The sequence below is a fragment of the Photorhabdus machadonis genome, from assembly GCF_052657765.1.
Window position 1 is genome coordinate 1,730,148 of record NZ_CP199761.1, and the last position, 922,746, is coordinate 2,652,893.

Consider the following 922,746-nt stretch of genomic DNA (forward strand, 5'->3'; position numbering starts at 1 on the left):
AATTTATCATCTATTGTGATGAGTTCTGCCAGCTCGTGTTTAGCGTAATTCAACAGACTGATAATATTTTGCTCATCATTATCACTCAGTAGCTGGAGGGCATTCTGACTAACCGATAGAAGCTGACCACGGTTTGCCAGCCGTTTGTATTCATTATCTTGTTCTTGATATTCACCTGGCTGTGGGGCTAATTCGTTTAGCTCTTTTAGGTGATATTCCAGCAGCTGTTGACGAGATTGGCGCTCAAGAGCCTGTTGTTGGAATTGTGCCAGATCCTGACAGCTTTGGTGCCATTTCTGATAGACCTGTTTCATCTCATTTTGTAGATTGAACTGATTAGCGTAAGTATCGAGCAGGCGTTTTTGGTGACCACTCTCCAAGAGTAATTGATGGGCGTGTTGACCGTGAATCTGAATAAGGTGAGCGCCCAGTTCACGTAATTGGGAAAGTGGTACAGCCGTTCCATTGATAAAGCCCCTTGAGCGTCCATCTAAAGTTATGGTACGGCGCAGCAAGCATTCATTATTGTCATCAAGTTGACGTTCTTCTAGCCATTGGCGGGCAGAAGCTGCATCAGAAAGAGAAAAATGGGCGCAAATATCAGCACGGGAAGCGCCGTTACGTACCATGTTGGTCTCACCGCGATTGCCCAGACATAAACCTAATGCATCAATTGCGATGGATTTACCGGCACCGGTTTCACCCGTGATGGCTGTCATACCTGACCGGAAATCAATTTCAAGCTCACGAACAATGGCAAAGTTGCTAATAGTTAACTGGGTGAGCATCATGCCTCTCCTGTGTATAAAAACACCTCTGTATTTCCATACAGTATAAACTGGTTTTTTATACAGTAAAGGAGTGAAGCCTGTTTTTTTAGAACATTTTTTTAGACCAGCTTAGTTTTGTGCTTAATGTATTGAAGTAATTATAATCTTTAGGGTGAATGAGATTGAGCTTCTGTTTGCTACGACTAATAATTACATCTTCTCCATCCTGTATGGGCAGAACTATCTGGCTATCGCAACTGACTTCATAATCGCTGCTGTTTTGGGAAAATTTCAGTCTGATGCTGCTTTCGCTACTGATGACCAATGGGCGGGCAGATAATGTATGCGGGAACATCGGCACTAGGACGATAGCATCCAAGTTAGGTGTCAGAATCGGCCCCCCTGCGGAAAGTGAGTAAGCAGTCGAACCCGTTGGTGTTGCGATAATCAATCCGTCAGAGCGTTGGGAAAAAGCAAAACGTTCATCAATATAAACTTCGAATTCAATCATGTGAGCCACTTTCCCAGGATGGAGAACGACTTCGTTGATTGCGGTACTGATACGGGGTTTCTGGCCGTTTCTTCTGACCTGTGCTTCCAGCAAGAAACGTTGTTCATTCCGGTATTCGCCATCCAGTACTTCAGAAAGTTGTTGCAGGGCATTATCAGGATCTAAATCCGTCAGAAAACCCAGATTACCTCTGTTAATCCCAATGACTTTAATGTCATAACGGGAAAGAACCCGGGCTGCCCCCAGCATATTGCCGTCGCCACCAACAACGACGGCTAAATCAGCTTGTTTACCAATTTCAGTCAGGCCGCCGGTCTGTGCATCTTTTAAACCAATATCTTTGGCTACCTGGCGATCAACAATGACGCAGTAACCTTTGGATTTTAACCAATGGTAAAGCATTTCATGGGTAGCCAGTGCTTCTGGGTGACGAGGATGACCAACAATACCAATGCATTTGAATTTTTTATTCATCGTTGTAATTTCCTTCAGCAAGAGGTTTTGTCCTCACAATATGACGGGTTCCCTTGAATCCCCAGTTTAGATCCCCATAATAAGCTAAGTAGCGAGATTAATGCCAAATACGCGGAGATATTCATGAGTAGTAAAGAACAAAAAATGCCTGACGAGCAAGTCTCGGAAGATATGGAAGTTGTATCTGAACAGCAAAACAGTGCGGATAAAGCAGAAGCATCAGAGACTGAAAGCGTTGTTGAGCCGCGTGTCGCAGAGCTGGAAGAACAGCTCAGACAGGCACAACAGTGTGAACGTGACGCCATTTTGCGTGCTAAAGCTGAAGTTGAAAATATCCGTCGTCGTACTGAGCAAGATATAGAAAAAGCCCATAAATTCGGGTTGGAAAGATTTGCTAATGAACTGTTACCAGTGATTGATAATCTTGAGCGTGCTTTAGAAGCAGCAGATCGCACCAATACCGAAATAGCGCCAATGCTTGAAGGTATTGAACTGACGTTGAAGTCTTTCCTTGGGGTTGTGAGTAAATTTGGTATTGAAGTTGTTGGCGACACAGATGTTCCTTTTAATCCTGAAGTGCATCAGGCCATGACCATGATGGAGTCTGATCAGCATGAACCGAATCATGTCATGATGGTCATGCAGAAAGGGTATACCTTAAATGGCCGCTTGTTGCGTCCAGCAATGGTAGCCGTATCAAAGTAATTTTAGCTCAGTATAGATAATCAATGCCGCTCCAACCGGGGCGGCATTTTTTTACTGTGGCAACTCAGGTGTCCAGTTAATTGGTACCATTCCTTGTTTTTCCAGCAATTCATTGGTTTTTGAAAAGTGTTTACAGCCAAAGAATCCTCTGTGGGCCGATAGTGGAGAAGGGTGAGGTGCTTTGAGAACATGGTGTTTATTGGTATCAATAAAGTTGCCTTTCTTCTGGGCGTGAGATCCCCAAAGAAGAAAAATTACGCCTGAACGGTGCTCGTTAATCGCGGCTATGACTTTATCAGTGAACGTTTCCCAGCCCAGGTTTGCGTGAGAGTGAGCGTTACCACGTTCTACGGTTAATACGGTATTGAGCAAGAGCACCCCTTGTTTGGCCCAACTGATGAGGTAGCCGTGATTTGGGCTTTGGAAACCGGGTATATCGGATACCAGCTCTTTGTACATATTGACCAGTGAAGGTGGCGCAGGAATACCAGGTTGAACTGAGAAAGAGAGTCCATGTGCCTGATTAGGGCCGTGGTAAGGGTCTTGCCCAAGTATCACAACCTTAACATCAGCCAATTCGGTGTAGCGGAATGCATTAAATACATCCTGTTGCGGCGGATAAATGGTTTTACCTGCCTGACGTTCTTTAGCGACATAAGCCAGTGTGTCGAGAAAGTAAGGTTGTTTTTTCTCGTTACCGATCACGTCGTGCCATGTGAGAGATGCGGACATAGCAAATCCTTTTTATATGATTACCAGATGGATGTTAGCTTACCGATTCCAAAATCAGAGGGAAACCTTTAATGAACACTCATATACAGGCTCTTAAGCAGTAACTGTATATTTTAGATAGAAAAAAGGCTTCATTTATGATCTGATAATCGTCGCCAAACTAATACCAAAACCACGGATGAAGCCTGTGACGATTATCGCTATAAAACACCAATTAATGCAATTCTTCAGTGACGTTTCTTTGCAAAAAATGGCGCTTCGCTGCGGGTTTATTCAGCGCGTGAGAAATATCGAGCCTCATACGCTTATTCTCAGTCTTATCACAGCGCTCAGTTCGGGGAAAGTGACGTCTATAGCTCAGCTACACCAAAAATTTAATGGCCTGTGCCCCGATGAAAAACAACACGTTAGCTACCGTCCTTTTTATAATCAGCTACGGAAAGCGGCTTTTGTTGAATTTGTCAAAATATTGGTCAGGTTTGCCATGGCACAATGGGCTGAAAAGCACCTCGTCCTGCCCAAAAAACTCGCCAAATTTCAAAATGTTATTTTACAGGATGGCAGTTCATTTAAAGTCCATTCGGCACTGGCTGATGTTTTTCCTTGTCGATTTCAGGCAACCGCAGCGGCAGTGGAATGTCACATGACCTTGTCATTATTAACCCAGTCTCCCGTGAAAATGGCTGTTACTGCAGATACCGCCTCTGAGCGGACTCACCTGCCTATTCCGGCAACATTGCATGACCAATTATTATTAGCGGATGCCGGTTATGTCGATTTTGAGTATTTTGAACAACTCTCACGCTCAGGCGGTTCGTTTATTGTGCGGGGCGGTAAATCGCTTAATCCCCAAATAATCAGGGCACGCAATGGTCAGGGAAAAATCTTATCGAAGCTGTCCGATAAGCCCCTGAAATCCGTGACACGCAGAACGAATCGTTCTGAGGTGTTGGATCTGATTTGTCGGCGTAATGGCTATGAGTTTCGCCTGATCCGCCGTTGGTTTGCTGAAGAAAAACGTTTCTGTCTCTGGCTGACTAACTTATCAGTCGAGGAATTTACAGCCAATGACATCATGGATATTTATCGTTGCCGCTGGCAAATAGAACTGTTGTTTAAAGAACTCAAATCACACACGAACTGGCACCGGTTTACGACACGAAAAGAAACGTTGGTCACGGGGCTTATCTGGCTGAGCTTATTAGCGTTGTTGCTCAGACGCTCGCTGGCAAGGCGATTATTCCCAGCGGTTTCACTGCTTAAAGCGGCCCAAAATACGGAGATCTGGTTAAAACCCATAATAGAAAATCTCCTCCAAAGGGCATGGTCGGAAACGTGTTTTTGGCTGGAAAAAGCCAAAGCCTATTTATCCCAGAATGCATTCAAAACACCGCAAAGAAAGTCGTCTAAAAACAAAACATTGGATGCGTGTTTTGAACGACTTAATTCTTAAGATCCTGTATATGAATGAACACTAAAATGAAATTTTTGATAACTATTTCAATGTTGTGAAGTATTTTTGAAAATTTATCAAAATAATTTCTTTGTTGTTAGCTATAAATATATTTCAACTATAGGGTTGAAATATATTTATATTAACTATACGAAATTAACTGAGTTGAATCAATGAGTATCCTCATTCGTGCTGGTATACCGTCATCAAAGATATTGGTTTGACCAAATAACCAGGATGATATTCTTGATAATTTGGTTTGTTACATGAATGTGGAGATAGAAATAGTTACTGATATTCAAATTGCTGATAAATACTAGGTAGAAGTTGATCTGATATCAGAGATAGAAATCACAATTCATTTTCTTTGTTAACAAAATTTAAACATTTGTTTAACCTTGTGTTGTTTCCTGCCGATAGATTAATTGCACCAATTAAATAGCTAATTAGTTTCAACTATCCTTAGGGGAAGTTCATGAGTTTATCAATTGGTATCAGTCTATCCGTCGATTCAGGTTTTCCTGTTTCAAATAAGCCTGAATTTGTTACACCATCTTCTGTTTCAACCCAGAATATTAAGAAAGCGGCCACTGAAGTTTTTCTGCTTTCGGAAACGACTAAACAGAATAATATAACCTATCAATCATTAATTAATGAGCAAAGTATTAACGTTAATTTAAAGTCAATAACAGGAATTAAGTCTGAACAAATTAGTAGTAAGCAATCTCATGAAATTGATTATATGTTGGCTTTGATTTCTGATGATGTCTATATAAGAGCCACTATGGGAATTGGTGATTATGTCCGTCTTTCTGATGATGAGTTATTAAAGGCAGGAATAGAACCGGAAAATCTGAGAAATGAAACAACGGGTTTTCAGGCAGGTATTTATCGTAATGGTGATCTCCATATCGTTGCTTTTGCGGGTACTAACGATTTGAAAGATATATTGACTAACTTACGGCAAGGTTTTGGGTTTGATGAAGCGCAATATCATCAGGCTGTTGATTTAGCGCGTACTGCCAAAATGGCGTTTGGGGAAAATATGTTATTTACTGGGCATTCTTTGGGGGGAGGATTAGCGGCAACAGCTGCATTATCAGTTGGAAAGCCTGCGGTGATATTTAATTCAGCCGGTGTTTCCGACAGTATGATGAAAAATCTGGGGCTTTCACCACAAGAGGGCAGAAATATCGCTGAGAATGGGTTGATACGGCATTATGTTGTGGAATATGACTTGCTTGATTCATTACAACAGAAACTGCCAGTGTCCCAGCCGATAGGGCATAAAATTTTGCTGAAATATAATGGTGATTTGGAAGAATCGAACAAATGGTTGCCTGCTCTGATGCGTGGATTCAGTGCACATTCTCTTAAAAAGGTGTTGGAATTATTAACTATATATAAGCCTTGGATATCTTTAAATAATGAACAGCAAGAAGAATCTTTGGTGATGCTTAACGAACCAAATCTAAGCGTTTCTGCATGATTGCAAAGGGGTATTATGAAAATTTGTGAAGTCGTTGAGTTTGAATCTGAACCGAATTTTCAACAGAATGAAGAAAATATAAATCCGCTGCAATGGGCGATATTCAATCAGCGAATGAATGATATTAATACTTTGCTGAAAGAGGGGGCTGATCCCGCTCAACCGGGTTTACAACAAGAAACTGCTTTACATACGGCTGCAAAAATCAGTAATCCTGATTATCTTAAATCTTTATTATCAGTTGTGCCTGATGTGAATATTACTCATCCTGTCACTTTAGCAACGCCTTTACATGCTGCGGTTCAGGTAGGGAGAAAGATTCAGGTTGAATTACTGCTGATGGCAGGAGCTAACCCCAACTTGGCTAATCGGGTTGGGGATACTCCATTACATATTGCAGCTAAAATTAATTCACCAGAACTGGCGTTGATATTGTTGAAGTCAGGTGCTGATCCCACATTACAGAATAAGCAGCAGTCAACGTTCCAGATCTATTTCAATCTTACACCGTTAAAAGTACGCAGCCATAAGATGCAGGCTGAATATGATAAAGTTAATAATTGGTTGAAAGCTCAACAAATCAGCCGATATTATTTGAAATAAAATATAAACGGGCTGATCCAACTGGCCCGTTTAAAGATTTACTTATCGCTAACGGTTGGAACTTCAGGTTTTGGATTACCGGTAGGTTTACGGCGTTTACCGATATTTTTGCTATCCCGATGACGTATTTTCTCTTTTTTCTTCGATTCTTCCGTTTTCTTTTTCTCTTTGCGTTTAGCCAATACTTTTTTCGAAGGCTTATTGCTGGTTTTCTCACTTGGTGATTTGGTTGTTGGGCGAAGTTCGTCAACAATTCGTGACTTCAGTGGTTCGTTCAGATAGCGGCTGATTTTACCTAATAAAACATGATCATGTGCTTCTACTAAGGTAATTGCGGTGCCTTTGCGACCAGCACGAGCCGTCCGGCCGATACGATGCAGGTAAACATCGGCGGTGCGTGGTAAATCGAAGTTGAAAACATGACTGATATCATCAATATCTAATCCGCGTGAAGCAACATCAGTGGCAACCAGAACATTGACACTGCCATCATTCAAACGCTTAACAGCCTCTGTCCTTTTAGCCTGTACCATTTCCCCTTCAAGGAACCAGGCTTTGATACCGGCTTGACGCAGTCCGTCTACAAGCTCATGTACACGTTCACGTTTGCGAACAAAAATAATGGATTTAGTGACATCCGATTGTTTCAGTAAATGGCAAAGCAGGGCTGTTTTGTGTTCCAGACTGTCTGCACGGTAGTAGAATTGCTGAATTTTTTTGCGTTCACGACGTGACGGCTCTGCATCAATTTCAACCGGATCTTCCAGCAAGCGTTCTGCAAAATCACGGATGGCTTCCCCTTCCAAAGTCGCAGAGAACAGCATGGTCTGTTTGCGCCAACGGGTTTCGCCCGCGATGGTTTCAATATCATTGGCAAAACCCATATCCAGCATACGATCTGCTTCATCAAGGATGAGTGTTTCAACTGCCCGGCAATCAAAGTTTTCTTCTTTGATATATTGCAGCAGACGGCCAGTGGTGGCGACGACGATATCCTGATTCTCGCTGAAAACTTCTGCGTGGTTCATATAGGCCACACCGCCGGTAATCGTAGCAATATCCAGATTGGTATGTGCCGCCAGTTCTTTTGCCTGGTCTGCCACTTGCATTGCCAGTTCACGGGTTGGTGTCAGGATCAAAATGCGTGGCGGCCCAGATTTTTTGCGTGGAAAATCGAGTAAGTGTTGCAGAATTGGCAGCAGGTAAGCTGCGGTTTTACCTGTTCCAGTAGGCGCGGAACCCAGAACATCACGTCCATCCATTGCTGCCGGAATAGCAGCAGCCTGAATTGCTGTTGGGCGGGAGTAACCTTTATCATTTAGAGCATCAAGCAGGCGTTCATCAAGATCGAGCTCAGAAAAGTTTGTTGCAGTCATTATATACCTCTGTTTAGGCCGCCGATTATAAACAGGTTGGGCGTATTGTTCATCTATTAAAGCTGTCATTAAGGCAGATAGCTTTTATCGGAACATAATAACCCTTATTCTATGGCAAAATTTTGTTGTGCTGACACAGATGCAGGTTATTAATTTGAAACAGAAACAACCTTGTCGCCGGGGAGGATTCACTTTTAAGCAATTTTTTGTCGGCCATGACCGATGTGCGATGAAAGTAGGGACCGATGGCGTTCTATTGGGCGCGTGGGCTCCGGTTTGTGGTAAAAAAGCAATTTTGGATATCGGTTGCGGCAGCGGGTTAATTGCTTTGATGTTGGCACAGCGTACAGATGAGAATACCAAAATTGATGCAGTGGAACTGGATACCGATGCTGCATTGCAAGCTCAAGAGAATATAGAGCAATCTCCGTGGCAGAGAAAAATAAATGTTTATCAGCAGGATATTGGTGATTTCACTGATCGGTATTCACAATATTATGATTTAATTGTCAGTAATCCCCCCTATTTTGAACCGGCTGTTGCCTGCCGGAATGAGGCAAGGGAACAAGCTCGTTATACCGGTTCTCTAACTCATCAGCGGTTATTGCAATATGTCGGGAAGTTGATTACATCTGATGGTCTGTTTTGTGTGGTATTGCCGTATGTTATTGGTGAAGTATTTGAAACAATGGCATGTCAGATGGGGTGGTTTTCTCATCATCGAGTCAATATCCGCGACAGGCAAGGTAAGCCATTACACCGGGTGTTATTGACATTTTCCCGTAAGGAAGCAACGGGCTTAATCAGTGAATTGGTCATTCGTCAGCCAGATGGTGTATATACACGGGAATTTCAGCAATTAGTCACGGATTTCTATCTCTATTATTGAAAGAATCACATTATTGAAAAAACCACGCTGGACGTGGTTATGCTATTAAAAATCAAGGGGTTAGAATTGTTGGCTTCGATTCTGGCAGTATGTCGGGATAATCCAGTGTGAAATGCAGGCCCCGGCTCTCTTTCCTTTCCAGTGCACAACGTACGATTAATTCAGAGACTTGCACCAGATTTCGTAATTCCAGCAAATTGTTAGAGATTCTGAAATTGGAGTAATAATCATGAATCTCCTGTTGCAGCATATTAATACGACGCAATGCGCGTTCCAGGCGTTTGGTTGTACGCACAATACCGACGTAATCCCACATAAATAGACGTAATTCGTGCCAGTTGTGTTGAATGACGACTTGTTCATCTGAATTGTCAACACGGCTCTCATCCCAGAAAGGGAGTTCTGGCACTTCTTTGATTTTTTCAATTTTTTGTTGGATGTCTTCCGCCGCAGACCAGCCATAAACCAGACACTCCAACAGGGAATTGGATGCCATACGGTTTGCACCGTGCAGGCCAGTATAGCTGACTTCACCGATAGCATATAAGTTGTTGAGGTCAGTGTGGCCCTGATGATCGACGACTATGCCACCACAGGTGTAATGTGCGGCAGGAACGATGGGGATCGGTTCTTTTGTCAGATCAAATCCCAGCGTTAGCAGTTTTTCATAGATCATCGGAAAATGCTGAATAATGAAATCAGTTGGCTTATGGCTGATATCCAGAAACATGCAGTCAGCACCAAGGCGTTTCATTTCATGGTCAATAGCCCGTGCGACGATATCGCGGGGCGCCAGTTCAGCGCGCTCATCAAAATCAGGCATAAAGCGGCTGTTATCTGGTCGTTTCAGATAAGCGCCTTCACCTCGCAGGGCTTCTGTCAGCAGGAAATTACGCGCCTGTGGGTGAAAAAGGCAGGTCGGGTGAAACTGGTTAAATTCCAGATTGGCAATACGGCAGCCCGCGCGCCATGCCATTGCTATGCCATCACCGGATGAGATATCGGGATTTGTCGTGTATTGATAGACCTTAGCTGCACCACCGGTTGCCAGTACAACAACCTTAGCGCGATAGGTATCTACCTGTTCCTGCTGGCGGTTCCAAATATAAGCGCCAACGACTCGGTTATGACCATCGAATTGGGCTTTATTTGACGTAATTAAATCAACTGCGTTGCAACGCTCTTTTACTGTGATGTTCGGATGAGACAGGGTTTTTTCAACCAGTGTGGTTTCGACTTCTTTGCCGGTTGCATCAGCATGATGCAAAATACGCCGATGGCTGTGTCCACCTTCACGGGTCAGATGATATTGCTTTTTGCCATCTTCACGGGTTTCTGTATCAAATAAAACACCCTGATCAATCAGCCATTGCACGCAATGACGAGCGTTGCTGGTGGTAAACTCAACGGCGCTCCTATCGCAAAGTCCTGCTCCGGCGATAAGGGTATCTTCAACATGAGATGCGATACTGTCTGTTTTATCGAATACAGCGGCGATACCCCCCTGTGCATAATAGGATGCGCCTTCGCTGAGAATACTCTTACTTAATACAGTGACTTTATATTGCGAGGCCAGCCGTAAAGCCAGAGACAGGCCGGCTACACCGCTGCCTATGATAAGTACATCGCTGTAATGTTGCGGGAATAATGATTGCATAGTTGATGATATATGAAGATGACGGGTAAAATCATGTTAACCTATCAGATAGGGTAAAGGCTATGATTGCAACAAAATGATGACAGAAATTGAACTTCGCAGAATTTTATTACTCAAAGCCATGCTTGCTTAGAAAAACGGGACATCATGGTTGGTTCAATAAATATAAATGTGGAGCTTTGCTTCGGGAGATTTGACCTCGGATGAGCGAGCAGTTAACGGATCAAATGCTGGTTGAGCGAGTGCAGAAAGGTGATCAAAAGGCGTTTAACCTACTGGTAATCAGATATCAGCATAAAGTGGCGAGTCTTGTATCCCGCTATATTCCGCAGGGTGATGTTCCTGACGTTGCGCAGGAGGCATTTATTAAAGCATATCGGGCATTGGCTTCATTTCGTGGCGATAGTGCTTTTTACACTTGGTTGTATCGTATAGCAGTTAACACTGCGAAGAACTATTTGATTTCTCAAGGGCGGCGTCCGCCATCCAGTGATTTGGATGTCAATGACGTAGAAAATTATGAAGCGTCAAATGCACTAAAAGAAATTTCGAACCCTGAGAATTTAATGTTGTCAGAGGAATTAAGGAAGGTGGTTTTTCGAACCATTGAGTCTCTTCCTGAAGATTTGCGAATGGCAATAACGTTAAGGGAATTAGATGGGTTAAGCTATGAGGAAATAGCTGCTGTTATGGATTGTCCGGTAGGTACTGTTCGTTCCCGTATCTTCCGTGCAAGGGAAGCTATTGATGATAAAATTCAACCACTGATTTAAAATTAAAAATAGTGGAACAATACTGAAGGGTACTTTGACATGCAAAGAGAAAAACTTTCCGCACTGATGGATGGCGAAACTCTTGATAGTGAAGTCGTTAGTATTTTATCTAAAGATTCTGCCATGCAGAAACACTGGGAAAATTACCACTTGATACGTGATGCATTGCGTGGTGATGTGACCGGAGTATTGCATATGGATATTGCGAGCCGGGTCGCATTAGCGCTTGAAAAAGAATCTGTGCATTTTAACCCTAGGGCTGTTCTTGAATCTCAGCCGCAGCCAGAGACTTGGCAGAGAATGCCGTTCTGGCAAAAACTTCGCCCTTGGGCGAGTCAAATTACTCAAGTGAGTGTTGCAGCCTGTGTTTCGCTGGCAGTATTGATAGGTGTGCAACAATACAATAGTCATAATGCTGTGGATCTTGAATATCAATCTGATACGCCAGCATTTAACACATTGCCAATGATGGGATCTGCTTCTCCGGTGAGTTTGGGAGTACCTTCCGGTGATGATATGTTTGGCAATGATCAGCGTATTCAGGTGCAGGAGCGTAATAAACGTATTAATATTATGCTGCAACAATATGAGTTCGACCGCCGTGTGCATTTTGAGCAAAATGACAGACGGAGAATTCCATTACCGGTTGCTATTCCGGTTCCCGGAACGCAATCGTTAGGAACGCAACAGCCGTAATGAAACATATCTGGTTTTCCGTCTCTTTGCTGGCGGGCAGCCTGTTTACTCCTTTACAAGTCTCGGCGCAATTCAGCAGCGCTGAGGCTTTGTTGCAGGAGATGGGTCATGCTACTCAGTCCCTGACTTACGAGCTTGCTTTTATTAATCTCAGTCAGCAGGCTATTGTCTCAGTTCGTTATCGTCACGCCATTATTAATGGTATTCCAATTGCTCAAATCATGCAGATGGATAGTTCCCGCAGGGAGATTGTCCAGCGTGGTAATGAGATCAGTTATTTTGAACCTGGATTGGATGCTTTCAGTCTTAATGGTGATCATATTATTGATTATTTACCTGCCGTTATTTTTGCTGACTTCACTCAGTTGAAAAAATACTACAATTTCATTGATGTCGGCCGGACTCATATAGGTGACAGACCTTGTCGGGTTGTACGCATCACTTCTAAAGATGAAGTGCGTTATAATTATATTTTACTGATCGATGAAAAAACGCATTTGCCATTACGTATCGATTTACTTGATCGTGATAGTGAAACACTTGAGCAATTTCGGGTTGTTTCCTCCATAATAGGTGGCGATATCGATAATGCAATGAGTGTTATTACCCGCCTGAATATGCCACCCATGCTGGTCATTCCATCGTCAGAGAAAGTGGTATTCAACTGGAAAGTAGGGAAATTGCCGGATGGTTTCACCGAGGTTTCACGTGGCCGGCGTAAACTGTCAAATGCTGACTCGCTTGAGTCCATCCTGTTCAGCGATGGTTTATTCAGTTTTTCAGTGAATGTGACTAATGTTGATAAAACCGGTAAGTCGGAACATCCTCTCCGTCGCGGGCACCGAACGATCTATAGTGTAATACGTGGAGCTAATGAGGTGACAATTATTGGTGAATTACCACTGGCAACCGCCAAGCGTGTTGCTGCGGGTGTCGCGTTTATAGGAGCTAACTGATGGTCAAAGAGTGGGCGACAGTAATCCGCTGGCAACAGGGGAGGGCATTATTACGTTATGGTTCCTCTTCTGGTTGTGGCAGTTGCCAGGCACGCGCGACGTGTGGTTCTTATTTACTGAATAAATTGGGGCCTGATGGTATACATCAGCTCGAACTTGAGATCTTACAGCCGTTACAGCCGGGGCAGAAAGTGGAAGTCGGGATCCCGGAAGGGAGCTTATTGCGTTCAGCGTTGCTGGTTTATTTGACACCACTTATTGGTTTATTCTTGGTGGGTGCACTTTTTCAGCTATGGGTAACCAATCAATTATGGGTGTTTTGTGGTGGTGTGTTGGGCGGTGCATTAGGGTTCTTCTTTGCCCGCAAAGTTGCCACTTATTGGGATAATCAGCAGGAATATCAACCCGTCGTTTTACAAATCGGCTTGCCTCCTGATGCAATTCATATTCAGCATCAGGAATAAATCTGTTTTAGTTATCCAGAACTTTTAATGTCTCATATTAAAGCCACAGGCATGACTAGGTTTTCGTAGATTTGGCATGTAGAATACAGCCTTTCCGGCCGATGGCCGGCCTATAAACCGTCGCTTTATGTCCCTCTGTGTGTCCATTAGGCGAATGATTCAGAAATATCAAGGCAGAAAAATATTTATAATGAAGCAAATACGAAATTTCTCCATTATTGCTCACATTGACCACGGTAAGTCGACGTTATCTGACCGTATTATTCAAATTTGTGGTGGTTTAACAGATCGTGAGATGGCAGAGCAAGTGCTGGATTCTATGGATCTTGAGCGTGAGCGTGGTATTACCATTAAAGCACAAAGTGTCACTCTGGATTACAAGGCGAATGATGGTCAACTCTATCAATTGAACTTTATCGACACTCCGGGGCACGTAGACTTCTCCTATGAAGTATCTCGCTCGTTGGCTGCCTGTGAAGGGGCATTGCTGGTGGTTGATGCTGGACAGGGCGTGGAAGCTCAGACACTGGCTAACTGTTATACCGCGCTGGATATGGATCTGGAGGTTGTTCCTATTCTGAACAAAATCGACTTACCGGCGGCCGAACCTGAGCGTGTGGCCGAAGAAATCGAAGATATCGTCGGTATTGATGCTACCGATGCCGTGCGTTGTTCAGCCAAAACAGGTGTAGGCGTACAAGACGTCATTGAGCGTTTAGTTAAGGAGATTCCAGCACCGGAAGGGGATTCTGAAGCGCCATTACAGGCACTTATTATCGACTCATGGTTTGACAACTACCTTGGTGTTGTCTCTCTGGTTCGGATTAAAAACGGCACCCTGCGTAAGGGCGACAAAATCAAGGTGATGAGTACCGGTCAGGTGTATAACGCTGATCGTCTTGGGATTTTCACACCTAAGCGTGTTGACTGCAATGTACTGGGTTGTGGTGAAGTGGGTTGGTTGGTGTGTGCGATTAAAGACATTCTTGGTGCACCTGTGGGGGATACATTGACGCTGGCCCGGCAACCAGCGGAAAAACCACTCCCAGGCTTTAAGAAAGTCAAGCCACAGGTTTATGCCGGGTTGTTTCCTATCAGCTCTGATGATTATGAGGGGTTCCGTGATGCATTGGGTAAGTTGAGTCTGAATGACGCATCTCTGTTCTATGAACCGGAAAGCTCGACTGCACTGGGTTTTGGTTTCCGTTGTGGTTTCCTTGGTCTGCTGCATATGGAGATCATTCAGGAACGTTTGGAACGTGAATATGATCTTGACCTCATTACCACTGCGCCAACGGTTGTTTATGAAGTGGAAACGACCAGCCACGATGTTCTCTATGTGGACAGCCCATCTAAGCTGCCACCACTGAATAATATTGAAGAGTTACGTGAGCCGATTGCCGAATGCCATATGTTGTTGCCTCAGGAATATTTGGGGAATGTTATTACGTTGTGTATTGAGAAACGTGGGGTGCAAACTAACATGGTTTACCACGGTAAACAGGTTGCACTGACTTACGAAATACCAATGGCTGAAGTGGTTTTGGATTTCTTCGACCGATTGAAATCTACATCCCGCGGTTATGCTTCACTGGATTATAATTTCACTCGCTTCCAGGCATCTGATATGGTTCGTGTGGATGTGTTGATTAATGGTGAGCGGGTTGATGCATTAGCGTTGATTACTCACCGTGATAATGCACAGTACCGTGGCCGGGAATTGGTGGAGAAGATGAAGGAACTCATTCCTCGTCAGCAGTTTGATATCGCCATTCAGGCTGCGATTGGTAATCACATTATTGCTCGCTCAACAGTGAAGCAATTGCGTAAAAACGTCTTAGCGAAGTGTTATGGTGGTGACGTCAGCCGTAAGAAAAAGCTATTGCAGAAACAGAAAGAAGGTAAGAAACGCATGAAACAAGTGGGTAACGTTGAGTTACCACAAGAAGCTTTCTTAGCCATTCTTCATGTTGGTAAAGACCATTAATAAGCTTGTAAGGAGTCTAAATGGCTAACACTTTTGCCCTGATCCTAACGCTGGCAACGTTAGTCACCGGCATTATTTGGTGTATTGATCGTTTCAAATGGGCGCCAGCGCGGAAGAAAAAACTTATCAGATTGCAGGAGCTGACTGAAGGTACAATGGATCAGGAGCATCTGGCTGAGACTATTAACAAGCCAACATGGGTAGATACTTGTTCATCTATTTTCCCTGTGTTAGCCGTGGTTCTGATCTTGCGCTCTTTTGTTTATGAGCCATTTCAGATCCCATCGGGTTCCATGATGCCAACTTTATTGATCGGTGATTTCATCCTGGTAGAGAAGTATGCATACGGATTGAAAGATCCCATCACGCAAACAACATTGGTTAAGACCGGTGAACCAAAACGTGGTGATATCGCAGTATTTAAATATCCGTTGGATCCCAGTTTTGACTATATCAAACGGGTAATTGGCTTACCGGGCGATAAAATTATTTATGATCCGGCAAAGAAAGAACTGCGTGTTTTTTCGGGTTGTGACAAGACAGAGAATTGTAAGGACGAATTACCGGTTTCTTATGGTTCACTGTTCCCAAGTGAGTGGACAATGCAGCAGTATGGTGTCAATTCCAAGGGTGAAGGCCTGAAAAAGATAGGTGTTTTCCAAATACCGGTTGAAGAAACGTTACCGCCTTACAGCCGTCGGCAAGGTGAGCGGATTGAGAATTTAGGAACAGCAACACACCATATTCTGGAGATTCCGGGTTTACTGCCGATGCCTAATTTCCGTCAGCCTGGTTTGCCAGAGGGAATGTGGATTGTACCCGAAGGCCACTATTTTATGATGGGTGATAACCGTGATAATAGCGCGGATAGCCGTGAGTGGGGCTTTGTTCCTGAGAAAAATCTGGTTGGCCGCGCTTCAGCGATTTGGATGAGTTTTGAGAAACAGGAAGGGGAATGGCCTACCGGTGTTCGCTTTAGCCGTATTGGTGGAATTAATTAATATTTTTATATTAGCGAAGCATTAATTTTACTCACAGTGTAGAATATCCTTTCAAACTTAATAACTGGCTCCTTTAAGGGGCCAGTGCAAACGCAACAGTTTTGTCAGAATTTCCTGTAACAGGTCTGTTGCGTGTGCGTTTTTATTTGACGAATTCTGACCTATTGGTAGCACATGAATCCCATCGTAATTAACAGATTGCAGCGTAAGCTGGGGTACACTTTTGATCAGCATGATCTGCTGGTGCAAGCGTTAACTCATCGTAGTGCCAGCAGTAAACATAACGAGCGGCTGGAATTTCTTGGTGACTCAATTCTGAGCTTTGTTATTGCCAATGCACTGTATCATCGCTTTCCTCGTGTAGATGAGGGTGATATGAGCCGGATGCGTGCCACATTGGTGCGTGGTAATACTTTGGCTGAATTGGCAAGGGAATTTGAATTAGGTGAATGTCTGCGTTTGGGGCCGGGTGAATTGAAAAGCGGTGGCTTCCGTCGTGAATCTATACTGGCTGATACGGTTGAAGCACTGATTGGTGCTATTTTCCTTGATAGCGATATTCAGGCCATTGAAAGAATTATTCTCAGCTGGTACGAAACCCGCCTGAATGAAATCAGCCCTGGCGACAAACAGAAAGACCCGAAAACTCGTTTACAGGAATACCTGCAAGGGCACCATCTGCCCCTGCCATCATATCTGGTTGTTATGGTTCGTGGTGAAGCCCATGACCAGGAATTTACTATTCACTGCCAAGTGAGTGGTATCGAACAGCCGGTTAAAGGAACAGGCTCCAGCCGCCGCAAAGCGGAGCAGGCGGCGGCCGAGCAAGCATTAAAACAATTGGAGCTTGAATGAGCGAACAAGAAACCTATTGCGGATTTGTTGCAATAGTTGGACGGCCTAATGTGGGTAAATCCACATTGCTGAATCAGCTTTTAGGTCAGAAAGTATCTATTACTTCCCGCAAACCACAGACTACCCGTCACCGTATTATGGGTATTCACACTGAAGGTGCTTATCAGACCATTTATGTGGATACTCCCGGATTGCATATTGAAGAAAAGCGGGCGATTAACCGGTTGATGAACCGTGCAGCCAGTAGTTCTATCGGTGATGTGGAACTGGTCATTTTTGTTGTTGAAGGGACGCACTGGACCCCTGATGACGAAATGGTCGTAAATAAACTGCGTAGCTTGCATTGTCCGGTTTTACTGGCTATCAATAAAGTGGATAACGTGACGGATAAAGCCACCCTGTTGCCACATATTGGTTTCCTCAGCAAACAGATGAACTTCCTTGATGTTGTACCGATAAGTGCTGAAAAAGGCATGAACGTAGATACGATCGCAAAAATTGTGCGCGGACATATACCGAAAGCAACTCACCATTTCCCGGAAGATTATATTACTGATCGCTCTCAGCGTTTTATGGCGTCTGAAATTATTCGTGAAAAACTCATGCGTTTCCTCGGTGATGAATTGCCCTATTCTGTCACAGTTGAAATTGAGCAGTTTGTAGTGAATGAGCGCGGTGATTACAAAATCCACGGTTTAATTCTGGTTGAGCGTGAAGGCCAGAAGAAAATGGTTATCGGTAATAAAGGCAGTAAAATTAAAACTATTGGTATTGAAGCCCGTCAGGACATGGAAAGATTGTTTGATGTTAAAGTCCATTTGGCGCTGTGGGTTAAAGTTAAAGCGGGTTGGGCTGATGACGAGCGGGCATTGCGCAGCCTGGGTTACGTCGATGATTTGAAATAAGAGCTCACCTGTGGACGGTTGGCAGCGTGTTTTTGTTCTTCATGGGCGTCTTTACAGTGAAACCAGCCTGTTGCTGGATCTGTTTACTGAAAATGAAGGGCGGATCAGTGTATTGGCAAAAGGTGCACGCAGCCGTCGTTCCAATCTTAAAGGCTGCTTGCAGCCATTTACCCCGTTACTGGTTCGTTGGAGTGGGCGGGGGGCGATTAAAACGTTGCGTGATGCGGATCCTATCTCTCTAGCCCTCCCTCTTACCGGCAGCATGTTGTACAGCGGTTTATATATCAATGAATTGTTGTCAAGAGTGCTTGAACAGGGAACGGCTTATCCCGCTTTATTCTTTGATTATCTCCAGTGTTTGCAGGTTCTTGCTGCCAGTGAATATACACCGGAATATGCATTACGCCGGTTTGAGCTGGCGTTGTTGGCAAATCTTGGTTATGGCGTTGATTATCTTCATTGTGCCGGAAGTGGCGAACCTGTGGACGATACGATGACTTACCGTTATAGAGAAGAAAAAGGATTTATCGCCAGTCTGGTTGTTGATCATTACAGTTTTACCGGACGTGAATTAAAATCACTGGCAGCCCGTGAATTCCCTGATTCAGTGACATTAAAAGCCGCAAAGCGTTTCACTCGTATGGCTTTAAAACCTTATCTTGGTGGCAAGCCTCTGAAAAGTCGTGAGTTATTTCGCCAGTTTGTACGTAAAAAGCCTGAATAGAAAGAAAACTAATGAATTTGTTTCTCTTCCTAATGGAAAGTGTAAACTTGTTACTATTCAATATGACTACAGGAGATAAATATGGCTGAGGTATTGTTAGGTATTAACATCGATCACATTGCGACAGTGCGCAATGCCCGTGGTACAGTTTATCCGGACCCTCTTCAGGCCGCTTTTATTGCAGAGCAGGCGGGGGCGGATGGTATTACTATTCATTTACGTGAAGATCGCCGTCATATTACTGATCGGGATGTTGAATTGCTGAATGAAATTGTTCAGACCCGGATGAATCTTGAAATGGCCGTGACAGATGAAATGATGGATATCGCCTGTCATATCAAACCTAAATTTTGCTGTCTGGTGCCTGAAAAACGTCGGGAAGTAACAACAGAAGGGGGTTTAGATGTTATTGGTCAGAAAGATAAAGTGGCTGAAGCGGTTAAGCGTTTATCTGACGCGGGTATTCTTGTTTCGCTATTTATCGATGCGGATCACCAGCAAATTGATGCCGCTAGTGAAGTTGGTGCACCGTTTATTGAGATTCACACAGGTGCTTATGCTGATGCAGAAGATGAGATAGAACAGGAAAAAGAGTTCCGTCGTATTAAAGAGGCCGCTACCTACGCTGCTGGCAAGGGGTTGACAGTGAATGCGGGTCACGGACTAACCTATCATAACGTACAACGTATTGCGGCTTTGCCGGAAATTTATGAACTGAATATTGGCCATGCAATCATCGGACGTGCGGTATTCAGTGGCTTGGCTGCTGCTGTGGCAGATATGAAAACTGAGATACGGAAAGCTCGCCGTTAATGGCTATTATTGGATTAGGCACCGATATTGTTGAAATCGCCCGTATTGAGGGTGTTGTCGGACGCTCAGGTGAGCGTCTGGCAAAACGTATTCTCAGTGAATCAGAATGGCAGCAATATCAGCAACATGAAAAACCGGTTCGCTTTCTGGCAAAACGTTTTGCGGTAAAAGAAGCCGCAGCAAAAGCGCTGGGAACCGGTATCCGTAATGGGTTGGCATTTAACCAGTTTGAAGTGGTCAACGACGCTCTGGGAAAACCTACTTTGCGGCTCTATGGTGCGGCGGCAGAGTTGGCTCAGAAACTGGGAGCAACCTCTTTGCATGTCACATTGGCTGATGAGCGCCGCTATGCTTGTGCGACAGTTATTCTGGAAAGTTAATGTCAAATTTTATCGGCATGATGCAATAGCACAAATTTATCCCACAATTGTTCTTCTGTTTCCCGGTGGTCTGGATCGGTAATAATCGTATTGTTTATCGGACAGACGGATTGGCAAGTTGGAGCATCATAATGACCGATGCATTCAGTGCAACGATCAGCATCGATTTCATAAATTTTATCTCCCATTGATATAGCCTGATTGGGACATTCAGGTTCACACATATCACAATTGATACAGTTTTTTTTGATTAATAACGACATTTTAATAACTTAGTTTATTTTTCATTTTATACCAGCGTGTTATCGTCAGTTTTAATTTCTTACTATTACACACTTATTGTATTCTTATACGGCATAAATTACATTGAAAAATCAAGTCTGGCAACAAAAAAAGAATATATGAAATTCTCCTATCTTAGAAAAACCTTATGTGTGAGCTTTATTATGCAGTTAGCTATATAGGGAATATACCAAGGACGTGTAAGGCTACCAATATTATGTGGTAACAGGGTTTGGGATAAAATATCATTGAATAATGACAGAATATTTTCAACTTATGGTATTGGAATAAATAAAATGATTGAGACCGGGTTCTATCTTGAACCCGGCCTTTTATTAGTTACGATAATGGCACAATTGGCCAATCAATTTCTTGTGCTTTCGAAGTATCAACTCGATTAAGCATCACGCGGTATTTTTTCCATGCTTTGAATAATAGCATTTCTTCATCTGTTGCTATATCAAGTTCGACAGCATCAGAAAGCGGGGTTATTTTCTCATTTGCAAGAAATATCAATTGCGATTTTTTGGCTTTTGCTATAGCTATCAATTCCTCTTTTGTCGGGGGTGGAATATCTTCCCAACAAGGAAGACCATCTGCGCCAGAGGAAAGTCTTTTTCCTTTGGGTGACATTCCCGAAAACTCATTGAATATGTCATCAGTTACAGGTACAGGATCATTTGGCCATGAACCTGCTTTAATATAATTTTTTTGTAATAATAGTGGATAAAATGCGTTATTTGATGCGCTAAATACATAGTTTTTATCATTCATAAATTTTCCAATTTTCATTAAATAATCATAATAATTTTTTTAATTAATACCCTATTGCCATAAAATATGAATAAGTATCGAGTTTATGGTAATTAAGGTTTTTATAACACCGAAACTGATTCTGATTTTCTATCGTTGCTGAGAATATACCTGCTGCTTGAGGGTCATTACCAAGGTGAGTTAGTGTGATACTAAGACATTTATTTGGAAATCGTATTGGGAAATTATTTAAATACCCAGATTGAGGATTGCTATGGTTATAAACTTGCGCTACTCCCCACATTACAATTAAACCCGAAGGAAATTTTTGCCAGCCATTCTTAACTAAGTTTGCACTGAAAAACGACATGTCTGGAATTTGATTAATTCCATTTCCCACTTTCAGGTTTACAGCTTTATCTAAACCTAAGTTTTTTACAAACTCATTTTTATTAGGAATATCTGCGCCATTTTGCGTTTTTACCAGTCTGTTATTGGCATTATTATTTATGTCGGAGACAAGCTTCTGTGTGGCAGCCAGTGTATTACTATTGCCAATCACATCTGTAAGTTGAACAATGCCTTTTTGTGTTAATGAGGCATCGGGGACTTTTTTTGTAATTTTTTGTTCTAACGCTTTATTTAATTGTGCAGTGAGTTTGGCTATATTTCCATCATCCAAAACATCACTGCCAGATTCTATCGAAATAAAATCAGCTACAACAGATGATATTGTTGATGACTGACGTAATGCCTTATTTAATACATGGGTGGTAAGACCTATTGGGGGAAATCCAGTCTGCAATTCTGAACTATTTTCATATAAATTTTGAGCCACCACATTAGCACCATCTCTAATGGAAAACGCTTTAAAATCATTCTTGGGGTTCATATGTATTTTCCTAAAGTTAAATAATGGGTTCTATAGATAATAACTTGGATTATTGTGAGGGTGATTTCCCATCGCTCATAGTTTAGAGATAAAAAAGAATAATTAAATGTCTTTATAACTTATAGGGTTAATTATTTATGTGTGATTTGAATAATAAGCAATTCAATATATCTTAATTGAAAATATATAAATAATTGGTATTTTTCTTCTGAGGTAAATCTTAAGTAATTTCTGTGTTGAAAGGTTTTCTCTGGAAAATAAATGTCAATGATGTTCAAGGCCACTAATATTGTATGAGATAACATATGTTGGCAGATAATAGCTAGAGTGATGACGTAATATTTACTGCTGTAGTATTGTAAATAATAAAATGATTAAGACCGGGTTCTGTCTGAATCCCGGTATTTTTGTTAATTACGATAATGGTGCAATTGGCCAGTCAATTTCCGGGGCTGTTAAAGTATCAACCCGGTTAAGTATCACTCGGTATTTTTTCCATTCTTTAAGCAATAGCACTTCTTCATTTGTTGCTATATCAAGTTCTACCGCATCAGCAAGTGGCGTTATTTTCTCATTCGCAAGAGATATAAATTGCGCTCTTTGGATTTCCGCAATAGCTATCAATTCCTCTTTCGTTGGGGGTGGAATATCTTCCCAGCAAGGAAGACTATCTTCTCCATAGGAAAGTCTTTTTCCTATGGGCGGCATTCCCGAAAATTTATTGAATATGTCATCCGTTACAGGTATAGAGTCATTTGGCCATGAGCCTGCGTCAACGTAATCCTGCTGTAATGATAGTGGATAAAATGCTTTATTTAATGTACTGAATACATAGTTTTTATCGTTCATGATTTCCTGCCAATTCTGATTAAATAATTATAAGAATTTAATTTTTTAAATTAATATCCTATTGCATTAAAAAATGCCAGAACAAAAGGTTGACTGTCACCTGCACCTCTATAACATTTGAACTGTTGATGATTTGCTAGCATTACTGAAAATATTCCTGCTGCCGCAGGGGCACTACCATAGTGAGTTAATGTGACATTTAAACATGTATTTGGAAACGGTATTGGAAAATTATTCAAATATCCACCATAAGAAACATTAGCTATTCCCCACATTTCAATTAAACCTGAGGGTAATTTTTGCCAGCCATTCTTAATCAAGTTTGCAGTGAAAGATGACATGTTTGGAATCTTATTAATTCTATTATTCACGTTATTATTTATATCGGAGACAAGTTTCTGAGTTGCAGCGAGTGTATTACTGCCACCAATCACATCTGTAAGTTGAACAATACCTTTCTGTGTTAATGAGGCATTGGGAATTTGAGTTGTAATTTTTTGTGCTAACGCCTTATTTAGTTGGGTAGTGAGTTTGGCTATATTTCCATCATCCAAAACATCACTGCCAGATTCTATCGAAATAAAATCAGCTACAACAGATGATATTGTTGATGACTGACGTAATGCCTTATTTAATACATGGGTGGTAAGACCTGTTGGGGGAAATCCAGTCTGCAATTCTGAACTATTTTCATATAAATTTTGAGCCACCACATTAGCACCATCTCTAATGGAAAACGCTTTAAAATCATTCTTGGGGTTCATATGTATTTTCCTAAAGTTAAATAATGGGTTCTATAGATAATAACTTGAATTATTGTGAGGGTAATTCCCCATCGCTCATAGTTTAGAGATAAAAAAGAATAATTAAATGTCTTTATAACTTATGGGCTTAATTATTTCTGTGTGATTTGAATAATAAATAATTCAATATATATTAATTGAAAACATATAAATAATTGGTATTTTTCTTCTGAGGTAAATCTTAAGTAATTTCTATGTTGAAAGGTTTTCTCTGGAAAATAAATGTCAATGATGTTCAAGGCCACTAATATTGTATGAGCTAACATATGTTGGCGGATAATAGCTAGAGTGATGACGGAATATTTACTGCTGTAGTATTGTAAATAATAAAATGATTAAGACCGGGTTCTGTCTGAATCCCGGTCTTTTTGTTAATTACGATAATGGTGCAATTGGCCAGTCAATTTCCGGGGCTGTTAAAGTATCAACCCGGTTAAGTATCACTCGGTATTTTTTCCATTCTTTAAGCAATAGGGCTTCTTCATTTGTTGCCATATCAAGTTCTACCGCATCAGCAAGTGGCGTTATTTTCTCATTCGCAAGAGATATAAATTGCGCTCTTTGGATTTCCGCAATAGCTATCAATTCCTCTTTCGTTGGAGGTGGAATATCTTCCCAGCAAGGAAGGTTATCTTCTCCATAGGAAAGTCTTTTTCCTATGGGCGGCATTCCCGAAAATTTATTGAATATGTCATCAGTTACAGGTATAGAGTCATTTGGCCATGAGCCTGCGTCAACGTAATCCTGCTGTAATGATAGTGGATAAAATGCTTTATTTAATGTACTGAATACATAGTTTTTATCGTTCATGATTTCCTGCCAATTTTAATTAAATAATCATCATAGTAAATTAATTGTTTTTAATTAATACCCTATTGCCCTAAAATAGACTCCAACAGGAGAAGTATGATTAGTAGGACTTCTATAACATCGGAACTGACTCGGACTTACCACGTGTACTGAACATATTCCGGAATCTTGGGGGTTATAACCACCATTAGTTAACATAATATTTAAACATGCGTTCGGAAAGGGTATGGTAAAATTATTTAAATACCCAGCCTCGATAGAACCATAATTATTAGCTAGTACAAATCCCCATGTTTCAATTAAACCTGAAGGTAATTTTTGCCAACCAGAACTAACCAAGCTTGCGGTGAAAGACGACATATCCGGAATTTGATTAATACCCGTTCCCACTTCTCGTTTCGCGGCTTCTTTTAAACCTAAGTTTTTCACAAACTCATTTTTATTAGGAATATCTGCGCCGTTTTGTGCTTTTTCTAGTCTGTTATTAGCATTATTATTTATATTAGAAACCAGTTTCTGAGTTGCAACAAGTGTATTACTATCGCCAATCACATCTGTAAGCTGAACGATACCTTTCTGTGTTAATGAGGCATCGGGAACTCGAGTTGTAATTTTTTGTGCTAACGCTCTATTTAGTTGGGCAGTGAGTTTCACGGTATCGCCATCATCAAGGACATCTTCGCCAGATTGTGTTGCAATGAAATTAGCCACGACAGATGATATGGTTGACGATTGACGTAATGTTTTATTTAATAAGTGAGTGGGGACATTATCTGGTGAAAATCCAGTATATAAAATTGGGCTTTCTTCATATCTTTCTTGACTCACAACATTCGCATTATCACTAATAGAAAAAGCTTTAAAATCATTTTTTGGACTCATGAACTTTCCTTAAATAAAATAATGTTCTTTTGTAATTAACATATTGAATTATGTCACAGGTAATTTTCTGTGACTAATTTCAACCATAGAGTTTAGCCCAAAAAAATAATGGTAGAGTTCTATTATAACTTAAGAGATTAATTATTTATGTATGGTTAATAGTGATAGGCAGTTCAATGTCTTGTGATCGAAAATATACTCATCATTACTTTCTTTCCAAAAATTATCTTCAATAATTCCCATGTCGAAATATTCATATTGAAAAATATTTTTATACCTTAAATTATATTTTGTTAATATTTCTGACTGTTTTCTTAAATTGCTTTCTTGAGTTTAATATATTTACTATGCGAGGCTGTGTAATGTTTTTGTTATTTCTGATGTGGCGTTGATTTATTTTGTGTATGCCTGGTTATATTATGTTTAATAAAGATAAAATCAATGAGATAATCTAAATATTTTTCTAAGTGAAGTTATTTGTATTTATGGAATGAAATTGATTGAATTAAATCATAATAATATTTCATTGTATTCTCTTTAGTAATATCATTATTAAAACCAGTTTATTGATTATTTATATACTTATGTTAGCTTCGTGTTTGGAAATTTTCATGTGAATAAAATTTTTATAAATAATATCCATTGTTTTTATGTGAGGATGATAAATGAGTAATAAGAATGATTTTAAAGCTTTTTCTACTAGTAATAATGCTAATGTCGTGAGTCAAGAAAGATATGAAGAATATCCTAATTTGCAAACTGGATTTCCACCAGGGGAGATGACCACTCATGTGTTAAATAAGGCATTACGCCAGTCGTCCACAATAGCCTCTGTCGTGGCTAATTTTATGTCAACTCAGTGTGAAAAGGATGTTCTGGATAATGGCGATTTGGAAACATTGAATAAGACTTTTACTGATTCATTACAGTGCCATATGAAAAAACAATATCCTGGCAGCCTATCACATAACGGTTATCAACAACTGCCGGGTGGATTAATACTTCAATGGGGAAGGCATAATTTTACTCCATTAACTAGGAACACGGTAATTTTACCAACGCCTTTTAAACGTGGTTGTTTGAAGGTCTTTATAACACCTGTTGGTGATTGGATATTCCCGATGTCGGCAGCACCTAACGGAACATTGGGTACTTTTGCTGCTTGGGTAGCTGCGCGAACAATTAATGCTTATGGAAGTGAGATCAAGTTATCTGCTAATGATACTTATGTTTATGGAGACTATTTTGCAATTGGTTTTTAATTAATATATGGAGATAAATAATAAGCCGGATTTATTCTGGCTTTTTTTATTCTTAAATATATTTATATGAATCTACCGTTTAAAAATAATATAAAATACAATTGTGGAGAATATATCAAACAGTCTCGAATATATGTTACCAGTGTAATGATAAGTAAATATATCTGGAAAATAAGTAAAGTAAATCGTTATAATTATCCCTGATATAATGAAATGAGATACGACAGTGATTGAAATATATAGTGATGAATATTGGATGCGTAAGGCTATGGAACAGGCAATGAAAGCATGGGATCAGGGGGAAATACCTGTTGGTGCTGTATTGGTCGCTGATAATAAAATCGTTGCTGAAGGCTGGAATCAGTCCATTATTAAGCATGATCCCACTGCTCATGCTGAAATTATTGCGTTACGAAAAGGGGGGGAGCGGTTACAAAATTATCGTCTGTTGAACACCGCGTTATATGTCACTCTTGAACCTTGCACTATGTGTGCTGGTTCTATGGTGCATAGCCGGATACAGCGACTGGTTTATGGTGCCAACGATATGAAAACCGGTGCAGTCGGTTCTTTGATTGATATATTGCGCTATCCCGGTATGAATCATCAGATTGAAATTACAGGCGGTGTACTTGCTGAAGAGTGCTCCACGATGTTGAGTGCTTTTTTTAAACAACGTCGGGAGCAGCATAAGGCATTAAAAGCCGCCAGAAAACAGCAGGAAGAAAGCTAAACGTCGTTTCTGTTTACTGAGGCTTGCGTCAGACTTGGGAAGCCTCATCCGGTCAGAATGGGGTGTCATTACAGCCAGCCAGTTGCTTACTCTGCTTTCGATTTTTCTGTTTGGGAAATTAATTTCTTCCGGTTTTCTTTGGCCTGTAAATAGCCAACTAAACTAAGCTGATAGCGGCGGATATTCTCGACATAGCGATAAGCCTCGTGCCCACGGGCATAACCATAGGTGGTATTGGTGTAGTACTTTTTCTGGCTTAACAGGGGGATTCGGGCTTTTACATCAAGCCAGCTATCGGGATTTCCTTTCTGTGATGCCGTTAGTTTGCGGGCATCCAGCATATGACCATAGCCCATATTGTAAGCAGCCAGTGCAAACCAAATTCGCTCATCTTTAGGGATGTTTTCAGGTAGTCGTTTCATCAGATTTTGCAAGTAGATTGCGCCGCCCTTGATACTTTCTTCTGGATCAAGACGGTCAACAACACCTAATCCTTTTGCCGTTGGGCTGGTTAACATCATCAGGCCACGCACACCCGTGGGAGAGGTTGCCTGCGGGTCCCAGTGAGACTCTTGCCAGGCAATTGCAGCCAGTAGTTGCCAACTGATTTCGCCGGAGTATTTCTCAAACAGAGGTTGATAAGTAGGCAGAATATGATCAATAGCACTGAGAAAAGAGAGTGTATCGAAATAATCAAATGAGCCGACATGACCAAAATATTTCTCTTCCAACCGTGGCATCACATCTTCTTCCGTCATCTGGCTGAAAAAATCCAGCATGGCGGCATAAAGGCTGTAATCATCAATACGTTTTAAATACCACGTCAGGGGATTATCTTCACTGATATCAAAAGCGATGGCCAGATTAGGGTGAGTACGCTGTTGCAACGCGACATTGATAGAGTCGCCCAAGGTGTAATCCAGTTTGCCCTCTGATACCAGCTCCAGTAATTCCCGGGTGTTGTATTGCTGTGTCTCATTCCATTCAAGTTCCGGGTAAGACTCTTCTTTCATCTTTTTCAGTGTGCTGACATGGGCTGAACCGGAAGTAACCAGCAATTTGCCTTTCAAATCCTTAAAAGAGCGGGGACGTGGAGTCCCTTTGCGGTAAATCAGTTGTTGAGAAACAGAATAGTAAGCTGGGCCCGTACGGGTCTGCTCCAGTTTCTCCTCATTATAGGTAAGACCGGCAGCTAAAAAATCAGCGTCACCCTTTTCCAGATCGTCAAATAACTGGTTGAGATTTGTTCTGAATTTGATTTCCAATTTAACGCCAAGATAATCAGCAAAGCGTTTCGCCAGCTCGTAATCAAAACCATTTGGTTCTTTTTTACTTGTAAGATGAATCAGAGGTGAGCTGATGGTGCTGATCCGTAGCTCTCCTCTGGTCATGATCCTGTTAATCTGCTCCTGCTGTTTATTCGGCCAACTGATGTTCAGACTGATGATTGCGGCAGAAAAAAGAGCGATAACAATGATAACGAAATAGTTTATTTTTATATTATTCAAACAGTTATCTCTGTATAACGCGATGTGGTGCGGTGTAAAAACGCGTTATATTATCATGGCTAAATTTCCAGTGATTGAGCATTTTGCGGAACAAAAACTTGCGGCGCAACTTAATTGATACCCTTAGCATAACCTGACGATAAGCTAATTAGCATTAATAATCGTCACGCAAACGGTTTCGTCACTGGTCGCAATCCTCTATAATGTGCCTGTTTCCCCCTGAGGCATCAGTCAGGCTTTGCTTCTAAGATGAGAGAATGTATTACTATGGAAATTCTGCGTGGCTCACCCGCTTTATCGGCATTTCGTATCACCAAGCTCCTTTCTGTGTGTCAGGAACAGCAACTTCCGGTCAATGATATTTATGCGGAATATGTTCATTTTGCAGAAATTAATGCAACGTTGAGTGATGCTGATTCAGCAAAATTACAACGATTATTAAAATATGGACCTTCTCTGGCTGAACACGAACCACAAGGTACGTTGCTGTTAGTGACTCCCCGTCCGGGAACCATTTCCCCGTGGTCTTCGAAAGCAACCGATATTGCTCACAATGGTGGTCTGTCTCAGGTTGTGCGTTTGGAGCGTGGTCTGGCTTACTACGTTCAGTGTGATGAAATGAGTGATGCACAATGGCAAATATTGTCGGCGTTGTTGCATGACCGGATGATGGAAACGGTTTTTACTCAACTGGAACAGGCGGAGAAATTATTTTCTCATCAGCAACCCGCTCCGTTAAAACGCATTGATATTCTGCAAGCAGGGCGTAGTGCGTTAGAGAAAGCCAATATTGAACTTGGATTGGCGTTGGCCCCGGATGAGATTGATTATCTGATGGAGGCTTTCCAGAAACTGGAGCGTAATCCAACCGATATTGAGCTTTATATGTTTGCTCAGGCTAATTCAGAGCATTGTCGCCATAAAATATTTAATGCTGACTGGATTATTGATGGGCAGGAACAGCCAAAATCACTGTTCAAAATGATTAAAAATACTTATGAGAAGACACCTGATTATGTCCTGTCAGCTTATAAAGATAATGCCGCTGTGATGGAAGGGTCTGCTGTTGGCCGTTTCTTTGCCAGTGCGGAAGACGGTTCATATGATTATCATCAGGAGCAGGCCCATATCCTGATGAAGGTTGAAACGCATAATCACCCAACCGCAATTTCCCCGTGGCCGGGGGCATCGACTGGTTCTGGTGGCGAAATCCGCGATGAAGGCGCGACAGGTCGAGGTGCCAAGCCAAAAGCTGGGTTGGTGGGGTTTTCGGTATCCAATCTGCGGATACCGGGTTTTGAACAGCCGTGGGAAGAGGATTTCGGTAAACCAGATCGTATCGTCAGCGCCCTGGATATCATGACTGAAGGTCCTCTGGGCGGCGCGGCATTTAATAACGAATTTGGTCGTCCGGCGCTGCTGGGTTACTTTCGTACCTATGAAGAAAAAGTAAACAGTCATAACGGCAGTGAATTACGAGGCTACCACAAACCCATCATGCTGGCGGGTGGGATGGGTAATATCCGTGATGAGCATGTCAAAAAGGGTGAAATTTCGGTTGGTGCTAAATTAATTGTGCTTGGCGGCCCGTCTATGAACATTGGTTTGGGCGGTGGTGCGGCATCTTCTATGGCATCTGGTCAATCTGATGCTGATCTGGATTTTGCTTCTGTTCAACGTGATAACCCGGAAATGGAACGTCGTTGTCAGGAGGTGATTGATCACTGTTGGCAATTGGGTGAAAACAACCCGATTCTGTTCATTCATGATGTTGGTGCTGGTGGGCTTTCTAATGCTATGCCTGAGCTGGTAAGTGATGGTGGTCGCGGTGGACGGTTTGAATTACGTAAAATTCTTAATGATGAACCGGGAATGAGTCCACTGGAAGTTTGGTGTAATGAATCTCAGGAACGTTATGTATTGGCTGTTGCGCCAGAACAGCTTCCTCTGTTTGAAGCGATTTGCCGGCGTGAGCGTGCGCCTTATGCCGTTATCGGCGAGGCGACAGAAGAGCGTCATTTGCTGCTGAATGATGAACACTTTGATAACCAGCCAATTGATATGCCGCTGGATGTGCTGCTGGGTAAAACGCCAAAAATGTTGCGTAATGTCAGTACATTAAAAGCCAGTGGTGAAAGTCTTGAGCGCCGGGATATCAATCTGGTGGAGGCCGTTAAACGCATTATGCACTTGCCGGCTGTGGCGGAAAAAACATTCCTGATAACGATAGGCGATCGCACTGTAACTGGCATGGTTTCCCGTGATCAGATGGTTGGCCCGTGGCAGATCCCGGTGGCAGATTGCGCTGTGACTACCGCCAGCCTTGATAGCGACTATGGCGAAGCGATGTCTATAGGTGAACGAGCGCCGGTCGCTCTGCTGGATTTTGTCGCCTCTGCCCGTATGGCTGTTGGTGAAGCGCTAACTAATATCGCTTCTGCTTATGTTCAGGATTTGAAACGTATTAAGCTTTCAGCTAACTGGATGTCTGCCGCAGGTCATCCTGGTGAGGATGCCGGTTTGTATGCGGCAGTTAAAGCCGTGGGTGAGGCGTTATGTCCTGCTCTGGGGCTGACTATTCCAGTGGGTAAAGATTCTATGTCGATGAAAACCCGCTGGAATGACAAAGATGAAGAGCGTGAAATGACGTCACCTTTATCGCTGGTTATTACGGCCTTTGCCAGAGTGGAAGATGTGCGTCGTACCGTAACGCCAGAGCTTTCCACTGATGACGATAATGCGTTGTTGTTAATTGATTTGGGGCAAGGGAAGAACACATTGGGCGGCACTGCGTTGGCACAAGTTTACCGCCAGCTTGGTAACAAGACTGCTGATGTACGTAGCGCTGAACAATTGGCTGGATTTTTCAATGCGATTCAGCAACTGATTGCAGAACAGAAATTGCTGGCTTATCACGACCGTTCTGATGGTGGCTTGCTGGTAACGCTGGCTGAAATGGCTTTTGCCGGTCATTGTGGCATTGAAGCTGATATCAGTGTGTTTGATGAAGATATTCTGGCTGCGCTATTTACGGAAGAGTTGGGTGCTGTGGTTCAGATCCGTGCATCTGATAAAGCGTTTGTTGAAAACCTGCTGGTTGAACATGGACTGGCTAATTGCGTGCATTATTTGGGTAAGGCCAAAGCGGGTGATGATTTTGTCATCTTGAGTGGCAATACCGAAGTATATCGTCAGAATCGCAGTACTCTGCGTCTATGGTGGGCTGAAACTACATGGCAAATGCAGCGTCTGCGTGACAACCCGGAATGTGCAGATCAGGAGCATCAGGCTAAACGGGATAATCAAGATCCCGGATTGAATGTAAAACTGACTTTTGATATTTCAGACGATATTGCCGCGCCTTACATTTTGCAACAGGTAAGACCGAAAGTGGCTGTCCTGCGTGAGCAGGGTGTTAATTCCCATGTTGAAATGGCCGCTGCCTTCCACCGGGCGGGTTTTGACGCTATTGATGTGCATATGAGTGATTTGCTGTCTGGACGTATCGGATTGGAACAGTTCCAGACACTGGTTGCTTGTGGCGGCTTCTCTTATGGTGACGTGCTGGGTGCTGGTGAAGGTTGGGCGAAATCAATTCTGTTCAACGAACGTGTCCGTGATGAATTTGCGGCTTTCTTTACACGGCCTGATACTCTGGCGCTTGGTGTTTGCAATGGTTGCCAGATGATGTCTAACCTGAGGGAGTTGATCCCAGGTGCAGAACATTGGCCGCGTTTTGTTCGTAACCGCTCAGAACGTTTTGAGGCTCGTTTCAGTTTGGTGGAAATTACGAATAGTCCGTCACTCTTCTTGAAAGATATGATGGGGTCACGTATGCCGATTGCTGTTTCTCATGGTGAAGGGCAAGTGGAATTCCGCGATAGCCAGCATCTTAAGATGCTTGAAAGCAGCCAGTTAGTGGCTCTGCGTTACGTGAACAACTATGGTCAGGTCACGGAAAACTATCCGGCTAACCCCAATGGTTCAGTGAATGGTATTACCGCAGTCACCAGCTTTGATGGGCGGGCAACCGTGATGATGCCACATCCTGAAAGGGTATCCCGCACTGTGAATAACTCTTGGCACCCAGATGAATGGAACGAAGATGGTCCGTGGATGCGGATTTTCCGTAATGCCCGTAAGCAGTTAGGGTAGTACTACAGTGTAGGTAAATTATGTCAGACGGTTTTTTAGGCTGATAGTGCTCATTGGCTTCATTGGGATTCTTTGTTCAGTAACTGACGTGAAATCACAATTGAAGCCATTTTTTATTTATTTCAGTTCATTTTGAAACAATGCCTTATTAGTTAAAAAATGTTTCTGGTTAAATTTAATATACGAGGCATCATATTCCGATAAGTTTTCTACTGGAAGGGGTAACCTAGTTTATTATTTACACCTTCTAACCTAGAAAATTGAGCTTGAATCTATATGTTTCTGAATTGACTCTTTTTAAAAATATCTAAGAATATATAAATAGGGCTGAAGGAAATTACATTCAGCCTGTTATTATGATATAAGGCGTTGATTTACCATCCTAGATAATAATCATTAGCTAACCAATGTGGTCTATTTAGATTAAAGCACTCCTGTAAAAGATTTTCTGTGACACAAAATGCTCCTTCTGTCCATCCTTGTTGGTTTGAATAAGCCTCACCAATGATATGAATTGATTCATTACATATAGGGCGGCGCATATAAGGCATTACTTCATTGACATGAACCCCTGCATGCCAGGCATGATAGCCACCGCCATAAGGATCTTGAGACCAATCCTTAATCCGTGCAATATAAGGATGTGGAATATTTACTCCGTGTAGTTCTTCAATTTGTTTTACAGCTTCATCAACTAAGTTTTTAGAAGCTTCGTTACCCGGTACGGAGATTTGCTCAATTTTTTCTTTTGATACCAATTTAGTGGGGTGTGGCTTAAATTTTTGCAGATATTCGTTATCAGGCTTTATACCTTCAAATTTAAAATCTTGGTTATATTTTTGTTGTATAAGAGGGGTCCAGAAGGATACCGTACGCATATCATTATAGCTGCCTAAGAACAAGGAATGTGAGTTTTTAGGATCAGTACCAAAATAATAGCACTGACGTATAGGTAGATCAGTAATTGACTTTCCCGCTACCGCACCGAAATCTTTTGTCCACCACGGATATTCAAATCCCATTAGTAATTTAAACGAAGGTTCACTAAATACTGAGTCTATGTTTCTTTGTAATTCATTTTCCGCTTTTTTATCAAAGAAAAAATTCTCCTGATCTAAAAGTTTTAAAGACCACCTTGGCATAGCCAAAATTATCTTGTCAGCATAGACCGTCCAGTAATATTTACCTTTTTTATTCCAAAATTTAAGAGAATAATTCCTGTTCCCATTTGAGTTTTTCTTAAAAGTCATAAGTTGATTTCTTATCCATAACTGCGATCCTCTAGACTCATTATAGTTTTTAGCTAAAGCGTAGGCGAGTTGATCATACCCATTTTCTATGGTTCTATACTCAACATCTTCTGATGAGAAATCTCCTACCATGTAAGGCATCGCTTCTGCGGCATTCCAGTTTATTGTATTTGAAAAATATCCACCAGAATCGGCTAAGAAAGAGAATCCTTCCTGTCCAATGCGATCTTTTATCAAGTTCCAAAATCCAATTTCTCGGACTTTCATTCCATTATAAGGACTATTATTTTTATAGTAAGATAAATTAATTTTTATATCATCCCATTGACGAGAGCTTATTTTGAACTCATGAACATATTTATTTATTCTTTTTACTGAATTTTCATAGTATTCGATGAACCATGGATCATCCATTAGAACGTCATAAATTACCTTGTTAAATAACTGGTTGGGACTATAACCTTCCTCATCTTTGTTGAGATAATAGTGAGTTTTAAATTCTTGATTATTTTTTTGTGCAATATCCCATGCATTACCTTTAAAACGTTGTTTACGGAAATAATAAAAATGTTTCTTTGGGTTTCCTAATGGAAATGATTTGTAATTTAGTCGAAGAACATCCTCGATCAGTTTAGTTGTAATCTTTTGTGATGTCATATAACGCATACCTCCTAATTCCCCAATGATATCTGTTCCTGGTAATTTAATAGAAAGTAAGCGGCCACCAATGCGATCATCCAAATCGAAAATATGAACTGAAGAAGGATGGTTAATATTATCTGAGCATTCACCTGTCAATAAACGGTATCCTGCATATAAACCAGATACACCTGCTCCTATTATAGCAACGTCAATAGATAATCCATCTTGGCTATCGTCTTTATATGATATTTGATCCATTTCAATTCTAGAGTTAGTCATTTTTATTTCCTTTTTTATATATTAATATTAGATTCTAAATGGGGTTATATCGTAAAATGTATGACCACTAATGGCTAATTGGGAACATATTTTCCCAAATAATGGAGTGAATTTGGCACCCCATCCAGCAGTATAAACGACAATGTTTGGATGTCCTGGTAATGAATCTAAATAGAAAGGTTTTTCACCCTTTGGCATTGCCAGCATACATGTAGATATAAATTTTGGTTCTGGATCAAGATGTTTCATATGATTTTCAACCCACAGACTTGTACCTTCGAAATCACTTTCTGTTGGAGGTATTCGTTGATCTGGGGAGTCATAGATTTTGAACGGATAATCTGGAGCTACTCTAATGTAGCCAGGATTTTTCCAAGGTGCTTCAGGAAATCCATAATATAAATTGCTGTTTTTAGAATTAGGTTTTTGAAATGCAAACCATGTTGGGTAGTTTATTTCGGGATTTTTTTTACGGAAATATGCTGAAACCATATCCCAGATTTCTAAATTAAGTTTAATACCTAATGGAGAAACTAATCTATTGGTATATGGACCAACAGCCATAACGATTTTTTTACCATGATATATTTCTTTATTTGTCGTTACAGTTACTTCATTACAACCATCTGAATCAATTTTGTTACTAAATTGTGTTCTTTAAAGTGCACACCATTATTATGAGCAAAATTGTAAAGCGTTCTTAAAGTTGCGGGTAGGTTAATAATACCTCCACTGGCTTGAAAAAAACCTATATAGTTGTCAGGTATATTTTTAAACTGATACCAATCCTCAATTTTTTGTGAGGTTAAATATTGGTAAGGAATACCCATTCTTATCATTGTATCAATGGCAGCGTTAATTCCTCCTTCAGTTGTTGGGATTTCTGGATCTCCAAACCAAAGACTACCAACATATGAAATAAGTTCAGTCACCGTTTGCTTTTGGAGTCGTTTCCATTCTGGAGCAGAATCAATAACTAGATTGGTCATAAAATCATTATTGTATTGAAAACGGAATTGACGGGAAGCTTCTGCGCTACTAGATAATTGATTAAAAAATGAAGATTGCTCTAAAACGAGAACGTCCTCTCCGTTTAATACGGTGTGTCCTCCAAAGAAAGAGGTTGCATTATATGCTGTTGAAAGGCCGATCAATCCACCACCAACAATAATTAACTCATATATTTTAGCCATAAACATACCTTTAGTATATATTTTTAGAAATATAAAACGTTTATTACCTATTTTGCTAGGCATAATTGGTACAGATAGTTTGGAACACGGAAAGACTAATTTAGTTATTTTATATTTAACTAATATAAATATATAAGCCTCTTAGACTTATATATTTGGTTATTTTCTCTGAATTAATAAACCTCGTAGTTTTGGCCAGTTTGAGCCCCATCTACGCTTTTCCTAAAAGCGAGTGCTACACGGCTGGCAGGAACTGAGTTAAAACCTGGGAAAAATTCACCATATTTATCTAATGACTCTTGCAAGACATTAGGGCTAACGCTGTTTATACGAATGCCCCTTGGCATTTCAATTGCCGCAGATTTTACGAATGCCTTGACACCACCATTTGCCATAGCTGCGGATGCCCCTTGCAGAATAGGGTCATCCATCATAATTCCAGTGGTTAAAGTAAAACTTCCTCCATCATTAATATAATTCATCCCTAAAAGCACTAAGTTAATTTGGCCTTTGAGTTTACTTCTTATGCCCACTTCATTTAACTCTGGGGTTAATTCCAAAATTGATCCAAAATGTGCGCTACCTGTTGCACTGACTACAGCATCAACTTTTCCAATTTTTTCATACATATTCTTGATACTATCAACGGATGTGATATCAACTATAATATCTAATCCGCTCCTTCCGGCACAAATAACTTCATGATTTTTTTCTAATTCTTCCTTGATTGCTTTTCCTATTGTACCACTTGCTCCAATAATAATTACTCTCATTTCTATTACCTTTTCCTGATTAATGAAATTTTGCGACTATATCGTTGCATAGAGAAATATAACTTTTAACTCGATATAGTTGTAACCCTCTAATGATACTAGACTATAAAATAAAATTTACAATTCTAATGATTGTATGAAACAGCCATGCGGGGATTTTGGATGAAATTAACTCACTTTGTGTATTTTTTATTCTTTTTTTGTGTTCTTTTTGTTCGGTTTTAGGGGGTTTTTTAAGTGGTATTCATAAAAATATATTCTGGGCTGGGTGTGAATTGAACGCATTGGTAACTTTTTGATCCAATAAATTTTAAAATATAGTATATTATTGTGCTAATTTAAGTTTGGATATGTTTTTATGAAACTCCTGAAGTGTTTATGAAATCTTTAGTAAGATAACCAATAACAATATCTACTAATAAGAATTTCTTTGGTGCTTTAGAAATAGACTTAATATCTTTCATCTTTTAATAAAATTAGAATTGTTTTTATTTTACTGTTTTATTATCTCAAGGAATAAAGATGCCTTTAATTGGCTGCTAAATTACTTGAACAATTCTCTAATGCTAATTGTTAGATGATGTCTAACCTGCGGGAGTTGATCCTAGTACTACAGTGTAAGTAAATTATGTCAGGCGGTTTTTAACAAAAACCGCCGTGAACCTTAGCTTTTTGCCAAGCTTCGCAGACTATCTCGCAGTTTATTGGATGACACTATCCGCCCAGCTTTTACGTCTTTTTCAGCACAAGACAACAAACGCAGCAATGCCATTTGTTCTTGCTGCATTTCAAACTGAACAGGATCTTGAATCACATATAATGGTTCTCTATTTTGAGTCACCATCACCGAATGAGATACATCCACAGAAGCTAGTTTTTTCTTAACCGCAGAGATTGTCGTAATTCGTGGTTTGGGAGGTTGGTACATATTTTTCTCCGGATAGAGACTTATTTTCTTCTATCTGAATGATATTAATGTTACTGATTCAAATGTGAAAGTCTTGTACCGGAAATTCTTAGAAATTCAGGCCCTGTTTCGCCATTGTCTCAATTACCCGACAAATGCCATTATACGTGTCTCAAAAAGGAGACATTTAATTATATGATTTATATCTATTTTTATTTTTATGATTTCAAGTGTCTGTAATTGGCGACAGAAAACAAATTTTATTTATGCCAGAAACAAGGTATTTTGTAGCTGAAACGTTAAGTTTCTTATTTTTTATAATAAAATCAATTCATTATGAATTTAATTTTAACGTTGGCACGGAACCTGCATTAGGTTAGCCCAGTTGCTCATTCAACTTCTTATGTCGGTCCACAGCAAGGTGGAGATATACCACATAAACATAAACTATCGAATGATGCCAGAGTAAGGTGCCTACCGTCCAACTCAGTGATATCGCTTTCGGGCCTTATCAAACATCGGGCGACACGTGGAGTGAGGCACCAACCTATGTCTGACTGTAGATAAACAGCAGGCATGCGTTATCCTCACTGGCGGGGTAGTAGCAAAAACTACTATCCCGCCATCATAATTCCAGGTTTCTGCCTGCGCCATTGTTGATTGTTCGCATCTTAACTATTTATCAGTAGCAACAAAATTTACCCGCCGATGGGTTTTTCTATCTGCCCTTTGTCGGTTAGTATAAGTATACTGGCAGGTTGTGAGATGATTTCCTTGAAAAAATGGCGTTTGTTTCCGCGCTCATTGCGCCAATTAGTTGTCATGGCTTTCTGGCTGGTGTTATTGCCGTTATTGGTTTTGGCTTATCAGGCTTATCAAAGTCTTGATCAGCTCAGTGAGAAAGCGGCTGATATAAACCGTACCACGTTGGCTGATGCCCGCCGCAGTGAGGCGATGACGGGTATTGCGCTGGAGATGGAACGCAGTTACCGTCAATATTGTGTGTTGGGGGATAAGACGCTGGAAAATCTCTACCAAAGGCAATATCGGCAATACGCTAAGATGCTGAAAGAGCAGATGGCGATACTTGATGATCAGCAGCATATCAAGACGCTTGACAACTTACTGTTGCAATTAACAAAAATCACTTGCCTTAATAGTGAACCCACCGAACCTGCCGCTCAGTTGCTTGAACAATTCTCTGATGCCAATAGTCAGATGGTACAGGCCACCCGTGATGTTATTTTCAGCCGGGGAGAGCAGCTACAGAGAGATATTGCTGATAAAGGCCAATTTTTTGGCTGGCAGAGCCTCATTTTGTTTCTACTTAGCGCATTACTGGTTGCGTTATTTACCCGCATGATTATCGGGCCGGTTAAAGGTATTGAACGAATGATTAACCGATTGGGCGAAGGGCGATCATTGGGGGTTCGTATAGATTCTTTTCCTGGGCCAAGAGAGCTTCGTTCCTTGGCGCAGCGGATTGTCTGGCTCAGTGAACGCTTGGCCTGGTTGGAATCACAGCGCCATGAGTTTTTGCGTCATATTTCTCATGAACTGAAAACACCGCTAGCAAGTATGCGGGAAGGGACAGAATTATTGGCTGATGAAGTTGCAGGTCCATTAACGGCTGATCAGCAAGAAGTGGTTGCGATTCTTGATAATAGTAGTAAACATTTACAGCAATTGATCGAGCAATTACTGGATTATAACCGTAAACTGGCAGATAGCCCGATGGAACAACAGCAGGTTTCTTTGCGGGGAATTGTTGATGAAGTGGTTTTATCGCACAGTTTACCGGCGAGATCAAAGAATATTCAGACGGAAATTCAGCTTAATACTGATATTTGTTGGGCAGAACCGACACTATTAATGCGGGTTATTGATAATCTCTACTCCAATGCGGTGCACTATGGCGCTGAATCCGGTAACATCTGGGTTTCAAGTCGTCAGATTGGCAAATGTGTTCAAATTGATGTTGCCAATACAGGTACACCAATTCCTGAATCAGAACGTAGCATGATTTTTGAACCGTTCTACCAGGGAACGCTCCAGCGTAAAGGCGCAGTGAAAGGCAGCGGTCTTGGGCTCAGTATTGCGCAGGATTGTATTAAGCGTATGGGGGGCGAACTGTTATTAATTCAGAGCGAATTTGCTGACGTCTGTTTTCGTATTGAATTGCCATTAACTGCTGAGAATGAATAAATAATGCATAACAGGTCTACTTACCGTTTTGTACAAAAGACGGGTCGGCAGAATATTGCAGTGCAGCCTGGGAAAAACGCTTTTATCGCCAGACTCTTGTTACCGCGAGTTTCAGTTTGGGGTTTCAGAATAATTCCGCTGATCTTTGCCCCTTTTTTATTGACGAGTTGCGTCAAGGTGCCGGTCAATCATGATTTAACCACAGTTGCTCAGATGGTAATACCAGAACAGCGGGTGACAGATTATCGTGTCGCAGATTGTGATTTTTTGATGTGGGATGTAGAGACGCCGCAGTCGGTTGAGAACGCACTTTACTGGCTGCGATTGATAGACTGTTCAGATTTCTTGACGTCAGCCAGAGCCCGTAATATAGCAAAATACATCGTTCCGGCTACTTGGGATCTGGCTTTCAGGCAAAGTATTTTACTTAACAGTGCCGGGCCAACGTTGGCTGAACGTCGGAAAATAGTTGAAAATCTGAATAAATACCGACTGAAATTCCCAGAACCATTGCGACCATTATTAAAATTGTGGCGCGAACAGCAGATTCAGCAAATTGCAGTTGCGGAGGAGCGGGCAAAATTCCAAAAATTACAGGCGGATACGGATAATAAAATTGATCGCTTGCGCGAAAGCCGTGCACAGCTGGAATTTGAACTACAGGAAACATCCCGTAAACTGGAAAACCTGACAGATATTGAGCGCCAGCTCTCTTCCCGTAAGCAAAATCAGAGTAGTGCAGGTTCAGGCAGCTCAAATGAGCATAGTGAGACGCCGGCAGTAGCATTACCCAGCGAAAATAGTAAGCCAGGTAATACATCTGAATCAGATAAAGGAGCAGCACAATGACAGCGCGTAAGCCAGCCCATCTTCTTCTGGTTGATGACGATCCGGGTTTGTTGAAATTATTGGGAATGCGTCTTACCAGCGAAGGTTTTCGTGTCACAACCGCAGAAAGTGGCTGTGAAGCACTGAAACTGTTAGCGAAAGAAAAGATTGATTTGGTGATCAGTGACTTGCGTATGGATGAAATGGACGGTATGGCGTTGTTTGCTGAAATCCAGAAGCAGCAACCCGGTATGCCGGTCATTATTCTGACGGCTCATGGCTCCATTCCGGACGCCGTAGCGGCAACTCAGCAAGGCGTCTTTAGTTTTTTGACCAAACCTGTTGACCGGGATGCGCTTTATAAAGCGATTGATGGTGCATTGGCGTTATCGACTCCTGCTGGTGATGAACAATGGCGGGAGCAGATAGTCACCCGCAGTCCCGTTATGTTGCGCTTGTTGGAACAAGCCCGAATGGTCGCTCAATCCGATGTGAGTGTGCTGATAAACGGCCAGAGTGGTACGGGGAAGGAAGTGTTAGCCCAGGCCATTCACCGTGCCAGTCCACGGGCGAAAAAGCCATTTATTGCGATTAACTGTGGTGCGTTGCCGGAACAACTGCTTGAGTCAGAACTGTTTGGGCATGCCAAAGGGGCATTTACCGGTGCGGTCAGCAGTCGTGAAGGGTTGTTTCTTGCTGCACAGGAGGGGACGCTGTTTCTTGATGAAATTGGTGATATGCCGCTGGCTTTGCAGGTTAAATTATTGCGGGTATTGCAGGAGCGTAAAATACGCCCGTTAGGAAGTAACCGTGATCTGGATATTGATGTGCGGATTATCTCAGCGACTCACCGTGATTTGCCGAAAGCAATGGCAAAAAATGAATTCCGTGAAGATCTTTATTACCGCCTGAATGTTGTTAATTTGAAAATTCCTGCTTTGAATGGCAGGGTTGAAGATATTCCTTTACTGGCGAATCATCTGTTGCGTCAATCAGCGAAGCGCCATAAACCTTTTGTCCGTAGTTTCTCTGCCGATGCAATGAAATGTTTGATGGCGGCAAGTTGGCCAGGAAATGTGCGCCAGCTAGTGAATGTGATCGAACAATGCGTCGCGTTGACTACCGCACCGGTGATTAGTGAAGCGCTGGTTACACAGGCGCTGGAAGGGGAAAACACGGCATTACCCACTTTTGCCGAAGCCAGAAATCAGTTTGAGCTGAATTACTTGCGTAAGTTATTGCAAATGACCAAAGGTAATGTGACTCATGCTGCGCGTATGGCGGGGCGTAACCGGACTGAATTCTACAAATTACTGGCGCGTCATGAATTAGATGCGAATGATTTTAAAGAATAACTTTTCTGCTACTCAGCAAGTTTTTACACTGAAAACTGATATGTAAATAGATTGATGGTCCGGGAGAGCCAAATTGTATGAGTCGTACTCTTAATATTACCCTCGCACAGCTTAATTGGGTGATTGGTGACATTGAAGGCAACTGTGAACGTATGTTGCAAACAGTGCAGGAACAGCAGCAACAAGATGCTGATTTAGTTATGTTTTCTGAACTAGCGCTATCCGGTTATTCTCCAGAAGATCTATTATTCCGTGCTGATTTTCATCAGCGTTGCCGCGAGCAGCTTACACGTTTACAGGCTGCCAGTTGCCAAACTGCTATTCTGGTTGGTCATCCTTGGGAGCAGGATGGGGACATTTACAACGCGCTTTCCCTATTCTGGCAAGGGGAAATTCTGGCCCGTTATTTTAAACAGCGGTTGCCGAATTATGGTGTTTTTGATGAAAAACGCTATTTCAAAGCTAGCGATCAAAGCTGCGTGGCACCATTCAAGGGATATAACCTTGGTTTGCTGATTTGTGAAGATTTATGGTTTGGCGAACCCGTTGATGCGTTGAAACAGGCCGGTGCGGATTTAATTCTTTCTATCAATGCTTCTCCATATAACCGTGAAAAGCCCTATATCCGTTATGAATTAATTAAAGAACATTGCCAGCGTACAGATTTACCGATGATTTACCTTAATCAGATTGGTGGTCAGGACGAATTGATTTTCGATGGCTGTTCCAAAGTCTTCAATGCCAGTGGTGAAATAACTCACCGTTTGGCTGCATTTAATGAACAAATCCAGCAGTGCCGTTTTAATGAATTAAATATCGAACCTATGGTTAATCCGGCACCTCAATTACCGCCATTGCAACAGATATATCAGGCGTTAGTGCTTTCAGTACATGATTATGTACGCAAGAATGGCTTTAAAGGCGTTCTGTTAGGTTTATCTGGTGGTATTGATTCTGGCCTGACGTTGGCAATTGCGGTTGATGCATTGGGTAAAGATCATGTTCAGGCGGTGATGATGCCGTTCCGCTATACATCTGAAATGAGTATAGAAGATGCTAAAGAACAGGCCGATATGCTGGGTGTTGAGTTTAATGTGGTATCGATCGAGCCAGTGTTTGATGCGTTTATGACGCAATTTGAACCTCTGTTTGCCGGTACGGCTAAAGATACCACCGAAGAGAACTTACAGGCGCGTTGCCGTGCCGTTATTCTGATGGCGATGTCCAATAAACGCCATCGTCTGGTGCTGACGACCAGTAATAAGAGTGAATCGGCTGTGGGATATTCCACATTATATGGTGATATGGCGGGTGGTTTTAATGCATTGAAAGATGTACCGAAAACATTGGTATTTGAATTGGCAAAATACCGTAATACCGTTTCTCCGGCGATACCTCAAAGAGTGATTGATCGTCCGCCATCGGCAGAATTGGCACCGGGGCAGCTTGATCAGGACAGTTTACCGCCATATGACATTCTGGATGATATTCTGGAGGGTTATGTGGAACAGGATAAATCAGTTGAGGAACTGGTGGCAGCGGGTTTTGATGAACAAGTTGTACGTAAAGTGATTCGTCTGGTTGATATCAACGAATATAAACGTCGTCAGGCACCGGTTGGCCCGCGTATTACCCCACGCAATTTTGGTAAAGACAGACGCTACCCGATTACCTCTGGTTTCGGTCGTAAAAACTGGTAACAACAGGAAAACTTCATGAAAAAGATTGATGCGATTATCAAACCCTTCAAGCTGGATGATGTACGTGAAGCGCTGGCTGAAGTGGGTATCACGGGTATGACTGTGACAGAAGTGAAAGGTTTTGGACGTCAAAAAGGGCATACAGAACTGTATCGCGGTGCAGAGTATATGGTGGATTTTCTGCCAAAAGTAAAAATCGAAATTGTTGTGGCAGATGATATTGTCGATACCTGTGTTGAAACCATCATGCAGACCGCGCAAACCGGAAAAATCGGTGATGGTAAAATCTTTGTATTCGATGTTGCCCGTGTTGTGCGTATTCGTACCGGTGAACAGGACGAAGAGGCGATTTAGATAATTTAACTTTGGGGGTGGTAACAGGCAGATCAAAGGCCACCCTCTATAAAATTACAGTATTGGCTGGTATAAAGGATATTTAAAATAGAGTAAAAATTCTGATGATATAATATAAAGATTAGATAAATATATTAATCAGTGATAATGAATGGTATGGGTAATTAAATAATTGTTTAGCAATACAATCATATAAATCAATTGCTTTTAGGTTGGTTATATACAGTTTCGATAAAGAAATTTATCTTTTCAAAGTTAAGTGCCACGATTAATGTGAGTGACAATGTTTTCTCAACGGCTGAATATGTTTTAAAATCAATTAGCAATCTTTGACTTTACTATTTTTAATCTATATTTATTGTAAGAATTTGAGGCTATCTTTAAAAAATCGATTAAAATTGTATGTTGTATAGTTTCTTTTTTCCCAGATATAGAGAGAATAAAGCGTTTTACCGATTATTTAAATTGATTATCTTTTTTAGGCTGATCAGTAGTATCTGTAAATTCCGCTTAATAATGTGGAGATATATATGATCGATTTTCATAGCTTTAACATTCATTTATCTCAAATCATGAATTGGCATTTCTCACCTGAAACGGGATCGCCATTTTGGCTCGAAAAACATAAAACATTAGATTTTGATCCATTAAAAGATGTGCGTACTTTCTCTGATTTAATGCTATTTCCTGATATTGCTGATGAACTTCGGGATATTCCAGTTGAAAGTTTGGTGCCACGCGGTTTGAAAGATGCTGTGATTGCGGGTGTGTTTGAAAGTGGGGGGACGACGGGACGCCCTAAGCGAGTTGTTGTATTTGAAGAATGGTTAGAGCAGCTTGTTGCTTGGCGCGTGGGTGATATCGTTAATAAAGGCGCGGTAAAGAATACGCTCGCGCTGATCCCTTCTGGGCCTCATGTTATTGGGGCAATAAGCCGTCTTCGGGCACGCTCTAGTGGCGGGTATTTTTTCACTGTAGATTTAGACCCTCGTTGGGTTAAGAAGATAATCCAACAAGGGGATCTTAATGGACTGGATGCTTATTGTGATCATATTATCGACCAGGCTGAAGATATTATTAACACGCAAAATATCAGTTATCTAGTTGTCACGCCGCCGATTTTAGAGCGGATAGTGAGAAGATCGGCACTGGTGAATCATTTGAATAAAACGTTGGATTTGATTGTCTGGGGTGGTACTCATATGGATCCGGATACTTTGGTGTTTTTGCAATCCTCAGTTTTTCCTGATGTTAAGATAACAGCCAGTTATGGCAGCACAATGATACTCGGTGAATCTAAAGCAAGAGATAGCCAGGATTTTGAAGGTACACCTATCTTTGACAGTTTTGCTCCTAATGTCCTTTTTGACGTTATTGATACGCTGGCACAAAAACCGGTTCCTTTTGGAGAGCGTGGTCGGGTTGTCATGAACTACATCAACAGGTTTGCTTTATTTCCAAATATTCTGGAGCGTGATACGGCTGTGAGAATTCCAAGGATAGATAATTACCCAGGAGCTTCAGTTGCCTTGGTACGTCCTGTTGAGGAGATTTCTGGTCAGACAGTAGTGGAAGGGGTTTATTAATGCTAACGGAGAGTGTAAAGCCTGACGAAAAAGCAGTAACGGTGAGAACGGTGAATAAGTTGCAACAGGTAGAGGCTTTCGCTTTGGGTCATTCCTATGTTACACATCGGCGTGCGGTTATTACTGATATTTCAAATGAAGTTGTTGGAGAAACTGCGGTAGTGCCTCCTGTTTATATCTGTGATGTTGTGCGGAAAATGAGAATAGCGCCACGGTTGAGGTTAGATGAGATTCATGCAGCGATAAATGAAGCCGCAAAAATTTATTTCAGTGAGAATGTCGCTGGTCTTTCTCCGGCAGAGTATGTACAACTGACGCACCGTGTCACTGGATTGCCCGCGGGTATTATCGAAAATTTACTGTCTGAAACGGCACAGGTGTTGATGATGATGCCTGAGATAATCACAGCATCTGTGCCACATGGCGCTGTTTGGGGTGTGGATGATAACCGGGTTGCTGAGGGATGTGCTTTATTCAGTCGGCGAGCAGATGTACTGGCTGTTCTTACGGGAGGCAATGGACCTGGAGCGCATGCTTTATGGCCGCAAGCCCTCGCTTTTGGTTATCGAATCTTAATTAAGCCTTCTGTTCGTGAACCATTCACAGCTCAACGATTAGTTTCTTCACTGGCGCAGGCTGGACTCGAAAACTACGTGGCGCTTATACCGACAGATCATAAAGGGGCTGACGAAATCGTTTCTGTGGCAGATCTGTCTATTATTTATGGCGGACAAGATATCGTTGATAAATATCATTTGAATCCTAGAGTTCTAATACAAGGACCGGGACGTTCGAAGATTGTGGTTGGTTCAGATGTAAATATTGATGAAGCGGTTTCACTCGTTGCACGATCGGTCACTTCTCTTGGTGGCGCAGCATGTGTTTCTGCCAGCGCGGTGTTAGTCGAAGGGGATCCTGCTGATTTTGGTAAGCGTTTATCTGAAGCATTTAATCAGATGGATGCCGAAGCGGTATTTCCATTATGCACTCCTTATATCACGACTTTATTACAGACGTCGCTTTATCCTGAAAAGAGAGATCATGAAAATTCCCGGTTGTCTGGTGATCAACCCTCATCGGGATATATCCTAAGACCTTTTATTACTATTGTCGATCATCCAACAGACTCGCTGATTCAACGTGAACTTCCGTTTCCATGCGTTACCGTCGCCCCTTATGTGAATCCAGATAGTTTACAAATGCTATCAGATTCGTTGGTTGTTACTGTATTTTCGAGGAAACGTGAAATTCTGGACCCTATTCTCAGTGATACAACCATCAGCAATGTCTATGCAGGAAATATACCGACAACTTGGATGGCGCCACTTGTACCTCATGATGGATATTTGTCAGAATTTTTGATGCATAGCCGAGGGATTCGTATTCAGAAAAATTGGCTGAATTCAAATGATAAAGGAGAATAAACGAGATAAATTTATACACAGATCATTAAACTGAAAGTTTAAATCACTTTATGCGGACCGAAGTATTCATAGTGAATATATTGCTTATCAATTCCCATATCTAATCGTTGTTTCGCTACATATTGCATAAAAGCAACCGGGTCGCAGAAATAGAAATGCATTCCTGCCGTTTTAAGCGTGTCATTATCCTATTGTCTATATTGAGTTCTTTGATTAAAAAATAGCATAATTGCTTCTTTTGTGATCGTTTTGTCTGGGGTATATTGCGGGCTGACAACTCAATTATAGGTAATAATTGCTTATGGCTAATGATTTTGATGTGGAACGAACCGGACTGGTTTTTACTCTCATAGCGGGTAATCTTCCTGTGAAAACTTTTGCTGTGGTTGGATTTATACTGAATGAAGCCTTGTCAACGCTATTCAGTTTGCAAGCCACACTAACCTGTGCCAATCCAGACATTGATTTTGCGGATGTTCTGGATAAATATGCGACACTGACCGTTTATCGTGACGGACAACCAGAGCGTTATATCACTGGGATTGTGACGCATTTTGAGCAGGAAGCAACGGGCCGTTATCGTAGTCGCTACCATTTGACGCTTCATCCTTCCTTGTGGCGTGCTGGGCTACGGGTCAACTCCCGTATTTTTCAGAATAAATCCGTCACCGATATTATTGACCGGCTGTTGAAAGAAAATGGTGTTCGTCATTTCTCTTGCCTATTGCGTTATGAACATCCAGCACGGGAGTTCTGCGTGCAGTACGATGAAAGTGATTTGGCTTTTTTACAGCGTCTGTTAGCTGATGAAGGGATCTTTTATTACTTTTACTTTAATCAGAGTGAGAACGAGCCGACAATTATTTTTGTCGATTCTTATACCAATAATGGCGATCTTTCACTGCCCTATAACCCAGAACTTGATGCCACAGGCAGCCAGTGTTGCATCAACCAGTTCCGTTGGGGAGAAAAGGTGGGTATTGCGGAAGTTTCGGTAAAAGACTACACATTTAAAAATCCCCGGTGTGTTGCTGATTTTCAATTCCATGAGAACCACAGGTACATCGGTAATCAGCGGTCGGATTTACGTAGTTACTATCACTATGATTTTCCAGGGCGTTATAAAGATGAAAGCGGACAGCGGATAAGTCAGTACCGGTTGGAAGCGCTGCGCAATGATGTCTTGTCCGGCAGTGGGCAAAGTGACTGCTTTGCTCTCTTGCCCGCCGTGTGGTTTAAGCTTACCGATCATCCGAAGGAGAAATTTAATACAACATGGCAAATCCTCAAAATTACCCATCAGGGCCTACAGCCTCAAGCAGATCAATCACATTCAGGTCACATGGGCACGGTTTTAACAAACTATTTTGACTTCGGTGATCCTAATCGGGTATGGCGCCCCTCACCTTACCCCAAGCCACGTATTGACGGATTGCAAATTGCCACAGTGGTTGGCCCGGAAGGGGAAGAAATCTTTTGTGATGAATATGGGCGGGTGCGGGTACAGTTTGCCTGGGATCGGTATGGCAAGATGAATGATCAGAGTTCTTGCTGGATAAGAGTGAGCCAGGCTTGGGCTGGACACACTTGGGGAATGATTGCCATCCCGCGTGTTGGTCAGGAAGTCTTGGTCGATTTTCTGCATGGTGATCCTGACCAGCCGATTATTACTGGCCGAACCTACAATGCGTGCAATATTCCACCGAACCGTTTACCGATGGCAAAAACGCAGATGTCAATCCGATCAAAAACCCATAAAGGGGAAGGATTCAATGAACTGCGTTTTGACGATGATAAAGGTAGTGAGGAAATCTATATTCATGCTCAGAAGGACATGAAAACTGAGATTTTAAACGATGAAGTGGTCAATGTTGAACATAACCGGACTCATCATGTTAAACACGACGCCCACTTACGTGTTGATAATGAATATCGCGTTCTGGCAAAAAATGATATTTCCGTTTCAACCGGGCAAAAACTTCACATCAACGCTGACGATGCATTGTTGGTACAGAGTGGAAATGAAATTCATCTCCGTTCCGGGGCGAAGATAGTCATTGATGCTGGCAGTGAGTTCACCTTACAGGCGGCAGGGCATTTTATTAAAATTGATGCCAGTGGTATCAGCAGTAGTGCCGGGATCAGTTTTGCCAGTGGAGTGCCGGGTACAGGGTCGGGTTGGGGAGGAAAACAGCCGGATATGCTGGATAAACTGAAACAGGTCAGTGCTGACATGCCAATTGCCGTTGCTAAAGAACCACTCAAAGAAATTTGTCTCAGTTGCCTGATGAAAGCTGAACTTGAAGAAGCAATAACCGTTATTCGGGGGCAGTTATGACACCTGAATTAAGCGAAAAACTGACTAATTATCAGAAAGAACATCCCGGCGTTCGGCTTTATGCGCTGGTGAATGGTTTGCAATATGAGCGCTGTTTTGGTGAGGCAATTAACTATATTGCGGGTATCAACAACCCATTGTTCCGGCACTATCCAGATTCAAAAATTGCGTTTGCAGGCCCGTGGCTGTTTGATATGGAATACGCTCATCAGTGGCAAGATAAATTATCAACACTTGAAGAAACGTCTCCGGCAGTATCATGGCTGTTAACCTCTCTGTCATTAGATAAACTGACCTGCCATCTTGTGCCATATTTAAATATTCAGCTGTCGGCAAAACAGACGGCACTGCTACGTTTTTATGACCCCCGTATTTTGCATCGTATTCGTGACATCTTTAGCCATGAGCAACTGTCTGCATTTATGCAGGGTATTAACGTATGGGTTTATCAACACAATGCTACTTACTATTCGGTGTCAGGAGACCCATTATGATTGAATTGACCCAGACACAACTTGATATCATTACCAAACTGGAAAAGCAGACCGTTATTGATCGTATACAGGCCGAACTTCTAGCCAAACATGCTGAATTAATACCTTCCCCGTCTTCGTTGAACAAACGGCTAATGGCGGCTTATGACTATTTACTGACATTAAACTTTCAGGATAAACACTTAATTCAATCCTATTTATCTCTGGTCGCGTTTAATACTGATTTTCAGCATGCCTTGCCAATCAAATCTGCCCTGGAATCCCCTGATCAGAAATCTGAGCAACAGTTTAAAGATATTCTTTGTATTGCAAAAAATAAGATAAACAGGAGACATTAATATGCCAATACCGTTACTGGCCCCTGTCGCAGTGGGTGCGGCTGAATATGTTGCCAGCGCCTGTGCCGGGGTATTAATTGCTGTCGGCATCATGGAAGCCGGTAAGGATAACCCCGTCGAAGACGATGAACACATTCACCGTAAGAAAATGGATTTTGTGATAAGTCCTGAAATCACGGATGAAGACAGAAATATTGTCTGGAGTGCCGAAGCGCATGCGGATTTTTGGGAGGATGATGATTTAGGGGAAGGATCAGTTAATACCAGTGCGGTTCAGGCGAAGGCCCAGTCTAAGGCGGAAGAGTGTGAAAAAACGGAGAGTAAAAAAGAGTGCAAGGCTTGTCTGGCTATTCCGGTGACGAGTGAAAAATATCGCAAGGTGAGCCGCTGGAGCGCCATCACAATTAACTATCAGCGATTTATTGCCCAAACGAAATATGATCCCAGCATACAGATGATCCAGGAATTTCAGTGCCTGAAAGTGACCTTTGATGGCTGGCGACCAGCGTATTGCTTATTTCTGGAGGCCAAAGCGCGGTATGACCAGTTTTTTAATAGTAAAGGAAATCCTAAAAATTGGTGGAAGGGAATTTATTCCGCTAAAGGCCAAGCACGCAGACATCAAGCGGTCAGTGACGCACTGGAGGGGACTCCCCATGTGGAATGGCATTTTTTACAACCTGCCAGTTCTGGTTATTTTAAGATATTGTTCAGTGAATATGAAAATATCAGTGTTCACTATACCCCTTGCGACAGTTTAGTTTAACACGAGGTCAACATGGCAATAATTCATTTGAAAATTAATGTACGTTATGAGCAACGAGAAAACATTACTCCTAATATCGCATTGATAGATTTGTTTCATATTACACGGCAAATCGATATCTTTGTGGGACAGAAAAAAAACTGGTTCTTAAAGGGATATTCCCGCAAAGATGCCTTGAGGCATATTGTATTTGATGAACTGGGGCCAACCGAAGTTGCCATAAAAAGTTTTGAAAAAGATTATAAGAAAAATTTTCCTGCTCTTATTAATGGAATATGGGATGGTGAAAAGGATGAGTTGGATAGCGGAATTGATTACTTTAAATCATCAACTTCTCACCCCAATTGGGTTTGGTTAATATTAAATTTAGCAACTGATACTGGTCAGCTTAGTCTATCCCGGTTAATTGACTTAGTTAAATATTTAGCGACTAGCCGTGATTCTCCTTATATTCAAGTGGAAACTAACGGCTATACCTTAAAAGGTAGACAGGTTTTCCCTGACCGCCTCAGTATCGGCTGGATGCTTTACCAGCCCCGCATTATTGATAAATCTTATTTACCTATGGCGGAGGAGGTACTTCCCGTTTATCAACATGATCAACAAATCGGCACCTTGATTGTCACCAAGAAAGGCATTTTTGACGGTGAAAATCAGAACGATATTGATAAATCCAATGATGTAGAAATACAGTTGGTGAACCTAGGATTATTGCCATTAATTACTGAAGTTTGATGGGGATGATGTTATTTACCAATCGAAAAATGGTGGAGAATGTTAATGTCAAAAGCAGTTATTCTGCTGGGTGATACAACAGATCATGGCGGTAAGGTGATTACCGCTATTGATGACTGTACTCACAATGGTATTCCTATAGCAGGTAAAGAAGATTTGGTGGAGTGCCCTCAATGCAAAGGTGTATTTCCTATTGTTCAGGGGGCTGACTCTTTAAAATATAAAGGAAAATTGATTGCGCTTGAAGGAATGCAAACAGCCTGTGGGGCAAAATTAATTGCCAGTCAGCATAAGTTTACTCTTGCCAGTTAATGTGAATTTAATTCGGAGCATTTGAATTCCCGGTCAGGGGCTGAAACAGCAGTTTAAAGATATTCTTTGTATTGCAAAAAATAAGATAAACAGGAGACATTAATATGCCAATACCGTTACTGGCCCCTGTCGCAGTAGGTGCGGCTGAATATATCGCAAGTGCCTGTGCCGGGGTCTTAATTGCTGTCGGCATCATGGAAGCAAATAAGGAGAAATCTATTGAAGACGATGAATATATTCACCGTAAGAAAATGGATTTTGTGATAAGTCCTGAAATCACGGATGAAGACAGAAATATCGTCTGGAGTGCCGAAGCGCATGCGGATTTTTGGGAGGATGATGATTTAGGGGAAGGATCAGTTGATACCAGTGCGGTTCAGGCGAAGGCCCAGTCTAAGGCGGAAGAGTGTGAAAAAACGGAGAGTAAAAAAGAGTGCAAGGCTTGTCTGGCTATTCCGGTGACGAGTGAAAAATATCGCAAGGTGAGCCGCTGGAGCGCCATCACAATTAACTATCAGCGATTTATTGCCCAAACGAAATATGATCCCAGCATACAGATGATCCAGGAATTTCAGTGCCTGAAAGTGACCTTTGATGGCTGGCGGCCAGCGTATTGCTTATTTCTGGAGGCCAAAGCGCGGTATGACCAGTTTTTTAGGAGTGATGAGGAACCTAAGAAATGGTGGAAAGGTGTTTTTTCAGCTATAAGGCAAGCCCAAAGGCATCAAACAGTCTGTAATGTTCTGGATGGTACCCCTCATGTGGAATGGCACTTTTTACAGCCGATCAGTTATGAATATTTTAAAGTGCAATTTAGTGATCATAAAAATATCAGTGTTCACTATACCCCCTGCGATAGTTTATTTTAATTTGAGGTCAACATGACAATAATTCATTTAAAAATCAATGTACGTTATGAACAGCAGGAAACTATTACCGCCCATACGGCGTTGATGGATTTGTTTCATATTACACGTCAAATTGATGTCTTTTTTAACCTGAAAAAAACTTGGTACTTAACTGGTTATTCCCGAAAGGAGGCTCTAAAACATATTGTATTCGATGAACTGGGACCAACTGAGGTTGCTATCATAGACTTTGAAAAAGATTATAAAAAAAATTTTCCGGCGCTCATTACTGGGATATGGGATGGTGAAAAAGATGGATTAGATAATGGCATTATGTATAAAAAAATGCGAACTGCTATCCCTAACTGGGTTTGGCTGGAAATAAACCTAAGTGTTGACAGCTATCAACTTGATGTCATCCGGTTAATTGACTTAGTTAAATATTTAGCGACTAGCCGTGATTCTCCTTATATTCAAGTGGAAACTAACGGCTATACCTTAAAAGGCAAACAGGTTTTTCCTGATCGCCTCAGTGTTGGCTGGATGCTTTACCAGCCCCACATTATTGATAAATCCTATCTGCCTATGGCGGAAGATGTGCTTCTGGTCCATCAAAATAATGAACAGATAGGTACTCTGATTGTCACCAAAAAAGGCATTTTTGATGGAAAAAATCAGGACGATATTGATAAATCCAATGATGTAGAAATACAGTTGGTGAATCTGGGATTATTGCCATTAATTACCGAAGTGTGATGGGGGTGATGTTATTTGCCAATTGAAAAATGTGGAGAGCATTAATGTCAAAAGCAGTTATTTTGCTGGGTGATACAACAGATCATGGCGGTAAGGTGATTACCGCTATTGATGACTGTACTCACAATGGTATTCCTATAGCAGGTAAAGAAGATTTGGTGGAGTGCCCTCAATGCAAAGGGGTTTTTCCTATTGTTCAGGGGGCTGATTCTTGAAAATATAAAGGAAAATTGATTGCGCTTGAAGGAATGCAAACAGCCTGTGGGGCAAAATCAATTGCCAGTCAGCATAAGTTTACTCTTGCCCGTTAATGTGAATTTAATTCGGAGCATTTGAATTCCCGGTCAGGAGCTGAAACAGCAGTTTAAAGATATTCTTTGTATTGCAAAAAATAAGATAAACAGGAGACATTAATATGCCAATACCATTACTGGCCCCTGTCGCAGTGGGTGCGGCTGAATATGTTGCCAGCGCCTGTGCCGGGGTCTTAATTGCCGTCGGTATCATGGAAGCCGGTAAGGATAACCCCGTCGAAGACGATGAACACATTTACCGTAAGAAAATGGATTTTGTGATAAGTCCTGAAATCACGGATGAAGACAGAAATATCGTCTGGAGTGCCGAAGCGCATGCGGATTTTTGGGAGGATGATGATTTAGGGGAAGGATCAGTTGATACCAGTGCGGTTCAGGCGAAGGCCCAGTCTAAGGCGGAAGAGTGTGAAAAAACGGAGAGTAAAAAAGAGTGCAAGGCTTGTCTGGCTATTCCGGTGACGAGTGAAAAATATCGCAAGGTGAGCCGCTGGAGCGCCATCACAATTAACTATCAGCGATTTATTGCCCAAACGAAATATGATCCCAGCATACAGATGATCCAGGAATTTCAGTGCCTGAAAGTGACCTTTGATGGCTGGCGACCAGCGTATTGCTTATTTCTGGAGGCCAAAGCGCGGTATGACCAGTTTTTTGATAGTGAAGGTGAACCAAAAATTTGGTGGAAAGGGAGTAAGTCGGGTAAAAAACAGGCGGAAAGGCATCAAACTGTTTGTGACACACTAGAGGGTACCCCGCATGTGGAATGGCATTTTTTACAACCAATCAGTTATGCCTATTTTAAGGGAATATTTAGTCAATTTAAAAATATCAGTGTCCATTATACTCCCTATGCCGATTTAATGACTAGAATCTAATTCGAGGTTTAAATGACAATAATTCGTATAAAAATCAATGTGTATTATGAACAACAGGAAACCATTACTGTAAATACAGCGTTAATGGATTTATTTCATATTACACGGCAGATCGATATCTTCTTCAGGCAGGAAAAGATATGGTATTTAACTGGCTATTCACGAAAAGAGGCCCTAAAACACATTGTGTTTGATAAACAAGGGCCAACAGAAAAGACAGTGAGCTATTTTGAAAAATCTTATAAAAAAGATTTTCCTTCACTTATTGAAGATATGTGGGATGGAGAGCGGGATGAGATAGCTAATGGTATTAGTTATAATAAACTGTCTACAAGAGGCATCAACTGGGTTTGGCAAGAATTCAATTTAAAAATTGACAGCAGTCAACTGAATGTATCCCGATTAATTGATTTAGTTAAATATTTAGCGACCAGTCGTGATTTTCCTTATATTCAAGTAGAAACCAACGGCTATACCTTAAAAGGCAAACAAGTTTTCCCAGACCGTCTCAGTGTTGGCTGGATGCTTTACCAGCCCTGCATTATTGATAAATCCGAGCTACCTATGGCGGAAGATGTGCTTCCCGTGCAGCAGAATAATGAACAGATAGGTACTCTGATTGTCGCCAAAAAAGGTATTTTTGATGGAAGAAATCAGGACGATATTGATAAATCCAATGATGTAGAAATACAGTTGGTGAACCTGGGATTATTACCATTAATTACAGAAGTATGATGGGGATGATGTTATTTACCAATCGAAAAACGGTGGAGAATGTTAATGTCAAAAGCAGTTATTCTGCTGGGTGATACAACAGATCATGGCGGTAAGGTGATTACCGCTATTGATGACTGTACTCACAATGGTATTCCTATAGCAGGTAAAGAAGATTTGATAGCGTGTCCGCAATGCAAAGGGGTTTTTCCTATTGTTCAGGGGGCTGACTCTTTAAAATATAAAGGAAAATTGATTGCGCTTGAAGGAATGCAAACAGCCTGTGGGGCAAAATTAATTGCCAGTCAGCATAAGTTTACTCTTGCCAGTTAATGTGAATTTAATTCGGAGCATTTGAATTCCCGGTCAGGAGCTGAAACAGCAGTTTAAAGATATTCTTTGTATTGCAAAAAATAAGATAAACAGGAGACGTTAATATGCCCATACCATTACTGGTCCCTGTTGCAGTGGGTGCGGCTGAATATATCGCAAGTGCCTGTGCCGGGGTATTAATTGCTGTCGGCATCATGGAAGCCGGTAAGGATAACCCCGTCGAAGACGATGAACACATTCACCGTAAGAAAATGGATTTTGTGATAAGTCCTGAAATCACGGATGAAGACAGAAATATCGTCTGGAGTGCCGAAGCGCATGCGGATTTTTGGGAGGATGATGATTTAGGGGATGAATCAGTTGATACCAGTGCGGTTCAGGCGAAGGCCCAGTCTAAGGCGGAAGAGTGTGAAAAAACGGAGAGTAAAAAAGAGTGCAAGGCTTGTCTGGCTATTCCGGTGACGAGTGAAAAATATCGCAAGGTGAGCCGCTGGAGCACCATCACGATTAATTATCAGCGATTTATTGCCCAAACGAAATATGATCCCAGTATACAGATGATCCAGGAATTTCAGTGCCTGAAAGTGACCTTTGATGGCTGGCGACCAGCGTATTGTTTATTTCTGGAGGCCAAAGCGCGGTATGACCAGTTTTTTGATAGTGATGGTAAACCTAAAAGGTGGTGGAGAGGTCGTATATCAGGGAAAAACCAAGCAGATAGGCAACAAGCTGTATGTGATGCATTAGATAAAACACCTCATGTGGAATGGCATTTTTTACAGCCTGTCAGTTATGGATATTTTAAAATGTTATTTATTGAACATAAAAATATCAGTGTTTATTGTACTCCTTGCAAAGGTTTAACTTAATTCGAGGTCAACGATGGCAATAATTAATTTGGAAATCAATGCGCGTTATGAACAACAGGAAACTATTACCTTAAATAAGATGTTAATGGATTTATTCCACATTACACGGCAGATTGATATTTTTCTCGGGCAGAAAAAGACGTGGTACTTAACTGGTTACTCTAGAAAACAGGCTCTACAGCATATTGTGTTTGATGAACAGGGACCAACTGAAGTTGCTATCAAAGACTTTGAAAAAGAATATAAGAAAAGCTTTCCTTTTTTTAATAATGCCATATGGGATGGTGAAAATGATGAGTTATCCAGTAGCATTGATTATTATAAATCGAAGCCAAATCGTCCTAACAAGGTTTGGTTAATATTAAACTTAAGAATTGACAGTACCAAATTTTATACTTCCAAATTAATTGATTTAGTTAAATACTTAGTAACCAGTCGGGATTTTCCTTATATTCAAGTGGAAACTAACGGCTATACCTTAAAAGGTAAACAAGTTTTCCCTGATCGCCTCAGTGTTGGCTGGATGCTTTACCAGCCCCACATTATTGATAAATCCTATCTGCCTATGGCGGAAGATGTGCTATCCGTTCATCAAAATAATGAACAGATAGGTACTCTGATTGTCACCAAAAAAGGCATTTTTGATGGAAGAAGTCAGGACGATATTGATAAATCCAATGATGTAGAAATACAGTTGTTGAACCTGGGATTATTGCCATTAATTAGCGAAGTTTGATGGAGGCGATGTTATTTACCAATCGAAAAACGGTGGAGAACGTTAATGTCAAAAGCGATTATTCTGCTGGGGGATACGACAGATCATGGCGGTAAGGTGATTACTGCGATTGATCAATATACTCACAATGGTATTCCTATAGCAGGTAAAGAAGATTGGGTAGAGTGCCCCCAATGCAAAGGGGTTTTTCCTATTATTGAAGGTACTGACTCCTTGCAATATCAGGGAAAACCTATTGCGCTTGAAGGCATGCAAACAGTCTGTGGGGCAAAATTAATTGCCAGTCAGCATAAATTTACTCTTGCCAGTTAATGTGAATTTAATTCGGAGCATTTGAATTCCCGGTCAGGGGCTGAAACAGCAGTTTAAAGATATTCTTTGTATTGCAAAAAATAAGATAAACAGGAGACGTTAATATGCCAATACCATTACTGGCCCCTGTCGCAGTGGGTGCGGCTGAATATGTCGCCAGCGCTTGTGCCGGGGTATTAATTGCTATCGGCATCATGGAAGCCGGTAAGGATAACCCCGTCGAAGACGATGAACACATTCACCGTAAGAAAATGGATTTTGTCATAAGTCCTGAAATCACGGATGAAGACAGAAATATTGTCTGGAGTGCCGAAGCGCATGCGGATTTTTGGGAGGATGATGATTTAGGGGATGAATCAGTTGATACCGGTGCGGTTCAGGCGAAGGCCCAGTCTAAGGCGGAAGAGTGTGAAAAAACGGAGAGTAAAAAAGAGTGCAAGGCTTGCCTGGCTATTCCGGTGACGAGTGAAAAATATCGCAAGGTGAGCCGCTGGAGCGCCATCACAATTAACTATCAGCGATTTATTGCCCAAACGAAATATGATCCCAGCATACAGATGATCCAGGAATTTCAGTGCCTAAAAGTGACCTTTGATGGCTGGCGACCAGCGTATTGCTTATTTTTGGAGGCCAAAGCGCGGTATGACCAGTTTTTTATTAGTGAGGATGAGCCTAAAGGTTGGTGGAAAGGTGTTTTCTCAGCCGAAAAGCAAGCAGAAAGGCATCAAAAAGTCTGTGATGTACTGGAGGAGACTCCCCGTGTGGAATGGCATTTTTTACAGCCGATTAGTTATGGGTATTTTAAGATACTGTTTAGCGATCATAAAAATATTAGCGTTCATTATACTCCCTATCACTTCTAACAAATTTAGTTTAATCCGAGGTAAATATGACAATAGTTCGTGTAAAAATTAATGTACGTCATCAACAACAGGAAATTATTACCGTCCGTACTGCGTTGATGGATTTGTTTCATATTACACGGCAAATCGATATCTTTTTCGGGCAGAAAAAAAACTGGTATTTAACTGGTTACTCCCGAAAGGAGGCCCTGAAGAATATTGTGTTTGATGAATTGGGGCCAACCGAGGTTGCTATAAAAGACTTTGAAAAAGAATATAAGAAAGATTTTCCTTCATTGATCACTGGCATATGGGATGGCGAAAAGGATGAATTGTCCTGTGGTATTAGTTATAAAAAAATGTCAAGTGTTCGTCCCAACTGGGTTTGGTTAATATTAAACCTAAGAATCGAGAGTACCCGGCTTGATACATCCCGATTAATCGACTTTGTCAAATATTTAGCGACTAGCCGTGACCTCCCTTATATTCAAGTCGAAAATAATGGCTATACCGTAAAAGGCAGACAGGTTTTCCCTGACCGTCTCAGTGTTGGCTGGATGCTTTACCAGCCCCGTATTATTGATAAATCCTATCTGCCTATGGCGGAGGAGGTACTTCCCGTTTATCAATATGATCAACAAATCGGCACCTTGATTGTCACCAAGAAAGGCATTTTTGACGGTGAAAATCAGGACGATATTGATAAATCCAATGATGTAGAAATACAGTTGGTGAACCTGGGATTATTGCCATTAATTACTGAAGTATGATGGGGATGATGTTATTTACCAATCGAAAAACGGTAGAGAATGTTAATGTCAAAAGCAGTTATTCTGCTGGGTGATACAACAGATCATGGCGGTAAGGTGATTACTGCTATTGATGACTGTACTCACAATGGTATTCCTATAGCAGGTAAAGAAGATTTGGTGGAGTGCCCTCAATGCAAAGGTGTATTTCCTATTGTTCAGGGGGCTGACTCTTTAAAATATAAAGGAAAATTGATTGCGCTTGAAGGAATGCAAACCGCTTGTGGGGCAAAATTAATTGCCAGTCAGCGTAAGTTTACTCTTGCCAGTTAATGTGAATTTAATTCGGAGCATTTGAATTCCCGGTCAGGAGCTGAAACAGCAGTTTAAAGATATTCTTTGTATTGCAAAAAATAAGATAAACAGGAGACGTTAATATGCCAATACCATTACTGGCCCCTGTCGCAGTGGGTGCGGCTGAATATGTTGCAAGTGCCTGTGCCGGGGTCTTAATTGCCGTCGGTATCATGGAAGCCGGTAAGGATAACCCCGTCGAAGACGATGAACACATTCACCGTAAGAAAATGGATTTTGTCATAAGTCCTGAAATCACGGATGAAGACAGAAATATCGTCTGGAGTGCCGAAGCGCATGCGGATTTTTGGGAGGATGATGATTTAGGGGATGAATCAGTTGATACCAGTGCGATTCAGGCGAAGGCCCAGTCTAAGGCGGAAGAGTGTGAAAAAACGGAGAGTAAAAAAGAGTGCAAGGCTTGCCTGGCTATTCCGGTGACGAGTGAAAAATATCGCAAGGTGAGCCGCTGGAGCGCCATCACAATTAACTATCAGCGATTTATTGCCCAAACGAAATATGATCCCAGCATACAGATGATCCAGGAATTTCAGTGCCTGAAAGTGACCTTTGATGGCTGGCGACCAGCGTATTGTTTATTTCTGGAGGCCAAAGCGCGGTATGACCAGTTTTTTAGGAGTGAAGATGAACCCAAAAGTTGGTGGAAAGGTGTTAAATCAGCTCAAAATCAAGCTATCAGGCACCAGAAGGTTTGCGATGTACTAGATAGTACTCCCCATGTGGAATGGCACTTTTTGCAACCTATCAGTTATGGGTATTTTAAAGTACTGTTTAGCAAATACAAAAATATCAGTGTTCACTATACCCCTTGCAATAGTTTAGTTTAATTCGAGGTAAACATGGAGATAGTTCGTATAAAAATTAATGTATATTATGAGCAGAGAGAAACCATTACTGCCTATACAGCTTTGATGGACTTGTTTCATATCACACGTCAAATCGATGTATTTTTTAACCAAGAAAAAGCGTGGTACTTAACTGGCTATTCCCGAAAGGAAGCTCTAAAACATATTGTGTTTGATGGGCAGGGACCAACTGAGGTTGCCATAAAAAGTTTCGAAAAAGATTATAAGAGAAATTTTCCTGCTCTTATTAATGGTATATGGGATGGTGAAAAGGATGAATTATCCAGTGGCATTAGTTATAGCAAAATGTTAACTATTCGCCCTAATTGGGTTTGGTTGGAAATGAATTTAAGGATTGATAGCCATCAGCTTGAAGTCTCTCGGTTAATTGACTTTGTCAAATATTTAGCGACCAGCCGTGACCTTCCTTATATTCAAGTCGAAAATAATGGTTATACCGTAAAAGGCAAACAGGTTTTCCCTGACCGTCTCAGTGTTGGTTGGATGCTTTACCAGCCTGTCATTATTGATAAATCTTATTTGCCTATGGCGGAGGAGGTACTTCCCGTTCATCAACATGATCAACAAATCGGCACCTTGATTGTCACTAAGAAAGGCATTTTTGACGGTGAAAATCAGGATGATATTGATAAATCTAATGATGTTGAAATTCAGTTGGTGAACTTAGGATTATTGCCATTAATTACCGAAGTTTGATGGAGACGATGTTATTTACCAATCGAAAAACGGTGGAGAATGTTAATGTCAAAAGCAGTTATTCTGCTGGGTGATACAACAGATCATGGCGGTAAGGTTTACCGCTATTGATGACTATACTTACAATGGTACTCCTATAGCAGGTAAAGAAGATTTGGTAGCGTGTCCGCAATGCAAAGGGGTTTTTCCTATTGTTCAGGGGGCTGACTCTTTAAAATATAAAGGAAAATTGATTGCGCTTGAAGGAAAGCAAACAGCCTGTGGGGCAAAATTAATTGCCAGTCAGCATAAATTTACTCTTGCCAGTTAATGTGAATTTAATTCGGAGCATTTGAATTCCCGGTCAGGAGCTGAAACAGCAGTTTAAAGATATTCTTTGTATTGCAAAAAATAAGATAAACAGGAGACATTAATATGCCAATACCATTACTGGCCCCTGTCGCAGTGGGTGCGGCTGAATATGTTGCCAGCGCCTGTGCCGGGGTCTTAATTGCCGTCGGTATCATGGAAGCCGGTAAGGATAACCCCGTCGAAGACGATGAACACATTCACCGTAAGAAAATGGATTTTGTCATAAGTCCTGAAATCACGGATGAAGACAGAAATATCGTCTGGAGTGCCGAAGCGCATGCGGATTTTTGGGAGGATGATGATTTAGGGGATGAATCAGTTGATACCAGTGCGATTCAGGCGAAGGCCCAGTCTAAGGCGGAAGAGTGTGAAAAAACGGAGAGTAAAAAAGAGTGCAAGGCTTGCCTGGCTATTCCGGTGACGAGTGAAAAATATCGCAAGGTGAGCCGCTGGAGCGCCATCACAATTAACTATCAGCGATTTATTGCCCAAACGAAATATGATCCCAGCATACAAATGATCCAGGAATTTCAGTGCCTGAAAGTGACCTTTGATGGCTGGCGACCAGCGTATTGCTTATTTCTGGAGGCCAAAGCGCGGTATGACCAGTTTTTTAATAGTGATGGTAGACCCAAAAATTGGTGGAAGGGGATGAAATCAGGAAGGAAACAAGGTGCTCGACAACAAGCTGTATGTGACGTATTAGATAATACGCCCCATGTGGAATGGCATTTTCTACAACCAATCAGTTATGCTTATTTTAAGACACTATTTATTGAGCATAAAAATATCAGTGTTCACTATACACCCTGCTCAGATTTGATGGTAACAGTTTAACTCGAGGTGAATATGGAGATAATTCGTATAGAAATCAATGTACGTTATGAGCAGCAGGAGACTATTACTGCTAATACTGCGTTAATGGATTTATTTTGTATCACACGACAAGTTGATATATTTTTTGGGCGAAAAAAAACATGGTATTTAACTGGCTACTCACGAAAGGAAGCACTAACACACATTGTGTTTGATGAACAAGGACCAACAGAAAAGACGGTGAACTATTTTGAAAAATCTTATAAAAAAGATTTTCCATTACTTATTGAAGATATGTGGGATGGCGAAGAGGACAACCTATCTAGCGGTATTAGCTATAGTAAACAGTCAATAAAACGCCCTAATTGGGTCAGATTAGAACTGAACCTAAAAATTGACAGCAGTCAACTTGATATTTCACGGTTAATTGAATTTGTCAAATACCTAGTGACCAGCCGTGATCTCCCTTATATTCAGGTCGAAACCAACGAATATACATTACGGGATAAACAGGTTTTCCCTGATCGCCTCAGTGTTGGCTGGATGCTTTATCAGCCTTGCATTATTGATAAATCTTATCTGCCTATGGCGGAGGAGGTACTTCCTGTCCATCAAAATAATGAACAGATAGGTACTCTGATTGTCACCAAAAAAGGCATTTTTGATGGAAAAAATCAGGACGATATTGATAAATCCAATGATATAGAAATACAGTTGGTGAATCTGGGATTATTGCCGTTAATTACAGAAGTATGATGGGGATGATGTTATTTTCCAATTGAAAAGTGTGGAGAACATTAATGTCAAAATCAGTTATTCTGCTGGGGGATACGACAGATCATGGCGGTAAGGTGATTACCGCTATTGATGACTATACTTACAATGGTACTCCTATAGCAGGTAAAGAAGATTTGATAGCGTGTCCGCAATGCAAAGGGGTTTTTCCTATTGTTCAGGGGGCTGACTCTTTAAAATATAAAGGAAAATTGATTGCGCTTGAAGGAATGCAAACAGCCTGTGGGGCAAAATTAATTGCCAGTCAGCATAAGTTTACTCTTGCCAGTTAATGTGAATTTAATTCGGAGCATTTGAATTCCCGGTCAGGGGCTGAAACAGCAGTTTAAAGATATTCTTTGTATTGCAAAAAATAAGATAAACAGGAGACATTAATATGCCAATACCGTTACTGGCCCCTGTCGCAGTGGGTGCGGCTGAATATGTTGCAAGTGCCTGTGCCGGGGTCTTAATTGCCGTCGGCATCATGGAAGCAAGTAAGGAGAAATCTATCGAAGACGATGAACATATTCACCGTAAGAAAATGGATTTTGTCATAAGTCCTGAAATCACGGATGAAGACAGAAATATCGTCTGGAGTGCCGAAGCGCATGCGGATTTTTGGGAGGATGATGATTTAGGGGATGAATCAGTTGATACCAGTGCGATTCAGGCGAAGGCCCAGTCTAAGGCGGAAGAGTGTGAAAAAACGGAGAGTAAAAAAGAGTGCAAGGCTTGTCTGGCTATTCCGGTGACGAGTGAAAAATATCGCAAGGTGAGCCGCTGGAGCACCATCACGATTAATTATCAGCGATTTATTGCCCAAACGAAATATGATCCCAGCATACAGATGATCCAGGAATTTCAGTGCCTGAAAGTGACCTTTGATGGCTGGCGACCAGCGTATTGTTTATTCCTGGAGGCCAAAGCGCGGTATGACCAGTTTTTTGATAGTGAAGGTGAACCAAAAATTTGGTGGAAAGGCCAGATTTCTGCGCGAAATCAAGCAAAAAGACATCAAACGGTCTGTGATGTACTGGAGGGGACTCCTCATGTTGAATGGCATTTTTTACAGCCTGTCAGTTCTGACTATTTTAAAATATTGTTTAGTGAATATGAAAATATCAGTGTTCACTATACACCTTGTGCCAATTTGGCGGCGACAGCTTAATTAGAGGTTTAAATGGCAATTATTCGTTTAAAAATTAATGTACGTTATGAACAGCAGGAAGTTATTACTGTAGATTCGGTATTAATGGATTTATTTCGTGTCACGCGGCAAATTGATATCTTTTTTGGGCAAAAGAAGACTTGGTATTTGACAGGTTATTCTCTCAAAGAGGCCCTGAAACACGTTGTATTTGATGAAAAAGGGCCTACAAGCGTTGCAATAAGGGACTTTGAAAAAGAGTATAGGAAAAATTTCCCCTCACTTATCAATGGGATGTGGGATGGTCAAAAAAATGAATTATCTTGTGGCATTATTTATGAAAAATCAAAGTCGGGACATCCTAATTGGGTTCGGCTAGAACTCAATTTAAAAATTGGCAGCAGTCAACTGAATGTATTCCGATTAATAGATTTGGTTAAACATTTGGCTACCAGCCGTCACTTTCCTTATATTCAAGTGGAAACTAACGGCTATACCTTAAAAGGTAGACAGGTTTTCCCTGACCGCCTCAGTATCGGCTGGATGCTTTACCAGCCCCGCATTATTGATAAATCTTATCTGCCTATGGCGGAAGATGTGCTACCTGTCCATCAAAATAATGAACAGATAGGTACTCTGATTGTCACCAAAAAAGGCATTTTTGATGGAAGAAATCAGGACGATATTGATAAATCCAATGATATAGAAATACAGTTGGTGAACCTGGGGTTATTGCCATTAATTACCGAAGTTTAATGGAGAGGATGTTATTTTCCAATTGAAAAGTGTGGAGAGCATTAATGTCAAAAGCAGTTATTCTGCTGGGGGATACGACAGATCATGGCGGTAAGGTGATTACCGCTATTGATGACTGTACTTACAATGGTATTCCTATAGCAGGTAAAGAAGATTTGATAGCGTGTCCGCAATGCAAAGGGGTTTTTCCTATTGTTCAGGGGGCTGACTCTTTAAAATATAAAGGAAAATTGATTGCGCTTGAAGGAATGCAAACAGCCTGTGGGGCAAAATTAATTGCCAGTCAGCGTAAATTTATCCATGATTTTTGAAATCAATGGAGCTGACGTCCAATGGGATGGGCTCCATGATAAACAAACTCTATTAAACTGAAAATTTAAATCACTTTATGCGGACCGAAGCATTCATAGTGAATATATTGCTTCTCAATTCCCATATTTAATAGTTGTTTTGCTACATATTGCATAAAGGGAACCGGGCCACAGAAATAGAAATGCATTCCTGTCGTTTTCAGTGCGTCATTCAGCACCGTCATATCCATAAAACCTTTGTGTTGATAATGGATGCCTTGCTGGTCTTCATCTCTTGGTTCACGGTACCAGATTGTGCTGCTAAGATTCGGCATTGCTTGCTCAATAGCAGTCACTTCATTGGTAAACGCATGATGACCGCCGTGTTCCGCCGCATGTAACCAATTAATCTGGCTGTTGTGATTTTGCTGATGGAGGTGATGCAGCATACTCATCATGGGTGTCAGGCCGACACCAGCAGAAATTAGAGTAACCGGTGTCTCTGGTTTAATATCAAGGAAGAAATCCCCGCGTGGAGCGGCCAGCCAGACGGTATCGCCTTCTTGCATCTTATCATGCATATGGTTGGAAACTGTTCCTTGTGGTTCACGTTTGATAGCAATTCGGTAGCTGAAACCGTTTGGTGCCGCTGTCAGTGAATACTGACGAATTTCGCGGTTATCAAAGCTGTCATCTTCCAGATATATGCTCAGATACTGACCGGGTTTATAATCCATCACCTTCCCGCCATCTTGTGGCACAAACTCAAAGCTGCAAATCACATCACTTTTTACCTGTTTTCGGCTGATATGGAATGGGCGTAAACCACGCCAACCGCCATCGACTGATTCGTCATGATGATAAATCTGCTCTTCACGATTGATAAAAACATCAGCCAGCACACCGTATGCTTTTCCCCAGGCATCCAGCACTTCATTTCCCGGCTGGAACATTTCATCTAACGTTGCCAGTAAGTGAGTTCCGACAATCTGATAATGCTCTGGTTGAATATTCAGGCTGGTGTGTTTATGCGCGATTTTTTCAACTGCGGGCAACAGTATTGCCAAATTATCAATATTGGCTGCATAGGCGCAGATAGCATTGAACAGGGCTTCACGCTGATCGCCATTGAGTTGATTGCTCATATTAAAAATATCTTTCAGCTCAGGATTATGTTTGAACATCCGCTCATAGAAATGGGCGGTTAGTTTTGGGCCAGTGGCAGAAAGCAGTGGAATAGTTGATTTGACAGTTGCAATGATTTGACCATCTAGCATGGTGAAGCTCCTGAATTTCTTTCAAATGATAATGAAAGTTATAACATGTAATTTAAATACAACTTATAATTTTTTGAGGATCTTGTAAATATAAAATGTGGTCTTTATGGTGAAAAAACATTCTTGGGAGATATTTACACTAAGGCAGGGGACGACTGAGGTCACAAATTCCGATAACGAGGGAAAATGCAGGGAGTTTTCGTTATGCCTATGAGAAAATCGATGCCTTGCAGTCATTGGTATGCAATCGTTTGCGTAAAATATTTTGTCAAGACTATCTCATTCAGTGAAAAGGGTTTACACTGTGTGCCATTCTGCCCTTTGGGGTGTTGTTTGAAGAGAAGTTAGCTGAGTCTGGAGAACCCAATGTTAAAGCGTGAAATGAATATTGCTAATTATGATCCCGAACTATGGCAGGCGATGGAACAAGAAGTTGTCCGCCAGGAAGAACATATTGAGTTGATTGCCTCTGAAAACTATACCAGCCCAAGAGTCATGCAGGCACAAGGCTCCCAGCTCACTAACAAATATGCCGAAGGTTATCCGGGTAAACGCTACTACGGTGGTTGTGAATATGTAGACGTTGTTGAGCAACTGGCGATTGATCGTGCTAAAGCGTTATTCGGTGCTGATTATGCCAACGTTCAACCACACTCGGGTTCTCAGGCGAATGCGGCGGTTTATATGGCTTTGCTGCAACCGGGTGATACTGTGTTGGGGATGAATCTGGCACATGGCGGTCATTTGACTCATGGCTCTCCGGTTAACTTCTCTGGTAAGTTATATAACATCGTACCTTATGGTATTGATGAAAGCGGTAAAATTGATTATGACGATATCGCGGCACAAGCTCAAAAACACCAGCCAAAAATGATTATCGGTGGTTTTTCTGCTTACTCTGGCGTTGTTGATTGGGCAAAAATGCGTGAAATTGCAGACAGCATTGGTGCTTATTTGTTCGTTGATATGGCACACGTCGCTGGCCTGATCGCCGCAGGCGTTTATCCTAATCCAGTTCCTCATGCTCACATCGTGACAACTACCACGCATAAAACACTGGCGGGCCCACGGGGTGGTTTGATCCTGGCGAAAGGTGGTGACGAAGAGCTGTATAAGAAACTGAACTCTTCCGTATTCCCAGGTTGTCAGGGTGGACCTCTGATGCATGTTATTGCCGGTAAAGCAGTTGCACTGAAAGAAGCAATGGAACCGGAATTCAAAGCATATCAACATCAGGTTGCTGATAACGCTAAAGCCATGGTTGAAGTTTTCTTGGAGCGTGGCTACAAAGTAGTTTCCGGTGGCACTGAGAACCATCTGTTCCTGCTGGATCTGGTTGATAAAAACATCACCGGCAAAGATGCTGATGCTGCGCTGGGCCGTGCCAACATCACGGTAAACAAAAACAGTGTACCCAATGATCCGAAAAGCCCATTTGTGACTTCCGGTGTGCGTGTTGGTACGCCGGCGATTACCCGCCGTGGTTTTAAACAAGCAGAAGCCCGTGAATTAGCCGGCTGGATGTGCGATGTATTGGATAACATCAATGATGAAGCGATTATTGATGCGATTAAACAAAAAGTTCTGGCTATTTGCGCAAAATATCCAGTTTACGCATAAATTATAATTTTAATAAGTCATTACAAAACCTGCTCTGGCTGACATTGTTTGCTTAAGCGAGGTATTAAAGGAATGATGGATGGATTTCCCGCAAGAATGTCCATCTCAGAATAGCCCTTGATATCTTAATTTCTTAAGTTAATCAGGTTAGTTTTAAGCGGGTTTTTTGCGCTTTTAACCCGGGAGGATTAATGGTTATTCAGTCGACACGCTGGCTGGCGTTAGATTATTTCACGTATTTCTTTTCTTACGGGATATTTTTGCCTTTCTGGGCCGTCTGGCTCCAGGGTGAGGGAATAAAACCCGATATGATGGGGATTTTATTGGGGGCGGGTTTGGTTTCCCGTTTCCTGGGGAGTTTATTAATCGCGCCTACCGTTAAAAATCCCGCAAAACTTATTTTCGCGCTGCGTGTATTAGCATTGCTGACCCTGATTTCTGTTGTCGGGTTTACATTGGGAAATCACTGGGCATGGCTGCTGTTCATCATGATTGGTTTCAACCTGTTTTTTTCGCCGATGATGCCATTAAGTGATGCATTGGCGGGAACATGGCAAAAACAATTTCCCTTTGATTACGGCAAAATACGCGTCTGGGGCTCAATTGCCTTTATTATCAGCTCGGCGCTGACTGGGGAATTGATCTCTGTCTGGGGACATCAGGTCATTTTGATAACCATACTGTTCAGTGTCTTATCAACGCTGTTGGCGACATTACTTAAACCCTCGATCATGCCTGTTGGTGAAGCCAACTCAGCTAAAGTTGAGGCTGTGTCATTTAAACAGTTATTGTCTGAAACATCGGTATGCCGGTTCCTGCTATGCGTGGCTTTATTGCAGGGTGCTCACGCGGGATATTACAGCTTCAGTGCGATTTACTGGGAAAAGGTAGGTTATTCTGCTGCGGTAGTCGGTTATCTCTGGTCATTGGGCGTGGTGGCTGAGGTTATTATTTTTACGTTCAGCAATAAATTATTCCGGCGCTGGAATGCCCGTAATCTTCTGTTGCTTTCCGGTATATGTGGGGTTGTCCGTTGGGGATTAATGGGCTCATTCACGACATTACCGGTGTTGATTATCATTCAAATCTTGCATTGTGGGACGTTCACTGTCTGCCATTTGGCCGCAATGCGGTTTATCAGTGCGAGAAAGGAAGGGGAAATTGTTCGTTTACAGGCGGCTTATTCTGCACTGGCAATGGGGGGCGGTATCGCCGTGATGACGGTAGTTGCAGGATTTATGTATGATTATCTGCACAGCGGCATTTTCTGGGTAATGGCCTTAGTTGCTTTTCCTGCTATTTTCCTGCGACCACAGGTTAAAGCTCATCATTATTAACAACATATATTCAGTTTCTTATGATATTTTTGTAAGAAACTGGATGCTTCTAATAATAATGTTTTCATGAGATATCATGTCGAATAAATTAACAATAAAAGATATTGCGCGTCTGGCTAACGTCAGTAAATCAACCGTCTCACGGGTATTAAACAACGAAAATAGCGTCAGTCCACAAGTACGTGAAAGAGTTGAAGCGATTATTCATCAAAATAACTTTATTCCCTCTAAATCAGCAAGAGCGATGCGAGTGAAAAGTGATAAAATTATTGCTTTAATTGTGTCACGGTTGGGGTCTTTTTCGGAAAATTTATCAATAAGTACGATGTTGCCGCTGTTTTATCAGCATGGTTATGATCCCATTATCATGGAAAGTAATTTTGAACCCCTGCTTTTACAGGAACATCTGCGTCAGTTGGCATTACGTCATGCAGATGGTGTTATTTTGTTTGGTTTCACCGGATTGTCAGAAGAATCCCTTTTGCCCTGGCGTGACAAAATAGTGGTATTTGCGCGCGAATATACTGATTTTTCTTCTGTATGCTATGACGATGTTGGTGCTGTTCGTCTATTGATGGATGAACTCTATCAGCGAGGGCACAGAGAGATCGGTTTTCTTGGTGTACGTGATTGTGATACCACGACAGGTTTTCGTCGTCATCAATCCTATCTGAATTATTGTGAACAGAAGGCGTTACACCCGCTTTCCGTTCAATGTGATTTAAACTATCAGAGTGGCTTTCAGCATGTCGACAAGGTATTAAGAAAGGAAACGACGGCCCTAATCTGTGCAACCGATAGCTTGGCATTAGGCGCATATAAGTATTTACAACAAAATAGCCGGGAAGATATACAGATAGGCAGTATTGGTAATACGCCTTTGCTGAATTTTTTGTACCCTGACACGCTTTCTGTGGATTTGGGTTATGGTGAAGCGGGTAAATATGCAGCTGGTCAATTAATAGCTCAAATAAGTCAGCGATGCCCCAAACAACAAGTAATCATTTCGAGTAAGTTGGCTTAAAAATAAGAATATTGCTGTTTCAATGTGATCGTTGACGCATTTTTGGGAACGTTCCCATGACAAGTATAACTAAATGATATTAGGATGAAATTATCTTACTAAGCATGCCATAGTAACTGATACTAACTTATGATGACTGGCTATTATGAAAAATAAAATAAATTATAAAGACATAGAAAAACTAATTACATTAATCGGTGGTTGTGAAAATATAGCCAGTGTAACGCATTGTATTACCCGGTTGAGATTTTCTTTGGTTGAACCGGCTAAAGCCCGGCCGGATGAAATAAAAAATCTGCCGATGGTTAAAGGTTGTTTTACCAATGCAGGGCAGTTCCAGGTAGTGATAGGCACGAATGTCGGTGATTATTATCAGGTTTTAAATAGCTATCTTGATCAAACTGAATTAAGTAAAAAAGATATAAAACAGGCTGAGAAAAAAAATATGAGATGGCAAGAACGTATCATTTCTCAATTTGCAGAAATCTTTTTTCCTCTCCTGCCGGCATTAATCAGTGGCGGTCTTATTCTGGGCTTCCGTAATATTATTGGTGATATTCCTTTTAGTGACGGTAAAACTTTAGTTCAAATATATCCTGTCTGGAAAACAATATATGATTTTTTATGGCTGTTAGGAGAGGCAATATTCTTCTATCTGCCGGTGGGTATTTGTTGGTCTGCGGTTAGAACAATGGGTGGAACCCCGATATTAGGCATTATATTGGGAATAACCTTGGTATCTCCGCAACTTATGAATGCTTATCAATTAGGGCAACAGATCCCTGATATATGGAATTTTGGCCTGTTCACGATTGGAAAAGTCGGTTATCAGGCGCAAGTTATTCCGTCACTTTTGGCGGGTATTACGTTGGGGTGGATTGAAGTTCGATTAAAGCGGGTGGTTCCTAGTTATCTTTATTTAGTGGTTGTTCCGGTAGTTTCGTTAATATTGGCAACCTTTTTAGCACATAGCCTTATTGGGCCGTTTGGCCGGTTAATTGGAGACGGAGTCGCTTGGGTTGTTAAGGCGTTGATGACGGGAAGTTTTGCGCCTGTCGGTGCGGCTTTATTCGGGTTCTTTTATGCGCCTTTGGTTATCACGGGTATACATCAAACCACATTAGCTATTGATATGCAGATGGTTCAAAGTATAGGTGGGACACCGATCTGGCCGATTATTGCATTATCCAATATTGCTCAGGGTTCAGCGGTTGTGGGCATTATCTTGGTCAGCAAAAAGTATAATGAGCGTGAACTGTCTGTACCTGCTGCTATCTCCGCCTATTTAGGCGTCACTGAACCGGCAATGTATGGTATTAACATCAAATATCGATTCCCTATGCTCTGTGCCATGGTTGGTTCAGGTTTGGCCGGGTTGATTTGTGGGTTAAGTGGTGTGTTGGCAAACGGTATTGGTGTTGGTGGTTTACCCGGTATCCTTTCGATCAAACCGCAATTTTGGGCAATCTACGCATTAGCCATGTTCGTAGCCGTCATTGTTCCGTTGATACTGACTATGATTGTTTATCGAAAGAAGAATATGAGCGGTATGTTAGCTGTTGAATAATTCTGTTAAATCTTCATGTGAGTAACAGATATAAAATAACTAGTTAGGTTATTCAATTCAGGAAATATATTGATAAGGCGTTTTCGATGGACAAAATTATTCCGTGGTGGTTACAAGGTGTCATCTATCAGATATATCCTAAGAGTTTCCAGGATACTACCGGTAGCGGAACAGGCGATCTTAATGGCATTACTTACCGGCTGGATTATCTGAAAAAACTGGGTGTGGACGCTATCTGGGTGACACCTTTTTACTGCTCACCGCAGGTAGATAACGGCTATGATGTTGCTGATTATTGTGCGATTGATCCGGCTTACGGCTCAATGGATGATTTTAAGCGTATGGTTGATGAAGCACATCAACGTGATATCCGTGTGATTGTGGATATTGTTTTCAACCATACTTCTACTCAACATCCTTGGTTCAGACAAGCACAGGATATTAATAGTCCTTACCGGCAATATTACATCTGGCGAGATGGGGTGCCTGGAACTCCACCCAATAATTGGTCGTCAAAATTTGGCGGAGGTGCTTGGGAGTGGCATGAAGCGAGTCAACAATATTATTTACACCTGTTTGCCGTTGAGCAGGCAGATCTGAACTGGGAGCATGAACCCGTACGGGCTGAACTGAAAAAGATTTGTGAATTCTGGGCTGATTTTGGTGTTGATGGCTTCCGTTTGGATGTCATTAACCTAGTTTCTAAGCAGCAGGATTTTCCTGAGGCAACGCAGGGTGATGGGCGTCAGTTCTATACCGATGGTCCGCGTATTCATGAATTTCTGCAAGAAATAAACAGAGAAGCCTTCCTGCCTGCGGGGGTGATGACTGTCGGGGAGATGTCTTCTACTTCCTTGGAAAATTGCCAGCGCTATTCCTCGTTAGACGGTGAAGAGCTATCGATGGTTTTTGCTTTTCATCACTTGAAAGTCGATTACCCCAATGGTGAGAAATGGGTTACAGCCCAGCCTGATTTTACTGAATTGAAAAAAATCTTTGCTAAGTGGCAACAAGGCATGCATCAACGGGCGTGGAATGCGTTGTTCTGGTGTAATCACGATCAACCGAGGATTGTTTCACGTTTTGGTGGTGAAGGTGTCTGGCGGGTTCCATCTGCTAAAATGTTGGCAATGGTGCTACACGGTATGCAGGGAACCCCTTATATCTATCAAGGGGAAGAGTTGGGGATGACTAACCCTAATTTTTCTCAAATTGAAGATTACCGGGACATAGAAAGTTTAAATATTTATCAGGAGAAGATTGAGCTGGGCGATGATAAAGAAAAAATCTTATCGGTCTTAGCGAAAAAATCCCGTGACAATGGGCGAACGCCGATGCAGTGGGATGCGACTTCCAATGCCGGGTTTACCCAGGGAGAACCTTGGATAGCGCTGAATAGTGATTACCAAGACGTGAATGCGCAAAATGCCATCCAGGATGAGGATTCCATTTTCCATTGTTATGCGTGCTTAATAAAACTGCGTAAGGAATATCCGGTATTGACCTATGGCAGCTATGAAGATTTGTTGCCATCTCATCCTTCTCTTTGGTGTTATGTTCGTCGTTGGGAAAATCAAACGTTATTGGTTATCGCCAATCTCAGCGCGGAAGTGCAGGAGTGGTCACTAGATGCTTCTTTATCCGATTGCTCATGGGTTAAGTTAATGGGGAACTATCCTGAACATCAGCTACCTGCGAAAAATAGACAGTTACAACCTTATGAAGCGGTTTATTGGTTAGCGGAGTAATTTAGGTTTAAAACGACAACAAAAAAGTTCATTGGTAACTTTTTTGTTGTCAATTGACATCCTCGCCTACCTTCGAGCTTTGTGGTTCAGAATCAGGAAGATCTTACTTTTTATGGAACTTTTCATCATTAAAATGATCTGATCGTCATCTTTCATAAAAAAGTGAGCTTGACGATAATTATTTCAAAGAATATATCAATGACATACCTGTCTTGTTCCGTGCGCTGACATCAATAAAAAAATATGAATTAATGGATGTTATTTTTCTGGTTTGCTCGGCTGTTTTGAGTGGTGTTTCTGGCTGGAAATCTTATTCAGGGATTTGGCGAGTGACAATTTAAGTGGCTTAAACAGCACACTGCTTTTACTCACGACATTTCCCGCTGACACTGTGTTGCTAATATTATCAAGATCATTGATAGTGATGCCTTGATTGAAACCCTACATCCTTGGATCAATCATCGTCGGATCAGAGAAGGGAAAAGTGTTATCGTGATTGATGGAAAAACGTTGTGGGGAGCTGGCAAAGGTAAAGAAGGGACTGTAGCCATACGACTCATTAAATTACTTGTTCTTGATAGAGTTACGTTACGTTGGATGCTTTTACATTGCCAGACGGAAACCCTCAATCTTGTCACTCAGCGTCGGGGCGACTTTATTGTAGGAATAAAAGGCCATCAAAAACAGCGCCATAAGTTTGTTAAATCTCGTTTTACCAGCCATTATGATAGTGATGAACTCATTGAGTTTACCGAGAAAAATAAGGGACTCGATCGTACAGAACAACGCACCGTGATGCAAATCAGCGCAGATCTCCCCTAGGTATGTGAGTTCATTACCGTTAGATGCTGAAGCGGTAGCAAAAGCGATTAGGCGGCAGGGGGATCAAGAATAAACTGCACTGGGTGCTGAATGTCACTTTTCGGGAAGATGAATTATTACTTAAAGGTCTAGGTGGGGCGGCATATATAGCGTTATTTAACCGGGTATTATTAAACGTGATCAAACAACATACGAGACTGAAAGACGGCCATGTATCAAAATGCCGGTGATTAGATGATTAACAATTAATTAGGATTACATTATTTTAATAAGATTTGAATATTCTTTGATTTGTATGAAGTTTTTTACCAGGGGATAGTTTAGATCAACTATAAGAGTGTCTTATAAACATTCTTAGAGAGATGGTTGTGCAATTGTAAGTGGCATCTTTTTGTTAGGATAGTTGCCGTCCCCATCAAAAAGACTAATGGGGCAAAATGTATTTCAAGAAATATAAGAAAGTGTGATTTAATTATCCGTTCCGAGTAATAGATTATTTAATAACTTATAGTGATTATTTTGTTGTCTACCACTACAAGCTGAGAGGCTTGTTATCATAGCCTGTAAGATGAGAAACGCTCCATGATTTGTGGCACAATGTTTGCGCAGGGTGTAGCGGTATTAGAAGCAGTTACTTATGATTTGCACTTGGCTACATAATATATTGATTTATATATTAAAAAAAGATTAGGGGCTGTTGATGTTTTAAAGTCATTATTCAATCAACCCACATCGGCAACCAGACAATGATGAATGCGAGTGCCACCATACTGGTATAATTCCGTTCAAGTTTATCGTATCTCGTTGCTATTGCTCGAAAATGCTTAATTCGAGCAATAGCATTCTCGACTAAATGGCGATAACGGTATAAGCACTTATCAATACCCTGGTCTGTTTTTCGACTATTTTTACGATAAGGGAGCACTGGAGTCGCATCCCGTTGTTTAATAAACATCCTGAAACGCTGACTGTCATATCCTTTATCAGCAATAACTGCTTCGGAAGTGGGAGACTTGGAAATAAGGCTTTCTGCGTGAACACTGTCATGAACCTGCCCCCCCGAAAGTTCAAAATGAACGGGCAAGCCTCCGCTGTCTACCGCTAAATGGATCTTGGTTGAACGTCCACCACGACTTTTGCCTATCGCCTCGTCGTTATCTGAAGCAGCTCCAGCACTATGTTGATGAGCCCGAACGATAGTCCCATCAATGAACAACCACTCTGTATCTGCAATCGCAGATAACCCTTTGAAAATAATCTGTAAAATACCTCTCTTTGACCAAGCGTTGAAACGCGAAAAGACCGTATTCCATTTGCCGAATTCTGTGGGTAAATCGCGCCAGGGGATGCTTGTTCTCATCCGATAAATAATGCCTTCCAAGGTCAAACGGTGTTCAGGTTTATCATAAATCCAACCGGTGTGTTGCATGAATGCGGATAGCTTATTCCAGTAGAGATCTGTTAACATTGTTCTCGGCATGATGGTGAGGTCTGGTTGTTTTTTGGCGAAAGTAATTATATCAAATCATCATGCTGTCTAATAATCCCCCGAAAAACATCAACAACCCCTAGTCAATCATAATGCATAAAATTTATTTGTTATGGTATTGTTAACTATGTAAGGATGGCAACACTATGAAAAAAGTTCTTTTTTTAGCTATAGGTATGTTTGCTCTGGGTTTTGATGCCTATATTATCGCTGGACTTGTGCCGGGAATTAGTGATAGTTATCAAAAAAGTGTTTCTCAAGTAGGACAGTCTGTAAGTATATTTACTTTATGTTATGCAATATCTGCCCCTCTATTTGCTTCACTTTTAGCAGGTAAACCTATAAAAAAAGTCCTATTAACTTCTATAATAATTTTTGGACTTGCGAATGCATTAACCGCAGTTTCTCCAAATTTTTCTGTGTTTTTGATATCAAGAGCGATTGCCGGTGTTGGTGCTGGTTTGTTTTCACCATTAGCTGTGGCTGGAGCAACTATGCTAGTGCCTGTGGAAAAGAAAGGGCGGGCACTTGGCTTAACGATAGGTGGTATGAGTATGGGAACTGTATTAGGTGTTCCTATGGGGCTTTATATCGCTGACCAATTGAATTGGCAATCTGCAATGTGGTTTGTCGTTCTTCTTAGTTTAATTTCAGCTTTAAGTATCTTTAAATTTTTACCGCATGTTCCAGTTATTGCGCCACCGGCTATGAAAGAAAGAATTGCAATGTTTTTAGATAAAAGAGTTGCTGTCACTGTATTAATAACGTTCTTTGCAAGTATTGCAAGCTTAGGTTTATATACCTATTTATCTCCATTATTACAGGATCTCAATAACTTAAGTAATTTAGCATTATATTTATGGGCTTGGGGATTAGGTGGTTTGTTTGGTAGTATATCAATTGGGTATTTAATTGACTACTTTAAAGCGCCAAAAATTTTAATGACAATTATCTTGATTATTCTAACATGCTCTGTCATATGCATCCCAGTCATGATTAATCTATCGTTTATAAAATATTTGCCGTTTTTCATATGGGGAGCTATGGGATGGGCATCAGGAGCTCCTCAGCAACACATTTTATTATCTTATCAGCCTAAACACGGAAGTGCTGCCGTTGCTCTCAATAGTTCGGTTAACTATCTAGGAAGTTCGGTAGGAGCCTCATTGGGTGGCGTAGTGATATCTCTGGGAATGGGGACCATGGCTCTAATTTATTTTGCAGTTCTCTTTATGGTAATTTCATTAGGCCTTCAGTTCTATAGTATGAAAAGTAATGCTTTTAAGATAGTAAATACTAAGTAAAAATCTAAAAATCCGCCTTCATAGAAGGCGGCATTAATTTCGCTTCAGATGGGTGCTATCAGTTCAGATTCTTAGAGCTTTCACTTCATATTTCTCGAAAATAATTGATTATACAAATGCTCATGTTTTTCCTGACATTTCACATATTCCTTATCATTCCTTCATTTATCGGTCCTGTTCTCAAAATATGCATTTAGGATTTCCTTGTATAGTACAATTTAGTCCTAGGCTGCGTCCCTTAATTATTTAACCGCCTGTAAAAGAGTCGAATACAGCCTAATTTCACCATGGACAAATAGTGTCGGGCGGTTTTTTCGTAACGGGTTGCAATACGCCGATTTCCTTTCAGAAAACCGAAACAGCGTTCGACAACATTGCGGTTACGATAAGCCGGTTCATCAAATTGCGTACGACCATCAGAACAGCCTTTTTCATTGATTTTATAAGGAATTACGCTCTTGATCTTCAATTTACGCAGATAACCGCGAAGCTTTCTACTCGAGTCCCCTTTGTCTGCCAGCACCGCTTTGCCGCGCCGTTTCAGGAAACCATTTTTGCGTTGTATACCAATGCCGTCGAGCAAAGGGATGGCGGATTGACTTTCATGAGCTTGCCCAGCGGTCAACATCAGGTTGAGGGGAAAACCCTTTCCGTCGGTTGCCAGGTGGATTTTGGTGCCATAACCACCGCGTGAGCGACCCAGCGCATGATCGTCAGTGATATCGGGATGTTTTTTTTCGCGCCTGCCGCATCTTTACTCGCGCGAATATTGCTGCCATCCAGGCAAATTTCAGCCCAGTCAATCGAGCCTTTTTCATCCAGAATGGACAGTAACCAATTAAATATCTTGTTGATAATGCCCGATTTTGACCAGCGATTAAATCGGTTATAGACCGTTTTCCAAGAACCATAGCGTTCAGGTAAATCACGCCACGGTGCTCCAGAGCACAAGACCCAGAACATTCCATTCATCACACGGCGGTGTTCAACATGTGGACGTCCTGCCCGCTCTGAATGGACCGGAGGTAAACAAGGTTCTATCACTACCCATGCGTCATCAGGAATGTCGTAACGTGCCATCATCTTTTTCCCATATTGAAAACAGTTTAGATGATAGTACTATCAATTTACATTAAGGGACACAGCCTAGTATCAACCAGATTGAAGCACGGGAACTGGGCAAAACATTGATTCATGTGATTGGCAGGGAAGGTGATTTGGTGGGACATCTGTGTTAATTCAGTTCTCAGGGATTCCAGTGGTTAATCCGCAGAAAAGAAGGCTACCAGGTTGACTATCAGAGCGAAACGCAAAAATTTGGTCAGGTGGCAGAGGATCTGTCTTTTCACGTGGCTGGCTTGGTTGATTATAAAGGCGAGAAATAGGATTTGGTGATGTGTAGCTACCTATGCATCTTTATATTATGCCGGTGAGAGTATCCTTTCGAGGTAAAAGATGGAATTGCAGGTTTAAAGGATATCGCCGTGCAATTCCTGCTTTAAAGATTGGTTTTGAATTAACGCTTCAATGACTCTGATAACTCATCACGCATTTCGGCCAGAATATCTTTAACAACGCGTGGATTACCCGCAACAATGTTGCCGGAATGAATGTAATTATGACCACCAACGAAATCGGTTATGATGCCGCCCGATTCACGTACTAACAGTTCGCCACCCATAAAATCCCACGGTTTCAGACCAATTTCAAAGTAACCATCAACCCGACCTGCCGCAACATAAGCCAAATCCAGCGCGGCTGAACCGGTACGGCGGAAATCAGCACAACGAACAAACAATTTGCCCAAAGTATTAATAAAAACAGTGGAATGTTGTTTTGCTTTGAATGGGAAACCTGTCGCCAGAACAGTACCATCCAGATCGCGGGCATTGGTGCCACGCAGACGGTAGCCATTCAACTGAGCACCCTGACCACGGGCTGTGGAGAAAAGCTCGTTACGCATTGGATCATAAACAACAGCAACTTCAGTACGGCCTTTGATGCGTACTGCAATAGAAACGGCGAAGTGAGGGAGGCGTTTGATAAAGTTAGTGGTGCCATCCAGTGGATCGATTACCCATTGAATATCATCATCTTCGCCTGGCAATTCACCACTCTCTTCAGTAATGATTGAGTGTTTAGGATAAGATTTGCGGATAACGTCGATAATGAGCGCTTCTGCGGCTTTGTCAATGTTGGTGACAAAGTCGTTACTGCCTTTTTGGCTAGCTTCAACCGCATCGGGAGTTTCATAATTTTTGGCAATCAGGTTGCCGGCTTTACGCGCCGCACGTATGGCGATGGTTAGCATCGGATGCATGGGATATCTTCCACCAGGATGTTAAAGAACGGATAATTAATCGGCGCGAAGTATAGCAGTAGTTCGGAAAAATGGCTAACGCTGTGTTAAGATATTTGGTTCTTATAACTAATCCAGAAGTTGTCATGTTAGAAAATATCCGCATTATCCTGGTTGAAACTTCCCACACCGGGAATATGGGTTCAACCGCCCGGGCAATGAAAACAATGGGATTAACAAACCTTTATCTGGTTAATCCACTGGTTCAGCCAGATTCCCATGCGATTGCGCTTTCTGCTGGTGCCAGCGATGTTATTGGTAATGCGACTATTGTTGATAGTTTGGATAAAGCGCTGGCTGGCTGTGAACTGGTGATTGGCACCAGCGCCCGTTCAAGAACCCTCTCATGGCCGATGGTCGAACCCCGTGAATGTGGCGAGCGCAGTGTTCAGGAAGCTAAATATGCGCCAGTGGCAGTTATCTTCGGACGTGAGCGCGTAGGGCTGACCAATGAAGAGTTGCAGAAGTGTCATTATCATCTGAATATCCCGACTAACCCGGAATACAGTTCGTTAAATCTGGCTATGGCGGTCCAGCTTGTCAGTTATGAAATTCGTATGGCATATCTGGCGTGTCAGGATAAACCTGAGCAGAAAACAGATGAGACCGAATATCCATTAGTTGATGATATAGAACGTTTTTATCATCATCTTGAACGTGTATTATATGATTCTGGTTTCATCAGGAAAGCTCATCCTGGTCAAATAATGAATAAGTTAAGACGGCTTTTTACCCGCGCCCGACCTGAAACGCAGGAGCTGAATATTCTGCGTGGTATCCTGACCTCCATTGAAAAATGGGCGAAAGAAAAGAATAGTTGAGTAAATTACTCGGTTAAATAGTTGACTAAAATACTCAGGAATGACACAATTTCGCCATATTTCACCACGGGGTAATCATTTATGAGATTGACATCTAAAGGGCGTTATGCAGTAACTGCCATGCTTGATGTGGCGTTACACTCACAAGAAGGTCCGGTACCACTGGCCGACATCTCTGAACGTCAGGGTATTTCCCTCTCTTATCTTGAGCAGTTATTCTCTCGCTTGCGCAAAAATGGTCTGGTTTCAAGTGTCCGTGGTCCGGGTGGTGGTTATTTATTGGGCAGAGATGCCGGGAAAATTGTTGTCGCTGAAGTTATTTTCGCTGTTGATGAATCGGTAGACGCGACGCGTTGCCAGGGCAGAGAAGGGTGTCAGGGCGGTGATCGCTGTCTGACTCATACTTTATGGCGCGATTTAAGTGATCGTATCACCGGTTTCCTGAGTAGCATCAGTTTAGAAGAATTAGTTAATAACCAGGAAGTATTAGACGTTGCTGGTCGCCAGGATAACGATAAGCGCCGCGCACCTCACGGCAGAGCACAAGAAACAATTAATGTTAATCTGCGCGCATAAGCAGAGCTTGTGATGAATTGAAGTATTAGAAGTAGGGAGCATGTGAGTAATGAAATTACCAATTTATTTAGACTACTCAGCAACAACACCGGTTGATCCGCGTGTTGCTGAAAAGATGATGCATTATCTGACCATGGACGGGGTATTTGGTAACCCGGCTTCCCGTTCTCACCGTTTTGGCTGGCAGGCTGAAGAAGCGGTTGATATTGCCCGTAATCAGATTGCTGATTTGGTGGGTGCCGATCCCCGTGAGATTGTTTTCACTTCCGGTGCAACGGAATCTGACAATCTTGCTATTAAAGGTGCTGCTAATTTTTATCAGAAAAAGGGCAAGCATATCATCACCAGCAAAACCGAACATAAAGCGGTTCTGGATACTTGCCGTCAGTTAGAGCGTGAAGGATTTGAAGTCACTTATCTGGCACCTCAGAGCAATGGACTGATTGATTTAAACGATCTGGAAGCCGCAGTGCGTGATGACACCATTCTGATTTCTATCATGCATGTTAACAATGAAATTGGTGTGGTGCAGGATATCGCCGCTATCGGCGAAATGTGCCGTAGCCGCGGTATCATTTTCCATGTTGATGCGACTCAGAGCGTAGGTAAATTACCTATCGACCTGACCAAACTGAAAGTGGATCTGATGTCTTTCTCTGCGCATAAAATTTATGGGCCGATGGGGATTGGCGCATTGTATGTTCGCCGCAAACCACGCATTCGTATTGAAGGTCAACAGCATGGTGGCGGTCATGAACGTGGTATGCGTTCCGGTACTTTGCCTGTTCACCAGATTGTCGGTATGGGTGAAGCTTACCGTATTGCCGGGCAGGAAATGGAAAGTGAATCTCAGCGCTTGCGTGGCCTGCGTTTACGCCTGTGGCAGGGTATCAAAGATATCGAAGAAGTCTTCCTTAATGGCGACTTGGAACATGGTGCACCGCAGATTCTGAATGTCAGCTTCAACTATGTTGAAGGCGAATCACTGATGATGTCATTAAAAGATCTGGCGGTTTCCTCTGGTTCTGCATGTACGTCTGCCAGCTTGGAACCCTCCTACGTATTGCGTGCGCTGGGTATGAATGACGAACTGGCACACAGTTCTATTCGTTTCTCTTTAGGGCGCTTTACCACGGAAGAAGAGATCGACTACACCATTGAACTGATTCACAAATCTATTGGCCGCCTGCGTGAACTCTCTCCACTGTGGGAAATGTTCAAACAAGGTGTGGATATTAACAGTATCGAATGGTCTCATCACTAATCAGACGGTTTCAGGAGTAATAACATCATGGCTTACAGCGAAAAAGTAATTGATCACTATGAAAACCCACGTAACGTCGGTTCTTTTGATAATGAAGATCCAACGGTTGGCAGCGGCATGGTCGGTGCTCCTGCGTGTGGTGACGTCATGAAACTGCAAATCAAAGTCAATAATGAAGGTATTATTGAAGATGCGCGTTTTAAAACTTACGGTTGCGGTTCTGCAATCGCTTCCAGCTCTTTAGTCACTGAGTGGATGAAGGGCAAATCTCTGGAGCAGGCAGAATCGATCAAAAATACTGAAATTGCAGGTGAGTTAGAATTGCCACCCGTGAAGATTCACTGCTCTATTCTGGCTGAAGATGCCATTAAAGCGGCTATTGCCGATTATAAAAGTAAGCGCCAGGGCAAGTAATTGCCCTTGATAATAAGAAAATAGAACATGAATTTGGTGGATACTGGTTGTTATATATCATCCAGTATCCGCCATTGCTGGTTTTAAAAAGTGAGGTTGTTGTATGTCAATTTCCCTTACAGAAAGTGCTGCACAACGCGTTTCGTCATTCCTGGGCCACCGTGGAAAAGGCGTCGGCTTACGTCTTGGTGTCAGAACATCAGGCTGCTCAGGCATGGCCTATCTGCTTGAGTTTGCCGATGCGATTAATGAAGACGACACCGTGTTTGAAGAGAAGGGCGTCAAAGTTATTATAGACGGCAAGAGCATGGTCTATCTCGACGGTACAGAACTGGATTTTGTTAAAGAGGGCCTTAACGAAGGCTTTAAATTCAACAACCCGAATGTTTCCAGCGAATGTGGTTGTGGAGAAAGTTTTAACGTTTAATTCCGTTTTTCGGCCAAATCCAGAGTAAGTTTAGATTATGGACTATTTCACTTTATTCGGGCTGCCGGCTCGTTATGCTATTGACCGTGAACAGCTGACATACTGTTATCAGGAATTGCAGCGTCAGTTTCATCCTGATCGCTTTGCTAATCAGCCGGAGCGTGAAAAAACGCTGGCTTTGCAGCAGGCAGCGACTATCAATGACGGCTATCAGATACTCAAACATCCACTGAAACGCGCTGAATATATGCTTTCTTTGCATGGTTTTGATTTAGCCAATGAGCAGCACACCATGAATGACCACACTTTTCTGATGGAACAGCTCATGTTACGGGAAGAGTTGGAATTGATTGAAAGTAAAGCGAATGCAGAAGCGGCACTGGCTGATTTCGCTGAACGTCTGAACGGGATGATTAAAACCCGCAGTCAACAAATGGAACAACAATTGAATGACCAGCAGTGGGAACAGGCGGCCGATACCGTTCGTAAATTACGTTTTCTGGATAAATTGCAGCAGCAGGTTGAACAACTGGAAGAACGTTTACTGGACGACTTTTAAGGAAAGCGTATATGGCTTTATTACAAATCAGCGAGCCGGGTTTATCCGCTGTACCACATCAACGTCGTTTAGCTGCCGGTATTGATTTAGGCACGACGCATTCATTAGTTGCCACTGTGCGCAGTGGGCAAGCGGAAACACTGATGGATAGCGAAAACCGTTATCTGCTTCCTTCTGTTGTCCACTACCATGAAAAGGGTATTGAAATTGGCTGGCAGGCCCGTCGACAGGCGGCGCATGATCCGGTTAATACCATCAGTTCTGTGAAGCGCATGATGGGGCGTTCTCTGGCTGATATTCAGCAACGTTACCCAAATCTTCCTTATCAATTTCAGGCGAGTGAAAACGGTCTGCCGTTAATCAATACGGTGACGGGTTTGGTCGATCCTATTCAGGTTTCTTCTGAAATTCTTAAATTGTTGGCACAGCGTGCAGAAGAAACACTGGATGGTCAGCTTGATGGGGTTGTGATCACTGTTCCAGCCTACTTTGATGATGCCCAGCGTCAGGGAACAAAAGACGCCGCGCGTTTAGCCGGATTACATGTTCTGCGTCTGCTTAATGAACCCACTGCCGCTGCGATTGCCTACGGGCTGGATTCTGGTCAGGAAGGGGTTATCGCGGTTTATGATTTAGGTGGCGGTACATTTGACGTTTCCATTCTCCGATTAAGCCGTGGTGTCTTTGAAGTGCTGGCAACCGGCGGTGACACCGCACTGGGTGGGGATGATTTCGATGCGATACTGGCTGATTGGATCCGTGAACAGGCGGGTATTGGCAATCGTGATGACCATCGTCTGCAACGCCAGCTATTGGATGTTGCCACCGAGGTGAAAATCGCCTTGAGTGATGCTGATGTTGCAGAGATAGACATTACCGGCTGGCAGGGAAAAATCACCCGTCTCGAATTTGAGGCACTGATTACCCCGTTGGTAAAACGGACTTTGCTGGCAAGCCGCCGGGCATTGAAAGATGCTGAAGTCTCTGCGGACGAAGTTTTACAAGTGGTGATGGTGGGGGGCTCAACCCGTGTACCGTTGGTTCGTCATAGGGTTGGCGAATTTTTTGCCCGTGAACCACTGACTGCCATTGATCCTGATAAAGTTGTTGCTGTCGGTGCATCAATTCAGGCGGATATTTTGGTGGGTAACAAACCGGATAGTGACATGTTGCTGCTGGATGTTATTCCGTTGTCACTTGGGCTGGAAACGATGGGGGGCTTGGTTGAAAAAGTCATTCCACGCAATACAACCATTCCGGCTGCAAGAGCGCAGGAATTCACGACCTTCAAAGACGGCCAGAGTGCGATGAGTATGCATGTGGTACAAGGGGAAAGGGAATTGGTGAGTGATTGCCGTTCACTGGCCCGTTTTACCCTGCGTGGTATTCCGCCATTACCGGCGGGTGGCGCTCATATCCGGGTCACGTTCCAGGTGGATGCTGATGGCTTGTTGAGCGTGAGCGCGTTGGAAAAATCCACGGGTGTAGAAGCCTCCATTCAGGTGAAACCGTCTTATGGTTTGTCTGATGAAGAAATCGCCCGCATGATAAAAGATTCTATGGCGAATGCTCAGGAAGATATCAATGCGCGCAAACTGGCAGAACAAAAAGTAGAAGCGGCGCGGGTACTGGAAAGTGTCACCAGTGCGTTAGAAAAAGATGCCGATCTGCTGAATGCACAAGAACACGCGGCGATTGATACTGCCGTAGAAACACTGATAAAAAGCGTTCAGGGGAGTGATCCTGAAGAGATTGAGAACGCAATTAAACAACTGGATAAGCAAACGCAGGAATTCGCTGCACGCCGGATGGATTCATCTGTTCGTCGGGCGTTGGCGGGCCATTCTGTGGACGAGATTTAATTATGCCGAAAATTATATTTTTACCTCATAACGATCTTTGCCCTGATGGCGCAATTTTGGAAGCCAAAGAAGGGGAATCCATTCTGAATGTTGCATTGCGCAATGGGATTGAGATTGAGCATGCTTGTGAAAAATCCTGTGCTTGCACCACTTGCCACTGTATCGTTCGTGAAGGTTTCGATTCACTGGATGAGAGTTCTGAACTGGAAGACGACATGCTGGATAAAGCTTGGGGGCTCGAACCGGAAAGTCGTCTGAGTTGTCAGGCCAGAGTCTCGGACGAAGACTTGGTTGTCGAAATTCCAAAATACACCATTAACCATGCCCGTGAGCACTGATTGGCAGGAGAATATCAATGAACCTGAAATGGTCTGATAGCCGTGAAATCGGTGAAGCGCTGTTTGACAAATTTCCTGATTTGGATCCAAAAACGGTTCGCTTTACTGATATGCACCAATGGATTTGTGATCTGGATGATTTTGATGATGTGCCTGAAAAATCCAATGAAAAAGTTTTGGAAGCGATTCTTTTGGTCTGGCTGGATGAGTTTGAGTAACAAATAGCATTAATTTGTTATTTATCTGTCACGGTTTTAAGGTAGTCTGAGCTTTAATGAAAAACTGGCTTTAGCCAGTTTTTTTATAGGGTTAATATCTGGCAGACGAATAATTATATGGGTGGAAGTCTGAATAGAATCCTGGCTGCCATCAAGCGGTGAATAATAAGAGGTGAGAAAGAATGACTAAACAAATCATGCCAATAACACTGTCTTATGAGCCAGCAGCAGCATGCTGGGGTGAAAAAGCGCTGATTAGTTCGAGTGAGCAAGGGATGACGATTCATCTGACGGGTAAAGGCAAATTGGGTGCGGTTCAACGTGCCGGGCGTAAAATTGATGGTCAGGGAATTCGTCATGTAGCTTTGGTTGGCGAAGGCTGGGATTTAGAAAAAAGTTGGGCATTCTGGCAAGGCTTCCGTGCGCCAAAAGGCAACCGTTCTATTGAATGGCCTCAATTGCCGGCGGCTGAAAAACAAGAATTGGAAAGCAGAATTAAAATTATTGATTGGGTGCGTGACACCATCAATATGTCAGCGGAAGAGCTTGGGCCGGAACAATTAGCGAAGCGTGCTATTGACCTGATGTGTGGCGTTGCTGGTGAAGCGGTAACTTATCGCATTACCAAAGGCGAAGATTTACGTGAACAAGGTTATGCTGGTATCCATACTGTTGGTCGTGGTTCTTCCCGTGATCCGATATTGTTGGCGCTGGATTACAACCCGACTGACAACCCACACGCGCCGGTATTCGCCTGTTTGGTGGGTAAAGGCATCACATTTGATACCGGTGGCTACAGCCTGAAACAATCTTCTTTTATGGATTCCATGAAATCGGATATGGGCGGAGCGGCAACGCTGGCGGGTGCGCTGGCATTGGCAATCAGCCGTGGCCTGAAACAGCGCGTTAAACTGTTCCTCTGTATTGCGGATAACATGGTCAGTGGTAATGCCTTTAAACTGGGTGATATTATCCGTTACCGTAATGGTAAATCTGTTGAAGTCATGAATACGGATGCAGAAGGTCGTTTAGTGCTGGCTGATGGTTTAATTGATGCTAGCAGAGAGAAAGCGAAGTTAATCATTGATGCAGCCACCCTGACTGGTGCAGCGAAAATGGCTGTGGGTAATGATTATCACTGTGTATTCAGCTTTGATGATAAACTGGCGGCTGATTTATTGGCTGCATCAGAATCTGAGAATGAATTGTTTTGGCGTTTGCCACTGGCTGAATTCCACCGTAGCCAATTGCCATCGAATTTTGCTGATTTGAACAATATTGCTGCCCCATCACATACTGCCGGTGCCAGTACTGCGGCGGCTTTCCTGTCTCACTTTGTGGAAGAATACCAAAAGGGCTGGGTTCACATTGACTGCTCTGCGACTTACCGTAAATCTGCGGTAGAGCATTGGTCGGCGGGTGCAACAGGTTATGGGGTTCGTTCGATTGCTAATTTGTTGTTGGTGAAAGCGAAATAAATCCATTTTATATAAAAAAACTGATTGGAGATTTTTATGAGTTCATTAAATGAATTAGTTTCGGTTGAAGTTGATGTGCCAAGTGGCAGCGCGATAACACTTAGCCAGCCGGAAGAATATCCTTCGCAGCTCATTGAAGCTTTGATCAGTTTATTTAGTCAGCGTAAACCTATTCGTCGTGCTTTTATCATTCAAGCCCATGATAAAAATGTGGATGAGAAACCCAATTTATTAATTGGGCTGGAAATGAATGGCATGGAGGATGAGATTGAACAGCTAATTCAGGAAGCAGGCGGTATTGCCTGCGAATACACCTCCGAAGCAGAACCGATTGACTTCTGCCTGGTTGATGAAAAGGAACGTGGTATCAGCCATTATTTGATTCAGCATACACAGCCATTTTATCAGCGTAAATTAGGCAGTTGGTTACGGGGGAATATTCCGGTAATGAATAAGTGACCATTTAGCAATTGCCCCGTAAACCGTCGCCCAATCGGGCGGCGATAGAAGGGCGAGCTAACGAGGGGTTTCCTGCGATCTGACATAGGTTTTCAACGTTTCAATCGTTGCGCCACCTGCATTACATGCAAAATAAGAACGTGACCATAGTGCACGGGTTTTTGACTGACGAGATAAATGCGTATTTAAAATTCTGATATGGCGGCGGCTGACTGATTTTAAATTATTAACCAGTACACTGATTGCCAATTTGGGTGGATAAGCCACCAATACGTGAACGTGATCAGCTTCTCCGTCCATTTCCAGTATCTCAATTTCAAGCCGTTTGGCTGCGGATAAAAAAGCTTCTCGGATTTGTTGGATTATCGTTCTATCTAAATCCACGGGTGAAAAAATCGCGTATCCCTAGCAGGCGGGAATACAAAGCGGAACAAAAAGGCGTTTATGTGGTGAAACTCGATCAGTGGTACGCCAGTTCCAGAAGGTGTCATGGTTGTGGTGACAAGATGTCGGAAATGCTGCTGCATAAACGGCGCTGGCAATGCCCTGAATGCGCGGTAGAACATGACTGCGGCATCAATGCGGCTATCAACATCCGGCAAAAAGGGATAGTTGAATTACAGGCAGCGGGACACGTCGTCTCTGCTCATGGAGGCCTGCGTAAATCCGTTGCACCAACAGTTGCGGCCTGAGAAGTGGAAAGCCTCGCCGTTTACGGTGAGGAGCAGTCACAGACCAAGCCTATAGATCTTGATATAGAACAATGCATAAAATCGGCTCGGTTGAGGAAAGCGAGAATCGCTATCCAGCTACCGGATAAAGTGATTAAACGTTGCAGTAGTTTTTGCTATAGGAATGTATTTGATGAGGTCTTTATTGCACCTTCATCGTCGCATTGTATTTCTTATCTGCCAAACAGGTATCATTACTATTGTGGAAATTTATCGCGAACATGCCTGGTGTCGGAGAGCATTTCATATCAGTTATCTGCCAGGATTAGCAATGGTGAAAACTGGTTGTGGGTATTGGCCTTCCAGTTCCAGCAATTAATCATATAAAGCGTAGAGAGGAAGACAAAACGTTTACGGCGTATATTGAATCCGGTGTTAAAGGAGAAATTATCTACGATGGCGAGGGATTTGGTATATGCAAAAATGGCAGAAAAGTTTTCTCTCAGGCCGCTATGTTTAAAAGGATATGGAATGGAGACATTGATCATGCTGTACTGGGGATCGGGGAAATTGACAAGGATGGCAATGTGAATGTGTCCCATCTCGGTGGTAAGTTCTATGGTATAGGAGGTTTCATCGATATTAGTCAATCGATTAATAAAATTTCATTTTGTTTTAGAAAAAAAACAGCATTGGAGCGGCTGTCTCATATTATTTTCCGTGTCGATGATGAAAAAGATGTTGAATATTTAGTGGGGTAATATGAGTAGTGAACAAGGATTTATTATTAGTTTCTGTACTATATTATTAGTAGGTATTGCTAGCCCTGGACCAGGTTTCTTGGTCACGATGAAAAATGCGGTTACGTATTCAAAATCTGTAGCAATGATGAGTGTAGTCGGTATTGCAACGGCCAATTCATTATTCACAACTTTGGCGTTAGGCGGGCTTACTTTTGTTTTGAAAGAACCTGCAATACTGTCTGCTTTCTATATATTAGGAGGAACATACCTGATTTATTTAGCTTATCGATTATTTCGAATAAAACCAATGAGCGATATTGAGTTGAACACATTATCTGATAAGCGAGACTGCACATTTAAGTCTGGATTTATATTGCAACTCTATAATCCTAAAGCAATTTTACTCATTAGTAGCGCTGTGTCAGTTAGCATACCACAGGATACTAATATAAGTATTTCAGTGATTATGATCTCAATGGCTTTCATAATCAGTTTCTTGTGGTACGGAGGGATAGTTATGATTATAAATTATCAGAAAATTCGTGATTACTTACTGATTAAAATTCACTTGGTTAATAAACTGTCTTCGCTGATTATATTTTTCATGGCTATGAAAATCTATTATTCTGCGCTGAACTTAATGTAAATTTTGATAATTAACCTGAACTCTGGATAAAATATGATTAAATTGATTTATATTGATAAATGTTGTGTTAGTTTATTTTATTAAATTATTTTTATGATTTTTCTCAGAGTTTTATGTTTTAAACAATATGCTTGTTTCTACCTGTAAATATATGTTGCACAGCAAGATATAATAATCACATGTTAATATTGCAAGATAATAAATATAATGGGGAGATAATCATTTCATGTTGAAGAATTAACTTGTGGCAGAGCAGCGATAATTTGTGATCTGCTTATAAGAATGTGACGATATAATGGCCTTTCATTATTTTATTGACGTGAATCAATGCTATTGTTACCCGTATCGTTTAATAGATGCATTACGTCAACAAAACTAATGGATATGCCATGTCATTAAAAATAACTGTACTTCTTGAAAATAGAACATCTGACTCATATTTGATAGCTAAACCGGGTTTGAGTCTTTTACTTGAGGATGGTGAAGAGAAGATAATTTTTGATACCGGCCCAGATGGCAGCTATCTTGAGAATGCGAACAGGATGGGAATATCTGTTGATGATATATCCAGGATTGTTATCTCCCATGGTCATTCTGACCATATAGGTGGTGTTAATTATTTTCCCCATAATGCTAAATTAATATGTCATCCCGATGCGTTAAATGAGAAGTATTATGGTGTTATGTTTAAAAATCTTGCTTTAAGATTTAAAAAAACATCGGGTAAAATTAATAAAAGAATTAAAAAGAAAGTCTTTTTTCGTTTAACAAAATCGCATGTGAAGATAAGTGAACGATTTGTTTTTTCAGGTGAAATAGCAAGTAATCATCGGAAAGCCTGTGGTTTAGTTAGAAGGCGCTCTTGGGCTAATGATTATATACTTGATGACAGTGCATTAATTTGGAAAAGTGATAATGGGCTTGTGATTATTATTGGCTGTGGTCATTCGGGTATTTGTGAAATAATTAATCACGCTAAGATGATTACCGGTGTGGATAAAGTATGCGCAGTAATAGGTGGGCTGCATTTGAAGAGGGCATTACCGACAGAGTTATTGAAGATCAGAGAATTTTTTGTAAAAGAAAATATAAAAGAAGTCTATGGATGTCATTGTACCGGTAGCTGGGGAAGGCTCTGGTTGCCAAATGTTAAGCAACTGAAAACAGGACAGGTGTTATTAGTGGAGTAACATGGTGAAAGGTATGCAGAAAATGGATTTTCATTGGGTTATTACTTCATTTGCTACGGCGTTGGGGTGGGCGGTTTTTGCTGCTTTAAATAATTGGATTTATAGTAACGATTTGTTAATATTTTTATTTTTATTTTTATTTTTATTTTTATTTTTATTTTTATTTTTATTTTTATTTTTATTTTTATTTTCGTTTTCTATTGCATTTTTTATTACAGAGGATTTTATTTTTTTATAAAAAATAATTTAAATAATGGAAGTTTAATGAGAGTAATTATTGCCACTTTTGATAAGAAAGTGGCATCATATATCAATGTATTTTAAGTTTTATGTTGCTGGATTTGTTTTATCGTTAAATGTGGTTATAATGGTCATATTAGCCAATATTAATTGTGATTATTATTCTTGGTAATTTTATTATATATTATTGGGAGTTATGATTGGATTATTTAATGATGATTTTTCTAAATGCTTTAATATTGTTGTTGGCAATGGTGCTTATATTTAATTTCTTATTTTTCATTTGAATATTATAAATAACCAATTGATTAATATAAGTTATTTTCTGCTGTCGTGTCAATGTAATGATAATGTTTTTTCTTTTTCTTTTTCTTTTTCTTTTTCTTTTTCTTTTTCTTTTTCTTTTCTATAATTTCTGGTTAACTTCTAATATATTTTTTAATTTAATGATTAATATAGAGAAATAGTTTGTTATGTATTGGGTAAGCAAGATATTCTTAAGACATATAGAGTTCTTAATCAGAGATTGAATCAATAAATTCAGATTTATTTATCGCCTTTATGATATTTAATTTGTCAAAATAAGGCGTTATTATATGAACTTAATGTCTGTACGTTGTCTTATGGTATATAGAGTAGAGGTGGTATTCAGTTGCTTATATTTTCTTGATTTAAGTTTAATATGTTGATTTACAAAACTATTTATTAAATCCTACTACCGGTTGGTTGGGATAAGGCAGGGGTTATAGTCATGAATCAAAGTCAATTCTGGCGGTGGCCGGAAAGAAAAAAGCATTATTTTGCTGTGATGTTAGCTTCTTTGCTGATGCTTGCTGGTTGTGATCAGTCTGACAACACTGATAATAATAAAGCGGCGCAATCGCAGTCCACAGAAATTCAAAGCGCAAAAGCACCTCAACAGTCAAATACTCCACCAAAATCAGTAAAACAGAAAGATGCGACATCACTGGCTGAACTGGCAAAACGTTATGCCGGTAAAGAGGTGACTATTCTGGATGCCTCAGAAGTTCAACTTGATGGCGCCAGCGCGATGGTGGTGACATTTTCTGTTCCTTTAGATCCGAATCAGAATTTTGCTCAAAATGTCCGTTTGGTGGATGTAAAACAGGGCAAGCTTGATGGAGCGTGGGAGTTGTCAGATAACATGATGGCGCTTCGCCTGCGCCATCTGCCGCCATCCCGTAAACTGCAACTGACCGTAGATAAAGGCGTTAAAGGCATCAATGAGCGTCAGCTTGAAACCGCGTATGAGAAAACGCTGACAACCGAGACGATTTCTCCGTCTGTTGGTTTTGCCAGCAAGGGCTCTTTGTTGCCAAGTAAAGTAGCCGAAGGTTTGCCAGTGTTAGCACTCAATGTGAACAGTATTGATGTTAACTTTTTTAGGATAAAGGAGACGGCATTACCCTCTTTTATTGCACAGTGGCAATATCGCAACAGCATGAATTCTTGGGAATCTGAAGAAATACTTAAAGATGCGGAATTGGTTTATACCGGCCGTTTCGATCTGAATCCAACACTGAATACCCGCGAAAAGTTACTGTTGCCATTAAATAACATTAAAGCGTTGCAGAAAGACGGTGTTTATATGGCGGTGATGCAGCAAGCGGGTAAATACATTTATGCCAACCCGGCGACAATGTTCACGCTAAGTGATATCGGTGTCTCCGTGCACAGCTATCTGGATAAGATGGATGTGTTTACCCAATCTCTGGAACAAGGCGACAGCCTGAAAGGGGTGGAAGTCCGTCTGTTGGATGAGAAAGGGCAGTTATTGTCAAAAGCAACAACAGATGCTGATGGACACGCCAGTCTAGAGAAAAATGCGAAAGCTAAACTATTGCTCGCTACCCGTGACAACCAAACCAGTATGATTGATTTGGTATCACCGGCGCTGGATCTGTCTGAGTTTGATATCGCTGGTCCACAAGGATACAGCAAGCTGTTTTTTGTTTTCGGGCCTCGTGATCTCTATCGCCCCGGTGAGACGCTGATTGTGAATGGGCTATTGCGTGATGGTGACGGTCGTGCAATTAAAAGCCAGCCAGTTAAAGTTGATGTATTAAAAACCGATGGTCAGGTTGTCCGTAGTTTTGTTTGGCAACCTGAAAACGGGTTGTATCAGTATCGCTACACGATTCCTGAGTCAGCGGCTACCGGACTCTGGTCGTTACGTTTTGATCTGGGCGATAACAAGCCCCGTTATTACAAGTTCAATGTAGAAGATTTTATGCCGGAGCGTATGGCGCTGGAAATTAGCAGTGAAGTGCAACCGGTGATGAAAAACCACAGTGTCGATTTCGACATCAAAGGCCGTTACCTGTATGGCGCACCCGCAGCGGATAATCGTCTGCAAGGGCAGTTATTCCTGCGCCCAAACCGTGATGCGGTCGCCAAATTGCCGGGTTATGAGTTTGGTGCCGTCACTGAAGAAAATCTCAGTCGTACATTGGATGAATTTGATTTGACGCTGAACAGTGGTGGTGAAGCCGCATTGAATGTCAGCGCGGACAACTGGAGTTCAGTCTCTTCGCCGGTAAAAGTGATTGTTCAGGCCAGTCTGCTTGAATCTGGCGGCCGCCCGGTGACACGTCGGGTTGAACAAGCGGTTTGGCCGGCGGAAAAACTGGTTGGTATTCGTCCGCTGTTCAATCAGAAAGCGGTTTATGACTATCGTACCGGTCGTGACCAGAGCCGCTACAATGTGGATGAAAATTCATTGGCTGAATTTGAGCTGGTTTATGCAGATGCCAATGGCAAAAAATATGCCGCGAAAGATCTGACCGCCCGTTTGATTTATGAACGTCATGATTACTATTGGCGCTGGTCGGATGGTGAAGGCTGGCAGTCAGGCTATGATCAGAAAGATTTGGTGATGGCGGATGAACATATCCAGATTGCGCAGGATGGTACCGCAAAGGTCAGTTTCCCGGTTGATTGGGGTTCGTACCGTATTGAGGTTATCAATCCAGAGAATCAACTGGTTAGCAGTGTTAATTTTTGGGCAGGTTATTCATGGCAGGATAATACCGGTGGTACCGGTGCCGTTCGTCCTGATCAGGTAAAACTGTCTCTGGATAAACCGGCTTATCAGGTGGGTGAGAAAGTAAAACTGCATATAGCCGCACCACAGGCAGGTAAAGGTTATCTGTTGGTGGAGTCCAGTGAAGGGCCGCTCTGGTGGCAGGAGATTGATGTACCGTCACAAGGTCTGGATGTGGAAGTGCCGGTTAATAAAGAGTGGCGCCGTCATGACCTTTATCTGACTGCCGTGGTTATTCGTCCGGGTGATAAATCCCGTCAGGCGACGCCAAAACGTGCAATTGGTGTGTTGCATCTGCCATTGGCGGATGAAAACCGCAAACTGGAGTTGACGCTATCCGCGCCGGAAAAAATGCGTCCGAATCAGAACCTGACAGTTAAAGTTAAGGTTACACCACAGCAAGAGCAGAAATTGCCTAAACAGGTTAATGTGCTGCTTTCTGCGGTAGATACTGGCGTACTCAGTATCACTGATTTTAAAACCCCGGATCCTTATGAGGCTTTCTTTGGCCGTAAGCGCTATAGCGTCGACCAATATGATGTGTATGGTCAGTTGATTGAAGGTGAAGGTCGTCTGGCAAATCTGCGTTTTGGTGGTTCTGGTGATGAAGATGCCCCTGCCCGAGGTGGTAGAAAACCATTAACTGAGGTGCAGATTATTGCTGAACAGGCACAGCCTGTGACATTGGATGAAAAGGGGGAAGGGGAGGTTGTTCTGCCAATTCCTGATTTCAATGGTGAGCTGAGGCTGATGGCTCAGGCGTGGAGTGAAGATGAGTTCGGTCATGGTGAAAGTAAAATTGTCATTGCCGCACCGGTGATTACACAGATGGCGTTACCTCGCTTTATGGCGGGGGGGGATCGTTCATTGCTGTCGTTGGATCTGACCAATTTAACCGAACAGACGCAAAACTTGACCTTAAACTTTACGGCTAATGGGCTGATTAAATTAGAGGATGCGGCCAGCAAGGTAATAACCTTGGAAAAAGGTCAACGTACAACAGTGGAAATTCCTGTCACGGCTGATCATGGCTTTGGTCAGGGAGAGGTTTCTCTGACGATTAATGGCCTGAATTTGCCGGGTGAAGTTCTGAAACAGTATAAAAATAGCTGGAAGATTGGTGTGCGTCCGGCACAGCCAGCAGAAACCAGGCTGTTTGCTGAAGTTATCCACCAAGGAGAAAATTGGCAGTTGCCGTTAGATGCCATATCGGGTTTAGCGCCAGCAACGCTCGAAGGCCAGTTGTTACTGACCAGTCGTCCGCCGTTACAGATTTCACGCTATATTCGTGAACTGTACGCCTATCCGTATGGCTGCCTTGAGCAGACTATCAGCGGACTTTACCCGTCGCTCTATTCAAATGAAGCGGAGCTGAAAAAACTGGGTATCAAAACGGACAGCGACAGCAAACGCCGGGCCAGTATTGATGAGGGAATTATTCACTTGCTCAGTATGCAGCGTCATGATGGGGGTTTTGCCTTGTGGGACCGAACCGGTGATGAAGAATACTGGCTGACGGCTTATGTCACCGATTTCTTGTTCCGTGCGAGCCAGCGAGGTTATAGCGTACCCAAGGAAGTGCTGAATTCTGCCAATAACCGTTTGCTACGTTATTTACAGGATAAGAATATTATTAACTATCGCTACAGCCAGAATCAGGAAGCCATGCGGTTCTCGACTCAGGCTTATGCCGGTTTGGTGCTTGCCAGCCAGCAGAAAGCGCCGTTGGGGGCTTTAAGACAAGTTTATGAGCGTCGTTCTCAGGCAGGAAATGGTTTGTCGCTGGTACAACTGGGGGTTGCATTGAAGCTTATGGGTGATAACACCAGAGCGGATGAAGCTGTCCGCTTGGGGATCAATAAAAACCGTAATGATGATGTCGGATTGGGGGATTATGGCAGTTCCATCCGCGATAATGCACTGATTGTTGGGCTATTGACTGAAAACAATATGCTGCCAAAAGATCGTGATGAGAAATTACTGGTTCTATCTGATGAGTTGACATCCCGTGACTATTTCTCAACTCAGGAGAGTAATTCACTCTATCTGGCCGGGCGTTTCTTTATCGATACTTCAGAACAACCGTGGGAAGCGGTGGTTAATCAGCAGGTTCCACCGTTGAGTCGTGACAAGTCATTGAGTCAGGTGATGAATGCGGAACAGATTCTGCAAGGTGTTGATATCAGTAACCGTGGCAACAGCACACTCTATTCTCGCCTGAATGTCGTGGGTTACCCGCTCAATTCGCCGAAACCCTACTCTAATGTGCTGAAAATTCAGCGTAGCTATCTGGATATGCAGGGTAATCCCATTTCTATTGACCGTCTGAGAAGTGGCGAAATGGTGGTGGTGAAGCTGGTAGTCAGTTCAGATAAATCAGTACCGGATGCGCTGATTGTTGATTTACTGCCTGCCGGTCTGGAAGTGGAAAACCAGAATCTGGCTAACAGCAGTGCCAGTTTGAGTGACAGTGCCGCGAATCTCCAGGAGCTGATTGGTGATATGCAACAGGCAACTATTCGTCATACTGAATATCGTGATGACCGGTATGTGGCGGCAGTCGCGGTTGATTCCACTCAGCCAGTGACATTGCTCTATCTGGCTCGTGCTGTGACGCCGGGTGTCTACACTATTCCTGCACCTCAGGTTGAATCTATGTACGTGCCTTACTGGCGTGCGGTAGGCTCTACACCTGAAAAACTGGAAGTTGTCCGCTAAACCCTGTCAGCCCTTATGCTCAGGTGTAAGGGCTGATTGCTCGTCAGGTATTCTTGCATGAAAAAAAGGCATCACCTTATTTGGCTGATTGTGCTGTTGCTGTTTCTGATCCCGGTGGGTTTATGGCTGGCAGATAAAATTTGGCCTCTGCCACTGCGTGAAGTCAAAATGGCGCGTATTGTCGTAGGTGAAGATGGGACTCCGCTTTGGCGTTTTGCCGATGATGAAGGGGTTTGGCGTTACCCGGTGAGGTTGGATCAAGTGTCACCGGAATATATTCAGGCATTGCTGACGTATGAAGATCGCTGGTTCTATCAGCATCCAGGGGTTAACCCGTTTTCGCTTGTCAGGGCTGCATGGCAGGATATTCGGGCGGGTAAAATTCTATCCGGTGGCAGTACGCTTTCAATGCAAGTGGCGCGGTTGATTGATCCGCATTCACGTACTTTGGGTGGGAAGCTGAAACAGATTTGGCGTACTTTACAGCTTGAATGGCACTATTCCAAAGATGAAATTCTCGAAATGTATCTCAACCGTGCGCCGTTTGGTGGCACATTACAAGGCGTCGGAGCGGCGAGTTGGGCTTATCTGGGCAAACCACCATCTGAACTCTCGGCGGGCGAAGCTGCTTTGCTGGCTATTTTGCCGCAGGCACCCAGCCGTTTAAGACCGGATCGTTACCCTGAACGGGCACAAGCCGCCCGTGACAAGGTTATGCAACGGTTGGCGCAGTATAAAATCTGGCCGGAAGATAAAGTGGCTGATATTCGGCAAGAGATGCTATGGCTGGCTCCCCGGCAGGTACCACAACTCGCCCCGCTTCTTGCCAGGCGAATGGCTAAAGGTCATCGTCAGGAAATCATCAAAACAACCATTGATGCAGGATTACAGCGCCAGCTTGAGGATATGGCGGTGAATTGGAAGTACCAGTTACCGGAGAAAACTTCTGTTGGGGTGTTGGTGGTTGATCATACCGATATGGCGGTGAAAGCCTATATCGGTTCGCTGGATTTTCGGGATGACAGCCGTTTTGGTCATGTGGACATGATAAATTCGTGGCGTTCGCCAGGATCAACGTTGAAGCCTTTTTTGTACGCAATGGCGTTAGATGATGGGTTGATTCATGGGGAATCACTGTTACAGGATGTGCCTCGCCGTTTTGATTATTACCGTCCGGGAAATTTTGACAGTGGCTTTAATGGGCCGGTCAGTGTCAGTGAGGCATTGGTTCGTTCCTTGAATTTACCCGCGGTGCAACTACTCGAAGTATATGGCGCCAAGCGGTTTACAGCCAATATGCGTAATGTGGGAACAATATTGCGTTTTCCTCCCGGCAGTGAGCCTAATTTATCATTGATTCTTGGTGGAACGGCAACCCGGATGGATCAGTTGGTGGCGGCTTACTCCGCGTTTGCCCGTCAGGGGAAGGTTTCCCCTCTGAGATTTACACCGCAGCAGAAATTGCGTGACAGACAACTGTTTTCCCCCGGCGCTGCGTGGATAGTCCGACGGATTATGGCCGGAGAAGGTCTCCCGCAACCTGATGATGTATTGCCAGCACAAGTGCCACTGGCCTGGAAAACCGGGACCAGCTATGGCTACCGCGATGCCTGGGCTATCGGCTTAAATGCCCGCTATACCATCGGTGTCTGGGTTGGCAGGCCGGATGGAACGCCGGTTACCGGACAGTTCGGTTATGCCACGGCGGTTCCGATAATGAATCAGGTCAATAACTTGTTGCTGGCAAATATGCGAAATGGTGCTCAACGGATCCCCTCTGATCCACGTCCGGCAAGTGTGAGTCAGGCAATCATTTGTTGGCCGGGAGGCCAGAGTCTGCCAAAGGGAGACAGTAATTGTCGCCAGCGTCGTTTGAGCTGGATTCTGGATAACACCATTCCGCCTACGTTGCCTTCTGTGGGGCAAGAAAGTATTTCTGGCATCAAGGAACAGGTATGGCTGGATAAACAGGGGTGGCGTGTCGCGCCTGATTGCCCTGATGCTCAACCAAAAAATATCACTTTATGGCCGATTAGCCTGGAATCATGGTTACCAGCGGAAGAGCGGCGGGCGCAGCGTTTGCCATCGGTTAATCCTCAGTGTCCACCGCTGAAATCAGATGAAGCTCCGCTGTTGATCGTCGGCATTCATAACGGAGATATATTGAAACGGCTTCCCGGTCTTGGCAGCCTTGATTTACGTATTACGACGCAAGGCGGTAGTGGTGGGCAACAATGGTGGTTTCTCAATGGAGAACAGATTATGACCACAGAAAATAATCAAGGGCTTGTGCAGACATTGACTCAACCGGGTAAATATCAGCTTAGTGTTTTGGATTTGGGTGGACAGGTTAATTCTGTCAATTTTATCTTGAAGTAAACGATTCAGGTAAAAGTGTGATTTGTACGAAAAAATGGTAATTTTCGCTAAGAAAAATTTAATAGAATGTTATGTTTTCTGTAGGCAACCGCCATTTGGGCCCCTATAATCAACGCCTCTTTTATCCCCGCTAGGGTTGCGGGATAAGTATTAGCCGGTTAACTTATCGGGATAAAAAATTAAAATTATCAGTTGCTGAAAAAAGAACCAAGAGGTTATTCATGACGGTTGAACGTACTTTTTCGATTATTAAACCTAACGCAGTGAAGAAAAATGCTATCGGGTCTATTTATGCCCGTTTTGAAAGCGCAGGGTTTAAAATTATTGCCGCCAAAATGCTTCACCTGACCCGTGAACAGGCTGAAGGTTTCTATGCCGAGCACAAAGGCCGTCCTTTCTTTGATGGTCTGGTGGAATTTATGACTTCGGGTCCAATTGTGGTTCAGGTATTGGAAGGCGAGAATGCAGTACAACGTCACCGTGACTTGATGGGTGCAACCAATCCTGATAACGCATTAGCAGGTACTCTGCGTGCTGATTACGCAGACAGTTTTACTGAAAACGCAGTTCACGGCTCTGATGCTGTTGAATCTGCAAACCGTGAAATTGCGTATTTCTTCACAGAAGATGAAATTTGCCCACGTAATTGATTTGTCGTTACCCGTAGCATCATTGCATTAAAGTTTGTACAATGCCGCGCCCCGTTGTTAACTCAACGGGGCGTTTATTATTTGTCACTAGGCTAAACTGATAGTGATACCCGAATTGAAACTTCGTGCGTTGAATTCATCAACGCAGAGCCGAAAGTGTAACAACGAGGCGATATAAAAAATGTCCCAACCAAATACTGCGGCGCAATTTGCTGCTTCTGTTGTGTCTGAAACTCCAGAAAAAAAAGGCGGGAAAATTAACCTGCTTGATCTGAATCGTAAACAAATGCGTCAATTCTTCACCGATATGGGGGAAAAACCCTTCCGTGCCGATCAAGTGATGAAATGGATGTATCATTACTGCTATGACGATTTTGAGCAGATGACAGATATTAACAAAATCCTGCGGGCGAAATTGCAGCAAGTTGCTGAGATCCGTGCGCCTGAGGTAGCAGAGGAGCAACGTTCAGCCGATGGCACGATTAAATGGGCTATCACTGTTGGCGATCAACAAGTTGAAACGGTTTATATTCCGGAAGATGATCGGGCTACGTTGTGTGTCTCTTCTCAGGTAGGCTGTGCCCTGGAATGTAAATTTTGTTCTACCGCTCAACAAGGCTTTAACCGGAATTTGCGGGTTTCTGAAATTATTGGTCAGGTTTGGTGTGCGGCGAAAATTATTGGTTCACTGAAATCCAGTGGTCGTCGCCCGATTACCAATGTGGTTATGATGGGAATGGGTGAACCTCTGCTCAACCTGAATAACGTGGTTCCTGCAATGGAAATCATGATGGATGATTTTGGTTTCGGTTTGTCTAAACGCCGTGTGACGCTATCCACATCTGGTGTAGTACCCGCGCTGGATAAACTTGGCGATATGATTGATGTCGCTTTAGCGATTTCCCTGCACGCACCGACAGATGATGTACGTGATGATATCGTTCCTATCAACCGCAAATATAATATTGAGCAGTTCCTTGCGGGGGTGCGCCGTTATTTGACGAAATCTAATGCGAACCAGGGGCGTGTGACAGTGGAATATGTCATGCTGGATCATATTAACGACAGCGTGGAACAGGCGCATCAATTGGCTGAATGTCTGAAAGACACACCCAGTAAGATCAACCTGATCCCGTGGAACCCGTTTCCCGGCGCACCATATGGACGCAGTTCCAACAGCCGGATCGACCGTTTTTCCAAGGTGTTGATGGGATATGGTTTTACTACGATTGTCCGCAAGACCCGTGGTGATGATATTGATGCCGCATGTGGTCAGCTGGCGGGCGATGTGATTGATCGTACAAAACGGACATTGAAAAAACGTCAGGCAGGTGAACCTATTCAGGTAAGAACAGTCTGAATGTTGGTATGTCCTGTCATGCAGTAACTGAAATTATTGCGACAATTACGTATCCTTGATGAAGTGGGGATGGAATGATACGGAAATCGTTATCGGGAATGCTTATTGCCGTTGTATTACTGGCCGGGTGTTCCAATCAACCGGCAAATGGAAATAAACAGCGAAAAGTCGCAGCAGAAACCCGGATCCAACTGGGAATGGCCTATCTGGCTGAAGGTCATTTACCGGCTGCCAGATATCACTTTGATAAGGTATTACTGGTACAGCCAGACCATTATCAGGCTCAATTAGGTATGGCGTTGTATGAGCAATATTCCGGCCAGCCGGAAGCGGCCCGTCAGCGTTACAAAATGGCGATGCAGTATGCGCCAGGAAATGATACGGTATTGTATCATTACAGCGTTTTTCTCTGTGAGCAGGGGCAGTATGAAGAAGCCAAAATTCTGTTGACCGGGAACCATGCTGACAGGCGTATTTGTTATCAGTGATTTGCCGCTAGTAAAATAGCAAATCTATTTCGCCGCGCAGGCCATTGTATAATGTAAGGATTATAGAAGGGGCCAGCGCGAAGTTTTTCACAACTTGGACAGTACCGCGTCTTCTTGCTAATGAATACTGAAACGACTCCAGAACAAGCTCATTTGACAGCAGGTCAGCTCCTGCGTCAGGCTCGTGAACAGCACGGGCTAACTCAACAGACGGTGGCTGATCGTCTGTGTCTGAAACTTTCCACTATCCGTGATATTGAAGAGGACAATATACCGGCCAATATGGTACCCACTTTCCTGCGTGGTTATGTTCGTTCTTATGCTAAATTGGTACAAATTCCAGAGGCAGAAATTCTGGCGATTCTGGATAAGCATACCCCGGCAAAAACCGCGAAGGTTTCACCAATGCAGAGTTTTTCATTGGGTAAGAAACGTAAAAAACGGGAAAGTTGGTTGATGTGGATTACGTGGCTAATTATTCTGGTAGTGATTAGTCTGACAGGAGCATGGTGGTGGCAAAACCACACCGCTCAACAGAAAGAATTGATTTCGATGGCTGATCAGTCTGCGGTGCAGATTGCTCAGAAAAAAGCCAAGGCGGCGGGTTTATCCACGGAAAGCAACGATCAGGCAACACCGTTGCAGGCCAGTGAGCCGTCATTATCTGCCGCTTCAACCGAAAATTCGGTGAAAGTGAATAAGGCTGATAACAATCGTGGGGAAACGTCTCCGCCTGTAGCATCAGCTCAACATCAGACGGTGGAAACACCTGAAATTCCGCCACAGACTGTTCCATTACCTGCGAATCAGAGTACAGCTCAAATATCGAGGGTGGTGGAAAATACAGCCCCGGCAGTGGCCGTTAGTGATAAATTGGTGATGAATTTCAAAGCATCCTGTTGGTTACAGGTTGCGGATGCTAATGGAAAAATGCTGTTTAGCGGAACTAAACATAAGGGTGATAGCCTGAACCTCTCTGGCTTATTACCTTACCAATTAACTATCGGTGCCCCGACAGCAGTGGATGTGCAGTTTCGGGGGCAAGCCGTTAATTTAAGTAACTTTGTTAAAGCGGGTCGGATTGCGCGTCTTAAAGTACCAGGAACACAATAAATGCCTTTGTAATAGGGCATTGTTGTTCATTTATAAGTAAGCACATGGAAGTACAGGAGAAACACCAGTATGCATAATGAATCGCCGATAAGAAGACGCAAATCTACGCGTATTTATGTAGGAAATGTGCCGGTCGGGGATGGCGCACCCATTGCGGTACAGTCAATGACAAACACACGGACTACAGATGTGGAAGCCACTGTTCAGCAGATTAAATCGCTTGAGCGTGTTGGGGTTGATATTGTCCGTGTATCAATACCAACGATGGACGCGGCAGATGCGTTTAAATTGATTAAGCAACAGGCTAATGTTCCTCTGGTTGCAGATATTCATTTTGATTACCGCATTGCACTTAAAGTTGCAGAGTATGGTGTCGATTGTCTGCGTATTAATCCTGGTAACATCGGCAATGAAGCGCGTATCCGTGAGGTTGTGGCGGCTGCCCGTGACAAAAATATCCCAATCCGTATCGGTGTGAATGGCGGATCACTGGAAAAGGACATTCAGGAAAAATATGGCGAGCCAACTCCAGAAGCCCTGTTGGAGTCCGCTATGCGCCATGTGGATATTCTTGAAAGACTTAATTTCGACCAGTTTAAAATCAGCGTAAAAGCGTCAGATGTATTTCTGGCGGTTGGCGCTTACCGTCTATTAGCTAAGAAGATTGATCAGCCATTACATCTTGGTATCACAGAGGCCGGTGGCGCTCGTGCAGGTTCTGTAAAATCAGCGATTGGCTTGGGTATTCTTCTGTCAGAAGGTATCGGTGATACCCTGCGTATTTCTTTGGCTGCCGATCCGGTCGAAGAAGTTAAAGTGGGTTTTGATATTCTGAAATCATTGCGTATCCGCTCCCGAGGTATTAACTTTATCGCCTGTCCAACCTGTTCTCGTCAGGAATTTGATGTTATCGGCACCGTTAATGCGTTGGAACAACGCTTGGAAGATTTACTCACCCCGATGGATGTTTCGATCATTGGCTGCGTGGTTAACGGACCGGGTGAGGCGGAGGTTTCCACCTTGGGTGTCACTGGTGCCAGAACAAAAAGTGGTTTTTATGAAGACGGAGTGCGGCAGAAAGAGCGTCTTGACAATGCTGATATGATTGATCAACTTGAGGCTAAGATCCGCGCTAAGGCATCAATGCTGGATGAAAATAAGCGTATCGACATAAGTCAACTGGATAAATAATATACCTGACACTGGCTCATTAGTATGATGAGCCAGTGTTGTTTTAGTTTGCTAATTGAAGCTCGTCCGTATTCGCTTCTATAATCAACATCATTTTTGAATTATTAACAGAGAACAGGGATAAGACGTGGCAAAAAATATCCAAGCTATTCGTGGCATGAACGACTACTTGCCAGCAGACACTGCCATCTGGCAGTGTATTGAAAGCACTTTGAAGCGCGTGTTAGCGGGTTATGGTTATAGCGAGATCCGCACACCGATTGTAGAGCAGACCCCGTTATTCAAACGGGCTATTGGGGAAGTGACTGATGTGGTCGAAAAGGAAATGTACACCTTTGATGATCGCAATGGTGAAAGTTTGACCCTGCGCCCTGAAAATACCGCAGGCTGTGTGCGTGCCGGTATTGAACATGGTCTGCTGTACAATCAGGAACAGCGTGTATGGTATTTCGGGCCCATGTTCCGTTATGAGCGTCCACAAAAAGGCCGTTACCGCCAATTCTACCAGTTAGGGGCTGAAGTCTTTGGTCTTCAGGGACCTGATATCGATGCTGAACTTATTTTATTGACTGCCCGCTGGTGGCGTGAGCTCGGTATTTCTGAACATGTGACGCTTGAACTGAATTCGATTGGTTCATTGACAGCGCGGGCCAGTTACCGCGAAGCGCTAGTTGCTTTCCTTGAACAGCATAAAGATAAGCTGGATGAAGATTGCAAACGTCGTATGTACAGCAATCCATTGCGTGTTTTGGATTCAAAAAATTCTGAGGTTCAGCAACTTCTTAATGATGCGCCGGAACTGTTTGATTATCTTGATGCCGAATCAAAGGAACATTTTGACGGCCTGCGTGCGCTTCTTGATGCGGCGGGTATCAAATACCGGATTAACCAGCGTCTGGTTCGTGGTCTGGATTACTATAACCGCACGGTATTTGAATGGGTGACAACGGCTCTGGGGGCTCAGGGGACTGTCTGCGCCGGTGGTCGGTACGATGGGCTGGTTGAACAACTGGGTGGTCGTCCTACTCCTGCTGTGGGTTTTGCGATGGGAATGGAACGTCTGGTTCTGTTGGTGCAGGAAATGAACCCGGCATTTGTGGCGGAGCTATCAGTGGCGGAGGTTTATCTTGCTTCCTTCGGCGAAGGCAGTCAGCAGGCAGCGTTGATTCTGGCTGAACAGATACGTGATGTCTTGCCGCAATTGCGCTTGGTGACTAACCACGGGGGAGGGAACTTTAAGAAGCAATTGGGGCGTGCGGATAAACAAGGCGCTAAAGTTGCGCTGATCTTGGGTGAAGATGAAGTCCGTTCTGGTCAGGCAGCGATTAAAGATTTACGTACAGGCGAACAACAAACGTTGCCGCAAAGCGAAATTGCAGCTCGTTTGGCTGAATTGTTAGGTTAAGGAGAGACTCCGTGGAAGTCTATACCAATGAAAACGAACAAGTTGACGCGATCCGCCGCTTTTTTACCGATAATGGTAAGGCGTTGGTTTTCGGGCTGGTGCTGGGCGCTGGCGCGCTAATTGGCTGGCGTTATTGGCAATCTCATCAGATAAATCAATTGCAGGGCAGTGCGGAAGCTTTTGAACAGGTAAATCGTGAATTAATTTCCGGTGCAAAAGAGAGTTATGCCGCCGCTGAGAAGTTTGCCGCTGAAACTAACAATAGTTATGGCGTGATGGCTCATATGCATTTGGCTCAACTTGCGGTTGAAAAGAATGAGCTCGCCAAAGCGGATCAATTTTTATCTGTGGCTGTTAGTCAGACAAAAAATGAAGATTTGCAGGCTCTGGCTAATATTCGTTTAGCTAGGGTTCAATTAGCGGAAGATAAAGCGGATGCCGCATTGAAAACACTGGAACAAGTGAAAGGTTCCGGTTGGGTTGCTGTGGCAGAGGATATCCGTGGCGATGCGCTGTTGAAAAAAGGTGATATTGCGGGGGCTCGTGCAGCTTATACCAAAGGTCTGGGATCAGACTCACCGCAGGCGATTAAATCGATGTTAAATCTTAAATTGAATAATTTATCCAGCTAAGGGGATCCTTTCAATGCAGTTGCGTAAAACACTCTTGGTTGGTCTGGTTACTTCTGTTCTGTTAGCGGGTTGTTCAAGTGAGCAGGACACAGTGACTATGTCACCGTTGCCACAGGTTGAGAATCAATTTAGCCCAAGTGTTGTCTGGGATAAATCTGTAGGTGATGGTGTTGGGCGTTATTACTCTCACTTGGCACCAACCTGGCAGGGTTCTGTTGTCTATGTCGCTGATCGTCATGGCATCGTTAAGGCGCTGGACATTGATAGCGGCAAAGAGATGTGGGCGGTAAATTTGGCTGAAAAAGCCGGTTTTCTCTCTTCCCGTATTCCTGCGTTGCTTTCTGGCGGCCTGACCGTTTCTGGGAATCATTTATATGTTGGCACTGAACGGGCCAAAGTCATCGCGCTGAATACCGAAGACGGCCAGATTGCCTGGGAATCTGAAGTTGCCGGAGAAGCGTTGTCGCGTCCGGTGGTGAGTGATGGCCTGGTGCTGATTCATACCAGTAACGGCATGTTGCAGGCATTGAATGAGTCAGATGGAAAAGTACAGTGGTCCGTTAATATGGATACCCCATCATTATCGTTGCGTGGTGAGTCAGCTCCGGCTGCGGCTTATGGTGCCGCGATCGTGGGGGGAGATAATGGCCGTGTTAACGCAGTGCTGATTTCTCAGGGTCAACTGATTTGGCAGCAACGTATTTCTCAGGTAAGCAGCTCGACAGAAATCGGTCGCCTTAATGATGTTGATACAACACCGGTTATTTCTGAAGGCGTGATATATGCGATAGCCTATAATGGTAATCTGGTGGCGCTTGACATGCGTTCAGGTCAGATCCTCTGGAAGCGTGATTTGGGTTCAGTGAACGAAATGGTTGTTTCTGGTGATCGTATTTACATTGTTGATCAAAACGATCGGGTTATGAGCTTGCGTCAAAGTGATGGTGTCACGCTGTGGACTCAGACAAAATTACAACACCGCAACTTGACGGCACCTGAAATGTATAATGGCTATCTGGTTGTTGGTGATAGTGAAGGCTATTTGCATTGGCTAAATATGGATGACGGTAAGTTTGTTGCTCAACATAAAGTTGATAGCTCCGGCTTAATGAGCCGTCCGGTTGTTGCCAGTGATAAGCTGATGGTACAGGCGAAAGACGGTACGGTTTACCTGTTTACCCGTTGAATATTGCTGACTGTTTGCTTCCCGGAAATAGAGAATAAAGAGTTGTTATAATCCTACGGCTCCTGAAAAGAACAGGAGCCGTTTCGTCTTTTTAGTGTTTTGTTGCGGCTAACGATGAGTAGCAAAATACTGATTTTCAAATTTAGTCATGAGGCATCAACAAATGACACCTGTCGTCGCTCTGGTAGGGCGCCCAAATGTGGGTAAGTCCACGTTATTTAACCGTTTAACCCGTACAAGAGATGCGCTGGTAGCGGATTTTCCAGGTCTGACCCGCGATCGCAAATATGGTCGGGCCGAAGTCGAAGGACAGGAATTTATCATCATTGATACCGGTGGTATTGATGGTACCGAAGATGGTGTTGAAACCCATATGGCGGCACAATCTTTGATGGCGATTGAAGAAGCCGATATTGTTCTGTTTATGGTAGATGCTCGTGCCGGGCTGATGCCGGCAGACCACGCTATAGCAAAACACCTGCGTAGCCGTGAAAAAGCCACTTTTTTGGTGGCGAATAAAACCGATGGTATTGATATTGATACATCCGTAGCTGAATTTTATTCGCTTGGATTGGGTGATATATATTCCATCGCCGCTTCTCATGGTCGTGGTGTCACCCAACTTATCGAACGGTCATTGCTGCCTTTCTCCGGTAAAGGTGAGGAAGAAGAGGTTGAGCTGACTGAGGAAGAAGCCAACGCAGCCTATTGGGCCGAGCAGGAACAGAATGAAGTAGAAATGGCGGAAGAGGAAGATGATTTTGATCCATTAACGCTGCCATTAAAATTAGCTATTGTTGGCAGGCCGAACGTCGGTAAATCTACCTTGACGAACCGTATCTTAGGTGAAGAAAGGGTTGTGGTTTATGACATGCCGGGCACTACCCGTGACAGTATTTATATTCCTATGGAGCGTGATGGGCGCGAATATATCCTGATTGATACTGCGGGTGTGCGTAAGCGGGGTAAGGTGACTGAGACGGTTGAAAAATTCTCAGTCATCAAAACCCTTAAGGCGATTGAAGATGCTAACGTTGTATTACTCGTGATCGATGCCCGTGAAGGCATTTCCGATCAGGATTTGTCGTTGTTGGGTTTTATTCTTAATAGCGGGCGCTCATTGGTTATTGCGGTCAATAAATGGGACGGAATGTCGCAGGAAGATAAAGAGCAAGTGAAAGAAATGCTTGATTATCGTCTTGGTTTTGTTGACTTTGCCAGAGTGCATTTTATCTCCGCTTTACATGGCAGTGGTGTGGGTAACTTGTTTGACTCGATTCTTGAGGCTTATGACTGCGCGACTCGCCGGGTAAATACTGCACTGCTAACCCGTATCATGCGTATGGCTGAAGAAGATCATCAACCACCGATGATCCGTGGGCGCAGGGTAAAAATGAAATATGCACATGCTGGCGGTTATAACCCCCCCATTGTGGTGATCCATGGTAATCAGGTAGCTAATTTACCTGATGCTTATAAGCGTTATCTGATGAACTATTTCCGTCGGTCTTTGAAAGTGATGGGGACACCTATTCGGATTCAGTTTAAAGAAGGGGCAAATCCTTTTGCTGACAAACGTAATACTTTGACACCAAATCAAATGCGTAAACGTAAGCGTCTGATGGCTCATCTGAAAAAGCGTTAATTCTAATAAAGAAAGGGGGTGGTGATTAACCACCCTTTTTGCTGGTATCCCATATTTGAGTCATTATTTCTGGTGCATCTAACTCTGGAAATGTGAAGTGATATTCTTCGTTTTCAGTGATGATGCAGAGCAGATAATAATGTTGGTCAGGACATGGTGATAGTGGCATAGAATCAGAAAAATTCTGTTCTATAGCCTGAACAAATAGTTGTTTCTGGTGAGGAGACAGTGATTGTAAATTCACTGTTTTATCTTGGCTAAGGCCAGGTGTAGCAGCAAATCCTCCTTGCAGGGAAATCGTGATTTTACTATCAGTTGCGAGTTCGATGATTTTATTGTTCATGATATACCAGTTTTACACGGTTATTTTTCACGTTTCTACAGTATAGCGTGAAATTCGGTGTTAACAATTTTAATACCTTTCGTTCGCTATCTTTTTTTATTAATAGGGTCTGTCAGGTTAGGTATTACAAATAATAGAATATCGCTGGTATTAAACCAGCGATATGTTTATAGATTAAACTTTAGTTTCTCCCTTGTCTTCTTTCTTATCTTCTTTCTTATCTTCTTTTTTGTCTTCCTTCACTTCCACTTTAATACCTACTTCTTTCCAACTGTCTATAGTGGCTTTCTCAACATCCTCATCAAATAAATCACGAGCATGTTTAACGGTTAACTTGGCAAAGGATAAGAAGGTAGTATCGCGTGCAAGATCTTTATCCAGCAGTGTGCTGTACCATATCTTTCCTGCTTTTTCCCAAGCATATCCGCCTAATTTTATCGCGAGATTATAAAAGGCTTTATTAGGAATACCTGAGTTAACATGAACACCACCATTGTCCCTATAAATAGGATAGTCTTTAAAATCGTCCATATGACCAGGCTGAGGATCTTTACCAAGAAGAGGATCATCATATGCCGTTCCAGGTTCTTTCATTGAACGAATCCCTACACCTTTAATACCTTTGGCCAGTAATTCTTCCCCTACAACCCAGCTTGCTTCATCAGCTTTCTGTTTTAGATAATGTTGCCTTACCAGTGAGCCAAAGACGTCGGCAATTGATTCATTCAATGCGCCGGACTGGAAGAAATAGACCAAATCTGCTGTTTTTTCGATAACACCATGAGATAATTCATGACCAATTACATCGATAGATGTGGTGAAGTTATTGAAAACCTTACCGTCACCATCACCAAACACCATTTGTCCTCTGCCCCAATACGCATTCATGTATTCTTTGCCGAAATGCACGGTGGCAATCAATTTCATTCCTTTATCATCTAATGAATTGCGATTAAAAACTTCTTTGTAGAAATTGTAAGTTGCTTCCAGATATTTATATGCGTTATCAACGGCTACGTCGCCATTATCTGGTTCACCTTCATCTCGTACTAAAGTTCCGGGTAACTTGGTTTCATTTTTTGCATCGTAAATACTGCGATGTATAGTATCGTTGACAACTTCATCATCAGTATTATCAATAGAGTCTGATGTTTTAATAACATTATCCAACATTAAACTTTGGGTATGATTTAAGGTCATTAGTACGTTATGTTTTTCACTTTCACTGTTATTTTTATAAATATTTTGAAGAATGTACGGTGGTATTAAACCTTTATAGTTATTGTTTTGTATTTGCATAAAATATCTCCTGGAATAAATTATTAGTTATTAATTAGAGGTACTCTTTAAGTACATTTTCATATTAAACACGTTTCCATCGGATAGTCATCAGGGCCAACCTGCTTCTTTTATGTTAAAGGATTGTTAATAAATTGTTATGTGATTTGTATGCGGGATTTCTGTATTAGCCGTATTAAAAATATAAATAGTTAGGAATAATTTTTTATAATATTCCTAACATGATAAAAAATCATATCCAGTTTTTTATTGGCAGAAAGTCAGTATATAAAGCAGCTTCCGCAGATCCTGGCTCAGGGTGATAGTCATATTCCCAACGTACTAATGGTGGCATGGACATTAAGATAGACTCTGTGCGTCCGCCACTTTGTAATCCAAATAAGGTTCCTCTGTCCAAAACCAGGTTAAATTCAACATAACGACCACGGCGATATAATTGAAATTGTCGTTCACGTTCACTCCATAATATGTTCTTCCTTTTTTCCATAATAGGTAGATAAGCGGAAAGAAAACCTTTACCTATATCCTGAGTAAAGTGAAAACAATGATCAAAATCAGGCGTATTTAAATCATCAAAAAATAATCCACCAATTCCACGAGCTTCATTGCGATGTTTAATATAGAAATAATCATCACACCATTTTTTGTATGTTGGGTAGAGATCTTCTCCATATGGTTGACATATATTTCTGGCGGTAGTGTGCCAGTGAATAACATCTTCTTCAAAACCATAATAAGGTGTTAAATCAAAACCTCCACCGAACCACCATACTGGTGTTTCACCTTCTTTTTCCGCAATAAAAAACCGGACATTAGCGTGGCTGGTTGGGATATAGGGATTTAAAGGATGAATAACCAGAGAGACTCCCATGGCCTGATAATTACGGCCGGCCAATTCAGGGCGATGGGCTGTTGCTGATGAGGGAAGCATGGCTCCTGATACATGGGAAAAATTAGCGCCGGTTTGTTCGAATATAGCGCCTTCTTTCATAATTCGGCTGCGGCCACCACCACCGTCTTCCCGTTGCCAGCATTGTTCAATAAATTTCCCTTTGCCATCTGCCTGTTCCAGTTGCTGGCAAATTTCATTCTGTAATGAAAGGAAAAAAGATTTAATCTTATTGACATTTGGTGTGTTCATGATTCTTTTCTCATTATAATGCAGTGATTGCTATATTATACCTATTGGTGATAGAGAACACATTTTCGTATTGATTCCGGTGCTAAAGCGAAGATAATGTGAAAATGGTTATTTCAATAAAAACAGGTTGGTTAGGGATGGAAATTCGGGTATTTCGACAAGATGATTTTGAAGCCGTGATCACCTTATGGGAACGCTGCGATTTACTTAATCCTGGTGTTGATCCTGAGATGGATATTGAGCGTAAGCTGACCCATGATCCTGACCTGTTTTTAGTCGCGGAAGTGGCGGGTGAAGTGGTTGGGACTGTTATGGGGGGTTATGACGGTCACCGTGGTTCGGCTTATTATTTGGGGGTCCATCCTGAATTTAGGGGCCGGGGGATTGCAAATGCATTAATTGCCCGATTGGAAAAGAAGTTGATTGCCCGTGGCTGTCCGAAAATAATTTTTATTGTGCCTGAGGATAACGATGCCACTCTCTATATGTGCGAAAAGTTGGAATACGAAGATTGCCATCAGGAGAGCGTTATTTTCAGCAAGCGTCTGATTATTGATCAGGAGTATTGAGTTGTGCGGCTGAATGGGTATCATTCAGCCACAAAATCATTAGTGCAATTTAGTCACTTTTTTCACATCAACTGTCACAGAACTCCACTCTTTATCAACTTCACCCTCAATGCGGACTTTATCCTGAGGTGTTATTGTTTGACCATTCCAGTATTTATGATCAATTTCGACTTCAATAACTCCTGCGTTATCACGGAATATGAAGTGATCACCACGGATACGGGATTCGATATTTCCTTCCAGCACGACCCAACTGTCATCCCACATATTTTTAACTTGTTCAGTGGTTGAAATTCTTACATTGTTATCGATAAAACCACCTAGTGGTGCTGCCTGGGTTTGAGGCTGGGTAGCATTTGGACCAGAAAAACCACCAGATTGCATATGTGTGGTTTGGGCTGTTAATGGTGTACTGAATAAAGCAATCAGGGTGACGGTTGCAAATGTTTTTTTCATCATATTGATCTCATATATGGTGACTTATTTTTAGAAAAGCAGTATACCGGCAAGCGATATTTAATCAATGTGATATTCACTCATTGTTAATAATTTAAACTGTTCTCTGAAACTAACAATCGTGGTGTGATGTCTCAGTATTCATTTCTGTATTTAATCAAAAGGAGCCAGTTATGCAGGAGTTTTCTTTAGCTAACATTTTGTCAGGATTACGTTTTGCTACAATAGGTTGTTCATTGTTATTGGCCGGTTGTGCGGGCTCATCTGGTTTTTCATGGTCGAGTTTGTCGCCTTTTAGCTGGTTTGGTGGCTCGTTAAAAATCTCAGCTCAAGGGGTTGGGGAAATAAATAGTCTGACAGCAATGAATAAGGATGCGATAGATAAAGGGTTAGATGGGAAGTACCACTTACGCAGTGGTATGGAAACGAAAAATGGTCAGTTAATGACGGTATTTCAAGCGATGGAGGGTGATCAACTGAAAATAGAACTTTTTGGTCAGGCAGATGGAAAAGTCAGCGGTATTGACGTGTTGGATAAAGATATTGAAACCGTCTGGGGGACAAAGATCGGTACATCATTCTCGGCGCTTTATAACCGGGCATTTGATGCTTGCCGAAATACGGCGAGTGAATCGGAGAAGAGGGCAGTTATCTGCGTATCTCCGCAGAGCAAAAATGTCAGTTATCTGTTTACAGGCAACTGGAATGGTCCGGAAGGTTTGATTCCCTCTGATGATGCTTTGAAAAACTGGAAAGTGGAGCGTATCGTTTGGAAGCAGTGAAAAGCCATTTCTGAGTGAAAGCACAAACTGAGTCCGTTTGGGGAATTTGATGTGTTTCTTGCGGAGCCATAACAGGCCCGCATTTTCAATTAAAAACCTGGCTATTCCTGCCAGCTTATTGCGTTTCATACTTTCTAATTGCAATTTAGTATATTAAACGGCGATAGTTATCTACCCTGTTATAAATAAACTGGATACATTAGTCACCGGAGCGTTATTTGATGAAATAACGGATAAGGTGAGAAATGAAAAAGTATTCAGTAAACAATAAAATACTAAACGGACTGGTAGCCGTAACTTTATTGGGCAGTAGTAATGCCTTTGCTGTAGCGTTGTTAAACAGCTCTTATGACGTTGCGCGTGAGCTATTTTCTACCCTTAATCCTGAATTTGAAAAACAGTGGAATGAGCAGCATCCACAGAACAAATTGATAATCAAACAATCCCACGCAGGCTCATCCAAACAAGCGTTGGCAATTCTTCAGGGATTGCGGGCTGATGTGGTGACTTACAATCAGGTGACAGATGTGCAAATTTTGCATGATCGGGGCGATCTGATACCTGCTGATTGGCAGAGCCGTCTGCCAAATAATAGTTCACCTTACTATTCCACAATGGCATTTCTGGTACGTAAAGGTAATCCCAAAAATATTCGTAATTGGAATGACTTCGTACGTAAAGATGTCAAATTAGTCTTCCCGAACCCTAAGACTTCCGGTAATGGCCGTTACACCTATTTGGCTGCCTGGGGAGCGATTCAACAGGAGAATGGCGGGGATCAGGGTAAAACCCGTGAATGGATGAAACATTTCCTGAAAAATGTCACCGTGTTTGATACCGGAGGTCGCGGTGCCACGACTTCATTTATTGAACGTGGTTTGGGTGATGTACTGATAAGTTTTGAATCTGAAGTAAGTAACATCCGTAAACAATATGGTGACGACAAATATGAAGTGATTGTCCCGTCAATAGGTATTCTGGCGGAATTCCCTGTTGCCTGGGTTGATAAGAATATTGTGCGAAACGGCACTGAGGAAGCGGCGAAAGCTTATCTGAATTATCTCTATAGTCCACAGGCACAGCAGATCATCACTGGCTTTAATTATCGTGTCAGCGATAAAAAAGTGATGGATCAGCAAAAAGCGCGTTTTCCAGAAACGAAATTATTCCGGCTGGAAGATCAGTTTGGTGGTTGGCCACAAGTGATGAAAACTCACTTCAATACTGGCGGCACACTGGATCAATTGCTGGCGGAAGGGAACAAGTAATGTTTGCGGTATCCAGTAAGCGAGTATTGCCTGGTTTTGGACTGAGTTTAGGGAGCAGTTTGTTCTATACCTGCTTGATTTTACTATTGCCCCTGAGTGCATTGGTTGTGCAGCTTTCCAGTATGACCTGGGAACAGTATTGGCAGGTTATTGCTAATCCCCAGGTAGTGGCGGCTTACAAAGTGACATTGCTGGCGGCAGCGGTTGCCAGTTTGTTCAATGCGGTGTTTGGTATGCTGATGGCATGGGTCTTAACCCGTTATCGTTTCCCAGGCCGTAGCTTATTGGATGGCTTGATGGATCTCCCTTTTGCGTTGCCTACTGCGGTAGCCGGGTTGACACTGGCAACGCTGTTCTCTGCTACAGGTTGGTATGGTTCACTTCTTGGGCACTTTGATGTGAAAGTGGTGAATACCTGGCTGGGCATTGCGGTGGCAATGGCGTTTACCAGTCTGCCATTTGTGGTGAGAACTATTCAGCCAGTCCTTGAAGAGTTGGGGCCGGAGTATGAAGAAGCGGCTCAGACATTAGGTGCCAGCCGATGGCAAACCTTCTGGCGTGTAATCATGCCGGAATTATCTCCGGCTTTAATTGCCGGCACCGCACTCTCTTTTACCCGCAGCTTGGGGGAGTTTGGTGCAGTGATCTTTATTGCAGGTAATATCGCATGGCAGACAGAAGTGGTATCGCTGATGATTTTCATCCGCTTGCAGGAGTTTGATTATCCGGCTGCCAGTGCTATTGCATCGGTCATATTGGCGGTATCCCTGATATTACTGTTTAGCATTAATACCTTGCAAAGCCGCTTTGGTAAGCGGATTGGAGGGCATTAATGGCTGAACTGTCTCAATTTTCTATTGCACAACGACCGCCTGTAAATTGGGGGAAATGGGGGCTTATCACGACAGGAGTACTATTTTCGGTCTTGCTGTTAGTGATACCAATTGTGTGGATATTTATGACCGCTTTTTCTAAAGGAATTGGGGTGGTCACTCAGAACCTTTTAGATCCTGACATGCTGCATGCCATCTGGTTAACGGTACTGATTGCATTGATCACTGTTCCGGTAAACCTGATTTTTGGCGTGATGATTGCCTGGTTGGTGACACGTTTTCAGTTTCCGGGACGGCAATGTTTGCTGACGTTGATCGATATCCCGTTTGCAGTGTCGCCGGTAGTGGCGGGTTTGCTTTATCTGCTGTTTTATGGCTCGAATGGCTGGGCAGGAAGTTTGCTGGAACCCTATGACATTCAACTGATGTTTTCCTGGTCGGGCATGGTGTTGGTGACGGTATTTGTGACTTGCCCGTTTGTTGTCCGGGAGTTGGTGCCAATGATGCTTAGTCAGGGAAGCCAGGAAGATGAAGCGGCAATATTGTTGGGGGCGTCTGGTTGGAAAATGTTTTGGCGGGTGACATTACCCAATATCCGCTGGGCGTTATTATATGGTGTGGTTTTGACCAATGCCCGGGCAATTGGCGAATTTGGTGCTGTGTCAGTGGTATCCGGTGCGATTCGTGGTGAAACTTATACATTGCCGTTGCAGGTTGAATTATTGCATCAAGATTACAACACCGTAGGGGCATTTACTGCGGCGGCATTGCTGGCGTTGATGGCAATGATCACATTGGTTGTTAAAAGTGCTTTGCAGTGGCGGTTAAGTCGCCAGCATGGTTAAGGTAGGAGCACAATATGAGTATTGAAATTAATAATATCAGTAAATGTTTTGGTCGGACTCAAGTTCTGAGCGATATCACTCTGAATATTTTTTCCGGGGAAATGGTCGCTCTGCTTGGCCCGTCAGGCTCCGGTAAAACAACTTTGTTAAGGATTATTGCTGGGCTGGAACAACAGACTGCGGGGAAGCTGAGTTTCCATGGGCAGGATGTGAGTCGCATGCATGCCAAAGATCGTCAGGTTGGATTTGTCTTTCAGCATTATGCGTTGTTCCGGCATATGACCGTATTCGATAATGTTGCTTTCGGGTTAACAGTGTTGCCACGCCGTAAGCGTCCTGATACGGTGGCTATCCGCCGTAAGGTTATGGAATTGCTGGAAATGGTGCAATTGACTCATCTTGCTGAACGCTATCCATCACAGCTTTCGGGTGGACAAAAACAGCGGGTAGCATTGGCGAGGGCATTGGCTGTTGAACCACAAATTCTGTTATTGGATGAGCCATTTGGTGCACTGGACGCGCAGGTAAGGATGGAACTACGCCGCTGGTTACGGAGGCTTCATGAAGAACTGAAATTTACTAGTGTCTTTGTGACTCATGATCAGGAAGAAGCTATGGAAGTGGCTGATCGGGTTGTTGTTATGAGCCAGGGGAATATTGAACAGGTAGGTACGCCACAAGAGGTATGGCGCTATCCGGCCAGCCGTTTTGTGATGGAATTCCTTGGTGAGGTTAACCATCTTCGTGGTGAGATTAAAGGATCTCAGCTTTTGATTGGCGGGCAACATCTGCCGCTTAAGGTGACACCAATCCATCAGGGGAATGTTGATGTATTCCTGCGTCCGTGGGACGTCATGATGAATTTGCAACCTACACCATCCAGTCCACTGCCTGTACAGGTGAAAGAGGTTAGTCCTCGGGGGCATTTCTGGCAGCTTTCCGTCCAGCCTCTGGGTTGGCATCAGGAACCGGTTGCTATTATTTGGTTCGATGAAACGTCAGTACCGATAAGAGGAAGCCGTTATTTTATTGGTGGTACTGAAGCCCGTTTATATGCGGGTGATAAACAGTTGCAAACCTTTAGCTTAGCTCAGACTGCCTGACAATGATTTAAATTTTGGTTGGTACCATTTGCTCACCTCCTTATCGCCTGGGGATGGGCATTTTTTATTTGAAAGTCTTGCGATATATTTCTGAATATGGTTATTTCGCTGTTCTATTAAATAAAAATAGGTAATAGCTGTGGTAAGGTTGGAACATTTTATAGGCAACACTCCGCTGGTAAAACTACAACGAATGGCTGATAAGTTGGGTGTGGAAATATGGGTAAAACTTGAAGGTAATAATCCGGCAGGTTCAATAAAAGACAGGGCTGCGCTGTCAATGATTCAGCAGGCTGAATTGCGGGGTGAAATTTCTCCAGGTGACGTATTGATTGAAGCTACCAGTGGAAATACAGGTATTGCGTTGTCAATGATTGCCGCAGTAAAAGGTTATCACCTTAAATTACTGATGCCTGATAATATGAGCCTTGAACGTCAGGCTTCTATGCGCGCTTATGGTGCGGAGCTTATTTTGGTGAGTAGAAATGTGGGCATGGAAGGCGCACGTGATTTAGCTCAGCAAATGGAGCGTAATGGTGAAGGTAAAGTTCTTGATCAATTCAATAACCCAGACAATCCCTTAGCCCACTTTACGACTACCGGCCCGGAAATTTGGCAGCAAACAAAAGGACGCATTACGCATTTTGTTTCCAGTATGGGAACCACGGGGACAATTACTGGTGTTAGCCGCTATTTAAAAAGCCAGGATAACCGTGTTCAGGTTGTTGGCTTACAGCCAGCTGAGAACAGCCATATTCCCGGTATTCGCCGTTGGTCGCCAGCTTATCTGCCCGGCATTTTTCGAAAGGAGCTGGTGGACCAAGTGTTGGATATCACGCAGGAAGAAGCTGAAGAGACTATGCGTTTGTTAGCTCACAAAGAAGGGATTTTTTGTGGAGTCAGTTCTGGCGGCGCTGTTGCCGGTGCATTAAAAATTGCGGTACAGAAGCCGGGTTCTGTCATTGTTGCAATTATTTGCGACCGTGGTGACAGATATCTTTCTACTGGAGTATTTAATTAATTTGGTTATAAGATGCCAGCAAGTATCGTTATGAATTTACAACAATGGCTGAAAAGAGGGGACAGCAGAGAGCCTTGGCGCTGTTGTGTTGGCAGATATCAAAAGTAGTCATTCAACGCGAGTAGAGCAAAATAGCGGTAGGCTCTGCTCACACTACCCGATTTCTGAATGCAAAGATGGTATAAATCGAATAACGGAATGAAAAAACAGCCGTTGTTGTCGGCCGTTTTTTTAATACGAAAAAAGGGTATTGTGGTAGTTAAAATATTGCTACTTTTTAATACGCATAATGAGTGTTTCACCAACAGTGACAGAACCGCTCAGTTTGGACAATTCTTTAATTTCATCCATGTTGGAAATAACAACAGGTGTCAGGGTTGATTTTGCTTTTTCTTCAAGGAGTTTAAGATCAAACTCCAAAACTAAATCACCTTTTTGGACACGCTGACCTTCTTCAGCAATGCGCTTAAAGCCTTCTCCTTTAAGCTCAACCGTATCAATACCAAAGTGGACAAATAGCTCAATACCGCTGTCCGATTCGATAGAAAACGCATGGTTGGTTTCAAATATTTTACCGATCGTCCCATCAACTGGTGCAACTATCTTACTGCCGGTAGGTTTTATAGCGATACCATCGCCGACAATTTTCTCGGCGAAAACAACATCTGGAACATCTTCAATATTGACAATCTCACCAGATAAAGGTGCGATAATTTCAATAGTGCCGCTGTTTTTTTTATCATCTGAAACTAGAGATTTCAGTTTATCAAACAGACCCATGAATCTTCTCCTAATTGTTTATACTGGACCGCGTTTTAACCGATATTGTTAGCAAAGTGTTTTTTCTTTGATAAATGTATCAACCAATTCCATCAACCCCTGAGCGGTAGACTGAGAAAGGGCTTGTTCAGCCAGCGCTTTGGCATCTTCGTAACGCGTATTACGAATGATTTTCTTAATGCGGGGAATAGAAATCGCACTCATACTAAACTCATCCAGCCCCATACCTAATAACAACAGTGTAGCACGTTCATCACCTGCAAGCTCGCCACACATCCCCGTCCATTTACCTTCAGCATGTGAAGCGTCAATGGTTTGCTTAATCAGGCTCAATACTGCTGGTAGCATCGGGTTATAAAGATGAGAAATCAATTCGTTACCGCGGTCTACAGCAAGAGTATACTGAGTTAGATCGTTTGTCCCAATACTGAAAAAATCAACTTCTTTTGCCAGGTGACGAGCAATGACTGCTGAGGCGGGTGTTTCTACCATCACACCGACTTCAATTGCTTCATCGAATTTTTTACCTTCTTCACGAAGTTGGCCTTTCAGCAATTCAAGTTCTGCTTTCAGTTGTAGTACTTCTTCTACAGAAATAATCATTGGAAACATAATACGTAATTTACCGAAAGCAGACGCACGTAAAATAGCACGTAACTGAGAATGTAAGATCTCTTTTCGATCAAGGCAAATACGAATTGCACGCCAACCAAGGAATGGATTCTCTTCTTTCGGTAGATTCATATAGGGCAGATTTTTATCACCGCCGATATCCATAGTACGTATAATAACCGCCTGGCTGCCCATTGCTTCGGTAACGGCTTTATAAGCTTGGAATTGTTCTTCCTCTGTTGGCAGTGCATCACGATCCATAAATAGAAATTCTGTACGGTATAAACCGATACCCTCGGCACCATTGCGTTCAGCGCCAGTAACATCTCGGACGGTACCGATATTGGCACAGACTTCAACCTGATGACCATCAAGAGTTATTGCAGGCAGATCTTTCAGTTTTGCAAGTTCAGCTTTTTCTGCCAGATATTCGTTTTTGGTTTTTTTTAGCTGTTCAATTTTTGTATCAGATGGATTGATATAAATATGGTTATTTACCGCGTCCAAGATCAGGTAATCACCATTTTGGATTGCTGCTGTTGAATGGGTGGTACCAACGATCGCTGGAAGTTCAAGAGAACGGGCCATGATTGAGGTATGGGAGGTACGACCACCTAAATCGGTAATGAAACCAAGAACTTTTTCCAGATTGAGTTGCGCAGTTTCAGATGGGGTTAAATCATTGGCGACCAAAATAACTTCTTCTGAAATCGAGCCAAGATCGACAATGGATATACCCAGAATGTTTTTCAGCAAGCGTTTACCGATATCACGCACGTCGGTGGCACGTTCTTTCAGGTATTCATCATCCAATTCTTCAAGGGCTTGGGCCTGAGTTTCAATCACGGAATAAACCGCAGCATCTGCGGCTTTGAAATCGTTTTTGATTAACGAAATAATTTCTTGCTCAAGTTCTTCATCTTCCAGCAGCATGATATGCCCTTCGAAGATTTCCGCTTTTTCTTCTCCGAGGTTTTTTGCCGCTATATTTTTGATTATTTCTAACTGAGATGAGGCTTTTTCACGACCTAGTTTGAAATGGGAAATTTCCTGTTCGACTTGTTCTTGACTGATTTTTTTCTGATTGATAATAATGGGGTCTTCTTTCAGTAATAATGCCTTACCGAAAGCGATGCCTGGTGATACTAATATGCCTGAAATCATGATGTTACCTAACTACTAATAATTATTTTTTAAAGAGCCAGCCCGCAGATGGTTTGCTGTTTTAGGAAATGCATTTAAACTGACATCCCCGGATAAGAATCTATCCAGGGATGTGGAGCGGCTAAGTGAATATCAGTTTATTCACAATCTCTGAATCTTGACTGGCGTTGTGGTCAACGGAAGGTTATTCCAGTTCTGCCATCAATTTAACCAGATGTTCAATCGCTTTTTGCTCATCTTCGCCTTCAGCAGAGATGGTCACAACCGTGCCTTGAGTTAGTCCTAAAGTTTGTAGCTTAAACAAGCTTTTCGCACTGGCTGTTTTGCCACCGGAAGTCAGTGTAATGTCGGAAGAGAAACTTTTTGCTTCTTTAACAAACTGTGCAGCGGGACGGGTATGTAGGCCATTTGGCGCAGTAATAGTGACTTCTTGCTGGAACATGACGTTTCCTCAATAACTTAGATTTTTGCTATGTAAGTTAAAAAATTGTAATAAACAAATCTTAACTTGAGTATTCATTAACTGCCTATCCCAGTAGGGCGCATTTATGCTTAAAGTGCGAGCCCGGCAATATTTCGACAAAAGCGATAAATAGCTTTTGAGCGCCCTTTAGTTTTACCCGAAGGGGGAGAGAAACGAATCACTCCTTACGTACACTCCGGGTTATGCGTGCTGTCCGTGTTCACTATTCTTTCACAAGAACGTCATTCACAAGAACGGGCCGTATCAATTGCGCCTACTGGGATAGACTATAAGATTGATAATGTAATAAAAGATTTTATCGATTATCAAAAAAATTATTCTTTTCGATGCTTCTGATTGATAGTTTGAAGTAAAGATAGATCACAAAACTACTTAACTGAAACTACTACTTCTGGTAATTAATTTCGAGCATCGAAATAATTATTATTGGTTAAATACTAAACCCATTGTAAGAAATCATCTAGTAAAGTGTAAAAGTTTGATCTACTGCACAGAAAAAGCACCATTTAGGTGCTTTTTTGTCAATAAAACTAAGTAACTTACTTAAATACTTTTATTCATCAGACAAGTCAGTAAACAATGCACTGCTCAGATAGCGCTCACCTGATGAGGCCAGAATGACGACGATATTTTTATCTTTATACTCCGGTTCCTGAGAAAGTTTCACTGCGGCTGCAACAGTAGCACCGGAAGAGATACCCGCCAGAATACCTTCTTTCACCATGATGTCACGAGCGGTTTTGATTGCCTCGTCATTACTGATTTTGAAAACGCGATCAACCAGTTTCAGATCAAGGTTATCTGGAATAAAACCAGCACCAATGCCTTGGATTTTGTGTGGGCCGGGTTTCACTTCTTCACCGGCCAGAGTCTGGCTGATTACAGGTGAGTCTTCGGGTTCTACTGCAACCGCAGTGACGTTTTTACCTCTAGTGTTTTTCAGGTAACGGGTAACGCCTGTTAGTGTGCCGCCAGTACCTACGCCGGTAACAAATGCATCTACTTCACCATCGGTATCTTCCCAGATTTCTGGGCCAGTGGTTTTTTCGTGGATTTCTGGGTTTGCCGGATTGCTGAACTGTTGCAGGATAATATAGCGATTGGGGTCACTGGCCTGAATTTCATTGGCTTTCTCAATGGCCCCTTTCATACCTTTAGCGCCTTCAGTTAGCACGAGATTTGCCCCCAGTGCTTTTAGTAGCTTGCGGCGCTCAATACTCATCGTTTCTGGCATAGTCAGCGTTAATTTATAGCCACGAGATGCCGCAACGTAGGCAAGTGCAATCCCGGTATTACCACTGGTTGGTTCTACCAATTCTTTTCCTGGCTGTAGGATACCGCGTTTTTCAGCATCCCAAATCATGTTAGAACCAATACGGCATTTTACACTAAAGCTTGGGTTACGAGACTCGACTTTTGCCAGAATACGTCCATTGCCAAAGTGTTTTAAGCGAATTAACGGGGTACGACCAATTGTTAAAGAATTATCTTCGTAAATTTTACTCATACTCGTCTTTCAACTCCCTTTAGTGATATCCGGTCAACGATACGCCAACAATCAGGTTATGGAAATATAGTTTGAATATATTCTTATTGCCTTAAAGAATAACATTTGAATGAATTTATTTTACAATACAAAACCCGTGTTGATCTCGATAGCGATCTACCCATATTGCAGTGGCAGCGCATACTGCGATAGGCATAATCACCAAATTGACGATAGGTATCATTGTCAAAATACTTACCAGCGCACCAAACTGTAGATTATTCATTTTGTTTTGACGAAGGGCGTCACGCATTGTTGAAAAACTGACTTTGTGGTTATCAAATGGATAATCACAATACTGAATCGACAACATCCAGGCACTGAAAATAAACCAGAGCACAGGTGCGACAGTTTGCCCGATAACAGGAATAAAATAGAGAAGCAGCAAAACCAGGGCGCGTGGAATATAGTAGAGCAGTTTTACTAATTCTCGTTTTAGGATGCGTGGAATATCTTTTACCAGTTCCATAACGCCGGTATCCGGTGCAGAAGTGCCTGTTAAATCAGCTTCCAATTTTTCTGCCAGTAATCCATTAAACGGAGCTGCTATAAAGTTCGCTATCGTGCTGAATAAATAAGTAAAAATCAGCAAAACAGAAATTACTGCCAGTGGCCATACAATGTAACTGAGCCATTGCATCCAATCCGGTACTTTGTTCAGTATCCAGGGGATCCAGTTTTCCAGTTTTTGGTAGAGCCACCAGAATGAACCACCAAGTAACAAAATATTTGCCAATAAGGGCAATAGAACAAATCTTTTAATACCTGGGCGAGTAATTAATCTGCAACCTTGCACCAAATACTGAAAGCCGCTCAAATTTTTTGGTGATTTTGTCAAATTAAGCATACTTCCTATTCTCTCCTGTATGATTGAAACGCTATCATATAGGCAGGATTTTCGACTGACTAGTATTGTTCTGTATAAAAAAAAAGCAAAAAGTGCTTGTCCGGCATCTTTCTGATAAGAAAAGTGTGTATAAGCTTGCACTTGTGTTATTTGACAAATACAGTTAATACAGAAAATGTTTCGCCGTGGTGGCATATTAATTAAACAACAGAGATAGCAATGATGCAGGATTTGCGTCTGATATTAATCATTGTTGGTGCGATAGCAATAATAGCTTTGCTGTTACATGGGTTGTGGACCAGCCGTAAAGAGCGTTCTTCGCTTTTTCGTGATCGCCCAGTTAAACGTCATAAACATGATCGTCAGGAGAGTTTCGTCGATGACAGTGATGATGACGCGTTTGACAATCAACAAAAGCCTTACGCCCATAAGCAGGTGAAACCTCATCAGGAATATAAAACTGAGCCGGTTATTGAGTGCCGTCAGCCAAAGTTGACTGAAATGGATGTTGCTACGTCTGAAGAAAGCAATGATCCGTTGCTGACTGGTCATCAGCCTGAGACTACAACCCGAAAAGCAGTAGTAGAAATAGCAGAGCAGGAACCTCAGCTTGGCTTGTTTGAATCCGAAGGACGGGATGAGCCTGAGAAAAATCGATCTCAGGCGGAAGAAAGGCCTCAGGATATGGCAAAAGAGGGAGATGGTGAGCAGGAAGTGCAGGCCAAAGCAGCAAAGGAAATCGTTTTGGTTCTTCATGTGGCAGCACACCACGGTCAGGCACTGAATGGTGAGCTCTTGCTGCAAAGTATCCTGCAATCTGGCTTCCAATTTGGAGAAATGCACATTTTCCACCGCCATTTGAATCCATCAGGCAGCGGTCCGGTGTTATTCAGCCTTGCTAATATGGTGAAACCGGGTTCATTTAATCCTGAAACAATGGCTGATTTTACCACTCCAGGGGTTTCCATGTTTATGATGGTCCCTTCTTACGGGGAAGCTAATCAGAATTTTAAGCTGATGCTACAGGCGGCTCAGCGTATTGCTTCTGATGTTGGGGGAGTGGTGCTTGATGATGAGCGCAAGATGCTGACACCACAAAAAATCGAATTGTATAAAGCACGTATTCGCAGCACACTTGATGTTCAGGTATAATCAATTTATCAAATGTTCAAGCCTCCGCCAGTCGGGGGCTTTTTATCGCTGGTTATAAGTCATGAAATCAACGGCTCAACAAATAGAAAATCTCAGAATAACACTGCGTCATCATGAATATCTGTATCATGTCATGGATGCACCAGAGATCCCTGATGCAGAATATGATCGGTTAATGCAGGAATTAAAGGTTCTTGAGGAACAATACCCAGAGCTGATTACATCTGATTCACCGACACAGCGGGTTGGTGCTGTTCCTCTAGCTGCTTTTGAACAAGTCCGCCATGAAATTCCCATGCTATCACTGGATAACGTATTTGATGAAGAGAGTTATTTGGCGTTTGATAAGCGGGTGCGTGACCGCCTGAAAGATGATCAGGATTTAGTGGTGTGCTGTGAGCTGAAACTGGATGGCCTGGCTGTGAGTCTGTTGTATGAAAATGGTGAACTGGTACAGGCGGCGACCCGTGGTGATGGTACAACAGGGGAAAACATTACATCAAATGTCCGGACTATCTGCGCAATTCCACTGCGCCTGACCGGAGAGAATATTCCAACCCGTATTGAAATTCGTGGTGAAGTTTTTATACCCCAAAAAGGATTTGAGAGGCTGAATGAGGAAGCACGCCGCACCGGCGCAAAAGTATTTGCTAATCCACGTAATGCAGCGGCTGGCTCTCTGCGTCAGCTTGATCCCCGTATTACCGCTAAACGGCCATTGGCTTTCTTTTGTTATGGTGTTGGTGTATCGGAAGGGGGGGAATTGCCGGCCAGTCACTACGAGCGATTGATACAGTTTAAGCAATGGGGATTGCCGATCAGCGATAAAATTAAAGTTTGTACTGATAGTCAACAGGTTATTGATTTTTACCACGATATTGAAAACCAGCGTTCAACATTGGGGTTTGATATTGATGGTGTTGTTATCAAAGTGAATTCGCTGGAATTACAGAAAACGTTAGGTTTTGTCGCCCGTGCGCCACGTTGGGCAACAGCATTCAAATTTCCTGCTCAGGAGCAAATGACGATTGTCCGCGATGTTGAATTTCAGGTCGGTCGTACAGGTGCTATCACCCCGGTAGCGCGTCTGGAACCGGTGCTGGTCTCTGGTGTGACTGTGAGTAATGCGACATTGCACAATGCGGATGAGATTGAACGTTTAGGTTTGCGTATTGGTGATACTGTTGTTATCCGTCGTGCTGGTGATGTCATTCCAAAGGTTGTGGGTGTTGTGGAGGACAGAAGGCCACAGGACAGTGATGAAGTTGTTTTTCCTGAACATTGTCCGGTGTGTGGGGCGGATGTCGAGCGGATTGACGGGGAGGCTGTAGCGCGTTGTACTGGTGGTTTGGTCTGTGGCGCTCAACGTAAAGAAGCACTGAGGCACTTTGTTTCCCGGCGGGCGATGGATGTTGACGGTATGGGAGAAAAGATTATCGATCAACTGGTGGATAAAGAGTATATCGAAACCCCGGCGGATCTTTTCAGGCTTACTGCGGGTAAATTGACCGGGCTTGATCGTATGGGGCCGAAATCCGCGCAAAATGTGGTAGATGCGTTGGAAAAAGCGAAAAAAACCACATTTGCTCGTTTCCTCTATGCGCTGGGTATCCGTGAAGTTGGGGAAACGACCGCCGCTAATCTAGCCGCTCACTTTGGCTGCCTGGATAAATTACGTGCCGCTGATGAAGAAGCTCTGAAAGAGGTCCAAGATGTTGGTGAAGTGGTGGCAAAACATGTGGTTAACTTCTTCAATGAACCTCATAATCAAAAAGTTATCGATGACTTGATTGATAATACCGGTATCAATTGGGAACAAGTTGTTGTAACAAAGGCTGAGAAGATTGACAGCCCATTCGCAGGTAAAACAATTGTGCTTACTGGCTCATTGCATCAGTTATCCAGAGATGAAGCCAAAGATAAACTTGTTGCGCTTGGGGCAAAAGTGGCTGGTAGTGTTTCTAAGAAAACAGATTTGGTGATTGCTGGTGAAGCGGCCGGTTCGAAATTGGCTAAAGCTAATGAGTTAAATATTTCAGTTATTGATGAAAAAGAAATGATCCGTTTATTGGGTGAATAACTTTTTGTTTGTATTCTGTTTACTGATTATTGAGAGGTTTTCTCAATAATCAGTGATGTTTGATAATGTGTTTTCGAATCTGGCTTTATACGATTCAGCTGAAAATGTGATATCTATCCCATTTAATCGCCTTTTATTACATAGAATGCATTTTATAAACTAGCTTTCTGTTGTGTTTGGAGTGTGATATGTCTCAAATCCTGCATTTCCTTTTAGCTCTGATTGTCATTGGCGGCCTTGCTATTCTGGCGAGCAGTAACCGTAAAGGTATTCGTCCTCGTTATATTATTCAGTTGCTTGTTATTGAACTTGTCCTTGCGTGGTTTTTCCTGAATTCAGGTGTTGGTCAGGAATTTGTCATGGGATTTGCCGGCTTGTTTGAGCATTTATTGAAATTTGCGGGGGAAGGGACGGAATTCATTTTTGGCGGCATGATGGATGCAAAACTGGCATTCTTCTTTCTGAATGTATTGTGTCCGATTATCTTTATTTCCGCATTGATTGGTATTTTGCAGCATATCAAAGTATTGCCAATCATCATTCGGGTTATTGGTACTCTGTTGTCTAAGGTCAACGGCATGGGGAAATTGGAATCATTCAATGCAGTAAGTTCTCTGATACTGGGTCAGTCCGAAAACTTTATCGCTTATAAAGATGTGCTGGGAAAAATGTCTGAGCGCCGAATGTACACGATGGCTGCAACTGCAATGTCAACAGTTTCCATGTCAATCGTCGGTGCTTACATGACCATTTTGGCACCTAAATATGTTGTGGCGGCATTGGTGCTCAATATGTTCAGTACCTTTATCATCTTGTCATTGATTAATCCGTATTCTGTTGACAGCGAAGAAGATATTCAGATGAGCAATCTTCACGAAGGCCAAAGTTTCTTCGAAATGTTGGGTGAATATATTCTGGCTGGTTTTAAAGTCGCACTGATTGTTGCCGCTATGTTAATTGGCTTCATTGCCTTGATTGCGGCTATTAACGCGCTGTTTAGCATGATTTTTGATATGAGCTTCCAAGAGATGCTGGGGTATGTGTTCTATCCCTTTGCCTGGATAATTGGAATTCCTGCTGATGAAGCGTTGCGGGTTGGTAGCATCATGGCAACCAAATTGGTTTCTAACGAATTTGTTGCGATGCATAGCTTGCAATCAATTGCGGCAGAACTTTCTCCGCGTTCACAGGGGGTTTTATCGGTATTTTTGGTTTCTTTTGCTAATTTCTCTTCAATTGGGATTGTTGCCGGAGCGATTAAAGGCTTGAATGAGAAACAGGGTAACGTCGTTTCCCGTTTTGGCTTGAAACTACTGTTTGGTTCAACCCTTGTCAGCTTCTTGTCTGCGGCTATTGCAGGCTTGGTGCTGTAAAAAGATAAAGTTTTATAATAGTGGAATATTGCATCATGGATGATGCAGATTTCTTCTTTCCTTTCGCATATCTTTCCCTTACCCCGTAAACTGGAGTTATCTTTTTTAATTGATATAAATGTGAGTTATGGAAAAAGAAAATCTGATAGAAATTGCCAATACTGTTATGCCATTCGGTAAATACAAGGGGCGTATGCTGATTGACTTACCAGAAGAGTATTTATTGTGGTTCGCTCGTAAAGGCGAATTTCCACAAGGTAAATTGGGCGTGCTGATGGAGATGACTTTAGCAATAAAAATAGAAGGATTGGATTCACTGGTGAAACCATTGAAGAAGAATTAACGGGGATGAAAGTTTGGTTTTTATGCAATGAATGGTGATTGTTACGCTAAAAGGCCCTGAAAGCGTGGCTTTCAGGGCCTGATAATTTTGGTGGAGCTAAGCGGGATCGAACCGCTGACCTCTTGCATGCCATGCAAGCGCTCTCCCAGCTGAGCTATAGCCCCACGATTGTGGTCTTTCTTAATTTTAGTGCCAAACACTTTACACGGGTAAAAGTATTTGGTGGAGCTAAGCGGGATCGAACCGCTGACCTCTTGCATGCCATGCAAGCGCTCTCCCAGCTGAGCTATAGCCCCAATCAAAATTAATGGAACGGGGCGCATAATATGAAACCCTGCAAATACTGTCAACGGCTAACTTATCATTCTCAGAGCAAGCGTTGAAAAAGTCATCAGTTTTGTGATGGATCGACAAAATAAAGGCTGAACAATGGGTTGAAATGAGATAGAAAGCGATTAGGGAAGTTACAAAGCGGTATTAATTAAATGAGATTTTTTTGAAAATAGAAGGCACCACACTGAATCGGTGATGCCTTTGTAGCATTAATTACTGCTGATTTTCACGCTGAGCAATAAATTCCAGAGCCTGATTAATACGGGCCAGAGTACGGGTTTGCCCGATAGCATGAATAGTCACATCCACACCTGGAGATTGACCTGCTCCAGTAGCAGCAACACGCAGTGGCATACCGACTTTACCCATACCAACTTCCAGCTCATCAGCTGTAGATTGAATAGCATGATGAACATTTTCAGGTGTCCAGTCAGTAATTGAAGCCAGTTTTTCACCAACAACTTCAAGAGGTTGACGGGCAACTGGACGTAAATGTTTCTTCGCTGCATCTGCATCAAATTCAGCAAAGTCCTCATAGAAGTAGCGGCAGGACTCGGCCATTTCTTTCAGCGTTTTGCAGCGTTCACCCAGCAGCTTAATCAGATCCGCCAATTGTGGGCCATTACGGGTATCAATACCTTGCTGTTCAATGTGCCATGCCAGATGAACAGCAACTTTCTCTGGGGGCAGGGTATTAATATAGTGATGGTTCAGCCATTGTAGTTTTTCTGTATTGAATGCACTGGCGGATTTATTGATAGCATCCAGGCCGAAGAATTCAGTCATCTCTTCAATACTGAAAATTTCCTGATCACCATGTGACCAACCCAGACGAACCAGATAATTCAGCAGTGCTTCTGGCAGATAGCCATCATCACGGTATTGCATAACACTCACTGCCCCATGACGTTTAGACAGTTTTTTACCATCATCACCTAGGATCATCGAAACGTGTGCATATTCTGGAACTGGGGCACCCAGTGCTTTCAGAATATTAATTTGACGTGGTGTATTATTGATATGGTCTTCACCGCGAATGACATGGGTGATTTCCATATCCCAGTCATCAATGACAACACAGAAGTTATAGGTTGGAGAGCCATCGGTACGGCGGATAATGAGATCATCCAGTTCCTGATTACTGAATTCAATTGGGCCACGGATACTATCATTAAAAATAACAGAGCCTTCTTGTGGATTGCGGAAACGGACGACATGGGGTTGATCCGGATTATGCTGACATTGATTATCACGGCAATGGCCGTTATAACGAGGCTTCTCGCCATTTGCCATCTGAGTTTCACGCAATTCTTCCAGACGTTCTTTAGAACAATAGCAATGATAAGCAGTTCCTTGCTCCAGCATTTGATCAATAGCCTGATTATAGCGATCAAAACGCTTAGTCTGATAATAAGGACCTTCATCCCAATTCAGATTTAACCAGTTCATACCGTCCATAATGGCATCAATAGCTTCCTGAGTTGAGCGTTCAAGGTCAGTATCTTCGATACGCAATACAAATTCGCCTTTGTTATGGCGACTATATAACCAGGAATAAAGTGCGGTACGTGCACCGCCAACATGGAGATAGCCAGTTGGGCTTGGTGCAAAACGGGTTTTAATTTTACTCATTGGGGATTGCCTTAATTACGTTTCACTTTTCAATGAACGTTATTGGTGATTTAAAGTAATAAAAGTGGGGGTTATTTTATCACTGGACTTTAATTCCTCAATGCTGTTAGCGAGGTGTTATTGAGAAAAGTCAGCATATCTGCTTAAACCGCACCCTGAGTGATGATAATTATCTCACCTTTGTTTAATTTTGAGACGAACGATATTTTTCCCTAGAAAAAGCGTTGACTCATCCTGAACTATCCCTATAATGCGACTCCATCACGACGGGGCGATTAGCTCAGTTGGTAGAGCATCTCCCTTACAAGGAGGGGGTCATCAGTTCGAATCTGGTATCGCCCACCACTCGTTGTGATAAAAATGGATTTATGATTGGGCGATTAGCTCAGTTGGTAGAGCATCTCCCTTACAAGGAGGGGGTCATCAGTTCGAATCTGGTATCGCCCACCAATCTAAATTCAGTGGTATAGACGCAGTGATAGTCATCATGAAGTGGGCGATTAGCTCAGTTGGTAGAGCATCTCCCTTACAAGGAGGGGGTCATCAGTTCGAATCTGGTATCGCCCACCACTTCATTAGATTATTTCAGCAGTATCACACCTTTTTGGAATGGGTCGTTAGCTCAGTCGGTAGAGCAGTTGACTTTTAATCAATTGGTCGCAGGTTCGAATCCTGCACGACCCACCATTCAAAAAGGCGTAGTTAGAGTAGTTCTCCTATAGATGGGTCGTTAGCTCAGTCGGTAGAGCAGTTGACTTTTAATCAATTGGTCGCAGGTTCGAATCCTGCACGACCCACCATCTCGAAAGACATAATTCAGATAGTTCCCCATAGATAGATCATTAGCTCAGTCAGTAGAGCAGTTGACTTTTAATCCATGAGTTTCAGGTTCTAGCCTGGCGAATCATCTTTAATAGGTGATATCCCGATTGTGCAAGCTATTCGTGCCCAAACTACCTATACCAATAATGTCAGATGGGATAAGCTTTACGTAATTGTTGTACTAGCTAATTATTAGGATATAAAAATGAATCTCTACGGACTAGTGGCTGATATTGGTGGTACGAATGCCAGATTAGCGCTTTGCAATTTGAAAGACGGTGCTATTGACCAGATTAAAACATATAGTGCAAAACAATACGCTGGGTTGGAGTCTATTATCAGCCACTATTTGGCTGAGCAAAAAGTAATAATAACTTATGCTTGTATCGCTATTGCCTGCCCGATAAATGGTGATTGGGTGGAAATGACTAACCACCAATGGGCATTTTCTATTAGTGAGCTGAAACAGGTGCTTGGGCTAGAAAAATTAGATGTTATTAATGACTTCACTGCCGTATCTATGGCTATCCCTATGCTGACAGAGGAACACAAAGTTCAGTTGGGAGGGGGAAAAGCGGTTAAAGATAAACCAATTGCTGTTTATGGGGCTGGAACTGGTCTTGGTGTGGCTCATTTGATAAAAGCAGGCAAGCAATGGATAAGTTTACCTGGTGAAGGTGGTCATGTCGATTTTGCAGCGAATAGTGAAGAGCAAGATGCAATATTAGCTGTTTTACGTCGTAAACTGGGGCATGTTTCGGTAGAAAGAATCTTGTCCGGTAGTGGATTAGTGAATCTCTATCAGGCCATTGCAATTTTGGATCAGAGTCAGCCGGAAGAGTTAGAACCAAAAATAGTGACGCAACGAGCATTGGATGAAAGTTGTCAATATTGCCATCGTGCCCTGATACTATTTTGTGAAATTATGGGGCGATTTGGCGGGAATTTAGCTTTAAATATGGGTGCTTTTGGTGGTGTGTATATCGCTGGTGGTATAGTGCCGCGTTTTTTTGATTTCTTTAAGCAATCGAATTTCCTTTATGGATTTGAGGATAAAGGGCGCTTTAAAACATTAGTACAACAGATTCCTGTTTATCTGATTACTCATCCACAACCTGGATTATTAGGCTCAGGAACATATTTACGGCAACAACTCTCATTGATTGATTAAGCTATAAAGACAGATATATACACATTGAAACTAGTGATTGTATATATCTGATTAAAACCTCTTAAAATATAACTTATTGTTTTTTAACGTATTAATTTGCGGGTGAATATTTTAGTATGATTTGTGTTTTTGTTGGATTTTGTTTTTTAAATTAATAATTTAAAATTATTTCTCATATGATTGATTTAAAATTATTAATTAAATGATTTTAAAAATATATTAATGACTTAAATACAAGATTGTATTTAAGTCATTATATGAAAATATTAACTTACATATGAAAAGATTACTGATTTATTCATATACCACTGTAATACATTAACTTGTACTTTCGGGATAATTAGAAATTGCATATGATTATAAATTCTGCAAATAGCGTTTCTATTAACATGAGTTGGCTATATTTTAACCCAATCCCAGCTATACTATTTTCATAGGATATTGTTTGGAATTCATACCAAGAACATGAGGTTATTAATCTATCTTATTATTTATAAAAGAAAAATGAGATTATATTACAGTTGGTGAGGTAATCTTCTGGCGTCCCCTGCAGGGATCGAACCTGCAATTAGCCCTTAGGAGGGGCTTGTTATATCCATTTAACTAAGGGGACAATATCTGCATTATAACTGTTTTTCTTTCCTAAGATAAGGCGTGATGAACTGTTTGCCTATTTAACAACCACTCAAATTGAGTACCATTCAAGTTGAATTGTCAGTAATATTTATATTATTGATGATCGTCGGTGGGTAATGCACAAATTGATTTGCCGGATCTAAGAAGTTATTGCTTGGAGAAATGTATGACGTATCGTTTGGGTGGAATCGTTCTTACAGCCGCATTACTGGTGGGATGTTCTAGTTCATCTAATACTGTTGAGCAGGGGCGTTCAGACCCTCTGGAAGGTTTTAACCGTACAATGTTCAACTTTAATTATGATGTTCTTGATCCTTATATTCTACGTCCGGTTGCGGTAGTGTGGCACGATTATGTACCCATGCCTGCTCGAAATGGTTTGGGTAATTTTCTAAGTAATCTTGAAGAGCCGGCTAGCATGGTAAACAGTTTCTTACGTGGTAACCCATATCAGGGAATGAAACATTTTAATCGTTTTTTCCTGAATACCCTTTTTGGGATGGGCGGGTTGATTGATGTCGCAACTATGGCAAACCCTAAGCTGGCAAAAGAAGAGTCAAAACGCTTTGGTAGTACTCTGGGCTATTATGATGTGGGATATGGTCCTTATACCGTATTGCCGGGCTATGGCAGTTTCACTCTACGTGATGAAGGGGGAAATTGGGCTGATATGACTTACCCAATGCTAAGTTATCTGAATATCTGGATGTCAGCCGGTAAATGGGTATTTGAAGGTATTGAAACTCGTGCTCGTTTACTGGATTCTGATGGCTTGTTGAAGAATTCATCAGATCCATACCTGATGATGCGCGAGGCTTATTTCCAGGGCCATGATTTTATGGCAAGTGACGGTAAACTGGAAGCCACGAAAAATCCAAATGCTGAAGTATTACAGGATGAGTTGGACAGTATTGATTGATAGTTGCTTCTGGTTTAACGCTATAAATAAAAAAGGATAGCAGCAGACTATCCTTTTTTAGGCACTACATATTATCAGAATGCGTAGTTGAAGTTTACACCATATAACCAGGCAGAACCTTTTGCATCAAATTCATATGGCTTATTGGCTGGATCAGGTTTTTCAGACAATTTCTCTTTAACAGTGACTTTCTGACCATGCATATAAGAAACGCCTACATCAACAGACATGTCTTTGTTAAACGCGTAAGTTGCACCAGCACTCAACCAGAAACGGTCCTGATCAGGAATAGAGATAGAACGGTTTTCAGCAGGAATCGGGCTGTCATCAAAGGCGATACCAGTACGGAATGTCCAGTTGTCATCGTGATAATAAGTTGTCCCTAAAGCAATCCGGTAGGCATCTTTAAAACCTTCATGTTTACTGAACAGGACTGAACCGTCTTTATTTTTGGTTCCTTTCAGTTCACTAAACTCACTCCAGCCTGTATATGCCAAGCTATAGTGGATAGCCCATTTAGGTGCTACGCGGTTGTAACCGGAAACTTCCCAGATATCTGGTAAATTGAGGTTTAATTTACCGCCAATGGTTTGGCCGCCGGTGGCAGGTAATTGCGCGATTTTTCCTATCTTAGGAGGAATGTCGTTTTTATAGTCACCGTCTTTAAATTTGACTTTAACTTTAGAACGGTAAGTCAGGCTGTATCGGTTATTTTCATCCACTTCATACATGATGCCTGCGTTCCAGCCATAGCCCCAATCTTTACCTGACAGATTAGCGACTTCATCTGTTGGCTTTATGAGGCCATTCAGTTTATTTGACAGAATGCCCGCATGACGGACGATTTTTGCATCAGCATAAACAGCGTTCAGTCCTAAACCAAAGCTGAAGTTATCGTTCAGTCGATACGCACCGCTTAGGTTGAAGTTCAACGTTGTCAGATCAGTTTTACCGCCGATAGGGCCTGCTTCATAGTTGTTACTAAAATCAGTAGCCAGACCAAAGTTAGTGGTGACCGAAGTACCAACAAACCATTGATCATCAATCGGCATAATAAAATGCAGATTAGGTATCCACGCGGTAGGCGCAATGTTTTTTGCGTTGGTACTTTTACCCGTCATTGGCGATTTACCGGTAATATCAACATCTGGGTTGATATAGACGGCACCAATAGAAAACGATGGGCGATCAAACAGAGTCATTGCTGCTGGGTTACGGCTGCCTACAGTCGCGTTATCAGCAACAACGCCTTCCCCGGAAAAAGCCCGGCCCAAAGCCGAAGTAGAAAATTCGTTTAACTGGAAACCAGCAGCGCCAGCGTTGGATGAAATTATAGCCACTGCAACCGCTAATGCTGAACGGGTGAACAGGTTTTTCTGGTTCATGACCAAAACCCTCTTGTTTATTATTTAACTATGCCACTTATCTTAGCAAGGAGCGCAGGATTGTAGAGTCGGTTTGTCTTGATGACAAATCAGACCAGTCGTGAAGTATAGGTCTGATAACAGTTGGTGTTGCAAGAATGTTTTTAAAATATGACCAAATTGATATCAAAAACGCGACTCAGTTAACAAAAAAATGATTTTCGAGTGTTAATAAAAACGTTTAAAAATGATTTTTCGAGATCAAATTTCAACGAGATAAATATACTTATATAGGGTAGGCGCTGGTTCTCCGGTGGTAAGGGGGATAAAATATTAAGATGAGTTATTAATACTTGGGGAATGAAAATATGACTGATGTAACGAACCAGTATGGTGCAGAAGAAATCGCAGCTTGGCTACTGCGTGGTTGTTTTGAATAAATAGCGGGGTGTTTTACTGAGACCTTCCTTCTTGTTATTTCTTTTTTTACCGCTTGCGAACATGCTCTAAGAAGCATTGAAATTATTTAGCCATTAAATAAATTAAAGTTGCGCTCCCTCTCATTTTTAGTTTATTCAGGTTTGCTATTTATAAACATTACGCTAACAATGATCTATCAGGTCAGACCTGTCCAGGTCGATTAAAAAATTTTTTCAGTAATTTGATTGAGTTAACGATAATCTTTCAGGAGCCGTTATGAGTCGTCCTTTAACAAAAGTGACACAGCAAGGTGATCGTATCGCTATTGTCAGCGGGCTACGAATTCCATTTGCTAAACAGGCAACATCGTATCACGGCATACCGGCTGTGGATTTGGGTAAATCAGTCGTCAGCGAATTGGTGACCAGGAGTGGTTTACCCCCTGAAAAGATTGATCAACTGGTGTTTGGGCAAGTAGTGCAAATGCCTGAAGCGCCAAATATTGCCCGTGAAATCGTTCTTGGTGCTGGGTTGAGTGTCAATACTGATGCTTACAGTGTATCCCGTGCATGTGCGACCAGCTTTCAGGCGATTGCCAATGTGGCTGAAAGCATTATGGCCGGCACGGTGAATATCGGAATTGCTGGTGGAGCGGATTCTTCTTCTGTACTGCCTATTGGCGTGACTAAATCCTTGGCTCGTACTCTTGTGGATATGAATAAGGCGAAAACCTTATCACAGCGTCTTAAGTTACTTAGCCGCCTTAAATTTCGTGATTTATTGCCTGTATCTCCGGCGGTAGCGGAATATTCCACAGGTCTGCGTATGGGAGATACCGCAGAACAAATGGCGAAGACTTACCGTATCAGCCGGGAAGATCAGGATGCATTGGCACACCGATCCCATGTTCTGGCAGCAAAAGCCTGGGAACAGGGATTGTTGGTTGATGAAGTCATGGCTGCTCATTTCCCGCCATACCGTGAAGCATTGCTTGAAGATAATAATATTCGTACAAATTCAGTATTAACTTCCTATGCGAAGCTGCGTCCGGCATTTGACCGCAAGTACGGTACTGTCACTGCCGCAAACAGTACACCGCTGACAGATGGCGCAGCGGCAGTCATATTGATGCGTGAATCAGTGGCAAAAGAGTTGGGAATGAAACCGCTTGGTTATCTACGTAGTTATGCATTCTCAGCAATTGATGTTTGGCAGGATATGTTACTGGGGCCGTCATACGCGACGCCAATAGCGCTCGATCGTGCAGGTATTACGCTGAAAGATCTGACTTTAATTGATATGCATGAAGCCTTTGCTGCTCAGACACTGGCAAACCTGAAAATGTTTGCCAGTGATGAATTTGCCCGTAATAAATTAGGGCGTGCTCAGGCAATTGGTGAAGTCGATATGGATAAATTTAATGTTTTGGGTGGGTCAATTGCTTATGGACATCCATTTGCAGCAACAGGCGCTCGTATGGTGACGCAGGTGTTGAATGCGTTGCGTCGTCGTGGCGGCGGATTAGGGTTAACGACTGCCTGTGCTGCTGGCGGGTTGGGCACAGCTATGGTATTGGAGGTGGAATAATGACTCAGTCTCAGCATGACGCTGCAACCATCACTGCGGATGCAAAACAGACAGCTGCTGTTTTCAGTTTTGATATAAGGCCGGACAAGATCGGTGTTATTACTATTGATGTTCCAGGAGAAAAGGTAAATACGCTGAAAGCAGAATTTGTTGATCAATTTCTGCATGTTTTCAAGCAGGCTCAACAATCTTCTAGCCTTAAAGGGTTAATTTTGATTTCTGGTAAGCCGGATACTTTTATTGCCGGTGCTGATATCTCCATGATCGCCGGGTGTAAAACCAAAGAAGAGGCACAAGCTCTGGCTGAAAAGGGCCAGAAATTGTTTTCTCAAATAGCCAATTACCCTTTGCCTGTTGTAGCGGCGATTCATGGTGCTTGTTTAGGGGGCGGTCTGGAACTGGCGCTTGCATGTCATTGGCGTATTTGTTCACTGGATGATAAAACCCGTCTTGGATTACCTGAAGTTCAACTTGGGTTATTACCGGGTTCAGGGGGTACTCAGCGGTTACCAAGATTAATTGGTGTCAGTTCAGCTCTGGATATCATTCTGACAGGCAAGCAATTACGGGCGAAACAGGCATTGCGGCTCGGTGTAGTGGACGACGCGGTGCCGTTGGATATTTTGCTGGAAGTCGCTGTTGAAAAAGTTAAAAAAGGCATTCCGGTGCGTAAACCTTTGCCATGGCAACAGCGATTGTTAGTTGGGCCGATGGGAAGATATTTTTTGTTTAATATTGTTCGCAAAAAGACGTTGGCGAAAACTCGTGGGCACTATCCGGCTCCTGAGCGAATTATTGCTGTTGTCAAAGAAGGTCTTGAGAAAGGTATGACCCAAGGTTTACGGGCTGAGGCAACGGCATTCGGTGAATTGGCGATGACACGGGAATCTGCCGCTTTACGTAATCTGTTTTTTGCTGCAACTTCACTGAAAAATGAAACGGGTTCATCAGAGAAACCAGCGAAAATAGAACGGGTTGGTATATTAGGTGGTGGTTTGATGGGAGGGGGAATTGCGAATGTAACAACCACCCGTGGCAAACTCCCGGTGCGTATTAAAGATATTAATGAAAAGGGTATTAGTCAGGTACTAAAGTACACTTGGGATTTATTGTCTAAACGGGTGAAGCAAAAACGATTACGCTCGGCAGAGCGTGCTCAACAGATGATGCTGATTTCGGGAACGACGGATTATCGTGGTTTCGAACAGACAGATATTGTTGTTGAGGCGGTATTTGAGGATTTATCACTGAAACAGCAAATGGTGGCGGAAATTGAAGCGAATACTAAACCAGAAACCGTATTTGCATCCAATACCTCTTCACTGCCTATCCATCAGATTGCAGAAAAAGCTCAACGACCAGAGCAGGTTATTGGTCTGCATTATTTTAGCCCAGTGGATAAAATGCCTTTGGTGGAAGTTATTCCACACAAAGGAACCAGTGAAAAAACGATTGCTACTGCGGTTGCTCTGGCAAAGAAACAGGGTAAAACCGCTATTGTGGTCGGTGATAAAGCCGGATTTTATGTGAACCGGATCCTTGTTCCTTATATCAGTGAAGCCGCGAATTGCCTGGTAGAAGGAGAACCGATTGATCATATAGATAAGGCTCTGGTTAATTTTGGTTTTCCGGTCGGGCCGATCAATTTATTAGATGAAGTCGGCATTGATGTTGGCACCAAAATTATGCCGATTCTGGTAGAGCAGCTAGGGCTGCGTTTTGCTGCACCTGAATCTCTTGATGCGGTACTGAAAGACGGTCGTAAGGGCAGGAAAAATGGCCGTGGCTTCTATTTATATACATCAGAGGCCAGAAAATTCTGGCAGTTTGGTAAGAGAAGCAAAAAGGTTGATAGCTCAGTTTATACTTTGCTGAATATAACACCTGAGTCGCGTATGATCTCTTCAGAAATTGCTCAGCGTTGTGTGATGCTGATGCTTAATGAAGCGGTTCGTTGCTTGGATGAAGGGATTATTAGAAGCCCGCGTGATGGTGATATTGGTGCGGTATTTGGCATTGGTTTTCCACCATTTTTTGGTGGTCCATTCCGCTATATCGATAGTTTGGGTTGTGTCAGAGTGGTGGAGATTTTACGCAGGCTGGAAAGTCAGCATGGAGATAGATTTGTCCCTTGTGATCACTTAGTGAAAATGGCTGAACAGAATAAAAATTTCTATCCGTAATAACCTATATACCCAATAGATTTCAAGATGCATCGCGACGGCAAGGGAGTGAATCCCCGGGAGCATAGCTAACTATGTGACCGGGGTGAGCGAGTGCAGCCAACAAAGAGGCAACTTGAAAGATGACGGGTATATTATATTTATGAAAAAATTGATCCCGGTGTCGTTTAGGCACCGGAATCATCTTTAATATTTTTGAATAAAAAAGATCTCTTTTAACATTTTATTTATTTTTGTTTTGAGTAGAATGCCTGCTGACCATACCTGAAATGTTTTTGTGATAACAGTTTTTATTGTATAACTTAGGTTAGCTTACTGATATTTATTATTAGTAAGCTAACTGCGCTAACTCATTTATACGGTGGATTATGCAAGTTTTTATTATGCGTCATGGCGACGCGGCTTTGGATGCAATCAGCGATGCAGCCCGGCAACTCACTCCTCGTGGCTGTAATGAATCACAAGAAATGGCTCGTTGGTTGGCCCGGCAGGAGCCTCAAATTGGTCTCGTATTGGTGAGTCCTTATATTCGCGCTGAACAGACGTTACAGGTTGTTCGCAAATCCTTATTATTACCGCCTGGTGAAGACGTGTTGCCAGGATTAACGCCATCAGGTGATGCTGCTACGGTTAGCAGTTATCTACAGGTTCTTGCTAAACAAGGATATAACGCTGTTTTGGTTGTCTCCCACTTACCGTTAGTCGGCTATTTGGTTGCTGAGTTATGTCCGGCAGAAACACCACCGATGTTTGCAACGTCTGCAATCACATGTGTGGATTTAGACAACCAAACTGGCAAAGGAACTCTTATCTGGCAGGTCAGTCCGTCACAATTGGCAACAAAGGCCTGATGATTCAGCGATATATGAGATCATCAAGTTCGACAAGTATCAATAATGCGGCGTTGCCACCCCATTCTTTCGGTGCTTGGTGGAAGGCGGTGATATCTGGGTGCTGGGCCAGCCATAGCGGGGTTTGCTGTTTGAGAATGTGTTTCCCGTGGCCGTGCATGACGCAGGCACAATAGACATGTTCACGGCGGCAAGCCGCGATCAACGCCCCAATTTCCTGCTTGGCTTGCATTTGAGTTAGTCCGTGTAAATCAAGAAACAGCTCTGGCGAATAGTCACCCCGGCGTAGTTTTTTCAGTTCATAATGGCTTGCGCCTTCCCGTACGTAGCGGGTAGGGCCTTCTGTATCAAGGTTGGGCTGAAATTCATCAGAAAAATAGTAGCTTGCATCAATTTGCTCTTGCTGTATTCGCTCGGGGGCAATATGGCTGGTCTTTTTTCTTTTGGGTGGATGTAAGACGGTATCCTGGTTTATGCGTCTGGTGCCTGCTACCGATTCTTTAAACAAGCTAATCTCTTCCTCGTTTAGGGAATATTTATTCTTCATCATTGCTCAGTTAAATCAAACTATTTTGTGACAAGTGTACTGCATCTTTTTAACGATTGTACCTGATTATATTAAATGAAACCTGATTTTACTTGGTTTGTGGTCTAAAAACACCGATAAGAAAGTGTATCTGGGAAGTCAGCAAAATAATTTGACAATTATTGTTGGTTGGAAAATAAATGTATATACAACCAAGAACCTGATTGATCAGGTACTGACCAATATAGGATGTTAATCATGGTAATAGAACTGCGTGATACTGATGTCATCTGGCGTAACGCAAGATTGGCAACAATGGACCCTTCTATCAATACAGCTTACGGATTATTGAAAGAACATGATCTTCTGGTGCGCAATGGCAAGATTTTAGCGATTTTGCCCACAGCAACATTACAGACAAGCTGCTGTCAGGTAATGGATGTCCAACAACGTCTGATTACCCCAGGTTTAATCGATTGCCATACCCACTTGGTTTTTGGTGGTAACCGGGCTTATGAATGGGAGCAGCGTTTAAACGGTATGTCTTATGCTGAACTCAGTGCTCAGGGAGGGGGTATTAATGCAACAGTTTCTGCGACTCGAACCAGTTCTCTTGAGCAACTTGAACATTCCGCACAGCAGCGTCTTGCTGCCTTTATGGCCGAAGGCGTGACGACTATTGAGATTAAATCGGGTTATGGATTAAATCTGGAAAACGAAGAAAAGCTGTTGCAGGTTGCACAAAACCTGGCGCAACATAATCCGATAGAAATTAGCTCAACATTGCTCGCCGCTCATACTTGCCCGCCTGAGTATAAGCATAACCCTGATGCCTATATAAATCTGATTTGTGAAGTTATTTTGCCGCAGCTTTGGAAGAAAAAGCTGTTCGAAGCCGTAGATGTTTTTTGTGAAAGCGTGGGGTTTAATCTGACACAAACCGAACGGCTCTTTCAGGAGGCAGAGCGCTGGAATATTCCAGTAAAAGGACATGTGGAACAACTATCCAATTTAGGTGGGAGTGAACTGGTTGCTCGTTATCATGGCCTTTCCGTTGATCACATTGAATATCTGGATCAGGCAGGCGTGGAGGCGCTCAGCCGCAGTGGTACAGTTGCTGTTCTGCTTCCTGGTGCTTTCTACTTTTTGCAGGAAACACAACGGCCACCTGTCGATTTATTACGACGATTTAATGTACCGATAGCAATATCTACAGATTTTAATCCTGGAACCAGCCCGTTTGCTTCTCTGCGTATGGCGATGAACATGGCATGTGTCCAATTTGGGCTGACTCCTGAAGAGGCGTGGTTAGGTGTAACCCGACATGCAGCACGTGCATTAGGTCGGGAAAAGAGTCACGGACAGCTGCGTGCAGGTGCTTACGCCGATTTTATTGTCTGGGATGCAGAAAATCCTGTTGATATATTCTATGAGTTTGGACATAACCAACTGAATACTCGAGTATTTCGTGGAACTATTACACATTCCAATACACAGCAGATAAGGAACAGCAAATGAATTTATGGCATGCCACTTCACCGACTATTTGGCAAGGACGAAATGATTTATCAGAAGCGGAGAATGCACTACGGCTTTTTCAAACAGTTAAATTGTCCCCGTATTTTACGCCGGAAGAATTTCCTCACTCTATTGCGTTGTTGGGGTTTGAATGTGATGAAGGGGTAAAACTCAATCAGGGTAGGCCAGGTGCTAATCAAGGCCCTGATTATTTGCGTCAGGCATTGGCCAATATGGCTAGCCATAAAGGGCATGACAGATTAGTGGACTTGGGAAGTATTCGCGCTAATCCCAATCAACTGAGTGAGGCTCAACAAGCCCTGGCTGATGCAATTACTCAATGCCAGCATCAGAATGTGCGTACCCTGGTGTTGGGTGGTGGACATGAAACCGCTTTTGCTCATGGTGTTGGGATTTATGATGCTTTCCCACATCAACGCATAGGTATTATTAACTTCGATGCTCATCTCGACTTACGGCGATCGCCCCAGCCGACTTCCGGCACACCCTTTCGTCAACTTGCTGAATATTGTCAGCAACACCAACGCCAGTTTCACTATACTTGTGTTGGCGCAAGTTTGGCATCTAATACCCAGGCATTGGTAGATGAAGCAAACCGCTTAAACGTTACGGTTATCTGGGATAATCAATGTCGTGAAGCCATGCTGGACAAAGTGCAGCGACAGATACAAGATACACTCCAGCAAGTTGATTTGATTTATATGACAATCGATCTTGATGTATTGCCTGCTTATCAGATGCCGGCAGTTTCTGCGCCGGCGGCACTGGGGCTACCATTGGAGCGTCTTCTGCAATTGATTCAGCCAATCTGTCAGAGTGGTAAATTACAGGCGGCTGATTTGGTAGAACTCAATCCAACATTTGATATTCAAGGGATCGGGGGAAAGGCAGCAGCACGCCTTGCCTGGCAATTAGCACATTGGTGGTATTGATTATCCAAAATAACAATACTATTGTGCGGTTTTATTTGGCAAAAATAGCCTGATAAAGTGAATGTAATTAATCACTTAACATTTTTATAGCAGCAAGGAATTTATTGTGACGACACACTTATCAGGACCATTTGCCAAACCTGTTCCTCTGTATGCCAGAGTGAAACAGTCCATCATCGAAAAAATCTATACCGGTGAATGGAAATCAAATGATCGTGTTCCATCAGAAGCTGAGTTAGTCAAACAGTTTAACTGTAGCCGTATGACTGCCAACCGTGCGTTACGTGAGTTGACCGCTGAAGGGCTATTAGTGCGGCTACAAGGGGTGGGATCGTTTGTTGCTGAACCGAAAGGGCAATCCGCACTGTTTGAAATTCACAGCATTGCGGATGAGATCTCAGCCCGTTTTCATCAACATCGTTGTAAAATAGTCAAATTATCAGAGCTAAATGCTGACGTAAAACAGGCTGTTGAATTGGATATTGTCGCGGGTACGCCGATTTACCAGTCGATTATTATCCATTATGAAAACGATATCCCTGTTCAGATAGAAGATCGTTACGTCAATGCTCAAGCGGTTCCTGATTATTTGCAACAGGACTTCACAAAACTTACGCCACATGATTATTTGTCAATCATTGCACCGTTAATAGAAGGTGAGCACATCGTGGAAGCCATTGCCGGCGATCCCCGATCCTGCAAATTGCTGCAAATTGAATCGGGTGCCCCTTGTTTATTAATCAGCCGCCGAACGTGGTCGGCTCATTACACGGTTTCCAGTGCCAGGCTGTTATTTCCCGGTAATCGGTATAAATTGAAAGGGTGTTTCAGCTCATAGTCACTGTTTTTAAAAGAAAACTATTGTATCTGCTATGGATCAACGGGCTCACGGAAAAGGCAAAGCAGGAAAATTTGATACAACCACAGTATCAACCCCAAATTTTCTCAGATGCTGGGCAAAAAAATCGGGTGATAGGGTAATGGGTAATGACCATCGATATTTCATCTTCGGTTCTGATATCGTCAAAAACTTCTTTTATTCCCTCAATCCACGGCGAAGCATGCAAAACGTCCGCAACATCATCTTCCTGCAAGTTTGACCCTAAGAGTTGTCATTCAGTAGTAAACCTTTTGGTATCTATCTCTCTTTTCAGAAAACTGCTTTTCCAGCAGGTGAAGTTCTGTCAGGTAATTCATCGTACGGGCAATTTCCAGACTTGCAGTGGTTCCTCTTAGAAGAGTGCCGCCCATATCAAAAACATGTAATATTTTCATAATAAACCTAAATAAATTTTCCTTATGTAAATTATATTTTTGTAAAATTAATGTAAATAATTTGTGATTATAAACACAAAAATAACAAAAACATTACTCCTTGATAATCAGAAAGAAACAATATTAATATATTGATTTATAAGGAAATAAATATAATAAACGCGTAAATATATTATTTTTGCTAACGGTTTGATCTATTGAATATACATGTATATACAACTATACATTTAACAAATATCTAAAGAGCAAAAGGAGCCAGACCGTGACCGACCAGAATAATAAATTTCGTAATGTCGATATTCGGGCACCCAGAGGGACGCAGCTCACAGCCAAAAGCTGGTTAACCGAAGCGCCTCTGCGCATGTTAATGAATAATCTTGATCCAGAAGTCGCTGAAAACGCTCATGAACTGGTGGTATATGGGGGCATTGGCCGGGCTGCCAGAAACTGGGAATGTTATGACAAAATTGTCGAAACACTGAAAAAGTTGGAAGACGATGAAACGCTGTTAATTCAATCGGGTAAACCGGTTGGGGTGTTTAAAACGCATAAAAATGCACCACGGGTACTCATTGCGAATTCGAATCTGATACCGCATTGGGCTACTTGGGAACACTTCAACGAGCTGGATGCCAAAGGGTTGGCTATGTACGGTCAAATGACGGCGGGTAGCTGGATCTACATTGGTAGCCAAGGGATTGTCCAAGGCACCTATGAAACGTTCGTGGAAGCTGGCCGTCAGCATTATAACGGTAATTTACAGGGGCGTTGGGTGTTAACTGCCGGTTTAGGTGGTATGGGAGGAGCGCAACCGCTGGCTGCAACACTGGCCGGAGCATGTTCTCTGAATATTGAATGTCAGCAAAGCAGGATCGATTTCCGCCTGCGTACTCGTTATATCGATGAACAAGCTAAGGATCTGGACGACGCACTGGCCCGGATCGAAAAATACACTCAGGAAGGTAAAGCCATCTCTATCGCATTGTGCGGCAATGCTGCTGAAATTTTGCCAGAATTAGTTCGTCGTGGTGTGCGCCCGGATTTGGTCACTGATCAGACAAGCGCACATGATCCTCTCAACGGTTATCTGCCGAAGAACTGGCGCTGGGAAGAATATCGCCAGCGTGTGATTTCAGAGCCAGCGGATGTTATCCAAGCAGCAAAATCTTCAATGGCGGAGCATGTTAAGGCGATGTTGTCTTTTCAGAAACAGGGAATTCCTGTTTTTGATTACGGCAATAATATTCGTCAAATGGCGTATGAAGTCGGCATAGAAAATGCCTTCGATTTCCCTGGTTTTGTTCCTGCCTATATTCGTCCGTTATTTTGTCGTGGTATCGGTCCTTTCCGTTGGGTAGCACTTTCTGGCGATCCACAGGATATCTACAAAACTGACGCCAAAGTTAAAGAATTGCTCCCCGATAATAAACATTTACATCGCTGGCTGGATATGGCCAGAGAACGCATCAGTTTTCAGGGATTACCTGCCCGTATCTGCTGGGTTGGTTTAGGCGAACGCGCCAAACTGGGATTAGCTTTTAACGAAATGGTACGCAGTGGTGAGCTTTCTGCGCCGATTGTTATTGGGCGTGACCATCTGGATTCCGGTTCTGTCGCCAGCCCAAACCGGGAAACCGAATCCATGTGTGATGGTTCTGATGCCGTTTCGGACTGGCCGTTGTTGAATGCCTTACTTAACACCGCTAGCGGCGCGACCTGGGTTTCTCTGCATCATGGTGGCGGTGTCGGAATGGGCTTCTCACAACATGCCGGTATGGTGATCGTTTGTGATGGAACTGATGAAGCCGCAGAACGTATAGCCCGGGTACTGCACAACGATCCGGCTACTGGAGTTATGCGTCATGCCGATGCGGGTTATGAAATCGCTACTCATTGTGCCAAAGAGCACGGATTAGATTTGCCTATGATCAATACAAAATAAGGAAAATTATGAAACAGTTAACTATTTATCCAGGCAAATTGACCCTTGATGAACTGCGTCAGGTTTATCTGCAACCCATAAAAATAACTCTGGATAGCCAGACGTTTCCAGCTGTTGAACACAGCGTGGCATGTGTTAATGCTATTCTTGCTGAAAAACGCATCGCGTATGGAATTAATACCGGATTCGGACTATTAGCCAGTACTCGGATTGAGGAAAATAATTTAGAAAAACTGCAACATTCGCTTGTCGTGTCTCATGCCGCCGGAATAGGTGCAGCGCTGGACGATAACATGACCCGGTTGATCATGATATTGAAAATCAACAGTCTCTCCCGTGGTTACTCAGGTATTCGTCTGGAAGTTATTCAGGCGTTGGTCGCTTTAGTCAATGCGGAGGTTTATCCCTGTATTCCTTGTAAAGGATCTGTCGGCGCATCTGGTGATTTAGCACCGTTGGCACATATGAGTCTGTTACTACTTGGGGAAGGGCAGGCGCGTTATCAGGGCGAATGGTTGCCAGCCAAAGAAGCGCTGGCAAAAGCTAATTTACAACCTATCACATTGGCGGCCAAAGAGGGTTTAGCGTTGCTTAATGGAACTCAAGTCTCCACAGCTTTTGCATTGCGTGGATTATTTGAGGCAGAAGACCTGTTGGCGGCAGCAATAGTTTGTGGCTCTTTATCCGTAGAGGCGGCATTGGGTTCCCGCAAACCATTTGATGCCCGCGTGCATGAGGTTCGTGGGCAACAGGGGCAGATTGACGTAGCCGCATTGTATCGTCATGTATTGGAAGAGAGCAGTGAACTATCGGATTCTCATATAGATTGTCCCAAGGTGCAGGATCCCTATTCATTGCGTTGTCAGCCACAGGTCATGGGGGCTTGCCTGACTCAGCTCCGCCATGCCGCCGATGTTATTCTGACTGAAGCTAATGCTGTATCTGATAATCCATTGGTATTTGCTGAACAGGGTGAAGTGATTTCTGGCGGTAATTTTCATGCTGAACCCGTTGCAATGGCATCTGATAACCTGGCGCTGGCATTAGCAGAAATCGGCGCATTGTCAGAACGACGTATTGCATTATTGATGGATTCACATATGTCACAGCTTCCGCCTTTTCTGGTTGAGAACGGTGGTGTGAATTCCGGTTTTATGATTGCACAAGTGACGGCAGCGGCCCTTGCCAGTGAAAATAAAGCGTTTGCCCATCCCGCGAGTGTTGACAGTTTACCGACTTCGGCCAATCAGGAAGATCATGTATCAATGGCACCGGCTGCTGGGCGTCGTTTGTGGGAGATGGCAGAAAATACCCGGGGTATTCTGGCAATTGAGTGGTTATCCGCCTGTCAGGGAATAGACTTCCGAAATGGCCTGAAAAGCAGCCCGATTCTGGAAAAAGCGCGTCATATTTTGCGGGAAAAGGTAGATTATTACGATCAGGATCGTTTTTTTGCGCCAGATATTGCTGCTGCGGTACAACTATTGGCCGGGCAACATCTTTCCTCACTACTCCCTGCTGGGCAGATATTACAGACTAAAAGTCATCGTTAAATAAACCGAGGGCCGGCTTCTGTCCGGCCTGATTGTTGTCGTTATCTTTCATAAAACCCAATAATAAAAGATAAGAGGGTAAATCATGCAAGCCACATTACACCTAGAACGAGGACTCAACGCTCGCCATATTCGGTTTATGGCGTTGGGTTCTGCGATTGGCACCGGTCTTTTTTATGGTTCTGCTGAAGCAATAAAAATGGCAGGTCCGGCGGTATTATTAGCTTACTTAGTGGGCGGTGCCGCTGTCTTTATGGTCATGCGCGCTCTGGGAGAAATGGCGGTCCACAAACCGGACGCCGGTTCTTTTGCCAGTTACGCCCATCAATATTTAGGCCCGTTACCAGGGTTTATTACGGGCTGGACTTACACTTTCGAAATGATAATAGTCTGTTTGGCTGATGTAACGGCTTTCGGTATTTATATGGGGCTATGGTATCCGGAAGTGCCGCGTTGGATATGGGTACTCAGCATTATTTTCATCATTGGCGCGTTGAATCTTTGTAAAGTCAAGGTATTTGGCGAAATGGAATTCTGGCTGTCAATTCTGAAAGTTGCGGCGATCAGTGCCATGATTATTGCTGGAGCTGGCATTATTTTGTTTGGTTTTAGCGGCCATTTTCAGGCAACAGGCGTTCAAAATCTGTGGCAACACGGCGGATTTATGCCTAATGGATTTGGCGGTATTATTGAATCTCTGGCCGTTGTTATGTTTGCTTTCGGTGGTATTGAAATCATTGGTATTACATCAAGTGAAGCTAAAAATCCGGCGAAAATGATCCCGCAAGCGATCAATTCTATCCCGTTTCGTATCCTGCTATTTTATGTACTGACTATTTTTGTATTAATGGCAATTTACCCTTGGAGTAGCATCGGCCAGGAAGGCAGCCCATTTGTCGCAATATTTCAGGGACTGGGAATTAATTCGGCGGCAAATATTCTGAATATTATCGTGATCACGGCGGCCATTTCAGCTATTAACAGCGATATTTTTGGTGCAGGCCGGATGATGTACGGTATGGCGGAGAAAGGATTAGCGCATAAAAAATTTATGAAACTAAGTCGTAACGGCGTGCCTTGGGTGACTGTTATGGTGATGACATTGGCATTGCTGTGTGCTGTCGTCCTGAATTACTTACTCCCTAAACAGGTGTTTGTCATCATTGCTTCGATTGCCACTTTTGCCACGGTATGGGTTTGGTTAATGATTTTGCTTTCTCAGTTTGCTATGCGCAGAAAGATGTCACCGGAAGAAGCACAAAAATTACAATTTCCAGTACCGATGTGGCCTGTTGCACCGATTCTGACTATCGTGTTTATGATATTTATTATTGCCGTTCTGAGTTACTTCCCAGCGACACGAATTGCGTTCTATGTGGGAGGCGTATGGATCCTGCTGTTAACAGTGGCCTATTATTTATGGATTCGAAACCATGTCATCATTGTTAACACTCAGTCTGTTAACGAGAAAACATAATTAAATATATAGAAGCCGTCTTGTTGTTGATTGAAAGACGGTTTTCACAGAAAATTGGTCAAAAATCTGTAATAAAACACTGGCACCATCCTTTTATTGTAATTAGCCTGATATGAAAGCTGATTTGTCTCAGTGATCGTGGCAAATTATTGTAATTAGCCTGATATGAAAGCTGATTTGTCTCAGTGATCGTGGCAAACTAGCGGGTCAATGAATTTACGGGGCTGGAGGGGTTTTTGGACAAGATTTTTATCGATGAGGCAGTGGCTGAATTATATACCATTCAGGATATGTTGCGCTGGTCTGTCAGCCGGTTTAATGCGGCGAATATTTATTACGGACACGGTACAGACAACCCTTGGGATGAAGCTCTGCAACTGGTTCTTCCATCGCTGTTTTTGCCGCTGGATATTCCACAGGAAATGATGACAGCACGGCTGACATCAACTGAACGTCATCGTATTGTCGAACGGGTTCTTCGCCGTATTAATGATCGTATTCCTGTTGCTTATTTGACTAACAGAGCCTGGTTTTGTGGTCATGAATTTTATGTTGATGAACGGGTTCTGGTTCCACGCTCACCGATTGGTGAACTGATTAATAATGAATTTTCAGGACTGATCGCTGATGAACCCGCCAATATCCTTGATCTCTGTACAGGTAGCGGTTGTATTGCCATCGCCTGTGCATATGCTTTCCCGGAAGCAGAGATAGATGCGGTGGATATTTCTACTGATGTATTGGCAGTGACTGAACAAAATATCCAGAATCACAACTTTGAGCATCGGGTAATTCCTATTCGTTCCGATCTGTTCCGCGATATGCCGCCTGTTAAGTACGATCTTATCGTCACTAATCCACCTTATGTCGATGCTGAGGATATGAGTGATTTGCCGGAAGAGTTCCGACGTGAGCCTGAGTTGGGGTTGGCTGCGGGTTCAGATGGCTTGAAACTGGCACGCCGCATTCTTGCAACCGCGCCTGATTTTCTTACAGAACAGGGTGTATTGATTTGTGAGGTTGGCAACAGCATGGTGCATTTGATTGAACAATACCCTGATGTGCCATTTACTTGGCTGGAATTTGAATATGGTGGAGACGGTGTCTTTATGATGACACGTCAACAGCTTATCGAACATCACGAGCATTTTCGTTTATTCAAAGACTGATCGTTGGGTGAGTTGTTGCTGTGGTCATTAATGCAGAACTTGCAGAGTTAAATATAGAGCCAAATAAAAGTTAAATAAAAGAACAACTAACAGAACAACTAACAGAACAACTAACAGGAAGGAACTGGGATGGCTGGAAATAGTATCGGGCAATTTTTCCGGGTTACCACCTTTGGTGAATCTCACGGTTTGGCGTTGGGATGCATCGTCGATGGTGTGCCGCCGGGTATCACAATCACAGAAGCGGATTTGCAAATTGATTTAGACAGGCGCCGTCCGGGGACTTCCCGTTATACAACGCAGCGCCGTGAGCCAGATCAGGTTCGCATTCTTTCCGGTGTATTTGAAGGGGTAACGACCGGTACCAGTATCGGTTTACTGATTGAAAATACGGATCAACGTTCTCAGGATTACAGCGCGATCAAAGACGTGTTCCGTCCGGGACATGCAGATTACACTTATGAACAGAAATATGGTATCCGCGACTATCGTGGTGGTGGCCGTTCTTCTGCCCGTGAAACGGCAATGCGGGTTGCGGCCGGTGCGATAGCAAAAAAATATTTGCTGGATAAGTATGGTATTCGTGTCCGTGCCTGTTTGAGTCAGATGGGTAATATCCATTGCGAATTAAAAGATTGGGCACAGGTGGAGCAAAACCCATTTTTCAGCTCTGATGAAACCAAACTTGAACAACTTGATGCCCTGATGCGTGAGCTGAAAAAAGCGGGTGATTCTATTGGCGCGAAAGTGACGGTTGTGGCAGAAAATGTGCCAGCCGGATTGGGAGAACCTGTTTTCGACCGCCTTGATGCTGATATTGCTCATGCGCTGATGAGTATTAACGCAGTAAAAGGCGTTGAAATTGGTGAAGGTTTTGGTGTTATTAATCTGCGTGGCAGTGAAAACCGGGATGAAATTACGGCTCAGGGTTTTACCAGTAATTATGCGGGTGGAATTCTGGGGGGGATCAGCAGCAGCCAGCCAATTGTTGCGCATATTGCGTTGAAACCCACTTCCAGCATCATGGTACCGGGCAAAACGATTAATCGTCAGGGTGAAGAGGTGGAAATAGTCACCCGCGGTCGTCATGATCCTTGTGTTGGTATCCGGGCGGTACCGATTGCAGAAGCCATGATGGCTATTGTTCTGATGGATCACCTGTTACGCCAGAGAGCACAGTGCGCGGATGTTGAATCCAGCCTTCCTCGTTGGTGATTAGGAAGATGAAGCTAGCCTTGAAGTCCCGGATATTGAAATGGGTAGCTGAATACGGATAAGCGGTTTCTTTTGATGGGATAAAATATGGACTGGTTATTATCAGGAGCGGAAATTTATGGTCTGCTCTTTCTGGTTGCGATAATCGCTGGATTTATCGACTCAATTTCTGGCGGTGGTGGTTTACTGACCATCCCTGCGTTGTTGTCAGTCGGCGTCTCGCCTGTGCAGGCGTTGGCGACAAACAAGTTGCAGGCAGTGGGCGGTTCTTTCTCTGCCAGTCTCTATTTTATCCGTTATGGTGCGGTTGATCTCAAATCTCAGCGCTTTGCCATATTGATGACATTGCTTGGTTCAATGGCTGGAGCCATGATTGTCCAGTTTATCAAACCCGATTTTCTCAGCCAGTTATTACCGGTTCTGGTCATTATTATTGGCCTTTACTTTCTTTTGACCCCAACGATAGGCAGGGACGATCGCCATCGTCGTCTGGCTCCAGTGGCATTCGCCTGTCTTATCGGGGGTGGATTGGGTTTATACGATGGCGTATTTGGTCCCGGTGTTGGCTCATTTTATGCGTTAGCTTATGTTACCCTGTGTGGCTATAACCTGGCGAAATCCACCGCCCATGCAAAAGTACTGAACTTTGCCTCTAACATGGGGTCACTGGTGTTGTTTATCCTTGGCGGTCAGGTTTTGTGGGTATTGGGTCTTATTATGCTGGCAGGGCAGGTAATTGGTGCACGGCTGGGCGCACGTTTGGTTTTAACACATGGTCAAAAACTTATTCGCCCTATGATCGTGACTATCTCTTTTTTGATGAGTATTAAATTATTAAATGATAATCACGGAGATACGATCCGTACCTGGCTGGCATTTTATTTCTGATTCAGGATTTTGTTTTTAATTCATGACAACGCATAACTATCAACAACTTATAGATATTTTTAATCGCTGTTTTGGCGACGAATACAATACACGTCTGGTAAAAGGTGATAATGAACCTGTTTACCTGCCGGCAGATGAAAACGTTCCTTATAACCAGATTGTCTTTGCTCATGGCTTCTATGCCAGTGCGTTACATGAAATTGCCCATTGGTGTATTGCTGGTGAAAAGCGTCGGAAACTAGTGGATTTTGGCTATTGGTATTGCCCAGATGGGCGGGACGCACAGACGCAAAGTGAATTTGAAAAAGTAGAAATTAAACCCCAAGCGCTTGATTGGATGTTTTGTACTGCTGCGGGTTTTCCGTTCAATATCAGTTGTGACAACCTTGAAGGGGATTTTGAACCTGACAGGCTGGCTTTTCAGCGTATAGTTCATGAGCAGATCGTGGGCTATTTAGCGCAGGGAATACCGGCAAGAGCGGAGTGCTTTATTCAGGGACTACAATCGTTCTACAATACGCCCCCATTGAAAGCGGAGCATTTTCCTTACCCGGAAGATATATTCGCAGATTGAAACTGAATTTAAGGAAAGATGATGCTCGCTGAGTTTGAAACACGTATTTTGGCGCAAATTGATGACATGGTAGATCATGCCAGTGATGATGAATTATTTGCTGGTGGCTATCTCCGTGGGCATCTCACTTTGGCGGTGGCAGAATTGGAACAGGAAGGTGCTCATACCGCGGAACAGCTTCATGATCGTGTTGAAGAAAGTATCCAAAATGCAATTAAAGCAGGAGAATTGGCGCCACCGGATCAGATTCTGGTTCTCCATACCTGGCAGCGTCTGCTGGATAACGCTAAAACTCAATAAATTGATTAAAGCAATAGAAAAGACGAACTGTGCCCCAAAAAAACCGTATGAATTTCTGACCTCTGGCAGTTTCGTCACCTTAGCTTCTATTTCGTTTTTTAGTTGTTGGGCTGCACTGCCCAAAAGTGACACAAATATTTCACTTCTTGGACGGTGCGGTTTCTTATGGTTTTTCGGTTTTAACTTCGCGGCCTTTTAGTAGCTTTCTGATCCAAAAACGGTTTGGATGAAGCGCTGCCAGCGTTTCATGATCCAGTGGCAAGGGTTCATCAAAGATCTGTCCTGCAAGGATTTCTGCACTTAGTGGTGCAGAGCATAATCCACGGGAACCTAATGCACCGATAACAAACAGATTGGAATAACAGGGGGCATCTGCGACAGGGTTTCCTGTGCGGATTTGTTCTGATAGATCCTGATAATTTTCCATTATTTCATTGAGATTTGGCACATTTCCCACCATGGGCATATGGTCACGAATAACACAACGAATACTCTGACGAGATTTTCCGGCAGAAATATCAACCTGATTTACCCATCCGGCATCTGGTAAACATTTCAGTAATCGATCACGATTCTCTTGTTGTTCTGTTTCAGAATATTTGCTATCAAGCCGATGGCGCTGATAACTGGCCCCGATGCAGTGATACTGATTGGTTAGATTAGCCGGTGTCATATAGCCATCATAGCAAAGCACATTTTTCAATTTACTCAGCTCTGCCGTGGTTGGAATATGACTGACCTGACCACGAACGGCGGTAACCGGCAATTTTTCGGTTTGTCTAAATTGGGGCAGATGATAGCCATTGGCAATTACTACCGTTTTATGATGTGTGTTTAAGTGTTGCCCTTGATGCATCAAATGCAGTTGCCAACCATTTTCGCTATGGTCAAGAGCGGTAATTTCATAATTGAAGAAACAGATCATCCCTTGCTGTTGTGCTAATTCTGTTGCCGCTTTGGTCAATTCGGCCGGGCATAGCCATCCCCCTTGTGGATAGTGAATGCCGTGGTGATTAATATCCAGTCCACATTTTTCACTTAGTTGATAGTGACTCATACCAATAGCGACTTCATCCGGCCATTCTGTTGCCAGAATTTTTTCAATTTTCCTACTGCTTTTTTCATCATAAGCAAGTTGACTGACACCACACCATTGATGGTCGAAATGAATTCCTTGAGCTGATAGCTGATCATACTGACGGCGGGCAAAAGTAAATGCAGATGTAAAGAATTTTTCGGGCCCATTATGATTACCGTTAAGTAACGGGTAGAGTGCGCCCTGACGATTACCGGATGCACTTTGTGCTGGAAATTCATCCTGACAATAAAGCGTAACCTGCGCGCCACGACGCAGTAGTGCAAGAGCGGTGAGAATACCGGCAATACCACCGCCAATAATCGCGATATCATCTGTGTGGCTTGCCGCAGGACGGGCAAACCACGGTGCAGGCAATGACTGACATTTCTGTGCTGCCAGAACCCCGGTCAGCATTTCTCTTTTGCGACCAAATCCTTTTACTTTACTGACACTAAAACCTGCTTGTTGTAAGCCACGACGGACAATACCGGCAGAAGTGAAGGTGGCAAAGGTGCCTTCTGGGCGGGCAAATTGCGCCATTGCGGCAAACAGTTGTTTACTCCACATTTGTGGGTTTTTTGCAGGCGCGAAGCCATCTAAAAACCAGGCGTCTATTTTACCGTAAAGGCTGAAATCCATTGTTGGCAACAGATCATTGACGTCACCAAACCATAAATCCAGTGTGACAGTGCCATTTGCCATAATTAGCCGATGGCAGCCAGCCAGCGGTTGAGGCCATTGTTGGCAGAGCTGTTGCGAAAAAATGCCAAGCTCAGGCCAGCGTTGATGGGCTGCCTGTAAGTCACTGGTTTTCAGCGGGTATTTCTCGAAGCTAATGAAATGCAGACGTTTCAGCGGGGCATCAGGGTTTTGTTGCTGAAATGCATCAAATGATTGCCATAGTGTCAAAAAATTCAAGCCTGTTCCGAAGCCAGTTTCTGCTATGACACAGTTGGTATGGGAATGAGTGCTGAATCGTTGGGGAAAGTGGTTACCGTTAAGGAATACATAACGGGTTTCTTCCAATCCATCCTGATTGGAAAAATAAACGTCATCGAATTGTGCTGAAACCGGAGTACCCTGATCATTCCAGCTCAGGGTTGCGGTACAGATGGCAGAGTTTTTCACGGTAATGCCTGCAATGTTACTGATAATAACGTGATTTTAACGGTGTTAAGCTTGATGTGCCACCTGACAGGAGAAAAGATTGGAAACCCATAAACCAGAACGCAGGTGCTGATGAAAATCACCGAGAAAAAGAATATTATCTGAAAAAACATAAAATGGTATCTTTATACCATCAGGCTATTTACGGGGTTATTTGTGAAGATAAAATAAAGAAGGGTGACTTATGAAAACTGTTTATAATTTCCGGTAAAACAGCGTCAGTGAAGATAAAAAGTAAGTATGATAAACGTTATTAAATGTAAAAAAATATATCATGATGATTAAACTTAATAAAAACCAGGTGCTAAAAGGAGTGAAAACAACGGTTAAAACTTTATTATATCGATTAAAATCAAAGGGTAAAAATGACTTTTAATAATAGTTTAAAACCTGTCTATTATAAAATTCAGGTAGGGATTTTGTGTTTGCTCAACTATATTTAATTTATTTATCAGCGATTCTACACTCCGCTTGTTTTAAATTTAATTATCCTTTCATGGCTATTTAAAATAACGAAAAAAGAGGTATTAAGGCTTTTATATAAAATCGGAGGCAGATTTAACTATAAGTGCAGGTTTTTAAAATGACGTTAATTGAAATTCATTAACCATTAACATAAAATTGAAAATAAATCGATGAGAAAAAGAATAATGTCTTAAAAATTGCACCTTAATCAGTTAATATCCAACTTTTGGGGTGCAGTTCAACAACACGGGCTTTAAGTTTATAAGGGAATATAAAATTCACACAGCTTTTTAAATTCCTTTGATTGTGTTTCCTTTAAGTGTGAGGAAATCATATCAATCATTAATATCACTTTTTGCTTGGCGGCTGATTTATCACCGTTTTTGCGATTGACTTCTTCAATATAAGATGAACATAACTTACAAAATTCAGCGACTCTTTTTTCAAGGATATTTGAATCCTTATCGATAAAATCATAATAGTGGTGATTATTAGCCTGCTTTAGGTAATCTGAATTTGATATAGGTGCTCGTATGAATGTTTTCTCTGAATTTAATCCAGAAGTATTCTTATTGTGGCTCTTGTATATAGACTCTAATAACCGCTGATTTTTACTGGATATAATCATAATTAGCCCATAAAGTGTGATGAATGCTCCAATTAGGATATGGTTCTGTTGTGACACAATCAGTCTAATATTGTTAATTTTGTTGCCGTATTGTGATGAGATGTTTGTATCCATATTAAAGGCTACTAAGATCCATACAATACCAACGCTTAATAGAAGATAACCCAGCCCTCTCATTATTAACTCCCATAAAGTTAGTGGGTGGAAGTGCTCTAATTCACTTAGGTCTTACAATGAATCGACCATTTTTATATGATATGAAATAATTACAATAATTTTATGTGTGATAATGACTTTATTATTAATAAAGTCAGAAGATTTTCTATTTTAGAACGTTTGTTACTGTAAGTTTTGAGAATTTAAGTCATTCTGTTAGTAAGATAACATAAGGTCCGTATCTTTTCATAAAAATTCTATTCATGGTTATAACAGCTATTATTAAATTCGTTTATAATTATAAGAAAATGTAATAAAAATAACAGACATAGTTGTCTCTATATAAATTAAACTTTTAATCATTGATTTAGATACCTGATAAGTTCAGGTGTTTCCTCGTGTTATGACTTGCCAGAGGAATCTTTACCTGAAATTTATTGTCATTCATTACGATCTGAATAGTTTATGCCACGTTCTATGTAGGTTAGTTGTTGTTTTGACCAGAGAATATATTGGGATCTTTCGATGGATGAATTTTTCTTCGTAATTTTATCCTGATCGGACTTGTTCGGCGTACAAGTGTACGCTAAAGTGCTGTTAGCATTGATAGAGATCCCGCAGATAAACATATTTAATGAGGTATTTAATGAAGCGTGCAGTGATCACTGGATTGGGTATTGTCTCCAGCATTGGTAATAACCAGAAAGAAGTACTGGCATCTCTGAAAGAAGGCCGCTCCGGAATAACTTTTTCCGAAGAATTCAAAGAGATGAAAATGAGAAGTCACGTCTGGGGTAATGTAAAACTGGATACTACAGGGTTAATAGACCGAAAAATTCAGCGTTTCATGAGTGATGCTTCTGTTTATGCTTATCTGGCGATGGATGAAGCAATTAAAGATTCTGGCCTGACTGATGATCAGGTTTCTAATATTCGCAGTGGATTAGTTGTGGGTTCGGGTGGGGGTTCTCCACATAACCAGGTGGCTGCCGCTGATGGTATGCGTTCTCGTGGTCTGCGTGGTGTGGGGCCTTATATGGTGACCCGTGCAATGGCTTCCGGTGTGTCAGCTTGCCTTGCAACTCCTTTTAAAATCAAAGGGGTAAACTACTCCATCAGTTCTGCTTGTTCTACCTCTGCCCATTGTATTGGTCATGCGGCTGAACTTATTCAGTTAGGAAAACAGGATGTTGTTTTTGCTGGCGGTGGTGAAGAGCTGTGCTGGGAAATGAGCTGTGAATTTGATGCAATGGGTGCACTTTCAACGAAATACAACGAAACTCCCGAACAAGCTTCTCGTACTTATGATAAAAACCGTGATGGTTTTGTTATTGCTGGCGGTGGCGGTATCGTTGTTGTTGAAGAGTTGGAGCATGCATTAGCACGCGGCGCACACATATACGCTGAAATTGTTGGGTATGGTGCAACATCTGATGGAGCGGATATGGTGGTTCCATCCGGTGAAGGTGCGGTTCGTTGTATGCATATGGCGTTGCAAGGTGTAGAAGGTTCTATTGACTATGTGAATACGCATGGTACTTCCACTCCAGCGGGTGATTTGAAAGAGTTGGAGGCTATTAGGGAAGTATTTGGTGATACAACACCGGCAATTTCTGCAACAAAAGCAATGACCGGCCATTCACTGGGGGCTGCCGGGGTACATGAAGCGATTTATAGCTTGCTGATGTTAGAACATAGTTTTATTGCACCGAGTATTAACATTGAAGATCTTGATGATAAAGCGGCGGGTATGAATATCATTATGAAACCTACTGAACAAAAGTTAAATACCGTAATGTCCAACAGCTTTGGTTTTGGTGGTACGAATGCTTCCCTGGTGATGAGCAAGTATTTGGGTTGATTCCCCTCATCAGGTTTGGACAGTGCTCAGATAAAAGTAATAACTTTTGGCGCATTTTAGGCGACTAGGTGAGCGAAACGAGTTAACCCCGTGTACTAACATGTATACTCCTGTTTCTGTGCGCTGTCCGTATCACCATTATTTTGTTTCCTGATCCTACTAATCACATACTCAGAAGAGAGCCCTTCAGAATACATGAGGTTAAAAGAAGACCGTTTTGTCGGATGATGTCAAGAGGTTGTATCCTCGTTGGGTTCAACACAAGGAACAGGGTGTGGATCTCTGAAATAAAGAACTGGAAGTTATATGATAATGCGTTTATTAACCTATTCTTTTTCTTTGTTATTTTTGCCATTTAATATATACGCTGACAGCGAATCTTGCATTCAAACAGGTGGCTATATTGAAATGAATATGCGGGGGAAAATGATAAATGATTTGGGTATTCACTCTCAGAATGTTGATTTTAAAAAAACAAGAATCGAATTGCTTTCTGATATTGAAATCAATAAAATTCTTGCTTCGGAATTTGCTAAAAAAGAGGTGAAAAAAGATAAATCGAGAGATAATTCAGTTCGACTAAGGTATCAAGATTATTATAAAAATTATACAGAATATAATCCTCATAATTTAATTGTGAAATTTACCTATTTCAATAAGCAAGGCAATGAAAATGTTTTTATTGCATCGGCAATTGTTAATGATATTGAGTGCTCGGTATCATTCAGTGATTATCTCACTGTGATTCGAGAATTTTGAATCACGGACTCGATGAAAATGGGGAGGATAAATATCAATGAAATTCCATTTTTCTGAATATTAACTTTTCGTGAAATATAATATTAATGTAACGTTTTTTTTATCCTATCAATGATAAAAGCCCATAATTTTTTGATGATAATTATGGGCTTTTGTTTATTAGGCTTTAGTTTCATCAGCCATTTGTTGAATACGGCGCTTACGGATGATGCGTAATACTGGAGGAATAATCAGAACCAATACTGCCAATATTAATAAACTCTGAGCAATCGTGCTGTTCCACAGAATACCAAATTCTCCGTTACTAATAGAAAGTGCACGACGTAAATTTTGTTCCAGCATTTCGCCCAATACGAAACCGAGAATTAATGGTGACATGGGGAAATTCATTTTCCTTAGAATGTAACCGAAAACGCCTAGTCCTATCATCAGCAGAAGATCGAATGTCGTGCTGTGTACGGCATATACACCAACGGCTGAAACGGTAGCAATCGCTGGGACAAGGAACCATAGCGGAATAGTTAACATCCGTGTAAACAGACCTATCATTGGGATATTCATAATCAACAGGATAATATTGGCAATCAGTAATGCTGCAATTAATCCCCAAACAACATCCGGTTGCTCTGTAAACATTCCTGGACCTGGCGTAATGTTATAGAGCGTTAATGCACCCATCATAACGGCAGTGGTGCCTGAACCTGGGACTCCTAATGTTAGCATTGGAATAAAGGAACCACAGGCCGAAGCGTTGTTAGCAGCTTCCGGTGCTGCAACACCACGAATATCACCTTTACCAAATGAATCGCTGTTTCCACTGATCTTTTTCTCGGTCATATAGGTAATTGCGCTGGCAATTGTTGCCCCTGCACCAGGCAAAATACCGACAAAGAAACCGATAAAAGATGATCTGATCGTTGGCATGGCGCATTCAGCCGCTTCCTTGCGATTAAACAACAAACGGCCTGTTTTGCGGATAATGGTTTTGCCGGTTGATGTATTCTCTAGCATCAGCAGAATTTCGCTGACAGAGAACAGTCCTATCACTACAACGATAAACTGAATACCATCTGACAGATGAACGTTGTCGAAAGTAAAACGGTAAACCCCGGTGTTGGCGTCTACTCCGACAGTTGCCAGGCCCAATCCTATCAGTGCCGCTAATAGTGATTTCAGCGGATTCTGACTCATCATGCTACCCAGACAGGCAATAGCAAAAACCATTAGTGCAAAATATTCAGCAGGGCCGAAAGCCAATGACCACTGCGCCAGTAATGGTGCAAACAAGATAATGCCGAAAATTGCCAGCAAAGAACCACAGAAAGAACTGACCGCAGAAATAGACAACGCCACACCCGCACGTCCTTGTTTAGCCATTGGATAACCATCCAGTGCGGTCATAATGGCAGCGGCATCGCCGGGAACGTTCAGCAGAATCGATGATATACGCCCACCATATTCACAACCGATATAAACAGTTGCTAATAAGATCAGAGCTGATTCAGCAGGCAGTTTTAACGCGAAAGCCAGTGGTAGCAGAATCGCGACACCATTAATCGGGCCAAGCCCCGGTAACAGGCCAACAATCGTACCGACAAAACAGCCAATTAAAGCAATAATCAGGTTTTGCGGCACCATTGCAACTTCAAAACCCTGACTGAGATACATCCAAGTTTCCATAAAATTCTCCGTCAGTTGAGCCAGTTGCCAAGAGGCAGGGTTACATCAAGTAAGTGGTCAAAGGCGAAGTAGAGCGTGACGCCAAGGAACACCCCGGAAATGATTGCGGCAGGCAGTGTCGCGTTAAATAACAGGGCGACACTGAATGTCAGCAGAGCGGTAGCCAGAGGAAAACCCAGCCACTCAAATGCCCAGCCATAAATAACCAAAGAGACAATCAGTATCATCAGGCGACGAATAACGGATGCATCAGGCCAGTTGCTCTGTTCTGGTTTTTTGAAAAGTAGCAATAAAGCACAGAGAGCCATCAGAGACAGAATAATCATTGGAAAAGGTCTGGGCCCCAAAGGTTCATAAGTGTATTCGCTCTGGATTTCCCAACCAATAACCATACCGATGATACAGAGTGTTAACCAAACAGCCGCAAAGAGGCGATCGCTCATGATAACTGCCCTGTTATTTGGCTAAGCCGAAAGCTTTGGCTTGTTCACGATACTGTTCAACCTGTTTTTTCACATAGCTGTCCAGTTCCTTGCCGGTCATGTTAAATTCGAACAATCCCCGGATATCACGCTGTTTTTTAAACGCATCTGTTTGTTGTAATTTATTAAAAGTATCAACCCACCACTGATACGCTTCATCGGAGACTTTTGGTCCCATATAAAATCCACGGATAATCGGCCACACGAGGTCATAGCCTTGCTCTTTGGCGGTAGGTATATGAGCTAAATCACCCTCTAGCCGTTTATCGGCATAAACAGCCAGAACACGGATTTTGTCTCCACTCAGGTAAGGCATCATCTCGCTCAAATCACCGGAGACAGCCTGAATATGGTTACCCAGCAGCGCCGTGACAGGTTCACCACCCCCCTCAAAAGCGACATAACGCATTTTGTGAGGATCAACCCCCACCTGTTTTGCCAGAAGTGCTGTTTTCATCCAGTCCTGACTGCCGATAGACGCGCCGGCACCAAACACAATGCGGGTGGGATTGTCTTTGAAAGCATTCATCAGATCATTCAGGGTGTTATAAGGAGAATCAGCACGAACCGCAATCATACCATAATCAGTACCAACACTTGCCAGCCAGCGAACATCATTAACGTTGTAGCGGCCAAATTTTCCCTGAGACAAATTGAGCAGAGAGCCACCGGAAAAGGCAACGATGGTTCCCGCCTCAGCAGGTCGCTGTGCGACGATAGCGTTGTAAGCGACAGCACCAACACCACCAGGCATAAAGGTGACGCGCATAGGTTTACTGATCTCTTTCGTATCCAGTAATGAAACCTGTACCAGCTTGCAGGTCAGATCAAACCCGCCACCCGGTTTTGCCGGGGCAATACATTCAGTTCTACCAGGGGCGTCGGCAGCAAAAACACTGCTTGTGCTAAACAGTAAAACGGTTGCAGCTAACATTTTGATTGTTCTAGTTTTCATTTAGTTGTTCTCATTGATACCCGTGTAAGATATAGCCACCATAAACGGATCAGGTTGACTCAATTGATAATAACAAAACCTTTCATTTACCTTTCATTAACAAGAAAAGTTGTTGATCTGTGATTTCAATCGCTTAATTTGCGTAGCGTTTCGCATTAATGAGTTAACGAATGGTGACAGACTTTCTTTTTTGTTTGGGTTTGTTGTAAGTTTCTCGTCGTGCTGATGTTGATCTGTTTTGTTGTTAGACATCCAAAGAATAATCGCCAGAAGGCGGCGTGGTTTTTAGCGAAAATAATCGTAAATTTTCGTTCAATGTGGGTGGAGAGATAAGGTAAAAAGCTTGAAGGGGTTGTCTGCAATCTTAAACAGCCGCCTGTAGGCGACTGTTTAACCGTTTGGCATCTTTATGTTTATTGATGGGTTACTCGAATTGCATGATTTCATCGATGTCAAGTGGTGCTGGGTTTTGTCGGCAGCAAGGGCATGTCACGTAAGCTATTCCCGGGACACTCTCTGAGTCAATTTGAGATTGGAAGAATTGCTTTAAACATTCCGTGTGCATTGGATAGCTTTCGGTGCTGCCGTGATTGCAACTGAGTTGGTAAAAGGGCTTGTCGTTATTTTCTAAACAAATGGTACATTCTTGTGTTTCATCGGGTTCAATGTGTGGCATGTGACTTCTCCTAGTATGAGGGATTATTTCGCTTTTCTGGCATATTTCTACTTAAATAGCGTTTCAAAACAGTAGATCACTCGAAGGGAACTTAATCTGGTTTTTGCGATCTGATTCATCGCAAAAAATCACAAATCACTAAATCACTCGTTGAACTGAGTTATGCAAATTATAGCACCTGTATTCCGAAATGAATGGCGCTTAATGCTAAAAACTCTTCATAGAATTTAGGATAAGAATTTGCCTGAAGATGAATGCGATGTTGACGTACGACACAAATTGATGTGAGGTCACCTGATGGTAGATTTTTTGTGCATTTGCTTAAATATTACTCATGCGTATATTTGTGCTAAACATCTTTTGAATTACATTGTAGTTCAACAAGGAGGCTTATTGTGGCTGCGAATCAACTAATATAAACCTGTATTGATGGTGAAATCAAAGCAGAGGCTGCTGCGGTTCTCGCCGTGATGGGGCTCACTGTGTCAGATGCTGTTCGCATGATGCTAACACGAGTCGCAAGAGAAAAAGTATTACCCTTTGAACCATTAGTTCCGAACGAAACGACAATCGCAGCAATGCAAGATGCTCGTAAAGGGGGGAATCATTCTTCACTGCCAAAGATTTAATGGCTGATCTCAATGCGAATGACTGAATACAGTTTTGTGTGGTTATAGGCATCGTCCAATCTTTTAATGCTATCGCGGTGACTTGTGCTGTTTGGCCAGCGATTGCAAGTGCTTCCACTCATTATCTCTATTGTCAGTTTTCAACGATAAGAAAAGCAGCAAATTATAAACCGGATAACCTACAAGATAATATGGAATAACATCCTTTATTATGCTTATTAAAATCAAGGAGATATATTTAGAATGCGCTTACTGTTAGTGGAAGACCATCCTGAATTATTGCATTGGCTGCAAAAAGCACTGAGTAGTGCAGGGTTTGCTGTAGATGTTGCCAGTGATGGCATCGTTGCCGATCAATTATTGCAGACAGAAAATTATGCATTGTTGATTCTGGATGTTTCTTTGCCGAGGCTGGATGGCCTTTCTCTGTTAGTTCGTTTGCGTAAGCGGGGACAAAATCTGCCGGTATTATTACTGACGGCTAAGGCTGATGTTTCTGATCGGGTGAAAGGGCTTAATTCTGGCGCTGATGATTATTTGACTAAACCTTTCGATTTACAGGAGTTGGAAGCACGTATCCGGGCATTACTTCGGCGTAGTGCAAGTGTTCCTCAGGAGATGCTGACATTTGGCTCCTTGGTTTATCAGGATGAAGGTTACTTTATTTTGCACGATGAGCCACTGGCTTTGACCCCGCGTGAGCTTTCTGTTTTGACAACCCTGTTCCATCGCCGGGGAAGGCCGGTTTCTAAACAACAGCTTTTTGAACAGGTATTTGCATTGTCGGATGAAGCGAATCCACAAAGTATCGAACTTTATGTACACCGGGTTCGGAAAAAATTGTCAGGCAGTAATGTGGGGATTAGCACATTACGGGGATTAGGCTATCGTCTTGAGTGCCAAAACGGATGAAATTGCTCAAAGTACCGAAGTCACTGTTTCATCAGTTACTTTTATTTTTCGGTGTTCCGCTGTTTTTGTTGGGCAGTCTGTCTGTTTATACCCATTATTTCAGTGCGAAAAATGCGGCTACATTGGCTTATGACCGTACGTTACTGGCATCAGCCCGAACCGTGGCAGAACGGCTGACAGTTGAGAATAACCAATTGATTGTCGATGTACCTTATGTGGTTCTGGATAGTTTTGAGCGAAACATGAATGATCGGTTGTTCTATCAGGTGTTATCTCCTGAAGGGAAAACAATTTCTGGTTATGACGATTTGCCATTAATACCTGAATATACGCCGCGTTCCAATTTATACACTGCATTGGTCTATTTTTATGATGCGGAATATCACGGTCAGCCTATCCGGGTTGCCGCGCTTTATCAGCCGATCAATGAAGGTGGAATGATGGGAATGGCGTTAATACTGGTTGCTGAAACGGTGGCTTCTCGTCATTATTTTGCGCAACAATTATTAATATCTTCTTTGCTGAGTCAGGGGGCTGTTGTCGGCTTGACTCTGATTCTGGCTTATTTTCTGTTGAAACAATTACTCAAACCACTACATAAACTTTCTGGTGTCATGGTTCGTCGCCCCGCTAATGATCTTACTCCGTTACCGGATATGTTGCCGTGGTCAGAACTTTCTCCGTTATTACATGCATTTAATCGCTATATAGAACGGTTGAAACTGATGGTTAGCCGGCAGAAAAGATTCAGTGCGGATGCTTCTCATCAACTCAGAACACCGTTAACGGTATTGAAAACCCAGGTGGCGGTCGCGCTTGCCAGCCAAGATCCTGAACAATGGAAAGAGAGCTTACGGGCTATTGATAGCACGTTGGATAATACGATTTCTCTGACAGACCGTTTATTACAACTCTCTCGTTTAAAAGCGCATGAAAAGGAAGCTGTTCAAGATTATAAGCCGGTCAATTTAGTCGCATTGTTGCAACAGGCATGTTTTTCTCGCTTGCAACAGGCTGAAAGTAAATATATTGATTTGGGTTATGAAGGAGAAAATACTCAGTGGATAAAAGGCGAACCTGTATTACTGACAGAAATGTGCGCCAACTTATTAGACAATGCAATTAAATATACGCCGGAAGGCGGGATTGTGACTTCCAGAATTATTCTCAGTCCTTGTAAGACATATTGTTATTTGGAAGTGGATGACAGTGGGCCGGGGATTGCTGAAGAAGAAGTTAATTTGTCACTGATGGCTTTTAATCGTCTTGATAATGCTGCGGGGCATGAAGGGGCAGGACTGGGATTAGCTCTGGTAAAAGATATCAGTATTTATCATGGTACTCATCCCCAATTACTGCCCAGTGAAACACTGGGCGGCTTATTAGTGAGAATTCCTTTCAGGCTTTCTGATGATTAATTTTCTGCGGTTCTTTTGTTTTACGGCCAAAAAGAGGAGTACGTAATTGTTGTGCCAGTATGACACCTAATAGTGTTATGCCGCCACCGACCAGATGGTAACTGTGAATTTTTTCGTGCAGAACCAGAATAGCGATAATCGTTGTAAATATCGGCGTCAAATTCATAAATATGGCAGTAGTGTTAGCACCAAGTTTTATGACACCTTGTATCCATAAATAAGGGGCAAGGATAGAGGCGGGAATACCGGCGAATAAGACTAACGAGAGATTGTTGGCATTCAATTGAACATCGTTAGTCAACAGGAAGTTTGGCAGTAATAACAGGACACCAAAAGTAATCTGCACATACAGGGATTGCCAGTTTGGTAATGGAATAGACCAGTGTTTGGTTAATACGCCATAGAGTGCGTAGGAGGTGGAGGCAATCAACATCATCAATTCACCGCGGCCTAAACCGTGTTGCAACAATGACATGGGATCACCGGTACTGACCAACCAGATTAAACCAAACAGCGATAGAACAGTACCAAGAGCAATGCCAACAGTGGGGACAACACGTAAAACAAATATACTGATGACAACAGTTAAAAGCGGAATCAATGAGCTAAGAATTCCCATAAATGTTGCACTGATGCTGTGTGCAGCGTAATAGGCCAGGCTTTGGTAAAGTACCATACCAAGTGCACCAAGGACTAATAACTTCCACCAATATTGACAGATTGTTTTCCATTGGCGAATAACAGGCAGTGCAACAAAGGGCGTTAATGTGAGAAAGGCCAGGAACCAGCGATAAAAAGAAATTGCAGCCGGATCAATCGCTGTAGCGGAGGCTTTACTCACCACGGCATTAATTGACCAAATCAGGACTGCCAGAAGCGGGAAAATCATATTCATATAGGTGAGTCGCATTGAGATAAAAATGAGTGTTTAGTCTAATGGTGTCTGATTTATTATATATAACGATAATCAGACAATGGATAAGGCAATTGAGACAATTATGGCAGAAAAAATTCATATCCCTGTGGAAGTCATGGATATTCCGGCCAGTATTTCTTTCCGTAGTGAATTATTCAGTGCGGACACCGAGTGTTTACGTCATACCCATCCATTCGGGCAACTTATTTATGTCGTCTGTGGTGTAATGGCAATGAATGCTGGAGAACAACATTTTTTAGCGTCACCGCAATTCTGTGTCTGGATACCGGAAGGAATAGAGCATTCAGGATATAGTAGAAAAGCAATGAGATTCAGGGCAATAGATATCTCTCCTGAGTGGGGGGAATTATTGCCGACGGCTCCTTGTATTATCCAACTTAGCTCAATATTCAATACGATTATGGCTGATTGTTTTGAACGTGCATTGAAAATACCGGAAACAGAACAGGATTTACGGCTGGCCCAAGTGTTGATTGATCAGCTAATTCAGTCTCCTGTTCAGCATACCTATCTGCCTTTCTCTAAAGATAAACTTTTAGCACCGATACTACAGGAACTTGAACGTAATCCGGCTGATAATACGTCATTGCTGCAATGGGCAAAACAGCGTTATACCTCGGAACGCACTTTGTCACGGCGATGCCGGCAAGAATTAGGCATGTCATTTAGTGAATGGCGGCAACGGTTGCGGTTTATCCATGCGATTTCTTTGCTGGAACAAGGGAAAACCGTTAATGAAGTCGCCTTTGATGTAGGTTACAGCTCATCTTCTGCTTTTATTGCGATGTTTCAGCAACTGGCGGGTACGACACCAGAGCGTTTCAGAAAAAGCTAATAATAAAAGAAACCGTCGTGATGGGTTTTGTTACGATTAAATGGCAAAATAGCCGGCTACGTCCGTTTTATGCCACAGGATGGAATTAAGTGAAGATTCTGGTTGATGAAAATATGCCTTATGCTGAACAACTGTTTCAGCAATTAGGGGATGTACAAGCTATTCCGGGGCGCCCGATGCCAGCAGGTGCACTGGATAACGCGGATGCATTTATGGTTCGCTCGGTGACTAAAGTTAATGAAGAACTGCTGAAAGGCAGTACGGTAAAATTTATCGGTACGGCAACAGCGGGTACGGACCATGTGGATCAACAGTGGTTATCTCAAGCGGGAATCGGGTTTTCTGCTGCGTCGGGATGCAATGCCATTGCTGTGGTTGAATATGTTTTCTCAGCATTGATGTTATTGGCTGAACGTGACAATTTTGAACTCAAAGATAAGGTTGTCGGGATCATTGGCGTCGGTAATGTCGGTAGCCGGCTGGCCGAACGGTTATCTTCCCTTGGCATACGGACACTCTTATGTGATCCGCCAAGAGCTGAAAGAGGTGATGCTGGTGAATTTTGGCCATTGGAAAAATTGGTCAAAGCGGCGGATATTCTGACATTCCATACGCCATTGAATAAATCAGGCCCATATAAAACACTTCATCTGGCGGGTGCAGAATTATTGTCGGCTTTGCCGGATAACCGCATATTGATTAACGCCAGCCGGGGTGAAGTTGTTGATAATCAGGCACTGCTTGCCGAGTTGACGCGTGGTAAAAAACTCAGTGTTGTGCTGGATGTTTGGGAACCAGAACCTGATTTATCCCTGCCATTACTGGAATTAGTCGATATAGGTACTCCGCATATCGCGGGTTATACCCTCGAAGGTAAGGCACGTGGCACCACACAGGTATTTGAGGCTTATTGTGGATTCCTTGGTCAGCCCCGTAAGGTTGCCTTATCTGAGCTGTTGCCTGAACCTGATTTCAGCCGGGTCGCCTTGCATGGCAATGTGACTCAAAGCACACTAAAGCGACTGATACATTTAGTGTATGATGTGCGCCGCGATGATACCCCGTTACGGCAGGTTGCCAGTCAGAAAGGGCAATTCGATCTTCTGCGTAAAAACTATTTGGAACGCCGGGAATGGTCATCCCTGACCGTGTGCTGTGATAACAGAGAGAGTGCTGAGTTGCTAGCCGCTCTTGGTTTCAGTACAGAACTGATTTAATTTGTGCAGGTATATATCTGCATGTCAGAAAGATAAGGTGGAGAAAACCAACATGTCGGAAGGATGGAATATTGCCCTGTTGGGTGCGACAGGCGCGGTAGGTGAAGCGATAATGGCGTTATTACAGGAGCGTCAGTTTCCCGTTGGTGAACTGTATCCTCTTGCCAGTGAACATAGTGCCGGTGAAAACCTGCGTTTTAATGGTAAAAGTTTAATTGTCCGTGATGTTGCTGGCTTTGACTGGTCACAGGTGCAACTCGCTTTTTTTGTGGCCGGAACAGAAGCCACGGCACAGTATGCTGAACAAGCGGCAGAAGCAGGTTGTCTGGTGCTCGATAGCAGCGGATTGTTTGCTATGGAGCCGGATGTTCCCCTTATTGTCCCGGGTGTGAATCCTCATGCGTTGGCGGATTATCGTAACCGTAATATTGTCGCCTTGGCAGATTGCATGACCAGTCAGGTGCTGACAGCAATTAAACCGTTGGTTGACGCCGCCGGAATTGCACGCTTACATTTGACTAATTTGTTCTCTGTTTCTGTTCATGGCAAAGCGGCGATTGATGAATTAGCTGGGCAGAGCGCCCGTTTACTTAACGGTATCTCACCCGATTCGGGTCGTTTCAGCAAACAATTGGCGTTTAATCTTTTGCCGCTGTTGGCAGATGCTGAAGGTTCAGTGGGTGAAGAGCGCTGCGTTGTAGATCAGATACGCAAAATTTTACAGGATGAGGGGTTGCCCATTTCAGTCAGTTGCGTTCAGTCTTCTGTTTTTTATGGTAATGCTCAGGTAGTCCATTTGGAAACATTGCGTCCGGTTGGTGTGGAAGAAGCCAGAGAAGAATTAGAGCGGATGGTTGATATTAACGTTTCAGAAGAAGGCGATTATCCAACTCAGGTGACAGACGCGTCTGGTAATGATTTGCTGAGTATTGGCTGTCTGCGCAATGATTATGGTATGCCGGAGGTATTACAATTCTGGTCGGTGGCCGACAATATCCGATTTGGTGGTGCGCTGATGGCGGTTGAGACAGCCGAAAAACTGATTCAGGAGCAATTTTACTGATGTCTGGTACAGAACAAACAGCATCTGTGCCAGGTTCAAAAATGAAAATTGCATTGGGAGTTGAGTACGATGGCAGCCGGTATTATGGTTGGCAGCGTCAGCAAGAAGTAAAAAGTGTTCAGGGGTGCCTTGAGAAAGCGTTATCAAAAGTCGCCAATGCACCCATATCGGTATTTTGTGCCGGTCGGACTGATGCTGGAGTACATGCAACAGGGCAAGTCGTTCATTTTGAAACGTCTGCACAACGCAAGGATGCGGCGTGGACAATGGGTGTGAACGCACATTTACCGCCGGATATTGCTGTTCGTTGGGTGAAAGCCGTGGATGAGGATTTCCATGCCCGTTTCAGCGCGACTGCCCGGCGGTATCGTTATATTGTTTTTAATCATCGTTATCGTCCGGCAGTGTTGGCCAGTGGCGTGACACATTTTCATTATCCACTGGATGAAAAACGGATGCATCAGGCCGCGCAGTGTTTGCTGGGGGAAAATGATTTTACCTCTTTCCGTGCGGTTCAATGCCAATCCAAGACACCCTGGCGTCATGTGATGCATATTAATGTCAATCGTTACGGGCATTACGTCGTAATAGATATTAAAGCCAACGCTTTTGTGCATCATATGGTGCGTAATATTGTCGGTAGCCTGATGGAAATTGGCTGTGGAAATCAGGGTATCAACTGGATGGCTCAATTGCTTGCGGTAAAAGACCGGACAAAAGCCGCTGCGACAGCCAAAGCGGCAGGATTATATCTGGTTGCCGTTGATTACCCTGCACAGTTTGATTTGCCGGGATCGGTTATGGGGCCTCTGTTTCTGGCAGATGATCTAATTTAACATTTTTGGTTTGGTTGCCGACAAGGACGTTTTGGTATAACGGGGAATATTATGGAATATCTGACACATTTCGTTGATTTTGCTAAATTTATTATTGATTTTATTCTCCATATTGACATTCATTTAGCAGAGCTTGTCGCACAATATGGTCATTGGGTGTATGGCATTCTGTTCCTGATTCTGTTTTGTGAAACAGGATTAGTGGTTACTCCATTTCTGCCGGGAGATTCGCTGCTATTTGTTGCGGGTGCTTTAGCGGCTTTGGATTCAAATGATCTGAATGTGCATATTATGGTGGTGTTGATGATTATTGCGGCTATTATTGGCGATGCGGTGAATTATGCTATAGGTCGTGTCTTTGGCGAAAGATTATTTACCAACCCGGATTCGAAAATTTTCCGCCGACGTTATCTGGATAAAACACATGAATTTTATGAAAAACATGGCGGGAAAGCCATTATTTTAGCGCGATTTGTACCAATTATCAGAACATTTGCACCATTCGTTGCAGGTATGGGGAAAATGTCTTATCGTCATTTTGCTGCTTATAACGTGATTGGCGCACTGGTTTGGGTACTGTTATTCACTTATGCTGGTTATATATTCGGTGATATGTCAATGGTACAACAGAATTTGAAACTGTTGATTGTTGCTATCATCTTTATCTCAATCCTGCCCGGAGTGATTGAAATCTGGCGTTACCGTCGTGCGGCGATGAAACAGAAAACCAATAACCCGTAACAGGTTTGAGCAGTTTTTTATCCACACTGTAATAGCATTGTGGTTTAATGGCACATATAACAAAGCTGGCACAAGCCAGATTCAGACGGAAAGATCATTCAATGAGCTGGATTGAAAAAATTCTTAATAAAAGCAACATTACCCAAAGTCGTAAGGCAAATATCCCAGAGGGAGTTTGGACTAAATGTGATAGTTGCAGTCAAGTGCTCTACCGTGCTGAGTTAGAGCGCAATCTTGAGGTTTGCCCTAAATGTGATCATCACATGCGTATTTCGGCGCGTACCCGGCTGGAGACTCTCCTTGATGAAGGCGCAAAAACTGAATTAGGGGGAGAATTAGAGCCGAAGGATATTCTGAAATTCCGCGATTCTAAAAAGTATAAAGACCGCATATCGGCAGCACAAAAGCAAACTGAAGAGAAAGACGCACTGATCGTGATGAAAGGCACGTTGAGTGGTATGCCGGTGGTGGTTGCTGCTTTTGAATTTGCGTTTATGGGGGGGTCAATGGCTTCTGTTGTTGGTGCCCGTTTTGTTCGCGCGGTAGAACAGGCGCTGGAAGACAATTGTCCTCTGGTCTGTTTTTCTTCCAGTGGTGGTGCTCGTATGCAAGAAGCGTTGATGTCACTGATGCAGATGGCGAAAACCAGTGCTGCTTTGGCAAAAATGCAGGAGCGTGGTTTGCCTTATATCTCTGTGATGACTGACCCGACAATGGGCGGTGTTTCAGCGAGTTTGGCAATGTTGGGTGATATTAATATTGCTGAACCAAAGGCATTAATTGGCTTTGCCGGTCCACGTGTTATTGAGCAGACAGTACGCGAGAAATTGCCACCAGGTTTCCAACGCAGTGAGTTTTTGCTGGAAAAGGGGGCAATTGACATGATTGTTCGTCGTCCTGAAATACGAGACACACTTGCCAGTTTGCTTTCTAAACTGACTCATCAGCCGCAATCCGGTACTAAACCCGTTGTTGCTGAATTTGTGGCAGAACCCGCTGATGTTGAGGCGGATATTCAAATAAATACCAATAAAGAAGATGTCTGACACTTTGCAAATTCCTCAAGTCACGTCGCCGCTGATGACGTGGCTTTCCTATCTTGAAAACCTGCATATTAAAGCCATTGATATGGGGCTTGAACGTGTAGGTAAACTAGCTCGAACCTTGGATCTGGTTAATCCTGCGCCTAAGGTGATAACCGTATCCGGCACTAATGGTAAAGGCACCACCTGTTGCACTATCGAATCTGTTCTGCTAGCGGCTGGGCTGAGAGTGGGTGTGTACAGCTCTCCGCATCTTGTACGTTATACTGAAAGAGTCCGCATTCAGGGTAAAGAGTTACCTGAACAGGAATTCTGTCGTGTATTTGCGGATATTGAATCCCGTCGTGGTGGTATTTCACTAACTTATTTTGAGTATGGCACATTAGCGGCTCTGCAATTGCTTAAAGAAGCTTGCCTGGATGTGGTCATCTTAGAAGTTGGCTTAGGTGGGCGGCTGGATGCGACTAATATTGTGGATGCCGATATTGCAGCCGTTACCAGTATTGCACTCGATCACATTGACTGGTTAGGGGCTGATCGCGAACATATTGGTCGTGAGAAAGCGGGTATTTTCCGCAAAGATCGTCTTGCTGTGGTGGGTGAACCGGATATGCCATCTTCTATTGCGGAAGTCGCGGATCAACTAGGGGCCAGGTTGTTCCGCTGTGGTATTGACTGGCGCTTTTCTCAACAGGGGAAAGATTGGCACTGGCAATCTGATGATATGCTATTTAGTCATCTGCCTTTGCCAAATGTTCCTCTGATGAATGCCGCAACCGCAATGGGTGTTATTTGTTGCCTATTACGACAAGGAGATAAAGTCAGTCAGGCTATTAATGAAAATGCCATCCATCAGGGGCTGCAAAATGCGCAGTTGCCTGGGCGTTTCCAAATAGTTCATGAAAAGCCGTTGTTGATTCTGGATGTGGCGCATAACCCGCATGCAGCGGCTTATTTGGTACAGAAATTAGCCCTGTTGCCCCGTCAACCGGGCAGTAAAATTCTTGGTGTAGTGGGTATGCTTGGCGATAAAGATATTGCCGGCACACTGGCTTGCCTGTCACAGCAAATTAATGAGTGGTATTGCGCTCCGTTGACTGAACTGCGTGGTGCAGATGCACAGGCATTGGTTGAGCATCTTGAACAGCCACGGGTATTTACTGATGTGGAAAGTGCCTGGTATCAGGCAATGGCAGATGCTGATGAACAGGATATTGTTGTCGTTTGTGGTTCATTCCACACAGTGGCGCATGTCATGGAGGCTCTGGACAGGGAGAAGCGAAGTGGCAAGTAAATTTCAAAATCGTTTGGTCGGCACAATTGTATTGGTCGCACTGGGTGTTATTGTGCTGCCTGCATTGTTGGACGGCGACAAGAAATATAACGAAGATAAGTTTGCATCAATTCCCCTGGTTCCGAAGCCTGGGGATGAGCAAGAAATTGAATCTATTCCTCCCCTTAATTCGCCAATATTATCAATTCCTCTGGAAGATGAGACAGAGATATTGCTGCCGGAAACACTGGAGCAGCCGGAAATACCATTGGTGACAGTTCCATCGCCACCCGCACCGATAGTGCCTCCTGCTGTTCAACCTGAAGTCAAACCTCAACCACAGATTAATCCTGAACAAAAACTGGGCATTAAGCAGCCAGCGTCGGCTAAGCCAGAGATTAAACCGAAGCCTGAAGTTAAACCAGTTGAAAAAGCACCGCAAGGGCAAGCATATATTGTACAACTAGGTGCCTTGAAAAACGCTGGAAAGGTGGATGAGATCGTTGCCAGACTGCGGTTGTCGGGTTATCAGGTCTATACGGTACCTTCATCGCCAGTGAATGGGCAGTTAACCCGAATATATGTCGGTCCGAATGCGTCTAAACAACAACTCGACTCGGTGTTATCAGAACTAAAAAATCTGACAGGATTACAAGGGCAGGTAAGAAGCTATAGACCGTAATAAAGCTGACGATGCCTATGTGACGAATAGGATAATTGTGATGAAATTAAGTAATAAATATTAAGTGACTGCGGCGATAATGCGTTTCCCATATCGCCGCTAATTATTTTCAGTGGAATAGGAAATCTGCTACGCAAACGTTTTCGTTTTCTGTTAAAATGCACCTGAAACGGATGCCGGGCGTCTATTTTGGAATTAAAACATGGTTTGGATTGATTACGTTATTATTGCCATTATTGGCTTCTCGGCATTAGTTAGCCTGATTCGTGGGTTTATTCGTGAGGCGTTGTCACTGGTCACTTGGGGATGTGCTTTCTTTGTGGCAAGCCATTTCTACTCTTACTTAGCGGTCTATTTTACCCGTTTTGAAGATGAACTGGTGCGTAACGGAATCGCCATTGCGCTTCTGTTTATTGCGACTTTGATTGTCGGTTCCGTGGTGAACTATGTGATAGGTTCTCTTGTGCAACGGACTGGATTGTCTGGTACTGATCGGGTACTTGGAGTCTGCTTTGGGGCATTGCGTGGTGTGCTGATTGTTGCTGCTATTCTGTTTTTTCTGGATACATTCACACCATTGCCTCAAAGTGATGACTGGAAACAGTCACAATTGATCCCACAGTTCAGTCATATCATCAGGTGGTTCTTTGACTACCTGCAAAATGCGTCAAGTTTCCTGCCGGAGAAATATACCTCTCCGCTTGGCTGATGAGGAAAAACTACATGTGCGGTATTGTTGGTATCGTCGGTTTTACACCGGTTAACCAGTCGATTTATGATGCGTTGACGGTGCTTCAGCACCGTGGGCAAGATGCTGCTGGCATTGCTACTATTGATGGTAACAATGGGTTTCGTTTACGCAAAGCCAACGGCTTAGTGAGAGATGTGTTTGAAACCCGGCATATGCTGCGTTTACAGGGAGCGATTGGGATTGGTCATGTTCGCTATCCGACGGCGGGCAGCGCCAGTGCATCGGAAGCCCAGCCGTTTTATGTGAACTCTCCATTTGGTATTACATTGACACACAATGGTAATTTGACGAATGCGCATGAATTAAAAAGAATGTTGTTTGAAAATGCCCGTCGCCATGTGAATACCCCGTCAGATTCCGAGATTTTGCTCAATGTTTTTGCTAATGAATTGGATCGTTTCCAGCATTATCCGTTGGAACCTGACAATATTTTCGCTGCGGTAGCGGCAGTGCATAAACAGGTTCGTGGTGCTTATGCCTGTATTGCGATGATTATCGGTCATGGGTTAGTCGCTTTCCGTGATCCGCACGGCATTCGTCCGTTGGTGTTAGGCAAGCGTACTCTGAATGATGGCCGTAATGAATATATGGTCGCTTCTGAAAGTGTTGCATTGGATACGCTGGGTTTTGAATTCCTGCGGGATGTTGCATCGGGTGAAGCGGTTTATATCACTGAGAAGGGCCAGTTATTTACCCGCCAGTGTGCTGAAAATCCTTCTCTGACTCCTTGCTTGTTTGAATTTGTCTATTTTGCCCGTCCAGACTCCTTTATTGATAAAATTTCGGTTTATAACGCCCGTGTGCGGATGGGGAATAAGCTGGGGACGAAAATTGCCCGTGAATGGGAAGATCTTCATATTGATGTGGTTATTCCTATTCCTGAAACTTCCTGCGATATTGCTCTGGAAATTGCCCGTATACTGGGTAAACCCTACCGTCAGGGATTTGTGAAAAACCGTTATGTTGGCCGGACATTTATTATGCCGGGTCAACAGGAGCGCCGGAAATCAGTCCGCCGTAAACTGAATGCTAATCGTGCGGAATTCCGCGATAAAAATGTGCTGCTGGTGGATGATTCTATTGTTCGTGGTACAACATCAGAACAAATTGTTGAAATGGCTCGTGAAGCGGGAGCGAAGAGGGTTTATTTTGCTTCTGCGGCCCCGGAAGTGCGTTTCCCGAATGTTTATGGCATTGATATGCCAAATGCAAATGAATTGATCGCTCATGGACGTGAAGTTGATGAAATTCGTCAGCTCATTGGTGCAGATGCGTTGATATTCCAGGACTTGACGGATCTGATTGATGCCGTTCGTGAAGAAAACCCGGATATTGAAGAGTTTGAATGCTCCGTATTTGATGGCATTTATGTTACCAAAGACATTGACCAGACTTATCTCTATTATCTGGAAAATCTGCGTAAAGACGATGAAATGACATTGAATAATCAGAACGAAATCGAAAATCTGGATATCTATAATGAAGGTTGATGACCTTCGGATTTAAAATCGTTGTCCAGTGTCAGCACGAGGAAAAAATGAAAAGATTGATCGTGGGGCTTACAGGAGCAAGCGGGGCTATTTATGGCGTCAGGCTGCTGCAAGTTTTACAACCAGTTGACGGCGTAGAAACACATCTGGTCATCAGTCAGTCCGCTCGTCAGACACTGGCACTTGAAACAGATTATAGTTTGCGGGATGTGCAGGCGCTGGCTGATGTTGTGTATGACAACAGAGATATAGCCGCTGCTATCTCTTCTGGTTCGTTCAAAACTTCGGGTATGGTCGTTTTGCCATGTTCAATGAAAACCCTTTCAGGTATTGTTCATAGCTATACCGATGGATTAGTGACCAGAGCGGCAGATGTTGTATTGAAAGAAGGCCGTAAATTGGTGCTGGGTGTGAGAGAAACGCCATTGCATTTGGGGCATCTCAGGTTGATGACTCAGGCGGCCGAAATAGGTGCGGTGATCATGCCGCCAGTGCCTGCATTTTATCATCGCCCTGAACAGATTCAGGATATTGTTGACCAGACAGTTAATCGGGTGCTCGATCAGTTTGATATCGAGCTGCCTCATGATCTATTTACCCGTTGGCAAGGTGCTAAAGGTGTTGAGATTTAGTGTGTAGCAGGTCTTCAAAAGCGTCCTTTAGCTGAAAATAGCGGAAGCCAAAACCAGCTTGTTCCAGTTTATGCGGTATTGCCTGCTGTCCTCCTAGTACCAGTGCCGCAGCTTCTCCCATTAATAATTTCAGCACAAAAGCAGGTATGCGGATAATTGCAGGGCGGTTCAATACTTCTCCGAGTGTTGCGGCAAACTGATCATTATGTACCGGATAAGGGGCGGTAATATTAAAAGGACCGCTCAAACCGGGCGTCATCAACAGGTAATAGATACCATTTACCATATCATCAATATGGATCCAAGGCAGATACTGCTTTCCGCTACCCATAGGGCCACCCAACCCAAGACGGAAAAGCGGTAACATTTTTTTCAGTGCACCGCCATTTTTTGCCAAGACAACGCCGGTACGTAAAAGACAAATACGGGTTTTATCACTGGCAGCTTGTAATGCAAGTTGTTCCCATCGTTTACAGAGTTGATGAGTAAATTCATCATTGGGTGGCTCATGTTCTGTCACAATTGCCTGATCCTGATCGCCGTAATAGCCCACCGCAGAGCCGGAAATAAATACTTCTGGTGGTGTCTGACTGGCATTGATTAACTTATTGAGCTGTTCTGTTAATATCCAGCGGCTTTGGCACAGCTTTTCTTTTTGCGTTGAAGTCCAAGGTTTATTTGCTATGGGTTCGCCAGCGAGATTAATAACGGCATCAAAATTATTGAGGTCCGTTTTATCTTTCAGAGTGGTCCAGCATTCGGCTTGTTTACTGAACAAAGAGTACACTTTTTGTGGTGAGCGGCTCAGAATGGTAATGGAATGGGATAGGGAAAGAAGCTGGAAAACCAGACGGCTACCAATCAAGCCTGTTCCTCCGGTGATTAAAATATGCATAACCACTCCTATAACCTAAGTTTATATAGAAACTATAGCAGGGATATCAATGCTGATGATTTAAAATACAGCTATCTGTTAGCCGGATCAAGTTTTGCGGGGAAATAGTTACCCCGCAGACAGGTATCAGGCTTTGCTGTAGGCTATTTGGGTAGCGCGGCGTTGGCTAATAGTATCAAACCATTTTTTCACTGCCGGATAATTGTTCAGATCAATATTTTGACGTTCATAGGCACGAACCCACGGATAAGTTGAGATATCAGCGATACTGTATTCCTGAGCACCCAAATAGGATGTTTTTTCCAATTGAGTATTCAGAACCTTATACAAACGTTTTGTTTCTTCTTGATAACGATTAATCGCGTAAGGGACTTTCTCAGGCGCAAAGTGACTAAAATGGTGATTTTGTCCCAGCATTGGGCCAAAGCCACCAATTTGCCAAAACAGCCATTGCAGGGTTTGAATACGTTCACGTACATCTTTGCTGAGTAACTTACCCGTTTTTTCTGCCAGATAAGTCAGAATGGCACCGGATTCAAAAATGGCGACAGGTTGGCCGCCATCGGTGGGTTGCTGATCAACAATAGCCGGAATTTTATTGTTAGGAGAAATTGCAAGAAATTCAGGTTTAAATTGATCTCCCGCACCAATATCAATTCGGTAAATGTTGTAAGGAAGGCCAGCCTCTTCAAGAAAGAGCGTGATTTTGTGACCATTTGGTGTTGGGGCATAATACAGGTCTATCATAGAACCTCCAGTGGGACATGAAATTGTATTACATATTACATTAGATCTATCCAAGAATAGCCAATTCAGACCTTGTGCCCATTCCCGCACTGGTTGGCGATCATCCGTATTGCCGGGGGTGAAGAATTTAACCGACAACAACTCCCCCGGTCATGAATCATCAGATGAAGCGGCAAAAAGAAAGGTTATCTGGAATTCGTTCTTATATTGCCATCTGCGTTAACCGCTGCCCGACTTCCGCCGTACAGATCTTTCTTGAAAGTAGAGTAATCTGTGCGGACATCCTCACGATTTTCTAATTCTGCCAATATTTCCTGGCTGGATATGCTAAATCCTTTGGCATGTATAGGAGAAGAGAAGGGTTCGGTATAGAGATTCAATCCCCACTGAGACGCTAAACCATGGTTGGCTGCACCTAAATTAACTTCAATCATAGAATGATGATTGTCATCAACCAGATAACCTGTTGCCAGCCATCGGGTTAGCTCTTTCATTTCCCGCTCCCCTCGTTGAATGGACTGATCCGGTGATTCTCCATGAGTGGGAGTACCTAAAGAAAGATCATTTTTCAGACCTGTACCCAACAACCTGGCCGCAGTAATAAAACGATCCGTGGTGCCTGAAGGCGCCGCGACAGTTGGCAAATGATGTAAGGCTGCATCCTCAGAGAATCCTGTATTTTCTTTCACATTCCAGACAGCAAAACCATTACCACGTTGTACTATAATATTTTCCTTCGCGAATTCTTGATGTGCTTTGATGGGTGCTGATTGACCAAATTGATAGTCAGTTCTGTCCAGTCGGTTGCGGGGGTTTAAACGGGCAAATTCCAACTCCCGATTGGTCAGACGATTATCGGCTTCAAGTGAAGCGGCAGATGACCAGACACTTTCCTTATCAGGAGCTGGTGTTCTGAAATCATTCTGGACTTTGGTCAGGCTATTGCCAGCCAGGGCAGGGTTACTTGTTACTTCTTTCCCTTTTTCCTGTTTAGTCACCTGATACAATTCGGGATTTTCAGAGGCATTAAATTTATTTTCATTTTTAAACGTGTAGAGAGCCAACTGATCAGGTAAGGGATTTTCTTTAGTGGAACCACGGGCAGGTGCAAAGTTTTTACTTTCCAGATAACCAATATCAATTATATCCTTGAATTCTGATTTCAATTCAGGTGATGAATAAATTTTCTCCAGAGTATCCCGGAAATAAGCTGAGTTAGTCAGATCATAGTAAGCAGTAGCCTTCTCCCTCAATGTGAGAGGTTCTGTATTTGCTCTATCAGGTCTAACACCGCTTTGCTGTGCTTCGCTAATAATTCGGGTAAATCCACCTGCACCAAGTTGACCTAAGATACTGAATCCGGGTTTATCTCCGGTATAGGCATTCAACATTTTAGTGATTGCGGTTAACTCATTACCCTCCACCCGAGTGAAAAGTTTTATCAGGTTAGATAATAGGGAATCAACTGTTTTATGGGCGGCGGTGCTTTCGCTGGCTAAACGGGAAATGTTAGCTTCAATTTGTTTGTTGGTTACGACGGATTTTTCATTCCATTGTGTGATAACAGAGGTTGGTGAGGTAAGTGGATTATCAATGGTATTATTTAGCAACGGTTCGCAACAGTGACAAGTTTTATCTGTTGAAGCTGCTTGAGACAACTCATTGTGATTAATATCAATCCTGGTGTTAGCGCTCTGTATTGAAAGATTGGACATACTTTCTCTCCATTGTTTTATTGTTTTTTCTTCTGTGAGCTCTTTGAATTTACTTTCTAAAAAAGCATATCAAACTAAAATATCGTGGGTTGATGCTGAAATGGTGTGTTTAATTTCGGGAAAAGGGAGTTCAGCTCTTATTTTTTGCAGATTTCCTAAAATATTGACCAAATCAATAGAATCGATTCGTGTTATATCTTGAAGTAAGCAGAGACGAATAGTTCGCGTTGGCTGATGCAATGCGAGCCATGCTCCACCAAGTATATTGATATTACTGTTTAATAAGAGCCAAAATTCCGCATCATTATCAACAAACGAAGTGACTGTATGATGGAAAGTCAGCATAGATCCCGTTGAGTCCACCTCTATCCACCAGGGGCCATAATCACCAATATTCAATTGCGCTGCGCCCGTAGAAAGATTCAACACAATGTTAGTCTGAGCGGCAAAATCTGCACATAATTTCTCTAATTTGGACATCAATAAATCTCGTAAAAATAGCTGAGTACGACTAAAATATTGTCCAAATTATGTGGTCGAAGCACAGGATCGTCTATCAAAAACAGACGATGATATTGTAAAAATTAATCAGACAAATTGGTTCTGCTGCGTTAACAAAACAATACCCTCTTTTATGAGTAGCTGGAGCGGGATAAGGTAGTGTGGTCAACCTTATCGCCGTGTTCGGCTATGGTTTCCCAAAATCCTCGTAGGTTGAGTGAATAGGCCAGGTACTGAGAGAACCAATGAACTGCATATTTTTTTGAATAATGTTCAAATGGAAATATATCCTAAATAACTGGTATGATATTTATATCAATAATAAATTGTATAGTATATTACCATTGATTTTTATTGTTTTTTTATTTTAAATAAATGGAATGTTTTTATTATTTGGTTAATTTAAATTGAATTTAAATAACGTTTCATAATTCTGCTACACATGGCCTTCTTCAACCCATTGTTATACATGGAATTATGAGTAGTATAAGATGTAGCACTATTTTGGAATCTTATTTAACTATTTATCATAACAGTTAGAGTGATAAATGTTTTTAGATGTTATTCAATATGTTGTTTTTTTCTATGATGGAAATAAATTTTTGTTAAGTGAGCTAATACTGGGGTTTTTATTTTGTAGGCCTAATATTTGTTAGGCGAAGTAATTAAATAAATTGGATTTTTTCTGTTTTCTCATTTTTTGCCCTGTGGTTTTTCATAATTATATTCATTTGGCATTTGTTGAATTTTATTATGATATTACGCTTGAGAGAATTAATTTTCTCTCCCACTATTATTAGTGTATTGATCTGATAATAAGCGTTGTATTACTTTCTCAGAATAAAAAAAGGAAAATAATAATTATGAGCGAATTATGCCCACGAGATACTATTGATGGTCAAAAAATTATGGAACATTGGGTGGAGTTCCAACTTGTTGATGAACAAGGTAATCCATTAGTTAATATGCCTTATTGCCTGATAAGCCAAGGGGAGTTGCGTGATGAACGTAAAGGAGTGACTAATGATCAAGGATTGCTTAGGGAAGACAGTTTGTCGCCGGATCCAGTAACGTTGTATATCAAGGCTCAGCCATTAGCCAATGAAATGGAACAGCGCCCATTACGGGAAAAGCGCGATGCCAATGCATCGGTAGTTAAACCTAAAACCAAAGCAGAAGGCCATCAATATCGTTATGTGACTATTGGTCAGATAAGTGATGGCTTACCTGTGATTGATAAATGGAAAGAGGATAAACCGCCACGCTATCATTTCCCAGATCCGGTACCGAAAGGTTTTGGTATTCCCTCAATAAACTGCCGGTATGTTCTGGAAGTGTGTCCATTTCGGGCTTGGGTATTATTGTTACATCATCAGCTTGATTACTCTTTGGTGAATGCTTATAACCTGTCGTTAATGGGAGTGCTGTCATATTCTAATAATAATGTTGATGTAACAGGTTCTATCAGCCATTTTTTTAACCGACAGATGTTGGATATATCCCAATTACCTAATAAAATAGAAAAAATAGCGCGTTCTCCAATTGTTTATGATGTGCCGTTTCGTGAACGTTACACTGATGTTGTATTTATTGATTCAAAAGCAAGTGAAAGCCCATTAGGCGATACCGAGTTATTTTATGCATCGAATCAACAAGATATTATTGTCAGTTGGCGAGGGACAGCTAGTATAGATAATGCTCTCACTGATATTATGTACCAGCCATTGAAATTGGGCTGTGGTCAAGGCGGACTATGTAGTGGTTTTATCGAAAATGGTAAAGTCCATAGGGGTTTTTGGGAAGCATTTAATCTTATTGGCAAATTAAAAGTTCCCGGTTCTGATAAAAATATGTTTGATAAAATTATTGATTTGGTTAAAAACCGAAATTTATTTATCTGTGGGCATAGCTTAGGTGGTGCTCTGGGATTATTGCACAGTGCACAACTGAAAAAATATCATCCTTGTTTGTACAGTTATGGGATGCCACGGACATTAACCCGTAGTGCGGTACAAGAACTGGAAGATATCACGCATTTCCGTCATCTAAATGAAAATGACTTGGTTCCTTCTGCTCCGCCGGAAAAAGACCTGGATAACTGGCTTTATGATTATTGGGGGCCTCTGGGCTATTTATTTAGCACTATTGAATTGTTAGGTTTGACAAAAGGTGATGAAGTTTTCTTGCATCATGGAAAAATAGTTCACTTTTATAAGGCTAATTTGATTATTGAATCTTTAAAAAAGAGCGATTCAAGTAACTTTATACAGCTTAGTGATATATTACCTGTTGACGTAAAATTGTATTTAATTCCGTCACTGAATCATGAAACGGAAGATAAGATGAAGGAGGCATTAGAGATTCAGAAAGAATTTTTTAAACATATAAGTGAAGCAGATAGGGTTAAATGGTTTCCACGTAATGATAACCCGACGTTAAAAGATGCCTTGAGTCTGCCTGATCACCGTATGTTTAAATATATTCATTACATCGGTGATCGCATTGCAGAGTTGGTTGAACCGAGAAAATATCATTTTTATCGGGATAAGGAGCGATTCTTTGAAAGAACAATGGAGGAAAGGTTTGATGTTGTTCCTGATATCCGGCAACGTAATACCCTGTTTTTACATATGGATGACCAGTTAGCACAATCGCTTATTTATACTAAACAAAATAAATGGGGTAATGTGGCTTTGAAACGCTATACGGATAATTTTGTACTGATTGGAGAGGATTGGATGTGATAAACATGAGAAAACGTTTGTCAGCAACATTAATATCAGATTTTACGCAAATATTAAGCCATATAAGGTACTGAGATTAAAACGGAACCGTATGAATATACCGAAGGTGACGATAATTAGCGGAAAGGATGAGTGGGTTGAGTACCCTGATGGGTGAATTGATATTAATAGCCAAACGGTAGGTCATTGTAAAATAATGCTGGCATAATGAGGGGCATAAATGGATTAGCCCCTCTTTTCTGGTTTTTGAGGTTGATAAGGTGCAGGTAATCAACCCCGTTACCACTGTGGGTAAAAATCTTATCACATTATGGTTCATTAAGTGTTCTATTTCGGGTTCAGTTAAAGGGTTGCATGAAGCGTCCGAAACGAATAACTTCGTAGAGCCTCTATCAATTTGGTTATTTTGAATAGGTTAACCATTTTATAGACTTGCAATTTCTTGCTAATAAAAAAGGTTTTTTGAAGATGGAACAAGAGAATACAGAGGGTGTTGAGTGGATTGATATTGTCAATGAAGACAATGAAGTCATTGCTCAGGCGACACGTCGGCAGATGCGCGCCCAGTGTCTACGGCACCGTGCCACTTATATCGTCGTTCATAATGGTATGGGAAAAATTCTGGTTCAGCATCGCACAGAAATTAAAGATTTTTATCCGGGAAAATTGGATGCGACCGCCGGAGGTGTTGCGCTGGCGGGTGAAAATATGTTGGATGCAGCCCGGCGCGAAGCAGAAGAAGAATTGGGTATTGCAGGTGTTCCTTTTGCCGAGCATGGTGGTTTTTATTATGAGGAAGAGAATTGCCGTATCTATGGTGCATTGTTCAGTTGCATCAGTCATGGCCCATTTGCTTTACAGGAAGCGGAAATTGACGATGTGTGCTGGCTGACACCGGAAGAAATCACCGCTCGTTGCGACGAATTCACTTCCGATTCGTTGAAAGCACTTTCTCTGTGGTTGACCCGTAATAATGATTTCGATGAGGTTATTTTTAATAAAAAAACTGACTGATTTAGCTATCTGTTTTAATTGAATAATTAAGCTCCCAGAAGGTGGAGCTTTTTCTGACATACTTCAATTCCTTTCTTATTACGGCGATGAGCGTTCCTTCTTTGAGTGGAAAGTTTGTTGGTACATAAGGGTTACGATGTAGCAATGATATTTGTTGCTGATGTTATGGTGACTAGTGATTATAATATGTCATTAAATGAGCTAAGACTCCCCACTGCTTCACTCAATGAAATGAAAATATTTCGATTATTCCTTTGTAATCATTCTTAAAGCGTCATTACGTGACTCTCGGTAAATATCTCCAAGATACATACTCTGTGAAGCCGCATATTTTACAGCAGGCCCAGCGCCATCAATGTGTTTTAATATATGTTGTCTAACCGCATAGGTAGGCTTTATTCTTTTATAAACATCAAGCCACCATTTACTTCCATACTTTTTAGTTATTTTTCCCTTTATTCTTTGGAAGTATTCTCTACTATCAGTTCCATCATAAGAAGCCAATAAACTAGCCCAAATCATTTTTTTATGAATTGATAATGGGTTATATTCCCGTTGAATTAATTCTGCTCGTACATCTGGATGTAAGAGTAAACTACCATCAGATATTTTACGTTTTATCCACAAGCGTTTCCCAAATTCGTAGACATGCTTTTTATCTTCTTTTTCTAGGGCTAATGTATGAGGAGGCCAACTTTCAAGGTCATCTATAAGAGATAACTTTCTTATTAAGTCTTGATGTTCTCCAGCGTCGTTCCTGCTATACATACTTGTTGTCCTTTTTTCACTAAACGAAACACCAAGTATTCAATACTTTTTTTGGGTATACCAGTAAAAGTAGGTCAGGATATTAAACATTCTGGTTCTTGATACGTTACGCATAATAATAATTTAATATTATAATTGATTGATTTTATTTAACATAACTCTCTGGAGACAATACCTCAAATCAATAGATTAACTAAATACCATCAAAGTTAGCTAATCTCTGCTGTTGTTCCTCATTGAGACTAAACGCAAAATCTTCATGCTCTACCTGCCATGTGCCAAAACTCATCAGGAATGCAATGGCAGGGTCTATTTTATTCGCGGATTTCTTCTTGTTCGGTTTGATATTAGCGTTCGCGTCGGTTTCCATCACCACATTGGACATCGCTCAAGCCAGCATCGGATCGCCATTGTGACGAATAACTTTGCGGTTAACGAACACCTAGGCAGATTTGGCAACGGGGCTAAAGCGCATATAGGTTTGCGGGAAGGGTTCAACGTTCAGCCCTGCTCCCTGTAATTGTGTTCTTAGGTGCGTGGCGTTCCATGTATCAAAACCCACCAGCTTGATATCAAAGTGCTGGCTGTCTTTGAGAATGTCGTCACGAATACGGTCATAATCAATGCAATCGCCTTGTGTGGTACGTATCCAGCCTGCTTGTGCCCATTGTCGATAGATTGCCCGGTTCTTATTCGCCGGATTCTGTAGCTGAGCTTCCGGTAAATAATGCGCCCATCCCCAGCTCAAGGGCAGAGTACACGGCGTTATCGGGGTGCAAATGGTACTCATCGACAATGGCCAGACTGGGGTTAGTGCCTTCAATGGTGGCGGCTTTGGCTGCCAGTGGCTTTAACAGGCTGTTGCTCTTTGAATAAGTCACTTTGTGCTGTTGAATAGATACCCGTTTCTTGAACGGCTTTGATAACAGACACATCTGACGGGCATCATCAAACACGATACGCGCCTGATCACGGCTTACAGCGGTGGTGTAAATATCTTGCTGCCCCTGTTCCATCACTAAAAACCAATTAGCCAATATCGCGGCAACGGTGGATTTCGCATTTTTACGTGGCACCTGAATATAAGCGCTACGGTATTTTCTGCGCCCCGTGGCTTTTACCTTGAAACCAAACAGATTGGCAAACGCGAACTGCTGCCACGGCTCTAATATAATCGGCTTGCTCCGTAAGTGGCCTTTGACGTGCGGGCAGAGGCGAGAAAAGCCAATAAAACGCTCTACAACTGCCGAATCAAACACATAAAGCGGGTTATTCAGATCATTATAATAGCGTTTCACGGCCTGTTTTAAGCGTTTACAGGCCGGAATTTTACTGTTTTCGATATCAAAAGCGTACTGCTCCCATGCGTTCATAGTCGGTCTAGCTCGTCCTCTTCTTCGGTTTCTACCGGATTTTTACGCCGTGATACCGGATCAAAGCCCAGCAATGCTGACATTTTTATCATGATTTTTTCCGCATCGGCCTTGGCGCTCAGTGATGGATTGCGGCTTTCGCTGCCCTGACTGTTCACGATGCTGAATCGCCTGATATCAAGGTCTGCCACCGCTTTTCGGTAAATGGCATAGTTGACGCAGTACAGTTCTAAGTTGTTCCAGTCGGCGGCGGTCAGATCTTCCCGTTCGCCTAAGATTTTTGCCTTGGATTTCCACTGACTGGCGGCAATCTCATTAAGATACGTCGGGGATTTGGGTGCTCTTGCCATAATTTTCTGTCTTCCTTGTGAGTTTATTTTCAAAAAAAGTGCCGGGCGTAAAAATTTGAGGAGGGGGGTCGGTTCCGCTGAGAAGCGCGTTTGTCATTTTTGATACCCCCACCCACTATTTCATTTGTTATTATTCTGCGACTAACCAACCGCGACGCTTTGCCGCTTCTGTTTCCCGTTCCTGATAGATACCCTGTTTGCGCTTCGCTTTGGTGATAGGATCTGTCTGTACGGTCTTGCGGTTATGGCAAGGTTGGCATAACGATTGATGATTGGATTCAGGCCAGAACAACACATCAGCTTCACCCTGTATCGGGATAATGTGATCCACAATCGTTGCAGAGGCATAGATATCTTGCTGTAGGCAGTGGACACATAACGGATCCGCTTTCAGGTATTGCAGCCGGTAGCGTCCCCACCGGTTACTGTAGCCTCGTTGGGCTCGGGTTCCCCGTTGTTTATCCTGTTGCCGTCTGGACTCGCGTTGATGTTGTTCACAGCGGCCTGACTTCACTCGCTCACGGCAATTAGGGTAGCTACAGCGCTTTAAAGGTTGCCACGGCATCTAATACACTCCCACATCACGATAGACAGACCACAATGACTTGATGGTAAAAGGGGTTTCTTTAAGTTCTGCTTCTGTTACCATCTCCCGATTTTCATACAGCAAGCCAATATAAAGCAGACAGCCCACCTTGATAGCAGGGGTAAAGGTCAATCCGTTATCAAACCGCTTGCCAATATGTTGCTGGCAGACTTCCAGCGCAGCTTCGGCATAGCCCATTTACAAGGCATCATCAAGCGTGTCGCTTTCATCCAGCCAGCAATGCTGTTTAATTTCATTCAGGGGAATTTCAATCCGGTTCATCAGAATACACCGCCTTTACAAAGCAACTCTAAGCGGGTGTGTTTCGCATCAGGGATAACCGCCACAATGTCAAAAGCGGTTCCTCTGGTGTTAGCCCCGTTATAGAGAATGATATTGGCGGTGGTCACGTCATCACGGCAACGCATCCAGATACGCACAGTGGCCTCAGAGAACACCGCACCGGATGCCAAACGCTCACGCCCGCTAATCGCCCTCACTTCCGCCCAGACGGTGGTGACATCCACCCACTTGTCAATAACCTGCCCTGACGGGGCACGTGACTGCTCGGATTTCTGGATAGTCACCCGATGCCTCAATCTGCCTGCCCTCATTCCTTGCCCTCCGGTTGTTTCTTGATTTCTACCGTTTGCTTCCATGCCTGACTAAATTCATCACCCCCTTCACGGGGAGAGAGTCCCTCACGTTCACGGGCTTCATTCGGGCACATCACCCCCGATTTAATCGCCGTCTCGTAGCTTTGGAAGCGTTCTTTCGGGTTGGCACGAAGCCGGTCGGCGGTATCAAATTCGACTTGGTAACGAATACCGCTTTTTGGTGAGGCCACCAGCAAGGCCGATTTGATTTGTTGCTCAAAGTTGGCAAGCCACGGGCGCATAGTGATAGTGAGTAAAGCGCGGGAGGCTTCGCTAAAGTTGCTATAGGTACTGTTCGAGTACTCTTGCAGGAAGATCGGACTGATATTGAACATCCGGGCGATATCTTCAATGGTGAAACGGCGAGAGGCCAGCCACTCCGCATCTTGATTGCTCATGCCTAATTGCTGGTAATCCATACCACCCTCAAGAATCGGTGTTTTCCCGGCATTACGCGCCCCTTTGTAGCGTTCGAGGGCTTCCAGTGCCTTAGCGCTCTTTGTACCATCTAACCAATCAGCGGACTTGATTAAGCTGGTGATCGTGATTTCTCGCAATTCAGCTTCTAACACCGTTCTGATATAAGGTTCTTGACCTGTGTCCCACTGATCTTTTAATGCCCTGAATCCGAAGCTCATCCCAGCAATATCACCCCGTTCAACCAGTGTCAGCACATCACGCCCTAATTGCGTATCAGGCGGAGTGAGTTCGAAACATAATCCAGTGGCATCTTCGCTAAGTTGTAATGTACCGGACGTGGTACGGCCTAACAGGTTCGTGTAATCATGTTCATAAAGTGCCCTGATATCTGCGCCTGCTGTTAAACTGGCGCTAAAGGCATTCGGAGCAAACTGCTCGACAAACTCATCCCACAAGATTTGGGATCGGCTGTTCCACTTAATCACGTAGCCTGTCAGTTTCTTATTGCTGGCAGATAACGAGGCGGTACGGATTTCAAAATCATTCTTCATTAGATAGACTCCAGACTATAAAGGGGCGCATTGCCCCTGATCGTTAACCCGCTTTCGTGCCTTTAATTTCCAGAACTTTGATAGCGTTAGAATCCACCAGCCCACCACCCAAATATTTATCGGTGTGTACCTTATAGAATCCCGGCTCGGTGATATTGTCAGGGCGAGTACGAATGCCTGTTTGATGGTCAATAATGAAGTAGCCGCGTTTGAAGTCACCCAGACCAATGATGTTATCCGGCATAAATTCGAGATAATGGACAGGCAAGCCCAGCAGCATATCAGGATCATCCGCTTGCAGACGTTCGCGCCAGATATAATCGCCGTTACCATTTTTCAGCTTTTGTACCTGCGCCGCTGTAGTTGAGTTCATCACCCAAACGGCATTCTTGCGGTATTTGTTTTTGAGCAGGAATTTCAGGTCAATCAGGCTATCGGCTTCCAGTTTGGCAGCTTCCAGTTTTTGCAGCGTACCGTAGGGATTAATCAGCTAAAACCCCAGCATGAATTTTTTGATGCCATTGGGTTAGAAAAAGTATTGAGTGATAATACCCAATATCACTTTGTTCTCACATTAGCGCAAGCCAAAAGCATTATTGAGGATATCAGTCCCTCCCATCCACAAACCCCCAAGTCATGGAGAAGCATTTGCAAGAGGTACGGAAGCAGAAAATCTAAGTTACGGAGACGAATTTGCAAGAGGCACGGAAGTAGATAACAAGAAAAAAAATCCTATGGCGTATGTATTTTCTGTCACAGATCCTATTTCCACCTATGCGGGAAATATTTATGATTCACATGGGTTTTCTGATGTTTGCCGGGAATTTAAGAGGTTAAGTATTACTGCAAAAACCTATGTGGGAGAAAATGGGAAAAAATATATTCATCTGTCAGGTCATGCTGGTCTTAGGCGTCTTGTCAGGGGAACCCGATACGGTGCTAGCCACCCTCAAATGTTAGCTATGGGGATAGGACAGCAGGGTCTTAATGCTAGTATTATCAAAGGTGTTAGATTCTGTATTGTCTTTTCGATTGGCTATAGATTGGTAGAAAGTATTTTTAAGGATGAATATACTTTAGCCGATTTTATCGGCAACATAACAATGGATATGGCTAAAACTGCTATTGTTGCTGCTGCATCTTGGGCTGTCGGTACACTTTTAACAGCGACAGCTATTGTAGGTGGTAGCATTATTGCTGTTGCTGGAATAGTTTTGCTTACCGGAATTGTGGTAGCTTATGGTTTGGATGTTTTTGATAAACGTTATGGAGTAAGTGATAAATTAATAGCATTATTAAAAGAAGAAATGAAAAGGAAACCAAGAACACGGGAAGCAGACTTACAATATTTTTTCAATACGATGGGAAGAATCAGGTGAATAACAAATATTTAAAAGCATTAGCTGGATTAATACTTTTATTATTTATGTCATTTATGATGTATCTAGTGAGTGAAAGTGTTTTTTCATTAATTCTTATGAAAGATGAAATAACATTTTCTAGCGGCGTTGTCATAGGTTTTATATCTTCCCCTCTATTGTTCTATTCTATAGCAGGCTCTATTTATTTCTTCCTGTTTGACCGATTACCTAAATATAACAAGGTAATTGTCAAATACTTGAGTAGGTTGATGATTGCATCATTTATTATTAGCTTTCCTGTTTCTTTGTGTGTTAGTTACAAGTTAAAAAGCGATGGTTATGTCACATGTAATAAAATATCGTGGATGTCACCAACAACCTACGTAACCTGAGCTTCGCTTAAGGGAAGGGAACTAAAGTGCCTGAGGCACGATCAAAGTTTTTGCTAAAGAAAACAAAATCGTGGAGACCCTCAGGCATGGTTAATTTAGAAGAACTTTACTGCTGCGTCGATGACTTTTGCCAAAAATTTATTCCTCTCTGGCATCAACAACTCATTGAACATGGATTACGTAAACGACACCGGGAGGCATCTCTTTCTCTCAGTGAAGTCATGATGATCCTCATTTTATTTCATATGAGTCATTATCGTGATTTTAAAACATTTTATATTGAACATGTAAAACAATATCTTACAGCCGATTTCCCCGGATTAGTCAGCTATACGCGTATCCTCACCCTGAAAAAAAGGGCGCTTATTCCTTTATGCGCTTTTCTTTCATCACGTAAGGCACAAACTCAAGGAATTGCTTTTATTGATTCCACCAAAATTGCTGTTTGTCACAATCGTCGTATTCCTCGTCATCGCGTATTTGAAGGGATGGCACAACGAGGTAAAACGAGCACAGGCTGGTTTTATGGCTTTAAACTTCATTTGGTTATCAATGATTGCGGTGAATTGTTAGCCGTGAAACTCACCGCAGGAAACCAGGATGATCGTCAGCCAGTCAGCGCGTTGACAAAAGGACTCACAGGCTGTTTGTATGGGGATAAAGGGTATTTGTCCCAGGCTTTATGCGATGAGTTAGAAGCGGAAGGTGTCACGTTAATCACCAATGTCCGGAGTAACATGAAAGCCAAAGCATTATCTCTCTGGGATAGGTTGATGTTAAGACGGCGATTTTTGATAGAAACGGTCGTCGACCAGCTCAAAAATATTTCTCAGATAGAACATTCAAGGCATCGCAGTCAGCTCGGTTTTTTGTTAGAAGTTGCTGCCGGTCTTATTGCTTATACATTCCAGCCTAAAAAACCGAGCTTGAATCTACGGGATAATGAGATCGCTATCTTTAAACGAAGCTGAGGTTACGTAAAAAATTTGTCATTGTGTAAATGATTTTTTTGTAAATATTTTGTTTTCATGTTTTCTCTTGTTTAGCCTCTAAATCTCAGAGGCTTTTTTATTATTTTTCTAGGTGTTAAATAGTGTTTTAAAGAAAATAACTATTCCAAAAACACCATGAAAAAACTACTCGAATTACGCCAACAAAAATCCGATTTAACCATCCAAATGCGTTCGCTTCTCACCAAAGCCGAAGACGAAAAACGCTCACTCAACGCTGATGAGGCCAAACAGTTCGACGAGCTGCGCAGTTATATTCTGACTGACGAAACTCGCTCGTTGTCTACAGGCGTTCCGGCAGACGGTGGCTATACCGTTATCCCTGAGCTGAATAAACAGATTATGCAGCAATTGGCTGATGAATCTGTTATGCGTCGAATCTGTACCATCAAAACCACACGCAGCAATGAATATAAGCAGCTTGTTTCAGTCGGTGGCGCACTCCGAAGAGGGCAAGGCTCGCGGTGAGACGTCTACGCCGAAAATGGAAGAAGTGAGCATTAAGCTGTTTCCTATCTACACTTATCCCAAAACCACACAGGAAATTATCGATTTTAGCGATGTTGACATTTTAGGCTGGCTGACCTCAGAAATTGCAGACACTTTTGTCGATACCGAAGAAACGGATCTCATTAGCGGTGAGGTGACGGCAGCAAGAAAGCAAAAGGCTTCCTGTCTTATCCTCGTGACACCCAAGCCGATAAGGTTCGCGTATTCGTTCGCACTTTCCGATATTCCTGTTTGTACTCCAGCATAATTTTCGGTATCGACTCACCGAACTGTAAAAACCCAACTAATACCACCAACTTTAGATGTTTTTGCACTCAATCCAGCACCATCGGCAAAAAACTCAATATTGTCCCTTTCTCTTCCGTGTAGGGTTTTAAGTTTTTTGTCACTGAGCTTGTTTAGTTCGGCAGCCATGATCATCCGAGATATTTATACAAATGTTTATACGAAGTGTGCTGCAAAAGCGGAAAAACGTCAATAAACACTGTAACAACACACAGTTGAATTATTTATTAATTATTTGATATTTATATAAAAATAATAATCATGGACAAACTTCAGAACACAAAGTAAATATAATATCTTATATATTGAATATATCTATATGCTGTTATGAAAAGGTATACTATGACAACTAAAACGCACTCGTCCGCTAAGGTAAAGAAATCTATGAAAATAGAAACATTGAGTGGGGCTGAACGCATCAATTGTAATATTGATAAAGATACTGAATATTTAGTTATTAAATTGGATCGTAACATAGTTAACGCCACTGAATATGGGAAAGCCTTATATGTCGCTGTAAACGCAGCCGTTGCAACGGTGAATTCTATTGCTATTCATAGTGATAATGACCATCCAACATTACACTTTGTTAGCCCAAAAACAGGTAATGCTCCTTCTGTATTTAAGGCTGGTAAGAGATCGATACAGAAAGCAGAACCTGGGATTCAAGTAAAAGAGAATTGAGTATAAGTAATTATTGTATATGGGAAACAGGAAAGCTTATTTATCGTCTTCACCATGAGGTATTTTCTGCTGTTCAGTTTAATCCTGGTTATGATTCAGGCGGTTTATGTCGAGCCAAAATCTGTTTTTGAATCAGAAATCGCTATGGAAGACATTGAGACTATTATTGATGACCTCGGCATGGTACCAATAAATATAGGTGGTGATCCTGATGATTAGTTAATTCGCTGTATCAGTGCTAAATATCAAGCTTAAGTCATCTTTTCATATTAAATAAGGTTATCTGATATATAGACCGTTTAATTTGGTGATAAAGCCTCTGGATATTCTGCCCTGGGTAATTTAGTTATTTAAACGATGTTGTATTTTATCGTTATATTGAAGTGATTTATTTCACTTCCGACATCACACCAATAAAAGAGGCTTTCTTCCTTAGTTCAGACATCAGAAATGCAAGTTATTCAACATAACACCTTTTTTGAGGTCATAATTCGTGCTGATTTCCAATAAATAATAAACCTGAACTTCACCTAAGAAGGAAATTAAAATATCTGAGATATGATCAACGTTTCTGTCAAAGAACATTCAAGACATCGCAGTTTGCTCGATTTTTTGCTTAATATTCCTTCAAGATAAAAGAAAGTATGTTACCATTCGCCGATGAAGAGAAAAAAAACACCAACGCCCCATGACGCTGTTTTTAAACAGTTTTTAAGTCATATTGATACTGCCAGAGACTTCCTGGAGATACATTTGCCTGCTAAATTACGGGCCGTTTGTGATCTGGATACACTGCGGTTGGAATCAGGGTCGTTTATTGAAGACAATTTGCGTGCGCATTATTCCGACATTTTATATTCATTGAAAACGGCACGGGGTGACGGTTATGTGTATTGCGTGATAGAACACCAAAGTTCACCGGACAAGATGATCGCATTTCGATTGATGCGTTACGGGATTTCAGCAATGCAACGGCATCTGGAACAGGGACATGAAAAATTGCCGCTGGTCATTCCGGTGTTGTTCTATCACGGGAAAATACAGCCGTATCCCTGGAGTACCAATTGGCTCGACGGCTTCGATGATCCGGCCCTGGCAAAGGAAATTTATTCCGGTCCCTTCCCGCTGGTCGATGTGACAGTCATCCCGGATGATGAGATCCTGACGCACAAACGGGTCGCGCTACTGGAAATGGTGCAAAAGCATATCCGGCAGCGCGATATGGCGGAGTTACTGCAAGAATTGGTTATGCTGCTGACGTACGATTACTATACGGATGATCAGCTAAAAAGCGTGCTAAACTACTTATTACAGGCGGGAGATACCGCCGATCCAGAGGGTTTTATCCGGCGACTGGCAGAACAGTCCCCGAAGTATGAGGAGGTACTGATGACAATAGCGCAGAAACTGGAGCAGAAGGCGCACCAGAAAGGGTTTATTGAAGGACGCCAGGAAGGACGTCAAGAAGGACGTCAAGAAGGACGCCAAGAAGGACTCCAAGAAGGATTGCATAAAGGCGAAAAGCGGGGGACCCTGAAAATCGCGTGTGCGATGATCGATATGGGTATCGATCGTGAAACGATAATGAAAACCACCGGGTTGAGCCAGAACGAACTTGAGCAAATACGGCACTAACTCATGTTGAGAGTGCTTAATCAGCATTAACGATCCGTGTTAAAAGAGGATGTTACGGTGACTGTCAGAACAGTCACCGAAGTTTGAGTATCGACCGTTATCGGCATAAAAATGCTTGAGTCAATACACGAAACGCATAAATAGAAGCCGCACATTTACATGCCAGGCGATAAGACCGAGTCTGAATCTACGTGTCTCTGAGATCTCTGTCCTTAAGCAGAGCTGAGGTTAATTAAGCTCCCAGAAAATGGAGCTTTTTCTGTCATACTTAGATTCCTTTCTTCTTTGCGATTCTAGTGCTTGTGTACTACGGTGGGATTGTGACTGGCTTGTTACCATGGCAAGAGAATATTTCAACGGAAGGACATATCTTTGGCGTGATATCTGGACTGGTTTTTTCTTGGTTGTCAAAGAAATGGATAATAACGAGCCATCAGTTTTATTCTTGTCGAAAGGATGAAGAAGATGACTATAACCGTCTGGTGATGAGTCTCTCCATTTATTTGGATATCTTCTTCATCCAACATTTAGCGCGGTTATGTCCATTTCAACGCAGCATCATCGATAGGCTGTTGCAAAACCTGTTGATCTTTTTTGTAATCATGTGGAACCTGCCAGGTTGAGCTGCGTCCCTGACGAGGAAGAGAATCCGCTGCACGTTTGACATAACCCGATTTCAAAGCACTAAAAATATTTTCGTCCTCCAGTATTTCACCCGGTTGAGCATATGGTGTCACAACCGTTGCACCGCGACGCTCCATCTCGTTCAACAAACGGCAGATGTATTCCGCAGATAGATCAACTTTCAACGTCCAAGCGTTATTGATATAACCAAACAGACAGGCAAAATTAGGGATATCCTGTATCAACGTCCCCTTATAGAGCATTCGATCATGGCCTTGTTGTTTTTGCCCATCAATAGAGAGTTCAACCCCGCCAATAAAATGTAATTTCAGCCCAGTTGCTGTAACAATAATATCCGCGGGTAATTCTTTACCGGATTGTAACAAGATACGGTTTTCAGTTATGCGTTCAATATGGTCAGTAACGATAGACGCTTTACCTTCTTTCAGTACCTTAAATAGATTACTACTGGGAATAAAACACAGCCGTTCATCCCATGGCATATACTTTGGCGTCAAGTGCTTCATGTCAAAATCTGGGCCGACACGTTTGCGAGCAGACGCCAGCAAAAACGATTTCAATAAGTTAGGTAAATATCGACTCGTTTTATAAAGTAAACGGTACAGAAAGAGATTGCGATTTCTACTCAATGTGTAAATCCAGCGCTGTGGAATAATGCCTTTGCAGTACTCTGCTATCTTATCTCTTCCTGGTATTGAAAAAACATAACTCGGGGAGCGCTGTAACATCGTGATATGTTCAGTATCATTTGCCATAGCAGGAAGTAAAGTGACTGCTGTTGCGCCGCTACCAATCACAACAACCCGCTTTCCTTTGTAATCTAATCCTTCAGGCCAGTGTTGAGGGTGAATTACCGGGCCTTTGAAATCTTCAATGCCGGGGAATTTAGGTATATAAGGTTCATCATAGTTATAATAACCTGTTGCAGCGACGAGAAAATCACAGGTAAATTGCCGGGTTTCTCCACTGATTTCGTCAATCGCGGTAACGGCCCACTGGCGAGTCACATTTGACCAGTCAGTCTGAGTGATTTTTAGCCCAAACTGTATTTTCTGGTCAATTTCATACTCTTTTGCTGTTGTGTGGATATAGCTTTTAATTGAAGGCCCATCTGCAAAAATACTGGTGTCTGTCCAAGGGCGGAATTTATAGCCATAGCTCATCATATCTGAATCTGAGCGAATGCCCGGATAGCGAAATAAATCCCAGGTACCGCCTATCGTATGGCGACGCTCTAAGATAATAAATTTTTTATCAGGACATTTCTTTGTTAAATGACATGCTACGCCAATGCCAGCAATACCCGCGCCGATAATCAAAACATCGTAATGGTTGTTCATTGTTATTTCTCCCACAAAGTCATCTTTTGATGAGGTCAATATCCCGTAATCAAGTTATGTTATTTTTTATTCAGTAGGATTTCCACTGTTAGAAACAGTGATTATTTCGGTTGAAATAAATTGTAACAACATGAATTGGAACTAAGATCTTATCAAACGAATGCAATATTTCACTTCTGGTATAATACCAATAAAAGAGGTTTTCTTCCTTGGCTCGGATATCAGGAATTCAAGCTATTTAACACATTTCAGATAATTAAGTGTTTTTTATGTATATTGGCAGTGTTCTCATCAACATACGCTTCATAAATATAAAATCGAATAAGAATATTTTTACCTCGGAATACATCAAAATGCAGATTGCCCTTTTCCTGAATTGAGCCAAGATGATTTAATAAAAGAACTCCATAAATAGAAAAGAGAATTCTACTAAATTTTCCTGCTCATTCTTTTTTACTCAAAAACAACTCATAGGATTTGCTGGTATATTCATTCTGGTGTATTTTGTCAGCAGGAAAACCTATTGATTGTTTATTTATTGTGGTTTAATAATATTGGCTATCCACTGGAATCTATAATCAGCACCCTCGGATCCAGAGTTTACAGTGTTTTTTTAAACAAGATGGTGGAACGATGCTTGTGTTGTTTGAGGATCGTATAAGTTAGAATTAATGAGTTTAGAGGTTAAAATGGCATTCTCATCAAAGCATCATAGTTGTTTAGAGGCAAAAATTAGAGAGTTAAATGAAATATCATCTAGGCTCAATTTACGATATCTTTCTGATATTAGAAGCAAAAATGGTTTTTTTTTTCGAAACGAATGAACTAATAAGAAATATTAATCACGAGGTAGCCTCAAATTGCTTGTCTGTTGATGGGGGTATTGAAATCATTCAAAGTGAAATAGATAATCTGAAGAAACAGGAGTTTGACCTGTTAATAAACGATAGCCAGCAGTATATGATTGTTCAAAAAGAAATGGAAGATGAACAAGTTAATTTAGTTTTAAAACAAGTTGGTTTTGTTAGTGGTGGCTCTCAAATTTTTGCAGGTATTGGGGTGTGCGTGGCCTCTCTCGGTGCAGCTTGTGCGGGTTTTGGTGTTCCATTATTGGTGCAAGGAGGAAATAATGTTTATGAGAATGGGTATTACCTGTTATTAAGAAAAGAGATTTCAGGTCCGGCAAGAGATGTTTATCGTGATGTGGCTAAAACACTTGGTTATAGTGAAGCTGATGGTGATAGAGTTTACGGCTATGTAGATCTAGGGTTGTCTGGGTACGGAATGGTAAGATCTATTGTGAGGCCAGGTACTTTTCGTCTATTTAGATATATTCAATCTGATTATATCAGAGGGTGGCAAGAGATGGGGAAAGTACCTTTGATTGCTGAAATTATCGGTGATGCTGTGACTGGTTTCAGTATTTATTCGATTTCTGATGGTGAAAAAAATGAATAATGATGTGACATTGTCATATTACAATATCTTTTTTGTTATTGTTTATTACGCAATGTCTATTTTCGTGTTTATTATACTTTTTAAATTGAGAGGGTACGTAAAAATTTATATTCAGGCGGTTTTTTTTACTATTATTCTTTCAGTTTTTACTTTTATTCAATATAATATTTTAGTAAATGGTGGGGTGCTGATATATATATTTCCACATTATTTTAGTATCTATGATTATGATTCAATTACTTATGGTACTTTGTTTTTTTTCATTGTATATTGCTGTCTGATGCCTGTGAGTAAGTTTTATCGTGATGCATCTGATGCAGAGGAAGAAGAAAATAAGAATAATGGTGAAAAAAATGAATGATGATGTGACATTGTCATATTACAATATCTTTTTTGTTATTGTTTATTACGCAATATCTATTTTGGTATTTATTATACTTTTTAAGCTAAGAGGTTATGTAAAGGTTTATGTTCAAGCAGTGTTTTTTTCTATTGTTCTTTCAGTTTTTACTATTATTCAATATAATATTTTAGCAAATGGTGGTGTGCTGATATATATATTTCCTCATTATTTTAGTATTTACGATTATAGTTCGATTCGGTTTGGTGGTTTGTTCTTTCTAATTATATATTCCTGTTTGATGCCAGTGAGTCAATTTTATCGTGAAGAAAAAGGAAAGAAGAGCAAAGGTAATGGTGAAAAAAATGAATGATGATGTAACATTGTCATATTACAATATCTTATTTGTTATGCAATGTCTATTTTCGTATTTATTATACTTGTTAAGTTGAGAGGGTATGTAAAGATCCATATTCAAGAAGTAATTTTCATTCTTGTTCTTTTATTTCTTAATGTTGTTCAATATGCCATTTTAGCAAATGGTGGTGTGCTGACATATATATTTTCATATTGCTTTAGTATTTTCGGTTATAATTCAATTGCTTATGGCGCTTTATTTTTTTAATTGCATATTACTGTCTTGTTCCCGTGAGTAAATCTTATCGTCATAAAGAAAATAAAAATGATTGAGACTTACTTAATGGTTTATAAAGCGCAGCCTGTTTTCAAGTTGTAAAACCCCACCTCCCAAAGAAGCGGGGATTTTATTAGGTATTAATATACCGTATCTTCCCATATACTATAACCACTCGTCCCTGCGATAACATGGCTCCATGTTATGCTTTTATATATTAATGACAATGTTTCTTGCGGTTGCAGATTATTATGTTCTAAAGAGTTAGGATGGAGGACACTGTGTTCCAATATTTTAGCTTTGATTAGCTTTAATTTAAAATATAATTCCAGCCCTCCATTTGAACTTGTACGATAAAGATCAATAAAGCAATCCAGTAATTCATTATTGGAAATTGCAACGCCTAATAAAGGCGTTGATTTATCAACAGGCTTTTTAATTATCACCGGTTGATGATTGACATTTTTCTTACGTAACATTGAGTGGCTTAAACTGTAAACCAAGATTTCATCCTGATGATTTTCTTGGTATTTGTTACCAATCGAATCAATTGACGAGCAACCAGCGGAAATTAATCCCTGATCCTTCCCTTTTATTGTTAAATAAATTAAGTCAGCCACAATATGTTTACTCCTGTGCCATCGGTATGAATTGCATATGTAAGAAAGTAGTTTGATTTTTAGCTTCATCTCTTTTTCTAACGTCCATCATGCTATCAAAAGGTCAGACATCGGTATGTCTGTCTGGAAAGCATTTTGAAGTATTCTGGTTTAATATCGTCTAAAGAGGAGAATGTTAATCAATACTCTTTCCATTGCTCAAAAATAGCGTATTTTGAGTGAAAGTTAACCATTTGAATTGATTTATAGGCAATGATTCACTAGCGATATCGGTATTGCTAATATGACATTCAGCAATGTTGGCTTTGGTACTTGGATATTTTGCCGGGCGTTATTGCTCATTGGTATTACTGATTGGCAAGAAAAATGCAGGAGCATAAACCCGGGGCGGGATATCCCCCCCGGTTTTTTCAGCAAATTATAAACAGTATTATCTTTTATCATTATATTGCTGTGACTTATTTCACTTCTGGCATCACACCAATAAAAGAGGTTTTCTTCCTTGGCTCAGATATCAGAGATTCAATCTCTTCAACACATTTCAGATAATGAGGTGTTTTTTTATGTGCATCGGCCGCTTTCTCATCGACATACGCTTCATAAATATAAAAACGGGTAGGAATATTTTCATCCCGTAATACATCAAACCGCAGATTACCTTCTTCCTGAATTGATCCCAGATGATTGAAGCGGAAAATTTCAAGAAACTTATCTAATTTGTCCTGTTTAACATTAATTTCAACCATAGTGACGTGCATTTTAATTCTCCTTACCCTTTTTCATTTAAAAATAATTCATAAGCTTTGCCGGCATCTTCATTCTGGTGTACGACCGCGTGAACGGCTTTCAACATCGCAACCGGTGCTTCGGATTGGAAAATATTGCGCCCCATATCGACACCAGCAGCGCCTTGATCAATTGCCTGATAACACATCTCCAGCGCCTCTTTTTCTGGCAGCTTTTTACCGCCAGCAATCACAATAGGAACCGGGCATCCACTGGCAATACGCTCAAAGCCAGGATCGACATAGTAAGTTTTGATAATTTGCGCGCCCATTTCAGCCGCAATGCGGGTCGCCAGAGAGAAATAACGCTGATCCCGTACCATATCCTTACCAACGCCGGTGACTGCCATGGTTGGCATCCCGTAACGCATTCCCTGATCGACTAACTTGATAATATTCTTGATCGACTGATGCTCATGTTCTGAGCCGATATACACCTGAGCGGCTACCGCACAGACGTTCAGACGCAAAGCGTCTTCCATCGCGACAGCGACTGCTTCATTGGACAATTCCGTCAAAATCGAGTTGGCGCCGGAAGCACGCAACACTACAGGTTTATTGGTGGCGGGCGGAACCTGACTGCGAAGAATACCGCGGGTACACATCAATACATCAGTATGCGGAAACAACGGCGCAATATTGATATCAATGCGTTCAAGGCCGGTGGTTGGCCCTTGAAAGTAACCGTGGTCGAAAGCCAGCATAACAGTTCGATTGGTTTTGGGATTGAAAATACGTGATAGTCGTGATTGCATGCCCCAATCAAGTGCGCCACAGCCTTTCAGTTCAAATAAACTGTTCTTTTGCGGGACATCAAGACCAAAATCTTTACCATCTTTAATATCGTCTAAATCTGCCATTTTTCCTCTCCTAACGAGCTTACACTGGGCCAGCAACCCTTAATGGCGGAGATTGCCGGACAGTAGAATTAGAAATCGTACTGATTGATATTGTCTTTGGTGAAAATCACCCGTTCAGGCAAAACAACAATACCGTTTCCTTTGGCTTCATCGCTGTAGCCCTGGATACGGTATAAGCTGATTGAACGTCCTACTACCTAGCAATGGTTCCTGTAGTATCAGATTAATACCAAGTTGATGTGCTTTGGGGAGATTGAGATGGCTAACATTATTGCCATCGATCTTGATAGATCCTTTATCCGGTTGTTTTATACCGGCAATGATCTTCATCAGTATTGATTTGCCTGCACCATTATCCCCTAACAGAGTATGTATTTGTCTTAGAAGCAGAGTAAAATCAATATGTTTCAGTACCATTACGCCGGAAAATTGCTTACTGATGCCACTGACTTCTAATAGCGGTGGTACTGCGGTGTTGTTATGTAACATCGCGGCATCCTCTTAATGCTGGTGTTGAGGCAAACAAAATGAACATTTATGTAAATAAAAAATAATTGTTCAACATGGTAGCTGTTAAATTGTGATATTGGCACTATTTAGATCACATTTTGTGAAAAAATTAGATCTGCGTAATATTATGTTCAAATTTTTACGGTAAGACTCTGGCGTGTTATACGTTTTAATGGTTATCTGTTGAGTGCGGATAAAAGAAAGTGGTTATGTCGATAAAATCAGCGAAAGAAAAATCAGTTAAAGAGAAAAATGTGTCGTCCGAGGACACCTATCCGGGTAATAGCATGAGTGAAGAAGAGCTGCTTGCGCGTATTGCATGGTTTTACTATCACGATGGCCTGACACAAGGGGACATTGGTGATCTATTGGGTTTGAGCCGGTTAAAAGTTTCTCGATTACTGGAAAAGGGGCGGCAGTCAGGTGTGATTCGGGTACAGATTAATTCCCGTTATGAGGGGTGCCTGGAACTGGAAGATACCCTGCAAAAACATTTTTCTTTGAAACAAGTGCGCGTTTTACCTGCACTGGCTGATATGAATCTTAATGCCAGATTGGGGGTTGGGGCGGCCCATTTGCTGATGGCGTTGATTGAACCACAGCAATTACTGGCAGTCGGGTTTGGTGAAACCACCATGTGCACATTGCAGCATCTAAGTGGTTTTATCTCATCACAACAAATCAGGCTGGTCACATTGTCCGGTGGTGTGGGTCCTTATATGACCGGCATCGGCCAACTGGATGCCGCCTGTCCAATCAGTATTATCCCCACACCACTGCGTGCTTCGACGGCTCTGGTAGCCGAAACATTCCGGCAGGAGAGCTGTGTTCGTGATGTTTTGCTGGCGGCGTGTGCGGCTGATGTGGCGATTGTTGGTATCGGTGCAGTTAATCAGAAACAGCAGGCGACCATTATGCGTTCTGGCTATATCAGTGGTGGTGAACAACTGATGTTTGGCCGGAAAGGTGCGGTGGGCGATATCCTTGGCTATTTTATGCAAGCAGATGGTCAATTGGTGGACGATATGCAAATTCATCAAGAGCTTATTGGTATCTCTATGCTGGAACTGAAAACGATTCCAACGGTTATCGGTGTTGCGGGAGGAGAGGATAAAGCGGAAGCCATTGTTGCTGCACTTAATGGTCAATATATCAATGCGCTGGTAACGGAAGAGCAGACCGCCAGAGCGATGCTGAATGTGCTGCGCTGAACCTGCATTCAATCTATCCGTGAATAAACAGAAAAAATTTGAGGTAAGGCTATAAGTTCAAAAAGTCATTAAACTGAGGATAGCATCATGAATCAACGCCGTAGTGTTAATCCATCGGGAAAATATCTGATGGCGCTTGATGCAGGAACAGGGAGCGTTCGTGCAGTAATATTTGATCTTGAAGGGAATCAGATAGCCGCAGGGCAGGCTGAATGGGTACATCAGCCTGTCCCTGATGTACCGGGCTCAATGGAGTTTGCGTTAGTGAAGAACTGGCAACTGGCTTGCCAGTGTATCCGCCAGGCACTGAAAACGGCGGAATTGCCTGCCAGTGCTATCCAGGGGGTGGCATCTTGCTCTATGCGGGAAGGGATTGTGCTTTATGACAGCAATGGTGAACCAATCTGGGCTTGTGCCAATGTGGATGCGCGTTCCAGCCGTGAAGTGAGTGAGTTGAAAGCGCTGTATAACAACACCTTTGAATATGATGTTTATCGGTGTTCAGGGCAAACGTTAGCACTGGGGGCGATGCCTCGTCTGTTATGGCTTGCGCATCACCGTCCGGATATTTACCGTCAGGCAGCCGCTTTAACGATGATCAGTGACTGGCTGGCAAATATGCTCAGTGGTGAATTGGCCGTCGATCCCTCTAATGCCGGTACGACAGGAATGCTGGATTTGGTGAGCCGTGACTGGCGTCCCAACCTGCTTGAGATGGCTGGTTTGCGTTCTGATATTCTTTCTCCGGTCAAAGAGACCGGAACCCTATTAGGTTACATCACTGAAAAAGCCGCGTCTCAATGCGGGCTTAATGTTGGAACACCGGTCATTATGGGGGGAGGTGATGTACAGCTCGGTTGTCTTGGCTTAGGGGTTGTCAAGCCTGCACAAACCGCGGTTCTCGGTGGGACTTTTTGGCAGCAGGTTGTCAATTTACCCGCGCCGGTCACTGACCCGAATATGAATACCCGGATAAACCCGCATGTTATTCCGGGTATGGCTCAGGCGGAATCTATCAGTTTCTTTACCGGTTTGACGATGCGTTGGTTCAGGGATGCATTTTGCGCGGAAGAGAAATTATTGGCGGAGCGTCTTGGCGTTGATACATATAACTTACTGGAAGATATGGCAGCCAGAGTACCCGCCGGCGCTTATGGAGTTATGCCGATTTTTTCTGACGTGATGCGGTTTAAAGCCTGGTATCATGCGGCACCTTCTTTTATTAACCTTTCGATAGATCCTGAGAAATGCAATAAAGCGACATTATTCCGTGCATTAGAAGAAAATGCGGCGATTGTCTCGGCTTGTAATCTGGATCTGATTTCTGCATTTTCGACCGTTAAACCGGATTCATTGGTATTTGCTGGCGGTGGTTCAAAAGGAAAATTATGGAGCCAGATTTTATCTGATGTGACAGGGCTGCCGGTTCGGGTACCGATGGTCAAAGAATCTACTGCTTTGGGATGTGCCATCGCCGCCGGAGTGGGGGTTGGGCTTTACGATGCAATGAGCACGACAGGGGAAACACTGGTGCGCTGGCAACATGAATATCAGCCAAATCCTGAACATTATGAAGTGTATCAAAAAGTTAAAGAGAACTGGCAGGCGATATATGCCGATCAGTTAACTTTAGTCGATCATGGTTTGACAACTTCATTATGGAAGGCGCCGGGGTTATAGCTTGCAATGAGTTGCTCTACCGTATTGCTGGGTGTACTTGCGCCGATATGCGCTTTGTGCACCAAGTATTCTCTTATGCCTGAAAATGTGTGACGTTGTGGTTTGAGATAACGGCGAATTTACCGACATTACATGGTCTGTCTGCTTCAATAATATTGTAATGTTGGCCGAGAATTAAATAGATATATGGACACCGGCTCAATGCAAGTTTTCTGATTTTTGCTGGTTATTGTACTCTTTGGACACTCTCTAGATAGCTGGAAAAGTGTCGGCTATTCTTAAATTTTCTCCCATTGCTCAGAACAATTATCAGGGCTGAGGTGCCAGCGGGTCTATGCTCGGCGACTATTGCAGATTTTCATCGCAATTCTTGAAGACGGTTGTTATTCGATATTAACGTTTTTAATAAATTGCTCCATGGATTGATGGTAATGGTGATGTATCACTGTTTCATGCAGAAATTGCACAGTTGTTCAGTTTTATTCAACTAATGGTGAATATACATACAGGAACAAAGATTTAAGTTTAGGATTTTTGCTTATTAATCAGATCGTAAGAGTTGGATTAGGTTCTTTTTAGGCTATCTGCTATTTTGAAAATTTACTTTATTGCTGTTTCTTATTGTGACAGTAATCAAATTAGTTTTCTTGACTGATATAAGTAATTAAACTACTTTTTAATAGCTACCTTGTATAAGCTAATTCGAAAAAATCGATTTAGCAGTTATCACAATATTATGCAGTTAAGTTTATTGTATGAGCCAGGTCACACAAGAGGATTTTTTAGGGCTTAAGATTAATATTGGCATGGGCTGTACATATTAAAAATATCTGAATTTTTAGCAAGCATTCATGAATGTCGCTTTATAAATTAAACTTTAAACACAAAGGATGACCACATGAAACTTGATGAACTATTTTTGCAAGCGCTTGCGCGCCAAGGTGTAACCAAATGTTTCGGTATTGTAGGCGGTGAAGCAGAGGCTATTAGATTTCCAAATCAAATCGGTATCGAATTCTTTCTTACGAGACATGAATTTACAGCTGGCATTATGGCTGATGTTTTAGGAAGATTTACAGGAAAACCTCAAATGTGCTGGTCTACTTTCGGCCCTGGTCTTACTAATATAGCGACTGGGGTATGTTCAGGAATATTAGATCGATCCCCTATGATAGTAGCATCAGCGCAGATACCGAATGGACAGGCTAAGTACAACTTAACTCATCAATGTATTGATAATGTAAGCTTTATGAAGCCAATTACAAAGGTAAGTTTCCAAATCGAGGATATTCAAGATATTCGACAAAAAATCCCCTCTGCAATAAAGGCATCTGTTGATGAATTACCAGGTCCAGTTTATATGAGCATACCCATAGACGTTCTTAAGCAAGAAATCTCTGCTCAAGAGGCTGCCAATATTCTTGAAGGGTTGCAAATACCAAAAAGGACAGAACCTGCGGCACCAATAGTGGCTAATTTGGAAAAAGTGGCTAGCTTGATAAATAATTCATGTTATCCAATGATTGTCATTGGTAACCAAATACTACGCGAACAAGTTCAAAACGAAGTAAGACTTTTTGCAGAGCAGCTCAATACTCCAATAATATGTTCTTTGGCTGCAAAAGGTGCAATCTCTGAAAAACATCACCTATTCTTAACCGCAGCTAATAAATATCTTGATGGAGTGTATCGCCAGCCAATTGTATCAGATCTTTTCGACGATGTTGATCTTCTTATTTTAATCGGCTACGACTTTGGAGAAGATCTAAAGCCATCTTTATGGGGCTGCAATAAGGATACTATTGTAATAAATAGTTTCGATGTTCCGATGGAAGAAGTTTTTCAGCCAAAAGTGAATTGCTTAGGTAATATTGAGCAGTCATTGCGTTATCTCAGGAATATTTGTACCGTGAGGAACCAAGGTTTCTGTCAAAAGCATAAAGAACTTAAAGCGATATTTGATGAGCGTAAAGCAATCAGTGTTAAGCCCGGAACGACTGATATTCCCAGAATTATAAAGGTAATCAGCAACTATTTGGGGGAGAGTGGTATTCTATGCAGTGATGTCGGCTTGCACAAACAATACGCTGGTTTATTAGCCCGTACTCATATGCCTAATAGATTCATTTGTTCCAACGTATGCGGAAGTTTTGGTTTTGGCCTTCCCGCAGCATTAGCTGCAAAGCTTTGCAATCCCTCAGAAAAAGTTGTAGCCATCTGTGGTGATGGTGGTTTTCATTCTGCAAGTCAAGACTTGGAAACAGCCGTTAGATACAAATTGCCAGTTATCATCATAGTACTGTCAGATTCTTGTTTTGGCTTAATAAAGTATTATCAAGGCTTACATAGTGAAGAGCCGGTAAAAGGCATGACCGAACTAGGACTGGTTCAATTTCATCTATTGGCGAATGCTAACGGCATGAAATCTGCTTTTCTCAAGAACCCAGAAGAACTTTCGAAAGTCTTAGAACAAGCATATCTTCTTAATGAACCATTTTTAATTGAGATCCCTGTTGTTTACGACTATAACTTATTAAAACATGTATCTTGATTCGATTCATGATTTATAGATTTGATATTCTTATATAGAGTAAATTTATATGGACGCAAGAACTGATTATTTTATTCAGTCCACATTAGAGGTTTTTGCAGAGAATCTCCTCGGTATTGTGGAAACTGATTCATATCTCCGCCAACCCGATTATTCTTCTCGGTGTGTGAGGCATTTCTACGTGATTATATCTGATAATTTCGTCACAGGTTGCATTACATCACTAAGATACCTTCAGGCGGAGTTTTTTGAGTTTACCTTAAATTACCTTACTATTAGCGAGTTATCATGTTATCCGCCTCATTGTATGTGGCAATTTACTAAGAATCCTTGGCTCTTACGGTCGGAACAAGTCAACGATGTAATATTCTCTGATACCAAAGGAAATCTTGATATATATAGACAAACAGTCTTTAGCGTTGCTCATATTTCGCGTCTTTACTACCTCAGAAACTTGACGCCGAAGACTCACGTTTGGGGAGTACGCCAGCTTGGTTGGGCAATGCGTTATGCTGAATTGGGGCTATATCGTTTGCTTGAATCGACGGAACTATCCTGTATTCACAAAGATAGCGCGTATGCTTTGAAAGCACCAACAGAAGACCTTAATTGGTTGATCACTTGCAATACATCCTGGCAAAAGTTCGAAGAAGAACTTTTGTCCAATATTAATGTTTTTCGTGATGCAGCAGCACGGTTAAGTGGAATCGCGGAGTACTATTCAACGTTATTACAGCACTTGTACCCGGAGGCACGTATTGTTTCAGCGCATGGTAAAGTAGACGATCTTCTTTCATTACAACCTCTTATTGATCAAGTAATTATTCTCTTAAGGCAGCTTATTGGAAATAGATTATTAGCCTTTTATCTCCATGGTAGTGCTGCCCGAGGTGATATGCGAAGTGGTTCAGATATAGACTCTATTGCTATCGTGGATGAAGTCGATATGGTTGTTCTTGAAGCAATCCGCTCAACACAATCTAGGTTCAAGAATTTATCCATCTCCGTATATAGCGCATCAAATGTCCACCAATATCCTAGTTTCAGAGCATATGCGCTCATTAATGGAACTAAGCGTGTCTATGGCAATCTCGTTTTAGAAATGAAACCATCATTGAAAAGCGATATATATGGTATTATTAACAACCTATTTACTATAAGGCAAATAGCTCGTTCTTATCTGGTTTCTGGTACATATGGACATCGGGCACATTATATGCTTGGATTGATGATGAAGCTCACTGATCACGGTTGTTTACGCCCTTTACAAACCCTAAAAAGTGGTTTCTATCCAACTAAGAAGACTCAGGTTTTGGAATACTACAGAGACAACGAAATTCTCACCGACATTATTAAATATACCCAAAACCTAAAAGAATATGATAATACGCTAAAGCAAAAATTGCTTATTGGAAGTCGAACTGAATTAGAAAATTTATTCTATTCATTACTTGATGCATGTGAAATAGTGGCAGAGAGACTAAACATGGTACAAGTCGAGAAGTCAATTTCATAGACGGCATGATCATATACCCTATGGATTTCAAGATGCATTGCGGCGGCAAGGGAGCGAATCCCCGGGAGCATAGATAACTATGTGACTGGGGTGAGTGAGTGCCGCCAACAAAGAGGCAACTTGAAAGATGACGGGTATAGTTCTCTTAGCTATAAGTATTACGATGAGTAAGACATTAATTCGTATCTAAACATAGTCATTAGCTAATGCAGTAAGTTAATTATTGTAATCCTATTTATACCAATGTATCAGTTTAATGCACATATATTATCAAGAGGAATAAAGCATGACGTCTAAAATATTGGAAAGATCAATTAACGAATTTTTTGAAGTACAACAATTATCAGACCAAATTATTCTCAAGCCAAATCGAAAAGTAAAGATGAAGATCCTTGATGAAGGTTTAATGCAAACAGCCATCTGTAGAAGTAATGTAGGCCGAATCGATGAAAAAGAGTTGGAGCTTGAGTACCGAGGCCATAATGTCCGAGATTTAGCAAATAACTATTCTTTTAGTGATGTTGTTTATCTTCTGATTACAGGAAAATTAAATACAGAAGGAAGTGAAGGGTTTTTGGACATGCTCCATAGCAATTACTTATCAGCACTCAAGCATATTGAAAAGTTAACACCAGTAATATTCGGAACTACACCCACTGATTTCCTCGCAATTACGGTTTTATCTTCGCAGGGTAAATGGCTTTCCGACCGTTCTGTAAAAACAAAGGACGAACGACTGATAATTACTGCATCTATTTTGGCAGCAATAGCTGCCGCTATTACTATATATGTTCAAAAGTATGCTATACCTGAACTTGTATTTAAAACTTTTTTCGATACTAAACGTCGCTTCTTTGCAAATTTTTTAGCAACATGCTTTGGGCAACCATGTGACGATGTAGCAGAAGAAATGCTAAACAAGTTTTTAATTCTTCATGCAGAACATGGACTTAATTGTTCAACTGCAACTGTTAGAGCCGTAGCAAGTTCTGGTGCAGATCCATTCAATGCTGTAGCTGCGGGTATCTGCGCATTCAGTGGCTCTCTCCATGGAGGAGCGAGTGAGGAAGTTGGTTTAATGATAGATGATATGCACGACAATTCTAAAAATATTAGTACCTTTATTGATGAACTTGTAGAAAGAAAGCAACGCCTTATGGGATTCGGACATCGAATTTACAAGCAACCAGACCCACGGGCTTCTTACATGAGCGACATTCTTGCCAAACAGAAAGCAAAGTTCGATGTTATCTCTTCCTATGTAAATATTTCGCAGGAACTTGCATCAGAAGTATCGAAAAGACCGTATTTTTCGCAACGAGGATTATACCCAAATCCGGATCTATTTAATGGGTTACTACTTCGTAGGGCTGGTTTCAAGTCGCACATGAATACTGCTCTCCTTTGCTTCAGCCGTGCTGCTGGTTGGTTGGCCCATTACTATGACAGTATTGACAGTAAAGCGCCAATTCTGCGACCACAGGAGCTGTATTTATGAAAATAAAGCATAAACCAGTACGGAAACTAATCGTATTTGGATGTGGTCCTCACTTTCTAAATAGATACCTAGATGTTCTATTGGAGTACCGTGATACCATTGAGGTTATGCTTATAGTTGATTTGAAATGCCGAGAAATGAAAATTCGCTGTGCATTAGATGAGAAAGGATTAAAACCCAGAGCATATTTGTTCCTTGATGAACAATACAGAAATTATCCGGATTCAGACGAAATTCATAGGTTACTTTCTGCAATTCCAGAATCCCATCAAGCTGATGCTGTCATAGTGAGTACTGAACCAAAAGCCCATAAAACATATGCTCTATGGGCAGCCGCAAATGGATTGGACGTGTTCATGGATAAACCAATAACCGCACCTTATTCATCAAACGCGGAAAATTTAATGACAGATTTTGCCGAATTGTTGGCTACTTCGAGAAAAACCAACAGTAGATTTGTAATCAGTTGTGAACGCCGAATGCAATTCGGATATAGATATGTGGAAAAGTTTCTAACTGAATTCATGAACTCATTCCAAATACCTATCACATCAATGCATGTTCATTTTGGTGGCGGGTGGTGGGTAATTCCATCGGAAATGCTCCATTTGGAAAACCATCCACTCAAATACGGTTATGGAGTACTATTTTATTCTGGGTATCATTATTTAGATCTAGTTGCTCGCTTTGCACTTTACAATAAAACAATACAGGATATAGACCTCCTGAAACCACATGTCAAGACAATGGTAGTACGCCCAAACGCACTGGCGGAAGCTCTACCATTTACGATTTATTCACATGCCCTTAAGGAAGAGGATAAAAGTCAATATCAAATTGCACATCAATTGTTGGACTATGGTGAATTGGACTTCTCAGTGATAGGAAATTATTCCAAAGGTATTCAACATCGAATGTCTTTCAGCATGGACTTGATGGAAACAACCTTATCTGGAAGGATAATGCCGAATAGTATTCCAAGTGATGGACGGATACGACAGGAAATCGTAAATATTCATCTCGGGCACTTTTGCTCAATTAGTATCGTATCGAATTCTTTCCGGAAACTGACAGAAGGTAACACTATACCGGAGGATTTCAGCATAACTATTGCTACCCACCCAATGTTTACCCGGCGGGGTGAACAGGCTGTGTTACGAATCAACCGCAGAGATCTATCACAGTTAAATCCAAGCCTCCCTTTATGCGCGGGCTTGAATGTTCACGCAAGAAAAGAGCAGCTTCGCGATTTTTTAAGTGGTGGAGATGCGAACTCAGAGTTATCAACTCACGAAAATTCAGTTGCATTGCTTGCTGCTGTTTATGAGCAGGTCTCTAAGACAAACACAGTTCCTCAATAGCTCAAGTAGAGTAGAGGCCGAGTTATGAGCGAAAAATTAGATCTACTACCTCTTATTACATTTGTTAGAGGTTTTCTTTTTTGGGCCGCAGCTACTGCGGCCATAGGTTATATACCTTTGCTTGTAGAAGCTACTGATTTTTCCGCAACACAAGCAGCAATCTTCTTATCGGGAACTGCTATTGGAAGAGTGGTATTTCAGCCCATTATGGGGCAATTTATCTCACCTAAAAACTGTTTACAGGTATATGCTGGTGCATTAATTGGACTTATATCTTGTAGCATCTGTTTATTTCTTTTTAGAAACCCTATTAATTTACTGCTGTGTTCCAGGCTTCTGGAAGGGGCTTTTTTTTCAGGATTCATTATCTCTTGGCGAACACAGCTTAATAGATTCTCCCAAGCTTCGAATTTTGAATCGGTGAATGATAGCTACGTTATTTCCCAAAATGCTGGGCGTTTAGTGGGTCCAATGGCTGGGGGGATTATCGCTGCGAAATTTGACCTTTATAGTGTTTTCTTATTTTCTGCAATTATGTATTCCTTGTGTCTGATAATTTTGCCCCAAAAAACTGCTATTACGTCTATTGCCAATCATAATCGTGAACAGATTCGAATAACGTACGTTCAGCTCATTAGGCGGAATTGGAGATTACTCTTGGTTCACCATCTAGAATTTATTTGTCTTGGTTTATGGTTAGCCTCATGGCCTATCTTTGCTGTATACACTTGTGGATTCAGTCCAATAGAAGTTGGTTATTCGTTCGCTATTGCGGCTGCGGGAGGTTTTTTCGTGTTACCGTTGCGTAAGCTGTTGCGAAAAACAGCTTTAAAGGCACGATTCGTCATTTCCCTTATGCTTTTGTTTTTGCAACCGAGTGGTGCTCTTTTAATATCAACTCACTTGGGCCTTTGGATAATGTTATTATTGGGTGGACTTGGTAGTACTATTTATTTCACATCCTTTCATCAGTTTGTATCGAAGACTTATCCTGTTGAGCAAATTCCTGCAATTTATGGATTCTTAGGCACAAGTACATTTTTAGCTCAAGCAATCGGCCAAGCTGTAACACCATATACTCAACAATTTGGCGGAATTGATGCACCAATTATTATCGACGCTATATTGCTGTTTATCATGATATTAATCGCTTTTAGAATATATAAAAAAGGGAGTGAGAAATATGATTTGTTCTAATTCCTTCTTAAGTGAATATGATGGTGTCGCACTTTCACCTATTTCATTTCTAAGAAGAGCAGTACTGAGTAATGGAGATGATATTGCTGTCATAGATGGAGAATGTTGTTGGACTTGGAGTCAATATGCATCTCGGTGTGAAGGGCTCGCAATATCTCTGAAAAAAATTGGTGTTTGCAAAGAAACAGTTGTGTCCGCTCTTCTACCCAATATACATGAACTGCTTGAATTACATTTTGCGGTTCCAATGGCAGGTGGTATCTTGAATGTGCTCAGTACCCGAACAGATTCAAACACTTTAAATTTTATATTCAAAAGACTTAATCCTAAGGTATTGTTCATTGATAGAACCTTTATTTCACTGTTGGATGATATTCCTCTTGACAACCAAGTAAAGATCATTGTTGTTGATGTGGACGGTGGAGTCATTTCAAAGTCGATTTCTGACTGGGAATTTATTCAATATGAATCGCTGATAACTACGCACAAATTGGGAGAGTTGTCTTTTTCTCTGCAAGATGAACAAGAAGCGATCAGCATAAATGTAACTTCGGGAACAAGTGGACAACCTAAACTTATTGTCTATTCTCACCGTGGCGTGTTTCTGAATTCCATTTCTAATGTTTTGGATTGGAATATACCAAAGCGACCGATGTTCTTATGGACGTTACCAATGTTTCACTGTAATGGGTGGTGTTTTCCGTGGGCTATTGCTGCTCGGGGAGGTACACACATCTGTATGCGCAAGTTTGACGCAGAAGAAGCGATATTGTTAATGCAAAAGCATAAGGTAACACACTATTGTGGAGCACCTATTGTCCATTGCGCATTAGGTAATATTGCTCGGAAGCAAGGGCTGCATTTTGAGGAGAAAATTAATGGATTAGTTGCAGGTGCGCCGCCTACAGAGATGATGTTTTCTCTATTAGATTCCATTGGAATAACAGTAACACAAGTATATGGTATGACTGAGACATATGGGCCTGTCGTTGTGTGTGAAGAAAAGGTCGATTGGGAAAAGCTCCCTAAATCTGCAAGAATATCTAAGAGAATACGCCAAGGTATTGTTTCAAATTTACAAGGTCAAGTTTGTGTTCTTGAGGAAAATACGGGATTACAGGTGCCTTTTGATGGTAGAACTGTTGGTGAACTCGTAATTCGTGGAAATATGGTTGCATCTTATGATCCGGATCGGTATGTGACTCTTGATGCAGCAAGTAAATGGCTTTTCACGGGGGATCTAGCTGTTGTTGACGATGATGGCTATGTCAGAATTATAGATAGGAAGAAAGATATTATTATTTCTGGTGGTGAGAATATTTCTAGTCTGGAATTGGAAAATTCATTGTCAAACTATCCCGGTGTTTTAGCTGCCGCTGTTGTAGCAAAGCCAGATCCACATTGGGGTGAAGTACCGTATGCATTTATAGAGCTTGAAGAAAATTCATCAGTTACAGAGTATGAATTGAATGATTATATTTGTACGGTAGTAGCACGGTATAAGCGTCCTAAGGGATATACTTTTTTAACCTTACCCAGAAACGCAAGTGGAAAAATCATAAAAGAGCAATTAAGACAACTAATTAGAAATTCCTGAAATCTCAAGGATGGGATTTCGTATTATTCCGTGCATTAGAAGAAAATGCGGCGATTGTCTCGGCCTGTAACTTGGATCTGATTTCTGCATTTTCGGCTGTTAAACCGGATTCATTGGTATTTGCTGGCGGTGGTTCAAAAGGCAAATTATGGAGCCAGATTTTATCTGATGTGACAGGGCTGCCGGTTCGGGTACCGATGGTCAAAGAATCTACTGCTTTGGGATGTGCCATCGCCGCCGGAGTGGGGGTTGGGCTTTACGATGCAATGAGCACGACAGGGGAAACACTGGTGCGCTGGCAACATGAATATCAGCCAAATCCTGAACATTATGAAGTGTATCAAAAAGTTAAAGAGAACTGGCAGGCGATATATGCCGATCAGTTAACTTTAGTCGATCATGGTTTGACAACTTCATTATGGAAGGCGCCGGGGTTATAAAAATTTCAGGTGTAATCTTGCTCCTGATTTTCCTGTTCTGCTTTTTTACTACCTATCCCATTAAAGCTATTTTATTTGTTCTTCTTTGTCATAAAGAGTGAACCAGTGGTGGGATAGGCTCTTAGTACTACAGCCGTACTTACTTTTTTCAACAGAAAAGACACTTATAGAAAAGCTTAATTCATGCGGTTTCTCAGAATTGTGAGCATCAAGGAAAATGCAACTTTCTGGTATCTACGGCTGTAGTACTAGAACAGATAATTTCTGAAGGTATAGAGAGTATGTTCTAAAATAGAGATTTCATACTTTAGCTGCTTACCACGAGTAATTCCTTCGTTTCTTTCGAGATCAGATAATTTTGCAAGGTTTTGTGCAAGCTTTTTTGATTCTGCTCGTAATAATTCCAGTTCCTGCTGGATTTTCCTTTTACGCTGGTCTAGTGCAATTATTTGGGAAACGTCAAAATCAAGACCTCTGTTATTGCAGATTTGCTGAATAAATTCGGGTTTTTCTCGGACTAGTTTAATATATAACACGATTATTCCTCAGGGGTTTATGTTTTAGATAGACAGATCATTCATACTTGTCAATTTTTCTATAGTTGTCAATATCAACGCGAGGCTGTTTGTTTTTACCATTAATGAATGTTTACTTTTCATCGTCTTCCTCTGCTCATTTGTCATGAAATTTGCAAAGTCATTGTCATTCTTTTACTTAAAAACCTAAATGGGTTCAATAGAGTTTGAATTTAGTGACGAACTGGCAATTGATCTTACCTGTATATCTGTTTGCGCTATTCAGAGTAAACGTTAATATTGAGTGTTAATTCTTCCTTGCTATATCTTGGTGGTTGGGGATACTTGTGTTGGTATACGGTTTAGGTTGCCAGTGCTTGTATACTTGGAATTGTGTAGTGCCATGGTAATTGATAAAGGGTATTTTATATTATAATAGATTGTAAATATTTATATTATTTTTATAAGGGAAGAGTTAGGTTTATTATTATATTTGATTGTTTTAATAAATAGTTTTATATAAAAAATTAACTATATGTAAATAATTTAATAGTGATTTATTTGTTTAATCTTAATTGAATGAAATGTAACGAGAATTTAAATGGATGTATTTAATGAGTTGATTTTTAATTGTTGAGTCTGGTATTGGTTAATAGAAGTTGCAGAAAATCAATCTAAATCGGGATGAACGTTGAATGAGCCGCCATCCTGCAAGAGGATATTGTCAAACTGCCGATGCAGGTCAGCGATGGAGGTGCAGTTTCCTTTGCTCAACGTGGCTATCAGACTAAGAACCAGTGGTGGGATAGGCTCTTAGAATCATATTTTTTTGTTATTATTAATGCGATTTTTTTATCTGCAATTCTTTAATTCTTATCTTTCTGTTCGAGATATATCCGGTAATCTTGTGATAACATTTATCCTGAAAGACTTCTATTGATGGGCCTTAATGTCTTTAGTTTCAGATTTCGGGTTAGCTGATGTAATGATAAATTGAGAATAATAACGTCAATTATATTTTCATGGTAATAATATGAACATAAATAAAATTAACATAGAAAACATTAAAATAAATTTTCTTTACGATTGGTGATTTAAAATGAATAGCACTAAAACAGTTAATATCCAACATATTATTAATAATCAAAAACTTTCGAAAGTACAATGGCAAGTATTAATTCTCTGTTTCTTAATTGTTGTTATTGATGGTTTTGACACGGTATTAATGGGATATATTGCACCCGCAGTGATAAATGATTTTAAAGTAGAAGGTGCCATTCTTGGGACAACTATGAGCGCTGCACTTTTTGGATTATCGTTGGGCTCGATTTTTTCTGGTCCACTTGCAGATCGGTTTGGTCGAAAGTCAGTGCTGACAACATCAGTCACTGTTTTTGGCCTATTTAGCCTTGTTACAGCTTTAGCTGGTTCAATACAGACATTAACTATTTTGCGTTTTTTGACTGGATTAGGTCTTGGTGCCGCAATGTCAAATGCAATTACCTTAATATCTGAATATGCACCAGAGCATCGGCGATCTTTGTTAATAAATATCGTTTTTTGTGGTTTTCCTCTTGGTGCAGCGGTAGGCGGGATAGTGTCTGCGTGGATTATTCCACATTTTGGTTGGCAGGGTGTTCTGATTTTAGGGGGTATTTTGCCATTATTTCTATCTCTGTTTCTCTTTTCACTATTACCTGAATCACTTAGGTATCTGGTTTTGCAAGAGGGTTCAGAAGGTAATATAAGACGAATTTTATCTAAAATGACCAACAACTCTTTAAATGATATAAACAAGTTTATCTTTGATGAAGAAGAAATTATACATAAGTCGTCAATCAAAACGGTTTTATCCAATCGATTCTTGCTTGGGACTGCCCTGTTATGGATAACCTATTTCATGGGAGCATTGGTTTTTTATGTGCTGACAAGCTGGATGCCATTTTTAATGAATGATGTTGGTTTCAGTATTAGTATGGCGGCAATACTGACAGCATTATTTCCTTTGGGCGGCATAATAAGCGCTGTTTTTTCCGGTTGGTTAATGGATCGAATTAATCCTCATAAGGTGGTTGCAACTAATTATCTACTAACGGGTATTTTAGTTTTTTTTATTGGTCAGGGGGAAGATGTATTATTACTGAGTATTTGTATATTTCTTGCCGGAATAGCAATGAATGGTGCTCATGCGTCGATGGGGGCCATTACTGCACAATTTTACCCTACCCATTGTCGGGCAACCGGTGTTGCTTGGATGTTAGGATTTGGAAGATTCGGCGGGATTTTTGGTGCTTTATTTGGAGCAGAATTGATCAGGTTTGAATTAAATCATAGCAGTATTTTTGCAATTTTATCCATTCCCGCTATTTTAGCTGCTTTAGCATTAACATTTAAGGATGTGAGTTATAGAAGACGTAGATAGATAACTTTACTCATTAACGACAATCATCACATTACAAGTGATTTATTTTTGAAATCAAATATCATAAATGTGGTGTATGCGACAACATTAAAACAAAAACTAAGCAACCACCGACTAACGTTGGTGGTGTAGAGTAATGCATAATAAAGTTATTTATGATTGTAAATTATTTAATTATAGTGTTAAACACAATGATGATTATGTCATTTTTGTGATTTTGTTATAATGAGATAATATATAAATGAGTTTTTGATAATATATTGTCATCATTAGAATGATGAGTGTTCATAATTATGAAAAACAGGTTAATATAATCTTTTAATCTTTTAATCTTTTAATCTTTTAATCTTTTAATCTTTTAATCTTTTAATCTTTTATTCTTTTTTAGGTATTTTTTAATTAATAAATGTTAAATGAAGCGATTATTTATACTACGCGGATATTAAATATCCATGAATATCAGATAAATCACATTGTTTATTGTTATAAAATAATAAACAATGAAGTTATTTAAATTTAAAATTGTTTTGCTTCGGTATGTGATATAGTGGGATTTATATTTTATCATGATCTGATTATTACAAACAAATATGTCACCAAGTTATTTTTAATTTTTTATTCCCTATTTTTTGGTATTTACATTATCGGCATTTTTACTATTGGGGAATAATGTGTTATAAATTATTTTAATCTGATGTTATATTTTTGTATAATTTAATGTGAATGATTTTTTGTAAATATTGAATAAGTCTAATTTTGTGTTGAAATATACGTTAATTATTAGATTTAAGGAGGTGATTTTTAAATTATTTATTGTAAGTAATTGATAATATTTAATTAATTTGATGTGTTTTTTTGAAATTATTTTAATTTGGTATTAGTGGGAAATGGATAGAATATAACATTGATTTGGCATTTGTGCATAATTAATGTAGTTGATGGTTCCATTTAAAATTATGGCATTCAGTGTCAGCCAATAATAATTTCAGCAAATTAATCGAATTTATCTAAAAAACAGGAACGAAAATGGAATGTCTTATTCTTGCCCATAAGATGAATTATTTATTCCATTGTCAGGAAAATTAGCATCAAGGAATTGCTGATTATAGGGTTATTAACCGAGCTATGGCATCCCGCATCTGGGTGTTTTGAATTAATGTCAGAAGTATCGGCTTCTATTTCTTGGGAGCAAAAACATGGGTGATAACTGTCGGAAATGACAGTTTTCAAAAAGTTAATAGATTCGTTGAGGTATATGATAGATGAAAGATAACATTGTTAAAGTGGGAAATGTTGCTAAATCTGAATTCCTTTCTCAGACGTCAGAAAACATAATCGACTCAAATTATGCATCACCACAGAATCAAAATACAAAGAATATCCTCCAGAACCTTACATCCAGTGAGTTATTCTGGTATGAACGTCTTACTGTTTTGCAACCATTCCAGTTACCTTTCGAAACCGCAGGAGAACAAGCGGAACCCAGATGGGCAATGAGTCTTTGGCAGTCCCCGTTGCCAAAAAATGGGGAAGAGGACTCATTGCGGACACTGTTGCAGGCATTTGTGATCTATCTTGCGCGCTTAACTCAGCAGACTGAATTTCAAATCGGTTGGTGCGTGGATGAGGTAAAAGATAAATCAGTAGATCTGGCATCGGTGGTGCCCATGACCGTTGAAGTGGCGTTTGATAAGCCGTGGGGGGCGATAGCTGACGGGGTTGATGACGAGCTTACCCTGCTGGCGCGGCACCGGACATTTAGTCGTGATCTCCTCGCCCGTATTCCTTCATTGCAGGTTATCCCAGAGTTGGCAACCCGCCGGCCGTGGCAGATCGCTATCTCAGTGATACCGGATGACAGAGACGGCGATCAGGAGGCACCTGGCGAATTGCTGACCCTCCAGGTGAATGGGCAGGGCGGTTTTCGCTGGATATACGATGCGAACCGTCTGAGTGGGGAAGTGGTTCAGCGAATGGGTGAGCATTTACAGGTGTTGGTATCATCGAAAAGGGTGGGTGATGAAATCCCTGTTTGGCAACTGAATTTACTGCCTGAGGCTGAACGTACATTGTTGCTGGAAACCTGGAACGCCACGGAAATACCGTATCCTGATCCGTTATGTATTCATCAGTTGTTTGAACAACAGGCAGAGCAAACCCCGCAGGCGACGGCGTTGGTGTATCAAGCACACTCCCTCAGTTATGCAGAGCTGAATGCTCATGCCAACCGGTTAGCTCATCAACTGATTATGTTAGGTGTAACGCCAGACCAACGGGTGGCGATTTGTGTGGCTCGCTCCCCGACGATGGTGGTGGGATTATTGGCGGTGCTGAAAGCCGGTGGCGCTTATGTGCCGCTGGACCCAACCTACCCGGGGGAACGTCTGGCCTATATCCTGAATGATACCGCTCCGGCGGTGGTATTGGCTGATGCGACCGGCCAGGCAGCGCTGGGTGAAGCCGCGCTGGCGGAATTGACGGTACTTGACCCAAATACCCTGCCGGATCAGCCAGACAGTAATCCGCAGGTCCCGGTGTTGACACCTCAGCATCTGGCTTACGTCATCTATACTTCCGGTTCAACCGGGCAGCCGAAAGGCGTGATGGTCGAGCATCAGGCAATGTATCAGCGTCATCGGGGTTTTAATGCTCTCTTTGTTGTCACGGCGCAAGACCGGGTGCTGCAATTTGCCTCTTTTGCTTTTGATGTTTCAATAGAAGAATTATTTTCGTCATTATGCAATGGTGCCACGTTGGTGATGCGGGATGATAGCTGGCTGGCTTCGGTGCCGGAATTTATTGCCTTAGCCCGGCAAAGCCGTATCACGGTGATGTCTCTGCCTACATTGTTCTGGTCAGAACTGATCGCCAGAGACCATGAATTACCGCTGCTGGATTGCCTTCGGCTCATCATCATTGGGGGGGAGGCGGTCAAAAAAAATGCCATTCAAAATTGGTTTACGCGGGAAATCCATCGGCCCCAATTATTGAACGCGTATGGCCCGACGGAAAATACCGTGACGGCGACTTGTAAGGAAATATTATCCCAGGCAGATGATAATTCTATTGGCCGGCCGGTTAAGAATACCTGCGTCTACCTGCTGGACAGATATGGTCAACCCGTTCCATTAGGCTGCATTGGTGAAATGTATATTGGCGGCGTTGGGGTGGCGCGGGGTTATCTGAACCGGCCGGAATTGAGCGCGGAACGTTTTATACCGGATCCCTTTAGTCCGGTCGCGGATGCGCGGATGTATCGCTCCGGGGATTTGGCCCGTTACTTGCCGAACGGTGATTTGGAATTCCTGGGCCGTAACGACGAGCAGGTTAAAATCCGTGGCTTCCGGATTGAGCCGGGGGAGATTGAAACCCGCTTGATGGAACACCCGGCAGTGCAAGAGGCGGTGGTGCTGGCGCTGGATGGTGAGCAGGACAAACGTCTGGTCGCCTATGTGGCAGCAGAAGCGCATGAGGGATTGGCTGTCAATTTGCGTGAACATTTGAGTGCCGTTTTACCCGACTATATGGTCCCGGCGGCGTTTGTGCGTCTGGATACTTTCCCGCAGACTCCGAGTGGTAAGTTGGATCGCCGGGCATTACCGGCACCGAGAGAGGATGATTTTGCCCGCCAGATTTACGAAGCCCCACTAGGGAAGGCAGAGATCGCTCTTGCCGCCCTTTGGCGTGAGTTATTGGGCATTGAGCAGATAAGCCGGCATGACAGCTTTTTTGCATTGGGCGGTCATTCACTGCTTGGCGTGCAGATGATTGAACGTCTGCGTCACCAAGGGTTGACATTGGCGGCGCGTGATCTGTTTCAATCGCCGGTGCTGTCAAAACTGGCTCAAACGTTGGGGCAGCACCGGGCCATGATGATACCTGCTAATGTCATTACGCCAGCGACGACGACACTCACGCCGGAGATGTTGCCGCTGATTGATCTGACTCAGGCTGATATTGATCATATTGTCGGGCAGGTGCCGGGTGGGATGGAGAATATTCAGGATATCTATGGGTTGTCGCCATTGCAGGACGGTATCCTGTTCCATCATTTGCTGACAACGGAAGGTGATCCATACCTGTTGCTTTATCCGGTGGCCTTTGCTAGCCGCGCTTTGCTGGACCGTTATCTGGGCGCGGTGCAACAGACGGTTAATCGCCATGACATCCTGCGCACCTCTTTTCTTTGGGAAGGGTTGTCAGTACCGGCGCAGGTGGTCTGGCGTCGGGCGCAGTTGTCAGTGACTGAACTGACGCTGGACCCGGCTGACGGTCCGGTCATTGATCAATTAACTCGGCGTTTTGACCCAAGTCAGCACCGTCTTGATCTGAGTCAGGCTCCGCTATTGCGTTTTGTTATCGCTCAGGAAACCGATGGTCGCTGGTTTTTATTGGAGTTGCTGCATCACTTGATCGGCGACCATGAAACGATGGAAGTGATGAACCGTGAAGTGCAGGCGCATTTTGCTGGACAGGGGGATCGCCTGCCTGACCCGATCCCGTTCCGCAATCTGGTGGCGGAGGCTCGGCTGGGAGTGAGTCAGGAAGCGCATACCCGTTTCTTTACCGATATGTTGGCGGCGGTGGATGAGCCGACGTTGCCGTTTGGGTTGGCGGATGTGCATCTTGATGGATCTCAGGAGGTGGGTTTCCATCGGATGCTGACGGCTGAGTTGAATGACCGTCTGCGCAGTTTGGCCCGGCGCTTGGGTGTCAGTCTGGCAGCGCTGTGTCATCTGGCCTGGGCACAGGTGTTATCACATACCAGTGGTCAGGCGAAAGTGGTGTTCGGTACCGTGCTGTTTGGGCGCATGGCGGTGGGGGAAGGGGCTGACAGTGGGATGGGGCTGTTTATCAATACTCTGCCGTTGCGGCTGGATATCGATGATACCCCGGTACGGGACAGCGTGCGGGCGGTGCATCTGCGACTGGCCGGGTTGCTGGAACATGAACATGCTTCACTGGCGCTGGCCCAGCAATGCAGCGGGGTTGTCAGCGGTATGCCTCTCTTTAATGCCCTGTTGAACTACCGGCATAATTATCAGCCAGATCCGCTGGATGAAACGATGGCTGGGATTGAATTCCTGGGTGAATACGAGCAGACCAACTATCCTTTTGCGCTGTCGGTGGAGGATGGGGGCACCACGTTAGGGCTGACGGCTAATGTGGTGCAACCGTTTGATCCGGAAAGGATATGCGATTATGTGCAGCAGGCGCTGGAGAGTTTGGTGGAGACACTTGAACAGGCCCCCGAGACACCGGTACGGGCACTGAACATCCTGCCTGAAACAGAACGCACGCTGTTGCTGGAAACCTGGAATACCACGGAACCTGCCTATCCTGATGCATTGTGTATTCATCAGTTGTTTGAACAACAAGCAGAGCAAATCCCGCAGGCGACGGCACTGGTGTATCAAGCGCAGACGCTCAGTTATGCGGAGTTGAATACCCGTGCCAACCGTCTGGCCCATCAACTGATTGCACTGGGTGTCACACCCGACCAGCCGGTGGCAATTTGCGTGGCCCGTTCCCCGGCGATGGTGGTGGCTTTGCTGGCGGTACTGAAAGCCGGTGGGGCCTATGTGCCGCTGGACTCAACTTATCCGGGTGAACGTCTGGTGTATATCCTGAATGATACGGCACCGACAGTGGTGTTGGCTGATGCAACCGGCTGGGCAGCGTTGGGTGAAGCCGCGCTGGCGGGGTTGACGGTACTTGACCCGAACATTCTGCCAGACCAGTTGGACAGCAACCCGCAGGTCCCGGCGTTAACGCCACAGCATCTGGCGTATGTGATTTACACCTCTGGTTCAACCGGGCAGCCGAAAGGGGTGATGGTAGAGCATCAGGCGATTTATCAACGGTATCTGGGTTTTAATGAGACCTACGCTGTCACGGCACAAGACCGGCTGTTGCAATTTGCTGCTTTTGCGTTTGATGTTTCAGTGGAAGATTTTTTCTCGTCATTATGCAATGGCGCGACGCTGGTTCTTCGTGATGACAGCTGGCTGGCTTCGATAGCGGAATTTATTGCCTTAGCCCGGCAATATCGTATTACGGTGGTATCGCTGCCGACTCTATTCTGGTCTGAACTGGCGGGCAGAGAGACTGGGTTACCGTTACCGGATTGCCTCCGGCTCATCATCATTGGCGGTGAGGCGGTCAAAAAGAATGCTATTCAGGACTGGTTCAGGCAGGAAGGCCACCGGCCCCGGCTATTGAATGGTTATGGCCCGACGGAAAATACCGTGACGGTGACTTATAAGGAAGTGTTATCCCCAGAGGATGACCGTTCTATCGGCCGGCCAGCTAAAAATTCCTGCATTTACCTGTTGGGCCAATATAACCAACCGGTACCCTTAGGTTGTGTCGGCGAAATGTATATTGGCGGTGTTGGGGTGGCGCGGGGTTACCTTAATCGGCCAGAACTGAGCGCAGAACGTTTTATGCCGGATCCCTTTAGTCCAGTAGCCGGTGCGCGCATGTATCGTACCGGGGATTTGGCCCGCTATCTGCCGGACGGTGACTTGGAATTCTTGGGTCGCAACGACCAGCAGGTGAAAATCCGCGGTTTTCGTGTTGAGCTGGGGGAAATTGAAACCCGGTTGGTGGAACATCCAGAGGTGCAAGAGGCGGCAGTGCTAGCACTGGATGACGGGCAGAGTAAACGGCTGGTGGCCTATGTGGCAGCGGAGGAGAAGGAGGGGTTGGCAGCCCATTTACGCGAGCATTTGAGTGCAATTTTACCTGACTATATGGTACCGGCGGTCTTTGTCCGTCTGGATACCTTCCCGCAGACCCCGAATGGCAAGTTGGATCGCCGGGCATTACCGGCACCAGGGGAGGAGGATGTTGCCCGCCAGGTTTACGAAGCGCCGCAAGGGGAGGTTGAAATCGTTCTGGCGGCCATCTGGTGTGAGTTACTGGGCATTGAGCAGATAAGCCGGCATGACAGCTTCTTTGCGTTGGGCGGCCATTCACTGCTCGCTGTGCGGATGATTGAACGTCTGCGTCGTCAGGGGTTGACATTGGTGGCACGTGATCTATTTCAGTCGCCGATGCTGTCAGAACTGGCCCAAACGTTGGGGTGGCATCAAGCCATGAGGGTACCGCCCAATATCATTACGCCAGCGACGACAAAACTGACGCCAGCGATGTTGCCGCTGATTGATCTGACTCAGCCTGAGATTGATCGCATTGTCGGGCAGGTGCCGGGCGGGATGGCGAATATTCAGGATATCTATGCGCTGTCGCCGTTACAGGACGGTATCCTATTTCACCATCTGTTGGAAAAGGAAGGCGACCCGTACCTGCTGCTCTATCCGGTGGTCTTTGCTAACCGTGCGCTGCTGGACCGTTATCTGACGGCGGTGCAACAGGCGATTGATCGCCATGATATCCTGCGTACTGCTTTCATCTGGGAAGGATTATCAGCGCCAGCTCAGGTGGTTTGGCGTCAGGCGATCTTGCCGGTAACTGAATTGACACTAGACCCGGCTGACGGCCCGGTCATTGACCAGTTAACCCGGCGTTTTGATCCGGATCATCATCGTCTCGACCTGAGTCAGGCACCGCTCCTGCGTTTTGTTATCGCCCAAGAAACTGATGGTCGCTGGTTTTTACTGGAATTGCAGCATCACTTGATCGGCGACCATGAAACGATGGAAGTGATGAACCGTGAGGTTCAGGCCTGTTTTTCCGGGCAGGCGGACCATTTGCCTGACCCGGTGCCGTTTCGCAATCTGGTGGCTGAGGCCCGGTTGGGGGTGAGTCAGGCAGCGCATACCCGTTTCTTTACCGACATGTTGGCGGAGGTGGAGGAGCCAACGTTGCCGTTCGGGCTGACGGAGGTCTATCGTGATGGATCTCAGATGACGGAAGCCCATCGGATGTTGACTACTGGGTTAAATGACCGCCTGCGTAGTCAGGCCCGGCGTTTGGGCATCAGTTTGGCGGCGTTGTGTCATCTGGCTTGGGCACAGGTATTGTCGCATACCAGCGGGCAGGAGAAAGTGGTGTTCGGTACCGTCCTGTTTGGGCGGATGCAGGCCGGTGAAGGTGCCGACAATGGTATGGGGTTGTTTATCAATACCCTGCCGTTACGCCTGGATATCGATGAGACCCCGGTACGGGACAGTGTACAGGCAGCCCATGATCGGCTGGCTGGACTATTGGGGCATGAGCATGCGTCACTGGCGCTGGCCCAGCGGTGCAGTGGGGTTGCCAGCGGTACGTCACTCTTTAGTACTTTGTTCAATTATCGACATAATTATCAGCCGGTGACTCCGGATGAAACGATGGCTGGGATTGAATTTCTGGATGAACAGGAGCGGACTAACTACCCATTAGGACTGTCGGTGGAGGACGATGGCTCTACTTTGGGACTGACGGCTCTGGTGGTGCAACCGTTTGATCCGGATCGGATATGCGGTTATATGCAGCAGGCGCTGGAAAGTTTGATCGAGGCGCTTGAACACGCTCCGGAAACGCCGGTACGGTCACTGAACATCCTGCCGGAAACGGAACGCACGTTGTTGCTGGAAACTTGGAATGCCACAGCAACCCCATATCCTGACGCGTTATGCATTCATCAGTTGTTTGAACAACAGGTAGAGCAAACCCCGCAGGCGACCGCACTGGTGTATCAGGAGCAGCGCCTCAGTTATGCTGAATTAAATGCTCGCGCCAACCGTCTGGCCCATCAACTGATTGCGCTGGGCGTCGTACCCGACCAGCGGGTGGCGATTTGCGTGGCCCGCTCCCCGGCGATAGTGGTGGCGCTGTTGGCGGTACTGAAAGCCGGTGGTGCCTATGTGCCGCTGGACCCAACCTATCCGGAAGAGCGTCTGGCGTATATCCTGAATGATACGGCCCCGGCAGTGGTATTGGCTGATGAAACCGGACGGGTAGCGCTGGGCGAAGAAGCCTTGGCCGGGCTGACGGTACTTGATCCAAATACCTTGCCTGACCAGCCGGACAGCAATCCGCAGGTTCCTGCGTTGACGCCACAGCATCTGATTTATGTCATCTATACCTCTGGTTCAACCGGGCAGCCGAAAGGGGTGATGGTGGAACATCAGTCGGTGTATCAACGTCATTTGGGTTTTAATGATCTCTATGCTGTTACGGCGCAAGACCGGGTGCTGCAATTCGCCTCTTTTGCTTTTGATGTTTCAGTGGAAGAACTTTTCTCGTCATTATGCAACGGTGCTACGCTGGTGATGCGTGATGATAGCTGGCTGGCCTCTGCACAGGCGTTTATTGCTTTAGCCTGGCAAAACCATATTACGGTGATATCTCTGCCTGCGTTATTCTGGTCCGAATTGATTGCCAGAGACAATCCATCACCGCTGCCGGATTGCCTCCGTCTCATCATCATTGGTGGTGAAGAGGTCAAAAAGAGCGCTATTCAGCACTGGTTCACGCGGGAAATTCATCAACCCCGGTTATTGAATGCTTATGGCCCGACGGAAAATACCGTGACGGCAACTTGTAAGGCGGTGTTGTCTCCTGTGGATGATAGCTCTATTGGCCGGCCGGTTAAAAATACCTGCGTTTACCTATTGGACAGAGACGGTCACCCGGTGCCATTAGGCTGCATTGGCGAAATGTATATTGGCGGCGTCGGTGTGGCGCGCGGTTATCTTAACCAGCCGGAATTGAGCGCGGAGCGTTTTATACCTGATCCTTTTAGTCCGGTATCTGGTGCACGGATGTATCGCACTGGGGATTTGGCTCGTTATCTGCCGGACGGTAACCTTGAATTCCTTGGTCGTAATGACCATCAGGTGAAAATCCGCGGTTTCCGTATTGAACTGGGGGAAATTGAAACCCGACTGGTGGAACACCCGGTGGTACAAGAGGCAGCAGTACTGGTGCGGGAAGATGGGCAGGACAAGCATCTGGTCGCTTATGTCGTGGCGGAAAAGAGTGATGGGTTGGCAGCCCGTTTGCGTGAACACTTGAGTGCAATTTTACCTGACTATATGGTGCCGTCGGCTTTTGTGCATTTGGATGTCTTTCCGTTGACGCCAAACGGCAAACTGGACCGTCAGGCATTACCCGCCCCGGACGAAGAGGCGTTTGTCCGTCAGGTTTACGCAGCGCCACAAGGCGAAACAGAAACCGTATTGGCGGCGATTTGGTGTGAATTGCTGGGAGTTGAGCAGGTCAGCCGGCATGACAACTTCTTCGCGCTGGGGGGCCACTCACTGCTCGCCATGCGAATGACCAATCTTGCCGTAGGCCGGGGTTTGATTTGCACATTGAATGCCTTGTTTCAATTCCCGGTGCTGGCCGAATTGGCAGCGAAAATCACCTCAGATTTGCTGTCTCAGCCGCATTGTGCCGCCATAACAGTGCGGCCTGCCGGAGCAGGTCTGCCACTGTTCTTTGTTCCCAGTGGGATGGGTGACTATTCCTATGTCTTCGGGCTGGCTCAATATATCCAGTCAGGTTTCCCGATTTATGCGTTGCCCTGGCCATCCATCAGTGAAGAACCGATGTTAGCGGTAGAAGCGCAGGCGGTCAGAATGATCCGCTTGATGAAAGCGGTTCAACCGACAGGCCCGTACCGGATAAGTGGTTACTCTTCTGGCGGTATATTGGCTTACGCTATTGTCCAGCGGCTTTTGCATGCCGGTGAGACGGTGAACTTCCTGGGGCTGATGGATACGCCAGCGCCTCATTATTTCAGGGAGCAACCTGTGCAACCTAAACATCAGTTTTTGACTGAGCTGGTCAGGCAGTCAGGGGAGGAACACTCAGAAAAGGTTGCAGCGTTGTACCGGCGAATTGATGAGCTGAGTTTGGTGCAGTTTATTGCCGCCGCACAGGAATTGGCGTTATACCCGGCCAATCTGCGCCCTGATTTAATGGCAAAACGTTGGGAGCAGATAGAGTGTTATGCGCAAATAGTCAGGGAGTATGAACCGCAAGCATTAGCGTTAACGCTGCATCAGTTTTATGCGATAGAGCCTTCTCCTTCTGTTTCTTTTGTCACGGATGAGAAGCCAGAATCGTTAAATAGAGAACCGTCATTAGGCTGGGCGCAGGTCATGCCGGACTCTTCACTTCAATTGATTGCTATTTCAGGTAATCATTTTAGTTTGTTGGAGGATAAGGAGCATAGAATCGCTTTAGCTCATGCTCTGAATAAGGCACTGTCAATACATTGTGATGGGGAGATATTGTAATACGGCTGTATTAACCATTATAGAATAATTTAATATTGGTATGATAATCCGGTATATATTGTTTATACCGGATTTTTGTATTTAACAATAAGGGAATGAATAATTTTCATATAATTAGATAGGCAGGGCAGTTTTATCAGTGTTGAGTCAGTGGCATTTAAGATTGAGACATCCTTTCATTATTAGAATAGAAAGCTTATTTCACAGGTCATTATCAAAGTGAACTTTTTGATAATTGAAAATCAATTTATCATTTATAATGACTTAATATCTTTTCGACATGATTTTATCAAGGCGGAAAGTCCTTAATGGGAGGATAGTCATTGATACTGGCTATTATTTGGTTTCGCAGCCAGTCAATACCTTCATCTCGCCATGTTCCAGCAGACCAATGTACCCGGATGCTAATCATTGGCAACTTAAAAGGGAGTTCGACAATGCGCAATGTTGTGCTCCTTTGTTGGGATAGAAGATGAACCAGCCGTTCTGGAACAACCGCTGTGATAGACGTCCCTGTAAGCACTTCTGGCAACATAAAGAAGTTTGGCACAGTGATCACGGGTTTGATGCCGTGCAATTGAAAACGTTCAGGCACAATCTGATGCGCTGAATTGGGAACATAAGCCACTGCATAACGGTGTAGCGCAGGCGCTGTGTCCGCATCATGCACTCCTACATACCTATCCTTAAATAGCAGTGAACTGGTTTTACGTGCCTTAAGTTGAGGGATCCAGCCAAAGGCAATATCAATGCTTCCGTCATCAAGCTGATCTGCCAGGGTACCTTCCCAGGTACTGATCGCCCGGATGCGTATACCGGGAGCTGTTGTCTCAAACCGGGACATTAATCGGTTAAGCATGAGCATTTGGCCGACATCTGTCATGTACACACTGAAAGTACGCTGAGATGTTGCAACATCAAAATCTGATGGGGCATTGAGGGCTGATTCCAACATGGTCAGTGCCGATGCAACTGGCTCAGCCCAGTTACGCGCCAGTACAGTAGGTTGCATACCTTGTGCACTGCGGATAAACAGCGGATCACCGGAAATTCGACGCAAGCGGGCCAGCAGTGTTGAAACAGTTGGTTGTGACATCCCCAGTATATCAGCGGCACGTCCCACATGTTGTTGACGAAAGATGGTGATAAAAACATTGAGTAGCCGGAAGTCGAGCTGATCAAGAGAAATATGTCGTTTCACTTTTCCTCCTAATAAAACTACCTAAGAAAGAAAAGGTATTATAAGGCCTTCAAGGCAGCATTATAAGGATTTACAGATAATGAAAATCCAATATTATGAATTGCCAGCAGGGTTTTGATAAAATAAATTAGTAGTATTTCAAAGAAATGAGAAATTATCATGAATGCTTTTTCCCGGGGAAAACCGGTGAAACTCTCGTTTTCCCCGGCCAGCGCGCCTCCACGTTTGACTTCGTTCATCGTGCTGCTTATGTCGGTGGCAGTCGGTCTTTCTGTGGCGAGCAACTACTATGCTCAACCTTTGTTGCACAGCATTGGTTCACAATTTAACGTGTCCACTGCTGCGGCTGGAAGTGTGGTCACGGTAGCCCAATTGAGCTATGCCGCCGGGCTTATCTTGCTGGTGCCGCTGGGTGATATCATTGAGCGGCGCAGTCTGATTGTGCTTATGATGGTTCTGTCTGCCTTCGGTTTGTTGATCACGGCGTTTGCACCCAGCCTCTCTTTTGTCATATTGGGCACTGTTGCTGCTGGTGGCTTGTCGGTTGTAGCGCAAGTATTGATTCCTTTTGCTTCCACTTTAGCCGCTCCGGGCGAACGAGGCAAAGTTGTGGGTACGGTCATGAGTGGGTTGCTATTAGGGATCCTTTTGGCCCGTACTGTGGCTGGCACGTTGGCCGACCTTGGCAGCTGGCGTACCGTTTACTGGGTTGCCGCTGTGTTGATGTTGGCTATGTCTGGTGCACTCTGGTTCGTACTTCCACGTTATAAAAGCCCGGTAGCGCTGAGTTATCAGCGTCTGCTTGCTTCTATAATCCGCTTGTACACCGATGAACCTCTGTTTCGCGCCCGTGCCCTGTTGGGGGGGCTTTTGTTTGCTTCGTTCGGTATGCTATGGACGTCCCTGACCTTTCTCTTAGTTAGTCCACCTTATTCTTATTCAAACACCATTATCGGGTTATTCGGGTTGGCCGGTGCTGCTGGCGCTTATGCAGCCAACTGGTTCGGACGCATGACTGATCAAGGGCAGGGCAACCGATTCACCTATATCGGTTTGATATTATTGTTAGTGTCTTGGTTACCCGTTGCATTTGGTCAGATCTCTGTATTGTCCTTGCTGGTTGGTATTTTGTTGCAGGATTTGGCTATCCAAGGTGTTCATGTCACTAACCTGAACACTATCTATCGTTTGGATCCAGAGGCTCGCAGCCGCCTTACTGCGGGAATGATGACTTCCAATTTCATTGGCGCTGCTGCCGGATCGCTGATTTCTTCATGGATTTTTTCCTACGCAGGGTGGTCCGGGGTCTGCATCGTCGGTGCTTTCCTGGGGGCGATTGCTCTGGTGTATGCAACTTGCGTCCAAAATGCTCGCATCCCTGAAAATGTGTGATGGAGTGATAATTGATATTTTCATGCTATGTCAGATTGTAAATGATAATATTCATGTTATTTAAAAAGGGATGTGAAGAAATAAGCCTGAAATGAAGGAGTTATTTTATGTAACTGTTGTGGTCAACTTAAATAATTATATGAATCTGCCGGAATATATAATTTCAGGTTTATTACTCTTTTGCTTTGATGTTTCTTCTGTTATTTTTAGTTATGTGAGCTAAATCGAACTTTATTATTTGTTTTATTGTGTTCATTGATTGTTTGTTATCGTAATCGTATACTTAATTATGAGTATTTTTGTACGAATGACTAAAACGATCCAAGCGAAGAAATGAGAGTAGTAGTTTATTTCTTGGTGGCGGTATAGATTAATTTAATTGGTTTGGACTTCATGATCTCGCTTTGGTGAAATTATTTGTATTTTAAATAATAAGTGAGAATAAAAATGAAAAAATTATCTGATATTATGTTGGTTAAACGAGATGAAATTCCATCAATGAGAACAATTGAAGTTGATGGTGTTGAACATTGGTTAGGACATGTTAAAGATTTTATGAAGAATAAATCTCTTGTCAATTTCCTTCCTGGCGATAATCGTATTTCTATGGCGTGGGTACGTTTGGAAGCAGGTGAAGAATTAAATGAGCACATTCACCCAGTCGAATCAATGATATTAATGTGTGAAGGTGGAGCACATACGACGGGTGAGATAAAGGTTGACATGAATGCCGGAGATATTCTTTTAGTGCCGCCAGGTAGACTACATGGATTTAAGGGGATGACCCCTAATGGATTTTGGGGTCTTTCAATCCAATTCGATTCTCGCGGTTTATATGAAGATATCACAGATCCATGGGCAGTCTTTTATCCTGAAATGAAATCAGAGAAGGTGGGTGATAAAAATATTGCTGAACAACTGTTCCAGCTCAATGAAAAATATATGGATAGATTTGATAAACATCGTTTATTCGCGCTTGTACGGAAAGGGTTGCTTAAAAATCCTGAAGCTAAGAAAAGATTTCTGGATTGTTTCCAAGTTTGGTCGAATCATTTTCAAAAAATGGTTCTGGCACGGGTGATAACTTTACAGGATCCTAAATTTGAAGAATTGGCTTGGCTTCATTTGATTGAAGAGTTAGGCCATAACCGTATTTTATCGAAGAGTCGAACAGATCTTCGAATTGTATTTGATCCGGTTCTAGAATCCACAAGTGCGTGGTTCCCTTGGAAAATGAACTCAATTAGTGATATTGAAAAAGTTGTTTTGGTTCACTTAGTTGTCGAAGCCTCAGCAATATTCTTCTATAAGCATATTCAGCCTGAGATGGCATCCACTGCCACTGGAGGTCATTTTGATATTCATACAATCACTGATGATCAGCATATGGCAATGGGTTATGCATTCTTACGAAATATATCTTTGGGTGACGGAGAACGATTATTTGAAATTCAACGTCAAGGCTGGTCTGTGTTGATGTCTATTATGGGGCGAATTGCTGATTTGGTAGTGCACAATTCAGATGAGCATTCAATAAATAAGAAAACGCAGGAATCAGGAAAAGGAGCTGACGTTGAAATGGCCAATTGAGGGGCCCCGTCGGGTGCCGTCTGAGGTATATACAGATCGTGAAATTTATAATCGTGAACAAGATTATATTTTCAAAAGTCGAACCTGGAACTATGTTGGTTTAACCACTGAAGTAAAGGATATCGGTGATTTTATTCAAACATTTGTAGGTGAAGTTCCGGTAATTCTTGTGAGGGACAGAAGAAATAAACTTAGAGTATTTGTAAATCGTTGTACACATAGAGGTGCTCAGATATGTCATCAAGGGCGGGGGAATGTGAAATTATTTACCTGTCCTTATCATGAATGGTCTTTTAATCTTGATGGCACTCTTGTTGGTATGCCTTTTCGTCGGGGTATTGGTGGAAAGGGAGGGATGTCACCATGCTTTGATTCAACTGAACATGGGTTAGAACAACTTAATGTAACTGAGCGGCATGGCGTTGTTTTTGCAAGTTTCAGCTTTGAGATTGAACCGTTTGAAGCGTATTTGGGGCCTGGCATATTGGCTTACTTTGATCGGGTATGTAATGGCAAGACATTACGTGTTATTGGAAAAATGCAGCATAGAGTGCATGCAAATTGGAAGCTTCAGGTAGAAAATGTAAAGGATCCATTTCATGCAGCACTGCTGCATTCATTTTTCCTGACTTTTGGTATTTGGCGTTCTGATCAAGAAACTCACGTTAAAGTAGATAAACACGGACGCAGCAGTGTTCTTGTTTCAACCGCAACATTTAAGCAAGCTCAGAATGACCCGTTTAAGAAACAGCTGAATTCTCAAAATGGTTTCAGTCTTAATGATAAACGATTAATTGAGTATCAATATGAATATGAGCATGGTACGGGGGTCGTAATGACCATTTGGCCAAATCTGATATTCTTGCAACAATTAAATTGTTTGGTCATGAGGCATGTGAAACCAAATGGGCCTGATTCATGTATTAAAACCTGGACATTTTTCGGATATGAATCGGATAGCCCTGAATTGATTCAAAAACGACTATATCAGGCAAACTTATTTGGCCCGTCGGGATTGGTAACAATTGACGATAATGAAATATTGGCAATGGCTCAGATCGGTTCAGCGGCTTCTCCCGACTCAGTAGCCGTTCTGGAAGCGGGTAATGGAGAGGAGGATGCGGATCATATGATGACTGAGTCAGCTATTCGAGGGTTTTATAAATACTATAAAATAATTATGGGTTATGCAGACAATGAATAGAACGCTAAAATTTCGTGAACTCACGTTGGATGTTCAATGGCTTTATGCCGTCTACAACGAGTCTTTGGATGAGGGTAACATTGAACAATGGCCAAATTTTTTTGTTAAAGATAGCCACTATAGAATGACATCCAGGGAGAATTTTAATCAAAATTTTCCACTGAGTTTTGTACTCTGTGATGGGCAAAAGATGATTAAGGACAGAGCTATTGCATTGCAAAAGACGGTCATGTATCGCAGAAGATCTCAATGCCGAATAGTCAGTGGTGTACGATTGATATCAATAGATGACGTCAATGTTTATGGCATTAAAGCATGTTCATCTTTTGCGATATATGAAAGTTTATATGGTGAATCCAGTAAACTACTTGTTTGTGGACGTTCACATGACGTAATAGTTCAAGATGACGGTATATTAAAATTCAAAGATAGAATGTGTATTCTAGATACAAACATAATTCCTGATTCGATTGTATTTCCAATTTAAAATATTCTAACTTCTTTTTGGAAATTAATGACTCATTATTTACAGATAGAAAATTTGAATTTTTACCTATCACTATAGGAAAAATATATGTCTCAATTACCAATGTATGATCTGCTTGTTCTCGATTTTACCCGGCATAGAGCGGGCCCTGTTACTTCCCGATTATTGGCAGATTGGGGGGCAACAATCATTAAAATTGAAGAGCCTACCGAGCTTGGGGACAGCATGGGTGGCTCACGAGAAGGATTTGATTACCAAAATCTGCATAGAAACAAGCAGAGTTTGTCTCTGAATTTGAAAACAGATGATGGGCAAAGCGTGTTTAAAAAACTGGTGAGTAAAGCAGATGTTGTTTTGGAAAATTTCAGACCTGAAGTTAAATATCGGCTTGGCCTTGATTATGACTCAGTGAAATCAATAAATGAACGTATTATTTGCGGGAGTATATCAGGATTTGGGCAAACAGGTCCTTACTGTAAAAGACCTGCTGTAGACCAGATTATTCAGGGAATGTCAGGTTTAATGTCAGTGACTGGTATACCTGGTAGCGGACCTGTACGTGTTGGTGTAGCAATCACTGATATAAGTGCGGGAATGACGTTAGCTCAGGCAGTTTTAATGGCGCTTTATTATCGTGAAAAAACAGGCCTGGGACAGTGGGTCTATACTTCTTTACTTGAATCTACGATCTCAATGCTTGATTTTCAGGTGGTAAGGTGGCTTGCTAATGGTGAGGTACCAACCCAAATGGGTAATGATCATCCAACATTAATGCCTATAGGGTTATTTCCGACGGCTGATGGACAAGTTAATATCGCTGCTGCTGAAGATTCAAAATTTAGACTTTTGTGTAAAATTTTGGATATCCCAGCGTTGGCTGATTTTCATGAATATAGCAATATTGCCCTGCGGTCTTTAAATAGAGCTTCATTATGGAATAAATTGACAGAAAGAATAAAACATTTTAAAAGTACCGAGATAATTGAAAAGCTTAATGCTGTAGGGATTCCTTGTGGGCCTTTATATACGATAGAGGAAGCAATGAATGATGAGCAAATGAATCATTTGAAAATGAAATGTTCAATTAATCACCCCCGTCTTGGTCAATTATCATTAGTTGGGCAACCATTTCATTCTAGTCGTTTTTGTGACATGCAAACCGTCAGGGCTGCTGCTCCAGAGCATGGAGAACATACTGAAATGATCTTAAAAGAATGGCTAAATTACCAAGATGATGAAATAGCTGAGTTGCGTAATAATGGAATAATATAAGATTTTTTTCTTTACTCATTTTTCTGCTCTGCTATATCTACAAAAATAAGGTAACAGAGAATTTATTGTTCTATTTTTGATTGCATTTTTTTCGCGTTAATGCGTGTTTCTTTGATAATGATGAGTGGATTATATTTTTAATCGATTGAGTCAATTTTTCATCTGCAATTTTTTATTCTGTAATTTCCTCTTGGAATATATCGGGTAATCTTATAGTAACATCCATTCTGAGAGATTTTTGTTCATTGGTTTTAATCTTTCTGGCATCAATCTTCTGGGCAGTAGATATAATAATAGGCTTGCAAATAATAACGTCAATTAAAAATTTCTTATGGTGATAACATGAGCATAAATGAAATTAATACAGAAAATATTAAGGAAAGGTTTTCTTTACGTAAGCTAAGTCCATATTTTTGTGCTGAGATAACCCGCATTGATTTGAGTCAACCGTTAGATGATGGATGTATTCAAGCGATATCTGATGCATTGGCTACTCATGAAGTTTTGGTTTTTCCGAACCAATACCTTTCAACGGAAGATTTATTGCGAATGGGGGGGTATTTTGGTGAGCTGACGGTTCATCCTTTCGCGGAAAATTCAGCAGAGGTTCCGGAGCTTATTGTCTTTGATTATAAAGAAGGTAATCCGCCGGTCTTAACTGATCGCTGGCATTCTGATGAGACATATCGGGAATGTCCACCTTTAGGAACGATACTTTATTCTAAAGTTGTTCCTGAAATTGGAGGGGACACTTGTTTTTCGAGTATGACCGCCGCTTATAATGCACTTTCAAATAAAATGCAGCAATTTATTTCTGGGCTTGAAGCTATACACGATTTTGCATCTTACAAATATCTTTTTCCTGAAACGGATAAAGGGAGGCAACAACTGCGTAAAAATGAAGATCAATATCCACCCATTAGCCATCCAGTAGTGCGTATACATCCGGTAACGGGGAAAAGAATTTTATTTGTTAATCCTCACTACACTCGATATATCAAAGGCATGGATGATAGAGAGAGCTTTGAATTACTGCATAGCTTATATCGCTCTACTTCCATTTTAGAATATCAATACCGGCATCATTGGGAACCTAATATGCTTGTGTTTTGGGATAATCGTTCTGTTCAGCATGCTGCGGTTCATGATTATTATCCCAATCCGCGTTTGATGGAACGAGTAACAATAAAAGGTGATCGACCTGTTGGTGACGGTACAATGGTTCAACAATCAGATTTACGTAAATTCAAAGTAGATCAATATGATCACACGGATGATCGTCGTGCCTTGCGCCAATTTGAACTTGAATGAGTTTCTTTTATAATAAAGGAGGGCTAAATTAACCAATTAGCTCTCTTATACCAATAAAATATTAGTTTATGCTTTGCATCCACATTTTGCATTGAGATGAATTGAAGTTAACTGGATGATTTATCTTTCTAATTAATAATAATGCACTCTTTAACGTCGGTGATTTAAAATGAATAGTATGACAACAGTCAATATCTAGAATGTTATCAATAGTCAAAAACTTTCAAAAATCCAATGGCAAATATTAATTCTTTGTTTCTCTATCGTGACTATTGATGGCTTTGATACAGCATTAATGGGTTATATTGCACCAGCAGTGATAAATGACTTTAACGTAGAAAACATTATTCTTGGGCCAGCCATGAGCGCTGCACTTTTTGGTTTAGCATTGGGCGCACTTTTTTCTGGTCCGCTTGCTGATAGATTTGGTCGAAAATTAGTACTTACAATATCAGTGGGTGTTTTTGGTCTGTTTAGTTTGGTTACCGCCGCCGCTGATTCAATACAGACATTAACTCTTTTGCGTTTTTTGACAGGATTGGGTCTTGGTGCAGCAATGTCAAATGCAATAACTTTAATATCTGAGTATGCACCAGAGCATCGGAGATCTTTGTTAATAAATATCGTTTTTTGTGGCTTTCCTTTTGGTGCGGCGCTAGGCGGAATGTTTTCTGCGTGGATTATCCCACATTTTGGATGGCAAGGTGTTCTGATTTTAGGGGGGATTTTGCCCCTGTTTTTATCTGTATTTCTTTTTTTCCTACTGCCTGAATCACTGAAATATCTCATTTTAAAAGGTAATTCAGAAGAAGATATAAGACGAATTTTGTTTAAAATGACAAACGGACTTTTAAATGAGGTAAAGAAATTTACATTTGATGAAGAAGAAATTATCCATGAATCTTCAATCAAAACTATTTTTTCCAGCCGATTTCTACTTGGGACAACTATGTTATGGATAACCTATTTCATGGGATTATTGGTTTTTTATGTTTTGACAAGTTGGATGCCGATTTTAATGAGCGATGCTGGTTTTAGCATTAGTATGGCAGCCGTGCTTACGGCATTATTTCCTTTGGGGGGTGGAATCGGCGTTGTTTTCTCTGGTTGGTTAATGGATCGGGTTAATCCTCACAAGGTAGTAGCAACTAATTATATTCTTACTGGTATTTTGGTCTTTTCTATTGGTCTGGGGGAAAGTGTATTTTTATTGGGTATTTTAATATTTCTTGCAGGGACAACAATGAATGGCGCACAGGCGTCAATGGGAGCAATTGCAGCACAATTTTATCCAACTCATTGTAGGGCAACCGGTGTTGCCTGGATGTTAGGATTTGGAAGATTAGGCGGGATCTGTGGTGCTTTATTTGGGGCAGAATTTATCAGATTTGGATTAAATAACAGCACTATTTTTGCAATCTTATCCATTCCCGTCATTCTAGCGGCTGCGACATTGATATTTAAAGATGTAAGTTATAGAAGGAATAAATAGCGTGTTTTCTCAGAAGAGGTTGCCGTTTTGTACGGGTGAATTGATGAGCTGAATTTTGTTCAGTTTATTGAAGATGCACAAGAATTGGCGTTATATCCCGTCATGATCTCATTGCAAAACGTTGGGAGCAGATAGCGCGTTATGCGCAAACAGTTAGAGATTATCAACTGCAAGCGTTAGCGGTAATTGCTGCGTCAGTTTTATGCGATAGAACCTTCTCCTTCTGTTTCTTTTGTCACGGATGAAAAACCGGAGTTGTTAAATAGAGAACCGTTGTTAGGTTGGGTACAGATAATGCCTGACTCTTGACTTCGGTTGATTGTTATTCCTAGTAACCATTTTGGTTTATTGGAGAATAATGAAAATAAAACGGTTTTAGCTCAGACCTTGAATAGGGTGTTTGCAGTGCATTGTGATGGGGAGTTACTGTAATACGGATATATTAAGCAATATAGAATCATTTAATGCCTGGGTGATAATCCGGAATATATTATTTATACCGAATTTTTTATGGGTCAAAGCAGAATAATTAAAGTTATAACTCCAATGTGAGTTATTTTTTTAAGTTTATTTGTTATTATTGTTTTTATTTTATATTGTGTGATCTAAGTTGGGTTTTATTGTTTGTTTTGTTTTATTTTTTTGATTGACTTGGTATTAAAATCGTACATTTAATTGTAGAGTTGTTGTTGTAAATATTTCTTGTAATAAATAATTTTGAGAAAGTCATCTAAGATGTGATCATGGTAATGTTTTCCCTAGTGGTAATATAGTCTGATTATTATCCTTAATATTTCATGATCTCGATTTTGGACATATAGGGCCTATTTTAAATAACTCGCTATAATTAAGAATCTACCCATTAGGTGTGATTTTTGTTGGCCGTTCTTGTGAATAAATAGTGAATGCAGACGGTGTGCATAAACCGGCATGTACATATAGTATGTGAAGAAGGCAAGAGTGAAAAAGCGGTGGAAAAATCTGAATTTATATATTTTGAGGTATATACAAATTGAATGATATTAAGCTTTTTTCTAGCTTGCACAACGTGTTGGGAAATATCGCCAGACGTCCAAAAAACTGCATAAAAGAACTATCTGGCTGGAATGTATCGGGTGGAAATCAATATTTTATTGCGTTAATTATTACTCTGCTAATATTATTTTATGATCATAAAATAATATGTGGTGGAATTAATTGTAATTTATAATGTTTCTTTATGGTATTAGGTGTAATTCTATTTATATGGAAAAAATGGAATTTCTTGTTGTGCATAATAAGGTGGATTATTTATTCCATTGTTAGGGGAGCTAGCGCCGAAGAATTGTTAATTATGCGTTATTGATCGGGCTATGGCACGGTATCTTGAATTGATATCAGATATGCCCGTTTTTATTTCTTGGGGGCAAGAAGTAAGAAAGAAATATTGGTGATGGCTGTCAGGAATGACAGTTTTCAAATTTCTAACAGATTCGTTGAGGTAATAGATGAAAGATAACATTGCTACAGTGGGAAATGTTCTTAAAGCCGAAGCTCTCTCTCAGATGTCATGTGAAAATATAACTCATAATACAAACGATACATCGATTCCATCAAAAACATGCGTCGTGGTAGGCGGGACAACCCTTGCAGTGTTCTGCGCCGGGCAAATTCAGGCGGCTGGTCATACCATACAAGCAGTGCTACCTACTGATACCATTCTGCAAACATGGGCTGCTCAACAAGGGATTGCTTGTGTGAACTCAGTTGATGCATTACAAGAACAAATCACGTTACACCCTGTCGATTGGCTTTTCTCCGTTGTTAACCCCATGATCTTGCCGGTGTCGCTGATTAAGCAGATTCGCGGCGGGGCTTTTAATTATCATGATAGTCCGCTGCCACGTTATGCGGGCAGGCATGCCACTTCATGGGCGTTGTTAGCCCAAGAAACACATTACGCTATTTCCTGGCACTGTATTGAAGGTGGTGTGGATACCGGCGATATTGCGGTGCAATGGCCGGTATCGATTGAGGAACACGATAATGCTTTCTCGTTGAATTTGAAGTGTTATCAAGCTGCCCAGAAAGGATTTATTGAACTGCTGAAAAATCTGGGTCACGGCGCATTGGTGACTCACCCACAGGATCTTTCGCAACGGAGTTTTTATGCGCTATCGCATCGCCCTGATTTTGGTGGCTATTTGTGTTGGGAACAGCCGGGAGAGGCCCTGTCGGCTTTAGTGCGGGCATTAGATTTTGGCGAGAATTACCCAAATCCATTAGGTTGCCCGAAACTGTTACTGAGACAGGGCCCGGTACAGATTTCCTGGCTTCAGAGGTTGAAACAGTGTTCTGAGGGGGTACCCGGTACATTGATTAGAGTGGAAGAGGACGCCTGGCAGGTGACAACCGGCAGTGAGGATGTGCGGATTGGGGGATTCGCTACCCTTGAAGGTCACTTACTGTCTGCCAGAGAGCTTGCTGATATATCGGCACTCAGGTCAGGTAAACAGCTTCCTCTGCTTTCTTCACAGCAGGCCCAGAATGTAAAAAATACCCTTCAGGCACTGGCACCTAGTGAATCATTTTGGTGTGAGCGTCTTGCCGCTTTGCAACCGCTCCAGTTACCTTTTGAAATGATGGGTAAACAGGCGGAACCCCGATGGGTCATGGATTCTTGGCAGCCTCCACTGCCAAAAAACAATGAAGAAGATCCATTACAGTCATTGTTGCAGATATTTTTTATCTATCTTGCGCGTCTGACTCAGCAGGCTCAATTCCAAATCGGCTGGTGTGTGGATGAGGTAAAAGATAAGTCGGCAGATTTGGCGTCGATGGTACCTATGATCATTGAAGTGGCGTTTGATAAGCCCTGGCGTGCGGTAGCTGACTGGGTTGATGATGAACTTGCCCGATTGGCACAGCACCGTACATTCAGCCGTGATCTTCCCTCTCGCTCTCCTTTACTACGGGCTATCCCGGCATTAAGAACAAGCCGACCGTGGCAGATCGCCGTCACTGCGATACAGGATGACAGACCGTGTGCTCAAGAAGTACTTGGTGAATTGCTGACGCTCCAGATGAATGCGCAGGGCGGTTTCCGCTGGATCTATGATGAAAATCGCCTGAGCCCGGAAGTGGTTCAGCGGATGAGTGAGCATTTAAAGGTGCTGGCATTGTCGAAAAGGCGTGGTGATGAAATCCCTGTCTGGCAGCTTAATTTGTTGCCGGAGGCTGAGCGTACGCTGTTACTGGAAACTTGGAACGCCACCGAAACTGTGTATCCTGATACGTTGTGTATTCATCAGTTGTTTGAACAACAGGTGGCGAAAACCCCAGAAGCGACGGCACTGATAGCGGGAGAGAAGACCTTCAGTTACACGGAACTGAATACGCGTGCTAACCGGTTGGCTCGTCAGCTGATCGAACAAGGGGTTGATCCCGGTGATCATGTTGCGCTCTTGTTAGAGCGATCGATGGGGTTGGTGGTGGCCCAATTGGCTATTCTCAAAGCCGGCGCTGTTTACGTGCCGATTGATCCCAATGTGCCGGATGAACGGAAAAACTGGCTGATAAGCGATTGTTCAGCCAGGTTATTGCTCACTGATACACGGGATGATATTCCGGCTAACCTGGCTGTTCCGCTGTTGCGTCTCTCTGATGAGACAGACACGGATAGAGAGGAAGATCGCCTCAACCCCGACTTACCGTGTGCTAGCGCTGAGTTAGCGTATATCATGTATACCTCCGGCTCTACCGGTACACCTAAAGGGGTCCTGGTGCCTCATCGTGCGGTGGTCCGGCTGGTCATCAACAATGGTTATGCTGAAATTGGACCGGATGACCGAGTGGCCTTTGCCGCTAATCCGGCTTTCGATGCCAGCACGTTTGAAGTCTGGGCGCCATTGCTCAATGGTGGCGCGTTAGTAGTTGTCGAGCACGTCACTTTGCTGACACCGCAAACTTTTGTACAGGCTTTACAGGTTCAGCGAATGACGGTGCTGTGGCTGAGTGTTGGGTTGTTTAACCAGCTGGCGGCGGAGTTGTCCCCAGTTCTTCCGCAGATAAAGCTCCTGATTGTCGGGGGAGATGCCCTTGATCCCCGTGTCATTGGGCAGGTATTGAGCACGAGTCCGCCACAACAGCTATTAAATGGCTATGGGCCGAGTGAAGGTACTACCTTTACGACGACATACCGAATCAATGCATTGGCGCAGGGAGCGGCCCGTATCCCTATTGGCCGACCAGTAGCCAACACGCGGGTTTATCTGTTGGATGCCTATGGTCAGCCCGTGCCGTTGGGGGGGATTGGTGAGATTTATGTCGGGGGGGATGGCGTTGCCCAGGGTTATTTCAATCGCCCTGAGTTAACCGCCGAACGTTTCCTGGTTGATCCATTCAGTGATAACCCGAATGCGCGTATGTACCGGACCGGGGATTTGGCGCGTTATCTGCCGGACGGTAATCTGGAGTTTCTGGGCCGTAATGATCAGCAAGTTAAAATCCGCGGTTTCCGCATTGAACCGGAGGAAATTGAGGTGCGTCTGGCAGAGCATCCGGTGGTGCATGAAGCTGCTGTGCTGGCTCGGGGGGAAGGGGAGGATAAACGGCTGGTGGCCTATGTGGTGGCACCGGCGGATGACGGGCTGGTGAACAGCCTGCGTGCCCACCTGAGTGCCATTTTACCTGACTATATGGTGCCGTCCGCCTTTGTGCGTCTGGATGCATTTCCGCTGACGCCGAACGGTAAATTGGATCGCCGGGCATTGCCGGCCCCGGACAATGAAGCCTTTGCTTATCAAGTTTACGAAGCGCCTCAAGGCGAAACGGAAATTGCCCTGGCGGCGATTTGGTGTGAATTACTGGGGATTGAACAGGTTAGCCGGCATGACAGTTTCTTTGCCCTAGGGGGGCATTCGCTGCTCGCGATACGGATGGTTGAACGCCTGCGTCACCTGGGATTGACACTGACGGCGCGTGATCTGTTCCAGTTTCCGGTACTGTTTGAACTGGCCCGGTCACTGGGACAGCATCAGGCGGTGACTGTGCCGCCTAACGTCATCACCCCGGCAGACACGACCCTGACGCCGGCGATGTTGCCACTGATTGATCTGACTCAGACTGAGATTGACCGTATCGTTGAACAGGTGCCGGGCGGGATCGCCAATATTCAGGATATCTATGCCCTGTCGCCGTTGCAGGACGGTATTTTATTCCACCACTTACTGGCAAACGAAGGGGATCCGTATCTGTTGACGGGTTTGATGGCCTTTGCTGACCGGTCTCTGTTAGATCGTTATCTGGCCGCAGTTCAACGGACGGTTGATCGGCACGATATTTTACGCACGGCTTTTATCTGGCAAGGATTGTCAGTACCGGCGCAGGTGGTCTGGCGTCAGGCCCAATTGTCGGTGACGGAGTTGACACTGAACCCGGTTGACGGTCCGGTGAGTGACCAGTTAACCCGGCGTTTTGATCCGCGTCATCATCGTCTCGACTTGGAGGAAGCGCCGTTATTGCGCTTTGTGGTGGCGCAGGAGACCGATGGCCGCTGGATTGCCCTGCAATTGCTGCATCACCTGATTGGCGATCATGAAACGATGGAAGTGATGCACCGCGAAGTCCAGGCACACCTTAGGGATCAGACGGATAGCCTGCCTGCGCCGGTTCCTTTCCGTAATTTGGTGGCGCAGGCCCGGTTGGGCGTAAGTCAGGAAGCGCATACCCGTTTCTTTACCGACATGCTGGCGGCGGTAGATGAACCAACGCTGCCATTCGGGCTGGCAGAAGTGCACCGCGACGGCTCACAGGTGACGGAATTTCACCGGATGCTGGCACCTGAGCTGAATGATCGTCTGCGCAGTCAGGCCCGGCGTTTGGGGGTCAGTCTGGCGGCCCTGTGTCATCTGGCCTGGGCGCAGGTGTTGTCGCGTACCAGCGGGCAGGAGAAAGTGGTGTTCGGCACGGTATTGTTTGGGCGTATGCAGGCAGGGGACAGCGCCGACAATGGGATGGGGCTGTTTATTAATACTTTGCCGTTGCAACTGGATATCGACGAGACGCCGGTACGGGACAGCGTACAGGCCGCCCATACCCGACTGGCCGGATTATTAGCGCATGAACATGCGTCACTGGCACTGGCCCAGCGGTGCAGTGGTGTACAGGGTGAGCTCCCACTCTTTAATAGCCTGTTGAATTATCGGCACAATACCTTGCCGGTAACGTCTGATGAACTTATCAGCGGTATTGAATTTCTGGGCGCACAGGAGCGGACCAACTATCCGTTTGTGCTGTCGGTGGAGGATTTTGGTGGATCCCTGGGGCTGACGGCTCAGGTAGTGCAACCGTTTGATCCGAAAAGCCTGTGCGGTTATATGCAGCAGGTACTGGAAAGTCTGGTGGAGGCGCTTGAGCAAACCCCGGATATGCCTGTTCGGGCATTGGAAATCTTGCCGGAAGCGGAACGTACGTTGCTGTTAAAAACCTGGAACGCCACGGAAACTGTATATCCTGATGCGTTGTGTATTCATCAATTGTTTGAACAGCAGGTGGCGAAAACCCCAGAAGCAACGGCACTGGTAGCGGGAGAGAAGACGCTGAGCTATAGGGAACTGAATGCCCGTGCTAACCAGTTGACTCATCAGCTGATCGAACAAGGGATTTGTCTTGGTGATCATGTTGCGCTCCTGTTAGAGCGATCGGTGGAACTGGTGGTGGCCCAATTAGCTATTCTTAAAGCGGGTGCCGTTTACGTGCCGATTGACCCCAGTATGCCGGATGAGCGGAAAAATTGGCTAATGAGGGATTCTTCAGCCAAATTGCTGCTCACCGATACCCGGGTGGATATTCCGGCTAACCTGACTGTTCCCCTGTGGCGTCTTTCTGATGAGACAGATACGAGTAGCGAGAAAGATCGTTTAAACCCTGATTTACCGTGTTCCAGTGCCGGATTGGCATATATTATGTATACCTCCGGCTCGACGGGTATGCCCAAAGGCGTGGTGGTGCCCCATCGTGCGGTGGTCCGGCTGGTCATCAATAATGGCTATGCCGAAATTGGACCGGGTGATCGGGTGGCCTTTGCCGCTAACCCGGCTTTCGATGCCAGCACGTTTGAAGTCTGGGCTCCGTTGCTCAATGGTGGCGCGTTAGTGGTGGTCGATCGTGTCACTTTGTTGACACCGCTGGAGTTTGTACAAGTTCTACAGGTGCAGCGAATGACCGTGCTGTGGCTGAGTGTTGGATTGTTTAACCAATTGGCGGCGGAGCTGTCTCCGGTTCTTCCGCAAATAAAGCTCCTGATTGTCGGGGGCGATGCCCTTGATCCCCATGTTATCGGGCAGGTATTGAGCACGAGTCCGCCACAACAGTTATTGAATGGCTATGGGCCGAGTGAAGGCACTACCTTTACGACGACATACCGTATCACGGCATTAGCACAGGGAGCGATCCGCATCCCTATTGGCCGACCGGTAGCCAACACGCGGGTTTATCTGTTGGATGCGTATGGTCAGCCGGTGCCGTTGGGGGTGGCCGGGGAGATTTATGTCGGGGGCGATGGGGTTGCTTGTGGTTATCTTAATCACCCTGAATTGACGGCTGAACGTTTTCTGGTTGATCCGTTCAGTGATAACCCGGATGCCCGCATGTACCGCACCGGGGACTTGGCGCGTTATCTGCCGGACGGCAATCTGGAGTTTCTGGGCCGCAACGATCAGCAGGTGAAAATCCGTGGTTTCCGGATTGAACCGGGGGAAATTGAGGCTCGGTTGGCCGAACATCCGGCGGTGCGTGAGGTTGCTGTGTTGGTATGGGGGGAAGGGGAGGATAAACGGCTGGTGGCCTATGTAGTGGCACCAGCGGATGAGGGGCTGATGAACAGCCTGCGTGCCTACCTGAGTACCGTTTTGCCTGATTATATGGTGCCGTCGGCCTTTGTGCGTCTGGCGGCGTTTCCATTGACGCCGAACGGTAAACTGGATCGTCGTGCGCTACCGGCACCGGATGGTGAAGCCGTTGCCCGTCAGGTTTACGCGCCACCGCAAGGCGAAACAGAAATCGCCCTGTCGGTTATTTGGCGTGAATTACTGGGGGTTGAACAGGTCAGCCGGTATGACAGCTTCTTTGCCCTGGGCGGCCATTCATTACTCGCTATACGGATGATTGAACGCCTGCGTCACCGGGGATTGACCCTGACGGCGCGTGATTTGTTCCAGTCGCCGGTGTTGTTTGAACTGGCCCAGTCACTGGGACAGCATCAGGCGGTGACCGTGCTGCCTAACGTCATCACCCCGGCAACCACGGCGCTGACGCCGGCGATGTTGCCGCTGATTGATTTGACTCAGCCTGATATTGACCACATTGTCGCGCAGGTACCGGGCGGGATGGCCAATATTCAGGATATTTATGCGTTGTCGCCGTTGCAGGATGGCATTTTATTTCATCATCTGTTGGCAAATGAAGGTGATCCGTATCTGTTGATGGGGCAGATGGCCTTTGCTGACCGGTCTCTGTTAGATCGTTATCTGACCGCAGTTCAACGAGTGGTTGATCGGCACGATATCTTACGTACGGCTTTTATCTGGCAAGGATTGTCAGTGCCGGCGCAGGTAGTCTGGCGTCAGGCCCAATTGTCGGTGACTGAACTGACATTAAACCCAGTTGACGGTTCAATCAGTGAACAGTTAACCCGACGTTTTGATCCGCGTCATCATCGTCTCGACTTGGGGGAAGCGCCGTTATTGCGCTTTGTGGTGGCGCAGGAAACCGATGGCCGCTGGATTGTCCTGCAATTGCTGCATCACCTGATTGGCGACCATGAAACGTTGGAAGTGATGCACCGCGAAGTCCAGGTGTATCTGACGGGGCAGGAGGATAGCCTGTCTGCCCCGACACCGTTCCGCAATCTGGTGGCGCAGGTCCGGCTGGGGGAGAGTCAGGAAGCGCATACCCGTTTCTTTACTGAGATGCTGGCGGCGGTGGCTGAACCCACGCTGCCGTTCGGATTGACGGAGGTGCATCGTGATGGATCTCAGATGACGGAATCTCACCGGATGCTGGTACCTGAGCTGAATGACCGTTTGCGTCATCAGGCCCGACATTTGGGCGTCAGTCTGGCGGCTTTATGTCATCTGGCCTGGGCTCAGGTGTTGTCGCGTACCAGTGGTCAGAAGAATGTCGTGTTTGGCACCGTGCTGTTTGGGCGCATGGCGGCGGGAGAAGGGGCTGACAGTGGCATGGGGCTGTTTATCAATACCCTGCCGCTGCGTCTGGATATCGATGAGACGCCGGTACGGAACAGTGTACAGGCCGCGCATGCCCGGCTGGCCGGATTATTAGAACATGAGCATGCGTCACTGGCGCTGGCCCAGCGGTGCAGCGGTGTGCCGGGTGAACTCCCTCTCTTTAATAGCCTGTTGAATTATCGGCACAATACCTTGCCGGTAATGTCAGATAAACTTATCAATGGTATTGAATTTCTGGGCGCACAGGAGCGGACCAACTATCCGTTAATGCTGTCAGTGGAGGATTTTGGGGAAGCCCTGGGGCTGACGGCTCAGGTCGTGCAACCGTTTGATCCGGAAAGCCTGTGCGGTTATATGCAGCAGGCGCTGGAAAGTCTGGTGGCGGCCCTGGAGCAAGCCCCGGAAACGCCTGTTCGGGCATTGGAAATTCTGCCGGAAGCGGAACGTACGGTGCTGCTAAAAACCTGGAACGCGACGGAAGCTGCCTATCCTGAGCAATTGTGTATTCACCAGTTGTTTGAACAGCAGGTGGCGAAAACGCCTGACGCGTCAGCGTTAGTGTATCAAGAGCAAACTCTCAGTTATGCCGAATTAAATGCCCGTGCCAACCGGCTGGCCCATCAGCTGATGGCACGGGGTGTCGGGCCGGACCAGCGGGTGGCGATTTGCGTGGCCCGTTCCCCGGCAATGGTGGTGGCATTGCTGGCCGTCCTGAAAGCCGGTGGCGCGTATGTGCCGCTGGACCCGGCTTATCCGGGCGAACGTCTGACCCATATCCTGCATGATGCTGCGCCGTCCGTCATACTGGCGGATGAGGCCGGGTGTGGGGTGCTGGGCGAGTCAGCGCTGGCCGGGCTGACGGTACTGGACCCCAATATCTTGCCTGACCAGACGGACAGCAACCCGCAGAGAGCGGGGCTGACTGACCGTCATCTAGCCTATGTGATTTATACTTCCGGCTCCACAGGCGTGCCAAAAGGGGTGATGATTGAGCACCGGAATACCGTGAACTTCCTGCACTGGGCCCAGCAGGCTTTTGGTGCGGAAGAGGTCCGGGAGACACTTTTCTCGACGTCAATGAATTTCGACCTGTCCATTTTTGAATTCTTTATGCCGTTGTCTTGTGGTGCGGTGATTCATCTGGTCGATGATGTCCTGTCATTGATGCGGCATGCCCTGCCGGTGACCCTGATTAACTCAGTCCCGTCGGCGATGAAACCGTTATTGCAGGCTCAGGCGCTGATGGCGTCGGTTCATACCGTCAATCTGGCGGGTGAACCGCTTAAACGTGCCTTGATTGAACAGATTTTTGCAGAAACGCCGGTACAGCGGTTATGTAACCTCTATGGACCTTCCGAAACGACAACGTATTCTGCCTGGTTGTCGATACAGCGGGGTGACAGGATTATTGAAAGTATCGGGCGTCCGATAGCTAACACCGGCCTTTATTTGCTGGACGTTTATGGTCAGCCGGTGCCGCCGGGCGTGGTCGGTGAAATTTATATCGGCGGGGCGGGTGTGGCGCGGGGTTACTTCAATCGTCCTGACCTGACGGCGGAACGTTTCCTTCTCGATCCGTTCAGTGATAACCCGGAAGCGCGGATGTACCGGACCGGGGATTTGGCGCGTTATCTGCCGGACGGCAATCTGGCGTTTCTGGGCCGTAACGACCAGCAGGTGAAAATCCGCGGTTTCCGGATTGAACCGGGGGAAATTGAAGCCCGGTTGCTGGAACACCCGGCCGTGAGTGAAGCGGTGGTATTGGCACAGGGTGACGGGCCGGAGAAACGGCTGGTGGCTTATGTGGTAGCGCCGGCGGATGAGGGATTGATTCATAGCCTGCGTGACTATCTGAGTGTTCAGCTGCCTGACTACATGGTGCCGTCCGCCTTTGTGCGGCTGGCGGCGTTGCCGTTGACGCCGAACGGGAAACTGGATCGCCGGGCATTGCCGGCCCCGGACCATGAAGCTTATGCCCACCGGGTTTATGCCGCGCCGCAGGGCGAAATCGAAATCGTCCTGGCCGCGATTTGGCGTGAAATTCTGGGGATTGAGCACATCAGCCGATATGACAATTTCTTTGCGTTGGGGGGGCATTCGTTACTGGCGGTACGGGTGATGAACCGGGTTGCGGCTTTCGGTGTTGAACTGTCGCTGGCGACCCTGTTTAAATTCCCCACTTTGCTGGCGTTGGCTGAGGTCATGCAGGGCGGGTCTGGTCAGGCGGACACGGTCCTGCCGGCTATCCTGCCGATATCCCGTGAGGGGGCATTACCGTTGTCATTTGCTCAACAGCGCCTGTGGTTCCTGGCACAGCTTGAGGGGGTCAGTGAGACTTACCATATTCCGATGGCCCTGCACATGTGTGGTCAGCTGGATATCGTGGCCTGGCAGCAGGCGCTGGATAGCGTGTTTGCCCGTCATGAAGCAATACGTTCCGTTTTCGTTTCGGTTGACGGTCAGCCACAAGTGCAACTGTTGGCACCGGATAGCGGTCTGCGGTTATCCCAACATGATCTGCGCGGGCTCCCGGAGGCGGACCGTGTGCTTGAACGCCTGTGTGCGGAAGAAGCGCGTGCTTCATTTGATCTTGAACGTGGTCCGCTTATCCGCGCTTCGCTTATCCGGCTTGCCGATGATGAATACCGGTTCCTGCTTACCCAGCATCACATTATTTCCGATGGCTGGTCTGTCGATGTGCTGATACGCGAACTGAGCGCACTCTATACGGCGTTTCTGACCGGGCAACCGGCACGGTTACCGCCGTTGACAATTCAATACCCGGATTACGCCGCCTGGCAGCGTCAGTGGCTGTCAGCTGAACGGACCGGGGAGCAATCCGACTATTGGCGTGCCATGCTGGCCGATGCCCCGGTGCTGCTGGATTTACCCACTGACCGGCCGCGTCCGTCTGAGCAGTCATTTATCGGGCATACTGTGCCGGTTAATCTGGATACGGCGTTAACGACTGCGCTTAAACGCCTGAGTGAGCAGCACGGTGTGACGTTATTTATGACGCTGCTGTCAGCCTGGGCCGTGGTCCTGTCGCGCCTGTCCGGTCAGGAAGCGGTGGTGATTGGGACACCGAGTGCAGGTCGCAGTCGTCAGGAAGTGGAGCCGCTGATCGGGTTCTTTGTGAATACACTGGCGTTGCGGATTGATATCCCGGGTGAACTGACGGTGACGGAATTACTGGCGCGGGTCCGGCAAACCGCCTTAGCGGCGCAGGCGCATCAGGATTTACCGTTTGAGCAGGTGGTGGAAATTGTGCAGCCGCCGCGTCGGCTGGCGCATACGCCGTTGTTCCAGGTGATGTTTTCCTGGCAGAGCACGGAGGGTACGGAGTGGCAATTACCGGGGCTGGCGGTGACACCGGTCAATCAACCGTTTGATGTTGTTAAGTTTGATCTTGAACTGAGCTTGTCAGAAGAGGCGGGCAGGATTGTCGGTGCGTTGAATTATGCCTCGGCACTGTTTGATCCCCCGACAATGACGAGACAGGTGGGCTATCTGCACGCGGTGCTGCAAGCGATGGTTGCACATGCTCAACAGCCGGTTGGGGCGATTGATATCCTGGCCCCGGCGGAGCGCAGGTTGTTGCTAAAAACCTGGAACGCGACGGAAGCTGCCTATCCTGAGCAATTGTGTATTCACCAGTTGTTTGAACAGCAGGTGGCGAAAACGCCTGACGCGCCAGCGTTAGTGTATCAAGAGCAAATTCTCAGTTATGCCGAATTAAATGCCCGTGCCAACCGGCTGGCCCATCAGCTGATGGCATGGGGTGTCGGGCCGGACCAGCGGGTGGCGATTTGCGTGGCCCGTTCCCCGGCAATGGTGGTGGCATTGCTGGCCGTCCTGAAAGCCGGTGGCGCGTATGTGCCGCTGGACCCGGCTTATCCGGGCGAACGTCTGACCCATATCCTGCATGATGCTGCGCCGTCCGTCATACTGGCGGATGAGGCCGGGTGTGGGGTGCTGGGCGAGTCAGCGCTGGCCGGGCTGACGGTACTGGACCCCAATATCTTGCCTGACCAGACGGACAGCAACCCGCAGAGAGCGGGGCTGACTGACCGTCATCTAGCCTATGTGATTTATACTTCCGGCTCCACAGGCGTGCCAAAAGGGGTGATGATTGAGCACCGGAATACCGTGAACTTCCTGCACTGGGCCCAGCAGGCTTTTGGCGCGGAAGAGGTCCGGGAGACACTTTTCTCGACGTCAATGAATTTCGACCTGTCCATTTTTGAATTCTTTATGCCGTTGTCTTGTGGTGCGGTGATTCATCTGGTCGATGATGTCCTGTCATTGATGCGGCATGCCCTGCCGGTGACCCTGATTAACTCAGTCCCGTCGGCGATGAAACCGTTATTGCAGGCTCAGGCGCTGATGGCGTCGGTTCATACCGTCAATCTGGCGGGTGAACCGCTTAAACGTGCCTTGATTGAACAGATTTTTGCAGAAACGCCGGTACAGCGGTTATGTAACCTCTATGGGCCTTCCGAAACGACAACGTATTCTGCCTGGTTGTCGATACAGCGGGGTGACAGGATTATTGAAAGTATCGGGCGTCCGATAGCTAACACCGGCCTTTATTTGCTGGACGTTTATGGTCAGCCGGTGCCACCGGGTGTGGTCGGTGAAATTTATATCGGCGGGGCGGGTGTGGCGCGGGGTTACTTCAATCGCCCTGACCTGACGGCGGAACGTTTCCTTCTCGATCCGTTCAGTGATAACCCGGAAGCGCGGATGTACCGGACCGGGGATTTGGCGCGTTATCTGCCGGATGGCAATCTGGCGTTTCTGGGCCGTAACGACCAGCAGGTGAAAATCCGCGGTTTCCGGATTGAACCGGGGGAAATTGAAGCCCGGTTGCTGGAACACCCGGCCGTGAGTGAAGCGGTGGTATTGGCACAGGGTGACGGGCAGGAGAAACGGCTGGTGGCTTATGTGGTAGCGCCGGCGGATGAGGGATTGATTCATAGCCTGCGTGACCATCTGAGTGTTCAGCTGCCTGATTATATGGTGCCGTCCGCCTTTGTGCGGCTGGCGGCGTTGCCGTTGACGCCGAACGGGAAACTGGATCGCCGGGCATTGCCGGCCCCGGACCATGAAGCTTATGCCCACCGGGTTTATGCCGCGCCGCAGGGCGAAACCGAAATCGCCCTGGCCGCGATTTGGCGTGAAATTCTGGGGATTGAGCACATCAGCCGATATGACAATTTCTTTGCGTTGGGGGGGCATTCGTTACTGGCGGTACGGGTGATGAACCGGGTTGCGGCTTTCGGTGTTGAACTGTCGCTGGCGACCCTGTTTAAATTCCCCACTTTGCTGGCGTTGGCTGAGGTCATGCAGGGCGGGTCTGGTCAGGCGGACACGGTCCTGCCGGCTATCCTGCCGATATCCCGTGAGGGGGCATTACCGTTGTCATTTGCTCAACAGCGCCTGTGGTTCCTGGCACAGCTTGAGGGGGTCAGTGAGACTTACCATATTCCGATGGTCCTGCACATGTGTGGTCAGCTGGATATCGTGGCCTGGCAGCAGGCGCTGGATAGCGTGTTTGCCCGTCATGAAGCAATACGTTCCGTTTTCGTTTCGGTTGACGGTCAGCCACAAGTGCAACTGTTGGCACCGGATAGCGGTCTGCGGTTATCCCAACATGATCTGCGCGGGCTCCCGGAGGCGGACCGTGTGCTTGAACGCCTGTGTGCGGAAGAAGCGCGTGCCTCATTTGACCTTGATCGTGGTCCGCTTATCCGCGCTTTGCTTATCCGGCTTGCCGATGATGAATACCGGTTCCTGCTTACCCAGCATCACATTATTTCCGATGGCTGGTCTGTCGATGTGCTGATACGCGAACTGAGCGCACTCTATACGGCGTTTCTGACCGGGCAACCGGCACCGTTACCGCCGTTGACAATTCAATACCCGGATTACGCCGCCTGGCAGCGTCAGTGGCTGTCAGCTGAACGGACCGGGGAGCAATCCGACTATTGGCGTGCCATGCTGGCCGATGCCCCGGTGCTGCTGGATTTACCCACTGACCGGCCGCGTCCGTCTGAGCAGTCATTTATCGGGCATACCGTGCCGGTTAATCTGGATACGGCGTTAACGACCGCGCTTAAACGCCTGAGTGAGCAGCACGGTGTGACGTTATTTATGACGCTGCTGTCAGCCTGGGCCGTGGTCCTGTCGCGCCTGTCCGGTCAGGAAGCGGTGGTGATTGGGACACCGAGTGCAGGTCGCAGTCGTCAGGAAGTGGAGCCGCTGATCGGGTTCTTTGTGAATACACTGGCGTTGCGGATTGATATCCCGGGTGAACTGACGGTGACGGAATTACTGGCGCGGGTCCGGCAAACCGCCTTAGCGGCGCAGGCACATCAGGATTTACCGTTTGAGCAGGTGGTGGAAATTGTGCAGCCGCCGCGTCGGCTGGCGCATACGCCGTTGTTCCAGGTGATGTTTTCCTGGCAGAGCACGGAGGGTACGGAGTGGCAATTACCGGGGCTGGCGGTGTCACCGGTCAATCAACCGTTTGATGTTGTTAAGTTTGATCTTGAACTGAGCTTGTCAGAAGAGGCGGGCAGGATTGTCGGTGCGTTGAATTATGCCTCGGCGCTGTTTGATCCCCCGACAATGGCGCGTCAGGTGGGCTATCTGCACGCGGTGCTGCAAGCGATGGTTGCGCATGCTCAACAGCCGGTTGGGGCGATTGATATCCTGGCCCCGGCGGAGCGCAGGTTGTTGCTGGAAACCTGGAACGTGACGGAAACTGCCTCTCCTGACTCGTCATGCATTCATCAATTGTTTGAACAACAGGTGGCGAAAACGCCTGACGCGATAGCATTAGTGTATGAAGAGCAAACCCTCAGTTATGCCGAATTAAATGCCCGTGCTAACCGGCTGGCTCATCAGCTAATTACGCTGGGCGTAGAGCCGGATCAACGCGTGGCGATTTGTGTGTCACGTTCCCCGGCAATGGTGGTGGCAGTATTGGCGGTGCTGAAAGCCGGTGGCGCGTATGTGCCGTTAGATCCGGTCTATACCGGGGAGCGTCTGGCCCATATTCTGACGGATGCGGCTCCGGCTATTTTGCTGGCAGATAACCCTGGACGTGATGCGCTGAACGCGGAAACGCTGGCTGCGCTGACCGTGCTTGACCCGAATAATACCCTGCCGGATCAGCCGGATGTTAACCCGCAGGTCCCTGAGCTGACTTCCCGGCATCTGGCGTATGTGATTTACACCTCGGGTTCAACGGGTACGCCGAAGGGCGTGATGGTCGAGCACCGTAATATCCTGCGTTTGTTTGAGGCGACTGAATCCTGGTATCACTTTAACCAGCAAGATGTTTGGTGCCTGTTGCATTCCATCGCTTTTGACTTCTCGGTATGGGAATTGTGGGGGGCTTTACGCTACGGTGCAAAACTGGTTCTGGTGTCGCATGTGATCGCCCGTTCCCCGCAAGAGCTGCATCAATTTGTGAGCCAGCACGGTATCACCGTGTTGAATCAGACACCGAGTGCCTTCAAAGCCTTTATTGCCAGTTATGTCGCCAACCCATTGCCGGACCAGTTGCGTTATATCATCTTTGGGGGAGAAGCCCTTGATCCCGGTATGTTGCGGCCATGGTATCGCCTGCGTGAAGAGACGTCGCCCCGGTTGGTGAATATGTACGGTATCACGGAGACGACGGTTCATGTGACCTATCGGGAGCTGAATCATGATGATGTGACGCAGATAACCAGCCCTATTGGTACGCGTATCCCGGATTTAACGCTCTATCTGTTGGATAACTACGGCCAGCCAGTGCCGTTGGGGACAGTCGGTGAATTGTATGTTGGTGGTGCGGGTGTTGCGCGGGGTTATCTGAACCGGCCAGAATTGACGGTGGAACGTTTTCTGGTTGATCCGTTCAGTGACGATCCGGATGCGCGGATGTACCGGACCGGGGATTTGGCGCGTTACCTGCCGGACGGTAATCTGGAATTCTTTGGCCGTAATGACCAGCAGGTGAAAATTCGCGGTTTCCGGATTGAACCGGGGGAAATTGAAGCCCGGTTGGTGGAATACCCGGCGGTACGTGAATCGGTGGTGTTGGCGTTGGGAGAAGCGCAGGATAAGCGTCTGGTGGCTTATGTGGTGGCACCCGTGGATGAGGGGCTGGCGAATAACCTGCGTACTCACCTGAGTGCAACTTTACCTGACTACATGGTGCCGTCGGCCTTTGTGCGGCTGGATGCCCTTCCGCTGACCCCGAACGGTAAACTGGATCGTCGTGCGCTACCGGCACCGGATAGCGAGGCTTTTGCCCGTCAGATCTATGAGGCGCCGCAAGGAGAGAAAGAAGCCACATTGGCGGCCATTTGGCGTGAGTTGCTGGACATTGAACAGGTTAGCCGGCACGACAGTTTCTTCGCGCTGGGTGGTCATTCACTGCTCGCGGTACGGATGATTGAACGCCTGCGTAACCTGGGGCTGACACTGGCGGTGCGTGACCTGTTCCAGTCGCCGGTGTTGTCTGAATTGGCTCGAACGTTGGGGCAGCACCAGGCCGTGATAGTGCCGCCTAACGTCATTACATCAGCGACGACGACACTCACCCCAGAGATGTTGCCGCTGATCGATCTGACTCAGGCCGACATTGACCGTATCGTCAGGCAAGTGCCGGGTGGAGTGGCGAATCTTCAGGATATCTATGCCCTGTCGCCATTACAGGACGGTATTTTGTTCCACCACTTATTAGCAAATGAAGGGGATCCGTATCTGGTGGTCAGCCAGATGGCTTTTGCTGACCGCGCCTTGCTAGACCATTATTTAGCGGCAGTGCAACAAGTGGTTGATCGCCACGCTATCCTGCGCACCGCCTTTATCTGGCAAGGATTATCTGTGCCGGCTCAGGTCGTTTGGCGTCAAGCCACATTATCAGTCATGGAACTGACTCTGGATCCGACGGACGGACGGGTTTGCGATCAGTTAATGCAACGTTTTGACCCCCGCCATTATCGTCTTGACCTGAATCAGGCACCGTTGTTGCGCTTTGTGGTGGCGCAGGAAGCCGATGGCCGCTGGATTGTTCTGCAATTGCTGCATCATTTGATTGGTGACCATGAAACGATGGAAGTGATGCACCGGGAAGTCCAGGTGTATCTGACCGGGCAGGAAGACCGTCTGCCTGCACCGACACCGTTCCGCAATCTGGTGGCACAGGCCCGGTTGGGGGTCAGTCAGGAAGAACACACCCGTTTCTTTACTGACCTGTTAGCTGAGGTGGATGAACCGACATTGCCGTTTGGTTTGACGGAGGTGCATCGTGATGGTTCGCAGGTGACGGAATCCCACCGGATGTTGGCACCTGAGCTGAATGATCGTCTGCGTAGTCAGGCCCGGCGTTTGGGCGTCAGTTTGGCGGCGTTGTGTCATCTGGCTTGGGCTCAGGTATTGTCGCGCACCAGCGATCAGGAGAAAGTGGTGTTCGGCACGGTGCTGTTTGGGCGTATGCAGGCGGGGGAAGGGGCAGACAGCAGTATGGGTTTGTTTATCAATACCTTGCCGTTGCGGCTGGATATGGATAATACCCCGGTACAGGACAGCGTGCAGGCCGCCCATACCCGACTCGCCGGACTATTAGAGCATGAATATGCGTCACTGGCACTGGCCCAGCGGTGCAGCGGTGTGCAGGGTGAGATACCTCTCTTTAGTAGCTTGCTGAACTATCGGCATAATACCCTGTCGGCACCGTCAGATGAGCTGATCAGCGGGATTGAATTTCTTGGTGCACAGGAGCGGACTAACTATCCGTTTGTACTGTCGGTGGAGGATTTTGCTGAATCCCTGGGGCTGACGGCTCAGGTAGTGCAACCGTTTGATCCGGAAAGGATATGCGGCTATATGCAGCAGGCACTGGAAAGTCTGGCGGCGGCACTGGAACAGGCTCCGGAAACGCCGGTACGGCAGTTGGAGATTTTGCCGGAAGCGGAACGTACGTTGTTGTTAAAAACTTGGAACGTGACGGAAACTGCCTCTCCTGACTCGTCATGCATTCATCAATTGTTTGAACAACAGGTGGCGAAAACGCCTGACGCGATAGCATTAGTGTATGAAGAGCAAACCCTCAGTTATGCCGAATTAAATGCCCGTGCTAACCGGCTGGCCCATCAGCTAATTACGCTGGGCGTAGAGCCGGATCAACGCGTGGCGATTTGTGTGTCACGTTCCCCGGCAATGGTGGTGGCAGTATTGGCGGTGCTGAAAGCCGGTGGCGCGTATGTGCCGTTAGATCCGGTCTATACCGGGGAGCGTCTGGCCCATATTCTGACGGATGCGGCTCCGGCTATTTTGCTGGCAGATAACCCTGGACGTGATGCGCTGAACGCGGAAACGCTGGCTGCGCTGACCGTGCTTGACCCGAATAATACCCTGCCGGATCAGCCGGATGTTAACCCGCAGGTCCCTGAGCTGACTTCCCGGCATCTGGCGTATGTGATTTACACCTCGGGTTCAACGGGTACGCCGAAGGGCGTGATGGTCGAGCACCGTAATATCCTGCGTTTGTTTGAGGCGACTGAATCCTGGTATCACTTTAACCAGCAGGATGTTTGGTGCCTGTTGCATTCCATCGCTTTTGACTTCTCGGTATGGGAATTGTGGGGGGCTTTACGCTACGGTGCAAAACTGGTTCTGGTGTCGCATGTGATCGCCCGTTCCCCGCAAGAGCTGCATCAATTTGTGAGCCAGCACGGTATCACCGTGTTGAATCAGACACCGAGTGCCTTCAAAGCCTTTATTGCCAGTTATGTCGCCAACCCATTGCCGGACCAGTTGCGTTATATCATCTTTGGGGGAGAAGCCCTTGATCCCGGTATGTTGCGGCCATGGTATCGCCTGCGTGAAGAGACGTCGCCCCGGTTGGTGAATATGTACGGTATCACGGAGACGACGGTTCATGTGACCTATCGGGAGCTGAATCATGATGATGTGACGCAGATAACCAGCCCTATTGGTACGCGTATCCCGGATTTAACGCTCTATCTGTTGGATAACTACGGCCAGCCAGTGCCGTTGGGGACAGTCGGTGAATTGTATGTTGGTGGTGCGGGTGTTGCGCGGGGTTATCTGAACCGGCCAGAATTGACGGTGGAACGTTTTCTGGTTGATCCGTTCAGTGACGATCCGGATGCGCGGATGTACCGGACCGGGGATTTGGCGCGTTACCTGCCGGACGGTAATCTGGAATTCTTTGGCCGTAATGACCAGCAGGTGAAAATTCGCGGTTTCCGGATTGAACCGGGGGAAATTGAAGCCCGGTTGGTGGAATACCCGGCGGTACGTGAATCGGTGGTGTTGGCGTTGGGAGAAGCGCAGGATAAGCGTCTGGTGGCTTATGTGGTGGCACCCGTGGATGAGGGGCTGGCGAATAACCTGCGTACTCACCTGAGTGCAACTTTACCTGACTACATGGTGCCGTCGGCCTTTGTGCGGCTGGATGCCCTTCCGCTGACCCCGAACGGTAAACTGGATCGTCGTGCGCTACCGGCACCGGATAGCGAGGCTTTTGCCCGTCAGATCTATGAGGCGCCGCAAGGAGAGAAAGAAGCCACATTGGCGGCCATTTGGCGTGAGTTGCTGGACATTGAACAGGTCAGCCGGCACGACAGTTTCTTCGCGCTGGGTGGTCATTCACTGCTCGCGGTACGGATGATTGAACGCCTGCGTAACCTGGGGCTGACACTGGCGGTGCGTGACCTGTTCCAGTCGCCGGTGTTGTCTGAACTGGCTCAAACATTGGGGCAGCACCGGGCCGTGGTGGTGCCACCGAATGTCATTACATCAGCGACGACGACACTCACCCCAGAGATGTTACCGCTGATCGATCTGACTCAGGCCGACATTGACCGTATCGTCAGGCAAGTGCCGGGTGGGGTGGCGAATCTTCAGGATATCTATGCCCTGTCACCGTTGCAGGACGGTATTTTGTTCCACCACTTATTGGCAAATGAAGGGGATCCGTATCTGGTGATCAGCCAGATGGCCTTTGCTGACCGGCCTCTGTTGGACCGTTATTTGGCTGCGGTACAACAGATGGTTGATCGCCACGATATTCTGCGTACCGCCTTTATCTGGCAAGGATTGTCAGTGCCAGCGCAGGTGGTCTGGCGTCAGGCACCGTTGTCGGTCACTGAATTGACGTTGGACCCGGCTGATGGGCCGGTTGGTGATCAACTGGTTCAACGTTTTAATCCCCGTCATTATCGTATTGATTTGGGTCAGGCACCTCTGCTGCGTTTTGTCGTGGTTCAAGATACCGATGGCCGCTGGCTTTTACTGGAATTGCTGCATCACCTGATTGGTGACCATACCACACTGGATGTGATGAATCGCGAAGTCCAGGCGTGTCTGACAGGTCAGGAAGACGGCCTGTCCGCGCCGGTGCCGTTCCGCAATCTGGTGGCGCAGGCCCGGTTGGGTATCAGTCAGGAGGAACATACCCACTTCTTTACTAACATGTTGGCGGCGGTGGCTGAACCCACGTTGCCGTTTGGGCTGGCGAATGTGCATCATGATGGATCTCAGGAGATGGAATCCTACCGGATGCTGACGACCGGGTTAAATGACCGTCTTCGCTATCAGGCCCGGCATTTGGGGGTCAGTCTGGCGGCGCTGTGTCATTTGGCCTGGGCACAGGTGTTATCCCATACCAGTGGTCAGGAGAAAGTGGTGTTTGGTACCGTGCTGTTTGGGCGCATGGCGGCGGGAGAAGGGGCTGACAGTGGCATGGGGCTGTTTATCAATACCCTGCCGTTGCGGCTGGATATTGATGATACCCCGGTACGGGACAGCGTGCGGGCGGCCCATTTACGGCTGGCCGGGTTGCTGGCGCATGAGCATGCTTCACTGGCGCTGGCCCAGCGTTGCAGTGGGGTTGCCAGTGGTACGCCTCTCTTTAGTGCCCTGCTGAACTATCGACATAATGATCAACAGGATCCGCTGAATGAAACGATGGCCGGGATTGAATTCCTGGGCGGACAGGAGAGCACTAACTATCCCTTTGGGTTGTCGGTGGAGGACGGGGGTTCCACTTTGGGGCTGACGGCTAGTGCAGTGCAGCCGTTTGATCCGGACAGGATATGCGGTTATATGCAGCAGGCGCTGGAGAGTCTGGTGGCGGCCCTTGAGCAGGCACCGGAAACACCAGTACGCGCATTGAACATCCTGCCGGAAACGGAACGCACGCTGTTGCTGGAAACCTGGAATGAGACAGAAACGCCGTATCCTGAGGCGTTATGTATTCATCAGCTGTTTGAGCAACAGGTGGCGCGGGCTCCGGAGGCGACGGCACTGGCGTATCAAGCGCAGACCTTCAGTTATGGCGAATTAAATGCCTGCGCCAACCGGCTGGCCCATCAATTGATTGCGTTGGGGGTGACACCCGACCAGCCGGTGGCGATTTGTGTGGAACGCTCTCCGGCGATGGTGGTGGGATTGCTGGCGGTACTGAAAGCCGGTGGGGCCTATGTGCCGCTGGATTCAACCTACCCAGGGGAGCGTCTGGCGTATATTCTGAATGATACCGCCCCGGCGGTGGTATTGGCTGATGCGGTTGGCCGGGCTGCGCTGGGCGAAGCCGCGCTGGCCGGGCTGACGGTACTGGACCCGAATACCCTGCCAGACTTGCCGGACAGCAACCCGCAGGTCCCGGCGTTGACGCCACAGCATCTGGCGTATGTGATTTACACCTCAGGCTCAACCGGGCAGCCGAAAGGGGTGATGGTAGAGCATCAGGCGATTTATCAACGGTATCTGGGTTTTAATGAGACCTATGCTGTCACGGCGCAAGACCGGGTGCTGCAATTTGCTGCTTTTGCGTTTGATGTTTCAGTGGAAGATTTTTTCTCGTCATTATGCAATGGCGCGACGCTGGTTCTTCGTGATGACAGCTGGCTGGCTTCGATAGCGGAATTTATTGCCTTAGCCCGGCAATATCGTATTACGGTGGTATCGCTGCCGACCCTGTTCTGGTCTGAACTGGCGGCCAGAGATTCTGGGTTAGCGCTACCGGATTGTCTCCGGCTCATCATCATTGGGGGTGAGGCGGTCAAAAAGAACGCTATTCAGGACTGGTTCAGGCAGGAAGGCCACCGGCCCCGGCTGTTGAACGGTTATGGCCCGACGGAAAATGTCGTGACGGTGACCTATAAGGATGTGTTATCCCCCGTCGATGCGCATTCTATTGGCCGGCCGGCTAAAAATGCCCGCATCTACCTGCTGGACCAATATGGTCAACCGGTGCCATTAGGCTGCATTGGTGAAATGTATATTGGCGGCGTCGGGGTGGCGCGCGGTTATCTTAACCGGCCGGCATTAAGCACAGAACGTTTTATACTGGATCCTTTTAGCCCGGTAGCGGGTGCGCGGATGTATCGCTCCGGGGATTTGGCGCGTTATCTGCCCGACGGTGACTTGGCATTCCTGGGCCGCAACGACGAGCAGGTGAAAATCCGCGGCTTCCGTATTGAGCTGGGGGAAATTGAAACCCGGTTACTGGAATACCCGGCGGTACAAGAGGCAGCGGTACTGGCGCGGGAGGATGGGCAGGATAAACGTCTGGTGGCCTATGTCGTGGCGGCAGCGACCGACGGGTTAGTTGCTCGTTTGCGTGAACACCTGAGTGCGATTCTACCTGACTATATGATACCGGCGGCCTTTGTGCGTCTGGAGTCCTTCCCGCAGACCCCGAATGGCAAGCAGGATCGCCAGGCATTACCGGCACCAGATGAGGAAGCCTTTGCCCGTCAGGTCTATGAAGCGCCGCAAGGGGAAGCTGAAATTGCGCTGGCGGCTATCTGGTGTGAAGTCCTGGGGATTGAACAGATCAGCCGGCATGACAACTTCTTTGCATTGGGCGGTCATTCGTTGTTGGCGGTACGGATGATGAACCGGATAGCGGCGCTGGGTATCGAACTGCCATTGAGTGCATTGTTTGAAGCGTCCACTTTAATGGCCTTTGCTGGGGTAATGCGTGCCCGGTTTGATGAGCAGCATAAGGTATTACCTTCCATCCTGCCGATATCCCGTGAGGGTGAGTTACCGTTGTCATTTGCTCAACAGCGCCTGTGGTTCCTGGCGCAGTTTGAGGGGGTCAGTGAGACTTACCATATTCCGATGGCCCTGCACTTGTGCGGTCAGCTGGATATCGTGGCCTGGCAGCAGGCGCTGGATAGCGTGTTTGCCCGTCATGAAGCGTTACGTTCCGTTTTCGTTTCGGTTGACGGTCAGCCACAAGTGCAATTGTTGGCACCGGATAGCGGTCTGCGGTTATCCCAACATGACCTGCGCGGGCTCCCGGAGGCGGACAGTGTGCTTGAACGCTTGTGTGCGGAAGACGCGCGGGCCTCATTTGACCTTGATCGTGGTCCGCTTATCCGCGCTTCGCTTATCCGGCTTGCCGATGATGAATACCGGTTCCTGCTCACCCAGCATCACATTATTTCCGATGGCTGGTCTGTCGATGTGCTGATACGCGAGCTGGGCGCACTCTATACGGCGTTTCTGACCGGACAACTGGCACCGTTGCCGCCGTTGACGATCCAGTACCCGGATTACGCCGCCTGGCAGCGTCAGTGGCTGTCGGCTGAACGGACTGAGGAGCAATCCGACTATTGGCGTGCCATGCTGGCCGATGCCCCGGTGCTGCTGGATTTACCCACTGACCGGCCGCGTCCGTCTGAGCAGTCATTTATCGGGCATACCGTGCCGGTTAATCTGGATACGGCGTTAACGACTGCGCTTAAACGCCTGAGTGAGCAGCACGGTGTGACGTTATTTATGACGCTGCTGTCAGCCTGGGCCGTGGTCCTGTCGCGCTTGTCCGGTCAGGAAGCGGTGGTGATTGGGACACCGAGTGCAGGTCGCAGTCGTCAGGAAGTGGAGCCGCTGATCGGGTTCTTTGTGAATACGCTGGCGTTGCGGATTGATATCCCGGGTGAACTGACGGTGGCGGAATTACTGGCGCGGGTTCGGCAAACCGCCTTAGCGGCGCAGGCACATCAGGATTTACCGTTTGAGCAGGTAGTGGAAATTGTGCAACCGCCGCGGCGGCTGGCGCATACGCCGTTGTTCCAGGTGATGTTTGACTGGCAGAACACGGAGGGTACGGAGTGGCAATTACCGGGGCTGGCGGTGTCACCGGTCAATCAAGACTGTGATGTTGTTAAGTTTGATCTTGAACTGAGCTTGTCAGAAGAGGCGGGCAGGATTGTCGGTGCGCTGAGTTATGCCTCGGCGCTGTTTGATCCTCCGACAATGGCGCGACAGGTGGAATATCTGCACGCAGTGCTGCAAGCGATGGCCGCGCTGGCTCAACAGCCGGTTGGGGAGATTGATATCCTGGCACCGGCGGAGCGCAGGTTGTTGCTGGAAACCTGGAACGCGACGGAAACCGCGTATCCTGACCCGTTGTGTATTCATCAGTTGTTTGAACAACAGGTGGAGAAAACCCCGGAAGCGACAGCATTAGTGTATCAAGAGCAGACCCTCAGTTATGCCGAACTAAATGCCCGTGCCAACCGGCTGGCCCACCAACTGATTGCACTGGGTGTCGAGCCGGATCAACGTGTGGCGATTTGTGTGGCGCGTTCCCCGGCAATAGTGGTGGCATTGTTGGCCGTACTGAAATCTGGTGGGGCCTATGTACCGCTGGATCCAACCTACCCGTTGGAGCGTCTGGCGTATATCCTGAATGATACGACTCCATCAGTGATATTGGCTGATGCGACTGGACGGGCAGCACTGGGTGACGAGGCGTTAGCTGGACTGATGGTACTTGACCCGAATATTCTGCCAGATCAGTCGGATCGCAACCCGCAGGTAGCTGAGTTGACGCCAGAGCACTTGGTTTACGTCATCTATACTTCTGGCTCAACTGGGCAGCCGAAAGGCGTGATGGTAGAGCATCAGGCGGTGTATCAGCGTCATTTGGGTTTTAATGAGACCTATGCAATCACGGCGCAAGATCGGCTGTTGCAATTTGCTTCTTTTGCTTTTGACGTTTCAGTGGAAGAATGTTTCTCGACATTATGTAATGGTGCCACGCTGGTCATGCGCGATGACAGCTGGCTGGCTTCTATGTCGGAGTTTATTGCCTTGGCCTGGCAGAATTGTATCACGGTGATGTCTCTGCCTGCGTTATTTTGGTCCGAACTGATTGCCAGAGACAACAATACATTATCGTTACCGGATGGTCTGCGACTCATTATCATTGGTGGTGATGCGGTGAAAAAGAGCGCCATTCAGGACTGGTTTGCACGGGAGATCCACCGGCCCCGGCTATTGAACGCGTATGGCCCAACGGAAAATACCGTGACGGCAACTTGTCAGGATATCTTATCCCCGGCAGATGATAGTTCTATCGGTCGGCCGCTTAAAAATACCTGCGTCTACCTGCTGGACAGATACGGTCAGCCAGTACCATTAGGCTGCGTGGGTGAAATGTATATCGGCGGTGTCGGTGTAGCACGGGGTTATCTTAACTTGCCGGAATTGAGTACTGAACGTTTTATATCGGATCCCTTTAGTCCGGTATCCGGTGCGCGGATGTATCGCACTGGCGATTTGGCACGTTATTTGCCAGATGGCAATTTGGAATTCCTGGGCCGTAACGACCAACAGGTTAAAATTCGGGGCTTCCGTGTTGAGCTGGGGGAAATTGAAACCCGGTTGGCAGAACACCCAATGGTGCAAGAGGCGGCGGTGTTGGTGCTGGATGATGGGCAGGAAAAACGACTTATTGCTTATGTGGTGGCGGAAGTACATGAGGGGTTGGCTGCCTGTTTGCGTGAATACCTGAGTACCGTTTTACCCGACTATATGATACCGGCGGCCTTTGTGCGCTTGGATGCTTTCCCGCAGACTCCGAATGGCAAGCTGGATCGTCGGGCATTGCCTGCACCGGGGGAGGCGGCGTTTGCCCGTCAGGTCTATGAAGCGCCGCACGGGAAGATGGAAACTATGCTGGCGGCTGTCTGGTGTGAGTTGTTGGGTGTTGAGCAGATAAGCCGATATGACAGCTTCTTTGCGCTAGGAGGGCATTCGCTGCTTGCTGTGCGCATGATCGATCGATTGCGGCGTATCGGTCTGAGTGTATCGGTAAAAACGCTATTCCAGCATCCAACACTCTGTATTTTGGCACAGTCCCTGGTTCAGCATGATGAAATTCAGGTGCCTGACAACCGTATTACATTGGGTACTACGGCGCTGACACCGGCGATGTTGCCGCTGATTGATTTGACTCAGTCTGACATTGATTGCATCGTTGGGCAGGTGCCGGGCGGGATGGCCAATATTCAGGATATTTATGCTCTGTCACCGTTGCAGGATGGTATTTTGTTCCACCACTTACTGGCAAGCGAAGGGGATCCGTATCTGTTGACGGGTCTGATGGCCTTTGCTGACCGGTCTCTGTTAGATCGTTATCTGACCGCAGTTCAACAGGTGGTTGATCGGCACGATATCTTACGTACAGCATTTATCTGGCAAGGATTGTCAGTGCCGGCGCAGGTGGTCTGGCGTCAGGCCCAATTGTCGGTGACTGAACTGACACTGAACCCGGCTGACGGTTCAATCAGTGAACAGTTAACCCGACGTTTTGATCCGCGTCATCATCGTCTCGATTTGAGGGAAGCGCCGTTATTGCGCTTTGTGGTGGCGCAGGAAACCGATGGCCGCTGGCTTTTACTGGAATTGCAGCATCATTTGATCGGCGACCATGAAACGATGGAAGTGATGCACCGCGAAGTTCAGGCGTGTCTGACGGGGCAGGAGGGCAGCTTGTCTGCACCGACACCGTTCCGTAATCTGGTGGCGCAGGCCCGATTGGGTATCAGTCAGGAAGAACACACACGTTTCTTTACTGACCTGTTAGCTGAAGTAGATGAACCGACATTGCCGTTTGGTTTGACGGAAGTGCATCGTGATGGCTCGCAGGTGGAGGAATTTTACCGGATGTTGCCTGCTGAGCTGAATAACCGTTTGCGTCATCAGGCCCGACATTTGGGCGTCAGTCTGGCGGCTTTATGTCATCTGGCCTGGGCTCAGGTGTTGTCGCGTACCAGTGGTCAGAAGAATGTCGTGTTTGGCACCGTGCTGTTTGGGCGTATGCAGGCGGGAGAAGGCGCTGACAACAGTATGGGATTGTTTATCAATACCCTGCCGCTGCGTCTGGATATTGATGAGACGCCGGTACGAAACAGTGTACAGGCCGCACATGCCCGGCTGGCCGGATTATTAGAACATGAGCACGCGTCCCTGGCGCTGGCTCAGCGGTGCAGCGGTGTGCCGGGTGAACTCCCTCTCTTTAATAGCCTGTTGAATTATCGGCACAATACTTTGTCGGCAACGTCGGATGACATCATTAGTGGTATTGAGTTTCTGGACGCACAGGAGCGGACCAATTATCCGTTTATGCTGTCAGTGGAGGATTTTGGGGAAGCCCTGGGGCTGACGGCTCAGGTCGTGCAACCGTTTGATCCGGAAAGCCTGTGCGGTTATATGCAGCAGGCGCTGGAAAGTCTGGTGGCGGCCCTGGAGCAAGCCCCGGAAACGCCTGTTCGGGCATTGGAAATTCTGCCGGAAGCGGAACGTACGGTGCTGCTAAAAACCTGGAACGCGACGGAAGCTGCCTATCCTGAGCAATTGTGTATTCACCAGTTGTTTGAACAGCAGGTGGCGAAAACGCCTGACGCGTCAGCGTTAGTGTATCAAGAGCAAACTCTCAGTTATGCCGAATTAAATGCCCGTGCCAACCGGCTGGCCCATCAGCTGATGGCACGGGGTGTCGGGCCGGACCAGCGGGTGGCGATTTGCGTGGCCCGTTCCCCGGCAATGGTGGTGGCATTGCTGGCCGTCCTGAAAGCCGGTGGCGCGTATGTGCCGCTGGACCCGGCTTATCCGGGCGAACGTCTGACCCATATCCTGCATGATGCTGCGCCGTCCGTCATACTGGCGGATGAGGCCGGGTGTGGGGTGCTGGGCGAGTCAGCGCTGGCCGGGCTGACGGTACTGGACCCCAATATCTTGCCTGACCAGACGGACAGCAACCCGCAGAGAGCGGGGCTGACTGACCGTCATCTAGCCTATGTGATTTATACTTCCGGCTCCACAGGCGTGCCAAAAGGGGTGATGATTGAGCACCGGAATACCGTGAACTTCCTGCACTGGGCCCAGCAGGCTTTTGGCGCGGAAGAGGTCCGGGAGACACTTTTCTCGACGTCAATGAATTTCGACCTGTCCATTTTTGAATTCTTGATGCCGTTGTCTTGTGGTGCGGTGATTCATCTGGTCGATGATGTCCTGTCATTGATGCGGCATGCCCTGCCGGTGACCCTGATTAACTCAGTCCCGTCGGCGATGAAACCGTTATTGCAGGCTCAGGCGCTGATGGCGTCGGTTCATACCGTCAATCTGGCGGGTGAACCGCTTAAACGTGCCTTGATTGAACAGATTTTTGCAGAAACGCCGGTACAGCGGTTATGTAACCTCTATGGACCTTCCGAAACGACAACGTATTCTGCCTGGTTGTCGATACAGCGCGGTGACAGGATTATTGAAAGTATCGGGCGTCCGATAGCTAACACCGGCCTTTATTTGCTGGACGTTTATGGTCAGCCGGTGCCACCGGGTGTGGTCGGTGAAATTTATATCGGCGGGGCGGGTGTGGCGCGGGGTTACTTCAATCGTCCTGACCTGACGGCGGAACGTTTCCTTCTCGATCCGTTCAGTGATAACCCGGAAGCGCGGATGTACCGGACCGGGGATTTGGCGCGTTATCTGCCGGATGGCAATCTGGCGTTTCTGGGCCGTAACGACCAGCAGGTGAAAATCCGCGGTTTCCGGATTGAACCGGGGGAAATTGAAGCCCGGTTGCTGGAACACCGGGCCGTGAGTGAAGCGGTGGTATTGGCACAGGGTGACGGGCAGGAGAAACGGCTGGTGGCTTATGTGGTAGCGCCGGCGGATGAGGGATTGATTCATAGCCTGCGTGACCATCTGAGTGTTCAGCTGCCTGATTATATGGTGCCGTCCGCCTTTGTGCGGCTGGCGGCGCTGCCGTTGACGCCGAACGGGAAACTGGATCGCCGGGCATTGCCGGCCCCGGACCATGAAGCTTATGCCCACCGGGTTTATGCCGCGCCGCAGGGCGAAACCGAAATCGCCCTGGCCGCGATTTGGCGTGAAATTCTGGGGATTGAGCACATCAGCCGATATGACAATTTCTTTGCGTTGGGGGGGCATTCGTTACTGGCGGTACGGGTGATGAACCGGGTTGCGGCTTTCGGTGTTGAACTGTCGCTGGCGACCCTGTTTAAATTCCCCACTTTGCTGGCGTTGGCTGAGGTCATGCAGGGCGGGTCTGGTCAGGCGGACACGGTCCTGCCGGCTATCCTGCCGATATCCCGTGAGGGGGCATTACCGTTGTCATTTGCTCAACAGCGCCTGTGGTTCCTGGCACAGCTTGAGGGGGTCAGTGAGACTTACCATATTCCGATGGCCCTGCACGTGTGTGGTCAGCTGGATATCGTGGCCTGGCAGCAGGCGCTGGATAGCGTGTTTGCCCGTCATGACGCATTACGCTCTGTCTTTGTCTCGGTTGACGGTCAGCCACAAGTGCAACTGTTGGCACCGGATAGCGGTCTGCGGTTATCCCAACATGATCTGCGCGGGCTCCCGGAGGCGGACCGTGTGCTTGAACGCCTGTGTGCGGAAGAAGCGCGTGCCTCATTTGACCTTGATCGTGGTCCGCTTATCCGCGCTTCGCTTATCCGGCTTGCCGATGATGAATACCGGTTCCTGCTTACCCAGCATCACATTATTTCCGATGGCTGGTCTGTCGATGTGCTGATACGCGAACTGAGCGCACTCTATACGGCGTTTCTGACCGGGCAACCGGCACGGTTACCGCCGTTGACAATTCAATACCCGGATTACGCCGCCTGGCAGCGTCAGTGGCTGTCGGCTGAACGGACCGGGGAGCAATCCGACTATTGGCGTGCCATGCTGGCCGATGCCCCGGTGCTGCTGGATTTACCCACTGACCGGCCGCGTCCGTCTGAGCAGTCATTTATCGGGCATACTGTGCCGGTTAATCTGGATACGGCGTTAACGACTGCGCTTAAACGCCTGAGTGAGCAGCACGGTGTGACGTTATTTATGACGCTGCTGTCAGCCTGGGCCGTGGTCCTGTCGCGCCTGTCCGGTCAGGAAGCGGTGGTGATTGGGACACCGAGTGCAGGTCGCAGTCGTCAGGAAGTGGAGCCGCTGATCGGGTTCTTTGTGAATACACTGGCGTTGCGGATTGATATCCCGGGTGAACTGACGGTGACGGAATTACTGGCGCGGGTCCGGCAAACCGCCTTAGCGGCGCAGACGCATCAGGATTTACCGTTTGAGCAGGTGGTGGAAATTGTGCAGCCGCCGCGTCGGCTGGCGCATACGCCGTTGTTCCAGGTGATGTTTGACTGGCAGAGCACGGAGGGTACGGAGTGGCAATTACCGGGGCTGGCGGTGTCACCGGTCAATCAACCGTTTGATGTTGTTAAGTTTGATCTTGAACTGAGCTTGTCAGAAGAGGCGGGCAGGATTGTCGGTGCGCTGAGTTATGCCTCGGCACTGTTTGATCCCCCGACAATGGCGCGTCAGGTGGGCTATCTGCACGCGGTGCTGCAAGCGATGGTCGCGCCGACTCAACAGCCGGTTGGGGCGATTGATATCCTGGCCCCGGCGGAGCGCAGGTTGTTGCTGGAAACCTGGAACGCGACGGAAACCACCTATCCTGAGCAATTGTGCGTTCATCAGTTGTTTGAGCAGCAGGTGGCGAAAGCCCCAGAAGCGACGGCACTGATAGCGGGAGAAAAGACGCTGAGCTATACGGAATTGAATGCTCATGCTAACGGGTTGGCTCGTCAACTGATCGAACAAGGGGTTTGTCCTGGTGATCATGTTGCGCTTCTGTTAGAGCGGTCGATGGAACTGGTGGTGGCCCAATTAGCTATTCTTAAAGCTGGTGCCGTTTACGTGCCTGTTGATCCCAGTGTGCCGGATGAGCGGAAAAACTGGTTGATAAATGATTGTTCCGCCCGGTTGTTGCTCACCGATACACGAGCAGATATTCCGGCTAATCTGGCTGTTCCGCTGCTTCGTTTCTCTGATAAGGAAAATACGAGTAGAGAGGAAGCGTGTCTCAACCTTGACTTACCGCGTTACAGCACCGAGTCAGCGTATATTATGTATACCTCCGGCTCAACTGGCATGCCAAAAGGGGCGGTAGTGACTCATCGTGCTGTAGTCCGGTTGGTTATCAATAATGGCTATGCTGAAATTGGACCGGATGATCGGGTTGCCTTTACGGCTAATCCGGCTTTCGACGCCAGCACGTTTGAAGTCTGGGCACCGTTGCTCAATGGCGGTGCTCTGGTGGTTATCGATCATGCCACGTTATTGACACCAGCGGAGTTAATACAGGCGTTACAGGCTCACCGTATCACGGTGCTGTGGTTGACTATCGGGTTGTTTAACCGGCTGGCGGTAGAGTTATCTCCAGTACTTCCACAGATTAAGATCCTGATTTTCGGGGGAGATATTCCTGATTTACATGTGATTGCTCAAGTTCTGGATAATCGTCCGCCACAACAATTATTGCAGGCCTATGGTCCGAGTGAGGGAACCACCTTTACCACGATGTATCCTATTACGGCGTTAGCGCGGGGCGCGATCCGCATCCCTATTGGCCGGCCAATCGCGAATACACGTGTTTATCTGCTGGACGTTTATGGTCAACCGGTGCCGTTGGGCGTAGCCGGAGAGATTTATGTCGGGGGTGATGGGGTAGCTCTGGGTTATTTCAATCGTCCTGAACTAACCGCAGAACGTTTCTTGGTAGATCCATTCAGTGATAACCCGGATGCGCGGATGTACCGGAGCGGGGATTTGGCGCGTTATCTGCCGGACGGCAATCTGGAATTCCTGGGCCGCAACGACCAGCAGGTTAAGATCCGGGGTTTCCGGATTGAACCGGGGGAAATTGAGACGTGTCTGGCAGAGCATCCGGCGGTGCGTGAGGCTGTTGTGTTGGCATTGGGTGATGGGCCGGAAAAACGGCTGGTGGCCTATGTGGTGGCATCAGTGGATGAGGGATTAGTGAATAGTTTGCGTGTTCACCTGAGTAAAATTTTGCCTGACTATATGGTGCCGACAGCCTTTGTGCGGCTGGAGGAGTTTCCATTGACCCCGAACGGTAAGCTGGATCGTCGTGCACTACCGGCCCCGGACAATGAAAACGTGGTCCGTCAGGTTTACCAGGCACCACAAGGAACAATGGAAATGACCTTGGCGGCGGTTTGGCGTGAATTACTGGGGATTGAACAGGTCAGCCGGTATGATAATTTCTTTGCCCTGGGCGGCCATTCACTGCTCGCGGTGAGCATGATTGAACGCCTGCGTCACCAAGGGTTGACCCTGACGGCGCGTGATCTGTTCCAGTCGCCAATGCTGTCAGATTTAGCCCAAACATTGGGACAGCATCAGGCCGTGATAGTGCCGCCTAACGTCATTACATCAGCGACGACGACACTCACCCCAGAGATGTTGCCGCTGATCGATCTGACTCAGGCTGACATTGACCGCATCGTCAGACAGGTGCCGGGCGGGGTGACCCATATTCAGGATATCTATGCCTTGTCACCATTGCAGGACGGTATTTTGTTCCACCACTTACTGGCAAATGAAGGGGATCCGTATCTGGTGGTCAGCCAGATGGCCTTTGCTGAACGGACTCTGCTGGACCGTTATCTGGCGGCGGTGCAACAGGTGGTTGATCGTCATGATATTTTGCGTACCGCTTTTATCTGGCAAGAGTTGTCTGTGCCGACTCAGGTTGTCTGGCGTCAGGCACCTTTATCGGTCATTGAGTTGACTCTGGACCCGGCTGATGGGCCGGTTTGTGAACAACTGGCTCAACGTTTTAATCCTCGTTATTATCGTCTTGACCTGAATCAGGCACCATTGCTGAGGTTTGTGGTGGCGCAAGAAGCCGATGGCCGCTGGATTGTCCTGCAATTGCTGCATCACCTGATTGGTGACCATACCACGCTGGACGTGATGAACCGTGAGGTTCAGGCGTATCTTACCGGACAGGAGGACAGCCTGCCTTCTCCAGTTTCTTTCCGTAATTTGGTGGCTGAGGCCCGGTTGGGGGTCAGTCAGGAAGCGCATACCCGCTTCTTTACCGATATGCTGGCGGCGGTGGATGAACCCACGCTGCCGTTCGGATTGACGGAGGTACATAGTGATGGTTCACAGGTAATGGAATCCCACCGGATGTTGGTGCCTGAGCTGAATGATCGTCTGCGTGGTCAGGCCCGGCGTTTGGGTGTCAGTTTGGCGGCATTGTGTCATCTGGCCTGGGCCCAGGTATTGTCGCATACCAGCGATCAGGAAAAAGTGGTGTTTGGCACCGTGTTGTTTGGACGCATGGCGGCGGGAGAAGGGGCTGATAGTGGTATGGGGCTGTTTATCAATACCTTGCCGCTGCGGCTGGATATTGATGATACCCCGGTACGGGACAGCGTGCAGGCTGCCCATACCCGACTCGCCGGGCTATTGGAACATGAACATGCTTCACTGGCGCTGGCCCAGCGTTGCAGTAATGTGCAGAGGGAGATCCCCCTCTTTAGCAGCTTGTTGAACTATCGACATAATGCATTGTCAACAACGCAGGATGAACTGATCAGCGGGATTGAATTCCTTGATGCGCAGGAGAGAACCAATTATCCGTTAGTGTTGTCGGTGGAGGATTGTGGTGAATCCCTGGGATTAACCGCTCAAGTTGTCCAGCCGTTTGATGCGGATCGGATATGCGGTTATATGCAGCAGGCGCTGGAGAGTTTGGTGGAGGCGCTGGAACAAGCGCCTGAAACGCCGGTACGGCAGTTGGAAACTCTGCCAGAATCGGAGCGTACATTGTTGTTAAAAACCTGGAACGCGACGGAAACCGCGTATCCTGATGCGTTATGTATCCATCAGTTGTTTGAACAACAAGTGGAGAAAACCCCGAATGCCACAGCATTAATGTATGAAGATCAAACCCTCAGTTATGCGGAATTAAATGCCCGTGCTAACCGGTTGGCCCATCAGCTAATTACGCTGGGCGTAGAGCCGGATCAACGTGTGGCGATTTGTGTGTCACGTTCACCCGCAATGGTGGTGGGGGTATTGGCAATACTAAAAGCCGGTGGTGCCTATGTACCGTTAGATCCGGTCTATACCGGGGAGCGTCTGGCCCATATTCTGACGGATGCCGCTCCGGTTATTTTGCTGGCGGATAAAGCCGGACGTGCTGCGTTGGGTGAGAAGGCACTGGCAGAACTCACCGTACTTGACCCAAATGCATTGCTCAACCAGCGGGACTGCAACCCGCAAATACCTGCACTAACTTCACGACATCTGGCGTATGTCATTTATACCTCGGGTTCGACAGGGACACCGAAAGGCGTGATGCTGGAACATCGTGGTGTCTGCAACTACCTGCTATGGGCGCGAAGTGATTACCTAACTGAAAGGCAATTCAATAGTATCGTTTCGTCATCGATAGCCTTTGATGCCACGGTCACCAGTCTTTACCTGCCTTTACTGTGTGGTGGCAAGATCCATTTGCTCCGTGACGGGCAGGAGTTGGTTGAATTGCTGCCCGCATTGTTGTCAATGGAGTCGGGTGCTTTAGTTAAAATTACTCCCGGCCATCTTACGGCAATGGGGCAGAAATTGAAAACCGTGGGACAAAAATGCCCCGCTCACTGCTTTATCGTGGGTGGAGAGACACTGCCCAGTTCCACTAGTGCACTTTGGCAAACATTATCGCCTGGATCACGCATCATCAACGAGTACGGCCCAACCGAAACCGTCGTGGGTTGTACCGTGTTTGATATCAACCACCCGAGCTGTTTTGCCGATAACGTACCGATTGGCCGCCCAATATCCAATACCCAAATTTATATTCTCAATACCCACGGGAAACCTGTCCCAATGAGTGTCACGGGTGAACTTTACATTGGGGGAATCGCTGTCGCCCGTGGCTACCTGAATCGGCCAGAATTGACCGCTGAACGTTTCCTGATTGATCCGTTTAGTGATCAACCGGGTGCTCGTATGTACCGTACCGGGGATTTAGCCCGCTATCTGCCGGATGGCAACTTGGAATTCCTGGGCCGCAACGATCAGCAGGTTAAAGTCCGCGGTTTCCGGATTGAACCGGGGGAAATTGAAGCCCGGTTGGTGGAATACCCGGCGGTACGTGAATCGGTGGTGTTGGCATTAGGAGAAGCGCAGGATAAGCGGTTGGTGGCTTATGTGGTGGCGCCCGTGGATGAGGGGCTGGCGAATAACCTGCGTACTCACCTGAGTGCGACTTTACCTGACTATATGGTGCCGTCGGCCTTTGTACGGCTGGATGCACTTCCGTTGACCCCGAACGGTAAGCTGGATCGTCGAATGTTGCCGGCGCTGGACAATGAAGCCTTTGCCCGTCAGGTTTATGAAGCACCACAAGGGGAAACGGAAATTGCACTGGCAGCGATTTGGCGTGAGTTGCTGGGGGTTGAGCAGGTCAGCCGGCATGACAGCTTCTTCGCGCTGGGCGGTCATTCTCTGCTTGCCATGCGAATGACCAATCTTGCCGCCAGTGGTGGTTTGGTTTGTACATTAAATGCTTTATTCCAATTCCCGGTGCTGTCCGAACTGGCATCTAAAATCACGGCAGATTTATTGTCTCAGCCACAAAGCGGTGCTATATCGGTGCGACCTGATGGAACAGGACTGCCGCTATTCTTTGTCCCCAGTGGGATGGGTGATCATTCCTATGTCTTCGGGCTGACCCGGCATATCCCGTCAGGCTATCCGGTTTATGCCTTGCCTTGGCCGTCCCTCAGTGAAGAACCGATGTTAACGATGGAAGCACAGGCGACAAGAATGATCAGCTTGATGAAAGCGGTTCAACCGGAAGGCCCGTACCGCCTATGTGGCTACTCTTCCGGCGGTATATTGGCTTATGCCATTGTTGAGCAGCTTTTGTATGCTGGTGAGACAGTGAACTTCTTGGGGGGGATTGATACGCCAGCGCCTCATTATTTAGGGAAAGAGGCCATGCAACCCAAATATCATTTCTTTACTGAGCTGGCCCGGCAGTCAGGGGAAGAGTGCACAGAAGAGGTCGTGGCGTTGTACCGGCGAATTGATGAGCTGAGTTTGGTGCAGTTTATTGAAGCGGCACAGGAATTGGCGTTATATCCCGCCAATCTGTGCCCTGATGTTATCGCCAAACGTTGGGAGCAGATAGCGCGTTATGCACAAATAGTCAGAGAGTATGAACCGCAAGCATTAGCGGTAACACTGCATCAGTTTTATGCGATAGAGCCTTCTCCCGCTATTTCTTTTGTCACGGATGAAAAGCCAGAGTCGTTAAATATAGAACCGTCGTTAGGTTGGGCGCAGGTCATGTCGGACTCTTCTCTTCGATTGATTGCGATTCCGGGTAACCATTTTAGTTTATTGGAAGATAATGAAAATAAAACGGTTTTAGCTCAGGCTCTGAATAGGGCGTTGGCAATGCATTGTGATGGGGAGGTGCTGTCATACTGATATATTAATCAATATTGAATAATTTAATATTAGTGTGATAATCCGGTATATATTTTTTATACCGGATTATTTCTATGCTGAATTAAAATAAGAAAAAGGATGATTTTTATAATAAATTATTTGATTGTATTTCTTCGATATTGTTGTTATTTCCTATTATGTGATCTATATCTAATTATATTGTTAATTTTATTTTATTTTTTTGATTGCCTGGGTATCTCGACTGTGTGTTTAGTTGTAGAGTAATTATTGGAAATATTTATTTTGATAAAAATAATAGAAGATTTGATAATGGCAATGTATTTCCTGGTGATGATATAGGCTGATGTAATCAGCTTTAATCTCATGGTCTCGTCTGGGTATATATTGTTTTTATTTTAAACATCTAGGGATAACAAGAATGAAGAAACAATGGTGGACAGTCTCAGTGTATATGTTGTTCGGTGTTTTTGAACTGAATGGCATTAAATTTTTTTCCTACTTATGTCGCGTAATAGCCAATATCGCCGGAGATCAGGGGAATTGCATCAAAGAGCGATTTTTCTGGAACATTTTCCATATTAATCAATATGATAAATACTCAATAATTACGCCCGCCACATTATTTTATTATTATGAAATAATATGTGCTGGAGTTAATTATAAATTATAATTGTTTCTTGGTGGCATTGGTTTAAATAACATTTCTATTTGGTGATGGAATTTAATTTTTTTATAAGGAAATGTGCTTAAGTTGGTGTGGATTTATTTATGGCGTCTACACTGGCAGTACTGTTTTTTTGTTATAAGACAATATCATGTGTTATTGTTTTTAACCTGAGGTTATATTTTTGTTAAATATGCATAATAAATGCAGGGAATTGGCTTGTCTTTAATTGTGTGATTTATCATAAGCTAATGGAAATGATAGAGAATTAATCTAATTTATCTAAAAAACAGGAGCGGAAATGGAATGTTTTATTCCGGGTTATAAATTGAATTATTTATTTCGTTGTCAAGGGAATTAGCATCGTAGCGTTGTTAATGATATGGCGATTAACCGGGCTATGGCATCCAGTATTTGCGTATTTTGAAGAGATGTCAGATGTATCCGTTTTTATTTCTTTGGGGTAAGAAGTAAGAAAAATACGGGTGACGGCTGTCAGTCATGACAGTTTTCAAATTTCTAGTAGATTCGTTGGAGTAGTAAATGAAAGATAGCATTGCTCAAGAAAGAAGTGCTTTTAACGCCGAACTCTTTCCACAGACGTCAGAAAATATAACTAACATAAATGACGCCTCATCACAGATTAAAAATACAAAAAATATTCTCAAGGCACTCACACTCAGTGAATTATTCTGGTACGAGCGCCTTGCCGCTTTGCAACCGCTTCAGTTACCTTTTGAGACCGCCAGAGAGCAAGCGGAGCCCAGATGGGCAATGAGTCTTTGGCAGTCCCCGTTGCCAAAAAACGGGGAAGAGGATCCATTGCGAACGCTGTTGCAGACATTTGTCATTTACCTTGCACGCCTGACTCAGCAGACTGAATTCCAAATCGGTTGGGGCGTGAAAGCAAACGATAACCTGACAGATTTGGCGCCGGTGGTGCCTATGGATGTTGAGGTGGCGTTTGATAAGCCGTGGAGGGCGGTAGCTGATTGGATTGAAAACGAGCTTGCACAGTTGGTGTGGCACCAGACATTTAGTCATGATTTCCTTATTCGCTTTCCTTCATTGCAAGCTATGCCGGTATTAACAACCCGCTGGCCGTGGCAGATCGCCGTCTCGATGATACAGGATGACAAACAGAGTGGGCAGAAGGTATCCGGTGAATTGCTAACGCTCCAAGTGAATGCCCAGGGCGGTTTTCGCTGGATATACGACGAAAATCGGTTGAACGCGGAAGTGGTTCTGCGGATGAGTGAACACTTGCAGGTGCTGGCTTTGTCAAAAAGGCAGGGTGAGGAAATCCCTGTCGGACAGCTTAATGTGTTGCCGGAGGCTGAGCGCAGGTTGTTGCTGGAGACTTGGAACGCCACAGAAAACCCTTATCCTGATCCGTTATGTATCCATCAGCTGTTTGAGCAACAAGTAGAGCTGGTTCCGCAGGCCACGGCGTTAGAATATCAAGAGCAGATCCTCAGTTATGCGGAGTTGAATACCCGTGCCAACCGTCTGGCCCATCAACTGATTGCGCTAGGCGTCACACCGGATCAGCGGGTGGCGATTTGTGTGGAACGCTCTCCAGCGATGGTGGTGGCTTTGCTGGCGGTACTGAAAGCCGGTGGGGCCTATGTGCCGCTGGACTCAACTTATCCGGGTGAGCGTCTGGTATATATCCTGAATGATACGGCCCCGGCAGTGGTCCTGGCTGATGCAACCGGCCTAGCGGTGTTAGGTGACGAGGCGCTGGCCGGGCTGACGGTACTTGACCCGAATATCCAGCCTGACCGGCCGGACAGCAACCCGCAGGTCCCGGCGTTGACGCCACAGCATCTGGCGTATGTGATTTACACCTCCGGTTCAACCGGGCAGCCGAAAGGGGTGATGGTAGAGCATCAGGCGATTTATCAACGGTATCTGGGTTTTAATGAGACCTACGCTGTCACGGCACAAGACCGACTGTTGCAATTTGCCGCTTTTGCGTTTGATGTTTCAGTGGAAGATTTTTTCTCGTCATTATGCAATGGCGCGACGCTGGTTCTTCGCGATGACAGCTGGCTGGCTTCGATAGCGGAATTTATTACTTTAACCCGGCAATATCGTATTACGGTGGTATCGCTGCCGACCCTGTTCTGGTCTGAACTGGCGGCCAGAGATTCTGGGTTACCGCTACCGGATTGTCTCCGGCTCATCATCATTGGGGGTGAGGCGGTCAAAAAGAACGCTATTCAGGACTGGTTCAGGCAGGAAGGCCACCGGCCCCGGCTGTTGAACGGTTATGGCCCGACGGAAAATGTCGTGACGGTGACCTATAAGGATGTGTTATCCCCCGCCGATGCGCATTCTATTGGCCGGCCGGCTAAAAATGCCCGCATCTATTTGCTGGACCAATATGGTCAACCGGTCCCCTTAGGCTGCGTGGGTGAAATGTATATTGGCGGCGTCGGGGTGGCGCGCGGTTATCTTAACCGGCCGGCATTGAGCACAGAGCGCTTTATACTGGATCCTTTTAGCCCGGTAGCCGGTGCGCGGATGTACCGCTCTGGGGATTTGGCGCGTTATTTGCCGGACGGTGACTTGTCATTCCTGGGCCGTAACGACGAGCAGGTGAAAATCCGCGGTTTCCGTATTGAGCTGGGGGAAATTGAAACCCGGTTACTGGAACACTCGGTGGTACAAGAAGCGGCGGTGCTGGCGCTGGATGGGGAGCAGGGCAAACGTTTGGTTGCCTATGTGGTGGCGGCAGCGAATGAGGGATTGGCATCCGATTTGCGTGCCCACCTGAGTGCCATTTTACCTGACTATATGGTACCGGCCGCCTTTGTGCGTCTGGAGTCCTTCCCGCAGACCCCGAATGGCAAGTTGGATCGCCGGGCGTTGCCTGAGCCGGGTGAAGACGATGTTGCCCGGCAGATTTATGAAGCCCCGCAGGGGGAGACGGAGATCGCCATTGCGGCTCTCTGGCGTGAGTTACTGGGGATTGAACAGATCAGCCGGCATGACAGCTTCTTTGCGTTGGGCGGTCATTCACTGCTCGGTGTGCAGATGATTGAACGCTTGCGTAGCCAGGGGTTGACGCTGGCGGCGCGTGATCTGTTCCAGTCGCCGGTGTTGTCGGCACTGGCGCAAACGTTGGGACGGCATCAGGCCGTGATAGTACCACCGAATATCATTACACCGGCCACTACGGCGCTGACACCGACGATGTTGCCGCTGATTGATTTGACGCAGCCTGACATTGACCACATCGTCGGCCAGGTGCCGGGCGGGATCGCCAATATTCAGGATATCTATACGTTGTCGCCGTTGCAGGACGGTATCCTGTTCCACCACATATTGGAAAAAGAAGGCGACCCGTACCTGGTGCTCTATCCGGTGGCCTTTGCTAACCGCGCTCTGCTGGACCGTTATCTGGACGCGGTGCAACAGGTGGTTGATCGCCATGACATTCTGCGTACTGCTTTTATCTGGGAAGGGTTATCTGTGCCGGCGCAGGTGGTTTGGCGTCAGGCGACCTTGCCAGTGACTGAACTGACGCTGGATCCGGCTGATGGTCCGGTCATTGACCAGTTAACCCGACGTTTTGATCCGGATCACTATCGTCTTGATCTGCGTCAGGCCCCGCTATTGCATTTTGTTATTGCTCAGGAAACCGATGGCCGCTGGTTTTTACTGGAGTTACAGCATCACCTGATCGGCGATCATGAAACAATGGAAGTGATGCACCGTGAAGTGCAGGCATTTTTTGCCGGGCAGGGAGACCGCCTGCCTGCGCCGGTTCCTTTCCGCAATCTGGTGGCTGAGGCCCAGTTGGGGGTGAGTCAGGCCGCGCATACCCGTTTCTTTACCGACATGCTGGCGGCGGTGGAGGAGCCGACGCTGCCGTTCGGGCTGACAGATATACATCGTGATGGATCTCAGAAGACGGAATCCCACCGGATGCTGACCGCCGGGTTGAATGATCGTCTGCGCAGTCAGGCCCGGCGTTTGGGTGTCAGTCTGGCTACTCTGTGTCATCTGGCTTGGGCGCGAGTGTTGTCGTGTACCAGTGGTCAGGCGAAGGTGGTGTTCGGTACCGTCTTGTTTGGGCGTATGGCGGTGGGAGAAGGGGCTGACAGTAGCATGGGGCTGTTTATCAATACCCTGCCGTTACGTTTGGATATCGATGAGACCCCGGTACGGGACAGCGTGCGGGCGGTGCATCTGCGACTGGCCGGGTTGCTGGCGCATGAGCATGCGTCACTGGCGCTGGCCCAGCGGTGCAGTGGGGTTGCCTGCGGTACACCCCTCTTTAGTGCCCTGCTGAACTATCGACATAATGTTCAACCGGATCCGCTGGATGAAACGATGGCCGGGATTGAATTCCTGGGTGAACAGGAGCGGACTAACTATCCGTTTGTACTGTCGGTAGAGGACGGTGCCACCACTCTGGGGCTGACGGCTCAGGTAGTGCAACCGTTTGATCCGGAAAGCCTGTGCGATTATATGCAGCAGGCGCTGGAAAGTCTGGTGGAAGCCTTGGAGCAAGCCCCGGAAACGCCCGTTCGGGCATTGGAAATCCTGCCGGAAGCGGAACGTACCTTGTTGTTAAAGACCTGGAACGCCACGGAAACCGCGTATCCTGACCAATTATGTATTCATCAGTTATTTGAGCTGCAAGTGGAGAAGACTCCGAAGGCGACGGCGCTGATAGCGGGAGATAAAACTCTGAGTTATACGGAACTGAATGCCAGTGCGAATCGGCTGGCCCGTCAGTTGATCGAACAGGGCATTCACCCGGATGACCATGTGGCGATTCTGTTAGAGCGATCGATAGAACTGGTGGTGGCTCAGTTGGCTATTCTCAAAGTGGGGGCTGTTTATGTACCGATAGATCCCAGTGTGCCGGATGAGCGGAAAAACTGGCTGATAAGCGATTGTTCAGCCAGGTTGCTGCTCACCGATACACGGGCGGATATTCCGGCTAACCTGACTGTTTCGCTGTTGCGTTTATCTGATGAGACAGACCTGGGCAGCGAGGAAGATGACATCAATCCCGGCTTACCGCGTTCCAGCGCCGGGTCAGCATATATTATGTATACCTCCGGCTCGACGGGTATGCCCAAAGGCGTGGTGGTGCCTCATCGTGGGGTGGTCCGGCTGGTCATCAATAATGGTTATGCCGAAATTGGACCGGATGATCGGGTTGCCTTTACGGCTAATCCGGCTTTCGATGCCAGCACGTTTGAAGTCTGGGCCCCGTTGCTCAACGGTGGTGCGCTGGTGGTTATCGACCATGCCACGTTGCTGACACCACAGGAGTTGGTACCGGCTTTCCAGACGCACCGCATCACGGTATTGTGGCTGACTATCGGGCTGTTTAACCGGTTGGCGGCAGAGTTGTCCCCGGTGTTTCCGCAGATTAAGATCCTGATTTTCGGGGGAGATATTCCTGATTTACATGTGATTGCTCAGGTTCTGGATAATCGTCCACCGCAACAATTATTGCAGGCCTATGGCCCGAGTGAGGGAACCACCTTTACCACGATATACCCTATCGTGGCGTTAGCACAGGGCGTAACCCGCATTCCGATTGGCCGGCCAATCGCGAATACGCGGGTTTATCTGCTGGATGCCTATGAGCAGCCGGTACCGCCGGGTGTGATCGGTGAGATTTATGTCGGAGGCGATGGCGTTGCTCAGGGTTATTTCAATCGCCCTGAGTTAACCGCCGAACGTTTCCTGGTTGATCCATTCAGTGATAACCCGAATGCGCGTATGTACCGGAGCGGGGATTTGGCGCGTTATCTGCCGGACGGTAATCTGGAATTCCTGAGCCGTAATGATCAGCAGGTGAAAATCCGCGGTTTCCGCATTGAACCGGGGGAAATTGAGGCGTGTCTGGCAGAACATCCAACGGTGCATGAAGTTGCTGTGCTGGCTCAAGGGGAAGGGCCGGATAAACGGCTGGTGGCCTATGTGGTGGCACCAGCGGATGACGGGCTGGTGAACAGCCTGCGTGCCCACCTGAGTGCCATTTTACCTGACTATATGGTGCCGTCCGCCTTTGTGCGTCTGGATGCATTTCCGCTGACGCCGAACGGTAAATTGGATCGCCGGGCATTGCCGGCCCCGGACAATGAAGCCTTTGCTTATCAAGTTTACGAAGCGCCTCAAGGCGAAACGGAAATTGCCCTGGCGGCGATTTGGTGTGAATTACTGGGGATTGAACAGGTTAGCCGGCATGACAGTTTCTTTGCCCTGGGGGGGCATTCGCTGCTCGCGATACGGATGGTTGAACGCCTGCGTCACCTGGGATTGACACTGACGGCGCGTGATCTGTTCCAGTTTCCGGTACTGTTTGAACTGGCCCGGTCACTGGGACAGCATCAGGCGGTGACCGTGCCGCCTAACGTCATCACCCCGGCAGACACGACCCTGACGCCGGCGATGTTGCCACTGATTGATCTGACTCAGACTGAGATTGACCGTATCGTTGAACAGGTGCCGGGCGGGATTGCCAATATTCAGGATATCTATGCCCTGTCGCCGTTGCAGGACGGTATTTTATTCCACCACTTACTGGCAAACGAAGGGGATCCGTATCTGTTGACGGGTTTGATGGCCTTTACTGACCGGTCTCTGTTAGATCGTTATCTGGCCGCAGTTCAACGGACGGTTGATCGGCACGATATTTTACGCACGGCTTTTATCTGGCAAGGATTGTCAGTACCGGCGCAGGTGGTCTGGCGTCAGGCCCAATTGTCGGTGACGGAGTTGACACTGAACCCGGTTGACGGTCCGGTGAGTGACCAGTTAACCCGGCGTTTTGATCCGCATCATCATCGTCTCGACTTGGGGGAAGCGCCGTTATTGCGCTTTGTGGTGGCGCAGGAGACCGATGGCCGCTGGATTGCCCTGCAATTGCTGCATCACCTGATTGGCGACCATGAAACGATGGAAGTGATGCACCGCGAAGTCCAGGCACACCTTAGGGATCAGGCGGATAGCCTGCCTGCGCCGGTTCCTTTCCGTAATTTGGTGGCGCAGGCCCGGTTGGGCGTAAGTCAGGAAGCGCATACCCGTTTCTTTACCGACATGCTGGCGGCGGTAGATGAACCAACGCTGCCATTCGGGCTGGCAGAAGTGCACCGCGACGGCTCACAGGTGACGGAATTTCACCGGATGCTGGCACCTGAGCTGAATGATCGTCTGCGCAGTCAGGCCCGGCGTTTGGGGGTCAGTCTGGCGGCCCTGTGTCATCTGGCCTGGGCGCAGGTGTTGTCGCGTACCAGCGGGCAGGAGAAAGTGGTGTTCGGCACGGTATTGTTTGGGCGTATGCAGGCAGGGGACAGCGCCGACAATGGGATGGGGCTGTTTATTAATACTTTGCCGTTGCAACTGGATATCGACGAGACGCCGGTACGGGACAGCGTACAGGCCGCCCATACCCGACTGGCCGGATTATTAGCGCATGAACATGCGTCACTGGCACTGGCCCAGCGGTGCAGTGGGATTACCCGCGGTACGCCCCTCTTTAGTGCTCTGTTGAACTATCGACATAATGTTCAACCGGATCCGTTGGATGAAACGATGGATGGGATTGAATTCCTGAGTGAACAGGAACGGACCAACTATCCGTTTGTGCTGTCGGTGGAGGATTTTGCTGAATCCCTGGGGCTGACGGCTCAGGTAGTGCAACCGTTTGATCCGGAAAGGATATACGGTTATATGCAGCAGGCACTGGAAAGTCTGGTGGCGGCCTTGGAGCAAGCCCCGGATATGCCTGTTCGGGTATTGGAAACCTTGCCGGAAGCGGAACGTACGTTGCTGTTAAAAACCTGGAACGCCACGGAAACCGTGTATCCTGATGCGTTGTGTATTCATCAGTTGTTTGAACAGCAGGTGGCGAAAACCCCAGAAGCAACGGCACTGGTAGCGGGAGAGAAGACGCTGAGCTATAGGGAACTGAATGCCTGTGCTAACCGATTGGCTCGTCAGTTGATCGAACAAGGAGTTTATCCCGGTGACCCTGTTGCGCTCCTGTTAGAGCGATCGGTGGAACTGGTGGTGGCCCAATTAGCTATTCTTAAAGCTGGCGGCGTTTATGTGCCGATTGATCCCAGGGTGCCGGATGAACGGAAAAACTGGCTGATAAGCGATTGTTCAACCAAATTGCTGCTCACCGATACACGGGCAAATATTCCGGCTAACCTGACTGTTCCCCTGTTGCGTCTCTTTGGTGAGACAGACCTGGGCAGCGGGGAAGATGACATCAACCCTAGCTTACCGCGTTCCAGTGCTGAGTCAGCATATATTATGTACACCTCTGGCTCAACCGGTATGCCCAAAGGCGTGGTGGTACCCCATCGTGCGGTGGCCCGGCTGGTCATCAATAATGGCTACGCCGAAATTGGACCGGGTGATCGGGTGGCCTTTGCCGCTAACCCGGTTTTCGATGCCAGCACGTTTGAAGTCTGGGCTCCGTTGCTCAATGGTGGCGCATTAGTGGTGGTTGATCATGTCACTTTGCTGACACCGCTGGAGTTTGTACAAGTTCTACGGGTGCAGCGAATGACCGTGCTGTGGCTGAGTGTTGGGCTGTTTAACCAATTGGCGGCGGAGCTGTCTCCGGTTCTTCCGCAAATAAAGCTCCTGATTGTCGGGGGCGATGCCCTTGATCCCCATGTTATCGGGCAGGTATTGAGCACGAGTCCGCCACAACAGTTATTGAATGGCTATGGGCCGAGTGAAGGCACTACCTTTACGGCGACATACCGTATCACGGCATTAGCACAGGGAGCGATCCGTATCCCTATTGGCCGACCGGTAGCCAACACGCGGGTTTATTTGCTGGATGCGTATGGTCGGCCGGTGCCGTTGGGAGTGGTCGGGGAGATTTATGTCGGGGGTGATGGGGTTGCTTGTGGTTATCTTAATCGTCCTGAATTGACCGCCAAATGTTTCTTGGTTGATCCGTTCAGTGACAATCCGGATGCACGCATGTACCGCACCGGGGACTTGGCGCGTTATCTGCCGGACGGCAATCTGGAGTTTCTGGGCCGCAACGATCAGCAGGTGAAAATCCGTGGTTTCCGGATTGAACCGGGGGAAATTGAGGCCCGGTTGGCCGAACATCCGGCGGTGCGTGAGGTTGCTGTGTTGGTATGGGGGGAAGGGGAGGATAAACGGCTGGTGGCCTATGTAGTGGCACCAGCGGATGAGGGGCTGATGAACAGCCTGCGTGCCTACCTGAGTACCGTTTTGCCTGATTATATGGTGCCGTCGGCCTTTGTGCGTCTGGCGGCGTTTCCATTGACGCCGAACGGTAAACTGGATCGTCGTGCGCTACCGGCACCGGATGGTGAAGCTGTTGCCCGTCAGGTTTACGCGCCACCGCAAGGCGAAACAGAAATCGCCCTGTCGGTTATTTGGCGTGAATTATTGGGGGTTGAACAGGTCAGCCGGCATGACAGCTTCTTTGCCCTGGGGGGGCATTCACTGCTCGCGGTACGAATGATTGAACGCCTGCGTCATCAGGGATTGACCCTGACAGCGCGTGATTTGTTCCAGTCGCCGGTATTATCGGCGTTGGCCCAAACGTTGGGGCGGCATCACGCGGTGATGGTGCCGGCTAATGTGATTACACCAGAAACGACGACACTCACCCCGGCGATGTTGCCGCTGATTGATCTGACTCAGCCTGAGATTGACAGCATCATTGAACAGGTACCGGGTGGGATGGCGAATCTTCAGGATATCTATGCCCTGTCACCGTTGCAGGATGGTATTTTGTTTCACCACTTACTGGCAAACGAAGGGGATCCCTATTTGTTAGTCAGCCAGATGGTCTTTGCTGACCGGCCTCTGTTGGACCGTTATTTGGCTGCGGTACAACAGATGGTTGATCGCCACGATATTCTGCGTACCGCCTTTATCTGGCAAGGATTGTCAGTGCCGGCGCAGGTCGTCTGGCGTCAGGCCCAATTGTCGGTGACTGAACTGACATTAAATCCGGCTGACGGTTCAATCAGTGATCAGTTAACCCGACGTTTTGATCCGCGTCATCATCGTCTCGACTTGGGGAAAGCGCCGTTATTGCGCTTTGTGGTGGCGCAGGAGACCGATGGCCGCTGGCTTTTACTGGAATTGCTGCATCACCTGATTGGTGACCATACCACACTGGATGTGATGAATCGCGAAGTCCAGGCGTGTCTGACAGGTCAGGAAGACGGCCTGCCTGCGCCGGTGCCGTTCCGCAATCTGGTGGCGCAGGCCCGGTTGGGTATCAGTCAGGAGGAACATACCCACTTCTTTACTAACATGTTGGCGGCGGTGGCTGAACCCACGTTGCCGTTTGGGCTGGCGAACGTGCATCATGATGGATCTCAGGAGATGGGATCCTACCGGATGCTGACGACCGGGTTAAATGACCGTCTTCGCTATCAGGCCCGGCATTTGGGTGTCAGTCTGGCGGCGCTGTGTCATCTGGCCTGGGCACAGGTGTTATCCCATACCAGTGGTCAGGAGAAAGTGGTGTTTGGTACCGTGCTGTTTGGGCGCATGGCGGCGGGAGAAGGGGCTGACAGTGGCATGGGGCTGTTTATCAATACCCTGCCGTTGCGGCTGGATATTGATGATACCCCGGTACGGGACAGCGTGCGGGCGGCCCATTTACGGCTGGCCGGGTTGCTGGCGCATGAGCATGCTTCACTGGCGCTGGCCCAGCGTTGCAGTGGGGTTGCCAGTGGTACGCCTCTCTTTAGTGCCCTGCTGAACTATCGACATAATGATCAACAGGATCCGCTGAATGAAACGATGGCCGGGATTGAATTCCTGGGCGGACAGGAGAGCACTAACTATCCCTTTGGGTTGTCGGTGGAGGACGGGGGTTCCACTTTGGGGCTGACGGCTAGTGCAGTGCAGCCGTTTGATCCGGACAGGATATGCGGTTATATGCAGCAGGCGCTGGAGAGTCTGGTGGCGGCCCTTGAGCAGGCACCGGAAACACCAGTACGCGCATTGAACATCCTGCCGGAAACGGAACGCACGCTGTTGCTGGAAACCTGGAATGAGACAGAAACGCCGTATCCTGAGGCGTTATGTATTCATCAGCTGTTTGAGCAACAGGTGGCGCGGGCTCCGGAGGCGACGGCACTGGCGTATCAAGCGCAGACCTTCAGTTATGGCGAATTAAATGCCTGCGCCAACCGGCTGGCCCATCAATTGATTGCGTTGGGGGTGACACCCGACCAGCCGGTGGCGATTTGTGTGGAACGCTCTCCGGCGATGGTGGTGGGATTGCTGGCGGTACTGAAAGCCGGCGGGGCCTATGTGCCGCTGGATTCAACCTACCCAGGGGAACGTCTGGCGTATATTCTGAATGATACCGCCCCGGCGGTGGTATTGGCTGATGCGGTTGGCCGGGCTGCGCTGGGCGAAGCCGCGCTGGCCGGGCTGACGGTACTGGACCCGAATACCCTGCCAGACTTGCCGGACAGCAACCCGCAGGTCCCGGCGTTGACGCCACAGCATCTGGCGTATGTGATTTACACCTCAGGCTCAACCGGGCAGCCGAAAGGGGTGATGGTAGAGCATCAGGCGATTTATCAACGGTATCTGGGTTTTAATGAGACCTACGCTGTCACGGCGCAAGACCGGGTGCTGCAATTTGCTTCTTTTTCTTTTGATGTTTCAGTGGAAGAATTGTTCTCGTCATTATGCAATGGCGCGACGCTGGTTATCCGTGATGATAGCTGGCTGACTTCGATGCAGGAATTTATCACCTTACTTCGACAAAACCGTATTACGGTCATATCTCTGCCGACGTTATTCTGGTCTGAATTGGTGGCCCGAGACAAAGCATCACCGTTGCCGGATTGTATCAAGTTAATCATTATTGGGGGTGAAGCGGTACAGAAGAGAGCTATTCAGGTGTGGTTTATACAAGAAACTTACCGCCCACGGTTATTAAATACGTATGGCCCGACGGAAAATACCGTGACTGCGACCTGTAAGGCGGTGTTATCCCCTGGGGATGATAGCTCTATTGGCCGGCCAGTAAAAAATACCTGCATCTACCTGCTGGACCAATATGGTCAACCGGTGCCATTAGGCTGCATTGGTGAAATGTATATTGGCGGCGTTGGGGTGGCACGTGGCTATCTTAATCAGCCGGAATTGAGCGCAGAGCGTTTTATACTGGATCCTTTTAGCCCGTTAGCGGGTGCGCGGATGTACCGGACTGGGGATTTGGCGCGTTATCTGCCCGACGGTGATCTGGCATTCCTGGGCCGTAACGACCAGCAGGTGAAAATCCGCGGCTTCCGTATTGAGCTGGGTGAAATTGAAACCCGGTTACTGGAATACCCGGCGGTACAAGAGGCAGCGGTACTGGTGCGGGAAGATGGGCAGGATAAACGTCTGGTGGCTTATGTCGTGGCGGCAGCGACCGACGGGTTAGTTGCTCGTTTGCGTGAACACCTGAGTGCAATTTTACCTGACTATATGATACCGGCGGCCTTTGTGCGTCTGGAGTCCTTCCCGCAGACCCCGAATGGCAAGCAGGATCGTCGGGCATTACCGGCACCAGATGAGGAAGCCTTTGCCCGTCAGGTCTATGAAGCGCCGCAAGGGGAAGTTGAAATTGCGCTGGCGGCTATCTGGTGTGAAGTCCTGGGGATTGAACAGATCAGCCGGCATGATAACTTCTTTGCGTTGGGCGGTCATTCGCTATTGGCGGTACGGATGATGAACCGGATAGCGCTGCTGGGTATCGAACTGCCACTGAGCGTATTGTTTGAAGCGTCCACTTTAATGGCCTTTGCTGGGGTAATGCGTGCCCGGTTTGATGAGCAGCATAAGGTATTACCTTCCATCCTGCCGATATCCCGTGAGGGTGAGTTACCGTTGTCATTTGCTCAACAGCGCCTGTGGTTCCTGGCGCAGTTTGAGGGGGTCAGTGATATTTATCATCTCTCGATGGCACTGCGCTTGTGTGGTCAGCTGGATATCGTGGCCTGGCAGCAGGCGCTCGACACGTTGTTTGCCCGTCATGAAGCGTTGCGTTCCGTTTTCGTTTCGGTTGACGGTCAGCCACAAGTGCAACTGTTGGCGGCGGACAGTGGGGTGCCGTTGTCTCAGTATGACCTGCGTGGGATACCGGATGCCGAAACAAGGCTTGAACACCTGAGCATCGGGGAAGCCAGTACGTCATTTGATCTCAGTCATGGCCCGCTTATCCGTGCTTCGCTTATCCGGATCTCCGATGACGAATACCGGTTTCTGCTTACCCAGCATCACATTGTGTCAGACGGCTGGTCTGTCGGTGTGCTGATAAGTGAATTGAGTACGCTCTATACGGCTTTTCTGGCCGGGCAACCGGCACCGTTGCCACCGCTGGCGATTCAATATCCTGATTACGCCGCCTGGCAACGTCAGTGGCTGTCGGTTGAACGAGTTCAGGCGCAATCGGACTATTGGCGTACCATGCTGGCTGACGCGCCGGTGCTGCTGGATTTACCCACTGATCGGCCCCGTCCGCCTCAGCAGTCGTTTACTGGGGGGGTTATGTTCATCGATCTGGATGCGGAATTAACAGCATCTCTTAAGCACCTGAGCGAACAGCAGGGTGTGACGTTATTCATGACCCTGTTGTCAGCTTGGGCGATGGTCCTGTCGCGTCTGTCAGGTCAGGAAGATCTGGTTATCGGCACACCGAGTGCGGGCCGCAGTCACCAGGAAGTGGAACCGCTGATCGGGTTCTTTGTGAATACGCTGGCGTTACGTATTGATTTATCGGGTGCGCCGGATGTCATTGAATTGTTGGCGCGTGTGCGGCAAACCGCCTTGGCGGCACAGGCGCATCAGGACCTGCCGTTTGAACAGGTGGTGGAAATTGTGCAGCCACCGCGCCGGTTGGCGCATACCCCGTTGTTCCAGGTGATGTTTGCCTGGCAGAACAATGAGAGCCCGGAATGGGAACTGCCAGAGTTGGCTGTTTCGCTTATTGATTCTGTTCTTGAAACAGACACAGTTAAGTTTGATCTAGAATTGGAACTGTCTGAAGAGAATGGCAGGATTGTGGGATCTCTGGGTTATGCCACAGCCCTGTTTGATCAACAGACAATCGAGCGCTATGTGGGGTATCTACACACGGTACTGCAAGCGATGGTGGTTCATCCTCAACAGCCGGTTGGGGAAATCGATATTTTGGCCCCGGCAGAGCGCAGGTTGTTGCTGGAAACCTGGAACGCCACGGAAACCGCCTATCCTGACCCGTTGTGTATTCATCAGTTATTTGAACAGCAGGTGCAAAGGACACCGAATGCAACAGCGCTTGTGTGTGGAGCTGAGACACTGAGCTATGCTGAACTGAACAGACGGGCAAACCGGTTGGCTCACGAGCTTATTGCACAGGGGGTGATACCGGAGCAACGTGTTGCGCTTTGTGTCTCCCGTTCTGCGTCAATGATGATAGGGTTGCTGGCTATATTGAAGGCCGGAGGTGCTTACGTCCCGCTGGATCCTGCCTATTCAGGTGACCGTTTGAGTGGGATTTTAAGTGATGCTACTCCTGTCATGGTGGTGGCGGATGCGATGGGGCGTACAGCTTTGGGTCAGGATGCACTGAAAGGGTTGAAGGTATTAGAACCGGATACTGATTGGGTGCAACCGGACAGCAACCCGCAAGTATTATCACTGAATTCAAGACAGCTGGCTTATGTGATTTATACCTCGGGTACCACCGGTGTGCCCAAAGGCGTGATGGTGGAACATCGTGGCGTAATAAATTTGGCAATCGACCATATTGATCGCTTAGGTGTTAAACCGGATAGCCGGGTTTTGCAATTTGCTTCCATGAGTTTTGACGCCAGCGTTGCGGATATTGTGATGGCTTATGGCGCGGGCGCTGCCCTCCATATTCTGTCAGACGATGTTCGCTATGACAGGAATGCCTTGTGGCATTATCTGGATGAACAGCGCATTACGCATCTGACTTTGCCGCCGGCTGTCCTTCAGAATGCCCATGAACTCCCCCCGTTACAAACGCATTTAACCTTGATACTTGCCGGGGAAGCACTGGGTTCTGCGCTATTGCAATCGTTAGCGGGCAGGTATAACACCTTTAATATTTATGGCCCAACTGAAGCCACTGTTGCGGTCATGTCATGGCATTGCCCACCTGATTATCAAGGGGAAGAGATCCCGATCGGCCGTCCAATAAACAATACGCGTATCTACCTGCTTGATGCACGGGGTCAGCCAGTGCCGCAGGGCGCGGTAGGTGAACTCTATATCGGCGGGGCGGGTATCGCGCGGGGTTATTTGAACAGGCCGGATCTGACCGCAGAGCGTTTCCTGGATGACCCATTCTCAGTGATCCCGGGTGCCCGCATGTATCGGACAGGTGACCTTGCCCGTTATCTGCCGGAGGGTAACTTGGTTTATGTGGGGCGCAATGATCAGCAGGTGAAAATCCGGGGATTCCGTATAGAGCCCGGAGAAATAGAAGCGCGTCTGATGGAATACCCTTCCGTTCGGGAGTCATTGGTGGTCACTGATGGTAAAGGGGAGGATAAGCGTCTGGTTGCTTATGTGGTCGCGGATGATGAGGAAGAACTGGCTCAACATTTGCGTTCGCATCTGTCAACCCGATTACCCGAATATATGATACCGCCAGCATTTGTCAGGCTGGATGCTTTCCCGCTGACCCGGAACGGTAAGCTGGATCGCCGGGGATTACCCGCACCGGACGAAAAAGCGGTTGCCCGTCAGGTTTACGCCGCACCGCGAGGAGAAACTGAAATCGCATTGGCGGACATTTGGCGTGAATTGCTGGGGATTGAACAGGTCAGCCGGCATGACAACTTCTTCGCGCTGGGCGGTCATTCACTGCTTGCCATTCGAATGGTCAATCTTGTTGCCAGCCAGGGTTTGATTTGTACATTGAATGCCTTGTTCCAATTCCCGGTGTTGTCCGAATTGGCGGCAAAAATTACCTCAGATTTGCTGTCTCAGCCGCAGACCAGCGCCATATCGGTGCGACCGGGTGGAACGGAACTGCCATTGTTCTTTGTGCCCAGTGGAATGGAAGATTATTCCTATGTTTACGGGCTGGCTCAACATATCCGGTCAGACTATCCGGTTTATACGTTGCCCTGGCCATCCATCAGTGAAGAACCGATGTCGACGATGGAAGAACATGCGGCCAGAATGATCAACTTGATGAAAGCGGTTCAACCGGCAGGTCCGTACCGGCTAGCGGGTTACTCTTCCGGCGGCATATTGGCTTATGCCGTTGCCCAGTGGCTTTTACATGCCGGGGAGACGGTTAACTTCTTGGGGTTGATTGATACGCCAGCGCCTCATGATGTCAGCGAGGAGCCTGTGCAACTCAACCATCTGTTCTTTGCCGCGTTAGTAAAGCAGTTTGGGGAGGAACACACAGATGCGGTTGTGGCACTGTACCGGCGAATTGATGAGCTGAATTTGGTGCAATTTATTGAAGCGGCACAGGAATTGGCGTTATATCCCGCCAGTCTGCGCCCTGATTTAGTCGCAAAACGTTGGGAGCAGGGGGAGCATTATATACAAATAGTCGAAGAGTATGAGCCGCAGGCATTAGCGGTAACGCTGCATCAGTTTTATGCGATGGAACTTTCCCCTCCTAATCCTTTTGTTGCGGATGAAGAACTGAAGCCTTTAACCATGGATCCATCGTTAGGTTGGGGGCGGGTAATGCCTGACTCTTTACTTCAGTTGATTGCTGTTCCGGGTAACCATGCGAGTTTGATGGAGAATAAGGAACATAGAATCGCTTTAGCTCAGGCTCTGAATAGGGCGTTGGCAATGCAGTGTGATGAGGAGACACTATAATACTGATATATTAAGAAATATTAAATAATTTAACGTTGGTGTGATAATCCGGTATACATTATTTATACCGGATTGTTTCTGTGTTAAAACAGAATAAGGAAAGGAATTATGCCCATAAATAATTGTCTTCGGATAGCCTTTTATCGGTTTCTCTACCCAAGTAAATCATTAGGATAAGGCTAGATTCGATCAATTTTTACAAATAATCTGATCAGGTAAGTGATGCTGTTATTACCTGAAATCTAACAAAGTTCAGACACCGCTAATCTTCTTGGCAAGATAGTTAATTTTGTATTAGGTTATCGTCATATTGTTCACTTATTTTGTTATTTTGATTATAGATTTACCCCGGTTTTTGCAAAATTAAATTCCGTCAAATTTTATTTTACATTTAAGTAGATAAATTTCTGGCGTTATTAATGAATAATTATTTATTTATTCTTCTCATCTATATGTATCAGGTTTAATTTATTCACAATTTATTCATTTCCTATTCACTAAAAGTGCATAAATAGTGCATAAAAATACTTCTTGGAATTTTGAACGAGATCAAAAAGTATTTTTTTTGTTTATAACTTGTGTTGACTTTGTTAAGCGCGAGCAACAGTATCTGTCCAATGGTTGAGCAACTATTTTTCGAAAATAGTGATGAGGATTAATAAGCATAATATTAACGAAATCCTGTAATTTTATTATTTTTAAGGCTTTTTAGGCTTCAACTTAGCCAACTTTTTACCTCAGAATTCATTAATAATTTGTGTAAATATGAGATAAAAAATGATGTATACCCGTAATCATTGAAGATGCTTGATTTTATCCGAAATGGAGATCATTATCCTCGCTATGAAAATATTTATTACATCAGAACAAAAAATCAAACTTGAACGTCTTCACGACACCACTCGTGATGGCCAAGTACGAGACAGAATAAAAGCGATCCTTCTGGCTTCTGAAGGGTGGAGTTCTGTGATGATAGCCCAGGCATTGCGACTCCATCAGACCACTGTTGACCGCCATATCAGTGATTATCTTAATCAAGGTAAACTTAAATCTGATAATGGGGGGTCTGATAGTTTGCTTTCTCGAGAGCAAACTGATTTTTTAATCAACCACTTATCTCAACATCTTTTCCATCACACCCATGAAATCGTGGCCTATGTTGCTCAGCTCTGGAATATTACCTTTAGCATTCCCGGCATGAATAAATGGCTACACCGTCAGGGTTTTTCTTATAAAAAACCTTGTGGTGTCCCTCATAAATTCGAGGCAGAAAAACAGATACAATTTATTGAATATTATGAAAATCTTAAAATCACAGCGAAAGATGAACCCATCCTTTTTCTTGACGCTGTTCACCCGACTCAAGGCACCAAACTCGGTTATGGCTGGATGCGAAAAGGCGAGAAAAAAACCGTCAAGACAACAGGAAGCCGAACTCGCCTGAATATATTGGGCGCGCTCAACCTGAATGCCATTGGTCGTACGGTGTTCCAGGAATATCAAACCATCAATGACTACAACATTTGCTGTTTTTTCAACGAAATAAGGAAGTCTTATCCTGACTATCATCAAAAAATTCATCTTATTGTGGATGGGGCGGGTTACAACAAAGCTCATCTTGTGAAGGAGTGGGCTTATGTTAGCAATATTGAGTTACATTATCTTCCTCCCTATAGCCCAAATTTAAACCCGATAGAGCGATTATGGAAGGTCATGAATGAACATGTTCGAAATAACCGTTATTTCGCTGATAAACATGAATTTCGAGACAAAGTCTTCAAATTTTTCACCACAACGCTACCGGATATAGCGGACTCGCTGATGTCTAGAATTAATGACCATTTTCAGGTGCTAAAAACTGCATCTTGAAGTTTCTTGGGTATAGAGCATATTGTTTTATCTCGTCCGAATACTCTCTATTTTAAAGGGAAATGATCTATGTCAGAAAATATTCAGAGAAATTGGTTTGATCACTATATGGTACCTTGTTTTTCTCCTGCTAACTTCATACCTATTCGGGCTAAAGGTTCGAGAGTATGGGATCAGGACGGCAAGGAATATATTGATCTTGCTGGTGGAATTGCAGTGAATTCATTAGGGCACGCCTATCCGGAATTAAAAGATGCGTTAATTTCTCAGATTGAAAAAATAGGGCATATAGGAAATGGTTACACTAATGAGCCCGTGCTGAAATTAGCAAAGAAGCTCGTGGAAAATACGTTTGCTGATAAGGTGTTTTTCTGCAATTCAGGGGCAGAAGCTAACGAGGCGGCATTAAAATTAGCCAGAAAATATGCTTCTGATAAATATGGAAAAAATAAGAGTGAGATTATCTCATTTAAAGATTCTTTTCATGGCAGGACATTATTTACTGTTACGGTAGGAGGGCAACCAAAATATTCACAAGATTATGCTCCTCTTCCTCAAGAAATTACGCATCTTCCTTATAACGATTTGTCTGCGATCAGAGAACGCATTTCTGAAAATACCTGTGCGGTTATTGTCGAGCCGATTATCGGTGAAGGCGGCGTTATTCCCGCCGATCCTGCATTTTTGAAGGAATTACGTACATTATGTGATCGTTTTCAGGCGTTGCTCATTTTTGATGAAATTCAGACTGGAGTGGGCCGTACCGGATATCTTTATGCTTATCAGGGATATGGCGTCGAGCCTGATATTCTTACCAGTGCTAAAGGTCTCGGAGGGGGGTTTCCTATCGGTGCCATGTTGACAAAACAACATATTGCAGAGGTTTTTCAACCTGGAACACACGGTACAACGTTTGGCGGTAATCCCTTAGCAGCAGCCGTTGCCAATAAGGTGTTTTCAATAGTTAATCAGTCTGTGTTCCTCACTGGAGTTCAGCAGCGCCATGAATATTTCATGGATAAGTTATCGGAATTGAATCAGCGCTATCAATTATTCAGTTGTTTGCGGGGCAAAGGGCTGCTTTTAGGCGCTGAATTGAATAAAGCCTGGCAGGGTAAGGCGAAACAATTAACCAATATAGCAGCAGAGGAAGGATTAATTGCCTTGATTGCCGGTCCGGATGTATTGCGCTTTGCGCCAGCATTAAACATCGAATTTGCTGATATTGATGAAGGTTTGGTTCGTCTTGAAAGCGCCATCAAGCGGTTCATAGGTTCATAGGTTAATAGTAAGTTGAAGGTGACGTTATGATGCTTTTCCGAACTGTCCGGCATAGTGACTTAAATGGTATTCAGTCCTTATCTGAACGCGCTGGTATAGGTCTGACATCTTTACCAAATAACCTGGAGCAATTACGTTCACGTATTTCACGTAGCGTGGATACTTTCGATGGAAAACTGACCAGGGCCCAACAGGGATTCCTTTTTGTGCTGGAAGATACCAGCGAGAATCGCGTTGTGGGTGTTAGCGCCATAGAAGCGGCAGTAGGACTGGAGGAGCCGTTTTATAACTTTCGTGTACAAAGAACCATTCGGTCGTCACGTGAGTTAGGAATTTATAAAGTGATTGAAGCTTTATCTCTGGAACAAGATCAGACCGGTAACAGCGAATTATGTACCTTATTCTTGGATCCGGAATATCATAAAGGGAAAAACGGTACGTTTCTGTCTAAAGCGCGTTTCCTTTTTATTGCAGCATTCAGGGATCTATTTTCTAAAATAATATTTGCTGAAATGCGTGGTGTCGCAGATGAGAAAGGAAATTCACCTTTTTGGAATGCGCTGGGACAGCACTTTTTTGGTATTCCTTTTTCCCAGGCAGACTATTTAACGGGTATTGGATCAAAAACCTTCATTGCCGAATTGATGCCCCTTCATCCTGTTTATATATCCCTATTACCCACTGAGGCACAGCGGGTAATAGGGCAGGTTCATGAGAAAACGGTCCCGGCCCGTACGATCCTCGAAAAAGAAGGTCTGGTCTATGAAGGCCATATCGATATTTTTGATGCAGGCGCTTTACTACAGGCCGAGATCGACCGGATACGCGCAGTAAAAGAGAGCCGGCTTGTTCCTGTCAGCCGGGTTAAGTCAGTTGCCAGAACCGGTGGGGTACCCTGCATCATTGCTAATCAGCGCTTTAGTGACTTTCGTGCGCTGTTACTGAATGTTGCGTATGACAGTGATGAAATTTTTTTAACATCAGCGGAAATGGATGCACTCCAAATCAATGACGAAAATCAGGTACGACTCGTCACTCTTTTTCCAAGGGAACACTAAGATATGAATCATAAAGTACATTACATTGGGGGCGAATGGGTTAAGGGGCAGGGTGAGTTGATGACTAAATTCGCCCCAATAGATCAGAAAATTCTGTGGCAAGCTAACAGTGCTGATCCTTCTCTCGTTAGAGCTGCTTGCCAGTCTGCCCGTGAGGCGTTTTATTCGTGGTCACATTTGCCCGTTAGCGAGCGAATTAAGATTGTCCAGAAATTTGCCACGTTGCTAAATGACGAGAAAGAATCTTTGGCGCGGGTTATCAGTCAGGAAACCAGCAAGCCATTATGGGAAGCTCGGACTGAAATACAATCCATGATAGGTAAGGCGGCGATTTCTATCGAAGCATGGGAACAGCGCACCGGAGAGTCGGAAATCGTTATGCCAGACGGCCGGGCCTTACTGCGTCATCGTCCTCATGGTGTGATGGCGGTTTTTGGACCGTATAATTTTCCTGGTCACTTACCGAATGGTCATATTATCCCTGCGCTTATTGCCGGTAATACGCTGGTGTTTAAACCGAGTGAACTGACACCGATGACCGCAGAAGAGACCGTAAAATTGTGGGAAAAGGCTGGTTTGCCCGCCGGTGTGCTTAATCTGGTTCAAGGGGCGCGTAATACCGGCACAGCGCTGTTGGAGGACAAGCAGATTGATGGTGTGCTGTTTACCGGGAGCGCCAATACTGGTTTTCACTTTCACCGCGTGTTTGGCGGTCAGCCAGAGAAAATGCTCGCCCTTGAAATGGGAGGGAACAACGCACTGATCGTGGATGCTTGCGATGATATTGATGCTGCCGTTTACACTATTGTGCAGTCAGCATTTATCTCCGCCGGCCAACGTTGCACTTGTGCCCGCAGATTACTGGTAAAAAATGGCGCACACGGGGATGCGGTGATTAAGCGTCTGGTGGAGGTGACTGAACAGATTGTTCCCGCTCACTGGGATGCACAACCCCAGCCTTTTATGGGAGGCGTCATTTCTCTACAGGCGGTTCAGAATCTGTTGGAAGCGCAAGATCGGCTGCAAAAACTTGGTGGGATTTCGCTGGTTTCGTTGGAACAACGCGATCCTCAATCAACGTTGCTGACACCTGGGATCATTGATGTTAGCCCGGTGGCTGATGTGCCTGATGAAGAGTACTTTGGCCCGCTACTCACGCTTATGCGTTATGACACGTTTGATGAAGCGCTGGCAATGGCGAATAACACCCGGTTCGGATTGGCGACTGGTTTGATTTCGCCGGATGCTTCATTGTTCCAACGCCTGTCGGAAGATGCGAGAGCCGGAATTGTGAACTGGAATAAACCGTTGACAGGGGCTTCCAGTAAAGCGCCTTTTGGTGGCATTGGCGCTTCGGGAAACTTCCGCCCTAGCGCTTATTATGCTGCTGATTACTGCGCCTGGCCTATGGCATCTCTGGTTACTGATAAACTCGCTTTACCTGAAACGCTTGCGCCGGGGATCCATTTCCCTGATTAACTTATACAATCTTTCTAGAGGTATCTATGTCCGGTTTTGAAGCAAATTTTGATGGTTTGGTTGGTCTGACTCATCATTACGCAGGGCTTTCAGTCGGCAATAAAGCGTCTATACATAACCGGGACCGGGTGTCTAACCCACGCAAAGCTGCGCTTCAAGGGCTGATGAAAATGAAAGCGCTGGCTGATGCGGGGTTTGTTCAGGGGGTGCTGCCACCACAACAACGTCCCAATATTCCAGCCTTACGTAATTTAGGTTTTACGGGCAGCGATGAACAAGTAATTGAGAAAGCAGCTAAATATTCTCCAGTGTTATTATCAAAACTGAGTTCTGCTTCATCAATGTGGACAGCAAACGCGGCAACGGTGTCACCTTCGGTGGATAGTGCTGACCAACGGGTACATTTCACTGTGGCAAATTTGAATAACAAACTGCATCGTTCGCTGGAAGTAGAAACAACGGCAGCCGCGTTAAAAGCCACTTTTGCTAATCAAAATCATTTTGTCCATCATCAAGCGCTTGTGCAGCATGAAAACTTCGGTGATGAAGGGGCGGCAAACCATAATCGCCTCGGTGGTGAATATGATAGGCCAGGCGTGCAGGTGTTTGTCTATGGTCGTAGCGCGTTTCGTGGCAGTCCGGTGCCTCAGCGTTATCCCGCACGGCAAACACTGGAAGCAAGTGAAGCCATTGCACGGCTGCATCAGCTTAATCCGGCGCAAACCGTTTTTGTGCAGCAAAACCCGGTCGCCATTGACAGCGGTGTTTTCCATAATGATGTGATTGCAGTGAGCAACCGAAATGTCCTTTTTCATCATCAGCATGCTTATCTGGATCAGGATCAGGCTTTGGCTGAAATTAAAGAGAAAATGGCGGTGTTGGGGCATGATTTTGTCTCACTTGAGGTCTCATCAGAGCAGGTCAGTATCGAAGACGCGGTTGATTCTTATCTCTTTAATAGTCAATTACTGAGTAAAGCTGATGGAAAAATGAGGATTGTTGTGCCGGAAGAGTGCCGTCAGAGCGCAACTGTCTGGGCCTATTTACAGTCACTGACTGCGCAAGCGTCATCACCCATTAATGAAGTCTGCGTTTTTGATCTGCGGGAAAGTATGCGCAATGGTGGCGGCCCGGCATGTTTGCGCCTGAGGGTTGTGCTGAATGATGCCGAATTTAACGCGGTCAATCCTGCGACAATAATGAATACCCGGCTTTATGATCGCCTGACTCAATGGATAGAACAGCACTATCGTGATGAGTTATGTGCCAGCGATCTGGTTGATCCCCAATTATTTCGTGAAGTTTATACCGCTCTGGATGAGCTTACGCAGATCTTGAATTTAGGGTCGATCTATGAATTTCAACGCTAAATTGGAGCGGATATGGATCTGTTAACTTTATTGCTTGAAAAGAAACTTGCTGACCATCTGATATTTCCAGAAACAATTAAGGCGAGCTGGCTGGCAGAAGGGGTATTGCAACTTATTCCCCATGTTCCCCATGAAGGAAAAAACCGGTCTCTGGTTATTTCCGCGGGTATTCACGGTAATGAAACCGCGCCCATTGAAATACTGATTCAGTTACTGGCACAGTTGGCGGATGGCACGTTACCGTTAAAAAATAACCTGCTGATTATCTTTGGTAACTTGTCGGCTATGCGAGCGAATCGACGTTATCTGCATAACGATTTGAATCGCATGTTTGGTGGCCGTTATCTGGATTTTCCTCTGGGAAATGAGCGATCACGCGCGGCTGAACTTGAAAATATGGTCAGTCACTTTTTTGCTGAACCTTTAGTGTCCTCTGCCAATATGCGTTGGCATATTGATCTGCATACCGCTATACGCGCTTCTCATCATGAACAATTTGCATTGTTACCTGCTCCAAGCCGTCCATTTTCTGCTGAATTTATGCAGTGGTTGAATGACAGCGATATTGATGCGCTTGTTTATCATCGTTCAAAAGGAGGGACTTTCAGCCATTTTCTGCATGAAAAGTTTGGGGCGGATAGCTGTACGGTGGAAATGGGTAAGGCAATGCCTTTTGGTAGAAATGATTTAACCAGGTTCCAAAAAATTGCGGATTCTCTTTATGGTTTAATCTCTTCATTACAAATAGCCTCACGCGTTAGACCTGAGCTGAAACATTACCAGGTAATTGATTCCATTATTAAGAGCGATGAAAGTTTCCAGCTTCATATTCCCGCAGATACCATGAATTTCACTGAATTGTCAGAGGGATTTGAAATCGCCAGCCAGCATGATTGCCATTGGAAAATTAAATTCCCGGCGAAATTTATTTTATTTCCTAATGCTGAGGTTGCTAATGGATTGCGGGCGGGATTGTTACTTGCTTTAAATGAAAAAAATAATTAAATAAAACATAACTCCATTTTCTTTCTGAAGCAGTGGCAACTTCTTCTTCAGAAAGATTCAGCGGTCTGTTTCTTCGCTTTAATGACGGACGGGTATTATCATGATAAAAAATAATAAAAATCAACAAAACATTTCGGCAGAAAAATTTACTGATCCGCAAGAACTTCATCGAGGGCTAAGTGCACGTCATATTCAATTAATTTCCATTGGCGGTGCCATTGGCACCGGCTTATTTATGGGTTCAGGAAAAACCATTGCGGTATCCGGTACATCGATCATTATTACCTATGCCATTGTGGGTTTCTTTGTCTATATGGTGATGAGGGCGATGGGGGAATTACTTCTCACCAAACTGAATTATCGCTCTTTTGCTGATTTCGTATCTGATTATTTAGGGACGAAAGCGAGTTTTTTTCTCGGCTGGACTTATTGGATGAGTTGGATTGTCTCCTGTATTGCTGATGTTGTTGTTTGTGGCGGATATATTCAATATTGGTTCCCGGGTGTCTCTCTTTGGGTACCTGCGTTTTTGACTCTGGGATTACTTTGTACTTGCAATCTTCTTTCTGTGCGATTATTTGGCGAAGCGGAATTCTGGTTCGCGATTATTAAAGTGATTGCGATTTTAGCGTTGATTATTGTTGGTATTGGTATGGTGATGATAGGTTGGCAATCACCGGATGGGATGACGGCGTCAGTTAATAATCTGACTGATCCGTCAGTATTTCTGCCGAATGGTATTTTTGGTTTTTTTGCCGGTTTCCAGATAGCGATTTTTTCTTTTACGGGTGTTGAGCTGGTGGGTACCATGACAGCGGAAACAAAAGATCCGGAAAAAATATTGCCGAAAGCGATCAAGAAGATTCCGATAAGAATTATTATCTTCTATATTTTCTCCATGTTAAGCATCATTGCGGTGACTTCTTGGGGAAGGATTTCATCTGAAACCAGTCCTTTTGTCACCTTATTTGCTTTGGCTGGTTTGCCTGCTGCTGCCGCTATTGTTAACTTTGTTGCATTAACGTCAGCAATGTCCTCCGCTAACAGTGGATTATATGCTTGTACGCGTATGCTTTATGGTTTGTCAACTGAAAGAAATGCGCCCCGCAAATTTAAAATTCTTTCCCGTAATACCGCAATTCCTGTACATAGCCTGATATTTTCCTGTTTCTGTATGATCGTTGGCACGTCACTTTTATTTATCATGCCGAATGTCATAAGATTATTTACTATCGTATCAACCGTTGCCTCTGTTATGGTGATTTATAGCTGGTGTATGATATTAGTGGCCTATTTAGCTTATCGTAAACATCATCCTGATTTGCATAAGCGCTCAATATTTAAGATGCCTTTGGGGGTGTCAATGACTTGGATAACGCTGGTTTTTTTCGCACTGACCATCGTCGTCATGGTTTTTGATCCCGATACACTGGTTGCACTTTGTGGCACCCCTTTATGGTTCATTGCGTTAGGTATTTTGTGGCGCATAAAGAAGAAAAATGAGGCGCAGGAAGAACATGGTCATTCCTCATAAAAAAAATAATAATCTCAGATCAAAGACTGGGATTATTATTTATGTGAGATATATTGGCGGTAATATATGAACTAAGCATTTGTGCATATATTACCATCCTATATTTAAGACTCACTCCTCGTTTCATGATTACGATAATCTTTATCCGGAGAGTTACAGGTTATTTTTGAAGTAATATTGTATTCTCCATTTTTGGATACTCTGACAAAATCTACACTTACTGGTAGAGCATAATTTATTGCAGTACCGAGTATAGTAAGTAGACCTGTTAGTTCTTTTGAAGAAGTTGTGACTCCATCAAGTACAAAATGGTAATAATTATTTTCTTTGTCTACCAATGTGAATGACACATATATCTCACCATCGCCGATAGAAACAGGAAAAGTATAGTCTTTAATGATGCCAGATACTCTTTCATTTATTTTTAAGATACTGGTATTTTTCATGTATTCTCCATATGTTTTTCCATGCAACGGAATTTATTGTACGAAAATCAGTGGCATATTTTGAGGTATAAATCTTCCTTATGCTTTATGTATGCCCAGCCAGAAGTTTTGTATGGGCATATAAGGAATAATGGAGTTTTTGATTTAATATTTAATTCATACGCCTCCGAATTTATCAACAGCGGCATTGTAATGTTTTTTTAACAAACTTGTCTCAGTGTAATTAACTGATCTTGATTGAATATCAATTTTCGTCTCCTTCCCTGGATCTTTCTTACTTTTTCCTGCCCAATTTACAATTCGAAGCCGCCAATCGACAACTGCTTCACCAATAGCATCAACGTTATCGCCATCAGGGTTAAGGGCAATTTGGATGGCTGTTGCTTTTTGACCAGAGTCGAAATCTGCTTTGTCATCCGAGCTCAGTCCGGCAAGCCAGCCACTCATAATAGACTCCATGCTTTTCTTATCAAGTGGAGAAATCAGTGTTGCAGATGTTGTATATGCGACTTTAACAAATGCTTCTTTGATTGCATCCACAGTTGAATAATAAGACTTGTTATGAGATGCAGCGGAGACCTGACCAGGGAAATCCTTGTATTGGGTTTTAAGCCAGTTAAAAATTTCTTCATTTCTGGTAATGTAATCCAGCTGTCTCATTTCATGTAGCGCTCCATCAGGCTCCCAAAGCCCCTTGGATATTGTGACGACAGAGTTATGAAGGTGATTAATTCCGAATGCTTGGTACGCCCCATTATATAATTGTGATCTGACATCTGTGATGTATTGCTGAAGTTTATCCAGGGTTGTTTCTTCGCAGGTAAGACCAAGGATAGTTAATGTGTCTTTCAAACTTTCGACAGTGACTTGATCTGGGGTGATACTGTATAGCTTAAAGGGGAATCCACCTTCTTTGATAACCATAATTTTCTCCATATAATTTAATAGGATGTTTTTATTGACATATCTAAATAATTCAAAATGCATCAAAACTACATCAATACTGAGCTTTAATTATTATAAGTATTAGACTTTAATTATTAATAGCAAACTCACTTTTGTGTTTAAAGTCACATTTTATAAAAATAAATAGATTCTCACCCAATTTTCCTTTTACTGTAATAATAAATATAGTTGAGTAAGTGTTCTCTGAATTATTTTCTCACATTGAATGAGTTAGGTATTATCCTTTATGAAAAAAATGGAATTTATATAAATTAGATAGATAATTTTATTACGATTACATTATTTAGGCCATTATGGCATAAGAACAATAACCACTTTATCGCATATATTGTTGACATATTGTTACTATTTTGTTTTTATATATTTAAATTAAATATTTTTTATTTTAATCATATTGGAATTTGTTTTTGTTTTTTATGATTTAATAACATATCTTTATTTAAGTCAAGTAGTAACAAGAGAGAATAATGTAATCGGTTAATTTATCATATGTCACCTGTAATGATATGTTATTAAAATAAGTATATTAAATAGCTTTTCATAATACCGATACAGTTGGTCTATTTGATTAATGTCCGAGTAGTGCAAGTCTGATGCTTGATAGGCAGCATTAACTTATCTCTCTGCTATGCATAGCGCACAGCCCTTGCTACACAAAGCGTTGTACGGAGTGGAGCACTATTTTGGAAAGTTATTTAATAACAACAATGAAATTTATTTTTATTCCATTGAACGTTAAACTTCTTAATTAAACAAAGCAAGGAGATAAGTATGATTTTGAATAAAAAAGTTTTCCTGATTTCCCCATTTTTACTCGCTATGAGTAGTTTTAGTATGGCATGTAAGACAGATCCACAGATAGAAAAAATAATCACTAAAAATGGACTGGAAAATACCAAAGTGATGTCTATGTATAAAAATTGCACACTTTCAGTCTTGGCAAATACACCTAATAAAGTGACATTAGTCAATAAGAAAGCGGCAAAACGTGATGATGAAGCAAAAAATGCGATGTACTGGTATAGAGGGATGGAAATAAAGGAATATAAAGTATTTCACCAGAATAAGTATAAAAGCCTTCCTTGTGTTAAAGGAGAAAGTTTTTGTGGCATTGCTCCCCAATATACCTATTCGCAAAGTTATCTGACAAATAAAAAACCTGGAGTTGTTATTGAGTTTAGTACAATAGAACCGAAATGGTTATATAATGACTTTACAACTAAGCATAAGTGTCAAGTTAAAGCTGAGGGAGGAGGCACATACGGGCTTGGTGTGACAGGAACATCAGCGAGTTGTGATGACCAATACAAGAAACTTGGAATAGGGAATGTATTTAATAAGTGGCTTGAAAAACCAGCAAAAATAGATGTTATAATTTCTTATGTATTATTAGCAAAATAAGATTTTATATCTTTTTTCAGTTTTGTGATTGTTAGTTTTAAATGTTTCTTTTCAGAATATACAGCACCGAAACATTCATGATTTCGGTGCTTTTTATTGGTGATAGATTCATACATAAATTGTAATCTTATGAGGTTGTTTATATTATTATGATATAAAAAACCAATAGTTATTACGTCATTATAGATAACATGTAAATATTGATAAATAATTTATTTTATATGTTATTGAAATTGTGTTGTTTTTAAATTTTCTCTGTCTTGTCTATCATATATTTAAATAAAATTTTTTAATTTAATTGTTCTGTAATTTGTGTTTTTTGATTTAATAATCTATCTTTATTTTATAACAATGTTATGTATTAGGTAATTATATTCTTATGAAGTTGATATGTGTTTATTAATTATAATGTAAACATGAAGTGCCCAATATCTGCGGCACAATTAAATTTTTCTGTAGTAACTTATATTTTTACTTGGCAAACATAATTAGATTTCAATCAAACGGGTGAACAACAAATGCTGAATATCCTGCTTCTGGGCCATGATGACATGTGCTGAGATCTGATTAACATTATCTATTGAGTAAATAATTCGGTATCCACCTGATGTATTGCATTCACGGTATTTGCTGCAACCTAGTTTCATGAGTTCGGCAGAAATAGGTGATCCCTCAGGAAAAGAGCAAACTTTATTTTCAAATTCCTTCACTAGTTTTTTAATTATTGGCCTTGGGTCTATTTCCTTACTGCGCAAAAATTCTGAAATAACTTTTACGCTGGTTTTAGCTGTTTCTGTATATTGAACGGTAACATTATCTGACATTTTTGATGGCATTTAGCTCTCCGGTTATTAACCGCTCATATATTTGCCAATAACTGATCACTGGTATAGGTTCGCCCTTGTTCTTTATCTTTCTCAGAAAGTGTGAGTAATTTAAGCAAAGCTATTGCTTGATCTCGTTGTTTTCTTTCTGTAAATGATTCAATAACATAGGCTGGTACACCATTTTGTGTGACCAGAATTGGTTCAGATAATTCAAGAGCAGAGGCGTTCTTTTTTATAAAGCTGATCGTTTCAATTCTCATTATGACCTTCTAATCATTTTTGTAATTAATAGTATGCTTCCTCAAGTCTGGTGTGTCAGCGCTTGTCACTACCGTCCATGATGTGATTAAGTTGGCTGATTGGTCTAAATATAGTTTTTATTTGGTCTGCTTGCAAATTTTTATCTCACTCTACTTTGCGCTATAGAATGACGTTGATGATAGTACGTTCTTGAAGATATCAGTTTGAATTGGAAGCGATTTAGTTTAATAGAGAAATAGGAGAGGGGTTAGTAAGGACTGAGTTTTGTGTAGAATTCAGTCCTTATATTCGTTTGATATGCCAGAAACGGTTACGTTTCTCCCTGTGCCGATTGAATAGCCGTTAGTGCAACAGTGTAAACAATATCGTTTACTAAAGCGCCACGGGACAGGTTGTTAACCGGTTTACGCATACCTTGCAGCATTGGCCCGATAGAAACCAGATCCGCAGAACGTTGTACCGCTTTATAAGTGGTGTTGCCGGTGTTCAAATCAGGGAAGATAAACATGGTAGCTTGACTGGCAACCGGTGAGTTTGGCGCTTTGGATTTCGCTACATCTGCCATGATTGCGGCGTCATATTGCAGTGGGCCATCAATGATCATAATGAATTCACAACTAGACATGAGTGTAAAACTAAAGCAGAAGGTGGAGGAACATATGGGCTTGGTAGAACCGGAACATCGGGTGATAAAGTGAGTAGCTGTGTTCCTGGATATAAGGTAGGGGTTGAATTTAATAAATGGTTATCTGGAAATAAAATACAAGCTCAAGTTTCTTATGCATTATTACCAAAAAAACCACCAAAATAGGCTTTAACATCTATTTTGTCATTATGTCATTATGTCATTATTAGCCCTAAATTTGTGCAAATAAATATATACCCGTCATCTTTCAAGTTGCCTCTTTGTTGGCTGCACTCACTCACCCCGGTCACATCGTTATCTATGCTCCCGGGGATTCGCTCCCTTGCCGCCGCGATGCATCTTGAAATCCATAGGGTATAAACACGAAGTGCTGCATATCTGCGGCACAATTAAATTGTTTTTTGCAGTTCATTGCGCGCAGCCTGAGCCAGAAAACCACTTCTGCTGCCATATTCAGGATGATCATGAACAATCGTGTCAATACGATACAACAAACGATGTGGAAGGGTAATATTGATACGTTCTGCTCTGCCATCGAATTTATCCATATTGACATCAATTAAGAGCCATTGACCACCAGCATAATCACAAATATTTTCAGCGAGATGCTCTTGCATTGTTCTGGCCTTGGGGAGTTCTGATTCATTTTGCGCTAATAATTCAAAGTGTGCCTCAATAGCACTTTTAGCATCTTGCCAGGTTTCTTCAAGTGTATCGCCAGCAAAATAACAGCCGGGTACATCAGGAAACCAGCCGCTTGCGCTGCCATCTGTATCAACTTCAATAAAAGCGGGGTATAACATATTTTTTCTCCTGATTTAAGTATTTTTTGGTTTACTTTATTGAAGATCTACATCTTTCATAATCTTGTGTAATGTTCCAATCTTTATGTCTTTCCGTGGATGAGGAACGGTTATAACGAGCGAGAAGTCAGGATGCCTGAATTGATGATGGCTACCTTTTATTCGCTCTAAAGCCCAGCCATTTTTTTCTAACAGCTTTATTAACTCTGAACTTTTCACCTTGCCTCCGTGCGTTATTGATAACTGTATATATTACGCATTATACACACTGTCGCAATGTTAAAATGGGAATGAAAAGGAAAATAAAAAGGCTGAACCCAGTGAAATACAGGGTTCAGCCTTTATCAATCATCAATCTGCTATGGATGAGAAACGGTTACGCTTCTCCCTGTGCCGATTGAATCGCCGTCAGTGCAACAGTGTAAACAATATCGTCTACTAAAGCGCCACGGGACAAATCGTTCACCGGTTTACGCATACCTTGCAGCATTGGCCCGATAGAAACCAGATCCGCAGAACGTTGTACCGCTTTATAAGTGGTGTTGCCGGTGTTCAAATCAGGGAAGATGAACACGGTAGCTTGACCGGCGACCGGTGAGTTTGGCGCTTTGGATTTCGCTACATCTGCCATGATTGCGGCGTCATATTGCAGTGGGCCATCAATGATCAGGTCCGGGCGTTTTTCTTGCGCCAGACGGGTTGCTTCGCGAACTTTCTCAACATCACTGCCCGCACCGGAGTTACCGGTAGAGTAGGAGATCATAGCAACGCGAGGTTCGATACCAAATGCTTTAGCCGAATCCGCCGATTGAATAGCGATTTCAGACAGTTGTTCAGCCGTCGGATCCGGGTTGATTGCACAGTCGCCGTAAACCAGAACTTGTTCTGGCAGCAGCATAAAGAACACGGATGATACCAGTGAGCTGCCAGGTGCGGTTTTGATTAACTGTAATGGTGGACGGATCGTGTTTGCCGTGGTGTGTACCGCACCGGAAACCAAGCCGTCAACTTCACCCTGTTCCAGCATCAATGTACCCAGAACAACGTTGTCTTCCAATTGCTCGCGTGCGACGACTTCGGTCATGCCTTTGTTTTTACGCAGTTCAACCAGACGTGGGACATAACGCTCGCGTACAGCAACCGGATCAACAATTTCAATGCCGGTACCCAGTTCTACTCCTTGAGCAGCTGCAACACGGCGGATCTCTTCTGGATCGCCCAGCAGCACACAGCGCGCAATACCCCGGTCAGCACAGATAGACGCCGCTTTCACGGTACGAGGCTCATCACCTTCAGGCAGAACAATCCGCTTACCTGCTTTGCGTGCCTGCTCAGTGAGTTGATAACGGAATGCTGGCGGCGACAGGCGGTGTGGACGTTCAGAATTCGCTGTCAGTGAGTCAATCCACTCTTTGCTGATGTGCTGTGCGACGTAGTTTTGCAGTTTTTCGATACGTTCATGGTCATCTGCCGGGACTTCCAGGCTGAAACTTTGCAGGCTGAGGGAAGTCTGCCAGGTGTTGGTATCAACCATAAAGACGGGCAGGCCAGTGCCGAAAGCACGTTCACACAGTTGCTTAATAGGTTCATCAATGGCATAGCCGCCGGTTAGTAGAATCGCACCGATTTCAACACCATTCATGGCCGCCAGGCAAGCTGAAACCAGAACATCTGGACGATCAGCAGACGTCACCAGCAGGGATCCCGGACGGAAGTGTTCCAGCATATGTGGAATGCTGCGTGCACAGAAGGTCACGGATTTCACACGGCGGGTTTTGATTGCGCCTTCGTTGATAATGCGGGCGTTCAGGTGTTTTGCCATATCGATTGCACGCGTCGCAATCAGATCAAAATTCCATGGAATGCAGCCAAGGATTGGCAATGGGCTATTTTTAGCCAGTTTGTTTGGATCAATGTTAGCTACGATGGCTTTTGAGGATTCATCAAAGATTTCTGACAGATCAGGACGGGTACGGCCTTGATCATCAACCGGCGCATTCAGTTTGTTAATGATAACACCGGTAATGTTCTGGTTTTTGCTGCCACCAAATTCAGCACGGGCCAGTTCAACGCGTTCTTTCAACTGCTCTTGGGAATCGTTACCCAGTGCCAGTACGAACACAATTTCAGCGTTCAGTGTTTTAGCGATTTCATAGTTCAGCGATTGGGAGAACGGATGTTTACGGGTTGGAACCAGACCTTCAATCAGGATAACTTCTGCGTCTTTGGTGTTTTCGTGGTAAAGGGCCACGATCTTTTCCATCAGGACATCTTTCTGGTTCGTGGTCAGTAAAGATTCCACATAGGCCATATCCAGTGGTTCAGCGGTTTTAATGCTGGAATGAGAACGGATGATTGCAGTGGTTTGATCTTGTGCGTCACAGCAACGGGACTGGGCGATGGGTTTGAAAACACTCAGGCTGACGCCTTTTTGCTCCATTGAGCGGATAACACCCAAACTAACACTGGTCAGACCGACGCTGGTGCTGGTAGGGATCAACATAATTGTGCGGGACACGGAAACCTCTTTACGGTTGCTCGTTGGTCAAGATAGTACCGCCAGCAGTTGCTGGCGGTGTGCAAAGTATTACGCGGTCAGGCGTGCAGCGTCTTGAGCGATGACTAATTCTTCATTCGTCGGGATCACCAGAGCAGGACGGCTGTTGTCGGTCGTGATGGTACCGGATTTACCGAAGCGGGCAGCCAGATTGCGTTCGTGATCATATTCAAAACCTAACAGAGCCAATTTTTTCAGCACCAGTTCACGCACCAGTGAGGAGTTTTCACCGATACCACCGGTAAAGATAATGGCATCCAGACGGCCTTCCATCAGGGAAGAGTACGAACCAACGTATTTAGCCAGACGGTGGCAGTAGACATCCATAGCACGTTTGGCATCGGTTTTGGTTTCGTAGTTATCTTCTATATAACGGCAGTCGCTGGTGACTTCTGTCAGACCCAGCAGGCCAGATTCTTTGGTCAGCAGTTTGTTGATTTGTTCAACACTCATGCCCAGAGCATCATGCAGGTGGAAAATGATAGCAGGATCGATATCACCGCTGCGAGTACCCATGACCAGACCTTCCAATGGTGTTAATCCCATAGAAGTGTCAACACTCTGACCATTAACGATAGCGGAGATAGAACCACCATTACCCAGATGGCAGATGATAACATTCAGCTCTTCAACCGGTTTGTTCAGCATTTTCGCTGTCTCACGGGAAACGAAGAAGTGGCTGGTTCCGTGTGCGCCATAGCGACGGATACCATGCTCTTTATACAGGTTGTATGGCAGGGCATACAGGTAAGCTTCTTCCGGCATGGTTTGATGGAAAGCGGTGTCGAAAACGGCAACGTTTTTGTCCACCAGATGTGGGAAGCCTTTTTTCGCTTCTTCAATACCAATCAGGTGAGCAGGGTTGTGCAGTGGTGCGAATGGAACCGCATCTTTAATCCCCTGAATAACGTCATCATTGATGGTGACAGAAGCGGTGAACTTTTCACCGCCGTGCACAATGCGGTGACCGATGGCGGCGATTTGAGCAGAAAGTTCTGGTTTTTCCGCCAGAATCGTATTAACAATAAAGTTCAATGCTTCACTGTGGGCTGCACCCGCACCTAAAGCAGCTTCATGTTTTGCGCCATCCATTTTCCACTTAATACGGGCTTCAGGCAGGTTAAAACACTCAGCTAGACCAGAAAGATATTCTTCACCGTTAGTAGGATCGATGATAGCAAATTTCAGAGAAGAGCTACCGCAGTTGAGAACCAGTACCAGCTTACTTGACATGGAAATACCTATATCTTGTTTATCATTGAGTCTTACAGATAAGACATGTGATTAATAAAACGTCAATTACTCATCAGCATAGCGTATAATAGTGATGACGTTAAATGATTAACATCATGCCAGACGTAAAGAGCATGATGATAAGGTTTATATTTTTTTAAGACTCCTTTTTCACCCGCCTGGTGTTAAATCATAGGGTGATTTGTTAACAAAATGAGCCTAAATACAATAAAAAAGGTAAAATATGCTGCTTTACTGCTATGGACAGTATAAAAGTGGGTGTAGGATACCGATAGCCAGCAGTAAAGACAAAATATACTTAATCCTACAAAAAATATTTTATAGTTTACAGACTTTTTTTAAAAATTATGTTTTTAATTGATCGAGGTCATGATGAGCACAATGCCTCCTGCCAGTAGCGGATGGATAAGAAAGATGCGACTGGGACAGCAATATATGAAGACTTGGCCGATTGAGAAACAACTGGCGCCCATGTTTCCTGAAAACCGGATTATTAAAGCAACCCGTTTTGGTATCCGGTTTATGCCACCGTTGGCTATTTTTACGCTGACGTGGCAAATCGCACTGGGTGGTCAATTAGGCCCGGCTGTTGCGACTGCGCTGTTTGCGTGTAGTTTACCTATGCAAGGATTATGGTGGTTGGGGAAACGGGCATCAACACCCTTGCCTGCGACGTTGCTGAAATGGTTTCATGAGATCCGTGATAAATTTGTCGAAGCCGGTATTGCAATGGCACCGGTGCAACAAACGCCGACTTATCAATCTCTCGCAGAACTGCTGAAACGGGCGTTTAAACAACTCGATCGGTCGTTTCTTGATGATATTTAGCCGGAAGAAATTGAAAAAACAGACATATTGTTGATCGCAACTGGAGATTTTCCCTCAATAAAATGGTCTACTGATCACGTTTTCGACACCGTATCTTCTTTAATTTGTTGATAGAGGCCATTTTGAATAGCGAACTCTTGTGGGTGCTGACCCTGCTATTGATAGCTATCGTTCTGTTTACCACCAATAAACTTCGTATGGATATTGTCGCGTTATTGGTGATTATCGCGTTTGTTATGAGTGGAACCTTGACGCTGGGTGAAGCAACCGGTGGTTTCAGTGATCCCAACGTTTTGTTGATAGCCGCTTTGTTTGTTATTGGTGAAGGGCTGGTGAGAACCGGTGTCGCTTATCAAATGGGGGACTGGTTGGTAAGGGTCGCTGGAAACAGTGAAACCAAGATGTTGGCGTTACTGATGATGACAGTTGCTGGTCTTGGTGCTTTTATGAGTTCTACGGGGGTGGTGGCGATTTTCATTCCTGTGGTGCTGAGTGTGGCGGCTAGAATGAAAATTTCGCCGGGGCGGTTGATGATGCCACTGAGTTTTGCCGGGCTTATCAGTGGCATGATGACGTTGGTCGCGACGCCACCCAATATGGTCGTTAACAGTGAATTGATACGGGAAGGGCTGCCCGGTTTCAAATTTTTCTCCATTACCCCTATTGGTGTTTTGATTCTGTTTGCTGGCGTTGGCTATATGCTGGTTGCGCGTCATTGGCTGGCAAGAAACCAGTCTGATAACGGTAATGATAAATGGAACCGCCGCACTTTCCGTGACCTTATCCGCGACTATAAATTATCAGGTCGTGCCCGTCGCCTGGCAATCCGGCCAGGTTCCCCGCTGATTGGCCTCTCTCTTGATGAATCGAATCTGCGTGCTCGCTATGGGGCTAATGTCGTTGGTATTGAGCGCTGGCGGCGTTTCCGGCGTGTTATGGTCAGCGCGGTCGGCAATACGGAATTGAGAGAACGGGATGTCTTGCTGATTGATATGTCAGACAGTGAGGTGGATCTGCGTGAATTTTGCAGTGAACAATTGTTGGAGCCGATGGTGTTGCGCGGGGAATATTTCTCCGAACAATCCCGTAATGTGGGTATGGCCGAAGTTTCTTTGATCCCAGAATCAGACTTATTGGGTAAGTCCCTGCGGGAAATAGGTTTTCGTACCTGCTACGGTTTGAATGTTGTCGGCGTTCGGCGTGAGGGTGAACCGTTGTTGGGTAAACTGGTGGATGAACCACTGCAACTTGGGGATATTTTACTGGTTATTGGTGACTGGAAACTGATCCGCGTCCTGCAAACTAAAATGCGCGATTTTATTGTTCTCAATTTGCCCGTTGAGATTGAGGAAGTGGCACCGGCAACATCTCAGGCTCCACATGCACTTTTTAGTTTGGCGCTGATGGTTGCCATGATGCTGACCGATGAAGTACCTAATGTGATTGCCGCGTTGATAGCTTGTCTGTTGATGGGGAAATTCCGTTGTATTGATATGGAAAGTGCTTACCGTTCTATTCACTGGCCCAGTATTATCCTGATTGTCGGAATGATGCCGTTTGCACTGGCATTACAGAAAACGGGTGGGGTTGATCTGATTGTCCGTGGCTTGATGGATATTGCGGGTGATATGGGGCCGAGGGGAATGCTGTTATGTCTGTTTGTACTTTGTGCCGTAATCGGTTTGTTTATTTCCAACACGGCAACGGCGGTATTAATGGCACCGATAGCCATTGCTGCGGCGCGTGAAATGGCAGTATCGCCTATGCCATTCGCCATGATTATTGGTGTGGCCGCTTCTGCCGCATTTATGACCCCGGTTTCATCACCGGTGAATACGCTGGTTCTTGGCCCCGGCGGTTATAAGTTCTCTGATTTTGTCCGTTTGGGCGTGCCGTTTACCATTTTAGTGATGGTGATTAGTGTGCTGGTTATCCCTTGGTTGTTCCCATTCTAATCTGGGATGTCGAGGCTAATCTCGTCTAGCGACAGGCTGAACCCCGGCACAAAAACTGTCATAAAGTAATCCATCTCTTGGCTGTGGCGAGCAGCCAGGGTTTTTTCAAGTCGGGCTTTTGCCAGATTGAATTCACTGTTACCTGCTGATAGCTCTTCCAGACATTTGAGATAAGCGCACAGGGAGTCAGCTTGTTTAACAATAGAAATTTCTTCTTCTGTATGCTGGCTGTCATCCAATATCGGACGAAAATCTTCTTGCAACTCTGCTGGTAGCATTTCCAGTAATTTTTTCTGTGCGATTTTTTCTATCTTTTTATATTCCCGTGCAATATGCGGGTTGTGATATTTGATAGGGGTGGGTAAATCCCCGGTGATAATTTCGCTGGCGTCGTGATACATCGCCAGCAACGCAATGCGTTCAGCATTCACATTGCCACTGAATTTGCGGTTTTTGATAATCGCTAAAGCGTGTGCGACAAAGGCCACTTGCAGGCTGTGTTCAGAAACATTTTCTGTGCGTACATTGCGCATGAGAGGCCAACGGTTAATCAGTTTCAGACGGGAAAGGTGGGCAAAAAAGTGGCTCATACTCATCTCTATACAGTGGGAAATTGTTTTCATTGTGAGCGGTTGGCAGGGGTAAGTAAACTTTAAAGTCTTTCCTTAATTTTTACCCTTTGGATGCAGAGGGGACACTCGGTTTGTCCGGCACATTAACCCTATTTGCCAACGGAAACTCAGACCGTATAACGCCAGTGTTATGACCGACTAATTTACATTTACTATTAACTGGCAATGTTATGATCGCAATGGGTATATTTTTTTAAAGAAATTTATTTTCCCACTCCATTTTATATACAATTTGCATACAAAAATTTCATATAATTTACAATAGTTCATTATTCCTCCAAGTGATCTCCTTTATCAAGTTTAATAAATGCGATGTTTAATTCTTTTATATCCCGCCAATGCCTTATATAATCACTACAAATTCCTCGGTGAAAATAAAAAAAACGCGTCTGTGTTACCGGTAAAAAATGAAAATTGACTGACCTTAATTTTGTAAAGTATCGTCATTTGATATCAATAAAGAAAGTAATGGAAATGGTTACCAAAGATTTCTGGCTGACAGGTGACGTGTTCACCCGTGAAGGCAAATCGGTCAGATTAATTCATCGGTGTAGAAGAAAGTCGGTTTCCTTCTACACTGATAGAACTCATGGTATGAATAATGCCTGTTATCAGTAATATCCGCTTATCGAATGGTTCTTATTTTTACTGATGATATTTGCCAATAAATCGGGCGAATTTCTGAATGGCCATTTCCAATTCATCAAGCCTTGGCAGTGTTACGATGCGGAAGTGATCGGGTTCCGGCCAGTTAAATGCAGTTCCCTGCACGAGAAGGACCTTCTCCTGTAATAAGAGATCCAGCACCATCTTCTGGTCATCATGAAGGTTAAAACGCTTCGCATCAATTTTCGGGAACATATATAAAGCCCCCTTAGGTTTTACACAGGAAACGCCAGGGATTTGATTAATTAATTCCCATGCGTGGTTGCGTTGTTCGTACAAACGACCACCAGGTAAAATGAATTCACTGATACTTTGGTAACCACCCAACGCGGTTTGAATAGCGTGTTGCATTGGCACATTTGCGCATAAACGCATTGATGCCAGCATCTCTAAACCTTCAATATAGCTCTTGGCGTGCTTCTTCGGACCGTTTAATACCATCCAGCCCTGGCGAAAACCGGCAACCCGATATGTTTTAGATAATCCGTTAAATGTTACCGTTAACAGGTCAGGGGCAAGTGCGGCAATTGAATGATGCTCTGCATCGTCATATAAGATTTTATCGTAAATCTCATCAGCAAAAATAATCAAATTATGCTGACGGGCTATTTCAACAATTTCCAGTAACAGCGCCTTACTATATACAGCACCCGTTGGATTATTGGGGTTAATAATCACAATCCCGCGCGTGCGTGGGGTAATTTTGTTACGGATATCATCTAAGTCAGGAAACCAATCTGACCCCTCATCACACATATAATGTACGGCTTTTCCACTGGAAAGTGAAACCGCCGCAGTCCAGAGAGGATAATCGGGGGCAGGAACCAGCATTTCATCACCGGTATTCAGCAATGCCTGCATTGCCTGAACGATTAATTCAGAAACACCATTGCCGATATAAATATCTTCAACACTCACATCCAGCATATTCCGGGCTTGATAATGTTGCATGATCGCTTTACGTGCAGAATATAGACCTTTTGAATCTGAATAACCCTGTGCTGTTGGTAAGTTTCGGATAACATCTACCAGGATTTCATCGGGTGCTTCAAAACCAAAAGGGGCCGGATTACCGATATTTAATTTGAGGACTTTGTTACCTTCTTCCTCAAGGCGTTTAGCTTCCTTGAGTACCGGCCCGCGGATGTCGTAACAAACATTATCCAATTTGTTGGATTTTTTAACTGCTAGCATAGAGAGTCTTACCTTAATCTTGGTAAAAAGGGGTGTCTGGCATATAGCGTCTGACATTTAATGTACTCTTCCCTCCAGGTGTTTTGAAGATGCATTGATATATTTGGTTAAAATGGTTGTTTTAGTAGGGGTGTTGTTATTCTAGTATCTTTTTATGTAAATTATGTCAGTGTTAAATTCTTAAATTTATCGTGATGTTGAATTTATAATCTGAATTGTTCTTGTTTTTTAGTGTAGATATGGAGCATTTTTAACGTCACAGCGGTGGGGTTGCGTGGTTGTGGGGGGAAAATGAGCACAGCTCAATTTGCCAATAAAAATTATTGTGTTTTTATAATTTATTCTTATGTATAAGATTTGGCTTGAATTGGCAATTTAGAACTATATATTTTAGAAAGATCGAACAATATTTTTGATCATTTCTGGAAACTAGTTGTAAATTTATCTGAATAGGATTATCAAACATTAGTAATATTGTAGATTTTTACTTTATATTTAGTTTTTCTGATATAACTTATGTTATTCTTTGACGTGAGTCAGAAAACAAAATAACCAAACTAGAAATCACATATAGGGTGTTGTAAATAGGGATGGTCCTTAGTTTATTTAGGAATCCGAGTAACTTTTGCTAAGAAAGAGGAGAAAATAAAACCCACTATGGGTTCAATAGGTAAAAAAACAGCAGTAAATCTTTGCCCTATTTAATAGAGTAGAGTACTGTCTAATTGATGTTATTTAATTTGATAGTGCTTACGTAAAAACACCAGGTTAGTTAGTAATTAAAATCAAAAAAAAGTGATGAATAAACAATGATAAATGCAAATCGTCCGATAATGAATCTCGATCTCGATCTGCTAAGAACTTTTGTTGCTGTTGCTGATTTAAATACGTTTGCAGCAGCAGCAGCAGCAGTCTGCAGAACGCAATCGGCTGTCAGTCAGCAAATGCAACGTTTGGAGCAGTTGGTGGGCAGAGAGTTATTTGCCCGTCACGGCCGTAATAAGCTTCTTACAGAGCATGGGCTTCAACTTCTTGGCTATGCAAGACAGATCCTGCGCGCTAATGATGATGCTAGTGCATCATTAACTTATAGCGATGCAGAAGGTGAGTTAAGAATCGGTGCATCCGATGATACTGTGGATACACTGCTCCCTTTTTTGTTAAATCGCATTGCATCGGTTTATCCGCGAATGGCAATAGATGTTCGTATAAAGCGAACTCAATTTATTGAAAGTATGCTGGATAGCCATGAGATCGATTTGGCGTTAACAACGGCAAAGATCAGCCATCATCCAAGGGCTGTTCTGCGCTCAACACCGGTATTATGGCATTGTGCTCCTGATTTTCAGCTACAGCCAAACGAACCTGTGCCGCTGGTTGTGATGGATGAAACAAACCCATTCCGCCAGTTGGCGTTGGATACGCTGGATGAGGTCGGGGTAGCGTGGCGTATTGCTTATGAGGCTGCTTCTCTGTCGGCTGTTCGCACGGCAGTGAATGCAGAAGTCGGCATTACTGCCCGCCCTTTGGAAATGCAAAATGCTGATCTGCGTATTTTAGGCGAGAGTGAAGGGCTTCCTCGTTTGCCTGAAACTCAGTTCTCTCTATATAGACACAGTAATGAACAGAATGAATCTGTTCTGACAGTTTTTAGTGCGATAGAGAATAAGAAAACCCCATACACTATATCATCGGGTGTTTCTGAAGAACCGCTTTCTGATGATGGCGACATTATTGAAGAGTAATATCTAAAGCACTTAATCTTTTGCTAATACCTCCATTATGGATGAAAGGAGGTATTAGCTTTCCAGATATATTTATAAGTAATCATCAACTAAATTCACCTTATTTTGCCGTTATCATGATCATTGAATATACGGTGGCTTTTTTCTTAACCCCTTCCTGATTTGGTTAACAAATTGTTATATTGTTAACAAAGTAATAATTTGCAGAATTGATAAAATAAGAGTTTCTGTAGTTAACCGTGATTTTTTTCTTATCGCATGGATGAAAAATATAATTTCCTCAGATTTGAATGAATTATCATCAGCGGAAACATTTTTTTCTGTCAAACTGTGTACTTGATCAAAGAAATACCCCCTATGAAACAGTGGAAAGGCCGGTTTTTCCTGAGATAATGATGTAGTAAAAGCGAGTTATCGGTTAAACTGGATCCCGATGTAGTTTGCATGTCAAGTGACTGACACGTTTTAGCAGTGCGGTAGCACGATCCGTTAAGATTAAGTTTGTTGTTTGTAAATAAATGTTAGATTAATTTTGTCATAACAGACAAAATATTGTTGAGAGGAGTAAAAACCAAGAAGATTCACTCCATCAATCATTGATTAGCAGTGTTTCAGATTTGGTTGTTACCCCTTCCCTTGAATCGATGTGGTGCAACACTGCCAGACAAAAGAGCAGACATTTTTGACACCACTTTTGATGAGTAAGCAATGAGTATGTCAACATCCACTGAACTCTTTGCCCATCACTGGGCATTCGCGGTATTTCTTTTAGGTGCTTTCGGTCTGTGTGCTTTGATGCTGTTAGGGGCGTTTTTTCTGGGCGGGAGAGCTAAAGCCCGGGCAAAACATATCCCGTATGAATCAGGTATTGATTCTGTCGGCAGTGCTCGTCTCCGTATGTCGGCCAAGTTCTATTTGGTCGCCATGTTCTTTGTCATCTTCGATGTCGAAGCCCTGTTTCTATATGCATGGTCAGTCTCTATCAAAGAGAGTGGCTGGTTAGGTTTTATCGAAGCAAGTATTTTCATTTTGGTGTTATTGGCAGGCTTGTTTTACCTGGTGCGTATTGGTGCGCTGAATTGGACGCCATCCCGATCAAGTCGCCAGGTGAGTAAACCAAGCGTTGTGATTAACATTAACAATAGTCATCCGCAGTAATAGCGAGGCATAAAGATGGATTATACACTCACCCGCATAGATCCGAACGGTGAGAATGACCGTTATCCCCTGCAAAAACAGGAAATTGTCGCTGACCCACTGGAGCAACATGTCCACCGCAGTGTTTACATGGGCAAACTGGAACACGCTCTGCATGATTTGGTGAACTGGGGACGTAAAAACTCCCTGTGGCCTTATAACTTCGGTCTTTCCTGTTGTTATGTGGAAATGGCGACATCATTTACTGCTGTTCATGACGTCGCTCGTTTTGGGGCTGAAGTTTTGCGCGCGTCACCCCGTCAGGCGGACTTTATGGTGGTCGCTGGAACCTGTTTTACCAAAATGGCTCCGGTTATTCAGCGCCTTTATGACCAGATGCTTGAGCCGAAATGGGTTATCTCAATGGGAGCCTGTGCCAACTCTGGTGGTATGTACGACATTTACTCTGTGGTTCAGGGAGTTGATAAGTTTATCCCCGTTGATGTTTATATCCCTGGTTGTCCTCCCCGGCCTGAAGCTTATATGCAGGCTCTGATGTTATTGCAGGAGTCGATCGGCAAAGAGCGTCGCCCGTTGTCTTGGGTCGTGGGCGATCAAGGGGTTTACCGTGCCAATATGCAGTCAGAAAGAGAACGTAAGCACGGGGAACGTATCGCAGTGAAAAATCTGCGTACACCAGACGAAGTTTAGGGCTTTTAGCCGTACAGCGTAACCAGAGCAATGTGTTGCGATAACAATACCTGATCAAAACAAACACTGATCAAAGCGTTGTGGTGAAGAATGATGATAGATCAGATAGCGCAAGAAAGCGCCCGGCCTGCATGGCAAACTCATGACCATCTTGATGATCCGGTCGTGAGTGAGCTGCGTAACCATTTTGGCCCGGATGCCTTTACTGTTCAGCCAACCCGTACCGGTATACCGGTTGTCTGGGTGAAGCGTGAGCAATTACTGGAAGTAATCACTTTTCTGAAAAAACTGCCTAAGCCTTATGTCATGCTATTTGATTTGCATGGCATGGATGAACGCCAGCGTACTCACCGCCGGGGGCTACCGGAAGCGGATTTTTCTGTGTTTTATCATTTGCTTTCTATTGAGCGTAACCGCGACATTATGTTGAAGGTCGCGCTCAATGAGAAAGATTTGCATCTCCCGACTGCAACGCCTCTGTTCTCAAATGCCAACTGGTATGAACGCGAAACATGGGAGATGTTCGGGATTGTCTTTAACGGCCATCCGAACTTGCGTCGCATTATGTTGCCGCCGACTTGGGAAGGGCATCCGCTGCGTAAGGACTATCCGGCCCGTGCGACAGAATTCGATCCTTTCGAGCTAACCCGGCAGAAAGAAGATCTGGAAATGGAAGCGTTGACTTTCAAGCCGGAAGAGTGGGGAATGAAACGGGGTACCGATAACGAGGACTTTATGTTCCTTAACCTTGGTCCTAACCATCCTTCTTCTCATGGCGCATTCCGTATCATTCTTCAACTGGATGGCGAAGAGATTGTCGATTGTGTACCGGATGTCGGCTACCACCATCGCGGTGCGGAAAAAATGGGTGAGCGCCAGTCCTGGCACAGCTATATTCCCTATACCGACCGTATTGAGTACCTCGGTGGTTGCGTCAATGAAATGCCTTATGTGCTGGCGGTGGAAAAACTGGCCGGTATTGAGGTACCTGACCGGGTGAAAACCATTCGTGTCATGTTGTCGGAATTATTCCGGATTAATAGCCACCTGTTGTATATCTCGACCTTTATTCAGGACGTCGGGGGGATGACCCCGGTGTTCTTCGCCTTTACCGACCGCCAAAAAATTTATGATCTGGTGGAAGCGATTACCGGTTTCCGTATGCATCCTGCCTGGTTCCGTATTGGCGGCGTGGCGCATGATCTGCCACGTGGTTGGGACAAATTACTGAGTGATTTCCTGGACTGGATGCCGAAACGCCTTGATTCCTATGTGAAAGCGGCGCTGAAAAACAGCATCCTAAAAGGCCGTTCTATTGGTGTTGCTGCCTATAATTCCAAACAAGCTCTTGATTGGGGCACGACCGGGGCCGGTTTGCGGGCGACGGGTCTCGCATTTGATGTGCGTAAATGGCGTCCATACTCTGGTTATGAAAATTTTGAGTTCGACGTGCCGATTGGCAATAACGGCGACTGTTATGACCGTGTGATGCTGAAAGTGGAAGAAGTGCGTCAAAGTATGCGGATCTTGAAACAGTGTCTGAAAAATATGCCTGAAGGCCCATTCAAAGCCGATCACCCACTGACGACTCCACCACCGAAAGAACGCACCTTGCAGCATATTGAAACCATGATTAACCACTTCCTGCAAGTGTCATGGGGGCCGGTAATGCCAGCAAATGAGTCTTTCCAGATGATTGAAGCAACCAAGGGTATCAACAGTTACTATCTGACCAGTGACGGCAGTACCATGAGTTATCGCACCCGTGTTCGTACACCGAGTTTCCCTCATTTGCAGCAGATTCCTTCGGTGATCCGCGGTAGCTTGGTTTCTGACCTGATCGTGTATCTGGGCAGTATTGATTTTGTTATGTCTGATGTGGATCGCTAACTATGCAAAGTGAAATTAACGCGAATGCTCAACAGGCGCGCCTTGATGTGGTTAACGTGACAGAATCTCAGGCAAAAGCAGATTTTGTGCTGAGTACCGTAGAGCACGATGAGATTGAGCAGGAAAAACACCACTATGAAGATCCGCGCGCCGTTTCTATCGAAGCATTAAAAATTGTACAGAAATATCGTGGTTGGGTGCCGGATGGTGCCATTTACGCGATTGCTGATGTGCTTGGTATTCCCGCCAGTGATGTGGAAGGTGTGGCAACGTTCTACAGCCAGATTTACCGCCAGCCAGTGGGCCGCCATATTATCCGTTACTGTGACAGCGTGGTTTGCCACATTACCGGTTATCAGGATGTCCAGGCTGCTATTGAAAAACATTTGAAGATCTGTCCGGGGCAGACGACACAAGACGGGCGTTTTACGCTGCTGCCAACCTGTTGTCTGGGTAACTGTGATAAAGGTCCGACCATGATGATCGATGACGATACTCACAGTTCTGTCAAACCTGAAGAGATTGAGACGTTATTGGAGCAGTATCCATGACAGCACATTCAGGAATAAAAGAAATTATCCGTACTGAGGAAACCCACCCTCTTACCTGGCGTTTGCGTGATGACAAACAGCCGGTATGGCTGGATGAGTACCGCAGTAAAAGTGGTTATCGCGGCGCTGAAAAAGCGTTGAAAGGCATGGCTCCGGCTGAAGTGGTTTCTCTGGTAAAAGACGCCGGGCTGAAAGGTCGGGGAGGTGCCGGTTTCTCCACCGGGCTGAAATGGAGCCTGATGCCAAAAGACGAAAGCATGAATATCCGTTATCTGCTGTGCAACGCAGATGAAATGGAACCGGGTACTTACAAAGATCGCCTGTTGATGGAGCAACTTCCTCACCTGCTGGTGGAAGGGATGCTGATCAGTGCGTTTGCCCTGAAAGCTTATCGTGGCTATATCTTCCTGCGTGGTGAATATGTAGAAGCGGCAGTGCATCTGCGTAAAGCCATTGAAGAAGCTAAAGCGGCAGGCTTGCTGGGTAAAAACATTATGGGCAGTGGCTTTGATTTTGAGCTGTTTGTTCATACTGGCGCAGGGCGTTATATCTGTGGTGAAGAGACCGCGCTGATTAATTCCCTGGAAGGCCGCCGGGCTAACCCTCGCTCAAAACCGCCATTTCCCGCCACTTCCGGCGCATGGGGCAAGCCGACTTGTGTCAATAACGTTGAAACCTTATGCAACGTTCCTTCAATTCTTGAATTCGGTAAAGAGTGGTATATCGGCCTGAGTGCAGGCAAGAGTAAAGATGCCGGTACTAAACTGATGGGATTCTCTGGTCGAGTGAAAAATCCGGGGCTGTGGGAATTGCCATTCGGTGTGACTGCCCGTGAAATTCTTGAAGATTATGCCGGTGGCATGCGTGACGGCCTGAAATTCAAAGCGTGGCAACCGGGTGGTGCAGGAACAGACTTCCTGACCGCTGAACATCTGGATCTGCCAATGGATTTTGAAAATATCGCTAAAGCGGGCAGCCGTCTGGGTACTGCGTTGGCAATGGCTGTTGACCACGAAATCAACATGGTTTCTCTGACCCGTAACCTTGAAGAGTTCTTTTCCCGTGAATCCTGCGGCTGGTGTACACCGTGCCGTGATGGACTGCCATGGAGCGTGAAAATTTTGCGGGCATTAGAACGTGGGGAAGGGCAGACAGGGGATATCGAAACGCTGGAGCAGCTCTGTCGCTTCCTTGGGCCCGGTAATACATTCTGTGCTCACGCACCCGGGGCGGTGGAACCACTACAGAGTGCCATCAAATATTTCCGTGATGAATTCGAAGCTGGGATTGTGACCAAAAACTATGGGAATTCCCACCTGATTGCGGGTATTCAACCAAACCTGCTAAAGCAGCGTTGGTAATGGGTTCTTCACGAGATTAGCAGAATTTTTGATTAACACTTGCTGAAAAGCAGGTCACTTGGAAGCATGCTGACTATGGCTACGATACATGTAGACGGCAAAAAATATGATGTAAACGGGGCTGATAACCTGTTACAAGCTTGCCTCTCTTTAGGGCTGGATATTCCTTATTTTTGCTGGCATCCAGCGCTGGGAAGCGTTGGCGCTTGCCGCCAATGTGCGGTAAAGCAATACCAAAACGCGGATGATACGCGCGGTCGTCTGATTATGTCTTGTATGACTCCGGCAATGGATGGCACCTTTATCTCTATTGATGATGAAGAGGCCAAACAATTCCGTGAGAGTGTGGTTGAGTGGTTAATGACTAACCACCCGCATGATTGCCCGGTGTGTGAAGAAGGGGGCAACTGCCACTTGCAGGATATGACTGTGATGACAGGTCATACATTCCGTAAATATCGTTTTACTAAGCGTACTCATCACAACCAGGAATTGGGGCCATTTATTTCTCATGAAATGAACCGCTGCATTGCCTGCTATCGTTGTGTTCGCTACTACAAAGACTACGCTGACGGCACGGATTTTGGTGTCTATGGCGCTCACGATAATATCTATTTCGGTCGTCCGGAAAGCGGCACACTGGAAAGTGAGTTCTCCGGTAATCTGGTCGAAATCTGCCCGACTGGGGTATTCACGGACAAAACCCATTCTGAACGTTATAACCGTAAATGGGACATGCAGTTTGCGCCAAGCATCTGCCAGCAGTGCAGTATTGGCTGTAACACCAGTCCGGGGGAGCGTTATGGTGAATTACGCCGTATTGAAAACCGTTATAACGGTACGGTAAACCACTACTTTATGTGTGACCGCGGTCGTTTTGGTTACGGTTATGTCAACCGCCAAGACCGCCCTCGTCAACCACAGCAACTGCGTGGTGATCATTGGATCGCGCTTAACGCTGAACAGGCCATGCAGGGTGGGGCGGATATTTTGCGTCAGGCCAAAAATGCCATTGGTATCGGTTCACCCCGCGCCAGCTTGGAAAGCAACTTTGCCCTGCGTGAATTGGTGGGGGCGGAAAACTTCTATAGCGGGATTGCGGCTGCTGAACAGCAACGTCTTGATATGATGCTGGAAATTCTCCAGCAGGGTGGCGTTTATACTCCGTCACTGCGTGAAATTGAAAGCTATGATGCGGTGCTGATCTTAGGTGAAGACCTGACTCAGACCGGTGCCCGTATGGCACTGGCCGTTCGTCAGGCAGTGAAAGGCAAAGCCCGCGAAATGGCGGCGGCTCAGAAAGTTGCTGACTGGCAGATTGCCGCCGTGATGAATATCGGCCAGCGTGCTAAATATCCCCTGTTTGTGACTAATGTGGATGATACCCGTCTGGATGATATCGCGGCGTGGAATTACCGTGCGCCAGTTGATGATCAGGCCCGTTTTGGTTTCGCCGTCGCTCATGCATTGGATAACACTGCGCCGGCAGTTGAAAATTTACCTGACGAACTGAAAGCGAAAGTGGAGATGGTTGCGCAGGCACTGATTGGCGCGAAAAAACCACTGATTATCAGCGGCAGTAACGTGGGTAGTGATGCGATCATTCAGGCGGCAGCCAATGTTGCCTGGGCGCTGAAGGATAAAGGTTCAGACGTCGGTCTGTCGTTTGTCGCGATCTATGCGAACAGCATTGGATTAGGAATGATGGAGGCTCAACCACTGGATGTTGCTTTGCAACGTATCAGCAGTGGTCAATCAGATACGGCTATCGTGATGGAAAATGATCTCTATCGACATGCGGCAGCCGATAAGGTCGATGGTGCATTGAACAAGCTGAAAAACCTGATTGTGGTTGACCATCAGCGCACGGCTATCATGGATAAAGCCCATCTGATTCTTCCGGCTGCCAGCTTTGCAGAAAGTGACGGCACGCTGGTGAATCAGGAAGGTCGGGCGCAGCGTTATTTCCAGGTTTTCCAGCCCTCTTTCTACGACAAATCCGTGGTGATGCTAGAGAGCTGGCGTTGGCTGCACTCCCTGCACATGACTTATACCGAATGTCATTTGGATTGGACTCAGCTTGACCATGTTATTGATGCCTGTGTTGAGGTGATGCCACAGCTTAAGGGCATTGTTGATGCCGCGCCTGATTCCACATTCCGCATCCGTGGTCAAAAACTGGCGCGTTCACCGCACCGTTACAGTGGCCGTACTGCGATGTTGGCGAATCTCAGTGTCCATGAGCAGCGTCAGCCTCAGGATATTGATTCACCGTTTGCTTTCTCAATGGAAGGTAACAATAGCCCTGATGCCTTTCGTCAGCAGGTTCCGTTTGCTTGGGCACCGGGCTGGAACTCACCGCAAGCGTGGAATAAATTCCAAGCGGAGGTCGGTGGTCATTTGCGCTTTGGTGATCCGGGGGTACGTCTGATTGAAACAACTGATGGGGGCCTGAACTACTTTGATCAGATTCCGGCGGAATTTTCTGTACAGGATAACCAATGGGTCGTCGCTCCTTACCATCACCTGTTTGGCAGTGAAGAATTAACCCAGCGTTCCGATGTGATTCAGGAACGTATGCCGGAGCCTTATGTGATGCTCAATAACAAAGATGCAGATCAATTGGGTGTGAAAGCAGGTTCTGTTCTGGAGTTTGATTGTTTTGGTCAGCAACTGCGTTTGGCAGTCCGTCTGAGTGAAAAGCTCGCTCAAGGTCAGATTGGCTTGCCAATGGGAATGCCGGGTATTCCTCCGGTCATGGCGGGTGTTTCAGTGAATAATCTGCGGGAGGCAGCACAATGAGTTGGTTAACCCCCGACGTTATTGATGTACTGATCGCTATTCTGAAATCGGTGGTGATCTTGGTGGTGGTGGTTGCCTGCGGGGCGTTGATGAGTTTTGGTGAACGACGTTTGCTGGCGCTGTTCCAGAACCGTTATGGGCCAAACCGTGTCGGTTGGGGAGGATCATTACAGATCGTGGCCGACATGATCAAAATGTTCTTCAAAGAGGACTGGGTACCACGTTTTGCTGACCGGTTGATCTTTACCTTAGCGCCTATTATTGGTTTCTGTTCTCTGTTGCTTGCTTTTGCCATTGTGCCGATCACGCCTAACTGGATGGCTGCGGATCTCAACATCGGCATTTTATTCTTCATGATGATGGCGGGTCTGGCTGTCTACGCGGTTCTGTTTGCCGGATGGGCAAGTAACAACAAATACTCCCTGCTGGGGGCGATGCGTGCTTCTGCACAGACACTGAGTTATGAGGTGTTTCTCGGCCTCTCTTTTATGGGCGTTGTTGCACAGGCCGATTCCTTCAATATGGTGGATATTGTCAACGCACAGGAACACATGTGGAACATCATTCCGCAATTCTTTGGCTTCCTGACTTTTGCTATCGCGGCTGTGGCCGTGTGTCACCGTCACCCATTTGACCAGCCGGAAGCAGAACAGGAACTGGCTGATGGCTACCACATTGAATACTCCGGTATGAAATTTGGTCTGTTCTTCGTTGGTGAATATATTGGTATTGTCACGGTTTCTGCCCTGATTGTGACAATGTTCTTTGGTGGTTGGCATGGTCCATTCCTGCCGCCGTTTGTCTGGTTTGCGCTGAAAACTGCGTTCTTCATGGTGATGTTTATCCTGATACGTGCATCTTTACCGCGCCCGCGTTATGACCAGGTAATGGCGTTTGGCTGGAAAATCTGTTTGCCACTGACCTTACTAAACCTGCTGGCGACTGCGGCAGTGATTTTGTACAACGCTCAATAAGGGGGGAATGAACCATGACATTGAAAGAGTTAGCGGTTGGTTTCGCCACCCAGGTACGCAGTATTTGGATGATTGGCTTGCATGCCTTTCATAAGCGCGAAACCCAAATGTATCCTGAAGAACCGGTTTATCTGCCACCCCGTTACCGTGGCCGTATTGTATTGACCCGCGATCCGGACGGCGAAGAGCGTTGTGTTGCCTGTAACTTGTGTGCGGCAGTTTGCCCGGTCGGTTGTATCTCGCTGCAAAAGGCCGAACATAAAGATGGTCGCTGGTATCCAGAGTTTTTCCGCATTAACTTCTCACGCTGCATTTTCTGCGGTCTGTGCGAAGAGGCTTGCCCGACCACCGCAATCCAGTTAACACCGGATTTCGAAATGGCGGAGTTTAAACGCCAGGATCTGGTGTATGAAAAAGATGACCTGACGATTTCAGGGCCAGGTAAATATCCTGATTATAACTTTTACCGTAAGACAGGTATGGCGATTGACGGCAAATCAAAAGGTGAAGCCGACGACGAAGCAAAACCTATCGACGTTAAAAGCCTGTTGCCGTAAGGAGCGATATTCATGGAGTTTACGTTTTATACCGCTGGGTTGGTTGCGATATTGGCAACCATCAGGGTGATTACACATACCAATCCGATACATGCGCTTTTGTATTTGATTGTTTCTCTGCTGGCACTTTCAGCGGTGTTTTTTTCGCTGGGGGCTTATTTTGCGGCGGCGTTGGAGATCATCGTTTACGCTGGGGCCATTATGGTGCTGTTCGTTTTCGTAGTGATGATGCTTAACCTTGGCAAATCTGTTGTTGAGCAGGAGCGTATCTGGCTGAAACCGCGCACTTGGGTTGGCCCGGGCCTGCTGTCAGCCGTGTTGCTTGTTGTGCTGGTGTATACCATTGTCAACGTTTCTCATGGTGATATTGCCGACAATATCACGGGTGAAGTTGTCAGCGCCAAAGAGGTGGGTATCAGCCTGTTTGGTCCATATGTGCTGGCCGTTGAACTGGCGTCTCTGTTGTTACTGGCCGGTATGGTGGTGGCTTATCACATTGGTCGTGAACACAAACAGGGTGAAGTGCTCAGTAACCGAAATGCGGAGGAACAACCATGATACCTCTTCAACATGGACTGATTTTGGCGGCAATCCTATTTGTGCTGGGCCTGACTGGGCTCATCATCCGTCGTAATCTGTTGTTTATGTTAATTGGGCTTGAAGTGATGATTAATGCTGCGGCTTTGGCTTTTGTGGTGGTAGGCAGCTATTGGGGGCAGCCAGATGGTCAGGTGATGTTCATTCTGGCGATTAGTTTGGCTGCGGCAGAGGCGAGTATTGGCCTGGCGTTGTTATTGCAGCTTTATCGTCGTCGCCAGAGTCTGAATATTGATACAGTCAGTGAGATGCGCGGATGAACTTACTCTATTTAACAATTCTGCTGCCACTGCTGGGATTTTTGCTGTTGGCATTTTCCCGTGGCCGCTGGTCTGAAAATACATCAGCCACCATCGGGATTGGTTCTGTTGGTCTGGCTGCGTTGGTGACTTTGTGGGTTGCTATTGATTTCAACAGCCAAAATGGGGCGGGTGATCTGGTTTACAGTCAAAACCTGTGGAACTGGATGGAGGTCGGGGATTTCAGTATTCCTTTCACTCTGGTTCTTGATGGTTTGTCTCTGACCATGCTGAGTGTGGTCACTGGTGTCGGTTTCCTGATCCACATGTATGCCTCATGGTATATGCGCGGTGAAGAGGGGTATTCCCGTTTCTTCGCTTATACCAACCTGTTTATCGCCAGCATGGTGATACTGGTTCTGGCAGATAACATGATGCTGATGTATCTCGGCTGGGAAGGGGTGGGGCTGTGCAGCTATTTGCTGATTGGCTTCTATTATACCAACCCGGCAAATGGTGCAGCGGCAATGAAAGCCTTTGTCGTTACCCGTGTGGGCGACGTCTTCCTGGCTATCGGCATGTTTATTTTGTATGACAATCTGGGAACTCTGAACTTCCGCGAATTGGCGGTTTTGGCTCCGCAACATCTGGAAGCCGGTTCTTCGGTGATGACTTGGGCGACCCTGATGATATTAGGGGGAGCAGTCGGTAAATCAGCTCAATTGCCGTTACAAACTTGGTTGGCTGATGCGATGGCTGGCCCGACGCCGGTTTCTGCGCTTATTCACGCCGCAACGATGGTGACCGCCGGGGTTTATCTGGTTGCTCGCAGTCACGGTCTGTTCTTGATGGCACCAGAAATCCTGCAACTGGTTGGGACTATTGGTGCTATCACTCTGGTGTTGGCAGGGTTTGCTGCGTTGGTACAAACCGATATTAAACGTGTATTGGCTTACTCAACGATGAGTCAGATTGGCTACATGTTTCTGGCGTTGGGGGTTCAGGCGTGGGATGCGGCAATCTTCCACCTGATGACGCACGCATTCTTTAAAGCGTTGTTGTTCCTGGCGTCGGGTTCCGTCATTCTGGCCTGTCACCACGAGCAGAATATTTTCAAAATGGGTGGATTGCGTAAATCCATTCCGTTGGTTTATGCCTGCTTCTTGGTCGGTGGCGCGGCGCTATCGGCGTTGCCAATCGTCACGGCGGGTTTCTACAGTAAAGATGAAATTCTGTGGGGGGCAATGTCACATGGTCATATCAACCTCATGTTAGCGGGGCTGGCAGGGGCGTTTATGACCTCTTTGTATACCTTCCGTATGATTTTTATCGTGTTCCACGGTGAGGTGAAAACCAAAGCGCACCCTGTTAAAGGGATTACCCATCATCTGCCATTACTGGTATTGCTGGTGCTTTCCACCTTTGTGGGCGCACTGATTGCGCCCCCATTGGCGGGAGTGTTGCCGGAAGATCATGCCACCAGTGATACAGGTAAAATGATGCTGGAAGTGGTTTCTGGTGTGGTTGCGGTTGCGGGTATTTTGCTGGCGATGGCACTGTATTTGGGTAAACGTCAGTTGGTGAATAGTGTGGCACAAAGTGCTCCGGGACGCTTCTTTTCCGTATGGTGGTTTAATGCCTGGGGCTTTGATGTTCTGTATGACTGGGTATTTGTTAAGCCATTCAAGAGCATTACCCATGTGTTACGGAACGATCCGCTAAATTCACTGATGAATATTCCGGCTGTGTTATCTCGTTGGAGTAACAAAGGTCTTAGCCTGAGTGAAAACGGACAAGTCCGTTGGTACGTTGCCTCTATGGGGTTGGGTGCAGTGCTGGTTTTAGCTCTGCTGCTACTGGTTTAATTTAAGGGACATATTGCGCTATGTTATTACCTTGGCTATTACCTTGGTTAATTCTTTTGCCCTTCATCGGAGGTTTGCTGAGTTGGCAGACTGAACGCTTTGGTACCCGTGTACCGCGTTGGATCGCGTTAATTTCGATGGGGTTGACTCTGGTGCTCTCACTGCACTTGTGGTTGCAGGGCGGCTATACCCTGGCTAATCCGCAAGGGATCCCTCAATGGCAATTAGAATTTCTTATGCCGTGGATCCCACGTTTTGGTATCAGTATTCACCTTGCTTTGGATGGCTTATCCTTGCTGATGGTCGTATTGACTGCGCTGTTGGGGCTGATGGCTATTCTTTGCTCATGGACGGAAAACCAGCCGTATCAGGGCTTCTTCCACTTGAACCTGCTGTGGATCTTGGGTGGTGTAATGGGGGTGTTCCTCGCTATCGACATGTTCCTGTTCTTCTTCTTCTGGGAAATGATGTTGGTACCGATGTACTTCCTGATTGCATTGTGGGGACACAGAGGATCAGGTGGTAAGACCCGTATCACTGCGGCGACCAAATTCTTCATTTATACCCAGGCGAGCGGTCTGGTGATGCTGATTGCGATTATGGCGCTGGTACTGGTGCACTATAACGCGACGGGCGAGTGGACATTCAGTTATGAGAAATTGCTGAATACACCAATGTCACATACCGTTCAATACCTGCTGATGTTGGGTTTCTTCATCGCCTTTGCCGTAAAAATGCCGGTTGTGCCTTTGCATGGATGGTTACCGGATGCTCACAGTCAGGCACCAACTGCGGGTTCTGTTGACCTGGCGGGTATCTTGCTGAAAACGGCGGGTTATGGTCTGTTGCGTTTTGGCTTGCCACTGTTCCCGGAAGCTTCTCATGAGTTCACACCAATCGCCATGTGGCTGGGGGTACTTGGGATCTTCTATGGTGCCTGGATGGCATTCAGCCAGACAGATATCAAACGCCTGATTGCTTATACCAGTATCTCGCATATGGGATTTGTGTTGATAGCGATTTACTCTGGCAGCCAGCTTGCTTACCAGGGGGCGATTATTCAGATGATTGCTCATGGTTTATCAGCTGCGGGCCTGTTTATTCTCTGTGGTCAGCTCTATGAGCGCTTGCATACCCGCGATATGAATCTAATGGGTGGTTTGTGGCGGCGTGTGCAGTTTTTGCCTGCGTTGTCGCTGTGCTTTGCTGTTGCGACACTGGGGATGCCGGGAACCGGTAACTTTGTCGGTGAGTTTATGATTCTGTTTGGCAGTTTTAGTGAATACACGTTAATTATCACGATCTCTGTATTCGGCTTGGTTTTCGCCTCTGTATATGCCCTGTATATGATGCAGCGTGCTTATTACGGAGTGCCAAAATCAGATGAACCACTAAGACGGATGGATATGCGGGAAATATCTATTGTCATGTTGCTGTTGATATTACTGGTGGTGATGGGCTTCTACCCACAACCTATCCTTGATACTTCAGCGGCAGCGATGGATAACATCCAGACTTGGTATTCAGCTTCAGCTTCAATTTCAACTACAAGGCCGTAATTCGCCATGACAATAACTCCTCAACAACTGATCGCGCTGTTACCGCTGTTGATCGTCGGATTGACGGTAGTGGTTGTGATGCTGTCCATTGCGTGGCGACGCGATCACTTTATCAATACCACGCTGACCGTAGTAGGTTTAAATCTGGCTCTGTTGTCCCTCTACTTTGTTGGACAGCAGGACGCGATGGATGTTACTCCACTGGTTCATGTGGACGGCTACGCTATGCTCTATATCGGTCTGGTACTGATTGCGAGTCTGGCAACTTCTACTTTCGCCTATTCCTGGCTGGAAAATTATCCGGACAACAAAGAAGAGTTCTACCTGCTGGTGCTGATTGCGACCGTGGGCGGTATTCTTCTGGCTTGTGCAAACCATCTGGCATCATTGTTTATCGGTATTGAACTGCTTACTTTGCCGCTGTTTGGTTTGATTGGTTATGCATATCGTCAGAGACGCTCTCTGGAAGCGGCGATTAAGTACATGTTACTGTCGGCGGCGGCATCGTCTTTCATGCTGTTTGGTATCGCGTTGCTCTATGCGGAATCTGGCGATCTCTCTTTTGCTGCACTGGGGCATCGTTTGTCTGACAGCTATATCTATCAACCGTTAATACTGGCAGGTTTGGGTATGATGGTTGTTGGTCTTGGCTTCAAATTGTCGCTGGTCCCTTTCCATCTTTGGACACCGGATGTTTATCAGGGGGCACCTGCACCCGTTTCTACCTTTTTGGCAACCGCCAGTAAGATAGCGATTTTCGCTGTGGTGATGCGTCTGTTCGTTGAAGCGCCGATGGCGGACAGCGAAGCGTTGCGTACGGTATTAACTGTCATTGCGATTGCTTCTATGCTGTTCGGTAACTTGATGGCGCTGACTCAGACGAGTATCAAACGCCTGCTTGGTTACTCTTCTATTGCTCACTTAGGTTATTTGTTAGTGGCATTGGTAGCGGTACAAAACCATCAGCTTTCAGAAGAAACCGTGGGTATCTATCTGGCGGGTTATCTGTTTAGCAGCATCGGTGCGTTTGGTGTCGTTAGTTTGATGTCCAGCCCATATAAAGGGCCGGATGCGGATTCCCTCTATTCATACCGTGGTCTGTTTTGGCATAAGCCGATTTTATCCGCGGTCATGACGGTGATGATGTTGTCACTGGCGGGTATCCCAATGACGCTGGGATTTATTGGTAAGTTCTATGTGATTATTGTGGGTGTACAGTCTGAACTGTGGTGGCTGACTGCGGCAGTGGTTCTTGGCAGTGCTATCGGCCTTTATTACTATCTCAGAGTGATGGTCAGTCTGTACTTACACGCGCCGAAAGCCCCTAATCGTGATACACCGAGGAATTGGGCCTTAACTGCTGGTGGGATGGTCGTTCTGATTTCTGCATTATTGGTACTGGCGCTGGGTATCTGGCCTCAGCCACTGATTGATGTGGTACAACAAGCGAAAATCATTCTCTAAATAGTCAGTCGATTGTGATGAATTATTTAGAATAATCCAAACCCGGTAAGGTTGTCCTTACCGGGTCAGTTTTGAAAAGATTTGGGTTATAAAAATAAAATCTTCTATTTGTTAAAATAGTTTCGTCATATGATTTTAAGTTTTCGCTTAAAATCATGTCTATTTAAATGAGGTTTAAATAAATCAGTAAATTCATTTAATAATGTTTTATTACAGTAAAATTAATCAGCCAGAAAGATCATAATGATTAAATGGATATTTAAGCGTTAACAGAGTGCGAAAATAGCTTTGAAAAATAACGATATAAATTTATGTTAGCGTTAAATTACATTAACAGTATAAAAGTAGGTATGATTTAAATAAAACCGCAAGAAAGCAATGTAATTAATTAGGGTGAAACAGTGAAAAATAAGTTTAAAAGGGCAGGTTTAATGTGTTGTGGTGTTGCATAATAAATGCAATGTAATAATGATAAAAGTAATCCAGTTTATATTTGTTTGAATCATTTGTTTGCATATTTTGTCCTGTTTTTCTTCCCGTTATTTTATTCAGATAAAAACATTTTCATATGAATTTATTTTTCAGTAAAGCTGATTGATAATAATTTACATGTATTAACCTATTTATTTCAACATTAATACAAAAATAATTAATCCTGTAAGTTATAAAAATATTACATTATTATTTTTATGAACTAGACTATGATTGGTTCCAATGGATAGAGTTATCTGCATGATAATATAATATATTGGTTATGTAAGAAAATTATTTGATTTGAGAGGGGTATATGAGTCAAAGAAATGATTTTAAAACGTTTTCTACTAGTAATAATGCTAATGTGGTGAGTCAAGAAAAATATGAAAAAAATCAGAGTTTACAGGTGGGATTTCCTCCGGAAAATATTTCTACTCATGTATTAAATAAGGCATTACGTCAATCATCAACAATAGCCTCTGTGGTGGCTAATTTTATCGCGACACAATCTGGTGATGATGTTTTGGATGATGGTGATATAGCTAAACTCACTACCCAACTAAATCGAGCGTTAAAACAAATAGTCACTGATAGCAACGTGCCAAATAGTCGGAAAATAAATGGTAAGACATTGACTGAGGATATTAATCTGAATGCGAGTGATGTGGGGGCATATACTCGAGCAGAAGTATATACACGAGCAGAGGTAGATAAACTGATTAAAACAACCAGTGAAATTCCCGTTGGGGCCCCTATTCCTTGGCCGTTGCCCCATCCACCTATCGGCTATTTCACTTGTAATGGCTCCGCTTTTAATAAATTACAGTACCCAAAGTTAGCCAAAGCTTATCCTAGCGGTAGATTGCCCGATTTAAGAGGCGAGTTTATTCGTGGCTGGGATGATGGGCGTGGCGCTGATAATGGGAGAACATTATTATCCTGGCAGGAAAGCTCTACAATATCTTCATACGCTGGCTTATACACAGATAATAGGATAGCGCATACCTTAACGAACATGGACGGCTCAGCATTCTATAAGTCAACTTATCACCAATATAAAGCACCAGCAAGCAGTGTTCTTGTTGAAATGAATAATTTACGGCTCAGACCTCGCAATATCGCATTTAACTACATCGTAAAGGCAGAATAATAATGACACAAGAAAATATCTTAGATTCAGAAACCGCTGTATTAGGTGAAGATGGATTAGCGATTCAAGCCGGTTGGATAAAGGTTTATCATGCTGATCTTTATTCGAAAGAATTTGCTGGAACTAATTTTGAATATATTGCAGAAGGAGTAGGTTTATCTGCGCGTTCTTACCTTGATGCGCCAAACTTTCCTGATGCTGATAATATGGCAGTGCGTCGCAGTGAAGATGAAAATTATTGGGAAATTGTGCCTGACCATCGTGAAAAAATAGCTTATAACCTGCAAACAGGTGCTCAACAAAAAGTTATTGAACTGGGTGAATTACCAGAAATGTTAACATTCAAACAACCAGCCACTGATTTCGACAAATGGGACGGTGAAGAATGGGTAACAGACATTGAATTACAAAAAACCAGTCAGATTAAACAGGCAGAACAGCAACGCACTTCCTTTCACCAACAAGCGAATGAAGTCATAACAGTATTGCAATATGCGGTTGAAACTGAAATAGCATTGGAAGCTGAAAAAGCGTTATTACTGGATTGGAAAAAATATCTGGTATTATTAAGCCGAGTTGATATTTCATTGGCTCCAGATATTAGCTGGCCTGAAAAACCTCAATAATAATATTAAAGTCATATTGCCTTTAAATATTGATACAAAGCTGTCTTTTAAATCAGTATCTTGGATTAATCAAAGCTCGTATAAAAACGAGCTTATCGTTATATTATAAATAATTTGTATAAATTATGGGGGAAGTATATGAACAAAAAAATAATTTTAAAGATTTTCCTATTAGTAACAATGCTAATGTGGTGAGTTAAGAAAAATATGGAAAAATCAGAGTTTACAAGCAAGATTTCCACCAGATAATCTCTCTATTACTGTATTAAATAAAGTATTACGCCAATCATCAATAATAGACTCTGTTATCGCTAACTTTATGAAACACAATCTGGTGATGATATTTGGGATGATGGTAATATAGCTAAACTCACCGCCTAATTAAATCGAACATTAAAACAAAAAGTCACAGCAGAAATTCCCGATGCCTCATTGACACAAAAAGGCGTTGTTCAACTGACCAGTGAAATTGGCGATAACGACACATTGGCTGTGACACAAAATCTGGCACAAGAAATCATGTAGTGTCTAATAAAACCGGCCCCCCATTTAGGCGATAAGATTACCACGTTAAAAGAGGTATTCAATGATAAGACAACGCCGTACATTTGCTACAGAGTTAAAGCGTGGTACTGCTAGTTTGGTACTTGACCAAGGCTACCACATTGCAGAAGCCGTTAAGTCACTTGGTGTTAGTGAATCGGCGCTGGGTTGAGCAGCTTAAACAAGAGTGAGGTGGTGTGATACAGAAGGCTAAAGCCCTGACGCCAGAGCAGCAGCGCATTCAAGAACTGGAGGCTAGACTAAAAAAGGCGACTGTTCTCTTGATGTCGGATAAATTAGAACGTACATGCTGACAGACTCGTTAAGAGAGTATGAAGCGGTGGAATTGGTCTGTGATGTGTTTAATGTTGCCGCCAGCAGTTATTACGAACACAAGCATTGCAGCAGAGCAGGCTGACTCATGTTGAACGGTTAGAGTAGCGTAGTAAAATCAAAGCATTATTTAAAGCAAGCCGCTACTGAAACTGTAATTTAAATTGTGTAATTGCCTTTTTTATTCAGTTTAATCATCATGATATATTATGTTTTATCTACGTTGATTATACTCACTTTTTATCTTTATCGACGTTATTTTACTGGTTCAAATCAGCCTGTAAATAGCCAGATGGTATAAAAATATTCTTTTGTATTTTTTCCGATAATATTCTTTTTAACTCTCTGTTAATAGTTTTAATGGAGTTCGATTAAACGCAATTTACTGTCCTTCTGAAAATCACGTTTATTGAGTTTAATCTGCCTTTTATATAAAAGCTTTAATCTCTATGTTCGTGTTTTTAAAGGGTCCCGATAGATTAGGTAAATGTAAAATAAACAGAGGATAGCATTGCCGACAAACACATTAAACATGGATGTGGATAGGCTGTTTTTAGCTACTCTGTATCTTTTTAAAAAGCAGGTATTAATGGAGTACCTATTTTTTAACCCTTAACTGATTAATCACCGATAAAAATGAACTTATGATTGTTAAAAAAGGGAAATACAGGTAAAAAGATAAAATGAATACTGTTAAAAAGGTGATATAGAGTGAAGCGATTCTCATTTCGAGAGTTTTCTTGTTTTTTAATTAAAAACTTATTTAATGAATGATTTTCATTGAGCCATTTTTATAAATATAATCGTTTTTCTATTTACTTCTTTGTATTTAAATTTTTCCATTTTCATTAAATTGATACTCGGATTTTCTCGTTTTTCCTTTTTCTTGTATTTGATTTTTAGGTTTAAAACCAAAAGGAATAATAAATATACTAATGGTATTAAAATCAAAGTCGATTTCTTTAATCATTTTTAATACTGATAAATGCGGCAAATTCGACTAATAAGTGCAATTTTTCAGAATGGCGGTCAGTTGCTATAGTTATTTTTTCGCTATGCGGTTAACTCTGTTAAATGCTTTAATATAATCTCATGTTTTTGTTACTTCAATTAACCCACATTGAAGCGCTGGCCCTGGCCCAACTGGTTAAGCGGTTGTGTTGGTCTGAGATACGGGCCTGTGCGGTGAATGACGAGGAAGCGTATCAGATTAAGGATGTCATCGGTAAGCTCCAGTCGGCACTGGCTTACTGTAAATATTCACCCCGGTAGATCATCATTCAGGCCGGAAGATCACAGAGATCTTCCGGTTTTTTATATTATCGTAGCGGTAACGGTAAACGACTGGTCAAGGGCCTTAATTGCTCTCTATCATCCCACAGTCCCGGAAACACCTCGAATTTCAGGTCATCACGGTTAATACCGGTATCAAAATAGCGACACAGACGTTCTGCTAACTCTTCATGTGACCACATATTGGTCAGTTCATATTTTTCAATGAGTTCCCGATCTTCTGGTAAGGTTAAGCCTTCTTTTAATACGGGTGCCAGTGTGGTTCCGATATTACCCTTAGGACCGATATCAATCAGTTTACCGCCCATAAATAAAAAAGAATTTTTATCCCCAAGATAATGATCACCATCGAATGAAGAATAAGGTTTTATCCAGTAATTATTATAGGATTGAGTATTAGGAATAACTGATTTGTCTTTAATTTTATCTGGCATCAATTTATAAACAGCATTGACAACTAAAATCCGAAACAAAATAGGCACTTGATTTAAATAAATATTTTTCCATACTCCATCTGTATTACAGATATCATAAAACTGCATTTCTACACTATTAAGCATCTGTCCAATGGTATACAGATTATCCCTCAGTTTAATATTAACCAGATGGTTATGCTTCCAGACAATTCGTTTCACCATTTAATCAACACAGCCGTCAGCAACGGCTGCCTCCTTTGCCGTTGCGTTTAATTGTTTGACCCAGATTTTCAAATCGCCGTTGTTCTAGTCCACGAGCAGTATCTTTACCTGCTTGAGAATAACCTTTATAGATAACTTCAGGTGGTTCACCACCAAAGCGCTCAAAATTGCTGCCATAACGGTAATCCAGCACTCTTGAACCCGGATGCTGCCCCTGCTTACTGGCATAGCCCACATACGGTTTGCCGGTTTCAGCATCAATACCCTGATAGGTGATATGCGTTGCCGTTTTAGGATTGCCCGCCCAACCTAAAGGGTCGATCCATGTCATCGGATTCGGCGCATAGGTATACAGATTCAGACCCCCGGCTAATCCAATCGGATCAGGCGTTATGAACCGACCTATTTCAGGTGCACAATACCGATAAGTATTAAAATGCAGCCGGTTTACTCGTATCATCCTGATACTCGCCCTTTCAGGGTAGCGCTGCGCGCTATTCAAATTTATTTCCAACAAATTTGTCTTTGTCAAAGCATTGTCCCGCATAGCGCAGGTTTTGCCGGAAGCCAAAGCCCTTCGATGGTAGATCATCAGTCAGACCGGAAGATCACAGAGATCTTCCGGTCTGCGGCTCAATCTAGAAAATCATCTTCTTCGAGATAGTAGATCACAGCTTCTAACAGCTCATCACGGGTGGCGTTGGGATGATGCTCTAGTTTGTTATTGATGATGGCTATGAATGTTTGGTATTCCAACCAGCCTTTATACTTATCTTCCATTTCATCCATGTCCTCCAGCTCATCTTCTGTTTCTGGCAGATAATAGGACGCTTTACTGATATAATTACTTTCATTCACAAAGCCAATATCAACAAAAAAGCACCACGCTTCATCAAGTTCTTTATATACTTTTAATAATCCGTCAAAGCCATTGATTATTTTCATTTTTTCCTCTTAACGACATCCATTGCCACCACCCCACTTTTTACGGCCACCTGAACCATCGGGGTGATAAATTTTGTGGTAAGACTTATGATCATTGTAATCAACTAAGCTCAACTTGCCCGGCTGATTCTCATGATGCCAAGTCATGTCCTTAGGTGCTGTAGGTTTAAAATTACCCCGGCTGCTAGGCTGAACATGCTTAGCTACATTTGGGTACTTAGTCTGCATTTCACGTCTGAATGCCGGATCGCGCTGCATTCTTTCGTACACAGATTGGTTGCCCCGTTTAAAGTGCTGACCATCAGATAACTGATATTCAGATGGATTCAGAGTATGTTCATGGAAGACATGGTACTTCCCTAAACCCCGTTGTCCCTCACCCTTGTATAACCCCCACGGATCGATCCAACTCATTGGGTTAGGCGCGTAAGTATATAAGTTTAATCCCCCTGCTAATCCAATCGGATCTTAGGGACTATCCCGACGCCATCATACGGCTGAGCGGACCTTTCCCCCTGATTTAGCCGCCTTTTTCTTCGCCGGCTTTTCCCACCCTGTTAAAGAACATATCAACTCGCCCCGACGGGCACTTTCCCGATGTTAGCGCATTTTTTCCCCGACGTCAGCGCCGGGTTTCGGCCCGCTTTGCCTGCCAGAACCGGGTTTTATCAGGAACCCGTGGCGGCGGTGCAGCTTGTCTGCGCCGCTGACGCGGGTTGGCCGGGTGCGGGCTGGCGAAGCCCGCTTATCGACGGGGTTCAGCGGGGAGCCCCCGCCCGCGGGGGCGGACGGGGCGGAGATGGCGAGTACGGGAACGAGCAAGGAGCTTGCGACTGCGAGCCGGACGCAGCCAGTGCAGCAGGGTTGGGTGGGGGCAATAAACCGCGGCCAGCTTGCTGGCCTGCCTTCAGGGCCGTTGACCTTGACGGCCTGACCGGCAACGGCTTAAGGCAGATGTTAACACCGGAGCCGCCAGGGAGGGCGGCGACTGCGGCGGTGGGATTTTGCACTGCGGCTGACAGCGGAAGGCGTCCGCCTTGCGCGCCTTTGGGGCTGAGAGGCCCCACCCGGCGGCCAGCCGCGCACCGGGGCTGAGGTAACCGCGCAGCGCCCTTCGGTGGGCGGCGCCGACATAATGTACCATTAAGCGTTGTGGGCCGTTCAGGCCCATTTCGCTTAATGCCACATTATGTTGAATGGCGGTTGACCGGCAACCGTGTTGACAGAGAACACTTGAGTTGAGGGCCGGGCGGCCACCATTTACCGCCGGCACTCCGAAGGTGGGCAGGCAGTCTGTGCGCAGGGAGGCGCGCAGTCTGCCTTTCACTGCACCCCACGCGCTCACCGGGAACCGGCTAACCTTAAAGACGGTCCGGCAACGCAGCGCGTTCAGACCGGCTTCGGGCTGTCCGGCTGGTCGCTATTCGCCTGCTTGTCGTCTGGCAGCGTGGCCTGCTTTGACTGCCGTTCTGCCGGGTGGGTCTGCTCATGCACTTCCTTTAAGTGACCGATAGCCACCCGGGTATAGATTTGGGTGGTTTCCAGCTTCTCATGCCCCAGTATCGCCTGGATATGCCGGGTGTCCGCGCCGTTCTCCAGCATCTGGGTTGCCATTGAGTGGCGGAACAGATGACAGGCCCCCGGTTTAGCCAGTTGCGCCTGTTTACGGATGCTGTCGGCGGCTATCCAGGTTAACGTGCCTCTGGCCAGTCCCCGGCCTTTCCTGGTGATAAACAGGTGACCGCTGTCCTCCCGCCGCGTTAACTCGGGCCGGACGCTGAGCCAGCGACTTAACCAGTGCAGCGCCTGTTCGCCGATGGGCACCACCCGGTCTTTACCGCCTTTACCCTGTCTGACCAGCACCACCCCGCGCCCGAAGTCCACCTCGCTTAACAGCAGGTTGGCTACTTCCATCCGCCGGATACCGGTACTCCACAGTACTTCAAGGATAGCCCGGTTTCTCAGCCCGGTTGGGGTGTTGATATCCGTTGCGGCTAATACCGTGTGGGTTTCGTCTTCATTCATTACCTGTGCCGGCAGCCGTTTTTCTTCCTTCGGCAACACCAGACTGTCCACCGGGTTATACAGGATATGGTGACGTTGCAGCAGCCAGCGGAACCACTGGCGTAAGACACTCAGGCGGTCCCGCTGACTGCCCGGGGTGTAGGGCTGGCCGTCCGCTTTACGGTGGCTCCTCAGCCAGCGCTGGTAACTTTCCAGCAATGGCAGGCTGACCTGCGGTGCGGTCATCACCCCACGCGCTTCGCACCAGTTGATGAACGGCAACAGCCGTTCTTCATAGGACTCCTGAGTCCGTTCGCTTAACCCCTGTCCCTGCACGGCGTCCAGCCAGGCGGCCAGATGCTGGCGTAAGGTGGCGAAGCGGGCCGGTATGGCGTCGGGTTGACCGTGGGTCTCCGTCACCGAGGGACGTTTTTTTCTGTCTGGCGAGGCCAGTGTTGCCGCCGGGCTGGTCGGGATAGCGTGCTGTTGCTGCAACCAGTCGAACCACAGGCGTAAGGCGCGCAGGCGTCGGCGCTGACTGTCCGGCGGGTAGGGCTGACCGTTGGCTTTGCGGTACCGGGTCAGATGCTGCTGCCAGTTTTCCAGTAACGGTTCGGTGACCTGAGCCGCAGATATTACGCCCTGTTCCTCACACCAGTTGACGAACGGTGACAGCCGTTCATGACGGGCGGACTGGCTCTTTTGACTCGCCCCCTGCAACAGCAGGTTATCCAGATACGCGTCCAGATGCTGGCGCAGGGTCAGCGGGCGGGGGTTGGATTGATGTTTAACGGGTGATGACATGATGGGATTTCCTGTAGGGAACAGCGGTTAATGGTTATCGGTGTGTGATGCATCACTACGGTACGATGGCTTGATTGTTAAGTGGCCGGAACAGTCCTTTTCTGCCTGCCCCAACTTGCGGACCGTTCCACCCAGTATTGCTGCGGTCTGGCGTCCATTTCCCGGCCTCCAGCTTGGGCCCCACTTGACCCCAACTTGAGGGCAACTTGCGGTTCAGTCAGTCCAACTTACGTCGGTCGTATTCCGGGTTTTCGGGTTCGATGATGAGCTGGCAGTACGATACGACGACTTTTTCTTATTATTGCCGGAACAGTGTTTTTCAACCTTCTCCAACTTGCGAGCCATTCCGCCCAGTATTGTTGCGGCCTGAAGTCGGTTTTCCGACCTCCAACTTGGACCCAACTTGACCCCAACTTAGGGGCAACTTGCGTGAGTCATATTCAGGGTTTTACCGGTTTTTCCGGCGCTGTCAGGTCAATCAGGCCGCACAGGTGGGCTTCTTCTGCGTTGTCGCCGTTCCACAGCAGTTCATACTGCAACAGATGGCCGCGGCTGCCGCCGTGGACTAACAGGTATTCCATGTCGGCCAGTCGCTGACAATGGACTTTTAACTGGTTATCGCTCCATTGGGTGTAACTGCGGATATCCCGGCGGGTAAAGCGGACCGCGTTCATCGGGCGTTGCTGCGCTGTCGCCGTCTCTTTCACCATCGCTTGTATCAACAGTAACAGTTTTCGGGTCTGGGGTGACATTTCATCCAGCGTGCGGCCTAATATCTCGTGGGCCAGCCGGTTCGCCAGGCGGATATCTTCTTTGGTGACTTCGATATATTCAAGCCGTTTGCCCCGGTGTTCCGCGGTCTTCACCTCGCGCTGGTGCTGATGCAGCAGGGCGATACTTTGTATCAGGGTGAGATATTTCATGTGGTCGCGTCGGGTGCGGGTTTTATCGCTCATGAACGTTAACTGTGAGGCATAAGGGTTAACCACATTGAGCGGGCGTAGCAGCCGCTGGGCGTTCTGATGCAGCTCGGTGATATACGCCTTTTCATTCTCTGCCAGTAAGCCTTCGAGGGTCTGCTTATGGCGCTGCAAGGCGTGGATAGCTTCGGTCTGTTCCCGCGATTCGTTCACCGTCAGCACCAGACAGCGGTTTAACAGCTCTTCATCGACATCTATTGCGGTGGTGGTGAGCATCAGCATCACCGGCCCTTTCACCGTGTACTGTTTGGTGACCAGATTCCCGCTGGCATCGTCTTTACCGGTGCTGGCAATGGTCAGTTCGCCGTCGCTTTGCAACAGCTTAAGCGCATAGGCGGCCTGCCTGACGCCTTCCTCTTCGGCAATGGCTAAGATTTTATGCTGGAGATTGGTTTCCCCCAGATAGAACAGACTCTGGCCGGTCATGGCGCTGTATTGCAGCCGTTCTTCTTCCGGTATCAGATTGAGGACCGCATCCATCAGTGAGCTTTTCCCGGCAGCGCTGCTGCTCTGTATCAGCACGGCCAGCGGACGGTCCAGCTTGCGGCTGACGGCGGCTAAGTAACCGGCCAGCAGGTTAGTGGATTCGCCCACCACGCCACAGGCGGCTAAATCAGCGGTGATGCGCTCACTCAGTTTCGGGTCTTGCAGCAGGGCCAGCGCCGCGGCCCGCTGGTCCCCGCTCAGTTCGGGAACCGGTGGGGTTTCGGTTTGCTCACCGACGCCGGCCTGTTGACACTGTTCCAGTACCAGCAACACCTGCCCCAGTGCCCGGCGCAGGTCACCTTCGGCCAGCCCGAGTTCGGTGGCGGCCAGCCGCGCATACCCGCCCCGGCTGCGGGCGCTCATCATGTCCACGCTGTCGGCGAACATCACGCCGCTGTCGGTATCAACCACCTGAACATTGACTTTCATCACTGCCGCCCCGGCTTTCACCTGTGACAGGCCCCGGATACCCCACTGTTGTGTGCCCAGCGTCAGGGATATCTCGCCGTTAGCGCCGGTTTCCCAGACCACATTCGGCACTGACGGCAACGCCGCTATACCGGCGGCTAATGTGCTGACTGTTTCCGGCACCGGAACCGGCTGATGTTCAGCCAGTGCGGCCCGCTCTGTTGCGGTGGTGGCCTGTACCTCTGCCGCCTCCTGCATCGGCACGGCACTGTCCAGCAACAACCCGAAGGCCCGTTCCGGCTCAGCGACCTGACACAGATAGCCATTGGCATCCCTGCCCTCGGGGAACACCACCCGGAACACGGTGATACCGACGGCGGTGAGTTCGGCGGCCAGTTTTACCGCCGCTTCATTGCCTGCCGGATCATTGTCGTAGGCGATCAAGACCTGCTTAACGCCATGCCGCCGAAACGCCTGCCGCATCTCATCGGTAAAGCCGTTCACCCCATAGGCGGCGGTGACATGGCGGTGACCAGCCACCCAGAACGACATCGCGTCGATCAGGGATTCACAGAGAATGACCGTCCCTGAACTGATCAGCGCCGGCTCATTCCATATCCCGCCATGTGCGCCGGGAAGGTACAGATGCAGCGGTGTTCCTTTACGTAAACGGTCGGTGATTTTGCGCCCGTATATCTCACGGATCTGGCCGTTCGGGTCGATAACCGGTATCACCAGAGAACCGGTAAAGTGCTCGTGCCCGCTGTCGCGCATCAGCCCCACGGCCCGAAGACGGGCGCGGATCTGTGCGCCGGCCTGCACCGCCTTGATGGGCAGGCGATAGGCTAACGTGCGGTTGGCAAAGCCCAGTTTAAACTGAGCGACTAATTCCGGGTGGTTGAGCCGCCGTTTTTCCAGATAAACCAGGGCTTCGGGGGCATTCAGCAGCGTATGATGGTAGAACCCGACAACCCGACTGAGCAGCGCCTGCCGTCCGGCGTCATCATCGGCCAGCATGGCCGGTTCATCCGGTTGCACCAGCGGGGCCACCGAGGGGTTATCTCCCAGTATTCCGCGCAACTGTTCCACGGCCCGGCGCAGACTTAAGCCTTTGGTTTTCATTACCCAGTCCAGCACGGAGCCGCCGGCATCACAGCCAAAACAGTGATAGAGATTTTTTGCCGGAGAGATAACCATTGACGGGGTTTTCTCCTGATGGAACGGGCACAGCAGTACGTAATCTTTGCCGCGTTTAAAGAGCTGTCGCCCCTGTTGCTCCACCACGGCGACTAAGGAGACGGCGGCTTTCAGGTGCTGTAATTCTGCGTCGGGTATCCGTGCCATGTTGTTGACTCCTAAATCCTGTCAAGATTTAAATTGACTCTTAATTGGATTTATTTATAATCCTTTTAGGAGTTACTTGCAACCCCTAATTCAGACAAGCCCTTACACTAACGGAGTCACTATGCAAACAGAGTTTTTGATTATGCAAAATGCTGAACTCCGCAAAGAGTTTGGGGTACGTCTCAAGGCGCTACGTAAGCAGAAGGGATGGCCTCAGAAAGAACTGGCTGGGAAAGTTGAGATCCGTTTTCAACAACTGAACAAGTACGAAAGCGGACTTAACATACCTCCCGCTGAGATGATGGTTAAGCTGGCTGATGTGTTAGGGGTCACGGTGGATTATCTGCTGACAGGCAATCCTGTTGAAGATTCACCGCTGGCTAACTCCCGGTTATTTCGACGCTTTCAGGTTCTGGAACGACTGGCACAGGAAGATCAGGAAACGGTTATCAAGATCATTGATGCCATGATCGCCAAGCAGCGCATGGAGTCTGCGTTACTGTCTGTTGATGAACCGGAGGGATAAAAATAGCGCGGCGCTGATGTGTTGAGACCACACCAACGCCGCTCACCACAAGCAACTAAGAAGGAGTTGAATGATGGCTAAGGCGCATTCTAAAGCAGAAGCGGCGATAAATAAAGCTGTGAAAACAGAACGTTATTACACGGTGGGCTATGTGCCGAACGGGAACAGGGTTAGCAACGCCACCCCGGCGATACATCTTAAGGGGCAGTGGCTGAGACAGGCGGGATTTAATACTGGCGGCCAGATTACGGTGAAGGTGATGGACGGTTGTCTGGTGCTGATCCCTGACAGTGAAGCCACGCAACAGCAGCATCAACAGTACCAGCGGCAGCAGAGCCAGCTCAATGAGATTAAGCAACAGATGCGGGCGCTGATAACTGGTTTTGTGGGTTAAGGGGAGAGCATGAGATGACGATAGCCATTGAACATTTACAGGACATTCAGTTAACCCACATTGAAGCGCTGGCCCTGGCCCAACTGGTTAAGCGGCTGTGCTGGGCGGAGATACGGGCCTGTGCGGTGAATGACGAGGAAGCGTATCAGATCAAAGATGCGATTTCTAAGCTTCAATCTGCGTTGGCTTACCGTGGGTATTCACCAAGATAGATCATCAGAAGGCCGGAAGATCTCAAGGATCTTTCCGGCTCATATCTCATATAATTAAAACTCCATAAAAGCATCATTTTCAAAATAAAAAATAAATGCCTTCAATAGATCATTAAGAGATGGATTGTCTAACTGGGCCTTAGTATTAGCTACTACTTCTTCAATTGTTCCTCCATCTAAAACTTCAATCCACCCGTTTTCTTTTACCTGTTTAGGTAAATAATCATCAGAATCAGGTGGAAAATCAGCACTACTCAGAGAAAAAATTCCTTCTGTTTCTAACGTCCAACTATTTTGATCTGGAGGTAAGCAAAACCACTCGCTGGAATTATTTTCTGGGGTCGATAATACATCAGCAATAGAAACTAACTTCATAAACTACCTCATTATTTATAGTCCACCACATTTTCCACTACCCAACTTTTTAAATCCTCCTTCCTGATTTGGATGAAGGCTTTTCTGTACAGCGCCAGGCGCTTGATGTTGAGATCTTGGAATAAGTTCTATCTTAGTTGGATTTTGAGCATTATGGTGCCATGAATGATTAGGCGGGCTAGTACGTTCAAATCCACCTTTTGGACCTGGCTGTACATGCGCTACAACTTCAGGCGGTAACGCTTTAGCTAAACGTGGATCTTTTTGTATTACTTCATACAGTTGTTTATTTGCATTATTAAAATGCTTAGGTCTGCTACTTGAATGTAAATCTGTGGGGATATCTGTTTGATACCACACACTATAATTTGGACTGGATAAAGGTCTACCAGAAGCATCAAAGCCAGTTAAGCCTAATGGGTCGATCCACGACACCGGGTTATGCACGTACGCATACAGGTTCAGACCCCCTGCTAATCCAATCGGATCAGGCGTTATGAACCGACCTATTTCAGGTGCACAATACCGATAAGTATTAAAATGCAGCCGGTTTACTCGTATCATCCTGATACTCGCCCTTTCAGGGTAGCGCTGCGCGCTATTCAAATTTATTTCCAACAAATTTGTCTTTGTCAAAGCATTGTCCCGCATAGCGCAGGTTTTGCCGGAAGCCAAAGCCCTTCGATGGTAGATCATCAGTCAGACCGGAAGATCACAGAGATCTTCCGGTCTGCGGCTCAATCTAGAAAATCATCTTCTTCGAGATAGTAGATCACAGCTTCTAACAGCTCATCACGGGTGGCGTTGGGATGATGCTCTAGTTTGTTATTGATGATGGCTATGAATGTTTGGTATTCCAACCAGCCTTTATACTTATCTTCCATTTCATCCATGTCCTCCAGCTCATCTTCTGTTTCTGGCAGATAATAGGACGCTTTACTGATATAATTACTTTCATTCACAAAGCCAATATCAACAAAAAAGCACCACGCTTCATCAAGTTCTTTATATACTTTTAATAATCCGTCAAAGCCATTGATTATTTTCATTTTTTCCTCTTAACGACATCCATTGCCACCACCCCACTTTTTACGGCCACCTGAACCATCGGGGTGATAAATTTTGTGGTAAGACTTATGATCATTGTAATCAACTAAGCTCAACTTGCCCGGCTGATTCTCATGATGCCAAGTCATGTCCTTAGGTGCTGTAGGTTTAAAATTACCCCGGCTGCTAGGCTGAACATGCTTAGCTACATTTGGGTACTTAGTCTGCATTTCACGTCTGAATGCCGGATCGCGCTGCATTCTTTCGTACACAGATTGGTTGCCCCGTTTAAAGTGCTGACCATCAGATAACTGATATTCAGATGGATTCAGAGTATGTTCATGGAAGACATGGTACTTCCCTAAACCCCGTTGTCCCTCACCCTTGTATAACCCCCACGGATCGATCCAACTCATTGGGTTAGGCGCGTAAGTATATAAGTTTAATCCCCCTGCTAATCCAATCGGATCTTAGGGACTATCCCGACGCCATCATACGGCTGAGCGGACCTTTCCCCCTGATTTAGCCGCCTTTTTCTTCGCCGGCTTTTCCCACCCTGTTAAAGAACATATCAACTCGCCCCGACGGGCACTTTCCCGATGTTAGCGCATTTTTTCCCCGACGTCAGCGCCGGGTTTCGGCCCGCTTTGCCTGCCAGAACCGGGTTTTATCAGGAACCCGTGGCGGCGGTGCAGCTTGTCTGCGCCGCTGACGCGGGTTGGCCGGGTGCGGGCTGGCGAAGCCCGCTTATCGACGGGGTTCAGCGGGGAGCCCCCGCCCGCGGGGGCGGACGGGGCGGAGATGGCGAGTACGGGAACGAGCAAGGAACCTGCGACTGCGAACCGGACGCAGCCAGTGCAGCGGGGTTGGGTGGGGGCAATAAACCGCGGCCAGCTTGCTGGCCTGCCTTCAGGGCCGTTGACCCTGACGGCCTGACCGGCAACGGCTTAAGGCAGATGTTAACACCGGAGCCGCCAGGGAGGGCGGCGACTGCGGCGGTGGGATTTTGCACTGCGGCTGACAGCGGAAGGCGTCCGCCTTGCGCGCCTCTGCGACTGAGAGGCCCCACCCGGCGGCCAGCCGCGCACCGGGGCTGAGGTAACCGCGCAGCGCCCTTGGGTGGGCGGCGCCGACATAATGTACCATTAAGCGTTGTGGGCCGTTCAGGCCCATTTCGCTTAATGCCACATTATGTTGAATGGGGGTTGACCGGCAACCGTGTTGACAGAGAACACTTGAGTTGAGGGCCGGGCGGCCACCATTTACCGCCGGCACTCCGAAGGTGGGCAGGCAGTCTGTGCGCAGGGAGGCGCGCAGTCTGCCTTTCACTGCACCCCACGCGCTCACCGGGAACCGGCTAACCTTAAAGACGGTCCGGCAACGCAGCGCGTTCAGACCGGCTTCGGGCTGTCCGGCTGGTCGCTATTCGCCTGCTTGTCGTCTGGCAGCGTGGCCTGCTTTGACTGCCGTTCTGCCGGGTGGGTCTGCTCATGCACTTCCTTTAAGTGACCGATAGCCACCCGGGTATAGATTTGGGTGGTTTCCAGCTTCTCATGCCCCAGTATCGCCTGGATATGCCGGGTGTCCGCGCCGTTCTCCAGCATCTGGGTTGCCATTGAGTGGCGGAACAGATGACAGGCCCCCGGTTTAGCCAGTTGCGCCTGTTTACGGATGCTGTCGGCGGCTATCCAGGTTAACGTGCCTCTGGCCAGTCCCCGGCCTTTCCTGGTGATAAACAGGTGACCGCTGTCCTCCCGCCGCGTTAACTCGGGCCGGACGCTGAGCCAGCGACTTAACCAGTGCAGCGCCTGTTCGCCGATGGGCACCACCCGGTCTTTACCGCCTTTACCCTGTCTGACCAGCACCACCCCGCGCCCGAAGTCCACCTCGCTTAACAGCAGGTTGGCTACTTCCATCCGCCGGATACCGGTACTCCACAGTAAATAACTCTTCATAATTCTGCTACACATGGACTTTCTCAACCCATTGTTATACATAGAATTATAAGTGGTATAAGATGTAGCACTATTTTGGAAACTTATTTACTTCAAGGATAGCGCGGTTTCTCAGCCCGGTTGGGGTGTTGATATCCGTTGCGGCTAAGACCGTGTGGGTTTCGTCTTCATTCATTACCTGTGCCGGCAGCCGTTTTTCTTCCTTCGGCAACACCAGACTGTCCACCGGGTTATACAGGATATGGTGACGTTGCAACAGCCAGCGGAACCACTGACGTAAGACACTCAGGCGGTCCCGCTGACTGCCCGGCGTGTAGGGCTGGCCGTCCGCTTTACGGTGGCTTCTCAGCCAGCGCTGGTAACTTTCCAGCAATGGCAGGCTGACCTGCGGTGCGGTCATCACCCCACGCGCTTCGCACCAGTTGATGAACGGCAACAGCCGTTCTTCATAGGACTCCTGAGTCCGTTCGCTTAACCCCTGTCCCTGCACGGCGTCCAGCCAGGCGGCCAGATGCTGGCGTAAGGTGGCGAAGCGGGCCGGTATGGCGTCGGGTTGACCGTGGGTCTCCGTCACCGAGGGACGTTTTTTTCTGTCTGGCGAGGCCAGTGTTGCCGCCGGGCTGGTCGGGATAGCGTGCTGTTGCTGCAACCAGTCGAACCACAGGCGTAAGGCGCGCAGGCGTCGGCGCTGACTGTCCGGCGGGTAGGGCTGACCGTTGGCTTTGCGGTACCGGGCCAGATGCTGCTGCCAGTTTTCCAGTAACGGTTCGGTGACCTGAGCCGCAGATATTACGCCCTGTTCCTCACACCAGTTGACGAACGGTGACAGCCGTTCATGACGGGCGGACTGGCTCTTTTGACTCGCCCCCTGCAACAGCAGGTTATCCAGATACGCGTCCAGATGCTGGCGCAGGGTCAGCGGGCGGGGGTTGGATTGATGTTTAACGGGTGATGACATGATGGGATTTCCTGTAGGGAACAGCGGTTAATGGTTATCGGTGTGTGATGCATCACTACGGTACGATGGCTTGATTGTTAAGTGGCCGGAACAGTCCTTTTCTGCCTGCCCCAACTTGCGGACCGTTCCACCCAGTATTGCTGCGGTCTGGCGTCCATTTCCCGGCCTCCAGCTTGGGCCCCACTTGACCCCAACTTGAGGGCAACTTGCGGTTCAGTCAGTCCAACTTACGTCGGTCGTATTCCGGGTTTTCGGGTTCGATGATGAGCTGGCAGTACGATACGACGACTTTTTCTTATTATTGCCGGAACAGTGTTTTTCAACCTTCTCCAACTTGCGAGCCATTCCGCCCAGTATTGTTGCGGCCTGAAGTCGGTTTTCCGACCTCCAACTTGGACCCAACTTGACCCCAACTTAGGGGCAACTTGCGGTTCAGTCAGTCCAACTTGCGTGAGTCATATTCAGGGTTTTACCGGTTTTTCCGGCGCTGTCAGGTCAATCAGGCCGCACAGGTGGGCTTCTTCTGCGTTGTCGCCGTTCCACAGCAGTTCATACTGCAACAGATGGCCGCGGCTGCCGCCGTGGACTAACAGGTATTCCATGTCGGCCAGTCGCTGACAATGGACTTTTAACTGGTTATCGCTCCATTGGGTGTAACTGCGGATATCCCGGCGGGTAAAGCGGACCGCGTTCATCGGGCGTTGCTGCGCTGTCGCCGTCTCTTTCACCATCGCTTGTATCAACAGTAACAGTTTTCGGGTCTGGGGTGACATTTCATCCAGCGTGCGGCCTAATATCTCGTGGGCCAGCCGGTTCGCCAGGCGGATATCTTCTTTGGTGACTTCGATATATTCAAGCCGTTTGCCCCGGTGTTCCGCGGTCTTCACCTCGCGCTGGTGCTGATGCAGCAGGGCGATACTTTGTATCAGGGTGAGATATTTCATGTGGTCGCGTCGGGTGCGGGTTTTATCGCTCATGAACGTTAACTGTGAGGCATAAGGGTTAACCACATTGAGCGGGCGTAGCAGCCGCTGGGCGTTCTGATGCAGCTCGGTGATATACGCCTTTTCATTCTCTGCCAGTAAGCCTTCGAGGGTCTGCTTATGGCGCTGCAAGGCGTGGATAGCTTCGGTCTGTTCCCGCGATTCGTTCACCGTCAGCACCAGACAGCGGTTTAACAGCTCTTCATCGACATCTATTGCGGTGGTGGTGAGCATCAGCATCACCGGCCCTTTCACCGTGTACTGTTTGGTGACCAGATTCCCGCTGGCATCGTCTTTACCGGTGCTGGCAATGGTCAGTTCGCCGTCGCTTTGCAACAGCTTAAGCGCATAGGCGGCCTGCCTGACGCCTTCCTCTTCGGCAATGGCTAAGATTTTATGCTGGAGATTGGTTTCCCCCAGATAGAACAGACTCTGGCCGGTCATGGCGCTGTATTGCAGCCGTTCCTCTTCCGGTATCAGATTGAGGACCGCATCCATTAAGCTGCTTTTCCCTGCCGCCGAACTGCTCTGTATCAGCACGGCCAGCGGACGGTCCAGCTTGCGACTGACGGCGGCTAAGTAACCGGCCAGCAGGTTAGTGGATTCGCCCACCACGCCACAGGCGGCTAAATCAGCGGTGATGCGCTCACTCAGTTTCGGCTCTTGCAGCAGGGCCAGCGCCGCAGCCCGCTGGTCCCCGCTCAGTTCGGGAACCGGTGGGGTTTCGGTTTGTTCACTGACGCCGGCCTGTTGACACTGTTCCAGTACCAGCAACACCTGCCCCAGCGCCCGGCGCAGGTCACCTTCGGCCAGCCCGAGTTCGGTGGCGGCCAGCCGCGCATACCCGCCCCGGCTGCGGGCGCTCATCATGTCCACGCTGTCGGCGAACATCACGCCGCTGTCGGTATCAACCACCTGAACATTGACTTTCATCACCGCCGCCCCGGCTTTCACCTGTGACAGGCCCCGGATACCCCACTGTTGTGTGCCCAGCGTCAGGGATATCTCGCCGTTAGCGCCGGTTTCCCAGACCACATTCGGCACTGACGGCAACGCCGCTATACCGGCGGCTAATGTGCTGACTGTTTCCGGCACCGGAACCGGCTGATGTTCAGCCAGTGCGGCCCGCTCTGTTGCGGTGGTGGCCTGTACCTCTGCCGCCTCCTGCATCGACACGGCACTGTCCAGCAACAACCCGAAGGCCCGTTCTGGTTCGGCGACCTGACACAGATAGCCGTTGGCATCCATGCCCTCGGGGAACACCACCCGGAACACGGTGATACCGACGGCGGTGAGTTCGGCGGCCAGTTTTACCGCCGCTTCATTGCCTGCCGGATCATTGTCGTAGGCGATCAAGACCTGCTTAACGCCATGCCGCCGAAACGCCTGCCGCATCTCATCGGTAAAGCCGTTCACCCCATAGGCGGCGGTGACATGGCGGTGACCGGCCACCCAGAACGACATCGCGTCGATCAGGGATTCACAGAGAATGACCGTCCCTGAACTGATCAGCGCCGGCTCATTCCATATCCCGCCATGTGCGCCGGGAAGGTACAGATGCAGCGGCGTTCCTTTACGTAAACGGTCGGTGATTTTGCGCCCGTATATCTCACGGATCTGGCCGTTCGGGTCGATAACCGGTATCACCAGAGAACCGGTAAAGTGCTCGTGCCCGCTGTCGCGCATCAGCCCCACGGCCCGAAGACGGGCGCGGATCTGTGCGCCGGCCTGCACCGCCTTGATGGGCAGGCGATAGGCTAACGTGCGGTTGGCAAAGCCCAGTTTAAACTGAGCGACTAATTCCGGGTGGTTGAGCCGCCGTTTTTCCAGATAAACCAGGGCTTTGGGGGCATTCAGCAGCGTATGATGGTAGAACCCGACAACCCGACTGAGCAGCGCCTGCCGTCCGGCGTCATCATCGGCCAGCATGGCCGGTTCATCCGGTTGCACCAGCGGGGCCACCGAGGGGTTATCTCCCAGTATTCCGCGCAACTGTTCCACGGCCCGGCGCAGACTTAAGCCTTTGGTTTTCATTACCCAGTCCAGCACGGAGCCGCCGGCATCACAGCCAAAACAGTGATAAAGATTTTTTGCCGGTGAGATAACCATTGACGGGGTTTTCTCCTCATGGAACGGGCACAGCAGCACGTAATTTTTGCCGCGTTTAAAGAGCTGTCGCCCCTGTTGCTCCACCACGGCGACTAAGGAGACGGCGGCTTTCAGGTGCTGTAATTCTGCGTCGGGTATCCGTGCCATGTTGTTGACTCCTAAATCCTGTCAAGATTTAAATTGACTCTTAATTGGATTTATTTATAATCCTTTTAGGAGTTACTTGCAACCCCTAATTCAGACAAGCCCTTACACTAACGGAGTCACTATGCAAACAGAGTTTTTGATTATGCAAAATGCTGAACTCCGCAAAGAGTTTGGGGTACGTCTCAAGGCGCTACGTAAGCAGAAGGGATGGCCTCAGAAAGAACTGGCTGGGAAAGTTGAGATCCGTTTTCAACAACTGAACAAGTACGAAAGCGGACTTAACATACCTCCCGCTGAGATGATGGTTAAGCTGGCTGATGTGTTAGGGGTCACGGTGGATTATCTGCTGACAGGCAATCCTGTTGAAGATTCACCGCTGGCTAACTCCCGGTTATTTCGACGCTTTCAGGTTCTGGAACGACTGGCACAGGAAGATCAGGAAACGGTTATCAAGATCATTGATGCCATGATCGCCAAGCAGCGCATGGAGTCTGCGTTACTGTCTGTTGATGAACCGGAGGGATAAAAATAGCGCGGCGCTGATGTGTTGAGACCACACCAACGCCGCTCACCACAAGCAACTAAGAAGGAGTTGAATGATGGCTAAGGCGCATTCTAAAGCAGAAGCGGCGATAAATAAAGCTGTGAAAACAGAACGTTATTACACGGTGGGCTATGTGCCGAACGGGAACAGGGTTAGCAACGCCACCCCGGCGATACATCTTAAGGGGCAGTGGCTGAGACAGGCGGGATTTAATACTGGCGGCCAGATTACGGTGAAGGTGATGGACGGCTGTCTGGTGCTCATTCCTGACAGTGAAGCCACGCAACAGCAGCATCAGCAATACCGGCGGCAGCAGAGCCAGCTCAATGAGATTAAGCAGCAGATGCAGGCGTTAATAAGTGGTTTTATGGGTTAAGAGGAGAGCATGAGATGACGATGGCGATTGAACATTTACAGGATATTCAGTTAACCCACATTGAAGCGCTGGCCCTGGCCCAACTGGTTAAGCGGCTGAACTGGGCGGAGATACGGGCCTGTGCGGTGAATGACGAGGAAGCGTATCAGATTAAGGATGCCATCGGTAAGCTCCAGTCGGCGCTGGCTTACTGTGGCTATGCGCCACGGTAGATGATGAATAAGACCGGAAGTTATAGCAGAGCTTCCGGTCTTATTATATGTATTTTGACAGATAACTATTTATATATTATATGACTACATTCTATATTAGAACAATCATAATCAATTTGGATTTGAAATGATAAATCACAAGCTATAATCCTTATTTCATCAGAATATAAATCATTAAAATGATAATCTTGATTATAATCAAGATTCCTGTTTATCTTATATGCGCCGCAGAATTTCCATTCTTCATCCATTAGTAAATAATAAGAAACTCCTGTAACCTTTTCTTTTATAAAAGAAAAAAGATCTTGACAAGAATAAATTTCCACTTCATCACTTGAGATTATTTTCTTATTTTTCAATGAATTTATAATTAAGTCTGTTTCTTCCAAACTTAAAAAATCACTAACATTTACAAGTTCATTAGTAATGGATTTAATTTTATTCAAATACTCTTCTCTGCATACATTTCCTTGAGATTTTCTATAAAGTAATGATCTTTTATATTCAGAGATATTCATTTACATCCTCCTTTACCATAATAAGCTTTACCTTTTCCATTACGCAATTGAGGACGTCCATACTTATTCATACGAGGTTTTCCATAATCATCTGTTTTAACTTGCCCTGCTTCCCAATGAGGTTTATCTGGATGGCTAATATCCATTGTTTGTTCTTGAACAGAAGATAAACCTTTACCACCGCCAGGTTTTGTTATTTCGTAAGAATATTCCCGACCGGAACTATTTCGTGATTGACTTACAGGGTGTTGACTTGTAGGAATACCCGCCTGCCTCATGGCATCACGACGAGCAGCTCCTGAAGAACTGAATGGGTTATTTTCACTGCCAATTGGTTCACCACTTAACCCCCACGGATCGATCCAACTCATTGGGTTAGGCGCGTAAGTATATAAGTTTAATCCACCTGCTAATCCTATCGGATCAGGCGTGATAAACCGGCCTATCTCCGGCGCATAATACCGATACGTATTAAAATGCAGCCCCGTCTCTAAACTTCAATCAGCGCTGGTTTATAGTTAATATTCGTCCCGGTAGATCATGAATAAGGCCGGAAGATCGTAGGGATCTTCCGGCTTGTGACTCAATCTAGGAAATCATCTTCTTCGAGATAGTAGATCACAGAGTCTAACAGCTCATCACGGGTTGCATTGGGATGATGTTTCAGTTTGTTGTCGATAATATCTAAGAATGTTGCATATTCCAGCCAACCTTTATATTTATCTTCCATTTCATCCATGTCTTCTTCTTCATCTCTCGTTTCCGGAAGGTAATAATTCGCATTATTAATACAGCTGATTTCATTCATAAAATCAGAGCCAACAAAAAAATACCATGCTTCTGGGCGCTCTTTATAGATGGACAGCAACCCATCAAAACCTTTGATTGTCCGCATTCAGTGTTCCTCCTTAACGACATCCATTGCCACCACCCCACTTTTTTCGACCGCCTGAACCATCAGGGTGATAAATTTTATGATAAGAATTATGATCTTTACGATCAACTAAGCTTAACTTGCCTGATTCATTTTCATGATGCCAAGTCATTCCCGTAGGAGCATCACCTTTGAAATTGCCACGGCTACTAGGCTGGACATGCTCTACTGTTCCGGGATATTTAGTCTGCATCTCACGCGTGAACTCTGGATCAGCCTGTAAACGTTTATAGACGGATTCATTACCCCGTTTAAAATGCTGACGATCGGATAACTGGTATTCAGATGGGTTCAGCGTATGTTCATGGAAGACATGGTACTTCCCTAAACCTCGCTCACCTTCCCCTTTGTATAGTCCGAGAGGATCAATCCACATCATCGGATTCGGCGCATAGGTATACAGGTTCAATCCACCGGCTAAGCCAATGGGATCGGGCGTAATAAACCGGCCAATCTCCGGCGCATAATACCGATACGTATTAAAATGCAGCCCGGTCTCTTTGTCAAAATATTGCCCTGCATAACGCAGGTTTTGCCGGAAGTCAAAGCTCTTTGATGACCGGGCCGGATCGGTGAAGTAAGCCAGCGGGGTGCCATCCAGTTCACCGAAAGTACTGTATTTCTCCGACCACGCAATTTTGCCCTCTTCGTCCGTCACTTCCAGCGGCGCACCGTTGATATCCGTGTGGTACCAGTAGTAATCGTGCCGGGTTCCCTTCGTGATGATGCTGGCCAGCGGGGTGTAGCTGTCATGGGATTCGTAGCAGTAGGTTTGCGTTTCACCCCTTTTTGCCTCGCGCTCCTGCAACAGTCGCAGGCCATGCCAGACAAAATCGGTTTGTTCATAACGCGCCAGTCCATCAATCCCGATCTTCACCACTTTGCGGATACGCCGCCCAAGGGCATCATAATGATAACGCGCCGTGGTGTTGCCGATTACCGCCACGGTCAGGCGGTTGTCGCCATCATAGCGGTAATCCTGGGTTTCGCGCATGCTGCCCGCCCGGCGGGTTATGTTGCCGTGCGGGTCATGCTCATAGAGCCATCCTCGCCAGTGGTTCAGGCGGTCGCCCTGCGGCTCCATTGTCTTAGACAGCCCCCGCTCTTCCGCTTCACGCTCCAGTATCGCCTGCGGTTGCTCCAGCAGGTTATCCGCCCGGTCATACCACAACATATCCTCATAAGCGTTACCCCAATGCGTCACTTTTTTCAGGCGACTTTCGGCGTCATAAAGATATTCGATCACGCCCCGGTAATGATCTTCCATTACCTGTAATTCGTCCTGGAGGGTGTAGAGCCACGCCCGCCACGGCTTACCCTCGCTGAGATAGGGCAGTGGTTCGGCCTCGGCCTGCGTCAGCGGCAGGCTGTACTGGCGGGTACAGCGCCCCAGAGGATCATAATCGCGCCGCTGGAATAACTTGCCCTGCGTGCGGCGGGTTTCCCGATGCAGGTCATCGCGCTCAAATTCAGTGATGAGTGTCTGTTCATGCCGGATTGCACTCAGGTGGCCAGAGCCGTAGTAGAGCCAGCTTAAGGTGCCGCCCTGTGGCAGCGTGAGGGCGGTCAGGTTATCCCGTTCGTCATAACTGAACTGGAGGCAGTCGTCGCCGTTCTGCTCGCGAATGATGCGCCCCAATGCGTCATAGCCAAAACGCACGGTGTTGGACTCGATCCCCAGTTGTTTGCCGTTGTCGTTCGGTTCACGGCGGGCTTCCCGCAGCCGGCCCATTTTATCCCACTGGTACTGATAGGTGTCCGTGTAGGTTTCCCGCTGGATCAACTGACCGGCCGCATCATAATGCTGGTGTACCCGGCGTTCCGGGTATTTGAACACGCGGTCACCCAGGCGCCGCTCGGTGCTCAATAAGCCCGCCGCGTTGTATTCGTACTGGATTAAGGTGTCGTCGGGGCGGATTTCTTCGATTAAGCGCCCTTCGGCATCCCGGTTCAGCAAATAGCGGCCATCGTTGGCATTCTCAATGTTCACCAGATGCCCTTCAGGGCTGTACTGATAGCGAATTTGACGTTGCAGACGGTCTGTCGCACAGACCACCTGACCGAATGCATTGTATTCCCAGGCGCGGGGCGCATTCTCATTGCGCTGGTGATGGATAAGCTGACCCGCGCTGTCCCATGCCATGTGTTCCGTGGAATCGTCAGGATAGGTGATGAGGATTAACTGGCCGTTATCGTTATAGTCATAACTGACCCTTTCCATCAACGCATTGGTAAAGCGGCTCAACCGGTGCTCATTGTCGTAGTACCATGTGCTGCTTTGCCCAGAACAGTCGGTGTGGCGGATCAGCTGCCCCTGACCATTCCAGATAAAATGGCTTTCTCCGCCTTTGGCATCCGTGATTCTGTAAGGACGCACCGTATTATTAAAGCTGTAGTGATAACGGGTCGTTTGTTTCAGTGGCGAGGTTTCACTCACCCGCCGTCCAAATTCATCGTAAGCCAGCGCCGTCTCGGTGCCATCCGGCCAGAAGATAAAAGTGAGCCGGTCGGTATCATTCTGGTACTGCCAGCCGGTCTGGTTGCCGTTGGCATCGGTGAAACTCAGCTGGCGACCATGCGCGTCCCATTCACTCAGACGGGTGTGGCCGTCCGCATCTGTGTAACCGTTCGGCAGGCCAAATTCATCCCACAGGATATGGTGTTCCGTGCCGTTGCGGTCGCGGCAGTGGATGATGTGGTGTGCGTCGTTGAGGCGCCAAACCGTGCGGCTGCCGTCGTGCCAGTGTGCCGTGCGGGTGGAGTTTTCATCATCGTATGCCAGCCGATAGCCCGCCCCCTCGCTGGTTTGCTGGGCCATGACACGCCACAGCCCTTCTTCAGTCTGTTCCCACTGGTAATCACAGCGTAATCCCCGCGGGTCCTGATGCCATGCCATCACGCCGGGCTCTGTCCAGCCGAATTGTCGCTGGAGCGCGTCGTTGCGATGGCTGACCCCCGTCAGTTGGGCGTTTTCATTATAATGGTAGCGGCAAAGCTGAATACGCTGGCCGTCATGCAATTCGCGCCAGACGGTGGTGAGGCGGGTAACCGTTTTGCCCCCGATATCCAGCGTCACATAGTCACAATGCAGGTTCAGCCCGCCATGGCCCGTGATGCTGACCATCCGGTTCTGCTCGTTGTAATGAAAGCGCTGTTCGTTGCCGACGTTATCGCGGATGTGGCTCAGGCGGCTGAGGCCGTCATTATCAAAAGCCGTGTAGTGATAAACTAATTCGCCTGCATCACGGATTGCCCAGGTGTTTTCCGGCGTGTGTACCAGGTTGCTTTGGGCCTCCGGGCAGAAACAACGGTGTCCTGCCGGCACATCAGGGAAGGGCACGATATCCCCGGCAGGGGAACGCCAGAGCAGCCCGTCTTCCACGCGCGTGAGGTGGCTTTCCCAGAACAGGCTCCAGCCCTGACCAAGTACACTGTCATACTGATAACGGCTCAGGTAGCTACGCTGCCAGTAGAGCGGCAATTCAGCGTCAAAAACGAAGTCCAGTTCATCCTCATCGTTCAGGAATTTCTGGCCGGCAATGACTTCCACCGGGTTCATCAGAATACCCGCGACCGGCACCGCCACGGCAAGCGCCCCCAGCCGGCAGGCGATTTTGCGGATTTTAGCCGCTCCCGGTATCTTGTTAAACAGCGTCTGCAACGCGCCGGGGCCTTTGGCTGCCGCGCCACCAAAACTGATTAACCCGGCCGCAAACATCGTTAAATCGGAAACGGTATACGCCCATTTGGGGATTTCCGGCGCAATGTTTGCCGTCTGCGCCGTTCCGCCGCCGATGAAGACATTAGACGAACCGGTCATGACTACCGCATCACAGACCGTTTTGTCTCCCACCCGCACCACCGGATAACCATTGATGAAAACGGAAGCAGAGCCTTCCGCCATCTGGCGAAGGCCATCCTCTTTACTGCACACCACCTGACTCCGCGTCGCGATGGCGGCGGGTTTGCCGTTGATGAAAACATTGGGGGAGCCCCGGGTGATTTCCCCGCAGGGACTTCGCGACGAGGCTCCCTGAGAGACGCCGGCGTCACGTGCCATGTCGCCTAAATATCCCGCTGCCATGCCCACCGCAATGGCGGCACCTATCAGCAAAACGCCCACCCCGATGCAGGATGTGGCCAATCCGGCCACAAAGAGGGCCCCCGCGAGTATTCCCCCGGCGGCTGAAATTAATGAACCGATGACGGTACCCGCAACCAATCCGGCCAGGGCGCTGGAATGGCCTATCGTGTCTCCGAGCCGTGCAGCTTCTGGCATAGCGCCTCCCTAGAATTGGAAACTGTTCAGGCCGTCATCCAGCCACTGCCGTTGAGCATCGGTGAATGCCTGCTGAGATGACAGGGTGAAAATCAGCGCTTTTTTCTCATCCAGCAGAAATACCGCCTGATATTGATGAACCTGCTGCCCCTTCTTGGGCCGATAACGGGAAAGCAGCGTCGTGCCTTGCCGCAGGTTATCACCCAGCGTCGCGGGCTGTTCTGCCAATAATTGCCAGTCGCGCAGACCGCTTTTCAGCAGACCTTTCTGGCGGGTGAGGTAACTGGCGAGATCTTCACCTGCGACCAGCTGATCCCGCGAGATGTTCAGCGCAGGGGCATCGGGCGCAATGAGGATGTTTACGGTCTGTTCCTGATAGCCTTCCGGTAATGTGATGCTGCCTTCAGTGAACCGACAACGGGGGCGATTGTCCATTTTTCTTTAGTCTTATTTAATCATTAAGTGATGTTATCAATATATTAAGCCTGTTTATCCGGTGAGGTGAGTGAACCGAATGCTGATGAAGTCACAACTTTGGCATCAGCACCGTTAATCCACTGTTGTCACAGATAACCTGAATTAATAACACTGACTGAACAGAGTGGAGAGGTATCCTCTTCTCAGTCATTAATAAAGATACATAATCAATCATGTTATCCGCTTAATATTCAGGCAAAAGGTTATAACAAAAAATCGGCGATGTCTTGATTAATAGGTGAATTAACACTCAGTTAATTTAATGAAATGTGAATAGCATCACAAAAAACATCAATAATCTCACTAAAAATCAGCCTTAATGAGCTAAATAACTTAAATTTTATTGAATAAAGTTACCTTACTCGGTTTATAGACTTTGCATTAATCACCAAAGAAATTTAATTCTGCATTTTTTATGATATTAAATAAAATCAGCTTTGTTTAAGAATGGTCAGTCCAGCGGCGTACAGATGTGGTTGATAACTTAAGCCATTAAGGTCAGCTGTCATGGTCTTCTAATCAGAGATTGATTTAATTTGAGTGATGTTAGCTGTAATTCCAACGCTTCATGAATCAGATCTGCTGTCATATCATCAGATACTTTAACGTAAGCCTTACGGCAACTTTGACCCGGTAAGGTTGCCCTTACCGGGTTATTGTGAGTGGTTTGATAACGCTTTCTTCCCCCCTGAGCTGTACTTCACATAAGTTTTATTAACTTATTATGTTTATACTTTGTATTGCCTGGTGAAAGCCCGGGGCAGTTGTGTTTAGTTCAATAGGAGTGCGCTGTATTGCAACTCCAGATTATTAAGGAAATCCAGCTGATCATGTATGAATTTGGTCAGATCTTGCTGGCCGGTTTTACTGTCTATTGTCTCCTGTAATTGATTAGCAAATATACTCCATACTTGTGCCAGTGTTGTTGCTTGGTTCAGTAGTGTGGTGCGCTCTGTCTCGATTTGCTGTGCAGCGCCGATACCGGTAATCCGCTTTTCTGTCTCTTTCAGTTGAGTTTTCAGGTTATCGGACACTTTATTTAATTGAGTGATTTGCTTATCCAGTTTGGATCTGGCATCGGCTAATTCTATATATTTGAGCCCCTTAGAAATATTGTCGAGAATCTTTTTGGCGATTTCAATTCCCTGCTTAAGTGCCTGCTTGATGGCCTCTTTTTTAGGGTTGCTTATGTCCAATTTGTCCACTTCGCTGGCATTGGGAATGTAGTCCTTGAACATGTCAGCCAGATTGTATTGGCGAATGATATCTTGGCTTTCGATGATTTTGTCGCGGTCTTCGGTCAGTTTGGCTTTTTTCTGCTCTTTCTGGGCAATATCGGCTTGCAGTTCCGCTTTTCGTGCTTGTTCTTCTTCCAGGACTCCTCCCAGACGTTCTGAAATCACAACGTTACGCACATCGGCAATTTTGCAGGCCAACTGGTTAGCTTCATTGTGTAAGTTGAGAATAACGTTTTTGACATCTTTATTTAGATTGCGGACCTGCTCTAAACGTGCTTCTAACAGCGTCTCCCGGGTTTCATCGTCCAGCTCAGAATTTTCCAGCTCTGCATCAATTTCGAGGATGGTCTGAAAGTATTCTTGAGGGGGGAGCTGCCGCAGGACAGTTTGCAGGTGAGGCACAGAGATACGTACTGTTTCGTCAAGATCACGGCTGTATATGCCGACCCGCAGCGTTTTTTCCTGGATTATTTCAATGCCTGAAGTTTGCTGTTGCACCAGACGCCAGATGTTTTTCACCGCTTGATTCAAGGTTTTTATGTTGATTTCTGGATAAGCAGCAGAGTTTTGTGGAAAAGTAATAATTTCAGTCATTTTAATGCTCCTTTTTTCTATTTCCTATGTAATACACGGGGAATGTGATTAGTTATAGCGTTGTTTGTATTCTTTCAGCGCTTCATCGAAAACCTTGACTAATTGTTTAGCGGAACCTTCTACCTCTTTCCAAGGGCTTATTACTTGCTGGAATTTAGTGATAAAAGAGGTCAGTTTCAGTGCGTCGTTAATTTCGGCGAATTTATCCTTGGAGGCATTGATCTGAGTTAGCATGGATTGCCACATGTAATCCAGGTGGTTCAGTGCGATTTCTGCATCCAGCAAACGGGTATCAATGTCGCTAAAATCGATAGATAAATTGGTCATAGATTCTTGCAATGCACGTTTACCTTTGATGCTTTCTTCCAGGCTGCGCACTTCTTCGATCAATGCGTTTTTCCGTTTACGTACTTCCTCTGCCTTAGCACCAAAAATACCACCTGTAATAGCAAGGCCGATAAGCCCAGCAGCGATGCCGGAGAAAGCCAAGCCCACGAATTTGTCGTAGTCTTTCTTAAGTTGAGTGATTTCTTCTTTCTTCTCGATAATTTTTTCATCCAGATCTTTGATGCCAACTGACATCTTATTGTCTTTCATCAGTTTTTTCTTATTTTCTACCTGTGGCTGTAAACCAAATGCAATGCCGCCATTTGAGAGTCTGCCGCCGATCAGTTTTAGCTTGAAATCAGATACTTCGGTTTTGACCTTCTTAGTTTTCTGCTGCTGTTTTTGAATATCGTTCTTCATGTTATCCAGAATTTCTTCCAGCGCGTGCGACACCTCTTTATCTTCATTGGTGTAGGTGATACTGGCTAATTGCCTATCCGATAACTCTCCCAGTTTTTTCTTTATACGTTCAATAATTGGCATCTCATTAATGATGCTGATGATGTTCCCTCCGGTCTCGGTAATTTGTTTACCGACAATCTCCAGATCCATACTCTGTTGCATAATATTGTTTTCCACTCCGCTCCAGCTAAGTGAGTGAGTGCGGATTTCTTCAAATAAAGTATGAATATCTTCTGGTTCCAGTCCAGGAATATCGACCTTTTGGTAGCCTAGATAGTTTTTCACTTCCGCCAGATTAAAAGGCAGTGAAAGGCCCTTCTTAACATACAGTTTGATATTAATAAGGTCTTCTTTGGTAAATATTCCGCCGGGGCGGGCAACACCTGCTTGTTTACCTGTCAGTAATTGCAAGGTAGTCGAGGGAATATCTGTTTCATTCAGTGTTTTTTCCGCTGGAAGTTGAGCTAATAACATATATTTCTCCATTTGTGGTTATTGCTTCATTGAAAAAATCATTAAATACATCAAGGCACAACCGGATGTCATAATACCCATGTTGTTGAATTTTCGTTGTATTTTTTATTGAATAATCTTAATTAAAAATACATTGATTAGCGTGATTGTTTGTTGAAAAAACAGTTTAATTCATAATTTAAATTAAACATTTGTTTGTATTTTAATCGACATTAAATGTGGGTATTTTAAGTATATAAATATAATATTTTCGGGGTTAAATGTTGTTAATTTTTGTTTTTTTGGTTGTTTATTATTAAAATAATACTTTGGTTTTCTTATTTATTCGTTATGGATTTTTATGTTCTTTCTTGATGTTAGCATGAAAAATATGAAATATTTAAATGCTATTTATGTGAAAATGTATGTTAAAACAAATAATTACATTTGTATTGTTATGTGATGATTATATAATCTCTTCCTTTCTGATTTAAAAGGCAGGTAATAGGGTCTTTTTATAAAGGATGAGCTGGATGTTTTTTGATTTACCGTTTATGGCGTGTTTAAAAATTGGATAAAATTGCACCCTATTATCTTGTGTCATGGAATAAAGATTTAGATCCCTATTTTAACTAAAGTTTTAATTGTTCATATAATGGCCTGAATTAACAAGTAAGGGGGGTGTTTTTATAATTCTATTTTACTATTGTACAAATAATATATGTTTTTTAGAGAAAGTATTTTATTCTGAAAATAAAGGTTTATTTTGTTTTCTGGCTTATAATAACGGTCTTTATTTAGTAAATTTTTAGCAGTAAGTGAAAGAGTTGCTTTGTTGAAAATTACATAGTGCAAATTGATCATATTAATGAATTTAATATTCGTTATCGGGAAGAGCAAAACATCTGATTTGTTCTGTTTCAGCATTGGAGAGCGCCTTCGTTGCTAACGGAATTGAACACGTATAACTATACAAATAATCAGGGCTTTAATTATTATTAATGCTCCGTATAATCCTACTTTTTATCATGTCTTTTGGGGCAAAGGTTGTAAATCAAGTTGCCAAGGTGGTCGTTGGTGCAGGCAAAGGCTGGAGAAGGTAGTGATAGCGTAAGGTTCAATTAACGTTGGGTGAATCCTTATCTGTTGAACAGTTTATGGTCGTAAATTGTCAGATAAAGTTCTGTAGTCAGCGAAAACAAGTCTTCGATTAAATGGCAATTCATTGAACTAGGATAAAGAAAAAATTATCCGTACCGTTAGGCTGACAGTGAGCTTTTATCAATGTTTTTTTGAGTAAAATATGTCAAACAGCGCATTTAACCGCCGCTGGGCGGAACTTTTATTGGAAGCACTTACCCGCCACGGATTACGTCATGTTTGTATTGCGCCAGGTTCACGTTCCACGCCTTTAACAATGGCTGCGGCGGAGAATAACAAACTGATTTGTCATACCCATTTTGATGAACGCGGATTAGGCTATCTGGCATTGGGATTATCCAAAGCAAGTAAAGAGCCGGTCGCGGTTATCGTCACTTCTGGGACGGCGGTGGCAAACCTCTATCCTTCATTAATCGAAGCTGGCTTAACGGGTGAACGCGTGGTTTTCCTGACTGCCGATCGGCCACCCGAATTGATGGATTGCGGTGCGAATCAAGCTATTCATCAGCAGGGTATTTTTGCTTCTTATCCATCCCAGACAATTTCTTTGCCAAGACCAACAGACGATATTGCTGCAAGCTGGCTGGTTTCTGTTATAGATAATGGAATGGCGAACTTGCAACACGGGGCTTTGCACATTAACTGCCCATTCGCGGAGCCGTTATACGGTAATGAAGAGCCTTCTTATTATGAGTGGCAGCAACAGTTAGGCAACTGGTGGAAAAGTAACAAGCCTTGGTTAAGTCACCCGGCGGCTTGTGCGGTGGCAGAAGTGCCAGATTGGAGCTATTGGCAACAGAAACAAGGGGTTGTACTGGCTGGCCTCATGAGTGCTGAAGAGGGGGTTTGTGTTGCTGAATGGGCAAAAATATTAGGTTGGCCGCTGATTGGTAATGCGCTTTCACAAACCGGGCAACCATTGCCTTGCGCTGATTTATGGTTGGATAATCCTCACGTACAGACAATTTTGGCGCAAGCGCAACTGGTGGTCCAGTTTGGTTCCAGTCTGATAGGAAAAAGCCTGTTACAGTGGCAGGCTAAATGCCAGCCGGAGGAGTATTGGGTTATTGCGCCAGTTCCTGGCCGGCTTGATCCCGCCAATCATCGTGGTAGAAAATTAACCTGCAATATTGCTGACTGGTTACTGGTGCATCCGGCACAATCGCGTACCTCGTGGGCAGAAGAGCTCATGATCTGGTCAGAGAAAGCGGTAAACTGCGTCAGAACAGAATTAGCAGGGAAGTTCAGTGAAGCCGCTGTAGCTTATCAATTACATGAATTACTGCCTGAATATGGACAGTTATTTGTGGGGAACAGCCTGATTGTTCGTTTGATCGATGCACTTGGGCAATTACCGGCAGGGTATCCGGTCTACAGTAACCGGGGGGCAAGTGGTATTGATGGATTGATTTCCACTGCGGCAGGCGTGCAACGGGCAACGGCAAAGCCAACGCTGGCGATTATCGGTGATTTATCCACACTTTATGATCTGAATGGCCTGGCATTGCTGCGTCATCCTTCCGCGCCAACCGTATTAATCGTGGTAAATAATAATGGCGGACAAATTTTCTCTTTACTGCCTACGCCGGAAGAAGAAAGGCAACGTTTTTACTGTATGCCTCAACATGTTAATTTCGATCATGCGGCGGCGATGTTCGGTTTGAATTATGCCAGTCCACAAAGCTGGACTGAATTGCGACAATGTATTGATCAGGCATGGCAACAAAATGAAACCACACTGATTGAGCTGAAAGTGCCGGGTAGAGAAGGGGCTGAGTGTTTGCAACAGCTTTTAAAACAGGTGGCTATGTTGTGAGTCTGGCTGGTCGCAAGTTCAACAGTCATAATGACCGTCCCTGGCTGGTGTGGTTGCATGGATTATTGGGTAGTGGTGATGAGTGGTTGCCATTAGTGAATCTGTGCGCTCAGTATCCCTCATTGGTAATCGATCTGCCTGGTCATGGTGATTCCAGGGATATTCAGGTAAAAGATTTCACCGATATGAGCCGTCTGCTGTCTGAAACGTTAACGGAACAGCAAATTGATAAATACTGGCTGATTGGCTACTCCTTAGGAGGTCGTATTGCCATGAATCATGTCTGTTATGGTGATATTCAGGGATTGTGTGGGTTACTGATTGAAGGAGGAAACCCTGGTTTGTTCTCCCAACAGGAAAGAAATGCCCGTCTTGAACATGATAGACGTTGGGCCAGACGTTTTCGTTCTCAGCCGATTGAACAGGTTTTGTCCGATTGGTATCAGCAGGCGGTTTTTTCTGATCTACTCCCTGAACAGCGTCGGCAACTGATTAAAATGCGCAGTTATAATCATGGCGGTGGTGTGGCTGATATGCTGGAAAATACCTCGCTGGGATACCAACCCTGGCTGGTGCCTGAACTGCAACAACTGGCGTTACCTTTTGCATATCTGTGTGGTGAAAAAGACGAAAAATTTCAGCAATTAGCAAAGTACTGCGCTTTACCACTGCAAACCATTGCGCATGTTGGGCATAATGCTCACCGATCGAACGCGGCGGCGTTTGCTGCGGCAGTAAACCATTTTTTATCACTCTTTGATTGAAGGAATACGAATATGATTTACCCGAGAGAAGAAGAGCTGTATGCCCCGATTGAATGGCGGGATTGCTCTGAAGAATTTGAAGATATTTTTTATCACAAATCCATCGATGGCATTGCTAAAATCACCATCAATCGCCCGCAAGTACGTAATGCGTTCCGTCCATTGACTGTTCAAGAGATGATGCAAGCGCTGGATGATGCCCGTTATGATGACACTATCGGTGTGATTATTCTGACCGGCATGGGTGAAAAAGCCTTTTGTGCTGGTGGCGATCAAAAAGTCCGGGGTGACTACGGCGGTTATCAAGATGCCAGAGGTACCCATCATCTGAATGTGTTGGATTTTCAGCGTCAGATCCGTACTTGTCCAAAACCCGTCGTTGCTATGGTGTCCGGATATGCGATTGGGGGCGGTCATGTATTGCACCTGGTGTGTGATCTGACTATCGCGGCTGATAACGCTATTTTTGGTCAGACTGGGCCTAAAGTGGGCTCTTTTGACGGCGGTTGGGGGGCATCTTATATGGCACGGGTTGTCGGTCAGAAAAAAGCCCGTGAAATCTGGTTCCTGTGTCGTCAATATGATGCTAAACAAGCACTGGATATGGGGCTGATTAACACTGTTGTACCTTATGCAGATCTGGAAAAAGAGACTGTCCGCTGGTGCCGTGAAATGCTGGAAAATAGTCCAATAGCCTTGCGTTGCTTGAAGGCGGCGCTAAATGCTGATTGTGACGGTCAGGCCGGATTGCAGGAGCTGGCCGGTAACGCCACTATGCTTTTCTACATGACAGAAGAAGGTCAGGAAGGGCGTAACGCTTTCAATGAGAAACGCCAACCTGATTTCAGCAAATTTAAACGTAACCCATAATGCGTACTGCAACTTTATATCGGTTCAGACTGCCGATGGAGGCTGGCGTTATCCTGCGATATCAGCGGCTTAAAACCCGTGATGGCTTTTTGGTTCACTTGCAGGAAAATAGTCAACAGGGATGGGGCGAGATTTCCCCCCTGCCGGAATTCAGCAAAGAAACGGTTGAGCAGGCGGGGGAAGCTGCGGTGGAATGGCTTAAACAGTGGCGTCTTGGTGCTGAACCGGGCGAAAGTGAACTGCCTTCTGTCGCATTTGGGATTAGCTGTGCATTAGCTGAATTACAGGGTGAATTGCCGAAAGACGCTGATTACCGGAAAGCGCCACTGTGTCACGGTGATCCTGATGAACTGATTGTTCGTCTCAGTGAAATGAATGGGCAAAAAGTTGCCAAAGTGAAAGTCGGGCTGTATGAAGCGGTGCGTGACGGTATGGTGGTTAATGTTCTGCTGGAAGCTGTACCGGATTTATCTTTGCGACTGGATGCTAACCGTAGTTGGAACCGTGCTAAAGCGGATGGTTTCGCTAAATATGTCGATCCTGATTACCGTCACCGGATTGCCTTTTTGGAGGAACCTTGCCAAACCCCGGCAGAATCTCTCGCTTTTGCCCGTGATACTGGGATCGCCATTGCTTGGGATGAAAGTCTCCGTGATGAAGGTTTCAACGTGGAGGCTGAGGAAGGTGTTGCGGCGATTGTGATCAAGCCTACCTTGACAGGAAGCCTTGCCCGTTGCCGTCAGTTAATTTCAACAGCGCACAATGCCGGATTGGAAGCGGTGATCAGCTCCAGTATTGAAACCAGTTTTGGTCTGACTCAGCTTGCCCGCATTGCTCATTGGCTGACGCCTGCGACCATTCCAGGGTTGGATACGTTGGCACTTATTCAGTTTCAGTTAGTACGCCGCTGGCCGGATAGTCCGATTCCAGTGACCGGATTGGATGAATTGGACATCGCATGGTGCAGTTAAATCCATTTACCCAGTGGCCGTGGCGCTACTGGGCATCTTTTAGCCCCGAAAAGATCGCCATTCGGTTGTGTGATCGCGTTTTAAACTGGCATCAGTTGGTTGCTGCTTTGGATGCGATTGCGGCAAATTTCCGCCAACAGGGGGTAATTGAAGGAAGTGGCGTCATGCTGCGGGGGAAAAATAGCGAACAGATGTTGCTGGGTTATCTCGCAGCACTACAGTGTGGCGCACGGGTGTTGCCACTGAATCCTCAGTTGCCAGAAGTACTGCTGTCTGAATTACTGCCTCATCTGAATATTGATTTTGTTGCTGATTTCTGTGGTGACGACTTGCCCGTAATAGATGCCAGATCCCTTGATTGGGCAAGTGAACCACTGAATTCTGATGATAACTCAGTAGCATGGGACGCAATGCGTCCTGCCAGTATGATTTTGACTTCCGGCTCTTCCGGGTTACCTAAAGCTGCCGTTCACTCAATTCATGCGCATTTTTCCAGTGCGCGGGATGTCCTTTCTGTGATGAATTTTCAGCAGCAAGATAGCTGGTTGCTCTCATTGCCGCTGTTTCATGTATCTGGTCAGGGGATTATCTGGCGTTGGTTAATGAAAGGGGCTGCTCTGGTATTGAAAAATATCAATCCACTGGAGCAGGCTTTAGCCGATTGTACTCACGCTTCATTGGTTCCGACTCAGCTCTGGCGGTTACTGGAGCAGTCGCAAAATCAACCACCGAATTTGAAGGAAGTGCTGCTGGGTGGGGCGATGATCCCCGTAGAATTGACGCAAAGGGCAGAGCAGCAAGGTATTCGTTGTTGGTGTAGTTATGGTTTAACCGAACTGGCTTCAACGGTATGCGTTAAACGGTCAGATGAGTTTCCCGGTGTGGGAAATCCATTACCGGGTAAGGAAGTTCGGTTGATCAAGGAGGAGATTCAAATTCGTTCTGACAGCCTAGCCTGTGGATATTGGCTGGATGGCAAATTACAACCATTGGCTGATCGTGATGGCTGGTTTCATACCCGTGATCGGGGAGTGATACAGCAGGGTGAATTACGAATACTTGGCCGGATGGATAATCAGTTTTTCAGCGGTGGAGAAGGCATTCAACCGGAAGAGATTGAACGAATGATCAATACCTATCCGCAGGTAGAACAAAGTTTTGCGGTTCCTGTGCCCGATCCTGAATTTGGTTATCGCCCTGTCGTTGTCATTGATAGTAACTCGCCTGAAATTATTGATTTATTACCTGAATGGTTGATTGATAAACTGGCCGCTTTTCAGCGCCCGGCAGCTTACTATCTCTTACCTCAGCAGTTTAAAAACGACGGTATTAAAATTTCCCGTCAGCAGATCAAAAAATGGGTATTGGATTTACCTGGTTTCTCTTGAGCTATTTTGATTTGCTATCAATATGCTGAATTTCGTACTGCCCATTATCACTAATGGAGTCATGGGCAGAGATAATTAATGATATGGTGTTGTTAGCAATCAGTCTTTAATTTTTGCAGCGCTTTTTCGACACCAGCACCATATTCTGGGTGAACTTTTCTAAATAGCTCAACCTGACGGCGTTGAGTCTCTTCATGTGCTTGTGACAGTTCACTGGCGATACGGTCGAACATACGCTGATGCTCTTTACCGCTGATTAAGTTATACAGTGCGCGGGGCTGACTGAAATAATCTTCATCTTTACGGTGGTTCCAGTGGTCAGCATCTCCTTCTAAAGACAATGATGGGTGTTTGAATTCAGGTTGTTCTTGGAACAACCCGGCGTTGTTTGGTTCATAAGTCACCGTGTTTCCGCTGTTACCATCCACGCGCATTGCACCATCACGGTGGTAATTATGGAACGGACAACGAGGTGTATTAACCGGAATTTGATGGTGGTTAACACCAAGACGATAACGTTGAGCATCACCATAGGAAAACAGGCGACCCTGTAACATCTTATCAGGGGAGAAACTGATACCTGGCACGACATTCGCAGGGTTGAAAGCGGCCTGTTCGACTTCTGAGAAGTAGTTCTCAGGGTTACGGGTCAGCTCGAAATAACCGACATCAAGCATTGGGTAATCGCCATGAGGCCATACTTTTGTCAAATCAAACGGATTGTATGGCACCTGAGAAACGTCTTTCTCTGGCATAATCTGAACCTTTAATTTCCAGCGTGGATAGTCTTCTTGTTCAATTGCGGTAAACAAGTCACGCTGAGAACTTTCGCGATCTTTACCGACCAGCGCTTCCACTTCATCATCCAACAGATTTTTAATGCCCTGTTGACAACGGAAATGGAATTTCACCCAGAAACGTTCATTATCGGAGTTGATAAAGCTGAATGCATGGCTACCAAAACCGTGCATATGGCGGAAAGATCTGGGTATACCACGGTCACTGAAATCAATGGTTAATTGATGCAGCGATTCAGGTTGATGAGAGAAGAAATCCCATTTATAGGCGGGATTACGCAGGTTGGTATGTGGATCACGTTTAACAACATGGTTAAGATCTGGGAATTTCAGGGGATCACGAAGATAGAATATCGGGGTATTGTTACCGACTAAATCCCAGTTACCTTCTTCGGTATAGAACTTAAGTGCAAAACCACGAATATCACGTTCCGCATCTGCTGCCCCGCGCTCACCGGCGACGGTTGAGAAACGGGCAAACATGTCTGTTTTTTTGCCTATTTCAGAGAAAATCTTAGCTTTGGTGTACTTAGTGATATCGTGAGTAACGACAAAGGTTCCATAAGCTCCAGAACCTTTGGCGTGCATACGGCGCTCTGGAATAACTTCACGGTCAAAATGGGCAAGTTTTTCTAAGAACCAAACATCTTGTAGCAACATAGGACCCCGTTGGCCTGCGGTTATGACATTATTATTGTCAACGACAGGGGCTCCGGCATTCGTTGTAAGTCCTCTCTTTTTCATCACACTTCTCCTGTTTTACATGAAAAAAAACAGCGTAATCGCTGATTAAAAAAAACAGTTCTGGTCAAATGTTAAAATTCAAATGTTGTGTTTTTTCTATAAGTTATTTATTGTTTTTTTCTTTACTGTTTAATATAAAATTATTTATATAGTTAATTATTAAGTAAATGAAATGAAAAATTCACACATATTTAGTAAGTATAGATGATTCATTTCCTTTTGTTGTCTACAGGTTTAGTTCTATTTAAGTAAGATACTTAACATTAAGTAAATAAAGAGGAAATATATGAAGACTTATCTTGCCGCAGCAGCAACCAGTTTATTGTTCATTGCCGGGACAGCAAATGCGATTTCGGTGAATGTTCAGGCTGGTCGCCATTTCACCAATACTTCAGCGGCAATTGGTGATAACAGTGCTGGATTATCATTTAACGGTAACTGGGCACGCAGTGATCATAATGGGCAACTGGGAAGTTTGGGAACGGCCTTTAGTCTGCCCGTCGGCCCATTGACCGCTAGCATTGGCGGTAAGGTTCTTTATTTGTCACCTGATGATGGGAAAAAGGGTGAGGCATTGGCTGGTGGTGTGGGTTTGAGTTGGGCGGTTATGCCCTCTTTATCTCTGTACGGTGAAGTTTACGGTGCGCCATCCCGTTTAACTTCGGGCATTGATTCTTATACTGAAGTGACGGGTGGCTTGCGTTTTACCGTATTTAAGCCGTTGACAGTGGATGCAGGTTATCGAGTGATGAATATGAGAGGGAAAGAAGGTCACAGGGATAACAAATTGGCTGATGGGTTTTATGTTGGTGCTGGTTTAAATTTCTAAACTGTTTTTATGAACTCAGTCCGCATCATCTCTGATGCGGACAATGCCAAATTCGGGTTAACCCACTTCTGGCAGTAAGCCACTGACAATACCCATCTGGATAGCAATAACTGCGATTCCACAAAGAAATACCAGCACCAAAACGGGTTTTCCGCCTATTACCCGATAAGCTGTTTGTTCAATTTGGCGGCTGCGCCATGCCAGCATTGAAGGCAGTAGCAGAGCAAGAATAGACAGTGCTACAGCGGCGAAAGTCAGAGCCATAACAAAGTTTGGATAGTACAACGCGCAAAGCAAGGGGGGAACAAAAGTCATCACCCCTGTTTGCAGGCGGCCTGTTGCATTGTTACGGCGTTTGAACAGATCCGCCATGTAATCAAATAGACCTAAAGAGACACCAAGAAATGAGGTTGCCAGTGCCAGGTCAGCAAACAAACGGACAGCAAGCTCTACACGAGGAGTGGCAACGACGTCTCTCACGGCCTGTAACAGCCCATTCAGCCCTGCCTGTTCTGCCAGAATGCCGACAAAAGTATGGGAAGAAATCGCTCCCAGTGTTGTTAATTGCCACAAAATATAGGCAGTCAATGGGATAGCACTGCCGATAACAAATATTTTGCGTAACTTGCGGGTATCGCCGCCCATATAACTCACGATGCTTGGCACACTGCCGTGAAAGCCAAAAGAGGTGAATACTACGGGAATTGCTGATAATACCAGACCTTGCTCCAGGGGCATGGAGAGCAGATTAGTGTTTTTGATATGAGGCATCATGACTGCCAACATAATCACCAGGAAGATGATTTTTGCAGTAAACAGCAAGCGGTTAATCATATCGACAGATTGAGTACCGATAGTAACAACACAACCTGCGACCATGGTGAAAATCAGTATCCCGAATGAGATCGGAACAGGTTTATCCAGCCATGAAGACAGGCTGCCTGCAAGCAATTCACCGGCGCCGCTGATATAAGCGGTGGTCAGGGCATACATCAGGAATAACATACTGAAACCGGTAAGCCATTGACCACCCCGTCCCAGATAACGTTTTGCCACGGTTCCTAAACCGGTATCTGCCGGGCTGTACTGATAAACTTCCACCAGTAATAAAGCGGTATAGCTCATCAAAACCCAAAGAGCGACTAACATTACGAAGGTTGTCCCAAAACCAACACCGGCCGCAGCCAGTGGCATAGCCAGCATCCCTGCGCCAATTGTCGTCCCGGCGACGATAAAAATACTGCCAATAGTACGATTCTTCACGCTTTCCTCTGCTTATAAACTGATTGAAATAGTTATGGAAAGGAGGCTAAAGGATTAAGTTATTTCTGTCAAATAATGGTTACAGTATGTGTAAATAAATAATTACATTATGGGTGTTTGTATTATTCTGGATTGTGTATTTCGTTAAGTATGGAAAGTTACTAATTCTATTAAGTGTTAATAAATAAGGTTATTGATCACATTTAAAAGTAATATTCATTATTATTATCTGAATTGACGGGTAAGATAAGACATTATTAATTCTTTTAACAATTAACTTATTGTGAAATGAAATTTATCAATGGAAAGAATATTTGTTTGTCTTAGAAGATTCGCGGTATCTGTTGTGTTAGCTATAGCTATATCAGGGGAGGCTTATGCTTCAGAGTTTATTAGCCCCGCAGATCAGGAGATTATCACTCAACAACAGAAGGTATTGCTGCAGCAAGCTCAACAGCAGCGTGATGCTATGCGTAATAACATTACCTTATCTCCATCTTTAGAGCCCAAGCCTGATGGAGTTGAATCTATTTGCCATACTATTAACCATATTCAATTTGACAGTGTTGAAAGCCTTTCCCGATCAGTGCGGGAAGATTTAACACGGCCTTATTTATCCCGTTGTTTAACCTTGCAGGATATCAATGGGCTGGTGCGTAAAGTATCGAATGCCTATATCGAACGGGGTTATGTCACTTCCCGCGCTGGACTCAGGGCGCAGGATTTATCTACCGGTATCCTCATTATTACCGTGAGCGAAGGTAAAGTTGAATCAATCAGCCTTGACGATGAAACACCGCTCTCATTGAAAATGGCCTTTCCGGGAATAGTTGGTAAAACGTTGAATCTACGGGATATTGAACAAGGGATGGAACAACTTAACCGGCTTCCTTCCCAACAGATGACGATTGATATTCAGCCCGGAAAGCAACCCGGTTATTCTGCGATTATCTTGAAACGAGTATCACATCGTGTGTCGGTCAGTGCCAGCTTTGGAACGGATAACAGTGGTCAAAAAAGTACAGGCACTGGACAAATCAATGTCAGTGTGAGTTTGGATAATCTATTACATTTTGCTGAACAGTGGTCATTATCAGCCAGCCGTAACAGTGACTTTCGTAATAACCACCAGAGCCGGAGCCTCTCTTCCTATGTAACAATTCCTTATGGCTACTGGCTGTTTACCTACCAATATTTGTGGAATGATTCTTTTCAAATCATTCCGATCGACTCACAAATCTATCGCTATGAAGGTGACAGCCAAACTCATCGGCTGGTGGTAAATCGGACGTTATATCGTGACGGTAAGCAGAAACTGGTACTGAATGTAGGAATGACGCGCCGTCAGACGACCAACGTGATGGCGGGAAAGAAATTATCTATTAGCAGTCCGACATTAAGTGTTATCAACTTTGGCGTTAATTACAGTTCAGTACTGGCGGGTGGTTATATCACTTTCAATCCTGTACTGAGTCGTGGCCTATCCGTGTTAGGTGCTACAAAAGATGACCCACATTTCCCCGATACTCCACGGAGTCAATTTCGCAAATTCAGTCTGAGTGCTAGCTATTTTATTCCGGTCACGGATTCCATTTATTACCTCTCATCCATTTACGGCCAGACCACATTGGACAACCTTTACGCCAGCGAACGCCTCTCATTGGGCGGGCAATACTCCGTTCGGGGGTTTAAAGAGCAATACCTTACCGGTAATCGCGGTGGATATTTGCGCAACGAATTGAATTGGCAGGTGTCAAAGTTTTCCGCACTGGGTGAACTGGCCTTAATCGGTGCGTTGGATGCCGGTTGGTTACAGAAAAAAACAGGACAAATTGATGGCGGTAACGTTGCAGGTACTGCGCTTGGTGTCTCACTGACCAATCGCAGGTTCAGCCAGATGATGACTTTAGGAACGCCATTGACCCACCCTAACCATCTGAAACCGGATAACTGGGTGGTTTACTGGTCTGCATCACTGATTTTTTAGTGATGTAATACAGGGAGTTATACCAATAACCTTGTACTTAAATTAAGAAAGGATAGAACGATGGATAGACGTAACAACCCTATGGCAAGGGGCGCTTGTTATCTTTTAATTTATCTGACCGCAGTATATCCCCTTCATCCGGCTATAGCCGCTGGGATCACGCCTGATAATAATCATACTCAGGTACAAAACCAGGGCAATATCCCGGTTGTGAATATTGCTACTCCTAATGGAGCAGGGATATCTCACAACACCTATAAAGAGTTTAATGTTGCTACTCAGGGCGCTGTACTCAATAACGCCACTCAGGCGGCTAAATCACAATTAGCCGGGCAGATAAATGCAAACAGCAACTTGAAAGGTAAAGCAGCCGAATTAATTATTAATGAAGTCACCGGTAACGGGCGGTCTGACCTTCAGGGCAAATTGGAGGTGGTAGGTAATAAAGCCAATGTGATGATTGCCAACCCTAACGGCATTACCTGTGATGGCTGTGGCTTTATTAATACCTCCAGCGCAACACTGACTACCGGGAAACCTCAGTTTGACAAACAGGGTGCATTGGAAGCATTGGAAGTCAAAAAAGGCCAAATTACGATTGGTGGTAAAGGGTTGGATGGCAAGGCGACAGATTATATTGACATTATCAGCCGGGCGACTGAGTTAAATGGAAAAATTCAGGCTAACAACTTGTCTTTTACACAGGGCGCTAATCGGATTGATTTTAACGATGGCACAGTGAAAAAAATCACAGGGGAAGGCGCTAAACCTCAATTAGCCGTTGATACCAAAGCATTAGGCGGCATGTATGCCAATAAAATTCGTTTGGTTGCTACTGAAGATGGCGTTGGGGTTAACTTGAAAGATTTAACCAGCGACCAGCGTGATATTACTTTAAATGTTAATGGTAAAATTGAACTGGGAAATGCCAAAGCTAAAACGGATTTTAATCTTAGTGCCAGAGAAACTCATATCGCTCCCAATATTAAGATACAGGCAGAACGGGATATTACCTTGGCAAACACGGCACTGGAGAATAAAGGCAGCGTAACCGCTGGTCGGGATATGCGGGTATTCGGTGACACCGTGCGTAATACCGGTGATAAAGCCTTGCTGCAAGCCAACAATAATATGTGGATACAAAAAGATGCACAGGGAAATAAAGGTCAGTTAGTCGAGAATAGATCGGCAACGATAAAAACCGTGAAGGGGGATTTGGTTGTCAGGACTAATGCGCTGAATAATGCCCGCAGTATCTATTATTTTGAAAAAAGAGAAATAGCACCCAACCCGGCAGATAAGAATTTCAACATTCTCGAAGCGCAATATAAGCATGGACATAATTTAAAAAGTATGCAACCCAGTGTTCTCACATCGGGTGGAAATATTTATATTAACAGTGATATATTATCAAATCAGGAATTGAGCAAAATTGAAGCCGAAAAAGATATTTTCTTAACCGGAAAAAAACTTTTAAATACAAGCAGAATATCTGAGGAAACATCAGGGTATCTTAATCTCTTTGAATACTTCCCTAAGGACACTTATGTATCTATAACCGATTCACTTAATACCCCCTCCGGTATCTATAAACTTTCTTCTAATAAGATCCTTGAAAAAATCAACACATATCACCAATGGGATGATAAAAGTTATCATATTTTATCGCCAGGTGAAGTAAAATATGATATAAAAAAAGACAACCTTATTCTTGAACGGGCAAGTATCATAGCAAAAGGTAATCTTATCGCTGACTTTAGCGACAGCATTAATATTGATACTGACTACCCTCATAAATCCCCTTCTGGTTTAGGTTTATTCAATGATCGCCCAATCGACAGTGAAAAACTGCCAGAAATATTGTCAGCTAAAAATATCTTATTGCATGGTGGACAAATAACCCTCAAGGATAAAATTAGAGCCTTTGATGAATTAAATATTATTTCTGAGAACGATATTGTCCTCAAGAATTCAATACTTTCATCACAAAATAGTTTATCTATTGCTGCCGTAAATAATATCAATATCTGGAAAAGTAATATAAAAGGAAGGGATGTCACTGCTATCAGCCGTAATGGCGACATTCAGTTTAAGAATGGTGATCAATTCGGTTATCTCTGGGGCCAATATGCTACTGGCGATCACCCAGCATCAAACAAGTTAGGTGCTAGCGGTAATTTAACTATCAACGCCGGTAAAAACCTTCTTTTACAAAATGTCTATTTACAGCCGAGTAAAAATATATCTCTGATAGCCAACAGTGATGTTACGATAGAAAACCATGCAGATACCTATATTTTTGCAAAATCAAAGAAAAGAAATGAGCGCTTACCTATAGCAGGCATGTTGAATGCCTCAGAATCATTGACGATTAACGCCGGGGGTAATCTTTATGCTAAAGGCTCAGATATGTCAGCCGGAAAAGATATTTATTTAAGTGCGGCAAAACAGATTGATCTGAGTTCTGCTGAATTAGGAGATCGGGGAAGTCTTCTCATACCCAGCGACTCATCAGAACTCAGCAGCAAAATTTTTGCAAAGAATAATATCAGCATAATGAGCGGTGGTGATATTCATGGGAAAGCTATTCAGATACAGGCTAACGGTAACACATTATTATCCGCAGGAGGAAATATCACATTGCCTTCCCTTGCTTATTCTGCAATTAACAAGGCGAATGATAACAACAAAGATGACCGACATATTATTGCTCAAGTCCGTGGTGATAAAAAACTGACAATAGCGGCAAATGGTACCCTCACTACCGCGGGTACTAAATTGACTTCTGATGGTGATGTCACGCTCTCCTCCGGTGGCAATATGCGTTTTGAATCGGTACAGAATCACACCTACCGGGAAGGTAATAGGGAATTCACCGAATCGGTGACTCAGCAAGGCACTGAATTGACTAGCGGCGGTGTACTGACCGTTATCTCAGACGGTAGCATTCTTTTCCAGGCCACTAAACTGGCTACTAAAGGTGCGATGGATGTCGCGGCAAAAGGTGGCTATCTATACGCTCAGGCGATGGAAGAATCCAGCCACTATGAGAAAACAGAGACAAAGCGTAAATGGTATGGCAAGAAGAAAACCATTAAACGTACCCGTCATGATGTCACTAATAAAGTTACTGAATTTACCGCTGGTGGTGATATTAATCTGTTAAGCCGGGATGACAGTACTTATGAAGCCAGTAAAATCTCCACTAATAAAAATGCCAAACTGACCAGCACTCACGGTAAGGTCAATTTTAAAGCGGTAAAAAATACCACTTTCGAACAGACCATTACCAACTCTAAAGGCTTTTATATCAAACATAGGGATAAAGGTTATACCAAAGATACGTGGATTCTTCCTGCTATTCATATCGGCGGAAAACTTACTGTAGATGCAGCAAATGGTGTTAGCGCGGATATCAAAGCAAAAAATGGTCAGACATTACAGAATGCCATATCAATCTTCGGTAATACGCCGGAAACGGCTTGGCTGAAAGGACTCAGTGAACGTAAAGATGTTCAATGGAATTTGGTCAAAGATGCTTATAACAGTTGGGATCACAAGAGCCAGCATTTAAATCCGGTGGTTTCTGCGGTGATTGCTATTGCAGCGGCGGCGGCAACAGCAGGTAGTTCTCTGTCAGCATCTGTCGCATCTTATGCGGGTAATAGCGTTGCGGGTGGTGCGTTAACTGCGGGGATGTCATCACTGGCTGCACAGGCAGCTGTTGCTATTGTGGACAATCAGGGGGATATATCCAAAGCACTAAAAGTATTAGGTAGCAGTGATGCGGTTAAATCAACCATTACCTCAATGGCGATTGGGGGTGCCTTGGCCGGATTTGATTCCTACATGGGATGGGATAAAGCGGCTGATGGCACTACATTAGATCCCACAAAAGCGAAATTACCTCAAATCAGCAATGGTGACTGGAATAAAGTCATCCAGCGGGTCGCGGGTCAATCCATTATCAGTTCCAGCCTGAATACCACCATTAACGGCGGCAGTTTTAAAGATAATTTGACTACGGCTCTGTTGGCTAATATTGGCAGCCAGATTAACGCGGAAGGCGCCCGATTGATTGGTGATAATGGCGAGGTCCTGGGAGTGCCGGGCAAAACGTTAAGCCACGCTGTTGTCGCAGGTATCAGTGCTGAAATTGGCCGGGGGAATGCCAAAGGTGCAATGGCGGGGGCTTTGGCTGCGGAACTGGCGGGTATCATGATGGGAGATAATCTTATCAAAGCCGAAGAATGGGAGAAAACCTCGGAGCGACAAGCGCAAATTGCCCGTGCTTTTGGTGGTTTTGCCGGTGCGGTATTTACCGGTAAAGCAGACGGTGCTTATAGTGGCGCAAGCGGTGCGGAGAACACTTTCCGTTATAATTACCTGGCTCATCACCAGCAGCAATTAATGGAAAAAGAACTGGCGGCAGAATCCAACTACCTTAAAAAGGCGCAGATTTTTGCTAAATGGGGTTTGATGAGTGGTTCACAAGATGGTCATCTGGCGGCAGGTTTTGTCTCCGGTATTCCATCAGAACTCTATGATAGCGTGATGGCTATTGTCGGTGCGGTCTCTAATCCTTCGGAAGTCATTGAATCGCTCAGGACACTGTTAATTCAGGAAGATATGCCCGGCTTTATCTGGCAGGCAACAAAGGATAGTTATCTCAAGCAGCTTGATGTTGTCAAAGCCGAATATGAAAAAGCGGGTCCAGAGGGAGCCTATAATGCGGGGCTGGAGATAGGAAAACTGGTTACTGGAATAGCCAGTATGGCTGGCGGTGGCTTGGGGGCGGTTAAAGGATCTACGTCTGCCACGGCTAAGTTATCGAAAATCATCTCAAAAGATCCACACTCAGCAGTAGACATTCGTCATGTGTATCGGGTAGAAAAAGATGGAAGTCAGACCCAAATGGCGTGGGGAGAAGGGAACTATAAGCAGGGGTATCCTTTTGAGGACTTTGTTGCTACGCAGATGCCAGCAGGTTCTCGGTTGCCAGAGAATTTCAAAACTTTTGATTTTTATGATCCCGCTACACGTACAGCTATTAGTGTTAAAACTATAGATACACGTACACCAGCAAGGATAAAAGATCCCAAGCAGATATATACGTCAATGAAAGGGAATATTGATTCAGCGGCAGATTTCCGAGGGTACATTAAAGATGATAAAGAGGTAACATCTTCGATAATTTCACAACGAGAAATGCGTATTGCTGTACCGAAGACAACAACAGTAGATCAGTGGGAGCAAATTAATCGCGCTATAACTTATGGAACAGGTAAAAATGTTAACGTCAAAATCACGGTGGTGAAATAATGAGCGAAAATTTCAAACAAGGGTTAAATGCAAGAGTTAAATTTAATGGTGATTTCTATTCAGTACAAACCTATTCAGGCAATGGCTTATTGGGAGCAGATCCCTCAGGAAGTAACTATTTATTACAGCCAATTGTATCTGATCAAGAGTTGGGAAAGGCTGTGCTTGATGCTTTATCAAAAAGCAGACTAATCCCACTGGATAAGTATGGGGATTATTTTGATCATGATGCAAATGCTGAACAGTATAAAAATTGGATCACCGAGATGATGGAATCTTATGATTACCGTTCAAAACGGCAGTTATTTAAGAAAATGTTAAGCTGTGGTATCTGTATGCTTGATGGTCAAATAACGATCCGGCCATCCCGCCATGAAAAATTGGAAGGCTGGTCTGAAGATGGTATTTCTGAATCTGATCATGTCGTAATTTCTGCGGATAGTTCCCCTGAGGAAGTTGGAGCAGCATTACGATTGGCTTTTTCACGTTGTAGAAGTTATGTTTGACGATAAGGTAACAGTTTATTTTTGCATTGATTATTCATGATCTTTGATTTAGAGAGTTAATTAAGATGGACACGTAATCACTATTATGTGTCCGCTAATTATCTCGAAAAGATTCAAATAGTTAACCCGAATTCTGGATAAGAAATTGACGAGAAGCCTGTTCCAGGAGCAAAGTTTTGGTGCACACCAAAAACAGCTCCGAGGTGGAACAGGCTATGGACAACTTAGTTGAAATTTTCTGTGATGTCGATGATTTTTGCCGTTTTTTCATCCCTCAATGGGAACAATTTTGTCTCGATAGCGGGCATCGTTTACGCCGCCGACAAGGTCATATGTATCCCAGTGAAATCATGACCATTTTGATCCTTTTTCATATGTCGCATTACCGTGATTTTAAACATTTTTATCTAGAACATATTTGGAAATATCACCATAAGGATTTTCCAACCTTGCTTAGCTATCCTCGTTTTGTCAGTGTGGCTCCTTCCGTTTTAGTGCCATTATGCAGCTATCTGACTCAATTAAAAGGGAAACCCACAGGCATTGCTTTTATTGATTCCACCCGGTTGAGTGTCTGCCATAACATTCGCATCCCTCGACATAAGGTCTTTGCGGGGATAGCAAAGCGCGGAAAAAATTCAATGGGATGGTTTTACGGTTTCAAATTACACCTGGTTGTCAATCATCAGGGTGAAATTCTCGCGCTTAAAGTGACTGCGGGTAATGTGGATGATCGGGAACCTGTTCGTGAATTATCAAAAGAATTAACGGGTTCTCTTTACGGTGACAAAGGTTACCTCAGCCAGGAATTGGCGGACGATTTAGCCAAAACCGATGTCACTTTCATCACGAAAAAACGGCGTAACATGAAAGCGAGTATGCAAGCTGAGTGGGATAAGATAATGTTAAAAAAGCGTTTTATCATTGAAACGATTAATGGGCAATTAAAAACTATTTCTCAAATAGAGCATTCCCGCCACCGAAGTATAAAAGGCTTTCTGTTGTGCGTTTTAGGTGGATTGATTGCTTACTGCCTTAAATTGAAGAAGCCATCACTGAAAGTTTTCTACTCAGAAGACGATTTTTCAATGACGGCTTAAGCAGAATTCGGGTTAGTTATTAAATGAGCCTGACCGCTAAAATTACAGTGGTGAAATAATGAACAATCATCCTGACCAAGGGTTGAATGCCGGAGCTAAATTTAATGGTGATTTTTATTCAATACAAACCTATTCAGGCAACGGTTTATTAGGGGTAGATCCCTTAGGAAGCGAACACCTATTACAGCCAGTTGTATCTGATCAAGAGTTGGGAAAGGCTGTACTTGATGCTTTATCAAAAAGTAGGATAATCCCACTTGATGAGTATGGGGATTATTTTGATCATGATGCAAATGACAAACAGTATAAAAACTGGATCACAGAGATGATGGGATCTTATGGTTATCGCTCAAAACGTCAGTTATTCAAGAAGATGAACAGTTGCAATATTCGCTTGTTAGATGGTGTGATAACTATTATGCCCTATGGTCACAAAAAACTTGAGCTTTGGACAGGACAAGGTATTGTCGAGTCAGATTATGTCATCATCCCGGCAGACAGTTCCCCTGAGGAAGTGGGTGCAGCATTACGGCTAGCTTTTTCACGTTGTAGAAGTTATGTTTGACGATAAAGAAACAGTTTGTTTTTGCATTGATTATTCATGATCTTTGATTTATAGAGTTAATTAAGGTGGACACGTAATCACTATTATGTGTCCGCTAATTATCTCAAAAGGCTTAAAGAATTATTAAATGAGCCTGACCGCTAAAATTACGGTGGTGAAATAATGAATACAGATTTTGATCAAGGACTTAATGCGGGCGCTAAGTTTAATGGTGATTTTTACTCTGTCAAAACTTATTCTGGGTATCGACTGCTTCGAGCTGATCCCCAAAGCTGCGAGCATATCTTGTCTCCCGATGTAAATGATAGTCAATTAGGAAACGCTGTTTTAGATTCACTTTCTAAAAGTCGCTTGATTGATCCTGATGATGATTTTTTCGACAATGAAAGGGCAGCTGAGCGATATAAAGAGTGGATTGAGCATTTAATGAAAGTTTACAATTACCGTTCAAAACGTCAGTTATTTAAGAAGATGAACAGTTGTAATATCTGTTTGTTAGGTAGCGTTATAACTATCTCGCCTTCTGGTCACAAAAAACTTGAGCTTTGGACAGGACAAGGTATTGTCGAGTCTGATTATGTCATCATCCCGGCAGACAGTTCCCCTGAGGAAGTTGGAGCAGCATTACGATTGGCTTTTTCGCGTTGCAGAAGTTATGTTTGACGATAAAGAAACAGTTGTTTTTGCACTAAATTGATCATGATCTTTGATTTAAAGAGTTAATTAATGTGGACACGTAATCACTATTATGTGTCCGCTAATTATCTCGAAAAGATTCAAATAGTTATTAAATGAGCCTTACCGCTAAAACTACGGTGGTGAAATAATGAGTATGGATTTTAAGCAAGGGTTAAATGCAACAGCTATGTTTAATGGGAGTTTTTACTCTGTTAAAACCTATTCTGGATACCGTCTGCTTTTAGCTGATCCTCAAAGCCCTGAACATATCTTATCTCCCGATATAACTGATAGCCAATTAGGTAGTGCTGTTTTAGATTCACTTTCTAAAAGTCGGTTGGTCGATCCTGATGATGATTTTTTTGATAACGAGAAAACATCTGAGCTATATGATGAATGGATTAAACAAATGATGAAAACTTACAATTATCGTTCAAGACGCCAGCTTTTTAAAAAAATGCATAATTGTGGTATCCAATTACTTGATAGTCAAATAACAATACGACCATCTTGTCATGAAAAATTGGATGGTTGGTCTGGAGATGGTTTTTCTGAAACTGATTATGTCGTTATTCCGGCAGACAGTTCCCCTGAGGAAGTTGGAGCAGCATTACGATTGGCTTTTTCACGTTGTAGAAGTTATGTTTGACGATAAAGAAACAGTTTGTTTTTGCATTGGTTATTCATGATCTTTGATTTAGAGGGTTAATTGAGGTGGACATGTAATTACTATTATGTGTCCGCTAATTATCTCAAAAAGACTCAAATAGTTATTAAATGGGTCTGATCGCTAAAATCACGGTGGTGAAATAATGAGTACAGATTTCAAACAAGGATTACATGCAAGGACTGAATTTAATGGTGATTTCTATTCAATACAAACTTATTCAGGTAACGGTTTATTGAGAGTAGATCCTTTAGGAAGTAATCATTTATTACAGCCAATTGCATCTGATCAAGAGTTGGGAAAGGCTGTGCTCGATGCTTTGTCAAAAAGCAGAGTAATCCCACTTAATAAGTGTGGAGATTATTTTGATCATGATGCAAATGCTGAACAGTATAAAAATTGGATCACTAAGATGATGGAATCTTATGGCTATCGTTCAAAACGGCAGTTATTTAAGAAAATGTTAAGCTGCGGTATTTGCATGCTTGATGGTCAAATAACGATTCGACCATCTTGTCATGAAAAATTGGAAAGTTGGACAGGTAAGACCATTTCCGAATTTGACTATGTCATCATCCCGGTAAACAGTTCCCCTGAGGAAGTGGGTGCAGCATTACGGCTAGCTTTTTCACGTTGTAGAAGTTATGTTTGACGATAAAGAAACAGTTTGTTTTTGCATTGATTATTCATGATCTTTGATTTATAGAGTTAATTAACCTCAGCTTCGTTTAAAGATAGCGATCTCATTATCCCGTAGATTCAAGCTCGGTTTTTTAGGCTGGAATGTATAAGCAATAAGACCGGCAGCAACTTCTAACAAAAAACCGAGCTGACTGCGATGCCTTGAATGTTCTATCTGAGAAATATTTTTGAGCTGGTCGACGACCGTTTCTATCAAAAATCGCCGTCTTAACATCAACCTATCCCAGAGAGATAATGCTTTGGCTTTCATGTTACTCCGGACATTGGTGATTAACGTGACACCTTCCGCTTCTAACTCATCGCATAAAGCCTGGGACAAATACCCTTTATCCCCATACAAACAGCCTGTGAGTCCTTTTGTCAACGCGCTGACTGGCTGACGATCATCCTGGTTTCCTGCGGTGAGTTTCACGGCTAACAATTCACCGCAATCATTGATAACCAAATGAAGTTTAAAGCCATAAAACCAGCCTGTGCTCGTTTTACCTCGTTGTGCCATCCCTTCAAATACGCGATGACGAGGAATACGACGATTGTGACAAACAGCAATTTTGGTGGAATCAATAAAAGCAATTCCTTGAGTTTGTGCCTTACGTGATGAAAGAAAAGCGCATAAAGGAATAAGCGCCCTTTTTTTCAGGGTGAGGATACGCGTATAGCTGACTAATCCGGGGAAATCGGCTGTAAGATATTGTTTTACATGTTCAATATAAAATGTTTTAAAATCACGATAATGACTCATATGAAATAAAATGAGGATCATCATGACTTCACTGAGAGAAAGAGATGCCTCCCGGTGTCGTTTACGTAATCCATGTTCAATGAGTTGTTGATGCCAGAGAGGAATAAATTTTTGGCAAAAGTCATCGACGCAGCAGTAAAGTTCTTCTAAATTAACCCTGCCTGAGGGTCTCCATGATTTTGTTTTCTTTAGCAAAAACTTTGATCGTGCCTCAGGCACTTTAGTTCCCTTCCCTTAAGCGAAGCTCAGGTTACTGAGTTAACTTAGTTAGCATCACTCCCCGTAATTGAAGAGATTATTTAGTGCATTCATTAAAGTATTTAATGCGCTTTCAACATTTCCAAAAATAACTAAAATTTTTGAACATTACATTTTTCTATTCGGAGAATATTTGGCTGTATTTAGCGGGGTTTAACGTCTTAGTACCGCTATTTTTTGGTATTCCACACCAGCGTGGGGTCAGGGAAAAAGCTGTAACAATATAAAAATATTAATCTTAAGAGAGTATGAATATAGCACCTTGAATAACCAAACTGAAAAGGAGAAGAAGTAATGATTGTAACAGACGACTGGCACCCGGCTGATATTATTGCGGGACTCAGAAAACGGGGAACGTCGTTATCTGCTGTTTCAAGAGAAGCGGGGCTTGCATCATCTACGTTAAGTAATGCGTTGCATCGTCCGTGGCCTAAAGGTGAACGGCTCATTGCTACCGCTTTAAATTGTGAACCTTACGAAATATGGCCAAGTAGATATCTCAAATGAATTAAAATAAACTTCTCGTAAGAAAGTAAATTGAGAAGAGATGAAGTACCTGAAACTTTTCTCATGTCTTGTGGAAAGCTTCAGGTATGATCATAGGATTAATATAGGGTTATTAACGCTCTGCCTTTTTGTCATAGTTAATTTTTTCTGCCTCAATTATTTAATCTTTTGTATTATGCTGATACTCCTCCCTATATTTCTGCTGATTTCACGGATGTTTTATATTGAATACATCTAATCCATGAGCATTCAACCGATCATTAAAAGGTACGTCGAATCGGGAAATCGCTTGCTGAGGCGTACAGGCGCTTCTACGCGCCGGGACGTAGGGGCTCTGCCAGGCAGAACCCTAATGGCACAGTGGCGACAACGATGTTGTGAATTGTTATGCTAGAGGTATATAGGGATTAGGGTTAATAAATCTGGTAGGAGCATAGTTATCATACCCCTTAGCCCTACAATATTCTTTTAATTGTTTTAATGAGTTTATTCCTATTTTCTGATAAATTATCTGTAGCCTACTTTGTACCGTTCTATAGGTGATACCTAATTTTTTGGATATATCTTTAGCGCTTAGTGATTGTAAAGCAAAAAATACTATATCGAACTCTCTATCAGTAAATAAATCAGTTGGTGTGCCAAAGGTTAATGAGTCAGGATGCCTGTTGTTTTCAAAATGGTACATGGAATAAATTTCAAGTTTTTTACCGTGTCCAACAACCCCAACGCATTTTCCGTCCTTCATTAGTGGTGTAATGTCGAGTAGAAATGGTTGGATTATTTTTTGTCTCCCGCCATAAGCGAAAGTATTTAATACTGGGATGGTTTTTTGACTAGTCATTACGTTTTTATCATTAGCTTGTATAATATCTTCAAACTCAGACCACGGTGCTGGACATTCACTATCAAGCTTACCTTCTATGTTAAAACCTTTAGGAAGGCCGCTGTAATAAAGCATAATATCGTTAGCATAGACGAATCGAGATTCGTTGTCTTTTATAATCCAAAAATCGTTGCTGTTTTCCATGTATGATATGAAGGCATCAAAGCTTTTTGAATGAACATCCAGATCTTTGTTTACAGAGAAACTCATCGTTTTATCTTTCATAATTTCACCCATCATGATTAAACTGGATAACTTCCATGTAAGGTTATCACTTTTACGACACAATGAATAATTATGTTTATGGGTTTTAAAGGGGGCGTCTCTTTTTTACCGTTCTTGTAGATATCGTCGATATGCTAATATTTTATATTGTGTAAAATTTTTCTTATTGATTATATGTTTAATGAATTATTACAGAATGGTAGTTATTTTTTTCTCTTGTTTTTGGTGTGTTATATATCTAATTCTGAGAATGGATTTCATAACGGTAGTCTGGAAAGTGAGTGATTGATAAATATATTTTGGAAGAAACCCAAATTAATGCCGCAAAAAATAAAATCCTCACACCAAGCAGGATTATTTCCTCTTTAACTTTTAGCTTCTGGACAAATTTATTATCCCATAAATACGAAGATAAAGATTCTGAGACATTACTCTGGCCTAATCTCTTAGTGCATGTATTCCCTTATGCGCCAAAAGATCTGACACGGAAAAAAATAGAAGATTTGCTCAAAAAATAAAAGGGTTAAGAAATGGAATTTTTCACCATGAGGCTATTTGGAAATTTCATTATGACGATCCTAATATTCATTTCCCGGATTATGCAACTCCAGTGCATGGTGCTCAAGCCAGTTGTGCTTTATTAATTAAACATTATGAGGACATACTTAATATGATCGGTTGGATTAGTCCTGAGCGAAAAGATAATTTTATTAAACATCATGCCAACGAAAGATTTTATGCAATTTGTAGCATTGAAGGATTAAATATATAGACAGACATAAAAGATGAAAAACTGGGCAGGCAAAGATCTTACATACGACGCTAGATTAGGCGTAGGGGTTCTGCCAGACAGAACCCTAATGGTATATACCCGTAATCATTGAAGATGCTTGATTTTATCCGAAATGGAGATCATTATCCTCGCTATGAAAATATTTATTACATCAGAACAAAAAATCAAACTTGAACGTCTTCACGACACCACTCGTGATGGCCAAGTACGAGACAGAATAAAAGCGATCCTTCTGGCTTCTGAAGGGTGGAGTTCTGTGATGATAGCCCAGGCATTGCGACTCCATCAGACCACTGTTGACCGCCATATCAGTGATTATCTTAATCAAGGTAAACTTAAATCTGATAATGGGGGGTCTGATAGTTTGCTTTCTCGAGAGCAAACTGATTTTTTAATCAACCACTTATCTCAACATCTTTTCCATCACACCCATGAAATCGTGGCCTATGTTGCTCAGCTCTGGAATATTACCTTTAGCATTCCCGGCATGAATAAATGGCTACACCGTCAGGGTTTTTCTTATAAAAAACCTTGTGGTGTCCCTCATAAATTCGAGGCAGAAAAACAGATACAATTTATTGAATATTATGAAAATCTTAAAATCACAGCGAAAGATGAACCCATCCTTTTTCTTGACGCTGTTCACCCGACTCAAGGCACCAAACTCGGTTATGGCTGGATGCGAAAAGGCGAGAAAAAAACCGTCAAGACAACAGGAAGCCGAACTCGCCTGAATATATTGGGCGCGCTCAACCTGAATGCCATTGGTCGTACGGTGTTCCAGGAATATCAAACCATCAATGACTACAACATTTGCTGTTTTTTCAACGAAATAAGGAAGTCTTATCCTGACTATCATCAAAAAATTCATCTTATTGTGGATGGGGCGGGTTACAACAAAGCTCATCTTGTGAAGGAGTGGGCTTATGTTAGCAATATTGAGTTACATTATCTTCCTCCCTATAGCCCAAATTTAAACCCGATAGAGCGATTATGGAAGGTCATGAATGAACATGTTCGAAATAACCGTTATTTCGCTGATAAACATGAATTTCGAGACAAAGTCTTCAAATTTTTCACCACAACGCTACCGGATATAGCGGACTCGCTGATGTCTAGAATTAATGACCATTTTCAGGTGCTAAAAACTGCATCTTGAAGTTTCTTGGGTATAGTGATGACAACGATGTTGTGCATTGTTATGCTAGAGGTATATAGGGATTAGGGTTAATAAATCTGGTAGGAGCATAGTTATCATATCCCTTAGCCCTACAATATTCTTTTAATTGTTTTAATGAGTTTATTCCTATTTTCTGATAAATTATCTGTAGCCTACTTTGTACTGTTCTGTAGGTGATACCTAATTTTTTGGATATATCTTTAGCGCTTAGTGATTGTAAAGCAAAAAATACTATATCGAACTCTCTATCAGTAAATAAATCAGTTGGTGTACCAAAGGTTAATGAGTCAGGATGCCTGTTGTTTTCAAAATGGTACATGGAATAAATTTCAAGTTTTTTACCGTGTCCAACAACCCCAACGCATTTTCCGTCCTTCATTAGTGGTGTAAGATCAGCTAGAAACGGCTGGATCATTTTTTCTTTCCCTCCATAAATGAAGGTGTTTAGTACCGGGATGGTTTTTTGACTCGTCATTACGTTTTTATCGTTAGCTTGTATAATATCTGCAACCTCAGACCACGGAGCTGGACATTCACTATCAAGCCTACCTTCTATGTTAAAACCCTTAGGAAGATCGCTGTAATAGAGTGCAACATCATTAGCATAGACGAATCGAGATTCACTATCTTTTATAATCCAAAGGTCGTTACTGTTTTCCATGTATGATATAAAAGCATCAAAGCTTTTTGAATGAACATCCAGATCTTTGTTTACAGAGAAACTCATCGTTTTATCTTTCATAATTTCACCCATCATGATTAAACTGGATAACTTCCATGTAAGGTTATCACTTTTACGACACAATGAATAATTATGTTTATGGGTTTTAAAGGGGGCGTCTCTTTTTTACCGTTCTTATAGATATCGTCGATATGCTAATATTTTATATTGTGTAAAATTTTTATTATTGATTATATGTTTAATGAATTATTACAGAATGGTAGTTGTTTTTTTCTCTTGTTTTTGGTGTGTTATATATCTAATTATGAGAATGGATTTCATAACGGCAGTTTATAAGAAGGTGGCTTTTCCATATAACTATTTTCGCATGAGACCTCTACTACGTAGAGGCGGCTCCGCCTTAACGCGTGTGCGTTAAATCTATCACTGATTGAAGTCAAGTTATTTTTACAAACCGCTCCGTTGACGGTATTCTATCGTTTTTTCAAAATAGGCTTCAGCATGGAACAATACATTTCAAAAGAACGTCTTGAGATTTATACTACGATCCTAAAAATTCAATCAGAACACGTAATGGCGGCCTATATGGGATGGGATAAAGTGGCTGATGGTACTAAACTCGATCCGACAAAAGCGAAATTACCCCAAATCAGCCATGGTGACTGGAAAAAAGTAGTCCAACGGGTTGTCGGTCAATCCATTATCAGTTCCAACCTGAATACCACCTTTGCCTTTTTCATATATCTTGTTCCACTTTAATCAGTATATTTTTTAAAAATAAATTACTTATAAATAATTATTCATTCTATAATCTTTTAATATTTGGTCTATTACCCAACTGGTTCGTGAGCCTGATTCTCCTGTTGAAGGGCAAAAACCTTTTCCTTGTAATTCATTAATTATCGTATTAATCAATGGCATTTCTATATGCTCTGGATTGTTAATATTAAATTGGTGTAATTTATTATTTTCGTCATAATATGAAATGGCTGAATTTCCAAAGGTAGAAAAAGATATTTTTCCTTTGTTACCAATTATTTCAACATTATCCCCTCTGGCATTCGAAACAAAATTCCATATACCTACACCTTGAATATTATTTTCAAACATAAATGACATTGATACGCAATCTTCGGCAGGATAAGCATTTCCTTGTGAATTTGCATGCCCTTTGACAGAAATAATTTTCCCCAAAAGAAAGTCTAATATATCCAGAGTATGGCATGCCAAATCAACAAATAATCCACCACCGGAAATTTCTGGTTTAACAACCCAAGGTAAATGATGAGGGTCCTGATAGCAGGGTTCTATCTCTCTGTAAAGTATACAACTTACTATTCTTGGCGTTCCTATCGCGCCTGATTCAATTAATTCTTTGATTTTTAAAAATCTCGGTAATGCTCTTCTGTAATAAGCAACAAATAATGGGACATTTTGTGATTTACAAGTCGCTATCATTTCATTACATTCTTCGAATGTTAATGCCATAGGCTTTTCTACATATATCGCTTTACCCGCCTTAGCAGCCAAAATAGTATATTCTTTATGTGTAGAGGGTGGTGTTGCAATATATACGGCATCAATGTCTTTATCATTAATCAGTGAGTTCGCATCAGAATACCATTTAGGGACATGATGTCTTTTAGCAAAATCTTCTGCTAAATTAGCATTGCGCCTCATTACTGCAACTAATTCAGAATTATCTAATTTATAAAAAGCAGGGCCACTTTTTACTTCAGTAACATCACCACAACCAATAATTCCCCATTTTATTGTTTTTTCCATTTTTATTTTCCTAATATATTTATGTCGAATTGTTTATTAATAAAACATTGATGAAGGTTATAGTTTAAATCTGGTTTATCACATTTTTTATCTCGAATGTTCATGTATATAACATGCTTTCTGTTTTTGAAGCAAGTAAGTTGATATGATTTTTACCCAATATTAATTCAGGCGATTTCAATGGGGCTATTTTTACGGTAGTTGTTTTGCGCTAATCAGTCATAGTCTTTGATTGATATAGTCAATACCAGCCTAACGAAATGTGATTTCGTGAGCTTTTCGACCAGAGTATTTTTTTGTCACCAGAAATTTGGTGAATTGATCGCCGAATTTACAGCATTTATAATTGGTATACCGGGATGGCCTTGATTAACATAAGCCTGTTCGTAGCGGATTATTTTTACTTTGCAAATGAGGTGGTAATATTTTTCATTTTACATGAGCTTATATTTACCACTTTGGTTTATTTCACTGATAAATAGGCAATTTTTATGGTAAATATTGGATGGGTAAATTTTCAAACAAATCATTGAGAGGGTATGTATGAGTAATAAAATCACATCTATGGCAGCAGCAATGGCTATCGCTATGGCCCCCGTACCTGCGGATAGCATAGGGTATCATGATGCTATCACTAGCGCTAAAAACACATTTACATTACAACAGGTTAATGATTCCGTTGTTTTTCTTCCTATCGAAGAAGCAACCGATTTTGTCGCGAATATGGTTAATCGGATGCGATTCAATTTGAAAAACCTGCGATCCGAGTGGGAATCAAAGTGTATACCTATTGACGATAAAAGTATGTCAAGTTTTGCGAAGGACAACCTTCACTACTTAACTAAAAACATTATTATCTGCGCCAATTTTATTAAAGCTGCAAAAGTCGCGTTAACATCCGTTCCTGAAACCAGCACTGAGCTACGCAGCATGATTACGCGTTTTGGTCGGGCCTCTGCTGACCTGCGTTATACATTAGAAGAAATTATTGCTTTCGTTAAGAGTACTCATGTCCCTAATAAAGTATCAAGTGTAGGGCATGACATGGATAAAAATGCAGTTCATGAGCTTATTCGTGCCGAGCATATCGCTTTAGGTTTGGAAGTCCCAGCTTTCTACTAAAGGGGATGCAGTGATCTACGTTTCTATTCACAAAGATATCGAAATCCCCACGGTAGCCCGGCAATATGCGAAAATTTTGCAGGATTGGAAAAATGGCGGATCTCTTCCGGCTATTTTTGGTGATGAAGGGCGCCGGGAAGAGCATGCATCTCTATGTCAATCTTATGTTTTTAAAATCCACATCAAACTGCCTGGTGAAACACTTTGGCCTGGTCATTTACCGCCCGCTGCACGAAAATCTAACAGTTATTTAGTTTATACGCGGCACTGGTGTGACCCGTCAAAATATCAAATTATTAGTATCATGAGTCCTAATGCTTATGAGTTGGCCCGGACATCATTTCTCGCTGTACTGGTTGACCGCGCCGAAGATTTTCAAAACATCTGAAATATTGTTGAAACTAAAAAATCCGCATTTTCAGCGGGTTTTTGCTTAGTGTGCCGGGCATGCTTAGCCGCTCAGGGGTGAAAGTTCCCTGTCCAGCTTGATGGTGGCGAAGGACTAGTGAAGCACAAAGACATCATTTCTTGCAGAGCTTGAACGTAGGGCAGAGGAGTTCCATTCTACTTGAATACTAAAGCTCGATCTCAATATCACTGAGTGGATGACAGCAGCAGGGTAAAATTTCGCCTTCATTAACAAAAGCCAGTGGTTTACGCCGATAGCCTACTTTACCTTTTACCAATCTGACACGGCAGGAGCCGCAATAACCTTCACGGCACTGATATTCAGCCTGTATTTTGCCTTGTTCCAGCGCTTCCAGCAGACTGTTATGCAGCTCAGGAGAGCTGTGAATATGATAACCCTGCATACCATGCAGGGTTACTTTATAGCTTGCCATCAGAGTTCAAAATCACTCAGATCGTCAGGGTTAACTTCAGCATCAATCTGACCAACCAGATAGGAACTGACTTCAACTTCCTGTGGCGCGACTTGAACGTTATCAGATACCAGCCAGGAATTAATCCACGGAATTGGGTTAGAACGTGTTTCAAATGGCAGTTTCAACCCAACAGCCTGCATACGGATATTGGTGATGTATTCAACATACTGACACAGAATATCTCTGTTCAAACCGATCATTGAACCTTCTTTGAACAGGTAATCCGCCCACTCTTTTTCTTGCTCCGCCGCCTGAACAAACAGGTCGTAGCATTGTTGTTCACACTCTTTGGAAATTTCAGCCATTTCCGGGTCATCCTGACCAGAGCGCAATAGGTTCAGCATATGCTGAGTGCCTGTCAGATGCAGTGCTTCGTCACGGGCAATCAGTTTGATGATTTTAGCGTTACCTTCCATCAGTTCGCGTTCGGCAAAAGCAAATGAACAGGCAAAGCTGACGTAGAAGCGGATCGCTTCCAGTGCGTTAACGCTCATCAGGCATAGATACAATTGCTTTTTCAGTTCACGCAGACTGATCGTGATGGTTTTACCCGCAACTTGATGCGTTCCTTCACCAAGCAACTGATAGTTGTTGGTCATCTCAATCAGATCATCGTAATAAGCGGAAATATCTTTCGCACGTTTCAGAATTTCTTCATTGGTGACAATATCATCAAACACAACCGCCGGATCGTTAACGATATTACGGATGATGTGCGTATAAGAACGTGAGTGAATCGTCTCGGAAAAAGACCAAGTTTCAACCCAAGTCTCCAGCTCAGGAATGGAGATCAAGGGCAGAAACGCCACGTTCGGGCTGCGACCCTGAATAGAGTCCAGCAGCGTTTGGTATTTCAGGTTACTGATAAAAATATGCTTTTCATGATCCGGTAACGCATTGTAGTCAATGCGATCGCGAGATACGTCAACTTCTTCCGGTCGCCAGAAGAAAGAGAGCTGTTTTTCGATCAGTTTCTCGAAAATAGGGTACTTTTGCTGGTCATAACGGGCTACGTTTACCGGCTGACCAAAGAACATCGGTTCCTGTAACTGATCGTTTTTTACCTGCGAAAAGGTGGTATAGGCCATAACTTCCTCAAATTAAATCTTACACGCGCCGCCTTCACAATCGGAATCAGCCGATTCCACGACTTCTTCCAGGTCACCCTGAATGTCTTCCGCACCATCACGTGTATTATGGTAATACAGTGTCTTCACACCATATTTGTAGGCGAGCAGCAAATCTTTCAGTAGTTGATTCATCGGCACTTTTCCACTAGGGAAACGTGTCGGATCATAGTTGGTATTGGCAGAGATCGACTGATCGATAAATTTCTGCATGATACCAACCAACTGCAAGTAGCCATCATTACCCGGCATTTGCCACAGGAGTTCATAAGCGCCTTTCAGACGTTCATATTCCGGTACAACCTGACGTAAAATGCCATCTTTCGATGCTTTGATGCTGATGTAACCACGAGGCGGCTCAATACCGTTGGTGGCGTTAGAGATCTGTGAGGATGTCTCTGACGGCATCAAAGAGGATAATGTTGAATTACGCAGACCATATTGTTTGATATCACGGCGCAATGCTTCCCAGTCATAGTGCAGTGGTTCATTGGTCAGTGTATCCAGCGTTTTTTTGTAGGTATCGATAGGCAGGATACCTTCAGAATAGGTGGTTTCTTTAAACCATGGGCAAGGGCTTTGCTCTTTCGCCAGCTCATTAGAAGCTTTCAACAGGTAATACTGGATAGCTTCAAATGTTTTGTGCGTCAGGTTGTTAGCGCTGCCATCTGAATAACGCGCGCCATGTTTTGCCAGATAGTAAGCGTAATTGATGACACCAATACCTAAAGTACGGCGACCCATTGCCCCTTGTTTTGCGGCAATGATCGGGTAGTCCTGATAATCAAGCAGGGCGTCAAGCGCACGGACAGCCAGAGCTGCCAGTTCTTCCAGCTCATCAAGATTTTCAATTGCGCCCAGGTTGAATGCGGACAGTGTACACAGCGCGATTTCGCCGTTTTTATCATTGATATCATTCAATGGCTTGGTTGGCAGTGCAATTTCCAGACACAAATTTGACTGGCGCACAGGGGCGACTGATGGGTCAAATGGGCTGTGAGTGTTGCAGTGGTCTACGTTCTGAATGTAGATACGTCCGGTGGAAGCACGTTCCTGCATCATCAGGGAGAAGAGATCAACCGCTTTCAGGCGCTGCTGACGGATATTGCTGTCCTGCTCATAGTGAGTATACAGGCGTTCAAATTCATCCTGATCAGCAAAGAATGCGTCATATAATCCAGGGACGTCAGATGGGCTGAACAGGGTAATATCTTCACCTTTGATCAGACGCTCATACATTAATTTGTTGAGCTGTACGCCGTAGTCCATATGACGAACACGGTTGCCTTCAACGCCCCGGTTGTTTTTCAGTACGAGAAGACTTTCAACTTCCAGATGCCATAGCGGATAGAACAGCGTCGCGGCACCGCCACGGACACCTCCCTGTGAACAGGATTTTACCGCTGTCTGGAAATGTTTGTAGAACGGAATACAGCCGGTGTGGAAAGCTTCACCGTTACGGATTGGGCTGCCCAACGCACGGATACGGCCCGCGTTGATGCCAATACCGGCGCGTTGGGAAACATATTTCACAATAGCGCTGGAAGTGGCATTAATCGAGTCCAGACTGTCGTCACACTCAATCAGCACGCAGGAGCTGAATTGACGGGTAGGGGTGCGCACGCCTGCCATGATGGGGGTTGGCAGGGAAATTTTAAATGTGGAAGCCGCGTCGTAAAAACGACGGATATAGCCCAGACGGGTTTCTTTCGGATAACCGGAGAACAGGCAGGCGGCTACCAGAATATAAAGAAACTGGGCGCTCTCATAAATTTCACCGGTAACACGATTTTGAACCAGATATTTACCTTCGAGCTGTTTGACCGCTGCGTAAGAGAAATTCATATCACGCCAGTGGTCAATAAACTCATTCATTTGCTCGAATTCGTCTTTCGAGTAGTCTGCCAGCAAGTGCTTGTCATATTTGCCCATTTCCACCATACGGGAGACGTGATCATACAGGGCTGGTGGCTCAAATTGACCGTAGGCTTTTTTACGCAGGTTGAAGATTGCCAGGCGGGCTGCCAGATACTGATAGTCTGGCGCATCACCGGAGATAAGGTCTGCGGCAGCTTTAATCATCGTCTCGTGAATATCTGAGGTTTTGATACTGTCGTAAAATTGGATTTGAGAACGCAGTTCTACTTGTGATACCGAGACATTTTTCAGACCGTCGGCTGCCCAATTAATAACCCGGTGGATTTTCTCAAGGTCAATTCGTTCTTTGTGGCCATCACGCTTTGTTACTAGCAGACTATGGTTCATGGACAGGCATACCTTACATTTACTTTCAGACTTGCTCCCACCTGCTTTGTGTCTTTACAAGACCAAAACATAATCTCCTCAGTGGTGAAGAAACCAACGAGAGAGTAGTGGTAATGGAATGTTAAGGAACACAATATGTAGGGGGTACACTAAATAATGACAACAAGATAATGTTAAAAACAGCTTTTATCAAGTGTACAAAAACACGGATTTTTGTGGATAACTTGAGGACTAAATTTATTAAAAAGCCGGAAGCCTGCATCATTACTAGCGGTTACCTTGGCAAGAACACCGTCAAAAATGAGTGAAAAAATTCCTGAAAATAGGGTTTATTTGCCGTTTTATTCATCGATCAGATGAATATGTCAGACATACTGAGTGTGTAACATATAATTAACATCCACATTGTGCCCGAGGTTAAATTTATCTGTTAGCGGATTATAATGCAGGCCGATAATGTGCTGTTCTTGCAGTGGCGTTCTGTCAATCCAGCCTATTAATTCTGATGGGCGGATAAATTTCTTCGCATCATGGGTTCCCTTAGGCACCATTTTCAGAATATATTCCGCACCGATTACCGCCATAAACCAGGCTTTTTTGTTGCGGTTAATGGTAGAGAAAAAGACGTGTCCGCCGGGTTTGACTAACTGCGCACAGGCACGGACAACCGATTGTGGGTCTGGAACATGCTCCAGCATTTCCATACAGGTGACGATATCATAAGCCTGTGGATATTTTTCTGCGTGGCTTTCCACGGTCTCCTGTACATAAGTCACAGGGATGCCTGTTTCAAGGGCGTGCAGTCTGGCTACTTGAAGCGGCTCAGTACCCATATCAAGCCCGGTCACTTCCGCCCCTTCACGGGCCATGCTTTCCGACAAAATGCCGCCGCCACAACCCACATCCAGAATTTTCTTACCGAAAATGCCGCCGGAACACTGCAAAATATAATTCAGGCGCAGTGGGTTAATCCGATGCAGTGGCTGAAATTCACCGTCCAAATCCCACCAGCGGGAAGCAACCGCTTCAAATTTCTCTATTTCCTGTTGGTCAACATTGCTTGTTGCGGCGGGGGTTTTAACGTTCATCAGCGGTTGTCGCTCCTTAAACTGGTTTTACAGGTGGATTTACTCTGTTTTAGGCATAGTATACATGGCTTAATTTTTAAATACCCGCATCTGATTTTTATAAAACTGTTGATTTGTGGTATAGTTCTAAACCTTTGAATCCGGAATTATGAGGGATAGTGGGCTTCATGAGCGACATTGCCAGAGAAATCACACCGGTTAATATCGAAGAAGAGCTGAAGAGCTCGTATCTGGATTATGCGATGTCTGTTATTGTCGGGCGCGCATTACCAGATGTTCGAGATGGACTGAAGCCGGTACACCGTCGCGTACTTTTCGCAATGAGTGTACTGGGAAATGATTGGAATAAACCCTACAAGAAGTCTGCCCGTGTTGTTGGCGACGTCATCGGTAAATACCACCCACATGGGGATAGCGCGGTCTACGACACGATTGTTCGTATGGCGCAGCCGTTTTCCCTGCGCTATATGTTGGTAGATGGACAGGGTAACTTTGGGTCAGTCGATGGTGATTCAGCCGCGGCGATGCGTTACACCGAAGTGCGTATGTCGAAAATTGCCCATGAGCTGCTGGCGGATCTGGAAAAAGAGACTGTCGATTTTGTACCGAACTATGATGGTACAGAGCAGATCCCGGAAGTTATGCCGACCAAAGTACCTAATCTGTTGATCAACGGTTCCTCCGGTATCGCAGTGGGTATGGCGACTAACATTCCTCCCCATAACTTATCCGAAGTTATTGATGGTTGTCTGGCTTATATTGAAGATGAAAACATCAGCATTGAAGGGCTGATGCAGTATATTCCCGGTCCGGATTTCCCGACAGCGGCGATCATTAATGGTCGCCGGGGTATTCAGGAGGCTTACCGGACTGGTCGCGGTAAAATTTATATCCGTGCCCGTGCTGAAATCGAAGTTGATGAGAAAAATGGCCGTGAAACTATCCTGGTTCACGAAATTCCTTATCAGGTTAACAAAGCCCGCCTGATTGAAAAAATGGCCGAGCTGGTGAAAGAAAAACGCATCGAAGGGATTAGTGCTCTTCGTGACGAATCTGATAAAGACGGCATGCGTATTGTGATCGAAGTGAAACGTGATGCAGTGGGTGAAGTGGTTTTGAATAACCTCTATTCCCTGACTCAGCTTCAGGTTTCTTTTGGTATCAACATGGTGGCTCTGCATCAGGGGCAACCAAAGCTGCTGAATCTGAAAGACATTCTTTCTGCGTTCGTCAACCACCGCCGCGAAGTCGTCACCCGTCGCACCGTTTTTGAATTACGTAAAGCCCGTGAGCGTGCCCATATTCTTGAAGCATTGGCGGTGGCGCTGGCGAATATCGATCCGATTATCGAACTGATTCGCCGTGCGCCGGCGCCAGCTGAGGCAAAAGCCGCATTAGTTGCTCAACCGTGGGAGTTAGGCAATGTTGCCTCTATGCTGGCGCGCGCCGGTGATGATGCTGCCCGCCCTGAATGGTTGGAACCCCAATATGGCGTGCATGAAGGTAAATATTATCTGACCGAGCAACAGGCACAGGCAATTCTGGATCTGCGTTTGCAGAAACTGACTGGCCTTGAGCATGAAAAATTACTGGATGAATACCGTGAATTGCTGACATTAATCAGTGAATTAATGTTCATTCTGGAAAACCCGGAGCGCCTGATGGAGGTGATCCGTGAAGAGCTGTTGGCAGTCAAAGCGCAGTATAATGACGCCCGCCGTACTGAAATCACGGAGAACACCGCTGATATCAATATCGAAGATCTAATTAATCAGGAAGATGTTGTTGTCACATTGTCACATCAGGGGTATGTCAAATATCAGCCATTGTCTGACTATGAAGCGCAACGCCGTGGTGGTAAAGGGAAATCCGCCGCCCGTATCAAGGAAGAAGATTTCATTGAAAGGCTGCTGGTGGCGAATACTCACGATACGATCCTGTGCTTCTCCAGCCGTGGCCGCTTGTACTGGATGAAGGTTTATCAATTACCTGAGGCCAGCCGTGGTGCCCGCGGCCGTCCGATTGTGAACCTTTTGCCGCTGGAGCAAGATGAGCGAATTACGGCGATTCTACCGGTGCGTGAATATGACGAAGGGCTGTATGTCTTTATGGCTACGGCCAGTGGGACCGTGAAGAAAACGGCGTTACAAGATTTCAGCCGTCCGCGCAGTGCCGGTATTCTTGCGGTTAATCTCAACGAAGGTGATGAGCTGATCGGTGTTGACCTGACTAATGGCAGTAACGAAGTCATGCTGTTCTCCGCTGATGGTAAAGTTGTCCGCTTTGAAGAGGGTGCTGTTCGTTCAATGGGACGTACAGCCACCGGTGTACGTGGTATCAAACTGAGTGGCGAAGACAAAGTTGTTTCCCTGATTATCCCGCGTGGAGAAGGGGAAATTTTGACAGTCACTGAAAACGGTTACGGTAAACGTACCGCTGAAAGCGAGTATCCAATCAAATCCCGTGCAACTCAGGGGGTTATCTCAATTAAAGTCAGCGAGCGTAATGGTAATGTGGTCGGCGCAATTCAGGTTGATCCCACTGATCAGATTATGATGATTACTGATGCGGGTACATTGGTGCGTACCCGGGTCTCTGAAGTCAGCGTTGTTGGCCGGAATACTCAGGGTGTAACACTGATTCGTACCGCTGAGGATGAGAAAGTTGTCGGCTTGCAACGGGTTGCTGAACCTGAAGATGATGAAGATGAGCTGGTAGAAGAAGGGGGGGAATTGGGAAGCGATAATACCCATTCACCTGATGCTGGCAACATCGCGTCAACTGACCCGGTTTAAGTGAAGACATTTTTTCACTCAATTAAGAAACAGGTACTTCGGTGCCTGTTTTTTTTTAAAGATTTTGATTAATATCGAAATATGCAACAGGTGATTCTTTGTGATCCTTGCACTCTGGTATATCCTGTCACTAATTACATTGAATGATGTTCGTTGTTATCAGGTAGCCTTTTGAGATATCTTTCTTCTTTTCGTACATCGCTGAAAATATCCCGTTATCTTTTTCGGGTGCTTGGTTTTATGTTGTGGGCGTTGGGTGCCTTATTAACGGCTTTTTACCTGGTTAACATTTTTAATGAAGTGAAGTCTGATATCCGGCAAGAATACAATGCTAATTATGATTCCACACTCTCTTATGTGCGTCATACAGCAAGTGTTCTGCGGGATATTCAATATATGACAGAAAAGCATTTACTGAATTCTAATGAAAAAATTGCTATTCTCGATTTTCCACATAATAACCCGGCGTTTTCTTATCATCCTTTGAATCAAAGCGCTGATTGCCATACCTTTCGTGAAAATACCCATAGTTATTTAAATTCGTTGAATAACCTGATCTTTTACTGGAAAGATAATCTTGCTGCTCCTCAGGGTTTGAATCAGGTTTTCCTTGTGGGAACGAAAAGTATGTGTATGGTGAATTTTTCCATTCGTAATACCACGACTGAACCTGATACGCTGAAAAAAATAGTCTATGAGAACTCACGCAGACTGATTAGCTTGAAAGATCAGGGTAAAGAACGACATGTTTATTGGGTTATGCCTGGAGCAAGATCTGATAGCGGTCATCTCTATGTGTTGGCACCGGTATATGTCAATGGTCAGATGGTTGCAATGATAGGCATTGAACAGTTCATCAGATTAGATACTTTTATTCAAAGACAAGATCGTCCGATTTCAATAACCTTATTAAATCGCAGTAATCAACCTGTTTTGCACTATCCGGCAAATGATGAGTACCAACTTCATTATGCCGATTATCAGCTGGAAGCACCTTATTTTGGCTATGATGATAATTTTACTGATTTATTGTTAAAACGTCGGCTAATGCCATCTTCATTCAGTATCATTTACGCGCTCCCACTGAAAAACATTTTCGAGGGTTTTAAGCTACAGATTATTAGCAGTATTGTGCTTAATGTGCTATCTGCTTTTGTCATTATTACTTTGGTGTATCTGTTTGAGCGCAAGATGTTTGTTCCGGCTGAAGAAAATGCCATTCGTCTGGAGGAGCATGAGCAGTTTAATCATAAAATTGTCGCTTCAGCCCCGGTTGGGATCAGTATATTGCGGGTAAGTGATGGCAGTAATATTCTGAGTAATGAGTTGGCTCATAATTATTTGAGAATGCTGACTCATGAAGACCGGGAACGTATTATTCATATTATTTGTGATAGAACCAGCAGTTATGTCGATGTGGTAACCAGTAATCATCATCATTTGCAAATCAGTTTTGTCCATTCCCGTTACAGAAATGAAGAGGTGGCAATTTGTGTATTGGTTGATATCAGTGTCCGTGTACGGATGGAAAAATCATTACAGGAAATGGCATTGGCGTCAGAACAGGCTAACTACTCTAAATCGATGTTTTTGGCCACGGTCAGCCACGAATTGAGAACGCCTCTTTACGGTATTATTGGCAATCTGGAGTTGTTACAGGCCCATTCATTGCCTGCTGAGTCTGTCCGTTTGTTATCAACAATGAGTAACTCTTCAGCGCTGTTGCTGAAAATTATCAGTGATATTCTCGATTTCTCAAAGATTGAATCTAAACAGCTCAAAATTGAATCCAGAGAATTTTCCTGTCAGGAAGTTATCTCTCATGTTATTTCTAACTATCTGCCGTTAATTGTGAAAAAGCCGTTGACCTTATATTGTTATATCGAACCGGATGTACCGGATTATATCCGCAATGATCCTGTTCGATTGCAGCAGGTTATATCTAACTTGTTAAATAACGCGATTAAATTCACTGATACCGGGTGTGTGATTATCCATGTGGCAGTGGATAGCGATTACTTGTACGTTAGAATAAAGGACACGGGAGTCGGCATTTCTGATAGAGCGCTGATTCAGTTGTTTGATCCGTTTTTTCAAATAATGCCAAATACGGAAAGCTCATCTCAGGGAACGGGTCTTGGCTTGGCAATTTGTGAAAAATTGATCAACCTGATGGATGGTGATATTGAAGTGATTTCACAGCCACGGATAGGCAGTATGTTCTCTATCCGTTTGCCTTTATACAACGCGAAATATAAGCCAAAAATTCAGCTAACGAATGCGCGTCAGCAAAAAGTTATTTTGGCTATACGTAATCTTTATCTTGAGGATTTTTTACAGCGTCTTCTGATTCATCATGGTTTACACATTGTTTTATATAGTGGTCAGAACACCGATGGCAGTGAAATTACTATCAGTGATTTCTCTGATGCCGTGACTTCCCCTGTATATGTTTGTGTTGAGTTATCGACGGACTATATTGGCTCGCCGGAACAAATCAGAAAAAGCTATTGGCTGCATAATACTTATCATTTGCATGATTTGCCTATACTGATTGAGAGGTTGATTTCACAGGGTAACAACGAGATGTTGAATACCGTATCGCTTGTTTCACCGGCAAACACCTCGTTTGATACGATTACCCAGTTTAATACTATTATGGTTTTGGTGGTGGATGATCATCCTATCAACCGTCATTTATTGACTGACCAGTTGAAATCTATTGGTTTTCAGACAGCGATGGCGAATGATGGATTAGACGCGCTGGAATATTTGAAGAAAGGGCGTGTTGATATCATTCTGACGGATGTCAATATGCCTAATATGGATGGCTATACGTTGACAACGCATTTGCGGAATGCAGAGTATGAGCTGCCGATTATTGGTATTACGGCAAATGCACTTGCAGAAGAAAAGCAACGTTGTATTGACGCAGGAATGAATGACTGTTTGTCTAAGCCTGTTTCTCTGGTTACGCTTAGACAAATGCTGAGTGAGGTCAGGCATATTGGCACCTGAAATAATGCCCGGTACAAGTAGCTGCCGGGCATCAGAATGACTTTCATATTAAAATAACGGACCGTATTTACTGAGCATGATAATCCGTATTGACAGCGACAGAAGCAAGATAATTGAGTAGCGCAATATCGTTATTGACTCCTAGCTTTACCATTGCTGATTTTTTCTGGCTGCTGATTGTTTTGACACTGCGATTGAGTTTTTTTGCAATGTCTGTTACCAGGAGGCCTTGGGCAAACAGGCGTATGACCTCGCTCTCTTTTTGTGATAATGGTTTGTCGCCGTAGGGGGTTTTCGTCACTTTTTTCAACAGTTCGGAAACGCTCTCTGGCATAAATTTTTCCCCTTGTTTCAGGGCAGTCAGTACATCAGGTAAATCGGTTGGTGCTCCTTGTTTTAAGACTATTCCTTCAATATCAAGTTCAAGTACAGCACTTAAAATTGCTGGATTATTGTTCATGGTTAGAACAATGATTGATAGCCTGGGATAGTGGCGTTTGATGTATTTAATCAAATTGATCCCATCACCATAGGTGTTGCCGGGCATGGATAAATCAGTGATCAGTACGTTTGCTTTAATACAGGACAGATTGTTGATCAATGTAGTGGAGTCTTCAGACTCGGCTACAACGTTGATCCAGTCAAGCCGTTCAAGTGATTTGCGGATGCCAAACAGAACAATTGGATGGTCATCAGCAATAATGACGTTAAGGTTATTCATCTTATTAGTTACCCTGCTGCAATAGCCGTTTGACGATGGCATCAATGTGGCTAATACTATTTTTAATCTCTATTTTGTTACTGTCTGTTATGCGTTGTTCCAGCGTTTCGCAAGAAAGTTTGAGGAATTCCAAGTCTAACATAGCAAAGACGCCTTTCAGGCGATGTGCTGTTTGCGAAAGTGATACCAAATCATATTGCTCTATATCAGTATACAGTTTATTAATATCTATCGGTACTGTCTCGATAAATAATTGTCGGTAATCGCTATCAGCCAGTTGTTTTTGATAACTATTTATAACATTGCCAAAATCGTAATCAGTATTTTTATCGTTAAATACTGACATTTCTGAATCGGCATCCAATTCGTTAAAACTGAAACTTCTCTCAATTAATGACGAAATGGCATTAATAACAGCTTCGCTTAGATTGTAATTACACCGAATATAGTCAGGTTTTATCTGCTCAAAGCCAGCCAGATCATCAACCAATAATATAGTCGATTTTGCTGAGTTATACGGCTTATCTGTCAATATGATATCGTATTCTCTGCTCATATTTTCTTTCTTTTTATCAAAGTAAGCTGCACCATAATGATTCAGGTGATTTTGTGTAATCTGACAGATTTCAGTGTTGCTGATATCCAGTAAAGCGGTAATGTCTTCCAGTAGCTGTGGGCATTGGTCTTGGTCGATTATCAAGGGTAGGCTGATAGCGTAATGTGTCCCAAGGCTGGGTTGGCTATTTATAGTAAAATGACCATTTAATTTTTTACACAATTGATTACATAGATAAAAGGTCATTCCTGAATTGGATTGATATTTATCGCCGGTTGTTTTGATTAAAAATGGGTAATTCAAATTAGTCAATTCTTTTGAATTAAGTCCGGAACCTGTATCCATTAATTCGATCTGGATGTGATTTTTGTCTTCCTGAGAATAATTAACTATGAGTGATATTTTCCCATAAGATGTGATCGTGATTGCATAATTAACCAACATCAGGACGATTTTACGGATGATGAAGCCATCACCGATAAATAGTGATTCAGGATTAATATTACAATGATAATAATAATTTAATCCCTTATTATTCATCTTTGGAAATACTTCTTTAAGAATATCTTCTAATGTGGATGATAATGAAAACGGCTCATTTTTTGCTTGCCAGTCACCTGATTCTAATTCATTGAGTAATGAGATGTTTTCTATCCAATCGGATATATCTGCGGATTTAGCTAATAAGTTGTCGATGGTATAATCACTATTTTCTTCTATGAGCATTTGCTTAAGTTGGCAAGCGATGTTATTTAATTCCTTTATTGGTTGTTTTAACTCAGAACGAATATTAGTCAGCATAAAACGCCGGGCTTGTACGCTTTTATCGTGTTCCAGATGGGCAAGTTGTAAGCGCCTGTTAATTAATGCTTCCTGGTCTTTATCTTGCAGTAAAAACAGATAAGTCTCTGGCAACAAGTGGATGCTGTACACTTTAATTTCATAGACTGCATCGTCAATGGATGTCTGAATGACGCCATGATGCTGTTTTGCCATCATCTTGATTTTATTTAAGTTTATATTAGGCAACAGATGATCGGCAATATTATTGCTCATAATTATCTGATTTATTGAGAAATCATAAATCAGTAAGCCAATCGGGATGTTGGAGATAATTTCGTGACTTAATGCATCTTTGATTTGTAGCTCGTGATTCATAAGTGCATTTGGGGCAATATATTTTCTACGAATGTAAATAAGGCCACCCAAGGACAGGATAATAAAGATTGAATCAGCCAGTAATAGCCAGACGTTTCTGTATAATAAATCGATCAGTAAATATTTAAGTGATATCCGATACAGTAGTTTGTATTGCGTACCCTTGAGCGGTTGAGAAAATTCGAGCCAGAAGCCATTCTGCGAGATATTCACTTTATTCGTTTCATGGGGATTTTGTGTGTCGTCAGACAATAAGCTGAAGTTTTTTGCCACCATATCCATAGGAAGAAGATGACAGATAGGCAGATCAAAAGCGATAACGGTTGCCAGTTGCCCAGGTGAATTGAACGTTGCCCGGTAAGTATAGAAATAGATATTCTCGCCACTGAGTTTGCGGATTGATGAAATATTTTCCCGTTCATCTAACGCTGTGGATTGCATCAGCATTTCTGAACGTTTCGATTCGGCGGTCAGTGTTAGATAACTTTCTTTGAATCTTAATTCTGGTTTAAGAATAGAATAAGTTGTTATCAGAAACAGACTGTTATCTTTGCCATTCAGATAGTACATAGAGTTGTATTCATTGCGGGCACCCCACAAAATCTCCATATAATTGGAGAGGCGTTGCGCCAACTTTGCACTTGCAGGGCTATGGTGACCAAAAATAATGGTATCGACAGTTTGATAACGACTCTCAAGCCAGTAAACATCAGGCCGTAGCTTCATTAGCGAAACGGGTTCCTGTGGTTTAAAAGATGAGATATTGGCTTGTTCAAAGATAGCATTAGCGTGGTAACGATAATCTTCTATCTGTAATACTATTTTGGTTGAAACGCTATTCAGCGCATACTTTTTTCCCATCAGCCAGGCGTTGAAGTAGTTATAGCTGTATAAAAACAGGGAAACAAAAAGCAGAACAATGAACAGGCCATAGTAACGGTTTATGGTTGATGAATTAATAGGAGATTGTTTGTTATACATTCGTTGAGTAAAAGCCTTAATAATTGCTTGGCTATGCTAGCGAGCTCGTTAAGTTGGTGAATCTGATGATCCGATGTATTTATGTTAATTCTAGCAGGATCGGGGCAGGGAATGATATTGTAGATCGAGGATTGAGCGAACAGTAAAAAAATAACAGAATTTTTGCGATAAAGACTAGACATATTATCATGCTATAGAGCATAATTCTGCGCCATGGAAGGATGGCCGAGCGGTCGAAGGCAGCGGTCTTGAAAACCGCCGATGGGAAACCATCCTAGAGTTCGAATCTCTATCCTTCCGCCAAATACTAACCCCATGCATACTGTGCATGGGGTTTTTTCATTGTGGTATGTCACTCAACTGATGATTAATCCATTTCCATGACCGTAAGGTGCCCATTCATAGATGCGCTGCTATCAGAGCCTTTTTCGTAAGCAAAAGGTAGGTGGCCTACCGAATCTCAAATATTGAGTATATGTACCGGTTTTGGTGTTCTGGTGGTGTCCACGATTTATTGATGAGAATGATTGGCAACCATAACGTTTGCTGAGACAGATTCTTATTCAATAAAACCGTGGAAATAGACCATAGAAAGAGTAAGAAATTAAGCTTGTTGAATCAGCATCGCGACCGCAGCGCCTAACATAATAACCGATGCGCCCCTATACATAAGCTGTTGCGCGCGCTGGCTTGATAACAGATGCCGAATACTGAGGGCACCGAAAATAAATACCGCTCCCACGGCGAGTAAGACAAAAATAGTCAATGGTACCAACATGAAACCCCAGATTTGCAACGAGATAGATTCCATGTTAATGACCAAAGGTAACAGTGCAAGATAGAAGGCAATAGTTTTAGGGTTGCCTAACGTTATGGTCAGACCAGATAAACATGCCGCCGCCAGTTCTTTTTTATTTGTTGATTGACCGTCACCAATGGGTTGATGATCTGCAAACCAGAATTGCCATGCCAAATAACTCAAATATAATGCAGAGCCCCATTTCACAACAGCAAATAAGGTGTCAAAGTGGTTCGCGATAATGGACAAACCAAATATAGCAAAAGACAAATAAGTGAGATCGCCAATAACCAGGCCAAATAACATACTAAATGCAGTTAACGCACCACCATTCACGCTTCTGGCAACCACGGCTGCCATACCTGGGCCTGGTATCGCGGCCGCAACAGCAAGTGCCGCTGTATAAGTGAGTATTTGTGACACTTCTAGCATATATTTCCTCTCAAAAATAACACATCGAAATAATTAAACACAGAAATGTCACTTGCGTATGCAAGTGACAGTTTCACCTAAAATAGTTAAGACATTTTTGTTAGTTGTCGAATGACTTCCCGGGAAAATACCATATCCTGGACTGCCAAACCGACGGATTGGAATATAGTAACACCTTGCCCAGGCAAACGGACATGAGATTGGGAAACGGTACCTATTTCTATTCCAATCGTTGATTCGCTGAGAATGCCTTTCTCCCGTGCTTTAATGACAGATTGCGAAGCCGCCAATACCGATTCGTTGGAATCAGTAAACAGGGTAGTATTGCTATACACATCTTCGTTCAGTTCCTGGAATCCCAGTGCCGAAGCGCCGATGGCATTGACATGGCATTTAGCCGGTAACTCTTCTCTACTGATTATAGGGTTTCGTGATGCTGTGGTTGTGCAAATAATGTCACTATTGAGCACCGCCTCAGCAGGTGAGGCTTTGATCGAAATAGCAAGGTTGAGCGTTTTATCACACCATGTGGCAAACTCATGGCATCTTTCCTCACTGCGACCCCATAGCGTGACTTTCTTAATAGGACGAACATATAGCATAGCTTGCAAATGTGCTCTTGCCTGTAGACCCGTGCCAAGTATCGCCAACCGGCTGGCATCTTTTGCAGCGAGAAGATGGGTTGCATAAGCAGAAGCGGCTGCGGTGCGAATTTCGGTGATAGCTCCGGCATCCACTACAGCCATACCTGAAACACCTGGCTCGTCGTAAACCAGCACACTACCAACGTGTGAAGGCTTATTGCCATCATGTTGAAACTTCACTACCACCGACTTTAACCCAAATCCTTTATATGGCCCCTCCTTTATATAAATTGGCATGGTGCCCATTAAGCTACCGTCTTCGCCTTTCACGATATTGCGTAAAGGTTGCTCTACTTTTCTTTCCGATTGCAATTTAAACGCTATTTCACTTAGTTTAAGACTCAGTTCCATTGTCAAATAACGTACAACGGCTTCTTTATCGACATAAAGCATCTTGATGCCTTTCAATATCCGTGATCAGTTAGAGGTCGCCCAGCTTGAAATTATCATCAATTTCAGTTCCGGCAATGCTATTGAGAATGGTAGACATATTCTTTTGAGAAACACCTAACACGACATCCAACATATTCTCTTTACTGAAGCCACGGCTTAAGAACAAATCGATGGCACTTCTTTTCAATTGTCCCCGGCAGTAAATAACATCTACAGTGAATTCACGCAGTGCTAATAATCGTGGGGAGAGATCATCGGTTTTTTCAATTAATGCTTTAACTGTTTTTTTATCCACACCATTATGAACGGCAATAAAAGCATGTGCTTGAATGGTATAGTCACAACCATTTTCTACCCCAGTTGTGATCCACACTACGGCCTTTTCTTCTTCATTCAGTGAGCTATCAATAAATAAATCATGTGCGCGTTGATAAGCGGCTAATAGTGAAGGAGATTCCGACATATAACCACTTTGGTTAGGTACCCAGCCAAAATCATCAATGGAACTCTGAAGTAATCTCTTGCTCTTTTCAGGTGTAGTAGTAATTGAGTGTAAAGTAAGTAAAGACATAATAACCTCCGTATATCGAAATTTTAAATAGATCTATACCCAAGAAACTTCAAGATGCAGTTTTTAGCACCTGAAAATGGTCATTAATTCTAGACATCAGCGAGTCCGCTATATCCGGTAGCGTTGTGGTGAAAAATTTGAAGACTTTGTCTCGAAATTCATGTTTATCAGCGAAATAACGGTTATTTCGAACATGTTCATTCATGACCTTCCATAATCGCTCTATCGGGTTTAAATTTGGGCTATAGGGAGGAAGATAATGTAACTCAATATTGCTAACATAAGCCCACTCCTTCACAAGATGAGCTTTGTTGTAACCCGCCCCATCCACAATAAGATGAATTTTTTGATGATAGTCAGGATAAGACTTCCTTATTTCGTTGAAAAAACAGCAAATGTTGTAGTCATTGATGGTTTGATATTCCTGGAACACCGTACGACCAATGGCATTCAGGTTGAGCGCGCCCAATATATTCAGGCGAGTTCGGCTTCCTGTTGTCTTGACGGTTTTTTTCTCGCCTTTTCGCATCCAGCCATAACCGAGTTTGGTGCCTTGAGTCGGGTGAACAGCGTCAAGAAAAAGGATGGGTTCATCTTTCGCTGTGATTTTAAGATTTTCATAATATTCAATAAATTGTATCTGTTTTTCTGCCTCGAATTTATGAGGGACACCACAAGGTTTTTTATAAGAAAAACCCTGACGGTGTAGCCATTTATTCATGCCGGGAATGCTAAAGGTAATATTCCAGAGCTGAGCAACATAGGCCACGATTTCATGGGTGTGATGGAAAAGATGTTGAGATAAGTGGTTGATTAAAAAATCAGTTTGCTCTCGAGAAAGCAAACTATCAGACCCCCCATTATCAGATTTAAGTTTACCTTGATTAAGATAATCACTGATATGGCGGTCAACAGTGGTCTGATGGAGTCGCAATGCCTGGGCTATCATCACAGAACTCCACCCTTCAGAAGCCAGAAGGATCGCTTTTATTCTGTCTCGTACTTGGCCATCACGAGTGGTGTCGTGAAGACGTTCAAGTTTGATTTTTTGTTCTGATGTAATAAATATTTTCATAGCGAGGATAATGATCTCCATTTCGGATAAAATCAAGCATCTTCAATGATTACGGGTATATACCCGTTATCTTTCAAGTTGCCTCTTTGTTGGCTGTACTCACTCACCCCGGTCACATCGTTATCTATGCTCCCGAGGATTCGCTCCCTTGCCGCCGCGATCCATCTTGAAATCCATAGGGTATATAATAGTTGCATATTTCAGAGCAATATTGGCTCTTATGCAGATTTAAATACTGACCAAAGCATTTTAATTGGTCGAATATGAGAAATAAATTTTAATTTGTGTAATTTTGCTGCCACTTCCGTTGTTAGTGCGGCATCTACCTCTGAATTGGCGACCGCTTTTGCGGCTGAACTTGTTGAGTCTTTAAAAATGATATCCACTATTTTCAGGTTATCAGGCAGCAATTCTGGAATTAACGCTTTTGGTGCCGGATGGCTTGCAATGATGATGTTATCTTTAGTTAATTCGTCACGAATAGCTATACCATAATTCGGTGTATAATTTAAAAATGCGGCCGACAAATTAAATCTATTGTCCATATAAAACTCACTAATGTTGTGATAAGCGTTGGCTACCACTAATGCTTGGCAGTTATTTAAAATAATTTGACTGCTGGCTTCTTCGTAAGTATTACATAGAACAATTTGGTAACTTTTGGCGACTTTATTTTCAATTGCAAATTCACCAAAACGGATAGCGGATTGTTCACTACTTGTACCTGATGGGCCTAAAGTCGCTATATTTAAAACATCAAATATATCTTTATCGAAACTAAAAAAAACACACTCCATGGTGTCTCCTGGGCTTACACTAATAAACTGGACTTAACCAATGTGAAAACTCGCCTATTCTGCCTCTAATTATTTCTTGATAATCTTTAGCGATAACATTGGCTATGGAATCTTCTTTTTGGATATATGATATATCGTCTATTTGCGAAACAATTGATATTTCAATGCCAGTACCTGTTAAGAAACAGGCATCTGCTTCATAGAGATCTTTTTGTTGAACTTCTGACTCAATACAGGGAATACTATGGAATTTACAAATATCGAAAACAGATTGTCTGGTTATTCCATTAAGAATGCCAGAGCTAAGAGATGGTGTAATAACACAATTATCTTTAACAATAAAAACATTTGATGTACTTGCTTCAGCACACATGCCTTGTTCATTCAGCATAATGGCATCATCAAATCCGTGCTCTTTGGCATCTTCGTAAGCAAGTGCAGAATTAACATAGGTGCCGGTAATTTTGGCAGAAGAGGGAATTGCTGCATTCGATACACGTCGCCATTTTGAAATCAGACACTTGGAAGCCGTTTTTTTAGCATAAGCGCCCATCGGTAACATATTAATACAGAGAGTTGAGTCTACACCACTTAACTTAACGCCAAATTTCTCACCAGGCATTAATGATTTTTTAAGTGCTAATGGTCTTATATAAATGTCTTGTTTAAATCCGTTTTTAATAATGATGTTTTTGGTAATATCGATCAATTCATGACAGGTATAAGGTATTTCAATTTTCAGTGTTTTTGCCGATTGAATTAACCGTTCATAGTGCTCATGTACCCTAAATAAATTGAGTTGGTTGTTATCCTGGTCCCAATAAGCCCGTATCCCTTCGAATATACCGGTACCATAATTTAAAGCTTGGGTACTTGCGAGAAAGGTTGCGCTGCTAAAGTTGATATATTCTCCGTCTAGAAATACAATCCAATCTTTATGAACCGGACTAACGATATTGGTTGTCATTTAGTTGCTCTCTTTTTCATGATTTCTAAAGCTGAATTTCGCTCAATGTTGTTGCTATCATCTCTTAGGTCATGGATCCGCGCGGCTTTCCAACTGACCATTGCCGCTGTACCAATCAGCCCACCGACATCTCCGACATGTACATTGACCTTCATATTGAACTTGGATTCCATTTTTTCCTTTATTTTATTAATGAGTGACGCATCATTTAATTCATCACTTGGCTCTAATGTTATTTTCAGTTCATCTGTACCAGATATATTGTTGATTTCAATAAAGTATTCAAAACAATATTCAAGCTCTTCAAATACTGCGTTTTCAATGTCAAAAGCGTACACATTGGTATTATTCAACACTAATACATCTTTTACTCTGCCGATAGGCTCGATTTCCCAGCGATTTAAGCCGATTGCTTTGCATCGAACCATATCCCCTGTTCTGTATCGAATCAGTGGCTTATTCCCTTTATATAAGTGTGTAATCACTAATTCACCGGCAACGTGGTTATCTCCAACATTTAATTTTTGATGAGTAAAAGGACAAATCAGCTCATAATAATTATTGAATGGAATAGTAATAAGCTTGTTAGTATCGTTGCAAGCCGCCAAAATTGAGGTTTCTTGCGATGCATACATGCAGTTATAAATTTTGGCTCCCCAATTTCGGGATAAATTTCTTAATCTATTTGGCGTAATAAGTTCACCAAGCACTAAAATGATTTCGATACCTAATTTCTGTGGATTACATCCATTGTCACGACAATATTTTAGCAACTCAGCAGCGACCGCAGGGGTACAAACTAAAGCGGTTATTTTGAGATCTTGTATCAGCCTTAGCACTCTGTGCATACCGACAACAGGTGAACGAGGCCACATTTTGATGACGGTATGTCCTAAACTGCGAAATACATCTTCAAATGTATCGCCGGTAGAGTGCAATTCCGTTGGCCCCATGACGCCAATAATATGTTGTTTATCTTCTTGGTTAAAAATAGACTCATATTGCAGTGTCAGAAAACTATTATTCACTAAAGAATCTATTTCATTCCGGGGGCAAGGTGTTGAAGGCCCGGTTGTACCTGTTGTTTCATAATATATCCAGGCGTTATTCAGGTTGTCAGAAGATATTGTGTTCCCTGCTTTACTTAAATCTGACTTTGTTGTAAAGGGAAGTTTTTCAATGAGTGAAGATAGATTGTTATCATCATTCGAATTTATTGCATTCAGACGCTCATTATAGAAAGATGATCCATCTTTTGCATAATTGATGATTTCTTTCAATTTTCCATATTGTATTTCTTCCAGGGCAGATATATCTATCTTTCCAGACATATAGTGTTTTAATTCAGCCAGGTATTTCAGCCCTAATTCATGAAGATCGCTTCTAAAAATAGAATACATAATGTGTTACCTGTAAAGTGGTAAGTTGCCAGTGAGTTTATTGATATCTTTCTTTGGTCCAACTATGCCAATTCCAGATAACTTCAATTCATCAGAATGTTCAGCGGATAATTTCCCTTCATATTCCTCATATGTTCTGCATGATTGAGCCAAACAAGAAAAAGGGCTCAACTTAAAATTATCGTCAGATTTTAATTTATGATGAATAGCATCCAGAACATCATGGCTTGCTTTCAAAATAGGCAGAGGTGTTTTAACAACACCGGGATAACAAATGCTGTCTTTACTAAAAACATCGTGCCCGACGATTCCGTTGATAGTTTTACCGATTGAAACACTAATGACACTTAATGCATTCATTGCCAAACCAAGTGGCAGGCTATCAGCAATAACGACTACGCTTTTATGCAGACTTTCGTCAAACTCCATACTACTTTCCTATTAACTGAGCAAAATTGATTAATTTATTTCTGTCGATAATAATATCCGAAACGGTCCATGTACTGATTTCTTTCCATAACACCACGCCTTCTACATGATCGGGATGATTTATATATATATTCAGGTCTTCGTAACTTTCAAAGTAGCCAATTAAACTAAAATCAACCGATTGCTTTCTATCTACTGTACTGCGACCACAAAACCATCCTTTTATTTCACTTATCTCATTTATATGATTTAAAGTCACTTTCTCTGCTAATATAGCCTGTTCGCTATCCCAGTTTATTCCATCCTTGAAGGTAAAAAAAACTTGATGTGCGATTAAGCTATTTTTGCCCGGCATAATTTACCTCATAATTAGTGATTTTGAGTTATAATAACATATGGAAATAGTCTGATTTACACCTAATCCTAGCGCATACCTGATTTAGTTTTTTTGATTTGCGTCTAATTTAAATATCATATTGCATTTATAGCAGTCAACTATTTCCAGATGGTAATAAATTAAAGATAAGTAGAAAGATTGCCGTTTGGTCAAGGATAGAAAATCTGCTATAGCTCGCCTTTGGTGTGTTAAAAAGAAGCCTAATTGGGTACTGGAATGGTTTCCTATCTACTCTACTTTTTGAAAACTTGTTTTGTGGTCTTTGTTTGAGTATCTGTTTTTTAACATGTAACAAACCTTCATATAATTTGGGGACTTTGAATGTCCTGTCTTCCCTGCCTGTCAGACAATAAGGCTGTTTTATGACCAGTGGCTATCTTCTAATAGGCGGCAGTAGCCTTACATTAGAGTGCCTTGAGATAGTTGTATGTCGTTGAATTGGTCACTAATAATAGAGTTTTGGCGGTGTTTTTACATAATTTATTATTTATGCTTGATTGTTTGCAGCAGATTGTCATATACTGCGCTCGCTTTCAGGGGCTACCCCTGAAATACGCCGGCTTAGCTCAGTTGGTAGAGCAACTGACTTGTAATCAGTAGGTCACCAGTTCGACTCCGGTAGCCGGCACCAAATCAAATGAGGATCCGCCATTTTCTTAGAAGATGGCGGATTTTTTCATGCCTATTGTCCAGGAGTACTGTTTATATATCCAGATGAATTCGCCGTTTTTCGTTACAATTTCTTGTTAAAACGGGTATTGAATTAAAGGTATAAGTACCTGCATAAAATTAACAGTTCATCAGGTTGAAATAGTTAAAACAGAAATAAAATAAATACAAACTTTCAGGTGATACGGGTTTATTTATGCTTGTCAAAGTTAACCGAGAGAAATATTAGTGTTTGTGATGTCAGTCTTTCAGGCGTAAGAAAATGTTTGCTATGGCGTGTATTTATCTATTAGTCTGATGGCGTCGGGAAAAAAAGAGATGAGGTATGGCAGAGATAGCGGAAGGTATTGATATTGTAAAAACGTATTAGATAAATGTCGCTTCAGACTAGAAAAATATTTTCTACAAACTGTCTATTGAATAGTATGAGTTAAAAAACTCGTTGGTCACAAGAAGAATATATTTGACAGCGTTAAAACTTTTTTCATGGATATTTACCTGATAATTGGTAATTTTCCGTTGGCACCATGAGTCCTATTTATGCTTTAAATGTTTTGTTTAATTTGGTTAAGATATTTGAAACACTGTTGGTTAAATCCTGTATTTACGCTGGTTTATCGTTTATTGCTATACCAACAGTATGATTTCTGTATCCTTGATTTCGGTGTAGAAACCCGCATTTCACGACCGATCCGGAATATTTTTTACACTTTAATATCTATGAGATAAAAATCTGTGCTATTTTTTTATTTAATGTATTTTTTTATCTTATAATAAGAGGGGCTGGTATGTTGTTTAAGTATTTTCGAGAAACAATAAAGAGTATTCGTATTATTTTAGGCTCTGAGTATTTTCAAAGAAGGTATATTTAAGGGTTAAAAGAAGCTTGTAAAGTTAAATAAATAATATTTAGATGAGGAAGAAAAACACCTTGTGGCCATTTGGATTAACAACGATGTTATGAGTTTGCCGCTAAAGTTAAGCCTGATCGAAACAAGGATTATTTAGTATTTTCATTTAATAGATTCAGTAAGAAGATGTATTTAAACGATGTAGTTAAGCAACAAAGAAACACAGAAATAGAGAATGAGAAATTTGTTATAATACCGAATGCATGGATGCATGAGACCATACCGAAAATAATTTTTACTACTATTTGTTACTAAAAGTTAAAAGGTCAAAATGTATGCGCAATATTCAACAAGTTTTAGAGCGTTGGGGCGGTTGGGTTGATGATGACACTGGTGTCAATTGGCCACCAATCGCTGCTGGATTTAAAGGTCTGATTACGTCAACTCGTCCATTACGTCCTTCTTGCTGTGATAACGATGGTTTGATCATTGATGCTTGTATAGCGAAGCTACAGACGGTAGATAAGTCTGAAGAAATTGAAGTTTTATTTATGTACTACGCTTTAAGGCTTTCTAAACGGTCCATAGCGCGTTTACTTGAAGTATCGGATATTGAAGTGCGTTCCCGGTTACAAAAGGGAGAAAGTTTTGTACAGGGATGTCTGGCTATGCTCGATATTAAGTTAGAAATGGATGATGAAATACGAGAGCACAAAAAGCTTACGCGTACGCAAAAAGCTATGGTAGTGTACTAATCAGTTAAAGTTGCGAATAAGCGCTAAAGCTAATAAGCCCCGATATTCTTATCGGGGCTTATTTCATTCGGCTTTTGCAGCATCTGCTATTACGTAGCGATAGAAGTGAAAATTTAAATAATCATTGTAGAGGTCGCATTTTGTTGCGGCCTTTTTCGTATTTGCCACCGCGAATCGCTCACACCTATTTCCTTATTTTTGCGGTCGGTATCCCTGTTAAATCAATCATAACCCGCTATTGGGAACGAAGCTTGTATTGGGCTTGGTTTACCCAGGAACATGGTGCGTTATTGCTGTTTGATGGAGGTGTTTTTGATGAGCAACGGTAGTGATAAAGCTGGTTGGTTAACGTCTGTCACTCCTGGGCCTGAGTACGATGAGGAACTGGAGCACACTCTGAGTTGTTGGGTGAGTGGTGTTTCTGGATTGCCTGACGATAAAGTGCGTTCCCGATGGACATCCGTACAATCGCCACCGTTACCAGTGGATGATGACGGGTGTGATTTTGGCATTATGGGTTTTATTTCGGATGTTACGCCTGCTTTTGAGAACCAGACAGAAGAAAGTACTGAATTATGGCGCCATGAAGAAATCGAATGCTTAGTTTCATTTTATGGCCCGAACTGCCAGCGGTACGGCACCTGTTTTCGTGATGGGCTGGTGGTCAGTCAGAACAATGACGAATTGGGACGTTTTGGCCTCTCAGTAGATAAATCCGGCCAGTTGGTTGCCTTACCTGAGCTTATCAATAACCAGTGGGTGCGTCGTTACGACATGACGATCACCTTGCGGCGAAAAGTAGTGCGTGAATACGGTGTTAAATCACTGGTGGAAGCGCCTGTCAAATTCTTTGGAGATTAAATTATGCAGGGTTTACCTGTTTCAAACATTATCAATGTCACGTTGAATATGGCTCCTCATGCGGCCCAGTCCCGGAACTTTGGTGCGTTACTGATAGTCGGCGCAAGCAACGTGATCAACACTCAAGAACGTTTACGTCTGTATTCTGATATTGATGGTGTCGGTACTGATTTTGGACTGACTTCACCGGAATATCAGGCCGCAGCGCTTTATTACTCCCAGTCACCACGCCCGGTTGATTTATATATTGGTCGATGGGCTAAAGACAACGTTATTTCCTCTTTGCAGAGTGCAATACTGAATAAGCAACAGCAAACAATCAATAAATTTACTGCTGTAACGGATGGCTCTTTTAAATTAATGATTAATGGTAAAGAGATGATATGCAGTGGTATTGATTTTAGTAAAGAGACGAATCTTAATGGCGTTGCCCAACGGGTAGAGGATAAGTTGAAAGATTGTTCGGTCACTTATGACATGGCATCTTCACGTTTCACCATCGTACCGCATTCTTCGGGCATGATGGATTATATCTTACCGGCAACGACCGGAACTTATATTGGCGAACTGTTAAAACTGGATGAAGTCTCTGGCGCTATGGTTACCGAACCGACTAAAGCCGAAACGATTGCAGAGGCGGTGGCAACATTGGGAGCGTTGTCCAGTGGTTGGTACGGGCTGGTTATTGCTGATGATTCACTGGCGGATAAAGATATTTTGTCTGTTGCTGACTACATCGAATCTGCATCGGTTTCTCGTATCTATGGGCATACAGTACAGAAAACAGAGGTATTGGATGCTGACGTTGCTACTGATATCGGAACACAACTGAAAGGCGGAAACTATCAGCGCACGCTCTGGCAATATTCATCGGGTAAACCGTATACCGCCGCTTCTCTGATGGGACGGATGTTTACCGTCAATTTCAATGGCAATAACACCACCATTACCCTGAAATTCAAACAAGAACCGGCTGTGACGGCGGAAAGCCTGACAGCAACGCAAGCTAACGCCTTGAAGAAGAAAAACGGCAACGTTTTTGTTAAATACAACAACGATACGGCCATTATCCAGGAAGGTGTCATGGCGAACGGCGATTTTATTGACGAGCGCCACGGTCTGGATTGGTTGCAGAACTACGTTCAGAACAATCTTTATAACTTACTTTACACCAGCACCAGCAAGATCCCGCAGACTGATGAAGGTGTCACGCGTTTGATTACTAATGTTGAACAGTCACTTGATCAAGCGGTAACCAATGGATTGATTGCTCATGGTGTATGGGGGGGCGATCCCATTGGTGCGCTGAATAGCGGCGCAACGTTGACGAAAGGTTATTACGTTTACGCACCACCCATTGCGACACAAGCGCAGGCTGATAGGGAAGCCCGAAAAGCACCGGTTATCCAGTGTGCTATCAAATTAGCCGGGGCTATTCACTACGCTGATGTCATTATTAATGTAAACAGATAAGGGTTGAAAATGGCTACATATTCTTTTCTTGATGTCTCCGCGTCTATTACCGGAGTTGGCGGTTCTTTTGATCTTGGTAACGGCGCAGCCCTCTCTGATGAGGGTATCACTGTCACAATGTTAGAAAGCAAAAACACCATGACCACAGGGGCAGACGGTGAAGTGATGCATTCATTGCATGCGTCCAAATCTGGCACTATCACCGTTAACTTACTTAAAACCAGCCCGGTGAACGCCAAACTGAACGCGATGCTGAGTACACAATCGCTTTCATCGGCAGCATGGGGTAATAACGTGATTGTTATTCGCAATAAACAGAGTAACGACACAGCTGTTGCCCGTTCTGTCGCATTTCAGAAGCAGCCGGATTTGCAGAATGCTAAAGCCGGCGGTACCGTTGCCTGGGTATTTGATTGCGGAAAAATTGACATCATGTTAGGCACATTCTAACGAATTGACTTCATAGACGCTGAAACAACGCTCAAGCCAGCATTAGATTTATATTTCAGTGGCTTGAGCGGTTTTTCGGACAAGTTTTAAGGGATGATTATGGAATTTGAAATTGACGGTAAAAAGTATCGCAGCGGCAAACTGAACGCTTTTCAGCAACAGGATCTGGCAGTGGCTTTGGCTCCAGCCATTCCGGCACTTGGGCCGCTCATGAAAAAAATTGTTACAGACAGAAATGATGATGGTGCGACGGGCTTTGAAGAACTAATTCCTTACTTGATTGAATCAATCAATGCGCTGGGAAAATCTAACCGGCATGAAATTAATGATATTTGTTTATCAGTGGTTTCCCGAGAACAGAATGGTATCTGGAGCAAGATTTATGAATCTAATGGTCAGGTATTGATGTTCGATGACATCAATGGCTTAGAATTGTTGAAAATTGTGGGCGTTATTATCAGAGACTCATTGGGAAATTTTTTTCCCGCCCCATTAGAGAGCGCAGTGTAATTCCAGGACGAGCCAGCTTAAATTTTGAAACCCTGCCGGAAGGGCGTGATTACCTGTTACGCCCGGTCATTTCGGGTATGTGCCGTTATGAATCTTTGAAAGATGGCGTTCTTGACCTGGCTGATATTGCACTGATGAATGATGCCCTTGACGTTAAATCGGAAAATGAGGCCATGATAGAGAGGTGGCGAAGTGAGCAATGACACTGAAACAATTGAAGATTTCCTGGGATCACTTAGGTTTGATGTTGACGAAGTGGGACAGCGTAAATTCATGGCTGTTATCACCGAAGTAATGGCTAATGTTCTCAAAATGCGGGCGGAAATTGAAAACGCGGCATTCGCGGTGGTTAACTTCACAACTCAAATAGCTGATGGCTTGAATAAGCTCTATTGGCAGTCACAGAAAACAGGTGCAACAGCTGAAAAAATTAAAGCCATTGGCTATGCCGTCAGTCAGGCTGGGGGAAGTATTGAAGGATTCAATCAATCACTTGAGGGGGTTGCCAATTCACTCCATAAAAATCCCGATAGTGAGGGATTGTTGCAAAACATAGGCGTTCGGACTCGGGATGCAAATGGTAACCTTCGAGATACAGCATCTCTGGTGGTACAAGCGGGTGAGCAGTTATCAAAAATGCCGCTGGATCGCGCTAATCAATACGCCAGCAGACTGGGTATTGATGAAAACACCTTGATGGCTATGCGTCGTGGGATTGGTGAATATGTCTCTGAATATCAGGGCATGATGAAAACCATCGGTTATAACCCTACCAGAGCGGCGCAGCAGTCCAATCAGTTTATGACACATATGAATTCCTTAAACAGCTTGTTTGGGATGATGAAAGAAAAAATAGGTGCAGATTTGGCGGGAGAATTGATTAAGAATATTGAATCATTTCAACAAACTATCCTGCTTAATTTCCCTGAAATAGAAAAGGTTATCACTCGTGTATTGCATGTCATACTGAATCTGGCTGATGGCATAACACTATTGGTAAGTCGGGTCGGTGAAGCTATCAGTGATTTAATTGACGGGTGGGACAGGCTGGATGGCAGTACGAAAACCGTTGTTAAATCGCTTGGTGGTTTACTGCTTGCATGGAAACTCTTAAATATGGCCTTTATGACTTCGCCGATAGGGATGATTACGTCATTGGCTGCGGCATTGCTCTTGCTTTATGAGGACTATAAGGTTTGGAAACAGGGAGGGAAACATTTTATCGATTGGGATAAATGGAAACCTTATATTGATGAGTTTCTTAAAGCCATTGAAAAAATTGCAGGTTGGATAAATGAAGGGGCTAAGGCTGTTGGAGGTTGGGAAAACGTATTAAAGGGGTTTGCGGCTTTCGTTGCAGTTTCATGGGCTGCGAAGATGATCAAAGGAATATCCAGCGTGACAAATGCCGTTCTTAGCTTGGCTAAAGCATCAAAATCTGTCACCGCCAGTGGAATATTGGGTAAAGCAGGCGTTGCTGGTGTAGTTGCTGTTGCATCAGAGCCGTATATTGATAAGGCACTCAATCGGGCTTTTGGTGGGTATAATTATTTTCAGAGAATTAGGACAGCGAAAACTTGGGACGATTTTGGCTCTGCCCTTATTGGAGAAGGCAATGCCTATTGGGATGAAAAAGGGAATTGGGTAGATAAACGCGGGGAAAGCACAACCCCGAAAGGGTATTCTCTATTCGCGGCAGATATTCCTGGAGATGCTCCTGTAGTAGCCAATAAATCAGATAAGACGACAGCAGGGAGGCAAAATAACAATCCAAACAATATTAATGTTAGACATCAGATGGCGGTGATACTTGAAAGCCATCCTAAAATGGGTGTTGATAAGAATGAATTTATTCATTTCGGTGCTGCGATGATCGGACCGCCACCGAATAAACCCTCAAAATTGGCTGGACATCTGAATAATGTCGCTCATTCTTTGAAAAATATTTCGATTGATCCCCGAATGATCCGTGGTGCGGTGACCAATATCAACAGCATGATGAATCATCAGATACTGACTCCCCATTTACTACTGCATGCGCCAATACCCACTGGCAATAATGTAATGGGGATAGGAGAAGTTAATTACCATATTGAGGTTAACGGCGTTGAATCTCCCAGAGAGGCGGCCAGACTGACTGGGGAAACAGTAGAACGCACTCACAGTATGCTACTTCGAAATATGCAAACACAGGTGAGATAACAATGGATATATTATCAGTCATGTTTTCTCAGCAAACGAGAAAAATAGGTGTCATTGTACCGAGTGTTGTTATTTCAGAAACCCATACAGATACATCTAATATAACAGATCATCCGGTCCAGCAAGGGGCGATAATCAGTGATCATGCTTATGACACACCATCAGAAGTGACAATGAGCTTAGGTTTTGCTGGTGGCGGTTCGTTGCTTGATGTTGTGGATACCACAAAGGTATTTGATATTTCTACCGGATTGAGCCTGGGAACCAACCCACGTGCGGTATATCAACAACTACTTGATCTGAAATCATCATATAAACCTTTTGATGTTGCGACAGGGAAACGTTTATACAACAACATGTTAATTCAAAATATGAGTGTTACGACAGATAAAGCCAGTGAAAATGTTCTGTCAGTCACTTTAACTTTACGTGAAGTTATGATTGTTGAAACATCGCCGAATAAGACTGCGCCGGCGGAAAATATGAAACATTCTGAAGATACTGCGCCTGTGGTTAATGTTGGAATCAAAGTCACGGTGAAGCCGTCATTACCACAAAGAATTCTTGACTTTGTTATAGAACGAGGTAAAAAATGGCTGGGATTGTAGAAATTCCTTTATCACCTAAAAACCAGCAATTTGATGTTCAACTAAATGGAATTAACTATAAAATGCGTTTGATGTGGCGTGATATTGCGGGTTGGATCCTGGATATTATGACACCGGACAGTGAACCAATAGTCAATGGCTTACCGCTGGTTTTTGGAGTTAATCTGCTTGAACAATATTGTCATCTTGGTTTTAATGGTTCATTAATCTTTTATGGCGATATAAATCAGCAGAAACCTTACAGGAATAATCTTGGCAGGGAGGATAGATTATACTTTGTAGTAAGTTAGTTTGGTAAAAGTGAAGGTAAAATATGGTGAAGCAAATTATCCTGTGACTGTTAGCGTTAATACTATCAAAACAAGCCATTGCCTCTGGTGCCTGTCCAGTCGATACCGATATCTTTTCTCTTAACAAAGGGCATGAGCTTTGTTTTAAAGGAACAGTGTTATTGGATGATATTGACGGCCCCCATAAAATTTTATCGACTATTATATCCAAAGATGGAAAGGTTGCTGGAAAACTGATTTCATATCCGGCAAAGAATGAAGATCCAGATGATGATTGTTGTGCTTATAGTTATGCTTTATATTTAAAGCAGATAAAAAGTGATGGTAAAATTGAATCAGAGATAGTGGTTGCAGGAAAAGGAAATACTGCGATTGAGATAGGATATGATAAAAAACTGTGTCCAACGTTGGGTATCAGTTTTTCTCCCGATGCATCTAAAACATACATTGAGTGCATGATGGTAACAGGGGGAAATGAAATTAGATTTGTTGATAACAAAACAGGAAAAATATCTGATGTCATTGTACGTGGGAATGGACTTGATATTGTAGGTTCAGGCAAATATGAAGGCTATATCGTTCGGGGACTTGTGAGACTTCTTGGGAACAGGAAGCCAGGTACGGTAAAAAGGCGATGACAAGCCCACCGTTCCTGTGAATGGGCACCAGCGATGGTGCCGTCATTTATAGAATCTTATTCCGATGCAGTTTTATAGCCACAATCTTTAACTTCCCATGATTTGTTACACGTGCCGCTTAATTGCGGTTTTTTTGTTTCTGTTAATTAGGTGAATTATGTCAAAACAATGGATAAGAGAATGCCACCTTATCGTTGTAGACGAAAAGGGTGAAAAAGTAGATTTATCAAACCTGAAAATCATATTTAATATCAACAGAGCTGAACACTCCTATCCGGCTACGGGTGTTTTCACGATATATAACCTCAATGACGAAACCAGTAATAAATTACGCCGAAATGAGTTTAAAACAATTAAATTTGTCGCGGGCTATAAGGAGAACTCAGGACAAATATTTTCAGGCCAAATCCAATACACACATGTGAAAAGAGAAAGTGCAACCGATACCTGTGTTGTTATTCAAGCTGCGGATGGGGATGAGCCACACAATTACGCGACAGTCAATACCACTATTGCTGCTGGGTATTCACAAGCAGATTTAGACCATCTACTGATGCGTGATATTGCCAAATATGGCATTACCGCAGGTCTGCGCCCGGAATTCCGCAAATCAGCATCCCCCAGGGGAAAAGTGCTGTTTGGTATGCACCGTAATGAAGTTTCTAATCTGGCAAAGCAATGTGACGCTAACTGGCGTTACGAAGATAACCAGTTGCATATTGTGCCCAGGAATAAATATCTGACAGAGGCGGTTGTACTTACCTTAAAAACCGGTCTGATTGGTATGCCTGAACAGACCATTGGTGCTGGTATTAACGTTAAATGTTTAATCAATCCCAATATTGGCCCCGGCACATTAATCAGACTGGATAACCGATCAATCAAGCCGGTTGAACCTTCCGGCGATGAAACATCTAAATCTGACGATCATAAAGATGCAAAAGAGCAACCGTCAGCATTGGATTCTGACGGTGATTACATCGTCTTCAGCGTAAATTATTCCGGCGACATCCGCGGAACCGACTGGTACATGGAGATGATGTGTGTTGCTAAAAGCGATCACACATTGCTGAAGAAATTAAAGAGCGATAAAGATAAGGCAAACACCTGATGATAAATACTGATGAACGACTAAATAGACCCGAAGCGGTCTTTTTTTCTATGCAAGAGGTCATTAGCGCCGGATTGTATGTCTCTTTGCCCTGCATTATTCAATCATTTAACGCTGATGCGGTCACCGTAACAGCACAACCCGCCATCAGATGGAAAATCAGTAAAAAAGACGGTGAACTGGAATCCGTATCCTTGCCATTACTAGTCGATGTGCCCGTTATATTTCCAAGGGGCGGGGGAGTGACATTAACCTTCCCGGTAAAAGCGGGTGATGAATGCCTGGTGGTATTTGCTGATCGCTGTATTGATTACTGGTGGCAATCCGGCGGCATACAAGAGCCGGTAGATCCCCGACAACACAACCTGTCCGATGGATTTGCGATTATTGGCCCACAGTCCCAGCAACAAAAAATAGCCGATATCAGTGTCAACGCCGCGCAGCTAAGAAGTGATGATGGCGCGGCTTATATCGAACTCAATCCCGGTAGCCATAATGTAACAGTGATCACACCGGCAAAACTCATTGCCACTGCACATGGTGGTACTGAAATCACTTCACCTGAAATCACCTTAAATGGCAACGTCACCATTAACGGCAACTTATCACAAGGAATGGGGGCGGGTGGCGGTACAGCAACCCTGCAAGGCCCAGTGACAGTGAACAACGATCTGACCGCGGGCGGCATAAGCCTGATGAACCATACGCACGGTGGAGTACAAACTGGTAACGGTAGCACGAGGAAACCGCAATGAGATACCGAAGAGAAATTGACAACGACTATGTATTTGGTCGTGGAGAAGCGAGTTTTCTGATCAACTCACCGGAAGCGGTCGCGCAGGCGGTGAAAACTCGCTTGATGCTGCGCAGCGGCGAATGGTTTCTTGATGATCGGGAGGGAACCGATTACGACAAAGTACTGGGTAAAGGCACCTCGGGTTTCTATGACCTGATTATCAGACAGCGAATACTGCAAACGCAGGGCGTATCAGAAATTATCCACTACCGTAGTGAAAGAAACCCCAACACAAGAAAAATCACCATTACCGCCACGATTGACACGATTTATGGACAGACAGGAGTAACTGCTGATGTATGAAAGTATTATCACCTCAATGTTACCTGCTATTGATAAAAACGGGATCAACGCGCCTGATTATCAAACTATCTTAAATGGCTGGAAGGCGATATTCAGGGACATCTACGGGAACGATATTTACGTTGAATCTGACAGTAAAGACGGGGTTTTTCTGTCGCTGATAGCATACGTTATTCACGGTTGTAACAATGCCACCATTGCTTCCTACAACTCATTTAGCCCGACAACTGCGGTGGGTGAAGGACTTTCGCGCAGTGTCAAAATCAATGGCATTACCCGAAAAAGCCCCAGTAACTCGACTGTGGATGTATTGATAACCGGTCGGGCAGGAACCGTTATCCGCAACGCTTCCGTGCGGGATGACGCTGGAAACACCTGGTCACTCCCTGACGAAGTGATTATCGACACGCACGGACAGGCTATTGTGACGGCCATATGTCAACAGACCGGCGCGATTGGCGCACTGCCTCACACGGTTAATCAGATTGCTACGCCAACCTTGGGCTGGCAAACAGTGACAAACCCTGTTGCTGCCACACTTGGCCGGGGAATTGAATCCGATGCAGAACTGCGAATACGCCAGGCGGTTTCAGTCGCGTTGCCTTCACAAACTATTATGGATGGATTAATCGGTGCGATTGCCAACCTGCATGGTGTCTCACGTTATCGGGGATACGACAACGACGCGGATCAAACCGATGAAAATGGCATACCTGCGCACAGTATAACCATCGTGATTGATGGTGGAGACTCGAAAGAAATTGCTCAGACCATCTTAAAAAAGAAAACGCCGGGCATACCGACATTTGGCACCACTGCTGAAATTGTCACAGACAGTGCTGGCAATGAAAAAACGATAAACTTCTATCGTCCTACACTGGTGCCAATCTACATTGAAATTCAGATTAGACCCTTTGTTGGATACACCTCGGATATTGGGAATAGCATTCGTACAGAAATATCGGACTATATCAACTCACTTTACATTGGTGATGGGATATATGTTACCCGCCTGTTTGTTCCGGCAAACTTGTGCAATAAAAACGGCAGTCAGACATATGAAGTCCTGTCTGTGATGGCAGGTAAAACAGCGTCAACAACACATTCGGCGAACATCAACATTGCTTTTAACGAAGCACCGACTTGTTCACCTAAAAATATAAAAATAGTGACGGTGCTCGAATGAATAAATATATGAAACTGATTCCGGCGTATCACATGGAGGGTAAAAAATACGTCAGAATGCTTGAAGCGGTTACCGATATATTTAACCAGAGTGCACTGACAAATGATTTACTGATTAGCAGTTTTGACCTTGATAAAGCGGTGGGCAAACAGCTTGATATTATTGGTGAATGGGTAGGCAGAAACCGAACAATCCAGGCGCCGATTGAATACTATTATTTTTCCTTTGATATTCCCGAATTGGGATTTGATTACGGTACATGGAAAGATCGGTTTGATAGTGACAAAAGTTATATCGACTTGGATGACAACAATTACCGAATCGTGATTAAAGCCAAAATAGGGGAAAACAACTGGGATGGAACGGGGGAATCACTTAATAACATCCTGAGTTTCATTCATTCAAACCACAACATATCCATATCCTTTGAAGATAATTTAGATATGTCATTCACTGTGACTGTAAAAGGTAAATCAATTAGTACTATCACCAAAGAAATTATCCGTCAGGGTTATCTCTCCATTAAACCAATGGGAATAACGGTTAATTACCATGTCGTTGAGGGTTAGAAATGGCTAAAAATGACTTTAAAGCGTTTGCCACGGGTGAAAACGCGAATACATTATCGCAAGAAGAATATGAAAGCTTAGGTTTTATTGAAGAGGGATTTAAATCAGGAATAGCAAGAAGTGAACAGCTCAATAAAGTTTGGCGTCAATCCTCAATTATCGCTGCGGTGATTGGGAAATATATTGCAGAAAAAACGGGTGAGGATGTTATTGATGATGGAGATCTTGAAAAACTCGTCGCGCAATTAGACTTGGCATTAAAACAAAAAATTACGGCGGAAATCCCGGATGCATCGCTTACGCGGAAAGGGATTTCACAACTTAACAACGCGACAAATTCTGACAGAGAAGATCAAGCAGCGACACCGAAAGCGGTGAACGATGTTAGAAAAATGGCCGAAGGTAAATTAAGTAGTGTTGCTGATGCTACGTTAAGCCAGAAGGGGATTGTACAGTTAAGCAGTGCTACTGATAGTGCGAATGAAACCTTAGCTGCGACTCCTCGAGCAGTTAAGGGTGCGTATGATTTTGCAAATACGGCAAATGTAGCGGCTAAGAATGCGCATGATGAAGCTAATAGGGCTACAGATAATGCTAATAGCCGGTTGGCAAAAAATCAAAACGGCGCAGATATCCCTAATAAAGGTGAGTTTATAAAAAACCTTGGTTTAGCGGAAACGGTGAGTAAGGCCAATAATGCGGTGCCGGGCAGCCGGAAAGTAAATGGTAAGGTGTTGAGTGGGGATATTAGTTTGAATGCCGGGGATGTGGGGGCATGCAGGGCGTATAGCGGCTCGATCAATACCGGTGGTGGCACATGGACTACTAAAGAGTTTATCGTATGGCTTAAGCAAAACGGGGCCTTTGATGTTCCATGCTGGATGTGTAAAGGCTCATGGTCATATGCTGGCAATCGCATAATCAACGATACGGGCTGCGGTAATATCTTTCTTGCTGGGGCTGTGGTTGAAGTCATGGGCGTAGAATCTGCAATGACGATCCGTGTTACAACACCGACGACAACAAACGGAAACGGTATCGCAAGCGTACAATTTACTTATATCAACAATGGTGAGACGTACTCTCCTGGTTGGCGTAGGGACTATAACACCGCAAATAAACCTACCGCCGGGGATGTGGGGGCTTTTCCGGGATTCATTTTTGTCAACAATATCCCGACACGTAGCTATGTTGGGGCCTGGGGCGGGTCCGGGAACGGGAGTGCGAAGTGGGCTAAAGGACTTAATATCGGCACGGTGGGTAGTGATGTAGGCCAATTATTCATTGATAGCGATGGAAATCTTTATGCATATTTTTTAAATAATAATGGCTTTACAAGAGGGGGGGTGGTCAATTCCCACCCAGTTGGCTCACCCATCCCGTGGCCGCAACCTAATCCTCCATCAGGTTACCTGACGTGCAACGGCCAGGCATTTAATAAATCTCTATATCCGCAATTAGCAGCAGCATACCCATCAGGAACACTGCCTGATTTGCGCGGCGAGTTTATTCGTGGTTGGGATGATGGCCGTGGTGTGGATAGTGGCCGTGGGATTTTGTCGTGGCAACATTACGATATCCATAGCCATTCACATGGTGGCGTTTTTACTGGAGCTCTTGAACGAGAATCACATGGTCGTGGTGGATGGGGTGCTATGAACACAAATGGAACGACAGAAGCAGCAGGAGGAGCAGAAACCCGCCCCCGAAATATCGCATTTAACTACATAGTGAGAGCAGCATAATGACAGAACAAAAATACGCTTTAGAACATGAAACAGCCGTATTGGCTAAAGATGGTTTAGCGACCCAAGCAGGCTGGATAAAGGTTTATCATTCGAATCAAATCACACGAGAATTCACGAGCTCTAATATTGAATATGTGATGCTCGGTGTCAGCTTATCAGCCAGTGCTTATCCCGATGCGCCAGAGCTTCCGAAATCTGATGACAAAGCGGTATGTCGTAGTAAAGACGGAAAGTGTTGGGAAATACTTCCTGACTATCGCGGAAAAATTGCTTACGACACGCTGACTCGTGCACCGACTGAGATAACGGAAATTGGGGAGTTACCCGATACGTTAACCTTCAAAAAACCCCCAACTGATTTTGATAAGTGGGACGGTAAAGAGTGGGTAGTTGATAAAGACTTACTCAAAGCTCATCAGATTAACGATGCAAAACAACAGCAAGCCACACTGTTACAACAAGCGAATGAAACACTTTCATTACTCCAAGACTCTGTTGACTTAGAAGTCGCGACAGAAGCCGAAGAAGCAGCGTTGCTTGAATGGAAGAAATACCGGGTATTACTGAGCCGTGTTGATACTTCACTGGCGCCTGATATCGAATGGCCGAAGATGCCAGAATGATAACAATAAGGGCTGCTTATGCAGCCCAATGACAATAATAAAATATCTTATTTTATTTGCCTCCCTCGAGATTATTCCCACCTATTGTGCTTTATTCTGCCATTTCGTTATTCACTGAGGAAGATCATTTTAACTTTACAGGCTCAGTATTCTGCCTATTAGTTGTAGATTACACCATCTGAGTTTGTATTCTCAATCAAACTGGATTTTAAGATGTTTACCCCATTCTACAGTAGGAGCATAGACAGAGTTTTTTACCTGTTAACCGTTCTATTTAACTTTAATACTAACAGGATGAATATGAGGATCAGCGAAATAGACAGTAATTATCAGGGATAGCAGTTATAAACTCATCAGTTTCTTACTTGTTTGTGTAAAACAGGGAAATAATAGAATTAAAGTCCAGCTGGCCATATGTCATCCCGATAGGGGAACAAATAAGAATGATTATGCCGAGGCCAATAAGAAGAACTCCATAAATATATAAATTACAAAAAAATAGGAGAGGCCAATATTAAAATTTTATCTAGCCAAAATCTTCCCTGGAGATTATCATATACCTTTACGTCACGTAATTTAGAATAAGCTAATATCTCGGTAAAGCAGAGTATTGTAAAAAGGTAAGTTCTAAATACCCTTTAGTAACCTAACTATCGATTACACAAAACATGCTAAAATTACATGGTGTGTAGTAAACAAAAAATTTATCGATTCATACTGTCCTAGATTTTCTAGCAGCTGATCAAATAGCAGATAATATTCCTAAGAGGGTTTACTACAAAGAAATAAGACCCTGACTACATAACAGAGCGAAATAAGAATTTCAGTAGAAAAATCATGAAACATAGCTCATTAACAGACAATAAAGGTAAGAGTAAGCAAGAATCATGAATATTATGATTACAAATTTTCATACAGGAAATGGTGGTAGTCATACCACATATATAATGAATATAGTTAAGTATTTTGATTATAACAAAGGGAAACTATTTATTGCTTGTCTACCAGAAAGTAGATTATACAAAGAGCTTATCAGCTCTGGATTCAATAATGTTGTTCCACTTTATTTTTTCTGCAAACTCAATAAAATTAAACAACTCGTAACAACCTGTAAGACCTTGTCACATACTGCAAAAAAACAAAAAATTGACGTTATTCATACTAATGGAACTTCTGATAATAAGATCGCTATCCTAGCAAAGGTTCTTTTTGGAGTAAAAAGTAAGATAATTTATACAAAACATAATCATTATTTTGTGTCCTGGTTATCCAGAATCAGGCTGAAAAAATTCAATGAAAAAATCACCTTTGTTAGTGACGCCCCCAGAAACCAATGTTCCTCTTTTATCTCTGACAAACAGGCGATTACCATAAAAAACGGTGTTAGTAAATAAGATTTCATAATTGTGCTACACCCATTTTTTGTCTTCCTGGCTTTTGCTGTGATGAAAACGATGCCAAAAAGGCATCAACATAATTCAGTAACTGCCACATAAATTGACAACAATGATTTCGCGTTATTGTCTCATGGAGCGATTGCCATAACCGTTCTATTTTATTTAGCCACGGTGAATAGACCGGTAAAAACAACAGGGTAAATTTTGGATGTCGTGCCAGCCAGTCCTTTACCTTCTGACTTTTATGAATACAGTAGTTATCTAAGATTAATGTGAGGGTTTCCGCATGGGGATATTGATGATTCAGTTCATCTAACATTTTGATAAATAAATCAGAATTCTTTTTTACTCCTTTAACATAGGTGATTTGCTCTGTTTGGGCATTAAGGCAGCCCGCAAGGTAATGTTTTTCGTTTTTTCCCGGGGTGATAACCCGTTTTTGTTGTCCTTTGAAGCACCAGTCCGCGCCGATTTTCGGGTTTAAATCAATATCCACCTCATCTTCATAAAAAACGGGATGTTTTTCTGAAATGTTCGCTTTGGCTTCCGCGATCTTTGCCATTTTCTCATCGTATTCGGGATCAGGTTGTTTCACTGTGGGTGCCGCTCTACGCCAGACAATCCCCACCTGAGCAAAGTAACGATAAAGGACATTTTGCGTCAGAGAGAGGTTGAGTAATTCATTGAGGGTATGAGTCATGAGTTCAAGGCTCCAGCGAGAGCGGAGATAGCCTAACTTTTGGGGGGATTGCTGTAATAAGAAAAGTAAGAGGTTATAGAGCGGGGAGAGATCCCAGACAACAGGTCGGCCAACGGGTAAACTTTCGAGTCCTTCCAGCCCATATAATGTAAACCACTGAACCCAACATTTTCTATAATCCATGAACTGACAGCATTCTTTGCCAGGGTAGCGGTTTAAAGCATTAAACGGGATTCAATCTGGTAAAAATCGGGCATATTCATATATCAATAAATAACCAAGATGATGATTTTGAGAGGAGTACATTAACCATGAGGGAATTATGAACATCTTTTGGGTGATAAATCGGCGGATTTGCATAGCCCCATTTGATAAGCCGATATGGTAAATCTGGTAGATTTGTTGTTGGTCATCTCATAACAGATTCTGTACATTTCTTTGAAAAATTAGCCTTTGAGCCAATATTTACCGAAACTAACAAAAGTGAAGTATGACCGGCTGATTAAAAAACTGGCGGAAAACCCGCAGATCCTACCGGAACCGGATACAAAGCCCCTTGGTGATGGGCTTTACGAAATCCGTACAATGGGTAACGATATCGTTCGCGGCATTTTGGATTTATGAGGTTGGTAGCAAGATCTATATGCTCCGTATCTTCATTAAGAAAACCCAAAAGACACCAAAAAACGAAATTGAGCTAGCTAAACGAAGATTGGAGGAAATCAAACGTGAAATTGAAAACTCATGACGAATTACACGCTGAATGGATGAAAGACCCGGAGTACTGTGTAGCATACGAGGCAGAAGAGCGAAAAGAAAAATTACAGGCGCTGCTGGCTGAATGGCGTCGCAATGCAGGTATCACATGCGCCCAAGTAGCCGAACGTATGGGGGTTAAGCCGCCGATCGTCTCTCGCATGGAAAGCAATATAAATAAGGCCAGCATAGATACCCTCGCTCGTTATGCCCGAGCTTGCGGTATCGAAAAACTCCAAATAGCACTTTAATTTTAGCCACATCCTCCGGTATCTTTATCATGAAATTTGATTAAGATACCGGGCATTAGGATTAACGTATTACGCGATAGTGATGTTCTCCATCCTACAGAGGCTGCCGTAAAAGCTAACCCTTTCAGCTAAGATCTGGGTTTCTATTCCAAACACAGATCCTCTATGACCACATTCTTACGACAACTGATGCATTCCGAACAATCACTCCCTGAATTTTAGGCGTGGACCTGCCGTGATATCCCATTTTTCAACATCATGTACTGGAAAATCTCTTAACCATTATTTTGACATCGTTCACTTGAGATAAATAAATTCACTTCATGTGTATATGTGTGTATATTGATCTCAGGTTGGGAGGATATATGAAATCAACTGACCTGATAAAAGAGCTGACTGCCGTTGGGTGTGAACTTAGAAGGCATAACGGAGGGAGTCACCAAATTTGGTGGTCACCTATAACCGGAAAGACATTCTCGGTCCCGCATCCTAAAAAAGATCTGCCTATCGGCACCGTCAAATCTATAAAGAAAATGGCAGGGATTTAATCCCCGCCGACTTTGGAGGTCATCATGTTTTTCTCAGTAGGTGTTGAGTTGCCGAAAGACGAAAATACAGCGTATGGTCTGGTTATTCCTGCGCTGTGTACCGAAGATTATGGCTGTTTCTCTGCTGCTGACGATAAAGAAGATATTGCAATAATGGCGCGTGAGGCTATCTTGTTAACAGTAGAAGATATGGTCGCAAACAGCAGAGCCGTTGAACAAATTCAGGATGCCGGCTATTTGGTTTATGCAAAAAATACAGAATATCAATATGTTGATAGCTGGTTTTTTATCGATGTTGATTTATCTGAGTTTTCTGGAAAACAGCAGCGTATTAATATCTCACTACCAGATACACTTATTCAGCGTATTGATAATCGTGTCAAAGAAAGTCCGGCACAATATCGAGACAGAAGCCACTTTTTGGCTGAAGCGGCAAGACATGAACTCAGTTAACACTATGGTGCATGGATGCGTCATAGTGTTAAAACGTGTTCAATAGCTCCCCCTGTAATATCGTATGAAAGTAAAGCTCGAATCATAAACACTGCGTCGTCTTCGTGGATCAGTAAATAAGAGTTATCAATAAAGACATTTTCCGGATCATTTTTGCTTATGCCACTGGCCTACGAATTTACATACTCCGTACATTCACCAAGAACACACCAAAAAACCCAGCGTCAGAAATAAAACTGGCATTGCAAAGGTTAGAGGAGATGACAAATGAAAGTTAAAGGCATTCATTGGTCAGAAGTCAGGGCGCAAGCCCTTTCATCCCCTGGAGCTCAGGCCGCTTATGAAGCAGCCAAACAGGAAGAGGAAATCTACGAGCTGATACAGAGCATAAAAAACAGGGCGGGCATTAACAGTTCACAGTTAGCCGAAAGACTGGGAATTACCCCACCGGCAGTAGCTAAGGTTGAAAAAAAACCAATGAAAGCCAGTGTTGCGACACTTGAACGCTATGCGGCGGCGTGTGGCGTCAACCTCAAAATTAGTATAGCTTAACTGCTGCCCACCTCTTGGATATTAAATGACTGCTCCCCGCCGTAAAGAGGCTGCCGCAAAAGCTAACCCTTATCAGCTAAGATCCGGGTTAATATTCCAAACGAGCCCCTTGTATTAACACCCTCTGAAAGGAAGGGGCTTCCCGCGAAAAGCATGGTGAGACAGTTGTTGGTGATGGATTCTCATTTTCAGTTATTGCGGGTTCATGGCAATAGAATGCAAGTCGGCGTTGATAAATGCAGGTTGTCACACTTAGTGGGCAGATAATAGTTTGAAACGGTTTCGGAAATCAAGATACGGTTAATCTGTTATAATATCTATTGCTATTGCACTAGAATAACCAAATAGGTTAATATTTGTTTTATGGAAAAACGAACACCACATTGTAAGTTATCCGTTGTCAAAACCTTGATCGAAGCCAGAAAAGTACGTACCACATATACAGCGCTAGCTGGTGCGAATGAGCTGGGACTTGAGTTCTCCGACATGCTAGCCATAGTGATGGCGCTCACGCCAGCGGATTTCTACAAGAGTATGACGACTTACGCTGATCATACGGTCTGGCAAGACGTATACCGACCAAACACACATGTGGGTGATGTGTATCTGAAGCTGACGGTCATTGATGACGTGCTGATCGTGTCCTTCAAGGAGCTATAAACATGAAATGTCCTTTTTGCAGTACAGCGGAACTTATCCACGACACGCGCGATCTACCCTATACATACAAGGGCGAAACCACAATCATTTCTGCTGTAACGGGCGACTTCTGCCCTGCTTGCGCCGAATCTGTTTTGGACGCTGCGGAATCAGAGCGTGTTATGTGTGAAATGCGTGCATTTTCGAAGCAGGTCAACGCAGCTATTGTCGATCCTAGCTTCATTGCTCGTGTGCGTAAAAAACTCGCACTTGACCAGCGGGAAGCCTCTGAAATCTTCGGCGGTGGTATTAATGCTTTCTCGCGCTACGAGAATGGCAAAACTAAGCCGTCGCTAGCTTTAGTGAAGCTGCTTAAGGTGTTAGATCGTCACCCCGATTTGCTCTCTGAAATCAGGACGGCGTAATTCCGTCTTGCACCACTGGAAATTGTGCCAGCGCACTATGAAACACTCTCAACCTGGCGGGGATTAAATCCCCGCCGATTTTCTGTCTTTCATACACAAATCCCTCGGAGCTCAGGCCGCTTATGAAGCAGCCAAACAGGAAGAGGAACTCTACGAGCTGATACAGAGCATGAAAAACAGGGCGGGCATTAACACAGTTCATAGTTAGCCGAAAGACTGGGAATTACCCCACAGGCAGTAGCTAAGGTTGAAAAAAAACTGATGAAAGAGTGAGAAGGCTTACCCGATTGCTATCAATTGCAGGGGATCAATATAGGCGTTGATGAGTTCAATTGCAGAATAATCATTCTCTTTTTAATCATGTTTTCTATAACTCATTAATTCACAGTAATCCTTGTAAAGTCGGCTTTTAAAAATATTAAATGGGACTAAATACGGTAAGAATTAGCTATATCCGTGCATTTAATAATTATCTTATTTACTTTTTCCCTTTATTGTGATTTATTGATGCATGGTGTAAGTTGAGATGGTATGTTTATATACTACGTGGGTCTTCTATATTATAGGTAAAGTATTCAGGTTTTAGATATCAAAGATAAAATAATTAGATTGCGCTTATTCACATGATGAAAAATACATAGTATAGTATTAGTAGAAAATTTGACTGGATGAAGAAATTGAATCTCAACTTTTCTTATTTTTCGAGAGCTAAACTACTTTTTACTACTATACGATATCCTATTGATATATAAATATGAAATTTACAAAAGCCCACCTAATCAAGCTATTACCAGTTGTTGCACTCTTCATTTTGTGTCTTCTAGCCCATATCGCTATGGGTTATCGTTTGAAAATAGGGTATGTATTCGCTATATTCTTTATTTTCCTATTGCTAAACAAGGTCACCATCATTTATAGAGTCCTTCTTGTCGTTCTTGGTATAGCAACTCTCATTTATGCCCCTGTAGGGCTGACATACGGATCACCAAACTTCAACTCAATTCTTTCGTTATTCTATACAAATAAACAAGAAGCCAGTGAGTTTATCTCTTCTATTCCAATTGAACATTATCTTTTTAGTGCGCTTATCTTGATGTTTTGCTTTTTATCGTTAAAGGTAAGCATTAATTTATATAAAAAGGTTAATGTCTTTCTATTTTCTTTTGCATTAATTACAATAATACACCACCCTTTAAAATCCTTTATACAAGGCAAAGAGTTTAATATCTTTGACTCAGGTCTTCCTGAAATCAGAGTAGTCAAAGATGTTACTATCAACTTTATAAGGGTAAAAAGTGAATATAAAAAAATGCAGGAAATATTGAGAGAGAAAGATACGTGGGGAACAGTATCAGAACAGTCCAAATATAACACTTACGTCATGGTTATTGGGGAGAGTGTACGTAAAGATTTTATGAATGCATATGGATTCCCGATACACAATACGCCTTTTATGAGCACAGTGAATGGGACGCTCTTTACAAACTATATCTCAGCAGGCCCATCAACCCAGATATCACTGGCAAACTCACTAGCAATGGTCAAAGATGGTAAAGAGATCTTAAGCAATAATATTGTTACACTGGCGAAAAAAGCTGGCTTTTATACCTATTGGATATCAAATCAAGGTTCGATGGGGTTATTTGATACTCCGGTTGCCAGTATGGGAGCCAGGGCCGATTCTCCATTATTTATTAAAAAAGGGGAATCCAGTTCTGGCCTTAACAGAAATATGCCTGATACCAATATAATACCTATTGTGAAAAAAGTCTTAGAAGATAAGAAAGAGAAAAAATTAATTGTTATCCACTTAATGGGATCACACTCTCCTGCTTGTACCCGAACAAATTATGAATACAAGGTGTTTTTTAAGTCAGAACAGGTTTCTTGCTATATACAAAGTATTGAAAATACTGATAACTTACTGTCAATAATTACTGATGAAGTGCAGAAAAATGAGAAGAATTGGTCCTTGATGTATTTTGCTGATCATGGAGTGTCTTTCTTTGAGAAAGATACTAAGAAAATGAGACTTGCTCATAACGATAAATATAAGCAGAACTATCAGGTTCCCATGTTTATTACTTCCTACGACGATACATCACGGAAATTTATTAATGCTCAACGAAATTCAATGAACTTCTTAACACTATTTTCAGAATGGACAGGTATTAAAGAGCCTACAATACCTGAAAATTGTAAAATGTTGTCTAATGAAATGTGTGAAAACCAAGATGATGTTTTGAATTTCAGCAATAACATCATGAAATACAGCTCATTACCAGAAGATAAAATTCCAAAATGAATTTCATGTTGTAAAAAATACAAACAGAATTTGTGTTGAACCTGATTTTTAGATAAAATTAACAGGTAATAGTGATAAGGTTAGATTAATTTATGAAAGCTAAAAAAATTGTTCTTGTAGCCTACGATATGCCGGGCTTCGGAGGAAGAGAAACTGTATGCAAAAAATTAGTATCTCTATTGTCAAAAGAGAGTCTACAATTAGATATCAGTTTTATTTTTATTAATGATATCCGCCAAGAATCTGTTGAAATAGATGATGGATGGTTAAATGGAATGTCATTTCATCGCATTCATTCTAAGATATATAATACAAAGGCCCGTAGAATACACTTTGCCTTTTCATTCTCTAAATTTATGATAAAAGAAAAGCCGGATATCGTTATTGCAATAGATCCACTAAGTTGCTACATAACAAGTTTGGCGAAAAAATTAATTTTTTCTAAAACCCCTATATTCTCATGGATTCACTCTTCTCTTGAACAATTGTATAAAAGTATTTATGCAATAAAAGCCGATTATCACCTTTCTATTAGTTCAGGTATAACTCAGCAATTTATTGACAGAGGTGTTAACCCAGATAAAATTTTTACTATTTTTAATCCTGTTTCTCAGAAAAGCAAAATTATTCCCCGGCCAATCGGAAATATAACTAAATTTCTATATGTAGGCAGATTAACCGACGATGATAAGAATATTAGTGGTATGTTTGAGGCATTATCGCAAGTTCATGGTAATTGGGAATTAAATATTGTTGGTAGCGGTCGTGATGAAAAAACATTACGTAGCGTAGCGGATCGTCTAAATATAACTAGCAATATAATATGGCACGGGTGGCATAATGACCCATGGGGCTATATTATCAATGAAATTAAAGAGATTACAACACTATTATTAACTTCAAATTTTGAAGGATTCCCTATGGTATTAGGCGAGGCTAATTCTCAAGGTATATATTGTATAAGTTCTGACTGCAAAATCGGCCCCGCTGATATTATAACCAATGAAATTAATGGTGAGTTATATCCTGTGGATAAACTCTCTGAATTAATAAATAAATTACAGAACATAGTTGACGGAAAAAAACTAACTGACAGCTATACAATAAAAATGGCGATTTCTAATTTATATGATTCAAACTATTTAAAAAGAGTGAAATTAGCACTTAACATTTAGTATAATCAACTAAATAATATAAAAGAGATAATAATGCAAGTTCCACATTCACATTTTGACAAAAAATTATCAATCATAGTTGCAGCACATAACTTAGAAGATTTAATAGGAAAATGCTTAGAAAGCATAAAAAAGTGCCTATGCAAAGTTTCTTCTGATGATTATGAGGTTTTGCTGATAGATGACAGCTCTTCTGATTCGACTCCATTAATCTTAAAGAAGTTTTCAGAGGAAAATGAATCCTTCATTTATATAAGAAAAGAGTTTAGGAGCTTAGGAAAAGTAAAAAAATATGCGGTAGAGATAAGCCATGGAGAGTATATAACATTCGTTGATGGTGATGATTTCTTATCTGATTTTTCTATGAGAGAAATTTTAGATTTCTTGGCATATAAGAAACCAGATATGTTTATTAGTGGATTAAATGAAGTAAGAAAAGAATCGGATATAATAGAAAGGTCAAGATTACTGTCTTCAATAAAAATTCTTAGAGATGTAGCAATAAAAAAATTCTTAATTCATAAAAAATTTCAGGCACATTCATGTGGGAAGTTTTTTAGGAAAGAATTATTTTATGGAAATAATTTCCATGAAGTTCCTTTTTATGAAGATGCATTGTTATTTCCTTTGTTATTGATCAAGTGTAATAATATTCATTACACTGAGATGAAATACTATAACTATATAAAAAGAGAGGGGAGCCTATCTAATTCCATTAATGAAGTTAAAGTGAATATAATGGCAGAGGTTATCTTAAAAACTGATAAAACTTTCGGGAAAAAATTTAGGAATCTTACGGCTTGCCATGCTATAGAGCTTATCTATAAGTACGGAGATAAATTATCAAAGGAGTATTTTGATTCTATTTATGAGGTAATAAATAGTCTGTCTACATTAAGATTTATATTAGACTCTAATGTTCGATTTAGTTTTAAAAGAAAATTTCTGAAAATAAGAAAGAAATAGAATTTAAAATGGTGGAAAATTCCACCATTTATTTCATCAAGGGATGAGCTTGGTATTATATCTGTAAGCAAATATCATCATTCGTAATATTGGGATTCATAACTATGAAGCCACTGCTATTTGGTGGAAGAATTTACGATATATTTATTATTATTGATGAAAGTAGATATTGCTCCCTGTCGGTCATTTTTTGTAGAGGGAAAGATATTGAAGTATAGCAACTGACCGCCTTTTTTGAAAAATGTATTTACTAGTCGAACTCTCTGTACATTTATAAATAAAACACCTAAAACTCCATCAGAAAAAATTAAGTTAGCATTGCACAGATTGAAGGAAATAACCGATAAAAGTTAAAGGTATTCCATTTTCAGAAATGAGAGTACAAACTCTTTCATCCCCTAAAGTGTAGTGGTCCAATAAAATCCTATTGGGATAGGCTCTTATGTTTCGTAGTTACACTCCCGCCAGCCTTAGGTATGCGTATACATACTAACACGAGTAAGGGCTGGGTAGTTTTAATTTAGCCAATACTAGGCTGTGTCCCGCAATTCATTTGGACTGGCTGAAGGTGAAGAGAAAACGTCAATCTCGTTCATTTTTTGAACCATTAATCTGCATTTTTGCTATCAATCACCGAGAAAACTGCATGGTTTTCCACTGTGCAGACAATTGAGGGACACAGCCTAATATTGTTATTGCAGTAGATGGAGCAGGCTTTAAGATGAGTGGGATTTATGTGTTAAGCTGATTACCAGTTTAGTTAACTTGCAGAGTTATTATGACCCTGCAAGCTTTTTTATTTTTTCATTATTAATACATACTTCTTGTTCTTTGGCATAGGTACACTAAGTAATATCTTTTCTTTTGAAGAAATCTGTGGCTCTCCTTTATCTCTTATCTTAATAAATCGAGAGATAATAAACTTATTAAAAATATTTAATTTATCTTTGCGAGAATGAGAAGGTAACCAAGAGCCGTTGAAATGATGTATTGAAAAGTTTATCATTCCCGATTCTGGGGTACAAAAATAATTAGATGGATAGATAATCGAATTGCTATTTAAATGGGTTTCTTTTGTTCCATCATAAGGTGGTGATAAATTGAATTGTTTTGAAAAATAACGAGTTATCTTTATTATGTTGGTTTCTAAATCCAGCCCATTAGGTATCTCAAAATGTATATCATTATATTGTTTTAGTAAACTACCGATAATATTGTTTCTTCTTTCTGCACCCATGACCGCCGAGGTAATAGGATAGTATTCATCGCCTTTTTCATAGCAACTAAAAAAACTCAATCGCAAGAATTTGTCTATGTTTCTGGTAATTTCAACATCAGTGTCTAAATATACACCACCTTCATGATATAGTGCATATAGCCGTAAATAATCAGAAACAAAGGCCCATTTCTTGTTGAGAAACGCCTCTTCCATATAAGTATTTCTAATTTTTTTTAAACTTTCATTGTTCCATTCAACCAGTTCATAATCAGGTAAGAATTTCTTCCATGTATCTATACAATCTAAAACAAACTGTGGCTTAGGCTTATCACCAACCCATACATAGTGAATTTTCTTAGGTATCATTTGCTCTTGCTATCTCAAAATGTAAATGTAGTCTCTATCTGCTGTTAGTGTACTGGTAGGTAATCCCACTATCAACTTCACCTAAACAATCCAATTATGGGTATTAACTTCACACTTCTATAACCCCAACACTCTTCCTCCATTTCAAAACTGATTTCTATTCATGAAAGCCTTAAATGTTCGCTGGATATCTATAGTACCGATAATAAGTGGGATGGTAAAGAGTGGATAATTAACCCAAATTCTGGATAAGAAATTGACGAGAAGCCTGTTCTAGGGGCAAAGTTTTGGTGCACACTAAAAATAGCTCCGAGGTGGAACAGGCTATGGACAAGTTAGTTGAAATTTTCTGTGATGTCGATGATTTTTGCCGCTTTTTCATCCCTCAATGGGAACAATTTTGTCTCGATAGCGGGCATCGTTTACGCCGCCCACAAGGTCACATGTATCCCAGTGAAATCATGACCATTTTGATCCTTTTTCATCTGTCACATTACCGTGATATTAGCTCAAAGGCTAATTTTTCAAAGAAATGTACAGAATCTGTTATGAGATGACCAACAACAAATCTACCAGATTTACCATATCGGCTTATCAAATTGGGCTATGCAAATCCGCCGATTTATCACCCAAAAGATGCTCATAATTCCCTCATGATTAATGTACTCCTCTCAAAATCATCATCTTGGTTATTTATTGATTCGCGGATATGCCCGATTTTTACCAGATTGAATCCCGTTTAATGCTTTAAGCCGCTACTTTGGCAAGAATGCTGTCAGTTCATGGATTATAGAAAATGTTGGTTTAGTGGAAACGGTGGATAAGGCCAATAATGCGGTGCCGGGCAGCCGGAAAGTAAATGGTAAGGTGTTGACTGGGGATATTCGTTTGAATGCCGGGGATGTGGGGGCTTTGCCGATTTCGAGTACATTAATCGCTCAAACAGGCACCTTAAGAATCAACAATGGATCGGATTGGCCGAATATCGAATTCAGAGCAGCAAACAAGCATTTTATCGGCATTGAAGGAACCGGCGGCGATTATTTGACAATATACGCTAATAATGAAAACGGCAATCGCAAATATAACTTACTAACCCCAGCGAAAGGCGGCACGTTAGCAACACTTGATGATATTACTGTTAATGCGGTACCGAACAGCCGAAAAGTGAACGGCAAAGCGTTGACCGGGGATATCAATTTGAGTGCCGGGGATGTAGGGGCACAACTTAAGGGCAATTATGCTTTGGCCGGAACGAGTTATACGAAGGGGGAATCGGATAGTAGGTACCAAAAGAGAGGGCTGATGCAAGGATGGAGACGAATCGGCGGAGGTGGTGATAGAGGTAGTTCTATCTCACTAAGCGAAGATATTAGGGGGAAATGTGTTTATTTACATACTGTTAACCCAGGGATGCTTTTACCTTTACAAATGCCTCCGATCGATAATGTTTCTGTTGGTGCTGGATATGGATTAACCGGATGGATCGTTGTGCACTCGTCAAATGGAGGTCATTTATTATCTATAACAGAAGGAGATTGGGCTAGTATAGTAGAGATCTACCTCACTGATTGAATCTAGGCTGCGTCCCTTAATTATTTAACCGCCTGTAAAAGAGTCGAATACAGCCTAATTTCACCATGGACAAATAGTGTCGGGCGGTTTTTTCGTAACGGGTTGCAATACGCCGATTTCCTTTCAGAAAACCGAAACAGCGTTCGACAACATTGCGGTTACGATAAGCCGGTTCATCAAATTGCGTACGACCATCAGAACAGCCTTTTTCATTGATTTTATAAGGAATTACGCTCTTGATCTTCAATTTACGCAGATAACCGCGAAGCTTTCTACTCGAGTACCCTTTGTCTGCCAGCACCGCTTTGCCGCGCCGTTTCAGGAAACCATTTTTGCGTTGTATACCAATGCCGTCGAGCAAAGGGATGGCGGATTGACTTTCATGAGCTTGCCCAGCGGTCAACATCAGGTTGAGGGGAAAACCCTTTCCGTCGGTTGCCAGGTGGATTTTGGTGCCATAACCACCGCGTGAGCGACCCAGCGCATGATCGTCAGTGATATCGGGATGTTTTTTTTCGCGCCTGCCGCATCTTTACTCGCGCGAATATTGCTGCCATCCAGGCAAATTTCAGCCCAGTCAATCGAGCCTTTTTCATCCAGAATGGACAGTAACCAATTAAATATCTTGTTGATAATGCCCGATTTTGACCAGCGATTAAATCGGTTATAGACCGTTTTCCAAGAACCATAGCGTTCAGGTAAATCACGCCACGGTGCTCCAGAGCACAAGACCCAGAACATTCCATTCATCACACGGCGGTGTTCAACATGTGGACGTCCTGCCCGCTCTGAATGGACCGGAGGTAAACAAGGTTCTATCACTACCCATGCGTCATCAGGAATGTCGTAACGTGCCATCATCTTTTTCCCATATTGAAAACAGTTTAGATGATAGTACTATCAATTTACATTAAGGGACACAGCCTAGGAGTTGTATAAAATACAGGGTCTGGGAGCTAATTGCTCCCTAAAGTCATTGTTACCAAATAAATTTATTTCGGTCTTTTGAATACTTGATTTGATTATTATCTTTTGGTGTATACACAATACTATTGTCTGGTATATCATTATTAATGAAGCTCATAGCACCTATCATTACATTATCACCTATGTGTAGATCGTCGCCAATAATGCATGAATTAGCTCCGACAGTAACATTATCACCAATATATATCAATCCTTTTTGATTGGATGAAACGATACCTATAGTTGTATTTTGCCGCACATGAAAATTTTTACCGATCACAGTTTCATACGCAATTACCAATCCTACATAGTGTCCTATAGAAAGACCGGGGCCAATTTTGGCACCAATACCTATTTCACATCCGTACTTAGCTTGCAATTTTCTGTGTATATATTCAGCAATCCTGATTGATTTATTTGAATGATATAAATAGTTAGCCAGCCGCCACCAGAAGTAAAACCTACGTTTAGGATTTTTCCAAGCTCTTCTTATAACTCTATCCCATGTGAATTTCTTTGTACCGGAACATATCACCTCTGCTACCAGACAACATTTTAAATGCCCAAGACTGGCATAGTCGTATTTATCCATTATTACCCTCCAATGATTTATGGTGAGTATACCAATATCAAAGTCTATTTTTTATCATTTTATGAGAATAAAATCAGTGGTAAAACAGCCAACAGGCTAGGTTTAAAATGGGCTTTAAAATTACTTAAAAAAGACGATACATTCGTTGTTTGAAAGCTAGATAGACTGAGGCATAGTGTAAAGTATCCAGTCGATTTAATTTCTGGCTTAAGCGAATGTGGTATTCACTTTCAAAGCCCACTGACAATATCGATACAAGTACAGCTATGGGCCGGTTTTCCTTTCATGTAATGAGTACATTGGCTGAAATGGAACAGGAATTGATTGTTGAAAGGACGAATGCTGGGTTGATAGCAGCTCGTGCTCAGGGAAGAATTGGCGGCAGACCAGTATCGTTACTCCAAGACTCTGTTGACTTAGAAGTCGCAACAGAAGCCGAAGAAGCAGCGTTGCTTGAATGGAAGAAATACCGGGTATTACTGAGCCGTGTTGATACTTCACTAGCACCTGATATTGAATGGACGGAAATACCAAAATGATATCAACAAGGGCTGCTTATACAGCCCGATGACAAAAATACATATCACTATGGCTTTTTAGGCCAATTGATATCTGGTGCTGATGTAACATCAATACGGCTCAGTGATATTTGGTATTTTTTCCAAGCTACTAACTGGGCTTTTTCCTCATCATTTGCCATATTTAGATCTATTGCATCTTGTAATGGTGCGATTTGATTTGTTGCTTCAGCTATTAATTGCTGTTTTTGAAATTTAGCCTGTTGCTGCAATTCTTCTTTTGTGGGTGGAGGAATATCCGCCCATTTTGGTAAACCGTTTTTACCTGCTATTCGGTATTTACCCTTTGGAGGAACATTGCCAGCAAACTCAATGAAAACAGCCTCATCGACTTCTACTACATCGTTTGGAAATGAACCAGCATTGATGTAGTCCTGTTTCCATTCAACAGGATAAAATGCGTTAGTTGTTGCACTGTAGTAGTACATGATTAATATCCTATTGCGAACCAATATGAACCTAATTGGTCACGCCCAATTACAGCACTAGTAGAATTAAATTTATAAACTGTTGAATAGTTATCCGCAGGACTTGCAGTGGCATGCACGCTAACTTGCATAGATAAGCATGCATTAGGAAACGGAATTGGATATTCTATAGTAGCCTTTCCAGCTCCTCCTTGTAAATTACATCCCCATTGATAAATTATTCCTGTATCCCCACATTTCCACCAACCGTTGACGGCTTTACTGGCTATGTTTTTATTGCCTTTTGTATTAACACGGCTATCCACTTCTATTGTGGTATATGCACCGAGCTCTCCCGGTGACGGTTTATTCATTGAACTATATACCCGAATACCTGGAGCCTCATACACTCCTTTACCGGAAATATATCCAGTTGCGTCTACATTTCCATTTACAACACCACCAGATTTTGGATATGCCCCCACATCTCCGGCATTCAAACTGATATCCCCGACCAGAGATTTTCCGTTAATTCTCCTGCTATTAGGCACCGCATTATTGGCCTTATCCACCGTTTCCACTAAACCAAGGTTTTACATAATCCATGAACTGACAGTAATCTTTACCAAGGCAGCCTGTTCAAGCATTAAATGGAACTGAAAGTGACAAAAATCGGGTATATTCACGTATCAATAAATAACCAAAATGACGATTATGGAGGACAGTATTGCGAGTGGTTGAATAACAGCCTAGATTTGATTGAAATACAACCAAGGCAGATCACATATATTAGTAAAATCTGAGACATTCTAAATCGTGGTGAGAACGGTATGATGATTTATCATGGCATCAATTATTCTGATGTGTTCTGAAAGATGATTCGGTGATGAGTGCTCAGAACTTCTTAATCATTTCAATAAATCTTATCTGTCTATTCCTCACTCACACCTTATATAGGATTCCAGATTAGTGAAAGTTACTATAATTTTTCTGATGCTCATCCCCGAACATATATTACTATTCGATATATTCATGTTGTGGTTAATAATTAAATATTTTAGTAGGGACCGAAAAATGAGTTTTTGGGGAATAGAACAGGTTTCGCTATATGGAAAATAATAAACCCCCACACGAAGGCGGGGGTATAAATAGAAAGATAAATTTAAATTTATTTCTTAGTGAATGTATCTGCTCCTGCATTTATTGGTGTCCATCCGTTACTCTTACTGGTCATCATCCATAGAGTGGTGATTTTGTGTTCTTCTTTTTTGTCGTTGTCTTCTTCTTTTTTGATTAATCTTTTTTTCACTTGACCAACCCATGCAGTTATTGCCGCTGAATCCCATCTTACCATAAAAACGATGAGATCTCCGTGCATATGTCCTATAATTGTACCTTTATGAGGTTTTTGGTCTGTGCCTACCTTACTGCAATATTCACCTAAAAAATTCTGAGTTTCTTTATTCAGCTTAATTTTCATTGTAGAGCCAAGTTCATTAATCCATGATCCAGATACATCTATATCTGGATCTCTTGTTTCTGCACTTGCTTCTATATCTGTATCGACGAGTCCAAGAATTTCTTCAAGTAACATACAATTTCCCCTCTAAATAGTGTTGTTGAGCATTTTAGCATCGTAATGACAATTATAAGTATAATTCGTATTTTTATATTTTGTGTTATTTTTATGAAAAAACTAACTTTTTGATATATATAAAAATAACCAAGGTAAGTATTGATAAATATATTTTTTATGGATATGGTTTATTATGTAAATAATAACAAATAGGTTTTGTATAACTTTAAAATTATTTATTTAATTAAGTAGGGATATCATCTGTATATTTGTTTTTTTCATATTATTTAAGGTGGTGTGTATCACATAAAATTTGAATGAAACAGAGGTTTTCTAATTGATGCTATTTAGTATTTTCGTAAAAAAAAGGCCAGCAAACGCTGGCCAATTTTAAAGACTTATTTCTTAACACCGAAATCACGATAATCTATTGGGCCTTTGTTACCCGCCTGATCCAATCCATATACACAAAAACGTACTGGGGAATCTTTCTTCATCAGAGAAATTGGTATTCTTCTATAGATAGAATATCCCGTGTAATCGTCACACTTCGTAGATTCCAAAGGACCTGATTTTATACGTAAGTCAACAATTTCCCATTGATTAAATATGGGATTAACAACCCATCTGTCATCCGCTTCAAAGACTAATCTTATTGCGGGTTTTATTGACGGAGGGGTGTTATCAATTTCACGTAGTTTTACTGACGCGTTAGATGTATCCTGCCAGCGTTTATTTTCAGTATGTCGTCCAATGACACACATTGTGTAAACCCCTTCTTTAGAAGGTGTCAGGCGTTTATCCAACGGTTGCGTAGTGACTGAGAAAGGTTTGCTGTACCCTTTAGGGTTTGAACAATCAGTATGACTCGCAAGTCCTTTTTTATAGCGGATTTTGTCAAAACCATCCTCGCCCAGTTGTAAATTCCATGTGGCAGCGCTGCCGTTAACGGTACTCTGGGTAATAAGAGGGCCACTGGCGCTAATGGTGATCCCTTTGCCATCGTCAAGTTTATTTAAATCCAGCTTTCCATCAGGGGTAAATGCCCGTGCAATTTTATTAACCGGCATATAATAACTGGCGCCTTCGCGCGAGTAACCTTTATCATCGACTAATTCACATGGCCGGCCAAGCCCACAACCACTGTAACCCGGCGTGACGGTGGTATTTAATACGCCAATTATCTTAGATTGGTTTTTCAATATAACCGGCGAACCAGAGGTTCCCCCAGAAACACCTGCACAATCAACAGAAACACTTGGCGTCCAATTCCATACATGTTCATACAAAAGCGGTGTTTCTCCAAGAATGTGGCACTCGGAATATCGCAGGTAACGTTTATCGCTCTCTACGCCATTGACAGGTATATGAGCAAGTTCAACGGCCTGGCCTGATGGCTTAAGTTCTTTTTGTAATGTCACCGGCAGTATTCCGCGCTTTGCCAGTTCTCCATAAGTTGCTTTTAGTCTGAAAACCGCCAGGTCACCGCCTTTCATGGTTGCGTATAAAACTTTATCAATATCAACAGGTTGATGTTTATCAATCAAGTCAATAAAGTAGTTTGGTGTAAACGTCCAACCAAGGCCAGCGGGTTGATCAATAATGACGTCGTTTGTGTCTAAGGTATTGTCAAGACAATGGCCTGCGGAGAGAATAAGCGCCTGTTGATTGGCGTCCGGTTTTTCTGAGCCGGCAATGAGTGTGGCGGTACAGAGGCCATTTGTTTTTAATTTTCCAACATGCTTGAATCGTTCAGCACCCGGATCAGTCGATTTTAATAGTGGAGCCTCGTTGCTGGTGTTGGATTGCTGATGAGCAATATGCTCATTTTTGCCTTCAGGGAGTGTTTGTGCGAAGCAATTTGTTGATGCAATCCCTGTAATAAGAGTAGCTAAAAAGATTTTTTTCATATTTTGACCTCAGGTTGTTTACATTTTTAATATTTCCATGTAACGAAAACAGACGTTCAATAAAATGATGTTTATTGCTAAACTTTTTTTAGGATTTTAATAAATCCTCTTTTTAGGTATTTAATGCTTACCAATTTATGAATTAATAAACATTTTTTTTAGCGCATAAAATCATTCTATTGGGTGCCGGTGTTCATTACCCAATAATAAATAACATAAAAATCAGCTGAACAGTTTTATATACGGCAATAGGGCTATAACGTTCAATGGAACGAAAGCGGGTGATAAGTGTTTTTCTGGTATAAGTTCGTCGTTATAAATGATGAATGGATTAAGTAGGATTTAAGCTCCGGGAGAATGTGAGTTTGTTAGCTGTGACTTAATTCATCACCCGGAGCATTGATTGCGGAATAATAAAAGTATTAGCGAAATAATTCTGCTTTTGCCGGAATTAACTCCAGTTCAGTTTGTAGTGTTTTCAAATAGTCAATAGCAATAGTGGCTAAAATGGGATAAAAATCATTTTCCAATTTGGCCTCCTCAGCCAGTGCCAGGTAACGATACGCCCACGGTAGTAAGTGCTGTTCCAATAGTGTACGCGCCGCAGGTTTATGCCCTTGTTCCAAAATATAAACCAGGGCCAGCAACATCAGGCCGAATTGATCTTCCGGTTCTCGTTGTTTACTGGATATGATCATATTTTGTTTCGCCAGAAATTCCCGGTAAGCCAATGTGCTTTCACCTAATAGCAGGTTTTCTCTGTCCAGATAAACGGAACCCCAAGGCGGCACTGGCATAGCGCCTTGTCCTTCGAACAGGATGGAATAGTCATATTGCAGGGATTCTGCCGGCAGAGTAGCGATTTTTTTCGTCAAGTTTCCTATTTTTCCGCTATCCGACCAGGGAAATAATTTATCAATATCTGTCAGCAATGGAATTAGCGGACGGATTTGTTCTGACAGCGGTGAGTAATAAAAACAGGCACCAAGAATGCGGGGTACAGTGGTATCTAATAACATCAGCAGCTCTCATTGTGATTTGGTTATACCGAGGGTGTAAGAAGCTATTTTATGACAAACATCATCATAAGCTTATATGATGTGAATAGATAGTTGATTATGATCAACGATTAATCTGCTGTGGTGTTGTTACTATCTTTGTCATCAGATTGGCGGTGGTTTTTGTTATAAATCGGATAAATTTATCGTCGAAAATAATAAGTTCAACCGTTTTCTTGATGTGAAGAATATATATTTAATTTACATCTTAATTCAATAGGGTTAATAAGGTTATTGTGATGGGAATGGGGGTATATCATTAGCCATCTAATAATTTAATAAATAGATCACGTTAAAAATAAATAAACCGCTGTCGGGTTAATACTGCACCTCAATGGTGTGGTTGGGAAGGAGGTGAGAATCCTCCGCAGCCCCCGCTGCTGTGATGCTGACAACTCCGCTGATGCCACTGGTTGGAATGACTGGGAAGGTGGCGGGGAAGGATGACGCTAAGCCAGAAGACCGACCTGACAGGTATGAGATATTCAACTCCTTCGGAGGGAAGCGGGTTGTCATCCAATGGATGTGTGCAGTGCTGATGCTGCGTTAGGCACGTCTTGTTGACACCTATTCTCGGTCGATATATCGGGAATTTTTTATGCAACAGTCAGGCAAGAAGGCGTTTGTTATTGCAGGTACGGGGAGTGGTTGCGGTAAGACCACGGTTACCCTTGGCATTTTGCGGGCGTTGATGCTGCGCGGGTTGGTTGTCCAGCCGTTTAAAGTAGGGCCGGATTATCTGGACAGCGGCTGGCACAGCACGGTGTGTGGTGTGGCATCTCGCAATCTTGATGCGTTTATGCTGCCAACAGCAACGTTAAACGGTCTTTATAATCAGCATATGCGTCATGCTGACGTGGCGGTCATTGAAGGTGTGATGGGGTTGTATGATGGTTATGGTACGAACCCGAATTATTGCAGTAGCGCGGCAATGGCGAAACAGTTGGGATGCCCGGTGATTTTGCTGGTAGACGGTAAGGCGGTATCCACTTCTGTTGCGGCGACTGTTCTGGGTTTTTGTCGTTTTGATCCCTCTCTGACAATTGCGGGCGTCATTGTTAACCGCGTCAATTCTGAAAACCATTTTGAACTCATCCGTTGTGCCATTGAACATTATTGTGGTGTCCCGGTGCTGGGGCGTTTGCCCGTTATGCAAGATGTGTCGTTGCCGTCCCGCCATCTTGGTCTTATTCCTGCTCAGGAGCAGGTTACCGATGATGCTCGTTGGCAGCGATTGGCTCAACAGGTTGAAATATCTATCAATCTTGATCGTCTGTTGGCGCTCTGTGATTGTCCCGTTTTACCGGAAGGTGAAGCACCATCATTGCCTGATCCCGCATTGGCTGACGGCCTGACGCTGGCGTTGGCGGATGATGAAGCGTTTAACTTTTATTATCCGGATAATTTGGAAATGCTGGAACGGGCAGGGGTACGTATTCACCGTTTCAGCCCCCTGCATGATCGCCGTCTGCCTGATTGTCAGATGATTTATCTGGGCGGTGGCTACCCGGAAATCTATGCCGCTCAATTGGCCGCCAATAGTGCTATGCGGGAAGCGTTACAGGATGCGCATTATCGTCAGGTTCCCCTTTATGCTGAATGCGGTGGCCTGATGTACCTTGGCAGGTCATTGACTGATGGAGAAGGGAAGTGTCACCAGATGGCCGGCATTTTGCCGGGAGAAAGCCGAATGGGGACGCGTCTGATGCGCTTTGGTTACTGTCAGGCCAAAGCCCGTTGTAGCACGTTGTTGGCCGCTGCGGGCGAGGTTTTACGGGGTCACGAGTTTCACTATTCCGATTTTATCAGTTCGGTACCTTCGGTCTTTGACTGCACGAAATGGCGTGACGGTATGGCAATCCAACAATGGGCGGGGGGCTATCAGGTACAGCAAACGCTGGCCAGTTATCTTCATATCCATTTTGCTCAGCGGCCTGGCCTGCTTGATCGCTGGTTGATGCATGCGAGGAGGCTATTGTGACACTTGCCGCCTGGTTTGCTGCTTTCTTGCTCGATAGTTGGTTGGGTGATCCGCCACATTGGCCTCATCCGGTACGTTGGATCGGCCATCTGATTTCATGGGTGCAACGGGCTGTCCGGCGCGGTTGTCGCAATGAACGAGCATTGAAAGTGGGTGGAGCAGTGTTGTGGGTAGTCGTTGTTGGCTTGACCTGGCTGGTGAGCTGGGGATGTTTATGGTTGATGAACTGCATTCATCCCTGGATCGGCTGGTTGGCCGAAGTATGGATGATTTATACCCTGTTGGCTGGCCGTTGTCTGAGTGATGCCGCTCTGGCGGTACATGGCGTGTTACAGCAGGGTTCTTTGGATGAAAGTCGCCGGCAATTGTCATGGATTGTCGGGCGCGATACTTCTCAACTGGATGAGCCGCAAATCACGCGGGCGGTGGTGGAGACGGTGGCGGAAAACAGTGTTGATGGTGTTATTGCGCCACTCTTTTTCCTGATGATTGGCGGTGCGCCGTTGGCAATGGCTTACAAAGCGGTCAATACCCTTGATTCAATGGTGGGATACAAAACGCCGGAATATCGCGCGATTGGCTATGTCTCCGCCCGTATGGATGATTTGGCAAATGGGTTGCCCGCGCGGCTGAGTTGGTTGTTGCTGAGTGCGGCAGCTTGGTTTATCCGGGTTGATTTTCGTCAGGCCCTGCGTATTGGCTGGCGCGATCGTTATCAGCATGCCAGTCCTAACTGTGGCTGGCCTGAAGCGACGGTGGCGGGTGCCTTGGGTATCCGCCTTGGTGGTCCGAATGACTACTTTGGTGAACGGGTAGATAAACCCTGGATTGGTGATGAACGCCGTGAAATCGCGCTGACGGATATCCCGCTCAGTATCCACTTGATGATGATAGCTTCGCAATTGGCCTTACTGTTGTTTGCGTTGCTGCGCTTACTGTTGGTCGGAATAGCTTAGAAAAGGGCAATGAATATGAACTATCTCCAAAAACCTCAGCAAATTGAACAGAATAGCTTCGCAATCATTGGCGATATTATTGCCTGTGAACGCCCCGATTATCGTTTTGTTGATGAAATGCAGGAAGCGGTGATTAAACGGGTGATCCACACTACCGCAGATTTTGACTGGCTGGATATTTTGTGGTTCTCACCGGATGTGTTGACGCGTATGACTGAGGCATTGCGCCGGGGGTGCATCTTGTATACCGATACTACGATGGCTCAGTCCGGTATTAACAAGGTGTTGTTACAGCAGATGGGTTGTGAATGCCGTTGTTATATCAGTGATCCGCGAGTGGTCACGATGGCAAAAGCGCAGGGTATTACCCGTTCTATGGCAGCGGTGGATATCGCATTGGCTGAGGAAGGCGACAAAATATTTGTGTTTGGTAATGCGCCGACAGCGCTGTTCCGTCTGCTGGAAAGGCGGGCTTCACCATTGGCGGTGATTGGGGTGCCGGTCGGGTTTGTCGGGGCGGCAGAATCGAAAGCGGCGTTGATGCAAAGCGAATTGCCTTATATCGCAGCCGCAGGCCGTAAAGGTGGGAGCAATATCGCGGCGGCGATTATCAATGCCATTCTGTACCGGTTGCAGGAGGCCCAATGAGCGATACGATGCAATTAGACAGCATCTGGCATAACGGTAAACAGTATCGCAAAGGTTATACCACCGGTTCCTGTGCCACTGCCGCCGCCAAGGTTGCCGCATTAATGGTGCTGCGCCAGCAAGTTATTGACCATGTTTCTATTGTTACTCCTTCTGGCGTGACATTACGCCTTAACGTCGAACAGCCGCTGATTGAAGGCCAACAGGCGACCGCCGCTATCCGTAAAGATGGTGGCGACGATGTGGATGCGACTCATGGCATGTTGATTTTTGCTCGTGTCACGCTGTGCGATCACGGTGAAATTCATCTGCGTGGCGGGGAAGGTGTTGGCACGGTTACCCGTAAAGGTGTCGGGTTGCCGGTAGGCAGTGCCGCCATTAACCGTACACCACGTCAGACTATTGAGGCAGCGGTACGGGAGGCTATTGGCCCGATGCGGGGAGCGGAGGTGGAGATCTTTGCACCGGAAGGCGAAGAGCGGGCAAAGAAAACCTACAACGGCAAGTTGGGGATACTTGGCGGTATTTCCATTATTGGGACCACCGGTATTGTCACGCCAATGTCGGAGGAGAGTTGGAAACGTTCACTGGCGATAGAGCTGGAAATGAAACGTGCAGCAGGAGCCGAAAGGGTCATTCTGGTTCCCGGCAATCACGGCGAGCGTTTTGTGCGTGAACAATTGGGGCTTGATGGTCAACTGGTGGTGACGATGAGTAACTTTGTCGGCTACATGTTGCAGGAAGCGGTCCGGCTAGGGTTCCGCCATATCATGTTGGTAGGGCATCCCGGCAAACTGGTGAAGGTGGCCGCAGGGATTTTTCATACTCACAGTCACATTGCTGATGGTCGCATAGAAACATTGATTGCCTATCTGGCCTTGATGGGGGCACCGCAGGCCCTTCTGTTGGAGGTGAATCGCTGCGATACCACGGAAGCCGCGATGGAACTGATTGCGGAGTATGGCTTGCAAGCGGTTTATGACCGTATCGCCGAACGAATTTGTGAACGGATGAACGAGATGTTGCGTTTTGCCGTTAACCCACCGCGCTGTGACGCCATTATGTTCTCCTTTGATAATCAGATCCTCGGCACCAGCCGTCCGTTGAATGACATTTTGGAGGAGATGCGATGATCACTGTCGTAGGGATTGGTCCCGGTGACACGGCGTATCTGACGCCACAGGCACAGCACTATATCACTGACGCGGAGGTACTGGTCGGTGGTCGGCGTCACCTAGAGATATTTAGTGGTATCACCCATGAAACCCGCGTGCTGGATGCTGATCTTACCAGTTTGCTTGTCTGGCTACAGAACAACAGTACACGTCATATTGTGGTATTGGCGTCTGGTGATCCGTTGTTGTATGGCATCGGCAAATTGTTGTCTGAATATTTTACCGCAGACGATCTGCGCATCATTCCCGGTATCAGTTCAATTCAGTATCTGTGTGCCAAGGCGGCGCTGGATATGAACGATATCTATCTGACCAGCAGTCACGGGCGTACCCCGGATTTCGACTGGATTTTGCAACACGACAAAGTAGCGATGGTAACTGATGGGCGCGTTGGCCCGCGGGCAATTGCGGAGGCCATTATTGCGCGTGGCCTGAGCCGTACATTGATTATTGGTGAAAACCTCTCTTTGCCTAATGAGCGTATTCACCATCTGCGGCCAGAAGCGGTGGCGACTGACTATGACATGAACGTGGTGGTGATCCTATGAGAGATGATGAATTTTTACGCGGACAGAAAGTGCCGATGACCAAAGAGCCGGTTCGTGCATTGGCATTGGAGCGGCTGGAATTGAATCATGCCAGCCAGTTGATTGATGTGGGAGCGGGTACCGGCAGCGTGGCGTTGGAGGCGGCGCTGCGATTCCCGTCACTGACGATCACGGCGATTGAACGTAATCCGGCGGCATTGGCTTTGATCGGAGAAAATTGTCAGCGGCTGGGTTGTCATAATGTGGAGATTATCGCCGGAGAAGCGCCATTGGCATTGGATGTAATGGCTGATGCGGTTTTTATTGGCGGTAGCGGAGGCCAATTGACGGCACTGATCGACTGGGCGCTGGATCACATGTACCCCGGTGGCCGTCTGGTGCTGACGTTCATTTTGCTGAATAACCTGAATGACGCACTGGCACATTTGCGGACGTGTCAGATAAGTGATGTAGAGTGCATACAGCTACAGGCATCTACTCTGGCATCACTTGGCAGCGGTCACTATTTCAAGCCGAATAATCCGACTTATCTGATTTCCTGTTACAAGGAGAAGATCGATGTCTGAACATTTTGATCCCCAGAAAGTCTGGTTTGTGGGGGCCGGCCCAGGTGATAAGGCGTTGATCACCCTGAAAGGCTATCGCTTATTGCAGCAGGCGCAGGTGGTGATTTACGCCGGTTCATTGATTAACACCGAACTGCTGGATTACTGTCCGCCAGAGGCTGAATGCCATGACAGCGCCAGTCTGACGCTGGAACAAATTGTTGCACTGATGGTGGATGGTGTACATGCGGGTAAATTGGTGGTTCGGTTGCAAACCGGTGATCTCTCGTTATATGGCTCTATTCGTGAGCAGGGGGAAGCTCTGACGGATGCCGGCATTGGTTTTGTCTCGGTGCCGGGTGTCAGTGCTTTTCTTGGCGCGGCGGCGCAGTTAGGGGTGGAGTACACGGTACCGGAAGTGTCACAAAGCCTGATTATCACCCGGATTGAAGGACGTACACCGGTGCCGCCGCTCGAACAGTTGGAATCCTTTGCCGCTCATCAAACTTCGATGGCGATTTATCTTTCTGTACAGAAGATGAAGCATGTGGCCGCGCGTCTTCAGGCCGGTGGTTATCCGGCGACGACTCCGGTGGCGGTGATATACAAAGCGACCTGGGCTGAAAGTTGCACCGTGCGCGGTACGCTGGCCGATATCGCTGAAAAAGTACAGGCAGCGGGTATCCGTAAAACCGCTTTGATTCTGGTCGGTGCTTTCCTGGGAGAGGAATACCACTATTCCAGGCTCTACGATGCGGGGTTTAGCCATGAATATCGCCGGGCATGAATCGATCGCTGTGTTCTGTTTGACTCCGGGTGGGGTCAGATTGGTGCGAAGGTTGAGAACGCATCTGCCGCTGACCTGTTTTACCAGCAAAAAGCTGCTGGAACCGGGATTTATTCCTTTTAATGGCAGTTTTGGCGACACCTTGCGCGAGGCATTTAAACATTATTCGGCGCTGGTGGTGGTTGCGGCGCTGGGGATCACTGTACGAATGATTGCGCCACTGATAAACGACAAAATGCATGATCCGGCGGTGGTGGTGATTGATGAAGGTGGTCGGCATGTTATCAGTTTGCTATCCGGTCATGTGGGTGGCGCTAATGCATTGACTCATTATCTGGCGGAGCTGTTGGGGGCCGATCCGGTGATTACTACCGCTACGGATATTAACGGGGTAGCGGCGCTGGATACTCTTGCCACTCAGTTAAACGCGGATATGCAGGATTTTCGCCATGTGGTGAAAGTGGTAAACCAAATGCTGGTCAGTGGTCAGAAAGTTGGGCTGTGGTGGGATGAGTCACTACTTAGTGAACGTGAACATTTTGATACCCGTGGTTTTGTCCCGGTTGTGAGTCTGGCGGCATTGCCGGAGCTGGATGTGCTGGTGTGTGTCACGTTGCGCGATTCACTGCCGGAACTGACTTTGCCGGTTTATAAACTGGTGCCGAAACGTGTTGTGGCCGGGATCGGCTGTCGCCGGGACACCCCGTTACAAACACTGGTTGAGCTATTGCAGCAGCAGATGGCGGAAAACCATTTTGATCTGATGGCTCTGAGTGCCATCGGCAGTGTGGTTATCAAGAAGGATGAGCCCGCGTTGAATCAGCTTGCACAGCGTTGGCGTGTACCGTTTAAGTTGTTCAGTGTTAATGAATTAAGTCGCCATGAGCAACGTTTTCCCGCTTCCGATTTTGTCCGCCAGACGGTGGGGGTTGGCAGTGTTTCACAACCTGTTGCTTGGTTGATGAGCGAAGGAAAACTGGTTGGTCGGACCTTGCGTCAGCAGGGCGTCACTATCACTTTGGGGGTATCACAATTATGTTAACCGTAATCGGCATTGGACCGGGCAATGAATCTATGATGACGCAGGATGCCATCGCGGCGATCCGCGAAGCTGAAATTGTTGTCGGCTATAAAACCTACACCCATTTGGTCAAACATCTAACGATGGATAAAGAAGTGATTAAGACCGGCATGTGCAAGGAGATTGAACGCTGCCAGACAGCGATTGATCTGGCGTTATCCGGTCGTAAAGTAGCGTTGATCAGCAGCGGGGATGCGGGGATCTACGGCATGGCTGGTTTAGTGCTGGAGTTGGTTTGCCAGCAACAGTGTGATCTTGAGGTCAAACTGGTGGCCGGGATCACTGCCAGCATTGCTGCGGCTACGTTACTGGGAGCACCGTTGATGCACGATTTTTGTCATATCAGCTTAAGCGATTTGTTGACACCGTGGCCGGTGATTGAGAAACGTGTGATTGCCGCAGCGCAGGCCGACTTTGTTGTTTGTTTTTATAACCCACGCAGTCGTGGCCGTGAAGGGCACCTTGCCAAAGCGTTTGAACTTATGAGTCCATGGAAAGACCCGCATACGCCGGTAGGGGTGGTAAAAGCCGCCGGGCGTAAAAAGCAGGATAAATGGATTACCACTTTCGGCGAGATGGACTTTGCACCGGTGGATATGACCAGTCTGGTGATCGTTGGCAATCATACTACCTATTGCCGTGATGGACTGATGATCACGCCACGGGGGTATGAGCTATGAGCCATCCGGCTATCCATGTTTTCGGCGGTACCAGTGATGCCCGGCTGATTTGCCGGGCACTGGACGCGGCAGGAGCACGTTACCGTCTCTCTGTTGCTACCGATGCCGGGAGGCAACTGGCGGGTGATATTCAAGGAGAGGTGGTGGTGGGGCGAATGGATGCCGAGGCGATGGTGCATTATTTTGATCGGCATCAGGTAGGTTGGGTAATTGATGCGTCACATCCTTACGCAGACGCGTTAACTCACAACGTGATCGCAGCCTGTCGCCAATTGTCACTGCGGTTTACCCGTTATCAACGTCCCAGTGAGATTGACTTACTGAATCATCCGTTGTTGCACAAAGTCGATAGTGTGGAGGCTGCTTGCGACGTTGCCCGGACTCTGGGGCCGCGGGTATTGCTGACCACCGGCAGTAAACAACTAGCGCTGTATCAGCGTTTATTACCGGGAAAAACCTTACTGGTACGGGTATTGCCGACGGCTGAGGTACTGGTTCAGTGTGAAGCTCTGGGGTTGGGGGTCGATCACATTATCGCATTGCGTGGGCCATTCACGGCTGAATTCAATCATGCGTTATATGAGTTTTGCCACCCGGATGTCGTGATGACTAAAGAGTCTGGTGCTGAGGGGGGATATCAACAGAAAGTGGCACCCTGCCTGGCACTCAATATTCCCTGTATTGTTGTGTGCCGTCCTGCGCAGACCTTACAGGCAGATGAAGGAGAGCAGATTAGTTCGCTGGATGAGTTTGTCCAACACCTGGCCCAATGGCAGGAACAACGAGGGCAATAAAATGAAAAAAGCACTGTTAATCATCAGCTTTGGTACCAGCTATCCGCAGACCCGGCAAAAGAATATTGAGGCTTGTGAACGGCAATTGGCGGCGGCTTACCCTGATCGTGATCTGTATCGTGCATTCACTTCAGGCATGATCATCCGCAAATTGCAAAAACGTGATGGCTTACAGGTGGATAACCCACGTCAGGCGCTGGAGCGTTTGGTCAATGAAGGTTATCAAGATGTGGCTATTCAGTCCCTGCATGTTATCAACGGTGATGAATATGAGAAGATCGTCAGTGAAGTGAGCGCCTTTAATCAGCGTTTCCAGCGTTTGGTTGTGGGTACGCCGTTGCTTAACAGTTTTGCCGATTATCAACAACTGCTTATTGCCTTGGAAAATCAGATGCCGCCATTGGCGGCGGATGAGCGCGTGGTGTTTATGGGACACGGCACCAGTCACCATGCGTTTTCTGTCTACGCGTGCCTTGATCACCTGATGAGTTCACTTAATTTTCCGGCGTTGGTGGGGGCGGTGGAAAGTTACCCGGAAATCGGCCATCTCATCATCCGCTTGCGGCGGCAGGCCGTGCGTAAGGTACATTTGATGCCGTTAATGCTGGTGGCGGGTGATCATGCAATCAACGACATGGCATCCGACGAGCCGGGTTCTTGGTGTTCTCAGTTGGAAGCCGTTGGGATCAGTACGCAATCCTGGTTACAGGGATTAGGTGAGAATCCCCTGATCCGCCAAATGTTTGTTCAACATCTGGCCGCCGCGTTGCAGCCAGATCAGCGGGAGGTGGCGTGATGAAGGGAAGACTTTATGCCATGGGCGTCGGCCCTGGCGCCAGTGATTTGATTACCGTACGGGCCGCCCGAATACTGGCCCGCCTTGATGTGCTTTATGCACCTGCCGGGCGTAAAGGCGGAGATAGTCTGGCGCTCTCTATCGTGCGTGAATACCTCTTACCGCACACTGAAATTCGCACCTGTCATTTCCCGATGAGCAGTAACGGTGAAGAAAAACAGGCGGTATGGGATGAAGTGGCACAACAACTGAAAGATGAAGTCGCACAGGGACGGCAAGTCGGGTTTATCACACTCGGTGATGCCATGCTGTTCAGTACTTGGGTATTTTTGCTGGCGCGTATTGGCAGGCAGGAATGGCTGGACATTGTGCCGGGTATCACCTCTTTTGCCGCTATTGCCGCGCGAACCGTAATGCCGCTTGCCATGGAGCAGCAATCAATGGCGGTCATGTCCTGTACTGCGCCGGAAGCTGAGTTGGAACAGGCACTGCTAGCCCATGATTGTGTTGTGCTGATGAAAGTTTATAACCGTTTTGCCACCGTGCGTGCGTTGTTGGCACGTTTGAATTTATTTGAACATGCTTTGCTGATGGCAGACGCTTCATTGCCGGGTGAGCAGTGCTGGCGTTGTCTGGATCAGGTAGCTGCCGATCAGCGGCTACCCTATTTCTCCACCATTTTGGTGAATAAACAATGGCATACCAAGGAGTAGATTATGGAACAACAGCTAAAGAAACTCTCGTTGACCGGGTTGGCAATGGCAGTCTTGTTGATGCTGGTGCCGGAGCAAGCCTTTGCCATGCACGTTATGGAAGGTTTTTTACCTCCTATCTGGGCATTGGCTTGGTGGGTTCTGTTTTTGCCTTGTCTGTTTATGGGGTTGGTACGATTGAGACAGATTGTCAGTGATGACAGCAACCAGAAAGTACTGTTGGCATTGTGCGGGGCATTTATTTTCGTGCTGTCCGCATTGAAAATTCCATCAGTTACCGGTAGTTGCTCTCATCCGACTGGGGTAGGTCTGGCGGTGATCTTATTTGGTCCTTCGGTCGTTGCAGTACTTGGGGTCATTGTACTGTTATTTCAGGCACTGTTACTGGCACATGGTGGTGTGACAACCCTTGGCGCTAATGGCATGTCAATGGCCGTGTTTGGTCCGGTTGTGGGTTATTGGGTCTGGCGTTTGGCTAATAAAATCGGATTCCGGCGCGATGTTGCTGTGTTCCTCTGTGCCATGATCGCGGATCTGGTGACCTATTTTGTTACATCGGTGCAGTTGGGCGTCGCTTTCCCAGAGCCTGAATTCGGTATTAGCGGTTCTATCGTCAAGTTTATGAGTGTGTTCTGCCTGACTCAGATCCCGATTGCAATTGCGGAAGGTTTGCTCACCGTACTGATTTACGATCAGTTAACTAAACGTCACCTTATCCACGTCAGGAGTCATTAACATGAAAAAGACCATTACCTTGCTGGTGCTGCTAATCGCGTTGGTTATTCTGCCGTTCTTTATTAACCACGGAGGTGAATATGGCGGCGCTGATGGAGAAGCAGAAGCGCTGATTCAGGTGACTGCTCCAGACTATGAACCCTGGTTCCAGCCGCTATATGAGCCGGCCAGCGGAGAGATTGAAAGTTTGCTGTTCACCTTGCAAGGCTCATTAGGGGCAGCGGTGATCTTCTATATTCTGGGTTACTACCGGAGTAAGCGCAGTGAGCATGTTGGGAATTGATCGACTAAGTTATCAAAGCCGCTGGCGGCGGGTTGATCCGATGGCAAAACTGGCGCTCTATGGCTTGTTTCTGCTACTGGCGATGATCAGCCCGCCGCGCTACCAGGCATTGCTATTGCTGGTGATTGCGGTGCTGACCTGCTATCTGTTACGGATCGGGCCACGTCGCTATCTGCTTTGGTTGTCTGTACCTTTATCGTTCTTATTGGTGGGACTGATAGCCATTGTGCTATCAGTTTCCCGTCAGCCGGATGCCCTGTGGTGGGGCGTTCAAGTAGGGCAGTTTTGGTTCGGTATTGACAAAGCAGGGCTGACCACCGCCAATCAGACAATGTGGCGCAGCCTGGCCGCCTTAGCGGCTACCTTCTGGTTTGTGCTTAATACCCCGTTTCCACAATTGATCCAACTGTTGAAACGTTGTCATGTCCCGGATCTATTAACGGAACAGATCCTACTGACTTGGCGTTTTATCTTTATTTTTATTGATGAGGCGGCGGCGATCCATCGTGCGCAATCCCTGCGGTTTGGTTACACGTCGTTGGGAAGTGGCTACCGTTCACTGGCAATGTTAGTTAGTATGCTATTTACACGAGTGATGGTCCGCTATCAGCAAATGATTGTTTCGCTGGATATTAAACTTTATCAGGGGAATTTTCACCTGTAAGGACAGGATTCCGATGTTAGCTACCCGACAGTTAAGTTTCAGTTATCAGGATGAGCCCGTCTTACAGAATTTAACCATGGATTTTAGCCGCCATGCCGTTACCGGTCTGTTAGGGGCAAATGGTTGCGGCAAATCCACGTTGTTTATGAATCTGAGCGGCATTCTGCGTCCACAACAGGGTGAGGTTTTATGGCAAGACCAGCCTATCGGCTATGGTAAAGCCCATTTGCGGGCCTTGCGCCAGCGGGTGACGACGGTATTTCAGGATCCGGAACAGCAAATTTTTTATACCGATATCGACAGTGATATCGCTTTCAGTTTACGTAATCTTGGCATTGATGAGGCGTTGATTGCGCAGCGTGTTGAACGGGCGCTGGCGCTGGTGGATGCTCATGAATTCCGTCATAAGCCAATCCAACATCTGAGTCATGGCCAGAAAAAGCGTGTCGCGATAGCGGGGGCATTGGTGATGGAAGCGGAATATCTGCTGCTGGATGAACCGACAGCCGGGTTGGACCCTTCTGGCCGACAACATATGATCGCTATCATCGAACGTATCGTGGCAGAAGGAAAACGGGTGATTATTTCCAGCCATGATATCGATTTAATCTACAACGTCTGTGATTATCTGTACGTATTATCCCACGGTAAATTGGTCTGTGCAGGTGAGACTGCTGAGGTTTTTCTGCAACATGAGCAGTTACAGGCTGCGGGTTTGGTGCAGCCTTGGTTGGTTAAGATCCACAGCGAACTGGGGTTGCCATTGTGTAAAACTGAGGAGCAACTTTTTGCTCTGCTACGTCAGCGTAATAATTAAGGAAATGACATATGAGTCTGTCTTTAATGTTGCAAGGTACGGCGTCCGATGTTGGGAAAAGCATACTGGTTGCGGGATTATGCCGTATCTTTGTTCAGGATGGTTATCGCTGCGCGCCGTTTAAGTCACAGAATATGGCGCTGAATTCGGGTATCACTGCTAACGGTGAAGAGATGGGGCGGGCGCAGATTTTTCAGGCGGAAGCGGCGGGTATAGAACCTGATGTACGAATGAACCCGATATTGCTAAAACCCACCAGCGATTGTAAGGCGCAGGTCGTGTTGATGGGAAAAGTGGCCTGTAGCATGAATGCGGTGGAATATCATCAATACAAGCCCCGTTTGCAGCAGCAAATCTGCGAAGTTTTTCACAGTCTGGCCCGTGAATATGACGTGATGGTGCTGGAAGGCGCCGGTAGCCCGGCGGAGATTAATCTGCGTGATCGGGATATTGTCAACATGGGAATGGCGGAGATGGTTGATGCGCCTGTGCTGCTGGTGGCGGATATCGATCGTGGCGGCGTATTTGCGGCCATTTATGGTACGCTGGCACTGTTATTGCCGGAGGAGAAAGCGCGGATCAAAGGGGTGATCATCAATAAATTCCGCGGTGATATCAGCTTGCTCCAGCCGGGTATTGAACAGATTGAAGCTTTAACCGGGGTGCCTGTGCTGGGAGTGATGCCTTGGCTGAATATTGACCTCGAAGATGAAGACGGCGTAGCGCTGCAAACCGGTAAATATGATGGTGCAGCCGAAAAGGCGCTGGATATTGCCGTGGTTCGTTTGCCTTATATTGCTAATTTTACCGACTTCAATGCACTGGCGATGCAACCGGATGTTCGCTTGCGCTACGTGACTCAGCCATCAGAGTTGCAGTTGTCGGATCTGATTATCTTACCTGGCAGCAAAAACACACTGGGCGATCTGCAATGGCTGCGGCAGAACGGATTGGCGGATGCTCTGTTGACGGCACATCAGTCTGGTATTCCGGTTATCGGTATCTGTGGCGGTTATCAAATGCTGGGGAAGCGGATTATCGATGGAGTGGAATCGGGTATTGAACAAATGGACGGTCTTGGATTGCTGGATGTGGAAACCCGATTTGCCCATGAAAAAGTGACAACCAGGGTAAACGGTAGCTGTCTGGCGGCGTTGCCGGGCTTGTTGTCAGATTGCATTGAGCAACCGGTCCGTGGTTATGAGATTCATATGGGAAGTTCGTTATTGGGGGCGTATGCCACACCATTTGCCTGTATTACCGATCGTAACGGTCAATCCGGTAGTTGGTTTGATGGTGCGGTCAATCGGGAGGGCAGTGTGATGGGCAGTTATATTCATGGTCTGTTTGACAGTACGCATTTTACCCGTGCCCTGCTTAATGCTTTGCGTCAGCGCAAAGGATTGATGGCTTATCAGGGAGATACATTGGATTATGCCCACTACAAACAGACACAGTTTGACCTTTTGGCGGAAGCCATGCGCGAACATCTGGATATAGAACGGATTTATCAGTGTATGAAAAACCATCAGCAAGGCTTGATGCCGTGATTTTAATTACCGGCGGCGCTCGCAGTGGTAAAAGTGTGTTGGCGGAGAAACTGGCGGCACAAGCCAGTGAGCAGGTGTTGTATATTGCGACTGCCGTGGTAACAGACAGTGAAATGGCTGAACGTATACAACTACATCGTGAAAACCGGCCAGCCCATTGGCGTACATGGGAGGGTTATCGTGATCTTGGCGCGGTAATTACCACGCAATCCCAGCCGGGAGAAGCGATCATTCTTGAATGTATTACGACATTGATTACCAATCTATTATTTGATCAAGCTGGAGAGACTTCACCTGAACAGATGGATTTTGCTGTATTGGAGGTGGAGATTCAGCAGCAAATTAGCGATCTATTAGCGGCTTGTACCGGCGTGACTTCACCGATATATCTGGTTACTAACGAACTGGGCATGGGCATCGTGCCGGAAAATAGGCTGGCCCGCCATTTCCGTGACATTGCCGGAAGGGTTAACCAGCGGCTGGCGGCGGCGGCCAGTGAGGTATTTCTGATGGTTTCGGGGATTGAGGTAAAAATTAAATGAATCTGCGTCTGTTTCTTGCCACTTTGCAATTTATGACTCGCATCCCCGTTCCGTCGCGCTGGACGCAGGAAGTGGAAATGGATCAATACGTGCGTGGTATTGCTAGTTTCCCCTTTGTTGGATTGATCGTCGGTACACTTGCTGCGGTTATTTTTACCCTGCTTGCGCCTTGGTGTGGCGTGCCGTTGGCGGCATTAAGTTACGTATTAGTGCTGGCATTGCTAACGGGTGCGCTTCATCTTGATGGTTTAGCGGATACCTGTGATGGTGTGTTTTCCGCACGTAACCGGGAAAGAATGCTGGAAATTATGCGTGACAGCCGTTTGGGAACTCACGGCGGGCTGGCGTTGATCTTCCTTATTCTGGCGAAAGTGCTGGTGGTGAGTGAATTGGCACTGCGTGACGTTCCGATGTTGGTGACCTTAATCGCTGCGTCAGTGGCGGGCAGGAGTGCGATTGTGTTGTTAATGTATCGCCAGCGTTGTGCCCGTGAAGGAAGTGGATTGGGGAATCTCTATATTGGCCGGGTTAATGGTCATCAGGCATCGTTAACATTGCTGAGTGGGATGATGTTGATGACTCTGCTGACTGGAGTGTCTGGTGTGTTGGCATTGGTGATCACACTGTTGGTTATTGGATTACTGGCGATTTATTTGCACCGTCGTTTAGGTGGACAAACAGGCGATACCTTGGGTGCGTCTGTGGAAATCGGGGAACTGGTGTTTTTACTGGCGCTACTGTGAGTCACGATGATGCGACTATTTTTGGTTCGGCATGGTCAGACGGAAGCGAATTTGAGCGGCGTTTTCTGTGGTATGACCGATGTGGAGTTGACTAAGACGGGGATAAATCAGGCCCGGCAAGTTGCCCGCTATCTATCCTCCGTGACATTTTCGCAAGCGACAAGTAGCGTGTTACGGCGGGCGCGTCATACTGCGGAAATCATTCTGGCAGACCGCGCGTTATCGGCCAGTATCGATACGCAACTCAATGAAATGTATTTCGGCGCATGGGAAATGCGCCACCATCACGATTTGCAACACGAAGATGCTGAAGCCTGGTCTGCCTGGTTAGCCGACTGGCAACAAGCCTCTCCTACCGGTGGTGAAACCTTTCCTGCATTTGCCGCACGTATAGAAAACGTGGCGCAGCAACTGCTGAAACAGGAAAATCAGGATAATTTATTGCTGGTGGCTCATCAGGGAGTACTTGGTCTGTTATTGGCGCGTTTGCTGGCTATGCCGCCTTCTGCCATGTGGCATTTTCATTTTGAACAGGGTGCATACAGCGTAGTAGAAATCCACCATGGATTTACTACGTTGCGTACATTTAATAGCCAAACTTGCTGGCAACTTGAGACGCGGGAATAACGCTAATGCAAACATCTTCATCAATCTCATTTTCATCGATCATTAGTGCGATTGTGCCGCTGGATAGCGTGGCTATGGTGCGCACTGCTACCCGATTGGATGGATTGCTTAAACCAACGGGCAGTCTTGGACGTCTGGAACATTTGGCGATTCAACTTGCCGGGATGCGGGGATTACCGGGCCATCATATTGATCGTAAACAAATCATTGTGATGGTGGCTGATCATGGGGTTTATGACGAAGGCGTGACGATATCCCCTAAATCAGCAACGGCGATTCACGCCCAGAATATGGAGAAAGGGATCACGGGGATTTGTGTGCTGGCGGCGAATGCGGGCGCAGAGGTTAAAGTTGTGGACGTAGGGATTGACAGTGATCCGCTGCCGGGATTGGTGGACATGAGGGCAGGGCGTGGCAGTGGCAATATTGCTCGCGGACCGGCAATGAGCCGTCAGCAAGCGGAAGATCTGTTGCTGGCAAGCGCACGCCTGACGTTGGAACAAGCCGCAGATGGCGTGAAACTATTTGGTGTGGGTGAATTGGGCATGGGGAATACCACACCGGCGGCGGCTGTGGTCAGCGTTTTTACCAACAGCGATCCACAACAGATCGTAGGCATTGGGGCTAACTTTCCCCGTGATCGTTTGCATCATAAAGTGGCGATTGTGCGGCAGGCGATTGAAATCAATCGGCCTGATGCCAGTGACGGCATTGATGTGTTGGCAAAGATCGGTGGTTATGATTTGGTGGGGATGGCGGGCGTCATGCTTGGTGCGGCCTCGGCGGGGCTGCCGGTGATTCTGGATGGTTTTCCCTCTTACGCTGCGGCGCTGGCCGCTTGTTGTATTGCTCCCGATGTTCGTCATTATCTGATTCCTTCACATTTATCGGCAGAGAAGGGATCAATCATTGCATTGCAGCACTTGCAACTGGAGCCTTATCTACATTTGGACATGCGTCTGGGAGAGGGCAGCGGTGCTGCGCTGGCGATGCATCTGGTGGATGCGGCTTGTTCTATGTATAACAATATGGGGCTATTGGTCGATAGCAATATTATGCTGCCGTCGTAAAAGAATGAGACGGTATCTGAACTTCGCTTAAGAAGAGAATGAAAGTACTGAGGCACGAGCAACGTTTTTGTCAAAGAAAAGTCGAGACATCGCAGTCCGCTCGGTTTCTTGCTTAATATTTCTTCAATATAAAAGAAAGTATGCTACCATTCGCCGATGAAGAGAAAAAAAACACCAACGCCCCATGACGCTGTTTTTAAACAGTTTTTAAGTCATATTGCTACTGCCAGAGACTTCCTGGAGATACATTTGCCTGCTAAATTACGGGCCGTTTGTGATCTGGATACATTGCGGTTGGAATCAGGGTCGTTTATTGAAGACAATCTGCGTGCACATTATTCCGACATTTTGTATTCATTGAAAACGGCGCGGGGTGACGGTTATGTGTATTGCGTGATCGAGCACCAAAGTTCCCCGGACAAAATGATGGCATTCCGGCTGATGCGTTACGGTATTTCCGCAATGCAACGGCATCTGGCGCAGGGACATGAAAAATTGCCGCTGGTCATTCCGGTGTTGTTCTATCACGGGAAAATACAGCCGTATCCCTGGAGTACTAATTGGTTCGACTGCTTTGATGATCCGGCCCTGGCGAAGGAGATCTATTCCGGTCCTTTCCCGCTGGTGGATGTGACGGTCATTCCTGATGATGAGATCCTGACGCACAAACGGGTCGCGCTACTGGAAATGGTGCAAAAGCATATCCGGCAGCGCGATATGGCGGAGTTACTGCAAGAATTGGTCATACTGCTGACGTATGATTACTATACAGATGAACAGTTAAAAAGCGTGCTAAACTACTTATTACAGGCGGGAGATACCGCCGATCCAGAGGGTTTTATCCGGCGACTGGCAGAACAGTCCCCGAAGTATGAGGAGGTACTGATGACAATAGCGCAGAAACTGGAGCAGAAAGGACGCCAAAGAGGGCGTCAGGAAGGGCGTCAGGAAGGACGCCAAGAGGCAACTTTAAAGATTGCTCATGCATTGCTGAACAGCGGAATCGATCGTGAAACGGTGATGAAAACCACCGGGTTGAGTCAGAACGAACTTGAGCAAATACGCCACTAACTCGTGCTAAGAGTTTTTAATCAGAATTCAACGATGCGTGTTAAAAGAGGATCTTACGGTGACGGTTAGAACAGTCACCGAAGTCTGAGTATCGACCGTGAAACGGTGATGAAAATCACCGGACTGAACCCGAGTGAGCTTGAACAAATGTCTGACAAACTTACTGTTGATACGTTATCGGCGTAAAAATGCTTGAGTCAATGCACGAAAACGCATAGAAGCAGCACATTTACATGCCAAGCGATAAGACCGCGTCTGAATCTACGTGCTTCTGAAATCTCTGTTCTTATCTTAAGCAGAGCTGAGGTCTATTATGCAATGGCTGCGAAAGTCAGACCTGTTGCATGAATAATCTTTTTCATGGTTTTCGGTGTCGGATTGCCTTATGAATCTATTAATCCGATTTTTTATGAGAATCAAAATATAGACTGGGTCAGGGAAGGATATCGGCATATCTCTCATGCTTTAGGTTATGATGATGAGGTCGCTGATATTGCTTATAGTTCAGTTGACTTAATGGCAAGTGTATATGGAACTTATGGGATGCTTAAGCTTAATCCTGTTAAACCCAAGAATAATATATCGGGGGGCTATACTGTTAAGCCGGGGACGGGAAAATTATTTAGGTATATTAATGAGGATCTTGCCAGAAAATGGCGGTTAACACCAAAGCCTATGTTAACCATTCAAATATCTGGTAGTATATATAAAGTCAAACTTTTGATGGATGACATATATAAACTTCATGATGATTGAAATTTAGTTTTTATTTTAAAGCGGAAGTAAAGCATTGATAATTTTAATTTTGTTATAAAGTTAATAGAATGACAGAATAAAAATAAAAAAGATGTTGTTGTTAATAAGTAAACAAAAAACATTAATGGAATTCCATATGTTTTCCCACTGAAAAACATTCCTAACATTATGAATGAACAAATAAGTGTTGAATATATTATTGGCATGGATACTTCTTCGCTTCTAAACAATAGATATTGACAAAAACAATCTGTTTTACTTTTATATTTATCATAAATATAGGGGGTGTCTTTATGAAGGATCAGAAAGTTTCTCTTTATCTTAAGCAATTCTTTTAAGGTGAATTCGCTATTTAATATCAATTTTCTTAAGTCAGTTAGGTTCATTTATTTAGACTCGATTTATTTGATTTTATCAATGCTTTATTGATGAACTTAATAATTGAATTTGTTTTTATTTTGAAACTAATATAGAAAATTAGTAATTTTGAGCCTGTGATTAAATTACAGCTAACGGAAAGAGTATAATAAATGAAAGCAGAAATGGCAAAGAATAAGTAAATAGATGACATTAATGGGATCCCATATACCATATCACTGAAAAACATACCTGATATTATAAATAAACAAATTGAAGTAGAAAATGTTAACGGTAAAGAGACTTCTTCAGCTATAAATAACAGATAATGGCAAAAACAATCTGTTTTACTTTGGTATTTATCATAAATATAGGGGTTGTCTTTATGAAGAATAAGAAAATTTCTCTTTATCTTAAGCAATTCTTTTAAGGTGAATCCGCTATTTAATATTAATTTTCTTAAGTCAGTTAGATTCATTTATTTAGACTCGATTTATTTGATTATATAGTTATTTCTATCATGTTTTATTGATGAACTCAAGGGTTGAATTTGTTTTTTATTTTAAAACGAATATGGAAAATTAGTAATTTTGAACCAGTGATTAAATTACAGCTAACGGCGAGGCTATAGTAGATAAAAAACGAAATAGTAAAAAATAGATAAATAACATCAATGAAATACTATATATTTTTTCACTGAAAAATATACCTAATATTATAAATGAATAAACTGAGGTTAATAGTACTATTGGTAATGCTATCTCTTCAGCTATAAATAACAGATGCTGACAAAAACAATCTGTTTTACTTTGGTGTTTATCATAAACATCAGGGTCATCTTTATATAAAATAATAAAGTTTCTATTTATCTTAAGCAATTCTTTTAAGGTGAATCCGCTATTTAATATTAATTTTTTTAAGTCAGTTGTATTCATTTATCTATACTCGATTTTCTGTTTCTATAAATTTATTATCGTTACATGTTTATTCTTTATCGCGCATTATAATTTCTTAAAGTTTATTCTAAGTCTAATATAGAAAATGACTAATTTTATGCATGTGAAAAAATTATAGCGATAGCGATGATAAAAAGACTTGTAACAAAGACATATCATTGTTGAAACGATATAAATAAGCGATACAAATGATAAAAAGAAAATTGTATTTTTGTCATGGAGGAAAACCTCCATTATTATGCAGCAGACATACATAAGAGTGAAAAATAACACTGGGTCGCCTGCATCTTCAGCAAATACTATTTAAATAATGGGGTTTTAAATATGTTTTTATATATTTAATTTTTTGTAAGATTATTATTGGGTTTTTAATATAAAATTGGAAGTGAAAATTAGCTTTTATTTTTTATATTGACAACATTCCTTATTCTGATTTCGGCTGTTGTTTATTACAATATTGAATGACGGGTATATAAATTATTTTCTAAAATAGTGATATATCGCGCACGATTCTTTGGATAGCAAGGTTTGATATTTTTTCATGACAGTCCTTGAACTGGCAATATATTTACAAATATAAAATCTCAACTGTTAAGATATAAGTCTATTGTGTAGGCTGCATTACTGTTATGAAAGTTTGTTTATACGATGAATTCGTTAACTATATTTTTTTACTGTACTGATAAATTTCAACATTTAACTGCTTGTGGAAAGTGTTAAGTTAAATTTTACAGGTAGAACCACCTATTATATATGTATTTAACTAACAGAAATAATAAGGAAAAATATAATGTCATTGAAAAAAACTATATCTATAGGCCCTCTTGAATCCGTTGAGATTTATAGTGAAAACCACTTTCCAATGCCCTCTGTTGTCAATGGGGTAACGCTAAGAAACAATAAAGCAGCGCCAATTAGGGCTATAAATTATTGGGCTCCTCCGATTGGAGGTTATAATCAGCATAGCTATGCTGATGTTTATGGCGGCGAAATTAAAATATTCCCATCACTTAATAATTCTGTTTACCGATATAAAGTTGTAGTCTTCAATCTGGACGATAAACTAGATGCAGAAATTGAATTTGTAGCGAGTTCTTTGCAGGAGGAATTTAATGTTAAATTAAAAAAGGTATATATGTATTCTAATGAACCCTTTGAAATTTTTAATAGTAGTAATGTAATCCTTCCCAAAGATTTCGATAACGCACTGATAAAAAACCATGGCCCGGCAAGTATCAAGGCTGTAAATTACTGGGCTGGTCTGTTTGGAGGTTATAATCAGTATAGCGATATTGATATTTATGCCGGTGAAACCAAAATACTCGCATCACCTCCTAATCCTATTAATTACTATAAGATTGTATTATTTAATCTTAGCGGTGGTCTAAGCGCAGAACTTGAAGTTATATCAAGAATATGGTTTAGCGAATAATAATAGTATAGGCAAAATTATCTGCGCTTATTATGTGAATCTACCAATATTCATTATAATTCTGGGGGAGTGGGTCTTAGCAACCACAAGTTTCATTGGGCAGGTTGTAGATGAATATAGTAGACAGGGTAATCAAGATTACAGAGGCATCGGATCTGATGCCTCTGTAAGTTACACCAGCTCAATTCACTATTTTTTAACTACCTGTTTATGATGCGGGAATAATCAGTTTCATCAACGGCTAAGAGCAATGCCGGAGGCTTGTTGTGCCAGCATATTTTTAGCTAAATCGACAATAATTGCTGCGGCTTCGATTGGCGGTGTTCCTCCTCGGTGAATGTTGGAGATACAAGTGCGGTCCGCCTCAACGGTTTTTTCTACGGTCGGTTTGTAGATCGCATAGCAGGAGAGGCTTTCCGATTGCCCCAATCCGGGACGTTCTCCGATAAGTAAGATAACCACTTTGGCTTTCAGCAATTCGCCAATCTGATCTTCAATTTTAACGCGACCATAGCGCACAAAGAACGGTGTGCCGATGCACAATCCTGCTTGTTCCAATCCTTTCAGCAGAGGTGGCAGAATATCTTCATAGTTGGAAATAATCGCATCAGTAGAGAGGCCATCGGAGATAACAATCTGTACGTCAGCATCAGTTTTACACTGTGTCAGCAGGGTTTCTACGGCATTGGCGCTGAGTTTTCTCCCCAGATCAGGGCGAGTCAAATAGAGGTTTTTGTCGCTGATTTGAGATTGCACTTCCAGCAACCCTTGTTTTTGTACCCATTCGACAGGAACTTCTTTCAGCACTGTATCCTTGGAACGGGAGTGGTCAGCCAGAAAACGCAGTAATGCCTGGGTTCGTGGACGTGGACCGCTGCGACCGGTACAGACTCTCGATACGGTATTGCGGCGTAATTCCTGTAGGACTTCCATACGATTCGGGTTTTGTACACCGATCCACTGTTTGGCTTCCAGCGAGCCTAAGTCCAGCGTGCAACTTTCAGCTTCGTCAGTGATTTCAGGAGATGCATGTGGTTCCTGACCAGACACCACGTTGATTACATTTTCTTCAATTTGTTTTTGGTTCATGTGATTTATCTCAACAAAGCATCAGAAAAAGAACGACGCATCACCTGCGCGTGATGTTAAGCGTCCGTTTGCCATGATTCCCCTATTTTCCAGCCAGCGTTCAAACTCTGGTGATGGGCGCAAATTGAGCAGATGGCGGATAGTCGCGGTATCGTGGAAAGCGGATGTTTGATAATTGAGCATAATGTCATCACCGAGCGGCATGCCCATGATGAAATTACACCCTGCGGTTGCCAGCAGGATCATCAGGTTTTCGTTCTGGTTCTGATCAGAATCTGCATGATTGGTATAGCAGCAGTCACATCCCATTGAGACACCGCTGAGTTTCCCCATGAAGTGATCTTCCAGTCCGGCGCGGATAATTTGGCGATCATTGTAGAGGTATTCCGGCCCGATGAAGCCGACGACGGTGTTAACCAGGAATGGGTCATAATGGCGGGCCAGACCGTAGTTCCGTGCTTCCATTGTCACCTGATCCGCGCCAAAATGGGCGCCAGCCGAGAGGGCAGAACCTTGGCCGGTTTCAAGATACAGGCAGTTACTGCCGGCAAGACGGCAATATTCCGCACCCACGGCCCGCGCTTCATCCAACATCGCCAGCTCTACCCCAAACTCTTTCAGCCCTTTTTCACTGCCACAGATACTTTGGAAAATTAAACCGCCCGGTGCCCCACGCTTAATGGCTTCTATCTGGGTGGTGACATGGGCTAAGACACAACCCTGCGTTGGGATGGCGAATTTGTCGATCACCTCATAGATGGTGTCCAACACACGAGTCAGGTTTTCTACATCGTCTGTTACCGGGTTAACGCCGATGACCGCATCTCCAACGCCGAATGATAAGCCTTCATAAATCTGGGCCAGAATGCTTTGTACCTCGTCACGGGTATCGTTGGGTTGAAGGCGGGCGCTGAACGTTCCCGGTGTGCCGATGGTGGTATTGGCTTTTTTGATCACCGGCATTTTTTTCGCGCCATAAATCAGATCGGCGTTGGAGCTGATTTTTGCCACGGCGGCGACAACTTCAGAACTGATCCCTTTGCGCAGAAAGGCAATATCATCCACGCGGGTGTCATCGCTCAATATATATTCACGTAGTTCGCCAATGCGCCAGTTTTTTATGCGAGTGTAGGCAATTTCGTTAATGTCATCCTGAATAATGCGGGTAACACAATCTTCTTCATAAGGAATAACCGGATTCATACGGATATCCGCTATTGTCATTTCCGAGAGAACATGTTTAGCCGCTACACGTTGTTGAGAACTTTCGGCCGCGACCCCGGCTAATATATCCCCTGAACGCGGTTCGTTAGCCATTGCCAGCACCTGTTTGACATCCTTAAACTGATACGTTTTACCAAAAAGCTGTGTTTTTAATTTCATGTTTACGCTCTCTCAGGAAGGAAAAGCCAGTGACTTGATGGTGACGGGAACGACAGTGCCACCAAATAATGGAATTCCAATATCGATATAATCTCCGGTGTGGGTAATCACTTCGTCGATTACCGCCAGTGGCCGTTCTTCCATCAGAGGATGTAGCAGCATACCCAGTGCTTTACCAAAATCCTGGCTGGCAACTATCAGCAGCGGATGGGAAGAGGGATAACGTACGGTAAAATCCTGTAAAGCGGTGATGCATGTTTGTACTGCGGCATAATTGACTGGCAGGGCATCGGGCAGAGCTAGGGCATACAGATCTTGTTGCGGGTCAAGGTCCATTTGTGTCAGTGCGTGCAGCCAGGCTTCTGTCAGTGATCCAGTGACCTCTGTTCCAGGATGAGCCACGGGGATGTTGCACAGTGGCAGCGACAGCGTATCAAGCCAGATAGTGCTGCCAGATAGCGATAATGTATGAGCGCCGGCGCCAATCACGGTGGCGCGGACGGTTTGTTTTGGCACTTGCAGCGGCAGCTTGGTGAAATCATGATCACGATGAATAGCGTTTGCCAGTAATGGCCCCAGATCGTGAAAACGGAATAGATCACGGTCCGACGTTTGACGATAACATTCGCCTACACCGCCGGAGAGAGTAACAGCATAGAGTGCGTCACAGTTTGGCAGTGGTTCAGTCATCAGCAATTGCTGTGCCAGTGGGGTGAGATGCCCGACGGCGACTTCCCATAGCAACTGTGACATTCGGGCGGCAATCTGTTGTATCTGTGTGGTTGTCAGATGTTGAACATCGGTGTTTTCACCAAACAGAGAATGAACGATGAGCGTTCCGGGCGGATGTGCCCGTAAGACTTTTCCTTGAGGATCGGTTTCCAATAAGCGACCGCCGACATTCAGGCAAGCGGAGGCGACCAGTCGTCCGGCATCGAACAGCGCGTAGTTTGCTGTGCCGCCGCCAATGTCAATGTTGAGTACTTTGGCCATCTTCTGTTGTGACAGTGCCTGAGCGCCGGAACCAAAACCAGCAATCACTGATTCTAGATGTGGCCCAGCGGTTGCTACAACAAAATCCCCCAGTTTTTGGGCCAGTGCCATGACCGCAGGACGTGCGTTACAGGTTTTAGCGGTTTCACCAGTAATGATCACCGCCCCGGAATCGATACTTTCCGGATCGATCCCCGCTGCCTGATATTGTGCCTGAATTATGTTGAGCAGTTCGTCTTCACGTAATTGTCCGGCGAAATCTACGGGAGTAAATAACACCGGGCTTTGCCAGATAATCTCGCGTCGGACAAACTCATAGCGTGGCACTTGTGATACTGCCGCCCGGTTCACCAGCGACAGACACGAAAAGATCACTTGTGTGGTGGTGGTGCCGATATCAATACCGACACTAAATAATTCCTTGACCTCCATAGCGACACCTTTTGTCTGTAATAAGGCGTATGTTGGCATTTTTTTCTATAAATCAGTATTAAATGTCGGCAATTTGGTCGGAAAGTCAATGGTAATCACAAAAACATCAGGGGTTGTAATAAAAATGGTGTAGGGACAAGGCGAAGGACTAAGTTACCAGGAGAAACAAACAGATAAAGTCAAAATGTGCCGGGACAGATTGTCATCATCAATACATCAGCAAAAGTGAATAATTATTGATCTCACGCCATATCGTGTTGCTGGCTATGGGTAATATATCTGCTAACAGACTTTCGTTAAGGGTGAAAAAAATGATGAATAGCGGAAAAGTTTGGTTGGTAGGTGCCGGTCCTGGCGATGCGGCACTGATTACTGTCAGAGGATTACACTGTATCCGTCAGGCTGATGCGCTGGTATATGATCGGTTAGTCAACCCGGATCTGTTGTCTGAAGCGCCTGATAGCTGCAAAATGATCAATGTCGGTAAGACGCCGAATTATCACCCGGTGCCGCAACGGCAAATCAATCAGATCCTGGTAGAGAGTGCGCAACAGGGGTTAAATGTTGTCCGGTTGAAAGGTGGCGATCCTTATGTGTTTGGGCGTGGTGGTGAAGAGGCCGAAGCGTTGGCACTGGCGAAGATCCCTTTTGAAGTTGTACCGGGTATCAGCTCATCAATTGGTGGTTTGGCTTGCGCTGGGATCCCTGTGACTCATCGTGATTATGCCTCAGGTTTTCATGTTATTACGGGTCATCTGCGTCAGGGAAATGAGCCACAGGATTGGGCGACACTGGCAAAGCTGGAAGGGACACTGGTGATCCTGATGGGAATGACGCAGTTGGCAAGCATTTGTAAGCAATTGATCGCAGGCGGTAAAGCACCAACAACCCCGGCGGCAGTGGTGATGTATGCCAGTCACCAGCAGCAGCAAGTTGCTAGCGCAACCTTGGTGACTTTGGCGCAGCAAGTGGCGGTTCAAGGATTGGCTGCGCCAGCATTGATTGTGATTGGTGATGTGGTGCGTTTGCGGGAAACATTGGCTTTTAGTCGGGAGCGTTTGTTGCTGGCTTCTGTTTCATCACTGATGGCACTTTGATTCTTTATTTGATATCTGGGTTTGAACATTTTATGAGCGAACATGGCGGCAATGTGCTGGAAATGGCGCAGAAAATCGGTGTTTCAGCAGAGGAAATAACGGATTTCAGCGCTAATATTAACCCGCTGGGGATGCCGGTATCCCTGAAAACGGCCATTATCGACCAGTTGCAACGTGCAGAATGTTACCCTGATACCGAATATCGTCGGTTACATGCAGCACTGGCGCATGTTCATCGTTGCACCGTCGAAAATCTGATAGCGGGTAACGGTGCTACTGAACTGATTTATGCGGTAGTGAATTATCTTAAGCCGCGCCGTGCCATGCTATTGATTCCGGGATTCGCTGAATATCGGCGTGCTTTACTGCGGGTTGGTTGCCAGATTGATGATTATGTGATGAGTGAAACAGAGGGGTATCAGCCTGATGAGCGTTTGCTGGTGGCATTGGATCGTTGTCGCCCTGATTGTTTGTTTATTGCCACACCGAATAACCCAACCGGCCTGATGCCGGATGCTGAACTGTTACAGGCGGTGCTTGAACGTTGCCACCAACATAATATCGCGCTGATTGTCGATGAAGCGTTTATTGATTTTCTCCCGGACATTGCCGGACTTATTCCCAAGATAGCCCATTATCCTCACCTCTATATTTTGCGTTCATTAACGAAGTTTTTTGCTATTCCGGGATTACGTCTTGGCTATCTGGTCAGCGGTGATGTCACAGGTATTCGGGAGATGAAATGCTGGCGGGAGCCGTGGACTATTAATGCTTTTGCGGCATTGGCCGGTGAAATCATTCTCAATGATAAGGCTTACATTCAGGCAACACACCGTTGGCTGGCACAGCAGCAACGTGGGCTCTATCAGGCATTAGCTGCGTTGCCGGAATTATGTGTCTGGCCTCCTGCCGCGAATTATATTTTCTTGCGTTGTCTGCGCCCGGAAATCGATCTCCAGCAAGCGTTGTTGAAACACCGGATACTTATCCGCCATTGTGCTAACTATCCAGGCTTGAGTGCTGCCCATTACCGGGTTACCATAAAGGGCAAACATGATAATCATCGGCTGGTATTGGCATTGCGTCAGGTATTGGGTTATGGCTGAAGCACGTTGTCCTGCATCATGTGGTGAACTTATTCAAGGGTGGATTCTTGGTGGTGAGAAGTTGATCTCCTGTCCGGTGAACTGGTTTAGCGAGGTTTCTGTTACTGATGGTGTACCGGGGAAACATGAACGTCCCCGTATGCGGCAGATGATGAAAGCTGTACTGGTATACTTCGGCCTATCGGTGGATATGGCACGAGGTTTACGCCTCTCTTTTGTTTCTACGATCCCTGTGGCTAAAGGGCTGGCAAGCAGTACCGCAGATATTGCCGCTACAGCGCTGGCAACGGCGCGTTATTTGGGAAAAACACTGGATGAAACAACACTTGCCCGGTTTTGCGTACAAATGGAACCCACGGATAGTACGCTATTCAGTCATATTACCTTGTTTGATCATCAAACAGGCGCTACTCAAATTGCATGTGACTGGCAGCCGCCTATAGATATTTTGTTATTGGAAAGCCCGGAAACGCTGATTACGGCTGATTATCATCGTTTGGATCGATATCAGACATTGTTGGAAAACGCCTCAGTGCTAGCGCAGTCCTGGCGGCTATTTTGTCAGGCGGTTGCCACACGGGATTGCCTGCGGTTGGGGGAAGCCACGACGCTCAGTGCGCAAGCGAGTCAAAAACTGTTGGTAAAACCGGCATTTGACAGCTTGCTGGAGCTGGTAGAACGCAGTGGGATCTATGGGTTGAATGTTGCTCATAGCGGCAGTGTTGTAGGGTTGTTGTGTGATCGTCACCATCATGATGTTGAGTACCTATGCTGGTGGCTAAAACACCGGGACATCACTCGTTTTTATCCGCGTCAGCATTTGCTGGCGATGATACCGGGTGGCGTACGCTAGTGGAGGAGAGGGGATCATGCTGGATTATTTGCCGATGTTTTGTCAGATTCGGGATAAAACCTGTTTGTTGGTTGGGGGAGGTCAGGTGGCTGAGCGCAAAGCGCATCTATTATTGGAGGCTGGTGCGTGTTTGCTGGTTAATGCACGGGAATTCACTGTACAATTTCAGATTTGGGAAGATGCGGGTCAAGTGACACTGATTCGTGGTGAGTTTGAGCCTCATTGGCTTGATCTCTGTTGGTTGGTGATTGCGGCGACCAATGATGCGGCAGTTAATGGTTATGTCAGTGATTGTGCGACGGAACGTCGCATTTTCTGCAATGTGGTGGATGAGCCACTACAGGCAAGTTTTATTACACCGTCGGTCATTGATCGCTCGCCGGTAGTGATTGCTATCTCTTCCGGGGGTAATGCACCGGTACTGGTCAGGTTATTGCGCGAAAAACTGGAACGGCTGTTACCGATGCATCTTGGTCGTCTGGCTGCTTATGGCGGGACACTTCGCCAGCGGGTAAAACGGCATTTTCATCATCTGGCGGCACGTCGTCACTTTTGGGAACAGTTTTTTACCAGTGAACCGTTGACACAATCGTTGATCAGTCAAGATAGTCAACAAGTTGATCAGGTGACAGAAGCCCTGTTCTCTGAGTTATCTCAAACAGATACGAAAAAAACAGACAGTCGCTCTTTGACTGACTGACATACTGGAGTGATAAAAATGAGTGAGGAGCGGTATAAACAGAGAAAACAGCGGCAAAAAGAGAGATTCATGGCACAAGTTGCAGCCGCTCAGGAGAACCGAGGGATCGTCATCATCTATACCGGCAAGGGTAAAGGGAAAACAACTGCCGCTATGGGAACCGTTACACGGGCGTTGGGGCATGGATTAACGGCCGGGGTTATCCAGTTTGTTAAAGGAAGATGGTCAGACGGTGAGGGTGCTTTGCTGGAACAACATGGAGTAGAGTGTCAACTCATGCCGATAGAATTTACTGGGAAAATGCAAAATCATGCTAAGGAAATAGCTGCTTGCACGGGGGTTTGGCAACATGCGCTGCGAATGATGCGTGATCCTACGTTATCATTGGTAGTGCTGAGTGAATTGGCTTGTATGATAAATAGTGGTTATCTGTTGCTTGATGAAATTATCAAAGCACTCAACGAGCGGCCAGTCGATCAGACAGTCATCATTACCGGACGAGATTGTCATCCTGCGTTAATTGAGTTGGCTGATACAGTCAGTGAAATGCGTGCTGTAAAACATGTTCCTAAAGGGGAATAAGTTTCCCCTGAAATTTTTTATCCTCTCCTAATACGTATTTTTTATTTAAATTAAAATACAAAAAGATAATTGAATCACATTATCATTTATAGGAGGTTAATTTTTCCTTCTCGAAATAATAGAGAGTGAATAATCGATTTATATTTATTTTTACTGAGGTTGATTATATGGTAATATTATTTTCATAGTGATATAACTGTAGGAAAATAATATGTTTTGAGTTAATTAATTGTGATGAATTTGATAGGCTGTATATTCCACAAAGCTTAATGATACATTAAATAAATTCCATGAAATATATTTCGAGATCTGATAATTTTAATTTGTTTACAAATTGAAATTTCCATCTAATATTGTCGGTGAAAAAATTAATGTTAATTTTTGTTTTAATATGCGGAATGAATTTATATCATATTCTGTTGTGCTCTTTATTAAATTTCGAACAGAGCATAGTTATTTAACTTATAAATTAAGAGATATAATATGTCTATTGAGAATACCAATATAGCTGATCAAACAACGGGCAAAGATTCAGTTGTACTTGGACATGCAGAAGCGCCGGCAGTACATTCTATCGCAATTGGTGCTTCACCCCGTAATTCTAAAACAATCAGTGAAGCGGCTATTGCTATTGGGCAAAACCAACTTGCGGGTAAACAAGGTGATGCGAAGGTCGTTTGGCCAATTGCGATTGGTGCTGATTCTATATCCAGTGGCTTGGCTTCTATCGCTTTAGGGCAAAAGGTCACTGCCAGTGCGGCTCAGGCAGTGGCGATTGGTCAACACTCCTCTGCAATAGAACAAGGGAGCGTTGCATTAGGTGCAGATTCTATTGCTAATAAACCGAATGTTGTTTCTGTAGGAAAAACAGGCCATGAACGTAAGATTGTGCATGTTGCTGCTGGGGATATTTCAAATCACAGTACTGAGGCGGTTAATGGTCAGCAATTACATGCTGAATCGGCAAAGCTTGAAATATTATTGGATGCAAAGAATAAGCAACTAGAAGAGAGAATTGAAACTCTGGAAAGTGATGTAGCCAATCTTACTCTGCTGATTCAGAATAGTACGGATGATCTTGCATTATTGAAGAAACGACTTCTTGATGCATTAAGTTATTAATATCAACTAACTATTGTTTTATATATTCTTGGTCGTCAGGCCAAGAATATAGGGTGGGTAATATGATTTAAGTAGAAAATTAAACTTATTGTCCATCCCTTTTAATTGAAATTGGCCTTTCATTCATCGGATAAAATTTTAAAGAAAACGAGGTGTTGACAGATAAATAACAACATTGTGAACACTCGATATAAAAGATTTGACAGATTTCATGATAAGTTCTCTTTATTGGTAAAATGTGATTTGTTTCACGAAAATCTAAATTGTGACTGTGATTTTAATCAGAAAAACGTCAGAGTCAAGTTGTTTTTAAAAATTATTTTAAATATTAAAATAATTTTGCATGGTGTTTTGAGTAACAGGAAGCTCGCATCTTACGGAGATGGAATGCCGAGCGGTGGTGTAGACGCGGTAAGGTACGCGGTAAGGTAAAGGAGAGGAAATACCAACGCCGAGTTAACGAAAGTCGTCGTTAGGTCTGCTTGTTGGTGTTTGGAGAATCGCTTATAAATTCGTTAAGACCTTGCCAGGGCCAGGTGATACGGGACTGGGAATGACGATAGAACTCATATGATCAATCTTAACGGATTGAGTAGGGTTTATATGTATGATTAATTAAATATTGATATTTGTCATAGGCGTGAAAGTAATAAAATATCTCGTTGTTATATCAGTATTAAATGATAAACAAGTGGAATATTTTCAGAAATATATAGAATCTCAATATGAATAGTTAGGTTGATGAATTGTGAATTATACACTGATATACTTGGGTAAATAGAATAATAACGAATAATGGGCAGATATTCCTCCACCAACAAAAGAAGAATTGCAGCAATATGCCGAAAATAAAAAACAACAACTTATTATAAGGGCTAGCGAACAAATAGCTCCACTACAAGATGCTGTTGATTTAGGTATTGCAACAGAAGTTGAAAAAGATGCTTTATTAATATGGAAGAAATATAGAGTGATACTGAATAGGATTGATATTGCACAGGCTTCCGATATTGAGTGACCGGAACAGCCAAGATAATGAAAAATGACCTGAATAAACAGGGCATTCATACAATATTTTATTGTTGTTGTAATTGTAATACTAAAAAATTCAGTCTGATATATGAAGGCGATGGAATAGTTTCATGTATTGAATGCAATTTGTCATATATATTTCCGGTTGCAATTTGTTTGGTATTTTATTGCTTCTAATTATACAAAAATAATTATTCTTCTAAGTTATAAGAACATTTTATTATTGTTTTTATGAATTAAACTATGACTGTCGTAAATTATGAAGGATTGCTTTAACAATTATTAAACATATTGGTTGTGAATAATGCTATTTAACTTAAGGAGTATATATGAGTGCCAAGAATGATTTTAAAGCTTTTTCTATTGGTAGTAGTGCTAATGTAGTGAGCCAGGAAAAGTATGAAGGAAACCAGAGATTGCAGACTGGATTTTCACTAAATGATATTCCTGTTGATCTGTTAAACAAGGTATTACGTCAGTCATCGACAATAGCATCTATGATAGCTAATTTTATCGCGACACACTCTGGCGATGATGTTTTAGATAATGGTGATATAGTTAAACTTACCGAGCAATTAAATAGAGCTTTAGAAAAAGAAATCACCACAAAAATGCCAAATGCCTCATTAACACAAAAAGGCGCTGTTCGGCTTACCGATGTCTTGGGCAATAGTGATACATTAGCTGTTACGCAAAAACTCATTCAGGATATAATAAATTCATTACGTGAAAATATTGATGCTAAGGTACATAATACCCGAAAAGTTAACGGGAAAGTATTAGCTGAAGATATCAATATTACTTCTCAAGATATCTTTGCTGGTCAGGCGATTAATTTAGGTAATAATGCGAATTTAGATAGCTACAAAACACCAGGAGTTTATTATCAAGAGCATAATTCTAGCGCTCAAAGTGGCAGTAATTACCCTGAGCCGTTCGCGGGTTCGCTTGTTGTATTAAAAGCGGCTGGGGTCATTCAACGTTACTTCGTCTATAACAGCAGTCGGATATATACACGCAGCCAGTTTCATGATAATCCATGGACCCCTTGGGTTAGAGAATATAACGCGGTGAATAAACCTACTGCTGAGGATGTTGGTGCGTATACAAAAGCAGATTCGGATGCTCGATATATTACAGGGATCCGAAAAGTAAATGGAAAGGCTTTAGCTACGGATATCAATATTACGTCTCAGGATATTTTTGCTTACCAGGCGATTAATTTAGGTAGTAATGCGAATTTGGATAGCTACAAAACACCGGGGATTTATTATCAAGAGTCTAATGCTTATGCTAAAAGTGGCAGTAATTACCCTGAGCCGTTTGCGGGTTCACTTATTGTATTGAAAGCAGCCGGGGTTATTCAACGTTATTTCGTTTATAACAGCAGTCGGGTATATACACGCAGCCAGTTTCATGATAATCCATGGACCCCTTGGGTTAGAGAATATAACGCGGTGAATAAACCTACCGCTGAGGATGTTGGTGCATATGCAAAAGCAGACTCTGATGCTCGATATATTACAGGGGTCCGCAAAGTAAATGGAAAAGCTTTAGCGGCAGATATCAACATTACGTCTCAGGATATTTTTGCTGGTCAGGCGATTAATTTAGGTAATAATGCGAATTTAGATAGTTACAAAACTCCGGGGATTTATTATCAAGAGTCTAATGTTTATGCTAAAAATGGCTGTAATTACCCTGAACCGTTTGCGGGTTCACTTATTGTATTGAAAGCAGCCGGGGTTATTCAGCGTTATTTCGTCTATAACAGTAGCCGGGTATATACACGTAGCCAGTTTCATGACAATCCATGGACACCTTGGGCTCAAGAATATAATACCTTAAATAAACCTTCCACTAAGACTATTGAAGAATGTACGAAGGAAGAATCGGCGAATCTCTATATTACGGGTATTCGTATTGGTGCTGAAATTTATAACCAAAATGGAGGTGATTCCGCCGAGATGCTTTATTCTAGCCCTATGCAGTTTTCTAGTAACGACCAATGGTTCACTATCGTAAGAGGATGATAATAATGAATTTAATAAATGTTGGTCCATTTGAACAATATGTGCCTGACAGTGAAAATGCTATTCAATTTGCACTTTATCTTCAAGATAAGCAGGGTAATGATTGGTATAAATCTCAAAGTCAATTTTCAATGGATACATTAAAAATTATGTATGACACGACTGGTCTCATTCGTGCAATAACGACTGATGTATCTAAACTTGCGCCACTTGGTTTTTCCGTCGCAGAAATTAATAAGAATGATGCACCCATAGGATTTGATGAGAAAACCAAAGAGAAATGGATATTTGACGGTCATAAAATATTACTTTATGTTGTTACTAAAGAAGAATTAATCCAGAAAGCAGAATATAAGAAATTTCAACTGCTGACTAAAGTTAATAATATCGTCACGCCACTACAAGATGCTGTTGATTTAGATATTGCTACAGAAGCTGAAAAAAATGATTTATTAGCATGGAAGAAATATAGAGTGATGTTGAACAGAGTTGATATTTCATTGGTCCCTGATGTTAAGTGGCCTGAGCAGCCGAAATAATGAAAATAGTCTGAATGGACAGGCTATTTATATGATGATTCTATTGATGTTGAAGTTAAAATACTGAGAGATTCAGTCTTGAACTTAAAATGGAAAAATTGTGGTAAAAAATAAGAGAGGGGAGAGAAGAGTAACTTCTTGCTATTGAATTTCTTATTGCGATAAATTATAAAAAATAGTTAACACTATAAGAATGTTTAATTAACCTAATAAATTACTTGAGGCACGATCAGAGTTTTTGCAAAGACTCTGATCGTTTAAATTCTATGAGCGAAGCCAAAAAACCGAATTTGAATTTACGTGTCTCAGAATTGACTGTTCTTAAATAGACTTAGGATTAATTATAAAATAATATTATTTAAGTTAAGGGGTTTATATGAGTTCCAAAAATGATTTTAAAGCTTTTTCTATTAGTAATAATGCTAATGTCGTGAGCCAAGAAAGATATGAAGAGAGTAAGGATTTATTGACTGGATTTCCACCCAATGATCTTCCCACGCATTTGTTAAATAAAGTATTGCGTCAATCATCAACCATAGCATCTGTTGTGGCTAATTTTATTGCGGAACAATCTGGTGATGATATTCTGGATGATGGTGATATAGCTACACTTACCGCACAATTAAATAGAGCTTTAGAACAAAAAACCACAAAAAAAATTCCAGATGCTTCATTGACTCAGAAAGGTATTGTTCAGCTTACCGATGTAGTCGGCAATAGTGACACATTAGCTGTTACGCAAAAGCTGGCTCAGGAAATAATAAATTCATTGAGTGAAAATATTAATACCAGAGTACCTAATACTCGGAAAATCAACGGTAAGACGTTGACCGGGGATATTGTGCTTTCCGCGATTGATATCGGAGCAAAACGACCGGGTGATATTTATTTATCTGCACATCCAGCATCAGATTTGGCTAGAGGAGAATATATTGCGAATGGAGCTGTTCACACGATTAATTCAACTATTGGTAGGGCATTGAATAATTTATCTGATGCATATAAGGCAGCATGGGGAATCAAGCGGAATGGTGATAAAATCAACCTCCCTAATCTGTTTGTTGATGGCCGGGGGGTATTTATGCGTGCTGGATTGACACCTGGTGTAATACAGGGAGATGCAATTAGAAATATTACAGGTAATGTAGGGTGGTGGTCTCATGGGCTTTTTACTCATGTCAATGGAGCATTTTATGGTGTTAAGAGTAACGCTAATGTAGTTGCTGCGGGAACGCAAGATAACAGCCAACATTCATATTCAGCATATGCCACTTTTGATGCGTCAAAAGTGGTGCCAACGGCAAATGAAAACCGGCCACTCAATGTCAGTATGATTCCTGTAATTTATTTAGGTGTATAAGATAAGGATAAATTATTATTTTGAGAATATTGGGCTAGTACCTATCTATTGGTTAGTCTGATGCTAATTCAATTAGTAATCTCCTGGTGAATATCCTAAGTGTATAGCCAGAGTTTAAATATGGATTTTGGCTATATATGAATAATATAGGAAGTGATAAAAAATCGCTGCTAATAGATTTTGGAAAATATCGAATATTATTAAATTTTTCAATTGCAATATGTTTGGTTGTTTATTGTTGATAATTATATAAAAATAGTTTCTCATTTTAGTTATAAAAATATTTCATTATTATTTTTATGAGCTAGACTATGGCCGGTGTGAATTATTATGGATTATTTGCACAATGGTTTAATATTTTTTTGTAAATAGATCATGTTATTTAACTTAAGGATTGTATATGAGTATAAAGAATGATTTTAAAGCTTTTTCTATTAGTAATAATTCAAATGTATTGAGTCAATATTATTATGAAAGTAGATCAGAGTTGCAGGATGGATTTAATCCCTTAAAACAATTTGATCTTCACGTGTTAAATAAGGCATTGCGTCAATCTTCAGTTATATCATCCGCTGTAGCTGATTTTATTGCGACAGAATCGGGCAGTGATGTTTTGGATGATGGCAATGTAACCAAAATTACTGCACAATTAAAAAACGTGTTAGAACAGAAAATTGCAAAGTGTTGTAATCTTAATGTGAATACGGCTAACAAGGTTGCAAATGGTTGGTGGAAATGTGGTGATACAGGGATAATTATTCAGTGGGGCCAGGCAAACGGCTCTCTAAATATCAATGATTACAGAAATTTTACCATCCCATTTCCTAATGCTTGTTTCCAGATTGTGGCAACATATGCTGATTTTTATAATTTTGGATCTGGGGTTGCTGCTGTACCTATTTCTGCAAGTCAGTTTATTGTAACGTGCAGAAATTCTGCAAACGAGTTAAAAAATACTTTTGTGAGATATTTTGCGATAGGATATTAATTACCATAGTGTGAAAATAAAAGCATTCTACTCTATAGAATGGGTATTGATTCTGTTTAGTGGAAATATGGGGTGATATTGAATAAAATTGATCTTTCATGGGTTCCTGATGTTGAGCAGAATAAATAATGAAAATGGCCTGAATGCCGGGCCATTTATATAGTGTTTTTGTTGGTGGTGGAATTTATATATTTAAAGGTCCAGTGTGTAATCTGAAATAAAAATTTTTCTAAGAAATGAAAGAGGAGGAATAATAGAAGCTTTTAATATTGAATGGCCTATTTTAGTTGATTATAATAAATGGTAATGTTCTAATTTATAAGAATATTTCATTATTATTTTTATAATCTAATGTTTTAATTGAGTGAAATTCAAATAAATCATCAGTGCAATAACTGAATATGTTAATTATAAATTAATATTGTTTAATTTAAGGGATGTATATGAATATTAAGAATGATTTTAAGGCTTTTTCTACTAGTAATAATGCTAATGTGGTGAGTCAGGATAGATATGAAGAAAGTAAGGATTTGCTGACTGGGTTTCCCCCAAATGATGTTCCCACTCATATGTTAAATAAGGCATTGCGTCAATCATCAACCATATCATCTGTTTTGGCTGATTTCATCTCGACACAATCTGGCGAGGATATTCTTGATGATGGGGATATAGCTAAACTCACTGAGCAATTAAATAGAGCATTAGAGCAAAAAATTTCGAGTATCTCTAACATTCCTGTAGGTGTGCCTGCTCCTTGGCCGACTGTCACACCGCCCGTTGGATGGTTGCAATGTAACGGTGCGGCCTTTGATAAGTCGAAATTTCCGAAATTAGCCGAAGCCTATCCTGATGGTAGATTACCCGATTTAAGAGGCGAATTTATTCGAGGTTGGGATGATGGTCGAGGTATTGATAGTGGCCGTAGAATTTTAACTTATCAGGGAGACGCCATTAGAAATATCCAGGGTTCATTTGCTGGCACGGTAGTGCCAAACTATCATTTGGCAATAAGAGGGGCTTTTTATGCTAGCCAAGTTCTTGGAATAGCAACAGATGGTAGTTTCAAATCGGTAAATAATGTTAACCCGGATACTCCATACGGCTTTGGATTCGACTCGTCGAGGGTTGTTCCTGTGGCCTCAGAGAATCGTCCCCGCAACATCGCATTTAACTACATAGTGAGAGCAGCATAATGATCCCCATGTGTGTGGACTCCTGATGCTGAATGACCGGAGGTGCCGAAGTGATGGGCAGTAAAAATTAGATAATTTTATGTTTTTAGGTAAGAAAGGCGGGTTTGTGAATGGCAGTAAATGCTAGGTTTGAAGCCGGGGTTTTTCCCTCAGCAAATCCCAGGCAAAAAAAAACCAACCTTAACTGGTTGGTTTTTCTAGGGAAATTTGGTCGGCATGATAGGATTTGAACCTACGACCCCCGACACCCCATGACGGTGCGCTACCAAGCTGCGCTACATGCCGATAATTTTCATTATAGTACTGATTTTATGAATTAAAGCAAGTACTGAATGTAATGACCGATTGATTTTTAAGCATTTAGTTAGCTATAAAATGTTTAACCTCTGTGAGTATCTGTAACAGTTGTGCCAGATTGGGTTTAGCATCTTTGACTTCGTTGCCTTCAAGGTCATATAAGGAATAATCACCGTTTTTATCCAGGAACAGGGTATTCTCACTGGTTGTGATGATCAGAGAGCCATTATCACCGGTAATAATCCATGGGCTATTACGTTGTGCTGTAAACAGATCTTCGCCTTGAGAGTAATCGTCAGGAGAGTTGCTGACATGTAACAAACGTTGCATTAGTGTTGTCATGACATCCTGATGGCTTGTCAGTTTATCAATGGCCTGTGATGGTGTTCCTGGCCAATGAATAAGCAGGGGAACATGCATTTGATCACGATTAAATCTGTCATTATTTATCCATTTTGGTGGATGCGCAGCTGTGATTTCACTCTGCGCGGCAGTAATAACAATGACCGTATTATTTAGCGCGTTTTTGTTTTTCAGCGTCTCTAATACAGCATTAATTTGAACATCCAGAGCGGCAGCATTACCCTGTGAGTCAATTTTATCCAGTCCACTCATTTTCAAGAGCGAGAACCACGGGGCGCTGTTAGTGGGTAAATTTAGCCATTGCTGCCATTGTGTTACCGTGAGTTGATTATTTTGGTTGACCGCAGTGGGCAATGAGTAGTCTGAAAGTAATGCCTGACGATAAAGCGGAGTATTGAATCCTGTAGAAGAGAATAAGCCGAACTGATATCCCTGATGAGTCAGTGCATTAATCAGTGCGGATGATTTACGTCCAGCAAGTATGCCATCCAGATAACCAGAAGAAATACCATAAAACAGCCCAAATAGGGCGGTATCATTTTGAATACCATTACTGAAATGTTGATTGAACTGAATGTTGGTTTCTCTGAAATGGGAAAGTACAGGCATATTCTCTGTAATGTCTTTATTATCCAGCCCATCAACCACCAGTATTAATAGGTTGTATCCACTGCCTTTATCCTGATATGTCAGATTATTAAGTGGATATTCCACTGTCAATGCAGCAGGATCCCCCTGTTGCATCAGGCGGCGCTGATATTCTTGTTGATCCAGCAGGCCATGTTTTTCAAGAAACTTACGCGCTGTCATTGGATAAGAGAGCGGCAGGTTAGAGCGTTGCATAGTTATCGGACGATAAAAATTAGCATCAGCCCAGATATACATTATATGGGAAGCCAAAAAGGCAGAAGTAAGGACAGCGGCCAATGGCTTGCTAAGCCGTTGCCGATTCAGGCTGCGTAGTTTCTGCCAACTCCAGGTGCCAAATAACATCTGTACCAGAAAAATGACTGGAATACAGATGAACATAAGTTGCCAGTCCCGCGCAAGTTCCCCTTGATCAGGATTGATAACTAAATCCCAAACTAAAGGGGTAAGGTGAAGGTGGAAACGGTGGTAGATGGTAATGTCGAAGATTAACAGTGTCAGCCCGGCGGTGGCGAAAATAGCCGAAAGAAACCTGAGCAGGCGCTGTGACATGACAATAAATGTCAGTGGAAACAGAATCAGCAGATAAGCGGCAAAAACAATAAAACTAAAGTGCCCAAGCCAACTAGTCAAAGCATAGACACGGCCGAGTAGCGAACCCGGCCAATCAGAAACAAACAGGTAACGGCTACCTAAACCAAGACTAAGTAGGATGTTAAATAAGGCAAACCAGTGCCCCCAGCTAATCATCTGGGACACTTTTTCACGATAACGCTGACGGCTAGTCACCATATTTTGTTTACGTTGTGGTCTTAGAGCCCATCCCATTAGGGCTATTTTATTTGTCATTTTGAACCTGGGCAGTGCTCGAAATCCTCACGTACTATGTGTCCGTTCCGGTTTCTGTGCACTGTCCGTGTTCAAACTGTCTGCAACAATAATTCCTACTGGGATAGGCTCTTAGTTAAAAATTAATGGGCTTTATCTTCGTTTACTGAAGATTTAAGCGCGTGTGCAAACGAGTCGGCAATATGTCTGCGCTGGGCAGGAGATACGCTCGTATTGATTAAATTTGTTACCATATTGCCAAGTACCATCAGAGAAAGATCTGTCGGCGTATGGTTTTTTTCCAGAACACTGACTAATTCTGTTAATAAACGTTCAACGTGTTCGTCACTATAACGAGATGACTGTGGCATAAATTTAGACTTCCTGAACTAACAAAGCACACTATCTTACCGTATAGGTGCGTGATTTTCTGCTCTTTTGTGGCAAATTAATTCACGGTTAAGATTTTATGTTGCAGTCATAGCGCGTCTTGAGCAATTTTTTGATATCTGTCAGTAAATAATAGTTGATGGAACATGGTGAAACATTATTTTTCCCGGGGTTTTTTATTGCAGCAGTTTGTTATCAGTGTTTGAATACGCCGTTAGAGGCGAATGAAGTAAGCTGCGAAAGGAGTAGAAAGAATGAGTCTGCAAATAGACCAAATTGCCTTGCATCAATTAGTCAAGCGTGATGAGCAGACGCTGGATGTCGTGCTACGTGATTCTCTGCTCTCCGCCGATCGCGTGGTGGAAGATATGATGGCTGAATTACACCGTGTATATAGCGCAAAAAGCAAAGCTTACGGCCTGTTTAATGAAGAGAGTGAATTGGCAGAAGCGCTCAGACATCAGCGTAAAGGTGATGAAGATTTTTTGGGGTTCAGTCGCGCAGCAACAGCACGTCTGAGGGATGAACTGGCAAAATATCCGTTTGCTGAAGGTGGGACGGTCCTGTTCTGCCAGTATCGCTATCTGGCGGTAGAGTATTTGTTGATTGCTGTACTTAATAGCTGTAACAGTATGTCTGTTAACGATAATCTGGATCTAAATACCACTCATTATCTGGATATCCCTCATGCTGATATTGTTGCTCGTATAGATTTGACTGAGTGGGAAACCAATCCTGAATCAAGCCGTTATTTGACGTTCCTGAAAGGACGGGTAGGACGTAAGGTTTCAGATTTTTTTATGGATTTTCTCGCTGCCAGTGAAGGGATGAATGCTAAGGTTCAGAATAAGGGGCTATTACAGGCCGTTGATGATTATTGTGAGTCAGGCCAGCTTGATAAAAATGAGCGCCAGGCATATCGCCAGCAAGTATACAGCTACTGTAATGAACAATTGCAGGCAGGAGAGGAAATTGAGATTAAGGCGTTGTCTCAGGAATTGCCAACATTTGGCGAGCAGAATTTCCAGCAATTTTCTCACGAACAGGGATATGAATTGGAAGCGTGTTTTCCAGCAGATCGCAGTACATTGCGTCAGTTAACTAAATTTGCCGGAAGCGGTGGCGGATTGACAATTAATTTCGATGCAATGTTATTTGGCGAAAGAATTTTCTGGGACCCGGTAACGGATACTTTAACAATTAAGGGCACGCCACCAAATTTACGTGACCAGTTACAGCGCCGCAGTGGTGGTCATTGATACCTGAAATAAATAACGCCGCAAATGCGGCGTTATTTACTCGGCGTCCCGAAAAGCTCGACTGTGGCTAATTAAGCACGCAGAAAGTCAATGTGCGCCAGTTTTGGTTTAAACGGATGGCGCTGTACAGCCTGCACTTTAACTTTAGTTTCTTTACCGTCGATAACCAGAGTCAGAACTTCGCTATAAAATTCTGCTTTGTGTTCCATATTGATAACTTGATCGTGATCCAGCTCAACAGAAACAGGCTCCTGGTTGCCACCATATACGATAGCGGGGAACTTGTTAGCTCTGCGCAGGCGGCGGCTCGCACCTTTGCCCTGCTCTTTACGTACTTCTACATTAATAGTAAACATTATTTTTCTCTTTAAAGAAGAAAATAAATCCTGCTACAGGCGACCCAGCAGCAGGTTCGAGATTTGGCTTAACGCGAACGTTAAACGGGCGGCATTCTAGCGAAAAATGGTTGTAACAGCAAATGGAATACGTCAATTGGGGCCTATTAATACAATTCATCTGCTCGACGAAAGCGTCCTTGATAATCAAAGATCTTTTCACGAATCTGCCAGAACTGACCTTTTTTACGGGCGACAACAAAATCGGGATGACGTAACAAAGGTTGCTGATTAACGATGTCTGAAGCCGTTTTCCAGTTAAAAGGTACCGCCGGAGCACGTTGATGCTGACGGATAAACTGGTGCTCAAAGAGCCGACGTTGGGCCGGGGTTGTAAGCCGGAAGCGTTCAGAGGCATCAGCGCCATCTTCATCATAATAGATGATTTTCAGCCATTCTCCTTTACTGTCAGTTCCAGGGATGAGTTGCATACCACCGCAACGTAGTACCAGTGCATCTTTGAGTTTTAATGCCGCTTTCAGCATATCATCGGGATCGACCAGCACCTCTTGGCAACGGTGACAACGCCGTGCTGCAATGTCATTTTCTACACCGCAATGAGGACAGAGTTTAAAACGAAAGCGGAAATCGCATTGACGACGTTTGCCGTGTTGATCGTCTTCCCAGCCCTGACAGCGGCGTCCAAAATGTTCAATAATTTCACCGTCGGAGGTACATTTTCCCCAAAATATATTGGCAAAGTTACAGATAGGGCAGAATACCTGAACCGGTTGGCTCTGCTTATCTGGCCGACTGTTACCAACTTCTGGTGTGTAAAGATCGTGAGGATTTCCTGCATAGTCGAGAATAAGGCAATCTTTTTTACCCGGAAATAATCTTAAACCACGGCCAATAATCTGCTGATATAAGCTGACGGATTCGGTAGGGCGCAGGATGGCTATCAGATCGACATGAGGTGCGTCAAATCCGGTAGTTAATACGGCAACGTTGACCATGTAGCGCAATTGTTGGGCTTTAAAGGCTTCGATAAACAGGTCACGATCGGGGGTTGATGTATCGGTACTGACTAATGCGGCTTGGCCGGAAGGAAGTAATTGAAAGATTTCTTTGGCATGTTCGACTGTTGCAGCAAAAAGCATAACGCCTTTACGGTCAGCCGAATATTCAATGATCTGCCTGATAATATGAGGTGTGACGCGTTTTTGTCGTTTGATTTCACGGTTCAAATCCGTTTCATTGAAAATACCTTGCTGACGGGAGCGGACCTGGCTGAAATCATATTGCATAACTGGCATATCCAGTCGCTGTGGAGGGACCAAGAAACGGTGCTTAATCATATAGCGCAATGGCAATTCATATATGCAGTCACGGAAAAAACTATTTTCATCACCACGGATCATGCTGTGATAGTGATATTGATATATCCAGCCGATAGCCATCCTGTAAGGTGTCGCTGTTAAACCAAGAATACGGAGTTGCGGGTTATTTTGCCTAAGGTGATGAATGATTTGTTGGTACTGGCTGTTTTCATCATCACTGACACGATGGCATTCATCAATTATCAGCAACGAGAATTGATTATCAAAGTGCTTAAGATTACGAGCGACAGATTGTACGCTGCCAAAAACCACTTTTCCTGAACTTTGCTTCTGCTGCAATCCCGCAGAGAAAATATCTGCTTGTAAACCGTATGCACAATATTTGCCGTAATTCTGTGCAACTAATTCTTTTACATGCGCCAATACTAAGACTCTTCCTCGAGCCAGTTTTGCCAGTTCAGCAATAACCAAGCTTTTACCTGCTCCGGTTGGTAACACAATGACTGCGGGCTCACGATGATGCCGGAAATGATTAACGGTGGCATCCACAGCTTCTTGCTGATAGGGGCGTAAAGTGAAAGTCATATTCGTTCCGCAACAGAAAAATATTTGCGAAAGGGTAACATTTTTCTTATCAATTTGCTGTGGATAGACGTAAGGTAGGATAATTATCTGATTGAGTGAAACTATAACCCGTTATAATAAATAGATAATTGTTGTTTATAGTAAACATGGTTATGATTAGTATTGAAAGCTTTTGAATTCATCTCACATTATCTTTTTTGGTGGCTTTACGGTAGTCGTACCAACAAGATAGTAGGGTCACGTTTATTTTTAAATTAATTTAATATAGGTATCTTCATCCATGCGATTGGATAAATTTCTGTCACAACAGCTTAGTATCAGCCGGAATGAAGTGGGGCGTGAGTTGCGCGCGGGGCGTATCACTGTTGATGATGAGATTGTAAAAACCGGAGCTTATAAATTAACGCCAGAGCAACAGGTTATGTTTGATGGTTCATTACTGGAACAGCAGCAAGGGCCTCGCTATTTTATGTTAAATAAACCTCAGGGGTATGTCTGCTCCACGGATGACCCGGTGAATCCGACGGTTCTCTATTTTATTGATGCGCCAGCGGCGCATAAATTACACACGGCTGGTAGGCTGGATATGGATACCACGGGTCTGGTTTTGTTGACTGATGATGGTCAATGGTCCCATCGTATTACGTCCCCAAAACATCATTGTGAAAAAACCTATCTGGTCACTCTTGACTATCCTGTTGTAGAAGGGACAGCAGATAAATTTCTTGCGGGTGTCCAACTCAATGGTGAAAAAACACTGACAAAACCCGCTCAACTGGAAATTCTGGCACCTCAATTAGCTCGTCTGACTCTCAGTGAAGGGCGTTACCATCAAGTAAAACGCATGTTTGCAGCGGTAGGTAATCGGGTAACAGCGCTTCATCGTGAGCGAATCGGTGAAATTATCTTAGATCCTGAGTTGCAACCAGGGGAGTATCGATCGTTATCTGATCAAGAAGTAGCCAGCATCAATGCGCCTTAATCTTAGCGTTCATCCCTGCAGGGCTATTTTATTTATTTTCCGTTCTTTTTAGTCAAGAGAGCACTTGGGCAGTGTTCAGGCAAAAGCGATAGTTTTTGAACGCACTTTGGTGTGATCCGAGGAAAGAACGAAGCGAATCGGACTTTACGTATTGTGTGTACGCTCTGGGTTCTGTGCGCTGTCCGTATCCAACACATTCACAAGAACAGTCCGCAACAATCATGCTTACTGAGGCAGGTTCTTAGTTTTAGTTAATTATTTTAAATTATTGGAGTAATACGCGTGCAACAACAACGATCATCCTATTTAGGGTTGATTTTGATCCTTGGGCTGCTTTCTATGCTAATGCCTCTTGCCATTGACATGTACTTACCCAGTTTGCCGACCGTTGCCGAGGATTTCGGTGTGGATAGTGGGCGGGTTCAGATGACATTGAGCAGTTATATTCTTGGTTTTGCTATCGGTCAGATGATATATGGCCCAATGGCTGACAGTTTGGGCCGTAAGCCGGTTATTCTGGGTGGCGTTATTGTGTTTGCTCTGGCTTCAGCCGCGTGTACGATAGCCAAGGATATTGACGGTTTTATTTATATGCGGTTTTTGCATGGGTTTTCCGCCGCTGCTGCGAGTGTTGTTATTAATGCTTTGATGCGGGATATGTTCACGAAAGATGAATTTTCACGCAGTATGTCTTTTGTGATATTGGTAATGACTATTGCACCATTAATCGCTCCAATTCTTGGTGGCATGATGATGATTTGGTTCACATGGCATGCTATTTTCTGGAGTATTGCGATCACGGCTGTTATTGGGGTATTCCTTGTCGCTTTCTTTATAAAAGAAACTTTACCGAAAGAGAAAAGACAAAAGTTTCATCTTCGTACAACCCTAAGCCAGTTTATGATGTTATTCCGCCAGCGCCGTGTGTTTTGTTACATGCTCGCCAGCGGATTTTCGTTTGCGGGAATGTTTTCTTTTCTCAGTGCCGGGCCATTTGTTTATATTGAGTTGAATGGCGTGTCGCCGCAGAAATTTGGTTATTATTTTGCGCTGAATATCGTATTTCTGTTTGTGATGACGACAATAAATAGTCGTTATGTACAGCGCTTTGGTGCGTTGAGAATGATGTATTTTGGTTTGAGTGTGCAGTTTATTATGGGGATCTGGCTGCTGTTGTCTACCGCGCTGAATTTTGGTTTTATTTCTTTGGTCATCGGTGTGGCAGCTTATGTCTGTGGTATTGCTATGATTACATCCAATGTAATGGCGGTGGTTTTAGATGGTTACCCGCATATGGCAGGGACAGTATCTTCATTGGCAGGTACCATTCGTTTTGGGATTAGTGCTTTGGTTGGAGTATTACTTGCCATGTTCCCTGCGCGAAGTGCCTGGCCAATGGTTGGTTCTATGGTTTTATGTGTTATTTTGGCTACATTGTTTGTTATATATGCAAAAAGAAGTCGCGGTTAAAAATAGAAGGCTGCTTTATGTGCAGCCTTTTCCTTAGATAGGCAGTAATTTATTACAGAAAGATGTCTGCCTTCGTTGATATATTCCTTTAAATAACCATTCAGATTAGGAGATTGTGCCACACTGTGTTATTCGAATATTGGCTATTAAGCCATAAAATGGTCATAACTATTTGGTATCAAAAACATTTTCTGTATCATTAAAATATTCATTAGAATTTTTAATGATATTAGCGGGATTATTGGGTTTTCCCCTGAATATTAGGGATATTTAGGTGTTGAATGGTTTAATGATATCTATATTCATTCATGAATGAAGCTATTGTTGTTTCATTCTTTTGTTACTTCTTATATGCCGTATTCATTGATTTTTATATTCGGATTGGACTGAGAGGTTGACGTATAAATGCAAGGAAATTCCGAACTGTTTTACTGTGGGAATAAGTAATTATTAATACATTGATGGTGATTATAAGTCTGTTGTTGTATTTTTGTTAAATTAAAAATATTCAAGAGCGTTATCATTAGGTTGTTATTAATTTTTCCTTATAAAACACATTGTTATCTATCTGTTTTTACAGTTCTTGCTTGATTTATATGTTAAAGATTTGAGTTGAAAAAATAAAATATGTAAACAATCGTTAAACATACAGTTAGTTTTTTGCATAAAAAGAAGTTGAGTTTTCTTTTAAAAAAGTATAAATATATGCAAAACGCGATCTTGATCTCATTTTTTCTAAGGTGAAGTTTGAAATTAATGTAATACTATAAACACAAATTTAACTTTTTGTTTACCTTTTTGGGGAGTTAGTTATTCGGTTTTGGCGAGTAGAACACCTGAAGATAGTCGCTAACTTTAACTTTTGTATCTATGTTCTTTCAGGTAGGAATAATTTGTGAATAATATTCAGCTTTCGGTGGTACATCGACTACCGCAAAGTTACAGGTGGTCACCCGGTTTTGCGGGTATCAAAGTTGAGCCACTTCCAGTTGATGAAGTGAATGTAAAAAGCAGCCTGATGGGGTTGAAGTTACTCAGCCATGAAGATATGGCTGCATGGAATGTCATGCAAAAATTACAGCAATCACTTGCTGATATGCAAATTGAAAGTACTGTGATTGAGTGGGAAGGTCAGCCGTGCTTGTTTGTTGATAGTGAAGACGAGAGTGCGGTTATGTGTCGTTTGAAGACACTTGGTGCTGCGATTGCTGAAAAGATAACAGCTCTTTATCCATTCTGATATAAACGCGAAAAGCGCTTCCTTTGATGGAGGCGCTTTTTTGTACGCAAGGGAAAGGATTTTTAGCCGTTAGGAGGCATGATGCTATGGTTGATGACCCGGCGACCACCATAATAACGTTTGCTCCAGTATGTGCTGTTTAACCTGGAAACAATCACACCATTGCTAGTGGAGGCATGAACGAATTGGTCATTGCCAACATAGATACCAACATGCCTTGTACGGGCACCCGTCTTAAACAAAACCAGATCGCCAGGACGTAATTTTGAGCGGTCGATTTTTTTGCCAATATTTTGTTGTTCAAATGTTGAACGCGGTAGTTCCATGCCAAACTGGTCACGGAAAGTACGTTGAACAAAGCCAGAACAATCAATACCGCGTTTAGTATTGCCGCCGAGTCGATAGGCAACCCCTTTCCAGCCATTGTATTGACTGAGAATTTTGGATTTTATGTCCAGATTACGAACTAGCGCTTCGAATTCATCTTGAGACGCTTGAAGTAAGAAGCCGTTCTTACCGTTTACTGCATGCGTATCAGTTTGTGTATTGCGAAACTTTGAAGAATCTGGTGAGCTGCACGCGGATAAAGTGATCGCTACGAACAGCGCGGGTATCAGCCGCATAATGTATCTCAGTACCGGTTGAGACTTGACCATTATTTTTGTTTTCCCTTGCTATCCTTACCTTAAGTTGGTCGCTATTATTGAAAAATATCAAACGCTTCGAAGACTGGTGTTAGAAAAAGCAATAAGTAAACAACGCGCTTGGTACAAAAACGCGCTGGACGCTACGTTTTATAACGATATTTACAATAAATGTTATTCAAACCGAGAGTACAGAAACAATCAGGAAAAGGCGAGTATTTAATGGCATAATTTACAAAAAATTAGATTTCTCAGTACGAGAGATTAGCAATGTTGCTAATTTATGTTATTTATGTGGATTTTATGAGTCATCAGGAAGGTTAAATACTTCCCCAATATTCATCAGTAAGAAAGGTGTGCAAGAAGGGTTTTATACTGGGCAACCAATTTGCGGTAGATTCTTATCCAACCAGTTAATCATTATGTCACTTAATGGTGTTAATAATAACCAACTTGTTCCAATGAGAACCAGAGATAAAGAACCGACGGCAATATCAGTAAACCAATGTGCTCCCGCCATAATACGGGGTAGCGTAAACATGACGACAATCAGTAATGCAATGGCGAATGCTGTAACTGAGATATAGCGAAGGATGAAGTAGCTGAAAATGAGTAGCATTAATCCATGATCGCCTGGAAAACTATCGCCGGATGAATCTTTAGTCATCAGATTAGTCATTTCGCTAATACGATTGATATTATCAAATGTTAATGTCGGGCTTGAACGAATGACAGGGAGCTGATGGCCGATTTGGTTAAGTGTAATTGCGCTTATCAGCATGACCAGGCCAATCATGAATAATCTGCGTTTGCCAGCGTAATTTTGCTTACGAAATACGCGGTAATAAAGCAATCCCATACAGAAAAGTGAAATCACATCAAAAGCTCTGATATTCACGAATGCTACAAATTCTGTGAATTTTGAACCTGGTATTAGTTTTTCGTTAAAGAAGTAAAAAATCGCTGAGTCGATATTGAACCAAAAACCGTGGTGTTCTGGTAAATACCAGGAGAAAAATAAAGCGATCCCTAACAGGTCAAGTGTAAATATGGCAAACGGGTGACTGCGTGTCATGGGATACCTATTTGTTAAAAGTAAAATTCAGTAATAACTAAGCTCATAATATGTAGGTTAATATAACAAATGTTGGATAATAATGTCATGAATCAAGTTCCTATCATAAGTTAATCTGGTGGTTTTTTTATCTATTTTGTGATTGGTTTGATAAATACTTATGCTCAATTTTGCTGTTTTCACTGAGTAAGGATGGGAATATTTAAAGTTATAAATTCTTAATTTATTGATAATTGATTCTGATAATTTTCATATTGAAAGATGTAAATTTTTTAATTAGTTTTAAAAGCTAAAAACAGTAAAAAAATAACAAAAACAGCCGTTACCAGTAGCATGGACTGATAAATTTTTCCAATCTCCAGATTGATTTTGCATTTGGAAATCTCAGCAAATAATGCTGTCTTATGGTGAGGGTTTTATGTCTATGTTCCGGGTTATGGTGGGTTGTTTTTTCCTGATGACTCCTGATGTTGTGAGTAGTGAGTCAGAGGCAAGACCAAGTTTAGGGGTTATTCACTTTTCAGGTACAATTGTTGAATCACCGTGTCGTTTTGATTGGCATGAGGACTGGACGGATACCACTTGCTGGCGAAAGGGAGATAAAATTACCCAGCGACGAAAACTGGATTTCCAAAATGATGTTTATTTTTATCTACCACACCAAATTGGTATAACAGAAATTAAATGGATAAAAGGAGAAAGGAAAATCGGAATTGTTACAATTTACTATAATTGATATTAAAAGAAATTTTAAATATTATTTCTTCAATACTTAACTGAAGAATATTCGGAATTTCATTCTTTATTTCTGAGTAACATTAATGAAAGTTAATGGAAAATTTATATTTGTATTTTATTTGAAATTTAAATTATGATAAAACCATAATGGAAAAGTTAATGAAATAGTTGAAAATGAGTTGCCCTGTTTTATACAGAGCAACTTAGGATTAGCTAATGATTGTTAATCACAACGCCCCATATAGCGACGTTCTGCAATATGAATACGGATTTTTTCGCCGTTACTGATATATTCAGGTACTTGGACGGTCAGCCCGGTACTCATTTTTGCAGGTTTTGTCCGCGCACTGGCCGAGGCACCTTTAATTCCGGGGGTAGTTTCTTCAATAACCATATCGACTGTCTGCGGTAGTTCAAGGGCAATAACTTGCCCCTCTATGGTCAGAACTTGCATACCTGGCAGGCCACTTTCAGGGATGAATAGCAACTCTTCTTCGATTTGTTCTTTTTTAAAATGATAAGGCGTGAAATCTTCGTCATCCATGAAGACATATTCATCACCATCAATATAGGAAAGATTAACGCTGCGGCGAGTTAGGCTAATCGTATCAATGATATCATCGCCTTTGAAACGTTCTTCCACTTTTTGTCCGGTGCGGATATCGGTAAAACGCATTTTATATAGTGTACTGGCTCCCCGGGCGCTTGGTGCTTGAATATCAATATCTTTGACTAGCAGTAACTTACCATTATAACTGACGGCAATACCGCGTTTAATTTCGTTGGCTTTAGCCATATGTAACCTTCTATAAAACTGGGAGAGAATAATTGGCGACAAAATTACTCGCAGTTAGGGAATTAGGCAAGAGGGGATCAGAAAACCCCAGCGTTTTTTACGTTGGGGTTTGTAGAAAGAATATCGGATATATCAGCGATACATGGGCAATAAATCAAAGGAGGCTAGGATATGAGCTATCGCGTTCATCAAGCCAAACAGAATGATAAATCCGATAAGGAAGTTTCCGCCTGGTGCCCGATAACTGGCATCAGGGAAGCGACGACGACTTGCTCGCGCCATAAGTGCAGGGACAATAACGGCCCAGATGGTTGCGGCTAATCCGGCAAAGCCGATGGCATACAGAAAACCATTGGGAAACAGCAAAGCCAGGGCTGTAGGTGGAATAAATGTTACTAATGCAGATTTTAACCGGCCAGTGCTGTTATCTTTAAAACCAAAGAAATCAGCTAGGTAATCAAATAACCCCAAAGAGACACCGAGAAAGGAACTTGCTAATGCCATATAAGAGAATGCATTTAGAAGCTGGGTAACGATTGTGCTATTTGTTGTATTATCCATTTGTTTCAGTAAGTCACCGATATTCCCGCCATCAGCAATAATCTGTCTGAATGTTTCACGGGGAATATTTCCCTGAATGACATATTGCCACAAGATATAAATAGCCAGTGCGATTAGCGTACCGAATAATAGACTACGAACAACGGCTTTGCTGTCCTTCTGATAATATTTTACCAAACCAGGGACGTTACCGTGATATCCGAAAGAAGCCAGTAAATAGGGCAGAGCGGTTAAAGCGTAAGGTATATAACTTGTTGTCGTGTCGCTTGACATAGCATCGATCTGATTAAATAGGATGACAGATTTAACTTCTGTAAACATGCCACCGACGGACATAAAAAAGGCAATAACCATACCACCGATCAATATTGTGCTCAGACGATCGACAGCTTTAGTCGATATCCAGACAATAAAGGCGACAATAAAGGCGAAAATAAAGCCAGCATTAGCCTGTGATATTGAAGTAATATTTTCAAAATTGTGGGCAATGATTGAACTACCCGCTGAAATATAGGCGTAGGTCAGTATATAGAGAACGAATGCAATGGATAAGCCATTGATTGCATTCCATCCTTTGCCGAGTAAATCTTTAGTCATGGTATGGAAGCTTACACCTGATGGATAATTTAGGTTGGCTTCCAGAATCATTAAGCCGGAAAAATACATACATGCCCATGTGTAAACCAGCAGAATAATTGAGCCGGTAAACCAGACACCGGAAGTCACCACGGGAATGGAGAACATCCCAGCACCAACCGCGGTTCCGGCAATTATCATTGCCCCACCTAGTATGGAGGGGCGCTTTAAACTCTGAGTTGCCTCAATGGACATATTAACTCCTGCTGAGTATGTTGTTTCATTGTACTAGCTTAAAGATACATTTTTGTATGTAGAGTGTAAATAGACGTCATAAAGGATTATTTGAAATTGAACTAATATAAGTTGGTTCATTCAGTAAGATAGAAGCTATTCTCTTGCCACATTTTTATGGCATTCCGGCTGGCTTCAAAATGAGGTACAGGGAGATTATCAGGATCGCACCACATAAATTGTTCGCATTTTTCCGGCTCCATTATTATTGGTTCACCACCTGGGTGTTTAGCCAACAAACAGACTGAAATGGTATGTTTCCCTTCTTTTTGATACGTCTGAAGATTATTACAAACACCATAGACTTTTGGTGATTGTATCGTCAGACCTGTTTCTTCTTTAATTTCACGGATTGCACATTGTTCAAATGTTTCTCCGGCATCAACATGACCACCAAATATTGACCAGTATGGAGCATGTTTACTGCTGCGTTTTCCAAGTAATACCTGACCATATTCATTCACAATAATAACGCCAACACCAACAATTACGGACATTTGATATATTCCTTCAGATAAGTTTCAGCAAATTAGCATCTCTTTTTGAGAAAAAAATTCAAGATTATTCTTACCTGCAAATCAGTTTAAGATAACGATCAAGAAAGTATGGAATTTAACTGAAACGATTCAATTTTAATGGTATAAATGGAACTGAAAATTCATAGTAATGCTAATGATTATCTACTTAGGAGACATCGGGCAAAATGAGCCGTAGAGTTGCCACTATCACCTTAAACCCAGCTTATGATTTGGTTGGATTGTGCCCGGAAATCGTCAAAGGGGCGATTAATCGTGTGCAAGCAGCCGGGCTGCATGCTGCTGGGAAAGGCAATAATGTTGCTAAAGTTTTGCGTGATTTAGGCATTGATGTCACTGTCAGTGGTTTTCTGGGTAGGGAAAATCAGGAAGGATTCCAGCAATTCTTCAGTGAAAATGACATGGAAAATCGTTTCCATTTAGTGCCGGGTAGAACACGGATTAATGTCAAATTAACAGAAGAAAGCGGTGAAGTGACGGATTTCAACTTCTCTGGTTTTTATGTTGGTGAAGCGGAATGGTCGGAATTTGTTAATGATTCGCTTTCATGGCTCGGACAGTTTGATATGGTTGTTGTCAGTGGTAGCTTACCGGCGGGTGTCTCTGCTGAATCGTTTACCGATTGGATGACCCACCTGCGCCAGCTTTGTCCTTGTATTATTTTCGACAGCAGCCGTGAGGCGTTGGTTGCAGGTCTGAAAGCGTCCCCTTGGTTAGTTAAACCGAATCGTTATGAGCTTGAGGTCTGGGCGGGGCGCAAGTTACCTGAACTATCCGATGTGATCATGGCCGCACATCAACTTAGGGGACAGGGAATTGCTCATGTCGTCATATCTTTGGGTGAGCAGGGCGCATTATGGGTTAATGCATCTGGGGCATGGGTGGCAAAACCACCGCCTTGTAAAGTTGTCAGCACTGTGGGGGCCGGTGATTCAATGGTCGGTGGTTTGGTTTATGGGTTGCTGATGCGGGAATCCAGTGAACACACGTTGCGATTGGCAACAGCTGTGTCGGCGCTTGCAGTTAGCCAGCCTAATGTGGGTATCAGCAATCGCCCTGAATTAGCCGCAATGATGGCTAAAATTGAACTGACACCCGTTAAATGAAAAGGACCATTAATTTTGTTGTGATTTCAGCCAGGCAATTTCTTGTGACCAAATATCTGGATTAATTGTTTCAAGGATTAGCGGAATTCCATTAAAACGAGCATCTTGCATAATGTAACTGAAAGGTGTTTTGCCAATATTCCCTTCCCCAAGGCTATGATGTCGGTCAACACGGCTGGCAAATTCACTTTTTGCATCATTTAAATGCATTCCGCACAGATATTGAAAGCCAACAATTTTTTCAAATGCCTGAAAAGTTTGCTGACAAACGTCATTGGTACGCAAATCATAACCTGCGGCAAAGGCGTGACAAGTATCAATACAGACGCCGACTCTGCTTTTATCTTCAACGCCGTCAATAATTGCTGCCAGATGTTCAAATTTGAACCCCAGATTTGTGCCCTGGCCGGCTGTATTTTCGATAACAGCGGTGACTCTCTGTGTTTTATTGAGAGCGATGTTGATAGATTCTGCAATTCGTGCCAGGCATTTATCCACATCGATCTTATTGAGATGACTGCCAGGATGGAAATTCAATAAATCGATACCCAGTTGTTCACAACGTTGCATTTCATCAACAAAAGCCAGCCGGGATTTTTCCAATGCTTCAGTATCTGGGTGACCAAGATTAATCAGATAACTGTCATGAGGGAGAATTTGCCGGCTACCGTATCCATAGCGCTCACAATTTTCTTTAAATTTATCGATAATATCAGTGGCTAAAGGTGGTGCATTCCACTGGCGCTGGTTTTTTGTGAACAGGGCAAAAGCAGTCGCTTTTAATTCGTGAGCTCGGATAACTGCCTGATCAACGCCGCCGGCAGCGCTGACATGTGCTCCAATAAATTTCATCATTCTTCTCCTTCCTATTTACACCATTTTGACATTGTTCAGCCGCTTATTGAACCTTAAGAACGGAAAAGTCATAGATTGTTGAAGCTCTTCAATGCATCTGTTCCGATCAACCAAACCAATATTGAACGCCCAGATTTATCAAGAATCCACCGACCATCAGCCATACAAACAAAATCAGAGCCAGTAAAATGGGTTTAAATCCAGCCTGACGGATGGCACTCACATGAGTGGTTAAACCTAGTGCAACCATTGCCATGGCAAGCAGAATAGTATCAATCTGAATCAGGTAACTTACTATTTTTTCAGGTAATAAATCGAACGAGTTAAAACCGGCTATTGCAATAAAAATCACCGCAAACCAGGGGATGGTAATCGGCGTTTTCGCCGGGTTTTTTCCTCCGTTTTTTGTGCCGGCACGGCTGATGTAACTGGATAATAACAACAAGAATGGTGCCAGCATCATCACTCTAATCATCTTGCTGATGACTGCCGCGTTTTCAGCTTGATCATTAATAGCATGACCGACAGCAACAACCTGAGCAACTTCATGAATGGTGGAGCCTGTAAAGATACCGAAAGCTTCTTGAGTCAGTGGGATCCATTGATAATGCTCATTGAGCTGATAGAACCATGGATAAATGAAAATAGCGATAGTACCGAAGATGACAACTGTTGACACTGCAACAGCAACTTTGCTGGCGGGGGCATTCACTACCGGTTCTGTTGCCATAATGGCCGCTGCACCGCAGATACTGCTGCCGGCACCAATCAGCATTGAGGTTTGCTGATCTAATCCAAAGAGTGATTTGCCCAGCCAGATTGCAATAAAGAAAGTTGAAGACAACATAATAGCGTCAATCAAAAGGCCGGTAGTGCCTACATCGGCAATTTGCTGAAATGTCAGACGGAAGCCATAAAGAATAATCCCTGCTCGCAAAAGATAGTGTTTTGAGAAATGAATACCCTTATCACAATGAGATTTGAGTAAAGGATAGACGGTATTACCGGCAATGATTCCTGCAAGGATCGCCAGTGTCAGTGCACCCAGCCCCATATTAACAAACCACGGGATATTTCCGGCGTATATTGAAATTGCCGTTAATATTGCTGCCAGTATGAGTCCCGGTATTAATTTCATACCGGGAATTAACGGTTGTTGACTGAGTTTTTCGTCATGAATGTCAGACATAGATATTTCTCACTTTTCTTATATATTTTAAACATAAGCATATAGCAAATAAATTTATCATTAAAATTGATAATATTTTTATGTATAATCAGAAAAAGTGGTAATGAAAGAGGATTTTTGTTACGTTGTTTATTGCTGTATAAAATTAAAACAACCTATTTCGCTGACACCATATTTTGCGAGGCAATATGCATATCACACTGAGGCAATTGGAAGTTTTCACGGAGGTATTGAAAAGCGGTTCAACGACACAAGCCTCACAGCAGTTAGCGCTATCTCAATCCGCAGTGAGTGCTTCATTAACGGATTTGGAAAGCCAGCTTGGCGTACAACTTTTTGACCGAGTAGGGAAACGGTTGGTGACTAATGAGCATGGTCGTTTACTCTACCCCAAGGCTTTGGCATTGCTGGAGCAGGTGGGGGAAATTCAGCTGTTATTCAAACAGGAATTGGGGGCATTACGTATTGCTGCCAGCAGTACCATTGGTAATTATATGTTGCCGGAAATGTTGGCAAATTATCGCCAGGATTTTCCGGATACACCTCTGGAGTTAAACATCAGTAATACACAGGATGTTATCAATTCTATACTCGAATTCCGCGTTGACCTTGGTTTGATAGAAGGTTCTTGCCATAGTCCTGAATTGATAACTCAGCTCTGGATGGAGGATGAGCTGGTTATTTTTTCTTCTCCTAAAAACCCGCTAGCTCAACAGAATCTGAAACTGGATGATCTAACCAAAGCATCGTGGATATTAAGGGAAAGGGGTTCAGGGACAAGAGAGGTGTTGGATCATCTGCTGTTTGCCCACTTACCTGGGTTCAGGATTTTGATGGAGTTGGGAAATTCCGAAGCGATAAAACATGCGGTCAAATTTGGCATGGGGATTAGTTGCTTATCCAGACGGGTCGTTGCAGAACAATTGGAAAATCGTACTTTACTGGAGTTAAAAGTGCCGGAGTTGAAACTTTGCAGGATGTTATACCTGATTCATCATCGGCAAAAGCACATGTCCAATGCACTGCAAAAACTGCTCAGTTATTGCCGGTGAGTTTTACGTTTTGTTTAACATTTAGAATTAGCGGTATTTCTTATAATTTTCTTTGAATTATGAAGGTATCTTATAACAGTGCTTCCTCGCTATTTTGACCGTGAGGATTTGCTACAATCCGCCATCAGATTTATTTGCAGTTAACAGGAACAGAATGTCTCAACAACAACAAAGTGTTTCCCAGAAACCAGCAGTGCAACATTTGCGCCGTGAATTGAAAGCACGGCATATGGCGATGATAGCCATTGGTGGATCAATAGGTACCGGGCTCTTCGTGGCTTCAGGTGCGACGGTTTCACAAGCAGGGCCTGGCGGAGCATTACTTTCCTATGCATTAATTGGCCTGATGGTTTATTTTCTGATGACCAGCTTGGGGGAATTGGCTGCTTACATGCCTGTCTCCGGCTCTTTCTCAACGTATGGTTCCAAATATGTTGAAGAAGGATTTGGTTTCGCCCTTGGCTGGAACTACTGGTACAACTGGGCGGTGACTATCGCTGTAGATTTGGTTGCTGCTCAGTTAGTGATGAACTACTGGTTACCCGATATGCCGGGCTGGATCTGGAGTGCGCTCTTTCTCGCACTGATTTTCCTGTTGAATGTTATTTCCGTGAAAGGTTTTGGTGAGGCTGAATACTGGTTCTCTTTGATTAAAGTCAGCACAATTATTGTCTTTATTGCGGTCGGATTACTGATGATAAGCGGTATCATGAAAGGTGCCGAAAGCGCCGGATGGCATAACTGGACTATGGGTGATGCGCCTTTTGCTGGAGGTTTCTCTGCCATGATCGGCGTGGCAATGATCGTTGGATTTTCTTTTCAGGGAACTGAACTGATTGGTATTGCTGCGGGTGAGTCTAAAGATCCAGAAAAAAATATTCCCCGTGCGGTACGTAAAGTATTCTGGCGTATCCTGCTGTTCTATATTTTTGCGATCCTGATTATCAGTCTGATCATTCCTTATACTGACCCCAATTTACTGCGTAATGAGGTCGGTGATATCAGCGTTAGTCCGTTTACCTTAGTATTTGAAAATGCCGGTTTGTTATCCGCTGCGGCTGTGATGAATGCCGTTATTTTGACAGCGGTGTTGTCTGCCGGTAACTCAGGTATGTATGCCTCTACCCGTATGTTGTTTACACTGGCAAAAGAGGGCAAAGCACCGAAGATTTTTGGAAAATTATCCAAAGGTGGTGTACCGCGTAATGCTTTGTATGCAACAACGGTTGTTGCTGCTTTGTGTTTTCTTAGTTCAATGTACGGTAATCAGACCGTTTATTTGTGGCTGTTGAACACCTCCGGTATGACAGGTTTTATTGCCTGGTTGGGGATTGCTATCAGCCATTATCGTTTCCGCCGTGGTTATATTGCTCAGGGGCTGGATTTAAGTAGACTGCCTTATCGTTCAGGTTTTTTCCCGGTTGGTCCAATCTTTGCGTTTATTTTGTGTCTGACCATCACATTAGGGCAGAATTATCAGGCATTTCTACAAGACAAAATTGACTGGTATGGTGTAACCGCAACTTATGTGGGTATTCCACTCTTCCTGTTGATTTGGTTTGGTTATAAATTGGTGAAGAAAACCCACTTTATTAAATATAACGAGATGAAATTTCCTGATATCCCAAATAAGCGAATTTGATCACATTAAATGATGATTAACAGGCCGATATGGGTAAAGATGCCAATTCGATATGGCCTTACGAGCTTTTTAATTCGATTCACGATTGATTTATTATTATCTTAACGTTTATTTATCGGCGTAAATAAACAGTTATTGAGAGAAGTCAGAAGAAACTGCCCATTTTGCAACCGAATGGGTGGTTTTTTATTTTTCATAGGGTTAGCCGTGAAATTAGTGACTCAATTTACTAAAATCTGTGTAAATAACATTGATAATTATTCTCGTTTAATTTATTGTTAGCGCCATAATTATTAATATAATATGAAAGGGGCTAACAAAGTGAAATTTGTATCTCGATCTATCGCAAAGAGCATCAATATCAGCCTATTGGCGGGTTCAGCAGTAATGGCAAGCTTCGCGTCATGGGCTGAAACGGTCACTGACGTAGCGGGCCGTATTGTTGAAGTTCCTGATAATATAAACCGTATTTTGTTGGGCGAAGGCCGTTTGTTTCATGCTGTCGCTTTACTTGAAGGAGATAAACCCCTGGCTCGTATCGCGGGTTGGCAAGGTGATTTCCGCAAATTGGACCCACAGTCCTATGCTACCTATAAAGCTAAATTTCCTGAGATTGACAAGATCCCTTTGATTGGTAACACCAGCGCTGACAGCGTTAGTGCTGAAAAAGTGTTAACTCTCAATCCGGACATTGCTATTTTTGGCTTATCTGGTCATGGCCCTGGTAAAAACAGTGAATTAGTGACTCAGCTTGAAAAGGCAGGTATTCCGGTTGTCTTTGTTGATTTCCGTACCGAGCCGTTAAAAAACACGCTGCCAAGTATTCGTATGTTAGGTAAAGTCTTGCACCGTGAAAAACAAGCGACAGAGTACGCTGATTTCTACGAGAAGAATGTCAAATTGGTAACTCAAATCACTCGTAAAATCCCGGAAGAGAAAAAGCCAACCGTGTTTATCGACTTGAGAGCCGGTGCTTTTGAAGACTGCTGTGGGACTGCCGGTAATGGTAATTTGGGTAACTTTATCGATCTGGCTGGTGGTAAAAACATTGCTAAAGGTGTTCTGCCAGGCGCGCTTGGCAACATGAACCTCGAAAAAGTTATTGCTGCTGATCCTTATATTTACATTGCCAGTGGTGCAAAAGCGTCAGACAGCAATGAACCTGGTGTAAAACTGGGGGCGCAATCAACGCCTGAACTGGCAAAAGCCAGTCTGAAAACAATGACTGAACGTAAAGGCATCAGCTCGTTGACTGCGGTTAAAGAGGGTAGAGATTATGCTATTTGGCATAACTATTACAACTCTCCGTATAACGTGATAGTTGCTCAGGTATTTGCTAAGTGGTTCTATCCTGAACAGTTTGCAGATTTAGATCCACAGAAAACACTGAATGAATTACACAGTAAATTCCTGGCAATTGAGCCATCAGGTGTTTACTGGATCAGTGAGAAGTAATCAGTAAAATAGGTAATAGAAACAATGAGTTCCACTACCGATCTTATGACAGCGGTGAAACAACAATCAGATGACAGCGGTGTAAAAGCCCATTACCAGCATATTTTACGCCGCCGTATCGTGATGATGATGTTCATCTTCTTGGTTATCGGTGTTTCCTTGGTATTAGATTTTACTATAGGGCCATCAGGTTTATCTTTACAGTCTCTTTGGCAGACTTTAGTGTCGCCAGAGAGTGTGGATGCGGGTACACGGGTCATTGTCTGGGATATCCGTTTACCCTACGCTTTGATGGCGGTGGTGATCGGCTTGTCTCTTGGGCTGGCTGGTGCTGAAATGCAGACAATTCTGAATAACCCATTGGCAAGCCCCTTCACTTTAGGGATTTCACAGGCGTCTGCGTTTGGTGCCGCACTGGCCATAGTGTCAGGTATTGGTATTCCGGGTATTCCTGACCAATGGTTCATCTCTGCGAATGCCTTCATTTTTGCTTTGTTGGCAGCGTTGTTGTTGGATGCTATTACCCGTTGGATAAGGGTTGCCTCTGCTGGGGTAGTATTATTTGGTATTGCATTGGTCTTTACTTTTAACGCGTTGGTTTCCATGATGCAGTTTATTGCAACAGAAGAGACCCTTCAGGGGCTGGTACTCTGGACAATGGGTAGCCTTGCCAGAGCAACTTGGATAAAACTGGGTGTTATGTTGCTGGTATTTATGGTTATTTTTCCGATTTCAATGATGAATGCTTGGAAAATGACTGCGTTGCGTTTGGGGGAAGATCGGGCCATCAGTTTTGGTATTGATATTCGTCGCCTGCGCTTGGGGACATTATTACGCATCAGTATTCTTTCTGCTTTAGCAGTTGCATTTGTTGGACCAATTGCCTTTATCGGTTTAGTCGCGCCACATATTGCTCGCTTGGTGTTTGGTGAGGATCACCGTTTTTATTTGCCTGCCAGTGCGCTGATTGGAGCATTGGTATTGTCTATGGCATCCATCGCTTCGAAGAACCTGATCCCAGGTGTTGTTATTCCGGTTGGGGTAGTTACCGCATTGGTCGGGGTTCCATTCTTCCTTAGCATAATTTTACGTCATAGGGGGAATGTATGAATCAGGGACTAACAATTAATAATTTTTGCGCGGGCTATCTGAAAAATCCGGTCATTGAAAATCTGAATGCTTCAACGTTATCCCGTGGAAAAATTACGGTATTACTGGGGCCAAATGGTAGCGGAAAATCCACACTTTTGCGTTCTTTGGCTGGATTAAATCGCGCAAGTGGGCAGCTTTGGCTCGATGGTCAGGATTTAATGAAAATGAATTTTGCCCAGCGGGCAGAAAGTGTGGTTTATTTGCCACAAAGTTTGCCTGCTGGTGTTCATTTACATGTGTTGGAATCCATTATTGTTGCGCAGCGGGCATCTGGTGGGCGTCATTCTGAAACCAGCGAAGAAGAAGTAATGTCTTTATTACGTCAGCTAGGGATTGAGCATCTGGCGTTATGTTATTTAGATCAATTATCCGGTGGCCAAAAACAGTTAGTTGGATTGGCACAATCATTAATTCGTAAACCAACATTGTTATTATTAGATGAGCCACTAAGCGCGTTGGATTTAAATTATCAATATCACGTAATGGAGTTAGTTGCACAAGAAACATATCGTCGTAATATTATTACGGTGGTAGTGGTGCATGATATTAATATCGCTTTGCGTCATGGTAACCATGTATTGATGTTAAAAAAAGGGCATTTAATGGCTGAAGGCGTTCCTGAACAAGTTATTACGCCGGATAGCCTGGCGCAAGTTTATGGTGTCAAAGGCCGAATTGAATACTGTTCTCAGGGTGTTCCGCAAGTATTGATTGATGGGTTGGTTTCAAAATTAGCCAGTTAAAACTTATTATAACATATTGTTTAAAAACATATTATTGATAAAGCGTGGACATGGACAGTACAGAGAAAACGGAACGTACTTATATAGTCTGTGAGGGATGGATTATTTCATTCATAGTATAATGCGTTTAAAAACTGTTATTTTTGTCTGGATAATGTTCAGGTCCACTCTTTATTTATTGCAAAGAAAGGTAAATATAAAATAATTTAATGATATAGATCATTAGAATTAATAGGAAGTATTTCCTTATGCTTTATAGTGATAAAATGTAAGTGAAATAATAAAACCATACAGAGGTGAATGTTTTTTCCTCGTTGCTTGAGTACATGTTAATTATTCATTTTTATAAATTAATAAAATATAATTATATTTCTTGGAGAATCGGGAATGGGTGTTTTTAATAAAAGAAAAATCGCGTTAGGCGTTATTGCTGCAATTTCATCTGGCTCTGTTTTTGCGGCCAGTGACAGTAATGACACTATTGTTGTAACGACAGCATCAGGTTTCCAACAGAAGATTGAAGATGCACCCGCGTCTATTTCTGTGGTGAGCCGTGAACAATTAGAAACCAAGGCTTATCGTGATGTGACCGATGCACTGAAAGATGTGCCAGGGGTAGTTGTCACGGGAGGCGGTAGCAGCAGTGATATCAGTATTCGTGGTATGGCCCCTAAATACACCATGATTCTGATTGATGGTAAGCGTATTGATACCCGTAATACCCGCCCAAACAGTGACGGTTCCGGTATTGAGCAGGGATGGTTGCCACCGCTGGCGGCGATCGAACGGATCGAAGTTGTACGAGGGCCAATGTCTTCTCTTTATGGTTCTGATGCGATGGGTGGGGTTATCAATGTCATTACCCGTAAGGCGCAAAAAGAGTGGAAAACCAGTTTGCGCGCTGATACGACTTTGACTGAGCGTAAAAATTCGGGTAACAGTTATCAGAGTAGCATTTATACAGCAGGCCCGATAATTGATGGCTTATTGGGATTAAAAGTGCATGGCCTGTATTCTCACCGTCACGAAGATAAATTCATTGGCGGTTTTAAAGAGCAAGAAATGCGTAACGGTTCAGTAATTTTTTCTCTGACACCTGATGATAAAAATACTTTTGATTTCGAAGCAGGTCGTTATGAGCAGGATCGCAATACTACTAGAGGTAAATCGTCTCGTGGTGATTCAGAGAAAAGAGATTATAATCGTAACAATTATTCTATTTTGCATAATGGTATTTATGATTTCGGTACCATGACTTCATACATCCAACATGATGATTCACGTAATCCAGGGCGTGACATGAAGTACCAAGATACAGTATTTAATAACCAAACTGTTTTCCGGTTAGATGATCATACTCTGAGTGTGGGGGGACAATATCGTCATGAAAACTTACATGGTGGTGACAATCTATTAGCGTCCGCTAATGGTATGGATAAATTGACTCGCTGGAGTTGGGCTCTATTTGCTGAAGATGAATGGCAAATGACCAATGATTTTGCCCTGACTAGTGGTATCCGTATGGATAAGGACGAGAATTTTGGGAGTCATTGGACACCTCGCCTGTATGGCGTATGGCATGTTGATGAACAATGGACGATTAAAGGTGGTGTATCTACTGGTTACCGTTCTCCTGATTTACGCCATTCCACATCAGATTGGGGGCAAGTGACAGGAGGAAGCCCTAAAACTATTAATGGATTTAGAGAAAAGCCAGGAATTATTGTTGGCGACCCAGACTTAAAACCCGAAAAGAGTTTTGGTCAAGAGATCGGTGTTATTTGGAATAATCAAGAAAACCTTGATATCAGTTTGACAATATTTAATACAGAATTTAAAGATAAGATCACTGAAATTAGCCGCTGTGTTGATCCCAGTGGTGGGAAAGATAAAAAGTGTAAAATTAATGATAATGTTTATAAATTTATTAATGACCGTATTAACGTAGATAAAGCCAATATACGCGGTGTAGAAGCGACTATAAACTGGGATATCGTTGAAAACTGGTCATTGTCTGCGAACTATACCTATACAGAGTCAGAACAGAAAAGTGGGAAAAACAAAGGAAAACCTTTGAATAAAATGCCTAAACATATGGCGAATGCGACTCTGAACTGGCAAACCTTACCGGAAATGCAAACTTGGACCCGGATAAACTTCCGTGGCAAAACTTCAGATTATTTAGGGCGTGGTAGTAGTATGAAGGAAGGCACTCCGTCCTACGCCTTTGTGGATGTCGGCGTTGGCTATAATCTGACCAAGGATTTGCGTGTGTTGGGGGGAGTATACAACGTATTTGATAAACGCGTTACTGAAGAAAATTATGAAGCGCAGCTGGATGGTCGTCGTTATAACATTGGTATCACCTACGACTTTTGATCATTAGTTTTAGCTATAATGTGCTATGGCCCCCTTGTTTGTTTCTGGCAGGGGGGTTTTGTTTTTTTACTTATACCCGCAAAAACTGAATGGCAATCCGTTTTGTGTTGTGCTACAACTTAATACATGTCAAAAGAATGTATAAGATAGAGTTAAATTCCATAGCGTGATCAATTTGTGTGGTAAAAAATAATGGACTTTTAGTGCGGTGACTATTGCTATTTTAAGTCTTCAAGTGCAGAATTCGCCCACTGGAAAATAACTGATGCGTTTATATGTGTCGGTTATTTTTTTTGCTTTGACTTATTTTTTACTATACTAGAGGCCGGACTCTGAGCCGGATAGATAATTGGCCCACGAGCAACCATAACAAGAATCGGTTGCCGTAATGAGGAACGCTAATATGGAGCAATTATTCTCTTTCGCACTTGTGCCAATTGGCGCACGCTGCTGTGTTGATGACTACGGAGCGTTGAGCTCTGCATATAATCCAGCCTCTAACTCCACTGCCTATAGGCAGAAGCGAAGTCTTCCCAGTAACTGTCGATTAAGTAGTACCGTAACACGAATCGAAGTTATGGGAGGTTTCGCTCATGTCGCATAATACTGTAATTCCAATTGGCACCAACCAAACTGGTGCGAACAATCGTGTTCAACTCAGAAAAACACTGACCTTAGTTCAGGTGGTGATGATGGGCCTTGCTTATCTGCAACCTACGACCATCTTTGATACTTTCGGGATTGTTTCTGGTTTGACTGACGGTCATGTAGCGACATCTTACGCTATCGCTTTGATCGCAATTCTGTTTACTGCCCTGAGCTACGGGAAATTGGTAAAACGTTTTCCTTCTGCCGGGTCTGCATACACTTATGCACAAAAATCCATCAGCCCGCATGTTGGCTTTATGGTGGGCTGGTCATCGTTGCTGGACTATTTGTTCATGCCGATGATAAATATCTTATTGGCAAAAATTTATCTCCAGGCGATTTTTCCCGGCGTAGATCCGTGGATCTTCGTTGTAGGTTTGACGTTGCTAATGACAGTTTTTAACCTGCGTGGTATTAACGTTGTTGCTAATCTCAACACAGGTATTGTTATTGTTCAGGTTGCAGTTATGTTTGTATTCGTGGGCTTGTTGATCCACGGCGTATACAATGGAGAAGGTGCAGGAACTTTATGGAGCGCAAGGCCATTTACTTCTGAAGATGCCCATCTAATCCCGATGATTACCGGGGCAACGATTTTGTGTTTTTCATTCCTTGGGTTTGATAGCATTAGCACGTTGTCCGAAGAGACGCCGAATGCGGGCAAAGTGATCCCGAAAGCGATCTTCCTGACGGCATTAATTGGCGGCATCATCTTTATTATGGTTTCTTATTTCTTGCAGCTCTATTTTCCTGATATCTCTCGGTTCAAGAACCCGGATGAAGCTCAACCGGAAATTATGCTGTATGTAGCGGGTACTTTAGTTCAGTCCATCATTATGGTGTTCTCTTGTGTCACCGTTTTGGCTTCTGGTATGGCGGCTCACGCGGGTGTTTCCCGTCTGCTTTATGTTATGGGGCGTGATGGTGTATTTCCTGAGAAAGTATTCGGCTATGTGCATCCGAAATGGCGAACTCCGGCAATCAACGTATTGCTGGTCGGTCTTGTCGCGCTGTCTGCAATAACCTTTGATCTGGTTACTGCAACGGCTCTGATTAACTTTGGTGCGCTGATAGCATTCACTTTTGTAAACTTGTCGGTCATCTCTCAGTTCTATATTCGTGAACGTCGTAACCGTACACTGAAAGATACAATCAACTTCCTGGTATTACCGGTGATTGGGGCTTGTACTGTTGGTGTGCTGTGGATGAATCTGGAACAAAGTTCTATGGAGTTAGGGCTGACTTGGGGAGCAATTGGTTTGATTTATATGATATTCCTGACTCGTCGCTTCCGTCAGCCGATGCCCCAGTGCTCTGAAATGGGTTAATCCGGTTTGAAAAGAATAACGGCGCTGAGTTTAGCACCGTTATTTTTGTTATGTTTCCAATTTACCGTAATAATACAGAAGAAGAATCTTAGGAAAAAAAACAGCGAGGTAGTTTGCAGATAAGAAAAATTTCAACGGTAAATGGAGAAAAACAATCTATGCTCTGAGAGGCGATTAAATTATAGAGGAAGAGACTATGAATGATATAAAGACCTCTCAAAATCAACAACTCATCACTGCCCTGACCAATATTGTCGGTAAATCTCATATCTTGACGGCTCCCCATAAAACTGAACGTTATCGTAAAGGCTTTCGTTCCGGCCAAGGTGAAGCTTTAGCTGTGGTATTTCCTGGTTCGCTGGTGGAACAGTGGCGGGTGTTTAAAGCTTGTGTTGGAGCGGATAAAATCATCTTGATGCAAGCGGCCAATACGGGTGTGACCGAAGGGTCTACTCCGAACGGTAAGGATTACGACCGCGACATAGTGATCATCAGTACACTGCGCATGAACAAGATCCAGATCCTGAGACAATGTAACCAAGTCGTCGCGCTGCCGGGCAGTACATTGTGGCAACTTGAACGTGCTCTCAAGCCTCTGGGGCGTGAACCACATTCGGTTATCGGTTCTTCTTGCATTGGCGCGTCTGTGATTGGGGGCATCTGTAATAACTCCGGTGGCTCTTTGGTTCATCGTGGGCCGGCCTATACTGAAATGGCGTTGTATGGAAGGGTTAATGAGCTTGGTAAACCAGAGTTGATTAATCATCTGGGTATCTATCTGGGAGAAACACCGGAAGAGATCCTCTCTTGTCTGGAAGAACAGCGTTATCATGATCAGGATGTAGAGCATGGTCAGCGTAAAGCGTCTGATTATGAGTATTCCCAACGTGTACGCGACGTAGATGCTGATACGCCATCCCGTTTTAATGCTGATGAACGCCGTTTGTTCGAAGCATCGGGTTGTGCGGGTAAATTGGTTGTGTTTGCGGTCCGGCTTGATACTTTCCCGGCAGAGTCTCTGTCTCAGGTATTTTATATTGGTACTAATCAAACTGACGTATTGACAGAATTGCGTCGCCATATATTAGCGAATTTTCATCATTTGCCGGTGGCGGGTGAATATATGCATCGGGATCTTTTCGATGTTGCTGAAATTTACGGTAAAGATACTTTCATCATGATTGATAAGCTTGGCACTGATAAGATGCCAGCCTACTTTACCTTGAAAGGGCGAATGGATGCCATTTTCAACAAGATCCCGTTTTTACCTTCCCATCTTATTGATCGCATAATGCAAGGATTGAGTCGCTTATTACCTTCCCATTTGCCTAAACGTTTGAAAGAATATCGTAATCGCTTTGAGCACCATCTGATATTGAAGATGTCTGGTAATGGAGTTGAGGAAGCCAGAAGCTGGTTGGAAAGTTATTTTCGTCGGGTGGAAGGGGATTTCTTCGCTTGTACGCCGGAGGAAGGTGTTAAAGCATTCTTGCATCGTTTTTCCGCTGCCGGTTCAGCGATCCGTTATCAAGCAATACACCGCAATGAAGTGGAGAACATCCTTTCGCTTGATATTGCCTTACGCCGTAATGATCGTGAATGGTATGAACAGTTGCCACCGGAGTTTGATGATGTATTAGTGCACAAACTTTATTGTGGGCACTTTATGTGCCATGTGTTCCATCAGGATTACATTGTGAAGAAAGGCGTGGATGTCCATGCCCTGAAAGAAAGAATGATAGAGCTCCTTGATAAACGAGGTGCGGAATATCCCGCAGAGCATAATGTGGGCCATCTGTATCGAGCTAAGCCTCAGCTTAAAGCTTTCTATCGGATGACCGATCCTACTAACACTCTTAATCCAGGAATTGGGAAAACATCCAAGTTGAAAAATTGGGGTGGGGAATCTTAATGTTAATATTCTCAGTATTTACAATGCCATGCTGATACTTAGGAAGTTTAAATCTGTAAGGATTGATGGGAATTGTCCGGTTGGAGAGAAAGGCGAGTATATGTGACTCGCCATTTTATGCTTGCCCACTATTCGTCTGATTATCCGGCCAGTTTCGCTGCATATTCCATTAGTGCTTTAAGTTGGCGGCATTTTTCTTCGTTGCCTTGGTGTTCAATAAAAAGCTGCTCAATGATAAAGATATATTCACTGAGCCTGTCCTGAGTTAATACATCTTGACGATGACGCAACCAGCTTTGTTGTTCATCATAAGTCAGCGTTGCAGGGTAGTTTCTGGCACGATAGCGGAATAACAGTTTTTTAATCCGTGGATCCTGAAAAGTCAAATCTAACGCAGGCAAATTCTGAGGTAATGTTTCACGGATAATATTCATCGCTGTTTTATCTGCACCACTAAAAAAGCCATTATACAGTTGAGCGTCAACATTACCTGATTCAGGGAAAGGTTCGGCTTCAGCAAAGAGTTCTACAACTTTCTCTCTGATTTGTGGATTATCTCGCAGGATCGTCAGATTTCTCTCACAATGATTACGATCCAAACCTAGACGTTCAGCATCTTCTGTTCGCAAAGTATTATCTGGGGCGACTATCGGACATTTATTAATATGAACCAGTTTGATGGGGGCTGGTGGCTGATCGGGCAGCAATTTATCATGGGGAGTATATAGGCGTTCACGCAAAGCATCGGCATCTAATTCCAGCAAGGGTGAAATATCTCCCGCCAAATCGCACATGATAACGGCATTCTGGTTTATTGGGTGCCAGGCAAGAGGCGCGACCAGACTGGTATTACTACGGGCAGCGCCAAACATACCGGAAACATGAACCAAGGGTTTCATTTGAGGAATATCGATGAGATTGCTGACTTTCTGCTTATTTCTTAACTGAAAGAAATAATTGAACATTTTAGGTTGAGCTTCTTTAAGCAATTTTGCCATTGCAATCGTGGCGTAAACATCGGACATTGCATCGTGAGCATGTGAATGCTCAACGCTGTTTGCCTTAGTCAGATGCTCCAGTTTAAAGCTGGGCAGACCATCTTCATTTTTTGGCCAGATAATACCGTCAGGCCGCAGGGCATAGCAGGCACGTAATACATCAAGTAAATCCCAACGGGAATTGCTTTTTTGCCAACTATAAGCGTATGGATCATAAAAATTGCGGTAAAAAATATTCCGGCTGACTTCATCATCAAACCGGATATTGTTATAACCGAGAATACAGCTATTCGGCACACTGAACGCATTATGGATTTGGCGGGCAAATTCCGCTTCGTTGACGCCTTTTTCCAGGGCAATCTGAGGCGTAATTCCCGTGATCATGACCGCTTCTGGCTGAGGGAGATAATCATCAGCAGGTGAACAGTAAATAACTAATGGTTCTTCAATAATATTGAAATCCATATCAGTACGGACACCGGCAAATTGAGCGGGTCTGTCCAATGCTGGGTGTTTACCGAAAGTTTCGTAGTCATGAATGTAGAAAGTGGGTTGTTCGCTGCTGTTTTTCACTGTTGTTCAATGTCCAATGATGTTGATTAATTATTTGTTTTTTCTGCTTTTTAGATAAGAAATTGTATTTTGTCCAAATAATGTGGTTAGCCATTGCTTACTATCTTAGAGAATCCATGCGATTGCAATATCATATCCATATCTTCCTACTTTCTGCGCCACAATGGGATGTCAGTTATTAACATTTTCGGGGCTTGGAATAAATAATTGTATGTTTTTAGACCATTTATCCTTGACAATATTGATCTGCCTACTGCAATATACATCGAAGTATTGAAATGATAAATGAGGTGAATATGTCAAATTTGATTTATTTAACGGTTAAAGGTCAAAACCAAGGGTTAATTTCTGCTGGTTGTGGCAGAAGAGACTCAATAGGTATCAAAGCGCAAAATGGGCACGAGGATAAGATCTTCATCTATAGCCTGCAACACCCGCAAACAAAATGTTTCACATCATCCGGTAATTACTGAAGGGGTCATAGATATTCCGGTAGATTTTTATTATCTCGGTTATGATTATCTTGATACTGAACATCGATGGGATAATGAAAATGATAAATATCGTTTTGTTGGATTGATAAAGTCGGAAGCTATTACACTGAATAATCTTGAAAGGATTATCCAGATTATTTTCGAGGACTACTTAGGTAAGCTGAGTGAAAAGCAAAAACAACGGTTAATCGAAACGAAAGTTGGGAAAATATTTGGAGGTATTGTTGCAAAATATGTCATCTTTAACGGACAGCTCGGTGCTTTTTTCGGCACAAAATGGTTTACGAAATTGGGTGGTTCTCTAGCATTTACTACAGTTTTGGGGCTTGGGGCGTCGGTATCCAGGGCGATCTATACTTCTAGGGAATTAGCTCAAACAAACCCGAACTTATATATGTTATTAAGGCGAGAAGGTAACTTGGATTTACTCTATTTTTTGGTTGAGAGTAAAATGGAGTCATTTGTCAGAGCCTTAGAGGTGTATGAAGAAGATCGTAGTTTATTTAATGAGATATTTAATGAATTCTCCGCAGAACTGGATAAATGATGATGAAGATAATAAGTATATTGATGAGAATCGTGATGCATATGATTCAAGGGATAATTGGTGCCGTGTGTGTATTTTCAGTTATGGGATTAGTTTATTTTACCTTGATGTCAACATTAGAAAATCGATATCAGTATGCGATAGTTGCGGGTACATGCTTGGCGTTTTCTGTTTTTTTTTTACTATATAACAGAAAAAGTAAAAGAAAAATGCCAATTATTTCAGTAAGTTTTAATTAAGGATATAAGAGATAGAGATATTAGGGGGATTATTATCTTATATCAAGTCAGCTATTTTGCCAACTAAATTACAAATGGATTCATCAGTAAATAAACTATGAAACAGAATAAACTGATATGCAGTACCTTGGTAATTTCCAAGGTACTAAAATAGAAGGATATAAGTTTCTGTTATATCTGGTTTGTTAAGGATAATTAATTTCTTTAAAATGCTCATCAATATGCTCAATATATTGATCTTTTAAACCAGTTTCATATTGGATTCTTTCAAGCAAATTCGCTCTATTGACACTGTAGAATGGTTTAATAGTAATCCCAGTTTTGGGATGGATTATTTTTATAGTCGGAATTTTTGTTCTACGAGCGTAGCCAAAAGATATTTCGTAACCATCTAAATCAAAAGGGATTTTTTTCATCACTTAACCTAATCTTCGTCATGTTTTTCGTCAATTTTAATACTGTTTCAGTAATAAGGAATTTTTTATTTTATTATTAAGATGAATGTCACAAATATAGTCATTTTTGAGGTATATTTAAATAATAAACTAATAAACTAATAAACTAATAAACTAATAAACTAATAAACTAATAAACTAATAAACTAATAAACTAATAAACTAATAAACTAATAAACTAATAAACTAATAAACTAATAAACTAATAAACTAATAAACTAATAAACTAATAAACTAATAAACTAATAAACTAATAAACTAATAAACTAATAAACTAATAAACTAATAAACTAATAAACTAATAAACTAATAAACTAATAAACTAATAATTATCCATGTTATTGTTGCATGCTTTTATTAAAATGAATTTTCTGAAAATTATATTTATTACGATGGTTAATATTATACAAGATATTTATTATATAAAGCTTTAATAGTGTTAAATGTAATTAAATTTATTGTTTTTTTGATAATTGGCTCAGTGCTTTATTTTAAGAAAAAATAAGATTGATTTTATGATTTTCATTTAATTTCCATGAAATAATTATCACATATAAGTCTTTTATCTGATAGATATATAATTCCGTTTTTAGGCCATTGTAGCGATTATAGTGCTTAACAAACATCGAGCTTCGGATCTAACTATGGTAAAAAATGAAGAGGGCAGGGAAGAAAAAACGTGTGTTTCTACCAGTGAAAGATTGGTTATTTGTTATTCATCTATATTGATCTGTTGTTTTCGACTAATCAGCTTGCTAAATTTTTCAGCGAAGAATAGGAAGCTAACCGGTTGCTGTAATCAATTAAAATCAATAAAGAACGGAAACTGACTTGTCTATTAATGGCTTTAGCCTGTATTGTATGTTCAGATTGGATAATTTGTATGTTTGGGTTAAAGAAAGGTATGAAAATGGATAACGTAAATAAACCGTCATTCCACAATGTGTTGGAGTTTGTGCGTATGTTTCGTCGTAAGAATAAGTTACAGCGCGAGATCGTGGATAACGAAAAGAAAATACGTGACAACCAGAAACGTGTTTTGTTGCTTGATAACCTGAGTGAATACATCAAGCCGGGTATGTCAATTGAGGATATTCAAAGCATCATTATGAACATGCGGAGTGATTATGAAGACCGTATAGATGATCACATTATTAAAAATGCGGATCTTTCCAAAGAGCGCCGTGAATTGTCTAAGAAACTGAAAACAATGGGTGAACCCAAGTAAATATCATCAGATAACCACGCATGCATGCGTGGTTATTCTTTAGCAATTACGCAACAGGCCAATCAGGTTTAAGTTCTGGATCAATCAAGGCATAAATCTGCTGATATGAAGATTCCTCTTCTGCCATTATTGCCAGTTGATGCGCAACATCTTTGCGGCTGACGACACCATGAATGTCATTCTGATATCGTTGGCAATGGCCTGTTCCGGGTTTATCTGTTAATCCGCCTGGGCGAATAATTGTGTAATTCAGAGAGCTGGTCTGAAGGTAGCTTTCTGCCATTGATTTGCGTCGGACAGATTGACCAAATAGTGATTTAGCTCTGGGTGATAGGGCCTTCCAACCTTTTCCACAACCTATTGATGTGACCAGTAACATACGTGTTATTCCGATTTTCTCAATGGCGTCAATGATAGTCATATTACCGAAGAGGTCTGAGTCAACTCCACCAATAGTAGAAAACACAATTGCTTCTGAACCGGCATTTAATACTGCTTCTTCGACATTCATAGCATCACAGGCATCACCATGTATCACTTTGACACCCAACGCGTTGAGCTCAGAAGCTTGCTGAGAATTGCGGATAAGTGCAGTTATGGGGCGTTTTTGTTGCCGCGCGATAGTGACTAAATGGTGTCCAATCCCGCTACCTGCACCAAAAATAAGCCACGGTTTCATAGGTTATTCTCCAAAATAATAATGAGTCAATAGGATGATAATTATTCAATTTTAAACCATCATACAGATGGAATGAAATTAATGACAAGTATTTTCGTGAGGGCAGTGGCAAAAAAAATGGCTCCCAAAAAAGAGCCATTTTACTAATATTAAATGATATTGTTATTCAACATATCGCGGTTTAGCCATTGGGGAAGTGGCTGCGTTAGTGGCTGAGTGACCTCCAGCGCCTCCTTTCCCTTCGAAATGTGAAAAAGGGCGTTGCCATTCGTTGATAATAATAGATTGTTTGATCATCTCTGGAGCGGATGTTTTGGTCATCGGCGCGTGAGCATGATGAATTTTAACTATAGCAACAGGTTGCTTAACGGTTTCATCTTTACTCTCTTCAATAGTAACCACTTCTGCAATTTCTTCAGAAACAACCACTTTTTCTGTCTCTGGTTGCTGTTCAAATTCAGGCATAACTGGTGTTATCGCAACAGATTCAATGACTGACAGCTCTTGTTGTACGGATTCAGTTTGTTGCAGAACAACATCATTTTCTTCTGCAATGGCGGCTTCAGGTTTAATTTCATCCTGATAAGCTTCCGATACCTCTGCTACCTCAGGCGATTCAGTTATGGTTGGTTCAGATTCAGCGACAACGATTATCGCAGGTTCTGTTGCTGCTATTGTTGGCAGTACCTCATTCTGTTGTTCGACAACAGAAATTTCCTCAGGAATTTCTGTGGAAACCGGAACTACCGGATAGTGAACCCAAACTTTGCCGGAAGCCATTTCCGGTGATGCAACAGCCAGAGATAATGGTACCGGTGATTGAGATAGATTTCTCTCATCACGGTAACGGCGGCGGCGTTGACCACTGACACGTAGATGGCGCGGTGAGCGACGAGAGCGGCGTGGCATCACATTGTCTTGCTGCTCTTTATTTTCAGCCTGTTGCTGTGGCTGAACGGTTTCTACTTGCATGTCAACCGGTGCAGGTGATGGTTCTTCTGCAACAACAGGTACAGGCAGTGGAGTGATCGTTGCTGTTTCTTTCACTTCATCTGTGATACGAATTTTTTGCTCAAGCTGACGACGTTGGCGACGTGGTATAGCTGGCAGACGTTCTTCAACCTCACTTTCAACGATTTCTGGTTTCTGGGTTTCAAGTTGTTGCTGGCGTTTTTCTTCTTGACGACGGCGCTGACGTTCTGCACGTTGCTCACGACGTTGCTGCTGTTGGGTTTCGCGAGCAGCGATATCTATCGTCGCGTTGTTATCTTGAGCATCATTTTTCTGCTGAGTATTACGGTTTTTCCGTTGTTCGTCCCGATCGCGGTTACTACGTTGCTCATCACGTGGATTATTATCATCACGATCTTTGCGTGGATTCTGGCGGCGCTGATTGCGTCGTTCAGAAGCGCGGCGGTTATCATGATCAGACGATTTATTGTCTTTTTGCTGTACTGGCTTTTCTTCTGCTGCTTCTGCGCTGAACATTTTTTTCAAAGCAGTAAAGATGCGGCTTAAGAGGCCAGGTTGCTCCGTTTTAACCTGAACAGGGTGGTTAGGCTTTTTCTCCTTTGCTTTATGTGATGGCTGTTGTGCTGGCGCATCGGTTGGTAAGGCAAAAGCAGAAATAGCGGGTTGTTCAGGTCGTTTACGTTCAGGTTGGACATCTTCTTGAGGATTCGCCATTCCAGTTTCATGAAGCTGAGGAAGCAGATAACTCAGTGTGGAAACTTCTTCACCCTTACGTACGCGCAGAACAGAGAAGTGTGGTGTCTGCATTTGATCGTTAGGAACGATCACCACACCAACATCCCCCTGACGGCGTTCAATTGCACTGACTGCCTGGCGTTTTTCGTTTAGCAAATATGAAGCGATTTGTACTGGAACAATGGCATGTACTTGATGTGTGTTCTCTTTCAGTGCTTCTTCTTCAATCAGGCGTAAAATGGACAGTGACAGAGATTCGTTATCACGGATAGTCCCTGTGCCACTACAACGCGGACAAACATGGTGGCTGGATTCACCCAGCGATGGGCTCAGGCGCTGGCGGGACATTTCCAGCAGGCCAAAGCGGGAGATGCGACCAATCTGAATACGAGCGCGATCCTGACGGACAGCATCACGTAAACGGTTTTCCACTTCACGTTGATGGCGTACGGGCGTCATATCGATAAAGTCGATCACAATCAGGCCACCAAGGTCACGCAGGCGTAACTGACGAGCAATTTCATCCGCTGCTTCAAGATTGGTGTTAAACGCTGTCTCTTCGATATCCCCCCCGCGTGTTGCACGGGAAGAGTTGATATCAATCGCGGTTAATGCTTCTGTGGTATCAATAACGACAGCCCCACCTGATGGTAGGCGAACTTCACGCTGAAACGCAGATTCAATCTGGGATTCAATCTGATAATGGCTGAACAGGGGAACTTCGCCACTGTACAGTTTAATTTTGCTGGTGAAATCCGGGCGGCCAAGCGCAGTGATATGCTGCCGTGCCAGATCGAGAATTTTGGGATTATCGATTAAGATCTCACCGATATCCGGGCGCAGATAGTCACGGAAAGCACGGACGATGACGTTGCTTTCCTGATGGATTAAGAATGGAGCGGCACGGTTTTCAGCGGCTTTTTTGATCGCTTCCCAGTGTTTGAGGCGGAACGATAAATCCCACTGTAGCGCTTCAGCGGATTTGCCGACGCCAGCAGTGCGAACAATCAGTCCCATTCCTTCCGGTACTTCTAAAGAGGCCAGGGCTTCTTTCAGCTCTGTGCGGTCATCTCCTTCGATACGGCGGGAAATGCCGCCGGCCCGGGGGTTATTAGGCATGAGTACCAGATAACTGCCTGCCAGACTGATAAACGTGGTTAATGCAGCCCCTTTATTGCCACGCTCTTCTTTATCGACTTGAACGATAACTTCCTGGCCTTCCCTGAGAACATCTTTGATATTAGGGCGACCGTGAGGGTGATAGTTGCTGGGAAAGTATTCGCGGGCTATTTCTTTTATAGGAAGGAAACCATGCCGTTCAGCACCATAGTCAACAAAAGCGGCTTCCAAACTAGGTTCAATTCGGGTGATTTTACCTTTGTAGATGTTTGCTTTTTTTTGCTCGTGTCCTGGACTCTCGATATCCAAATCATAAAGACGTTGCCCGTCAACCAGAGCAACACGCAACTCTTCTTGCTGAGTTGCGTTGATTAGCATTCTTTTCATTGTAACTTACTCATTATTTTTTACATTAGTTATAGAGCCACGGGCAAATATAGATGAGCTACTGATAACCGATGGTCTCGTGTCTTTTACAAATCCGCCAACCTCCCGGTTATCGTTTGTATAGAGACGCATATTTTCGGCGAGCCTGAATTTTCACTTAAAAAACAGCACTCTTTTCTAGGAATAATCTGCAAATATGAATGAAGCGGATTTGATCCAATTCCAGTAAGCTGCTACCCGTAGCCCGCTAATTATTTGATTCCCCAGTACGTCTTACGCCATTGCTGCGTTTTTGTGCAATCAAACAAAGAACAAACGTTTAACTTCGCCATTCAGAATTAAAAAACTGATGGTGGCTACGCATTATTCCATTGCTGTTGGGGTGATAGCAAGGTGACTTTATGCCTTTAAGTGGTTTTTCTGATGAAATATGAAGAAATAGTTAATATTTAGTCTTTATCTTAAAGTAGGGAAGGCAACAGCCGGAAAGTATGCATGATTTTTACTCATATTTAAAAATGAGTAGCGATCTGCTTGAGTGGTAATTAAAATCACTGCCATGAAAACGAATAATCAAATTGTACAATTTGTCACTATTGATGACGATGAGGCTGGACAGCGTGTTGATAACTTCTTATTAGCGCGTCTGAAAGGTGTTCCTAAAAGCATGATTTACCGGATTGTGCGTAAAGGTGAAGTCCGGGTAAATAAAGGCAGGATAAAACCTGAGTATAAATTGTCTGCGGGAGATGTTGTTAGAATTCCGCCTGTCCGGGTTGCGGAACGGCAGGCTGTGCAGGTTTCAGCCAAACTGGATAAAGTGGCCGCACTGGACGATTGTGTTTTATATGAAGATGACCATATTCTGGTGATCAATAAACCTGCCGGTACAGCCGTGCATGGAGGCAGTGGCTTAAGTTTTGGCGTTATTGAAGGGCTACGAGTTTTGCGCCCGGAGGCAAAATTCCTTGAGTTGGTGCATCGTCTGGATCGTGATACCTCCGGAATTTTGTTAATTGCTAAAAAGCGTTCAGCTTTACGGGCCTTGCACGAGCAATTACGGCTTAAACAGATGCAGAAAGATTATCTGGCTTTAGTTCGAGGGCAATGGCAATCACATTGCAAAGTTGTTCAGGCCCCACTGCTGAAAAATCTTCTGCAAAGTGGTGAACGGATTGTGAAAGTGAATGGCGAAGGTAAACCTTCTGAAACACGTTTTAAAGTAGAAGAACGCTTTACCAATGCAACGCTGATGAAAGCCAGCCCAGTGACAGGCCGCACCCATCAAATCCGTGTGCATGCTCAATACGCTGGGCATCCGATCGCTTTTGATGATCGTTATGGCGATAAGGCTTTTGATTCTCAACTATCAGATACCCGCCTTAATCGCCTGTTTTTGCATGCCAGTGCGTTGAAATTTACCCATCCCTCCACGGGAGAGACATTGCGTGTTGAAGCACCGATGGATGAACAATTACGCTACTGTATAAATGTGCTGCGTAAAAGTAATTGTAATTAATATATTGCCGTCAGTGGGTTTACCCCCTGGCGGATTAATAATTCAGTCAGTGTAATTAATGGTAAGCCAACCAGAGTATTCGGATCTTTTCCTTTAAGTCGTTCAAATAAAGTAATCCCTAATCCTTCGCTTTTAAAGCTTCCGGCACAATTAAGCGGTTCTTCCGCTGTTAAATAAGCCCGGATTTCATCATCAGTCAGATCCCTGAAATAAACATTGAATAATTCACAACGGGTATCAATTACCCCTGTTTGACTGTTGAAAAGAGAAATGCCGGTATAAAAGGTGACGCAATGACCACTGGCTTGCCGTAATTGTTTAAATGCATTTTCAAAACTGTGTGGTTTGCCGGTTATTTCACCATTAATTACACAAACTTGATCAGAACCAATAATCAAGTGCTGAGAATATTTTGTTTGTAATGCCTGTGCTTTGGCTTGTGCCAGGCGCATAACGAGCTGTTCTGCATTTTCATTAATCTGAGGTGTTTCATCAACATCGGGAGCCGCACATATAAAGGGCAAACGGAGTTTCTCCAGTAGCATACGGCGGTAAGTTGATGTAGAAGCTAAAACGATTTGTGTCATAATTTTTCTAAAATACATGGCGAAATAATTGCAGGCATTTTAAACTAAGCTTAGCTTAATAAGCGAATATTTGGCGGAAAGGTGCAGATGTGTGGCCTTTTTCTTTGACTATATCTCATTACAAAGATAATATGCGCGCCTTATGCAAAAGGTAAAATTACCCCTGACCATTGATGCGCTTCGCGCAGCTCAGAAACGATTAGACTACACAGGTAGTTATTCTCCTGAGCAAGTTTTGCGTATCGCGGAATCTGTGGTTAGCGTGGACAATGATGTAGACAGCGTTTTATCGTTTCAGATAGATAATCAACGTCTGGCAGTTGTGCGTGGGCATTCCGATGTGGATGTTACACTTGAGTGTCAGCGTTGTGGCGGTAATTTCAGCCATCACGTTCACATAACATATTGTTTTAGCCCGGTCATCAATGATGAGCAGGCTGAAGCATTACCGGAAGAGTATGAGCCAATTAACGTTGACGAATTTGGCGAAATAGATTTGCTGGCGATGATTGAAGATGAAATAATTCTTTCTCTGCCAGTGGTTCCGGTACATGATTCTGAACACTGTGAAGTGTCCGACGCGGATATGGTGTTTGGTAAATTACCTCCAGAGGCTGAAAAACCAAACCCATTTGCCGTATTAGCCAGTTTAAAGAAAAGTACTTAAGGAGTAAGGTCAATGGCCGTACAACAGAATAAACCAACTCGTTCTAAACGTGGTATGCGTCGTTCCCATGATGCACTGACCGCACCATTATTGTCTGTAGATAAAACCTCTGGTGAGACTCACCTGCGTCACCATGTGACTGCCGATGGCTACTACCGTGGCCGCAAGGTCATCAACAAATAATCTCCGCCAGTCATTAGCAAGTTGATATCTTGACTAATCTGACTTTAGCGTTAGACGCCATGAGCGGGGATTTTGGTCCTCGCGTTACGGTGCCTGCTGCGTTGCAGGCACTGGCGTCTAATCCTAAACTTAAATTATTGTTGGTCGGGATCCCCGATACCATCTCTCCTTTGCTTGCAAATACTGATGCTAAGTTGCTCAGTCGTTTGCAGGTGGTTCCTGCCGAACAGGTTGTGGCTAACGGTGCAAAACCATCGCAGGCAATTCGTGCCAGCCGTGGTACATCAATGCGTGTTGCATTGGATTTAGTGAAATCCGGTGTGGCACAAGCATGCGTTAGTGCAGGGAATACCGGGGTATTGATGGGGCTATCCAAATTGATACTAAGATCTATTGATGGCATTGACAGACCCGCTTTAATGCAAGTATTGCCCAATCTGAAGCAACAGAAAACGGTGGTACTGGATTTGGGTGCCAATGTTAATTGCGATAGTCGCATGTTGGTGCAATTCGCCATTATGGGTTCAGTAATGGCAGAGGAAGTCGTCGGTATAGCGAATCCTGCGGTAGCACTGCTTAACATTGGTACAGAAGAGAGTAAAGGGCTGGATAATATCCGCGAAGCCGCCACTATTCTAAAGAACATTCCGGCAATAAACTACATTGGTTATCTGGAAGGCGATGAGTTGCTGACAGGCAAGAGCGATGTATTGGTGTGTGACGGCTTCGCAGGTAACGTGACGTTAAAAACGATGGAGGGAGCAATCAGGATTATCTTATCCTTGCTTAAATCATCGGATGGACAAAAGAAACAATTATCCTGGTTGTTGAAAATAGTCAAGAAGTGGTTGCAAAAACGGATGACAAAACGCTTCGGTCACCTGAACCCTGACCAGTATAATGGCGCATGTCTGTTAGGATTACATGGAATCGTAATCAAAAGCCATGGGGCGGCTAATGAGCATGCGTTTAAAGCCGCAATCGAACAGGCTGTTCAGGCCGTTGAAAGGCAGGTTCCTGATAGAATTGCTGCCCGCCTGGCAACAGCATTACCCAAGAGTGACTGAACATACATGTATACAAAAATTTTAGGTACAGGTAGTTATCTGCCTGCGCAAGTGCGCACTAACGCTGATTTAGAAAAAATGGTGGATACCTCTGACGAGTGGATTGTTACCCGCACAGGTGTCCGTGAACGCCGTATTGCTACTGATGATGAAACAGTTGCGATAATGGGTCTTTGGGCTGCGGAAAAAGCAATTGAAATGTCTGGCATTGATAAAGATCAGATTGATTTAATCATTGTGGCAACAGCTTCATCCAGTCATGCTTTCCCAAGTTCTGCGTGTCAAATTCAGCACATGTTGGGTACCAAGAATTCAGCTGCTTTTGATATTTCTGCTGCTTGCTCTGGTTTTGCTTATGCATTGAGTATTGCTGACAAGTTTATTAAAACGGGTGCGGCAAAGCATGCGCTGGTCATTGGTTCTGATTCTATTACCAGAACGCTTAATCCAGAAGATCGCGGAACACTTATTTTGTTTGGTGATGGTGCGGGTGCGATGGTGGTAGGTGCTTCTGATGAGCCAGGAATTCTTTCAACTCACCTTCATGCAAATGGTAGCTATGGTGAATTGCTGGTGTTGCCTTATCAGGATCGCCAGAATCGGAAAGAACCCGCGTATGCCAGTATGATCGGTAATGAAGTTTTTAAAATTGCAGTCCGTGAATTGGCTAATTTGGTTGATGAAACATTAGACGCTAACAATCTATCGCATAGTGAGCTGGATTGGTTGGTACCTCATCAGGCCAATTTGCGTATTATCGCAGCGACAGCTAAGAAGTTGCACATGACTATGGATAAAGTGGTGGTAACGCTGGATCGTCACGGTAACACTTCTGCGGCATCGGTACCTATTGCATTTGATGAGGCCGTGCGTGATGGTCGGATTAAACGTGGTCAGCTAATCTTAATTGAGGCTTTTGGTGGTGGGCTGACTTGGGGTTCAGCACTGATACGTTTTTAATTTGACAGGAAAATGAACATGTCTGAATTTGCAATGGTGTTTCCTGGGCAGGGTTCTCAGTCCCTTGGTATGTTGGCTGATTTGGCCACAGTGTTCCCGGTTGTAGAGCAAACTTTTGCTGAAGCTTCTGATGTGCTGGGATATGATCTTTGGACTCTGGTTCAACAGGGGCCGGAAGAAGAATTAAATAAAACGTGGCAAACCCAGCCCGCGTTATTGGCAACGTCGGTTGCTATTTGGCGGGTCTGGCAAGAGAAAAGTGGAAAAGTACCATCACTGATGGCTGGGCATAGCCTTGGTGAATATTCTGCATTGGTTTGCGCAGGTGTCATTGATTTCAAACAAGCGATTAAACTTGTTGAGCTGCGTGGCAAATTGATGCAAGAAGCGGTACCTGAAGGCACAGGTGCAATGTATGCTATTATTGGTTTAGATAATGAATCCATTGATAGAGCCTGTAAAGAAGCTGCTCAGGGGCAAGTTGTTTCCCCTGTTAACTTTAACTCGCCAGGGCAGGTTGTTATTGCTGGTGAGAAAGAGGCTGTAGAACGTGCTGGTACTGCATGCAAAGCTGCGGGCGCAAAACGTGCACTGCCTTTGGCTGTCAGTGTGCCGTCGCATTGCGCATTGATGAAACCAGCCGCAGATAAGCTGGCAGTTGTTTTGGAAGGAATTGAATTCAGTCATCCTCAGTTCCCGGTGGTAAATAATGTTGATGTGAAAATAGAACAATCTGCTGAAGCTATCCGTGATGCACTGGTACGACAACTCTATAATCCTGTCCGTTGGACGGAAACAGTTGAATTTATTGCTGGACAGAGTGTCGGACAGATATTAGAAATAGGGCCAGGTAAAGTTTTGACGGGTTTAACTAAACGAATTGTCAATACCCTAAGTGTAGCAGCGGTGAATGACACAACTTCATTAGTCACCATATTGGAAAATAATTGAGGACAACATATGAGATTAGATGGAAAGATTGCATTGATAACAGGTGCCAGCCGTGGGATCGGCCGTGCAACTGCTGAACTATTAGCAGAGCGTGGAGCCCATGTCATTGGTACCGCGACAAGTGAAAAAGGCGCTGAAGCTATCAGTGCTTACCTTGGTGAAAAAGGTAAAGGTTTTGTACTGAATGTTGCTGATCCTGAATCTATTGAACAGCTGATGTCTTCCATTCGTACCGAGTTTGGTGGAATTGACATTTTAGTGAATAATGCCGGTATCACTTGTGATAATTTGGTGATGCGCATCAAAGATGATGAGTGGCAGAATGTTATTGACACTAATCTTTCTTCCGTTTTTCGTATGTCAAAAGCGGCAATGCGCTTTATGATAAAGAAACGTTATGGCCGTATTATTTCTATTGGTTCTGTTGTTGGAGCAATGGGTAATCCTGGGCAAGCAAGCTATGCTGCGGCAAAAGCAGGGATTATTGGTTTCAGTAAAACATTGGCCCGTGAAGTCGTTTCTCGGGGTATTACGGTTAATGTTGTTGCTCCAGGGCTTATTGAAACGGATATGCTCAAAAAGTTGCCAGATGAGCAGTTGGCAAACTTTTCGAGTGATATACCCGTTAAGAGACTTGGAGATGTGAAAGAAGTTGCCAGTGCTGTGGCTTTTTTAGCTTCTGATGAAGCGGCCTACATCACAGGTGAAACAATACATGTCAATGGCGGCATGTACATGAACTAAAAAGTGAGCGAACCAGTTGCATTTTTTGTGTTAAATAACGCAAAATAGAGCAAGATTGTGGTTCGACCAGCCGGGATTTGGTTGCATCTTTTCCTGTATTTTATAAACTACGAAAACCATCGCGAAAGCGAATTTTGATAGGAAATTTAATAGCATGAGCACTATTGAAGAACGCGTTAAAAAAATCATCGTTGAACAACTTGGTGTTAAAGAGGAGGAAGTTATCAATTCAGCTTCTTTTGTTGATGACTTGGGCGCTGATTCTCTTGACACAGTTGAACTCGTAATGGCTCTGGAAGAAGAGTTCGATATCGAAATTCCAGATGAAGAAGCAGAAAAGATCACTACAGTTCAGGCAGCTATTGATTACGTCCAGAACCAAAGCGAATAAGTGAACACACCTAGGCGGTCACTCGACCGCCTATGTTTCTGCCCTAAATTATTTCCCTCCCTGGAGGATAAGCGTGTCTAAGCGTCGAGTAGTTGTGACCGGACTAGGCATGTTATCTCCTGTCGGTAACACAGCTGAATCTTCTTGGAAAGCTGTTTGTGCCGGACAGAGTGGTATCAGCCTGATTGACCATTTTGACACCAGTCGCCATGCAACGAGATTTGCTGGTCTGGTTAAAGATTTTAATCATGAAGATTTTAATATTTCGCGCAAAGATGCACGAAAGATGGATGATTTCATTCAATATGGTATTGCAGCAGGTGTGCAAGCTATTGAAGATTCTGGAATCGAAGTAACAGAAGCCAATGCTAGTCGTTTTGGTGCTGCTATTGGTTCTGGTATTGGTGGTTTGGGTCTTATTGAAGAGAATCACGGTGCGTTAGTGGCTAGTGGTCCTCGTAAGATCAGCCCGTTTTTTGTTCCTTCCACGATTGTAAATATGGTGGCAGGTCATCTGACTATCATTTACGGCTTACGTGGCCCAAGTATTTCTATTGCTACAGCATGTACATCAGGTGTGCATAATATCGGTCATGCCGCTCGTATTATTGCTTACAATGATGCGGATATTATGCTGGCAGGTGGCGCAGAAAAAGCCAGTACGCCTCTGGGAGTCGGCGGCTTTGGCGCTGCCCGTGCTTTGTCTACCCGTAACGATAATCCACAGCGCGCAAGCCGGCCGTGGGATAAAGACCGCGATGGTTTTGTTCTGGGGGATGGTGCAGGTATTCTGGTGCTGGAAGAGTATGAGCACGCGAAGAGACGCGGTGCGAAAATTTACGCGGAAATCGTTGGCTTTGGTATGAGCAGTGATGCCTACCATATGACGTCACCACCAGAAGATGGTGCTGGCGCTGCGCTGGCGATGGAAAATGCCCTGAACGATGCCGGTATTACCACTGAACAAGTGGGATATATTAATGCTCATGGTACTTCAACACCCACCGGCGACTTAGCGGAATCTCATGCAGTTGAGTTAGTATTTGGTGAAGGCACAGATGTTTTAGTCAGTTCTACCAAATCAATGACCGGCCATTTGTTGGGTGCTGCGGGTGCAGTGGAATCTATTTTCACCATTCTGGCACTGCGTGATCAAATTGTTCCACCAACTATCAACCTGGAAAACCAGGATGAGAACTGCCGTCTGGATTTCGTTCCTCACGAATCCCGCAAGGTGGTGGGCATGGAATATGCGTTGTGTAACTCTTTCGGTTTCGGTGGTACTAACGGCTCACTGATTTTCCGTAAGATATAAGCCTTATTTTTGTAAATACTTTAAGGCGGCAGAATGAAAGAACTCCAATAGTTAATAATTATTGGAGTTCTTTTCATGGCAGGCACTGCGGGCATTTTTGCACTCATGTCGACTATATACTATGATACCGCTTCTTGATAAGTTGGTTGAAATACCTTTTTTGAGGCATTAAGAACACAGCTATATGTATTGGATTAATGGGGAGCGGTGCGACTATTTGCCAGCGAATGATCGTTCAGTTCAATTCGGGGATGGTTGTTTTACAACAGCAAAAATAGAGCAGGGACAGGCCGCTTTGCTGTCATTGCATATCCAAAGATTACAAAAAGGCGTTGAAAGGTTATATCTTCCACAACCCAATTGGCAACAGCTTGAAAACCATATAAAACAGATTGCTTCCACTACGGAACAAGGCATACTTAAAGTTATTCTTTCCCGTGGAGCTGGAGGGCGTGGTTACAGTGCACAAGGTTTCACGCAACCAAATCAGATCCTATCTCTCACTCCTTATCCTGAAAAATATCTGAAACAACGTCAGGAAGGCCTTTTTCTGGTGCTCAGTCCGATACCAATGGGAATAAATCCCTATCTTGCCGGAATTAAACACCTTAACCGATTGGAACAGGTATTGATTAAATCGTTTATCGAAAAATCAAATGCTGATGAAGCTTTGGTACTCAATACAGATGGTTTATTGGTTGAGTGCTGTACTGCAAACATTTTCTGGCGTAAAGGAAAAGATGTGTATACTCCTGATTTGCGAGGGTGTGGAGTTGAAGGTGTGATGCGGGAAAAAATAATACAGTTATTATCAGAAAGTGACTATTACCTCTCCTGTGTAAATCGTTATCCTGAAACAGTGGCTTATGCAGACGAGGTAATAGTTTGCAATTCTTTAATGCCGGTGATACCTGTCAGTGAAATTCAGGCTCATGAAAATCAGCCCGCATGGAAATATCAGTCAAGGGAGCTGTATGAATATTTGCTTCCTGAATGTTTGAAGTTGTAATTCACTCTGTGTTTAAGTGATTAATTGATGAAACGGAAAAAGCACTTTTTTGCCCTATTGGTTTTGATTGTCATTGCGGCGGCAATATTACTCTATGCCGGTTATAAAAAAGTTGAAAGATTTGCAGACCAAACATTGGCAATCAAACAAGATCGGGTATTTACATTACCAGCAGGTATAGGCCGTCATAGTCTGGAAGCATTATTGGTTCAGGATAATTTGATTAAAGATAATCATATTTTCCCTTGGTTATTAAGGCTGGAACCAAAACTTGCCGAATTTAAAGCGGGAACTTACCTGTTGACACGAGAAATGACATTGCGGGAAATGTTGCAATTATTTTCTAGTGGCAAAGAGGCGCAATTTACGGTCCGTTTTGTCGAAGGCAGTCATTTATCTGATTGGTGGAAAATACTACAACAATCTGAGTATCTTAAACATGAATTGAATGATAAAAGTGCTCAGGAATTGGCTGAAATATTGGGTATCAAAGAGACTGATACTCTGGAAGGGAGACTCTATCCGGATACTTATCACTATACGGCGGGGACAAGCGATGTCGCATTACTGAAACGAGCATACCGACAGATGAAAATGACGCTTGAAGAAGAATGGCAACAGCGCGATAAAAACCTGCCCTATAAAAGTGCATATGAAATGTTGATCATGGCGTCGATAATTGAGAAAGAAACAGGTGTTGAGGCTGAACGGACAAAAGTGGCTTCTGTATTTATTAACCGTTTACGGTTGAATATGCGGCTACAAACTGATCCGACGGTGATCTATGGCTTAGGAGAAAAATATACAGGCACTATTTTTCGCAAAGATTTAACCACACTGACACCATACAATACTTACATGATTAATGGCTTGCCACCTACGCCAATTGCTATGCCAGGTCTTGCTTCGATAAAAGCAGCTGCGCACCCGGCAAAAACTGAATTTCTCTATTTTGTCGCGGATGGTAAAGGCGGTCATACTTTTACGACCAATCTGGCGGCGCATAACAGAGCGGTGAATATTTACCGTCAGGGATTAAGACAGAGCAGATGAACAGCAAATTTATTGTTATTGAAGGGTTAGAGGGCGCAGGAAAAACTTCAGCGATGAAAACGATCGTTGAAAAATTGCAGCAGCATGGTATTCAGGACTTAGTTTTTACCCGTGAACCGGGTGGAACGCCACTGGCAGAAAAACTACGTGAGTTGATTAAGCAAGGCATTGAAGGTGAATCTCTGACGGATAAAGCCGAAGTGCTGATGTTATATGCGGCCAGGGTACAACTGGTCGAAAATGTGATTAAACCTGCTTTGGCCCGTGGTGCATGGGTTGTGGGTGATCGTCATGATCTCTCTTCTCAGGCGTATCAAGGAGGAGGACGTAATATTGATAAAAATTTGATGGCCTCGCTGCGTGATACTGTTCTGGGTGATTTTCGCCCTGATCTGACTATTTATCTCGATCTTCCTCCTCAGATTGGTCTACTGCGTGCCCGTGAGCGTGGGGAATTAGACCGGATTGAAAAGGAGTCAATGGATTTCTTTGATCGCACTCGCCGTTGTTACCTGGAGTTTGCGGAACAAGATAAGCGTATTGTGACTGTTGATGCTGCTCAACCAATAGAGCGGGTACAAGCCGATATTCGCCAAGCCCTTGAGCAATGGCTGAAACAGCAGGAAAATGGCTGATGAATTGGTATCCGTGGCTTAATCAGGCATACCGTCAGTTGGTAGAATTCCATCAGCAAGGACGGGGCCATCATGCTTTATTACTTCATGCTAATGCTGGCACTGGGGCTGATGTGCTGATATATGGGTTAAGCCGCTGGTTAATGTGTCAGAATAAGCAGGGGATGAAAAGTTGTGGGGAATGTCATAGTTGTCACCTGATGATGGCAGAAACTCATCCTGATTGGCATATTATGTCACCGGAGAAGGGTAAAACCAGTGTTGGTGTGGAAGCGGTACGTCAGATTACGGAAAAGCTTTATAGTCGTTCTCAGCAAGGTGGCGTAAAAATTGTCTGTCTACCTTTGGCCGAATGTTTGACAGATGCTGCTGCCAATGCATTATTGAAGACTCTGGAAGAGCCGCCGGAACATACCTATTTTCTATTGGAATGCCGTCAGCCAACCAACCTTTTGGCAACTTTACGCAGTCGCTGTTTTTACTATTTTCTGCCGGTGCCTGAAGCAGAAACTAGCTTTTATTGGTTGCAAAAACAGTTACCTGTCATTTCTTCGGTTGATGCAATGACGGCGTTGAAACTGTCTCAGGGAGCACCGGTTGCGGCAGCACAATTGCTGCAACCGGAGCGATGGCAGATTCGGCGGCAATTCTGTCAGGCTGTTGAACAGGCTTTGGATAAACGTGATGCTTTATCACTTTTATCCCAGTTAAATCACGAAGATGCGCCGCAGCGCCTTCATTGGCTTATCAGTTTGTTACTTGATGCGGTAAAGTGGCAACAGCAGGCGCAGAGTTATTGCATCAATCAGGATCAACAAACGCTGATTTATCAATTAAGTTCCATGCATACTATGGCTGTTTTACTACAGAGCGTTGATGACTGGATACACTGTCGTCATCAACTACTCTCAGTCGTGGGCGTAAACAGAGAGTTGTTACTGACAGAGCAATTGCTTAATTGGGAAAAACAGTTTACTTCACAATTTTGAAATCTTTTTTGTATACGAGTTTAATATGTTGTTAGTGGATTCGCATTGTCATCTTGATTGTCTTGATTATGAAAAACTACATAAAAATGTAGATGATGTTGTTGCAAAAGCGGCGGACCGGGAGGTTAAATTTATGCTGGCAGTCGCGACTACGCTACCCGGTTTCCAGCAAATGAAAACCCTGATCGGTGAACGGGAAAATATTGTTTTTTCCTGTGGTATTCATCCGCTTAACCTGGATGAAGGCTATGATTTTGATGAGTTGGCACGTTTAGCTGCTGGGAATGAAGTTGTCGCACTGGGTGAAACTGGACTGGATTACTATTATCAGCAGGATAATGCTGAACTACAGCGAACCTCGTTTCGTGAACATATTCGTATCGGCCGTCAACGCAATAAGCCAGTTATCGTTCATACCCGTAGTGCCCGTGATGATACTTTACGGGTATTGCGTGAAGAACAGGCAGAAGAATGTGGTGGTGTTTTGCATTGTTTTACTGAGGATAAAGATACCGCCAGAGAATTATTGGATTTAGGTTTCTATATTTCGTTCTCCGGTATTGTGACTTTCCGTAATGCAGAGCAAATTCGTGAAGCGGCAAGATATGTACCATTGGATCGTATTCTGATTGAAACCGATTCGCCTTATCTTGCACCGGTGCCGCATCGTGGCAAAGAAAACCAGCCTGCATACGTGCGTGATGTTGCGGAATATATGGCTGTACTCAAAGGTGTGAGTATTGAGGAACTGGCTCGGGTTACCACGCAGAATTTCTGCGATCTATTTCATGTTGATGTCTGCAAAATTTGATTTATCAACTTGAATTTGTGGTTTGTAAGCGTTCATATATCTCTTGTTATTTGAATAAAAGGAAAATGTGATGGCAGAAGAAACTATTTTTAGCAAAATTATTCGTCGTGAAATACCTTCTGATATTGTTTATCAGGACGATCTGGTCACTGCATTTCGTGATATTTCTCCACAGGCGCCGATTCATATTTTGATTATTCCTAATGTTTTGATCCCGACAGTGAACGATGTCAAGGCGGAGCATGAAGCCGTATTGGGACGAATGATGACGGTTGCTGCGAAAATTGCTGAACAGGAAGGTATTGCCGAAGATGGATACCGCTTGATTATGAACTGTAACCGTCATGCGGGGCAGGAAGTTTACCATATTCATATGCATCTGGTTGGCGGCCGCCATTTGGGGCCATTACTGTTGAAGTAAATGTGAAGCACTAAAGTTCGCTTATTATATAGCCAGATATTCGGGTGTATCTTCCTCAGAATGACTCCCGGATATCTTGATTTTAAAATAAATGCTGCTGTTTTATTACTGGAGTTGAACTGATAATAGATTGCTGGTGTCACAGCCGAAACTTATCTGCTTCTTTAAACTCTGTAATTGGAATAGGTTGATGAAAAGAATTATTTTTGTAGCACTCTCTGTCATGTTTCTGGCTGGTTGTCCATCTTTGCCTCCGCAGCAGCCTGAGCCTCCCACGCCGGTTATACCTGTGATCCCAACGGAACCGACGACACCACCTGAAAAAGTTCCAGAGCCGCCTAAAATGCGCGAAATTGATTGGGAAGGGACGGTGCAACCATTGGTAGAGCAAATGGTTAAGGCAAATGGGTTGGGAAACGGCAAGTTATTGTTAGTTGATACAGTAAAAAATAACACCAACGGTGTGTTGCAAACCATGCAAGTCACTGATGTTTTGCGTCAAGCCATCAATAGCAAGAATGTTTTTGTATTAGTACCGCAAAATCAAGTACAGAACGCCCGCCAATCGTTGGGCCTGTCTGAAGAAGATAGTTTGGGGTTACGCAGCAAAGCGATTGGTTTGGCTCGTTACTTAAATGCGGATTATGTTCTCTATTCTATCGTTTCAGGTAACAGTGATAAGCGTGATATTGTCATGCAACTGATGATTGTACAGACAGGTGAAATTCTCTGGTCAGGGCACGGTGACGTTAAGTAATCAAGATTGCTTATTGCGGGCGTTATGCAGGCAATGGCCTTATACAACAGCAAGCAACTGGAAGATAAGGCCGTTAAGCGGTCTGACAAATGAAAGCTATTATGCCACCGATGGCGAATATCATATTGTCGCCCGTAGACAGTGGCAGCAAGGGAAGCAGCTTGGCGTTAACCGTCAGCGTGAAAATGCCATTTTGCGTCATCTCAGCCAGACAAAAATTGCTCCGCAAGTCATTGCAATGGATCCCCATTGGTTGTTATTGGAATGGCTGCCCGGTCATCTTATTGAGCAAAATGAGTTTTCTCAGCCTGATTTTCTGCAAAAACTGGCGACATTATTGACCACTTTGCATCATCAGCCGTTGTTCGGTTATCCGCTTCAATTACGGCATCAGTTAGAAAGCCACTGGTTGCAAATTGATAAAGCACGTCTTACTCCTCGTTGGTTGCGGTTGCATAAACGATTCATATCATCTTCGATGCCTTCAATACGAAAACTATCGCCTGTTCATATGGATGTTCATTGCGGTAATTTGCTTAATACGCCTCAGGGACTGAAACTCATTGACTGGGAATATGCAACTGATACCGATATAGGATTTGCGTTAGCGACACTGTTTTGCACTAATCATTGGGATGAGCCGCAGCAGCAGGATTTTTTGCGTTGCTATTGTGGTCAGCCATCAGGATACCGGGATCGAACGTTATTGGCGCGTCAGATTAAACGTTGGCAACCCTGGGTTGACTATATGATTTTGATGTGGTTTGAAGTGCGTTGGAAACAGAGTGGTGATCCCCAATTTTTAGCGTTAGCACAACCGTTGCGTCTCTCTTTTGGTCTAACGTTTTAAATCAATTATGCTGCATTGATTGCAGCACATGAATACAAGTGAGGAATGTTATGGGTCCAGTAATGTTAGATGTTGTCAGTTATGAACTTGATAATGAAGAAAAGGAAATTTTGCAACATCCGTTAGTGGGCGGTTTAATTCTATTTACCCGGAACTTTCATGATGTTGAGCAATTACGTGAATTGGTACGTCAAATTCGGCAGGTATCTCGTCATCGTCTTGTGATTGCCGTTGATCAGGAAGGTGGCAGAGTTCAGCGTTTCCGTGAAGGTTTCACTTGCTTACCGGCGGCTCAGTCTTTTGCTGGATTGAGTGATAATTTCAATGGCACCAAATTGGCGGAAGAAGCGGGTTGGCTGATGGCGTCTGAAATGATTGCAATGGATATCGACATCAGCTTTGCGCCTGTTCTGGATTTAGGTCATCAATGTGTGGCTATTGGTGAACGTTCATTCCATGAAAACCCGGAGCAGGCCAAGATGATGGCAGAACTCTTTATTAAAGGAATGCATTCTGCCGGTATGAAATCGACAGGTAAGCATTTTCCGGGGCATGGTGCTGTCAATGCGGATTCTCATAAAGAAACGCCCCACGATGATCGTCCGCTAGACGTTATTTGTCATCATGATATGTCTATTTTCCGTGATTTTATCCAGCGTAATTTGTTGGATGCGGTTATGCCGGCTCACGTGATCTATTCTCAGGTGGATAAGCATCCTGCCAGCGGATCGTCATATTGGCTGAAATCGGTACTGCGTCAGCAATTGGGTTTTAATGGCGTAATATTTTCGGATGATCTCTCTATGGAGGGGGCGGCGATTATGGGCAGTTACGCTGAACGCGGGCAGGCTGCGTTGAATGCAGGTTGTGACATGATTCTGGTGTGTAATAACCGTGACGGGGCGGTCAGTGTGCTTGATAACTTGCCTCAGACCAAAGCAGAGAAAGTCTCGGAATTGTATCACCAGGGCGGTCAATTTAGTTTGAATGAATTAAAGAATTCAAAACGCTGGCAGCAGGCTAATAAAGCATTAACGGTTTTACATGAGAAATGGCAGTGTTGTGTTCGGTACTTGTGAAAATATTTTAAATTCTCATTGGCTGATTGGGATGAGATTATTTGGCTTTGTTCCTTGCTTTTTACTCAAATTCTTAGTCGAAAACAGGGTGTTCTTTGAATTTTCTCTTAAAAATCATACTCAACCTTTTTTATGAGCATTTTTTGATGGTTTTTTTTATACCATTTCTGTAATAATCATAATATTGGATCTGAAGTTGGTCGGGATAATGCATAGTAAGAAAGTAAAGTCATTAGTTTGGGTTGGCAGTAGTAAGAAAGATCTACTGACACAACCGGGAGAAGTCATTAAAACGGTTGGTTATGCTTTGCATTTTGCACAGGTAGGTATGGGTTCACCCCGATGTAAAACCTCTTTCAGGCTTTCATGGAGCAGGAGTTTTAGAAGTTGTGGAGAATCATAATGGGGATACTTATCGGGCAGTCTACACTGTAAAGTTTGAAAACATAGTATTCGTTTTACATTGTTTTCAGAAGAAATCAAAAAAAGGAATTTCTACGCCTAAGGTTGATATCGATCTTATCAAGTCTCGGCTTGATAAAGCTAAACAGATTTATGAGGGTATGAAAAATGGCAAGATATGATGAAAATGATTTTGAAATCGGTTCAGGCAATGTTTTTGCTGATCTAAATTTACCTGGCGCCGAAGATATGAAAATCAAAGCTGATTTGGCTATTCAGATCATAAATACAATTGAAAAACTGGGGCTTAATCAAACGGAAGCGGCAAAACGCATGGGACTATCACAGCCACGAATTTCTGCTCTATATAACGGAAAAGTTCTCAACTTGTCTGAGAAGAAATTAATGGAATGTCTTAATCGCCTTGGGTATGACATTGAGATTGTCGTAAAACCCAGTCGAGAATTTATTGGGCATCGCACTTTTTGCTTTGCTGGATAGGGGAATGCCAAGGGAATACGGGGGAGTTACATATTCCCCGTTTATCAAGCCAAATCCGACTAACTAGAAATAAATTGATAATTTTTATAATTGATGTTTATTTCTTCAAAAGAATTTAATGTTGTTCAATTTTGGTATGACCCACTAACCAGCCGTGATATTCTGTAACCATCACATCAGTTATTTATTTCAAACTAAATGTTATCCAAGGATATTGTTTCAATATCCTTGGATAACATTTGATTTACATTTTTAGTGGGGTAGTCATGTCAACACCAAAGAAGAGAATTGTGATCATTGGTGGAGGTGCTGGTGGTTTGGAACTGGCAACCAGTTTGGGGCATAAGCTGGGGCGTAAAAAGAGAGCAGAAATTGTGCTGGTGGATCGTAACCAGAGCCATTTATGGAAGCCGTTATTACATGAAGTCGCGACAGGATCACTCGACGATGGGGTTGATGCGTTGAGTTATTTAGCCCATGCCCGTAATCATTATTTCACTTTCCAATTAGGGACCTTGACCGATATTCATCGTGACACCAAAAAGATTTCTTTGGCTGAGATCCGGGATGAATATAACGAGGTGTTGGTTGCTGAACGTGAACTGAATTATGACATTCTGGTTATGGCCCTGGGCAGTAAATCTAATGATTTTGGTACGCAGGGTGTGAAAGAGCACTGCATCTTCCTGGATAACCCACAACAGGCGCACCGTTTCCATAATGAGATGTTGAATCTGTTTCTTAAATACTCTGCAAGCAGTGGTCAGCAAGATAAGGTGAATATCGCTATCGTTGGTGGTGGTGCGACAGGTGTTGAGTTATCAGCAGAATTGCATAACGCGGTAAGACAGCTTAACAGCTATGGTTTTGAGGGATTGAGTTCGGAAGCGCTGAATGTGACGTTGGTCGAGGCGGGTGAGCGCATTTTGCCTGCATTGCCAGCACGTATTTCTGCTGCGGCGCATCAGGAACTGACAAAACTTGGCGTTCATGTATTGACCAAAACTATGGTTACCAGTGCTGATGAGCATGGATTGAATACCAAAGAGGGTGAGTTGATAAAAGCGGATCTCATGGTATGGGCGGCGGGTATCAAAGCACCTGATTTTATAAAAGATATTGCCGGCCTTGAAACTAACCGGATTAACCAACTGGTGGTGAAGCCAACGCTGCAAACGACATTTGATGATCATGTTTTCGCCATTGGTGATTGTGCATCATGCCCGAAGAAAGAGGGGGGTTTTGTTCCGCCGAGGGCACAGGCGGCTCACCAAATGGCTAGCCGTTGCCATAGCAATATTATGGCGTTGTTGAATGACAAACCGTTAAAAGAATATACCTACAAAGATCATGGCTCTCTGGTTTCATTATCTAAATTCAGTACGGTTGGTAGCCTGATGGGTAATTTAATGCGTGGTTCAATGATGATAGAGGGGCGTGTGGCTCGTGCTGTCTATATTTCATTATATCGAATGCATCAGGTAGCTTTGCATGGTTATATTAAAACTGGTCTGATGATGTTGGTCGGTGGAATTAACCGTGTGATCCGTCCGCGATTAAAATTGCATTAATTATTTAATCGATATAAGGCCACTCGTGAAATAATGAGTGGCCTTGATAAAGCATCACTTATTTAGTTTGAAATAATTTATTTTAATTAAGAAAGTAGACGATCAATTAATTTGAAAGCATTCGCGACATTTGGGCGAGAACCCATTCCCTGTTGTTCTCCGGTTGGAAAACCACTATTTTTAACCAGTGTCGCTAACTGATAGCAATTAAAATATCTGTGATATTTTAATTTGGCATAGGATTGAATGAGTGCTAACGCTCCGGAAACTAAAGGTGTTGCACTGGATGTCCCATTATAACTACGCGTGTAATTTCTATTATTTCCTGGCAGGCGTTGTAAGTTTGAATATCCAGTGGTCGTGACATTCTCACCCCAGGAATTTAAATTGGTATAGAGATTATGATTGGAAAAACCTAACCTGTATCCATTAATTGATGTACAGGCACCAATCATAATACCACCAGGATCGCCATAGTTAGGGAAGGTGAAATCATAGGCTAAATTAATACCACTATTACCAGCAGAAAAGATAATAATTGCACCTGCATCCACACAGCTTTTTATTTTCTGCCAATTAGATTTGATATAGGTAAAAGGGTAATATCTATTATTAGCGACAATTTGAATATTTAAACTAATAATATCTCCTGGCGAAAAACTATATATTATTCTGTCAAAATCATCAATGTCATAAAAACGGAAATGACATTCGTGAGCTATACCTGTTACACCGAATCCATTATCCTTTGCTGCAATACAACCGGTAGAGGCTGTACCGTGGTTACAGTCTTGTATTTCTGGGCGGCTGTTGATAACCGTAATATTACCAACTAAATCTTCATGGTTTCGGTAAACACCAAAATCAAGATGGTGCACAGTGATACCCTGACCTTTATAACCAGTAGCCCAAGCGTTTCTGATATTCATTCCATTGTATTCGTCTAAATATCCTTGGAGATGTGAAAAATCGGGCGTAATGATATTATAATCAAATTCGGCAATTGTCTCTTCTGTTTTGGATAAGATCCGAGGAGGTGGTGGTATATATTTTAAAACGGGAGTGAGAGAGCAAAACTCGATATAATCCAGTTTTTCTAACTCATCAGCTAGCTTGACTAAATCAGAATGATTAATATCAGAGTCTATTTTATAGAGGTGGTTTAATTTATTAAATTCTTTGGTTTTCCAGATCTTTCTATCTAAATTTTCTTTATTAAAAACAGGTTTTATCTCCATTTTATGTTTAGATGCATTAAAAACAGGTAATGAGTCAGTTTTTTCATATTCTAGTTTTTTTAATCCATCTGGGGAAAACATGATTTCAAGATTATATTTCAAATTATCATTTGGGATATGATTGTTTCCTTTTAAAGAAATAATATTATCTTCAGACGGTGTTTGTTTAGGTAATGGATAGCTAATATTATTGCTTTCATTTTTAATGATTTCATCTATTTCTCTATCTATATCAAACAGAAAATCCGATTCTTTTATTTCTATATTTTCTGGTGAAAGTTTATTAGTTACTTTTCCATTTTCAATGATAGTGGTTTCTATTGTATAATTTGCGGGTTTAAGTGAGGTAAAACAGGCTAATTGATTATCGTCACTATAGTATTCATATATGCATTTTGTATCTAAATCTATTAGCTTGTATTTTATTTCTATGTTGTCACTCATTTCACCATAACATTTAAGATATAGATTACCGTCAAATTTTGCAGATTTAAAGTACTCAAGGGATATGGACATTGTCATTCTCCTCTTTGGTTAATCGCCTCCTTAGTATAACTACAAATAAGTATTCCATATTATTATTATTTCTTAGTCCACTATTTTGTTAGGGAATGGCTGTATTATCTGTATTGATTATTACTGAATGTGATTTTATATTGAATATATAGTTCTATTTGTTTGGGATTTATCTCTCATTGGAGTGAGCGGTGGGTTTTAATTAATAAAATCAGGTATGAATATATTCCATAGAGTTCTTATTTTGACAATATACCCGTTATCTTTCAAGTTGCCTCTTTGTTGGCTGCACTCGCTCACCCCGGTCACATAGTTAGCTATGCTCCCGGGGATTCACTCCCTTGCCGTCGCACTGCATCTTGAAATCTATTGGGTATAGCTACAATGGGAGTCAAGATAATGGATCTTTCCAGCTCTTTTACATAATTAATGCTTGATTATTAAAGACGGGATCAGATTGAATATGGATCCTCTGTAAATGTCGCTCTGATTTAGCAGTAAATCCTTCTCGTCCATGTAGCAGAGAAAAATTATCCACAATTACTAAATCGCCTTTCTGCCATGCATGAGCATATAAATGGCGCTTATCGTATAGCGTATTGATAAAATCTTGCTGAAATTCTGCTACTTGATCAGGATTGATATTATGATACTCAATAGCATGTTTATTCAGGAATTTCTCACCATCTATTGCGGGTTCATTATATCTGATAACAAATCCATTTCCATCGGGATGTTTTTCTAATAAAGGAGAATGGACTTCGCCACCATAATGAGTGACTTTATTAATGCGATAAGTGACCGATATATCTTTCCATTGTTCTAATTGCTGCTGAGTCGCATTAGCAACTACAAGGCGGGTATTGACGAAGGTTGTTCGGCCTCCTTGGTCACTGTCTGGCGCATGTGCACAATGGAACATAATAAATTCGGGAATTGTCGGTTTATACATGCCATCCCAATGAAGTGGCATATAGGTGTTATCGAATACGTGATCGGTCGCATCCTGATGTTCACGGACATCTAAAACAGCACCGAACGGCCACATCATTATTTCTCCCCAATCACGGGCATAATCTTCATATATTTCGTGATCAGATAAGCCAGATTTGAAACCACGTAATATAAGCAAATGATGTTTTTTTATCAGTGGTTTTAATTCTTCCACTGATAATGTATCAATATGCTGGCCGGCATATTGTGGTGTAATCTTCAGGCCGAAAGGCATCATCTCTTCTGTCTGAAATTTATTTAAATCTGTCATAATCATTTTCCTTTAAATTACATAATGGCTGGGTTTTCCATGAATATTTACCAATTTTCCGCCCATCATCTGAACTTCTTTATGTTTCATTAATATGAACTGCCCATTTACATTGGCTGCGACACCATGCCAAGGGGTTAACCAATCATCCCTGGTTGGCATCATATGAATACCGAGTTTAATGCTGTCTGCTGGCTGAGGATGAATAGATAGACGTATGGCTTCAGGGAAATGCGTATCTAATAAACTTCCCCATGCCCAACTTCGTTGAATAACACCGATAGCTCTCTGTTTGGCGTCTTTTTGCAGGGCATTGTTTGATCCGGTATAGCCGGGTAATAAGCTGTCTTCATATAAAAAGCGGGTAACCGCGCGATACAATTGTAATCCATCACTGTTTTGTAGCAGTTGGTTTTTAATGGATTCCTCAGATCGGGCGTAATGTTTTACTAACATATGCCTCTGTAAATCGAAATCATCACTATGCTCGCAGAGGTTCTTATCGTCATTGAGATTAAATGTACTTAAGTTTATAGCACCCATCTCATTGAGTAATTGTTTAATATCTTCGTGATATTGGCTGATAACTTCATCATTGACACGAATGAGATCACCGAAAACATGCCCATCGGAACAGATAATAATACGGGCACCGGGCGGATAATAAAGCTGTATACGCTGGCACAGAGAATTAAGGAAAGTCAAAGATAAGCGTTCTGCCATATCGGGAGCAGTGCCAAGCACTTTATTTTTATTTGGTGATTTTGTTGGGAATGCCGGCAAAATAAATTCGATAGGTTTTTTATTTTTGATAAAATACGTAATTCTGGGTAATTGTACGCTTTTAACAAGTTTTTCTTCTTGATCTAAATCTCTTTCTGAGTTGGTAAAGCGTCTGCGATATTGTAACAACTCATGTATAATCTGCATGGAAATATTGCTAGAAGAAACATTATTAGAAGTAACGTTATGGTAAGTAATGCTTTGCATAATGACTATTTCTCACTCTTATCATAAATATCCATTTTTTTGTTGCTTAAAAACAGATAAATACGAGTTTAACTAATTGGTATAGGCGAAGTGTAAAATAATGCAATTAAAATATAATATAATATTTAGGAATAAATAATAATTTATTTCCTGATAAACAATATGTTTGAATATAATTTTAATAATTATTCAATATATTTGATTGACTGTTACAATAAGGTACAGTTTTTCTAGGCTATTTTAGCCCATGTAACTGGTAAGACCATTTTAATTGGATGTCACTTAAGGTTAGGTGGGATAAGCGAAATGAGGTTATTGCACCATTTTATATTAGCAATTTTCCTGTAACTTATCGTAAATAATACAAGTAAGGCATATTTTTATTTTATCTGATATATTATTTTGGATGATGAAAGATGCGAGTTACATAAGTAATGGTGATGATTATAACCAAAGAGATAGGATTTAAGTTAAAAAATTAAACTAATATATCAGGTTGATAAGATAAGCTGTTGTTATAAGTATAACTCTATTGGGTTATTATTTCCTGAAAACTGAATTTACCTCTAATTCAATCAGGCAATAGCCCAGATTCCATATGAATATGGTGGTATGACTGTTATTTCAGAATAAATATTGATGAATAAATCACAGTACTTCCCCGCAGACTGATAATCAATCACAGGGGAAGTAAAAAAATGGCTTAGAAATTCACTTGATGGTGTTTAAAAGTACTCAGTAATTGCTGAATAAATTCCAGACGTGCCATCCTCTCGCTCAGGTCGGTAATGAATCTCAGTTTAGCGGGGCCATCCAGCCGGTAAATCTCAGGCTGTTTCTGTAACAGGCTGATCAGATAAGTTGGATCAACTTTATTTTTTTCACTAAATTCGACAAAACCGCCTTTTTCATGGGCTTCTATGCGCTTAATCCCTAATTTCTGAGCGGATAAACGAATTGCCGCTGATTGTAATAAATGACGCCCAGGATCAGGTAATGTGCCGAATCGGTCTATCAATTCAACCTTTAATTCTGCCAATTCTGATTCGTCTTTGGCACTGGCAATCCGTTTATAGAAAGACAAACGCATATTGACCTCAGGTATATAATTATCAGGCAGTAAAACAGGCATACGCAATTCAACCTCCGTCTGACTATTTGTCAAGTCTTCAAGTGAAGGTTCACGACCTGTTTTTAGTGTATTAACTGCATTTTCCAATAGCTCCATATAGAGTGTGAAGCCAATCGTTGTCATTTGGCCGCTTTGTTCTTCACCGAGAAGTTCACCGGCTCCGCGGATCTCAAGGTCATGGGTTGCCAGTGCAAAACCAGCGCCTAAATCCTCAAGGGAGGCAATTGCTTCCAGACGTTTATGTGCATCGGTTGTCATGGCTTTTGGATGTGGCGTCAGAAGATAAGCATAAGCCTGATGATGAGAGCGTCCGACACGTCCTCGTAGCTGATGCAATTGAGCCAGGCCGAAATGGTCAGCACGTTCAATAATGATGGTATTGGCACTTGGAATATCAATGCCTGTCTCAATAATGGTGGTGCAAATCAGGACATTAAACCGCTGATGATGGAAATCGGTCATCACCCGTTCTAAATCTCGCTCCCGCATTTGCCCATGACCAACGGCAATCCGCGCTTCTGGCACTAACTCTTCGAGGCGTAGTTTCGCTTTCTCAATATTCTCAACATCATTATAGAGGTAATAGACTTGACCACCGCGCAGAATTTCACGCAACATGGCCTCCCGAACAACCAGGCTGTCATACTCGCGTACGAACGTTTTGACCGCCAGGCGACGGGCGGGCGGTGTCGAAATGATCGAGAGATCTCGCATACTACTCATTGCCATATTGAGGGTTCGTGGAATAGGGGTTGCGGTAAGTGTCAGAATATCCACATCGGCGCGCATCGCTTTGATTTGCTCTTTATGGCGAACACCAAACCGGTGTTCTTCATCGACAATTAATAAACCAAGATCTTTCCAGCGCAGGCCACTTTGTAGCAATTTATGAGTACCGATAATAATATCGACTTTACCTTCAGCTGCCATTTCAACGACTTGTTGCTGTTCTTTAGCACTGCGGAAACGGGATATCATTTCAATACGTACCGGCCAATTGGCAAAGCGGTCACGGAAATTATCAAAATGTTGTTGAGCCAGAAGCGTTGTCGGAACCAATACCGCCACTTGTTTGTCATTATGGACGGCCAGAAATGCAGAGCGCATTGCAACTTCGGTTTTACCAAATCCCACATCGCCGCAAACCAAGCGATCCATCGCCACTGGTTGACACATATCATTCAGAACGGCGTTAATCGCCTGCTCTTGGTCTGGTGTAGTTTCAAATGGAAAGCTCTGACAGAACAGTTGATATTGTTCCCAATCATGCTTAAAAGCAAATCCTTGTTTTACGGTGCGGTGGGCATAAATATCAAGCAGCTCCGCAGCCACATCGCGTACTTTTTCGGCTGCTTTCTGACGGGCCTTGCTCCATGCCTCTCCGCCCAATTTATGTAATGGCGCATTTTCATCTGCGCCACCTGCGTAGCGGCTAATCAGGTGCAGAGAAGACACCGGAACATAGAGTTTGTCTTCACCGGAATAACTTAGGATCAGATATTCAGCCTTGATCCCTCCTGCTTCCAGGGTGGTTAATCCTTGGTAACGGCCAACACCATGTTCCAGATGGACCACGGGCTGACTGGGGCGTAATTCTGCAAGGTTACGGATCAGGATATCTGTATTGATCGTGCGACGGGTGTCCTGCCGGCGGCGCACAACACGCTCACCGAGCATGTCACTTTCACAGATCAGAGCAACCGCATTCTTTGCATCAACAAAACCTTGTTCTGCCGCACCAATCATCAAAAAGTGGCCTGATTGTTGTGCTTCATGTAATTTGTTGATTTTAATTGGCTTAATTTTTATTCGTGACAACAATTCTTGCAACGTTTCTTTTCGGCCTTCGCTCTCAACGGAGAAAATAACGCGGCCGCTGAACTGTTCAAGGAAACGGCGAAGCTTATCCAGTGGCGCCTTATTTTGTGCAACAACGGCGAGATCCGGCAGTTGTTGATAATCAAGATTGATATGGCTGGCTTTTTGACTGAGCTCTTCCGTTTTGAGTTGAATGCGGGGCCAGTTTTTTAGTTCTGAGAATAATTTATCAACCGGAAGCCAAAGTTCTTCTGGTGATAGGAGAGGGCGCATGGGGTCAACTTTACGGCTCTCAAAACGTTGTTGAGCATCTTGCCAGAAACGTTCCGCGGAGGGGATTATCTCTTGACTGATAATCAAGGTATTGTCTGGCAGATAATCAAATAGCGAAGGCAAGCGTTGGTTGAAAAACAGGGGCTGCCAGTATTCTATCCCTGCGGGTAATGTCCCTTTACTGACTTGCTGATAGATGTGCTCACCGTCACGACGGACTTCAAAACGTTCCCGCCATTGGCTGCGGAACAGTTCAATCGTCTCTTTATCCGTTGGAAATTCATGAGCAGGCAGTAAATTGATTTGCTTGACTTCGGCCAGCGTGCGTTGGCTGTCAACATCGAAAATTCGCAGACTATCAATTTCATCATCGAAAAAATCAATACGATAAGGGTGCTCGCTCCCCATTGGAAAAAGATCAAGCAGTGCGCCACGGGTAGCAAATTCGCCATGTTCAAGAACTTGTTCAACACTGCGATAGCCCGCTTGTTCCAATTCAGTACGCAGTTTATCCCGCGAAAGCCTCTGACCTTTGCACATAACCAGTGCGTGCCCGTGAAGAAATTCATGAGGGCAAACCCGTTGCATTAAGGTATTTATCGGCAGGATTAAAACACCTTTGGTCATTGTTGGCAGACGGTAGAGTGTGGACAGGCGATTGGAAATAATTTCCTGATGAGGAGAAAAACTGTCATACGGCAATGTCTCCCAATCAGAAAGGAAATCAATAGGACAGTCGGTAAACTGATGGATTTCATCATGCAGACGTAAGGCGTTTTGCATATCCTTGGTTATCAGTACCACAGGGCCTTGATGGCGTTCGACAATTTCAGCACACTCTACAGCATAAGCTGCGCCAGTAAGTTGGCCTAACTGGCGGCTATCACCGCAGCGTTCAGGAAGTTCATAACGGTATTTTGAGGACATAAGCGTTAATGTGTTCTCTATGATTCAGTCCATTCCCAACAGATTTTCGACTCATAATGGTCTTAAAGTAAACACGCTGGCAGGTTGAGAGAAAATAAAAAAAACCACAGATCCGGGCGTTGGTGGTTCCATAAAGTATAGCTACCCTTTATTATCCCTGAACACTTTGCTTTGGCAACAGGGGAGTAACAGATTTCATGTTTCAATCTGTCTCATTATTTATAGGTTTGCGGTATATGCGTGGTCGTGCGGCTGACAAATTTGGCCGGTTTGTTTCATGGCTGTCGGCAATTGGTATTACTCTCGGTGTTGCTGCATTAATTACAGTGCTGTCCGTGATGAATGGTTTTGAGCGTTCACTGGAAACCAGTATTCTTGGTTTTATGCCACAGGCTGTTGTCACGTCGGTGAATGGTTCTCTGGATCCGGAAAAGCATCCGGCCAGCGAGCTTGCGGATTTGAAACAAGTTAGCAGGATTACCCCCTTGGTGGTGGGAGATATTGTATTACAAAGCCCGCGCAATGTTGGTGTGGGCGTGATGTTGGGTATCACGTCTGATGAATATGAACCGCTGACGGAATATCTGGTCAGCACTTATCGTCAGCAACTTGAACCCGGCCACTATAATGCGATTTTAGGTGAAAAACTGGCCAGGGAGCTTGGGGTAAAACGTGGTGATCGGGTCCGTTTTATGGTGCCGGGTGCCAGCCAATTGACACCGATGGGGCGTATTCCCAGTCAGCGTCTGTTTACGATTGTGGGTACTTTTGCTTCTAATAGTGAAGTAGACGGCACACAGGTTCTGGTTAATCAGCAAGATGCGGCTCGTCTGATGCGTTATCCGCAGGGTAACATCACTGGCTGGCGTCTCTATCTCACAGAACCCTTGGCTGTAGATAGTTTGAGCTTACAAACCCTGCCTGAAGGGGTGTTGTGGAAAGATTGGCGCGAACGTAAAGGTGAATTTTTCCAGGCTGTCAGAATGGAAAAAAACATGATGGGCTTATTGCTGAGTTTGATTATTGCTGTAGCGGCATTCAATATCATTACTTCGCTTGGCTTACTGGTGATGGAAAAGCGGGGTGAAGTGGCGATTTTGCAAACACAGGGACTGGTACGCCGTCAGATTATGACCGTTTTTATGATCCAGGGAGCCGGTGCCGGGATCATCGGTACATTACTGGGAACTGGGCTTGGTGTTCTGCTTTCCAGCCAGCTTAATAACTTAATGCCATTGGTTGGTCTGTTGACCTCAGGTGTTGAATTGCCTGTTGCGATTGAGCCATTACAAGTAGCCACAATTGCAATTTCAGCGATGGTTATCGCCTTGTTATCTACGTTATATCCTTCCTGGCGTGCTGCTGCCATTCAACCTGCTGAGGCTTTGCGTTATGAATAATCAACCATTACTGCTGTGTAATAATTTGTGTAAAAAATATCAGGAAGGGCAAGTACTGACCGAAGTGCTGAAAAATGTCACTTTTGCTATCAAACAGGGTGAAATGATGGCGATTGTGGGGAGTTCGGGCTCAGGTAAGAGTACGCTTTTGCATATGCTTGGTGGATTGGATACACCGACCTCCGGTGAAGTCCTTTTTAAAGGGCACTCTTTGAATAAAATGTCTTCCAAAGCCAGAGCAGCGCTGCGCAACCATGAATTGGGTTTTATTTATCAGTTTCACCATTTGTTGCCTGATTTTAACGCAATAGAGAATGTGGCTATGCCACTGCTGATTGGCGGAAAAAACCGCAGTCAGGCACAGAAGAAAGCATTGGAAATGTTGGCGGCTGTTGGTCTGGAGAAACGGGCCCACCACCGCCCGTCAGAATTATCAGGGGGTGAACGCCAGCGAGTGGCGATTGCCAGGGCCTTGGTTAATGAGCCTTCTTTAGTTTTGGCTGATGAACCTACCGGTAACCTTGATTTACGTAATGCAGATAGCGTTTTTGAATTATTGGGCGAGCTTAACAGGCAGCAAGGCACAGCATTTCTGGTTGTCACCCATGATTTGACACTGGCTGGCAGATTGAATCGTCAGGTGGAGATGCGGGATGGTTATTTACAGGATAAATTGACCCTGGCGGGGGCACTGTAATGGCGAATGTGCCTTTCTCTTTAGTTACTGCTCTGCGATTCAGCCGAGGGCGCCGCCGTGGTGGAATGGTATCCCTGATTTCAGTGATTTCCACGCTGGGGATTATGCTTGGTGTTGCTGTCCTGATTATTGGTCTAAGTGCCATGAATGGTTTTGAACGGGAATTGAGGAACCGGATCCTTTCTGTCGTTCCGCATGGTGAAATCTATGCGGTCAATCAGCCTCTTGAGCAGTGGCAGCCTGCATTGAAACGGGTAAAAAACACAACTGGCGTAGTTGCTGCTTCGCCTTATATTACTTTTACCGGATTGATGGAAAAAGGTGCCAGCTTACATGCTGTTCAGGTGAAAGGTGTTGATTTAGCCACTGAGGCCCAGGTCAGTTCATTACCACAGTTTGTACAGGATAATGCCTGGCAAAACTTTCAGGCGGGTCATCAACAGGTCATTCTTGGGCAGGGGGTTGCTAATGCTTTGAAGGTTAAACAGGGCGACTGGTTGACTGTCATGATCCCGAACAATGATCCAGAAATGAAACTGTTGCAGCCAAAGCGGATCCGTTTACAGGTCAGTGGAATTTTTCAGCTCAGTGGCTTACTTGATCATAGCTTGGCTTTGATTCCTTTGGCGGATGCACAGCAATATTTGGATTATGGTCAGGGGATCACCGGAATTGCGATCAAGGTTGATGATGTGTTTGCCGCTGATCAACCGGTAAGGGCAGCCGGTGAAGCATCACAAGAATATGTCTATATCAGTAGTTGGATAAGAAATTACGGTTATATGTATCAGGATATTCAGATGGTACGCGGCATTATGTATCTGGCGATGATTCTAGTGATTGGTGTGGCGTGTTTTAATATCGTTTCTACACTGGTCATGGCGGTAAAAGATAAAAGCAGTGATATCGCTATCCTGCGAACCCTCGGTGCGAAAGATGGGCAAATCAGAGCGGTTTTTCTCTGGTATGGGTTACTGGCGGGTATGGCAGGTAGTATTGCCGGCGCGGTAGTCGGTGTGTTGGCATCACTGAATTTGACGGTCCTGATTCATGGTTTGGAAAAACTGATCGGCCATCAATTTCTTTCTGGTGATGTTTATTTCATTGATTTTCTGCCATCTGAGTTACATAGCATGGACGTTCTGTATGTTTTGGCGACGGCTTTGATTCTGAGTTTACTGGCAAGTTGGTATCCGGCCAAGCGGGCCAGCAGACTTGATCCGGCGCGTGTTTTAAGTGGGAAATAATAAACCTGCTATTGGCATGAGCGAAACAAAGGCGTTATGGTATAAAAAACAGAAACCTAAGCAGTATTGAGAAATCTTAAAGGAAATCATATGCGTGTTCGTCGTCGGCCTAGTCGGTTTCGTAAGGTTAAGCGTTTGCGGCATCAGAGGTTTCGTAGCCGAATTTTCTATAGGGATAATCGATTGGCACTGAATATGAAAAAACCTTATGTCGTAGTATTGACCGGTGCGGGTATTTCGGCTGAATCGGGTATTCAGACTTTCCGCTCCTCTGATGGATTATGGGAAGAACACCGGGTGGAAGATGTTGCTACACCTGAAGGTTTTCAGAAAGATCCAGAATTAGTACAGGCATTTTATAACGCCCGGCGTCATCAACTTCAACAACCAGAAATAAATCCGAATGCGGCGCATTATGCTTTGGCGGCACTGGAAAATGAGCTTGGCGACCATTTTCTGTTGATTACCCAGAATATCGATAATCTGCATGAGAGGGCGGGTAGCTATCGTACGGTGCATATGCATGGTGAGTTACTCAAAGTCCGTTGCTGTCAGTCTGGGCAAGTGTTTGAGAGGACAACGCCTATGACGACTGATGAACGTTGCCATTGTTGTCAGTTTCCATCACCATTGCGTCCGCATATTGTTTGGTTTGGTGAAATGCCTTTTGCTATGGAACAAATCTACTCTGCACTGGCTCAGGCAGACATTTTTATTGCTATTGGCACCTCAGGGCATGTTTATCCTGCGGCTGGATTTGTGCATGAAGCTAAACTGGCAGGGGCACACACAGTAGAGCTGAATCTGGAGCCGAGTCAGGTAGAAAGTATGTTTGATGAAAAGCATTATGGGCCAGCCAGTAAGATAGTGGATGAGTATGCCCGAAGGTTAATTAATAAGATAAAAGAATTTAAAACTGACTTGACGCAATAATTATTCTGTTTCTCTTCCTCATAATGGGCAGTCAGGTTCCTGGGGGAGAGAATAATGGACAGACTACTAGAGCGTTTTTTTAAATACATATCTTTTGATACTCAGTCAAAGCCGTCAGTGAAAACCATTCCCAGCAGTGATGGTCAGCTTGAACTGGCCAACGCGTTGAAACAAGAGTTGACCGAGCTGGGTTTTTCAAATGTGATTCAGAATAATTATGGCTGTGTTATGGCAACATTACCTGCCAATACACCATGGCCTGTGCCGGCTATCGGTTTTATTGCTCATCTTGATACTTCGCCAAATTTTCCTGGAAAAAATGTCAGCCCACAAATGCTGGAAGATTACCGGGGGGGTGAGATTGCCCTAGGGGTTGGTGATGAAGTGTTATCGCCAGTTGTGTTTCCTGTATTGCATAGCATGTTGGGGAAAACATTGATTACCACAGATGGCCGAACGTTGCTTGGTGCTGATGATAAAGCGGGTATTGCAGAAATCATTACCGCAATGGTCCGTCTGAAAAACAGCAATATTTTACATGGTGATATTCGAATAGCGTTTACACCTGATGAAGAGACAGGTAAGGGAGCACGCTATTTTGATATTAATTCATTTGATGCTGAATGGGCGTATACCGTAGATGGTGGTGGTGTGGGTGAACTGGCGTTTGAAAACTTCAATGCAGCGGTGGTCATAGTCAAGATTGTTGGCAACAATGTTCACCCTGGTAATGCGAAAGATGTCATGATCAATGCCTTATCGCTGGCAATCCGTATTCATCAGGCATTGCCATCGGAAGAAACACCGGAACATACCGACGGATATGAAGGTTTCTACCATCTGAAACGTATTAAAGGTACGGTGGAGCGTGCTGAAATGCACTATATTATTCGTGATTTTGATCGGAATAACTTCGAAGAACGTAAAAAGAAGATGATCAAAATTGCGGAAAAAGCCGGTGAGGGATTACATCCCGATTGTTATATCGAACTGACTATTGATGACAATTATTACAATATGCATGATGAAGTGATCAAATACCCACATGTTATTGAGATTGCCAAACAGGCGATGTTGGATTGTGACATCGATCCCATTATTAAACCCATTCGTGGTGGTACTGATGGGGCACAATTGTCATTTCGTGGTTTGCCTTGCCCGAATATATTCATGGGAGGGTATAATTATCATGGCAAGCATGAATTTGTTTCATTGGAGGGAATGGAACAGGCTGTGAGTGTCGTCATGCGTATTGCTGAGTTGACTGCACTGTTGTCTAAAAAAGTTGAGAAAAATCCAAGAGCTTTACCCTATTGATTAATTTGATCAGAGATTAATGGTAAATCCTGGCACCACAAGTTTTTGCATTTACGTGGAGATGACTTGGCTGATAAATATACCAGTCACTGCCTCTTAATCGGAGGATCTGATTAAAAGGCAGTGAAGTAATAACCGAGTGAAAAGTGACACAGAATTATTTAAAGGGTCACCTTTTGTGATGATACATTAATCATTAAAGTACCAGTAGCCACTGTTTACCAATGCAGTGAGCAGGCTGATAAAACGTACATCATCTATCGCTTCACTTAGCATTTCTGCATTAATCTCATAATAGTGGCAAAGAATATCAGCTGCTTTAATATGAGGTGTATCTATTAATTCTCCGTTAACAAAGCACTGATCACCAATTCTGATAACGCGTAGTCCGTTAAGGCGGTGGAGATTTTCACCTTGTTTCATTAATTCATAAATTTCATCACTTTCATAGGGCGGCTCTGGTGGGGCAATATCAAGTTCATGCCGGGACTGAGAGATGAATTCACCAAACCATTGTTGGAAAGTGTCAGGTTGTGCCAATAATTCGTCCATCATTGCGTGCAGCGCAGATAGTTCATGTTGCTGGACCAGTGCCGGGTTTTCGCGGAAAGTCAGATCAGGATCGCTATAGCGATAACTGCCTAAATCATTAGCCAGCACATAATCGGCAAAACTACTGAACAGTTCACGGGAATTGGGTGCGCGGAAACCAACAGAATAATTCAGTGAATCCTCAATAGCATAACCTTCATGCGGAAACCCGGGTGGAATATAGAGAATATCACCGGGTTCCATCTCTTCATCAATAATGGCATTAAATGGATCGACCTGTAACAGATCGGGATGAGGGCAGCGCTGTTTCATGGGGATCTTTTCCCCAACACACCAACGACGGCGACCCATTCCTTGAATGATAAATACATCATATTGGTCGAGATGCGGGCCAACACCCCCACCGGGAGCAGAGAAGGAAACCATGAGATCGTCCATTCGCCAGTCAGATAACACGCGGAATGGTTGCATTAATGCGGCGGAAGGATGATGCCAGTGATTAACCGCTTGTACCAGCAGTGACCAATCCTGTTCACCTAAATGATCGTAACTTTCGAATGGACCATGAGAGACATCCCAACGGCCATTTTTCTGGCTGACCAGACGGCAGTCAACTTCATTCTCCATAGCCAGACCTGCCAGTTCATCGGGAGTAAGTGGATCAATGAATTGACGGAAGCCTTGCTTAATCAGTAAAGGGCGTTTTTGCCAGTGATTTTGCAAAAACGCCTGCCAGTCCAGATTCAACTGATAGTCCATAGTGACATCCTGAGTGTGAAGTGAGTTTCAGGATATTATAACGAATTAGTTGAATTGAGTATCAGACTGCACAGGCATATTTAGCAAAAATAGTCGTAAACCTTCGTCCAATGCGGGCGGAGATATAAGAGTGGAGAGCCGCTTAATCGTCATCATTAATTTGCTGACACCGGAATATAACGCAAATTCTGGCACCGCCAAGCGGGCTGTCACTGATACTGATATCACCGGTATATTGTTCGATAATTTCAGAAGCAATTGACAGCCCAAGCCCCTGACCAGGCCGTAAGGTATCGACACGTTGGCCCCGTTGGAAAATTATTTCCCGTTTGTCAATTGGAACGCCTGGTCCGTCGTCGTCAACAATAATGACCACCGAATCGTCATCAATAGTGACTGAGATCTCGACAAATTTAAGGCAATATTTACAAGCATTCTCTAGCACATTGCCCATGACTTCCATAAAATCATTTTTTTCACCAAGCCAGGTGATCTCCGGCGATACATCTAACGTAAGGCTGACCCCTTTATGTTGATAGACTTTTGTTAAAGCGCTGCACAGGCTATCCAATAAAGCCGGAACAGAAGAAACTTTCTGCATAATCGTGCTGTGTTCGCTGCGCATACTGGCCCGATGCAGGTAATAGCCTATTTGCTGAGAAATACGGCTGATTTGCTCAAGCATGATGGGTTCGGCCTGTTGAATAGTCATTTGCTGACTGTTACGTAAAGAACGGAGGGTTGATTGCAAAACAGCCAGTGGGGTTTTCAGGCTGTGTGTCAGATCAGCCAGCGTTGTCCGGTATTTTGTATAGCGGTTGCGTTCATTATTGAGCAACACATTCAGATTACGCACTAATCCCCGCAGCTCTGTTGGTGGGTTTTCATCCAGTTTTTCCCGTTCACCTTTCTCCAGCGAGCTGACCTGATGAATCAGCGACTTAATTGGCCGCAAACTCCAGTGTGCTGCCAGCCAGATTAAGGGGATGACCAGAATCAGATTGGCAATCAATACATAGCCGAACCATTCCCACACCATAACCGTTTTTTGTAAATCCTGTGGAATCGTATCAATGACGACGATGGTCAACGCAGGCAGATGATCTGTCGCACTGTATCTGTTAACAGAAACGGAGTGGGTCAGCTCATTGTCTTCATTTTCGTCGAGAGTGTTAAATTTCCCTAATTGCCCTTTCATATTGGCTGAGTCTTTTAACAAGTCCCGGCTATTTTTCAGGTTGGTATCCAGATCATATAAACCATCTTCCTTTAACCATTCACTTGGAATCGAGTTTTCTACTTTCGGGAGATGACGTTGACGCCAGAGGATAGCCCCTTTGTTGTTATAAATCAGAACCAGTGATGGATTGTTTAATGTGAAATTGGGGGGGACTGAAATATCCAGTTTATTGTTATTCCACTGGGCAAGACTGAAAAATAGGTTACTCTGACTGCGTAGCAGTGTATAAGCGGTTTTATCAAAACTGACCAGGTAACCGACAATGGCAACAATACCGTAAGACATTGTCAGAGCCAGAATAACGGCGGCAGTCGCCATTAAAAACCGGGTACGGAGTGAGAACGGCTTCTTTTTGTGCTTCAGCACGGTTTTACCCATCAAAGTTTTACACATCAAAGCGATAGCCTTGACCACGGACCGTCACGATAGCTTCATAAGGCCATATATCTTGTATTTTCTTTCTTAACCGACCGATTAAGACATCAATGGAATGGCCTTCGCGTAGTTCAGCATCGGGATATAACTGGCGCATTAATGCATCTTTAGTCACTACTTTGTCACTATTACACATCAGTATTTCAATAATCCGGTATTCAAACGCTGTTAGTTTGATATTTTCCCCATAAACCGTTAATTCCTTGCGTGATAGATCAATTCGGAAGGGGGGAAATTCAATAACCTGAGAAACCAACCCATTATTACGGCGTAGGAGAGCCTGCATCCGGGCAATAATCTCTTCCAGATGAAAGGGCTTGGTGACATAATCATCTGCTCCTGCATCAAGAACGGTGACTTTTTCCTGCCAGCTTTCACGGGCGGTCAGAACAAGAATGGGGAGTTTTTCATCTTTTTGGCGCCAGCGACGGATCAGACTCAAACCATCTTCTCCAGGCAAACCAAGATCAACAATAGCAATATCTGGTTCGCTTTCTGCCAGATAGTAATCGGCTTCTTTGGCATTTGCCGCAGCATCAACCAGATGGCCTGAGTCACGAAGCTGTACTGTCAAATGATGACGCAGCAGCATGTTGTCTTCAACGATCAATATCCGCATGGAATATTCCTTCTAAAAACGCCAACTGGCAGTATTGTAATAATCAATTTATTTAAACTGTTATATAGACAAAACTGCCGGTAAAAAATGCAATGCAATGGGCCTAGCTGAATATGTTAGATATATGGATCTGTAACAGCAAGTCATCAAGTAGAAATAGAGAATATAACTTCAATGTGTGTTTGGGATTGGTTTATAAAAGGATGGAAATAGATGAATATTTTATCCGTCTTTGACTAACCCATTTAAAAACATCCCCAAATACATAAGCAAAATGCCACACACCTGCTGGATTGGAGATGTAATACCATTAAGAAACGGAAAGTACTTTTGTTGATGTAAAAAAGAGTATTTCCATCTTTATTGCCACTTCCTAGCATTTAATACATCGCATTCCCCATTATCAGGATTAAACAGCTCGATTTTGATCACATTTTATACTATTCATTCGGGCAGGCAATTAATACCACATTAGAATAGTTTGCTTATGTCACTATAAAATTATCCATATTTTCTATGGAAAGATGACCATTTTATCACCGAAGCCAGATTAACTTAAGAAAAGAGAAAATCCGATGGATCAACGCAACACCCCGGTGGTCAGGGCCACGAGTTATCTTTTAATTTATCTCACCGCCGTTTATCCCCTTCATCCGGCTATGGCGGCTGGGATAACGCCGGACAATAGTCAAACCCAGGTACAACATCAGGGTAATGTGCCGTTGATACTAAAGCATTAGGCGGCATGTATGCCAATAAGATCCGGCTGGTGGCCACTGAAGCGGGTGTCGGGGTTAATCTCACCCACCTGACCACAGCGCAGGACGCTATCAGTTTAACTGCCGAGGGTAAAATTATCTTGGGGGAGATACACGCCAAGACAGACATTAATATCAATAGCAAAGCCACCCTATTCAATCCGTGCTGGCGGGACAAATTGGGGCAAACCCGCACTTCAACGGTCAATCGGCTGAGTTGATTATTCATGAAGTGGTGGGGACGTTAGCCTCAAATCTACAGGGCCTGTTGGAAGTCGTGGGGCAAAAAGCCTCTGTCTTCATTGCTAACCCGAACGGCATAACCTGTCATGGCTGTGGCTTTATCAATACCCCGGCTGTCACCTTATCGACTGGGAAACCGGTGTTTGATAAAGAGGGTGCATTAGCAGCCTTAGAAGTGAAAAAAGGCACTATAACCTTTGATGAAAAGGGGCTGGATGCGACGGTGCAGGATGATGTCGATATTATCAGTCGGGCCACGATACTTAACGGCAAAGTGCAGGCGAAAAACCTGACATTGACACAAGGGTCCAACCGGATTGATTTCAAACGCGGGACTCTTGTCCCTATTGCAGGCGAAGGTAATACCCCCTGGAGCGCGATTGATACCGGGTCATTGGGGGGAATGTATGCCAATAAAATCCGTCTGGTGAGTACTGAGGCGGGTAAGGAAGTTAACCTGACCAACCTGACGGCAACGCAAGGCGACATTCGTTTGACAGCGGATGGAGAGATGACGCTTGCCGCGAACACGTTGAACAACACCGGTAAGATTCTTGCAGAAGGTGATGTGCGGTTGTTTATTGACCGCTTATACAATCAGAATAAGGGTCTGATTCAGGCCAATCATCATCTTTGGGTGCAAAAAGACGCGAGCGGTCACCTGAGCACCCAGATTGACAACGCTTCGGCGACGCTGAAAACCCATCATGGTGAATCGTTATTCGCACCAAAGCGTTAAATAATGCCTGGGATGCCAGCGTCGCTGCGGGAATGAACGCTTATATCAATGCGACGAAGCTGGATAACAGTCAAAGCCAGTTTCATGCGAAGAAAAATCTCATCTTAACCGGTCACGACTTTAACCACGAGGGGAATATTGAGCGCTTTACGCAACATGCCAGCCGACTGAATAGTGGTGGCGCATTAACTCTTCGCTCTCAGGGCAGTATTTTATTCCAGGCGACGGAGTTAATCGCCAAAGGGGTGATGGATATCGCGGCAACAGGCGGCGTTCTCTATGCGCAAGCAATGGAAGAAGTTTATAAAAGTGAAGAAACGAGGAAAAGCTGTAAAGGTTTGGGACCCATAAAGTCATGTAAAGTCTTTGGGTCTAAAACAGAACATCGAATACAAATCAAGAAGACCAACAAAGTCACGGAATTGACGGCCGGGGGGGATATTAACCTGATGGCAAAAGATGAGGTGACATTGGAAGCGAGTCGGATAGAAACCCGTAAAAACGCAAAAATCACCAGCCAGACAGGGAAAGTGAACTTCAAGGCGATGCCAAATACGGATTTTGAGCAGACCATCACGACATCAAAAGGCTTTTTTATTACGCCAGCACGATAAAGGTCACCGTGAGGAGACTTGGATAATCCCGTCAGTGCATGTTGGCGGTACGCTGACGGTGGATGTGGCGAAAGGTATCAATGCGGATGTGAAAGTGAAAGAGGGGCAGTTACTGGAAGACGCGTTAGGGGTACTGGGTAACACCCCGGGTACGGAATGGTTGAAAAATCTTCAAGACCGCGATGATGTCCAGTGGGATCGGGTTAAGGACGCTTACCGTAGCTGGGACAAAAAAAGCGAAAGCTTAAACCCCGTAGTGGGTGCGGTGATTGCGATTGCGGTTGCTGCGGTCACGGCGGGTTCGGGGCTGGCGGCTTGGGCGGGAAGTGGTGCCGTGGGGGCGACAGGGGCCACGGGAGCCACGGCGAGCGCGGTTTATGGGGCGGCTTATGGCGGAATGATAGGGTTGACCTCTCAGGCGGCGGTGGCCTTAGTTGAAAATAAAGGGGATCTCACCCAGACACTGGCCGCCTTGGCGAAGCGCGATGCCGTCAAATCCCTCGTGAGCTCAACAATAGGGACGGCGATTAACGGCGGCAGTTTTACGGATAACCTGCAAACCGCGTTGTTGAGCAATATAGGTAGCCAGATTAATGCGGAAGGCGCCAAACTGATTGGTGATAATGGGGAGATTCTGGATGTTCCGGGTAAAGCGATTAGCCATGCCGCAGTGTCTGCGCTGGCGGCGGAAATTAGCGTCGGGGATGCCAAAGGGGCGGCAGTGGGCGCATTAGCCGCAGAACTGGCCGCCATCACCTTGGATAAAACCTTGGACGTTGGGAAGTACCTGATCAAACTCAGGCGAATAGAGCACGAAAAATGTTCCATGAACTTGGAATCAAAAACATAGAGGTGAAAGTTGTTAAAGAATAGCAATATTAGGCTTGTAAAGGTCATTATTGATCTTGCCATATTTTTGGAGTTTACAAGTGAAGAACTGCTTAATCCGGATTCAGCAATAGAAACAATGGAACAAATGGCAGCGGAACTTCAGTTACTTAATGATGATGAGAAACAAGAGGTAATTAAACTCTTCCAAGATTTATCAGATAATTATACTGGTGAAGCATATGACTATGTAAAAGGATTACCAGAATTTCTTGGCTTAATTTAATAGAAAGAACCCTGACATGTTGAATTGCACCCCAAAAGTTAGACACTAATTGATTAAGGTGTAGTTCATCCAATTAAAGAGGGTAAGGAAGTTCCCTATGGCACTAAGAACCTATCCCAAAAGGAATTGTCATATTCTATAATGAATAATTTCGAAAGGTATAGAGTATGACAAACAACAAATGGCGGCTCAGTGATGAACTTTGGGAAAAAATGAGGCCACTTATCCCCAAACATAAAACTCAGCATCCGCTAGGGACACATCGCAAACGTGTTGATAACCGCACCGCGATGGATGCCATCTTCTTTGTGCTCAGAACGGGCTGCCAATGGAACGCCCTGACTGCTATGATGCTGAATGGCTGAAAAGCTATCGACAAAGTCGGCGTTACGCGCCACACATCCAGTCTCGCAAGGAAGGATCAGATGCCTGGCAAAATACGGGCTTTAAAGCGCAAAGATGGGTTGTCGAGAGAACTCATAGCTGGATGAATCGTTTTCGTCGGATATTGACCCGATGGGAAAAGAAGGTCGAAAACTGTGAAGCGATGTTACATTTTGCATGCGGGATTATCGTTTGGAATAAAACCCTATTGGGATAGGCTCTAATACTACAGCCGTACTTACTTTTTTCAACAGAAAAGACACTCATAGAAAAGCTTAATTCATGCGGTTTCTCAGAATTGTGAGCATCAAGGAAAATGCAACTTTCTGGTATCTACGGCTGTAGTACTAAAACGGCTTATTCAGATCATGTTTAGTGTATTTATCAACGACGTTATTCTCCGCTTATTTTTCATTTACCTGTCCTGTCATAACCATTTAAAAGTACGAAAACAGATGTATTAAAGCTTTTATATAAAAGACGGATTTAACTATAAGTACAGATTTTTAAATTGACGTTAATTAACTTTAATCTAAGACCATTAACAGAAAATTGAAAAAATCAGCAAAAAAAGATATTATCTGAAAAAACACAAATGGGTATCTTTATATCATAATACTATTTACGAGTTGATTTATGAAGATAAAAGACTTATAAAAACCACACAATATTGCCAGTAAAACAGTGTCAGTAAAGATAAAAAGTGAGTATAATTAATGTTGGTTAAACGTAAGACACAATATACCATGATGATTAAACTTAATAAAACAAAATGTTAAAAGCAGTAAAAACAACGGCTAAAACCTTATTATACAAATTAAAACCAGAGGTTAAAAAAAGGTTTTTAATAACAGTTTAAAACCTGCTTATGATAAATATATCAGTAAAAATGAGAAAAAGAATTGGCTTTATTAATGCTTTATATACAACAAAAAAAGGATAAATAAAAACAGAAATCAGTTGATCAGATAATCTACTTTCTAAAATGAACCGACTTTAATAACGTTTTTAACCGGTGAATAAACTCTTTTATAAACCAGTTAAATAATCATTCATAAAAAATAGGGATAATAAAACCCGAAAATAGACGATTAAACCGAACACGAACTGGATTACTTACAGCGCTTTTATGTTGAATTTGCTATGCAACACTGCGATACATTAAATACATCCGTTAAAACTTGTTTTATACTATTTCATCCCGTTTAATAGCATTGCTTTTCTACTGTTTGATTTAAATCACGCCTCTTTTTATACCTTAAATGTGATTTAACGATAAAATTAACTCATATATTTGTTTTTACAAGATTTTTTCAGAGTTTAAACCTTACTGAATTAATCTTTTTATCCATTTTTTATTGCGCTATTTCCTTATGGCTTACTTCGTAAAATAACGACTAGAAAGATTTTGCATGCCCATTTATTCTGATGATATTCTTTTATATACTGATTTCTTTTCAATTCTCTGTTAATGGTATTAAATACCACACTCATTTATTTAAGGAAAAATATACCCGTTATCTTTCAAGTTGCCTCTTTGTTGGCTGCACTCGCTCACCCCGGTCACATAGTTCGCTATGCTCCCGGGGATTCACTCCCTTGCCGTCGCGAGGCATCTTGAAATCTATTGGGTATCGTCAGTATTCATGATAAAAAAACCCCGTTCTTTTCAACGAGGTTTGTCAGCGGTCTAAGACGGATATTTTATCCGTCTGTGGGAATATCGCTTACTTTAATTCATCAACCAGAGTGATTGCACGGCCAATATAATTTGCCGGCGTCATTGCTTTCAGGCGGATTTTCTCTTTTTCAGGTAAATCCAGCCCGTCAATAAAAGTTTTCATTCCTTCAGCATTGACGCGTTTACCCCGAGTGAGCTCTTTCAGCTTTTCGTAAGGCTTTTCGATACCGTAGCGACGCATGACGGTCTGGATAGGTTCAGCAAGGACTTCCCAATTTTTATCCAGTTCATCCAGCAGATTCTGTCCATTGACTTCCAGCTTATTTAAGCCTTTCATCGTAGATTGATAAGCAATCAGAGCATATCCCAGACCAACGCCAAGGTTACGTAATACGGTTGAGTCAGTCAGATCACGCTGCCAACGGGAAACCGGTAACTTGCTTGCCAGATGACCAAGTACGGCATTTGCCAACCCCAAATTACCTTCAGAATTTTCAAAATCAATTGGATTGACTTTGTGCGGCATCGTGGAAGAACCAATTTCGCCGGCAACCGTTTTCTGTTTGAAATGGTTGAGTGCGACATAACCCCAAATGTCACGGTTGAAATCGAGCAGAATCGTATTGAAACGGGCGATGGCATCGAACAATTCCGCAATATAATCATGAGGTTCGATTTGAGTCGTGTAGGGATTCCATTTGATGCCCAGTGAAGTCACAAACGTTTCACTGAATCGGTGCCAATCAACCTGCGGGTAAGCGGCTATATGGGCATTATAGTTACCCACTGCGCCATTGATTTTGCCTAATATTTCAGTTTGCTCCAGTTGGCGATATTGGCGTTCCATCCGGTGAGCAACGTTGGCAAACTCTTTACCCACAGTGGAAGGGGTGGCAGGTTGACCGTGAGTACGGGACAACAGCGGCAAATCTCGATATTCAGCCGCCATTTTTTTAATGGTGTCAATCATCTGGCACCATTGTGGCAAAATCACCTCTTCACGGGCTGTTTTCAGCATCAGCGCATAAGACAGATTGTTGATATCTTCAGAAGTACAGGCAAAGTGAATAAACTCGGCAACTTTATGCAGTGCCGGAATATCTGCAACTTTCTCTTTCAGAAAATATTCCACTGCTTTAACATCGTGATTAGTCGTGCGTTCGATTGTTTTGATACGCATTGCATCCTGTTCATTGAAATTTGCGCTAATTTCATTCAAGTAAGCGTTTGCGTCCGCATCAAAAGCCGGAACTTCTTTAATTTCAGCACATTCTGCCAGTTTTTGCAGCCAACGTACTTCAACCTGCGTGCGGAATTTCAGTAAGCCAAACTCACTAAAAATGGCACGTAATGCGCTGACTTTATCGCCGTAGCGGCCATCAATTGGAGAAACAGCAGTCAGTGAGGATAATTCCATTGGTAGCAACTCCTGGATTTTATTTAACAATGAGCAAGAATATCTTTCGCCTGTTGGAGCAGGCGTTGACGAGAAAACATTAATTGCCAGCGACTACCGCCAACTTGCTGCCATAAGACCGCGCAACGGACCCCTGCCAGCAGAATAGCCCTGACTTTCGCTTGTACAAGTGGATTGCGCAGAACATCAGGGGAACCTGTCACCTGGATCCTTGGGCCTAATGGGCTGACAACATCAACATAAATACCGGCCAACGCATTGAACATGCCTTCTGACATGGGTTCAAAATAAGTCTGTTGGCGCTCTAACTGGCTGATGCGGTTGCCAAGTGCGTCGGAAGCGTCCTGATTTTTACTCAGGCGGCGCTCCAGTACCATCAGGCTTAACATATAACGGGTAAGATCGGCGGAAAGACGACTGTTAGAGCCATTGAACATCCCTAGCATGGCATCCAGCCCAATGCGCAGATTGCGTTCATGCTTGCCAAACACATCTAAAACAGATGCTGGGTTGGTGTTCAGAATGCTATTAACCATAGTTGCAACAGCATCGGTATCACACTGGTTTTCGTGAGCAAGTTGCTGTACCAGATAACTTGACTGGCAAATGCCCGCCAGAGCCAGTGTAATGTTGTAATAATTCTTTGCCACAATTACTCCTGCAAACGTTGTTCAATCACGCCACCGCCAAGACAAACTTCCCCCTGATAAAAGACGGCTGACTGGCCGGGGGTGACTGCGGCGACAGGGTTAGCAAAACGTACTTCTATTTTGTCTTCGTTTATTGGTGTGACAGTGCAAGGAATATCCTGCTGGCGATAACGTGTTTTAACCACGCAGCGGATTTCTTCAGTCAGTGGTTGTCTGTCAACCCAATGAAGCTGTTGAGCAATAAGGCCAGCAGACATCATACGGGGGTGTTCATGTCCCTGAGCCACGATCAGAATGTTATTTTGAACATCTTTGTCTATGACATACCACGGCTCTTCACTGCCTTCTTTAGTTCCGCCGACCCCCAGGCCTTTACGTTGACCCAGTGTGTGGTACATCAGCCCTTGATGCTCACCAAGGGTTTCTCCATCCACAGTCATAATCGGCCCCGGTTTGGCGGGCAAATAACGGCCAAGGAAATCACGGAATTTGCGCTCACCGATAAAACAGATACCTGTAGAATCTTTTTTCTTTGCCGTCACTAAACCGATTTTTTCAGCGATACGACGAACTTCCGGTTTTTCCAATTCACCGACAGGAAATAAGCTTTGCGCAATTTGCTGGTGGCTCAGGGTATATAAAAAGTAGCTTTGGTCTTTATTGTTATCGAGACCCCGCAATAATTGGCTCTTACCGTTAATATCCTTGCGGCGGACGTAATGACCTGTAGCGATATAATCCGCACCTAAATCTTCAGCGGCGAATTCCAGAAATGCTTTAAATTTAATTTCTTTGTTGCATAGAATATCTGGGTTAGGGGTTCTGCCAGCTTTATATTCAGAAAGGAAATGCTCGAAAACATTATCCCAATATTCGGCAGCAAAATTGACGGTATGAAGTTCAATACCCAGTTTATCGCAAACGGATTGAGCATCGGCCAGATCAGTCGCGGCTGAACAGTACTCTTCATCATCGTCCTCTTCCCAATTCTTCATGAATAAGCCAGCCACTTGATAACCTTGCTGTTGCAGCAGGTATGCGGAAACGGAGGAATCTACACCGCCGGACATGCCGACAATGACTTTTTTCTGGCTGTTATCTGACATGGGAATCTCACTGGAGAAAAAAACAAGCGCCGTACTTTAACACGTTGTAAACGGGGGTGCATCAAACTCATCACTGTTTTGCTATTAATTAACCGGAGAGACATCGCTATCCAATAGGGTGAGAGGATGTTTTTCATTTTGCAAGTAACAGCGGATACTTTCTGCGACGAGTGGCGAACGCAGGCAATCACTCTTTAATATTTGTTCTGCCGTAACCCAGTGGCAGCAGTCAATATCACTGTCCTGCGGATGGGGTGCTGTTTGCTGTTCCATTTCGATCAGAAACAGAAAGCGGATAAATGGGGTGCTGTCTGGTGCAACCCACTGATGAATTTTCAGCAGCGCTTGTGGTTTAGCTCGGATACCGGCCTCTTCCCATAATTCACGCTCTGCTGCTTGTAATAGCGTTTCATCCGCTTCAAGATGACCTGCGGGTTGATTCCATAATGCTTTGCCATTAATTGTCTCTTCAACCACCAGGAATTTATTCTGGGCATGGACAATACAGGCCACTGTAACGTGGGGGTTAAACAAAATTGATCTCCTGCCATTCGCCGGGTTTCATCTCGTCTAATTGCCAGTTTCCCATACTAAAACGAATCAGCCGAAGTGTTGGGAAACCAATATGTGCTGTCATTCTGCGCACTTGGCGGTTTCGGCCTTCATAAAGTGTTATTTTTAACCAGCTCACCGGAATGTTTTTACGTTCACGAATCGGTGGATGACGACTCCAGAGCCATGTGGGTTCATGAACTAACTCGGCACCTGCGGGAAGGGTAGGCCCATCTTTTAAAACAATACCGTTACGCAGCTTATCGAGTGAAGCTTCATCTGGAATCCCTTCAACCTGAACATAATAAACCTTGGCTGTTTTTTTATCCGGTTGAGTCAGATGTGCCTGAAGTTTACCGTCATTAGTCAAAATCAATAATCCTTCACTGTCACGATCCAAACGTCCGGCGGCATACACATCGGGGAATGGGATAAAATTTTTCAGCGTTATTCTGCCCATTTCATCGGTGAACTGGGGCAAGACATCGTAAGGTTTGTTAAATACCAATACCCGGCGAGGCCCTGTTGGTTTTTTGGCAGAATGTGATGTTTTTCTTTGGCTGAATCGATTAAGTTTGTGTTTTTTAACAGAGAAATTTGTCATCATAGATCACTAAGCGAAATGGGACAGGCATTATACATGAGTTTGCTATCGATTGGCGTTTGCAGAATATTCAAGTAGTATTGACAGGTCCCTTACAAAAAATTAACAAGGTATTACGCTTACTTGAAAGGAGAGGTTAATGGAAAGCAAAGTAGTTATTCCGGCGGAAGGTAAAAAAATAACAGTCGACGCTAAAGGTAAACTGGTTGTTCCGAATAACCCGGTTATCCCTTATATCGAAGGGGATGGGATTGGTGTTGATGTTACCCCTGCAATGTTGAAAGTTGTCGATGCAGCGGTTCAGAAAGCCTATAAGGGTGAGCGTAAAATTTCCTGGATGGAAATCTACACCGGTGAAAAATCTACTCATGTATACGGTAAAGATGTTTGGTTGCCGGATGAAACTTTGGATCTGATCCGTGAATACCGCGTCGCCATCAAAGGTCCTCTGACGACGCCGGTTGGTGGTGGTATTCGTTCTCTGAACGTGGCATTGCGTCAGCAATTGGATCTGTATATCTGCCTTCGCCCTGTTCGTTACTACCAGGGAACGCCAAGCCCGGTTAAACAACCTGAACTGACGGATATGGTCATCTTCCGTGAAAACGCCGAAGATATTTACGCAGGTATCGAATGGAAAGCAGGCTCTGCGGAAGCGGATAAAGTGATTAAGTTCCTGCAAGACGAAATGGGCGTGAATAAAATCCGTTTCCCACAGCAGTGTGGTATTGGTGTGAAACCCTGTTCAGAAGAAGGCACTAAACGCTTGGTTCGTGCTGCTATCGAATACGCGATTGATAATGACCGTGAATCAGTTACTCTGGTTCACAAAGGCAACATTATGAAGTTCACCGAGGGGGCTTTCAAAGACTGGGGTTACCAGCTTGCTCGTGAAGAGTTCGGTGGTGAACTACTGGATGGCGGTCCTTGGGTGAAAATTAAGAACCCGAAAAACGGCAAAGAGATCATTGTTAAAGATGTAATCGCAGATGCTTTCTTGCAACAGATTCTGTTGCGTCCTGCTGAATATGACGTTATTGCCTGTATGAACCTGAATGGTGACTATATTTCTGATGCACTGGCTGCTCAGGTTGGTGGTATCGGTATCGCACCGGGAGCAAACATCGGTGATGAATGTGCTCTGTTTGAAGCAACTCATGGTACAGCCCCTAAATATGCGGGTCAGGATAAAGTGAATCCAGGTTCAGTTATTCTTTCCGCTGAGATGATGTTGCGCCATATGGGGTGGACAGAAGCCGCTGATCTCATCATTAAAGGCGTGGAAGGCGCGATTGCTGCGAAGACCGTCACTTACGATTTCGAGCGTTTGATGGAAGGCGCGAAACTGCTGAAATGCAGTGAATTTGGTGACGCTATTATTCAGCATATGTAATCCGTCATTTTCTGAAAACTTCACGCTAGTTAATGCTTTCGTGGAGTTTTCTCATTTCTTGAAATTTTTGCCATAGAATTTTCATAAAATAGCTATAAAAAACGTATTTATTTATATTGCTATGATTTATCAATTTTCATTTACTATCATGTAGTTACCTATCATTTTTATACGTTTATGTTTTAATGATTATCTTGGCAAGATTCAAGTACCCAAATGCGATATTTTGTTGTTTTTGTTGAATGCAAAATTTTGCAAGTCACATATACCTGAGTGTATACTGAGATTACTATTTGTTCTGTCTGATATTGAGGGAGGGGGGAAAGATGAGTGACTCAGATGATAAAAAAATAGAGTTCAGCACGAGTGATGTGTTAAATGCTCTCTTGCATCGAGGGCAGAATATGCAACATCTTGCAACTCAGGAAAGTGTTGATAATCTGCGCCGCGAGAATGAGGCTAGCTTCACGGTTCTTAAATCCGATATTAACCAGCGGTTTGAAGCTATGGATAAAGCTCTTAACCAACGATTTGAAGCTATGGATAAAGCCCTTGATCAACGATTTGAAGCTATGGATAAAGAGTTTAGTCAACGATTCGAATCTATGGATAAAGGCTTTAACCAACAATTCGAATCTATGGGAAAAGGCTTTAACCAACAATTCGAATCTATGGATAAAGGCTTTAACCAACGATTCGAATCTATGGGAAAAGGCTTTAACCAACAATTCGAATCTATGGGAAAAGGCTTTAACCAACGATTCGAGTCTGTGGATATACGTCTTAGCAAACTTGAAGGTAAATTTGATCGTCTTCAGTGGTCTATTGTTGCTGCGACGATGGCGTTTCTTTTTAAAGAATATATTTTTAAGGCGGTTGCTCTTATCCAGTAACGTGTAAAATTTTGTACGTCACAGTTGTTTTTTTGGATTTTACTCTTTTCTCTTCTTCATTCTCTTTTGCTACGGTGCCTTACCCGTTTATATCGGAATGGTACTGTAGCTGCATCTGTAACACGTCATATGGGCCGGATAGAAGCTGATGAATATCTGTCATAAGTAGAGTATGGTCTTCCTTAGCGTGTGAGCGAGTTGTCAAGGGTGATTTTAGAGGGGAATGCGGCGCTATAGAGTATCATTTTTATTTCAGTTTGGTCTGATGACTGATCAGTAAACATAGAAGTTAAAACTGGATAGTTAATTTAATAGCTTGTAAAAATCTTTATGGTAGAGGCGACTAAGTAAAAACCGCTAACGGGAGTTTGTTCTCCCGCCATTTTTATAACTGTAAATATAGTAATTATTGTATAATATTTGAATTGTTATGATTTAGTTATTATTTTCCTTATTGAGAATTTTTTCATATTCCTCCCAAACGACAGATAATGGTGAACTTAAGCAACAAATGGATATTGAACCCCCTGATGGAGGGTGGTATTCATATTTAGATCTCCCACGATAGACTCTTATAGGTAAATTGTTATCAGTAGGATTCTTCCTTTTTCTTCTTAACGTCATTCATAACCTCAACGTATATTGTTTAAATTATGGATTGAGAATAAAAGTGAGATATTTTTGCAATATTAACTTCATAAACATGTTTTTTTTGTAAAAGATAACAAATGAAAATATTAGCAGTAGATAATAAAAGATCCAGTTTTATGTTGCATATAAGAGAAGTTTTTTCATATTTTTTACGAAACTAGTTTCATTTTAAAATAATATTTCATTGAAATTAATTTGTAATGTTAAGTAAGTATGAAGTAAATATTGGTTGTAGTTATGTATAGTTGGGTTAAGTACATTGTTTTACAGATTAATGGGGTTGTAATTAATCGTGAAAATAGTCGTTTCGGAGAATTTTGATGCTTAAAAGTAAAGAAATTGTTAAAACAAATATTGAACGAGATCTTAGCAAAAAACACGGCAAACCCTCCAAATTGGAAAACTTGTTCGAAAGTATGGAAAGCAGTCACTTAGGCTATCTTTTTCTGGTTATATTAATGAATTACGGAGTTGAGTTTTTTGTCGGTGATTTAACCAACCATTGACGGATAATCGAATTTGTATTTATGCACTAGAAAGCTACCAGATAATTGTTATTTATTTCCCTCAGATGACCAGAGAGTGGTCCGATTATTTTATAAGAAAAGATCTTGCTGTATCAGTTCTATTGTAATTTAACTTTAATTTATGTGCGGGGATGGGAATACTGGGCAGTAAATTTACAGAAAATACAGTAATAGCAGAGACTGGATATATATTCAAATAGTCAAAAAATAAGCGGAAATGTGTTAATTGTGACCATATAAAGAAGTGCAGCGTGTTCGTTAAAAACTTTTAATGTTAATTGTAACTTAACTCAAATAACCAAAAGAAAAATATCATTTATTCTTTTGATTTGGTAAGCCCATAGCTGCAGGGCAGTTATAGATTTACCTTTTTATTAGTTTTTTGAATGTTGTTTATTCATTGGGATGATATTTAATTGTGATTTGACGGGTGGTGGTGAGTTATCTTTTTGATTCTTAATGTTTTATATGATGATCGTCACTATGTGAAATTTTTTTGAATTAATGGCGATTTTTTTCTTAAAGCTGATAATCTGCTCACAAAATTAACCACAATATCTTATTTTTGAATCTTTTTTCTTGATATTAATTGCCTGTTGATTTAATTAAAATGCGATTCACAAATGGGAGGTATAGATAATGGCGTGTATGAAGTTACTGGCGGGCAATAGTTGATTGAATGACATAATCTATTAACTATCGGCCAAGAAACAGGACATCAAACATTCATTTAATCTGATGGATAATGTAAAAAGATCAGTAAACATTACACATTAATTTCAAACTTGTGTTACATTTATAGCGTTTTTCTGACCAGTATCTCTGCGTTTTTTTTAAACGGCATTGCGTTAGTTGTTAATTATAAAGGCATATTAAGCGCAATGAATTCTGCCGGATACGGTTTTATGGTCAGACTGGGTTTGCTAATTTAAGGGGAAAAACATCTTGACGGAACTGATTAACTTTTTTAACAACATCCTTTGGGGCTCCGTACTGATTTATCTTCTTCTTGGGGCCGGTGTTTACTTCACTATATGTACGGGTTTTATACAGATACGCCACTTTGGGCATATGTTTTCAGTATTGAAAAACAGTAAAAAATCTGACAGTGCAGGTATTTCATCATTCCAGGCATTGTGTACCAGTTTAGCTGCACGGGTAGGTACAGGTAATCTGACTGGTGTGGCAATCGCCTTGACGGCGGGTGGGCCTGGTGCCATTTTTTGGATGTGGGTTGTTGCCTTGATTGGGATGGCGACTTCTTTTATTGAGAGCACACTTGCCCAGCTGTACAAGACAAAAGACGATAAGGGGAATTACCGTGGTGGTCCGGCCTATTACATGGAAAAAGGGCTTGGGGTACGTTGGATGGGCATTATGTTCTCCATATTCCTTATTATTGCTTTTGGTCTGGTATTTAATGCTGTCCAGGCAAATTCAATTGTCCAGGCTGCTGCTTTCGCGTTTAATTTTAATCCGTTATATGTCGGTATCGGTCTGGTTATCTTTAGTGGGGTCATTATTTTTGGTGGCTTACGCTCTATTGCCAGAGTTGCGGAGCTGGTTGTTCCTTTTATGGCGACAGCTTATCTGATTTTGGCATTTTGGGTCGTTGGGCATAATTTTGAACGAATGCCAGAAGTGTTTGCATTGATCTTCAAAAGTGCATTTGGTTTACAGGAAGCGGTTGCAGGAACCGTTGGTTACGGTGTTGCGCAGGCGATGACGCAAGGCGTCCAACGAGGGTTGTTTTCAAATGAAGCGGGGATGGGGTCAGCTCCTAATGCAGCCGCATCCGCATCTCCATATCCTCCTCACCCAGCGTCTCAGGGGTATGTGCAAATGCTGGGTGTCTTTATGGATACTCTCGTTATCTGTAGTGCTACCGCTGTTATCATCCTTTCATCGGGTGTGCTTGATGGCAATATTGCAGGAATCAGTGGAATAGAGCTGACTCAGCGGGCGTTATCCTCAGCTGTCGGTGATTGGGGATCTGAGTTTATCGCGTTAGCTATCTTCTTTTTCGCTTTCACATCAATCATTGCGAATTATGCTTACGCTGAAAGCAATATCGTCTTTCTTGAACGTAATCATACTGCGGGTTTGGTGATCCTCCGTCTGGCGGCATTAGGTATGGTGATGTTTGGTGCGTTGGCTGAATTGCCTTTAGTTTGGAAAATGGCTGATTTATCTATGGCATTGATGGCAATTACCAATCTAACCGCTATTTTGTTACTTTCCGGCGTCGCATTTAAACTTGCAAGAGATTATAACCAGCAGAGACGTGCCGGTAAGCTACCGATATTTGATATCAATCAATATCCTGAGATTCAGCAAAAGGTTGAAGTTGGTATTTGGGAGGAAACAGCCAGTCGCGCGTACGCGAATCAAGTGTCTGAGCACAAGTGAGATACCAGACAGAAGGTATAGTTAATATTATTTAATGATATAGCAACTGATTACCTTTTACGTTTTGCTTGGTATTTTTGCCTTATTCCTATCTAAGTTATGGGAATAAGGCATTTTATTTTGTGTTCTATATCAAAAATAAAGCGGGTAATTTTATAAAAAAATTATACAAAATATAAAATTTATTTTGTATTCATTTGATTTCTTTGTGTTATTATCTTGTTTTCAATTAATAGGTGGGACAGGGAGCTTATGAAGAAGATCATATTGGTTGGCTTATTTATGTTATTGGCCGGGTGTTCCAGCCAGCGTCACCTGGAAGATCGGGGCACTTATAAAGTTGATAGCTCTTTTCCTTCGAAAAGTCAGAATGACAGAGTCAGGTTTTTGGTGTTCCATTATACTGCTGTCAATGATGAGGATTCTTTACGTATATTAACTCAGGGCGGAGTCAGTGCCCATTACTTGCTTCCGTCATTACCGAATTATGTACGCGGGAAGCCGGTCATTTTGGAATTAGTTCCCGAAGGGAAGAGAGCGTGGCATGCTGGTGTCAGTGGATGGAATGGTCGAAAAGATTTAAATGACACATCAATTGGTATTGAAATTGTCAATAAAGGATTTACGGAAAGGTTACTTGAGAAAGAGTGGTATCCGTTTAATGAGCAGCAGATCGATCTGTTAACGCGTTTGGCGAAAGATGTTATTCAGCGTTATGACATTGAGCCTGTAAATGTTATTGGTCACAGCGATATCGCACCGCTGAGAAAATATGATCCAGGCAAACTTTTCCCGTGGAAGAACTTGGCTGAACAAGGTATCGGTGCATGGCCTGATGATGCAACAGTTGAAAAATATATGGCTGGCAGAAAATGGAATGACATGGCTTCTGTTGCGTTAATACAGAAAACATTAGCTCAATATGGCTATACCATTCCACAAACGGCTGTACTTGATGAAGATACCCTTAAAACAATCAGTGCATTCCAGATGCATTTTAGACCAGATGACATCAGTGGTAATCCTGATGCGCAAACTGAGTCAATAGCTCTGGCTTTGGTTGAAAAATATAAAGGGTAGTTTGTCGCATTCAGTAAGATCGTGCCATAAAAGTTACTTTATCAGGATGACTTTTATGGCATAGCTTTTCAGATAATTAGGACGATAAAACTTTCATAATTCGCTCTTCTGATTCCTCTTCACGTTGTTTTAATCTGTAATTGCAGACTATTTTGGCAATGATTAATCAAGAATTTCCAATTTCATTTCCACTGTCTTGGTTCTAGAACTCCTTCATATTATTTTTTATAGTTAAATTATTTTAACAACGTAATCGTCAGATAGGATTGTAGAAATCTGGTCATAGTTGAATAATAAAATGCTCAGTAATGATGCAATGTATATAAATAATCGTCGTTTTATTTTATAACGACGATTACTATTTTAAGTCATCGTCAGATGAAATAATGTTATAAAGTAAATATTATCTTTTATTATCGTTTTTTCTTGCCGGGAGAGTAAATGCAAGAATGATCCCTACCAGGCTGATAAACGGTGAATAGTTCATTATTTTGTCAGAAAGATAGTTTGGTAAGACGCTGCATAGATAGATAAAAATAGATATTGGCCAGCCATATAACCTCACCTCATTAAATCTGAAAGCGGTTTTCATGATTAAATAATAAATAGTGGCGAAGGAGCACATTGCCCATATGCCAATAGAGATCATGTACAGCCACACGGATAATCCATATTGCATATAAGCGGCATAATTGTTTTCTGCCAGATAACTAGAGAGAAAAATCAGCATTCCCAGGATAACTGCCGCTGTAATAAAGTTAATAATATAATCTTTTCTACTCAGTTTTTGTCTGAAATAGTTTTTTATTGAGCTAACTAGAGAATCATCCATAAATAACAGCCAGGTAAATAAGCATAGAACAGATAATAACTGATCTAATGATGGTATGAACAGAAAAATATAAGTCAGATATTAGATGAAAATATTTTAAAAGTAATTCTGCGATTTAATATGTGGGAATAAGGTGATGATTGTTAAATTATATGATAGTTTGTGTTCTTTGTGATCTCTCTGGTGTTTCAGTCATTCTTTGGAGAACCCGACAAATGATTATTCGTTTATCTAAGATTTTGATGGTCTTTGCAATCGCGCTGTTTGCTACATTGGTCGCTTTTGGCAATATCACAGACTATGGCACTAATTTCGTATTTGTACAGCATGTATTAATGATGGATACCATTTTCCCTGATGCGACCATCACCTATCGTGCAATCCATTCACCGATACTACATCACATTGGTTATATTGCCATTATTTCTTTAGAAACGTTAACCGCAGTGTTATGTTGGATTGGTGGTATCCGTTTACTGGCGAATTTGAAATCTAATGCTGTTGTCTTCAATAAAAAGAAAGCTATCGCGATAGCTGGTCTGACCCTGGGTTTCCTGACCTGGCAGGTGGCATTTATGTCAATTGGTGGTGAATGGTTTGGGATGTGGATGTCTAAACAATGGAACGGTGTGTCCAGCGCTTTCCGTTTCTTTGTCACTATCATTCTGGTATTGATTTATTTGATACAGCGTGACAGGAAACTCGATCAAGAATAAAGATGAGGATAGATGTGAAAACAAGGATCGAACAACACAAAGCGACAATATACGGAGTCCTGGCGATTGTGTTGTGGAGTACAATTGTCGGGCTGATAAGAAATGTTAGTGAAAGTTTTGGGCCTGTAGGTGGCGCAGCTCTTATTTATACTGTTGGCGCAATTTTTCTGGTTTTGCTAATTGGTTTCCCAAAAATCAGCTCTTTTCCCAGAGTCTATTTGTGGCTTGGGAGTTTGTTATTTGTCGGTTATGAAATCTGTTTATCACTCTCATTAGGTTTTGCCAATGATCGTGCTCAGGCAATTGAATTGGGTATGGTTAACTATTTATGGCCAGGGTTTACTGTCTTATTGTCGGTTATAGTTAATAAGCAGAAAGTGAATGGGGGGCTCTATCCTGGTTTGTTATTGTCTATTCTGGGGATTAGTTGGGTGATGAGCGGTGATAATGGCTGGTCATGCAGGCAGATGGTGGAGAATATCCAGAGTAATCCATTAAGCTATGGGCTGGCTTTTGCTGGTGCCATTATCTGGGCGGTGTATTGTAACATTACAAAAATCATGGCGGAGGGTAAAAATGGCATGACGCTGTTTTTTATTCTGACTGCTTTTGCATTGTGGATTCAATACTTCTTCACATCTCCCCCTGGAATGGTGATAACTCTTCGTAGTGTCAGCATATTATTGTTTGCTGGAGCTGCTATTGGTGTGGCGAATGCGGCTTGGACAGTCGCAATCATCAGAGGACATGTTGCATTATTGGCTACGTTATCTTATTTCACGCCGATTATCTCTACCGCTTTTTCATCCTTGTTGCTTAGTATTGCGCTCTCTTTTTCATTTTGGCAAGGTGTGCTAATGGTCACAATCGGATCAATTGTCTGTTGGTTAGCGACCAGAACCAAATAATACCGGTGAAATCAGTGATATCAGGAATAGGTATGAGATGGGGTTCCTTTAGATAATAAATTGCTTTACACGAATTTATTTATAGCTATTGCCACTCCATCTTGTTCATTTGTTGTTGTAATAAACTGAGCGATATCTTTGACACCTTGTTCGGCATTACCCATTGCAACACCAACAGCGGCGAATTCGATCATAGCCAGGTCATTATTATGGTCACCAATACACATAATTTTATCTCTGGTGATACCGAGATGATCAGCAACGGCTTTGACAGCAGTACCTTTATTCACTTCTTTGCTGAGGATTTCCAGAAAATAGGGGCTGCTTTGAATCAGTGTATAGTGTTTATAAGCTTCGGCAGGAATGAAGTTGATGGCATCACTGAGAATATTAGGGTGGTCGATCATCATCAATTTAGTAAAGTGCATCTCACTGTTCATTTCATTGACAGGACAATAAATTAGCGGTGTGTCGGTGAGAAAAGCTTCTCTGACGGTATATGAGCTGATATCACGATTAGCGGTGTATATTTTATTGAATTCTAAAGCGTGAAGATGAACGCCGATTTCGCGGGAGAGCGATTCGAAAAACAGATAGTCCTTAAAATCCAATAAATTTTCCAGCAAATGTTCACCATTGTACGCCTGATGGACAACGCTACCATTATTGCTGATGCAGTAACTGTTGATTTCGTCTAGCGCTAATTCCTGTAAATATCGCTGGATACCGGTAAAAGGCCGGCCAGAAGCCAAAACAATATGAACGCCTTGCTTTTTGGCTTGATGAATAGCTTGTTTGACTGGAGGCGTGATCTGATGGCTCTCATTCAGTAACGTGCCATCAAGATCAATGGCGATCAATTTTATTGACATACCTCTCTCCTGAAAGTCTGACAACTTGATTGTGGTGTGGCTGCGTTTGTTGGGTAATTACCCGTTTACACGGTACTTTCTGGTTGCCGTGTCATGAACAATTGGTGGCGGAATGCAGAGGGAGTTTAACCTCTAGCTCAATATCTGGATTCTGCCGGAAATCATAGGGCGTTATGCCATACTCTTTGCGAAACATATAAGTGAAATGAGATTGTGAGCCAAAGCCAAAATCCAGTGCGATATCAAAAATAGGCAAGGTGCTGTTTCTTAAAAGATGAACAGCGCCGGCCAGACGTCGCTGGCGGATATACTTGCCAAGAGAAATTCCGGTAACTTCCTTGAATATTTTCTGCATGTGCCAAAGCGAATAGCCAGAGTAAGCAGCCAGTTCCTCCAGATGGATTACCCGGCCAAGGTGATTCTCAATCCATTTGCTGAGAGCGTATACAAGTGCTAAGTGATTATCCTGTGGCATTAACAATTTTATTCTGGTTGAAAGTGAAGGGGAGTATACACAACTTTTCCCATTTTTTCTAAAGATGACAACGCGTTGACATAGCGATTCAAATTATAACTGAATGTGATAATTGATTTTTTTGTTCTGGTGAATAGAATCCACATAATGAGTATTTGCTTAAATTCGTTCTGGTACATTGCTGTCATAAAACTGTGAGCCAGTACGGTTTTTTCACAACGAAAATGCATGAGATGAATCTTTTTCCTGTTGCGCTATTGTAAAATATCGTTTTCCAACTTTATTCTTAACATATTGCGTACTGACTGAACTTGAAGGAAACAGAATTGGACATAAAAAAAACCATTGCAATCTTAGTATTACTTGGAATATGTCTGTTCTTGTATTTGTTAGCTTTGGATAGCTACTGTGATCAGGGTGAAAAATTTGATTCAGGTATTTGTTTTGTGACCAGGTATCTGCCTTTCTGATTAGTTGCTGATACTCATCAGCCATTTTCCCGTCATGTATCTGTGCTAACATATGTCTTCAATATCCACCCTTTAAAGCTAGTGTTTTGTTTGCTTTAAATAAAGCAAATAAATGGGAAGCGGTTGTTTTCCCACTAATAATAAAATAAAAGTTGCAGCAAGAGGAAAAGATGGCAGAACAATCGCAGGGATCAACACTTAAACGCGGTCTAAAAAACCGGCATATTCAGCTTATTGCTTTGGGGGGGGCAGTCGGTACAGGGTTATTTCTCGGTATTGCGCAAACCATCAAAATGGCAGGTCCCTCCGTAATTTTAGGCTACGCTATCGCAGGCTTTATCGCATTTCTGATTATGCGTCAGTTGGGGGAGATGGTGGTTGAAGAGCCTGTAGCGGGGTCGTTTAGTCATTTTGCTTATAAATATTGGGGGGATTTTCCCGGTTTTTTATCCGGCTGGAATTACTGGATGATGTTTACTCTGGTCGGAATGGCAGAATTGACGGCTGTAGGGATGTATATTCATTACTGGTGGCCTGATATTCCTACTTGGGTTTCTGCTACGGTATTTTTTGTCCTCATCAATACGGTAAATTTAATTAATGTCCGGTCATATGGTGAGACCGAATTCTGGTTTGCTATCATTAAAGTGACAGCTATTATCTGCATGATTGTTTTTGGCGCTTACCTGTTGGTCAGCGGTAATGGCGGGCCACAGGCCAGTATTGCTAATCTTTGGCAATATGGCGGTTTTATGCCTAATGGGATCTCCAGCCTTATCATGGCAATGGCTGTGATTATGTTCTCTTTTGGTGGGTTGGAACTGGTAGGTATTACCGCAGCGGAAGCGGAAAATCCACGTATCAGTATTCCCAAGGCAACCAATCAGGTGGTATACAGAATATTGATTTTCTATATTGGTTCTCTGACCGTGTTGTTGTCGCTTTATCCATGGGGCAATGTTATTGAAGGTGAAAGCCCATTTGTCATGATTTTTCATAACCTGGATAGTTTCTGGGTGGCTAATGTTCTGAATGTTGTTGTTCTGACTGCCGCATTGTCCGTTTATAACAGCGGTGTGTATTGTAACAGTCGGATGCTGTACGGTTTAGCAAAGCAAGGTAATGCACCCAGAATGCTGAAAAAAGTTAATGAGGGTGGTGTTCCTACCAAAGCAATCGTAATGTCTGCATTGGCTACGTCAATTGGTGTCTTGATTAACTATGTCATGCCGGGTAAAGCATTTGAATTATTGATGGCGCTGGTGGTGACAACACTGGTTATTAACTGGGTCATGATCTGTATGGCGCATTTAAAATTCCGGGCAAAGAAAGTCAAAGAGGGGGTAGAACCTTCATTTAAAGCATTCTGGTACCCGTTTAGTAATTATCTGTGTCTGGTTTTCTTGGTCTTTATACTGGTCATTATTTTGATGATGGACAGTATTCGTATTTCAGTCATTCTGATGCCATTTTGGATTGGTATATTATGGCTTGGGTTTCTCATATCCCATTCCCGCAATAATAAAATGGAAACCATGAACCAGGGATAACGTATACCTGGTTCATCTCGATAAGGATACCAGGCTGATGTCACCCACAGCCTGGTATTTTTTATCTGGTTACCATTGCCAGCGTAACCAGGCGAAGAGTACGTTACCGTTATTATATGTGCCGGGAATGTATGTCCCCTGAAACGATAACCGATCGTATTCTATGGAGAATAGCGGTAGTGGGAGTGGGATAGGAACATAGTAATAATCATGGCGGGCTGTGACACTTAAAGTGAAACCAATACCCATTCGAAAGCCATCTAAATCACCGGGTATCCACATTTTCTGAAACCCATAACCAACGATGGGTTCCAAACGGTTATGAGAATCCATAAAAGCCATAGCATAGAGAGAATGCCAGTCATTGTCTTCGTCGTAACGGTATTTACCATAACCGAAACCCCAGGGCTGCTCATTATATTTGTCAATTTTTTCTTCATCGTAGGTAAATCTGTTATGCCAAGTAATTACCGGCAGATAAAGTTCATTGCTGGGAGTATCCCAAGTGAGAGCGACATTATTGTTGAATTTTCCCCATAAACTGTCTGAACTGTTGCTATAACTGGTCTGTGTATGGGATTCCGTGGTTGTTAATGATTGATTGGTGGTATTTGCCGTTGTTGCGAACACTGTTCCAGCTGAGACGAGAAAAGTTACTGGTAAGGCACAGGCTGCGGTTAAATCAAACTTCATTATTTATTGCTCCAATTTCCCGGCGACATAAATTGGGAAGATCCTTTGCGTCACGAAAAATATGACAAACATCTAAATTCAAGAATTCTACTCTTGCTATTTTAAATAAAACTTAAACGAGAAATTAATATTAAGATGTTATATGTATTAAATGAGTATATTTAATACTGATATCTAGACTGACGAATATTGGGAAATGTGCTGACTCTTTCTTTCACTCAAAGAGGGGGTGATTCTCGCTTGTAGACAGACCATAGATATAAAGACTCTAATAATAAGACAGACAAAATAAATTAAAATTATTTATATTATTTGGGATTTTGTTGAGTGGATAAACTGTAAGCTAATTAGGATAACCTTGGATTTTCAAATTTTTGCGGTTATGTTAAACAATAATTGTTGTTAAGAATTTTAAATATGTGCGTTAGCTCCATAGCTGATAAAAAATGGCTTGCCATCATATTAAGAATATGTGATAAATCGTTCGAGTAAACGAGGTACGGTTCTGTTAATAGCAGCAACTCGCTCTGGTTTTTATGTTGCGCCGAACGGCGAATTAGAATTAAGTGATCCAAAGGAAATTCTTAAAATGGCAAAAATCACTGGTACTGTAAAGTGGTTCAACGAATCTAAAGGTTTTGGTTTTATTACTCCAGCTGATGGCAGCAAAGATGTGTTTGTACATTTTAGCGCTATTCAGAGCGAAGGGTTTAAAACTTTGGCAGAAGGTCAAAAAGTTGAGTTTGAAATTCAGGACGGTCAGAAAGGTCCTTCTGCGGCAAACGTCACAGCAGCATAACTTCTTTTTGTCAATCATCTTGAATTGACGAAGTAAATTTGTTGTCTTAATTGGTTTTTTATTGGCAACAATGACATACCGATATCACCCTGTTGGTTATCTAATAGGGTGTTTTTGTTTTGACTCGGGGTGCTCTTCACTGAGCTGAGATGAACCCGTAATACCTGATCTGGATAATGCCAGCGTAGGGAAGTCAAGGTGTCTTTTTCCTGATACCTGCTTTACTTTTGCTGGTGGGAAGGCGTACCTATGGTAAGAATCAATTCACTGACAATTGCCGGGACTGATCCTAGCGGTGGTGCTGGTATTCAAGCTGATCTAAAAACTTTCTCTGCGCTTGGTGCTTATGGCGCAACAGTAATGACAGCTCTCGTTGCACAAAATACGCATGGCGTACAATCTGTTTATGACATAGATCCTGCTTTCGTTGCAGCACAGCTTGATTCTGTGCTGTCAGATATCAGAATCGATAGCGCCAAGATAGGCATGTTATCTAACGCGGCCAATGTTGCAGTAGTTGCAGATGCCATAAGCCGTTATTCAGTACCTTATGTTGTATTGGATACGGTGATGATTGCGAAAAGCGGTGCTCTGTTGCTGGCACCGGAAGCGGTTTCTGCGGTTGTTGAACGGCTATTACCGAAGGTTTCGTTGATGACGCCGAATTTACCGGAAGCGGCGACCATATTGAGATGCTCTGTAGCAGAAACCGAAGCAGACATGCAAAAACAAGGACGTGAATTATTATCACTGGGATGCGAAGCGGTTTTACTTAAAGGCGGACATCTTACCGACTGTGAAAGCCCTGATTGGCTATTTACGGGGAATGGAGAATGGCGTTTCACTGCTCCCAGAATCAAGACTCGTCATACTCATGGTACAGGATGTACTCTCTCTGCGGCATTAGCGGCTTTGCGTCCACGTTATCCGAATTGGCAGACAACGCTTCCTGTTGCCAAATCTTACCTCCAGGCGGCATTAGAACAGGCGGATTATCTGGACGTCGGAACCGGAATTGGGCCTGTACATCATTTTCATCGGTGGTGGTGAGGGGCGTGATTCGGTGATAATGAGTCATGAAGGGTAAGATGCCTGTGCTATGAGAGCAATATGGCTCAGAATGTCTAATGTCTTCACGATTTTATTCATCATCACCGATGACAAGCCTTGTTAAGCGATAGTCACTTGTTGATCCAGATAGACATCTTGAACCGCGTTAATCAGTTCAACCCCCTCTTTCATGGATTTTTTGAAAGCCTTACGACCGAGGATCAACCCCATACCACCTGCACGTTTATTAATGACGGCGGTACGAATTGAATCACTCAAATCATTATCACCGGATGCGCCGCCTGAGTTAATCAAGCCGGCACGACCCATGTAGCAATTAGCTATCTGATAACGAACCAGATCGATTGGGTGATCGGTGGTCAAATTGGAGTAAACGCGTTTATCTGTATGACCAAAACCAATCGCAGTATAGCCGCCATTATTTTCAGCCATTTTCTGTTTAACGATATCGGCACCGATAGTGGCGGCTAAATGGTTAGCCTGGCCGGTTAAATCTGCGCTGGCGTGATAATCCACTCCCTCTTTTTTGAAAGCGGAGTTACGCAGATAGGCCCATAATACCGTGACCATGCCTAATTCATGCGCTCGTTCAAAGGCTGCTGAAATTTCTTCAATTTGACGACGTGATTCAGCAGAGCCGAAGTAAATAGTTGCACCAACGGCTACCGCACCCATCTCAAATGCCTGTTCAACGCGGGTATATAAAGTTTGATCATATTGAGCAGGATAACTCAATGTTTCATTGTGGTTCAGTTTAACCAGAAACGGGATCTTATGAGCATAGCGACGGGAAACTGCGGATAACACGCCATAAGTAGAGGCGACACAGTTACAGCCTGCTTCAATAGCCAGTTCAACGATATTCTTCGGATCAAAATAGAGTGGGTTCGCGGCAAAAGAAGCGGCAGCAGAATGTTCTACACCTTGATCCACCGGCAAAATAGATAAATAGCCAGTACCGGTAAGGCGACCATGATTTAGCAATGTTTGCATGGAGCGCAGAACCGTATTTGGCCGATTATTGTCGATCATGACGCGGTCAACAAAATCGGAGCCTGGCAGATAAAGATTTTCACTCGGAATGGTGCTACAACGATGCTGCAATAAACTGTCTGCATCTTTGCCTAACAACTTAGCGATATCAGTCATGTCTTACTCCAGTTCATAAAAAACACTATTGATTGTCATTTATCCGTTTTAAAATAACAAGTTGTATTAGGAGGTAAGTGGTAGTGGATCGCTTCAGGTCGGTTTTAAAAGAGAAATTTATGGCCTGAAAAGGAACCCTTTTAACGTAAGAGCCACATTATCATACTTTCAAGTGATTTATGTATTCAAGGGAATGATTTTGTTTACAGGTGAGGTTTTGGAAAATGGAATTTAAAATATTTCTGCTCTACTGATGTGATTTTCATATTTAAATATCTATTCCAATCTCGTCAGGTTAAATCGGATTTTGATGTTGGGGATTTATCTTCTGTTCCTCAGTTTTAAGTATTATAAAAGCCTGCACCTTTAAGGTGGAGGAAAATATAGGGCTGTACGATCGAGATGAAGATTTTCAGATGGTCGTATTCTTTCACTTAAATTGTAAATGCCATCCGTTAAATACTCATGTGATGACTTTTGATTTTAAGAACATTAAAAGCGGTTTCATGATGACACACGAAAAATACAACCCCTCTTGGGAAGGTTATAGGGGGGATAAATGGCGGCATAATTAAAGGAATGAAATTAAACTATTTTTATATAATATTTGTGGTTTAGGTTTTTTGGATTTTTCCGATCGCTTTATATATGGACTATAAACTTAAGGGTGGTAACTAGTTGATATGTTAAATAATATCCTGGAGGTCTCCTCATGTCTATGTAAGAGATATTAAACTGTGTGATTGATATTATTGGATTGTGCATTCGCATAAACAAGTTCATTGAGTGCGTAAAATACGCACAAAAAAACAATGTATCCTGATGTTATTTTAATTATCTTTATAAGGTCAGATGTTAATATTTTGAGATTTTTATTTGTATAAATTAAATTGATTTCATTTTTATATAATTTTTTATTTCGGCAATTAATTTATCCTGATTATATAAAATAAATAAGGTTCTGGTTCATTACAGTTTTAAATAATATATAATTCTGTAAGCAACAATCAATGTGGTTATTTATCCTGTCATAAAAATGATTATAATTTGAAATAATTATTGTATTAAATTTTTAGTTTCAGCCCGTATTCATCAATTAGTGAACTAATTGGAAAACACATCAATATAATTTTATTTTTTCACAGATAAAAAATTATCCACTGTTTTTTATTGCCAATGGTGATATTTAACTTTCTTCCATTGGTAATAAATATTTATCTGTTACGTCCCATCATTTTTTTCTCATTGTAAAACAGTATCTTATCCAATTTTTGGCCTGTTGATGGAAGATATTGCGTTTGATAGATAGGATGGAATGCTCATGCTATTACTCACCAGATTGACTTTTCCTGAGTGTTATTGCCAGATGATATTTTTCACTCAGCTCCAATGCAGAAATGTGTTTCTGTTGTCTTTTGATTTGCTAACCAGTACTTGTTGTAAGGCTAAGATGAATATCAACTTTATCCTTGTGAGATACGGGATGTGCTGCATTGTTATTCACCAGACTTTGGTCGATGAGTGCTATTTTACCCTTGTTAATATTATGGATACATGAAACAGAAGTTGTTCTGTGTTGATAACCAGAATAGTCAGGTAAATGTTGAACTAATAGTTTTAACAATAAGTAAATTGCAATTATCTATTTTCATAATTTTCAGCTGACTAATTCTATCGAATTGTATAATATTTGGTCTAAATATGATGAATTTCTTACATTATTGAACAGTGGAAAATTTTAAATAAATTTCTTTAGATAGTGTGATATTTCAATAAGTAGAAATATTTTCTTATTAATGCATAGAGTACAAGAAACATATTAATATAAAGGTTTATTAATTTAATAGTTAAGTTTATCTATTTAATTAATCATGTAAATAAATCCTGTAACTTGTTGATTTTATTTATTGGAGAGATAAAGAAAAGGCCAGCTCAAGGGAGATTGAGCCGGCCAAGGAGGTGGTTCCTAGTCTTGCTGTAAAACTTTTTTGATTTTTTATTTTTCACCAACAATAATACGGTAAATAAAATAGTATTGATGTGATCTGTTTCTAAAAAAAGAAATATATCATCACCAAAAGGGTATATTGGTGATTATTTGTCTGAGTTTCGGCTCGTTTGAGCATATTGAGAACTAATACCATTTAGATTGCGTATTAATAAGGCGTAATTAATATCAATTTGTTTAGGGATTGGTAAATAGACAATATACCCATCTCCAGGAGCAACTTCCATTGGTTGGCCTTTTTTATCTTGCATTGCCTCTAGTGTAAACTGGATATTGCCTGATGGTGTCATTAATTCGAGACTGTTTCCAACCATGAATTTATTCTTAACTGCAACTTCAGCCAATCCGTTGACCCATTTTCCCGTAAATTCGCCGACAAATTGTTGGGTGTTGGATATTGAATGGCCGTATTCATAACTCTGATAGGCATCGTGGGTATGACGGCGCAAAAAACCCTCGGTATACCCACGGTGAGCAAGTCCTTCCAGCGTTGTCAGCAGGGTTGGATCAAATGGTTTTCCTGCAACAGCATCATCAATGGCTCTGCGATAAACTTGTGCTGTGCGGGCGCAGTAATAGAAAGATTTTGTCCGTCCTTCGATTTTCAAAGAGTGAACGCCCATTTTAGTTAATCGCTCAACATGCTCAATCGCGCGTAAGTCTTTGGAGTTCATGATATAAGTACCATGTTCATCTTCAAAAGCCGACATAAATTCGCCTGGGCGTTTCGCTTCTTCGAACATAAATACTTTATCTGTTGGTGCACCCTCTCCCAATGTAGGCTCGATATTTTTTGCCGGTATAGGTTCATGCATATGCATAATATGACCGATATCATCCTCTTTGCCTTCTTGAACATGATATTCCCAACGACAGGCATTAGTGCATGTTCCTTGATTTGGATCACGTTTATTAATATAACCGGATAACAGGCAGCGACCGGAATAGGCCATGCACAGTGCACCATGTACGAAAACCTCCAGCTGCATATCGGGAACATGCTGGCGAATCTCGTTAATTTCATCCAGAGAAAGTTCACGGGAGAGAATGACTCTGGTCAGCCCCATTTGTAGCCAGAATTTGACTGTCGCCCAGTTAACGGCGTTAGCCTGAACGGAAAGATGAATTTCCATTTCGGGAAAAGCTTCCCGAACCAACATAATCAGTCCGGGATCGGACATAATTAGCGCATCAGGTCCCATTTCAACGACAGGTTTCAGATCACGGATAAAGGTTTTCAGCTTGGCATTATGCGGCGCAATATTCACCACGACATAAAAACGTTTGCCAAGCTCATGCGCTTCTTTGATGCCTAGCGCCAGATTTTCGTGATTGAATTCATTATTGCGAACACGCAGGCTGTAACGTGGTTGACCGGCATAGACTGCGTCCGCGCCATAAGCAAAAGCATAGCGCATATTTTTCAGCGAACCAGCAGGGGAAAGTAATTCTGGAGTAAACATGTTTAAAAAATTCTCGGTCTGAGTTCAGCGCAATTTTCACTACAAAAAGTGAGGGTAAGGCGGAGGATTCTAACGCTTAATTTGTTGAGGATACAAATTTATTAGCTTGAAGTGCTCAGTTCTGTTGGTCGATGAAGATGCACCTTATCAGTTGAATATTGATTTCAACTGATAAGGTGCAATTTATGATGAAAAAATATCACTCTGACTTTGTCAGATCCCGGACATTTTCACTGGCACCATTTTTAATCGCAGACTGAATGCCCTTTTTGGCAATGGCTTCATTATCGCAAGATTCGCTGATACCAATGACTTGATAGTTCCTGGCTTTCAGCACGAAATGATGCTTGCCAGACTTGTGTTCCCTGATTTCGAAGTTTTTTTCTGCCGGTGAGTTTGCCTGGACAGAACGAATCCCTTTATTCGCCGCTGCCTTTGTGGTGTACATTTCACTGGTGAGGATAACGTCACCGTTCGATGCTTTTAAATTGAAATAATACTGCTTGTTTTTTGCTCTTCTCAGATCATAATAGCCTACAGCCATAAGAAATCCCTCCAATTATAGGTAAGTATTTTTAATATAGCTGAATTTCTGACCGGCGAAAGGTTGAGAGAAATTTAATTCGGTTAAAGTGTGACAGTTATAACAAACGGCATATATTCGCTTCCCACCGGTAACCCAGTCCATAAATGGAACGAATGAACGTTTTATCATTGTCCAATTGCTCCAGTTTACGGCGCAGGTTTTTAATATGGCTATCAATAGTCCGGTCTGTCACGATCCGGTGATCGTCATACAGCTTGTTCAGTAATTGATCACGAGAAAACACTTGCCCTGGACGACTTGCCATCGTTTTTAATAACCGGAATTCAACCGGTGTCAAATCCAGTATTTTATCGCAGTAACGCGCCTGGAAGCAGGCCTCGTCAATGTGCAAATCACTTTGCCTGACAATATCCTGTGGCCGGTAACAGCGGCGAAGAATGGTTTTAACTCGTGCGACAATTTCACGCGGGCTGTAAGGTTTACAAATGTAATCATCCGCTCCAATTTCCAGCCCCAATAAACGGTCAATTTCTTCCGTTTTGGCGGTAACCATAATAATCGGCACGTCAGAGAAGTGACGGATTTCCCGGCAGACAGATATGCCATCACAACCTGGCAGCATCAGATCTAGCAATATAATATCTGGATTATGTTGCTGTACATGGGGAACAACGTCATCGCCACGCAGCAGCCATTGAGTTTCGTAATCAGCCGCGCGCAGGTAATCAACCAACAACTGGCCGAGCTTTGGTTCATCTTCAACAATCAGAACAGTATAATGGTCAGATTCTGTACTCATATCGTTTCACTGGCAGGGGATTCAGTTAGCGGCAATTCTACGATAATTCTCAAACCACCTAAAGGTGAGGGTTCAGCACAGATCGTACCGTTATGTGCTTCAACGATGTTATAGCAAATAGCCAACCCAAGCCCTGATCCACCACTGGTGCGGTTTCGTGAGGATTCATTGCGGTAGAACCGTTCAAAAACCCGTTGGCATTGCTCGGGTAACAGGCCTAGTTCGCTGTCCTGCCAGTTCAATATAAAGCGATTATTATCAAAATTCCCTTTAATAGTCAGTTTTCCATTATCAGTGGTATAGCGAAGGCTGTTTTCCAGCAAATTATGAAAAAGCTGAGTCAATCTGCCTGGATCAGCAAACATCATGATAGTTTCAGGCAGCTTAACATCCATCTGAATTTGCTTATCAAGGAAGCGCCCACGATAAGAGGCGATAGCTGCTTGAAGTAACTCACTGATATTGATAAATTCTTTCCGGTATGCCAACGATCCGCGATCTGATAAAGAGAGCTGATGTAGATCATCAACCAGTTTAGTCAATGTGGTGATCTCTGCCAGTAACGAATTCAGTGTTTCGTCTGTTGGTTGGCGAACGCCATCCTGTAAAGCTTCCAGCTCACCGCGCAATATGGAAAGGGGAGTGCGCAGTTCATGAGAAATATCTGCCATGTAATCGCGGCGCATTTGCTCATTTTTTTCCAGCGTGCTGGCGAGCTGGTTAAAATTGTGGGCAAGTTGACCGATTTCATCTTTACTTGATGGTGTTACCCGGACACTGAAATCGCCCGACGTCAGTTTATGTGTCCCTTCGACCAAGCGCTTAACAGGTTTTAACATGCCGCGGGATAACAATAACGTGGCGATGATAGCCAGCAGAGTAGACAAGCTGGCAATTATCCAGCTTGTCAGTTGTTGCTGGCGATCAAAACTGATATCTGCTTGACGGGTAATTTTGTCTGATGCACTGATAATGACCCAGCCAACAACTTGATGATTATAAGTGATTGGTTTGCGATAGGTATCTTCTGGAATTTTACCGTCATGACCAACCAGCAGTTTCATATCACTGTCCACTACCCAGAATTGCGTTCGCCAGCCACGGGGCGCTGGACCTTGACGGCTTTCGCTGGTTTGTTCAATGGAACGAATGATTTGAAAAATGATCCGGTCATTTTTCTTTAAGAATTTCCAGCTACCATATTGTTGATATTGTTCAGCCAGTGCTTCAGCTAGCATAGAGGTGCGTAACTGGATATTTTGTTTTATGTAGCCCATAAAACCATGTTGAAAGCTGCTTCTTACGCCCCAGTGCATGGTGATAAGTACCAGCATACACGTAGCGAAGATAGCCATAAACAGCTTACCGCTGATCCCTAGTTTCATTGTTGCCCCGTAATCTGTTTGGAGGCATGCCGTTGTTGCCATTTCTCTCTCAGCCGATCAAAACAGAGATAGACAACCGGGGTGGTATAGAGTGTCAAAAGTTGGCTCATGACCAAGCCACCAACGATGGTTATTCCCAATGGTTGGCGTAGTTCCGCCCCATCGCCATTGCTCAAAACCAGAGGCAGAGCACCAAACAAGGCGGCCAGTGTGGTCATCAGAATCGGGCGGAAACGTAACAGGCTGGCCTGGAATATCGCGTCACGGGCGCAGATATTACCGTTACGCTGAGTTTCAATGGCAAAATCCACCATAATAATGGCATTTTTTTTCACGATGCCAATCAACAACATGATGCCGATTAACGCGATCAGGCTGAATGGTGTGTCAAACAGTTCCAGTGCCAGCAGGGCACCAATCCCGGCAGAAGGTAGAGTAGAAAGAATGGTCAGTGGATGGATATAACTTTCATACAGTATCCCCAGTACCAGATAGACAGTCATAATGGCAGCCAGGATCAGGAATAATTGTGATTTCAGGGTTTCCTGAAAAATCTGGGCGGTACCGGCGAAAGTACCGCGAACCGTTGAGGGCACACCCAGTCCGGTTATGGTTCTTTCAATCGCATTGATAGCATCGGAGAGGGTATAACCTGTCGGTACATTGAAAGAAATAGTAGATGCAGCAGAAAGCCCTTGATGATTCACACTTAACGGCGCGTTGGCCGGTTGCCAGTGGGCAAAGTAAGAGAGGGGAATCACTTTTCCTTGATTATTTATCACAAACATTTTTTCCAGTGCGCTGACATCCTGCGTATATTCCGGTGCAACTTCCATCACTACTTTGTACTGATTTAGTGGCTGATAAATAGTGGATATTTGCCGCTGACCAAAAGCATTATTCAGCAGGCTATTTGCTTCACTGACATTAATTCCCAGCCGCGACATGATGTCGCGATCATAGATTATTGCCATTTCAGCCCCTTTATCTTCTTTATCGGAATTAACATCGGTCAGTTGAGGCAGTTGCCCTAGTGCTTTGCGGATAATGGGTTCCCATTTGCGGAGATCATTGAGATCATCTGCTAGCAATGTAAATTGGTAGCTTGCATTAGATTGGCGACCGCCAGCCCTAACATCCTGTACTGGAATGAGAAACAGGTTTGTCCCCGGCTCATTGGCAAGTTTGATTCTCAGGCGTGAAATAATTTGTTCGGCACTGTCTGAGCGCTCTTTCAATGGTTTCAAAGAGATGAACATAAAGCCATTATTGACCCGTCCGTCACCTGTAAAACCGGTAACGCTGTCTACCGCAGGATCGGCATTGATTGTCTGCATAAAATTTTTCATTTTTTCACGCATAGACTGGAAAGAAATACTTTGATCTGCTCGGACAAACCCCAACAACCGACCGGTGTCCTGCTCTGGGAAGAAAGTTTTTGGGATGTTGATATAGAGCCAGATGTTCAGGGCAATGATACCCGCCAAGATTAACAATACCCAACGGCTATGATTCAGTATCCACATCAGGGAACGCCCATAACCTTGTTGAATTTTCAGCAGAACTTTACTGAATCCACGGATTTTTTCCTGCGCTTTGGGCGGTTGGGATTTTAGCAAATGAGCGCACATCATCGGCGTCAGCGTTAAAGAAACCAATAGAGAGATGCCGATTGATGTGGTTAAGGTGATGGCAAATTCACGGAACAGCCGGCCAACCAGCCCATCCATTAGCATAAGCGGGATAAAAACGGCGACCAGTGAAATACTCATCGCAAGAACGGTAAAGCCCACTTCCCGGACACCGCGCAGTGCGGCTTGCATCGGTTTGATACCGGTTTCAAGGTGGCGGGAAATATTTTCCAGTACCACAATCGCATCATCCACCACAAATCCCGTTGCAATTGTCAGAGCCATCAGGGAAAGGTTGTTCAGACTGAAACCACACAGATACATGGCGGTAAACGTGCCAATGAGTGAAACAGGGACCGCAATTGCCGGGATCAACGTTGCCCGGCCAGAACGCAAAAACAGAAATACCACCAGAATCACCAGCCCGATAGCAATCACCAGTGCCCGTTCTACCTCAGCCAATGAAGCACGAATAGTCGGTGTGCGATCCTGAGCTACTTTAAGCTGAATAGAGGCAGGAATGGATTCACGCAATGCCGGCAATTGTTCACGAATTCGGTTTACCGTGGCGATAATATTCGCGCCGGCTTCACGGCGAATGATCAGCAAAATAGCTGGTTCACCACCAGACATGCCGGCTGCTCTGACATTCTGAACAGAATCTTTTACATTCGCGACATCCTGCAATCGTACCGGTGAGCCGTTATTATAGTGGACGATTATCGGGCGATAGCTTTCAGCCGTTTTTAGCTCATCATTGGTTTTAACTTGCCAGCGTTGTTGTTCGGAATCCACAGAACCCTGTGGACGGCGAACATTGGCATTGCTGATCGCTTTGCGCACCGTATCCAGAGAAACACCCTGATGAAATAGAGCGCTGGGATTCAATTCAACTCTTACTGCGGGTAATGAACTGCCGCCGACAGAGACTTCACTGATGCCTTCAACTTGTGCAATTTTTTGTGCCAGTTGAGTAGACGCAAAATCATAAAGCTGCCCCTGATTATAGGTATCAGAAGTCAGTGTCAGGATCATAATGGGGGCATCGGATGGGTTTGCTTTGTAATAACCTGGCCTGCCAGGCATACCGGAAGGCAACATACTTTGAGCAGCATTCAATGCCGCCTGTACATCCCGGGCTGCGCTGTTAATATCACGACTCAGGTCGAATTCAAGCGTGATATTGGTATTGCCAAGGGTGCTACTGGATGTCATTTCATTGACACCAGCAATTCGGCCTAATGCTCGTTCCAGCGGAGTCGCGACAGATGAGGCCATTGTCTCCGGTGAGGCACCCGGTAATGAGGCATAGACGGAGATCACCGGAAAATCCACTTGCGGCAAAGGAGAAACCGGCAACAGGATAAACCCCAACAGCCCGCACAGGGTTATGGCTAAACTTAATAGGGTGGTAGCAACTGGGCGCTGGATAAATAAAGCAAAAAATTTCACCGCGGCTCCTGATGATCAATGGATGAAATATCCGGTACTGAGGACGTGCGGTTGCGGCGATAGTGCGTCAGCCGGTCAAACAGTAAATAGATCACCGGGGTGGTAAACAGCGTCAGGATCTGGCTCATCATCAGTCCTCCCACCATACAGACTCCCAGAGGACGGCGTAATTCGGCACCTGCACCAGTACTGAGCATCAAGGGTAGTGCGCCAAGTAATGCGGCCATTGTGGTCATCAGAATCGGACGAAAACGCAATAAACATGCCTGATAAATCGCTTCGTAAGGGGATAATCCCTGTTCGCGTTCTGCCGCCAGTGCAAAATCGATCATCATGATGGCATTTTTCTTCACAATACCTATCAGCAAGATAATGCCGATGATCGCAATGACATCCAGTTCATGACCTGCCATCATCAGTGCCAGCAGTGCACCAACTCCTGCGGTTGGCAAAGTGGAGAGAATCGTCACCGGATGGATAAAGCTTTCATACAGGATCCCCAACACGATATACATGGCGATAACGGCAGCTGTGATCAGCCACAATGTATTACCCAGCGCGCTTTCAAATGCCAGCGTTGCGCCCTGAAACTGGGTGGTTATGTCTTTGGGCATGTTGATTAATTGCACGGCATCACGAACAGCATTGACGGCCTGTTCAAGAGACGTGTTTTCGGCAACGTTGAAAGAGAATGTCGCAGCAGGGAATTGCGCCAGATGGTTAATTGCCAGTGGTCCAACTGTTTGTTCTACGGAGGCGATAGCCCGGAGCGGGACAATATTGCCGTCAGTTCCGCGGAGACGGATGTTATCAAATGCTGTTAGCCCTGGAGTCGATTTCACATCATGTTCCAGTACAACCCGGTACTGATTAGCCTGAGTATAAATGGTTGAAATTAGCCGTTGGCCGAATGCGTTGTAGAGTGCGTTATCTACGGCTGCCATTGAGATGCCTAATCGACTGGCGGTGTCTCTGTCCACTTTAACATAGGCGATCAGCCCCTGGTCTTGCCAGTCACTGCTGATATCAACTAATGTTGATCTCTGTTTCAGTTCAGCCAGTAATTTGGGTACCCAAATACTCAGTTCATTCAGGGAAGTCGCCTGTAATGTAAATTGATATTGGGTACGTGTAACCTGAGTATCAATCGTCAGATCCTGCATGGGTTGCAGATAGAGTTTTACATCGGGTATAGACGCAATTTTTTCCTGCAAACGTGGAATAATTTTGGCGATTCTGTCATCACGCTGATTGAGTGGTTTTAGTGTGATTTGCAACTGGCCGTTATTCAGTGTTGGGTTGCTGCCATCAATGCCGACAAATGTGGTGATATTTTCTACTGCCGGGTCTTGCAACAATAAGGATGAAACCTGCCGCTGTTTATCCACCATTGCCGCAAAGGAAATTGATTGTGGCGCTTCCAGTGTTCCCTGAATCAGCCCGTTATCTTGCAATGGAAAAAATCCTTTTGGAATAATGAGATAAAGCAGGGTAGTCAGTGCCAGGGTGCTTAAGGCGACGCTAAGTGTAATCCACGGATGGTTCAGCGCTTTTTTCAGCCATACGGCATAACCAGCAATTGTCCGTTCAAAAAAGCGTTCACTGGCCTGTTCAAAACGATTGTGTTTTACCTTTGATTCTGGTTTGAGCATTCTGGCGCACATCATGGGTGTCAATGTCAGTGAGACAACCGCTGAAATCAGAATTGCCACCGCCAGGGTAATAGCAAACTCACGGAAAAGGCGGCCAACGATATCGCCCATAAAAAGCAGTGGGATCAGCACCGCGATCAAGGAGAAAGTCAGGGAGATAATGGTAAAACCGATTTCACCTGCACCTTTCAACGCTGCTGCCATCGGTTTTTCCCCTTGTTCTATATAGCGGGAGATGTTCTCGATGACCACAATGGCGTCATCTACTACAAAACCAGTGGCAATGGTGAGCGCCATTAGCGTTAGGTTATTAACGGAAAAACCGCAGAAATACATCACGGCGAATGTGCCGATCAGTGAAAGAGGAACGGCGATACTTGGGATAAGTGTTGCGATGCCGTTGCGTAAAAACAGGTAAATCACCATGACAACCAGTGCAATCGCCAGTAATAGCTCAAACTGAACATCTTTCACTGAGGCACGAATCGTTGTGGTGCGGTCGGTCAAAATTTTCATATCGACAGATTTCGGTAAACTGCTAATGAGTTCCGGCAACATCTGACGAATATTATCGGTGGTTTTAATCACATTAACACCCGGCTGGCGCTGGATATTAATCACAATTGCCTGTTTGTTATTTGCCCATGCACCCAGTTTAGTATTTTCGGCCTCTTGCTCAATGGTTGCTATGTCTTGTAACCGCACCGGCGCACCCTTTTTATAGGCAACGATCAGTTTGCGGTAATCATTTACTGACTTCATTTGATCATTGGCCGAGAGCGTGACAGAACGGGTCGGGCCGTCAAGGCTGCCTTTGGCGGAGTTAACGTTGGCGTTGTTGATAGCAGTACGGATAGTTTCGCTATCCAATCCCTGTGCGGCGAGAGCCTGAGCATTCAACTTCACTCTGACTGCTGGACGCTGACCGCCAGCCAGTGTCACTAATCCAACACCATTTACCTGTGAAATTTTCTGTGCGATACGGGTTTCGACCATATCCTGAATTTGCGTCATTGGCATCGCCTCGGAGGTGATGGCCAGCGTGAGAATAGGGGGATCTGCGGGGTTGACCTTGTTGTAAATGGGAGGATAGGGCAGGTCATTGGGCAATAAGTTACTGGCGGCGTTAATGGCCGCTTGTACTTCCTGCTCGGCGACGTCTAATGGCAAAGTTAGCTGAAATTGTAATGTGATAACGGAAGCTCCGCCGGAACTTTGGGATGCCATCTGTTTAAGGCCGGACATCTGTCCAAGCTGGCGTTCCAGTGGTGCGGTGACTGAAGAGGTCATCACGTCAGGGCTTGCGCCGGGGTAGAGTGTGACAACCTGAATGGTGGGATAGTCTACTTCCGGCAGCGCAGACACCGGTAACATGCGATAGCCGATAATTCCTGCCAGCAGGATTGCCACCATGAACAGTGTGGTGGCAACAGGGCGCAGAATAAACAGGCGTGATGGGCCGCCTCCTGGAATTTGGGCGCTTACCTGCATCAGGAATTCTCCGTTTTGCTGTGTTCTTGCGGCTGAATCTTATTTGCCATTGGTGTGACAATATCTACCTTAGCGCCATCTGTCAGGCGATCGATACCATCAGTCACTACTTTATCACCCGCCGCCAGGCCGGTATTGATAACAACCCGCTGTGTATCCTGCAATTTGACTGAGACCAGATGTTTGCTGACTTTATTATCTTTACCCAATATCCAAACAAAATTCCCTTCATTACCCATTTGCAGAGCAGCGTTTGGGATCACCACTGCGTTTTCCAGCGTATCAACTTTAATCCGGATATTAACGAACTGATTCGGGAACAGAATGCCACTTTGATTGGCAAAACGGGCTTTCAGCTTAATGGTGCCGGTAGTCGCATCGATTTGATTATCAATACTCAGCAATTTTCCTTCGGCAAGTGGTTGCCGGTTGTTACGATCCCATGCGCTGACAGCGACATCATGATTCGCTTTTTGAGCGTGTAAAACAGCATTGATATCGTTTTCGGGTAATGAAAACAGCACATCTGCGGGATCTGTTTGTGTGATAACGACAATAGGAGAATTGTTGCCACTGGCGATAAAATTCCCTACATCGATTTGTTTCAGGCCCACCCGACCAGAAATGGGCGCGGTAATACGACTGTAAGTGAGTTGGAGTTTTGCACTGTCAATGGCGGCTTGATCAACTTTCAGATTGGCTTCATGTTGGCGGACAAGTGCACGCTGATTATCCATTTCTTGTTGGGAAATCAGTTTAGTGTTTGCCAGTTTCTGGTAGCGGCTTAGATCTTGGCGGGCATTCGCCAGGATTGCTTCATCTTTGGCAAGTTGGCCTTTGGCTTGCGCTAACTGAACTTGAAAAGGGCGAGGATCAATTTCTGCCAATAAATCACCTTTTTTAATCTGTTGACCTTCCTGAAAGTGCAGAGCTATAAGCTGACCTTCAACCCGGCTGGTCACGGTGGCGGTATTGGCGGCCTGAATGGTGCCGAGTCCAGTCAGAAAGCGTGGTACGGTCTGCTCTTTTGCGGTGGCAATTTGAACAGGAGGCAAAGGAGGGCGACTTAAACTAGAGGATTGCCCCGATGCGCCAGATTGTTGAAGGGCTGAAGGCGTTTTAAATGGGTGCCAGATAAATATAGCGGCAGCGATGACAACAGCGGTTAGCGCTGCACGGAAAAGGAGGATACGGCGTTTATTATTTTTATTCATTTCTTCGACATTCTCTTAAATGCAAGGTATTGCTTGATTATGTCCGACTGCAATATCGGTTTAATCGTATTCTGCTAGTTTAGCCAGTGAGGATAGGTTAAAAAATGGAGAAAGTGTGGAGAATATGTTAAGGAAGTGCTTTTTAAGGCAAATTGAGGTGTTTTTTGTCAGTTTTTTCGAGACTGCTCCAAGAATTATGTAAATGATGGCGGTTTTGTTACTTTCACTTTCTTGTCATTATTATAATGCGAAGAAAAAGGGCACTATTTTTGTATTAGAAAAAAGAGAAAATTTAGCTGTTATTCTCGGTATTTCAGTTAGACGGTTAAATCGGGCTATTAAAAGCTTGAATGAGAAAGAGATAATTATGTCAAAGAATAAACGGGTTAAAATTATTGATTACGGATCTTTGGGTAATCATGTTGGATTTTAAGCAGTGAAAATTAAAATCCATATATTCTATCTTAAAATAGCTGCACTGTTAGCAGGATGAACAATGCAGCAATAAATACAGCGATAATGTTACGATATGAAATTAAAGTAACCAGATGCTGAGAAATCTTTACCGGATTCTTTGAAACGTTGTTTCGGTAATGGGTAGCCAAAAGAGAGATATTTTTCAGCAAAATAGAGTGAGCTTTGATCGGTTAATCCAATAGAATTAAGATTATTAATAATATTCTTTGGCAGATGACATTTAATCTCCTTAACATAATCAATGATAGTGTTTTTTACACCGCTACCATCCGGCATTCTTATTTTTGGCCGGTCAATAATATATTCGGGTATTTTTCCTCTGAATGCTTCACGTAAAATATATTTTTCCACTCCGTTATTTAATTTGTAAGAAAAATCCAGGCTTAAAACATAAGGAACCAGTGCTGAGTCCATAAATGGCACCCTTGCTTCAACGGTATTTCTCATGCTTGCCCGATCAACTCTTTGTAAATCAGTCCTATGCAGGTTATTTAATCGATAGAGGGAGAGATTATGGGGATCTGGATGTGTTTTAAATAAATCATAGCCGGCAAAGATTTCATCGCTACCTTCTCCACATAAAGCGATTTTAAAACCATGGCGATTAGCAATATAGTAACCAAAATGAGCAATAGTTGAATCAATAGCATCAATTTGTTCGAAAAATTCACCGTAATAAACGGCATCTTGGATATTATTTATTAATTCTTCCTGGGTAAATGTATATATAATATGTTTTATATTATTTTCAGAACAATATCTTTTTGCGATCTCAATGTCTTTTGAGCCGGGTAAACCAAATGAAATTGCCGTAACATCGTGGTGATATTTTTTCGCGAGATAAAGCACGATGGTACTATCTATGCCTCCGCTAAACATAATTGACACGGGGAGGTCTGTATCAACTCTTTTTCTGACGGCATTATCTAAAAGTGAGTAGACTTTCTCTTTTGCCTGTTCGAAATTATCGCTGCTTGCTAGGATAGTTGAGTCATAGTGAATATATTTCTCACTGGTAAAGCCATCGAAAATTGAACCGGGTTCAACAAGTTTAATGTCCGAGTTAGATCCGATCAATGATTTTATTTCTGATGCCACATACCAATTACCTTCTTTGTGCGTGTAATATAGCGGCTTTATACCAACATGATCTCTGCCTAGCAAGAATTTATTATTCTTATTGTCAAATAGAATAAAACTAAACATGCCGTCCAATTTTTTAATAAATGATTTCCCATAGAAAATATAGGCAATCAGGGCGACTTCAGCATCGCCACCATTTTTAAATTGATAACCTTGTTCAATTAATTCATTCCGAAGAGACTTATAATTATAAATCTGACCATTCAGAACAAGATGAAGATCATATTCCTGATTTGAAATAGGTTGATATGCTGAGTTGCGTTCGACAATAGCAAGCCTGTTTGTGGCGATTGAAAAGTTATTTCTGACAATTTTCTCATTAAAACGAGATGAATCACCCCGATGAGATATTTTTGACATTATAGTCTGTAGCTTATTCTCAATATCATCGATAAGCTTGTTTTCTGTATTAAAAACACCACCAATTCCACACATAGTGAATTCCTTTGGTTAAGAGTTATCAATGATATTTAAATGTCTTCCGGTATAGGGCTGGAATATTTCAGTTCATTTACATTGGCACCTAATGTGGATATTTCGGCGAAATATTCAGGATAGGTTTGACCAACATGATATGGTTCACGAATAATGAGCGGTGCATCACAATGCAAACCTATTGTCGTGAGAGCCATGATTAATCCATGATCGTAATGACCATCAACGATAACACCGCCTTTATATCCATATGGATTGCCGTAAATAATTAATTGATCCAGTTTCTCTTCTGATCTGACACCTACTTTGTCTAATTCCCGCCGAAAATCAGAAATTCTGTCGGATTCTTTATAACGGATATGTTCAATGTTATAAAAAACGCTCTTACCATCGGCAAACGCTGCTAATGCAGCCAGGGCAGGTACTGCATCGGGCGCTAATGAACCATCGAAATCCTGTGCTTTTATTATTCCTCCGGAGCGAATATTGAGACAATCTTCCTGGATAAAGTTGATTTTAGCTCCACCGTTAATTAAATAGTCCACAACGGCTCCATTACCTAATTCCTCCTCAAAGAAACCGCTTAGGGTGACGTCAGAATTAAGTGAGGTACAAAGTGCAAGGATCGCCGCAGTGCTGGCTGGATCGGCACCGACATTAAATTCTGATGCGATAAATCGACTATTTCCTGTGGTAAAGAAATGGCGGAATTCGTCATCATATTCAATACTAATACCGGCCTTACGCAGGTTATTAATTGTAGTATGCACCATTGATGGTGCGGTTATTGTATCGGTCACTTTTATATGGAGATCCCGTTCACTAATGGCACCTAAATAAAGTAATCCACTCAGGAATTGGGAGCTTTTTCGGCATGAAACTTCAGTGTAACTACCGATGTTTCTGTTTGATTTAATACTTATCGGCAAATGTGAATCAGGTCCAACGGCGGTGCACTGGATGTTGAGTGATTTTAGTGCATTGACCATTTCTGATTGTGAGCGAGTACCAAGAGAGTGGCTGTAATCTGTAATAAATTCGACATCAGGCAGATAACCGGATACTCCCATTAATAGCCGTAATACCACGCCGGAATTACCTGGATTAAATATGATTTTTTTATTAATTTTTTTGACGTTTATGCCTGTTACGATGGTCCTTAAAATCTCATTATTAAATGATACGCCTAAACGGGAACAGTTTAATTTCATCGCTGTTGTGTTGTTCCCTGATGCCATATTATTTATTTTACTTGTTCCTTCCGTCAGTGATGCTGTTAGAATGGCTCGGGTTGAGGAGCTTTTGGATGCCGGTAAAGTTATTGAGCCGTTTAATGACTTGGTGTTATTTATTTCAATAAATGGTGGATGATTATTACCATAGTACTTCATGTTTTTATCTCGCTTTTATATTGTTAGTTAATTTATTCTAGCGCCGAGCGAACGTAAAGATTGGATAAATCCAGGAAAACCATCATCTAATTTATTAATATTATTAACCGTTGTTCGCTCTCTTGCCCCTAGTGATGCAATAATATTGGATGCGCAAATCCGATGATCATAATAGCTGAATACCTCAACGCCTCCATTTAGTGGCCCGTTGCTGTGAATCTTTATTTTGTTGAAAGCACCAGTATCATTAAAAATTAAATAACTTTTTCCTCCCATCATTCGTATATTTTCATTAATAATGAATGCCCGTTGACATTTGTGGTTATTTATCGCATTAAGCCCGGAAAATGTGATATCTCCCTTGCCATTAATCGCTGCTGCGATAATATTAGTGGCAACAGAGGGAAGTTCATTTAAGTAAATTTCATCTGTAATCGTGTTACGCTTTCTTGCTAAATTAATATTAAGTTCATTCTTCGTTGAATTATATTCTAAATTTATACCAAATCTTTTATATATGTTAAATAATACGCTTTCGTTAATAGTATTTCCCAGAGAGTAATGCCTTATCGTCACTTTGCTTGGCCGATTAATACTTAATATTGATGAAGCAATGTAGCTTAGTGATGTGAAATCAGTAGGAATGTTAATGATAATATCCCTTGCTTGATATTCAGTGGAAATAAATGCATTGCCTATGCGGGTGATTTTACTCCCCAGTAATGCCATCATTTTAATTGTTATATCAACATATCCATTCTTGGTTTCACTGTCGTTGTTGATGATAATACTTTTTCCTTTAATAAATGGTGAGACAAGAAGAGAGAATGAGAGAAACTGGGTACTTTTATTGAAGTTCAATGGGGATTGTGAGGGGGATATCCTCCTGGAAACAACAACGATATTCTCTTGTTGCTTTTCTGCAAATACATTCAGATATGAAAAAAATGCTTCGTCATACAGACTTTCTCTGTTAAACAGGGAGTCATTGCATTTTATATAAACTTCCTTTTCTGTCAGTGAGGCTAAAGCGACACTTATTCTGAATAGCATACCAGAACCATTAGCATGAATAATCCCATGACAATGATATATTGGATGTGCCCCTTTCAACGTGATGTGATTTTGACTTCTATCCAGAATTTTCAGACCAAATTGTTGTAAAGCGGTAAGTAAATCTTCTGTTTCGGTACACCATGATAAATTATTTATTATTGTTTTCTCTTCATTTAACAATGCTAATAGTAGTGCCCTTTGGATATGAGGCTTAGATGAAGGTATGACTATTTCCCCATTAAGAGTGGAACCAGGGAGCACGTTAATTTTATTCATGCTAAGCCTCCAGGTAGATCAATTTCCATTGATATTGTTATTTTGTTTGACTATTTGCTGTCGATAGCAATAGTGGTAATTTCAACATAATGTTCTGGCTTTACCATCGATTTAACCGCAATTGTTGTATTAACAGGACGTATATCGCCAAATTTTTCGTTAAATGCTCGGCAATAATCATCAAAATGTTCGAAGTCAGTTAAATGCGTTACCGTACTGACAACATCAGCCAGTTCTGTGTCAAGCTCTTTTAAATATTTCTCAATTTTTTCTATAATAAATAGCGTTTGTTCGTAAGCATTTTCCCCTATAACATTTCCATCACCGTCTGAGGCGACACATCCTGCAATAAAGATTTGATTACCAACTCTTTTCCCTCTTGAGTATCCCATTTTGTTTTCCCATGGCGATGGGCTGAATACCGTTTTTTTAAATTCATAAGACGACATAAATACTCCTATAGATAAAAATATCTGGGAACAATAAATTAATTTAAACAATTTATTCCATTAACTAAAAAATATCCGTAAATTGTCGTTGTATTAATAAAAGTATATAAATGATGATATGTCAAAACAAATTAAACATTAAAATAGAATAGTTTTTGATTTTTTTATTTGAAAAAGTAATAAATGTTTTTTCTGATTGTGAGGTTATTTTTTTTGTGAAAAAAATTTTATTAAAATTTAATTAGTTACGTATTAAAGACGTTAAGTATGTTGCGTTATGATGGTTTTTATATTTGAAAATTATCCTTGTTGAGACTATACATGATAATTAGCTTGTTTTAATTCTAGTCTAAAATTTTATTATTAATAAATATAGATTGTTTTCGGAGTGAAAAAGATAAGTATATATTAATAAAATGCAATTAATGGTGGGGTAAATATGGGCGTTTTTATTTTTCTTGAAGTAAGGCCGACTGAATGCTTGGCAATTGATTATATTAGAAATTTAGGATTTTCTCCGGTTTTGTTGACTTCAATGGCATCAATGAATAAAGAATTATATGATGATTTAAAAAAGGAATTATTCGATAATATTTACTATATAGATACGAGCAGTTGCACAGATATCATTAATTTAATTAAAGATAATCACATTCCTGTTGCCGCGATCCTTGGCTGTTATGATGATGTGATGATCACGGCGTCTGAAGTGGCGTTAGAGTTCGGTTTACCTCATCCCGATCTAAAGGGTTTGAGGAATGCATTCAGTAAGAAAAATGTCAGGGATATCCTTGTACAACATGGTTATTATCAACCTGCCTACGAGGTTTTTTCTCATAATAATATTCCAGAAAATCCTGAAGTTCCTTTTCCATTTGTGATTAAGCCACTCCGTGATGCGGGAGCTTATGGGGTATCACTTTGCAAATCTAATGATGATTATCGCAATGTGACTTTAGGCATTTCGTCTAATGGCACAATGTCAATGCTTGGTAAAGTCAATGAGGAATTCTTGATAGAAGAGTTCCTTCAAGGCCGTTTTTATGGGGCTGAATTGATCTATAGTCGTGATAAATGGCATTTAATTGGCATTAATAGAATTTTTGTTTCTCCTGATGATGGCCTATGTATGATAGGTTTATCTCATCCTGCTGATCTGTCTGAATCTGAATTTACTATTGCCTGCGAGCTTGTGAAAGAGTGGGTAACTGTTCTGGGGTTACGGGGTGGCGCAATAAATGTTGAATTTATTTATACATCTCATGGGCCTGTATTAGTTGAAATAAACTTGCGTATAGCAGGCGCCAGAGCGGCTCAACAGATTTTTATGACCACCGGGGTGAATATGGTTAAATATTTGGTTGATTTCGTTTGTGGTATAGAAAGCGATATATTACCAGAATCAGTAATGACCTATCCATTTGTTGCTGATGCCTTTATTTTCCATCGTGGCGAAGCTATTGTGAATGATATCAGCGTAGATTCTGACTCCCCTTATTTCATTTCTGCCGGATTTAAAAAGACACCTTTTAGTATTTCCAATATTTCGTCGAAAAATAAAAACTTTGGTTCTATTGTCGGCTATGCTTTAGCTCATGGTGATAGCTGTACAGAAGCTATGGAAAATGCAATGTGCATTGCTAACAGTGTGCAATTAAAAATAAATTAATAAGAGATCATAATTATGGCTATTTTGATGGGGTTGATTTCAGCATTGTGTTGGGGAAGTACTGATTTTTTAGCCGGGCAAGCGGCAAGAAAAATCGGTGTGGCTAAAGCGTTATTCTATAGTCAGCTATTTGGTTTTTCTGTTTTATCTTTATTACTGTTTTTTTATTTCAAGATGTCGTTTGTCAATGTTGGTTTTTTTCAATTGACCATTTGTGTTATTGCTTCTGTTTGTAATTTAATGGCAATGGTATTTCTGCTTAAAGCGTTATCGATTGGTAAAGCTTCTATTGTTGCCCCGATTGTTTCGCTTTATGGCGCAGTGACTACCCTCTTGTCATTGATAAGTGGGAAGCCGATCACCGTTTTGGTTTTATTTAGTCTATTTATTTGTGTTGTGGGTGCATGTTTAACCAGTGTGCCGAAATCTAAAGATGGACAGCGAGAATCGTCGGGCTCAATTCTCTTTGCGCTTTTATCTTCGCTGATGTTTGGTTTAGGTTTCTGGTTGCAAGGGGAATTTGCTGTTAGAGATCTTGGTGTTATCAATGCGTTATGGATTTATTATTTAACTGCTATAGTCCTTTTATTTCTCACATTATTAAAAAGTGGGAATTTATCATTGCCACCGGTTTCAATGATAGCGTTGGTTTTTTTAATTAGTTTTTTTAGCCTGATAGGGTTTGCTTCATTGGCTTACGGTTCTGCAACTGGGCATGTTGCGATTGTTACTGTTTTGAGTTCATTGGCAAGTGGAGTCACCGCTTTGTTAGGTTTTTTTATTCGTGGAGAACGATTGAGCCGCATTCAGTGGATGGGCATTATTATCATAATCGCAGGGGTTATTCTGTTGAAAGTGTAGTTGTTATAATGGATTGTTTCCCCGAAAAATTCGGGGAAACAGTGAGAAAATTAGGCTGATTGATGAGAGTCGTGGTGCCAGATTGATTATTTTGTTGTCGCCTGTTTATTTTGCGGATGATGATCTAATGCCGCTATGAACGAAGAAATGAAACGGCCAAATAAAATCAGAAAGCTGATAAGTAGAACCAGTTTAGTAATTTGAGATCGCTTCTTCTTTTCATGGGCTAAATCGCTATGTTGATTCTTCTTCTATTTCTAATTGCCAACCTGTAACGTTATGCCAGTATTCCTGCTCTTTTTCCAGATCAAGTTGCATTAGGGTGTTTTCTGATAAGTAATTGTATGGCAGATAGAGTGCCCAATGACCATCATCAGTAACCAGTCTGAGTGATTCAGGGGTGGTTGTGGATTGACGTTGATTATTGAGTAATGTCGCCAGACGCAGGATTTGAATTAATGGCAAATATTGTTTTTTCTTAAATAGATTGAATCTTGGCAAATCGTCCAGTTTTATTGTTTTGCGGTGATAGCGAACCAGTGTTGCCAGCAGTAATTGTTGTTCCTGATTAAAGCCTGGCAAGTTGGTATTTTGCAGAATATAAGCAGAGTGTCGCTGTAATCCGCTTAAGTTAATACTCAGCCCAACTTCGTGCAGCATTGCCGCCCAGTGTAAAATGGCTTCGAGTTGGGGCTGCACCAGCTTTGGGTTCTGGATGGCCCATTGTTGGTAAAGCACTTCCGTGGTATCAAGCACACGCTTTGCCTGTTCTCTGTCGATATTATAGTGCTCAGCCAGGCTTTTTGCCGTTCTCCGGCGGATGTCTTGATGGCGGAAGCGACCTTCCATTTCATATAAAACACCTTCACGCAGAGCACCATCTGATAGCTGTAACTCTTTTATATGCAGAGCATCGAATACACCGCATAAGATAGCCAGGCCGGGAACAAAAACGTGTTTACGATCATCGGATAATTCAGGTAAGTTGAGAGTTTTTAACTTTTTGAATTTAAGCACCTCTTTGACCAACATTTCCAGCCGTTCAGGTGTGATTAATCCATCCTTCTCTCCCATTGCGACCAGTACTTCATAAACTGCTTTGATTGTCCCGGATGCGCCGAGCGTGGAGTTCCAGCCTTTTATGCGGTATTGCCATGAGAGGTTCTCCAGTTTTTGAGCGGCTTCAAGCCGCGCTCTGTGGAATTTCTCTGCACTGATTTCACCGTCGGAAAAAAATTGGTGAGAAAAACTGATGCATCCCATCCGGCGGCTTTCTATTAATAAGGGTTCAAAATTTTCGCCGATTACCAGTTCAGTAGAGCCTCCGCCAATATCAATCACCAGCTTACGATCTTGTTCTGGCTGAGTGTGTTCGACTCCCATGTAGATCAGGCGGGCTTCTTCGTGGCCGGAAATAATTTCAATTGGATAGGGGATGACTGCTTGTGCCCGTCTGATGAATTCTTTGGCGTTGCTGGCTTCACGTAAGCTGTGAGTGCCAACCAGACAGACGTTATCTGCCGGAAAGCCTTGTAGTCGTTCAGCAAACAGCGCAAGGCATGCCAGGCCGCGCTCCATGGCTTCTTCGCTTAATTCGTTTTTTTGATTAAGGCCGTAAGCAAGGTAGACATGTTGTTTTAACCGGCTAAGGATTTGCAATGCGCCGTTGACGATTCGTGCAATGATCATATGGAAACTGTTTGAACCCAGATCGATAGCGGCAATTTCCATTGGTCGGGGCGTAGATTTATCGTGTGTTAGCGGCATAAATTAGGTTCTTGATCCAGGTTGTTCGAGGGCTTTTATATAGTCATAAATCGCCAGTTGTGCACGGATTTTCCGTTTATTGCCCCGTGGCACATAACTGTTGTTCAATTCTTTATCGACGTAACGGGCTTTTACCGTATCGTTGAATTGTAGTTCGAGAATATCCAGTACACGCTGTTTCAATTGTGGATCAAGCAGGCAGACAGCAACTTCAATCCGATAGTCGATATTACGGGTCATCCAGTCGGCAGAGGAGAGAAAGACTTTTTCATCGCCGTTATTGGTAAATACATAAACTCGATCATGTTCGAGGTAACGGTCAACGATACTGATGATTTGAATATTTTCGCTGAATTTTGGCTGATTGGGCACCAGTGAACACATACCACGTATCAGCAGGCGTATTTTCACACCGGCTTCTGAGGCGTCGTACAGGAGGTCCACCAGCTCTTTATCAACAAGGTTATTGATTTTTAACGTAATGCCAGCGGGTTTATCTGCTCTGGCGTTTGCTATTTCCTGAGAAATAAGCTGGTTGAGCATCGCGCGGGAATTTTGCGGCGAAACCATCAGATTTTCAAAGTTGACCGGGCGATAGGGGTTTTCAATAAAGTTGAATACCCGACGGACTTCGTTGGTAATTTGCGGATTGGCTGTCAGCAGCGAATAGTCGGTATAGAGACGCGCTGTTTTTTCATTAAAGTTACCTGTACCAATATGGGCATAGCGAACAATTTCTTCGCCTTCCAAACGGGAAATAAAAAACAGTTTTGCGTGAATCTTTAACCCCGGTGCCGAGAAAATAACATGTACACCCGCTTCGGTCAGCCGCTTAGCCCAATGAATATTGGCTTCTTCATCAAATCGTGCCTGCAATTCAACCACCACGGTAATTTTTTTACCGTTATGGGCAGCATGAATCATTGATTCAATAATGCGAGAGTCTTTTGCTACCCGATAAATATTGATCTTGATGGAAAGCACGCTTGGGTCAAAAGAAGCCTGGCGCAGTAATTCCAGTACGTGTTCAAAGGTGTGATAGGGATAATAGAGCAGAACATCCTGTTCACGAATAGCATCAAAGCCATTGCGAAAATTATCGAACCAGGTGTGCCGTAATCTTGGTAAGGGCCTGTTCAACAGATTTTTCTTTCCCTCATTGGGAAATTTAATAAAATCTTTAAAGTTGTGATAGCGTCCGCCAGCGATCACCGAGTCGTCATTTGACAGGCCAAGTTTGCTACGCAGTAATTCCACCATTTCATCCGGCATTTCTCTCTGATAAACGAATCTTACCGGTTCCGCAGTCAACCGTTGTTTCAGGGTGGATGACATCAATTCGAGCAGGCTTGATTCCATCTCTGTTGCTAAATCATATTCAGAGTCACGGGTCATTTTCATTGAATAGGCATTGAGTGAATCATAGTCAAAGAAACCTTTGAAAATTTCATCAAGACAGTAGCGCAGAATATTATCCAGCAGGATCATTGATTTGCGGCGTCGTGGCATTTCAGGCGGCAAATTAACAAACCGTGGTACCTTATCTGACGGAATTTCCAGTAATGCATATTGGATATTCTGACCGTGGACAATTTCAACTGCCAGATAAGTGTAGTCATCTTTCAGGAATTCAACCAGATTCGTTTCCGGGTTAATCAGGATTGGTGTGATATGGGGTCGCAGATGTTGACGAAAATATTGGCGTAACCAGATTTGCTGATTTGGTGAAATTTGCCGTTCATTGATCAGAAAAATTTGATTGCGGGCCATTTCCAGCAGTAATTCATTATAGAGCACATCAAATTCCTGATCGGTTTTAGCGACTTTGGATTGAATTTTTTTCAGTGCGTGCCGGGAACTGGTGGCGGACCCCCCCCGCGCTTCATTAATCAGTATTCGCCGTTTCACATCAGCAAAACGAACTTTGTAAAATTCGTCCAGATTATTGGAGTAAATACCCAAGAATCGCATCCGTTCTATCAATGGGTTGCTCTTATCCGCCGCTTCCTGAAGCACACGTTCGTTGAAGGATAACCAACTAAGTTCTTTCTCGGTATAGAGCCTGTCTTGGGACATTGTTACTCCAGGTGTTGAGGTGAATGTGTTGAAATTTTGAGTATTATTAGTCGTGGCCTGTTGTTATAACCTCGTCTGTCATCGTGGGTTCAGGCCTTTTTATCTGCCTTGGACGCGAAATATTGATGTTGGAAAACACACATGCGAATTGCTGTGCGGTAACAGCCATTAATAAAGAATTCATCTATTAATTCGCCCTCAGTGTAGAAACCCAGCTTGTTATAGATATGAATGGCTTTATTGTTCTCCTTATCGACAATCAGATAGAGTTTATACAGATTAAGTACAGAAAACGCGTATTCCATCGCCAGTTTTGCCGCTTTAGTTGCATGGCCCTGGCCCTGATATGCCGGATCGATAATGATCTGAAATTCTGCCCGGCGATGGATGTAGTCGATTTCGACTAATTCAACCAGCCCAACTTTGGCACCAGAACTCGCGATAATAAACCGGCGCTCGTTCTGATCGTGAATATGTTTGTCGTAGAGATCGCTCAACTCAACGAAAGCTTCATAAGGTTCTTCGAACCAGTAACGCATGACGCTGGCGTTGTTATCTAATTGATGGATGAAAGGCAGATCTTCCCGCTCAAGGGGGCGTAACCTGACAGGTGGAGAATGAGAACCACCAGACATTTGATACCTCAGTGTTTTTAATAAATAAGAGCATATTATTAATAGTTCGCAGTGCTGGGTATACTACCACAGCACTGTAATTAGGGGTGAATAAATAGATTATTCTGCGGCATAGCCTTGTGGAGGAAGCATGTTCCCATCCAGATACGCTTTGCCATTAACCATGCTCAGGCGTCCTTCGACAAACCAGTTGATAACTAATGGGTAGATATCGTGCTCCTGAGTTTGAACCCGTTTAATAACCTCACTTTTGTGATCATTTGCAAAAATAGGCACTTTGGCTTGTAGGATCACCGGGCCGCCATCCAGCTCTTCTGTCACAAAATGAACGGAAGTGCCGTGTTCTGTATCGCCATTTTCCATTGCCTTGCAGTGAGTATGCAGACCGGGATATTTTGGCAATAGAGAAGGGTGAATATTTAGCAGGCGACCAAGATAGTGCTGAACAAAATCCGGTGTCAGAATACGCATATAACCGGCAAGAACGACCAAATCGGGTTGATACTGATCGATGGCGTATTTCAGTGCTTGATCGTAAGTCTGGCGATCCGCATAGTTTTTCGGGCTGATGACATGGGCAGGAATTTCCGCCTGTTTAGCCCGTAGCAGACCGTAAGCATCGGCGGTATTACTGAATACCGCACAAACGTGCCCACTGATTTTGTTCTGCTGGCAGGCGTCAATCACCGCCTGGAGATTGCTGCCGTTGCCGGAGATCAATACAACGATGTTTTTCATTGAATAACAACCTGTTGTTCGTTCTCTTTCTGTGTGGTGATGGTACCGATTTGCCAGGCTTTTTCACCGGCGGCGTTGAGTAATTCAAGTGCTTGTTCAACGGCTGTTTGTGGTAATGCAATGACCATCCCGACACCACAGTTGAATGTACGGTACATTTCATGACGGCTGACATTACCGGTTTGTTGTAGCCAGTTAAATATTGCCGGCCATTGCCAACTGGATTCATTAATTTGCGCTTGGGTATTTTCAGGCAGGACACGTGGAATATTTTCCCAGAAGCCGCCGCCGGTCAGATGAGCAATCGCGTGAACATCAAGGTGTTCAATCAGGGATAAAAGGGATTTTACATAAATTTTTGTTGGGGCGAGCAGGTGATCTGCCAGTGATTTGCCTTCCAGATTGGTTGTTTCTGGATCTGTGTTGCTGACGGCCAGAATTTTGCGTATCAGAGAATAGCCGTTTGAATGAGGGCCACTGGCGGCGAGAGCAATCAGGGCATCACCCGCCTGAACTTTACTGCCATCAATGATTGCTGATTTCTCAACGACACCAACACAGAAACCGGCAACATCATAATCTTCACCGTGATACATCCCTGGCATTTCTGCGGTTTCACCACCAACCAGAGCACAGCCGGATAATTTACAACCTTCCGCGATACCGGTGATAACGCTGGCGGCGGTATCAACATCCAGTTTTCCGGTGGCATAATAATCAAGGAAGAATAGGGGTTCTGCACCCTGGACAACCAGGTCGTTGACGCACATGGCAACTAAATCAATGCCGATAGTATCATGGCGTTTGAGATCCATCGCCAGACGTAATTTGGTACCAACACCGTCGGTACCGGAAACCAGAATAGGTTCGCGGTATTTTTGCGGTAATGCACATAAAGCGCCAAATCCACCTAAACCGCCCATGACTTCTGGACGACGAGTCTGTTTTACCACACCTTTGATACGGTCTACCAAGGCATTACCCGCATCGATATCTACACCGGCATCTTTATAGCTGAGAGAGGTTTTATTGGTCACTGAGAAGCCCTCAAGGCGGTTGCATTTAATAAATTAAGATAGAATGCTGACAATTCTAGCAGCCTAAGCAAACGTTTGCGAGACTCTTGTTCAGGATCTCAGTTATCAGAGAGAAGGCGTGCGTTTGATTAAAATCAACAGATTGGTAGTGGTGTTATGGTTAAAAGGCGGTATAATCTGGCGATTTTTTTGTCTGCCGGCGACTTGACATACAGTAGGAGAAGTCCATGAAGATCGTTGAGGTGAACCACCCACTTGTTAAACATAAACTCGGCCTGATGCGAGCGAATGATATCAGCACCAAACGCTTTCGTGAACTGGCCGCAGAAGTCGGAAGCCTTTTGACTTATGAAGCAACCGCTGATTTAGAAACTGAAAAGGTGACTATTGATGGCTGGTGTGGCCCGGTAGCTGTTGAGCAGATTAAAGGTAAGAAAATAACCGTTGTGCCTATTCTGCGTGCGGGATTGGGTATGATGGATGGCGTATTGGAGAACGTACCAAGTGCCCGGATCAGTGTCGTAGGTGTGTATCGTGATGAAGAAACGTTAGAACCGGTCCCTTATTTCCAGAAACTTGCTTCCAATATTGGTGAACGTATGGCGTTGGTGGTTGATCCCATGCTGGCGACCGGCGGTTCTATGATTGCAACTATTGATTTACTGAAAAAAGCAGGTTGCCAGTCGATTAAAGTTCTGGTTTTGGTTGCTGCACCTGAAGGTATTGCTGCGCTGGAAAAAGCCCATCCTAATGTAGAACTGTATACCGCTTCTATTGATGAGAGACTCAATGAGCAGGGATACATTGTGCCTGGCCTGGGGGATGCAGGCGATAAAATATTTGGTACAAAATAATAAGTTAGCCGACTTTTAAGTCGGCTTTTTTTGGTGCGTGATGCGATAAGATGAAGAGGATAAATAAATGACCCGTCGCACTATTGGGGTAGATGAGCGGCCTCCACTTTTACAGACCATTCCACTGAGCTTCCAGCATCTTTTTGCTATGTTTGGTGCAACGGTATTGGTGCCGATTCTGTTTAAAGTCAACCCGGCGACGATTCTGCTCTTTAACGGTATCGGTACATTGTTATATCTGATTATCTGTAAGGGAAAAATTCCGGCATATTTGGGATCGAGTTTCGCATTTATTTCGCCGGTTTTATTGTTGTTGCCACTGGGGTATGAATTAGCGTTGGGTGGTTTTATCCTGTGTGGTGTGCTGTTCTGCCTGGTTTCATTGATTATCAAAGTGGCGGGACGAGGCTGGATTAATGTGCTGTTTCCACCTGCGGCAATGGGGGCGATTGTTGCGGTTATCGGGCTGGAGCTTGCAGGTGTTGCGGCTGATATGGCCGGTTTGCGTCCGGCAGAAGGCGCTGATGTTAATCCAACAACCCTGACGATTTCGCTGGTCACGCTGGCGGTAACTATTCTGGGCTCTGTAATGTTCCGTGGATTTCTGGCTATCATTCCGATTCTGATTGGGATGTTAGTGGGTTACGCCCTGGCATTTCTGATGGGGGAGGTTGATTTGACCCCCGTGCGTGAAGCACCGTGGTTTGCATTGCCAACTTTCTACACGCCTCGTTTTGAGTGGTTCGCTATAATGACGATCCTGCCAGCGGCACTGGTTGTCATCGCGGAACATGTTGGTCATTTAGTTGTTACGGCAAATATTGTGAAGAGAGATTTGTTGAAGGAACCCGGTTTGCACCGTTCTATGTTCGCGAATGGTTTTTCAACTGTGATTTCCGGTTTCTTTGGTTCAACCCCTAACACGACTTATGGCGAAAATATTGGTGTGATGGCAATTACCAAAGTTTATAGCACCTGGGTTATTGGTGGCGCTGCGGTATTGGCTATTCTGCTCTCCTGTGTCGGTAAACTGGCGGCAGCAATTCAAGCTGTGCCTGTTCCGGTCATGGGTGGTGTTTCTCTGTTACTTTATGGGGTTATCGGAGCATCGGGTATTCGGGTGCTGATTGATTCCAAAGTGGATTACAATAAAGCACAAAATCTGATTCTAACCTCCGTTATTCTTATTATTGGTGTCAGTGGCGCGAAAATTAATATTGGCGTTGCTGAACTTAAAGGTATGGCGCTGGCAACTGTTGTAGGTATTGGTATGAGTCTGATTTTCCGCTTGATTAGTATTATTCGTCCTGAAGAACAATATATTGAGTCTTCTGTTGAATCTGTTAAGCGTGATAAGTCATTAAAGTAATAAGTTCGATTTATTTCCCTGCTTTGAATGGTTTTCAATATAGTTACGGTTATGTCATTACTTTATGATAATTGAGCCTATTGGAGGAAAAAAGGAGCGAAACGCTCCTTTCTAAATGTTTATCGGACTACGTACCAGTTCTGCTTTTCACTGAGATACCGGACAGTGCCCTCTTGTTCGGATTTCTTTAGGGCGTTGTAAGCAGCTCTCATACGTTCAGCCTTTTTAGCTACAGCTTTTTCGAATTCAAGGCTTTCTTTTTCAGCTTGTTCGTTATGTATGTATGACATAGCCCCTCCCGTTTGGATCTAACTTGTCTGTCATGGTAAAGCCGCTTTGTGTCACAAATCGATTAATATATCGTTTATAGACCCTGTTTAGTCGCTCATCTGTGGCTAGCAAAATGTATCCACTAGGGCTAGCTGCATTATAGTGCTCATTAATCAACCTTTCAACTTCGGACATAATTCCTATCATCTGATGATGGTTATTTGTAGGGTACCTCTCAAATAGCGTGTTATTATCTAAATTGTTTTTTGCATCAAATGAAACTTCAAAGCAACTGCCCCGGTCGAGTCTGTAATTTTCAGGCAAAACGACAGAAGAATCTCCCTTTGAGATAATTTCCATTATAATCAAGGTGTATTCCACGCTAGACACTTCAAAGTCTGAGATATGTGCTTCACCATAGCCGAGGTTTTCTATTTTAAAAGGCATAGATTTTCCCAAAGTTTCAACATGTTGAAACTTTATATTTTCAGTATTCTTCAATCAATTGATTTCATAGCAGTATTATAATGCAGACTTTCCTGTTCAAACTTAACAGGAGAAATAAATGCGTGTTACGCCGCAAAAAAAGAGGTTACAAGGTCAGTTACGATTAAAGGATATCAGTATTAGTCTTTTAGCGGCTAATAACTGATATCTTTTTAATTTTATGCTCGTTCTGGTTTCAGGTTATTCAACCCGGTACAGATTATTCATTGAAATTGCGGCAGATAATCACGATTTATTGCCAATACGTCATCCAAAAGCGGTGAAGCAATATCTACATCGGCAACCAATGGGTTGGTGATCAATGCCCGTAGTGCCGCGTTGCGATCGCCATGAACTGCTGCTTCAATCGTCAAACGCTCGAAGGTTTTTATCTGTTGGGTCAGAGAGTACATACTGTCAGGCAGGCGGCCAAATGTCAGCGGGTGGGCACCCTCTGCATTAATGATACAGTTGGTTTCAATAACGGCATCGTCCGGCAGGCCACGGATAGCACCGCGGTTAGGGGTATTAACCACCAGTTGGCTGTCAAGATTGTTGTGAATCGCGCACATCAGATCCAGTGCAACTTCAGAATAGAATGAACCACCGCGGAAACTGAGCTGTTCTGGTTTGTGAGCAAGGTTTGGATCGGCATACAGTTCAAACAGCTCCTGTTCTACTTTCATGACTTGCTCTGCCCGTGTGCCTTGTTTGGCAGCGGCTTCACGCTCTTCCTGCAACATGCTGCGGGTCTGATAGAAGTAACGGTGATAAGGGCAGGGGATGGCAGCTAATGCGCTGAGTAATGGCGGGGGCCAAGGAGATTCTTTAATGTTATTCATGGTTAATGCTACACCGTTGCATAACATATCAAGTACCCGATGTGTTTCATCCTGCCCTGAAACCAGTACCTGGTGTACCCAAACCATATGATTAAGCCCTGCAAAACGTAATTGCACATCTTGATAAGGGTGTTGCAGCATATTGGCAATCATATGGTGCATGGTGACTGGAACATTACACAGGCCGATTATTTTTGCCTGGCTGTAACGAGAAACCGCTTCGGTGACGATCCCTGCCGGGTTAGTGAAGTTAACAATCCATGCCTCTGGCGCAAGTTGTTCAACTTTGCGGGCGATATCCAGTAAAACCGGAATGGTACGTAATGCCTTGGCAAATCCGCCTACGCCCGTTGTTTCCTGACCGATTAAGCCATATTTCAGCCCCAGACGCTCGTCCATAGCACGTGCAGGAAGCTGACCAACACGTAATTGAGTCAAAATGAAACTGGCACCGCGGATCGCATTATCCGGTGTGAAATGTACGCTGACGGTAACGTGCTCCAGGCCATGACGGGCTAACATCCGGCGGGTAAGTGCGGCGATAATTTCTACTTTTTGTTTTCCACCATCAATATCAACCAATGCCAGTTCAGAGAGTGGAATGTTTTTGCTGCGTTGAATGAGTCCTTCTACCAATTCAGGTGTGTAGCTGCTACCGCCGCCAATAACGGCTATTTTGATCTGTTTCATATTTTTTCCTCTCGCAATGGTATTCGGCGATAGAGTTCAATCATATCACCGGCAAGATCCTGAATAACCATCGCGTTCATTAGATGATCTTGTGCATGTATAGTGATCAGATTGACCGGCAATTTACCGCCGCCTTCATCCAACCCGATTAGCGTGGTTTGAATGGTGTGCGCCTCTTTGATCGCTTGTTGGGATTCTGCCATCAGGGTTTGTGAGGTTTGAAAGTCACCGTTTCTGGCATGTTGTAATGCCATCAGCGCATGGCTGCGTGCGCTCCCGGCATGAACCAGCAGTTCGACAATAGTTTGTTCTAAATCCATGTGTAAATCCTCCAAAGATTATGGCTAAGATTGAGTTTCTACGCTGGTGGATATCGTGTCTTCTTGCTGCTTATTTTCTTCATTGATTAATTGCTTTTCATAAACTTTGAAGAAGGGATACCAGATAAAGAGATCAATTATCACGAGCACGATAACCAGCACTGCTGCACGGTAATCCCAGGCGGCGGAAAGCATTGCACCGAATGGAGCCGGTGTGGTCCAGGGAGAGATAGCGACCATTTTATGCACCAGATCAAGATGCAGGGTGCTGTAGGACAGTACGGCATTAACTAATGGCACAACCAGTAGTGGAATTAATAGAGTTGGATTCATAACAATCGGCGAGCCAAATAACAGGGGTTCGTTAATATTGAACATGGCCGGAACGACACTCAGTTTTCCGATAGTACGCAAGTGTATAGAACGACTGCGCAGGTAAAGAATAGCCAGAACCAGTGTGGAACCGGAGCCACCAATACAGATATAAAATGACCAGTAAGGATCAGTGAGAATTTGGGTTGCAGCGGCCCCTTGAGCCATTAATGCCGCATTGGTGGCAATATTGGCCATAAAGATGGGGCTTAGTAGGGCAGTGATAAGATTGGCACCGTGAATACCGGCAAACCACAGTAGATTGGCAATCAGCAGCGCCAGCATAATGGCAGGCAGAGTGTCACCGACAGAAATGAGGGGTTGGAACATCTGCATGATGGCGGCGGGAATGAGCAGATTGAATTCACTTTGCAAGAGCAAACTGATCGGGTAAACCGTCAGCAGGATACCGATGACCGGATACAGAAGTTCAAAAGAACGGGCAATCGCCGGTGGTACTTGTGCTGGCATACGGATGGTGATGTTGTATTTTTTTAATAAACGCGTCAGCTCAACTGACCAGATAGCGCAAATCAATGAGGTGAATACACCTGCTCCTCCGAGAAAATCGAGTGCGATTTTGTTTTCCATTTGCGGTGCTGCCGCTAATAGAAATGCCATTAGTGACAGTAAAGCAGAAGTTAACCCATCCAGGCTGTAGGATTTAGCCAGGCTATAGGCCGTGCCGACTGAAACAAATACGCTCATTAATCCCATAGTCATAAAGTAAGGCATGGTGATGGTGCCCCAGTAAGTTTTAGCAAAGGACAACCAAGCCTGACCGAATGAGGATGAAGTTTGTGCATCAAATGGTGGATTTGCCACAATTAACATGATACTGCCGATGAGCAAAAATGGCATGGCTGAGATAAAGCCGTCACGTATCGCACTAATATGTCGCTGGTTACCGATTCGTCCAGCAAGCGGGACAATATGGCTTTCTACGATGCGCATGAAAGAAGTATAGAGGCTCATGGTGCACTCCGCGTGATGATGAACTTGATTATTCCAACAGTCTTAATGCCTTATCGAGAACTTTGTCACCACGAAGAGCGCCGTAATCCATCATGTCAATAACATCTATTGGCTTACCGAGTGGTTTGGCGATAGCGGAAAAATGAGCCAACTGATATCTTACCTGCGGACCAAGTAAAACAACGTCGGCATCGGTTATATGATGTTCTAGCGCAGCGGTAGGGACGGCCTTGATCTCAATGTCCAATGCGCGTTTTGTCACTTCTGCCTGCATACGTTGTACCAGCATGCTGGTGGACATACCGGCAGCGCAACACAATAGGATTTTTTTCATCACTCAGCTTCCTGTTTATTATGTCAGTTGATCATGGGGTCGGTGGTAAATGAGAACACACCCACTTCTTATTTAAGATTAGCACTTATGTTAAATTTGTTGCGATTTTGTTGGCATGTTAATCAAAATAGTGTGAGAAATAGCGATAGAATGTGATCTTTATTTGTATTGAACATAGCGTGAAAATGTCAGGCTGTACGGGGCGTTGCAGAGGGATTTCTTATTTCATGAAAATAGTGGGTTGCTCGTTTTTACGCCAATCGGACGTTGATTATTGATCATTTTGTTAATACTCTGCGTATCAGGGTTACTGGCGCAGATAGGCCGGAAACGGTTTATGCTGTGAAACTGGAGTAAAAACTATTACACATTGATCCTTCTGAAAACGGACAAATCTCACCATCTGACAATTCCCTCTTAAATAGCATAAAATGAAAAACGTAGACCTTTCCTGTCTCCGCATTCAGAATATTTCACCGGTGTTTGCAGGTTGTTCTGTATTTATGAAGAAATATTGTGCATTTAAGGAGGAGGCTGAAATGGGTTTAACTTATTGAATCCAAAAAATAGTTTTTTTATTATTTATCTATACAGTTCATTTACAACTATTTTCTGTGATAAACTTGTTTGCGCTTGTTACCTGCTCTGTTTGAGGTGCTTCTGAACACACCATCGCAGCTTTCATTACCTTTATATCTTCCCGATGACGAAACTTTTGCCAGTTTCTTTCCGGGGGAAAACGCCACCCTGTTAGCTGCAATCCAATTGGCCATTAATCAGCCGCATGGCAGCTATATTTATTTTTGGTCCCGTGATAGTGGGGGGAGAAGTCATTTGTTGCATGCTGCATGTGCTGAATTGTCCCTGAAAGACGAAGCTGTGGGCTATGTTCCGCTGGATAAACGTGCCTATTTTATCCCTGAGGTGCTTGATGGTATGGAGCACTTATCACTGGTTTGTATCGATAATATCGAATGTATTGCTGGTGATGACGAGTGGGAAATGGCGATTTTTAATCTTTATAATCGCATTCTGGAAATTGGTCGCACTTGTTTGCTTATCAGTGGTGATCGTCCACCTCGTCAAATTGATCTTAGATTACCTGATTTGGCTTCCCGTCTAGACTGGGGGCAAATTTATAAATTACAACCCCTTTCCGATGATGAGAAATTACAGGCTTTGCAACTGCGTGCAAAATTACGTGGGTTTGAGTTGCCGGAAGATGTGGGACGCTTCTTACTGAAAAGATTAGACAGAGAAATGCGGACGCTGTTTATGACATTGAATCAGTTAGATCATGCTTCGATAGTTGCCCAGCGTAAGCTAACGATTCCATTTGTGAAGGATATTCTGCATCTTTAAAGATGATGGTAATTTTACCATCATCATATCTCTATACCCGTTATCTTTCAAGTTGCCTCTTTGTTGGCTGCACTCGCTCACCCCGGTCACATCGTTATCTATGCTCCCGGGGATTCACTCCCTTGCCGCCGCGATGCATCTTGAAATCTATTGGGTATATATCTATCGGATTAGCCAAGAATTTCTTTTACTTGTTCCGGCGGGCGCCCAAGTCTGGCTTTATCACCACAAACGACAATAGGGCGCTCAATTAGTTTAGGGTTGGCAACCATCACTTTCAGTCGATCGTGTTGCGTGAGTTGTTCATCGGCCAGATTCAACTCTTTGTATAGCTCTTCTTTCGTTCGCATCAACTGGCGCGCATCATGAAAACCAAGCTGTTTTAACAGAACAGATAATTGCTCTACCGTGGGAGGGACCTCCAGATAAAGAATAATCTGCGGCTTAATTCCTTGCCCTTCAATAAGAGCCAAAGTTTCACGGCTTTTGGCGCAGCGGGGGTTATGATAAATGATCACCTGTTGCATAAAAGTTCCTTAACGTTTGTATTGATTGTAACGCTGTTGTAGCTGGCGTAACTGATCGATACGGGCATCATAACGTTCTTGGTCATAACTGCCTAATTTTACTAGTGCGCTGGCACTGCTGAGGTATTTAATGGCATTGTTAAACTGACCAAGAAGTGCCATTTCTTCAGCATACGCCGATAACTCTTCATGGCGTTTTCCTTGTTGGGCGGCGGCTTCCCTCATCAGGTGCCAACCGTTTGGATCATCAGGATTATTGAACGTATAACGGTAGAGCAGCTTTGTAGCCTGCTGGTATTGCTTGGCACGAATGAGTGCGTTTGCCAGATTAATCTGTAAGACCAAATTGTCTTTTTGTTTTTGTAAGGCGTTTTGTAATCGGGTGATCGCCTGAGCTGCTCGGTGCTGTTCAATATCAATATCGGTCATCGTGTCAATAAACCAGAGGTTATCTGGTTGTTTTGCTAATAATGGTTCCAGAATAGCCCGTGCTTCAGCGTATTTTTTATCTTGAGAAAGTAAGATTGCCTGCCCATACGCGGCGGCAAGTTGCTCTTTCGCTGTGCCTTTACGGTAATTTTCTAAAATTTGTTCCAGATAGCCGCGTTGCTCCGTGGTGTACATTCCCATAATACGGATTCTGGCGAACAGAAAATCTTGAGATTGTGGAACATGCTTGGCGGGATATTGGTTAGCACGGTTACGAGCATCAGCAAGGCGGCTGTCAGGTAGTGGGTGAGTCAACAACATCTCTGGTGGTTTAGAACGGTAACGGGTCTGATCTGCCAGGATCTGCATAAAATCCGGCATACCTTGAGGATCAAAACCTGCTTTGCGTAGCGTCTGCATGCCAATGCGGTCAGCTTCCTGCTCGTTGGATTGGGTAAAGCTGATCATACCTTGTTGTATACCGGCAAGCGTTCCGCTAAGTGCTGCCATTCCCGCTTGTGGGTTAGCCATCATCAACAGGATAGAACCCAGCGTACTTGCCCAAGCCAGCGGTGCGGTACGCTGTTGATCTTCCATCATACGTGCCAGATGGCGCTGAGTGACGTGGGAAATTTCATGGGCCATAACGGATGCCAGTTCGCTTTCATTACGGCTATAACGAAAAAGTGCGGCATGGAGTACGACGTTGCCGCCAAAGAAAGCGTAAGCGTTGATATTCGGGTTATTGATCAGATAAAAATGGAAAGGTGTTTTAACTGAATCGGCATTCGCCACCAACCTTTGTCCAAGGGTATTGATATATTGCGTTAATAGTGGGTCATAAATCAGCGGAGCGTTGTCACGCATCTGGCGGACGTAAAAATCGCCCATTGCCAGTTCCTGATTGATGCTCAGGGTTGAACCTGCCGTGGTACCTATATCCGGCAATGAATCTTCAATAGAGGCGCTGAGAACCGGGGGACTCACTAGCAATAATGTACTGATCAATATTGCTGTCAGGGATTGTTTAGACATTATTTTCATAAAACAAAAATGCTCTCATTTAGCCATCGTTTTAGATAATACGTGTATGATGAATAAGGGTACCTTAAAATTAACCTATTAGTACAATTTTTAATAAAAATAGAAACATGAATATTGCTATCAAGGAGCCAGGTCAATGCTGGATATGATTATACAGTGGTATCGCCGTCGGTTTACTGATCCGCAAGTTATTGCGTTGTTCGTCATCCTTCTGGCAGGGTTTTGCATTATTTATTTCTTACATGGCATTTTGACCCCATTACTGGTGGCGATTGTTCTCGCTTATTTATTGGAATGGCCAACTGCCCAACTTGAGAAGTTGGGATGTTCGCGGACAGTGGCTGTTTGTATTGTGCTAATTATTTTTTCCGGGATCAGTTTACTGGTCATTCTGATTGTGGCACCAACGGCATGGCAGCAGGGAATTAATCTGTTGTCAGATATGCCTAATATGCTTAACCGGTTTAATGAATATGCCCAAACATTACCGACCCGTTATCCGGCTTTGGTTGATGCTGGCATCATTGATATGATGGCCGAAAATCTGCGCAGTAAGATTTCAACTGCCGGAGAATCCGTGGTGAAGTTTTCGGTAGCTTCATTGATTGGTTTGCTGACATTGGCTATCTACCTGATTCTTGTGCCATTAATGGCCTTTTTCCTGCTGAAAGATAAAAACCAGATGTTGAAAGCGTTGCAACGGGTTTTACCACGTAACCGCATTTTGGCCGGTCAGGTATGGCGTGAGATGAATCAGCAAATCACTAACTATATCCGTGGTAAAGTCACGGAGATGGTGATAGTTGGTATCTGTACCTACGCGGTATTCGCATTTTTTAGGTTAGATTATTCACTGCTGCTTGCTGTTCTGGTTGGGCTGTCGGTGTTAATTCCTTATGTGGGGGCGGTGATTGTCACTATTCCTGTTATTCTGGTTGCTTTATTTCAATGGGGTGTTGGGACAGATTTCTGGACCTTGATTATTGCTTATCTGGTTATTCAAGGGCTGGATGGTAATTTGCTGGTGCCGATTTTGTTCTCTGAAGCAGTAAATTTGCATCCGCTGGTGATTATTCTTTCTGTGATTACTTTTGGTGGCTTATGGGGATTTTGGGGCATATTCTTTGCTATTCCGTTAGCGACGCTGATTAAAGCCGTTATTCATGCATGGCCGGAGGAGATAGTTATAACAGAAGACGAAGAAATAAAGGAATAAGTTTATTTTTAATATGAAAGTGGCTTTTATATTTATTTCTGGGTTAATGCCGGTTACTTGTTATTAAGATAAGTACGGGATGGGAATGTCTCTCCCGTACTTACCCCAGGTATCTTGAGTTGCTGAATGAATACGATTAATTTTTTAGCGGTTTTTATTAAAGATGCTGTTTCAGATAATCCACCACGATCTGATGGTGATCACTGGTCTTAAATTTATCAAAAACGTGTTCAATATTACCTTTGATATCAATCAGGAAACTGATACGGTGGATACCATCATAGGTTTTACCCATAAACTGTTTCTCGCCCCAAACACCAAATTGTTCAGCAATTTGATGATCCTTATCAGACAACAATGTGAAGTTCAGCATTTCTTTCTCCACAAAGCGTGACAGTTTACTTGGGTTATCGGTACTGATACCCAGCACTTCAACACCTGATTGCTTTAATGTATCCATTTCATCGCGCAGACCACAGGCTTGTACTGTACAGCCAGGAGTCATTGCCTTAGGGTAAAAATAAACTAAAACACGCTGACCTTCGAAATCAGACAAGTTGATTGTTTCTCCATCTTGGTCAGGAAGGCTGAATTGAGGGGCCTTATCGCCGGCTTTCAATGGGCTCATCACGTATTCTCCGTTTAATCTTTCTGCTAAAGTGGTTCAAGAATACTAATATTGCCTTGTGCATTTAGATCTGTACATAGCTTATTAAACGCCTGCTTAATAATTATGCCGTCATCATCTAATAGACTATGAGCGGTGATCTGGATTTGTAGCCGGGCAGGGATATCATCTTCTGGTGGCTGTGTTTTTGATGCCAGTTCAGCAATATTAAAATCCTGTGTGGTAAACAGATTGGTAAACTGCTCAACAATACCGGGTGAATCATCAACATCCACCTTGACGGATACGGTGGAAGGAAATGCTGTATGATCATCACATCTTGTACGTTTCATGACGAGAAGAAGATCCAGTTCGGCCCCTTTCTGTGGCAGTGAGGATTCAATCATGGTGATAGCGTTCCAGCTACCGGAAAGCAGCATAATGAACGTGAATTCCTCACCAAACATCGCTAAACGGCTGTCTTCAATGTTACAACCACATTCACTCACAAGACGCGTGATTGTATTGACGATACCAGGACGGTCAGCGCCTAAAGCGGTTATAACGAGAAAATGTTGTTCTGATTGTGGCAAAGTCACTTTTCCTTCTCTGCTATGGTTTATTTAAGGTAAACACAAAAAGGGTGTACTGCCAAGGTCAATCGTAGCAAAGTTGCTCTATTGTTCTCATTCCCTGCCGTTGAATTTCAATAAATTACTTTAGTTATCACTTCTTTTTGACAGAGGTTATCTGGTATTAACAAAATTCATTGAAATCCTGTGTTAAATAGTTTCCTTCTGTATGACTAAAAAGTACCATTGAACTCTTGTTTGTATAGGGGGGTATGTAATGTCTAGCGGGAGCTTTGAATTTACAGGCAGTATTGTTGCGCTGGTAACACCAATGGATGCGAATGGTCACGTTGATAAGACCAGTTTGAAAAAGTTAATTGATTACCATGTTGCCAGTGGTACATCAGCGATCGTTTCGGTAGGAACAACCGGAGAGTCTGCCACATTGAGTCACGATGAGCACGGTGATGTTGTTTTGACAACGGTGGAACTGGCTGACAGACGCATTCCTGTCATCGCCGGAACAGGCGCAAATGCAACTGCTGAGGCAATATCTCTGACGAAACGTTTTGAAAACAGTGGTGTTGTTGGTTGCCTGACGGTAACGCCTTATTATAATAAGCCATCGCAGGAAGGTTTATATCAGCATTTTAAAACGATCGCTGAACATACTGATTTACCACAAATTCTGTATAATGTGCCCTCCCGTACCGGGTGTGATCTGCTACCGCCAACTGTAGCTCGTTTGGCGAAGATTAAAAATATTGTCGCAATTAAAGAAGCGACAGGGAACTTAAGCCGTGTCAGTCAAATCCAAGAGTTAGTTAATGATGATAACTTCATCTTGTTGAGTGGTGATGATGCAAGTGGGTTGGATTTTATCCAGCTTGGTGGTAAAGGGGTAATTTCTGTGACTGCAAACATTGCGGCGGCTGAGGTGGCTAAATTTTGTAAGTTGGCATTAAGCGGCCAGTTTGCAGAAGCGCGTAAACTGAATAACCGCCTGATGGATTTACACCATCAACTATTTGTTGAACCTAACCCAATTCCAGTCAAATGGGTATGTTACAAACTGGGGCTGATTGCTGATGACACGCTGCGTCTGCCGATGATGCCATTGACAGATGCAGGAAAAGTCTCAGTCGAAAAAGCCTTGAAAACGGCCGGATTACTGTAAAATTTAGGGAATTTTAATGGCAATATTGTTGCAAAAATCAAAGGTGATGAAGGCTGCTGGTATGTCACTGGTAGTGTTATTGGCAGCGTGTTCTGGTGACCAAAGTTATAAGCGTCAGATCAATGATGATGACACGTATCTTGAAACACCTCCTCTGAAAGCGCTGAATGTTCCTGCGGGTATGATATTGCCATTACAGAATGGTGAATATGATATTCCTCCAACAGCATCTAAAGGATTGGTTGGGAAAGAGCTTGATATTCGCCCACCATCGCAGGCATTGGCCCTGTTGAGTGGTTCCCGTGCTGAAAATAGTGTGAAGAGCAGCAAATTGTTGCTTGAAAACACGTCTGAGAATAGCAACTTGTGGTCGCAGGTTAATAATGTTCTGCTGAAAAAAGGTTACAAGGTTAGCCAGCGCGATGATGCTGGTCAGACATTAACAACCGACTGGATTGAATGGCTGCGTGCAGATGAAAATGTTCCATATCAGGTTCGTTATCGCATCAGTGTTGCACATCAGGGCTATCAGATTGAATTATCCATTGCTAATGAAGGTCTGAGACAAGGCGATCAACCAATAACTGATCCTATCGAAATCCAACGTTATAACGCCCTGATGCTCAATGAATTGATCGAAGGTGTGAACCAGCAGCGTGAACGGATTAGCGATAATACAGCAGCCCGTAATTTGGGGCCATTAGATGTACAGAGTGGTGGTGATACTTCTGGGTTACCTCAGATGATTGTTCGGGCGCCATATAATATCGTCTGGGATAGGTTACCGGCAGCGCTGGAAAAAGCGGGTATGAAAGTGGGTAGCCGCAGCCGTTCGACGGGTTCTATCACTGTAACTTATAAAGGTCTTAGCGCATCGGACTGGAAATCAATGGGAGTTAATGAACTTTCCATCAGCGAAGGTGATTACAAATTACAGGTTGGTGACTTGAATAACCGAAGTAGCTTGCAGTTTATCAGTGAGAAAGGTAAGCCGTTGACCCAGTCACAAAATGATGAACTGGTTGCAGCATTGAAAGCCGCTTTTAGCCAGACGACAGGATTATAGAATAAATAAAGGGGCGAAATGAATTGCCCCTCTGTTGACAAAGTGCTGGTTTCTTATTCAGCACTTTGATCTCATAAAAACCCGTATAAGAAATGAGCTTGTCCTCTATGCTAAGAAGGGGCCTTCCAGCACAATTTTCCCCAAAAGGGTGTCCTTTGAAGAGCGGGATCTTAAATATCATCTGATCTGTAAAATTGACTCAACTATCAATGCGGGTTGTTTATATACAAAAGACAGACTAGATCTGACAGTCATCATATTTCCGAAAGCGTAAAATCCTGTTATCAAAATAATTGGGTTTGCTTTTCCACTATGAACGATCATCTAACTGATATATTACTGACTGAGCTGGCAACAAAGCTGGGCATGAATAAACTCTCCTTTGATAAAGAAGGGAATTGTTTCTTATTGGTCGATAACACTATACCTATTATCTTACGTCGTCAGGAGGAACATTTAATTATTATTGGTCAGATAAATATGGAAATTCCAGACTCGGCAGATGCGAGTACTCTTCGTTATTTACTCAATACAGCCCTTAATCCATTAAATAATCAGATGCCTGGTATTGGCTGGCATCAGGAACTTGGGGTCGTTGCGTATAGAATATTAACCGTACAGCACCTAACGGCCAATAGGTTGGAAGATAAATTGTCTGAATTTATTACCTGGGTAAATGAATTTCCAACATCACTATCACAAAAAAATATCCCACAACCATCTTATGATAGGAGAATGATTTATGATCGAGTTTAAGAATCTTGCTGTATTACAAAATGCCCCATTACAAAGACAAGAACAGGTTCGTAATGAAGGTAAACTGCAAATTTCTGGTCGTGAATATCATATTAATGCAGATCTGCAACAGGTTTTGCGTACGCACCCAAAAAGTGATCACTTTGCCCGTTTCTTGGAAGGGGTAAGTAAATTTTTCTTAAGTGGCAGTAGCGCCTCCGTAGCCAAAGAGGCGACTAAAACCCTCTTTTCTACAGAGGGGGCGCAACAACAGCGTCTCCAGAGTACAGACGCGGTCAGCCATGCCCGTATGTTGTTTAAGGATGGTAGTCTACGGACATCGGAACAAGTGCTGGAGAGATTAAAAACAGCAGATACCCATAAAATGACGGAAGCAATGTTGGCTGAACATTCTCTTTTGTTACAGCGTGCTATGTCAGAGTCACTACTGAATACAGAAACGGGTAAAAAATTACAGGATCTGATGGGGAACCAGGCAACAGCTCAACTGACCAGTAAACTGGTTGCCCCTGAGCAGTCTTTTGTCAGCTTTGAACAATTACGTAAGCAGCCTTCGGCTTCTGGCGCTGTCGCTAGTCTGGAGCCAATTTTGATGATGGAAGAAAAGAATTTGCTGGCAGCCCAACAGCATCAAGAGGCAATAAAAGGCCAAGATCTTAACCAAGGTATTTATGCGGAAACCCTTTCTGAAGATTTTTATAACTCAGGCAAGTTAACTGATGATGTTGACAGAGCGGCCGCTTGGATTCTCAAGGCATCTACTTCAGGTGGTAATGAATGGAGTAACTTCACGGCGCTACTGAAGGAGTATACCTATAATGAAAAGGATTTAACGGATAGCCAAAATCTTAAGGAGCTTCATCATAGGTTGGTTCCAAACATAGAGCGTGATTATCGTGGTCCAGCAATCAGCGGGGGGAGCCTTCCTTCCAGTATAGGTGGTGCGGCGTTGCTGGCACGTCATCTGGAAACTTTGGATAAGGAAGATCCTCAGATTGGGAAACAACTCTTTGCAGCTGTCGTTGGTTTTCATGGTTTCACTGATGGCAATGGCCGGATGGGACGCCTCCTCTATGCGCTGACAGAATTAAGAGCGGGTCAATTCACTCCTATTTCTGTCACTACAGAAAACGCTTTGCATGGCATCCACTAAAAGTGCTGGCTAAAGTGCTGACTTTTTAGCCAGCACTTTGAATTAATAAAAATTCGTACAAAAAACAAATTTACCTCCATGTTAAGAGACTTCCGCGACCATAATTTCTCTCTGAAAGTCTGTCCCTTGAAGAGCTGGTGTCTAAACATCTTTAGAGTTTGCAATAATACCTATAAACAATACTTATCTTTCATGCAAAATATTTGTTGTAATAGTTAATGCGCTAAGTAATGCTCCCCGAGAGAATTTTTGGATTCACAAGAATGGAATTTTATTTACAGGGAATAATGCTGGTTATTTTAATTGGATGAGGAGAAGGCTGTTGGCCTAAAAATTAGTTTGTTTTGTAGACTAATCTGATAACGATAGAAAAAATCGACCTTTTGAACAGGATTTTGTTAGCAATCTGCTTTATTATTTATCTCTGACGTTTATTCAGTAGTAATATTTTGGAGTATATAAAATGCAGAAAAAAGCTGAGTTGTATCGTGGGAAGGCAAAAACGGTGTACACCACTGATGATCCTGATTTGCTGGTGTTGGAGTTCCGTAATGATACATCAGCATTGGATGGCGAACGCATCGAACAGTTTGACCGCAAGGGGATGGTGAATAATAAATTTAACCATTTCATCATGAGCAAACTGGAAGAAGCGGGTATCCCGACACAAATGGAACGTCTGTTATCAGACACCGAAGTATTGGTTAAAAATCTGGATATGGTGCCGGTTGAATGTGTTATTCGCAATCGGGCTGCGGGTTCATTGGTCAGACGCCTTGGTGTTGAGGAAGGTGTAATATTGAATCCACCTCTGTTCGATCTGTTTCTGAAAAATGATGCCATGCATGATCCAATGGTGAATGAGTCTTATTGTGAAACGTTTGACTGGGTTAGCAAAGAACATCTGGCTGAGATGAAAAGATTAAGCTACAAGGCTAACGAAGTATTGAACAAATTGTTTGATGACGCTGGTTTGATTTTGGTCGATTTCAAACTGGAATTTGGTTTGTTTAAAGGACAGGTGGTTCTAGGGGATGAGTTCTCTCCTGATGGCTGTCGTTTGTGGGATAAAGAGACTTTAGACAAAATGGATAAAGATCGTTTCCGCCAAAGTCTTGGTGGCCTGATTGAAGCGTATGAAGAGGTAGCGCACCGTATCGGTGTTATTTTGGATTAATTACGCAAACGATTACCTGGGCCGAAAGGCCCTTTTACTGGCATAAATTCATTTTGCTTATAATTCTTTTATTTGTTTTTTGTGACCAAATATTATCCGATAATATGGGTAGTGAATATGGAGAATTCAATATAGAGTAGGCTACCGCCTTATTAGTCATAACCCGCTGAAATTATGGACAATTCAATGTGCGTTAATATTGAATAGGAATTCATTTATATAATCGCTATATATGTGTGGAAATCATTATAATTCGTTGGGATTATTACTGATTTTTTCGCTATTTATGATTCATGGCCTGGAGTCAGTTATTTATTATTCACATTGGTGATATATCTTCCAATTAGGATATTAAATAACCTCACAAAGGTATTGACATTATAGAATAAGATATAAATTTTGTTTTCTTGTGATAGTGTTTATAAAGACTTCAATCAGATAGTGATAAATGCGGATATTTTGCGATAATTGCATTTTGCAATTGTGAACACGATCTTGCTGTTGTAATCGATCTGTTATTAATAATCCCGATGTTGTGAATAACATCCCTAATTCTACTGAGGTGCCATAACCAAAAGATGGAAAAAATCATGTCAAAGAAGTTAACTGTATGGCGGATACTGCTACATAGCGCCACACCATTTAAGGGAACGGTTGTCTGTGCTTTTCTGGCTTTAGCCGTGACATTATCATGTGATCTAAGTGGTCCTTATATTATCAGGAATTACGTTGATAAGGCGACATCAGGAACGACTGCTGATCAACTTATCATGCTGGCAATCATTTATATTTTTATCGCGTCGATTGGTGTGATCGGCAGTCTGGTGACCAGTTATATGAGCACTAAGGCTGGTTGGGGTATTGCTGATACCATCAGATACAAGCTTTTTCATCATGTGATGACAGTTTTACCTGTATTGGAAATAGAACGAAGATCGCAGGGAGAGTTGCTGGAAAATATCGAAGGTAATGCTGACATTATAGGAAAAACGATTTCTAAATCGGGTTTCAAAGCCATTGCTAATTTAGCGATGACACTGGGTACATTGATCATTATATTCAGCGTCATGCCCCAGGCAGGTCTTGCTATGGCTATTGTCGTAGTACTGGTGGCATATGTATTAATTCAATTAACCCGACTTTCTGTTCGTCGCTGGCTCATTGCGCGCAATGAAAAAGCCCGAATCTTTGGTTTTATCGGTGATTCATTACATGCAATGGATGATTTACAGCCATTATCACAGGCGCATTGGCCTGCCACTGCATTTCGTAAGATGCTGTCGGTATTGCTCAAATTTGAACGCAGTGCTTATATTGGCGGCAGAGCGTTCTGGCCAATTACTCAGCTCTTCTTTGCACTGTGTTTCGGTATAGGTTTTGGTTTTGGGCTTCAATTACTTGGTGAGGACAGTTTAAGCATTGGTACATTAACCATGATTTATCTCTACGTTGATAAACTTCGCGAACCGGTGGAGGATATGTCGTCAGAGATAGAGCTGATACAGAAATTATTTGCTGCTTTATCACTGGCGACAAAAACATTAAATGAAGGTGCGCCAGGTAAATCATCAGATAATTTGTTGCCTGATGGTCCTCTTTCTATCCATTTTGATAATGTTGATTTCAGTTATAACGGGGAAGAAGCACAGATTTTGCACGGTGTTAATTTTTACGTCGCTCCGGGAAGCAAAATTGGCATTATCGGTAGAACAGGCGCGGGAAAAAGTACCATTCTTAATTTGATGTGTGGATTTGCGCGACCTGACTCAGGAAGAGTGACCATTGGAAATATTGATGTCTCGACAATTAAACCTGAAGAGTTTGCAAAAAAGGTTTCCGTTCTTAGTCAGCGTTCCCATCTGTTTTCCACAACGCTGCGAGAAAATTTAACGCTGTTCAGTGATGAAATATCTGACAATCAAATTTGGCAGGTTCTCCAGGCGTTGGATGCGCTTGAATGGGCCAGGGCGTTACCTGATGGCCTTGATACGCAGGTTGGCACTAATGGCCGGATGTTGTCGGAAGGTGAAATTCAGATGATAGCGGGTGCCAGAGTGATGTTGCAGCATTGTTCGCTGGTGATTATTGATGAAGGAACATCTCAACTTGATCCTCAGACTGAAGAGAGTTGGCTGAAATTACTTGAAAAACTGAGCCGCAATCGCACCGTAGTGATGGTTGCACATCGTCTTCACACGCTTTCAGCCGTTGATGAAATCATCATTGTTGATGATGGACGGATTCAGCAGCGAATTCCAGAAGCTGAAATCGCAACATTAACGAGCAATCATGGACTCATTGTATGACTATATCCCGTGTATCAACTAAACCCAAAATGTTACCGGCCTTGATTGACCTTGTGAAAAGGTTTGCGCCTCTCTATTTCATCACCATGGTTGTGTGGACACTTATGCATGGTTTTCCTCTATTGGTTGGTTACTTGATCAGCCAGTTACTGGATAGAGCGATGAATGAACCTGCTGACCCTGTGGTCTGGTGGTTGCTTGCCTCTGCGATTGCAACCATGGTCTTGCGATCATTGGTCCTTTTTTTGGGATTAAGCCTGGACTTTACGCTGATCTTTAAAGTCAGTGCTTACCTGAAAGAACGAGTTTTGTGGGGGGTGAGCCATTGTTCCCACAATCAGAGACACACTTTTTCGCAAGGTGATCTTTTGAACCGCATTCGTGATGACAGTGATGAAATAGCGGAATTTCTGAGCTGGACCTCTGATTTTCTCTACCGTGCCTTACTTTTAATTATCGCATTAGTTGTGCTTATCAACACCGACACAATAACCACGCTTGCTCTTATGCCTATGATTGCGGGCCTTTGGATTGGGGCGATACTTAAACGCAAAGTAGGTAATTTACAGCAGAGCAAACGTCAATCTCAGGGAGATATTGCCGGCAAGATTACTGATGTTTTAACGGGTATACGCGATTTGCGCCTTGGCAACAAAATTGAGGGGCAGATTGAGCGATTGTCGCAGAAATTTGTCAGTCGCCGGGCTATTCAAGCCAGACATCAGGTATTTACTGACCTGCTTTCTGGTTTGTTCAAAAATATTGTGATACTTGGAACGTCAGCTGTTTTATTGATAGTCAGTAAACGAATCGTTGATGGCAGTTTTACCGTAGGTAACCTGGCATTATTTTTAACCTATATAGGCTGGATCAGTGAGCAGATATTTTTCTTTGGTCGGGCTGTTGCCTATTACAAAAATGCTGATGTGTGTTATGGGCGAATCAAACAGCTTTTGTTAGATAAAAAAGAGACCAAAGAATATGAGCAAGATGAGAAAGGTGAGGCGCTGCATAGGCTGAGTGTTAATCATCTTACCTGCTCAAATACTCAGCTCCCGATTTCGTTTGAGGCGACGGCTAATCAGATTATTGGCATTGTTGGTGATATTGGAGTGGGTAAAACGACCTTTTTGCGTTACTTGATTGGCTTGGAAAAATCCAGTTCCGGCAGTGTACTGTGGAATAACAGAGAAGTGTTCGGAAATGAAAACTGGTGGCGGAATCCACGTATCGGCTATGCCAGAAAGAAAGCGGGTTTTTTTGGTGGAACGGTAAGACAAAACTTAGCATTGGGTGATACGGATATTAACGATGATGTCATGGTACGGGCTTTGGAGGCGGTAGGTTTGATTCCCGGATCATATGAATTGCCGGAAGGGCTTGATACCGTCATTAATTCTGGCAATGCTGGGCAATTGTCTGGTGGTCAGCGTCAGCGTTTGGCGCTGGCCCGGATGCTATGCCGTCCTGCTGACGTTTATATCGTTGATAACTGTGATTCGTCATTAGATGCAGATACGGCCCGTCGCTTGTGGTCCACTTTACCTGAGCATTGGCCCGGGTTGTGGATTGTTGTTTCATATAATGCCGATCTCCTTGCTAAAGCTGACCATATTGTGACTGTTCAACGACAGAGGGAATTAGTATGAGGCTGGGATAGGCAGTATTTTCCTGGTTGACCAGCCATTCAGAATATTTCTGGGTGGCTGGCATATCGTAGAAGTTAAAGATTCAAAATGACAATGGTGCAGGCTGACTTCTGAAAGGTCCTTTTTATCATATTGTATTAGTAGTTAATACACATTAACTTATATCTATTTTTTTATTTTAATTAATTTGATTTTAATTCAATAAGGTAATATGTCATCTCCTTAGTAATAAATGATAAAAATTATGGCGAATTCAGCGTGCGATTAATTCTAACCAGAAAAGTACTTATATTATCTCTTTGTATCTTTAAAGGTAATTATAATTCAGAATGTTATTGCTGATTTTTACTTCGTTTATATCTAATTGACTGTAATAGGCTGCCTATTAAGATATTTGGTCATAATTTATTGATAATATGCTATGAAACATGCAATCAATAATGCTTATAAATAACGAGAAGATGATAGTTGCTAATGAGGCAAAAGAAGCTAATCATTTGGAATGTTTCTTGATTATTGATATCTTACTGGAAGCTTGTCATCAATAAACATTGAGAATAAATAATTTATTTTTGCAATGAAAATATTGGAAGATGGATTAAATATTCTGGAGGAATCGATGGCAGAGGTTTGTTCAGTGTCAGCTATACCTAAATAAGGTTTCATAATTCCGCTACACATGGTTTTATTCAACTCATTGTTATACATAGGGTTGTTGGTGGATAAGGTGTAGCACCATTTTGGAAAGTTATTTAGCTGAATTAATCAATTTATATCAATAAAATAGGGAAGTAATACTTCTATTGAATTATAAAGTAAACAATAGATTCAAACTGTGGAAATTGATTTTTTATTGTTGTTTTTAAGGTGAGATTTCTATTAATAAGCTACTGGTGTGATTTCAGGTATGAAAATGTGATCCTGTACGCTATTTTATATGTACTTTGATATTGTCCATATATTTGCCAGCTAGGTATGTGGGGTAATTTTAGAAAGGTATTGTGACTGTTTTATTAGGTCAATATTTATAAAGACTTTAATCGTGTAGTGATAAACACGAACATTTTTCGATAACTGTATTTGGTTAAATGCAAACAGATTTTGCTGTTTCGATATGTTATTAATTACAGTAATCTCAGCATTATTTAATGAAAATAATTCTAAGTGTTTGGGGAGTCGGGAATGGAAAAGTTACCTTATGAAGTGATTTGTTCTAAATCGGGCAGAATATCGTTAAAAGATTATTTGGAGAAACATGGGAATGAATATACAGAACTGCTGGATTTGCATGGGGCGATAATTTTTCGGGGTTTTCAACTTGATAGTGTGGATGATTTTCGTCATTCCGTACAAGCTGTGACACCCGATATCATTGATTATACAGAACCTTCGACTCCGCGTACTCAGGTTGCCAGTAAAATATTTACCTCAACCGAATACCCTGCTGATCAACGTATACCACTGCATAATGAGATGTCATATCGTCGTACCTGGCCGCAATATTTATGGTTTTGGGTGCAAACTGCGGCAAAAACAGGGGGACAAACGACACTTGCCGATTACAGGAAAGTTTTGAACCGATTGCCTGCCGAAATAATAAATAAATTTGAAAACAAAGGAGTGGCTTATGAGCGTCGTTATAATACTGGATTTGATTTGACCTGGCAGCATGTTTTCCAGACAGATGACCGAGATATTGTCGAAAATAGATTTTTGGAAGAGGGAATAGAGTTCGATTGGATTGATGAGAATATTCTCTACACAAAACAGGTAATACAGGGAGTTTTAATACATCCACGGACAAGGATTAAAAGCTGGTTCAATCAGGCGAATCTATTTCATCCTTCAAGTTTGAAAGCTGAAATTCGTGCAGCACTGGAGGCTGCATTGGGAAAAGAAAATATTCCACGCATGGCAAAGTATGGCGATGGTTCGCCGATTGAAGAGCAGACATTAAAAGAGATACGTGTCGCTTTGGATGAAGAAACTGTTTATCCGAATTGGCAAAGTGGCGATGTTGCTATAGTTGATAATTTAGCTATTGCACATGGTAGAGAACCATTCATAGGTTACAGAAAAGTTTATGTCATGATGGCTAATCCTATGCACTCAACATTCAATAAATTAAATCAGGAATAAGTTATGGTGGTGATTGATTCTTCTACAACCTGTGCAGATATTTTTAATCATCATGTGATCACGTCAGGTTCAATGATTGCAGTGCGACAAGATGCTCAGTTCTTAACCTATCAAGAACTGGCAAGCCGTGCAGGTGCCGTTGCAGAACAGTTAAGATTCAATGGGATTGGTCAAGGAAATATCGTTGCTACCTTATTAGCGCGCTCTCCTTTGGGGATTATTGTTGCGCTGGCATGTTGGTCCATCGGTGCCGTCTATGTACATATTAATGAGTATGAACCTGAGAATAGAGTTGAAGCTCTTTTGTCTATTGCTCATGCGGATCTGGTAGTGACTGATAATAAGAATGAAAACCGCATTGGTGAGTTTGTTAAGTTGAATGTTGAGAAAACAGCAACTCGATAGGGAGTGTTAGAAATTCTGTGTCATTCCAGTAATATATCTCAAAAAGGAATGATACATGACTCAATCTTTCGATTTCGACAAAGCCCTGAAAGCGCTTCAGGAGGGTCAGGCACTGACCGGTAAGAATGGCATCCTGACCCCATTGATTAAGCAGCTTACTGAAGCCGCTCTGGCTGCCGAACTTGACTCCTATCTGGCTAATGACCTTGAGACTAACCGGAAGAATGGTTCCACCAAAAAGACCATCAAAGCCCCGACCGGTAACTTTGAACTGGCTACACCACGGGATCGTAATGGGACTTTTGAGCCCCAACGGGTTAAGAAGGCACCAGACCACGTTATCAGACGAGATAGAGCGGAAGATTATCCGCCTGTTTGCCCTCGGGATGAGCTACACCGATATCAGCCGGGAAATTGAAGACCTGTACGCCTTCAGCGTCTCTAGCGCCACCATCAGCGCTGTGACAGACAAGGTCATTCCCGAGTTAAAACAGTGGCAGCAGCGCCCGCTGGAAGCCATTTATCCCTTTATCTGGCTGGACGCCATCCATTACAAAATCCGTGAGGAGGGTCGTTACGTGAGTAAGGCTGTCTATACCGTACTGGCGCTCAATCTTGAGGGAAAAAAGGAAGTCCTTGGGTTGTATCTGTCTGAAAACGAAGGCGCAAACTTCTGGCTATCCGTGCTGACAGACCTGCAAAACCGCGGACTGAAAGATATTCTCATCGCCTGCGTTGATGGCCTGACAGGCTTCCCGGAAGCGATCAACAGCATATACCCGCAAACGGAGGTGCAGCTGTGCGTCATTCACCAGATCCGTAACTCCATCAAATACGTAGCTTCAAAGCACCACAAAGCCTTCATGGCTGATCTGAAACCCGTGTATCGTGCGGTCTCAAAAGACGCAGCAGAAAGCGCGCTGGACGAACTGGATGCGAAATGGAGTCAACAGTATCCGGTAGTCATCCAGAGCTGGCGTCGTAAGTGGGGTAACCTGTCGGGTTATTTCCGCTATCCGGCGGACATCCGCAAGGTGATTTACACAACCAATGCCATCGAGTCAGTCCACCGTCAGTTCAGGAAACTGACAAAAACGAAAGGGGCGTTCCCGAACGAAAACAGTCTGATGAAACTGCTTTATCTGGGGCTTCTCAATGCACAGGAAAAATGGACAATGCCAATACAGAGCTGGAATCTAACGCTGTCGCAACTCTATATTTACTTTGAAGGGCGTTTGGATAATGTGATAACGTTGTAACCGCTAAATTAACGTGACACAGAATTCTGAACGCCCTCTGCAACATCGTTAATCTGGAAGTAAACATGTTCGTATTCCTTTAAATAATTCATTCGGTGTTTTCCCACCCCGTGTTTTTCGAGGGCGATTATTTAATCGGTTTACCACAAAATTTATTTCCTGATCAGAGATTTCATTAAAATTGGTTCCCTTTGGAAAGTATTGTCTGATTAATCCATTGATATTCTCATTGATCCCTCTTTCCCAAGGCGAATAAGGGTGAGCAAAGTAAATTTGGGTTTCTAATTCTTCACCGATGATTTCATGATCTGCGAACTCCAAACCGTTATCGAACGTGATGGTCTTAACCTTTTGTTTTAACGGGTATAATACTTTCACTGCCGCTTTCGCGACTTCTGATGCCTGCTTGCTATCAAGTTTAACGATAATTGTATACAGCGTCTTGCGGTCAACCCATGTTAATAAGGCACTTTTTTTATCTTTCCCTATTATCGTATCTCCTTCCCAGTCCCCAATACGTTCTTTTTTATCAACAATTTCCGGGCGTTCATCAATACTGACCCGATTTTTAATTTTACCTCTTCTTTCATAGCGACCATAGCGTTTGCGATAGGGTTTTCTGGCTATTCGCAGATGTTGCCATAAATCACCCCCCTCTCTTTTATCTTGATAAATCAGTCTATAAATCGTCTCATGATGCAAAGATATCCCTTTATGTTGCTTCAAATAATCAGCCACCTGTTCAGGGCAGTATGTCTGGACTTCTTGATTTCTCTTCAATTCTCTGCTGATGGTCGATGGGCTTCGCTTAAGTGACTCCGCAATAAAAAGCTGTGAAAAACCCGCTTCTCTTAAACTGGAAATCGGGTATCTTTCTGTTTCGGTCAGTTGTGTATAGGCCATAGTGCATTTTCCTTTGGCGAGAAAGATGCCTACTATAGCAACTGACCGCCCTTCTGAAAAATTGCACTTATTAGTCGAATCCGCCATATTTGAATAGGAATAATTACTTAATTTCCACCTTAACCAATATTATCGCTAAATCAATAATCGAATATATTAATAGTTCGGGCAGCCTTTTAAACTGAATGTTTTGTTCTTTTCAGCTTGGCTAACTGTTTAACGTTGCGGACCAATCAATTGAGTTTCAAGACATGAAATGTATTTTCCTTGCGTAACATTTCTAGCACTTTGGATAAGCAAGGAAGGATTAAGATAGTAAAAATATTGGCGCCCGAACGTCAACAGGCGTCTATCGCTGAATTTGAAAATGATTTATGCAGTCAGGTAGAAGGAATAGCGAAAGAGAATGGTGTCAGATTCGGTCGTCCCGCTAAATTAACAGAGGTCATGCGAAAGGGCAGTTATCTCTGGAACTTCGATTGGTCAGTTGGCAAAGGAGTTCAAGCTAGGAGAAGCGACAATCTACCGTGTTTTGAACACATTTTAGCGCACTGACAACTCATAGCATTCACAAAGTTTACAGATTTTGGGGGAGGGTCCAGTGCGCAGGGCAAAGCTACACTGGATATTGACCCGATGGGAAAAGGAGGTCGAAAACTATGAAGCTATGTTACATTTTGCATGTGGGATTATAGTTTGGAATAAAACCCTATTGGGATAGGCTCTTAGTTGCATAATGAAATAAAAAATAAAATTTATACAGCGAATATTGATATCAACGATGCATGTACCATTTTAGCGGCGGAGCCCGCCGTGCTGGCCCGTGGAGGAACGATGCAGTTAGGTCGTCCATTGAAGCGGGAACCCAACATCTACTGTCTGATGGTTATTTCCCAATCTGCAATAGCATAGCGCCAGTTCTGCCAACTGAGCTAAAAGTCGTCATCCAACCTAGTCAGAAAAGGTTATGATTCATCACTTATTAACAATAATCATCACATTTAGTGTAGTTTATTACAGCAATCAATTATTATAAATGTGATATGCATCACATAATAAAAATAAAACAATAAAATTAATCTGAAATTATTAATGTTGATTATTAAATGATTAATATTAATCTGTTTTTTATACAATCCTGTCACAAAATAATCACATTGGCCTGTTTTTTGCCTTGTCATATAACCTCTTGTTTTTGCTGCTATCTTGACCAACTCCCTATTTTAGTTGCCCGGTTGATAATCAACACTAAATATTGATCGCTAAGTTAAATTCGTGGTTAATGCTGTTTCAACATTGTGGAATAGCAAGTCAATGAAAAGCAGTATTGTAGTATTAATAGTTTTTTGTAGTGCAGTCTCAGGTAGTCAAGCCGCCGACATCGCAGATCAACAACTCACTCATCAACAGGCCCGCCAGCAAGCCCTGGAGGCGCAATTAGCCCCGCCGCCTGCGGAGGTTCACTTATCTGTACCGGAAACGGGGGCGTCATCCGCCTTTCCGGTGGAAACCCCGTGTTTTCCTATCACACATGTAGCATTGGCAGGCACCGAAAATTTCCCGCACTGGTTACCGTTTCGGCGTGTCGCTCAACAGGGCGAAAACCATTGTCTGGGCGATAAAGGCATTAGCTGGCTGATAACCCAATTGCAAGATCAGCTCATTAATCACGGCTATGTCACCAGCCGGGTTCTGGTTCCTCGTCAGGATTTGCGTACCCAAACCTTAAAACTGGTGATGATACCGGGCAAAGTCCGGCATATCCGCTATACCCCTGACAGCGGGAAATATATCCAGCGGATAACCCCCTTTCCCGCGCGTGAAGGAAAATTACTGGATTTACGGGATATTGAGCAGGGACTGGAAAATCTGCAACGTTTCCCCACCGTGCAGGCGGATATGAATATTGTCCCGGCAGAGCAGCCGGGGGAGAGCGATATTGTGCTGGACTGGCGTCAGTCCCGGCACTGGCGAGTCGCCACGTATCTGGATGATACCGGCTCCAAAAGCACCGGACGTTATCAGGGCGGACTCACCTTCTTTCTGGATAATCCGCTGGCGCTCAGCGACCTGTTCTATCTCTCCGGTGGGCGCGATATTCATTCGTCTGCCGGGAAGGGCAGCCAAAATGACACGCTCTATTACTCCCTGCCCTTCGGTTACTGGATGGCGAGCGTGACGGCCAGCCATTACGATTATACCCAGACAATAGCCGGGCTGAATCAGGCGATCCAATACCGGGGCAAAAGTCAAAACCTGGCGGTCCAGCTTAGCCGGGTGCTGCACCGTAATGCCGACCAGAAAACCCTGCTTAACGGTGAAATTTATCGTCGGACTTCGCGCAATTTTATTGATAAAACCGAAGTTGATGTTCAGCGCCGGGAAACTGCGGGCTGGAAGCTGGGGCTGTCCCATCATCACTTTATCGGCAGCGCGACGCTGGATACCCGGGTGACTTACCAGCAAGGCATGCGCTGGTTTGGTGCGCAACCGGCGCCGGAAGAGTACCGCAATGAAGGGACCGCCTTACCCAAAATCACCCAGTTCTCGGCGACACTTGCCGGGCCGTTAACGCTGTTTTCTCAGCCCTTTTCTTATCAGACCCAATATTTGCGTCAGATAAGCGCCAGCCCATTGACGCCCCAGGATCGCTTCTCGATTGGCGGTCGCTGGACGGTACGCGGCTTTGATGGCGAGTTGACCTTATCCGCTGATCGGGGTTGGTACAGCCGCAACGAACTGGACTGGCAAACCCCGCTGCGCGGGCAATCGCTGTATCTGGCAATGGATTATGGCGAAGTGGGCGGACGGGGCAGCGATACGCTGCTCGGAAAACACCTGGCGGGGAGCGCTCTGGGCTGGCGCGGCAGCCTGAAAAAGGTGAGCTACGACCTGTTTGTCGGCGTCCCGCTATCCAAACCCGCCGGTTTCCAAACCTCCCCGGTCACGGCCGGATTCAACCTGTATTGGCAGTATTAATTCAAATAGCAAAACTGCCAGTGGGTAGTGTTGTGTGGAGTAAAAATCATGAACAAGCAGTTATATCGTATTATCTTTAATCAGGCCCGCCAGATGTGGATGGTGGTGGCCGAGATAGCGCGGGCCGGACGGGGACGAACCGGACGCCGCGCACGTCGCTCCGCTTCACCGCAGCGTTGTTGCCGGCTGACTGCGCTACGGTTTGGGGTGTTATTCGCCCTTGGCGGAATTTCGCTTACGGCACAGGCGGCGATTGTGGCCGACGGACAGGCACCGGGGCGTCAGCAGCCGACTATTATTCGCAGCGCCAACGGCACGCCGCAGGTCAATATTCAGACGCCCGGAGCCGACGGCGTTTCTCACAATACCTACCGTCAGTTTGACGTGGATAAACAGGGGGTTATCCTCAATAACAGCCATCAAGCTACGCAGACGCAACTCGGCGGCATGGTAGCGGGCAATCCGTGGTTAGCCAAAGGGGACGCCAGCGTTATTCTTAACGAAGTCAACAGTCGTGACCCCAGTCACCTCAATGGCTGGATTGAAGTCGCCGGGCATAAAGCTGAGGTGATTATTGCCAACCCGGCGGGTATCACCTGTAACGGTTGCGGGTTCATTAACTCACATCGCACCACGCTCACTACCGGACAAGCCCTGATGGAGAGAGGCCGGCTGAAAGGATTTGATGTCAATCAGGGGGACGTGCGGATTGACGGGCACGGCATGGACAGCACACAGCAAAGTTACACCGATATTATCGCCCGCTCCGTGGCGATTAACGCCAAATTACACGCGCAAGACCTGAAAGTGACCACCGGGCGCAATATTGTGGATGCGGCGCATCAGCAGATAGAGAAAAAATCGGTTGACGATGAAAAGCACCCGGCGTTTGCGCTGGATGTGGCGGCGCTGGGCGGCATGTATGCCCATAAAATCAGGCTGATAGGCACCGAAACGGGGGTGGGCGTGCATAATGCCGGTAATATCGGCGCGTCTGCCGGCGAGGTCCATATCACCGCTGAGGGCTGGGTAGAGAACCGCGGCACCATTAGTGGCCGTGACGCCCTGCAATTAACGGCTTCCTCGGGTATCTCGAATACGGGCAAATTGCTGTCACAATCGGCGGTAAATTTACAGACCAAGGGAGCACTGCGCAATCAGGGCCGGGTGGAAGCCCGCGGCGATACCACCGTTACTGCCGACACGATACACAGCAGCCATGACAGCGTATGGGCTGCGGGGCTGGATGATAACGGCAACACCACCCGCCCCGGCTCATTGACTCTGACCGCGCAGCACGTTCAGGCTAAGGGCAAAAATCTGGCCGCCGATACGCTGGCTATCCACAGTCAGCGGATTGACCTGAGCGACAGCCAGACCGCAGCCGGTCAGATTCAACTGACTGCCGGTCAATCGGGCATCAATACCGCTCGTGCCAGCGTCAATGCCGACCGTTTGACCGCGAAAACCCCGGGCCAGTTTAACAACGACGGCGGCCAGTTAGTGGCGCGGGCAATCCATCTGACGACGCCTGATATCTCTAACCTGAAAGGAGAAATTAACCAGACCGGGACCGGTGAACTGATGCTCCATACCCGCACCCTGAATAATCGTGAAGGGATGGTGTTCAATCAGGGGAAGCTGACGCTCACTACTGACCAGCTCGATAACCATCAGGGCACTATTGCCAGTCAGGGCGAGGACCTGCATCTGACCGCGCATCAGGCCGATAACAACCAGGGAACGGTGCAGTTGGCCGGTCAGGGGCAATTATCGCTCAATACCCAACGGTGGCTGGGTGATAAGGGCAAACTGCTCACCCATGGCGCCCTGACGATACAGGCCGGTGAACTGCAACTCAACCACGCTGAAACTCAGGCCGGGCAGATAACCATCAACGCCGACACCCTGAGCCATCAAGGCGGTGTGATGCAACAACAGGGTAAGGATGACTTGTCCCTCACTACCCGGATACTGGATAACCACAGCGGCACTATTGCGGGCAACGGCAACCTGAACCTTAAGGCAACAACCGTCGATAATCGTCACGGCAACATCGTGGCCGCCGATAAAGGTTCGTTGACACTGGCAGTCAAAGACACGCTGGATAATCAGTCGGGCCGACTGGAAGCGGGCCACGCGCTCCAGCTCAGTGCATCCCAACTGAATAATGGTCAGGGGAGCATGGTTGCCGCCGGGGACAGCGCCACCCTCACCGTGGGCAAAACTATTCAAAACGTTAACGGTCATCTTGAAGCCAAAACCCGACTGACCACCACCAGCCAGACCACAGGCCATCCCTTCACCAATACCGCGGGACAGGTGATAGCCGAAGACACCCTGACGGTCAACAGCGGTCATCTGGACAACACCGCGGGGTTATTACAGGCTGGCCGCGAGATGTCTATTGATACTCATGGTCACGAGCTTACCAATACCCGTGATGCCAACCAAAAAGCGGGCCGGTTGTTAAGCGGCGGACACTTAACTTTGCACACCGGCGCTGTTGATAACATTGGCGGCATAATCGCGGCGGACGGCAAAACCGTGCTGACCAGCACTGCGCTTAATAATACTCAGGGACAGATTGCCGGAAATGGCGGGCTGGACATTCACAGCCGACAACTGACCAACCGCGAGGGTACTTTACAATCCGCCGACGCCCTGACTCTGGATACCGACGGCCAGTTACTGGATAACCAACAAGGCCAGATTATGGGTGAGGGCAAGACCACTATCACCAGCGGCCCACTGGACAATCGCCACGGTCATCTGCAAGGCGGACAGTTGGCTATTGACACCCGACACGCCGCGCTGGATAACCGGGACGGCAAACTGTTATCCACCGACACGTTAACCTTGAACACTCACCAGCTCGACAATCGTCATGGGCAGGTGCAGGCGGTGGGCAACACCGTGTTGAATGTTAAGACCCAAACCGATAACACCGGTGGCCTTATCCGTGGTGGCACGCAACTCACCCTGAACACCGTGCGCCTGATTAACCGGGAAACAGCGCAAGTTGATAAAGGGCTGGAAGCGCAAAACCTGACGGTAAACGCCCAACAGGTGGACAACAGTCAGGGCGCTTTACGGGCGGCCAACCACTTGCAGGCGAACATCAGCCAGACTCTGGAGAATGCGCAAGGGCTGGTCTCCGCAGGTAAACAGCTCACGGTCAAAAGCGAGGCTCAGCAACCGAATCTGGTGATTAACAACCGGCAAGGCACCCTGATTGCCGGGGAACAGGCCACGATTAACGCACATGGCCTGAGTGGGGACGGCCAACTGTTATCACAGGGCGATATGGCGGTCACCTTAACCGAGGATTTTCACCATACCGGCAACACCGCAGCCAATGGCAATCTGACGCTGAAAACGACCGGCAATCTTATCAATGACCGCCAGATAAAAGCCGGTCAAACGCTGCATCTTGATGCACACAACCTCACCAATAGCGCCTCCGGTGAAATTAGCGCCGGACAAACACAAATCCAGGTCCACGATACGCTGAACAACACCGGACTGATTGACGGCGGCCTGACCCACCTCACGGCTAATACCCTGAACAACATGGGTACCGGGCGTATTTACGGTGACCAACTTGCCCTCCAGACGGGCACGTTGAATAACACCGCACAAAACGGCAAAGCCGCGGTGATTGCGGCGCGTGACCGGCTGGATATTGGCACCGGCACACTGAACAACAGTGACCATGCCCAGATTTACAGCGTGGGCGACCTGCACATCGGCGGCCGGTTGGATAATACCCTGACGGCCACCGGTCAAGCCGGTGAACTCAATAACCACGCCGCGACGATTGAAGCCGGGAACAACCTGAATATTAATGCTGACCGGATTAACAATACCAACGCCGGGTTGGTGACTCAGGTCGTCGAAACGGAAAAATCGCCCCATCACGACGCGGTATTGAGCGGCCAGACCACCCGTTACGACTGGTCACAGGTGGACACTTCCCGCCACAATAAATACGGCGTGCACGATGCCATCATGCCGGACGGCAGCGGCAGTAATGATTTTTACGAATATCAGTACACCCGCACCGTCAGGGAAACTCAGGTTAAACAGAGTGACCCCGGTAAAATTCTGGCCGGGGGTAATATCACGCTCAACAGTGCGCAGGTCACCAATCACGACAGCCAGATTGTCGCTGGCGGCACGCTCGGTGGTGAAATTGGTGAACTGCACAATATTGCTACTCAGGGAGAACGGATTACCACCGATACGGGCAGTCAGACCCACTGGTATGCTAAAAAAACCAAAAAGAAAAAGTTCGGGTTCGGGGGGACCAAAACCTCACAGGGGAAAAGCCGCAGCCATTATGACCCGGCCCCCGTAATAGAAACCCTCGACCTGAAAACGCTGGCCTGGCAGGAGAATACCCGTCCACAGGGCACCGATATTACGATTACAGACCGACAAACCGGTCAGATACATTCTGCCCCCACGGCGGTCACACCGGTGAACGGCATCAAAAATCAACCACTGGTCTTGCCGCCCGGTCAGCCGTTTGAGCTGAGTTTGCCCCCGGAAACCGTCAAAGGACAAACAGTCGACCCGGTGATACGTGTGGTGACGCCCGATACGCGTTTGCCGAATAACAGCCTGTATACCGTGCAACCGGGCAGTGACAGCCACTATCTGGTGGAGACCGACCCGAAATTCACCCAGTATAAGCAGTGGCTGGGCTCGGACTACATGCGGCAACAGTTAACGCACGACCCGGCGCTGGTCCACAAACGTCTGGGCGATGGGTTCTATGAACAGCGTCTGGTGCGTGACCAAATCACCCAACTGACCGGCCAGCGCTATCTGCCGGGCTACAATAACGACGAAGCCCAGTTTAAGGCGTTGATGGATGCCGGCGTTGCCTTTGGCAAACAGCAACAATTGACGCCGGGTGTGGCCTTAAGTCCGGCGCAGATGGCGCTGCTGACCTCGGACATTATCTGGCTGACTAACCAAACCGTGACTTTACCGGATGGCACTACTGAGGTAGTCACCGTGCCACAGGTTTATGCGCGCGTCCGTCAGGGCGACCTGCGCAGTGATGGCAGTTTACTCGCCGGGAATACCGTGGCGCTCAACAGTCAGGGCGATATCACCAACAGCGGTACCATCAGCGGGCGTGACGTCACCCAACTGACGGCCAACAACCTGACCAACAGCGGCTTTATTCGCGGCGGCAAAGTGGATTTAACGGCCCAACAGACGCTCACCAACCGGGGCGGCCGGATTCAGGGGGATGACCGGGTGACCCTGAAAGGCCGCGATATCATCAGTGCATCGACGGTGCGCGGGGATGAAGCTAACCGCTGGCTGGACCGTCCGGCGGGCATTTATGTGCAGAACGATAACGGCACTTTGTCGCTGAGCGCCATCAACAATGTGCAATTAACCGCCAGTGACGTCAAAAACGCCGGTCAAAACGGTCACACCGGGATAACCGCAGGCCATGACCTGACGCTGGACACCTTAAGCACGCGCCGCACAGAGCAGGGGAATTGGGGGAAAGATAACACTCGCCATCTGACCCAACAACAGGATATCGGCAGCCAGATAACCGGTGCCGGTGAGGTGACCCTGCAAGCCGGGCATGACGTGAACGCCACCGCCGCCCATGTCAACGCCGGTCAACACCTGACGGCGCAGGCCGGAAATAACCTGACGCTGACCACCGGGACGGCCTTATCCGACTTAGTGGAGCACAGTAAACAAACCAGCAAAGGCTGGCTGTCGAAATCGTCAGTGGAAACCCACGACGAAGTGCATGACCGGCAGGCGCTCAGCACCACGTTCAGTGGCGATAAAGTGACTCTACAGGCCGGTAAAGACCTGCATATTAGCGGCAGCAACGTCGCGGGCACGCAGGATGTCAGCCTGAACGCCGGTCATCAGCTCACCGTCACCACCGCCGCGGAAGCGCACGATGAAACCCATTTGCGGCAGGAGAAAAAATCCGGCCTGATGGGGACTGGGGGGATTGGCTTCACCTTAGGTAAAGCCAGCCAGAAAGTCACCACCGACCGTGACAGCCAGCTGAGTAAAGGCAGCACGGTCGGCAGCAGTCAGGGTAACGTGGCCCTCAACGCCGGAGAACAGCTCCGGGTTCACGGCAGTGAGGTGATTGCCGGTAAAGACCTGACGCTCGCTGGTCAACAGGTCGATATCACCAGTGCGGAAAACCGCCATCACACCACGACAAAAACCGAACAAAAACAGAGCGGCTTAACCGTGGCGCTGAGTGGCGCCGCCGGCGGGGCCGTCAACAGCGCGGTGCAGACAGCCAGAGCCGCCCGCAATGAAAGTGACCCGCGCCTGAAAGCGCTGCAAAACACTAAAGCCGCCCTCAGCGGAGTGCAAGCGGCGCAGGCTGGCCGACTGGCGGAAGCGCAGGGCCGTGATGACAAAAGCAATAATAATCTGGCCGGGGTGAGCCTGTCTTACGGTCGGCAATCCTCCCGTTCAGAACAGCAACACCACCAGACCACCCAACAGGGCAGTCATCTCACCGCTGGTGATAATCTCACCATTAGTGCCAAAGGGGATGGCAAAGGCCCATCAGGTTCGAATGGCGATATCCGCATTCAGGGCAGCCAGTTACAAGCGGGCAAAGACCTGCAACTGAATGCTAACCGGGATATTCAGCTCTCCTCCAGCCAGAACACTGAACAGACGACCGGCAAAAACAGCAGCCACGGCAGTTCGCTGGGCGTGGGCCTGACCGCGGGACCGGGAGGGACCGGTTTGAACGTCTCGGCCAATGTCAGTCGGGGCAACGGCCGTGAAAACGGCAACGGCGTCAGTCACACTAACACCACGTTACAGGCGGGACAGACCGTCGGGCTGAACAGTGGCCGGGATACCACGCTGAAAGGGGCACAAGTCAGCGGCGAACAGATGACCGCCGGGGTGAAACGTCATCTGACCCTCAGCAGCGAGCAGGACAGCCAGCGCTATGACAGCAAACAACAGAATACCAGCGCGGGCGTCAGTGCCACCGTGGGTCCCCTCACTAACGGTACCGCGAGCCTCAATGCCAGCCGCAATAAACTGCACAGCAACTACGACAGCGTGCAGGAGCAGACCGGACTGTTTGCGGGGAAAGGCGGCTATCAGGTTAACGTCGGTGACCATACCCAACTGGACGGCGCGGTGATAGCAAGTACCGCCGATAAAGCCAAAAACACCCTGAACACCGGGACGCTGGGCTTTAAGGACATGCAAAATCAAGCAGACTTTACTGTCGAACAGCAAAGTGCGGGCGTCAGCCTCGGCCAACCGACTGCCGGTCAGGTCCTGAATAATCTGGCGGTCAATGGGCTGACGGGTTCCCATAATCAGGGGCATGACAGCACCACCACGCACGCTGCGGTCAGTGAGGGCAACCTGATTATCCGGGATAAGGTTCACCAGACGCAGGATGTCGCGAACTTAAGTCGCGATACCGATAATGCCGCGAATGTCCTGAGTCCAATATTTGATAAGGAAAAAGAGCAGCAACGGCTGAAACAGGCGCAACTGATTGGCGAGCTCAGCGCCCAGATGACCGAAATAGCCAGTACCGAAGGGAAAATTATTGCCACCAAAGCGGCGAAAGCGAAACTGGACCATATCAGTGAACCGGACAAAGCCGCAGCCAGAGAAAAATTGATCAACGCAGGTAATAAAGCCCCCTCGCCAGCGGATATCAATAAACAAATCTATGACACCGCTTACACGCAGGCACTGAATGAATCGGGCTTTGGGACCGGCGGAACCTATCAGAAAGCCCTACAGGCCGCCACCGCAGCGATTCAGGGCTTAGCGGGGAACAATCTCGGTCAGGCGCTGGCCGGAGGCGCTTCACCGTATCTGGCCGGGGTGATAAAAGCGCTGACGACGGACCCACAAACTCATCAGGTGGATGTCGCCACCAATACGCTGGCCCATGCGATTTTAGGCGCAGTAGCGGCAGAGGTCAGCGGTAACAATGCCCTGTCAGGGGCAGTCGGTGCCGCGTCGGGTGAACTGGCGGCTCAAATCCTGATCAAACAGCTTTACGGCGACGGGGCCAAAGTCAGTGAATTAACGGAGGAGCAGAAGCAAACTATCAGCACCCTTTCCACCCTGGCGGCAGGATTGGCAGGCGGTATTGCCGGTGACTCTACCGCCAGTGCCCTCACTGGGGCGCAGTCAGGGAAGAATGCGGCGGATAATAATGCTCTTGGTTATGGTCCAGGAACCTTTTGGAGGCAGATAGCCAACTCGATCAGTTCAGATGCATCATTGTCCTTTGATCTACAAGGTAAAGGGAAAACAGTAGAAGAAATAAACGAAGCTACAAAATACTCTCATCAGGGGCCATCATGGGGTGTTACTTATAAAGTTAAACCACATGTAAAAGGTGAGGTTACAGCAGGAATAGGTCCAGCAGGGTTTGCTGAAGCAGCATTGGATCCAAATAAATTTGCAATTAATGGTGGGATGACAACAGCTATTGGTGCTCATGGTGGAGCAACTGTCGGAATAGAATTTGGCCCTTATTTCCCAGGTTTATTAGGAGCCCAAGATAAAGATTATTCTTTTGATCTAGGTTTTGGCTATGGTTCATTTGGAATATCAGCAGGAAAAGATGGAATAGGTGTATCACTTGGTATAGGGCCTTCAATTGGCTGGGGTGGTATTTCAAGGGAAACTCCATTAGGTGAAACAGACGTGAATGGCAAAGTTGGCACTGAAATATATAAACATGAGTTTAAGGATAAATGAGCATGATTGTATATATTCCGTTTATTTTGATGGTCTTGAGTCTGTTGGGGTTTCTTGCATGCTTCATCTACTTTGGCTTGAGCAAAAAAAATTCACTAAGAAGTGTAAAATCTCCATTGCTATTTTTTGATTTTTGTTTTTTTAATAAAAACAAACTTGCTAATTTTTCCATGATAATATTATTTGTTATTTATATGTCTGGAATTTGGTTTGAATTTATTAAAGATGGAAACTTAATTTCCTTTGTTAGCTATTTTATTGGAGTGTTTGCAATTCTTTTTTTTCTTATTCATTGCAGGTTTTTCTCAAAAAGAAAATTTGCACATAGAAATAATATTGAATTCATAAAAGAGTTTGCTTTTGAAATGGAAATAAGTCTTAAAAATACGTTATTATGGTTATCTAGGTTATTTTATATTGTTTGGCTTTATTTGTTTTTTTCTACGTAATTGTTACTGACAATAATGCCCTGAGCTTGCCAAAAGGGATGGCGGATTACGGTCGGTCAGCATCCAGTCTGGCTACCGCGATGTTAAATGAAGGTAAGTCCCCTCAAGAGATTTCAGCGGCATTGTCAAAACATGCTAAAGGCGATCACCCGGAAGGGCAAGATCCAGTAAGAGGGTTGGTAACAGCATGGGGAGCGGGAATGTCCACGGTAGCAGCACCACTGTTGTTACCATCAGGAGCAACAGTGGGAAGTATTTTTGCTGGAGGTATAATCAGTGGAACAGCCAATATTAGTAATCAGCTTACAAATGGTTCTGTGAACGTTACTGATGCACTGATAGCCACGGGAACAGGGGCGGTAACGCAAGGCAAAGGGTTTTGGTTTACAGAAGTGGCGAGTATAACGGGGGCTTATGTTGGGGCAAAATTACAGGATAAAAGCCCTCTTGCACCGGTAGTAGGTGCAGCAGTTGGTAATGTTGTAGGTACTGCTGGAGGAAAAGTAATCGACGCTGGAAATAAATATTTCCCTATAGTATCAGATAAAACGGCAAGTACTATAGGGGCTATTGGTGGTGCTATAACCAGTGAAGTTACAAGCAGTAAAGTTGAGGATAAGCTGGATAAATCAGGAGGAGCAAAATGATAACTCATTTAAAGTCATTACTGATTCTTCTGTTATCCTGCACAATTATTATGATTATGGTGGTCTTATCAGGATGCATGTGTGCTGCGATTTTAGTTTATTTGAAAAATGAAACATTCATCTTTAGTTGGCATGATGATGTTGTTTTTTCAGTAAAAAAAGGAGTAGTGACAGGTATACCCACTGGAATCGGAATCTGGATTTTATCCCGTTTGAAAGAAAATCGTGAGAATAAGACGCCACCATCTGATCGATGACCGAACCAACTTTGGCTATTGTACAAAGGTTTTTACATTTGTTGTTACTGACAATAATGCCCTGAGCTTGCCAAAAGGGCTGGCGGATTACGGTCGGTCAGCATCCAGTCTGGCTACCGCTATGCTAAATGAAGGTAAATCCCCTCAAGAGATTTCAGCGGCGTTGTCAAAACATGCCAAAGGTGATCACCCGGAAGGACAAGATCCGGTAAGAGGATTGTTAGTCGCTTGGGGAGCAGGAATGTCCACGGTAGCAGCACCACTGCTACTACCATCAGGAGCAACAGTGGGAAGTATTTTTGCTGGAGGTATAATTAGTGGAGCCGCTAATGTTAGTAATCAATTGACAAATGGCCCAGTGAACATGACTGACGCATTGATAGCCACGGGAACAGGAGCAGTAACACAAGGCAAAGGGTTTTGGTTTACAGAAGTGGCGAGTATAACGGGTGCTTATGTTGGGGCAAAATTGCAAGATAAAAATCCACTTGCACCGGCAGTAGGTGCAGCAGTTGGTAATGTTGTAGGTGCAATTGGAGGAAAAGTTATTACTGATAAACTAGCGCCAATAGTGGCGAACCCAATTAAAAGTGAAGTCGGCGGTGCTATCGGTGGAGCTCTAATTTCTGAAGCGGTAGGAAATAGAGTTGAAAATCAGTTAGATAAACGTGGAGGTGGTAAGTGAAACATCAAAAAGCCACTTATCGGGCTCTTTTATTGCTTACCAGTCTATGGTTTATATTATTTTTTTGTATGGTTTTTATTACCAGCCTTATTCTAGCAACCATTTTTTATTTCACCGATGGACAATTTTTCTTCTCTCTAGAAGATGTCTATTACTCTTTTAAAATGGGTGCCAGTACAGGTATTCCTATAGGAATCGGTATCTGGATTATGTCCAAGTTAAAAGAAAATAAAGACTGACAATAATGCACTAAGCTTGCCAAAAGGGCTGGAGGATTACGGTCGGTCAGCATCCAGTCTGGCTACCGCTATGCTAAATGAAGGTAAATCTCCTCAAGAGATTTCGGCAGCATTGTCAAAACATGCCAAAGGCGATCACCCGGAAGGACAAGATCCGGTAAGAGGATTGTTAGTCGCTTGGGGAGCAGGTGCTTCTGCTGTGGGAGGTACTATAATTGCGCCTGTTGCTGGGACCGCAGCCGTAGTGGGTGGAGCTTTACTTGGTGCAATATCCGATACCGGAAAACAGCTTATCACTATGAAACCAAACGAGAGTTACAGCTATACCGACACCCTTATAGCTGCCGGAGTGGGAGCATTAACCCAAGGTAAAGGTTTGATATATACAGAAGGGGTAAATATTGGTGGAGCCTGGCTGGGTAGCAAGCTTAAAGGTGAAGATGCAACTGGAGCTGTTATAGGTGCGGCTGTTGGTACGGTAGCGGGTGTTAAAGGTGGTGAATATCTTACAGGAAAAGTCATTGCTAATGGGATATCTCCTGTAACATCTGAAATTATAGGAACAATAGGTGGTTCGGTTGCTGGAACAGTATCTGGAACTGTAATAGAAAATGGTTTCAAAAAGGGCGACAATAAAAAGTGAAGAAGTTTAAAAAAGTAAATTTCGGGAGTGTTAGAAATTCTGTGTCATTCCAGTAATATATCTCAAAAAGGAATGATACATGACTCAATCTTTCGATTTCGACAAAGCCCTGAAAGCGCTTCAGGAGGGTCAGGCACTGACCGGTAAGAATGGCATCCTGACCCCATTGATTAAGCAGCTTACTGAAGCCGCTCTGGCTGCCGAACTTGACTCCTATCTGGCTAATGACCTTGAGACTAACCGGAAGAATGGTTCCACCAAAAAGACCATCAAAGCCCCGACCGGTAACTTTGAACTGGCTACACCACGGGATCGTAATGGGACTTTTGAGCCCCAACGGGTTAAGAAGCACCAGACCACGTTATCAGACGAGATAGAGCGGAAGATTATCCGCCTGTTTGCCCTCGGGATGAGCTACACCGATATCAGCCGGGAAATTGAAGACCTGTACGCCTTCAGCGTCTCTAGCGCCACCATCAGCGCTGTGACAGACAAGGTCATTCCCGAGTTAAAACAGTGGCAGCAGCGCCCGCTGGAAGCCATTTATCCCTTTATCTGGCTGGACGCCATCCATTACAAAATCCGTGAGGAGGGTCGTTACGTGAGTAAGGCTGTCTATACCGTACTGGCGCTCAATCTTGAGGGAAAAAAGGAAGTCCTTGGGTTGTATCTGTCTGAAAACGAAGGCGCAAACTTCTGGCTATCCGTGCTGACAGACCTGCAAAACCGCGGACTGAAAGATATTCTCATCGCCTGCGTTGATGGCCTGACAGGCTTCCCGGAAGCGATCAACAGCATATACCCGCAAACGGAGGTGCAGCTGTGCGTCATTCACCAGATCCGTAACTCCATCAAATACGTAGCTTCAAAGCACCACAAAGCCTTCATGGCTGATCTGAAACCCGTGTATCGTGCGGTCTCAAAAGACGCAGCAGAAAGCGCGCTGGACGAACTGGATGCGAAATGGAGTCAACAGTATCCGGTAGTCATCCAGAGCTGGCGTCGTAAGTGGGGTAACCTGTCGGGTTATTTCCGCTATCCGGCGGACATACGCAAGGTGATTTACACAACCAATGCCATCGAGTCAGTCCACCGTCAGTTCAGGAAACTGACAAAAACGAAAGGGGCGTTCCCGAACGAAAACAGTCTGATGAAACTGCTTTATCTGGGGCTTCTCAATGCACAGGAAAAATGGACAATGCCAATACAGAGCTGGAATCTAACGCTGTCGCAACTCTATATTTACTTTGAAGGGCGTTTGGATAATGTGATAACGTTGTAACCGCTAAATTAACGTGACACAGAATTCTGAACGCCCTCACTCGATACGGGCAATACAACCCGGTTGTAGGAAGATCGCTAGGTGATATCGCCTATTGGGTTTTTACTTCTGGTTCAACTGGTACGCCTAAAGTCGTTGCTATAGAACACTATTCTATCCTTAATTATTTTACTGCTTTTGTTGAGCGTGTAGGACCATTGCCGAATAGTCTTGCCTGTACGACAACTTTTGCTTCTGATCTTGGAAATACCAGTATTTTTGGTGCTCTTTTATTTAGCTTCTCCTTCCTATCAGGCGCTTGATGAATTACCAAAGTGTCTCATTGATCAAAAGATTTCGACATTGCTTTTAACGCCGGCACTATTCCATGTACTGGTTGATCACCGACCAGAGTCGCTTGACAATGTACGTCAGTTGATTGTTGGCGGTGATGCAATGGCAGCCAAACATGCCCGGAAGTATATTTCACGCAAATTGACAGATAGGAAAGTATTTCTTTTCAATAATGTTTATGGTCCGACGGAAGGTACGACGCTGGTTAGCAGCTATCCCATGATTAATGTTGGAGCGGAAGTCTCCCGGCTGCCATTGGGAAATGCCATTGAGGGTGCGAAATTATATCTGTTGGATCCGGTCCTTCGTCAGGTTGAACCGGGTGAATATGGAGAAATATATATTGGTGGTCTCTCTTTGGCCCGGGGATATATAAATAAACCCGGATTAACCAGCTTACATTTTATTCCAGACCCATTCTCTCATCTGCGCGGTGCCCGTATGTTTGCCACAGGTGATATAGGGCAGTTGTCAGAAGAGGGGCTTATTGAATTTATTGGACGTTTTGATGATCAGGTTAAAGTGAGGGGGCACAGGGTTGAACTGGCTGAAATTGAAAAGATTATTGAATCGCATCCAATGGTGAGTTCAGTGTGCGTTGTGCTCAGTGATCACAAGGAAGGGCAGTCAACACAGCTTATTGCACATCTTACCGTTAATATCGACACGGTATTAACGGACGATATCCTTACTCGGTACATTAAAGATAAACTCCCTGAATATATGTGCCCCAATAGATTTATCATTCATAGCCAGCTTCCACTTACCTCAAGTGGTAAAATAGACCGCAAAAGACTGGCGAGTTGGGAGAATGAAAAAAGAGCAGACACCTTTGTAATCCAGGATGAATTGACGCCTGCTGAGGTTTTGCTTGCGAAAATCTGGAACAACATCCTTGGTCCTTTCAAAGTTAGCCCTGAAGCAGATTTTTTTGCTCTTGGTGGGGATTCATTATTAGCCATGCAGATCAGCAACTATTACCTTTGGGAATTGAAGCGGCATACCCTGCGACAAGGTTACAGTTGGGTATGTTATTTGAAGGTTTGCTGAGTAGTAAAACTATTTACTTGGATGTGATTTCACGGCATATCAATTTGCCTCTCAATGAGCATATTTTTCGCGATGTGCTTCAAGAACTGGCTTTCAGACATCCTTCTTTACGTATACGCTTCGATCTTGCGACTTTTTCAGAACCGATGCAGCTTGTAGAATCTTTACCCTCTTTGCCGCTCAAGGTAGAAAGCTATGCTGGCAAGGAACAAGAGGATATTCAATTATTGCATGAAAAGGTTGTTAAGCAGTTAAGTGAACAATTTGACCCGGAAATTGCTCCATTGATGAGGGTACATGCTGCGGTACTGGATGATCGTAAGTTTAAACTTTCCTATTCATTTCATCATGCAATATTGGATGGCTGGAGTGAATCTGTTTTCATATTTGAACTGCTACAGCTCTACAAAGCCAGGTTGGAGGGTACTTCAATATTGCTGGAAAAACCGGTTTCTCCAGAGGTATTTGTCCGGCTGGAACGAGAAGTTATTCAGGATGAAAGTGCCAGAGTTTATTTCAGTCGATATCATGGACGAGGGAAAAAGAGAGCTAATCCAACCGCTCATTATTGTAAAGTTTCAGCTTCAGTTCCTGCCGATACTGCCGGATTACTGCATGATAAATCTTCACAATGGGGTATACCGCTTAAGAGCATATTTTTCACAGCTTTTTTTGTCACGGTAGCCAACCAGTTAGCAGATAGAACACCAATTGTCGGTATGTCTGTCAATGGTCGGCCGGAAGCCTTGGGAGCTGATTTGACATTAGGCCTTTTTCTTAACCATGTCCCATTAACGTTAGATTTGACTATAGCACAAGATTGGCACGACCTTGCCAGACAAGCTTTCGATGTTGAAAGTCAAATATTGCATTATCGTCGCTTTCCGTATTCTGAGGTACAAAAGATAATTGGTGGATCTCCTTTTGAGGCGGCTTTCAGTTATGTTCATTTTCACCGACTCAATGAGTTGTTGGAGAGTGGAATGGTTGATGATGAGGAGGATGTGCGGGATCACACCAGTTTGCCCATCAGGGTTGAAGTCATCAATGAACGACAAGGATATAAGTTATCTGTTGATGTCACCGCAGATGAAAATTGTTTTGGTGATGGTTTTTCTGAAAAATTTGTCGTGTGTATGCTTAAGGTGATCAACACACTGGCATCGGATGAGGACCCGTTAACGTACTTATCGTAATTAGGGCTTTGCTTGGGAAGTAGGAAGCTAAAGCGCATTCTGCGAACTGTTCTTTTTATCGTTATTTTTGGGTAATGAAATGGTATATGCTTTTTCTATATCAAACGAGGAGGGGCTATGGGTAAAAAAGCTGTTTGATGCGTGAGTATGTCCAGCGTCATAAATATTGCGCTTTCCTTCAAGAAAAAGTTGATATTGCACGCCAATCTGTAAAAGAAGGTAACGGTGTTGGGCATAGCGACGTAAAAGCGATTTTTGCGGCTCGAAGAGAACAGGTTAAGACTCGTAAGTGAACGTGATTTGGACACCTCAAGCGCTTTGGATAGCGAGGCGATATGGAGTACCTTATTGTAAGAAATCCGGATGCTGTACTCAAAATGGACGAACTGTTTGAGTCAGCAGCCGATCGATTAGCAGATTTCCCTTATATCGGTCATGCAGGAGAGATCTCTGGTACTACGGTTGTGGCCGCCGGAAACTGAGAAAAGACATGCTTGTTAAGCGTTTAATTACCACATTGGATGGGGAAATACAGGTATTAATAACTGCGTTGTTTGATGAGCAGTGGGAAAGGGCCAGGGAATTGATGAGTGAGCCATTGCGTATGGCGGCTGATGATCTGGCCTTAACTGCGCTGGCAGACAGTTTGTGTAACTCCGATATTGATATTATCTCCCGGCAGCAAGATGCTTGCCATCTGCGACTAAATACCTTGAATGGAAAACTTAATTTTTATATTGGACTGAAAGATCAGCTAATTAGTTCGCTTATGCTGGTTCCGTGCCCGCGACCTGATGCGCATGAAAAATCAGGTGTCTTCACTGAAAAAACACTAAGGGAGTTTGGTTTTGAAGATGTTCCTGACGGTCTGGTGTGCCTGCCATCCTCCCAAAATACTACAGCGCTTGTACTATTGGTTGCGGGTTCTGGTCCACATTCGATGGATTATGATGTTGGACCTAATCCACTGTTCCGCATGCTGGCACATGAATTAAGCCAACATGGTATCGCCAGTGTGCGTTTTGACAAACGTTATTATCGCGCCTGTCAGGGGAATACTGACTCTGAGGCTATCGATCTCAACACCGAGGTGATTGATGATGCATGCAATATTTTAGCTGGTCTGATAGAACATGCTGAATTCTATAATGTGCCCGTATTCCTTGTCGGGCATAGTTTCGGCGGATATGTCAGCCCGCTAATTGCAAAGAATTTGCGGCAAAGGTCAGGTAGAAATATTATCGGCATTGCGATGCTGGCCACGCCTTTTCGTAGTTTACTTCAAGTGATTTTATCTCAGTTACAAGATGTCAATTTACCCCCAGGATGTACCACTAATCCAGATACCCGCGGGAAAAACAGCACATCCCTCGCAGATTTCCTTGCAGTACCGGATAGCTATCTCAAGCAGCTTAAGGATTACCACGCATTTACCTGCTTAACCAGCTTGCCCGCGATGCCTCTATTCTTCGCTCAAGGCGATCAGGATTTTCAGGTTCCGCATGATATTGACTTCACAATGTGGAAAACCGCATTGAAAGGCAATAAACAGGTGGCGTTCAAACTCTATACGGGATTAAATCATATTTTGTTGCCCACGACTGGATGTGCTGGTGGAGAGGATTATCTGCAACCAGGGCAGATCTCGGCGCAGGTGATTGCAGATCTTGCTGCATGGATCAGCCACCACTCATCATGAAACAGCAGGCTGCGACATTAATCTTTTGCCATCAGATTGACCCAGTCATTTATTGTCGGCCACCGGACCAAATCCGCAAATTTGACTGGATACCCTGCATATTTTAGCCGATCAACCAGCATCAGCATTTTTATCGAGTCGAAACCGATATCAAAAAGATTTTCATCTGCCGGTATTGCCTCAACGTCTGGGTGAAGAGTTATGATTTCCCGGTGTAAAATTTCATATAAAAGCTGATTTTTCATTGTGTCTCCAAAGCTGCATTAAATAGAAGTTCATAGGTGTATTGTTCTTCCTTCAGCATGGCCCGTAATTTTTCCAGCCGTGCGCGGCTTGTTTCAACTTTGGTGCGATAAAACGTGTCATCAATGCTGGCAACCAGCTTACCTGCTTCGACAGCATCCCCATGATAGTGATAACTGCCCATTTCTTTTTTTTGACCAGCACAATCAGCATCCATTTTAGTTGTTGTTATCGTTCCGTATCGCCAGGCACTAAGTTATGCTCAACTCCTATGCAATCTAATAAATCAAGCAAAAACAGCCCCATGTCGCTGATGATATCTTCAGAGAAAATATCATCGTCGTAGAGCCACTCCAGACCCATCCCGGTTGGTGAATTTACCAGTTCGAGCGCGATATCCCCTTTAGGCTTGAGTCCCTTGATTTTCTCTTTTGTACAATGGGTTTCACCAAGATATAAACCGGTGGAGAATCCTATTTGAGAAGAGAAGTAATAAATGATTTCCGGTAACTGCATGCCGTGGTGGTGGTGAAGGTGTTGTTTCAGATACGCCAGCGAGATATTTGAATGGGTATTTGCATCCATCAGGAAATTACGGACATATTTGGATACGTTCATTAATGAGGTTTCCGCAGTAACATAGGGCAGTAGCAACGTTGTAGCAAAGCTGCCGACACCATCGAATGGCACAGGAGAAACACGATTGGCGCAAGGGATACCTAGGATCAATTCGTCTTTATTGAGTAATGATTTGATGGTCATCAGAAATGCCCCAATCACGATCTGTTCCAGAGTCACCGAGTGTTTCTTTTGCACGCAGGACAGCGTGGTAATTAATTGAGGAGACAACGGCATTGAGTAGCGTCGGCCACGAACCCGAAGATTAGCCCCTGATGTAATATCTTGCTGTTCGGCAACAGAAAGTACGTTGAGCAATTTTTCTGTCCAAAAATTTAATGTTTCATCCGACATACGTGGATTAATTACAGTAGCTCTTGTTTCTACAGTTGCTGCAATTTTCGGTGCATTATCCGTATAAGCTGAGGATAATTGTTGCAATACATAAGCAATCGACATTCCATCACAAAATGCATGATGGAAATTTAACAAAAGGTAATGCTTATGCTCTGCTATTTTCAACAACTTAAAATATACCGGTGGACTGTCCTGCAATGACATCGGCTTGAAGGCCATATTATTTAAGATCTTGCGCAATGAAATCTCAATATTGATGCCAGTAGCATGGGTCAGATCGATATATTCGAAGGGCAGGTTTTCTTCGGTTGCAGATGAGTGGGTTAAAGAGAGTTGCCCATCCGTCATGGCGACTCTTTGGCGGAGAGCAGGGAAACATTGCATGGTATACAGCAAAGCAGAGCGTAATTTCTTTAAATCGATATTACCGGTCAGATAATAATATAACGGGATATTATGGGCACCTGAACGATTAGCAATAGTATCAATTATCCAATAATACTGGTCATGCTGTTCTGTCAGGCAGGTGCTATTTTTGTGGGTTAGCACCGGCATCTGTCCCTGTTGAATGACAGATTGCAATAAATAACCCAATCTGGGGGACTGGTAGAAATCTTCCAGGCGGATAGAACAATCAAAACATTGCTGGATTTTATTAATGAGCAATAATGCTTTAAGCGAAGTACCGCCTGCGTCAAAGAAATCCGTATCTTCATCAACAACTCTATCGCTATCGCCAAAGACCTCGCGCCATAATGTAAAAAATATTTCGCGTTTTTCCCCTTTAATCGGTGAAACATTATCTTCTTTATTCAACTCTGTCACGGCGGTGGAATAGTTGGATAATGCTGATTCGATAATAAAAGGCACCTGTAATTTTGGATAACATCCACGCAGGAATGAGACGATGTCGTGACGTGCAATTGAATATGAATCATGAGGGATAAATATATTGATATACTGATACCCGGTTTCATTCTCTTTTATCGTTAAATGAATTTCATCAATATGAGTTGCCGCTGTAAGTATTTTTTGCATTTCTGCCAGATCGACACGTTTTCCATCAATTTTATGCTTTTTGTCCAATCGTCCAATGAAATTTAAATTTCCCTGGGCATCGTAAAATCCTCGGTCTCCCGTTAAATAATAGATTTCTCCATCGTTCAACTGTAAGAATTTACGCGAGGTTGACCGATTGTCATTAATATATCCTGTACATATAGAATCCCCACGAATACATATTTCTCCACTGTTGCCGATGATGATATTATCAGTTCCATATTCGCGAATGACAATAGAACTATTTGCCAGTGCTTTACCAATAATATTACCGGGCTGGAACTCATCATCTATTTTGTGACAGCTTGCCACAACACAACATTCTGTTGGACCATAAGAGTTAATCAGAGAAATTCCGCATCCTACTTTTTCCAACCAATGGTGAATGGCTTTATCCATTGCCAGATCGCCACCGATAATTGTCATTCTGATGGTGGGTGACAATTCTTTAATAGTCGCGTGCAGGAAAAAGACAATTTGGTGCCAATAATTCGTAGGAAAGTTAACGACAGTTACCGATTGTGCATGGCAAAATGAAAACAGTGAATCAAGCTCAACGATCATATGGTCACTGGCAATTGCCAGTGTGGCTCCCTGATAAAAACAGCCAAATACCTCTTCAATATAAGCATCGAAAACCGGGGTACTGAAATTAAGAATAACGTCATCTTGTTGAATGCCATATCTATCTGTCATAGCGGCTAAATAAGCATAAAGCCCCTTGAACGTTATCGGTACTGCTTTTGGTACTCCGGTGGTGCCTGATGTAAAAAAGATATAGGCTTCATCCTCTTTGGTCGCTGGGCATTTTATGTCATTTCCCAGAGATATCTCGGAAGGAAGTGTGTTCATATCTTCAATAAAGAAAATAGGCGTATTAGTAATATCATTCACTTTCTCATGATGGTGACGAGAAGTTATTAATAAAGCGATATCCAGCCCACGCAATATATTGCTGATTTCTTCTCGTCCGAATGTCATGTTGATTGGAATAAAGCATAATCCCGCAGTATGGATTGCTAATATAGACAATAAGGATTCCATTCCTTTGGGTAATAACACAGCTACCCTTCGGTTTTTTAGCGGATAGGATAATAGCAATTGGCTGAAAGTTAATAATTTACTGTAAAGTTCATGGTAATTAAAGCAATATGCGGAGTTTATTGTGGTTTGATTTCCGCAAGTTACTGCTTTTTTATCCGGCGATATTGTGGCGATTTGCGCTATTCTGGTAATTATGTTCTCTCTGATGGGGTGATTAACGAAAATATTATCTGGCGTCTCTATGTCAGATATTATATTGTCCATGCGTTCAATTTTTTTATATTTTTCCCAATATGTTTCGATAGTTTCATTGATATTTTCTGCAATGGCGTTATAAATACGTAAATAATCATCAATCAAAGCATCGGCGGTAAAGGTACTGTACAAGCGGCTTCCTGCATCCAATTCAACTAATGCTGACTTTCCGTCAGAAGAAAACCGGATATTAACCCCATAATCATTTACTGCGCCGGAAGTCATACAGCCGCGAATCGCGCGATTATTTTTCATAAGATCATGTTCAATCTCATGCAATAAATTGACATAAGGAGCAGCGGTTAATTGATCTGCTCGACTTATCGCGCCATCATTCAAATCACTTATATCAATACGGCTATGCCTGCTATGCAGACTAATTTGCGACTGCATTTCCGTGAGGATCTGTTTTATCGTTGTTTCTGGCGATAAAGAAACCATAAGAGGTAAGGTGTTCATTGCCGGGCGATAATAACAGTATTCTCCTTTGTCACGTCGGTTAGAGAAAGGTAAATTAATAATGCTTGTTGATAAACGGCCCCGTTTGGTCATTTGCAGGCATAAGGCCAGTATCATCATTAACTTATTATTAAAGGTAAAACTATCGTTGTTTGCGGTGAGTGGTCGGCTCACTTTAATTGCTTTCGAGGGAAACAGGCGTTTACTGGCATAATCCTCTAATTTGGGAAGTTGGCTGAGGTAATTATCCCAATAGTTTTTGTCGTTGGCATAATGCGTGCTTGCTTTATATTTAACATCGTTGAGATAAGCCTGGTAGGTAAAAACAGGCTCTGATGTTGGGTGGAATAGTTGTTGTTCATAACAGGACAAAACATCGTGAATCAACTGACCTATGCCCCAATAATCTGTGGCGACATGGTGAGCGATAATCCCCCAAAAGCAGCAGCCAATATTATTAAAATAAAGATAATGCCGGATCGTCACACCATTTTCAGGAGCCAATGGCTCAGTGATTCTTTTGTCGAAATCGGCTTTTGTCACGTGTTCTACTGCCGGATCTGACAATTTTATTGATATAATTTCGATCGGTGTGGAACACTTCCCCTGAAAAATATTTTGCTCAGAAATACGGTAACGTAAGGAAAAACCATCATTGAAGCGATGAATGGTCATAATGGCCTGTTCTAATCTTTCCAGGCTAATATGGTCATTGAAGCTGACGAATTCGCCGACATTGAAGACAGATTTATCGTCAGCAACAGTATTAGCAATGGCTAAACGGAGCTGTGTATAGTTCAACGGCCAATCATTGTCGCTATATTCCATTATTTTGCTGCTCCACGTTATATGTTATCTCGTAATTCGCCCTTTATTTTTTCGAAAACAGATTCATCTATGCATAATCCAATATTACCTTCTGCACTAAAGCATATTAAAGGGCGTTTGCTGACTCGTAGAATGAAATATTTGTTTCGTTTCTTTTGGTAATATCCCGACGAATAATGGATAATATGTATACCATTACTGCGATGGAAATCTTCCAGAGAAACGCTTTCTTCTCGGTGCAATGAGGAAATAGCCCATTCATGTGAATATACTCCGGACTTCACCAATAATTTCCCTTCCTTGACCACCGCTTTATTTGCTAGCAGTTGATAGCTTATAAATAAGGCAATGACCACGAAGAGAGTCGTCGTAATGCTTGCCGCCAGCTTATTTGGGTTACTGTTATTAAGCCAGTATGGTATAGGCAGAAAAACCAGGGCGATCAGGACGAACATGGCGACGTTCATTAATATGACTTTTAAATCTGGATTCAATCCCACGATATTGCTCATACTGCGGCCATTCCTAAAGATAATTTGGTAAAAAGATGAATCACTTCTTTACGCTCTTCGCGTGTCGCCGGCAGATTGATATAACCACATTTTTGCGCAGCAAACAGGCAAGCGGTGATTTCCCTGCGGATAGCTTCTGTGACCAGAGTGTCCACCATCTTTTGATTGTTATAGAGTCTGGCAAGATGAAGAGAAGCCGTGCCGGTTGAAAGATCACTGTGATCGATTTTGGGTAAATAATTTGCCATACATACAGTGACGGCTACTTGCACTGCGAGGCTCAAATAGGCTGCTACATTTACTGCCGCCGCTGCATTCACTGCCGCGACGACTCTGGTGCCGACAGCCACATTAACCGCCGCAACCACGTTTGCCCCTACGACAAGACGGGCAATTTCGATGCTGGTATCGTCTTCACTGTTCAAAGGTTCCAGAATTTCCTTCAACCTGATAAGGGGAGGGCTGTTTGTATCTTGAAGCGAGTAGGATTCGATATGTTCTTTAAAATGTGCAACAAGGCTGGCGTCTTGATTGAGATGATGGTTGATCCGGCTCCTCAGGCTTGAACCTCTTTCGTTTAAACCATAGGCCTTTAGCCGGGAAAATAATTCTTCATAGTCATTGGTTTTTACTGCATTCATCAAATCCTTATCATAAGTGATGAATAACAGTAATTCCTCTGCTGAACCGGGACTAACGATATTTTTGTCTATATTGAATTCAGCCAGGACTTTCTCCGGTGATTCCCTGTATTCTAATGCTAAGTTGGGCTGCTGTTTGATGGTTTCCCAAAATCGGTTATAGGTGATGATCTCGTCCCAAACTTCAACCGGGAGTTTCGCGTTTGACATTGACAGCCTTAACTTATTTTCTTCAACCTCTCCTGGAGAGAGCAATGAACGTGGCACGCCAAAGAGGCGATTGCTATCAGCACTGGCATTAACGGTTGGGATGACACTGCCAATAGCGGCTCCGGCTGCTACGCCAATAAATGTACGTCTTTTCATGATTCGTTCCTTTCTAAGTTGACGGAATTCTTTTTTTACTGGGTGCTCTATAAGATGAGTGCTAACCTTTTCTTATTAAATTTCTTTGTTGCTGAAATAATTTCATATAATAATTATCTAGCTAATATTTCTTACCAACGATATTTATCGTAAGTGTATATTGTGATTGCTGTAACAATATTTTGATATTATTCCTGATGTTCAGTGGTGAAGCATAGAATAATTCTCCCTCAGAGCTATTAAAGGGTAGGCGATACTAACTATTAGCCGGATAGCTCCATTTTGCAATATATTAGTTGATTAAATTTTTATTTTGAGCGTTTAAACTGAATATATCTTATTACAAAATCTGCTTATTTAGAGTCTGCTCACAAAACAGCAGGTAAAAATATTCCTAAAGAAGAATAAAACATTTCTTTTCCTTGATGACCACCTTATTTAATAAAAATCTTATCGTCGATAAATAGTGATCATGGTGATATTGATTAGTATGGTGTTAAGGCATGGATTCAATGCTGTAGTATTATACGGTCAACAGCTGCCCCCGCCACGGTGCTAATAAATGTACGTCGTTGAATTATGACTCCTCCGTTAAGTTAACGGCATTTTTTTCTGCTGAATAGCAGATCAAATCCAGCCTTTCTTTGGCATTAAATTTCTTTATCACCGGAATAATTTCCTTATGATAGTTATTTAACAAATTCTGGCGTATTCCTTCGTCTTTATGCAGATGGGCACAGGCTTGGCAGGGATGAACGATTTTTTCCAGATTAATGTTGCTATCATGCGGGCGATATTTTTTTAGAATTTTGTACGGTCCTTCTGTTCGCAACCAGACTTTCATAAAGTCTTCTTCCTGTCCTTTGAAAAGCTGGGATAAATCGCCTCCCTGCAACCGACCCAGTTTCATCTCAGGGATATGCTCTAATGTCAGCCCACAGCAGGCGGAAATTTCGCCGTGTGGTGTCAGCACGATATTTTCAAAGACCTGATCGCACCCTTTTGCCAGTTGATCATCCCGGTTTGGAACGTCTTTTCGTTCTTCACTGGTGTCATAGAATGGCATCCATGTGTTGCGTTGTAAGTTAACTTTGTTTTGTTCTTTGAGGTGCTTGATGGTCGGATGCTGTGTGATTTGTGTCGCAATGGCAGAATCAGCGGTATCCTGTTCTACGGTAATCAGTGTCGTAATATTTTGCCCGGCTAATGCTTCTGCTGCCGCAACTACGCTGTCGATGGGTATCCATTCACTGTGATCTTTCCCGGTGCTGATGTTTATTTCTGTAATACCGGAATCGGTTAAGTCTTGGGCGATTCTTTGTGCCTTTTCTCTGTTTTTTCCCCAGTAGCCGTTAGTTACGCAGCGGGTTAATAAGCCGTGATCTGAGGCGAAACGAATGGCTTCAATCAGATCCTTACCTAACAGGAAACACTCTCCACCACTGAAGACGACTAATTTTAGCCCTGGGAAATTGGCCTTTGAATGTGTAATAAATTGTTTAATTTCATCCAGGCTCAGACGTGCTTTCACCGAGGGATTACATTCAAAACAACATTCTTTGCAGGCAGCATTGCAAGTATATGTTGTGATCACTGTGGCAGTATTCGGATATTGTTCCCAATATCCGGTGGGAAAACATGACATAATTTACTCCCTGTTGGATTAAAGGTCAGACGATATTTACTATTATCAGTATTAATTTATTTTGCAATGAATTGGTTAGTTGAATTTGTATTTTTGAGTGTTCGGGCTAAGTATGAGTTGTTAAAAAAATACTTATTTAGAGCTTGCTCACAAAAGAGGGGGTGTTTCTAACGGAGGGTAAAGTAAATAGAGAATAACGATTTCTGAAGGGATTGAAGTAACTATTCTATCGTTGAAGTATTATATGCTATTTAAGCTAAAAGATTTCTATATAGAAAATCACTTTGGTTGTTTTAGCCTAACAAGGTGATTTTATTGATGGCATGCAAGATTATTTCTTGCAATTTTTTGGCAATAATAGTCCTTTAATCACTCAATTAATTAAAAATATCCATTTGTTGAGCGTGTTTATTTTATATAGAAAAAATATTCCCATTATAAACTTGTTAATTGTCTGAATTAGTAGGAAGATACCAATCATTTATGTGACATAAGGGAAAATTGCCTTGGCCTGATGGAATATAGGCTGTTATAGGGTATTGAAATTTATGAGCCATCTTGATCCGACTTTACTTGTGCTGCTGGTGTTGGCGGCATTGGGTATCATCAGCCACAACATGACCGTTACTCTTGCAATGTTGCTCTTGCTGGTTATCCGTATAACACCACTAAATCAATTCTTCCCTTGGGTGGAAAAATATGGGTTGACTATCGGTGTACTTATTTTGACTGTGGGGGTGATGGCACCCATTGCCAGCGGGAAAATTACGGTACAAGCGGTTCTTCATTCATTTTTGAATTGGAGATCGTTACTGGCAATCGCAATAGGTGTATTAGTCTCTTGGCTGGGCAGCCGCGGAGTTTCATTAATGTCTAACCAGCCATCCACTGTTGCGGGTTTACTGGTGGGAACAGTATTGGGTGTTGCCTTGTTTAAAGGTGTTCCGGTGGGGCCGCTGATTGCTGCCGGGATTTTGTCATTGCTGATTGGTAAATCGTAGTCGTTATGTTGCCGGAACTGAGTGCGATACAGGCGGAAATGCAGCGGCAAGGATTACGTCGTTTGCTGGTGTTGAGTGGAGATTATGATTGGTGTTATCAGCAGGCTAATGAGTTACAGCAGAAATTTGCCGGTGATTGGTTGTGGATTTCTTATCGTAAAGAGAAAGCAGTACCCCCCGCAAAAGCGTTCAGCTTATTAGGTCAGGAATATCTGCACGGAATATTTGATGCGACCGAAGGTTTTAATGCGGAAGCACTGGCAATATTAGCGGGTACATTAAAGGCCGGAAGTTGGTTGGTCATGATGGTTCCATCGTGGTATCAATGGTGTTATCAATCGGATAAGGATAGCATGCGTTGGAATGATCAATTAGACGTTATCCCAACGCCGCACTTTATTCAGCATATTCAGCGACAACTTATTAATGATCGTCAAGTTTTGCTATGGCGGCAAAATACTTTTCTTCACCTGCCTGAATTTCCGCAATACAGCGAGTGGCAACTGCCTGATGGCAATCCCACCGTTAGCCAGCATGCCATTTTAGCGCAACTTTTGCAGGCAAATCAGGGAGTATGGGTAATTACGGCGCCAAGAGGGCGAGGTAAATCGACGCTTGCAGGTATGTTAATGCAACAATGGCAAGGGGATCATTGCTGGCTGACGGCACCGGCAAAAGCAACGACTGAAATCATCAGAGGCTATTCGGGTGAAAAAGGGCAATTTTGGGCAGTAGATAATTTGCTGAAATATTGCAGACAAAACTGTGTGTCAGATATTGATTGGTTGCTTATCGACGAAGCCGCAGCTATTCCAACGCCTCAGTTATTTGAGCTGATCAGTTATTTCCCCCGGGTATTATTAACGACAACTGTGCAGGGATATGAAGGTACAGGGCGGGGATTTTTACTTAAATTTTGTGCTGAAATTCCTGATTGTCATATATTGAATCTGACAGCGCCTGTACGTTGGGCTGAGAATGATCCTCTGGAGAACTGGCTGGAAAACGCTTTATTATTTGAGGATGCTGTCCCGGCAAACAATTCTGATAAGGCGATCCGTTATCACATATATCATCAGCAACAATGGATTAAACAGCCTGAATTGCTGAGACAGTTTTACGGCATATTAACCAGCGCTCATTATAAAACTTCACCTGTGGATTTACGGCGTGTACTTGATGCTAAAGGAATGCAGTTTATCGCAGCGCTTGGAGATAAGACTTTGACAGGGGCTTTGTGGATGGTTGACGAAGGTGGATTGTCGCCTGAGCTGGCACATGAAGTATGGGCAGGCAGGCGTCGCCCCAGAGGAAATCTGGTTGCTCAATCGTTAGCGGCCCACAGTGGTTTACCTCAGGCGGCAGTCCTGAAATCTCAACGGATTAGCCGGGTTGCCGTACAGGCTAACAACCGCAGACAGGGTATTGCTCAGGGAATGATCGCATTTCAGCGGGCAAGGGCAGAAGGGCAGGGAATCGATTTTATGTCTGTCAGCTTTGGTTATACCGCTGAACTGTGGGCATTATGGCAAAAATGTGGTTTCCAACTGGTCCGTATGGGAACCCATTTGGAAGCCAGTAGCGGTTGTTATACCGCAATGGCAATTTTTCCACTGAGTCAGCAGGGAATGGCACTTTGTATTCAGGCACAACAACAGCTTGCCCGTGATGCATATTGGCTGGAGTCTCAGATTGGGTTCAGCTTGCCTGTGGATTACCAAATTGACCGCCATCTGAATCAGAGTGATTGGCGGGAGCTTGCCGGTTTTGCATTTGCTCACCGGCCATTTTCTGCTTCATTACCGGCTTTGCAACGATTGTTACTGAACAGTGATTTGCCGCTGCTCGCACTGAGAAATCATCTCCAGCAGGCGATGAGTATTGAGCAGTGTGTGACTGCGTTTAAGTTAAGCGGATATAAGGCATTAACATTATTCTGGCGGCAAGAAACCGCACAGGCGTTGGTAAGTCTCGACAAGAAATTGGCTAGGCATTGGCAAGAATGGACTACTGCTTTTTCTGAGGCCAGTCGTCCTTTTCATCCCACTTGTCATTAAAATCCCGGTGAGGAGGAAGCTCTGGTTTATTATCCAGAAATTTTTTGACGTCCAGGCGGCGTAATTCTTTAATTGCATTGAGAAGAACGCCAACCAATAAAACTAAAATAATCCACCAATAATCAGCTAACCATTGCATTGGGTTATCTCCTGCGCAGTACCGAGGTAGTTCTCAAATATATAAGGCAAGTTAGCTGATAACCAGTCAATACCTGCGATATCATGCTGTTGCCATACATCCAATAATATCTGTTTAGTCAGCAGTTTTTCCAGTTGTTCGGATAGTGGCCGGTAACTGATATGCCACGGTTCATAAGCGACACCATCACGGTTACCGATAAAAGGACGATAAAAACCGAAATGGTCCATATTCTCTGTCAACCAATGTGTCAGCGGTTCAAAGTAACCGCCATTTTCATATTCCCAAGGCTCCAGCCGTAATTTTTGGTTTTCCGGTAGCATCGTTGGATCATAAATATCCAGTTCAGTTCCCCAATGATGGCGGCTGGCACCGGGTAGGGCAGACCAGCGGAGAATAGCCTGACAACGTTCTCCTTCTGTTAATTGGGTGATATCCATTGGTTGGCTATTTTCATCTAATACCGGGCGTTCGCCGCGGAATTTGCTATTCCAGATAGCTTGTTGACGCTGGAAATCGCGGAATGTACTGGCAGGTTGCAGATGAATTCCCGCATGTGCCGCTGCTTGCTGTATGGAAAGAAAAGATTTTATTGCTTCTGGTTGTAATCGGTGATTGCCAGAGAGAGAAATCAAGTGCCCGGTAGCCAGGCCAGTTAACATATTTGCGGTTATCATTGGATGAGTTGCTCCATAACGCGCTGATAAATCCGGCTGAGTTGTTGCAGATCCGCAGCACTGACGGATTCATTAACTTTATGAATTGTTGCGTTGAGTGGCCCCAGTTCGACGACCTGAGCGCCCATCTGAGCAATAAACCGTCCATCTGATGTGCCACCACTGGTAGATAATTCAGGTTTATAGCCACAGTAATGGTCTATTGCCTGTATGACGGCATTGACTAACTCGCCTTTGGCTGTCAGGAAAGGCTGGCCTGGCAATATCCATTCAATCGTGTAATTTAGATTGTGATTTTTTAGGATTGTCTCAACTCGTTCACGGATTTGGCTATCGGTCAGTTCCGTACTGAAACGGAAATTGAATTGAACCTGCAAATTCCCTGGGATCACGTTATGACTGCCTGTTCCGGCATGAATATTGGCAATTTGCATACTGGTTGCCGGGAAAAATTCATTTCCTTTATCCCACTGGGTGTTGACCAGCTCTTGTAAGGCCGGCAGGGCCCGGTGGATTGGGTTATCAGCCAAATGCGGATAGGCAACGTGGCCTTGAATACCCTGTACAGTCAGATTGGCCGTCAAGGAACCGCGCCGGCCATTTTTCACCATATCGCCAAGGTGGTACTGACTGGAAGGTTCACCAATCAGACAATAATCCAGCCGTTCATTACGGGACATTAAGGCTTCAACCACTTTAACTGTGCCATGGGTGGCTTTTGCTTCCTCATCTGAGGTAATAAGAAAGGCCAAGCGACCATTGTGGTTGGGATGATTGGCAACAAATCGTTCAGCTGCGACAATCATGGCAGCCAGCGAGCCTTTCATATCTGCCGCGCCCCGGCCATATAACATGCCATTACGGATCGTCGGCTCAAAAGGGGGTTGTTCCCATTGAGATTCGTCGCCCGCAGGGACAACATCAGTATGTCCGGCAAAGGTTAACGTCGGGCCTGTGCCGCGATAGGCCCAGAAATTGTTTGTGTCGCCGAAAGGCATCCGTTCAATGGTAAAGCCAACGGCTTGCAGACGGGCGATCATAATATCCTGGCAACCTTGATCATCCGGGCTGACAGAGGGGCGTTTTATCAGTTGTTGTGCAAGTTCAATTACAGGACAAGTCATTTCAGAGTGCCTCAGCAAAAAATTGCTGATATTCATCTGCCTTATAACCCAGCAGGCAGTCACCTTTTGCAGAAATTAACAGTGGACGTTTGATAATAGCCGGTTGTTCCAGCATTAACGCTTTTGCTGCTTCAGCATTATTGATTGTCGCGCGTTGTTGATCACCCAATTTACGCCAGGTTGTACCACGGGTGTTAATTAATGGTTCCCAGCCAAGTTTGTCAATAAATGACTGCAAAAGCATGGCATCTAATCCATCAACACGATAATCATGAAACAGGTAAGCGATTTCCTGCTCTTCCAGCCAACGACGGGCTTTCTTCATGGTGTCACAATTTTTGATCCCGTAGAGAGTAAAAACAGGCTGAGAAGATTTATCCGACATAATTAAGAGATCCTTAAAAAAGAATGTAAATACCTAAATATAATGCTGGAAAATACCTGTTTTTTCTAGATGATATCCTGATTTTTATTATCTGGGATATCCAAAGGGGGGAACACAATCTTATCGGCCTGTCATCATAGCGATAAGAGCCGCCCCCCGGTAATAAACCAAAGAGGGCGGCTCAGGAAAAAATATTAAGCTACGCCATTTTTCCTATGTTGCAGATACATAATTGTTGCAGCCAGGCGGGAACGTACGTTTAGTTTTTTTAACAAGTTTCTGATGTGTACTTTCACCGTTTCTTCGGAAATAAAGAGGACATCAGCAACTTCCTTATTGGTCATGCCACTGGAAACTTCTTTTAAGACATCTAATTCACGCTTGGTCAATTCAGATAAAGGATCAACATGTTTATGGCGGTTAGCCAGATGTTGATATATTTTTTCACTAAAGACAGTTTGCCCTCGGGCTGCGTGACGAATACTGCTTAATAGCGAATCTAAGTCACTGTCTTTCAGTAAATAGCCATTGGCTCCTGCGTCAATGGCTGCGTAAACATCATTACGGTCATCTGAAACAGATAATACCAGGACATAAGAGTTGATCCCTTTTCTACGAATAGATTTAATCGTATCCACGCCAGAAAGACCATTCATATTGAGATCTATCATAATGACATCAGGTTTCAGTTTGCATGCAATATTTATTGCTTCTTCACCATTGTCAGCTTCTGCTGTTACGGTGAGTGCTCGATCGAGCTCTACAATCTGTTTCAAGCCATGGCGAATGAGAGGGTGGTCATCAACTATCATCACTGAATGGTTATACATTTTCCTTCTCCCTAAAAGATTAAAGCCACGAAATGCACGATTAAAAGGCAGTAATGAATGGGTCTGCCCTAAATTAAATTACTATGAAAAATTTTCTCAAAACCGATTGATTTACAGAATTGATGGCTCTGTAAGTCCAGAAAGCACATCCTGATATAAAAATATAAATAGCGCAAATTAGTTTGATAAGTAAAAAAAGAAGATGAGTAATTTTCACCAAAAACATATAACATTGATGTAAAAAATAATATTGTAAATCAATTTGTTATAAATATAATTATTAGATTTGTTTTCTTTTATAAAATTTATTTTAATTGAATTTATGTTGAGAGTTTTTATTAGTTATAATTATCATGGTTATTATAACTCAAATAATATTATATAAATTATAATGTTTATTTATTGATGTTCCCATACTCAGTCAGTGGTATTGATGGGTTAAATTCAGTCGTGTTTTTTGTGAGCAAAAAAGTGCTAATTTATGGGTAAAATGCTGTCAATGTTATGATTTAGCACACAGTACCCATTATACTGGTCCCGCTCTTACTCCAGATAATGTATATAAAGGATCCGACGATGGATGAAAAATTAAAACAGAGTGCATTGGATTTTCACCAGTTTCCACAACCAGGGAAAATCACGATTACGCCAACTAAGCCTCTGATAACTCAGCGAGATTTGGCCTTAGCATATTCACCAGGTGTTGCCGCGCCTTGCCTGGAAATTGCAAAAGATCCATTAGCAGCTTACAAATATACTGCGCGTGGCAATCTTGTCGCTGTGATTTCTAATGGTACGGCGGTCTTAGGATTGGGGAATATTGGTGCACTGGCAGGTAAGCCAGTGATGGAAGGAAAAGGCGTACTGTTTAAAAAGTTCTCAGGTATCGATGTATTTGATATCGAAGTTGATGAGTCTGATCCTGATAAATTAATTGATATTATTGCGGCACTGGAGCCGACTTTTGGGGGAATTAACCTCGAAGATATCAAAGCACCGGAATGTTTTTATATTGAAAAAAAACTCCGGGAAAAAATGAATATTCCGGTATTCCATGATGACCAGCATGGCACCGCGATTATTTGTACTGCGGCTGTTCTGAATGGCCTGCGGATTATGAAAAAAGAGATTTCAGACGTTCGTCTGGTGGTTTCTGGTGCAGGTGCTGCATCAATTGCCTGTATGAACTTGCTGGTTGCGCTTGGATTGAAACGTGAAAATATCGTGGTATGTGACTCTAAAGGGGTTATTTATCGTGGCCGCGATGAAAATATGGAAGAAACTAAAGCAGCCTATGCGATTGAAGACAATGGCAGCCGTACATTAGGTGATGCTATCCCTGGCGCGGATATTTTCCTCGGATGTTCTGGGCCGGGCGTATTGACTCAGGACATGGTGAAAACCATGGCGAAAGATCCCCTTATCTTGGCGCTGGCAAACCCTGAGCCAGAAATTTTGCCGCCATTGGCTAAACAGGTTCGCCCTGATGCCATCATTTGTACCGGTCGCTCTGATTATCCGAATCAGGTTAATAATGTTCTCTGTTTCCCATTCATTTTCCGTGGTGCGCTGGATGTTGGTGCGACAACCATCAATGAAGAGATGAAACTGGCTTGTGTTCACGCTATTGCTGATTTGGCGATGGCAGAGCAGAGTGAAGAAGTGGCTTTTGCCTATAATGATCAGGATCTGTTTTTTGGCCCGGAATATATTATTCCCAAGCCATTTGATCCACGCCTGATTGTTAAAATTGCCCCGGCAGTGGCTAAAGCAGCAATGGATTCCGGCGTGGCAACCCGCCCGATTGAAGATTTTAGCGCGTATATAGAGAAACTGAATGAGTTTGTCTATAAAACAAACTTGTTTATGAAACCTATTTTTTCCCAGGCCAAAAAAGCGGAAAAACGGATTGTTTTGGCTGAAGGGGAAGAAGTGCGTGTATTGCATGCGACTCAAGAGCTGATCTCTCTTGGATTGGCTTATCCGATCCTGATTGGCCGCCCAAGTGTTATCGAAAAGCGTATCCAGAAACTGGGGCTGCATATTGAGGCGGGTAAAGATTTTGAGGTCGTCAATAATGAGAACGATCCACGCTTCAAAAAATACTGGCAAGAATATCACCAGATTATGAAACGTCGAGGCGTTTCTGCGGAACAGGCGCGCCGGGCAGTCATTGGTAATCCAACCTTGATTGGGGCAATTATGGTGCGGCGAGGGGAGGCTGATGGCCTGATTTGCGGCACCGTGGGCAGTTACAGTGAACATTATGATGTGGTGAAAAATGTCTTTGGTTTCCGTGATGGGGTCCATACTGCTGGTGCAATGAACGCATTACTCTTGCCAAGTGGTAATACTTTTATCGCCGATACCTATGTCAATAATGATCCAACACCTGAACAACTGGCTGAGATTACGCTCATGGCCGCAGAAAGTGTTCGCCGTTTTGGTATTGAACCAAAAGTTGCGTTGCTTTCTCATTCAAGTTTTGGTTCTGCGGATGGCCTTTCAGCCCAGAAAATGCGCCGGACGTTGGAATTGGTCAACAAAATGTCACCTTCACTTGAAATTGATGGTGAAATGCATGGTGATGCCGCGTTGGTTGAAAGTATCCGCCGTGACATCATGCCGGATAGCCCACTGAAGGGGGCGGCGAATCTGTTAATTATGCCAAATATGGAAGCCGCCCGTATCAGTTATAACCTGCTGCGCGTAACCAGCTCTGAAGGCGTTACCGTTGGTCCGGTGCTGATGGGTGTCGCGAAACCGGTACACATATTGACGCCAATTGCTTCTGTCCGCCGTATTGTCAATATGGTCGCTTTGGCAGCCGTTGAAGCGCAGACTCATCCGTTATAATACTAATGGGTTAAAGCGGCCCCGGTTCCCTGGAGGGAACCGGGCTGTTTATTGTAAATAATTCTTATTATCTATATGATGCCGAAAAATATTATATGGATAACGGACGTTATGACATTTCTCACTGCGGTAAAATCTTTTCTGATTATCTGTGGCTTACTTATCTTATCCGGGTGTGCATCTGTACAACAAAAGCCCACGCCTCAAGTGCTTTCACCCGTACTGACCCAGCAAGGGGTGATTGTCGATCTCAAAACAGGCAACGCTCTTACGCCTGATGAATTGATCAACCAATTGGCATCACACCAGCGGATCATTGTGGGTGAAAAACACGATAATCCATACCATCATCAGATTGAGCTTTGGTTGGTTCAGCAACTTTATCTTAAAAGAGAACATGGTGCGGTTTTGCTGGAAATGATTAACCCTGACCAGCAGGAAAAAGTGAATAAAGTTAAAAGTTGGTTGCAAACTAAACCTAGCGTGCGTGAAAGCCGTATAAAAGAGTTGCTGGCATGGCACGATGGCTGGCCGTGGCAGTTGTATGGCGGGTTGGTCATGGAGCTTATGCAACAGCCTTATCCGTTACTGTTTGCAAACTTGAATCGCAGTGAAGTTAAAGCTGTTTGCTGCAACCCGCCGGTTCTCCAGGGAGATATTTCCGTTGCCAAAAATGTAAAATCGCGGATTGAAGCGACGATTAAAGATGCTCACGGCGGTGAAATAACAGCACACCAATTATCTGTTATGACAACGATTCAGCAAATGCGGGATCGACGAATGGCAGAGCAGTTACTTAAAGCCCCGACACCTGCCACATTGATTGCGGGTGCATACCATGCAACGAAAATAATGGGTGTTCCTTTACATGTTAAGGATCTGTCACCACAAGAGGATCTGGTGGTGCTGATTATGGCTGAAAAAGGCCATGTATTGGACAGTCAACATGCTGACTATATCTGGTATACACCAGCAAAAAAACCATAGATATTTTAAGTAAATGATGGTTTCTTTCCGGTAGTTAAAGGGCCTTGGCACATGGATGTGCGCAAGTTAACGATATATATAAAAATAATTTTCATTAGCATATGAAATTAATTATCATTACTAAATGATAATTAAAATTATGCGCTGTAATCCATGTTGACGCTGACAAACCCCATCCTTCAAACCAGTCCTTTTAAAAAAGGACTAGCTGTTGCTATTGCTGCTCACCTCATTTGGATTGTGTGGATTATCTATCAGCCAGAAGAAATCTCTGGTGAACTGATGCCCCCTCCGGCCGTGATGATGGAATTTTCATTGCTGACAGAAGCAACACATCAAGTACAGAAACAATCTATTGGTATTGAACAGCAGCTTTCTGTTGCCAGTCGGCAGCAGGAAAGTGCGGTCAATGAGATGAAAACACCTGAGCTTATTAAAAATGAGCAGGCTCAAATACGGGTGCATAAGCCTAAAAAACAAAAAAAGAACCCGGAAGAGCTGAAGAAAACATCGCAAGTGAAGCGACAGCAGGCAGAGGAAGAGAGTGAAAAATCTCAGAATAGTGCTGCCAGGGTAAGCAGTACCGCTATGTCGGCTAATTTGACTTCGAGGGTTGCGGCCTCTTATAACAGTGATTCAGATACTGTCGTTGATGCGGATGCTTTATGGCGAGCTGAGGTTATTGGGCATTTGAACCGTTATAAACGTTATCCCGAGGATGCACAGAGAAGAAACCGCACTGGCCGGCCTACAGTCAGGTTCACCATTAATAAACAGGGTTATGTAACTAACAGCGACTTAGTCCGTCGCTCAGGTACCCATTCTCTGGACAGGGAAGCGAAGCAAGTTCTGGCGAGGGCGCAGCCATTACCGATTCCTCCTGATAGCGTTTTAAAAGGCAGTGAAATTACGATAGAACTGCCGATTGATTTTAATTTAACTAATCGAATCTTTTAGCGACTTAAGGACAGCAGATATGCTAAGGCAGCAAGCACGGTTTGCCCTGAAAACTAAAGGGCTGTTATTCACGTTTTTATTGAGCGGCTGGTTGAATTCTGCCGCCGCAGAGGGAGAAATTATGTCACCAAAGGCCATGAAACAACCACATCAGATGACGATTCACGGTGATACCCGTACAGATGACTATTACTGGATGCGGGATGATAATCGTAAGGATCAAAAAATCATTGATTATCTGACAGCCGAGAATAAATACACCGAACAGATGCTGAAACCCGGAGAGCAATTGCGGGATACATTATATGAAGAAATGGTCGGCAGGATGAAACAGGATGATCAGTCTGTACCCTATACTTATAACGGGTATATATATCGTACCGTCTATGAAGCTGGAAAAGATTTCCCGATTTATCAGCGTAAACCTGTTGAGGGTTCATCAGATTGGCAGGTTCTGGTTGATGGTAATGAAAGAGCTAAAGGTCAGGAATATTATCAACTGAGTCATTTTGCTGTCTCTCTGGATAATAAACGTATTGCAATTGCTGAAGATACTCAGGGGCGCCGTAATTATCAGATCTCTTTTAAAGACATCGCTGATAATCAGTGGAGTAATGACATAATACAAAATACTTCTGGCAACATTGTTTGGGCAAATGACAGCAATACACTGTTTTATGTGCGCAGGCATTCACAGACTTTATTGCCATACCAAGTATTTTGTCACCAATATGGTACAGATACCACTGAAGACCAGAAAATATATCAGGAAGAAGATGAGCGTTTTTATTTAGGCATAGCTAAAAGCTCCTCTCGTGATTATATTATGTTGTCGATAACCAGTAATTCAACTTCTGAATATTTGCTGATTGACGCGAATAAGCCACAGGCTGAACTTCAGGTATTTTCTCCTCGTCAGGAAGGACGGGAATATTATATTGACCATTTCCGTGACCATTTTTATATTCGCTCAAATCATGAAAACGAAACTTATGGCCTTTATCAAACTGATGCCATAAATACGCCGTGGAAAACAGTGATAGCTCCGCAACAGGAGACGGATCTTGAAGATTTTGCACTGTTTAATAACGGGTTGATCGTTCAGGAGCGAACGAAAGGATTGCCGACAATTCGTCAGATTGATTGGGAAACTGATCAGGAAAAACAGATTAAGTTTGATGATCCAAGTTATATGGCATGGATTGATTACAACCCTGAACCTGATACCGATGTTGTGCGTTATGGTTATTCATCTATGACAACACCAAGCTCAACATTCCAGTGGAATATGAAAACCGGTGAGCGGGAATTACTTAAACAGCAGGAAGTCAAAGGCTTTGATAAACATCATTATGAGAGTCAGCGTATTTGGGTGAAGGCCCGTGATGGCGTGGAAGTTCCTGTTTCTTTGGTTTATCGTAAATCACTGTTCAAAAAAGGCCAGAACCCGATCCTGATATATGGTTATGGGGCTTATGGTATGAGTATGGACCCTGCATTCAGTTCACCACGATTGAGTTTATTGGATAGAGGTTTTGTTTATGCATTGGTGCATGTACGTGGCGGTGGTGAATTAGGTAAAAAATGGTATCTGCAAGGTAAAGTCGAAAATAAAATGAATAGTTTTAATGACTTTATTGATGTAACCAAGGCATTGATTGCTCAGAAATATGGCGACAGCAAACGGGTTTATGCTATGGGAGGCAGTGCTGGTGGTTTGCTGATGGGTGCTGTGATTAATCAGGCTCCAGAATTATATCGTGGTGTGGTTGCTCAGGTTCCATTTGTTGATGCGGTGACTACTATGCTTGATCCTTCTATTCCATTGACCGTAGGTGAATATGAAGAGTGGGGTAATCCTGAAAATAAAGAAGATTATCTTCGGATTAAATCATATAGTCCTTATGACAATATAAAACATCAGCGCTATCCGAACTTATTAGTCACAAGTGGATTGCATGACTCACAGGTTCAATATTGGGAGCCGACCAAATGGGTAGCAAAATTACGGGATATGAAGAAAGATAACTCTATTTTATTATTGGAAACCAATATGAGTGCCGGGCATGGTGGTCAATCAGGTCGTTTTAATCGACTGAAAGACACTGCACTGGATTACAGTTTTATTTTGATGCTGGATGATGCTAAGAAATACTTTCCGCAATTAAAAGATAACTGAAAGAAATTATAAATATAAGTTTATTCTTTAAAGCACTGATAAGTATTTATCAGTGCTGAACCTTTTTATTATTTTTTTAAAACTGACATGTGAGCAAATATTTATTTGTATGAAATTTGGGATAATTTAAATGAACATAATGACAAAAATAGCAGGAGCCAGCGTTGTTTTTATTGGGCTTCAAGGGCTTGCTTATGGTGATTCATGATATGGAGCTCAGTGGGCGGAATTATCATAATAAATTCACCCGCCGTCATATTGATAGTCGGGATATTTACCTAAAATACAATTACACACCATTCAGCGAATGGGTTGATATAAAATTACTGGTTAGCACCAGTGAGGGGACTCAACGCTACGAAGGTGATTCACTTTATAGGCTGCTGAATAGCAATGCTAAAAATAGATCAGATGCAATAGATATCAGTAATATCAGCCGTTTCGGCTATGGTGATACAGATTTTGAACTGACATTCGGCAGTAAGTTGATGAAAACCAAATATAGCAAGGAAACGGATAGTATTTATTCTGGTCAAGGTCAAGATGAAGAAGAAAGGAAAAAATATGAAAAAATGGATAGTGAAGCAAAAGAAAATAATGTTTTTGCACCAAGAGGTAAACAAGATATTGCCAGCATTTATGGCGGACTGAAAATTAGTCGTGGAATTTATCGGGCAGACATTTCGTTTAATTATATGGACTACAGTGTCAAAGGCCATAAACCGGCTTGTGATTTGCGGATCCCTTGTTTCCCTCAGTGGGAAACTGAATTGGATTTGAAACAAAATGGATTTAATCCAAGTGTTTTACTATCAGCAGAAATTATTCCTGAATTCCAGCCATTTGTCAGTTATGCCCGTTCAATGAGAGCACCAAATATTCAGGAAACTTTCTATAGTAATGAAGGTGGTGGATCAATGAACCCATTTTTGAAAGGAGAGACATCAGACACTTATCAAATTGGCTTTAACAGTTTCCGCCCAGACTTGATTGTAAAAGGAGATACCTTCCGCCTGAAGGCTGCCTGGTATCAATCTAAAATAAAAGATTATATTCTCAGTGATATCTGGCTTATCTGTGGCAATAGGAAAACATGTAGAGATGATAGTTCAGTAGATTACGATACAGTCGATCCTAACATAAAAATGTATATCTATCACAATAGTCTGATGCCGGTGAAAATACACGGGTATGAAGTTTCTGCTGATTATGATGCGGGTATATTTTATAGCAAATTGGCTTATAGCTGGCAAAAAATGCGCCAGCCAACTTCTGCCGCTACAGCGCATTTTGGTGCCGATCCCGTGTCACAATTGCCTGATAGTTTTATGACTCTGGATACTGGTGTCCGTTTATTTGATGAGAAAGTCCGTATTGGTGCGATTGTTAAATATACTGGTGATTCTCATAAGATGGACCCCGATCAATATAATTTTGATGACGATGGGCGGGTTATATTGCAAAGAGAACCTAAAATCCCAACAATAGTCGATCTTTATAGTGATTATCAGATAAATAAAAATGTGCTGTTGAAATTTTCAGTACAGAACTTGGCAAATAAAAATTATTCTGAAGCACTTAATCGCGCAAATTCGTCTCCATTAATGATTGAACAAACTTCGTCTATGCAAACAGCCAGAGGCCGGACTTATATTGCAGGTGCAGAAATCCGTTTCTGATATAGGAAAAATAAGTGGCAAGGAATGCCACTATTTCTGACTTACTGGTCGTTTTTTACGTTCTTTCTTGATCTTAACCACTTCACTTTCAATCCAGCCATCTTGTAACCGGGTTCTCAAAGCATCACCAACATGGACTTGCTTGGTTTGTTTCAGTAATTTTCCATCAGGGGCTTCGCTGATGCTATAACCACGGGCCAGTGTTGCCAGTGGGCTGACGGCTTCCATTCGTGAACAGGAGACGGCAAATTTTTCTCTGAAACGGCTGATTTGTCGTTCGATTGCTTGTTTTAGCCGAAAATCTTGTTGCTGAATCTGTTGGCTATACTGGCGGATCTGCTGACTGGGTTCTGAATACCCGAGCCGTTGTTGCAATTTCTCATAAGCCAGATCGCTTTGTCGCAAATGTCGTTGCAAGCTATCAGTGAGTCTCTGGCGTAAACTGACCAGTAAGTTTTGCTGACGAGCCAACCGTAAATGAGGGTGCTGTTGTTGTAAACGGTGAGAGAACCGGCTGAAAACCTGCTGTTTCTGCGCAAAGAAGTAATCCATTGCCATTTCCAATCGCTGTTGTTGCGACTGGATTTGACGTAACAATTCGAGCTGATTACGGCTGACCAATTCAGCGGCTGCTGATGGTGTCGGGGCCCGCAAATCTGCCACGAAATCAGCAATGGTAACATCCGTTTCATGGCCGACGGCACTGACTATCGGAATATCACTGTGAAAAATCGCTCTGGCGACACGTTCATCATTGAAACTCCATAAATCTTCCAACGAGCCACCACCACGCCCGACGATCAATACATCACATTCCTGCCTTTCATTAGCTAATTCAATTGCCCGAATAATCTGTAACGGTGCTTCGGTTCCTTGAACGGCTGTTGGATAAATGACGATTGGCAATGATGGATCACGGCGTTGCAAAATATTCAGCATATCATGCAGGGCGGCACCACTGGCTGATGTAATCACCCCAAGCTGTTGAGCAGGAGAGGGAAGGGGTTTCTTATGACTCTGATCAAATAATCCTTCGTCACTGAGTTTCTGTTTCAATAATTCAAACTGCTGCTGTAACAGGCCATCACCGGCGGGTTGCATACTTTCAACAATAAGCTGATAGTCTCCCCTAGGTTCATAAAGCGTAATTGCTGCGCGAACTAAAACCTGCTGGCCGTTTTGTGGTTTGAATGTCGCCCGTTGATTACTACTGCGAAACATTGCGGCCCGCACCTGAGCGCGTTCATCTTTCAGTGTGAAATACCAGTGGCCGGAGGAGGGTTGAGAAAAATTCGATATTTCAGCACTCACCCAAATTCTGCCCATTTCCATTTCGAGCAGTTGACGGACCGTCTGATTGAGGCGGCTGATAGAAAAAATTCCAGTATTAGAAGGTAGTGACATTTGAGCCAGATCAAATTCCAAAACAAGGGCTTAATTCACTGATACTAACGTTCGTTATGAAGTAAGCAAGAAATTTTTTCATAAAATGCTGGAGGCAACCGATTACATTCTGTATAATGCCGCAGCAATATTTTATTCCTTAAATTGTCCGCAGCCTGGTGAGATATTGCTTATGTTACGAATTAAAAAAGAAGCTTTAACCTTTGATGATGTTCTGTTAATTCCTGCCCACTCTTCTGTTCTGCCTAACACTGCTGACCTGTCTACTCAACTGACTTCCACTATTCGCCTGAATGTTCCTATGTTGTCTGCGGCGATGGATACCGTAACGGAATCCGGCTTGGCTATTGCACTGGCTCAGGAAGGTGGAATTGGTTTCATCCATAAAAATATGTCTATTGAGCGTCAGGCAGAAGAAGTTAGTCGGGTGAAAAAACATGAGAGTGGTGTTGTGGCAGACCCCGTCACTGTGACGCCTAAAACCACGCTGCGTGAAGTTCAGGCACTGACAAAACGTAATGGTTTTGCTGGCTATCCTGTTGTTACCGAAGGAAATGAGTTAGTTGGTATTATTACGGGTCGTGACGTTCGTTTCGTTACTGATCTGGATCAGCCGGTTACTGCGGTAATGACACCTAAAGAGCGTCTGGTAACGGTAAAAGAAGGTGAAGCCCGTGATGTTGTGTTACAAAAAATGCACGAAAAACGGGTTGAAAAAGCGCTGGTGGTTGATGGAGACTTTTATCTGCTTGGCATGATCACGGTTAAGGATTTCCAGAAAGCGGAACGTAAACCTAATGCCTGTAAGGATGAGCATGGACGTTTACGCGTTGGGGCTGCGGTTGGTGCGGGTGCCGGTAATGAAGAGCGTGTTGATGCGTTGGTTGCCGCCGGTATTGATGTTCTGTTGATTGATTCATCACACGGTCATTCTGAGGGGGTATTGCAGCGTATCCGTGAAACCCGCGCTAAATACCCGAATCTACAGATTATAGGCGGTAACGTGGCGACGGGAGAAGGTGCAAAAGCGTTGGTAGCGGCTGGTGTCAATGCGGTTAAAGTCGGTATTGGTCCTGGTTCTATCTGTACTACCCGCATTGTGACAGGTGTCGGTGTGCCACAAATTACCGCTATCTCTGATGCGGTTGAGGCGCTGGAAGGCACAGGGATTCCGGTTATTGCTGATGGTGGTATCCGTTTCTCTGGTGATATTGCAAAAGCAATTGCCGCTGGGGCCTCTTGTGTCATGGTTGGTTCCATGTTGGCAGGAACGGAAGAATCCCCAGGAGAGATTGAGCTGTTCCAGGGGCGTTCATTTAAATCTTATCGTGGAATGGGCTCTCTGGGCGCGATGTCTAAAGGTTCTTCCGATCGCTATTTCCAAACTGATAATGCCGCAGACAAATTGGTACCGGAAGGTATTGAAGGTCGTGTTGCCTATAAGGGGTTGCTGAAAAACATTATCCATCAGCAAATGGGCGGCCTGCGTTCCTGCATGGGGCTGACTGGCTGCGCAACTATTGATGAATTGAGAACCAAAGCTGAATTTGTTCGCATTAGTGGTGCTGGTATTCAGGAAAGCCATGTTCACGATGTAACCATCACTAAAGAGTCTCCAAACTATCGGTTAGGCCTGTAATTCCTATTTATTGTGGCCTGAATAGGGCCACTGACTCTTTTTTATTTTTACTTTTTGGAATTATCCGCACATGACAACTAATATCCATCAGCACCGCATTCTTATCCTTGATTTTGGGTCGCAATATACTCAGTTGATTGCTCGTCGTATCCGTGAAATCGGCGTTTACTGTGAACTTTGGGCATGGGATGTAACGGAAGAACAAATCCGCGAATTCAACCCAAGCGGTATTATTCTTTCCGGTGGCCCGGAAAGTACCACAGAGCAGGGAAGTCCACGTGCACCTGAATATGTTTTTAACGCCGATATTCCTGTACTGGGTGTCTGCTATGGCATGCAAACTATGTCGATGCAATGCGGTGGTAAGGTAGAAAGTTCTACTGAACGTGAATTCGGTTATGCTCAGGTTGACATTAAAGCGGAAAGTGCATTGCTTCGTGGTATCCAAGATTCGTTGAATGAGCAGGGTAAACCATTACTGGATGTATGGATGAGTCATGGTGATAAAGTCACTGCAATACCGGCGGATTTTATCACTATTGCCAGCACTGATGCCTGCCCGTTTGCCATTATAGCAAATGAAGAAAAACGTTTTTATGGTGTACAGTTCCATCCGGAAGTCACCCATACCCATCAAGGGCAACGGATACTGGAACGTTTTGTATTGGATATTTGCCAATGTGAAGCTCTGTGGACTCCTGCTTCGATTATTGAAGATGCGGTTATACGCCTGCGTGAACAGATTGGTGATGATCACGTTATTTTGGGGTTGTCCGGTGGTGTTGATTCCTCTGTCACTGCATTATTACTGCATCGTGCAATTGGCAAACGTCTGACCTGTGTATTTGTCGATAACGGTTTACTGCGTTTGAATGAAGCCGATCAGGTAATGGAAATGTTTGCTGGTAAATTTGGGCTGAATATCGTCCATGTTCCCGCAGAAGATCGCTTCCTTACTGCATTGTCTGGCATCAATGATCCGGAAGAAAAACGCAAAACCATTGGCCGTGTGTTTATTGAAGTGTTTGATCAAGAGGCAAGTCAACAGACTCAGGTTAAATGGTTGGCGCAAGGCACTATTTACCCGGATGTTATTGAATCAGCGGCTTCTGCGACAGGTAAAGCACACGTCATCAAATCTCACCATAACGTAGGTGGTTTGCCGGAAGAGATGAAACTGGGTCTGGTGGAACCGCTGAAAGAGTTGTTCAAAGATGAAGTTCGCAAGATTGGTTTAGCGTTGGGATTGCCTTATGACATGCTGAACCGCCATCCATTCCCAGGTCCTGGTCTGGGTGTTCGTGTCTTGGGTGAAGTGAAGAAAGAGTACTGTGATCTGCTGCGTCGGGCAGATGCTATCTTTATTGAAGAGCTGCACAAAGCTGATTTGTACAATAAGGTAAGCCAGGCATTTACTGTATTCCTGCCCGTTCGTTCTGTGGGTGTTATGGGGGATGGCCGTAAATATGACTGGGTTGTCTCTTTACGTGCAGTAGAAACAGTCGATTTCATGACTGCACATTGGGCGCATTTACCTTATGATTTCCTTGGCCGGGTTTCTAACCGGATTATTAATGAAGTCAATGGAATTTCAAGAGTTGTGTATGACGTCAGCGGTAAACCGCCTGCGACGATTGAGTGGGAATAATGGCATAATCTTTTCCTGCTATTGATAATGATTAGAAAAACCAGTAACTATTTTAGTTACTAACTTAGAACTGCACCTAAAAGTTGGATATTAAACCAACCACTGAGGTGCAGTTTTTTATGGATAAATGCTCATGAGAATTTAAGTTGAATGTTGTTGAAGATTCTTTGCTTGGAGTAGCAGTTAGTCGAATTCATGTTCAGAAGTTTGGCAAGGTCTATGGGGCTTGTGGTGTATTTATGTTGTAGTCATTGAGATTCTGACGTGAAGAGGGATATAAGTGAAATGCCCCAACAGAGTGGAGCGTGAGTTAATCAATTGTGTGCAGCTTTGGTCAATATCTCACTGATCCACTGATTAACGCTTTTCCCTGAAACTTCCGCTGCAATGTTTATTGCCGAGTGAATTTCCGGAGGAATGCGTAAGCTGATTTTACCACTGACTGGCCGTTGAGGAGCGCGTCTACGTTCAGCACAGTAAGTCAAATAATCATCTATTGCCTCTTCAAAAGCAGTGCGTAATTCGGTCACATTATCAGCATGAAAACCGATCACATCATTGATGCCAGCAATATGACCGATTAGACACTGATCTTCATCGCTATATTCAATTTTCGCGGCATAGCCTTTATATATCATAGTATTCATGGTGTTATTCCTATAGCCTCAAGAAATGTTCTGGCATCACGTACCTGATAAGCTTTAGCTTCCTTTTCAGGATGAGGACGATGAAATGAAGCAACAATATGATTAATTTCAAATCGAACGCGTGAGCCGTTTCCTTCTGTTACTATTGCACCTAGTGCTACAAACAGTGATTCAATTTTACGCCATTCCATTGTCGTTGGTGTCGGACTGGCGAAGATGGTTCGTAGATTTTTTTTTGTGTTTGGCGCTTAATTTATTCATTAAGAATTCTTCCAATGACCCTACAATTGAGGGGGGTGTTATCTCCACCAAGACGTTATTATGATATCATTCTTTGATATCACTTCAAGTGATGATCAGATATTTAATCACCAATTCATCGGTAGATAGTTACTCTTTTGTTAATGTCATGGTGAAGTTGATGAAAAATATTCATTGTGAGAGTATTATATTGATGTTTATAAATTAAAATTCCAATAGACATTAAGGTAATCGGAAAAGGCTCTTTATTATGGTGATGTGATTTAATAATTAAACAATATATAATCACCAGCAATGTATTTGTGGCTATTTTATTTTACCTATAAATATTAGGCAGAGTAAGGGCTTATGACGATATAAAGATTGGTTTTTTTACTCTAGCCTATATTGATTTATCTTATATAATATTGTGGATTTCTGTTCAAAACATAAATAATTAAAATCGTTGTTACAGTACCGCTTCCGATAATGCCTGCTAACCAATTATGCCCATTTAATCCTAAGATTAAAGCGACAAATAGAGAGGTAAAAGTCAGTAACAGCCCACAATTTTGTCCTCTTATTCTTTTTCTTATTGTCTGTTCTAAGGCAATTTTTTCCATTTCATGCCTATGCTTCTGTTGTTGTTCGATTAAGATTAAGAATCTATCCGTTGCCCCTTTTGTATATCGTTCATAAATAGTTAATATTTCCGAATCAGGAAGCGGGTAATATAATGGGTTGATATCACTTGAAGAGATTTGTTTAACTATTTTCGGGTGTTTTTTGTTTATTCTCTTGGCCATATATCGTCTCTTTCCCTGTAGATAATATAATTTCATCATTGAATTGCTTCAGTACAACAGCAAAATCTGCGCGGACTTTATCCAGATCATCTGATAAAGTATCAACATCACTCTTTGATGGAATAAGATCAAAATAGTTTGTATTCGGCATAATATCGAATTTTGGTGAAATAGATCTTAATTTATTAAAATATTGTATGAAAATGTTCATTATATTACCTGTATTATTAGCTGTTTATGTTAGTTAACTCATTTATTAATAACGGGTATTTTCTTGATTTCTTATTGGAAAATAATACCTGATAAATATATTTACTCCATAAAAATATTGCGAGCTGGCTCAAAAATAATTATGAAAATAGTGGAATTTAATTTCATTCAAAATAATGATTAATCGCTTATATAGAACTATTAAGTCGTATGATTTACGATGAAAAGTATCAGAATATGCTATAGTATCCGCTGATTTTTACTTATTTTTGGGAATCATATGTCTTATCAATGCCCCTTATGCTATCAACCTTTATTGCTAACCCGGCAGCAATGGCGCTGTGAAAATAATCATCAGTTTGATTGTGCTAAAGAAGGGTATGTCAATCTGATGCCTGTTCAGTATAAAAGGTCCAAAGAGCCAGGAGACAGCCCGGAGATGATGCAGTCAAGAAGGGCATTTTTGGATTCAGGATATTATCAGCCATTACAACAACGCGTTTCAGAACTGCTGGAAAAGTATCTGCCAGAAAATGCAGATAGTTTGCTGGATATAGGATGCGGTGAAGGTTACTACACCGCTGCGGTTGAAGAGCGGTTAAGCAAGGGGCGTAATCTTAACATCTATGGGTTAGATGTCGCTAAGATCGCGGTGCGTTATGGCGCTAAACGTTATCCTTCTGTCAGTTTCTGTGTCGCATCAAGCCATCGTTTGCCATTTGCCGATAAGTCTCTTGCTGGGGTGTTGCGAATTTATGCCCCTTGCAAAGCAGAAGAGTTGGCAAGAGTAATTCAGTCACAAGGAATCGTGCTGACAGTGACGCCTGGCCCTCGACATCTTTATCAGCTCAAGGAGTTGATTTATCAAAGTATTCATCTTCACCCATTGAAGACAGAACAAGTGGCAGGATTTGAATTGATAACAGATGAGTCATTATCTTATCCAATGAAATTAGATGGAATACAAGCGTATCATTTATTACAGATGACGCCATTTGCCTGGCGGGCAACTGAAGAGGTGAAAAAAGGACTGGCAGATAAGGCGCTGTTTGAATGCGAAACTGATTTTATATTGCGGGTTTATCAACGCATTAGGTAATCAGGATTTCAGCCCAAAATACAGTTCTTGAGAGGTTAATATTTTGGGCTGAAGGTGTTATTTCGCATACATAAATAATTCGAGATGCTCAAATAAGATATTGAAACCAATCGCAATCAGAATAAACCCACCAATAAATTCAGCGCGTTTGCCCAGCAGCGGGCCAATATAGCGGCCAATTAACATCCCCAATGTTGCCATAATCATTGTCATCATACCGATAGCGATAGCCGTATGCACGATATTGACCTGAATAAAAGCAAGCCCGATACCGATTGCCATTGCATCCAGGCTGGTGGCAATGGCTGTTGTTATCAATACTATTGAGTTATTGCGGCAGGGTGATTCACACTTTTTTTCCTGATTTACTTTAAAACTTTCTGTAATCATTCTACAACCTAGAATAAATAACAGAGTGAAGGCAATCCAGTGATCCCACTCCATAATATATTGGCTGGTATAAAACCCTATAGACCAGCCAATCAGTGGGGTACAGGCTTCTGCCAAGCCAAATATCAAACCAGTACGAATTGCCTCACGAAAATGTGGTTTATGTAGTGCGGCCCCTTTACAAATTGCAACAGCAAAGGCATCCATTGAAAGCGCTAAAGCTAAAATAAGGGTTGCGTACATATTCATTAAAATAACCTCGGTTGGGTGTTTCCATATACATATAACCCACCCCCAACCAATGATAGTATTATATGCTATGGTCTTGCCAACCGAAAAATAAGGCTGCCCGCACCACGTTTTACTTTTAAACGAGCGTGTTGATACGAGCTTTTCAGAAAAATTGACTAAACTATTTCTCTGAAACAGGCTACTCCCCATGACTTTTTAAAAGATAGCATAATAATTCAAAAAGGGAAAATAATATTGTTTTTAGGATTGAGGTGTGATGTCGATAATAGTTATCATTATCTATTGTGTGGTAAAAATGTGGCAAAAATAAAAGCCAGCATCAGGCTGACTGTTTATTATTTTTTCATTTATTATTAATGTTTATCTATCTATTTTCGATGAGAAATTTATAAATCTTTTCTAAATCATCAAGTTGGCTTACTGAGATATATAGCTTCTTATTTTCCAAACCAATAACCAAGATGCCATCTTCAGATAAATTTATGGTTTTTATCCGATCATAGGAAATAAATGTGTTTGCATAGAAGAAACCGTTATTTTTAAATAACAATTTAGGTGAGCGTATATAGGCAATATAAATAGTCACCAGGATAGTAAATAACAATAAATATGTGGTTAAACGGCTGCCATAAGCAGTGATGTTATTATAAACAACAATAAGTGTCAGGATAATAAAGATGAGAGCATCAATTTTGTGCTTTCTTTTTAGCTTTATTTGTAAGCAAGTTTTCCCTTTCAGCAGATTAACCACAAATTCATCATAGACAGCGAAAGCCAGCATTAATACGATTAAACCTACTAATACCATATCATTAAGGCTCATTCTTTAATCCCTGTGTTGCTGTAAAAAAGAAAATTCGGGGGAGGAATTCCCCCTTCCCCGAATAGATTAACTATAGACTGAGGAAACCAAATCTGGCACCAATAATCCCCAGAATAAAGAAGCCAATAATAATCCATAGGGCATTGACTTTATTTCGTAATAGCCACATACAGGCAAATGTCAGTAACAGTGGGACCAGTCCCGGCATCAATTGATCGAGGATATTCTGAACTGTGGTTATTGTATTTCTACCTGTTTGCTGGTTAGGAATTTCTGATACAACCAGCGGGATATTGACTTTCGTCCATTTATTAACTAATGCCCCCATGACAAACAGGCCAAGAATTGACGCCCCTTCCGTCATTTTTTGCAGAAAACCACCCCCCATATCCTGAACGATATCGATCCCTTTCTTATAGCCATAAGAGATACCTGAATAAAGAACCAACAGGCGTACCAGGTTAAATAAGAAGAAGAACAGCACAGGCCCAAGCCAACTGCCACTCATGGCGAGACCCGCTCCCAGAGCAGCAAACACCGGGCGGACTGTGCCCCAGAAAATCGGGTCACCAACACCAGCCAGTGGCCCCATCAAACCGACTTTGATGCCGTTGATGGCACCATCATCAATCGGAGCACCGTTAGCGCGCTGTTCCTCCATTGCCATCGTGACACCCAGTACAGGCGCGACGACGTAAGGGTGAGTGTTGAAGAATTCCAGGTGGCGTTTAATTGCTTGTTTACGCTCATCGGTATTTTCTGGATACAGGCGACGAAGAACCGGAACCATAGAGAAACAGAAACCCAAAGCCTGCATACGTTCAAAGTTCCATGAACCTTGGAACACATTAGAACGGAGAAATACACCGCGGATATCACTTGGTGTTAGTTTTTTCTGGTCTGCTGTCTGAGCAGTAGTTTTTGTTGTATCTAACATGTTGCTCATCCTCTTAATCTAATTCGTTATCAAGGTGGTTATTGGCGTGTTCAGGGGCAGCAACCACTTGAGGTTTGTTATATTTGGGGCTTAACTGGATGTACAGTACGGCCATAACAATACCAATAATACCTAATGCAACTAGGTTGAAGTCAGTGAAGGCTGCTGTGACAAAGCCCAGGTAGAAGAATGGCATCAGGTAGCCGGCACGCATCATATTGATGACCATGGCGTAACCAACCACCACGATCATTCCCCCCGCGATGTTCAGGCCATCTGTTACGACTTTGGGGATAGACGCGAGTAATTGCTGGACTTCATTGGTACCAACAGATAATGCGACAATCAGGGCAGGGATGGCGATACGCATAGCCTGGAGCAGTAATGCGGATAAATGGATAAAGCTGATAGCCCGAAGGTTACCACGTTCTGCTGCGTTGTCAGCGGCATGTTGGAAAGCAACAGTGATAGTACGTACAATGATGGTCAGTACTTGTCCCGCAGCTGCCAGAGGAATAGCCAGGGCGATACCCTCACCAATATCACGGCCACCAGCAATGACCAGGATAGTTGAGATGATGGATGCTAAGGCAGCATCAGGGGCAATTGCAGCACCGATATTCATCCAGCCAAGCGCGATCATTTCCAGTGTGCCGCCGATAATGATACCGGTTGTCATATCACCAAGAATGATCCCAATTAAGGTACAAGCCACAAGTGGGCGATGGAATTGAAATTCATCAAGAATGGAATCCATTCCGACTATACAAGCTACGATGAATATCAATGCAATTTGAACAACGGTAATTTCCATTGTTTGTCTCCTATAACCAAATTAAATCTGGTAAGAAATTTTTGTCATTGAGTAATAGTTAAATTGCTCTGGTTTGTTTTTCGTTTTTAACCTTCTGGAGCAGATCCATCATTTGCAGACGGCTGTCACTGGCAACTTTACGGGCTTCAAGTTCAATGCCACGTTCATCCAGTTTTTTGAAGGCCGTAATATCGGTTTCATCAACGGATATTGCGTTATTAATCTGAGTTTTTCCCTGACGGAATGCCATTCCACCGATGTTTACAGATGTAATATCAACACCATCTTCGACCAGACGTAAAACGTCTGTTGGATTTGTAAACAGCAGCATGACCCGCTCATTAGCGTATTTGGGGTTGTTATAAACGCGACCACATTTGGCAACGTCAATAACGTGAGCACTGATCCCCGGTGGAGCAACCTGTTTTAGCAAGGTGGCACGGACAGTATCGGCAGCAACTTCATCACTGACGACAATGATCCGTTTCACATTGGTTTCTTTTGTCCAACGAGTCGCAACCTGACCATGAATAAGGCGGTCATCAATCCGGGCTAATGCTATTTTCATATGACCACCCGCTGATGGGGTAAATGAAGGTACAGTATCCGGCGTTACCGGTTTAGCGGGTTCAGCTTTTTGGGGTTCTTCCGTTTTCAGGGCCCGAATGCCTTCTCTTCCTGTTTCCAGAGCAACAGAAACCAGTTCTGTCAGAGATGGGCCGTCATCCCGGCACATAAAGGTTTCAACCAACATCGGAACGTTAACCCCGGTGATGATCTCATAATTCTCTTTATCTACCGCGATACGGTTAGCTGCATTGAATGGACTTCCTCCCCATGTATCCACAAGGAACAGAACACCTTGTTCTGTGTTAAGTGCTGCAAGTTTACTGCTGTATTTTTCAAATAAAGTATCGGCATTTTCACCAGGAACGAAGTCAATATAAGAAACATTTTCCTGTTCCCCAATTAACATCTCTGCGGTACGAAGCAGTTGTTCAGCCGCCGCTCCATGTGTGCCAATCATAATGGCTATACTCACCTGTTTTCCCCTCTGTTAACAATATAAACGCAGGATTATTACAAAGTTACTCCAATAATTTTGATGATTCATTCCTCCAATAAAAAACATGTTTGTACGAATAATAATCTTTTATCAATGTGATACCTGAATATTTGACTTGATTTAGACTTTATCTCTTATTGACTGAAAAAATAGGCTGCTAGATTAACATTAGAAATACCTGAGGAAAATTGCTGTCAGTCAGAAAAAATGAAATAGATAAAAATGTTAACCATAAAACAATTTAATAAGCTAAGCATTGTAAAATTAATCTATAATTATCTGTATTTTTTCTTTTTTTGGTTATTTATTCTGTTTCCGGTAACATCTTTTTAATTAAAAATTAAAAATATATTCATCTTTTTCGATCGAAAAGTGATCATTGTGAGTTTTTGGCTAAAAAATATCCCTACTTAAAAGTAGGGATATTTTGATGGCAGAAGAATTTACTGATCAAAAAACAGGTTATTTATTTGATTAATCGCACTGAACTTTAATCGCCAGACCACCACGGGATGTTTCACGATATTTAGCGTTCATGTCTTTGCCTGTTTCGTACATGGTTTCAATGACTTTATCGAGAGAAACACATGGTTCACTGGTACGGCGCAAAGCCATGCGGGCAGAGTTGATGGCTTTTACTGAAGCAATTGCATTTCGTTCAATACAAGGCACCTGTACTTGGCCTGCAACCGGGTCACAGGTAAGGCCAAGGTTATGCTCCATGCCGATTTCAGCTGCAATACAGACCTGTTCTGCACTTCCACCCAGCAGTTCAGCAAGGCCGGCTGCTGCCATTGAACAGGCAACACCTACTTCCCCTTGGCAACCAACTTCAGCTCCAGAGATAGAGGCATTCATTTTATACAGAATGCCGATAGCGCCGGATGCCAGAAAATAGCGGATATACAGCTCTGGTGTTACAGGCTCAATGCAATGGTTGTAATAAGCGAGTACGGCAGGAACAATGCCACAAGCGCCATTGGTTGGTGCGGTAACAACACGCCCACCTGCGGCATTTTCTTCATTGACTGCCAGGGCGAACATGTTCACCAGATCCACGACATTCATTGGATCATTAGATAGGTTGTTTGATGAGGTCAGCATACGATGTAATGCTGCTGCACGGCGTGGTACACGCAATGGGCCAGGCAAAACACCTTCTGTGTTCAAACCACGATCAATACAAGCCTGCATGGTCCCCCAGACATCAGCAAAATAAGCGTTAATGTCTTCTTTACTGTGGAGATCCAGTTCGTTTTTCATCATCAAACCGGAGACAGATAGTCCGGTTTTATTACAATTCATCAGCAGTTCTTTTGCTGAATTGAATGGATATGAAACAGGTTTGATATCCAGAGAGGGTTTACCAAAATGTGCTTCATCAACAATAAAACCACCACCAATTGAGTAGTAGGTTTTGCTATAAACTTCTTTGTCTCCCGCGAATGCATGAATTTGCATACCATTTTCATGTAACGACAGGTTATCATTACGGAAAACCATGCCGCTATCATGTGGGAAATCGACTTCATGTAAGCCATTGGCCAGCTTAATACGCTGAGTTTGCTCTACATCACGAATAAAACCGGGGATTGAATCAATATCAACGGTAGCTGGCAAATTACCTGCCAGACCCATGATAATGGCTATATCCGTATGATGACCTTTGCCGGTTAATGAGAGTGAACCGTAAACATCAACGGCTACACGCGTGATAGAAGGCATTAAGCCCTGGTTTACCAGATCGTCGACAAACTGTTTGCCGGCTTTCATCGGGCCAACTGTATGAGAACTAGATGGGCCAATACCGACCTTAAACATGTCGAAAACGCTAATCACGCCAGACTCCTTAAAAAAGATAGAGATATAGTTATATATATTGGGGCACGCTACTTTACTGTGATTTAGTCGTGTTGATAAGTGAGTTTACAGTTTTTTTTGAATTATGATAGCAACTGTGACAAAAATGGATAAAAAAAACACAAGTTGATTATTTCGCATGATTTAGATCAAACTTGAACCTGTTGAGCTAATTGATAAATGATAGCGGCGGTCAGGCCCCAGATAAGTCGTCCCTGATACCAGTGAAAATAGATGCGATGTTGCTGACCACGGCGGTTAACATCAAGATAATGATAACTTGAAAGAGAAAGCGCTTCAGATAAAGGGACTTCGAATATACTGGAAACTTCTGTCGGGTTGCTGTGGAAAGACAACTTTGGGGGTAATAACCCGACAATGGGTGTCACCAGATAACCGCTAATGCTGTCTAAGGGCATGAGTTGCCCCAAAACGTTAACTTCCTGATGGGGGATGTTGACTTCTTCTTCTGCTTCTCGCAGTGCTGTTGCAATGATTGATTTGTCTTCGGGATCAGCAACCCCACCGGGAAAGGCTACTTGACCAGCGTGTGATCGCAATGTGGTGGCGCGCTGGGTCAATAATAGCGTGGGTTTCGGTTTGCAGATGATCGGTAATAACACTGCGGCATGACGGGTGTTATTTGCAAGCCGTTTAGGGGGCAATGGAATCTGTAGCTGGAATCTGTTAATGAAATCAGATAGTGGCATCATATCGATTTGATTTTTCCCAGTTGCGGTAAAATACGATTCAATTTATCAAATGTTTCCTGATACTCGTTTTCAGCAATACTGTCGGCAACAATTCCGCCACCTGCCCAGCAATATATTTTTTCTTTCTCGGTCAAGAGAGTACGAATAGTAATATTACTGTCCATTGTGCCACAAAAGCTAATATAGCCAATTGAACCACAATATCCATGCCGGCGATGAGGCTCAAGTTCTTCTATTATTTCCATTGCTCTGATTTTAGGGGCACCGGTAATAGAACCGCCTGGAAAGCAGGCGCGCAGTAAGTCCGTGGCATGTTGTTCATTTGGTAGTGCTGCGGTAATTGTGCTGACCAGATGGTGAACAGCAGGGAATTTTTCAACGACAAATAATTCAGGAACTTTAACTGATCCCGGTGTGGCTACCCGGCCAATATCATTACGTAATAAATCGACGATCATCAGGTTTTCAGCCCGGTCTTTTTTTGATGCCGCCAGTTTTTTGGCTTGTAATGCATCCTTTTCTGCGTCATTTAAGCGCGGTAATGTTCCTTTAATTGGACGAGTCTGGATTTGTTTATTTTCCAGGAGTAGGAAACGTTCAGGAGAGACACTGATGACACTGTTTTCTGGTAAACGAATAAAGGCAGAAAAAGGTGCGCAATTGCTCTTATTCAGTTTTATGAATGCTTGCCATTCATCTCCCCGGTAATCAGCGCAGAATCGCTGTGCCAGATTAATTTGATAACAATCGCCCTCCAATAAATAGTCATGAATACAGCTAATTTTTTCATTATATTGCTTTGCACTCATATTTGATTGCCACTCGCTGGTCAGCATAAAAGCCGTTTTTGGCGAAGCCTGTTGGGATATAAGCCAGTTCAGGCGAGCATTAGCATCACTGTAGCTGAATAAAGTCACCTCTTTTTTATGATGATCAACAATCAGCGCCCAGTCATAAATCCCTATTGCCATATCTGGAAATGACAACTCATTTTTGGCTTGTGACGGTAATTCTTCGATACAACGCCCAAGATCATATCCCCATAGGCCCAGTGCACCACCTTGAAATGGCAAATCAGGATCAAACTTTGCTGAAATATTTAACTTCTCCAGCTGTTTTTTTAGCAGATAGAAGGGGTCTTCTTCAGTAATATAAGTATCACCATGTTCATTTATTGTGGTTGATTTCCCATGACTGAGAAGGGTTATCAATGGTTCTGCAACCAGAATATCAAACCGGTTATGGGGATGATTTGCAGAACCAGAATGGAGTAGCATTGCCCAAGGCTGGCTTGAAATCGGTGCGAAATAATTGATGGCAGCGTCTGATTGATAAGGTAATTGTCGTTTTTGCAGTAAAGTACTCATTATGGTGTTGGTTTTAACCGTTGTAACGCAAGAGTTGGCATTGATTTTCATCCCCAGAGATTAACATAGAAATCCACTCCTTACCTGAGATAAAAATCGCTATACTCTTCGGCGTCGATCAGTTTATTTAGAGGTTATTATCATGTTTTCAAGTATGCCAACCTTATCTCATCAAGAACAGCAACTGGCAGTGGAGAAAATTCAGCAACTCATGGCTGAGGGAATGAGTAGTGGGGAAGCAATTAGGTTGGTTGCTCAAGAGATTCGCGAACAGCATCGCACAAAAGAGCAGGTTAATGTCATGTTTGATGATGAAAAATCAATATAATTAAATTATTTATTTAACAATAATCACACATTTGTTTTGCCTGGCATGTTAGGTTAGCTCCATATTTAATCTCTTATTTTGAGATATTAACAGGAGGTAGTATGAAAGCATGTCATATCATTAAGAGAGTTGTCCTATCAGGTGCTGCGCTTTTGCTCATTGCCTCATTCGCAGCATCTGCTGTGTCAGTGAGCAAACGTGTTGATAAATTTGTTTCTTGCGATAATTTAACCAAATCGCAAATCGCCGCTCAGGTAAAACGTGATTTTCTGCAAAACCGTATCAACCGTTGGTCAGAAGATAAAAAGCAGTTGGGGACATCTGCTCCTGTGGTGTGGGTCAATGAGGAAAATATCACTGGTGATAAAGATATATTAAAAATTCCCCTTACTGTTCGCGGTTCTAAGCGTGACAAAGATTACCGTGTTGTTGTTGATTGTCAGCAAAATACGATTAGCTATATACCCTATGGATTTCAAGATGCATCGCGACGGCAAGGGAGCGAATCCCCGAGAGCATAGAAAACGATGTGACCGGGGTGAGTGAGCGCAGCCAACAAAGAGGCAACTTGAAAGATAACGGGTATAGTGAATTGAAATAACATTTTCTGATAGTTATCTCTACCCGTCATTAGATGGATACCCGATTTGGTGTTAGCCAGTAAAGGAAATGTTATGTCAGAATTGAAAAAATTATATCCTGCCTGTGAAGCTTACCGTTCTGGTTATTTGGACACAGGTGATGGTCATCAAATCTATTGGGAATTATGTGGTAATCCTAACGGTAAGCCTGCCGTATTTATTCATGGCGGACCAGGCGGTGGTATTGCCTGTTATCATCGTCGGTTATTTGATCTTAAAAAATATCATGTCATGTTATTTGATCAGCGTGGCTGTGGGCGTTCAAAACCTCATGCCAGTCTGGAAAATAATACCACCTGGCATTTAGTTGAAGACATTGAGTGTTTGCGTCAATTAATGGGAGTGGAAAAATGGTTGGTATTTGGGGGCTCATGGGGTTCCACTTTATCTTTAGTTTATGCTCAGACTCACCCTCAACGAGTTTCTGAATTAATTCTTCGGGGCATTTTCTTACTGAGGCCGCAGGAGTTGCACTGGTATTATCAGGATGGCGCTTCTCATTTTTTCCCTGACAAATGGCAACGAACGATATCTATTTTGTCGGAGGAAGAGCGAAAGGATATTATCGGAGCATATAATAAGCGGCTGATTAGTGATGATCGTCAGGTTCAATTAGAAGCAGCTCGCCTCTGGAGTTTGTGGGAAGGAGAGACGGTAACATTGCTTCCTTCAGAGAGTACGGAATCTTTCGCAGAAGATGAGTTTGCCTTGGCGTTTGCCCGAATTGAGAACCACTATTTTATCAATGAGGGTTTTATGAATGACGATCAGCAATTGTTGAACAACATTGACGTTATAAGGAATATTCCGGCAGTCATCATTCATGGTCGATATGATATGGCTTGCCGGGTGCAGAATGCTTGGGATTTGGCACAAGCATGGCCGGAAGCAGAATTACATATCATTGAGGGGGCAGGACACTCATTTGACGAACCGGGTATTTTGCATCATCTGATTAATGCAACGGATAAGTTTGCAGAGCAATAATTTGATACAACCACCGGTTATCCGGTGGTTGTTCATTCTCATTAGATGATCAGCGGCTTTTTGGCTCGTAAGGTAAACGGGAAAATTGTTTGGATAACTGGCGATAATGCACTAAACGTTGTTGAAAATATTCCCTAAGGTGTGTGGGTTGTCCCTGTTCGACGGTGTCAGGAAGTACCGGCATATTGTAACGTTCTTTAAAAGCTACACCCGATGCCGCCAAATCAACATTGACTTTATCCATGTTCTCAGTAGAAAGGCCGGCCAGATTATGTCCCATAAGTGTCTCGCTGAATTGAAACCCAAATTCACAAAGCGATAAAGTTAATCCAGACTCGCTTTTCTGGCAAGGGCTGAATTGATTATTTTATAAATATAAATAATATTCATTATCATTAAATATAAAAATCTCTGAGTGGATGTTATTTTGTAAATAAAATTCATTTTCATTTAAATATATTAAATGAGATTCATTTCTGTTTGTGTTTTTTGTAAATATGTTTATATTTCAATGCAATACATGTATTTAATTTATTTTTGCTTGTTGGGTTTTATTATTTTAATATAGTTGGCATAATACAGGTAAATTAATAACTGGAGTGCCTATTATGTTAAATCAAGAAATGGTCAATAAATTAAATGAGCAGATGAATCTGGAATTCTATTCTGCGAATTTATATCTGCAAATGAGTGCATGGTGCAGTGATAATGGGTTAGCAGGTGCCGCTGCGTTTTTTAAATCACACTCTCAGGAAGAAATGCAGCATATGCATCGCTTGTTTGATTATTTGAGTGATACTGGTGCAATGCCACGTTTGGGACAGATTGATGCGCCTTTGGCTGATTATGAATCCATATCCCATGTACTCAAGAGAACTTATGGGCATGAGAAATTTATTACTGCTGAAATTAATAAACTTGCCCATTTGGCGATAACTACGCAGGATTATTCTACGTTTAACTTCCTGCAATGGTATGTATCAGAACAGCATGAAGAAGAGAAATTGTTCAAATCTATCCTTGATAAACTGGATATGATTGGCGAAGATGGTAAGGCGCTCTTCTTCCTGGATAAAGATCTAAAAGCTTTGGCTGCTGCAAATCCTGTTTGACTGAATGGGATGAATTAACCGCAGTATTAGCCTGAAATAGCGTTAGATATTTCAGGCTAATACTGCGGTTTTCCTTTATTTTTGCGCGATGGTTCACAAGACGAAATTCTCATTGTAAGTTATCGCGGATAAAATCATCCTTTTGGTATAAGATGATATCAATTTATAGAAGTTCATCTGAAAATTAAGAGGTCATTTATGGCTATTAGCAAAATTCACTCTTTTTGCCGAAAGTTATCGGCTTTAGTTGTCCTTTTTGTCGGTATGTCTTGCCAGCAGGCTTTAGCCCATGCGCATTTAACAGAACAAATTCCAGCCGAAGATACGACAGTAGAAAATACACCACAGGTAATCACTTTGAGTTTTTCAGAAGGTATTGAGCTGAATTTCAGTAAAGTAAAAGTGACTGGTCCGGAAAATAAACCTATAAAAACGGGTAAATTAAATCTTGATCCGGCAACCAATACAAAACTTATTCTTCCTGTCGAAGATAAGCTGGTGGCGGGTAAATATGATGTTGACTGGAGCGTAGTCTCTGTTGATGGGCATAAGACTAAAGGCGTCTATAGCTTTACAGTTAAGTAATTATGTCTCTGATCGCGCTGTATACCCTTTGTCGCTTCACTCATTTCGTGGCAGTCATGTTGATGTTTGGGTTCAGCATATTTACTGCCATACTGGTTCCCGATCGTTTATCTGCTCTGATTGATACCCGTCTCCGTCTGGGGGTAATTATCAGCACGATTGTGGCACTCATAACGGCAATTGGCTGGTTGGCAATGCAAGCGGGGATAATGGGGGATGGTTGGCAAGATACTTATAATCTAGATATCTGGCTGGCAGTACTGGGAACAACTTTTGGCAAAGTTTGGCAATGGCAAATACTGGCTTCAATAGTTGCTACAGGGTTATTGTTTATCAATAACCCAAAAACCAGAAATATTATGATGTTAATCATCTCTGCCATTTTACTGTCTTGTCATGCTTTTATTGGTCATTCGGTAATACATGATGGGATAACAGGCGTTTTCCATCAGATTAATCAGGTAATTCACTTATTGAGTGTTGGATACTGGTTTGGTGGATTATGGCCATTTTTGTTGTGTCTGCAATTTTTGCGTATACAAAGTGAATTGGCTGTAGGGCTGGATAAACAGATCATGATTTCTATGATGCGTTTTTCCATGTATGGTCATATTGCAGTAATTCTTATTATTGTTACAGGCACCATCAGTAGCTTGATTTTGCTCCCTGATTGGCCGGAATATAGTGGCAGTGAATATCAATCAATGCTATGGATAAAGATAGCACTGGTGGCGGGTATGGTGGTACTTGCATTAATTAATCGCTATATTTTGGTTCCTAAATTGAGGCAACCCGGCCGCTATCAATTGTTAGTTATCAATAGTTGGGTTGAAATTATGCTTGGAGCATTGGCTTTATTCTGTGTTGCTGTTTTCGCCACTTATCAGCCGGTTTGATTTTCTTAACTCACTCCTTGGTCTCAGTAGGGGCTATTGGTGCGGTCTGTTCTTGACAACAAAATATAGAGTGAATATGGACGGCGTGCAGGAATGGAGTGTGCAGGTAGTGCGGGAGAATGAATCTGCTTCTCTCGCCCTTATATCTACATTGGTAACTATTATGAAACGTTTATTTTTATTACTTCCCTTGTTTTCTCTCTCTTTTCAAAATGTTGCTGCACCTATTGAAACGGTGAGTAAGCTACAGTTTGGTGATAAATGGGCATTTACACGGGAAGAAGTGATGTTGGATTGCAGAGCAAATCGGGCTCTGTTTGTGATCAATCCAAGTACGTTAGTGCAATACCCATTGAATGATATAGCGACAGAGATGATGAGGATAGGGAAAGTGAATGCGAAGTCTTTGGATATTATTCTATTGAATGATAGCAAAAATCCGGCTCAAAAAATGAGTATAGAGCCATTCCAGCAAGCAGCTCTGTCATTGTGTGATAAAAAATAATGCCATTGAGTTAAGCGGCAGTCTGATATTTGGCTATTTATCACCCCAAAAATTGGTAAAATGCCATATGTCAGCTACGCTTTAAACTGTAAGTTGTTTACGTCTCAATGACACTTTTAGCGCACGGTTCTTTAAGAACCATTTTCCCTAGGCCGAGTAGAGGAGTTAACTCGGCCTTTTTTTGTCAAAAGTTTTTTGGACATCAGACCACCCTCATAATCCATGCATGTTTTTGTCTGTCATAATGTTTCCTGTATAGCAGAATGTGCTTATCGTTTAGTAAGGCGGGAATACTGGTATGTTCATCCCACCCATCCAGTTGCATACAAAGCTCGTGGTCAGAATTACAAGGAATGCTAATGGTAGTGTCGTCTTCTTCGGTAGGTGAAGATAGAATAGCATCATCAATTTCGTAGCTGGAAATTCTTAACTTTGTCTGATTCATGATGGTTCCTTCATTTTTAGTTAACAGGTACGACCAGTAAGGCCATCATTTGAGAATAGATCAAATGACTGAGATTGCCAGTAATAATATTTTCCATGCTGTATTATCGGTAGATGATATTGCTGTTATAATTATCTGTTCTAAAACTTAGTTTCGTCATATTGCTTTTTTCATCTTCGCTATTCTTTAACCTTTTCCACATTTAGTAGGAAATATTTATTTGGTGTGGTCGTAGGAGCTGAAAGTGTCAACGATAAAGTGGTAGTGCAATAATTCTATGGATAAATTGTTTGAATGTTTTGTTTTTTACTTCATGAAGTGTTAACTCTAAAATGAAAGAAACTAATGATTGGTACGGTTATCAGATAATTGATCTTTATAATTGTGGAATAATTCAGTCTGATTTTTATTGCGTGAGGGCATTGAGATGCTTACAGTGAATCATATTCATACTGGCTGCACCTTTTAATGTTTTGGTAAGAGGTGTGACATCTCACTAACCTTTACCTATGCTCAATAAATATAATAAAGAATATCTTATTAAAGACATTAAAAAATTTACGTCAGTGTGACAGGCTGTTAACCTTATTGTTATGAGCATTTGATATTTTTTTGATATAAAAAATAGAGATGTATTTTGTAAATTTCATCGGATAGGTCAATATGAATAAAAATGAGTTTTATCGGGAGCTTGCAGCGGACTTAAAAGCGCTGTTGTCTGGTGAGTTTGACTTAATAGCGACGTTCGCTAATGCCAGTGCATTGTTGTATGAACGTTTGCATGACGTTAACTGGGTCGGTTTTTACCTGATTGATGGTGATACGTTGGTTCTGGGGCCTTTTCAGGGAAAAGTTGCCTGTGTGAGAATACCTGTTGGCAAGGGGGTATGTGGAACTGCTGTATCAGAAAAGCGTATTCAGCGTGTTGATGATGTTCATGCATTCCCCGGTCATATTGCTTGTGATGCTGCCAGTAACGCTGAAATTGTGTTGCCATTAATCGTAAACGATAGAATCATTGGTGTATTGGATATTGATAGCACGATTTTTAATAGATTCGACGAAAAAGACGAATTTGGCTTACAAGCCCTTATTGATGGGCTTTGTGCTCACTTAGAACAGTGCGTTGTGCCGAAATATGTTGAATTGAATGTAACTTAACATATGGATAACGTGGCATTTATCAGCAACGCTATTATAATGACGCCAGTTCATGCCTATGCTGGTTGGCAAAACCGTTGTAATCAGGAAATTTCATGGAAAATCAACCTAAGTTGAATAGTAGTAAAGAAATTATTGCTTTTTTAGCTGAGCGTTTCCCGCTCTGTTTCGTAGCCGAAGGTGAAGCTCGTCCTTTAAAGATCGGTATTTTTCAGGATATCGTTGAACGTATCCAGGACGAAGAGTGTTTAAGTAAAACACAATTGCGCTCTGCCTTGCGTCTGTATACATCAAGTTGGCGTTACCTGTATGGTGTTAAGGAGGGCGCGCAGCGTGTTGACCTTGATGGTAATTCATGCGGTGAACTGGAGGTGGAACACATTGAACACGCTCTCCAGCAACTGACTGAAGCCAAAGCACGGGTTCAGGCACAGCGTGCAGAACAAAGAGCTAAAAAACGTGAAGCTGAAAATGCGGCTACCGGTGAAAAAAATGAACGACCTGTAGCCAAAAAGCCCGCTCCTCGTCGTCGTGCCAATAATACTGAAGGGGAAAAACGGCAGCCACGCCAACAAAATCGCCCTCAGCAAGCACGTAAACCGGTGGCTAAACCTGCTCAACCTGCACCGACTCAGATCGCCGATGTTTCATCGCTGAAAATTGGTCAGGAAATTAAAGTAAGAGTGGGTAAAAGCTCAATGGATGCTTCTGTGCTTGAAATCGCCAAAGACGGTGTACGGGTACAATTGCCTTCCGGTTTAGCGATGATCGTACGCGCAGAACACTTACAGTTCTGATACGGAGGCCAACTTAGGCATGAACACATTCGTCAGATTGGCTTTTGTCTTGGGCGTTTCAATTTTTGGTACGTGTTATGCAAATACAAACAGTCCAGCGGCTGTTCCAGTTCGTATTGAACAACTGCCTGTATTGAAGCAAGAGCCTCAGCACTCAACAGTGAGCGAGCGGGTAACATCCCGCTTCACTCGCTCTCATTATCGTCAATTTGATTTAAATGGTGATTTTTCAGCAAAAATATTTGACCGATACCTTAATATACTGGACTACAGCCATAACATATTATTGGCGTCAGATGTAGCTCAGTATGCTGATAGGAAGAAGTTGTTAGGTAAGGAATTGGAAAGCGGGAATCTGGAAATCCCGTATGACCTGTTTAATTTGTTGCAAAAACGCCGCTTTGAACGATATCAGTACGCTTTATCTCGTCTTGAACAGCCAATGAATTTTGGTGGTAACGATACAATTGATGTTGATCGTTCCAAAGCCCCTTGGCCGCAGAATATCGAAGAATTAAATAAACTTTGGGATGCTAAAGTTAAATATGATTGGCTCAATCTCAAACTCACCGGTAAAGACGATAAAGAAATTAAACAAGTGCTGACCAAGCGCTATCAGTTTGCGTTAAAACGTCTGACACAAAGTCAGAGTGAAGATGTTTTCCAATTGATTATGACCGCGTTTGCCCGTGAGATCGATCCTCATACCAATTATCTTTCACCACGCAATACTGAACAATTTAACTCAGAGATGAGTCTTTCTCTGGAAGGAATTGGTGCTGTTTTACAGATAGATGATGACTATACCGTCATAAATTCTATGGTTGCCGGTGGACCTGCCGCCAAAAGCAACGCATTAAAAGTGGGTGATAAGATTATTGGTGTCGCTCAGGCAGGGAGGTCCATGGTGGATATTATTGGCTGGCGTCTGGATGATGTGGTTGCACTGATTAAAGGCCCTAAAGGCAGTAAAATACGGCTTGAGGTTATTTCTGATACCAAAGGGGCAAAACCACGTACTATCACTTTGACTCGTGAACAGATCCGTCTGGAAGATCGGGCAGTGAAGATGTCAGTCAAGACAATTGGTAAGGAAAAAGTAGGCGTTCTTGATATCCCAGGTTTTTACGTTGGCTTGACTGATAATGTTAAAACTCAATTGCAAAAACTGACTAAACAGCATGTCAGTGCTATTGTTATTGATCTGCGTAGTAATGGTGGTGGTGCACTGACAGAAGCGGTTTCTCTGTCTGGCCTGTTTCTCCCAAGCGGGCCGGTTGTGCAAGTCAGGGATAATAATGGGAAAGTCCGCCAGGATTCCGATACTGATGAAGTGGTGTACTATAAAGGGCCTTTGGTTGTCTTGGTAGACCGTTTTAGTGCTTCTGCTTCTGAGATTTTCGCCGCAGCAATGCAGGATTATGGACGGGCGTTGATTGTTGGTGAGCCAACGTTTGGTAAAGGTACGGTTCAGCAATATCGTTCTTTGAGTCGTATTTACGATCAAATGATGCGCCCTGATTGGCCATCACTGGGTTCTGTCCAGTATACGATTCAGAAATTCTATCGTGTGAATGGTGGTAGTACCCAGCGTAAAGGTGTTACACCTGATATTGTGATGCCAACGGGGATTGATCCAGCAGAAACAGGGGAAAGTTTTGAAGATAATGCTTTGCCTTGGGATAGTGTTCCTCCTGCCCGTTATACAGGATCTAAAGTTATTGCGGGGTTAGTTCCGCAGTTGAATGTGGCTCATAGTGCCCGCATCGCGGATGATCCAGAGTTCAAGCATATAAATGAAGACATTGCGCACTATAAGGCAATAAAAGAGCATAAGAACATTGTTTCTCTTAATTATGCACAAAGAGAGAAAGAGAACAAAGAAGATGATGCTTTAAAACTGAACCGGATTAATGATCGCTTTAAACGCGAGGGCAAAAAACGGTTAACTTCACTGGATGATTTACCTAAAGATTATCAGGGGCCGGATCCCTATCTTGATGAATCAGTGAAAATTGCACTTGATTTAGCGCATCAACCTGTCGAGAAAATGTTAGCCAAATCTAAGTAGAGTGATTTTCAAACAGCCCGTTAACGATGTTCAATGCCGTTCACTTGAGATGTTTTGAGTGAACGGTGTATTGGGCTTTCAATATCCATATAAACGTTGTTTTTTGAGCTGTTCTCTCTTTTCAGGAGAATGATGAACTGTTTCACATTTTCTCTGTGTTACCGGCTATTGGAGTATTTTGCTTAACCAATTGGTGTTAGGCTGATACCGGTTTTTTTATGATTTTGTAAAGTTGTGTTGATTTTATCGCTTGAAGAGTTCAAAACCTTGAATATAGCAAGAACAGCCTTATTTATAGATTAACTCTGAAAGTGCATTAATTATTAATAAAGGAAGCCGGTTTTTATGATGCGAATTGCTTTGTTCCTCCTCACTAACCTTGCTGTTATGTTGGTGTTCGGGATAATACTTTCTCTGACAGGAATTCAGGGAAGTAGCGTACAAGGTTTAATGATTATGGCTGGTCTGTTCGGCTTCGGTGGGTCGTTTATTTCCCTACTGATGTCCAAATGGATGGCCTTACGTTCTGTTGGTGGTCAGGTTATAGAACAGCCAGCAAATGAAGTTGAACATTGGTTAGTTGAAACTGTTCGCCGTCAGGCGGAGCAGGTCAATATTACGATGCCACAGGTTGCGATTTATGCTGCGCCTGACATTAATGCCTTTGCGACTGGCGCTCGTCGTAATGCTTCTCTGGTAGCTGTTAGTACGGGCCTGTTGGATAATATGAGCAGGGCAGAAGCGGAAGCTGTTATTGCCCATGAGATTAGCCATATTGCTAACGGTGATATGGTGACGATGACGTTGCTGCAAGGAATAGTCAATACCTTCGTTATCTTCATCTCCCGTTTGCTGGCTCAGGTTGTATCAGGTTTTCTGTCTGGTAACAATAATGAAGAAGAGGGCAGCTCTTCTGGTAACCCGATCGTTTACATGGTTGTTTCAATGGTGCTGGAAATTGTATTCGGTATTCTGGCAAGTATTATCACCATGTGGTTCTCCCGCTACCGCGAATTCCATGCAGATGCAGGTTCCGCTAGGTTAGTTGGCCGTGAGAAGATGATTGCGGCTTTACAGCGTCTGAAAACCAGTTATGAACCGCAGGAAGAAGGCAGTATGATGGCATTCTGTATTAATGGTAAATCCAGGACGTTCAGTGAGCTGTTTCTGTCTCACCCACCATTAGACAAACGTATTGAAGCTCTGCGTAGTGGGCAGTACCTGAATAAATAATATTGTGAATAAAATGAAAAAGCCGAAGAATGTGTATTCCTCGGCTTTTTTATGATTTTTGAAATTCAAATCATAGCTGATTTAATTCAACTTCTTCTTCCTGATTGAAGATATTTTTATCAGTTTGCCCCATTAACTGGCTGGTAATTGTACCGGCGGTCATTGAGCCACTCACATTTAGCGCGGTACGGCCCATATCAATAAGAGGCTCAACAGAAATCAATAGGGCAATTAGCGTTACAGGTAATCCCATTGCGGGTAAAACAATCAGTGCGGCAAATGTGGCACCGCCACCTACACCAGCAACGCCTGCGGAGCTGATAGTCACAATACCAACCAGTGTTGCAATCCATACAGGATCAAATGGGTTTATGCCTACTGTCGGCGCAACCATGACTGCCAGCATGGCAGGATAAATCCCGGCGCAGCCATTTTGACCAATTGTTGAGCCGAAAGATGCTGAGAAACTGGCGATAGATTCCGGTACACCGATACGGCGTGTCTGGGTTTCAACATTTAGTGGGATACTGGCTGCACTTGAACGGCTAGTGAATGCAAAGGTCAATACCGGCCAGATTTTTTTGAAAAATTTAAGTGGATTGACACCGGTGAGAGAGAGCAGAAACCCGTGAACAACAAGCACCAGCGCTAGTGCAATGTAGGATGCGATAACAAAGCTGCCCAGTTTCGCAATTTCGTGGATATTGGAGTTGGCCACAACTTTGGTCATCAGAGCCATAACACCGTATGGTGTCAGGCGCATAACCAGGCGGACCAGTTTCATTGCCCATGTTTGCATAATATCGATAGCAGCTAATACACGTTCACCACGTTCGCGGTCATCTTTTAATATTTGCAGTGCGGCAATCCCCAGAAAGGTTGCAAAAATAACAACACTGATAACAGACGTTGGATTGGCACCGGCTAAATCAGCAAATGGGTTTTTAGGAATAAAAGATAAAATTAACTGTGGCACAGACAAATCAGAGATTTTGCCTATGTAGTTGTTTTCGATAGCCGACAGGCGTGCTGTTTCTTGAGTTCCTTGCACCAGACCTTCAGCAGTCAGACCGAATAGGTTAGTAATAATGATACCGATCAGCGCTGCGATCATGGTAGTGAACAGTAGGCTGCCGATGGTCAGAAAACTGATTTTACCCAGAGAAGATGCTTTATGCAATCTGGCAACTGCGCTTAGAATAGAGGCAAATACCAGCGGCATAATTACCATTTGCAGAAGCTGTACGTAGCCATTACCTACAATGTTGAACCATGAGATTGATTCTTTCAGTGTGGTATTATCAGCTCCATAAGTCAGTTGTAGCGCCAGACCAAAAATAACGCCAATGGCAAGGCCGAAAAGAACCTTTTTCGACAGACTCCATTGGTGTGAGCTGGCTTTCGACAATAGCAAAAGCAGTGCTGCGAAAACGAGCACATTTAGAATTAGTGGTAAATTCATCCCCAAACTCCAGATTTTAATTATTAAGGGAGTTAAGCTGTATTAATCGAGTTAAGTTATAAACCTATACCCTACAGCAAGTAATTGAGAATATGGTATCAGCTAAGGTTATCGGTCCTTATAATTAAATAGAATTTGATATAATCATCATGGCAATTAAGATTGATTTTTATGCGACTATAACACTGAAAATATTTTCAAAGGTTATTAACAGCACAGTTTTTTGATGTAATCTATATAAATAAATATAGAGTATTCAATATGTTCTGGCAGAAAAATGGCAATGACAACCAGCAAGGCAGAAATAAATCTTTCTGCTTTCTTATTTCCTTGTTTGCCAAGTACAGGCAGGCAGAAACGTATCTTTATTGGCCATAACAGTGGTACACCAGCGGGAGTTAGCATATCTGCTACCAGATGACTTAGATAGCCAACAATCATGGCATGGAAGAAATCGGTTGGTACAGGCCACTCTTCTGGTATTTTGAGCCAAAGTAAAGCAATACCTAATGTAAGAGCAAGTAAACTGTGAGTGAATCCTCTGTGACCACATAGTTTGGCAATTGGAATTGAGATAAATCTGAATAATCTCCCTAGGGTTGAATTTGGGTGATCTATATCTGGTAACAATGCAGTAAGCAGCACGCCTGGTAGCATATGCAACCAGTCACCATTGGCTATTTCTGGTGTTATTTCAAGTTTGTGCGCCATAATAATACTGGCAACTGAAAATAAAAGATGCCCTTCTGCGGTCATAAATTCCTCTGACTGATAACTGTCTATCCATACAGTTGGCGAAGTATAGTGGGTTTTATGCGGGTAAGATAGGGGGTGAAAAGCAAAAATATCTTATTTATTAATATATAACGTTAATATTTAATTAGATTTTCATTTGACAGAATAAGGAATAAACGCTATGGCGGTTATGTGAGCAATTAGAAACTGCCATTTAAACAAATAATGGTGGGGCTGTCCTAATACTACAAACCGTACTTCCTTTTTTCAACCGAAGGGACATTCATAGAAAAGTTTAATTCATACGGTTTCTCAGGGTCGTGAGTATCAAGGAAAATGCAACTTCTTGGTATCTACGGCTGTAATACTAGAACATCGTAAGCAGAAGCTGACACTAAGTCAGATTTTCGGTTATATCGCTAAAGTGTGGGCGAGTAAATATTCAACAGAGAAACCAAAAATAGGGACGTGATGGTGAAATACATCTATTCAATCATTTTGGGCGCAACTACCGCGTCCCTTTTATTTATTGGCAATACGCAAGATATCGAAGGTTTTGTGAGTCTCAGTTATTTTTCGGGTTGGTTGTTTGGTGTAATTAAGTTTTTAACTTATCTGTTTGGTAGGGATTCATTCGTTAAAGAGTACAAGTACGTTCTGACAGCATTCCGATACAGCATTTGTCATTTTTGTTGTATATCAAGGCTGGTTTGTTCTGGGGGCTATTTATGCAATAGGGGAAATGGCAGAAGCTGAATGTCAGAGCAAGCGAGAAACGCTATTAAAAGAATAAAATACCATTTTATAAAATTCTATAAAAGGTACTCATGAAGTGTCATTTATAGAATTTTGTATAAGTTTTTATGGTGTTTATTCTCTTATTATCTGATTTATAGAAATAATGCTGTGTTGGTAGTGATTTGTTTTTAGCTAATATATAATTTTTCTTCACCAGAAACTGAGTCTTTAATCCAATTTCATACCGGAGTGATTATGATCTCAATACAAACAGAAAAAGCAGCCCTTCTAATTTAATCAATTTATTAAATTTTACATTAGAAGGGGGAAACATGAGTTACTCAAAGATTGATATAGATCGCTGGGATAGGAAAGAGCATTTCTTACATTACTGTAATGTCGCGCAATGCGGATTTAGCCTAACAACAAAAATTGATATTACTCATTTGTTGTTTTCGTTGGTAGGAAAACAATATAAATTCTACCCAACCATGATTTATTTAATATCAACAGTTGTGAACTCTTACTCTGAGTTCAGAATGGCTATAAAAGATGAAGAATTAATTGTATGGGATAGTGTAAATCCTGCATATACAATCTTTCACAAGGAAACAGAAGCATTCTCAGTGATTTGGACTAAGTTCAATTCTGATCTGTCAGGGTTTATGAAAAACTATTCTGCTGATTATGAAACCTATAAATATGATCTTTGCTTTTTTTCTAAACCAGAACTACCTGAAAACCACTTTCATATATCGTCAGTGCCGTGGGTGAGTTTTGATGGATTTAACTTGAACGTTACGAATTTTACGGATTATTTTCCACCTATATTTACAATGGGAAAATATTACAAAAAGGGAAATCAAACTCAGTTGCCTTTAACAATTCAGGTACATCATGCTACTTGCGACGGTTTCCATGTGGGGCGTGTTATTAATAAATTACAAGAGCTATGTAACGATTTTATTTAGTTAAAGCCAACCTCAACCTGAATTATTTATGGCCTTAATATAAAATTGTATCAGAAATACGCTAATAGCCATCAGTTAACACAGATGGCTATTAGTGTCCATAATACTTCGGCAATACGAATGGTGATCTTTTTGTTATTGGATAAATATAAGTACTACATGTTGGTTACCTTCGGTGGTTTTGTTTTATATCGGCTAAAAAGTGATCTAGCGTTATCAGTATAGTGATCACTTGGCTGGACCAGGAAATGAATCTACATATTTAATAGTAAAGTCCGGGAATGAGTTTACGAACTGAATTTTGTAATCAGGTGATGAATCAACCATTCTCCATTTACCCGGAGAATTAGCGGAACCATTCACAACTTTGACTTTCAGGTCTGGTGATGAGTTAACAATCTTAACTTTATAGTCCGCACCAAAATTAACGACTTTGATGTTCCCATAAATTTCAGAAACATTGGGTTTAGCGTAAACACTAAATGGAAGTAACGCGACTAATAGAACTGCTAATTTTTTCATGTGAACTCCTGTTTTTGACAAATTCATTATAGGAGATTTAAATAAAGGAAATCCAATGGCGGGATTAAAAAAGCTATCGAGTAAATTGACTCAAATAAAGAAGCAAGTCCCGTTTGCTACTGTTCAGGCTGGTGTTGGTGTAAGGTGAACAAGTCAATTACGCCCATTTCGATTAAAGCGATGAAGAATTTCATAATCCAGGTCTTTACGTATGGCAAGAGCCAATGTCGTTGTTTACCGGCTTTATGCCAGCGATTGAGTAATTCAAGTGAATAGTAGTCTTTGTCAAATAACGTCAATGAATTATCAGGTGTCTTTTCCATTAGCTCTTCAGTTAATGTCATTTTGTTAGTTTTATATCCGACAAAAACACCATTGATGAGTTGGTGACTGGTCAGTTCCATGTGACAAACCATTCTGGTTTTAGGGAAGGCATTTTCATTGTGCTGATTGTTTTGTGTGCCAAAAACTTCATGATTTTCAGGTGTGTTTTGGTGATAAATTTTCATTTAATTTATTGTTTTTATTATTTATTTTAAATGTTGATTTATTTTGTCAAATGCCGTTTCATTTGGTAAATGAAAAGACATAAGTATCTCTCACTGGTCAGACAGTTAGCGAAAGCCGATTGTAGTAATCATCGGTAGATGAAATCTTTTTCTTGTGGGGAACAGGGTAAGAAATGCTTAGTTAATTAAATATAAAGTTAAATTTAATGGTTGATGGGCTATGATTAGCCAAAAATAAAATCTATTTACTGCTATGAGGGGTATCATGACTTACCAAAAAGCCGGATGCATCGCTATTATTAAGCGAATTTTAGGTTGGGTGATTTTTATTCCGGCATTCTTATCGACCATCGTTTCTGTGATCAATCTTGCCTGGCTGCATGGTATTAAAGGTGATGGCATCAATGCTGTTTTAGATGATTTCCTGAAAATGATGGCTGAAATGGTGCGCTTTAATACGCCATTTTTGGATTTCTTCTGGAAAAATTCGCCAACTCCCGTTCGTTTGGCTGGTTTCACTGGGGAAAATATGAGTTTTCTGATTATTTATTTTCTTATTTTTGTTGGTCTTGCTATGAATGCATCAGGCCAGCGTATGTATAGACAAGTGAAATTTGTACGTGAAAATATTGAAGATCAGTTGATTCTTGAAAGAGTCAAAGATAATGGTGGCCTGACAAGAGAACAGATTGAATTAAGAATCAAACTTCCGCACCATACATTGTTTAGTCAAATTTATATTTTATATGTTTCACCGGTAATTATCGGTGCAATTTTTTATTTTCTACTGGGAATTTTAGGCTGGTAAATCTTCTGGTGGTGATGGCTGCGGAATGAAGTGTTTCCGCAGCCAATTGTTTCTTCATTGCATAATGTCATCAATAATGTCTTGCGCCGCAATAAAATTATCACTACCAAACAGATTACAACGGTTAAGCAAATAATAGAGCTGATATATAGGTTGTCGATCAATGAAATTGGCAGGCAGTGACCACACACTCTGATAACCATCAAAAATTTGCATCGGTAAATCAGGGTACAACGGTAGCATAGCAAAATCACACTCACGATCTCCCCAATAACAAGCAGGATCGAAAGCAACGGCGTGATCATCCAGAGAAGCGCAATTAGCTGGCCAGAGATCGCCATGTAAGAGAGAGGGCTGTGGTTGGTGATGTTGAAGCTTGTTACTTACGACCCGAACAATATTATCAATATCACCAAATATCATGCCTTTTTCTGCTGCAATCTGTAATTGCCAACCAATTCGTTTCTCTGCATAAAACTGATGCCAACGTCGTTGCCAACCATTTGGTTGTGGTGTTGTTGCCAGCATATTGTCAAAATCAAAGCCGAATTGGGGTTGCTCACTCCACTGATGAAGTTTTGCCAATTGTTGACCGAAACAATAAGCATTGTGTGGGTTAAAAGATTTTAAAGGCAGAAATTCAAGTAACAGAAAACTGTAGTCTCGATCACAGCCAACACCATAAACAGCTGGGACACGAATAGTTTGACTGCGTGCCAGTAGTTCAAGTTGTTCAGATTCTGCTTTGAAGACAGGGAGCATTTCTTTCAGATTTGATTTGACAAAAACTTGCCGTTCGCCATGAATGATTTGCCAGGCTTGATGAATATCGCCTCCAGTTAACGCAGTTTTATCGTGAATCTCGGCAGCACCGAAATATTCATTTAGCAAACGATTTACTGCCTGCCACATGGTTCACCTCTCTAAATCGTCAATCACTTTAATGAACAATTATAGTCAGAGAAAATATATGAGTCGGTAAAAAAGATGATTAGCGGGGTTATATCTTAAAACAGATATAACCCTTTTTGTTATTGATTAGGTTCGTCGGAGACTTGGAGAGTAGTTTGATGGGTTTTACGTTTGAGTTTCGTTCTTGTCTGCTTTATCTGGTTGTAACTCAGTGCCAGTGTAAAGAAAATAGCTTGGACAATAACAATGCATGGTCCTGTTGCACCATCAATATGGAAACTAATCAGTGTACCAAGAACACAGGAAATGACCGACGCAACAGTAGCGACAATTAACATTCGGTCAAAACTGCGGCATAACATAAAAGCGATAATCCCCGGCGATATTAACATTGCGATAACCAGAATCATTCCCACGGCTTGCAGGGAGGCGACAATAGTCATTGCCAGCAAACAAAGCAAACCGTAATGCAAAAACTTAACAGGTAATCCTACTACGCGCGCTTGGTTTTGATCAAAGCAATAGAGCATGAAATCTTTACGTTTTAGCAGTATCACAGCCATGGTAATACAGGAAATCCATAATGTTTGATTTAATTCATCTTTAGTGATCCCCAGCATATTACCAAACAGAATATGAGTGAGATGTTGGTCGGTATCCATTCGGGCAAAAAGAACTAAACCAAAAGCAAACATGCCGGAAAAGACGATTCCCATCACAGTATCTTCTTTTATCCGGCTGTGTTCTTTCAGATATCCTGTTGCAAAAGCACAAAAAATACCAGAAAGAAACGCGCCAATAGCCAGAGGAATCCCGGCAGCGAAAGCCAGTACAATCCCCGGTAATACGGCATGAGAGATAGCATCTCCCATTAACGACCACCCTTTAAGTACCAGGTAACAAGAGAGCATCGCACATACTGCGCCTGTCACAATGGCTGCGAACATTGCCCGTTGCATAAATGGAAACATAAACGGTTCAGTGATCAATTGAATCAACTGATTCATAGCGGTGTCTCCTTAGCCAATGCCACGGATTCTTTTCTGGCACGTATACGGGATGCGACTAATCCGTGTTTTGGTGCAAAGAAGAATGCCAATAGGAAAATAACAGTTTGTAGCGTGACAATAACACCGCCGGTGGCACCATTAAGGAAGAAACTTAAATAAGCACCAAACGCACTGGTCAGGGAACCAATAGCCACTGCAATTATCAGTAAGTGTTTAAAACGGTCAGTCAGTAAATAGGCGGTTGCGCCTGGCGTCACTACCATTGCAATGACCAGAATAGCACCGACAGTTTGTAAGGCAGCAACGGTACAGGCACTCAGTAAAGTAAAAAAAATGATTTTCATCCGTAAGGGAGATAAGCCAATAGAACGTGCATGGGTTTCGTCAAAGAACACAACCAGCAAATCTTTCCAAATAAGCATCAACACGATAAATGAAACCGCAATGATAATTTCAACCTGGAGAACATCTTCATCAGCGATACCGAGGATATTGCCGAGGATAATGGTTTGTACGTTAACGGATGTGGGATTGAGAGAAACGATCAATAAGCCGGCAGCAAAGAAAGTAGAAAATATAAACCCGATCACCGCATCTTCACGTAAGCGAGTGATATGGCGAACGAGAGTCATTGATAGCGCTGCCAGCATGCCGGTAAAAAAAGCGCCACCTGCATAAGGAAGACCCAATGCGTAAGCCCCGGCGACACCAGGCACAACCGAGTGAGAGAGCGCATCTCCCATCAGTGACCAGCCTTTTAGCATCAGATAGGCAGAAAGAAAGGCACAAACGGCACCGACAATGGAACTGACCCAGATAGCTTTCACCATGTAGTTATAGTGAAAAGGTTGCAGCAAAAGTTCTATCATGGTTGATGTTTCTCCTTTTGCTGGGTTTGCCTCGGTGGAACATGATGATCTTGACCGTAAAACACCGCTGCACGCTCATCATCAGTAATAACCGTCAGAGAACGTGGATCATCATCATTATGCAACTCCGGCCCGGATAGATTAATGTGACGAAGTACTCCACCAAAAGTCATCTCTAAATTCTTCTGGGTGAACGTTGTTTCTGTCGGGCCACTTGCCAAAACAGTTCGGTTGATCAGGATAACGTGGTCACAGAATTCGGGGACACTGCCAAGGTTGTGAGTTGAGACTAAAACCAGATGACCTTCATCACGTAAATCACACAGCAGGTCAATGATGGCATTTTCTGTTTTTACATCAACACCGGTAAAAGGTTCATCCAGTAACAGAACTTTTCCTTCCTGAGCCAGCGCTCTTGCAAGAAAAACCCGTTTTTTTTGCCCGCCTGAGAGCTCTCCAATTTGCCGGTTGCGCAGAGCTGTTAAGCCAACCCGTTCAAGTGCTTCATCAACAGCTTGGTGATCCTTTTTGCCTGGGATTCTCAAAAAACCCATTTTGCCGTAGCGGCCCATCATAACGACATCAGAAACCAGTACTGGGAAGTTCCAGTCGACTTCTTCTGTTTGAGGTACATACGCGATAATATTTTTCTTTAACGCACTTTTGACAGGCATATCGCTCAGGGTAACTTTCCCCTGAGATGGGTTTACCAGCCCCATAATGGTTTTAAACAGTGTGGACTTACCACTGCCATTAATGCCAACCAATGCACAGATAGTACCGCCAGTGATAGAAAAACTGGCGTCATAAATAGCCGTGTGGCCGTTGTTATAAGTCACCGTGGCGTCATCAACCACTAAATGAGGGCGTTCAAACAGCATATTGCTATTCATTGATTAAATCCTTTTGCGATTGTATCTACCGTTTTGTTCAGTAAATCAATATAAGTTGGTACTGGCCCGTCATTGCCGGAGAGTGAATCTACATAAAGAACGCCACCATAACGGGCATCGGTTTCTTTACTGACTTGTTTGGCTGGTTTATCGGAAATTGTACTTTCGCTGAACACCACCGGGATCTTATTTGCTCTTACCGTATCAATCACATGACGAACTTGTTGTGGTGAACCTTGCTCTTCCGCATTGATTGGCCACAGATAAACTTCCTTGAATTGATAATCTTTAGCCAGATAGCTAAAAGCTCCTTCACTGGTGACTAACCAACGTTGATCCTGTGGAATACGGGCAAGACGTTCTCTCAGTGGAGAATCCAGTTGGGCGATTTTTTCAGCATAGGCTTTGGCGTTCCTATTATAAATTTCTGTATTTTCAGGATCATATTTCACAAATGCTTTGCGGATATTTTCAATATAAACCAAAGCGTTGGTTGGTGACATCCAGGCGTGAGGGTTAGGGTTTCCGTTGTAAGGTCCTTCACGAATGGGTAATGGTGTAATGCCTTCAGTAATGACAACGGCGGGCACATCTTTGAGGTTTTCAAAGAAACGTTCGAACCAGCGTTCCAGATTCAATCCATTCCAAAGGATCAAATCAGCATGTTGAGATTTTATAATATCTTTGGGAGTAGGCTGATAATCATGGATTTCAGCGCCTGGTTTAGTAATTGATTCAACAATTGCAGCATCACCTGCTACATTTTGTGCTATATCCTGAATGATTGTAAAAGTGGTGACGACTTTGAATTTTTTGGCAGCGGATACCTGCTGGCTAAATAAGATTATGGATAAGAGAATCAATACGATTCCTGGTATGGGGTAAGGAAGCAGAGAGAGTTTCTTTTTCATGAATTCAAACCTTTACTTGTTATAAATATGTATATGATAACGATTATCAATATCATTTAAGTAAAGTCAAGATTATAAAATTTAGAAACAGAGATTATTGTAATAGTTACTTCATATGATATGAACATGAATAGAGTTAAAAGTTAAGTAAAATATTTTTGGGTTGTGAACGAAATTGTATATGCTGCGCTGTAGTAGATTTGATCCAGAGGATTAAAGGGTGAAATTAAGACTCAGCTTTATGGCACTGATTGTGCTATTAGTCGGTTGTACTGGAAGGAATGCCCAGCAAACCAATATCGGGAAGCAGTCAGGTCAGCAACGTATGCTCAGTGGTAGCTCTGCTAATGTCGCTGGGTTTTCTTCTTTCCCGCCGACACCTTTTGATACATTTATTCAGCAGGCATCCAATCGGTACGGTGTTGATGAAACGCTTATCAGGGCGATTATTCAAGTTGAATCAGGTTTCCGCCCCGATGCCGTCAGTAAATCGAATGCAATTGGCCTTATGCAAATTAAAGCATCAACAGCAGGGCGGGATGTGTATCGACAGAAGGGGCGTTCTGGTCAGCCGACAACTCGCGAGTTGAAAGATCCTAAAACTAATATCGATCTTGGTACTGCTTATATTAGTCTTCTAAAAGAGCAGCATCTGGCGGGTATTGATAATCCGGAGACGCTCTACTATGCCACTATCGTTGCTTACGTTAATGGCGCGGGTGCGCTCTTGCGTATTTTTAGTGCTGACCGCCAGTTAGCCGTTAATAAAATAAACCGTATGACACCGGATGAGTTTTATCAGCATGTCCAAGATAATCATCCGGCACCTCAGGCCCCACGCTATTTGTGGAAAGTGAAGAATGCTTACCGTTCATTGACCATGGTAGATTAAAGAGCTGACAATAATGGCTATTCCATTTCTAATGAGTTTTTCTGAAATATATATTTGATTATGATTATGATTATGATTATATTCAGTTAGAACTGAGAACCGCCATTACTGTTTACTCCTGTTTCTTATAAGATTTTTTCAAGACTTGCATTGATTTCAATATCAAGCTAGCGATATCTATTCCGCTCTGTAATAAGCGCAGAAATCGTGCTTTTTCGTTGTTGCTATGATCGTGTTATTGATGCAGTGGATTATTAAGGCTGTATGTCCTTTGATTTTGTGATTAAACATAGCCGTGACCTGAATGTTTGTTGGTGGTATATTTTCGCGATGTTTCGGTATCAAAGGCAGTCACTTTTTACATCGTGTACCAATCTTAGTACCAAACTTTAATGGATTGACTAGATAATAATTTAAATCGTTATTTTAGTTGAATATCGAACTCCTTCAAGTGACCTTTCGTGTGGGTCACCACTGTAGATAAGGATTTTAAATGCCTGTTATTACTCTTCCTGACGGTAGCCAACGTCAGTTTGATCGTGCTGTTTCTGTAATGGATGTTGCCTGTGATATTGGTCCAGGTTTAGCGAAAGCATGTATTGCTGGCCGCATAAATGGTGAGTTGGTGGATGCCTGTGAATTAATCGATTCTGATGCAAAACTGGCTATTATTACAAGTAAAGATGAGAAAGGGCTGGAAATTATCCGCCATTCATGCGCACATCTGTTGGGCCATGCGATTAAGCAATTATGGCCAGATACTAAAATGGCCATCGGACCCGTTATTGATAATGGTTTCTACTATGATGTCGATCTTGGTCGCGCCCTGACGCAGGAGGATATTGAGCTGCTTGAAAAACGCATGCTGGAGCTTGCCAAAAAAGACTATGACGTCATCAAGAAAAAAGTGAGTTGGCAAGAAGCTCGTGATACGTTCGTCGCCCGTGGTGAGGATTACAAAGTACAGATTTTGGATGACAACATTGGTCGTGATGATCGCCCTGGTCTGTATAATCATGAAGAATATGTTGACATGTGCCGTGGTCCACATGTGCCAAATATGCGTTTCTGTCATCATTTTAAATTGCAGAAAGTGGCAGGGGCATACTGGCGTGGGGATAGCAACAATAAAATGTTGCAACGCATATACGGTACTGCGTGGGCTGATAAGAAACAGCTCAACACTTATCTGCAACGTCTGGAAGAAGCTGCTAAACGTGACCATCGTAAAATTGGTAAACAGCTAGATTTGTACCACATGCAAGAAGAAGCGCCGGGGATGGCGTTCTGGCATAACGATGGCTGGACTATTTTCCGTGAACTTGAAACTTTCGTGCGCACTAAACTGAAAGAATATCAATATCAGGAAGTTAAAGGTCCATTTATGATGGACCGTGTGATGTGGGAAAGAACCGGTCACTGGGAAAACTATGGTGAGCATATGTTTACCACTTCTTCAGAGAACCGTGAATATTGCGTTAAACCAATGAACTGTCCAGGGCACATTCAGATTTTTAACCAAGGTTTAAAATCTTATCGTGATTTGCCTTTACGTATGGCTGAATTCGGTAGCTGCCACCGCAATGAACCGTCAGGTGCATTACATGGCTTGATGCGTGTTCGTGGTTTCACTCAGGATGATGCTCATATCTTCTGTACAGAAGAGCAAATTCATCGGGAAGTGAGCAGCTGCATTAAGATGGTGTACGATGTTTACAGCACTTTTGGTTTTGAAAAAATCGTGGTTAAGCTGTCAACTCGCCCGGAAAAACGCATTGGTACTGAAGAACAGTGGAGTCAGGCCGAAGAAGCTTTAGCTGCGGCGCTGCAAGAAAATGGTGTTCAGTTTGAGTATCAGCCAGGTGAAGGTGCTTTCTACGGACCAAAAATTGAATTTACTTTGCATGATTGTTTGGATCGTGCGTGGCAATGTGGTACTGTGCAGCTTGACTTTTCACTACCGGGCCGTTTGAGTGCGTCCTACGTAGGTGAAAACAACGAACGTAAGGTTCCTGTAATGATTCACCGTGCTGTTCTGGGTTCACTGGAACGGTTTATCGGCATCCTGACTGAGGAATATGCGGGTTTCTTCCCGACATGGATTGCTCCTCAGCAGGTCGTTGTGATGAATATCACAGATAGCCAGGCTGATTATGTACAGGAATTAGCAAAAAAACTTCAAGATGCAGGCATTCGTGCAAAAGCAGACTTGAGAAACGAGAAGATTGGTTTTAAAATCCGTGAACATACTCTGCGTCGTGTTCCTTATATGCTTGTTTGTGGTGAAAAAGAGGTCGAATCAGGAAAAGCTTCTGTTCGGACCCGCCGCGGTAAGGATTTAGGTAGCATTGATGTTAGCGAGTTCATTGGAAAACTGCTGATAGAAATACGCAGTCGTAATCTTCATCAATTGGAGGAATAAGGTATTAAAGGCGGAAAAAGAATTCAAACGGCGCGACCTAATCGCATTAATGGAGAGATTCGCGCTTCTGAAGTTCGTTTAACAGGTTTAGATGGCGAACAGATTGGCATCGTCAGTCTGAGAGAAGCTCTTGAAAAAGCTGAGGAAGCGGGTGTTGATTTAGTTGAAATCAGCCCGAATGCCGAGCCGCCGGTTTGCCGTATCATGGATTACGGCAAGTTCCTCTATGAGAAGAGTAAGTCAATCAAAGAACAGAAGAAAAAACAAAAGGTTATTCAGGTTAAGGAAATTAAATTCCGTCCTGGTACAGATGAAGGCGACTATCAGGTCAAACTACGCAACCTGATTCGTTTTCTGGAAGATGGCGATAAAGCTAAAATCACCCTGCGTTTCCGTGGGCGTGAAATGGCGCACCAACAGATTGGTGTTGAAATGCTTAACCGCATCCGCAACGATCTGGATGAACTGGCAGTGGTTGAATCCTTTCCATCGAAGATTGAAGGCCGTCAGATGATAATGGTGCTCGCTCCTAAGAAGAAATAGTCGGGCAATCAAGTAATAAGCTCCTGTCGGTTCGTCTGGTTGGGGCTTATTCGCCTTACTGATTCGTTGTAATTAACAATGCGAAGTGGAAATTAAAATGCCAAAGATTAAAACAGTACGCGGCGCCGCTAAACGCTTTAAAAAAACTGCAAGTGGTGGTTTTAAGCGTAAGCATGCTAACCTTCGTCACATTCTGACTAAGAAATCAACCAAGCGTAAACGTCATTTACGTCCAAAAGGCATGGTCTCCAAAGGTGATCTGGGCCTGGTTGTTGCTTGTCTGCCATACGCATAAGCAAATTTTTAGAATTAGAATTCAGAGACGATAGGAGAAGTATATGGCTCGTGTAAAACGTGGTGTTGTCGCCCGTGCACGTCACAAGAAAATTTTAAAGCAAGCGAAAGGTTACTATGGTGCCCGTTCGCGCGTTTACCGTGTTGCCTTCCAGGCAGTAATCAAAGCAGGGCAGTACGCTTACCGTGACCGTCGTCAGCGTAAACGTCAGTTCCGTCAACTGTGGATTGCACGTATCAACGCTGCTGCACGTCAGAATGGTCTGTCCTACAGCCGTTTCATTGATGGCCTGAAAAAGGCTTCTGTTGAAATCGACCGTAAGATCCTGGCTGACATCGCTGTGTTTGACAAAGTGGCGTTTGCTGCTTTAGTTGAAAAAGCGAAGAGCGCTCTGGCATAAGTTAGAGTAGTGAGAGGGGGAGCATGCTCCCTCTTTTGCTTTGTTTGAAAATGTGGCTTACTAGAGCGTCTTTGTCAGAAAAAATATTTTTCCGAGAGAACCAATATCATGCCTTTAGCTTTTTTTCGCTTCTTTTTTTACTTTAGCGCCTGAATTCAGGGGGCTTTGCGCGTAAGAAAAGAAACGAAAAGTAGCGCCTGAGCCTCCATTGTGGAGGCTTTTTTGTTTTTATCACATAAAAACAGAAGCAGGTTTATAGAGTCATTAACGATCATTATTAGCAGGCCGTTAGGCCGAAGGAAGAGGAAAACGATGCCACATCTCGCTGAATTGGTTGCAAATGCAAAAGCAGCCATAGAAGATGCCCAGGATGTTGCTGCGTTGGATTTGGTGCGTGTTGAATATTTAGGCAAAAAAGGCCATTTAACTCTCCAAATGTCATCGCTGCGTGATCTGCCGGCCGAAGAACGTCCAGCCGCAGGGGCGGTTATTAATCAGGCGAAGCAGGAAGTCCAGGAAGTTTTGAATGCCTGTAAAGAGAAGCTGGAGACTGACCTCCTAAACTTCCGTTTAGCCGCAGAAAAGATTGATGTATCTCTGCCTGGTCGTCGTATGGAAAATGGTGGATTACATCCGGTTAACCGTACAATAGAGCGTATTGAAACTTTCTTTGGTGAATTAGGTTTTTCTGTAGAATCAGGCCCTGAAATTGAAGATGATTATCACAATTTCGATGCATTAAATATTCCTGCCCACCATCCTGCACGCGCTGATCATGATACTTTCTGGTTTGATGCTAAACGTCTGTTGCGTACTCAGACTTCAGGCGTTCAGGTCCGGACTATGCATAACCAACAGCCGCCAATTCGTGTCATTGCACCTGGCCGTGTATATCGTAATGACTATGATCAGACACATACGCCTATGTTCCATCAGGTGGAAGGTTTGATTATTGATCGTGACATCAGTTTTACCAATCTGAAAGGAACGTTGCACGATTTCCTGACTAACTTCTTTGAAGAAGATTTACAGGTTCGTTTCCGTCCTTCTTACTTTCCATTTACAGAACCTTCGGCGGAAGTTGACGTAATGGGTAAAAACGGCAAATGGCTGGAAGTGTTGGGCTGCGGTATGGTTCATCCTAATGTGCTGAATAATGTTGGCCTTGATCCTGAAATTTATTCTGGTTTTGCTTTTGGCATGGGGGTGGAGCGCCTGACAATGTTACGTTACGGTGTAACTGACTTGCGTGCGTTCTTCGAAAATGATTTGCGTTTTCTCAAACAGTTTAAATAAGGCGGGAATATCTCATGAAATTCAGTGAACTCTGGTTGCGCGAGTGGGTAAACCCAGCCATTGGCAGTGAAGAATTATCTGATCAAATTACCATGGTTGGTCTGGAAGTTGATGGCACTGAAGCCGTTGCTGGTCAATTCCATGGTGTGGTTATCGGTGAAGTTGTTGAATGTGGTCAACATCCAAATGCGGATAAGTTGCGGGTTACAAAAGTGAATGTCGGTGGTGAGCGCCTATTGGATATCGTTTGTGGCGCACCGAACTGCCGTTTGGGGTTGAAAGTTGCAGTAGCCACAGTGGGTGCTGTGCTGCCAGGTGATTTCAAAATCAAAGCGGCGAAACTACGTGGTGAGCCTTCGGAAGGAATGCTGTGTTCTTTCTCTGAACTGGGTATTTCTGAAGATCACGAGGGTATTATTGAATTACCCATTGATGCGCCTTTAGGTGTTGATCTGCGTGAATATCTGAAGCTGGATGATAGCGTCATTGAGATCAGCATTACACCTAACCGTGCTGATTGCCTGAGTATTATGGGGGTCGCACGTGATGTGGCGGTCGCTAATAAAATGCCATTATCTGCACCGCAAATTGAGGCAATAAAGCCAACAACAGATGCTGTTTTTCCTATTCACGTTGAAGCAACAGAAGCTTGCCCTCGTTACTTGGGGCGGATAATCGAAAAAATCAATGTGAAAGCGACAACACCATTGTGGATGCGTGAAAAACTACGTCGTGGTGGTGTTCGCTCTATCGACCCGATTGTCGATGTGACTAACTATGTGTTGCTTGAATTAGGCCAACCATTGCATGCGTTTGATTTGGAACGTTTAAATGGTTCAATCATTGTGCGCATGGCGAAACCGGATGAAAAACTAGTTTTGCTGGATGGCACAGAAGCCACGCTTTCTGCTGATACTCTTGTTATTTCTGATGAAAAACAAGCTATTGCAATGGCGGGTATTTTTGGTGGTGAACATTCAGGTGTGAATGAAGAAACTCAAAATATTTTACTTGAGTGCGCGTTTTTTGCACCTTTGGCGATTGCTGGTCGTGCTCGTCGGTATGGTTTACATACTGACGCTTCTCACCGCTATGAGCGCGGTGTTGATCCTCAGTTACAACACCATGCAATGGAGAGAGCGACCCAACTGCTGATTGATATTTGTGGTGGTGAAGCCGGTCCGGTCATTGATATTACTGATGAATCTCAATTACCAAAACCTGCGACAATCACACTGCGCCGTGAAAAATTGGATCGTTTGATTGGTCACTGTGTGCCTGATGAGCAGGTTGGTGATATCTTGACCCGTTTAGGTTGTAAAATCACTGTTCAGGAAAACTGCTGGCAGGCGATTGCACCAAGCTGGCGTTTTGACATGGAGATTGAAGAAGATCTGGTGGAAGACGTTGCCCGTATCTACGGTTACAACAATATTCCAGATGTACCGATGCACGCAGATCTCATCATGAAAAAACACCGCGAAGTGGATCTTTCTCTGAAACGTGTTAAAACCATGCTGGTTGACAGAGGTTATCAGGAAGCGATTACCTACAGCTTTGTTGATCCCAAAACGCAGGCATTGTTGCATCCACAGCAACAGGCATTGATGCTGCCTAACCCAATTTCAGCGGACATGTCTGCAATGCGTTTATCTTTGCTGACGGGTTTGCTGACAACCGTGGTGTATAACCAGAATCGTCAGCAAAACCGTGTACGCCTGTTTGAAACCGGTTTGCGTTTTGTTCCTGATGAAAATGCGCAGCAGGGTATTCGTCAGGAGCTGATGTTAGGTGGTGTCATTACCGGCAATCGTTTTGAAGAGCATTGGTCACTGGAAAAACAATCTATCGATTTCTTCGATATGAAAGGCGATTTGGAAGCTGTTCTGGAATTAACTGGAAAATTATCTAAGATTTCTTTTAGAGCAGATGCAAATCCGGCGTTACACCCAGGTCAAAGTGCCGGGATTTATTTGGAAAATGAATACATCGGATACATTGGTGTTGTCCATCCGGAATTAGAGCGTAAACTTGACTTAAATGGCCGTACCGTCGTGTTTGAAATACTCTGGAGCAAGCTGTCAGGCCGCGTGATTCCTGACGCAAAAGAGATTTCACGCTTCCCGTCAAACCGTCGTGATATCGCCATTGTGGTGCCTGAAAACATTGCTGTAGAAGATGTTTTGGCAGAATGCAAGAAAGTTGGCGTAAATCATATAGTTGGCATAAACTTGTTTGACGTGTATTGTGGTAAAGGTATAGCTGAGGGTCATAAGAGCCTTGCTATAAGTTTTATCTTGCAGGATACCGCACGTACACTGGAAGAAGAAGAGATTGCTGCAACTGTCAATAGATGTGTTGCAGTACTGAAACAGCGATTCCAAGCATCCTTGAGGGACTGAACCTATGGCGCTTACTAAAGCTGAAATGTCAGAAAATCTGTTTGAGAAACTGGGAATTAGCAAGCGTGATGCTAAGGATCTGGTTGAATTGTTCTTTGAAGAAGTGCGTCGTTCTTTGGAGAATGGTGAGCAGGTAAAATTGTCTGGATTTGGCAACTTTGATTTACGGGATAAAAACCAACGTCCGGGACGTAATCCTAAGACGGGTGAAGATATTCCGATTACCGCTCGCCGAGTAGTGACATTCCGTCCTGGTCAGAAGTTAAAAAGCAGGGTTGAGAAAGCCACACCTAAGGAATAATCAAAAAGGCCGCATTAATAGCGGCCTTTTTCTTATAAAGATCCTCTCTCATGAGCTGATTTCCAATGCAACCCATCTATTCCATTGCTGAATTAGTGACTCGTCAGAAAAGGCGTGATTACCGCTTTCTGGCAATTCTTGCGTGCTTATTTCTATTTGTTTTTTTTCTCTCACTTTGCGCTGGGGAAAATTGGATATGGCCAGATAAATGGTTTTCTGAAACGGGTCAATTGTTTGTGTGGCAACTGCGTTTTCCTCGTGTTTTGGCTGTCGTTGCGGTAGGTGCAAGCCTGACTGTGGCAGGGGCGGTGATGCAGGCACTGTTTGAAAATCCGCTGGCTGAACCGGGGTTATTGGGGATCAGTAATGGTGCCAGTGTGGTGGTTGTGTTTTTGGTGCTGATGCTTCACGGTATTACGCCATTCTGGTTATTGAGCATTGGCGCTGTGCTGGGCGCGCTCACTGTCACCCTGATATTGCTGACCTTTTCAAGAAAGCGTCATCTGAATAATGCCCGTTTGTTATTGGTGGGTGTTGCTTTCGGCGTCGTCTCCGGTGCATTGATGACATGGATGGTTTATTTTAGTACCAGTCTGGATTTGCGCCAGCTAATGTATTGGATGATGGGCAGTTTCAGTGGGATAGACTGGCGACAGCAATGGTTGGTCGTTGCTTTGTTTCCTTTAATCATTTGGTTGAGCAGTCAAGGAAAAGTACTTAATTTTCTTTCATTGGGAGAAACAACGTCTCAACAGTTAGGTATTTCACTTTATCGCTGGCGTAATCTATTTGTATGCGCGATTGGATTGCTGGTGGGGCTAAGTGTTGCACTTGCCGGAACAATCAGCTTTATTGGTTTGGTGATCCCACATATTTTGCGTTTGTGTGGTTTGACAGATTATAAAACATTGCTGCCTGCATGTGTTCTGGCAGGCGGCTATGGATTATTGCTGGCTGATTTACTTTCTCGCCTTAGCCTGACGAATGCAGAAGTACCGATTGGTGTTGTGACTGCAACATTAGGAGCGCCGGTATTCATCTGGTTATTGTTAAAAGTCAGAGGCTGGAGTTAAGGCAGTGAATGACGTGCAAATCACCAGCCAGTTGATGACTCTCCGGCAAGTTTCAGTACAAAACCGATTAATGTTGCTGACAGCCTCAGTACAACAAGGTGAACAAATCCATCTCATTGGGCCGAATGGTTCAGGGAAGAGTACGTTATTGGCCTGTATGGCAGGTATTTTGCCGTGTCGTGGTGACATTGATTTGCAACAAAAATGCCTTAGTCAATATAGTCACGGTGAATTAGCACGGCACAGAGCATGGCTCAGTCAGCAAATTTCGTCTGTACCAATAATGCCGGTTTTTCAATATCTGCAACTGCACTTGATGCACCACCGGGTTAATTGTGACGATGTGCTGTCAGAACTCTGTTCTTATTTTAAGTTGGGAATGCTGCTGGAGACACCGGTAGGAAATTTATCTGGTGGCGAATGGCAAAGGGTACGGTTAACCGGGGTTTTTTTACAGGTTTGGCCATCAATTAATTCGAAAGGCAAATTATTACTCCTGGATGAACCGGCAAATAACCTTGATGTTACTCAGGTGGCAGCGCTTGATCTGTTGGTAAAGAAATTCTGTGCACTCGGTGGAACCGTAATCATGAGTGGTCATGATCTTAATCACAGTTATGATAAAGCTGATCGGATCTGGTTGCTTGACAATGGCTTATTGGTTGCAGATGGAAAACCGGATGAGGTAATGAAAGAAAATACGCTTTCCCGCGTTTTTGCGGCTGACATCAAATGTGTGTCAGAGAAAAGGTCTAAATATTGGCGAGTTTTTTTGCCTTGATCATCGTTCATTCAGAGTAAACCTATTGTCATTTTCACTTAATTTGCTAAATCATACCTACGTTGATGATTCGTTAAAATATAGTCATCTAATATGTCATTATGTTATGAATGAATTGGACTGTGTTTTATGGATCGTTTTCTGCCATTTTCCCGTCCTGCCATAGGTGATGAAGAAATTCAGGCGGTAGAGAAAGTTCTTCGTTCGGGCTGGATAACAACAGGCCCGCAAAATCATCAATTGGAACAGGACTTCTGCCGTATGTTTGGTTGTAAACATGCGGTTGCCTTAGCTTCTGCAACGGCAGGTATGCATCTGACATTAATGGCGTTGGGTATTGGCCCCGGTGACGAAGTTATTACGCCGTCTCTAACCTGGGTTTCCACAATAAATATGATCTGTCTGCTTGGTGCTGAACCGATCATGATTGATGTCGATCGTAATACTTTAATGGTCGAAGCGGAAACCGTAAAAAAAGCAATTACTTCCAGAACCAAAGCGATTATTCCTGTTCATTATGCTGGGGCTCCCTGTGATTTGGACGCACTGCGTGTCATTGCTCAGGATGCCGGTATTCCGTTAATTGAAGACGCGGCTCATGCAATAGGGGCTCGTTATAAAAATGAGTGGGTTGGTGAGCATGGTACGGCTATTTTCTCTTTTCATGCCATAAAAAATGTCACCTGTGCGGAAGGGGGGTTAATTGTTACTGATAATAATGAACTTGCTGAACGAGTCCGATGTCTAAAGTTTCATGGATTGGGTGTTGATGCTTTTGATCGTCAAATTCAGGGCAGGAAACCGCAGGCGGAAGTTGTAGAACCCGGTTACAAATATAATTTATCTGATATTCATGCTGCCATTGCTGTTGTGCAATTAAGTAAATTGGAATCAATGAATGCTCGCCGTCGGCAAATTGTAGGCCGTTATTCAGCGGCATTAAAAAATTTGCCGTTGCAGATGCTAGGTGTACCCGATTATGAACATTTACATGCACATCATCTGTTTATGGTGCGGGTTAATAAGGCAATCTGTGGTATTGACCGCGATACATTAATGGAGCGTCTAAAAGAGAAAAATATCGGCACAGGTTTGCATTTCAGAGCCGGACATACGCAAAAATATTATCGGGAACGTTACCCGCAATTGTTGTTGCCTGAATCAGAATGGAATTCAGCAACACTTTGTTCATTGCCACTTTTCCCTGATATGAGTGATGACGATGTGGATTGTGTAATTGATACTTTACAAGAAATTATTTCGGAGTGCAGATAAGTGTCATTTGAGCAAATTAAAAAAGTGTCTGTTGTTATTCCAGTTTATAACGAAGAGGAAAGTTTACCTCTTTTACTAAAAAGAACTTTGACGGCTTGTAAACAATTGACTCAGGAATACGAGCTCATTCTTGTTGATGACGGTAGTAGTGATAACTCTGTGGAAATTCTGATTCAGGCAGCGGAACAACCTGAAAATCATATTATTGCAATTTTGCTTAATCGTAATTACGGCCAGCATTCAGCGATCATGGCGGGTTTTAATCAAGTTAATGGTGATTTGATTATTACGCTTGATGCAGATTTACAGAATCCGCCAGAGGAGATCCCCCGTCTGGTTAAAACCGCTGAACAGGGTTATGACGTTGTGGGTACCCGGCGAGCTAACCGGCAGGATTCCCTGTTTCGTAAAACAGCGTCAAAAATCATCAACGCTATGATTACTAAGGCAACAGGGCGTTCTATGGGGGATTATGGCTGTATGCTTCGTGCTTATCGCCGCCATATTGTTGAAGCCATGTTGCAGTGCCATGAGCGCAGCACTTTCATTCCTATTCTGGCAAACACGTTCGCCCGTAAAACGATAGAGATTGATGTTGCCCATGCAGAGCGTGAATTTGGTGATTCCAAATACAACTTCATGAAGCTGATTAACCTGATGTATGACCTGCTTACCTGCCTGACAACCGCCCCATTACGTTTGTTGAGCGTCGTCGGGAGTGTCATTGCCGTTTCAGGTTTTTTACTGGCGGTGCTGCTGATGACCTTACGTCTGATTTTCGGTTCTATTTGGGCAGCGGAAGGGGTGTTTACCCTGTTTGCCATCCTTTTCATGTTTATTGGCGCACAGTTCGTTGCGATGGGCTTATTAGGTGAATACATAGGCCGTATTTATAACGATGTCCGTGCGCGCCCACGTTATTTTATTCAAAAAGTGGTCGGAAATAAAAAGACCAACGATAACTCAGAAAACCAGGAAGAATACTAAATGAAAGCAATTATCTTTGCCTATCATGATATCGGCTGTGTCGGGATCAATGCCTTAACTAAAGCTGGCTTTGATATTCAGGCGGTATTTACCCATACAGATGATCCTACTGAAACCCGTTTTTTTTCTTCTGTTGCCCGTTTGAGTGCAGATTTGGCGCTTCCGGTTTTTGCACCAGAGAACGTTAACCATCCACTTTGGATTGAGCGTATCCGGGAAATGAAGCCTGACGTGATTTTCTCTTTTTATTACCGGGACATGTTGAGCGAAGATATCTTATCGCTGGCGAGCGCAGGCGCATTTAATCTGCATGGTTCTCTGTTGCCAAAATACCGTGGTCGTGCCCCCATTAACTGGGCGATTTTGCATGGTGAAACAGAAACGGGGGTGACCCTGCATAAAATGGTATTGAAACCTGATGCAGGGGATAGTGTTGCTCAACATAAAGTCGCTATTGCAGAAACAGATACTTCGCTGATTTTGCACGGTAAAATTTGTGAAGCCGCAGAAAAACTGCTTGATCAAGTATTACCTCAGATCAAAGCAGGAACTTACATTGCAACCCCGCAGGATGAGAAGCAAGCAACTTACTTTGGTCGCCGTACTGCTGCTGATGGCGAAATTGATTGGAACAAATCAGCCACTGAAATCAACAACTTGATAAGAGCTGTGACGGAACCTTATCCTGGGGCATTTACTTTCCTGGGGGAGCGCAAGATGACTATCTGGCGGGCTTCCGTGCATAATGAAGCGCATAACAAACAGTCCGGTACTATATTATCTGTGGCTCCGCTGATGATTGCCTGTGGTCAGGGTGCGTTGGAAATTATGAATGGGCAGAATGAATCCGGTCTGTATGTTCAGGGGACGCGTCTGGCGGCAGATATGAGCATTGTGACTGATATCCGTGTCGGGCCAAAGGCAACCTCTCAAATTAGCCACCGTAAGCGAGTATTAATTCTGGGTGTGAACGGTTTTATCGGTAATCATCTGACAGAGCGCCTGTTGCGTGATGGCAACTATGATATCTACGGTATGGATATCGGTTCTTCTGCCATTGAACGCTTTATCGGTAACCCACGTTTTCACTTCATTGAAGGTGATGTCAACATCCATACTGAATGGATCGAGTATCACATCAAGAAGTGTGATGTGGTTCTGCCGCTGGTCGCTATTGCAACCCCGATTGAATATACCCGTAACCCACTGCGCGTATTCGAACTGGATTTCGAGGAGAATCTAAAGATTGTTCGTTATTGTGTTAAATACAATAAACGGATTATTTTTCCTTCCACATCAGAAGTTTATGGAATGTGTGATGATAAAGAGTTTGACGAAGATGATTCTCGTCTGATTGTTGGCCCGATTAACAAACAGCGCTGGATCTATTCTGTCTCTAAACAATTATTGGATCGTGTTATTTGGGCCTATGGTGAGAAAGAAGGACTTAGATTCACGCTGTTTCGTCCATTTAATTGGATGGGGCCACGTTTGGATAACCTGAACTCTGCGCGTATTGGCAGTTCCAGAGCGATCACACAACTGATATTGAACTTAGTTGAAGGCTCACCGATCAAACTGGTGGATGGTGGAGAACAGAAACGCTGTTTTACTGATATTAATGATGGTATTGAAGCGCTATTCCGGATTATTGAAAACCGGGGTGGGTTGTGTGACGGTCAAATTGTCAATATTGGTAATCCAACTAACGAAGCCAGTATTCGCCAGTTAGCAGAAATGTTACTTGATAGCTTTGAGAATCATGAGTTGAGAGGTCATTTTCCTCCGTTTGCCGGATTCAAAAAGATTGAAAGCGGAAGTTACTACGGTAAAGGCTATCAAGATGTTGAACACCGTAAGCCCAGCATTAAAAATGCGGAACGGTTGCTAGATTGGAAACCAACCATTGAGATGAAACAGACGATAAATGAAACATTGGATTTCTTCCTGCGTGGTGAAATTGAAGAGTTAGGGAAAAACGCATGAAACAAGTTGGCTTGAGAATTGATGTGGACACCTATCGGGGAACCTTTGAAGGGGTACCGCAATTGCTTAACATCTTGGCAAAGCATCAGATTCAGGCCAGTTTTTTCTTTAGTGTTGGGCCGGATAATATGGGGCGCCATTTATGGCGTCTTTTACGGCCAAAATTCTTATGGAAAATGTTGAGATCAAATGCGGCATCTTTGTATGGTCTTGATATCTTACTGGCGGGAACTGCATGGCCGGGTAAGAAGATAGCCAGGGATTTGGGCTATCTGATGAAGCAAACTTTGGATGCAGGCCATGAAGTTGGCTTGCATGCATGGGATCATCAGGGCTGGCAGGCGAAAGTTGGTCGCTGGTCTGAGGCTCAGTTAACAGAGCAGGTTAAACTGGGTGTGGAGGCTTTGGTACAGGCAACTGGCCAACGGGTAACGTGTTCTGCTGTTGCTGGCTGGCGGGCGGATGAACGCGTACTTGCGGTAAAGCAGCGGTTTGGTTTTGATTACAACAGTGATTGCCGGGGGACGCATCCATTCAGGCCCATTTTACCTGATGGGACTATTGGTACTGTGCAAATTCCGGTGACGTTGCCAACTTATGATGAAGTGATAGGAATTCAGGTTAAAGATGAAGATTTTAACCGGTTTATCCTTGATGAAATAAAAAACAACCAGGGAATTCCGGTATATACCATCCATACGGAAGTGGAAGGGCTGTCCAAGTCCACAGAATTTGAAGCTCTGCTGGAAATGGCTCACCGGGAAAACATACAATTTTGTGCATTGAGTCATCTGCTGCCTGAAAATATACAGCGAATTCCTGTAGGAAGAATCGTTCGTTCCGAATTTCCCGGCAGAGAAGGGTGGTTAGGATGCCAACAAGAGGTTTAACTTATCTATGTTAAATAACCGGGCGTGTAAAGTAGGGGCCTTTTTGATGGCTCTTTTTTTTGCCCTTACCTATTTATTACCCCTTAATGGCCGCCTGTTGTGGCAGCCAGATGAAACCCGTTATGCAGAAATTAGTCGTGAAATGCTGCAACGAGGAGATTGGATTGTTCCGTATTTACTGGATATTCGTTATTTTGAAAAGCCGGTAGCGGGTTATTGGATTAATAATATCAGCCAATGGATTTTTGGTGAGAATAATTTTGCTGTCCGTTTTGGATCAGTTTTCTGTATTTTCATCAGTACAATTTTATTATATCGGCTTGCTATGATGATGTGGCAGGACCGGCATATTGCTTTTGCCACCAGTCTGATTTATATCTCAATGTTTCTGGTATTGGCGATTGGTACTTATAGCGTGCTCGATCCGATGTTCTCTTTGTGGATAACAGCGGCGATGGTGTGCAGTTTCTGGGCATTAAAAGCAGATTGTACCCGGCAGCGGGTTATAGCATATCTGGTGCTTGGTTTATGTTGTGGTATGGGCTTTATGACGAAAGGGTTTCTGGCACTGGCCGTTCCGGTGATTGCTATGTTGCCGATTGTCATTTATCAGAAACGGGTCCGGCAAATAGTATGCTTTGGTCCGCTTGCCATTATTTCTGCGATAGCAATCAGTTTGCCGTGGGTTATTGCGGTTGCCCTGCGTGAGCCTGATTACTGGCACTATTTCTTCTGGATTGAGCATATTAAGCGTTTCTCAGCCGATGATGCCCAACATATAGCACCATTCTGGTATTACATACCGATTCTGATTCTTGGTGTGATCCCGTGGCTTGGATTACTGCCTGGGGCTGTGATTAAAGGCTGGAAAGAGAGAAAATCTCATCCTGAAATGTTTTTTCTGCTTTGCTGGTTTGCGGTGCCATTATTATTTTTCAGTATTGCAAAAGGAAAACTGCCGACTTACATCTTGCCTTGTATGGCACCATTGGCCATGATGATGGCTAAATTTGGTGTAGATTGTGTCAAAAATGGCAAGATGAAGTTATTGAAGATCAATGGAATGGTTAACGTACTCATTGGTCTGTTGGCAGTAATGGTTTTGTTTGCTATGGAAGCAGTGACAAAACACGCTTTATACCAGCCATCAGAATGGCTTAAATGGGTTTTAGCTATTGTTGCTTTTGGGATCTGGGCAATTATTGGCTATCTGTGTTTCATGCAGAATGGGAAATACTGGTTGTGGGCGGCATTTTGCTCCATTGTTGTCAGTCTGACGATTGGTAATGCTTTGCCTGAAAATATCATTAACTCCAAATTGCCGCAGAGTTTTATTAACCTGCATCGTCAAGAACTTGCAGACAGTCGATATATTGTATCGGAAAGTGTTGGCCTTGCGACCAGTGCTGCATGGGAAATGAAACGCAGTGATATTTATATGCTTGAGCGTTTTGGTGAACTGGAATATGGTTTGAATTATCCGGATAGCCGATACCGACATATTAACGATAAAGATTTCCCGCAATGGTTGGAAAAAGCCCGTAAAGAAGGCCGGGTATCAGTACTTTTTCATTTGTATAAAAATGAAGAATTACCTGATTTACCAAAAGCAGATCAAGTCAGCCGTAATTACCGCTTCGTTATTATGGTCTATGAGAAACGTCCATGATAAGTTTTGCTTTGCTGTTGCTGGTCAGCCTGATGACATGTGCTGGTCAGCTATGTCAGAAACAGGCTGTGATATGTTGGCAGAGTGGTGCTGATAACAAGAAAGCATTAGCGCTGAAATGGTTGGTAGGGGCGGTGATTCTGTTAGCTGTCGGGATGTTATTTTGGCTGCGTTTGTTACAGATATTGCCGCTGGGAATAGCTTATCCTATGTTGAGTATCAATTTTATTATGGTCACTTTAGCGGGGAAATTTCTCTATCAGGAAAGAGTAGGCAGAAAGCATTGGAGTGGGGTTGCTTGTATCATGTTGGGAATTTTGTTGATGAGCCTGAATGAATGAAAGGTTATATTTGGGGGTTAGCCAGCGTATTATTGGTGACAATAGCACAGTTATTACTGAAATGGGGTGTTGTAAATTTGCCGGCATTGAGCCTTGGCTTGCATTGGTTTGATATTGAATGGCTATGGGATAATCGCAATTCTCTCGTGACGATCATGGCTGGTCTAGCTGGGTATCTGTTATCTATGCTATGTTGGTTATTTGCACTGAAATATTTACCATTAAATAAAGCTTATCCGTTAATAAGCTTGAGTTATGTATTTGTTTATTTCATGGCGACCTTATTGCCCTGGTTTAATGAAACGGTCACCTTGTTGAAAACAGTAGGTGTAATTTTCATTTTATTTGGTGTCTGGTTGATTAGCCATCCAGAACGAATAATAAAATAAATATTTAGCGCTTCTGCTTGAAAGACAGCCTTGTTTTTTGGTTGGAGGCTGGATAAAGTTAGCGTATTTTGTGGGTTCTGTGAGGTGAGGTTGATGACAATAAGAATAAAAGAGCTGTTGTTGTTACTCAGCTTGTTACTTATTGGTTGTTCCAGCCATACCCCCAGAACCCAAGTTCCTGTGTTAAAAACGGCGCTTTCTGATCCCATCATGGTGATTGCTCAACTTAAAGAGCAGCTTAATCAATGGTACGGCACACCCTATCATTATGGTGGGATGGATCGTAGGGGAGTCGATTGCTCTGGTTTTGTTTACCGTACATTCAGTGACCGGTTTGATATTCAATTACCTCGTACTACCCGTGGGCAAATAGGGTTAGGAACCCGCATAGATAAAAGTGATTTAATGCCGGGTGATTTGGTCTTTTTCAAAACAGGTAGTGGTGAACATGGGTTACATGTTGGCATTTATGATGCCAACAATGAATTTATTCATGCATCAACCCATAAAGGTGTAACCCGCTCATCTATGAATAACGTTTACTGGAGAAAAGCTTTTTGGCAAGCCCGCAGGATTTAACGAAAAACCAGGTAAAAACTTCAATCAGCAAAGGTAAAACAGTGATTAAGGCTTTTTAAAAGCGGGTAAAAAACTCGATGTTATATTGACATTAGAATATCAGGAAAAACAGGTTTTAAATTGATTAACAAGGTAACTAAATAATAAAAAATTTAATCGGATTAACCGCATGGTGAAAAAGAACAATAACGTTTAGTAGCATTAAAAACGATTAAAGAAACGCCGTGAAGTCGGTTGCTGGACCCTAATATCTATATATGCCTTGATGTTTATTTACGCCACCCGATTTGCTAACATCAGTTTTAAAATGTGATTTGATTATTCGAAGAAAAATTTCAAATAAAAGGCTTTTAATTTTTTTAAAAGAGATTTGTTTTATATTTTTGGTATTTGTATTTACGCTTTAATGGTTTAATGGTTTAATGGTTTAATGGTTTAATGGTTTAATGGTTTAATGGTTTAATGGTTTAATGGTTTAATGGTTTAATGGTTTAATGGTTTAATGGTTTAATGGTTTAATGGTTTAATGGTTTAATGGTTTTTATTATCTTCATTAAAATGGCTATTTTAGCGTAACAAATAACATGTTCATTTTGTCTGTATCATTTTGAAAAAATTGAAGTTATTAAAATAAAATCGTTTTATTTATTAAAACAGGATCGTCATGTGATTTTAGATTTTTACTTAATTCTATTCACTTATGTCTATTTAAATGATGTCTAAATAAATCGGTAAACTCATTTAATAATGACTTGTTATATTAACAATGGTGAAAAGTCTGACGGATTAATCTACCATATAGATTATAATAATTAAATATACCCGTTATCTTTCAAGTTACCTCTTTGTTGGCTGCACTCACTCACCCTGGTCACATAGTTATCTATGCTCCCGGGGATTCGCTCCCTTGCCGCCGCGATGCATCTTGAAATCCATAGGGTATAGGTATTTAAGTGTTAATAGAGTTGAAAATAGCTTGTAAAAATGACGATATGAATTGATTTTAGCGTTAAATAAAATTGGAGGTGTAAAAAATGGCATGATTTAAATAAAACCGTAGAAAAGCAATGTTATTGGACGGACTAAAATAGTGTAAAACAAGTTTAAATGGGCGTATTTAATGTGTTGCGATATTGTACTTATTATGTGAATCTGCCAAAACTATATAAGTCGTTTGTATTTTTTCATAAATACAAACGATTTATATGATAAATTGAAAGCTGTTATATACCATGCTAATCGAATTGTAAGTACGATCGATATAAAAAACCAATTAAACTCACTTTGCCGATTATTAAAAATATACAAGCAGCGACAAAAAAACAGCAACGCAAATAAAGACCTGTAAAATCTTCTTTCCAATTCAATTGATTCATTTAGTAATGTAGTGTTGTTTTTTTATTTATGGACTTTAATAACTTTATGTCTTTAAAAGTAAAGCCACTTTCTTTCATTAATTCTTCTATTTTTTCACTATTCATTCTTTTTACTCCCTATTTTCTTTGATTTTTCATAATCATTTGTAATTAAATTAAATTTATCTTCTAGTTTCTTAACTTTTTGATAAGTAGCAACAACAACAATATTATAATTATTATCAAGCGCAGAGCCAAAGAATAATTTTACACTCAATGCGATTACTACAAGTACAGCCACGATGTTTCCTGCAAAAATTACCCAAAAGTACTTTGTAAGCTTATAATATTTTTCCTCCAGATTATTTTTTGCAGCTTGAATATCATCTATAAAACCATTAGCTGTAGTAGATAAGATATCAACCTGTGTGACTATCGCCTCCACCTGGTCATCCGTTCTCTGCCGGACAGCGCCCGCAATATCCGTTTATTGGATAGTGACCAGAATATTCTGTTTAATTTCAGCCGGCACGGTTTTGGCCAATTCTCTGAATTGGGCGGCGCTCGCATCCATCGAATGGGTGGTTCGGTACTCAATCGCCTCAAGTTCTGACAGCACTTGGCTCATATGCATTTTTTGTTCCTCGATATGATCCAGTTCAGCCAGCTTCTGTTTTAATTCACCTATCGCCCGCCAGACTGATGGCGATTTCAAATCTCATGATGATATCAGCGACAGTGCCTTGATTCTCGCCTGCCGCAGTCAGCAAGCCAGTAGCAACCTCTTGCTATTCTTCCAGCACTGAGAGATAACCTGCAATTTTTTCAAATTCTGTGAGTTCTTTTTTCATGTTTGCCTCTGCTGTTACCGACTAAAACCCCGCCTAGGGGAGTGATGTTGGCGCTGCTGTGGTTTCTTTTCCTGCTCGGCACGTTGTTGCACTTGCCGCACGTGTTCTGGCTGATGTTCTAGTGAACGAGACACCTGAATGCGGTTGATTTGCCACTCCTGACCATGCAGGAGTTTTGCTTTCGGATCTCCCCAGCGGTCGCTGTTTGCAACAAAAATGTCGCGACGGCGCAAGCTATCTTGCAACTTATCCAAAAAACACAGTGTATAGCCGCGTTTTGTAATCCGTCCTTCTTTATCCAGAACAAGACGCTTCCAAGGATTGGAAAGACTATCAGGATCGCCGTCGCCGTCAGGCTGAGGGCATAAGGAAGGCAAATATCGTGGTCGACAATCTGACCTTGATCTTCATGAAAAGATCTACCAGTTACAAAAGTGATCAATAAGTTGAGTATCCGAGATACAGCTAAGTTAACAAACGTATCCACTCGAACGGTGATTCGAGTAGCAAAGGAAGTTGGAGGACGAGCGGCTGAAGGCTTCGCGTACGTTTTCGTTCCATTGGGCTGTGCGCTGTGAAAAGTCGCACTTATCTTGCAGGTGAAAGTCCTGCTCCGGAAGGCATAGCCAGCGCCACCGGATAGCGAGTCTTGCGCCTTCCTGGGTAACTTGGAGGGTGAAGCGTAGACAGCGAAGTATCCGAGCCGAAACCGAATGGTGAACGTGATACCCCCGAAATTGAACAGATTGTGGAAGCCGACAGGTTGCTCAACTGGCCAGCAACAGGTTTCCGGAAGAAAATATCAGATCGCCGTTTTCTCAGGCTGATTGAAGTGCTGATAACCGCACCCGTTCTGGAAGATGGTAAATCACACAGTAATGATATCGGCTGTCCTCAGGGTTCCATATTGTCTCCGGTACTTGCCAATATCTACCTTCACCATGTGATAGATGAATGGTTTGCTGAAATCAGCCGTTCGCATATTCGGGGGAAGGCAGACATGGTCAGATATGCAGACGATATGGTATTTACTTTCGAGTACCAGCATGAGGCTAAACGCTTTTACAGCGCGCTGTGGAAAAGACTGGGCCGGTTTGGCCTCGAACTTCACGAAGACAAATCGCAGCTTCTCGCTGCGGGTCACGTGGCGGCGATGAGGGCAAATCAGAGGAGAGAACGTCTTCCGACGTTCAACTTTCTGGGGTTTACCTGCTACTGGGGAAGAACACGCAAAGGGTACTGGCGGCTGAAATATACCAGTCGGAAGGACCGCTTCGCGGCCAAGCTGGAAGGCCTGAGAGACTTCCTGTGGAGGAACCTCAGCACCAACAGAAGGCAGATCCTGAACACAGTTATTCGGGTAGTGCGTGGGTGGATTAATTACCATGGTATCTCAGATAACAAAAGACGTGTGGGGCAGTTCATCTACCAGAGCAGGCGGATCATCTACAGGTGGTTCACCCGTAAAGGTGGCCGACACCCAATGACATGGGAAAAGCTGGATCTGATCCTGAAAATGCGGGGATATCCATCGCGATGGAGAACTCAGTCAATGTTCCAGACTTGCTGAATATGTGTGGGGGCACTGATCTGTCGGGGGCCGGATGCGGTAGTTCCGCAAGTCCGGTTCTGAGGAGGGGCCCGTCCGGGTAACCGGCGGGTCTACTCACCTCATACCCCTTAAAAAATGCTGTAGACCGTCAGGTTGAGGTCAGGCAAAAAGGTGGTCGTCAAGCCCGTATAGCATGTTGTGATGTCTGCTATGCCTAAGAGAGTCTGAAGATGCTGAAAGGAAAAAACGGTGAGGCAGTTCGCTTATTTTATGTCGGTTTCTATGAAAAAGTCTCGGAAGACGGTTTAAACTGGCATCTTCTCATCTCGGAACCTGTCAACACTCAGGTTTATGCACACCGAATTTTCAGTTATTACGAGCGTTGCTGGCCGATAGACGAGTTTCATAAAGCCTGGAAAACCGAAGGTACGTAGGTTGAAGAGCTGCTCAGTCCACTGGCTTGGAAGTTGTTGTGGTCAAAGCAGGAGAAACGTCGTTCACCGAAGAAAGTGCCGAGTCTGTATTGGGCGTACATCAATTTAGGTGAACTGGCAGGTTGGTATGATTCAAAACGCACCGGCTGAGTGGGTTGGGATGACTTAAATAGGATGATAAATTATGCGATTAAAAAAAATCATAAATCAAGCGAAAAAACAAATGAACATGACATATCATAAATTTTTAGTGGTGCCAGAGGAGTAACCTCTGATATGGTAACCTTTTTTGATGGGCGAGTATGATGAATAAAAAGACCACATCCACACCCCATGATGCGACTTTCAAAGGGTTCATGACTCAGATTGAAAACGCCAAAGATTTTTTTGACATTCATCTACCAGAAAAAATCAAGCAATTGTGTGACTTTAGCACATTGATGTTAACCAACTCTTCATTCATCGATCGACAGTTACGTTCGAGAATGTCAGATGTCCTCTATTCGGTAAAAACGCAACAGGGGGATGGCTATATCTATGTCCTTGTTGAACACCAGTCCACTCCAGATAAAATGATGGCGTGGCGAATGATGTATTATACGTTTATGGCGATGAATCAACATCTGCAACAGGGAAATAAGGAACTGCCTCTGGTTGTGCCCGTTTTGTTTTACCACGGTGATAACAGCCCTTATCCTTTTCAGCAGATTTGGACGCAGTGCTTTTCGTTGCCAAAATTAGCAGAAGAGATGTATTTTAACCCGTTTCCGTTAGTCGATGTGACCGTGATTGATGATAACGAACTGGTAAATCATCGCAAAATCGCCGTAATGGAACTGGCGATGAAGCATAAAAATTTGCGGGAGGGGTTTAAAATCGTGACCACGCTATTGGCACAGGCCCTTAAGTACAACTATAATAGTGACAACGATGTGGTTACTATCCTTAATTACCTGTTTAGCACAATGGATTCACCGCATTTTGAACAGGTGATCCAGCAACTGATTGAACAGGCAGATAGTCATCAGGAGGTGATTATGAGTATTGCTCAACGATTACAGGAAAAAGGCATTCAACAAGGCATTCAACAAGGTAGGGAAGAAGGTCAACGTGAGGCGCGGTTAGAAATGGCGCGTAGCCTGTTAAAAAACGGTGCCAGTATCGAACTGGTTATGAAAAGTATCGGCCTTAGTCGTGACGAACTGCTTTCCCTGCAATAACCCTCACCTTTATTCCCCTTTGTGTTCGCTTACCCGCATTTTTTGGGGCGGGTAAGCGCCCGATGATCGCTCTGCTATGCATAGCGCACAACCCTTGCTACACAAAGCGTTGTACGAAGTGGAGCACTATTTTGGAAAGTTATTTATTCAATAATTATTGAAGGTCCTATATGAGTCAAATTACCCCTCAGTTAACAAATATGTGGGACAGAAGTCACGAATCATGGTTTGTAAAAGATAAGAAACTTCGTTTTATATATGCAAATAATGTATTTATTAAACTAAATAAGTTACCTGAACACTTTAATGTCACGGGATATACGGCTAAAGAATTGCCGACACCGTTTAATCATCTTGTTCACCTCTTTGAAGAACATGATCGTAAGGTTTTACAGACTATGCAACGAATATCATCTATTGGGGCTTATCTTCAAAGCAATAGTCAACAACTTAAGCCCTATTTTTGTGAAAAATACCCGTTAATGAATGAAAATAATCAATGTATTGGCATAATTTGTCACATTAAAGAAATCAATTATTTTTCAGTACATCATTATATTAAAAATGATACAATTACGTCTGTTAAGCTAAGACCCCCAGGGCAAGATCGTGAATATTTTGTTAAAAAAATCAGATTTGACCGACAGTAATAGTTATGATCTCATACTCTCTTTTTGAGAGCAAAAACCCTGTGCTTTGATATTTTTACTGAACATTTCTCAGACATTCAAGATCCCCGTCAAAGCGCCAAAGTCGCCTACCCTTTATTCGATATTTTATTTGCCTCATTGTGCGCTGTTCTGGGCGGCGCAGATGGTTGGAGTGAGATCCAAGAGTATATTGAAGGCCACCATGAATGGTTTCTTGAACATAATATGTTCAAGGAGGGGATCCCTGTTGATGACACGATTGCCCGACTTCTCTCACGGATTAATCCGGAACAATTTATTCTTTGTTTTATCAACTGGATGCGTTCGGTTCATCAGGTCACTCAGGGGGAATTAGTGGCGATTGATGGTAAAGTCTTACGGGGTGCCTATGCCCCGGGAGAACGCAGTTCGGCGCTCCACCTTGTGAGTGCTTATGCGACAGCCAATAAAATGGTTATCGGCCAGGTTAAAACTCAGAAAAAATCCAATGAAATTACCGCAATCCCGGAACTCATTAAGTTGTTGGAACTGAAAGGCGCGCTGATTTCCCTTGATGCGATGGGATGCCAAACGCAGATTGCTCAGGAGATTATTGATGCCGGCGCGGATTATTTATTAAGTGTGAAAGACAACCAAAAACGTCTCCATCGGGCCATTCAAAAAGCCCTGGAAGCCCAGCGCGTTTTGCCCTTAACACCCGAAAAAACGCGGATAGAACGGGGTCATGGTCGTCTGGAAATCAGAGAAAGCCATGTGTTGAATGCCGAGACATTCAAAACCGATTTTCCGGAATGGGCGGGATTAAAAACACTGGGCGTCACAATCGGATACAGGCAAGAAAACGGCAAATTGCCCAGTCTGGAGTACCGTTACTACATCAGTTCAGCCAGACTGACGGAAGAACAATTTTCTCAGGCAGTACGCAGCCATTGGCAAATAGAGAATAACCTTCACTGGGTGCTTGATGTGACGTTTAAGGAAGATAATTGTCAAATTTACCGTGAAAATGCGGCGGAAAACATCGCGATATTACGACGTATTTCGTTAAACATGCTGAAAAAAGAAACGAGTCAATTAAGCATCAAAGCGAAACGTAGACGAATATGGATGAAAACCCAATTTTTGGAGCGAGTATTACAGGCGGGTTTTGCTAATGTGAGTGATATTTAATCATTCATGCGGTTGCCCTGTATTGGAGCCAAGATGAGTTTCTTTGCCAATAATATTTAAGTCTGTTCAAGATCTGGTTGTTTAATCCTGACAATGGGGAATTAAGTATAATTAAGTGCCCAAAAGTGGTGATAAGAATGGAGATGTTATCTCCTTACTCCAATCCCAGTTCTTTCAGTTTCCGCATAATGGTGTTACGCACCCAATCTAGCAGGCGTGCGGTATCCTGCTGATGTCCTTGGGTATGTTTAAGCGCTAAGTTATCAGTCAGAATTGCCGCCTAAGGTGCTGACGGCAATCTTTGAAGGACAATCAAGACATTTTTACCAAGTGACGGTAATTTCTCCCATTTGGCCTGCCACTGGTACTGTTCCGCCATTTGCAACTTTCAAAGTATAAAAGAATTGCTGTGCTGGGCTTCTTTTATTGAATGCGGTTGTAGACATTCTCCGAATGCGTGATATATCAATACAATTGTTGGTATCTCCCTGACAAAGATGAACCGACAGTCCTTGAGGCCACCCGACAACATTCCAAGTCCAGGAGACATTGCTAATACTGCCGGAGGCTGGTGGAGATCCGACGACAGGAAGATAAGCTGTTTCTGTGTAATTTCTGGAATACACGGTTGGCAGAACAACCGAAGATTGGTAGCTCGCCGATAATGCTGCTTGTGAAAACAGGGTTAACAATAATGCACCACCAATTCCCAAGATTTTTTTTAATTTCATCGCTATTACCCCAATACTTGATAATTTTCTATTGCGAGAGCTTAGATATACATTTTGATCTCGCGCCCTTTATCTCCTGAACGTTTATAAAAACCTGTACGAAATGCCAAAGCTGGCAGGATTAATTTGGGGGGATTAACCCCAAAACACAATGAGTAATTTGGATTTATGTTAAGTAAATCTAATCTATTTTCACTGTTCGATGTTTTTGTATCTCACTCAAGTTTCAGCCTTTTACAAGCGAATCTTCCCATGATATAAAACCGGGTAAACGATCAAATGGAGCCAGTTATACATTTAATGGATGTCAAAAGCGATGAATAAATCAGACATGACAATCTCCACTTTCCAGTGTGTAGAAGCTTTGATTTACATGAAAAATATTTGTCGAACCTATCGTCTGGGGGAAAAATATCATCCGGTGCTGGATAAAATATCGCTTACCATAATGCGTGGGCAAAGTTGTGCTATTGTCGGCGCTTCCGGTTCGGGTAAAAGTACTCTGCTTAATATTATTGGTTTATTGGATCAACCTACTTCTGGCTGTTTTCAGTTTAGTGGCGTTAATATAACAAATGTTACTCCTGATGAGCGGGCGAGAATAAGAAATCAGGAAATTGGTTTCGTATTTCAGAGTTTTAACTTACTTCCTAGAATGCAGGCATTGGATAATGTGGCACTGCCATTGCTATATCGTGGATATTCACGCTTGCTGGCCCGGCAGGAGGCGAAATACCAGCTTGAATTGGTTGGTCTGGCTGATCGCATTCACCATCGACCGGCAGATCTCTCCGGGGGACAACGCCAACGTGTTGCCATCGCCAGAGCCTTGGTCGGCAAGCCCTCTCTTATTCTGGCTGATGAGCCGACAGGTAATCTCGACAGTGCTACAGCACGCGATATCATGGCACTTCTTCTGTCACTGAACCGCGAGCAGGGCGTGACACTTGTCATGGTTACACACGATGAAACAATAGCCAGAAATATGCAGCGCTGTCTGTATGTCAATGATGGTCAGCTTTCTGAAACTGATCTATGGCCGGATATATCCGATGCTTAACGTAAATTCTGGTCGCTCCGGATTTTCCTTCTCGCAAGCTCTGTGTGAATCGCTGGATAGCCTGCGTTTACTGGGACGGCGTTCCCTGTTTGCGTTGCTTGGTATTGCCGTCGGATGTGCTTCGGTCATTGCACTTCTGAACATTGGCTACAACGCTGCCAATGAAGCTATCAGCACCTTCAAGAGCATGGGGAGCAATATGCTGGTCGCCCATTTTGATTTTATGCCGGGCACTGATGTCAAACCCGCTCCATCCACACTGGATACTCAGATGCTTACCCGAACGCTGCCCACGATCATGCATGCTGCCCCCGTCACATTATATTCAACCCGAGTACGTTTCTTGGGGCAAGGGATTGATACGAATATTACAGGTACATCCTCTGATCTGGCTGCGGTGCTTGATTTACAGATCGAACAGGGGCGTTTTCTATCGAATTATGATCGGCAGACGACTTATGCCGTGATCGGTGCAGATATTGCGAAACAATCAAAAGTACCAAACCAACCTATCCGGGTAGGTAGTCAACTGCAAATTGAGGGATATCTGTTTGAAGTGATAGGCATTCTCTCTGCTCAGGGAATAAATCCTTTACTCCCGGTTTCTGTTGATGGTTCCGTGATATTGCCCATTGAGGGAATGCGACGGCTGCGGCCAGCTCCAGAGATAGGCAGTGTCATTGCCAGAGCGCGAGACGTAACAACGTTAAGCAGTGATGCTGTATTATTACGTGATTATCTTGTCTCATTATCAAAAGGTCGCCATGTTGAAGTTCAAATTCCGCAGCAATTACTTGATGGATTGACACGACAAGCAAAGACATTCTCCTATTTGCTTGCTGGATTGGGGGGCATTTCATTGCTGGTGGGGGGGGTGGGTGTCATGAACGTCATGCTGATGAATGTTTCGGAGCGCAGGCGTGAAATTGGTGTTCGTATGGCTCTGGGAGCCCGGCCTATTGATATCGGTGTACTTTTTATGCTGGAAGCTGCCACTCTGTCAATTGCTGGCGCAGTAGCTGGATCGTTGTTGGGGGTGACCGCTGGGTACCTGTTTGTAAAATTTTCTGGCTGGGTATTCACGTTATCTCCATTCTCTTTGCCACTGGGGATTGCCAGTTCGTTAGTGATCGGTTTATTTTTCGGCATCAACCCGGCATTAGCTGCTGCTAGGTTACAACCTGTAGAGGCACTTCGTGATGACTAGTCAAATTTTTCAGCGTGTTATTGGCATCATCATTGTGCTGATGATAGCTGTATCCGTCAAACAAGCTTTAGCGGAGCCGCTGACTCCGTCACAGGCAACCATGCCCACAACGAGCACAATTTCTCTTAATCAGCAGACTATCGATCTGACACTCAGTGATGCGATTTATTTGGGATTACGAAACAATCGCTCGATTCGCAGTGCTTATCTGGATCGTATTGCCCAGAAATTCGATTTGCGGGTTGCGGAAGATCGTTTTACGCCGAAGTTGCTGATCAATAGTCGTTATATTGCTGCCCGTAATCAAGATGATCGTTACCGTCAGAGCGAGATTACGCCTACGTCTACAATGCTTGGGGAATATGGTACCCGGTTCAGCTTGTCGTGGACGAGCCGGGCGACATGGGCGGAAAATGCTGGGCGTAGCCGTAATGATGGCGCTTCATTCTCCGTGATCCAGCCGCTGCTGCGTGGTGCCGGCAAAGATGTGGCAACGGCACCTGTACGTCTTGCTCAACTGATGGAGCAAATAAATCGCTTGAATCTGAAAGTAACGGTATCTCAGACTATCACGCAGGTTATTATGGCTTACCGTGAATTGCTGCGTGCTCAAGAACAATTACAAATTGCGCGTGATGCCCTTGAACGTTCGCGTCAACTGCTGGAGGTTAATAAAGTCATGATTTCCGCAGGCAGAATGGCAGCTTTCGAGATTGTTCAGACTGAGGCCGATGTTGCTATGCAGGAACTGGCTAATGAGGAAGCCGCTAATCAACTGGATATCAGTCGCTTAGAGTTGTTGCGTTTGCTCGCCTTAGACTTGCAAACTCAGGTAAAAGCGACTGACAAATTGGATGCTAAACGCATAGATATTAATCTGTTCCAGGCGCAACATTTGGCACAAGAGCAGCAACCATCCTATCTCACCCAATTGATTACCGCAGAGCAGGCTGGCATTAACCTGACAGTCGCCCGTAATGACCGTTTATGGGATGTCTCTTTGGTCGGTGGGGCTAGCCAGGTACGCGATCGAGCAGGTCCAAACAGTTCGCGAAATTGGGAAAATTACGCAGGTGTCCAGGTGGAGATACCTATTGGCGATTTGAGTCAGCGCCAGGCGGAAGTGCGGGCGCGGGTCGATGTTCAGAATCAGGATATCCGTCTTACTGAGGCAAAACAGTTACTGGAACGTGATGTCGGTAATGCAGTGCGTGATATTAGTACACGTTGGCGTCAATATGAGATCGCACAACGTGCCAGGGATCTATCCCGACGCAAGCTGGAGATTGAACGCGAAAAACTGACAGTTGGCCGTTCCAGCAACTTTCAGGTATTGAGCTTTGAAACTGATCTGCGTAATGCCGAGAATGTTCGTCTCAATGCGTTAATCGCCTACCTGAATGCACAAGCGGAGCTGGATGAAACATTGGGCACTACTCTGGGGAGCTGGGATATTGCACTTAATGACTAAGATCAGGGCGCTTGCCTGTTTCAGGCGTCAGACTCGTTGGCGGGTGGCGCTTGTTGTTGCGCTAGTCGCCGGGGCCGCCATTGTCTATGCCTATCTGCCGTCTTCAACTGATACATCGTCACAGAAACGGTGGGTGCGTGTTGAACCTCAATTGCTGGAAAACCGTCTTGGGTTAGTTGGTCGCATTCAGGCTGCCATCAGTTTGACAATTGCGGCACCATTCGATGGTGTTATCGCTGAAGTTGTGGTGACTGAAGGCCAGCGTGTTAAACGAGGGCAGCCCCTGTTGAGCCTTGATACTGCACAATTGGATATCCAGTTGCGTCAGGCGCTCACCGAACTATTGAAAGCCCAGCGAACCGTACAAGATTTGGTGGAATGGGAGAACAGTCAGGGGGTTGCCAGGGTTCGCAGGACCTTGACCAATACTCAGTTAAGCCTGAGTGATACCGAACGTAAGCTGATTGATACTCGAACCTTGTTCGAACGTGGCATTGTTCCTCGTATGGACGTTGACACTCTGGAGCAGCAGGCCAGAGTCCAACGGCTCGATCTTGCCGCAGCGAAGGAGGAATTGCGTATTACACTCGACAAAGGCACGGGTGAAAATCGCCAGATTGCAGATATGGAATTGGTCAATGCTCAATCGCGTTATCAGGCGTTTCAGGCCCAGCAAGCTCAACGTGAGCTGATTTCTCCCTTTGACGGTATTGTTGTTCGTCCTCAGGTACCGGGATCGGACAAAGCGTTGTCTATCCAAAAGGGGACACGAGTTACCCAAGGAACTCCTCTCTTCGGGATAATCAATTTGGAGCAAATCCAGGCGGTAGCACGCATTGAAGAGGCGGATCTCCACCAATTGTATGAAGGAATGCCGGTTGAGATTACAGGCGATGGTTTTGCTGGGTTATCCTTACAGGGGCAGGTTAAGACAATTGGTGTACAGGGACGTTCAACAGAAATGCAGGGAGCGGGTGTAACTTATGACGTGTTAGTGGAGATTGATCCTCTCACACCTGAGCAGCGGCAGCGTGTCCGCCTGAGTATGAGCGCAAAACTGGCGATCGTCACATATCGCAATCAACGCGGATTGGCAGTGCCAGCAGAGGCGTTACGTACTGGCCCTGATGGACGAACTTTCGTCACTTATCGCCGTGAATTACACGATCCGGAACAACCGATTATGGTGACGCCGGGGTACGCTGTTCCTCAGGGCGTAGAAGTGAGTGGGTTAGTAGCCGGTTATGTTGAAATTCCTGCGCAGCAATGACCGATTTTTGAAACCTCACATAATTATTGAACCATAATCCTGAAACGAGGCCATGACGACAGAGGCCATTAAGCGAATAATCACGTTTTGTTTTTTTAATAGCGCAGTAAAACGTTTCTTCATATTACTGAACTGGTGTTTCAACATGGCTCTGAATATAAAGACAGTTCCAAACTGTTCCGTAGTAAAAATGAAAGCGGAAAGCCAAGTCACTTAATACGTGACATTTGAGAGAATAATAAACAGCGTCCAGCACAAGCGCTATCAAAATCTATTAATAAAGGTGTATTGAATGGACAAGATTATCAATATTTGTCTTCTGGTTGTTTTTTGCACAAAGTGGAATTCTGTGCCTTGGAGTCAGAGTATTTAGGTTTTATGGTGAAGAATCTTTTACTCTTTTGACTAAATTCTGGTGAAAGTGGTCTATATTGTAGGAACATAAAGCAGAAATTTACTTTATGAGATTGAGTATATATTGTACGAAAAATAACGTTATAGAAAAGAAAGTTGTATTGAAACGCAGTAAGCCATTCTAAACAACATAAGGAGTATCTAACATGTTAGTACGCAAGTCGTTGTTGGCCCTGTTTGCAACTGCTTCCCTCACTGCCGCAGGTGTCGTTTATGCAGGTCCACCCGTAACAGTTACATTTAAACATCTTGGTGCATCGGGAAGTGCTGATGCTATTTATACCATCATAACTAATAATGAAGTCAGTACAAACGTAAATGCAACACCTAAGCCCAGAGTTAGAGTCAGGCAAGGAGAATCCGATAGCTATCAGGTTCAAAGTCCGATTACACCTGATGGAAACTATGCAATAGTGCGATATGAAATCGGGAATAAGACTTGTCTGTTTTCAACTACTTTTATAAACACATACGTTAATGGCGTTAAAATTCCGAAGTGGAATAAGGGAGCAACGCCGAGTGGGGGGGCTGTTTGTAATGCAACTATCACCTCTACTAATCTTTTTACCTACGCATGGTCAGTTGAGTTTACTATGAAGTAGTGGGAAGTGAGCCAGATTACGCTATTAGAGATATCTGGTTCATTACCTTGCTTGAAAGTGAACTCTTGATTTTCTCAATCCTTTTTAATCAGTCGCCACTGACAGGATAGAATGTTTATCATGTTGAGTTGGTAAATATTTTGCGTGATTGCAGTCGCTTTAGTTAATTGAAAAATATTTGGTGTAAGTGACATAATATGTGAGATATTTTATTACCGAGTTAAAAATAAAAAAATATATGGTAATTTTCACTTCGCTATTATCAATTAATGTGTTGAGTATTTATTTTTTAGTTAGGCTTTTTTTGATTTTTTATTGACAGACTATTCGTTCTACACTATTTTTAAAATTGTAAAGTGTTCTTATATCTTAAATTTATGGATTATAATGATTGAATATGGATGTTGATAAATTAGTTGAGTTTTTGGTGTAATATGAATTTCTATATTTATAACTTGATGCTAAATTTAATATTATAAGGAGTAATATATTATGACTGATCAAAAAAATTCTGCTGAAATAGTTTCTTCTAATGTATTGATTTCTGATGTAACTGTATCTTCCATTGAAATTGCTCCAGAAATAGCGAAAGACAATGCTCATGTACAAATTCTTGATGGAGAAGGCAAGACCAAGGATTTTCTTCTGGATAGGAGTGATGGTGGTTATCAAGGGTATGGTAGTCTAATAAGTTTGGTTCTTGCATACCTTAATTCGAAAAAGGTCGATATTAGAACTACCGGATATATATACAAAGATTATGGATATATCAACGGCGTATCATTTAAGGCTGACAAGCCAAAAACAGATCCAAAGACTTAATAGAATGATAAGTAAGACTGTGATGTAATGAGAATTCCTATGGGAAATATTATTCGTTATTATTTGCATTAAAATACTCAGAGCACATCCCATTAGGTTATTTTATTTGCCATTTTAAGTCATGGCCGTATTAAAATTATTTGCAAGAATAAGGCCTATTTGGGTAAGCAGTAAGTTGAAATTAATTTTAAATAAAACCCTGATGTTCAATCTTCAGGGTTTATATTTGTTAGTAACTACGTATACATTGAATTTTAGGAGAAAAATATCTATAGATAATTTTTTATTGTTAGATTAACGATGTTGTACTTATTATATTAACTTGTTTATTCACATGAGATAATAAAATAGAGCGGGTTTTGTTGTCATTTCATGAAGTTGCTATCTGAAATTACGTATGCTGATATATGTGGTAACGGCTAAGGAAAGCTAGAAGATTTATGGAAATTTGTTCTCCGTTTCGAAGAAATAAACTGGGATTAGCTAAAGTGAAATGATATTAGGTGCTCTTATTTAGGCAAGGAAAATAAATGTTAAATTAATCAGTTAGCTATCCGGGAAATTCTTATCTGGTTTTTGTTCCATTGGGAGCGTTAGTGAACCTAAATAGCATATGAAGAGAGATGGCCAATAAAATTATTGACCATTAAGGGAGATACTACCAATAAGGCAATTAGTAAGTTGGCTATTACTCACAACTTAAGAAATACTTTAATTCAGGCAGATTACCGTTCTCCCTGAATCTGGCAGGTGTGGTGTTAAAGTGTTTTTTAAAGATCCGGGTAAATGTTGCTTGAGAGCTGAAACCGTACTGTAAAGCAATGTCAAGAATCGGCAGATTTTCTTCACGCAGAGATTTTGCTGCTTCATGCAAACGCCGTTTGCGAACATATTCACCCAGAGTACAGCCTTTCACCTCTTTAAATATCCTTTGCAGATGCCACTTCGAGTAACCGCTCCTATTAGCAATGGTATCTATTTTTATACCTTCGTTACGTTGAAGCTGGGTTTCAAGCCATCGGACAATATCATTTACTACAGTTTCGGACATTTTCACCTCCCACTAATGGTGGGCCAGTTGCTAAAATATTAGAATTAGGTAGCTATTCCCACAATGATAATAACGTTAGTTATTATATTGGGTATTTTAAGATAAATTGGAGATATCTATAGGCAAAAAGTGCTATTCGCGATTGATAATTACCCTTATTTATGTACATTTCCTTTGCCTTAACAACACGTAGCATCAAATGTTCTGCACTAATTTATTTAAAGCAGTATTATTGGTCGTCATTTAATTTAATGGAGGTTGTAATGCAATCGGACGTGGCTTTTTTAACTAAGAAACTGACATTCTTTGTTCTTTATGCTTTGATTTTGTCCATAGTTATCGGTTTACTTTTTATCGATGTTGTCTATTTGCAGAATGCAGTGAAGGAGAGCTCATTAACTGAAATTGCTCAGGAAAGTATACTGTTTATTATTTCTGCTGTACTTCTTCTGGAGGCTAGGAAGAATAGTCAATTACGTCCCGCATTAGTCTTGATATCAGGTTTTTTTGCTTGTTTATTGATAAGAGAGTTGGATTCCATCTTTGATGAAATATTTCACGGTGCCTGGGTGTGGGTTGCTATTCCGTTGGCGTTAATTTGTATTTTTTACGCTATTTACCGAGGTCGGGTTACATTGGTTGGGCTTACTCATTTTGCCCGTCATCAAAGTTACGGCATGATGGTTTCAGGTATCTTGTGTGTGTTGGTTTTTTCCCGTCTGTTTGGTATGGGTGTGTTATGGCAAGGTTTAATGCTAGAAAATTTTGATCGAATTGTAAAAAATATGGCTGAAGAAGGGTGCGAAGTTCTGGGTTATTGTTTGTGCTTGATTGCAACTTTCTGGTATCTGCCTGATGCAATAAAATTTCGTAAGTAAAAAGTAAGGCAGGCAAATAGCTAAAATAATTTGCCTGTCAGCTTTTGTCATTATTGCCTCAAATAAATCTGAGGCTGTTGAGTCTCAGGATGGCGGGTAATACCAAGATCTGCTTGATACCATTTTTTTAGAATTTGATCACTCAGTACCTCTTCTGGCGTACCTGCTGCGACCAGCTTCCCTTTATGTAACAGAAAGATTTTATCTGCGTAGAGAGCGGCAAGATTGAGATCGTGCAGAACACAGCACATTGCCATCGGTTGTTCCCGCGTCAGCCGGTAAAGCAGGCGCAGCGTATGTTGTTGATGATAAAGATCTAAGGCTGATGTCGGTTCATCAAGAAACAAACAACATTCTGTTGGTGCCGGAGACCAGAGCTGGGCAAGGACACGGGCTAATTGTACTCTTTGTTGTTCACCACCGGATAATTGCCGGTAGTCGCGGTGGCGTAACTCCTGGCAATCCGTTTGTTCAATGACGGTATCAATTGCTGTTTGTTGATGGTAAATACCATGAGGAGAGCGCCCCATAGCAATGACCTCTTCCACACTAAAAGAGAAAGAGAGTGAACTGTACTGACGCATGACGGCCCGGGTTCGGGCCAGCTGTTTAGCCGGCCATTGCTCAATGGGTGTTCCCTGTAAATAACATTGCCCCTGTTCAGGTTTCATATATCCCGTCAGCAGTCGCAGTAATGTGGATTTTCCTGCGCCGTTGGGTCCGATAATGGCGACAACTTCACCTTTATTTACCGAGAGCGAAACATTATCAATAATTTTCCGGTTGCCAATTGAATAACTCAGATTTTGAGCTTGCAGAAAAATATTATTTTTTATGGCTTCCATTATATCTGGTTCCCTGGTTGTTTGAGTATCAGCCATAAAAAGTATGGTCCACCGATCAAACCCGTAATTAAACCTACGGGCATTTCTGCCGGGGAGACCAATGTTCTTGCCAGTGTATCTGCGGTAAGCAGAAGAGAGGCACCCCCCAATGCGGCACCGGGAAGCAGCCAGCTATGATCACCACCAAACCGCATCCTGATCAGGTGGGGGACAACTAACCCGATAAATCCAATAACACCACTTAATGCAACGGCGCTACCAATGAGTAGGGCGCTGAGGAGTAATAACTGGAATTTGGTGCGCTGGACATTAATGCCGAGATAGTGGGCTTCTTCATCTCCCAATTGCAACAGATTTAGTTTACGGGCCTGACTGAACGTCAGGATGGAAGCCGGAATAATTAAGGAAGCGGCAATTGCCAGTGTCGGCCACTCTATTTGGCTGAGTGAACCCATCATCCATAAAGAGAATTGGCGTAGTTGCTGGTCATCACTGATATAACTCAGGACTCCAATCGCGGATGCGCAGAGCGCATTGATGGCGATCCCGGCCAGCAATAAACGAGCTAAATTTCCTTGGCCATATTTATTCAGTGAAAAAATCAGTAATGAAATTAATAGGCTGCCAATAAATGCAGCAATAATATGTCCATATACGGCAATGGAAGATGGCAGGCTGACGGGCAAAATAATCGCCATTGCAACCATCAGTGCAGCTCCACTGCTCATACCCAGTAAGCCAGGATCTGCCAGTGGGTTACGAAACAGTCCTTGCATCACTGCACCAGAAGCGGCTAAAGCGCAGCCAACCAGTATCGCCAATAATACTCTTGGTAATCTGATGTTCAGCCAGATTTGCCACTGGGGATCACTGATCGAGGATTCCCACAATGTCTTAAAAGATAATGTTAATGCGCCCAGATTGGCGGAACCAATAGCCAACCCAGACAGTAGCAGACAAAGAAATGCTAAACCCAATCCCGGAGACTTCATACGGCTCATTGGGCCTTCTCCGCCGCCTGTCGTAGTTGTTTCATCACTGTAGGGGTTTCGAGGCCAAAACCAAGCAGGCCCATATCATCGGCAATTAAAATCTGTTGTTTCTGACCTGCCGGGGTATGTTTCAAGCCCGGTAATTGCCAGATTTTATCCAGGCCGCCCATTGATTTAATGCCATCCTCAGTCACTAGTAATAAATCTGGTGCACTGGCAATAACGCCCTCCTGAGAAAGAGGACGATAATTGTTAAAACCTTGCATTGCATTAGTCGCACCAATAGCACTAATCATTTTGTCGGCTGCGGTTTTTTGCCCGGCAGCCATTGGCATGATACCCCCGTGGCTCATCACAAACAGAATACGGGTTGGTAATTGGGTTGTTGGAATGTCTATCAGTTTTTTCTGATATTGCTTAATCAGTTGTTCGCCACGTTCAGCTTGATTGACCGCCTTGGCGACGGTCTTGATTTTCTCAGGAACAGCTTCTAACGATGCTTTTCCGGTTATCTGAATAACGTCTACACCAGAATCTTGGAGTTGCTTAAGTGCCAGTGAAGGTTTTGCCAGCTCACTTGTCAGAACCAGTGTCGGATGCATAGAAAGAATGCCTTCAGGATTGAGCAATCTCATATAGCCGACGTCGGGTAAGGCAAGCAATTCTGCTGGTTTCTGACTGGTGCTATCTCTGGCGACAACTTTGTTACCTTCACCAAGTGCAAAAACGATTTCAGATACATCGCCACCAATGGTGACGATCCGTTCAGAGGAAAAAGCACTGAACGATACCGCAAGGGCAAATGTCAGAAGCCATTTTTTCATGCTATACGCTCTTCCTGTGCTAGTTGCAGTTTTGGCAGAGCAGCCACTTGCTCACGCCACTGAGTTTGTTCAGGAGTACCTTCTGTGCGCTGACCAAACAGTTGAGCAATCTGATTGCCGTTAGCGTCAAATAACTCAAGGCTGGTGACGAAACCATCAGAAGTTGGTTTACGGGTTACCCAGCTTTCAGCGATAGCACTCTCTATTAAATGTAGTGTGAAATTACGATTAAAGATATTAATCCATTTCTGATCTGAATCTTCCTCCTGATATGGCATCAGGCGTTCCAGCTTGCCGGTGAAAATTTGTACGCAACCACGGTTGCTGACAAAAATCATGATTTCATTCTGATCGCTATAAGCGGCATTAATGAGCTCATTCAGTGCAGAATTTTCCACTCTGTAAGCCAGATCATCCGGTACCGCGTCGAAAATTTGCGGGCGGCTCAGGTTATGACATTTGAGCATAATAAAGAATTGATGAACGTCAGTCATTGCCCGCCATTCTTTATCAAGCTGCGCTTTCAGTTCATTGGTTATGGTTGAATAGCTGGCTTCTTCGATAGGTTTGATAACCAGTGCCGGGTTTTCTTCTGTCTGATATTTTTCGATCAGTGTTTCCCAAGCTGCCATATCGGTATTATTCGTTGCGTAAATTTTATGCAGTGCATCACCCTGATGATCAAAAAACTGAATACTGTGGCGCATACCCTTTTTTGCTGGCTCGACCAGATAAAACACACTGTTCCAGTGATTAAAGAATATCCGTAAATCGAGTTCACGAGGATTCAGGATCAACCCTGCATGGTTGCTGAAACGTGTGTTTTCATACCGGCCAACTTGTTCATGGACTGCAAAATCATTGCGGGTAATCGCTTTAGTTTCACCAACAACGGCCAGTGCTTCCAGTAAAGTCGGTGCGTCAATGTCAAGGCGTTTGGCATCTATCCCAACGCGGCTGTGCAGTAACTCACCTTCACTGACATTCAGATAAGCAGCCAGATCGCGAGCATATTTGGCTTTATTATCAGCTTTGGCTTGCAGGTAACGTTCATAAAGTGATGAATTCACAACTTAACTCCTTGGAAATACATTATATTTAATTACCACTGGTAGCTCACCAATAGTTTGGCATTGCGACCATCCTGCGGTGTTCCCTGTGGTGAGTAGTATTCTTTATCAAAGGCATTGCCTAAAACTGCGGTAGTGGTCACACCTTTTAACATCCCTTCGCCTTGATAGCTGACATAGAAGTCATTAATGCCATAGCCTGCCTGTTGTTTGGGGGCATTACCTCTGTCATCTTTACCTTTGAAATCAGTATGATTGGTGAATTGGCCTACCCAACCCACAGAAAAACCGGTCTGCGCAATAGGGATATCCAGTATGCTGGTGATAGTGTCTGGGCTAAGGTTATTAAGGGAATAACCGCTTTTTTCATCTTTGCCTTCAGTGCGGTTGTAAGCCAGATCCCAGGAAAACAGATTAGATTCATAGTTCATAGAAACATCCCAACCCCAGATCTTGGCTCTGGAGACATTAGCGGATGTTGTATTTTTGTATAATGTACGGCCATATTTCTGATAAGGGTTAATGACATCTGACTTAATATAGTCTTTGGCTTGGGTATCAAAATAGCTGGCTTTGAATTTTAGTTCATCATTGTCTGCTAGCAGGTTATCGAAACGTAATCCAAAACCAGATTCCCATGTTTCGTTGCTTTCTGGACGGAGATTTGGATTAGGAATCCAGAAATTCCCAGGATAATGCATAGAATCGTTATACATTTCACCCATTGTCGGCGCACGGAAAGCCTGAGAATAAGAGGTAAACAGCATTGACCAGTCAGTTGGTGTGATGCTGATAGCCCCTTTGGAAGACCATTTATCAGCGCTGACATCCTTATATTTGGAATTTGTCCCTTTATAGTTGTCATAACGAGTACCGGCGATAATGGATACTGGTAGGTCGCGCAGGGTTATTTCATCCTGTATCCAACCGGAAGAAAAGCGGATATTGGCATCAGGGAAGCTATCTGTATTACCTCCTGGGGTTTGTTTTTGTTGGTAGGTTTCACCACCGTAGGTAAACTGGTGCGCCAGTGGGCTGTTTGTCCACAGACGGGAGCGGTTTTCCAGTTTTACGCCATAGGTTTTCTGCTTGCGGCCTTCGAAGCCACTTTTTTTAGTGCGGGCATCAATAGTAACATTCGAATAATAAAGGTCAGCCTTGGCATTTAACCAATCATATTCTGTCGGATTTAATTGGTAGCTGAGTTGGGCATCACGCTGAGTTGTTGTCCGATCAGTCCACGAGTCAGATTTTTCATTTTTCCCGATGAGCGTTTGTGGATTTTTAGGTTGGTTAGCTTCATTACGGTAATAACGTAATTGACTGCTTAGAGATTGATTCTCATCTATTTTCCAACTGCCTTTCGCTATCAGATTGCTGATAAATTCATCATTATCAGCCGTCAAACCACCGCCATGGCGGATATTACCTGCATCACGAGTACTGAAAGCAAACAAACCATCCAGAGAATCTGTTTTCCCGAAAGTGGTGCCACCAAAACCCATACTATGGTCGGCGGTTGCACTGCGGGCGAAAACGCGAAATCCGTGATCTTGACCCGCTTGCAGAAGGTCTGTGGCATCGACAGTTTGATAAGCGATAACACCGCCTAAGGCACCACTGCCGTAGAGCAGGGCAGAGGGACCTCGTACAACTTCGACGTGCTTAATTAATGCCGGATCCAAGAATGTACCATTAATATGGCCGGTATCGGTGCCTTGACGGATACCGTCAATCAATGTCAAAACACCTTGTGGACCATAACCACGCAGACTGACATCTTGTCCATTAGCACGGTTTGTACCGGTTATATTAATGCCGGGTATTTTTTTGATGAGATCGCCGGCATTATTTGCTGTTTGACTTTGTGGTGATTTGTTATTTATCACCGTCACCATCATGGGTGCTTCGAAACTCTCCCTTTCATTACCTGTTGCATAAACAGTTATCACATCGCGAGATGATTTATCACTATCAGAATTGGACGATTTTGTTGCTGCATATGCGGTTGAAAAGCTACTGATAATCGCCAGGCTTAATACTGATAGATTGAGTGTTGATCTTGCTGTTTGAGACATCAGACGAATCTCCATAAGAATATTTTATGATTTATGGATATAGCTGGCTGCCCCGATACACGATCTGGGTGGCTGGCTGAGTTATTTTTTTATTTAGTCAGTATCAGCTTACCGGCTTTAGTTTGACGCAATTGGTAGAATTCCCCTTGGTGACGAATTCGGGTAATACCTAACTTACCTAACAGCTGTTTACTGTCAATGTAACCAATTTGCACGATTTCAGCAGGGTGAGTGTTGCACCGTTCTTCAAGTGCAATGCAGGAATGTTGGTGGCATACTTTAATCATAAATCCACTTAGCGAATACAAACTATTATTATAGTGAGAATCATTATCGTTATATGAAGAGGTGACTTCAAGTAATATTTTTGATGCTCAGATTCAACATATTAACGTGACTTATTCATATTCTGTGAGTTAGCCTTTTGTGAATAAAAGGCTAACTCAGAAGAGGGTTCAGAAGCGGTAATTGACGGCTTCAGCAAGAATTTCAAGAAGTCGTTCTGTATCTTGCCAGCTCAGGCAAGGATCTGTAATAGATTGACCGTAATTCAGTGGCTGCCCTTGAATAATTGTCTGGGCACCTTCAACCAGAAAACTTTCAGCCATCACACCAACAATCGCCGCAGAGCCATCTTTAATCTGTTGGCCTACCTCTTTCGCGATGTCCAACTGGCGTTTGTGTATTTTCTGACAATTAGCGTGACTGAAATCGATAACTAAGTGTTCTGGTAAATCAAATTCACGTAGTTGATCACAAGCTGCGGCAATATCTCTGGCACTGTAATTAGGTTGTTTGCCACCACGCATAATAATGTGGCCGCATGGGTTGCCTTCGGTTTGATAGATGGTCATTTGACCATGCTTATCCGGTGATAGAAACGTGTGACAGACACTGGATGCGCGGATAGCGTCTATAGCGATACGGATATTGCCATCGGTGCCGTTTTTAAAGCCAATCGGGCAGGAGAGGGCTGATGCCATTTCCCGGTGAATCTGGCTTTCTGTTGTTCTGGCTCCTATAGCTCCCCAACTAATTAGATCGGCAATATATTGGCCGGTCACCATATCCAAAAATTCAGTTGCTGTGGGTAAACCCAATTCATTGACATCAACCAGTAATTTCCGCGCCAAAGTAATACCACGATTAACCTGGCAGGAACCGTCAAGATCCGGATCTGAAATTAAACCTTTCCATCCCACGACTGTGCGCGGTTTTTCAAAGTAGGTACGCATAATAATTTCCAGTCTGTGCTGGTATTTTTCACGTAATGTGTTCAGTCGTTGAGCGTAATCTAAAGCAGCATCAATATCATGAATAGAGCAAGGACCGACGATAACGATAAGTCGTGGGTCATTCCCCGATAGAATATCTGCAATACGCTTTCGTGACGTTGTCACATTGTTGGCGACTTTTTCGGATACAGGAAATTGAATTGCAAGAGCCTGAGGTGTTACCAAACTATCGACGCGGTGAGTCCTTAAACCATCTGTTTTGTACATATATTTTCTCAAAGTTCGTTTTGCACTAGCGGGTATACCTGTGGGTAATTGAAATTACAATAAACGAAAATGACTAAATTAAACAAACAATATAGTTATCTACATCATAAATTTTTTTCAATTATTCATATTGATATATTTCTAAAACATACGGCGGTTCAGCTTCATCGTATCGATTATTTTGGTTGAGATTTCTTCAACAGAATAATTGGTGGTATTAAGATAATTAATCTTATTCTTACGGAATAAAGCTTCAACTTCAGAAATTTCTATTCTGCATTGCCTCAATGATGCATATCGGCTATTTTCTCGGCGTTCTTCCCTAATAGCCGCCAGCCGGTCAGGGCTTATAGTTAAACCGAATAACTTATGCTGAAATTGTTTTAATGTTGCAGGTAATTGTAAATTATCCATATCATCCGCAGTGAAAGGATAATTTGCAGCCTGAATACCAAACTGCATGGCTAAATAGAGACTGGTAGGCGTCTTTCCGCAGCGGGATACGCCCAGTAGAACAACCTGCGCTTGGTCAAGGTTGCGTAAGGAGATACCATCATCGTGTGCCAAGGCATAATCAATCGCTGCTATGCGCGCATCATACTGACTGAGATTCTTTTCAGTCAGACCGTGAGTCCGGTTAAGTTCAGGTTTGGGTTCCAGTCCGGTTTCTTTCTGTAATGGGGCTACCAGTGTTTGGACAATGTCCTGACAGAAACCTTCACTGCTGGTGATAATATTTTTCACTCCAGAAGAGATAATGGAATAGAAAACTAAAGGTCTTATACTCGAATCCTGATATATTTGGTTTATTTGTTGCTTTATTTCTTTTGCACGGGTTTCATTGGCGACAAAAGGGAGGGTATATGAGGTTACTTTGATAGGAAATTGTGATAATACAGCATGGCCCAATACTTCTGCGGTAATTGCTGTTCCATCAGAAATAAAGAAAACGGTGCGCTCAACACTATTATTTTCTGCTGATATGTCTAATTTAGATTTTTTCATGATATTTATAGCCGCCTTCTATCTTTCCAGTTGTTTAGTTAAATGAGACCGGGCATCAATTTTCTGCAAAGTATACCTGAGAAAAAAATAATGTGTTGGGTTGATCGATTCACCTTTCTATGTGTGCCAAAACATTGTGTTAGTCTATTTATGACTGCTAAAAATGCAGTGCCAATTTTCCGACTTGTACCTCACGAATGTTAAAAGGATTGTTTTAATGCCCAACAATAACCTCACCCCGTGTAATGTGCTTTGGTATAACCAATTAGGTATGCATGATGTTGACCGGGTTGGTGGTAAAAACGCCTCCCTGGGAGAAATGATCACTAACCTGTCAGAATTGGGGGTTTCTGTCCCGAATGGTTTCGCGACCACTGCACAGGCATTTAATGATTTCCTGGAGCAAAGTGGTGTCAATCAGCGTATTTATAGCTTGCTGGATGAAACTGATGTTGATGATGTGAATCAACTGGCTAAAGCGGGTGCACAAATTCGCCAATGGGTGATGGGTACACCATTGACGCCGCAATTGGAAAAAGATATTCAGGCTGCTTATCAACAGTTGTCTGAAGGGCAGCCAGAAGCTTCTTTTGCCGTACGTTCTTCAGCAACGGCTGAAGATATGCCGGATGCTTCTTTTGCCGGGCAGCAGGAAACTTTTCTGAATGTACAAGGTATTGATGCTGTGATGATTGCCATCAAGCATGTGTTTGCTTCACTGTTTAATGACCGGGCTATTTCCTATCGTGTCCATCAGGGATATGACCATCGGGGGGTTGCGTTGTCAGCCGGTGTACAGCGTATGGTGCGTTCTGATCTCGCCTCTTCCGGTGTGATGTTCACTATTGATACTGAATCAGGATTTGATCAGGTTGTATTTATTACCTCTGCTTACGGCTTGGGTGAGATGGTTGTTCAGGGGGCAGTGAATCCGGACGAATTCTATGTTCATAAGCCAACGCTGAATAAGGGTAAACCCGCTATTGTTCGCCGCAATCTGGGCTCTAAAAAACTGCATATGATCTACGCTGATAATAAAGAGCATGGTAAGCAGGTATGTATCGAAGATGTGCCGGGAGCACAACGCAATCGTTTCTCTTTAGTTGATGAAGAAGTTGAAGAGTTAGCTCGTCAGGCGTTGTTGATTGAAACACATTATGGTCGGCCAATGGATATTGAATGGGCCAAAGATGGTCATAATGGCAAGTTATATATTGTTCAGGCGCGTCCTGAAACTGTCCGCTCAAACCAACAGGTTATGGAACGCTACCAACTGAATGAACAGGGTCAGGTATTGGTGGAAGGGCGCGCCATAGGCCATCGTATTGGTGCAGGGACAGTAAAAGTTATTCATAATTTAAATGAAATGGATCGTATCCAGCCGGGTGATGTTTTGGTCACTGATATGACCGACCCTGATTGGGAGCCGATTATGAAAAAGGCGGCTGCGATCGTGACTAATCGTGGTGGACGGACTTGTCATGCAGCGATTATTGCCCGTGAATTGGGTATTCCTGCGGTTGTTGGATGCGGTGATGCGACGGAACGCCTGAAAGAAAATCAACAAGTGACGGTTTCTTGTGCGGAAGGCGACACGGGTTTTGTTTATCAAAATCAACTGGATTTCGTTGTACAAAGTTCTCAGGTCGATCAATTACCAGATCTTGATGTAAAAATTATGCTGAATGTAGGTAATCCTGACCGCGCATTTGATTTTGCCTGCTTGCCAAACGAAGGTGTTGGTCTTGCCCGTTTGGAATTTATTATTAACCGAATGATTGGTGTACATCCTCGCGCATTACTGGAGTTTGATCAGCAAACGCCGGAATTGCAGCAAGAGATAAAATCTCTGATGGCGGGTTATGACAATCCGGTTGAATTCTATGTTGGACGCCTGACTGAAGGGATCGCAACGCTGGCGGCTGCATTCTGGCCGAAGCGGGTTATTGTTCGTCTGTCTGACTTTAAATCCAACGAATATGCCAACCTGGTCGGTGGTGACATTTACGAACCTGATGAAGAGAACCCGATGTTGGGTTTCCGTGGTGCGGGGCGTTATGTCTCTGACAGTTTCCGCGGTTGTTTTGCATTGGAATGTGAAGCGGTTAAGCGTGTACGTAATGATATGGGGCTGACCAACGTCGAAATTATGATCCCATTCGTGCGTACTGTTGCTCAGGCTGAAGCGGTTATTGCTGAACTGATGTCACAAGGGCTGAAGCGTGGTGAGAACGGATTGAAAGTCATTATGATGTGCGAGATCCCGTCCAATGCAATTCTGGCGGAACAGTTCCTTGAACACTTTGATGGTTTTTCTATTGGTTCTAATGATATGACTCAACTTATTCTTGGTTTGGACCGGGATTCCGGTGTGGTGTCTGAGTTATTTGATGAACGCAATGATGCGGTTAAAGCTATGCTCTCATTAGCTATTCAGGCGGCCAAGCGTCAAAACAAATATGTGGGAATTTGTGGACAGGGGCCTTCAGATCATCAAGATTTTGCTCATTGGTTGATGGAAGAGGGAATTGATAGCCTGTCATTAAATCCAGATACCGTGGTAAAAACTTGGCTAGGATTAGCGAAAGAAAGTTAATTGAGAATAATACGCAATTGAAATTCAACACCCGTCAGAATAAATGGCGGGTTTTTTTAATGAATAAAGCGGCTGATTACAGCGCCATAGAAAAGTATAAAAACAGTGAAAAAAAAAGCCTACCATGGGCGTGATAGGCAAGGACTACACACAGCAATATACGCGTTTCTATAAATAGAACTATCAAAAGGAGAAATAAACGTCTCGTTCACAGCCCGCTTATATTAATTTAGTTAAATAGTTTATTCATTAAGAATTGTCCTAATTTCTGAATTATTTATGGTTATAAAAAACCAAATTTAACTAATTTTTAACATAATTTTCACAATAATTAAATCTAGCAAATAAAAGTCAATGAGTATTTCAGATGAATGATTAGCTTTTAAGGCTATGCTTTAGCGAAAGAGTTAATCCTCTTTCGCTATGTGTGGCAGGATTAATTATCATACAAATTATTCTGAAAATTTTTTTCCCAGATATTTTTCAGTTTCTGCTAAATCATTTTCAGGTTCTGGGACTTCGTTCATCCAGGCAATTAATAAACGATAAGCAACGGCTAACACAACTGGCCCGATAAATAAGCCAATCATGCCAAATGAGAGTATTCCGCCAATAACGCCAGTTAATATCAGAGCCATCGGTAAATCTGCGCCTAAACGGATTAAAAATGGACGAAGAAATCCATCCATTGTTGTCACTATGCAGCTCCAGACCAATAACACGGTGCCCCAGGTTGTATCACCTGTCCAGTAAAGCCAGGCGACAGCCGGCACTAAAATCAACAATGGACCAAGTTGGGCAACGCAACAAACAAACATAAGTACTGTCAGCAACGTAGCATAAGGGATCCCTGAAACAGCCAGGCCAAGACCACCGATAATGGCTTGAACCAGCGCAGTAACGACGACGCCGAGCGCGACAGCGCGGATGGATTGTGCTGCCAGCAGGATGGCTGCATCTCCGCGTTTATCTGCCAGGCGAACGGCAAAATGGCGAATACTCATCGTCACTTGTTCGCCTTTCAGATATAGGAGTACGCTGAATAGCACCATCAAGCCAAGATGGAAAACGAAGCGTCCGGCATTGGCCGCCTGAGTAAAGAACCAGGTTGCCGCCTCTCCGACATAGGGCTGGACTTTAGCAATCAACACATTTCCACCATCCGTGATCAGTGAGTTCCAGCCGCTGTAAAGTTTATCGCCAACCAGCGGAATGCTGTCCAGCCAGGTCATTGCCGGCATTTGAAAATTAGCCGGGGATTTAGCCCACTCGATTAATGGCCCGCTGTTTTCCAATAAGCTACTGACCAGTAATGCGATGGGGATCACAAACAACAGAATTAATAATAACGTCATGATGGAAACTGCAATCCAACGTTTACCCCATAAACTGTTTTGTATTTTTTCCAGTAAAGGCCAGGTGGCGATAACCACCATTCCTGCCCAGACAAAACCGAGAATAAATGGTTTCATCACCCAGAAACTGGTAACAATTAAGAGCGAAAGAAAAATTAAAGTAAACAATAGCTTTGGTAGGTCATAATATGGTTGAGATTTGTCCATAAGTTGATTTCTCTAAGGAATTTAGTGGCGCTAAAGATAATGAATAAATAGGATGTTATCTATAGGTTACTCAAAATAGGTGAATATTATGATAAAGTAACCGTTTGCCTTCTCAGATAAGTTAGTTAACGGTGGTTAAGGGTTACGGCTGACTAAGGCATTGATTTAAAGATAGTATAAATAAAGCAATGTGGACACTCATTTTAAAAGGGTCAAAACGATAATGATCCCACGCATATCACAAGCACCTCACGTTAGTGAGGTGGCACAGGAATTTTTGGATACACTCAAGGAACAAGGATTTACCGGTGATACCGCCAGCAGCTATGCAGATCGCCTGACGATGGCGACAGATAATAGTATTTATCAACTTTTACCACAGGCTGTCGTTTTCCCGCGATCTGGCGCAGATGTGGTTTTACTGGCCCGTGTTGCAGGTGAAAAAAAATATCAGAATTTGACATTTACCCCGCGCGGAGGCGGTACAGGCACAAACGGTCAGGCTCTTAATAAAGGTATCGTGGTGGACATGTCCCGTTATATGAATCGTATCCTCGAGATTAACCCGGCGCAGGGATGGGTCAGAGTTGAAGCGGGCGTCATTAAAGACCAACTGAACCAATATTTGCGTCCATATGGTTATTTCTTTTCACCTGAGCTTTCAACCAGTAACCGGGCAACATTGGGTGGAATGATTAATACTGATGCTTCCGGTCAAGGTTCACTGGTATATGGTAAAACATCCGATCATGTTCTTGGCTTACGGGCTGTTTTATTGGGTGGCGAATTACTTGATACCCGCTCAATGGATATCGCACAGGTGGAATCCATTGCACAGGAAGATTCTGTTACTGGCCGTATCTATAACACAGTGCTTAACTGTTGCCGTGAACGACGTGAACTTATCATTGAAAAGTTCCCCAAACTCAATCGCTTTCTGACAGGTTATGATTTGCGTCATGTTTTCAGTGACGATATGCAGAAGTTTGACTTGGGGCGTATATTGACCGGTTCAGAAGGAACGCTGGCTTTTATTACCGAAGCGGTTCTGGATATTACACCGTTGCCGAAAGTCAGGCGGTTGGTGAACGTGAAATATGATTCATTTGATTCAGCACTGCGTAATGCGCCTTTTATGGTGAATGCAAAGGCTTTATCTGTTGAAACCGTGGATTCAAAAGTTCTGAATTTAGCGCGTGAGGATATTGTCTGGCATTCAGTGAAAGAATTGATTACTGATATTCCCGGCAAGGATATGCAGGGGTTGAATATTGTTGAATTCAGTGGTGATGATCAACAATTGATAGACCAGCAGGTAGATATGCTTTGTCAGCGCCTTGACGAACTAATTGAAGGTCGTCAGGGCGTTATTGGCTACCAGATTTGCCGGGAGCTGGCTGATATTGAGCGTATTTATGCAATGCGCAAGAAATCGGTTGGATTACTGGGTAACAGTAAAGGGGCGGCGAAACCGATCCCATTTGTAGAAGATACGTGTGTGCCCCCACAGCATCTTGCTGATTATATTACGGAATTCCGGCAGCTACTGGATAGCCATCAGTTGAGTTATGGTATGTTTGGTCATGTAGATGCTGGTGTGTTGCACGTTCGGCCAGCACTGGATATGTGCGATCCGCAGCAAGAGGTACTGATGAAACAAATTTCTGACGAAATTGTCAGTCTCACCGCCCGTTATGGTGGTTTATTGTGGGGAGAACATGGTAAAGGTTTTCGTGCTGAATATAGCCCGGAATTTTTTGGTAGCGTGTTGTATGAGGAATTGCGCCGGATTAAGTCGGCCTTTGACCCAGATAACCGCTTGAATCCGGGTAAAATTTGTCCGCCGATTGGTGTTGATGCGCCAATGATGAAAGTTAATACCGTCAAGCGGGGGACTTATGACCGGACAATTCCGGTCAATATAAGAAATACATTCCGTGGTGCGATGGAATGTAATGGTAATGGGCTGTGTTTTAATTTCGATGTGAAAAGCCCGATGTGCCCGTCAATGAAAATTAGCCGGCAGCGTATCCATTCACCGAAAGGGCGGGCAACATTAGTGCGTGAATGGCTTCGGCTTTTAACCGAACAGGGTATGGATCCGAAACTGTTGAAGCAGGGATTGGAACAAAAACGGCCAAGCTTGCGTGGTCTGATTGAAAAGACGTGTAATAGTTGGCAGGCATGGCGTGGAGAGTATGACTTTTCTCATGAAGTAAAAGAGGCAATGTCTGGTTGTCTGGCATGTAAAGCCTGCTCAACACAGTGTCCGATCAAAATTGATGTGCCGTCATTCCGTGCCCGTTTTCTTGCGTTATATCACGGCCGTTATCTCCGTCCTGTGCGTGATTATATTGTGGCAGGTGCGGAAAGTAGTACGCCATTAATGGCTAAGGCACCGCAGGTATTTAATTTCTTCCTGAAACAGCCTTGGGTGCAGAAATTGAGCCGCCGGACTATTGGGATGGTGGATCTCCCCTTGTTATCCAGTCCGACACTGCACCAACAGCTTGCTGGTCATTACGCGCTTTCGACTACATTGGAACAGCTTGAAAAAATGGATCAGGTTCATCGTAACGGACATGTGTTGATTGTTCAGGATCCGTTCACCAGTTATTACGATGCGAAAGTGGTGGCTGATTTTGCCTGTCTGGTGGAAAAATTGGGATATAAGCCGGTATTGCTGCCATTTTCCCCTAACGGTAAGGCCCAACATATCAAAGGATTCTTATCTCGCTTTGCTAAAACGGCTCAAAAAACGTCAGATTTTCTCAGCCGGGTATTTGAGCTGGGCATTCCTATGGTCGGTGTCGATCCTGCATTGGTACTGTGCTATCGAGATGAATATAAAGAAATTCTCGGTGAGCAGCGCGGTAAGTTTGAGGTTCAGCTTGTTCACGAATGGCTGATCAACACCTTGCCGGAGAAAAAGGATAATCAGGTAGTATCCGAAGATAAATGGTATCTATTCGGACATTGTACGGAAGTGACTATGCTACCAGGCAGTAGTCAACAGTGGGAAAAAATTTTCCGGCGGTTGGGTAGTAAGCTAGATAATATCAGTGTAGGCTGCTGTGGAATGGCTGGAACATATGGTCATGAAAACAAAAACATAAAACACTCTATTGGTATCTATCAATTATCCTGGCAACCTGCCTTGCAGAAATTACCTCTGGAGCGTTGCCTGAGTTCCGGTTATTCCTGCCGCAGTCAGGTTAAGCGGGTAGAAGGGCAAGTACTTAAGCATCCGTTGCAAGCTTTATTGGAGATAATCCCATGATTTGGAAACGTGATATTGGACTGGATAGCCTGAATCAAGTAAATAGCCAATGTATGATGGGCCATCTGGGCATAAAAATCACGCATATCGGTGACGATTTTATTGAAGGCACAATGCCAGTTGACCATCGTACCCGTCAGCCATTTGGTTTATTACATGGCGGGGCATCTGTTGTATTGGCAGAATCACTCGGTTCTTTGGCTGGGTATCTCTGTTCCGAAGGTGAGAAAAAAGTTGTTGGGTTGGAAATCAATGCCAATCATATTCGGTCTGTTCGCAGTGGTGAAGTTAAAGGAGTGTGTAAGCCCCTACATATTGGCCGCAATCACCAGGTATGGCGAATCGATATTTTTGATGAACGTCAACACCTGTGTTGTACTTCCCGGTTAACGACTTCAGTGTTGCCTGGATAAAATAAAAGTAGGTTATTTTTCTCTGGATTAATAACCTACTCATTAAGTGAAAAAGTTATTTTTCTATGTATTAAATTTAGTTGTGAGAATCTCCCTGATTATAGATTTTATTTATATTTTTATAATATCATTGCTTATGTAATTTACTGATATATATGATGAATTTAAATGTCGAGTGGAATGGACATGGTGAATTATATTAAAAGGATTAATATCGAAATAGATAAAAATTTCCTTTTATTCAAATCTATAAACGTTGGGATATATTAATTAGCGCTAAAATTTCAGCGGTTTTAATTTTTGTCATTTCCTATAGATATAGGCATTTTGCTTTGGTATATTCTGGGCGGGCGCTTGAGACTATCTGTCTCTGGCGTGCTGGAGTGGATAGAAGAAAGCCCCGAGTGATCTTTCAATCAACCCGAGGCCTATCCTTATGCTCAACAACATAAGATTAGCCTCTTACACACCGAAAGGCAAGGAGACGCTAATCATGAAACAGCAAAAAGCGATATTTATCGCCATCGTTATTTGTATTGCCGCTTTGGCGGCTGGGCTGGTCACGAGGAAGGACCTCTGTGAGGTTCGCATCCGAAGCGGCCAAACGGAGGTTGCTGTTTTCATGGATTACGAAACCAGGTAAGAGCAACGGCGGGGAGCAATCCCCGCTATCTCTTGTCGTTGAACATGGCTCTCAAGCGCCCGATGACCAACTCTTAATTGCTATCCCGTCATTTTATTTATATTTTTATAATATCATTGCTTATTTGAGCTGCTTATAAATAACTTTCCAAAATAGTGCTCCACTCCGTACAACGCTTTGTGTAGCAAGGGCTGTGCGCTATGCATAGCAGAGCGATAAGTTAATGCTGCCTATCAAGCATCAGACTTGCACTACTCGGACATTAATCAAATAGACCAACTGTATCGGTATTATGAAAAGCTATTTATATCTGATGAATTTAAATGTCGAGTGGAATGGATATGGTGAATTATATTAAAAGGATTAATATCGAAATAGATAAATATTCCCTTTTATTCAAATCTATAAAATCTGGGATATATTAATTAGTGCTAAAATTTCAGTGGGTTTAATTTGTGTCATTTCCTATAGATATAGGTATTTAACTTTGGTATATTCTGGGCGGGCGCTTGAGACTATCTGTCTCTGGCGTGCTGGAGCAGATAGAAGAAAGCCCCGAGTGATCTTTCAATCAACCCGAGGCCTATCCTTATGCTTAGCAACATAAGATTAGCCTCTTACGCGCCGAAAGGCAAGGAGACGCTAACCATGAAACAGCAAAAAGTGGTACTTATCGCTATTATCGTTATCTGTGTTGCCGCTTTAGCGGCTGTGCTGGTCATGAGGAAGGACCTCTGTGAGGTTCGTATCCGAAGCGGCCAAACGGAGGTTGCTGTTTTCATGGATTACGAGACCAGGTAAGAGCAACGGCGGGGAGCAATCCCCGCTATCTCTTGTTGTTGAACATGGCTCTCAAGCGCCCGATCACCAACTCTTAATTGCTATCCCGTCATTTTATTTATATTTAGCCGCTTAATTGCGTTTTTTTGCATTTAACCAACCTGCTTTGATAGATTTTATATATGGTAGATTCACATAATAAGTGCAACATCGTTAATCTGGAAGTAAACATGTTCGTATTCCTTTAAATAATTCATTCGGTGTTTTCCCACCCCGTGTTTTTCGAGGGCGATTATTTAATCGGTTTACCACAAAATTTATTTCCTGATCAGAGATTTCATTAAAATTGGTTCCCTTTGGAAAGTATTGTCTGATTAATCCATTGATATTCTCATTGATCCCTCTTTCCCAAGGCGAATAAGGGTGAGCAAAGTAAATTTGGGTTTCTAATTCTTCACCGATGATTTCATGATCTGCGAACTCCAAACCGTTATCGAACGTGATGGTCTTAACCTTTTGTTTTAACGGGTATAATACTTTCACTGCCGCTTTCGCGACTTCTGATGCCTGCTTGCTATCAAGTTTAACGATAATTGTATACAGCGTCTTGCGGTCAACCCATGTTAATAAGACACTTTTTTTATCTTTCCCTATTATCGTATCTCCTTCCCAGTCCCCAATACGTTCTTTTTTATCAACAAGTTCCGGGCGTTCATCAATACTGACCCGATTTTTAATTTTACCTCTTCTTTCATAGCGACCATAGCGTTTGCGATAGGGTTTTCTGGCTATTCGCAGATGTTGCCATAAATCACCCCCCTCTCTTTTATCTTGATAAATCAGTCTATAAATCGTCTCATGATGCAAAGATATCCCTTTATGTTGCTTCAAATAATCAGCCACCTGTTCAGGGCAGTATGTCTGGACTTCTTGATTTCTCTTCAATTCTCTGCTGATGGTCGATGGGCTTCGCTTAAGTGACTCCGCAATAAAAAGCTGTGAAAAACCCGCTTCTCTTAAACTGGAAATCGGGTATCTTTCTGTTTCGGTCAGTTGTGTATAGGCCATAGTGCATTTTCCTTTGGCGAGAAAGATGCCTACTATAGCAACTGACCGCCCTTCTGAAAAATTGCACTTATTAGTCGAACCCTTCATAATATTCATATAAAACAAAGAATTAAAAATATATTTTCATATGTGATGAACATAACTCGTTGTATTAGGGTGAAATTTAACCTATTTAAGGTATATCCTCTTAAAACAAATGGTTGAAGTGATAGGGGTTATCATTACCATTATGCGGTAAGGAGAATACTCCGATAACAGCGGCAAAAAATTGCTAAAGAAAAATATGAGGTCAACTATGACAAATAGTGTTGAAACCTTCTCTCTGAATGAAATTGCATGGCAAGGAATCACCATCACAGAGAGAGCCGCAGCACAGATCCTAAAATTGATGCAGCAGAACCCACAAAGTAAAGGGTTATATCTGGGAGTTAAGCAGTCAGGATGTGCCGGTTTTGGCTATGTGTTTGAGATGGTCAACGATCCGGCATCTGATGATTTACTGTATGAAAATGGAGGGGCATGTCTGTATGTTCCCCTGAAAGCTATGCCGTTTATCGATGGAACTGAAGTTGATTTTGTTCGTGAAGGTTTAAATCAGATATTTAAATTCAATAATCCAAAAGCTCAACATGCCTGTGGGTGTGGTGAAAGCTTTGGTATATAAGTGTACCAATATATGTCTCAGAGCAATGTAGAAATCAGCGATGATGTGCAGACCTGGCTCAGCGATCATCGTTATAAAGAGGGTTTTTTCACTCAGGTAGCGACTGATGAGTTGGCTAAGGGGTTGAGTGAGGATGTTGTGCGGGCAATTTCCGCGAAACGCAATGAGCCTGAATGGATGCTGGAATTTCGGCTGGAGGCTTATCACCATTGGCTGGGAATGGAAGAGCCGCACTGGTTGAAGGCGAATTACCCTAACCTTGATTACCAGGACTATAGCTATTATTCAGCACCTTCATGCGGTGCCTGTGATGATAGTTGCAGTTCGCAATCCGGTGCTATGCAGGCAACGGGTGCAGAGCAAACAAATAATTATTTGACGGCAGAGATTGAAGAGGCATTTGAGCAGCTGGGTGTTCCTGTGCGGGAAGGTGAAGCTGTCGCAGTAGATGCTATTTTTGATTCAGTTTCTGTCTCAACAACCTATCGGGATAAGTTAGCGAAAGAAGGCATTATTTTCTGTTCATTCAGCGAGGCAATACAGGAATACCCTGAATTAATCCGTCAATATCTCGGCAGTGTGGTTGCAAGTCACGATAACTTCTTTGCTGCGTTGAATGCCGCAGTCGCTTCTGATGGTACTTTTGTTTATGTGCCAAAAGGGGTTCGGTGCCCGATGGAACTGTCCACCTATTTTCGTATCAACGCGGCGAAAACCGGTCAATTTGAGCGCACTATTCTGATTGCTGATGAGGGCAGTTATGTCAGCTACATAGAGGGATGCTCTGCACCTGTACGTGACAGCTATCAACTGCATGCCGCTGTTGTGGAAGTGATTATCCATAAAGATGCTGAAGTAAAATACTCCACAGTACAGAACTGGTTTTCAGGCGGTGACAGTGAGGGAGGGATCCTTAATTTTGTGACTAAAAGAGCATTGTGTGAAGGCGAAAATGCCAAAATGTCCTGGACTCAATCAGAAACGGGCTCAGCAATTACTTGGAAATATCCGAGTGTGATCCTGAAAGGAGATAACTCGATTGGTGAATTCTTCTCTGTTGCCTTGACTAATGGCACTCAACAGGCAGATACCGGCACTAAGATGATCCATATTGGCCGTAACACCAAATCGACCATTATTTCCAAGGGTATTTCTGCTGGCCGTAGTCAGAACAGTTATCGTGGGTTGGTAAAAATATTGCCGGGAGCGGAAAACGCCCGTAATTATACCCAATGTGACTCCATGCTGATTGGTACTGAATGTGGTGCGCATACATTTCCCTATGTAGAAATACAGAATAACACGGCGCAACTGGAGCATGAGGCGACAACTTCCCGCATTGGTGAGGATCAATTGTTTTATTGTCTGCAACGCGGCATTAGTGAGGATGATGCGATTTCAATGATCGTTAATGGCTTTTGTAAGGATGTGTTCTCTGAACTTCCCCTTGAGTTTGCCGTTGAAGCGCAGAAATTACTGGCAATTAGCCTTGAACATAGCGTCGGGTGAGTTATCCCTGTTTCCCTTTTTTATGACAGAACGTTAAGCCGTTCGAAGGCATGTAATATGTTAAGTGTTAAAAACTTACGAGTCAGTGTGGAAGGTAATGAAATCCTGAAAGGATTAAATCTTGAAGTTAAACCAGGTGAAGTTCATGCCATTATGGGACCGAATGGTTCCGGTAAAAGTACATTATCGGCAACGTTAGCTGGCCGTGAAGAGTATAAAATTGATGATGGTGAAGTCATCTTTAAAGGAAAAGATTTACTTGAATTTGAACCGGAAGAGCGGGCTGGTGAGGGGATTTTCCTGGCTTTTCAATATCCGGTGGAAATTCCGGGTGTCAGTAATCAATTCTTCTTGCAAACGGCAGTAAACGCTGTCCGTGAATATCGTCATCAGGAACCTCTGGATCGCTTTGATTTTGCCGATTTTATCGAAGAAAAAATAGAACTGCTGAATATGCCGCAAGACTTGCTGACACGTTCAGTCAATGTCGGTTTTTCCGGTGGTGAGAAAAAACGTAACGATATTCTGCAAATGGCCGCGCTGGAGCCGACACTCTGTATTTTGGATGAAACAGATTCAGGGTTGGATATTGACGCACTGAAAATTGTGGCTAATGGTGTGAATTCGCTGCGTGATCCAAACCGATCATTCATTATTGTGACCCATTACCAACGTATTTTGGATTACGTGAAACCTGATTTTGTCCATGTGCTTTATCAGGGGCGGATTATTAAATCCGGTGATTTCAATCTGGCGAAAAAGTTGGAGGAGCAAGGCTATGGCTGGCTTATTGACCAACAGTGAAAAAATTGAAAAGACGCGTCAGGTTGCGGAGCGTAATCAGCAAGCCTTAGCGCGTTTCGCTGATTTGTATCATTGTCGTCATGGTGATGATTCATCTCATGCCAGTTTGCATTGGCAGCAAGTGACTAAAATCCGGTTTCCTCAATTCAGACATGAAGATTGGCGCTATACTCCGTTGGAACAATTGTTAAGCCAGCAATACAGTGGCAAAACCTGGGAATTGACAGTAGCGCAATGCGAACAACTGGCGATTCCGATGGATTGCTGGCGTATCGTTATGGTGGATGGTTGTTTTTCTCCTTTACTGAGTTCCGGTGAATTTGGGCCGTATCAGTTGAGTTTACTGGATAACAAAAGTGGGCTTCCGGCACCGATTCAGAGCGAGATTTTTCTGCATTTGACAGAAAGCCTTGCTCAACAGCCTTTGGTCATAACATTAAAAGCCGGGCAAGTTACGGAAAAACCCCTTTATCTGCTGAATATAACCAGTGGTTATTGTAGTGAAGCATTGAATACTAGCCATTACCGTTATCACATTACTGTGGGAGCGAATGCCGGTGCCAGAGTGATTGAACATTTCGTCAGTACTGATGAGCAGAAACCCCATATGACAGGGAGCCGGTTGACCGCAGAAGTGGGGGATAACGCCAGCTTGACTCATATAAAACTGGGCGTTGAGAATAATGAAAGCTACCACTTTGCACATAACGATATTGTGGTTGGCCGTGATGCCCAGGTGAAGAGCACCAGTTTTCTGTTAGGTGCCGGGCTTGGTCGACACAATACCAGCGTTCAGCTTAATGGCGAAGGGGCGAATCTGTCGTTGAACAGCTTGTTGTTGCCGCAAGGAAAAGAGGTCGCTGATACCCGTACCTATCTGGAACATAATAAGGGCCATTGTGAAAGCCGCCAGTTACATAAAACAATTGTGATGGATCAGAGTAAAGCGGTATTTAACGGCATGATCAAAGTGGCACCTCATGCACTGAAAACCGATGGGCGAATGACCAATAACAATTTGTTATTAGGTAAACGGGCAGAAGTGGATACCAAACCACAACTGGAAATTTACGCTGATGATGTGAAATGCAGTCATGGTGCGACCGTTGGCCGAATAGATGAAGAACAACTGTTCTATCTGCAATCACGTGGTATCAGCCGGTGTGATGCGCAACATATGATCGTATTTGCTTTTGCTGCCGAACTTACTGAATCTATTGAAGATGAAACCCTGAAAACCGTTGTCATGAAACAGATTAAACAGCGTTTAGCGGGAGTAGAAAAATGACTTTCTCTGTAAAAAAGGTGCGACAGGATTTCCCGGTACTCACTCAGCAGGTCAATGGGCATCCACTGGTTTATCTTGATAGTGCCGCCAGTGCTCAGAAGCCGGTTTCGGTTATAGAACGGGAAAGTGAATTTTGTTTACACCAGTATGCGGCGGTTCACCGGGGAATTCATACTCTCAGCTCTGCGGCTACCTGTATGGTTGAAAATGTGCGCCACCAGATGGCGCAATTCATCCATGCTCAAAGTGATGAAGAGATTGTTTTCGTCAACGGTACGACGGAAGGGATTAATCTGGTAGCTAACAGTTATGGCCGCAAATTTATCGATAGTGGCGATAATATTGTGATTACTGAAATGGAACATCACGCCAATATTGTTCCGTGGTATATGCTGGCGGAACAAATTGGGTTTGAAATTAGAGTATGGCCACTGAATGAAACTGGTGAGCTGGATCAATCGGTTTTAGCATCCCTGATTGATTCACGTACTAAATTACTTTCTTTTACTCACCTGTCTAATGTGCTCGGCACAGTTAACCCTGTACGTGAAATTATACAACAGGCAAGAAGAGTGGCTGATGAGCAGGGTGGTCAGTTACATATTCTGGTTGATGGTGCTCAGGCCATTATGCACAAGAAAGTTGATGTGCAAGATCTGGATTGCGATTTCTATGTTTTTTCCAGCCATAAATTATACGGACCAACAGGAATTGGCGTGCTTTATGGGCGTAAATCCCTTCTGGACGCCATGCCACCTTGGGAAGGTGGCGGAGCAATGATCAAACACGTCAGCTTGCAAAAAGGGATAACCTATGCGGAACCACCATGGCGATTTGAAGCGGGGACGCCGAATATAGCAGGAATTATTGGGCTTGGTGCCGCAGTTGATTACGTCACTTCACTGGGGCTGGATGAAATTCAGCAACATGAACAAGCGCTGATGGATTATGCAATGACCCGGCTGAAAGAGATCAGGTCACTGAAATTATATGGTCCTGAGCAACGTCAGGGGGTTATCGCTTTCAACCTTGGCCGCCATCATGCTTATGATGTGGGCAGTTTCCTTGACCAATATGGAATTGCGATTCGTACCGGGCATCATTGCGCACTTCCGCTGATGGAACATTATCATGTTCCCAGTATGTGCAGAGCATCACTGGCGATTTATACTACGCAAGAAGAGATTGATGCTCTTGCTGCTGCATTGCAGCGGATAGAAAAGCTGCTTGGCTGAGACGGTCATAGATCGAAAGAGTGATAAAGGAAAAAGTCATGGCAAGTTTGCCCGACCAAAATAGATTGTTACGTAATTTTTCCCGCTGCCAAAATTGGGAAGAAAAATATCTCTATATGATTGAACTGGGGGCGAGGTTGTCCCCACTGACTGACGAACAACGTCAACCTGAGCATTTAATCGCCGGTTGTCAGAGTCAGGTGTGGATTTTGCTGAGGAAGAATGACCAAAGCAACGTGGAATTTGTTGGAGACAGTGATGCTGCTATCGTGAAAGGACTGGTGGCGATGGTTTTTATTCTTTTTCAGGATAAGACGCCTCAGGAGATTCTGGATTTGGATGTGACTGAATATTTTGCAAAACTTTCTCTGGAGCAACATTTAACACCATCACGGACACAGGGGCTACATGCGATGATATATGCCATCCGCAATACGGCAAGTAAAATGGTTTAAGTGGGAGTCTTACGTGTTTCTTTCGCGGCTGATAATATACACGGCCGCGACAGGTGAATGAGGCTTCAACCTTTTGCGCTTAATTTATCCGATAACATTCAGAAGTCATTCCAGGAAGCAAGCATGAAACGAGTTTTAACGTTTATCGGCATGTTATTGTTAAGTGCGTTGACGAATACCGTCAGCGCTACAGAATATACCTTGCCGCCTGCCAATAGTCGTTTAATTGGCGAAAATACGACATTTGTTGTACCAGATGACGGACGTTCTCTGGAGGCCATTGCTGCCGAATATCAAATTGGATTACTGGCAATGCTGGAAGCTAACCCCGGTACCGATCCCTATTTGCCTGCTCCGGGTTCTGAACTGATTATTCCATCCCAAATGTTGTTGCCTGATACACCAAGGCAGGGGATTGTGATTAACCTTGCGGAACTAAGACTTTACTATTTTCCTAAAGGAAAAAACAAAGTCATTGTTTATCCCATTGGCATTGGACAGCTTGGTCGTAATACCCCAGTGATGACAACATCGGTAAGCCAGCTAATTAAAGATCCAACCTGGACGCCGACTAAAAATATTCGTAAGCATTATGCTGAACGGGGGATTATCTTACCTGCGGTTATTCCTGCTGGCCCGGAAAACCCAATGGGGGCATTTGCGTTGCGTTTAGCTGCTGGGCGTGGAGAATACTTGATTCATGGCACTAATGCTGATTTTGGCATTGGTATGCGGGTGAGTTCGGGTTGTATCCGTCTGCGTCCTGATGATATTGAAGCTGTATTTAACACGGTTTCCCGTGGAACCAGAGTACAGATTATCAATGAAGCCGTTAAGTATTCTGTCGAACCAGATGGTAAACGTTATATTGAAGTTCATCAACCGTTGTCTAAAAAAGAGGGAGATGATCCACAAACATTACAGATTGTCCGATCAGTCGGTTTGAACAAGTTCATTGATGATAGCAAGACAGATAAAAATATTGTTGAACAAGCTATTGTACGCCGTTCTGGTATACCGGTGCTGGTAAGTGAAAATATACAGCCTGAAACACAGCAGGATCAGCGAGAAGAAAATAGAGCGCCGATGGAAGTCGATGCTAAAGATACAGAACAAGAAGTAAATAAAGATGTATCTGAATCGTTTAAATTACCGCCATTATATCAGCCTGGGCCAATCTATCGGGAAAATTAATATTTTATGGCAGACAGGGAGGTCAGCGGATATTTTTCTGACAGAACTTCATGATAAAAAAACGGCGCACAGATAGACTGTGCTCCGTTTTTGTACTCTATTACAAAAAATTATTTTTTGTAGGAACGAACTTGGTTATCCAGACGCTGATTTGCACGAGCTGCATCGTCTTTAGCGGCTTGAATGTCAGTACGTACTGCGTTCACGTCGTTGCTCAGTTGATCAACTTTTGCATTCAGAGTCTGAATATCAGAAGACAGTTGGTCAACCTTAGCAGTGCTTGAACAACCAGCCAACAGAGTAGAAGCCAGAACTACTGCACCCAGTACAATTTTAGTACGATTCATTGTAATACCCTCTAGATTTAAGTTAATCTCCAAGTAGCCATATAAGTATTACACAAAGTTTTTTAGAAAGAGAATAAATTTTTATCATGAAAACCAATTATTTCAAATTTTCTCTTTAGTAGGTGGGTAATTTTCATCTGAATGTAAAAAAACAAAACCATTGAGTAACATTTTAATCAAAGAAATCCTATTCCATAAGGGGATGATATTCTCCGAAATAATTTTAGTTAAAAATTCTTATAAATAAAAAACACAACATCAAAGCCATCTTGTGTCTATTGAGTCATAGGGATATATCTTACATGGAGACATTTCGCATACATGCATTTAGGGTTTCGCTTAAAACAAATTTGTTAACTGAATCTTATTGTAGATAAGCATCTTGACAATACTCAGGTTGAATTCTAGGCTCAGATTCAAACTGGTAAGAGGAGTCTTCTATGCTAATTGATCAATCCAACGAGTATTTTAACATCACCGTTGACAACGGAGTCGCTCATTTGCAGCTCAGTCGCCCCGAAAAGGCAAACAGCCTGGCACTGGCGTTCTGGAAACGATTTCCAGAGGCAATAGAACAACTCAGTCGTTCAGGAAAGGTGCGGGCAATGGTGATCTCTGCGCAAGGTAGCGTATTTTGTGGTGGGCTTGACTTGCAAATTTTCGCCGCCAGCAAAGAAACCCATACGACGAATCCTAATGAGCGGGAAGCGATGCAGTTTAGCTTGTTACAAATGCAGGAGGCGATAAATGTATTGGAACGTGCCCGCTTCCCGGCCATCGCCGCAGTACAAGGAGCATGTCTCGGTGCAGGATTTGACTTAATTGCTGCATGTGATTTTTGTTTTGCTTCTGAAAACGCGAAGTTTCGTATAGAGGAAACCAATATCGGTATGATGGCTGACTTAGGTATCCTTCAGCGTCTGCAACATCTGATCCCTGGTGGTATGGCTCGCTATCTTGCACTCACAGGGGATACACTGAATGCCGATCAGGCTCATGATTTAGGACTTGTGGTAAAGATCTTCCCTTCTACGGAGACATTGATCGAGGGGGCTTTAGCGACTGCCCGACGTATAGCGGATCGGCTTCCGGTTGCTATTAGCGGGGTTAAACGAGCCATGCTTTACAGTCGTGATCATGGTGTTTACGAATCGTTACAACAAACAGCACTTTTGCAAGCTTCAATTTTTAGTCGTCAGGAGATTTTGTGCTCGATTCAGGCAAAAGCCGCCGGAACAACAAGTGAGTTTCAGAACTTAAACGAAGTAGGTAAAGTTTTTGATGAACCATGATTAAGACAGAGATGCCGATAATATGCAAAGTGGGTTTTCCGCAAATGGCGTAATGCTGGGAAATATCATCGTGGTTGAGCCATTTTCTGATCAGGAGGAATAGAAGATGGCGTCATTACTACACAGGTTCGAATGAATAGGGCTGCGTGGTAGTATGGTTGAATGGATAGAAATGTACTGGAGACAATGACGATAATTAAAAAGGTGTTGGGCAAAGGGGATAATATTTCAGAGTAGGTAGATTCACATAATAACCACACCAACTAATAAAATTTTTCTTATTCAGTTTTCACCGACTGAACTATCCTGACTATTAAACATAGAATGAATAACCGGGATTTATTAGTTCATAGATCTCTGTAGCGGTGGCATTCCCCAGGATCACTGAATATATTCTCATTCGCATATTATGAATGAGAATTATTCTTCCTTACTATTGTTTTATGTATTCGATTACGGACTTGAAAATGACCTTAGCTGTGATGGATATAATGTAATTAACTTAATAATAACATGAGCGTAACGTTTTTACTGAGAGTTGATTATCTTAATTATATAAGAATAAGTGAGTTTTTTCATTTTATGTAAATAAACGTCATCTTTTTATGTTTTATTTAAATGTTATGTAATTTATCTTCTTGTATCAGCTTTTATATTTATTTGGTATTTAACATATTGTGCTATTTGATAAAAAAAGAGTTGATTTTTATATGCACTCATTAGGAGAATCGGATTATTCAGTAACAGTCCATCCCATTAATGAATCGATTAGTTGATGGAGTATGAATAGCCCGATTAATTATTTATATCCCGGTTAACATTCGGTTGGGAAATACCTGATCTGATTTGTTGTTTTCCGGATTTATTATGACTGACTCCTGAAGCTTTATTGGGTTTTAGTTCCGTTCGGCCCTGAATGCCATCTCCTGCCAGCGATCGCAAAGGGTGCCGAACTCTTTATTTACCACGTTGCTGGTGCAGACGACATAACACCATCAACAACAGGAATAACATTATGGCGATCCCCGCTGATTTATGTTTATGGTTGAAAGATGACGGCGGTGCCGACATCAAATACCCCTCCAAAGAGGAACATCACCTGGACTTACCAGGACGGCAACATCATTCACTCCGATGCTAGGAGTGAATGTTTGACTGCGTAACCGTGAGTGGCGGACGGGGTTAACCCGTCTGCTGTTTTTTTCCTTTTTTTATGTGATGGCGGGTGCCACAGGCGCCGCGATGGAAACCACTAAAACAAACCATGGCCTTATGGGCCTCGGTATACGGCTATGGGCGGCATCGTACCCGAAGCGACAGCGAAGCAAGTGGGAGAAAATATGAACAACACCACCCCGGCGATCATTTTTGATCACAGCCGTTACAAACTGAAAGTCTGGAAAAATACCGCGCCGCTGGATGTGGTGGCGTTTAGCGGGCAGGAAGGCTTAAGCCAGCCTTTTCGTTACGCGATTGAATTCACCAGCCCGGTGAAAGAGATCAAACCGGCGCAGATGCTGATGCGGGACGCGGCGTTTACCCTGACGTCACCCGCGTTCAATCCGGGGATGCGGGGCATGCCGGTGATACCGCCGGCACCGCTGCGCACGATCTACGGCGTGATCAGCGAATTTAAACTGTTATCCACCTCGCGGGATGAAAGCCGTTATGAAGTGACTCTGGAGCCCCGGCTGGCGTTGCTGTCGAGAAGCCGCCAATTCGCCCTTTATCAGAAAATGTCGGTACCGGAAATCGTGGAAAAAATCCTGCGTGAACGTCACGGCTTTCGCGGGCAGGATTTCTTATTCACCCTGGCGTACCCCTGCCCGAAGCGGGATCAGGTGATGCAATACGGCGAAGATGACTTGCATTTTGTGCAACGCCTGCTGGCGGAAGTGGGGATCTGGTACAAACTGACGGCGGACGACCGGCTGAAAATCGATGTGGTGGAGTTTTACGACGATCAGCGTTACTACCAGTTTAATGTCTATATGCCGGCCCGCCATCCATCAGGCATGCACGGTGGGGAAGAAGACGCGGTATGGGGCATGGAAACCGCGCATCAGGTGGTGGCAGGCAAAGTGGTGACCCGCGATTATGACTACCGTGACGCGCTGCCGCAATACGGTATGGATGCCGAAGTGGATGTGACGCGGGGCGATGAAACCCTGTATGGCGAAGCGTACCATTACCGGGATAACAACTACCGGGTGTTAGGCAACCGTTACGACCTGGATCCGGCAGTCGAAAGCGGGGTGTTCTACTCCCGGCTGCAACATGAACGTTACCTGAATCGACAGACCCAACTGCGGGGGGTGACGACATCCGCCACGCTGTTGCCGGGTCAGGAGTTGAAAGTCAGGGGTGAAGCGCCGGAAGCGTTCCGTAAAGGGGCGGTGATAACCGCTATTCGCAGCAGTGCGCGCCGGGATCGCAGTTTTGAAATGGCGTTTACTGCCATTCCCTACTCTGAAACCGTGTGCTTCCGACCTGTGTTAATCCCCAAACCGCGGATAGCGGGCACCCTGCCCGCCCGGGTAAGCAGCTCGGTAGTAAACGACCGGTACGGGGATATTGATAAAGACGGGTTGTATCGGGTGGCGTTTGATTTTGACCGGGCGGAATGGCCACAGGGGGGAGAAAGCCTGTGGGTGCGTCTGGCCCGCCCTTACGCGGGTGACACCTACGGTTTTCACTGGCCGTTGCTGATAGGTACTGAGGTGGCGATCGCATTTGAAGGAGGCGACCCGGATCGGCCCTACATCGCCCATGCGCTGCACGACTCAAAACACCCGGATCACGTCACCTTATTCAACTACAAACGCAATGTCCTGCGTACCCCGGCGAATAACAAATTGCGGATGGATGACGAGCGCGGTCGGGAGCACATCAAACTGAGTACCGAATACGGCGGTAAGAGCCAGCTCAATCTGGGGCATCTGGTGGACAGCCAGAAACCACACCCGGATAAACGGGGTGAAGGGTTTGAGCTGCGTACTGATGACTGGGGTGCGATCCGGGCCGGGAAAGGGCTGTTTATCAGTGCGGATAAACAGGCCAACGCCAACGGGGAAGTACTGGCGATGAACCCGGCCATCAGTCTGGTCAAAGGCGCCGTCAACCAGGTAATGGAATGGGCAACGGTAACCCAAACCCACCTGAATTATCAGCCGGATACCGGGAGCCTGAAAACCTATTTACAGGGCGTGGATCAACTGAAAATGGCGGCCATGCTGCTCAGTGCGCCGGAGGGGGTAGGGATTGTCAGCCCACAGAGCGTCATGGTGCAAAGTGGTCAGGCGCTCTATGCCCAAAGTGCGGGCGAAGTACATATCGCCAGTGCCTGCCGAATTGGGGTGAATGCGACACAGGCTATCGCCTTGTTAGCGCAAAGCGAAGGAATGCGCCTGGTCTCGGGAAAAGGGCCGCTTGCTCTGGAGTCACACGGTGATGTTCTGGGTATCACGGCATTAAAAGATGTCACGGTCAATTCAACCCAGGGCCAGGTGCAGATCACCGCCAAAAACGGCCTGACACTGGAGTGTGGCGGTGGGTATATCCGTCTGTCTCCGGCGGGTGAAATTGAAATTCACGGGCCAGGCCTGTTAAGCCTGAAAGGGCAGCACAAAATGGATGCCCCGGCGAAACAGGATTTTCCCTTACCTGATCTGCCTGAATCCGTGTGCAAAGAGTGCCTGAAAAAAGCGCAGGAGAGGGCGCAAGGGTTTGTTTTGAGGAAATAACCGATGAATGATGATCAAATAACCGACTGGATTGCCGTACTTGAGGCGTCAGCAAAGGATGTCGGCATGCATTGCCTCGATATCATTGTGGATCAGTCCGGGGGCGAGTTCTCGCTGATCCCGGCGTTGAAGAGTTTTTCGCCTGAAATCAAATGGTGTTCGTTGTTTCAGGGATTGCCCGAAGAGATGGGGGGGATGATGCACCGGTATTGATCCGGATTGATTTGACACATCCCGGCCAGCAGCAATAGATGCAGGAAATTATCCTGCGCTTAAGGGAAGAACCGTTGCTGCTGATTTTATGCTCGTCATGGTCATTTGACCGGTTGTCTCAATATTTAATTCAATGTGCGGATGCCGCATACGCGGGACAGGCGGGTATTTTACGCTTTTTTGATCCGCGTATTTTTCCTGTGCTGTTTTCTCATGTGTTGGATGAAGCGCAGCAACAGCAATTACTCCGGCCTGTTCTGTTCTGGAGCTGGCTTGATCGTGACGGCGTCCCGAAGTTTCTTTTGGGTGAGGGGAATGCCGAACCCGTTAATGACGCCATTGAGAAAATTGATCTCACGGATAAGCAACTGGAGTTCCTCCTGTGTGTTTCTGATGCGCATCAGCTTATGCCGCGATTGAATGAGAACGAATACCCGGATGTCTCGCGTGAGCAACTGTTTAACCACAGTTATGCCTTGATGGTCGAAGCATCTGACCAGCCTATTGTACTGGATGATGACCGGGCATCCTTTGTGCTTGGGCATCTCAAGTCCAGATTATCCCCGATGTGAAGGAGCCGAAGATGAAAAAACAACAGCTCAGGCTGGCGGTTTTGTGTCTGTTATTGGCTGTTTGTAGCCAGTTTTCGGCGCAGGCGGGAACCATTAAGGCCATTAATCATACCCAATGGGCGATTAATCGGTTCAGTGTGGATGGTAATCCCGGTATCGATATTATCGGGCCGTACCAGGGTGGAGGGGGTGGTTGCTGCTATAGCGTGCCAGCGAAATGGAAACCAGGAATGACGGTCCGGGTGGATTGGGAGACTGGCGTAGCTTACTCCTATGATTTTCCCGGATATGAAAATTGGGAGAAATATTTAGCATGGCGGGAAAAAATCGATTCTCAGAAACGCCAACATAGCCGGGTAGTGCCGGTGCCCGATTATACCGGGCAGCGCACCTGCGGCATTACGGTGCATTTTTTACCCTGTGATCAGGTCAAAGTTACCACCTCCTGTAGCACCTATAACAGTCCCCATTATCCAATTAAAGAACCTTTAAAAATGAAGGAGCCGAAAGTATGTCCGAAATAAATCATAACGATGCTGTCTGGTTGCCAGGTCCCTTCCCGGCTCAGGGACGGTTGCCGGCCAAAAGCTATCTGGTCGGGCAAAATTGTCACCTTCAGACCAGAGATGAAAGAGCCTACCATCAGGAATTGTGTCTGGCGGCGGATCGTCGGGTGGTGCCGCCCTGCTGTAAGACCCTGCATGTCAGCCTGTTTTTTGACGGGACCGGCAATAATTTATATAACGACCTTTATCAGGCCATTCCACACCACCCAACCAATATTGCCCGTCTTTTCCAGACGACGATTGGGGCTGGTTATGCCGGTGGTGCGGCGGGTAAACCGCTGCTGGACGATGTCGACAGCACTGGCGGAAAGTACTTTAAATATTATATTCCCGGTGTGGGTACCCCCTTCCCGGAAATTAATGATCTGGATTACAGTACATTGGGACTGGCCGCTGCCGACCGGGGCGAAGACCGGATCAACTGGGCGTTGCTGCGGCTGATTGATGTCCTCGGTTTTAGCCTGACACAAAAACAGATGACCAACAGTGAAAGCCAAAAATCCCTTGAGGCGATGTTCACCACATGGCACACGCTGGGCTTGGGTGGCGCACATAACCGTTATGGCGAGTTTTATAAGCAGTTTGCCCGCTTAAAACGTGAGCTGGTCATAGCCCGCCGCCAGCCGGGACGGGGCAAATCCAAACTGCTGGGGATGAAGTTGTATGTGTATGGTTTCTCCCGCGGGGCCGCGGAGGCGCGGGCCTTTGTCAACTGGCTGGCCGAACTGTTGCCGCCGCCTAAAGGGGATAATTCGAAGCCGTTGCAGTGTCTGCAAGCGAAAAATGAAACCGACCCGGATGGTAACCTGCCCATCAGTGTGGAGTTTCTCGGGCTGTTTGACACGGTGGCGTCGGTCGGGGTGAGCCATGTGGTTCCGGTGGTTGAAGGCCATATGGCCTGGGCAGACGGGACGCAGGAGCTGCCAGCGGAGGCGATTTACGGTGGTCTGGTGAAACGCTGTGTGCATCTGGTCTCGACCCATGAACAGCGGTTGAGTTTCCCGATGGATTCTATTCGCCGTTCAGATGGTTCCTACCCGACAGGCAGCACCGAGGTGATTTATCCCGGGGTGCATTCTGATTTGGGCGGGGGTTATCCACCGGGCGAACAAGGAAAATCAATAGGTAAAACAGACGGATTACTCTTATCGCAGATAGCCTTGCATGAAATGTATGCAGCGGCTTTTGATTCCGGTGCACCTTTAAAAGTGCCGGAAGATGTTTTACCTACGGATTTAGCCAGTAATACTTGGCGTAAGATGCCTTTGGAGTTGGGAAAAGAGTTTTTAATCATTCCAGATTTAGTCAACCGCTTCAACGCCTGGCGTCACGTCACCCTGGGCCTGGAGATGCCCAAACACCCTCTATCGGAAGAGGACGCTGCCTGCTTTGAACCGGTACGGTCAACTGTGGCGCTGGAGCAGGCCATGAAAAACCAGATGGACTGGCTGACCGCCTGGCGTATCAACCGCTACGCCGGTGGTACGCTGCTCAGTGCGCCGTTTTTCCATGAAGCCCCCAACCGTGATGCGAAAAAAGCCCACTATGCGCAAAGTCAGCAGGCGCAGGAAGAAAAGCAGCAGGCGGTGTTAAAGCAACGGAAAGCCCAGCGGACGGCTTTCGCGTCCAGCGGTGGGCGGGGAGAGCCCCCGGTGTTGGTCCCGGGTGTGCCGGATTTTGACCCGGAAACTGCCCAGAATCAGTTGCGGGAAGCGGCCGCGGAATTTAGCCGTGACTACCGGGGAGACCGGCGTGAGATACACAGTGTGAAGCAATTTGTTGTCGATAACATTCTGGGCAATGCCCTTTATCTGTTGAACAGTGATGATGAGGACAAGGAATATCAGCAAATGAAAGCGGCGGGAGCGGCGTTGGTCAAACCGCTTTTCCTGACAGCTCCGGCGGGAAAAGCGGGTCAGCCAGAATCCCCGGCGTCATTACTGGTGGCCCTGTATGACAATCAGGTGCATGATTCCCGCGCCTGGTTTATGTACTCTACGCTGGATACGCGTGAACCGGAGGGCGGTTATTTCCGTTACCGGGTGATTTACTTCGGCAAAATGTGTAATAAACCCCTGTCGCTTTTGACGGTGGCCGGCAATGTGGTCGGGGCCGCGTCACCGGTTGGCAGTGCCTTGTTTATCTTCAAACGGAAAAAAGTCGGCAACATGGCGGCGGATGCCATCAACGAAGCTCACTTCACTCCGCTGGACGTGAGCGCCCACGATTTATCCACCCGAGAACGGATCCCCCTGTTACCGGACGCGGCGCAGACGAAAGCATTCACCTATCATGTGGGCGAGGTGACGAGTCAGCAGAGACAGTTTATTGAAGCGCGGCGAGTGCAAATCGGCAAAGAAAAGCTTAAGGCCCGTTGGGCAGGAAAGACGGTGAAACCAACCCCGTCAGGGGGACCGGAGAAATGAAGAACGTTATCCGTCAGGGCGACAGCCTGCGTGAATACGGCGGTAAGGTATTGTCAGGCCACTATCTGTGTTTTGGTCAACCGATCGCCTGCAAGGGTGATCCGGTTCAGTGTCATCACCATGGCATGACCACCATTGCTCAGGGGAGTGCATCCTGCCTGATAGCGGGTCAGCCGGTGGCATTACACGGTCATCGTTGTGAATGCGGTTGTACGTTAGTCAGCTCTTTTCCCGATTATCAGGTGGCGTCATGAAAACCTGTCCCCTTTTTCCGCCTTACCGCCAGGCTTCCCCTCCCCGTTTTAAACGCGGGTTGGCCGTAGGCGCCGGCGGGGTATTGCTGGTCAGTAATATCGTCGCGCTGATAAGACCTGAAATCGGCGACGCTTCAGCCTTATACGCCATGCAATGGCATTCGGTTAAGATAACAACTATGCTATAAAAATCTAAGTTTCCCCGGAGAGTATGCTGATGGATATATATCATTTTCTGAACAAAACTTTTTTTGATTCATGCTCAAAAATTGACAAATCCTGGCGAAAAAGAAAAAGGTCAATAGACACAAAATTGATTGTTCTATTTCTCATGAAAATCATATCAGGGAAAAATAACCACGGATACTCTTATATTATTAATGAAATATGGGCTGAGTGCATTCGTGAAAAAATACCGTTACCTCAGCATAAGCCCGTCTCGGCTTCATCAATGTGCGAAGCCAGAATGAAATTACCTGATGATGCAATAAAAACCATAAACAAAAATATCGTTTCTGTATGGGAAGATAATACCCATCCCGAAACATGGAAAGGACATCGACTGTTTGCTATAGATGGCTCAAAATTAAACATTCTCAGAGGGTTGCTGGAAAATGGATATATACCCGTAATCATTGAAGATGCTTGATTTTATCCGAAATGGAGATCATTATCCTCGCTATGAAAATATTTATTACATCAGAACAAAAAATCAAACTTGAACGTCTTCACGACACCACTCGTGATGGTCAGGTACGAGACAGAATAAAAGCTATCCTTCTGGCTTCTGAAGGGTGGCGTTCTGTGATGATCGCCCAGGCATTGCGACTCCATCAGACCACCGTTGACCGCCATATCAGTGATTACCTTAATCAAGGTAAACTTAAATCTGACAATGGAGGGTCTGATAGTTTGCTTTCCCGAGAACAAACTGATTTTTTAATCAATCACTTATCTCAACATCTTTTCCATCACACCCATGAAATCGTGGCCTATGTTGCTCAGCTCTGGAAGATTACCTTTAGCATTCCCGGCATGAATAAATGGCTACACCGTCAGGGTTTTTCTTATAAAAAACCGGGTGGCGTCCCTCATAAATTCGACGCAGAAAAACAGCGACAATTTATTGAATATTATGAGAATCTTAAAGTCACAGCGAAAGACGAACCCATCCTTTTTCTTGACGCTGTTCACCCGACTCAAGGCACCAAACTCAGTTATGGCTGGATGCGAAAAGGCGAGAAAAAAACCGTCAAGACAACAGGAAGCCGGACTCGCCTGAATATATTGGGCGCGCTCAACCTGAATGCCATTGGTCATACGGTGTTCCAGGAATATCAAACCCTCAATGACTACAATATTTGCTGTTTTTTCAATGAAATAAGAAAGTCTTATCCTGACTATCATCAAAAAATTCATCTTATTGTGGATGGGGCGGGTTACAACAAAGCTCATCTTGTTAAGGAGTGGGCTTATGTTAGCAATATTGAATTACATTACCTTCCGCCATACAGCCCAAATTTAAACCCGATAGAGCGATTATGGAAGGTCATGAATGAACAGGTTCGAAATAACCGTTATTTCGCGGATAAACATGAATTTCGAGACAACGTCTTCAAATTTTTCACCACAACGCTACCGGATATAGCGGACTCGCTGATGTCTAGAATTAACGACCATTTTCAGGTGCTAAAAACTGCATCTTGAAGTTTCTTGGGTATAGATCTGTTTTTATGGTATTAGTATCGGTTTTAATGCTTTCGGTAGCAGCTGTCAGATCTGCTTTGGTGGCGGCACTTGTGTTTTGTAGTTCTGCAATAATTTCAACGATTTTTTCAGACTGCTCATCGTTAAAACCCGATGCTTTGAGTGCTTTAACTGCTGTAAGTGTGTTCATTGTAAGTGAAGTCATTCTCTCATCCTCTAAAACATAAGACAGTTGATTGATTACGTTTAAAGTAAGAATAAGACCATAAGGGCACAAATGCAACACGACAGTAAATGAGTTTACCATCACCCTGTGAAGAGAAGGCAGGTAGGGTGTGCATTTAGAGAGTATTGCTGAGTTAAACCTAGACAAATCTGTGTTGATATGACAGGGCTATTTTGAAAACTACTTAGGGCAACCTATCTAATTTTTTAATGTGTTCACAATACTAATGGCTTGTTTTTTATCATTTGCCCCCATTCTAAACGAAGGAGGTAAAGAGGTTTGAATAGTCGTTGTGTACATAGGAATACCGTTGAATGATACTGTCATTTGGGTTCCAATGTTTTTAGTGATTAGAGAATTAAATCGAGGAAAACAGGGTTTATCTTTTTTCACTACGACTGATAACTCATCATTCATTCCATTATGTGATCCTAAATAATCAATTTGATCTGTACACGCTTGAGTTAAGATAAATTTGTCACCGGATAAAAATTCAAATTTTAACCCTTCTTTCGTTTGAATTAGCCTATTTCGATTGTTTTTATCGGAACATCCGGCTATTGCGGAGAGGAACATCATAATAACAAATAGATTTTTCATAATTTCGAACCTGTCATATTTAAAAACCACATATAGCCCCACTTAAAAACTAAGTAGGGCCATTAATAATATACTCTTACCAACCCCAAGTAACAATAACATTTTGTCCTGTAGAAAAGCTTTTACATCTTATTTTGTCTATTCCTGCTCCTCCTCCATGGATCATGCAATCACCTGGGCCTGTAGCGTGTGTAGTTTTTAGCCCCGACTGATCTACATATTGTATCTCAACAGAAAAAGCGGATGGCATCTGTGATTCTGTTACAAAAGTATATCTAATATTATAAGTAGAACCTGACCATCCTTGTAAATCAACCCAAGGTCCCCAAAAACCAGGTGGAGCGTAAGCTTGTGCTGTTGGCATATTCATCTCCTTAAACAAACGTAAAAAATCAGTTATGTTGATAGGAAAATAATAGTTCTAGAACTCTATATATTATAGATGAGAATCTTGTTTAATATTTATAATTATGTGATTTTTGTAGGTAATGAATTGTTTTTAAATAAAATAATTGTAAATGAAAATTCTCAGCTGTGAGTGATGAATGACGATTAATGCAAGAAATTATCCAAAAATCAGGGTGGATTCTATTAGATCGATTATATTTCAAGTGAAAAATATAATCAGGAATGGGTTTCCCATTCCTGAGAAAGAAGTTTATATTTAACGACTTGCTGCTTTCACTCGTAATGCCTGTTTTTCTGCATCACTGATAAAAGCGGTTTCCAGCCCATTAATTTGAGCTTGACGGATTTGAACGGCAGATAAGCCCGCGGCAGGTGCAGCTACTTCATATTCATGGCGAATTTCGATACCTTCAACGGCTGGATCATCAGTGTTGATAGAAGCAAGAATACCTTTTTCCAAGAATTGTTTCAGTGGGTGGTCTAATAAAGAATTAACGGTGCTGGTTTGAAGGTTTGAGGTTAAACAGGATTCAATACCGATACGGTTTTCAACCAAATAATCCATTAAAGCCGGATCAGTAATCGCTTTGACTCCATGACCAATACGAGTTGCCCCTAATTCACGAATAGCTTGCCAAATACTTTCAGCGCCAGCCGCTTCGCCAGCATGGATGGTTATTTGCCAGCCGACATCACGGGCTTTGGTAAAATGAGATTGGAAAAGATGACCGGGGAAACCTAACTCATCACCTGCCAGATCCAGTGCGGTAATATGCTGGTGGTGAGCCAGCAGACCCGCCAGTTCCTGAGTACAGGCTTGTTCACCAAATGTTCTGCTCAGAATACCGATGAGACGAATATTGATATCGTTATTTTGGCAGGCAGAATGGATACCATCGATAATTGCTTCAACAACGCCTTCAACTGGCAATTGATGCTTCATTGCCATGTAATAAGGGGAGAAGCGTAACTCGGCATAATCCAACCCGGCATTGACAGCATCTTCAACATTCTCGATGGCGACACGACGACAGGCATCCAAATCAGCCAGCACGGCCACTCCCCAATCCAATTTTTGCAAAAAGCTGACGAGATCGGGTTCATTGCCAATAATTTGCACATAGGGGAGCAGTGATGCCAGATTATTAGCCGGAAGTTGGATATTATGCTGGCGGGCGAGATCTAAAATGGTCGCAGGACGAATATTTCCGTCAAGATGACGGTGTAAATCTGTTAGCGGGAGCTGTATATCAATCATATTCCGGGTCCTTTTTTTATATAAAAAAAGCCAGTCAAACTGGTTGACTGGCAATTTACCAAAAACGTTTATGGCCGTTTTATTGCGCAGGCTTCACAGTACCTTCTATTTGTACCTTTTTACTGTTGTGAGGGTCGCTTTCTGGCATTATGTGTTCTGGCGTTGCCTCATCATCAGAAGGGTCGGCTAAATTGTATTCAGACATGAATTGATGTAAGGGCATTTTCTTACCGTTCATTTCGACATTACCGTCTGCATAGTTAAACTTAATGCTGATGGCATTTTTATCAACAGTGGTGATTTTAAACAGTTGACCGAATTGTTCAAACTGTTCTATCTGTTTTGCTGCCTTATCCTCAGCTTTCGCTTTATCCATACCATTCATCATCATTGCCTGAGTGGCGAACTCAGTCATCATAGGTTTTGGTAAGGTGACATTCAAAGACATATTCTGAATTAACGTGCGGATAGCGTCTTCGGTTTTCATTGCAGATAAGTTGCTTTTATCTTTTGGTAAGTTTTTCAGGCTTACTTTGTAACTGATGCTGCTTTCACCTTTGGCATTTTTCCAGGTCAGTGGTTCGATACCAAATTGTGGATTGTTTTTCAGCAGGATAGGAAAGTGAGAAAAAACGGCGTCAATAATGGCCGCGTTTATAGCATCGGAAGAGAGAGCATCGGACGCGAGGGATTTAGCTGTAGCATCATTGTATGCTTGGGTAAACTTACGGACAGATTCACCATCCAGACGATCCGCGGTAATAGCAAATTTCCCTGAACCGAAATCGGTATTTTTCAGTTTGAGGCTATCTAAGCTATAAGTGACTTTCCCTTTCAGATTAGTTTCGTCTTCACCGATGTTTGAATTTATCTTAACACCGGAAAGAACCATATCGTCATTGCCGATCCCTTTCAGGCTGATTTCCTGAATGTTGATGTTTTGATCACCAATATAGATATCAAATTTGCCTTTTTTGTTGGACAGGTTTAAATCAATTCCTTTAACAACGAAATTTTCGTTGTTTTTATTGATGGTCAGTTGGTCACTCTTTATTGCCAGTGATACCTCTTTTAGATCACGGCTGAGATCTGAAGTCAATTTGGCCCCGGAAAAATTGAATTTAGCCCCATTTTGTTCAAAATCGACGGGGATAATATCCACATCGGAAATAACAGAACCGCTATAACTAACACGGGAATCAGCAGTAAACAGGGATTTACCCTTAGTCACTTCGAATAGTGGTTTTAGTGCTTCGTTATTTTCCAGTTCGGAATGAACGGAAGCCATGCTAGGAATAAGTGTCAATTTCTTCACTTGTGCCAGTGGGAAAGGGCCGTGATCAATCACAGACTTAATTGAAATCTCTTCACCTGGCTTGATTTCTGCATTTTTAACGCCATCTTTAACCGTTAAGACAAGTCGCACATTAGAACTGAATATCCCGCGATGGAAATCTTTACTCTGTAGTTCCAGACCCGCTTCAGGGAATGCTTTTTTTAATTCAGCATTGGCGTGAGAAACTGATTGGCCGATACGTTGTTCGATTTGTTTACCTGTATACCATGAAGCTCCAGTCCAGGCTGCACCCAAGGCAACAATAACGCCTACTGCCACTAACGATTTTTTCATAATGTAAATCCATCCTTTCAGTACATATTTCGCAGGTAATATGTACTCTCTTGTATAAAAATGGCTGTTAACACCGCTTGGAATTTACGTCGCGTTTAACAGCCTATGAATTAAGCTTTAAACCCAGATCCGCATTATTGATTAAAAACCCGGGCGGTAAAACCATCGCCGTGAAGAATCACCGCTTTTTCTGCCGCAGAAATAAATACTGACTCACCTGGGAAAAGGTTTAATTGGTGTTCCCCAGATTGTATAACTGTTTGACCTTCAATACAAAAAACAATCGATGCTGAATCATTTTCAAGAATAATTGGCTGTTCTGATAAAGAATAAATAGAAAATGCGAAATCATTAACAGGAACAGGGAAGTTTTGCACTGTTTTTTGCTGTTTTGGCAGGGTTAATAATGTGTTTATTGGCTTTGATACAAAATCAAGGTTTGCCATTAACTCAGGAATATCCATATGTTTATTGGTCAAACCCGCCCGTAGGACATTATCTGAATTTGCCATAACCTCAAGAGCGACACCCTCCAGATAAGCGTGAGGCGTGCGGGCGCATAAAAACATCGCCTGACCGGGTTCAAGTTCAATAACATTGAGTAAAAGTGGGGTAAACAGGCCATTGTCATCAGGATAAAACTCCGTCATTTTTTTAATGGTATCCCACGGTTCGCCAATACGGCTGTTTAATGCTGATTTTAATACACCCAGCGCCAGCTGCTTTTGTTTGCCTCTCATATGGAGTAATTGGGAAAATAAAAAAGCAAGATTCTGTTCGTCTGGTTTCTGAATGAAAAACTGAATCTTGGGATGCGCAGCGGTAACAACTGCCAATAATTGTGCGATTTCGTTTAATGGACGGAACCCATTCATTGCTCGAAAAGGTGTCAGGGCATAAACCAATTCAGGCTTATGGTTATCATCTTTGTAATTTCTTTCAGGTGAGTCCAATGGAATACCGGCACTATTCTCTTTGGTAAAACCTTCTTCGGCGGATGTTTTATCAGGATGAACCTGAATAGAGAGCGGTTGAGCTGCACACAACACTTTAAATAAGAACGGTAAACGGTGAAATCTGTCCGAAATCTTTTTCCCCAGATATTTTTCCGGATCACTGGCGATTAATTCATTTAAAGTAACGGGTTTTCCAGTTTCAGGATCTGCCACAATCGAACTGCTTTTAGGATGGGCACCTATCCATAATTCAGCCATTGGCAGATCATCTGGATTTTCAACACCATAAATATGAGTCAGGGCGGTTTTACTCCCCCATAAATAGTGTTGGATTTGATTTATCATCTTCAACATGGTCGTGGCTCTCTTTTTAAAAAATCAATCTATTTCCTTCATGCCACAATACAATAAACACGACTTGGTCGGCATAATCAGGAACTAATATGTGGCATGATAGTGGAATGCCAATCAGTTTATCTGCAAAGGCTGGTTATGCATATTCGATTATTCTGTGTGTTAAGGAGATAGTAATAATGGCAGCCACTCGCATTGAAAAAGACTCAATGGGGCCTATCGAAGTACCTGCTGACCAATTATGGGGAGCGCAAACTCAACGTTCACTGGAGCATTTCCGCATTTCGCAGGAGAAAATGCCGGTTGCATTGATCCATGCTCTTGCGTTGACCAAACAGGCTGCGGCCAGTGTGAATATGGATTTGTGCCTTCTGCCGAAAGAACGTGGTGACGCAATTATCGCTGCCGCGAAAGAAGTGCTGGAAGGTAAACATCCGACAGAATTTCCTCTTGCTATCTGGCAGACCGGTTCCGGAACACAAAGTAACATGAACATGAACGAAGTGTTGGCGAACCGTGGTAGCGAGATCCTTGGCGGCGAGCGGGGCAGTGAACGCCTTATCCACCCTAATGATGATGTGAATAAGAGCCAGAGTTCGAACGACGTTTTCCCAACAGCAATGCATGTTGCCGCTGTTATCGCGCTGCGTGAGCACCTTATCCCTGAGCTGAAAGTATTACAAAAAACATTGGCTGATAAAGCCGAAGCTTATAAGGATATTGTCAAAATTGGTCGTACTCACTTGCAAGACGCGACGCCATTGACCCTTGGTCAGGAAATTTCTGGTTGGGTGGCCATGCTGACGCATAACCTAAAGCACATCGAAGACAGTATTCCACATGTTTGTGAACTGGCATTGGGTGGAACGGCTGTCGGTACCGGTCTGAATACCCATCCTGAATATGCTGTGCGTGTTGCTAAAAAGCTGGCTGAATTGACCCGCCATCCGTTTGTCACCGCGCCAAATAAATTTGAAGCGCTGGCTACCTGTGATGCTCTGGTTCATGCTCACGGTGCGTTGAAAGGTCTGGCTGCATCCATGATGAAAATTGCCAACGATGTTCGCTGGCTGGCTTCCGGCCCTCGCTGTGGCATCGGTGAAATTTCAATTCCTGAAAACGAACCAGGCAGCTCAATCATGCCGGGCAAAGTTAACCCGACTCAGTGTGAAGCGGTGACTATGCTTTGTGCCCAAGTGATGGGTAACGATGTTGCTATCAATATTGGTGGTGCGTCTGGCAACTTTGAACTGAACGTGTTCCGTCCGATGGTTATTGATAACTTCCTGCAATCTGTTCGCCTACTGGCTGATGGTATGCGCAGCTTCAATGAGCATTGTGCTGTAGGTATTGAGCCTAACCACGATCGTATTACGCAATTGCTGAATGAATCGCTGATGCTGGTGACCGCGCTGAATACTCATATCGGTTATGACAAAGCCGCAGAAATTGCCAAGAAAGCGCATAAAGAAGGGCTGACTTTGAAACAATCTGCAATGAAACTGGGTTATCTGACAGAAGCTGAGTTTGATGAGTGGGTTCGTCCTGAAGATATGGTTGGCAGCTTGAAATAATCGCTGTTTAGCTATTTGAACCGGAGCCTTGTGTTCCGGTTTTCATTTCTGCGTGAAATCTACAGCATAATCCATGGCACGTACGAATCGGGCAATACGCTGGCTTTTATCTGCTGGGAACTTACCTTTATCTGAACATCGTCTTGAATAATTACGCATTTGGATGCCGGTGATTCGTAGAATATCGCTCTTAGCAAACATTGATCGATCTTGTATTTTTTCAACTACAGTTATAGATAGCACTTCATTTAAGGCTGTATTTAAATGTGGCACCTTGCTTGAAGGGAAACCCACTGTTCTCCAAAGAGGGTTGCCTTGTTTTTTATGGTTTGGTGTAAATACTCTTATAAGCACCTCATGGTACAACTTCTTCAATAACGTTCCTGTCACCAAAAAGAGCCAAAGAATATCGTTGTTTTATTTCACCGGCTAAGGTTTTTTCATTTTCATACTTATTATCCTGCAAAGTCTATAATTAACCCGCGGGTTACCCGGCAATATCATGAATATGACGCGGCTTAATTGAATGTATTCTCATTCGCATAATCTGACTGATAACCATTCTCTTTTTTACCCCTCCAATCAGGCACGGTTTATTGATGATTTAGTGAATTGAAAAATAATATAAAGTTAAAAAATATCACTGAGTTTGATTGTGCTGAATGGTCTTAATGATAACAAAATAAACAAGTCGCTATCATTTTATAAAAATAAACACCACTTTATTGTGAAAAAATCTGGAAATCGTTTAGGTTTGATTTATATATTATCTGTTTTTACCCTCGTATGTCAGGTTTTATCGCTCAATAGCCTTGAACAAAAAGTGCTATTCGATAAAAAATATCTTGCTTTTAGATAAATCAGTTTACAAAATCGGCCTGGTTAGGAAATGATCTGCCCGGTAAAAACGTTTATTTATGGCGGCGGATCTTGTCGGTGTTCTCTTATTTACTGCCCGGTTAATGGCCTGCTCTGAAATATCTGAATCCGTTTTTTGTTCCTGAAATTTATTGGGCATGATCCTCATGCCTGGCGTTCTTTTTTTATTGCTGAGGAGCCGGTGATGGCCCAGAGTTTTCAAAATGAAATCCCCAAAGCCCGGGTGAATATTAAATTGGATTTGCATACCGGTGGTGCGCGGAAAAAGGTTGAACTGCCGCTGAAATTATTGGTGATGGGCGATTACAGTTATGGCCGGGATAATCGTCCCCTCTCGGAAAGAGAAAAAATCTCTATTAACAAAAACAATTTTGACAGCGTGATGGCGGAATTCAGCCCTGCGCTTAACCTGACGGTGCAAAATACCCTGGCTGAACATGGCGGCGAAGAAAATATCGCCCTCACGTTCCAGCAAATAAAGGATTTCGATCCTGAACACGTGGCCCGCCAAATTCCCTCACTGCGGGCGTTACTTTCTATGCGTAATTTATTGCGCGATCTGAGATCCAACCTGCTTGACAACGCCACCTTTCGCCGGGAGCTGGAGCACATTCTCCAGGATGACACGTTGAACGATCAATTGCGGGCTGAACTGGCGGCGCTGGTGCCGACAGCCATTTGATGATGACCGTATTGTAGTCAGGAGAGAAGTGATGACGGTACAAGAACAAACCGCTTCTGCTGCGGCAGGCACACCCTACGCCGAAGGCAGTGTTTATCAATCCTTGTGTGAAAAAATCCATTTACAGCCGGTCGAACGACTGAGTGATATCGACCGCTTTCAGTGCAATGATGCGCTGGCGGATGTCACGGCGGATGAACGGGTGACCGCGGCGGTCAGCGTGGTGGCCGACTGGACGGGCATCCCGTTAAGCAGCGTATTAAAAGACGAACAAACCGGCCTGCTCCGTTTGGAACAGCATTTGGGCGAACGGGTGATAGGTCAGGCGGCGGCGCTGTGGGACATTGCTCAACGTTTACGGGCCGCTAAAACGGGTCTGACGCCGGAGCACGGTCCACTGGGGGTTTTCCTGCTGGTTGGGCCGAGTGGGGTAGGGAAAACTGAAACGGCGCTGGCATTAGCGGATAGCCTGTTTGGCGGGGCGCGTTCACTGATCACGATCAACCTGTCGGAATATCAGGAGCCGCACACGGTTTCCCAGTTGAAAGGTTCCCCACCGGGTTATGTGGGATACGGTCAGGGCGGGATACTGACAGAAGCGGTCCGTCAACGACCTTACAGCGTGGTGCTGCTGGATGAAGTGGAAAAAGCCCATCGTGACGTGCTGAATCTGTTCTATCAGGTATTTGATCGCGGTTTTATGCGTGATGGTGAAGGGCGGGAGATCGATTTTCGCCATACCGTGATGGTAATGACGTCGAATCTGGGCAGTGATCACCTGATGGCGCTATTGGCGCAACAGCCTGACGCATCGAATGCCGCGTTGCATGAACTGTTGCATCCTGTGCTGCGGGATCACTTCCAGCCCGCCCTGCTGGCGCGCTTTCAGACGGTGATTTACCGCCCGTTACCGCCTGAGGCGCTCAAACGTATTGTCGACATCAAACTGGGGCAGGTGACCCGGCGACTCAATACCCATTATGGCCTGACCTGTCAGGTGGAAAGCGCCCTCGGTGACACGCTGGTCAGCGGCGCCCGCAATATCGACAGCCTGCTCAACCAGCAAATTTTGCCGGTGTTATCACAGGCGCTGCTGGAACGTCTGGCCCATCACCCTAAACCGGCCGGGGTGATATTGGGCGCCGATGAAACCGGTGAGATCACCCTGACATTCACTGAAACCGAGAAAACCGAGAGCCCGTCATGAACAACACCACCCCGGCGATCATCTTTGATCACAGCCGTTACAAACTGAAAGTCTGGAAAAATACCGCGTCGCTGGATGTGGTGGCGTTTAGCGGGCTGGAAGGCTTAAGCCGGCCTTTTCGTTACGCGATTGAATTCACCAGCCCGGTGAAAGATATCAAACCGGCGCAGATGCTGATGCGGGACGCGGCGTTTACCCTGACGTCACCCGCGTTCAATCCGGGGATGCGGGGCATGCCGGTGATACCGCCGGCACCGCTGCGCACGATCTACGGCGTGATCAGCGAATTTAAACTGTTATCCACCTCGCGGGATGAAAGCCGTTATGAAGTGACTCTGGAGCCCCGGCTGGCGTTGCTGTCGAGAAGTCGCCAATGTGCCCTTTATCAGAAAATGTCGGTACCGGAAATCGTGGAAAAAATCCTGCGTGAACGTCACGGCTTTCGCGGGCAGGATTTCTTATTCACCCTGGCGTACCCCTGCCCGAAGCGGGATCAGGTGATGCAATACGGCGAAGATGACTTGCATTTTGTGCAACGCCTGCTGGCGGAAGTGGGGATCTGGTACAAACTGACGGCGGACGACCGGCTGAAAATCGATGTGGTGGAGTTTTACGACGATCAGCGTTACTACCAGTTTAATGTCTATATGCCGGCCCGCCATCCATCAGGCATGCACGGTGGGGAAGAAGACGCGGTATGGGGCATGGAAACCGCGCATCAGGTGGTGGCAGGCAAAGTGGTGACCCGCGATTATGACTACCGTGACGCGCTGCCGCAATACGGTATGGATGCCGAAGTGGATGTGACGCGGGGCGATGAAACCCTGTATGGCGAAGCGTACCATTACCGGGATAACAACTACCGGGTGTTAGGCAACCGTTACGACCTGGATCCGGCAGTCGAAAGCGGGGTGTTCTACTCCCGGCTGCAACATGAACGTTACCTGAATCGACAGACTCAGCTGCGAGGGTTGACGACATCCGCCACGCTGTTGCCGGGTCAGGAGTTGAAAGTCAGGGGAGAGGCGCCGGACGCGTTCCGTAAAGGGGCGGTGATAACCGCTATTCACAGCAGTGCGCGCCGGGATCGCAGTTTTGAAATGGCGTTTACTGCCATTCCCTACTCTGAAACCGTGTGTTTCCGACCTGTGTTAATCCCGAAACCACGCATAGCGGGCACCCTGCCCGCCCGGGTGAGCAGCTCGGTAGTGAACGACCGGTACGGGGATATTGATAAAGACGGGTTGTATCGGGTGTCGTTTGACTTTGACCGGGCGGACTGGCCGCAGGGGGGAGAAAGCCTGTGGGTGCGTCTGGCCCGCCCTTACGCAGGTGACACCTACGGTTTTCACTGGCCGTTGCTGATAGGTACGGAAGTGGCGATCGCATTTGAAGGGGGCGACCCGGATCGGCCCTACATCGCTCATGCGCTGCACGACTCAAAACACCCGGATCACGTCACCTTATTCAACTACAAACGCAATGTCTTGCGTACCCCGGCGAATAACAAATTGCGCATGGATGACGAACGCGGTCGGGAGCACATCAAACTGAGTACCGAATACGGCGGTAAGAGCCAGCTCAACCTGGGGCATCTGGTTGACAGCCAGAAACCGCACCCGGATAAACGGGGTGAAGGGTTTGAGCTGCGTACTGATGACTGGGGCGCGATCCGCGCCGGGAAAGGGCTGTTTATCAGTGCGGATAAACAGGCCAACGCGGGGGGAGACGTGTTGGCAATGCAGGCGGCCATCAGTCAGTTACAACAGGCGCAGGCGTTAACCGAAGCATTACGGGGTGCGGCTGAAACCGCCAAAGCTGAACTAGCGGATTTGCAGCAACAGAAAACGTTATTGAGTGACACGTTAACCGAACTGAGAAAATCGGCGCTGTTACTGTCCGCGCCCGAAGGTATTGCTCAGACGACGGAGAAAAGTCTCCAATTTTCTGCGGGAGACAATGTGATGGCCACCAGTGGGAAAAATACCGATTTTAGCGTGCTGAAAAAATTCACGGTAGCGGCGGGTGAAGCGGTCAGCCTGTTTGCGCAGAAACTGGGGATAAAACTGTTTGCCAGTCAAGGTCGGGTAGATATTCAGGCGCAGGGTGATGCGATGGGGCTGGAAGCGCTGAAAGACATCACGGTAAGCAGTCATGAAGGCAAAGTGATCATCAGTGCTAAAGAGGAGATCTTGCTGGCCTGTGGCGGGGGATATATCCGTATTGGCAACGGGCAGGTGGAAAGTGGGGCGCCCGATAACATCATCCAGCGGGCGGCGGTGTGGCAAAAATTTGGTGGGCAAAGTGTCAATCAGGCTGTACAGCAATGGCAGACGGCTAATTATGCCGTGACGCCGAAGGCCGTGAGTGCCTGTGACACTACGCCATTAGCCAGTCAGAAAATGTTGTTACAGGCAGATGATGCGGGAAACCGTTTATTGTCCACCGCGCAGGATGGAAAAAGCCCTCTGCAAAAGCAGGCGGGTGTGGAAATAGGCAAATTAAAAATAAAAGATGAGGAGTAAATGATGAGTGAGCCTACTGAAAATGAAATTTATATTCATCCTGAATATGATGAATACGGTTTTCCGTATTACAACGTGCCCAATGCCAGAATTGAAGAAAACCTGGTGGCTACCTGTCTGAAATATGCAACTAAAGTGATCCCGGTGATTTTCCTGCCGGGGGTAATGGGGAGTAACTTAAAATCGACAGAGGGTAAGTCAGTCTGGTGGTTAAACGCGATATATAGCCCAGAGGTTTTACTTTGGGGGCTTAAAAGCGCTTCTTACAGAAAAGATACATTAGATCCTACTAACACTATAGTTGATGGCTCCGGGGATATCACGCCTGACCACACCGAAAAGAATAAATTTCCCAGTTGTCGGCAGCGGGGTTGGGGAGAAGTGGGACATATGAGTTATGGGGATTTTTTGCCCTGGCTTCAGGATGTGTTGGATGATGAGCGTCAGGTGTTTGAATATTGTATGGAAGGTCAGGGGAGGAAGACGCTCCGGCAGCAAATGGTCGGTATGGATCTGAGTGCTGAGTTAGGTGAAGAGCCGCTGACCCAAGAAGAGGTTAAACACAGTTATCGCTTTATGTACCCGGTGCATGTGATGGGCTATAACTGGCTGCAATCCAATGTGGATTCTGCCAAAAGGTTGGCGAAATATGTTGATGAGGTTTTAGCCTACTATGGTAAACGCTGTGCAACCAAGCAGGTGATTTTAGTCACTCATTCTATGGGCGGGCTGGTTGCCCGCTATTATTCAGAAAAACTGAATGGTCGGGATAAAATTTTAGGGATTGTGCACGGCGTGATGCCGGATACTGGTGCCCCGACGGCCTATAAAAGAATGAAAACCGGTGAAGATGGTGTGACTGGGCTGGTTGTCGGCAGTAATGGCGCGGAGATGACCGCTGTCATGGCTCAGTCGCCCGGTCCTTTACAACTGTTGCCGGGAAAGGCGTATGGTAAAGGCTGGTTACATATCGCCGATGATAAAATCACGCATAAGCTACCGGAGTCAGACCCTTATAAGGAGATCTATCTGGAAAAGGATCGCTGGTGGGGATTATGTGAAACCCGGTTTTTAAACCCGGATAAAGAAGATAAATGGAAAGATAATGAAAGTTGGAATAATTATACGACCATTATAAAGAAAAAAGTTAAGCCATTTATTGAAGAATTAACTGGCAATTATCACCCTAATACCTATGCCTTTTATGGTGCCAGTGAGAAACATCTATCGTATGGGGTTATTTCCTGGCTAAAGGGGCATCGTCATTATTCTAGTTATAGCTATGATAATCTTTTAGAAAAGCAGGAGGATTATTCCGGCATGACATTTAATCAGCCGCTATATGATCCGGCTAATCAGGAAACTGGAGCAACACGTACGGTTCGTTTTCTTGTTGGGCCTTCCTCATGGGATTATAAAGAAAAATATTTTGTACTGGCATCACCAAATGAGAAAGGGGATGGAACAGTGCCAGTACAGGCTGGCCGTATTAAAGCCAGAAGTTTACGTAGCCTGCTGGCGACAGAGGTGGATCATGAAGGGGCGTATAAAGAGGATAACGAGACTAAAGATAGCAAAGCCCGGTTATTTACTCTGCGTGCAATTGTAAAGATGGTGCAGGGGGTGAAAATTGAATAAGAGAAATGCCTTATTTATTTTATTGGTTACCTATATTCTGTGGTGGTATTTCCCTACCCCTTATCATTTCCCTATTTTAACTGAGAAGGAAAAGCAAGTGACGACTGAAATGTTAGCGAATATGCAAACCCGTTGTGTGGGCCGTTATCTGATTGATATCCCCGAGGCATTTGGCAATATCTTCCATAATGCGATATTTATTGGTAAAGCGAAAATAGAAACCAAGCGTTTATATCTGCCTGCCTTTGAACAGCGGATACAATTAAGGGAGCAGGAATTAAAGACGGCTAAAACTGTCGATCCGAAAGATATGCCCTTTTTGAAAAAAATCTATCGCCTTGAAGGAAATCTAAAAGGTGTGATTTTCGATAGAAATGAAAATATTGATGAACCTGGTTTTGGGAGAGTACTGGAAGCACATTTGTATAATAATGGTGTCGCATTTAAAATTGTAATGGAAATGTTGGATCTGTCTGATACTAAATATGCTGATGATAGGGAAGACTTTATCAAAGCACAAGTTAGCGAAAGTGAATTGAATACCACAGTTAGAACTCTGGTGAAAATGAAAGAGTTATTATCTAGAATCAGCGGCAGAAAGGATACAGAAATCCCCACAGTGGCAGGAACCTGTATCCCTGATGGATTTATTGCTGGCAGTCGTAATGAGAAAGAAAGAATAACCTTTGTCTATCAGGGAAATGATAGTGCCCACTTTAATTTCAGCGTTGAGATATTGAATTATATTAAAGAGAAAGACAATATGCTGGATCGTATTAGTGGAATGGAAGGGATGTTATTAGCCATGCGTGTCAAAACAATAAGAAAAGGGAAGCGTAAAATTAACGGTACTCATACGGAGGAAATTTTAGCGTCAGGTTCGGAAGGGATGTTATCGGAGCCTGAAATAAAAATCCCTCAATATATGTTTAATTTAATTGCCAATGAAACATTAGGCGATTATAAAAATCCTTTTGTTAATATTGAGTTGAAGAATGACCGGGAATCGCCAACACCGTATAGTGAAAATGAACTGGTAGCATTTTGGGATGCAGTAACGAAGACCTTTCGTAAAAGACCGGGTGCTTTCGGTGAGCGATAAAAATACGCGTTAAATTAAACCCCTTATAAGTATATACCCGTAATCATTGAAGATGCTTGATTTTATCCGAAATGGAGATCATTATCCTCGCTATGAAAATATTTATTACATCAGAACAAAAAATCAAACTTGAACGTCTTCACGACACCACTCGTGATGGCCAAGTACGAGACAGAATAAAAGCGATCCTTCTGGCTTCTGAAGGGTGGAGTTCTGTGATGATAGCCCAGGCATTGCGACTCCATCAGACCACTGTTGACCGCCATATCAGTGATTATCTTAATCAAGGTAAACTTAAATCTGATAATGGGGGGTCTGATAGTTTGCTTTCTCGAGAGCAAACTGATTTTTTAATCAACCACTTATCTCAACATCTTTTCCATCACACCCATGAAATCGTGGCCTATGTTGCTCAGCTCTGGAATATTACCTTTAGCATTCCCGGCATGAATAAATGGCTACACCGTCAGGGTTTTTCTTATAAAAAACCTTGTGGTGTCCCTCATAAATTCGAGGCAGAAAAACAGATACAATTTATTGAATATTATGAAAATCTTAAAATCACAGCGAAAGATGAACCCATCCTTTTTCTTGACGCTGTTCACCCGACTCAAGGCACCAAACTCGGTTATGGCTGGATGCGAAAAGGCGAGAAAAAAACCGTCAAGACAACAGGAAGCCGAACTCGCCTGAATATATTGGGCGCGCTCAACCTGAATGCCATTGGTCGTACGGTGTTCCAGGAATATCAAACCATCAATGACTACAACATTTGCTGTTTTTTCAACGAAATAAGGAAGTCTTATCCTGACTATCATCAAAAAATTCATCTTATTGTGGATGGGGCGGGTTACAACAAAGCTCATCTTGTGAAGGAGTGGGCTTATGTTAGCAATATTGAGTTACATTATCTTCCTCCCTATAGCCCAAATTTAAACCCGATAGAGCGATTATGGAAGGTCATGAATGAACATGTTCGAAATAACCGTTATTTCGCTGATAAACATGAATTTCGAGACAAAGTCTTCAAATTTTTCACCACAACGCTACCGGATATAGCGGACTCGCTGATGTCTAGAATTAATGACCATTTTCAGGTGCTAAAAACTGCATCTTGAAGTTTCTTGGGTATATAGGGGTAAAAATAGTGTGAAAAATATAAAGAATGCAAATGCATAATTTTCAGTTGTCAAGATGGTTAAAGGGGTAAAAATTGAATAAGAAGAATGCCTTATTTATTTTATTGGTTACCTATATTCTGTGGTGGTATTTCCCTACCCCTTATCATTTCCCTATTTTAACTGAGAAGGAAAAGCAAGTGACGACTGAAATGTTAGCGAATATGCAAACCCGTTGTGTGGGCCGTTATCTGATTGATATCCCCGAGGCATTTGGCAATATCTTCCATAATGCGATATTTATTGGTAAAGCGAAAATAGAAACCAAGCGTTTATATCTGCCTGCCTTTGAACAGCGGATACAATTAAGGGAGCAGGAATTAAAGACGGCTAAAACTGTCGATCCGAAAGATATGCCCTTTTTGAAAAAAATCTATCGCCTTGAAGGAAATCTAAAAGGTGTGATTTTCGATAGAAATGAAAATATTGATGAACCTGGTTTTGGGAGAGTACTGGAAGCGCATTTGTATAATAATGGTGTCGCATTTAAAATTGTAATGGAAATGTTGGATCTGTCTGATACTAAATATGCTGATGATAGGGAAGACTTTATCAAAGCACAAGTTAGCGAAAGTGAATTGAATACCACAGTTAGAACTCTGGTGAAAATGAAAGAGTTATTATCTAGAATCAGCGGCAGAAAGGATACAGAAATCCCCACAGTGGCAGGAACCTGTATCCCTGATGGATTTATTACCGGTAGTCGTTATGAGATGGAAAATATAACTTTTGTTTATCAGGGAAATGAGAGTGATCATTTTAATTTCAGTATTGAAATACTGAATGATATCAAAGAGAAAAATAATATGCTCGACCGTATTAGTGGAATGGAAGGGATGTTATTAGCCATGCGTGTCAAAACAATAAGAAAAGGGAAGCGTAAAATTAACGGTACTCATACGGAAGAAATTTTAGCGTCAGGTTCAGAAGGGATGCAGTTGGAACCTGAAACGAAGATCACCCGGTACATGTTTAATTTAATTGCCAATGAAACATTAGGCGATTATAAAAATCCTTTTGTTAATATTGAGTTGAAGAATGACCGGGAATCGCCAACACCGTATAGTGAAAATGAACTGGTAGCATTTTGGGATGCGGTAACGAAGAGCTTTCGTAAAAGACCGGGCGCTTTCGGTGAGCGATAAAAATACGCGTTAAATTAAACCCCTTATAGGGATACCTGATTACCATCGAATCTCAGCTAGCTTGAGTAAATACTCAGGTATAGGTGCTGCCCGGATACATGAATAAATAAGCTGTTCGAATGTTTTTTTAAGGTTAAAGCGCCAATTGAACTTGAAACAGAATTCGGCAAGATAACGAGGTAAATACTTTTTGCTAATCGAATGATATGTTCCGCGTATCGAATTTTTTACATTACTTATCATTGTGTTAACCCACTGAAAATAAGGAAGCTTAACACTCTGCGCTCCACCGCCGGTAACGAGGGGCAAATGGAAAGTCCCGGCTTGCTCAATCCCCCGAAAGCAAGCTAATCCATCTGAAATAACAAGAGATTCTGGTTTGAGATGCACTTTAGCCCAACGGGTCAGTTCCTCGGTCTTAAACCCTTTCACAACGCTGAAACGCATGAACATAGGGTGGCCCTTTTCATTCATTGAAACTGCCGCAACGAAAGGGCATTTCCCTTTTGCCCCTCGCCCTCGGGGGCCATGCTGAGCCCCTCCCCAGTATGCGTCGTCAAGCTGAATAAACCCGCCGAGAGGCTTTTCGTCATCCCGTTCTTTCATTGCTTTCATTAGCTTGTGTTTCATACGCCATGCCGCGTTGTAGGAAATGCCCAGTTGACGTGACAATTCAAGTGCAGAAATCCCATTTTTCTCCTGAGTCATGAGATAAATCGCCAAAAACCACACAGTTAAAGGTAATTTTGACGCAGAAAACAATGTGCCGGCCGTCAAAGATGTCTGATGATGGCATTGATTGCACTGATAAAGGAGACGAGATTTTAACTGGCAATACTTATCATGCCCACAATGAGGGCAGTGATACCCCGTAGGCCAGCGCATATCGAACACCTGTTTCTGGCATTGTTCTTCATGACCATATAATGAAATAAACTCATGAATAGAAATGCCTTTTTGGAATTGAATCTGATTTTTAGCCATTTTCATTTACCTCCACACAGACTTATTTTAAGTATACGCCTATGGGAGCTGAATTTAAGTGATAATCAGGTAGGGATATAAGGGTAAAAAAATCAGGGTAATATAATAAAATTAAAGCGTTTTTATATTCAGTTATCAGATTATTCAGACGGTGAAAATTGAATAAAAAAAGAGATTATTGGTTTTATTAGCTGTTGTGGCTTCTCTTCTTATCTTTGTGAGAGGCCGGGGATTCTAAAAATAATTCACTAATGAGGGGAACAATATGATTCGACTTGACTATTGGGATGCGGCATTATTCGCTTCTGTTTTCTTGTTATATTATATTTGGCCGATAATTATGGTTCTTGATGTGTTGGTTATTTGTCGGATAATTAAATGCATTAAGCAAAAGAAATACACGCGTGCCCTACTCTTAATTTTTGTTGCGTTGTTAATGAGCAGTTCTATTATTTTTATAATGATATGGTCAAATTTATATGGGTAAACGGATGGAAATAAATACGTACTTTAGGTTCGGTCGTGAATATAGTTCAGACAGTGAAGATTGAACAACAATATATTACTTACTTTGTTGGCTATCTTGGCTACTCTCTTGTCTTGGTGAGAAGCAGGATTCTTCTAAAAATAATTAACTGATGAGCGAAATAGTATGTTTGAATTTGGGTTTTGGGGTAAAATATTATTTTGTTTTATTTTTATCCTATATTATGCTTGGCCTATTACTGTGATTTTTGATGTATTTTTCATTTATTTGGTGATTAAATTCGTCAAGCAGGAAAAAATATACATTTGCATTGTTGTTAACTCCTATTGCAGTATTGGTGAGTGGTTTTCTTATTTTTATTTTAATTGCATGGATGCAAGGATGAAAGTTAATGGCGGGATATCTGGAGATAAAACATTATCTCCAGATATCAACTGTTTATTTCGGGGTTATTATGATGATAATAGAGAGGATATCATGATATTTAATATTATTTGTTTAGGTAATGAAATTAACCCGGGTATTCATTCCATTGTGATGCACAATGGCTATTACTCTGTTTCAAGTTCCATTCTTCATAACACTATGAGGTCATTATTATGAGCTGGCCTATTCCTGAAATACCTGAACTCAAAGCAGTAGCGCCTTTGCGCTATCGATTATGGTTTATCATTCTACTGTTAATATTGGTTGTTGGCACACTCGTTTATGCTTTTCTAAAAGACACGACCGATTTTATTCACGCTGCGATTTATAGCAGCTTACCGTCCTTCCTTGTATGGCTGATGTTATTCGGCGCCGCGCTGAACCGCTATGAGCAATATTGTGCGGCAGCGTACGCTTGGGAAGAGGCCAGTGCCGAAACCCGTTTCCAGTGGCAGCAATGGAGCAGAAAACAACTGGCTGTGGTCGGCAACATAATTCTGACGCCTGAACAGCAAGGTATGGCATCGCTGTTAGGTGATTCGAAAGATATTCCTGCCTTTCCTCATAGAGGACGAGCGCTGTTTTTATCGTCGAAAGATAACCGGCAATTATTAGGTGAAATTGATCGTGAGCTTGAGAAACAATGCCCGAATTATCGCGGTTTTTTACACCGGATTTATGTTGCCCCTGCTTCTTCCGACGACTGGCTTTCCTATCAATCTTTGGTATACCAACAGTGGGATCTGCTGCCCATTCAGGCAGAAAACAGGGATGAGATCGATAAGTTATACAAAGAGGCGGCTTTCGAAGGGCTGATAATGGTTCTTGCATGCCAACGCTGGCCGCCTGGCAGTGATAAAAAGGCATACAGCGAATTTGTGTCTGCCCAGTTACTTTCATCGACGGAATTTGCCACCCAAAAAAAACTCAATGTCTTTGCCGGTATGGGGCGGCCTTTACCTTCGTTACCGGGGGAAATAACAAAAGATCTGCCTATATTGTTTGAGTATAACCGTATTGATAAAACGCATATGCGACACCTTTGGGTAACGGGTGTCCCTAATAATGTGCTGACTGAGCTGGCGATTCTCAGCTATGCGCATTCACTCAATTTCTCCCCAGAAAATCCAATCCATTTAATCGATCACACGTTTGGGTCGCCAGGGCCGCTGTCCGTGTTTTTGGCATCAGCCATGCTGACTGAGGCAGTTGGCCTGACAAATAGCGACCATATCGTTATCAATCAGTTACCTGAGGGGAATGCCATCCTCTATTTAATGACTAAGGAATTACACCAATGAAAGTGAATGGTGATCATCATTATGGCTATTGGGGATATGTTTTTATTACCCTTAGCCTTGCCGGGACATTTTTCCTGCTGATTTATTTTAATCAAGCATTGCTGATGGAAAATGGCCTGCTTAAACCTGCGTGGTATGTCTGTGCCACGATTTTCCCGGCCATATTAATCGGCTTATTCGGAAATGCTGCTTGGTGGCATATCCGGCAGAATAAAACGCAACAAAAACTCAGACCTGAAACCGAAGGGACAAAAATTCTCCCCAGCCAGTCCGCTCTGATACTCAATGACTTAGGCGATCGCCTGCACCGCCGTTACGGGGTGTTCTGGGGGTATAAAGTCCGTATCTTGTTGTTGGTGGGCGAACCTGAACAGGTGGAAGCCATCGCGCCGGGGCTGACCAGCCAACACTGGCTGGAGGGCCATCGCACGCTCCTGCTGTGGGGCGGCAGTTTACAACACACGGAACCCGATACCGCGCAACTGGCGGCCCTGCGTCGCCTGCGCCGTCTCCGTCCGCTCAACGGCATTGTCTGGGCGCTGACCGAACAACAGAGCGCGCAGCCGGTCTGGATGGATAACGCCCTGCGCCTGTTGCAGAAACAGGCCCGACAGTTACGCTGGCAGGCACCCGTCTATTTGTGGCAGGTGTGTCACAGTCTCTGGTCACAGGAGGGGCGGGTGACTCAGGCGGTGGGCAGCTTTTTTCCTGAACGCTGTACCCCCGAGATTGTGGAGACCCAGCTGCAACAGTTGATTGACCCGATACGCCGGCAGGGGATGCAGCAAGTCCTGGCCGAGAATGCCCATGATTTTTTGTATCGGCTGGCCGCCACCCTGGAGAAAAAAGGCCTTGCCCACTGGCGCAGGGTGTTGACGCCGTGGCTGGCGGAGTACAGTGAGGTGGTGTTGCTGCGCGGGTTGATGTTCAGTCTGCCGCTGAAAGCGACCCCGGATGCAGGACCGCAAAACTGGTTGCCCGATTTTGCCTGGCAGGGGGTGTTGGCTGACAGTCGGCACCGGCACGGCAGACGGATCGGGTGGATCCAGCGGCGCAACGTCTATCGTGGCCTGATGGTGCTGGCTTTATTGTGGGGTGCCGGGACTGTACTCTCCTTTTTCACCAACCGCGATCAGATAGCGGTGGTCAACGCGGCAGTGACCGACCTGAAAGCCCGCCCGGAAGCGTCTGACGCCCAGTTGCTGGCGTTTAAGGCACTGCGTAATGAACTGGGCCGGTTGCAGTACCGGGCCGAACACGGGGCCCCCTGGTATCAGCGTTTCGGGCTGGATCAAAATCAGCCGCTATTGACGGCGGTGCTGCCGTATTACACCCAGATGAATAACCGGCTGATACGGGATAAAGCGGCGGCGATACTGCACCAAAAACTGAGCGCGCTGGTGAATCTGCCCCCGGGCAGCCCGCAACGGGCCCGTCAGGCGAAAGCCGCGCACAACCAGCTTAAAGCCTATCTGATGATGGCGCACCCGGAAAAAGCGGAGGCCGCGTTTTTAACCCGCGTCCTCAATGAAAACGAGCCGGCCCGGGCGGGTATTGCCCCCGGCGTCTGGTTGAGTGCGGCCCCGGATTTGTGGGATTTTTATGCGGAGAATCTGCCTGCCCATCCGGCATGGCGGATTACGCCGGACACGGTGTTGGTCAGTCAGGTGCGGCGGATATTGCTGGACCAGATGGGCCGACACAATGCGGAAGCCACGCTCTACCAGCAGATACTGCAATCGGTGGCGAAGAATTATGCCGACCTGACCTTAAGGCAGATGACCGGCGACACCGAAGCGGCACGGCTGTTTACCACGACACGCGTGGTGCCGGGGATGTTTACCCGTCAGGCATGGGACGGGCAGATACAGAAAGCGATGGATAATGCGGTGGCCTCACGTCAGGAAGCGATTGACTGGGTATTGAGTGATAACCGTCAGGCCGTCCCGGCCGCCGTCTCACCGGCGGAGCTGAAAGCCCGTCTGACCGCGCGTTATTTTACCGATTTCGCCGGGGCCTGGCAGGATTTTCTCAACAGCCTGCGCTGGAACAACGCGCGTAATCTGGCCGAGGTGACAGACCAGTTAACCCTGATGACGGACGGGCGTCAGTCCCCGCTGATTGCGTTGATGAACACCGTGGCGTATCAGGGGCAGACCGGCCAGCAAGGCCCGGCGTTATCGGCGTCACTGATGAAATCCGCGAAGGCGTTGCTGAATAAAACAGCGGTGCCGGTGATTAACCCGCAAACGCCCGAACTGAGCGGGCCAATGGACCGCACCTTCGGGCCGTTACTGGCGCTGATGGGGAAAAATAAGGCATCGGATGTCATAACGGCGGACAGCAACCTCAACCTGCAAACCTTCCTGACCCGGGTCACGCAGGTGCGGCTGAAACTGCAACAGATGAACGCCAGTGATGACCCGTTGGAAATGGCGGGAAGGCTGGCGCAGACGGTGTTTCAGGGCAAAAGCAGTGACCTGACGGAGACGCAGGGTTACGGCAATCTGATGGCGGCCAGTTTGGGGGCGCAGTGGCAGGGTTTTGGTCAGACGATGTTCGTGCAGCCATTAAATCAGGCGTGGCAGGGGATACTGAAACCGTCTGCGGCCAGTCTGAATGCGCAGTGGCAGACGGCGATAGTGGCTAACTGGAATAGGGCTTTTGCCGGTCGTTACCCGTTTGCCGGAGGGGAGAGTGATATCTCATTGCCGATGCTGGGGCAGTTTATCCGCCCGGATACCGGGCGCATTGAGCAGTTTTTGACGCGTCAGTTAGGCGGGGTGCTGCATAAAGAGGGTAATCGCTGGGTGCCGGACAGGGTGAACAGTCAGGGATTGCCGGTTAACCGGCGTTTCCTGAACGCGGTGAATCAGCTCAGTCAGTTATCGGATGTGCTGTTTGCGGACGGCAGTCAGGGGCTGCGGTTTGAGCTGCGGGCCCGGGCGGCGCGGGATGTGGTGGAAACCGACCTGACGATAGACGGGCAGAAACTGCGTTACTTCAACCAGATGGAAAGCTGGCAGCGTTTTCGCTGGCCGGGAGAGACCTATAAACCGGGGGTGATGCTGACCTGGACCAGTGTCAATGCGGGGGCGCGGCTGTTTGGTGATTATTCGGGAACCTGGGGGCTCATTCGCTGGCTGGCGCAGGCGAAAGCGGAAAAGCTGGATGAAAGCCGCTATCGGCTGACATGGATGATGCCGGACGGTTTACCGATAACCTGGATATTACGCACGGAAATGGGCAGCGGGCCGCTGGCGTTGCTGAAACTGCGGGGATTTACGCTGCCGAAAGCGATTTTTGACACGACACCGGGGGACGACACAAAAATGTCGGCGGTCGATGACGATGATTGGGAGGATGAGTAATGTTGCCTTGGTGGTTTGGTATTGCATTAGATTAGCTGGAAAAATCAGGTACCTAATGCCCTGAAACACCGCTATGTTTGCGGTGTTTCAGAAATAAAGCTATATATCAAATTAAAGGACGTGGACAGACGATGTGTTGGTGGTACCGCTTGGTACCAGTGCACCCGATACCATAACCACGATTTCGCCTTTCTTCGCCAGCCCATTGACCAACGCTGCTTCTTTACCGATGCGATAGAAATCGTCGGTAGATGCGATTTCTTTAACGATTTGAGTAGAAACACCTTTAACTAATAGCAATTGGCGTGCAGTCACTTCGTTGGTGGTTAATGCCAGAATAGGTGCACCAGGGAAGTACTTACGGATAGATTTAGCAGACTTACCGCCATAGGTTGCGACTACAATCAGAGGGGCTGCCAATTTTTCAGCTGTTTCAACGGCACCACGGCATACCGCTTCGGTCACGCGTAATTTACGGCAATTGACAGCTTCAATGCGGCTTGGCATGACACGATCTGTGCGCTCACAAATCGTTGCCATGATAGTCACGGCTTCTACCGGATATTTGCCTTTTGCACTTTCACCGGAAAGCATAACTGCATCAGTACCATCCAAAATGGCGTTAGCTACGTCACCGGCTTCAGCACGGGTAGGGCGTGGGTTTTTGATCATGGAATCGAGCATTTGGGTTGCAGTGATAACAACTTTGCGGGCCATGTTACATTTTTGGATCATCATCTTCTGGGCGAAGATAACTTCTTCTACCGGGATTTCAACACCGAGGTCACCGCGGGCGACCATGATCCCGTCAGAAGCTTCCAGGATCTCATCAAAGTTGTTCAGACCTTCTTGATTTTCAATCTTAGAGATAATTTGAATATTTTCACCCCCGTGTGCTTTCAAATGTTCGCGGATTTCCACAACGTCAGAGCGTTTACGGATGAAAGAAGCGGCGACGAAATCAACACCTTGTTGGCAACCAAAGACCAAATCTTGTTTATCTTTTTCTGCCAGTGCTGGCAGGCTGATAGAGATACCTGGCAGGTTAACACCTTTATTTTCACCTAAATCACCGTTGTTCAAAACCTGACAAATAACTTCTGACTGAGTGACTTCTTTAACTCTCATACCGATCAAGCCGTCATCAACCAGAATGGTGTTACCTGGAGCCAGATCCGCTGGGAAACCACTGTAAGTTACAGCAACGCGGTCTTTATTGCCGATAACGGTTGTGTCGGTGGTAAAAGTGAAAGTCTGACCAGCCGTCAGGGAAACATCATTGCCACCTTCCAACTTCATGGTCCGAATTTCAGGGCCTTTAGTATCCAGCAGAATAGCTGCCTGTTTACCTGTCTTAGTCATAACTGAACGGATATTTTGAATACGCTGGCCGTGCTCTTCATAGTTTCCGTGCGAAAAGTTGAGGCGCATAACATTCATGCCTGCATCCAACAATTCGGTCAGTTTTTCTTCGGATTCTGTTTTTGGTCCGATAGTACAAACAATTTTGGTTTTTTTCATGACAACTTATCTACAGGTTTTAATGGATAAAATAGTGAACCACCCACTTTATGGTTTGCGCAGATACCATAGGGTGCTGAATGTTGCGCAACATCATTAAGGACAGGTGGCGGGGAAGATATGTAGTATTTTTTGTGTGAAATCAGACATATGTAATTATGTGAGTTTATGTATACTATCAATCTGTAATTTTTCAGTATTCAGCAAATTAATGTGCTGAAACCATTCAACTATAAATTGGGGCGTATTATAGAGATTTATTTCTGTGAAATGAATCAAAAAATGATTATATGAGTTAATTATAACGTTAGGACGAAGGAGTAACGCAAATAACCGCAAGGATTATCTATTGCTCAATTTTCTTATGAACAATCAATTGGCTATTTCAGAACAGAGGAATGATTTCAGAGATTTGGTGCGTCCGAGTGGACTCGAACCACCGACCCCCACCATGTCAAGGTGGTGCTCTAACCAACTGAGCTACGGACGCACTAAAAAGAGAGCGCTATCAATCAAGCAATTTGGTGCGTCCGAGTGGACTCGAACCACCGACCCCCACCATGTCAAGGTGGTGCTCTAACCAACTGAGCTACGGACGCAATCTAAATTGCATTGGTGACAACGGGGACGAATATTAGCGACGAGTGAGCTTTCTGGCAAGAGGAATAATACAAATTGTTGTTCAACTGTTCGTATTTGCATCTGCTACAGCGAATTTGTCGTTTATTTCACCAATCAAATGTTCGTCCCCGGTTTTAGGGAAAGCAAATCAGTGGCTTGAGCGCCGCAGAACGACCTCGTCTGATTGTTTTTGTGTCCATAAAATACGGAAGGATATCATCACTGCTGCTGCGGTCAGGCCAATAATAAAGCCAATCCAAAATCCTTGTGGCCCCATAGCGGGTACAGCATAATCGGTTAATCCCAGAATGTAACCACTTGGCAGCCCGAGAATCCAATAGGCGATGAAAGTGATATAGAAGATAGAGCGCGTATCTTTATAGCCACGTAAGACACCGGAGCCCACAACCTGTATGGCATCAGACAGTTGGTAAAAAGCGGCAAACAGCATCAGATTTGACGCGATGATGATAACTTCAGGGTTATCGTTATACATCAGGGCAATTTGTTTCCGTAGAATGATAGTAAAGGCTGCGGTTAAGCAGGCAAACATCAAACCGACGACAATACCAGTATAAGCTGATATCCGGGCATTTTCGGTAGATTTTTGCCCCAGGTTGTAGCCAATGCGGATTGTGGTTGCCACAGCTAAAGATATTGGGAACATAAACATCAATGAACTGAAATTCAGTGCTATCTGGTGCCCGGCAACCGTGGTAATGCCTAAAGGGGTAATCAATAATGCCACTATCGCAAACAGTGTAATTTCAAAAAATACCGCCATAGCAATAGGTAAGCCAAGGGCTGAGATGCGTTTCAAGGTATGCCATTCTGGTGCCACCAAACGATGTTTAGGGCGGATATCCTTTTGTGATGACGAATGTTTCACATACCAGCGCATTGACAGGAACATGGCCCAGTAAACACTAGCGGTAGCGATACCACAGCCAACACCACCCAGAGCGGGAACACCGAATTTACCGTAAATGAGTACGTAGTTAATCGGAATGTTAATTAATAATCCTAAAAAACCAATGATCATTCCTGGTTTTGTTTTCGATAAACCTTCACATTGATTACGGAGTACCTGATAAAACAGATAGCCCGGTGCACCCCACATTATTGCGTGGATAAATCCAACCGCTTTTTCTGCCAAAAGCGGGTCTATATTGTGTTGCCTGTCAATAAGAAATTTGCTGTTGTATAAAATAACAATAATGATGATTGAGAGGAAAATCGCTAACCAGAATCCTTGTTGAGTTTGATTGGCAATCAGGTTTCTGCGACCAGAACCGTTCATTTGCGCAATAATGGGTGTTAAAGCTAATAATAAGCCGTAACCAAATAAAATCACTGGCAGCCAGATAGAGGTACCAACAGCAACCGCGGACATTTCTGTTGCACTGACGCTACCCGCCATAACGGTATCCACAACCCCCATTGCAGTTTGTGAGAATTGGGCAATAATGACGGGGATCCCCAGAGCGAGCAGACTACGCGCTTCTTTTAAATACTTCTGCACGTATTACACCTTTTTAAAAGTAAAAGAATATTAAGAAAAACTCCTGCATATAAGAAACGATTTTTGAAAAATCAACCGTTTACTAACTGGGGCATTGTATCTGTTTAATACTATATTAGCCAACAGTAATGCTGAGTTTATATTCAAATGCTCAGGTAGTATTTATAAGTGACAACTTGATATAAACTCACTAATAATTTTATATGGTCATCAAGAGGTTCTTCTATGTTCACAGGTATCGTTCAGGGAAAAGCACCATTAGTTGCTATTGATGAGAAAAATAATTTTCGGACTTATGTCGTTAAATTCCCGGCTGAATTATTGCGAGGTATTGAAACAGGCGCATCGGTTGCTAATAACGGTTGTTGTCTGACGGTAACCAAAATAGAAGACGATGAGGTCAGTTTCGATTTAATGAAAGAGACGCTGCGCCTGACTAATCTTGGCGATTTACAGGTAGGGGATTATGTGAACCTGGAGCGGGCCGCTAAATTTGGTGATGAAATTGGTGGGCATTTGATGTCCGGTCATATCATCACTGTTGCTGAGATCGCTAAAATTTTCACTTCAGAAAATAATCATCAAATATGGTTCAGGATCCACGATAAGCAATTGATGAAATATATCCTGCATAAAGGATTTATCGGCATTGATGGGATTAGCCTGACGATTGGTGATGTCGTAAATAATCGTTTTTGTGTCCACCTTATCCCTGAAACACTGGAGCGTACAACATTAGGCAAAAAACGTCTTGGTCATAAAGTGAATATTGAGATTGATTCACAGACTCAGGCGCTTGTCGATACCGTGGAGCGCGTTCTTGCTCAGAAAGAACGGGAACGTGTTATTTCTCAGCAGGCAGCCACTGTTATTGGCGAATAATCAATAAATTAAGAAGCGACAGGAAGACTCGGCTTGTCGCTTCCGAACAAAATTAGCTTGTATTCCAACAAGGCGTATTGAGCTTAATCAGTGCTCATTTTGTGATTTACATCTCAGTATTTCGTGTATTATGTTACTTGATATAGTTTATATTGTTATTATTGTGTTAATGCGCTTTCTCGTAAAGTGCAGGTTAACCTTACAATTATATTCTTAGAGACTACTTTAATGGAAAACGCGATTGAATTAGATGAATGGCTTGAAGAACCGACGCATGATGATGCTGTTGAAATGATGAATGCACAAGCTGTTGTGCCTTTCGGTACAGCACTTTGGCCTTAATGGTTCCTATAATAAAGCCCTTAGCGGTTCTCTATAGTTGAAGTAAGGGGGCTCCCCCTTACTTAAAAATAAATAGGATTGCCCTCATGGATAAAAGCTTTGAAAATATGTATTGCTGTTTATCATATCACCCTGCAATTTCGGATAAAGTAAAAAAGGGTGAATGTATAAAGATATTGATTGGATCTGATACTGAGCATAGCGATATTGCACAAAAGATGCATGGGTATAAAAAGAATTTTAATGTAAAATCTGATTTCGCTTTTTTAGAAGAAACATCAATAGACGATGTAAAACAAAAAATATCCGATTGTGATTTATTTATTTTTCTTTACGCATCATCAACATTAAAGAATGCATCTCCACAAGGGCCAGAATATTTAATCAAAATAAGAAAATTTATTACTGAATCGTGGAAGAAATCAGTACTGTTTAAAGATTATGGCCCTCATTTTATTGAGGCATTTAGTGAACCACAAACATCAATAGCAGAAAGGAACAAAAAGTTGATTGAACTATCAAGTCAATCACAGAAGATTCAATATACAGATAAGCAAGGAAACTCAATTATAGGTTATTTGGAGAAAGGCCATAAGTGGACGTCCATTGATGGTAATGGAAATCTTGATGTTATTCCTGGAGAAATTGCGAGCCATATAAAGAATCTTAATGGTAGTGTTAGTTTTAGTGGCACTTTTTTGAGTACTGCGCCATTTGCCATAAAATATGGGGTTGTCAATGATATGATGACGATAAATATAAAAGAAGGTGAAATCATTGGGTTTGATTGTGACAATGCGGAATTTAATAGAGACTTTAATTTATATCTAAACCATAATCACGGAAATCGCGTTGTTGAAGAGTTTGGTATTGGTACCAACACGGGAGTGAAAGCGCTTTACGGCAGAAATGCGGGTTTTGAAGAACGCCATCCTGGTTTACATCTTGGCTTGGGAGGCGGTGTAAAGGGAAGCCATCATTTAGATTTGATATTTTCTGGTGGAAAAATAGCATTTGATCAAACGACCTTTTTTGATAATGGCTATATTGGTTATTTTCGTTAGTGAAAAATATATTTATAAGCCACAGTGGGTTCCCACTGTAGCCTTGGGTTAATTACCGGGCTACCCGTAACCCACCTTCAATACCTTTTGGGCTGAACATGATTTGCCATAATTGAATATCGCGCGCACGAAATGCACCTGCACTGGCATTCAGATAATAGCTAAACATGCGTTTAAATGTTGGACTATAGCTATCTTGTATCTCCGGCCAACGGGCAATAAATCTTTCATACCAGGCCATCAGTGTGCGATCATAATCTGCACCAAAATTATGCCAATCTTCCATAACAAAATGGTTTTTGCTGGTGTGTGCTATTTGCTCAATAGAAGGCACGCAGCCATTGGGGAAAATATATTTGCTGATCCACGGATCAGCGCTGGCTTTACTTTTGTTGGAGCCGATGGTGTGCAGCAGGAATAAACCATCAGGTTTTAGGTTTCTTTGAACAACGTCGAAGTAAGTTGAATAATTCTTCGGTCCGACGTGTTCAAACATACCAACAGAAACAATCCTATCAAATTGCTTATGTAAATCTCGATAATCTTTCAGAATAATGTTTACGTCCAGATTTTCACATTGTTGCTGTGCATATTTCTGTTGTTCAACTGAAACGGTTACACCGGTTACGGAAACACCATAGTTTCTCGCAGCATAAAGCGATAACCCTCCCCAACCACACCCAATATCCAACAAGGTCATACCTGGAGAGAGCTTTAATTTCTTGCAGATGAGCTTCAATTTATCAAGTTGAGCCTGTTCTAATGTTTCAGCTTGTTTCCAGTATCCGCAGGAATATTGCATATGAGGGTCAAGCATACGGGTAAAAAGATCATTGCCTAAATCATAATGTTTATGACCGACAATCCATGACCGTTTTGGCGTTTGTAAATTACGTAAGCGGGTTATTGCGATTTTCAGTGTATCTTTGAAATTACTGGGAATTTTATTTTCTAATCCAGCCCGTAAAACGCGATAAAAGAAAATATCTAACTGCTCACAATCCCACCAGCCAGCCATATAACTTTCACCTAATCCCATTGAACCCTGTTGTAAAACTCTTTTATAGAAATCAGGATTTTTTACCTGGATATCATAGGGATTGTGACCATTAATCTGAACCCCTGCTTCTTGTAGCATGTCATTGGCAATTCGCTGCCAGGAATTGGAATTAGTGACGGTTTTTTGGTTTTCAATGTGCGATGAACTCATATACTCTCCAGGGTTAGGGTGGTGGAATATTGAGGGGGTTCGTTTTCGCTAACAAAGCAGAATGCGAGGGAGCAAAATGCAAAAAATAGCAAAAAATTAAAGCGAGAAACCCTAAAAATTACTAATCCATAAACTTAATGGGGGCCATCGTTGTTCCTGAAAACCTCAAATTCAGGTTATTTAAAATAAGGAACTTGTATGAGTATAAAAGCGGAAAATTGTTTCATCAATTAATAAATAAAGACTGTAATTAATTGATAATTAACAGTCTTTATTGAAGTAACGATTTGATTAATATCAGGAATGTTTTTCAACAACTTGAATACAGCGATCAGCTTTTTTTTCCCACTGTATAAAATATCCTAGTGCCATCAGAATAACGGTAGAAGCCATGACAGTGGTTGTCGATATAAGTGGATTGTTGACAAATGCTGAAACAACCAGGCTGGCAATAAAACAGAGTCCTAATTGGAGCGTGTTTTGCAATGCGGCGGCTTTTCCACTGTCTTGTGGGTAAGCGGATAAAGCATTAGAGACTGCAATGGGATATGAAGCACCATTCATAGCGGCCATAAAACAGAAAGGGACTAGAATTGTCAACAGAGTTGGTTCGCTGAATGTTGCGATTAAATACAGCACAATCATGCTGACAGCATAACCAGCCAACAGATAAGGGAAAACAATTTCACTCCTTATTTTGGTTAAGATACTGCGGCATCCATAACCACCAGCCATAAAGGCTAACGTTTGAGGTACATAACTCAGACCGATGTCGTTTGAGTCATATCCCATATGACTAAGAATGAAAGGCGAACCTGTTAACCAGGCGAAAAAACCAGCACTGCATGATGCAAATATCAGGACGTTGCCACTGAACACCGGCGATTTTAGTAACGTAAAGAAAGATACATGGCTTTTCTGCGTTTCAGTCTCACTGTTTTTTTTGCGGTTTTCTTGCAGGAATAGAGTAGGCAACAGCAGTAATAATGTAATTGCCAGTAATACCAGGAAAATAATACGCCAGCCGCCATGTTGTAACAGCCAGGCGCCCATCAAAGGTGCCAGAGCAGGGGAAAGTGCGACTAGGGGCATAATCGTGGCAAAAACGCGTTTGATACGGTTGGCATCATAACGATCAATAACTAATGCTTGCCATGAAACCGCCGCTGAACAAACACCTATGGCTTGGATAAAACGCAAAACTAAAAGTTGCGTGGCGTCTGTTACCCAAAGCATACCCAGACAGCCGACAGAAAACATTAATAACCCGATGATGATAATAGGTTTTCTTCCAAAGCGATCTGAAAGAGGCCCCCATAAAAGTTGAGCAAAGGCAAAGCCTGCAAGAAAGATGCTCAGGCTGGCACTGATTGCTCCCGCCGATGTGCCCAATTCTTGTTGCATAGAGCCGAATGCCGGTAGATACATATCAATAGCCAGGTAACCTAGCATACTCAAGCCTGCAAGGTAGAACATGAACTGACCTGAGTTTTTCATTTGATTACTCTCTTTGGATATCATGATTGAAATAACTTGCTGTGTAGGTAGATAAGAATATTTGTACATATTCTATATGCCGTGATTTTTACTTGTGAAACGGTAATATTTGGATAATGCTGTGAAAAAAATTGAAAGGTAAAATTATGTGGTCAGAATATTCACTTGAAGTTGTGGATGCTGTTGCCAGAACGGGAAGTTTTAGTGCTGCTGCATCAGAACTTCACCGTGTCCCTTCGGCAATCAGTTATACCGTAAGACAACTGGAAGAATGGCTTGCCGTCCCGTTGTTTGAACGTCGTCACCGGGATGTGGAATTAACGGAGTCAGGCAGTATTTTTATCAAAGAGGCGCGTGCTGTTATCAAAAAAATGATTGACACTCGTCATCAATGCCAACAGGTTGCAAATGGCTGGAGAGGGCAATTCAGTATTGCTATTGACCGTGTTGTTAAACCAGAACGCAGTCGTCAGCTTATTCTTGATTTTTATCACCATTTTCCTGATATAGAGCTGTTTATTCATCAGGAAGTATTCAATGGTGTATGGGACGCGCTGGTGGATAGCCGGGTTGATGTTGCAATCGGTGCCACCCGGGTAGCGCCGGTAGGGGAAAGGTACAGTTTCCGGGATATGGGATTTATGCCTTGGCTGTGTGTCGTCAGTACGGGCCATGCTTTGACTCAGCTGACCGGTCTACTGTCTGATGATCAAATGCGGCCTTATCCTAGCTTGTGTCTTGAGGATACATCCCGCAATTTACCGAAGCGTGACACCTGGACTCTCGATAATCAGCGCAGGCTGGTGGTCCCTGATTGGGAGTCTGGTCTGGCTTGTCTGAATGAGGGGTTATGTGTGGGAATGGTGCCTAAGCATAGGGCAATGCCACTGATCCGGCAGAAGAAATTGGAAGCATTGGCATTAGAGCAGCCTTTGCCAGATAGCCCATGTTGTTTGACATGGGTGCAAAATAGCCATTCTCCGGCATTAAGTTGGCTTCTTGGCTATCTCGGCGATAGTGAAACTCTTAATGCTGAATGGCTTCAGGATGTATAGGGAGGATTAACGGCGATAGTCGATAAATGGGCCATCGGTGACAGAACGCCGCTCAACCAAACGTGGATGTACTTCAATAGTTTGTGCATCTTCACGTTTACTGACGATTCTGTCCAGTAACATGGAAAATGCCATTTGTCCCAGACGTTCTTTTGGCTGATGGATAGTTGTCAATGCCGGAGAGAAATAGCGGGCGTTGCGTATATTGTCGTAACCGATCACAGAAATATCCTGTGGGACACGTAATCCTAATTCATCAGTAGCACAAATAGCCCCCATTGCCATAACATCGCCACCACAGAAAACTGCTGTCGGGCGCTGTTTTTGATTCAGAATTTGATGCATGGCTTTGTAGCCCGATTCTGGCTCAAAATCCCCCTGAACAATCCATTCTTCTCTGATTGGAATGCTGGCTTCTTTTAATGCTTTCAAGAACCCCTGATGACGGCCCCCACCGGTGTTTCGTGCCAAGGGACCCGGGATTGCACCAATATCACGATGACCACGCTCAATAAGATAGCGACCAGCCAGATAACCGCCGTGGAATGCGTTATCAATAATAGTATCAATGAAATCACCTCTGGCTTGTCCCCAATCCATGACGACCATGGGAATATTGCGATAATCTTCCAACATTCCTAATAACTGTTCCGGGTATTCTGAACACATCACCAGTAATCCATCCACCCGTTTTTGTGCCAGCATGGCCAGATAGGCTTTCTGTTTATCAATGTTATTGTGTGAGTTACACAAAATCAGCGTATAGCCCTTGCTATAACAACTGTTTTCAACAGATTCAATAACTTCAGCGAAATAGGGGGCTTCGCTGGACGTTGCCAGTAATCCGATCGATTTTGTATGGTTAACTTTCAGACTGCGGGCAACGGCACTGGGTGAATAATTCAGTTCTTTGATAGCAGCCCAAACGGCAGCCTTGGTATCTTCGGCGACGAAACGGGTTTTATTAATAACATGGGATACAGTAGTGGTTGAAACACCAGCGTGTTTAGCCACATCTTTGATCGTTGCCATGAGATGAAAGACTCCTGACCTTTTGGTCTAAATTTAAAACTCTTTGTTAATCGTTTGCCAGTATCTTTATACATTAGGGTGTCTGCTGGCAATACGTTAGCGATAAATCCTGAATTTTGTCTGATCTGGCTCAAAAGTGAAAGCAAAAATCAATGTTATAAAATACAAGGTGATCGCTATCTTATGTTTTTTCCTTAATGTAAGGATAATTAACCATGTTAATTGAATGGTATTTGTGGTTATAGACTTCTATTCAGAGGAGGATCGATGAATACTGATTTGAAACTTGGCTTATTTACTGCGGTGAGCACGTTGGTGATGATTGCCATTTTTGCCGCTGTTTGCTTGACCTTTGCCTGATGTTTTGAGTTGATTAGGTGATGTAAAAATTGGGTTTTTATATTGCAAGGAAAAAGGGCAGACAGCTTCAATGGCTTATCTGCCCTTTGAATGTTAGTACGGATGGTCATCAGGCAAACTGATGGTGATTAACCCAGGTTATTCAGGTTTACAACATAAATGTTATGGTGTTTGCCACAGTGGTATTCCAGTGTTTCGGTGGAGATATGTGGTTCTAATGCATCTTTAGCATAAGGCAGAATGGGTCATTCAAAAGACATTGATTACGCCTTTTCTTTTCGGGTTTTAGTGCCCTGTAAATCGTGCATTCAGTAGGACAAAGCATGGCGAAGAGCAAATGAAGCTAATTATTGTGTGGCTATTTTTGCTAATTATCTTAACAACTTCCACGATAAATAACAGTCAACAAGAAACCATCCGTTCCAGGATAAGAAAATATCAGGATGCATATTGGTGAAAGAAAATGGTATTCTCCGCCAATATTGTGACGATGTTGGTTATCAACATACTGTTGGTTTAAAGGAAATAAAAATGACGACTATTGATAAGATTGAGCGCCAAATTAAAGAGAACCCGATTCTGCTGTATATGAAAGGCTCCCCTAAATTACCAAATTGTGGATTTTCTGCACAGGCGGTTCAGGCTTTATCTGCATGTGGTGAACGTTTTGCTTATGTAGATATTTTGCAAAATCCAGATATTCGTGCAGAATTGCCAAAATATGCTAATTGGCCAACTTTCCCTCAGCTTTGGGTCGAGGGTGAGTTGGTCGGTGGATGTGATATTATCATTGAGATGTATCAGCGTGGTGAGTTACAAACATTAATTAAAGAAGCCGCTGATAAATATCGCTCTCAGGACGAAAACGCGACAGAGTAATTTTTAAATTAGCGACAGGCTATGATGCTATCTCCCCATATGTTGAAATATGGGGGTTTTTGTTATTGCTTAAATTTCAATTTGATTGAATTAATCTTATCGTTAGCTATAAGTTTATCCGGTTTTTTCTTCTTCTGTTATCGCTAAGGGCCAGCCACCAAGTTGTTTCCAGCGATTAACCATTTCACAGAATAATTCAGTGGTACGCTCAGTATCATATAAGGCGCTGTGAGCCTGATTATTATCGAATGCGATCCCGGCTGTGGAACAGGCTTTTGCTAAAATCGTTTGTCCTAATACCAGGCCACTTAAAGCCGCCGTATCAAAAGTCGCAAATGGATGAAACGGATTCCGTTTCAGTCTGGTGCGTTCTGCGGCAGCCATAACAAAGCTATGATCAAAGTTAGCATTGTGCGCAACGATAATGGCCCGACTGCAATGATTGTTTTTTATCCCTTTACGAACCATTTTAAAAATAGCGTGCAAAGCTTCATATTCGCTTACTGCGCCACGTAGCGGATTTGATGGATCGATGCCGGTAAACTCTAGGGCTGCTGGTTCAAGATTTGCTCCCTCAAATGGCTCAATATGGAAATGAAGTGATTCGCTGGGCACCAGCCAACCTTGATTATCCATCTCCAGTGTGATGGCGGCAATTTCAAGTAACGCGTCTGTTTTGGCATTAAAGCCGCCAGTTTCAACATCAATAACGACAGGGTAATAACCTCGAAAACGCCCACTAAGGACGTTTGGCTCTTTTTTGTCAGACATCAGATTGCGTTACCCAGGGCGTTGCTGGCATTTTTGTTTTCGATAAGTTCAATTTTGTAACCATCTGGATCTTCAACGAAAGCAATAATGGTTGTTCCACCTTTTACCGGACCGGCTTCACGGGTAATGTTACCACCTGCTTTGCGAATAGATTCGCAAGTGGCTGCGACATCATCGACACCCAATGCAATATGACCAAAGGCATCTCCCATCGCATAATGGTCAACTCCCCAGTTATAAGTTAACTCGATTACCGCCCCTTCGCTTTCATCTGTGTAGCCAACGAAGGCGAGTGAGTACTTATATTCTGTATTCTCACTGACGCGCAGTAGGCGCATCCCTAATACTTCAGTATAAAAATCAATGGAACGTTGCAGATCACCAACGCGGATCATGGTATGGAGTAAGCGCATAATTACCTCTCATTTAATGGTTTTACCAGTATTTTTGTGCGACAGGTCACACAAAAACCACTAACTATAACGTGTCTTACGGTTACAGTTCAATTTATCCATAATTATAATTTATTCTCATCTGGGTTTATAATTAAATATAGTATATGAATTGTATAGGAAAGGGGATGTGATGGTCGAGCAACTAGAGTTCTTTGCTATTCCCAGTCCTTGTCGAGGAATTTGTCAGGCTAATGAGCGGGGTTTTTGTTTGGGATGTTATCGCAGCCGGGAAGAAAGATTTAATTGGATAAAAATGTCAGGCGGGCAAAAGCGTGAAGTATTGAGATTGTGCCGACAAAGATATTTACGTGCAGTGAGAGCACAAAATCAGACAGATGAAGAACTACCTGAGCAACCATCACTGTTTTAATTAGAAAATTTTGAGGTTATTAGAGTTAACAATTCAATGATTTACTTATATAGGGTTATATTTTTGGCGAAGTTATAAATGTTCTACTATAATTTACGGTGTTTTGTTTGTTATTTTTTTATTTATTGCTTAACGGGAAGGCTATCGGTTTTTATTTTGAATGTTTTTGTAACTTTATGTTTTAAATGGAATTTATAGTTTGATTGTGTGACAAATGTAAAATAAAAACAACATTAATGTAAAAATAGATAGCTTAGCATTTAGATGACAGCTATCCTTATAGTACTTGGAATAAAGTATTGAATGATATTTATTGGTTTCTATTTGTTTGTATTCATAGTTCTGATAGTTTTTGTGTTAAAAATATTGTATGTTAATTGTTTTGTTCTAAATTGAATTTAAGTTTAGTTGTTCTTGGTTATAGTTACCTGAATTAGTTAGTTACTAAGAGTTTACTGTGATTACACAGAAATTATATATACTTTTTAAGGCTAATTAGCCTGATTTAGAAAAATTTGGCTGTTATGTTTAGTAGGCTAGTTATTTAAGGAGGGACAATTGGAATCTACATTGGGATCAGATCTAGCACGGTTAGTCCGTATTTGGCGTGCTTTAATTGATTATCGTTTAAAGCCGTTGGAATTAACTCAGACTCATTGGGTAACGCTATACAATATTAGCCGGTTACCCCAGGAGCAATCTCAGATACAGTTGGCGAAAGCTATCGGTATTGAACAACCATCTTTAGTCAGAACATTAGATCAGCTTGAGGAAAAAAGACTTATCACCCGGCATACTTGTGCCAATGATCGTCGTGCAAAAAGAATCAAGCTGACTGAAGACTCTGCATCGGTTATTAGGGAGTTAGATGGTGTTATTGAATCGACAAGAAATGAGATTCTGGATGGTATTTCACGCGAGGAACTTGCTTTTCTTTCTACTTTAGTACAGAAATTAGAGCAAAATATTATCCAATTACAGAGTAGATAGTAATGACGATATCCATGAAATGCTAACCAGATGAAAGAAAACCGCGACTTACAAAGATGAAGTCACGGTTTTCTTATCTATACCCTTCATCTTTCAAGTTGCTGCTTTGTTGGCGGCTTTCACTTACCCCAGTCACATCATTATCTATGCTTCTGGGGATGCGTTCACTTGCCGCCGCACTGCAACTTGAAATCTATTGGGTATATATTATTTTATTGTCGAGGTGAAACTGTCAGATTATTGCCCTGGCCTGCGATTCTGACACGTTGGCCTTTACTGAAGACTGTTTTGCCTTGTTTTTGAACAACAATGATGCTTTCACCGCTGTCACGACGAATTTCCAATTCTACACCTTTAGTTGTGTTGAGTGCCCCCTGAATGTTTTGGCCTGCAACACCACCGGCAACTGCACCCGCAGCCGTCGCCAATGTGTTACCACTGCCACCACCAATAGTATTACCAACCAGGCCACCCAGAACTGCGCCACCGATAGCACCTAATACATTCTCATTGCTGCCTGCTTGAATATTGACAGGACGAACGGAAACAATTGTACCGTAAGAGACTGTCTGGACTTGTTTAGCTTGTCCGGCAGTATAGGTATCACCAGAAAGGGAATCGGTGTTGACACAGCCTGATAATGATGCGACTGCAACCGCGCTAACTAAAAAATGCTTAAACATAGTAACTCCTGATTTTGATGCCTGACTGCGGAAATCTGATAGCTTATGGGCAACCAAGCTACAACCGGCATTGGCAACAAGTAATAAAAAATTTATTCGGATAGAATAGTCGGTACATTAGCAATCTAGTGCTAAACATATATTAAACGTCAATAGAGATTTTTAAAAGAAATAGCTATTAATGAAAAATTCCACATTTTTGTGAAGTTGTTTCCAAAACTTAGGTTTTATTCCTTTGTTTTCCTATTAACCATATACAGCTAAAACCACCGCGCTTTATAGTTATTGGTGTGGTTTCTGATTTTATCAAGACAGGTTCTAAGCAGGAAGGCAAATTAATGGTTATGAAGTCAGGTCGTTATATTGGTGTTATGTCGGGTACAAGTCTGGATGGGGTTGATGTGGTGCTTGCAGCAATCAGCGATAAAGTTGTTGCTCAACAAGCCAGTTATTCACATCCATTTCCCTATGAACTGAAGCAAAAAATTCTCGCAGTTTGTCAGGGGCAACAAACGACATTATCTGCGATAGGTCGGTTAGATTATGAACTGGGTTCTTTATTCGCTGAGGCTGTACAAGGTTTACTCACTAAAACGGGGTTAACGACAAGCGATATCATTGCAGTGGGATGTCATGGGCAGACCGTTTGGCATGAGCCGGACAGTCATACGCCTTTCACTATGCAGCTTGGCGATAATAACCGTATCGCGGCTTTAACCGGGATGACCACTGTTGGTGATTTTCGCCGGCGGGATATGGCATATGGCGGGCAAGGTGCGCCATTAGTTCCGGCTTTTCATTTCGCTGTGCTAGGTCATCTAACAGAGCGCAGGGTAATTCTCAATATCGGTGGTATTGCTAACATAACGACGCTGTTACCTGGATCGTTAGTTAAAGGGTATGATACAGGCCCGGGTAATATGTTGATGGATAGCTGGGTATGGTGCCATCAGAAAAAACCTTATGATAAAGATGGCCAATGGGCACGAGAAGGTGTCGTCAATCACAGCTTACTCAGACAAATGCTTTCTGATCACTATTTTTCACGGCCAGCCCCTAAAAGTACCGGCCGGGAGTATTTCAATATGAGTTGGCTGGAAGCACAATTGGTTAACTTTTCTGATGTATCACCTGTTGATGTTCAGGCCACACTGGCCGAGCTGACAGCGGTATCTGTGTCACAGCAAATCATGTTGAGTGGTGGGTGTGAGCGTCTGCTGGTTTGTGGTGGTGGTGCGCGTAATCCACAAGTAATGAGTCGACTTTCTGCATTATTGCCGGGGACGGAAGTGTGTCCGACAGATAAATATGGTCTTAGTGGTGATGATATGGAAGCACTGGCATTTGCCTGGTTAGCATTCCGTACGATGTCAGGCGCTTCAGGGAATTTACCTTCGGTTACTGGTGCCAGTACTGAAACTATTTTAGGTGCAATTTATCCTGTTACTAATGAATAACAATGGTAAGCTGTCTGGTATTTAACAAGTTATAAGCAGAGCTACATAATGTCAGAACGTGATGAATTTGATGTTGCAGAGTTACGCCGCGAATATGTCCGTGGTGGGTTAAGACGTAAAGACTTGACCAAAGAACCCATCGAACTTTTTGAACGTTGGCTCAAGCAGGCATGTGAAGCCAAATTGTATGATCCAACGGCAATGTGTATCGCAACGGTCGATGAGGATGGGCAACCATATCAACGTATTGTGTTATTGAAGCATTTTGATGCTAATAGTTTGGTTTTTTATACAAATTTAGGCAGCCGAAAAGCAAAACATTTGACGCAGAATAACAAAATCAGCCTTCATTTCCCTTGGCATCCACTGGAAAGGCAAGTGTCTTTTCTGGGTAAAGCTGAACGTCTCTCTCCTGTTGAAGTAGTGAAATATTTCCATAGTCGCCCCAAAGATAGTCAGATTGCTGCATGGGTGTCGCAACAATCTTCCCGTATTTCCACGCGCAGTGTTTTGGAAGGGAAATTCCTTGAGCTAAAACAGAAATTCCTAAATGGTGAGGTTCCTTTACCCAGCTTTTGGGGGGGATTTAAAGTGACCTTTGATTCTGTTGAGTTTTGGCAAGGTGGTGCAAATCGGCTCCATGACCGGTTTATTTATCAACGGGAAGGTGATAGCTGGCATATTGATAGGCTTGCACCATAAATCGTGGATTACTATTTTTAGTACTGGCACTTATAGTATTGGCGCTTTATGCTATGCCGCACTCTTTTTGAATCGCGATTTATACAACAGACGAAATAAACAAACTGATGGAGTCATTAATGTCTAGCAATAACCTGATAAAACAACTGCAAGAGCGGGGCCTCATTGCCCAGGTTACGGATGAAAATGCGTTAGTAGAGAGACTGGCGCAAGGCCCTGTTTCCCTCTATTGTGGTTTCGATCCGACCGCTGACAGCTTGCATTTGGGGCATCTGGTTCCCTTGCTGTGTTTAAAACGATTCCAACTGGCTGGGCATAAGCCTGTGGCGTTGGTTGGTGGGGCTACCGGTTTGATTGGTGATCCCAGTTTCAAAGCCACTGAACGTAAATTGAATACCGAAGATACCGTTAAAGAGTGGGTAGAAAAGATCCGCCGGCAGGTTTCACCTTTCCTGGATTTTGATTGTGGTGAAAACAGCGCTAAAACAGCCAATAATTATGATTGGTTTGGCAACATGGATGTTTTGACTTTCCTGCGTGATATTGGCAAGCATTTCTCAGTTAATCAAATGATTAATAAAGAGGCGGTTAAACAGCGTTTGAATCGTGATGATGTAGGTATTTCTTTCACTGAATTTTCTTATAACTTGCTGCAATCGTATGACTTTTCCCGCTTGAATGAAGTACATGGCGTTGAGTTGCAGATTGGTGGTTCTGACCAGTGGGGGAATATTACTTCTGGTATTGATTTAACCCGTCGTATCAACCAGAAACAAGTATTTGGTATGACTGTTCCGCTGATTACTAAATCTGATGGCACTAAATTTGGTAAGACAGAAGGTGGGGCTGTTTGGTTGGATCCGAAGAAAACCAGTCCATACAAATTCTATCAATTCTGGATTAACACTGCGGATGCCGATGTCTATCGCTTCCTGAAATTCTTTACCTTTATGAGTCTTGAAGATATTGAGGCTTTGGAAGAAGAAGACAGAAACAGTGGCAAAGCGCCTCGTGCCCAGTATGTGTTGGCGGAACAAGTCACCAGCATGGTACATGGTGCAGAAGGGTTGGCCGCCGCTAAACGTATTACCGAAAGTTTGTTCTCCGGTGCGGTCGCTGATTTGACCGAAGAGGATTTCGCTCAACTGGCGCAGGATGGTATGCCGGTAATCGAGCTGGAAAAAGGCGCAGATTTGCAACAGGCTCTGGTTAATGCTGGGTTAGTCCCTTCCCGTGGTCAAGCACGGACTATGATTAGTTCCAACGCTGTTGCGGTTAATGGTGAAAAACAGCCTGAACCTGAGTATGTGTTTACTGACAGTAATCGTCTGTTTGGTCGTTACACATTGTTGCGTCGTGGTAAAAAACACGATTGTTTGATCTGCTGGGAATAACCCACATTGCGTATATACCCAATAGATTTCAAGTTGCAGCGCGGCGGCAAGTGAACGCATCCCAGGGGCATAGGTAACGATGTAACTGGGGTAAGTGAAAGCAGCCAGCAAAGCAGCAACTTGAAAGATGAAGGGTATAAATGGGCAACGGTAATGTTGCCCTTTTTCTTACCCTAACTTTATCTTACATACAGAAGCCAGAATAAAAATATAGGCCACGATTGTGAAAAATATTCTTTCGATTCAATCTCATGTTGTCTTTGGGCACGCTGGTAACAGTGCTGCGGAATTCCCTATGCGCCGGATGGGGGTAAATGTCTGGCCGTTGAACACCGTCCAGTTTTCAAATCACACCCAATATGCGCAATGGAAAGGGTGTGTTATGCCAGCTAACCATCTCACCGAAATCGTTCAGGGTATTGAAGAAATTGAACAGCTCAAATCTTGTAGTGCGGTTCTGAGTGGATATATCGGTTCACCAGAGCAGGGTAGTCATATTATCGATATAGTGAAACGGGTAAAAGCGGCAAATCCTGATGCCTGGTATTTCTGTGATCCTGTTATGGGACACCCAGAAAAAGGTTGTATTGTTGCGCCGGGGGTTGCTGAATTTTTGTGTGAGCAAGCGCTCCCTGTGAGTGATGTCATTGCACCCAATTTGCTGGAGCTTGAAACGCTCAGTATGCAGAAAGTAACTAATGTTGAGCAGGCTGTTATGGCAGCCCGATCTCTGTGCGAAAAGGGGCCGAAGATTGTACTAGTAAAACATCTTAGTCGTGCTGGCTACCGAGCTGATCGTTTTGAAATGTTATTAGTGACCAAAGAGCATAGCTGGCATGTTAGTCGGCTTTTAGTGGATTTTGGCGAATGTCAGCCAGTTGGTGTTGGTGACTTAACCAGCGGCCTGTTATTGGTTAATCTATTAAAAGGAGAGTCTTTACAAACAGCTCTTGAACATGTCGCTGCTGCGGTTTATGAAGTGATGATAACAACCAAAGATATGGACGAATATGAGTTACAGATTGTCGCTGCTCAAGACAGAATGGTGACACCTGACCATGAGTTCCGTGCGACACAATTAGATTAATATGTCATTAGATTAATAATGTATTTAACCGTTCCACTGATATTGTGTGGAACGGTTTGTTTATCTGTAAATCAAATTAACCCTTCAGCTTTCAATGCATCACGAACGTTTGGACGTTCTGCAATTTTTTCCTGATAGGCTTTAAGATGTATCAGGCCGGATAAATCTAATTGAACCAAAGATGCCCAGTTGCTGACTGTAAATAAATAGGCGTCAGCAACAGTAAAGTTATCTCCGGCAATGTAGGGCTGTTTTGCCAATACTTCATCTATATAATTGAATTTTTTAAGTAGATAATTAATAGCAACAGGACGATAATTGTCTGGTGTTCCTGGTAAAAACAGTGGCGAATATCCTTTATGAATTTCACTGGAAATATAACTAAGACATTCAAGCTGGTGATATCGCTCCATCGTCCCGGCGGGTGCAATTAATTTTTTCTCCGGTTTCTGGTCTGCAATATATTGAACAATAACAGATCCTTCGGTAAGGATCTCATTGTTATCTAACAGGAGAGTTGGCACCTGGCCTTTTGGGTTAACGGCGAGAAAGTCGTCGCCGTTCTCCGTTTTTTTCGTTTTTAGATCCACTTTAATCACGCTGAAATCAAGCCCTGCTTCACGGAGTATGATGTGAGGCGATAGGGAGCACGCTCCAGGTTGGTAATAAAGTTTCATGTATCGCTCCTTAAAAATTTCCGGTAGTAAATACAATGGGATAAAGGAACTCAGTAAGGCGGTTATCATAGCCTTAATATATATTACCACGAAATATGGAAATATGTTATGTAAAATTGATAATTAAGCAGATATAAGGTGATGTGATTATATCGTGATGAGGTTTTTCTTTATCTCATTGCTTATATAATTGGTGTTTTGTTTTTATAATGTTTTCTAATGGATTGGTAGATAATATAGAAATTTAAGGTCAGTTATGGATGCAGTTACTTACCCAGAACTGACCTAAATCTTGTGTTATATAGCATATTCACATCTAATTATATTATGCAAAATAAATAATAGAGATTGTTGATGATTTCAGAAGTTTATTTTGCATTGGTTATAAAATAATTAATATATTATTCTTATTAAATGATTTGTAATCATAAGAAAATAAATTGAATTTATTTGTCAGGTCACTAAAATAAATCATACATTGCTTGTAATTTCTTGTAAAAATATCTTTTTTATTTTCTTTATTAAAATGTTCAATTAAATTATTGTAAGTATTGTTAATTGTTTTTATTTGTCCATTAAGCCTATTTACTGAGTTGTTTATAGTTTTCAGGCTAAATGAAACGTCTGATATATTTAAAATAATTTCTTCCACCAATGAATAAATTTCATATATTTGTTTTTTATTTTCTCCGTCGGGAATGTTTTTTAATAATTTTTGGATTTTTATATATGTTTTTTTTGCGAAATTTTTCTTGCATTCAAAATTAATTTTAGCCATTTCAAATGGTTGTGTTATTTTTGAAATAAAATAATTTACCTTGCTAAAATCTGATTCAATTTCTTTCAATATATGACTGATTCTGGCAATATAACCATGACCTAGATATCCACAGCCAAGTGATCCTAAATAAGTTGTTACTTTTTTTATATTTTTAATAATTGAATCAATATCTTGTTCATCAAATTTATATGCATATTCATAATTTTCCAATGCTGATGGCCAGCCATATAATGACCTACTAAACTCATCCCAAAAAGATTCAATTTCTTGTGATGGATCATAGTCTTTCAGATATTTTGGTAGTGTTATATTCGTAATTGATTTAAACATATTGGATATAATTAAAAAGTCATTTTTCATTTTGTTTACCTTGCTAAAATAATGAAAATTATTAAATACTATAAAAGTATGAAATATAGTATTTGAACTAAAAAGTTAAAATGATAATAAAAATAAAATATTGTATTGATAATCGATTTTATGAAAGTTAACTTATTGATTATATTAAAGGACAGATTACTGATTAGTGCAAGAAAATGAGCTGATATTTTTTATTTTATTAAAATAATTATGAGGTGATATCATTTAACTCCTTAATTACAAAGGCTTTAATCGATTTTCAAAAATGTTTTTTTATATTTTAATTTAAAATTAATATTTATCTATTAGTGATAATTTAATTGAGCAATTAACGTATTGTTTTTATCAATAATAAAAGGCCCGAAAAACTCATTTTCCCGGCCTTTTACGCTAATCATCAAGGATGATTAATCGGATTATCTCAATTCCAGCTCATTCATTGCTGCAATGCTAAAACCACCGTCAACATGCAGGATTTCACCAGTAATACCGCCGGACAGATCTGAGCACAAAAATGCCGCAGCGTTACCGACATCTTCAGTTGTCACAGTACGGCGAATTGGGTTAATGGATTCACAGTGAGCCAGCATTTTACGGAAATCTTTGATGCCGGAAGCGGCTAAAGTGCGGATAGGGCCGGCAGAGATACCGTTAACACGAATACCTTCCGCACCCATAGTATTAGCCATATAACGCACGTTAGCTTCCAGAGACGCTTTTGCCAAACCCATCACGTTATAGTTAGGGATTGCACGCTCTGCTCCCAAATAGGTGAGGGTCAGCAAAGCGGAATTTGGATTCAGCATTTCACGGCAAGTTTTTGCCATAGCAACAAAGCTATAAGAACTGATGTCGTGAGCGATTTTAAAGCCTTCGCGGGTAACGGCATTCACATAGTCGCCATCTAGTTGATCCGCAGGTGCAAAACCAATAGAGTGAACAAAACCATCGAATTTTGACCAGATTTTGCCCAATTCAGTGAACAGGGCTTCAATACTTTTATCTTCAGCAACATCGCAAGGCAGAACGATAGTTGAGCCTAAGGAAGCCGCAAATTCTTCAACACGAGGTTTCAACTTGTCATTCTGATAAGTGAAAGCCAGTTCGGCTCCCTGATCATGCATTGCTTTTGCAACACCATAAGCGATGGAGAGTTTACTGGCGACGCCAGTGATCAGAATGCGCTTGCCGGTCATAAAACCCATAACAGTATCCTTGTGTGATAAAGCCAATAATGATATTAATGGATTAAAATTGCTAACAGAGACAATATCAATATGGCATTTTATTGTTAATAAACCCAGTGATTCTATCACGCTGGAGAGAAATGTGCTGTATTTTGCGTGCTGCTCCGAGCAGTGGCTATCGTTTTGTATATGTCAAGGAATATCCTGCCGCCAAGCATCAGAGGTGAGTGGTTCGCCAAAATGGCTGGCGATCAGGCGGCGGGTCATATCATGCAAAGGAGAAGCCAACACTTCAGCGGTATTTCCCCGTTCGACAACTTCGCCTTGATGCATGACTAGAACTTGATCGCTGATATGTTTCATCATGCCGAGATGCTGGGTAACATAGAGATAAGAAATACCGTGTTTTTCCTGTAATTCCAACATCAGATTAATTATTTGAGAGCGCATAGACATATCAAGTGATGCCAGTGCCTCATCCGCAATAATAATCTGAGGTTGTAATATCAATGCGCGCGCCAGTGCTACCCGCTGTTTTTGGCCTGAGGCTAACATATGGGGGTAATAATTGGCATGGTCAGGTAACAGGCCAACTTGCCGCAATGTTTGATTGATCCGTTTTTCCCGCTCGGTTGTATTGAGTTCTGTATTGAGCAGAAGAGGAACGTCAAGAATTTGCCCAATTCGCTGGCGAGGATTCAGTGAGGTGCTTGGATCTTGAAATATCATGCGAATGCGTTGACTGCGATAACTATAGTCACCATAAGTGAGTTTATGCCCTTCAATCATGATTTCGCCGGAAGTGGGTTCCATGACACCTGAAAGCATTTTTGCCAAGGTTGATTTGCCAGAACCGTTTTCACCAATAATCGCCAGGGTCTGTTTTGCTTTTAAGGTAAAGCTGACAGGTTTTACTGCGTCAAGATGTTGACGATGAAAAAAACCGGTACGATAACGGAAAGTTTTCGCTAAATTTCTGACTTCCAGCAGAGTATTAACCAATTACTGCTCCTCCAGATTTAATGGAAAATGGCAGGCAAAAGCATGGTTTTTAATTACCCGCAACCGTGGTGTTTCAATACAGGTTTTTTGTGCGTAAGGACAGCGTGGACCTAAACGGCAGCCGATGGGCAGATGCTCAAGGGATGGAATGGCACCGGGTAATGTATTTAACCTGCTTTTATGGGGCAGCGAGCTGCCGAAATCAGGAATCGCACGGCTTAACGCTTGTGTATAGGGATGGTGTGGTGTTACTAGCAATTCATTGGGCGCTGCGCTTTCGACAGTTTGACCACAATACAGAACATTAATGCGATCCACCAGTTTACTCATGATTTGCAAGTCATGGCTTATCAGTAAAATGGTGGTGTTATTGTTCTGATTCAATCGTGCTAACAGACGGAAAATCTGAGCTTGAGTGGTTGGTTCCATCGCATTAGTAGGTTCATCTGCAATCAGCAAGCGCGGTTGGTTAGCCAATGCGATAGCAATCATCACTTTCTGGCATTCCCCTTCAGTTAATTCGTAAGGGAAACTACCCATAATATCTTTATGGTCTTTAATTCCCACCCGGTGGAGTAACTCGATAGCCCGGCGTTTTCGCCATTTAAAGCGTTGCCACCAACGACCTTTATAAGTCCAGCCGGGGATTGCCTGAATAAGTTGCTGACCAATATTTTCAGAAGGATCTAGACAAGATTGTGGCTCCTGAAAAATCATTGAGATATTGTGGCCGATCACTTTTCGGCGCTGTCGGGGAGTCAGGCGCAGCAGATCAATATCATCAAAGCGAAAACGGTCAGCGGTTACTTTGAGATTATCTTTAGTGACCCCGCTTATCGCTTTGGCAATCAGGCTCTTGCCAGAGCCTGATTCACCAACCAGACCGCGTATTTCACCTTCTGTCAGTGAGATACTGACGCGATCAACGGCTTTAACTGGCCCTTTGGCAGTCATAAATTCAATAGTGAGATTGCGAATATCAAGTAATGGCATTATTCCACCCCGGAATTAATTGCACGGTGTAATCCATTACCCAGTAAATTGATTAACAAGACACTCACCATTATTGCCGCGCCGGGCAGCATAACGGTCCAGGGCGCAACATAGATTAGCTCCAGTGAATCGCCCAACATCGCTCCCCATTCAGGTGAGGGAAGTTGGGCACCAAGATCAAGAAAACCAAGAGAAACGATATCGAGTATGGCAATAGAAAGGGCGCGGGTTAGCTCGCTGACCAATACGGCGGTAATGTTTGGTAATACGGCATACCATAGAATATGGTAATTGGAGGCGCCATCCAGGCGCGCGGCAATGACATACTCTTTATCCAGTTCATCATGAACCGCACTGTAAACAGTGCGAACGATACGCGGTAATAGCGCCAGCCAAATAGCGATTATGGCATGGGACAAACTGGCCCCGACAAAAGCGACGACAATAATTGCCAGCAATAATGAAGGGATAGAAAGTAATGAATCAAGAATATGATTGAGTACGGCGGATTTCAGTCCCCGTGTCATCCCTGCCAGACAACCGATGATCAGACCACATAAAGCCGCCGCCAACGTGACTAGCAGTGCTGAACCGAACGTGGATGCCGTACCTATCAATAATCGGCTGAGAATGTCGCGCCCAAGATCATCGGTACCCAAAAAAAAGGCGATATTACCGTGATGTGACCACGAAGGTGGCAGCAACTGATACCCAAGAAATTGTTGATCAAGCTGATAGGGTGCCAGATACCCGCCAAACAGACTTAGGGCAACCAGAATAAGTACCCCATAAAATCCCGTCATTGCCAGCATATCGGAAGAGAAAAAACGCCAGATGACCTTTATCGGTGACGGCATTTTCTTTTCACGATAAAAATTATCTAAGGGCATACCATTCCTTATGCTTCAGAGGGGTAGTCATCGCGCCAATGATATCAGACAGAACATTGACCAAAATAACCAGCGTGCCAATAACCATCACACCCGCAGAAATGGCAGAGTAATCTTGCTGGCGGATTGCACTGACTAACCAGTGACCAAGCCCCGGCCAGTTAAATACCAGTTCTGTCATCATAGCCAGTGTCAGCATGGTGGAAAATTGCAATCCCAGTTTCGGAATGATAGGAGGCAGCGCATTATGCAGGACATGACGACGGATAATTGCCAGCCTTGATAAACCACGGGTTGAAGCGGCTTTAATGTAGTTTTCACCAAAAACTTCCTCTGTGCTGTTTCTCATCAGCCGGATAACTTCGGTTGTTGGTGCAACCGCGAGTGTGATCGCTGGCAAGAGCAAGTGTTGCATGGCACTGATAATCATCTCATTGCGATAAGGTGATTTTGATAACCAAGCATCAATGAGTGAGAAACCTGTCACAGGCTCAATCTGATATAGCAGATCAAAGCGGCCAGAAACGGGTAGCCAGCCAAGATAAAGGGAAAAAAACAGGGTCAGTAATAACGCCAGCCAAAAAATTGGAATAGAAAACCCAACTAAGGCGATGGAAGTGATAACGGTATCTGCTGTTTTGTTACGCCACACTCCCGCAATAATACCCAGTGGAATACCGGCGAGTAAGGCGGCAGAGAAAGCCAGAATACAGAGTTCCATGGTGGCAGGAAACACTTCCCTGAGTTGTTCACTAATGAGTTCACCATTAATACTGGATACACCAAAATCCCATAGCAATAAACTATGGAAATAGAATGTATAAGCGTCAAACAGGGATGCGCCGCCGAGGGGGGCATTAGGGGTGAAGTAACTGAGGCTGAAGCTTATCAGCGACAGGAAAAATAGTGTGATAATCAGTAATAGCAGACGACGGAGAATGTAAATAGTCATTTGTTGGCCTTCTGAGTCATCTGATCACTCTCTTTTACCCGGTAAACACCAGCAAAAGAGGTATTTCCAAATGGGCTGAGTACCAGCCCTTTAATATCATAACGGTAAGCCTGCAAGCGCAAGGAATAGGCTAAGGGTAATACCGGTAATTGCTGTTCAAGAATTTGTTGAGCAGCATGATAATACTTCATTCGGGATAATAATTGCTGATTAATCAACGCTTGTTGCAAGATCTTATCGAATACTGGATTACACCAATGGCTGAAATTTGTCTGTGAGGTGATCGCCGCGCAACTTAGCAATGGCCGGAAAAAACTGTCTGGATCATTACTGTCAGTGGACCAGCCTGATAGCGTCATATCATGGGATTTATCCATCAGTTTGGTTTCCTGAAAGCGGCCTTCAACAGGTTTGATATGCATGGTAATCCCCACCTGCGCTAAATCAGCTTGGATCAGTTCCGCCATTTTTAGTGGACTTGGATTATAAGACTGAGAAGCGGAAGGGACCCATAAGCTCAATTGCATGCCATTCAGCCCAAGGTCATTGAGTATTTTGCGGGATTTTTCCGGGTTGTATTCTGTAATTTCAGTTTGATTATCATAAGCCCATGATGCACGCGGTAAAATTGATGCGGCGGTTTCCGCTGTTCCATAATAAATGGATTGCATTAGCCGTTGGTTATTAATTGCGTAGGCAATGGCTTGTCGAACCTGTAATTTATCAAGGGGTGGTTTGCTGGTATTGAAAGCCAGATAAGCGATATTCATTCCTGGGCGTAAAGTGAGGCGCAGGCGGGGATCGTCCCGTAGGACTTTAAGTTGACTCGCCGCAGGATACGCTAATACATCACATTCGCCAGTTAAAAGTTTAGACATCCTCCCGGTTCCGCCGGCACCGACGTCAATAACGATTTGTTGCATCTGTGGCTTGCCTTTCCAGTATTTATCATGGCGAACCAGACGGATAAATTGCCTGGTTCGATGATTTTCCAGCATAAATGGGCCTGTGCCGACAGGTTTCCAGTCAATTTGCTCATGGCGGTTCATTTCATGCAATTGCTGCCCATATTCTTGTGAGAGTATTGGGGCATAATGGGTTGCCAAATGCCAAAGAAAAGAAGCATCGGGTCCGTTCAGACGAAACTCCACCGTATATTTATCAATTTTACGGATACTTTGAATAGAATCGGCCAACTGGAGACTGTCAAAATAGGGATAATGCCCGCCGTTGACGTAATGATAATAGTGTTGCTTATCAAACAGGCGCTTAAAGCTAAAAATGACGTCATCGGCATTCATTTTACGGGTCGGAGTAAACCAGCCTGTTGATTGAAATGAGACATTACGGCGCATATAAAAACGGTATGTCGCGCCATCATCCAGTGTCTCCCAGCGGGAGGCTAATTCAGGCAATAGACGGTAAGTATAAGGGTCGACATCCAATAGACGTTCATAGAGTTGCGCTGCCAGAGTATCGACCGTTAAACCGCTGGTGGTCAGTTGCGGATTAAAGGTATTCAGGTTGCCACTAACGCAATAAACAAATCCTTGTTGCCGGATATCAGCTGGAACCCGGGGCTTTTTTTCAGGCGTAGACATTGTTTCTGCAATAGCCGGAACTGAGAGGAATAATATGATCCAATAAATCAAACTACGCATATAAGCCATCTGTTATTAATTAGAATTGACACATTGTATCTCAATTAGCGCTTGAGCCCAAAAAAACCGGGCGATGACGATAATGAGAAAAATTCTCAATAAAGTGCTTTACAAATCGTATTGAGAAACATTATCATCTGTATCGCACTTCCGGGAAACAGTTTTTGTTATCCTAGGAAAGGCACGACATTGCTCACATTGCTTCCAGTGTTTTTTAGCCAGCTCGGGTGCTGGCTTTTTTTTATCTGTCATTAGGCTCACTTATCGCCTGTACTGATATTATGTTTCTTTATTAAGCCGCGCAATTGATGATAGGTCAGCCCTAGCTTTTCTGCCGCTTTTCTCTGATTAAACCTATTTGCTTTTAATGATAATTCTATTAATTGTCGTTCGCTGTCGTGTTGCCATTGTTTCAGATTAATTGGCAGGGAAGGCAGAGGCAGTGAAGATAAATCGTTACTGGCATCAACATTGACTAGGGAATGCGGCGCAGAAACGAATGGATTAATAATGATATTATCAAGTTGATCGGCATTTTCGCCGTGACGATAAACAGATCGTTCCACAACATTTTTCAGTTCACGGATATTACCGGGCCAGTTGTAATTCTGTAACTGCTGTTTTGCCTGTTCAGTGAAGCCGGGGAATAATGGCAAATCCAGCTCGCGGCACATCTGAATAGCAAAATGCTGTGCCAATAACATAATGTCCTGCTGCCTTTGGCGCAATGGTGGGATTTGAACCACATCAAACGCTAATCTATCGAGTAAATCAGCGCGGAATTTACCCTTCGCTGCCATTGCTGGCAGATTATCATTGGTTGCGCATATCAGTCGAACATCGACCTGCAATGGCTGGCTGCCGCCAACACGTTCAAGATGCCCATATTCAATGATGCGCAATAACTTTTCCTGAACCTGCATCGGAGCGGTTGCCAGTTCATCAAGAAACAGCGTTCCACCATCAGCACGCTCAAATCTTCCCAGATGCTTTTTTTGTGCGCCAGTAAATGCGCCGGCTTCATGACCAAATAGTTCTGAATCCAATAAATTTTCGTTCAGCGCAGCGCAGTTTAGAGAGATAAATGGCCCTTGCCAACGGGGAGACAAGTAATGCAGACGGCGGGCAATCAGCTCTTTGCCTGTTCCACGTTCACCAATAACCAGCGCTGGTTTATTTAATTTTGCCAGAGCGGATACCTGCTCCAGAATTTCAATAAAGCTGTTTGCTTCACCTAACAGGTTTTCTGTCATTTCATTCATGGTTATTTTCGCCATAAGTTGGTTATTATGACCACTATATTTTGTGATGATAAAAAAGCAAAGAAAAAATTCCTTTATATTTCATGTAAATAAATCGAATGAAACGTTGGCACGACTTTTGATAACTCTGTTATTAGCAGTACAACAAATCTGAAAAATCTTATCAAAGAGGATAATTTATCATGGGTATTTTCTCTCGTTTTACCGATATCGTGAACGCCAACATCTCTTCATTACTGGATAAAGCGGAAGATCCGCACAAAATGATTCGCTTGATGATTCAGGAAATGGAAGATACTTTGGTTGAAATCCGCTCAACTTCTGCGCGCACGTTGGCAGAAAAAAAACAGTTATCTCGTCGCATTATGGTTGGCGAACAACAAATACATGACTGGCAGGAAAAAGCTGAATTAGCGCTGAATAAAGACAGAGAAGATTTGGCGCGATCAGCACTGATTGAAAAACAGAAAGTTGCTGCTTTAGTGGATACATTGAAGCATGAATTAACCATACTGGAAGAAACCCTTGAGCGTATGAAAGGGGAAGTCGTTGAGCTTGAAAACAAACTCGGTGAAACCCGGGCAAGACAGCAAGCATTGGCCTTGCGTCATCAGGCTGCCGCTTCTTCGCGACAGGTTCGTCGCCAGTTAGACAGCGGTAAAATTGATGAGGCAATGGCTCGCTTCGAGCAATTTGAACGCCGTATTGATCATATGGAAGCTGAAGCGGAAACTGTGGGTATGGGAAAACAAAAATCTTTGGATCAACAGTTTGCTGAATTAAAGGCAGACGATGAAATTAGTGCGCAGTTAGCCGCAATGAAAGCTAAAATAAATGCTAATAAAGAACAACATTAAATACTGGTGCACTCAACTCACCATTAAGGAAAAGTGATGAGCTCTATATTTATTGGCATTCCACTGATTATCTTTGTACTTTTTGTTTTACCTATCTGGTTATGGTTGCATTATAACAGCCGGAATTCAAACCAAAATCAGTTGGATCAGAATGAAGTTCAGCGTCTGGCAGAGCGAGTACAGCATATGCAGGCACGAATCAAAACCTTGGAAGATATTCTGGATGCGGAGCATCCAGACTGGAGGCAATCATAATGTCGAATTATAACCGCAGGAAACTGTATCGAATACCTGAAAAAGGCAAGATTAAAGGTGTTTGCGCTGGGTTGGCTTACTATTTTGGCGTACCTGTAGGTTTAATTCGTGCAATGGCTATATTGTCACTGTTCTTTGGCTTGTTTGGTTTAGTCGTTATTGCTTATATTGTACTGGTTTTCGTCTTGGATCCGGCACCGGTCAGTTATACCGAAGAAGCCGGTATTTCGGTACAGAAATTACTGAATGAAGCCGATTATCAATTGAAAGCGGGTGAGCTTCGTCTGCGCCAAATGGAGCGTTATGTCACCTCAGAAACATTCAGTGTTCGCAGCCGTTTCAGACAGCTTTGAGAGTGAGAATGGTATATTGCTGGGTTGACATAATGAAATTGTCGTAAGACTTACCATAGGACAGATATGAAACGGCTACAAAATGAATTAACGGCGCTTGTTAACCGCGGAATGGATCGTCATTTACGGTTAGCTGTTACAGGATTAAGCCGTAGTGGTAAAACAGCGTTTATCACATCTTTGGTTAATCAGTTACTTCATCTCAATAGCGGCGCCCGGTTGCCGCTATTTTCCGCTATGCGTGATGGCCGCCTGCTGGGAATAAAACGGGTTCCTCAACGGGATTTGGGTGTTCCTCGTTTTGCTTATGATGAAGGATTGACCGCGCTTTATGGTACACCTCCCGCCTGGCCAACACCGACACGGGGTGTCAGTGAGATCCGTTTGGCACTGCGTTATCGCTCTGAGGATTCTCTGCTGCGCCATTTTAAAGAGACTGCCACGTTATATCTGGAAATTGTCGATTATCCCGGCGAATGGCTATTGGATTTGCCGATGTTGGCACAAAATTATTTAGCATGGTCACGCCAGATGAATGGCTTATTACAGGGACAGAGAGCCGAATGGGCAAAACCCTGGCTGGAACTGTGTAAACAATGCGATCCACTGGCACTGGCGGATGAGAATCTATTGGCTGCTGTTGCTCTGGCATATACGGAATACCTGATGAAATGCAAAGAGCAAGGGTTACATTTTATTCAGCCGGGGAGATTTGTTCTGCCGGGTGAAATGATGGGGGCTCCGGCTTTACAATTTTTTCCGTGGCCGGATATCCGTTATATCGCGGAGTCACAGTTTGCTCAGGCAGATCAACACACGAATATCGGTATGCTGCAAAAGCGTTTTGAATATTACTGTCAGTCGGTCGTGAAGGGGTTTTATAAAGAGCATTTTTTGCGTTTTGATCGGCAAATTGTGTTGGTGGATTGTTTACAGCCATTAAATAGCGGGCCACATGTGTTTAATGATATGCGTCTGGCTCTGACACAATTAATGCAGAGTTTTCATTATGGTAAACGAACACTCTTTCGCCGCCTGTTTTCCCCTTGCATTGACAAATTAATGTTTGCTGCCAGTAAAGCTGATCATGTCACCGCAGATCAACACGCCAATCTGGTTGCTTTACTGCAACAGTTGGTGCAGGAGGCCAGACAGAATGCGGCTTTTGAAGGTATCAGCATGGATTGTGTTGGTTTGGCATCGGTACGGGCGACAGAAAGTGGAATGATTGAACATGATGGCGAAAATGTGCTGGCGCTGAAAGGACACCGTTTGACAGATGGTAAGTTACTGACCTTTTTCCCTGGTGAAGTGCCACGGAGTTTACCTGGGGATAATTTCTGGCAAAAGCAGGGTTTCTGTTTCGAAGAATTCAGTCCCCGTCAGGTAAATATGGATACACCATTGCCGCATATCCGGTTGGATACCGTGCTGGAGTTTTTACTGGGAGATAAAGTGAAATGACAGATTCCCTGAAGCCAAGAATTGACTTTGAAGAACCCTTATTGGAGTCGCAAGAACCAGTTTTAAAACCCGCTCAGATCTTTGATGGAAAAGACACCGCGAATTTCTGTCCTGCTTCACCAGAGCTTGAGGCTGAAGAGGACGAAGGTCAGGTAGAAGGAATCGTGAATGCGGCATTGAAACCCAGACGCAGTTATTGGCGCAAAATGGTCTATGGCGCTCTGATTTTACTGGGGATGAGTGTTGTTGCTCAATCTGTGCAGTGGATTTATCGGTCATGGCAGCAACAGGATTGGATCGCGTTAGGTGTGGCCGCAGCGGGGGGCATGATCGTATTTGCGGGTATGGGTTCTGTGGTCAGTGAATGGCGTCGTTTTTACCGGCTAAGGATGCGTGCTGAAGAACGTGATATAGCGAGAGAACTACTGCAAAATCATGGTGTGGGTAAAGGCCGGGCATTTTGCGAGAAGCTGGCAAGTCAGGCGGGTATTGAGCCGCATCACCCGGCGTTACAGCGTTGGCAGGCTGCTTTACATGATACACATAACGATCGTGAAGTGGTGGCGTTGTACGGTAAATTGGTTCAGCCTGTTTTGGATTCTCAGGCAAGTGCTGAGATCAGCCGCTATGCTGCGGAATCCGCATTAATGATAGCCGTCAGCCCGTTGGCTATTGTCGATATGGCATTTATTGCCTGGCGCAATATCCGGCTGATTAACCGTATTGCTGCACTGTATGGTATTGAACTGGGATATTTCAGTCGTATTCGGCTTTTCCGTCTTGTGTTGCTTAATATTGTTTTTTCGGGTGTTGCAGAGGTGGTGCGGGAAGTGGGGATGGATTGGTTATCTCAGGATATCGCGGCGCGTCTTTCTGCCAGAGCTGCTCAAGGGATTGGTGTGGGTTTACTGACAGCCCGGCTTGGCATTAAAGCGATGGAGTTATGCAGGCCATTGCCTTGGATAGAAGGTGATAAACCTAAATTAGGAGATTTCCGTCGCCAGCTAATCACTCAACTTAAGAATATCCTGCCAAATAAATCTAAGAACCCAGTTGATTAAATGATATATACTTTAATTCTATACTAACGCACAAAATATCCAGATAACGGCAGAATTTTACGTTATTTTATTAAACCGTCTTATAGTTAATCTTAGAATCTGTTTATTTTAGTGAAAGTTTCAAATGCTGTGTTATTTACTCCACTAAAAAACCGGAGTCTTGTCAATTTTTACTGACAGAATGCTTCATATGAATAATCGTAGAGAGTAGTATTTAGCAAAATTATATGTATTAGTGTAAATAAGGTCAAAACAGATGCGCTTAGAAGTTATTTGCCATGATCGAATCGGGTTGACCCGGGAATTGCTTGATCTACTGGTATTACAGGATATTGATTTGAAAGGGGTGGAAATATCCCAAACTGGTCGGATTTATCTTAATTTTTCGCCCGTTGATTTCAATATATTCCGTAGATTAATGGCAGAAATTCGCCGTATCAATGGTGTTATTGATGTCCGTACGGTCTCTTTTCTACCTTCGGAAAGAGAACACAAAGCGATGTGCGCACTGTTGGAATCTTTGCCTGAGCCTGTTTTTTCAGTTGATCTAAAAGGAAATATTGAGCTTGTTAACTCTGCTGTGTTCAAGCTGTTTGGCGCTAGTGAGGAAGAAATCTATCAAAAACCTATCGGGCAGTTTATCAGCGGTTATAATTTCACGCGCTGGTTTGAAAATAAAAATATCCAGCAACGGGTGGAAAGAATAACGCTCAAAGGTCTGGACTACCTGATGGATATTATGCCAATTCAACTGGCTGACGAAAAGCAGCAAATACAGTGTGTCGGCACTGTGATCATGCTCAAATCCGCTGCCCGGATAGGTCATCAACTGAAAAAACTGACTGTCAATGATGGTGGTGAGTTTAGGAAAATTATCTCTGTTAGCCCCAAAATGGCTCAAGTTATTGAGCAGGCCCGTAAAATGGCGATGTTAGATGCGCCACTGCTTTTGATTGGTGAGACAGGAACCGGTAAAGATATTTTGGCAAAAGCTTGTCATTTGCACAGCTTGCGCGGGAAACAGCCCTTTCTGGGATTAAACTGTGCATCTATGCCGGATGATGTCGTAGAAAGCGAACTGTTTGGCTATGCTGCCGGTGCTTATCCTAATGCTATTGAAGGGAAAAAAGGTTTCTTCGAGCAGGCCCATGGTGGCACTGTTTTGCTGGATGAAATTGGCGAAATGTCGCCACAGATGCAGATTAAGCTACTGCGTTTTCTTAATGATGGGACTTTCCGCAGAGTAGGGGAAGAAAACGAAGTCAAAGTGAATGTCAGAGTCATCTGTGCTACACAGAAAAACTTGGTTGAATTAGTACAGCGGGGGGAATTCCGTGAAGATCTCTATTATCGCCTAAATGTACTGACTATTATGCTTCCGCCATTGCGTGATCGTAAAACGGATATTATGCCGCTGGTGGAATACTTCATAGAGCGCTTTTCTGAAGAACAAGGGGTACCGAAACCTAAACTGTCCCCTGAACTTTCTCACTTTCTGGCGAGTTACAGTTGGCCCGGTAACGTAAGGCAGTTACAGAATGCCATCTATCGGGCATTGACTCAGCTTGAAAATATGGAGCTGGCTCCGCGGGATATACAGCTGCCGGAATTTGAAACAGAGATCTCTTTTAGTGAAGATGTGTTCAATGGTTCTCTGGATGAAATCAGTAAACGTTTTGAACGCTCGGTGTTAACGCGTCTTTACCGGCACTACCCAAGTACTCGTAAACTGGCTAAACGCCTTGGGGTATCGCATACTGCGATTGCTAATAAATTAAGAGAATATGGCCTGAGTAGCAGGAAGCATTCTATTGGGCATGAATTGGATCATGATGAGTGAAATAATGCCCACTTAAAGTGGGCATGATAAAACCAATGGGTTTATTTCAGTGCCGCCAGTGCGCTGTCATAATCTGGTTCATTAGTGATTTCATCAACTAATTGACTGTAAATCACGTTATCGTTTTCATCAAGCACAACGACTGCCCGGGCTGTGAGACCCCTCAGAGGGCTGTTGCTGATAGCAACGCCATAATCTTCAGTGAAAGTACCGCCACGCAGAGTAGAAAGAGTGACCACATTAGATAACCCTTCCGCGCCGCAAAAACGTGATTGCGCAAAAGGCAGATCGGCGGAAATACACAATACAACGGTGTTTTCCAGGTCATTTGCGACCTGATTAAATTTGCGGACCGATGCTGCACAAACACCGGTATCGATGCTTGGGAAAATATTCAGCACCTTACGTTTTCCGGCATAGTGGCTGAGAGAGGCGTCGGAGAGATCTTTGGCTGTCAGAGTAAAATCTTTCGTTTTTTCCCCTGATTTTGGGAAATGGCCGCTGACGGAAATATCATTGCCTTGAAATTTTACTGTTTGTGTCATAGTTTTCTTCCTCTGATAGATGAACCACAGCCTCCCAGTGTAGAAGAATAGTGGGCTCTTGCCCATCAAAATAGCGTCTATGAAGTAAAATTGTCTGATTGTGCCCCTTTGACAATGGTTTATAATTCGGTTCTGGAATAATTATTTTACATACAGGGCAGATTACCTTCATGCGCTATTTCAGCTTGACTTCATGTGCACTACTAATCAGTGGTTTCTTTCTTATTGCTTCGGCCTTCGCTGCGGAAGTGCCTCCCGGTACTCAGCTTAATGTTAGACAAGAATTGGTACGCCACCTAAAAGACGAACCGGCATCCTTAGATCCAATTAATGCGGTGGGCCTGACTGAAGCTCAGGTTCAGCGTGATCTGTTTGAAGGGTTGGTAGATCAGGATGCGTATGGCAATGCAATCCCCGGCGTCGCGACAGCGTGGAAAACGGCAGACAACAAAACCTGGTTTTTTACGTTACGCTCTGATGCCCGTTGGTCAAATGGGGAATCGGTTACTGCGGCGGATTTTGTGTATAGCTGGCAGCGATTAGTCACCCCAGTGAATACCTCTCCTTTTGCCTGGTTTGCCGCACTGGCGGGTATTGAGAATGCGCAGGAAATTATTGACGGGAAATTGCTGCCTGTAAAACTGGGTGTTAAGGCCATTGATACGCACATATTACAGGTGACGCTAAATCGGCCTGTGCCTTATTTCCCTAACCTGACCGCGAATTTCAGTCTTTATCCGGTCAATAAGAAAACGGTAGAAAAATATGGGAAAGAATGGATAAAAGTTGGTCATTTGGTGGGGAACGGTGCTTTCAAATTACACGATCGGGTTGTGAATGAGAAAATCGTTCTGACGCCAAATCCTTATTACTGGGATCATAAAAAAACAGTGCTGACCAAAGTCACATTCGTACCCATTAATCAGGAATCGCACGCGACTAAACGCTATCTGGCTGATGATCTGGATATTACCGAATCCTTCCCGAAAAACATGTACAAAAAGTTGAGCCATGAATTACCTGGGCAGGTTTATACGCCAGATCAATTGGGCACCTATTATTATGCTTTTAACACCCAGCGTGCCCCAACCAATGATGCCCGAGTGCGTAAAGCGCTTTCTATGGCGATTGACCGTAAAGTCATTGCGGAAAAAGTATTGGGAACAGGAGAGAAACCCGCCTGGCATTTCACGCCGGATGTGACTGCCGGTTTTCATCCTGTGATCAGTGACATGGAACAACACACACAAGCCGAGCTGGACCAACAGGCTAAGATGTTGTTACAGGCGGCGGGTTATGGCCCGAACAACCCACTGAAACTTTCTTTGCTCTATAATAGTTCTGAAAACCATCAGAAGATTGCTATTGCTGTCGCCTCTATGTGGAAGAAAACACTGGGTGTACAGGTGAATCTGGTGAATCAGGAATGGAAAACGTATATTGATAACCGCAACACCGGCAATTTTGATGTTATCCGTGCATCTTGGGTGGGGGATTACAACGAACCATCCACGTTTCTGAGCCTGTTGACTTCAACACATAGTGGCAATATTGCCAAATTCCATCAGGCTAATTATGACAAACTACTCCAATCTGCCAGTTTGCAAACGGATGATACTCGGAGAAATGATGATTATAACAAAGCGGAACAAATGATTGCTGAACAGGCCCCTATTGCCCCGATTTATCAGTATACGAACGGGCGGTTGATAAAACCTTGGTTAAAAGGATACCCGATCACCAATCCTGAAGATGTGGCTTATAGCCATACTATGTACATTATCAAGCACTAATAAGCACTAAATAGTAAGGAGCTGGATGTGGAAACAATTTATGGTTCATCATTTAAAGATGCCGATGCAGTCTATACCTGTCAGTTTGATGGTCAAGGCGGAATGACAGCGATAGAGATGGATGCATTCGCCACACCAGCTCAACCTTTCTGGCAACATTTGGATTACCGTAATCCCAAGAGTTATCGCTGGATAATAGAGACAGATTTATTACCCGAATCAGTTAAAGCAGGGTTAGCTGGGGAAAGTTTGAGGCCGAAAATAATTCGTATCGGCGATGGTACGATGATCACGCTGCGAACAATTAATAGCAATGAAAGTGAGCGTCCCGATCAACTGGTGGTGTTCCGTATTTATATTAATTCTAAAATTGTTATTTCCAGCCGCCACCGTAAAATTCATTCCCTTGAACAGATATTGAGTGATTTGCAAAATGGCATCGGCGCACAAACTACCGGGCACTGGCTGGTCGATATGGTTGATGCAATCACTGATGAAGTTGGTAATTTTATTGAAGATCTTCATGACAATCTTATTGAGCTTGAAAATATGATTCTGGAGCAGCGGATACCGGGGCGGGGTGGATTGGCCTTGCTGCGTAAGCAATTGATTATTTTGCGTCGTTATATGGCACCTCAGAGAGATGTATTTGCCCGTCTTGCCAGTGAAAGATTACCTTGGATGAGTGATGAAGATCGTCGGCGGATGCAGGAGATTTCCGAGCGTCTGGGAAGGGAATTGGATGATTTAGATGGTTGCATTGCCCGTACCGCCATTATTTCAGATGAAATTACATCAATGATGGCGGATGCGATGAATCGTCGTACTTATGTCATGTCATTATTTGCGATGGTTTTTTTGCCAACAACATTCCTGACCGGATTATTTGGCGTCAATCTTGGTGGTATTCCTGGCAATGAATATTATTTGAGTTTTAGTATTTTTTGCTTGTTATTACTGGGATTGATTATATTTGTTGCGTGGTGGTTAAAACGCAGTAGATGGTTATAAAAATCAAACGATTGTTCAGAGAAATAAAACACAACTACTGGGAAGTATAGCTAAAACTGACCCTTAATTTGAGATATATCAATACTCACTTGGCGTCATTGAGGCATTATGACACCCGCAGGTGAAGACAACGTTAAGCGATGAACGTTGTTCTCCGTAATTGTTGTTTTTCTCACATGAGTCTTTATACAAAATAATTGCCCATTTTTGTGCCGATATTATTTTTTAATATCGGCATTTTTTATTTTTCATTGCTGTTGTCAGCAGAGTAGGGAAATAGTCAATAAAAATGGCAGTGAAAAATAAAAGAAAATTACCGCCCTGAAATACATCCGGAGCGGTATTATTGAGGGTAACTATTTTACTTCGACAATATCCAGCCGTTCTGATTGATAATTGGGTTGATCTTCTATATCAACGGCGGGTTGTACAGGTAATTCTTCGCGATCAAAAGCGAGATCACCACCATCAATAACTTCACTTCCATGAGTAATATTTTTAAAATCGAACAGATTAAAATCACTGAGATGGGATGGAACGACATTTTGTACCGCGCGGAACATCGTTTCAATTCTTCCTGGATAGCGTTTATCCCATTCCCGCAACATATCCTTGATAACCTGACGTTGTAGGTTTGGTTGCGAGCCACAGAGATTACAAGGAATGATAGGAAACGCTTTGGCGATTGCATAGCGTTCAATATCTTTCTCACGGCAATAGGCGAGGGGACGGATCACAATATGCTTACCATTATCACTCATCAACTTCGGTGGCATCCCTTTTAGTTTGCCGCCATAAAACATATTGAGAAACAGGGTTTGCAAAATATCATCGCGGTGATGGCCTAATGCAATCTTAGTTGCGCCCAACTCGGTCGCGGTGCGATATAAAATGCCCCGACGCAGACGGGAACAAAGAGAACACGTTGTTTTGCCTTCGGGTATTTTTTCTTTCACAATGTCGTAAGTGTTTTCTTCGACAATTTTATATTCGACACCGAGTTCATCCAGATAAGCGGGAAGGATATGCTCGGGAAAACCTGGCTGTTTCTGATCCAGATTAACTGCAACAAGTGAAAAATTAACTGGAGCACTTTTTTGCAGATTTTGCAGGATGGACAACAAGGTATAGCTGTCCTTACCACCGGAAAGGCAGACCATAATACGGTCGCCTTCCTCAATCATATTGAAATCAGCGATGGCCTGACCGACATCACGGCGTAAACGTTTCTGTAATTTGTTCTGGTTATATTGTGCTTTTTGATCCACCACGGACGCTCTGTAAATAATGTTCAAATGGGATTTAGGGGGGAGAGTATACCATTTTTATCACCCAGCACCTTAAAGAGTTTGTGTGGATTTCGCACGTTTTTACCCGTTAATTTTGATGAATTAACGGCTTTTTCTGTTATAGAAGATAAGGATTGCGCTTTTAGATTGACTGTAGGTGGGCGGATTCGACTAACTAATAAGTGCAATTTAATCATGGCTTGACTGTCGCGCAGAATGTCAATTATCAGCCGCTAAACTTCATTAAACCATTACGATAATTTTATCTATTTTTTTCTTATTTATTTTGTAAATGACTATAAATATAACGAGAAAAAGAATGGCGGAAATATAAGAAATAAGTAAGATGATAAAAGCGGCTCTATTCATAACCACCTGCAAGGCCTCCACCGGCTATACAAAGTCCAACCATCAAACCATCAGTTGCAGCCCCAAGAGCAATACATGCTGCTCCTATACTGCCCAGATATTCTCCAGTCATTCCCCCTCCTGTTCTACCAAAAAATCGACTATATTCCTTAACTGCTACTTTTTCACATTGTCCTGATTGTCCGTAATTACAGGCATCAATCACCTGCCCGGTGGTATCAATAAAATCCAGACCGATCGCAATACGACCACCATACTTCATCCATTTAACCATTTTTTCACCTTGGATAATTTGCCCCTCAAAGCGTTTTGATTTTTAAATAAGATTACTCGAATTCAGACAGTATACGTTTCTTTTAGTTCCACAATGATTGCCTAATCAGATAATAGGATTGTTTTTAATTTATAAATATATCGGTGCTTAATCCCTCGACGCTATATTTTCCCAAGCCCAAGTGATGGTAAAGGTTATCGCGCTGAATGATTTTGGTCTGAATCGCAAAACAGGAACCTACCATTAGCACTTTTCCATATTTCTTGTAGAATCTTTCCAACGATCTTCCTGTCATCAGGATACTTCTGCGGGCACGCTGTAAATAATGTTTAAATTGGATTTAGGGAACGAAATATATCATTTTTGTTACGTTACTCTTGCCAGAATTTGTGATAGATTCAGCTCGTTTTTGTCTATTGGTGTTGTTTAATTTATGTTTTTCTGTTACGGCGAGTAAAGTTATGAATGGATTTGTATATTTAGCAATGGCAATTGTTGCTGAGGTTGTGGCAACTGCTTCATTAAAAGCTTCCGATGGGTTTAGTAAATTATTCCCTTCTATACTGGTCATTGTTGGATATGGCATTGCTTTCTGGGCATTATCTCATGTAGTTAAAGTTGTGCCATTGGGAGTTGCCTACGCGATATGGTCTGGTCTTGGTATTGTGCTGGTTTCTGTTGCGGCGATATTTTTATATCAGCAGAAGTTGGATTGGGCGGCCATGTTAGGTATGGCGCTGATCATTGCGGGCGTTATGGTAATAAATTTGCTTTCTAACAGCAGTGCACATTAATTAATGATGCTGCATAGTTTTCCCTGAATTGTTTTTCGGAGAAGAGATATGTTGAATATCGACGATAAGAAGAGATTCAATAAATTTTTATTAGGAGCGATGGTCTTTAATTTTGCTTTATTAGCTGGCTGTAGTAGTCAAACAGGGAAAACATTTGCCCAATATCAAGCGATACAATATTCCCAGCCAGAAATTGGTCTTGGAATTGATGCCAGAGCAACTTGTATTTATGCAGGTGGTACACCTGCATTAGCCATACAATTAAATGGTACACAAACACCGGTTTGTCAGTTAGTGAATGGCAAACGTTGTGATGAAAGGGCGTTATTGCAAGGTTCTTGCGCACCCATTTAAAAGGGATGGTTTATCTGTTCGTGTTACTCCAAAAAGGAAAGTAGTTTTTCAGTTCAGATATTGCTGGGATGGAAAAGGGGATCGAATTGACATCGGTACGTATCCGGCGATGAGCGGGCTTTTTGCTTTGTTGTATACTCTCTCATCGATAATGTAAGCAAAAATGTTTATGCTTGTTTTAAGTTAAACAACAGGAGAGGAGGTAGTGAAGCAAAGCGAATTTCGTAGAGGCTGAGATCTCAGGGAGCAGAATTTAAAGATGGTACAAATCATCTGAAGATTTTCCTGAATGGCAAGCAAACAACAATGCCACGGCATTCTAGTAAAGAGATCCCCGAACCATTGAGGAAATTGATACTGAAACAACTTGGCATTAAATAATAAAACTGGCCAAAAAATGGGCCGGTTATTCGCCGCGCTTTACTAAATACACTATGCGATATCCGGTGAAATTTGAACACGATGAAACGGGATGGGCGGCCATGTTTCCCGATATTCCCGAAGCGTTAACCGGGGGTGAAACAAGAGAAGAAGCGCTAAAAATGGCGCGGGATGCTCTTGTCACTGCGTTTGATTTTTATTTTGATGATCAGCGTGAGGTGCCAATGCCTTCTAGTGAAGGTGAAGCCTTTGTTGATGTTCCGGCAAGTGTTGCAGCGAAGGTGTTGTTGTTAAATGCAATGCTGCAAACAAAAACGAGTAATGCAGAGCTGGCGAGAAAATTAGGAACACGTCCGCAAGATGTTCAGCGCATAGTTTCTTTACGCCACAGCACGAAAATTGACACTGTAGAGAACGCGTTAAATGTTCTTGGTAAGAGATTGGATCTTGCCATCACTTGACAATCATTTCGTATCATATTGTTATTCACAGGCTGCGCATTGCGTGGCCTTTTTCTTTTCTCACACCCGTTAAACGGGATTAAAACCCCAGCGGGGAACTCATGGATAAGAAGCCTGAAATCTGGATCTTTAAAGCAAATCAGGCAACTGCCTGTTATGAGCAGGAACATGCCGTTGGGATTACGGTGGTAGATACCTTTAGGCATGATTCTGCGAGTATATTTGATTCACCAGCTAACCGTTTTAACGTCTGAATTGGCAGTTATTTACGATCAAAAAATTGGCTGATTAGCACCAATACAGCAGCAACCAGATAAGCGGCAAAAATACCAATTAACCATTGTGGCATCTCTAATGACAGAAATTGCCATTGTCTTGCTGAACAATCACCGGAGGCTTCAAACACCGAAGGGAGCCATTTATCCAATGCCAGCCATGAAGGAAAGTTTACAAAAAAATCACAAGTATTAAATGGGGAAGGATATAACTGGATCATAGTATGTTCCCATGCCAATTGCAGGCCACGCCAGGCACTGTAGATCCACAAAATAATAGCCAACCAACGTAACGGTGTTTTTGGTGCGATTGCACCCAGTAATCCCGTGCCTAACACACCAAACAGAGCAACCCGCTCATAAATACACATCACACAGGGCTGTAATTTCATCACATGTTGAAAATATAAGGCTGAACCTTCCAGTATCAAGGCAGTGAAAGTCATTAACAGCCATGCGCTTCGTCCTTGAGAATAGTGGTTTAAAAATCGCATCATGTCCTTTTTTCCATGCAGATAAGATAAGTCATTGAACGCCTATTTTGCCGCCTAAAATGCAACAACAAAAGTCAATTAAAGTAAATCTGTTTTTTTGGATAAAAATTAAAGCCGGATTGAGTGTAATCAGCGATCAATCCGGCATGGGTAATAACGTTATGAAATAAATTTGTTACCGGTTATGGCAACGCGATTAAACCCCACTGGACCATGATATCAGTCATCGGAATTAACAGAAATTCCACACATAACAAACCCACCAGAGTCATCACAATGGTGTAGGGTAATGCCATTATGACCATTCGACCATAAGACAAACGAATTAAGGGTGATAATGCCGAGGTTAATAAGAACAGGAATGCAGCTTGCCCGTTAGGTGTTGCAACGGAAGGCAGGTTAGTACCGGTATTAATGGCAATCGCCAGATATTCAAATTGTTTGTGTGAAATTAGCCCTTCTTGCAGAGCAGCCTTGGCCTCATTGATATAAACCGTACCAACAAACACGTTATCTGACACCGCTGAGAGCAGGCCATTAAACAGATAGAATAGGGAAAGCTGAGAAGTTTCTGAAGCCTGCAAAACGAATTGAATAAATGGTGTAAACAGTTGTTGGTCAACTATCACTGCAACAATCGAAAAGAATACCGTTAATAATGCCGTGAATGGTAATGCCTCTTCAAACGCTTTGCCCAGCGCATGTTCTTCCGTGATACCACAAAAAGAGGTGGCCAGAATGATCACTGACAGACCGATCAGACCAACCTCTGCCAAATGAAATGCCAGAGCGACAATTAACCATAGGCCAATCAGTGCCTGAGCAATAAGCTGCGCTTTTTCCTGGCGGGTTCGTTTTGCGCTGGTTTTTTTATCATAATTTTCCAGTACTTGCCGGACGCGTTCCGGCAATTCTGCACCATAACCGAATATCTTAAAGTGTTCGATCAAGAAACAGACCAGCAGTCCACAGATAAAAACAGGCAAGGTAACCGGAGCCATGCGAATAAAGAAGGTGACGAAATCCCAGCCAACACTTTTGGCGATAATCAGATTTTGGGGTTCTCCCACCATGGTCATCACACCCCCGAGTGCAGTCCCTAAACCTGCATGCATCATCAGGCTGCGTAAAAAAGCACGAAACTGTGCGAGTGTTTGTTTCTTTTTCTCTGCATCAATATGACGATCATTATTCGGCAGCAGTGCATCATGTTGATCAGAGATAAAATTGTTATAGATAGAATAGAAGCCAAGGGAAACACTAATAACCACGGCGATAACTGTCAGGGCATCAAGGAATGCTGAGAGAAATGCGCTGGTTAAACAGAATGCCAGGGCAAGCATCCGTTTGGATTTTATGGAAAGAAGCAATTTAGTGAACGCAAATAACAATAACTGCTTCATAAAGTAAATCCCTGCGACCATAAATATCAGCAGTAGAATCACTTCCAGATTATTAGCAATTTCATGACCAATTTGTTGAGGTGAGGTCATACCGATGATGACGGCTTCAATTGCCAACAAACCACCGGGTTGTAACGGGTAACATTTAAGTGCCATTGCCAAAGTAAAGATAAATTCGACAACCAGCAGCCAGCCGGCAACAAATGGGGTGACGAAGAAGAATACAAGTGGGTTGATGATGAGAAAAGCGATGATAGTCAACTTATACCAATTCGGCGAGTTGCCGAGAAAGTTTTTTATCGCCGCTTTCCGGGTATTGGTTTCCATGGTAGTTAAAATTCCTCTAAATTCATAAAGTCGTGTTCTCTAAACAATAGTACGCTTTAATATAAAATATTTTAAGGGAGATTGGGTACAGTTAAACAATTCGTGTGCTTTTTTCGTGACCGTTTTTGTGGTTTCTAGACTAGACAGCTATATTGAAGGGGCGCATTCTGATATAATTTCATCTATTATTAGTTGAAAAATCCACGTTGGAATAACAAAAATATGGTCATTAAGGCTCAAAGTCCCGCAGGTTTTGCGGAAGAATATATTATTGAGAGTATATGGAACGGCCGTTTTCCTCCTGGTTCTATTCTTCCGGCAGAACGTGAATTATCTGAGTTGATTGGTGTAACAAGGACTACCTTGCGTGAGGTATTGCAGCGTTTGGCACGTGATGGTTGGTTAACTATTCAGCATGGTAAGCCAACAAAAGTGAATAACTTTTGGGAAACATCCGGTCTTAATATTTTAGAAACATTGGCTCGTCTTGATCACGATCGCGTTCCTGAGTTGATTGATAACCTACTGGCGGTGAGAACGAATATTGCTGCAATATTTATTCGTACGGCTTTTAGGCATAATCCGAGTCAGTCATTGGACGTGTTGGCAAAAAAAGAGAATGTGGAAGATAACGCTGAGTCTTTCAGCGCTCTGGATTATGATCTTTTCCGTGGTTTGGCTTTTGCTTCAGATAATCCAATTTACGGCCTTATTATTAATGGGTTGAAAGGGCTATATACTCGTGTAGGGCGTTATTACTTCTCTAATCCTGAGGCACGCAAGTTGGCGTTGAACTTTTATCAGCAACTGGCGATGTTATGCCGTGATAAATCTTACGATAAAGTGATGGAATGTGTACGTAACTATGGTAAAGAGAGCGGTATCATTTGGCACAGTATGCAAAGTACGATGCCAAGTGATTTAACTGAAGTTTGTCGTTGATATGATATCTCGTTAGTCTTTTTACTTAATGCCAAGTCTTAATCCAATTCATTAGTTTCAAATCAAAACTATTTTGAATTGACCCGGGACAGAATGTTCTGCCCCGGGAATTTTGTTGCTTTTTTCTTCTTATCTCAAGTCAATCATCAATGTGTTAATTTAAGAATATTATTCTTAGCTTGTGGATTTTGTTTGGATTTTTATTTCGATTAATTGATGGTTATTGGTATCTTGTGGTTGTTTGATTGATTTATCATTTTCACTGAAAAACTAAGAATAATGACTGGATACGCAATAATTAGTGTGCGATATAAATCTTAATTTTTATTTTAATTTCATCATCTTAGTATTAATTATTGTAAGTTGGTTGTGTATAAGCAACAAATGTTCTTGTTGCATAAATGTAATCTTATTGTGACCTAAATCATAAATGTAGATTATTGACGCTACCGAGGATTGTCCTATATTGGTTTTTTTTAGGCAGCATATTATGCTTGGCTAAATTTTTAATCATCAGGGGACCGTGATGAAAATCCTTGTTTTAGGTAGTGGCGTTATTGGTGTAACCAGTGCCTGGTATTTGGTACAGCAAGGTCATGAAGTAACCGTTATTGATCGTCAGGGAAGTGCTGCACAGGAAACCAGCGCAGCGAATGCCGGTCAGATCTCGCCGGGATACGCGACGCCGTGGGGAGCGCCAGGTATCCCATTGAAAGCGATTAAATGGATGTTTCAACGTCATTCTCCACTGTCTATTCGTCCTGATGGCTCGTTGTTTCAGTTACGCTGGATGTGGCAGATGTTGCGCAATTGTGATGCCAGCCACTATGCAATCAATAAAAGCCGGATGGTACGGCTGGCAGAGTACAGCCGTGACTGTATCAAACAGTTAAGGGCAGATACCGGTATTCAATACGAAGGTCGTCAGGGGGGCACACTTCAATTATTCCGCACCAATAAGCAGTTTGATAATGCGATGAATGACATTGCGGTTCTTGAGCAAGAAGGTGTGCCTTACAACCTGTTAACGGCAGATAAACTGGCGACGGTCGAGCCGGCACTGGCTCATGTCGCTCATAAACTGACGGGAGGCTTACAATTACCGAACGATGAAACGGGGGATTGTCAGCTTTTTACCAAAGAATTGGCAAAAATAGCAGAAACGGCTGGGGTCACGTTTTTGTTTAATAAACAGGTCAAACAGTTGCTGGTAGAAGGGCATCGTATTACCGGTGTCCAGTGTGAAGATGGTGTTATGACGGCAGACAGCTATGTTGTTGCGATGGGGGCTTATTCCACTGAACTGTTGAATGGTCTTGTTAAAATCCCGGTATATCCACTGAAAGGTTATTCATTAACTATGCCTATCGTAGACGCAGAACGGGCTCCGGTCTCGACTGCGTTGGATGAAACATACAAAATTGCGATCACCCGGTTTGACAATCGTATTCGTGTTGGCGGCATGGCAGAAGTTGTGGGCTTCAATTTGAATGTGCTTAAAGCACGTTGTGAAACATTAAAAATGGTGGTGCAGGATCTCTATCCGGGCGGGGGCGATATTGCTCAGGCTAATTTCTGGACAGGCTTACGGCCAATGACACCAGACGGTACTCCAATTGTTGGTCCGACTGACTATAACAATCTCTACCTCAATACAGGACATGGCACGTTAGGATGGACAATGGCATGTGGTTCCAGTCAGTTACTGGCTGATCTTATTTCCGGTAAGAAGACTTCCATTGCCTCTGATGATTTATCAGTATTCCGTTATGTTAATGGTTTCAATACGAAATTAGGGCCATTGGACCATCAATTGCACACTGAACTGAGGGGCTGATATGCCACGTCCGATTTCGGCAACGATTCATCTTGATGCGTTGAAAAATAACCTGGCGACTATTCGTAATAGGGTCGGTAATAGCAAAATCTGGTCTGTAGTTAAAGCAAATGCTTATGGGCATGGCCTGCGTTGTCTATGGCGGTATCTCGATCAGACAGATGGATTTGCTTTACTTGAGTTAAATGAGGCCATTTTATTGCGGGAGCAGGGTTGGCAGCGGCCGATCTTGTTGTTGGAGGGGTTTTTCAAACCGGAAGATTTGCCGATAATTGATCAGTATCAGTTGACAACGGTGGTACACAGTCATTGGCAACTTAAAGTAATAGAGATGGCTAATTTGAGTCGGCCAATCGATATTTATCTAAAACTAAACAGCGGCATGAATCGGTTGGGGTTTCCTGCGGATCAATATAGAGAGGTTTTATTGCTGGCAAGGAGTATCCGGCAGATTGGGCAAATCACGTTGATGTCGCATTTTGCGAATGCAGATAATAAGGCAATTGGCGTTACTGAACAACTTAACGTTATTAATTCAGTCAGTCAGGGCTTGGATATTGCTCAATGTTTGGCTAATTCAGCCGCTTCTCTGTGGTATCCGCAAACTCATCGGGATTGGGTACGTCCCGGTATTGTGCTTTATGGCGCTTCTCCCAGTGGAAAGTGGAAAGATATTGCGGATATTGGGTTGAAAGCTGTGATGAGTCTGAAAAGTGAGATTATTGCCATTCAGCATCTCAAGGCTGGGGAAAAAGTGGGCTATGGCGGTAAATATACAGCATCAGGTCCTATTAGAGTCGGTACCGTTGCCTGTGGTTATGCTGATGGCTACCCCCGTAGAGCAATGACGGGAACACCGGTTATTGTCGATGGCGTCAGAACTCAGGTGCTAGGTGCAGTATCAATGGATATGTTGTCAGTGGATTTGACGCCTTGTCCGCAGGCCCAAATTAGCAGTCCTGTTGAATTATGGGGGCAAAACCTGCCAGTGGATGATGTGGCAGAGATCCTTGGAACTATTGGTTATGAATTGTTGTGTGCATTGGCGGATCGGGTCCCGGTATCTATATGTCGTTAAATATCAATATCGCTAACTATCAGACAGGATGGTTTTGTTCTGATAAAGAGAATGATAAATAATAATTTATTGCTGGTATTATTACAGAATATAAGTTATCTATTCCATTAAATGAATATATCTGTGTTTCACATATAGATTTGTTTGTTTTTGTGAGGAAAATTAAGCGGAATTTAGACATATAGTGCTTTCTGGGCAGAAATACTACGTTATTACTTGGAAATAGGGGAAATGATCTCTTACACTTACACTTGATAATAGACAATCGCATAATTGTTTTATAGGAAATAGTTTATAATGATCAACAAAACAAAAGTTCTAGCGGCAGCCATCACTTTTTGTTTTTCTTCATCGGTAGCTTATGCAGGGCAGTGGTCAGTTGGCGCATCTGTTCTAGCTCAGTCACCACCTTATAAGGGAGTAAAGAGTGAAGATAAAGTGTTACCTGTTCCAATGGTTAATTATGAAACTGACAATTTCTATTTTCATACTTTAGCTGCTGGGTATTATTTGTGGAACGAACCGAAAGACAAATTATCTTTGGATGTATATTATTATCCTCAAAGTTTCAGCCCAAAAGATAATGAAGATAAGCAGCTGAAAAAGCTAGATAAACGTCACGATACCATGATGGGCGGTTTTAGTTATCGTCATATTGAAGATTGGGGAACGTTACGCAGTTCTTTTTCGGCGGATACTTTAGGTAAAAGTAAAGGGATCACGGTTGACCTGGCATATTTATATGACTTTGAAATAGGGAGTTTGTCGTTACAACCAGGATTAGGTGTGGTCTGGAATAGTAAAAAACAAAATCGTTACGAATATGGAATTAAAGAGCGTGAATCACATCGTAGCGGGTTGGAAAAATATACTCCAAGTGATAGTTGGACTCCCTATCTGGAATTATCTGCCAATTATGAATTTAACCAGACATGGTCTGTATTTATGATGGGGCGGGTTGAATGGCTACCGGATGAAATTAAAGATAGCCCAATGGTTGATAAATCATATTCAAGTATCGTTTGGACAGGTATTACATATAGTTTTTAATTACCCGAAACGATAATACCGGATAGAGACTGAATTCACCGGATTGTATTCAGTCTTTTTTGTGGTTTTTTTTGAGATATTTATTGATGGTCTTTCCGGCAGCGAATGACAACTGAAATGTGGGCTGGGCGATCATTTTTGGCAATTAACGGTTTATTTATACGGGCTGTTTCTACACAAATCATATTTTTGTAACCTTCATCACACATATCTTTCATATTATTCGATAACTCAGCACCGGGATTCCAGCATACAACATCACTGTGATGGTAATGGTGAATTTCAATTGTTCGTTTCAATGAGTTATCTCTTATCAGATTAAAATCTTCTGGTGCTGTATAGATGCGGTCAGTGTGGCCGGTGAAAGTAAGATCTTCTCCTGTTGTGTATTGCTCTTTGTCAGCAATAGTATCAATAAAATGTTTACCCAGACCACTGACTGAAATCCGATTAATATTGCCTACATTCAGATAAGTGTGCAGAGCGCAGGTTGCCTGATAATCACCATAGGTTTCCAGCTCCACTTCACAGGTTTCACACAGTTTGAAGCGGGCAATCAAGGTAAAATCATAAGGCCACAATTTACGGGTATATTCGTTGTCTCTCAGTGTGAAGGTTAATATTACGCCATTTTCATGTTCATTATGTGCACTGAATTCCCAGGGAAGCGTTCTGGCAAAACCGTGATTTGGTGTTCTTACGGGGCCAAACCAGGGCCAACAAATAGGAATACCCCCACGGATAGCAGTGCCTGCTTTAAATGCTGTCTTCCTGCTTAACCACAATCCCGGCTCTTCATCACTGGGTTGCCAGGCGATGAGGTGCGCCCCTTGCTGGCTGATTGCGCCACGAACTTTAGGATGAGACACGACTATCAATGGGAAGCCATCTATATTCCGTTGACTGATGGAAGGGGAGATCTGCTCTGCAATCGGTAACGCAAAAATTTTATCACTCATGTGTTATGACCTTATAAACCCACAGCAGGCATATTGCATGGCCCAAGAATAACGCATGTTGTAAGCAGATTAAAATAAAAGAGCTGCCAGGAAAGGCAGCTCTTTTCAGGCAGGGTGATAACTCAGTTATTTAGAGATGTGAGTGATCAGATCCAGAACTTTGTTAGAGTAACCTGTTTCGTTGTCATACCAGGAAACCAGTTTCACAAAATTGTCATTCAGAGCGATACCGGCTTTTGCATCAAATACAGAAGTCAGTTTTTCGCCGTTGAAATCGTTAGACACCACGTCATCTTCGGTGTAACCCAGAACGCCTTGCAGTTCACCTTCAGCCGCGTCTTTGATGGCATCACAGATTTGCTGATAAGTCGCTGGTTTTTCCAGACGTACAGTCAGATCAACAACAGAGACGTTAGGCGTAGGAACACGGAAAGCCATACCGGTCAGTTTACCGTTCAGCTCAGGGATAACTTTACCTACTGCTTTCGCCGCACCGGTAGAAGATGGGATGATATTCTGAGCGGCACCACGACCACCACGCCAATCTTTCGCAGAAGGGCCATCCACTGTTTTCTGCGTCGCAGTGGTTGCGTGAACAGTGGTCATCAGGCCTTCAACGATGCCGAATTTATCATTGATAACTTTAGCCAGCGGCGCCAGACAGTTAGTGGTGCAAGAGGCATTGGAAACAATGTCCTGGCCTGCGTAAGCTTTGTGGTTAACCCCCATAACAAACATAGGTGTGTCATCTTTGGACGGGCCAGTCAGAACCACTTTTTTCGCACCCGCAGTGATGTGCTTACGTGCAGTTTCATCAGTCAGGAAGATACCTGTTGCTTCTGCAACAACATCAACGCCCACTTCATCCCATTTCAGGTTAGCGGGATCTCTCTCTGCTGTAACACGGATAGTTTTACCGTTAACAACCAGATGGCCGCCTTTTACTTCAACCGTTCCATTGAAGCGACCGTGAGTTGAATCGTATTTCAGCATGTAAGCCATGTATTCGGCGTCCAGCAAATCGTTGATTGCGACGATTTCGATGTCTGAACGTTCTTGTGCAGCACGGAAAACAATACGGCCAATACGACCAAAACCGTTGATACCTACTTTGATAGTCATAGTGTTCCACCAGCTATTTTTTAGTGAATTAAAAATTATTACTAAAGTTACCAAAACCTTGCCAGCCGTCAAGCGGAATCGTGTCAATAGTCGAAAAACATCGACTTTGAGTACACCATTCAGACGCTTGCTATACGGTACCAGCAATCGATTAGCTCATCATTATCGGGGCACCGACAGATATTGAAAGTTAATCGGTTAGATATGCGAGTCACATCACAATATAGTAGGATAAACATCTTCAGTTAACCGCTTAAAATAGATTCCACTGATGTAATGTTAATCTTTTGTTATTATCATTTGATTTTATTGAAAACATGAGTCTTATTAAGGTGGTCGTTATGGCTAAGAATCCTGATGTTTCCCTTTATACAGAACTTACTGATATTCAGCGGCATGTGACCCAGAATGCCGGGACGGAACCGCCATTTTCGGGGAAATTGTTACATAATAAAAAAAGTGGCATGTATCATTGTCTGTGCTGTGGGCAGCCGTTATTTCTGTCCAATACTAAATTTGATTCGGGCTGCGGTTGGCCGAGTTTTTACCAGCCTGTCAGTGATGATGCGGTGCTGTATCTTGATGATAATAGTCATAATATGCAGCGTATTGAAGTTCGTTGCCGCCATTGTGACGCTCATTTGGGGCATGTGTTCCCTGATGGCCCGAAACCGACAGGAGAACGTTTTTGTATCAATTCGGCTGCGCTAAGTTTCACTGATGAAAATACAGATGAGAAAACAGTAGGTTAAGCATTTTATTATTGCCGGCATTGCCGTTAATTTATGTAAGAAAAATCGTTTCAGCTAATTCTGGAAAATAATGAGGAAATATCAATGGAACTGGATGATCTGTTATCAGTAATGACACCAGAGATATATCAACGCTTGGTTCAGGCAGTTGAACTGGGTAAATGGCAGGATGGTGTTCCTTTAACTGTAGAGCAGAAAGAGAATAGCCTGCAAATGATTATGCTGTGGCAAGCAAGGCATAACCATGAACCTGAACATATGACCATCGGTACTGATGGTCAGTTGGTGATGAAGAGTAAACAAGAACTGAAAGCGGCCTTTCAGTCTGAAATGGTGGCGACATTCAAGCCGTAATCTTCGCAAGATGGATATGAAAAGGCTGAGTTTGTTAAACTCAGCCTGGCCTTGATTAGTATCAGAAAAGGGCGCTTTCTAGTTGGGTAAGTTCTATCAGTATCGCACCTTGCGCGTTTATCTCTTTGAGTGCGGATTGGCTGTCGCCTGGACTGAGATTAACCCCCCGGCAACCATCAGCAATTACCCAGGTTTCATAACCTAATGCCAGTGCATCCAGCGCGGTAAACTTCACACAATAATCAGTGGCGATACCAATAATAAACAGGCGCTCAATTTTCTCTGTTTGCAACCAGTTGTCAAGCCGGGTTTTGCTTTGATGGCCGTTGTCAAAGAAAGCACTGTAGCTGTCGATTTGTGGATTTTCGCCTTTGTAGAAAATCTCAATAATGGCCTGCTTGTTCAGTTGTGGATGGAAATCAGCGCCATGCTGCCCCTGAACACAGTGTTCTGGCCACCACACTTGCGGAATACCGTTCAATATACCGATATCCCCGATTTTCTGACCGGAGTTTACTGCGAAGCTCATATGTTCAGCAGGGTGCCAGTCTTGGGTGGCAATAATGCTGATATTGTGTTTTAGACAGATATCAATTGCCTGATTTGCAACATCAATGACGTGCTCACTCTCTTTTACGGCTAACGCACCGCCGGTACAGAAATCGTTCTGTAGGTCAATAAGTAATAGGGCTGTTTTCATCTCTTTCCCAGATTATTTGTCGGCATAACTTAATTCACCACGTAAATTTTGTTGCATGAAATAACGAATTTTTTCACTGCTATAGGGTTGACTGAGTAAATAGTGCAACTTAGTTAACGTTGCTTCAAAGGTCATATCGTAACCACTGATAACACCGGTTTCAGCCAGAGCATGACCGGTTGCGTAACCATCCATGTTTACCCTGCCAGAAATGCACTGGGTCAGATTGACAACCACAATCCCTCTCTCTGTTGCCTGTTTTAGCTCTTTCAATAATTCAGGATGCTGTGGCGCGTTGCCGACGCCATATGAGCGCAGGATTAAGGCTTTAACCGGTTGCATTAAAATATTATTCACAATCTGACTGGAAAGGCCGGGATAAATGGTTATCACGCCAATGGGCTGTGGGGTGATCTGATGAGTGATAAATTCGCCGTGGCTGGCAGGGGCCGGACACGCATTGAAGGTTTTGATGTTAATACCTGCTTCCATCAATGGGGAACAGTTTGGTGAGGCAAAAGCATCGAAACCGTCTGCATGTGCTTTGACCGTTCGATTCCCACGGAACAATTTATTATTGAAAAACAGGCTGACCTCGTTTACGGGATAGTTAGCGGCAAGGTAAAGCGCATTCAACAAGTTTGTCTGCCCGTCAGAGCGCAGTGCTTCCAGTGGAATTTGTGATCCTGTCACAATCACCGGCTTACCCAGATTTTCAAACATAAAAGAGAGCGCGGATGCGGTAAATGCCATCGTGTCCGTGCCATGCAGGATCACGAAACCATCATAATCATCGTAATTTTGCCGGATATCATCAGCGATAAGTTGCCAGTCTTCTGGCGTCATATCAGAAGAATCAATCAGTGGTTGATGTTCACGGATGGTGAATGTCGGCATTTCAGACCGGTGGAATTCAGGCATTTTGGTGAGCTGGCGCTGTAAATGCCCTGAAACGGGAATATATCCCTGAGATGAGCGTTGCATCCCAATTGTTCCGCCCGTATAGACGACATAAATAGATTTCTTCTGCATGACTGTGCCTCGTAAAAAGATCAGCTGAATTATAGGAGTATTACAAAATAAAAAAAGCCTGACAGGGTATCTGTCAGGCTAAAAACGCCATTAATTAAGTGACCAGCAGAATCATACCGGGGAATTCCAGCGGCATGTTTCTGCTAATGTCATGCGTTATGATGGTTTTTTAGCGAATATCTCCGCAATTTAAACAGAACGCATAACGATTTTGTGGATCATTCAAATGGCGATAGAACTCAGCTTGCTGTTTTACTGCCTGAGCGACCTGTGTCATTGGCGCAGGCAGCCATGCCTGAAGCGCTTCCGGTACGATAGCTTGAGTGGTTGCCGTCAGCTGGCTCATCAGCAACTCACTGAATGACATTTCCGGCTGCATCCAATCAAGTTCTGGCTTATTCAGTTTTGCCAATTCAGCCGCTTTGGCAACCGCGTCGTCGAAATCACCTAATTGGTCGACCAATCCATTGGTTTTAGCATCATTTCCAATCCACACATGTCCTTGAGCAATTTTATCGACCTCTTCTGATGTCTTATTGCGTGAGTCAGCAACAAGACCGATAAAGTTCTTATAGCCGTTCTCAATATTAAGCTGCATCAGCTCTGAGAACTCTTTACTGAGCCCTTTAGTGATAGAAATACCTGCCAGTGGTGTCGTGGAAACGCCGTCAGTGTGGATACCAATATGATCCAGACTGTTTTCATACGTGGTGATGACACCGAAGATACCAATAGAACCGGTCAATGTACTTTGGTTTGCGATAATGTAATTGGCGGGAGTGGAGATCCAGTAACCACCAGATGCCGCCATTCCACCCATAGAAACAACGACTGGCTTATTCGCTGCACGCAGAGCTGCCAGCTCGGTGCGGATAACATCGGAAGCGCTAACGCTGCCGCCAGGGCTGTTTACCCGCAGAATAACGGCTTTGATATTATCATCCAAACGTGCTTGACGGATCTGAGCGGCGGTTGTATCACCGCCAACCATTCCTGGAACCTGTTGCCCATCAACGATCGTGCCCTGCGCTATGATAACGGCAATATTGCCCTTGGATGATGATTTGTTCGCCAGCAATTGTGGTGCGTAATCATAAATACTGATGGCATTGAAATGTCGGTTTTTTTCATCCCAGCCAAAGGTTTTTGTCATTTCACTTTCAATGATATTGCGTGGAGCGACATAATCGACCAGTTTGCGTTTAAGTGCATATTGGGCATTGTCTCCACCGACAGCACGCAGGCCGGCAATCATCTCATCCGCGCCTGGGAATACCTGATGAACAGAAAGTTTGCGGTTAGCGGCGATAGTATTGAGGTAGTTGTGCCAAAGACCGTTGATCCAACGGCTGTCAGCTTCCCGTGCCGCCGGAGACATATCATCGCGCATAACCGGTTCTACGGCTGATTTATACGTCCCGACCCGGAAAATATGTGTGGTGACTTTCAGTGACTCCAGCAGGGATTTGTAATAGAGGTTATTGGTCGAATAGCCATAAAGACCAACCGCACCTTGTGGTGACAGATAAATTTTATCGGCAAACGTGGCCAGATAATATTGCGGCTGGTTGTAGTTATCACTGATCGCGTAAACGGGTTTGCCTGAGGTTTTAAATTCATTAATCGCTTTACCGATATACTGCATCGATGGCTGGTCAGCGCCGATGAAATCGTCAAGTTTCAGTACCAGACCTGTGATTTTGTCATCGGTTTTTGCCTGACGAATGGTATCCACAATATCAAACAGAGAATTTTCCTGTAATTTATTGCCGGATGAACCAAACAGTTCACGTCCCAATTGATTCAATGGGTTACGGCTGGAAACCTGATCCACAACAACACCGGTGAGATTGACATACAGGGCTCCCTGATAACTATCTACTGCTTTATTGGGCTGTTGATAAAGCATAAAGCCCCCAACAATCACCAAGATAAGCAGAATAAAAATCAGGTTTGAAATGACTTCCCGAACAAAATTCAGTAGTCGCCAACTCCATTTAAATAATCTTGCGACCCACTTCCATAAAATACGCATATCATCTCCAAAGATAGGATCAAGTAGGGCTATCCTAATGACCAGACATATAAATGTCAGCTTCAAATAGTGTCAAATTGTCCGAAAAGGCCGCTTTTGGGCTTTTATTCGTTAACAAATAAACAGAAAATGTTAGCTTATAACAAAATAGCTTATTCAGGAGAAAAAATATGAATGCATTGGAACTCTTGTTGAACCGACGTTCAGCATCACGTTTAACGACACCGGCACCTCAGGGTGAAGCATTACAGAATATTCTGGCCGCTGGCATGAGAGCGCCTGATCATGGCGCATTACGGCCGTGGCACTTTATTGTCATGCAGGATGAGGGGATTGATCGGTTTAGCCAATTACTTCACCAAGCTGCTGTTGACAGTAATCTGGGTGTTGACGCGGAAGAAAAAGCCAAAAGTGCGCCTTATCGTGCACCATTAATTATCGCTGTTATTGCAAAGGTAATGGAGAATTCCAAGATACCGGAATGGGAACAAGTGGTTTCTGCCGGTTGTGCTGTGCACGCGATGCAAATGGCGGCGTTGGCGCAAGGGTTTGGTGGTATCTGGCGTACCGGTTCATGGACTGATGATGATACGGTGCGTACTGGTCTGGGTTGTCATGAGCATGACAAGGTAGTAGGTTTTCTCTACCTTGGAACGCCTGTTTTGAAAGCGCCAGGCAACGTTGCCACGCCGGATATGACTAATTTTGTCAGCTACTTCTGACCGGAGTCTGTTATGTCAACAGAAGTTCGTCTTACCCAGTACAGTCATGGTGCTGGGTGCGGCTGTAAAATTTCACCGAAAGTTTTGGAAACCATTCTGCATAGTGAGCAGGAAAAATTTCTTGATCCTCACTTACTGGTAGGTAATGAAACGCGTGATGATGCGGCGGTTTATGATATTGGCAATGGTACGGGCATCATCAGTACGACCGATTTCTTTATGCCGATCGTTGATGATCCGTTTGATTTTGGACGGATTGCCGCGACAAATGCGATCAGCGATATTTATGCAATGGGCGGTAAGCCCATTATGGCGATAGCGATCCTGGGATGGCCGATGGATAAATTAGCCCCGGAAATTGCCCGTAAGGTGATTGAAGGTGGCCGGGCTGTTTGTAAAGACGCGGGAATTTCACTGGCGGGAGGGCACTCTATTGATGCGCCTGAGCCTATTTTTGGCCTGGCTGTAACCGGTATCGTTAATATTGATCGGGTAAAACGGAACAGTGCAGCGAAAGCCGGTAGCCAGCTATTTCTGACAAAGCCGCTTGGCATTGGGGTATTGACCACAGCGGAGAAAAAAAGCCTGTTATTACCTGAGCATCAGGATGTCGCGATAGCAACCATGTGCCGCTTAAATAAATTGGGGACTGATCTTGCCGAAGTGGCGGGTGTTACCGCAATGACTGATGTGACCGGGTTTGGTCTGTTAGGGCATTTGAGTGAAATTTGTCAAGGTTCGGGGGTTCGGGCAACTCTCCATTTTGCAAAAATGCCTAAACTGCCGGAAGTGGGATCCTATATTGAAAAAGGGTGTGTTCCGGGGGGCACCAGGCGTAATTTTGACAGTTATGGTCATCTTATTGGTGAAATGACAGCGTTTCAGCGTAATCTGTTATGTGATCCGCAGACATCAGGCGGCCTGTTGCTGGCCGTTCTGCCAGAAGCGGTAGATGAAGTGAAAGTGATTGCACAATGTCATGGCATTGAACTGACAGCAATGGGTGAGTTGTCTGAGCAACAGTCAGGCAGAGTGCTGATTGAGGTTAATGAATAATATCCATGCGGCTTTTTATTGCAGAAAAACCAAGCTTGGCCAGGGCGATTGCTGATGTTTTACCGAAACCGCATCGCCGTGGTGATGGCTTTATTGCTTGTGGAAATAACCAGTTTGTGACTTGGTGTATTGGGCACTTACTGGAGCAGGCGGAACCTGATGCTTATGACAGTCGCTTTGCCCGTTGGTCACTGGTTGATCTTCCCATCATTCCTGAGAAATGGCAGTTAAAACCGCGGCCTTCTGTGGCGAAACAGCTCAACGTCATCCGGGAATTGCTGGAAAAAGCAGATGAAGTGGTCCATGCGGGTGACCCGGATCGTGAAGGGCAGCTACTGGTGGATGAGGTTCTGGATTTTTTGAAATTGGATGGTGAAAAGCGAAAAAATGTTCGCCGTTGCCTGATAAGTGATCTAAACCCACAAGCGGTTACCAGAGCTATTGACAGATTAAGGGATAACCGGGATTTTATCCCGCTATGTGTTTCCGCTCTCGCTAGATCCAGAGCTGATTGGTTGTATGGTATTAACATGACCCGGGCTTATACCTTGCTTGGACGCAATGCGGGGTATCAGGGCGTATTATCTGTCGGGCGGGTTCAGACGCCTGTGCTGGGGTTAGTGGTTCGCCGGGACGAAGAGATTGAGCATTTTGTATCAAAAGATTTCTTTGAGGTGAAAGCGCATATTGTGACGCCAAAGGATGAGCGTTTTACTGCGCTCTGGCAACCAAGTGAATCTTGTATTGATTTTCTGGATGAAGAAGGGCGATTGATACACCGGCCTCTGGCTGAACATGTTGTTGCCAGAATCACCGGCCAACCGGCCTATGTGGCATCCTATCAGGATAAACGGGAATCTGAAGTAGCTCCCTTGCCGTTTTCATTATCTTCGTTACAGATTGAAGCTGCTAAACGTTTTGGTCTGAATGCACAACAAGTGTTGGATATTTGTCAGCGATTGTATGAAACGCATAAGCTGATTACTTATCCCCGTTCTGATTGCCGTTATTTGCCAGAAGAACATTTTGCCGGGCGTCATTCGGTGCTTAATGCAATATCTGTTCATACAACAAATCTGCTGCCACAAGCATTACTGGAAACCGACAGGAAAAATCGTTGCTGGGATGATAAAAAGGTTGATGCTCATCATGCAATTATTCCTACGGCACGAAGTAACCATATAAATCTGACAGACAACGAGGCTAATATTTATGGTTTGATTGCCAGACAATATTTGATGCAATTTTTCCCAGATTCCATATTCCGTAAATGTATTATTGAATTGGAAATTGCCGGTGGCAAATTTATTGCTAAAGCGCGTTTTCTTGCTGAGGCAGGTTGGAGAACATTGCTTGGCAATAAAGAGCGTGACGAAGAAAACGATGGTACACCATTACCGGTTGTTGCTAAAGGTGATGAATTATTGTGTGAAAGAGGAGAGGTGGTAGAACGCCAAACTCAACCGCCAAAGCCATTTACTGATGCAACTATCCTTTCGGCTATGACGGGGATTGCCCGTTTTGTGCAGGATAAGGAATTGAAGAAAGTCCTTCGCGCAACAGATGGGCTGGGTACTGAAGCAACCCGTGCCGGCATTATCGAACTGTTGTTTAAACGGGAGTTTCTTTATAAAAAAGGGCGTCATATTCATGCAACGCCTGCGGGTAGGGCGCTCATCCATGTATTACCGGATATGGCCGCTTTACCGGATATGACCGCCCATTGGGAGTCCCGGTTAACGCAAATCAGCGAAAAACAGTTCCGCTATCAAGATTTCATGGGACCACTTGAGGAGACATTACAGCAATTAATTTGGCAGGCTAAACAGAACCGTAATTTAAAAGCTTTTCGTGATTTGCCCCCAGTTCCGGTTAAAGAGAAAAAAGGGAAAAAAACAAAATCAACAAAAAAAGCTAAAGCAACTGCGCCGTAGGGCGCAGTTGCTACGTTATTTTAAAAGAAATGATTGATATTCGGCGTTAACAGAATATCACATTTCAAATTCTACCCAGACAGGCGCATGATCTGACGGTTTTTCCATTTCACGGATTTTATAATCAATACCTGTCGCAATACAGCGCTCCATCAAGGGTTGACTCGCAAGAAGTAAATCTATACGTAGCCCGCGATTATCATCAAACCCTTTTGAACGATAATCAAACCAAGAAAATTGATCGTTACATTCAGGATTCAAATTCCTGAATGTATCGACCAGACCCCAACTTTTCAGGCGATCCATCCACTCTCTCTCTTCTGGCAGGAAAGAACATTTACCTGTTTTTAACCAGCGTTTTTGGTTGTTCTCACCAATGCCGATATCCAGATCCGCCGGACTGATATTCATATCCCCCATGATAATTACTTGCGATTGAGGCGATAAATTTTGCTCCAAATAGCTTTGCAGGTCCCGATAAAATTTCTCTTTTGCAGGAAATTTCACTGGATGGTCACGGCTTTCTCCCTGTGGAAAATAACCATTAATGACTGTCAATAGCCCGTGTGGGGTTTCCATATCTGCCATGATAATACGGCGTTGGGCATCTTTATCGTCCCCAAGAAAACCACGGCGCACAGCAAGAGGAGCCTGGCGTGTTAACAGTGCAACGCCGTAATGGGCTTTCTGACCGTAATAAAACACATGATAGCCAAGTTTCCTAACTTCTTCTAAAGGAAATGCTTCATCATGGACTTTTGTTTCCTGTAGGCCGATAACATCGGGTTGATGTTGCTCGACGATCGCAGCTAACTGATGGGGGCGGGCACGTAATCCATTAATATTAAAAGAGATAAATTTCATCTTTTACAGCCATCCAGTAAAAAGACACAAGAACAATAATAACAGATGGATTTTAAAAAGTAACTATTGACAATGGTCAGGACGAAATAGTCACGGAACCCCTATATTATAATTAATTGTGAAAAATATAATAATTTGTGGTGAGAAAACACTGCGGTTAGACCGTTTTTATCTCTAGTGTTACAAAAATTGATTACTGAAAAATGTAGAACCCTATCCTAATCTTTGATAGAAAATTGAGCTCGTTAGTAATGTTTATATTTTCTAATGGTTGATTGGTTGAGATTAATTTTTGAACCATGATAAACATGAATAATAGAGTTTATTGAGCCACCTATGTATTGAACATAAGCTTTTTTTATGTGGTATATGTTTGAGAAGTATTTGTTTTTTTGTACAAAATTTACGCCTTCACAGTATCGAACTGATTTAGCTGTCATTTGGTGAAGGTTATTTCAAAGAAATTATTTTAGCCACAAGTTATATAGGAACGGTGAATTATGTTTTTTTCTCGTAAATTAGAAGCATTCATGGCAGTGGTGGAAAATGGTTCTTTAAGTAAAGCGGCAAGAGTGATGAACCGAACAACTCCTCCAGTAGCTAAATCAATCAAAGACTTCGAAGCAACATTAGGGAAGCGCCTTTTCAAAAGGGAGAAATTTGGGATGAGTCTGACTAAAGATGGTTTGGAATTATATAATGATCTTAAAGATCTTTATTTACAAGAAAAAGAAATAACTAAAAAACATATCAGTGGTAGTATATGTAACATAGTTAATATTTATTACGATTGGGGGAAAAACAAACACCTAATTTATTTATATAAGGCAGCTGACAGAAATAGCTCCCAAGTAAATATATTCCGGTTTAGTTATGATAACATTGAAGAAATAGTGGATTATGACGGCAACACGCTCATTATGAGTTCAGAAAAGATACTAAGTGACCGTTTTAGTCTTATTCGCAAAATAAAAGGACCAGAATTGGGAATTTGCTGCCGAAAAGAGTTATTGGATATTGCTGGTGGTGATGTAATGCAATTGCTAAAAAACAATACTTGGTTGTGTGATCCTGTACTTTATAAAAGCAGTTTCATTAAAAACCTGGAAGAAGAAGTTATTCAAAGTGGTGGGAAAGTGAATATGCGCCAGATGGATAATATGGGGTGCTGCATGAATTTCATTTATTCAAGAGACTATATTTTCATTACAGATTCTCATCCTGATGAATTGGAAGGAGGTGATGCTTTAAGTTTTGTTCCTATTGAAAAACTGGGTGCAGCAAATCAATGTTATATTTATAAGTCTAAATCACATTCAAGTGTACTTAATCGTTTTATCGATTCAGTAAATGATATGAGTTAAATTTATTGTACGCGGAGTAGATTATTGTAAGCTCCGCGTTGTTGTTTTGCGGAGATGATGATAGAAAGTTTTCACTGTACTCAGATGATAAATTTATATTTATTATTTTTTGTTATACCCAGAATAATTTTTTATGGTGGCAGGGAAAGATAGACTGTTTCCTCGCCTTTTGGACTAACACGTTGCAAGCACTACGTTGTTATTTCGCTTTACTTAATTCGAACTTTGTTCGAAGTGCAAAGCATTCTGCATGTGAGTGCCATGTATTCATTGAGATGGGTGATACATGATTTCTAAGCCGGGGTTCTCCCGGCTTCAGGCTTTCAGGGACGGCTACAGCCTTTTCTGGTGATACTCATCCTCTGACGTGTTTACCACAACCTTGTTTTATTGTTTTAGCCACGGCGTTGCAGTGCTCCAAAAAATGATGTTCTCCCCCGGTAGTTTTCAGCGAAATCAGCAAATTTCTCCTGAGTGAAGGGTTTTTGGTTAGTATAGGTCAGAGTTGGTTCCTGGACCGCCATCGCGACCAAATCCAGCTTACCTTTGTAACGGTTGAAAAAGGGATAGGTGTTTTTCATCTGTGCGGATTGATATGGCACGATATCAGGACCACCCAGGCCGATCTTATTTTTCGACGCGAAATTAAATCGCCGGGATATGTATTGATGATCGTTATTCCGTTCACATGGCCAGAAGTTAACGTATTGCACCACGTAGGATGTTTTGAATAGCAACCCAGCCATAACCCTGCTCTTTATTTTCACCGGGATTATCAACCTGCGCAACTAAACCGCCTTGATATTTTGAATTCTGTTGAAGATAAAATGGGATATAGCGGGCATCCTTCTCAAAAAAGCGATTCTGAATCTGGATAAACAACTTCTTTTGGATCCTATTAAGCAGCATCAGATCTTTTTCGATCGCGGAAAAATCATATTTTCCCGGCGCACTCTCCAATTGTTTCCAGTTATAAACAATTTACACGCCATTAATGTCCTGACGTTCCAGTAATTCATGTAGCTGGTTGAGGTTATCAGATGAAGTGTAGAGATAATTTTGTGGTTTTGCTGCTAATGCAGCAGTTGACAGTAAACTAAAAATCAGGCTGGTGGAGATGAGTTGTTTTAACATCTTTTTCTATTCTTAATTGTAGAAGCCTATAGATAAGGTTATGACTGTTTAACAAGGTAAATAGTTCCGTTTACTTATGAATTTATTTAACACCGTAAAGTTACTTTATTCATTAATTGGTAATGTCAGACTGACAACTCATCCTCTCATCAATGCTGGATTTACTTTGAATATAGGTAATTCTTTTTTGCGTGTTAATCCTCATTGATCCATCTTTTTATAATTAAACCTTCATTAGGAGATCACTAATAATATTCCTAAAAATGCCATTGATTATGAGGTTTATGAACGATGTTGTTTAAGTATCGTTTAGTTAAATATAGCGTAATTGAGATTAATTCTCTTTCGTATTAAGGAAAATGATATTCAGATTACTTGCTAAATGGATGAGAGCATGGCAATGATAGAAATCAATAAAATTACAATTTTAAATTGAATTTTTAATATAACTTATTGAAATTTAAAATAATATATTTAATGAAAGTCGGTGGAATAACAAGAGTGCATCATTGAATTTTTAATTTATTAAAGTATAAAACGGAAAAATTGCTACTGAAATTAATAATCAATGAAATCTTTCATGAAAATAAATTTCATATTGTTTGGGTTTTTTTGATATGTTATGTTTTCCATGTTATTTATATATTGGCTTCTGTAGACCCTCGTTAAGGGAATAACCTTATCCAAAAACAACTCATCCCATTACTAATGCAATAGAAGATTAAGGAGTAGATAATGGATAAACCGATTGAAAAAGAAGAAGAAAAAGAAAATAAAATTTATCTTCATCCTGAATATGATGAGTGTGGTCGTCCGTACTACAACGTACCTAATGCCAGAACGGAAGAAAACCTGATAGCAGTTTGTTTGAAATACGCGAGTAAGGTAATCCCGGTGATTTTCCTGCCGGGGGTAATGGGGAGTAATTTAAAATCGAAAGATGGTGTTCCGGTTTGGTTGGTAAATTCTCAGCTTGGTGTTGCAAGTTGGATATCAAAGAGCGCTTCTTATAGGAAAGAAACGTTAGATCCTAAGAACACCGATATTTACGATTCGGGAGCAATAAATAATTACATTGCCGAAGGGAGGAAATTCCCTGATCGCCACCAACGTGGTTGGGGAGAAGTGGCCTATCTGAGCTATGGTCATTTTTTGCCTTGGCTTCAACTGGTGCTGGATGATGAGCGTCTGGTGTTTGAGTATCGCATGGAAGGACAGGGAAAGAAGACTGCTCGTCAACAATTGATCGGTCAGAATTTGGGGGCTGAGTGGGGTGAAGAACCATTGACAACGGAAGAGGTTGGACACAGTTATCGTTTTATGTACCCGGTTCACGTGATGGGTTATAACTGGCTGCAATCCAATGCGGATTCCGCTAAAAAGCTGGCGAAATATGTTGATAAAGTTTTAGCCTTCTACGGTAAACGTTGTGCAGCAAATAAGGTTATTTTAGTCACTCACTCAATGGGGGGGTTAGTGGCCCGCCATTATTCAGAAAAGTTGGGTGGGCGGGATAAAATTTTAGGTATCGTGCATGGCGTTATGCCTGATACGGGTTCACCCATGACTTATAAGAGGATGAAAACCGGTGAAGATGGCATAACTGGGCTGGTTATCGGCAGTAATGGTACAGAGATGACTCCAGTATTAGCACAGTCTCCCGGTCCTTTACAGCTCTTGCCGGGAAAGGCGTATGGTAAAGGTTGGTTACATATCGCCGATGGTAAAATCATGCACAAGCTGCCGGAATCCGACCCTTATGAGGAAATTTATCTGGAAGAGGAGCGATGGTGGGGATTATGTGAAATCCGGTTTCTAAATCCGGATAAAAAAGATAAATGGAAAAATAAAGAAAGCTGGAGTAATTATTTGAAATCAATGAATAATACAGTTAAGCCATTTATTGAAGAGTTGAGTGGTAAATACCATCCTAATACTTATGCCTTTTATGGTGCCAGCGAAAAACATCTATCGTATGGAGTTATTTCTTGGAAAGAAGTCAGTAAAAATTATTACAATAAAACGGAAGATTATTCCGGCATGACATTTAATCAACCGTTATATGATCCTTTTGATTTGGAAACCGGCACAACACGTATGGTTCAGTTTTCTGTCGGGCCTTCTTTTCAGGATGTTGCCGCGAAAACTTTTAAGTTGGCACCCCCAAAGGAGAAAGGAGATGGTACCGTACCGGAACAGGCTGGCCGTATTCCAACCAGAAGATTGCGTAGCCAGTTGGCAACGGATGTCGACCATGAAGGGGCATATAAAGAGGAGAAAGCCCAATTATTTACTCTGCGTTCAATTGTGAAGATGGTTCAGGCGGTGAAGATTGAATAAGAAAAATATCTTCCTTATTTTATTGTTTGTGTTGGCTATTTATGCCCTGTGGCGGTGGTATTTCCCTGATCCTTATCACCCCAGTTTAACTGAGAAGGAAAAGCAAGTGACAACTGAAATGTTAGCCAATATGCAGACCCGTTGTGTGGGCCGTTATCTGATTGATATCCCCGCAGCATTTGGCAATATTATCCATGATGGGATATTTATTGGTGATGCGACAATAGAAACGGAACGTTTGTATCCACCTGAATTTGAATATCGGATAGAGGCAAGAGAGCAGGAATTAAAGACGACTCAATATGTTGAGCCGAAAGATATGCCTTTCTTAAAAAAAGTCTATCGTCTGCAAGATAATATGGAAGGTGTAATTTTTGACAGGAATAAAAGTACGGGTGTTCCTGGTTTTGCCCGAGTATTAGAAGCGCATTTGTATAATAATGGAGTTGCTTTTACTGTAATAATGGAATTTATGGAATTATCAGATGATAAGTATAAAGAAGATAGAAATTTTTATATAAAGCACGGATTTTCTGAAAGGGAATATAATCAGTTGTATCAAACCCTGGAGAAAATGAGAAGACTGCTTTCCCGAATCAGCGGCAGAAAAGATACAGAAATCCCGACAGTGGCGGGAACCTGCATCCCTGACGGATTTATTGCCGGTAGTGGTAGTCGCAGTGAGAAAGAGAGGATGACCTTTGTCTATCAGGGAAATAAGGATGATCATTTCACGTTCAGCGTTGAAATCATTAATAACCTTACAGGAGACAGTACTTTGCTTGGACGTGTTGGTGAAATTGAAAAGGATTTACATGCTAACCGTGGCGGAATAGCCAGAAAAGGAAAACGGGAAGTAAACGGTATTCATGCGGAAGAATTATTAGCAATCGGTTTGCAACCCTTTGACAATAATCCTCGATATCAATTTGATTTTATTGCGAATGAAACCGCAGGAGATTATAAGAATCCCTATGTTGGTATTATGTTAATGAATTATCAGTTACCTCCGGCACCCTATACCGGAGATGAGCTGATTACATTTTGGGATACGGTAACGAGTACCTTTCGTAAAAGGCCGGGTGCTTTCAAAAGTAATGAACTAAGCAGAGGTTGAATATGATTGAATTTATTTCTTGCACTAAAAAGAGGCAAGGTATTAATCCGATTATGATGGATGATTGCGCTTGCTATATTTTAAGTCCTACGTTCCATAACCATATTGAGTCATTATCATGAGCTGGCCTATTCCTGAAATACCTGAACTTAAACCAGTAGCGCCTTTACGCTATAAAATATGGTTTGTCATTTTGCTTTTAATACTGGTTGCCGGCACACTCGTTTATGCTTTTCTAAAAGACACGACCGATTTCGTTCATGCGGCGCTTTATAGCAGTTTACCTTCCTTTTTGGTATGGCTGATGTTATTCGGTGCGGTGTTAAATCGCTATGAGCAATATTGCGCGGCAGCGTATGCTTGGGAAGAGGCCAGTGCTGAAACCCGTTTCCAATGGCAGCAATGGAGCAGAAAACAACTGGCTGTGGTCGGTAATATTATTTTGACGCCTGAACAACAAGGCATGGCATCACTATTAGGTGATTCGAAAGATATTCCTGCTTTTCCTCATAGAGGACGTGCATTATTTTCGCCATCAAGAGATATCCCGCAATTATTGGATAAAATTGATCAGGATTTTGAAAAACAGAATCCGGGCTATCGCTACTTTTTGCGCAAGGTTTATCTCGCAGAATCCCCTGCTATCGATTTGTCTCGCGATCAGGAATTGATTGGTCAACACTGGAAAGTACAACGGGTACACATAGCGAACCGGGATGAGATCGATAAGTTATATAATGAGGCGACTTTTGAGGGGCTGATAATGGTTATCGCATTGCAGCTTTGGCCTGCCAAGGATGACAGAGAGGCGTACAGTGAATTTGTGTCTGCTCAACTATTCTCATCCACAAAATTTGCTACTCAAAAGAAGTTAAACATTCTTGCTGGCATGGGGCGGCCTTTACCTTCGTTACCGGGAGAAATAATAAAAGATTTGCATGTATTATTTGAATATAACCGTATTGATAAAAAGAACATGAAACACCTCTGGGTAACGGGTATCACTGATAAGGTGCGGACTGAGTTGATGATTTACAGTTATGATAATTCACTCAATTTCTCTCCAGAGAACCCGATTCATTTAATCGATCACTCTTTTGGCCAGCCAGGGCCGCTGTCTGTATTTTCGACATCAGCTATGCTGACAGAAGCAATTCACCTGACAAATAGCGATCATATCGTCATTAATCAATTACCTGAGGGGAGCGCAGTGCTCTATTTAATGACCAAGGAATTACATCAATGAAAAAACAAATAATCGCAATGCTATTAATGGTGGGCGTGTTTTCTCATAGTGATGAGTCATGATCTTTTCTTATTAAAGCGGCCCATCAATTGTAGGCGTGAGCCGCGGAGGAGAGTTGATAACTTTAATTTACCGCCATTGACGGAGAATTAACCGATCTGCAAATAAAAGTCATCATTATTTCTTAGCCAGAAAAGGGGCGGTATATAGGATAGTCGATAGCCAGATGCTTGCCGTAATGAACATAATAATAAGCCTAGTGAAACGCCAATAAGACGGCTTTGGGGTTGTATCTGTGGATAATTGGGCATCTTTTGACTGACTATCATTTTGTTCATTATCCTGAAATGGCAGGATAAAACGATAGCCTTGTCGGTATACGGTATGGATTGCTTCACCCAGGTCACAATAGCGTAATGTTCGGCGTAATTTACAGATCAATTGCAGTAGATTGGTTTCTGCTACACCATTTTTGCGTTCAGGCCAAACCAAAGGGATGAGTTGCTCCCGGTTTAACGTATTCCCTTGCGATGCATGTTCCCACAGTGCGAGTAGCAGGCGTTTCTCTTTTTCCGTAATGACAAATATACTTTTACCATGGATTATTTTGTTTGAGTCACAGTCTAAATAAACATCTCTAGTTATTTTCAGCATAACGCATTCTCTGCCTCTGTTTAGTGTTTGTCTATTCGTCATAGCTAGGAGAGCTCAAATAGGCTTATGCCTGTTAAAATTTATATAATTTCTGCATGAGTAATGCAAGAAAATAAATGATTTAAAATTTTTTATTTTATTTTGTCATGTAGGTTATTTTTATGTTTCTTATTAAGAAATAAAATTAATGATAATTTTTTATCAGTTTTGTTTATATTTTTGGTGAGTTATCTATCTACTTGGGAAACAGAGGGGATTTTCATAATTCATAATATAGATAAGAACTTTTTAGGGATTAATGAGTGAATAAGTCATCATGCATAATAACCCAATCAATTGAATGGTGTTTTGGTATGGTATTGAATTTATAGGAAAAATATAAATTAAAATAATTATTTTTTATTTTTAACTTTTATTTAGGTGTGGTCGCGTGGTTATTTAGCCATGAATAACTCCAACGTGATGTTTATCACTATTAACTGATGTTTATCACTATTAACTGAGTTAGTCATTGGTCGTCGTTAGGTCGTTAGATTGCCTCATTCATTAATGAGGATGTGGATGTATAAATATAAAGCCAGGCGGATATACCAGAATTAGGGAATTAGGCATGATACCTAAGGGCGGTAGCGTACCTGAAATGATAATGATGAGTATTCTAACCCAGCTTATATACCCAATAGATTTCAAGTTGCAGCGCGGCGGTAAGTGAAAGCAGCCAACAAAGCAGTAACTTGAAAAGTGAAGGGTATAAATGTAATTAACTCCTTAGAAGGAAATAACAATGTCTACAACTGCCGAGCAAATTGCTGTTCAATACCCCATTCCCACTTACCGTTTTGTCGTTGCTGTTGGTGATGAACAGATGTCTTTTCAAAGCGTATCGGGATTAGATATCAGCTATGACACAATTGAATATCGTGATGGAATGGGTAACTGGTTACAAATGCCTGGTCAGCGTCAGAGACCAACGATTACCTTGAAACGCGGTATTTTTAAAGGGCAATCTAAATTATACGATTGGATTAATTCTATTTCTCTTAATCAGATAGAAAAGAAAGATATATCTATCAGCTTGACTGATGAAACAGGTTCAAGCCTGCTAATTACCTGGAATATTTCTAATGCTTTCCCAGAAAAATTGACGGCGCCCAGCTTTGATGCTTCCAGTAATGAGGTTGCGGTACAGGAAATCAGTTTGAAAGCCGATCGGGTTACTGTGGAATTCCATTAATACACTGTTTGGTTGACGCCACGAATATCTTGGCATGTCAATTCAGTGCTTTTAAAAGGTTAATATTATGACAACTGATACCACTTATCCGGGTGTCTATATTGAAGAAGATGCCTCATTGGCACTCTCTATTCGTTCAAGTGCAACGGCGGTACCTGTTTTTGCTGTCGAAGATGGCAATTCATTTGTATCAGCGGGTACCTCTCTTCGCGTTAATAGCTGGTTGGAATATCTGACACGAAAAGGCAGCCCATTTGATTCTGGTGATAAGCTTGATATTTCATTGCGCGCCTATTTTATTAACGGTGGTGGATATGGCTATCTCGTCAAAACTCAAAATTTAGCAGAACAGGTTCCAAAACTTGACGATGTCACATTGCTGGTTGCCGCCGGAGAAGACATCAATGAGGCTACGGGAGAACTTTGTAAACCGGGCAAAGGATTATTCGCCATTTTTGATGGTCCAAAAGATCAAATAACTTCGGAGCAAAAACCAGACGAACTCCTCGAATCTTATTCCCCTACTCCTTATGGCGCGGTTTATTATCCTTGGCTGACCGCTGAATGGGGAAATAAAAAAGCCAAAGTTGATATTCCTCCCAGCGCAGTGATGGCGGGTATCTATGCCAGTGTCGATAACAGCCGGGGTGTTTGGCAAGCACCGGCTAACGTGGCTATTCAAGGTGGATTACAACCTAAACATCTGGTGACTGACGATCTGCAAGGGGAATATAATCAAGGTAAGGCGCTGAATATGATCCGCACCTTTCCTAAGAGCGGCACATTGGTTTGGGGTGCCCGTACGCTTGAGGATAATGATAATTGGCGCTATATCCCGGTTCGCCGCCTGTTTAATAGCGCAGAGCGGGACATTAAAAATGCTATGAGCTTCGCGGTCTTTGAACCTAACAGCCAGCCCACCTGGGAAGCGGTGCGTCGCGCTATTGATAATTATCTTTATTCCCTTTGGCAACAAGGCGGATTGGTGGGAAATAAAGCTGAACAGGCTTATTTTGTTCAAATCGGCAAAGGTACCACCATGACCGATGACGATATTAAACAGGGAAAAATGATCGTCAAAATTGGTATGGCTGCTGTTCGCCCAGCCGAATTTATTATTTTGCAGTTTAGCCAGTCAATTGGGCAAGCCCGATAAACAATTGTGGTCTGCTTATATAGTTGCTAATCATCTAAATTGAATGAGGAAGTCATAATGCCGTCTGTCGCATATACTACACCCGGTGTTTATATTGAAGAAGATGCTTCGCTATCGTTATCAATTAGCATCAGCCCAACGGCTATTCCGGTTTTTATTGGTAAGTTTTTCAAAAAAGACGGGAGCCAAATAGAACAGGGTAGCTGTATTAAAATCACCAGTTGGTTAGAGTTTATATCGCTGTTTTCATTATCTTCATCTTTTATAGTGTCAATACAGGCTACAGAAGAAAAGACAGAGGAAAAAATAGAAGAAAAGGCAGAAGAAAAGGCAGAAGAAAAGGCAGAAGAAAAGAGAGAAATAAACGCAGAGACTGTTGTTAAGCCGCTCAAAAGCAGTCAGAAAAATGCTAAAAGTGGTGGTGGTACTTTAGTAGATAAGGACGTTAAAAAAACCTATACCTATGTTGCCACTGTCACGGCCACTTCTTTCAGTGCTTTTGCTGTGCAGCATTATTTTAATAATGGCGGTGGTGTTTGTTATCTGCTGCCATTGGTCGCGGCAGCGGCAATTGATGCTCCGAAAGTAAAAAAAGCGGCTACAGCAGTAAAAACTGCTGAGGCGGTAAAATATGAATTAGCAACTCTGCCGGATTTGATAGAAAAACAGCAGGAGATCACCTTACTGCTCTGCCCTGAAACGGATGAAACGTTAGCACCTAGTCAAAAACAGGAAGTTTACAGTGGAGTAAATTCTCTGTTAAAAGACAAAGTGGGTTATTTCCTGATTGCTGATAGTACCAATGGGGTAGATAAACCAACGACACAGCCCGATAAAACCGCTGTTTATTATCCTTACTTAGAGACCTCTTTTACTTATAACCAGCCAGCGGATGCTAATATTGCTCTGAGTGGTTATGAGGATCCATCAGCTAATCTGGAAACATTGAAAACAGCTTCGCCAGAGGAATATGTCAAAGCTAAAAAAGCTGTCGATGACGTATTTAAAGCGACTAAAATCATCTTACCCCCAAGCGCCGCAGTTGCAGGCGCTTATGCGGCAACCGATGCCAGTCGGGGGGTCTGGAAAGCGCCTGCCAATGTAGCATTAAATAATGCGAAACCTGCTGTGGTAATTACCGACAACGATCAAAGCACGATGAATACAGCCGGTATTAATGCTATTCGTCACTTTACCGGCAAAGGTACACTGATTTGGGGTGCGCGTACCCTGAAAGATGATGACAACTGGCGCTATATTCCGGTACGGCGTTTATTTAATGCGGCAGAACGGGATATCAAACAGGCAATGCGATTTGCTGTTTTTGAACCCAATAGCCAACCAACCTGGGAGCGGGTGCGGTCAGCCATTGACAACTATCTCCATCGACTCTGGCAACAAGGGGCACTGGTCGGCAGTAGTCCCCAAGAAGCCTATTTTGTCCAAATTGGTCAAGGAGTCACCATGTCTGACACCGATATTAAACAAGGAAAAATGATCGTCAAAGTGGGTATGGCGGCAGTACGTCCGGCTGAATTTATCATCCTGCAATTTTCGCAAAAAGTAGCACAGTAACCATACTGAGGCGCGGTTTGCCGCGCCTGTTCTGTTGAGGAAACGATCATGGAGATAAAACAGCCGGGTATCACAGTAACGGAAAACCTGATATCCCAGAAGCAAGATGATGCATTCATCGGTATACCCGTTTTTATTGGTTGTACTCAACCTGCTAAAAACAACCATATCAGTGATAAAACCGCCGTCAAAATAAACAGTCTGACCCATTTTACCCTGAAATTTCGAGAGTCAGGATTAATGTACTACTCAGTGCGTCACTTTTTTGAAAACGGTGGTCAACAAGCTTATGTATTGCCACTGGGGCCTGATGAGCAATTAAAAGATTTTCAGTCATTGATCACGAGGCTACAACAAGAATGGATTAAACAGGCCATTGCCGCAGAGAGTACTATCACACTGATTGTGGTCCCTGATATTGTCCGCTTTAATCAGGAGGGGGAGCCTGATGCCACCATAGATCTTTGGTTACAATTCTGGCAGTCAGTGTTTGATCTTGGTAAAAGTCGGCGTGGCATCATGGGATTGCTGGATGCTCCTGATGACCCAGCATTGGCGGCTAAATGTTTAGCGCAATTTTCTTCAAATGATCGGCAATGGGGAGCGTTATACTGGCCGGGACTAAAAAGTGCATACCAAGAAAGTGGTGAACATATCATCCTTTCGCCTACTGCGGCGGTCGCTGCTGTCATCCAGAATCACGATAATCAGAAAGGCATATGGACCGCCCCTGCTAATGTGGCTTTAGCCAAAGTGGTTAGCCCGGTACGCTCTTTTATTGAAGCTGATGCACTCTTTAATCGGGATGACGACATCCCGCTGAATCTGATTCGCAGTTTTCCGGGCAAAGGGATTAAAATCTGGGGATGTCGAACTCTGGACAACACACCTGACACCCCTTGGCGCTATATCCAAATTCGCCGTCTGGTCTCCTATATTGAAGCTCATATAACCCGACTGGGCCGAGCCTTTGTTTTCGAACCCAATAATCCGATCACCTGGATGAAACTTAAGGGCCAAACTTACAACTGGCTGCATCAGTTATGGTTAAAAGGTGGACTGTCAGGTACCCAGGAAGAGCGGGCATTTGACATATTACTCGGTGTTGACGAATCAATGAGTGAAGCGGATGTGCTGGCTGGGAAAATGATCATGAAAATCAAACTGGCTCTGCTTATACCGGCGGAATTTATTGAGCTGAACTTAACGTTTGATACTCGTACCGGCGCAACCCGATTAAGTTAATAAACAGGGGCAAAATATGCATAACCTCTACACTCCGTCAGTATCACACCGTTTTATCGCCAGTTTTCTTTTTAACAATATTCCCAGTCCATTTGATATTGCCTTTCAGCAGATATCGGGCCTTAGCCGTGAATTGCAAACGACTCAACACAATCAAGGCGGAGAAAATGCCAGAAATGTCTGGCTGGCCGATAAGATCCAACACGGTAGTTTGGTGTTGGAACGCGGTGTGATGACAGTGACACCGCTCACCCTGATATTTGATCATGTCTTGCGCGGGGAAAAGGCGATTTATGCCGATGTGGTCATTATGTTGCTGAATGAAAATTTTTTACCCGTGGCGAGTTGGACAATCAGTAATGCGTTACCGGTTCGTTGGTCTACCGGTAACTTTGATGCCAATAGCAATGCTGTTTTGGTGAATTCTCTGGAGTTACGTTATCAAGATATGCTCTGGTTAGGAGTGAAAGCATGACTGTAGAAATTAAGGAACTGATTATTCAGGCTAAAGTTACCGATTCTGCGAGTGATTTGCCATCTCCGCGAACATTAGTGCAGGAAGCGTTGGACGACGCTCGTCTGATTGAGAGGATAAAGCAGGAGGTGTTAGAGGCATTACGGGAAACAGGAGGTCATTATGAGCTTAATTGAACGTAGTTTGTCCAAACTCACGCTGACGGCTTTTAAAGATAGGGAAGGTAAAATCTTGGTGGGCAGTTTACAGGTGATGTATAACCCTGATGCTATCCAACTGGATTATCAAGCCAGTTATAAAAAGGGTGAAGGTATTACCAATACCCACCAAAGCAACCACTATGTATCATCTCAACCTGCCGGTTTGTCATTAGATCTGTTGTTTGATGCATCTATGCCCGGCAACACTACGCCGATAGAAACCCAACTGGCGATCCTGAAAACGCTCTGTGCCATTGATGCCGGTACTAAAGTTCCCCACTTTCTTAAAATCAAATGGGGCAAAATGCGCTGGGAAAACAAAGGCTATTTTGCCTGCCGGGCCGACGGTCTCAGCATTCATTACACCTTGTTTGACCGGGATGCTACCCCGCTGCGGGCAACTGCCACCTTATCTCTGGTGGCAGATGAGAGCTTTGTTATTCAGACAACCGAGCAACAGTTAAGATCACCGCCGGTTACCGCGGTTAACGTAGCCGATATGCTCTCCCTGCCATTGATTGCACTGGGCGCTGGCGCTTCTCTGGTCGGCGGTATTGACTATCTCTCCCTCGCCTGGCAAAACGATCTGGATAATCTTGATGATTTTACGCCGGGACAAACGCTACAAGCTCGGAGGGAGGTATGAAGATACCTGCAATAGTGATTAAGATAGGTGGCAAGATACTCAATCAGTTTACTGTCATCAGTTTGTCAGTAAATTATCCTATCAATGGCATTCCTTCGGCTAACATCACTCTAGGTATCATCGGTGATACCAGCCATATTTTTGATGCCAAGGCGCAGGCTGAACTGGCAAGTTGTCGTCCGAATCATGAGCTTATTGTGCAGATCCAAAAAAATGTGTTGTTTAAAGGGATCATTGTTCGGCAGACCTTGGGGCTTAAAGGTCAGGACAGTTTGATGATTTTAACGGCAAAACATCCACTGCAAAAATTAACGCATAGTTTCCACTCGCAACTATTCAGTAAACAGAGCGATGAAGCGATTATCAAGCAGCTATTCAGTCAGGCGGGTGTGCCTGTTGCGATAAAACAAGTGCCTCAGCTTAAGACAGTGCATGAACAAATGGTGCAGTTTCGCTGTAACGACTGGACTTTTCTGAAAAGTCGGCTTAGTGCTACCAATACTTGGCTACTTCCCGGCCACGATGCCATTACGTTGGTAACGCCGGAATCGCTTAATCAATCAACTGTACATACCCTCCATCAGCGCAGCAACCATCAGGACGTAGTGCTGTTTGAAGCTAATCTGCAATGGGATAATCAGCGTAGCCCCAAAGCAGTAAGTGTACAGTCCTGGGATATTACCCAACAAAAGCTGTCTCAGGCGATTCAGGCAAAGCACAGCGGGTTTGGCCGCGATCAGCTTGCGGCGGACACGCTGAAACCGCTTACCGGCCAAGAGTGGCAATGGATTTTAAGCTACCCATTGGATAATGAACAAACCAAACAGTTTGCTCAAGGCATCATAGGCAACCGACGAAGCCATAATATATCCGGTAATTTTGAGGTTGAAGGTGATGATCGCTATAAGCCGGGTGATGTTTTGGCGTTAACGGGCTTTGGTCAGGGGATGGATGGTCAGGCGATTATTACCGGTGTAAAGCAGACTATCACTCAGCGGCAAGGTTGGCGTACCCGGTTAACTTTAGGTATGCAATCAGACGTAGAACACGTTGTGCCTCAGGTTAAAGAGCTGCATATCGGGATCGTAGAAAAATACCACCAAGACAGCCAATCGCTGGGCCGTATTCCGGTCAAAATACCGGCTTTAAACTTAACCAACGGCACTCTTTTTGCCCGCTTAAGTAAACCTTATGCCAGCCATGAAAGTGGATTTTGCTTCTACCCGGAACCGGGGGATGAAGTGATTATCGGTTTTTTTGAATGTGATCCCCGTTTTCCGGTGATATTAGGATCTATGCACAATCCTAAAAATAAATCGCCGTTGGAACCGAGTGAAAAAAACTTGGTGAAAACATTAGTGATTAAGCAAGGAGAGAATCAACAAGCACTCATATTTGATAATAAAGATAAGACACTCGTATTTAATAGTGGAAAAAACGCATTATCTTTACAACAGGATAAAGATATCACCATCAGTTCTGCTAAAAATCTCATCACTCATGCACAGGAAATTAATCTCCAGGCCGATAAATCCCTGTCAGCCGTTGGAAAATCTGGGGTCGATATTAAAGGGGCAAAAATTAATTTAATACAATAATAGGATAGTGAGATGGCAGATAAAATATTAGCTGATATTTATGGTCGGGGTTGGGCATTCCCGCCTCAATTTTCTATTAAAGATAATGCGCATCCTGAAACACAATCTGGCGTAATAATGGCGGAAGGAGCAGAACATGTCCGCCAGAATATGAAAATTCTTTTTTTAACTGAACCTGGCGAACGGATTATGCGTGAAGATTACGGTTGCGGCTTAAATGATTATATGTTTGAAAATATCAGTGACGAATTAATGGCACGGATTCAAACGCGTATTGAAGAACGCGTATTACGTTATGAACCCCGTGCAGAAGTGACTGAAATACAGGTGAATCAGGGAACAGATTTGCTTAATACCTTACATGTTCAGGTGACTTATTCCCTAAGGGGCAGTGAAATCAGCCTGCAAATTGAAGGTATTCTTGAGATTGGTGAAGGGCCGATACAGGTGATCTTATGAGTAAACAACTGGTTGTTGATGGCGACATCCTGCTATTCGAACCGTTGTTCGGCAACCGGCAGGTCACCATTTTGGGGCTGGCGGCCATCAGGGGCAGTGGGCACGTGCAAATCCAGGGAAAAAAAATCGTGATTGTGGGGGATGAAAAAAAGGTACAGTTTCAAGCACAGTACATTACCCCCAGCCACCCGATACCCGGCATGGGCATGGTCACCATTGCCCAATTGGATACCAGCCAGCAGGTAAACTTTTGCCGTAGCCCTGTCACGATGATTGTTGTTGGGCAGCAGTTTATCGCCCGTTTTACCCCGTCACAACCGGCAAATAATCCGTCAACCGGACCGGATGTAACGGTACCCAGTATGGGAAAAGGCCGTTTTATTGCCAGTCAATATACTGTCAGTGCCGGGTCGATAACTTCGCCAATCTTATTTTTAAATAACAACAATCTCCTGACAACATATTAAGGTTATATTTAAATAACAGGTGGTATAAATATGGGACAGACCAGATTAACGAATAAACTTGCCGCTATCGTATCGGATACTGATTTTAAACTTGATGAAAGAAGTACACTGGATATTTTAAACTGGCTTAAAGAGTACGCTGAAAAAATCCCTTTCGATCAAGAGAAAAAACAGTTCTGGAGTAGTTTCTATTTCTTTCAGAAAAATAGCCCTCAGGAATTAGCGAATATTTACCAGAATGCAAATAAAGCAAATGGTCTTTTACCCGCTCATCAGGCTTTTTTACTGGCTTTTTTAAAACTATTAGAAACGACTAAAACATTATTTAATACCTTTCCGGCGCGGCATCGGGATCTTTATTATCGGGAATTATTGGGCTTGAAACCGAGAGATTCCCAAGCGGATCAGGTGGCGATAGGTATTACCCTGAGTTCGGATCGTATTGAATATCTTGTTCCTAAAGGAACCCGCTTTGATGCCGGACATGATAGTGCGGGCAATCCGTTACAGTATGTGTCCGAGTCGAATGTGTTGGCAAATCAAGGGGAACTGACCGACTTACGTTGGTGTCGGAAAGAGGGGAATGGCTGGAAATCGGCAATACCATTAAATCTTGCAGATAACATTGTATTCCCTGAAAACGGTATTCGGCTTTTTAACCCAAAGTTTAAGGGGGTGTCGGTTCTTTCCGGTTATCTGATTACTTCGCCTCTATTTGCCATGTTGGCAGGAGAACGAAGTATTAAAGTGACACTGGCAGACAAGTGGGCCGATAATGCTGATCATGTCACCGCTAAGATTAGCTCGGGAGACCACTGGCTTTCTCTGTCTATAAAAAAAGAAAAAGATACCGATTATCTGATGCTTTGCTTATCAGCTGAAGGTGATCCTATTACTCCTCCTGACAATCTTGATGGAATGACATTTGATGCACCGGTACTTAAATTGGGTACGTCTCAAGATCCTATGCTGCCCAAGATTAAAGAGATTGAGATCAGCATTAACGGCAACCGTAATGTGTACTATGCCTCTGATGGTGGTATTGAACAAACGAATACAGCCAGCTTTCCCTTTGGTCAATTGCCATCGTTAGGCTCCGGTTTTAATTTGGTTGCCCCGGAATGGTATGGTTCCGAAAATGCGACCCTAACGATTATCCCTCAATGGGTTGGCTTACCTACCAAGAGTTTTAAAGAATGGTATAAAGGTTATAGCTCTGAATCCGATAATCGCGCGTTTAAAGTACAAAGTTATTTGGTCACTCCTCAGGAAAGAACCATACTAAAAGAGCCTGAAACTAAGGCTGAATCTCAATCATTATTCAGTGGAGATAAAGAACCACAAGGACAAAGCCTGAAATTTACCTTACCGGCAATGAAGTACCTTCTTGCAGATAGCCCAAAGCCCAATGACTGGCCTGCATCAATACGCATAGAACTGGCCGAGCAAGATTTTATGCACACCCAATATTGGCAAGATCCTACCGGGAAGAATTTACCCTATACGCCACAAATTAGTGCGTTGCAGGTTCAATTCAGTGCTAAAGCTGAGCAATTTACTGTTTATCCTCTGATGCCTTTTGGTTGGGGCGCGGCAGCGGCAGCAGCGCCAGTACTCACCCATGAAGCATTCTATTTAGGCTTTACGGGGGTACTACCGGGGCAAACTTTATCTCTCTATTGGCAGTTAGAAGGCATTAAAACACTCGCTTTATCCTGGTCTTATCTCAACAACAGCAATACTTGGATTACGTTGGATAAATTAGTTGACGATCAAACTCGTAACTTGTTTGACCGGGGGATCTGGCGCGCTTTATTGCCGCAGGATGCGTCAAATCAGGCAGCCTTGATGCCGGTGGGGCGGTACTGGCTAAAAGCAGAGATAACTGATAATACCGCTCCTCTGGATTACCCTAGAATTAAGGACCTGTTGTATAACGCTACCACGGCAATTTTGACCAACACAGAAACTGTTGAGCAGGATCATTTTATTAATGGATTGACCGCTGGCAGCATTAAACAACCGGTAAATACCATTGTTGCAATTAGCAATGTCAATCAACCTTGGTCTTCTTGGAACGGCCGCCCCCGGGAAACTGAGCAAGCCTTCCTAAAACGAATTCCTGTTCGGCTCTCCCACCGTAACCGGGTACTGAGTTGGGGGAACATGGTCACTTTACTAAAAGATCGTTATGTCAGCCTATTTGATGTCAGACACCATTCTGGCGGTAAATTAACCACCATTCCGGCACCGGGAAAGCAACAATTAATTGTGATCCCCGACAACCGTTACAAAGATAATAATAATGCGCTACGTCCAGAACTGAACCCGGCCCGGCGGGCAGAGATGGTTGAATGGTTAAGTCGATTAAGCAGCCCTTGGGCAACTATTGAAATTAATAATCCTACCTACGTTAGCGTCCTGATCAGTTATCAACTGGTGTTTGTCTCAGGTGTGAATCCCGACTACGGCCATTATCAGCTACAACAGGAATTGAGCCGAAACTATATGCCGTGGGGAGAAAATCCGGCTATCGGTGTAACAACCGGTAACTGTATTGATTACTACCAGTTGTTAGCCACGATCCAGCAATTCTCTCTGGTTGAACGGGTCACGGACTTAACCTTGGAAAAACATGGAAAGCCAGCAGGCGCAATAGGTGAAAGTATTTGGGCTGATGATAATGAAGTATTAATTTTAATCTGGTCAAAAGAAGAGTTCGATAAGGAGTTAGCACATGAGTAATCAGGATGCTTTATTTCCCATCGTTAAAGATGATATTGCCTTTGATTCCTTACTTAATCAGGCAAAGGCGGTTATTGAACAACAATCCGGTAACTGCTGGAGTGATATGGGTGAAAGTGATCCCGGAGTCACCTTATTAGAAGCTTGTTGTTATGGTGCATCAGATTTGGCTTACCGCCACTCATTACCACTCAAGGATCTGCTGACGCCCAGTAAAGCGGAACAGACACCCGGTGATGGTATTTTTCCAGAGGAGTTTGGCCCGCAACAAATGCTGACTTGTGGCCCAATTACTGCTGAGGATTATCGTCGGGCATTGTTGGATTTACATAGTGACGATACGGTTAACGGTTACTTTTTATTTAATGATGTACTACTGATAGGTGAACCAGAAGATCAACGCTACACATACTGGTATAGCAAAAAGGAACGAAAATACAGTTTTCAAATGCCAAAATCAGAGAGTGAACCGTTAACATTAAGAGGAAATTATTGGCTTTATTTACTCCCGAGTCGGGGAAGTGAGAATAATAAAACCCTGGCTGAGGATAGATTGAAAGCATTTCTGAAAGATAATCGTAATTTGGGAGAATGGGTTAGTAAGATTATCTGGTTAAAACCCGTTGATTTACCATTGAAGATTGATATTCAGCTTGATAATGACGTTAAAGATATTGCTGACATATTTGCACAAATTTATATGATGGTGGAACAAACTATACTAGAAAAGCCGTTGCGTTATACCACGCAAGCGATGAAAGAAATGGGTTACAGTAATGAAGAAATCTTTGATGGTCCTTATTTACACCATGGCTGGATACCGACATTACCGCCGATTAGAGACTACAACGCTTCTATGGTATTAAATTTAAGCCCGTTGGTTAACCGATTATTGGCTATTAAAGGTGTTCAAGGTGTTACCCGGCTGGAATTAGATCAGGATAAGTATGATGTAAACATTATTTCTCCGCTATCGGGTGATAATTGGTCTTGGGAAATTGTCAAAGGATATTATCCCAGACTATGGAGTTGTGACCCCTTAGAATTGATTACCTCATCAGGCAGCCCACTCACCATTACCGCTAAAGGTGGCGTTAATATTACCGTATCTAAACAAGATATAGAGAAAAAGGTTATTGCGGAGCCACTATTTACGACACATCCAGAATTATTGAATTGGGGCAAGTATCGTAAAGCCCTAGATTACTATCCGGTGAGTAATAAGTTACCTGCCTGCTATGGATTGCAAACGCATAAACATACCCTACAACAAGTGCAGTTACACCAATTTATACTGCCTTTTGAACAAATGTTAGCTAACAGCTGCGCCGAACTTGCTTTATTGCCAAAACTATTGGCTTTTAAACAACGGGGAAATACGGTATATGGTGCACAATGGCCTTTTAAGGCGAATACAGTCAGTCATAAAGTTCATCAAAATATAGAATCTGATTTGACAGAAAAGATTCATAATGATTCATATATTTTTCATAAAGGTGTTATTCAGGAGAGAAACTATGCAAAAGAGCTGGCTATCCTTGAATATCTGTTAGGCTATTTTGGTGCTCATCGAGCAGCCAGGCCACTTATACTGAGCCGACAGGATTTTCTGTCCACCCAGCGCGATTATTTGGCTCAACAGCCAGAGCTGGCCTATCAGCGTAATAATATTCGGATTGATAAAGTATCAGCGCTGCAAAAACGGATTGCGGCCCGGTTGGGTTTGGGGAAAAAATGTTTCAATGAAACCCCGAATCTGGCTGATCTTCCTTTTTACTTTATTGAGCACCGTCGGCTTTTACCTGTTAAACCTGATGTGGTATTTGACAGTGAACAAACACCTGATGGACTGGCAATTAAAAGTCATCCTGATTCTAAAAGCCATCACTTAATTATCTTTCAGCAAAGTGCGGCAGGGCGGTTATTGCAGGGTCAGGTAATTGACTTGATTATTAAAGGTGAAAACAAATTCACATTGCGGAGCCAAGTGATCACTGAGATTACAGAAAAATCATTTTATCTTGACACCCGTAACAGTGTTATTTTGGAGCACCGGTTGAATGAAGTGCAGCAGGCGTTTAAGGATGGTAATCTACGTTGGTGTGATAGCCCGGTGTGGTTGGAGGATATGGATTATCAACTGGTTTATGCTGATGAGGCAGATCAAAATGGTGATGAAGATGAATGCTGGATCACTTCCAGTCCTCAAAGCCCTTTTCCGGCTATGATCAAAGAAGGTGACGAAATCACGTTAAAATATAAAATTACTTCCTATGAACCCGCCAAAAAAATATCAGCTAACACGAATTCCCCATCTGATTATATGCTTAAAGCTTTGGTAAAAAAATTCGATCGGATTAAGGGTAAAATATTAATTACACGAAATAAAGACACCGAAGTGGCTTTCCCTCAAAAGGAAAATGCATGGCGTTATCGCTGGTATTTCTCCAGTGCAGAATATGCTCATACCGATCGTTTTTCATTTGTCGTCAGCGTAGTGATTAATCGTCAGTTAATTGAGAATAAAAATGTTGATCCTCACAAACTGGAGTCGTGGGTAAAAACCGAGATTTTAGCTGAATTTCCTGCTCATGTTTCCATGATTATTCACTGGTTATCTCCAGAACATTTCAGAAATTTTGCTAGCACCTATAAGCGTTGGCAAAATAATGGCGCGCCTTTAGGAGATGAAGCATACCATATTTTAGAAATGTTAACGCTGGGACGTCTGCCACCTGCATTAACTGGTACAGGGAATATGCAAATTGCCACTGAACAACAGAGAGTTGAGGTGATGGGTGAATCTGAAAAAGAATGGCATTCTGAGGTAATAGAGGGTAACCAGTTGCTATATGTACCTAAGATTCAAGGAAGTATGTTTATTAATAATGAGAATGGAGGTAATATATTGCCTGAGAATTCTGAGTTTCAATCTGGGAATAATAAAAATAAAAATTAACTTGTCTTAAATATAAACTTAATTAATGTTTTATTACAATAATAGATATTTATTTTAATGTTAAATTCATTATCCTTAATTATTGTCGTACCGTTGTGAAACAATAGTTTGAGGGTATTGATAATAGAATAAACTAATATATGCAAGGTGATGAAAATGGAAAAGAAGAACAATCTAACCAATCCAGAGCTTAATCCAGAAAATACCAATAACAAAACAGAAGGTCCTTTAGCAGATGATTTAAAAAAACGCTTTAAAGCAGGCAGTATTCCATTGCAAACTGATTATGAACATTTAATTGATATTGCTGATATTGGTCGTAAAGCAACCGGGAAAGCACCGCAACAGAATGGACCAGGAAAAGGGTTGAAACTGGATGATAATGGTACGCTTAATTTAAAAATAGGCACTATCGCCAATAAAGGCTTTTCTCCATTAATGTTAGAAGATGATATTTTATCTGTAGACCTTGGTAGTGGTCTGATTAATGAGACCAATGGGATATGTGTTGGTCAAGGCAATGGTATTGTTGTGAATACAGATAATGTGGTTGTTAAGGCTGCCAAGGGTATTAATGTTGATGGCAATGGTGTTTCAGTCAAAGCAGGTAATGGTATTTCGGTTGGTGAAAAAGGCGTGGAAGTTAAGGCCAAAGATAATGGCAGTATTTCCGTTAACTCAGATGGCATAGCTGTTAAGTGTTGGGATGGCGGAGGTATTGTGGTAACTGATAATACGGGTCTTTATTTAAAATTGGAGGGAGGAGATAGAAGTAATGCTTGGAGCGGTGTCAGTGGTTTGAGTCTGAGTAAAAATGGTGTAAAAGTTAAAGCGGGTAATGGTATTAAGGTTGATGGTAATGGTGTCAATATTGATCCTGACAAAGTACTCCCTAGAGGAATGATTGTGATGTTTTCTGGTAGTAGTGTTCCTACAGGATGGGCGTTGTGTGATGGAGGAACTTATAATGGAGTTACAGTTCCAGATTTAAGAAGCCGTTTTGTAATGTGTGGTGAAACTATTTCTGAGACAGGGAAAAGCAGTAATAAAGTCAGTGATAATGGCAATGGAAAAAACTTTTACAGAAATACAATATCAACTACAGTTTCGGTAAATGTTACTGTGCAAAACACGGCATTAACAGAATTACAAATACCAAAACATAAGCATATCGGGGGCCTTCCCTATATTGAAATTCTGGGATTTGCATATAATTATACGGATATTGGATCAACAAAATACCAAATAAATAATACCGGCTCCTCTTCCTTATGGAACCCAAACCCACATGGAAGTGATCATCATCCATATACTTCAGAAGTGGGTGATGGACAAGGACATGATCATAAGGCAACAGCATCGTCCTCTCCACATACTCATGGTGTTGATGTAGTTCCACCTTATTATATTCTTGCTTTTATTATGAAACTTTAGTTCCATTCAATACAGACGAATTTGAATCATCTATTATTCTATAATTACAAAGGACATATTAATATGACTTCAGAGTCAAATCTGTTGAATCGGATTATCATTACTATTGAGGCTAATAATCAACAGGAAGCTAAAAAAATATTTCATGGCTCCCTACTGAATCAAGTTAACATATATAATTTATTCGATTTATACTTTAATGAATATACTATTAATCGGAATATATATTTAGAAACATTATCCCTAAATCTTGGTGAAATCGGTTTTCATGATTTCAATTCGGTATTTCCGGTTCGGCTTAATGCTGCTCTAAATAGAGTTTTGAGCAAATATCAGGAAAATAATAATAAGGATAAAACCCTCACTAAAGAGTTAACTTTGCAAAAGAATATCGAAAAACCTTCTTTGCTGCATGATAATTATTTGGTTAGCATTGAGGATTTTATTCATTATTTATATCGCAAAGATTTTCAATTAAATATAATGGGAGTTATAGAGAGTAATAATACAGATGCCAAGAAATTAATTAATCAATTAATGAAAGTAGAGAGTAATTTCGTACTATTTTTAGCAAAAAGCTGTTTATCTGAGCACGGCTTGCAGCGGCTTTTATCTATCAATCAACCTGCTTTATTAACCGCTATTAATCGTAAGTTATCAGAGGATATAGATATATTCCAATATCAAGGAGAGAAGGTTTACTCTTGGCAACTAGTATTGAATGCATTGGGATATATACAGAGGCATGATACGCAGGAAATACCTAAACCAGATGTAAAAGTGATATCATATATTACGGCTGAACTTGAGAGCAGCATGCTTGATGTTGTGTCCATTATTACATTATTTCGCCAGAATATAGCAACTAAGAATTCATTATTAAATGAATGGTTGAAACCATTTTGGCAAATAGAATTGATCTCACAACTGTGTAAAAAACACCTCTCTGTTCGGGAATATGAAAATTTAGTTAATCGCTTTGGTTGTGAAAACCAGAGTGTTAGAGAACCAGTTCTACAGAAAATAACCTCAGTTGATCCGCTATTAACTGCATTATTACAGGCACTAGAGACAGAACCTCAGAAAAATTTACCGCCATTAAATCAGCATCAATGTTCATTAATAGCTACAGCGATTAAAAAAGGACAGGTCAAAGCTCAAAATATTCTCCAACTATTTCAACATCCAGCGTTATATAACAGAATAGGTACGGCTTGGTTAACATCATTATGGCAATTAGATCCTGTTTCACAGATATGTCAAAAATATCTTTCTATTGAAGAATACCAAGATCTTTCGCAACGCTTTATTTTAAATAATGCAGATAAAAAGTTAATTACCGAAGATCGACAAGCATTATCGACATTGGATAACCTGAGCATTACAGGTAATCGCTGTAACCAACCACGAATTATCAATAAATCACACGTTGACCGGGTTTTATTAACTGAACAAACTTTTCCGTGCCAGGTCAGTAATGCTGGAATATTGGTTCTATGGCCGATGTTACCTGCGTTATTTAATCGGCTTGGTTTGCTCGAAGCGCAGAAATTTATCCATCGTCAAGCTCAATTCAATGCTGTGGGTCTCCTTGATTACCTGAGTTGGGGGAACGAAGAAGCACAAACAGAACGAAAGATCCTGAATAACGTTCTGTGTGGATTAATGGCCGAAGAAGTTATTGAATTAGCGCCTGTTGAACCAGAAAAAAAGTTAATAATAGAACAATGGCTGGATGCTATTATCAGTCAACTTCCCACGTGGAAAAAATTAAGCCGTAATGATGCTCGTCAGTTGTTTTTACAACGACCGGGTGAATTGTTGATAGATGATCAGGAAATAAAAATTAAAGTACAGCATCAACCGTTTGATTTACTATTAACCAACTGGCCGTGGCCATTAAATATTGCAAAATTCCCCTGGTTAAATCGCTCTTTACAGATTGACTGGCAAAAAATTTAAAAGGTTTATATGAACTCTTTACTTAAAAATAGCCACTATAGGGTGGCTGAGTTATGCTGGATTTATCCCCATCTGGAGCGTATTGATCTGCGGTTGCAGCATTACTATTATCAAAACAGAGACAAATACGATTCCTTACCCGAGAGTTTTTTACTTACCGAAGATGAAATAAAACAACGTCTGGTAACACCATTAAGTATGCCCCATTGGATAATTAAAGAGGATGATATTGTTAACCTACCTGAAATCGAAGAAAACCCATCCTTTGATATATTATCCTTATTGATTGAACGCTTTGAACTCACTGAATTTGAGCGTGATGCCTTATTATTAGGTCTATTACCCCATTTCGACAACCGTTATCATGCATTATTTGCAGCTTTGCATGGTAACAGTAAAAAACAGTGGCCCAGTTTTGCTTTAGCAATTGAATTATTTAGTGAACGTCAAAGTGATCGGAAATTACTGCAAAACAGCTTTTTACCGCAAACACCGTTAATTCGTAATCACTTATTACGGCTCAATAACGATGAGGAACCTATTTGGTTACAAACGCAGTTTTTAACTCATAGCGCTATTTGGCATTTCCTATTAGGGCAACGGATTGTTTTACCGCCGCTAATAGCTTGTGCTTACTGGAATACTCCTGCCTCACAGATTGGTTATCCACAAGCCCTCTATCATTCACTTGAAACGATATTATTGAATGAAACGAATGAAGTACGTCCGCTGGTGATATTAAGAGGAAAAGAGGGGAGTGCCAGAGAATTCGCCGTGAGTAACATTATGGCGTTTCATGGTATCAGTACTTTAACCTTTGATTTAGCCTGCCTGCCAGACGAAGACAACCTAACTGCAATATCTAATTTACTAACAGATGCAATACGGGAAGTCCGGTTACACGATGCTTGTTTATTAATTCGCAACTTTTCTTTATTTGCAGAGGAAAAGAAAATATTGAATAGCAAGTTATCTGATTTACTGAATCAGCCAAAATTACGCGTAGTATATTTGATGGAGCCGCGAGACTCATTAGTGTGGATGAAACATTTGCCTATGGTGCAAATCGATATGCCCATAACAACACTGATAGAGAAAAAAACCATGCTAGAAAACAGCTTATTAAGTCATTCCTCAGGTAAAATTAATATTACGCAATTATGTCAGCGTTTTTCATTTACAGCAGAAACATTGCCACTAATCCTTGAAGAAGCTTATCAATACCAAATACTCCGACAACCGGAAGGCCAATTGGAAGAGATCGATCTGCGTCAGGCATTAAGTTTCCGTGCTCAACAGAATTTAGGTAAATTAGCGCAGCGGATAACCCCAAAACGTAGTTTTAATGATTTAGTGGTTTCTGATGAATTAATTCAACAATTGAAAGAAATTATTTCTGCTATTAATTATCGTGATCAAGTATTAGCTGCCGGTTTTCAGGAAAAAATAAGTTATGGTACAGGTATTAGTGCTTTATTTTATGGTGAATCAGGGACGGGTAAAACGATGGCCGCAGAGATTATTGCCGGGCATTTGGGGGTTGATCTGATTAAGGTCGATCTTTCTACGGTGGTGAATAAATATATCGGTGAAACTGAAAAAAATATTTCCCGCATTTTCGATCTGGCCGAAGCTGATTCCGGGGTACTGTTTTTCGATGAAGCTGATGCATTGTTTGGCAAACGTAGTGAAACTAAAGATGCCCAGGACAGACATGCTAATATTGAGGTTTCTTATCTGTTACAACGGCTGGAGGATTATCCGGGATTGGTTATTTTAGCCACCAATAATCGTAGTCATTTGGATAGCGCATTTAATCGCCGTTTTAGCTTTATTACCCATTTTACTTATCCCGATGAAGAGCTACGTAAAAGAATGTGGCAGGTAATTTGGCCTGAACAATTGAGATTATCGGATGAGATTAATTTTGAACGTTTGGCTAAACGTGCCGATATAACTGGCGCTAATATTAGGAATATTGCTTTATTATCATCAATATTGGCAGTAAATGATAATAATGAAAAAATTGAAAGTAAATATATAGATCGAGCAGTTATACTTGAATTGAATAAAGTTGGGCGATTGGTTTTTTAAATATTTTTTAATTTTGGAGTCGATATGGAAAATATCATTGATCCTGATAATGCTATTGTGGAAGTTAATACTGCATTAAAAGATATTCTATTTCAGTATTTAACTAATGTTGATATTCGTTTTGATCTGCCCGAAATGGGTTTAATTCCATCAAAGCCGACAATAAGTGTATTTCTTTATGATATACATGAAGATTTACAGTTACGTTCTGCTGAACCAAGGCGTTATAGCCCTGCTAATAATTCATTATTACCGGGATGGGTAAATATTAATTATAATTATTTAATTACCTACTGGCATTCGAGTAAACCATCAAGTGATGGTTGTAGTCCAGATAGTCAGCCTGATAATCAGGCTGCAAAAATCATGACTTGTGTTTTAAACGCATTGATTAATAACCGTCAATTGTCTAAAGTTCCCGGCGCATATACCAGAGTGATCCCACCGCAGGAAAATTTAAATAGCTTGGGTAACTTTTGGCAGGCTCTTGGTAACCGTCCACGTCTGTCTTTATTGTATTCAGTTACAGCACCTGTAAAACTTCAAGATATTATAAATACGGTAGAACCGGTTAGGGAAATTTCTCATTCTGTGGTTCAAAAACCAAATTTGATTAGCGCACAAATAAACCAGGCTCTATCGGAAAAATTATGTGTTGATTTAGGTGGCACAGAAGATGTACGTTTTGCTCTTGCTAAAGTGAATCTGAAAACTGAATTTACTGTAGAGGATAATGAAAGTCAGGAAAATGAAAACGTTATTCTTAAAGTTTCTGGCGTTACTTGTTCGGATTATTCATCTAGAATAAAAAATATTATTTTAACATGGAAAAATAGTCAGGATGCCGTAGTTAATATAAATGGTATAGGTATCTTTATTGCTAAAGGAAATTTTGATGAATTAATTGAACTTAAGAGGGTGTGATATTAATAATTTAATAATAAATATGGAGAGTGTTCGTTATTTTTCCAACATTCAGGTGCATTGTTTAAATATTTATATTAGCTACATTAGATTATCTGGATGATAATATCAGGTAAATTTTAAATATAATAAACTCAACTATTATAGAGGGCTCATCAATGTTCAAGAATGCTAATCCTCAAACAATGTTTGGGCGACGTTCTAAAAATCCAGCCCGAATATCGCCATTATCAGACTTTTCTGATCCTCTCAATGAGCCTCTGAATCTCCAGCAAATGAAGAAAGGCCATGAAGCCACGCCAGTTAAAGGAGTGAAACAATCTCTCACGGATAAGAAGCTTAACAAAGGGCATGTTTCCCCGCTGAAGAATAAGGGGTTATTGGTAGGTAGAGGGAACGCGCCAATCAATATTCCTGTAATGGCACATCGTCATGACAATAATCAGAAGCTTGCACAGGCGATGCCTTTGGGAAATAGCGACTCCCATCAGGAGAACCCTTTTCATGATGTTGTTATGGGATTCCGTGGTGACCAGGTTACATCATCAGAGTCTGGCTCGGGAGCGATAGGAGTACATTGGGGGAAAAATACGCTGGACCCCAAGATTACCGGTATTAATGTGGTGAATGGTGCATCGGGAACCGTGGGGATAAGAATTGCTTTGAAGGATATTCAGCCTGGGTATCCGGTTATTGTCACGTCTGGCGCATTGAGCGGTTGTACTATGGTGTATGCCGTAAAGGATGGTTATTTTTTTGCCTATCATACGGGGCAGAGACCGGGTGATAATGAATGGAAAACAGGCCGGCAGGGAGTTGTCACTACCGACCAGAGTCATAAAGCTCTTTCGCCGGACAGTGAACCGATGACGGTTGGCGAACAGAATAACGATTTGGTAAATATTTTTGCAAATTATGATCAGAGTGTTATTACTTATATGGGAAAACCGGGAGTTGTCATTGATAATGCGGCAGAAAATGTCGGCGTTTTTAATTATGACGAAATTAAGCCTAAAGAACAATATCTTGGCAGGGTTGGCTACAGCTATGCGCTGCTGGCCAGGGATGATAAAGGAAAGATGAATGTCAAGGTATTATCGGAGGATGCTATCGTTTCATCAGGTAAGAAAGGTAATCCTATTAAGGTTATCAATTCACTTAAAAAACGGTTGTTATAGTCTGTCTGAAGTTGTGTCATCTGGATATTTCATCGTTGAGTGTTAATGTGCGAAGACAGTATTCACAAAAGAGAAAGAAAGTGTAGTATAAGGCTGAAAAAATAGAAATAGATAACCATCTGGAGATAAATTATCTCACCAATTTATCTAATCTTAAGGATATATTAGATATAAAGACCATAAATCAAATCCCATAAATCTGATAGGTGATGTTATAAATCTATATAATGATTTCCCAAGGAAATGAATTATTTTTGAATGATAATTTTAAAGATAAAGTAATTAATGAGGAACTGGGGGAGTATTTAAAGAAATTGATGAAAGTGTTTCTGAACTAAATTAAAATATATAGAATTATGATGAGGGGTGAAATTATTATATTAGAGACACACTCTAAGTGTATGTTGTTTACCCAAGATATATTTCTTACTAATAGGTAGGTGATAATATGAGACGTAAATATAAAGGAAAATCAAAGCAAAGAATATCCCCATTACAGTCAAAGGATACGACTAATCGTGAAAGCGATTCATTAGCATTAGAACTAAATGCAGCTCCAAAAAACAAGGGAGTTGGTTATATCATGGAAGGAATTAATCCGAATGGGAATACTTCCGTAAATCATAATGAATTACCTGCTGACACCCAGCTATCTCAGATAGCGATGTTGGGTAGCCATGATGCAGGTACCTATGATTACAGTAGAAAAAGAAATGGAACGGCTAGTAGTTTAGGGTCGGCATTGCCTTTTGCATTTAAAACCCAAAATAGGAGTTTGAAAGAGCAAGCAGAAGTGGGGGCGAGATATTTCGATATTCGCGTAGCGCAGAACAAAAATGGTTCATTTAGCTTTTTCCATGGCCCTAGTATTGCGGCCGGAGATGCCATTGGCGATGTTAAGAAATTGTTGGGTCATGCAGCAGAAGATATCAATAATTTTTATCTCATCAAATTTGTATTTAAAGGAGAGGGCAAGAAAAAGGGCACTGCTTCTGGAACTCCAGCTTCAGATGTATTTTTGAAACATGTGCTCAAAGATCACCATGATAATCTTATTACCCGTAATGATGCACCGAGTTTAGGCAAAGCAACGGTTGATTTATTGAGCAAAGGAAAAAACATCGGGATTATGGTGCATGGTTATGACGGAACTGGGCCATATTGGGTCTACAAAGAACAGGTTCACACAAAGTGGGCTAATCAAGCGAATGCAAAGGCTACAGCCGAGTTCCTGAGTGAGTTTCATGCAAATCCTGCGCTTGAAGATCAACTTAATGTTATTCAGACGAACATCCCAGTGGCTTCTATTGGACGTGGACAATTGACTTTAGGGGTAAAAAGTTATCTATCTAGAAATAATACCGTTTTGGCTGATGCTGTTGAGAA

The 922,746-nt window shown here is 43.6% G+C and carries 766 protein-coding genes, 13 tRNA genes, 41 pseudogenes, 2 riboswitches and 1 other annotated feature (2 of these 823 running past the window's edge); of the genes and pseudogenes, 529 read left to right on the forward strand and 291 right to left on the reverse strand.

Features of this window, described 5'->3' with window-relative positions; genetic code table 11:
- Together recN and nadK are read right to left on the reverse strand one after the other, a co-directional pair.
- Positions 1–788: the 5' end (the start) of a DNA repair protein RecN gene (recN, locus tag ACUN2T_RS08530; RefSeq protein ID WP_445497836.1), read on the reverse strand. Its footprint begins 874 nt before the window's first position; the window shows 788 of its 1,662 coding nt (coding positions 1–788); it begins with the start codon at positions 786–788; the stop codon falls past the left edge of the window.
- An 88-nt stretch (positions 789–876) separates the two neighbouring features.
- A complete protein-coding gene (nadK, locus tag ACUN2T_RS08535) occupies positions 877–1,755 on the reverse strand; it encodes an NAD(+) kinase (RefSeq protein ID WP_445497097.1) in 879 nt (292 codons plus the stop codon).
- A 123-nt stretch (positions 1,756–1,878) separates the two neighbouring features.
- Between nadK and grpE the strand changes: the two genes are divergently transcribed.
- Positions 1,879–2,460 carry a nucleotide exchange factor GrpE gene (gene grpE / locus ACUN2T_RS08540; RefSeq protein ID WP_445497098.1) on the forward strand — a complete coding sequence of 194 codons (582 nt, stop codon included), beginning with the start codon at positions 1,879–1,881 and terminating at the stop codon, positions 2,458–2,460.
- Between the two features lie 51 nt (positions 2,461–2,511).
- Here grpE and ung read toward each other — a convergent pair whose 3' ends face one another.
- Positions 2,512–3,192, reverse strand: a complete 681-nt coding sequence (ung, locus tag ACUN2T_RS08545) for a uracil-DNA glycosylase (RefSeq protein ID WP_445497099.1) — start codon at positions 3,190–3,192, stop codon at positions 2,512–2,514.
- 187 nt (positions 3,193–3,379) lie between these two features.
- Here ung and ACUN2T_RS08550 point away from each other — a divergent pair, with 187 nt between their 5' ends.
- The 3 genes from ACUN2T_RS08550 (at position 3,380) to ACUN2T_RS08560 (ending at position 6,737) form a co-directional block, all read left to right on the forward strand.
- Positions 3,380–4,645, forward strand: a complete 1,266-nt coding sequence (locus ACUN2T_RS08550; RefSeq protein WP_323840803.1) for an IS4 family transposase — start codon at positions 3,380–3,382, stop codon at positions 4,643–4,645.
- 475 nt (positions 4,646–5,120) lie between these two features.
- Positions 5,121–6,134, forward strand: coding sequence for a phospholipase (locus tag ACUN2T_RS08555; RefSeq protein WP_445497100.1), 1,014 nt, complete (start codon positions 5,121–5,123; stop codon positions 6,132–6,134).
- A 15-nt stretch (positions 6,135–6,149) separates the two neighbouring features.
- A complete protein-coding gene (locus ACUN2T_RS08560) occupies positions 6,150–6,737 on the forward strand; it encodes an ankyrin repeat domain-containing protein (RefSeq protein WP_445497101.1) in 588 nt (195 codons plus the stop codon).
- Positions 6,738–6,775: 38 nt separating this feature from the next.
- Here ACUN2T_RS08560 and srmB read toward each other — a convergent pair whose 3' ends face one another.
- Positions 6,776–8,113 carry an ATP-dependent RNA helicase SrmB gene (srmB, locus tag ACUN2T_RS08565; protein WP_445497102.1) on the reverse strand — a complete coding sequence of 446 codons (1,338 nt, stop codon included), beginning with the start codon at positions 8,111–8,113 and terminating at the stop codon, positions 6,776–6,778.
- 139 nt (positions 8,114–8,252) lie between these two features.
- Here srmB and trmN point away from each other — a divergent pair, with 139 nt between their 5' ends.
- Entirely contained in the window at positions 8,253–9,002 is a 750-nt protein-coding gene (gene trmN, locus ACUN2T_RS08570) for a tRNA(1)(Val) (adenine(37)-N(6))-methyltransferase TrmN (protein WP_445497103.1), read from the forward strand.
- 52 nt (positions 9,003–9,054) lie between these two features.
- Here the strand turns inward: trmN and nadB are convergent, their stop codons facing one another.
- Positions 9,055–10,659, reverse strand: coding sequence for an L-aspartate oxidase (gene nadB, locus ACUN2T_RS08575; protein WP_445497104.1), 1,605 nt, complete (start codon positions 10,657–10,659; stop codon positions 9,055–9,057).
- A gap of 203 nt (positions 10,660–10,862) precedes the next feature.
- On the opposite strand from nadB, the gene rpoE reads away from it, so the two are divergent.
- From rpoE to acpS, 11 genes are all read left to right on the forward strand, one after another.
- A complete protein-coding gene (gene rpoE, locus ACUN2T_RS08580; RefSeq protein WP_445497105.1) occupies positions 10,863–11,432 on the forward strand; it encodes an RNA polymerase sigma factor RpoE in 570 nt (189 codons plus the stop codon).
- Positions 11,433–11,471: 39 nt separating this feature from the next.
- Positions 11,472–12,128 (forward strand): anti-sigma-E factor RseA, encoded by a 657-nt coding sequence (gene rseA / locus ACUN2T_RS08585; RefSeq protein WP_445497106.1) that lies wholly within the window; start codon positions 11,472–11,474, stop codon positions 12,126–12,128.
- Positions 12,128–13,084 carry a sigma-E factor regulatory protein RseB gene (rseB, locus tag ACUN2T_RS08590; RefSeq protein WP_445497107.1) on the forward strand — a complete coding sequence of 319 codons (957 nt, stop codon included), beginning with the start codon at positions 12,128–12,130 and terminating at the stop codon, positions 13,082–13,084. The genes rseA and rseB overlap by 1 nt, the downstream gene beginning before the upstream one ends.
- Positions 13,084–13,548 (forward strand): SoxR-reducing system protein RseC, encoded by a 465-nt coding sequence (gene rseC / locus ACUN2T_RS08595; RefSeq protein ID WP_445497108.1) that lies wholly within the window; start codon positions 13,084–13,086, stop codon positions 13,546–13,548. The genes rseB and rseC overlap by 1 nt, the downstream gene beginning before the upstream one ends.
- A gap of 190 nt (positions 13,549–13,738) precedes the next feature.
- Positions 13,739–15,535 (forward strand): translation elongation factor 4, encoded by a 1,797-nt coding sequence (gene lepA, locus ACUN2T_RS08600; RefSeq protein ID WP_445497109.1) that lies wholly within the window; start codon positions 13,739–13,741, stop codon positions 15,533–15,535.
- A gap of 20 nt (positions 15,536–15,555) precedes the next feature.
- On the forward strand, positions 15,556–16,536 hold the full coding sequence (lepB, locus tag ACUN2T_RS08605) for a signal peptidase I (protein ID WP_445497110.1): 981 nt from the start codon (positions 15,556–15,558) through the stop codon (positions 16,534–16,536).
- A gap of 174 nt (positions 16,537–16,710) precedes the next feature.
- Complete coding sequence (rnc, locus tag ACUN2T_RS08610) at positions 16,711–17,391, forward strand: ribonuclease III (protein WP_387465781.1); 681 nt, start codon at positions 16,711–16,713, stop codon at positions 17,389–17,391.
- Positions 17,388–18,296, forward strand: a complete 909-nt coding sequence (gene era / locus ACUN2T_RS08615) for a GTPase Era (RefSeq protein ID WP_445497111.1) — start codon at positions 17,388–17,390, stop codon at positions 18,294–18,296. Before rnc ends, era begins: the two co-directional genes overlap by 4 nt.
- Before the next feature lie 10 nt (positions 18,297–18,306).
- Positions 18,307–19,020: a DNA repair protein RecO gene (gene recO / locus ACUN2T_RS08620; RefSeq protein ID WP_445497112.1), complete on the forward strand. Its 714-nt coding sequence runs from the start codon at positions 18,307–18,309 to the stop codon at positions 19,018–19,020.
- Positions 19,021–19,101: 81 nt separating this feature from the next.
- Positions 19,102–19,833 (forward strand): pyridoxine 5'-phosphate synthase, encoded by a 732-nt coding sequence (pdxJ, locus tag ACUN2T_RS08625; RefSeq protein WP_445497113.1) that lies wholly within the window; start codon positions 19,102–19,104, stop codon positions 19,831–19,833.
- Positions 19,833–20,213, forward strand: coding sequence for a holo-ACP synthase (acpS, locus tag ACUN2T_RS08630; protein ID WP_445497114.1), 381 nt, complete (start codon positions 19,833–19,835; stop codon positions 20,211–20,213). Before pdxJ ends, acpS begins: the two co-directional genes overlap by 1 nt.
- 2 nt (positions 20,214–20,215) lie before the next feature.
- On the opposite strand, the gene ACUN2T_RS08635 is transcribed toward acpS, so the two are convergent.
- The 7 genes from ACUN2T_RS08635 to ACUN2T_RS08665 all read right to left on the reverse strand — a co-directional run bounded on the left by ACUN2T_RS08635 (position 20,216) and on the right by ACUN2T_RS08665 (position 25,484).
- Entirely contained in the window at positions 20,216–20,476 is a 261-nt protein-coding gene (locus ACUN2T_RS08635) for a YfhL family 4Fe-4S dicluster ferredoxin (RefSeq protein ID WP_445497115.1), read from the reverse strand.
- A gap of 358 nt (positions 20,477–20,834) precedes the next feature.
- Positions 20,835–21,269 carry a tail fiber assembly protein gene (locus ACUN2T_RS08640; RefSeq protein ID WP_445497116.1) on the reverse strand — a complete coding sequence of 145 codons (435 nt, stop codon included), beginning with the start codon at positions 21,267–21,269 and terminating at the stop codon, positions 20,835–20,837.
- A 43-nt stretch (positions 21,270–21,312) separates the two neighbouring features.
- A complete protein-coding gene (locus ACUN2T_RS08645; protein WP_445497117.1) occupies positions 21,313–22,140 on the reverse strand; it encodes a phage tail protein in 828 nt (275 codons plus the stop codon).
- A gap of 414 nt (positions 22,141–22,554) precedes the next feature.
- On the reverse strand, positions 22,555–22,989 hold the full coding sequence (locus tag ACUN2T_RS08650) for a tail fiber assembly protein (RefSeq protein ID WP_445497118.1): 435 nt from the start codon (positions 22,987–22,989) through the stop codon (positions 22,555–22,557).
- 50 nt (positions 22,990–23,039) lie between these two features.
- Positions 23,040–23,753 carry a phage tail protein gene (locus ACUN2T_RS08655; RefSeq protein WP_445497119.1) on the reverse strand — a complete coding sequence of 238 codons (714 nt, stop codon included), beginning with the start codon at positions 23,751–23,753 and terminating at the stop codon, positions 23,040–23,042.
- Between the two features lie 414 nt (positions 23,754–24,167).
- Complete coding sequence (locus ACUN2T_RS08660) at positions 24,168–24,602, reverse strand: tail fiber assembly protein (protein ID WP_445497120.1); 435 nt, start codon at positions 24,600–24,602, stop codon at positions 24,168–24,170.
- 54 nt (positions 24,603–24,656) lie between these two features.
- Positions 24,657–25,484, reverse strand: coding sequence for a phage tail protein (locus tag ACUN2T_RS08665; protein WP_445497121.1), 828 nt, complete (start codon positions 25,482–25,484; stop codon positions 24,657–24,659).
- Positions 25,485–26,149: 665 nt separating this feature from the next.
- On the opposite strand from ACUN2T_RS08665, the gene ACUN2T_RS08670 reads away from it, so the two are divergent.
- Both ACUN2T_RS08670 and tadA read left to right on the forward strand, forming a co-directional pair.
- A complete protein-coding gene (locus ACUN2T_RS08670; RefSeq protein WP_445497122.1) occupies positions 26,150–26,746 on the forward strand; it encodes a gp53-like domain-containing protein in 597 nt (198 codons plus the stop codon).
- A 226-nt stretch (positions 26,747–26,972) separates the two neighbouring features.
- Positions 26,973–27,479 (forward strand): tRNA adenosine(34) deaminase TadA, encoded by a 507-nt coding sequence (tadA, locus tag ACUN2T_RS08675; protein ID WP_445497123.1) that lies wholly within the window; start codon positions 26,973–26,975, stop codon positions 27,477–27,479.
- 86 nt (positions 27,480–27,565) lie between these two features.
- Here tadA and mltF read toward each other — a convergent pair whose 3' ends face one another.
- Positions 27,566–28,987 (reverse strand): membrane-bound lytic murein transglycosylase MltF, encoded by a 1,422-nt coding sequence (gene mltF / locus ACUN2T_RS08680; protein ID WP_445497124.1) that lies wholly within the window; start codon positions 28,985–28,987, stop codon positions 27,566–27,568.
- Positions 28,988–29,254: 267 nt separating this feature from the next.
- On the opposite strand from mltF, the gene purL reads away from it, so the two are divergent.
- Positions 29,255–33,142, forward strand: coding sequence for a phosphoribosylformylglycinamidine synthase (purL, locus tag ACUN2T_RS08685; protein WP_445497125.1), 3,888 nt, complete (start codon positions 29,255–29,257; stop codon positions 33,140–33,142).
- A gap of 374 nt (positions 33,143–33,516) precedes the next feature.
- Here purL and ACUN2T_RS08690 read toward each other — a convergent pair whose 3' ends face one another.
- The 5 genes from ACUN2T_RS08690 to ACUN2T_RS08710 all read right to left on the reverse strand — a co-directional run bounded on the left by ACUN2T_RS08690 (position 33,517) and on the right by ACUN2T_RS08710 (position 38,207).
- Positions 33,517–35,313: a flavin monoamine oxidase family protein gene (locus tag ACUN2T_RS08690; RefSeq protein WP_445497126.1), complete on the reverse strand. Its 1,797-nt coding sequence runs from the start codon at positions 35,311–35,313 to the stop codon at positions 33,517–33,519.
- A 27-nt stretch (positions 35,314–35,340) separates the two neighbouring features.
- Entirely contained in the window at positions 35,341–35,877 is a 537-nt protein-coding gene (locus ACUN2T_RS08695) for a hypothetical protein (RefSeq protein WP_445497127.1), read from the reverse strand.
- 44 nt (positions 35,878–35,921) lie between these two features.
- On the reverse strand, positions 35,922–36,506 hold the full coding sequence (locus ACUN2T_RS08700; RefSeq protein ID WP_445497128.1) for an FAD-dependent oxidoreductase: 585 nt from the start codon (positions 36,504–36,506) through the stop codon (positions 35,922–35,924).
- 173 nt (positions 36,507–36,679) lie between these two features.
- Positions 36,680–37,279 carry a short chain dehydrogenase gene (locus tag ACUN2T_RS08705; protein WP_445497129.1) on the reverse strand — a complete coding sequence of 200 codons (600 nt, stop codon included), beginning with the start codon at positions 37,277–37,279 and terminating at the stop codon, positions 36,680–36,682.
- 664 nt (positions 37,280–37,943) lie between these two features.
- Positions 37,944–38,207, reverse strand: coding sequence for a type II toxin-antitoxin system Phd/YefM family antitoxin (locus ACUN2T_RS08710; protein WP_445497130.1), 264 nt, complete (start codon positions 38,205–38,207; stop codon positions 37,944–37,946).
- Between the two features lie 744 nt (positions 38,208–38,951).
- On the opposite strand from ACUN2T_RS08710, the gene ACUN2T_RS08715 reads away from it, so the two are divergent.
- The 7 genes from ACUN2T_RS08715 (at position 38,952) to ACUN2T_RS08745 (ending at position 47,638) form a co-directional block, all read left to right on the forward strand.
- Positions 38,952–40,391: a HAMP domain-containing sensor histidine kinase gene (locus tag ACUN2T_RS08715; protein WP_445497131.1), complete on the forward strand. Its 1,440-nt coding sequence runs from the start codon at positions 38,952–38,954 to the stop codon at positions 40,389–40,391.
- A gap of 3 nt (positions 40,392–40,394) precedes the next feature.
- On the forward strand, positions 40,395–41,240 hold the full coding sequence (qseG, locus tag ACUN2T_RS08720) for a two-component system QseEF-associated lipoprotein QseG (RefSeq protein ID WP_445497132.1): 846 nt from the start codon (positions 40,395–40,397) through the stop codon (positions 41,238–41,240).
- Positions 41,237–42,574: a two-component system response regulator GlrR gene (gene glrR / locus ACUN2T_RS08725; RefSeq protein ID WP_445497133.1), complete on the forward strand. Its 1,338-nt coding sequence runs from the start codon at positions 41,237–41,239 to the stop codon at positions 42,572–42,574. The genes qseG and glrR overlap by 4 nt, the downstream gene beginning before the upstream one ends.
- A gap of 77 nt (positions 42,575–42,651) precedes the next feature.
- Positions 42,652–44,274, forward strand: coding sequence for an NAD+ synthase (locus tag ACUN2T_RS08730; protein WP_445497134.1), 1,623 nt, complete (start codon positions 42,652–42,654; stop codon positions 44,272–44,274).
- 15 nt (positions 44,275–44,289) lie between these two features.
- Positions 44,290–44,628 (forward strand): nitrogen regulatory protein P-II, encoded by a 339-nt coding sequence (gene glnB, locus ACUN2T_RS08735; protein ID WP_004847623.1) that lies wholly within the window; start codon positions 44,290–44,292, stop codon positions 44,626–44,628.
- Positions 44,629–45,158: 530 nt separating this feature from the next.
- The gene (locus tag ACUN2T_RS08740) at positions 45,159–46,214 is read left to right on the forward strand and encodes a phenazine antibiotic biosynthesis protein (protein WP_350307019.1); all 1,056 of its coding nucleotides are present in this window, start codon (positions 45,159–45,161) and stop codon (positions 46,212–46,214) included.
- The gene (locus ACUN2T_RS08745) at positions 46,214–47,638 is read left to right on the forward strand and encodes an aldehyde dehydrogenase family protein (protein ID WP_445497135.1); all 1,425 of its coding nucleotides are present in this window, start codon (positions 46,214–46,216) and stop codon (positions 47,636–47,638) included. Before ACUN2T_RS08740 ends, ACUN2T_RS08745 begins: the two co-directional genes overlap by 1 nt.
- Positions 47,639–47,676: 38 nt before the next feature.
- Here the strand turns inward: ACUN2T_RS08745 and ACUN2T_RS08750 are convergent.
- Positions 47,677–47,820: pseudogene (locus ACUN2T_RS08750) on the reverse strand (NO-inducible flavohemoprotein); the annotation flags it as partial.
- A gap of 119 nt (positions 47,821–47,939) precedes the next feature.
- On the opposite strand from ACUN2T_RS08750, the gene ACUN2T_RS08755 reads away from it, so the two are divergent.
- The 27 genes and pseudogenes from ACUN2T_RS08755 (at position 47,940) to ACUN2T_RS08885 (ending at position 66,064) form a co-directional block, all read left to right on the forward strand.
- The gene (locus ACUN2T_RS08755; RefSeq protein ID WP_445497136.1) at positions 47,940–49,976 is read left to right on the forward strand and encodes a type VI secretion system Vgr family protein; all 2,037 of its coding nucleotides are present in this window, start codon (positions 47,940–47,942) and stop codon (positions 49,974–49,976) included.
- Complete coding sequence (locus tag ACUN2T_RS08760) at positions 49,973–50,470, forward strand: DUF4123 domain-containing protein (RefSeq protein ID WP_445497137.1); 498 nt, start codon at positions 49,973–49,975, stop codon at positions 50,468–50,470. Before ACUN2T_RS08755 ends, ACUN2T_RS08760 begins: the two co-directional genes overlap by 4 nt.
- A complete protein-coding gene (locus tag ACUN2T_RS08765) occupies positions 50,467–50,808 on the forward strand; it encodes a hypothetical protein (protein ID WP_445497138.1) in 342 nt (113 codons plus the stop codon). The genes ACUN2T_RS08760 and ACUN2T_RS08765 overlap by 4 nt, the downstream gene beginning before the upstream one ends.
- A 1-nt stretch (position 50,809) precedes the next feature.
- Positions 50,810–51,574 carry a Tox-REase-5 domain-containing protein gene (locus ACUN2T_RS08770; RefSeq protein WP_445497139.1) on the forward strand — a complete coding sequence of 255 codons (765 nt, stop codon included), beginning with the start codon at positions 50,810–50,812 and terminating at the stop codon, positions 51,572–51,574.
- Positions 51,575–51,586: 12 nt separating this feature from the next.
- The gene (locus ACUN2T_RS08775) at positions 51,587–52,309 is read left to right on the forward strand and encodes a hypothetical protein (protein WP_445497140.1); all 723 of its coding nucleotides are present in this window, start codon (positions 51,587–51,589) and stop codon (positions 52,307–52,309) included.
- A gap of 45 nt (positions 52,310–52,354) precedes the next feature.
- The gene (locus tag ACUN2T_RS08780; RefSeq protein ID WP_445497141.1) at positions 52,355–52,621 is read left to right on the forward strand and encodes a PAAR domain-containing protein; all 267 of its coding nucleotides are present in this window, start codon (positions 52,355–52,357) and stop codon (positions 52,619–52,621) included.
- Between the two features lie 104 nt (positions 52,622–52,725).
- Positions 52,726–53,490, forward strand: coding sequence for a Tox-REase-5 domain-containing protein (locus ACUN2T_RS08785; protein WP_445497142.1), 765 nt, complete (start codon positions 52,726–52,728; stop codon positions 53,488–53,490).
- Positions 53,491–53,502: 12 nt separating this feature from the next.
- On the forward strand, positions 53,503–54,225 hold the full coding sequence (locus ACUN2T_RS08790) for a hypothetical protein (RefSeq protein ID WP_445497143.1): 723 nt from the start codon (positions 53,503–53,505) through the stop codon (positions 54,223–54,225).
- A 44-nt stretch (positions 54,226–54,269) separates the two neighbouring features.
- A pseudogene (locus ACUN2T_RS08795) lies at positions 54,270–54,536 on the forward strand (PAAR domain-containing protein).
- 104 nt (positions 54,537–54,640) lie between these two features.
- Positions 54,641–55,414 (forward strand): Tox-REase-5 domain-containing protein, encoded by a 774-nt coding sequence (locus tag ACUN2T_RS08800; RefSeq protein ID WP_445497144.1) that lies wholly within the window; start codon positions 54,641–54,643, stop codon positions 55,412–55,414.
- A gap of 12 nt (positions 55,415–55,426) precedes the next feature.
- On the forward strand, positions 55,427–56,149 hold the full coding sequence (locus ACUN2T_RS08805; RefSeq protein ID WP_445497145.1) for a hypothetical protein: 723 nt from the start codon (positions 55,427–55,429) through the stop codon (positions 56,147–56,149).
- 45 nt (positions 56,150–56,194) lie between these two features.
- Positions 56,195–56,461: a PAAR domain-containing protein gene (locus tag ACUN2T_RS08810; protein WP_445497146.1), complete on the forward strand. Its 267-nt coding sequence runs from the start codon at positions 56,195–56,197 to the stop codon at positions 56,459–56,461.
- Between the two features lie 104 nt (positions 56,462–56,565).
- Positions 56,566–57,330 carry a Tox-REase-5 domain-containing protein gene (locus ACUN2T_RS08815; protein ID WP_445497147.1) on the forward strand — a complete coding sequence of 255 codons (765 nt, stop codon included), beginning with the start codon at positions 56,566–56,568 and terminating at the stop codon, positions 57,328–57,330.
- 13 nt (positions 57,331–57,343) lie between these two features.
- Positions 57,344–58,066 (forward strand): hypothetical protein, encoded by a 723-nt coding sequence (locus ACUN2T_RS08820; RefSeq protein WP_445497148.1) that lies wholly within the window; start codon positions 57,344–57,346, stop codon positions 58,064–58,066.
- A 45-nt stretch (positions 58,067–58,111) separates the two neighbouring features.
- Positions 58,112–58,378 carry a PAAR domain-containing protein gene (locus ACUN2T_RS08825; RefSeq protein ID WP_445497149.1) on the forward strand — a complete coding sequence of 89 codons (267 nt, stop codon included), beginning with the start codon at positions 58,112–58,114 and terminating at the stop codon, positions 58,376–58,378.
- A 104-nt stretch (positions 58,379–58,482) separates the two neighbouring features.
- Positions 58,483–59,241: a Tox-REase-5 domain-containing protein gene (locus ACUN2T_RS08830; protein ID WP_445497150.1), complete on the forward strand. Its 759-nt coding sequence runs from the start codon at positions 58,483–58,485 to the stop codon at positions 59,239–59,241.
- Between the two features lie 26 nt (positions 59,242–59,267).
- Positions 59,268–59,990 carry a hypothetical protein gene (locus ACUN2T_RS08835; RefSeq protein WP_445497151.1) on the forward strand — a complete coding sequence of 241 codons (723 nt, stop codon included), beginning with the start codon at positions 59,268–59,270 and terminating at the stop codon, positions 59,988–59,990.
- A 45-nt stretch (positions 59,991–60,035) separates the two neighbouring features.
- Complete coding sequence (locus ACUN2T_RS08840) at positions 60,036–60,302, forward strand: PAAR domain-containing protein (RefSeq protein ID WP_445497152.1); 267 nt, start codon at positions 60,036–60,038, stop codon at positions 60,300–60,302.
- A 104-nt stretch (positions 60,303–60,406) separates the two neighbouring features.
- Entirely contained in the window at positions 60,407–61,171 is a 765-nt protein-coding gene (locus tag ACUN2T_RS08845) for a Tox-REase-5 domain-containing protein (RefSeq protein WP_445497153.1), read from the forward strand.
- Between the two features lie 12 nt (positions 61,172–61,183).
- Positions 61,184–61,906 carry a hypothetical protein gene (locus ACUN2T_RS08850; RefSeq protein ID WP_445497154.1) on the forward strand — a complete coding sequence of 241 codons (723 nt, stop codon included), beginning with the start codon at positions 61,184–61,186 and terminating at the stop codon, positions 61,904–61,906.
- Between the two features lie 45 nt (positions 61,907–61,951).
- Positions 61,952–62,216 (forward strand): annotated as a pseudogene (locus tag ACUN2T_RS08855) (PAAR domain-containing protein).
- A gap of 104 nt (positions 62,217–62,320) precedes the next feature.
- Positions 62,321–63,094 (forward strand): Tox-REase-5 domain-containing protein, encoded by a 774-nt coding sequence (locus tag ACUN2T_RS08860; RefSeq protein ID WP_445497155.1) that lies wholly within the window; start codon positions 62,321–62,323, stop codon positions 63,092–63,094.
- Between the two features lie 12 nt (positions 63,095–63,106).
- A complete protein-coding gene (locus ACUN2T_RS08865; protein ID WP_445497156.1) occupies positions 63,107–63,829 on the forward strand; it encodes a hypothetical protein in 723 nt (240 codons plus the stop codon).
- Positions 63,830–63,873: 44 nt separating this feature from the next.
- Positions 63,874–64,140 carry a PAAR domain-containing protein gene (locus ACUN2T_RS08870; protein ID WP_445497157.1) on the forward strand — a complete coding sequence of 89 codons (267 nt, stop codon included), beginning with the start codon at positions 63,874–63,876 and terminating at the stop codon, positions 64,138–64,140.
- Between the two features lie 104 nt (positions 64,141–64,244).
- Complete coding sequence (locus ACUN2T_RS08875; RefSeq protein WP_445497158.1) at positions 64,245–65,018, forward strand: Tox-REase-5 domain-containing protein; 774 nt, start codon at positions 64,245–64,247, stop codon at positions 65,016–65,018.
- Positions 65,019–65,030: 12 nt separating this feature from the next.
- Complete coding sequence (locus ACUN2T_RS08880) at positions 65,031–65,753, forward strand: hypothetical protein (protein WP_445497159.1); 723 nt, start codon at positions 65,031–65,033, stop codon at positions 65,751–65,753.
- Between the two features lie 44 nt (positions 65,754–65,797).
- Positions 65,798–66,064 (forward strand): PAAR domain-containing protein, encoded by a 267-nt coding sequence (locus ACUN2T_RS08885; protein ID WP_445497160.1) that lies wholly within the window; start codon positions 65,798–65,800, stop codon positions 66,062–66,064.
- A gap of 65 nt (positions 66,065–66,129) precedes the next feature.
- On the opposite strand, the gene hmpA is transcribed toward ACUN2T_RS08885, so the two are convergent.
- A complete protein-coding gene (gene hmpA / locus ACUN2T_RS08890) occupies positions 66,130–67,320 on the reverse strand; it encodes an NO-inducible flavohemoprotein (protein WP_445497161.1) in 1,191 nt (396 codons plus the stop codon).
- Between the two features lie 366 nt (positions 67,321–67,686).
- Between hmpA and glyA the strand changes: the two genes are divergently transcribed.
- From glyA to ACUN2T_RS08920, 6 genes are all read left to right on the forward strand, one after another.
- On the forward strand, positions 67,687–68,940 hold the full coding sequence (gene glyA / locus ACUN2T_RS08895) for a serine hydroxymethyltransferase (RefSeq protein ID WP_445497162.1): 1,254 nt from the start codon (positions 67,687–67,689) through the stop codon (positions 68,938–68,940).
- Between the two features lie 191 nt (positions 68,941–69,131).
- Entirely contained in the window at positions 69,132–70,277 is a 1,146-nt protein-coding gene (locus ACUN2T_RS08900; RefSeq protein ID WP_445497163.1) for a 3-phenylpropionate MFS transporter, read from the forward strand.
- A 76-nt stretch (positions 70,278–70,353) separates the two neighbouring features.
- Positions 70,354–71,301, forward strand: coding sequence for a trehalose operon repressor TreR (treR, locus tag ACUN2T_RS08905; protein ID WP_445497164.1), 948 nt, complete (start codon positions 70,354–70,356; stop codon positions 71,299–71,301).
- Positions 71,302–71,446: 145 nt separating this feature from the next.
- Positions 71,447–72,868, forward strand: coding sequence for a PTS trehalose transporter subunit IIBC (treB, locus tag ACUN2T_RS08910; RefSeq protein ID WP_445497165.1), 1,422 nt, complete (start codon positions 71,447–71,449; stop codon positions 72,866–72,868).
- An 86-nt stretch (positions 72,869–72,954) separates the two neighbouring features.
- On the forward strand, positions 72,955–74,616 hold the full coding sequence (gene treC / locus ACUN2T_RS08915; RefSeq protein WP_445497166.1) for an alpha,alpha-phosphotrehalase: 1,662 nt from the start codon (positions 72,955–72,957) through the stop codon (positions 74,614–74,616).
- Positions 74,617–75,045: 429 nt separating this feature from the next.
- Complete coding sequence (locus ACUN2T_RS08920; RefSeq protein ID WP_445497167.1) at positions 75,046–75,438, forward strand: hypothetical protein; 393 nt, start codon at positions 75,046–75,048, stop codon at positions 75,436–75,438.
- A 718-nt stretch (positions 75,439–76,156) separates the two neighbouring features.
- On the opposite strand, the gene ACUN2T_RS08925 is transcribed toward ACUN2T_RS08920, so the two are convergent.
- Positions 76,157–76,918 (reverse strand): IS5 family transposase, encoded by a 762-nt coding sequence (locus ACUN2T_RS08925; RefSeq protein WP_445494372.1) that lies wholly within the window; start codon positions 76,916–76,918, stop codon positions 76,157–76,159.
- A gap of 155 nt (positions 76,919–77,073) precedes the next feature.
- Between ACUN2T_RS08925 and ACUN2T_RS08930 the strand changes: the two genes are divergently transcribed.
- Positions 77,074–78,231: an MFS transporter gene (locus tag ACUN2T_RS08930; protein ID WP_445497168.1), complete on the forward strand. Its 1,158-nt coding sequence runs from the start codon at positions 77,074–77,076 to the stop codon at positions 78,229–78,231.
- A gap of 238 nt (positions 78,232–78,469) precedes the next feature.
- Here the strand turns inward: ACUN2T_RS08930 and ACUN2T_RS08935 are convergent.
- A protein-coding gene (locus tag ACUN2T_RS08935; protein WP_445497837.1) for an IS5 family transposase occupies positions 78,470–79,311 on the reverse strand; the annotation gives its coding sequence in 2 pieces (ribosomal slippage) (positions 78,470–78,969 and positions 78,969–79,311; 843 coding nt in all).
- Between the two features lie 436 nt (positions 79,312–79,747).
- Positions 79,748–80,551 carry an inositol-1-monophosphatase gene (gene suhB, locus ACUN2T_RS08940; RefSeq protein WP_445497169.1) on the reverse strand — a complete coding sequence of 268 codons (804 nt, stop codon included), beginning with the start codon at positions 80,549–80,551 and terminating at the stop codon, positions 79,748–79,750.
- Positions 80,552–80,676: 125 nt separating this feature from the next.
- On the opposite strand from suhB, the gene trmJ reads away from it, so the two are divergent.
- From trmJ to ACUN2T_RS08995, 11 genes and pseudogenes are all read left to right on the forward strand, one after another.
- On the forward strand, positions 80,677–81,411 hold the full coding sequence (gene trmJ / locus ACUN2T_RS08945; RefSeq protein ID WP_445497170.1) for a tRNA (cytosine(32)/uridine(32)-2'-O)-methyltransferase TrmJ: 735 nt from the start codon (positions 80,677–80,679) through the stop codon (positions 81,409–81,411).
- Between the two features lie 81 nt (positions 81,412–81,492).
- Positions 81,493–81,987, forward strand: a complete 495-nt coding sequence (gene iscR, locus ACUN2T_RS08950; RefSeq protein WP_445497171.1) for a Fe-S cluster assembly transcriptional regulator IscR — start codon at positions 81,493–81,495, stop codon at positions 81,985–81,987.
- Between the two features lie 49 nt (positions 81,988–82,036).
- On the forward strand, positions 82,037–83,251 hold the full coding sequence (locus ACUN2T_RS08955; RefSeq protein ID WP_445497172.1) for an IscS subfamily cysteine desulfurase: 1,215 nt from the start codon (positions 82,037–82,039) through the stop codon (positions 83,249–83,251).
- A gap of 27 nt (positions 83,252–83,278) precedes the next feature.
- On the forward strand, positions 83,279–83,665 hold the full coding sequence (gene iscU, locus ACUN2T_RS08960; RefSeq protein ID WP_445497173.1) for a Fe-S cluster assembly scaffold IscU: 387 nt from the start codon (positions 83,279–83,281) through the stop codon (positions 83,663–83,665).
- A gap of 103 nt (positions 83,666–83,768) precedes the next feature.
- Positions 83,769–84,092: an iron-sulfur cluster assembly protein IscA gene (gene iscA, locus ACUN2T_RS08965; RefSeq protein ID WP_350306165.1), complete on the forward strand. Its 324-nt coding sequence runs from the start codon at positions 83,769–83,771 to the stop codon at positions 84,090–84,092.
- 37 nt (positions 84,093–84,129) lie between these two features.
- The gene (hscB, locus tag ACUN2T_RS08970; protein WP_445497174.1) at positions 84,130–84,651 is read left to right on the forward strand and encodes a co-chaperone HscB; all 522 of its coding nucleotides are present in this window, start codon (positions 84,130–84,132) and stop codon (positions 84,649–84,651) included.
- Between the two features lie 11 nt (positions 84,652–84,662).
- On the forward strand, positions 84,663–86,513 hold the full coding sequence (hscA, locus tag ACUN2T_RS08975) for a Fe-S protein assembly chaperone HscA (RefSeq protein WP_445497175.1): 1,851 nt from the start codon (positions 84,663–84,665) through the stop codon (positions 86,511–86,513).
- 2 nt (positions 86,514–86,515) lie between these two features.
- Positions 86,516–86,851: an ISC system 2Fe-2S type ferredoxin gene (fdx, locus tag ACUN2T_RS08980; protein ID WP_445497176.1), complete on the forward strand. Its 336-nt coding sequence runs from the start codon at positions 86,516–86,518 to the stop codon at positions 86,849–86,851.
- A 17-nt stretch (positions 86,852–86,868) separates the two neighbouring features.
- On the forward strand, positions 86,869–87,069 hold the full coding sequence (gene iscX, locus ACUN2T_RS08985; protein WP_445497177.1) for a Fe-S cluster assembly protein IscX: 201 nt from the start codon (positions 86,869–86,871) through the stop codon (positions 87,067–87,069).
- A gap of 182 nt (positions 87,070–87,251) precedes the next feature.
- Positions 87,252–88,547, forward strand: coding sequence for an aminopeptidase PepB (pepB, locus tag ACUN2T_RS08990; RefSeq protein ID WP_445497178.1), 1,296 nt, complete (start codon positions 87,252–87,254; stop codon positions 88,545–88,547).
- Positions 88,548–88,613: 66 nt separating this feature from the next.
- Positions 88,614–89,006 (forward strand): annotated as a pseudogene (locus tag ACUN2T_RS08995) (enhanced serine sensitivity protein SseB C-terminal domain-containing protein); the annotation flags it as partial.
- A 57-nt stretch (positions 89,007–89,063) separates the two neighbouring features.
- On the opposite strand, the pseudogene tnpA reads toward ACUN2T_RS08995, so the two are convergent.
- Positions 89,064–89,384 (reverse strand): annotated as a pseudogene (gene tnpA / locus ACUN2T_RS09000) (IS200/IS605 family transposase); the annotation flags it as partial.
- Positions 89,385–89,413: 29 nt separating this feature from the next.
- On the opposite strand from tnpA, the pseudogene ACUN2T_RS09005 reads away from it, so the two are divergent.
- From ACUN2T_RS09005 to der, 17 genes and pseudogenes are all read left to right on the forward strand, one after another.
- Positions 89,414–89,698, forward strand: a pseudogene (locus ACUN2T_RS09005) (zinc ribbon domain-containing protein); the annotation flags it as partial.
- A gap of 172 nt (positions 89,699–89,870) precedes the next feature.
- Positions 89,871–90,056, forward strand: a complete 186-nt coding sequence (locus tag ACUN2T_RS09010) for a hypothetical protein (RefSeq protein ID WP_445497179.1) — start codon at positions 89,871–89,873, stop codon at positions 90,054–90,056.
- Positions 90,025–90,438: a hypothetical protein gene (locus ACUN2T_RS09015; protein ID WP_445497180.1), complete on the forward strand. Its 414-nt coding sequence runs from the start codon at positions 90,025–90,027 to the stop codon at positions 90,436–90,438. The genes ACUN2T_RS09010 and ACUN2T_RS09015 overlap by 32 nt, the downstream gene beginning before the upstream one ends.
- 1 nt (position 90,439) lies before the next feature.
- On the forward strand, positions 90,440–91,066 hold the full coding sequence (locus tag ACUN2T_RS09020; RefSeq protein WP_350306174.1) for a LysE family translocator: 627 nt from the start codon (positions 90,440–90,442) through the stop codon (positions 91,064–91,066).
- Between the two features lie 389 nt (positions 91,067–91,455).
- The gene (locus ACUN2T_RS09025; protein ID WP_445497181.1) at positions 91,456–92,256 is read left to right on the forward strand and encodes an MBL fold metallo-hydrolase; all 801 of its coding nucleotides are present in this window, start codon (positions 91,456–91,458) and stop codon (positions 92,254–92,256) included.
- Positions 92,257–92,269: 13 nt separating this feature from the next.
- Positions 92,270–92,494, forward strand: a complete 225-nt coding sequence (locus tag ACUN2T_RS09030; RefSeq protein ID WP_445497182.1) for a hypothetical protein — start codon at positions 92,270–92,272, stop codon at positions 92,492–92,494.
- Positions 92,495–93,247: 753 nt separating this feature from the next.
- Positions 93,248–98,278: an alpha-2-macroglobulin family protein gene (locus ACUN2T_RS09035; RefSeq protein WP_445497183.1), complete on the forward strand. Its 5,031-nt coding sequence runs from the start codon at positions 93,248–93,250 to the stop codon at positions 98,276–98,278.
- Between the two features lie 57 nt (positions 98,279–98,335).
- Positions 98,336–100,657 (forward strand): peptidoglycan glycosyltransferase PbpC, encoded by a 2,322-nt coding sequence (pbpC, locus tag ACUN2T_RS09040; protein WP_445497184.1) that lies wholly within the window; start codon positions 98,336–98,338, stop codon positions 100,655–100,657.
- A 221-nt stretch (positions 100,658–100,878) separates the two neighbouring features.
- On the forward strand, positions 100,879–101,307 hold the full coding sequence (ndk, locus tag ACUN2T_RS09045) for a nucleoside-diphosphate kinase (protein ID WP_046973573.1): 429 nt from the start codon (positions 100,879–100,881) through the stop codon (positions 101,305–101,307).
- Positions 101,308–101,488: 181 nt separating this feature from the next.
- Positions 101,489–102,667, forward strand: a complete 1,179-nt coding sequence (locus ACUN2T_RS09050; protein ID WP_445497185.1) for a bifunctional tRNA (adenosine(37)-C2)-methyltransferase TrmG/ribosomal RNA large subunit methyltransferase RlmN — start codon at positions 101,489–101,491, stop codon at positions 102,665–102,667.
- A gap of 74 nt (positions 102,668–102,741) precedes the next feature.
- On the forward strand, positions 102,742–103,155 hold the full coding sequence (locus ACUN2T_RS09055; RefSeq protein ID WP_445497186.1) for a tetratricopeptide repeat protein: 414 nt from the start codon (positions 102,742–102,744) through the stop codon (positions 103,153–103,155).
- A 120-nt stretch (positions 103,156–103,275) separates the two neighbouring features.
- Positions 103,276–104,268 carry a cytoskeleton protein RodZ gene (rodZ, locus tag ACUN2T_RS09060; protein WP_445497187.1) on the forward strand — a complete coding sequence of 331 codons (993 nt, stop codon included), beginning with the start codon at positions 103,276–103,278 and terminating at the stop codon, positions 104,266–104,268.
- A 69-nt stretch (positions 104,269–104,337) separates the two neighbouring features.
- Positions 104,338–105,459: a flavodoxin-dependent (E)-4-hydroxy-3-methylbut-2-enyl-diphosphate synthase gene (gene ispG, locus ACUN2T_RS09065; RefSeq protein WP_445497188.1), complete on the forward strand. Its 1,122-nt coding sequence runs from the start codon at positions 104,338–104,340 to the stop codon at positions 105,457–105,459.
- A 127-nt stretch (positions 105,460–105,586) separates the two neighbouring features.
- On the forward strand, positions 105,587–106,864 hold the full coding sequence (hisS, locus tag ACUN2T_RS09070; RefSeq protein ID WP_445497189.1) for a histidine--tRNA ligase: 1,278 nt from the start codon (positions 105,587–105,589) through the stop codon (positions 106,862–106,864).
- Between the two features lie 11 nt (positions 106,865–106,875).
- Positions 106,876–107,496: a YfgM family protein gene (locus tag ACUN2T_RS09075; RefSeq protein WP_445497190.1), complete on the forward strand. Its 621-nt coding sequence runs from the start codon at positions 106,876–106,878 to the stop codon at positions 107,494–107,496.
- Positions 107,497–107,509: 13 nt separating this feature from the next.
- Entirely contained in the window at positions 107,510–108,682 is a 1,173-nt protein-coding gene (bamB, locus tag ACUN2T_RS09080) for an outer membrane protein assembly factor BamB (protein ID WP_445497191.1), read from the forward strand.
- A 163-nt stretch (positions 108,683–108,845) separates the two neighbouring features.
- Entirely contained in the window at positions 108,846–110,327 is a 1,482-nt protein-coding gene (gene der / locus ACUN2T_RS09085) for a ribosome biogenesis GTPase Der (RefSeq protein WP_445497192.1), read from the forward strand.
- Positions 110,328–110,352: 25 nt separating this feature from the next.
- Here der and ACUN2T_RS09090 read toward each other — a convergent pair whose 3' ends face one another.
- From ACUN2T_RS09090 to hemF, 3 genes are all read right to left on the reverse strand, one after another.
- Positions 110,353–110,670 carry a protealysin inhibitor emfourin gene (locus ACUN2T_RS09090; RefSeq protein WP_445497193.1) on the reverse strand — a complete coding sequence of 106 codons (318 nt, stop codon included), beginning with the start codon at positions 110,668–110,670 and terminating at the stop codon, positions 110,353–110,355.
- 174 nt (positions 110,671–110,844) lie between these two features.
- Positions 110,845–111,969: a metalloprotease PrtS gene (prtS, locus tag ACUN2T_RS09095; RefSeq protein WP_445497194.1), complete on the reverse strand. Its 1,125-nt coding sequence runs from the start codon at positions 111,967–111,969 to the stop codon at positions 110,845–110,847.
- A gap of 232 nt (positions 111,970–112,201) precedes the next feature.
- Positions 112,202–113,110: an oxygen-dependent coproporphyrinogen oxidase gene (gene hemF, locus ACUN2T_RS09100; protein WP_445497195.1), complete on the reverse strand. Its 909-nt coding sequence runs from the start codon at positions 113,108–113,110 to the stop codon at positions 112,202–112,204.
- Positions 113,111–113,247: 137 nt separating this feature from the next.
- On the opposite strand from hemF, the gene ACUN2T_RS09105 reads away from it, so the two are divergent.
- Positions 113,248–113,679: a GNAT family acetyltransferase gene (locus ACUN2T_RS09105; RefSeq protein WP_445497838.1), complete on the forward strand. Its 432-nt coding sequence runs from the start codon at positions 113,248–113,250 to the stop codon at positions 113,677–113,679.
- 39 nt (positions 113,680–113,718) lie between these two features.
- Here the strand turns inward: ACUN2T_RS09105 and ACUN2T_RS09110 are convergent, their stop codons facing one another.
- Complete coding sequence (locus ACUN2T_RS09110) at positions 113,719–114,138, reverse strand: YgiW/YdeI family stress tolerance OB fold protein (protein ID WP_445497196.1); 420 nt, start codon at positions 114,136–114,138, stop codon at positions 113,719–113,721.
- A 170-nt stretch (positions 114,139–114,308) separates the two neighbouring features.
- Between ACUN2T_RS09110 and ACUN2T_RS09115 the strand changes: the two genes are divergently transcribed.
- The 6 genes from ACUN2T_RS09115 to cysM all read left to right on the forward strand — a co-directional run bounded on the left by ACUN2T_RS09115 (position 114,309) and on the right by cysM (position 119,987).
- Positions 114,309–114,917 (forward strand): RpoE-regulated lipoprotein, encoded by a 609-nt coding sequence (locus ACUN2T_RS09115; RefSeq protein WP_445497197.1) that lies wholly within the window; start codon positions 114,309–114,311, stop codon positions 114,915–114,917.
- Between the two features lie 245 nt (positions 114,918–115,162).
- Positions 115,163–116,185, forward strand: a complete 1,023-nt coding sequence (locus ACUN2T_RS09120; protein ID WP_445497198.1) for a sulfate ABC transporter substrate-binding protein — start codon at positions 115,163–115,165, stop codon at positions 116,183–116,185.
- Complete coding sequence (cysT, locus tag ACUN2T_RS09125) at positions 116,185–117,018, forward strand: sulfate/thiosulfate ABC transporter permease CysT (protein WP_445497199.1); 834 nt, start codon at positions 116,185–116,187, stop codon at positions 117,016–117,018. Before ACUN2T_RS09120 ends, cysT begins: the two co-directional genes overlap by 1 nt.
- Entirely contained in the window at positions 117,018–117,863 is an 846-nt protein-coding gene (gene cysW / locus ACUN2T_RS09130; RefSeq protein ID WP_445497200.1) for a sulfate/thiosulfate ABC transporter permease CysW, read from the forward strand. The genes cysT and cysW overlap by 1 nt, the downstream gene beginning before the upstream one ends.
- A 14-nt stretch (positions 117,864–117,877) precedes the next feature.
- Positions 117,878–118,966: a sulfate/thiosulfate ABC transporter ATP-binding protein CysA gene (cysA, locus tag ACUN2T_RS09135; protein ID WP_445497201.1), complete on the forward strand. Its 1,089-nt coding sequence runs from the start codon at positions 117,878–117,880 to the stop codon at positions 118,964–118,966.
- A 139-nt stretch (positions 118,967–119,105) separates the two neighbouring features.
- Positions 119,106–119,987: a cysteine synthase CysM gene (cysM, locus tag ACUN2T_RS09140; protein WP_445497202.1), complete on the forward strand. Its 882-nt coding sequence runs from the start codon at positions 119,106–119,108 to the stop codon at positions 119,985–119,987.
- 270 nt (positions 119,988–120,257) lie between these two features.
- Here cysM and crr read toward each other — a convergent pair whose 3' ends face one another.
- The 5 genes from crr to cysZ form a co-directional block, all read right to left on the reverse strand.
- The gene (gene crr, locus ACUN2T_RS09145) at positions 120,258–120,767 is read right to left on the reverse strand and encodes a PTS glucose transporter subunit IIA (RefSeq protein ID WP_445497203.1); all 510 of its coding nucleotides are present in this window, start codon (positions 120,765–120,767) and stop codon (positions 120,258–120,260) included.
- A gap of 48 nt (positions 120,768–120,815) precedes the next feature.
- Positions 120,816–122,543, reverse strand: a complete 1,728-nt coding sequence (gene ptsI, locus ACUN2T_RS09150; protein ID WP_445497204.1) for a phosphoenolpyruvate-protein phosphotransferase PtsI — start codon at positions 122,541–122,543, stop codon at positions 120,816–120,818.
- A 184-nt stretch (positions 122,544–122,727) separates the two neighbouring features.
- Positions 122,728–122,985 carry a phosphocarrier protein Hpr gene (gene ptsH / locus ACUN2T_RS09155; RefSeq protein ID WP_021323875.1) on the reverse strand — a complete coding sequence of 86 codons (258 nt, stop codon included), beginning with the start codon at positions 122,983–122,985 and terminating at the stop codon, positions 122,728–122,730.
- A 595-nt stretch (positions 122,986–123,580) separates the two neighbouring features.
- Positions 123,581–124,534 (reverse strand): cysteine synthase A, encoded by a 954-nt coding sequence (cysK, locus tag ACUN2T_RS09160; protein WP_445497205.1) that lies wholly within the window; start codon positions 124,532–124,534, stop codon positions 123,581–123,583.
- Between the two features lie 115 nt (positions 124,535–124,649).
- Complete coding sequence (cysZ, locus tag ACUN2T_RS09165; protein WP_445497206.1) at positions 124,650–125,420, reverse strand: sulfate transporter CysZ; 771 nt, start codon at positions 125,418–125,420, stop codon at positions 124,650–124,652.
- Positions 125,421–125,639: 219 nt separating this feature from the next.
- Here cysZ and zipA point away from each other — a divergent pair, with 219 nt between their 5' ends.
- The 4 genes from zipA to ACUN2T_RS09185 all read left to right on the forward strand — a co-directional run bounded on the left by zipA (position 125,640) and on the right by ACUN2T_RS09185 (position 130,368).
- Entirely contained in the window at positions 125,640–126,572 is a 933-nt protein-coding gene (gene zipA, locus ACUN2T_RS09170) for a cell division protein ZipA (protein ID WP_445497207.1), read from the forward strand.
- Positions 126,573–126,633: 61 nt separating this feature from the next.
- Positions 126,634–128,652 carry an NAD-dependent DNA ligase LigA gene (ligA, locus tag ACUN2T_RS09175; protein WP_445497208.1) on the forward strand — a complete coding sequence of 673 codons (2,019 nt, stop codon included), beginning with the start codon at positions 126,634–126,636 and terminating at the stop codon, positions 128,650–128,652.
- 188 nt (positions 128,653–128,840) lie between these two features.
- Positions 128,841–130,025, forward strand: a complete 1,185-nt coding sequence (locus ACUN2T_RS09180) for a NupC/NupG family nucleoside CNT transporter (RefSeq protein ID WP_445497209.1) — start codon at positions 128,841–128,843, stop codon at positions 130,023–130,025.
- 127 nt (positions 130,026–130,152) lie between these two features.
- The gene (locus ACUN2T_RS09185) at positions 130,153–130,368 is read left to right on the forward strand and encodes a DUF3820 family protein (protein ID WP_036843187.1); all 216 of its coding nucleotides are present in this window, start codon (positions 130,153–130,155) and stop codon (positions 130,366–130,368) included.
- 88 nt (positions 130,369–130,456) lie between these two features.
- On the opposite strand, the gene ACUN2T_RS09190 is transcribed toward ACUN2T_RS09185, so the two are convergent.
- The 3 genes from ACUN2T_RS09190 to gltX form a co-directional block, all read right to left on the reverse strand.
- Positions 130,457–130,532, reverse strand: a tRNA-Ala gene (locus ACUN2T_RS09190).
- 56 nt (positions 130,533–130,588) lie between these two features.
- A tRNA-Ala gene (locus ACUN2T_RS09195) sits at positions 130,589–130,664 on the reverse strand.
- A 250-nt stretch (positions 130,665–130,914) separates the two neighbouring features.
- Positions 130,915–132,333, reverse strand: a complete 1,419-nt coding sequence (gltX, locus tag ACUN2T_RS09200) for a glutamate--tRNA ligase (RefSeq protein WP_445497210.1) — start codon at positions 132,331–132,333, stop codon at positions 130,915–130,917.
- Positions 132,334–132,602: 269 nt separating this feature from the next.
- On the opposite strand from gltX, the gene ACUN2T_RS09205 reads away from it, so the two are divergent.
- The 6 genes from ACUN2T_RS09205 to glk all read left to right on the forward strand — a co-directional run bounded on the left by ACUN2T_RS09205 (position 132,603) and on the right by glk (position 134,326).
- Positions 132,603–132,678: transfer RNA gene (locus ACUN2T_RS09205), tRNA-Val, on the forward strand.
- Positions 132,679–132,707: 29 nt separating this feature from the next.
- Positions 132,708–132,783, forward strand: a tRNA-Val gene (locus ACUN2T_RS09210).
- A 44-nt stretch (positions 132,784–132,827) separates the two neighbouring features.
- Positions 132,828–132,903: transfer RNA gene (locus ACUN2T_RS09215), tRNA-Val, on the forward strand.
- 41 nt (positions 132,904–132,944) lie between these two features.
- Positions 132,945–133,020: transfer RNA gene (locus tag ACUN2T_RS09220), tRNA-Lys, on the forward strand.
- 37 nt (positions 133,021–133,057) lie between these two features.
- A tRNA-Lys gene (locus ACUN2T_RS09225) sits at positions 133,058–133,133 on the forward strand.
- Positions 133,134–133,360: 227 nt separating this feature from the next.
- Complete coding sequence (glk, locus tag ACUN2T_RS09230) at positions 133,361–134,326, forward strand: glucokinase (protein WP_445497211.1); 966 nt, start codon at positions 133,361–133,363, stop codon at positions 134,324–134,326.
- Positions 134,327–134,864: 538 nt separating this feature from the next.
- Here glk and ACUN2T_RS09235 read toward each other — a convergent pair.
- Positions 134,865–134,939, reverse strand: a tRNA-Arg gene (locus ACUN2T_RS09235).
- A gap of 189 nt (positions 134,940–135,128) precedes the next feature.
- On the opposite strand from ACUN2T_RS09235, the gene mlaA reads away from it, so the two are divergent.
- Entirely contained in the window at positions 135,129–135,881 is a 753-nt protein-coding gene (gene mlaA, locus ACUN2T_RS09240; RefSeq protein WP_445497212.1) for a phospholipid-binding lipoprotein MlaA, read from the forward strand.
- A 74-nt stretch (positions 135,882–135,955) separates the two neighbouring features.
- Here the strand turns inward: mlaA and fadL are convergent, their stop codons facing one another.
- The gene (gene fadL, locus ACUN2T_RS09245) at positions 135,956–137,266 is read right to left on the reverse strand and encodes a long-chain fatty acid transporter FadL (RefSeq protein ID WP_445497213.1); all 1,311 of its coding nucleotides are present in this window, start codon (positions 137,264–137,266) and stop codon (positions 135,956–135,958) included.
- Between the two features lie 675 nt (positions 137,267–137,941).
- Here fadL and fadI point away from each other — a divergent pair.
- From fadI to sixA, 3 genes are all read left to right on the forward strand, one after another.
- Positions 137,942–139,252, forward strand: a complete 1,311-nt coding sequence (gene fadI, locus ACUN2T_RS09250) for an acetyl-CoA C-acyltransferase FadI (RefSeq protein WP_445497214.1) — start codon at positions 137,942–137,944, stop codon at positions 139,250–139,252.
- Positions 139,252–141,435: a fatty acid oxidation complex subunit alpha FadJ gene (fadJ, locus tag ACUN2T_RS09255; RefSeq protein ID WP_445497215.1), complete on the forward strand. Its 2,184-nt coding sequence runs from the start codon at positions 139,252–139,254 to the stop codon at positions 141,433–141,435. Before fadI ends, fadJ begins: the two co-directional genes overlap by 1 nt.
- A 368-nt stretch (positions 141,436–141,803) precedes the next feature.
- The gene (sixA, locus tag ACUN2T_RS09260) at positions 141,804–142,286 is read left to right on the forward strand and encodes a phosphohistidine phosphatase SixA (RefSeq protein ID WP_445497216.1); all 483 of its coding nucleotides are present in this window, start codon (positions 141,804–141,806) and stop codon (positions 142,284–142,286) included.
- 4 nt (positions 142,287–142,290) lie between these two features.
- On the opposite strand, the gene smrB is transcribed toward sixA, so the two are convergent.
- Complete coding sequence (gene smrB / locus ACUN2T_RS09265) at positions 142,291–142,833, reverse strand: endonuclease SmrB (protein ID WP_445497839.1); 543 nt, start codon at positions 142,831–142,833, stop codon at positions 142,291–142,293.
- 237 nt (positions 142,834–143,070) lie between these two features.
- Between smrB and hutI the strand changes: the two genes are divergently transcribed.
- The 3 genes from hutI (at position 143,071) to hutC (ending at position 146,121) form a co-directional block, all read left to right on the forward strand.
- On the forward strand, positions 143,071–144,330 hold the full coding sequence (gene hutI / locus ACUN2T_RS09270; protein WP_445497217.1) for an imidazolonepropionase: 1,260 nt from the start codon (positions 143,071–143,073) through the stop codon (positions 144,328–144,330).
- Positions 144,327–145,283 carry a formimidoylglutamase gene (gene hutG / locus ACUN2T_RS09275; protein ID WP_445497218.1) on the forward strand — a complete coding sequence of 319 codons (957 nt, stop codon included), beginning with the start codon at positions 144,327–144,329 and terminating at the stop codon, positions 145,281–145,283. The genes hutI and hutG overlap by 4 nt, the downstream gene beginning before the upstream one ends.
- A 106-nt stretch (positions 145,284–145,389) precedes the next feature.
- A complete protein-coding gene (gene hutC, locus ACUN2T_RS09280; RefSeq protein ID WP_445497219.1) occupies positions 145,390–146,121 on the forward strand; it encodes a histidine utilization repressor in 732 nt (243 codons plus the stop codon).
- Between the two features lie 278 nt (positions 146,122–146,399).
- On the opposite strand, the gene ACUN2T_RS09285 is transcribed toward hutC, so the two are convergent.
- Complete coding sequence (locus ACUN2T_RS09285) at positions 146,400–146,558, reverse strand: hypothetical protein (RefSeq protein ID WP_445497220.1); 159 nt, start codon at positions 146,556–146,558, stop codon at positions 146,400–146,402.
- Between the two features lie 262 nt (positions 146,559–146,820).
- Between ACUN2T_RS09285 and hutU the strand changes: the two genes are divergently transcribed.
- The 8 genes from hutU to ACUN2T_RS09325 all read left to right on the forward strand — a co-directional run bounded on the left by hutU (position 146,821) and on the right by ACUN2T_RS09325 (position 155,676).
- A complete protein-coding gene (hutU, locus tag ACUN2T_RS09290) occupies positions 146,821–148,500 on the forward strand; it encodes a urocanate hydratase (protein ID WP_445497221.1) in 1,680 nt (559 codons plus the stop codon).
- 8 nt (positions 148,501–148,508) lie between these two features.
- Complete coding sequence (gene hutH / locus ACUN2T_RS09295; protein ID WP_445497222.1) at positions 148,509–150,053, forward strand: histidine ammonia-lyase; 1,545 nt, start codon at positions 148,509–148,511, stop codon at positions 150,051–150,053.
- Positions 150,054–150,138: 85 nt separating this feature from the next.
- Positions 150,139–151,530: an amino acid permease gene (locus tag ACUN2T_RS09300; RefSeq protein WP_445497223.1), complete on the forward strand. Its 1,392-nt coding sequence runs from the start codon at positions 150,139–150,141 to the stop codon at positions 151,528–151,530.
- Between the two features lie 236 nt (positions 151,531–151,766).
- Complete coding sequence (gene prmB / locus ACUN2T_RS09305) at positions 151,767–152,699, forward strand: 50S ribosomal protein L3 N(5)-glutamine methyltransferase (RefSeq protein ID WP_445497224.1); 933 nt, start codon at positions 151,767–151,769, stop codon at positions 152,697–152,699.
- 129 nt (positions 152,700–152,828) lie between these two features.
- Positions 152,829–153,914: a chorismate synthase gene (aroC, locus tag ACUN2T_RS09310; protein WP_445497225.1), complete on the forward strand. Its 1,086-nt coding sequence runs from the start codon at positions 152,829–152,831 to the stop codon at positions 153,912–153,914.
- Between the two features lie 87 nt (positions 153,915–154,001).
- Complete coding sequence (locus tag ACUN2T_RS09315) at positions 154,002–154,802, forward strand: sulfite exporter TauE/SafE family protein (RefSeq protein ID WP_445497226.1); 801 nt, start codon at positions 154,002–154,004, stop codon at positions 154,800–154,802.
- A 22-nt stretch (positions 154,803–154,824) separates the two neighbouring features.
- Positions 154,825–155,376 carry an elongation factor P hydroxylase gene (locus ACUN2T_RS09320; protein WP_445497227.1) on the forward strand — a complete coding sequence of 184 codons (552 nt, stop codon included), beginning with the start codon at positions 154,825–154,827 and terminating at the stop codon, positions 155,374–155,376.
- 21 nt (positions 155,377–155,397) lie between these two features.
- A complete protein-coding gene (locus ACUN2T_RS09325; RefSeq protein WP_036838273.1) occupies positions 155,398–155,676 on the forward strand; it encodes a YfcL family protein in 279 nt (92 codons plus the stop codon).
- 163 nt (positions 155,677–155,839) lie between these two features.
- Here the strand turns inward: ACUN2T_RS09325 and mnmC are convergent, their stop codons facing one another.
- Positions 155,840–157,882 (reverse strand): bifunctional tRNA (5-methylaminomethyl-2-thiouridine)(34)-methyltransferase MnmD/FAD-dependent 5-carboxymethylaminomethyl-2-thiouridine(34) oxidoreductase MnmC, encoded by a 2,043-nt coding sequence (gene mnmC, locus ACUN2T_RS09330; RefSeq protein WP_445497228.1) that lies wholly within the window; start codon positions 157,880–157,882, stop codon positions 155,840–155,842.
- A gap of 763 nt (positions 157,883–158,645) precedes the next feature.
- Positions 158,646–159,191 carry a hypothetical protein gene (locus tag ACUN2T_RS09335; protein WP_445497229.1) on the reverse strand — a complete coding sequence of 182 codons (546 nt, stop codon included), beginning with the start codon at positions 159,189–159,191 and terminating at the stop codon, positions 158,646–158,648.
- Between the two features lie 625 nt (positions 159,192–159,816).
- On the opposite strand from ACUN2T_RS09335, the gene fabB reads away from it, so the two are divergent.
- Positions 159,817–161,031 carry a beta-ketoacyl-ACP synthase I gene (gene fabB / locus ACUN2T_RS09340; protein WP_445497230.1) on the forward strand — a complete coding sequence of 405 codons (1,215 nt, stop codon included), beginning with the start codon at positions 159,817–159,819 and terminating at the stop codon, positions 161,029–161,031.
- Between the two features lie 306 nt (positions 161,032–161,337).
- Positions 161,338–161,790 (forward strand): hypothetical protein, encoded by a 453-nt coding sequence (locus ACUN2T_RS09345; protein WP_445497231.1) that lies wholly within the window; start codon positions 161,338–161,340, stop codon positions 161,788–161,790.
- A gap of 159 nt (positions 161,791–161,949) precedes the next feature.
- On the opposite strand, the gene ACUN2T_RS09350 is transcribed toward ACUN2T_RS09345, so the two are convergent.
- The 3 genes from ACUN2T_RS09350 to ACUN2T_RS09360 are packed head-to-tail and all read right to left on the reverse strand — an operon-like array spanning position 161,950 to position 164,907.
- The gene (locus tag ACUN2T_RS09350) at positions 161,950–163,470 is read right to left on the reverse strand and encodes a tripartite tricarboxylate transporter permease (protein WP_445497232.1); all 1,521 of its coding nucleotides are present in this window, start codon (positions 163,468–163,470) and stop codon (positions 161,950–161,952) included.
- 11 nt (positions 163,471–163,481) lie between these two features.
- Entirely contained in the window at positions 163,482–163,913 is a 432-nt protein-coding gene (locus ACUN2T_RS09355; protein ID WP_445497233.1) for a tripartite tricarboxylate transporter TctB family protein, read from the reverse strand.
- A 13-nt stretch (positions 163,914–163,926) separates the two neighbouring features.
- A complete protein-coding gene (locus tag ACUN2T_RS09360) occupies positions 163,927–164,907 on the reverse strand; it encodes a Bug family tripartite tricarboxylate transporter substrate binding protein (protein WP_445497234.1) in 981 nt (326 codons plus the stop codon).
- 1,146 nt (positions 164,908–166,053) lie between these two features.
- On the opposite strand from ACUN2T_RS09360, the gene ACUN2T_RS09365 reads away from it, so the two are divergent.
- The 3 genes from ACUN2T_RS09365 (at position 166,054) to ACUN2T_RS09375 (ending at position 168,542) form a co-directional block, all read left to right on the forward strand.
- Complete coding sequence (locus ACUN2T_RS09365) at positions 166,054–166,212, forward strand: type II toxin-antitoxin system RelB/DinJ family antitoxin (RefSeq protein ID WP_445497235.1); 159 nt, start codon at positions 166,054–166,056, stop codon at positions 166,210–166,212.
- Positions 166,213–166,455: 243 nt separating this feature from the next.
- Complete coding sequence (gene tctD, locus ACUN2T_RS09370; protein WP_445497236.1) at positions 166,456–167,124, forward strand: transcriptional regulator TctD; 669 nt, start codon at positions 166,456–166,458, stop codon at positions 167,122–167,124.
- Positions 167,121–168,542, forward strand: a complete 1,422-nt coding sequence (locus tag ACUN2T_RS09375) for a sensor histidine kinase N-terminal domain-containing protein (protein WP_445497237.1) — start codon at positions 167,121–167,123, stop codon at positions 168,540–168,542. Before tctD ends, ACUN2T_RS09375 begins: the two co-directional genes overlap by 4 nt.
- Here the strand turns inward: ACUN2T_RS09375 and ACUN2T_RS09380 are convergent.
- The gene (locus ACUN2T_RS09380; protein ID WP_445497238.1) at positions 168,523–169,437 is read right to left on the reverse strand and encodes a DMT family transporter; all 915 of its coding nucleotides are present in this window, start codon (positions 169,435–169,437) and stop codon (positions 168,523–168,525) included. The two genes, ACUN2T_RS09375 and ACUN2T_RS09380, sit on opposite strands and share 20 nt — an antisense overlap.
- 103 nt (positions 169,438–169,540) lie before the next feature.
- Here ACUN2T_RS09380 and ACUN2T_RS09385 point away from each other — a divergent pair, with 103 nt between their 5' ends.
- The 11 genes from ACUN2T_RS09385 to ACUN2T_RS09435 all read left to right on the forward strand — a co-directional run bounded on the left by ACUN2T_RS09385 (position 169,541) and on the right by ACUN2T_RS09435 (position 180,042).
- Positions 169,541–170,314, forward strand: a complete 774-nt coding sequence (locus ACUN2T_RS09385) for an AraC family transcriptional regulator (protein WP_445497239.1) — start codon at positions 169,541–169,543, stop codon at positions 170,312–170,314.
- Between the two features lie 89 nt (positions 170,315–170,403).
- Complete coding sequence (gene pdxB, locus ACUN2T_RS09390) at positions 170,404–171,531, forward strand: 4-phosphoerythronate dehydrogenase PdxB (RefSeq protein ID WP_445497240.1); 1,128 nt, start codon at positions 170,404–170,406, stop codon at positions 171,529–171,531.
- A 52-nt stretch (positions 171,532–171,583) separates the two neighbouring features.
- Positions 171,584–172,594 carry an aspartate-semialdehyde dehydrogenase gene (locus tag ACUN2T_RS09395; protein ID WP_445497241.1) on the forward strand — a complete coding sequence of 337 codons (1,011 nt, stop codon included), beginning with the start codon at positions 171,584–171,586 and terminating at the stop codon, positions 172,592–172,594.
- A gap of 41 nt (positions 172,595–172,635) precedes the next feature.
- Positions 172,636–173,430, forward strand: coding sequence for a tRNA pseudouridine(38-40) synthase TruA (truA, locus tag ACUN2T_RS09400; protein ID WP_445497840.1), 795 nt, complete (start codon positions 172,636–172,638; stop codon positions 173,428–173,430).
- 51 nt (positions 173,431–173,481) lie between these two features.
- The gene (locus tag ACUN2T_RS09405; RefSeq protein WP_445497242.1) at positions 173,482–174,171 is read left to right on the forward strand and encodes a DedA family protein; all 690 of its coding nucleotides are present in this window, start codon (positions 173,482–173,484) and stop codon (positions 174,169–174,171) included.
- A gap of 101 nt (positions 174,172–174,272) precedes the next feature.
- Positions 174,273–175,217 carry an acetyl-CoA carboxylase, carboxyltransferase subunit beta gene (gene accD / locus ACUN2T_RS09410; protein WP_445497243.1) on the forward strand — a complete coding sequence of 315 codons (945 nt, stop codon included), beginning with the start codon at positions 174,273–174,275 and terminating at the stop codon, positions 175,215–175,217.
- Positions 175,210–176,508: a bifunctional tetrahydrofolate synthase/dihydrofolate synthase gene (folC, locus tag ACUN2T_RS09415; RefSeq protein WP_445497244.1), complete on the forward strand. Its 1,299-nt coding sequence runs from the start codon at positions 175,210–175,212 to the stop codon at positions 176,506–176,508. The genes accD and folC overlap by 8 nt, the downstream gene beginning before the upstream one ends.
- Positions 176,498–177,169, forward strand: a complete 672-nt coding sequence (gene dedD, locus ACUN2T_RS09420; RefSeq protein ID WP_445497245.1) for a cell division protein DedD — start codon at positions 176,498–176,500, stop codon at positions 177,167–177,169. Before folC ends, dedD begins: the two co-directional genes overlap by 11 nt.
- 202 nt (positions 177,170–177,371) lie before the next feature.
- A complete protein-coding gene (gene cvpA, locus ACUN2T_RS09425) occupies positions 177,372–177,878 on the forward strand; it encodes a colicin V production protein (RefSeq protein WP_133814905.1) in 507 nt (168 codons plus the stop codon).
- A 14-nt stretch (positions 177,879–177,892) separates the two neighbouring features.
- Positions 177,893–179,410 carry an amidophosphoribosyltransferase gene (gene purF, locus ACUN2T_RS09430; protein WP_445497246.1) on the forward strand — a complete coding sequence of 506 codons (1,518 nt, stop codon included), beginning with the start codon at positions 177,893–177,895 and terminating at the stop codon, positions 179,408–179,410.
- A gap of 47 nt (positions 179,411–179,457) precedes the next feature.
- Positions 179,458–180,042, forward strand: a complete 585-nt coding sequence (locus ACUN2T_RS09435) for a UbiX family flavin prenyltransferase (RefSeq protein ID WP_445497247.1) — start codon at positions 179,458–179,460, stop codon at positions 180,040–180,042.
- Here the strand turns inward: ACUN2T_RS09435 and ACUN2T_RS09440 are convergent.
- The 4 genes from ACUN2T_RS09440 to ACUN2T_RS09455 all read right to left on the reverse strand — a co-directional run bounded on the left by ACUN2T_RS09440 (position 180,023) and on the right by ACUN2T_RS09455 (position 183,879).
- Positions 180,023–180,937, reverse strand: coding sequence for a TIGR01777 family oxidoreductase (locus tag ACUN2T_RS09440; RefSeq protein WP_445497248.1), 915 nt, complete (start codon positions 180,935–180,937; stop codon positions 180,023–180,025). The genes ACUN2T_RS09435 and ACUN2T_RS09440 overlap by 20 nt on opposite strands.
- Before the next feature lie 126 nt (positions 180,938–181,063).
- Entirely contained in the window at positions 181,064–181,684 is a 621-nt protein-coding gene (locus ACUN2T_RS09445) for a glutathione binding-like protein (RefSeq protein WP_445497249.1), read from the reverse strand.
- Between the two features lie 185 nt (positions 181,685–181,869).
- Positions 181,870–183,399 carry a hypothetical protein gene (locus ACUN2T_RS09450; protein ID WP_445497250.1) on the reverse strand — a complete coding sequence of 510 codons (1,530 nt, stop codon included), beginning with the start codon at positions 183,397–183,399 and terminating at the stop codon, positions 181,870–181,872.
- Positions 183,400–183,468: 69 nt separating this feature from the next.
- Positions 183,469–183,879 carry a type III secretion system chaperone gene (locus ACUN2T_RS09455; protein WP_445497251.1) on the reverse strand — a complete coding sequence of 137 codons (411 nt, stop codon included), beginning with the start codon at positions 183,877–183,879 and terminating at the stop codon, positions 183,469–183,471.
- Positions 183,880–184,763: 884 nt separating this feature from the next.
- On the opposite strand from ACUN2T_RS09455, the gene ACUN2T_RS09460 reads away from it, so the two are divergent.
- Both ACUN2T_RS09460 and yfcD read left to right on the forward strand, forming a co-directional pair.
- A complete protein-coding gene (locus ACUN2T_RS09460) occupies positions 184,764–186,644 on the forward strand; it encodes a lipase family protein (RefSeq protein ID WP_445497252.1) in 1,881 nt (626 codons plus the stop codon).
- Positions 186,645–187,112: 468 nt separating this feature from the next.
- Positions 187,113–187,658, forward strand: coding sequence for an NUDIX hydrolase YfcD (gene yfcD / locus ACUN2T_RS09465; RefSeq protein WP_445497253.1), 546 nt, complete (start codon positions 187,113–187,115; stop codon positions 187,656–187,658).
- Positions 187,659–187,904: 246 nt separating this feature from the next.
- Here the strand turns inward: yfcD and ACUN2T_RS09470 are convergent, their stop codons facing one another.
- The 9 genes and pseudogenes from ACUN2T_RS09470 to ACUN2T_RS09510 all read right to left on the reverse strand — a co-directional run.
- Positions 187,905–188,426 carry a hypothetical protein gene (locus ACUN2T_RS09470; RefSeq protein ID WP_445497254.1) on the reverse strand — a complete coding sequence of 174 codons (522 nt, stop codon included), beginning with the start codon at positions 188,424–188,426 and terminating at the stop codon, positions 187,905–187,907.
- A 193-nt stretch (positions 188,427–188,619) separates the two neighbouring features.
- A pseudogene (locus ACUN2T_RS09475) lies at positions 188,620–189,799 on the reverse strand (terminase large subunit domain-containing protein).
- Positions 189,796–190,149 carry a phage terminase small subunit P27 family gene (locus tag ACUN2T_RS09480; RefSeq protein WP_445497255.1) on the reverse strand — a complete coding sequence of 118 codons (354 nt, stop codon included), beginning with the start codon at positions 190,147–190,149 and terminating at the stop codon, positions 189,796–189,798. Before ACUN2T_RS09480 ends, ACUN2T_RS09475 begins: the two are co-directional and overlap by 4 nt.
- A gap of 130 nt (positions 190,150–190,279) precedes the next feature.
- On the reverse strand, positions 190,280–190,714 hold the full coding sequence (locus tag ACUN2T_RS09485) for an HNH endonuclease signature motif containing protein (RefSeq protein ID WP_445497256.1): 435 nt from the start codon (positions 190,712–190,714) through the stop codon (positions 190,280–190,282).
- Positions 190,715–191,017 (reverse strand): annotated as a pseudogene (locus tag ACUN2T_RS09490) (head-tail connector protein).
- On the reverse strand, positions 191,017–191,349 hold the full coding sequence (locus tag ACUN2T_RS09495; RefSeq protein WP_445497257.1) for a phage head closure protein: 333 nt from the start codon (positions 191,347–191,349) through the stop codon (positions 191,017–191,019). Before ACUN2T_RS09495 ends, ACUN2T_RS09490 begins: the two are co-directional and overlap by 1 nt.
- A pseudogene (locus tag ACUN2T_RS09500) lies at positions 191,346–191,924 on the reverse strand (phage portal protein); the annotation flags it as partial. The pseudogene ACUN2T_RS09500 and the gene ACUN2T_RS09495, both read right to left, overlap by 4 nt.
- Positions 191,922–192,362 (reverse strand): annotated as a pseudogene (locus tag ACUN2T_RS09505) (HK97 family phage prohead protease); the annotation flags it as partial. The pseudogenes ACUN2T_RS09505 and ACUN2T_RS09500, both read right to left, overlap by 3 nt.
- A gap of 43 nt (positions 192,363–192,405) precedes the next feature.
- Positions 192,406–192,843, reverse strand: a pseudogene (locus ACUN2T_RS09510) (phage major capsid protein); the annotation flags it as partial.
- Positions 192,844–192,958: 115 nt separating this feature from the next.
- On the opposite strand from ACUN2T_RS09510, the gene ACUN2T_RS09515 reads away from it, so the two are divergent.
- From ACUN2T_RS09515 to ACUN2T_RS09530, 4 genes and pseudogenes are all read left to right on the forward strand, one after another.
- Complete coding sequence (locus ACUN2T_RS09515) at positions 192,959–193,741, forward strand: hypothetical protein (protein ID WP_445497258.1); 783 nt, start codon at positions 192,959–192,961, stop codon at positions 193,739–193,741.
- On the forward strand, positions 193,738–194,115 hold the full coding sequence (locus ACUN2T_RS09520) for a DUF1240 domain-containing protein (RefSeq protein ID WP_445497259.1): 378 nt from the start codon (positions 193,738–193,740) through the stop codon (positions 194,113–194,115). The genes ACUN2T_RS09515 and ACUN2T_RS09520 overlap by 4 nt, the downstream gene beginning before the upstream one ends.
- A gap of 86 nt (positions 194,116–194,201) precedes the next feature.
- Positions 194,202–195,086, forward strand: coding sequence for an IS982 family transposase (locus ACUN2T_RS09525; RefSeq protein WP_445494444.1), 885 nt, complete (start codon positions 194,202–194,204; stop codon positions 195,084–195,086).
- A 156-nt stretch (positions 195,087–195,242) separates the two neighbouring features.
- Positions 195,243–195,842 (forward strand): annotated as a pseudogene (locus ACUN2T_RS09530) (phage major capsid protein); the annotation flags it as partial.
- Between the two features lie 57 nt (positions 195,843–195,899).
- On the opposite strand, the pseudogene ACUN2T_RS09535 reads toward ACUN2T_RS09530, so the two are convergent.
- A pseudogene (locus tag ACUN2T_RS09535) lies at positions 195,900–196,049 on the reverse strand (hypothetical protein); the annotation flags it as partial.
- 255 nt (positions 196,050–196,304) lie between these two features.
- Between ACUN2T_RS09535 and ACUN2T_RS09540 the strand changes: the two are divergent.
- The 3 genes from ACUN2T_RS09540 to ACUN2T_RS09550 all read left to right on the forward strand — a co-directional run bounded on the left by ACUN2T_RS09540 (position 196,305) and on the right by ACUN2T_RS09550 (position 198,862).
- Positions 196,305–196,604, forward strand: a complete 300-nt coding sequence (locus ACUN2T_RS09540) for a hypothetical protein (protein ID WP_445497260.1) — start codon at positions 196,305–196,307, stop codon at positions 196,602–196,604.
- A 660-nt stretch (positions 196,605–197,264) separates the two neighbouring features.
- The gene (locus ACUN2T_RS09545) at positions 197,265–198,239 is read left to right on the forward strand and encodes an Rpn family recombination-promoting nuclease/putative transposase (protein ID WP_445497261.1); all 975 of its coding nucleotides are present in this window, start codon (positions 197,265–197,267) and stop codon (positions 198,237–198,239) included.
- 320 nt (positions 198,240–198,559) lie between these two features.
- Entirely contained in the window at positions 198,560–198,862 is a 303-nt protein-coding gene (locus ACUN2T_RS09550; RefSeq protein WP_445497262.1) for a hypothetical protein, read from the forward strand.
- On the opposite strand, the gene ACUN2T_RS09555 is transcribed toward ACUN2T_RS09550, so the two are convergent.
- Entirely contained in the window at positions 198,776–200,224 is a 1,449-nt protein-coding gene (locus ACUN2T_RS09555) for a flavin-containing monooxygenase (RefSeq protein ID WP_445497263.1), read from the reverse strand. The two genes, ACUN2T_RS09550 and ACUN2T_RS09555, sit on opposite strands and share 87 nt — an antisense overlap.
- A gap of 141 nt (positions 200,225–200,365) precedes the next feature.
- Positions 200,366–200,649: pseudogene (locus tag ACUN2T_RS09560) on the reverse strand (autoinducer-2 (AI-2) modifying protein LsrG).
- A 319-nt stretch (positions 200,650–200,968) separates the two neighbouring features.
- Here ACUN2T_RS09560 and ACUN2T_RS09565 point away from each other — a divergent pair.
- Genes ACUN2T_RS09565 through ACUN2T_RS09575 form a run of 3 tightly spaced genes read left to right on the forward strand, consistent with a single transcriptional unit; the run spans position 200,969 to position 202,395 of the window.
- A complete protein-coding gene (locus ACUN2T_RS09565) occupies positions 200,969–201,682 on the forward strand; it encodes a DUF4225 domain-containing protein (protein ID WP_445497264.1) in 714 nt (237 codons plus the stop codon).
- Positions 201,675–202,043, forward strand: a complete 369-nt coding sequence (locus ACUN2T_RS09570; RefSeq protein WP_445497265.1) for a hypothetical protein — start codon at positions 201,675–201,677, stop codon at positions 202,041–202,043. Before ACUN2T_RS09565 ends, ACUN2T_RS09570 begins: the two co-directional genes overlap by 8 nt.
- On the forward strand, positions 202,036–202,395 hold the full coding sequence (locus ACUN2T_RS09575) for a hypothetical protein (protein ID WP_445497266.1): 360 nt from the start codon (positions 202,036–202,038) through the stop codon (positions 202,393–202,395). The genes ACUN2T_RS09570 and ACUN2T_RS09575 overlap by 8 nt, the downstream gene beginning before the upstream one ends.
- Positions 202,396–202,796: 401 nt before the next feature.
- On the opposite strand, the gene ACUN2T_RS09580 is transcribed toward ACUN2T_RS09575, so the two are convergent.
- From ACUN2T_RS09580 to ACUN2T_RS09600, 5 genes and pseudogenes are all read right to left on the reverse strand, one after another.
- Positions 202,797–203,276 (reverse strand): Hcp family type VI secretion system effector, encoded by a 480-nt coding sequence (locus ACUN2T_RS09580; RefSeq protein WP_445497267.1) that lies wholly within the window; start codon positions 203,274–203,276, stop codon positions 202,797–202,799.
- A gap of 458 nt (positions 203,277–203,734) precedes the next feature.
- A complete protein-coding gene (gene lsrG, locus ACUN2T_RS09585) occupies positions 203,735–204,034 on the reverse strand; it encodes a (4S)-4-hydroxy-5-phosphonooxypentane-2,3-dione isomerase (protein ID WP_445497268.1) in 300 nt (99 codons plus the stop codon).
- Between the two features lie 11 nt (positions 204,035–204,045).
- Positions 204,046–204,921 carry a 3-hydroxy-5-phosphonooxypentane-2,4-dione thiolase gene (lsrF, locus tag ACUN2T_RS09590; RefSeq protein ID WP_445497269.1) on the reverse strand — a complete coding sequence of 292 codons (876 nt, stop codon included), beginning with the start codon at positions 204,919–204,921 and terminating at the stop codon, positions 204,046–204,048.
- A gap of 68 nt (positions 204,922–204,989) precedes the next feature.
- Positions 204,990–205,103, reverse strand: a pseudogene (locus tag ACUN2T_RS09595) (autoinducer 2 ABC transporter substrate-binding protein LsrB); the annotation flags it as partial.
- A 16-nt stretch (positions 205,104–205,119) separates the two neighbouring features.
- Positions 205,120–205,410, reverse strand: a pseudogene (locus ACUN2T_RS09600) (ATP-binding cassette domain-containing protein); the annotation flags it as partial.
- Positions 205,411–205,640: 230 nt separating this feature from the next.
- Between ACUN2T_RS09600 and lsrR the strand changes: the two are divergent.
- From lsrR to ACUN2T_RS09645, 9 genes and pseudogenes are all read left to right on the forward strand, one after another.
- Positions 205,641–206,642: a transcriptional regulator LsrR gene (gene lsrR, locus ACUN2T_RS09605; RefSeq protein ID WP_445497270.1), complete on the forward strand. Its 1,002-nt coding sequence runs from the start codon at positions 205,641–205,643 to the stop codon at positions 206,640–206,642.
- A gap of 87 nt (positions 206,643–206,729) precedes the next feature.
- A complete protein-coding gene (gene lsrK, locus ACUN2T_RS09610; protein ID WP_445497271.1) occupies positions 206,730–208,322 on the forward strand; it encodes an autoinducer-2 kinase in 1,593 nt (530 codons plus the stop codon).
- An 898-nt stretch (positions 208,323–209,220) separates the two neighbouring features.
- On the forward strand, positions 209,221–210,873 hold the full coding sequence (locus ACUN2T_RS09615; RefSeq protein WP_445497272.1) for a thiamine pyrophosphate-binding protein: 1,653 nt from the start codon (positions 209,221–209,223) through the stop codon (positions 210,871–210,873).
- Between the two features lie 49 nt (positions 210,874–210,922).
- Positions 210,923–212,389 (forward strand): nucleotidyltransferase domain-containing protein, encoded by a 1,467-nt coding sequence (locus ACUN2T_RS09620; protein ID WP_445497273.1) that lies wholly within the window; start codon positions 210,923–210,925, stop codon positions 212,387–212,389.
- 286 nt (positions 212,390–212,675) lie between these two features.
- Positions 212,676–213,887 (forward strand): citrate/2-methylcitrate synthase, encoded by a 1,212-nt coding sequence (locus ACUN2T_RS09625; protein ID WP_445497274.1) that lies wholly within the window; start codon positions 212,676–212,678, stop codon positions 213,885–213,887.
- Positions 213,884–215,248: a Gfo/Idh/MocA family oxidoreductase gene (locus ACUN2T_RS09630; RefSeq protein WP_445497275.1), complete on the forward strand. Its 1,365-nt coding sequence runs from the start codon at positions 213,884–213,886 to the stop codon at positions 215,246–215,248. The genes ACUN2T_RS09625 and ACUN2T_RS09630 overlap by 4 nt, the downstream gene beginning before the upstream one ends.
- Before the next feature lie 24 nt (positions 215,249–215,272).
- Complete coding sequence (locus ACUN2T_RS09635) at positions 215,273–216,445, forward strand: MFS transporter (RefSeq protein WP_445497276.1); 1,173 nt, start codon at positions 215,273–215,275, stop codon at positions 216,443–216,445.
- Positions 216,432–218,042, forward strand: coding sequence for an AMP-binding protein (locus tag ACUN2T_RS09640; RefSeq protein WP_445497277.1), 1,611 nt, complete (start codon positions 216,432–216,434; stop codon positions 218,040–218,042). The genes ACUN2T_RS09635 and ACUN2T_RS09640 overlap by 14 nt, the downstream gene beginning before the upstream one ends.
- Before the next feature lie 23 nt (positions 218,043–218,065).
- A pseudogene (locus ACUN2T_RS09645) lies at positions 218,066–218,482 on the forward strand (FGGY-family carbohydrate kinase); the annotation flags it as partial.
- Positions 218,483–218,730: 248 nt separating this feature from the next.
- On the opposite strand, the gene ACUN2T_RS09650 reads toward ACUN2T_RS09645, so the two are convergent.
- Positions 218,731–219,018, reverse strand: a complete 288-nt coding sequence (locus tag ACUN2T_RS09650; RefSeq protein WP_445497278.1) for a hypothetical protein — start codon at positions 219,016–219,018, stop codon at positions 218,731–218,733.
- 1,078 nt (positions 219,019–220,096) lie between these two features.
- Between ACUN2T_RS09650 and ACUN2T_RS09655 the strand changes: the two genes are divergently transcribed.
- The gene (locus ACUN2T_RS09655; RefSeq protein ID WP_445497279.1) at positions 220,097–221,419 is read left to right on the forward strand and encodes an MFS transporter; all 1,323 of its coding nucleotides are present in this window, start codon (positions 220,097–220,099) and stop codon (positions 221,417–221,419) included.
- A 1,262-nt stretch (positions 221,420–222,681) separates the two neighbouring features.
- Positions 222,682–232,614 (forward strand): amino acid adenylation domain-containing protein, encoded by a 9,933-nt coding sequence (locus tag ACUN2T_RS09660; protein ID WP_445497280.1) that lies wholly within the window; start codon positions 222,682–222,684, stop codon positions 232,612–232,614.
- A 289-nt stretch (positions 232,615–232,903) separates the two neighbouring features.
- Here the strand turns inward: ACUN2T_RS09660 and ACUN2T_RS09665 are convergent, their stop codons facing one another.
- Complete coding sequence (locus ACUN2T_RS09665; RefSeq protein ID WP_445497281.1) at positions 232,904–233,815, reverse strand: LysR family transcriptional regulator; 912 nt, start codon at positions 233,813–233,815, stop codon at positions 232,904–232,906.
- Positions 233,816–234,064: 249 nt separating this feature from the next.
- On the opposite strand from ACUN2T_RS09665, the gene ACUN2T_RS09670 reads away from it, so the two are divergent.
- The 16 genes from ACUN2T_RS09670 to ACUN2T_RS09745 all read left to right on the forward strand — a co-directional run bounded on the left by ACUN2T_RS09670 (position 234,065) and on the right by ACUN2T_RS09745 (position 307,566).
- Positions 234,065–235,207 carry an MFS transporter gene (locus tag ACUN2T_RS09670; protein WP_445497841.1) on the forward strand — a complete coding sequence of 381 codons (1,143 nt, stop codon included), beginning with the start codon at positions 234,065–234,067 and terminating at the stop codon, positions 235,205–235,207.
- 447 nt (positions 235,208–235,654) lie between these two features.
- Positions 235,655–236,797, forward strand: coding sequence for a cupin domain-containing protein (locus tag ACUN2T_RS09675; protein WP_445497282.1), 1,143 nt, complete (start codon positions 235,655–235,657; stop codon positions 236,795–236,797).
- Positions 236,781–238,001 (forward strand): aromatic ring-hydroxylating oxygenase subunit alpha, encoded by a 1,221-nt coding sequence (locus tag ACUN2T_RS09680; RefSeq protein ID WP_445497283.1) that lies wholly within the window; start codon positions 236,781–236,783, stop codon positions 237,999–238,001. The genes ACUN2T_RS09675 and ACUN2T_RS09680 overlap by 17 nt, the downstream gene beginning before the upstream one ends.
- A complete protein-coding gene (locus ACUN2T_RS09685; protein WP_445497284.1) occupies positions 237,994–238,488 on the forward strand; it encodes an aromatic-ring-hydroxylating dioxygenase subunit beta in 495 nt (164 codons plus the stop codon). The genes ACUN2T_RS09680 and ACUN2T_RS09685 overlap by 8 nt, the downstream gene beginning before the upstream one ends.
- Positions 238,489–238,575: 87 nt before the next feature.
- Complete coding sequence (locus ACUN2T_RS09690) at positions 238,576–239,760, forward strand: CaiB/BaiF CoA transferase family protein (RefSeq protein ID WP_445497285.1); 1,185 nt, start codon at positions 238,576–238,578, stop codon at positions 239,758–239,760.
- Between the two features lie 342 nt (positions 239,761–240,102).
- Positions 240,103–241,071 carry a TauD/TfdA dioxygenase family protein gene (locus tag ACUN2T_RS09695; RefSeq protein ID WP_445497286.1) on the forward strand — a complete coding sequence of 323 codons (969 nt, stop codon included), beginning with the start codon at positions 240,103–240,105 and terminating at the stop codon, positions 241,069–241,071.
- Between the two features lie 265 nt (positions 241,072–241,336).
- Complete coding sequence (locus ACUN2T_RS09700; RefSeq protein WP_445497287.1) at positions 241,337–242,563, forward strand: MFS transporter; 1,227 nt, start codon at positions 241,337–241,339, stop codon at positions 242,561–242,563.
- Between the two features lie 1,487 nt (positions 242,564–244,050).
- Positions 244,051–280,470 carry a non-ribosomal peptide synthase/polyketide synthase gene (locus tag ACUN2T_RS09705; protein ID WP_445497288.1) on the forward strand — a complete coding sequence of 12,140 codons (36,420 nt, stop codon included), beginning with the start codon at positions 244,051–244,053 and terminating at the stop codon, positions 280,468–280,470.
- A gap of 1,189 nt (positions 280,471–281,659) precedes the next feature.
- Positions 281,660–297,970: an amino acid adenylation domain-containing protein gene (locus ACUN2T_RS09710; RefSeq protein ID WP_445497289.1), complete on the forward strand. Its 16,311-nt coding sequence runs from the start codon at positions 281,660–281,662 to the stop codon at positions 297,968–297,970.
- An 843-nt stretch (positions 297,971–298,813) separates the two neighbouring features.
- The gene (locus tag ACUN2T_RS09715) at positions 298,814–299,839 is read left to right on the forward strand and encodes an IS630-like element ISPlu3 family transposase (RefSeq protein ID WP_445493927.1); all 1,026 of its coding nucleotides are present in this window, start codon (positions 298,814–298,816) and stop codon (positions 299,837–299,839) included.
- A gap of 69 nt (positions 299,840–299,908) precedes the next feature.
- Positions 299,909–301,120: an aspartate aminotransferase family protein gene (locus ACUN2T_RS09720; protein WP_445497290.1), complete on the forward strand. Its 1,212-nt coding sequence runs from the start codon at positions 299,909–299,911 to the stop codon at positions 301,118–301,120.
- Positions 301,121–301,146: 26 nt separating this feature from the next.
- A complete protein-coding gene (gene astA, locus ACUN2T_RS09725) occupies positions 301,147–302,178 on the forward strand; it encodes an arginine N-succinyltransferase (protein ID WP_445497291.1) in 1,032 nt (343 codons plus the stop codon).
- Between the two features lie 3 nt (positions 302,179–302,181).
- Positions 302,182–303,657 (forward strand): succinylglutamate-semialdehyde dehydrogenase, encoded by a 1,476-nt coding sequence (astD, locus tag ACUN2T_RS09730; RefSeq protein ID WP_445497292.1) that lies wholly within the window; start codon positions 302,182–302,184, stop codon positions 303,655–303,657.
- Between the two features lie 26 nt (positions 303,658–303,683).
- The gene (astB, locus tag ACUN2T_RS09735) at positions 303,684–305,027 is read left to right on the forward strand and encodes an N-succinylarginine dihydrolase (RefSeq protein WP_445497293.1); all 1,344 of its coding nucleotides are present in this window, start codon (positions 303,684–303,686) and stop codon (positions 305,025–305,027) included.
- 12 nt (positions 305,028–305,039) lie between these two features.
- Positions 305,040–306,032: a succinylglutamate desuccinylase gene (gene astE, locus ACUN2T_RS09740; protein ID WP_445497294.1), complete on the forward strand. Its 993-nt coding sequence runs from the start codon at positions 305,040–305,042 to the stop codon at positions 306,030–306,032.
- Positions 306,033–306,132: 100 nt separating this feature from the next.
- Positions 306,133–307,566 (forward strand): amino acid permease, encoded by a 1,434-nt coding sequence (locus ACUN2T_RS09745; protein WP_445497295.1) that lies wholly within the window; start codon positions 306,133–306,135, stop codon positions 307,564–307,566.
- A gap of 104 nt (positions 307,567–307,670) precedes the next feature.
- Here the strand turns inward: ACUN2T_RS09745 and ACUN2T_RS09750 are convergent, their stop codons facing one another.
- Both ACUN2T_RS09750 and ACUN2T_RS09755 read right to left on the reverse strand, forming a co-directional pair.
- Entirely contained in the window at positions 307,671–308,012 is a 342-nt protein-coding gene (locus ACUN2T_RS09750) for a hypothetical protein (RefSeq protein WP_445497296.1), read from the reverse strand.
- A 156-nt stretch (positions 308,013–308,168) separates the two neighbouring features.
- Complete coding sequence (locus tag ACUN2T_RS09755; RefSeq protein WP_445497297.1) at positions 308,169–308,936, reverse strand: hypothetical protein; 768 nt, start codon at positions 308,934–308,936, stop codon at positions 308,169–308,171.
- An 813-nt stretch (positions 308,937–309,749) separates the two neighbouring features.
- Between ACUN2T_RS09755 and ACUN2T_RS09760 the strand changes: the two genes are divergently transcribed.
- The gene (locus ACUN2T_RS09760) at positions 309,750–310,379 is read left to right on the forward strand and encodes a hypothetical protein (RefSeq protein WP_350304353.1); all 630 of its coding nucleotides are present in this window, start codon (positions 309,750–309,752) and stop codon (positions 310,377–310,379) included.
- A 488-nt stretch (positions 310,380–310,867) separates the two neighbouring features.
- Here the strand turns inward: ACUN2T_RS09760 and ACUN2T_RS09765 are convergent, their stop codons facing one another.
- The 3 genes and pseudogenes from ACUN2T_RS09765 to ACUN2T_RS09775 all read right to left on the reverse strand — a co-directional run.
- Positions 310,868–311,215, reverse strand: a complete 348-nt coding sequence (locus tag ACUN2T_RS09765; protein ID WP_350304351.1) for a type II toxin-antitoxin system RelE family toxin — start codon at positions 311,213–311,215, stop codon at positions 310,868–310,870.
- Between the two features lie 23 nt (positions 311,216–311,238).
- Positions 311,239–311,466 (reverse strand): prevent-host-death protein, encoded by a 228-nt coding sequence (locus ACUN2T_RS09770; RefSeq protein ID WP_023045495.1) that lies wholly within the window; start codon positions 311,464–311,466, stop codon positions 311,239–311,241.
- Positions 311,467–311,777: 311 nt separating this feature from the next.
- Positions 311,778–312,071, reverse strand: a pseudogene (locus tag ACUN2T_RS09775) (phosphate acyltransferase); the annotation flags it as partial.
- Between ACUN2T_RS09775 and ACUN2T_RS09780 the strand changes: the two are divergent.
- Positions 312,048–312,278 carry a hypothetical protein gene (locus ACUN2T_RS09780; RefSeq protein WP_445497298.1) on the forward strand — a complete coding sequence of 77 codons (231 nt, stop codon included), beginning with the start codon at positions 312,048–312,050 and terminating at the stop codon, positions 312,276–312,278. The pseudogene ACUN2T_RS09775 and the gene ACUN2T_RS09780 overlap by 24 nt on opposite strands.
- 224 nt (positions 312,279–312,502) lie before the next feature.
- On the opposite strand, the gene ACUN2T_RS09785 is transcribed toward ACUN2T_RS09780, so the two are convergent.
- The 4 genes from ACUN2T_RS09785 to ackA form a co-directional block, all read right to left on the reverse strand.
- Positions 312,503–312,916 (reverse strand): type II toxin-antitoxin system HicB family antitoxin, encoded by a 414-nt coding sequence (locus tag ACUN2T_RS09785; protein ID WP_445497299.1) that lies wholly within the window; start codon positions 312,914–312,916, stop codon positions 312,503–312,505.
- 36 nt (positions 312,917–312,952) lie between these two features.
- Positions 312,953–313,135: a type II toxin-antitoxin system HicA family toxin gene (locus ACUN2T_RS09790; protein WP_445497300.1), complete on the reverse strand. Its 183-nt coding sequence runs from the start codon at positions 313,133–313,135 to the stop codon at positions 312,953–312,955.
- Between the two features lie 157 nt (positions 313,136–313,292).
- Positions 313,293–315,419 carry a phosphate acetyltransferase gene (pta, locus tag ACUN2T_RS09795; RefSeq protein ID WP_445497842.1) on the reverse strand — a complete coding sequence of 709 codons (2,127 nt, stop codon included), beginning with the start codon at positions 315,417–315,419 and terminating at the stop codon, positions 313,293–313,295.
- An 84-nt stretch (positions 315,420–315,503) separates the two neighbouring features.
- Positions 315,504–316,706 carry an acetate kinase gene (gene ackA, locus ACUN2T_RS09800; RefSeq protein ID WP_445497301.1) on the reverse strand — a complete coding sequence of 401 codons (1,203 nt, stop codon included), beginning with the start codon at positions 316,704–316,706 and terminating at the stop codon, positions 315,504–315,506.
- Positions 316,707–317,099: 393 nt separating this feature from the next.
- Here ackA and yfbV point away from each other — a divergent pair, with 393 nt between their 5' ends.
- Both yfbV and ACUN2T_RS09810 read left to right on the forward strand, forming a co-directional pair.
- A complete protein-coding gene (yfbV, locus tag ACUN2T_RS09805) occupies positions 317,100–317,555 on the forward strand; it encodes a terminus macrodomain insulation protein YfbV (RefSeq protein WP_445497843.1) in 456 nt (151 codons plus the stop codon).
- Between the two features lie 122 nt (positions 317,556–317,677).
- The gene (locus ACUN2T_RS09810; RefSeq protein WP_445497302.1) at positions 317,678–319,510 is read left to right on the forward strand and encodes an SLC13 family permease; all 1,833 of its coding nucleotides are present in this window, start codon (positions 317,678–317,680) and stop codon (positions 319,508–319,510) included.
- Here ACUN2T_RS09810 and yfbR read toward each other — a convergent pair.
- Positions 319,507–320,100 (reverse strand): 5'-deoxynucleotidase, encoded by a 594-nt coding sequence (yfbR, locus tag ACUN2T_RS09815; RefSeq protein ID WP_445497303.1) that lies wholly within the window; start codon positions 320,098–320,100, stop codon positions 319,507–319,509. The two genes, ACUN2T_RS09810 and yfbR, sit on opposite strands and share 4 nt — an antisense overlap.
- A gap of 687 nt (positions 320,101–320,787) precedes the next feature.
- Positions 320,788–322,002: a pyridoxal phosphate-dependent aminotransferase gene (locus ACUN2T_RS09820; RefSeq protein WP_445497304.1), complete on the reverse strand. Its 1,215-nt coding sequence runs from the start codon at positions 322,000–322,002 to the stop codon at positions 320,788–320,790.
- Positions 322,003–322,811: 809 nt separating this feature from the next.
- Between ACUN2T_RS09820 and hexA the strand changes: the two genes are divergently transcribed.
- The 18 genes and pseudogenes from hexA to ACUN2T_RS09910 form a co-directional block, all read left to right on the forward strand.
- Positions 322,812–323,747 (forward strand): transcriptional regulator HexA, encoded by a 936-nt coding sequence (gene hexA, locus ACUN2T_RS09825; RefSeq protein WP_445497305.1) that lies wholly within the window; start codon positions 322,812–322,814, stop codon positions 323,745–323,747.
- Positions 323,748–324,455: 708 nt separating this feature from the next.
- A complete protein-coding gene (locus ACUN2T_RS09830; RefSeq protein ID WP_023045489.1) occupies positions 324,456–324,905 on the forward strand; it encodes an NADH-quinone oxidoreductase subunit A in 450 nt (149 codons plus the stop codon).
- 15 nt (positions 324,906–324,920) lie between these two features.
- Positions 324,921–325,595: a NuoB/complex I 20 kDa subunit family protein gene (locus ACUN2T_RS09835; RefSeq protein WP_021325722.1), complete on the forward strand. Its 675-nt coding sequence runs from the start codon at positions 324,921–324,923 to the stop codon at positions 325,593–325,595.
- 90 nt (positions 325,596–325,685) lie between these two features.
- A complete protein-coding gene (gene nuoC / locus ACUN2T_RS09840) occupies positions 325,686–327,485 on the forward strand; it encodes an NADH-quinone oxidoreductase subunit C/D (RefSeq protein WP_445497306.1) in 1,800 nt (599 codons plus the stop codon).
- A 2-nt stretch (positions 327,486–327,487) separates the two neighbouring features.
- Positions 327,488–328,036, forward strand: a complete 549-nt coding sequence (gene nuoE, locus ACUN2T_RS09845; RefSeq protein WP_445497307.1) for an NADH-quinone oxidoreductase subunit NuoE — start codon at positions 327,488–327,490, stop codon at positions 328,034–328,036.
- The gene (gene nuoF / locus ACUN2T_RS09850; protein ID WP_445497308.1) at positions 328,033–329,397 is read left to right on the forward strand and encodes an NADH-quinone oxidoreductase subunit NuoF; all 1,365 of its coding nucleotides are present in this window, start codon (positions 328,033–328,035) and stop codon (positions 329,395–329,397) included. Before nuoE ends, nuoF begins: the two co-directional genes overlap by 4 nt.
- A 75-nt stretch (positions 329,398–329,472) precedes the next feature.
- Positions 329,473–332,199, forward strand: a complete 2,727-nt coding sequence (gene nuoG / locus ACUN2T_RS09855; RefSeq protein ID WP_445497309.1) for an NADH-quinone oxidoreductase subunit NuoG — start codon at positions 329,473–329,475, stop codon at positions 332,197–332,199.
- Entirely contained in the window at positions 332,196–333,173 is a 978-nt protein-coding gene (gene nuoH / locus ACUN2T_RS09860) for an NADH-quinone oxidoreductase subunit NuoH (RefSeq protein WP_445497310.1), read from the forward strand. The genes nuoG and nuoH overlap by 4 nt, the downstream gene beginning before the upstream one ends.
- Positions 333,174–333,187: 14 nt before the next feature.
- Positions 333,188–333,730, forward strand: a complete 543-nt coding sequence (gene nuoI / locus ACUN2T_RS09865; RefSeq protein ID WP_445497311.1) for an NADH-quinone oxidoreductase subunit NuoI — start codon at positions 333,188–333,190, stop codon at positions 333,728–333,730.
- A gap of 12 nt (positions 333,731–333,742) precedes the next feature.
- Positions 333,743–334,288, forward strand: coding sequence for an NADH-quinone oxidoreductase subunit J (gene nuoJ, locus ACUN2T_RS09870; protein WP_445497312.1), 546 nt, complete (start codon positions 333,743–333,745; stop codon positions 334,286–334,288).
- Positions 334,285–334,587 (forward strand): NADH-quinone oxidoreductase subunit NuoK, encoded by a 303-nt coding sequence (nuoK, locus tag ACUN2T_RS09875; RefSeq protein ID WP_036843392.1) that lies wholly within the window; start codon positions 334,285–334,287, stop codon positions 334,585–334,587. The genes nuoJ and nuoK overlap by 4 nt, the downstream gene beginning before the upstream one ends.
- Positions 334,584–336,431 (forward strand): NADH-quinone oxidoreductase subunit L, encoded by a 1,848-nt coding sequence (nuoL, locus tag ACUN2T_RS09880; RefSeq protein WP_445497313.1) that lies wholly within the window; start codon positions 334,584–334,586, stop codon positions 336,429–336,431. The genes nuoK and nuoL overlap by 4 nt, the downstream gene beginning before the upstream one ends.
- A 20-nt stretch (positions 336,432–336,451) precedes the next feature.
- Positions 336,452–337,990 (forward strand): NADH-quinone oxidoreductase subunit M, encoded by a 1,539-nt coding sequence (gene nuoM, locus ACUN2T_RS09885; RefSeq protein WP_445497314.1) that lies wholly within the window; start codon positions 336,452–336,454, stop codon positions 337,988–337,990.
- A 6-nt stretch (positions 337,991–337,996) separates the two neighbouring features.
- On the forward strand, positions 337,997–339,454 hold the full coding sequence (gene nuoN, locus ACUN2T_RS09890) for an NADH-quinone oxidoreductase subunit NuoN (RefSeq protein ID WP_445497315.1): 1,458 nt from the start codon (positions 337,997–337,999) through the stop codon (positions 339,452–339,454).
- A gap of 787 nt (positions 339,455–340,241) precedes the next feature.
- On the forward strand, positions 340,242–341,078 hold the full coding sequence (locus ACUN2T_RS09895; RefSeq protein ID WP_445497316.1) for a phage tail protein: 837 nt from the start codon (positions 340,242–340,244) through the stop codon (positions 341,076–341,078).
- A gap of 2 nt (positions 341,079–341,080) precedes the next feature.
- The gene (locus tag ACUN2T_RS09900) at positions 341,081–341,704 is read left to right on the forward strand and encodes a tail fiber assembly protein (protein ID WP_445497317.1); all 624 of its coding nucleotides are present in this window, start codon (positions 341,081–341,083) and stop codon (positions 341,702–341,704) included.
- A gap of 432 nt (positions 341,705–342,136) precedes the next feature.
- Positions 342,137–342,229, forward strand: a complete 93-nt coding sequence (locus ACUN2T_RS09905; protein WP_445497318.1) for a tail fiber protein — start codon at positions 342,137–342,139, stop codon at positions 342,227–342,229.
- A 61-nt stretch (positions 342,230–342,290) separates the two neighbouring features.
- Positions 342,291–342,644: pseudogene (locus ACUN2T_RS09910) on the forward strand (transposase); the annotation flags it as partial.
- 765 nt (positions 342,645–343,409) lie between these two features.
- On the opposite strand, the gene ACUN2T_RS09915 reads toward ACUN2T_RS09910, so the two are convergent.
- The gene (locus ACUN2T_RS09915) at positions 343,410–343,550 is read right to left on the reverse strand and encodes a hypothetical protein (protein ID WP_445495071.1); all 141 of its coding nucleotides are present in this window, start codon (positions 343,548–343,550) and stop codon (positions 343,410–343,412) included.
- A 122-nt stretch (positions 343,551–343,672) separates the two neighbouring features.
- Between ACUN2T_RS09915 and ACUN2T_RS09920 the strand changes: the two genes are divergently transcribed.
- The gene (locus tag ACUN2T_RS09920; RefSeq protein WP_445495070.1) at positions 343,673–343,852 is read left to right on the forward strand and encodes a DUF7706 family protein; all 180 of its coding nucleotides are present in this window, start codon (positions 343,673–343,675) and stop codon (positions 343,850–343,852) included.
- 47 nt (positions 343,853–343,899) lie between these two features.
- On the opposite strand, the gene ACUN2T_RS09925 is transcribed toward ACUN2T_RS09920, so the two are convergent.
- The 6 genes and pseudogenes from ACUN2T_RS09925 to ACUN2T_RS09950 all read right to left on the reverse strand — a co-directional run bounded on the left by ACUN2T_RS09925 (position 343,900) and on the right by ACUN2T_RS09950 (position 351,482).
- Complete coding sequence (locus ACUN2T_RS09925; RefSeq protein ID WP_445497319.1) at positions 343,900–344,415, reverse strand: hypothetical protein; 516 nt, start codon at positions 344,413–344,415, stop codon at positions 343,900–343,902.
- A gap of 397 nt (positions 344,416–344,812) precedes the next feature.
- Positions 344,813–344,953: pseudogene (locus ACUN2T_RS09930) on the reverse strand (RHS repeat-associated core domain-containing protein); the annotation flags it as partial.
- A 191-nt stretch (positions 344,954–345,144) separates the two neighbouring features.
- A complete protein-coding gene (locus ACUN2T_RS09935; protein WP_445497320.1) occupies positions 345,145–345,456 on the reverse strand; it encodes a DUF7716 domain-containing protein in 312 nt (103 codons plus the stop codon).
- Between the two features lie 9 nt (positions 345,457–345,465).
- Positions 345,466–345,924: pseudogene (locus ACUN2T_RS09940) on the reverse strand (HNH endonuclease); the annotation flags it as partial.
- 921 nt (positions 345,925–346,845) lie between these two features.
- Positions 346,846–347,880, reverse strand: a complete 1,035-nt coding sequence (gene xerC, locus ACUN2T_RS09945; protein ID WP_445497781.1) for a site-specific tyrosine recombinase XerC — start codon at positions 347,878–347,880, stop codon at positions 346,846–346,848.
- An 824-nt stretch (positions 347,881–348,704) separates the two neighbouring features.
- Positions 348,705–351,482, reverse strand: coding sequence for a CHC2 zinc finger domain-containing protein (locus ACUN2T_RS09950; protein WP_445497321.1), 2,778 nt, complete (start codon positions 351,480–351,482; stop codon positions 348,705–348,707).
- A 121-nt stretch (positions 351,483–351,603) separates the two neighbouring features.
- On the opposite strand from ACUN2T_RS09950, the gene ACUN2T_RS09955 reads away from it, so the two are divergent.
- The 3 genes from ACUN2T_RS09955 to ACUN2T_RS09965 all read left to right on the forward strand — a co-directional run bounded on the left by ACUN2T_RS09955 (position 351,604) and on the right by ACUN2T_RS09965 (position 352,614).
- Positions 351,604–352,008 (forward strand): helix-turn-helix domain-containing protein, encoded by a 405-nt coding sequence (locus ACUN2T_RS09955; RefSeq protein ID WP_242685670.1) that lies wholly within the window; start codon positions 351,604–351,606, stop codon positions 352,006–352,008.
- Between the two features lie 73 nt (positions 352,009–352,081).
- Positions 352,082–352,402, forward strand: coding sequence for a SymE family type I addiction module toxin (locus ACUN2T_RS09960; RefSeq protein ID WP_445497782.1), 321 nt, complete (start codon positions 352,082–352,084; stop codon positions 352,400–352,402).
- Positions 352,403–352,416: 14 nt separating this feature from the next.
- A complete protein-coding gene (locus ACUN2T_RS09965; RefSeq protein ID WP_166291727.1) occupies positions 352,417–352,614 on the forward strand; it encodes a DUF7706 family protein in 198 nt (65 codons plus the stop codon).
- 54 nt (positions 352,615–352,668) lie between these two features.
- Here the strand turns inward: ACUN2T_RS09965 and ACUN2T_RS09970 are convergent, their stop codons facing one another.
- From ACUN2T_RS09970 to ACUN2T_RS10000, 7 genes and pseudogenes are all read right to left on the reverse strand, one after another.
- Complete coding sequence (locus ACUN2T_RS09970; protein ID WP_214086574.1) at positions 352,669–352,989, reverse strand: DUF7716 domain-containing protein; 321 nt, start codon at positions 352,987–352,989, stop codon at positions 352,669–352,671.
- A gap of 15 nt (positions 352,990–353,004) precedes the next feature.
- Positions 353,005–353,595, reverse strand: a complete 591-nt coding sequence (locus ACUN2T_RS09975) for an RHS repeat-associated core domain-containing protein (protein ID WP_445497322.1) — start codon at positions 353,593–353,595, stop codon at positions 353,005–353,007.
- Between the two features lie 131 nt (positions 353,596–353,726).
- Positions 353,727–354,038 carry a DUF7716 domain-containing protein gene (locus ACUN2T_RS09980; protein WP_445497320.1) on the reverse strand — a complete coding sequence of 104 codons (312 nt, stop codon included), beginning with the start codon at positions 354,036–354,038 and terminating at the stop codon, positions 353,727–353,729.
- Between the two features lie 9 nt (positions 354,039–354,047).
- The gene (locus tag ACUN2T_RS09985; protein ID WP_445497323.1) at positions 354,048–354,452 is read right to left on the reverse strand and encodes an HNH endonuclease; all 405 of its coding nucleotides are present in this window, start codon (positions 354,450–354,452) and stop codon (positions 354,048–354,050) included.
- A gap of 975 nt (positions 354,453–355,427) precedes the next feature.
- Positions 355,428–355,976, reverse strand: a pseudogene (locus tag ACUN2T_RS09990) (tyrosine-type recombinase/integrase); the annotation flags it as partial.
- 85 nt (positions 355,977–356,061) lie between these two features.
- Positions 356,062–356,949 (reverse strand): phage integrase N-terminal SAM-like domain-containing protein, encoded by an 888-nt coding sequence (locus tag ACUN2T_RS09995; protein ID WP_445497324.1) that lies wholly within the window; start codon positions 356,947–356,949, stop codon positions 356,062–356,064.
- 461 nt (positions 356,950–357,410) lie between these two features.
- The gene (locus ACUN2T_RS10000) at positions 357,411–360,188 is read right to left on the reverse strand and encodes a CHC2 zinc finger domain-containing protein (protein WP_445497325.1); all 2,778 of its coding nucleotides are present in this window, start codon (positions 360,186–360,188) and stop codon (positions 357,411–357,413) included.
- A gap of 121 nt (positions 360,189–360,309) precedes the next feature.
- Here ACUN2T_RS10000 and ACUN2T_RS10005 point away from each other — a divergent pair, with 121 nt between their 5' ends.
- The 3 genes from ACUN2T_RS10005 (at position 360,310) to ACUN2T_RS10015 (ending at position 361,320) form a co-directional block, all read left to right on the forward strand.
- Positions 360,310–360,714 carry a helix-turn-helix domain-containing protein gene (locus tag ACUN2T_RS10005; protein WP_242685670.1) on the forward strand — a complete coding sequence of 135 codons (405 nt, stop codon included), beginning with the start codon at positions 360,310–360,312 and terminating at the stop codon, positions 360,712–360,714.
- Positions 360,715–360,784: 70 nt separating this feature from the next.
- A complete protein-coding gene (locus tag ACUN2T_RS10010) occupies positions 360,785–361,108 on the forward strand; it encodes a SymE family type I addiction module toxin (protein WP_445497326.1) in 324 nt (107 codons plus the stop codon).
- 14 nt (positions 361,109–361,122) lie between these two features.
- The gene (locus ACUN2T_RS10015; protein ID WP_445497327.1) at positions 361,123–361,320 is read left to right on the forward strand and encodes a DUF7706 family protein; all 198 of its coding nucleotides are present in this window, start codon (positions 361,123–361,125) and stop codon (positions 361,318–361,320) included.
- Positions 361,321–361,385: 65 nt separating this feature from the next.
- On the opposite strand, the gene ACUN2T_RS10020 is transcribed toward ACUN2T_RS10015, so the two are convergent.
- The 7 genes and pseudogenes from ACUN2T_RS10020 to ACUN2T_RS10050 all read right to left on the reverse strand — a co-directional run bounded on the left by ACUN2T_RS10020 (position 361,386) and on the right by ACUN2T_RS10050 (position 370,635).
- Positions 361,386–361,838 (reverse strand): hypothetical protein, encoded by a 453-nt coding sequence (locus tag ACUN2T_RS10020; protein ID WP_445497328.1) that lies wholly within the window; start codon positions 361,836–361,838, stop codon positions 361,386–361,388.
- Positions 361,835–362,329 (reverse strand): annotated as a pseudogene (locus ACUN2T_RS10025) (RHS repeat-associated core domain-containing protein); the annotation flags it as partial. The pseudogene ACUN2T_RS10025 and the gene ACUN2T_RS10020, both read right to left, overlap by 4 nt.
- Positions 362,330–362,421: 92 nt before the next feature.
- Positions 362,422–362,733: a DUF7716 domain-containing protein gene (locus ACUN2T_RS10030; RefSeq protein ID WP_445497329.1), complete on the reverse strand. Its 312-nt coding sequence runs from the start codon at positions 362,731–362,733 to the stop codon at positions 362,422–362,424.
- 13 nt (positions 362,734–362,746) lie between these two features.
- Positions 362,747–367,051, reverse strand: coding sequence for an RHS repeat-associated core domain-containing protein (locus ACUN2T_RS10035; RefSeq protein ID WP_445497330.1), 4,305 nt, complete (start codon positions 367,049–367,051; stop codon positions 362,747–362,749).
- Positions 367,052–367,060: 9 nt separating this feature from the next.
- A complete protein-coding gene (locus ACUN2T_RS10040; protein ID WP_445494728.1) occupies positions 367,061–367,486 on the reverse strand; it encodes a DcrB-related protein in 426 nt (141 codons plus the stop codon).
- A gap of 812 nt (positions 367,487–368,298) precedes the next feature.
- Entirely contained in the window at positions 368,299–369,360 is a 1,062-nt protein-coding gene (locus ACUN2T_RS10045) for an alpha-xenorhabdolysin family binary toxin subunit B (RefSeq protein WP_445497331.1), read from the reverse strand.
- 48 nt (positions 369,361–369,408) lie between these two features.
- Positions 369,409–370,635, reverse strand: a complete 1,227-nt coding sequence (locus ACUN2T_RS10050; protein WP_445497332.1) for an alpha-xenorhabdolysin family binary toxin subunit A — start codon at positions 370,633–370,635, stop codon at positions 369,409–369,411.
- 1,270 nt (positions 370,636–371,905) lie between these two features.
- Here ACUN2T_RS10050 and menD point away from each other — a divergent pair.
- From menD to menE, 5 genes are read left to right on the forward strand one after another with little or no spacing between them, the layout of a single operon-like run.
- Positions 371,906–373,579 (forward strand): 2-succinyl-5-enolpyruvyl-6-hydroxy-3-cyclohexene-1-carboxylic-acid synthase, encoded by a 1,674-nt coding sequence (menD, locus tag ACUN2T_RS10055; RefSeq protein WP_445497333.1) that lies wholly within the window; start codon positions 371,906–371,908, stop codon positions 373,577–373,579.
- Entirely contained in the window at positions 373,576–374,343 is a 768-nt protein-coding gene (gene menH, locus ACUN2T_RS10060; RefSeq protein WP_445497334.1) for a 2-succinyl-6-hydroxy-2,4-cyclohexadiene-1-carboxylate synthase, read from the forward strand. Before menD ends, menH begins: the two co-directional genes overlap by 4 nt.
- 12 nt (positions 374,344–374,355) lie before the next feature.
- Positions 374,356–375,213, forward strand: a complete 858-nt coding sequence (gene menB / locus ACUN2T_RS10065) for a 1,4-dihydroxy-2-naphthoyl-CoA synthase (protein WP_445497335.1) — start codon at positions 374,356–374,358, stop codon at positions 375,211–375,213.
- Entirely contained in the window at positions 375,213–376,184 is a 972-nt protein-coding gene (gene menC, locus ACUN2T_RS10070) for an o-succinylbenzoate synthase (RefSeq protein WP_445497336.1), read from the forward strand. The genes menB and menC overlap by 1 nt, the downstream gene beginning before the upstream one ends.
- Positions 376,172–377,572 carry an o-succinylbenzoate--CoA ligase gene (menE, locus tag ACUN2T_RS10075; protein ID WP_445497337.1) on the forward strand — a complete coding sequence of 467 codons (1,401 nt, stop codon included), beginning with the start codon at positions 376,172–376,174 and terminating at the stop codon, positions 377,570–377,572. The genes menC and menE overlap by 13 nt, the downstream gene beginning before the upstream one ends.
- 92 nt (positions 377,573–377,664) lie before the next feature.
- Here menE and ACUN2T_RS10080 read toward each other — a convergent pair whose 3' ends face one another.
- A complete protein-coding gene (locus ACUN2T_RS10080; protein WP_445497338.1) occupies positions 377,665–379,113 on the reverse strand; it encodes a catalase in 1,449 nt (482 codons plus the stop codon).
- Between the two features lie 286 nt (positions 379,114–379,399).
- Between ACUN2T_RS10080 and ACUN2T_RS10085 the strand changes: the two genes are divergently transcribed.
- Positions 379,400–379,942 carry a YfaZ family outer membrane protein gene (locus tag ACUN2T_RS10085; RefSeq protein ID WP_445497339.1) on the forward strand — a complete coding sequence of 181 codons (543 nt, stop codon included), beginning with the start codon at positions 379,400–379,402 and terminating at the stop codon, positions 379,940–379,942.
- A gap of 57 nt (positions 379,943–379,999) precedes the next feature.
- On the opposite strand, the gene tyrP is transcribed toward ACUN2T_RS10085, so the two are convergent.
- On the reverse strand, positions 380,000–381,145 hold the full coding sequence (gene tyrP, locus ACUN2T_RS10090; protein ID WP_445497844.1) for a tyrosine transporter TyrP: 1,146 nt from the start codon (positions 381,143–381,145) through the stop codon (positions 380,000–380,002).
- Positions 381,146–381,506: 361 nt separating this feature from the next.
- On the opposite strand from tyrP, the gene ACUN2T_RS10095 reads away from it, so the two are divergent.
- The 8 genes from ACUN2T_RS10095 (at position 381,507) to ACUN2T_RS10130 (ending at position 392,682) form a co-directional block, all read left to right on the forward strand.
- The gene (locus ACUN2T_RS10095; protein WP_445497340.1) at positions 381,507–383,192 is read left to right on the forward strand and encodes a ShlB/FhaC/HecB family hemolysin secretion/activation protein; all 1,686 of its coding nucleotides are present in this window, start codon (positions 381,507–381,509) and stop codon (positions 383,190–383,192) included.
- Positions 383,193–383,252: 60 nt separating this feature from the next.
- Positions 383,253–388,514, forward strand: coding sequence for a DUF637 domain-containing protein (locus ACUN2T_RS10100; protein WP_445497341.1), 5,262 nt, complete (start codon positions 383,253–383,255; stop codon positions 388,512–388,514).
- Positions 388,514–389,020: a contact-dependent growth inhibition system immunity protein gene (locus ACUN2T_RS10105; protein ID WP_350304324.1), complete on the forward strand. Its 507-nt coding sequence runs from the start codon at positions 388,514–388,516 to the stop codon at positions 389,018–389,020. Before ACUN2T_RS10100 ends, ACUN2T_RS10105 begins: the two co-directional genes overlap by 1 nt.
- A 215-nt stretch (positions 389,021–389,235) precedes the next feature.
- Positions 389,236–390,120 carry an IS982-like element ISPlu6 family transposase gene (locus tag ACUN2T_RS10110; protein ID WP_445497342.1) on the forward strand — a complete coding sequence of 295 codons (885 nt, stop codon included), beginning with the start codon at positions 389,236–389,238 and terminating at the stop codon, positions 390,118–390,120.
- Between the two features lie 58 nt (positions 390,121–390,178).
- The gene (locus tag ACUN2T_RS10115; RefSeq protein ID WP_149617425.1) at positions 390,179–390,685 is read left to right on the forward strand and encodes a contact-dependent growth inhibition system immunity protein; all 507 of its coding nucleotides are present in this window, start codon (positions 390,179–390,181) and stop codon (positions 390,683–390,685) included.
- A 162-nt stretch (positions 390,686–390,847) separates the two neighbouring features.
- Positions 390,848–391,348, forward strand: coding sequence for a contact-dependent growth inhibition system immunity protein (locus ACUN2T_RS10120; RefSeq protein ID WP_445497343.1), 501 nt, complete (start codon positions 390,848–390,850; stop codon positions 391,346–391,348).
- A 163-nt stretch (positions 391,349–391,511) separates the two neighbouring features.
- On the forward strand, positions 391,512–392,012 hold the full coding sequence (locus tag ACUN2T_RS10125) for a contact-dependent growth inhibition system immunity protein (protein WP_445497344.1): 501 nt from the start codon (positions 391,512–391,514) through the stop codon (positions 392,010–392,012).
- A gap of 163 nt (positions 392,013–392,175) precedes the next feature.
- On the forward strand, positions 392,176–392,682 hold the full coding sequence (locus tag ACUN2T_RS10130) for a contact-dependent growth inhibition system immunity protein (RefSeq protein WP_445497345.1): 507 nt from the start codon (positions 392,176–392,178) through the stop codon (positions 392,680–392,682).
- A gap of 66 nt (positions 392,683–392,748) precedes the next feature.
- Here ACUN2T_RS10130 and ACUN2T_RS10135 read toward each other — a convergent pair whose 3' ends face one another.
- Complete coding sequence (locus ACUN2T_RS10135; RefSeq protein WP_445497845.1) at positions 392,749–393,669, reverse strand: IS982 family transposase; 921 nt, start codon at positions 393,667–393,669, stop codon at positions 392,749–392,751.
- 357 nt (positions 393,670–394,026) lie between these two features.
- On the opposite strand from ACUN2T_RS10135, the gene ACUN2T_RS10140 reads away from it, so the two are divergent.
- Positions 394,027–394,239 (forward strand): helix-turn-helix domain-containing protein, encoded by a 213-nt coding sequence (locus ACUN2T_RS10140; RefSeq protein ID WP_445497346.1) that lies wholly within the window; start codon positions 394,027–394,029, stop codon positions 394,237–394,239.
- Positions 394,240–394,624: 385 nt separating this feature from the next.
- Here the strand turns inward: ACUN2T_RS10140 and ACUN2T_RS10145 are convergent, their stop codons facing one another.
- A complete protein-coding gene (locus ACUN2T_RS10145; RefSeq protein ID WP_445497347.1) occupies positions 394,625–395,347 on the reverse strand; it encodes a helix-turn-helix transcriptional regulator in 723 nt (240 codons plus the stop codon).
- Between the two features lie 281 nt (positions 395,348–395,628).
- On the opposite strand from ACUN2T_RS10145, the gene ACUN2T_RS10150 reads away from it, so the two are divergent.
- Both ACUN2T_RS10150 and ACUN2T_RS10155 read left to right on the forward strand, forming a co-directional pair.
- Entirely contained in the window at positions 395,629–395,865 is a 237-nt protein-coding gene (locus ACUN2T_RS10150; protein ID WP_445497348.1) for a hypothetical protein, read from the forward strand.
- A 408-nt stretch (positions 395,866–396,273) separates the two neighbouring features.
- Complete coding sequence (locus ACUN2T_RS10155) at positions 396,274–397,299, forward strand: IS630-like element ISPlu3 family transposase (protein ID WP_445493927.1); 1,026 nt, start codon at positions 396,274–396,276, stop codon at positions 397,297–397,299.
- A 40-nt stretch (positions 397,300–397,339) separates the two neighbouring features.
- Here ACUN2T_RS10155 and ACUN2T_RS10160 read toward each other — a convergent pair whose 3' ends face one another.
- Positions 397,340–398,062: a helix-turn-helix transcriptional regulator gene (locus ACUN2T_RS10160; RefSeq protein WP_445497349.1), complete on the reverse strand. Its 723-nt coding sequence runs from the start codon at positions 398,060–398,062 to the stop codon at positions 397,340–397,342.
- A 441-nt stretch (positions 398,063–398,503) separates the two neighbouring features.
- Here ACUN2T_RS10160 and ACUN2T_RS10165 point away from each other — a divergent pair, with 441 nt between their 5' ends.
- A complete protein-coding gene (locus tag ACUN2T_RS10165) occupies positions 398,504–398,761 on the forward strand; it encodes a hypothetical protein (RefSeq protein WP_445497350.1) in 258 nt (85 codons plus the stop codon).
- A 27-nt stretch (positions 398,762–398,788) separates the two neighbouring features.
- Here ACUN2T_RS10165 and ACUN2T_RS10170 read toward each other — a convergent pair whose 3' ends face one another.
- Positions 398,789–399,787: a Gfo/Idh/MocA family protein gene (locus ACUN2T_RS10170; RefSeq protein ID WP_445497351.1), complete on the reverse strand. Its 999-nt coding sequence runs from the start codon at positions 399,785–399,787 to the stop codon at positions 398,789–398,791.
- A gap of 543 nt (positions 399,788–400,330) precedes the next feature.
- On the opposite strand from ACUN2T_RS10170, the gene ACUN2T_RS10175 reads away from it, so the two are divergent.
- Both ACUN2T_RS10175 and ACUN2T_RS10180 read left to right on the forward strand, forming a co-directional pair.
- A complete protein-coding gene (locus tag ACUN2T_RS10175; protein ID WP_445497352.1) occupies positions 400,331–400,909 on the forward strand; it encodes a hypothetical protein in 579 nt (192 codons plus the stop codon).
- 10 nt (positions 400,910–400,919) lie between these two features.
- Entirely contained in the window at positions 400,920–401,297 is a 378-nt protein-coding gene (locus ACUN2T_RS10180) for a type II toxin-antitoxin system YafO family toxin (RefSeq protein WP_445497353.1), read from the forward strand.
- Between the two features lie 187 nt (positions 401,298–401,484).
- Here the strand turns inward: ACUN2T_RS10180 and yfaE are convergent, their stop codons facing one another.
- From yfaE to ubiG, 4 genes are all read right to left on the reverse strand, one after another.
- Entirely contained in the window at positions 401,485–401,751 is a 267-nt protein-coding gene (gene yfaE, locus ACUN2T_RS10185; protein WP_445497354.1) for a class I ribonucleotide reductase maintenance protein YfaE, read from the reverse strand.
- A complete protein-coding gene (gene nrdB, locus ACUN2T_RS10190) occupies positions 401,751–402,881 on the reverse strand; it encodes a class Ia ribonucleoside-diphosphate reductase subunit beta (protein ID WP_445497355.1) in 1,131 nt (376 codons plus the stop codon). The genes yfaE and nrdB overlap by 1 nt, the downstream gene beginning before the upstream one ends.
- 12 nt (positions 402,882–402,893) lie before the next feature.
- Positions 402,894–405,185, reverse strand: a complete 2,292-nt coding sequence (gene nrdA, locus ACUN2T_RS10195; protein WP_445497356.1) for a class 1a ribonucleoside-diphosphate reductase subunit alpha — start codon at positions 405,183–405,185, stop codon at positions 402,894–402,896.
- Between the two features lie 365 nt (positions 405,186–405,550).
- Positions 405,551–406,273, reverse strand: a complete 723-nt coding sequence (gene ubiG / locus ACUN2T_RS10200; RefSeq protein WP_445497357.1) for a bifunctional 2-polyprenyl-6-hydroxyphenol methylase/3-demethylubiquinol 3-O-methyltransferase UbiG — start codon at positions 406,271–406,273, stop codon at positions 405,551–405,553.
- 167 nt (positions 406,274–406,440) lie between these two features.
- Between ubiG and gyrA the strand changes: the two genes are divergently transcribed.
- A complete protein-coding gene (gyrA, locus tag ACUN2T_RS10205; protein WP_445497358.1) occupies positions 406,441–409,068 on the forward strand; it encodes a DNA topoisomerase (ATP-hydrolyzing) subunit A in 2,628 nt (875 codons plus the stop codon).
- Positions 409,069–409,239: 171 nt separating this feature from the next.
- Positions 409,240–412,086 (forward strand): two-component system sensor histidine kinase RcsC, encoded by a 2,847-nt coding sequence (rcsC, locus tag ACUN2T_RS10210; protein WP_445497359.1) that lies wholly within the window; start codon positions 409,240–409,242, stop codon positions 412,084–412,086.
- Positions 412,087–412,153: 67 nt separating this feature from the next.
- On the opposite strand, the gene rcsB is transcribed toward rcsC, so the two are convergent.
- Positions 412,154–412,807 carry a response regulator transcription factor RcsB gene (gene rcsB, locus ACUN2T_RS10215; RefSeq protein WP_445497360.1) on the reverse strand — a complete coding sequence of 218 codons (654 nt, stop codon included), beginning with the start codon at positions 412,805–412,807 and terminating at the stop codon, positions 412,154–412,156.
- Between the two features lie 4 nt (positions 412,808–412,811).
- Positions 412,812–415,502 (reverse strand): phosphotransferase RcsD, encoded by a 2,691-nt coding sequence (gene rcsD, locus ACUN2T_RS10220; protein ID WP_445497361.1) that lies wholly within the window; start codon positions 415,500–415,502, stop codon positions 412,812–412,814.
- Between the two features lie 215 nt (positions 415,503–415,717).
- On the opposite strand from rcsD, the gene ACUN2T_RS10225 reads away from it, so the two are divergent.
- Positions 415,718–415,805 (forward strand) — tRNA-Ser (locus ACUN2T_RS10225).
- Positions 415,806–416,106: 301 nt separating this feature from the next.
- Here the strand turns inward: ACUN2T_RS10225 and ACUN2T_RS10230 are convergent.
- From ACUN2T_RS10230 to ACUN2T_RS10270, 9 genes are all read right to left on the reverse strand, one after another.
- Complete coding sequence (locus ACUN2T_RS10230; RefSeq protein WP_445497362.1) at positions 416,107–416,733, reverse strand: LysE family translocator; 627 nt, start codon at positions 416,731–416,733, stop codon at positions 416,107–416,109.
- An 86-nt stretch (positions 416,734–416,819) separates the two neighbouring features.
- Positions 416,820–417,770 carry an ornithine cyclodeaminase family protein gene (locus ACUN2T_RS10235; RefSeq protein ID WP_445497363.1) on the reverse strand — a complete coding sequence of 317 codons (951 nt, stop codon included), beginning with the start codon at positions 417,768–417,770 and terminating at the stop codon, positions 416,820–416,822.
- 28 nt (positions 417,771–417,798) lie between these two features.
- On the reverse strand, positions 417,799–418,341 hold the full coding sequence (locus ACUN2T_RS10240; RefSeq protein ID WP_445497364.1) for a carboxymuconolactone decarboxylase family protein: 543 nt from the start codon (positions 418,339–418,341) through the stop codon (positions 417,799–417,801).
- A gap of 49 nt (positions 418,342–418,390) precedes the next feature.
- On the reverse strand, positions 418,391–419,416 hold the full coding sequence (locus ACUN2T_RS10245; protein WP_445493927.1) for an IS630-like element ISPlu3 family transposase: 1,026 nt from the start codon (positions 419,414–419,416) through the stop codon (positions 418,391–418,393).
- A 218-nt stretch (positions 419,417–419,634) separates the two neighbouring features.
- Complete coding sequence (locus ACUN2T_RS10250; protein ID WP_445497365.1) at positions 419,635–420,213, reverse strand: prephenate decarboxylase; 579 nt, start codon at positions 420,211–420,213, stop codon at positions 419,635–419,637.
- Between the two features lie 19 nt (positions 420,214–420,232).
- Positions 420,233–421,180 (reverse strand): branched-chain amino acid transaminase, encoded by a 948-nt coding sequence (locus tag ACUN2T_RS10255; protein ID WP_445497366.1) that lies wholly within the window; start codon positions 421,178–421,180, stop codon positions 420,233–420,235.
- Entirely contained in the window at positions 421,177–422,580 is a 1,404-nt protein-coding gene (locus ACUN2T_RS10260; RefSeq protein ID WP_445497367.1) for a phenylacetate--CoA ligase family protein, read from the reverse strand. Before ACUN2T_RS10260 ends, ACUN2T_RS10255 begins: the two co-directional genes overlap by 4 nt.
- Before the next feature lie 6 nt (positions 422,581–422,586).
- On the reverse strand, positions 422,587–423,009 hold the full coding sequence (locus ACUN2T_RS10265) for a DUF2000 domain-containing protein (RefSeq protein WP_021325278.1): 423 nt from the start codon (positions 423,007–423,009) through the stop codon (positions 422,587–422,589).
- Between the two features lies 1 nt (position 423,010).
- Positions 423,011–423,364 (reverse strand): Dabb family protein, encoded by a 354-nt coding sequence (locus ACUN2T_RS10270; RefSeq protein ID WP_445497368.1) that lies wholly within the window; start codon positions 423,362–423,364, stop codon positions 423,011–423,013.
- A gap of 597 nt (positions 423,365–423,961) precedes the next feature.
- On the opposite strand from ACUN2T_RS10270, the gene ACUN2T_RS10275 reads away from it, so the two are divergent.
- The 19 genes from ACUN2T_RS10275 (at position 423,962) to ACUN2T_RS10365 (ending at position 440,443) form a co-directional block, all read left to right on the forward strand.
- Positions 423,962–424,037, forward strand: a tRNA-Thr gene (locus ACUN2T_RS10275).
- Positions 424,038–425,261: 1,224 nt separating this feature from the next.
- The gene (locus ACUN2T_RS10280; RefSeq protein ID WP_445497369.1) at positions 425,262–425,681 is read left to right on the forward strand and encodes an antiterminator Q family protein; all 420 of its coding nucleotides are present in this window, start codon (positions 425,262–425,264) and stop codon (positions 425,679–425,681) included.
- 312 nt (positions 425,682–425,993) lie between these two features.
- Positions 425,994–426,542 (forward strand): phage neck terminator protein, encoded by a 549-nt coding sequence (locus ACUN2T_RS10285; protein WP_445497370.1) that lies wholly within the window; start codon positions 425,994–425,996, stop codon positions 426,540–426,542.
- Positions 426,543–426,545: 3 nt separating this feature from the next.
- Positions 426,546–428,015: a DUF3383 domain-containing protein gene (locus ACUN2T_RS10290; protein ID WP_445497371.1), complete on the forward strand. Its 1,470-nt coding sequence runs from the start codon at positions 426,546–426,548 to the stop codon at positions 428,013–428,015.
- A 9-nt stretch (positions 428,016–428,024) separates the two neighbouring features.
- Entirely contained in the window at positions 428,025–428,465 is a 441-nt protein-coding gene (locus ACUN2T_RS10295) for a DUF3277 family protein (RefSeq protein ID WP_445497372.1), read from the forward strand.
- A 99-nt stretch (positions 428,466–428,564) separates the two neighbouring features.
- Positions 428,565–428,975, forward strand: coding sequence for a phage tail assembly chaperone (locus ACUN2T_RS10300; RefSeq protein ID WP_445497373.1), 411 nt, complete (start codon positions 428,565–428,567; stop codon positions 428,973–428,975).
- Positions 428,976–429,052: 77 nt separating this feature from the next.
- On the forward strand, positions 429,053–429,178 hold the full coding sequence (locus ACUN2T_RS10305) for a DUF6889 family protein (protein ID WP_021325270.1): 126 nt from the start codon (positions 429,053–429,055) through the stop codon (positions 429,176–429,178).
- Positions 429,168–431,177: a lytic transglycosylase catalytic gene (locus ACUN2T_RS10310; protein WP_445497374.1), complete on the forward strand. Its 2,010-nt coding sequence runs from the start codon at positions 429,168–429,170 to the stop codon at positions 431,175–431,177. Before ACUN2T_RS10305 ends, ACUN2T_RS10310 begins: the two co-directional genes overlap by 11 nt.
- A 2-nt stretch (positions 431,178–431,179) precedes the next feature.
- A complete protein-coding gene (locus tag ACUN2T_RS10315; protein ID WP_445497375.1) occupies positions 431,180–431,785 on the forward strand; it encodes a phage baseplate protein in 606 nt (201 codons plus the stop codon).
- Positions 431,770–432,075, forward strand: a complete 306-nt coding sequence (locus ACUN2T_RS10320) for a phage baseplate plug family protein (RefSeq protein WP_445497376.1) — start codon at positions 431,770–431,772, stop codon at positions 432,073–432,075. Before ACUN2T_RS10315 ends, ACUN2T_RS10320 begins: the two co-directional genes overlap by 16 nt.
- Positions 432,076–432,236: 161 nt before the next feature.
- Positions 432,237–432,713: a hypothetical protein gene (locus tag ACUN2T_RS10325; protein ID WP_445497377.1), complete on the forward strand. Its 477-nt coding sequence runs from the start codon at positions 432,237–432,239 to the stop codon at positions 432,711–432,713.
- Between the two features lie 157 nt (positions 432,714–432,870).
- On the forward strand, positions 432,871–433,824 hold the full coding sequence (locus tag ACUN2T_RS10330; protein WP_445497378.1) for a phage protein: 954 nt from the start codon (positions 432,871–432,873) through the stop codon (positions 433,822–433,824).
- A complete protein-coding gene (locus tag ACUN2T_RS10335) occupies positions 433,824–434,579 on the forward strand; it encodes a Gp138 family membrane-puncturing spike protein (RefSeq protein WP_445497379.1) in 756 nt (251 codons plus the stop codon). The genes ACUN2T_RS10330 and ACUN2T_RS10335 overlap by 1 nt, the downstream gene beginning before the upstream one ends.
- Positions 434,576–434,923: a hypothetical protein gene (locus tag ACUN2T_RS10340; protein WP_350306270.1), complete on the forward strand. Its 348-nt coding sequence runs from the start codon at positions 434,576–434,578 to the stop codon at positions 434,921–434,923. Before ACUN2T_RS10335 ends, ACUN2T_RS10340 begins: the two co-directional genes overlap by 4 nt.
- Positions 434,916–436,109, forward strand: a complete 1,194-nt coding sequence (locus tag ACUN2T_RS10345) for a baseplate J/gp47 family protein (RefSeq protein WP_445497380.1) — start codon at positions 434,916–434,918, stop codon at positions 436,107–436,109. The genes ACUN2T_RS10340 and ACUN2T_RS10345 overlap by 8 nt, the downstream gene beginning before the upstream one ends.
- Entirely contained in the window at positions 436,106–436,678 is a 573-nt protein-coding gene (locus ACUN2T_RS10350; RefSeq protein ID WP_445497381.1) for a DUF2612 domain-containing protein, read from the forward strand. Before ACUN2T_RS10345 ends, ACUN2T_RS10350 begins: the two co-directional genes overlap by 4 nt.
- 2 nt (positions 436,679–436,680) lie before the next feature.
- Positions 436,681–438,423, forward strand: coding sequence for a phage tail protein (locus ACUN2T_RS10355; protein WP_445497382.1), 1,743 nt, complete (start codon positions 436,681–436,683; stop codon positions 438,421–438,423).
- A complete protein-coding gene (locus ACUN2T_RS10360; RefSeq protein WP_445497383.1) occupies positions 438,423–439,049 on the forward strand; it encodes a tail fiber assembly protein in 627 nt (208 codons plus the stop codon). Before ACUN2T_RS10355 ends, ACUN2T_RS10360 begins: the two co-directional genes overlap by 1 nt.
- A gap of 887 nt (positions 439,050–439,936) precedes the next feature.
- The gene (locus ACUN2T_RS10365; protein ID WP_445497384.1) at positions 439,937–440,443 is read left to right on the forward strand and encodes a glycosyltransferase; all 507 of its coding nucleotides are present in this window, start codon (positions 439,937–439,939) and stop codon (positions 440,441–440,443) included.
- 4 nt (positions 440,444–440,447) lie between these two features.
- Here the strand turns inward: ACUN2T_RS10365 and ACUN2T_RS10370 are convergent.
- Positions 440,448–441,311, reverse strand: a pseudogene (locus ACUN2T_RS10370) (IS630-like element ISPlu16 family transposase); the annotation flags it as partial.
- A 288-nt stretch (positions 441,312–441,599) separates the two neighbouring features.
- Here ACUN2T_RS10370 and ACUN2T_RS10375 point away from each other — a divergent pair.
- The 11 genes and pseudogenes from ACUN2T_RS10375 (at position 441,600) to ACUN2T_RS10425 (ending at position 449,216) form a co-directional block, all read left to right on the forward strand.
- A pseudogene (locus ACUN2T_RS10375) lies at positions 441,600–441,894 on the forward strand (type II toxin-antitoxin system RelE/ParE family toxin).
- Positions 441,875–442,153, forward strand: coding sequence for a helix-turn-helix domain-containing protein (locus ACUN2T_RS10380; RefSeq protein ID WP_445497385.1), 279 nt, complete (start codon positions 441,875–441,877; stop codon positions 442,151–442,153). The pseudogene ACUN2T_RS10375 and the gene ACUN2T_RS10380 overlap by 20 nt, the downstream one beginning before the upstream one ends.
- Positions 442,154–442,518: 365 nt before the next feature.
- Positions 442,519–442,701, forward strand: coding sequence for a type II toxin-antitoxin system HicA family toxin (locus ACUN2T_RS10385; RefSeq protein ID WP_445497386.1), 183 nt, complete (start codon positions 442,519–442,521; stop codon positions 442,699–442,701).
- Between the two features lie 24 nt (positions 442,702–442,725).
- Positions 442,726–443,154, forward strand: a complete 429-nt coding sequence (locus ACUN2T_RS10390) for a type II toxin-antitoxin system HicB family antitoxin (RefSeq protein WP_445497387.1) — start codon at positions 442,726–442,728, stop codon at positions 443,152–443,154.
- A gap of 182 nt (positions 443,155–443,336) precedes the next feature.
- Entirely contained in the window at positions 443,337–443,432 is a 96-nt protein-coding gene (locus ACUN2T_RS10395; protein WP_445497846.1) for a hypothetical protein, read from the forward strand.
- On the forward strand, positions 443,422–443,706 hold the full coding sequence (locus ACUN2T_RS10400) for a helix-turn-helix domain-containing protein (protein ID WP_445497388.1): 285 nt from the start codon (positions 443,422–443,424) through the stop codon (positions 443,704–443,706). The genes ACUN2T_RS10395 and ACUN2T_RS10400 overlap by 11 nt, the downstream gene beginning before the upstream one ends.
- 363 nt (positions 443,707–444,069) lie before the next feature.
- Positions 444,070–444,366: a type II toxin-antitoxin system MqsR family toxin gene (locus tag ACUN2T_RS10405; protein WP_021325247.1), complete on the forward strand. Its 297-nt coding sequence runs from the start codon at positions 444,070–444,072 to the stop codon at positions 444,364–444,366.
- Positions 444,367–444,368: 2 nt separating this feature from the next.
- The gene (locus ACUN2T_RS10410) at positions 444,369–444,770 is read left to right on the forward strand and encodes a type II toxin-antitoxin system MqsA family antitoxin (protein WP_445497389.1); all 402 of its coding nucleotides are present in this window, start codon (positions 444,369–444,371) and stop codon (positions 444,768–444,770) included.
- 754 nt (positions 444,771–445,524) lie between these two features.
- Positions 445,525–447,075, forward strand: a complete 1,551-nt coding sequence (locus ACUN2T_RS10415) for a sulfatase-like hydrolase/transferase (RefSeq protein WP_445497390.1) — start codon at positions 445,525–445,527, stop codon at positions 447,073–447,075.
- A gap of 92 nt (positions 447,076–447,167) precedes the next feature.
- A complete protein-coding gene (locus ACUN2T_RS10420; RefSeq protein WP_445497391.1) occupies positions 447,168–448,250 on the forward strand; it encodes a glycosyltransferase in 1,083 nt (360 codons plus the stop codon).
- A 33-nt stretch (positions 448,251–448,283) separates the two neighbouring features.
- Positions 448,284–449,216, forward strand: a complete 933-nt coding sequence (locus ACUN2T_RS10425) for a glycosyltransferase family 2 protein (protein WP_445497392.1) — start codon at positions 448,284–448,286, stop codon at positions 449,214–449,216.
- A gap of 796 nt (positions 449,217–450,012) precedes the next feature.
- Here ACUN2T_RS10425 and ACUN2T_RS10430 read toward each other — a convergent pair.
- Positions 450,013–450,801 carry a glycosyltransferase family 32 protein gene (locus tag ACUN2T_RS10430; RefSeq protein ID WP_445497393.1) on the reverse strand — a complete coding sequence of 263 codons (789 nt, stop codon included), beginning with the start codon at positions 450,799–450,801 and terminating at the stop codon, positions 450,013–450,015.
- A gap of 326 nt (positions 450,802–451,127) precedes the next feature.
- On the opposite strand from ACUN2T_RS10430, the pseudogene ACUN2T_RS10435 reads away from it, so the two are divergent.
- Together ACUN2T_RS10435 and ACUN2T_RS10440 are read left to right on the forward strand one after the other, a co-directional pair.
- A pseudogene (locus ACUN2T_RS10435) lies at positions 451,128–451,304 on the forward strand (IS982 family transposase); the annotation flags it as partial.
- 313 nt (positions 451,305–451,617) lie between these two features.
- Entirely contained in the window at positions 451,618–452,376 is a 759-nt protein-coding gene (locus ACUN2T_RS10440) for a hypothetical protein (RefSeq protein WP_445497394.1), read from the forward strand.
- 16 nt (positions 452,377–452,392) lie between these two features.
- Here ACUN2T_RS10440 and ACUN2T_RS10445 read toward each other — a convergent pair.
- Together ACUN2T_RS10445 and ACUN2T_RS10450 are read right to left on the reverse strand one after the other, a co-directional pair.
- A protein-coding gene (locus ACUN2T_RS10445; protein WP_445497847.1) for an IS5 family transposase occupies positions 452,393–453,234 on the reverse strand; the annotation gives its coding sequence in 2 pieces (ribosomal slippage) (positions 452,393–452,892 and positions 452,892–453,234; 843 coding nt in all).
- Positions 453,235–453,355: 121 nt separating this feature from the next.
- Positions 453,356–453,934 carry a serine acetyltransferase gene (locus ACUN2T_RS10450; protein ID WP_445497395.1) on the reverse strand — a complete coding sequence of 193 codons (579 nt, stop codon included), beginning with the start codon at positions 453,932–453,934 and terminating at the stop codon, positions 453,356–453,358.
- 60 nt (positions 453,935–453,994) lie between these two features.
- On the opposite strand from ACUN2T_RS10450, the pseudogene ACUN2T_RS10455 reads away from it, so the two are divergent.
- Positions 453,995–454,473, forward strand: a pseudogene (locus ACUN2T_RS10455) (recombinase family protein); the annotation flags it as partial.
- A 47-nt stretch (positions 454,474–454,520) separates the two neighbouring features.
- Here the strand turns inward: ACUN2T_RS10455 and ACUN2T_RS10460 are convergent.
- The 5 genes from ACUN2T_RS10460 to ACUN2T_RS10480 form a co-directional block, all read right to left on the reverse strand.
- Complete coding sequence (locus ACUN2T_RS10460) at positions 454,521–454,940, reverse strand: tail fiber assembly protein (RefSeq protein ID WP_445497396.1); 420 nt, start codon at positions 454,938–454,940, stop codon at positions 454,521–454,523.
- Between the two features lie 2 nt (positions 454,941–454,942).
- Complete coding sequence (locus ACUN2T_RS10465) at positions 454,943–455,491, reverse strand: gp53-like domain-containing protein (protein WP_445497397.1); 549 nt, start codon at positions 455,489–455,491, stop codon at positions 454,943–454,945.
- A gap of 596 nt (positions 455,492–456,087) precedes the next feature.
- Positions 456,088–456,513, reverse strand: coding sequence for an avidin/streptavidin family protein (locus ACUN2T_RS10470; RefSeq protein WP_445497398.1), 426 nt, complete (start codon positions 456,511–456,513; stop codon positions 456,088–456,090).
- A gap of 380 nt (positions 456,514–456,893) precedes the next feature.
- The gene (locus tag ACUN2T_RS10475; protein ID WP_445497399.1) at positions 456,894–458,405 is read right to left on the reverse strand and encodes a trypsin-like serine peptidase; all 1,512 of its coding nucleotides are present in this window, start codon (positions 458,403–458,405) and stop codon (positions 456,894–456,896) included.
- A 422-nt stretch (positions 458,406–458,827) separates the two neighbouring features.
- A complete protein-coding gene (locus ACUN2T_RS10480; RefSeq protein WP_445497400.1) occupies positions 458,828–459,424 on the reverse strand; it encodes a molecular chaperone TorD family protein in 597 nt (198 codons plus the stop codon).
- 337 nt (positions 459,425–459,761) lie between these two features.
- A riboswitch (cobalamin riboswitch) is annotated at positions 459,762–459,948 on the forward strand.
- 113 nt (positions 459,949–460,061) lie between these two features.
- On the opposite strand from ACUN2T_RS10480, the gene ACUN2T_RS10485 reads away from it, so the two are divergent.
- From ACUN2T_RS10485 to ACUN2T_RS10595, 23 genes are all read left to right on the forward strand, one after another.
- The gene (locus ACUN2T_RS10485; RefSeq protein WP_445497401.1) at positions 460,062–461,444 is read left to right on the forward strand and encodes a cobyrinate a,c-diamide synthase; all 1,383 of its coding nucleotides are present in this window, start codon (positions 460,062–460,064) and stop codon (positions 461,442–461,444) included.
- Positions 461,441–462,400: an adenosylcobinamide-phosphate synthase CbiB gene (gene cbiB / locus ACUN2T_RS10490; RefSeq protein ID WP_445497402.1), complete on the forward strand. Its 960-nt coding sequence runs from the start codon at positions 461,441–461,443 to the stop codon at positions 462,398–462,400. Before ACUN2T_RS10485 ends, cbiB begins: the two co-directional genes overlap by 4 nt.
- 15 nt (positions 462,401–462,415) lie before the next feature.
- Complete coding sequence (locus tag ACUN2T_RS10495) at positions 462,416–463,048, forward strand: cobalt-precorrin-8 methylmutase (protein ID WP_445497403.1); 633 nt, start codon at positions 462,416–462,418, stop codon at positions 463,046–463,048.
- Complete coding sequence (cbiD, locus tag ACUN2T_RS10500) at positions 463,045–464,181, forward strand: cobalt-precorrin-5B (C(1))-methyltransferase CbiD (RefSeq protein ID WP_445497404.1); 1,137 nt, start codon at positions 463,045–463,047, stop codon at positions 464,179–464,181. The genes ACUN2T_RS10495 and cbiD overlap by 4 nt, the downstream gene beginning before the upstream one ends.
- Positions 464,178–464,771: a cobalt-precorrin-7 (C(5))-methyltransferase gene (locus ACUN2T_RS10505; protein WP_445497405.1), complete on the forward strand. Its 594-nt coding sequence runs from the start codon at positions 464,178–464,180 to the stop codon at positions 464,769–464,771. Before cbiD ends, ACUN2T_RS10505 begins: the two co-directional genes overlap by 4 nt.
- Positions 464,768–465,337, forward strand: coding sequence for a decarboxylating cobalt-precorrin-6B (C(15))-methyltransferase (locus ACUN2T_RS10510; protein ID WP_445497406.1), 570 nt, complete (start codon positions 464,768–464,770; stop codon positions 465,335–465,337). The genes ACUN2T_RS10505 and ACUN2T_RS10510 overlap by 4 nt, the downstream gene beginning before the upstream one ends.
- Complete coding sequence (locus ACUN2T_RS10515) at positions 465,330–466,103, forward strand: cobalt-precorrin-4 methyltransferase (RefSeq protein WP_445497407.1); 774 nt, start codon at positions 465,330–465,332, stop codon at positions 466,101–466,103. Before ACUN2T_RS10510 ends, ACUN2T_RS10515 begins: the two co-directional genes overlap by 8 nt.
- The gene (gene cbiG, locus ACUN2T_RS10520) at positions 466,084–467,145 is read left to right on the forward strand and encodes a cobalt-precorrin 5A hydrolase (RefSeq protein ID WP_445497408.1); all 1,062 of its coding nucleotides are present in this window, start codon (positions 466,084–466,086) and stop codon (positions 467,143–467,145) included. The genes ACUN2T_RS10515 and cbiG overlap by 20 nt, the downstream gene beginning before the upstream one ends.
- A complete protein-coding gene (locus ACUN2T_RS10525) occupies positions 467,139–467,864 on the forward strand; it encodes a precorrin-3B C(17)-methyltransferase (RefSeq protein ID WP_445497409.1) in 726 nt (241 codons plus the stop codon). Before cbiG ends, ACUN2T_RS10525 begins: the two co-directional genes overlap by 7 nt.
- Complete coding sequence (locus ACUN2T_RS10530) at positions 467,861–468,658, forward strand: cobalt-precorrin-6A reductase (RefSeq protein ID WP_445497410.1); 798 nt, start codon at positions 467,861–467,863, stop codon at positions 468,656–468,658. Before ACUN2T_RS10525 ends, ACUN2T_RS10530 begins: the two co-directional genes overlap by 4 nt.
- Before the next feature lies 1 nt (position 468,659).
- A complete protein-coding gene (gene cbiK / locus ACUN2T_RS10535; protein WP_445497411.1) occupies positions 468,660–469,454 on the forward strand; it encodes a sirohydrochlorin cobaltochelatase in 795 nt (264 codons plus the stop codon).
- Positions 469,454–470,167 (forward strand): cobalt-factor II C(20)-methyltransferase, encoded by a 714-nt coding sequence (locus ACUN2T_RS10540; protein ID WP_445497412.1) that lies wholly within the window; start codon positions 469,454–469,456, stop codon positions 470,165–470,167. The genes cbiK and ACUN2T_RS10540 overlap by 1 nt, the downstream gene beginning before the upstream one ends.
- A 3-nt stretch (positions 470,168–470,170) precedes the next feature.
- Positions 470,171–470,902, forward strand: coding sequence for a cobalt ECF transporter S component CbiM (cbiM, locus tag ACUN2T_RS10545; RefSeq protein WP_445497413.1), 732 nt, complete (start codon positions 470,171–470,173; stop codon positions 470,900–470,902).
- Position 470,903: 1 nt separating this feature from the next.
- Positions 470,904–471,185, forward strand: coding sequence for an energy-coupling factor ABC transporter substrate-binding protein (locus tag ACUN2T_RS10550; protein ID WP_021324508.1), 282 nt, complete (start codon positions 470,904–470,906; stop codon positions 471,183–471,185).
- Entirely contained in the window at positions 471,172–471,849 is a 678-nt protein-coding gene (locus tag ACUN2T_RS10555) for an energy-coupling factor ABC transporter transmembrane protein (protein ID WP_445497848.1), read from the forward strand. Before ACUN2T_RS10550 ends, ACUN2T_RS10555 begins: the two co-directional genes overlap by 14 nt.
- Before the next feature lie 13 nt (positions 471,850–471,862).
- Positions 471,863–472,666: an ATP-binding cassette domain-containing protein gene (locus ACUN2T_RS10560; protein WP_036840064.1), complete on the forward strand. Its 804-nt coding sequence runs from the start codon at positions 471,863–471,865 to the stop codon at positions 472,664–472,666.
- An 11-nt stretch (positions 472,667–472,677) separates the two neighbouring features.
- Entirely contained in the window at positions 472,678–474,216 is a 1,539-nt protein-coding gene (locus ACUN2T_RS10565) for a cobyric acid synthase (RefSeq protein WP_445497414.1), read from the forward strand.
- The gene (cobU, locus tag ACUN2T_RS10570; protein WP_445497849.1) at positions 474,213–474,758 is read left to right on the forward strand and encodes a bifunctional adenosylcobinamide kinase/adenosylcobinamide-phosphate guanylyltransferase; all 546 of its coding nucleotides are present in this window, start codon (positions 474,213–474,215) and stop codon (positions 474,756–474,758) included. Before ACUN2T_RS10565 ends, cobU begins: the two co-directional genes overlap by 4 nt.
- Entirely contained in the window at positions 474,755–475,501 is a 747-nt protein-coding gene (gene cobS, locus ACUN2T_RS10575) for an adenosylcobinamide-GDP ribazoletransferase (RefSeq protein WP_445497415.1), read from the forward strand. Before cobU ends, cobS begins: the two co-directional genes overlap by 4 nt.
- A gap of 9 nt (positions 475,502–475,510) precedes the next feature.
- Positions 475,511–476,128: an adenosylcobalamin/alpha-ribazole phosphatase gene (locus ACUN2T_RS10580; protein ID WP_445497850.1), complete on the forward strand. Its 618-nt coding sequence runs from the start codon at positions 475,511–475,513 to the stop codon at positions 476,126–476,128.
- A gap of 5 nt (positions 476,129–476,133) precedes the next feature.
- Positions 476,134–477,198 (forward strand): nicotinate-nucleotide--dimethylbenzimidazole phosphoribosyltransferase, encoded by a 1,065-nt coding sequence (cobT, locus tag ACUN2T_RS10585; protein ID WP_445497416.1) that lies wholly within the window; start codon positions 476,134–476,136, stop codon positions 477,196–477,198.
- Between the two features lie 156 nt (positions 477,199–477,354).
- A complete protein-coding gene (locus ACUN2T_RS10590) occupies positions 477,355–478,269 on the forward strand; it encodes an Rpn family recombination-promoting nuclease/putative transposase (RefSeq protein ID WP_445497417.1) in 915 nt (304 codons plus the stop codon).
- 378 nt (positions 478,270–478,647) lie between these two features.
- The gene (locus ACUN2T_RS10595; RefSeq protein ID WP_445497418.1) at positions 478,648–479,025 is read left to right on the forward strand and encodes a DUF4225 domain-containing protein; all 378 of its coding nucleotides are present in this window, start codon (positions 478,648–478,650) and stop codon (positions 479,023–479,025) included.
- A 959-nt stretch (positions 479,026–479,984) separates the two neighbouring features.
- Here the strand turns inward: ACUN2T_RS10595 and ACUN2T_RS10600 are convergent.
- The gene (locus ACUN2T_RS10600; protein ID WP_445497419.1) at positions 479,985–480,317 is read right to left on the reverse strand and encodes a hypothetical protein; all 333 of its coding nucleotides are present in this window, start codon (positions 480,315–480,317) and stop codon (positions 479,985–479,987) included.
- An 811-nt stretch (positions 480,318–481,128) separates the two neighbouring features.
- On the opposite strand from ACUN2T_RS10600, the gene ACUN2T_RS10605 reads away from it, so the two are divergent.
- The gene (locus ACUN2T_RS10605; protein WP_445497420.1) at positions 481,129–481,770 is read left to right on the forward strand and encodes a hypothetical protein; all 642 of its coding nucleotides are present in this window, start codon (positions 481,129–481,131) and stop codon (positions 481,768–481,770) included.
- Between the two features lie 234 nt (positions 481,771–482,004).
- Here the strand turns inward: ACUN2T_RS10605 and eutC are convergent, their stop codons facing one another.
- The 3 genes from eutC to eutA are packed head-to-tail and all read right to left on the reverse strand — an operon-like array spanning position 482,005 to position 485,667.
- Positions 482,005–482,859 carry an ethanolamine ammonia-lyase subunit EutC gene (gene eutC, locus ACUN2T_RS10610; RefSeq protein WP_445497421.1) on the reverse strand — a complete coding sequence of 285 codons (855 nt, stop codon included), beginning with the start codon at positions 482,857–482,859 and terminating at the stop codon, positions 482,005–482,007.
- 21 nt (positions 482,860–482,880) lie between these two features.
- Positions 482,881–484,242 carry an ethanolamine ammonia-lyase subunit EutB gene (locus ACUN2T_RS10615; RefSeq protein ID WP_445497422.1) on the reverse strand — a complete coding sequence of 454 codons (1,362 nt, stop codon included), beginning with the start codon at positions 484,240–484,242 and terminating at the stop codon, positions 482,881–482,883.
- Positions 484,243–484,254: 12 nt separating this feature from the next.
- Positions 484,255–485,667, reverse strand: coding sequence for an ethanolamine ammonia-lyase reactivating factor EutA (gene eutA / locus ACUN2T_RS10620; protein ID WP_445497851.1), 1,413 nt, complete (start codon positions 485,665–485,667; stop codon positions 484,255–484,257).
- Between the two features lie 314 nt (positions 485,668–485,981).
- Here eutA and cobA point away from each other — a divergent pair, with 314 nt between their 5' ends.
- The 12 genes and pseudogenes from cobA (at position 485,982) to ACUN2T_RS10680 (ending at position 498,272) form a co-directional block, all read left to right on the forward strand.
- Positions 485,982–486,764 carry a uroporphyrinogen-III C-methyltransferase gene (cobA, locus tag ACUN2T_RS10625; RefSeq protein ID WP_445497852.1) on the forward strand — a complete coding sequence of 261 codons (783 nt, stop codon included), beginning with the start codon at positions 485,982–485,984 and terminating at the stop codon, positions 486,762–486,764.
- A gap of 32 nt (positions 486,765–486,796) precedes the next feature.
- Positions 486,797–487,870, forward strand: a complete 1,074-nt coding sequence (gene cobD / locus ACUN2T_RS10630) for a threonine-phosphate decarboxylase CobD (protein ID WP_445497423.1) — start codon at positions 486,797–486,799, stop codon at positions 487,868–487,870.
- The gene (locus ACUN2T_RS10635; protein WP_445497424.1) at positions 487,863–488,723 is read left to right on the forward strand and encodes a GHMP family kinase ATP-binding protein; all 861 of its coding nucleotides are present in this window, start codon (positions 487,863–487,865) and stop codon (positions 488,721–488,723) included. The genes cobD and ACUN2T_RS10635 overlap by 8 nt, the downstream gene beginning before the upstream one ends.
- A 19-nt stretch (positions 488,724–488,742) precedes the next feature.
- Positions 488,743–489,372 (forward strand): annotated as a pseudogene (locus ACUN2T_RS10640) (NAD(P)-dependent oxidoreductase); the annotation flags it as partial.
- 69 nt (positions 489,373–489,441) lie between these two features.
- Positions 489,442–490,005, forward strand: a complete 564-nt coding sequence (gene cobO / locus ACUN2T_RS10645; protein ID WP_445497425.1) for a cob(I)yrinic acid a,c-diamide adenosyltransferase — start codon at positions 489,442–489,444, stop codon at positions 490,003–490,005.
- Positions 490,006–490,488: 483 nt separating this feature from the next.
- Positions 490,489–491,127: a hypothetical protein gene (locus ACUN2T_RS10650; RefSeq protein WP_445497426.1), complete on the forward strand. Its 639-nt coding sequence runs from the start codon at positions 490,489–490,491 to the stop codon at positions 491,125–491,127.
- A gap of 829 nt (positions 491,128–491,956) precedes the next feature.
- Positions 491,957–492,145 (forward strand): tail fiber assembly protein, encoded by a 189-nt coding sequence (locus tag ACUN2T_RS10655; RefSeq protein WP_445497427.1) that lies wholly within the window; start codon positions 491,957–491,959, stop codon positions 492,143–492,145.
- A 343-nt stretch (positions 492,146–492,488) separates the two neighbouring features.
- Positions 492,489–494,192, forward strand: coding sequence for a phage tail protein (locus ACUN2T_RS10660; protein WP_445497428.1), 1,704 nt, complete (start codon positions 492,489–492,491; stop codon positions 494,190–494,192).
- Positions 494,193–494,197: 5 nt separating this feature from the next.
- Positions 494,198–494,731, forward strand: a complete 534-nt coding sequence (locus tag ACUN2T_RS10665) for a tail fiber assembly protein (protein ID WP_445497429.1) — start codon at positions 494,198–494,200, stop codon at positions 494,729–494,731.
- A gap of 376 nt (positions 494,732–495,107) precedes the next feature.
- Positions 495,108–496,091 (forward strand): tail fiber protein, encoded by a 984-nt coding sequence (locus ACUN2T_RS10670; protein ID WP_445497430.1) that lies wholly within the window; start codon positions 495,108–495,110, stop codon positions 496,089–496,091.
- 400 nt (positions 496,092–496,491) lie between these two features.
- On the forward strand, positions 496,492–497,079 hold the full coding sequence (locus ACUN2T_RS10675; RefSeq protein ID WP_445497431.1) for a gp53-like domain-containing protein: 588 nt from the start codon (positions 496,492–496,494) through the stop codon (positions 497,077–497,079).
- 443 nt (positions 497,080–497,522) lie between these two features.
- Complete coding sequence (locus tag ACUN2T_RS10680; RefSeq protein ID WP_445497432.1) at positions 497,523–498,272, forward strand: phage tail protein; 750 nt, start codon at positions 497,523–497,525, stop codon at positions 498,270–498,272.
- Positions 498,273–498,480: 208 nt separating this feature from the next.
- Here ACUN2T_RS10680 and ACUN2T_RS10685 read toward each other — a convergent pair.
- The 3 genes from ACUN2T_RS10685 to ACUN2T_RS10695 form a co-directional block, all read right to left on the reverse strand.
- Positions 498,481–498,557 (reverse strand) — tRNA-Pro (locus ACUN2T_RS10685).
- A 75-nt stretch (positions 498,558–498,632) separates the two neighbouring features.
- Positions 498,633–500,372, reverse strand: a complete 1,740-nt coding sequence (gene yejM / locus ACUN2T_RS10690; RefSeq protein ID WP_445497853.1) for an LPS biosynthesis-modulating metalloenzyme YejM — start codon at positions 500,370–500,372, stop codon at positions 498,633–498,635.
- Positions 500,373–500,551: 179 nt separating this feature from the next.
- Positions 500,552–500,779, reverse strand: a complete 228-nt coding sequence (locus ACUN2T_RS10695; RefSeq protein ID WP_036772527.1) for a YejL family protein — start codon at positions 500,777–500,779, stop codon at positions 500,552–500,554.
- 273 nt (positions 500,780–501,052) lie between these two features.
- Between ACUN2T_RS10695 and yejK the strand changes: the two genes are divergently transcribed.
- Positions 501,053–502,057 (forward strand): nucleoid-associated protein YejK, encoded by a 1,005-nt coding sequence (gene yejK / locus ACUN2T_RS10700; protein WP_445497433.1) that lies wholly within the window; start codon positions 501,053–501,055, stop codon positions 502,055–502,057.
- Between the two features lie 71 nt (positions 502,058–502,128).
- On the opposite strand, the gene rplY is transcribed toward yejK, so the two are convergent.
- On the reverse strand, positions 502,129–502,413 hold the full coding sequence (rplY, locus tag ACUN2T_RS10705; RefSeq protein WP_445497434.1) for a 50S ribosomal protein L25: 285 nt from the start codon (positions 502,411–502,413) through the stop codon (positions 502,129–502,131).
- 146 nt (positions 502,414–502,559) lie between these two features.
- Positions 502,560–504,317 carry a DEAD/DEAH box helicase gene (locus ACUN2T_RS10710; RefSeq protein ID WP_445497435.1) on the reverse strand — a complete coding sequence of 586 codons (1,758 nt, stop codon included), beginning with the start codon at positions 504,315–504,317 and terminating at the stop codon, positions 502,560–502,562.
- 280 nt (positions 504,318–504,597) lie between these two features.
- On the opposite strand from ACUN2T_RS10710, the gene rsuA reads away from it, so the two are divergent.
- The 3 genes from rsuA to ACUN2T_RS10725 all read left to right on the forward strand — a co-directional run bounded on the left by rsuA (position 504,598) and on the right by ACUN2T_RS10725 (position 508,009).
- A complete protein-coding gene (rsuA, locus tag ACUN2T_RS10715) occupies positions 504,598–505,299 on the forward strand; it encodes a 16S rRNA pseudouridine(516) synthase RsuA (RefSeq protein ID WP_445497436.1) in 702 nt (233 codons plus the stop codon).
- 282 nt (positions 505,300–505,581) lie between these two features.
- The gene (locus tag ACUN2T_RS10720; RefSeq protein ID WP_445497437.1) at positions 505,582–506,769 is read left to right on the forward strand and encodes a Bcr/CflA family multidrug efflux MFS transporter; all 1,188 of its coding nucleotides are present in this window, start codon (positions 505,582–505,584) and stop codon (positions 506,767–506,769) included.
- Positions 506,770–507,664: 895 nt separating this feature from the next.
- Entirely contained in the window at positions 507,665–508,009 is a 345-nt protein-coding gene (locus tag ACUN2T_RS10725; protein ID WP_021324547.1) for a YejG family protein, read from the forward strand.
- Between the two features lie 62 nt (positions 508,010–508,071).
- Here the strand turns inward: ACUN2T_RS10725 and mepS are convergent, their stop codons facing one another.
- Both mepS and ACUN2T_RS10735 read right to left on the reverse strand, forming a co-directional pair.
- The gene (gene mepS, locus ACUN2T_RS10730; RefSeq protein ID WP_445497438.1) at positions 508,072–508,665 is read right to left on the reverse strand and encodes a bifunctional murein DD-endopeptidase/murein LD-carboxypeptidase; all 594 of its coding nucleotides are present in this window, start codon (positions 508,663–508,665) and stop codon (positions 508,072–508,074) included.
- 358 nt (positions 508,666–509,023) lie between these two features.
- Positions 509,024–509,728 carry a phosphatase PAP2 family protein gene (locus ACUN2T_RS10735; RefSeq protein WP_445497439.1) on the reverse strand — a complete coding sequence of 235 codons (705 nt, stop codon included), beginning with the start codon at positions 509,726–509,728 and terminating at the stop codon, positions 509,024–509,026.
- 418 nt (positions 509,729–510,146) lie between these two features.
- On the opposite strand from ACUN2T_RS10735, the gene ACUN2T_RS10740 reads away from it, so the two are divergent.
- A complete protein-coding gene (locus ACUN2T_RS10740) occupies positions 510,147–510,464 on the forward strand; it encodes a hypothetical protein (RefSeq protein ID WP_445497440.1) in 318 nt (105 codons plus the stop codon).
- A gap of 225 nt (positions 510,465–510,689) precedes the next feature.
- Here the strand turns inward: ACUN2T_RS10740 and yeiP are convergent, their stop codons facing one another.
- The 3 genes from yeiP to ACUN2T_RS10755 all read right to left on the reverse strand — a co-directional run bounded on the left by yeiP (position 510,690) and on the right by ACUN2T_RS10755 (position 513,190).
- On the reverse strand, positions 510,690–511,262 hold the full coding sequence (gene yeiP, locus ACUN2T_RS10745) for an elongation factor P-like protein YeiP (RefSeq protein ID WP_445497441.1): 573 nt from the start codon (positions 511,260–511,262) through the stop codon (positions 510,690–510,692).
- Between the two features lie 132 nt (positions 511,263–511,394).
- Positions 511,395–512,654 carry a tryptophan permease gene (gene mtr, locus ACUN2T_RS10750; protein ID WP_445497442.1) on the reverse strand — a complete coding sequence of 420 codons (1,260 nt, stop codon included), beginning with the start codon at positions 512,652–512,654 and terminating at the stop codon, positions 511,395–511,397.
- A 116-nt stretch (positions 512,655–512,770) separates the two neighbouring features.
- A complete protein-coding gene (locus ACUN2T_RS10755; protein WP_445497443.1) occupies positions 512,771–513,190 on the reverse strand; it encodes a nucleotide triphosphate diphosphatase NUDT15 in 420 nt (139 codons plus the stop codon).
- A gap of 206 nt (positions 513,191–513,396) precedes the next feature.
- Between ACUN2T_RS10755 and fruK the strand changes: the two genes are divergently transcribed.
- Positions 513,397–514,335: a 1-phosphofructokinase gene (gene fruK, locus ACUN2T_RS10760; RefSeq protein WP_445497444.1), complete on the forward strand. Its 939-nt coding sequence runs from the start codon at positions 513,397–513,399 to the stop codon at positions 514,333–514,335.
- 9 nt (positions 514,336–514,344) lie between these two features.
- Here fruK and nfo read toward each other — a convergent pair whose 3' ends face one another.
- Positions 514,345–515,187: a deoxyribonuclease IV gene (gene nfo, locus ACUN2T_RS10765; RefSeq protein WP_445497854.1), complete on the reverse strand. Its 843-nt coding sequence runs from the start codon at positions 515,185–515,187 to the stop codon at positions 514,345–514,347.
- A 109-nt stretch (positions 515,188–515,296) separates the two neighbouring features.
- Entirely contained in the window at positions 515,297–516,379 is a 1,083-nt protein-coding gene (locus ACUN2T_RS10770) for a YeiH family protein (protein ID WP_445497445.1), read from the reverse strand.
- Between the two features lie 188 nt (positions 516,380–516,567).
- On the opposite strand from ACUN2T_RS10770, the gene yieE reads away from it, so the two are divergent.
- From yieE to dld, 8 genes are all read left to right on the forward strand, one after another.
- A complete protein-coding gene (yieE, locus tag ACUN2T_RS10775) occupies positions 516,568–517,431 on the forward strand; it encodes a DNA-binding transcriptional regulator YeiE (protein ID WP_445497446.1) in 864 nt (287 codons plus the stop codon).
- 154 nt (positions 517,432–517,585) lie between these two features.
- On the forward strand, positions 517,586–519,073 hold the full coding sequence (locus tag ACUN2T_RS10780; protein WP_445497447.1) for an amino acid permease: 1,488 nt from the start codon (positions 517,586–517,588) through the stop codon (positions 519,071–519,073).
- Between the two features lie 303 nt (positions 519,074–519,376).
- The gene (locus ACUN2T_RS10785) at positions 519,377–520,528 is read left to right on the forward strand and encodes an ABC transporter substrate-binding protein (protein WP_445497448.1); all 1,152 of its coding nucleotides are present in this window, start codon (positions 519,377–519,379) and stop codon (positions 520,526–520,528) included.
- Between the two features lie 24 nt (positions 520,529–520,552).
- Positions 520,553–521,638: a FecCD family ABC transporter permease gene (locus tag ACUN2T_RS10790; RefSeq protein WP_445497449.1), complete on the forward strand. Its 1,086-nt coding sequence runs from the start codon at positions 520,553–520,555 to the stop codon at positions 521,636–521,638.
- Positions 521,635–522,423, forward strand: a complete 789-nt coding sequence (locus ACUN2T_RS10795; protein WP_445497450.1) for an ABC transporter ATP-binding protein — start codon at positions 521,635–521,637, stop codon at positions 522,421–522,423. Before ACUN2T_RS10790 ends, ACUN2T_RS10795 begins: the two co-directional genes overlap by 4 nt.
- 387 nt (positions 522,424–522,810) lie before the next feature.
- Positions 522,811–524,802: a ligand-gated channel protein gene (locus ACUN2T_RS10800; protein WP_445497451.1), complete on the forward strand. Its 1,992-nt coding sequence runs from the start codon at positions 522,811–522,813 to the stop codon at positions 524,800–524,802.
- A 593-nt stretch (positions 524,803–525,395) separates the two neighbouring features.
- Positions 525,396–526,778, forward strand: coding sequence for an APC family permease (locus ACUN2T_RS10805; RefSeq protein WP_445497452.1), 1,383 nt, complete (start codon positions 525,396–525,398; stop codon positions 526,776–526,778).
- A gap of 196 nt (positions 526,779–526,974) precedes the next feature.
- Positions 526,975–528,690 (forward strand): D-lactate dehydrogenase, encoded by a 1,716-nt coding sequence (gene dld / locus ACUN2T_RS10810; RefSeq protein ID WP_445497453.1) that lies wholly within the window; start codon positions 526,975–526,977, stop codon positions 528,688–528,690.
- Positions 528,691–528,830: 140 nt separating this feature from the next.
- On the opposite strand, the gene sbcB is transcribed toward dld, so the two are convergent.
- Positions 528,831–530,261, reverse strand: coding sequence for an exodeoxyribonuclease I (gene sbcB / locus ACUN2T_RS10815; RefSeq protein ID WP_445497454.1), 1,431 nt, complete (start codon positions 530,259–530,261; stop codon positions 528,831–528,833).
- A gap of 393 nt (positions 530,262–530,654) precedes the next feature.
- Between sbcB and ACUN2T_RS10820 the strand changes: the two genes are divergently transcribed.
- Positions 530,655–531,302, forward strand: coding sequence for a hypothetical protein (locus ACUN2T_RS10820; protein WP_445497455.1), 648 nt, complete (start codon positions 530,655–530,657; stop codon positions 531,300–531,302).
- Between the two features lie 424 nt (positions 531,303–531,726).
- Here the strand turns inward: ACUN2T_RS10820 and ACUN2T_RS10825 are convergent, their stop codons facing one another.
- Positions 531,727–531,957 (reverse strand): hypothetical protein, encoded by a 231-nt coding sequence (locus ACUN2T_RS10825; RefSeq protein ID WP_445497456.1) that lies wholly within the window; start codon positions 531,955–531,957, stop codon positions 531,727–531,729.
- A 949-nt stretch (positions 531,958–532,906) separates the two neighbouring features.
- Between ACUN2T_RS10825 and tmaR the strand changes: the two genes are divergently transcribed.
- Positions 532,907–533,224 (forward strand): PTS system regulator TmaR, encoded by a 318-nt coding sequence (gene tmaR / locus ACUN2T_RS10830; RefSeq protein WP_031280984.1) that lies wholly within the window; start codon positions 532,907–532,909, stop codon positions 533,222–533,224.
- Between the two features lie 46 nt (positions 533,225–533,270).
- On the opposite strand, the gene ACUN2T_RS10835 is transcribed toward tmaR, so the two are convergent.
- Together ACUN2T_RS10835 and rne are read right to left on the reverse strand one after the other, a co-directional pair.
- The gene (locus ACUN2T_RS10835; protein WP_445497457.1) at positions 533,271–533,903 is read right to left on the reverse strand and encodes an SDR family oxidoreductase; all 633 of its coding nucleotides are present in this window, start codon (positions 533,901–533,903) and stop codon (positions 533,271–533,273) included.
- 162 nt (positions 533,904–534,065) lie between these two features.
- Positions 534,066–537,116: a ribonuclease E gene (gene rne / locus ACUN2T_RS10840; RefSeq protein WP_445497458.1), complete on the reverse strand. Its 3,051-nt coding sequence runs from the start codon at positions 537,114–537,116 to the stop codon at positions 534,066–534,068.
- Between the two features lie 559 nt (positions 537,117–537,675).
- On the opposite strand from rne, the gene rluC reads away from it, so the two are divergent.
- The gene (rluC, locus tag ACUN2T_RS10845; protein WP_445497459.1) at positions 537,676–538,635 is read left to right on the forward strand and encodes a 23S rRNA pseudouridine(955/2504/2580) synthase RluC; all 960 of its coding nucleotides are present in this window, start codon (positions 537,676–537,678) and stop codon (positions 538,633–538,635) included.
- Here the strand turns inward: rluC and ACUN2T_RS10850 are convergent.
- Positions 538,632–539,222 carry a Maf family protein gene (locus tag ACUN2T_RS10850; RefSeq protein WP_445497460.1) on the reverse strand — a complete coding sequence of 197 codons (591 nt, stop codon included), beginning with the start codon at positions 539,220–539,222 and terminating at the stop codon, positions 538,632–538,634. The two genes, rluC and ACUN2T_RS10850, sit on opposite strands and share 4 nt — an antisense overlap.
- Positions 539,223–539,364: 142 nt before the next feature.
- On the opposite strand from ACUN2T_RS10850, the gene yceD reads away from it, so the two are divergent.
- From yceD to ACUN2T_RS10950, 20 genes and pseudogenes are all read left to right on the forward strand, one after another.
- Entirely contained in the window at positions 539,365–539,889 is a 525-nt protein-coding gene (gene yceD, locus ACUN2T_RS10855; protein WP_445497461.1) for a 23S rRNA accumulation protein YceD, read from the forward strand.
- A 12-nt stretch (positions 539,890–539,901) separates the two neighbouring features.
- Positions 539,902–540,072, forward strand: a complete 171-nt coding sequence (rpmF, locus tag ACUN2T_RS10860; protein ID WP_011147057.1) for a 50S ribosomal protein L32 — start codon at positions 539,902–539,904, stop codon at positions 540,070–540,072.
- Between the two features lie 29 nt (positions 540,073–540,101).
- A complete protein-coding gene (plsX, locus tag ACUN2T_RS10865; RefSeq protein ID WP_445497462.1) occupies positions 540,102–541,139 on the forward strand; it encodes a phosphate acyltransferase PlsX in 1,038 nt (345 codons plus the stop codon).
- 6 nt (positions 541,140–541,145) lie between these two features.
- Positions 541,146–542,099: a beta-ketoacyl-ACP synthase III gene (locus ACUN2T_RS10870; RefSeq protein WP_445497463.1), complete on the forward strand. Its 954-nt coding sequence runs from the start codon at positions 541,146–541,148 to the stop codon at positions 542,097–542,099.
- A gap of 18 nt (positions 542,100–542,117) precedes the next feature.
- Complete coding sequence (fabD, locus tag ACUN2T_RS10875; RefSeq protein ID WP_445497464.1) at positions 542,118–543,050, forward strand: ACP S-malonyltransferase; 933 nt, start codon at positions 542,118–542,120, stop codon at positions 543,048–543,050.
- Between the two features lie 9 nt (positions 543,051–543,059).
- Positions 543,060–543,794, forward strand: coding sequence for a 3-oxoacyl-ACP reductase FabG (gene fabG / locus ACUN2T_RS10880; RefSeq protein ID WP_445497465.1), 735 nt, complete (start codon positions 543,060–543,062; stop codon positions 543,792–543,794).
- A gap of 154 nt (positions 543,795–543,948) precedes the next feature.
- The gene (gene acpP, locus ACUN2T_RS10885) at positions 543,949–544,185 is read left to right on the forward strand and encodes an acyl carrier protein (protein ID WP_112894165.1); all 237 of its coding nucleotides are present in this window, start codon (positions 543,949–543,951) and stop codon (positions 544,183–544,185) included.
- A 73-nt stretch (positions 544,186–544,258) separates the two neighbouring features.
- Entirely contained in the window at positions 544,259–545,500 is a 1,242-nt protein-coding gene (fabF, locus tag ACUN2T_RS10890; RefSeq protein WP_445497466.1) for a beta-ketoacyl-ACP synthase II, read from the forward strand.
- A 184-nt stretch (positions 545,501–545,684) separates the two neighbouring features.
- A complete protein-coding gene (pabC, locus tag ACUN2T_RS10895; protein ID WP_445497467.1) occupies positions 545,685–546,509 on the forward strand; it encodes an aminodeoxychorismate lyase in 825 nt (274 codons plus the stop codon).
- Positions 546,510–546,536: 27 nt separating this feature from the next.
- The gene (gene mltG, locus ACUN2T_RS10900; RefSeq protein WP_445497468.1) at positions 546,537–547,562 is read left to right on the forward strand and encodes an endolytic transglycosylase MltG; all 1,026 of its coding nucleotides are present in this window, start codon (positions 546,537–546,539) and stop codon (positions 547,560–547,562) included.
- Positions 547,559–548,197 (forward strand): dTMP kinase, encoded by a 639-nt coding sequence (gene tmk, locus ACUN2T_RS10905; protein ID WP_445497469.1) that lies wholly within the window; start codon positions 547,559–547,561, stop codon positions 548,195–548,197. Before mltG ends, tmk begins: the two co-directional genes overlap by 4 nt.
- On the forward strand, positions 548,197–549,186 hold the full coding sequence (gene holB / locus ACUN2T_RS10910) for a DNA polymerase III subunit delta' (RefSeq protein WP_445497470.1): 990 nt from the start codon (positions 548,197–548,199) through the stop codon (positions 549,184–549,186). The genes tmk and holB overlap by 1 nt, the downstream gene beginning before the upstream one ends.
- 25 nt (positions 549,187–549,211) lie before the next feature.
- Positions 549,212–549,997: a metal-dependent hydrolase gene (locus tag ACUN2T_RS10915; protein ID WP_445497471.1), complete on the forward strand. Its 786-nt coding sequence runs from the start codon at positions 549,212–549,214 to the stop codon at positions 549,995–549,997.
- 70 nt (positions 549,998–550,067) lie between these two features.
- Positions 550,068–550,418, forward strand: coding sequence for a purine nucleoside phosphoramidase (hinT, locus tag ACUN2T_RS10920; protein WP_445497472.1), 351 nt, complete (start codon positions 550,068–550,070; stop codon positions 550,416–550,418).
- Positions 550,419–550,608: 190 nt separating this feature from the next.
- The gene (gene lpoB, locus ACUN2T_RS10925; RefSeq protein ID WP_445497473.1) at positions 550,609–551,175 is read left to right on the forward strand and encodes a penicillin-binding protein activator LpoB; all 567 of its coding nucleotides are present in this window, start codon (positions 550,609–550,611) and stop codon (positions 551,173–551,175) included.
- Positions 551,138–552,025, forward strand: coding sequence for a thiamine kinase (gene thiK, locus ACUN2T_RS10930; protein WP_445497474.1), 888 nt, complete (start codon positions 551,138–551,140; stop codon positions 552,023–552,025). The genes lpoB and thiK overlap by 38 nt, the downstream gene beginning before the upstream one ends.
- Before the next feature lie 50 nt (positions 552,026–552,075).
- Positions 552,076–553,104 (forward strand): beta-N-acetylhexosaminidase, encoded by a 1,029-nt coding sequence (gene nagZ / locus ACUN2T_RS10935; protein ID WP_445497475.1) that lies wholly within the window; start codon positions 552,076–552,078, stop codon positions 553,102–553,104.
- 208 nt (positions 553,105–553,312) lie between these two features.
- A pseudogene (locus tag ACUN2T_RS10940) lies at positions 553,313–553,688 on the forward strand (type II toxin-antitoxin system RelE/ParE family toxin).
- The gene (locus ACUN2T_RS10945) at positions 553,675–554,007 is read left to right on the forward strand and encodes a helix-turn-helix domain-containing protein (protein WP_445497476.1); all 333 of its coding nucleotides are present in this window, start codon (positions 553,675–553,677) and stop codon (positions 554,005–554,007) included. Before ACUN2T_RS10940 ends, ACUN2T_RS10945 begins: the two are co-directional and overlap by 14 nt.
- Before the next feature lie 266 nt (positions 554,008–554,273).
- Positions 554,274–555,578 (forward strand): NAD(P)/FAD-dependent oxidoreductase, encoded by a 1,305-nt coding sequence (locus tag ACUN2T_RS10950; RefSeq protein ID WP_445497477.1) that lies wholly within the window; start codon positions 554,274–554,276, stop codon positions 555,576–555,578.
- An 86-nt stretch (positions 555,579–555,664) separates the two neighbouring features.
- Here ACUN2T_RS10950 and ACUN2T_RS10955 read toward each other — a convergent pair whose 3' ends face one another.
- The 4 genes from ACUN2T_RS10955 to mfd form a co-directional block, all read right to left on the reverse strand.
- A complete protein-coding gene (locus ACUN2T_RS10955; protein WP_445497478.1) occupies positions 555,665–557,332 on the reverse strand; it encodes a S8 family peptidase in 1,668 nt (555 codons plus the stop codon).
- 418 nt (positions 557,333–557,750) lie between these two features.
- A complete protein-coding gene (locus ACUN2T_RS10960) occupies positions 557,751–558,596 on the reverse strand; it encodes a TauD/TfdA dioxygenase family protein (protein ID WP_445497479.1) in 846 nt (281 codons plus the stop codon).
- 12 nt (positions 558,597–558,608) lie between these two features.
- On the reverse strand, positions 558,609–559,526 hold the full coding sequence (gene pvcA, locus ACUN2T_RS10965) for an L-tyrosine isonitrile synthase (protein WP_445497480.1): 918 nt from the start codon (positions 559,524–559,526) through the stop codon (positions 558,609–558,611).
- Positions 559,527–560,289: 763 nt separating this feature from the next.
- Positions 560,290–563,736: a transcription-repair coupling factor gene (gene mfd / locus ACUN2T_RS10970; RefSeq protein WP_445497481.1), complete on the reverse strand. Its 3,447-nt coding sequence runs from the start codon at positions 563,734–563,736 to the stop codon at positions 560,290–560,292.
- Between the two features lie 197 nt (positions 563,737–563,933).
- On the opposite strand from mfd, the gene lolC reads away from it, so the two are divergent.
- From lolC to pepT, 5 genes are all read left to right on the forward strand, one after another.
- Entirely contained in the window at positions 563,934–565,136 is a 1,203-nt protein-coding gene (gene lolC / locus ACUN2T_RS10975) for a lipoprotein-releasing ABC transporter permease subunit LolC (protein WP_445497482.1), read from the forward strand.
- Entirely contained in the window at positions 565,129–565,833 is a 705-nt protein-coding gene (lolD, locus tag ACUN2T_RS10980) for a lipoprotein-releasing ABC transporter ATP-binding protein LolD (protein WP_445497483.1), read from the forward strand. The genes lolC and lolD overlap by 8 nt, the downstream gene beginning before the upstream one ends.
- Positions 565,833–567,080 (forward strand): lipoprotein-releasing ABC transporter permease subunit LolE, encoded by a 1,248-nt coding sequence (gene lolE / locus ACUN2T_RS10985; protein ID WP_445497484.1) that lies wholly within the window; start codon positions 565,833–565,835, stop codon positions 567,078–567,080. Before lolD ends, lolE begins: the two co-directional genes overlap by 1 nt.
- A 90-nt stretch (positions 567,081–567,170) precedes the next feature.
- Positions 567,171–568,013, forward strand: a complete 843-nt coding sequence (cobB, locus tag ACUN2T_RS10990) for a Sir2 family NAD+-dependent deacetylase (RefSeq protein ID WP_445497485.1) — start codon at positions 567,171–567,173, stop codon at positions 568,011–568,013.
- Positions 568,014–568,067: 54 nt separating this feature from the next.
- Entirely contained in the window at positions 568,068–569,330 is a 1,263-nt protein-coding gene (pepT, locus tag ACUN2T_RS10995) for a peptidase T (RefSeq protein WP_445497486.1), read from the forward strand.
- Positions 569,331–569,519: 189 nt separating this feature from the next.
- Here pepT and ACUN2T_RS11000 read toward each other — a convergent pair whose 3' ends face one another.
- The 3 genes from ACUN2T_RS11000 to phoP form a co-directional block, all read right to left on the reverse strand.
- Positions 569,520–570,641 carry a ribosomal protein uL16 3-hydroxylase gene (locus ACUN2T_RS11000; RefSeq protein WP_445497487.1) on the reverse strand — a complete coding sequence of 374 codons (1,122 nt, stop codon included), beginning with the start codon at positions 570,639–570,641 and terminating at the stop codon, positions 569,520–569,522.
- A gap of 142 nt (positions 570,642–570,783) precedes the next feature.
- Positions 570,784–572,247, reverse strand: coding sequence for a two-component system sensor histidine kinase PhoQ (phoQ, locus tag ACUN2T_RS11005; RefSeq protein WP_445497855.1), 1,464 nt, complete (start codon positions 572,245–572,247; stop codon positions 570,784–570,786).
- A gap of 19 nt (positions 572,248–572,266) precedes the next feature.
- The gene (gene phoP / locus ACUN2T_RS11010) at positions 572,267–572,935 is read right to left on the reverse strand and encodes a two-component system response regulator PhoP (RefSeq protein WP_445497488.1); all 669 of its coding nucleotides are present in this window, start codon (positions 572,933–572,935) and stop codon (positions 572,267–572,269) included.
- A gap of 575 nt (positions 572,936–573,510) precedes the next feature.
- Between phoP and ACUN2T_RS11015 the strand changes: the two genes are divergently transcribed.
- From ACUN2T_RS11015 to ACUN2T_RS11035, 5 genes and pseudogenes are all read left to right on the forward strand, one after another.
- Entirely contained in the window at positions 573,511–573,675 is a 165-nt protein-coding gene (locus tag ACUN2T_RS11015; protein ID WP_445497489.1) for a hypothetical protein, read from the forward strand.
- Positions 573,654–573,842, forward strand: a pseudogene (locus ACUN2T_RS11020) (hypothetical protein); the annotation flags it as partial. The gene ACUN2T_RS11015 and the pseudogene ACUN2T_RS11020, both read left to right, overlap by 22 nt.
- Positions 573,843–573,880: 38 nt before the next feature.
- Positions 573,881–576,058: pseudogene (locus ACUN2T_RS11025) on the forward strand (two-partner secretion domain-containing protein); the annotation flags it as partial.
- A gap of 90 nt (positions 576,059–576,148) precedes the next feature.
- Positions 576,149–576,403, forward strand: a complete 255-nt coding sequence (locus tag ACUN2T_RS11030; RefSeq protein ID WP_054477687.1) for a hypothetical protein — start codon at positions 576,149–576,151, stop codon at positions 576,401–576,403.
- Between the two features lie 167 nt (positions 576,404–576,570).
- A pseudogene (locus tag ACUN2T_RS11035) lies at positions 576,571–577,004 on the forward strand (transposase).
- 1,510 nt (positions 577,005–578,514) lie between these two features.
- Here ACUN2T_RS11035 and purB read toward each other — a convergent pair.
- The 5 genes from purB to rluE all read right to left on the reverse strand — a co-directional run bounded on the left by purB (position 578,515) and on the right by rluE (position 582,797).
- Positions 578,515–579,885 (reverse strand): adenylosuccinate lyase, encoded by a 1,371-nt coding sequence (purB, locus tag ACUN2T_RS11040; RefSeq protein WP_445497490.1) that lies wholly within the window; start codon positions 579,883–579,885, stop codon positions 578,515–578,517.
- A 23-nt stretch (positions 579,886–579,908) separates the two neighbouring features.
- Positions 579,909–580,535 (reverse strand): high frequency lysogenization protein HflD, encoded by a 627-nt coding sequence (hflD, locus tag ACUN2T_RS11045; RefSeq protein WP_445497491.1) that lies wholly within the window; start codon positions 580,533–580,535, stop codon positions 579,909–579,911.
- A gap of 2 nt (positions 580,536–580,537) precedes the next feature.
- A complete protein-coding gene (mnmA, locus tag ACUN2T_RS11050; RefSeq protein WP_445497492.1) occupies positions 580,538–581,641 on the reverse strand; it encodes a tRNA 2-thiouridine(34) synthase MnmA in 1,104 nt (367 codons plus the stop codon).
- A gap of 84 nt (positions 581,642–581,725) precedes the next feature.
- Entirely contained in the window at positions 581,726–582,175 is a 450-nt protein-coding gene (locus tag ACUN2T_RS11055; RefSeq protein ID WP_445497493.1) for an NUDIX hydrolase, read from the reverse strand.
- Positions 582,168–582,797 carry a 23S rRNA pseudouridine(2457) synthase RluE gene (gene rluE, locus ACUN2T_RS11060; protein WP_445497856.1) on the reverse strand — a complete coding sequence of 210 codons (630 nt, stop codon included), beginning with the start codon at positions 582,795–582,797 and terminating at the stop codon, positions 582,168–582,170. The genes ACUN2T_RS11055 and rluE overlap by 8 nt, the downstream gene beginning before the upstream one ends.
- Before the next feature lie 139 nt (positions 582,798–582,936).
- Between rluE and icd the strand changes: the two genes are divergently transcribed.
- From icd to ACUN2T_RS11085, 5 genes are all read left to right on the forward strand, one after another.
- Positions 582,937–584,190, forward strand: a complete 1,254-nt coding sequence (gene icd / locus ACUN2T_RS11065; protein WP_445497494.1) for an NADP-dependent isocitrate dehydrogenase — start codon at positions 582,937–582,939, stop codon at positions 584,188–584,190.
- Positions 584,191–584,516: 326 nt separating this feature from the next.
- A complete protein-coding gene (locus tag ACUN2T_RS11070) occupies positions 584,517–585,083 on the forward strand; it encodes a hypothetical protein (RefSeq protein WP_445497495.1) in 567 nt (188 codons plus the stop codon).
- A 971-nt stretch (positions 585,084–586,054) separates the two neighbouring features.
- Positions 586,055–586,240: a hypothetical protein gene (locus ACUN2T_RS11075; RefSeq protein WP_445497496.1), complete on the forward strand. Its 186-nt coding sequence runs from the start codon at positions 586,055–586,057 to the stop codon at positions 586,238–586,240.
- A gap of 966 nt (positions 586,241–587,206) precedes the next feature.
- Complete coding sequence (locus tag ACUN2T_RS11080) at positions 587,207–588,670, forward strand: alanine/glycine:cation symporter family protein (protein WP_445497497.1); 1,464 nt, start codon at positions 587,207–587,209, stop codon at positions 588,668–588,670.
- 252 nt (positions 588,671–588,922) lie between these two features.
- A complete protein-coding gene (locus ACUN2T_RS11085) occupies positions 588,923–589,750 on the forward strand; it encodes an N-acetylmuramoyl-L-alanine amidase (RefSeq protein WP_445497498.1) in 828 nt (275 codons plus the stop codon).
- Positions 589,751–590,153: 403 nt separating this feature from the next.
- On the opposite strand, the gene ACUN2T_RS11090 is transcribed toward ACUN2T_RS11085, so the two are convergent.
- A complete protein-coding gene (locus ACUN2T_RS11090; protein ID WP_445497499.1) occupies positions 590,154–590,582 on the reverse strand; it encodes a DUF805 domain-containing protein in 429 nt (142 codons plus the stop codon).
- A gap of 215 nt (positions 590,583–590,797) precedes the next feature.
- Between ACUN2T_RS11090 and ACUN2T_RS11095 the strand changes: the two genes are divergently transcribed.
- Positions 590,798–591,298 (forward strand): DUF2165 family protein, encoded by a 501-nt coding sequence (locus ACUN2T_RS11095; protein WP_445497500.1) that lies wholly within the window; start codon positions 590,798–590,800, stop codon positions 591,296–591,298.
- A 2-nt stretch (positions 591,299–591,300) separates the two neighbouring features.
- On the forward strand, positions 591,301–592,206 hold the full coding sequence (gene yddG, locus ACUN2T_RS11100) for an aromatic amino acid DMT transporter YddG (RefSeq protein WP_445497501.1): 906 nt from the start codon (positions 591,301–591,303) through the stop codon (positions 592,204–592,206).
- Between the two features lie 65 nt (positions 592,207–592,271).
- On the opposite strand, the gene yidA is transcribed toward yddG, so the two are convergent.
- Positions 592,272–593,078, reverse strand: coding sequence for a sugar-phosphatase (gene yidA, locus ACUN2T_RS11105; RefSeq protein ID WP_445497502.1), 807 nt, complete (start codon positions 593,076–593,078; stop codon positions 592,272–592,274).
- Positions 593,079–593,169: 91 nt separating this feature from the next.
- Entirely contained in the window at positions 593,170–593,553 is a 384-nt protein-coding gene (locus ACUN2T_RS11110) for a helix-turn-helix domain-containing protein (RefSeq protein WP_445497503.1), read from the reverse strand.
- A 326-nt stretch (positions 593,554–593,879) separates the two neighbouring features.
- Here ACUN2T_RS11110 and ACUN2T_RS11115 point away from each other — a divergent pair, with 326 nt between their 5' ends.
- Both ACUN2T_RS11115 and ACUN2T_RS11120 read left to right on the forward strand, forming a co-directional pair.
- The gene (locus ACUN2T_RS11115; protein ID WP_036849285.1) at positions 593,880–594,023 is read left to right on the forward strand and encodes a PhoP/PhoQ regulator MgrB; all 144 of its coding nucleotides are present in this window, start codon (positions 593,880–593,882) and stop codon (positions 594,021–594,023) included.
- 170 nt (positions 594,024–594,193) lie between these two features.
- A complete protein-coding gene (locus tag ACUN2T_RS11120) occupies positions 594,194–595,573 on the forward strand; it encodes an amino acid permease (protein ID WP_445497504.1) in 1,380 nt (459 codons plus the stop codon).
- Positions 595,574–595,642: 69 nt separating this feature from the next.
- Here the strand turns inward: ACUN2T_RS11120 and pagP are convergent, their stop codons facing one another.
- Positions 595,643–596,266, reverse strand: a complete 624-nt coding sequence (pagP, locus tag ACUN2T_RS11125) for a lipid IV(A) palmitoyltransferase PagP (RefSeq protein ID WP_445497505.1) — start codon at positions 596,264–596,266, stop codon at positions 595,643–595,645.
- A 589-nt stretch (positions 596,267–596,855) separates the two neighbouring features.
- Here pagP and cspE point away from each other — a divergent pair.
- Together cspE and thiD are read left to right on the forward strand one after the other, a co-directional pair.
- Positions 596,856–597,065: a transcription antiterminator/RNA stability regulator CspE gene (cspE, locus tag ACUN2T_RS11130; RefSeq protein ID WP_011147003.1), complete on the forward strand. Its 210-nt coding sequence runs from the start codon at positions 596,856–596,858 to the stop codon at positions 597,063–597,065.
- 115 nt (positions 597,066–597,180) lie between these two features.
- Positions 597,181–597,273, forward strand: a riboswitch (TPP riboswitch).
- 41 nt (positions 597,274–597,314) lie between these two features.
- Positions 597,315–598,115 (forward strand): bifunctional hydroxymethylpyrimidine kinase/phosphomethylpyrimidine kinase, encoded by an 801-nt coding sequence (thiD, locus tag ACUN2T_RS11135; RefSeq protein WP_445497506.1) that lies wholly within the window; start codon positions 597,315–597,317, stop codon positions 598,113–598,115.
- 120 nt (positions 598,116–598,235) lie between these two features.
- Here the strand turns inward: thiD and fbaB are convergent, their stop codons facing one another.
- The 8 genes from fbaB to ACUN2T_RS11175 all read right to left on the reverse strand — a co-directional run bounded on the left by fbaB (position 598,236) and on the right by ACUN2T_RS11175 (position 612,927).
- Positions 598,236–599,285, reverse strand: coding sequence for a class I fructose-bisphosphate aldolase (gene fbaB / locus ACUN2T_RS11140; protein ID WP_445497507.1), 1,050 nt, complete (start codon positions 599,283–599,285; stop codon positions 598,236–598,238).
- A gap of 2,094 nt (positions 599,286–601,379) precedes the next feature.
- On the reverse strand, positions 601,380–602,756 hold the full coding sequence (gene trhP / locus ACUN2T_RS11145; RefSeq protein WP_445497508.1) for a prephenate-dependent tRNA uridine(34) hydroxylase TrhP: 1,377 nt from the start codon (positions 602,754–602,756) through the stop codon (positions 601,380–601,382).
- Positions 602,757–602,955: 199 nt separating this feature from the next.
- The gene (locus ACUN2T_RS11150; protein WP_445497509.1) at positions 602,956–603,300 is read right to left on the reverse strand and encodes a YegP family protein; all 345 of its coding nucleotides are present in this window, start codon (positions 603,298–603,300) and stop codon (positions 602,956–602,958) included.
- 97 nt (positions 603,301–603,397) lie between these two features.
- On the reverse strand, positions 603,398–604,102 hold the full coding sequence (gene baeR, locus ACUN2T_RS11155; RefSeq protein ID WP_445497510.1) for a two-component system response regulator BaeR: 705 nt from the start codon (positions 604,100–604,102) through the stop codon (positions 603,398–603,400).
- On the reverse strand, positions 604,099–605,487 hold the full coding sequence (gene baeS, locus ACUN2T_RS11160) for a two-component system sensor histidine kinase BaeS (protein ID WP_445497857.1): 1,389 nt from the start codon (positions 605,485–605,487) through the stop codon (positions 604,099–604,101). Before baeS ends, baeR begins: the two co-directional genes overlap by 4 nt.
- Entirely contained in the window at positions 605,484–608,570 is a 3,087-nt protein-coding gene (gene mdtC, locus ACUN2T_RS11165; protein WP_445497511.1) for a multidrug efflux RND transporter permease subunit MdtC, read from the reverse strand. Before mdtC ends, baeS begins: the two co-directional genes overlap by 4 nt.
- Positions 608,567–611,713, reverse strand: a complete 3,147-nt coding sequence (locus ACUN2T_RS11170; RefSeq protein WP_445497512.1) for an MdtB/MuxB family multidrug efflux RND transporter permease subunit — start codon at positions 611,711–611,713, stop codon at positions 608,567–608,569. Before ACUN2T_RS11170 ends, mdtC begins: the two co-directional genes overlap by 4 nt.
- A complete protein-coding gene (locus tag ACUN2T_RS11175; protein WP_445497513.1) occupies positions 611,713–612,927 on the reverse strand; it encodes an MdtA/MuxA family multidrug efflux RND transporter periplasmic adaptor subunit in 1,215 nt (404 codons plus the stop codon). Before ACUN2T_RS11175 ends, ACUN2T_RS11170 begins: the two co-directional genes overlap by 1 nt.
- Positions 612,928–613,129: 202 nt before the next feature.
- On the opposite strand from ACUN2T_RS11175, the gene ACUN2T_RS11180 reads away from it, so the two are divergent.
- Positions 613,130–613,360: a helix-turn-helix domain-containing protein gene (locus tag ACUN2T_RS11180; protein ID WP_445497514.1), complete on the forward strand. Its 231-nt coding sequence runs from the start codon at positions 613,130–613,132 to the stop codon at positions 613,358–613,360.
- 89 nt (positions 613,361–613,449) lie between these two features.
- On the opposite strand, the gene asnB is transcribed toward ACUN2T_RS11180, so the two are convergent.
- Genes asnB through ACUN2T_RS11200 form a run of 4 tightly spaced genes read right to left on the reverse strand, consistent with a single transcriptional unit; the run spans position 613,450 to position 618,154 of the window.
- Entirely contained in the window at positions 613,450–614,982 is a 1,533-nt protein-coding gene (gene asnB / locus ACUN2T_RS11185) for an asparagine synthase (glutamine-hydrolyzing) (protein WP_445497515.1), read from the reverse strand.
- A 35-nt stretch (positions 614,983–615,017) separates the two neighbouring features.
- On the reverse strand, positions 615,018–616,373 hold the full coding sequence (gene aroA, locus ACUN2T_RS11190) for a 3-phosphoshikimate 1-carboxyvinyltransferase (RefSeq protein ID WP_445497516.1): 1,356 nt from the start codon (positions 616,371–616,373) through the stop codon (positions 615,018–615,020).
- A gap of 27 nt (positions 616,374–616,400) precedes the next feature.
- Positions 616,401–617,705 (reverse strand): 3-phosphoshikimate 1-carboxyvinyltransferase, encoded by a 1,305-nt coding sequence (locus ACUN2T_RS11195; RefSeq protein ID WP_445497517.1) that lies wholly within the window; start codon positions 617,703–617,705, stop codon positions 616,401–616,403.
- Between the two features lie 50 nt (positions 617,706–617,755).
- Positions 617,756–618,154, reverse strand: coding sequence for a RidA family protein (locus ACUN2T_RS11200; protein WP_445497518.1), 399 nt, complete (start codon positions 618,152–618,154; stop codon positions 617,756–617,758).
- A gap of 439 nt (positions 618,155–618,593) precedes the next feature.
- Between ACUN2T_RS11200 and ACUN2T_RS11205 the strand changes: the two genes are divergently transcribed.
- Complete coding sequence (locus tag ACUN2T_RS11205) at positions 618,594–619,823, forward strand: ATP-grasp domain-containing protein (RefSeq protein WP_445497519.1); 1,230 nt, start codon at positions 618,594–618,596, stop codon at positions 619,821–619,823.
- A gap of 15 nt (positions 619,824–619,838) precedes the next feature.
- Positions 619,839–620,684: a DMT family transporter gene (locus ACUN2T_RS11210; protein ID WP_445497520.1), complete on the forward strand. Its 846-nt coding sequence runs from the start codon at positions 619,839–619,841 to the stop codon at positions 620,682–620,684.
- A 234-nt stretch (positions 620,685–620,918) separates the two neighbouring features.
- On the opposite strand, the gene ppx is transcribed toward ACUN2T_RS11210, so the two are convergent.
- The 5 genes from ppx to purM form a co-directional block, all read right to left on the reverse strand.
- A complete protein-coding gene (gene ppx, locus ACUN2T_RS11215; protein WP_445497521.1) occupies positions 620,919–622,451 on the reverse strand; it encodes an exopolyphosphatase in 1,533 nt (510 codons plus the stop codon).
- 3 nt (positions 622,452–622,454) lie between these two features.
- Entirely contained in the window at positions 622,455–624,527 is a 2,073-nt protein-coding gene (ppk1, locus tag ACUN2T_RS11220; RefSeq protein ID WP_445497522.1) for a polyphosphate kinase 1, read from the reverse strand.
- A gap of 89 nt (positions 624,528–624,616) precedes the next feature.
- Entirely contained in the window at positions 624,617–625,162 is a 546-nt protein-coding gene (speG, locus tag ACUN2T_RS11225) for a spermidine N1-acetyltransferase (protein ID WP_445497523.1), read from the reverse strand.
- Positions 625,163–625,261: 99 nt separating this feature from the next.
- On the reverse strand, positions 625,262–625,900 hold the full coding sequence (purN, locus tag ACUN2T_RS11230; RefSeq protein ID WP_445497524.1) for a phosphoribosylglycinamide formyltransferase: 639 nt from the start codon (positions 625,898–625,900) through the stop codon (positions 625,262–625,264).
- Positions 625,897–626,937, reverse strand: a complete 1,041-nt coding sequence (gene purM, locus ACUN2T_RS11235) for a phosphoribosylformylglycinamidine cyclo-ligase (RefSeq protein ID WP_445497525.1) — start codon at positions 626,935–626,937, stop codon at positions 625,897–625,899. Before purM ends, purN begins: the two co-directional genes overlap by 4 nt.
- Before the next feature lie 227 nt (positions 626,938–627,164).
- On the opposite strand from purM, the gene upp reads away from it, so the two are divergent.
- Together upp and uraA are read left to right on the forward strand one after the other, a co-directional pair.
- A complete protein-coding gene (gene upp, locus ACUN2T_RS11240; RefSeq protein ID WP_445497526.1) occupies positions 627,165–627,791 on the forward strand; it encodes a uracil phosphoribosyltransferase in 627 nt (208 codons plus the stop codon).
- A gap of 67 nt (positions 627,792–627,858) precedes the next feature.
- The gene (uraA, locus tag ACUN2T_RS11245) at positions 627,859–629,160 is read left to right on the forward strand and encodes a uracil permease (RefSeq protein ID WP_445497527.1); all 1,302 of its coding nucleotides are present in this window, start codon (positions 627,859–627,861) and stop codon (positions 629,158–629,160) included.
- 119 nt (positions 629,161–629,279) lie between these two features.
- Here uraA and ACUN2T_RS11250 read toward each other — a convergent pair whose 3' ends face one another.
- The 6 genes from ACUN2T_RS11250 to ACUN2T_RS11275 form a co-directional block, all read right to left on the reverse strand.
- Positions 629,280–629,450, reverse strand: a complete 171-nt coding sequence (locus tag ACUN2T_RS11250) for a hypothetical protein (RefSeq protein WP_445497528.1) — start codon at positions 629,448–629,450, stop codon at positions 629,280–629,282.
- A complete protein-coding gene (locus ACUN2T_RS11255) occupies positions 629,434–629,931 on the reverse strand; it encodes a hypothetical protein (RefSeq protein ID WP_445497529.1) in 498 nt (165 codons plus the stop codon). Before ACUN2T_RS11255 ends, ACUN2T_RS11250 begins: the two co-directional genes overlap by 17 nt.
- Positions 629,932–630,140: 209 nt before the next feature.
- Positions 630,141–631,448: a 6-phospho-beta-glucosidase gene (locus ACUN2T_RS11260; RefSeq protein WP_445497530.1), complete on the reverse strand. Its 1,308-nt coding sequence runs from the start codon at positions 631,446–631,448 to the stop codon at positions 630,141–630,143.
- Positions 631,445–631,768, reverse strand: coding sequence for a PTS lactose/cellobiose transporter subunit IIA (locus ACUN2T_RS11265; protein ID WP_445497531.1), 324 nt, complete (start codon positions 631,766–631,768; stop codon positions 631,445–631,447). The genes ACUN2T_RS11260 and ACUN2T_RS11265 overlap by 4 nt, the downstream gene beginning before the upstream one ends.
- Positions 631,769–631,792: 24 nt before the next feature.
- On the reverse strand, positions 631,793–633,115 hold the full coding sequence (locus ACUN2T_RS11270) for a PTS sugar transporter subunit IIC (protein WP_445497532.1): 1,323 nt from the start codon (positions 633,113–633,115) through the stop codon (positions 631,793–631,795).
- A gap of 28 nt (positions 633,116–633,143) precedes the next feature.
- Complete coding sequence (locus tag ACUN2T_RS11275) at positions 633,144–633,449, reverse strand: PTS sugar transporter subunit IIB (RefSeq protein WP_445497533.1); 306 nt, start codon at positions 633,447–633,449, stop codon at positions 633,144–633,146.
- A 654-nt stretch (positions 633,450–634,103) separates the two neighbouring features.
- On the opposite strand from ACUN2T_RS11275, the gene hda reads away from it, so the two are divergent.
- Positions 634,104–634,811 (forward strand): DnaA inactivator Hda, encoded by a 708-nt coding sequence (hda, locus tag ACUN2T_RS11280; RefSeq protein WP_445497858.1) that lies wholly within the window; start codon positions 634,104–634,106, stop codon positions 634,809–634,811.
- A 170-nt stretch (positions 634,812–634,981) separates the two neighbouring features.
- Here the strand turns inward: hda and arsC are convergent, their stop codons facing one another.
- Both arsC and ACUN2T_RS11290 read right to left on the reverse strand, forming a co-directional pair.
- Positions 634,982–635,338 (reverse strand): arsenate reductase (glutaredoxin), encoded by a 357-nt coding sequence (gene arsC / locus ACUN2T_RS11285; protein ID WP_445497534.1) that lies wholly within the window; start codon positions 635,336–635,338, stop codon positions 634,982–634,984.
- 9 nt (positions 635,339–635,347) lie between these two features.
- On the reverse strand, positions 635,348–636,811 hold the full coding sequence (locus ACUN2T_RS11290; RefSeq protein WP_445497535.1) for a beta-barrel assembly-enhancing protease: 1,464 nt from the start codon (positions 636,809–636,811) through the stop codon (positions 635,348–635,350).
- Positions 636,812–636,947: 136 nt separating this feature from the next.
- Between ACUN2T_RS11290 and ACUN2T_RS11295 the strand changes: the two genes are divergently transcribed.
- Positions 636,948–638,027 (forward strand): AI-2E family transporter, encoded by a 1,080-nt coding sequence (locus ACUN2T_RS11295; protein WP_445497536.1) that lies wholly within the window; start codon positions 636,948–636,950, stop codon positions 638,025–638,027.
- 157 nt (positions 638,028–638,184) lie between these two features.
- Here the strand turns inward: ACUN2T_RS11295 and bcp are convergent, their stop codons facing one another.
- Both bcp and ACUN2T_RS11305 read right to left on the reverse strand, forming a co-directional pair.
- Positions 638,185–638,655, reverse strand: coding sequence for a thioredoxin-dependent thiol peroxidase (bcp, locus tag ACUN2T_RS11300; RefSeq protein ID WP_445497537.1), 471 nt, complete (start codon positions 638,653–638,655; stop codon positions 638,185–638,187).
- Positions 638,656–638,681: 26 nt separating this feature from the next.
- The gene (locus tag ACUN2T_RS11305; protein ID WP_445497538.1) at positions 638,682–639,227 is read right to left on the reverse strand and encodes a glycine cleavage system transcriptional repressor; all 546 of its coding nucleotides are present in this window, start codon (positions 639,225–639,227) and stop codon (positions 638,682–638,684) included.
- A gap of 256 nt (positions 639,228–639,483) precedes the next feature.
- Between ACUN2T_RS11305 and dapA the strand changes: the two genes are divergently transcribed.
- The 10 genes and pseudogenes from dapA to ACUN2T_RS11355 all read left to right on the forward strand — a co-directional run bounded on the left by dapA (position 639,484) and on the right by ACUN2T_RS11355 (position 652,293).
- Positions 639,484–640,383, forward strand: a complete 900-nt coding sequence (gene dapA / locus ACUN2T_RS11310; RefSeq protein ID WP_445497539.1) for a 4-hydroxy-tetrahydrodipicolinate synthase — start codon at positions 639,484–639,486, stop codon at positions 640,381–640,383.
- Between the two features lie 16 nt (positions 640,384–640,399).
- Positions 640,400–641,449 (forward strand): outer membrane protein assembly factor BamC, encoded by a 1,050-nt coding sequence (bamC, locus tag ACUN2T_RS11315; RefSeq protein ID WP_445497540.1) that lies wholly within the window; start codon positions 640,400–640,402, stop codon positions 641,447–641,449.
- A 312-nt stretch (positions 641,450–641,761) separates the two neighbouring features.
- Positions 641,762–642,205, forward strand: coding sequence for a type III secretion system chaperone (locus ACUN2T_RS11320; RefSeq protein WP_445497541.1), 444 nt, complete (start codon positions 641,762–641,764; stop codon positions 642,203–642,205).
- Positions 642,192–643,358 (forward strand): VopS family T3SS effector adenosine monophosphate-protein transferase, encoded by a 1,167-nt coding sequence (locus ACUN2T_RS11325; protein WP_445497542.1) that lies wholly within the window; start codon positions 642,192–642,194, stop codon positions 643,356–643,358. The genes ACUN2T_RS11320 and ACUN2T_RS11325 overlap by 14 nt, the downstream gene beginning before the upstream one ends.
- Before the next feature lie 463 nt (positions 643,359–643,821).
- On the forward strand, positions 643,822–644,535 hold the full coding sequence (gene purC, locus ACUN2T_RS11330) for a phosphoribosylaminoimidazolesuccinocarboxamide synthase (RefSeq protein ID WP_445497543.1): 714 nt from the start codon (positions 643,822–643,824) through the stop codon (positions 644,533–644,535).
- Between the two features lie 590 nt (positions 644,536–645,125).
- Positions 645,126–646,841 carry an ABC transporter ATP-binding protein gene (locus tag ACUN2T_RS11335; RefSeq protein WP_445497544.1) on the forward strand — a complete coding sequence of 572 codons (1,716 nt, stop codon included), beginning with the start codon at positions 645,126–645,128 and terminating at the stop codon, positions 646,839–646,841.
- Positions 646,838–648,490, forward strand: coding sequence for an ATP-binding cassette domain-containing protein (locus ACUN2T_RS11340; RefSeq protein WP_445497545.1), 1,653 nt, complete (start codon positions 646,838–646,840; stop codon positions 648,488–648,490). The genes ACUN2T_RS11335 and ACUN2T_RS11340 overlap by 4 nt, the downstream gene beginning before the upstream one ends.
- Before the next feature lie 1,182 nt (positions 648,491–649,672).
- Positions 649,673–650,629 carry a TauD/TfdA family dioxygenase gene (locus ACUN2T_RS11345; protein WP_445497546.1) on the forward strand — a complete coding sequence of 319 codons (957 nt, stop codon included), beginning with the start codon at positions 649,673–649,675 and terminating at the stop codon, positions 650,627–650,629.
- 9 nt (positions 650,630–650,638) lie between these two features.
- On the forward strand, positions 650,639–651,034 hold the full coding sequence (locus tag ACUN2T_RS11350) for an AMP-binding protein (RefSeq protein WP_445497547.1): 396 nt from the start codon (positions 650,639–650,641) through the stop codon (positions 651,032–651,034).
- A 55-nt stretch (positions 651,035–651,089) separates the two neighbouring features.
- Positions 651,090–652,293 (forward strand): annotated as a pseudogene (locus ACUN2T_RS11355) (IS256 family transposase).
- 48 nt (positions 652,294–652,341) lie between these two features.
- On the opposite strand, the gene ACUN2T_RS11360 reads toward ACUN2T_RS11355, so the two are convergent.
- Complete coding sequence (locus tag ACUN2T_RS11360) at positions 652,342–653,196, reverse strand: IS30 family transposase (protein ID WP_445497548.1); 855 nt, start codon at positions 653,194–653,196, stop codon at positions 652,342–652,344.
- Positions 653,197–653,520: 324 nt separating this feature from the next.
- Between ACUN2T_RS11360 and ACUN2T_RS11365 the strand changes: the two genes are divergently transcribed.
- The 16 genes and pseudogenes from ACUN2T_RS11365 (at position 653,521) to ACUN2T_RS11440 (ending at position 673,427) form a co-directional block, all read left to right on the forward strand.
- Positions 653,521–653,751: a hypothetical protein gene (locus tag ACUN2T_RS11365; RefSeq protein WP_445497549.1), complete on the forward strand. Its 231-nt coding sequence runs from the start codon at positions 653,521–653,523 to the stop codon at positions 653,749–653,751.
- 70 nt (positions 653,752–653,821) lie between these two features.
- Positions 653,822–653,917: pseudogene (locus tag ACUN2T_RS11370) on the forward strand (IS5/IS1182 family transposase); the annotation flags it as partial.
- Between the two features lie 8 nt (positions 653,918–653,925).
- The gene (locus tag ACUN2T_RS11375; RefSeq protein WP_445497550.1) at positions 653,926–654,108 is read left to right on the forward strand and encodes a hypothetical protein; all 183 of its coding nucleotides are present in this window, start codon (positions 653,926–653,928) and stop codon (positions 654,106–654,108) included.
- A gap of 402 nt (positions 654,109–654,510) precedes the next feature.
- Positions 654,511–656,175, forward strand: coding sequence for a ShlB/FhaC/HecB family hemolysin secretion/activation protein (locus ACUN2T_RS11380; RefSeq protein WP_445497551.1), 1,665 nt, complete (start codon positions 654,511–654,513; stop codon positions 656,173–656,175).
- Between the two features lie 48 nt (positions 656,176–656,223).
- Positions 656,224–664,947 carry a two-partner secretion domain-containing protein gene (locus ACUN2T_RS11385; RefSeq protein ID WP_445497552.1) on the forward strand — a complete coding sequence of 2,908 codons (8,724 nt, stop codon included), beginning with the start codon at positions 656,224–656,226 and terminating at the stop codon, positions 664,945–664,947.
- Positions 664,948–664,949: 2 nt separating this feature from the next.
- Entirely contained in the window at positions 664,950–665,396 is a 447-nt protein-coding gene (locus ACUN2T_RS11390; protein WP_445497553.1) for a hypothetical protein, read from the forward strand.
- Positions 665,369–666,043 carry a hypothetical protein gene (locus ACUN2T_RS11395; protein ID WP_445497554.1) on the forward strand — a complete coding sequence of 225 codons (675 nt, stop codon included), beginning with the start codon at positions 665,369–665,371 and terminating at the stop codon, positions 666,041–666,043. The genes ACUN2T_RS11390 and ACUN2T_RS11395 overlap by 28 nt, the downstream gene beginning before the upstream one ends.
- Positions 666,040–666,300, forward strand: coding sequence for an immunity protein (locus ACUN2T_RS11400; protein WP_445497555.1), 261 nt, complete (start codon positions 666,040–666,042; stop codon positions 666,298–666,300). Before ACUN2T_RS11395 ends, ACUN2T_RS11400 begins: the two co-directional genes overlap by 4 nt.
- On the forward strand, positions 666,269–666,985 hold the full coding sequence (locus ACUN2T_RS11405; protein ID WP_445497556.1) for a hypothetical protein: 717 nt from the start codon (positions 666,269–666,271) through the stop codon (positions 666,983–666,985). The genes ACUN2T_RS11400 and ACUN2T_RS11405 overlap by 32 nt, the downstream gene beginning before the upstream one ends.
- On the forward strand, positions 666,982–667,224 hold the full coding sequence (locus ACUN2T_RS11410; protein ID WP_445497557.1) for a hypothetical protein: 243 nt from the start codon (positions 666,982–666,984) through the stop codon (positions 667,222–667,224). The genes ACUN2T_RS11405 and ACUN2T_RS11410 overlap by 4 nt, the downstream gene beginning before the upstream one ends.
- 16 nt (positions 667,225–667,240) lie before the next feature.
- Positions 667,241–667,867 carry a hypothetical protein gene (locus ACUN2T_RS11415; RefSeq protein WP_445497558.1) on the forward strand — a complete coding sequence of 209 codons (627 nt, stop codon included), beginning with the start codon at positions 667,241–667,243 and terminating at the stop codon, positions 667,865–667,867.
- A gap of 79 nt (positions 667,868–667,946) precedes the next feature.
- A complete protein-coding gene (locus ACUN2T_RS11420; protein ID WP_445497559.1) occupies positions 667,947–669,149 on the forward strand; it encodes an IS256 family transposase in 1,203 nt (400 codons plus the stop codon).
- An 86-nt stretch (positions 669,150–669,235) separates the two neighbouring features.
- Complete coding sequence (locus tag ACUN2T_RS11425; protein ID WP_445497859.1) at positions 669,236–669,451, forward strand: AMP-binding protein; 216 nt, start codon at positions 669,236–669,238, stop codon at positions 669,449–669,451.
- Positions 669,411–670,532, forward strand: coding sequence for a non-ribosomal peptide synthetase (locus ACUN2T_RS11430; protein WP_445497560.1), 1,122 nt, complete (start codon positions 669,411–669,413; stop codon positions 670,530–670,532). Before ACUN2T_RS11425 ends, ACUN2T_RS11430 begins: the two co-directional genes overlap by 41 nt.
- Positions 670,511–671,728, forward strand: coding sequence for a condensation domain-containing protein (locus tag ACUN2T_RS11435; RefSeq protein WP_445497561.1), 1,218 nt, complete (start codon positions 670,511–670,513; stop codon positions 671,726–671,728). Before ACUN2T_RS11430 ends, ACUN2T_RS11435 begins: the two co-directional genes overlap by 22 nt.
- Positions 671,729–672,218: 490 nt before the next feature.
- Positions 672,219–673,427 carry an alpha/beta hydrolase family protein gene (locus ACUN2T_RS11440; protein WP_445497562.1) on the forward strand — a complete coding sequence of 403 codons (1,209 nt, stop codon included), beginning with the start codon at positions 672,219–672,221 and terminating at the stop codon, positions 673,425–673,427.
- Positions 673,428–673,444: 17 nt separating this feature from the next.
- Here ACUN2T_RS11440 and ACUN2T_RS11445 read toward each other — a convergent pair whose 3' ends face one another.
- The 6 genes from ACUN2T_RS11445 to ACUN2T_RS11470 form a co-directional block, all read right to left on the reverse strand.
- Entirely contained in the window at positions 673,445–673,672 is a 228-nt protein-coding gene (locus ACUN2T_RS11445; protein ID WP_350305331.1) for a phosphopantetheine-binding protein, read from the reverse strand.
- Positions 673,669–673,887: a hypothetical protein gene (locus ACUN2T_RS11450; RefSeq protein WP_445497563.1), complete on the reverse strand. Its 219-nt coding sequence runs from the start codon at positions 673,885–673,887 to the stop codon at positions 673,669–673,671. The genes ACUN2T_RS11445 and ACUN2T_RS11450 overlap by 4 nt, the downstream gene beginning before the upstream one ends.
- Positions 673,888–673,898: 11 nt before the next feature.
- Positions 673,899–678,290 (reverse strand): condensation domain-containing protein, encoded by a 4,392-nt coding sequence (locus ACUN2T_RS11455; RefSeq protein WP_445497564.1) that lies wholly within the window; start codon positions 678,288–678,290, stop codon positions 673,899–673,901.
- Positions 678,291–678,307: 17 nt separating this feature from the next.
- The gene (locus ACUN2T_RS11460) at positions 678,308–678,802 is read right to left on the reverse strand and encodes a hypothetical protein (protein ID WP_445497565.1); all 495 of its coding nucleotides are present in this window, start codon (positions 678,800–678,802) and stop codon (positions 678,308–678,310) included.
- The gene (locus tag ACUN2T_RS11465) at positions 678,799–679,809 is read right to left on the reverse strand and encodes a hypothetical protein (RefSeq protein WP_445497566.1); all 1,011 of its coding nucleotides are present in this window, start codon (positions 679,807–679,809) and stop codon (positions 678,799–678,801) included. The genes ACUN2T_RS11460 and ACUN2T_RS11465 overlap by 4 nt, the downstream gene beginning before the upstream one ends.
- Positions 679,810–680,386: 577 nt before the next feature.
- Positions 680,387–681,454 carry a radical SAM protein gene (locus ACUN2T_RS11470; protein ID WP_445497567.1) on the reverse strand — a complete coding sequence of 356 codons (1,068 nt, stop codon included), beginning with the start codon at positions 681,452–681,454 and terminating at the stop codon, positions 680,387–680,389.
- A gap of 548 nt (positions 681,455–682,002) precedes the next feature.
- Between ACUN2T_RS11470 and ACUN2T_RS11475 the strand changes: the two genes are divergently transcribed.
- Both ACUN2T_RS11475 and ACUN2T_RS11480 read left to right on the forward strand, forming a co-directional pair.
- A complete protein-coding gene (locus ACUN2T_RS11475) occupies positions 682,003–682,455 on the forward strand; it encodes a DUF441 domain-containing protein (RefSeq protein WP_445497568.1) in 453 nt (150 codons plus the stop codon).
- A gap of 5 nt (positions 682,456–682,460) precedes the next feature.
- Positions 682,461–684,512 (forward strand): tRNA(Met) cytidine acetyltransferase TmcA, encoded by a 2,052-nt coding sequence (locus ACUN2T_RS11480; protein WP_445497569.1) that lies wholly within the window; start codon positions 682,461–682,463, stop codon positions 684,510–684,512.
- On the opposite strand, the gene ACUN2T_RS11485 is transcribed toward ACUN2T_RS11480, so the two are convergent.
- The 5 genes from ACUN2T_RS11485 to ACUN2T_RS11505 form a co-directional block, all read right to left on the reverse strand.
- Entirely contained in the window at positions 684,463–684,651 is a 189-nt protein-coding gene (locus ACUN2T_RS11485) for a YpfN family protein (RefSeq protein WP_445497570.1), read from the reverse strand. The genes ACUN2T_RS11480 and ACUN2T_RS11485 overlap by 50 nt on opposite strands.
- A complete protein-coding gene (locus ACUN2T_RS11490) occupies positions 684,639–685,328 on the reverse strand; it encodes a M15 family metallopeptidase (RefSeq protein WP_445497571.1) in 690 nt (229 codons plus the stop codon). Before ACUN2T_RS11490 ends, ACUN2T_RS11485 begins: the two co-directional genes overlap by 13 nt.
- Positions 685,325–686,452, reverse strand: a complete 1,128-nt coding sequence (gene dapE / locus ACUN2T_RS11495) for a succinyl-diaminopimelate desuccinylase (RefSeq protein ID WP_445497572.1) — start codon at positions 686,450–686,452, stop codon at positions 685,325–685,327. Before dapE ends, ACUN2T_RS11490 begins: the two co-directional genes overlap by 4 nt.
- Before the next feature lies 1 nt (position 686,453).
- Positions 686,454–686,837 carry an ArsC family reductase gene (locus ACUN2T_RS11500; RefSeq protein ID WP_445497573.1) on the reverse strand — a complete coding sequence of 128 codons (384 nt, stop codon included), beginning with the start codon at positions 686,835–686,837 and terminating at the stop codon, positions 686,454–686,456.
- Positions 686,838–687,031: 194 nt separating this feature from the next.
- Positions 687,032–687,667: a response regulator gene (locus ACUN2T_RS11505; protein ID WP_011146941.1), complete on the reverse strand. Its 636-nt coding sequence runs from the start codon at positions 687,665–687,667 to the stop codon at positions 687,032–687,034.
- Between the two features lie 576 nt (positions 687,668–688,243).
- Between ACUN2T_RS11505 and maeB the strand changes: the two genes are divergently transcribed.
- From maeB to ACUN2T_RS11530, 5 genes are all read left to right on the forward strand, one after another.
- Positions 688,244–690,523, forward strand: a complete 2,280-nt coding sequence (gene maeB, locus ACUN2T_RS11510) for an NADP-dependent oxaloacetate-decarboxylating malate dehydrogenase (RefSeq protein ID WP_445497574.1) — start codon at positions 688,244–688,246, stop codon at positions 690,521–690,523.
- Positions 690,524–690,634: 111 nt separating this feature from the next.
- Positions 690,635–691,510: a ChaN family lipoprotein gene (locus ACUN2T_RS11515; RefSeq protein WP_445497575.1), complete on the forward strand. Its 876-nt coding sequence runs from the start codon at positions 690,635–690,637 to the stop codon at positions 691,508–691,510.
- 153 nt (positions 691,511–691,663) lie between these two features.
- Positions 691,664–692,467, forward strand: coding sequence for a TonB family protein (locus ACUN2T_RS11520; protein WP_445497576.1), 804 nt, complete (start codon positions 691,664–691,666; stop codon positions 692,465–692,467).
- Positions 692,468–692,588: 121 nt separating this feature from the next.
- Positions 692,589–694,646 (forward strand): S9 family peptidase, encoded by a 2,058-nt coding sequence (locus ACUN2T_RS11525; protein WP_445497860.1) that lies wholly within the window; start codon positions 692,589–692,591, stop codon positions 694,644–694,646.
- Between the two features lie 209 nt (positions 694,647–694,855).
- Positions 694,856–696,325 carry a TonB-dependent receptor domain-containing protein gene (locus ACUN2T_RS11530; protein ID WP_445497577.1) on the forward strand — a complete coding sequence of 490 codons (1,470 nt, stop codon included), beginning with the start codon at positions 694,856–694,858 and terminating at the stop codon, positions 696,323–696,325.
- A gap of 30 nt (positions 696,326–696,355) precedes the next feature.
- Here the strand turns inward: ACUN2T_RS11530 and xseA are convergent, their stop codons facing one another.
- Positions 696,356–697,729: an exodeoxyribonuclease VII large subunit gene (gene xseA, locus ACUN2T_RS11535; protein WP_445497578.1), complete on the reverse strand. Its 1,374-nt coding sequence runs from the start codon at positions 697,727–697,729 to the stop codon at positions 696,356–696,358.
- Positions 697,730–697,901: 172 nt separating this feature from the next.
- Between xseA and guaB the strand changes: the two genes are divergently transcribed.
- Positions 697,902–699,368, forward strand: a complete 1,467-nt coding sequence (gene guaB / locus ACUN2T_RS11540; RefSeq protein WP_445497579.1) for an IMP dehydrogenase — start codon at positions 697,902–697,904, stop codon at positions 699,366–699,368.
- Between the two features lie 70 nt (positions 699,369–699,438).
- A complete protein-coding gene (gene guaA / locus ACUN2T_RS11545) occupies positions 699,439–701,016 on the forward strand; it encodes a glutamine-hydrolyzing GMP synthase (protein ID WP_445497580.1) in 1,578 nt (525 codons plus the stop codon).
- Positions 701,017–701,330: 314 nt separating this feature from the next.
- On the opposite strand, the gene ACUN2T_RS11550 is transcribed toward guaA, so the two are convergent.
- From ACUN2T_RS11550 to ACUN2T_RS11565, 4 genes are all read right to left on the reverse strand, one after another.
- On the reverse strand, positions 701,331–701,663 hold the full coding sequence (locus ACUN2T_RS11550) for a type II toxin-antitoxin system HicB family antitoxin (RefSeq protein ID WP_445497581.1): 333 nt from the start codon (positions 701,661–701,663) through the stop codon (positions 701,331–701,333).
- Positions 701,660–701,854: a type II toxin-antitoxin system HicA family toxin gene (locus tag ACUN2T_RS11555; RefSeq protein ID WP_445497582.1), complete on the reverse strand. Its 195-nt coding sequence runs from the start codon at positions 701,852–701,854 to the stop codon at positions 701,660–701,662. Before ACUN2T_RS11555 ends, ACUN2T_RS11550 begins: the two co-directional genes overlap by 4 nt.
- A 462-nt stretch (positions 701,855–702,316) precedes the next feature.
- Entirely contained in the window at positions 702,317–702,709 is a 393-nt protein-coding gene (locus tag ACUN2T_RS11560) for a DUF2335 domain-containing protein (RefSeq protein WP_445497583.1), read from the reverse strand.
- The gene (locus ACUN2T_RS11565; RefSeq protein WP_445497584.1) at positions 702,669–702,920 is read right to left on the reverse strand and encodes a hypothetical protein; all 252 of its coding nucleotides are present in this window, start codon (positions 702,918–702,920) and stop codon (positions 702,669–702,671) included. The genes ACUN2T_RS11560 and ACUN2T_RS11565 overlap by 41 nt, the downstream gene beginning before the upstream one ends.
- Before the next feature lie 279 nt (positions 702,921–703,199).
- Between ACUN2T_RS11565 and rlmA the strand changes: the two genes are divergently transcribed.
- The gene (gene rlmA / locus ACUN2T_RS11570) at positions 703,200–704,018 is read left to right on the forward strand and encodes a 23S rRNA (guanine(745)-N(1))-methyltransferase (RefSeq protein ID WP_445497585.1); all 819 of its coding nucleotides are present in this window, start codon (positions 703,200–703,202) and stop codon (positions 704,016–704,018) included.
- A gap of 57 nt (positions 704,019–704,075) precedes the next feature.
- Here rlmA and mntP read toward each other — a convergent pair whose 3' ends face one another.
- The 8 genes from mntP to pabB form a co-directional block, all read right to left on the reverse strand.
- The gene (gene mntP, locus ACUN2T_RS11575; RefSeq protein ID WP_445497586.1) at positions 704,076–704,657 is read right to left on the reverse strand and encodes a manganese efflux pump MntP; all 582 of its coding nucleotides are present in this window, start codon (positions 704,655–704,657) and stop codon (positions 704,076–704,078) included.
- 367 nt (positions 704,658–705,024) lie between these two features.
- Positions 705,025–705,483, reverse strand: a complete 459-nt coding sequence (locus ACUN2T_RS11580; RefSeq protein WP_445497587.1) for a DUF986 family protein — start codon at positions 705,481–705,483, stop codon at positions 705,025–705,027.
- Positions 705,484–705,553: 70 nt separating this feature from the next.
- On the reverse strand, positions 705,554–706,420 hold the full coding sequence (locus ACUN2T_RS11585) for a PTS mannose transporter subunit IID (RefSeq protein ID WP_445497588.1): 867 nt from the start codon (positions 706,418–706,420) through the stop codon (positions 705,554–705,556).
- 13 nt (positions 706,421–706,433) lie between these two features.
- Positions 706,434–707,234: a PTS mannose/fructose/sorbose transporter subunit IIC gene (locus ACUN2T_RS11590; RefSeq protein WP_036837986.1), complete on the reverse strand. Its 801-nt coding sequence runs from the start codon at positions 707,232–707,234 to the stop codon at positions 706,434–706,436.
- Between the two features lie 58 nt (positions 707,235–707,292).
- Positions 707,293–708,276 (reverse strand): PTS mannose transporter subunit IIAB, encoded by a 984-nt coding sequence (manX, locus tag ACUN2T_RS11595; RefSeq protein WP_445497589.1) that lies wholly within the window; start codon positions 708,274–708,276, stop codon positions 707,293–707,295.
- 498 nt (positions 708,277–708,774) lie between these two features.
- On the reverse strand, positions 708,775–710,139 hold the full coding sequence (locus tag ACUN2T_RS11600) for an L-serine ammonia-lyase (protein ID WP_445497590.1): 1,365 nt from the start codon (positions 710,137–710,139) through the stop codon (positions 708,775–708,777).
- A 170-nt stretch (positions 710,140–710,309) separates the two neighbouring features.
- Positions 710,310–710,873: a CoA pyrophosphatase gene (locus tag ACUN2T_RS11605; RefSeq protein ID WP_445497591.1), complete on the reverse strand. Its 564-nt coding sequence runs from the start codon at positions 710,871–710,873 to the stop codon at positions 710,310–710,312.
- Positions 710,870–712,240 carry an aminodeoxychorismate synthase component 1 gene (gene pabB / locus ACUN2T_RS11610; RefSeq protein ID WP_445497592.1) on the reverse strand — a complete coding sequence of 457 codons (1,371 nt, stop codon included), beginning with the start codon at positions 712,238–712,240 and terminating at the stop codon, positions 710,870–710,872. The genes ACUN2T_RS11605 and pabB overlap by 4 nt, the downstream gene beginning before the upstream one ends.
- Before the next feature lie 142 nt (positions 712,241–712,382).
- Here pabB and ACUN2T_RS11615 point away from each other — a divergent pair, with 142 nt between their 5' ends.
- The 3 genes from ACUN2T_RS11615 (at position 712,383) to pip (ending at position 714,196) form a co-directional block, all read left to right on the forward strand.
- Positions 712,383–712,568, forward strand: a complete 186-nt coding sequence (locus ACUN2T_RS11615) for a YoaH family protein (RefSeq protein ID WP_445497593.1) — start codon at positions 712,383–712,385, stop codon at positions 712,566–712,568.
- 101 nt (positions 712,569–712,669) lie between these two features.
- Positions 712,670–713,089 carry a protein YebF gene (gene yebF, locus ACUN2T_RS11620; RefSeq protein WP_445497594.1) on the forward strand — a complete coding sequence of 140 codons (420 nt, stop codon included), beginning with the start codon at positions 712,670–712,672 and terminating at the stop codon, positions 713,087–713,089.
- A gap of 153 nt (positions 713,090–713,242) precedes the next feature.
- The gene (pip, locus tag ACUN2T_RS11625) at positions 713,243–714,196 is read left to right on the forward strand and encodes a prolyl aminopeptidase (protein WP_445497595.1); all 954 of its coding nucleotides are present in this window, start codon (positions 713,243–713,245) and stop codon (positions 714,194–714,196) included.
- A 49-nt stretch (positions 714,197–714,245) separates the two neighbouring features.
- Here the strand turns inward: pip and ACUN2T_RS11630 are convergent, their stop codons facing one another.
- Positions 714,246–714,476, reverse strand: coding sequence for a DNA polymerase III subunit theta (locus ACUN2T_RS11630; RefSeq protein ID WP_445497596.1), 231 nt, complete (start codon positions 714,474–714,476; stop codon positions 714,246–714,248).
- 328 nt (positions 714,477–714,804) lie between these two features.
- Between ACUN2T_RS11630 and ftnA the strand changes: the two genes are divergently transcribed.
- The 4 genes from ftnA (at position 714,805) to ACUN2T_RS11650 (ending at position 717,294) form a co-directional block, all read left to right on the forward strand.
- The gene (gene ftnA, locus ACUN2T_RS11635; RefSeq protein WP_445497597.1) at positions 714,805–715,308 is read left to right on the forward strand and encodes a non-heme ferritin; all 504 of its coding nucleotides are present in this window, start codon (positions 714,805–714,807) and stop codon (positions 715,306–715,308) included.
- Positions 715,309–715,506: 198 nt separating this feature from the next.
- Positions 715,507–715,893 (forward strand): CopC domain-containing protein YobA, encoded by a 387-nt coding sequence (gene yobA, locus ACUN2T_RS11640; RefSeq protein ID WP_445497598.1) that lies wholly within the window; start codon positions 715,507–715,509, stop codon positions 715,891–715,893.
- 2 nt (positions 715,894–715,895) lie between these two features.
- Positions 715,896–716,789, forward strand: coding sequence for a copper homeostasis membrane protein CopD (gene copD / locus ACUN2T_RS11645; protein ID WP_445497599.1), 894 nt, complete (start codon positions 715,896–715,898; stop codon positions 716,787–716,789).
- Between the two features lie 163 nt (positions 716,790–716,952).
- Positions 716,953–717,294 (forward strand): YebY family protein, encoded by a 342-nt coding sequence (locus ACUN2T_RS11650; RefSeq protein WP_445497861.1) that lies wholly within the window; start codon positions 716,953–716,955, stop codon positions 717,292–717,294.
- Between the two features lie 202 nt (positions 717,295–717,496).
- Here the strand turns inward: ACUN2T_RS11650 and ACUN2T_RS11655 are convergent, their stop codons facing one another.
- On the reverse strand, positions 717,497–717,739 hold the full coding sequence (locus ACUN2T_RS11655; RefSeq protein ID WP_445497600.1) for a DUF1480 family protein: 243 nt from the start codon (positions 717,737–717,739) through the stop codon (positions 717,497–717,499).
- Between the two features lie 663 nt (positions 717,740–718,402).
- Here ACUN2T_RS11655 and ACUN2T_RS11660 point away from each other — a divergent pair.
- The 4 genes from ACUN2T_RS11660 (at position 718,403) to htpX (ending at position 723,001) form a co-directional block, all read left to right on the forward strand.
- Positions 718,403–718,900, forward strand: coding sequence for a GAF domain-containing protein (locus ACUN2T_RS11660; protein WP_133812766.1), 498 nt, complete (start codon positions 718,403–718,405; stop codon positions 718,898–718,900).
- 95 nt (positions 718,901–718,995) lie between these two features.
- Positions 718,996–719,697, forward strand: coding sequence for an RNA chaperone ProQ (gene proQ, locus ACUN2T_RS11665; protein ID WP_445497601.1), 702 nt, complete (start codon positions 718,996–718,998; stop codon positions 719,695–719,697).
- A gap of 19 nt (positions 719,698–719,716) precedes the next feature.
- Positions 719,717–721,768, forward strand: coding sequence for a carboxy terminal-processing peptidase (gene prc / locus ACUN2T_RS11670; RefSeq protein ID WP_445497602.1), 2,052 nt, complete (start codon positions 719,717–719,719; stop codon positions 721,766–721,768).
- A gap of 345 nt (positions 721,769–722,113) precedes the next feature.
- Positions 722,114–723,001, forward strand: coding sequence for a protease HtpX (gene htpX / locus ACUN2T_RS11675; protein ID WP_445497603.1), 888 nt, complete (start codon positions 722,114–722,116; stop codon positions 722,999–723,001).
- A 70-nt stretch (positions 723,002–723,071) separates the two neighbouring features.
- Here the strand turns inward: htpX and ACUN2T_RS11680 are convergent, their stop codons facing one another.
- Both ACUN2T_RS11680 and ACUN2T_RS11685 read right to left on the reverse strand, forming a co-directional pair.
- On the reverse strand, positions 723,072–724,463 hold the full coding sequence (locus ACUN2T_RS11680) for an L-cystine transporter (RefSeq protein ID WP_445497604.1): 1,392 nt from the start codon (positions 724,461–724,463) through the stop codon (positions 723,072–723,074).
- A gap of 207 nt (positions 724,464–724,670) precedes the next feature.
- Complete coding sequence (locus tag ACUN2T_RS11685) at positions 724,671–725,219, reverse strand: metal-dependent hydrolase (protein ID WP_445497605.1); 549 nt, start codon at positions 725,217–725,219, stop codon at positions 724,671–724,673.
- Positions 725,220–726,268: 1,049 nt separating this feature from the next.
- Between ACUN2T_RS11685 and catA the strand changes: the two genes are divergently transcribed.
- Positions 726,269–726,907 carry a type A chloramphenicol O-acetyltransferase gene (gene catA, locus ACUN2T_RS11690; protein WP_445497606.1) on the forward strand — a complete coding sequence of 213 codons (639 nt, stop codon included), beginning with the start codon at positions 726,269–726,271 and terminating at the stop codon, positions 726,905–726,907.
- A gap of 228 nt (positions 726,908–727,135) precedes the next feature.
- Here the strand turns inward: catA and ACUN2T_RS11695 are convergent, their stop codons facing one another.
- Complete coding sequence (locus tag ACUN2T_RS11695; protein ID WP_445497607.1) at positions 727,136–727,429, reverse strand: hypothetical protein; 294 nt, start codon at positions 727,427–727,429, stop codon at positions 727,136–727,138.
- A 116-nt stretch (positions 727,430–727,545) separates the two neighbouring features.
- Positions 727,546–727,938 (reverse strand): hypothetical protein, encoded by a 393-nt coding sequence (locus tag ACUN2T_RS11700; protein WP_445497608.1) that lies wholly within the window; start codon positions 727,936–727,938, stop codon positions 727,546–727,548.
- A 265-nt stretch (positions 727,939–728,203) separates the two neighbouring features.
- Between ACUN2T_RS11700 and ACUN2T_RS11705 the strand changes: the two genes are divergently transcribed.
- Positions 728,204–728,746, forward strand: a complete 543-nt coding sequence (locus ACUN2T_RS11705; RefSeq protein WP_445497609.1) for a YniB family protein — start codon at positions 728,204–728,206, stop codon at positions 728,744–728,746.
- A 54-nt stretch (positions 728,747–728,800) separates the two neighbouring features.
- On the opposite strand, the gene ACUN2T_RS11710 is transcribed toward ACUN2T_RS11705, so the two are convergent.
- From ACUN2T_RS11710 to ACUN2T_RS11730, 5 genes are all read right to left on the reverse strand, one after another.
- Positions 728,801–729,658, reverse strand: a complete 858-nt coding sequence (locus ACUN2T_RS11710; protein ID WP_445497610.1) for a fructosamine kinase family protein — start codon at positions 729,656–729,658, stop codon at positions 728,801–728,803.
- 119 nt (positions 729,659–729,777) lie between these two features.
- Positions 729,778–730,665: a metal ABC transporter permease gene (locus ACUN2T_RS11715; protein WP_445497611.1), complete on the reverse strand. Its 888-nt coding sequence runs from the start codon at positions 730,663–730,665 to the stop codon at positions 729,778–729,780.
- Positions 730,662–731,537: a metal ABC transporter permease gene (locus ACUN2T_RS11720; RefSeq protein ID WP_021324215.1), complete on the reverse strand. Its 876-nt coding sequence runs from the start codon at positions 731,535–731,537 to the stop codon at positions 730,662–730,664. Before ACUN2T_RS11720 ends, ACUN2T_RS11715 begins: the two co-directional genes overlap by 4 nt.
- Complete coding sequence (locus ACUN2T_RS11725; RefSeq protein ID WP_445497612.1) at positions 731,534–732,430, reverse strand: manganese/iron ABC transporter ATP-binding protein; 897 nt, start codon at positions 732,428–732,430, stop codon at positions 731,534–731,536. The genes ACUN2T_RS11720 and ACUN2T_RS11725 overlap by 4 nt, the downstream gene beginning before the upstream one ends.
- A complete protein-coding gene (locus tag ACUN2T_RS11730) occupies positions 732,427–733,341 on the reverse strand; it encodes a metal ABC transporter substrate-binding protein (protein ID WP_445497613.1) in 915 nt (304 codons plus the stop codon). Before ACUN2T_RS11730 ends, ACUN2T_RS11725 begins: the two co-directional genes overlap by 4 nt.
- A 220-nt stretch (positions 733,342–733,561) precedes the next feature.
- Here ACUN2T_RS11730 and ACUN2T_RS11735 point away from each other — a divergent pair, with 220 nt between their 5' ends.
- The 19 genes from ACUN2T_RS11735 (at position 733,562) to ACUN2T_RS11825 (ending at position 751,862) form a co-directional block, all read left to right on the forward strand.
- Positions 733,562–734,233, forward strand: a complete 672-nt coding sequence (locus ACUN2T_RS11735; RefSeq protein WP_445497614.1) for a transglycosylase SLT domain-containing protein — start codon at positions 733,562–733,564, stop codon at positions 734,231–734,233.
- A gap of 493 nt (positions 734,234–734,726) precedes the next feature.
- Positions 734,727–736,655 carry a threonine--tRNA ligase gene (gene thrS, locus ACUN2T_RS11740; protein ID WP_445497615.1) on the forward strand — a complete coding sequence of 643 codons (1,929 nt, stop codon included), beginning with the start codon at positions 734,727–734,729 and terminating at the stop codon, positions 736,653–736,655.
- Positions 736,656–736,658: 3 nt separating this feature from the next.
- Positions 736,659–737,198 (forward strand): translation initiation factor IF-3, encoded by a 540-nt coding sequence (gene infC, locus ACUN2T_RS11745; RefSeq protein ID WP_445497862.1) that lies wholly within the window; start codon positions 736,659–736,661, stop codon positions 737,196–737,198.
- 97 nt (positions 737,199–737,295) lie between these two features.
- Entirely contained in the window at positions 737,296–737,493 is a 198-nt protein-coding gene (rpmI, locus tag ACUN2T_RS11750) for a 50S ribosomal protein L35 (protein ID WP_006118955.1), read from the forward strand.
- Between the two features lie 43 nt (positions 737,494–737,536).
- A complete protein-coding gene (gene rplT, locus ACUN2T_RS11755) occupies positions 737,537–737,893 on the forward strand; it encodes a 50S ribosomal protein L20 (protein WP_021323015.1) in 357 nt (118 codons plus the stop codon).
- Positions 737,894–737,995: 102 nt separating this feature from the next.
- Positions 737,996–738,120, forward strand: a sequence feature (Phe leader region).
- Positions 738,002–738,046, forward strand: coding sequence for a pheST operon leader peptide PheM (gene pheM / locus ACUN2T_RS11760; protein WP_133814189.1), 45 nt, complete (start codon positions 738,002–738,004; stop codon positions 738,044–738,046). It overlaps the preceding feature by 45 nt.
- 85 nt (positions 738,121–738,205) lie before the next feature.
- Positions 738,206–739,189 carry a phenylalanine--tRNA ligase subunit alpha gene (gene pheS, locus ACUN2T_RS11765; RefSeq protein WP_036849454.1) on the forward strand — a complete coding sequence of 328 codons (984 nt, stop codon included), beginning with the start codon at positions 738,206–738,208 and terminating at the stop codon, positions 739,187–739,189.
- 14 nt (positions 739,190–739,203) lie between these two features.
- A complete protein-coding gene (pheT, locus tag ACUN2T_RS11770; RefSeq protein ID WP_445497616.1) occupies positions 739,204–741,591 on the forward strand; it encodes a phenylalanine--tRNA ligase subunit beta in 2,388 nt (795 codons plus the stop codon).
- Positions 741,592–741,595: 4 nt separating this feature from the next.
- Complete coding sequence (gene ihfA / locus ACUN2T_RS11775) at positions 741,596–741,892, forward strand: integration host factor subunit alpha (protein WP_011146885.1); 297 nt, start codon at positions 741,596–741,598, stop codon at positions 741,890–741,892.
- Between the two features lie 65 nt (positions 741,893–741,957).
- Complete coding sequence (gene btuC, locus ACUN2T_RS11780) at positions 741,958–742,965, forward strand: vitamin B12 ABC transporter permease BtuC (protein WP_445497617.1); 1,008 nt, start codon at positions 741,958–741,960, stop codon at positions 742,963–742,965.
- Between the two features lie 34 nt (positions 742,966–742,999).
- Positions 743,000–743,746 carry a vitamin B12 ABC transporter ATP-binding protein BtuD gene (btuD, locus tag ACUN2T_RS11785; protein WP_445497863.1) on the forward strand — a complete coding sequence of 249 codons (747 nt, stop codon included), beginning with the start codon at positions 743,000–743,002 and terminating at the stop codon, positions 743,744–743,746.
- A 129-nt stretch (positions 743,747–743,875) separates the two neighbouring features.
- Complete coding sequence (gene arnB, locus ACUN2T_RS11790; protein ID WP_445497618.1) at positions 743,876–745,021, forward strand: UDP-4-amino-4-deoxy-L-arabinose aminotransferase; 1,146 nt, start codon at positions 743,876–743,878, stop codon at positions 745,019–745,021.
- On the forward strand, positions 745,022–746,008 hold the full coding sequence (gene arnC / locus ACUN2T_RS11795) for an undecaprenyl-phosphate 4-deoxy-4-formamido-L-arabinose transferase (protein WP_445497619.1): 987 nt from the start codon (positions 745,022–745,024) through the stop codon (positions 746,006–746,008). It begins immediately after the preceding gene.
- Positions 746,009–747,994 (forward strand): bifunctional UDP-4-amino-4-deoxy-L-arabinose formyltransferase/UDP-glucuronic acid oxidase ArnA, encoded by a 1,986-nt coding sequence (gene arnA, locus ACUN2T_RS11800; protein ID WP_445497620.1) that lies wholly within the window; start codon positions 746,009–746,011, stop codon positions 747,992–747,994.
- Positions 747,991–748,884, forward strand: a complete 894-nt coding sequence (gene arnD, locus ACUN2T_RS11805; protein WP_445497621.1) for a 4-deoxy-4-formamido-L-arabinose-phosphoundecaprenol deformylase — start codon at positions 747,991–747,993, stop codon at positions 748,882–748,884. Before arnA ends, arnD begins: the two co-directional genes overlap by 4 nt.
- 7 nt (positions 748,885–748,891) lie before the next feature.
- Positions 748,892–750,553, forward strand: a complete 1,662-nt coding sequence (gene arnT, locus ACUN2T_RS11810) for a lipid IV(A) 4-amino-4-deoxy-L-arabinosyltransferase (protein ID WP_445497622.1) — start codon at positions 748,892–748,894, stop codon at positions 750,551–750,553.
- Positions 750,550–750,894 carry a 4-amino-4-deoxy-L-arabinose-phosphoundecaprenol flippase subunit ArnE gene (gene arnE / locus ACUN2T_RS11815; protein WP_445497623.1) on the forward strand — a complete coding sequence of 115 codons (345 nt, stop codon included), beginning with the start codon at positions 750,550–750,552 and terminating at the stop codon, positions 750,892–750,894. The genes arnT and arnE overlap by 4 nt, the downstream gene beginning before the upstream one ends.
- The gene (gene arnF / locus ACUN2T_RS11820) at positions 750,891–751,283 is read left to right on the forward strand and encodes a 4-amino-4-deoxy-L-arabinose-phosphoundecaprenol flippase subunit ArnF (protein WP_445497624.1); all 393 of its coding nucleotides are present in this window, start codon (positions 750,891–750,893) and stop codon (positions 751,281–751,283) included. Before arnE ends, arnF begins: the two co-directional genes overlap by 4 nt.
- A gap of 93 nt (positions 751,284–751,376) precedes the next feature.
- A complete protein-coding gene (locus tag ACUN2T_RS11825) occupies positions 751,377–751,862 on the forward strand; it encodes a C40 family peptidase (RefSeq protein WP_445497625.1) in 486 nt (161 codons plus the stop codon).
- A gap of 1,473 nt (positions 751,863–753,335) precedes the next feature.
- On the opposite strand, the gene ACUN2T_RS11830 is transcribed toward ACUN2T_RS11825, so the two are convergent.
- From ACUN2T_RS11830 to ACUN2T_RS11840, 3 genes are all read right to left on the reverse strand, one after another.
- Positions 753,336–753,662: a hypothetical protein gene (locus ACUN2T_RS11830; protein ID WP_445497626.1), complete on the reverse strand. Its 327-nt coding sequence runs from the start codon at positions 753,660–753,662 to the stop codon at positions 753,336–753,338.
- 42 nt (positions 753,663–753,704) lie between these two features.
- On the reverse strand, positions 753,705–753,932 hold the full coding sequence (locus ACUN2T_RS11835) for a hypothetical protein (protein ID WP_445497627.1): 228 nt from the start codon (positions 753,930–753,932) through the stop codon (positions 753,705–753,707).
- A gap of 150 nt (positions 753,933–754,082) precedes the next feature.
- A complete protein-coding gene (locus ACUN2T_RS11840; protein WP_445497628.1) occupies positions 754,083–754,445 on the reverse strand; it encodes a hypothetical protein in 363 nt (120 codons plus the stop codon).
- 413 nt (positions 754,446–754,858) lie between these two features.
- On the opposite strand from ACUN2T_RS11840, the pseudogene ACUN2T_RS11845 reads away from it, so the two are divergent.
- The 5 genes and pseudogenes from ACUN2T_RS11845 to ACUN2T_RS11865 all read left to right on the forward strand — a co-directional run.
- A pseudogene (locus ACUN2T_RS11845) lies at positions 754,859–755,638 on the forward strand (reverse transcriptase domain-containing protein); the annotation flags it as partial.
- Positions 755,639–755,748: 110 nt separating this feature from the next.
- Positions 755,749–756,201, forward strand: a pseudogene (locus ACUN2T_RS11850) (IS4 family transposase); the annotation flags it as partial.
- A 158-nt stretch (positions 756,202–756,359) separates the two neighbouring features.
- On the forward strand, positions 756,360–757,274 hold the full coding sequence (locus ACUN2T_RS11855; protein WP_445497864.1) for an Rpn family recombination-promoting nuclease/putative transposase: 915 nt from the start codon (positions 756,360–756,362) through the stop codon (positions 757,272–757,274).
- Between the two features lie 170 nt (positions 757,275–757,444).
- Positions 757,445–757,924: a PAS domain-containing protein gene (locus tag ACUN2T_RS11860; protein ID WP_445497629.1), complete on the forward strand. Its 480-nt coding sequence runs from the start codon at positions 757,445–757,447 to the stop codon at positions 757,922–757,924.
- Positions 757,925–757,963: 39 nt separating this feature from the next.
- Complete coding sequence (locus ACUN2T_RS11865) at positions 757,964–759,094, forward strand: ISAs1-like element ISPlu17 family transposase (RefSeq protein WP_445497865.1); 1,131 nt, start codon at positions 757,964–757,966, stop codon at positions 759,092–759,094.
- A gap of 154 nt (positions 759,095–759,248) precedes the next feature.
- Here the strand turns inward: ACUN2T_RS11865 and ACUN2T_RS11870 are convergent.
- Positions 759,249–759,350: pseudogene (locus ACUN2T_RS11870) on the reverse strand (helix-turn-helix domain-containing protein); the annotation flags it as partial.
- A 67-nt stretch (positions 759,351–759,417) separates the two neighbouring features.
- Positions 759,418–759,825, reverse strand: coding sequence for a flagellar protein FlhE (locus ACUN2T_RS11875; RefSeq protein WP_445497630.1), 408 nt, complete (start codon positions 759,823–759,825; stop codon positions 759,418–759,420).
- 316 nt (positions 759,826–760,141) lie between these two features.
- Between ACUN2T_RS11875 and ACUN2T_RS11880 the strand changes: the two genes are divergently transcribed.
- From ACUN2T_RS11880 to ACUN2T_RS11905, 6 genes are all read left to right on the forward strand, one after another.
- Positions 760,142–760,885 carry an ABC transporter ATP-binding protein gene (locus ACUN2T_RS11880; RefSeq protein ID WP_445497631.1) on the forward strand — a complete coding sequence of 248 codons (744 nt, stop codon included), beginning with the start codon at positions 760,142–760,144 and terminating at the stop codon, positions 760,883–760,885.
- Entirely contained in the window at positions 760,878–762,092 is a 1,215-nt protein-coding gene (locus tag ACUN2T_RS11885; protein WP_445497632.1) for an ABC transporter permease, read from the forward strand. The genes ACUN2T_RS11880 and ACUN2T_RS11885 overlap by 8 nt, the downstream gene beginning before the upstream one ends.
- Positions 762,085–763,563 (forward strand): TolC family protein, encoded by a 1,479-nt coding sequence (locus tag ACUN2T_RS11890; RefSeq protein WP_445497633.1) that lies wholly within the window; start codon positions 762,085–762,087, stop codon positions 763,561–763,563. The genes ACUN2T_RS11885 and ACUN2T_RS11890 overlap by 8 nt, the downstream gene beginning before the upstream one ends.
- Positions 763,556–764,833 (forward strand): HlyD family secretion protein, encoded by a 1,278-nt coding sequence (locus ACUN2T_RS11895; RefSeq protein WP_445497634.1) that lies wholly within the window; start codon positions 763,556–763,558, stop codon positions 764,831–764,833. The genes ACUN2T_RS11890 and ACUN2T_RS11895 overlap by 8 nt, the downstream gene beginning before the upstream one ends.
- Positions 764,834–765,393: 560 nt before the next feature.
- The gene (locus ACUN2T_RS11900) at positions 765,394–765,849 is read left to right on the forward strand and encodes a hypothetical protein (RefSeq protein ID WP_445497635.1); all 456 of its coding nucleotides are present in this window, start codon (positions 765,394–765,396) and stop codon (positions 765,847–765,849) included.
- A 492-nt stretch (positions 765,850–766,341) separates the two neighbouring features.
- The gene (locus tag ACUN2T_RS11905) at positions 766,342–766,671 is read left to right on the forward strand and encodes a hypothetical protein (RefSeq protein ID WP_445497636.1); all 330 of its coding nucleotides are present in this window, start codon (positions 766,342–766,344) and stop codon (positions 766,669–766,671) included.
- Positions 766,672–767,359: 688 nt separating this feature from the next.
- On the opposite strand, the gene ACUN2T_RS11910 is transcribed toward ACUN2T_RS11905, so the two are convergent.
- Positions 767,360–767,722 carry a helix-turn-helix domain-containing protein gene (locus ACUN2T_RS11910; protein ID WP_445497637.1) on the reverse strand — a complete coding sequence of 121 codons (363 nt, stop codon included), beginning with the start codon at positions 767,720–767,722 and terminating at the stop codon, positions 767,360–767,362.
- A 263-nt stretch (positions 767,723–767,985) separates the two neighbouring features.
- On the opposite strand from ACUN2T_RS11910, the gene ACUN2T_RS11915 reads away from it, so the two are divergent.
- Positions 767,986–768,600 (forward strand): hypothetical protein, encoded by a 615-nt coding sequence (locus tag ACUN2T_RS11915; protein ID WP_445497638.1) that lies wholly within the window; start codon positions 767,986–767,988, stop codon positions 768,598–768,600.
- Between the two features lie 50 nt (positions 768,601–768,650).
- Here the strand turns inward: ACUN2T_RS11915 and ACUN2T_RS11920 are convergent, their stop codons facing one another.
- The 8 genes from ACUN2T_RS11920 to ppsR form a co-directional block, all read right to left on the reverse strand.
- Positions 768,651–769,445 carry a heme ABC transporter ATP-binding protein gene (locus ACUN2T_RS11920; RefSeq protein ID WP_445497639.1) on the reverse strand — a complete coding sequence of 265 codons (795 nt, stop codon included), beginning with the start codon at positions 769,443–769,445 and terminating at the stop codon, positions 768,651–768,653.
- A complete protein-coding gene (locus tag ACUN2T_RS11925) occupies positions 769,445–770,446 on the reverse strand; it encodes a FecCD family ABC transporter permease (protein ID WP_445497640.1) in 1,002 nt (333 codons plus the stop codon). Before ACUN2T_RS11925 ends, ACUN2T_RS11920 begins: the two co-directional genes overlap by 1 nt.
- Positions 770,443–771,261 (reverse strand): heme/hemin ABC transporter substrate-binding protein, encoded by an 819-nt coding sequence (locus ACUN2T_RS11930; protein ID WP_445497641.1) that lies wholly within the window; start codon positions 771,259–771,261, stop codon positions 770,443–770,445. Before ACUN2T_RS11930 ends, ACUN2T_RS11925 begins: the two co-directional genes overlap by 4 nt.
- Positions 771,258–772,331: a hemin-degrading factor gene (locus ACUN2T_RS11935; protein WP_445497642.1), complete on the reverse strand. Its 1,074-nt coding sequence runs from the start codon at positions 772,329–772,331 to the stop codon at positions 771,258–771,260. Before ACUN2T_RS11935 ends, ACUN2T_RS11930 begins: the two co-directional genes overlap by 4 nt.
- 32 nt (positions 772,332–772,363) lie before the next feature.
- On the reverse strand, positions 772,364–774,409 hold the full coding sequence (locus ACUN2T_RS11940) for a TonB-dependent hemoglobin/transferrin/lactoferrin family receptor (protein WP_445497643.1): 2,046 nt from the start codon (positions 774,407–774,409) through the stop codon (positions 772,364–772,366).
- Positions 774,410–774,498: 89 nt separating this feature from the next.
- A complete protein-coding gene (hemP, locus tag ACUN2T_RS11945) occupies positions 774,499–774,696 on the reverse strand; it encodes a hemin uptake protein HemP (RefSeq protein ID WP_445497644.1) in 198 nt (65 codons plus the stop codon).
- 168 nt (positions 774,697–774,864) lie between these two features.
- Positions 774,865–775,911 carry a 3-deoxy-7-phosphoheptulonate synthase gene (locus tag ACUN2T_RS11950; protein ID WP_445497645.1) on the reverse strand — a complete coding sequence of 349 codons (1,047 nt, stop codon included), beginning with the start codon at positions 775,909–775,911 and terminating at the stop codon, positions 774,865–774,867.
- Positions 775,912–776,052: 141 nt separating this feature from the next.
- On the reverse strand, positions 776,053–776,916 hold the full coding sequence (ppsR, locus tag ACUN2T_RS11955; protein WP_445497646.1) for a posphoenolpyruvate synthetase regulatory kinase/phosphorylase PpsR: 864 nt from the start codon (positions 776,914–776,916) through the stop codon (positions 776,053–776,055).
- Positions 776,917–777,133: 217 nt separating this feature from the next.
- Between ppsR and ppsA the strand changes: the two genes are divergently transcribed.
- Positions 777,134–779,512 carry a phosphoenolpyruvate synthase gene (gene ppsA / locus ACUN2T_RS11960; RefSeq protein WP_445497647.1) on the forward strand — a complete coding sequence of 793 codons (2,379 nt, stop codon included), beginning with the start codon at positions 777,134–777,136 and terminating at the stop codon, positions 779,510–779,512.
- A 452-nt stretch (positions 779,513–779,964) separates the two neighbouring features.
- Here ppsA and ydiK read toward each other — a convergent pair whose 3' ends face one another.
- A complete protein-coding gene (gene ydiK / locus ACUN2T_RS11965; protein WP_445497648.1) occupies positions 779,965–781,074 on the reverse strand; it encodes an AI-2E family transporter YdiK in 1,110 nt (369 codons plus the stop codon).
- Positions 781,075–781,297: 223 nt separating this feature from the next.
- Between ydiK and ydiJ the strand changes: the two genes are divergently transcribed.
- From ydiJ to ACUN2T_RS11985, 4 genes are all read left to right on the forward strand, one after another.
- Positions 781,298–784,354, forward strand: coding sequence for a D-2-hydroxyglutarate dehydrogenase YdiJ (gene ydiJ / locus ACUN2T_RS11970; RefSeq protein ID WP_445497649.1), 3,057 nt, complete (start codon positions 781,298–781,300; stop codon positions 784,352–784,354).
- A complete protein-coding gene (menI, locus tag ACUN2T_RS11975; protein ID WP_350306866.1) occupies positions 784,351–784,767 on the forward strand; it encodes a 1,4-dihydroxy-2-naphthoyl-CoA hydrolase in 417 nt (138 codons plus the stop codon). Before ydiJ ends, menI begins: the two co-directional genes overlap by 4 nt.
- Before the next feature lie 493 nt (positions 784,768–785,260).
- Positions 785,261–785,410, forward strand: a complete 150-nt coding sequence (locus tag ACUN2T_RS11980) for a type I toxin-antitoxin system Hok family toxin (protein ID WP_445497650.1) — start codon at positions 785,261–785,263, stop codon at positions 785,408–785,410.
- A 648-nt stretch (positions 785,411–786,058) separates the two neighbouring features.
- Positions 786,059–786,211: a Hok/Gef family protein gene (locus ACUN2T_RS11985; RefSeq protein ID WP_445497866.1), complete on the forward strand. Its 153-nt coding sequence runs from the start codon at positions 786,059–786,061 to the stop codon at positions 786,209–786,211.
- 192 nt (positions 786,212–786,403) lie between these two features.
- Here the strand turns inward: ACUN2T_RS11985 and ACUN2T_RS11990 are convergent, their stop codons facing one another.
- Positions 786,404–787,258 carry an IS30 family transposase gene (locus tag ACUN2T_RS11990; RefSeq protein ID WP_445497867.1) on the reverse strand — a complete coding sequence of 285 codons (855 nt, stop codon included), beginning with the start codon at positions 787,256–787,258 and terminating at the stop codon, positions 786,404–786,406.
- A gap of 295 nt (positions 787,259–787,553) precedes the next feature.
- Here ACUN2T_RS11990 and sufA point away from each other — a divergent pair, with 295 nt between their 5' ends.
- From sufA to ACUN2T_RS12025, 7 genes are all read left to right on the forward strand, one after another.
- The gene (gene sufA, locus ACUN2T_RS11995) at positions 787,554–787,922 is read left to right on the forward strand and encodes a Fe-S cluster assembly scaffold SufA (protein ID WP_445497651.1); all 369 of its coding nucleotides are present in this window, start codon (positions 787,554–787,556) and stop codon (positions 787,920–787,922) included.
- 12 nt (positions 787,923–787,934) lie between these two features.
- Positions 787,935–789,431 carry a Fe-S cluster assembly protein SufB gene (sufB, locus tag ACUN2T_RS12000; protein WP_445497652.1) on the forward strand — a complete coding sequence of 499 codons (1,497 nt, stop codon included), beginning with the start codon at positions 787,935–787,937 and terminating at the stop codon, positions 789,429–789,431.
- A gap of 57 nt (positions 789,432–789,488) precedes the next feature.
- Complete coding sequence (gene sufC / locus ACUN2T_RS12005) at positions 789,489–790,235, forward strand: Fe-S cluster assembly ATPase SufC (RefSeq protein ID WP_445497653.1); 747 nt, start codon at positions 789,489–789,491, stop codon at positions 790,233–790,235.
- A complete protein-coding gene (sufD, locus tag ACUN2T_RS12010; protein ID WP_445497654.1) occupies positions 790,210–791,523 on the forward strand; it encodes a Fe-S cluster assembly protein SufD in 1,314 nt (437 codons plus the stop codon). The genes sufC and sufD overlap by 26 nt, the downstream gene beginning before the upstream one ends.
- Positions 791,520–792,758, forward strand: a complete 1,239-nt coding sequence (gene sufS / locus ACUN2T_RS12015) for a cysteine desulfurase SufS (RefSeq protein WP_445497655.1) — start codon at positions 791,520–791,522, stop codon at positions 792,756–792,758. The genes sufD and sufS overlap by 4 nt, the downstream gene beginning before the upstream one ends.
- Positions 792,759–792,796: 38 nt before the next feature.
- Entirely contained in the window at positions 792,797–793,213 is a 417-nt protein-coding gene (gene sufE / locus ACUN2T_RS12020) for a cysteine desulfuration protein SufE (RefSeq protein ID WP_445497656.1), read from the forward strand.
- A 123-nt stretch (positions 793,214–793,336) separates the two neighbouring features.
- A complete protein-coding gene (locus ACUN2T_RS12025; protein ID WP_445497657.1) occupies positions 793,337–794,407 on the forward strand; it encodes a L,D-transpeptidase family protein in 1,071 nt (356 codons plus the stop codon).
- Between the two features lie 110 nt (positions 794,408–794,517).
- Here the strand turns inward: ACUN2T_RS12025 and ACUN2T_RS12030 are convergent, their stop codons facing one another.
- Positions 794,518–794,754 (reverse strand): major outer membrane lipoprotein, encoded by a 237-nt coding sequence (locus ACUN2T_RS12030; protein WP_021325622.1) that lies wholly within the window; start codon positions 794,752–794,754, stop codon positions 794,518–794,520.
- A gap of 500 nt (positions 794,755–795,254) precedes the next feature.
- Here ACUN2T_RS12030 and ACUN2T_RS12035 point away from each other — a divergent pair, with 500 nt between their 5' ends.
- From ACUN2T_RS12035 to ACUN2T_RS12080, 10 genes are all read left to right on the forward strand, one after another.
- Complete coding sequence (locus ACUN2T_RS12035; protein WP_445497658.1) at positions 795,255–796,046, forward strand: enoyl-CoA hydratase-related protein; 792 nt, start codon at positions 795,255–795,257, stop codon at positions 796,044–796,046.
- Positions 796,047–797,386: 1,340 nt separating this feature from the next.
- Positions 797,387–799,789, forward strand: a complete 2,403-nt coding sequence (locus tag ACUN2T_RS12040) for a type VI secretion system Vgr family protein (protein ID WP_445497868.1) — start codon at positions 797,387–797,389, stop codon at positions 799,787–799,789.
- Between the two features lie 3 nt (positions 799,790–799,792).
- Complete coding sequence (locus ACUN2T_RS12045; protein ID WP_445497659.1) at positions 799,793–800,002, forward strand: hypothetical protein; 210 nt, start codon at positions 799,793–799,795, stop codon at positions 800,000–800,002.
- Between the two features lie 38 nt (positions 800,003–800,040).
- Positions 800,041–800,574, forward strand: coding sequence for a DUF4123 domain-containing protein (locus tag ACUN2T_RS12050; protein ID WP_445497660.1), 534 nt, complete (start codon positions 800,041–800,043; stop codon positions 800,572–800,574).
- Positions 800,575–800,585: 11 nt separating this feature from the next.
- Entirely contained in the window at positions 800,586–801,098 is a 513-nt protein-coding gene (locus ACUN2T_RS12055; protein ID WP_445497661.1) for a DUF3304 domain-containing protein, read from the forward strand.
- A complete protein-coding gene (locus tag ACUN2T_RS12060; RefSeq protein WP_445497662.1) occupies positions 801,086–803,566 on the forward strand; it encodes a T6SS phospholipase effector Tle1-like catalytic domain-containing protein in 2,481 nt (826 codons plus the stop codon). Before ACUN2T_RS12055 ends, ACUN2T_RS12060 begins: the two co-directional genes overlap by 13 nt.
- Positions 803,563–803,820, forward strand: a complete 258-nt coding sequence (locus ACUN2T_RS12065) for a PAAR domain-containing protein (RefSeq protein WP_350307454.1) — start codon at positions 803,563–803,565, stop codon at positions 803,818–803,820. The genes ACUN2T_RS12060 and ACUN2T_RS12065 overlap by 4 nt, the downstream gene beginning before the upstream one ends.
- Entirely contained in the window at positions 803,817–804,008 is a 192-nt protein-coding gene (locus ACUN2T_RS12070; protein WP_445497663.1) for a hypothetical protein, read from the forward strand. Before ACUN2T_RS12065 ends, ACUN2T_RS12070 begins: the two co-directional genes overlap by 4 nt.
- A gap of 29 nt (positions 804,009–804,037) precedes the next feature.
- The gene (locus ACUN2T_RS12075) at positions 804,038–804,469 is read left to right on the forward strand and encodes a hypothetical protein (RefSeq protein ID WP_445497664.1); all 432 of its coding nucleotides are present in this window, start codon (positions 804,038–804,040) and stop codon (positions 804,467–804,469) included.
- 32 nt (positions 804,470–804,501) lie between these two features.
- On the forward strand, positions 804,502–805,527 hold the full coding sequence (locus tag ACUN2T_RS12080; protein WP_445497665.1) for an IS630-like element ISPlu3 family transposase: 1,026 nt from the start codon (positions 804,502–804,504) through the stop codon (positions 805,525–805,527).
- Here ACUN2T_RS12080 and ACUN2T_RS12085 read toward each other — a convergent pair.
- The 6 genes from ACUN2T_RS12085 to manA all read right to left on the reverse strand — a co-directional run bounded on the left by ACUN2T_RS12085 (position 805,490) and on the right by manA (position 810,959).
- On the reverse strand, positions 805,490–805,732 hold the full coding sequence (locus tag ACUN2T_RS12085; protein WP_445497666.1) for a hypothetical protein: 243 nt from the start codon (positions 805,730–805,732) through the stop codon (positions 805,490–805,492). The two genes, ACUN2T_RS12080 and ACUN2T_RS12085, sit on opposite strands and share 38 nt — an antisense overlap.
- A gap of 219 nt (positions 805,733–805,951) precedes the next feature.
- Positions 805,952–806,353, reverse strand: a complete 402-nt coding sequence (locus ACUN2T_RS12090; protein ID WP_445497667.1) for a hypothetical protein — start codon at positions 806,351–806,353, stop codon at positions 805,952–805,954.
- Positions 806,354–806,429: 76 nt separating this feature from the next.
- Positions 806,430–806,717 carry a colicin Z C-terminal domain-related protein gene (locus ACUN2T_RS12095; protein ID WP_445497668.1) on the reverse strand — a complete coding sequence of 96 codons (288 nt, stop codon included), beginning with the start codon at positions 806,715–806,717 and terminating at the stop codon, positions 806,430–806,432.
- A gap of 300 nt (positions 806,718–807,017) precedes the next feature.
- Complete coding sequence (gene add / locus ACUN2T_RS12100) at positions 807,018–808,019, reverse strand: adenosine deaminase (RefSeq protein ID WP_445497669.1); 1,002 nt, start codon at positions 808,017–808,019, stop codon at positions 807,018–807,020.
- A gap of 79 nt (positions 808,020–808,098) precedes the next feature.
- A complete protein-coding gene (locus tag ACUN2T_RS12105) occupies positions 808,099–809,649 on the reverse strand; it encodes a YdgA family protein (RefSeq protein ID WP_445497670.1) in 1,551 nt (516 codons plus the stop codon).
- Between the two features lie 134 nt (positions 809,650–809,783).
- Positions 809,784–810,959, reverse strand: coding sequence for a mannose-6-phosphate isomerase (gene manA, locus ACUN2T_RS12110; RefSeq protein WP_445497671.1), 1,176 nt, complete (start codon positions 810,957–810,959; stop codon positions 809,784–809,786).
- A gap of 179 nt (positions 810,960–811,138) precedes the next feature.
- Between manA and fumC the strand changes: the two genes are divergently transcribed.
- Positions 811,139–812,533 (forward strand): class II fumarate hydratase, encoded by a 1,395-nt coding sequence (gene fumC, locus ACUN2T_RS12115; RefSeq protein ID WP_445497672.1) that lies wholly within the window; start codon positions 811,139–811,141, stop codon positions 812,531–812,533.
- 42 nt (positions 812,534–812,575) lie between these two features.
- Here fumC and ACUN2T_RS12120 read toward each other — a convergent pair whose 3' ends face one another.
- A complete protein-coding gene (locus tag ACUN2T_RS12120) occupies positions 812,576–812,908 on the reverse strand; it encodes a hypothetical protein (protein WP_445497673.1) in 333 nt (110 codons plus the stop codon).
- Positions 812,909–813,596: 688 nt separating this feature from the next.
- Between ACUN2T_RS12120 and tssB the strand changes: the two genes are divergently transcribed.
- The 7 genes and pseudogenes from tssB to ACUN2T_RS12155 all read left to right on the forward strand — a co-directional run bounded on the left by tssB (position 813,597) and on the right by ACUN2T_RS12155 (position 822,889).
- Positions 813,597–814,094: a type VI secretion system contractile sheath small subunit gene (gene tssB, locus ACUN2T_RS12125; protein ID WP_445493457.1), complete on the forward strand. Its 498-nt coding sequence runs from the start codon at positions 813,597–813,599 to the stop codon at positions 814,092–814,094.
- A gap of 199 nt (positions 814,095–814,293) precedes the next feature.
- Positions 814,294–815,301: pseudogene (locus ACUN2T_RS12130) on the forward strand (AAA family ATPase); the annotation flags it as partial.
- Positions 815,298–817,826: a type VI secretion system Vgr family protein gene (locus ACUN2T_RS12135; RefSeq protein ID WP_445497674.1), complete on the forward strand. Its 2,529-nt coding sequence runs from the start codon at positions 815,298–815,300 to the stop codon at positions 817,824–817,826. The pseudogene ACUN2T_RS12130 and the gene ACUN2T_RS12135, both read left to right, overlap by 4 nt.
- The gene (locus ACUN2T_RS12140) at positions 817,827–819,464 is read left to right on the forward strand and encodes an esterase/lipase family protein (RefSeq protein ID WP_445497675.1); all 1,638 of its coding nucleotides are present in this window, start codon (positions 817,827–817,829) and stop codon (positions 819,462–819,464) included.
- 136 nt (positions 819,465–819,600) lie between these two features.
- Positions 819,601–820,566 carry a T6SS immunity protein Tli4 family protein gene (locus ACUN2T_RS12145; RefSeq protein WP_445497676.1) on the forward strand — a complete coding sequence of 322 codons (966 nt, stop codon included), beginning with the start codon at positions 819,601–819,603 and terminating at the stop codon, positions 820,564–820,566.
- A gap of 92 nt (positions 820,567–820,658) precedes the next feature.
- Positions 820,659–821,684 (forward strand): IS630-like element ISPlu3 family transposase, encoded by a 1,026-nt coding sequence (locus ACUN2T_RS12150; protein ID WP_445493927.1) that lies wholly within the window; start codon positions 820,659–820,661, stop codon positions 821,682–821,684.
- 95 nt (positions 821,685–821,779) lie between these two features.
- Positions 821,780–822,889: a T6SS immunity protein Tli4 family protein gene (locus tag ACUN2T_RS12155; RefSeq protein ID WP_445497677.1), complete on the forward strand. Its 1,110-nt coding sequence runs from the start codon at positions 821,780–821,782 to the stop codon at positions 822,887–822,889.
- A 39-nt stretch (positions 822,890–822,928) separates the two neighbouring features.
- On the opposite strand, the gene ACUN2T_RS12160 is transcribed toward ACUN2T_RS12155, so the two are convergent.
- Complete coding sequence (locus ACUN2T_RS12160) at positions 822,929–823,873, reverse strand: IS1595 family transposase (protein ID WP_110090437.1); 945 nt, start codon at positions 823,871–823,873, stop codon at positions 822,929–822,931.
- A 652-nt stretch (positions 823,874–824,525) separates the two neighbouring features.
- Between ACUN2T_RS12160 and ACUN2T_RS12165 the strand changes: the two genes are divergently transcribed.
- Genes ACUN2T_RS12165 through ACUN2T_RS12175 form a run of 3 tightly spaced genes read left to right on the forward strand, consistent with a single transcriptional unit; the run spans position 824,526 to position 829,458 of the window.
- The gene (locus ACUN2T_RS12165) at positions 824,526–824,963 is read left to right on the forward strand and encodes a hypothetical protein (RefSeq protein ID WP_445497678.1); all 438 of its coding nucleotides are present in this window, start codon (positions 824,526–824,528) and stop codon (positions 824,961–824,963) included.
- Positions 824,960–826,087 carry a hypothetical protein gene (locus ACUN2T_RS12170; RefSeq protein ID WP_445497679.1) on the forward strand — a complete coding sequence of 376 codons (1,128 nt, stop codon included), beginning with the start codon at positions 824,960–824,962 and terminating at the stop codon, positions 826,085–826,087. Before ACUN2T_RS12165 ends, ACUN2T_RS12170 begins: the two co-directional genes overlap by 4 nt.
- Positions 826,084–829,458 carry an ImcF-related family protein gene (locus ACUN2T_RS12175; protein WP_445497680.1) on the forward strand — a complete coding sequence of 1,125 codons (3,375 nt, stop codon included), beginning with the start codon at positions 826,084–826,086 and terminating at the stop codon, positions 829,456–829,458. The genes ACUN2T_RS12170 and ACUN2T_RS12175 overlap by 4 nt, the downstream gene beginning before the upstream one ends.
- A gap of 111 nt (positions 829,459–829,569) precedes the next feature.
- On the opposite strand, the gene pykF is transcribed toward ACUN2T_RS12175, so the two are convergent.
- From pykF to ACUN2T_RS12195, 4 genes are all read right to left on the reverse strand, one after another.
- Positions 829,570–830,979, reverse strand: coding sequence for a pyruvate kinase PykF (gene pykF, locus ACUN2T_RS12180; RefSeq protein WP_445497681.1), 1,410 nt, complete (start codon positions 830,977–830,979; stop codon positions 829,570–829,572).
- A gap of 413 nt (positions 830,980–831,392) precedes the next feature.
- Positions 831,393–831,469 (reverse strand) — tRNA-Val (locus ACUN2T_RS12185).
- A 32-nt stretch (positions 831,470–831,501) separates the two neighbouring features.
- Positions 831,502–831,578: transfer RNA gene (locus ACUN2T_RS12190), tRNA-Val, on the reverse strand.
- Positions 831,579–831,748: 170 nt separating this feature from the next.
- Positions 831,749–833,122, reverse strand: coding sequence for an MATE family efflux transporter (locus ACUN2T_RS12195; RefSeq protein ID WP_445497682.1), 1,374 nt, complete (start codon positions 833,120–833,122; stop codon positions 831,749–831,751).
- 225 nt (positions 833,123–833,347) lie between these two features.
- On the opposite strand from ACUN2T_RS12195, the gene ACUN2T_RS12200 reads away from it, so the two are divergent.
- A complete protein-coding gene (locus ACUN2T_RS12200; RefSeq protein ID WP_445497683.1) occupies positions 833,348–834,004 on the forward strand; it encodes a riboflavin synthase subunit alpha in 657 nt (218 codons plus the stop codon).
- Between the two features lie 428 nt (positions 834,005–834,432).
- Positions 834,433–835,410: a leucyl aminopeptidase gene (locus tag ACUN2T_RS12205; protein WP_445497684.1), complete on the forward strand. Its 978-nt coding sequence runs from the start codon at positions 834,433–834,435 to the stop codon at positions 835,408–835,410.
- 52 nt (positions 835,411–835,462) lie between these two features.
- Here the strand turns inward: ACUN2T_RS12205 and cfa are convergent, their stop codons facing one another.
- Complete coding sequence (gene cfa, locus ACUN2T_RS12210; RefSeq protein ID WP_445497685.1) at positions 835,463–836,620, reverse strand: cyclopropane fatty acyl phospholipid synthase; 1,158 nt, start codon at positions 836,618–836,620, stop codon at positions 835,463–835,465.
- Between the two features lie 297 nt (positions 836,621–836,917).
- The gene (gene punC / locus ACUN2T_RS12215; RefSeq protein ID WP_445497686.1) at positions 836,918–838,117 is read right to left on the reverse strand and encodes a purine nucleoside transporter PunC; all 1,200 of its coding nucleotides are present in this window, start codon (positions 838,115–838,117) and stop codon (positions 836,918–836,920) included.
- A gap of 146 nt (positions 838,118–838,263) precedes the next feature.
- Here punC and punR point away from each other — a divergent pair, with 146 nt between their 5' ends.
- Entirely contained in the window at positions 838,264–839,172 is a 909-nt protein-coding gene (punR, locus tag ACUN2T_RS12220) for a DNA-binding transcriptional activator PunR (RefSeq protein WP_445497687.1), read from the forward strand.
- A 6-nt stretch (positions 839,173–839,178) separates the two neighbouring features.
- Here punR and purR read toward each other — a convergent pair whose 3' ends face one another.
- A complete protein-coding gene (purR, locus tag ACUN2T_RS12225; protein ID WP_445497688.1) occupies positions 839,179–840,204 on the reverse strand; it encodes an HTH-type transcriptional repressor PurR in 1,026 nt (341 codons plus the stop codon).
- A 494-nt stretch (positions 840,205–840,698) separates the two neighbouring features.
- Positions 840,699–840,806: pseudogene (locus tag ACUN2T_RS12230) on the reverse strand (superoxide dismutase [Fe]); the annotation flags it as partial.
- A gap of 289 nt (positions 840,807–841,095) precedes the next feature.
- On the opposite strand from ACUN2T_RS12230, the gene ACUN2T_RS12235 reads away from it, so the two are divergent.
- A complete protein-coding gene (locus tag ACUN2T_RS12235; protein ID WP_387467068.1) occupies positions 841,096–841,443 on the forward strand; it encodes a Grx4 family monothiol glutaredoxin in 348 nt (115 codons plus the stop codon).
- Positions 841,444–841,557: 114 nt separating this feature from the next.
- On the opposite strand, the gene rnt is transcribed toward ACUN2T_RS12235, so the two are convergent.
- Together rnt and gloA are read right to left on the reverse strand one after the other, a co-directional pair.
- On the reverse strand, positions 841,558–842,214 hold the full coding sequence (gene rnt / locus ACUN2T_RS12240) for a ribonuclease T (RefSeq protein WP_445497689.1): 657 nt from the start codon (positions 842,212–842,214) through the stop codon (positions 841,558–841,560).
- The gene (gloA, locus tag ACUN2T_RS12245; RefSeq protein WP_445497690.1) at positions 842,214–842,627 is read right to left on the reverse strand and encodes a lactoylglutathione lyase; all 414 of its coding nucleotides are present in this window, start codon (positions 842,625–842,627) and stop codon (positions 842,214–842,216) included. The genes rnt and gloA overlap by 1 nt, the downstream gene beginning before the upstream one ends.
- Positions 842,628–842,799: 172 nt before the next feature.
- Between gloA and ACUN2T_RS12250 the strand changes: the two genes are divergently transcribed.
- Positions 842,800–843,039, forward strand: coding sequence for a DUF1289 domain-containing protein (locus ACUN2T_RS12250; protein ID WP_445497691.1), 240 nt, complete (start codon positions 842,800–842,802; stop codon positions 843,037–843,039).
- A gap of 558 nt (positions 843,040–843,597) precedes the next feature.
- A complete protein-coding gene (slyA, locus tag ACUN2T_RS12255; RefSeq protein WP_021325608.1) occupies positions 843,598–844,029 on the forward strand; it encodes a transcriptional regulator SlyA in 432 nt (143 codons plus the stop codon).
- 212 nt (positions 844,030–844,241) lie between these two features.
- Here the strand turns inward: slyA and ACUN2T_RS12260 are convergent, their stop codons facing one another.
- A complete protein-coding gene (locus ACUN2T_RS12260; protein WP_023045584.1) occupies positions 844,242–844,712 on the reverse strand; it encodes an outer membrane lipoprotein in 471 nt (156 codons plus the stop codon).
- A 344-nt stretch (positions 844,713–845,056) separates the two neighbouring features.
- Here ACUN2T_RS12260 and anmK point away from each other — a divergent pair, with 344 nt between their 5' ends.
- From anmK to pdxY, 4 genes are all read left to right on the forward strand, one after another.
- Positions 845,057–846,169, forward strand: coding sequence for an anhydro-N-acetylmuramic acid kinase (gene anmK, locus ACUN2T_RS12265; protein WP_445497869.1), 1,113 nt, complete (start codon positions 845,057–845,059; stop codon positions 846,167–846,169).
- A 48-nt stretch (positions 846,170–846,217) separates the two neighbouring features.
- Positions 846,218–846,871: a pyridoxamine 5'-phosphate oxidase gene (gene pdxH / locus ACUN2T_RS12270; RefSeq protein ID WP_445497692.1), complete on the forward strand. Its 654-nt coding sequence runs from the start codon at positions 846,218–846,220 to the stop codon at positions 846,869–846,871.
- 119 nt (positions 846,872–846,990) lie between these two features.
- Positions 846,991–848,265, forward strand: coding sequence for a tyrosine--tRNA ligase (gene tyrS / locus ACUN2T_RS12275; RefSeq protein WP_445497693.1), 1,275 nt, complete (start codon positions 846,991–846,993; stop codon positions 848,263–848,265).
- Between the two features lie 223 nt (positions 848,266–848,488).
- Positions 848,489–849,352 (forward strand): pyridoxal kinase PdxY, encoded by an 864-nt coding sequence (gene pdxY / locus ACUN2T_RS12280; RefSeq protein WP_445497694.1) that lies wholly within the window; start codon positions 848,489–848,491, stop codon positions 849,350–849,352.
- Between the two features lie 71 nt (positions 849,353–849,423).
- Here pdxY and gstA read toward each other — a convergent pair whose 3' ends face one another.
- From gstA to pspF, 9 genes are all read right to left on the reverse strand, one after another.
- Positions 849,424–850,029 (reverse strand): glutathione transferase GstA, encoded by a 606-nt coding sequence (gstA, locus tag ACUN2T_RS12285; protein ID WP_445497695.1) that lies wholly within the window; start codon positions 850,027–850,029, stop codon positions 849,424–849,426.
- Between the two features lie 382 nt (positions 850,030–850,411).
- The gene (locus tag ACUN2T_RS12290) at positions 850,412–851,170 is read right to left on the reverse strand and encodes a hypothetical protein (RefSeq protein ID WP_445497696.1); all 759 of its coding nucleotides are present in this window, start codon (positions 851,168–851,170) and stop codon (positions 850,412–850,414) included.
- A 416-nt stretch (positions 851,171–851,586) separates the two neighbouring features.
- A complete protein-coding gene (gene fabI, locus ACUN2T_RS12295; RefSeq protein ID WP_445497697.1) occupies positions 851,587–852,375 on the reverse strand; it encodes an enoyl-ACP reductase FabI in 789 nt (262 codons plus the stop codon).
- Positions 852,376–852,549: 174 nt separating this feature from the next.
- Positions 852,550–853,359 carry a putrescine export ABC transporter ATP-binding protein SapF gene (sapF, locus tag ACUN2T_RS12300; RefSeq protein WP_445497698.1) on the reverse strand — a complete coding sequence of 270 codons (810 nt, stop codon included), beginning with the start codon at positions 853,357–853,359 and terminating at the stop codon, positions 852,550–852,552.
- Positions 853,360–854,352: a putrescine export ABC transporter ATP-binding protein SapD gene (gene sapD, locus ACUN2T_RS12305; protein WP_445497699.1), complete on the reverse strand. Its 993-nt coding sequence runs from the start codon at positions 854,350–854,352 to the stop codon at positions 853,360–853,362.
- Entirely contained in the window at positions 854,352–855,242 is an 891-nt protein-coding gene (gene sapC, locus ACUN2T_RS12310) for a putrescine export ABC transporter permease SapC (protein ID WP_445497700.1), read from the reverse strand. The genes sapD and sapC overlap by 1 nt, the downstream gene beginning before the upstream one ends.
- Positions 855,229–856,194, reverse strand: coding sequence for a putrescine export ABC transporter permease SapB (gene sapB, locus ACUN2T_RS12315; RefSeq protein ID WP_445497701.1), 966 nt, complete (start codon positions 856,192–856,194; stop codon positions 855,229–855,231). The genes sapC and sapB overlap by 14 nt, the downstream gene beginning before the upstream one ends.
- On the reverse strand, positions 856,191–857,855 hold the full coding sequence (sapA, locus tag ACUN2T_RS12320) for an ABC transporter substrate-binding protein SapA (RefSeq protein ID WP_445497702.1): 1,665 nt from the start codon (positions 857,853–857,855) through the stop codon (positions 856,191–856,193). Before sapA ends, sapB begins: the two co-directional genes overlap by 4 nt.
- Positions 857,856–858,112: 257 nt before the next feature.
- The gene (gene pspF, locus ACUN2T_RS12325; RefSeq protein ID WP_445497703.1) at positions 858,113–859,117 is read right to left on the reverse strand and encodes a phage shock protein operon transcriptional activator; all 1,005 of its coding nucleotides are present in this window, start codon (positions 859,115–859,117) and stop codon (positions 858,113–858,115) included.
- A 182-nt stretch (positions 859,118–859,299) separates the two neighbouring features.
- Between pspF and pspA the strand changes: the two genes are divergently transcribed.
- From pspA to tyrR, 6 genes are all read left to right on the forward strand, one after another.
- Entirely contained in the window at positions 859,300–859,974 is a 675-nt protein-coding gene (pspA, locus tag ACUN2T_RS12330; protein WP_445497704.1) for a phage shock protein PspA, read from the forward strand.
- Between the two features lie 36 nt (positions 859,975–860,010).
- Positions 860,011–860,229 carry an envelope stress response membrane protein PspB gene (pspB, locus tag ACUN2T_RS12335; protein ID WP_023045672.1) on the forward strand — a complete coding sequence of 73 codons (219 nt, stop codon included), beginning with the start codon at positions 860,011–860,013 and terminating at the stop codon, positions 860,227–860,229.
- Positions 860,229–860,582: an envelope stress response membrane protein PspC gene (gene pspC, locus ACUN2T_RS12340; RefSeq protein WP_445497705.1), complete on the forward strand. Its 354-nt coding sequence runs from the start codon at positions 860,229–860,231 to the stop codon at positions 860,580–860,582. The genes pspB and pspC overlap by 1 nt, the downstream gene beginning before the upstream one ends.
- A 66-nt stretch (positions 860,583–860,648) precedes the next feature.
- Positions 860,649–862,046 (forward strand): YcjX family protein, encoded by a 1,398-nt coding sequence (locus ACUN2T_RS12345; RefSeq protein ID WP_445497706.1) that lies wholly within the window; start codon positions 860,649–860,651, stop codon positions 862,044–862,046.
- Complete coding sequence (locus ACUN2T_RS12350) at positions 862,043–863,107, forward strand: YcjF family protein (protein WP_445497707.1); 1,065 nt, start codon at positions 862,043–862,045, stop codon at positions 863,105–863,107. Before ACUN2T_RS12345 ends, ACUN2T_RS12350 begins: the two co-directional genes overlap by 4 nt.
- Positions 863,108–863,363: 256 nt before the next feature.
- On the forward strand, positions 863,364–864,947 hold the full coding sequence (gene tyrR, locus ACUN2T_RS12355) for a transcriptional regulator TyrR (RefSeq protein WP_445497708.1): 1,584 nt from the start codon (positions 863,364–863,366) through the stop codon (positions 864,945–864,947).
- Between the two features lie 41 nt (positions 864,948–864,988).
- On the opposite strand, the gene tpx is transcribed toward tyrR, so the two are convergent.
- Positions 864,989–865,492 carry a thiol peroxidase gene (gene tpx, locus ACUN2T_RS12360; RefSeq protein WP_445497709.1) on the reverse strand — a complete coding sequence of 168 codons (504 nt, stop codon included), beginning with the start codon at positions 865,490–865,492 and terminating at the stop codon, positions 864,989–864,991.
- Between the two features lie 170 nt (positions 865,493–865,662).
- On the opposite strand from tpx, the gene ACUN2T_RS12365 reads away from it, so the two are divergent.
- Positions 865,663–867,285: a peptide ABC transporter substrate-binding protein gene (locus tag ACUN2T_RS12365; RefSeq protein WP_445497710.1), complete on the forward strand. Its 1,623-nt coding sequence runs from the start codon at positions 865,663–865,665 to the stop codon at positions 867,283–867,285.
- 27 nt (positions 867,286–867,312) lie between these two features.
- Positions 867,313–868,296 carry a zinc transporter ZntB gene (gene zntB / locus ACUN2T_RS12370; RefSeq protein ID WP_445497711.1) on the forward strand — a complete coding sequence of 328 codons (984 nt, stop codon included), beginning with the start codon at positions 867,313–867,315 and terminating at the stop codon, positions 868,294–868,296.
- 356 nt (positions 868,297–868,652) lie between these two features.
- Here zntB and ttcA read toward each other — a convergent pair whose 3' ends face one another.
- Positions 868,653–869,582: a tRNA 2-thiocytidine(32) synthetase TtcA gene (gene ttcA, locus ACUN2T_RS12375; RefSeq protein WP_445497870.1), complete on the reverse strand. Its 930-nt coding sequence runs from the start codon at positions 869,580–869,582 to the stop codon at positions 868,653–868,655.
- Positions 869,583–869,946: 364 nt separating this feature from the next.
- Positions 869,947–870,228 (reverse strand): hypothetical protein, encoded by a 282-nt coding sequence (locus ACUN2T_RS12380; protein ID WP_445497712.1) that lies wholly within the window; start codon positions 870,226–870,228, stop codon positions 869,947–869,949.
- A gap of 461 nt (positions 870,229–870,689) precedes the next feature.
- Here ACUN2T_RS12380 and ACUN2T_RS12385 point away from each other — a divergent pair, with 461 nt between their 5' ends.
- The 6 genes and pseudogenes from ACUN2T_RS12385 to ACUN2T_RS12410 all read left to right on the forward strand — a co-directional run bounded on the left by ACUN2T_RS12385 (position 870,690) and on the right by ACUN2T_RS12410 (position 872,472).
- Positions 870,690–871,022 (forward strand): DMT family transporter, encoded by a 333-nt coding sequence (locus ACUN2T_RS12385; protein ID WP_445497713.1) that lies wholly within the window; start codon positions 870,690–870,692, stop codon positions 871,020–871,022.
- Positions 871,023–871,070: 48 nt separating this feature from the next.
- Complete coding sequence (locus tag ACUN2T_RS12390) at positions 871,071–871,376, forward strand: putative hemolysin (RefSeq protein ID WP_445497714.1); 306 nt, start codon at positions 871,071–871,073, stop codon at positions 871,374–871,376.
- 1 nt (position 871,377) lies between these two features.
- Positions 871,378–871,485: pseudogene (locus tag ACUN2T_RS12395) on the forward strand (Arm DNA-binding domain-containing protein); the annotation flags it as partial.
- A 96-nt stretch (positions 871,486–871,581) separates the two neighbouring features.
- A pseudogene (locus ACUN2T_RS12400) lies at positions 871,582–871,757 on the forward strand (type II toxin-antitoxin system HicA family toxin).
- A 53-nt stretch (positions 871,758–871,810) separates the two neighbouring features.
- Complete coding sequence (locus ACUN2T_RS12405; protein ID WP_350306106.1) at positions 871,811–872,218, forward strand: type II toxin-antitoxin system HicB family antitoxin; 408 nt, start codon at positions 871,811–871,813, stop codon at positions 872,216–872,218.
- A gap of 101 nt (positions 872,219–872,319) precedes the next feature.
- Positions 872,320–872,472 (forward strand): hypothetical protein, encoded by a 153-nt coding sequence (locus ACUN2T_RS12410; RefSeq protein ID WP_445497715.1) that lies wholly within the window; start codon positions 872,320–872,322, stop codon positions 872,470–872,472.
- Between the two features lie 8 nt (positions 872,473–872,480).
- Here the strand turns inward: ACUN2T_RS12410 and dsbB are convergent, their stop codons facing one another.
- Positions 872,481–872,990, reverse strand: a complete 510-nt coding sequence (dsbB, locus tag ACUN2T_RS12415; protein ID WP_445497716.1) for a disulfide bond formation protein DsbB — start codon at positions 872,988–872,990, stop codon at positions 872,481–872,483.
- A gap of 179 nt (positions 872,991–873,169) precedes the next feature.
- Entirely contained in the window at positions 873,170–874,717 is a 1,548-nt protein-coding gene (nhaB, locus tag ACUN2T_RS12420) for a sodium/proton antiporter NhaB (protein WP_445497717.1), read from the reverse strand.
- Positions 874,718–874,939: 222 nt separating this feature from the next.
- On the opposite strand from nhaB, the gene fadR reads away from it, so the two are divergent.
- The 4 genes from fadR (at position 874,940) to ACUN2T_RS12440 (ending at position 879,624) form a co-directional block, all read left to right on the forward strand.
- The gene (fadR, locus tag ACUN2T_RS12425; protein ID WP_445497718.1) at positions 874,940–875,659 is read left to right on the forward strand and encodes a fatty acid metabolism transcriptional regulator FadR; all 720 of its coding nucleotides are present in this window, start codon (positions 874,940–874,942) and stop codon (positions 875,657–875,659) included.
- Positions 875,660–876,185: 526 nt separating this feature from the next.
- Positions 876,186–877,496, forward strand: a complete 1,311-nt coding sequence (locus ACUN2T_RS12430; protein ID WP_445497719.1) for a D-amino acid dehydrogenase — start codon at positions 876,186–876,188, stop codon at positions 877,494–877,496.
- A 1-nt stretch (position 877,497) separates the two neighbouring features.
- Complete coding sequence (dadX, locus tag ACUN2T_RS12435) at positions 877,498–878,574, forward strand: catabolic alanine racemase DadX (RefSeq protein WP_445497720.1); 1,077 nt, start codon at positions 877,498–877,500, stop codon at positions 878,572–878,574.
- Positions 878,575–878,871: 297 nt separating this feature from the next.
- Positions 878,872–879,624: a MipA/OmpV family protein gene (locus ACUN2T_RS12440; protein WP_445497721.1), complete on the forward strand. Its 753-nt coding sequence runs from the start codon at positions 878,872–878,874 to the stop codon at positions 879,622–879,624.
- Positions 879,625–879,704: 80 nt separating this feature from the next.
- Here the strand turns inward: ACUN2T_RS12440 and ACUN2T_RS12445 are convergent, their stop codons facing one another.
- Positions 879,705–880,583, reverse strand: coding sequence for a D-hexose-6-phosphate mutarotase (locus ACUN2T_RS12445; RefSeq protein WP_445497722.1), 879 nt, complete (start codon positions 880,581–880,583; stop codon positions 879,705–879,707).
- A gap of 126 nt (positions 880,584–880,709) precedes the next feature.
- Positions 880,710–881,705, reverse strand: a complete 996-nt coding sequence (gene gapA, locus ACUN2T_RS12450) for a glyceraldehyde-3-phosphate dehydrogenase (protein WP_445497723.1) — start codon at positions 881,703–881,705, stop codon at positions 880,710–880,712.
- A gap of 341 nt (positions 881,706–882,046) precedes the next feature.
- Between gapA and msrB the strand changes: the two genes are divergently transcribed.
- Together msrB and ACUN2T_RS12460 are read left to right on the forward strand one after the other, a co-directional pair.
- The gene (gene msrB, locus ACUN2T_RS12455; RefSeq protein WP_445497724.1) at positions 882,047–882,457 is read left to right on the forward strand and encodes a peptide-methionine (R)-S-oxide reductase MsrB; all 411 of its coding nucleotides are present in this window, start codon (positions 882,047–882,049) and stop codon (positions 882,455–882,457) included.
- A gap of 84 nt (positions 882,458–882,541) precedes the next feature.
- A complete protein-coding gene (locus ACUN2T_RS12460; protein WP_133812892.1) occupies positions 882,542–882,811 on the forward strand; it encodes a YeaC family protein in 270 nt (89 codons plus the stop codon).
- A 61-nt stretch (positions 882,812–882,872) separates the two neighbouring features.
- Here ACUN2T_RS12460 and pncA read toward each other — a convergent pair whose 3' ends face one another.
- The 3 genes from pncA to sppA all read right to left on the reverse strand — a co-directional run bounded on the left by pncA (position 882,873) and on the right by sppA (position 886,578).
- The gene (pncA, locus tag ACUN2T_RS12465) at positions 882,873–883,511 is read right to left on the reverse strand and encodes a bifunctional nicotinamidase/pyrazinamidase (protein ID WP_445497725.1); all 639 of its coding nucleotides are present in this window, start codon (positions 883,509–883,511) and stop codon (positions 882,873–882,875) included.
- A 12-nt stretch (positions 883,512–883,523) separates the two neighbouring features.
- Positions 883,524–884,543: an asparaginase gene (ansA, locus tag ACUN2T_RS12470; protein ID WP_445497726.1), complete on the reverse strand. Its 1,020-nt coding sequence runs from the start codon at positions 884,541–884,543 to the stop codon at positions 883,524–883,526.
- 169 nt (positions 884,544–884,712) lie between these two features.
- Positions 884,713–886,578 (reverse strand): signal peptide peptidase SppA, encoded by a 1,866-nt coding sequence (gene sppA, locus ACUN2T_RS12475; protein WP_445497727.1) that lies wholly within the window; start codon positions 886,576–886,578, stop codon positions 884,713–884,715.
- A 170-nt stretch (positions 886,579–886,748) separates the two neighbouring features.
- On the opposite strand from sppA, the gene ACUN2T_RS12480 reads away from it, so the two are divergent.
- From ACUN2T_RS12480 to ACUN2T_RS12490, 3 genes are read left to right on the forward strand one after another with little or no spacing between them, the layout of a single operon-like run.
- The gene (locus ACUN2T_RS12480) at positions 886,749–887,300 is read left to right on the forward strand and encodes an NAD(P)H nitroreductase (RefSeq protein ID WP_445497728.1); all 552 of its coding nucleotides are present in this window, start codon (positions 886,749–886,751) and stop codon (positions 887,298–887,300) included.
- Between the two features lie 12 nt (positions 887,301–887,312).
- Entirely contained in the window at positions 887,313–888,356 is a 1,044-nt protein-coding gene (gene selD / locus ACUN2T_RS12485) for a selenide, water dikinase SelD (protein WP_445497729.1), read from the forward strand.
- 5 nt (positions 888,357–888,361) lie between these two features.
- Positions 888,362–890,290, forward strand: a complete 1,929-nt coding sequence (locus ACUN2T_RS12490; protein WP_445497730.1) for a DNA topoisomerase III — start codon at positions 888,362–888,364, stop codon at positions 890,288–890,290.
- A 57-nt stretch (positions 890,291–890,347) separates the two neighbouring features.
- On the opposite strand, the gene xthA is transcribed toward ACUN2T_RS12490, so the two are convergent.
- Complete coding sequence (gene xthA / locus ACUN2T_RS12495) at positions 890,348–891,154, reverse strand: exodeoxyribonuclease III (RefSeq protein WP_445497731.1); 807 nt, start codon at positions 891,152–891,154, stop codon at positions 890,348–890,350.
- Positions 891,155–891,654: 500 nt separating this feature from the next.
- On the opposite strand from xthA, the gene ACUN2T_RS12500 reads away from it, so the two are divergent.
- Positions 891,655–892,518 (forward strand): helix-turn-helix domain-containing protein, encoded by an 864-nt coding sequence (locus tag ACUN2T_RS12500; RefSeq protein ID WP_445497732.1) that lies wholly within the window; start codon positions 891,655–891,657, stop codon positions 892,516–892,518.
- 395 nt (positions 892,519–892,913) lie between these two features.
- On the opposite strand, the gene ACUN2T_RS12505 is transcribed toward ACUN2T_RS12500, so the two are convergent.
- From ACUN2T_RS12505 to ACUN2T_RS12515, 3 genes are read right to left on the reverse strand one after another with little or no spacing between them, the layout of a single operon-like run.
- Positions 892,914–893,264 (reverse strand): hypothetical protein, encoded by a 351-nt coding sequence (locus tag ACUN2T_RS12505; RefSeq protein WP_445497733.1) that lies wholly within the window; start codon positions 893,262–893,264, stop codon positions 892,914–892,916.
- Positions 893,218–893,478, reverse strand: coding sequence for a hypothetical protein (locus ACUN2T_RS12510; RefSeq protein ID WP_445497734.1), 261 nt, complete (start codon positions 893,476–893,478; stop codon positions 893,218–893,220). The genes ACUN2T_RS12505 and ACUN2T_RS12510 overlap by 47 nt, the downstream gene beginning before the upstream one ends.
- A gap of 21 nt (positions 893,479–893,499) precedes the next feature.
- Positions 893,500–893,652 (reverse strand): hypothetical protein, encoded by a 153-nt coding sequence (locus ACUN2T_RS12515; RefSeq protein WP_445497735.1) that lies wholly within the window; start codon positions 893,650–893,652, stop codon positions 893,500–893,502.
- Between the two features lie 735 nt (positions 893,653–894,387).
- On the opposite strand from ACUN2T_RS12515, the gene ACUN2T_RS12520 reads away from it, so the two are divergent.
- The 3 genes from ACUN2T_RS12520 (at position 894,388) to ACUN2T_RS12530 (ending at position 898,355) form a co-directional block, all read left to right on the forward strand.
- The gene (locus tag ACUN2T_RS12520) at positions 894,388–895,992 is read left to right on the forward strand and encodes an esterase/lipase family protein (protein WP_445497736.1); all 1,605 of its coding nucleotides are present in this window, start codon (positions 894,388–894,390) and stop codon (positions 895,990–895,992) included.
- Positions 895,985–897,109 (forward strand): T6SS immunity protein Tli4 family protein, encoded by a 1,125-nt coding sequence (locus ACUN2T_RS12525; RefSeq protein WP_445497737.1) that lies wholly within the window; start codon positions 895,985–895,987, stop codon positions 897,107–897,109. The genes ACUN2T_RS12520 and ACUN2T_RS12525 overlap by 8 nt, the downstream gene beginning before the upstream one ends.
- A 118-nt stretch (positions 897,110–897,227) precedes the next feature.
- A complete protein-coding gene (locus ACUN2T_RS12530; RefSeq protein ID WP_445497738.1) occupies positions 897,228–898,355 on the forward strand; it encodes a hypothetical protein in 1,128 nt (375 codons plus the stop codon).
- A 177-nt stretch (positions 898,356–898,532) separates the two neighbouring features.
- On the opposite strand, the gene ACUN2T_RS12535 is transcribed toward ACUN2T_RS12530, so the two are convergent.
- A complete protein-coding gene (locus ACUN2T_RS12535; protein ID WP_445497739.1) occupies positions 898,533–899,009 on the reverse strand; it encodes a winged helix-turn-helix domain-containing protein in 477 nt (158 codons plus the stop codon).
- A 784-nt stretch (positions 899,010–899,793) separates the two neighbouring features.
- Here ACUN2T_RS12535 and ACUN2T_RS12540 point away from each other — a divergent pair.
- The 18 genes from ACUN2T_RS12540 to ACUN2T_RS12625 form a co-directional block, all read left to right on the forward strand.
- The gene (locus ACUN2T_RS12540; RefSeq protein ID WP_445497740.1) at positions 899,794–900,243 is read left to right on the forward strand and encodes a phage tail protein; all 450 of its coding nucleotides are present in this window, start codon (positions 899,794–899,796) and stop codon (positions 900,241–900,243) included.
- 67 nt (positions 900,244–900,310) lie between these two features.
- Entirely contained in the window at positions 900,311–901,399 is a 1,089-nt protein-coding gene (locus ACUN2T_RS12545) for a phage tail sheath family protein (RefSeq protein ID WP_445497741.1), read from the forward strand.
- Between the two features lie 57 nt (positions 901,400–901,456).
- Entirely contained in the window at positions 901,457–902,974 is a 1,518-nt protein-coding gene (locus ACUN2T_RS12550; protein WP_445497742.1) for a phage tail sheath family protein, read from the forward strand.
- 48 nt (positions 902,975–903,022) lie between these two features.
- On the forward strand, positions 903,023–904,219 hold the full coding sequence (locus ACUN2T_RS12555; protein ID WP_445497743.1) for a phage tail sheath C-terminal domain-containing protein: 1,197 nt from the start codon (positions 903,023–903,025) through the stop codon (positions 904,217–904,219).
- Between the two features lie 16 nt (positions 904,220–904,235).
- Positions 904,236–904,694 (forward strand): phage tail protein, encoded by a 459-nt coding sequence (locus tag ACUN2T_RS12560; protein ID WP_023046406.1) that lies wholly within the window; start codon positions 904,236–904,238, stop codon positions 904,692–904,694.
- A complete protein-coding gene (locus tag ACUN2T_RS12565) occupies positions 904,691–904,870 on the forward strand; it encodes a DUF5908 family protein (RefSeq protein WP_445497744.1) in 180 nt (59 codons plus the stop codon). Before ACUN2T_RS12560 ends, ACUN2T_RS12565 begins: the two co-directional genes overlap by 4 nt.
- Positions 904,857–905,540 carry a CIS tube protein gene (locus tag ACUN2T_RS12570; RefSeq protein WP_445497745.1) on the forward strand — a complete coding sequence of 228 codons (684 nt, stop codon included), beginning with the start codon at positions 904,857–904,859 and terminating at the stop codon, positions 905,538–905,540. Before ACUN2T_RS12565 ends, ACUN2T_RS12570 begins: the two co-directional genes overlap by 14 nt.
- On the forward strand, positions 905,537–907,138 hold the full coding sequence (locus ACUN2T_RS12575; protein ID WP_445497746.1) for a phage baseplate assembly protein V: 1,602 nt from the start codon (positions 905,537–905,539) through the stop codon (positions 907,136–907,138). Before ACUN2T_RS12570 ends, ACUN2T_RS12575 begins: the two co-directional genes overlap by 4 nt.
- A gap of 12 nt (positions 907,139–907,150) precedes the next feature.
- Complete coding sequence (locus ACUN2T_RS12580; protein WP_445497747.1) at positions 907,151–907,597, forward strand: GPW/gp25 family protein; 447 nt, start codon at positions 907,151–907,153, stop codon at positions 907,595–907,597.
- A complete protein-coding gene (locus tag ACUN2T_RS12585; RefSeq protein WP_445497748.1) occupies positions 907,594–908,064 on the forward strand; it encodes a hypothetical protein in 471 nt (156 codons plus the stop codon). The genes ACUN2T_RS12580 and ACUN2T_RS12585 overlap by 4 nt, the downstream gene beginning before the upstream one ends.
- A 30-nt stretch (positions 908,065–908,094) precedes the next feature.
- Positions 908,095–910,809 (forward strand): hypothetical protein, encoded by a 2,715-nt coding sequence (locus tag ACUN2T_RS12590; RefSeq protein ID WP_445497749.1) that lies wholly within the window; start codon positions 908,095–908,097, stop codon positions 910,807–910,809.
- On the forward strand, positions 910,802–913,768 hold the full coding sequence (locus tag ACUN2T_RS12595) for a hypothetical protein (RefSeq protein WP_445497750.1): 2,967 nt from the start codon (positions 910,802–910,804) through the stop codon (positions 913,766–913,768). Before ACUN2T_RS12590 ends, ACUN2T_RS12595 begins: the two co-directional genes overlap by 8 nt.
- Before the next feature lie 156 nt (positions 913,769–913,924).
- Complete coding sequence (locus ACUN2T_RS12600) at positions 913,925–915,202, forward strand: tail fiber protein (protein ID WP_445497751.1); 1,278 nt, start codon at positions 913,925–913,927, stop codon at positions 915,200–915,202.
- A 63-nt stretch (positions 915,203–915,265) separates the two neighbouring features.
- Positions 915,266–917,164, forward strand: coding sequence for a contractile injection system tape measure protein (locus ACUN2T_RS12605; RefSeq protein WP_445497752.1), 1,899 nt, complete (start codon positions 915,266–915,268; stop codon positions 917,162–917,164).
- 9 nt (positions 917,165–917,173) lie between these two features.
- A complete protein-coding gene (locus tag ACUN2T_RS12610; RefSeq protein ID WP_445497753.1) occupies positions 917,174–919,258 on the forward strand; it encodes an ATP-binding protein in 2,085 nt (694 codons plus the stop codon).
- A 24-nt stretch (positions 919,259–919,282) separates the two neighbouring features.
- Entirely contained in the window at positions 919,283–920,182 is a 900-nt protein-coding gene (locus tag ACUN2T_RS12615) for a DUF4255 domain-containing protein (RefSeq protein ID WP_445497754.1), read from the forward strand.
- A 158-nt stretch (positions 920,183–920,340) separates the two neighbouring features.
- Positions 920,341–921,360: a cytotoxic necrotizing factor Rho-activating domain-containing protein gene (locus ACUN2T_RS12620; RefSeq protein WP_445497755.1), complete on the forward strand. Its 1,020-nt coding sequence runs from the start codon at positions 920,341–920,343 to the stop codon at positions 921,358–921,360.
- A 448-nt stretch (positions 921,361–921,808) separates the two neighbouring features.
- A protein-coding gene (locus ACUN2T_RS12625; RefSeq protein WP_445497756.1) for a hypothetical protein crosses the window boundary here: on the forward strand, positions 921,809–922,746 show its 5' portion. The gene runs 115 nt beyond the window's last position; only the first 938 of its 1,053 coding nucleotides appear in the window; its start codon is at positions 921,809–921,811; its stop codon lies off the right edge, out of view.

What these genes read in the sequence shown, in the direction of transcription:
- astA (WP_445497291.1), top strand. Translation starts at nt 301,147, where the DNA reads ATGATGCTTTTCCGAACTGTCCGGCATAGTGACTTAAATGGTATTCAG.
- ppk1 (WP_445497522.1), bottom strand. Translation starts at nt 624,527, where the DNA reads ATGTCCCAAGACAGGCTCTATACCGAGAAAGAACTTAGTTGGTTATCC.
- ACUN2T_RS10960 (WP_445497479.1), bottom strand. Translation starts at nt 558,596, where the DNA reads ATGACAGATTTAAATAAATTTCAGACAGAAGAGATGATGCCTTTCGGC.
- pdxJ (WP_445497113.1), top strand. Translation starts at nt 19,102, where the DNA reads ATGGCTGAGGTATTGTTAGGTATTAACATCGATCACATTGCGACAGTG.
- ACUN2T_RS11730 (WP_445497613.1), bottom strand. Translation starts at nt 733,341, where the DNA reads ATGAAAAAGAAACTCTCTCTGCTTCCTTACCCCATACCAGGAATCGTA.
- nuoN (WP_445497315.1), top strand. Translation starts at nt 337,997, where the DNA reads ATGACAATAACTCCTCAACAACTGATCGCGCTGTTACCGCTGTTGATC.
- nuoK (WP_036843392.1), top strand. Translation starts at nt 334,285, where the DNA reads ATGATACCTCTTCAACATGGACTGATTTTGGCGGCAATCCTATTTGTG.
- bamB (WP_445497191.1), top strand. Translation starts at nt 107,510, where the DNA reads ATGCAGTTGCGTAAAACACTCTTGGTTGGTCTGGTTACTTCTGTTCTG.
- ACUN2T_RS11465 (WP_445497566.1), bottom strand. Translation starts at nt 679,809, where the DNA reads ATGAAAAGACGTACATTTATTGGCGTAGCAGCCGGAGCCGCTATTGGC.
- tssB (WP_445493457.1), top strand. Translation starts at nt 813,597, where the DNA reads ATGGCCCAGAGTTTTCAAAATGAAATCCCCAAAGCCCGGGTGAATATT.
- ACUN2T_RS08930 (WP_445497168.1), top strand. Translation starts at nt 77,074, where the DNA reads ATGAAAAAAGTTCTTTTTTTAGCTATAGGTATGTTTGCTCTGGGTTTT.
- ansA (WP_445497726.1), bottom strand. Translation starts at nt 884,543, where the DNA reads ATGCAGAAGAAATCTATTTATGTCGTCTATACGGGCGGAACAATTGGG.
- ACUN2T_RS11440 (WP_445497562.1), top strand. Translation starts at nt 672,219, where the DNA reads ATGCTTGTTAAGCGTTTAATTACCACATTGGATGGGGAAATACAGGTA.
- ACUN2T_RS12040 (WP_445497868.1), top strand. Translation starts at nt 797,387, where the DNA reads ATGAACAACACCACCCCGGCGATCATTTTTGATCACAGCCGTTACAAA.
- ACUN2T_RS08900 (WP_445497163.1), top strand. Translation starts at nt 69,132, where the DNA reads ATGGTTATTCAGTCGACACGCTGGCTGGCGTTAGATTATTTCACGTAT.
- ACUN2T_RS08635 (WP_445497115.1), bottom strand. Translation starts at nt 20,476, where the DNA reads ATGTCGTTATTAATCAAAAAAAACTGTATCAATTGTGATATGTGTGAA.
- ACUN2T_RS10710 (WP_445497435.1), bottom strand. Translation starts at nt 504,317, where the DNA reads ATGACTTTCACTTTACGCCCCTATCAGCAAGAAGCTGTGGATGCCACC.
- ACUN2T_RS09565 (WP_445497264.1), top strand. Translation starts at nt 200,969, where the DNA reads ATGAAATATCATCTAGGCTCAATTTACGATATCTTTCTGATATTAGAA.
- ACUN2T_RS10020 (WP_445497328.1), bottom strand. Translation starts at nt 361,838, where the DNA reads ATGAATATCTCTGAATATAAAAGATCATTACTTTATAGAAAATCTCAA.
- ACUN2T_RS09300 (WP_445497223.1), top strand. Translation starts at nt 150,139, where the DNA reads ATGCAAGCCACATTACACCTAGAACGAGGACTCAACGCTCGCCATATT.
- ACUN2T_RS10140 (WP_445497346.1), top strand. Translation starts at nt 394,027, where the DNA reads ATGATTGTAACAGACGACTGGCACCCGGCTGATATTATTGCGGGACTC.
- icd (WP_445497494.1), top strand. Translation starts at nt 582,937, where the DNA reads ATGGAAAGCAAAGTAGTTATTCCGGCGGAAGGTAAAAAAATAACAGTC.
- ACUN2T_RS12440 (WP_445497721.1), top strand. Translation starts at nt 878,872, where the DNA reads ATGATCAACAAAACAAAAGTTCTAGCGGCAGCCATCACTTTTTGTTTT.
- cysA (WP_445497201.1), top strand. Translation starts at nt 117,878, where the DNA reads ATGAGTATTGAAATTAATAATATCAGTAAATGTTTTGGTCGGACTCAA.
- ACUN2T_RS10405 (WP_021325247.1), top strand. Translation starts at nt 444,070, where the DNA reads ATGGAAAAACGAACACCACATTGTAAGTTATCCGTTGTCAAAACCTTG.
- ACUN2T_RS10600 (WP_445497419.1), bottom strand. Translation starts at nt 480,317, where the DNA reads ATGAATACAACTGACTTAAAAAAATTAATATTAAATAGCGGATTCACC.
- pabC (WP_445497467.1), top strand. Translation starts at nt 545,685, where the DNA reads ATGTATTGGATTAATGGGGAGCGGTGCGACTATTTGCCAGCGAATGAT.
- ACUN2T_RS11915 (WP_445497638.1), top strand. Translation starts at nt 767,986, where the DNA reads ATGCAATCGGACGTGGCTTTTTTAACTAAGAAACTGACATTCTTTGTT.
- ACUN2T_RS10505 (WP_445497405.1), top strand. Translation starts at nt 464,178, where the DNA reads ATGATCACTGTCGTAGGGATTGGTCCCGGTGACACGGCGTATCTGACG.
- arnB (WP_445497618.1), top strand. Translation starts at nt 743,876, where the DNA reads ATGGATCGTTTTCTGCCATTTTCCCGTCCTGCCATAGGTGATGAAGAA.
- ACUN2T_RS11345 (WP_445497546.1), top strand. Translation starts at nt 649,673, where the DNA reads ATGGAAAAGTTACCTTATGAAGTGATTTGTTCTAAATCGGGCAGAATA.
- tyrP (WP_445497844.1), bottom strand. Translation starts at nt 381,145, where the DNA reads ATGCTGGCTATGCCACTGGCTGCGGCCGGTGTTGGTTTTGGGACAACC.
- ACUN2T_RS08560 (WP_445497101.1), top strand. Translation starts at nt 6,150, where the DNA reads ATGAAAATTTGTGAAGTCGTTGAGTTTGAATCTGAACCGAATTTTCAA.
- tyrR (WP_445497708.1), top strand. Translation starts at nt 863,364, where the DNA reads ATGCGCTTAGAAGTTATTTGCCATGATCGAATCGGGTTGACCCGGGAA.
- ACUN2T_RS08780 (WP_445497141.1), top strand. Translation starts at nt 52,355, where the DNA reads ATGTCAAAAGCAGTTATTCTGCTGGGTGATACAACAGATCATGGCGGT.
- smrB (WP_445497839.1), bottom strand. Translation starts at nt 142,833, where the DNA reads ATGAAGAATAAATATTCCCTAAACGAGGAAGAGATTAGCTTGTTTAAA.
- ACUN2T_RS11445 (WP_350305331.1), bottom strand. Translation starts at nt 673,672, where the DNA reads ATGAAAAATCAGCTTTTATATGAAATTTTACACCGGGAAATCATAACT.
- thiD (WP_445497506.1), top strand. Translation starts at nt 597,315, where the DNA reads ATGGTAAGAATCAATTCACTGACAATTGCCGGGACTGATCCTAGCGGT.
- proQ (WP_445497601.1), top strand. Translation starts at nt 718,996, where the DNA reads ATGGAAAATCAACCTAAGTTGAATAGTAGTAAAGAAATTATTGCTTTT.
- ACUN2T_RS11195 (WP_445497517.1), bottom strand. Translation starts at nt 617,705, where the DNA reads ATGAATAAAATTAACGTGCTCCCTGGTTCCACTCTTAATGGGGAAATA.
- ACUN2T_RS10485 (WP_445497401.1), top strand. Translation starts at nt 460,062, where the DNA reads ATGCAACAGTCAGGCAAGAAGGCGTTTGTTATTGCAGGTACGGGGAGT.
- ACUN2T_RS11070 (WP_445497495.1), top strand. Translation starts at nt 584,517, where the DNA reads ATGAGTGACTCAGATGATAAAAAAATAGAGTTCAGCACGAGTGATGTG.
- ACUN2T_RS12515 (WP_445497735.1), bottom strand. Translation starts at nt 893,652, where the DNA reads ATGTTAAAACAACTCATCTCCACCAGCCTGATTTTTAGTTTACTGTCA.
- cbiG (WP_445497408.1), top strand. Translation starts at nt 466,084, where the DNA reads ATGAATATCGCCGGGCATGAATCGATCGCTGTGTTCTGTTTGACTCCG.
- pabB (WP_445497592.1), bottom strand. Translation starts at nt 712,240, where the DNA reads ATGAGTACTTTACTGCAAAAACGACAATTACCTTATCAATCAGACGCT.
- speG (WP_445497523.1), bottom strand. Translation starts at nt 625,162, where the DNA reads ATGTCTGGTGGTTCTCATTCTCCACCTGTCAGGTTACGCCCCCTTGAG.
- ACUN2T_RS10115 (WP_149617425.1), top strand. Translation starts at nt 390,179, where the DNA reads ATGAACAATCATCCTGACCAAGGGTTGAATGCCGGAGCTAAATTTAAT.
- copD (WP_445497599.1), top strand. Translation starts at nt 715,896, where the DNA reads ATGTCTCTGATCGCGCTGTATACCCTTTGTCGCTTCACTCATTTCGTG.
- btuD (WP_445497863.1), top strand. Translation starts at nt 743,000, where the DNA reads ATGACTCTCCGGCAAGTTTCAGTACAAAACCGATTAATGTTGCTGACA.
- fabD (WP_445497464.1), top strand. Translation starts at nt 542,118, where the DNA reads ATGTCTGAATTTGCAATGGTGTTTCCTGGGCAGGGTTCTCAGTCCCTT.
- ACUN2T_RS09985 (WP_445497323.1), bottom strand. Translation starts at nt 354,452, where the DNA reads ATGAGTTGGATCGATCCGTGGGGGTTATACAAGGGTGAGGGACAACGG.
- rplT (WP_021323015.1), top strand. Translation starts at nt 737,537, where the DNA reads ATGGCTCGTGTAAAACGTGGTGTTGTCGCCCGTGCACGTCACAAGAAA.
- ACUN2T_RS11855 (WP_445497864.1), top strand. Translation starts at nt 756,360, where the DNA reads ATGAATAAAAAGACCACATCCACACCCCATGATGCGACTTTCAAAGGG.
- ACUN2T_RS09335 (WP_445497229.1), bottom strand. Translation starts at nt 159,191, where the DNA reads ATGAGAGGGCTGGGTTATCTTCTATTAAGCGTTGGTATTGTATGGATC.
- ACUN2T_RS11490 (WP_445497571.1), bottom strand. Translation starts at nt 685,328, where the DNA reads ATGATAACCGCAAATATGTTAACTGGCCTGGCTACCGGGCACTTGATT.
- ACUN2T_RS11265 (WP_445497531.1), bottom strand. Translation starts at nt 631,768, where the DNA reads ATGGATTTAGAACAAACTATTGTCGAACTGCTGGTTCATGCCGGGAGC.
- ACUN2T_RS09395 (WP_445497241.1), top strand. Translation starts at nt 171,584, where the DNA reads ATGTCGGAAGGATGGAATATTGCCCTGTTGGGTGCGACAGGCGCGGTA.
- ACUN2T_RS08650 (WP_445497118.1), bottom strand. Translation starts at nt 22,989, where the DNA reads ATGAACGATAAAAACTATGTATTCAGTACATTAAATAAAGCATTTTAT.
- ACUN2T_RS11385 (WP_445497552.1), top strand. Translation starts at nt 656,224, where the DNA reads ATGAACAAGCAGTTATATCGTATTATCTTTAATCAGGCCCGCCAGATG.
- lsrR (WP_445497270.1), top strand. Translation starts at nt 205,641, where the DNA reads ATGTCGATAAAATCAGCGAAAGAAAAATCAGTTAAAGAGAAAAATGTG.
- ACUN2T_RS10085 (WP_445497339.1), top strand. Translation starts at nt 379,400, where the DNA reads ATGAAGACTTATCTTGCCGCAGCAGCAACCAGTTTATTGTTCATTGCC.
- treB (WP_445497165.1), top strand. Translation starts at nt 71,447, where the DNA reads ATGAAAAATAAAATAAATTATAAAGACATAGAAAAACTAATTACATTA.
- ACUN2T_RS10280 (WP_445497369.1), top strand. Translation starts at nt 425,262, where the DNA reads ATGCGCAATATTCAACAAGTTTTAGAGCGTTGGGGCGGTTGGGTTGAT.
- ACUN2T_RS12500 (WP_445497732.1), top strand. Translation starts at nt 891,655, where the DNA reads ATGTTTTTTTCTCGTAAATTAGAAGCATTCATGGCAGTGGTGGAAAAT.
- ACUN2T_RS09545 (WP_445497261.1), top strand. Translation starts at nt 197,265, where the DNA reads ATGAAGAGAAAAAAAACACCAACGCCCCATGACGCTGTTTTTAAACAG.
- ACUN2T_RS09010 (WP_445497179.1), top strand. Translation starts at nt 89,871, where the DNA reads ATGAGGTCTTTATTGCACCTTCATCGTCGCATTGTATTTCTTATCTGC.
- glnB (WP_004847623.1), top strand. Translation starts at nt 44,290, where the DNA reads ATGAAAAAGATTGATGCGATTATCAAACCCTTCAAGCTGGATGATGTA.
- ACUN2T_RS10330 (WP_445497378.1), top strand. Translation starts at nt 432,871, where the DNA reads ATGTCAAAACAATGGATAAGAGAATGCCACCTTATCGTTGTAGACGAA.
- ACUN2T_RS12065 (WP_350307454.1), top strand. Translation starts at nt 803,563, where the DNA reads ATGAAGAACGTTATCCGTCAGGGCGACAGCCTGCGTGAATACGGCGGT.
- mepS (WP_445497438.1), bottom strand. Translation starts at nt 508,665, where the DNA reads ATGGTCAAGTCTCAACCGGTACTGAGATACATTATGCGGCTGATACCC.
- ACUN2T_RS09320 (WP_445497227.1), top strand. Translation starts at nt 154,825, where the DNA reads ATGACAACGCATAACTATCAACAACTTATAGATATTTTTAATCGCTGT.
- ACUN2T_RS09105 (WP_445497838.1), top strand. Translation starts at nt 113,248, where the DNA reads ATGGAAATTCGGGTATTTCGACAAGATGATTTTGAAGCCGTGATCACC.
- ACUN2T_RS10035 (WP_445497330.1), bottom strand. Translation starts at nt 367,051, where the DNA reads ATGCCAGAAGCTGCACGGCTCGGAGACACGATAGGCCATTCCAGCGCC.
- ubiG (WP_445497357.1), bottom strand. Translation starts at nt 406,273, where the DNA reads ATGAACGTTAAAACCCCCGCCGCAACAAGCAATGTTGACCAACAGGAA.
- purC (WP_445497543.1), top strand. Translation starts at nt 643,822, where the DNA reads ATGCAGAAAAAAGCTGAGTTGTATCGTGGGAAGGCAAAAACGGTGTAC.
- sufE (WP_445497656.1), top strand. Translation starts at nt 792,797, where the DNA reads ATGGCAAGTTTGCCCGACCAAAATAGATTGTTACGTAATTTTTCCCGC.
- ACUN2T_RS10245 (WP_445493927.1), bottom strand. Translation starts at nt 419,416, where the DNA reads ATGAAAATATTTATTACATCAGAACAAAAAATCAAACTTGAACGTCTT.
- ACUN2T_RS09830 (WP_023045489.1), top strand. Translation starts at nt 324,456, where the DNA reads ATGAGTATGTCAACATCCACTGAACTCTTTGCCCATCACTGGGCATTC.
- yobA (WP_445497598.1), top strand. Translation starts at nt 715,507, where the DNA reads ATGGCTATTAGCAAAATTCACTCTTTTTGCCGAAAGTTATCGGCTTTA.
- ACUN2T_RS10675 (WP_445497431.1), top strand. Translation starts at nt 496,492, where the DNA reads ATGAGTATAAAGAATGATTTTAAAGCTTTTTCTATTAGTAATAATTCA.
- treR (WP_445497164.1), top strand. Translation starts at nt 70,354, where the DNA reads ATGTCGAATAAATTAACAATAAAAGATATTGCGCGTCTGGCTAACGTC.
- gyrA (WP_445497358.1), top strand. Translation starts at nt 406,441, where the DNA reads ATGAGCGACATTGCCAGAGAAATCACACCGGTTAATATCGAAGAAGAG.
- rseC (WP_445497108.1), top strand. Translation starts at nt 13,084, where the DNA reads ATGGTCAAAGAGTGGGCGACAGTAATCCGCTGGCAACAGGGGAGGGCA.
- ACUN2T_RS11180 (WP_445497514.1), top strand. Translation starts at nt 613,130, where the DNA reads ATGATGGCGGTTTTGTTACTTTCACTTTCTTGTCATTATTATAATGCG.
- ACUN2T_RS11505 (WP_011146941.1), bottom strand. Translation starts at nt 687,667, where the DNA reads ATGTATAACCATTCAGTGATGATAGTTGATGACCACCCTCTCATTCGC.
- ACUN2T_RS09960 (WP_445497782.1), top strand. Translation starts at nt 352,082, where the DNA reads ATGGCTAAGGCGCATTCTAAAGCAGAAGCGGCGATAAATAAAGCTGTG.
- ACUN2T_RS09705 (WP_445497288.1), top strand. Translation starts at nt 244,051, where the DNA reads ATGAAAGATAACATTGCTACAGTGGGAAATGTTCTTAAAGCCGAAGCT.
- ACUN2T_RS09050 (WP_445497185.1), top strand. Translation starts at nt 101,489, where the DNA reads ATGTCCCAACCAAATACTGCGGCGCAATTTGCTGCTTCTGTTGTGTCT.
- fadR (WP_445497718.1), top strand. Translation starts at nt 874,940, where the DNA reads ATGGTCATTAAGGCTCAAAGTCCCGCAGGTTTTGCGGAAGAATATATT.
- ispG (WP_445497188.1), top strand. Translation starts at nt 104,338, where the DNA reads ATGCATAATGAATCGCCGATAAGAAGACGCAAATCTACGCGTATTTAT.
- yfaE (WP_445497354.1), bottom strand. Translation starts at nt 401,751, where the DNA reads ATGGCAAGCTATAAAGTAACCCTGCATGGTATGCAGGGTTATCATATT.
- ACUN2T_RS11980 (WP_445497650.1), top strand. Translation starts at nt 785,261, where the DNA reads ATGAAACAGCAAAAAGCGATATTTATCGCCATCGTTATTTGTATTGCC.
- sppA (WP_445497727.1), bottom strand. Translation starts at nt 886,578, where the DNA reads ATGCGTATTTTATGGAAGTGGGTCGCAAGATTATTTAAATGGAGTTGG.
- ACUN2T_RS11685 (WP_445497605.1), bottom strand. Translation starts at nt 725,219, where the DNA reads ATGACCGCAGAAGGGCATCTTTTATTTTCAGTTGCCAGTATTATTATG.
- ACUN2T_RS10800 (WP_445497451.1), top strand. Translation starts at nt 522,811, where the DNA reads ATGGGTGTTTTTAATAAAAGAAAAATCGCGTTAGGCGTTATTGCTGCA.
- sufD (WP_445497654.1), top strand. Translation starts at nt 790,210, where the DNA reads ATGGCTGGCTTATTGACCAACAGTGAAAAAATTGAAAAGACGCGTCAG.
- ACUN2T_RS08700 (WP_445497128.1), bottom strand. Translation starts at nt 36,506, where the DNA reads ATGGCTAAAATATATGAGTTAATTATTGTTGGTGGTGGATTGATCGGC.
- ACUN2T_RS10240 (WP_445497364.1), bottom strand. Translation starts at nt 418,341, where the DNA reads ATGTCTTTACTTACTTTACACTCAATTACTACTACACCTGAAAAGAGC.
- yejM (WP_445497853.1), bottom strand. Translation starts at nt 500,372, where the DNA reads ATGGTGACTAGCCGTCAGCGTTATCGTGAAAAAGTGTCCCAGATGATT.
- yfbV (WP_445497843.1), top strand. Translation starts at nt 317,100, where the DNA reads ATGAGCACAATGCCTCCTGCCAGTAGCGGATGGATAAGAAAGATGCGA.
- pta (WP_445497842.1), bottom strand. Translation starts at nt 315,419, where the DNA reads ATGTTGATCCCTACCAGCACCAGCGTCGGTCTGACCAGTGTTAGTTTG.
- ACUN2T_RS10045 (WP_445497331.1), bottom strand. Translation starts at nt 369,360, where the DNA reads ATGACTGAAATTATTACTTTTCCACAAAACTCTGCTGCTTATCCAGAA.
- sufC (WP_445497653.1), top strand. Translation starts at nt 789,489, where the DNA reads ATGTTAAGTGTTAAAAACTTACGAGTCAGTGTGGAAGGTAATGAAATC.
- fabB (WP_445497230.1), top strand. Translation starts at nt 159,817, where the DNA reads ATGAAGCGTGCAGTGATCACTGGATTGGGTATTGTCTCCAGCATTGGT.
- dadX (WP_445497720.1), top strand. Translation starts at nt 877,498, where the DNA reads ATGCCACGTCCGATTTCGGCAACGATTCATCTTGATGCGTTGAAAAAT.
- ACUN2T_RS09180 (WP_445497209.1), top strand. Translation starts at nt 128,841, where the DNA reads ATGTCTCAAATCCTGCATTTCCTTTTAGCTCTGATTGTCATTGGCGGC.
- ung (WP_445497099.1), bottom strand. Translation starts at nt 3,192, where the DNA reads ATGTCCGCATCTCTCACATGGCACGACGTGATCGGTAACGAGAAAAAA.
- holB (WP_445497470.1), top strand. Translation starts at nt 548,197, where the DNA reads ATGAATTGGTATCCGTGGCTTAATCAGGCATACCGTCAGTTGGTAGAA.
- cvpA (WP_133814905.1), top strand. Translation starts at nt 177,372, where the DNA reads ATGGTTTGGATTGATTACGTTATTATTGCCATTATTGGCTTCTCGGCA.
- pspC (WP_445497705.1), top strand. Translation starts at nt 860,229, where the DNA reads ATGTCGAATTATAACCGCAGGAAACTGTATCGAATACCTGAAAAAGGC.
- ACUN2T_RS10780 (WP_445497447.1), top strand. Translation starts at nt 517,586, where the DNA reads ATGTCTCAACAACAACAAAGTGTTTCCCAGAAACCAGCAGTGCAACAT.
- menD (WP_445497333.1), top strand. Translation starts at nt 371,906, where the DNA reads ATGTCAAACAGCGCATTTAACCGCCGCTGGGCGGAACTTTTATTGGAA.
- pheT (WP_445497616.1), top strand. Translation starts at nt 739,204, where the DNA reads ATGAAATTCAGTGAACTCTGGTTGCGCGAGTGGGTAAACCCAGCCATT.
- ACUN2T_RS09405 (WP_445497242.1), top strand. Translation starts at nt 173,482, where the DNA reads ATGGAATATCTGACACATTTCGTTGATTTTGCTAAATTTATTATTGAT.
- arnE (WP_445497623.1), top strand. Translation starts at nt 750,550, where the DNA reads ATGATAAGTTTTGCTTTGCTGTTGCTGGTCAGCCTGATGACATGTGCT.
- ACUN2T_RS09900 (WP_445497317.1), top strand. Translation starts at nt 341,081, where the DNA reads ATGACACAAGAAAATATCTTAGATTCAGAAACCGCTGTATTAGGTGAA.
- ACUN2T_RS09440 (WP_445497248.1), bottom strand. Translation starts at nt 180,937, where the DNA reads ATGCATATTTTAATCACCGGAGGAACAGGCTTGATTGGTAGCCGTCTG.
- ACUN2T_RS10165 (WP_445497350.1), top strand. Translation starts at nt 398,504, where the DNA reads ATGGAACAATACATTTCAAAAGAACGTCTTGAGATTTATACTACGATC.
- yieE (WP_445497446.1), top strand. Translation starts at nt 516,568, where the DNA reads ATGCATATCACACTGAGGCAATTGGAAGTTTTCACGGAGGTATTGAAA.
- ACUN2T_RS10410 (WP_445497389.1), top strand. Translation starts at nt 444,369, where the DNA reads ATGAAATGTCCTTTTTGCAGTACAGCGGAACTTATCCACGACACGCGC.
- pspF (WP_445497703.1), bottom strand. Translation starts at nt 859,117, where the DNA reads ATGAATGAAATGACAGAAAACCTGTTAGGTGAAGCAAACAGCTTTATT.
- ACUN2T_RS10540 (WP_445497412.1), top strand. Translation starts at nt 469,454, where the DNA reads ATGAAGGGAAGACTTTATGCCATGGGCGTCGGCCCTGGCGCCAGTGAT.
- ACUN2T_RS08830 (WP_445497150.1), top strand. Translation starts at nt 58,483, where the DNA reads ATGCCAATACCATTACTGGCCCCTGTCGCAGTGGGTGCGGCTGAATAT.
- ACUN2T_RS12540 (WP_445497740.1), top strand. Translation starts at nt 899,794, where the DNA reads ATGTCTACAACTGCCGAGCAAATTGCTGTTCAATACCCCATTCCCACT.
- ACUN2T_RS11360 (WP_445497548.1), bottom strand. Translation starts at nt 653,196, where the DNA reads ATGGCCTATACACAACTGACCGAAACAGAAAGATACCCGATTTCCAGT.
- ACUN2T_RS11015 (WP_445497489.1), top strand. Translation starts at nt 573,511, where the DNA reads ATGGATCAACGCAACACCCCGGTGGTCAGGGCCACGAGTTATCTTTTA.
- ACUN2T_RS09620 (WP_445497273.1), top strand. Translation starts at nt 210,923, where the DNA reads ATGGACGCAAGAACTGATTATTTTATTCAGTCCACATTAGAGGTTTTT.
- ACUN2T_RS11710 (WP_445497610.1), bottom strand. Translation starts at nt 729,658, where the DNA reads ATGTGGCAGGCAGTAAATCGTTTGCTAAATGAATATTTCGGTGCTGCC.
- maeB (WP_445497574.1), top strand. Translation starts at nt 688,244, where the DNA reads ATGGATGAAAAATTAAAACAGAGTGCATTGGATTTTCACCAGTTTCCA.
- nuoG (WP_445497309.1), top strand. Translation starts at nt 329,473, where the DNA reads ATGGCTACGATACATGTAGACGGCAAAAAATATGATGTAAACGGGGCT.
- ACUN2T_RS11340 (WP_445497545.1), top strand. Translation starts at nt 646,838, where the DNA reads ATGACTATATCCCGTGTATCAACTAAACCCAAAATGTTACCGGCCTTG.
- ACUN2T_RS09995 (WP_445497324.1), bottom strand. Translation starts at nt 356,949, where the DNA reads ATGTCATCACCCGTTAAACATCAATCCAACCCCCGCCCGCTGACCCTG.
- ACUN2T_RS12165 (WP_445497678.1), top strand. Translation starts at nt 824,526, where the DNA reads ATGTTTGAATTTGGGTTTTGGGGTAAAATATTATTTTGTTTTATTTTT.
- ACUN2T_RS09745 (WP_445497295.1), top strand. Translation starts at nt 306,133, where the DNA reads ATGATAAAAAATAATAAAAATCAACAAAACATTTCGGCAGAAAAATTT.
- rnc (WP_387465781.1), top strand. Translation starts at nt 16,711, where the DNA reads ATGAATCCCATCGTAATTAACAGATTGCAGCGTAAGCTGGGGTACACT.
- cysZ (WP_445497206.1), bottom strand. Translation starts at nt 125,420, where the DNA reads ATGCTTAATTTGACAAAATCACCAAAAAATTTGAGCGGCTTTCAGTAT.
- yfbR (WP_445497303.1), bottom strand. Translation starts at nt 320,100, where the DNA reads ATGAGCCACTTTTTTGCCCACCTTTCCCGTCTGAAACTGATTAACCGT.
- astB (WP_445497293.1), top strand. Translation starts at nt 303,684, where the DNA reads ATGTCCGGTTTTGAAGCAAATTTTGATGGTTTGGTTGGTCTGACTCAT.
- asnB (WP_445497515.1), bottom strand. Translation starts at nt 614,982, where the DNA reads ATGTGTGGAATTGGTGGTGTTTTTAATACAGAAAACAAGCTTATCGAT.
- ackA (WP_445497301.1), bottom strand. Translation starts at nt 316,706, where the DNA reads ATGTCAAGTAAGCTGGTACTGGTTCTCAACTGCGGTAGCTCTTCTCTG.
- ACUN2T_RS08865 (WP_445497156.1), top strand. Translation starts at nt 63,107, where the DNA reads ATGGAGATAATTCGTATAGAAATCAATGTACGTTATGAGCAGCAGGAG.
- ACUN2T_RS11250 (WP_445497528.1), bottom strand. Translation starts at nt 629,450, where the DNA reads ATGTCATACATACATAACGAACAAGCTGAAAAAGAAAGCCTTGAATTC.
- ACUN2T_RS11940 (WP_445497643.1), bottom strand. Translation starts at nt 774,409, where the DNA reads ATGTCTCAAACAGCAAGATCAACACTCAATCTATCAGTATTAAGCCTG.
- ACUN2T_RS09365 (WP_445497235.1), top strand. Translation starts at nt 166,054, where the DNA reads ATGGGGCTCACTGTGTCAGATGCTGTTCGCATGATGCTAACACGAGTC.
- ACUN2T_RS08745 (WP_445497135.1), top strand. Translation starts at nt 46,214, where the DNA reads ATGCTAACGGAGAGTGTAAAGCCTGACGAAAAAGCAGTAACGGTGAGA.
- lepB (WP_445497110.1), top strand. Translation starts at nt 15,556, where the DNA reads ATGGCTAACACTTTTGCCCTGATCCTAACGCTGGCAACGTTAGTCACC.
- cobD (WP_445497423.1), top strand. Translation starts at nt 486,797, where the DNA reads ATGAGCGAACATGGCGGCAATGTGCTGGAAATGGCGCAGAAAATCGGT.
- ndk (WP_046973573.1), top strand. Translation starts at nt 100,879, where the DNA reads ATGACGGTTGAACGTACTTTTTCGATTATTAAACCTAACGCAGTGAAG.
- nuoL (WP_445497313.1), top strand. Translation starts at nt 334,584, where the DNA reads ATGAACTTACTCTATTTAACAATTCTGCTGCCACTGCTGGGATTTTTG.
- ACUN2T_RS11270 (WP_445497532.1), bottom strand. Translation starts at nt 633,115, where the DNA reads ATGAGCCTCTATACTTCTTTCATGCGCATCGTAGAAAGCCATATTGTC.
- ACUN2T_RS09720 (WP_445497290.1), top strand. Translation starts at nt 299,909, where the DNA reads ATGTCAGAAAATATTCAGAGAAATTGGTTTGATCACTATATGGTACCT.
- ACUN2T_RS10105 (WP_350304324.1), top strand. Translation starts at nt 388,514, where the DNA reads ATGAGCGAAAATTTCAAACAAGGGTTAAATGCAAGAGTTAAATTTAAT.
- ACUN2T_RS09670 (WP_445497841.1), top strand. Translation starts at nt 234,065, where the DNA reads ATGTCGGTGGCAGTCGGTCTTTCTGTGGCGAGCAACTACTATGCTCAA.
- ACUN2T_RS11565 (WP_445497584.1), bottom strand. Translation starts at nt 702,920, where the DNA reads ATGAACATTTTCATACAATATTTTAATAAATTAAGATCTATTTCACCA.
- ACUN2T_RS10475 (WP_445497399.1), bottom strand. Translation starts at nt 458,405, where the DNA reads ATGAAAAAAATCTTTTTAGCTACTCTTATTACAGGGATTGCATCAACA.
- menE (WP_445497337.1), top strand. Translation starts at nt 376,172, where the DNA reads ATGGTGCAGTTAAATCCATTTACCCAGTGGCCGTGGCGCTACTGGGCA.
- ACUN2T_RS09495 (WP_445497257.1), bottom strand. Translation starts at nt 191,349, where the DNA reads ATGAGGGCAGGCAGATTGAGGCATCGGGTGACTATCCAGAAATCCGAG.
- ACUN2T_RS09575 (WP_445497266.1), top strand. Translation starts at nt 202,036, where the DNA reads ATGAATGATGATGTGACATTGTCATATTACAATATCTTTTTTGTTATT.
- nrdA (WP_445497356.1), bottom strand. Translation starts at nt 405,185, where the DNA reads ATGAACCATAGTCTGCTAGTAACAAAGCGTGATGGCCACAAAGAACGA.
- ACUN2T_RS11000 (WP_445497487.1), bottom strand. Translation starts at nt 570,641, where the DNA reads ATGGACTATCAGTTGAATCTGGACTGGCAGGCGTTTTTGCAAAATCAC.
- ACUN2T_RS10635 (WP_445497424.1), top strand. Translation starts at nt 487,863, where the DNA reads ATGGCTGAAGCACGTTGTCCTGCATCATGTGGTGAACTTATTCAAGGG.
- ACUN2T_RS08715 (WP_445497131.1), top strand. Translation starts at nt 38,952, where the DNA reads ATGATTTCCTTGAAAAAATGGCGTTTGTTTCCGCGCTCATTGCGCCAA.
- punR (WP_445497687.1), top strand. Translation starts at nt 838,264, where the DNA reads ATGTGGTCAGAATATTCACTTGAAGTTGTGGATGCTGTTGCCAGAACG.
- sapB (WP_445497701.1), bottom strand. Translation starts at nt 856,194, where the DNA reads ATGACTATTTACATTCTCCGTCGTCTGCTATTACTGATTATCACACTA.
- ACUN2T_RS09315 (WP_445497226.1), top strand. Translation starts at nt 154,002, where the DNA reads ATGGACTGGTTATTATCAGGAGCGGAAATTTATGGTCTGCTCTTTCTG.
- ACUN2T_RS12060 (WP_445497662.1), top strand. Translation starts at nt 801,086, where the DNA reads ATGTCCGAAATAAATCATAACGATGCTGTCTGGTTGCCAGGTCCCTTC.
- ACUN2T_RS11460 (WP_445497565.1), bottom strand. Translation starts at nt 678,802, where the DNA reads ATGAGCAATATCGTGGGATTGAATCCAGATTTAAAAGTCATATTAATG.
- ACUN2T_RS09710 (WP_445497289.1), top strand. Translation starts at nt 281,660, where the DNA reads ATGAAAGATAGCATTGCTCAAGAAAGAAGTGCTTTTAACGCCGAACTC.
- ACUN2T_RS10460 (WP_445497396.1), bottom strand. Translation starts at nt 454,940, where the DNA reads ATGTACTACTACAGTGCAACAACTAACGCATTTTATCCTGTTGAATGG.
- rlmA (WP_445497585.1), top strand. Translation starts at nt 703,200, where the DNA reads ATGTCTTATCAATGCCCCTTATGCTATCAACCTTTATTGCTAACCCGG.
- nadB (WP_445497104.1), bottom strand. Translation starts at nt 10,659, where the DNA reads ATGCAATCATTATTCCCGCAACATTACAGCGATGTACTTATCATAGGC.
- nuoH (WP_445497310.1), top strand. Translation starts at nt 332,196, where the DNA reads ATGAGTTGGTTAACCCCCGACGTTATTGATGTACTGATCGCTATTCTG.
- ACUN2T_RS12075 (WP_445497664.1), top strand. Translation starts at nt 804,038, where the DNA reads ATGGATATATATCATTTTCTGAACAAAACTTTTTTTGATTCATGCTCA.
- ACUN2T_RS10525 (WP_445497409.1), top strand. Translation starts at nt 467,139, where the DNA reads ATGTTAACCGTAATCGGCATTGGACCGGGCAATGAATCTATGATGACG.
- ACUN2T_RS11900 (WP_445497635.1), top strand. Translation starts at nt 765,394, where the DNA reads ATGTTAGTACGCAAGTCGTTGTTGGCCCTGTTTGCAACTGCTTCCCTC.
- ACUN2T_RS11320 (WP_445497541.1), top strand. Translation starts at nt 641,762, where the DNA reads ATGAACGATCATCTAACTGATATATTACTGACTGAGCTGGCAACAAAG.
- hutG (WP_445497218.1), top strand. Translation starts at nt 144,327, where the DNA reads ATGAATTTATGGCATGCCACTTCACCGACTATTTGGCAAGGACGAAAT.
- ACUN2T_RS09660 (WP_445497280.1), top strand. Translation starts at nt 222,682, where the DNA reads ATGAAAGATAACATTGTTAAAGTGGGAAATGTTGCTAAATCTGAATTC.
- hutH (WP_445497222.1), top strand. Translation starts at nt 148,509, where the DNA reads ATGAAACAGTTAACTATTTATCCAGGCAAATTGACCCTTGATGAACTG.
- rplY (WP_445497434.1), bottom strand. Translation starts at nt 502,413, where the DNA reads ATGTTTACTATTAATGTAGAAGTACGTAAAGAGCAGGGCAAAGGTGCG.
- nuoM (WP_445497314.1), top strand. Translation starts at nt 336,452, where the DNA reads ATGTTATTACCTTGGCTATTACCTTGGTTAATTCTTTTGCCCTTCATC.
- ACUN2T_RS08955 (WP_445497172.1), top strand. Translation starts at nt 82,037, where the DNA reads ATGAAATTACCAATTTATTTAGACTACTCAGCAACAACACCGGTTGAT.
- rcsD (WP_445497361.1), bottom strand. Translation starts at nt 415,502, where the DNA reads ATGTATAACAAACAATCTCCTATTAATTCATCAACCATAAACCGTTAC.
- lolD (WP_445497483.1), top strand. Translation starts at nt 565,129, where the DNA reads ATGAATAATCAACCATTACTGCTGTGTAATAATTTGTGTAAAAAATAT.
- ACUN2T_RS11400 (WP_445497555.1), top strand. Translation starts at nt 666,040, where the DNA reads ATGATAACTCATTTAAAGTCATTACTGATTCTTCTGTTATCCTGCACA.
- ACUN2T_RS08765 (WP_445497138.1), top strand. Translation starts at nt 50,467, where the DNA reads ATGATTGAATTGACCCAGACACAACTTGATATCATTACCAAACTGGAA.
- ACUN2T_RS12045 (WP_445497659.1), top strand. Translation starts at nt 799,793, where the DNA reads ATGAATGATGATCAAATAACCGACTGGATTGCCGTACTTGAGGCGTCA.
- upp (WP_445497526.1), top strand. Translation starts at nt 627,165, where the DNA reads ATGAAGATCGTTGAGGTGAACCACCCACTTGTTAAACATAAACTCGGC.
- trmJ (WP_445497170.1), top strand. Translation starts at nt 80,677, where the DNA reads ATGTTAGAAAATATCCGCATTATCCTGGTTGAAACTTCCCACACCGGG.
- ACUN2T_RS11470 (WP_445497567.1), bottom strand. Translation starts at nt 681,454, where the DNA reads ATGTCATGTTTTCCCACCGGATATTGGGAACAATATCCGAATACTGCC.
- nagZ (WP_445497475.1), top strand. Translation starts at nt 552,076, where the DNA reads ATGGGTCCAGTAATGTTAGATGTTGTCAGTTATGAACTTGATAATGAA.
- ACUN2T_RS09635 (WP_445497276.1), top strand. Translation starts at nt 215,273, where the DNA reads ATGAGCGAAAAATTAGATCTACTACCTCTTATTACATTTGTTAGAGGT.
- ACUN2T_RS10755 (WP_445497443.1), bottom strand. Translation starts at nt 513,190, where the DNA reads ATGTCCGTAATTGTTGGTGTTGGCGTTATTATTGTGAATGAATATGGT.
- ACUN2T_RS08665 (WP_445497121.1), bottom strand. Translation starts at nt 25,484, where the DNA reads ATGAGTCCAAAAAATGATTTTAAAGCTTTTTCTATTAGTGATAATGCG.
- punC (WP_445497686.1), bottom strand. Translation starts at nt 838,117, where the DNA reads ATGAAAAACTCAGGTCAGTTCATGTTCTACCTTGCAGGCTTGAGTATG.
- ACUN2T_RS10260 (WP_445497367.1), bottom strand. Translation starts at nt 422,580, where the DNA reads ATGTATTCTATTTTTAGAAGCGATCTTCATGAATTAGGGCTGAAATAC.
- cysT (WP_445497199.1), top strand. Translation starts at nt 116,185, where the DNA reads ATGTTTGCGGTATCCAGTAAGCGAGTATTGCCTGGTTTTGGACTGAGT.
- ACUN2T_RS12140 (WP_445497675.1), top strand. Translation starts at nt 817,827, where the DNA reads ATGATGAGTGAGCCTACTGAAAATGAAATTTATATTCATCCTGAATAT.
- ACUN2T_RS11725 (WP_445497612.1), bottom strand. Translation starts at nt 732,430, where the DNA reads ATGAATAGCAATATGCTGTTTGAACGCCCTCATTTAGTGGTTGATGAC.
- hscA (WP_445497175.1), top strand. Translation starts at nt 84,663, where the DNA reads ATGGCTTTATTACAAATCAGCGAGCCGGGTTTATCCGCTGTACCACAT.
- ACUN2T_RS09690 (WP_445497285.1), top strand. Translation starts at nt 238,576, where the DNA reads ATGTCTCAATTACCAATGTATGATCTGCTTGTTCTCGATTTTACCCGG.
- ACUN2T_RS12570 (WP_445497745.1), top strand. Translation starts at nt 904,857, where the DNA reads ATGAGCTTAATTGAACGTAGTTTGTCCAAACTCACGCTGACGGCTTTT.
- anmK (WP_445497869.1), top strand. Translation starts at nt 845,057, where the DNA reads ATGAAGTCAGGTCGTTATATTGGTGTTATGTCGGGTACAAGTCTGGAT.
- ACUN2T_RS08710 (WP_445497130.1), bottom strand. Translation starts at nt 38,207, where the DNA reads ATGTACCAACCTCCCAAACCACGAATTACGACAATCTCTGCGGTTAAG.
- ACUN2T_RS12260 (WP_023045584.1), bottom strand. Translation starts at nt 844,712, where the DNA reads ATGTTTAAGCATTTTTTAGTTAGCGCGGTTGCAGTCGCATCATTATCA.
- ACUN2T_RS08705 (WP_445497129.1), bottom strand. Translation starts at nt 37,279, where the DNA reads ATGAGAGTAATTATTATTGGAGCAAGTGGTACAATAGGAAAAGCAATC.
- ACUN2T_RS08555 (WP_445497100.1), top strand. Translation starts at nt 5,121, where the DNA reads ATGAGTTTATCAATTGGTATCAGTCTATCCGTCGATTCAGGTTTTCCT.
- rcsB (WP_445497360.1), bottom strand. Translation starts at nt 412,807, where the DNA reads ATGAATAACCTTAACGTCATTATTGCTGATGACCATCCAATTGTTCTG.
- ACUN2T_RS09980 (WP_445497320.1), bottom strand. Translation starts at nt 354,038, where the DNA reads ATGAAAATAATCAATGGCTTTGACGGATTATTAAAAGTATATAAAGAA.
- mfd (WP_445497481.1), bottom strand. Translation starts at nt 563,736, where the DNA reads ATGTCCTCAAAATACCGTTATGAACTTCCTGAACGCTGCGGTGATAGC.
- ACUN2T_RS12290 (WP_445497696.1), bottom strand. Translation starts at nt 851,170, where the DNA reads ATGAAAAATGACTTTTTAATTATATCCAATATGTTTAAATCAATTACG.
- yebF (WP_445497594.1), top strand. Translation starts at nt 712,670, where the DNA reads ATGAAAGCATGTCATATCATTAAGAGAGTTGTCCTATCAGGTGCTGCG.
- tyrS (WP_445497693.1), top strand. Translation starts at nt 846,991, where the DNA reads ATGTCTAGCAATAACCTGATAAAACAACTGCAAGAGCGGGGCCTCATT.
- fbaB (WP_445497507.1), bottom strand. Translation starts at nt 599,285, where the DNA reads ATGACTGATATCGCTAAGTTGTTAGGCAAAGATGCAGACAGTTTATTG.
- pbpC (WP_445497184.1), top strand. Translation starts at nt 98,336, where the DNA reads ATGAAAAAAAGGCATCACCTTATTTGGCTGATTGTGCTGTTGCTGTTT.
- crr (WP_445497203.1), bottom strand. Translation starts at nt 120,767, where the DNA reads ATGGGTCTGTTTGATAAACTGAAATCTCTAGTTTCAGATGATAAAAAA.
- ACUN2T_RS10010 (WP_445497326.1), top strand. Translation starts at nt 360,785, where the DNA reads ATGATGGCTAAGGCGCATTCTAAAGCAGAAGCGGCGATAAATAAAGCT.
- pvcA (WP_445497480.1), bottom strand. Translation starts at nt 559,526, where the DNA reads ATGCAGATTATACATGAGTTGTTACAATATCGCAGACGCTTTACCAAC.
- ACUN2T_RS11500 (WP_445497573.1), bottom strand. Translation starts at nt 686,837, where the DNA reads ATGTCGGATAAATCTTCTCAGCCTGTTTTTACTCTCTACGGGATCAAA.
- ACUN2T_RS11720 (WP_021324215.1), bottom strand. Translation starts at nt 731,537, where the DNA reads ATGATAGAACTTTTGCTGCAACCTTTTCACTATAACTACATGGTGAAA.
- ACUN2T_RS09380 (WP_445497238.1), bottom strand. Translation starts at nt 169,437, where the DNA reads ATGAATATGATTTTCCCGCTTCTGGCAGTCCTGATTTGGTCAATTAAT.
- ACUN2T_RS10820 (WP_445497455.1), top strand. Translation starts at nt 530,655, where the DNA reads ATGGGCACGAGGATAAGATCTTCATCTATAGCCTGCAACACCCGCAAA.
- ACUN2T_RS12080 (WP_445497665.1), top strand. Translation starts at nt 804,502, where the DNA reads ATGAAAATATTTATTACATCAGAACAAAAAATCAAACTTGAACGTCTT.
- thrS (WP_445497615.1), top strand. Translation starts at nt 734,727, where the DNA reads ATGCCTGTTATTACTCTTCCTGACGGTAGCCAACGTCAGTTTGATCGT.
- mnmA (WP_445497492.1), bottom strand. Translation starts at nt 581,641, where the DNA reads ATGTCAGATAACAGCCAGAAAAAAGTCATTGTCGGCATGTCCGGCGGT.
- ACUN2T_RS12550 (WP_445497742.1), top strand. Translation starts at nt 901,457, where the DNA reads ATGCCGTCTGTCGCATATACTACACCCGGTGTTTATATTGAAGAAGAT.
- ACUN2T_RS11715 (WP_445497611.1), bottom strand. Translation starts at nt 730,665, where the DNA reads ATGAATCAGTTGATTCAATTGATCACTGAACCGTTTATGTTTCCATTT.
- baeS (WP_445497857.1), bottom strand. Translation starts at nt 605,487, where the DNA reads ATGAAACTAGGGATCAGCGGTAAGCTGTTTATGGCTATCTTCGCTACG.
- sufA (WP_445497651.1), top strand. Translation starts at nt 787,554, where the DNA reads ATGACAAATAGTGTTGAAACCTTCTCTCTGAATGAAATTGCATGGCAA.
- ACUN2T_RS12555 (WP_445497743.1), top strand. Translation starts at nt 903,023, where the DNA reads ATGGAGATAAAACAGCCGGGTATCACAGTAACGGAAAACCTGATATCC.
- ACUN2T_RS09355 (WP_445497233.1), bottom strand. Translation starts at nt 163,913, where the DNA reads ATGAGCGATCGCCTCTTTGCGGCTGTTTGGTTAACACTCTGTATCATC.
- ACUN2T_RS10120 (WP_445497343.1), top strand. Translation starts at nt 390,848, where the DNA reads ATGAATACAGATTTTGATCAAGGACTTAATGCGGGCGCTAAGTTTAAT.
- ACUN2T_RS11550 (WP_445497581.1), bottom strand. Translation starts at nt 701,663, where the DNA reads ATGAATACTATGATATATAAAGGCTATGCCGCGAAAATTGAATATAGC.
- ACUN2T_RS09020 (WP_350306174.1), top strand. Translation starts at nt 90,440, where the DNA reads ATGAGTAGTGAACAAGGATTTATTATTAGTTTCTGTACTATATTATTA.
- btuC (WP_445497617.1), top strand. Translation starts at nt 741,958, where the DNA reads ATGCAACCCATCTATTCCATTGCTGAATTAGTGACTCGTCAGAAAAGG.
- nhaB (WP_445497717.1), bottom strand. Translation starts at nt 874,717, where the DNA reads ATGGAAACCAATACCCGGAAAGCGGCGATAAAAAACTTTCTCGGCAAC.
- sapA (WP_445497702.1), bottom strand. Translation starts at nt 857,855, where the DNA reads ATGCGTAGTTTGATTTATTGGATCATATTATTCCTCTCAGTTCCGGCT.
- ACUN2T_RS11580 (WP_445497587.1), bottom strand. Translation starts at nt 705,483, where the DNA reads ATGAGCCTTAATGATATGGTATTAGTAGGTTTAATCGTATTAATGCTG.
- ACUN2T_RS11585 (WP_445497588.1), bottom strand. Translation starts at nt 706,420, where the DNA reads ATGTTAGATACAACAAAAACTACTGCTCAGACAGCAGACCAGAAAAAA.
- ftnA (WP_445497597.1), top strand. Translation starts at nt 714,805, where the DNA reads ATGTTAAATCAAGAAATGGTCAATAAATTAAATGAGCAGATGAATCTG.
- ACUN2T_RS09785 (WP_445497299.1), bottom strand. Translation starts at nt 312,916, where the DNA reads ATGTTATACCCCGCTTTTATTGAAGTTGATACAGATGGCAGCGCAAGC.
- fruK (WP_445497444.1), top strand. Translation starts at nt 513,397, where the DNA reads ATGAGCCGTAGAGTTGCCACTATCACCTTAAACCCAGCTTATGATTTG.
- ACUN2T_RS10130 (WP_445497345.1), top strand. Translation starts at nt 392,176, where the DNA reads ATGAGTACAGATTTCAAACAAGGATTACATGCAAGGACTGAATTTAAT.
- ACUN2T_RS11335 (WP_445497544.1), top strand. Translation starts at nt 645,126, where the DNA reads ATGTCAAAGAAGTTAACTGTATGGCGGATACTGCTACATAGCGCCACA.
- lepA (WP_445497109.1), top strand. Translation starts at nt 13,739, where the DNA reads ATGAAGCAAATACGAAATTTCTCCATTATTGCTCACATTGACCACGGT.
- purR (WP_445497688.1), bottom strand. Translation starts at nt 840,204, where the DNA reads ATGGCAACGATCAAAGATGTGGCTAAACACGCTGGTGTTTCAACCACT.
- ACUN2T_RS10080 (WP_445497338.1), bottom strand. Translation starts at nt 379,113, where the DNA reads ATGAAAAAGAGAGGACTTACAACGAATGCCGGAGCCCCTGTCGTTGAC.
- ACUN2T_RS10145 (WP_445497347.1), bottom strand. Translation starts at nt 395,347, where the DNA reads ATGAAAGATAAAACGATGAGTTTCTCTGTAAACAAAGATCTGGATGTT.
- ACUN2T_RS09025 (WP_445497181.1), top strand. Translation starts at nt 91,456, where the DNA reads ATGTCATTAAAAATAACTGTACTTCTTGAAAATAGAACATCTGACTCA.
- ACUN2T_RS11435 (WP_445497561.1), top strand. Translation starts at nt 670,511, where the DNA reads ATGTTATTTGAAGGTTTGCTGAGTAGTAAAACTATTTACTTGGATGTG.
- ACUN2T_RS08875 (WP_445497158.1), top strand. Translation starts at nt 64,245, where the DNA reads ATGCCAATACCGTTACTGGCCCCTGTCGCAGTGGGTGCGGCTGAATAT.
- rpmI (WP_006118955.1), top strand. Translation starts at nt 737,296, where the DNA reads ATGCCAAAGATTAAAACAGTACGCGGCGCCGCTAAACGCTTTAAAAAA.
- ACUN2T_RS09715 (WP_445493927.1), top strand. Translation starts at nt 298,814, where the DNA reads ATGAAAATATTTATTACATCAGAACAAAAAATCAAACTTGAACGTCTT.
- ACUN2T_RS12175 (WP_445497680.1), top strand. Translation starts at nt 826,084, where the DNA reads ATGAAAGTGAATGGTGATCATCATTATGGCTATTGGGGATATGTTTTT.
- ACUN2T_RS10430 (WP_445497393.1), bottom strand. Translation starts at nt 450,801, where the DNA reads ATGATACCTAAGAAAATTCACTATGTATGGGTTGGTGATAAGCCTAAG.
- ACUN2T_RS12610 (WP_445497753.1), top strand. Translation starts at nt 917,174, where the DNA reads ATGAACTCTTTACTTAAAAATAGCCACTATAGGGTGGCTGAGTTATGC.
- ACUN2T_RS10695 (WP_036772527.1), bottom strand. Translation starts at nt 500,779, where the DNA reads ATGCCACAGTCATCTCGTTATAGTGACGAACACGTTGAACGTTTATTA.
- ACUN2T_RS12595 (WP_445497750.1), top strand. Translation starts at nt 910,802, where the DNA reads ATGAGTAATCAGGATGCTTTATTTCCCATCGTTAAAGATGATATTGCC.
- lpoB (WP_445497473.1), top strand. Translation starts at nt 550,609, where the DNA reads ATGAAAAGAATTATTTTTGTAGCACTCTCTGTCATGTTTCTGGCTGGT.
- ACUN2T_RS11705 (WP_445497609.1), top strand. Translation starts at nt 728,204, where the DNA reads ATGACTTACCAAAAAGCCGGATGCATCGCTATTATTAAGCGAATTTTA.
- ACUN2T_RS11475 (WP_445497568.1), top strand. Translation starts at nt 682,003, where the DNA reads ATGAGCCATCTTGATCCGACTTTACTTGTGCTGCTGGTGTTGGCGGCA.
- nuoE (WP_445497307.1), top strand. Translation starts at nt 327,488, where the DNA reads ATGCAAAGTGAAATTAACGCGAATGCTCAACAGGCGCGCCTTGATGTG.
- menC (WP_445497336.1), top strand. Translation starts at nt 375,213, where the DNA reads ATGCGTACTGCAACTTTATATCGGTTCAGACTGCCGATGGAGGCTGGC.
- ACUN2T_RS09955 (WP_242685670.1), top strand. Translation starts at nt 351,604, where the DNA reads ATGCAAACAGAGTTTTTGATTATGCAAAATGCTGAACTCCGCAAAGAG.
- cobS (WP_445497415.1), top strand. Translation starts at nt 474,755, where the DNA reads ATGAATCTGCGTCTGTTTCTTGCCACTTTGCAATTTATGACTCGCATC.
- ACUN2T_RS09450 (WP_445497250.1), bottom strand. Translation starts at nt 183,399, where the DNA reads ATGTCCAATCTTTCAATACAGAGCGCTAACACCAGGATTGATATTAAT.
- ACUN2T_RS12390 (WP_445497714.1), top strand. Translation starts at nt 871,071, where the DNA reads ATGTTGAATATCGACGATAAGAAGAGATTCAATAAATTTTTATTAGGA.
- tmaR (WP_031280984.1), top strand. Translation starts at nt 532,907, where the DNA reads ATGGATAACGTAAATAAACCGTCATTCCACAATGTGTTGGAGTTTGTG.
- ACUN2T_RS10950 (WP_445497477.1), top strand. Translation starts at nt 554,274, where the DNA reads ATGTCAACACCAAAGAAGAGAATTGTGATCATTGGTGGAGGTGCTGGT.
- manA (WP_445497671.1), bottom strand. Translation starts at nt 810,959, where the DNA reads ATGTTGAAGATGATAAATCAAATCCAACACTATTTATGGGGGAGTAAA.
- hemF (WP_445497195.1), bottom strand. Translation starts at nt 113,110, where the DNA reads ATGAACACACCAAATGTCAATAAGATTAAATCTTTTTTCCTTTCATTA.
- ACUN2T_RS11075 (WP_445497496.1), top strand. Translation starts at nt 586,055, where the DNA reads ATGCTTAAAAGTAAAGAAATTGTTAAAACAAATATTGAACGAGATCTT.
- ACUN2T_RS08840 (WP_445497152.1), top strand. Translation starts at nt 60,036, where the DNA reads ATGTCAAAAGCAGTTATTCTGCTGGGTGATACAACAGATCATGGCGGT.
- ACUN2T_RS09615 (WP_445497272.1), top strand. Translation starts at nt 209,221, where the DNA reads ATGAAACTTGATGAACTATTTTTGCAAGCGCTTGCGCGCCAAGGTGTA.
- prc (WP_445497602.1), top strand. Translation starts at nt 719,717, where the DNA reads ATGAACACATTCGTCAGATTGGCTTTTGTCTTGGGCGTTTCAATTTTT.
- ACUN2T_RS11085 (WP_445497498.1), top strand. Translation starts at nt 588,923, where the DNA reads ATGAAGAAGATCATATTGGTTGGCTTATTTATGTTATTGGCCGGGTGT.
- ACUN2T_RS12070 (WP_445497663.1), top strand. Translation starts at nt 803,817, where the DNA reads ATGAAAACCTGTCCCCTTTTTCCGCCTTACCGCCAGGCTTCCCCTCCC.
- gapA (WP_445497723.1), bottom strand. Translation starts at nt 881,705, where the DNA reads ATGACTATCAAAGTAGGTATCAACGGTTTTGGTCGTATTGGCCGTATT.
- ACUN2T_RS12380 (WP_445497712.1), bottom strand. Translation starts at nt 870,228, where the DNA reads ATGGTTAAATGGATGAAGTATGGTGGTCGTATTGCGATCGGTCTGGAT.
- ACUN2T_RS10005 (WP_242685670.1), top strand. Translation starts at nt 360,310, where the DNA reads ATGCAAACAGAGTTTTTGATTATGCAAAATGCTGAACTCCGCAAAGAG.
- hemP (WP_445497644.1), bottom strand. Translation starts at nt 774,696, where the DNA reads ATGATTAAAGTATGCCACCAACATTCCTGCATTGCACTTGAAGAACGG.
- arnD (WP_445497621.1), top strand. Translation starts at nt 747,991, where the DNA reads ATGAAACAAGTTGGCTTGAGAATTGATGTGGACACCTATCGGGGAACC.
- ACUN2T_RS12445 (WP_445497722.1), bottom strand. Translation starts at nt 880,583, where the DNA reads ATGAGTGATAAAATTTTTGCGTTACCGATTGCAGAGCAGATCTCCCCT.
- ACUN2T_RS11205 (WP_445497519.1), top strand. Translation starts at nt 618,594, where the DNA reads ATGGGCGTTTTTATTTTTCTTGAAGTAAGGCCGACTGAATGCTTGGCA.
- ACUN2T_RS09470 (WP_445497254.1), bottom strand. Translation starts at nt 188,426, where the DNA reads ATGTATAGCAGGAACGACGCTGGAGAACATCAAGACTTAATAAGAAAG.
- guaB (WP_445497579.1), top strand. Translation starts at nt 697,902, where the DNA reads ATGTTACGAATTAAAAAAGAAGCTTTAACCTTTGATGATGTTCTGTTA.
- ACUN2T_RS09625 (WP_445497274.1), top strand. Translation starts at nt 212,676, where the DNA reads ATGACGTCTAAAATATTGGAAAGATCAATTAACGAATTTTTTGAAGTA.
- ACUN2T_RS12505 (WP_445497733.1), bottom strand. Translation starts at nt 893,264, where the DNA reads ATGGCTGGGTTGCTATTCAAAACATCCTACGTGGTGCAATACGTTAAC.
- ACUN2T_RS11200 (WP_445497518.1), bottom strand. Translation starts at nt 618,154, where the DNA reads ATGTCGTCTTATGAATTTAAAAAAACGGTATTCAGCCCATCGCCATGG.
- ACUN2T_RS10670 (WP_445497430.1), top strand. Translation starts at nt 495,108, where the DNA reads ATGAGTTCCAAAAATGATTTTAAAGCTTTTTCTATTAGTAATAATGCT.
- purB (WP_445497490.1), bottom strand. Translation starts at nt 579,885, where the DNA reads ATGGAATTATCCTCACTGACTGCTGTTTCTCCAATTGATGGCCGCTAC.
- ACUN2T_RS09750 (WP_445497296.1), bottom strand. Translation starts at nt 308,012, where the DNA reads ATGAAAAATACCAGTATCTTAAAAATAAATGAAAGAGTATCTGGCATC.
- ACUN2T_RS11630 (WP_445497596.1), bottom strand. Translation starts at nt 714,476, where the DNA reads ATGGGACATAATCTGGCCGGCCTTTCTACTGAGAACATGGATAAAGTC.
- cfa (WP_445497685.1), bottom strand. Translation starts at nt 836,620, where the DNA reads ATGAGTTCATCGCACATTGAAAACCAAAAAACCGTCACTAATTCCAAT.
- ACUN2T_RS09115 (WP_445497197.1), top strand. Translation starts at nt 114,309, where the DNA reads ATGCAGGAGTTTTCTTTAGCTAACATTTTGTCAGGATTACGTTTTGCT.
- ACUN2T_RS11515 (WP_445497575.1), top strand. Translation starts at nt 690,635, where the DNA reads ATGACATTTCTCACTGCGGTAAAATCTTTTCTGATTATCTGTGGCTTA.
- ACUN2T_RS08820 (WP_445497148.1), top strand. Translation starts at nt 57,344, where the DNA reads ATGGCAATAATTAATTTGGAAATCAATGCGCGTTATGAACAACAGGAA.
- ACUN2T_RS10385 (WP_445497386.1), top strand. Translation starts at nt 442,519, where the DNA reads ATGAAATCAACTGACCTGATAAAAGAGCTGACTGCCGTTGGGTGTGAA.
- era (WP_445497111.1), top strand. Translation starts at nt 17,388, where the DNA reads ATGAGCGAACAAGAAACCTATTGCGGATTTGTTGCAATAGTTGGACGG.
- nrdB (WP_445497355.1), bottom strand. Translation starts at nt 402,881, where the DNA reads ATGGCCTATACCACCTTTTCGCAGGTAAAAAACGATCAGTTACAGGAA.
- ACUN2T_RS11390 (WP_445497553.1), top strand. Translation starts at nt 664,950, where the DNA reads ATGATTGTATATATTCCGTTTATTTTGATGGTCTTGAGTCTGTTGGGG.
- ACUN2T_RS08880 (WP_445497159.1), top strand. Translation starts at nt 65,031, where the DNA reads ATGGCAATTATTCGTTTAAAAATTAATGTACGTTATGAACAGCAGGAA.
- ACUN2T_RS10170 (WP_445497351.1), bottom strand. Translation starts at nt 399,787, where the DNA reads ATGGAAAAAACAATAAAATGGGGAATTATTGGTTGTGGTGATGTTACT.
- ACUN2T_RS08810 (WP_445497146.1), top strand. Translation starts at nt 56,195, where the DNA reads ATGTCAAAAGCAGTTATTCTGCTGGGTGATACAACAGATCATGGCGGT.
- ACUN2T_RS09455 (WP_445497251.1), bottom strand. Translation starts at nt 183,879, where the DNA reads ATGTCCAAATTAGAGAAATTATGTGCAGATTTTGCCGCTCAGACTAAC.
- ACUN2T_RS10550 (WP_021324508.1), top strand. Translation starts at nt 470,904, where the DNA reads ATGAAAAAGACCATTACCTTGCTGGTGCTGCTAATCGCGTTGGTTATT.
- selD (WP_445497729.1), top strand. Translation starts at nt 887,313, where the DNA reads ATGTCAACAGAAGTTCGTCTTACCCAGTACAGTCATGGTGCTGGGTGC.
- ACUN2T_RS10290 (WP_445497371.1), top strand. Translation starts at nt 426,546, where the DNA reads ATGCAGGGTTTACCTGTTTCAAACATTATCAATGTCACGTTGAATATG.
- tctD (WP_445497236.1), top strand. Translation starts at nt 166,456, where the DNA reads ATGCGCTTACTGTTAGTGGAAGACCATCCTGAATTATTGCATTGGCTG.
- sufS (WP_445497655.1), top strand. Translation starts at nt 791,520, where the DNA reads ATGACTTTCTCTGTAAAAAAGGTGCGACAGGATTTCCCGGTACTCACT.
- ACUN2T_RS11650 (WP_445497861.1), top strand. Translation starts at nt 716,953, where the DNA reads ATGAAACGTTTATTTTTATTACTTCCCTTGTTTTCTCTCTCTTTTCAA.
- ACUN2T_RS10555 (WP_445497848.1), top strand. Translation starts at nt 471,172, where the DNA reads ATGTTGGGAATTGATCGACTAAGTTATCAAAGCCGCTGGCGGCGGGTT.
- ACUN2T_RS10230 (WP_445497362.1), bottom strand. Translation starts at nt 416,733, where the DNA reads ATGCTAGAAGTGTCACAAATACTCACTTATACAGCGGCACTTGCTGTT.
- ACUN2T_RS08695 (WP_445497127.1), bottom strand. Translation starts at nt 35,877, where the DNA reads ATGGCTGTTGGTCCATATACCAATAGATTAGTTTCTCCATTAGGTATT.
- msrB (WP_445497724.1), top strand. Translation starts at nt 882,047, where the DNA reads ATGGCTAAGAATCCTGATGTTTCCCTTTATACAGAACTTACTGATATT.
- purF (WP_445497246.1), top strand. Translation starts at nt 177,893, where the DNA reads ATGTGCGGTATTGTTGGTATCGTCGGTTTTACACCGGTTAACCAGTCG.
- ACUN2T_RS11530 (WP_445497577.1), top strand. Translation starts at nt 694,856, where the DNA reads ATGGAGCTCAGTGGGCGGAATTATCATAATAAATTCACCCGCCGTCAT.
- ACUN2T_RS11905 (WP_445497636.1), top strand. Translation starts at nt 766,342, where the DNA reads ATGACTGATCAAAAAAATTCTGCTGAAATAGTTTCTTCTAATGTATTG.
- ACUN2T_RS11890 (WP_445497633.1), top strand. Translation starts at nt 762,085, where the DNA reads ATGACTAGTCAAATTTTTCAGCGTGTTATTGGCATCATCATTGTGCTG.
- ACUN2T_RS09950 (WP_445497321.1), bottom strand. Translation starts at nt 351,482, where the DNA reads ATGGCACGGATACCCGACGCAGAATTACAGCACCTGAAAGCCGCCGTC.
- eutC (WP_445497421.1), bottom strand. Translation starts at nt 482,859, where the DNA reads ATGAACCAAAAACAAATTGAAGAAAATGTAATCAACGTGGTGTCTGGT.
- ACUN2T_RS12605 (WP_445497752.1), top strand. Translation starts at nt 915,266, where the DNA reads ATGACTTCAGAGTCAAATCTGTTGAATCGGATTATCATTACTATTGAG.
- yfcD (WP_445497253.1), top strand. Translation starts at nt 187,113, where the DNA reads ATGGAACAAGAGAATACAGAGGGTGTTGAGTGGATTGATATTGTCAAT.
- ACUN2T_RS12160 (WP_110090437.1), bottom strand. Translation starts at nt 823,873, where the DNA reads ATGGCTAAAAATCAGATTCAATTCCAAAAAGGCATTTCTATTCATGAG.
- guaA (WP_445497580.1), top strand. Translation starts at nt 699,439, where the DNA reads ATGACAACTAATATCCATCAGCACCGCATTCTTATCCTTGATTTTGGG.
- ACUN2T_RS10250 (WP_445497365.1), bottom strand. Translation starts at nt 420,213, where the DNA reads ATGGAGTGTGTTTTTTTTAGTTTCGATAAAGATATATTTGATGTTTTA.
- hscB (WP_445497174.1), top strand. Translation starts at nt 84,130, where the DNA reads ATGGACTATTTCACTTTATTCGGGCTGCCGGCTCGTTATGCTATTGAC.
- rne (WP_445497458.1), bottom strand. Translation starts at nt 537,116, where the DNA reads ATGAAAAGAATGCTAATCAACGCAACTCAGCAAGAAGAGTTGCGTGTT.
- ACUN2T_RS09895 (WP_445497316.1), top strand. Translation starts at nt 340,242, where the DNA reads ATGAGTCAAAGAAATGATTTTAAAACGTTTTCTACTAGTAATAATGCT.
- ACUN2T_RS09935 (WP_445497320.1), bottom strand. Translation starts at nt 345,456, where the DNA reads ATGAAAATAATCAATGGCTTTGACGGATTATTAAAAGTATATAAAGAA.
- ACUN2T_RS10480 (WP_445497400.1), bottom strand. Translation starts at nt 459,424, where the DNA reads ATGTTATTAGATACCACTGTACCCCGCATTCTTGGTGCCTGTTTTTAT.
- eutA (WP_445497851.1), bottom strand. Translation starts at nt 485,667, where the DNA reads ATGGAGGTCAAGGAATTATTTAGTGTCGGTATTGATATCGGCACCACC.
- ACUN2T_RS11455 (WP_445497564.1), bottom strand. Translation starts at nt 678,290, where the DNA reads ATGGAATATAGCGACAATGATTGGCCGTTGAACTATACACAGCTCCGT.
- treC (WP_445497166.1), top strand. Translation starts at nt 72,955, where the DNA reads ATGGACAAAATTATTCCGTGGTGGTTACAAGGTGTCATCTATCAGATA.
- ACUN2T_RS12385 (WP_445497713.1), top strand. Translation starts at nt 870,690, where the DNA reads ATGAATGGATTTGTATATTTAGCAATGGCAATTGTTGCTGAGGTTGTG.
- ACUN2T_RS10450 (WP_445497395.1), bottom strand. Translation starts at nt 453,934, where the DNA reads ATGGATAAATACGACTATGCCAGTCTTGGGCATTTAAAATGTTGTCTG.
- ACUN2T_RS08845 (WP_445497153.1), top strand. Translation starts at nt 60,407, where the DNA reads ATGCCAATACCATTACTGGCCCCTGTCGCAGTGGGTGCGGCTGAATAT.
- ACUN2T_RS10015 (WP_445497327.1), top strand. Translation starts at nt 361,123, where the DNA reads ATGACGATGGCGATTGAACATTTACAGGATATTCAGTTAACCCACATT.
- glk (WP_445497211.1), top strand. Translation starts at nt 133,361, where the DNA reads ATGAATCTCTACGGACTAGTGGCTGATATTGGTGGTACGAATGCCAGA.
- ACUN2T_RS11590 (WP_036837986.1), bottom strand. Translation starts at nt 707,234, where the DNA reads ATGGAAATTACCGTTGTTCAAATTGCATTGATATTCATCGTAGCTTGT.
- lsrK (WP_445497271.1), top strand. Translation starts at nt 206,730, where the DNA reads ATGAATCAACGCCGTAGTGTTAATCCATCGGGAAAATATCTGATGGCG.
- ACUN2T_RS11090 (WP_445497499.1), bottom strand. Translation starts at nt 590,582, where the DNA reads ATGGATGATTCTCTAGTTAGCTCAATAAAAAACTATTTCAGACAAAAA.
- lsrF (WP_445497269.1), bottom strand. Translation starts at nt 204,921, where the DNA reads ATGGCAGATTTAGACGATATTAAAGATGGTAAAGATTTTGGTCTTGAT.
- ACUN2T_RS10050 (WP_445497332.1), bottom strand. Translation starts at nt 370,635, where the DNA reads ATGGAGAAATATATGTTATTAGCTCAACTTCCAGCGGAAAAAACACTG.
- ACUN2T_RS10615 (WP_445497422.1), bottom strand. Translation starts at nt 484,242, where the DNA reads ATGAAATTAAAAACACAGCTTTTTGGTAAAACGTATCAGTTTAAGGAT.
- trmN (WP_445497103.1), top strand. Translation starts at nt 8,253, where the DNA reads ATGCAGGTTATTAATTTGAAACAGAAACAACCTTGTCGCCGGGGAGGA.
- ACUN2T_RS10605 (WP_445497420.1), top strand. Translation starts at nt 481,129, where the DNA reads ATGTCATTGAAAAAAACTATATCTATAGGCCCTCTTGAATCCGTTGAG.
- trhP (WP_445497508.1), bottom strand. Translation starts at nt 602,756, where the DNA reads ATGTTTACTCCAGAATTACTTTCCCCTGCTGGTTCGCTGAAAAATATG.
- ACUN2T_RS11990 (WP_445497867.1), bottom strand. Translation starts at nt 787,258, where the DNA reads ATGGCCTATACACAACTGACCGAAACAGAAAGATACCCGATTTCCAGT.
- ACUN2T_RS12565 (WP_445497744.1), top strand. Translation starts at nt 904,691, where the DNA reads ATGACTGTAGAAATTAAGGAACTGATTATTCAGGCTAAAGTTACCGAT.
- sapC (WP_445497700.1), bottom strand. Translation starts at nt 855,242, where the DNA reads ATGCCCTTAGATAATTTTTATCGTGAAAAGAAAATGCCGTCACCGATA.
- nuoI (WP_445497311.1), top strand. Translation starts at nt 333,188, where the DNA reads ATGACATTGAAAGAGTTAGCGGTTGGTTTCGCCACCCAGGTACGCAGT.
- ACUN2T_RS10770 (WP_445497445.1), bottom strand. Translation starts at nt 516,379, where the DNA reads ATGTCTGACATTCATGACGAAAAACTCAGTCAACAACCGTTAATTCCC.
- tpx (WP_445497709.1), bottom strand. Translation starts at nt 865,492, where the DNA reads ATGACACAAACAGTAAAATTTCAAGGCAATGATATTTCCGTCAGCGGC.
- ACUN2T_RS10335 (WP_445497379.1), top strand. Translation starts at nt 433,824, where the DNA reads ATGATAAATACTGATGAACGACTAAATAGACCCGAAGCGGTCTTTTTT.
- gstA (WP_445497695.1), bottom strand. Translation starts at nt 850,029, where the DNA reads ATGAAACTTTATTACCAACCTGGAGCGTGCTCCCTATCGCCTCACATC.
- ACUN2T_RS08835 (WP_445497151.1), top strand. Translation starts at nt 59,268, where the DNA reads ATGACAATAGTTCGTGTAAAAATTAATGTACGTCATCAACAACAGGAA.
- ACUN2T_RS09345 (WP_445497231.1), top strand. Translation starts at nt 161,338, where the DNA reads ATGATAATGCGTTTATTAACCTATTCTTTTTCTTTGTTATTTTTGCCA.
- ACUN2T_RS12090 (WP_445497667.1), bottom strand. Translation starts at nt 806,353, where the DNA reads ATGAAAAATCTATTTGTTATTATGATGTTCCTCTCCGCAATAGCCGGA.
- ACUN2T_RS10825 (WP_445497456.1), bottom strand. Translation starts at nt 531,957, where the DNA reads ATGAAAAAAATCCCTTTTGATTTAGATGGTTACGAAATATCTTTTGGC.
- yejK (WP_445497433.1), top strand. Translation starts at nt 501,053, where the DNA reads ATGAGTCTGCAAATAGACCAAATTGCCTTGCATCAATTAGTCAAGCGT.
- folC (WP_445497244.1), top strand. Translation starts at nt 175,210, where the DNA reads ATGTCTGACACTTTGCAAATTCCTCAAGTCACGTCGCCGCTGATGACG.
- ACUN2T_RS11150 (WP_445497509.1), bottom strand. Translation starts at nt 603,300, where the DNA reads ATGGCTGTAGGCTATTATGATCTGAGAAGAGCAAAAAACAAGCAGTAT.
- hexA (WP_445497305.1), top strand. Translation starts at nt 322,812, where the DNA reads ATGATAAATGCAAATCGTCCGATAATGAATCTCGATCTCGATCTGCTA.
- ACUN2T_RS10945 (WP_445497476.1), top strand. Translation starts at nt 553,675, where the DNA reads ATGGCAAGATATGATGAAAATGATTTTGAAATCGGTTCAGGCAATGTT.
- ACUN2T_RS11560 (WP_445497583.1), bottom strand. Translation starts at nt 702,709, where the DNA reads ATGGCCAAGAGAATAAACAAAAAACACCCGAAAATAGTTAAACAAATC.
- pepT (WP_445497486.1), top strand. Translation starts at nt 568,068, where the DNA reads ATGGACAGACTACTAGAGCGTTTTTTTAAATACATATCTTTTGATACT.
- ACUN2T_RS09770 (WP_023045495.1), bottom strand. Translation starts at nt 311,466, where the DNA reads ATGAGAATTGAAACGATCAGCTTTATAAAAAAGAACGCCTCTGCTCTT.
- mntP (WP_445497586.1), bottom strand. Translation starts at nt 704,657, where the DNA reads ATGAATATGTACGCAACCCTTATTTTAGCTTTAGCGCTTTCAATGGAT.
- nadK (WP_445497097.1), bottom strand. Translation starts at nt 1,755, where the DNA reads ATGAATAAAAAATTCAAATGCATTGGTATTGTTGGTCATCCTCGTCAC.
- ACUN2T_RS10870 (WP_445497463.1), top strand. Translation starts at nt 541,146, where the DNA reads ATGTATACAAAAATTTTAGGTACAGGTAGTTATCTGCCTGCGCAAGTG.
- ACUN2T_RS12600 (WP_445497751.1), top strand. Translation starts at nt 913,925, where the DNA reads ATGGAAAAGAAGAACAATCTAACCAATCCAGAGCTTAATCCAGAAAAT.
- ACUN2T_RS11860 (WP_445497629.1), top strand. Translation starts at nt 757,445, where the DNA reads ATGAGTCAAATTACCCCTCAGTTAACAAATATGTGGGACAGAAGTCAC.
- ACUN2T_RS09835 (WP_021325722.1), top strand. Translation starts at nt 324,921, where the DNA reads ATGGATTATACACTCACCCGCATAGATCCGAACGGTGAGAATGACCGT.
- dsbB (WP_445497716.1), bottom strand. Translation starts at nt 872,990, where the DNA reads ATGATGCGATTTTTAAACCACTATTCTCAAGGACGAAGCGCATGGCTG.
- pspB (WP_023045672.1), top strand. Translation starts at nt 860,011, where the DNA reads ATGAGCTCTATATTTATTGGCATTCCACTGATTATCTTTGTACTTTTT.
- ACUN2T_RS08655 (WP_445497119.1), bottom strand. Translation starts at nt 23,753, where the DNA reads ATGAACCCCAAGAATGATTTTAAAGCGTTTTCCATTAGAGATGGTGCT.
- ACUN2T_RS12085 (WP_445497666.1), bottom strand. Translation starts at nt 805,732, where the DNA reads ATGACTTCACTTACAATGAACACACTTACAGCAGTTAAAGCACTCAAA.
- qseG (WP_445497132.1), top strand. Translation starts at nt 40,395, where the DNA reads ATGCATAACAGGTCTACTTACCGTTTTGTACAAAAGACGGGTCGGCAG.
- ACUN2T_RS10665 (WP_445497429.1), top strand. Translation starts at nt 494,198, where the DNA reads ATGAATTTAATAAATGTTGGTCCATTTGAACAATATGTGCCTGACAGT.
- menI (WP_350306866.1), top strand. Translation starts at nt 784,351, where the DNA reads ATGATTTGGAAACGTGATATTGGACTGGATAGCCTGAATCAAGTAAAT.
- rluE (WP_445497856.1), bottom strand. Translation starts at nt 582,797, where the DNA reads ATGACAAATTTCTCTGTTAAAAAACACAAACTTAATCGATTCAGCCAA.
- iscU (WP_445497173.1), top strand. Translation starts at nt 83,279, where the DNA reads ATGGCTTACAGCGAAAAAGTAATTGATCACTATGAAAACCCACGTAAC.
- hmpA (WP_445497161.1), bottom strand. Translation starts at nt 67,320, where the DNA reads ATGCTAGATGGTCAAATCATTGCAACTGTCAAATCAACTATTCCACTG.
- ACUN2T_RS09925 (WP_445497319.1), bottom strand. Translation starts at nt 344,415, where the DNA reads ATGCAGTTTTATGATATCTGTAATACAGATGGAGTATGGAAAAATATT.
- ACUN2T_RS12200 (WP_445497683.1), top strand. Translation starts at nt 833,348, where the DNA reads ATGTTCACAGGTATCGTTCAGGGAAAAGCACCATTAGTTGCTATTGAT.
- ACUN2T_RS09030 (WP_445497182.1), top strand. Translation starts at nt 92,270, where the DNA reads ATGCAGAAAATGGATTTTCATTGGGTTATTACTTCATTTGCTACGGCG.
- ACUN2T_RS09285 (WP_445497220.1), bottom strand. Translation starts at nt 146,558, where the DNA reads ATGAAAATATTACATGTTTTTGATATGGGCGGCACTCTTCTAAGAGGA.
- ACUN2T_RS08790 (WP_445497143.1), top strand. Translation starts at nt 53,503, where the DNA reads ATGACAATAATTCATTTAAAAATCAATGTACGTTATGAACAGCAGGAA.
- ACUN2T_RS08740 (WP_350307019.1), top strand. Translation starts at nt 45,159, where the DNA reads ATGATCGATTTTCATAGCTTTAACATTCATTTATCTCAAATCATGAAT.
- ACUN2T_RS12620 (WP_445497755.1), top strand. Translation starts at nt 920,341, where the DNA reads ATGTTCAAGAATGCTAATCCTCAAACAATGTTTGGGCGACGTTCTAAA.
- ACUN2T_RS12030 (WP_021325622.1), bottom strand. Translation starts at nt 794,754, where the DNA reads ATGAATCGTACTAAAATTGTACTGGGTGCAGTAGTTCTGGCTTCTACT.
- ACUN2T_RS08870 (WP_445497157.1), top strand. Translation starts at nt 63,874, where the DNA reads ATGTCAAAATCAGTTATTCTGCTGGGGGATACGACAGATCATGGCGGT.
- aroC (WP_445497225.1), top strand. Translation starts at nt 152,829, where the DNA reads ATGGCTGGAAATAGTATCGGGCAATTTTTCCGGGTTACCACCTTTGGT.
- ACUN2T_RS10270 (WP_445497368.1), bottom strand. Translation starts at nt 423,364, where the DNA reads ATGCCGGGCAAAAATAGCTTAATCGCACATCAAGTTTTTTTTACCTTC.
- ACUN2T_RS11520 (WP_445497576.1), top strand. Translation starts at nt 691,664, where the DNA reads ATGTTGACGCTGACAAACCCCATCCTTCAAACCAGTCCTTTTAAAAAA.
- ACUN2T_RS10360 (WP_445497383.1), top strand. Translation starts at nt 438,423, where the DNA reads ATGACAGAACAAAAATACGCTTTAGAACATGAAACAGCCGTATTGGCT.
- ACUN2T_RS11880 (WP_445497631.1), top strand. Translation starts at nt 760,142, where the DNA reads ATGAATAAATCAGACATGACAATCTCCACTTTCCAGTGTGTAGAAGCT.
- ACUN2T_RS10000 (WP_445497325.1), bottom strand. Translation starts at nt 360,188, where the DNA reads ATGGCACGGATACCCGACGCAGAATTACAGCACCTGAAAGCCGCCGTC.
- ACUN2T_RS10100 (WP_445497341.1), top strand. Translation starts at nt 383,253, where the DNA reads ATGGATAGACGTAACAACCCTATGGCAAGGGGCGCTTGTTATCTTTTA.
- ACUN2T_RS12575 (WP_445497746.1), top strand. Translation starts at nt 905,537, where the DNA reads ATGAAGATACCTGCAATAGTGATTAAGATAGGTGGCAAGATACTCAAT.
- uraA (WP_445497527.1), top strand. Translation starts at nt 627,859, where the DNA reads ATGACCCGTCGCACTATTGGGGTAGATGAGCGGCCTCCACTTTTACAG.
- ACUN2T_RS09695 (WP_445497286.1), top strand. Translation starts at nt 240,103, where the DNA reads ATGAGCATAAATGAAATTAATACAGAAAATATTAAGGAAAGGTTTTCT.
- ACUN2T_RS10040 (WP_445494728.1), bottom strand. Translation starts at nt 367,486, where the DNA reads ATGGACAATCGCCCCCGTTGTCGGTTCACTGAAGGCAGCATCACATTA.
- ACUN2T_RS09090 (WP_445497193.1), bottom strand. Translation starts at nt 110,670, where the DNA reads ATGAACAATAAAATCATCGAACTCGCAACTGATAGTAAAATCACGATT.
- sapD (WP_445497699.1), bottom strand. Translation starts at nt 854,352, where the DNA reads ATGCCATTACTTGATATTCGCAATCTCACTATTGAATTTATGACTGCC.
- ACUN2T_RS10790 (WP_445497449.1), top strand. Translation starts at nt 520,553, where the DNA reads ATGAGTTCCACTACCGATCTTATGACAGCGGTGAAACAACAATCAGAT.
- ACUN2T_RS11110 (WP_445497503.1), bottom strand. Translation starts at nt 593,553, where the DNA reads ATGCCACAGGATAATCACTTAGCACTTGTATACGCTCTCAGCAAATGG.
- ACUN2T_RS08805 (WP_445497145.1), top strand. Translation starts at nt 55,427, where the DNA reads ATGACAATAATTCGTATAAAAATCAATGTGTATTATGAACAACAGGAA.
- hutI (WP_445497217.1), top strand. Translation starts at nt 143,071, where the DNA reads ATGGTAATAGAACTGCGTGATACTGATGTCATCTGGCGTAACGCAAGA.
- ACUN2T_RS11605 (WP_445497591.1), bottom strand. Translation starts at nt 710,873, where the DNA reads ATGATGCCACTATCTGATTTCATTAACAGATTCCAGCTACAGATTCCA.
- ACUN2T_RS10400 (WP_445497388.1), top strand. Translation starts at nt 443,422, where the DNA reads ATGAAAGTTAAAGGCATTCATTGGTCAGAAGTCAGGGCGCAAGCCCTT.
- ACUN2T_RS10530 (WP_445497410.1), top strand. Translation starts at nt 467,861, where the DNA reads ATGAGCCATCCGGCTATCCATGTTTTCGGCGGTACCAGTGATGCCCGG.
- ACUN2T_RS12545 (WP_445497741.1), top strand. Translation starts at nt 900,311, where the DNA reads ATGACAACTGATACCACTTATCCGGGTGTCTATATTGAAGAAGATGCC.
- pncA (WP_445497725.1), bottom strand. Translation starts at nt 883,511, where the DNA reads ATGAAAACAGCCCTATTACTTATTGACCTACAGAACGATTTCTGTACC.
- accD (WP_445497243.1), top strand. Translation starts at nt 174,273, where the DNA reads ATGAGCTGGATTGAAAAAATTCTTAATAAAAGCAACATTACCCAAAGT.
- ACUN2T_RS09540 (WP_445497260.1), top strand. Translation starts at nt 196,305, where the DNA reads ATGAAAATAGAAACATTGAGTGGGGCTGAACGCATCAATTGTAATATT.
- ydiK (WP_445497648.1), bottom strand. Translation starts at nt 781,074, where the DNA reads ATGGACAAATCTCAACCATATTATGACCTACCAAAGCTATTGTTTACT.
- ACUN2T_RS10300 (WP_445497373.1), top strand. Translation starts at nt 428,565, where the DNA reads ATGGAATTTGAAATTGACGGTAAAAAGTATCGCAGCGGCAAACTGAAC.
- glyA (WP_445497162.1), top strand. Translation starts at nt 67,687, where the DNA reads ATGTTAAAGCGTGAAATGAATATTGCTAATTATGATCCCGAACTATGG.
- ACUN2T_RS09970 (WP_214086574.1), bottom strand. Translation starts at nt 352,989, where the DNA reads ATGAAGTTAGTTTCTATTGCTGATGTATTATCGACCCCAGAAAATAAT.
- ACUN2T_RS09915 (WP_445495071.1), bottom strand. Translation starts at nt 343,550, where the DNA reads ATGATTAAAGAAATCGACTTTGATTTTAATACCATTAGTATATTTATT.
- ACUN2T_RS10510 (WP_445497406.1), top strand. Translation starts at nt 464,768, where the DNA reads ATGAGAGATGATGAATTTTTACGCGGACAGAAAGTGCCGATGACCAAA.
- pykF (WP_445497681.1), bottom strand. Translation starts at nt 830,979, where the DNA reads ATGAAAAAAACCAAAATTGTTTGTACTATCGGACCAAAAACAGAATCC.
- ACUN2T_RS11680 (WP_445497604.1), bottom strand. Translation starts at nt 724,463, where the DNA reads ATGAATTTACCACTAATTCTAAATGTGCTCGTTTTCGCAGCACTGCTT.
- ACUN2T_RS08760 (WP_445497137.1), top strand. Translation starts at nt 49,973, where the DNA reads ATGACACCTGAATTAAGCGAAAAACTGACTAATTATCAGAAAGAACAT.
- ACUN2T_RS08925 (WP_445494372.1), bottom strand. Translation starts at nt 76,918, where the DNA reads ATGCCGAGAACAATGTTAACAGATCTCTACTGGAATAAGCTATCCGCA.
- ACUN2T_RS08775 (WP_445497140.1), top strand. Translation starts at nt 51,587, where the DNA reads ATGGCAATAATTCATTTGAAAATTAATGTACGTTATGAGCAACGAGAA.
- ACUN2T_RS10095 (WP_445497340.1), top strand. Translation starts at nt 381,507, where the DNA reads ATGGAAAGAATATTTGTTTGTCTTAGAAGATTCGCGGTATCTGTTGTG.
- ACUN2T_RS12250 (WP_445497691.1), top strand. Translation starts at nt 842,800, where the DNA reads ATGGTCGAGCAACTAGAGTTCTTTGCTATTCCCAGTCCTTGTCGAGGA.
- ACUN2T_RS08850 (WP_445497154.1), top strand. Translation starts at nt 61,184, where the DNA reads ATGGAGATAGTTCGTATAAAAATTAATGTATATTATGAGCAGAGAGAA.
- ydiJ (WP_445497649.1), top strand. Translation starts at nt 781,298, where the DNA reads ATGATCCCACGCATATCACAAGCACCTCACGTTAGTGAGGTGGCACAG.
- ACUN2T_RS10255 (WP_445497366.1), bottom strand. Translation starts at nt 421,180, where the DNA reads ATGACAACCAATATCGTTAGTCCGGTTCATAAAGATTGGATTGTATTT.
- cysK (WP_445497205.1), bottom strand. Translation starts at nt 124,534, where the DNA reads ATGAGTAAAATTTACGAAGATAATTCTTTAACAATTGGTCGTACCCCG.
- ACUN2T_RS08770 (WP_445497139.1), top strand. Translation starts at nt 50,810, where the DNA reads ATGCCAATACCGTTACTGGCCCCTGTCGCAGTGGGTGCGGCTGAATAT.
- ACUN2T_RS10805 (WP_445497452.1), top strand. Translation starts at nt 525,396, where the DNA reads ATGTCGCATAATACTGTAATTCCAATTGGCACCAACCAAACTGGTGCG.
- ACUN2T_RS11480 (WP_445497569.1), top strand. Translation starts at nt 682,461, where the DNA reads ATGTTGCCGGAACTGAGTGCGATACAGGCGGAAATGCAGCGGCAAGGA.
- ACUN2T_RS12345 (WP_445497706.1), top strand. Translation starts at nt 860,649, where the DNA reads ATGAAACGGCTACAAAATGAATTAACGGCGCTTGTTAACCGCGGAATG.
- yidA (WP_445497502.1), bottom strand. Translation starts at nt 593,078, where the DNA reads ATGTCAATAAAATTGATCGCCATTGATCTTGATGGCACGTTACTGAAT.
- ACUN2T_RS09965 (WP_166291727.1), top strand. Translation starts at nt 352,417, where the DNA reads ATGACGATAGCCATTGAACATTTACAGGACATTCAGTTAACCCACATT.
- dld (WP_445497453.1), top strand. Translation starts at nt 526,975, where the DNA reads ATGAATGATATAAAGACCTCTCAAAATCAACAACTCATCACTGCCCTG.
- ACUN2T_RS11295 (WP_445497536.1), top strand. Translation starts at nt 636,948, where the DNA reads ATGCTGGATATGATTATACAGTGGTATCGCCGTCGGTTTACTGATCCG.
- ACUN2T_RS10580 (WP_445497850.1), top strand. Translation starts at nt 475,511, where the DNA reads ATGCGACTATTTTTGGTTCGGCATGGTCAGACGGAAGCGAATTTGAGC.
- yddG (WP_445497501.1), top strand. Translation starts at nt 591,301, where the DNA reads ATGAGGATAGATGTGAAAACAAGGATCGAACAACACAAAGCGACAATA.
- ACUN2T_RS11910 (WP_445497637.1), bottom strand. Translation starts at nt 767,722, where the DNA reads ATGTCCGAAACTGTAGTAAATGATATTGTCCGATGGCTTGAAACCCAG.
- pspA (WP_445497704.1), top strand. Translation starts at nt 859,300, where the DNA reads ATGGGTATTTTCTCTCGTTTTACCGATATCGTGAACGCCAACATCTCT.
- der (WP_445497192.1), top strand. Translation starts at nt 108,846, where the DNA reads ATGACACCTGTCGTCGCTCTGGTAGGGCGCCCAAATGTGGGTAAGTCC.
- ACUN2T_RS09445 (WP_445497249.1), bottom strand. Translation starts at nt 181,684, where the DNA reads ATGATAGACCTGTATTATGCCCCAACACCAAATGGTCACAAAATCACG.
- ACUN2T_RS08785 (WP_445497142.1), top strand. Translation starts at nt 52,726, where the DNA reads ATGCCAATACCGTTACTGGCCCCTGTCGCAGTAGGTGCGGCTGAATAT.
- nuoC (WP_445497306.1), top strand. Translation starts at nt 325,686, where the DNA reads ATGATGATAGATCAGATAGCGCAAGAAAGCGCCCGGCCTGCATGGCAA.
- cobT (WP_445497416.1), top strand. Translation starts at nt 476,134, where the DNA reads ATGCAAACATCTTCATCAATCTCATTTTCATCGATCATTAGTGCGATT.
- ACUN2T_RS08825 (WP_445497149.1), top strand. Translation starts at nt 58,112, where the DNA reads ATGTCAAAAGCGATTATTCTGCTGGGGGATACGACAGATCATGGCGGT.
- arsC (WP_445497534.1), bottom strand. Translation starts at nt 635,338, where the DNA reads ATGCAACAGGTGATCATTTATCATAACCCCCGCTGCGCCAAAAGCCGT.
- nuoJ (WP_445497312.1), top strand. Translation starts at nt 333,743, where the DNA reads ATGGAGTTTACGTTTTATACCGCTGGGTTGGTTGCGATATTGGCAACC.
- ACUN2T_RS08670 (WP_445497122.1), top strand. Translation starts at nt 26,150, where the DNA reads ATGAGTAATAAGAATGATTTTAAAGCTTTTTCTACTAGTAATAATGCT.
- ACUN2T_RS12520 (WP_445497736.1), top strand. Translation starts at nt 894,388, where the DNA reads ATGGATAAACCGATTGAAAAAGAAGAAGAAAAAGAAAATAAAATTTAT.
- ACUN2T_RS10345 (WP_445497380.1), top strand. Translation starts at nt 434,916, where the DNA reads ATGTATGAAAGTATTATCACCTCAATGTTACCTGCTATTGATAAAAAC.
- ACUN2T_RS09435 (WP_445497247.1), top strand. Translation starts at nt 179,458, where the DNA reads ATGAAAAGATTGATCGTGGGGCTTACAGGAGCAAGCGGGGCTATTTAT.
- ACUN2T_RS12235 (WP_387467068.1), top strand. Translation starts at nt 841,096, where the DNA reads ATGACGACTATTGATAAGATTGAGCGCCAAATTAAAGAGAACCCGATT.
- dapA (WP_445497539.1), top strand. Translation starts at nt 639,484, where the DNA reads ATGTCTAGCGGGAGCTTTGAATTTACAGGCAGTATTGTTGCGCTGGTA.
- ACUN2T_RS12585 (WP_445497748.1), top strand. Translation starts at nt 907,594, where the DNA reads ATGAGTAAACAACTGGTTGTTGATGGCGACATCCTGCTATTCGAACCG.
- ACUN2T_RS08640 (WP_445497116.1), bottom strand. Translation starts at nt 21,269, where the DNA reads ATGAATGATAAAAACTATGTATTTAGCGCATCAAATAACGCATTTTAT.
- ACUN2T_RS11875 (WP_445497630.1), bottom strand. Translation starts at nt 759,825, where the DNA reads ATGAAATTAAAAAAAATCTTGGGAATTGGTGGTGCATTATTGTTAACC.
- ACUN2T_RS11950 (WP_445497645.1), bottom strand. Translation starts at nt 775,911, where the DNA reads ATGTACAAAACAGATGGTTTAAGGACTCACCGCGTCGATAGTTTGGTA.
- ACUN2T_RS11920 (WP_445497639.1), bottom strand. Translation starts at nt 769,445, where the DNA reads ATGGAAGCCATAAAAAATAATATTTTTCTGCAAGCTCAAAATCTGAGT.
- mtr (WP_445497442.1), bottom strand. Translation starts at nt 512,654, where the DNA reads ATGTCCATTGAGGCAACTCAGAGTTTAAAGCGCCCCTCCATACTAGGT.
- ACUN2T_RS12580 (WP_445497747.1), top strand. Translation starts at nt 907,151, where the DNA reads ATGGCAGATAAAATATTAGCTGATATTTATGGTCGGGGTTGGGCATTC.
- phoP (WP_445497488.1), bottom strand. Translation starts at nt 572,935, where the DNA reads ATGCGGATATTGATCGTTGAAGACAACATGCTGCTGCGTCATCATTTG.
- lsrG (WP_445497268.1), bottom strand. Translation starts at nt 204,034, where the DNA reads ATGCACGTCACTATGGTTGAAATTAATGTTAAACAGGACAAATTAGAT.
- ACUN2T_RS12615 (WP_445497754.1), top strand. Translation starts at nt 919,283, where the DNA reads ATGGAAAATATCATTGATCCTGATAATGCTATTGTGGAAGTTAATACT.
- ACUN2T_RS10515 (WP_445497407.1), top strand. Translation starts at nt 465,330, where the DNA reads ATGTCTGAACATTTTGATCCCCAGAAAGTCTGGTTTGTGGGGGCCGGC.
- rodZ (WP_445497187.1), top strand. Translation starts at nt 103,276, where the DNA reads ATGAATACTGAAACGACTCCAGAACAAGCTCATTTGACAGCAGGTCAG.
- ACUN2T_RS10785 (WP_445497448.1), top strand. Translation starts at nt 519,377, where the DNA reads ATGAAAGGGGCTAACAAAGTGAAATTTGTATCTCGATCTATCGCAAAG.
- ACUN2T_RS10315 (WP_445497375.1), top strand. Translation starts at nt 431,180, where the DNA reads ATGGATATATTATCAGTCATGTTTTCTCAGCAAACGAGAAAAATAGGT.
- ppsR (WP_445497646.1), bottom strand. Translation starts at nt 776,916, where the DNA reads ATGAAAAAATCTAAATTAGACATATCAGCAGAAAATAATAGTGTTGAG.
- ACUN2T_RS10355 (WP_445497382.1), top strand. Translation starts at nt 436,681, where the DNA reads ATGGCTAAAAATGACTTTAAAGCGTTTGCCACGGGTGAAAACGCGAAT.
- gltX (WP_445497210.1), bottom strand. Translation starts at nt 132,333, where the DNA reads ATGAGTAAAATTAAAACCCGTTTTGCACCAAGCCCAACTGGCTATCTC.
- ACUN2T_RS08800 (WP_445497144.1), top strand. Translation starts at nt 54,641, where the DNA reads ATGCCAATACCATTACTGGCCCCTGTCGCAGTGGGTGCGGCTGAATAT.
- ACUN2T_RS10650 (WP_445497426.1), top strand. Translation starts at nt 490,489, where the DNA reads ATGTCTATTGAGAATACCAATATAGCTGATCAAACAACGGGCAAAGAT.
- ACUN2T_RS11930 (WP_445497641.1), bottom strand. Translation starts at nt 771,261, where the DNA reads ATGAAAAAATGGCTTCTGACATTTGCCCTTGCGGTATCGTTCAGTGCT.
- cbiM (WP_445497413.1), top strand. Translation starts at nt 470,171, where the DNA reads ATGGAACAACAGCTAAAGAAACTCTCGTTGACCGGGTTGGCAATGGCA.
- yceD (WP_445497461.1), top strand. Translation starts at nt 539,365, where the DNA reads ATGCAAAAGGTAAAATTACCCCTGACCATTGATGCGCTTCGCGCAGCT.
- ACUN2T_RS09385 (WP_445497239.1), top strand. Translation starts at nt 169,541, where the DNA reads ATGGCAGAAAAAATTCATATCCCTGTGGAAGTCATGGATATTCCGGCC.
- ACUN2T_RS11895 (WP_445497634.1), top strand. Translation starts at nt 763,556, where the DNA reads ATGACTAAGATCAGGGCGCTTGCCTGTTTCAGGCGTCAGACTCGTTGG.
- ACUN2T_RS09820 (WP_445497304.1), bottom strand. Translation starts at nt 322,002, where the DNA reads ATGCTAGCAGTTAAAAAATCCAACAAATTGGATAATGTTTGTTACGAC.
- cbiK (WP_445497411.1), top strand. Translation starts at nt 468,660, where the DNA reads ATGAAAAAAGCACTGTTAATCATCAGCTTTGGTACCAGCTATCCGCAG.
- pip (WP_445497595.1), top strand. Translation starts at nt 713,243, where the DNA reads ATGTCAGAATTGAAAAAATTATATCCTGCCTGTGAAGCTTACCGTTCT.
- ACUN2T_RS08755 (WP_445497136.1), top strand. Translation starts at nt 47,940, where the DNA reads ATGGCTAATGATTTTGATGTGGAACGAACCGGACTGGTTTTTACTCTC.
- ACUN2T_RS12205 (WP_445497684.1), top strand. Translation starts at nt 834,433, where the DNA reads ATGGATAAAAGCTTTGAAAATATGTATTGCTGTTTATCATATCACCCT.
- xthA (WP_445497731.1), bottom strand. Translation starts at nt 891,154, where the DNA reads ATGAAATTTATCTCTTTTAATATTAATGGATTACGTGCCCGCCCCCAT.
- pdxH (WP_445497692.1), top strand. Translation starts at nt 846,218, where the DNA reads ATGTCAGAACGTGATGAATTTGATGTTGCAGAGTTACGCCGCGAATAT.
- fadI (WP_445497214.1), top strand. Translation starts at nt 137,942, where the DNA reads ATGAGTCGTCCTTTAACAAAAGTGACACAGCAAGGTGATCGTATCGCT.
- purN (WP_445497524.1), bottom strand. Translation starts at nt 625,900, where the DNA reads ATGAAAAACATCGTTGTATTGATCTCCGGCAACGGCAGCAATCTCCAG.
- lolE (WP_445497484.1), top strand. Translation starts at nt 565,833, where the DNA reads ATGGCGAATGTGCCTTTCTCTTTAGTTACTGCTCTGCGATTCAGCCGA.
- ACUN2T_RS11700 (WP_445497608.1), bottom strand. Translation starts at nt 727,938, where the DNA reads ATGAAAATTTATCACCAAAACACACCTGAAAATCATGAAGTTTTTGGC.
- pheS (WP_036849454.1), top strand. Translation starts at nt 738,206, where the DNA reads ATGCCACATCTCGCTGAATTGGTTGCAAATGCAAAAGCAGCCATAGAA.
- ACUN2T_RS10265 (WP_021325278.1), bottom strand. Translation starts at nt 423,009, where the DNA reads ATGGAGTTTGACGAAAGTCTGCATAAAAGCGTAGTCGTTATTGCTGAT.
- ACUN2T_RS10110 (WP_445497342.1), top strand. Translation starts at nt 389,236, where the DNA reads ATGGACAACTTAGTTGAAATTTTCTGTGATGTCGATGATTTTTGCCGT.
- ACUN2T_RS08860 (WP_445497155.1), top strand. Translation starts at nt 62,321, where the DNA reads ATGCCAATACCATTACTGGCCCCTGTCGCAGTGGGTGCGGCTGAATAT.
- ACUN2T_RS12410 (WP_445497715.1), top strand. Translation starts at nt 872,320, where the DNA reads ATGGATAAGAAGCCTGAAATCTGGATCTTTAAAGCAAATCAGGCAACT.
- ACUN2T_RS09655 (WP_445497279.1), top strand. Translation starts at nt 220,097, where the DNA reads ATGAATAGCACTAAAACAGTTAATATCCAACATATTATTAATAATCAA.
- ACUN2T_RS12530 (WP_445497738.1), top strand. Translation starts at nt 897,228, where the DNA reads ATGAGCTGGCCTATTCCTGAAATACCTGAACTTAAACCAGTAGCGCCT.
- grpE (WP_445497098.1), top strand. Translation starts at nt 1,879, where the DNA reads ATGAGTAGTAAAGAACAAAAAATGCCTGACGAGCAAGTCTCGGAAGAT.
- fadL (WP_445497213.1), bottom strand. Translation starts at nt 137,266, where the DNA reads ATGAACCAGAAAAACCTGTTCACCCGTTCAGCATTAGCGGTTGCAGTG.
- ACUN2T_RS11175 (WP_445497513.1), bottom strand. Translation starts at nt 612,927, where the DNA reads ATGAATAAAAATAATAAACGCCGTATCCTCCTTTTCCGTGCAGCGCTA.
- ACUN2T_RS09920 (WP_445495070.1), top strand. Translation starts at nt 343,673, where the DNA reads ATGTTTTTGTTACTTCAATTAACCCACATTGAAGCGCTGGCCCTGGCC.
- ACUN2T_RS10175 (WP_445497352.1), top strand. Translation starts at nt 400,331, where the DNA reads ATGAGTAATAAAATCACATCTATGGCAGCAGCAATGGCTATCGCTATG.
- ACUN2T_RS10850 (WP_445497460.1), bottom strand. Translation starts at nt 539,222, where the DNA reads ATGACACAAATCGTTTTAGCTTCTACATCAACTTACCGCCGTATGCTA.
- ACUN2T_RS11210 (WP_445497520.1), top strand. Translation starts at nt 619,839, where the DNA reads ATGGCTATTTTGATGGGGTTGATTTCAGCATTGTGTTGGGGAAGTACT.
- ACUN2T_RS10795 (WP_445497450.1), top strand. Translation starts at nt 521,635, where the DNA reads ATGAATCAGGGACTAACAATTAATAATTTTTGCGCGGGCTATCTGAAA.
- ACUN2T_RS09570 (WP_445497265.1), top strand. Translation starts at nt 201,675, where the DNA reads ATGAATAATGATGTGACATTGTCATATTACAATATCTTTTTTGTTATT.
- menB (WP_445497335.1), top strand. Translation starts at nt 374,356, where the DNA reads ATGATTTACCCGAGAGAAGAAGAGCTGTATGCCCCGATTGAATGGCGG.
- rpoE (WP_445497105.1), top strand. Translation starts at nt 10,863, where the DNA reads ATGAGCGAGCAGTTAACGGATCAAATGCTGGTTGAGCGAGTGCAGAAA.
- ACUN2T_RS10365 (WP_445497384.1), top strand. Translation starts at nt 439,937, where the DNA reads ATGAATATTATGATTACAAATTTTCATACAGGAAATGGTGGTAGTCAT.
- rseA (WP_445497106.1), top strand. Translation starts at nt 11,472, where the DNA reads ATGCAAAGAGAAAAACTTTCCGCACTGATGGATGGCGAAACTCTTGAT.
- ACUN2T_RS11290 (WP_445497535.1), bottom strand. Translation starts at nt 636,811, where the DNA reads ATGAAAATAATGTCTAAACAATCCCTGACAGCAATATTGATCAGTACA.
- ACUN2T_RS12535 (WP_445497739.1), bottom strand. Translation starts at nt 899,009, where the DNA reads ATGCTGAAAATAACTAGAGATGTTTATTTAGACTGTGACTCAAACAAA.
- ACUN2T_RS10295 (WP_445497372.1), top strand. Translation starts at nt 428,025, where the DNA reads ATGGCTACATATTCTTTTCTTGATGTCTCCGCGTCTATTACCGGAGTT.
- ACUN2T_RS10125 (WP_445497344.1), top strand. Translation starts at nt 391,512, where the DNA reads ATGAGTATGGATTTTAAGCAAGGGTTAAATGCAACAGCTATGTTTAAT.
- cspE (WP_011147003.1), top strand. Translation starts at nt 596,856, where the DNA reads ATGGCAAAAATCACTGGTACTGTAAAGTGGTTCAACGAATCTAAAGGT.
- purL (WP_445497125.1), top strand. Translation starts at nt 29,255, where the DNA reads ATGGAAATTCTGCGTGGCTCACCCGCTTTATCGGCATTTCGTATCACC.
- ACUN2T_RS12170 (WP_445497679.1), top strand. Translation starts at nt 824,960, where the DNA reads ATGAGCTGGCCTATTCCTGAAATACCTGAACTCAAAGCAGTAGCGCCT.
- rsuA (WP_445497436.1), top strand. Translation starts at nt 504,598, where the DNA reads ATGCGATTGGATAAATTTCTGTCACAACAGCTTAGTATCAGCCGGAAT.
- ACUN2T_RS10390 (WP_445497387.1), top strand. Translation starts at nt 442,726, where the DNA reads ATGTTTTTCTCAGTAGGTGTTGAGTTGCCGAAAGACGAAAATACAGCG.
- ACUN2T_RS09525 (WP_445494444.1), top strand. Translation starts at nt 194,202, where the DNA reads ATGGTTAATTTAGAAGAACTTTACTGCTGCGTCGATGACTTTTGCCAA.
- fdx (WP_445497176.1), top strand. Translation starts at nt 86,516, where the DNA reads ATGCCGAAAATTATATTTTTACCTCATAACGATCTTTGCCCTGATGGC.
- glrR (WP_445497133.1), top strand. Translation starts at nt 41,237, where the DNA reads ATGACAGCGCGTAAGCCAGCCCATCTTCTTCTGGTTGATGACGATCCG.
- iscX (WP_445497177.1), top strand. Translation starts at nt 86,869, where the DNA reads ATGAACCTGAAATGGTCTGATAGCCGTGAAATCGGTGAAGCGCTGTTT.
- ACUN2T_RS11655 (WP_445497600.1), bottom strand. Translation starts at nt 717,739, where the DNA reads ATGAATCAGACAAAGTTAAGAATTTCCAGCTACGAAATTGATGATGCT.
- ACUN2T_RS09480 (WP_445497255.1), bottom strand. Translation starts at nt 190,149, where the DNA reads ATGGCAAGAGCACCCAAATCCCCGACGTATCTTAATGAGATTGCCGCC.
- add (WP_445497669.1), bottom strand. Translation starts at nt 808,019, where the DNA reads ATGATTGATATACAGCTCCCGCTAACAGATTTACACCGTCATCTTGAC.
- fabI (WP_445497697.1), bottom strand. Translation starts at nt 852,375, where the DNA reads ATGGGTTTTATGACCGGCAAGCGCATTCTGATCACTGGCGTCGCCAGT.
- ACUN2T_RS09630 (WP_445497275.1), top strand. Translation starts at nt 213,884, where the DNA reads ATGAAAATAAAGCATAAACCAGTACGGAAACTAATCGTATTTGGATGT.
- srmB (WP_445497102.1), bottom strand. Translation starts at nt 8,113, where the DNA reads ATGACTGCAACAAACTTTTCTGAGCTCGATCTTGATGAACGCCTGCTT.
- ACUN2T_RS09555 (WP_445497263.1), bottom strand. Translation starts at nt 200,224, where the DNA reads ATGAACAACCATTACGATGTTTTGATTATCGGCGCGGGTATTGCTGGC.
- ACUN2T_RS12350 (WP_445497707.1), top strand. Translation starts at nt 862,043, where the DNA reads ATGACAGATTCCCTGAAGCCAAGAATTGACTTTGAAGAACCCTTATTG.
- ACUN2T_RS10420 (WP_445497391.1), top strand. Translation starts at nt 447,168, where the DNA reads ATGAAAGCTAAAAAAATTGTTCTTGTAGCCTACGATATGCCGGGCTTC.
- ACUN2T_RS10680 (WP_445497432.1), top strand. Translation starts at nt 497,523, where the DNA reads ATGAATATTAAGAATGATTTTAAGGCTTTTTCTACTAGTAATAATGCT.
- fumC (WP_445497672.1), top strand. Translation starts at nt 811,139, where the DNA reads ATGGCAGCCACTCGCATTGAAAAAGACTCAATGGGGCCTATCGAAGTA.
- catA (WP_445497606.1), top strand. Translation starts at nt 726,269, where the DNA reads ATGAGTTACTCAAAGATTGATATAGATCGCTGGGATAGGAAAGAGCAT.
- arnA (WP_445497620.1), top strand. Translation starts at nt 746,009, where the DNA reads ATGAAAGCAATTATCTTTGCCTATCATGATATCGGCTGTGTCGGGATC.
- ACUN2T_RS10915 (WP_445497471.1), top strand. Translation starts at nt 549,212, where the DNA reads ATGTTGTTAGTGGATTCGCATTGTCATCTTGATTGTCTTGATTATGAA.
- ACUN2T_RS09055 (WP_445497186.1), top strand. Translation starts at nt 102,742, where the DNA reads ATGATACGGAAATCGTTATCGGGAATGCTTATTGCCGTTGTATTACTG.
- pagP (WP_445497505.1), bottom strand. Translation starts at nt 596,266, where the DNA reads ATGAAGTTTGATTTAACCGCAGCCTGTGCCTTACCAGTAACTTTTCTC.
- fabG (WP_445497465.1), top strand. Translation starts at nt 543,060, where the DNA reads ATGAGATTAGATGGAAAGATTGCATTGATAACAGGTGCCAGCCGTGGG.
- ACUN2T_RS11380 (WP_445497551.1), top strand. Translation starts at nt 654,511, where the DNA reads ATGAAAAGCAGTATTGTAGTATTAATAGTTTTTTGTAGTGCAGTCTCA.
- ACUN2T_RS09485 (WP_445497256.1), bottom strand. Translation starts at nt 190,714, where the DNA reads ATGCCGTGGCAACCTTTAAAGCGCTGTAGCTACCCTAATTGCCGTGAG.
- ACUN2T_RS08815 (WP_445497147.1), top strand. Translation starts at nt 56,566, where the DNA reads ATGCCCATACCATTACTGGTCCCTGTTGCAGTGGGTGCGGCTGAATAT.
- ACUN2T_RS09350 (WP_445497232.1), bottom strand. Translation starts at nt 163,470, where the DNA reads ATGGAAACTTGGATGTATCTCAGTCAGGGTTTTGAAGTTGCAATGGTG.
- ACUN2T_RS11260 (WP_445497530.1), bottom strand. Translation starts at nt 631,448, where the DNA reads ATGAAACAGATCAAAATAGCCGTTATTGGCGGCGGTAGCAGCTACACA.
- astD (WP_445497292.1), top strand. Translation starts at nt 302,182, where the DNA reads ATGAATCATAAAGTACATTACATTGGGGGCGAATGGGTTAAGGGGCAG.
- ACUN2T_RS11615 (WP_445497593.1), top strand. Translation starts at nt 712,383, where the DNA reads ATGTTTTCAAGTATGCCAACCTTATCTCATCAAGAACAGCAACTGGCA.
- ACUN2T_RS11485 (WP_445497570.1), bottom strand. Translation starts at nt 684,651, where the DNA reads ATGCAATGGTTAGCTGATTATTGGTGGATTATTTTAGTTTTATTGGTT.
- ligA (WP_445497208.1), top strand. Translation starts at nt 126,634, where the DNA reads ATGAAATCAACGGCTCAACAAATAGAAAATCTCAGAATAACACTGCGT.
- aroA (WP_445497516.1), bottom strand. Translation starts at nt 616,373, where the DNA reads ATGAAGTACTATGGTAATAATCATCCACCATTTATTGAAATAAATAAC.
- ACUN2T_RS09035 (WP_445497183.1), top strand. Translation starts at nt 93,248, where the DNA reads ATGAATCAAAGTCAATTCTGGCGGTGGCCGGAAAGAAAAAAGCATTAT.
- prtS (WP_445497194.1), bottom strand. Translation starts at nt 111,969, where the DNA reads ATGCAAATACAAAACAATAACTATAAAGGTTTAATACCACCGTACATT.
- ACUN2T_RS11120 (WP_445497504.1), top strand. Translation starts at nt 594,194, where the DNA reads ATGGCAGAACAATCGCAGGGATCAACACTTAAACGCGGTCTAAAAAAC.
- ihfA (WP_011146885.1), top strand. Translation starts at nt 741,596, where the DNA reads ATGGCGCTTACTAAAGCTGAAATGTCAGAAAATCTGTTTGAGAAACTG.
- ACUN2T_RS12150 (WP_445493927.1), top strand. Translation starts at nt 820,659, where the DNA reads ATGAAAATATTTATTACATCAGAACAAAAAATCAAACTTGAACGTCTT.
- htpX (WP_445497603.1), top strand. Translation starts at nt 722,114, where the DNA reads ATGATGCGAATTGCTTTGTTCCTCCTCACTAACCTTGCTGTTATGTTG.
- ACUN2T_RS10320 (WP_445497376.1), top strand. Translation starts at nt 431,770, where the DNA reads ATGGCTGGGATTGTAGAAATTCCTTTATCACCTAAAAACCAGCAATTT.
- nfo (WP_445497854.1), bottom strand. Translation starts at nt 515,187, where the DNA reads ATGAAATTTATTGGAGCACATGTCAGCGCTGCCGGCGGCGTTGATCAG.
- xseA (WP_445497578.1), bottom strand. Translation starts at nt 697,729, where the DNA reads ATGTCACTACCTTCTAATACTGGAATTTTTTCTATCAGCCGCCTCAAT.
- ACUN2T_RS12135 (WP_445497674.1), top strand. Translation starts at nt 815,298, where the DNA reads ATGAACAACACCACCCCGGCGATCATCTTTGATCACAGCCGTTACAAA.
- ACUN2T_RS10415 (WP_445497390.1), top strand. Translation starts at nt 445,525, where the DNA reads ATGAAATTTACAAAAGCCCACCTAATCAAGCTATTACCAGTTGTTGCA.
- ACUN2T_RS10470 (WP_445497398.1), bottom strand. Translation starts at nt 456,513, where the DNA reads ATGTTACTTGAAGAAATTCTTGGACTCGTCGATACAGATATAGAAGCA.
- ACUN2T_RS09755 (WP_445497297.1), bottom strand. Translation starts at nt 308,936, where the DNA reads ATGGTTATCAAAGAAGGTGGATTCCCCTTTAAGCTATACAGTATCACC.
- arnT (WP_445497622.1), top strand. Translation starts at nt 748,892, where the DNA reads ATGTTAAATAACCGGGCGTGTAAAGTAGGGGCCTTTTTGATGGCTCTT.
- ACUN2T_RS11985 (WP_445497866.1), top strand. Translation starts at nt 786,059, where the DNA reads ATGAAACAGCAAAAAGTGGTACTTATCGCTATTATCGTTATCTGTGTT.
- ACUN2T_RS10735 (WP_445497439.1), bottom strand. Translation starts at nt 509,728, where the DNA reads ATGACACGCAGTCACCCGTTTGCCATATTTACACTTGACCTGTTAGGG.
- ACUN2T_RS10560 (WP_036840064.1), top strand. Translation starts at nt 471,863, where the DNA reads ATGTTAGCTACCCGACAGTTAAGTTTCAGTTATCAGGATGAGCCCGTC.
- ACUN2T_RS10235 (WP_445497363.1), bottom strand. Translation starts at nt 417,770, where the DNA reads ATGCTTTATGTCGATAAAGAAGCCGTTGTACGTTATTTGACAATGGAA.
- ACUN2T_RS10030 (WP_445497329.1), bottom strand. Translation starts at nt 362,733, where the DNA reads ATGCGGACAATCAAAGGTTTTGATGGGTTGCTGTCCATCTATAAAGAG.
- ACUN2T_RS10155 (WP_445493927.1), top strand. Translation starts at nt 396,274, where the DNA reads ATGAAAATATTTATTACATCAGAACAAAAAATCAAACTTGAACGTCTT.
- ACUN2T_RS09120 (WP_445497198.1), top strand. Translation starts at nt 115,163, where the DNA reads ATGAAAAAGTATTCAGTAAACAATAAAATACTAAACGGACTGGTAGCC.
- ACUN2T_RS08660 (WP_445497120.1), bottom strand. Translation starts at nt 24,602, where the DNA reads ATGAACGATAAAAACTATGTATTCAGTACATTAAATAAAGCATTTTAT.
- ACUN2T_RS12430 (WP_445497719.1), top strand. Translation starts at nt 876,186, where the DNA reads ATGAAAATCCTTGTTTTAGGTAGTGGCGTTATTGGTGTAACCAGTGCC.
- ACUN2T_RS11825 (WP_445497625.1), top strand. Translation starts at nt 751,377, where the DNA reads ATGACAATAAGAATAAAAGAGCTGTTGTTGTTACTCAGCTTGTTACTT.
- ptsH (WP_021323875.1), bottom strand. Translation starts at nt 122,985, where the DNA reads ATGTTCCAGCAAGAAGTCACTATTACTGCGCCAAATGGCCTACATACC.
- arnF (WP_445497624.1), top strand. Translation starts at nt 750,891, where the DNA reads ATGAAAGGTTATATTTGGGGGTTAGCCAGCGTATTATTGGTGACAATA.
- ACUN2T_RS11170 (WP_445497512.1), bottom strand. Translation starts at nt 611,713, where the DNA reads ATGCAGGTAAGCGCCCAAATTCCAGGAGGCGGCCCATCACGCCTGTTT.
- nuoF (WP_445497308.1), top strand. Translation starts at nt 328,033, where the DNA reads ATGACAGCACATTCAGGAATAAAAGAAATTATCCGTACTGAGGAAACC.
- suhB (WP_445497169.1), bottom strand. Translation starts at nt 80,551, where the DNA reads ATGCATCCGATGCTAACCATCGCCATACGTGCGGCGCGTAAAGCCGGC.
- ACUN2T_RS09375 (WP_445497237.1), top strand. Translation starts at nt 167,121, where the DNA reads ATGAAATTGCTCAAAGTACCGAAGTCACTGTTTCATCAGTTACTTTTA.
- ACUN2T_RS12050 (WP_445497660.1), top strand. Translation starts at nt 800,041, where the DNA reads ATGCAGGAAATTATCCTGCGCTTAAGGGAAGAACCGTTGCTGCTGATT.
- lolC (WP_445497482.1), top strand. Translation starts at nt 563,934, where the DNA reads ATGTTTCAATCTGTCTCATTATTTATAGGTTTGCGGTATATGCGTGGT.
- ACUN2T_RS11660 (WP_133812766.1), top strand. Translation starts at nt 718,403, where the DNA reads ATGAATAAAAATGAGTTTTATCGGGAGCTTGCAGCGGACTTAAAAGCG.
- ACUN2T_RS10160 (WP_445497349.1), bottom strand. Translation starts at nt 398,062, where the DNA reads ATGAAAGATAAAACGATGAGTTTCTCTGTAAACAAAGATCTGGATGTT.
- acpP (WP_112894165.1), top strand. Translation starts at nt 543,949, where the DNA reads ATGAGCACTATTGAAGAACGCGTTAAAAAAATCATCGTTGAACAACTT.
- cbiD (WP_445497404.1), top strand. Translation starts at nt 463,045, where the DNA reads ATGAGCGATACGATGCAATTAGACAGCATCTGGCATAACGGTAAACAG.
- iscR (WP_445497171.1), top strand. Translation starts at nt 81,493, where the DNA reads ATGAGATTGACATCTAAAGGGCGTTATGCAGTAACTGCCATGCTTGAT.
- bamC (WP_445497540.1), top strand. Translation starts at nt 640,400, where the DNA reads ATGGCAATATTGTTGCAAAAATCAAAGGTGATGAAGGCTGCTGGTATG.
- ACUN2T_RS10955 (WP_445497478.1), bottom strand. Translation starts at nt 557,332, where the DNA reads ATGTCCATATCCCTTGAGTACTTTAAATCTGCAAAATTTGACGGTAAT.
- ACUN2T_RS09460 (WP_445497252.1), top strand. Translation starts at nt 184,764, where the DNA reads ATGAGCGAATTATGCCCACGAGATACTATTGATGGTCAAAAAATTATG.
- ACUN2T_RS10425 (WP_445497392.1), top strand. Translation starts at nt 448,284, where the DNA reads ATGCAAGTTCCACATTCACATTTTGACAAAAAATTATCAATCATAGTT.
- ACUN2T_RS12560 (WP_023046406.1), top strand. Translation starts at nt 904,236, where the DNA reads ATGCATAACCTCTACACTCCGTCAGTATCACACCGTTTTATCGCCAGT.
- mlaA (WP_445497212.1), top strand. Translation starts at nt 135,129, where the DNA reads ATGACGTATCGTTTGGGTGGAATCGTTCTTACAGCCGCATTACTGGTG.
- cobA (WP_445497852.1), top strand. Translation starts at nt 485,982, where the DNA reads ATGAATAGCGGAAAAGTTTGGTTGGTAGGTGCCGGTCCTGGCGATGCG.
- truA (WP_445497840.1), top strand. Translation starts at nt 172,636, where the DNA reads ATGAAAATTGCATTGGGAGTTGAGTACGATGGCAGCCGGTATTATGGT.
- ACUN2T_RS09760 (WP_350304353.1), top strand. Translation starts at nt 309,750, where the DNA reads ATGATTTTGAATAAAAAAGTTTTCCTGATTTCCCCATTTTTACTCGCT.
- dapE (WP_445497572.1), bottom strand. Translation starts at nt 686,452, where the DNA reads ATGACTTGTCCTGTAATTGAACTTGCACAACAACTGATAAAACGCCCC.
- ACUN2T_RS10565 (WP_445497414.1), top strand. Translation starts at nt 472,678, where the DNA reads ATGAGTCTGTCTTTAATGTTGCAAGGTACGGCGTCCGATGTTGGGAAA.
- ACUN2T_RS12480 (WP_445497728.1), top strand. Translation starts at nt 886,749, where the DNA reads ATGAATGCATTGGAACTCTTGTTGAACCGACGTTCAGCATCACGTTTA.
- ptsI (WP_445497204.1), bottom strand. Translation starts at nt 122,543, where the DNA reads ATGATTTCAGGCATATTAGTATCACCAGGCATCGCTTTCGGTAAGGCA.
- ACUN2T_RS12025 (WP_445497657.1), top strand. Translation starts at nt 793,337, where the DNA reads ATGAAACGAGTTTTAACGTTTATCGGCATGTTATTGTTAAGTGCGTTG.
- mltG (WP_445497468.1), top strand. Translation starts at nt 546,537, where the DNA reads ATGAAACGGAAAAAGCACTTTTTTGCCCTATTGGTTTTGATTGTCATT.
- cobO (WP_445497425.1), top strand. Translation starts at nt 489,442, where the DNA reads ATGAGTGAGGAGCGGTATAAACAGAGAAAACAGCGGCAAAAAGAGAGA.
- hinT (WP_445497472.1), top strand. Translation starts at nt 550,068, where the DNA reads ATGGCAGAAGAAACTATTTTTAGCAAAATTATTCGTCGTGAAATACCT.
- gloA (WP_445497690.1), bottom strand. Translation starts at nt 842,627, where the DNA reads ATGCGCTTACTCCATACCATGATCCGCGTTGGTGATCTGCAACGTTCC.
- sixA (WP_445497216.1), top strand. Translation starts at nt 141,804, where the DNA reads ATGCAAGTTTTTATTATGCGTCATGGCGACGCGGCTTTGGATGCAATC.
- iscA (WP_350306165.1), top strand. Translation starts at nt 83,769, where the DNA reads ATGTCAATTTCCCTTACAGAAAGTGCTGCACAACGCGTTTCGTCATTC.
- yeiP (WP_445497441.1), bottom strand. Translation starts at nt 511,262, where the DNA reads ATGGCTAAAGCCAACGAAATTAAACGCGGTATTGCCGTCAGTTATAAT.
- acpS (WP_445497114.1), top strand. Translation starts at nt 19,833, where the DNA reads ATGGCTATTATTGGATTAGGCACCGATATTGTTGAAATCGCCCGTATT.
- ACUN2T_RS08645 (WP_445497117.1), bottom strand. Translation starts at nt 22,140, where the DNA reads ATGAACCCCAAGAATGATTTTAAAGCGTTTTCCATTAGAGATGGTGCT.
- fadJ (WP_445497215.1), top strand. Translation starts at nt 139,252, where the DNA reads ATGACTCAGTCTCAGCATGACGCTGCAACCATCACTGCGGATGCAAAA.
- ACUN2T_RS12095 (WP_445497668.1), bottom strand. Translation starts at nt 806,717, where the DNA reads ATGCCAACAGCACAAGCTTACGCTCCACCTGGTTTTTGGGGACCTTGG.
- bcp (WP_445497537.1), bottom strand. Translation starts at nt 638,655, where the DNA reads ATGAGCCCATTGAAAGCCGGCGATAAGGCCCCTCAATTCAGCCTTCCT.
- ACUN2T_RS12055 (WP_445497661.1), top strand. Translation starts at nt 800,586, where the DNA reads ATGAAAAAACAACAGCTCAGGCTGGCGGTTTTGTGTCTGTTATTGGCT.
- ACUN2T_RS10835 (WP_445497457.1), bottom strand. Translation starts at nt 533,903, where the DNA reads ATGAAACCGTGGCTTATTTTTGGTGCAGGTAGCGGGATTGGACACCAT.
- rnt (WP_445497689.1), bottom strand. Translation starts at nt 842,214, where the DNA reads ATGTCTGACAAAAAAGAGCCAAACGTCCTTAGTGGGCGTTTTCGAGGT.
- ACUN2T_RS12365 (WP_445497710.1), top strand. Translation starts at nt 865,663, where the DNA reads ATGCGCTATTTCAGCTTGACTTCATGTGCACTACTAATCAGTGGTTTC.
- ACUN2T_RS10340 (WP_350306270.1), top strand. Translation starts at nt 434,576, where the DNA reads ATGAGATACCGAAGAGAAATTGACAACGACTATGTATTTGGTCGTGGA.
- ACUN2T_RS12405 (WP_350306106.1), top strand. Translation starts at nt 871,811, where the DNA reads ATGCGATATCCGGTGAAATTTGAACACGATGAAACGGGATGGGCGGCC.
- ACUN2T_RS09360 (WP_445497234.1), bottom strand. Translation starts at nt 164,907, where the DNA reads ATGAAAACTAGAACAATCAAAATGTTAGCTGCAACCGTTTTACTGTTT.
- ACUN2T_RS09675 (WP_445497282.1), top strand. Translation starts at nt 235,655, where the DNA reads ATGAAAAAATTATCTGATATTATGTTGGTTAAACGAGATGAAATTCCA.
- ACUN2T_RS09685 (WP_445497284.1), top strand. Translation starts at nt 237,994, where the DNA reads ATGAATAGAACGCTAAAATTTCGTGAACTCACGTTGGATGTTCAATGG.
- cobB (WP_445497485.1), top strand. Translation starts at nt 567,171, where the DNA reads ATGCGTGTTCGTCGTCGGCCTAGTCGGTTTCGTAAGGTTAAGCGTTTG.
- ACUN2T_RS10305 (WP_021325270.1), top strand. Translation starts at nt 429,053, where the DNA reads ATGTGCCGTTATGAATCTTTGAAAGATGGCGTTCTTGACCTGGCTGAT.
- baeR (WP_445497510.1), bottom strand. Translation starts at nt 604,102, where the DNA reads ATGAGTACAGAATCTGACCATTATACTGTTCTGATTGTTGAAGATGAA.
- rseB (WP_445497107.1), top strand. Translation starts at nt 12,128, where the DNA reads ATGAAACATATCTGGTTTTCCGTCTCTTTGCTGGCGGGCAGCCTGTTT.
- ACUN2T_RS10350 (WP_445497381.1), top strand. Translation starts at nt 436,106, where the DNA reads ATGAATAAATATATGAAACTGATTCCGGCGTATCACATGGAGGGTAAA.
- ACUN2T_RS11325 (WP_445497542.1), top strand. Translation starts at nt 642,192, where the DNA reads ATGATCGAGTTTAAGAATCTTGCTGTATTACAAAATGCCCCATTACAA.
- zipA (WP_445497207.1), top strand. Translation starts at nt 125,640, where the DNA reads ATGATGCAGGATTTGCGTCTGATATTAATCATTGTTGGTGCGATAGCA.
- pepB (WP_445497178.1), top strand. Translation starts at nt 87,252, where the DNA reads ATGACTAAACAAATCATGCCAATAACACTGTCTTATGAGCCAGCAGCA.
- ACUN2T_RS11420 (WP_445497559.1), top strand. Translation starts at nt 667,947, where the DNA reads ATGACTCAATCTTTCGATTTCGACAAAGCCCTGAAAGCGCTTCAGGAG.
- ACUN2T_RS09110 (WP_445497196.1), bottom strand. Translation starts at nt 114,138, where the DNA reads ATGATGAAAAAAACATTTGCAACCGTCACCCTGATTGCTTTATTCAGT.
- ACUN2T_RS10740 (WP_445497440.1), top strand. Translation starts at nt 510,147, where the DNA reads ATGTCTATGTTCCGGGTTATGGTGGGTTGTTTTTTCCTGATGACTCCT.
- ACUN2T_RS08690 (WP_445497126.1), bottom strand. Translation starts at nt 35,313, where the DNA reads ATGACTAACTCTAGAATTGAAATGGATCAAATATCATATAAAGACGAT.
- cysW (WP_445497200.1), top strand. Translation starts at nt 117,018, where the DNA reads ATGGCTGAACTGTCTCAATTTTCTATTGCACAACGACCGCCTGTAAAT.
- ACUN2T_RS08885 (WP_445497160.1), top strand. Translation starts at nt 65,798, where the DNA reads ATGTCAAAAGCAGTTATTCTGCTGGGGGATACGACAGATCATGGCGGT.
- ACUN2T_RS11555 (WP_445497582.1), bottom strand. Translation starts at nt 701,854, where the DNA reads ATGGAATGGCGTAAAATTGAATCACTGTTTGTAGCACTAGGTGCAATA.
- ACUN2T_RS11450 (WP_445497563.1), bottom strand. Translation starts at nt 673,887, where the DNA reads ATGGATGCTGATTGTGCTGGTCAAAAAAAAGAAATGGGCAGTTATCAC.
- ACUN2T_RS11695 (WP_445497607.1), bottom strand. Translation starts at nt 727,429, where the DNA reads ATGAAAAAATTAGCAGTTCTATTAGTCGCGTTACTTCCATTTAGTGTT.
- ACUN2T_RS12590 (WP_445497749.1), top strand. Translation starts at nt 908,095, where the DNA reads ATGGGACAGACCAGATTAACGAATAAACTTGCCGCTATCGTATCGGAT.
- sufB (WP_445497652.1), top strand. Translation starts at nt 787,935, where the DNA reads ATGTCTCAGAGCAATGTAGAAATCAGCGATGATGTGCAGACCTGGCTC.
- ACUN2T_RS12460 (WP_133812892.1), top strand. Translation starts at nt 882,542, where the DNA reads ATGGAACTGGATGATCTGTTATCAGTAATGACACCAGAGATATATCAA.
- ACUN2T_RS11525 (WP_445497860.1), top strand. Translation starts at nt 692,589, where the DNA reads ATGTCACCAAAGGCCATGAAACAACCACATCAGATGACGATTCACGGT.
- ACUN2T_RS11885 (WP_445497632.1), top strand. Translation starts at nt 760,878, where the DNA reads ATGCTTAACGTAAATTCTGGTCGCTCCGGATTTTCCTTCTCGCAAGCT.
- ACUN2T_RS11095 (WP_445497500.1), top strand. Translation starts at nt 590,798, where the DNA reads ATGATTATTCGTTTATCTAAGATTTTGATGGTCTTTGCAATCGCGCTG.
- ppx (WP_445497521.1), bottom strand. Translation starts at nt 622,451, where the DNA reads ATGCCGCTAACACACGATAAATCTACGCCCCGACCAATGGAAATTGCC.
- ACUN2T_RS12105 (WP_445497670.1), bottom strand. Translation starts at nt 809,649, where the DNA reads ATGAAAAAATCGTTAGTGGCAGTAGGCGTTATTGTTGCCTTGGGTGCA.
- ACUN2T_RS11275 (WP_445497533.1), bottom strand. Translation starts at nt 633,449, where the DNA reads ATGAAAAAAATCCTATTGTGTTGCGCTGCCGGTATGTCCACCAGCATG.
- ACUN2T_RS10660 (WP_445497428.1), top strand. Translation starts at nt 492,489, where the DNA reads ATGAGTGCCAAGAATGATTTTAAAGCTTTTTCTATTGGTAGTAGTGCT.
- ACUN2T_RS09640 (WP_445497277.1), top strand. Translation starts at nt 216,432, where the DNA reads ATGATTTGTTCTAATTCCTTCTTAAGTGAATATGATGGTGTCGCACTT.
- ACUN2T_RS08730 (WP_445497134.1), top strand. Translation starts at nt 42,652, where the DNA reads ATGAGTCGTACTCTTAATATTACCCTCGCACAGCTTAATTGGGTGATT.
- ACUN2T_RS09325 (WP_036838273.1), top strand. Translation starts at nt 155,398, where the DNA reads ATGCTCGCTGAGTTTGAAACACGTATTTTGGCGCAAATTGATGACATG.
- rluC (WP_445497459.1), top strand. Translation starts at nt 537,676, where the DNA reads ATGAAAACGAATAATCAAATTGTACAATTTGTCACTATTGATGACGAT.
- ppsA (WP_445497647.1), top strand. Translation starts at nt 777,134, where the DNA reads ATGCCCAACAATAACCTCACCCCGTGTAATGTGCTTTGGTATAACCAA.
- tmk (WP_445497469.1), top strand. Translation starts at nt 547,559, where the DNA reads ATGAACAGCAAATTTATTGTTATTGAAGGGTTAGAGGGCGCAGGAAAA.
- rpmF (WP_011147057.1), top strand. Translation starts at nt 539,902, where the DNA reads ATGGCCGTACAACAGAATAAACCAACTCGTTCTAAACGTGGTATGCGT.
- ACUN2T_RS12490 (WP_445497730.1), top strand. Translation starts at nt 888,362, where the DNA reads ATGCGGCTTTTTATTGCAGAAAAACCAAGCTTGGCCAGGGCGATTGCT.
- ACUN2T_RS09765 (WP_350304351.1), bottom strand. Translation starts at nt 311,215, where the DNA reads ATGCCATCAAAAATGTCAGATAATGTTACCGTTCAATATACAGAAACA.
- astE (WP_445497294.1), top strand. Translation starts at nt 305,040, where the DNA reads ATGGATCTGTTAACTTTATTGCTTGAAAAGAAACTTGCTGACCATCTG.
- ACUN2T_RS10590 (WP_445497417.1), top strand. Translation starts at nt 477,355, where the DNA reads ATGAAGAGAAAAAAAACACCAACGCCCCATGACGCTGTTTTTAAACAG.
- ACUN2T_RS10495 (WP_445497403.1), top strand. Translation starts at nt 462,416, where the DNA reads ATGAACTATCTCCAAAAACCTCAGCAAATTGAACAGAATAGCTTCGCA.
- ACUN2T_RS11925 (WP_445497640.1), bottom strand. Translation starts at nt 770,446, where the DNA reads ATGAGCCGTATGAAGTCTCCGGGATTGGGTTTAGCATTTCTTTGTCTG.
- ACUN2T_RS09185 (WP_036843187.1), top strand. Translation starts at nt 130,153, where the DNA reads ATGGAAAAAGAAAATCTGATAGAAATTGCCAATACTGTTATGCCATTC.